The 887,552-nt window shown below is 68.6% G+C and carries 875 protein-coding genes, 11 tRNA genes and 2 pseudogenes (2 of these 888 only partly in view); 417 read left to right on the top strand and 471 right to left on the bottom strand.

All coding sequences use genetic code 11. From position 1 onward, the window contains the following. The 8 genes from LHU95_RS12650 to LHU95_RS12615 form a co-directional block, all read right to left on the bottom strand. Positions 1–736, bottom strand: the start of a protein-coding gene (locus LHU95_RS12650; protein WP_248707322.1) for a glycoside hydrolase family 55 protein. 1,106 nt of this gene lie to the left of the window's left edge; 736 of the gene's 1,842 nt are visible here — the first part of the coding sequence; its start codon is at positions 734–736; its stop codon lies beyond the left edge, outside the window. Between the two features lie 12 nt (positions 737–748). Continuing rightward, the gene (locus tag LHU95_RS12645) at positions 749–2,770 is read right to left on the bottom strand and encodes a phage tail protein (RefSeq protein ID WP_248707321.1); all 2,022 of its coding nucleotides are present in this window, start codon (positions 2,768–2,770) and stop codon (positions 749–751) included. Further along, on the bottom strand, positions 2,770–3,123 hold the full coding sequence (locus tag LHU95_RS12640) for a hypothetical protein (RefSeq protein ID WP_248707320.1): 354 nt from the start codon (positions 3,121–3,123) through the stop codon (positions 2,770–2,772). Before LHU95_RS12640 ends, LHU95_RS12645 begins: the two co-directional genes overlap by 1 nt. Beyond that, complete coding sequence (locus LHU95_RS12635) at positions 3,120–3,686, bottom strand: hypothetical protein (protein ID WP_248707319.1); 567 nt, start codon at positions 3,684–3,686, stop codon at positions 3,120–3,122. Before LHU95_RS12635 ends, LHU95_RS12640 begins: the two co-directional genes overlap by 4 nt. Then, complete coding sequence (locus LHU95_RS12630; protein WP_248707318.1) at positions 3,686–4,372, bottom strand: hypothetical protein; 687 nt, start codon at positions 4,370–4,372, stop codon at positions 3,686–3,688. Before LHU95_RS12630 ends, LHU95_RS12635 begins: the two co-directional genes overlap by 1 nt. Before the next feature lie 5 nt (positions 4,373–4,377). Continuing rightward, positions 4,378–6,534 carry a tape measure protein gene (locus LHU95_RS12625; protein ID WP_248707317.1) on the bottom strand — a complete coding sequence of 719 codons (2,157 nt, stop codon included), beginning with the start codon at positions 6,532–6,534 and terminating at the stop codon, positions 4,378–4,380. Between the two features lie 29 nt (positions 6,535–6,563). Beyond that, the gene (locus tag LHU95_RS12620; RefSeq protein WP_248707316.1) at positions 6,564–6,716 is read right to left on the bottom strand and encodes a hypothetical protein; all 153 of its coding nucleotides are present in this window, start codon (positions 6,714–6,716) and stop codon (positions 6,564–6,566) included. A gap of 164 nt (positions 6,717–6,880) precedes the next feature. Next, positions 6,881–7,258: a hypothetical protein gene (locus LHU95_RS12615; protein ID WP_248707315.1), complete on the bottom strand. Its 378-nt coding sequence runs from the start codon at positions 7,256–7,258 to the stop codon at positions 6,881–6,883. A gap of 262 nt (positions 7,259–7,520) precedes the next feature. Here LHU95_RS12615 and LHU95_RS12610 point away from each other — a divergent pair, with 262 nt between their 5' ends. Then, a complete protein-coding gene (locus LHU95_RS12610) occupies positions 7,521–9,131 on the top strand; it encodes a hypothetical protein (RefSeq protein WP_248707314.1) in 1,611 nt (536 codons plus the stop codon). Further along, positions 9,128–11,746, top strand: coding sequence for a hypothetical protein (locus tag LHU95_RS12605; protein ID WP_248707313.1), 2,619 nt, complete (start codon positions 9,128–9,130; stop codon positions 11,744–11,746). The genes LHU95_RS12610 and LHU95_RS12605 overlap by 4 nt, the downstream gene beginning before the upstream one ends. A gap of 69 nt (positions 11,747–11,815) precedes the next feature. On the opposite strand, the gene LHU95_RS12600 is transcribed toward LHU95_RS12605, so the two are convergent. The 40 genes from LHU95_RS12600 to LHU95_RS12415 all read right to left on the bottom strand — a co-directional run bounded on the left by LHU95_RS12600 (position 11,816) and on the right by LHU95_RS12415 (position 43,005). Beyond that, a complete protein-coding gene (locus LHU95_RS12600) occupies positions 11,816–12,769 on the bottom strand; it encodes a phage tail tube protein (protein WP_248707312.1) in 954 nt (317 codons plus the stop codon). 21 nt (positions 12,770–12,790) lie between these two features. Next, the gene (locus LHU95_RS12595; RefSeq protein WP_248707311.1) at positions 12,791–13,237 is read right to left on the bottom strand and encodes a hypothetical protein; all 447 of its coding nucleotides are present in this window, start codon (positions 13,235–13,237) and stop codon (positions 12,791–12,793) included. Next, positions 13,234–13,362 (bottom strand): hypothetical protein, encoded by a 129-nt coding sequence (locus tag LHU95_RS23385; RefSeq protein WP_283094259.1) that lies wholly within the window; start codon positions 13,360–13,362, stop codon positions 13,234–13,236. The genes LHU95_RS12595 and LHU95_RS23385 overlap by 4 nt, the downstream gene beginning before the upstream one ends. Further along, positions 13,359–14,084 (bottom strand): DUF6441 family protein, encoded by a 726-nt coding sequence (locus LHU95_RS12590; protein WP_248707310.1) that lies wholly within the window; start codon positions 14,082–14,084, stop codon positions 13,359–13,361. The genes LHU95_RS23385 and LHU95_RS12590 overlap by 4 nt, the downstream gene beginning before the upstream one ends. A gap of 3 nt (positions 14,085–14,087) precedes the next feature. Continuing rightward, positions 14,088–14,387, bottom strand: a complete 300-nt coding sequence (locus tag LHU95_RS12585) for a hypothetical protein (RefSeq protein ID WP_248707309.1) — start codon at positions 14,385–14,387, stop codon at positions 14,088–14,090. Between the two features lie 10 nt (positions 14,388–14,397). Further along, complete coding sequence (locus LHU95_RS12580) at positions 14,398–14,706, bottom strand: hypothetical protein (protein WP_248707308.1); 309 nt, start codon at positions 14,704–14,706, stop codon at positions 14,398–14,400. Beyond that, positions 14,703–15,356, bottom strand: a complete 654-nt coding sequence (locus tag LHU95_RS12575) for a structural protein (RefSeq protein WP_248707307.1) — start codon at positions 15,354–15,356, stop codon at positions 14,703–14,705. Before LHU95_RS12575 ends, LHU95_RS12580 begins: the two co-directional genes overlap by 4 nt. Continuing rightward, a complete protein-coding gene (locus tag LHU95_RS12570; protein ID WP_248707306.1) occupies positions 15,353–15,700 on the bottom strand; it encodes a DUF2190 family protein in 348 nt (115 codons plus the stop codon). The genes LHU95_RS12575 and LHU95_RS12570 overlap by 4 nt, the downstream gene beginning before the upstream one ends. An 83-nt stretch (positions 15,701–15,783) precedes the next feature. Next, complete coding sequence (locus LHU95_RS12565) at positions 15,784–17,892, bottom strand: prohead protease/major capsid protein fusion protein (protein WP_248707305.1); 2,109 nt, start codon at positions 17,890–17,892, stop codon at positions 15,784–15,786. A gap of 17 nt (positions 17,893–17,909) precedes the next feature. After that, entirely contained in the window at positions 17,910–19,397 is a 1,488-nt protein-coding gene (locus LHU95_RS12560) for a hypothetical protein (protein WP_248707304.1), read from the bottom strand. Then, positions 19,394–20,884 (bottom strand): phage portal protein, encoded by a 1,491-nt coding sequence (locus LHU95_RS12555; protein ID WP_248707303.1) that lies wholly within the window; start codon positions 20,882–20,884, stop codon positions 19,394–19,396. The genes LHU95_RS12560 and LHU95_RS12555 overlap by 4 nt, the downstream gene beginning before the upstream one ends. Beyond that, a complete protein-coding gene (locus LHU95_RS12550) occupies positions 20,884–21,120 on the bottom strand; it encodes a hypothetical protein (protein WP_248707302.1) in 237 nt (78 codons plus the stop codon). The genes LHU95_RS12555 and LHU95_RS12550 overlap by 1 nt, the downstream gene beginning before the upstream one ends. Positions 21,121–21,133: 13 nt before the next feature. Then, positions 21,134–22,984 carry a phage terminase large subunit family protein gene (locus tag LHU95_RS12545; protein ID WP_349292618.1) on the bottom strand — a complete coding sequence of 617 codons (1,851 nt, stop codon included), beginning with the start codon at positions 22,982–22,984 and terminating at the stop codon, positions 21,134–21,136. Positions 22,985–23,063: 79 nt separating this feature from the next. Continuing rightward, positions 23,064–23,579 carry a hypothetical protein gene (locus LHU95_RS12540; RefSeq protein ID WP_248707300.1) on the bottom strand — a complete coding sequence of 172 codons (516 nt, stop codon included), beginning with the start codon at positions 23,577–23,579 and terminating at the stop codon, positions 23,064–23,066. A gap of 144 nt (positions 23,580–23,723) precedes the next feature. Next, positions 23,724–24,071, bottom strand: a complete 348-nt coding sequence (locus LHU95_RS12535) for a DUF1232 domain-containing protein (RefSeq protein WP_248707299.1) — start codon at positions 24,069–24,071, stop codon at positions 23,724–23,726. Between the two features lie 111 nt (positions 24,072–24,182). After that, entirely contained in the window at positions 24,183–25,040 is an 858-nt protein-coding gene (locus LHU95_RS12530) for a DUF3489 domain-containing protein (RefSeq protein WP_248707298.1), read from the bottom strand. A gap of 95 nt (positions 25,041–25,135) precedes the next feature. Next, the gene (locus LHU95_RS12525) at positions 25,136–25,372 is read right to left on the bottom strand and encodes a hypothetical protein (RefSeq protein WP_248707297.1); all 237 of its coding nucleotides are present in this window, start codon (positions 25,370–25,372) and stop codon (positions 25,136–25,138) included. Positions 25,373–25,469: 97 nt separating this feature from the next. After that, entirely contained in the window at positions 25,470–26,738 is a 1,269-nt protein-coding gene (locus LHU95_RS12520) for a site-specific DNA-methyltransferase (protein WP_248707296.1), read from the bottom strand. Continuing rightward, positions 26,728–28,197, bottom strand: a complete 1,470-nt coding sequence (locus LHU95_RS12515; RefSeq protein ID WP_248707295.1) for a DNA methyltransferase — start codon at positions 28,195–28,197, stop codon at positions 26,728–26,730. The genes LHU95_RS12520 and LHU95_RS12515 overlap by 11 nt, the downstream gene beginning before the upstream one ends. 374 nt (positions 28,198–28,571) lie before the next feature. Then, on the bottom strand, positions 28,572–29,120 hold the full coding sequence (locus LHU95_RS12510) for a hypothetical protein (protein ID WP_248707294.1): 549 nt from the start codon (positions 29,118–29,120) through the stop codon (positions 28,572–28,574). Then, complete coding sequence (locus tag LHU95_RS12505; protein ID WP_248707293.1) at positions 29,110–29,340, bottom strand: hypothetical protein; 231 nt, start codon at positions 29,338–29,340, stop codon at positions 29,110–29,112. Before LHU95_RS12505 ends, LHU95_RS12510 begins: the two co-directional genes overlap by 11 nt. Positions 29,341–29,545: 205 nt before the next feature. Beyond that, on the bottom strand, positions 29,546–31,954 hold the full coding sequence (locus tag LHU95_RS12500) for a bifunctional DNA primase/polymerase (RefSeq protein ID WP_248707292.1): 2,409 nt from the start codon (positions 31,952–31,954) through the stop codon (positions 29,546–29,548). Then, a complete protein-coding gene (locus LHU95_RS12495) occupies positions 31,951–32,352 on the bottom strand; it encodes a hypothetical protein (protein ID WP_248707291.1) in 402 nt (133 codons plus the stop codon). The genes LHU95_RS12500 and LHU95_RS12495 overlap by 4 nt, the downstream gene beginning before the upstream one ends. Continuing rightward, positions 32,349–32,573 carry a DUF6511 domain-containing protein gene (locus tag LHU95_RS12490; protein ID WP_248707290.1) on the bottom strand — a complete coding sequence of 75 codons (225 nt, stop codon included), beginning with the start codon at positions 32,571–32,573 and terminating at the stop codon, positions 32,349–32,351. Before LHU95_RS12490 ends, LHU95_RS12495 begins: the two co-directional genes overlap by 4 nt. A 125-nt stretch (positions 32,574–32,698) precedes the next feature. Next, positions 32,699–34,282 (bottom strand): DEAD/DEAH box helicase, encoded by a 1,584-nt coding sequence (locus LHU95_RS12485; protein WP_248707289.1) that lies wholly within the window; start codon positions 34,280–34,282, stop codon positions 32,699–32,701. Next, positions 34,279–34,575: a hypothetical protein gene (locus tag LHU95_RS12480; RefSeq protein ID WP_248707288.1), complete on the bottom strand. Its 297-nt coding sequence runs from the start codon at positions 34,573–34,575 to the stop codon at positions 34,279–34,281. Before LHU95_RS12480 ends, LHU95_RS12485 begins: the two co-directional genes overlap by 4 nt. Further along, entirely contained in the window at positions 34,572–35,525 is a 954-nt protein-coding gene (locus LHU95_RS12475; RefSeq protein ID WP_248707287.1) for a PD-(D/E)XK nuclease family protein, read from the bottom strand. The genes LHU95_RS12480 and LHU95_RS12475 overlap by 4 nt, the downstream gene beginning before the upstream one ends. Before the next feature lie 58 nt (positions 35,526–35,583). Next, positions 35,584–36,123, bottom strand: coding sequence for a DUF669 domain-containing protein (locus tag LHU95_RS12470; protein WP_248707286.1), 540 nt, complete (start codon positions 36,121–36,123; stop codon positions 35,584–35,586). A gap of 3 nt (positions 36,124–36,126) precedes the next feature. Further along, positions 36,127–36,918, bottom strand: a complete 792-nt coding sequence (locus tag LHU95_RS12465; protein ID WP_248707285.1) for an ATP-binding protein — start codon at positions 36,916–36,918, stop codon at positions 36,127–36,129. Beyond that, positions 36,918–37,106 carry a hypothetical protein gene (locus tag LHU95_RS12460; RefSeq protein ID WP_248707284.1) on the bottom strand — a complete coding sequence of 63 codons (189 nt, stop codon included), beginning with the start codon at positions 37,104–37,106 and terminating at the stop codon, positions 36,918–36,920. The genes LHU95_RS12465 and LHU95_RS12460 overlap by 1 nt, the downstream gene beginning before the upstream one ends. Then, positions 37,106–37,582: a hypothetical protein gene (locus LHU95_RS12455; RefSeq protein ID WP_248707283.1), complete on the bottom strand. Its 477-nt coding sequence runs from the start codon at positions 37,580–37,582 to the stop codon at positions 37,106–37,108. Before LHU95_RS12455 ends, LHU95_RS12460 begins: the two co-directional genes overlap by 1 nt. A gap of 86 nt (positions 37,583–37,668) precedes the next feature. After that, on the bottom strand, positions 37,669–37,797 hold the full coding sequence (locus tag LHU95_RS23380) for a hypothetical protein (RefSeq protein WP_283094258.1): 129 nt from the start codon (positions 37,795–37,797) through the stop codon (positions 37,669–37,671). After that, entirely contained in the window at positions 37,794–38,219 is a 426-nt protein-coding gene (locus LHU95_RS12450) for a hypothetical protein (protein WP_248707282.1), read from the bottom strand. The genes LHU95_RS23380 and LHU95_RS12450 overlap by 4 nt, the downstream gene beginning before the upstream one ends. Before the next feature lie 8 nt (positions 38,220–38,227). Continuing rightward, a complete protein-coding gene (locus LHU95_RS12445) occupies positions 38,228–38,698 on the bottom strand; it encodes a hypothetical protein (RefSeq protein ID WP_248707281.1) in 471 nt (156 codons plus the stop codon). Next, positions 38,682–39,401, bottom strand: a complete 720-nt coding sequence (locus tag LHU95_RS12440; RefSeq protein WP_248707280.1) for a hypothetical protein — start codon at positions 39,399–39,401, stop codon at positions 38,682–38,684. Before LHU95_RS12440 ends, LHU95_RS12445 begins: the two co-directional genes overlap by 17 nt. Beyond that, a complete protein-coding gene (locus tag LHU95_RS12435; protein ID WP_248707279.1) occupies positions 39,401–39,631 on the bottom strand; it encodes a helix-turn-helix domain-containing protein in 231 nt (76 codons plus the stop codon). The genes LHU95_RS12440 and LHU95_RS12435 overlap by 1 nt, the downstream gene beginning before the upstream one ends. Before the next feature lie 102 nt (positions 39,632–39,733). Further along, positions 39,734–40,669 carry a hypothetical protein gene (locus tag LHU95_RS12430; RefSeq protein ID WP_248707278.1) on the bottom strand — a complete coding sequence of 312 codons (936 nt, stop codon included), beginning with the start codon at positions 40,667–40,669 and terminating at the stop codon, positions 39,734–39,736. Continuing rightward, positions 40,662–41,828 carry a hypothetical protein gene (locus LHU95_RS12425; protein ID WP_248707277.1) on the bottom strand — a complete coding sequence of 389 codons (1,167 nt, stop codon included), beginning with the start codon at positions 41,826–41,828 and terminating at the stop codon, positions 40,662–40,664. Before LHU95_RS12425 ends, LHU95_RS12430 begins: the two co-directional genes overlap by 8 nt. Positions 41,829–41,945: 117 nt before the next feature. Continuing rightward, on the bottom strand, positions 41,946–42,668 hold the full coding sequence (locus LHU95_RS12420) for an ImmA/IrrE family metallo-endopeptidase (RefSeq protein WP_248707276.1): 723 nt from the start codon (positions 42,666–42,668) through the stop codon (positions 41,946–41,948). Positions 42,669–42,678: 10 nt separating this feature from the next. Further along, positions 42,679–43,005, bottom strand: coding sequence for a helix-turn-helix transcriptional regulator (locus tag LHU95_RS12415; RefSeq protein WP_248707275.1), 327 nt, complete (start codon positions 43,003–43,005; stop codon positions 42,679–42,681). A gap of 487 nt (positions 43,006–43,492) precedes the next feature. Between LHU95_RS12415 and LHU95_RS12410 the strand changes: the two genes are divergently transcribed. From LHU95_RS12410 to LHU95_RS12360, 11 genes are all read left to right on the top strand, one after another. Continuing rightward, the gene (locus LHU95_RS12410) at positions 43,493–43,999 is read left to right on the top strand and encodes a DUF2924 domain-containing protein (RefSeq protein WP_248707274.1); all 507 of its coding nucleotides are present in this window, start codon (positions 43,493–43,495) and stop codon (positions 43,997–43,999) included. Next, positions 43,996–45,345: a recombinase family protein gene (locus LHU95_RS12405; protein WP_248707273.1), complete on the top strand. Its 1,350-nt coding sequence runs from the start codon at positions 43,996–43,998 to the stop codon at positions 45,343–45,345. The genes LHU95_RS12410 and LHU95_RS12405 overlap by 4 nt, the downstream gene beginning before the upstream one ends. Then, positions 45,342–45,728: a hypothetical protein gene (locus LHU95_RS12400; protein ID WP_248707272.1), complete on the top strand. Its 387-nt coding sequence runs from the start codon at positions 45,342–45,344 to the stop codon at positions 45,726–45,728. Before LHU95_RS12405 ends, LHU95_RS12400 begins: the two co-directional genes overlap by 4 nt. A 167-nt stretch (positions 45,729–45,895) precedes the next feature. Then, positions 45,896–46,411, top strand: a complete 516-nt coding sequence (locus LHU95_RS12395; RefSeq protein WP_248707271.1) for a hypothetical protein — start codon at positions 45,896–45,898, stop codon at positions 46,409–46,411. A gap of 149 nt (positions 46,412–46,560) precedes the next feature. After that, positions 46,561–46,755 carry a type II toxin-antitoxin system Phd/YefM family antitoxin gene (locus LHU95_RS12390; RefSeq protein WP_248707270.1) on the top strand — a complete coding sequence of 65 codons (195 nt, stop codon included), beginning with the start codon at positions 46,561–46,563 and terminating at the stop codon, positions 46,753–46,755. Between the two features lie 48 nt (positions 46,756–46,803). Beyond that, positions 46,804–48,807, top strand: a complete 2,004-nt coding sequence (locus LHU95_RS12385; RefSeq protein WP_248707269.1) for a class I SAM-dependent DNA methyltransferase — start codon at positions 46,804–46,806, stop codon at positions 48,805–48,807. Continuing rightward, positions 48,804–50,078, top strand: coding sequence for a restriction endonuclease subunit S (locus LHU95_RS12380; protein WP_248707268.1), 1,275 nt, complete (start codon positions 48,804–48,806; stop codon positions 50,076–50,078). Before LHU95_RS12385 ends, LHU95_RS12380 begins: the two co-directional genes overlap by 4 nt. Then, positions 50,075–51,355 (top strand): AAA family ATPase, encoded by a 1,281-nt coding sequence (locus LHU95_RS12375; protein WP_248707267.1) that lies wholly within the window; start codon positions 50,075–50,077, stop codon positions 51,353–51,355. The genes LHU95_RS12380 and LHU95_RS12375 overlap by 4 nt, the downstream gene beginning before the upstream one ends. Then, a complete protein-coding gene (locus LHU95_RS12370) occupies positions 51,339–52,037 on the top strand; it encodes a retron system putative HNH endonuclease (protein ID WP_248707266.1) in 699 nt (232 codons plus the stop codon). The genes LHU95_RS12375 and LHU95_RS12370 overlap by 17 nt, the downstream gene beginning before the upstream one ends. After that, on the top strand, positions 52,034–55,096 hold the full coding sequence (locus tag LHU95_RS12365) for a type I restriction endonuclease (protein ID WP_248707265.1): 3,063 nt from the start codon (positions 52,034–52,036) through the stop codon (positions 55,094–55,096). The genes LHU95_RS12370 and LHU95_RS12365 overlap by 4 nt, the downstream gene beginning before the upstream one ends. Continuing rightward, entirely contained in the window at positions 55,083–56,000 is a 918-nt protein-coding gene (locus LHU95_RS12360; protein WP_283094257.1) for a restriction endonuclease, read from the top strand. The genes LHU95_RS12365 and LHU95_RS12360 overlap by 14 nt, the downstream gene beginning before the upstream one ends. Before the next feature lie 290 nt (positions 56,001–56,290). On the opposite strand, the gene LHU95_RS12355 is transcribed toward LHU95_RS12360, so the two are convergent. The 5 genes from LHU95_RS12355 to LHU95_RS12335 all read right to left on the bottom strand — a co-directional run bounded on the left by LHU95_RS12355 (position 56,291) and on the right by LHU95_RS12335 (position 60,088). Further along, positions 56,291–56,380, bottom strand: a tRNA-Ser gene (locus LHU95_RS12355). Positions 56,381–56,419: 39 nt separating this feature from the next. After that, the gene (locus tag LHU95_RS12350) at positions 56,420–57,175 is read right to left on the bottom strand and encodes an aldolase/citrate lyase family protein (protein ID WP_248707263.1); all 756 of its coding nucleotides are present in this window, start codon (positions 57,173–57,175) and stop codon (positions 56,420–56,422) included. Further along, positions 57,172–57,915: a metallophosphoesterase family protein gene (locus LHU95_RS12345; RefSeq protein WP_248707262.1), complete on the bottom strand. Its 744-nt coding sequence runs from the start codon at positions 57,913–57,915 to the stop codon at positions 57,172–57,174. Before LHU95_RS12345 ends, LHU95_RS12350 begins: the two co-directional genes overlap by 4 nt. Then, positions 57,915–58,688, bottom strand: coding sequence for an SDR family oxidoreductase (locus LHU95_RS12340; RefSeq protein WP_248707261.1), 774 nt, complete (start codon positions 58,686–58,688; stop codon positions 57,915–57,917). The genes LHU95_RS12345 and LHU95_RS12340 overlap by 1 nt, the downstream gene beginning before the upstream one ends. After that, positions 58,685–60,088 (bottom strand): MmgE/PrpD family protein, encoded by a 1,404-nt coding sequence (locus LHU95_RS12335; protein WP_248707260.1) that lies wholly within the window; start codon positions 60,086–60,088, stop codon positions 58,685–58,687. The genes LHU95_RS12340 and LHU95_RS12335 overlap by 4 nt, the downstream gene beginning before the upstream one ends. 134 nt (positions 60,089–60,222) lie before the next feature. Here LHU95_RS12335 and LHU95_RS12330 point away from each other — a divergent pair, with 134 nt between their 5' ends. The 9 genes from LHU95_RS12330 to mazG all read left to right on the top strand — a co-directional run bounded on the left by LHU95_RS12330 (position 60,223) and on the right by mazG (position 68,945). Beyond that, positions 60,223–61,203, top strand: a complete 981-nt coding sequence (locus LHU95_RS12330; RefSeq protein ID WP_248707259.1) for a lytic murein transglycosylase — start codon at positions 60,223–60,225, stop codon at positions 61,201–61,203. Between the two features lie 44 nt (positions 61,204–61,247). Continuing rightward, positions 61,248–62,054: an SPOR domain-containing protein gene (locus LHU95_RS12325; protein ID WP_248707258.1), complete on the top strand. Its 807-nt coding sequence runs from the start codon at positions 61,248–61,250 to the stop codon at positions 62,052–62,054. A gap of 41 nt (positions 62,055–62,095) precedes the next feature. Continuing rightward, positions 62,096–63,322, top strand: a complete 1,227-nt coding sequence (locus tag LHU95_RS12320) for a D-alanyl-D-alanine carboxypeptidase family protein (protein WP_248707257.1) — start codon at positions 62,096–62,098, stop codon at positions 63,320–63,322. Next, entirely contained in the window at positions 63,319–63,939 is a 621-nt protein-coding gene (gene tmk, locus LHU95_RS12315) for a dTMP kinase (protein WP_248707256.1), read from the top strand. The genes LHU95_RS12320 and tmk overlap by 4 nt, the downstream gene beginning before the upstream one ends. Further along, complete coding sequence (locus LHU95_RS12310; protein WP_248707255.1) at positions 63,936–64,925, top strand: DNA polymerase III subunit delta'; 990 nt, start codon at positions 63,936–63,938, stop codon at positions 64,923–64,925. The genes tmk and LHU95_RS12310 overlap by 4 nt, the downstream gene beginning before the upstream one ends. 20 nt (positions 64,926–64,945) lie before the next feature. Beyond that, a complete protein-coding gene (gene metG, locus LHU95_RS12305; RefSeq protein WP_248707254.1) occupies positions 64,946–66,472 on the top strand; it encodes a methionine--tRNA ligase in 1,527 nt (508 codons plus the stop codon). 7 nt (positions 66,473–66,479) lie between these two features. Continuing rightward, positions 66,480–67,250, top strand: a complete 771-nt coding sequence (locus LHU95_RS12300) for a TatD family hydrolase (RefSeq protein ID WP_248707253.1) — start codon at positions 66,480–66,482, stop codon at positions 67,248–67,250. After that, positions 67,247–68,050 (top strand): MBL fold metallo-hydrolase, encoded by an 804-nt coding sequence (locus tag LHU95_RS12295; RefSeq protein ID WP_248707252.1) that lies wholly within the window; start codon positions 67,247–67,249, stop codon positions 68,048–68,050. The genes LHU95_RS12300 and LHU95_RS12295 overlap by 4 nt, the downstream gene beginning before the upstream one ends. A gap of 85 nt (positions 68,051–68,135) precedes the next feature. Then, positions 68,136–68,945, top strand: a complete 810-nt coding sequence (mazG, locus tag LHU95_RS12290) for a nucleoside triphosphate pyrophosphohydrolase (RefSeq protein WP_248707251.1) — start codon at positions 68,136–68,138, stop codon at positions 68,943–68,945. 20 nt (positions 68,946–68,965) lie between these two features. Here the strand turns inward: mazG and LHU95_RS12285 are convergent, their stop codons facing one another. The 3 genes from LHU95_RS12285 to LHU95_RS12275 are packed head-to-tail and all read right to left on the bottom strand — an operon-like array spanning position 68,966 to position 71,571. Then, complete coding sequence (locus tag LHU95_RS12285) at positions 68,966–69,829, bottom strand: pirin family protein (RefSeq protein WP_248707250.1); 864 nt, start codon at positions 69,827–69,829, stop codon at positions 68,966–68,968. After that, positions 69,826–70,566, bottom strand: a complete 741-nt coding sequence (locus LHU95_RS12280; RefSeq protein WP_248707249.1) for an NUDIX domain-containing protein — start codon at positions 70,564–70,566, stop codon at positions 69,826–69,828. Before LHU95_RS12280 ends, LHU95_RS12285 begins: the two co-directional genes overlap by 4 nt. A gap of 33 nt (positions 70,567–70,599) precedes the next feature. Continuing rightward, the gene (locus tag LHU95_RS12275) at positions 70,600–71,571 is read right to left on the bottom strand and encodes a tripartite tricarboxylate transporter substrate-binding protein (RefSeq protein WP_248707248.1); all 972 of its coding nucleotides are present in this window, start codon (positions 71,569–71,571) and stop codon (positions 70,600–70,602) included. A 117-nt stretch (positions 71,572–71,688) separates the two neighbouring features. On the opposite strand from LHU95_RS12275, the gene LHU95_RS12270 reads away from it, so the two are divergent. Further along, positions 71,689–72,408, top strand: a complete 720-nt coding sequence (locus tag LHU95_RS12270; RefSeq protein WP_248707247.1) for a DUF1028 domain-containing protein — start codon at positions 71,689–71,691, stop codon at positions 72,406–72,408. An 8-nt stretch (positions 72,409–72,416) separates the two neighbouring features. Here LHU95_RS12270 and LHU95_RS12265 read toward each other — a convergent pair whose 3' ends face one another. Continuing rightward, positions 72,417–73,352, bottom strand: coding sequence for a Gfo/Idh/MocA family oxidoreductase (locus LHU95_RS12265; RefSeq protein WP_248707246.1), 936 nt, complete (start codon positions 73,350–73,352; stop codon positions 72,417–72,419). Between the two features lie 92 nt (positions 73,353–73,444). Here LHU95_RS12265 and secD point away from each other — a divergent pair, with 92 nt between their 5' ends. Both secD and LHU95_RS12255 read left to right on the top strand, forming a co-directional pair. Beyond that, positions 73,445–76,024 (top strand): protein translocase subunit SecD, encoded by a 2,580-nt coding sequence (secD, locus tag LHU95_RS12260; protein ID WP_248707245.1) that lies wholly within the window; start codon positions 73,445–73,447, stop codon positions 76,022–76,024. A 189-nt stretch (positions 76,025–76,213) separates the two neighbouring features. After that, positions 76,214–77,305 (top strand): EAL domain-containing protein, encoded by a 1,092-nt coding sequence (locus LHU95_RS12255; RefSeq protein WP_248707244.1) that lies wholly within the window; start codon positions 76,214–76,216, stop codon positions 77,303–77,305. Here the strand turns inward: LHU95_RS12255 and LHU95_RS12250 are convergent. The 9 genes from LHU95_RS12250 to LHU95_RS12210 form a co-directional block, all read right to left on the bottom strand. Further along, complete coding sequence (locus LHU95_RS12250) at positions 77,281–78,450, bottom strand: iron-containing alcohol dehydrogenase (RefSeq protein WP_248707243.1); 1,170 nt, start codon at positions 78,448–78,450, stop codon at positions 77,281–77,283. The two genes, LHU95_RS12255 and LHU95_RS12250, sit on opposite strands and share 25 nt — an antisense overlap. 80 nt (positions 78,451–78,530) lie before the next feature. Continuing rightward, the gene (locus tag LHU95_RS12245; protein WP_248707242.1) at positions 78,531–79,604 is read right to left on the bottom strand and encodes a dipeptide ABC transporter ATP-binding protein; all 1,074 of its coding nucleotides are present in this window, start codon (positions 79,602–79,604) and stop codon (positions 78,531–78,533) included. Continuing rightward, the gene (locus tag LHU95_RS12240; protein WP_248707241.1) at positions 79,601–80,584 is read right to left on the bottom strand and encodes an ABC transporter ATP-binding protein; all 984 of its coding nucleotides are present in this window, start codon (positions 80,582–80,584) and stop codon (positions 79,601–79,603) included. The genes LHU95_RS12245 and LHU95_RS12240 overlap by 4 nt, the downstream gene beginning before the upstream one ends. A 91-nt stretch (positions 80,585–80,675) precedes the next feature. Further along, positions 80,676–82,109, bottom strand: a complete 1,434-nt coding sequence (locus tag LHU95_RS12235) for an amidohydrolase family protein (RefSeq protein WP_248707240.1) — start codon at positions 82,107–82,109, stop codon at positions 80,676–80,678. Positions 82,110–82,131: 22 nt separating this feature from the next. Further along, complete coding sequence (locus tag LHU95_RS12230; protein WP_248707239.1) at positions 82,132–82,683, bottom strand: hypothetical protein; 552 nt, start codon at positions 82,681–82,683, stop codon at positions 82,132–82,134. Positions 82,684–82,710: 27 nt separating this feature from the next. Next, entirely contained in the window at positions 82,711–84,315 is a 1,605-nt protein-coding gene (locus tag LHU95_RS12225; protein WP_248707238.1) for an ABC transporter substrate-binding protein, read from the bottom strand. Positions 84,316–84,386: 71 nt separating this feature from the next. Next, complete coding sequence (locus LHU95_RS12220; protein ID WP_248707237.1) at positions 84,387–85,193, bottom strand: ABC transporter permease; 807 nt, start codon at positions 85,191–85,193, stop codon at positions 84,387–84,389. Between the two features lie 68 nt (positions 85,194–85,261). Beyond that, entirely contained in the window at positions 85,262–86,203 is a 942-nt protein-coding gene (locus LHU95_RS12215) for an ABC transporter permease (RefSeq protein ID WP_248707236.1), read from the bottom strand. Then, a complete protein-coding gene (locus tag LHU95_RS12210) occupies positions 86,203–87,849 on the bottom strand; it encodes an amidohydrolase (protein WP_248707235.1) in 1,647 nt (548 codons plus the stop codon). Before LHU95_RS12210 ends, LHU95_RS12215 begins: the two co-directional genes overlap by 1 nt. A 150-nt stretch (positions 87,850–87,999) precedes the next feature. Between LHU95_RS12210 and LHU95_RS12205 the strand changes: the two genes are divergently transcribed. From LHU95_RS12205 to LHU95_RS12185, 5 genes are all read left to right on the top strand, one after another. After that, positions 88,000–89,310, top strand: coding sequence for an FAD-binding oxidoreductase (locus LHU95_RS12205; protein WP_248707234.1), 1,311 nt, complete (start codon positions 88,000–88,002; stop codon positions 89,308–89,310). Between the two features lie 3 nt (positions 89,311–89,313). Further along, positions 89,314–89,736 carry a cupin domain-containing protein gene (locus LHU95_RS12200; RefSeq protein ID WP_248707233.1) on the top strand — a complete coding sequence of 141 codons (423 nt, stop codon included), beginning with the start codon at positions 89,314–89,316 and terminating at the stop codon, positions 89,734–89,736. A 106-nt stretch (positions 89,737–89,842) separates the two neighbouring features. Next, positions 89,843–90,835, top strand: coding sequence for a tripartite tricarboxylate transporter substrate-binding protein (locus LHU95_RS12195; RefSeq protein ID WP_248707232.1), 993 nt, complete (start codon positions 89,843–89,845; stop codon positions 90,833–90,835). 160 nt (positions 90,836–90,995) lie between these two features. After that, positions 90,996–91,424: a tripartite tricarboxylate transporter TctB family protein gene (locus LHU95_RS12190; RefSeq protein ID WP_248707231.1), complete on the top strand. Its 429-nt coding sequence runs from the start codon at positions 90,996–90,998 to the stop codon at positions 91,422–91,424. Continuing rightward, positions 91,421–92,911 (top strand): tripartite tricarboxylate transporter permease, encoded by a 1,491-nt coding sequence (locus LHU95_RS12185; RefSeq protein WP_248707230.1) that lies wholly within the window; start codon positions 91,421–91,423, stop codon positions 92,909–92,911. The genes LHU95_RS12190 and LHU95_RS12185 overlap by 4 nt, the downstream gene beginning before the upstream one ends. Here the strand turns inward: LHU95_RS12185 and LHU95_RS12180 are convergent. From LHU95_RS12180 to LHU95_RS12170, 3 genes are all read right to left on the bottom strand, one after another. Next, positions 92,895–93,800, bottom strand: coding sequence for a dioxygenase (locus tag LHU95_RS12180; RefSeq protein WP_248707229.1), 906 nt, complete (start codon positions 93,798–93,800; stop codon positions 92,895–92,897). The genes LHU95_RS12185 and LHU95_RS12180 overlap by 17 nt on opposite strands. Positions 93,801–93,880: 80 nt before the next feature. Continuing rightward, positions 93,881–94,378, bottom strand: coding sequence for a thioesterase family protein (locus tag LHU95_RS12175; RefSeq protein WP_248707228.1), 498 nt, complete (start codon positions 94,376–94,378; stop codon positions 93,881–93,883). Between the two features lie 139 nt (positions 94,379–94,517). After that, on the bottom strand, positions 94,518–95,222 hold the full coding sequence (locus tag LHU95_RS12170; RefSeq protein ID WP_248707227.1) for an RraA family protein: 705 nt from the start codon (positions 95,220–95,222) through the stop codon (positions 94,518–94,520). Between the two features lie 118 nt (positions 95,223–95,340). Here LHU95_RS12170 and LHU95_RS12165 point away from each other — a divergent pair, with 118 nt between their 5' ends. The 4 genes from LHU95_RS12165 (at position 95,341) to LHU95_RS12150 (ending at position 99,181) form a co-directional block, all read left to right on the top strand. Next, complete coding sequence (locus LHU95_RS12165) at positions 95,341–96,717, top strand: carbohydrate porin (RefSeq protein WP_248707226.1); 1,377 nt, start codon at positions 95,341–95,343, stop codon at positions 96,715–96,717. A 97-nt stretch (positions 96,718–96,814) separates the two neighbouring features. Beyond that, positions 96,815–97,327, top strand: a complete 513-nt coding sequence (locus tag LHU95_RS12160) for a DNA-3-methyladenine glycosylase 2 family protein (protein WP_248707225.1) — start codon at positions 96,815–96,817, stop codon at positions 97,325–97,327. A gap of 14 nt (positions 97,328–97,341) precedes the next feature. Next, complete coding sequence (locus LHU95_RS12155; protein ID WP_248707224.1) at positions 97,342–98,022, top strand: carbonic anhydrase; 681 nt, start codon at positions 97,342–97,344, stop codon at positions 98,020–98,022. Positions 98,023–98,029: 7 nt separating this feature from the next. Beyond that, entirely contained in the window at positions 98,030–99,181 is a 1,152-nt protein-coding gene (locus tag LHU95_RS12150; RefSeq protein ID WP_248707223.1) for an aminotransferase, read from the top strand. Between the two features lie 43 nt (positions 99,182–99,224). On the opposite strand, the gene hydA is transcribed toward LHU95_RS12150, so the two are convergent. Next, the gene (gene hydA / locus LHU95_RS12145; RefSeq protein WP_248707222.1) at positions 99,225–100,688 is read right to left on the bottom strand and encodes a dihydropyrimidinase; all 1,464 of its coding nucleotides are present in this window, start codon (positions 100,686–100,688) and stop codon (positions 99,225–99,227) included. A gap of 91 nt (positions 100,689–100,779) precedes the next feature. Here hydA and hemN point away from each other — a divergent pair, with 91 nt between their 5' ends. Beyond that, entirely contained in the window at positions 100,780–102,126 is a 1,347-nt protein-coding gene (hemN, locus tag LHU95_RS12140) for an oxygen-independent coproporphyrinogen III oxidase (RefSeq protein ID WP_248707221.1), read from the top strand. A 137-nt stretch (positions 102,127–102,263) separates the two neighbouring features. On the opposite strand, the gene LHU95_RS12135 is transcribed toward hemN, so the two are convergent. The 3 genes from LHU95_RS12135 to LHU95_RS12125 form a co-directional block, all read right to left on the bottom strand. Continuing rightward, complete coding sequence (locus tag LHU95_RS12135) at positions 102,264–102,902, bottom strand: MBL fold metallo-hydrolase (protein ID WP_248707220.1); 639 nt, start codon at positions 102,900–102,902, stop codon at positions 102,264–102,266. A gap of 104 nt (positions 102,903–103,006) precedes the next feature. Then, positions 103,007–104,353 carry an ATP-binding protein gene (locus tag LHU95_RS12130; protein WP_248707219.1) on the bottom strand — a complete coding sequence of 449 codons (1,347 nt, stop codon included), beginning with the start codon at positions 104,351–104,353 and terminating at the stop codon, positions 103,007–103,009. After that, on the bottom strand, positions 104,350–105,114 hold the full coding sequence (locus LHU95_RS12125) for a response regulator (RefSeq protein ID WP_248707218.1): 765 nt from the start codon (positions 105,112–105,114) through the stop codon (positions 104,350–104,352). The genes LHU95_RS12130 and LHU95_RS12125 overlap by 4 nt, the downstream gene beginning before the upstream one ends. Positions 105,115–105,310: 196 nt before the next feature. Between LHU95_RS12125 and LHU95_RS12120 the strand changes: the two genes are divergently transcribed. The 5 genes from LHU95_RS12120 (at position 105,311) to LHU95_RS12100 (ending at position 108,520) form a co-directional block, all read left to right on the top strand. Beyond that, a tRNA-Leu gene (locus LHU95_RS12120) sits at positions 105,311–105,397 on the top strand. Further along, a complete protein-coding gene (locus LHU95_RS12115; RefSeq protein ID WP_248707217.1) occupies positions 105,360–105,779 on the top strand; it encodes an acyl carrier protein in 420 nt (139 codons plus the stop codon). Before LHU95_RS12120 ends, LHU95_RS12115 begins: the two co-directional genes overlap by 38 nt. A gap of 4 nt (positions 105,780–105,783) precedes the next feature. Beyond that, complete coding sequence (locus LHU95_RS12110; RefSeq protein ID WP_248707216.1) at positions 105,784–106,242, top strand: 3-hydroxyacyl-ACP dehydratase FabZ family protein; 459 nt, start codon at positions 105,784–105,786, stop codon at positions 106,240–106,242. Then, positions 106,242–107,306 (top strand): beta-ketoacyl-ACP synthase, encoded by a 1,065-nt coding sequence (locus LHU95_RS12105; RefSeq protein ID WP_248707215.1) that lies wholly within the window; start codon positions 106,242–106,244, stop codon positions 107,304–107,306. The genes LHU95_RS12110 and LHU95_RS12105 overlap by 1 nt, the downstream gene beginning before the upstream one ends. Then, complete coding sequence (locus tag LHU95_RS12100) at positions 107,303–108,520, top strand: beta-ketoacyl synthase N-terminal-like domain-containing protein (RefSeq protein ID WP_248707214.1); 1,218 nt, start codon at positions 107,303–107,305, stop codon at positions 108,518–108,520. The genes LHU95_RS12105 and LHU95_RS12100 overlap by 4 nt, the downstream gene beginning before the upstream one ends. 8 nt (positions 108,521–108,528) lie before the next feature. Here LHU95_RS12100 and LHU95_RS12095 read toward each other — a convergent pair whose 3' ends face one another. Next, the gene (locus LHU95_RS12095) at positions 108,529–108,969 is read right to left on the bottom strand and encodes a nucleoside deaminase (RefSeq protein ID WP_248707213.1); all 441 of its coding nucleotides are present in this window, start codon (positions 108,967–108,969) and stop codon (positions 108,529–108,531) included. Between the two features lie 80 nt (positions 108,970–109,049). Between LHU95_RS12095 and LHU95_RS12090 the strand changes: the two genes are divergently transcribed. The 5 genes from LHU95_RS12090 to LHU95_RS12070 are packed head-to-tail and all read left to right on the top strand — an operon-like array spanning position 109,050 to position 112,896. Continuing rightward, positions 109,050–109,763: a gamma-glutamyl-gamma-aminobutyrate hydrolase family protein gene (locus LHU95_RS12090; protein WP_248707212.1), complete on the top strand. Its 714-nt coding sequence runs from the start codon at positions 109,050–109,052 to the stop codon at positions 109,761–109,763. Next, a complete protein-coding gene (locus tag LHU95_RS12085) occupies positions 109,760–110,608 on the top strand; it encodes a pseudouridine synthase (RefSeq protein WP_248707211.1) in 849 nt (282 codons plus the stop codon). The genes LHU95_RS12090 and LHU95_RS12085 overlap by 4 nt, the downstream gene beginning before the upstream one ends. A gap of 51 nt (positions 110,609–110,659) precedes the next feature. After that, positions 110,660–111,205 (top strand): 16S rRNA (guanine(966)-N(2))-methyltransferase RsmD, encoded by a 546-nt coding sequence (gene rsmD, locus LHU95_RS12080; RefSeq protein WP_248711547.1) that lies wholly within the window; start codon positions 110,660–110,662, stop codon positions 111,203–111,205. Between the two features lie 6 nt (positions 111,206–111,211). Further along, the gene (locus LHU95_RS12075; protein ID WP_248707210.1) at positions 111,212–112,285 is read left to right on the top strand and encodes a glycosyltransferase; all 1,074 of its coding nucleotides are present in this window, start codon (positions 111,212–111,214) and stop codon (positions 112,283–112,285) included. Further along, entirely contained in the window at positions 112,276–112,896 is a 621-nt protein-coding gene (locus LHU95_RS12070; RefSeq protein ID WP_248707209.1) for a hypothetical protein, read from the top strand. Before LHU95_RS12075 ends, LHU95_RS12070 begins: the two co-directional genes overlap by 10 nt. Here the strand turns inward: LHU95_RS12070 and mutL are convergent. The 11 genes from mutL to LHU95_RS12015 form a co-directional block, all read right to left on the bottom strand. Then, entirely contained in the window at positions 112,845–114,587 is a 1,743-nt protein-coding gene (gene mutL, locus LHU95_RS12065) for a DNA mismatch repair endonuclease MutL (protein ID WP_248707208.1), read from the bottom strand. The genes LHU95_RS12070 and mutL overlap by 52 nt on opposite strands. 22 nt (positions 114,588–114,609) lie before the next feature. Continuing rightward, entirely contained in the window at positions 114,610–116,235 is a 1,626-nt protein-coding gene (gene pgi / locus LHU95_RS12060) for a glucose-6-phosphate isomerase (protein WP_248707207.1), read from the bottom strand. 31 nt (positions 116,236–116,266) lie between these two features. Beyond that, positions 116,267–117,547 (bottom strand): pitrilysin family protein, encoded by a 1,281-nt coding sequence (locus LHU95_RS12055; protein WP_248707206.1) that lies wholly within the window; start codon positions 117,545–117,547, stop codon positions 116,267–116,269. A 71-nt stretch (positions 117,548–117,618) separates the two neighbouring features. Continuing rightward, the gene (locus tag LHU95_RS12050; protein ID WP_248707205.1) at positions 117,619–118,977 is read right to left on the bottom strand and encodes a pitrilysin family protein; all 1,359 of its coding nucleotides are present in this window, start codon (positions 118,975–118,977) and stop codon (positions 117,619–117,621) included. Between the two features lie 67 nt (positions 118,978–119,044). After that, positions 119,045–119,596 (bottom strand): DUF3035 domain-containing protein, encoded by a 552-nt coding sequence (locus tag LHU95_RS12045; protein WP_248707204.1) that lies wholly within the window; start codon positions 119,594–119,596, stop codon positions 119,045–119,047. Then, positions 119,596–120,099, bottom strand: a complete 504-nt coding sequence (lspA, locus tag LHU95_RS12040; RefSeq protein WP_248707203.1) for a signal peptidase II — start codon at positions 120,097–120,099, stop codon at positions 119,596–119,598. Before lspA ends, LHU95_RS12045 begins: the two co-directional genes overlap by 1 nt. Then, the gene (gene ileS, locus LHU95_RS12035) at positions 120,099–122,912 is read right to left on the bottom strand and encodes an isoleucine--tRNA ligase (RefSeq protein WP_248707202.1); all 2,814 of its coding nucleotides are present in this window, start codon (positions 122,910–122,912) and stop codon (positions 120,099–120,101) included. Before ileS ends, lspA begins: the two co-directional genes overlap by 1 nt. Positions 122,913–123,128: 216 nt before the next feature. Continuing rightward, on the bottom strand, positions 123,129–124,049 hold the full coding sequence (locus tag LHU95_RS12030) for a bifunctional riboflavin kinase/FAD synthetase (protein ID WP_248707201.1): 921 nt from the start codon (positions 124,047–124,049) through the stop codon (positions 123,129–123,131). Beyond that, positions 124,046–124,627, bottom strand: a complete 582-nt coding sequence (locus tag LHU95_RS12025; protein ID WP_248707200.1) for a TIGR00730 family Rossman fold protein — start codon at positions 124,625–124,627, stop codon at positions 124,046–124,048. Before LHU95_RS12025 ends, LHU95_RS12030 begins: the two co-directional genes overlap by 4 nt. Then, the gene (locus LHU95_RS12020; RefSeq protein ID WP_248707199.1) at positions 124,624–125,043 is read right to left on the bottom strand and encodes a MaoC family dehydratase; all 420 of its coding nucleotides are present in this window, start codon (positions 125,041–125,043) and stop codon (positions 124,624–124,626) included. The genes LHU95_RS12025 and LHU95_RS12020 overlap by 4 nt, the downstream gene beginning before the upstream one ends. 122 nt (positions 125,044–125,165) lie before the next feature. Continuing rightward, positions 125,166–125,642, bottom strand: a complete 477-nt coding sequence (locus LHU95_RS12015; RefSeq protein ID WP_248707198.1) for a hypothetical protein — start codon at positions 125,640–125,642, stop codon at positions 125,166–125,168. A gap of 127 nt (positions 125,643–125,769) precedes the next feature. Here LHU95_RS12015 and LHU95_RS12010 point away from each other — a divergent pair, with 127 nt between their 5' ends. Continuing rightward, complete coding sequence (locus tag LHU95_RS12010; RefSeq protein WP_248707197.1) at positions 125,770–127,017, top strand: hypothetical protein; 1,248 nt, start codon at positions 125,770–125,772, stop codon at positions 127,015–127,017. A 46-nt stretch (positions 127,018–127,063) separates the two neighbouring features. On the opposite strand, the gene LHU95_RS12005 is transcribed toward LHU95_RS12010, so the two are convergent. The 3 genes from LHU95_RS12005 to ubiA are packed head-to-tail and all read right to left on the bottom strand — an operon-like array spanning position 127,064 to position 129,083. Continuing rightward, entirely contained in the window at positions 127,064–127,471 is a 408-nt protein-coding gene (locus LHU95_RS12005) for a type IV secretion protein Rhs (protein WP_248707196.1), read from the bottom strand. 29 nt (positions 127,472–127,500) lie between these two features. Beyond that, a complete protein-coding gene (locus LHU95_RS12000; RefSeq protein WP_248707195.1) occupies positions 127,501–128,148 on the bottom strand; it encodes a 50S ribosomal protein L11 methyltransferase in 648 nt (215 codons plus the stop codon). After that, complete coding sequence (ubiA, locus tag LHU95_RS11995; protein ID WP_248707194.1) at positions 128,145–129,083, bottom strand: 4-hydroxybenzoate octaprenyltransferase; 939 nt, start codon at positions 129,081–129,083, stop codon at positions 128,145–128,147. Before ubiA ends, LHU95_RS12000 begins: the two co-directional genes overlap by 4 nt. On the opposite strand from ubiA, the gene LHU95_RS11990 reads away from it, so the two are divergent. Beyond that, a complete protein-coding gene (locus LHU95_RS11990; protein WP_248707193.1) occupies positions 129,082–129,801 on the top strand; it encodes an RsmE family RNA methyltransferase in 720 nt (239 codons plus the stop codon). The two genes, ubiA and LHU95_RS11990, sit on opposite strands and share 2 nt — an antisense overlap. 38 nt (positions 129,802–129,839) lie before the next feature. Then, positions 129,840–131,183 carry a glutamate--cysteine ligase gene (locus LHU95_RS11985; RefSeq protein ID WP_248707192.1) on the top strand — a complete coding sequence of 448 codons (1,344 nt, stop codon included), beginning with the start codon at positions 129,840–129,842 and terminating at the stop codon, positions 131,181–131,183. Between the two features lie 10 nt (positions 131,184–131,193). On the opposite strand, the gene LHU95_RS11980 is transcribed toward LHU95_RS11985, so the two are convergent. Then, entirely contained in the window at positions 131,194–132,159 is a 966-nt protein-coding gene (locus tag LHU95_RS11980) for a tripartite tricarboxylate transporter substrate binding protein (protein ID WP_248707191.1), read from the bottom strand. A 167-nt stretch (positions 132,160–132,326) separates the two neighbouring features. Next, the gene (locus LHU95_RS11975; protein ID WP_248707190.1) at positions 132,327–133,346 is read right to left on the bottom strand and encodes a ligase-associated DNA damage response exonuclease; all 1,020 of its coding nucleotides are present in this window, start codon (positions 133,344–133,346) and stop codon (positions 132,327–132,329) included. A 54-nt stretch (positions 133,347–133,400) separates the two neighbouring features. Between LHU95_RS11975 and LHU95_RS11970 the strand changes: the two genes are divergently transcribed. Then, positions 133,401–135,884, top strand: coding sequence for a ligase-associated DNA damage response DEXH box helicase (locus tag LHU95_RS11970; RefSeq protein ID WP_248707189.1), 2,484 nt, complete (start codon positions 133,401–133,403; stop codon positions 135,882–135,884). Continuing rightward, complete coding sequence (gene pdeM / locus LHU95_RS11965) at positions 135,881–136,597, top strand: ligase-associated DNA damage response endonuclease PdeM (protein ID WP_248707188.1); 717 nt, start codon at positions 135,881–135,883, stop codon at positions 136,595–136,597. Before LHU95_RS11970 ends, pdeM begins: the two co-directional genes overlap by 4 nt. Here pdeM and LHU95_RS11960 read toward each other — a convergent pair. Next, the gene (locus LHU95_RS11960; protein WP_248707187.1) at positions 136,575–137,162 is read right to left on the bottom strand and encodes a fasciclin domain-containing protein; all 588 of its coding nucleotides are present in this window, start codon (positions 137,160–137,162) and stop codon (positions 136,575–136,577) included. The two genes, pdeM and LHU95_RS11960, sit on opposite strands and share 23 nt — an antisense overlap. A gap of 120 nt (positions 137,163–137,282) precedes the next feature. Between LHU95_RS11960 and LHU95_RS11955 the strand changes: the two genes are divergently transcribed. Both LHU95_RS11955 and LHU95_RS11950 read left to right on the top strand, forming a co-directional pair. Then, the gene (locus tag LHU95_RS11955) at positions 137,283–138,692 is read left to right on the top strand and encodes an FAD-binding domain-containing protein (protein WP_248707186.1); all 1,410 of its coding nucleotides are present in this window, start codon (positions 137,283–137,285) and stop codon (positions 138,690–138,692) included. 169 nt (positions 138,693–138,861) lie between these two features. Next, positions 138,862–139,632: a metallophosphoesterase gene (locus LHU95_RS11950; RefSeq protein WP_248707185.1), complete on the top strand. Its 771-nt coding sequence runs from the start codon at positions 138,862–138,864 to the stop codon at positions 139,630–139,632. 267 nt (positions 139,633–139,899) lie between these two features. On the opposite strand, the gene LHU95_RS11945 is transcribed toward LHU95_RS11950, so the two are convergent. The 5 genes from LHU95_RS11945 to LHU95_RS11925 all read right to left on the bottom strand — a co-directional run bounded on the left by LHU95_RS11945 (position 139,900) and on the right by LHU95_RS11925 (position 144,970). After that, positions 139,900–140,670, bottom strand: coding sequence for a creatininase family protein (locus LHU95_RS11945; RefSeq protein ID WP_248707184.1), 771 nt, complete (start codon positions 140,668–140,670; stop codon positions 139,900–139,902). Between the two features lie 364 nt (positions 140,671–141,034). Next, a complete protein-coding gene (locus LHU95_RS11940) occupies positions 141,035–142,033 on the bottom strand; it encodes a tripartite tricarboxylate transporter substrate binding protein (RefSeq protein ID WP_248707183.1) in 999 nt (332 codons plus the stop codon). A 52-nt stretch (positions 142,034–142,085) separates the two neighbouring features. Then, complete coding sequence (locus LHU95_RS11935) at positions 142,086–143,624, bottom strand: cryptochrome/photolyase family protein (protein ID WP_248707182.1); 1,539 nt, start codon at positions 143,622–143,624, stop codon at positions 142,086–142,088. After that, positions 143,611–144,225, bottom strand: a complete 615-nt coding sequence (locus LHU95_RS11930) for a DUF6134 family protein (protein ID WP_248707181.1) — start codon at positions 144,223–144,225, stop codon at positions 143,611–143,613. Before LHU95_RS11930 ends, LHU95_RS11935 begins: the two co-directional genes overlap by 14 nt. 1 nt (position 144,226) lies before the next feature. Beyond that, on the bottom strand, positions 144,227–144,970 hold the full coding sequence (locus tag LHU95_RS11925) for an SDR family oxidoreductase (RefSeq protein ID WP_248707180.1): 744 nt from the start codon (positions 144,968–144,970) through the stop codon (positions 144,227–144,229). Between the two features lie 115 nt (positions 144,971–145,085). Between LHU95_RS11925 and LHU95_RS11920 the strand changes: the two genes are divergently transcribed. The 5 genes from LHU95_RS11920 (at position 145,086) to LHU95_RS11900 (ending at position 150,359) form a co-directional block, all read left to right on the top strand. Continuing rightward, positions 145,086–145,619: a histidine phosphatase family protein gene (locus LHU95_RS11920; protein ID WP_248707179.1), complete on the top strand. Its 534-nt coding sequence runs from the start codon at positions 145,086–145,088 to the stop codon at positions 145,617–145,619. A 125-nt stretch (positions 145,620–145,744) separates the two neighbouring features. After that, positions 145,745–146,995, top strand: a complete 1,251-nt coding sequence (locus tag LHU95_RS11915; protein WP_248707178.1) for a CHAD domain-containing protein — start codon at positions 145,745–145,747, stop codon at positions 146,993–146,995. 56 nt (positions 146,996–147,051) lie between these two features. Next, a complete protein-coding gene (locus tag LHU95_RS11910) occupies positions 147,052–147,615 on the top strand; it encodes a thermonuclease family protein (RefSeq protein ID WP_248707177.1) in 564 nt (187 codons plus the stop codon). Positions 147,616–147,842: 227 nt separating this feature from the next. Then, the gene (gene gltA, locus LHU95_RS11905) at positions 147,843–149,144 is read left to right on the top strand and encodes a citrate synthase (RefSeq protein ID WP_248707176.1); all 1,302 of its coding nucleotides are present in this window, start codon (positions 147,843–147,845) and stop codon (positions 149,142–149,144) included. Between the two features lie 246 nt (positions 149,145–149,390). Continuing rightward, positions 149,391–150,359, top strand: coding sequence for an NAD(P)-dependent oxidoreductase (locus tag LHU95_RS11900; protein WP_248707175.1), 969 nt, complete (start codon positions 149,391–149,393; stop codon positions 150,357–150,359). A gap of 10 nt (positions 150,360–150,369) precedes the next feature. Here the strand turns inward: LHU95_RS11900 and LHU95_RS11895 are convergent, their stop codons facing one another. Together LHU95_RS11895 and LHU95_RS11890 are read right to left on the bottom strand one after the other, a co-directional pair. Continuing rightward, positions 150,370–151,680: a hydantoinase/carbamoylase family amidase gene (locus tag LHU95_RS11895; RefSeq protein ID WP_248707174.1), complete on the bottom strand. Its 1,311-nt coding sequence runs from the start codon at positions 151,678–151,680 to the stop codon at positions 150,370–150,372. Continuing rightward, positions 151,626–152,681: a malate/lactate/ureidoglycolate dehydrogenase gene (locus LHU95_RS11890; protein WP_248707173.1), complete on the bottom strand. Its 1,056-nt coding sequence runs from the start codon at positions 152,679–152,681 to the stop codon at positions 151,626–151,628. The genes LHU95_RS11895 and LHU95_RS11890 overlap by 55 nt, the downstream gene beginning before the upstream one ends. 62 nt (positions 152,682–152,743) lie before the next feature. Between LHU95_RS11890 and LHU95_RS11885 the strand changes: the two genes are divergently transcribed. From LHU95_RS11885 to LHU95_RS11860, 6 genes are all read left to right on the top strand, one after another. Beyond that, on the top strand, positions 152,744–153,772 hold the full coding sequence (locus tag LHU95_RS11885) for an NAD-dependent epimerase/dehydratase family protein (RefSeq protein ID WP_248707172.1): 1,029 nt from the start codon (positions 152,744–152,746) through the stop codon (positions 153,770–153,772). Next, positions 153,772–154,818: a dihydrodipicolinate synthase family protein gene (locus LHU95_RS11880; RefSeq protein ID WP_248707171.1), complete on the top strand. Its 1,047-nt coding sequence runs from the start codon at positions 153,772–153,774 to the stop codon at positions 154,816–154,818. The genes LHU95_RS11885 and LHU95_RS11880 overlap by 1 nt, the downstream gene beginning before the upstream one ends. After that, a complete protein-coding gene (locus LHU95_RS11875; protein ID WP_248707170.1) occupies positions 154,811–155,605 on the top strand; it encodes a GNAT family N-acetyltransferase in 795 nt (264 codons plus the stop codon). The genes LHU95_RS11880 and LHU95_RS11875 overlap by 8 nt, the downstream gene beginning before the upstream one ends. Positions 155,606–155,686: 81 nt before the next feature. Then, positions 155,687–156,709, top strand: a complete 1,023-nt coding sequence (locus tag LHU95_RS11870) for a tripartite tricarboxylate transporter substrate-binding protein (protein ID WP_248707169.1) — start codon at positions 155,687–155,689, stop codon at positions 156,707–156,709. Next, positions 156,706–157,197, top strand: a complete 492-nt coding sequence (locus tag LHU95_RS11865; protein ID WP_248707168.1) for a tripartite tricarboxylate transporter TctB family protein — start codon at positions 156,706–156,708, stop codon at positions 157,195–157,197. The genes LHU95_RS11870 and LHU95_RS11865 overlap by 4 nt, the downstream gene beginning before the upstream one ends. Further along, a complete protein-coding gene (locus tag LHU95_RS11860; RefSeq protein WP_248707167.1) occupies positions 157,197–158,717 on the top strand; it encodes a tripartite tricarboxylate transporter permease in 1,521 nt (506 codons plus the stop codon). Before LHU95_RS11865 ends, LHU95_RS11860 begins: the two co-directional genes overlap by 1 nt. Here LHU95_RS11860 and LHU95_RS11855 read toward each other — a convergent pair. From LHU95_RS11855 to LHU95_RS11835, 5 genes are all read right to left on the bottom strand, one after another. Further along, a complete protein-coding gene (locus tag LHU95_RS11855; RefSeq protein WP_248707166.1) occupies positions 158,704–159,228 on the bottom strand; it encodes a DUF5943 domain-containing protein in 525 nt (174 codons plus the stop codon). The genes LHU95_RS11860 and LHU95_RS11855 overlap by 14 nt on opposite strands. 259 nt (positions 159,229–159,487) lie before the next feature. Then, on the bottom strand, positions 159,488–161,425 hold the full coding sequence (locus LHU95_RS11850; RefSeq protein WP_248707165.1) for an AsmA family protein: 1,938 nt from the start codon (positions 161,423–161,425) through the stop codon (positions 159,488–159,490). A 272-nt stretch (positions 161,426–161,697) separates the two neighbouring features. After that, on the bottom strand, positions 161,698–162,984 hold the full coding sequence (locus tag LHU95_RS11845; protein WP_248707164.1) for a TRAP transporter large permease: 1,287 nt from the start codon (positions 162,982–162,984) through the stop codon (positions 161,698–161,700). Continuing rightward, positions 162,981–163,454: a TRAP transporter small permease subunit gene (locus LHU95_RS11840; protein ID WP_248707163.1), complete on the bottom strand. Its 474-nt coding sequence runs from the start codon at positions 163,452–163,454 to the stop codon at positions 162,981–162,983. The genes LHU95_RS11845 and LHU95_RS11840 overlap by 4 nt, the downstream gene beginning before the upstream one ends. Positions 163,455–163,459: 5 nt before the next feature. Continuing rightward, on the bottom strand, positions 163,460–164,434 hold the full coding sequence (locus LHU95_RS11835) for a DctP family TRAP transporter solute-binding subunit (protein ID WP_248707162.1): 975 nt from the start codon (positions 164,432–164,434) through the stop codon (positions 163,460–163,462). A gap of 118 nt (positions 164,435–164,552) precedes the next feature. On the opposite strand from LHU95_RS11835, the gene LHU95_RS11830 reads away from it, so the two are divergent. From LHU95_RS11830 to LHU95_RS11815, 4 genes are read left to right on the top strand one after another with little or no spacing between them, the layout of a single operon-like run. Next, the gene (locus tag LHU95_RS11830; protein ID WP_248707161.1) at positions 164,553–164,957 is read left to right on the top strand and encodes a DUF350 domain-containing protein; all 405 of its coding nucleotides are present in this window, start codon (positions 164,553–164,555) and stop codon (positions 164,955–164,957) included. Between the two features lie 11 nt (positions 164,958–164,968). Beyond that, a complete protein-coding gene (locus LHU95_RS11825; RefSeq protein WP_248707160.1) occupies positions 164,969–165,631 on the top strand; it encodes a DUF1190 domain-containing protein in 663 nt (220 codons plus the stop codon). Further along, entirely contained in the window at positions 165,631–166,803 is a 1,173-nt protein-coding gene (locus tag LHU95_RS11820; protein ID WP_248707159.1) for a glutathionylspermidine synthase family protein, read from the top strand. The genes LHU95_RS11825 and LHU95_RS11820 overlap by 1 nt, the downstream gene beginning before the upstream one ends. Next, positions 166,800–167,129 (top strand): cupin domain-containing protein, encoded by a 330-nt coding sequence (locus LHU95_RS11815; protein ID WP_248707158.1) that lies wholly within the window; start codon positions 166,800–166,802, stop codon positions 167,127–167,129. Before LHU95_RS11820 ends, LHU95_RS11815 begins: the two co-directional genes overlap by 4 nt. 13 nt (positions 167,130–167,142) lie before the next feature. On the opposite strand, the gene LHU95_RS11810 is transcribed toward LHU95_RS11815, so the two are convergent. Genes LHU95_RS11810 through secG form a run of 5 tightly spaced genes read right to left on the bottom strand, consistent with a single transcriptional unit; the run spans position 167,143 to position 171,721 of the window. Continuing rightward, positions 167,143–167,937, bottom strand: coding sequence for an alpha/beta fold hydrolase (locus LHU95_RS11810; protein WP_248707157.1), 795 nt, complete (start codon positions 167,935–167,937; stop codon positions 167,143–167,145). After that, a complete protein-coding gene (locus LHU95_RS11805; protein WP_248707156.1) occupies positions 167,934–168,878 on the bottom strand; it encodes a tripartite tricarboxylate transporter substrate-binding protein in 945 nt (314 codons plus the stop codon). Before LHU95_RS11805 ends, LHU95_RS11810 begins: the two co-directional genes overlap by 4 nt. A 23-nt stretch (positions 168,879–168,901) precedes the next feature. Further along, positions 168,902–169,717, bottom strand: coding sequence for a 3-deoxy-8-phosphooctulonate synthase (kdsA, locus tag LHU95_RS11800; protein WP_248707155.1), 816 nt, complete (start codon positions 169,715–169,717; stop codon positions 168,902–168,904). Continuing rightward, complete coding sequence (locus tag LHU95_RS11795; RefSeq protein ID WP_248707154.1) at positions 169,717–171,351, bottom strand: CTP synthase; 1,635 nt, start codon at positions 171,349–171,351, stop codon at positions 169,717–169,719. Before LHU95_RS11795 ends, kdsA begins: the two co-directional genes overlap by 1 nt. A gap of 58 nt (positions 171,352–171,409) precedes the next feature. Then, positions 171,410–171,721, bottom strand: coding sequence for a preprotein translocase subunit SecG (gene secG, locus LHU95_RS11790; protein ID WP_248707153.1), 312 nt, complete (start codon positions 171,719–171,721; stop codon positions 171,410–171,412). A gap of 93 nt (positions 171,722–171,814) precedes the next feature. Here secG and LHU95_RS11785 point away from each other — a divergent pair, with 93 nt between their 5' ends. The 5 genes from LHU95_RS11785 (at position 171,815) to LHU95_RS11765 (ending at position 176,484) form a co-directional block, all read left to right on the top strand. Beyond that, positions 171,815–172,804 carry a LysR substrate-binding domain-containing protein gene (locus tag LHU95_RS11785; RefSeq protein ID WP_248707152.1) on the top strand — a complete coding sequence of 330 codons (990 nt, stop codon included), beginning with the start codon at positions 171,815–171,817 and terminating at the stop codon, positions 172,802–172,804. A gap of 26 nt (positions 172,805–172,830) precedes the next feature. Next, complete coding sequence (locus LHU95_RS11780) at positions 172,831–173,802, top strand: VOC family protein (protein ID WP_248707151.1); 972 nt, start codon at positions 172,831–172,833, stop codon at positions 173,800–173,802. Continuing rightward, positions 173,799–174,515 (top strand): PIG-L deacetylase family protein, encoded by a 717-nt coding sequence (locus LHU95_RS11775; protein ID WP_248707150.1) that lies wholly within the window; start codon positions 173,799–173,801, stop codon positions 174,513–174,515. The genes LHU95_RS11780 and LHU95_RS11775 overlap by 4 nt, the downstream gene beginning before the upstream one ends. Positions 174,516–174,669: 154 nt before the next feature. Beyond that, a complete protein-coding gene (locus LHU95_RS11770; RefSeq protein WP_248707149.1) occupies positions 174,670–175,506 on the top strand; it encodes an ABC transporter substrate-binding protein in 837 nt (278 codons plus the stop codon). Between the two features lie 12 nt (positions 175,507–175,518). Then, entirely contained in the window at positions 175,519–176,484 is a 966-nt protein-coding gene (locus LHU95_RS11765) for a tripartite tricarboxylate transporter substrate binding protein (protein WP_248707148.1), read from the top strand. 285 nt (positions 176,485–176,769) lie between these two features. On the opposite strand, the gene speE is transcribed toward LHU95_RS11765, so the two are convergent. From speE to LHU95_RS11720, 9 genes are all read right to left on the bottom strand, one after another. Continuing rightward, positions 176,770–177,633 (bottom strand): polyamine aminopropyltransferase, encoded by an 864-nt coding sequence (speE, locus tag LHU95_RS11760; protein WP_248707147.1) that lies wholly within the window; start codon positions 177,631–177,633, stop codon positions 176,770–176,772. A 94-nt stretch (positions 177,634–177,727) separates the two neighbouring features. Beyond that, positions 177,728–178,201, bottom strand: coding sequence for an adenosylmethionine decarboxylase (gene speD / locus LHU95_RS11755; protein WP_248707146.1), 474 nt, complete (start codon positions 178,199–178,201; stop codon positions 177,728–177,730). 178 nt (positions 178,202–178,379) lie between these two features. Continuing rightward, entirely contained in the window at positions 178,380–181,442 is a 3,063-nt protein-coding gene (locus tag LHU95_RS11750; protein WP_248707145.1) for a hypothetical protein, read from the bottom strand. Then, on the bottom strand, positions 181,442–182,032 hold the full coding sequence (locus LHU95_RS11745) for a protein phosphatase CheZ (RefSeq protein ID WP_248707144.1): 591 nt from the start codon (positions 182,030–182,032) through the stop codon (positions 181,442–181,444). The genes LHU95_RS11750 and LHU95_RS11745 overlap by 1 nt, the downstream gene beginning before the upstream one ends. Then, positions 182,025–182,411: a chemotaxis response regulator CheY gene (locus LHU95_RS11740; RefSeq protein ID WP_248707143.1), complete on the bottom strand. Its 387-nt coding sequence runs from the start codon at positions 182,409–182,411 to the stop codon at positions 182,025–182,027. The genes LHU95_RS11745 and LHU95_RS11740 overlap by 8 nt, the downstream gene beginning before the upstream one ends. A gap of 57 nt (positions 182,412–182,468) precedes the next feature. After that, entirely contained in the window at positions 182,469–183,104 is a 636-nt protein-coding gene (locus tag LHU95_RS11735; RefSeq protein WP_248707142.1) for a hypothetical protein, read from the bottom strand. Between the two features lie 13 nt (positions 183,105–183,117). Further along, positions 183,118–183,528 (bottom strand): DUF6468 domain-containing protein, encoded by a 411-nt coding sequence (locus LHU95_RS11730; RefSeq protein ID WP_248707141.1) that lies wholly within the window; start codon positions 183,526–183,528, stop codon positions 183,118–183,120. Next, positions 183,525–184,565 (bottom strand): flagellar motor switch protein FliM, encoded by a 1,041-nt coding sequence (gene fliM, locus LHU95_RS11725; protein WP_349292617.1) that lies wholly within the window; start codon positions 184,563–184,565, stop codon positions 183,525–183,527. Before fliM ends, LHU95_RS11730 begins: the two co-directional genes overlap by 4 nt. A gap of 20 nt (positions 184,566–184,585) precedes the next feature. Then, positions 184,586–185,086: a flagellar basal body-associated FliL family protein gene (locus LHU95_RS11720; RefSeq protein WP_248707139.1), complete on the bottom strand. Its 501-nt coding sequence runs from the start codon at positions 185,084–185,086 to the stop codon at positions 184,586–184,588. Between the two features lie 200 nt (positions 185,087–185,286). Here LHU95_RS11720 and flgF point away from each other — a divergent pair, with 200 nt between their 5' ends. The 5 genes from flgF to LHU95_RS11695 all read left to right on the top strand — a co-directional run bounded on the left by flgF (position 185,287) and on the right by LHU95_RS11695 (position 190,315). Then, on the top strand, positions 185,287–186,030 hold the full coding sequence (gene flgF, locus LHU95_RS11715; RefSeq protein ID WP_248707138.1) for a flagellar basal-body rod protein FlgF: 744 nt from the start codon (positions 185,287–185,289) through the stop codon (positions 186,028–186,030). A gap of 148 nt (positions 186,031–186,178) precedes the next feature. Next, positions 186,179–186,964 carry a flagellar basal-body rod protein FlgG gene (flgG, locus tag LHU95_RS11710; RefSeq protein WP_248707137.1) on the top strand — a complete coding sequence of 262 codons (786 nt, stop codon included), beginning with the start codon at positions 186,179–186,181 and terminating at the stop codon, positions 186,962–186,964. Next, positions 186,964–187,917: a flagellar basal body P-ring formation chaperone FlgA gene (flgA, locus tag LHU95_RS11705; RefSeq protein WP_248707136.1), complete on the top strand. Its 954-nt coding sequence runs from the start codon at positions 186,964–186,966 to the stop codon at positions 187,915–187,917. Before flgG ends, flgA begins: the two co-directional genes overlap by 1 nt. Further along, complete coding sequence (flgH, locus tag LHU95_RS11700; RefSeq protein WP_248707135.1) at positions 187,914–188,651, top strand: flagellar basal body L-ring protein FlgH; 738 nt, start codon at positions 187,914–187,916, stop codon at positions 188,649–188,651. The genes flgA and flgH overlap by 4 nt, the downstream gene beginning before the upstream one ends. 38 nt (positions 188,652–188,689) lie before the next feature. Next, the gene (locus LHU95_RS11695; RefSeq protein ID WP_248707134.1) at positions 188,690–190,315 is read left to right on the top strand and encodes a GMC family oxidoreductase N-terminal domain-containing protein; all 1,626 of its coding nucleotides are present in this window, start codon (positions 188,690–188,692) and stop codon (positions 190,313–190,315) included. Positions 190,316–190,433: 118 nt separating this feature from the next. Here LHU95_RS11695 and LHU95_RS11690 read toward each other — a convergent pair whose 3' ends face one another. Genes LHU95_RS11690 through LHU95_RS11675 form a run of 4 tightly spaced genes read right to left on the bottom strand, consistent with a single transcriptional unit; the run spans position 190,434 to position 195,839 of the window. Next, positions 190,434–191,993, bottom strand: a complete 1,560-nt coding sequence (locus LHU95_RS11690; RefSeq protein WP_248707133.1) for a M81 family metallopeptidase — start codon at positions 191,991–191,993, stop codon at positions 190,434–190,436. Beyond that, positions 191,993–193,240: a Zn-dependent hydrolase gene (locus LHU95_RS11685; protein ID WP_248707132.1), complete on the bottom strand. Its 1,248-nt coding sequence runs from the start codon at positions 193,238–193,240 to the stop codon at positions 191,993–191,995. Before LHU95_RS11685 ends, LHU95_RS11690 begins: the two co-directional genes overlap by 1 nt. Further along, positions 193,237–194,511, bottom strand: a complete 1,275-nt coding sequence (locus LHU95_RS11680; protein ID WP_349292616.1) for a Zn-dependent hydrolase — start codon at positions 194,509–194,511, stop codon at positions 193,237–193,239. Before LHU95_RS11680 ends, LHU95_RS11685 begins: the two co-directional genes overlap by 4 nt. Further along, positions 194,508–195,839: an ArgE/DapE family deacylase gene (locus LHU95_RS11675; protein WP_248707131.1), complete on the bottom strand. Its 1,332-nt coding sequence runs from the start codon at positions 195,837–195,839 to the stop codon at positions 194,508–194,510. The genes LHU95_RS11680 and LHU95_RS11675 overlap by 4 nt, the downstream gene beginning before the upstream one ends. 66 nt (positions 195,840–195,905) lie before the next feature. Between LHU95_RS11675 and LHU95_RS11670 the strand changes: the two genes are divergently transcribed. Then, the gene (locus tag LHU95_RS11670) at positions 195,906–196,928 is read left to right on the top strand and encodes a histone deacetylase family protein (RefSeq protein WP_248707130.1); all 1,023 of its coding nucleotides are present in this window, start codon (positions 195,906–195,908) and stop codon (positions 196,926–196,928) included. Beyond that, on the top strand, positions 196,925–197,929 hold the full coding sequence (locus LHU95_RS11665; protein WP_248707129.1) for a membrane dipeptidase: 1,005 nt from the start codon (positions 196,925–196,927) through the stop codon (positions 197,927–197,929). Before LHU95_RS11670 ends, LHU95_RS11665 begins: the two co-directional genes overlap by 4 nt. Positions 197,930–197,950: 21 nt before the next feature. On the opposite strand, the gene LHU95_RS11660 is transcribed toward LHU95_RS11665, so the two are convergent. The 3 genes from LHU95_RS11660 to LHU95_RS11650 form a co-directional block, all read right to left on the bottom strand. Continuing rightward, positions 197,951–199,147, bottom strand: coding sequence for a patatin-like phospholipase family protein (locus tag LHU95_RS11660; RefSeq protein ID WP_248707128.1), 1,197 nt, complete (start codon positions 199,145–199,147; stop codon positions 197,951–197,953). Between the two features lie 64 nt (positions 199,148–199,211). Further along, positions 199,212–199,583 (bottom strand): cupin domain-containing protein, encoded by a 372-nt coding sequence (locus tag LHU95_RS11655; protein ID WP_248707127.1) that lies wholly within the window; start codon positions 199,581–199,583, stop codon positions 199,212–199,214. 31 nt (positions 199,584–199,614) lie between these two features. Next, positions 199,615–200,316 (bottom strand): amino acid racemase, encoded by a 702-nt coding sequence (locus LHU95_RS11650; protein WP_248707126.1) that lies wholly within the window; start codon positions 200,314–200,316, stop codon positions 199,615–199,617. A 117-nt stretch (positions 200,317–200,433) separates the two neighbouring features. Between LHU95_RS11650 and LHU95_RS11645 the strand changes: the two genes are divergently transcribed. Next, positions 200,434–201,312 (top strand): hypothetical protein, encoded by an 879-nt coding sequence (locus LHU95_RS11645; protein WP_248707125.1) that lies wholly within the window; start codon positions 200,434–200,436, stop codon positions 201,310–201,312. A gap of 4 nt (positions 201,313–201,316) precedes the next feature. On the opposite strand, the gene LHU95_RS11640 is transcribed toward LHU95_RS11645, so the two are convergent. Together LHU95_RS11640 and LHU95_RS11635 are read right to left on the bottom strand one after the other, a co-directional pair. Then, positions 201,317–201,886 (bottom strand): hypothetical protein, encoded by a 570-nt coding sequence (locus LHU95_RS11640; RefSeq protein ID WP_248707124.1) that lies wholly within the window; start codon positions 201,884–201,886, stop codon positions 201,317–201,319. A gap of 425 nt (positions 201,887–202,311) precedes the next feature. Continuing rightward, positions 202,312–202,989 (bottom strand): isochorismatase family cysteine hydrolase, encoded by a 678-nt coding sequence (locus LHU95_RS11635; RefSeq protein WP_248707123.1) that lies wholly within the window; start codon positions 202,987–202,989, stop codon positions 202,312–202,314. Positions 202,990–203,177: 188 nt separating this feature from the next. Here LHU95_RS11635 and LHU95_RS11630 point away from each other — a divergent pair, with 188 nt between their 5' ends. The 6 genes from LHU95_RS11630 to LHU95_RS11605 are packed head-to-tail and all read left to right on the top strand — an operon-like array spanning position 203,178 to position 206,988. After that, the gene (locus tag LHU95_RS11630; RefSeq protein WP_248707122.1) at positions 203,178–203,912 is read left to right on the top strand and encodes an ABC transporter permease; all 735 of its coding nucleotides are present in this window, start codon (positions 203,178–203,180) and stop codon (positions 203,910–203,912) included. 13 nt (positions 203,913–203,925) lie between these two features. After that, positions 203,926–204,912, top strand: coding sequence for an ABC transporter substrate-binding protein (locus LHU95_RS11625; protein ID WP_248707121.1), 987 nt, complete (start codon positions 203,926–203,928; stop codon positions 204,910–204,912). Next, on the top strand, positions 204,912–205,703 hold the full coding sequence (locus LHU95_RS11620) for an ABC transporter ATP-binding protein (RefSeq protein WP_248707120.1): 792 nt from the start codon (positions 204,912–204,914) through the stop codon (positions 205,701–205,703). The genes LHU95_RS11625 and LHU95_RS11620 overlap by 1 nt, the downstream gene beginning before the upstream one ends. Beyond that, positions 205,704–206,063, top strand: a complete 360-nt coding sequence (locus LHU95_RS11615; RefSeq protein ID WP_248707119.1) for an SH3-like domain-containing protein — start codon at positions 205,704–205,706, stop codon at positions 206,061–206,063. Continuing rightward, complete coding sequence (locus tag LHU95_RS11610) at positions 206,063–206,344, top strand: SH3-like domain-containing protein (protein ID WP_248707118.1); 282 nt, start codon at positions 206,063–206,065, stop codon at positions 206,342–206,344. Before LHU95_RS11615 ends, LHU95_RS11610 begins: the two co-directional genes overlap by 1 nt. Further along, positions 206,344–206,988, top strand: coding sequence for a nitrile hydratase subunit alpha (locus tag LHU95_RS11605; RefSeq protein ID WP_248707117.1), 645 nt, complete (start codon positions 206,344–206,346; stop codon positions 206,986–206,988). Before LHU95_RS11610 ends, LHU95_RS11605 begins: the two co-directional genes overlap by 1 nt. Here LHU95_RS11605 and LHU95_RS11600 read toward each other — a convergent pair. The 5 genes from LHU95_RS11600 to LHU95_RS11580 all read right to left on the bottom strand — a co-directional run bounded on the left by LHU95_RS11600 (position 206,985) and on the right by LHU95_RS11580 (position 213,911). Continuing rightward, positions 206,985–209,009 carry a hydantoinase B/oxoprolinase family protein gene (locus LHU95_RS11600; RefSeq protein ID WP_248707116.1) on the bottom strand — a complete coding sequence of 675 codons (2,025 nt, stop codon included), beginning with the start codon at positions 209,007–209,009 and terminating at the stop codon, positions 206,985–206,987. The genes LHU95_RS11605 and LHU95_RS11600 overlap by 4 nt on opposite strands. Positions 209,010–209,076: 67 nt before the next feature. Next, entirely contained in the window at positions 209,077–211,101 is a 2,025-nt protein-coding gene (locus LHU95_RS11595) for a hydantoinase/oxoprolinase family protein (protein WP_248707115.1), read from the bottom strand. 22 nt (positions 211,102–211,123) lie between these two features. Beyond that, positions 211,124–211,876, bottom strand: a complete 753-nt coding sequence (locus LHU95_RS11590; RefSeq protein WP_248707114.1) for a class II aldolase/adducin family protein — start codon at positions 211,874–211,876, stop codon at positions 211,124–211,126. A gap of 16 nt (positions 211,877–211,892) precedes the next feature. After that, positions 211,893–212,864 carry a tripartite tricarboxylate transporter substrate binding protein gene (locus tag LHU95_RS11585; RefSeq protein ID WP_248707113.1) on the bottom strand — a complete coding sequence of 324 codons (972 nt, stop codon included), beginning with the start codon at positions 212,862–212,864 and terminating at the stop codon, positions 211,893–211,895. A 63-nt stretch (positions 212,865–212,927) separates the two neighbouring features. Beyond that, on the bottom strand, positions 212,928–213,911 hold the full coding sequence (locus LHU95_RS11580; protein WP_248707112.1) for a tripartite tricarboxylate transporter substrate binding protein: 984 nt from the start codon (positions 213,909–213,911) through the stop codon (positions 212,928–212,930). A gap of 172 nt (positions 213,912–214,083) precedes the next feature. Here LHU95_RS11580 and LHU95_RS11575 point away from each other — a divergent pair, with 172 nt between their 5' ends. The 7 genes from LHU95_RS11575 (at position 214,084) to yihA (ending at position 219,922) form a co-directional block, all read left to right on the top strand. Beyond that, positions 214,084–215,214 (top strand): SDR family oxidoreductase, encoded by a 1,131-nt coding sequence (locus LHU95_RS11575; protein ID WP_248707111.1) that lies wholly within the window; start codon positions 214,084–214,086, stop codon positions 215,212–215,214. Beyond that, on the top strand, positions 215,211–216,290 hold the full coding sequence (locus tag LHU95_RS11570; RefSeq protein ID WP_248707110.1) for a sulfotransferase: 1,080 nt from the start codon (positions 215,211–215,213) through the stop codon (positions 216,288–216,290). The genes LHU95_RS11575 and LHU95_RS11570 overlap by 4 nt, the downstream gene beginning before the upstream one ends. A gap of 345 nt (positions 216,291–216,635) precedes the next feature. After that, a complete protein-coding gene (gene rpmH / locus LHU95_RS11565) occupies positions 216,636–216,770 on the top strand; it encodes a 50S ribosomal protein L34 (RefSeq protein ID WP_248707109.1) in 135 nt (44 codons plus the stop codon). A gap of 37 nt (positions 216,771–216,807) precedes the next feature. Then, entirely contained in the window at positions 216,808–217,155 is a 348-nt protein-coding gene (gene rnpA / locus LHU95_RS11560; RefSeq protein WP_248707108.1) for a ribonuclease P protein component, read from the top strand. Continuing rightward, positions 217,152–217,433, top strand: a complete 282-nt coding sequence (yidD, locus tag LHU95_RS11555; protein ID WP_248707107.1) for a membrane protein insertion efficiency factor YidD — start codon at positions 217,152–217,154, stop codon at positions 217,431–217,433. The genes rnpA and yidD overlap by 4 nt, the downstream gene beginning before the upstream one ends. 9 nt (positions 217,434–217,442) lie before the next feature. Then, positions 217,443–219,254, top strand: a complete 1,812-nt coding sequence (gene yidC / locus LHU95_RS11550) for a membrane protein insertase YidC (protein ID WP_248707106.1) — start codon at positions 217,443–217,445, stop codon at positions 219,252–219,254. Continuing rightward, on the top strand, positions 219,251–219,922 hold the full coding sequence (yihA, locus tag LHU95_RS11545) for a ribosome biogenesis GTP-binding protein YihA/YsxC (RefSeq protein WP_248707105.1): 672 nt from the start codon (positions 219,251–219,253) through the stop codon (positions 219,920–219,922). The genes yidC and yihA overlap by 4 nt, the downstream gene beginning before the upstream one ends. Positions 219,923–219,927: 5 nt before the next feature. Here yihA and LHU95_RS11540 read toward each other — a convergent pair whose 3' ends face one another. Further along, the gene (locus tag LHU95_RS11540) at positions 219,928–220,632 is read right to left on the bottom strand and encodes a hypothetical protein (RefSeq protein ID WP_248707104.1); all 705 of its coding nucleotides are present in this window, start codon (positions 220,630–220,632) and stop codon (positions 219,928–219,930) included. 206 nt (positions 220,633–220,838) lie between these two features. Between LHU95_RS11540 and argB the strand changes: the two genes are divergently transcribed. Together argB and LHU95_RS11530 are read left to right on the top strand one after the other, a co-directional pair. Then, complete coding sequence (argB, locus tag LHU95_RS11535; RefSeq protein WP_248707103.1) at positions 220,839–221,720, top strand: acetylglutamate kinase; 882 nt, start codon at positions 220,839–220,841, stop codon at positions 221,718–221,720. A gap of 172 nt (positions 221,721–221,892) precedes the next feature. Then, on the top strand, positions 221,893–224,700 hold the full coding sequence (locus LHU95_RS11530; protein WP_248707102.1) for an ATP-binding protein: 2,808 nt from the start codon (positions 221,893–221,895) through the stop codon (positions 224,698–224,700). Between the two features lie 25 nt (positions 224,701–224,725). On the opposite strand, the gene LHU95_RS11525 is transcribed toward LHU95_RS11530, so the two are convergent. Then, positions 224,726–225,688 (bottom strand): tripartite tricarboxylate transporter substrate binding protein, encoded by a 963-nt coding sequence (locus LHU95_RS11525; RefSeq protein ID WP_248707101.1) that lies wholly within the window; start codon positions 225,686–225,688, stop codon positions 224,726–224,728. A 210-nt stretch (positions 225,689–225,898) separates the two neighbouring features. On the opposite strand from LHU95_RS11525, the gene LHU95_RS11520 reads away from it, so the two are divergent. Beyond that, entirely contained in the window at positions 225,899–226,213 is a 315-nt protein-coding gene (locus LHU95_RS11520; RefSeq protein WP_248707100.1) for a hypothetical protein, read from the top strand. Between the two features lie 13 nt (positions 226,214–226,226). Here LHU95_RS11520 and LHU95_RS11515 read toward each other — a convergent pair whose 3' ends face one another. The 3 genes from LHU95_RS11515 to LHU95_RS11505 are packed head-to-tail and all read right to left on the bottom strand — an operon-like array spanning position 226,227 to position 229,137. Continuing rightward, positions 226,227–227,195 carry a tripartite tricarboxylate transporter substrate binding protein gene (locus tag LHU95_RS11515; protein WP_248707099.1) on the bottom strand — a complete coding sequence of 323 codons (969 nt, stop codon included), beginning with the start codon at positions 227,193–227,195 and terminating at the stop codon, positions 226,227–226,229. Beyond that, positions 227,192–228,238, bottom strand: coding sequence for a TauD/TfdA family dioxygenase (locus LHU95_RS11510; RefSeq protein ID WP_248707098.1), 1,047 nt, complete (start codon positions 228,236–228,238; stop codon positions 227,192–227,194). Before LHU95_RS11510 ends, LHU95_RS11515 begins: the two co-directional genes overlap by 4 nt. Positions 228,239–228,297: 59 nt before the next feature. Next, on the bottom strand, positions 228,298–229,137 hold the full coding sequence (locus LHU95_RS11505) for a nitroreductase family protein (protein ID WP_248707097.1): 840 nt from the start codon (positions 229,135–229,137) through the stop codon (positions 228,298–228,300). Between the two features lie 135 nt (positions 229,138–229,272). Between LHU95_RS11505 and LHU95_RS11500 the strand changes: the two genes are divergently transcribed. The 3 genes from LHU95_RS11500 to LHU95_RS11490 are packed head-to-tail and all read left to right on the top strand — an operon-like array spanning position 229,273 to position 232,245. Further along, positions 229,273–229,737 (top strand): tripartite tricarboxylate transporter TctB family protein, encoded by a 465-nt coding sequence (locus LHU95_RS11500; protein ID WP_248707096.1) that lies wholly within the window; start codon positions 229,273–229,275, stop codon positions 229,735–229,737. Then, positions 229,738–231,240: a tripartite tricarboxylate transporter permease gene (locus LHU95_RS11495; RefSeq protein ID WP_248707095.1), complete on the top strand. Its 1,503-nt coding sequence runs from the start codon at positions 229,738–229,740 to the stop codon at positions 231,238–231,240. Positions 231,241–231,267: 27 nt separating this feature from the next. Continuing rightward, entirely contained in the window at positions 231,268–232,245 is a 978-nt protein-coding gene (locus tag LHU95_RS11490; protein WP_248707094.1) for a tripartite tricarboxylate transporter substrate binding protein, read from the top strand. A 230-nt stretch (positions 232,246–232,475) separates the two neighbouring features. On the opposite strand, the gene LHU95_RS11485 is transcribed toward LHU95_RS11490, so the two are convergent. From LHU95_RS11485 to LHU95_RS11475, 4 genes are all read right to left on the bottom strand, one after another. Then, positions 232,476–233,540 (bottom strand): toxic anion resistance protein, encoded by a 1,065-nt coding sequence (locus LHU95_RS11485; RefSeq protein WP_248707093.1) that lies wholly within the window; start codon positions 233,538–233,540, stop codon positions 232,476–232,478. Beyond that, a complete protein-coding gene (locus LHU95_RS11480) occupies positions 233,537–234,313 on the bottom strand; it encodes a 5-bromo-4-chloroindolyl phosphate hydrolysis family protein (RefSeq protein WP_248707092.1) in 777 nt (258 codons plus the stop codon). The genes LHU95_RS11485 and LHU95_RS11480 overlap by 4 nt, the downstream gene beginning before the upstream one ends. Further along, positions 234,313–234,441 (bottom strand): hypothetical protein, encoded by a 129-nt coding sequence (locus LHU95_RS23375; protein WP_283094256.1) that lies wholly within the window; start codon positions 234,439–234,441, stop codon positions 234,313–234,315. Before LHU95_RS23375 ends, LHU95_RS11480 begins: the two co-directional genes overlap by 1 nt. Before the next feature lie 156 nt (positions 234,442–234,597). Beyond that, entirely contained in the window at positions 234,598–235,770 is a 1,173-nt protein-coding gene (locus tag LHU95_RS11475) for an FAD-binding domain-containing protein (protein ID WP_248707091.1), read from the bottom strand. Positions 235,771–235,829: 59 nt separating this feature from the next. On the opposite strand from LHU95_RS11475, the gene LHU95_RS11470 reads away from it, so the two are divergent. After that, positions 235,830–236,687, top strand: a complete 858-nt coding sequence (locus LHU95_RS11470; RefSeq protein WP_248707090.1) for a metallophosphoesterase — start codon at positions 235,830–235,832, stop codon at positions 236,685–236,687. Here the strand turns inward: LHU95_RS11470 and LHU95_RS11465 are convergent, their stop codons facing one another. The 4 genes from LHU95_RS11465 to LHU95_RS11450 are packed head-to-tail and all read right to left on the bottom strand — an operon-like array spanning position 236,688 to position 239,818. After that, complete coding sequence (locus LHU95_RS11465; RefSeq protein ID WP_248707089.1) at positions 236,688–237,083, bottom strand: MAPEG family protein; 396 nt, start codon at positions 237,081–237,083, stop codon at positions 236,688–236,690. Beyond that, complete coding sequence (locus LHU95_RS11460; RefSeq protein WP_248707088.1) at positions 237,080–237,835, bottom strand: alpha/beta fold hydrolase; 756 nt, start codon at positions 237,833–237,835, stop codon at positions 237,080–237,082. Before LHU95_RS11460 ends, LHU95_RS11465 begins: the two co-directional genes overlap by 4 nt. 4 nt (positions 237,836–237,839) lie before the next feature. Next, positions 237,840–238,748: a DMT family transporter gene (locus LHU95_RS11455; RefSeq protein ID WP_248707087.1), complete on the bottom strand. Its 909-nt coding sequence runs from the start codon at positions 238,746–238,748 to the stop codon at positions 237,840–237,842. 59 nt (positions 238,749–238,807) lie between these two features. Further along, positions 238,808–239,818, bottom strand: coding sequence for an NAD(P)H-quinone oxidoreductase (locus LHU95_RS11450; RefSeq protein ID WP_248707086.1), 1,011 nt, complete (start codon positions 239,816–239,818; stop codon positions 238,808–238,810). A 133-nt stretch (positions 239,819–239,951) separates the two neighbouring features. On the opposite strand from LHU95_RS11450, the gene LHU95_RS11445 reads away from it, so the two are divergent. Next, complete coding sequence (locus LHU95_RS11445; protein ID WP_248711487.1) at positions 239,952–241,133, top strand: ABC transporter substrate-binding protein; 1,182 nt, start codon at positions 239,952–239,954, stop codon at positions 241,131–241,133. Between the two features lie 51 nt (positions 241,134–241,184). Here the strand turns inward: LHU95_RS11445 and LHU95_RS11440 are convergent, their stop codons facing one another. From LHU95_RS11440 to LHU95_RS11430, 3 genes are all read right to left on the bottom strand, one after another. Then, on the bottom strand, positions 241,185–242,330 hold the full coding sequence (locus LHU95_RS11440; RefSeq protein WP_248711486.1) for an aminotransferase class V-fold PLP-dependent enzyme: 1,146 nt from the start codon (positions 242,328–242,330) through the stop codon (positions 241,185–241,187). Positions 242,331–242,424: 94 nt separating this feature from the next. Further along, positions 242,425–242,763, bottom strand: coding sequence for a YdhR family protein (locus LHU95_RS11435; protein WP_248711485.1), 339 nt, complete (start codon positions 242,761–242,763; stop codon positions 242,425–242,427). An 80-nt stretch (positions 242,764–242,843) separates the two neighbouring features. Further along, positions 242,844–243,515: a substrate-binding domain-containing protein gene (locus LHU95_RS11430; protein ID WP_248711484.1), complete on the bottom strand. Its 672-nt coding sequence runs from the start codon at positions 243,513–243,515 to the stop codon at positions 242,844–242,846. Positions 243,516–243,595: 80 nt separating this feature from the next. Here LHU95_RS11430 and LHU95_RS11425 point away from each other — a divergent pair, with 80 nt between their 5' ends. The 15 genes from LHU95_RS11425 (at position 243,596) to LHU95_RS11355 (ending at position 256,210) form a co-directional block, all read left to right on the top strand. After that, entirely contained in the window at positions 243,596–243,979 is a 384-nt protein-coding gene (locus LHU95_RS11425; RefSeq protein WP_248711483.1) for a VOC family protein, read from the top strand. Positions 243,980–244,002: 23 nt separating this feature from the next. Continuing rightward, positions 244,003–245,415: a D-glycero-beta-D-manno-heptose-7-phosphate kinase gene (rfaE1, locus tag LHU95_RS11420; RefSeq protein ID WP_248711482.1), complete on the top strand. Its 1,413-nt coding sequence runs from the start codon at positions 244,003–244,005 to the stop codon at positions 245,413–245,415. A 2-nt stretch (positions 245,416–245,417) separates the two neighbouring features. Beyond that, positions 245,418–246,260, top strand: coding sequence for a penicillin-insensitive murein endopeptidase (mepA, locus tag LHU95_RS11415; protein WP_248711481.1), 843 nt, complete (start codon positions 245,418–245,420; stop codon positions 246,258–246,260). Positions 246,261–246,308: 48 nt separating this feature from the next. Then, positions 246,309–247,109, top strand: coding sequence for a prolipoprotein diacylglyceryl transferase (gene lgt / locus LHU95_RS11410; protein WP_248711480.1), 801 nt, complete (start codon positions 246,309–246,311; stop codon positions 247,107–247,109). Next, positions 247,109–248,083 (top strand): SAM-dependent methyltransferase, encoded by a 975-nt coding sequence (locus tag LHU95_RS11405; RefSeq protein WP_248711479.1) that lies wholly within the window; start codon positions 247,109–247,111, stop codon positions 248,081–248,083. The genes lgt and LHU95_RS11405 overlap by 1 nt, the downstream gene beginning before the upstream one ends. After that, a complete protein-coding gene (gene pgeF, locus LHU95_RS11400) occupies positions 248,083–248,817 on the top strand; it encodes a peptidoglycan editing factor PgeF (RefSeq protein ID WP_248711478.1) in 735 nt (244 codons plus the stop codon). The genes LHU95_RS11405 and pgeF overlap by 1 nt, the downstream gene beginning before the upstream one ends. Before the next feature lie 62 nt (positions 248,818–248,879). Continuing rightward, a complete protein-coding gene (locus LHU95_RS11395) occupies positions 248,880–249,746 on the top strand; it encodes a hypothetical protein (protein WP_248711477.1) in 867 nt (288 codons plus the stop codon). Positions 249,747–249,828: 82 nt separating this feature from the next. Continuing rightward, the gene (locus LHU95_RS11390; RefSeq protein WP_248711476.1) at positions 249,829–250,761 is read left to right on the top strand and encodes a ribose-phosphate pyrophosphokinase; all 933 of its coding nucleotides are present in this window, start codon (positions 249,829–249,831) and stop codon (positions 250,759–250,761) included. Between the two features lie 73 nt (positions 250,762–250,834). Further along, a complete protein-coding gene (locus LHU95_RS11385; RefSeq protein WP_248711475.1) occupies positions 250,835–251,452 on the top strand; it encodes a glutathione S-transferase C-terminal domain-containing protein in 618 nt (205 codons plus the stop codon). A 50-nt stretch (positions 251,453–251,502) separates the two neighbouring features. Continuing rightward, the gene (locus tag LHU95_RS11380) at positions 251,503–252,120 is read left to right on the top strand and encodes a glutathione S-transferase N-terminal domain-containing protein (RefSeq protein WP_248711474.1); all 618 of its coding nucleotides are present in this window, start codon (positions 251,503–251,505) and stop codon (positions 252,118–252,120) included. A gap of 19 nt (positions 252,121–252,139) precedes the next feature. Beyond that, complete coding sequence (locus LHU95_RS11375) at positions 252,140–252,754, top strand: glutathione S-transferase family protein (RefSeq protein WP_248711473.1); 615 nt, start codon at positions 252,140–252,142, stop codon at positions 252,752–252,754. Next, the gene (locus LHU95_RS11370; RefSeq protein WP_248711545.1) at positions 252,754–253,317 is read left to right on the top strand and encodes a histidine phosphatase family protein; all 564 of its coding nucleotides are present in this window, start codon (positions 252,754–252,756) and stop codon (positions 253,315–253,317) included. Before LHU95_RS11375 ends, LHU95_RS11370 begins: the two co-directional genes overlap by 1 nt. A 2-nt stretch (positions 253,318–253,319) precedes the next feature. Continuing rightward, positions 253,320–254,837 carry an amidohydrolase family protein gene (locus LHU95_RS11365; protein ID WP_248711472.1) on the top strand — a complete coding sequence of 506 codons (1,518 nt, stop codon included), beginning with the start codon at positions 253,320–253,322 and terminating at the stop codon, positions 254,835–254,837. A gap of 158 nt (positions 254,838–254,995) precedes the next feature. After that, entirely contained in the window at positions 254,996–255,961 is a 966-nt protein-coding gene (locus LHU95_RS11360; protein WP_248711471.1) for a tripartite tricarboxylate transporter substrate binding protein, read from the top strand. Positions 255,962–256,039: 78 nt separating this feature from the next. After that, complete coding sequence (locus LHU95_RS11355) at positions 256,040–256,210, top strand: hypothetical protein (protein ID WP_248711470.1); 171 nt, start codon at positions 256,040–256,042, stop codon at positions 256,208–256,210. Between the two features lie 313 nt (positions 256,211–256,523). Here LHU95_RS11355 and LHU95_RS11350 read toward each other — a convergent pair whose 3' ends face one another. Further along, positions 256,524–257,648 (bottom strand): anhydro-N-acetylmuramic acid kinase, encoded by a 1,125-nt coding sequence (locus LHU95_RS11350; protein ID WP_248711544.1) that lies wholly within the window; start codon positions 257,646–257,648, stop codon positions 256,524–256,526. 54 nt (positions 257,649–257,702) lie between these two features. On the opposite strand from LHU95_RS11350, the gene tyrS reads away from it, so the two are divergent. Continuing rightward, the gene (gene tyrS, locus LHU95_RS11345; protein WP_248711469.1) at positions 257,703–258,932 is read left to right on the top strand and encodes a tyrosine--tRNA ligase; all 1,230 of its coding nucleotides are present in this window, start codon (positions 257,703–257,705) and stop codon (positions 258,930–258,932) included. A 43-nt stretch (positions 258,933–258,975) separates the two neighbouring features. Here tyrS and LHU95_RS11340 read toward each other — a convergent pair whose 3' ends face one another. Then, positions 258,976–260,895: an AsmA-like C-terminal region-containing protein gene (locus LHU95_RS11340; RefSeq protein ID WP_248711468.1), complete on the bottom strand. Its 1,920-nt coding sequence runs from the start codon at positions 260,893–260,895 to the stop codon at positions 258,976–258,978. Between the two features lie 92 nt (positions 260,896–260,987). On the opposite strand from LHU95_RS11340, the gene LHU95_RS11335 reads away from it, so the two are divergent. The 4 genes from LHU95_RS11335 to LHU95_RS11320 all read left to right on the top strand — a co-directional run bounded on the left by LHU95_RS11335 (position 260,988) and on the right by LHU95_RS11320 (position 265,395). Then, complete coding sequence (locus tag LHU95_RS11335) at positions 260,988–261,368, top strand: RidA family protein (RefSeq protein WP_248711467.1); 381 nt, start codon at positions 260,988–260,990, stop codon at positions 261,366–261,368. Positions 261,369–261,399: 31 nt separating this feature from the next. Further along, complete coding sequence (locus LHU95_RS11330) at positions 261,400–261,849, top strand: GNAT family N-acetyltransferase (RefSeq protein ID WP_248711466.1); 450 nt, start codon at positions 261,400–261,402, stop codon at positions 261,847–261,849. A 95-nt stretch (positions 261,850–261,944) separates the two neighbouring features. Continuing rightward, the gene (locus tag LHU95_RS11325; protein ID WP_248711465.1) at positions 261,945–263,642 is read left to right on the top strand and encodes an amidohydrolase family protein; all 1,698 of its coding nucleotides are present in this window, start codon (positions 261,945–261,947) and stop codon (positions 263,640–263,642) included. 52 nt (positions 263,643–263,694) lie between these two features. Further along, on the top strand, positions 263,695–265,395 hold the full coding sequence (locus LHU95_RS11320; RefSeq protein ID WP_248711464.1) for an amidohydrolase family protein: 1,701 nt from the start codon (positions 263,695–263,697) through the stop codon (positions 265,393–265,395). Here the strand turns inward: LHU95_RS11320 and LHU95_RS11315 are convergent. Beyond that, positions 265,376–265,645: an accessory factor UbiK family protein gene (locus LHU95_RS11315; protein WP_248711463.1), complete on the bottom strand. Its 270-nt coding sequence runs from the start codon at positions 265,643–265,645 to the stop codon at positions 265,376–265,378. The two genes, LHU95_RS11320 and LHU95_RS11315, sit on opposite strands and share 20 nt — an antisense overlap. 46 nt (positions 265,646–265,691) lie before the next feature. Between LHU95_RS11315 and rfaD the strand changes: the two genes are divergently transcribed. Further along, positions 265,692–266,660, top strand: coding sequence for an ADP-glyceromanno-heptose 6-epimerase (gene rfaD, locus LHU95_RS11310; RefSeq protein ID WP_248711462.1), 969 nt, complete (start codon positions 265,692–265,694; stop codon positions 266,658–266,660). A gap of 142 nt (positions 266,661–266,802) precedes the next feature. Here the strand turns inward: rfaD and LHU95_RS11305 are convergent, their stop codons facing one another. After that, positions 266,803–267,603, bottom strand: coding sequence for an enoyl-CoA hydratase-related protein (locus LHU95_RS11305; protein WP_248711461.1), 801 nt, complete (start codon positions 267,601–267,603; stop codon positions 266,803–266,805). 99 nt (positions 267,604–267,702) lie between these two features. Here LHU95_RS11305 and LHU95_RS11300 point away from each other — a divergent pair, with 99 nt between their 5' ends. The 5 genes from LHU95_RS11300 to LHU95_RS11280 all read left to right on the top strand — a co-directional run bounded on the left by LHU95_RS11300 (position 267,703) and on the right by LHU95_RS11280 (position 272,334). After that, positions 267,703–268,674 carry a tripartite tricarboxylate transporter substrate binding protein gene (locus tag LHU95_RS11300; protein WP_248711460.1) on the top strand — a complete coding sequence of 324 codons (972 nt, stop codon included), beginning with the start codon at positions 267,703–267,705 and terminating at the stop codon, positions 268,672–268,674. 1 nt (position 268,675) lies between these two features. Beyond that, entirely contained in the window at positions 268,676–269,647 is a 972-nt protein-coding gene (locus LHU95_RS11295) for a tripartite tricarboxylate transporter substrate binding protein (protein ID WP_248711459.1), read from the top strand. Between the two features lie 10 nt (positions 269,648–269,657). Continuing rightward, positions 269,658–270,428: a substrate-binding domain-containing protein gene (locus tag LHU95_RS11290; protein WP_248711458.1), complete on the top strand. Its 771-nt coding sequence runs from the start codon at positions 269,658–269,660 to the stop codon at positions 270,426–270,428. Positions 270,429–270,496: 68 nt separating this feature from the next. Further along, on the top strand, positions 270,497–271,456 hold the full coding sequence (locus tag LHU95_RS11285) for a tripartite tricarboxylate transporter substrate binding protein (protein WP_248711457.1): 960 nt from the start codon (positions 270,497–270,499) through the stop codon (positions 271,454–271,456). Beyond that, positions 271,453–272,334: an SDR family oxidoreductase gene (locus LHU95_RS11280; protein WP_248711456.1), complete on the top strand. Its 882-nt coding sequence runs from the start codon at positions 271,453–271,455 to the stop codon at positions 272,332–272,334. The genes LHU95_RS11285 and LHU95_RS11280 overlap by 4 nt, the downstream gene beginning before the upstream one ends. A 4-nt stretch (positions 272,335–272,338) precedes the next feature. On the opposite strand, the gene LHU95_RS11275 is transcribed toward LHU95_RS11280, so the two are convergent. After that, positions 272,339–273,850 (bottom strand): AMP-binding protein, encoded by a 1,512-nt coding sequence (locus tag LHU95_RS11275; protein WP_248711455.1) that lies wholly within the window; start codon positions 273,848–273,850, stop codon positions 272,339–272,341. Between the two features lie 105 nt (positions 273,851–273,955). Here LHU95_RS11275 and LHU95_RS11270 point away from each other — a divergent pair, with 105 nt between their 5' ends. The 3 genes from LHU95_RS11270 to LHU95_RS11260 are packed head-to-tail and all read left to right on the top strand — an operon-like array spanning position 273,956 to position 277,861. After that, positions 273,956–274,714: an SDR family NAD(P)-dependent oxidoreductase gene (locus LHU95_RS11270; RefSeq protein ID WP_248711454.1), complete on the top strand. Its 759-nt coding sequence runs from the start codon at positions 273,956–273,958 to the stop codon at positions 274,712–274,714. A 57-nt stretch (positions 274,715–274,771) separates the two neighbouring features. Further along, a complete protein-coding gene (gene araD, locus LHU95_RS11265) occupies positions 274,772–276,493 on the top strand; it encodes an L-arabinonate dehydratase (protein WP_248711453.1) in 1,722 nt (573 codons plus the stop codon). After that, positions 276,494–277,861: an amidase gene (locus LHU95_RS11260; protein ID WP_248711452.1), complete on the top strand. Its 1,368-nt coding sequence runs from the start codon at positions 276,494–276,496 to the stop codon at positions 277,859–277,861. A 46-nt stretch (positions 277,862–277,907) separates the two neighbouring features. On the opposite strand, the gene LHU95_RS11255 is transcribed toward LHU95_RS11260, so the two are convergent. The 4 genes from LHU95_RS11255 to LHU95_RS11240 all read right to left on the bottom strand — a co-directional run bounded on the left by LHU95_RS11255 (position 277,908) and on the right by LHU95_RS11240 (position 280,937). After that, positions 277,908–278,573 carry a TIGR04282 family arsenosugar biosynthesis glycosyltransferase gene (locus tag LHU95_RS11255; RefSeq protein ID WP_248711451.1) on the bottom strand — a complete coding sequence of 222 codons (666 nt, stop codon included), beginning with the start codon at positions 278,571–278,573 and terminating at the stop codon, positions 277,908–277,910. Between the two features lie 128 nt (positions 278,574–278,701). Continuing rightward, positions 278,702–280,117, bottom strand: coding sequence for an amidase (locus LHU95_RS11250; RefSeq protein WP_248711450.1), 1,416 nt, complete (start codon positions 280,115–280,117; stop codon positions 278,702–278,704). Next, positions 280,114–280,683, bottom strand: a complete 570-nt coding sequence (locus tag LHU95_RS11245; protein ID WP_248711449.1) for a transposase — start codon at positions 280,681–280,683, stop codon at positions 280,114–280,116. Before LHU95_RS11245 ends, LHU95_RS11250 begins: the two co-directional genes overlap by 4 nt. A 44-nt stretch (positions 280,684–280,727) precedes the next feature. Next, positions 280,728–280,937 (bottom strand): hypothetical protein, encoded by a 210-nt coding sequence (locus tag LHU95_RS11240; RefSeq protein WP_248711448.1) that lies wholly within the window; start codon positions 280,935–280,937, stop codon positions 280,728–280,730. Positions 280,938–281,091: 154 nt separating this feature from the next. Here LHU95_RS11240 and LHU95_RS11235 point away from each other — a divergent pair, with 154 nt between their 5' ends. Beyond that, the gene (locus LHU95_RS11235; RefSeq protein WP_248711447.1) at positions 281,092–282,228 is read left to right on the top strand and encodes a mandelate racemase/muconate lactonizing enzyme family protein; all 1,137 of its coding nucleotides are present in this window, start codon (positions 281,092–281,094) and stop codon (positions 282,226–282,228) included. A 97-nt stretch (positions 282,229–282,325) separates the two neighbouring features. Continuing rightward, on the top strand, positions 282,326–282,934 hold the full coding sequence (locus tag LHU95_RS11230; RefSeq protein WP_248711446.1) for a hypothetical protein: 609 nt from the start codon (positions 282,326–282,328) through the stop codon (positions 282,932–282,934). 486 nt (positions 282,935–283,420) lie between these two features. Here the strand turns inward: LHU95_RS11230 and LHU95_RS11225 are convergent, their stop codons facing one another. From LHU95_RS11225 to LHU95_RS11110, 23 genes are all read right to left on the bottom strand, one after another. Next, the gene (locus LHU95_RS11225) at positions 283,421–284,791 is read right to left on the bottom strand and encodes an NAD(P)/FAD-dependent oxidoreductase (protein ID WP_248711445.1); all 1,371 of its coding nucleotides are present in this window, start codon (positions 284,789–284,791) and stop codon (positions 283,421–283,423) included. Further along, on the bottom strand, positions 284,788–285,075 hold the full coding sequence (locus LHU95_RS11220; RefSeq protein ID WP_248711444.1) for a (2Fe-2S)-binding protein: 288 nt from the start codon (positions 285,073–285,075) through the stop codon (positions 284,788–284,790). The genes LHU95_RS11225 and LHU95_RS11220 overlap by 4 nt, the downstream gene beginning before the upstream one ends. 4 nt (positions 285,076–285,079) lie before the next feature. Continuing rightward, entirely contained in the window at positions 285,080–285,694 is a 615-nt protein-coding gene (locus tag LHU95_RS11215) for a DUF882 domain-containing protein (protein WP_248711443.1), read from the bottom strand. 9 nt (positions 285,695–285,703) lie between these two features. Then, positions 285,704–287,206, bottom strand: a complete 1,503-nt coding sequence (locus tag LHU95_RS11210; RefSeq protein WP_248711442.1) for a L,D-transpeptidase family protein — start codon at positions 287,204–287,206, stop codon at positions 285,704–285,706. Between the two features lie 41 nt (positions 287,207–287,247). Next, positions 287,248–288,348: an FAD-dependent oxidoreductase gene (locus LHU95_RS11205; RefSeq protein ID WP_248711441.1), complete on the bottom strand. Its 1,101-nt coding sequence runs from the start codon at positions 288,346–288,348 to the stop codon at positions 287,248–287,250. A 292-nt stretch (positions 288,349–288,640) separates the two neighbouring features. Beyond that, positions 288,641–288,817 (bottom strand): hypothetical protein, encoded by a 177-nt coding sequence (locus LHU95_RS11200; protein ID WP_248711440.1) that lies wholly within the window; start codon positions 288,815–288,817, stop codon positions 288,641–288,643. Positions 288,818–289,010: 193 nt separating this feature from the next. Continuing rightward, positions 289,011–290,969 (bottom strand): biotin carboxylase N-terminal domain-containing protein, encoded by a 1,959-nt coding sequence (locus LHU95_RS11195; RefSeq protein WP_283094304.1) that lies wholly within the window; start codon positions 290,967–290,969, stop codon positions 289,011–289,013. Between the two features lie 5 nt (positions 290,970–290,974). Further along, the gene (locus LHU95_RS11190; protein WP_248711438.1) at positions 290,975–292,570 is read right to left on the bottom strand and encodes a carboxyl transferase domain-containing protein; all 1,596 of its coding nucleotides are present in this window, start codon (positions 292,568–292,570) and stop codon (positions 290,975–290,977) included. 123 nt (positions 292,571–292,693) lie between these two features. Continuing rightward, positions 292,694–293,869 carry an isovaleryl-CoA dehydrogenase gene (locus LHU95_RS11185; RefSeq protein ID WP_248711437.1) on the bottom strand — a complete coding sequence of 392 codons (1,176 nt, stop codon included), beginning with the start codon at positions 293,867–293,869 and terminating at the stop codon, positions 292,694–292,696. Positions 293,870–293,879: 10 nt separating this feature from the next. Next, complete coding sequence (locus tag LHU95_RS11180; RefSeq protein ID WP_248711436.1) at positions 293,880–294,707, bottom strand: ABC transporter ATP-binding protein; 828 nt, start codon at positions 294,705–294,707, stop codon at positions 293,880–293,882. Further along, the gene (locus LHU95_RS11175; RefSeq protein WP_248711435.1) at positions 294,704–295,978 is read right to left on the bottom strand and encodes an ABC transporter substrate-binding protein; all 1,275 of its coding nucleotides are present in this window, start codon (positions 295,976–295,978) and stop codon (positions 294,704–294,706) included. Before LHU95_RS11175 ends, LHU95_RS11180 begins: the two co-directional genes overlap by 4 nt. Positions 295,979–296,001: 23 nt before the next feature. After that, positions 296,002–297,063, bottom strand: a complete 1,062-nt coding sequence (locus tag LHU95_RS11170; RefSeq protein WP_248711434.1) for a branched-chain amino acid ABC transporter permease — start codon at positions 297,061–297,063, stop codon at positions 296,002–296,004. Further along, the gene (locus LHU95_RS11165) at positions 297,063–297,956 is read right to left on the bottom strand and encodes a branched-chain amino acid ABC transporter permease (protein WP_248711543.1); all 894 of its coding nucleotides are present in this window, start codon (positions 297,954–297,956) and stop codon (positions 297,063–297,065) included. The genes LHU95_RS11170 and LHU95_RS11165 overlap by 1 nt, the downstream gene beginning before the upstream one ends. Next, entirely contained in the window at positions 297,956–299,830 is a 1,875-nt protein-coding gene (locus LHU95_RS11160; RefSeq protein WP_248711433.1) for an AMP-binding protein, read from the bottom strand. Before LHU95_RS11160 ends, LHU95_RS11165 begins: the two co-directional genes overlap by 1 nt. Further along, positions 299,827–300,627 (bottom strand): ABC transporter ATP-binding protein, encoded by an 801-nt coding sequence (locus LHU95_RS11155; protein WP_248711432.1) that lies wholly within the window; start codon positions 300,625–300,627, stop codon positions 299,827–299,829. Before LHU95_RS11155 ends, LHU95_RS11160 begins: the two co-directional genes overlap by 4 nt. A 51-nt stretch (positions 300,628–300,678) precedes the next feature. Beyond that, positions 300,679–301,431 (bottom strand): glycerophosphodiester phosphodiesterase family protein, encoded by a 753-nt coding sequence (locus LHU95_RS11150; RefSeq protein WP_248711431.1) that lies wholly within the window; start codon positions 301,429–301,431, stop codon positions 300,679–300,681. A 121-nt stretch (positions 301,432–301,552) separates the two neighbouring features. After that, positions 301,553–301,900, bottom strand: coding sequence for a flagellar biosynthesis regulator FlaF (locus tag LHU95_RS11145; RefSeq protein WP_248711430.1), 348 nt, complete (start codon positions 301,898–301,900; stop codon positions 301,553–301,555). A 68-nt stretch (positions 301,901–301,968) separates the two neighbouring features. Further along, a complete protein-coding gene (locus LHU95_RS23370) occupies positions 301,969–302,976 on the bottom strand; it encodes a flagellin (protein ID WP_283094303.1) in 1,008 nt (335 codons plus the stop codon). A gap of 95 nt (positions 302,977–303,071) precedes the next feature. Further along, the gene (gene ilvD / locus LHU95_RS11130; protein WP_248711429.1) at positions 303,072–304,790 is read right to left on the bottom strand and encodes a dihydroxy-acid dehydratase; all 1,719 of its coding nucleotides are present in this window, start codon (positions 304,788–304,790) and stop codon (positions 303,072–303,074) included. 104 nt (positions 304,791–304,894) lie between these two features. Further along, a complete protein-coding gene (locus LHU95_RS11125; RefSeq protein ID WP_248711428.1) occupies positions 304,895–307,591 on the bottom strand; it encodes a valine--tRNA ligase in 2,697 nt (898 codons plus the stop codon). A gap of 89 nt (positions 307,592–307,680) precedes the next feature. After that, complete coding sequence (locus LHU95_RS11120) at positions 307,681–308,241, bottom strand: DUF2497 domain-containing protein (RefSeq protein WP_248711427.1); 561 nt, start codon at positions 308,239–308,241, stop codon at positions 307,681–307,683. A gap of 42 nt (positions 308,242–308,283) precedes the next feature. Further along, a complete protein-coding gene (locus tag LHU95_RS11115) occupies positions 308,284–309,723 on the bottom strand; it encodes a TolC family outer membrane protein (protein WP_248711426.1) in 1,440 nt (479 codons plus the stop codon). Positions 309,724–309,788: 65 nt separating this feature from the next. Then, on the bottom strand, positions 309,789–310,460 hold the full coding sequence (locus tag LHU95_RS11110; RefSeq protein ID WP_248711425.1) for a protein-L-isoaspartate O-methyltransferase: 672 nt from the start codon (positions 310,458–310,460) through the stop codon (positions 309,789–309,791). Positions 310,461–310,569: 109 nt separating this feature from the next. Here LHU95_RS11110 and LHU95_RS11105 point away from each other — a divergent pair. From LHU95_RS11105 to LHU95_RS11090, 4 genes are all read left to right on the top strand, one after another. Then, positions 310,570–310,643 (top strand) — tRNA-Cys (locus LHU95_RS11105). 389 nt (positions 310,644–311,032) lie between these two features. Next, positions 311,033–312,193, top strand: coding sequence for a DUF3734 domain-containing protein (locus LHU95_RS11100; RefSeq protein WP_248711424.1), 1,161 nt, complete (start codon positions 311,033–311,035; stop codon positions 312,191–312,193). Between the two features lie 18 nt (positions 312,194–312,211). Then, the gene (locus LHU95_RS11095) at positions 312,212–312,769 is read left to right on the top strand and encodes a chlorite dismutase family protein (protein WP_248711423.1); all 558 of its coding nucleotides are present in this window, start codon (positions 312,212–312,214) and stop codon (positions 312,767–312,769) included. Positions 312,770–312,821: 52 nt separating this feature from the next. Next, positions 312,822–312,896: transfer RNA gene (locus LHU95_RS11090), tRNA-Asn, on the top strand. Between the two features lie 602 nt (positions 312,897–313,498). On the opposite strand, the gene LHU95_RS11085 is transcribed toward LHU95_RS11090, so the two are convergent. Next, positions 313,499–314,140 carry a hypothetical protein gene (locus tag LHU95_RS11085; RefSeq protein WP_248711422.1) on the bottom strand — a complete coding sequence of 214 codons (642 nt, stop codon included), beginning with the start codon at positions 314,138–314,140 and terminating at the stop codon, positions 313,499–313,501. A 26-nt stretch (positions 314,141–314,166) separates the two neighbouring features. Beyond that, positions 314,167–315,489, bottom strand: a complete 1,323-nt coding sequence (locus tag LHU95_RS11080; RefSeq protein WP_248711421.1) for a site-specific integrase — start codon at positions 315,487–315,489, stop codon at positions 314,167–314,169. 311 nt (positions 315,490–315,800) lie between these two features. Between LHU95_RS11080 and LHU95_RS11075 the strand changes: the two genes are divergently transcribed. Then, positions 315,801–316,142, top strand: a complete 342-nt coding sequence (locus LHU95_RS11075) for a DUF6525 family protein (protein WP_248711420.1) — start codon at positions 315,801–315,803, stop codon at positions 316,140–316,142. 25 nt (positions 316,143–316,167) lie between these two features. On the opposite strand, the gene LHU95_RS11070 is transcribed toward LHU95_RS11075, so the two are convergent. Further along, complete coding sequence (locus LHU95_RS11070) at positions 316,168–317,313, bottom strand: alpha-D-ribose 1-methylphosphonate 5-triphosphate diphosphatase (protein ID WP_248711419.1); 1,146 nt, start codon at positions 317,311–317,313, stop codon at positions 316,168–316,170. Between the two features lie 2 nt (positions 317,314–317,315). Beyond that, positions 317,316–318,053 carry a phosphonate metabolism transcriptional regulator PhnF gene (phnF, locus tag LHU95_RS11065; RefSeq protein ID WP_248711418.1) on the bottom strand — a complete coding sequence of 246 codons (738 nt, stop codon included), beginning with the start codon at positions 318,051–318,053 and terminating at the stop codon, positions 317,316–317,318. A gap of 81 nt (positions 318,054–318,134) precedes the next feature. Between phnF and phnG the strand changes: the two genes are divergently transcribed. The 8 genes from phnG (at position 318,135) to LHU95_RS11025 (ending at position 324,476) form a co-directional block, all read left to right on the top strand. Beyond that, entirely contained in the window at positions 318,135–318,584 is a 450-nt protein-coding gene (phnG, locus tag LHU95_RS11060; protein ID WP_248711417.1) for a phosphonate C-P lyase system protein PhnG, read from the top strand. Positions 318,585–318,594: 10 nt separating this feature from the next. Further along, positions 318,595–319,164, top strand: coding sequence for a phosphonate C-P lyase system protein PhnH (gene phnH / locus LHU95_RS11055; protein ID WP_248711416.1), 570 nt, complete (start codon positions 318,595–318,597; stop codon positions 319,162–319,164). Further along, positions 319,164–320,240, top strand: a complete 1,077-nt coding sequence (locus tag LHU95_RS11050; protein WP_248711415.1) for a carbon-phosphorus lyase complex subunit PhnI — start codon at positions 319,164–319,166, stop codon at positions 320,238–320,240. Before phnH ends, LHU95_RS11050 begins: the two co-directional genes overlap by 1 nt. Positions 320,241–320,365: 125 nt before the next feature. Beyond that, entirely contained in the window at positions 320,366–321,148 is a 783-nt protein-coding gene (locus LHU95_RS11045; RefSeq protein ID WP_248711542.1) for an alpha-D-ribose 1-methylphosphonate 5-phosphate C-P-lyase PhnJ, read from the top strand. After that, on the top strand, positions 321,145–321,918 hold the full coding sequence (phnK, locus tag LHU95_RS11040) for a phosphonate C-P lyase system protein PhnK (RefSeq protein WP_248711414.1): 774 nt from the start codon (positions 321,145–321,147) through the stop codon (positions 321,916–321,918). Before LHU95_RS11045 ends, phnK begins: the two co-directional genes overlap by 4 nt. Then, on the top strand, positions 321,915–322,613 hold the full coding sequence (gene phnL, locus LHU95_RS11035; protein WP_248711413.1) for a phosphonate C-P lyase system protein PhnL: 699 nt from the start codon (positions 321,915–321,917) through the stop codon (positions 322,611–322,613). The genes phnK and phnL overlap by 4 nt, the downstream gene beginning before the upstream one ends. Further along, on the top strand, positions 322,610–323,746 hold the full coding sequence (locus LHU95_RS11030; protein ID WP_248711412.1) for an alpha-D-ribose 1-methylphosphonate 5-triphosphate diphosphatase: 1,137 nt from the start codon (positions 322,610–322,612) through the stop codon (positions 323,744–323,746). Before phnL ends, LHU95_RS11030 begins: the two co-directional genes overlap by 4 nt. A 52-nt stretch (positions 323,747–323,798) precedes the next feature. After that, positions 323,799–324,476, top strand: coding sequence for a DUF1045 domain-containing protein (locus LHU95_RS11025; protein ID WP_248711411.1), 678 nt, complete (start codon positions 323,799–323,801; stop codon positions 324,474–324,476). Here LHU95_RS11025 and LHU95_RS11020 read toward each other — a convergent pair. Together LHU95_RS11020 and LHU95_RS11015 are read right to left on the bottom strand one after the other, a co-directional pair. Beyond that, entirely contained in the window at positions 324,457–325,017 is a 561-nt protein-coding gene (locus LHU95_RS11020; protein WP_248711410.1) for a hypothetical protein, read from the bottom strand. The genes LHU95_RS11025 and LHU95_RS11020 overlap by 20 nt on opposite strands. 137 nt (positions 325,018–325,154) lie before the next feature. Then, positions 325,155–325,226: transfer RNA gene (locus tag LHU95_RS11015), tRNA-Thr, on the bottom strand. 66 nt (positions 325,227–325,292) lie between these two features. Here LHU95_RS11015 and rlmB point away from each other — a divergent pair. From rlmB to glpD, 8 genes are all read left to right on the top strand, one after another. After that, the gene (gene rlmB / locus LHU95_RS11010) at positions 325,293–326,060 is read left to right on the top strand and encodes a 23S rRNA (guanosine(2251)-2'-O)-methyltransferase RlmB (protein ID WP_248711409.1); all 768 of its coding nucleotides are present in this window, start codon (positions 325,293–325,295) and stop codon (positions 326,058–326,060) included. 5 nt (positions 326,061–326,065) lie between these two features. Further along, positions 326,066–326,830 carry a fumarylacetoacetate hydrolase family protein gene (locus LHU95_RS11005; RefSeq protein ID WP_248711408.1) on the top strand — a complete coding sequence of 255 codons (765 nt, stop codon included), beginning with the start codon at positions 326,066–326,068 and terminating at the stop codon, positions 326,828–326,830. A gap of 115 nt (positions 326,831–326,945) precedes the next feature. Further along, entirely contained in the window at positions 326,946–327,176 is a 231-nt protein-coding gene (locus LHU95_RS11000; RefSeq protein WP_248711407.1) for a hypothetical protein, read from the top strand. Positions 327,177–327,310: 134 nt separating this feature from the next. Further along, on the top strand, positions 327,311–328,387 hold the full coding sequence (gene phnD / locus LHU95_RS10995; RefSeq protein WP_248711406.1) for a phosphate/phosphite/phosphonate ABC transporter substrate-binding protein: 1,077 nt from the start codon (positions 327,311–327,313) through the stop codon (positions 328,385–328,387). Continuing rightward, positions 328,384–329,139, top strand: a complete 756-nt coding sequence (gene phnC, locus LHU95_RS10990; protein WP_248711405.1) for a phosphonate ABC transporter ATP-binding protein — start codon at positions 328,384–328,386, stop codon at positions 329,137–329,139. Before phnD ends, phnC begins: the two co-directional genes overlap by 4 nt. Further along, a complete protein-coding gene (phnE, locus tag LHU95_RS10985) occupies positions 329,136–329,927 on the top strand; it encodes a phosphonate ABC transporter, permease protein PhnE (RefSeq protein WP_248711404.1) in 792 nt (263 codons plus the stop codon). Before phnC ends, phnE (LHU95_RS10985) begins: the two co-directional genes overlap by 4 nt. Then, the gene (gene phnE / locus LHU95_RS10980; RefSeq protein WP_248711403.1) at positions 329,924–330,736 is read left to right on the top strand and encodes a phosphonate ABC transporter, permease protein PhnE; all 813 of its coding nucleotides are present in this window, start codon (positions 329,924–329,926) and stop codon (positions 330,734–330,736) included. Before phnE (LHU95_RS10985) ends, phnE (LHU95_RS10980) begins: the two co-directional genes overlap by 4 nt. A 10-nt stretch (positions 330,737–330,746) precedes the next feature. After that, positions 330,747–332,213: a glycerol-3-phosphate dehydrogenase gene (gene glpD / locus LHU95_RS10975; protein WP_248711402.1), complete on the top strand. Its 1,467-nt coding sequence runs from the start codon at positions 330,747–330,749 to the stop codon at positions 332,211–332,213. A 155-nt stretch (positions 332,214–332,368) separates the two neighbouring features. On the opposite strand, the gene LHU95_RS10970 is transcribed toward glpD, so the two are convergent. Beyond that, positions 332,369–332,956, bottom strand: a complete 588-nt coding sequence (locus LHU95_RS10970; RefSeq protein ID WP_248711401.1) for an HNH endonuclease — start codon at positions 332,954–332,956, stop codon at positions 332,369–332,371. A gap of 200 nt (positions 332,957–333,156) precedes the next feature. Between LHU95_RS10970 and gluQRS the strand changes: the two genes are divergently transcribed. The 5 genes from gluQRS to LHU95_RS10945 are packed head-to-tail and all read left to right on the top strand — an operon-like array spanning position 333,157 to position 337,381. Further along, positions 333,157–334,011: a tRNA glutamyl-Q(34) synthetase GluQRS gene (gene gluQRS, locus LHU95_RS10965; protein ID WP_248711400.1), complete on the top strand. Its 855-nt coding sequence runs from the start codon at positions 333,157–333,159 to the stop codon at positions 334,009–334,011. A 10-nt stretch (positions 334,012–334,021) separates the two neighbouring features. Further along, a complete protein-coding gene (locus tag LHU95_RS10960) occupies positions 334,022–334,897 on the top strand; it encodes an EamA family transporter (RefSeq protein ID WP_248711399.1) in 876 nt (291 codons plus the stop codon). Beyond that, entirely contained in the window at positions 334,894–335,778 is an 885-nt protein-coding gene (locus LHU95_RS10955; protein ID WP_248711398.1) for a DMT family transporter, read from the top strand. Before LHU95_RS10960 ends, LHU95_RS10955 begins: the two co-directional genes overlap by 4 nt. Further along, complete coding sequence (locus LHU95_RS10950; protein ID WP_248711397.1) at positions 335,775–336,953, top strand: class I SAM-dependent rRNA methyltransferase; 1,179 nt, start codon at positions 335,775–335,777, stop codon at positions 336,951–336,953. Before LHU95_RS10955 ends, LHU95_RS10950 begins: the two co-directional genes overlap by 4 nt. After that, entirely contained in the window at positions 336,950–337,381 is a 432-nt protein-coding gene (locus LHU95_RS10945; RefSeq protein ID WP_248711396.1) for a DUF3293 domain-containing protein, read from the top strand. Before LHU95_RS10950 ends, LHU95_RS10945 begins: the two co-directional genes overlap by 4 nt. Here LHU95_RS10945 and LHU95_RS10940 read toward each other — a convergent pair. The 7 genes from LHU95_RS10940 to LHU95_RS10910 all read right to left on the bottom strand — a co-directional run bounded on the left by LHU95_RS10940 (position 337,317) and on the right by LHU95_RS10910 (position 342,500). Continuing rightward, a complete protein-coding gene (locus LHU95_RS10940) occupies positions 337,317–338,144 on the bottom strand; it encodes an ABC transporter permease (protein ID WP_248711395.1) in 828 nt (275 codons plus the stop codon). The genes LHU95_RS10945 and LHU95_RS10940 overlap by 65 nt on opposite strands. 108 nt (positions 338,145–338,252) lie before the next feature. Beyond that, positions 338,253–339,167 (bottom strand): ABC transporter permease, encoded by a 915-nt coding sequence (locus tag LHU95_RS10935; RefSeq protein ID WP_248711394.1) that lies wholly within the window; start codon positions 339,165–339,167, stop codon positions 338,253–338,255. Further along, positions 339,164–339,535 (bottom strand): VOC family protein, encoded by a 372-nt coding sequence (locus tag LHU95_RS10930; RefSeq protein WP_248711393.1) that lies wholly within the window; start codon positions 339,533–339,535, stop codon positions 339,164–339,166. Before LHU95_RS10930 ends, LHU95_RS10935 begins: the two co-directional genes overlap by 4 nt. Beyond that, entirely contained in the window at positions 339,535–341,193 is a 1,659-nt protein-coding gene (locus tag LHU95_RS10925) for a peptide ABC transporter substrate-binding protein (protein ID WP_248711392.1), read from the bottom strand. Before LHU95_RS10925 ends, LHU95_RS10930 begins: the two co-directional genes overlap by 1 nt. Beyond that, positions 341,175–341,462 carry a type II toxin-antitoxin system RelE/ParE family toxin gene (locus LHU95_RS10920; RefSeq protein WP_248711391.1) on the bottom strand — a complete coding sequence of 96 codons (288 nt, stop codon included), beginning with the start codon at positions 341,460–341,462 and terminating at the stop codon, positions 341,175–341,177. The genes LHU95_RS10925 and LHU95_RS10920 overlap by 19 nt, the downstream gene beginning before the upstream one ends. Beyond that, positions 341,459–341,710, bottom strand: a complete 252-nt coding sequence (locus LHU95_RS10915) for a hypothetical protein (protein WP_248711390.1) — start codon at positions 341,708–341,710, stop codon at positions 341,459–341,461. Before LHU95_RS10915 ends, LHU95_RS10920 begins: the two co-directional genes overlap by 4 nt. Before the next feature lie 64 nt (positions 341,711–341,774). Continuing rightward, positions 341,775–342,500, bottom strand: a complete 726-nt coding sequence (locus tag LHU95_RS10910; protein ID WP_248711389.1) for an orotate phosphoribosyltransferase — start codon at positions 342,498–342,500, stop codon at positions 341,775–341,777. Between the two features lie 87 nt (positions 342,501–342,587). Between LHU95_RS10910 and LHU95_RS10905 the strand changes: the two genes are divergently transcribed. The 3 genes from LHU95_RS10905 to LHU95_RS10895 are packed head-to-tail and all read left to right on the top strand — an operon-like array spanning position 342,588 to position 345,436. After that, positions 342,588–343,499, top strand: coding sequence for a mitochondrial fission ELM1 family protein (locus tag LHU95_RS10905; protein ID WP_248711388.1), 912 nt, complete (start codon positions 342,588–342,590; stop codon positions 343,497–343,499). Then, positions 343,496–344,338, top strand: coding sequence for a ferric reductase-like transmembrane domain-containing protein (locus tag LHU95_RS10900; protein ID WP_248711387.1), 843 nt, complete (start codon positions 343,496–343,498; stop codon positions 344,336–344,338). The genes LHU95_RS10905 and LHU95_RS10900 overlap by 4 nt, the downstream gene beginning before the upstream one ends. A 27-nt stretch (positions 344,339–344,365) precedes the next feature. After that, a complete protein-coding gene (locus LHU95_RS10895; RefSeq protein ID WP_248711386.1) occupies positions 344,366–345,436 on the top strand; it encodes a tartrate dehydrogenase in 1,071 nt (356 codons plus the stop codon). A 4-nt stretch (positions 345,437–345,440) separates the two neighbouring features. Here the strand turns inward: LHU95_RS10895 and LHU95_RS10890 are convergent, their stop codons facing one another. Next, positions 345,441–346,040, bottom strand: a complete 600-nt coding sequence (locus LHU95_RS10890; RefSeq protein ID WP_248711385.1) for a hypothetical protein — start codon at positions 346,038–346,040, stop codon at positions 345,441–345,443. Positions 346,041–346,193: 153 nt separating this feature from the next. On the opposite strand from LHU95_RS10890, the gene LHU95_RS10885 reads away from it, so the two are divergent. The 5 genes from LHU95_RS10885 (at position 346,194) to LHU95_RS10865 (ending at position 350,633) form a co-directional block, all read left to right on the top strand. Next, positions 346,194–346,829, top strand: a complete 636-nt coding sequence (locus tag LHU95_RS10885; RefSeq protein ID WP_248711384.1) for a YopT-type cysteine protease domain-containing protein — start codon at positions 346,194–346,196, stop codon at positions 346,827–346,829. Between the two features lie 92 nt (positions 346,830–346,921). Continuing rightward, on the top strand, positions 346,922–347,872 hold the full coding sequence (locus LHU95_RS10880; RefSeq protein WP_248711383.1) for a D-2-hydroxyacid dehydrogenase: 951 nt from the start codon (positions 346,922–346,924) through the stop codon (positions 347,870–347,872). A gap of 73 nt (positions 347,873–347,945) precedes the next feature. Then, positions 347,946–348,923 carry a tripartite tricarboxylate transporter substrate-binding protein gene (locus LHU95_RS10875; protein ID WP_248711382.1) on the top strand — a complete coding sequence of 326 codons (978 nt, stop codon included), beginning with the start codon at positions 347,946–347,948 and terminating at the stop codon, positions 348,921–348,923. Beyond that, on the top strand, positions 348,920–350,254 hold the full coding sequence (locus LHU95_RS10870; RefSeq protein ID WP_248711381.1) for an MFS transporter: 1,335 nt from the start codon (positions 348,920–348,922) through the stop codon (positions 350,252–350,254). The genes LHU95_RS10875 and LHU95_RS10870 overlap by 4 nt, the downstream gene beginning before the upstream one ends. A 139-nt stretch (positions 350,255–350,393) precedes the next feature. Continuing rightward, complete coding sequence (locus tag LHU95_RS10865) at positions 350,394–350,633, top strand: hypothetical protein (RefSeq protein ID WP_248711380.1); 240 nt, start codon at positions 350,394–350,396, stop codon at positions 350,631–350,633. A gap of 77 nt (positions 350,634–350,710) precedes the next feature. On the opposite strand, the gene LHU95_RS10860 is transcribed toward LHU95_RS10865, so the two are convergent. The 7 genes from LHU95_RS10860 to minC all read right to left on the bottom strand — a co-directional run bounded on the left by LHU95_RS10860 (position 350,711) and on the right by minC (position 357,749). After that, positions 350,711–351,496, bottom strand: coding sequence for an FkbM family methyltransferase (locus LHU95_RS10860; RefSeq protein WP_248711379.1), 786 nt, complete (start codon positions 351,494–351,496; stop codon positions 350,711–350,713). 6 nt (positions 351,497–351,502) lie between these two features. Then, positions 351,503–353,155 carry a gamma-glutamyltransferase gene (gene ggt, locus LHU95_RS10855; protein WP_248711378.1) on the bottom strand — a complete coding sequence of 551 codons (1,653 nt, stop codon included), beginning with the start codon at positions 353,153–353,155 and terminating at the stop codon, positions 351,503–351,505. Positions 353,156–353,224: 69 nt separating this feature from the next. Beyond that, positions 353,225–354,748 (bottom strand): YifB family Mg chelatase-like AAA ATPase, encoded by a 1,524-nt coding sequence (locus LHU95_RS10850; protein ID WP_248711377.1) that lies wholly within the window; start codon positions 354,746–354,748, stop codon positions 353,225–353,227. A gap of 39 nt (positions 354,749–354,787) precedes the next feature. After that, complete coding sequence (locus LHU95_RS10845) at positions 354,788–355,816, bottom strand: serine hydrolase (protein ID WP_248711376.1); 1,029 nt, start codon at positions 355,814–355,816, stop codon at positions 354,788–354,790. Between the two features lie 8 nt (positions 355,817–355,824). Continuing rightward, entirely contained in the window at positions 355,825–356,109 is a 285-nt protein-coding gene (gene minE / locus LHU95_RS10840) for a cell division topological specificity factor MinE (RefSeq protein WP_248711375.1), read from the bottom strand. Continuing rightward, positions 356,106–356,927, bottom strand: coding sequence for a septum site-determining protein MinD (minD, locus tag LHU95_RS10835; protein ID WP_248711374.1), 822 nt, complete (start codon positions 356,925–356,927; stop codon positions 356,106–356,108). Before minD ends, minE begins: the two co-directional genes overlap by 4 nt. A gap of 57 nt (positions 356,928–356,984) precedes the next feature. Further along, positions 356,985–357,749, bottom strand: a complete 765-nt coding sequence (minC, locus tag LHU95_RS10830) for a septum site-determining protein MinC (protein WP_248711373.1) — start codon at positions 357,747–357,749, stop codon at positions 356,985–356,987. A 123-nt stretch (positions 357,750–357,872) separates the two neighbouring features. On the opposite strand from minC, the gene LHU95_RS10825 reads away from it, so the two are divergent. The 10 genes from LHU95_RS10825 to LHU95_RS10780 all read left to right on the top strand — a co-directional run bounded on the left by LHU95_RS10825 (position 357,873) and on the right by LHU95_RS10780 (position 367,794). Beyond that, positions 357,873–358,787 carry an ABC transporter substrate-binding protein gene (locus tag LHU95_RS10825; RefSeq protein WP_248711372.1) on the top strand — a complete coding sequence of 305 codons (915 nt, stop codon included), beginning with the start codon at positions 357,873–357,875 and terminating at the stop codon, positions 358,785–358,787. Continuing rightward, on the top strand, positions 358,784–359,221 hold the full coding sequence (locus LHU95_RS10820) for a thioesterase family protein (RefSeq protein WP_248711371.1): 438 nt from the start codon (positions 358,784–358,786) through the stop codon (positions 359,219–359,221). Before LHU95_RS10825 ends, LHU95_RS10820 begins: the two co-directional genes overlap by 4 nt. Before the next feature lie 160 nt (positions 359,222–359,381). Continuing rightward, the gene (locus LHU95_RS10815) at positions 359,382–360,338 is read left to right on the top strand and encodes a D-2-hydroxyacid dehydrogenase family protein (RefSeq protein ID WP_248711370.1); all 957 of its coding nucleotides are present in this window, start codon (positions 359,382–359,384) and stop codon (positions 360,336–360,338) included. A 143-nt stretch (positions 360,339–360,481) separates the two neighbouring features. Further along, positions 360,482–361,429: an NrtA/SsuA/CpmA family ABC transporter substrate-binding protein gene (locus tag LHU95_RS10810; RefSeq protein WP_248711369.1), complete on the top strand. Its 948-nt coding sequence runs from the start codon at positions 360,482–360,484 to the stop codon at positions 361,427–361,429. After that, a complete protein-coding gene (locus LHU95_RS10805; RefSeq protein ID WP_248711368.1) occupies positions 361,426–362,226 on the top strand; it encodes an ABC transporter permease in 801 nt (266 codons plus the stop codon). Before LHU95_RS10810 ends, LHU95_RS10805 begins: the two co-directional genes overlap by 4 nt. After that, a complete protein-coding gene (locus LHU95_RS10800) occupies positions 362,216–362,995 on the top strand; it encodes an ABC transporter ATP-binding protein (RefSeq protein ID WP_248711367.1) in 780 nt (259 codons plus the stop codon). Before LHU95_RS10805 ends, LHU95_RS10800 begins: the two co-directional genes overlap by 11 nt. Then, positions 362,992–363,858, top strand: a complete 867-nt coding sequence (locus LHU95_RS10795; protein WP_248711366.1) for a polysaccharide deacetylase family protein — start codon at positions 362,992–362,994, stop codon at positions 363,856–363,858. The genes LHU95_RS10800 and LHU95_RS10795 overlap by 4 nt, the downstream gene beginning before the upstream one ends. Next, a complete protein-coding gene (locus LHU95_RS10790; protein ID WP_248711365.1) occupies positions 363,855–364,691 on the top strand; it encodes an alpha/beta hydrolase in 837 nt (278 codons plus the stop codon). Before LHU95_RS10795 ends, LHU95_RS10790 begins: the two co-directional genes overlap by 4 nt. Then, a complete protein-coding gene (gene atzF / locus LHU95_RS10785) occupies positions 364,688–366,433 on the top strand; it encodes an allophanate hydrolase (RefSeq protein WP_248711364.1) in 1,746 nt (581 codons plus the stop codon). The genes LHU95_RS10790 and atzF overlap by 4 nt, the downstream gene beginning before the upstream one ends. Continuing rightward, on the top strand, positions 366,430–367,794 hold the full coding sequence (locus LHU95_RS10780; RefSeq protein WP_248711363.1) for a CoA transferase: 1,365 nt from the start codon (positions 366,430–366,432) through the stop codon (positions 367,792–367,794). Before atzF ends, LHU95_RS10780 begins: the two co-directional genes overlap by 4 nt. A gap of 66 nt (positions 367,795–367,860) precedes the next feature. Here the strand turns inward: LHU95_RS10780 and LHU95_RS10775 are convergent, their stop codons facing one another. Both LHU95_RS10775 and LHU95_RS10770 read right to left on the bottom strand, forming a co-directional pair. After that, positions 367,861–369,075, bottom strand: a complete 1,215-nt coding sequence (locus tag LHU95_RS10775; RefSeq protein ID WP_248711362.1) for a Zn-dependent hydrolase — start codon at positions 369,073–369,075, stop codon at positions 367,861–367,863. After that, on the bottom strand, positions 369,068–370,267 hold the full coding sequence (locus LHU95_RS10770; protein WP_248711361.1) for a Zn-dependent hydrolase: 1,200 nt from the start codon (positions 370,265–370,267) through the stop codon (positions 369,068–369,070). Before LHU95_RS10770 ends, LHU95_RS10775 begins: the two co-directional genes overlap by 8 nt. A gap of 71 nt (positions 370,268–370,338) precedes the next feature. Between LHU95_RS10770 and LHU95_RS10765 the strand changes: the two genes are divergently transcribed. Then, positions 370,339–370,728: a RidA family protein gene (locus LHU95_RS10765; protein WP_248711360.1), complete on the top strand. Its 390-nt coding sequence runs from the start codon at positions 370,339–370,341 to the stop codon at positions 370,726–370,728. Positions 370,729–370,737: 9 nt separating this feature from the next. Here LHU95_RS10765 and LHU95_RS10760 read toward each other — a convergent pair whose 3' ends face one another. The 14 genes from LHU95_RS10760 to LHU95_RS10695 form a co-directional block, all read right to left on the bottom strand. Then, positions 370,738–371,499, bottom strand: coding sequence for an SDR family oxidoreductase (locus LHU95_RS10760; RefSeq protein WP_248711359.1), 762 nt, complete (start codon positions 371,497–371,499; stop codon positions 370,738–370,740). Continuing rightward, positions 371,496–372,476, bottom strand: a complete 981-nt coding sequence (locus tag LHU95_RS10755; RefSeq protein ID WP_248711358.1) for a 3-hydroxyacyl-CoA dehydrogenase family protein — start codon at positions 372,474–372,476, stop codon at positions 371,496–371,498. The genes LHU95_RS10760 and LHU95_RS10755 overlap by 4 nt, the downstream gene beginning before the upstream one ends. Positions 372,477–372,614: 138 nt before the next feature. Continuing rightward, a complete protein-coding gene (locus LHU95_RS10750) occupies positions 372,615–373,082 on the bottom strand; it encodes a MaoC family dehydratase (RefSeq protein ID WP_248711357.1) in 468 nt (155 codons plus the stop codon). Further along, positions 373,079–374,701 carry a hydantoinase B/oxoprolinase family protein gene (locus LHU95_RS10745; RefSeq protein WP_248711356.1) on the bottom strand — a complete coding sequence of 541 codons (1,623 nt, stop codon included), beginning with the start codon at positions 374,699–374,701 and terminating at the stop codon, positions 373,079–373,081. The genes LHU95_RS10750 and LHU95_RS10745 overlap by 4 nt, the downstream gene beginning before the upstream one ends. After that, complete coding sequence (locus LHU95_RS10740) at positions 374,698–376,731, bottom strand: hydantoinase/oxoprolinase family protein (protein WP_248711355.1); 2,034 nt, start codon at positions 376,729–376,731, stop codon at positions 374,698–374,700. The genes LHU95_RS10745 and LHU95_RS10740 overlap by 4 nt, the downstream gene beginning before the upstream one ends. 16 nt (positions 376,732–376,747) lie before the next feature. Beyond that, positions 376,748–377,725, bottom strand: coding sequence for a tripartite tricarboxylate transporter substrate binding protein (locus LHU95_RS10735; protein WP_248711354.1), 978 nt, complete (start codon positions 377,723–377,725; stop codon positions 376,748–376,750). Positions 377,726–377,742: 17 nt separating this feature from the next. Continuing rightward, entirely contained in the window at positions 377,743–379,107 is a 1,365-nt protein-coding gene (locus LHU95_RS10730; protein ID WP_248711353.1) for a TRAP transporter large permease, read from the bottom strand. Next, positions 379,104–379,706: a TRAP transporter small permease gene (locus LHU95_RS10725; protein ID WP_248711352.1), complete on the bottom strand. Its 603-nt coding sequence runs from the start codon at positions 379,704–379,706 to the stop codon at positions 379,104–379,106. Before LHU95_RS10725 ends, LHU95_RS10730 begins: the two co-directional genes overlap by 4 nt. Before the next feature lie 78 nt (positions 379,707–379,784). Next, positions 379,785–380,849 (bottom strand): TRAP transporter substrate-binding protein, encoded by a 1,065-nt coding sequence (locus LHU95_RS10720; protein WP_248711351.1) that lies wholly within the window; start codon positions 380,847–380,849, stop codon positions 379,785–379,787. Between the two features lie 153 nt (positions 380,850–381,002). Continuing rightward, positions 381,003–382,481 (bottom strand): ABC transporter substrate-binding protein, encoded by a 1,479-nt coding sequence (locus LHU95_RS10715; RefSeq protein WP_248711541.1) that lies wholly within the window; start codon positions 382,479–382,481, stop codon positions 381,003–381,005. Continuing rightward, the gene (locus LHU95_RS10710; protein WP_248711350.1) at positions 382,481–383,227 is read right to left on the bottom strand and encodes an SDR family NAD(P)-dependent oxidoreductase; all 747 of its coding nucleotides are present in this window, start codon (positions 383,225–383,227) and stop codon (positions 382,481–382,483) included. Before LHU95_RS10710 ends, LHU95_RS10715 begins: the two co-directional genes overlap by 1 nt. Further along, a complete protein-coding gene (locus LHU95_RS10705; RefSeq protein ID WP_248711349.1) occupies positions 383,218–384,237 on the bottom strand; it encodes a 2-dehydropantoate 2-reductase in 1,020 nt (339 codons plus the stop codon). The genes LHU95_RS10710 and LHU95_RS10705 overlap by 10 nt, the downstream gene beginning before the upstream one ends. Beyond that, a complete protein-coding gene (locus LHU95_RS10700; RefSeq protein ID WP_248711348.1) occupies positions 384,234–384,935 on the bottom strand; it encodes a creatininase family protein in 702 nt (233 codons plus the stop codon). Before LHU95_RS10700 ends, LHU95_RS10705 begins: the two co-directional genes overlap by 4 nt. 10 nt (positions 384,936–384,945) lie before the next feature. After that, positions 384,946–386,532, bottom strand: coding sequence for an ABC transporter substrate-binding protein (locus LHU95_RS10695; RefSeq protein WP_248711347.1), 1,587 nt, complete (start codon positions 386,530–386,532; stop codon positions 384,946–384,948). 80 nt (positions 386,533–386,612) lie between these two features. Here LHU95_RS10695 and LHU95_RS10690 point away from each other — a divergent pair, with 80 nt between their 5' ends. From LHU95_RS10690 to LHU95_RS10675, 4 genes are read left to right on the top strand one after another with little or no spacing between them, the layout of a single operon-like run. Next, positions 386,613–387,581, top strand: coding sequence for an ABC transporter permease (locus LHU95_RS10690; protein WP_248711346.1), 969 nt, complete (start codon positions 386,613–386,615; stop codon positions 387,579–387,581). Then, positions 387,578–388,438 (top strand): ABC transporter permease, encoded by an 861-nt coding sequence (locus tag LHU95_RS10685; protein ID WP_248711345.1) that lies wholly within the window; start codon positions 387,578–387,580, stop codon positions 388,436–388,438. The genes LHU95_RS10690 and LHU95_RS10685 overlap by 4 nt, the downstream gene beginning before the upstream one ends. After that, positions 388,435–389,427, top strand: a complete 993-nt coding sequence (locus LHU95_RS10680; protein ID WP_248711344.1) for an ABC transporter ATP-binding protein — start codon at positions 388,435–388,437, stop codon at positions 389,425–389,427. The genes LHU95_RS10685 and LHU95_RS10680 overlap by 4 nt, the downstream gene beginning before the upstream one ends. Further along, positions 389,424–390,395 (top strand): oligopeptide/dipeptide ABC transporter ATP-binding protein, encoded by a 972-nt coding sequence (locus LHU95_RS10675; RefSeq protein WP_248711343.1) that lies wholly within the window; start codon positions 389,424–389,426, stop codon positions 390,393–390,395. The genes LHU95_RS10680 and LHU95_RS10675 overlap by 4 nt, the downstream gene beginning before the upstream one ends. Positions 390,396–390,452: 57 nt before the next feature. On the opposite strand, the gene LHU95_RS10670 is transcribed toward LHU95_RS10675, so the two are convergent. From LHU95_RS10670 to LHU95_RS10655, 4 genes are all read right to left on the bottom strand, one after another. Continuing rightward, on the bottom strand, positions 390,453–390,854 hold the full coding sequence (locus LHU95_RS10670; protein WP_248711342.1) for a hypothetical protein: 402 nt from the start codon (positions 390,852–390,854) through the stop codon (positions 390,453–390,455). A gap of 266 nt (positions 390,855–391,120) precedes the next feature. Beyond that, complete coding sequence (locus tag LHU95_RS10665; protein WP_248711341.1) at positions 391,121–391,618, bottom strand: surface-adhesin E family protein; 498 nt, start codon at positions 391,616–391,618, stop codon at positions 391,121–391,123. Between the two features lie 118 nt (positions 391,619–391,736). Further along, entirely contained in the window at positions 391,737–392,132 is a 396-nt protein-coding gene (locus tag LHU95_RS10660) for a RidA family protein (RefSeq protein WP_248711340.1), read from the bottom strand. Further along, positions 392,129–393,124, bottom strand: coding sequence for an NAD-dependent epimerase/dehydratase family protein (locus LHU95_RS10655; protein WP_248711339.1), 996 nt, complete (start codon positions 393,122–393,124; stop codon positions 392,129–392,131). The genes LHU95_RS10660 and LHU95_RS10655 overlap by 4 nt, the downstream gene beginning before the upstream one ends. 46 nt (positions 393,125–393,170) lie before the next feature. On the opposite strand from LHU95_RS10655, the gene LHU95_RS10650 reads away from it, so the two are divergent. From LHU95_RS10650 to LHU95_RS10620, 7 genes are all read left to right on the top strand, one after another. Beyond that, complete coding sequence (locus LHU95_RS10650; protein WP_248711338.1) at positions 393,171–394,307, top strand: diaminopropionate ammonia-lyase; 1,137 nt, start codon at positions 393,171–393,173, stop codon at positions 394,305–394,307. A gap of 91 nt (positions 394,308–394,398) precedes the next feature. Continuing rightward, positions 394,399–395,760 (top strand): sn-glycerol-3-phosphate ABC transporter substrate-binding protein UgpB, encoded by a 1,362-nt coding sequence (gene ugpB / locus LHU95_RS10645; protein ID WP_248711337.1) that lies wholly within the window; start codon positions 394,399–394,401, stop codon positions 395,758–395,760. Between the two features lie 109 nt (positions 395,761–395,869). Beyond that, complete coding sequence (ugpA, locus tag LHU95_RS10640; RefSeq protein WP_248711336.1) at positions 395,870–396,751, top strand: sn-glycerol-3-phosphate ABC transporter permease UgpA; 882 nt, start codon at positions 395,870–395,872, stop codon at positions 396,749–396,751. 65 nt (positions 396,752–396,816) lie between these two features. After that, complete coding sequence (ugpE, locus tag LHU95_RS10635; RefSeq protein ID WP_248711540.1) at positions 396,817–397,638, top strand: sn-glycerol-3-phosphate ABC transporter permease UgpE; 822 nt, start codon at positions 396,817–396,819, stop codon at positions 397,636–397,638. Next, positions 397,638–398,711, top strand: coding sequence for a sn-glycerol-3-phosphate ABC transporter ATP-binding protein UgpC (ugpC, locus tag LHU95_RS10630; RefSeq protein ID WP_248711335.1), 1,074 nt, complete (start codon positions 397,638–397,640; stop codon positions 398,709–398,711). Before ugpE ends, ugpC (LHU95_RS10630) begins: the two co-directional genes overlap by 1 nt. A 42-nt stretch (positions 398,712–398,753) precedes the next feature. Continuing rightward, complete coding sequence (locus LHU95_RS10625) at positions 398,754–399,752, top strand: tripartite tricarboxylate transporter substrate binding protein (protein WP_248711334.1); 999 nt, start codon at positions 398,754–398,756, stop codon at positions 399,750–399,752. A 4-nt stretch (positions 399,753–399,756) separates the two neighbouring features. Then, positions 399,757–400,050 (top strand): DUF1330 domain-containing protein, encoded by a 294-nt coding sequence (locus tag LHU95_RS10620; RefSeq protein WP_248711333.1) that lies wholly within the window; start codon positions 399,757–399,759, stop codon positions 400,048–400,050. A gap of 26 nt (positions 400,051–400,076) precedes the next feature. On the opposite strand, the gene LHU95_RS10615 is transcribed toward LHU95_RS10620, so the two are convergent. After that, a complete protein-coding gene (locus LHU95_RS10615) occupies positions 400,077–400,514 on the bottom strand; it encodes a thioesterase family protein (protein WP_248711332.1) in 438 nt (145 codons plus the stop codon). Positions 400,515–400,599: 85 nt separating this feature from the next. Between LHU95_RS10615 and LHU95_RS10610 the strand changes: the two genes are divergently transcribed. Together LHU95_RS10610 and LHU95_RS10605 are read left to right on the top strand one after the other, a co-directional pair. After that, positions 400,600–401,553, top strand: a complete 954-nt coding sequence (locus LHU95_RS10610; protein ID WP_248711331.1) for a tripartite tricarboxylate transporter substrate binding protein — start codon at positions 400,600–400,602, stop codon at positions 401,551–401,553. A 160-nt stretch (positions 401,554–401,713) separates the two neighbouring features. Continuing rightward, positions 401,714–402,679: a tripartite tricarboxylate transporter substrate binding protein gene (locus tag LHU95_RS10605; RefSeq protein WP_248711330.1), complete on the top strand. Its 966-nt coding sequence runs from the start codon at positions 401,714–401,716 to the stop codon at positions 402,677–402,679. Positions 402,680–402,962: 283 nt separating this feature from the next. Here LHU95_RS10605 and LHU95_RS10600 read toward each other — a convergent pair whose 3' ends face one another. The 4 genes from LHU95_RS10600 to LHU95_RS10585 all read right to left on the bottom strand — a co-directional run bounded on the left by LHU95_RS10600 (position 402,963) and on the right by LHU95_RS10585 (position 408,225). Then, complete coding sequence (locus tag LHU95_RS10600) at positions 402,963–403,838, bottom strand: outer membrane beta-barrel protein (RefSeq protein WP_248711329.1); 876 nt, start codon at positions 403,836–403,838, stop codon at positions 402,963–402,965. A 117-nt stretch (positions 403,839–403,955) separates the two neighbouring features. Then, positions 403,956–405,224, bottom strand: a complete 1,269-nt coding sequence (locus LHU95_RS10595) for a DNA polymerase IV (RefSeq protein ID WP_248711328.1) — start codon at positions 405,222–405,224, stop codon at positions 403,956–403,958. Positions 405,225–405,368: 144 nt separating this feature from the next. Continuing rightward, positions 405,369–407,270, bottom strand: coding sequence for a PhoX family phosphatase (locus LHU95_RS10590; protein WP_248711327.1), 1,902 nt, complete (start codon positions 407,268–407,270; stop codon positions 405,369–405,371). Positions 407,271–407,343: 73 nt separating this feature from the next. Next, a complete protein-coding gene (locus tag LHU95_RS10585; protein WP_248711326.1) occupies positions 407,344–408,225 on the bottom strand; it encodes an ROK family protein in 882 nt (293 codons plus the stop codon). A gap of 62 nt (positions 408,226–408,287) precedes the next feature. Between LHU95_RS10585 and LHU95_RS10580 the strand changes: the two genes are divergently transcribed. The 7 genes from LHU95_RS10580 to LHU95_RS10550 all read left to right on the top strand — a co-directional run bounded on the left by LHU95_RS10580 (position 408,288) and on the right by LHU95_RS10550 (position 414,447). After that, a complete protein-coding gene (locus tag LHU95_RS10580) occupies positions 408,288–408,524 on the top strand; it encodes a sulfurtransferase TusA family protein (protein ID WP_248711325.1) in 237 nt (78 codons plus the stop codon). Next, on the top strand, positions 408,521–409,450 hold the full coding sequence (locus tag LHU95_RS10575) for a histone deacetylase family protein (RefSeq protein ID WP_248711324.1): 930 nt from the start codon (positions 408,521–408,523) through the stop codon (positions 409,448–409,450). The genes LHU95_RS10580 and LHU95_RS10575 overlap by 4 nt, the downstream gene beginning before the upstream one ends. A gap of 187 nt (positions 409,451–409,637) precedes the next feature. After that, complete coding sequence (gene xseB / locus LHU95_RS10570) at positions 409,638–409,865, top strand: exodeoxyribonuclease VII small subunit (protein ID WP_248711539.1); 228 nt, start codon at positions 409,638–409,640, stop codon at positions 409,863–409,865. Between the two features lie 14 nt (positions 409,866–409,879). Beyond that, a complete protein-coding gene (locus LHU95_RS10565) occupies positions 409,880–410,800 on the top strand; it encodes a polyprenyl synthetase family protein (RefSeq protein ID WP_248711323.1) in 921 nt (306 codons plus the stop codon). Continuing rightward, positions 410,801–412,726 (top strand): 1-deoxy-D-xylulose-5-phosphate synthase, encoded by a 1,926-nt coding sequence (dxs, locus tag LHU95_RS10560; protein ID WP_248711322.1) that lies wholly within the window; start codon positions 410,801–410,803, stop codon positions 412,724–412,726. A gap of 7 nt (positions 412,727–412,733) precedes the next feature. After that, on the top strand, positions 412,734–413,468 hold the full coding sequence (locus LHU95_RS10555; RefSeq protein WP_248711321.1) for a TlyA family RNA methyltransferase: 735 nt from the start codon (positions 412,734–412,736) through the stop codon (positions 413,466–413,468). A 37-nt stretch (positions 413,469–413,505) separates the two neighbouring features. Continuing rightward, positions 413,506–414,447, top strand: a complete 942-nt coding sequence (locus LHU95_RS10550) for an isoaspartyl peptidase/L-asparaginase (RefSeq protein WP_248711320.1) — start codon at positions 413,506–413,508, stop codon at positions 414,445–414,447. A 98-nt stretch (positions 414,448–414,545) separates the two neighbouring features. Here LHU95_RS10550 and LHU95_RS10545 read toward each other — a convergent pair whose 3' ends face one another. From LHU95_RS10545 to LHU95_RS10525, 5 genes are all read right to left on the bottom strand, one after another. Further along, entirely contained in the window at positions 414,546–414,827 is a 282-nt protein-coding gene (locus LHU95_RS10545; RefSeq protein WP_248711319.1) for a hypothetical protein, read from the bottom strand. Between the two features lie 104 nt (positions 414,828–414,931). Next, a complete protein-coding gene (gene leuB / locus LHU95_RS10540; protein ID WP_248711318.1) occupies positions 414,932–416,023 on the bottom strand; it encodes a 3-isopropylmalate dehydrogenase in 1,092 nt (363 codons plus the stop codon). Continuing rightward, positions 416,020–416,643 carry a 3-isopropylmalate dehydratase small subunit gene (gene leuD / locus LHU95_RS10535; protein ID WP_248711317.1) on the bottom strand — a complete coding sequence of 208 codons (624 nt, stop codon included), beginning with the start codon at positions 416,641–416,643 and terminating at the stop codon, positions 416,020–416,022. Before leuD (LHU95_RS10535) ends, leuB (LHU95_RS10540) begins: the two co-directional genes overlap by 4 nt. 1 nt (position 416,644) lies before the next feature. Next, positions 416,645–418,042 (bottom strand): 3-isopropylmalate dehydratase large subunit, encoded by a 1,398-nt coding sequence (gene leuC / locus LHU95_RS10530; protein WP_248711316.1) that lies wholly within the window; start codon positions 418,040–418,042, stop codon positions 416,645–416,647. 19 nt (positions 418,043–418,061) lie between these two features. Beyond that, the gene (locus LHU95_RS10525) at positions 418,062–418,976 is read right to left on the bottom strand and encodes an ABC transporter substrate-binding protein (RefSeq protein WP_248711315.1); all 915 of its coding nucleotides are present in this window, start codon (positions 418,974–418,976) and stop codon (positions 418,062–418,064) included. A 79-nt stretch (positions 418,977–419,055) separates the two neighbouring features. On the opposite strand from LHU95_RS10525, the gene LHU95_RS10520 reads away from it, so the two are divergent. Genes LHU95_RS10520 through LHU95_RS10475 form a run of 10 tightly spaced genes read left to right on the top strand, consistent with a single transcriptional unit; the run spans position 419,056 to position 429,003 of the window. Beyond that, positions 419,056–420,018, top strand: a complete 963-nt coding sequence (locus tag LHU95_RS10520) for a tripartite tricarboxylate transporter substrate-binding protein (protein WP_248711314.1) — start codon at positions 419,056–419,058, stop codon at positions 420,016–420,018. A gap of 55 nt (positions 420,019–420,073) precedes the next feature. Beyond that, entirely contained in the window at positions 420,074–420,811 is a 738-nt protein-coding gene (locus tag LHU95_RS10515) for an SDR family oxidoreductase (RefSeq protein ID WP_248711313.1), read from the top strand. A 25-nt stretch (positions 420,812–420,836) separates the two neighbouring features. Then, complete coding sequence (locus tag LHU95_RS10510) at positions 420,837–422,036, top strand: acyl-CoA dehydrogenase family protein (protein ID WP_248711312.1); 1,200 nt, start codon at positions 420,837–420,839, stop codon at positions 422,034–422,036. Beyond that, positions 422,033–423,007, top strand: a complete 975-nt coding sequence (locus LHU95_RS10505) for a phosphotransferase family protein (protein ID WP_248711311.1) — start codon at positions 422,033–422,035, stop codon at positions 423,005–423,007. The genes LHU95_RS10510 and LHU95_RS10505 overlap by 4 nt, the downstream gene beginning before the upstream one ends. After that, positions 422,991–423,320 carry a DUF6285 domain-containing protein gene (locus LHU95_RS10500; protein ID WP_248711310.1) on the top strand — a complete coding sequence of 110 codons (330 nt, stop codon included), beginning with the start codon at positions 422,991–422,993 and terminating at the stop codon, positions 423,318–423,320. The genes LHU95_RS10505 and LHU95_RS10500 overlap by 17 nt, the downstream gene beginning before the upstream one ends. Further along, entirely contained in the window at positions 423,317–425,626 is a 2,310-nt protein-coding gene (locus LHU95_RS10495) for a cache domain-containing protein (RefSeq protein ID WP_248711309.1), read from the top strand. Before LHU95_RS10500 ends, LHU95_RS10495 begins: the two co-directional genes overlap by 4 nt. Beyond that, positions 425,626–426,399 carry an ABC transporter permease gene (locus LHU95_RS10490; RefSeq protein ID WP_248711308.1) on the top strand — a complete coding sequence of 258 codons (774 nt, stop codon included), beginning with the start codon at positions 425,626–425,628 and terminating at the stop codon, positions 426,397–426,399. Before LHU95_RS10495 ends, LHU95_RS10490 begins: the two co-directional genes overlap by 1 nt. Then, on the top strand, positions 426,396–427,079 hold the full coding sequence (locus LHU95_RS10485; protein ID WP_248711307.1) for an ATP-binding cassette domain-containing protein: 684 nt from the start codon (positions 426,396–426,398) through the stop codon (positions 427,077–427,079). The genes LHU95_RS10490 and LHU95_RS10485 overlap by 4 nt, the downstream gene beginning before the upstream one ends. Beyond that, the gene (locus LHU95_RS10480) at positions 427,076–428,137 is read left to right on the top strand and encodes an MlaD family protein (protein WP_248711306.1); all 1,062 of its coding nucleotides are present in this window, start codon (positions 427,076–427,078) and stop codon (positions 428,135–428,137) included. Before LHU95_RS10485 ends, LHU95_RS10480 begins: the two co-directional genes overlap by 4 nt. Continuing rightward, positions 428,134–429,003 carry a hypothetical protein gene (locus LHU95_RS10475; RefSeq protein ID WP_248711305.1) on the top strand — a complete coding sequence of 290 codons (870 nt, stop codon included), beginning with the start codon at positions 428,134–428,136 and terminating at the stop codon, positions 429,001–429,003. Before LHU95_RS10480 ends, LHU95_RS10475 begins: the two co-directional genes overlap by 4 nt. 17 nt (positions 429,004–429,020) lie before the next feature. Here the strand turns inward: LHU95_RS10475 and LHU95_RS10470 are convergent, their stop codons facing one another. The 5 genes from LHU95_RS10470 to LHU95_RS10450 all read right to left on the bottom strand — a co-directional run bounded on the left by LHU95_RS10470 (position 429,021) and on the right by LHU95_RS10450 (position 432,642). After that, a complete protein-coding gene (locus LHU95_RS10470; protein ID WP_248711304.1) occupies positions 429,021–429,365 on the bottom strand; it encodes a hypothetical protein in 345 nt (114 codons plus the stop codon). 89 nt (positions 429,366–429,454) lie between these two features. Next, on the bottom strand, positions 429,455–430,420 hold the full coding sequence (locus LHU95_RS10465; RefSeq protein ID WP_248711303.1) for a tripartite tricarboxylate transporter substrate binding protein: 966 nt from the start codon (positions 430,418–430,420) through the stop codon (positions 429,455–429,457). A gap of 56 nt (positions 430,421–430,476) precedes the next feature. Then, positions 430,477–431,100 (bottom strand): nucleoside phosphorylase, encoded by a 624-nt coding sequence (locus tag LHU95_RS10460; protein WP_248711302.1) that lies wholly within the window; start codon positions 431,098–431,100, stop codon positions 430,477–430,479. A gap of 4 nt (positions 431,101–431,104) precedes the next feature. Then, entirely contained in the window at positions 431,105–432,469 is a 1,365-nt protein-coding gene (locus tag LHU95_RS10455; protein ID WP_248711301.1) for an amidase, read from the bottom strand. Next, a complete protein-coding gene (locus LHU95_RS10450; RefSeq protein ID WP_248711300.1) occupies positions 432,466–432,642 on the bottom strand; it encodes a hypothetical protein in 177 nt (58 codons plus the stop codon). The genes LHU95_RS10455 and LHU95_RS10450 overlap by 4 nt, the downstream gene beginning before the upstream one ends. A 193-nt stretch (positions 432,643–432,835) precedes the next feature. Here LHU95_RS10450 and LHU95_RS10445 point away from each other — a divergent pair, with 193 nt between their 5' ends. From LHU95_RS10445 to ychF, 6 genes are all read left to right on the top strand, one after another. Then, positions 432,836–434,011, top strand: coding sequence for a CoA transferase (locus tag LHU95_RS10445; protein ID WP_248711299.1), 1,176 nt, complete (start codon positions 432,836–432,838; stop codon positions 434,009–434,011). Beyond that, the gene (locus LHU95_RS10440) at positions 434,008–434,901 is read left to right on the top strand and encodes a hydroxymethylglutaryl-CoA lyase (protein WP_248711298.1); all 894 of its coding nucleotides are present in this window, start codon (positions 434,008–434,010) and stop codon (positions 434,899–434,901) included. The genes LHU95_RS10445 and LHU95_RS10440 overlap by 4 nt, the downstream gene beginning before the upstream one ends. 299 nt (positions 434,902–435,200) lie before the next feature. Continuing rightward, entirely contained in the window at positions 435,201–435,890 is a 690-nt protein-coding gene (locus tag LHU95_RS10435; RefSeq protein WP_248711297.1) for a 50S ribosomal protein L25/general stress protein Ctc, read from the top strand. A 6-nt stretch (positions 435,891–435,896) separates the two neighbouring features. After that, a complete protein-coding gene (pth, locus tag LHU95_RS10430; RefSeq protein WP_248711296.1) occupies positions 435,897–436,472 on the top strand; it encodes an aminoacyl-tRNA hydrolase in 576 nt (191 codons plus the stop codon). Beyond that, entirely contained in the window at positions 436,472–436,918 is a 447-nt protein-coding gene (locus LHU95_RS10425; RefSeq protein ID WP_248711295.1) for a hypothetical protein, read from the top strand. The genes pth and LHU95_RS10425 overlap by 1 nt, the downstream gene beginning before the upstream one ends. A 24-nt stretch (positions 436,919–436,942) precedes the next feature. After that, positions 436,943–438,037 carry a redox-regulated ATPase YchF gene (ychF, locus tag LHU95_RS10420; protein ID WP_248711294.1) on the top strand — a complete coding sequence of 365 codons (1,095 nt, stop codon included), beginning with the start codon at positions 436,943–436,945 and terminating at the stop codon, positions 438,035–438,037. Between the two features lie 3 nt (positions 438,038–438,040). Here ychF and LHU95_RS10415 read toward each other — a convergent pair whose 3' ends face one another. Beyond that, complete coding sequence (locus LHU95_RS10415) at positions 438,041–438,646, bottom strand: pyridoxamine 5'-phosphate oxidase family protein (RefSeq protein WP_248711293.1); 606 nt, start codon at positions 438,644–438,646, stop codon at positions 438,041–438,043. Then, complete coding sequence (locus LHU95_RS10410) at positions 438,643–439,485, bottom strand: ATP-binding protein (protein WP_248711292.1); 843 nt, start codon at positions 439,483–439,485, stop codon at positions 438,643–438,645. The genes LHU95_RS10415 and LHU95_RS10410 overlap by 4 nt, the downstream gene beginning before the upstream one ends. An 86-nt stretch (positions 439,486–439,571) precedes the next feature. On the opposite strand from LHU95_RS10410, the gene yajC reads away from it, so the two are divergent. The 7 genes from yajC (at position 439,572) to LHU95_RS10375 (ending at position 443,946) form a co-directional block, all read left to right on the top strand. Further along, entirely contained in the window at positions 439,572–439,904 is a 333-nt protein-coding gene (gene yajC, locus LHU95_RS10405; RefSeq protein ID WP_248711291.1) for a preprotein translocase subunit YajC, read from the top strand. Positions 439,905–439,934: 30 nt separating this feature from the next. Next, on the top strand, positions 439,935–440,840 hold the full coding sequence (locus LHU95_RS10400; protein WP_248711290.1) for an alpha/beta hydrolase: 906 nt from the start codon (positions 439,935–439,937) through the stop codon (positions 440,838–440,840). Positions 440,841–440,930: 90 nt separating this feature from the next. Continuing rightward, the gene (locus LHU95_RS10395; protein ID WP_248711289.1) at positions 440,931–441,905 is read left to right on the top strand and encodes a tripartite tricarboxylate transporter substrate binding protein; all 975 of its coding nucleotides are present in this window, start codon (positions 440,931–440,933) and stop codon (positions 441,903–441,905) included. Between the two features lie 166 nt (positions 441,906–442,071). Continuing rightward, positions 442,072–442,272 carry a hypothetical protein gene (locus LHU95_RS10390; protein ID WP_248711288.1) on the top strand — a complete coding sequence of 67 codons (201 nt, stop codon included), beginning with the start codon at positions 442,072–442,074 and terminating at the stop codon, positions 442,270–442,272. Further along, positions 442,269–442,880 (top strand): glutathione S-transferase family protein, encoded by a 612-nt coding sequence (locus tag LHU95_RS10385; protein WP_248711287.1) that lies wholly within the window; start codon positions 442,269–442,271, stop codon positions 442,878–442,880. Before LHU95_RS10390 ends, LHU95_RS10385 begins: the two co-directional genes overlap by 4 nt. Then, complete coding sequence (locus LHU95_RS10380; RefSeq protein ID WP_248711286.1) at positions 442,870–443,502, top strand: class II aldolase/adducin family protein; 633 nt, start codon at positions 442,870–442,872, stop codon at positions 443,500–443,502. The genes LHU95_RS10385 and LHU95_RS10380 overlap by 11 nt, the downstream gene beginning before the upstream one ends. Positions 443,503–443,607: 105 nt before the next feature. Next, the gene (locus LHU95_RS10375; protein ID WP_248711285.1) at positions 443,608–443,946 is read left to right on the top strand and encodes a hypothetical protein; all 339 of its coding nucleotides are present in this window, start codon (positions 443,608–443,610) and stop codon (positions 443,944–443,946) included. A gap of 65 nt (positions 443,947–444,011) precedes the next feature. On the opposite strand, the gene LHU95_RS10370 is transcribed toward LHU95_RS10375, so the two are convergent. Further along, positions 444,012–445,094, bottom strand: coding sequence for an alpha-hydroxy acid oxidase (locus LHU95_RS10370; RefSeq protein WP_248711284.1), 1,083 nt, complete (start codon positions 445,092–445,094; stop codon positions 444,012–444,014). Between the two features lie 118 nt (positions 445,095–445,212). Between LHU95_RS10370 and LHU95_RS10365 the strand changes: the two genes are divergently transcribed. Together LHU95_RS10365 and LHU95_RS10360 are read left to right on the top strand one after the other, a co-directional pair. Beyond that, the gene (locus LHU95_RS10365; protein ID WP_248711283.1) at positions 445,213–446,070 is read left to right on the top strand and encodes an isocitrate lyase/PEP mutase family protein; all 858 of its coding nucleotides are present in this window, start codon (positions 445,213–445,215) and stop codon (positions 446,068–446,070) included. 104 nt (positions 446,071–446,174) lie between these two features. Continuing rightward, positions 446,175–446,435 carry a hypothetical protein gene (locus LHU95_RS10360; protein ID WP_248711282.1) on the top strand — a complete coding sequence of 87 codons (261 nt, stop codon included), beginning with the start codon at positions 446,175–446,177 and terminating at the stop codon, positions 446,433–446,435. Between the two features lie 34 nt (positions 446,436–446,469). Here LHU95_RS10360 and LHU95_RS10355 read toward each other — a convergent pair whose 3' ends face one another. The 4 genes from LHU95_RS10355 to LHU95_RS10340 all read right to left on the bottom strand — a co-directional run bounded on the left by LHU95_RS10355 (position 446,470) and on the right by LHU95_RS10340 (position 451,044). Next, on the bottom strand, positions 446,470–448,080 hold the full coding sequence (locus LHU95_RS10355) for an ABC transporter substrate-binding protein (protein WP_248711281.1): 1,611 nt from the start codon (positions 448,078–448,080) through the stop codon (positions 446,470–446,472). Continuing rightward, a complete protein-coding gene (locus LHU95_RS10350) occupies positions 448,077–449,570 on the bottom strand; it encodes an aldehyde dehydrogenase family protein (protein WP_248711280.1) in 1,494 nt (497 codons plus the stop codon). Before LHU95_RS10350 ends, LHU95_RS10355 begins: the two co-directional genes overlap by 4 nt. Next, complete coding sequence (locus tag LHU95_RS10345) at positions 449,567–450,115, bottom strand: transposase (protein WP_248711279.1); 549 nt, start codon at positions 450,113–450,115, stop codon at positions 449,567–449,569. The genes LHU95_RS10350 and LHU95_RS10345 overlap by 4 nt, the downstream gene beginning before the upstream one ends. Before the next feature lie 86 nt (positions 450,116–450,201). Continuing rightward, positions 450,202–451,044 carry an NAD(P)-dependent oxidoreductase gene (locus LHU95_RS10340; protein ID WP_248711278.1) on the bottom strand — a complete coding sequence of 281 codons (843 nt, stop codon included), beginning with the start codon at positions 451,042–451,044 and terminating at the stop codon, positions 450,202–450,204. 72 nt (positions 451,045–451,116) lie between these two features. On the opposite strand from LHU95_RS10340, the gene LHU95_RS10335 reads away from it, so the two are divergent. The 3 genes from LHU95_RS10335 to LHU95_RS10325 all read left to right on the top strand — a co-directional run bounded on the left by LHU95_RS10335 (position 451,117) and on the right by LHU95_RS10325 (position 454,161). Then, the gene (locus LHU95_RS10335; RefSeq protein ID WP_248711277.1) at positions 451,117–451,512 is read left to right on the top strand and encodes a GtrA family protein; all 396 of its coding nucleotides are present in this window, start codon (positions 451,117–451,119) and stop codon (positions 451,510–451,512) included. Positions 451,513–451,798: 286 nt separating this feature from the next. Then, positions 451,799–452,662 carry a PhnD/SsuA/transferrin family substrate-binding protein gene (locus tag LHU95_RS10330; protein ID WP_248711276.1) on the top strand — a complete coding sequence of 288 codons (864 nt, stop codon included), beginning with the start codon at positions 451,799–451,801 and terminating at the stop codon, positions 452,660–452,662. A gap of 14 nt (positions 452,663–452,676) precedes the next feature. Then, positions 452,677–454,161 carry an ATP-binding protein gene (locus LHU95_RS10325; protein ID WP_248711275.1) on the top strand — a complete coding sequence of 495 codons (1,485 nt, stop codon included), beginning with the start codon at positions 452,677–452,679 and terminating at the stop codon, positions 454,159–454,161. Positions 454,162–454,198: 37 nt separating this feature from the next. On the opposite strand, the gene LHU95_RS10320 is transcribed toward LHU95_RS10325, so the two are convergent. Continuing rightward, a tRNA-Pro gene (locus tag LHU95_RS10320) sits at positions 454,199–454,275 on the bottom strand. Between the two features lie 108 nt (positions 454,276–454,383). Between LHU95_RS10320 and LHU95_RS10315 the strand changes: the two genes are divergently transcribed. Beyond that, positions 454,384–454,845, top strand: a complete 462-nt coding sequence (locus tag LHU95_RS10315) for a cytochrome c (RefSeq protein WP_248711274.1) — start codon at positions 454,384–454,386, stop codon at positions 454,843–454,845. A gap of 249 nt (positions 454,846–455,094) precedes the next feature. Here LHU95_RS10315 and LHU95_RS10310 read toward each other — a convergent pair whose 3' ends face one another. From LHU95_RS10310 to thiE, 3 genes are all read right to left on the bottom strand, one after another. Next, positions 455,095–455,832: an FkbM family methyltransferase gene (locus LHU95_RS10310; protein ID WP_248711273.1), complete on the bottom strand. Its 738-nt coding sequence runs from the start codon at positions 455,830–455,832 to the stop codon at positions 455,095–455,097. Beyond that, positions 455,832–456,719, bottom strand: a complete 888-nt coding sequence (locus LHU95_RS10305; protein ID WP_248711272.1) for a PhzF family phenazine biosynthesis protein — start codon at positions 456,717–456,719, stop codon at positions 455,832–455,834. The genes LHU95_RS10310 and LHU95_RS10305 overlap by 1 nt, the downstream gene beginning before the upstream one ends. A 204-nt stretch (positions 456,720–456,923) precedes the next feature. After that, on the bottom strand, positions 456,924–457,559 hold the full coding sequence (thiE, locus tag LHU95_RS10300; protein ID WP_248711271.1) for a thiamine phosphate synthase: 636 nt from the start codon (positions 457,557–457,559) through the stop codon (positions 456,924–456,926). A gap of 156 nt (positions 457,560–457,715) precedes the next feature. Between thiE and LHU95_RS10295 the strand changes: the two genes are divergently transcribed. Continuing rightward, a complete protein-coding gene (locus LHU95_RS10295; protein ID WP_248711270.1) occupies positions 457,716–458,453 on the top strand; it encodes a DUF533 domain-containing protein in 738 nt (245 codons plus the stop codon). On the opposite strand, the gene LHU95_RS10290 is transcribed toward LHU95_RS10295, so the two are convergent. The 6 genes from LHU95_RS10290 to trpD all read right to left on the bottom strand — a co-directional run bounded on the left by LHU95_RS10290 (position 458,437) and on the right by trpD (position 462,963). After that, positions 458,437–458,799 carry a DUF4345 family protein gene (locus tag LHU95_RS10290; RefSeq protein WP_248711269.1) on the bottom strand — a complete coding sequence of 121 codons (363 nt, stop codon included), beginning with the start codon at positions 458,797–458,799 and terminating at the stop codon, positions 458,437–458,439. The genes LHU95_RS10295 and LHU95_RS10290 overlap by 17 nt on opposite strands. Before the next feature lie 40 nt (positions 458,800–458,839). Beyond that, positions 458,840–459,319: a hypothetical protein gene (locus LHU95_RS10285; protein ID WP_248711268.1), complete on the bottom strand. Its 480-nt coding sequence runs from the start codon at positions 459,317–459,319 to the stop codon at positions 458,840–458,842. A 102-nt stretch (positions 459,320–459,421) separates the two neighbouring features. Further along, positions 459,422–460,642, bottom strand: a complete 1,221-nt coding sequence (gene glp / locus LHU95_RS10280; RefSeq protein ID WP_248711267.1) for a gephyrin-like molybdotransferase Glp — start codon at positions 460,640–460,642, stop codon at positions 459,422–459,424. A 10-nt stretch (positions 460,643–460,652) separates the two neighbouring features. Then, positions 460,653–461,087 carry a cyclic pyranopterin monophosphate synthase MoaC gene (gene moaC, locus LHU95_RS10275; protein ID WP_248711538.1) on the bottom strand — a complete coding sequence of 145 codons (435 nt, stop codon included), beginning with the start codon at positions 461,085–461,087 and terminating at the stop codon, positions 460,653–460,655. A 35-nt stretch (positions 461,088–461,122) separates the two neighbouring features. Continuing rightward, entirely contained in the window at positions 461,123–461,944 is an 822-nt protein-coding gene (trpC, locus tag LHU95_RS10270) for an indole-3-glycerol phosphate synthase TrpC (RefSeq protein ID WP_248711266.1), read from the bottom strand. Continuing rightward, the gene (gene trpD, locus LHU95_RS10265) at positions 461,941–462,963 is read right to left on the bottom strand and encodes an anthranilate phosphoribosyltransferase (protein ID WP_248711265.1); all 1,023 of its coding nucleotides are present in this window, start codon (positions 462,961–462,963) and stop codon (positions 461,941–461,943) included. Before trpD ends, trpC begins: the two co-directional genes overlap by 4 nt. A gap of 102 nt (positions 462,964–463,065) precedes the next feature. On the opposite strand from trpD, the gene LHU95_RS10260 reads away from it, so the two are divergent. After that, on the top strand, positions 463,066–464,040 hold the full coding sequence (locus tag LHU95_RS10260) for an NAD-dependent epimerase/dehydratase family protein (protein ID WP_248711264.1): 975 nt from the start codon (positions 463,066–463,068) through the stop codon (positions 464,038–464,040). Between the two features lie 84 nt (positions 464,041–464,124). Continuing rightward, on the top strand, positions 464,125–464,964 hold the full coding sequence (locus LHU95_RS10255; RefSeq protein ID WP_248711263.1) for a tetratricopeptide repeat protein: 840 nt from the start codon (positions 464,125–464,127) through the stop codon (positions 464,962–464,964). 120 nt (positions 464,965–465,084) lie between these two features. On the opposite strand, the gene moaB is transcribed toward LHU95_RS10255, so the two are convergent. From moaB to LHU95_RS10240, 3 genes are all read right to left on the bottom strand, one after another. Then, positions 465,085–465,612 (bottom strand): molybdenum cofactor biosynthesis protein B, encoded by a 528-nt coding sequence (gene moaB, locus LHU95_RS10250; RefSeq protein WP_248711262.1) that lies wholly within the window; start codon positions 465,610–465,612, stop codon positions 465,085–465,087. 5 nt (positions 465,613–465,617) lie between these two features. Then, positions 465,618–467,306, bottom strand: coding sequence for a lytic transglycosylase domain-containing protein (locus LHU95_RS10245; protein WP_248711261.1), 1,689 nt, complete (start codon positions 467,304–467,306; stop codon positions 465,618–465,620). Between the two features lie 214 nt (positions 467,307–467,520). After that, positions 467,521–468,345, bottom strand: a complete 825-nt coding sequence (locus LHU95_RS10240; RefSeq protein WP_248711260.1) for a uracil-DNA glycosylase — start codon at positions 468,343–468,345, stop codon at positions 467,521–467,523. A 91-nt stretch (positions 468,346–468,436) separates the two neighbouring features. Between LHU95_RS10240 and LHU95_RS10235 the strand changes: the two genes are divergently transcribed. The 5 genes from LHU95_RS10235 to LHU95_RS10215 are packed head-to-tail and all read left to right on the top strand — an operon-like array spanning position 468,437 to position 472,068. Continuing rightward, positions 468,437–470,041, top strand: a complete 1,605-nt coding sequence (locus tag LHU95_RS10235) for an electron transfer flavoprotein-ubiquinone oxidoreductase (protein ID WP_248711259.1) — start codon at positions 468,437–468,439, stop codon at positions 470,039–470,041. Positions 470,042–470,044: 3 nt separating this feature from the next. Next, entirely contained in the window at positions 470,045–470,314 is a 270-nt protein-coding gene (locus tag LHU95_RS10230) for a hypothetical protein (protein ID WP_248711258.1), read from the top strand. Beyond that, on the top strand, positions 470,311–470,694 hold the full coding sequence (locus tag LHU95_RS10225; RefSeq protein WP_248711257.1) for a DoxX family protein: 384 nt from the start codon (positions 470,311–470,313) through the stop codon (positions 470,692–470,694). Before LHU95_RS10230 ends, LHU95_RS10225 begins: the two co-directional genes overlap by 4 nt. A 19-nt stretch (positions 470,695–470,713) precedes the next feature. Continuing rightward, positions 470,714–471,262, top strand: a complete 549-nt coding sequence (locus LHU95_RS10220; protein ID WP_248711256.1) for a 5-formyltetrahydrofolate cyclo-ligase — start codon at positions 470,714–470,716, stop codon at positions 471,260–471,262. Then, complete coding sequence (locus LHU95_RS10215) at positions 471,259–472,068, top strand: TIGR00282 family metallophosphoesterase (protein WP_248711255.1); 810 nt, start codon at positions 471,259–471,261, stop codon at positions 472,066–472,068. The genes LHU95_RS10220 and LHU95_RS10215 overlap by 4 nt, the downstream gene beginning before the upstream one ends. A gap of 56 nt (positions 472,069–472,124) precedes the next feature. On the opposite strand, the gene pdxY is transcribed toward LHU95_RS10215, so the two are convergent. Next, a complete protein-coding gene (gene pdxY, locus LHU95_RS10210) occupies positions 472,125–472,973 on the bottom strand; it encodes a pyridoxal kinase PdxY (protein WP_248711537.1) in 849 nt (282 codons plus the stop codon). A 115-nt stretch (positions 472,974–473,088) separates the two neighbouring features. Here pdxY and LHU95_RS10205 point away from each other — a divergent pair, with 115 nt between their 5' ends. Then, positions 473,089–474,039, top strand: a complete 951-nt coding sequence (locus tag LHU95_RS10205) for a tripartite tricarboxylate transporter substrate binding protein (RefSeq protein ID WP_248711254.1) — start codon at positions 473,089–473,091, stop codon at positions 474,037–474,039. Further along, positions 474,036–474,863 (top strand): GGDEF domain-containing protein, encoded by an 828-nt coding sequence (locus LHU95_RS10200; protein ID WP_248711253.1) that lies wholly within the window; start codon positions 474,036–474,038, stop codon positions 474,861–474,863. Before LHU95_RS10205 ends, LHU95_RS10200 begins: the two co-directional genes overlap by 4 nt. A 216-nt stretch (positions 474,864–475,079) precedes the next feature. Here the strand turns inward: LHU95_RS10200 and phnX are convergent, their stop codons facing one another. The 4 genes from phnX to LHU95_RS10180 form a co-directional block, all read right to left on the bottom strand. Continuing rightward, positions 475,080–475,895 (bottom strand): phosphonoacetaldehyde hydrolase, encoded by an 816-nt coding sequence (gene phnX, locus LHU95_RS10195; RefSeq protein WP_248711252.1) that lies wholly within the window; start codon positions 475,893–475,895, stop codon positions 475,080–475,082. After that, positions 475,892–477,010, bottom strand: coding sequence for a TIGR03364 family FAD-dependent oxidoreductase (locus LHU95_RS10190; protein WP_248711251.1), 1,119 nt, complete (start codon positions 477,008–477,010; stop codon positions 475,892–475,894). Before LHU95_RS10190 ends, phnX begins: the two co-directional genes overlap by 4 nt. 147 nt (positions 477,011–477,157) lie before the next feature. Continuing rightward, complete coding sequence (locus LHU95_RS10185) at positions 477,158–478,525, bottom strand: amidase (protein ID WP_248711250.1); 1,368 nt, start codon at positions 478,523–478,525, stop codon at positions 477,158–477,160. 3 nt (positions 478,526–478,528) lie between these two features. Next, the gene (locus LHU95_RS10180; protein WP_248711249.1) at positions 478,529–478,717 is read right to left on the bottom strand and encodes a hypothetical protein; all 189 of its coding nucleotides are present in this window, start codon (positions 478,715–478,717) and stop codon (positions 478,529–478,531) included. Between the two features lie 111 nt (positions 478,718–478,828). Here LHU95_RS10180 and LHU95_RS10175 point away from each other — a divergent pair, with 111 nt between their 5' ends. From LHU95_RS10175 to LHU95_RS10155, 5 genes are all read left to right on the top strand, one after another. Further along, positions 478,829–480,457, top strand: coding sequence for a thiamine pyrophosphate-requiring protein (locus tag LHU95_RS10175; RefSeq protein ID WP_248711248.1), 1,629 nt, complete (start codon positions 478,829–478,831; stop codon positions 480,455–480,457). Further along, entirely contained in the window at positions 480,457–481,506 is a 1,050-nt protein-coding gene (gene ugpC / locus LHU95_RS10170; protein ID WP_248711247.1) for a sn-glycerol-3-phosphate ABC transporter ATP-binding protein UgpC, read from the top strand. Before LHU95_RS10175 ends, ugpC (LHU95_RS10170) begins: the two co-directional genes overlap by 1 nt. A gap of 43 nt (positions 481,507–481,549) precedes the next feature. Continuing rightward, positions 481,550–482,872 carry an extracellular solute-binding protein gene (locus LHU95_RS10165; protein WP_248711246.1) on the top strand — a complete coding sequence of 441 codons (1,323 nt, stop codon included), beginning with the start codon at positions 481,550–481,552 and terminating at the stop codon, positions 482,870–482,872. A gap of 71 nt (positions 482,873–482,943) precedes the next feature. Then, the gene (locus LHU95_RS10160) at positions 482,944–483,903 is read left to right on the top strand and encodes a sugar ABC transporter permease (protein WP_248711245.1); all 960 of its coding nucleotides are present in this window, start codon (positions 482,944–482,946) and stop codon (positions 483,901–483,903) included. Positions 483,904–483,975: 72 nt separating this feature from the next. Continuing rightward, positions 483,976–484,851: a carbohydrate ABC transporter permease gene (locus LHU95_RS10155; RefSeq protein ID WP_248711244.1), complete on the top strand. Its 876-nt coding sequence runs from the start codon at positions 483,976–483,978 to the stop codon at positions 484,849–484,851. Between the two features lie 149 nt (positions 484,852–485,000). Here the strand turns inward: LHU95_RS10155 and LHU95_RS10150 are convergent, their stop codons facing one another. After that, positions 485,001–485,732, bottom strand: a complete 732-nt coding sequence (locus LHU95_RS10150; protein WP_248711243.1) for a transglycosylase — start codon at positions 485,730–485,732, stop codon at positions 485,001–485,003. A gap of 340 nt (positions 485,733–486,072) precedes the next feature. On the opposite strand from LHU95_RS10150, the gene LHU95_RS10145 reads away from it, so the two are divergent. The 4 genes from LHU95_RS10145 to LHU95_RS10130 all read left to right on the top strand — a co-directional run bounded on the left by LHU95_RS10145 (position 486,073) and on the right by LHU95_RS10130 (position 489,163). Next, a complete protein-coding gene (locus LHU95_RS10145; RefSeq protein ID WP_248711242.1) occupies positions 486,073–487,047 on the top strand; it encodes a tripartite tricarboxylate transporter substrate binding protein in 975 nt (324 codons plus the stop codon). A 124-nt stretch (positions 487,048–487,171) separates the two neighbouring features. Beyond that, positions 487,172–488,338: a thiolase domain-containing protein gene (locus LHU95_RS10140; RefSeq protein ID WP_248711241.1), complete on the top strand. Its 1,167-nt coding sequence runs from the start codon at positions 487,172–487,174 to the stop codon at positions 488,336–488,338. 5 nt (positions 488,339–488,343) lie between these two features. Beyond that, the gene (locus LHU95_RS10135; RefSeq protein WP_248711240.1) at positions 488,344–488,742 is read left to right on the top strand and encodes an OB-fold domain-containing protein; all 399 of its coding nucleotides are present in this window, start codon (positions 488,344–488,346) and stop codon (positions 488,740–488,742) included. Positions 488,743–488,830: 88 nt separating this feature from the next. Next, entirely contained in the window at positions 488,831–489,163 is a 333-nt protein-coding gene (locus LHU95_RS10130; RefSeq protein ID WP_248711239.1) for a DHCW motif cupin fold protein, read from the top strand. 55 nt (positions 489,164–489,218) lie between these two features. Here the strand turns inward: LHU95_RS10130 and LHU95_RS10125 are convergent, their stop codons facing one another. Both LHU95_RS10125 and LHU95_RS10120 read right to left on the bottom strand, forming a co-directional pair. Next, a complete protein-coding gene (locus tag LHU95_RS10125; RefSeq protein ID WP_248711238.1) occupies positions 489,219–489,971 on the bottom strand; it encodes an SDR family oxidoreductase in 753 nt (250 codons plus the stop codon). Then, the gene (locus LHU95_RS10120; protein ID WP_248711237.1) at positions 489,968–491,326 is read right to left on the bottom strand and encodes a formimidoylglutamate deiminase; all 1,359 of its coding nucleotides are present in this window, start codon (positions 491,324–491,326) and stop codon (positions 489,968–489,970) included. The genes LHU95_RS10125 and LHU95_RS10120 overlap by 4 nt, the downstream gene beginning before the upstream one ends. A gap of 108 nt (positions 491,327–491,434) precedes the next feature. Here LHU95_RS10120 and hutH point away from each other — a divergent pair, with 108 nt between their 5' ends. From hutH to LHU95_RS10100, 4 genes are read left to right on the top strand one after another with little or no spacing between them, the layout of a single operon-like run. After that, on the top strand, positions 491,435–492,922 hold the full coding sequence (gene hutH / locus LHU95_RS10115; RefSeq protein WP_248711536.1) for a histidine ammonia-lyase: 1,488 nt from the start codon (positions 491,435–491,437) through the stop codon (positions 492,920–492,922). Then, positions 492,919–494,118 (top strand): imidazolonepropionase, encoded by a 1,200-nt coding sequence (gene hutI / locus LHU95_RS10110; RefSeq protein WP_248711236.1) that lies wholly within the window; start codon positions 492,919–492,921, stop codon positions 494,116–494,118. Before hutH ends, hutI begins: the two co-directional genes overlap by 4 nt. A gap of 10 nt (positions 494,119–494,128) precedes the next feature. Beyond that, entirely contained in the window at positions 494,129–494,551 is a 423-nt protein-coding gene (locus LHU95_RS10105; RefSeq protein WP_248711235.1) for a PaaI family thioesterase, read from the top strand. Then, on the top strand, positions 494,552–495,595 hold the full coding sequence (locus LHU95_RS10100; protein WP_248711234.1) for a helix-turn-helix domain-containing protein: 1,044 nt from the start codon (positions 494,552–494,554) through the stop codon (positions 495,593–495,595). It begins immediately after the preceding gene. 19 nt (positions 495,596–495,614) lie between these two features. On the opposite strand, the gene LHU95_RS10095 is transcribed toward LHU95_RS10100, so the two are convergent. From LHU95_RS10095 to LHU95_RS10075, 5 genes are all read right to left on the bottom strand, one after another. After that, a complete protein-coding gene (locus LHU95_RS10095; protein WP_248711233.1) occupies positions 495,615–496,508 on the bottom strand; it encodes a DMT family transporter in 894 nt (297 codons plus the stop codon). 54 nt (positions 496,509–496,562) lie between these two features. Further along, complete coding sequence (locus LHU95_RS10090; protein ID WP_248711232.1) at positions 496,563–497,111, bottom strand: cysteine dioxygenase family protein; 549 nt, start codon at positions 497,109–497,111, stop codon at positions 496,563–496,565. After that, a complete protein-coding gene (locus tag LHU95_RS10085; RefSeq protein ID WP_248711231.1) occupies positions 497,108–497,791 on the bottom strand; it encodes a GntR family transcriptional regulator in 684 nt (227 codons plus the stop codon). The genes LHU95_RS10090 and LHU95_RS10085 overlap by 4 nt, the downstream gene beginning before the upstream one ends. Positions 497,792–497,858: 67 nt before the next feature. Further along, positions 497,859–498,698 carry an alpha/beta hydrolase gene (locus LHU95_RS10080; RefSeq protein ID WP_248711230.1) on the bottom strand — a complete coding sequence of 280 codons (840 nt, stop codon included), beginning with the start codon at positions 498,696–498,698 and terminating at the stop codon, positions 497,859–497,861. Position 498,699: 1 nt separating this feature from the next. After that, entirely contained in the window at positions 498,700–499,680 is a 981-nt protein-coding gene (locus LHU95_RS10075; protein WP_248711229.1) for a tripartite tricarboxylate transporter substrate-binding protein, read from the bottom strand. Between the two features lie 61 nt (positions 499,681–499,741). On the opposite strand from LHU95_RS10075, the gene LHU95_RS10070 reads away from it, so the two are divergent. Further along, a complete protein-coding gene (locus tag LHU95_RS10070) occupies positions 499,742–500,464 on the top strand; it encodes an aspartate/glutamate racemase family protein (RefSeq protein ID WP_248711228.1) in 723 nt (240 codons plus the stop codon). A gap of 3 nt (positions 500,465–500,467) precedes the next feature. On the opposite strand, the gene LHU95_RS10065 is transcribed toward LHU95_RS10070, so the two are convergent. From LHU95_RS10065 to LHU95_RS09955, 24 genes are all read right to left on the bottom strand, one after another. Further along, the gene (locus tag LHU95_RS10065) at positions 500,468–500,761 is read right to left on the bottom strand and encodes a hypothetical protein (protein WP_248711227.1); all 294 of its coding nucleotides are present in this window, start codon (positions 500,759–500,761) and stop codon (positions 500,468–500,470) included. 92 nt (positions 500,762–500,853) lie between these two features. Continuing rightward, complete coding sequence (locus LHU95_RS10060; protein ID WP_248711226.1) at positions 500,854–501,666, bottom strand: cold shock domain-containing protein; 813 nt, start codon at positions 501,664–501,666, stop codon at positions 500,854–500,856. A 99-nt stretch (positions 501,667–501,765) separates the two neighbouring features. Next, positions 501,766–503,022 carry an FAD-binding oxidoreductase gene (locus LHU95_RS10055; protein WP_248711225.1) on the bottom strand — a complete coding sequence of 419 codons (1,257 nt, stop codon included), beginning with the start codon at positions 503,020–503,022 and terminating at the stop codon, positions 501,766–501,768. Further along, positions 503,022–503,417, bottom strand: a complete 396-nt coding sequence (locus tag LHU95_RS10050; protein WP_248711224.1) for an AtzH-like domain-containing protein — start codon at positions 503,415–503,417, stop codon at positions 503,022–503,024. The genes LHU95_RS10055 and LHU95_RS10050 overlap by 1 nt, the downstream gene beginning before the upstream one ends. Positions 503,418–503,459: 42 nt before the next feature. Beyond that, positions 503,460–504,095 (bottom strand): LysE family translocator, encoded by a 636-nt coding sequence (locus LHU95_RS10045; protein ID WP_248711223.1) that lies wholly within the window; start codon positions 504,093–504,095, stop codon positions 503,460–503,462. 5 nt (positions 504,096–504,100) lie between these two features. Further along, positions 504,101–504,895 carry a xanthine dehydrogenase family protein subunit M gene (locus LHU95_RS10040; RefSeq protein ID WP_248711222.1) on the bottom strand — a complete coding sequence of 265 codons (795 nt, stop codon included), beginning with the start codon at positions 504,893–504,895 and terminating at the stop codon, positions 504,101–504,103. Between the two features lie 70 nt (positions 504,896–504,965). After that, entirely contained in the window at positions 504,966–507,338 is a 2,373-nt protein-coding gene (locus LHU95_RS10035) for a xanthine dehydrogenase family protein molybdopterin-binding subunit (protein WP_248711221.1), read from the bottom strand. 82 nt (positions 507,339–507,420) lie between these two features. Then, the gene (locus LHU95_RS10030) at positions 507,421–507,924 is read right to left on the bottom strand and encodes a (2Fe-2S)-binding protein (protein ID WP_248711220.1); all 504 of its coding nucleotides are present in this window, start codon (positions 507,922–507,924) and stop codon (positions 507,421–507,423) included. 68 nt (positions 507,925–507,992) lie between these two features. Continuing rightward, positions 507,993–508,853, bottom strand: a complete 861-nt coding sequence (locus LHU95_RS10025) for a glycoside hydrolase family 19 protein (RefSeq protein WP_248711219.1) — start codon at positions 508,851–508,853, stop codon at positions 507,993–507,995. Positions 508,854–508,878: 25 nt separating this feature from the next. Next, entirely contained in the window at positions 508,879–509,184 is a 306-nt protein-coding gene (locus LHU95_RS10020; RefSeq protein WP_248711218.1) for a hypothetical protein, read from the bottom strand. 7 nt (positions 509,185–509,191) lie between these two features. Then, positions 509,192–510,253 (bottom strand): oligopeptide/dipeptide ABC transporter ATP-binding protein, encoded by a 1,062-nt coding sequence (locus tag LHU95_RS10015; protein WP_248711217.1) that lies wholly within the window; start codon positions 510,251–510,253, stop codon positions 509,192–509,194. Next, positions 510,250–511,197: an ABC transporter ATP-binding protein gene (locus LHU95_RS10010; protein ID WP_248711535.1), complete on the bottom strand. Its 948-nt coding sequence runs from the start codon at positions 511,195–511,197 to the stop codon at positions 510,250–510,252. Before LHU95_RS10010 ends, LHU95_RS10015 begins: the two co-directional genes overlap by 4 nt. Positions 511,198–511,262: 65 nt before the next feature. After that, on the bottom strand, positions 511,263–512,156 hold the full coding sequence (locus tag LHU95_RS10005; protein WP_248711534.1) for an ABC transporter permease: 894 nt from the start codon (positions 512,154–512,156) through the stop codon (positions 511,263–511,265). Between the two features lie 44 nt (positions 512,157–512,200). Further along, positions 512,201–513,142: an ABC transporter permease gene (locus LHU95_RS10000; protein WP_248711216.1), complete on the bottom strand. Its 942-nt coding sequence runs from the start codon at positions 513,140–513,142 to the stop codon at positions 512,201–512,203. A 64-nt stretch (positions 513,143–513,206) separates the two neighbouring features. After that, positions 513,207–514,799, bottom strand: coding sequence for an ABC transporter substrate-binding protein (locus LHU95_RS09995; protein WP_248711215.1), 1,593 nt, complete (start codon positions 514,797–514,799; stop codon positions 513,207–513,209). Between the two features lie 143 nt (positions 514,800–514,942). Beyond that, entirely contained in the window at positions 514,943–516,532 is a 1,590-nt protein-coding gene (locus LHU95_RS09990; protein ID WP_248711214.1) for an ABC transporter substrate-binding protein, read from the bottom strand. Continuing rightward, positions 516,529–518,115, bottom strand: coding sequence for an ABC transporter substrate-binding protein (locus tag LHU95_RS09985; RefSeq protein WP_248711213.1), 1,587 nt, complete (start codon positions 518,113–518,115; stop codon positions 516,529–516,531). Before LHU95_RS09985 ends, LHU95_RS09990 begins: the two co-directional genes overlap by 4 nt. A gap of 127 nt (positions 518,116–518,242) precedes the next feature. Then, complete coding sequence (locus LHU95_RS09980; RefSeq protein ID WP_248711212.1) at positions 518,243–519,823, bottom strand: ABC transporter substrate-binding protein; 1,581 nt, start codon at positions 519,821–519,823, stop codon at positions 518,243–518,245. A gap of 71 nt (positions 519,824–519,894) precedes the next feature. After that, the gene (locus LHU95_RS09975) at positions 519,895–521,466 is read right to left on the bottom strand and encodes a TRAP transporter large permease subunit (protein WP_248711211.1); all 1,572 of its coding nucleotides are present in this window, start codon (positions 521,464–521,466) and stop codon (positions 519,895–519,897) included. A gap of 7 nt (positions 521,467–521,473) precedes the next feature. Continuing rightward, a complete protein-coding gene (locus tag LHU95_RS09970) occupies positions 521,474–522,022 on the bottom strand; it encodes a TRAP transporter small permease subunit (protein WP_248711210.1) in 549 nt (182 codons plus the stop codon). After that, a complete protein-coding gene (locus LHU95_RS09965) occupies positions 522,022–523,104 on the bottom strand; it encodes a TRAP transporter substrate-binding protein (protein WP_248711209.1) in 1,083 nt (360 codons plus the stop codon). The genes LHU95_RS09970 and LHU95_RS09965 overlap by 1 nt, the downstream gene beginning before the upstream one ends. A 132-nt stretch (positions 523,105–523,236) precedes the next feature. Next, positions 523,237–524,031, bottom strand: a complete 795-nt coding sequence (locus tag LHU95_RS09960) for a phytanoyl-CoA dioxygenase family protein (protein WP_248711208.1) — start codon at positions 524,029–524,031, stop codon at positions 523,237–523,239. A 13-nt stretch (positions 524,032–524,044) separates the two neighbouring features. Further along, on the bottom strand, positions 524,045–524,173 hold the full coding sequence (locus LHU95_RS23365) for a hypothetical protein (protein WP_283094302.1): 129 nt from the start codon (positions 524,171–524,173) through the stop codon (positions 524,045–524,047). Further along, entirely contained in the window at positions 524,170–524,352 is a 183-nt protein-coding gene (locus tag LHU95_RS09955) for a hypothetical protein (RefSeq protein WP_248711207.1), read from the bottom strand. The genes LHU95_RS23365 and LHU95_RS09955 overlap by 4 nt, the downstream gene beginning before the upstream one ends. Positions 524,353–524,436: 84 nt before the next feature. On the opposite strand from LHU95_RS09955, the gene LHU95_RS09950 reads away from it, so the two are divergent. Together LHU95_RS09950 and LHU95_RS09945 are read left to right on the top strand one after the other, a co-directional pair. Then, positions 524,437–525,399 (top strand): tripartite tricarboxylate transporter substrate binding protein, encoded by a 963-nt coding sequence (locus tag LHU95_RS09950; protein ID WP_248711206.1) that lies wholly within the window; start codon positions 524,437–524,439, stop codon positions 525,397–525,399. A gap of 72 nt (positions 525,400–525,471) precedes the next feature. Beyond that, positions 525,472–525,546, top strand: a tRNA-Val gene (locus tag LHU95_RS09945). A gap of 28 nt (positions 525,547–525,574) precedes the next feature. On the opposite strand, the gene LHU95_RS09940 is transcribed toward LHU95_RS09945, so the two are convergent. The 8 genes from LHU95_RS09940 to LHU95_RS09905 all read right to left on the bottom strand — a co-directional run bounded on the left by LHU95_RS09940 (position 525,575) and on the right by LHU95_RS09905 (position 533,037). After that, positions 525,575–526,405 (bottom strand): ADYC domain-containing protein, encoded by an 831-nt coding sequence (locus LHU95_RS09940; RefSeq protein ID WP_248711205.1) that lies wholly within the window; start codon positions 526,403–526,405, stop codon positions 525,575–525,577. Between the two features lie 65 nt (positions 526,406–526,470). Then, positions 526,471–526,830: a hypothetical protein gene (locus LHU95_RS09935; protein ID WP_248711204.1), complete on the bottom strand. Its 360-nt coding sequence runs from the start codon at positions 526,828–526,830 to the stop codon at positions 526,471–526,473. A gap of 129 nt (positions 526,831–526,959) precedes the next feature. Further along, entirely contained in the window at positions 526,960–528,639 is a 1,680-nt protein-coding gene (locus tag LHU95_RS09930) for a thiamine pyrophosphate-binding protein (RefSeq protein WP_248711203.1), read from the bottom strand. A gap of 229 nt (positions 528,640–528,868) precedes the next feature. After that, complete coding sequence (locus LHU95_RS09925) at positions 528,869–529,807, bottom strand: SMP-30/gluconolactonase/LRE family protein (RefSeq protein WP_248711202.1); 939 nt, start codon at positions 529,805–529,807, stop codon at positions 528,869–528,871. Next, the gene (locus tag LHU95_RS09920; protein ID WP_248711201.1) at positions 529,804–530,607 is read right to left on the bottom strand and encodes a crotonase/enoyl-CoA hydratase family protein; all 804 of its coding nucleotides are present in this window, start codon (positions 530,605–530,607) and stop codon (positions 529,804–529,806) included. Before LHU95_RS09920 ends, LHU95_RS09925 begins: the two co-directional genes overlap by 4 nt. After that, a complete protein-coding gene (locus tag LHU95_RS09915) occupies positions 530,604–530,909 on the bottom strand; it encodes a hypothetical protein (RefSeq protein WP_248711200.1) in 306 nt (101 codons plus the stop codon). The genes LHU95_RS09920 and LHU95_RS09915 overlap by 4 nt, the downstream gene beginning before the upstream one ends. Further along, entirely contained in the window at positions 530,906–531,901 is a 996-nt protein-coding gene (locus tag LHU95_RS09910; protein WP_248711199.1) for an acyl-CoA dehydrogenase family protein, read from the bottom strand. Before LHU95_RS09910 ends, LHU95_RS09915 begins: the two co-directional genes overlap by 4 nt. After that, positions 531,901–533,037 (bottom strand): acyl-CoA dehydrogenase family protein, encoded by a 1,137-nt coding sequence (locus LHU95_RS09905; RefSeq protein WP_248711198.1) that lies wholly within the window; start codon positions 533,035–533,037, stop codon positions 531,901–531,903. Before LHU95_RS09905 ends, LHU95_RS09910 begins: the two co-directional genes overlap by 1 nt. A 91-nt stretch (positions 533,038–533,128) precedes the next feature. Between LHU95_RS09905 and LHU95_RS09900 the strand changes: the two genes are divergently transcribed. The 3 genes from LHU95_RS09900 (at position 533,129) to LHU95_RS09890 (ending at position 536,894) form a co-directional block, all read left to right on the top strand. Continuing rightward, entirely contained in the window at positions 533,129–535,441 is a 2,313-nt protein-coding gene (locus LHU95_RS09900; RefSeq protein ID WP_248711197.1) for a xanthine dehydrogenase family protein molybdopterin-binding subunit, read from the top strand. 107 nt (positions 535,442–535,548) lie between these two features. Next, positions 535,549–536,463, top strand: a complete 915-nt coding sequence (locus tag LHU95_RS09895) for an SPFH domain-containing protein (protein ID WP_248711196.1) — start codon at positions 535,549–535,551, stop codon at positions 536,461–536,463. After that, the gene (locus LHU95_RS09890) at positions 536,460–536,894 is read left to right on the top strand and encodes an NfeD family protein (protein WP_248711195.1); all 435 of its coding nucleotides are present in this window, start codon (positions 536,460–536,462) and stop codon (positions 536,892–536,894) included. Before LHU95_RS09895 ends, LHU95_RS09890 begins: the two co-directional genes overlap by 4 nt. Positions 536,895–536,976: 82 nt before the next feature. On the opposite strand, the gene LHU95_RS09885 is transcribed toward LHU95_RS09890, so the two are convergent. Next, positions 536,977–537,693 (bottom strand): class II aldolase/adducin family protein, encoded by a 717-nt coding sequence (locus LHU95_RS09885; RefSeq protein ID WP_248711194.1) that lies wholly within the window; start codon positions 537,691–537,693, stop codon positions 536,977–536,979. Here LHU95_RS09885 and LHU95_RS09880 point away from each other — a divergent pair. Next, positions 537,692–538,672, top strand: a complete 981-nt coding sequence (locus LHU95_RS09880; RefSeq protein ID WP_248711193.1) for a tripartite tricarboxylate transporter substrate-binding protein — start codon at positions 537,692–537,694, stop codon at positions 538,670–538,672. The two genes, LHU95_RS09885 and LHU95_RS09880, sit on opposite strands and share 2 nt — an antisense overlap. Before the next feature lie 10 nt (positions 538,673–538,682). Here the strand turns inward: LHU95_RS09880 and LHU95_RS09875 are convergent, their stop codons facing one another. The 4 genes from LHU95_RS09875 to LHU95_RS09860 are packed head-to-tail and all read right to left on the bottom strand — an operon-like array spanning position 538,683 to position 544,079. Beyond that, complete coding sequence (locus tag LHU95_RS09875; RefSeq protein ID WP_248711192.1) at positions 538,683–539,657, bottom strand: tripartite tricarboxylate transporter substrate binding protein; 975 nt, start codon at positions 539,655–539,657, stop codon at positions 538,683–538,685. Between the two features lie 48 nt (positions 539,658–539,705). Beyond that, positions 539,706–540,365 (bottom strand): hypothetical protein, encoded by a 660-nt coding sequence (locus tag LHU95_RS09870; RefSeq protein WP_248711191.1) that lies wholly within the window; start codon positions 540,363–540,365, stop codon positions 539,706–539,708. Positions 540,366–540,375: 10 nt separating this feature from the next. Next, complete coding sequence (locus LHU95_RS09865) at positions 540,376–541,779, bottom strand: alkaline phosphatase PhoX (protein WP_248711190.1); 1,404 nt, start codon at positions 541,777–541,779, stop codon at positions 540,376–540,378. Next, on the bottom strand, positions 541,776–544,079 hold the full coding sequence (locus tag LHU95_RS09860; RefSeq protein WP_248711189.1) for a molybdopterin-dependent oxidoreductase: 2,304 nt from the start codon (positions 544,077–544,079) through the stop codon (positions 541,776–541,778). Before LHU95_RS09860 ends, LHU95_RS09865 begins: the two co-directional genes overlap by 4 nt. Before the next feature lie 70 nt (positions 544,080–544,149). Here LHU95_RS09860 and LHU95_RS09855 point away from each other — a divergent pair, with 70 nt between their 5' ends. From LHU95_RS09855 to LHU95_RS09825, 7 genes are all read left to right on the top strand, one after another. Continuing rightward, positions 544,150–545,544 carry an aspartate aminotransferase family protein gene (locus tag LHU95_RS09855; RefSeq protein ID WP_248711188.1) on the top strand — a complete coding sequence of 465 codons (1,395 nt, stop codon included), beginning with the start codon at positions 544,150–544,152 and terminating at the stop codon, positions 545,542–545,544. Next, a complete protein-coding gene (locus LHU95_RS09850) occupies positions 545,541–546,725 on the top strand; it encodes an O-antigen ligase family protein (RefSeq protein ID WP_248711187.1) in 1,185 nt (394 codons plus the stop codon). The genes LHU95_RS09855 and LHU95_RS09850 overlap by 4 nt, the downstream gene beginning before the upstream one ends. A 3-nt stretch (positions 546,726–546,728) precedes the next feature. After that, complete coding sequence (locus LHU95_RS09845) at positions 546,729–547,511, top strand: ABC transporter substrate-binding protein (RefSeq protein ID WP_248711186.1); 783 nt, start codon at positions 546,729–546,731, stop codon at positions 547,509–547,511. Positions 547,512–547,554: 43 nt separating this feature from the next. Beyond that, entirely contained in the window at positions 547,555–547,887 is a 333-nt protein-coding gene (locus LHU95_RS09840; RefSeq protein WP_248711185.1) for a DUF423 domain-containing protein, read from the top strand. Further along, complete coding sequence (locus LHU95_RS09835; RefSeq protein WP_248711533.1) at positions 547,884–548,789, top strand: SAM-dependent methyltransferase; 906 nt, start codon at positions 547,884–547,886, stop codon at positions 548,787–548,789. The genes LHU95_RS09840 and LHU95_RS09835 overlap by 4 nt, the downstream gene beginning before the upstream one ends. After that, positions 548,786–549,874 (top strand): enolase C-terminal domain-like protein, encoded by a 1,089-nt coding sequence (locus LHU95_RS09830; protein ID WP_248711184.1) that lies wholly within the window; start codon positions 548,786–548,788, stop codon positions 549,872–549,874. Before LHU95_RS09835 ends, LHU95_RS09830 begins: the two co-directional genes overlap by 4 nt. A gap of 55 nt (positions 549,875–549,929) precedes the next feature. Then, a tRNA-Gly gene (locus LHU95_RS09825) sits at positions 549,930–550,004 on the top strand. A 618-nt stretch (positions 550,005–550,622) separates the two neighbouring features. Here the strand turns inward: LHU95_RS09825 and LHU95_RS09820 are convergent. From LHU95_RS09820 to LHU95_RS09790, 7 genes are read right to left on the bottom strand one after another with little or no spacing between them, the layout of a single operon-like run. Then, positions 550,623–550,904, bottom strand: coding sequence for a thioredoxin domain-containing protein (locus LHU95_RS09820; protein WP_248711183.1), 282 nt, complete (start codon positions 550,902–550,904; stop codon positions 550,623–550,625). A gap of 8 nt (positions 550,905–550,912) precedes the next feature. Then, positions 550,913–552,010, bottom strand: coding sequence for a c-type cytochrome (locus LHU95_RS09815; protein WP_248711182.1), 1,098 nt, complete (start codon positions 552,008–552,010; stop codon positions 550,913–550,915). Between the two features lie 51 nt (positions 552,011–552,061). Continuing rightward, a complete protein-coding gene (locus LHU95_RS09810) occupies positions 552,062–552,838 on the bottom strand; it encodes a substrate-binding domain-containing protein (protein WP_248711181.1) in 777 nt (258 codons plus the stop codon). Positions 552,839–552,852: 14 nt separating this feature from the next. Next, on the bottom strand, positions 552,853–553,302 hold the full coding sequence (locus LHU95_RS09805) for a DsrE family protein (RefSeq protein ID WP_248711180.1): 450 nt from the start codon (positions 553,300–553,302) through the stop codon (positions 552,853–552,855). Positions 553,303–553,346: 44 nt separating this feature from the next. Then, positions 553,347–553,475, bottom strand: a complete 129-nt coding sequence (locus LHU95_RS09800) for a DUF2474 domain-containing protein (protein WP_248711179.1) — start codon at positions 553,473–553,475, stop codon at positions 553,347–553,349. Beyond that, positions 553,475–554,479 carry a cytochrome d ubiquinol oxidase subunit II gene (gene cydB / locus LHU95_RS09795; protein WP_248711178.1) on the bottom strand — a complete coding sequence of 335 codons (1,005 nt, stop codon included), beginning with the start codon at positions 554,477–554,479 and terminating at the stop codon, positions 553,475–553,477. The genes LHU95_RS09800 and cydB overlap by 1 nt, the downstream gene beginning before the upstream one ends. 2 nt (positions 554,480–554,481) lie before the next feature. Then, positions 554,482–555,903 (bottom strand): cytochrome ubiquinol oxidase subunit I, encoded by a 1,422-nt coding sequence (locus LHU95_RS09790; RefSeq protein WP_248711177.1) that lies wholly within the window; start codon positions 555,901–555,903, stop codon positions 554,482–554,484. A 101-nt stretch (positions 555,904–556,004) separates the two neighbouring features. Here LHU95_RS09790 and LHU95_RS09785 point away from each other — a divergent pair, with 101 nt between their 5' ends. After that, positions 556,005–556,478: an Rrf2 family transcriptional regulator gene (locus tag LHU95_RS09785; protein WP_248711176.1), complete on the top strand. Its 474-nt coding sequence runs from the start codon at positions 556,005–556,007 to the stop codon at positions 556,476–556,478. Here LHU95_RS09785 and LHU95_RS09780 read toward each other — a convergent pair. Then, complete coding sequence (locus tag LHU95_RS09780; protein WP_248711175.1) at positions 556,439–556,780, bottom strand: metalloregulator ArsR/SmtB family transcription factor; 342 nt, start codon at positions 556,778–556,780, stop codon at positions 556,439–556,441. The two genes, LHU95_RS09785 and LHU95_RS09780, sit on opposite strands and share 40 nt — an antisense overlap. Here LHU95_RS09780 and LHU95_RS09775 point away from each other — a divergent pair. The 6 genes from LHU95_RS09775 to sulP are packed head-to-tail and all read left to right on the top strand — an operon-like array spanning position 556,779 to position 562,443. After that, positions 556,779–557,060, top strand: a complete 282-nt coding sequence (locus LHU95_RS09775) for a DUF2892 domain-containing protein (protein WP_248711174.1) — start codon at positions 556,779–556,781, stop codon at positions 557,058–557,060. The two genes, LHU95_RS09780 and LHU95_RS09775, sit on opposite strands and share 2 nt — an antisense overlap. Position 557,061: 1 nt before the next feature. Continuing rightward, entirely contained in the window at positions 557,062–557,496 is a 435-nt protein-coding gene (locus LHU95_RS09770; protein ID WP_248711173.1) for a YeeE/YedE thiosulfate transporter family protein, read from the top strand. A 2-nt stretch (positions 557,497–557,498) separates the two neighbouring features. Further along, positions 557,499–557,954: a DUF6691 family protein gene (locus tag LHU95_RS09765; RefSeq protein ID WP_248711172.1), complete on the top strand. Its 456-nt coding sequence runs from the start codon at positions 557,499–557,501 to the stop codon at positions 557,952–557,954. Between the two features lie 29 nt (positions 557,955–557,983). Further along, positions 557,984–558,877 carry an MBL fold metallo-hydrolase gene (locus LHU95_RS09760; RefSeq protein ID WP_248711171.1) on the top strand — a complete coding sequence of 298 codons (894 nt, stop codon included), beginning with the start codon at positions 557,984–557,986 and terminating at the stop codon, positions 558,875–558,877. A 43-nt stretch (positions 558,878–558,920) separates the two neighbouring features. Beyond that, the gene (locus tag LHU95_RS09755) at positions 558,921–560,594 is read left to right on the top strand and encodes a bifunctional protein tyrosine phosphatase family protein/NAD(P)/FAD-dependent oxidoreductase (protein ID WP_248711170.1); all 1,674 of its coding nucleotides are present in this window, start codon (positions 558,921–558,923) and stop codon (positions 560,592–560,594) included. A gap of 1 nt (position 560,595) precedes the next feature. Next, the gene (gene sulP / locus LHU95_RS09750) at positions 560,596–562,443 is read left to right on the top strand and encodes a sulfate permease (RefSeq protein WP_248711169.1); all 1,848 of its coding nucleotides are present in this window, start codon (positions 560,596–560,598) and stop codon (positions 562,441–562,443) included. 102 nt (positions 562,444–562,545) lie between these two features. Here sulP and LHU95_RS09745 read toward each other — a convergent pair whose 3' ends face one another. Further along, positions 562,546–562,905 (bottom strand): hypothetical protein, encoded by a 360-nt coding sequence (locus tag LHU95_RS09745; RefSeq protein ID WP_248711168.1) that lies wholly within the window; start codon positions 562,903–562,905, stop codon positions 562,546–562,548. A 122-nt stretch (positions 562,906–563,027) separates the two neighbouring features. Beyond that, on the bottom strand, positions 563,028–564,161 hold the full coding sequence (locus LHU95_RS09740; protein ID WP_248711167.1) for an FAD-dependent oxidoreductase: 1,134 nt from the start codon (positions 564,159–564,161) through the stop codon (positions 563,028–563,030). Between the two features lie 764 nt (positions 564,162–564,925). Between LHU95_RS09740 and LHU95_RS09735 the strand changes: the two genes are divergently transcribed. Next, positions 564,926–566,053, top strand: coding sequence for a carbohydrate porin (locus LHU95_RS09735; RefSeq protein WP_248711166.1), 1,128 nt, complete (start codon positions 564,926–564,928; stop codon positions 566,051–566,053). 9 nt (positions 566,054–566,062) lie between these two features. On the opposite strand, the gene LHU95_RS09730 is transcribed toward LHU95_RS09735, so the two are convergent. The 5 genes from LHU95_RS09730 to LHU95_RS09710 form a co-directional block, all read right to left on the bottom strand. Then, complete coding sequence (locus LHU95_RS09730) at positions 566,063–566,440, bottom strand: hypothetical protein (protein WP_248711165.1); 378 nt, start codon at positions 566,438–566,440, stop codon at positions 566,063–566,065. 20 nt (positions 566,441–566,460) lie between these two features. Further along, positions 566,461–569,592, bottom strand: coding sequence for an efflux RND transporter permease subunit (locus tag LHU95_RS09725; protein WP_248711164.1), 3,132 nt, complete (start codon positions 569,590–569,592; stop codon positions 566,461–566,463). Next, complete coding sequence (locus tag LHU95_RS09720) at positions 569,592–571,253, bottom strand: efflux RND transporter periplasmic adaptor subunit (RefSeq protein ID WP_248711163.1); 1,662 nt, start codon at positions 571,251–571,253, stop codon at positions 569,592–569,594. The genes LHU95_RS09725 and LHU95_RS09720 overlap by 1 nt, the downstream gene beginning before the upstream one ends. Before the next feature lie 64 nt (positions 571,254–571,317). Continuing rightward, on the bottom strand, positions 571,318–571,704 hold the full coding sequence (locus tag LHU95_RS09715) for a hypothetical protein (RefSeq protein ID WP_248711162.1): 387 nt from the start codon (positions 571,702–571,704) through the stop codon (positions 571,318–571,320). Positions 571,705–572,619: 915 nt separating this feature from the next. Continuing rightward, on the bottom strand, positions 572,620–578,157 hold the full coding sequence (locus tag LHU95_RS09710) for a hypothetical protein (protein ID WP_248711161.1): 5,538 nt from the start codon (positions 578,155–578,157) through the stop codon (positions 572,620–572,622). A 499-nt stretch (positions 578,158–578,656) separates the two neighbouring features. Here LHU95_RS09710 and LHU95_RS09705 point away from each other — a divergent pair, with 499 nt between their 5' ends. Further along, positions 578,657–579,079, top strand: coding sequence for a DoxX family protein (locus LHU95_RS09705; RefSeq protein WP_248711160.1), 423 nt, complete (start codon positions 578,657–578,659; stop codon positions 579,077–579,079). Positions 579,080–579,146: 67 nt separating this feature from the next. Beyond that, entirely contained in the window at positions 579,147–579,962 is an 816-nt protein-coding gene (locus LHU95_RS09700) for a class III extradiol ring-cleavage dioxygenase (RefSeq protein ID WP_248711159.1), read from the top strand. A 210-nt stretch (positions 579,963–580,172) separates the two neighbouring features. On the opposite strand, the gene LHU95_RS09695 is transcribed toward LHU95_RS09700, so the two are convergent. Continuing rightward, complete coding sequence (locus LHU95_RS09695; RefSeq protein ID WP_248711158.1) at positions 580,173–581,117, bottom strand: LysR family transcriptional regulator; 945 nt, start codon at positions 581,115–581,117, stop codon at positions 580,173–580,175. A 102-nt stretch (positions 581,118–581,219) separates the two neighbouring features. Here LHU95_RS09695 and LHU95_RS09690 point away from each other — a divergent pair, with 102 nt between their 5' ends. Together LHU95_RS09690 and LHU95_RS09685 are read left to right on the top strand one after the other, a co-directional pair. Further along, the gene (locus LHU95_RS09690; RefSeq protein WP_248711157.1) at positions 581,220–582,203 is read left to right on the top strand and encodes a tripartite tricarboxylate transporter substrate binding protein; all 984 of its coding nucleotides are present in this window, start codon (positions 581,220–581,222) and stop codon (positions 582,201–582,203) included. Between the two features lie 338 nt (positions 582,204–582,541). Then, the gene (locus LHU95_RS09685) at positions 582,542–582,829 is read left to right on the top strand and encodes a hypothetical protein (protein WP_248711156.1); all 288 of its coding nucleotides are present in this window, start codon (positions 582,542–582,544) and stop codon (positions 582,827–582,829) included. Here the strand turns inward: LHU95_RS09685 and LHU95_RS09680 are convergent. From LHU95_RS09680 to LHU95_RS09660, 5 genes are read right to left on the bottom strand one after another with little or no spacing between them, the layout of a single operon-like run. Beyond that, the gene (locus LHU95_RS09680; protein ID WP_248711155.1) at positions 582,826–583,509 is read right to left on the bottom strand and encodes a hypothetical protein; all 684 of its coding nucleotides are present in this window, start codon (positions 583,507–583,509) and stop codon (positions 582,826–582,828) included. The two genes, LHU95_RS09685 and LHU95_RS09680, sit on opposite strands and share 4 nt — an antisense overlap. Positions 583,510–583,533: 24 nt before the next feature. Then, a complete protein-coding gene (locus tag LHU95_RS09675; RefSeq protein ID WP_248711154.1) occupies positions 583,534–584,037 on the bottom strand; it encodes a hypothetical protein in 504 nt (167 codons plus the stop codon). Between the two features lie 20 nt (positions 584,038–584,057). Continuing rightward, on the bottom strand, positions 584,058–585,242 hold the full coding sequence (locus LHU95_RS09670; protein ID WP_248711153.1) for a hypothetical protein: 1,185 nt from the start codon (positions 585,240–585,242) through the stop codon (positions 584,058–584,060). 37 nt (positions 585,243–585,279) lie between these two features. After that, the gene (locus tag LHU95_RS09665) at positions 585,280–586,551 is read right to left on the bottom strand and encodes a hypothetical protein (RefSeq protein WP_248711152.1); all 1,272 of its coding nucleotides are present in this window, start codon (positions 586,549–586,551) and stop codon (positions 585,280–585,282) included. A 21-nt stretch (positions 586,552–586,572) separates the two neighbouring features. Continuing rightward, a complete protein-coding gene (locus tag LHU95_RS09660) occupies positions 586,573–588,429 on the bottom strand; it encodes a serine protease (protein WP_248711151.1) in 1,857 nt (618 codons plus the stop codon). A 143-nt stretch (positions 588,430–588,572) separates the two neighbouring features. On the opposite strand from LHU95_RS09660, the gene LHU95_RS09655 reads away from it, so the two are divergent. The 7 genes from LHU95_RS09655 to LHU95_RS09625 are packed head-to-tail and all read left to right on the top strand — an operon-like array spanning position 588,573 to position 600,806. Next, positions 588,573–591,536 (top strand): virulence factor SrfB, encoded by a 2,964-nt coding sequence (locus LHU95_RS09655; protein WP_248711150.1) that lies wholly within the window; start codon positions 588,573–588,575, stop codon positions 591,534–591,536. 25 nt (positions 591,537–591,561) lie between these two features. After that, the gene (locus tag LHU95_RS09650) at positions 591,562–594,201 is read left to right on the top strand and encodes a virulence factor SrfC family protein (RefSeq protein ID WP_248711149.1); all 2,640 of its coding nucleotides are present in this window, start codon (positions 591,562–591,564) and stop codon (positions 594,199–594,201) included. 22 nt (positions 594,202–594,223) lie between these two features. Beyond that, a complete protein-coding gene (locus LHU95_RS09645; RefSeq protein WP_248711148.1) occupies positions 594,224–595,261 on the top strand; it encodes a hypothetical protein in 1,038 nt (345 codons plus the stop codon). Then, on the top strand, positions 595,261–597,201 hold the full coding sequence (locus tag LHU95_RS09640; protein ID WP_248711147.1) for a vWA domain-containing protein: 1,941 nt from the start codon (positions 595,261–595,263) through the stop codon (positions 597,199–597,201). The genes LHU95_RS09645 and LHU95_RS09640 overlap by 1 nt, the downstream gene beginning before the upstream one ends. Beyond that, positions 597,201–597,905: an ATP-binding cassette domain-containing protein gene (locus tag LHU95_RS09635; RefSeq protein WP_248711146.1), complete on the top strand. Its 705-nt coding sequence runs from the start codon at positions 597,201–597,203 to the stop codon at positions 597,903–597,905. Before LHU95_RS09640 ends, LHU95_RS09635 begins: the two co-directional genes overlap by 1 nt. After that, positions 597,902–599,107, top strand: a complete 1,206-nt coding sequence (locus tag LHU95_RS09630) for an FtsX-like permease family protein (RefSeq protein WP_248711145.1) — start codon at positions 597,902–597,904, stop codon at positions 599,105–599,107. The genes LHU95_RS09635 and LHU95_RS09630 overlap by 4 nt, the downstream gene beginning before the upstream one ends. After that, on the top strand, positions 599,100–600,806 hold the full coding sequence (locus tag LHU95_RS09625; RefSeq protein ID WP_248711144.1) for an SUMF1/EgtB/PvdO family nonheme iron enzyme: 1,707 nt from the start codon (positions 599,100–599,102) through the stop codon (positions 600,804–600,806). Before LHU95_RS09630 ends, LHU95_RS09625 begins: the two co-directional genes overlap by 8 nt. A 49-nt stretch (positions 600,807–600,855) precedes the next feature. Here the strand turns inward: LHU95_RS09625 and LHU95_RS09620 are convergent. Beyond that, positions 600,856–601,158, bottom strand: a pseudogene (locus LHU95_RS09620) (IS3 family transposase); the annotation flags it as partial. Positions 601,159–601,720: 562 nt separating this feature from the next. On the opposite strand from LHU95_RS09620, the gene LHU95_RS09615 reads away from it, so the two are divergent. Beyond that, a complete protein-coding gene (locus tag LHU95_RS09615) occupies positions 601,721–602,344 on the top strand; it encodes a response regulator transcription factor (RefSeq protein WP_248711143.1) in 624 nt (207 codons plus the stop codon). Then, entirely contained in the window at positions 602,341–603,693 is a 1,353-nt protein-coding gene (locus tag LHU95_RS09610) for a HAMP domain-containing sensor histidine kinase (RefSeq protein ID WP_248711142.1), read from the top strand. The genes LHU95_RS09615 and LHU95_RS09610 overlap by 4 nt, the downstream gene beginning before the upstream one ends. Positions 603,694–603,716: 23 nt before the next feature. Here the strand turns inward: LHU95_RS09610 and LHU95_RS09595 are convergent, their stop codons facing one another. From LHU95_RS09595 to LHU95_RS09585, 3 genes are all read right to left on the bottom strand, one after another. Beyond that, positions 603,717–610,208, bottom strand: a complete 6,492-nt coding sequence (locus LHU95_RS09595) for a hypothetical protein (protein ID WP_283094301.1) — start codon at positions 610,206–610,208, stop codon at positions 603,717–603,719. Positions 610,209–610,365: 157 nt separating this feature from the next. Further along, positions 610,366–611,613 carry a DUF4010 domain-containing protein gene (locus tag LHU95_RS09590; RefSeq protein ID WP_248711141.1) on the bottom strand — a complete coding sequence of 416 codons (1,248 nt, stop codon included), beginning with the start codon at positions 611,611–611,613 and terminating at the stop codon, positions 610,366–610,368. Beyond that, complete coding sequence (locus tag LHU95_RS09585; protein WP_248711140.1) at positions 611,613–614,291, bottom strand: cation-translocating P-type ATPase; 2,679 nt, start codon at positions 614,289–614,291, stop codon at positions 611,613–611,615. The genes LHU95_RS09590 and LHU95_RS09585 overlap by 1 nt, the downstream gene beginning before the upstream one ends. 141 nt (positions 614,292–614,432) lie before the next feature. Between LHU95_RS09585 and LHU95_RS09580 the strand changes: the two genes are divergently transcribed. The 6 genes from LHU95_RS09580 to LHU95_RS09555 are packed head-to-tail and all read left to right on the top strand — an operon-like array spanning position 614,433 to position 618,363. Continuing rightward, positions 614,433–614,897 carry a cupin domain-containing protein gene (locus LHU95_RS09580; RefSeq protein ID WP_248711139.1) on the top strand — a complete coding sequence of 155 codons (465 nt, stop codon included), beginning with the start codon at positions 614,433–614,435 and terminating at the stop codon, positions 614,895–614,897. Then, on the top strand, positions 614,894–616,135 hold the full coding sequence (locus LHU95_RS09575; RefSeq protein WP_248711138.1) for a 2Fe-2S iron-sulfur cluster-binding protein: 1,242 nt from the start codon (positions 614,894–614,896) through the stop codon (positions 616,133–616,135). The genes LHU95_RS09580 and LHU95_RS09575 overlap by 4 nt, the downstream gene beginning before the upstream one ends. Then, on the top strand, positions 616,132–616,710 hold the full coding sequence (locus tag LHU95_RS09570; protein WP_248711137.1) for a hypothetical protein: 579 nt from the start codon (positions 616,132–616,134) through the stop codon (positions 616,708–616,710). Before LHU95_RS09575 ends, LHU95_RS09570 begins: the two co-directional genes overlap by 4 nt. Positions 616,711–616,751: 41 nt before the next feature. After that, the gene (locus LHU95_RS09565; RefSeq protein WP_248711136.1) at positions 616,752–617,450 is read left to right on the top strand and encodes a cytochrome c3 family protein; all 699 of its coding nucleotides are present in this window, start codon (positions 616,752–616,754) and stop codon (positions 617,448–617,450) included. Positions 617,451–617,489: 39 nt separating this feature from the next. Continuing rightward, a complete protein-coding gene (locus tag LHU95_RS09560; RefSeq protein ID WP_248711135.1) occupies positions 617,490–617,876 on the top strand; it encodes a hypothetical protein in 387 nt (128 codons plus the stop codon). A gap of 46 nt (positions 617,877–617,922) precedes the next feature. Further along, positions 617,923–618,363 (top strand): hypothetical protein, encoded by a 441-nt coding sequence (locus LHU95_RS09555; RefSeq protein ID WP_248711134.1) that lies wholly within the window; start codon positions 617,923–617,925, stop codon positions 618,361–618,363. On the opposite strand, the gene LHU95_RS09550 is transcribed toward LHU95_RS09555, so the two are convergent. Then, positions 618,273–619,133: a LysR family transcriptional regulator gene (locus LHU95_RS09550; RefSeq protein ID WP_248711133.1), complete on the bottom strand. Its 861-nt coding sequence runs from the start codon at positions 619,131–619,133 to the stop codon at positions 618,273–618,275. The genes LHU95_RS09555 and LHU95_RS09550 overlap by 91 nt on opposite strands. Before the next feature lie 126 nt (positions 619,134–619,259). Between LHU95_RS09550 and LHU95_RS09545 the strand changes: the two genes are divergently transcribed. The 11 genes from LHU95_RS09545 (at position 619,260) to LHU95_RS09495 (ending at position 631,007) form a co-directional block, all read left to right on the top strand. Further along, the gene (locus tag LHU95_RS09545; protein WP_248711132.1) at positions 619,260–620,420 is read left to right on the top strand and encodes a hypothetical protein; all 1,161 of its coding nucleotides are present in this window, start codon (positions 619,260–619,262) and stop codon (positions 620,418–620,420) included. Then, positions 620,417–620,827: an OB-fold domain-containing protein gene (locus LHU95_RS09540; protein ID WP_248711131.1), complete on the top strand. Its 411-nt coding sequence runs from the start codon at positions 620,417–620,419 to the stop codon at positions 620,825–620,827. The genes LHU95_RS09545 and LHU95_RS09540 overlap by 4 nt, the downstream gene beginning before the upstream one ends. 2 nt (positions 620,828–620,829) lie before the next feature. Then, positions 620,830–621,609 (top strand): enoyl-CoA hydratase/isomerase family protein, encoded by a 780-nt coding sequence (locus LHU95_RS09535; RefSeq protein WP_248711130.1) that lies wholly within the window; start codon positions 620,830–620,832, stop codon positions 621,607–621,609. Between the two features lie 37 nt (positions 621,610–621,646). Next, positions 621,647–622,606 carry a tripartite tricarboxylate transporter substrate-binding protein gene (locus LHU95_RS09530; protein WP_248711129.1) on the top strand — a complete coding sequence of 320 codons (960 nt, stop codon included), beginning with the start codon at positions 621,647–621,649 and terminating at the stop codon, positions 622,604–622,606. Next, positions 622,603–624,681: a CoA transferase gene (locus LHU95_RS09525; RefSeq protein ID WP_248711128.1), complete on the top strand. Its 2,079-nt coding sequence runs from the start codon at positions 622,603–622,605 to the stop codon at positions 624,679–624,681. The genes LHU95_RS09530 and LHU95_RS09525 overlap by 4 nt, the downstream gene beginning before the upstream one ends. Before the next feature lie 79 nt (positions 624,682–624,760). Then, positions 624,761–625,753: a tripartite tricarboxylate transporter substrate-binding protein gene (locus LHU95_RS09520; protein ID WP_248711127.1), complete on the top strand. Its 993-nt coding sequence runs from the start codon at positions 624,761–624,763 to the stop codon at positions 625,751–625,753. A gap of 13 nt (positions 625,754–625,766) precedes the next feature. Beyond that, positions 625,767–626,894, top strand: a complete 1,128-nt coding sequence (locus LHU95_RS09515; RefSeq protein ID WP_248711531.1) for an iron-containing alcohol dehydrogenase — start codon at positions 625,767–625,769, stop codon at positions 626,892–626,894. 8 nt (positions 626,895–626,902) lie between these two features. Then, positions 626,903–628,315: a 3-isopropylmalate dehydratase large subunit gene (gene leuC / locus LHU95_RS09510; RefSeq protein ID WP_248711126.1), complete on the top strand. Its 1,413-nt coding sequence runs from the start codon at positions 626,903–626,905 to the stop codon at positions 628,313–628,315. A gap of 4 nt (positions 628,316–628,319) precedes the next feature. Next, positions 628,320–628,919, top strand: coding sequence for a 3-isopropylmalate dehydratase small subunit (gene leuD / locus LHU95_RS09505; protein ID WP_248711125.1), 600 nt, complete (start codon positions 628,320–628,322; stop codon positions 628,917–628,919). Between the two features lie 12 nt (positions 628,920–628,931). Beyond that, positions 628,932–630,008: a 3-isopropylmalate dehydrogenase gene (leuB, locus tag LHU95_RS09500; protein ID WP_248711124.1), complete on the top strand. Its 1,077-nt coding sequence runs from the start codon at positions 628,932–628,934 to the stop codon at positions 630,006–630,008. Between the two features lie 27 nt (positions 630,009–630,035). Further along, positions 630,036–631,007, top strand: a complete 972-nt coding sequence (locus tag LHU95_RS09495; protein ID WP_248711123.1) for a tripartite tricarboxylate transporter substrate-binding protein — start codon at positions 630,036–630,038, stop codon at positions 631,005–631,007. A 48-nt stretch (positions 631,008–631,055) separates the two neighbouring features. On the opposite strand, the gene LHU95_RS09490 is transcribed toward LHU95_RS09495, so the two are convergent. The 3 genes from LHU95_RS09490 to LHU95_RS09480 all read right to left on the bottom strand — a co-directional run bounded on the left by LHU95_RS09490 (position 631,056) and on the right by LHU95_RS09480 (position 633,044). Next, complete coding sequence (locus tag LHU95_RS09490) at positions 631,056–631,850, bottom strand: N-acyl homoserine lactonase family protein (RefSeq protein WP_248711122.1); 795 nt, start codon at positions 631,848–631,850, stop codon at positions 631,056–631,058. Between the two features lie 62 nt (positions 631,851–631,912). Then, positions 631,913–632,848, bottom strand: a complete 936-nt coding sequence (locus LHU95_RS09485; RefSeq protein ID WP_248711121.1) for an NAD(P)-dependent oxidoreductase — start codon at positions 632,846–632,848, stop codon at positions 631,913–631,915. Positions 632,849–632,852: 4 nt separating this feature from the next. After that, positions 632,853–633,044 (bottom strand): hypothetical protein, encoded by a 192-nt coding sequence (locus tag LHU95_RS09480; protein WP_248711120.1) that lies wholly within the window; start codon positions 633,042–633,044, stop codon positions 632,853–632,855. Between the two features lie 207 nt (positions 633,045–633,251). Here LHU95_RS09480 and LHU95_RS09475 point away from each other — a divergent pair, with 207 nt between their 5' ends. Further along, on the top strand, positions 633,252–634,229 hold the full coding sequence (locus LHU95_RS09475; protein ID WP_248711119.1) for a tripartite tricarboxylate transporter substrate-binding protein: 978 nt from the start codon (positions 633,252–633,254) through the stop codon (positions 634,227–634,229). Positions 634,230–634,234: 5 nt separating this feature from the next. Here LHU95_RS09475 and LHU95_RS09470 read toward each other — a convergent pair whose 3' ends face one another. The 4 genes from LHU95_RS09470 to LHU95_RS09455 form a co-directional block, all read right to left on the bottom strand. Beyond that, entirely contained in the window at positions 634,235–635,206 is a 972-nt protein-coding gene (locus LHU95_RS09470) for a tripartite tricarboxylate transporter substrate binding protein (protein WP_248711118.1), read from the bottom strand. A gap of 96 nt (positions 635,207–635,302) precedes the next feature. Then, positions 635,303–636,325, bottom strand: a complete 1,023-nt coding sequence (locus tag LHU95_RS09465) for a LacI family DNA-binding transcriptional regulator (protein ID WP_248711117.1) — start codon at positions 636,323–636,325, stop codon at positions 635,303–635,305. A gap of 9 nt (positions 636,326–636,334) precedes the next feature. Next, entirely contained in the window at positions 636,335–637,309 is a 975-nt protein-coding gene (locus LHU95_RS09460; RefSeq protein WP_248711116.1) for a tripartite tricarboxylate transporter substrate binding protein, read from the bottom strand. Positions 637,310–637,340: 31 nt separating this feature from the next. Continuing rightward, positions 637,341–638,144, bottom strand: a complete 804-nt coding sequence (locus LHU95_RS09455) for an SDR family oxidoreductase (protein ID WP_248711115.1) — start codon at positions 638,142–638,144, stop codon at positions 637,341–637,343. A 162-nt stretch (positions 638,145–638,306) separates the two neighbouring features. On the opposite strand from LHU95_RS09455, the gene LHU95_RS09450 reads away from it, so the two are divergent. Continuing rightward, a complete protein-coding gene (locus tag LHU95_RS09450; protein WP_248711114.1) occupies positions 638,307–639,647 on the top strand; it encodes an MmgE/PrpD family protein in 1,341 nt (446 codons plus the stop codon). 321 nt (positions 639,648–639,968) lie between these two features. On the opposite strand, the gene LHU95_RS09445 is transcribed toward LHU95_RS09450, so the two are convergent. Both LHU95_RS09445 and LHU95_RS09440 read right to left on the bottom strand, forming a co-directional pair. After that, the gene (locus tag LHU95_RS09445) at positions 639,969–640,658 is read right to left on the bottom strand and encodes a cyclase family protein (protein ID WP_248711113.1); all 690 of its coding nucleotides are present in this window, start codon (positions 640,656–640,658) and stop codon (positions 639,969–639,971) included. Positions 640,659–640,675: 17 nt separating this feature from the next. Further along, positions 640,676–641,659, bottom strand: coding sequence for a tripartite tricarboxylate transporter substrate binding protein (locus LHU95_RS09440; RefSeq protein WP_248711112.1), 984 nt, complete (start codon positions 641,657–641,659; stop codon positions 640,676–640,678). Positions 641,660–641,838: 179 nt separating this feature from the next. On the opposite strand from LHU95_RS09440, the gene LHU95_RS09435 reads away from it, so the two are divergent. Further along, complete coding sequence (locus tag LHU95_RS09435) at positions 641,839–642,648, top strand: IclR family transcriptional regulator (protein ID WP_248711111.1); 810 nt, start codon at positions 641,839–641,841, stop codon at positions 642,646–642,648. Continuing rightward, complete coding sequence (locus LHU95_RS09430) at positions 642,645–644,045, top strand: amidase (RefSeq protein WP_248711110.1); 1,401 nt, start codon at positions 642,645–642,647, stop codon at positions 644,043–644,045. The genes LHU95_RS09435 and LHU95_RS09430 overlap by 4 nt, the downstream gene beginning before the upstream one ends. Before the next feature lie 141 nt (positions 644,046–644,186). Here LHU95_RS09430 and LHU95_RS09425 read toward each other — a convergent pair whose 3' ends face one another. From LHU95_RS09425 to LHU95_RS09375, 11 genes are all read right to left on the bottom strand, one after another. After that, a complete protein-coding gene (locus LHU95_RS09425) occupies positions 644,187–644,426 on the bottom strand; it encodes a hypothetical protein (RefSeq protein ID WP_248711109.1) in 240 nt (79 codons plus the stop codon). Between the two features lie 109 nt (positions 644,427–644,535). After that, entirely contained in the window at positions 644,536–645,330 is a 795-nt protein-coding gene (locus LHU95_RS09420; protein ID WP_248711108.1) for an SDR family oxidoreductase, read from the bottom strand. Between the two features lie 7 nt (positions 645,331–645,337). Beyond that, on the bottom strand, positions 645,338–646,168 hold the full coding sequence (locus LHU95_RS09415) for an amidohydrolase family protein (RefSeq protein ID WP_248711107.1): 831 nt from the start codon (positions 646,166–646,168) through the stop codon (positions 645,338–645,340). A gap of 17 nt (positions 646,169–646,185) precedes the next feature. Continuing rightward, positions 646,186–647,163, bottom strand: coding sequence for a tripartite tricarboxylate transporter substrate binding protein (locus tag LHU95_RS09410; protein ID WP_248711106.1), 978 nt, complete (start codon positions 647,161–647,163; stop codon positions 646,186–646,188). A gap of 11 nt (positions 647,164–647,174) precedes the next feature. Further along, entirely contained in the window at positions 647,175–648,155 is a 981-nt protein-coding gene (locus tag LHU95_RS09405; protein ID WP_248711105.1) for a tripartite tricarboxylate transporter substrate binding protein, read from the bottom strand. Between the two features lie 51 nt (positions 648,156–648,206). After that, positions 648,207–649,097, bottom strand: coding sequence for a dihydrodipicolinate synthase family protein (locus tag LHU95_RS09400; RefSeq protein ID WP_248711104.1), 891 nt, complete (start codon positions 649,095–649,097; stop codon positions 648,207–648,209). Continuing rightward, the gene (locus LHU95_RS09395; protein ID WP_248711103.1) at positions 649,094–650,290 is read right to left on the bottom strand and encodes an exo-alpha-sialidase; all 1,197 of its coding nucleotides are present in this window, start codon (positions 650,288–650,290) and stop codon (positions 649,094–649,096) included. The genes LHU95_RS09400 and LHU95_RS09395 overlap by 4 nt, the downstream gene beginning before the upstream one ends. A 10-nt stretch (positions 650,291–650,300) precedes the next feature. Then, positions 650,301–651,422: an iron-containing alcohol dehydrogenase gene (locus LHU95_RS09390; RefSeq protein WP_248711102.1), complete on the bottom strand. Its 1,122-nt coding sequence runs from the start codon at positions 651,420–651,422 to the stop codon at positions 650,301–650,303. After that, a complete protein-coding gene (gene pdxA / locus LHU95_RS09385; RefSeq protein WP_248711101.1) occupies positions 651,419–652,465 on the bottom strand; it encodes a 4-hydroxythreonine-4-phosphate dehydrogenase PdxA in 1,047 nt (348 codons plus the stop codon). Before pdxA ends, LHU95_RS09390 begins: the two co-directional genes overlap by 4 nt. Further along, positions 652,462–653,574 carry a four-carbon acid sugar kinase family protein gene (locus LHU95_RS09380; protein ID WP_248711100.1) on the bottom strand — a complete coding sequence of 371 codons (1,113 nt, stop codon included), beginning with the start codon at positions 653,572–653,574 and terminating at the stop codon, positions 652,462–652,464. The genes pdxA and LHU95_RS09380 overlap by 4 nt, the downstream gene beginning before the upstream one ends. After that, positions 653,571–654,398, bottom strand: a complete 828-nt coding sequence (locus LHU95_RS09375) for an IclR family transcriptional regulator (protein WP_248711099.1) — start codon at positions 654,396–654,398, stop codon at positions 653,571–653,573. Before LHU95_RS09375 ends, LHU95_RS09380 begins: the two co-directional genes overlap by 4 nt. 119 nt (positions 654,399–654,517) lie before the next feature. Here LHU95_RS09375 and LHU95_RS09370 point away from each other — a divergent pair, with 119 nt between their 5' ends. The 6 genes from LHU95_RS09370 (at position 654,518) to LHU95_RS09345 (ending at position 663,420) form a co-directional block, all read left to right on the top strand. Further along, positions 654,518–655,207 (top strand): SDR family oxidoreductase, encoded by a 690-nt coding sequence (locus tag LHU95_RS09370; RefSeq protein WP_248711098.1) that lies wholly within the window; start codon positions 654,518–654,520, stop codon positions 655,205–655,207. Positions 655,208–655,728: 521 nt separating this feature from the next. After that, on the top strand, positions 655,729–657,426 hold the full coding sequence (kdpA, locus tag LHU95_RS09365) for a potassium-transporting ATPase subunit KdpA (protein ID WP_248711097.1): 1,698 nt from the start codon (positions 655,729–655,731) through the stop codon (positions 657,424–657,426). A 12-nt stretch (positions 657,427–657,438) separates the two neighbouring features. After that, complete coding sequence (gene kdpB / locus LHU95_RS09360; RefSeq protein WP_248711096.1) at positions 657,439–659,478, top strand: potassium-transporting ATPase subunit KdpB; 2,040 nt, start codon at positions 657,439–657,441, stop codon at positions 659,476–659,478. A gap of 3 nt (positions 659,479–659,481) precedes the next feature. Further along, positions 659,482–660,021: a potassium-transporting ATPase subunit KdpC gene (gene kdpC / locus LHU95_RS09355; protein ID WP_248711095.1), complete on the top strand. Its 540-nt coding sequence runs from the start codon at positions 659,482–659,484 to the stop codon at positions 660,019–660,021. A 28-nt stretch (positions 660,022–660,049) separates the two neighbouring features. Then, positions 660,050–662,737 carry a sensor histidine kinase KdpD gene (locus LHU95_RS09350; RefSeq protein ID WP_248711094.1) on the top strand — a complete coding sequence of 896 codons (2,688 nt, stop codon included), beginning with the start codon at positions 660,050–660,052 and terminating at the stop codon, positions 662,735–662,737. Continuing rightward, positions 662,734–663,420 (top strand): response regulator, encoded by a 687-nt coding sequence (locus LHU95_RS09345; RefSeq protein WP_248711093.1) that lies wholly within the window; start codon positions 662,734–662,736, stop codon positions 663,418–663,420. The genes LHU95_RS09350 and LHU95_RS09345 overlap by 4 nt, the downstream gene beginning before the upstream one ends. Positions 663,421–663,572: 152 nt before the next feature. On the opposite strand, the gene LHU95_RS09340 is transcribed toward LHU95_RS09345, so the two are convergent. The 6 genes and pseudogenes from LHU95_RS09340 to LHU95_RS09315 all read right to left on the bottom strand — a co-directional run bounded on the left by LHU95_RS09340 (position 663,573) and on the right by LHU95_RS09315 (position 667,814). Next, positions 663,573–664,004 carry a BLUF domain-containing protein gene (locus tag LHU95_RS09340; protein WP_248711092.1) on the bottom strand — a complete coding sequence of 144 codons (432 nt, stop codon included), beginning with the start codon at positions 664,002–664,004 and terminating at the stop codon, positions 663,573–663,575. 7 nt (positions 664,005–664,011) lie between these two features. Beyond that, positions 664,012–664,722, bottom strand: coding sequence for a GTP cyclohydrolase I (folE, locus tag LHU95_RS09335; protein WP_248711091.1), 711 nt, complete (start codon positions 664,720–664,722; stop codon positions 664,012–664,014). A 445-nt stretch (positions 664,723–665,167) separates the two neighbouring features. Continuing rightward, positions 665,168–665,371, bottom strand: coding sequence for a heavy-metal-associated domain-containing protein (locus tag LHU95_RS09330; protein ID WP_248711090.1), 204 nt, complete (start codon positions 665,369–665,371; stop codon positions 665,168–665,170). A gap of 219 nt (positions 665,372–665,590) precedes the next feature. Next, the gene (locus tag LHU95_RS09325) at positions 665,591–665,836 is read right to left on the bottom strand and encodes an ATP-binding protein (RefSeq protein WP_248711089.1); all 246 of its coding nucleotides are present in this window, start codon (positions 665,834–665,836) and stop codon (positions 665,591–665,593) included. 80 nt (positions 665,837–665,916) lie between these two features. Then, positions 665,917–666,114, bottom strand: a pseudogene (locus LHU95_RS09320) (efflux RND transporter permease subunit); the annotation flags it as partial. A gap of 2 nt (positions 666,115–666,116) precedes the next feature. Beyond that, positions 666,117–667,814, bottom strand: a complete 1,698-nt coding sequence (locus LHU95_RS09315) for an efflux RND transporter periplasmic adaptor subunit (RefSeq protein ID WP_248711088.1) — start codon at positions 667,812–667,814, stop codon at positions 666,117–666,119. A gap of 571 nt (positions 667,815–668,385) precedes the next feature. Here LHU95_RS09315 and LHU95_RS09310 point away from each other — a divergent pair. The 3 genes from LHU95_RS09310 to LHU95_RS09300 all read left to right on the top strand — a co-directional run bounded on the left by LHU95_RS09310 (position 668,386) and on the right by LHU95_RS09300 (position 671,452). After that, positions 668,386–669,156 (top strand): helix-turn-helix domain-containing protein, encoded by a 771-nt coding sequence (locus LHU95_RS09310; RefSeq protein WP_248711087.1) that lies wholly within the window; start codon positions 668,386–668,388, stop codon positions 669,154–669,156. Between the two features lie 131 nt (positions 669,157–669,287). Beyond that, a complete protein-coding gene (locus LHU95_RS09305; RefSeq protein ID WP_248711086.1) occupies positions 669,288–670,262 on the top strand; it encodes a tripartite tricarboxylate transporter substrate binding protein in 975 nt (324 codons plus the stop codon). After that, the gene (locus LHU95_RS09300) at positions 670,259–671,452 is read left to right on the top strand and encodes a CaiB/BaiF CoA-transferase family protein (protein WP_248711085.1); all 1,194 of its coding nucleotides are present in this window, start codon (positions 670,259–670,261) and stop codon (positions 671,450–671,452) included. Before LHU95_RS09305 ends, LHU95_RS09300 begins: the two co-directional genes overlap by 4 nt. A gap of 19 nt (positions 671,453–671,471) precedes the next feature. Here LHU95_RS09300 and LHU95_RS09295 read toward each other — a convergent pair whose 3' ends face one another. Genes LHU95_RS09295 through LHU95_RS09285 form a run of 3 tightly spaced genes read right to left on the bottom strand, consistent with a single transcriptional unit; the run spans position 671,472 to position 674,080 of the window. Continuing rightward, a complete protein-coding gene (locus LHU95_RS09295) occupies positions 671,472–672,437 on the bottom strand; it encodes a tripartite tricarboxylate transporter substrate binding protein (protein ID WP_248711084.1) in 966 nt (321 codons plus the stop codon). Between the two features lie 27 nt (positions 672,438–672,464). Next, entirely contained in the window at positions 672,465–673,508 is a 1,044-nt protein-coding gene (locus LHU95_RS09290) for an amidohydrolase family protein (protein WP_248711083.1), read from the bottom strand. Then, positions 673,505–674,080, bottom strand: coding sequence for a carboxymuconolactone decarboxylase family protein (locus LHU95_RS09285; protein ID WP_248711082.1), 576 nt, complete (start codon positions 674,078–674,080; stop codon positions 673,505–673,507). The genes LHU95_RS09290 and LHU95_RS09285 overlap by 4 nt, the downstream gene beginning before the upstream one ends. A gap of 173 nt (positions 674,081–674,253) precedes the next feature. On the opposite strand from LHU95_RS09285, the gene LHU95_RS09280 reads away from it, so the two are divergent. Then, the gene (locus LHU95_RS09280) at positions 674,254–675,054 is read left to right on the top strand and encodes an SDR family NAD(P)-dependent oxidoreductase (RefSeq protein ID WP_248711081.1); all 801 of its coding nucleotides are present in this window, start codon (positions 674,254–674,256) and stop codon (positions 675,052–675,054) included. 267 nt (positions 675,055–675,321) lie between these two features. On the opposite strand, the gene LHU95_RS09275 is transcribed toward LHU95_RS09280, so the two are convergent. The 7 genes from LHU95_RS09275 to LHU95_RS09245 all read right to left on the bottom strand — a co-directional run bounded on the left by LHU95_RS09275 (position 675,322) and on the right by LHU95_RS09245 (position 683,023). After that, positions 675,322–676,188, bottom strand: a complete 867-nt coding sequence (locus LHU95_RS09275; RefSeq protein WP_248711080.1) for a transporter — start codon at positions 676,186–676,188, stop codon at positions 675,322–675,324. Between the two features lie 208 nt (positions 676,189–676,396). After that, on the bottom strand, positions 676,397–677,629 hold the full coding sequence (locus LHU95_RS09270; RefSeq protein ID WP_248711079.1) for a cation:proton antiporter: 1,233 nt from the start codon (positions 677,627–677,629) through the stop codon (positions 676,397–676,399). A gap of 78 nt (positions 677,630–677,707) precedes the next feature. Then, entirely contained in the window at positions 677,708–679,459 is a 1,752-nt protein-coding gene (locus tag LHU95_RS09265) for an arylsulfatase (RefSeq protein WP_248711078.1), read from the bottom strand. Positions 679,460–679,528: 69 nt separating this feature from the next. After that, complete coding sequence (locus tag LHU95_RS09260) at positions 679,529–680,527, bottom strand: AraC family transcriptional regulator (protein ID WP_248711077.1); 999 nt, start codon at positions 680,525–680,527, stop codon at positions 679,529–679,531. Continuing rightward, complete coding sequence (locus tag LHU95_RS09255; protein ID WP_248711076.1) at positions 680,524–681,426, bottom strand: formylglycine-generating enzyme family protein; 903 nt, start codon at positions 681,424–681,426, stop codon at positions 680,524–680,526. The genes LHU95_RS09260 and LHU95_RS09255 overlap by 4 nt, the downstream gene beginning before the upstream one ends. Positions 681,427–681,773: 347 nt before the next feature. Continuing rightward, entirely contained in the window at positions 681,774–682,595 is an 822-nt protein-coding gene (locus LHU95_RS09250; RefSeq protein WP_248711075.1) for a hypothetical protein, read from the bottom strand. Then, on the bottom strand, positions 682,595–683,023 hold the full coding sequence (locus LHU95_RS09245) for an ABA4-like family protein (RefSeq protein WP_248711074.1): 429 nt from the start codon (positions 683,021–683,023) through the stop codon (positions 682,595–682,597). Before LHU95_RS09245 ends, LHU95_RS09250 begins: the two co-directional genes overlap by 1 nt. A gap of 220 nt (positions 683,024–683,243) precedes the next feature. On the opposite strand from LHU95_RS09245, the gene LHU95_RS09240 reads away from it, so the two are divergent. Next, on the top strand, positions 683,244–683,873 hold the full coding sequence (locus tag LHU95_RS09240) for a TetR/AcrR family transcriptional regulator (protein ID WP_248711073.1): 630 nt from the start codon (positions 683,244–683,246) through the stop codon (positions 683,871–683,873). Between the two features lie 255 nt (positions 683,874–684,128). Beyond that, positions 684,129–684,947: a MipA/OmpV family protein gene (locus LHU95_RS09235; protein ID WP_248711072.1), complete on the top strand. Its 819-nt coding sequence runs from the start codon at positions 684,129–684,131 to the stop codon at positions 684,945–684,947. Positions 684,948–685,025: 78 nt separating this feature from the next. On the opposite strand, the gene LHU95_RS09230 is transcribed toward LHU95_RS09235, so the two are convergent. From LHU95_RS09230 to LHU95_RS09215, 4 genes are read right to left on the bottom strand one after another with little or no spacing between them, the layout of a single operon-like run. Next, positions 685,026–687,503, bottom strand: coding sequence for a heavy metal translocating P-type ATPase (locus tag LHU95_RS09230; protein WP_248711071.1), 2,478 nt, complete (start codon positions 687,501–687,503; stop codon positions 685,026–685,028). 37 nt (positions 687,504–687,540) lie between these two features. Next, the gene (locus tag LHU95_RS09225) at positions 687,541–687,777 is read right to left on the bottom strand and encodes a thioredoxin family protein (RefSeq protein ID WP_248711070.1); all 237 of its coding nucleotides are present in this window, start codon (positions 687,775–687,777) and stop codon (positions 687,541–687,543) included. A gap of 12 nt (positions 687,778–687,789) precedes the next feature. After that, complete coding sequence (locus LHU95_RS09220; RefSeq protein WP_248711069.1) at positions 687,790–688,833, bottom strand: permease; 1,044 nt, start codon at positions 688,831–688,833, stop codon at positions 687,790–687,792. Next, on the bottom strand, positions 688,830–689,126 hold the full coding sequence (locus LHU95_RS09215) for a metalloregulator ArsR/SmtB family transcription factor (protein ID WP_248711068.1): 297 nt from the start codon (positions 689,124–689,126) through the stop codon (positions 688,830–688,832). The genes LHU95_RS09220 and LHU95_RS09215 overlap by 4 nt, the downstream gene beginning before the upstream one ends. Before the next feature lie 296 nt (positions 689,127–689,422). Here LHU95_RS09215 and LHU95_RS09210 point away from each other — a divergent pair, with 296 nt between their 5' ends. The 3 genes from LHU95_RS09210 to arsJ are packed head-to-tail and all read left to right on the top strand — an operon-like array spanning position 689,423 to position 692,569. Next, the gene (locus tag LHU95_RS09210) at positions 689,423–690,277 is read left to right on the top strand and encodes a metalloregulator ArsR/SmtB family transcription factor (RefSeq protein WP_248711067.1); all 855 of its coding nucleotides are present in this window, start codon (positions 689,423–689,425) and stop codon (positions 690,275–690,277) included. Between the two features lie 25 nt (positions 690,278–690,302). Further along, the gene (locus tag LHU95_RS09205; protein ID WP_248711066.1) at positions 690,303–691,346 is read left to right on the top strand and encodes an ArsJ-associated glyceraldehyde-3-phosphate dehydrogenase; all 1,044 of its coding nucleotides are present in this window, start codon (positions 690,303–690,305) and stop codon (positions 691,344–691,346) included. Further along, on the top strand, positions 691,343–692,569 hold the full coding sequence (arsJ, locus tag LHU95_RS09200) for an organoarsenical effux MFS transporter ArsJ (RefSeq protein ID WP_248711065.1): 1,227 nt from the start codon (positions 691,343–691,345) through the stop codon (positions 692,567–692,569). The genes LHU95_RS09205 and arsJ overlap by 4 nt, the downstream gene beginning before the upstream one ends. A 42-nt stretch (positions 692,570–692,611) precedes the next feature. On the opposite strand, the gene LHU95_RS09195 is transcribed toward arsJ, so the two are convergent. From LHU95_RS09195 to LHU95_RS09155, 9 genes are read right to left on the bottom strand one after another with little or no spacing between them, the layout of a single operon-like run. Continuing rightward, positions 692,612–693,256 carry a hypothetical protein gene (locus LHU95_RS09195; RefSeq protein WP_248711064.1) on the bottom strand — a complete coding sequence of 215 codons (645 nt, stop codon included), beginning with the start codon at positions 693,254–693,256 and terminating at the stop codon, positions 692,612–692,614. An 8-nt stretch (positions 693,257–693,264) separates the two neighbouring features. After that, the gene (locus LHU95_RS09190) at positions 693,265–695,391 is read right to left on the bottom strand and encodes a SulP family inorganic anion transporter (RefSeq protein WP_248711063.1); all 2,127 of its coding nucleotides are present in this window, start codon (positions 695,389–695,391) and stop codon (positions 693,265–693,267) included. Then, positions 695,388–696,605: an adenylate/guanylate cyclase domain-containing protein gene (locus LHU95_RS09185; protein WP_248711062.1), complete on the bottom strand. Its 1,218-nt coding sequence runs from the start codon at positions 696,603–696,605 to the stop codon at positions 695,388–695,390. The genes LHU95_RS09190 and LHU95_RS09185 overlap by 4 nt, the downstream gene beginning before the upstream one ends. Next, positions 696,602–697,000, bottom strand: coding sequence for a response regulator (locus tag LHU95_RS09180; protein WP_248711061.1), 399 nt, complete (start codon positions 696,998–697,000; stop codon positions 696,602–696,604). Before LHU95_RS09180 ends, LHU95_RS09185 begins: the two co-directional genes overlap by 4 nt. Beyond that, on the bottom strand, positions 696,997–698,982 hold the full coding sequence (locus tag LHU95_RS09175; RefSeq protein ID WP_248711060.1) for an ATP-binding protein: 1,986 nt from the start codon (positions 698,980–698,982) through the stop codon (positions 696,997–696,999). The genes LHU95_RS09180 and LHU95_RS09175 overlap by 4 nt, the downstream gene beginning before the upstream one ends. A gap of 2 nt (positions 698,983–698,984) precedes the next feature. After that, positions 698,985–699,371 carry a hypothetical protein gene (locus LHU95_RS09170; RefSeq protein ID WP_248711059.1) on the bottom strand — a complete coding sequence of 129 codons (387 nt, stop codon included), beginning with the start codon at positions 699,369–699,371 and terminating at the stop codon, positions 698,985–698,987. After that, complete coding sequence (locus LHU95_RS09165; RefSeq protein WP_248711058.1) at positions 699,368–700,324, bottom strand: ABC transporter substrate-binding protein; 957 nt, start codon at positions 700,322–700,324, stop codon at positions 699,368–699,370. Before LHU95_RS09165 ends, LHU95_RS09170 begins: the two co-directional genes overlap by 4 nt. After that, a complete protein-coding gene (locus LHU95_RS09160; RefSeq protein ID WP_248711057.1) occupies positions 700,321–701,298 on the bottom strand; it encodes an ABC transporter substrate-binding protein in 978 nt (325 codons plus the stop codon). The genes LHU95_RS09165 and LHU95_RS09160 overlap by 4 nt, the downstream gene beginning before the upstream one ends. Further along, positions 701,295–702,284: an ABC transporter substrate-binding protein gene (locus LHU95_RS09155; protein WP_248711056.1), complete on the bottom strand. Its 990-nt coding sequence runs from the start codon at positions 702,282–702,284 to the stop codon at positions 701,295–701,297. The genes LHU95_RS09160 and LHU95_RS09155 overlap by 4 nt, the downstream gene beginning before the upstream one ends. Before the next feature lie 240 nt (positions 702,285–702,524). On the opposite strand from LHU95_RS09155, the gene LHU95_RS09150 reads away from it, so the two are divergent. Then, positions 702,525–703,505 (top strand): ABC transporter substrate-binding protein, encoded by a 981-nt coding sequence (locus LHU95_RS09150; protein WP_248711055.1) that lies wholly within the window; start codon positions 702,525–702,527, stop codon positions 703,503–703,505. Further along, positions 703,502–704,194 (top strand): Crp/Fnr family transcriptional regulator, encoded by a 693-nt coding sequence (locus tag LHU95_RS09145; protein ID WP_248711054.1) that lies wholly within the window; start codon positions 703,502–703,504, stop codon positions 704,192–704,194. Before LHU95_RS09150 ends, LHU95_RS09145 begins: the two co-directional genes overlap by 4 nt. A gap of 38 nt (positions 704,195–704,232) precedes the next feature. On the opposite strand, the gene LHU95_RS09140 is transcribed toward LHU95_RS09145, so the two are convergent. Continuing rightward, a complete protein-coding gene (locus LHU95_RS09140) occupies positions 704,233–704,733 on the bottom strand; it encodes an MmcB family DNA repair protein (protein WP_283094300.1) in 501 nt (166 codons plus the stop codon). Continuing rightward, positions 704,730–705,014 carry a 4a-hydroxytetrahydrobiopterin dehydratase gene (locus tag LHU95_RS09135; RefSeq protein ID WP_248711053.1) on the bottom strand — a complete coding sequence of 95 codons (285 nt, stop codon included), beginning with the start codon at positions 705,012–705,014 and terminating at the stop codon, positions 704,730–704,732. The genes LHU95_RS09140 and LHU95_RS09135 overlap by 4 nt, the downstream gene beginning before the upstream one ends. A 43-nt stretch (positions 705,015–705,057) precedes the next feature. On the opposite strand from LHU95_RS09135, the gene LHU95_RS09130 reads away from it, so the two are divergent. After that, complete coding sequence (locus LHU95_RS09130; RefSeq protein ID WP_248711052.1) at positions 705,058–705,450, top strand: metallopeptidase family protein; 393 nt, start codon at positions 705,058–705,060, stop codon at positions 705,448–705,450. Between the two features lie 27 nt (positions 705,451–705,477). Here LHU95_RS09130 and LHU95_RS09125 read toward each other — a convergent pair whose 3' ends face one another. Beyond that, positions 705,478–706,194 carry a GPP34 family phosphoprotein gene (locus LHU95_RS09125; protein WP_248711051.1) on the bottom strand — a complete coding sequence of 239 codons (717 nt, stop codon included), beginning with the start codon at positions 706,192–706,194 and terminating at the stop codon, positions 705,478–705,480. A gap of 84 nt (positions 706,195–706,278) precedes the next feature. Between LHU95_RS09125 and rutA the strand changes: the two genes are divergently transcribed. Then, positions 706,279–707,361 carry a pyrimidine utilization protein A gene (gene rutA / locus LHU95_RS09120; RefSeq protein WP_248711050.1) on the top strand — a complete coding sequence of 361 codons (1,083 nt, stop codon included), beginning with the start codon at positions 706,279–706,281 and terminating at the stop codon, positions 707,359–707,361. An 86-nt stretch (positions 707,362–707,447) separates the two neighbouring features. Here rutA and LHU95_RS09115 read toward each other — a convergent pair whose 3' ends face one another. The 4 genes from LHU95_RS09115 to LHU95_RS09100 form a co-directional block, all read right to left on the bottom strand. Further along, on the bottom strand, positions 707,448–708,446 hold the full coding sequence (locus LHU95_RS09115) for a tripartite tricarboxylate transporter substrate binding protein (RefSeq protein WP_248711049.1): 999 nt from the start codon (positions 708,444–708,446) through the stop codon (positions 707,448–707,450). A 108-nt stretch (positions 708,447–708,554) separates the two neighbouring features. Continuing rightward, positions 708,555–709,997 carry a DUF1254 domain-containing protein gene (locus LHU95_RS09110; protein WP_248711048.1) on the bottom strand — a complete coding sequence of 481 codons (1,443 nt, stop codon included), beginning with the start codon at positions 709,995–709,997 and terminating at the stop codon, positions 708,555–708,557. 80 nt (positions 709,998–710,077) lie between these two features. Next, the gene (locus LHU95_RS09105; protein WP_248711047.1) at positions 710,078–710,725 is read right to left on the bottom strand and encodes a GPP34 family phosphoprotein; all 648 of its coding nucleotides are present in this window, start codon (positions 710,723–710,725) and stop codon (positions 710,078–710,080) included. A 46-nt stretch (positions 710,726–710,771) separates the two neighbouring features. Then, entirely contained in the window at positions 710,772–712,334 is a 1,563-nt protein-coding gene (locus LHU95_RS09100) for a gamma-glutamyltransferase (protein WP_248711046.1), read from the bottom strand. 202 nt (positions 712,335–712,536) lie between these two features. Between LHU95_RS09100 and LHU95_RS09095 the strand changes: the two genes are divergently transcribed. Beyond that, entirely contained in the window at positions 712,537–714,675 is a 2,139-nt protein-coding gene (locus LHU95_RS09095; protein WP_248711045.1) for a malate synthase G, read from the top strand. A gap of 13 nt (positions 714,676–714,688) precedes the next feature. Here LHU95_RS09095 and LHU95_RS09090 read toward each other — a convergent pair whose 3' ends face one another. From LHU95_RS09090 to LHU95_RS09075, 4 genes are all read right to left on the bottom strand, one after another. Continuing rightward, entirely contained in the window at positions 714,689–717,808 is a 3,120-nt protein-coding gene (locus LHU95_RS09090) for an efflux RND transporter permease subunit (RefSeq protein ID WP_248711044.1), read from the bottom strand. Continuing rightward, positions 717,805–718,962 (bottom strand): efflux RND transporter periplasmic adaptor subunit, encoded by a 1,158-nt coding sequence (locus LHU95_RS09085; RefSeq protein WP_248711043.1) that lies wholly within the window; start codon positions 718,960–718,962, stop codon positions 717,805–717,807. Before LHU95_RS09085 ends, LHU95_RS09090 begins: the two co-directional genes overlap by 4 nt. A 130-nt stretch (positions 718,963–719,092) precedes the next feature. Further along, positions 719,093–719,365, bottom strand: a complete 273-nt coding sequence (locus LHU95_RS09080; RefSeq protein ID WP_248711042.1) for a YraN family protein — start codon at positions 719,363–719,365, stop codon at positions 719,093–719,095. Positions 719,366–719,462: 97 nt separating this feature from the next. Further along, positions 719,463–720,512, bottom strand: coding sequence for a threonine aldolase family protein (locus LHU95_RS09075; protein ID WP_248711041.1), 1,050 nt, complete (start codon positions 720,510–720,512; stop codon positions 719,463–719,465). A gap of 114 nt (positions 720,513–720,626) precedes the next feature. Between LHU95_RS09075 and LHU95_RS09070 the strand changes: the two genes are divergently transcribed. Next, positions 720,627–721,181, top strand: a complete 555-nt coding sequence (locus tag LHU95_RS09070; protein ID WP_248711040.1) for a DUF4337 domain-containing protein — start codon at positions 720,627–720,629, stop codon at positions 721,179–721,181. 14 nt (positions 721,182–721,195) lie between these two features. Here the strand turns inward: LHU95_RS09070 and LHU95_RS09065 are convergent, their stop codons facing one another. From LHU95_RS09065 to LHU95_RS09025, 9 genes are all read right to left on the bottom strand, one after another. Next, on the bottom strand, positions 721,196–721,666 hold the full coding sequence (locus LHU95_RS09065) for a type II toxin-antitoxin system RatA family toxin (protein WP_248711039.1): 471 nt from the start codon (positions 721,664–721,666) through the stop codon (positions 721,196–721,198). Beyond that, positions 721,666–722,637 carry a lipoyl synthase gene (gene lipA, locus LHU95_RS09060; RefSeq protein ID WP_248711529.1) on the bottom strand — a complete coding sequence of 324 codons (972 nt, stop codon included), beginning with the start codon at positions 722,635–722,637 and terminating at the stop codon, positions 721,666–721,668. The genes LHU95_RS09065 and lipA overlap by 1 nt, the downstream gene beginning before the upstream one ends. A 9-nt stretch (positions 722,638–722,646) precedes the next feature. Beyond that, positions 722,647–723,150, bottom strand: coding sequence for a hypothetical protein (locus LHU95_RS09055; protein WP_248711038.1), 504 nt, complete (start codon positions 723,148–723,150; stop codon positions 722,647–722,649). 20 nt (positions 723,151–723,170) lie between these two features. Then, the gene (gene lpdA, locus LHU95_RS09050) at positions 723,171–724,565 is read right to left on the bottom strand and encodes a dihydrolipoyl dehydrogenase (protein ID WP_248711037.1); all 1,395 of its coding nucleotides are present in this window, start codon (positions 724,563–724,565) and stop codon (positions 723,171–723,173) included. A gap of 3 nt (positions 724,566–724,568) precedes the next feature. Beyond that, positions 724,569–725,045: a GNAT family N-acetyltransferase gene (locus LHU95_RS09045; protein ID WP_248711036.1), complete on the bottom strand. Its 477-nt coding sequence runs from the start codon at positions 725,043–725,045 to the stop codon at positions 724,569–724,571. Between the two features lie 88 nt (positions 725,046–725,133). Beyond that, complete coding sequence (locus LHU95_RS09040) at positions 725,134–726,414, bottom strand: pyruvate dehydrogenase complex dihydrolipoamide acetyltransferase (RefSeq protein ID WP_248711035.1); 1,281 nt, start codon at positions 726,412–726,414, stop codon at positions 725,134–725,136. A gap of 14 nt (positions 726,415–726,428) precedes the next feature. Further along, complete coding sequence (locus LHU95_RS09035; protein ID WP_248711034.1) at positions 726,429–727,766, bottom strand: pyruvate dehydrogenase complex E1 component subunit beta; 1,338 nt, start codon at positions 727,764–727,766, stop codon at positions 726,429–726,431. Next, positions 727,767–728,729, bottom strand: coding sequence for a pyruvate dehydrogenase (acetyl-transferring) E1 component subunit alpha (gene pdhA, locus LHU95_RS09030; RefSeq protein ID WP_248711528.1), 963 nt, complete (start codon positions 728,727–728,729; stop codon positions 727,767–727,769). It abuts the gene before it with no gap. Positions 728,730–728,959: 230 nt separating this feature from the next. Further along, positions 728,960–729,262, bottom strand: a complete 303-nt coding sequence (locus LHU95_RS09025; protein WP_248711033.1) for a septum formation initiator family protein — start codon at positions 729,260–729,262, stop codon at positions 728,960–728,962. A 201-nt stretch (positions 729,263–729,463) separates the two neighbouring features. Between LHU95_RS09025 and LHU95_RS09020 the strand changes: the two genes are divergently transcribed. Beyond that, positions 729,464–729,673, top strand: coding sequence for a hypothetical protein (locus tag LHU95_RS09020; protein WP_248711032.1), 210 nt, complete (start codon positions 729,464–729,466; stop codon positions 729,671–729,673). Between the two features lie 557 nt (positions 729,674–730,230). Then, the gene (locus LHU95_RS09015; protein ID WP_248711031.1) at positions 730,231–730,875 is read left to right on the top strand and encodes a hypothetical protein; all 645 of its coding nucleotides are present in this window, start codon (positions 730,231–730,233) and stop codon (positions 730,873–730,875) included. 138 nt (positions 730,876–731,013) lie between these two features. On the opposite strand, the gene eno is transcribed toward LHU95_RS09015, so the two are convergent. After that, the gene (eno, locus tag LHU95_RS09010) at positions 731,014–732,291 is read right to left on the bottom strand and encodes a phosphopyruvate hydratase (protein ID WP_248711030.1); all 1,278 of its coding nucleotides are present in this window, start codon (positions 732,289–732,291) and stop codon (positions 731,014–731,016) included. A 102-nt stretch (positions 732,292–732,393) separates the two neighbouring features. Here eno and LHU95_RS09005 point away from each other — a divergent pair, with 102 nt between their 5' ends. From LHU95_RS09005 to LHU95_RS08965, 8 genes are all read left to right on the top strand, one after another. After that, entirely contained in the window at positions 732,394–733,014 is a 621-nt protein-coding gene (locus tag LHU95_RS09005) for a DUF1826 domain-containing protein (protein ID WP_248711029.1), read from the top strand. Then, positions 733,014–734,204 carry a zinc metallochaperone GTPase ZigA gene (gene zigA / locus LHU95_RS09000; RefSeq protein ID WP_248711028.1) on the top strand — a complete coding sequence of 397 codons (1,191 nt, stop codon included), beginning with the start codon at positions 733,014–733,016 and terminating at the stop codon, positions 734,202–734,204. The genes LHU95_RS09005 and zigA overlap by 1 nt, the downstream gene beginning before the upstream one ends. A gap of 67 nt (positions 734,205–734,271) precedes the next feature. Then, on the top strand, positions 734,272–735,213 hold the full coding sequence (locus LHU95_RS08995) for an NAD(P)-binding protein (RefSeq protein ID WP_248711027.1): 942 nt from the start codon (positions 734,272–734,274) through the stop codon (positions 735,211–735,213). After that, positions 735,210–735,800 (top strand): pyridoxamine 5'-phosphate oxidase family protein, encoded by a 591-nt coding sequence (locus LHU95_RS08990; protein WP_248711026.1) that lies wholly within the window; start codon positions 735,210–735,212, stop codon positions 735,798–735,800. Before LHU95_RS08995 ends, LHU95_RS08990 begins: the two co-directional genes overlap by 4 nt. Then, on the top strand, positions 735,797–736,084 hold the full coding sequence (locus LHU95_RS08985) for a DUF3253 domain-containing protein (protein WP_248711025.1): 288 nt from the start codon (positions 735,797–735,799) through the stop codon (positions 736,082–736,084). Before LHU95_RS08990 ends, LHU95_RS08985 begins: the two co-directional genes overlap by 4 nt. Then, complete coding sequence (locus LHU95_RS08980; protein WP_248711024.1) at positions 736,081–737,322, top strand: DUF1499 domain-containing protein; 1,242 nt, start codon at positions 736,081–736,083, stop codon at positions 737,320–737,322. Before LHU95_RS08985 ends, LHU95_RS08980 begins: the two co-directional genes overlap by 4 nt. Further along, positions 737,322–739,517: a glycosyltransferase gene (locus tag LHU95_RS23360; protein ID WP_283094299.1), complete on the top strand. Its 2,196-nt coding sequence runs from the start codon at positions 737,322–737,324 to the stop codon at positions 739,515–739,517. Before LHU95_RS08980 ends, LHU95_RS23360 begins: the two co-directional genes overlap by 1 nt. After that, complete coding sequence (locus LHU95_RS08965; RefSeq protein ID WP_248711023.1) at positions 739,514–741,247, top strand: ABC transporter ATP-binding protein/permease; 1,734 nt, start codon at positions 739,514–739,516, stop codon at positions 741,245–741,247. The genes LHU95_RS23360 and LHU95_RS08965 overlap by 4 nt, the downstream gene beginning before the upstream one ends. 13 nt (positions 741,248–741,260) lie before the next feature. Here the strand turns inward: LHU95_RS08965 and LHU95_RS08960 are convergent, their stop codons facing one another. From LHU95_RS08960 to LHU95_RS08935, 6 genes are all read right to left on the bottom strand, one after another. Further along, entirely contained in the window at positions 741,261–742,148 is an 888-nt protein-coding gene (locus LHU95_RS08960; RefSeq protein ID WP_248711022.1) for an S-methyl-5'-thioadenosine phosphorylase, read from the bottom strand. 83 nt (positions 742,149–742,231) lie between these two features. After that, complete coding sequence (locus tag LHU95_RS08955; protein WP_248711021.1) at positions 742,232–743,023, bottom strand: enoyl-CoA hydratase-related protein; 792 nt, start codon at positions 743,021–743,023, stop codon at positions 742,232–742,234. 163 nt (positions 743,024–743,186) lie between these two features. Continuing rightward, positions 743,187–744,332 carry a flavodoxin-dependent (E)-4-hydroxy-3-methylbut-2-enyl-diphosphate synthase gene (gene ispG, locus LHU95_RS08950; protein ID WP_248711020.1) on the bottom strand — a complete coding sequence of 382 codons (1,146 nt, stop codon included), beginning with the start codon at positions 744,330–744,332 and terminating at the stop codon, positions 743,187–743,189. A gap of 65 nt (positions 744,333–744,397) precedes the next feature. Continuing rightward, entirely contained in the window at positions 744,398–745,444 is a 1,047-nt protein-coding gene (locus LHU95_RS08945; protein ID WP_248711019.1) for a helix-turn-helix domain-containing protein, read from the bottom strand. A gap of 75 nt (positions 745,445–745,519) precedes the next feature. Then, the gene (locus tag LHU95_RS08940) at positions 745,520–746,563 is read right to left on the bottom strand and encodes a nitronate monooxygenase (protein ID WP_248711018.1); all 1,044 of its coding nucleotides are present in this window, start codon (positions 746,561–746,563) and stop codon (positions 745,520–745,522) included. After that, positions 746,563–747,783 (bottom strand): aspartate kinase, encoded by a 1,221-nt coding sequence (locus LHU95_RS08935; protein ID WP_248711017.1) that lies wholly within the window; start codon positions 747,781–747,783, stop codon positions 746,563–746,565. The genes LHU95_RS08940 and LHU95_RS08935 overlap by 1 nt, the downstream gene beginning before the upstream one ends. Positions 747,784–747,867: 84 nt before the next feature. Here LHU95_RS08935 and ubiG point away from each other — a divergent pair, with 84 nt between their 5' ends. The 6 genes from ubiG (at position 747,868) to LHU95_RS08905 (ending at position 754,635) form a co-directional block, all read left to right on the top strand. Continuing rightward, positions 747,868–748,581 (top strand): bifunctional 2-polyprenyl-6-hydroxyphenol methylase/3-demethylubiquinol 3-O-methyltransferase UbiG, encoded by a 714-nt coding sequence (gene ubiG / locus LHU95_RS08930; protein WP_248711016.1) that lies wholly within the window; start codon positions 747,868–747,870, stop codon positions 748,579–748,581. 2 nt (positions 748,582–748,583) lie between these two features. Next, a complete protein-coding gene (locus tag LHU95_RS08925; RefSeq protein WP_248711015.1) occupies positions 748,584–749,360 on the top strand; it encodes a fumarylacetoacetate hydrolase family protein in 777 nt (258 codons plus the stop codon). A gap of 134 nt (positions 749,361–749,494) precedes the next feature. Beyond that, positions 749,495–749,698: a hypothetical protein gene (locus tag LHU95_RS08920; protein ID WP_248711014.1), complete on the top strand. Its 204-nt coding sequence runs from the start codon at positions 749,495–749,497 to the stop codon at positions 749,696–749,698. After that, positions 749,699–750,763, top strand: a complete 1,065-nt coding sequence (locus LHU95_RS08915) for a PHB depolymerase family esterase (RefSeq protein ID WP_248711013.1) — start codon at positions 749,699–749,701, stop codon at positions 750,761–750,763. Between the two features lie 72 nt (positions 750,764–750,835). Further along, positions 750,836–751,741: a transglutaminase family protein gene (locus LHU95_RS08910; RefSeq protein ID WP_248711012.1), complete on the top strand. Its 906-nt coding sequence runs from the start codon at positions 750,836–750,838 to the stop codon at positions 751,739–751,741. Between the two features lie 38 nt (positions 751,742–751,779). Continuing rightward, positions 751,780–754,635: a PAS domain-containing protein gene (locus LHU95_RS08905; RefSeq protein WP_248711011.1), complete on the top strand. Its 2,856-nt coding sequence runs from the start codon at positions 751,780–751,782 to the stop codon at positions 754,633–754,635. 12 nt (positions 754,636–754,647) lie between these two features. Here LHU95_RS08905 and LHU95_RS08900 read toward each other — a convergent pair whose 3' ends face one another. After that, complete coding sequence (locus LHU95_RS08900) at positions 754,648–756,339, bottom strand: AI-2E family transporter (protein ID WP_248711010.1); 1,692 nt, start codon at positions 756,337–756,339, stop codon at positions 754,648–754,650. Between the two features lie 83 nt (positions 756,340–756,422). Here LHU95_RS08900 and LHU95_RS08895 point away from each other — a divergent pair, with 83 nt between their 5' ends. After that, positions 756,423–757,325, top strand: coding sequence for a YihY/virulence factor BrkB family protein (locus LHU95_RS08895; RefSeq protein WP_248711009.1), 903 nt, complete (start codon positions 756,423–756,425; stop codon positions 757,323–757,325). Positions 757,326–757,592: 267 nt separating this feature from the next. On the opposite strand, the gene LHU95_RS08890 is transcribed toward LHU95_RS08895, so the two are convergent. From LHU95_RS08890 to LHU95_RS08875, 4 genes are all read right to left on the bottom strand, one after another. Beyond that, positions 757,593–759,434, bottom strand: a complete 1,842-nt coding sequence (locus LHU95_RS08890; protein ID WP_248711008.1) for an ABC transporter ATP-binding protein/permease — start codon at positions 759,432–759,434, stop codon at positions 757,593–757,595. Between the two features lie 21 nt (positions 759,435–759,455). Next, on the bottom strand, positions 759,456–759,620 hold the full coding sequence (locus LHU95_RS08885) for a DUF1328 domain-containing protein (protein ID WP_248711007.1): 165 nt from the start codon (positions 759,618–759,620) through the stop codon (positions 759,456–759,458). Between the two features lie 96 nt (positions 759,621–759,716). Beyond that, positions 759,717–759,920 carry a CsbD family protein gene (locus LHU95_RS08880; protein WP_248711006.1) on the bottom strand — a complete coding sequence of 68 codons (204 nt, stop codon included), beginning with the start codon at positions 759,918–759,920 and terminating at the stop codon, positions 759,717–759,719. Between the two features lie 77 nt (positions 759,921–759,997). After that, on the bottom strand, positions 759,998–760,711 hold the full coding sequence (locus LHU95_RS08875) for a response regulator (protein ID WP_248711005.1): 714 nt from the start codon (positions 760,709–760,711) through the stop codon (positions 759,998–760,000). Positions 760,712–761,004: 293 nt separating this feature from the next. Between LHU95_RS08875 and LHU95_RS08870 the strand changes: the two genes are divergently transcribed. Then, positions 761,005–761,649: a sigma-70 family RNA polymerase sigma factor gene (locus LHU95_RS08870; protein WP_248711004.1), complete on the top strand. Its 645-nt coding sequence runs from the start codon at positions 761,005–761,007 to the stop codon at positions 761,647–761,649. An 8-nt stretch (positions 761,650–761,657) separates the two neighbouring features. Beyond that, the gene (locus LHU95_RS08865; protein WP_248711641.1) at positions 761,658–761,867 is read left to right on the top strand and encodes a hypothetical protein; all 210 of its coding nucleotides are present in this window, start codon (positions 761,658–761,660) and stop codon (positions 761,865–761,867) included. Positions 761,868–761,913: 46 nt separating this feature from the next. Here LHU95_RS08865 and LHU95_RS08860 read toward each other — a convergent pair whose 3' ends face one another. The 7 genes from LHU95_RS08860 to LHU95_RS08830 form a co-directional block, all read right to left on the bottom strand. Beyond that, on the bottom strand, positions 761,914–762,678 hold the full coding sequence (locus LHU95_RS08860) for a heme ABC transporter ATP-binding protein (RefSeq protein ID WP_248711003.1): 765 nt from the start codon (positions 762,676–762,678) through the stop codon (positions 761,914–761,916). After that, positions 762,675–763,676: an iron ABC transporter permease gene (locus LHU95_RS08855; protein ID WP_248711002.1), complete on the bottom strand. Its 1,002-nt coding sequence runs from the start codon at positions 763,674–763,676 to the stop codon at positions 762,675–762,677. Before LHU95_RS08855 ends, LHU95_RS08860 begins: the two co-directional genes overlap by 4 nt. Then, a complete protein-coding gene (locus LHU95_RS08850; protein WP_248711001.1) occupies positions 763,673–764,557 on the bottom strand; it encodes an ABC transporter substrate-binding protein in 885 nt (294 codons plus the stop codon). The genes LHU95_RS08855 and LHU95_RS08850 overlap by 4 nt, the downstream gene beginning before the upstream one ends. Next, positions 764,554–765,570: a ChuX/HutX family heme-like substrate-binding protein gene (locus LHU95_RS08845; RefSeq protein WP_248711000.1), complete on the bottom strand. Its 1,017-nt coding sequence runs from the start codon at positions 765,568–765,570 to the stop codon at positions 764,554–764,556. The genes LHU95_RS08850 and LHU95_RS08845 overlap by 4 nt, the downstream gene beginning before the upstream one ends. Before the next feature lie 21 nt (positions 765,571–765,591). Continuing rightward, on the bottom strand, positions 765,592–766,521 hold the full coding sequence (locus tag LHU95_RS08840) for an energy transducer TonB (protein WP_248710999.1): 930 nt from the start codon (positions 766,519–766,521) through the stop codon (positions 765,592–765,594). Beyond that, the gene (locus LHU95_RS08835; protein ID WP_248710998.1) at positions 766,522–768,564 is read right to left on the bottom strand and encodes a TonB-dependent hemoglobin/transferrin/lactoferrin family receptor; all 2,043 of its coding nucleotides are present in this window, start codon (positions 768,562–768,564) and stop codon (positions 766,522–766,524) included. A gap of 130 nt (positions 768,565–768,694) precedes the next feature. After that, positions 768,695–768,868, bottom strand: coding sequence for a hemin uptake protein HemP (locus LHU95_RS08830; protein ID WP_248710997.1), 174 nt, complete (start codon positions 768,866–768,868; stop codon positions 768,695–768,697). A 379-nt stretch (positions 768,869–769,247) separates the two neighbouring features. Here LHU95_RS08830 and LHU95_RS08825 point away from each other — a divergent pair, with 379 nt between their 5' ends. From LHU95_RS08825 to LHU95_RS08730, 20 genes are all read left to right on the top strand, one after another. Then, complete coding sequence (locus tag LHU95_RS08825; protein ID WP_248710996.1) at positions 769,248–770,552, top strand: LLM class flavin-dependent oxidoreductase; 1,305 nt, start codon at positions 769,248–769,250, stop codon at positions 770,550–770,552. Then, positions 770,552–771,685: a Xaa-Pro peptidase family protein gene (locus LHU95_RS08820; protein WP_248710995.1), complete on the top strand. Its 1,134-nt coding sequence runs from the start codon at positions 770,552–770,554 to the stop codon at positions 771,683–771,685. Before LHU95_RS08825 ends, LHU95_RS08820 begins: the two co-directional genes overlap by 1 nt. Then, the gene (locus tag LHU95_RS08815; protein WP_248710994.1) at positions 771,685–772,932 is read left to right on the top strand and encodes an FAD-binding oxidoreductase; all 1,248 of its coding nucleotides are present in this window, start codon (positions 771,685–771,687) and stop codon (positions 772,930–772,932) included. Before LHU95_RS08820 ends, LHU95_RS08815 begins: the two co-directional genes overlap by 1 nt. An 80-nt stretch (positions 772,933–773,012) precedes the next feature. Continuing rightward, complete coding sequence (locus LHU95_RS08810; protein WP_248710993.1) at positions 773,013–774,062, top strand: ABC transporter substrate-binding protein; 1,050 nt, start codon at positions 773,013–773,015, stop codon at positions 774,060–774,062. 40 nt (positions 774,063–774,102) lie between these two features. Continuing rightward, complete coding sequence (locus tag LHU95_RS08805; RefSeq protein WP_248710992.1) at positions 774,103–775,164, top strand: ABC transporter ATP-binding protein; 1,062 nt, start codon at positions 774,103–774,105, stop codon at positions 775,162–775,164. 105 nt (positions 775,165–775,269) lie between these two features. Beyond that, positions 775,270–776,109 carry an ABC transporter permease gene (locus LHU95_RS08800; protein WP_248710991.1) on the top strand — a complete coding sequence of 280 codons (840 nt, stop codon included), beginning with the start codon at positions 775,270–775,272 and terminating at the stop codon, positions 776,107–776,109. Next, the gene (locus LHU95_RS08795) at positions 776,106–776,894 is read left to right on the top strand and encodes an ABC transporter permease (protein WP_248710990.1); all 789 of its coding nucleotides are present in this window, start codon (positions 776,106–776,108) and stop codon (positions 776,892–776,894) included. The genes LHU95_RS08800 and LHU95_RS08795 overlap by 4 nt, the downstream gene beginning before the upstream one ends. After that, positions 776,891–778,165 (top strand): FAD-binding oxidoreductase, encoded by a 1,275-nt coding sequence (locus tag LHU95_RS08790; protein ID WP_248710989.1) that lies wholly within the window; start codon positions 776,891–776,893, stop codon positions 778,163–778,165. Before LHU95_RS08795 ends, LHU95_RS08790 begins: the two co-directional genes overlap by 4 nt. A gap of 19 nt (positions 778,166–778,184) precedes the next feature. Further along, the gene (locus tag LHU95_RS08785; RefSeq protein WP_248710988.1) at positions 778,185–778,382 is read left to right on the top strand and encodes a hypothetical protein; all 198 of its coding nucleotides are present in this window, start codon (positions 778,185–778,187) and stop codon (positions 778,380–778,382) included. Then, entirely contained in the window at positions 778,382–779,773 is a 1,392-nt protein-coding gene (locus LHU95_RS08780) for an amidase (protein ID WP_248710987.1), read from the top strand. Before LHU95_RS08785 ends, LHU95_RS08780 begins: the two co-directional genes overlap by 1 nt. A 68-nt stretch (positions 779,774–779,841) precedes the next feature. Further along, positions 779,842–781,191 carry an aromatic ring-hydroxylating dioxygenase subunit alpha gene (locus LHU95_RS08775; RefSeq protein ID WP_248710986.1) on the top strand — a complete coding sequence of 450 codons (1,350 nt, stop codon included), beginning with the start codon at positions 779,842–779,844 and terminating at the stop codon, positions 781,189–781,191. Beyond that, a complete protein-coding gene (locus LHU95_RS08770) occupies positions 781,095–782,609 on the top strand; it encodes a glutamine synthetase family protein (protein ID WP_248710985.1) in 1,515 nt (504 codons plus the stop codon). Before LHU95_RS08775 ends, LHU95_RS08770 begins: the two co-directional genes overlap by 97 nt. A 3-nt stretch (positions 782,610–782,612) precedes the next feature. Beyond that, the gene (locus tag LHU95_RS08765) at positions 782,613–783,854 is read left to right on the top strand and encodes an FAD-dependent oxidoreductase (protein WP_248710984.1); all 1,242 of its coding nucleotides are present in this window, start codon (positions 782,613–782,615) and stop codon (positions 783,852–783,854) included. A 22-nt stretch (positions 783,855–783,876) separates the two neighbouring features. Further along, positions 783,877–784,833, top strand: a complete 957-nt coding sequence (locus LHU95_RS08760) for a tripartite tricarboxylate transporter substrate binding protein (RefSeq protein WP_248710983.1) — start codon at positions 783,877–783,879, stop codon at positions 784,831–784,833. 6 nt (positions 784,834–784,839) lie between these two features. After that, positions 784,840–786,912, top strand: a complete 2,073-nt coding sequence (locus LHU95_RS08755; protein ID WP_248710982.1) for a hydantoinase/oxoprolinase family protein — start codon at positions 784,840–784,842, stop codon at positions 786,910–786,912. Continuing rightward, positions 786,909–788,495, top strand: coding sequence for a hydantoinase B/oxoprolinase family protein (locus LHU95_RS08750; RefSeq protein WP_248710981.1), 1,587 nt, complete (start codon positions 786,909–786,911; stop codon positions 788,493–788,495). Before LHU95_RS08755 ends, LHU95_RS08750 begins: the two co-directional genes overlap by 4 nt. After that, positions 788,492–789,457 carry a tripartite tricarboxylate transporter substrate binding protein gene (locus LHU95_RS08745; protein WP_248710980.1) on the top strand — a complete coding sequence of 322 codons (966 nt, stop codon included), beginning with the start codon at positions 788,492–788,494 and terminating at the stop codon, positions 789,455–789,457. Before LHU95_RS08750 ends, LHU95_RS08745 begins: the two co-directional genes overlap by 4 nt. Before the next feature lie 4 nt (positions 789,458–789,461). Next, positions 789,462–790,727, top strand: a complete 1,266-nt coding sequence (locus LHU95_RS08740; protein WP_248710979.1) for a Zn-dependent hydrolase — start codon at positions 789,462–789,464, stop codon at positions 790,725–790,727. 178 nt (positions 790,728–790,905) lie between these two features. Next, positions 790,906–791,820: a fatty acid desaturase gene (locus LHU95_RS08735; protein ID WP_248710978.1), complete on the top strand. Its 915-nt coding sequence runs from the start codon at positions 790,906–790,908 to the stop codon at positions 791,818–791,820. 307 nt (positions 791,821–792,127) lie between these two features. Next, on the top strand, positions 792,128–792,652 hold the full coding sequence (locus LHU95_RS08730) for a cupin domain-containing protein (protein ID WP_248710977.1): 525 nt from the start codon (positions 792,128–792,130) through the stop codon (positions 792,650–792,652). 177 nt (positions 792,653–792,829) lie between these two features. On the opposite strand, the gene LHU95_RS08725 is transcribed toward LHU95_RS08730, so the two are convergent. From LHU95_RS08725 to LHU95_RS08695, 8 genes are all read right to left on the bottom strand, one after another. Then, positions 792,830–793,615 carry an ABC transporter permease gene (locus LHU95_RS08725; protein WP_248710976.1) on the bottom strand — a complete coding sequence of 262 codons (786 nt, stop codon included), beginning with the start codon at positions 793,613–793,615 and terminating at the stop codon, positions 792,830–792,832. After that, on the bottom strand, positions 793,612–794,379 hold the full coding sequence (locus LHU95_RS08720; protein ID WP_248710975.1) for an ABC transporter permease: 768 nt from the start codon (positions 794,377–794,379) through the stop codon (positions 793,612–793,614). Before LHU95_RS08720 ends, LHU95_RS08725 begins: the two co-directional genes overlap by 4 nt. Further along, positions 794,376–795,167, bottom strand: a complete 792-nt coding sequence (locus tag LHU95_RS08715; RefSeq protein WP_248710974.1) for an ABC transporter ATP-binding protein — start codon at positions 795,165–795,167, stop codon at positions 794,376–794,378. The genes LHU95_RS08720 and LHU95_RS08715 overlap by 4 nt, the downstream gene beginning before the upstream one ends. Further along, positions 795,167–796,255 (bottom strand): ABC transporter substrate-binding protein, encoded by a 1,089-nt coding sequence (locus LHU95_RS08710; protein WP_248710973.1) that lies wholly within the window; start codon positions 796,253–796,255, stop codon positions 795,167–795,169. The genes LHU95_RS08715 and LHU95_RS08710 overlap by 1 nt, the downstream gene beginning before the upstream one ends. Before the next feature lie 395 nt (positions 796,256–796,650). Then, positions 796,651–796,866: a hypothetical protein gene (locus LHU95_RS23420; protein ID WP_349292685.1), complete on the bottom strand. Its 216-nt coding sequence runs from the start codon at positions 796,864–796,866 to the stop codon at positions 796,651–796,653. A gap of 72 nt (positions 796,867–796,938) precedes the next feature. Continuing rightward, the gene (locus LHU95_RS08705) at positions 796,939–797,568 is read right to left on the bottom strand and encodes a polysaccharide deacetylase family protein (protein WP_349292684.1); all 630 of its coding nucleotides are present in this window, start codon (positions 797,566–797,568) and stop codon (positions 796,939–796,941) included. Beyond that, the gene (locus LHU95_RS08700) at positions 797,568–798,701 is read right to left on the bottom strand and encodes an FAD-dependent monooxygenase (RefSeq protein ID WP_248710972.1); all 1,134 of its coding nucleotides are present in this window, start codon (positions 798,699–798,701) and stop codon (positions 797,568–797,570) included. The genes LHU95_RS08705 and LHU95_RS08700 overlap by 1 nt, the downstream gene beginning before the upstream one ends. A gap of 158 nt (positions 798,702–798,859) precedes the next feature. Next, on the bottom strand, positions 798,860–799,240 hold the full coding sequence (locus LHU95_RS08695; protein ID WP_248710971.1) for a hypothetical protein: 381 nt from the start codon (positions 799,238–799,240) through the stop codon (positions 798,860–798,862). A gap of 121 nt (positions 799,241–799,361) precedes the next feature. Between LHU95_RS08695 and LHU95_RS08690 the strand changes: the two genes are divergently transcribed. Genes LHU95_RS08690 through LHU95_RS08650 form a run of 9 tightly spaced genes read left to right on the top strand, consistent with a single transcriptional unit; the run spans position 799,362 to position 807,632 of the window. Next, positions 799,362–799,925, top strand: a complete 564-nt coding sequence (locus LHU95_RS08690; protein ID WP_248710970.1) for a MarR family winged helix-turn-helix transcriptional regulator — start codon at positions 799,362–799,364, stop codon at positions 799,923–799,925. 30 nt (positions 799,926–799,955) lie between these two features. Continuing rightward, positions 799,956–801,437 carry a 4-hydroxyphenylacetate 3-hydroxylase N-terminal domain-containing protein gene (locus LHU95_RS08685; RefSeq protein ID WP_248710969.1) on the top strand — a complete coding sequence of 494 codons (1,482 nt, stop codon included), beginning with the start codon at positions 799,956–799,958 and terminating at the stop codon, positions 801,435–801,437. Then, a complete protein-coding gene (locus LHU95_RS08680; protein WP_248710968.1) occupies positions 801,434–802,309 on the top strand; it encodes a branched-chain amino acid ABC transporter permease in 876 nt (291 codons plus the stop codon). Before LHU95_RS08685 ends, LHU95_RS08680 begins: the two co-directional genes overlap by 4 nt. Continuing rightward, the gene (locus tag LHU95_RS08675; RefSeq protein WP_248710967.1) at positions 802,306–803,142 is read left to right on the top strand and encodes a branched-chain amino acid ABC transporter permease; all 837 of its coding nucleotides are present in this window, start codon (positions 802,306–802,308) and stop codon (positions 803,140–803,142) included. The genes LHU95_RS08680 and LHU95_RS08675 overlap by 4 nt, the downstream gene beginning before the upstream one ends. After that, a complete protein-coding gene (locus tag LHU95_RS08670; protein ID WP_248710966.1) occupies positions 803,139–803,915 on the top strand; it encodes an ABC transporter ATP-binding protein in 777 nt (258 codons plus the stop codon). The genes LHU95_RS08675 and LHU95_RS08670 overlap by 4 nt, the downstream gene beginning before the upstream one ends. Further along, the gene (locus tag LHU95_RS08665; protein WP_248710965.1) at positions 803,887–804,657 is read left to right on the top strand and encodes an ABC transporter ATP-binding protein; all 771 of its coding nucleotides are present in this window, start codon (positions 803,887–803,889) and stop codon (positions 804,655–804,657) included. Before LHU95_RS08670 ends, LHU95_RS08665 begins: the two co-directional genes overlap by 29 nt. After that, the gene (locus tag LHU95_RS08660) at positions 804,654–805,841 is read left to right on the top strand and encodes an ABC transporter substrate-binding protein (protein ID WP_248710964.1); all 1,188 of its coding nucleotides are present in this window, start codon (positions 804,654–804,656) and stop codon (positions 805,839–805,841) included. The genes LHU95_RS08665 and LHU95_RS08660 overlap by 4 nt, the downstream gene beginning before the upstream one ends. A gap of 10 nt (positions 805,842–805,851) precedes the next feature. Continuing rightward, positions 805,852–806,436 carry an amino acid synthesis family protein gene (locus LHU95_RS08655; protein WP_248710963.1) on the top strand — a complete coding sequence of 195 codons (585 nt, stop codon included), beginning with the start codon at positions 805,852–805,854 and terminating at the stop codon, positions 806,434–806,436. Then, the gene (locus LHU95_RS08650; RefSeq protein ID WP_248710962.1) at positions 806,436–807,632 is read left to right on the top strand and encodes an amidohydrolase family protein; all 1,197 of its coding nucleotides are present in this window, start codon (positions 806,436–806,438) and stop codon (positions 807,630–807,632) included. Before LHU95_RS08655 ends, LHU95_RS08650 begins: the two co-directional genes overlap by 1 nt. Positions 807,633–807,997: 365 nt before the next feature. Here LHU95_RS08650 and LHU95_RS08645 read toward each other — a convergent pair whose 3' ends face one another. Next, positions 807,998–809,506, bottom strand: a complete 1,509-nt coding sequence (locus LHU95_RS08645) for an ABC transporter substrate-binding protein (protein ID WP_248710961.1) — start codon at positions 809,504–809,506, stop codon at positions 807,998–808,000. An 83-nt stretch (positions 809,507–809,589) separates the two neighbouring features. Between LHU95_RS08645 and LHU95_RS08640 the strand changes: the two genes are divergently transcribed. Next, a complete protein-coding gene (locus LHU95_RS08640) occupies positions 809,590–810,516 on the top strand; it encodes an NAD(P)-dependent oxidoreductase (protein ID WP_248710960.1) in 927 nt (308 codons plus the stop codon). Here LHU95_RS08640 and LHU95_RS08635 read toward each other — a convergent pair. The 9 genes from LHU95_RS08635 to LHU95_RS08595 form a co-directional block, all read right to left on the bottom strand. Further along, positions 810,483–811,355, bottom strand: a complete 873-nt coding sequence (locus LHU95_RS08635) for an amidohydrolase family protein (protein ID WP_248710959.1) — start codon at positions 811,353–811,355, stop codon at positions 810,483–810,485. The genes LHU95_RS08640 and LHU95_RS08635 overlap by 34 nt on opposite strands. Beyond that, the gene (locus tag LHU95_RS08630; protein WP_248710958.1) at positions 811,352–812,260 is read right to left on the bottom strand and encodes a polysaccharide deacetylase family protein; all 909 of its coding nucleotides are present in this window, start codon (positions 812,258–812,260) and stop codon (positions 811,352–811,354) included. Before LHU95_RS08630 ends, LHU95_RS08635 begins: the two co-directional genes overlap by 4 nt. A gap of 3 nt (positions 812,261–812,263) precedes the next feature. Next, a complete protein-coding gene (locus tag LHU95_RS08625) occupies positions 812,264–813,166 on the bottom strand; it encodes a polysaccharide deacetylase family protein (RefSeq protein WP_248710957.1) in 903 nt (300 codons plus the stop codon). An 11-nt stretch (positions 813,167–813,177) separates the two neighbouring features. Continuing rightward, entirely contained in the window at positions 813,178–813,912 is a 735-nt protein-coding gene (locus tag LHU95_RS08620) for an SDR family oxidoreductase (protein WP_248710956.1), read from the bottom strand. Positions 813,913–814,145: 233 nt separating this feature from the next. Next, positions 814,146–814,934: an ABC transporter permease gene (locus LHU95_RS08615; RefSeq protein ID WP_248710955.1), complete on the bottom strand. Its 789-nt coding sequence runs from the start codon at positions 814,932–814,934 to the stop codon at positions 814,146–814,148. A 3-nt stretch (positions 814,935–814,937) separates the two neighbouring features. Then, positions 814,938–815,711 carry an ABC transporter ATP-binding protein gene (locus tag LHU95_RS08610; RefSeq protein WP_248710954.1) on the bottom strand — a complete coding sequence of 258 codons (774 nt, stop codon included), beginning with the start codon at positions 815,709–815,711 and terminating at the stop codon, positions 814,938–814,940. 6 nt (positions 815,712–815,717) lie between these two features. Continuing rightward, on the bottom strand, positions 815,718–816,707 hold the full coding sequence (locus LHU95_RS08605; RefSeq protein ID WP_248710953.1) for an ABC transporter substrate-binding protein: 990 nt from the start codon (positions 816,705–816,707) through the stop codon (positions 815,718–815,720). Further along, positions 816,704–818,428, bottom strand: a complete 1,725-nt coding sequence (locus LHU95_RS08600; protein ID WP_248710952.1) for a hydantoinase B/oxoprolinase family protein — start codon at positions 818,426–818,428, stop codon at positions 816,704–816,706. Before LHU95_RS08600 ends, LHU95_RS08605 begins: the two co-directional genes overlap by 4 nt. Beyond that, the gene (locus LHU95_RS08595) at positions 818,421–820,505 is read right to left on the bottom strand and encodes a hydantoinase/oxoprolinase family protein (RefSeq protein WP_248710951.1); all 2,085 of its coding nucleotides are present in this window, start codon (positions 820,503–820,505) and stop codon (positions 818,421–818,423) included. The genes LHU95_RS08600 and LHU95_RS08595 overlap by 8 nt, the downstream gene beginning before the upstream one ends. 76 nt (positions 820,506–820,581) lie before the next feature. Between LHU95_RS08595 and LHU95_RS08590 the strand changes: the two genes are divergently transcribed. After that, positions 820,582–821,256 (top strand): TetR/AcrR family transcriptional regulator, encoded by a 675-nt coding sequence (locus LHU95_RS08590; protein ID WP_248710950.1) that lies wholly within the window; start codon positions 820,582–820,584, stop codon positions 821,254–821,256. A gap of 248 nt (positions 821,257–821,504) precedes the next feature. On the opposite strand, the gene LHU95_RS08585 is transcribed toward LHU95_RS08590, so the two are convergent. From LHU95_RS08585 to LHU95_RS08575, 3 genes are all read right to left on the bottom strand, one after another. Next, a complete protein-coding gene (locus LHU95_RS08585; protein WP_248710949.1) occupies positions 821,505–821,759 on the bottom strand; it encodes a hypothetical protein in 255 nt (84 codons plus the stop codon). A gap of 218 nt (positions 821,760–821,977) precedes the next feature. Next, entirely contained in the window at positions 821,978–822,169 is a 192-nt protein-coding gene (locus tag LHU95_RS08580; protein ID WP_248710948.1) for a hypothetical protein, read from the bottom strand. A gap of 146 nt (positions 822,170–822,315) precedes the next feature. Further along, positions 822,316–822,390: transfer RNA gene (locus LHU95_RS08575), tRNA-Thr, on the bottom strand. 129 nt (positions 822,391–822,519) lie between these two features. On the opposite strand from LHU95_RS08575, the gene sppA reads away from it, so the two are divergent. From sppA to LHU95_RS08535, 8 genes are all read left to right on the top strand, one after another. Beyond that, positions 822,520–823,437 carry a signal peptide peptidase SppA gene (sppA, locus tag LHU95_RS08570; RefSeq protein ID WP_248710947.1) on the top strand — a complete coding sequence of 306 codons (918 nt, stop codon included), beginning with the start codon at positions 822,520–822,522 and terminating at the stop codon, positions 823,435–823,437. Between the two features lie 69 nt (positions 823,438–823,506). After that, entirely contained in the window at positions 823,507–823,809 is a 303-nt protein-coding gene (gene ihfB / locus LHU95_RS08565; RefSeq protein WP_248710946.1) for an integration host factor subunit beta, read from the top strand. Beyond that, positions 823,806–824,093: a LapA family protein gene (locus LHU95_RS08560; protein WP_248710945.1), complete on the top strand. Its 288-nt coding sequence runs from the start codon at positions 823,806–823,808 to the stop codon at positions 824,091–824,093. Before ihfB ends, LHU95_RS08560 begins: the two co-directional genes overlap by 4 nt. A 15-nt stretch (positions 824,094–824,108) precedes the next feature. Continuing rightward, a complete protein-coding gene (gene pyrF / locus LHU95_RS08555; RefSeq protein WP_248710944.1) occupies positions 824,109–824,822 on the top strand; it encodes an orotidine-5'-phosphate decarboxylase in 714 nt (237 codons plus the stop codon). After that, positions 824,819–825,481: a phosphoribosylanthranilate isomerase gene (locus LHU95_RS08550; RefSeq protein WP_248710943.1), complete on the top strand. Its 663-nt coding sequence runs from the start codon at positions 824,819–824,821 to the stop codon at positions 825,479–825,481. The genes pyrF and LHU95_RS08550 overlap by 4 nt, the downstream gene beginning before the upstream one ends. 34 nt (positions 825,482–825,515) lie before the next feature. After that, positions 825,516–826,757 (top strand): tryptophan synthase subunit beta, encoded by a 1,242-nt coding sequence (trpB, locus tag LHU95_RS08545; RefSeq protein ID WP_248710942.1) that lies wholly within the window; start codon positions 825,516–825,518, stop codon positions 826,755–826,757. Further along, a complete protein-coding gene (gene trpA / locus LHU95_RS08540) occupies positions 826,754–827,569 on the top strand; it encodes a tryptophan synthase subunit alpha (RefSeq protein ID WP_248710941.1) in 816 nt (271 codons plus the stop codon). The genes trpB and trpA overlap by 4 nt, the downstream gene beginning before the upstream one ends. A gap of 301 nt (positions 827,570–827,870) precedes the next feature. After that, on the top strand, positions 827,871–828,347 hold the full coding sequence (locus tag LHU95_RS08535) for a hypothetical protein (protein ID WP_248710940.1): 477 nt from the start codon (positions 827,871–827,873) through the stop codon (positions 828,345–828,347). Here LHU95_RS08535 and alaS read toward each other — a convergent pair. The 11 genes from alaS to LHU95_RS08480 form a co-directional block, all read right to left on the bottom strand. Then, entirely contained in the window at positions 828,337–830,979 is a 2,643-nt protein-coding gene (gene alaS / locus LHU95_RS08530; protein ID WP_248710939.1) for an alanine--tRNA ligase, read from the bottom strand. The two genes, LHU95_RS08535 and alaS, sit on opposite strands and share 11 nt — an antisense overlap. Positions 830,980–831,062: 83 nt before the next feature. Continuing rightward, positions 831,063–831,461, bottom strand: a complete 399-nt coding sequence (locus LHU95_RS08525) for an AtzH-like domain-containing protein (RefSeq protein WP_248710938.1) — start codon at positions 831,459–831,461, stop codon at positions 831,063–831,065. Further along, on the bottom strand, positions 831,458–832,624 hold the full coding sequence (locus LHU95_RS08520; RefSeq protein ID WP_248710937.1) for an amidase: 1,167 nt from the start codon (positions 832,622–832,624) through the stop codon (positions 831,458–831,460). The genes LHU95_RS08525 and LHU95_RS08520 overlap by 4 nt, the downstream gene beginning before the upstream one ends. Before the next feature lie 54 nt (positions 832,625–832,678). Further along, positions 832,679–833,716: a recombinase RecA gene (gene recA, locus LHU95_RS08515; protein ID WP_248710936.1), complete on the bottom strand. Its 1,038-nt coding sequence runs from the start codon at positions 833,714–833,716 to the stop codon at positions 832,679–832,681. Between the two features lie 108 nt (positions 833,717–833,824). Then, the gene (locus LHU95_RS08510; protein ID WP_248710935.1) at positions 833,825–835,264 is read right to left on the bottom strand and encodes an ATP-binding protein; all 1,440 of its coding nucleotides are present in this window, start codon (positions 835,262–835,264) and stop codon (positions 833,825–833,827) included. After that, positions 835,261–836,313, bottom strand: a complete 1,053-nt coding sequence (locus LHU95_RS08505; RefSeq protein ID WP_248710934.1) for a flagellar type III secretion system protein FlhB — start codon at positions 836,311–836,313, stop codon at positions 835,261–835,263. The genes LHU95_RS08510 and LHU95_RS08505 overlap by 4 nt, the downstream gene beginning before the upstream one ends. Before the next feature lie 3 nt (positions 836,314–836,316). Next, positions 836,317–837,114 carry a flagellar biosynthetic protein FliR gene (locus tag LHU95_RS08500; protein WP_248710933.1) on the bottom strand — a complete coding sequence of 266 codons (798 nt, stop codon included), beginning with the start codon at positions 837,112–837,114 and terminating at the stop codon, positions 836,317–836,319. After that, complete coding sequence (locus LHU95_RS08495) at positions 837,111–837,386, bottom strand: flagellar biosynthetic protein FliQ (protein ID WP_248710932.1); 276 nt, start codon at positions 837,384–837,386, stop codon at positions 837,111–837,113. Before LHU95_RS08495 ends, LHU95_RS08500 begins: the two co-directional genes overlap by 4 nt. 46 nt (positions 837,387–837,432) lie before the next feature. Further along, positions 837,433–837,732: a flagellar hook-basal body complex protein FliE gene (locus tag LHU95_RS08490; RefSeq protein ID WP_248710931.1), complete on the bottom strand. Its 300-nt coding sequence runs from the start codon at positions 837,730–837,732 to the stop codon at positions 837,433–837,435. A gap of 12 nt (positions 837,733–837,744) precedes the next feature. After that, positions 837,745–838,152, bottom strand: coding sequence for a flagellar basal body rod protein FlgC (gene flgC, locus LHU95_RS08485; protein WP_248710930.1), 408 nt, complete (start codon positions 838,150–838,152; stop codon positions 837,745–837,747). Between the two features lie 21 nt (positions 838,153–838,173). After that, entirely contained in the window at positions 838,174–838,560 is a 387-nt protein-coding gene (locus tag LHU95_RS08480; protein WP_248710929.1) for a flagellar basal body protein, read from the bottom strand. Positions 838,561–838,646: 86 nt separating this feature from the next. Here LHU95_RS08480 and LHU95_RS08475 point away from each other — a divergent pair, with 86 nt between their 5' ends. Genes LHU95_RS08475 through fliP form a run of 3 tightly spaced genes read left to right on the top strand, consistent with a single transcriptional unit; the run spans position 838,647 to position 839,957 of the window. Beyond that, positions 838,647–838,925 (top strand): hypothetical protein, encoded by a 279-nt coding sequence (locus tag LHU95_RS08475; protein ID WP_248710928.1) that lies wholly within the window; start codon positions 838,647–838,649, stop codon positions 838,923–838,925. A 31-nt stretch (positions 838,926–838,956) separates the two neighbouring features. Next, positions 838,957–839,220, top strand: coding sequence for a hypothetical protein (locus LHU95_RS08470; protein ID WP_248710927.1), 264 nt, complete (start codon positions 838,957–838,959; stop codon positions 839,218–839,220). Continuing rightward, positions 839,217–839,957, top strand: a complete 741-nt coding sequence (gene fliP, locus LHU95_RS08465) for a flagellar type III secretion system pore protein FliP (protein ID WP_248710926.1) — start codon at positions 839,217–839,219, stop codon at positions 839,955–839,957. Before LHU95_RS08470 ends, fliP begins: the two co-directional genes overlap by 4 nt. Before the next feature lie 274 nt (positions 839,958–840,231). Here the strand turns inward: fliP and LHU95_RS08460 are convergent, their stop codons facing one another. After that, positions 840,232–842,349, bottom strand: a complete 2,118-nt coding sequence (locus LHU95_RS08460) for a ComEC/Rec2 family competence protein (RefSeq protein ID WP_248710925.1) — start codon at positions 842,347–842,349, stop codon at positions 840,232–840,234. Positions 842,350–842,431: 82 nt separating this feature from the next. Between LHU95_RS08460 and gltX the strand changes: the two genes are divergently transcribed. After that, positions 842,432–843,838 (top strand): glutamate--tRNA ligase, encoded by a 1,407-nt coding sequence (gltX, locus tag LHU95_RS08455; RefSeq protein WP_248710924.1) that lies wholly within the window; start codon positions 842,432–842,434, stop codon positions 843,836–843,838. Positions 843,839–843,947: 109 nt separating this feature from the next. Here gltX and LHU95_RS08450 read toward each other — a convergent pair whose 3' ends face one another. The 4 genes from LHU95_RS08450 to LHU95_RS08435 all read right to left on the bottom strand — a co-directional run bounded on the left by LHU95_RS08450 (position 843,948) and on the right by LHU95_RS08435 (position 848,401). Further along, positions 843,948–846,140 carry a molybdopterin cofactor-binding domain-containing protein gene (locus LHU95_RS08450; RefSeq protein WP_248710923.1) on the bottom strand — a complete coding sequence of 731 codons (2,193 nt, stop codon included), beginning with the start codon at positions 846,138–846,140 and terminating at the stop codon, positions 843,948–843,950. 14 nt (positions 846,141–846,154) lie between these two features. Then, positions 846,155–846,622, bottom strand: a complete 468-nt coding sequence (locus LHU95_RS08445; protein ID WP_248710922.1) for a (2Fe-2S)-binding protein — start codon at positions 846,620–846,622, stop codon at positions 846,155–846,157. A 118-nt stretch (positions 846,623–846,740) separates the two neighbouring features. Then, positions 846,741–847,310: a transposase gene (locus tag LHU95_RS08440; RefSeq protein WP_248710921.1), complete on the bottom strand. Its 570-nt coding sequence runs from the start codon at positions 847,308–847,310 to the stop codon at positions 846,741–846,743. Between the two features lie 113 nt (positions 847,311–847,423). Then, positions 847,424–848,401 (bottom strand): MBL fold metallo-hydrolase, encoded by a 978-nt coding sequence (locus LHU95_RS08435; protein WP_248710920.1) that lies wholly within the window; start codon positions 848,399–848,401, stop codon positions 847,424–847,426. 170 nt (positions 848,402–848,571) lie between these two features. On the opposite strand from LHU95_RS08435, the gene infA reads away from it, so the two are divergent. The 7 genes from infA to LHU95_RS08400 all read left to right on the top strand — a co-directional run bounded on the left by infA (position 848,572) and on the right by LHU95_RS08400 (position 852,387). Then, positions 848,572–848,790 carry a translation initiation factor IF-1 gene (infA, locus tag LHU95_RS08430; protein WP_007003972.1) on the top strand — a complete coding sequence of 73 codons (219 nt, stop codon included), beginning with the start codon at positions 848,572–848,574 and terminating at the stop codon, positions 848,788–848,790. Between the two features lie 32 nt (positions 848,791–848,822). After that, a complete protein-coding gene (locus LHU95_RS08425; protein ID WP_248710919.1) occupies positions 848,823–849,425 on the top strand; it encodes a Maf family protein in 603 nt (200 codons plus the stop codon). After that, positions 849,425–850,483, top strand: coding sequence for a ribonuclease E/G (locus tag LHU95_RS08420; RefSeq protein ID WP_248710918.1), 1,059 nt, complete (start codon positions 849,425–849,427; stop codon positions 850,481–850,483). Before LHU95_RS08425 ends, LHU95_RS08420 begins: the two co-directional genes overlap by 1 nt. 8 nt (positions 850,484–850,491) lie before the next feature. Further along, positions 850,492–850,668: a DNA gyrase inhibitor YacG gene (gene yacG / locus LHU95_RS08415; RefSeq protein WP_248710917.1), complete on the top strand. Its 177-nt coding sequence runs from the start codon at positions 850,492–850,494 to the stop codon at positions 850,666–850,668. 50 nt (positions 850,669–850,718) lie between these two features. Beyond that, positions 850,719–850,794, top strand: a tRNA-Phe gene (locus LHU95_RS08410). 127 nt (positions 850,795–850,921) lie between these two features. Continuing rightward, positions 850,922–851,716: a transporter substrate-binding domain-containing protein gene (locus LHU95_RS08405; RefSeq protein WP_248710916.1), complete on the top strand. Its 795-nt coding sequence runs from the start codon at positions 850,922–850,924 to the stop codon at positions 851,714–851,716. Positions 851,717–851,814: 98 nt separating this feature from the next. Then, entirely contained in the window at positions 851,815–852,387 is a 573-nt protein-coding gene (locus LHU95_RS08400) for a hypothetical protein (RefSeq protein ID WP_248710915.1), read from the top strand. 84 nt (positions 852,388–852,471) lie between these two features. Here LHU95_RS08400 and LHU95_RS08395 read toward each other — a convergent pair whose 3' ends face one another. From LHU95_RS08395 to LHU95_RS08375, 5 genes are all read right to left on the bottom strand, one after another. Beyond that, positions 852,472–853,758 carry a TRAP transporter large permease gene (locus LHU95_RS08395; RefSeq protein WP_349292683.1) on the bottom strand — a complete coding sequence of 429 codons (1,287 nt, stop codon included), beginning with the start codon at positions 853,756–853,758 and terminating at the stop codon, positions 852,472–852,474. A gap of 19 nt (positions 853,759–853,777) precedes the next feature. After that, a complete protein-coding gene (locus LHU95_RS08390; protein ID WP_248710914.1) occupies positions 853,778–854,317 on the bottom strand; it encodes a TRAP transporter small permease in 540 nt (179 codons plus the stop codon). Further along, positions 854,314–855,315 (bottom strand): TRAP transporter substrate-binding protein, encoded by a 1,002-nt coding sequence (locus LHU95_RS08385; protein ID WP_248710913.1) that lies wholly within the window; start codon positions 855,313–855,315, stop codon positions 854,314–854,316. Before LHU95_RS08385 ends, LHU95_RS08390 begins: the two co-directional genes overlap by 4 nt. A gap of 92 nt (positions 855,316–855,407) precedes the next feature. Beyond that, complete coding sequence (locus LHU95_RS08380; RefSeq protein ID WP_248710912.1) at positions 855,408–856,106, bottom strand: GntR family transcriptional regulator; 699 nt, start codon at positions 856,104–856,106, stop codon at positions 855,408–855,410. A gap of 164 nt (positions 856,107–856,270) precedes the next feature. Next, positions 856,271–856,882, bottom strand: a complete 612-nt coding sequence (locus LHU95_RS08375) for a histidine phosphatase family protein (RefSeq protein WP_248710911.1) — start codon at positions 856,880–856,882, stop codon at positions 856,271–856,273. Between the two features lie 122 nt (positions 856,883–857,004). Between LHU95_RS08375 and LHU95_RS08370 the strand changes: the two genes are divergently transcribed. The 13 genes from LHU95_RS08370 to soxA all read left to right on the top strand — a co-directional run bounded on the left by LHU95_RS08370 (position 857,005) and on the right by soxA (position 866,959). Beyond that, a complete protein-coding gene (locus LHU95_RS08370; RefSeq protein ID WP_248710910.1) occupies positions 857,005–857,973 on the top strand; it encodes a tripartite tricarboxylate transporter substrate binding protein in 969 nt (322 codons plus the stop codon). Between the two features lie 196 nt (positions 857,974–858,169). Next, entirely contained in the window at positions 858,170–858,298 is a 129-nt protein-coding gene (locus LHU95_RS23355) for a hypothetical protein (protein WP_283094298.1), read from the top strand. A 67-nt stretch (positions 858,299–858,365) separates the two neighbouring features. After that, positions 858,366–859,319: a tripartite tricarboxylate transporter substrate-binding protein gene (locus LHU95_RS08365; protein ID WP_248710909.1), complete on the top strand. Its 954-nt coding sequence runs from the start codon at positions 858,366–858,368 to the stop codon at positions 859,317–859,319. A 106-nt stretch (positions 859,320–859,425) separates the two neighbouring features. Continuing rightward, positions 859,426–859,749, top strand: a complete 324-nt coding sequence (locus LHU95_RS08360; protein WP_248710908.1) for an ETC complex I subunit — start codon at positions 859,426–859,428, stop codon at positions 859,747–859,749. A gap of 15 nt (positions 859,750–859,764) precedes the next feature. Further along, positions 859,765–859,841, top strand: a tRNA-Arg gene (locus tag LHU95_RS08355). 80 nt (positions 859,842–859,921) lie between these two features. Then, positions 859,922–861,049, top strand: coding sequence for a CaiB/BaiF CoA-transferase family protein (locus LHU95_RS08350; RefSeq protein WP_248710907.1), 1,128 nt, complete (start codon positions 859,922–859,924; stop codon positions 861,047–861,049). A 30-nt stretch (positions 861,050–861,079) separates the two neighbouring features. Then, a complete protein-coding gene (locus tag LHU95_RS08345) occupies positions 861,080–862,243 on the top strand; it encodes an acyl-CoA dehydrogenase family protein (protein WP_248710906.1) in 1,164 nt (387 codons plus the stop codon). 137 nt (positions 862,244–862,380) lie between these two features. Further along, entirely contained in the window at positions 862,381–862,839 is a 459-nt protein-coding gene (locus tag LHU95_RS08340; RefSeq protein ID WP_248710905.1) for a (2Fe-2S)-binding protein, read from the top strand. A gap of 14 nt (positions 862,840–862,853) precedes the next feature. Then, positions 862,854–865,019, top strand: coding sequence for a molybdopterin cofactor-binding domain-containing protein (locus tag LHU95_RS08335; protein ID WP_248710904.1), 2,166 nt, complete (start codon positions 862,854–862,856; stop codon positions 865,017–865,019). Further along, a complete protein-coding gene (gene soxX / locus LHU95_RS08330) occupies positions 865,019–865,459 on the top strand; it encodes a sulfur oxidation c-type cytochrome SoxX (RefSeq protein ID WP_248711526.1) in 441 nt (146 codons plus the stop codon). The genes LHU95_RS08335 and soxX overlap by 1 nt, the downstream gene beginning before the upstream one ends. Positions 865,460–865,463: 4 nt before the next feature. Continuing rightward, positions 865,464–865,889 carry a thiosulfate oxidation carrier protein SoxY gene (locus LHU95_RS08325; RefSeq protein ID WP_248710903.1) on the top strand — a complete coding sequence of 142 codons (426 nt, stop codon included), beginning with the start codon at positions 865,464–865,466 and terminating at the stop codon, positions 865,887–865,889. A gap of 1 nt (position 865,890) precedes the next feature. Continuing rightward, entirely contained in the window at positions 865,891–866,214 is a 324-nt protein-coding gene (locus LHU95_RS08320) for a thiosulfate oxidation carrier complex protein SoxZ (RefSeq protein WP_248710902.1), read from the top strand. A 13-nt stretch (positions 866,215–866,227) separates the two neighbouring features. Beyond that, entirely contained in the window at positions 866,228–866,959 is a 732-nt protein-coding gene (gene soxA / locus LHU95_RS08315; protein ID WP_248710901.1) for a sulfur oxidation c-type cytochrome SoxA, read from the top strand. A 7-nt stretch (positions 866,960–866,966) separates the two neighbouring features. Here soxA and LHU95_RS08310 read toward each other — a convergent pair whose 3' ends face one another. From LHU95_RS08310 to LHU95_RS08290, 5 genes are all read right to left on the bottom strand, one after another. Further along, positions 866,967–867,686 (bottom strand): hypothetical protein, encoded by a 720-nt coding sequence (locus tag LHU95_RS08310; protein ID WP_248710900.1) that lies wholly within the window; start codon positions 867,684–867,686, stop codon positions 866,967–866,969. Positions 867,687–867,689: 3 nt separating this feature from the next. Then, positions 867,690–868,493 (bottom strand): hypothetical protein, encoded by an 804-nt coding sequence (locus LHU95_RS08305; protein ID WP_248710899.1) that lies wholly within the window; start codon positions 868,491–868,493, stop codon positions 867,690–867,692. 314 nt (positions 868,494–868,807) lie between these two features. Next, positions 868,808–869,668 (bottom strand): SMP-30/gluconolactonase/LRE family protein, encoded by an 861-nt coding sequence (locus LHU95_RS08300; protein WP_248710898.1) that lies wholly within the window; start codon positions 869,666–869,668, stop codon positions 868,808–868,810. Positions 869,669–869,771: 103 nt separating this feature from the next. Beyond that, the gene (locus LHU95_RS08295) at positions 869,772–872,567 is read right to left on the bottom strand and encodes a phosphoenolpyruvate carboxylase (protein WP_248710897.1); all 2,796 of its coding nucleotides are present in this window, start codon (positions 872,565–872,567) and stop codon (positions 869,772–869,774) included. Between the two features lie 52 nt (positions 872,568–872,619). Further along, positions 872,620–873,066 carry an Lrp/AsnC family transcriptional regulator gene (locus LHU95_RS08290; RefSeq protein WP_248711525.1) on the bottom strand — a complete coding sequence of 149 codons (447 nt, stop codon included), beginning with the start codon at positions 873,064–873,066 and terminating at the stop codon, positions 872,620–872,622. A gap of 130 nt (positions 873,067–873,196) precedes the next feature. Between LHU95_RS08290 and LHU95_RS08285 the strand changes: the two genes are divergently transcribed. After that, positions 873,197–874,456 (top strand): D-amino acid dehydrogenase, encoded by a 1,260-nt coding sequence (locus LHU95_RS08285; RefSeq protein ID WP_248710896.1) that lies wholly within the window; start codon positions 873,197–873,199, stop codon positions 874,454–874,456. 217 nt (positions 874,457–874,673) lie between these two features. Here the strand turns inward: LHU95_RS08285 and LHU95_RS08280 are convergent, their stop codons facing one another. Further along, a complete protein-coding gene (locus LHU95_RS08280; protein ID WP_248710895.1) occupies positions 874,674–875,807 on the bottom strand; it encodes a Coenzyme F420 hydrogenase/dehydrogenase, beta subunit C-terminal domain in 1,134 nt (377 codons plus the stop codon). Between the two features lie 200 nt (positions 875,808–876,007). On the opposite strand from LHU95_RS08280, the gene LHU95_RS08275 reads away from it, so the two are divergent. Further along, positions 876,008–877,732 (top strand): ABC transporter transmembrane domain-containing protein, encoded by a 1,725-nt coding sequence (locus LHU95_RS08275; protein WP_349292682.1) that lies wholly within the window; start codon positions 876,008–876,010, stop codon positions 877,730–877,732. A gap of 72 nt (positions 877,733–877,804) precedes the next feature. Beyond that, positions 877,805–878,770: a tripartite tricarboxylate transporter substrate binding protein gene (locus LHU95_RS08270; RefSeq protein ID WP_248710893.1), complete on the top strand. Its 966-nt coding sequence runs from the start codon at positions 877,805–877,807 to the stop codon at positions 878,768–878,770. Positions 878,771–878,845: 75 nt separating this feature from the next. Here LHU95_RS08270 and LHU95_RS08265 read toward each other — a convergent pair whose 3' ends face one another. After that, positions 878,846–879,937 carry a transporter substrate-binding domain-containing protein gene (locus LHU95_RS08265; protein ID WP_248710892.1) on the bottom strand — a complete coding sequence of 364 codons (1,092 nt, stop codon included), beginning with the start codon at positions 879,935–879,937 and terminating at the stop codon, positions 878,846–878,848. Between the two features lie 85 nt (positions 879,938–880,022). After that, positions 880,023–881,582 (bottom strand): ABC transporter substrate-binding protein, encoded by a 1,560-nt coding sequence (locus LHU95_RS08260; RefSeq protein ID WP_248710891.1) that lies wholly within the window; start codon positions 881,580–881,582, stop codon positions 880,023–880,025. Between the two features lie 117 nt (positions 881,583–881,699). On the opposite strand from LHU95_RS08260, the gene LHU95_RS08255 reads away from it, so the two are divergent. The 3 genes from LHU95_RS08255 to LHU95_RS08245 are packed head-to-tail and all read left to right on the top strand — an operon-like array spanning position 881,700 to position 884,274. Beyond that, positions 881,700–882,926, top strand: coding sequence for an amidohydrolase family protein (locus tag LHU95_RS08255; protein ID WP_248710890.1), 1,227 nt, complete (start codon positions 881,700–881,702; stop codon positions 882,924–882,926). After that, positions 882,923–883,357 carry a type II 3-dehydroquinate dehydratase gene (locus tag LHU95_RS08250; protein WP_248710889.1) on the top strand — a complete coding sequence of 145 codons (435 nt, stop codon included), beginning with the start codon at positions 882,923–882,925 and terminating at the stop codon, positions 883,355–883,357. Before LHU95_RS08255 ends, LHU95_RS08250 begins: the two co-directional genes overlap by 4 nt. Next, positions 883,345–884,274 (top strand): glyoxylate/hydroxypyruvate reductase A, encoded by a 930-nt coding sequence (locus tag LHU95_RS08245; RefSeq protein ID WP_248710888.1) that lies wholly within the window; start codon positions 883,345–883,347, stop codon positions 884,272–884,274. Before LHU95_RS08250 ends, LHU95_RS08245 begins: the two co-directional genes overlap by 13 nt. On the opposite strand, the gene LHU95_RS08240 is transcribed toward LHU95_RS08245, so the two are convergent. After that, positions 884,247–885,194 (bottom strand): LysR family transcriptional regulator, encoded by a 948-nt coding sequence (locus tag LHU95_RS08240; RefSeq protein ID WP_248710887.1) that lies wholly within the window; start codon positions 885,192–885,194, stop codon positions 884,247–884,249. The two genes, LHU95_RS08245 and LHU95_RS08240, sit on opposite strands and share 28 nt — an antisense overlap. Positions 885,195–885,283: 89 nt before the next feature. Here LHU95_RS08240 and LHU95_RS08235 point away from each other — a divergent pair, with 89 nt between their 5' ends. The 3 genes from LHU95_RS08235 to LHU95_RS08225 form a co-directional block, all read left to right on the top strand. Then, positions 885,284–886,738 (top strand): 4-hydroxyphenylacetate 3-hydroxylase family protein, encoded by a 1,455-nt coding sequence (locus LHU95_RS08235; RefSeq protein ID WP_248710886.1) that lies wholly within the window; start codon positions 885,284–885,286, stop codon positions 886,736–886,738. Continuing rightward, complete coding sequence (locus LHU95_RS08230; RefSeq protein WP_248710885.1) at positions 886,738–887,157, top strand: RidA family protein; 420 nt, start codon at positions 886,738–886,740, stop codon at positions 887,155–887,157. The genes LHU95_RS08235 and LHU95_RS08230 overlap by 1 nt, the downstream gene beginning before the upstream one ends. Positions 887,158–887,239: 82 nt before the next feature. After that, positions 887,240–887,552 carry the 5' end (the start) of an ABC transporter substrate-binding protein gene (locus tag LHU95_RS08225; RefSeq protein ID WP_248710884.1) on the top strand. The gene runs 728 nt beyond the window's last position, so the window shows 313 of its 1,041 coding nt (coding positions 1–313); its start codon is at positions 887,240–887,242; its stop codon lies beyond the right edge, outside the window.

Below are 887,552 nucleotides of genomic sequence, written 5' to 3'. Positions count from 1 at the left end.
GTTCGAAGTTCGGCGCGTCAAAGACGTGGCGGTTGTGGTTGGTGTAGGCGCCGGCCTCATTCCCGAAGCGCACGCCGAAGCGGTCCTGCGTGGCATTCACCCCCGTCGCCTGGGCGAAGTGCCCACCGTAGTAGCGGATCGAAGTGTTCCAGGCGGTGGCAGTGGCGCACCAGATGTCGAGGCCGATGCGGTTGTTGACGATGCGGCCCAGCGTGAAGGTGCTGTCCTCCATGCCGCGGCCATCGCCCAGCGTGCGCATGCCGATGGTGAAGCCTTCCACCCGCCGCAACTCAATCTGGCTGGCATCGACGTTGCGCACGGTGATGCCGATATCGGCCTCGGAGGACCAGTCGGAGATCGTCTGCCGAATGACGTTCAGCCCGGTGTAGAGCTTCTCGGCGTTGCGGATGGTCCCGCCATCGCCCAGCACCAGCACGGAGGTGGGCGCGGTGCCGGTGTAGCGGATGGTGCCCTGCATGATCAGGCCGCGCGCCCCGCCCGGCAGCGTGACGGTGCCGGAGACGTTCCAGGTGCCTGGCGGGATCATGGCGAATTTCTGGTCCGCGCCTGCCCGATCAAAGGCCGCCTGGATGGCGGTGCGATCATCGGCCACGCCATCACCGAGCCCGCCGAAGTCATTGGGCAGCACCGCCTCGCGGTCGCGCAGGTACTTCGCGAAGTCGGTCTTGTTGAGGTTGGCGTTGAGGACCAGCAGGTCGTCGATGCGCGCCGGCATGGCGTTCTCCGATCAGAGGGCGGTGGCGGTGACCGGGCCGGCGAAGGCGGAGACGTTGCCTTCGGCCGAGACGCTGCGCAGCCAGTACCAGCGGGTCTGGCCGGTGGTGAGGCCAGTGCGGTCCCAGGGCAGCGCGCTCGGCTCGCTGGCCAGCTTGGTCGCGGCGGCAAGGCTGGAGCTGCTGGCCTCGAACACCTGGAGCCGCACCCCGTCCGCGGGAAAGCCGCCCGACAGCCGCACGCCGCCGGCGATGCCCGTTGCCGCCAGACCTGACGCTGCGGCCGGGACCAGCGCCTCGCGCCAGCCTGACACCGCGCCGCTGCGCGCCTGCGCCTGCACCCGAAAGGCAGTCGGCTCAGCAGTGGGAATGGCGACGGCGGTGGCACCGAAGCCACCGGCATAGCCCTGCCACACGGCGACCGAGGTGGGGCGGAACTCGATCTCGTAGCCGGCGAGATAGGCCGAGCCCACCGCCGACCAGGACACCGCGATCGCGGTGAAGCTCGCCGCCACCGGCGTCTCGACCAGGATGGCAGCCGGCGCCGCGATCACGCCCGGGTTGGGCAGCACCACGGATGGGTTCTGGCCTGTCGCCCGTTCGTCGACTGCCGGGTTCCACGCCCAGACGGCGGGATCCTCCTCGGCCAGTTGCAGGTTCACCCCGCCATCCGGCGCCAGCGCCCAGCCCGTCACGCGGGCCGGGAACGGCGTGAGGCGCTCCAGCGCCACGGTGACCCCATCCCAGGGCCGCAGCCGCAGCGCCGCGAGGTTCGCCTGCATCGCCACCTCGCGCTGGCGGCGGTTGCGCTCGAGCTCGATTTTCATCAGGCGCTGGACGGTCGCCGCCGAGGTGGTGAGTGGGAACTCCATGTCCCGGTAGATCGCCTCGCCGCCATCCTCGGTGACGTAGTTGCTGGCCAGCAGCGGCGGCGCATCGGTCGGCTGCCAAGCGGCGGCCGGCTCGACATAGACGGCACGCACCCCGTTGAAGAGATCGCGTCGCGGACGCGAGCCGACGATGGTGACGTCGCCGCGCAGATCGTCGGAGGTGAGCGTCGCAGCCGGCAGCGCTGGCGCACCCGCATGGATGTAGAAGCGCCCGCCCGACACCACGAGCGCGCCGGCCATGGCGGCGACCAGCTTGCGGGTGATGGCGATCTTGCCCTCACCCAGAGTGACAGCGCCGTTGACGGTGTAGCGCCGCTCTGCGGTGCCATCGCGGCGGCCCATGATCTCGTCGCAGATATTGGCCGCGGCCATGAGCGCCGGCAGGTCGATATCGGCCCAGGCCGCGCGCCACCCGAAGGGCGAGGTCAGATACCAGGCCAGGCAGAGCGCGGGATTGTCGGACCAGCCGGTGATGCCGGTGCGCGGATCGAGGATGGTGTCGGCGCCCTCGACGATGGCGGACAGGCTGGGCGCGCCGGAGGGGAAGGCCTCGGGCCGCAGCTTGAGGCGCACGGCGAGGTAGGCCCGACCCTGACCACGATGGGCGGCGGTCCATTGGCCCCCTGTGTCCGCGACGAGGTTGGCGTTGGCGGCCTGGCCGGGATCGCCCAGCGCGCGGTCGATGCGCAGCAGGCCGGCGAACTTCGCGTCGGTGGAGGCGGTGCCGTTGAGGAAGACCTCGCCTATGGCGCGCACGCGATGCGCCGCCAGCACCACGACGACATGCAGGAAGCCGTCGGCGCGGCCCTCGTCATCGGTGGCGGAATGCAGGAACACGACGGGGCCCGAGGTGCGGCAGCGGCCAAAGACGATCTGGTGCTCGGTGATGGGCTGGCGGAAGGACTGGGTGCGGCCGGCGCCTGGCGTGCGCGGATCGAAGCCGGAGCCCGGCCCAGTGTCGGTCCCTGGCGTGACGTTGGCGCTGCGGGCGGCGGAGGGCGACTTGGGGCGGAAGACCGCGGCCCCTACGGCGGAGACCACCAGGGCGGCGCCGGCGGCCGCCACGGCGCCCAGGACGCCGCCACCAATGACGGCCGAGGCGGCGGCTCCCGCCGCGGCGGCGATGAAGGGGATGGCGACGGGCATCAGCCAACCCTCCAGGCGATGGTGCAGGCGGTGATGTGGAGGCGGAGCAGGCCCGCGGGCCCGACGAAGGCGGCGCGACCGGCATCCAGGACCACGCCGAGGCGATCCGGGTCGGTGGCCAGCACCACGTCGCCGGCTCGGGCGAAGGGCACCGGCACGCGCGGGAAGCCTGCGGTGTCCGCCATCGCGGCGAGGGTCGGGCGGTGCTGCCACAAGGGCCGGTAGCCCGTGCATGCCACCACCGCGGCCATGGCGAAGCGCCCGCAGTTCCAGCGCGTCGCGTCGAAGGGCCGATGCTCGGCGGCGGTGATCAGGGCCGCGAGCCGTTCCGGCCAATCGGGCAGCCGGGTCACTGGATCGGCAGCCGGATCTCCGCCTCCTGGAGCGCCGGCACGAACTCGAAGAACCGATCGCCCGGATACTCGGCCTGCTGGTCAGCATCCGTGTAGCGCCGCACCTCGGCCCGCTCGAGGTCCACCAGCCGGCTCTCGCAGGCCAGCGCCACGGAGGGCTCGGCGCCGTCCGTCACCTCCATCGTGTCCATCAGCCCCGCCCAGAGTGGGAACGGGTCCGCCACGAATGACCCTTGGGCATCCAGCAGCGCGCCCCACAGCGTGACCGGCCGCAGGCGATAGCTGCGCTCGGCCAGCGCGATATCCACCACCTCCTGCGGCACAGGCGACAGCGCGAGGGTTAGGCGGACGGCGCGCAGCTCCACCGTCTCCTCGACATCCGAGATGGCGCCGATGCTGCCGGCACCCTCGAACACCTTCCCCGCCCAGTCGAGCGGCCCGAGCCCGGTCCAGACGCGAAAGGGGCCGGTGGCGAAGTCGAGTTCCACCAGCACCACCGGCGTGGCGATCGGCGCGGTGGCGGCCGCCGCGGCCTGATTGCTGAGGCGTGGGGTGCCGGACATCACAAAGCCTCCTCGAGGCGGATGGTCACGGCGGCGAAGGGACCAGGCCGCGTCGGGTTCGCCGCCTCGTCATCCGAGACCAGCCGCATCGGCACGCTCGGCAGGGACAGGATGAGCGGCTCGCCCACCACCACCGCGGCGCGCAGCGGCGGCGCGATGGCGATGGTGGCGGTGCCGGCCCCAGAGGCGGCGACCGCGGCGGTGGCGATGTAGAGCCGCCCGCCCAGCCCGATGTAGTCGCCGGCGCCGACGGCGACCGTGCTGGGCCACCAGCCCTGCGTGACAATCGACAGCGCGCCACGCGGCGCGCCGGCCGCCAGCGAGGGATTGCCGGACCCCACCACCAGCCCGGTGCCGTCCGTGAAGATCGTCGCGTCCGAGAAGCTGTAGGGCCCGGTCGGCACATCGCCCTGGCTGCGCGGATCGCCGGTGCGGTATTCGCGCCGCCAGTCCCAGATCCGCACGGTGTTGGCGGAGCCGGCGAGTCCCGCCAGCAGCCCATCCATCACGCCGGCCTGCACGCGGCCCAGCGGCTCAAAGCTCGCCTCCGCCACCCAGCGCGCGCCCTCGCGCCGGAGCACCTGCGTGGCGCGGGTGACGGGCGAGACAAAGCGCAGGGTGTTGTGCTGCAGGTAGAAGCTGAGGCGGCTCGGGCGCAGTACGGCTGGCCAGGCGTATTCGGTCATCTGCCCTATCCCCGCACGATGGAGGTGGCGCTGCCGCCGCGGCGGATGGCGTCGAGCGTCGCCGCACTGGCCTGGCGGACGATCTGCGCCGAGAGCACGCGCAACCGCGCCTCGACACCCGCATCGGCGCCGCGAGCGTCGATGGTGATGCTCTGGTTGATCACCGGCCCACCGGGCGCCATGCCGTTGGGCAACACCGTGCCGCTGCGGTTTGGCACGAACCATTCGGGGCCGCGCTCACCCACGATGTAGGGCTGGCCGCCCGCCACCGGCCCGCCCTCGGCGCGGAAAAGCCCGCCCAGCGCCGAGCCGATGCCAGAAAAGATCGAGCCGAAGTCAAAGCCCGCCAGGCTGGAGGTCACCGCCGTGCCCAGCGGCTCGGTGATGGTGCGGCGGACGACGATGCGGGCGATGTCCTGCAGGATGCCCTGCAGCACCTTCGAGAAACTCTCGCCCTTGATGATCGCGTCCTCGAAGGCCGAGGAGAAGGTCAGGCCGAGTTCGCGCGCCGTGTTGCTGGTGCGCTCTGTCGCCTGCTGGACGCGCTGCTGGCTGCGCTCCAGCTCCTCCAGCGCAGCATTGGCCTCGCGGGAGACGGTCTCGTCGGGGATGGGCTGGCCGATGCGCTCGGCGCGTTCCACCAGCCGGCCGAGGGTTTCCAGGCGGCGGGTGTAGCGCTCCTGGGCGTTCTCGTTGTTCTGGATCAGCCGCTCGCGCTCGCGGATGATGTCGTTGATCTCGCGCTCGGCCTCGCGGTCCGGGCGCGGGATGGCGGCCACGCGGCGGGTGGTGCCCTCGATGCGGCGCAGCGCCTCGTCGCGCTCGCGCAGCGCCAGGGTCTCGAGGCGGGTGCGGTCGGCGGCGGTGATGCCGCCCGCGGCCTCGGCCTCGCGCAGGCGACGGACGCGGTCGTCGTATTCGCTGTTGATCCGAAAGCGATCGTCCAGCGCCTTGCGCAGTTCCTCGGCGTCCGCAGCGGTGCGGCGACGACGGGCCTCGGCGGCCTGGCCGGCGGCGGCCTCCTGCTCGGTGCGCTGGCGCTCGCCGGCGGCCTGCTCGCCGCGGGTGATCTCCTCCTGAAGCTCGGCATACTGCCGGCGCAGCTCCTCCAACCGCGCGGCGCGATCGACGCCCGCCTGCTGCTGCGCGGTGCCGACCAAGCCGCCCTGGATCGAACCGCGGCGCGGCTGGGAGCGCAGGCTGTCGCGGCCGTCATTCTCCGCCTCGAGGCGGGCGATCTGGGCACGCAGGGCCTCAGCCTGGGCACGGCGGTCGGCCTCCTGTTCGGAAGGCAGCAGCAGGCCCGAGCCGCGGCGCACCCCGTCCAGCACACGGGCGGCGCCGGACAGGGCGCGGGCCAGGGCGTTGGAGAGACCGATAGCCTGGTCGAGACGGGCGAGGAACTGGTCGGCGGCGGCGGTGAGCTGGCCGAAGGCGCGGCCGACGGAAAGCGGCGCCCGCTCGAACTCGCCATTCAGCCGTTCGACGGCGCGCAGCAGCGCTGGGAACACCGTGTCGGCGGTGAGCTTGCCCTCGGAGCCGAGCTTGCGGAGCTCGCCGATGGAGACGCCGAGCTCGCGGGCCAGCGCCTGCGCCAGGGTGGGCAGGCCTTCGAGGATGCTCCGCAGTTCGTCGCCCTGCAGCGTGCCCGACGCCAGCGCCTGGGCGAGCTGCTGGGTTGAGGAGGCGATCTCCTGCTGCGAGGCACCCGACGCAATGGCGATGCGCTGCAGGCCGCCGACGAGCGTGGCGACCTGGTCGGAGGTGGCGCCGATCTCGCGGGCGGCGATCGAGAAGCGGGCGAAGGCGTCGACGCTCTCGCGGACGGCGACGCCGGTCTGCAGGCTGTCGCGATACAGCCGGTCGTAGATCTCACCGGCGCGTTCGACGGAGCCGAGCGCGGTGTTCAGCCTGCCCATGGACTGGGTGAGCGCATCGCCGGCGACGACCACGGCGCGCAGGCCGGCGGCGAGGCCGGCGATCTGCACGCCACGTACGGCGACATCGAGCAGGTCCAGCGCGCGGGAGGCACGATCGGCGCCGCCCTGGATGCGCTCCAGGCTGCGCTGGCCGGTCTCGCCGACCTCGCGCAGCTCCTGCTTGACCCGGGCAGCGTCATCCAGCGACAGGCGGACCGAGACGCGGCGTGTGCTATCCGCCATGCGTCACGCCTCCTGCGTCAGTGGAGTGGTCAGGGCCCAGGGGGGTCGGTGCGGCGCGCGGCGCTGCCGGCGGCGAGGCCCATGCGCATGGCCAGCAGCAGTTCCGCTGCGGCCCAGCCGGAGGCGCCCATCTCGCGGGAGGTGGCGAGCGCGGCCGGCATGTCGAAGTCGAGACCGGTCATCGTCGCTGTGGCGCAGGTGGTGCCGGCGGCCCAGGCTGCGGCGCCCTCGACGCTGGCGGGCGCGTGGGCGGCGTAGGGACAGGCCAGGCCGCAGTCGCGATCGAGGGCCGCGCAGCCGCGGCAGTAGTCAGGGCCCTGGCCGAAGTGCCATTCGGCCCGGGCCCTCAGCCGTTTCCCTCCAGCGTCACGGCGGCGACGGGGCCGGTGGCGCGGTCCCAGAAGGCGGCGGCCATCTCGTCCATGTCCATCAGCCGCTCGACCGCCTCGGGCGAGAGCGGCAGCGGCTTGCCGGCGGCGTCGCCCACGCCATCCCAGGCGGTGACGGCATGCCGCGCGAGCGCCTTGACCAGGAAGGCGAAGGCCAGGCCGCGCGCCATGTCGGGGTCGAGGTCGGCCTCGGCTGCGCGCAGCACGCCGAGGCGGCGGGCGGAGCCGGCCTGGGCGGCGGCCATCACAGCGGTGGTGACGGGGCGGATCTCCACGCGGACGCCGCGCGGGAGGTCGAGCCAGTACGGCTCGACCGGGAGGTCGAGGGTGAGCATGGGGTTCTCCGTTCAGGTAGGCGGGCAATCCGGATCAGAAGAGCCCTGCGCGGCGCTCAGGATAGCGGCCAGCCTCACCAGCGAGGCTCGCGCGATGAGGCGGCGCGTCGAGATGGCAGACTTGGCGTTGAACGCTACAGCCGTACTCGACCCAAGGCGGTCGTCGGCACGGGTTCGAGTTTGATCAGGCTTACGGTAGAATCAGCGCGCTTGTCTTCTTCATGGGGAAGGGCCGGAACAGCAATGGGTTGGGGGGCGCACAATGCAGGAAACGATCGGTTGGCTCGAACGGCCTCTCAAAAAGATTGGCCTCGATAATCTCGGGGCGCAGCAGCCCTGTGTAACGATCTACACGCGGCTTCTACCTGGGATCACGAACGTCACTGATCGGGCCGCCTATTTCGGGTTCTATCCCTGGTTCATTCGGGCTTTCGAGGCACGTCACCCCGAAGCGTCCGAGACCCAGTTTCGTGAGACGTTAAGGCTGGCAGATTGCCTGATGACTCTCGTGGCCGAACGCCACGCCATAGCGTGCGGTGAAGACATCGCCCGTCACAGCGCGACCTGTCCCGGGCGCCTTACACTGGGCCCGGTCGCCCGCGACCTTCAGCCCGGCCAGACAGTCGAACTAGGGCGCTATGCCGACCGCAGCGAAAGCAATCCCACTCGGTATTTCAAAAATCCGCTAGGGGGTCTCGGCCAGTATTATCTTGGGGTATTGCGTGACGAGTACACGGTGCTCCACGGCGATCCGCGCAAAGGCATCGGCTACTGGCTCGAGCGGGGGGCGCCCTTGGCCGACGCCTACGGCGCTGGTCTCGACGGCGACTTGTTCTTCGCTGCACTCGAAGCTGGCGCCGTGACGCTGGGCGACCTCGACGATCTGGCGATCTTCTGTCCCTGCAGTCTTCAGTTTGCAGCACGCAAGCCGGCACAAACCGCGTTGATCTCGCTGTTCCTCCGAGATCGTTCGCCGCACGGCGTCGCGCGGGCGTCATCGTTAGCACTCGTGCTCGACTACCTGAAGCAGCGGAACGGGGCACCGACGGACGACCCAATCAAAGATTTCCTCGCCAGTTGCTACACCGAGGCCTTGCCGGAGGGCCCGTGGGCGACGCCTGAGCGCTTGCTCCAAGCGCGCCGCGGCTGGGCGCTCTATGCGCGCAACGAGATGCTGAGTTTGGCTTGGTCGGCCCTCTTCAAGAATGCCCTCGACGCGCTCGACGGCCACCCCAAACCGTTCGCCAACATCGACGCGTTGGCAGCATGGCTGGTCACGACACCGGCTTTCCAAGACCGTCCGGCCGCAACCTTCAATGACCTGGTCGCAGCGGATTTTGCCAATGCGCCGGCGCTCGACGCCATCGCCCATCCGGAGCACGAACTGGCCATGTGGCGGGCATTGCTCGCGGCCAATCCGCCGTCGCCCGGCGAAGCCGCCCGCCTGTTGGTGCGTCTCTATCGCCGCTGGCTTGACGAGCCTTCTGATGCCTATCGAGAACTGAATCTCCCGCCGGGCACGCTGTCCGGGTACCCGCTGACGCTAAACAGTCTACGAGCCATGGCGACAACCCGCTGGGCCGGGCTGGCCGCTGACGGCTGGTTCAGGGTCCTTGTCAGTGATGTGCTCGTCACCCATCAACGGATCGCGATCCGCAAGATGGGACAGTCGGGCGAGGACACCTTGATGTTCCGCTCTGGCGACCTCGGATTCTTCGTTCACCGCGACCTTGAGCGGATCGTTGAAACCCAGCCGCGCCTTCGGCAGGCCTTCCAGATCCTTCGCGACCTAGGCCTGACCACACACGAAACTGAGCATTTGCCGCATCCGACGGCGCTTGGCGACCAGGCGTTACAGGAACTGGTTGGATGAGCGGGGAGGATCGTACGTCACGTTTGCCGCTGCTCAAGACCCTCAAGGATCTTGCCAAGTCCGGGGCGAAGCTGGACGCCTCGATTGTCACCACCTACGCCTTCAACGGCCTCTTCTACGAAGAAGTGCTCTTGCGGGCGTTTGAGCGCGCGGGCTCTCGCCTCAATATTGTCCTGGCCGACGCCGGGCAACTTACAGAAAGCCTTTCTGACCCGCTTCGGCGTCCGAGCCGCGCCGGGCTCGACTACCTCCTGGCGCCCATCTCTCATGTTGGAGCCTTCCACCCAAAGCTCGTCACGTTGTTGTCGGAGCGCCAGCCGATTCTGGCGCTTGGCAGCCACAATGTCACGGACGCCGGGTTCTCGCACAACGAGGAAGTTACGGCCTTCTGGGGTGCCGCGAACCCTGCCCCGCCGGGAGTTTTGAGGGCCGCAGTCGACTATGCGCTGCAGTGGCTGGAGGCCGCTGACTCGATCCCCGCCGGTGTGCTGGCGGAGATCACGGGCCGGCTCCGCGGTCTGTTGCCGCCGGCGCCTGCGGCCGCGAACGACGAGGCAGGCCTAATGGTCTCGTCCGCGGAGGAACCCCTATGGACCCAGCTAAAATCGAGTGTTGTCGGCCCTGTCCGCCGCGTGACGGTTGTTGGACCGTACTTCGACGCGCGAATGGATTTCTTGAAGGCAGTCGAACGCGAGATGGCGCCGCGTGAAATCATCATCGCTATCCAACCCGCGAGCGCCGTACTGCCGCGACCTGACCTCGCGCCGAAGACCGCGCGTTTCGTTGATGCCTCAGACCTCCAGGCCTTCTGGTCGAAAGCCGATGAGGTCGGCTTCGCTCATGGAAAGGCTTTGGCCGTCGAGGGCGAAGGCGGCCTGGTAGTGAGCTTGGGCAGTGCCAATCCTACGGGCGCAGCATGGCTCGCGCAGAAACGTTGGAACGCAGAAGCCAATCTCTGTCTGACCGGCAAAGCCGCGGCTGCGGCGTTCGCGGCGCTCGGCCTCGACCGACTCACTGAGGCGCCAGCGCTTGCGGCGTCGCAACTGGTCGAGATCGCCGACCGAAGCCAGGCGGTGCGGAGCCAAGAGCAGGCGACGGCCGAGGCATCGGGACCGCCGCTTATCTCGGCTCAGGTAGTCGCCGGTGGATTCTTCCTGAAGGATTTCGAGGCTTCCGATGAAGGGCCGTTCGCCTGGGTCGAAGCGAGCGGTGTCAGCAGGGCTTGCACCCTCAAGGCGATAGAGGGGGGAAGTCTTGTCGCGTTCGGCGACCATCGCGTTGGTTGCGGACTCTATGAATTTCATTCGGGTCACACGACGATCGCCTTCGTTCTTCTGAACGATGCCCAGGCCCTGAGAGCCGCCGCTCTGCCGCGCGACGGTGTGCGGATCTTGGACCACCTAGGGTCTCTGGAGAGCGGCGCAGGCTTCACCGACCTGTTGGATTTGCTCAATAAGCACGTTCTGGCTCCGGCGGATGGCGCGATCGGGGCGAGCCACGCACCCAGCACGGCGGCCCAAACCGAGAGCGTGGAGAATAGCGAGGTCCCCTTCGGACCCCGCGGGGTGAGCTTGCCCGCCGAGGCCGAGCTTGGACTCCGGCGGCCCCGGCTGAGTGATGGACTGATCGCCGACATTATTGCCGCTCTCATCCGGGCGCTTGGCGCACCGCCGCCTGCGCCGACAACGGATGGTGACGCTCCTGACTTGGACGAGGGCGATGCGGCCGATGGGCCGTCCTCCGATGACCTCGCCCGCAACCTTGATGCCGGCGTAGACGTGCCGGCAATCGACTGGCCGCGGCTGGTCACGGCTTGTCGCAAGCGCCTGACCGTCATGCTCAAGCGGTTGGAAGCCCGTCTAGACGAGGCGACGGCTGCAGGCCATCCGCCGAGCTGGGCGCTCGGCCGTCTGGTGGTCGTTCTTTCGCTACTCCATCGGCTGAGGGGGCATCCACCGCAAACTCGCGACGCCCTCAATGGGCGTGTGCGGCCTGCCAGCCTTGTGAGCACAAGCCAGCTCCGCGTCGCCTTCAGCCTCGCCGTTCATGCGCTCTATGGACCCAGCAAGGTCGCGCTTAAACTAGAATCAACGCCCGGCACGCGGGCCGCAGAAGAGCGGCGTCTGATCGACAATCTCCTGCTATGGTTCGCCCGGGAAATCGGTGCCGATTGTTCGCGCCAGTCGCGCGAGCTGGTCGATGCCGGATACCTTCAAGCGCGTGCCGACCTGGGACCGGTAGCCATGTCGGCCGCGGCCTATAAGACCCTCGAAGCTTGGGCGGTCCAGCGAGACCCTTGGTTGGGGCTCTGGGACGACGCCGTGTCTCCCACCGACGACTGGACTGACCGTCAGTTGGCCTATGGCTCGCTGCTGCAACGCTTGCGGGGTCAGCCCCGAGCGGTATCTGCGCGGAATCCCGTTGTAGGCGATATCGTTCTCTGGGCGGGTGAGCGCGACCTACCCTGGGTGGTCGCTTCGGTCAGCGGCACCAAGATGTCTCTGACTGAGCCTGCGGGTATGCAGGGGGCGGAAAAGAGAGTGCTCGTGGCGTCGGCCACCGTGCTCGACACTTCTTCACTCCCGCGGCGCGACACCGAGGCAAGAGTCTCCTAAGCCACCGGTGCGGCCGAAGGCATAAGGGCCGCTTCCCGCGCGGCCAGCCAAGCCGGCCGAGTGTGTGTCTCACGCATACTCCGTCCCCGCCTGCTGGTTCCGCAGCACTGCGGTCATCATGCGCGTTGCGGTCGCGTTGAACGCGGCCCTGAAGTCAAAGCTGGCTTCCACGCCGGCCGGCCCCTCGATCGGCGTTTTGGCCAGCGCCAGATAGACCTCGTGCAGCGTGATGGTCAGGCTGCGGTTGGAGTCGATGGTGAAGGCCATGGCGAACTCCGCCGAGGTGCCGGCCTGCGCCTGGGCGAGCAGCGTGGTGTTCTCGAAGCGCACGGTGATCTGGCCGGTGCAGCGCGCGATGCCGGGGTCCACGCCCTCGACGCGGCGATCGGCGCGGATGGTGCGCACCGCCTCCATCCCGTTGGCGTAGGTGAGCCGCGCGCCGGTAACCTGCGCCAGCGCCGCTGCGCTCCGCGTGATGGATCCTTGGGCCTTGTTGAAGGCGGTGTAGGCCGCGCTGGTCGGCGTGCCGCCTGACGTCGCGCCGGTGCGCGCCGAGCCCTGGCCCAGCAGGCCGAACGTGGCCGTCGCCGCGCCGGTCGGCGTGAAGTCCATCTCCAGCGTGTCGGCGCGCACCCCGGTGCAGACGTCGAAGGACGGCACATCGGGATAGCCGATCTCCATCGCGTTGCTGGGCAGCGAGGCCGCACCCGAGCCGAAGGTGTGGATGAAGTTGGTGGAGCCGGTGGTGGTCGGCGCGCCGAGCAGAAGCCGCAGCCAGTGCCCGATGTTGATCAGGTCGACCGGCACCACCGCCTGGCCGGCGACCGTCACCGTGTCGAGAAAGGGCGCGGCGGGGTCCCGGTTGCTGCCCACGCCGATGACGTCGGCATCCAGCAGTGGCTGCTCGGCGCCGAGGTCGCAGGACAGGAACGGCATGCGCCGCCAGTTACTACCAGGCGCGGTGCCGTAGACGGTTTCGGGCACCATGAGCAGGCGGCAGTTCGCACCGATGGCACGGGGCATGGGCGTTCTCCTGAAGAGGGATCAGGCCAGCGGCGAGCCGGCGACGGTGAACCAGAGGGTGACGGAGATGGCGGCGGCGCGGGCTGCGGCAGCACCCTCGAACTCGACATCCTCGAAGGCGGCGCTGCCGGGCTGCGCCCATTCCACAGCGCCGCCGAGGGTGCGGTTGGCGGTGATCGCCGCGGCGACATCGACCAGCAGCGCGTCGAGCAGAGTGTTGCGCGCGGCGGGTGTTGCGCCGGCGACGGTGATCTCGACCTCGGCGCGATGCTCGATCTGCCAGGCGAGTGGGGAGAGGATGGGCGTCTCCTCCACCGTCTCGCCATCGCGGACCAAGACCAAGCCACCGGCCGGGATGCGCTGCGGGATGGTCTCGCCGCGGAGCACCAGCGGTGCCGGGTTCCGCACCGCCAGCAACGTGACCAGCCGGCTGTGCAGCGCGTCGATCGCGGTCTCGCGCGTGCTCATGCCCACCCCAGCATCGATGCGAAGAAACGGCCGGCGACCCAGGTGAGCGCGAGGCCGATGGGGACGGCAGCCCAGGACAGCACAACCAGCACCAGCAGCAGGAGGAAGCGCGCGCGCATGGTCATGCCGTTCTCCCGCTCTCGCGTTCCCAGGCCGTCACGAACCGTGCCGGAAGCCGTCGCAGCCCGCGCTCGGCGGCGCCGCGCACGTCGAGCCGCTTGGCGAGCTTCACCTGGGGGAGCAGCAGGAACATCGGCACCATTCCTTGTTCCAGCAGACCCCGCGCCCAGGCCTCACGCCCCTTGCGGTTGGCCGTGCCGACCTCGGTGACACCGCCCGCGACCAGACGAGTCCTGCGCCGCCGCCCGGTCTGCTCGCCCTGGCGCAGCGGCAGGCACCACACGAAGCCACGGCCTGACTTGAACGGCCGCAGGAAGGCTTGGCCGGAAGCGACCATCTGGGCCGGCGTCACGCGCATGCCCTTCTCGCCGCGCCCCCGGCGTCCCCGCGCCGCATTGAAGCCGGTCGGGATGGCCAGGAACTTCCCGCCACCCTTGGCGCGGATCAGGGCGCCCCGTTCGAAGGCGTCGATGACGTTCGGCACCTTGGTGAAGACCAGCCCCGCCGGCCGCAGCGACTGCCCGGAGCGCGGGAAGATCATCGACCGCCAGGCATTGGCGATGCCGCGCGCGTTGCCGGAGAAGGCCGTCGTAACCTGCCGGCGCAGCTCGGCCTTTACCTGCTCGGTCTCGGCGCGGATGGCGGTCATGGCCGCGCGCTCGCCGGCGCGCACCTCGTCGGCAAGCATCTTCCGGAGGTCGCCGACGATATTGGCGCCGAGCCGCATGGGTTACGGCCCGCCCAGCCGGCGATTTATGACGCGCAGCAGGAGGTCGTGCAGCGCGGCATAGCCCAGCGTGCCGGCCATCCAGGCGACAGCGAACAGCCACCAGCCGTCCAGTTCCAGCGCCCGGGCCACCAGCCAGGCGCCCGTGCCGAGGCTGCCGCCGGCCAGCGTATGCAGCAGGAAGGCCCCGCTCAGCATCGGCCGGCCGGTCGACGTCAGCCGCGCGACGGCGCCGAGCGCACCGAGCGCGCCGGCGAGCAGCGCCTCGCCGATGATGCTGCCGATGCGCTCCGGATCGATCATGGCGGTGCTCCTATCGGCGGCAGAAGACGCGCCAGGCGATGCCGGCGGCATCACGCTCGGCGTGCTGGACGATCAGGGTGTCGGCGCCGAGGGTGAAGGTGTCGTCGGCGTCCACGGTTGGCAGCACGGCGATGGCGACGGTCAGCACGTCGCTGGCCTGGATCACGCTGGTGCCGAAGGCATCGCCGAGCCGGTCCGGTGCCGAGCTGACCACACGCAGGGGAACTGGCGCGCCCGTGCCACCGGCCCGGTAGAGTGCATCCGCACCGATGTTCGGATCCGCGGCCAACGCATCCATGGCCGCGGCGAAGGCGTTCATGCTGGTCGTCGCAGTCGCCAGGCGAGCACGCCCACCACCGCGGCGACGATGACCGCGATGGCGACGGCCGGCGCCAGCGTGCCGAGCGCCTGGATGGCCGGGGCCGCCTGCGCGACCGCGGTGGCAATGCCGGCTGCACCCACCAGCACGGCACCACGCCCGGTGCCGGTGATGGCGGCGACCTCGCGAAGCGTCACCGGCGGCGCGGGCGGTACCCCGGCCAGGGTGAGCGCCCGATCGATGACGCCGGCCGGATAGCTCAGCCCGGCGCATTCGTGGTGGATGATCGCCTCGACCAGCGGGCGGAGGTGATTGTGCCGATGCAGGTCGATCGCATCGTCCGGCCCGACCCCGATCCGCCGCGCCACCACGGCGACATAGGCCGCGGTGTCGTTCTCCACCTTGGGCGCCCACCGCTCGATGATCGCGCGTGGCGTGCGCAGCTTGTGCCGGTCCTGGTAGGTGACCAGCAGGGCTGCGAGCGCGCGAATGCCGAATTCATGGCTGGTGAAGCGGCAGAAGCGCCCGTCCGAGGCTGGATCAGCCAGCCCCTGCCATTTGTTGGCGGGGACGTGCTCGATGTTGCCCGGATTGCGGTTGCGATAGCCCCGCGTGGCCTTCGGATCCATCGCCTTGGGGCCCGGGCTCACGTGCCGATCGCCGGCACGCGGTTGAGCCACACCCGGACCGTGGTGTCCGCGGCCAGCGCCGCCAGGCTGGCGATGCCGACCTGGAAATTGCCGGCCGCGGTGGTGGTGATGCGCCGGTTGGTGTTGTCCCAGAAGACGCGGGCGCCGGCGGTGATGGCGAGCGCCGGTTCCTTCGTGATGTCGAACACGCCCTGGGTGGCGGCCTCGATGACGGCGTTTTGCGCGCCATCGACGGCGGCCACGCCGAACAGCGCACCGACCAGGACGCCCTGGCCGGAGAGGATACCGCCCGCATAGGGGACGGCGATGGCCAGGCTGTTGCCCGGCTGGACGTAGTTGCGCATGGGGATGGGAGCTCCTCAGAAACACGAAGGGCGCCCGATGGGGCGCCCCGCGTGTCGTCATGGTTGTGGGAAGAAAGCCGGGATCAGATGCCCGGGTTGAACCAGGCGCCGCGCCAGTCGATGGCGCCGACGCCGAAGTCGAAGATCACCGAGACCTCGACGCCATCCACGCCCTGGACATTGCCGGTGGTGACCTGCGGCCCCTCGGCGCCGTTGAGATAGCCGTAGACGTAGACCGGTGCGGCGAAGGGATCGGAGAACAGGTACCAGCGGTTGTTCGGAATCAGCGGCTCCACCAGCGGCTGGACGAAGCCGGCATAGACATTGGCGTTGCTGGTCTGGGTCGCCTGGACCGAGACCGTGAGCTGCCTGGCGGCGAGCTCCTGGTTCGGTCCGACCAGCAGGCGCATCTGCGACCCCACCGCGATGGGCAGCCCGTCCAGCGTCCGCTGGCGCATCACCGCCGCACGCCCCAGCGCAAGATTGCCCAGGTCGAGCAGCGTGCCGGCGGTGGCCTTGTTCAGCCGTGCGGCGCCGGTGGCAAAGACCGGTGCCGCGCCGGTGACCAGCGTGGGGCCGTCGCCTGTGGCGCTGTTCACCAGCGCATAGGCCGTGGCGTTCTCGAAATCGGCCACGCGCCGGCCGATCATGGAGGCGAAGTCGGTGAAGGCGCCGAGGTCGTCGTTCACCAGCATCTGCCGGGTGACACGGATGCGTCGCGCGAAGGTCTGCAGGAACACCAGCTCCTGGCTTTCCGACATGGTGCCGGCCTGGATCTCGCCGTTCTCCGACAGCGCCACGAGGTTCGGGAAATCGCCCACACGGAGGTGGCGGTGCGGCTTGAAGTCCCGGAAGTCGCGGCGGAGGAACAGCGTCCGGTAGGTCGGCTGCGCGGGCGCATAGGCCGCCAGCAGCATCTTGTTGGCCGCGGCCGAGAGCAGCGCCGGGAAGTCGGAGGTAGTGTGGAAGGCACGCTCGGCGAGGATGGTCGGGTTGCGGGGGATGTTCCGCTCGCCGCGGGCGCGGAGCAGTTCGCCCATCATGTCGGACGGACGCCAGCCCATGAATTCGACGTGGCGGCCGGCGCCGGGGCCCGTGCTGGGCGCCTGGTAGCCGGGCATGGAGCGGGCGGCGAGCGCCTCGGCCATGGCGTCGAGCAGGCTGGCCGGATCGTCCTGGCCGGGACCGGTCTCGGGGCGGGCTGGAAGGGAGGGGCGTGGGGCGCTCTGGGCAAAGGCGTCCCACAGCCGGCCGCGCAGGACCTCGGGCGAGATGCGGTCGCGGATGGCGGCCTCGCGCATGGCGTCGAGCATGTCGGGGGTGACCAGGCCGCGGGCGGCGGCCAGCACCGGCTCGTAGGCGGCGATGCGCTCGACGGCAGCGCGGTCCGCCTCGGCGCGGATCGCGTCCAGGTCGGGCGCCGGCGGCGCGGCACGGGTCGGCTCGTGCGGAGCGGTGGTCGGGGTGCTGGTGGGCGTCGTGGTCACGGGGACCTCCTGGTGCGGGATGGTGGGCGGCGACGCAGCGGGCGGCGCCGAAGGAGCAGCCGGAGTCTCCGGCGTCGTCTCGTTCATGGGTGGTTCCTCCGTCAGGGCGGGTTCGATGGCGATGGCGGGAGCGCCCTGCGGCTCCTCGCCACGGATCACGGCGAAGCCGTCCACTGGGACGGGCACGATCGAGATCTCGTAGGGCTCCCAATCCACCGCACGGTGGATGGTCTGGCCGGTGGCCGCGTCGGGCCGCGGCTCATAGCGATGCACGCGATAGCCGACACTCACCGACTGCAGCGTGCCGTCGGCGATGCGCTGCCAGACCGGCTCCACGTCATCGGCGCCGCTGAATTGCAAGGTGGCGTAGCCGCGGCCGGCCTCGAGGCGTGCCGCAGTGACGCGGCCCAGCACGTCGCGCGTGCCCGCACGTCGGTGGGTGTCGAGCACGGGCGCCCGGCCGGAGCGGAGCGCGTCCATGCGCACCGCCTCCGGCCGCATGTCGAGTTCCTCGATGATGGGGCCGAGCGGCGGGACGAAGTTGCGGGCCCGGGCGCCCGTGCTCCACACCACCTCGACGGTGCGGGTGGCGCGGTTGACAGTGACGGGGGCTGCCAAGGCGCGGCAGGCCACGATCGACTGCCCAGCGTCGGGCATTCGATCCGGCGCGAGGGTGCCCCCGCCCGGTTCGATCGGTTCGGTCATGTGCGAAAATCCTGGGCTTAGGGCGCCGTGAAGCCCTGGAGGTTGGCGATCACCACCGCCCCCGCCGTCAGCGCCTGGATGTTCAGCGCGGCGTTGGCCGTGGTGCGCAGCGGGGTCGGGAAGTCGATGTTGGTCGGCCCAAGGTTCGCCGGCAGCAGCGCGCGCCAGATCGGCGTGGTGCCGTCGCGGACCTGGAACTCCGTCGCCGTGGCGCTGGCGTTCTGCACCTGCATCCCCGTCACGTAGCGGCGGATGCCGGCGCCGCCTGCGGCCTGCACCGCGGTGTCGCTGCCGGTGGCGATGCCGGCCAGCGGCCCCGCATAGGTCCAGTCCGCCTCGGGGATGGCATAGGGCTTGGTGACGATCGCGCCGATCAGCGTCGCCAACAGGTCGACACCGCGCGCCGTGGTGACCGCCACGGGATTCGCGGCATAGCCGGTCGCGGCCAGAACCGGCACGGCGCCGACCGTGTTGCGCGCCTGGCCGCCGACCACGCTCAGCGCGGGAGCCGCGGCGCTCAGCACGTTCACCCCGATCCCCTGGCCGGCGACCGCATTGGCGCGGCCGGCGGTGATCGCGGTGGTGAGTTCGGCGTAGTCCGAGATCGAGACGAATTGCAGCCGCAGATCGGTGTTGCTGGCCGGCGCCAGGTTGCGGCTGATCGTCGCCCAGCCGGTGTTCACATAGGCGCCAGTGAAACTCGACCCGACCAGGTCGAAGTTGTTCGCATCGATCACCGTGATGGTGAAAGTGCCATTGGCCCCCGGCACGCCGGCGACATTGGCCACCGTCACGGAATCCGAGGTCGCGTAGCCATGGGCGGCGCGGGTGATGCGGACCGCGCTGCTGCCGTTGTTCGCCACCGCCGAGATGCCGTGGAAGACCTGCCGGTTCCGCACGCGCACCCGAAAGCGGTACAGCGCGGCCGGGTCGGGCAGCTGCTGCTGGCGGGCGTAGGAATTGGCGCGCAGGCCGGTGCCGTCCAGCGCGCGGCCGTGGAAGTAGCATTCGTCGCTGTTGGGCTCGAGTTCCAGCACCGACCAGCCGGCCGGGGCGGTGGTGGGAATGGTGACGCCCGAGGCGGTGCCGAGCCGCGGGGCGCCGTCGCTGCCGACCTCGTAGTTCGCGAGCGTGGCGCTGATGCCATCCAGGCGCCAGCCGACGATGTTGCGCTCGTCGGGCTGGCTGGTCTCGGGGGTGACGCTGACGAGTTCCAGCCAGGCGGTCTGGCCGGCGATGCGCTGGCTGAGGTTGAGCGCGACCATCGCGCGCAGCGGCAGCATGAAGCTCTGCCGGCTGAGCAGGACCAGCTCATCATCCAGCGTGGTGCCAGTGGAGATCTGCGCGCTGCCATTTGCGATGGTGAGGAGCATGCCGCTGCCGGTGGCGAGCACCTCCCAGCGTGTCGGGTTGATGGTGTCGCCGCCAAAATTGTCGCGGAAGCGCCGGCGCATGCTTTTGATCTTGAGCATATCGTCGGCCCAGTCATAGCCGCCTGGGATCATGGTGTGGCTCCTGGGGAAGTGGTGGGCGGCTCGGCGCGGGGCGAGGCGGCACCGGTGGCGGCAATCTCGATGGCGGCGAGCTGGGCTGCGTCCTGCGCGGCGCCGGATTTGGCGACGCGGCGCGGATCGCTGTCGAGCGATAGGCCAGCCTCGTCGAGCAGGGCATTGGCCTCGCGGATCATCTCGACCACCTGGCGGAAGTCGTAGCCGAAGGCGCCGACGGCCTCGGGCTGCGGCACGAAGCCCGCGCGGACCTGCGCGATCAGCGCCGTGGTGTCCTTGAGCGGGTCGATCATCTCGTGCGCGGGCGGGACGTGCGACAGGCCGTCCGGAACCTCGGCACCCCACAGCCCGAGCAGCGCGCCCTGCGCGTGGAAGCGATCCGCGATCGGCCGCACCAGCATCGGGATCAGCATGCCGTACTGGACCTGCTCGCAGAGCCGGCGAAACTCGATCTTGCCGGCCCGCAGCGAGGAGTAGTTCGCCTGGGTGAGATCGCCGGCGACCTGGTCGTAGGTCAGGCCGGCACCGACGGCGGAAGCTTCCAGCGCGCGCCGTGCGAAGGCCGCGTGCGATCCACCACCGGAGGGATTCACTACCTCCACGCTGCCCATGCCGCGGCGATACAGGATCATGCCGGGTTCGAAGCTCTCCACCGTGCGGCCCTGCGCGTCGCGGAGCAGGCCCGACGCCGGGCCGGTCATGGCGTCGTCGCCATCCTCGGAGACGACCGCGGCCAGGCAGGCCTCGATCTTGGCCTTCATCAGCAGCGCGGCCTCGTAGTCGCCGAGATCGCGCAGCCGGGTCAGCACCGGGGCGAGCCAGGAGACGTCGCGCAGCTGGCCCGGCCGGCGCTTGCGATAGATGTGCAGCACGTCGCGCGCCGGCACGCGCTGGCTGCTCAACCAGGTGGCGCCGCCCGGCAGCACCCAGGACGCGCCGGGGTGCACGCGATGCAGCCAATAGCCGACCGGCTCCCCCGCCTCGCCGAGGCCGATGCCCTGCAGGGTGGGGACGCCCTCAAGGACTCCCTGCCGCGCCGTGTCGAGGTGGTCGCTCTCCAGCACCTGGAGCCGCAGTCCGATCGGATTGGCCGGCGTGACGTCGGCCGGCAGCAGGCGGACGAAGCATTCCCCGCTCTCGACGACGGCGCGCATGACCAGGGCCTGCAGGCCATACAGGTCGAGCCGGCCCTCGGCATCGCAGGCCGTGCTGTCGGACCAGCGGCGCCAGGCCTCGGCGTGCGGCTTGTCCGGCCAGCGGGTGGTGATGCCGGCACCGACAGCGTTGCCGGTCCAGAGATCGACGATGCGGGCAGCGTAGGGGTCGTTGCGCACGGCGTCGCGGGCCCGGCGCGCCACGGTGGGTGCGGCCGCGCCGACCTCTGCCGTGGCACTGCCTCCCGATGCCGCCCAGCTCGAGGCGCGGCTGTCCTGCGCCGCGGCATAGCCACGAAGGGCGTGCCAGGCATCGCGGATCCGGCCCATCACCTGGTTCCCTCGCGCGAGAAGCTGGCGAAGGTGACGTTGGAGCGGCGCGCGGCAGCGTTCTCGGCGGCGTGCAGGACCGATAGAGCCCGGCCGAGTTCGTCCAGGGATCGGTACTCCACGGTGCGGCCATCGAAGGTGACGCGCGTGGTGCCGCCGGTGAAGGCCGCGGCCAGGACGGCGGCGCGGGTGCCGGCCGGCTGTGCCAGCGCCCAGGCGAGGACGGTTGGGTCCATGGTCGTCCTCCTCTCAGCGAAGCCAGCCATTCCGCGGCGCGAGCCAGCCACGCGGGCGCTGGGTGTCGGATGCGGCTGGCGCAGGTGGTGGCGACTGAAGAGCGACATTCCCGGCGGCGGGAATTTCGCTCGCCCGGAGCGGGGCATCGGCGATCTGGTCGCGCAGCTGCTGCCAGAACCGATCGCCGTAGCGGTCGGCACCCAGTAGCCAGAGCGCCGCACGGGCGAGCACGGCGCAGTCCAGCGCCTCGTTCCGTTCCCGCAGCTTGGCCCATTCCTGCCGGGCAAAGCCGCGCCGATCCTTCGTGGTGCGCAGCTGCTCCGCGACCAGTTGCTTGACCCATTCCACCTCGATCGCGCGCGGCAGATGCACCCAGCCGGGCGGCCATTCCTCCGCGTCGCCGCGGCCGAGCCAGAGCCGGCGATACAGGTCGGCCTTCCAGGTCGAGACGGAGACGGTCCAGAGCTTGAGGCCACGCCGGAGCTTCTGGCCGTTGACCAGCGCATCCACCGGCGTCGGGCCCTGCACGGGCTGCGCCCTGTTCCAGCCGTCGATGCCCTTGGTGGGCGCGATCCTCGGATCCCGCAGGCGCCGCAGGTGGCCATAGACGGCGGCGGTGTCCCGGCCGCCGGTGTCGACGCAGAGCCGGGCGATGCGCATCGCGCCGCCACCCTGGCGGCGCCAGTCGCGCGCCAGCACCCGGGCCAGTTCGTCCCAGGGTTCGCGATCCCGCGGACTGCCCTGGATCACGACGTGATCCACCAGCCAGGACGAGAAGCCCTCCGCCCAGCCCCAGACGTCGCATTCCAGGCGATCGTCCTGGACGTCGACGCCGGCGGTCAGCACGAGCGCCCCGGGCGGCACCACGCCCATCGCGAAATCCTCGCGGCGCTCCACGAGCCGCTCCCAATCCGGCGCCTCGCCCTGCTCCTGCCAGGTCTCGCCCAGAACCGTGTTCTTGAAGGTCTTGATGTCCTCGGGCTTGCCCTGGGCGGCATCCCAATCCCGGGCGATCTGCTCCCAGGAGAGCCAGCCCACCGGCGAGTACAGCGCCGAGATGTGGAAGCCGATGGTATGCGGATCCTGGCCCTCGGCCGTCGCGCGCCACTCACCGCCGCCGAGCATCGCCGTCTTGTCGTGCTCCTGCATGGGGTGGTCGCAGGCGGTGCAATGATACCGCGCTGTCTCGGGCGCTGCCTTCTCCCAGACCAGCCGTTCGAAGCGCAGCCACTGCATCTCGCCGCAGGCTTGGCACGGCACAAAGAACCGCCGCTGGTCGGAGGCCAGGTATTCCCGCTCGATCCGGCTGCGGCCGGCGATGGTCGGCGTGCTGACCAGGAAGGCCTTGCGCCGCCACCCGAAGGTTCGAGCGCGCGCCTCGGCCAGGGCAATCGGGTCACCCTCGCCGGCAACGTCGCCGGGATAGGCGTCCACCTCGTCGAGGAACAGGAACCGCGCCGTCATCGAGCGCAGCCCGACCGCGCTGTTGGCGCCCGTCAGCACCAGGATGCCGCCAGGGAATTCCTTCGACAGCATGGTGTTGCCGCTGTCGCGCGCGCGGGCCGGGGCGACGCGCTCCCGTAGCGCCGGAGTCTCCTCCAGCAGCGGGTCGATGCGCTGGCGCGAGAAGCGCTTGGCCAGTTCCACGGTCGGCTGCACCGCCAGCGCGGGCGCCGGCACGTGGTGCATGATGTAGCCGAGCCAATTGTTGCCGCTTTCCGTGGCGCCGACCTGTGCGCCCTTCATGAAGACGACGCGCCGTGCCGGATGCACCGCCGACAGCGCGTCCATCACGTCCTTCAGGTAGGGCGTGCGGCTGGTGCGCCAGGGGCCTGGCTCGGCAGATGCGCGGCTGCCGAGCATGCGGTGCCGCTCGGCCCATTCCGAGACGGTGAGCTGCGGCGGCGGGCGCAACATGGCGCCCACGCGACGGCGCACATGCTCACGGCTGCGAAGACCGGTCCCCTCCGAGGCCTGCTGGATCGAAGCGATCGGCCGCCTCCGTCAGCAGGTCGTTGATGTGGCTCTGCAGGATGGTCTGCAGCAGATGCGGATCGACGCTGATCTCGGCGGCGATCAGGCCCGAAACACGCGCCGGCCAATTCAGCAGCGCGTCGCGCATGGTGCTGCCGATCTCATCGAGCGCGGCATTGGCCTCGGTGACGTCGACCAGGCGGCGCTTGGTTTCGTCCAGCGAGAGGCGCTGCGCCTCCACCTTCAGCGCGAGCTGCGCGATCTTCAGTCGGGCGAAGGGTGTGCCCTCGGCGCCGGCGCCATTGGCCAGCGGCGAGCGGGCGGGGTCGGCGGTCTCGGTAAGGCGGCGGCGGGTCTTATCGATATCCCACTGGCCGTCCGGCTCACGGGCGATGCGGCCCGACCGTTCGGCCTTGTGGATGGCGGTGTCGCTGACGCCGAGGCGCCGCGCGGCCTCGCGCGTGGAGGCGGTCAGCTCGGGCATGGCGGCGACCTCCCGCCGCGCGTGATGGCGATGCCGGCCTTGTCAGAGGGGACGAAGGGCGCGCTGGCGGGCGGCTTCGAAGGCGGCGGGCCAATGCAGCGTGACGCCATCGGCAAGCGTCTGCACCGCGGCGCCCAAGCTGAGCTAAAAAGCGAGGCCTGGCCACAACCACCAGACCAGGAGGGCTGCTGTAGCACACCAGATGCTCACGATGACCGCTGCTCCGACACGGCTGACCGGACGCGCCTCGGCCCGCAGTGCTGTCGCCCGATGCTCGGCCAGAACCTCCTTCGGCACGAGACGAACGGCCAGCATGATCGCGATGGGCAGCAGCATCACCTCATCGAGATAGCCAAGAACGGGGATGAAGTCGGGAATGAGATCGATCGGTGATAAGGCATATGCAGCGATCGCCAACGCGATCGCTTTTGCGTACCAGGGTGTGCGGCGGTCGCGGGCGGAGAGCCAGAGGGCGTGGACTTCGCGTTTCATTGTGCGTGCCCAAGCCTTCAGCCGCTCCCACATCGCCCGCACTCCCTGATCGTTCGCAATAACGTTCCACCCGGGAGCCGTGCCATGCCCCGGGTGGATCGCCAAGGTGCATCAGATGGCGATGCGATAGACCGTGAAGCTCCCGCGGGCACCCTCCTTATTCGGGCCGACCTGGCGGACCCGCTCCATCACCTCGACCGCGTGGCCCTTCTTCTTCAGCCCCGCGAAGAAGCCCCGCACCGTGTGCTGCGCCCAGCCTGTCGCCTCGGCGATCTGCGCCACTGTCGCCCCCTCGGGCCGGCGCAGCATCGCCAGCACCTGCTCCTGCTTCGTGCCCTCGCGCGGCTTGCGCGGCGCGCCGGGTTCGCGGGCGATCCGGGCGGGCTTGCCGGCGAGCAGGGTGCGCAATGCCGACATCGGCGCGTCCAGGGCGCCGATCATGTCGCCCTCGCGGTTGGCTTCGTCATCCCAGGCGGCGAGGATCGCCGCGGCGGCGTCTCGCAGGTTGGCGCGTGGCGTAGCAGCGGGTGCCGCGAGGGCCTGGTCGAGCATGGCGATCTCCTCCGTCAGGGGCGCGGCCTGGGCGGGCTCGGCGGCGGGCGCGGGGCTTTCCCCCGGCGTGGTGCCGGGCGCCACCGTGGGCGCCGTGTCGGGCACGCTGCCCTCGATGCCCGAGCAGTCGGGCTCGCCGGCCACCTCGTCGCCCTCGTTCGGGTCGATGCCGATGGCGCGCAGCCCCTCGTCGGTGATGCGCGCCACGATCCAGGTCCCATCGTCATCCTGGCGCCAGCCCAGCCCGACATGCTCCCGCGGCGCGTTGATCTCGGTGAGCAGATTGTTCTTGATCAGGCTGCGGAACACCGCGTTGCGCGCAGCGGCGGGCAGGGTCTTCGGCGCGCGGGCGAGGCCCATCTCGTGCTGTGCGGCGGCGCTCAGGATCACGCGCTGGCTGTCGGAAAGCTTCGTCATCGTGGTGGTCTCCGGTTCCGGGTGCCGGTCATCGGCCCCTACTGCCGGGAGCCCCGCCGGCTCTGCCGGTCGGGGCGGTGCGGAAGTGGCCCGCGTCAGGCTTCGTATTCGCCGCGGCGGAAATGCTGGTCCGCGATGTCCTTCAGCTTCGCGGTGGCGTCCGAAAGCCAGGCGGCCTCGCCCCAGAGCACCGTCTCCGGATCCGCGCCGAAGTGGTCCGCGCTGGCCTGGGTGAGTTCCGCAAGGAGGGCATCGAATTCGGCCTTCTTCGCCAGGAAGGCGGCCAGGCTGCGTTCCTGGTTGCGGGCAGCGCGGGCGGTGCGGTCGTTCATGGTGGTCTCCGTCGTGGTGCAGGGCATCCCCTGCGTGTGACGGACCAATCGCGCTGTGGCGCGCACGAGCCAAGCAAGATGCAGCGTCGTGAGATTGCTATGATTCGGCGGTCTGGATCACATCATGATCGACAATGCCACGCGCCGCGGCGACATCGGCGAAAATGCGATCATCGCCCTCCAGCACGGCGGCTTCGCCGGTCGTCTCCTGCCACCGCCGCACGATGACATCGGCATACGCGGGATCGATCTCCAGCAGCACGGCACGCCGCCCCGTCCGCTCCGCCGCGATCATCGTCGTGCCCGATCCGCCGAAGCAGTCGAGCACCGTGTCGCGCGGCTTGCTGCTGTTGCGGATGGCGCGCTCCACCAGCGCAACCGGCTTCATGGTCGGGTGTAGGTCGTTGCGGGCCGGCTTGTCGAAGTGCCAGACATTCCCCTGGTCGCGCGCCCCGCACCAGTAATGCTGCGCGCCGGCCTTCCACCCGTAGAGCATCGCCTCGAACTGCTGATGGTAGTCGGCGCGCCCCAGGGCGAAGGTGTTCTTCGCCCAAATGATCGTGCTCGACCATTTGCCGCCCGCCTCCTGCCAGACGCGATGCAGCGTCGGCCATTCGGAGGAGGACATGCAAACGTAGCAGGAGCCCTTGGTGACCGAGAGCAGATTGGCCAGCGCGGGACGGAGGAACTCGGGAAAGCCGCCGCCGAGCGCATCATTGGCGATCGTCATCTTCGCCGCAGTGCCGCCTTCATATGCCACATTATAGGGTGGATCGACGAAGCCCATGTCGGCCAGGTGGCCAGCACCGAGCGCACGCTGCACGTCGACCAGCTTAGTCGCATCGCCGCACAGCAGGCGGTGCTCCCCGCAGATCCACAGATCACCTGTCCGGCTGACCGGCACCACGGGCGGCGGCGGTGCTTCGTCGGCATCGTCGCCGAGACCGGCATCGGCCGCGGCCAGCAGCCGGTCGAGCTCCATGCCGGAAAAGCCAAGCACGTCCAGGTCGACCACCGCCTCGTCGCGAATGCGGGCGATCTCGGCGGCAAGCAGCGCTTCGTCCCAGCCGGAGTTCAGGGCGATCTGGTTGTCGGCCAGGCGCAGGGCGCGCGCCTGCGCCGGGGATAGATGGCCGAGCCGCAGCACCGGTACCGTGGCCAGTCCGAGCTGCTTCGCAGCCATGACGCGGCCGTGGCCGGCAATGAGCACGCTCTCGGCGTCGACCAGCACCGGGTTCACGAAGCCGAACTCGGCAATGGACGCCGCGATCTGCGTCACCTGCGTCGGCGAATGCGTGCGCGCGTTCTCGGCATAGGGCACGAGGGACGCGACAGGCAGAGCGGAAACGATGAGATCAGGCTGCACTGGCGGTGACCTCCTGCCTCGCCGCGGCCACGGCGTCGTAGTCGCGACCGTCATCGGCCAGCGTCACCGGCAGATCGGGATGCAGCATCCGCCACCGCGCCACGGCCAGGTCGACATAGGCGGGTGCCAGCTCGATCGCGCGGACCTGACGGCCAGTCCGCTGAGCGGCGAGGATGGTGGTGCCGGAGCCGCCGAAGGGCTCAAACACCACGTCGCCCTCGTCCGTGTAGGCGCGCATCAGGAAGTCAGGCAGCGCGACGGGGAACACCGCGGGATGCTCGGTCTCGATGCCGCGCCCCTTGTGGCGCGTGAGGCGCAGCACGTTGTCGGGGATCCGGAAGTCCTGCACCGGCAGGCCGGCGTGCTGGTACTCCGAAATGGTTCCATCGGCCGCCCGCAGCCCGCTGCCCTTGTTCGGCGTGCCGGCCCATTTGCAGGGGACGATCTTGTTTGCCTGCCGGGCCTGGCGATTGAAGTGGAAGACGAACTCAAAGGCCGGCGCGAGGCGCCCGTTCCAGTCGCCCGGTAGGCCGGGCCCCTGGTCCCAGGTGTAAAGCCCGAAGCGACGCCAACCGCGGGCGCGCATCCAGTCGAGCCAGCCGGCCCGATACGGGATCCATTCGCTGTCGCGATGGATCAGGCCGAGGTTCACCAGCACCTGACCATCGGGCCGCATGGCGGCGTCGAGGTGCTGGAACACGCCCTGCATCAGGGCGTCCCAATCCGTGCCGCCGCCGGTCGAGTAGTCGCGCTGGTTCCCGTAGGGCGGGCTGGTGAACAGCAGCACGGCGCGATCATCGCCCACCACGCGCGCCACGGTGGCGGCGTCGGTGCTGTCGCCGCAGAGCAGGCGGTGCTCGCCGAGCAGCCAGAGATCGCCGGGGCGGGTGACGGCCTGGCGCGGCGGAACCGGATCGGCATCGGCGGGGTCCTCCGCCGTTTCCTCCCCGGTGACCGCCGCGCCTGCCGCACCGCCCCCCTCGGCGGGATCCGCGGACAGAGCCTCGGGCGCGTCGCCGTCGGACACGGCCTCTCCAGCCGCCGCGAGGATGTCGTCGAGCTCCGCGGCCGAGAAGCCGAGTGCCGTCAGGTCGAGGTCCGGCGCCGCCTGCACCGCGGCCAGCGCATCGCGCAGCAGCGCCTGGTCCCAGGTGGCGTTCTCCGCGATGCGATTGTCAGCGAGCCGCAGGGCCTCCTTCTGCGCGGCGGACAGATGCCGCAAAACGATCACCGGCACCTTGGCCATGCCGAGCGCGGACGCCGCCTCAAGCCGCCCGTGGCCGGCGATCAGCACGCCGTCCTCATCCACCAGCAGCGGGTTGGTGAATCCGAAGGCCAGCATGCTGGCCTTGATCTGCTCCAGCTGCGCGGCGCTGTGCACGCGGGCGTTGCCGGCATGCGGGCGCAGCTCCGCCACCGGACGCAGCAGGATCTTCGCCGCCATCCAGGGGAGCGTCATCTGGCCATCCGGATCTGGGAGTGGGTGCAAACCATGCGGCCCGTGAGTGCAAACCTGGCACGGTATGGTTTGCGGGCTATCTATTTGATCGCGCGGGGAACGGGCTGCAAACCGCAACCCTGTTTTTCGGCCTGGCGCTAGCGACCTTGCGCGCTTCCGCCCCCCGCATACAGCGGGGCCAGGAAGGACCCTGCGGCTCGAAAGCCACTGTCTCGATCGAGCCGCAGCGTGGCTGGTCAGCCGCGCTGCGGTCGCACCCTTTCCAGGTGTCCAGATGATAGGCCGTGTGGATTTCGGTGCGCAACGCGACATTCTTTCGCTGCGCTACGCATGATTGCGCTGCGACGATTTTTCTTTGATCGACGCGTCGATTGTCATGCCGCCCTCGTCCTTGGCACGAGCCCGAAGTGTCCCGCCAGCACGCTGAGCGTGGCGACCAGCATCCCCTGCGCCTGCGGCGGAGCGACGGGGCGTCCGCCCCATCCCTGGCGCATGGCCCATTCGCGGACGGACATCTCCAGGCCGATGACATGCCACGCGCAGGAGCCAGCGGCGCTGTCATGACCGCCGAGGGCATCCAGGGCTGCACCGATCTTGCGGCGTGCGTCCATGTGGTGGTCGGAGAGGGTGTCGGCCGTCTGGCCTGGCAGGCGGACCAGCACCGACTTCGACATGCCATCCAGGGCGGCGCTGCGGAACAGGGCGCGGAAGTAGCCACCAGCGTCGTGCATCTGCTGGGTGATGGTCCCGTTGGCCAGCATCATGCCCAACGTGTCTACGGCACGACGATGCTGCACGGGGCTGCCCGTCTCGGGATCCGCGTCGCGGATCGGCTCGCCGAAACCGCCATGCTGGAGCCGCCACTTCGAAGGGCCCATCGATTCCTTCTGCTTCGTGGTCTTCGTCTTCCGCTTACCGGCCATGAGTCTTCTCCTGCTGCCGTGGCCCCCAGCGGCGCACGGCTTCGTTCTGAATTGCCTGGCGCAGCCAGGGATCGGTGATGTCCTCGAGGTGAAGCGAGACGACGCCCTGCTGCTGCCAGACGCGGCGGCGCAGCGTCTCCATCTCGGGCGTGGTGGTGGCGCTGCGGGTGCCGCGGTCGAGGCAGGAGCGCGGCCGGCGGGGGGAGCCAGGGATCGCCATCTACACAATCCCCCCGGCGGTCACACAACTCCCAGCTATCCTATTGATATATATATTATTGTTATTTTTGTTATTATGTACTGCGAGGTGTTGTCGTGCTCCCACGCGTGTATGGGGCGAGGTGTCCCCTTCGTGCCCGCGCACGAAATAACAAAATCCACAAAAGCCTGATTTCAGAGGCTTAGCGGGGACGGTCGGGATATTGTTATTCATCGCCTGCGGCCTCCTCGGCTGGCGTATCGCCTGGCGGCAGCACCAGGACGTAGCGTGAGCCGGCCGGGCGGCCGGGACCGCCGGACGCGGGCGCAGCGGTTTCGATGACTGCGCCGTTTGTCACCAGCGCTTCGATCACCTCGCCGAATTCCCGCGCGGTCAGCTTCAGCCCCTTGTGGAACATGTCGCGCCGGCTGCACGGGCCGTGCTTGCCGATGATGTTGATGGCCTTGTTCAGGCGCTTCTCGAACTCGCTGTCCGCCAGGAAGCGCTGCGCGTCACGCAGCACGGTCCTTGTGCAGTGCTCGGCCAGCGCCCAGCCCCAGGCCACGTCTGCCACGGCGACCTGCGGATGCGCCGGATCGCGGCTGATCGCGCAGATCAAGGCGAGCTTGCTGGCGTTCTCGCCCAGGCGGTTGACGATGGCGGCCTGGGGCGTGCCGGCCACCTTCTTCGCCCAAACGTCTTCCTCGGCCAGCTTGCGGTCGTGAATCGCCTCTGCCGCCGCCGTCATCGGCACGGTGTGGGGCGTCGCCTCCTCGGTGGCCGACATCGGCACGACATGCACATCCGGCAGGTTCCCTGGTGGAGGCGGGTCGCCTGCGCCGCGGGTGATCGCCTTCAGGGCATCGAGCAGGGCGGGTGGCGGGGCGATGATGCCTGCATTCGGGTTCCGCTCCGGCCGGTCGGTGTCGGTGACGAAGACCAGGAAGCGTGCGAGCGAGCCGTCCATCATCGCGCCGCCTTCCAGCGCTTTCCAGAACGTCGAGGGCGTGGTGGTGCCGAAGAAGCAGACGCAGGGCTGGTGGATGTCGACCCGCGGCGCGTCCTTCTTGTTGGCGTATTCGGTGCCGCGATAGATGCCCTTCGCCCGGCTGTAGAGCTTCATCAGCTCGGACCAGATTTCGGCTTTGTGCGCAGGCGCCCTGCCGCCCGTGACGGTGGCGAGGAACAGGCCGAATTCGTCGATCTGGAACAGTCGGGCAGGATGCTGCTCCAATGCGGACAGCATCCCGCGGCCGGAGGCCAGGTTCTCGCCACCGAGATAGCGGTCCAGCTTGGCCAGGTCGAAGCAACGCCGGATCACCTCCGGAGCATGATCCTTGCCGCCGCCGCTTTCGGCCACGGCGGCGATGTAGATGTTGGTCCGCAGATCGGTGCGGGTGCGGTACTGGCGCCCGGCCAGCGCTCCCACTGCGCAGATGGCGGCGCCGAGGGCGAGGAAGGGCTGGGGCCGCAGCGCGGATCCAACGCATTCCTCCACCAGCATCTGCAGCACGCCGCCGGGCTGCAGAATGGTGGCCGGCACGGGGAGCGGCGCAGCCTGCTGTTTCGCCCGACTGGCGTCGAGCTTTGCGAGAAGCGCCGCGGCAGGATGGACGTCCGCGGCTGCGGCCGGTGTCGTTGCATCTGCCCTGGCCAGCATCGCCGCTGCCGGATGCGGCTGCACGGCGCGCTCGGCGGCTGCGGCGTTCAGCGTGATCTCGGGTGGTGGGACCCATCCGCGGTCTATTGCCCAGCCGTAGATGCTGCCAGCGCCGATGCTGTGCGGCCGCAGCTTGGCCCAGCGGCGCTCCGCGGTGTCCGATTTGCCCGAGCCACCGGATTTGCCGCTCGACTTCGACCAGTCGAGCCAGAGGTCGCGCCCTTCCTCACCCAGCGCCGCCTTGATGGCGTTGCCCATCGTGATCCACGAGGCGCCGTCGAGATCCTCGTTCGGGAGATAGGCCAGCGCTGCCTTCACCGCCTCGAGGGTGCCGCGCGGATCGGACGGGCCGCGCCAGGCGGCGCTGTCGGAAGGAAGATGGAGAGAGCGCGGACGCAGCTCGGGTGGGATCAGCGCATGGGCGCGATCGAGCCAGGCCATGGCCGCCGCCTCGTCCAGCATGGGCAGCTGCGCGAGCGGGGTGTCGAGCAGGGTGTCCTCAGGCCAGACGTAAGGCTGCCCGGTGTCGGGGTGCACGGCATGCGCCACGAACTGCTGGCCACGCGCCAGGACCTCGAGCGGCAAGCGCTTGCGGCCAGCGAAGGGCGTGGCGGCGCGATAGACCAGCAGCCGCTTCGGGGCGCGGCCGATGCGCAGGCAAGGCGTGTCGCCCAGCATGGAGGTGGCGAGCTCAGCGATTTGGATGGCCAGCGCGCCGTCCAGGATATCGATGTCGATGCCGACTACGGCGCCGGTGGCGATGCCCACGCCACACCCGGGCCAGCGGCGCCAGATGTCCACCTCGAAGGGCTTCGTTGGTCGGTCGCAATGCCGCGCCCAGTCTGGATAGGGCGACCACTCCCCGCCGGTGAAGCGCCCCGGCACCTTGGTGCCCGGCATGATGGGGATGACCGAGTAGCCGTTGTCGACCAGGCGCTCGCCGTAGTCCGCCATGAAGGAGGGGGCGTCGGTCATTCGCTGCCACGCTCCTGTGCGGCAATGGCTGCGTCGCAGGCACGCTCCAAGCGCAGGATTTCGGGATAGAGCGCCGCAATCTGCTCGGCAGCGCGCTGGAGCGCCTGTCGCGCCCTCTCCAATTCGGCGTGGATCCCGCGCGCGGGACCGCGAATGTTGGCCGCGAGTTCGCCGACATGATGGGCCGACCTGGCCCAGGGCGGTTGCTTGGCGCGTGGGCGATACGGCTTGCGCGGAGCCGGAGCACTTTTGGTCGCGAGGCCGGCCCGGACCTTTTCGATGTCCCAGGCGCCATTCGGCTCCTTCGCGATGCGTCCAGCGCGTTCGGCGTTTTGGATGGCTGTGTGCGAGAGTCCGAGGCGACGCGCGACCTCTCGGGCCGAGGTGACGCCGCTCATGAGCGGCCCCCCGCAGCGAGCGGCGGCGCCGCATGGCGTCCCGAATCCAGCAGGCGCGCAAGCTCGTCCTGGTAGGCGGTGATGATCACCTCCAGCAGCGTCAGCCACTCGGCCTCGGTCAGCACGGCGAGATCGGTCTTGCCGATGCTCTCCAGGTATTCGCCCGCCATGGGGCTGGCCGCCGTGATGGCGGCGACTTCGTGCTCGTCGGGATCAACCACGCCCCACCTCCGGCAGAGCGCGCTCATGCAGCGCATGGAGCAGGCGGGCAGCGGCTCGCTGGTCCGCACGCGCGGATCGAACCAACCAAAGCCGCGGGCGGTGCGGAGGCGACAGGCTGCGCATCTCACACGAACCTCGCGGCGGCGATCTCGGTGTATTGGCCAGCCGGCCGCACCTGAATCGCGATGGGCCGCCGCAGCTGGTCTAGCTGCTCCAGCGCCGCATCGACGGTCGCAGGGGGCGGGAGATTGCCGGCACGCCGCCGCCACCAGCCCACCGCCTTGTCCCGCGGGAAGCCGGTATGCTCGAAGCAGACCCACTCGCTGTGCCGCGCGAGGCCGCATTCATAGGTGACGCGCAGCGAGGCGGGCTTCCCGGGCTTGTCGTGGCGCGCGTAGGTGATGCCGGTCACGTCGCACCAAGCCGCCTGGATCTGCGTCGAGAGCAGCGCGTTCGACGCCGCCTGCGGTGCGACCTTCACCACGGGCGGCGGGAACTCGTGATCACACTCGATGCAGTGCCGCGCGCTGGCGTGGTTGATGGTCTGGCACTCGGGGCACACCTTGATCGGCGCCTCGCCATCGCCGGCAGGTTCCTTCTTCCGGCCATCGACCATGTCGATCGGCCCGTGCCGCGCCGTGTTGCCGGCGAAGTCCAGCACCAGGCAATCGTCCTTGCCCTCCGCCAGGCGCGTGCCGCGGCCGACCATCTGGACATAGAGGCCGACGCTCTTCGTGGGGCGCAGGAGCGCGATCAGGTCGGTCCCCGGTGCGTCGAAGCCGGTGGTCAGGACATTCGCGTTGGTGACGCAGCGCAGCCGCCCCGCCTTGAAGGCGGCCAGGATGCCATCGCGCTCCGGGCCCGGCGTGTCGCCCGTCACGGTCTCGGCGGAGACGCCGTGCTCGCGGATGGCGTCCCGGACGTGTCGGGCGTGCGCCACGCCGGAGCAGAACACCAGCCAAGAGCCGCGGCCAGCGCCGTGCTGGACGATCTCGGCCACCGCGGCGCGCGTGACCTCGTCGCGGTCCACCGCCGCCTCGAGGTCCTTGGCGATGAATTCGCCACCGCGGGTGCCGACGCCGCCGACATCGAGCTGCGTCGAGGTCTGCTTGGGGACGACCGGGCACAGGTAACCCTGCTGGATCATCTCCAGCACCGGGACCTGGAAGGCGATGTCGGTGAAGAGCCGGTCCTTGCCCTCGTGCAGCATGCCGCTGTCCAGGCGATAGGGCGTGGCCGTGAAGCCCACGACCTTCAGCAGGCCCGCGTTGATCTCGTTCAGCTGGGCGAGGAAGGAGCGGTACATGCCGCTGTCGCCGCGGCCGAGCAGATGGGCCTCGTCGATCAGCACCAGGTCGCAGCGCTGCACTTGCCGGGCGTGGCGGTGGATCGACTGGATGCCGGCGAACAGGATCTGCGCGTGGATGTCGCGGCGGGACAGCCCGGCCGAGTAGATGCCGGCCGGCGCCTCCGGCCAGGCGCGCAGCATGGCCATGAAGTTCTGCTGGATCAGCTCCTTCACGTGGGTGAGGATCAGCACGCGGGTGTCGCCATAGGCGGCGATCGCCTCGCGCGTGAAGCCGGCGATGCACAGGCTCTTGCCGGTGCCGGTCGGCATCACGACCAGCGGATTGCCGCTGCTGGCCGAGAAATAGTCGTAGAGCGCCTCGATGGCGGCGCGCTGATAAGGGCGGAGGGAGAGGGTCATGCGGATGCCTCCTCCCCGGGCCGGTTCCGTCCCGCGTATTCGCCGCGGACCTTCCACTCGCCGCACCAATCGCTTTCGCTGAAGGTGCGCGGCCAGGCGGTGAGCAGGCCCTGCTCGCCGCCCATGTCCTGGCCGTCGCTGCAGATGCTGGTGGACGGGATGGCCGAGGGTGCGCGCCGGCGGCACAGGCCCTCGTCCTGATAGCCATCGTCCGACCGGCTGGTGGCGAGCTGCCAGAAGACACAGGTGCCGCAGACGGCCTTGCGCTCGATGGCGTGGAGCACCGGGTTCATGCCGCCACTCCCATCGCGCCGTCGGCGGGCACGCCGTCACGCCATACGGTGCCATCCGGCAGCCGATAGCTGACCCAATCCTCCCCGGCGTCGATCTGCTCCGCGGCCACGAGGTCGGGCAGATAGAGATGCGCCGCGCAACCGGCCTCCTGGTCGCGCCGGTCCAGCGGGGCCGCGTGCCGGGCGCAATGCCAGATACCACCCGGGGCGGGCGAGGCATGCAGGCAGGATCGGCAATGACGCTCCGGTGCCGCGCCGGCATGGCAGACGGCATGGTGGTCGCAGAAGCGGCACTGCCACCAGGCGGGATCCTGGCTGATGCGGGCGGGCGGCCGGGCGGCACCGATGATGCGCTCGGCCTTGGCCAGGATACGCAGCCCCGCCTCGGCATCGTGGCGGATGCGCTCCTGGTAGAGCTCGTCCGTGTCCTTGCAGACCGCCAGGTAGAAGGCGCGATCGAGGCCGGCGAGATGCATGTAGGCCTGCATCTGCGCCCAATGCAGCGGCTTGGAGGCGGCGACGCCCTCGGCCTTCAGCTTGGCGAAGGACTTGGCGCTGTGGGTCTTGAATTCGCAGACGTGCCAGGTGGTCGGCGCCTCGGGCAGACCGATCGCCACCGAGTCCATGCTGCCGCCGAAGTGGCCGGAGGCATCGCGCAGGTTCCACTGGCGCCCCGTCGCGGGATCCAGGTCCAGGACGGTGACGCCGATGCGGCGCAGGTCGGCGACGAACCGGGCCTCGGCCAGATTGCCAGTATCGAACAGCCGCAGCAGCCGGCCAGCATGCCGGGCGCGCGTGGCCCACCGGAAGGAATACCAGATGGCGCGCTCGCATTCGGTGCCGATCAGCGAGGCGCCGAGATGCGCGCGATAGCCGCTATCCGCTGCCGTCTCATAGGCCGCGTAGATGGCGGTGACGGTGGGACATGCGGGCGGAGGAAGGGCGGCCATGACCTTATCCTGGTTCGAGAAAGGGAGGCCGGCAGGCAGGCGGCCTGCCGGCAGATGATCAGGCATTGCGGCGCCAGGGCGGGGTCGCCGCGGCGCCGGTGCGGGCGGCCGGCGGTGGTGCCGCGGCGGCCGGGCGGGGACCCGGGCTGTTAGGGCGCGGGGCGGTGCCGGTGGCCGCGCCGACGTTTGCCGCCGAGTAGCCAGCCACCTTGTTTCGCGCCTCGCGGTGCACGCCGTATTTGTCGGGGCCGGCCGGCTCGACCTTCAGCGTCACGATCAGCGGCTTGAAGTGCAGCTGCTCGCTGTCGCTGACATGCACCTGGCCGACCGCGTGGCAGATGGCCGACAGCGTGCGCTGCGCAATCTCAACCGTCTGCTCGTTGCGGTTCACCAGATTCAGCTGGTCGAAGATCTTGCGGCGGGCCGAGGCGCCTTCCAGCACCTCAAACACCAGCTTGAGCAGCTGCCCGTCGCCGGCCTTGGTCGGCAGCATCTCGCTCTCGATCAGATGCGCGAGGTATTTGCCGGGCGGCAGCACCTCCAGCGGGACGGCGGGGGCGACCTCGGTCGCGTCAAAGGTTCCATTGAGGGATGCCATGGGTCAGCTCCGGGCTTCGGTTGTGGAGGCGGGGGCGGCGCTGGGCGGCGTCGCGTAGAAGGGGATGCCGGCGGCGAGCTCGGGCCAGGACAGCGGCAGCGTCTCGGCCAAGCCGAAGCGGTTCTTCGCGAGGAAGGCCGGCCGCTCGGCGGTGTGCAGCAGGCGATCACCGCCGCTGACGCCGCGGACCACCTTCTTGTTGAAGCCGACGTCCGACTTCAGCGTGCTGACGCGATAGTTCGCGAAGAGGACGGCATCGACGTGCTCCTGCACCAGCGCCGAAGCACTGCGGTGCAGCTTGGGCTGGTACCGGTCGTACGGTTCCGTCTCAGGGCTATCGAAGCGCCGGATCTCGGCATGCGCGATCAGGATCACGCCCATGCCGCGCTCGTCGCGCAGCGCGTTCACGCCGTCGAGGAAGCTGCGCCAGGTGTCGAGCGCGGCGAGGTAGCCCTTGCCGTAGCCGAAGGACTCGATGCCCGGCTGGTTGTGAGTCTGCGCCGTGTGCTGCCAGACCAGCGGCTCCAGCCAGTCGAGGCTGTCCACCACCAGCGTCTCGAAGTCGTGCGGCTCGGTGTAGAGGCTGCCGAGCGCCTCCATCACCGCGTCGAAGCTGCGCAGCACGCCGAAGGTGGCGGCACTGATCGTGCCCAGCCCGTCCTCGGTCTGCACCACCACCGGCCGCGGCGCCGAGGTCGCGAAGAGCGTCTTGCCGACGCCGGCCACGCCATAGGTGAGCAGCCGCGGCGGGCGCGCGTCGCCGCCACGCCGCAGGGATGCGAGGGAGATCGCCATCACTTGGCCTCCTGCTTCGCGGCGCGCGGCTTGGCCTTGATGACGTCGACCTTGATTTCGCCCCCGGCGCGCGCGACGACTTCAGTGAAGCTGTCGAGCGTCGGCTCGAAGGCCGCGACGTCCTTCGCGCGGGCAACGGCATCGCCCTGCAGCGGGATGACGACCTGGATGCGGAGCTCGTGCGCCATCACGCGGCGTCCTTCTGTTCGAGGGTGTAGGAGGGGCGGCCGGTGGCGACGGTGCGCGCCGGCTCGAAGACCGCACGGATGCGCGGCGGCCAGGCCGTGAAGCGGCTTTCCGGCACGCGGATCTCGGTGCTGACGTAGTCCGCGGGGTCCTCGCCCCACGCCACGATGGTGGCGACCGCCGCGGCCAGCTTCGGCTGGTCCCACGCCGCCTTCTTCGGGAGGTCGGCGACGACCTCGAAGGCGTCATCCGCGACGCGGACACGGCCGGTGTCCTTGCCCTCGGCGCGACGGGCCGCGGCGGCGGGACCGCCGTAGCGGGCATGCAGCGCGTCGTGCAGTAGGTCGGCGAGGTGCTTGGCGTCGGCCTTCACCGCCGCGACCTCTTCCAGCAGCATCGCCAGATGATCGGCGGGCAGGCGGGCGGCCTGCGCGGCGTCCATCTCGCGCAGCTGCGCCAGAGTGGTTCGGTTGGTCATGGTGGTCCCGTTCAACGAGGAGGTACCCGGCTGGATGGGCGATGCAGGCGGCCGGGCGGGCGCGGGCATCGGCATGGGGGTGGCACTCATGGGATGGTCGCCAACTCGGCGAGCCAGAGGAGCGCGATGAAGCCGCCGGCGAGCAGCACGCCGCCGGCAAGGTTGCGGAGGGCTTCACCGATGGCGTGCACGCGGCGGGCGGTGCGCGGGCTCACGGCGTCACCTCGGCGATGGCGTCGGGCGACGGCAGCGGACCTTCCTCGGCCTGGCGCGCGCGGCGGGCGCGTTCTCGATCGGCATCCGGCTCCGTGCAGCGCACGCTGCGGCGCGCGATCTCGATCCAGACGTGAAGCGGCAGGACCACCATCGGCGTGGCGCGATCGCGCCAAAGGAAAAGCGCGTCGTTGCCGCCGAGCCACCGCTCCAGCGTCTTAAAGCCGTCGCCTTCGCCGCGGGCCTTGACCTCTGCCTTTACCGGCTCGGCGCCGCGGACATAGAGATCGACGTCGGCGCCGTTGCCGCGGTACCGGACGGCGCCAGAGAGCGGCACGCGCTCGGCCCTGAGGCCGCACTTCATGTGGATGTCGACGATGGCGCGCTCGCGGCGCAGGCCCTTGTCGCGGGAGGATTTGCCCATGGCCGGTCTCACGCCGCCTGCCGGTGGGTCTGCATGATCCGCCCGAGGCGGCGCAGCAGCCCCCCACGGCGGATGCAGTCGCCACCATGGTGGATGAGGTACTCGCCGGCCTCGTCGATCTCCTGCGGCAGGAGGTGGCTCGGCAGCAGCGGCACGAAGGCGTTGCGGCTGGGGACGAAGACCTCGCCGCGGCCGATCTGCTCGACGGTCGCCCGCGCATCCTGCGGGAACATCTCCATCTGCTCGGCGCGCAGGCCCTCAGCGTGGTCAGCGCTCTCGGCGCTGCGCTTGAGGTCGTCGCGGATGAGCTTGTTCAGCGCGGTCGAGAGCACCACGGCGAACAGCTGATCATCCTGGCGGATGGTCTCGGATGCGCTGCGGACGATCTCGCCCACGATGGCGGGAACGTTGCCGCGGTGTTGGACGCTGATACGGGCTTCGCGGATCAGCGTCCGCATGCGGTCATGCGGTGTGGTCATGTTCATTCTCCAGGGCGTTGATCCAGAGCGGCAGCCGCTGCAGAGCCTCGCGCGCCTCGCCGCGCAGATCGGCGAGCAGGGCGCGCGGGCTGCGGCCGGCGAGCGACGCGAAGTCGGTGGGCAGGGTCGCCACGGTGAGGACGGCGGCCGTCCAATCCGCCCAGTCGGCGCCGATGGGGGTGACCTTCGGCGGCTCGGGCGGCGGGGACGTACGCTTCGTGCGGGGCGGCGGCGGGCCGAGGGTGGCGTGCACCGCATCGCGCACGGCTCCGCGCAGCCCGGTCATGGTCGGCGGCGCGCCGTCGGCGCGGGACTGCGCGAAGTAGGCCTCCATCGCGGCGCGCCCCGCGGCCTGGGCCTGCTCCTCGCGGCCGCCAGCCAGCTCCTCGTAGCGGTGGGCGGTACTGGTGGAGATGCCCGCATCCGCCAGGGCCTGGGCCTTCGAAGTTCCCACCGCTGGGAACTTCGAGCCACCGCCTGAGCCGCCATGGTCAGCGCGTTCCAGCTCCCGGCTCAGTTCGCCGATGCGCACGCAGGCGCGCAGGTGGATCTCGCGCACCCAGACCTCGAGGTCGCGGTCGTCGCGTTGGCGGGCATAGGCGGCGAGCGCCGAAGCCTTGTCGCGGATCTCCGAGGCCTCATCGATGCGAGCGCATTCGGCCAGCGCGGTGCGGGCCTGCTCGTAGCGGACCAGCGCGGGCATCAGGCGGTCACCGCGGCCGGCACGCCGGCATGGGACGGCTGCGGGATGCTGGTGGCGTCGCGCGTCTGCGCCGCCTCGAAGGCCTCAATGTCCTCGAGGCGATAGGCGACGCGGCCGCCCAGCTTCAGGAAGGCGGGCCCCTGGCCCAGCCAGCGCCAGCGCTCCAACGTGCGGGGGCTGAGGCACCAGCGGCGCGCCACCTCCGTCTGCGTCAGATGCTTCACTGTCATCGGTGCTTCCCTCGCGCTGGTTCGAACAACCGCGGGGAAGATCGCTTCAGGACAGGGAGAAGAAGGAGGTGGGGTTAGGGAGAAGAAAAGGGAGAAATCGGCCTACAGGTCGAAGCCCCAGGCGCCTTTCACCGAGGTGATGTAGGGCTTCAGGAGCTTCCACTTCACGCCACCAAAGTGTCGATGCAGCGTCCCATGGTCAGTGAGCTCGCGGATCGGCACGCGCCTGCCGGCATGGAAGGCGTCGACCAGCTTGCGGATTGCCTCGATGTGGTCGTCCGACCTGAACACGATTGGTTCGCCGCCGTGGATGCGCAGGCGTGTTCCATCCGGCGTGAGGTCCAGGGGGCCCGAGGCGGCCGCCACTGCGACACCACGCATGCGAGCGTCCAGGATCTCGCCGCTCACGGCCAGGCCATCCTCCGCGGCCAGCACGTCGCGGATCGGCACCAGGATCGTGCCAGGTAGTGACACCCCCCGAAGACGGGCGGCGCGACTGGTGCACAAGATGATCACGTCCCGCGGATAGGGCCGTGCCTGCAGTGCAGCTGCGACCTGGGCCCGCACAGCGGCCTGCCACATTCGGCGCGCGAACCATGTCTGGACGCGCGCCGGACGCTTGCCGAGGCGGGCATCGCCCATCTCCCAGAGCAGTCCATCGATCAATGGCCGTGGCGTGCGCGCGGATGGAAGCGCCAGATCGGCTCCGATCGCGGCAAGGGTGTTCGTGATTTCGACGCGATGCCGGGCCAGTCGCGCGGCCGGCACCGCGACCAGACCGCCGGACGGGCTGAAATAGGCAAACCCGCCCGCCTTCTCGGATCGAATCAGCGTCACCGGCGCGTCGTCGTGATCCGCGAGCGATGCCGAGACGGTCTCGTGACCGTGGGGCACCAGCAGCCCGCCTGCGCGCAACATGCCAACGGGGCCGGGCGACATCTCCGCCACGGCCCCGTTCAGGAAGGGCTCCTCCAGGTCCAGCACCTCGAGGAGCAGCGCGACAGCCTCGGCGGAGAGCCGGGGCGGTTCGTCAGACATCCCGCAGCATCCGCCAGCGCTTCAGGTACTTCTCACCGACCAGGCGCTCGCGGTCGGTGCGGTCCTTCAAATCGCAACCCTTCGGCATCGAGATGGTGACTGGCAGCGTGCGACCACCGCGCACCCCCGGCGTCGCGTGGAACTTGATGGTGAAGCGGGCCTGCGTGACCTTGAAGCCGCCGGCCAGCGGATCGTTGTCGCCAAAGCGCGCCTCCGCCATCTGCCAGATGCTGCGCTCCGCACCACGCATGCATTCCAGCGTCACGCGCTCGCCCTGCGTCTCGTAGGGCATCAACCGCAGAAGGCTGACCTTCACGGATTCGATGTTGTCCTCAACATCAGTCGGAAAGTCGAAGGGCTGCAGCAGGTGGTCCAGTGAATACTGGCGGATGGGGATGCGGTCGCCGTCGAACGGCGCGCCCAGCATGTGCTCGGCGAACAGTCGCACCAGGTCCTCGCGGGTCTCCCGTGCCTGCGCCACCACCTCGATGGTGCCGGAGGCGGGCTCATAGGTGATGGCCGCCTCGACCACCGGGCGGAAGGGAAGCCGGTCGAGCTTGCCGTCGACGAAGGCGCGCCGATCACCGGCGCGGCCTTCGCGGTAGATGGCGACCTGGATCAGCGCCGCATGCTCCCCGTCGAGCGAGGGGCGGGACCTATCGCAGATCTCCACCTCGACATGCTTCGTGTCGAAGTGCGTCGCGATGGCCGCCTTGAAGGCCGCGTAGGGATCACCGTCACGGGGCACCGTCAGGCCGGGCAGGCATTCGAAGCCGTCCCACATGCGGCCGTAGCGGCGGTCATCGGCATAGCGGACTTCCTCCGCGTGACCGAAGCCGGCGGGGTCCTTGAGGAACATCCACAGCGCCCGGGCATGCCCGTTCTCCAGGGAGTCCAGAATGTCGGCAGCATTGGTAATCGAGTAGAGCGCGGCCTGGCCGGCTTCGTCGGTCATGGCGCCGACGCGGTCGGCGTCGTTCATGACGCGCAGCCGCTCGGCGTCGTGCATGGCATCCACCGCCCGAAGCAAGGGTGGCACGACGACGTTGGCCGCACCCTCCCACACCACATCGGGCGGCATCTCGGCCTGAATGAACGAGAAATAGGAGCGGAGCGACGCCGGAGGCGTGCTCCGGATGAAATCCGGGATTGTCGGCACGGGGGGTCTTTCGATTACGGCCACGCCAGCCAATCCGGCGCTCCGCTAATCGACGTATCAAGAATCAGTGTGCGGGCACAAGCGAAAAGATACGCACAGCAGCGTAGTCGTGTCGGGTCAGCCGAAGAGCGTGGGAGGCCCGGCCGAATCGGCCAAGAGACCGAGTTTCCGCAACCGAACCTGCGCCGCCTCGGCCGAGACCTGGAAGCTGGCCATGGTGTGCCGCTCCGCCTCGGCGGCCGGCGGCGTGCCGATGACGGCAGCGCCATGGATCCCCCGGTCCCGGAGGAGGTCCCCAACTGCCCGACGCACCTGTTGGGCCGGCATCAGGATGGCGCCGCTGAAATAGCCGGCCTGCCATTCCAGCCAATCGAACTCGCTGATCCCCATCATGCTGTCGCGCTTGCAGACTGTCCGCGGCTCCGCGCGCGCCGCCTCGAACATGTGCGGCGGCGCGGCGAAAAGCTGATCAAAGACAGCCCGGTGGTAGAAGGCGTGGCCCAGTTCATGGGCCAGCGTGGTGCGCAGCCGATTCTGCCGATTGGCTTGCTCGGTCAGCTGAATGGAGATCAGGACCTGCGGCGGTTCGTCTGGCAGGAAGCACGTCATCCCCTCGACGTCGTCGCCCTCGTCGGAGAGGTCGGCATACAGGTCGAGACTGCTGCTGTGCTGGTCGACCAGTACCGTGAGGTCGTCGGTGGAGATCGGGAAGCTTACATTGCCGTGGCGCTGCTGCAGGAAGGCCGTGACCAGCCGCTCGCAATCACGGTCGATCTCTGCTGCACGCAGGAAGAGCCTCTGCGGAAAGCGCCCCGATTTATCGATCGACCAGCTCGACACGCATGCAATCCTATTTCGAGAGGGCTTTCCGGAACGCCTTGAACGCCCGGACCCTGGTCGCCGAATCTGTCGCGGCGGCGCGGAGATCCTCGGGGATCTTGCCGGCCAGGACGAACAGATCATCCGCGTCCACGGATAAGGCCCGGGCGAATTCTCTGATCAGCTGGTCGGAGGTCGGGCTGCGGCGGTCGTGCTCGATGTCGTTGAGGTATTGCGGCGATATCGATCCCGTGCCGTCCTCCTTCTGGACAGCGGCGGCCAGGTCCTTCTGGCTGATCCCCTGCTTCTTCCGGGCGGCAATGATGGCCTGTCCCAGGGTGGTGGTCGGGGTCGTCATCGCCCTTGCATCCGGCGAAATCCTTGCCTGTGGCACTTAGCGGAGTGGCGTAGTCGGCTGCTAAGTCCTACGTCAAGCCGCGAAGTTGGACGTGGCTAATGATTTAGCTTCCGCGATGGGACCCTGCGCCGGCACCGATTCGCGGCGCCGCGACCGGCGTTGCACGAAAAGTCGGCCTGGCGAAGCCCTACGCAGGATTTCGCAGCGGTGCTTTTGTTCCCGCGGGCCTTCTCTAAGAGATTGTTTTCGCTGTTCTTCTCGGTTGGGCGACACGATCTTGCCTCCCAGCCATGCCACCGAACCCCGCCAATCCCCACCTTCCGCCGCACCTCCGTGAGGTCTGCAGCATCCTTGCCGCCGGCCTGCTGCGGCTGCGCAGCCGCGCTGCCGAGAAAGCTGCGCGCGAGGCTGCTGACCAGGGAGAGCGTGGCCTACACTGCCCGGCACCCCAGCGCGTGGATGCGAACCGGACCAACCGGAGACCCGCATGACACGCGCCACCAAATCCAAAGCCGGCACCCCGCCGGCGCCGACCATCCCCGCCATCCCGCCAGCCGATGTGCTGGGCCGGCTGGCCGCGTTGAAGACCGCCGCCACACCCGACCTGAAGCAGCAGTGGCGGGAGCTCTTCGCGGCCGAGCCGCCGCCCTACAACCGGCGCTTCCTGGAGAGCCGCCTGGCCTACCGGATCCAGGAACTGGCCTATGGCGGCCTGAAGCCCGAGACCATCCAGCGCCTCGAGGCCCTGGGTGAACAGCTGGATGGCGGGAACCCCGTCCTGCGGCGCATCCGCGGCGACGACAAGCCGATCACCGGCACGCGGCTGATCCGCGAGTACCAGGGCGTCGAGCACAGCGTGACCGTGCTGCACGACGGGTTCGAGTATCAGGGGCGCCCCTACCAGTCGCTCTCCTCCATCGCCCGCGCCATCACCGGCACGCGCTGGAATGGCTGGCTGTTCTTCGGCCTGAAGAACCGGAGGGCCGCGGCATGAAGCGCAAGCCAGCCGCCGACGTCGTGATGCCGGCGACGATGCGAAAAATCCGCGCCGCCGTGTACACGCGCAAGTCGAGCGAGGAAGGGCTCGACATGGAGTTCAACTCGCTCGACGCTCAGCGCGAGGCGTGTGAGGCCTATATCACCAGCCAACGGTCGGAGGGCTGGGTGCTGGTGCCGGACCGCTACGACGATGGCGGTGTGTCCGGCGGCACCCTGGAACGGCCGGCGCTGCGGCGCATGCTGGCGGCCATCGAGCGCGGCCTCATCGACGTGGTGGTGGTCTACAAGATCGACCGGCTGTCGCGCGCGCTGATGGATTTCGCCAAGCTGGTCGAGGTGTTCGACGCGAACAGCGTGACCTTCGTGTCGGTCACGCAGTCCTTCAACACGACCACCAGCATGGGCCGGCTGACGCTGAACATCCTCCTCAGCTTCGCGCAGTTCGAACGGGAGGTCATCGGCGAGCGCATCCGCGACAAGGTGGCGGCGTCACGGGCGCGCGGAATCTGGATGGGGGGCTTCGTGCCACTCGGCTACGACGCCAAGGACCGCAAGCTGCTGGTGAACGAGGCGGAGGCGGCACTGGTGCGCCGGATCTTCGAGGGTTTCGTCGAGACGGAATCCGGCACGAAGCTGGTCCAGGCACTGCGCGCCGACGGCGCCACCACGAAGCGGGGCCGCGCCTTTAGCAAGAGCGATGTCTATCGCGTGCTGAGCAACCGCACCTACCTCGGTGAGGCCATGCACAAGGGCAATTCCCACCCAGGCGAGCATGCCGCCATCGTGCCCCAGGCGATGTGGGACGCGGCGCATGCCCTCCTGACGATCAGCCCGCGGACCCGCGCCAATCGCACGCGCTGCCAGACACCCTCGCTGCTGCGGGGGCTGATCTTCGGCAGCGACGGCCGCGCCATGTCGCCCACTCACGCGCGGGGGCGCCGCGGCCAGCAGTACCGCTACTATGTTAGCCAGTCCGTGCTGAAGGGCAGCGCCGCGGACGGGCCGGCCATCTCGCGCATTTCCGCCGCGGAGATCGAGGGCGCGGTCATCGCGCAGGTTCGGGGGCTGCTGCGCCAGCCGGAGGTGGTGCTTGGGGCCTGGCGCGCGGCACGGGCCTCGGCGCCGGACATGACGGAGGACGAGGCGCGGTTGGCGCTGGAGCGGCTGGAGCCGCTGTGGGAGGAACTGTTCCCCGCGGAGCAGGCGCGGATCATCCGCCTCCTGGTCGACCGAGTGGACATAGGGGCGGGCGGCGCTGACGTGCGGCTGAAGCTCGAGGGGCTGGCGAGCCTGGCGCGGGACCTCGTTGCGCAAGCCGAACCGGCGAGGGTGGCAGCATGACCGGCGCCGCACAGATGCTGACCGTGCGGGTGCCGCTAGCGGTCCGGAAGCAGCGAGGAGGGCGGAAGCTGGTCCTGACGCCGACGAGCACCGCGAGCTGGGGCTCCTCGGCTGCAGACACGACGCTAGTAAAGGCATTGGCTCGAGCATTCCGGTGGCGACGGATGATGGAGGCAGGCCGCTACAGCACGATCGACGAGCTAGCGGCTGCCGAGAAGATCAACTCCTCATACGTCTCGCGCCTTCTGCGGCTGACGCTGCTGGCCCCCGACATCGTCGAGGCGATCCTGGACGGGCGGCAGCCGGAGACAATTACGCTGCCGGGGCTGATGGAGCCGTTTCCGGTGGAGTGGGAGAGGCAGCGCGGCGCACAAGCTGGCTGAGCCAGCGGTCGCGAGCGCGGCCTCCGAGCGCGAACGGCGGGTGCAGGCCCTGTAGGCGGCGGCTTGCATGCCTAAACGATCCGCGCGGGCATGTTCGCATTGCAGATGGGCCTGCACCCTGACGCCGTCCTTGCGCTCACGGGCAGCTGCTTCGTATTGATACTGATATGGACCACTACAGCCGATCCCGCCGCGCGCTGGCGCTCGGTGGCTTGGCCGCGCTCGCGGCCTCGCCGGCAATGGCGCGCGGCCGCGGTGGAAGAGGCGGTGGAGGGCGTGGCGGCTACGGAGGTGGCTCGGGCGCCGGTTTCAGCGGCCTTATAGGCCTGGGCCTCCTCGGCCTCGCCGCACGCGGTTGGCTGAAGGGTCGATCCGAAGAGAGATGGCGCCGTGCCTGCGCGCCTTACCACGAGATCGCAACCCGCTACGGATGCAGGCAGACCGAGTTGGCTTGGAAGGACGGTGAGGTTCGGGTGACGCTCTGGATGGAGGTCCACAACGTCAGCTTCACCGTCCGCGCGCCAGTTCCGCCGACCTCGAAAAGCGTCGTCCACTTCACTCAACAGGTGCAGCGTACGCTGGACGAATCTGACGCACGCGGGCGACGTGTCTCCGCGCTCGAGCTTCCAGGCCCGCCGCCGCGCCGGGTGAAGATGACGCCGCGGAAGGCCCGGTCGACCTGAGCTATCCAAGGTGCGCTCTTGGATCCGTTCTGATGGCTTGGGGTGGGTGCGGGCAGGTCGCGAACTCAATTTCGCCGCCTGGGCCGTCTATCCAAAGCGTTGAAGGTGGCTAGAATAGCTCCATCTCGGAGGCTTACCTTTTGCAACGCATGTCAGCACGGGACGCCAAGAACGGCTTCGGGAAGCTAATCGATCTGGCGCGCGCGGAGCCGGTCGCGATCGAGAAGTACGGCCGATCTGTCGTGATCGTCATGGCGGTCGAGGAGTACGAGCGCCTGTCGGGGAAAACGGAAAAGCAACGCTCCGGGACCAAGCCCGCCATGGGCAAAGGGGCGAAGGCGTGACGACGATGAGACGAGCGGCAGCAATCAGCACCCGGAAGGCGGCGTAGCATGGCCAGCCATTCCGATCTCGCGAACCTGATCTGGCAGATTGCCGACCTCCTGCGTGGCCCTTATCGGCCGCCGCAGTATGAGCGCGTGATGCTGCCGCTTGTCGTGCTCCGCCGCTTCGATTGCGTGCTGGCGGATACCAAGCCGCCAGTCCTGGCAGAGTTCGAGCGCCGCAAGGGCGGCAGGCTGGAGGACGATGCGCTTGACCGCATCTTGAACAAGGCCTCCGGCCATCGCTTCCATAACCGGTCGCCGCTCGACTTCCAGAAGCTCAAGGGCGACCCCGACAACATCCACAGCCACCTGACGAGCTATATCAACGGCTTCTCGGCCAATGTGCGCCGCATCTTCGAATACTTCGAATTCGGCAATGAAATCGAGCGCATGCGCGAGGCCAATATCCTCTACCTCGTCATCAAGGCGTTCAGCGACGTCGATCTGCATCCGCGTCTGGTGCCGAACGAGCAGATGGGGCTCATCTTCGAAAACCTGATTCGGCGTTTCAATGAGCTCGCGAATGAGACGGCGGGGGATCACTTCACGCCACGCGAAGTCATCCACCTGATGGTTGATCTGCTGTTCATCGAGGACAGCGACCTGCTGCGCCAGCCTGGCACCGTCCGGACCATGCTCGATCCGGCCTGCGGCACGGGGGGCATGCTCGCCGAAGCACAATCCTACATGCGTCGACACAACGCGGCGGCGAAGCTCTACGTCTACGGCCAGGACTACAACAAGCGCGCCTTCGCCACCGCCGCCTCCGACATGCTCATTAAGCAGGTCGACCACAATGGCGGCGGCGAGAACATCCAGTTCGGCGACACCTTCACCGAGGACCGGTTCGAGGGACAGCAGTTCGATTATTTCATTGCCAACCCGCCCTTTGGCGTCGACTGGAAGAAGCAGCAGAAGGAAATCCAGCGCGAGAGCGAGAAGCTGGGGTTCAAAGGCCGCTTCGGTGCCGGCCTGCCGCGCGTCAATGACGGCTCGCTGCTGTTCCTTCAGCACATGATCGCCAAGTTCGAGAAGGTTGACCCGAAGGCGCAGAAATACGGCTCCCGTGCGGCCATCGTGTTCTCGGGCTCGCCGCTCTTCACCGGCGGTGCGGGCGGCGGCGAGAGCGAGATCCGTCGCTGGATCATTGAGAACGACTGGTTGGAAGCCATCGTCGCCCTGCCGGAGCAGATGTTCTACAACACCGGCATCGGCACCTATATCTGGCTCGTCACCAACCGGAAGGCGAAGGAGCGCAAGGGTAAAATCCAGCTCGTCGATGCGCGCGAGACGTGGATCCCCATGCGCCGTAGCCAGGGCGACAAGCGCCGCAAGATCGGCGAAGGCAAGGCGCTGGAGGGTGACGACCGCGCCGACGAGCCGGACCAAGTCGCCGAGATTGTCCGGCTCTATGGCCAGTTCGAGGCGAACGAGAAGTCCAAGCTCTTCGACAATGAAGACTTCGGCTATACCCGCGTCACGGTCGAACGCCCCCTGAGGCTGCGCTACCAGATGAGCGTGGAGGACAAGTCGCGCTTCCTCGATGCCGCGCCGCACCTGCTCGACGATATTCAAGCCATCGACAAAGCGCTCGGCCGCGCGCCGCAACTCGACTGGAACGCCGTCTGGTCCAACATCGAGAAGCTCCTTAAGAAGCTTGGCTCACGCTGGAAGGCTCCCGAAGAAAAGCTGTTCCGCACGGTCTTCACAGTGAAGGACCCGCAGGGCGCGGCCGTAAAGAAGGGGACCAGCTTCGAGGCCGATGCCGACCTGCGCGATTTCGAGAACGTGCCGCTGAAGGAGGATATCGATGCCTATTTCAAGCGCGAGGTGCTGCCCCACGTGCCGGATGCCTGGATGGACAGGGCCAAGGACAAGGTCGGTTACGAGATCAACTTCAACCGGCATTTTTATACGTTCACCCCGCCGCGCAAGCTGGCCGAGATCGATGCGGATTTGAAGAAGGCGGAAGACGAAATCCTCCGGCTGCTGCGGGAGGTGACGGAATGAGCCGCTGGCCAAAGAAGCGACTGCGTTTCCTACTCAACAAATCAATCCCCGCCGAAGGCCGTCGCCTTATAGAAGAAGCCAGCGAAGTGACCTTCTTGCCAATGGAAGCGATCGGCGAGCAAGGCGAACTCGATACATCGCGGGTAATCAAGTTCGATGAGGCATCGACTGGCTACACCCTGTTTTTTGACGGGGATGTGGTGGTTGCAAAGATCACGCCGTGCTTTGAGAATGGAAAAGGGGCGCTAATAAATTCCACAGCGACCGGTTTAGGCTTAGGCACTACGGAACTATACGTTCTCCGGCCCAGTGCCAGCCTTGACGGAAAATACCTTTACTACATCACGGCTAATCCCGCGTTCCGCATTCTCGGTGAGACGCAAATGACCGGCGCCGCAGGACAGAAGCGAGTCCCTGAAGATTTTGTCCGAGATTACATTGTTGCGGTCCCACCTGTCTCCGAACAAAGGCAAATTAGCCGGTATCTTGATACGGAAATTGGCGTCATCGACACGTTGATCTCCACGAAGGTTGCGTGGCTCGAACTGCTGGCCGAGAAGCGGCGGGCTATTGTCGCCGAGGCGATCATGCGCGGGCTGAACCCCGTCGCCCCCTTGCGCCCCTCCGGCATCGACTGGCTCGGCGACATCCCCGCGCATTGGGAGGCCATCCCGCTGCGCTTCCTTGTTTCGTTCAGCGGTGGCGCGACACCCGATACCCGCAATCTCCATTATTGGAACGGACCCATTCCATGGGTATCGCCCAAGGATATGAAGCGCGATTTCATCGACGATGCGGAAGACCACGTTTCCGAGGCTGCGCTCGACAACAGCGCGCTCAAGATGATCGAGCCCGAAGCTATCCTTATCGTCGTGCGCGGCATGATCCTCGCGCACAGCTTTCCAACGGCCATCAACACGGTTCCGGTCACGATCAATCAGGACATGAAGGCCCTGCGTTGCGCCGAGAAGATTGCGCCTGCGTTCCTCGTGGACGTCTTGAAGGGCGCCAAGGACTATCTGGTTTCCCTCGCCGATTCTTCGGCGCATGGCACGAAGAAGCTTGAAACCGAGGCGCTTGGCCGTTTCGAGGTTCCCCTGCCGCCACTCGTCGAACAACACGATATCGTCTGTCACATCGCCATTGAAACCGCCAAGATCGACCGCCTCCGCGCTGCCACCGAGCACTCCATCGCGCTCCTGCAGGAACGCCGCGGCGCGCTAATCGCCGCCGCCGTCACCGGCCAGATCGAGATTCCGGAGGCGGCATGAAAATCACGCGGCTTAGCGTTGCCGGGCTTCGCGCTTTCGATCAGGCGCAACTCGAGTTCGATCCGACCCTCACGTTGCTGGTTGGCGTCAACGGTGTCGGCAAGACCACGATTCTCGAGGCGCTGCGCGTCGGCCTCTCACGCATCCTTCCACAGTTTACCGCAAGCAGAAGCAGGCCTGACACTTTCGCGCGCGATGATGTCCGCATTGGCGATCCGGCGCTCACGGTCGATCTCAACTTCGTCGTGAACGGCAGCACACATCAGTGGCTTCTGCACAAGCAGCGCGACCAGCACGTGCCGGGCGAAGAGGGGGTCGTCCGCAAGCAGACGGTGGGAACGCCAGACCGTGAGATCTTGAAGCCCGACTTCGGCAAGCATGCGGAGCGGCTGAAGTCCGCGAGAGTCCAACCCATCGCGGTCTATTTTGCCACTCGCCGCTCGATGATATCAGACGAGCAAGTCAAGTTCGGTCGATCCCGCGGCGGCCAGGCCACGGCCTTCGCTGATGCGCTCGCGTCTCGCCCCCTACGGCTCGCCTACCTGGCGGAGTGGATGCTGGCGCAGGAACGTCTCTCCGCAGAGCTTCGACGCGCCGACGACCACTTGAACGCATTCCGCGCCGCCGCGCAGCGGTTCTTGCCTGACTGCGAGGATCTCCGGGCTGAAAAGGCTGACGAGCACCACCGCCTGCTCGTGACAAAGCGCGGTGTTCCTCTCGACGTGCGGCAGCTGTCGGATGGCGAACGCAGCATGCTCGCTCTCGTGCTCGATCTTGCCCAACGTCTATCGCAGGCCAATCCCGGCCTTCGCGATCCCGTCCAGGAGGGCGCAGCGGTCGTGCTCATCGACGAGCTCGACATGCACATGCACCCTCTCTGGCAACGGCAAGTTCTGCCACTTTTAACGAGCACTTTTCCGAACTGCCAGTTCATCGCCACCACCCACTCGCCGCAGATCATCGGCGAGGCGCAGCCGGAGCGGCTGATCCTGTTGCAGGCGGAAGAGGGCCGCATCGTTCCAAGACGATGTGGCCAAGCCTATGGGCTTGATGCCAACGCGGTGCTCGAACTGATCATGGGCACCGCGTCGCGCGCCGAGCCGGTGCGCCGAGCGATCGCGGCAGTGGAAGCGGCGCTGGATGAAGGTGAGCTTGGTAAGGCACGCATCAACCTCGCTGAGTTACGAAGACTCATTCACGGCGACGATCCGACCGTCGCCGGCCTCGAGGCAGCCATCAATAACCTTGAGGCGCTCGGCGATGCGACAAATCAGTAAAGGCGCCGAGCCGGCAGCGCTGATCGCCTGGAAGGCCGAGAACCGCGCGCTGCCAACCTATCGCTACGCATCTCTGTCCGCAGATCATCGCCTGGCGTTGAGAGCCGCGCTCGTGGCGGAGCAGCGCGGCCTTTGTGCATACACCGGACGCCGCATCGACCCGGATAGCTGCCACATCGAACACCTTCGCCCTCAAGCGCACTGCGAGAATGGGGAAGATGTCGATTACCGAAACCTTGTAGCGGGCGTCCCGGCGCCGAACACTCCACAGCTTCCCTATGGCGCGCATAAGAAGGCTGACTGGCCAGCAAACGCCCAAGAGCACCTCTTTGTCTCGCCGCTCTCGGGAGGTTGCGCCGCACGGTTTTCTTTCAAGTTGAACGGCGAAGTCGAGCCAGCCAGTGCGACCGATACCGCCGCCACCGAGACGATTGCACGCCTCGGGCTAAATGCCGACGCGCTCGTTCGACTGCGAAAGGCCGCCATCGACGCAACGCTTCAAATTCGCGGACGAGGCCCTGCCTCGATTGGGATCGCCGACGCGCGCAAACGGCTCCGCACTCTGCATAGAGCTGAGCAGCAGGCGGGGATACTTGAGCCGTATTCCTTCGCCTTGGTTCAGGCACTCGAACGGCACATCAGGCGAATCGAGAAGATACGGAAGGCAAGAGGCCAGCCATGAACCACGCCCGCCATTCCGAGGGCGCTTTCGAGAGTGTCATTGAGGCCACTCTTCTAGCGAATGGCTTCGTGCCCGAGCCGGCGACGGGGTTTGACCGCGACCGGGCGATCTTCCCCGAGTCGGTGCTCGACTTCATCCGTGTCACCCAGCCCAAGGAATGGAGGGCGCTGGAAGCGCTACACGGGGAAAAAACCGGCGCGCAGATTCTGACCGATCTTACCAAATGGATGGATCGGGAGGGCTCGCTCGCCACGTTGCGGCACGGCTTCAAGTGCTACGGCAAGACCCTGCGTGTCGCGTTCTTCAAGGCCGCGCATGGGCTCAACCCTGAGCTTGAGGCGCGCTACGCGGCCAACCGCGTTGGCATTACCCGGCAGCTGCATTTCTCGAAGGCGTCTGAGAAGTCGCTGGATGTGGCGCTAAGTGTTAACGGCATCCCGATTGCCTCGGTCGAACTCAAAAATCCGATGACGGGACAGACCGTAGACCACGCCTTGCGCCAATACCGGTCTGACCGCGACCCGCGCGAGCCGATCTTCGAGTTCAAGCGTCGCATGCTGGTCCACTTCGCGGCCGATACCGACACCGTGTTCATGACCACACGCCTCTCGGGGCCAGCCACCCACTTCCTGCCCTTCAACAAGGGCAACAACGGTGGCGCGGGCAATGCGCCCGATCCGATGGGACGAAGCTATCGCACGGCTTACCTCTGGGAGGAGGTGCTGCAGCGGGACAGCCTGCTCGATCTCCTAGCGCGCTTCATTCACCTCCAGGTCGAAGAGAAGCGCGACGATCAGGGCCGGAAGATCAAGAAGGAGACGATGATCTTTCCGCGTTACCATCAGCTCGAAGCGGTTCGCTCGCTGGTGGACCAAGCGCAGAGCGAGGGTGTGGGCCAAAATTATCTGATCGAGCATTCGGCAGGCAGCGGCAAGAGCAACACCATCGGCTGGCTCACGCACCGGCTCGCATCGCTGCACGACGACAAGAACATCCGCGTCTTTGATAGCGTGATCGTGATCACGGATCGCGTGGTGCTGGACAAGCAGTTGCAGGACACGATCTACCAGTTCGAGCACAAGCACGGCGTCGTGCAGAAGATCGACGAGAGTTCGCGTCAGCTTGCCGAAGCGCTCGAAAGCGCCGTGCCGATTATCATCACCACATTGCAGAAGTTCCCCTTCGTCTCACGCCAGCTCGCCAAGATGGCGGAAGCGCGCGGCGAGACCGATGGTGGAGTGCTGAAGGCACGCCGCTGCGCGGTGATCATCGACGAGGCGCATAGCTCGCAGGGCGGCGAAACGGCTACCGACTTGAAGGAGGTTCTCGGCGGCCAGCGCCTTCGCGACGAGGCCGAGAAGTATATGGTCGAGAACGACGAAGAGGATGTCGAAGAGCTCTACCGCTCAATGGCAAAGCGTGGGCGGCAGGCGAATCTGAGCTTCTTCGCCTTCACCGCGACGCCGAAGCACAAGACCTTCAAGGTGTTCGGACGCGACGACAAGCCAGCGCATCGCTACACGATGCGGCAGGCGATCGAGGAAGGCTTTATCCTCGATGTGCTGAAGAACTACACGACCTACGCCACTTACTTCCGGCTCTTGAAGGCGAGCGAGGACGATCCGAACGTCGAGCGGAAGAAGGCGGCACGCGCGCTGGCGCGCTTCCTCAAGCTACATCCGCACAATATCGGCCAGAAGACCGAGGTAATGGTCGAGCATTTCCACGCCGCGACCCAGCACAAGATCGGTGGCCGGGCTAAGGCGATGGTGGTGACGGGTTCGCGCCTCGAAGCGGTCAGGTACAAGCAGAGCTTCGACCGCTACATCAAAGAGAAGGGCTATGCCATCAAGTCGCTAGTGGCCTTCTCTGGCGTCGTCACGGACGACAAGGTGAAGGACGTCACCTACACCGAGGAAGGGATGAACCTCGGCGTCCGCGAGAAGGAACTGCCGGAGGTTTTCAACACTCAGGAATATCAGGTGCTGCTCGTCGCCGAGAAATACCAGACGGGCTTCGATCAGCCCTTGCTTCACACGATGTATGTCGACCGGCGGCTTGCCGGCATCCAGGCAGTTCAAACCCTGTCCCGCTTGAATCGTATCCACCCGCTGAAGGAGGACACCTTCGTCCTCGACTTTGTCAACGAACGCGATGAAGTCCGCGAGGCGTTCAAGACCTACTTTGAGGGTGCGGAGGTTGGCGAGGACGTCGACCCTGCACGAATGTATGAGATCAAGAGCGAACTCGACGCCGACGGGATCTATTTGGCTGCCGACATTGAACGTTTCAGCGTCGTCTATTTCAAGCCGCGCCAGCGCCAAAGCGCGAACGATCATCAGTTGATGAATGCGGCGCTTGATCCGTGTGTGGCCCGTTTCAAAGAGCTTCAGCAGGAGAAGCCCGACGAGACCGAGTTGTGGCGCGGCAAGCTGATGGCCTTCTGCAGCCTTTATGGCTTCCTCAGCCAGATTATCCCCTATCAGGACACGGATCTCGAGCAGCTGTATGTGTTTCTGCGGCACCTCGCGACCAAGCTGCCGAAACGCGGCACTGGGCCGTCATACCAGTTCGATGACAATGTGCGCCTGGAGTATTATCGACTTCAGAAGATCAGCGAAGGGTCCATCAGCCTGGGCGAAGGCCAGGCCGAGCGACTTGATGGCCCGTCCGAGGTCGGAAGCGGCGTCGCGCGCGAGGATGCCGTACCGCTTTCTCGCTTGATTGACGTTGTGAACGATAGGTTCGGAACCGACTTCAATCAGGCGGATCAGCTATTCTTTGATCAGATCGTCGAAGCGGCGATCTCCGATGCGGCCTTGAAGCAGGCGGCAGCAGTCAATCCAGGTGACAAATTCGAGCTTGTTTTCAAGAATTTGCTTGAGGCGCTGTTCGTCGAACGCATGGACCAAAATGAAGAGATTTTTGCAAAGTTCATGAACGATAAATCATTCCAGAAAATCGTGACGGGATGGCTTTCGTCTGAAGCTTATCGGAAGCTCCGGTCGAGCAGCGCGGCGGAGTCTGGGCGCGTCGAGGCAGAAGATGCCAATCCCTGATTACCAATCCCTCATGCTACCTGTCTTGGAGGTCGCGGCGACGGGCGAGTCGTCGGTTCCTTTGGCCGCCAACGAGATTGCCGTACGCTTGGGGCTCACCGACGACGAGCGCGAGCAGATGCTACCCAGCGGGAAGCAGCGTGTGCTCCACAACCGGCTGCACTGGGCCAAGTTTTATCTGACCAAGGCAGGATTGCTCGAAAGCCCAAAGCGGGGCCGCTTCGTGATTACCGATGCGGGTAGGAAGGTGCTCGCCAGCCCGCCGCCAGAACTCAATACGAAGTACCTCCTGGCGATCCCAGCCTTCCGCGACTTCTACCGCGGCGAGGAGGCGACCGGCGCCGCCGATGGGGGCCTGGAAGTTGAACCATCGGTCGCAACGCCCGAGGAAGTCGTTGACGCTGCCCACAAGGCTCTTCAGGCGGCTCTACGCGATGAGCTCCTGGGGCGCATCCTCCAGAATAGCCCAGCCTTCTTTGAGCAGCTGATCGTCGAACTTCTGGTGGCCATGGGCTACGGCGGATCACGTCTGAATGCCGCGGAGCAGCTCGGCAAGTCCGGTGACGGCGGCGTCGATGGCGTGATCAATGAGGACGTCCTCGGCCTCGATCGGGTCTATGTGCAGGCCAAGCGGCACGCGCCTGGCAGCACCATCGGGCGGCCCGAGATCCAGGCGTTTACCGGCAGCCTCGTCGGCCTCGGCGCCTCGAAAGGCGTCTTCGTGACGACCTCCGCGTTCTCGGCCCAGGCCATCGACTTCGCATCGCGGATCCCGCAGCGCGTGGTGCTGATCAACGGGAAGCGCTTGACCGAACTGATGGTCGAGCACGGTGTCGGGGTGCGGATCAGCCGCACCGTTGAGTTTAAACGCCTGGACGAGGATTTTTTCTCGGAGGAGGAGTGATCCGCCCGACCGGGCCGTACCAAAGTGTTCGCTCTCGAAGTACGGATTTCGGGCAAGTGGGGTTCGAACCACGGCAAGCGCCGACCGCGCTGAAACCGGCCTTTTACCAGGGTTTCTGCGTTCCGTACTAAGACGGCAAAGTCAGGAGGTCCGGAGAGAAAGGGCCTCCGGAGAGCGATTTTCCGCCCTCGCCGCGGCAGGCCAGTCAACAGGTCTGCGCCAAAAACCCCAGGAAACCTGCCACTCAGCGCGGCATCCGATCAGTCGGAGAGCTCGGCTTGTATGGGAACTGGCGGACAGGGTGGGATTCGAACCCACGGTAGAGTTACCCCTACGGCGGTTTTCAAGACCGCTGCCTTAAACCACTCGGCCACCTGTCCCGCTTCGCTGTCGTTGCCCCGATCGCCCCGTCGCGTCAATCATCCGCCGGCTGAGAGAAACCCCTTCGCACCCGCGCCAAGGACGCGCGGCAAGTGCGTGTAGATGTAGCGGCACCCGCTTGCCAGCACCTCGGGCAGGGTTTCCGTGGTGGCGGGCATGCCGGGTGTCAGCCCGGCGGCGCGGATGCGGGCCAGCGCGGTGCTGATCGCCTCGGCCACGGGCGGCGCCTTGGGGTTGCCCGGAAAGCCCATGGATTGGGAGAGATCGGACGGGCCGATGAAGAAGACGTCTATGCCCTCCACCTTGAGGATATCCTCGGCATTGGCGATGGCCTCGGCATGCTCCAGCTGCACGCAGACGAGGGAATGCGCATTCGCCTGGGCCGCGAAATCCGGCATCTTCGCACCCATCCCCCAACGATCCGGCCTGGTCCCGGCGGCGAGCCCGCGCCCCGCGCCAGGCCCGAATTTCACCGCCGAAACCGCGCGCCGCGCATCTTCGGCCGTGTTGATGTGCGGGATCTGCACGCCGGCCACCCCGCGATCCAGCATGCCCTGGATATCAGCGGCGGCGTTGCTGCGCGGCCGGCCAATGGCGGTGATGCCCGCCGCATCCGCCGCCATGCACATGAGCTCGACATCCGCGAGCGAGAGCGAACCATGCTCACAATCCAGCAGGACCCAGTCAAAGCCGGCATGGCCCAGCATTTCCACCAAGGGTGCCGAGGGGAACATCAGCGAGCACCCCAGCGCCGGCTTGCCTTCGGCCAACAGCGCCTTCATCGGGTTGGTCATTCCACATTCCCCGTGGCCAGGGCACGCGCCCATCTGGGCCAGCCCAACTCCGCCGCGCGCCTGGCCGCGGCATCCCAGTCATATTCCAGAACCAGCAGCTCCGCCGCCCAGCGCCCGCGCCGCCGCGTCAGCAGGGCGTAGCGCGCATGGGGTGAACGATGTTCCAGCCCCGCCGCGGCCGGCGAATCGGCAAAGACCGGGCATCCCACGCTGCCAGGGTTCAGGATCAAGCCGCCCTCCGGGCCCATCACCATCGCCTGCCGATGCGAATGCCCGCACAGCACGACGGGCGAGCGGACGGCATCGCCAAGGCGCTCGGCCAGGATCGCGCGGCGCGCGGGTGCGATGCGGCCATCCTCAAGCGCCTCCTCCAGCAGATAGGTGCTGTCATCGCCGGGGGTGCCATGCACCGCCAGGATCTCGGGCGTGAGCTGCAGGCTGGTGGGCAGGGCATGCAAGGCCGCGCGCTGCGCCTCGCTCAGCGCCTCGCGCGCGAAAATTCCCGCGGGCGGCATCTGCGCATCGGGCCGATCCACGATCCAGCGGTCGTGATTGCCCCGCACCGTGGGCAGATTGAGATCGGCCAGCAATTCGAAGGTCTCGCGCGGCCAGAGCGGGCCGGCCACGCAATCGCCCAGGTTGATGGTCGCATCCACGCCACGGCTCGCGAGGTCCGAAAGCACGGCCTCCAGCGCCATCAGGTTGCCGTGGATGTCGGAGATGACGGCGATGCGTTCCATCAGAGGTTGCGCCGCTCGGCGCGCAGGGTCGAAAGCCCGATGCCGGTCGCTTCGAAGCCGCCATCCACGGCGATCACCTGGCCCGTGATGTAGCTCGAACGCTCGCTGCACAGATAGAAGATCGCATCTGCCAGCTCGCTCTCCAGCCCGTAGCGGTTGAGGGGCATGGCCGCGTGATAGTCGGCGCGGATTTCGGGCGTGTGTACGGCCTTGGCCATGGCGGTCTCCACCGGCCCGGGGGCCACCGCATTCACCCGGATGCCGAGTGCGGCCAATTCCACCGCCTGCTGCTTGGTCAGATGCATCAGAGCGGCCTTGCTGGTCCCATAGGCCACGCGCAGCGTGGAAGCGCGCAAGCCCGAGATGGAGGCGATATTGACGATGGCGCCGCCCCCGCCCTCGGCCATCAGGGGGGCCGCTGCCTGCGTCATCAGGAATGGCCCGGTGAGATTGACGGCGAGGACGCGGTTCCAGTCCTCCAGCGTGGTTTCCAGCAGAGGCTTGAAGATGGCGATGCCCGCATTGTTCACCAGCGCATCCAGCCGGCCGAAATGCGCGGCTGTGCTGCGCATGGCCGCGCTGACCGCCGCCGCGTCCGAGACATCGCAAAGCAGCTCCAGCACGGGCGAGGGCAGGGCGGCCACCCCACTCGCGAGCACTTCCGGGTCCACATCCAGCAGCGCGACCTGCCAGCCCTCAGCCAGGAAACGCCGCGCGGTCGCAAGCCCGATGCCGCGCCCGCCCCCGGTGACGAGGGCGACGCGCGGCCTCATTCGCCGGCCAGGCGGGCGCCGGCCATGCGCGGGGCGCCCAGGCGCATCATGGCATTCACGTCCGGCGCGGCGGCCAGGCCCACCACGGCATCCGCCAACGCCCTGGCGCCCTCGGCGCCCAGCACAGCATCGGCCAGGCCATGGAACTTGGCGCGGATTTCGGCCTCGGTCAGGAAGTTGGCGGGCTCGCCCTTGGGGATGACCACCTTCCGGCTGAACACTTGCCCGCGCGCGCGGATGGTCAGCTTGCCGGACATGTTGGCCGGGAATTCGGCCTGGATTTCGGGGTCTTCCTCGCAGGTGATCTTCGGCATCAGGGCGCGCAGCTCGGGCGCATCCATCTTCGGGTAGCTGTCCCAGCCGAAATGCCCATGGGCGAGGGCACAGGCGACGACGAAGGGCCCGCTGAACTGGCCATCCACCACATTCTTCGGATTCTGCTTGTAGGCGAGCGGCGCGCCCACCAGCAGCATGCCCTTGTTGGGCAGGCCCATGGTGACGCTCTCGATCTCCTCGGCCTTCAGCCCGTGCTCGGCGCGCAAGGCCAGCGCCGCATCCACATTGGCATGGCCGTAGCGGCAGGAGGGATAGGGCTTCACCGCCGTCTCCATCAACTCATATTGGCTGCCCAGGCCCTGGAGCGCGCGCTCGGGGTTCGGATTGGGGGCATAGGCGCGCAGGAACCCGGCCTTGCCTTCCAATGCCTCGGCGGCACCCCGGAAGCCTTCGCGCGCCAGGAGTGCGGCGGAAAGCCCCGCCATTGCGGCCCATCCCACCTGGAAGCGCTTGGTCCAGGCACCATTGGCCAGGAATTGCAGGCTGCCGGCGGATTGGCTGAGCGCGATGCCCAGCGCATCGGCGATCTGCGCTTCGCTCAGGCCCATCACCCGCCCGGCCGCCGCCGCGCCGCCAAAGACGCCGCAGGTGGCGGTGGGGTGATAGCCGCGGTCGTAATGATCGCCACCCGGCAGGGCCAGCGCCAGTCGGTTGGTCACCTCATAGCCGGCGACGATGGCGGCGATGACATCCTGCCCGGAAGCACCGGTGAGCTCGGCCGCGGCCAGGGCCGCCGGGATCACCGGCGCGCCGGGATGCAGCGTGCCGGCGGCATGGGTGTCGTCGAAATCGAGGCTATGGGCGAAGGCGCCGTTCAGCAGTGCGGCACCGGCCGGGGACCAACGGCTGCTCTCGCCGAAGACGGCGTGGTTGCCGGTGGCCAGCCCCATGGCGCGGGCGGCGGCCATCAGCGGGGCGCTGCTTTCGGCATCGTGGCGGCCGCGCACGATATTGCCGAGGAGGTCCAGGATCAGGAAGCGCGTGCGGGTTTCAACCTCGGCCGGCAGGTCCTGGTGGCGGATCGTGGCGGCATATTGCGCGAAACGGGCGGTGAGGGCGGTCATGGCGTTGTCCTCGGGACGGTTTTGGCGATTAAAACAGGTCCGTTCCGAGCCGACCAGACGCCATGCGCAGCCGCGATGGCGGACCGCTGCGCTTGCGCGTTGCAGCGGGGCGCCGAAACTGGCACCTAACATTCATGTTCACGCGTCGCGTCCTGCCGGCCGGATTCGCCGCACTGGCAGTATCCCCGGCCTTGGCCCGCAATGCGCGCGGGCAGGGGGGATTCGATGCCTTCCTGGATGGGGTCCGCGCTGAAGCGCGCCGCGCCGGCGTGAGGCCCGCGACACTCAACCGGGCTTTTGCCAATCTGCGCCCCAATGAGCGTGTGCTGGAACTGGATCGACGGCAGGCCGAATTCACCCAGACCTGGCCGCAATACCGCGATGCCCGGCTTTCGCCGGCCCGGATTGATGCCGGCCGCCGCGCCTATGCCGATAACCGTACCCTGCTGGAGTCCATCCAGACCCGCTTCCGGGTCAGTGCCCGCGTCGTCGTCGCGATCTGGGGACTGGAGACCAATTACGGCGGTTTCACCGGCAATTTCAACGTGATCGAGGCGCTGGCCACGCTCGCCTGGGAGGGGCGCCGGGCGGCTTTCTTCCGGGCCGAGTTGCTGGCGGCGCTGCGCATCCTCGATGCCGGCAATGTCAGCATGGAGCGCATGCGCGGCAGCCATGCCGGCGCCATGGGCCATCCGCAATTCATGCCGACCAGCTTTGAGCGCCTCGCCGTGGATTTCGACGGCGACGGCCGGCGGGACATCTGGGACAGCCGCGCCGACGCCCTGGGCTCCATCGCGAATTACCTGGCCCGCAATGGCTGGCGCGAAGGCGAGATCTGGGGCTTCGAGGTGCTGCTGCCCGAAGCCTTCGACACGAGCCTGGCCGATTACCGCCAGATGCGGCCGATGCGCGATTGGGGCCGGATGGGTGTGGTGCGCGCCAGTGGCAGCGGGCTGCCCGGCAGCGAGGCGGAATGGGCTATCGTCATTCCAGGGCTTTCGCGCGGCGATACCCAGGCCTTCATGGTGGGACAGAATTTCATGTCCATCCGGCGCTACAACCCGTCCAACTTCTATGCGACCGCAGTCGGGTTGCTGTCGGACCGGGTGGCGTGAGGCTTTCTTTCCTGCTTCTTTTGGTGCTGGCAGGGTGCTCAGCGGTGCCGACGCCGCAGCCCCGCTATCATTTGGGCGAGCCCTATCGTGCTGGGGGACTATGGTCCTACCCCAAGGAAGAATTCGCGCTGGATGAGGCCGGCATCGCCGCCATCATGCCGCAGGGCCAAGGGCTGACCGCAAATGGCGAGGCGCGTGACGGCCAGGCGATGGTCGCCGCCCATCGGACCTTGCAGCTGCCGGCCATCGTCACCGTCACCAATCTCGATAATGGCCGTTCGCTGCGGCTGCGCGTGCATGACCGTGGGCCCGCCATGGCCGGGCGGGTCATTGCCGTCTCGCCACGCGCCGCGACCTTGCTTGGCGCCAGCGGGCCGTTTCGCGCGCGGGTGGTGCTCGATGGCAATGCCTCGCGCCAGACGATCGAGGGGCTGGCCGGGCAGGCGGCGCCCTTGCCCATCGCCACGGCGCCCGTCGGCCGCGTCGAACGGGAGAGCCTGGCCCCGCCCGATGGTGCGCGTGCCGCCGCCCAGAGGGCCGAATCCGCCGCGCGCCCCCTGACCGAACCCTCCGTCACTGCGCGCGAGCCGGAGCGCCTGCCCGAGCAGGTGATCCAGGGCGCGCCAAATCCAGGCCGCATCTGGCTGGAGGCGGGCCGCTTCTTCCGGCGGGACCTGGCGCAGGCCCAGGCCGCGCGCATCGGTGGCCGGGCCGAGCCATTCGGGCCGGCCGGCCGCCAGCAGCAATGGCGCGTGCGCGCCGGACCCTATTCCAGCATCAGCGAGGCGGATGCGGCCCTGGCCCGCGCCATCACCCTGGGCCAGCCTGATCTGCGGCTTGCGGTCGAGTAGAGCGCCAGCGTATTCCCTGACCATCGCCGAGGGGGTTTGCCATGTTTCGCCGCGCCATGACCGGGGCCTCCGTCACCTTGGGGCTGGCCAGCCTGGGGCTTGCAACGCCCGCCCTGGCCCAGAATCGCCAGCCGGCACAGCCGCAGCGCCAACCCGCGCGCCCGGCCGGCCCCCCCAGCACGCCCGCGCAATCGCCCATCGGCCCGGTGGACACCATCGCGCGCTCCGTCGTGATGGTGGATTTCGAGACAGGCGCCACGCTGCTGAACAAGCAGGCCGATGAGCGCCTGCCGCCCGCCTCCATGTCCAAGCTGATGACCATGTATGTGGTGTTCGAGCAGGTGAAGGCCGGCCGCCTGCGCATGGACCAGCAATTGCCCGTGAGCGACGCCGCCTGGCGGATGGGTGGCTCCAAGATGTTCCTGGAGCGCAACACCACCGCCTCGGTCGAGGAGCTGACCCGGGGTGTCATCGTCCAATCTGGTAATGATGCCTGCGTGGTTTTTGCGGAAGCCATCTCCGGCTCGGAGCGCGCCTTTGCCGAATTGATGACGACGATGGGCCGGCAGATCGGCCTCACCTCCAGCACCTTCCGCAATTCCACCGGCTGGCCCGACCCTGAACACCGGATGACGGCGCGGGACCTGGCGACGCTGGCCCGGCGGATCATCGTGGACCATCCGGAGAGCTACCGCTTCTACAGCGAGCGCAGCTTCCGCTGGAACAACATCACCCAGGAGAATCGCAACCCGCTGCTGGGCCGCGTCGCCGGGGCGGATGGCTTGAAGACCGGCCATACCGATGAGGCCGGCTACGGCCTGACCGCCAGCGTGAAGCGTGGCGAAAGGCGGCTGATCCTCGTCGTCGGCGGCTTGCCCACGATGCGCGCCCGCGGCGAGGAGGCGGAACGGCTGATCGAATGGGGCTTCCGCGAATTCGATAATGTGGTGCTGTTCCGCGCCGCCGATACGATCGAGGAAGTGCCGGTGCATCTGGGCGAGCGCCGCAGCGTGCCGCTGATCGGTGGGCGGGAAGTGGTGGCGACGGTCCCGCGCGGCTGGCGCGAGACGCTGCAGGCGCGCATCCGCTACGACTCGCCGGTGCCGGCCCCTGTGGTGAAGGGGCAGGAGTTGGGGCGGCTGGAAGTCTCCGGCCGCGGCGTCCCGCCGATGACACTTCCGCTTTATGCCGGGGCTGATGTGGAGCGCTTGGGGATGATTGCGCGCATTCCCGCCGTGGTGGGCCGGCTGATCGGCGGCGGGACTTGATTCCCAAGTTCATCACGCTTGAGGGCGGAGAGGGATCAGGAAAATCCACCCAGGTTAAAATTCTTAGCGACTGGCTGGCGTGGTCTGGGCATTCTGTCCTTAAGACGCGGGAGCCGGGTGGCACAGCTGGTGCGGAAGCCATTCGCGGCCTGGTCCTCGGGCGCGCCGGCTGGGATCCAGTGGCGGAAATGGCGCTGCATTTCGCCGCCCGCCGGGAGCATTGGGCCAAGACCATTCAGCCCAGCCTCGACGCTGGCAGCTTCGTGGTCTGCGATCGGTTCTTCGACAGCACGCTGGCGTATCAGGTGGCCGGGCAGGGGGCTTCGCGCGAAGTCTGGGCGGCATTGCGCACGGCCACGCTCGGCGATGCGGCGCCGGACCTGACCCTCCTGCTGGATATTCCGGTGGCGTTGGGGCTGGCGCGCGCTGGGCGGCGGGGCGACATCAATCGCTATGACACGCTGGACCGCGACTTCCATGAACGGGTTAGGGATTCCTTCCTTGGGCAGGCCGGGGCCGAACCGCACAGGTTTGCCGTCCTGGACGCCTCGGCGCCGCTGGAGGCCGTCACGCAGGCCGTGATCAGCACCTGCCGCCAGCGGCTCAGCCTGCCATGATCCCGCCGCGCGCCAATCCGCTTCTGGTCGGGCATGAGCAGGCGGCGGCGGGGCTGGCGGCGGCCGCGCGCTCGGGGCGCCTGCACCATGCCTGGCTGTTCTGCGGCCCTCCCGGCATCGGCAAGGCGACGCTGGCCTACCGCTTCGCCCGCTGGCTCCTGGCCGGGCAGCCGCCGGGCGCCGAGCCGCTGCACCTGCCCGAGCAGGACCCTGCCTTCCGCCGTGTGGCGGCCGGCAGCCACCCCGACCTCATGGTGCTGGAGCCCCAATCCGAGCCGGGCAAGCGCCGCATCATCAAGGTGGATGAAGCGCGCCAGGCCCGCGCCTTCCTGAACTTCACCGCGGCCGAGGGCGGCTGGCGCGTGGTGGTGATGGATGAGGTCGAAGCGATGGAAGCGGCTTCGGCCAACACCATCCTGAAAACGTTGGAGGAACCGCCGCCGCGCACAGTGCTGCTGCTGATCACCGCCTCACCGGGGCGCCTGCTGCCGACCATTCGCAGCCGTTGCCGCCGCCTCGACCTGTTTGGCCTGGAGGATGCGGAGATGGAGCGCCTGTTGACCGGCTGGCTGCCCGATCTGCCGCGGCTGGATCGCATGGAACTGATCCGCCTCGCCGAGGGCTCGCCCGGTCGCGCGGTGGAACTCGCGGCAGGTGAGGGGGTGGAGCTGGCCCGCCTGGCTGACGCCGTGCTGCAAAACTTACCCACAGGGCTCGGCGCCCATGCGCTGGCCGACCGGATCGCCGGGCGCGATGCGGCCCTGGCCTTCCCGGCCTTCTTCACCTTGTTGCTGCGGGGGCTCTCCCAGGCGGTGCGGGAAGCGGCCCGCGGTGGGCCTGCCGCGGCCTGGCTGGCCGCTCGCCCCCTGGCCGCCTGGGTCGAGGCGGCCGAGGCCGTTTCCAGGCTGGTCCGGGAGACGGAGCGCCTCTCGCTCGATCGTCGTCAGGCCGTGCTCGTCGCCATGGACACCTTGCGGGGGCGCTAGAGGCGCTTCATAGGTCAGGGATGAGCCCAATCTACCTCACCACCCCGATCTATTATGTGAATGACAAGCCGCATATCGGCCATGCCTATACGAGCCTGGCAACCGATGTGCTGGCCCGCTGGCACCGACTTGCGGGGCGTGAGGTGTATTTCCTCACCGGCACGGATGAGCATGGGCAGAAGGTCGAAAAAGCCGCCCAGGATGCGGGCGAGGAGCCACAGGCCTTCACCGATCGCGTCAGCCAGGCCTTTCGCGATCTGACAGTTACCATGGGCTTTTCCAATGACGGGTTCATCCGCACGACCGAACCGCGCCATCACGCCGCCTGCCAGGCGCTCTGGCAGCGGTTGGTGGAGCGCGGGCAGATCTACCTCGGTGCCTATGAAGGCTGGTACGCGGTGCGCGACGAGGCCTTCTACGGGCCCGATGAACTGACCGAGCGGGAGGGCGTGAAATACGCCCCGTCCGGCGCGCCGGTGGAATGGGTGCGGGAGCCATCCTATTTCTTCAAGCTCTCAGAATGGTCCGGCAAGCTGCTGGAATTCTACGAGACCCATCCGGATTTTATCGCCCCCGCCAGCCGGCGGAACGAGGTGATCAGCTTCATCAAGTCGGGCCTCTCTGACCTCTCCATCTCGCGCACCTCCTTCCGCTGGGGCGTGCCGGTGCCGGGGGATGATGCGCATGTGATGTATGTCTGGATGGATGCGCTCACAAATTACATCACTGCGCTCGGCTATCCGGATGAAAAGACAGAACTCTGGAAGTTCTGGCCGGCCGATGTTCACTTCGTCGGCAAGGATATCCTGCGCTTCCATGCCATCTACTGGCCGGCCTTCCTCATGGCGGCCGAGCTGCCACCGCCCCGGCGCGTCTTCGCCCATGGCTGGTGGACCAATGAGGGGCAGAAGATCAGCAAATCACTCGGCAATGTGATTGACCCCCTGGCGCTGGTGGAGGAATTCGGCCTCGATCCCGTGCGGTATTTCCTGCTGCGCGAGGTGCCCTTCGGCCAGGATGGCGATTTCGCCCGTGGTGCCCTGGTAAATCGTTTGAATGGCGAATTGGCCGATGTGCTGGGAAATCTGGCAAACCGAACGCTGTCGCTCATCCAGCGCAATTGCGAAGGCAAGCTGCCGGCCGCCGCCGCGCCGGCGGAGGCCGATGCGGCCTTGATCCGTCCTTTGCATATACTTTCAGAAACGGTTGGGAAGCTTCTGGAAAGTCAGCAATATCACATCGCCCTGGAAGAGATTTTCGCCCAGGTGCGCGGGGCCAATGGCTATATCACCCTGCAGGCCCCCTGGGCGCTGAAGAAGACCGATCCGGTCCGGATGACGGAGGTGCTGCGTCACTTGCATACCGCGCTGCGGGCCTATGCCACCGTGCTGCAACCCTTCATGCCGGGCAGCATGGACGCGCTGCTGGACCAGTTGGGCGTCCCGGCCGAAGCGCGCAGCCTCGCGGCACTCACCACCCCCATGCCGGAAGGTCTGGCGCTGCCTGCGCCATCGCCCCTGTTCCGCAAGGTTGAGAACGCCGGATAACATACTGATGATCATAGATAGCCACTGTCACTTGGACTATTTTTCGGATACGGAGATCGAGGAGATCCTCGTCCGGGCCGCGGCCGCCGGCGTAACGCGCATGGTCACCATCGGCACCTCCGTCCCGCAGGCCGCCGCCGTGCGCGCCCTGGTGGAGCGCTTTCCCCAGGTCTGGGGCACGGTCGGCGTCCATCCGCATCGGGCGGCCGAGGGCGAGATGCCAAGCGTGGCCGATCTCATCGCGCTGGCCGACCATCCGCGGATCATCGGGCTGGGCGAAAGCGGGCTGGATTATTTCTACGACAAGTCGCCACGCGACGTGCAGCAGGAAGGCTTCCGCCGCCATTGCCGCGCGGCACGTGAGTCTGGCCTGCCGCTGGCCATCCATGCGCGTGAGGCGGATGCCGATATCGCGCGGATCCTGGCCGAGGAGCGGGCAGGGGGCACCCTGCCGTTCCTCCTGCATTGCTTCAGCTCAACGCCAGAACTCGCTGATCAGGCAGTGGAGATGGGGGGGTATATCTCTTTTTCCGGCATCCTGACCTTCCCGAAATCTACCGAGCTGCGCGCGGTCGCGGCGCGCCTGCCGGGGGATCGCCTGCTGCTGGAGACCGACTCGCCCTATCTGGCGCCCGTGCCGCTGCGCGGAAAGCGTTGTGAGCCCGGCTTCACCGCGCATACCGCGAAGGTCCTGGCCGAATGCCGGGGCGTCAGCCTCGAGGAGATCGGGCGCATCACCAGCGAGAATTTCCACCGCCTTTACCCCAAGGCCGCATGAATCCGGCGCTTCGGGTCACGTTGCTGGGCACGGGGCCGTCGCAGGGCGTGCCGGCCGTGGGTGGTCCGGATGGCTTGGGCAATTGGGGCGAATGCGACCCGGCCGAGCCGCGCAACCGGCGGGGGCGCACGTCGGCGCTGCTGGAATCCGCCAATGGTGGCATTCTGCTGGTGGATGCCGGGCCGGATTGCCGGGCCCAGCTGATGGCGGCCCAGGTGAAGCGGCTGGATGGCGTGCTCATCACCCATGCGCATGCGGACCACATCGCCGGGCTGGACGAATTGCGCGCGATCAACCGGTCCATGGCGGATGTGATCCAGCTTTATGCCGCCGAAGCAACGCTGTCCGAGCTGACGAGCCGCTTTGCCTATGCCTTCCTGCCGCCCACGCGGATCTTCTTCCGGCCCGCCTTGGCGGGTCAACCTGTCAGCCCCGGCAGCCAGGTGATGCTGGCCGGCATGCCGGCCGAGTTGCTGGATATGGACCATGGCGTGATGCGCAGCCTGGGCCTGCGGATTGGCCGCTTCGCCTATACGACGGATGTGATCCGCATGCCGGCGGAGAGCCTTGCGCGGCTGCATGGCCTGGATACCTGGGTGATCAGTTGCATGCAGCCTGGCGATCAGAACCCCGTGCATGCCGGGCTGCAACAGGTTCTGGCGTGGTGGCGCGAGGTTCGGCCGCGGCGCACCGTTCTCACGCATCTCGGTGACCGGATGGATTACGCGCGAATTTCAGCGCAGCTGCCCGAGGGGGTGGAACTCGGCTTCGATGGCATGCGGCTGGATGTTCCCGAATGATCTCATCCACAGGGTTTTCCCCAGGTGTTTTTTTCCATAATAAACATTATGCGATAATTCGACCTGTGCATAACCGGAGCCCGCCATGACCAACCCCGCCGCCATTCACCCTGCCCCTGCCATGCAGGCATTGCTCGATGTGATGGCGCGGCTGCGGGACCCCGTGACCGGCTGCCCCTGGGACGTTGCGCAGGATTTCGCGACCATCGCCCCCTACACGATCGAGGAAGCGCATGAGGTGGCGGATGTGATCCAGCGCGGCCCGGATCCTGCGGCCTTGCTCGATGAGCTGGGCGACCTGCTGCTCCAGGTCGTCTATCACGCGCGGATGGCCGAGGAGCGAGGCTGGTTCGCCTTCCAGGATATCGCGGCCGGCGTTACGGCCAAGATGATCCGCCGCCATCCGCATGTCTTTGGCACGGCCGAAATCGCCGATGCACAAGCCCAGACCGAAGCCTGGGAGGTGCAGAAATCCGCCGAGCGCGCGGCGCGCGCCGAAACCGGCGTGCTGGCCGGGGTGGCCACGGCCCTGCCCGGCCTGACCCGCGCGGCCAAGCTCACCAGGCGCGCCGCTCGCGTCGGGTTCGACTGGCCTGATGCAGCCGCCGTGCTGGACAAGCTTGATGAGGAAGTCGCGGAGCTCCGAGCGGAATTGCCCGCGGCCAATCCTGCCAGGCTCGCTGATGAGCTGGGCGATCTGCTCTTTGTCCTGGCCAATTTGGCGCGGAAGCTCGACCTCGATCCGGAGGGCTGCATCGCCCAGGCCAATGCGAAATTCGAGCGGCGCTTTGGCGCCATCGAGGCAGCCCTGGCGGCCCATGGCCGCTCACCAGCCGATGCGACGCTGGCGGAGATGGAAGAGGAATGGAATCAGGCAAAGCGGCAAGGCTTATAGACCCAGGCTTATTTACCGACCTATGGGAGCGGTATAAATTCCTTGTCATCGCCCGGTACCGCGGCGAAACGCCCGGCAGCCCAATCCGCCTTGGCCTGCTCAATCCGCTCCCGCCGCGATGAAACAAAATTCCAGAAGATGTGCCGCGGCCCATCCATCACCGCCCCGCCCAGCAACAGCAACCGCGCCCCCTGCCCTTCGGCCCGGATCGCCAGCTTGTCGCCCGCGCGGAACACCAGCATGCGCCCCGCTTCGAACACCTGGCCCGCGACCTCGACCGAGCCTTGCACGACATAGGCCCCGCGCTCCTCATGCGCGTCCGGCAAGGGGCAGGCCGCCCCTGCGGAGAGCTCCAGATCCGCGTAGAAAAGCGGCCAATGCGTCGTAACCGGCGCCCGTTCGCCCCAGCCTTCGCCGGCGATCAGGCGCAGCCGCGCGCCGGCGGCTTCGATCATCGGCAACGCCTCGGCCGGGTGATGCGCAAAATCGGGGGCGATTTCCTCCATCCCCGCCGGCAGCGCGGCCCAGGACTGGATGCCAAAGAGCCGGTTGGAATGCGCCCGCAACCCGCTGGCGGTCCGTTCCGAATGGGTGATCCCCTGGCCCGCCGTCATCCAGTTCAAGGCGCCGGGCCGGATGGGCTGCTCCGAGCCCAGGCTGTCCCGGTGCATGATCTCACCCTCGAACAGATAGGTGACGGTCGAGAGGCCGATATGCGGATGGGGGCGCACATCCAGCCCCTGGCCCGTCAGGAATTCACCCGGTCCCATCTGGTCGAAGAAGATGAAGGGGCCGATCATCTGCCGGCCCTTTGCCGGCAGGGCGCGGCGCACCTCAAATCCGCCTACATCATGGGCGCGTGGGATGATGACGCTCTCGATCATCGTTGGCCTGGCCAATTCCCGCCCGAAGCGGGCGGTCCCTTCGCTGGAAACAGGGAGCCACCATAGCCGGCCGCCTCCGGGATGCGCAGCAGGGTTCCGCCTGCGCCGTCCGGAATCGGCTCGGGCATGACAGTGACGATGGCCGAGGCCTGCGCCGCCCCGATCGCGGCCTCGGCCGAGCCGTGGCGTGCCAGGCGCTGCAGGTTCAGCCGTGTGGCGAAAACGAGGGTGCGCCGGCCGGCATCCGCCTCGGCGATGGCCACTTCGGGGCGAACCCAGACGGCTTCCACCGCTTCCCGCCCGTCATGCACGGCTTCCTGGCCTTCTGGCGCATGGGCCAGGAAAAAATGCGTATCGAACCGCTTGGGGCTGTGTGCGGGCGTGATCCAGTGGGCAAAGGGCGTCAATGCGGCATGGGAGGGGCGCAGGCCATGCGCATGCAGATGCGTCAGGAATTCGCCTTCGGGTGGCACCTCGGGCCCGGGCGGATGGGCCAGCAGGATGCCGGATTCCTCCCAGGCCTCGCGAATGGCAGCCACACGGAAAGCGCCCAGCGGGTCCTCGGCCGGCGCCAGCGCGGCGTCGGTGGTCTCGACCCGGCCGCCGGGGAACACCAGCGCGCCCGAAGCGAAATCCACCTCACGCGCGCGGGCCACCATCAGGACCTCCAGCCCCGCGCGGCTGTCGCGCAGCAGGAGGATGGTGGCGGCCGGGCGGGCGATGACGGGAGTGCTCATGCGCGGCAGTGAAGCGCAAGACAAGGTCCGCGGCTACTCGGCCCGGATGTTTCCCTCGCGGATGATGGGCAGCCAGGTGTCGTATTCGCGCCGGATATGGGCGGCGAAATCCTCGGGCGTGCCGCCGACGATGGTGCCGGCCTGGGCACGGAACACCTGTTCCTTCACCTCCGGCATGGCCGCGATCCGGCCGAACACCTCGTTGATGCGCAGCACCAGGCCCCCATCCATGCCGGCGGGCCCCATGATCCCGTGCCAGACGGCCGTGTTGAAGCCGGGCAGCGTATCACTCAGCGCCGGGATGCCGGGCAGCGCCGGGGTGCCGCCGGGCGTGCTGATGGCAATCGCCTTGGCCCGGCCCTCGCGGATCATGTTCAGCCCGGAGGAGACTGTGGGGAAACCGAATTGCGCGTCGCCACGGATCAGCGCCGTCACCATCTCGGCCCCGCTGCGATAGGGCACATGCACCATCTTCAGCCCGGCCCGCTTGAGGAAGAGTTCCATGAACAGATGGCTGCCATTGCCATTGCCGGCGGAGGAGAAGGTGAAGCCATCGGGCCGCGCGGCAGCGGCGGTGATCACCTCCTGCGCGGTAGTCGCGGTCACCGAGGGGTGCGCCATCAGCACGCCCGGCAGGTTGACCAGGTGGATGATGGGGGTGAAGGCCGTCATCGGGTCATAGGGCAGGCTGTTGTAGAGCAGGCGGCCAATCGCATTGGCGCCCACATCGGACATCATGAGGGTCAGGCCATCCGGCCGCTGCTGGGCGGTAAAGGCGCCGGCGATGGTGCCCCCGGCGCCGGGGCGGTTTTCCACCACCAGGGTCTGGCCATTGGCATGTTCGCCGAAGCGCGCGGCCACGGTGCGGCTCAGCGTGTCGATCGCGCCACCCGCGCCGAAGGGGACGATCAGCCGGATCGGCCTGTCGGGCCAGGGGCTCTGCGCCACGGCGGGCGCTGCCAGGAGCGCGCCGGAAGCGGCGATCAGATGACGACGCTTAAACATCTGCATGGACGTAATCTCCCTCTTGGCCCATGGATGCGTCCGGGCCTTCTTGACCTCGGCTTTGCCCTGCCCACTCTCTGCGTGCAAGCATGACGCCACGCTGAATGAGGATATGCCTTGACCTGGTCGCTGCTCGCGCATGAACCTGAAAGCGGTACCTTCGCGGTGGCCGTGACCACCTGCGCGCTCGCCGTCGGGGCCTCATGCCCATTTGTGCGGGCCGGCGTCGGTGCGGTTTCGACGCAATCCATCACCAACCGCTATCTGGGGCCCGCTGTGCTGGATGCCATGGCGCGTGGCCTCTCCCCCGCCGCGGCGATCGAGGGCGCGCTGGTGGGGGATGACGGCAAGCATCTGCGGCAGATCCACGCGCTGGACCGGCACGGCCGCAGCTCGGCCTGGACCGGCGAGAATTGTGTGGAATGGGCGGGCGCGCGCTCTGGCACGGGCTGGTCGGTCGCCGGGAACATGCTCTCCGGCGAGGAGGTCATCACCGATACCATCGCAAGCTTCGTGGCGCGGCAGGACCTGGCCCTGCCCGAGCGCATGATGCAGGCGCTGCAGGCCGGCGAAGCCGCGGGCGGCGACAAGCGCGGCCGCCAATCCGCCGCACTGAAGCTCGTCACCACCGAGGATTTTCCGGATATCGACCTGCGCGTGGATGACAATGCCAACCCGCTGAACGAGCTGGAGCGACTGCTGAAGCTCTGGCGTGTCTCCCGTGCGCCCGGGCTGCGCTCCATGCCGAGCCGGGCGCACCCCTCCGGCAGCATCAATATGGATGTCATCGAGGCGAATTGGCGCCGGCAGGGGCTGGATCTGAAGTTCCGGCGCTGAGGCGCCCTTCAGCCCAACGCGGCCTCCACGCGGAGCGCCGCATCCAGCGCTGCACGTCCCTGCCCACCATCGGCCTCATGCGGCACGCCATCCAGGATGGCGGCGATGAAGGCGGATTGCTCGGCCTCCAGGCTGTCATGATCGGTCCAGTTGCGGCGGGCCAGGCTCCAGCCCGGCATGTTTTCCACCGCGGTGCCGCCATCTGGGGCCAGAAATTCGAGGCTGCGGGCCAGGAAATCCACCCGCATCTCGCCCTCGGGGCCCAGCGCCCGCAGCTTGCGCTCCAGCCCCACCGCCACGCGGCTTGCCGTCACCTGGGCCTGGGCGCCATTGGCGAAGCGCAGCTGCGCCACCGCCCAATCGGGCAATCCGGTCATGACGGCGCCGCCCACGGCGCGGACTTCCACCAGCGGCGAGGGAATGAGGGAGAGGATCAGGTCCAGGTCATGGATCATCAGGTCCAGCACCACAGAGACATCCAGGCTGCGTGGCCGGAAGGGTGCCACGCGCGTGGCTTCCAGCGCCATCAGCCGCCGGCCGCCCAGATGTTCCCGCAGCGTCCGGATCGCCGCCGAATGGCGCTCGATCTGGCCCACCATGAGCACGCGGCGCTGGGCGACCGCCAGGGCGATCAGCCCATCCGCCTCGGCCAGCGTCGCGGTGATGGGCTTTTCCACAAAGACATGGCGCCCGGCCTGAAGCGCACGCTCGGCCAGGGAGGCATGATGGAGTGTGGGGGTGGCGATGATGACGGCATCGCTCTCCGCGAGCAGCGCCTCGGCAGTCAGGGCGGGGCAGCCGGCCTCCCCCGAGACAAGGGCGGCCCGGGCCGGGTCGGGATCATGCAGCCCGGCGAGGCTGGCGCGTGCTGCGCCACGCAGCTTGAGGGCATGGAAGCGGCCGAAATGGCCGGCGCCGAAGACGCCGATCTTGAGGGATTTCATGCCACTGGACTAACAATTCCCGGCAAGGCTTGCATCCCCCCCTCCCCCTCGTCATGTTCCCGCCGAATTCCTGGTCAGGGCCTTGTCTCGTCATGATGTATTTCGCGCGCTGGAAGACGGCCGCCATTCTTTTCGTTTGCCTCCTGGGCACGCTCGTCAGCCTGCCCAACCTGCTGCCGCGCTCGGCGTTCCCCGATTGGGCGCCGATCCGGCAGATCGCGCTCGGCCTTGATCTGCGCGGCGGCTCCTATCTGCTGCTGGAGGTGGATACGTCTGTCCTGCTGCGGGAGCGGCTGGAAGGCTTGGTGGAGGGCACGCGCCGCGGCATGACGCAGGCCAATCCGCGCATCGCCTATACCGGGCTCTCCGCCCAGGCCGAGCAGCGCCGCATGTCCCTGCGCATCACCGAGGCCAGCCAGCGTGACGCGGCGCTGCGCCTGGTGCGGGAATTGGCCAACCCGATCAACACCGGTGGTGGCACCCAGCAGCCCGATATCGAAGTGGCCATCAATCCCGATGGCCTGCTGACCGCGACGGTGACGGAAGCCGGGCTGCGCGCCAAGGCGACCAATGCGGTGGAGCAATCCATCGAGATCGTCCGCCGCCGCATTGACGAGACCGGCGTGGTCGAGGCCACGATCGTCCGCCAGGGGCTGAACCGCATCCTGGTGCAATTGCCGGGTGTGGAAGACCCGGACCGCATCAAGAACCTGCTCGGCCGCACCGCCCGCATGACCTTCCATCTGCTGGATGAGGCGGTGAACCTCCAGGCCACGACGGCCCCTCCCGGCATCATGTTCCTCAATGGCGAACGCGCGGGTGAGCGCTATGCCGTGCGCCGGCGTGTAGAGGTGGATGGCGCCAACCTGACCGATGCGCGGGCCAGCCAGGACAGCCGCAGCGGCGAATGGGTGGTGAATTTCACCTTCGATTCGGTCGGCACGCGCCGCTTCAGCGAGATCACGCGGGCCAATGTGGGCCGCCCCTTCGCCATCGTGCTGGATGAGAAGGTGATCACCGCCCCCAATATCCGCGAGCCCATCACCGGCGGGCGCGGCCAGATCAGCGGCAATTTCACCGTGCGCTCGGCCAATGACCTGGCGGTTCTGCTGCGCGCGGGCGCCCTGCCGGCGCCGCTGACCGTGATCGAGGAGCGCACCGTCGGGCCCGAGCTCGGCGCCGATGCGATCCGTGCAGGCATCATCAGCCTGGCCGTCGGCGTGGCCTTCGTGTTCCTCTATATGGGCTTCGCCTATGGGCTGTTCGGCTGGTTCGCCAATGTGGCGCTGGCCATCAACATCATTCTGCTGATTGCCTTCCTCTCCCTGCTGGAAGCCACCCTCACGCTGCCCGGGATCGCCGGCATCGTGCTGACGCTGGGCACCGCACTGGACGCGAATATCCTGATCAATGAGCGCATCCGTGAGGAGGTGAAGAATGGCCGATCCCCGATCAATGCGCTGGAGATCGGCTACACCAAGGCTTCGGGCACGATTCTCGACTCGAACCTGACCAACCTGATCGCCATGGCCTGCCTGTATGGCTTTGGCTCCGGCCCGGTGAAGGGCTTCGCGGTCACGGTCGCCATCGGCACCATCGTGCAGATGTGGACGGCGACGGTGGTGACCCGCCTGATGGTCGTCTGGTGGTATCGCTGGACCAAGCCGCGCGAATTGCCGGTGCTGGAGCGCCCGGGGCTGAGCCTCGGCCAGCGCCTCGCGCGGCCGTTGTTCCGGCTTTGCCCGGATGTGACGAAGATTCCCTTCATGCGGGGTGCGGTGGCCGGCCTCATCGTCTCGGGCGTGCTCTCGACGGCCTCGCTGATCGGCGCCTTTTATCCCGGGCTGGAGAAGGGCATTGATTTCAAGGGCGGCATCGTGATGGAGGTGCGGACGGCGGGCCCGGCCAATATCAACGCCCTGCGCGCCGCCACCACCACCCTGGGCGTCGGGGATGTTGGCCTCCAGCAATTCGGCGATGAGAGCACGCTGCTGATCCGCGTGCCGGCACCGGCCCAGGAGGCCCAGACGCAGCAGGTGGTCACCACCATCCGCGCCGCGCTGGAAGCCGCTGCCCCCGGCATACGCATCATGCGGGTGGAAGCCGTCGGCAACCGGATCTCGGATGAGTTGTTCCGCGGCGGATTGATGGCGCTCGGCCTCAGCTTGCTCGCCATGCTCATCTATATCTGGGTGCGCTTCGAATGGCAGTTCGGCTTGGCCGCCATTGCGACGCTGCTGCTGGATACCACCAAGACCATCGGGTTCATGGTGCTCTTTCAGGTGGAGTTCAACCTGACCACCATCGCCGCCATCCTGACCGTCATCGGTTTTTCCGCCAATGACAAGGTCGTCGTGTTTGACCGGATGCGCGAAAATCTTCGCAAGTTCAAGACGATGCCGCTGCAGGAGCTGGTGGACCTCTCCATCAACGAGACGCTGAATCGCAGCCTGGGCACCTCCGTCACGCTGCTGCTTTCGGCGCTGCCCCTGGCGCTGTTCGGCGGTGACACGCTCTCGGGCTTTGCCTGGGTGATGGTGTTCGGCATCTTCATCTCCGCCTCATCCTCCGTCTTTATCGCCGCCCCCATCGTGCTGTTCAGCGGCCGCAATTCGCTGCGGCGTGGCGAGGTGGAGCCGGTGGCGCCGAAGGGGCAAACCGCAATCCGCTGACCATTCCGGGTGCGGCGGCAGGCTGGCGCGCGCGGGGATTGCCAGGTCTTCCGCGACTCTCTTGGTTTCGCGCCACAAATCGTGTAGTCTCAAAATCTATAGTTTCGGACCTGCATTTTGGCTAATTTTGAGACAAGCGCTTCGGCGGCGAAGGGCTCCTCCGCGCCCAAACCCCGGTCCCTTGGCCGAGTGCTGATCCTTGCGCAGGATGAGACCCTCATCCTCGCTGCCACGAACGCCGTGGCCCAATTGGGCGGCCCCCCGCCCACCATCCTGCGCTCCGAGGCCGAAGTCCTGGCCGCCGTGGTCGAAAGCCAAAGCGGGTTTGCCCACCTCCTCCTGCAGGAGGGCGAGTTGCCCATCGAGCAATCCCTGGTGGATGCCCTGGCCGAAGCCTCCCCCGCGGCCATGATCTCCCCGCTGACGGCGGAATCGGCGCTGTCCGAGGATGGCGCCTTCCTGCTTGGCCTGCTCAGCGGCACGCGCCGGGTCGCGCATGACGCCAACCGGGCCAGCCGGAATTCCAGCCGGTTGCAGGCCGGGCTTCAGGGCGACAATCTGCTGCTGCGCTACCAGCCCATCATCCACGTCCATAGCCGCCGCCTCATCATGGTCGAGGCACTGGCGCGGTGGCGCAGTGAGCCGGTGGCGCTGACGCCGGTGAATTTCATCCCCGCCATGGAGCAGATGGGGCTTTCGCGCCCCCTGGCCGCCGCGGTGACACGCATCGCCGCGCGCGATTTGTCGCGCCTGCCGGGCCATATGCCCATCCCGGTCTCGGTCAATCTACCGGCCCCGGAGCTCGACAAGCGCGATGTTGTGGCCTGGCTCGGCCAGCAATTGCGGCGCTCGCGCTTTCCCCGTCACCGGCTGATGATCGAATTGACCGAGACTGCGCCGGTCCGTGATCTCTCGCGCATGGCGCGGACGTTGCGCCGCCTGAGGGCGGCCGGGCATGGCGTGCTGCTGGATGACCTGGTGCTGGATGATCCGCGCCAGCGGCTGCTGCGGCTGGATTTTGCCGGCATCAAGCTCGACCGCTCCCTGGTGCTGTCCCTGCCGCGCTCGGCCCGGGCCCGGAACCAGGTGCATGCCATGGCCAAGCGCGGGCTGGTGATGACGGCCGAGGGCGTCTCCTCCCCGGCCCTGTTCCGCACGCTTCGCTTCCTGGGCGTGGCGCGGGCGCAGGGCTTCCTGATGGGCCGCCCCTTGCCGGTCGCGGCGCTGCCGGCCTGGAACAACCGCTGGCGTGGCGCTCAGGCGTCAAAGGCCTCGACGTAGAGTTCCATGATCTGCGCCGCGTCGGGGATGCGCGGATTATTGCCCGGGCTGCCTGACGCCAGCGCCTGTTCCGCCATCAGCGGCAACAGCCTGTTCCACTTATCCTGCGGGATGCCATAGGCGGCGGGGCTCGGCACCTCCAGCTCCTGGTTCAGCGCGCGCAGCTCCTCCAGCAGCTTCGCACCTGCCACCTGGTCCGCATCGCCGGGAGCGGCCACGCCGATGCAGCGCGCCGCCTCGGCATAGCGCGGCAGGGCGTGGTTCAGGCCGAAGCCCGTCACCGCCGGCAGCAGCATGGCGTTGGAGAGGCCGTGCGGCACATGGAAATGCGCGCCGATGGGGCGCGACATGCCGTGAATCAGCGCGACCGAGGCATTGGAAAAGGCGAGGCCGGCCAATGTGGCGCCCAGCATCATCGCCTCCCGCGCCGCGTCATCGGCCGGGTCCTTGTAGACGCGCCGCAGATGCGGGCCGATCAGGCGCATCGCACGCTCGGCATACATGTCCGAGACGGTGTTCGCCCGCTTGCTGACATAGGCCTCCAGCGCGTGGGTCAGACTGTCTATGCCGGTATCGGCCTTGGTGCGGGCGGGCACGGTGCGCGTCAGTTCATGGTCCACGATGGCGGCGAGCGGCAGGGCGCCGAGGCCCGCGATCAGCATCTTCTCATCCCGCGCCACATCGGTGATGACGGTGAAGCGCGTCGCCTCACTGCCCGTGCCGGCGGTGGTGGGGATGCAGATGATGGGCAGCGCCGCGCGATCCGCCGCGACGGGCACCTTGAAGGCGGACATGGGCGTGCCGGCGGGGGCGGCCGCGAGGATCGCCATGGCCTTGGCCGTATCCATCGGGCTGCCGCCGCCAAAGCCGATCAGCACGTCGTAATCGCCGGCCTGCAGGAGGGCGACGCCGGCTGCGATCACCGTATCGGTCGGGTCAGGCACGGTCTCGTGGAACACGGCGGGCGAGAAGCCGGCCGCGCGCAGCGGGGCCAGGCATTTCTCGATGGTGCCGGAGCTGTGCATCCAGGGGTCCGTCACCACCAGCGGCCGCGAAAAGCCGAACTGGGTGAGCAATTCGCCGAGGCGAGCGAGGCTGCCTCCGCCGATGATCATGTGCCTGGGGGCGACGATGCTTTGGGTCATGCCCCGGAGTTAAGCGCCCGCGCCCACTTCGGCATAGGGGGCACAGGCAAGCGCCGCCAGCCGCCGCAGGCCCCTCTCTCTCAGGCGTTGGCGCCGCCCTGAGCGTAAAGCGCCATGCGCTGCGCCGCCTTGGGCGTAAGCCCGCCGGAGAAATCCAGCCCGGTCGGCGGCAATTGCCCGTCGAGATGGCAGGCAACGCCGTTGGTCAGCGGCGGGTCTTCCCGCTTGCAGCGCTCGATGGCGAAGGGGCAGCGCGTGTGGAAGCGGCAGCCGGAGGGCGGGTTGAGCGGGCTCGGCAAATCGCCGCCCAAGGGCTGCACGCGGCCGCGCCGTGCGGGGTCCGGATGCGGGATCGCCGCCAGCAGGGCGCGGGTATAGGGGTGGCGGGGGTTGTTGAAGAGCTCCCGCTTGTCCGCGATCTCCACGATGCGGCCGAGATACATGACGGCGATCCGATCCGCGACATGCTTCACCACCGCCAGGTCATGCGCGATGAAAAGATAGGACAGCCCCAGCCGCTTCTGGAGGTCGCGCAGCAGGTTCACCACCTGCGCCTGGATCGAGACATCCAGCGCGCTCACCGGCTCATCGCACACCACGAGATCAGGCTCGGTTGAGAGCGCGCGCGCGATACCGATGCGCTGCCGCTGGCCGCCGCTGAACTCATGCGCGAAACGCGCCGCCTGATAGGGGGCAAGGCCCACCAGTTGCAGCAATTCATCCACCCGCGCCCGGCGCGAGGCGGCATCGCCGATACCATGCACCTCCAGCGGTTCCATGATGGTCTGGCCGACCGTGAGGCGCGGATTCAGCGAGGCATAGGGGTCCTGGAAGACGATTTGCGCGCGGCGGCGAAACGCCTTGAGGGTCGGGCCTTCCAGCTTGGTGATATCCGTCCCCTCGAAGCGGACGGAGCCGGTGCTGGGCTCGATCAGCCGCAGCACCAGCCGCGCCGTGGTGGATTTGCCGCACCCACTCTCGCCCACCAGGGCCAGCGTCTCGCCACGGCGAAGCGTGAAGGAGACCCCATCCACCGCGCGGACCATACCGATCTGCCGCGCCAGGATGATGCCGCTGCGCACAGGGTAATGCTTGGCGAGGTTCTCGACCTCCAGCAGGGCGCCGCCATCGGCGGAACGGTTCATGCCACTCATGCCAGAGCTTCCTCGACAGGCGCACGGATGCAGGCCGCTTCATGCCCCGGGCTGATGGCGCGCAGGGCCGGGATTTCCGCGCGGCAGGCCTCCATCGCGAAGGGGCAGCGCGGTGCGAAACGGCAGCCGGGCGGCAGGGCGAAGGGCGGCGGGACGGAGCCGGTGATGGCCAGCAGCCGTTCCCGATCCTCATCCAGGCGGGGGATGGAGCCCAGCAGCCCCAGCGTATAGGGGTGCTGCGGGTCCTCGAACAAATCGCGCGCGCTGGTGCGCTCCACCACGCGGCCGGCATACATCACCGCCACGTCATCGGCCATTTCCGCGATCACGCCGAGGTCATGGGTGATGAGGATGATGGCCATGCCCGTCTCGGCCTGGAGGTCGCGCAGCAGGTCCAGGATTTGCGCCTGCACCGTCACATCCAGCGCCGTCGTCGGCTCATCCGCGATGAGCAGCTTGGGTGAACAGGCCAGCGCCATGGCGATCATCACGCGCTGGCGCATGCCGCCGGAAAGCTGGTGCGGGTATTCGTCGAAGCGCCGCTCCGGTGAGGGGATGCGCACGCGGGCCAGGGCCGCGATCCCACGCTCCCGCAGCTCCGCCTTGCTGGCGCGCGGTTCATGCGCGCGGATGCCCTCAGTGATCTGAAACCCCACGCTATGAACCGGGTTCAGCGAGGTCATCGGCTCCTGGAAGATCATGCCGATGTCGCGCCCACGCACGCCGCGGATTTCGCTATTGGAGAGGCTGGCGAGGTCCCTGCCCTCCAGCAGAACGCGGCCCGACGCGATGCGGCCGGGATGGGCGACCAGCCGCATGATGGAGAGCGAGAGCACGGATTTGCCGCAGCCGCTCTCGCCGACGATGCCGAGCGTCTTGCCGCGGATGACGTCGAGTGAGACGCCATCCACCGCCGCGACGTCTCCGCCGGAGGTGCGGAAGACGGTGCGGAGGTCTTGGATTTGAAGAAGAGAAGTCATGCCTCCGGCGGCTGGGGCCGCAGGCCCCAGACCCCATTACTTAAGGAAAGGGGTCTGGGGCCCCGGCCCCAGCCGCCGGAGGCCACTTTTTCTACAACCATTTGAAAGTCGGCACCGCGATCTTGTCCACGGGACGGTGCGCCCAATCCTGCTGCGGCGCGCGCGCCACGATGCGCTTCTGCGCCTCGCTCAAATTCAGCGCGGCCTGCTTGAAATCCATCGTTAGCACCTCGCCATCGCCCACCACCTTGATGCCGTCCACATAGACATCGCGCACGGCACGGTCGCCTGCCGCATAGATCAGCGCGCGGACAGGATCGTGATTGGGCTGCATGCGCGGGTGCGTGGCATCCACCAGAACGAAATCCGCGCGGCAGCCGACGGCAAGCCGGCCGATATCATTGCGTCCCAATGCCCGCGCGCCGCCGATGGTGGCGGCGTCAAACACATCGGTCGTGCTCATGGTGCGCGGATCATTGGCCTGGGTCCGCGCGAGGTAGGCGACGAGGCGCATCTCATCCAGCAGATTGTGCGGATAGGTGTCCGTCCCCACACCCAGATTCACGCCGCGCCGCTTGTAGCGCCCGAAATCCTTCAGCGTGATGCCACGCCGGGCAAACACCGTCGGGCAATGCGCGACCGTGGTGCCGGTGTCGGCCAGGATGTCGAGGTCCCGCTTGGTGTGCCAGGGCGTGCTCGGGTGGTCATCCAGGAAGATGCCATGGCCGATCACGGCGCGCTCATCCAGCAGGCCCATCTCGTGCAGCCACTGGATGGGGGTGAAGCCGTGGCGGCGGGTGATCTCGTGGAACTCCACCACGGATTGCGCCGCGTGGATCTGCCAGGACAGGCCGCGCGCCTTGGCCTCGGCGCGGCTGTCACGCAGCAATTCCGGCGCGCAGGTGTCAATCTGCGCGGGGCAGGCCATGCCGAACAGGCGCCCGCTCGGGTGCTGTTCCGCGCGCTGGATGAGGGCGAAGGCCTCCTCCATCGCCTTCACGCCGGCGGCCTCGTCCCATTCATATTCGACGACATGGCCGTTCTTGGTGAACCACTTGGCCGATTTGAACATGGGGGCGATGCAGACGCGCATCCCCGCCTCGGCCAGCAGGTCCAGCCAGCCGGGGTGGGCCATGGAAAGATCGGCCAGCGTGGTGACGCCGCTCAGCAGCAATTCCGAAAGTGCCACGCGCACGCAATCCGGCACCGCCTCCGCATCCGAACGGAAGATCGGCATGAACTCGTAGAGCGAGGAATTGTAGAGGCCGGGCGAGCCGATCTCATCAATCAGCCCCTTGTTCATCGGCTCGCTGGTCGGGTGCGAGTGGATGTTCACGAGACCCGGCATGACCATCATGCCGGAGCCCGAGATCACCTCATCGGCGATTCCCTCGTAACCACGCCCGACAAAGCGCAGCACGCCATCCTCGAAGGCGACATCGCCGCCGGGGAGGTAGGCGTGGCGCTTCTCGCTCTCGTCCCAGGCGACGACGAGATCGGCGTTCTTGATCAGAGTGATGGCCATGAAACTGCCCTCTTAGCGAATATTATTTAGAATTTTCCATTATTTTCATACATAAATGATGAACTGGATGATAAAAATTAACCCAACATCCGTCTTTTCGTGTGTGATACCTGTCAACAGTGACAAAACCACGCAAGAAATGAAGAGTTGTTTCGTTAAATATTGTCACACCTATATTATTTGCTCTAATTCTTTGGAGATCGTAGTCGATAGATTCAGATAGAGGAATACTTGATGATACTATTAATTTTGTAGATTGTTCAATTAGCTTATTCAAATCGTTCTCTGCATTATGATACTTTATGCGATCAGTGTCGACGATTTGAAATATATGCTTTTTGGCTATTTCTTCTGCTAATCTTGTGAGAATTAAAATTCTTTTTTCTGTATTTTTCTGCCTAGCCCAAAAAAATCGGGCTGCCCCGAATATTAGGGATTGGCATATTGTATCTGCAATTTCGCTATCTGCTAGTCCTTCTCGATAGGCGATGTTCCGACACGCCTCAGGGAAATATACCGCAGCACTAAGGTAGGTTTCCCTGATTTGGTCCTCTGATTTTTCTTTCCAGAACATCGCCTAGCTCTCCGATTTCTAGCAAATTCAGCGCACCCTCAAATCCAGGCCCTTGTAGATGCCGATGCCATAGAGGCCATGCGCCCGCGCCCCCGTCACGCGCGGCCCGGCGAAGACCAGCATCTGGCTGCGCGCCAGGGTCAGCCATGGCGCTTCCTCGGCCAGCTGCCGCTGGATGTTGGCGGCGAGTGTCGCGCGCTCGGCCGGGTCAATGGCGCGGCGCGCCCCTTCCAGCCAGGCGTCAGTCTGCGGGTTGGCCCAGTTCATGCGGTTCGGCGTCGGCCGGTTGCGGCTGTGCCAGTAAAGGCTGAGTGCATCGGTCGCGGAGACGTAGGGGTAGCTCAGGAAGAAGGCGTCGAATTCCTGTGTGGCGAGGCGCCCCCAGGCGACGGTCGCGTCAAACAGCTGGATGCGCATCTCGATGCCCACCTGGCGCAAAGCCTGCTGGATGATCTCGCCCGAGCGCTGATTGGCCAGCGTGCTGATGCCATAGAGCAGGAAGGTGGCGCGCTGGCCGTCCTTCACGCGCACGCCATCGGCGCCCATGCGCCAGCCGGCTTCATCAAGTGTGCGGCGGGCGGCGGCCTGGTCGAAGGCCGGCACCATCGCGTCCGATTGCGCGTCATAATCGGCGGCGCGCGGGTTCACGATGTTGCGGGCCACTTCGGCATGGCCGGACCAGACGGCGCGGACCAGGCCTTCGCGGTTGACGGCCTGGTGCACGGCGCGGCGGATCGCCACGTCACTCACCACGGGCTTGTCCACCTTGAAGCCCATGAAGAAGTCCCAGAAGTAATTGGGCTGCTGGGAGATGGTGACGCTGGGAACGCGGCGCACTGCATCCCAGAAGGCTTCTGGGATGTAGTTGGTCACATCCGCCTGATTGGCCTGCAGCGCCGCCACGCGGGCCGCGGCCTCCGGGATCACGCGCCAGACGATGCGCTCCACATGGGCAGGGCCACGGTTCTCCAGGCTGGGCGGGCCCCAGCGGTAATTCGGGTGGCGTGTCAGGACCATCTCGTTGCGTGGCGTCCAGCTGCCCCAGCAATATGGGCCGGTGCCGTTGAAGCCCTGCACGCCGAAATTATCGCCAAGCCGCTCCACGGCGGCCGGGTCCAGCGCCGAGCCGAAGAACAACGTGAGCTGCGCGAGCAACTCGCCGAAGGGCTCATTCAGCTCATAGACCAGCGTATGCGGCCCGGTGGCGCGGATCTCCTTCACATTGCCGGCGCGCCAGGCGACGGGCGAGACGATGCGCGGCGTGGTGCGGCCAATCCAGCGGTTCAGGCTGAAGGCCATGTCGGCGGCCGTGAAGGGCTTGCCGTCGCAGAAGGTGACGTCGGTGCGCAGATGGAAGGTGTAGGTCAGGCCGTCGGGTGAAATCTCCCACCGCTCGGCGAGGCCGGGCTGGATGGTCCGCATGTCGAAGGCCATGCTGACCAGCGTATCGCTGAGCATGGTCAGCACCTCGCCACCGGCCAGTGCCGTGGAGCGGTGCGGGTCGTACCGGTCGCTGTCGATCTCACGCATGATGGTGAGCTGGTTGCGCGGCTGCGTCTGCGCCTCCGCCGTCACAGCGATGCCCAGGGCGGCGATGCCGCCGAGTGCCAGGCGTTTCCAAAGGTGAACCATGCGTGCGGTCTCCATCAAAGATATGCGGGGCCGATTCACGCCCCGGCGAGCAGCCGGGACGATCGGACCCGTCAAATGCGAAGCCGGGGGTCGAGCGCGTCGCGCAGCGCATCCCCCAGCAGGTTGAAAGCGAGCACAATCACGAAGATGCCGAGGGACGGTATCACGCTGATATGCGGCGCGATGAACAGGAAGTTGCGCCCCTGCGCGGCCATGGCGCCCAATTCCGCCATGGGTGGTTGCGCGCCGAGGCCAAGAAAGGAGAGCGCCGAGCCGAGCAGGATCACCTGCCCCAGCCGCAGCGTGGAAAACACGAAGATGGCCGAGAGGCAGTTCGGCGCCAGATGCCGCAGGATCAGCCGCGTATCGCTCATGCCGATGGCGCGCGCGGCCTCGATATAGTCGAGGCCCATCACCACCAGGGCGGAACTGCGCACGATGCGCGCCATCAGCGGCACCGTCGCGATGGACAGGGCAATGATGACCGATGTCAGCCCAGGGCCAAAAATGGCGGCGAGCGCGAGGCCGAACAGGATGGCCGGGAAGCTCAGTAGCATGTCCATCAGCCGCATCAGCAGCCCGTCCACGCGCTTGTAGAAGGCGGCGAGGAAGCCGATCAGCGCCCCCAGCAACCCGCCCGTGATGAGCGAGGCGAGCCCCATGCCCAGCGTCACGCGCAGCCCGTAGAGCATGCGCGCCAGGATATCCCTGCCCTGCCCGTCCGTGCCGAACCAGTATTCGGCCGAGGGCGGCTGCATGATGGCCATGAGGTCCGTCTCGAACGGATCACGCGGCGCCAGCCAGGGCGCCAGCAGGGCCGCGGCGATGATGAGCAGCACGAAGACCAGGCTGATGGCACCACCGGTGTCGCGCATCATCATGCGGATCGGTGACGGCCTTCTCGGTGCCATCTGGCTGGCCGGCGACGGCGGCGCGATGGTGGCGCTCATGATTGCCGCACCCGCGGGTCAAGCACCGCGTAAAGCAGATCCACCGTCAGGTTGATCAGAATGAAGCCGGCACTCAGCACGATGATGGTGCCCTGCGCCATCGGGAAATCCGCCGAGAGAATGGCGCCCACCGCCAGCCGGCCCACACCGGGCCAGGAGAAGATGGTTTCCGTCACCACGGCACCACCCAGCAGGAAGCCGATCTGCAACCCGATCAGCGTCACCACCGGAATCAGCGCATTGCGCAATGCATGGCGCAGCACCACCAGATGCTCGGCCAGGCCCTTGGCGCGGGCGGTGCGGACGTGATCGGCCGAAAGGGTGTCCACGACGGCCGTGCGCGTCATCCGCGCCACGGGCCCGACCAGCACGCCGCCCAGCGTGATGGCGGGCAGGATCAGCGCGCGAATGCCATCCACGCTCCAGAGCGGCCCGCCGCGCCCGGTGAACGGAAGCAGCTGCCACTGGAAACCGACGAACCAGATCAGCACGAGGCCCAGGAAAAACACCGGCACGGAAACCCCGGCCACGCTGATGGCCATGATGCCCTTATCGAGCAGCGAGCCGCGCCAATAGGCCGCGATGGTGCCCAGGAAAATCCCCGTGGGGATGGACCAGAGCAGCGAGGCGAACATCAATTCCATCGTCGGGCCGATGGTCGCCCCCAATTCCTGCGTGACCGGCACATTGTTGATGATGGAGACCCCCAGATCACCTTGCGCGAGGCGGCCCAGATAGATGCCGAATTGTTTCCAGATGGGCTCATCCAGTCCCAATTCGGTCCGGATGGCAGCCACGATCTCGGCCGTGGCCTGCGGGCCGGCGCGCACCGTGGCGGGGTCGGTCGGCACCACCTGCATCAGCAGAAAGCCGATCAGCAGCACGCCGAACAGCACGGGAATGGCCAGGCCGATGCGTTGCATGGCATGGCGCAGCATCAGGCGAACTCCCCCCGCCTGAACTCATCGTGCCGGTCATGGATGGCGATGCCGCCGCGCAGCGTCGCATCGCATTGCACGCCCAGATATTCCTCGGGCGCGAGGGCCGTGATGTCCTGCGAGAGGATGGCGATATCCGCATCCATGCCGGGCTCCAGCGTGCCGCGCCGGCTTTCCGCGAAATTGCTGTGGGCGCCGCACCATGTGTAGCAATGCAGCGCCTCCTGGATGGAGAGCCGCTCCTCCGGGCCGAAGACCGTGCCCTGGTTGGTCCGGCGCGTGACCATGGTGAGGAGGTTGGGGAAAGGATCCACCGTGGAGACCGGGCTGTCGGAGGAGGCCGCGGGGTGATGTCCCTGCTCCAGCCAGGTCTTCATCGGATAGGCGGTTTCGGTGCGCGCCTGGCCGAGGTTGCGCAGATACAGATCGCCGAATTCATACATGAAGACCGGCTGCGGCACGGGCAGGATGCCGCGCGCCTTCATCCGCCGCATCTGATCGCGAGTCACGAAGCCGCAATGCTCGATGCGGTGGCGGCGTTCCGGCGTGGCGTCGGCGGCCTCCATGCCGGTCAGCACCTGTTCGATGGCGGCATCGCCGATCGCGTGGATATCCAGCTGCCAGCCCTGGCCGTGGTATTTCTCCAGCAGGGCATGGATGGTCTCGGTCGGGAAGGTGAAGACGCCGGTGCCCCCCTGCACATAGGGGTCGAAAAACGCGGCCGTCAGCCCGCCCGCGCTGCCATCGGCGAAGACCTTGACCGCACCCCAGCGCAGCGCGGCATCCAGGTCATCGCCCCCCTGCCCCAAATCCGGCCGCCAGGGGCGCATCCCGGCCTCCCAGGCGGCATCGGCGATGCCCTCGGGGTTGCCCGCCAGAACCTGCCACATGCGTTGCAGGCAGCGGCCATCGCGCACGGCGCGCTCATAGGCCGCCACTTCGGCCATGCCGGCTGTCATGCCGACATTCATGTCCGTGGCTGAAGCGAAGCCGAGCGAGGCCAGGCGTCGCCCGGCGGCCTCGATCGCATCCACCATTCGCGCCTCATCCGGCTCGGGCATGGCGGCCTTGATAAGGCTGAGCGCGCGCTCCTGGATCAGCCCCGTCAGAGCGCCGCCCCGGCGTTCGATCACGCCGCCTTCCGGGTCCGGCGTGTTGTGGCCAATGCCGGCAGCGCGCAGGGCGGCACTGTTGGCCACACCCATGTGGCCGCAGGTGCGCATGATCAGCAGCGGATGATCCGGCACGGCGGCATCCAGCTCCGTCACGGTCGGATGCCGGCCGATGTCGAGTGCCGCGTGGTCATAGCCCCAGCCCATGACCCATTGGCCCTTGGGCGTGGCCGCGGCGGCCGCGCGCAGGCGGCGGCGGGTTTCTTCCAGGCTGCGGACCTCTTCGGCGCGCAGATTGACCATGGAAAGACCGAGCCCGAAGGGCAGAAGATGCATATGCGCTTCATGAAAGGCCGGGATGGCCAGGCGCCCCGCCAGATCCACACGCCGCGTCCCGGCACCGGACAGCGCCTCCATCTCGGCGCGCGAGCCCACCGCCATCACCTTCCCGCCCGCCACTGCCAGCGCCTCGGCCATGCCACCGGTCAGGCCACGAAACACGCTGCCGCCCGTGAAGATGATGTCCGCGTTCAAACTGCTGCTCAATCCTGATGACGATTTGATGCTCACGCGGGGCCGATGGCGCGTCAACCGCCCGGATGGGCCTTTCACTTCCGCACCATGCCGTGCAACGCTCAGTAGCGAGCAAGGGAGACCCCGCATGCCGAAGCCTTGGGCAGCGCGATGAGCGACCGGATTTTCGCCCCCGGATTTGAGGCACGCCCCTATTGGTGGGACGCCGCCGAACCACCGACGCGCGACAATGGGCTGCCGGCGCAAACCCGGGTGGCGGTCGTGGGCGGCGGCTATACCGGACTTTCGGCTGCACTCACGCTGCGGCGCCTCGGCCATGAGGTTACGGTGCTGGATGCCGAGCGCATCGGCTGGGGCGCTTCCTCGCGCAATGGCGGCATGGTCTCGGGTGGCTTGAAAGTGGCGCGCGGCCCGCTCACGCAGAATTTCGGCGAGGAGAGAGCCGCCGAGATTGCCCGCGCCTGCGGGGCGAGTTTCCCCTTCATCGAGGAGACCATCGCGCGCGAAGGGCTGGATTGCGACTATCTGCGCAGCGGCCGTTTCGTCGGCGCCTATACGCCCAAGCATCTGGCGGCTCTGGCCGGCAACCGCGCGCGGATCGAGGAGATCAGTGGCGATGAAGCGCGGATGATCCCGAAGGACGGCGTGCGCGATTTCGTGGCGACGGACCATTATCACGGTGGCATGTTCGCGGCTGGCACCGGCAGCCTGCATCCGGGCAAATACGCCCGCGCCCTGGCAGCGGCGGCCGAGCGCGCCGGCGCCCATCTGGTGGACCAGGTGCGCGTCACCGCCACCACAAAGGAGGCGGGTGGCTTCCGCCTCACCACCACGCGCGGGGAAATGCGCGCCGATGCGGTGCTGATGGCCACCAACGGCTATAGCCGTGGCGGGCCCATGCCCTGGCTGACCAAGCGCCTCATGCCCATCGGCAGCTACATCATCGCCACCGAGGAACTGGGCGAGGAGCGCATCGAGAAGATCTTCCCCAAGCGCCGCATGATCAGCGACACCAAGCGCGTGCTGAACTACTACCGCCCCTCGCCGGACGGGAAGCGCATCCTTTGGGGCGGCCGCGCCAGCTTCGGCCCGGTCACGGCCGAGGAAGCGGCCCCCCGGCTGCACGCCATGATGCTCGAGGTGCTGCCGGAACTGAAGGATGTCCGCATCACCCATGCCTGGACCGGCAATGTGGCCTTCACCTTCGATTACCTGCCGCATCTGGGCGTCGAGGATGGCGTGCATTACGCCGCCGGCTGCCAGGGCAGCGGTGTGGCGATGGCGACCTGGATGGGCCACAATGCGGCGCTGAAAATCGCCGGCGCCGCCAATGCCGGCTTTGCGCTGGACAGCCTGCACTTCCCGACGCGCGCCCTCTATGACGGCAATCCGGACTGGTTCCTGCCCCTCGTTGGCGGCTGGTACCGGCTCAGGGACCGCGTAGACCGGATCATGGCCTGAGGCATGGAGGTGATCCGCATCGGCGCGCTGGAGATCCGCTTCCTGCTGGAGAAGCAGAGCACCCATGGCAGCCTGGATATGTTCGAACTGACCGTGCCCGCCGGCGCCCGCGTCCCCCTGGCGCATTTCCATGAGAGCTGGGAGGAGACGGTCTATGGCCTTGCGGGCCAGATGGTCTGGACGGTGAATGGCAAGGAAATCATCACCGGGCCTGGCGACTGCATCTTCATTCCGCGCGGTGCCGTCCACCATTTCATCAACCGGGGAACAGAGACGGCCAAGGCGCTTTCCGTGCTGACACCCGGGGTTCTGGGGGCCGCGTATTTCCACGAATTGGCCGCTTTGATCGGCCCGGGCGGCCCGCCTGATCCGGCGCTGGTCACGGAGGTCATGCTCCGGCACGGCCTGGTTCCCGTCCCCGGCTGAGCATGCTTGCAAGCGGGCCACGAATCCCGCACCAGAGGCTGGAAAACAACGGCCCGGGCGGCGTGGACATCCACCCGGCCCAGCGGGCCGCATCGGGGAGAGTTTCATGCAACGCCGCGCGCTCCTGGCCGCTTCCGCCCTTCTGCCAGTCATGGCGCAGGCCCAGGGGGTCGCCGGCGGCTTCACGCCGCAAAACCCGGAATGCATCGCCCCCGCGGCCCCGGGCGGCGGTTTTGACCTGACCTGCCGGCTGACCACGCGGATGCTGAACGAAACCGGCATCGTGACCCAGGCGATCCGCACGCAGAACATGCCGGGCGGCATCGGCGCGGTGGCCATCAACCACATCAACGCGCAGCGTCGGGCTGACCCGAATGTGATCGTGGCCATCTCCACCGGCTCCTGGATCAACATGGCCCAGGGTCGCTTCGGCCGCTTTGGCGAGAATGATGTGCGCTGGATCGGCGCAATCGGGGCGGATTACGGGGTGATTGCGGTGCGGCGGGACAGCCGCTTCGCGACACTCGCCGACCTGATGGCGGCCCTTCGCGCCGATCCGGCCAGCGTGCCGATGGGCGCCGGCGGTGCGGTCGGCAGCCAGGATTGGCACAAGGCGGCGCTGGTGGCGCGGGCCGCGGGCGCTGACCCGCGCCGCATGCGCTATGTGCCGTTCGAGGGTGGTGGCCAGGCGATGGCGGCGCTGCTTGGCGGCCATATCCAGGCCTTCCCGGGCGATGCCTCGGAAGTGCGCGGCCAGTTCGAGGCGGGTGAAATCCGGCTGCTGGCGGTGCTGGCGGCCCAGCGCCTCCCCGGCGCGCTGGCCAGTGTGCCAACCGCGCGCGAGCAGGGCGTGGAGGTGGATTGGCCCATCGTGCGCGGCTTCTACGGCCCGCCGCAAATGCCCGATGCGGCCTATAACTTCTGGGTTGAGGCCATTCGCCGCCTCCAGGCGCATCCGGCCTGGCCCGAGGCGCGCGCGGCGCAGGGGTTGTTCGAATTCAACCTGGTGGGCGCCGAATATGCGGAGCTGGCCAAGCGCCGCACGGCCGAATTCCGACAACTGGCCCGCGAAGTCGGCCTGGTCACGCAGAGCCAATGACCGCCGGCAGGCGCGCAGCGCCGCGAGGCGCAACGGCATGACCGCCGGCAGGCGCGCAGCGCCGCGAGGCGCAACTGCATGACCGCCGGCAGGGGCGAAGCGCCGCGAGGCGCAACGGCATGACCGCCGGCAGGCGCGCAGCGCCGCGAGGCGCGCCAGCATGACCGCCGGGCGCGTGCTGGGGCTGCTCCTGCTCGCTCTGGCGGGCCTTGCCATCTGGTCCGCGCAATCGCTGGAGGTGCCCTTCGCCGCCGATCCGCTGGGGCCGCGCGCTTTCCCTACGGCCGTGGCCCTCATCATGGCCGCTTGCGGCGCGCTTCTGCTCCTTCCGCGCGGCGCCGCGTTTGAATGGCCGGAGCGCCTTGCCGCCCCGCCGCTGCTGGTCGTTGTCATGGCGGGATATGCGCTGTTGCTCGTGCCGCTCGGCTTCCTGGTGGCGACGCTTCTGCTCGCCAGCGGCGTCGCGCTGCTGTTTGGCGCGCGGCCCCTGGCCGCACTCGTCACCGGGCTGATCACCAGCGCGGCGCTCTGGGGCCTGTTCGACCGTGTGCTGGATCTGCCGCTGCCCAAAGGATTCCTCGGGATATGATCGAGACCTTCGCGGCGCTGGGCGGCGGCTTCGCCGTGGCCCTGCAGCCCACCAACATCTTCCTGGCGCTGATCGGCTGCATCATCGGCACGGCGATCGGCGTGCTGCCGGGCATCGGCCCGCTGAACGCCATCGCCCTGCTGCTGCCCTTCTGCCTCGCCTTGCGGCTGCCGCCGGAATCGGCGCTGATCCTGCTGGCGGCCGTCTATTATGGCTCGGGCTATGGCGGGCGGATCACGGCGATCCTGCTCAACATGCCGGGCGAGCCCTCGGCCGTGCTGACCACGCTGGATGGGCACCCGCTCGCCAAGCAGGGCCGCGGCGGGGCCGCACTGGCCATCTCGGGCATTGGCAGCTTCATCGGAGCCACGATCTCGGTGGTGCTGATGACGTTTCTCTCCGTGCCGCTGGCGCGCGTCGCTGTCGCCTTTTCGCCGGCCGATTATGTGGCGCTGATTGCCTTTGCCCTCTCGCTCCTCGGGGCTGTGGGGGGCGGTTCGGCGCCCAAGGCCTGGGCGGCGGGGTGTCTGGGCATCCTGCTCGCCATGATCGGCATCGATTCCGGCACGGGGGTGGAGCGCTTCACCGCGGGCTCGATGGAATTGCTGGGGGGCCTCGATTTCACCGTGCTGGCCATCGGCCTTTTCGCCATCGGTGAAATCCTGCTGCTGATCGAAACCCGCATCCGGGCCGAGGCCGCGAAGCTCGGCCAGGGCCAGCGGCTGACCCTGGCCGAGATCATTTTCTGCGTGCCCGCCATGATGCGCGCCACGGGCATCGGCTTCGTCATCGGCGTGCTGCCAGGTGCGGGTGCCTCGGTGGCGAGCGCGCTGTCCTATACGGCCGAGAAGCGCCTCAATGAGGCCAATGGCAAATTCGGCCAGGGCGACATGCGCGGCGTCGCCGCACCCGAGACGGCGGATAACGCGGCGCAGATCGGCAACCTCGTGCCCATGCTGTCGCTGGGGATTCCGGGCTCGGGCACCACGGCGGTGCTGCTGGGCGCGCTGCTGATGTACAACATCACGCCCGGGCCCTTGCTGTTCGAGCAAAGGCCCGATGTCGCCTGGGGGCTGATCGCCTCCATGTATATCGGCAATTGCATGCTGCTGCTGCTGAACCTGCCGCTTGTCGGCATCTTCGCGCGGCTGCTGACGGTGCCGGCCTGGGTGCTTTATCCGGGTGTGCTGGCACTCAGTTTCGCCGGTGTCTATGCCGCCAGCAATTCGGCCTTTGACCTGCTGCTGGCCATCGGCTTCGGCATCATGGGGTGGGCCTTCCGCAAGCTCGATGTGCCGCTGGTGCCCATCGTGCTCGGCTTCGTGCTGGGCCGCATGCTGGAGGATAATCTGCGCCGCGCCATGTCGCTCTCGGATGGCGATGTCATGGCGCTGCTGGGCTCGCCCGTCTCCATCATCCTGTGGCTGATGACGCTGGGTGCGCTGCTGTGGCCGCTGGTGGGCGCGCGGCTCAGCCGGCGGGCATGAGGCGGGATGGGTCCGAACCCACCCGTCCGCCACCGCCCTCCGTCTCGCGCGAGAGGGTGAAGTCGTAGCGGACGCTGGGCACGCCCGGCACCGGCGCATCTGGCAGGGCCAGGCTCTCGGTGATGACGAGCGAGGCCGAGACGCCGAACACCGTGTCGCTATCAATGTTCGGGTCATCGCCAAAATACAGCGCGGTCACCAATTCCCGGTAACCAGGTGCGGCAACCAGGATGTGGATATGCGCGGGGCGGAAGCCGTGGCGGTTCTGCTGGCGCACCATGGCCCCCACCGGCCCGTCCATCGGGATGGAATAGCCGAGCGGCTTGAGCGTGCGGAAATGAAACCGGCCCTCGGCATCGCAACGCAGTTGGCCGCGCATTTCCATCACACTCGGGTCATGCGCCTGGAGGTCATAGAGGCCATCGGCATCGGTCTGCCAGACATCGATCCGGGCTTCCGGGACGCCCTGGCCCTGGCCGTCCGTCACCTGGCCGAAGATCACGATTTCCGGCCCGGTCGAAGTCCCGGCGATGCTGCCGCCCATCGGGATTTCCGGCGCACCTTCGCGGAAGAAGGGACCAAGCAGGCTGCTCTCGGTGCCCACTTCCTCACGGCCCTTGGCGTCGTGCATGACGTTCACCAGGCGCGAAAGGCCGAGCACATCCGAAAGCAGGATGAATTCCTGCCGGTAAGGCGTGCAGGCCTGACCCACGGCGGTCAGATAAGCGATCCCCTTCAGCCATTCATCGGGCGTCAGTCTGGTTTCGCGCGCGAAGGCGTGCAGGTGGCGCACGGCGGCCTCCATGATCTCGCGCATGCGCGGATCGGGCGTATTCGCCATCTGCGCAATGGCGGCTTCGGTGATCTGGGTGCTGTCGAGATCCTGCATCACGTGTCCTCGCGACCGGCTGCCTGGAGCGGTCGTTCTGTTGCTTCAGGGCGCAGCGTGCCGGTCGGCGCGCCCCAGGGTCAAGCGTTGCGCCGCTTCAGGGCCAGGCGCTTGGCAGGGGCGCCGGTGGCATAGCCCGCGAAGATGGTCCTGACCTCATCGGGCCAGGGGGTCACGCGGCGAATCTTCAGGTCCACGCATAGGTACAGCACCTCATGCTCGGAGGCGGTCCAGCCTTCGGTGAAGTGGAACATGCGATGCCGGAGCAGCAGCCGCTTGTCGTCACTGGCGAGCACGGTGCTTTCCGCGCCGATGGGCATGGCTTCGGTCATTTCGCGCTGGTAGTCGAGCCAGGCTTCGGCCGCGAAGGTGCCAAGGCCGCCCTGTTTCAGCGGGGTGCCGAGGCCCAGATGCGGCCAAAGCCGGTCCGTCTGGAGGTCATAGGCGACGAGGTAGTAGCCCATGTTGAGATGGCGGTAGCCATCCACCCATTGCGGCTTCACCGAGACCAGAGGCTCATCCCACCGGAACCAGCCATCCTCCAGCCGCGGCTTCGGCCCATTCTCGACAAACGGCATTCAGCAGCCTCCACCGACGACCATTCGACCAAACCGGACGCGCCCAGCGACGATCCGGTGCAAACAGGCCCGGCGGAACGCTTCGGCGTTCCGAAGCCAAGCGCGCGGATGCGCGCGCCCGGCGTCTGAGGGGGTCAACTTAATGAATATCGTCGGATTTCGACAGCGCCTCGCGCAGCTTGCCGATATCAAAATCCGCGCGCTTGGCCATGTCCAGGATCACCGCTTCCTTGCGGCTCAGCAGGTCAATGGCGGCGGGCAGGCCCTTCACGGCTTCGGCGGGGATGGTGACGGCGCCGTGGCGGTCGGCATGGACCACCTCGTCATGCACCACCTGCATGCCGTGCACGGTGACCGGACGGCCCCAATCCACCACGTGCACATAGGCATGGCTCGGGTTGATGATGCCCAGCAGCTGGAACTCCGGGGCCACCATGTCGAGATCGCGGATCGAGCCATTGGTGACGCAGCCCAGCGCCTTCAGGCCCTTGTGCACATTGGTGTTCACCTCGCCCCAGAAGGCGCCCGTGCCGGGCACGTCATCGAGGTCCTGCAGGATCACCACCGTCGGCATGTCGGTATTGGCCACGTATTCATACCAGCCGATGCGCGAGGCGCGGTCCTGCTCCTTGGTGCGGCCCGAGGGGAATTGCGCGCGGATGGTGCCCACGCGGGCCGGCCCGCAGATCGGCGACATGGAGGGATGCGCGCAATCGAAGGTGCGGACGGTGAAGCCATAGCCGCGCCGGGCAGGCACCACGAGTTCGAGTGCGTTGCAGATGGTGGGCGTATCCCAGGCGCAAAGCGCATCGAGATCGGCTTGGGTGTAGGGACGTTGGGCCATGTGTTCCTCCTGGGGTTGCCATGAGTTTCGGGCGATGCGGCGCGCGCGTCAAACCGGGCGGATGACAATGGGGTGATACGATGGACAGCCGGGTCCAGCCTGCTAAAGCCTCGGGCACATGCGCGCACTCATCCTCATGCTGATCTTGCTGCTGCCGGGCTTCGCCACGGCGCAGACCGGGCGCTTCGGCTCGGCCGGCACGCCCAATATCGGCCCGCCCGATGATGCGCTCATCCCCAGCCTCGCCGCCAAGCAGGACCGGCTGGAGGAGCTGGGCTGGATGATCCGCGGCCAGGCCACCTTCATCCTGCAGGGCAATGCCGGCTTCCGCTCGCCCTATCGGGCGGAGGGCAGCTTCACCCCGGCCGCCCAGGCGCGCAACACGCTCTCGACCGACCTGATCCTGGGCCGGCGCCTCTGGCAGGGCGCGGAGGTGATCTTCAACCCTACCCTCACGCGGGGCTTCGGCCTCTCCAACTCGACCGGCATCGCCGCCTTCCCGAATGGCGAGGCGTTCCGGCTGGGCAGCACCGACCCCACCGTTTCCGTCCCGCGCCTCTTCATCCGCCAGACCATCGCCCTCTCCGAGGACACGGTCCCGCCCGACAATGACCCGCTGCGCTTCACCACGCCGCTGCCGCGCGAGCGCATCACCATCACGCTCGGCAAATTCGCCGTGTGGGACATCTTCGACGACAACCGCTACGCGCATGATCCGCGCACGCAATTCATGAGCTGGGCCCTCGTCGGCGGCGGCGCCTTCGACTACGCGGCCGATGCCCGGGGCTATACCGAGGGCTTGGCCGTGGAATGGGAAAACGGCACATGGGCGGTGCGTGGCGGCGCGTTTCGCGTGGCACGGCAGGTCAATGGCCTGTTCCTGGACCCCTCCATCACGCGCGGCTTCCAGCTTCTCGCCTCGGTGGAGCGCTTCTGGCGGATCGGCGAGCGCGAGGGCGCGCTGCGGCTGATCTATGGGTATTCCCGCGCCCGGCAATCACGCTGGAACGAGCTGTTCAGCAACGGCTTCCAGACGTTCGACATCAACCCCTACGGCTATCGCGCCAAGAACAACGCCAACCTCTCCTTCGACCAGGAGATCACCCAGGATTTCGGCGTCTTCGCCCGCGCATCCTGGAATGACGGGCAGACGCAGAACTGGATGTTCACCGAGATGGACCGCGCCTTGAGCGCCGGCGCGGCACTCACCGGGCAGCGATGGGGCCGGCCGAGCGACACGATCGGCCTCGGGACCAATATCGGCTGGATCAGCGGCGGGCGGCGGCGATACCTGGAGGATGGCGGCATCGGCTTCATCACCGGCGACGGACGGCTGAACTACCGCCCCGAATGGCTGACCGAGACCTATTACGATGCGCGCATCGCCCCCGGCGTGAACGCCGCACTCGGCTATACCCTCGTGGTGAACCCGGCCTACAATGCGGACCGTGGTCCCGTCTCCATCTTCAGCCTGCGGATGCGCGTCGCCTTCTGAGCGTGCCTCGCTGTTCGCCGCCGAACCACGCTTCGCCGGCATCGAGCAGCGTGCGGGCCCCCTGCCCTGGCGCAGCCGCCCGCGTGGCTTCCCGGGCTTGCTGCGCACCATCTGCGGCCAGCAGATCAGCAACCAGGCGGCGGGTGCCATCTGGCGCCGGCTTTCGGCGCTGCCCGGCGCGCTGGCGCCGGAGGGGTTGCTCGCTTTGGATGACGCAACCCTGTGCGGCGTGGCGGGCCTGTCCCGCCCGAAGGCCGCGCATGCGCGCAGCCTCGCCACGGCATGCCTGGATGGCAGGCTGGATTTCGCGCGGCTTGCCGCGCTGAATGACGTGGAAGCGATCGCGATGCTGAGCGGCGTGAAGGGCCTTGGCCCCTGGACGGCCGGGGTGCATCTCATCTTCGCCGAGGGCCGCACGGATATCTTCCCCTCGGGCGACATCGCTCTGGCCAATTCCGCACGGCATCTTTTCGCGCTGGAGGCCCGCCCCGCGCCGCGTGCCCTGGCCAGGCTGGCCGAGGCGTGGTCCCCTGCGCGTTCCCTGGCTGCCCGCCTGCTTTGGCATCACTGGCGACACGAAACGGGCCGCCCCCTGATCGAAGATCCATGAAGGATAAAGGTGCCATGCAGATCTCCCGCCGATTGGCCTTCGCCTGCGCCTTTTGCGCCACCACAGCGGCCCAGGCGCAGGACGCCCCCGCACGCAACACGCTGACGCCAGCGCAATCGCTGAACCGCTTGATGGAGGGCAATCGGCGCTTCGTGGCCGATGCGCCGGCCCCACCCGGTGACTATGCGACCCGCCGCCGGGCATTGGCGCGCGGCCAGGCGCCTTTTGCCGCCATTCTGGGCTGCGCCGATAGCCGCACGGCCCCTGAGGCGCTGTTCCGGGCAACCCTGGGTGAGGTATTCACCGTGCGCATCGCCGGCAATTCGCTGTTCACCGATGGCCTGGGCAGCCTGGAATTCGCCACGAACACCCTGGGTGTCTCGGTGATCATTGCCCTGGGGCATGAGCGCTGTGGCGCAGTGGGCGCGGCGATCCAGGTGGCCGAACAGGGTGCGCGGCTGCCCGGCGCGCTGATGGCGGTGGTCGAGCCCATCCTGCCCGCCGTCGCTGAAGCGCGGCGTGGGAACCCGGCCAACATGCTGGATGCCACGATCAAGATGCATGCGCGCCTCACCGCGCGCCGGCTGCGGGACCAGCCATCCGCCCTTTCGCCCGCCATCGCCTCCGGCGCATTGCGGGTGGAGGCGGCCTATTACGACCTGGACAAGGGTCGGGTCACCATCCTCGAAGCCTGAGGCCAGCATGCCGCGTTTTTCGCCCACCATCCTCGCTACCGCCGACCCCGCGATTCCCGCGGCCCGCGCCTGGGCCGCGCGCTACCGCGGTCAGGCGGGGCCGGCGCTTGACTTGACGCAGGCCGTGCCAGGCTATCCGCCGCATCCTGAGCTGCTGGCGCGGCTGGGCGAGGCCGCCGCATCACGCGCCGCGGCCAGCTATGGCCCGATCGCCGGTGACGAAGCTTTGCGCGCGGCCCTGGCGGAGGATGCCAGCGGCTTCTATGGCGCCGCCATCGGGACGGAGCATGTGGCGATCACCGCCGGCTGCAACCTCGCTTTCGCCATGGCGATGAAGGTGATCGCGGCACCGGGCGAGAATGTTCTCGTGCCCACGCCCTGGTATTTCAACCATGAGATGGCGCTGAGCATGGCCGGCGTGGTCGCCCGGCCCCTGCCCTGCCAGGCCGCCCTCGGCTTCGTGCCCGATGTGGTCCTGGCGGAGACGCTGATGGATGCGCAAACCCGCGCCATCCTGCTGGTGAGCCCGAACAACCCGACGGGTGCTGTCTATCCGCCCCAAGTCATCGCCGCCTTCGCCGAACTCGCGCGGCGGCGGGGCATCTGGCTGGTGCTGGACGAGACCTACCGGGACTTCCTGCCGAACCGCGTGCCGCACAGCCTGTTCGGCGACCCCGATTGGGGCGATGTGCTGGTTCATCTCTACAGTTTTTCCAAGGCTTATTGCATTCCGGGGCACCGCCTGGGCGCCGTGATCGCGGGGGAGGCCTTCCAGGAGCAATTGGCGAAGGCGCTGGATACGCTGCAGATCTGCCCGGCGCGGCCGGCGCAACAGGCCGTGGCCTGGGCCATTCCCGCTTTGCGCGACTGGCGCTCGGACAATCGGAAGATCATGCAGGCGCGGGCGGCGGCCTGCCGGGCCGCGCTGAACAATGACTGGATTGACGCCATGGGCAGCTATTTCGCGTATCTGCGCCTGCCCGATGGTGCGCCGGATGCCATGCAGGCCGCGGAATTCCTGGCCGCCGAACACGGATTGATGACCCTGCCCGGCCCCTTCTTCGGCCCCGGCCAGGAGCGGCACCTGCGCCTTGCCTTCGCCAATGCAGAGGCCGAGCGGCTGGCCGAATTGCCGCAACGGCTGGCGGGGCTGGTCTAGCGTCCGGTTGCGGTGGGTGCTTCCCACCGCGTGAACCGGCCGCTCAGCCCAGCACCGGCGCCGCGTCGAACCCATTCGCGAGCACCCCGCGCGGCTTGATCATGTCATACGGCCCGCGCGGCAGATATTGCGCCGTGCCGGGCTCGGCCTGCACCACGCCGTCGCGCATCACCACCTCGCCCCGGCGGATGGTCATGACCGGCCAGCCCGTCACCTCCATCCCCTCATAGGGCGTGTAGTCAATGGCGTGCTGCATCAGCGCATTGGTGATGGTGCGCTTCGCCTTGGGGTCCCAGAGCACCAGGTCCGCATCGGCGCCGATGGAAATGCTGCCCTTGCGGGGGGCGAGGCCCATCAGCCGGGCCGGATTGGTCGCGGTCAGGCGCACGAAATCATCCAGGGTGATCCGGCCCTTGGAGACACCCTCGCTGAACAGGATGGGCAGGCGGGCGGCCAGGCCCGGAATGCCGTTCGGGATGTCGCGGAAGCTCGCATCGCGGCCGTTCTGTCCCTTGCCCCTCTCGCCCCCGAAGCTGAAGGCGCAATGGTCGGAGGAGACGACGTCCAGCACCCCACGGCGGATCATGTCCCAGATGCGCGCATGCTCGGCCGTATCGCGCGGCGCGGGGCTGCACATGAATTTGGCGCCCTCGAAACCCCCCTCTTTATCCATGGGTTGATCCATCTGGTCGGCGGTCAGCGCGATGTATTGCGGGCAGGTCTCACCCCAGACCTTCACGCCGCGGGTCTGGGCGCGGGCGATTTCCTCGGCCGCTTCGGCGCAGCTGACGTGAAACACCTGGATGGGCTGGTCCACCAGCTCGGCCAGCGCGATGGCGCGGTGGGTGGCCTCGCGCTCCACCACGGGCGGGCGGGACCAGGCGTGGTATTTCGGCGCGGTCATGCCGGCGGCCAGCAAGGCTTCGGTGCGCCAGTTGATTGCGGCGTAGTTCTCGCAATGCACTGTGACCAGGCAGCCATGCTTGCGCGCCGTGACCAGCACCTTCAGGTATTCGGCATCGCTCAGATGCAGCGGCTCATAGGTCAGGAAGACCTTCAGGCTGCGCACGCCGCGCGCCACCAGTTCGGGGATTTCCCGCTCCAGCACCTGCTCGGTCGCGTCGCTGATGATCTGGTGGAAGGCGTAATCCACCATGCCCTTGGCCGCGCGGGCCGAGCTGTCGGCGAAGCGCTCCAGCACGCCGCCGCCCTTCCATTGCGGCACGAAGCAAACGACCGAAGTGGTGCCACCGGCAAAGGCCGCCCGGCTGCCGCTTTCGAAGCTCTCCTCATTCACGCCGGATGGCGAGGGCTCTTCGATATGGCAATGGCTGTCCACGCCGCCAGGCAGCACCAGCAGGCCATCGGCCGAAACGCTGGGGCCGGTAGAATCCAGCTTTTCCGCCAGCGCCACGATGCGCCCGGTGCGCACGCCGATATCGCAGCGCGTGGTGCCAAAGCCCGTCGCCACCGCGCCGCCACGCACCACCAGATCGTATTCCGCCATGCCCGCCATTCCCATTCTGCCGTCCCAGCATGGCGCGAGGGATTGATGCGGCGCAAGGACAGGGGCGGCCGGTGCGGACCACGCTTGCGGCATGGAAACGCTGACCCGCCCTGCCCGTACCCCACCGGTCTCGCTCACCGCCAATCTGCCACGCTACACAAGCTATCCGACCGCGCCGCATTTCGGGCCGATGGAGGAGGGCCTCTACCGCAGCTGGCTGGGGCGCATGCCGGCGGGCGCCGCACTCTCGCTCTATGCGCACATCCCCTTCTGCCATGAGCTGTGCTGGTATTGCGGCTGCCACACCTCGGTCACCCGCAACGAGGCACGAATCGCCCGCTACGCGGCAGCACTCGAACGGGAGGCCGAGACGCTGGCCCGCGCCTTGCCAGCCGATGGCCTGGTTCAGCAGCTGCACCTGGGCGGCGGCACGCCGAGTGCGCTGGGCGGCGCGCGGCTGACGCGGCTGATGGGCCGGCTGCGCGCCCTGTTCCCCTTCGCTCCGGAGGCCGAGCTTTCGGTTGAGCTCGATCCACGCACGCTGACGCAGGATGCGGTGGATGCGCTGGCCACGGCCGGCTTCACCCGCGCCTCGCTCGGTCTGCAGGATGCCAATGCCGAGGTGCAGGCCCGCATGGGCCGAATCCAGCCGGAGGCCATGCTGCGCGAAGCGGTTGACCGGCTGCGACGGACCGGAATCCGCAGCATCAACCTCGACATGATGTACGGCCTCCCGGGCCAGACTGCCGCGCATGTGCGGGCCACGGCGCGCCTCGCGGCTGAACTGGGCGCCGAGCGCGTCGCTGTCTTTGGCTACGCCCATGTGCCCTGGATGAAGCCGTCGCAAAAGGCGATCCGCGTGGAGGAACTGCCCGCCGCGCAAGACCGGCTGGAACAGGCGGAAGCCGCCACGCAGGCGCTGCGCACGGCCGGCTATCTGAGCATCGGCCTCGATCATTTCGCGCGACCGCAGGATTCGATGGCGCGTGCCTGCGCGGATGGCAAGCTGCGCCGCAACTTCCAGGGCTACACGACGGACCAGGCGAACTACCTGCTCGGTCTCGGCGCGTCCTCGATCGGTGCCACGCCGGAGGGCTATGCGCAGAACCTGCCCGATGAGCGCGGCTATGTCGCGGCGGTGGAAGCCGGCCGCCTGCCCATCGCGCGCGGCCTTACGCTGACGGCGGAGGACATCGCCCGCCGCGCCGCCATCGAGCGGGTCATGTGCGATCTGGCGCTCGATCTGGATGCGTTGGCGCCTGGCATCCTCGCCACCGCCCGTCCGGGGCTGGAGGTGCTGGAAGCGCAAGGGCTGGTGCGCCTCAGCGGCGCCTGGCTGACCGTGCCCGAGGAGGCGCGGCCCTTCTTGCGGCATGTGGCCGCCTGCTTCGATGCCTATCTGGGTGCGGGCAAGGGGCGACACAGCGTTGCGGTGTAGCCGGGACAAGAATTCTATCGAGGGGCTGGCCCCACGAGCGCCCCGGCAGGAACCTCAGGTTCCTCCACCTCCGTCACCTGAGCGAGCACCCGGCACCACTGAAATCCGCGAAGCTTCGCGTCAGAGGCGGTGAGGCACTAACCCCGCAGGAACGGGTTGCTGCGACGCTCCGTCCCGAAATCCGAGCCGGGCCCGTGGCCACAGACAAAGGCGATGTCATCGCCCAGCGGCAAGAGCTTGGTCACGATGGCGTCAATCAGCGCTGCATGGTCGCCATAGGGAAAATCGGTCCGGCCAATCGAGCCCTGAAACAGCACATCCCCCACAAAGGCGACGCGCAGCTTCTCGCTGACATAAACCAGGCTGCCAGGCGAATGGCCAGGGCAATGCAGCACGGCGAAATCTTCGCCAGCAATGTTGATGCTGGCGCCCTCATCCAGCCACTGGTCGGGCACCAGGTTGCGCGCGCCCTGGATGTCGTAGGCGCGGCCCTGCTGCTCCAGGTGGTCCAGCAGGATGGCATCCGCCCGGTGCGGGCCGGTGACGGTGATGCCCGTCTTCTCGCGCAATTCGTCGGCGCCGCCGGCATGGTCAATATGGCCATGCGTCAGCAGGATCTGCGTGAGGGTGACGCCCTGCGCCTTGATCGTGGCCAGGATCTTCCCGACATCGCCGCCGGGATCGATCACCGTGCCTTCCATCGTCACATCGTCCCAGACGAGGACGCAATTCTGCTGGAAGGGGGTGACGGGGATGATGGTGGCCTTGAGGGGCATTTGCGGGCTCCGTGCGGAGCCGGTTTCTATCATCCGGCCAGGCTTGCCGATAGTTCACCCGGGCAGCCTCGCCAAGCATTCATCCGGGCAGCCTCGCCAAGCATCTACCCGGGCAGCCTAGCCACCACCCTCAGCCCGCCACCATCCCGGTTGCTGAGCGTCACCTCGCCACCATGCGCGCGCAGGATGCTGCGCGCGATGGTGAGCCCAAGGCCCGTGCCGCCCGTCTCCCGATTGCGGCTGCCCTCGACGCGGTGGAAGGGCTGGAACACGGCCTCCTGGGCGGATTCGGGAATGCCGGGGCCGTCATCATCCAGGATCAGCACGGCGCCACGGTCGCGCTGCTCCAGTTTCAACCGCGCCGCGTCCCCGTATTTCAGCGCATTGCCGACGAGGTTGGTGAGCGCCCGCTTCATCGCAACGGGCCGCAATTGCAGCACCAGATGCTCCGGCCCGTCGAAGGTGATGGCGGGCGCCAGTTCGGGATTGGCATCCACCGCCTCATCCAGCACGGTGCGCGCCAGGCTGGCGAGGTCCACGGCGCCCGCCGGTTCATTGGCCGCGTCATCGCGCGCGAAGGTCAGCGTGGCGGCGATCATCGCCTCCATCTCGGCCAGATCGGCCAGCATCTTGGCGCGCTGTTCGTCATCATCCAGGAATTCAGCCCGCAGCCTGAGGCGCGTGATGGGCGTGCGCAGGTCATGGCTGATCGCGGCCAGCATCTGGGTGCGGTCCGCCACGAAGCGGCGGATATTGCTGGCCATGGTGTTGAAGGCGGCCGCCGCCGTCGCCACCTCGCGCGGGCCGTTTTCGGGCAGCGGGGGTGCATTCACGCCCCGGCCGAGGCGCTCTGCCGCCGCCGCCAGATCGGTCACGGGCCGGGTCAGCCGGCGCACCGCCCACCAGGTCATCAGGGCCGCGGCCAGTGACATGGCCAGGAAGGCCACCAGGAAGTTGTCGGAATGCCAGGGTCGGAGGGCCGGCGTGCTGATGGTGAGGTTGAGCCACCCCTGGTCCGGAAAGCGCATCGAAACCGCGAAGCTGCTGCGGCTGAGCGCGCCGGACTGCACTTCCGCGGGCCGGAACCGCCGGGGCGGCGGTGGCGGCACGGGCGGGCCGGCCGCGCCATCCAGCCGGAACCAGCGCGAGAGTGGCGGCGGCACATGCGGCAGGCCAGGCGGCAGGGTCGAAACCGCGTCATAGGTCGCGACCAGCGTTGCCGGCAGATCGGCCTCGGCGAGGATCTGCGGGCGGCGTTCGGGCGGGGCCGTCACCAGTGCGCGCCACAGGGCGTAGCTGCGCAGCGCCGTCTCCCGCGCTTCGGCTGCGCGCTGCAATTCCACGCGGTCAAAGGCGTGGATGGTCAGGCCCACCGCCTGCACGCCCATCAGCCCCAGGATGAGAACAAGCGCCGTCCGCCCGGCCAGGCTGCCCGGCCAAAGGCGCTTCATTCGCCGGCGCCGCGCTCTGCCGCGCCCCGATCCACGGCGCCCCTGTCCACGGTCGTCGAGAGAACATAGCCGCCGCCGCGCACCGTCTTGATGACGGAGGGGTTGCGGCCGTCATCCTCCAGCTTCCGGCGCAGGCGCGAAACCGCGACGTCAATCGCGCGGTCAAAGGGGCCAGGCTGGCGGTTGTGCAGCAGGTCCATCAGCATGTCGCGTGTCAGCACGCGGTTGGGGCGTTCCAGCAAGGTGGTAAGGAGTTCGTATTCGCCGCCGGTCAGCGGCACTTCCGCCCCTTGGGGATTCATCAGGCGGCGGCGGGCGGGTTCCAGCACCCAGCCGGCGAAGCGGATGCTGGCGCTGGCTTCCTCGCTATTCGTGGCCAGGGCCTCGGCGCCCTGGGCGCGGCGCAACACGGCCCGGATGCGAGCCAGGAGTTCGCGCGGGTTGAAGGGCTTGGCCATGTAGTCGTCGGCGCCGAGTTCGAGGCCGACGATGCGGTCCGTCTCCTCGCCCATCGCGGTCAGCATGACGATGGGGATGTTGGACTGCCCACGCAGCCAGCGCGCGACATCGAGGCCGGATTCCCCCGGCAGCATCAGGTCCAGCACCACCAGGCTGTACCGCGCGAGCGGCCAGACCTTGCGCAGCTCCCGCGCATCGCGTGCCAGGGTGACGCGCAGCCCCTGCTTTTCAAGGAATTTGCCGAGGAGCTCGCGAATTTCACGGTCATCATCGAGGACAAGGATATGCGGGGCGGGTTCCATGCGAGGATTGTAACAGCCGCCCCGGTATCGGTCCGTGGTGAATTGTAACCAAGGCTGTCGCAATCCTCCGCCGCGGCGCCGGGTCAAGGCAGGACCAACCACAGGGCCGCCCGGCAAACTGCGCGTACTTCACCTGCCGCGGGAAGGCCGGGGGTGTTGAAGCCCGCGCCCCCGCCGTGTAGGAGGGTCCGGCGTTGCGGGCGTGGTGGAACTGGTAGACGCGCCGGACTCAAAATCCGGTTCTGGTGACAGAGTGTCGGTTCGATTCCGACCGCCCGCACCACCTGCCCGCCAGCGAATGGCTGGACAGCCCGGCCCATCCGCGCCAAACCCCGTCGCAATTCATCATCCCCACGGAGTCCGCCGCCATGACCTCGGCCGCGCCTGAACAGACCTTCCAGACCATTGCCGACATCATCGCGGAGACCGCGAGCGTGGACCGGGCGAAGATCACGCCCCAGGCCCATGTCATCAACGACCTCGGCATTGACAGCCTGGACTTCCTCGACATCGTCTTCGAGATCGACAAGCGCTTTGGCGTGAAGGTCCCTGTCGAGGCCTGGACCGAGCAGGTGAACAGCGGCAAGGCGCCGGCCGAGCAGTTCTTCGTGCTGGGCGCGCTTTGCCAGCGCATTGATGAGCTGGTCGCGGCGAAACAGGCCTAGCTCCTTGCGCCTCGAATATTTCGAGATGATTGACCAGGTGCTGTCCCATGACGACACGCACCTGACCGCCCAGGCGCGCGTGCCGGAGACGAGCCCGGTGTTCGAAGGCCATTTCCCGGGCTTCCCCCTGCTGCCCGGCGTGCTGATGATCGAAGCCATGGCGCAGGCCTGCGGCTGGCTGATGGTCACGCGCAGCGGCTTCACCCGCATGGCCCTGCTGGCCAAGGTGGGTGAGGCAAAGCTGCGCGGCATGGTCAAGCCGGGAGCCACGCTGACCGTCACGGCCGAACTCATCCATGACGGCTCCGGCTATGCCGTGCTGCGCGGGACCTTGGCAGCGATCGCGGCCGAGAGCACGACCCGCGCTGCCGAGGCCGAGCTGACCCTGCGCACCATGGCCTTCCCCGCCCCCGAGCTTGAGGCGGCCGTCCGCGCCCGCGCCACCGTGATTGGTCTTGCCTGATGCTTCGCCCCGTCGCCATCACCGGAATTGGCCTCGCTTCCTCTCACGGCGAGGGCCGCGCCGTGCACACCGCCCTGCTGGGTGGTGCCGCCCCGGTCCTCGATGAGGCGCGCTTTGCGCCCTACGCCGTCCATCCCCTGGCCCCCCTGCCCTTCGATGCGGCGATCCCGCGGCGCGAGATGCGGCAGATGGAGAACTGGCAGCGCCTGGGCGTCTATGCCGCCGGCCTGGCCATTGACGATGGCGGGCTGCGGGACCGCGTGGCCGCCATGGACCTGATCGTCGCGGCCGGCGGCGGTGAGCGTGACTGGAAGCTGGATGAGCAGATCATGTCCGCCCATCCGGCCGAGATCGAACGCCACCGCATGCTGATGGATGGCCTGCGCCCCACGCTGTTCCTGGCGCAGCTTTCCAACCTGATGGCTGGCTCCATTTCCATCGTCCACAATGTCGCCGGGTCCTCCCGCACCTTGCTCGGCGAGGAGATTGCGGGAGCCGAGGCGCTGCGCATCGCCGCCGCGCGGGTTGCGACGGGCACATCGGAGTTGAGCCTGGCCGGTGGCGCCTTCATCGCCGAGCGGCCGGAAATCCTCCTGTTGTTCGCCATGGGCGGCATGCTGCACAGCGGCCCCTGGGCGCCGGTTGCGGCGCGGCAGGGCATCGTGTTCGGCAGCGTTGGTGCTTTCTTGACGCTGGGGCCTGCGGGCGCTGCCAAGCCACTCGCCATTCTGCGCCATATCGCGACCGATCAGGGCCCGCCCGAGGGGCGTGCCAGCCGCTTCGCTGCGCTGCTGGCCGCAACACCGGCGCGCGCGCCCGACTGCCTCGTGATCTCGGCCGCCAGCGGTGCGGCGGATGCAACGCGCGCCGAACTGGCGGCCCTGCCCACGCCCCCCGAAATTTTCGCGGCCGATCTCCTGGGCCATTCGACCGAAGCCGCTTTCCCGGCGGCCCTTGCCTTGGCCACGCTGGCCATCCAGTCGGGCCGTGCGCGCCAGGTGCTGGTCACCGGCGCGGGGCAATGGCGGGGCGAGGCTGTGGCGCTGCTGGAGGCCCCGCTATGAACCCGCGCATCGCCGTCACCGGCATTGGCATGGTCACGGCCCTGGGCTTCGGCGCCGAGGGCAATTGGGCCGCTCTCGCCGCCGGCCGATCGGGCATTCGCCGCATCACGCGCTTTGACGTGACGGGCATGCGCGCCACCATCGCGGGCTGCGTGGACCTGCCGGGCGATCAGCCAGGCGTGCCCCTCTCGGTCGCGGTCCGCGCGCAGCTTCTGGGTGAGGCCGCCATCGCCGAAGCGCTCGGCCAAGCGGGGCTGTCCGCGCCGTTTGATGGCCCGCTGTGCATCGGCATGCCGCCGGTCGAGATCGAATGGCCGGAGCGCGGCCGCTTCGGCGCCGCGACCTATGCCGAGCTGATCGAGAAGACCACCGGTGTCACAACGCTTTACGAGGAATTCCTCTTTGGCGGCGCCTCGACGCGCATCGCCGAGCGCTTCGGCACCAAGGGCGTGCCGCAGACCGTCACCACCGCCTGCGCCTCGGGCGCTTCGGCCATCCAGCTCGCCCTGGAAGCGATCCGGCGCGGCGAGACCAAGATGGCGATTGCCGCCGGCGCCGAAGCCAGCCTGCAACCGGAAACGCTGATCCGTTTCGGGCTGTTGCAGGCCCTCTCCACCCGCAATGACGCGCCCGAAGCCGCCTCCCGCCCCTTCAGCCTGACGCGCGATGGTTTCGTGATGGCCGATGGCGCGGGGGCGCTGATCCTGGAGGATGAGGCGCATGCCCGGGCGCGCGGCGCCACGATCCTCGGCTATGTGCTGGGGGCGGGCGAGGCGGCCGATACCTTCCATCGCACGCGCTCCACCCCCGATGGCTCGGCCATCATCCGCTGCATGCAGCGCGCACTGGACGATGCAGGGCTGAGCCCGGCCGAGATCGGCTACGTCAACGCGCATGGCACCTCGACGCCCGAGAATGACAAGATGGAAGCCATGGCGGTGCGCGCCCTGTTTGGCGATGCGCCTCCGCCGGTCGGTTCCACGAAATCCATGATCGGCCACACCCTCTCGGCGGCGGGTGCGATCGAGGCGGCGATCTGCCTTCTGGCGCTGCGCCACCAGATCCTGCCGCCCACGATCAACCAGGATGATGTGGACCCCGAACTTGGCGTGGACACCATCCCCGTGGCCCGGCCGCATGCGTTCCGCGCGGCACTCTCCAACAGCTTTGGCTTTGGCGGGCAGAATGTCGCGGTGGTGCTGGGGGCTGCCTGACGCGACGCCTATCGCCGCGCGGTGAAGAATTCCCGCAGCAGCAGCGCCGCATCACTCTCACGCAGGCCGCCCACAACCTCGGGTGCGTGGTGGCATTGCGGGTGGGCGAAGACGCGCGCGCCATGCTCCACGCCGCCGCTTTTGGGATCATAGGCGCCAAAGACCACACGCGCGACACGGAAGAGCGAGGCGCCCTGCGCGCACATGGCGCAAGGCTCCAGCGTTACCCACAGCGTCGCATCGGCCAGGTGCTTTTCGCCGCGCGCCGATGCGGCGGCGCGCAAGGCCAGCATCTCGGCATGGGCGGAGGGGTCGCGCTGCTCCTCCACCCGGTTGCCGGCGCGGGACAGCACTGTGCCACGCGCATCGGTCACCACGGCACCGACCGGCACTTCGCCGCGCTCCGCCGCGGCGCGGGCCTCTTCCAGCGCGATCTCCATTGGTGTCATCGCCCCGCTTCTGCCCGAGGCGGGCCGCTTCACGCAAACGACATCTTGCTATGCCCGCGCCGCGCTGCTTCACACACCCGATGAAGAAACGCCCCGTGATCGGATTGACGCTGGATGCCGAGCCAGCGGGAGGCTGGTCCAAGCTCCCCTGGTACGCCCTGCGGCAGAATTACTTCGCCGCCGTGACCGCGGCGGGCGGCTTGCCCGTGGGCTTGCCGCATGCGCCCGAACTCGCGGCCGAGTATCTCGATGCGGTGGATGGCCTCCTGGTGACGGGCGGCGCCTTTGATGTGGACCCTGCGCTCTGGGGTGGCGGTGCGCCGCATCCCAAGGTCACGCTGAAGCCTGGCCGCACGGATTTCGAGCTGGCGGCAACGCGCCGCGCCCTGGCCAAGGACCAGCCGGTGCTGGGCATTTGCGGCGGCCAGCAGTTGCTCGCCGTCGCCCTCGGCGCCACGCTGATCCAGCACATCCCCGATGAGCACCCGAGCGACATTCCCCACGAACAGCCCAATCCGCGCACCGAACCCGGGCATGAGGTGGTGATCAGCCCCGGCACGCTGCTGGCGCGCATCACCGGCGCCACGCGCATGGCCGTGAATTCGGCGCATCACCAGGCGGTGAAATCCGTCAGTGGCGCGCTGGTGGTGAACGCCACCGCGCCCGATGGGCTGATCGAGGGGATCGAGGCGCCCGCGCACCGCTTCGCGCTCGGCGTGCAATGGCACCCGGAATATGGCGTGGATCTGGCCGATGCGCGGATCCTGCGCGCCTTCGTGGAGGCTTGCCGATGAACGCGCCCGCCCATGCCCGCAAGCCCAGGCCGCCGCGGCGCGATGAGCCGGGCAGTGCCGCGGCCATCCCGCAAGACGCAAGGCCGGGTGCGGATGCTGACGCCACGGCCGAGCGCGGTGAGCGCATCGCCAAATGGCTGGCTCGCGCCGGCGTTGCCAGCCGGCGCGATGCCGAAAAGATCATCGCGGAGGGGCGGGTCAAGCTGGACGGCAAGCTGGTGACGCAGCCCGCCACCTTCGTCCAGCCGCAGGACATCGTCACGGTGGATGGCCAGGCGGTGAACGAGCCCGAGCGCACGCGGCTTTTCCGCTTCCACAAGCCAGCGGGCCTCGTCACCACCCACCGTGACCCGGAAGGCCGCCCCACCGTGTTCGAGCGGCTGCCTGAAGGCCTGCCCCGGCTGATTTCCGTGGGTCGGCTCGACCTCAACAGTGAGGGGCTGCTGCTGCTGACCAATGATGGCGCACTCTCCCGCCGGCTGGAATTACCGGCCAATGCCTGGGTGCGGCGCTATCGCGTGCGGGTGTTTGGCGATCTTGACCCGCGGGCCCTCGCGGCCCTCGCGCAGGGCGTCACGATTGACGGTGTGCGCTATGCGCCGATCGAGGCCGGCGTGGATAGCCGCAAGGGCGACAATGCCTGGCTGACCGTCGCCCTGCAGGAGGGCAAGAATCGGGAGATCCGCCGCGTGCTCTCCTATCTCGGACTTGAGGTATCGCGCCTGCTGCGCGTGTCCTACGGCCCCTTCCAGCTCGGCACGCTGGAGCGCGGCGGCGTGGATGAGGTGAATCCGAAGGTGCTGCGCGAGCAGCTTGGCCTCGCCGCCCCCACGCGGCGGCGCTGAGATAGTGCCGCGCGCCAGCCTCGCCCGCCGCTGCGCAACAGGGCCATGCGCATGCGCGTGATCTCGGGCGCCTGGAAGGGCAAGAAGCTGATCGCCCCCGAGGGCGAGGCCGTCCGCCCCACCTCGGACCGCGCGCGGCAGGCGCTGTTCGACATGCTCTGGCATGCCCCTTGGGGCGGGCGCGAGGTGGTGGACGGCGCGGCCGTGCTGGACGCTTTCGCCGGTACGGGTGCCCTGGGGCTGGAGGCGCTGTCGCGCGGGGCCGTCCGCGCCACCTTCATCGAGAAGGACCGCGCGGCGCTGGCCGCACTCCGCGCCAATATTGCCAATTGCCGGGCGCAGGCTCAGGTCATTGCCGGCGATGCCACCAAGCCGCCGCGCCCGATCGCACCCGCCACGCTGATCTTCCTGGACCCGCCCTATGGCGCGGGCCTGCTGGCCCCGGCCCTGGCCGCGCTGGACCAGGCCGGTTGGATCGCGCCGGGCGCGTTGCTCTGCACCGAGCTTGGCCTGCGCGATGAGCGGCCCGAGACGCGCTTCACCCCCCTTGATGACCGCACCCATGGCAAGGCGCGTCTGCTGATCCTGCAGGCCTAGGCCAGGATGCGCGGCCACCCGGAGCGCATCCTGGTCATCATCCCCTCGCCCGTCCTGGGCGGCGCCGAGGCGCAAACCCTGCAAATCGCACGCGGCTTCGCCGCCATGGGTGCTGAGGTCGCCATCGCGGCGGAGCCCCAGGTGCTGGCCGGCGCAGCGCTTGGACCGGCGCTGCCCCTTGCTGCCTCGCTCCGCCCGCCCGAAGGCCTCTCGCCCGAGGCCGCCCATCGCTACCAGGCCAGCGCGCTTCAGCCGCTGTTCAAGCCCTGGCGGCCGGATGCCGCGCTGGTCTGCTGCCCGCTGCCGACCGAGGCCTTTGGCGCCTTGCTGGCCCTGACGGAAGCCGGCATCCCGGCCCTGGCCGTCGCGCATCTGGTGCGGCAGGACTGGGAATTGGCCCAGGCCGAGCGCGCCGCCTTGCCGCGAATCCAGGCGAGCTGGGCCGCTGTCTCCGATGCCTCGGCGCGGCGGCTGGAAGCGTTGTTCGGCCTGCCGCCACAGCGCGTCGCGGCGATTCCCAATGGCTTGCCCCCCTTGCCCAGGCTGGCTGCGGACCCTGGGCGGTTCGGCCTGCCGGCGGGGGTCAGGCTGCTGGTGCAGATCGGCCGGCTGGATCATCGCAAGGGCGCGCATCTGGCCCGCCAGATCGCCGCCGGCATCGCGCCGACGCAGCTGGTCCTGGCGGGTGATGGTCCCTTGCGGGGGGAATTGCACGGCACCCCTGGCCTGCATCTCCTGGGCCAGACGGATCAGGTGCCGGCCCTGCTCGCCGCGGCCGATGGCTTCCTGCTTGCTTCGGAGCATGAGGGTTGCCCGCTTTCGGTGCTCGAGGCGGCAAGGGCCGGCTGCCCGATCCTGGCGACACGCCAGGCGCTCGAAGCCTGGCCCGATGGCGCTGCCATGGCGCGCATCATCCACCGCGATCCGCTGGACATCGCCGCGGCTTTCGCAGAGAGCCTGCGGGATACCGCCGGCACCCATGCCCGCCGCCAGCGCGCCGCCGAGATCGCCGCCGCCTGGGACGAGGCGGCGATGCTCCGCCGCACCGCCTGGCTGCTCGCCGCCGCATCATGCAACTGATTTTCCAGCGCCGCCCGGGGCAGACCGCGCTCTGGCTCGACAGCGCGCCGCGGCCGCTGGCCTTGCCGGAGGGGCGGCTGCTGGGGCTGCACCTGCCCGCCCCCGCTGCTGCATCGGCGATTGTGGTGGCGACGGATGCGGGGGTAGCGAGGCTGGAGGCACCGGCTGACGGCTGGGTGGTGCTGGCGCTGCCCGGGCGGGTGCTGACGCTGCATGCCGAAGGCCCGCCCCTGCGCCTCTCCGGCGGCCTGGGCGAAGGCCCGGAACATCCCGCCTGCCGGGTCTGGCATGATGAGGGCCTGATCCCGGAGGCGCATTGGCGCCAGGCCCGCATCCTGGGAGATGGCGCATTGCTGGCCCTGGCCGGTGGCCCCGCGCGCCCCTGCCTGCGCCTGAAGGCTGGCGAGTGGGGCCGCGTCACCCTGCCGCCCTTGGCCCTGCCTGGCCCTGTGCGGCCCGTCCTGGCCGTGCTGCGGGGCAGCCTGCCCGCCGCTGATCTGGCCGGGCTGACCCTGACCCTGACCGCCGGCAGCGATTGCGAGGTGGTCTGGGAAGCGGTTCAGCTCCGGCCGAACAGCCTTGCGAATTCGGATGCGCCGAAGCGCAGATAGGTCGGCCGGCCATGGCTGCAGGTGGCCGCGCGCGGCGTGCGCTCCATGGCGCGCAGCAGCGCGTCCATCTCGGCGGGGGTGAGGCGGCGCCCGGCGCGGATGCTGCCATGGCAGGCCAGCCGGGCGATGGCGGCATCGAGCCGCAGCGCCAGCGCCACCCCCTCCCCGCTCTCGGCCAATTCCTCGGCCAGGTCATGCAGCAAGGGCCCGGGGTCTGGCGTGCCCAGCAGCGCAGGCAGTGCGCGTACGATCACGGCACCCGGGCCAAAGCCCTCCAGCTCCAGGCCGAGCCGGGCCAATTCCGGCGCCGCCTCGGCCAGTTGCGCGGCGCGCGGCAGCTCCACCACGGCCGGGATCAGCAAGGGCTGCGAACGAACTCCGCCCGCGAGCATTTCCTCGGCCAGGCGCTCATGCGTGAGGCGCTCATGCGCCGCATGCTGATCCACCAGGATCAGCGCGCCATCCGGCGCCTCGGCGAGGATATAGGTCTCCAGCACCTGCGCGAGCGCCCGGCCCAGCGGGTGATCGGCGGAAACCGGCGCTTGCGGGGGCGCGAGCGGCGTGGGCGCGGAGAACCCCAACGGCAGCGCGGCCTCGGCAAAGCCCCGCGGCATCGGGCCATAGGCCGGGCGCGACGGCGTGGGGAAACCGAGCCGTGCGGGGCCGGCGTAACCCAGCGTGGTGTGCCCCCCTGAATCCGCCTGCCCCACGCCATGGCCCAGCGCGCGCCGCAGCGCGGAAATCACGGAACCGCGCACGCCATTGGCATCGCGGAAGCGCAGTTCCGTCTTCATCGGATGGACATTCACATCCACCTCGCTGGGCGGCAATTCCAGGAACAGGGCCGCCACGGGATGCCGGCCTGGCACCATCACCTCGCGATAGGCAACCCGCAGTGCGGCGCGCAGCAAGGGGTCCCGCACGGGGCGCCGATTGACCACCAGATGCTGCTCCATCGCCGTGGCCCGGGTGAAGGCCGGGCCGCCGGCGAGGCCGCTGATCTCCAGCACGCCGGGCGCACCGCCCGAGACCGGCAGGGCCGCAGCAGCGAAATCCTCGCCCAGCAGATCCCGAATGCGGGCCTCACGCGTGGCGGGGGCAAGATGCAGCATGGCCCGGCCATCCAGCGTCGCCTCGAAACCCACCTCGGGCCAGGCCAAAGCGAGGCGGCGCAGGGCCTCGATCGCCGCATCGCCCTCGCTGCGCGGGTTGCGCAGGAATTTGCGCCGGGCCGGGGTGGCGAAGAACAGGTCATTCACCTCGACCCGCGTGCCCATGGCGCCGGAGGCAGGCTGCACCTCGGATTTGCGGCCGCCCTCGACGGTGATGCGGTGCGCGGCGCCCTCACGCGGGCGGGAGGTGATCGAAAGCCGCGCCACCGCGCCGATCGAGGGCAGCGCCTCTCCCCGGAAGCCCAGCGTGCCGATGGCAAAGAGCATCGCCTCCTCCGGCAGCTTGGAGGTGGCGTGGCGTTCCACCGCCAGGGCCAGGTCCTCGGGCGCCATGCCCGCGCCGTCATCCTCGACCAGCACGCGCCCGATGCCGCCCTGCTCCAGCGTGACGCGGATTTGCCGGGCCCCGGCATCCAGGGCGTTCTCGACCAGTTCCTTCACCACGGCAGCCGGACGCTCGACCACCTCGCCAGCGGCGATGCGATTGGCGGTGGTCTCGGGGAGGAGGCGAATCAGCATCCCGGCGAGGATAGCGGAAAACTCAGCCCGCTTGGAGTTTCAGCACCTCGGCCAGGAGACCCGTGGTGGAGCTGTCATGCGTGTCACCGGCGGCGCCCGCGGCCAATTCATGCAGCAGCGGTGCTGCCAGCACCTTGCCCAGTTCCACGCCCCACTGGTCAAACGGATTGATGTCCCAGAGGGCGCCGAGCACGAACACCTTGTGCTCGTAGAGGGCGATCAGCGCGCCCAGGGAGCCTGGGTCGAGCTTGGGCAGCACGATGGTGACCGAGGGCCGGTCGCCCGGGAAAATGCGATGCGGCAACAGGCGCGCAATGGTCGCCTCATCGGCGCCGGCCGCGCGCATATCCGCCTGCACGCCCGCCGCGTCACGCCCGGTGAGCAGGGCTTCGGCCTGGGCGAGGCCATGCGCCAGCAGGATGCGGTGGTTTTCGGCGTGGGTGTGATCGGGCCTGGCCACCAGGATGAAATCCACCGGGACCGGCTTGGGCCCCTGGTGCACCAACTGCATGAAGCTGTGCTGCGCCGAGGTGCCAGGCTCGCCAAAGACCACCGGGCCGGTCGCGTGGCTGACGGGCGTGCCATCAAGGCGCACGCGCTTGCCCAGGCTCTCCATCTCCAGTTGCTGGAGATGCGCCGGCAAGCGGCGCAAGCGCTCATCATAGGGCAGCACGGCACGGCGATCGAGGCCGAGGCCATTCACATGCCAAGCCTCGGTCAGGGCCAGCAGCACGGGCAGGTTCTGTTCCAGCGGCGCTTCCAGGAAGTGGCGGTCCATCGCGGCGGCACCATCCAGCAATTCCTGGAAACGCTCCCACCCCAGCGATAGCGCGAGCGAGAGCCCGATGGCCGACCACAGCGAAAACCGCCCGCCCACCCAATCCCGAAAGGGAAAGACCCGGTCCGGCGCGATGCCGAATTCGGCCGTGGCCTTCAGATTGGTGGACAGCGCCACGAAATGCGCCGCGGCCCCAAGCTTGCCGACACTGGCCTCCATCCAACGCTTGACCAGATGCGCATTGGCCATGGTCTCCTGCGTGGTGAAGGTCTTGGAGGCGACCAGCACCAGGGTGCGCCGCGCATCGAGCTGCGGCAGCACCGTCTCCCAGCCATGCCCATCCACATTGCCCAGATGGATGGGGCGCATGGGGTCGCCCGCGCGCCACAAGGCCCGGCCGACCATGACGGGCCCGAGATCGCTGCCGCCGATGCCGATATTCAGCACCGTGTCGAAGCGCTGGTTGGTCGCGCCGCGGATCTCGCCGCGATGCACCGCCTCGGTAAAGACGCGCATCGCTTCGAGCGTCGCCGCCGCATCGGCCGATTCGGCAGCGGCGCCAGGCAATGCGCCGCGCAGCGCCATGTGCAGGGCAGCGCGGCGTTCGGTCACATTGACCATGCCGGCGCTGGCCATCATGTCCCGCCGGCCGGCGACATCGGCGGCGCGGGCGAGGCCCAGCAGGCAGGCGCGCACCTCATCGGAAATCGCGGTCTTGGAGATATCCAGCAGCAGCCCCGCCCCGCGCGCATGGAAGCGGGCGAAGCGGTCAGGATCATGCGCGAAAAGCGGGCGGATGGCGGCGGCATCGGGCGCTGTGGCCAAGGCCGCGAGGCCGGCCCATGCCGCTTGCAGTTGATCAGCGCTCATGCCTTGGTCGTCCCCGTCGGAGACTGAGTGTTTACAGCCCTTGCGGTTCGCCGGCCACTGCCAGAACCAGCCCGTCAGGGCGCAAAATGCGCTGCGCCACGGCCGTGACGGCGGCACGATCCAGCGCCGCGAGCCGTGCCGGGCGCCCGGCCAGCCATTCCGGGGAGCGCCCGGTCTGGCGCAGCCCCAGCAGCAGCGATGCCGTGCGCCGGCTATCGGTGAATTGCAGCGGCAGCGATCCGGCGAGGAAAGCCACGGCTTCGGACACTTCCTCCGCCGTCGGCCCGCCTGCCGCCATCTCTGCCCAGGCCGCGCGGACCAGGCCCCAGACTTCACCCACCTTGGCATTCTCGGTGGCGACGTTGCCGATGACGATGCCGCGCCCGAACAGCACATCAAGCCCCGCGCCGATGCCGTAGGTCAGGCCGCGCTCCTCGCGCACGGTGCGCATCAGGCGGCTGGTGAAGCCGCCACCGGCGAGGATGCGAAGCGCCACCTGGAACCCCTCCCAGCCCGGATCGGCCGGCATCAGCCCGTCCTGGCCGAACATCAGGGTGGATTGCGGCGCGGCCTTTTCGCGCCGGACGGTGCCGAAGGCCGCCAGCGTGGGCAAGGGCGGCGTCGGTGCCGGCGCGCCGGCTGGCAGATCGGCAAAAAGCTCGCTCATCAGAGCGCGCAGCGCCGCGGCATTGATGGCGCCCGAAGCCGCGACCATGACGCCCCCCTGGCGCAGCTGGGCAGCGAGGCAGGCGCGGATTTCGGCATCGGTGATGGCGGTCAGGCTCTCCGGCGTCGGGAGCCGGCCGGCCGGAAAGCCCGGATAGGCCGCCTCCCAGAAGGCGCGGCGCGCAATGCCGGCGGGCGTCTCCAGCGCCTGGCGGGCGCCCAGCACGGCCCGCGCACGAACCCGCGTGATGGCCGACGCATCCAGCCGCGGCCGCGCCATGGCGAGCTTGGCGAGGCGCACCGCCTCGGGCAGCGCATCCGACAAGGCGCGGAAGCTGCCATCGAAACTGTCCCGATTCGCGGAGAAGGAGAGGCCGATCCCGGCATCGCGCATGGCATCGGCGAAGCCGACATTGTCCAGGTCGCCAGCGCCCTCGCTCAGCATGGCGGCGGCGAAATTCGCCAGCCCCTCGCGCCCCACGGGGTCATTGGCGGCACCGCCGGGCCAGGCCCAGGCGAGCGAGACCACCGGCACGGAATGATCCTCGACCAGCCAGGCCGTGACACCGCCCTGCTCCACGATCTGGATCGGCACGGAGAAGCCGCGGCGGGGCGGCAGGGTTACGCCGAACAGGGTCTCTGACATCAGGCGAAGCTTTCAGGAAAAGGCGAAACGAAGGGGGCCCTGTGCGCGGGATGGCAGGGCGAAGCCGCGCATCAGGCCGGCAGCAGCCAGGCCGTGGTCGCGATGGCGGGGCTGGCCAGCACATGGCGCGCGGCGGCGTTCACCTGCGCCTGCGTCACCGCTGCCATCCGCGCCGGCCATTGCTCCACCGCCTCGATCGGCAGGCCGATGGCCAGCGCCCCGCCCAGCATCCGCGGCGCGGCCCCCAGGCCATCCAGCGCCAGCAGCGCGCCTGCGGTCTGTTGGCGAATGGACCGGCGGGTTTCCTCCTCGGTCGCGCCCTCCTGCACCAGGCGCGCGATGGTGGCCGCGACGATTTCCTCGATGCGCTCCTGCGAGACACCCGGACGCGGCGTGACCGCGACCATCAGCGAGCCAACGCCCACCACATCCCCGTCATAGCCGGCATTGGCGCTGACCGCGTGGCCAGCCTCGACCAGGGCGCGATGCAGGCGGGAGCCGGGGCCGCCGCCCAGCACATGCACCATCACCTCCAGCGGATCGGACTGCATGGCCTCGCCCCAGGTGGCCGAGGGGGCGGCGAAGGATTGCAGGAAGCTCGCCTCGCGCACGCCGGGGTCCCGCGTGATCAGCCGCGGCTCGGGCGCTGTCGCCAGCGGGGCCGCGCGGCTGCGGGCGGGCTTGGGCCGCGCCGGGACGGGGCCGTAGAATTCCTCGGCCCAGCGGCGCAAATCAGCCTCGCGCACGTCACCGGCCACGATCAGCGTGCAATTGGCGGAGGCGTAGTGGGCTGTGTGGAAATCCACCATATCCTGCCGGGTGATGGCACGGATTTCCTCTTCCCAGCCGATCAGCGGGCGGCCGCGCCAATGCTGCGGGCCCCACATGGCGGCGTCGAAGGCTTCGCGGAAGCGGCCGCGCGGCACGGCATCGGTGCGCTGGCGGCGTTCCTCAAGGACGACATTGCGTTCAGATTCGGTCTCAGCCTCGGGGATCAGGGGGGCGGCCAGGCGGTCCGCCTCCATCCGCATCATCAGCGGCAGGCGTGACGCCTCCACGATCTGGAAATAGGCGGTGACGTCCCGGCTGGTGAAGGCATTGTCCTGCCCACCCTCCCGCGCCACGGTCCTGCTGAAGGCGCCGGAGGGGATGTGCGGGCTGCCCTTGAACATCATGTGTTCCAGGAAATGCGCGACGCCCGATTTGCCGGCCGGATCTTCCCCCGCGCCGGCCGAGACATACAGATAATGCGCGGCCACCGGCGCTCGCCGATTTTCCGCCAGGACCACGCGCAGGCCATTGGCCAGCGTCCAGCTCGAAGCACCGAACAGGGGTTGGTCCACCCGGCGTGCCGGGCTTTGGCTTTGCGCCAGGGCTGGCGTGGCCAGGGTCGCGGCGGCGGCGCCCTTGAGGGCGGTTCGGCGGGTCATGGACTTCATGAACCCTATGTGGGGGCGTCCGGCGTTTCGCGCCAGGGGGACTGGACGGGGCGCCGCGTCACCAGAAGCGCAGCGAGTCCATCCAGGTCCGGCGCTGTGGCTGGATGATCGGCGTCTGCCCTTCGGAGAGGCCGCGGCCAAGTGCGGCATTTTCACGCAGGCGCTGCGATTCGCGGGCTGCGTCCACGGGGATGCCGGGTTCGGGCGTTGGGCGCCAGAATAGCGCCTGGTCCACGATGCTGCGATTGACCCGCTCAAGCCGCATGCTTTCCTCATCCACGCGGTCGCGGATGCCATCGGGCACATTGGTGCCGGTCGAGGAGAGCAGCGCGCGTTCGCCGGAGGATTGGCCGGCGCGCTGGCCGGCGCTGAAGCTGCCCGGCACCAACGTGGATTCCGCCTGTTCGCGCGCGCTGAGTTCCTGCGGGCGGCTGGCGCCAGGCCGCGGCGTCGGCAACTGGCCGAGGCTCGGCGGCATGGAGAGTGGCGCGCGCGTCGTCACCTGGAACTCGTCCGGCGCATCGCGCGTCAGGCCGAAGGTGCGGGCGCTATCGCCGCAGCCGACCAGGAGGAGGGGTGCCAGGAGAAGGATCGGCGATAGAATCTTCATCATGGTGCCTCTTTGCGCTTGGTTTCGGGCCGGATCAAGGCATCCGCCACCAGGGCCAGTACGCCACAGACAATCGCGGCATCCGCGACGTTGAACACATACCAGTGCCAGCCCCAGGCGTGAACATCCACGAAATCCACCACGGCGCCGAAGCGGATGCGGTCAATCACATTGCCGACCGCCCCGCCGATCACCGCACCCAGCGCATAGGTGACGAGGCGCGTTTCCGAGCGCGCCAGCCAGCGCAGCAGAAAACCCGCGACCACCAAGGCCAGCGCCGCCAGGATCAGGTGGTTCCAAGCCCCCTCCCCCGAGAAGAGTCCGAAGGTCACGCCCCGGTTCCAGACCATGGTGAGATCAAGCCCCAGCGGCCCGACCTCAATCAGCGGAATGTTGCGGATTTCCGGCAGCGCGATCACCTCCAGGATCCAGAACTTGCTGGCCTGGTCCGCGATCAGCAGCAGGGCCGCGAAGATCAGGCCGCTGCGCAGCGCCGGTGCCATCAGCCTTCCACCACGGCTTCGCAGCGCAGGCACAGTGTCGGATGCGCGGCCGAAGCGCCAACCTCGGGCAGGACGCGCCAGCAGCGCTCACATTTCGCGCCGGGTGCGAGGGTGATATCGAGTGCGACCTCCTCCCCCTCGCCCAGCACCACCTGCGAGGCGATGAGGATTTCCGCCCACTCCTCGGCCGGGAGAGCTGGCGTGCCCGGCAGGGTCAGCGCGAGCCGCGCCTGGAGAGAGGAGCCGAACAGCCCATCGCGGCGGTAATCCTCCAGGCTGGCGGTGATCAGCTTGCGGGCGCGGCGGATTTCCACCCAGCGCTCGGCCAGCGCATCGTCACGCCAATCCGCCGGCAGTTCCGGGAAATCCTGCAGATGGATGCTTCCCGCCGCCTCGCCGAAGCGCGAGAGCCAGGCTTCCTCCGCCGTGAAGACCAGCACGGGTGCCAGCCAGGCGCAGAGGCAGCGATGCAGGTGATCCAGCACGGTGCGGGCCGCACGGCGGCGCAGCGCATGGGCCGCGTCGCAATACAGGCTGTCCTTGCGGATATCGAAGTAGAAGGCGCTGAGATCGCTGGCGCAGAAGGCGTGGATCTCGGGCAGCACGCCATTCCAGTCGTAATCGCTGACTGCCTTGCGCAGCCGCATATCCAGTTCCGTCAGCCGGTGCAGCACCCAGCGCTCCAGCTCCGGCATCTCGGCCAGGGGCACGCGCTCGCTCTCCTCGAAGCCGGCGAGGTTGCCGAGCAGCCAGCGGAGCGTGTTGCGCATGCGCCGATACAGCTCGGCCTGCTGCTCCAGGATGTTCTTGCCCAGGCGAAGGTCTTCCGAGGTATCGGAATTCATCACCCAGAGCCGCAGGATATCGGCGCCATACTTGGCCGTGACCTCCTGCGGGGCGGTCACATTGCCAAGGGATTTGGACATCTTGCGGCCATTCTCATCCATGACGAAGCCATGGGTGAGAATCGCCTTGAAGGGGGCGACACCCCGCGTGCCGACCGATTCAAGCAAGGAGGACTGGAACCAGCCACGATGCTGGTCCGAGCCTTCGAGGTAGAGATCCGCGGGGAAATTCAGCCCGCGCGGCGGCAGCACGAAAGCGTGGGTGGAGCCGCTCTCGAACCAGACATCCACGATGTCCATCACCTGCTCGTAATCGTCCGGATTGCGGTCCGGGCCCAGGAAGCGCGCGGCAGCGCCGGGCTGATACCAGGCATCGGCGCCTTCCTCGCGGAAGGCATCCACGATGCGCTGCATCACCACCGCATCGCGCAGCACGGCGCCGTTGCGCTTCTCGACGAAGATGGCGATGGGCACGCCCCAGGCGCGCTGCCGGCTGATGCACCAATCCGGCCGGCCGGCCACCATGGAGCCGATGCGGTTGCGCCCCACATCGGGCACGAAATGCGTGGCGGCAATCGCCTCCAGCGACTTCGCGCGGATCTGGTTCTCGTCATCCATGGCGATGAACCATTGCGGCGTCGCGCGGTAGATCACGGGCTTCTTGGAACGCCAGGAATGCGGATAGCTGTGGTTCAGCTTGCCCTTGGCCGCCAGCGTGCCGAGGGCCGTCATCGCGGCATAGACGGGTTCATGCGCGCGAAAGACGTGGATGCCCTCGAAGCCCGGCGCCTGTGGCGTGTAGGTGCCGTCATCGCCGACGCATTCGGGGATTTCGATGCGCGCCTCGGGGTGGGCGCGGTTATGCGCGACGACGAGGGCGAAATCCTCCTCGCCATGGCTGGGCGCGATATGGACGATGCCGGTGCCGGCATCATCGGTCACGTAGTCGCCGGCCAGCATGATGGCCTCATGCGCATAGGCGCCCGCATGGCCCCGCAGCGGCGCGGCGCAGACGGCCCCCTCGAAGGCCGTGCCGGGGAAGGTCCTGACCAGCGTGTGGGTCGCGATGCCGGCTTCGGCACAGAAGGCCGGCAGCAGGGCGAGCGCCACCACCAGCCGCGCGCCGGGCCGGACGAGCGATGCGTCATGCACGCTGTCCACATGCATCAGCGCGTATTGGATCTCAGGCCCATAGGCGAGGGCCCGGTTGCCCGGCATGGTCCAGGGCGTCGTCGTCCAGATCACCACATCGCTGCCGACCAGTTCCGGCAGCCCCCGCGCCCGCTCCACACGGAACAGCGCGTGCAGCGTGGGCGAGACGTGATCCATGTATTCGATCTCGGCCTCGGCCAGCGCCGTCTTCTCGACCGGGCTCCACATCACGGGCCGGAGGCCGCGATAGAGCGAGCCATTCATCAGGAAGCGGCCGATTTCCTCGGCGATCACCGCCTCGGAGGCGAAATCCATGGTGGCGTAGCGCTGCGCCCAGTCCCCAGCGACGCCGAGGCGGCGGAATTCCTCAGATTGTACGCCGAGCCAGTGCTGCGCATAAGCCCGGCATTCCGCGCGGAATTCGAGGACGGGGACTTGGTCCTTGTCCACCTTCTTCGCGCGGTATTCCTCCTCGACCTTCCATTCGATCGGCAGGCCGTGGCAGTCCCAGCCGGGGATGTAGTTGGCATCCCGGCCCGACATCTGCGCCGCGCGGTTGATCACGTCCTTCAGGATCTTGTTCAGCGCGTGCCCGATATGCAGCGGGCCATTGGCGTAGGGCGGACCATCATGCAGCACGAATTGCGGGCGCCCCGCGGATTTTTCCCGCAGCAGCTTCCAGCTTTCCGCGGCGGCCCATTTGGCTAGCAATCTGGGCTCGCGGTTCGGCAGATCGGCCTTCATGGGGAAGGCGGTCTGCGGCAGGAAGACCGTCTTGCGGTAATCGCGCGCGGGTGATTCAGGGGCGTCGTTCATGGATCTTCTCGGTCGCGCGGGGCGCGGAAATGGAGGGGTGACGCGGAAATTCTCCCGGCCTTCAGAAGAAGGCCGGGCCCCAAATTCGGGGGCTCACCCAGGGAAGCATCCGGTTCGCGCGCATGGCCATGGATATGCGGAGTTCCGGGGGCCGCGGTCAAGGGCGATGCGCCCTGCCCGGCTGGCCCTCAGCCGGCGGCCATCAGCGGGCGGGCGTCACACTGCCAGCAATGTGCGCGCCTGCGCGGCATCCATCCGGATCTGCGCGACGAGGGCCGGGAAATCCGTGAATTTCCGCTCCTCGCGGATAAAGGCGACCAGCGCGACACTGACCTCCTGGCCGTAAAGATCCTCGGCGAAATCAAAGAGATGCGCCTCCAGCCGGGAGATCGGATCGCCCCCCAGCGTCGGCCGCCGGCCCAGATTGGCGACACCAGGCACCACCCGCCCATCCGGCAGGGTCGCCCGCACGGCGTAAACCCCACGCGCCGGCTCCAGATGCCGGCCGAGCGGGATATTGGCCGTGGGAAACCCGATGGTCCGCCCGCGCGCATCGCCATGCGTGACGGGGCCGGTGATGGCGAAGCTGCGGCCCAGCAATGCGGCCGCCCGCTCCGGATAGCCATCCTGCAACAGGCGGCGGATGCGGGTGGAGCTGATGGCGCCCTCCGCATCGGCCAGATGCGGCACGATGGAGAGGCCGATGCCCAGCGCCTCGGCCGCCTGGCGGAGGAATTTCACATCCCCGCCGCGCCGGTGGCCGAAGGCGAAATCCGGCCCGCAGGCCAGGTGCCTGGCCCCCAGCGCGCCATGCAGCACGATCTCAACGAAATCCGCGGCGGACATGGCGGCGAGTTCGGTGCCGAAGGGCAGGGCCACCACATGCTGCGCGCCAGCGGCTGCCAGGGCTGCGGCCTTGGCCGGCAGCAGGGTCAGCCGGAAGGGCGGATCATCCGGCCGGAAATGTTCGCGCGGATGCGGCTCGAAGGTCAGCGCGCCGAGCGGCAGGTCTGGCCGCGCCTGATGCGCCGCGGCCAGCACCGCCACATGGCCCAGATGCACGCCATCTAGGTTGCCAAGCGCCAATGTGGCCCCGCGCGCGGTCTCGGGCACGCCATGCCAATCGGTGAGGATCATGCCTCGGTCTGCGTCATCCAGCGCGTCACGCCGGGCGGGACCCATTGGGCCAGCGCATCCAGCGCGGCCTCGGGGCTGGCCGCGCGCAACGCGAGGCCCGCATGCTGCGGCCTGACGAAACCCGCCCCCGACATGCGGTCGAGCAGGGCGAAGAAGGGCGCCCAGTAGTCATCCACATCCAGGTAGACCAGCCCCTTGCTGTGAATGCCAAGCTGCGCCCAGGACTGGATCTCGACCGATTCCTCCAGCGTGCCGATCCCGCCCGGGAGGACGACGAAGCCATCGGAGAGATCATTCATCATGGCCTTGCGGACATGCATGGAGGGCACGACGCGCAATTCCGTGACGCCCCCATGGCCCAGCTCGCGGTCCATCAGCGCTTCGGGAATGACGCCGATGACCTCGGCGCCGGCCTTGATGGCGGCATCGGCCACGATCCCCATCAGGCCGACCTTGCCGCCGCCATAGACCAGGCCCAGTCCGCGCGCCGCGATGGCGCGGCCAAGTGCACCCGCCAGCCCCGCATGCACCGGATCAAACCCCGGCTGCGCACCGCAAAACACACAGACCCGCTTCATGCGCGGGAGGGCACCATCACGGTCGCTTCGCCCTCAATCACCGGCTTGCCCGCAACCGCGCAGACCGTGCTGAGCGTGACGCGCTTCTTGGCGGGGTCCAGCGCCGTGACGGTCACCGTGGCTGTCACCGTCTCGCCGATCTTCACCGGCGCGCGGAACTTCAGGTTCTGGCCGAGATAGATGGTCCCGGCCCCCGGCAGGCGCGTGCCCAGCACGGTGGAGATCAGGCTGGCCGAGAGCATGCCATGGGCGATCCGCTCCTTGAACATGGAGGCGGCGGCGACTTCGGCGTTGATATGCACCGGGTTGGTATCGCCGGAGACGCCCGCGAAGAGCAGGATATCGGCCTCCGTAATGGTCTTTCCGAAGCTGGCGGTCTGGCCGAGCGTCAGATCCTCGAAGAAATAGCCATCCATGCGATTCGCCCCTCGATCTGGTCTGCCCCGGGTGTAACCCAAAGCCCGCGGGCGGGAAATGTCGAACGCCCTGATATGGCACGCGCCGGAGACGCCCCGGCCGTGATGATGGCGGCCGACCCTCAGGCCCGCGCCATTGCCTCACGGCGCGCGTCGGGATGATGGGCCATCTCGATCCGCCAGAGGGCGGCGTTCACCGCCAGCGCCGCCACCACCAGAAGCAGGTTGGCCATGCCAGGGCTGACGAGAAGCACAGGCCGGATTTGGAACCGCAGGTGGTCATCATGCAACATGCCCCAGGCATAAAGCTCGCCGAGGAAGGCGGAAATCGCCGGTACGAAGACCAGGACCACGGCCAGCGCCGCAGCCAGGATGCGCCACTTCCTGAGTTGCGGGATCAAGCTGGCCGCCAGCATCAGCGCAAGGGCCAGAAATTTCAGCCTGGCGAAAACCGGCAACATTTCCCAGCGCGGCAGCACAGGCCAGATGGTCCCCTCCCCGAGCCGGATGAGGGGCAGGAAGGTCGCCACCACGGCCAGCCCCAGGCCCATGCACAGCAAGCCGATCGCGAATCGGTCCCTTCCATCTCTGGCTGGCATGAGCGTTTCCCCAGTTGCTTATTGGTAACCAAACAGTAATTTTATCCTGGGCGCCGGACAAGGATTTTCTGCCGAAATTATGCAATCACGCCTTGGCCCTTTCCGGCTCTGCGCTCAAAATCCCTTCATGTTCCTGCGCTTTGTTGTTCTTCTCCTGGCCCTCGTGCCGCTCCGTTCCACCGGGCAGGATCTGGCCGGCCATGGCGGCCCGGTCCGGGCCTTGGCCGTCCTGGGGGACCGCCTTGCCTCGGCCGGGTTTGATCAGGCGATCATCCTCTGGAACCCCGCGACCGGCCGGGCGGAACGCGTGATCCGCTGGCACCAGGGCAGCGTCAATGCGCTGGTGACCCTGGCTGATGGCCGCCTCGCCTCGGCCAGCGAGGATGCACGCATCGCCATCTGGGGCGAGGATGCCGCCCCCGCCCTGGTGCTGGAAGGCCATACCGAGCCGGTGGTCGGCCTCGCATCCGCGCCCGGGTTGCTGGCTTCCGCGGGCTGGGATGGCACGGTGCGCCTGTGGGACCTCGGTGCGGGGAACGTGCGCATCTTGCAGGGCCATCAGGGCAATGTGAACGCCGTGGCCTTTGCGGATGGCGCACTGCATAGCGCCGGCCAGGATGGCACGCTGCGCCGGTGGGAGGCGGATGGCACCCCCCTCACCCGCGCCGAATTCGGTTTTCCGCAATCCGCGTTGCTCGCCTTGCCCGATGGCAGCCTGGTGAGTGCGGGGGTGGATGGGACGGTGCACCTCGTCACCGCCGATGGCACAACGCGCATCCTGCATGCCGCCCCGCGCCCCGTCGTGGCGCTGGCCGCGAGCCCGGATGGCCGGATGCTCGCCGTTGGTTCCATTGGCGGCAGCGTGAACCTCTATGCCCTGCCCGAGGGCCAGCTGCGCCACACGCTGGATGGGCCGGGGCTGCCCGTCTGGTCCGCCATCTTTGCGCGCGATGGGCTGACGCTCTGGACCGGCGGCGGGGATCGCCGGGTGCGCCGCTGGGATGCCCGCAACGCCCGCCCGCTTGGCCCCCTGGCCACCGAGGCCGAAGAGATGCCTCAAGCCGGGCTTGATCGTCACGGCGCTGAAATCTGGCGGGCCTGCCAGGCCTGCCATTCCCTGCGCCCGGAAACCGGCCCGATGGCTGGCCCGCATCTGCACAACATCTTTGGCCGCCGCATGGGCTCGCTGCCCGGCTATGCCTATTCCGAGCGTCTGGCGCGGGGCGACATCACCTGGACGCCGGAAACCGTGGCCGACCTGTTCACCCGCGGCCCGGATGTGGTGACGCCGGGGACGCGGATGCCAGTCCAAAGGGTTGGAAATGCCGAAGATCTGACCGCGCTGATGCGCTTCCTGGAGCAGGCGACGCGGTAGTGCGTCGTTCCAAAGCTGCCCGCGCCACCCAGGCTGCGGGGCGGGTCTATCGGCGGGTCTGCCCTGTCATGCGGCCCTGGGCGTCGTAATGGCGAATGGTGTCGCCACTCACCTCCGAGCGCCCGGTCGAACGGCCGGAGGAATCATAGTGCCGCGTGGTGCTGCCGCTGATTTCGCTGCGGCCGGCCGAACGGCCTGACGCGTCATATTGGCGGATCGTGTCGCCGCTGCGTTCGCTGCGCCCAACCGTGCGGCCCTGCGCGTCATAGTCGCGGCGCGTATCGCCACGGAACTCGCTGCGCCCGACCGAGCGCCCCTGGGCGTCATATTGCCGCTGCGTATCGCCGCTCATCTCCGAGCGGCCGGTCGCGCGGCCTTGCGCGTCATAGTCGCGCTTGGTCTGGGCTTCGGCAGGGATGGTGAGCAGCAAGGCTGCGAGAAATGCGGGCCACATGAGAAGCAGCCTGGACAGCGGAGATGGCATCAAAAAGGCAGCAATCGGGCGATGGTGACCAGCCGCTCCATCCGGTCCTCCAATTCCAGCGAGGTCGGCACCGCGTGGGTGGAGAGCGCCGCCATCCCTTCCCGCGGCAGGTAAGCCCGGCCGGGATCGGCGATCAGCACCTCCGCCCCCGCTGCCGCCATGGCCCGCAACCAGGGCAGGATATGCGCGACCATCGGCGCCTCGTAGCAGACATCCCCGGCCAGGATCACATCCCAGCGGCAGGCGCTGCCGACCATATCGGCCCCTGATGCCAGCACCGAAACCCCGTTCAGCGCCGCATTCATGCCGATCGCCGCCACGGCCAGCGGGTCAATCTCCGAGGCCTCGACCAGGGATGCGCCGCATTGCGCCGCGATGATGGCGGCGATACCGCAGCCGGCCGCGAAATCCAGCACGCGCTTGCCGCGCACCAGGGCGGGCGCATCGCGGATGGCCCGACCCAGCGCCTGGCCGCCGGGCCAGGCGAAGGCCCAGAAGGGTGGCTCCATGCCATGTTGCTGGAGAAACGCCTCGCTCGCTTGCCAGATGGGGGTGATTTCGGTTGCCAGATGCAGGCGCAGCCCGGGCAAAAGCGGCGCTTCGGCGATGGCGGTCTGCGCGCGGATGAAGGCCTCGGCCTGCGTCACATCCGCCCGATCAGGATGGCCAGCGCCGCCAGCAGGCCAACCTCGCGGTTCAGCTTGAACAGCGCGAGGCATTGGCCCGGATCATGGATGTCCAGCGCCCGGATTTGATGGGCCAGCACGGCGCCGGGCATGGCCAGCGCCAGGATGAACCAGCCATTCAGCCCCGAAAGCCAGCCGGTCAGTGCCAGAAGCAACAAGGTCGCCGCATAGCAGGCGGCGAGGAAGGGCCGGGTGCGCGCGCCGAATTTCAGCGCGGTGGAGCGGATGCCCACCATCGCATCATCCTCGCGGTCCTGATGCGCATAGATCGTGTCATAGCCGAGGATCCAGAAGATCGTTGCGGCATAAAGCGCCAGCATGGCCCAGCTGAGCGAACCGCTCGCCGCCACGGGACCCATCAGGGCACCCCAGCCAAAGGTGAAACCCAGCACCAGCTGCGGGTAATCCGTGACGCGCTTGGCCAACGGGTAGATCAGGATGGGCACCAGCGAGAGCACGCCAAGCCAGATCGCCGCCGCCTTCAGCTGCAGCAAGATCAGCAGGCCAATCCCGCAGAGGGCGGCCAGGAAGGCCACCGCCTGGCGCGCTGAAACCGCGCCGGAAGCCAGCGGGCGCCCCCGCGTGCGCTCCACCTGGCGGTCAATATCGCGGTCCCAGAGGTCATTCACGACGCAGCCCGCACCACGCATCACCACGGCGCCCACGAAGAACAGCAGGGTCAGCCAGATGCCCGGTAGCCAGCCCGTGGCCTGCAAGGCAATGCCCCAGAGGCCGGGGAGGAACAACAGCCAGGAGCCGATGGGCCGGTCGGCCCGCATCAGCAGCGCATAGGGGCGCCAGCCGGGCGGCAGCCTGGCCACCCAGCCCTCGGCCCGGATGTCGGTATATCCCGTGCTGTCTTGCATCGCGGCATGCAGCACGGCACATCGGCGCATGTCCATCCCTCGTTTGCATGTTGAAGGCCCACTCGCGCCCGGCGTCGAAATCGCCCTGACCCCGGCGCAGGCGCATCACATCGGCCATGTGCTGCGCCGCGCGCCGGGGGCCGAACTGCGCGCCTTCAACGCGCGCGACGGCGAATTTACCGCCGAGCTGACGGCGCTGCGCAAGGATCGCGGCGCCATGCGCCTGGGCGCCCTGCTGCGCGCCGCAGCGCCCGAGCCCGAGCTGCGCGCCCTGATCGCGGCCTTGAAGCGGGACGCGATGGACTGGGCGGTAGAAAAAGCCACCGAGTTGGGCGCGACCTGGATCCAGCCCGTGCTGACCCGCCGCTGCGTCGCCGGCCACTGCAACACCGAGCGCCTTTCCAACATCGCCCGCGCGGCGGCCGAGCAATGCGAGCGCCTGGCCATCCCATGCGTCGCCGAGGCGCGGCCGCTGCATGCGGTGCTCGATTCCTGGGATGGCGCCCCCATGCTGGTCGCCGCGGAGCGGCGCGAGGCGCCGCGTTTGCATGAAACTCTTGCAACACTCGCAGCACCCTGTGGCTTTCTGGTCGGCCCCGAGGGGGGGTTCGAGCGGGCTGAGCTTGACGATCTGGCCCGGCGCCCCTTTGTATCGCTCGCAACACTCGGCCCGCGCATCCTTCGCGCGGAGACGGCGCTGGTGGCGGGACTGGGCGCGATCTCCTTCGCCCTGGATGCCCGGCGCTGATCTGACAGGCCCATTCTGACACGAACGAAAGCAACCGCATGTCCAATCCCGGCCAGGCCGACCCGACGCCGATCACCGCCGCGCGCCAATTGGCCGAGTGGTTCGCCGCAGGCTGCAAGCCGAAATCCGACTGGCGCATCGGCACGGAGCACGAGAAATTCGGCTTCCGCCGCAGCGACTTTTCCTCGCCCGACTACGAGCACCGGGGCATCGGCGCGATGCTCTCGGGCATCATGGCGAAAGGCTGGGCGCCGATCCGCGATGGCGAGAACATCATCGGCCTGACCCAAGGCGCGGCCTCGGTCAGCCTGGAGCCAGGCGGGCAGTTCGAGCTCTCCGGCGGCCCGATGGAGGACCTCCATGCGGCGCGGCTGGAGCTCGCGGCCCATCTGCGCGACGTCCATGAAGTGGCGGGCCCGCTCGGCCTCGGCTTCGCCGGCATGGGCTTCCACCCCGCGGCGCGGCGCGAGGACATGTCCTGGATGCCCAAGAGCCGTTACGCCATCATGCGCGAATACATGCCCAAGCGCGGCAGCATGGGGCTGGACATGATGCTGCGCACCTCCACTGTGCAGGTGAATCTCGATTTCGGCGATGAAGCCGACATGGTCGAGAAGCTGCGCGTCTCGCTCGCCTTGCAGCCTCTGGCCACCGCGCTGTTTGCCTCCTCGCCACTGCGCGAGGGGCAGCCTTCCGGCTACAAGTCGCTGCGTGGCCATGTCTGGTCCGACACGGACCCGGACCGCACCGGCATTCCTGGCCTGGTCTTCGAGGAGGGTTTCGGCTTCGAGCGTTTCGCCGAATTCGTGCTCGACGTGCCGATGTATTTCGTCGCGCGTGACGGCAAGCTGCTGGACGCGACGGGCCAGAGTTTCCGCCGCTTCATGGCGGGTGGCCTGCCCAGCCTGCCCGGCATCGAGGCCACGATGGGCGATGTGGCCGATCACGTGACCACCGTCTTCACCGAAGTCCGGCTCAAGAAATTCCTGGAGATGCGCGGCTCCGACGCGGGTTCCGCCGCAATGATCCAGGCGCAGCCGGCCTTCTGGGTCGGGCTGATCTATGACGATGCGGCACAGAAGGCCGCGCGCGCGCTGACGCGGGATTGGACGGTCGCGCAGATGCACGCGCTGCGCGCCGATGCGCCGCGCCTCGCCCTCGAAGCGACCATCGCCGGGCGCCCGCTGCGGGATGTGGCGCGGGATGCACTGGCCATCAGTGAGGCCGGGCTGAAGGCACGCGGCCTAGGCGAGGAGATTTATCTCGCCCCGCTGCATGAGATCGTGGAGAGCGGCATGACGCAGGCGGACCGAATCCTGCAGATGTTCCACGGCCCCTGGCGTGGCGATGCCCGCCTGGCACTGCCCTTCACGGAGCTCTGACCGCGCGGCATCACTCGGCGCGGATGCCGGCCTCGCGGATCAGATTGCCCCAGAGTGTGGTTTCGGCGGCGAGCACAGCGCCGAGTTCCGGCCCGGTCTGGAATTCGGCCTGCATGCCGTATTCATCGAAACGCGCGCGCAGGTCAGGGTCATTCACCGCGAAGCGCAGCGCTTCCGCCAGCCGCGCCACAGCGCCAGGCGGCGTGCCGGAGGGCGCGAACCACCCCGCGAAGGAGGCGACGACAAAGCCCGGAAAGCCGCTTTCGACCACGGTCGGCAATTCGGGTAATGTGGCCAGGCGCCGCGCGGAGGTGACGGCGATCGGCCGGGTCTGGTTGGCGCGCATGGCCTGGATGGCTTCCAGCGTCGTGCTCCACATGGCATCGGCGCGCCCGGCCGCGATCTCGGTATAGGCCTGCACGCCGCCGCGGAAATGAATGGTCTCGCCGGGTGGCAGGCCAGCGCGCCTGCGGAACAACTCGCCGATCAGATGCGTGCCCGATCCCGCGCCGCTGGTCGCGGTGTTCATGGCGGCCCCCCGCTGGGCCGACCAGGCGATGAATTCGCGCAGGTCCCGCACCGGCAAGTTGCGATTGATGTGCAGGATATAGGGCACGGTATAGGTGCCGGCGATGGGGATGAAGGCGGTGCGCGGGTCCCGCGGCTCCAGGTCAGGCCGGAAATTCGGAATGGTGGCGAGGCCGATGCCGCCAGAAAGGATCGTGTAGCCATCCGGACGTGCCTGCGCCACGGCCAGATTGCCGATGGCGGAGCCCGCGCCGGGCCGGTTTTCGATGATGATGCTCTGCCCCAGATGCCGTGCCGCGCGCTCGGCCAGCATGCGCCCGGCCGTATCCACGATGCCGCCCGGCGGGAAAGGAATGACCAGCACGGGCGAGCGCGTGGGGAAGGCCTCGGTCTGCGCGCTGGCCATGGCGGGCAGGAGCGCGGCACTGAGCAGGACACGGCGTTGCATCGGCGAACCCCCGGAGGATGCGCGAGCCTAGCGCACGCCGCGTGCCGCATCCATTCATTCTCATAGGGGCCGCTGTGCAGGCGAAAGGACGCGGCTCGCTGCCTGGGTGGCGGGTAAAACCTGGGCTGCGGGCGTAGAAACGCCGGTGCCCGTCATTGGAAGCGCTCTCAGGCTTCTGCGTCCTCCTCTCCCCGCCCGACCAGCTGCAACGCCCGCCCGCGGATTCCGCGCAGGCCGAGGGCGTGGATCAGCGCCTCCTCTCGCCCATGCGTCACCCAGATTTCCGGTGCCTGGACCTCCTCGCAGGTGGCGAGGAGTTCGGGCCAATCGGCGTGGTCGCTGATCACCATGGGCAGCTCCACGCCACCCTGGCGCGCCCTTTGCCGCACCCGCATCCAGCCCGAGGCGAGGCAGGGAATGGGCTCGGCCAGCCGCCGTGCCCAGCGGTCGGCGATGGCCGAGGGTGGTGCGAGGACGATGGCACCCACCAGCTTGTCCTTCCCGGCGACCGTCGCCGGCACCAGGGGGCCAAGCGGGACACCCCATTCCTCATACAGCGTGCACAGCTTCATCAGCGCGCCATGCACTGGGATGGGCGCATCCCAGCCACCGGCGCGCAGCAGCGAGATCAGCCGCTGCGCCTTGCCCAGCGCATAGCAGCCGATGACATGCGTGCGCTCCGGAAACAGCGCCACGCTGCGCAACAGGCGCGCGATTTCCTGATCGGCCGGGGGATGGATGAAAACAGGCAGCGCGAAGGTCGCTTCGGTGACGAAGACGTCGCAGCGCTCGGGCTCGAAGGGGGCGCATGTGGCATCGAAGCGGCGTTTGTAGTCGCCGCTGACTACGGCGCGGGAGCCCTGCCATTCAAGGCAGACCTGCGCCGACCCCAGCACATGCCCGGCCGGGCGCAGCCACACCCGCACACCATTGATGGTCAGGCTCTCGCCATAGCGCAGCGCCTGCTGGCCAGTGCCGGCGCGCTCCTCGCCCATGCGGGCGCGCATGATGGCAAGCGTCTCGGCCGTGGCCAGCACGTGATTGTGGCCGGGGCGGGCGTGGTCCGCATGGCCATGGGTGATGACGGCGCGGTCCACCGCGCGCAGCGGGTCCACATGGAAGCCGCCAGGCTCGCAAAAGAGACCCTCGGGCGTCACGCGCAGCCAGGTTTCGGGATGGGGGGGCATGGGCTCCTTCACGCGCCGGTTGGCACCCCTTATAGCTGGGCACGGATGAGAACAATGCCAGAACTATTTACCAGCTGGTTTGCCGGGCGGGGCTGGGCGCCACGGACGCATCAGCTCGACATGCTGGCCGCCGCGCGGGCGGGGCAATCCGCGTTGCTCATCGCCCCCACCGGCGGCGGCAAGACGCTGGCGGGGTTCCTGCCCTCGCTCATCGCGCTGCACGACGCCCCGCGTGAGGGGCTGCACACCCTATACATTTCGCCGCTGAAGGCGCTGGCCGTGGATATCGCGCGCAATCTGGAGGCGCCGATCACCGAGATGGGCCTGGCCATTCGCGTCGAGACCCGCACCGGTGATACGCCCGCCAATCGCCGTGCCCGCCAGCGCGAAAAGCCACCCAATATCCTGCTGACAACGCCCGAGAGCCTGACGCTGCTGCTCTCCCTGGCCGATGCCCATACGCTTTTCGGAGATGTCGAGGCGGTGGTTGTAGATGAGGCACATGCCCTGGCCGGGACCAAGCGGGGCGACCAGTTGTCGCTGGCGCTGTCGCGCATCTCGGCCCTGGCGCCACGCGCGCGCCGCATCGGGCTTTCCGCCACGGTGAACCACCCCGAGGCGCTGCGCGCATGGCTCTCGCCCACGGCACGTGCGGAGGATGTGGCGCTGATCCGTGCCGATGCGGGGGCGGCTCCCTTGCTTGGCGTGCAATTGCCGGCCGGCCGGCTGCCCTGGGGCGGGCATATGGGCCTGGCTTCCGCGCCGGAAATCCTGGCGCGCATCGCGGCCGCGCGCGTCACCATCGTCTTCGTCAACACGCGTGCCCAGGCTGAACTCATCTTCGCCGCCCTGTGGAAGCTGAACGAGGATGCTCTGCCCATCGCCGTGCATCACGGCAGCCTGACCGTCGAGCAGCGCCGCCGCGTGGAAGCCGCGATGGCGGATGGCAGGCTGCGCGGCGTGGTCGCCACCTCCTCGCTCGATCTGGGCATTGACTGGGGCGATGTGGACCAGGTGATTCAGGTGGGCGCGCCCAAGGGTGTCTCCCGCCTGTTGCAGCGTGTCGGCCGCGCCAATCACCGCATGGATGAGGCCAGTGCGGCGTTGCTCGTCCCCGCCAATCGCTTCGAGGTGATCGAATGCGCCGCCGCCCTGGAGAGCATCGCCGCCGGAGAACTGGATGGCGAGCCGCCGCGCCCGGGCGGCCTCGATGTGCTGGCGCAGCATATCCTGGCCATGGCCTGCCACGCGCCCTTCCGCCCGGATGATCTCTATGCCGAGGTGACGCGGTCTGGCGCCTATGCCGAACTCTCCCGGCGCGATTTCGACGATGTGCTGCGCTTCGTCGAGGATGGCGGCTATGCGCTGGCCAGCTACGAGCGCTGGCGCCGCCTGTTCCGCGATTCCGAAGGGCTCGTGCACGTACGCGGCACCGCCATCGCGCGGCAATTGCGCCTCAACCTCGGCACCATCGTGGAGCTGCCGCTGATGAAGGTGAAGCTGCGCGGCGGGCCCATGCTGGGCGAGGTGGAGGAATGGTTCATCTCCACCCTCACCCCCGGGGATACCTTCCGCTTCGCCGGCCAGATCCTGCGCTACGAGGGCATGGCGGGTGTCACGGCCGAGGTCTCGCGCGGCGGCGAGGGTGAGCCGCGGGTGCCGGCCTATGGTGGTTCGCGCATGCCGCTCTCCACCCATCTGGCGGAGCGTGTGCGCGGCATCCTCAGCGACCCCACCCATTGGGCCATGCTGCCCGAGAGTGTCCGGGAATGGCTGCGGATGCAGCGCCTGAAAAGCGAATTGCCCAGTGCCACCGGCCTGCTGGTCGAGAGCTTCCCGCGGGGCGGCAAATGGTTTCTGATCGCCTATTGCTTCGAGGGGCGCCTCGCGCACCAGACCCTTGGCATGCTCGCAACACGGCGCATGGAGCGGCTGGGCTGGGGCCCGCTGGGCTTCGTCGCGACTGATTACGTCCTCGCCTGCTGGACCGCCTTCGAGCCTGGCGACCCTGGCGACCTCTTCGTCGAGGATCTGCTGGGCGAGGATCTGGAGGACTGGATCGCGGAAAGCTCCATGCTCCGCCGCACCTTCCGCAACATCGCGACCATCGCGGGGCTGCTGGAAAAGCATCATCCGGGCATCGAGAAGAACCGCAAGCAGATGAGCGTGAACTCCGACCTGATCTATGACGTGCTGCGCAAGCATGAGCCGGACCACATCCTGCTGCGCGCAACGCGCGCCGAGGCCGCCTATGGCCTGACCGATGTGCGCCGCATCGGCACCATGCTGGCCCGCGCCAAGGGGCAGATCCGGCACCGGCGGCTGGAGCATGTCTCCCCGCTTGCCGTGCCAGCGCTGCTGGAAGTCGGCCGCGAATGGGTGGCGGGCGATGCCGAGGACGCCCTTCTGGCGGAGGCGGCGAGCCTCGTTTCCGACGCCACGGATGGCGCGGAGAGCTATTTCGAGACCGTGTCCGACCTCGCCGAGGAAGCGGCACCCCGCCCGCCCCGCCCCCGCGAAAGAAGGCGCCGCCGATGAGCCTTGCCCCCCTGCATCTGGCCGGTGAGCGCTTCATGCTGTGTCCGAGCGGTGTCGCGCTCTGGCCCGCGCAGCGCACGCTGATCGTGGCGGATCTGCATTTCGAGAAGGGCAGCGCCCAGGCGATGCGCGGCCTCCCCGTGCCGCCCTATGACACGCGCGAAACGCTGACGCGCCTCGCTTTCACGCTGCGTCGGCACGCGCCGCGCCGCGTCATCGTGCTGGGTGATGCGCTGCATGATGATGGGGCGGTGGCCCGTATGGCGCGCAGCGACCTCGTTGCCCTGCAGCGCCTGCTGGCGCCCTTGGAGGTGCTCTGGATCGCGGGCAACCATGACCCCGCGCCGCAGCCCGAACTGCCCGGGCGGTGCCTGCCCGAATGGCGGGAGGCCAGGCTGCATTTTCGCCATATCGGCGGCAGCACTCCCATCGCGAGGCAGGAGGCGGAACTGAGCGGGCACTACCACCCCAAGGCAACCTTGCCAACGCGCATCGGCGGCGTGACGCGCCCCTGTTTCCTCGCCGGCGGGCAGCGGCTTGTGCTGCCCGCCTTTGGTGCCTTCACCGGCGGGCTCGATGTGCTCGATCCCGCCATGTCGTCGCTGACGCGTGGCGCGCAGCGTGTCTTTCTGCTCGGCCGGGACCGCCTGCACAGCGCCGCTTTCGAGGCGCTGCGGCAGCCCTTCGCAGCTACTGGATCAGCGGCTCGCTGATCGGCAGCAGAACGCCGTTGCTGCAGACCGTCTCGCGCGCGCCCAGCGTGATGGGGCTGAGCGGGATGGTGATGCCGCCCACGCCAAAGCCGCTGTCACCCACGATCTTCGCCTGGATGGTGTTGCCCTGCATCCCGTTGAACTCGACCTGGTTGCCGTTGCGGGTCTTCACCTGCGTCACGCGGCCCATCAGCTCGGCCAGTGTGTAGCGGCCTTCCAGGATGTGCATGTTCACGAAGGCGCCCAGGCGCAGCCGGTCCGGGCTCTGGCCCTGCGCGCCGGAGCCGCCGGTGCTGGGGTTCAGCATTTCGCGCAGCGCATTGGGCATCTTGGCCATGGCTGCATTGTCGGGGGCGAGCACAGTGAAGGGACCGGCACCGCGAAGCGTATCCACCGCACCCGCGCGGCTGACCATCTCGATGAAGTTGTCGTAGTTGCCGGCGGCGGCCAGCGCGTCCACCACATTGGTGGTCTGAACCTGGGTCTGCGCGGCGGTCTGGGCCAGCAGCGGCAAGGGCAGCAAGGCGGCGCAGGCGCCCAGCAGGAATTGGCGGCGTTGGGGCATGGGGGAAATCCTTTGGGGTGTGGTGACCGCATCGAGCGGGGTGCGTGATCAACGCCCGCGCAGCCGCAAAGGTTGCAATCGCCGCTTTGCGCCAGCGCCGCGCGGCTCCATATGTGACACATGACTGCTCCCGCGCTTTTCTGGTTCCGACAGGACCTTCGCCTCACCGACAACCCTGGCCTCGATGCTCTTGGCGGGCGCCCTTGCCTGCTGGTCTATGTCCTTGACGACCAGGCCGCCGGCCGCTGGGCGCATGGCGGCGCGCAGCGCTGGTGGCTGCATCATTCGCTGGCGGCCCTCGATGCCGATCTGTGCGCGCGGGGCGCGGCGCTGCACATCGCGCGCGGGCCGGCCGCACGCATCATCCCCGAACTGGCCGAGGCGATCGGTGCGAGCGAGGTGATGGCCGGGCGCCTCTATGAGCCATGGGCGCGCGAGCGAGATGCCGCCATCGCGCAGACCCTGAAGGCGGCTGGCCGGGGCTTCACCCTGCACAGCACCAGCCTGCTGCATGAGCCGCATCGCATCCGCACCGGCACGGGCAAGCCCTATTCCGTCTACACGCCGTTCTCGCGCGCGCTTTTCGCCCTGGGCGAGCCCCCGCCGCCGCTGCCCGCCCCTGCCCGCCTCGCCGGCATCGCGCATCCTGGCCTGCCGCTGGATGCGCTGGCATTGCTTCCCAAAGGCGACTGGGCGGCGGAATTCCCGGCGCATTGGTCCCCTGGCGAGGCGGGGGCCGCACAGCGCATCGCGAAGTTCACCGCCATCACGCGGTATGATGCCACGCGCAACCTGCCGGGCATTCCGGGCACCTCCGGCCTGAGCCCGCATCTGCGCTTCGGCGAGATCAGCCCGAGGCAGGTGTGGCACGCGGCGCGCGCGGCGGGTGTTGCGGGTGATGCGACCTTCCTGAAGGAAATCCTCTGGCGGGAATTCGCCTATCACCTCCTGTGGCACCGGCCGGATATGCCTGAGACGCCGTTGCAGGAAGTCTTCGCCCGCTTCCCCTGGCAGCCCGATGCAGGCCATCTGCGCGCCTGGCAACGCGGGATGACGGGCTATCCCATCGTGGATGCCGGCATGCGTCAGCTCTGGCGCAGCGGCTGGATGCACAACCGCGTGCGGATGATCACCGCTTCCTTCCTGGTGAAGCATCTGCTGCAGCCCTGGCAGGCTGGCGAGGACTGGTTCTGGGACACGCTGGTGGATGGGGACCTCGCCTCCAACGCGGCCTCCTGGCAATGGGTGGCAGGCTGCGGCGCCGATGCCGCGCCCTATTTCCGCATCTTCGCCCCCGTCCTCCAGGGCGAGAAGTTCGACACCGATGGCGCCTATGTCCGCCGCTGGGTGCCTGAGCTTGCACGCCTGCCGGACAGGTTCCTGCACAAGCCCTGGGAAGCGCCCGATATCATCCTGCGCGGCGCCGGCATCCGGCTTGGCACGGATTATCCATACCCGATCATCGCGCATGGCGAAGGCCGCGCCCGAGCCCTGGCCGCCTATGCCGCGATGCGCGGCGAGGCGGCATGATGGCCGAGGGTCCCGACTTCAGTGCGAGGTTCCCGCCTGCGTCATCGGGGGTGCCTGGTAGCCCGCGATTCAGACTTCGGCGCGAAGATGCGCCTACGTCATCGGAGGTGCCTGGTGGCCGCCGATTCAGACTTCGGCGCGCAGATGCGCCTGCGTCATCGGAGGCAGCGTGACCCCCAACGCGGCAACGCTCCGCGCCCGAGGCTTCTCAGGGCTGCGCGTGGTGGGCGATGTGCATGGCGAGGCCGCGGCCTTGGAGGCCGCGATCACCGGCGCCAGCGATGCCGGCCTGTTCCTTCTGCAACTGGGTGACCTGACGGATTACGGCCCCGACTCGCCGGCCGTGCTGCGTCTGATCTTCAACCTGCTGGATGACGAAGCCGGGCTGTTCCTGCTCGGGAATCACGACCACAAGCTGCGCCGGGCCCTCACCGGCGCCCGTGTGCGCAGCCCGCCCGAGGCCACGCCCCGCACGCTTGAACAATTGCATGTTGCCCCGGATGGCCCGGCCCTCGCCAGCCGCGCGGTCACCGAGATCGGCCAGGCGCCGGCCTGGTGGCGGCTGGGGCCGCTGCTTTTCGTCCACGCGGCCTTCCATCCTGGCATGCTGCTGGAATCCCCGCCGCCGGAAGCCGGTGCGCAGCGGCCGGCACCCATCGTCGCCCGGGCGCTCTATGGCCAGGTGACGGGCGGCACCGGGCAGGATGGCTTTCCGGAGCGCGTGCTGCATTGGGTGGATTCGATTCCCCTCGGCCTCACTGTTTATGTCGGGCATGACCAACGCTCACGCGATGGCCGCCCCTGGGCCACGCGAGGCCGTGCCGGGGGAAATGCGATTTTCATGGATACAGGCTCCGGCAAGGGGGGCCATCTGTCCTGGGTGGATCTGCCCCTGCCGGATGCGCGTCTGATCGCTTCGGGTCCTTCACCCGAAGCGTGAACCAGCCGCGCAACTCAGCGTCTGATCGCTTCGGGTCCTTCACCCGAAGCGTGAATCAGCCGCGCAACCCAGCGTCTGATCGCTTTGGGTTCTTCACCCGAAGCGTGAATCAGCCGCGCAACCCAGCGTCTGATCGCTTTGGGTCCTTCACCCGAAGCGTGAGTCAGCCGCGAACAAAGCGTCTGATCGCTTTGGGTCCTTCACCCGAAGCGTGAATCAGCCGCCAAACAAAGCGTCTGATCGCTGCGGGGCGCTGTCCTGGAAGGCTCAGGCGCGGCCCCAGATCGCCGGGTTGGCCAGAAGCTCGGCGCATTTGGCGGCGATCGCCGCCAGCAGCGCCTCGCCCTTCTCGGGGTTGGCATGGCGCGCATCGCCCACCACCCCGCTCGGGGTGACTTCCTTGAAGCTGCGCCGCATGAGCAGCCCGGCCGGCTGGCCAGGTGCTCGGGAGGAGCTCGGGCCATGCGCCTCGGCCAGGCGGTCCTGTCGGACGCCCTCGGGCAGAAGATGCCACACCAGCGAGGTTTCGGCCTCGCAGGCATGCATCAGGGTGGGCTGGTCCTCCAGCAGCGGTGCGATCACTTCGGGCACCATGTGCCAGTAGGTGCCGCCGCCGACGCGGATGCCGAATTCCACGGCGAAATCCGTGGCCGCGGTGCCGATCGCCTCGGCATTTCCGCCATGGCCATTCATCAGGAAGACGCGCTTGAAACCGTGCCGCGCGGCGGATTTCACCACATGGCGCAGCACCGCCTGGAAGGTCGCGCTATCCAGCGTGACGGTGCCGCCAAAGGCCATGTGGTGCTCGGCCAGGCCATGCCAGACGACGGGCGTCACCAGGGCGCGGTGCCCGGCCGTCACCAGCAGGCGCGCGGTTTCCAGCGCGACATTGCCACCCAGGATCATATCCGTGCCGGTGACGAGGTGCGGCCCGTGCTGCTCCAGCGAGGCGACGGGGATGATGAGCAGCGCATCGGCATCCGCTTCGGCCTGAACCTCTGCGGCGGTGAGCTTCATCCATTCAATGCTGCGGGCCATGGGCGTTCCTGTCTTGCTTCAGGCGCGCAGCATCCCGCCGCCACCATCCGCCTGCAAGCTGGCGATGGCCAGAATTTCCGGGTGCCGTCGCGGTTCCGCATTCCAGAACCGCGCGAAGTCCGCTGGCGTCGGATCGGTGTGGCACGGTTCGGTCCGGACCGGTGGGTTCGCCCGAGCCGCCCCGAGAGACGAAGCCAAGCCAATCCAGGACGCTCGGGCGAAACTCCGCCATGGCCGGCGCGATATCCGGCTTCTGCACCAAGGCCAAACGAGAGTGCCTGCTGCGGAACAGCGGGCGGACGCCAGCTGAGAGAATCGCGGGAAAGCCCGTGGCTCCCGGCCTGAGGCCGAAAGTTACAGCCCGCTACTCCGCCACAGCCCCGGACGCCTCCACAAGCTCCCGCCAGACCGGCACCTGCGCCCGCCAGAATTCCCCGAAGGCGGCGGGTGTTGCGTCAGGCATAGGCTGGATGGTCAGGCCGAGCAGGCGGTTGCGCAACTCCTCCTGCGCCAGCACGCGGGTGATCGCGCCATGCATGGTGGAGACGGCAGCTTCCGGCGTTCCGGTCGCAGCCACGACGCACCACCAGTTCAGCGCATCAATGCCGGAGCCAGGGAGCAACTCCCCCATGCTCGGCACATTGGCGATCTCCGGCACGTAATCCACGCGGCCCGCGCTGCCGACGGCGAGGGCGCGGAACCGCCCTTCACGCACATGCGGCAGCAGGGCGGGCATCACGTCGAACATCATGTCGATATTGCCCGAGATCAGGTCCTGGATGGCCGGGCCACCGCCGCGATACGGCACATGCGTCATGTCGGCATTGGTCTGGCGCTTCACGCGCTCGAAGAACAAATGGCTGATCGTGCCGGTGCCGCTGCTGCCCATGGTGACGCGCCCTGGATTGCGGCGGGCGAATTCGATCTGCTCCTGGAAGGTCCGCCAGGGGCGCTGCGCATTCACCACCCAGAGGAGCGTGCCGATGCCCACCCGCGTCACCGGCGTGAAATCGCGCAGCGGAACGAAGGGCATGCGGGTGCCGTAGAGATAGGTATTGGCCGTCAGCACATTGGCCGAGGTGAGCAGCCAGGTATGGCCGTCCTTTTCCGCCTGGATGACGGATTGCGCGCCGATATTGCCGCCGGCGCCGGGCCGGTTCTCCACCACCACGGTCTGGCCGAGGATGGGTTGCAGCCGCTCGGCCATCAGGCGCGCGATGATGTCATTGGCGCCACCCGGCGCAATCGGCACGACGAGGCGAACCGTGCGGCTCGGCGCCCAGGCCTGCGCAATCGCCGGCGCGGCCAGCAGCGGCGCGGCGAGGCCGCCCAGAATGAGGCTTCGGCGGGGCGTGGTCAGCATCTGTGTGTCTCTCCGGCGGCAGGCTTCCTTCAACCGCGCGGCCGGCGGCAGGTCAAGGCAAGGGTGACACAGTGTCCAGGAATTTCGCGGCCTCGGACCGCAAGGCCGCAAGCTTGGCCGGCGCCATCTTGCGCAGGGTGCTCAGCGGCATGGCCATGCGTGGATTTCCGGCGAAATCCTGCGCATGGCGCGCGATGAAATCCCAATAGAGAAAGTTGAAGGGGCAAGCCCCCTCGCCTTCCGCGCGCTTCACATCGTAGCGGCAGCGCGCGCAGTGATTGCCCATGCGGTTGAGGTAGGCGCCGCTCGCCGCATAGGGCTTGCTGGCCATGACGCCGCCATCGGCATGCAGCGCCATGCCGTGGGTGTTGGGCAGTTCCACCCATTCGAAGGCATCGGCATAGACGGCCAGATACCATTCCTGCACCGCCAAAGGGTCCAACCCGGCCAGCAGCGCGAAATTGCCGGTCACCATCAGGCGCTGGATGTGGTGGGCATAAGCGAGGTCCCGGGTCTGGGTGATCGCGGCGTCCATGCAGCGCAGGCCGGAATCGCCCTTCCAGAAGAATTCCGGCAGCGGGCGGTGCGCTGCCAGCGCGTTGGTCGCGCCATAGCCCGGCATCTTCAGCCAATAGAGGCCGCGCACATATTCCCGCCAGCCCAGAACCTGGCGAATGAAGCCCTCCGCGGCATTCAGCGGCACCTGGCCGGCGCGGTAGGCGGCCTCGACCGCAGCACAGACATCGCCCGGCAGCAGCAGGCCGATATTGAGGCTGGTGGAGATGAGGCTGTGGAACAACGTCGCCTCGCCCTCCGCCAGGGCGTCCTGAAAATCACCGAAGCGCGGCAGGCGCTCGGCGATGAAAGCGGCCAGGGCCCGCTTGGCTTCGGCCGCCGTGACGGGCCAGTTGAAGCCCTCCAGCCGGCCGAAATGCGCGGGGAAGCGGGCAGCCACCAGCGCCATGACCTCCTGCGTGATGGCATCGGGCGGGAAGCGGGGGGCGGCGGGCGGCAGCATGCCCTTGGGCAGCGGCTTGCGGTTTTCCGCGTCGTAATTCCACTCGCCCCCCTCTGGCTGGTCGCCCTGCATGAGGAGGCCGGTCGCGCGGCGCATCTCGCGGTAGAAAAACTCCACGCGGAGTTGCTTGCGGCCATGCGACCAGCGGCGGAAGAAGGCCAGATCCGCCAGGAAGCGCGTATCGTCGCGGATTTCGACGGGCAGGCCGAGCGTGGCTTCCCAGCTTTCCATCTCGGCCAGGACGCGCCACTCGCCCGGCTCGGTTGCGATGATGCGGGCGGGCGCATGGCGGGCCACGGCGCGCGCGACCTCACCCGAGAAGCTTCCCGTATTCGCCGGATCATCCAGGCGGATGTAATCCACCCGCACCCCACGTGCTTCCAGGGCGCGCGCGAAATGCCGCATGGCCGAGAGAATCAGCGCAATCTTCTGCGGGTGATGCGGGACATAGGTGCATTCCGCCTGCACCTCCATCATCAGCACCACATCCCGCGCGGGATCGAGATCCTCCAGCGCCGAGAGCGAGGCGGAGCACTGGTCGCCCAGCACCAGTCTCAGTTCAGGCGGCTGCATAGATCACTGTGCTGCCGTCATCGCCCTTGACCTGATAGGCGGTCCAGCGGCCGCTGGCATCAAATTCCAGCACGGCCTCGATCTCGCCCGCCGTGCGCCAGCGAGTGCCGGCCGGCAGGGCCTCACGCGTCCAGCGCAGATCGAGCGGCTTGCCGGTGGTGGTGCCAAACAGCGGCACCGCGCCGCCAAAGCGCTGCGGCTCCCACCAGGAAAGCGGCACGGCCTGCGCCGGCAGGTTGAGCGTGCCTTCCGGCCCACGCAGCGCCACACCCTGCGCGGCGGCTTCGGCCGCCACTTCGACGATGGTGCCGTTGCGGTTCAGGCTGGAGCGGACGGAAACGAAGCGCCCGGCGCGCGTCACCTCGGTCAGCCGGTGCTCATAACGAAACACCACGATGCCCATGACCCGAGGCGTCACGATATTCTCGGAGACGGCAATGCGCTCGCCACCACGCTCGGTGAAGGTGATGTTGTGGCTGCCGATCTCTGTGCCGTTGCGCAGCACGCGCCAGCGGTAATTCGCGGTGGATTGCGCCCGGGCCAAGCCCGGGGCCGCAGCGGGGGCCGCGAGAAGCAGCGGAAGCCTGCGTCTGCCCAGCATCTCAACCGGCCCGGGTGCGCAAGCTGCCGCGCCCGCCATCCACCGCGATCACCTGGCCGGTGATCCAGCCGGATGCGGGGGAGAGCAGCATGTCGGCCATGGCGGCGATATCCTCGGGCTCACCCAGGCGGGGCAGCGGGTGCAGCTTGGCGATGGCTTCGGCCATGGCGGGGTTTTTGGTCAAGGGCTCGGCGATCCTTGTGCGGGTCAGGCTGGGGGCGATGCAGTTCACCCGGATGGAAGGCGCCAATTCCGCCGCCATGGCAACCGTCATGCCTTCGATGGCTGCCTTGGCGGCGGCAATGGCCAGGTGGTTGGTGAAGCCGGTCCGCGCCGCGACCGAGCTGAAGAGCACCACGCTGCCGGGATTTCCCCCGGGGCCCGCCGCCAGGGCCGGCGCCGCCGCCTGCACCGCCATCGCCGCCGAGAGGGCATTCAGCCGGAACGCATCCAGCAGATCCGCCTCCGTCGTGCGGGAGATCGGCTTGAGCAGAATGGAGCCCACGCAGAAGGCCAGGCCCGAAAGCGGCCCGCCCAGCGCCAGGATGGCGGCCTTGAGGGCAGCGAGATCCGTCACGTCCACCACCGCGGTTTCCACCGGGCCCGGCAAAGCCGCCGCCAATTCGGCGAGGCGGCCGGCATCGCGCGCGAAAAGCACCGGCTGCGCGCCTCGCGCCGCGACACGATGCGCCAGGGCGGCGCCAACGCCGCCTGTCGCACCCAGGATCAGGATTCGATCCGCCATGGAAAACTCGCACTCCTTCAACTGCACGATGCGGAGGTGGTGTCTTGGGCGCGATGCGTAACCCCCGCCATCAAGGGGGCGGGACAGCGCCGCCGCGCCGTGCCACAATCCGGGCATGCGCCAGCTCCTGCTGCTCCGCCACGCCAAATCCTCCTGGGATGAGGCGACGCTCTCCGATCACGCCCGGCCGCTCAATGCGCGCGGGCGGCAGGCTGCGGCCGCCATGGCGGAACAGATGCGCGAATTGGGGTTGGCGCCGGATATCGTCCTTGTCTCCTCCGCGCGGCGCACGCTGCAAACGCTGGAAGCGCTGCAACCCCTGGAGGGTTCACCCATCATCGAGGTGATGGATGACCTCTACCTCGCACCCTGGCAGCGGCTGATGGAAACGCTGCGCGGCATCCCCGAGACCGCGCGCTCCGTGCTGCTGATCGGCCATAATCCGGGCCTGCACGAGCTGGGCCTGGCCCTGATGGGGCCAGCTGGCGTGGCGATGGGTGGTGCGCATGCGCGCCGCCTGACCGAGGGCTACCCGACCGGCGCGCTCGCTGAATTCACCGTGGCCGGCGCCTGGCGGCAATTGCAGGATGGCGGTGGCAGGCTGGTGCGCTTCCTGGCACCGCGCGATCTGCCGGAGGTGGCGGTCTGATCCTCGAACTCGCCCCGGGCGCCGGCCATGCCGGCCGGCCAGTGCATCCGCGCCTGGCCGAATCGCCCAGTTGGCACGCCGAAACCATCACCTGGTTTCGTGTCGAAGCACCGGATGCACCGCTGTTGCAGCGCCGGCAACGCGCCTGGCGCCGCGTATACCCCGTGCCACCCGAGAATGGCGTGCTCTGGCCCGGCACCTTGCCGCCGGATGAAGTCGTGCCACCGGATCCGACCGCCCTTCCCATCGCGCGCTTTGTCGGCCGCCGCGCCATCCTGGCGGAAGGTGTCAGCTGGCTTGAGGGGCGCATCGAGGCCGGCGAGGCCCGCCAGCGCATCGCCCGGCTGTTCCTTGAGGGCGAAGCGCCGGAGATGCTGGTGCTCGCCACCGAGCTGGCCATTACCTTGCCCTTGCTGCCCGCACCCTTTGGCCTGGCCGAGGCCGCCCTGGCCCTGGCCGAAGGGCGCGCCCCCCGGCACCGCCGCGCCGGCCCGCCCAGCCTGGCCGGGGCGGAGGGTATCGAGACGGCCTTGCTGGCGGCCCTGGCCCATCTGCTGGATGTGCTCCTGGCCGAGACACCGGGCTGCCGCCTTGGCGCCGGGCCGCGCGGGGTGCATCAGTCGCGCGTGGCCATCCGGCGCATGCGCTCGCTGCTGAAGCTGTTTCGCCCGGTGGTGGATGGGCCAGGCTGGCGCGAATGGGATGCGGAGCTGCGGGGCCTGGCGCAGGCGCTGGGCGCGGCGCGGGATTGGGATGTTTTCCTCATGGGGATCGGGCCTGGCGCCCTGGGCGCGCTGGGCGGCGATACGCGGCTCAAGAGGCTGCTGGCCACCGCCGCGCGGGAGCGGGATGCGGCTTATGCGGCGCTTGGCGTCCTGCTCGCCGGCGCGGCATTTCGCCGCACCATCTGGCTGGGTCTGCAGCTGGGCCAGATCCGCTCGGGCACAGGGCTGGACCAGCCGCTGGCACCCTTCGCGGCCGAAGTCCTGCGCAAACGCTGGCGCCGCCTGAAGCGCGCCGGTGCCGCGATGGAGCAGCTCGACAGCGCGGCGCTGCACGAGATGCGCCTCGACGCCAAGCGCCTGCGCTATGCGGCCGAGCCTTTCGCGGCCATCTGGCCGGGGCGCGCGGCCAAGCGCTTCACCCGGCGCCTGGCCGAATTGCAGGAGGCGCTGGGCCTCGCCAATGACGCGACCGTGGCGCGGCAATTGGCCATGCAGCTCGCCGGGCGCGGGGCGGGCGGATTCGCGATCGGGACGGTCACGGGCTTTGCCGCGGGCCGCGCCGAGGGCAGCCGAATCGCGGCCATCGGGGCCTGGGCGGCGTTGCGCAAGGCGAAGCCTTTCTGGAAAGCCCGGGAATCCTTGAATTTGTAATATCGTGAAACAAGCGGGTTGCCAGTTCCCTTCAGCCTGGGTTAACCACATCACCCATGCGCCGTCGGAAACTCTACCAACCCGCCCGTTCGCCCCGTCGCTGGGGGCGCGCTTTCGCCGTCAGCGCGACGGCACTGGTGGGCGGCGGCATACTGGCCCTGGGCCTGCCTTCCGAACTGATGGGCTCCGCCCCGCGGACGCAGGATTGGGCGACGCCGAATGCGCAAATCCGCATCGTGGACGGCGACACCCTGCGCCTGGGGGACCGGATGCTGCGCCTCTATGGGGTGGAGGCGCCGCAGCGCGGCCAATTCTGCACCGACCCGCAAGGCCGGCTCTATGATTGCGGCACGGCGGCAGCGGCCGAACTGGCGCGCCTCGTTGGCGAGAAGTCCGTGGATTGTCGCGTGGCGGGCCGGGATCGCTTCGGCCGAGCCCTCGGTGCCTGCCGCGCGGGTGACCTGGACCTCAACGCCGCCATGGTGACGACCGGCTGGGCACTGGCCGATGGTGGCGCCGTGCCGGCGCTCGCGCCGCTGGAGGTTGCGGCACGCCAGGCGCAGCGCGGTCTCTGGGCCGGCGGTTTCGAGCCCCCCGCGCATTGGCGCCGGGGCTACTGAGGACCCCATATCGTGGTTGCCCGGGCAACCGGGCGATGGCCGATTGCGGCCAGACCCATGGCGCCTGAATGGGTGACGCCCTTGCATCAGAGCGCCCTCGTCTCCTCGGCAACTGGGCGTTCGAGGGGCAGGCCAATGGACAAGGGCGCTGACCTGCCTACACTGCAATGCAACATGGCGCGGCGAGCACGACCTCCGCGCCCAACCCGTTGAGGAAGGCTGCAACCATGAGCAAGTCAGGCTCGATTACCGTCACGGTCGAGGGGAGCAACAGCAGCACCTCACTGCCGCTTCTCTCCGGCACGCTGGGGCCGCAGGTGGCGGATATCCGCAAGCTCTATTCCAGCCTCGGGATTTTCACCTACGACCCGGGCTATGGCGAAACCGCCAGCTGCGAAAGCAAGATCACCTATATTGACGGTGATGCCGGCATCCTGATGTATCGCGGCTACCCGATCGAGCAGCTGGCCGAGCACAGCGACTTCATCGAAGTCTGCTACCTGCTGATGAACGGCGACCTGCCGAATGCGGCCGAGCTCGCGAAGTTCCGCAAGGACGTCACCTACCACACGATGGTGCATGAGCAGATCCGCCGCTTCTTCGACGGCTTCCGCCGCGATGCGCACCCGATGGCCATCATGTGCGGTGTGGTCGGCGCCCTGGCCGCCTTCTATCACGACAACCTGGACATCAATGACCCGCGCCAGCGCGAAGTGGCGGCCTTCCGACTCATCGCCAAGGTGCCGACGATCGCGGCCATGGCCTACAAATACGCTCTCGGCCAGCCCTTCGTGTATCCGCAGAACAAGCTGAGCTACGCGGCGAATTTCCTCTATATGCTCAACACGGTCCCGGCCGAGCCCTATGAGGTTTCGCCGGTGCTGGAACGTGCGATGGACCGCATCCTGGTCCTGCATGCGGATCACGAGCAGAACGCCTCGACCTCCACGGTCCGGCTTGCCGGCTCCACCGGGGCCAATCCCTTCGCCTGTATCGCCGCCGGCATCGCGGCCCTCTGGGGTCCGGCCCATGGCGGCGCCAATGAGGCTGTGCTGAAAATGCTCGGCGACATCGGCACGCCGGAAAACATCCCCGCCTTCATTGAGAAGGTGAAGGACAAGAATTCCGATGTGAAGCTCATGGGCTTCGGCCACCGGGTCTACAAGAACTTCGACCCGCGCGCGAAGATCATGAAGGACACCTGCCATGAGGTGCTGGCCGAGCTCGGCATCAAGGATGAGCCGCTGCTCGACATGGCGATGGAGATGGAGCGCATCGCCCTGACGGATGAGTATTTCATCTCGCGCAAGCTGTATCCGAATGTGGATTTCTATTCGGGCATCATCCTCAAGGCGATGGGCATCCCGACCTCGATGTTCACCGTGATCTTCGCCGTGGCGCGCACCGTCGGCTGGGTCAGCCAGTGGAAGGAAATGATCGAGGATCCGAGCCAGCGTATTGGCCGGCCACGTCAGATCTACACGGGCTCCGGCGCACGGGACTACAAGCCGGTGGCCAGCCGGGACTAATTCCGGATAGCGATTGCGTCTCCGGCCGGCAGCCCGCTCTGCCGGCCAGACTTCCGTGCCGGGCGCGCCCTGTGACTGGCCGGGCAGCGCCCGTATCGCGGCATTCGGGGATCCCATCCAGCTGATCCGGCCGCGCTGCGCCGTTCAGCGCGCCGCATACTGACGGTTCGCCTGGGAACATGCTTTGCTGCGCGGCCGGCGGATCGCTTCCTCTCCGCCGATTGGCCATCTGCGGCGGGGTTCCTGATGAAGGTCTATCTCTCACACGGCACCCTCTCCTTCCCTGGCTACTTCGGGGAGCGCGCCCTCGCGGCGCTGCAGGCGCATGCGCAGGTCGTGCGCAACCTGACCGAGACCGAGCCCCGCGACGAAGCCCTGGCCGAGGCCGCGACCGGCTGTGACGCCATCATCGCCTATCGCGGTAGCCCCGGAACCGCGGCGACTTTCGACAACGCCCCTCACCTCAAGGCGTTTTTGCGCTGCGCCGTGGATATCAGCACGGTGGATGTGGCGGCCGCCTCCCGACAGGGGATTCTCGTCACTCGCGCGACGCCGGGATTCGTGGATGCGGTGGTGGAGCTGGGCATCGGCTTCATGGTGGATCTCGCGCGCGGCGTCAGCCGATCGGTGCAGGATTACCGCGCGGGCCGCATCCCCGAGGTCCGGCCCGGCTTGCAGCTCTCAGGCGCCACATTGGGGCTGGTGGGCCATGGCCGCATCGCCCGCCGCCTGGCCGAGGTGGCGCGCGCCATGGGGATGCGCGTTCTGGCGCATGATCCGGATGGCGGCACGCATACGCTGGCGGAAGTGCTGTCCGGCCCGGATTTCGTGATCTGCCTGGCCCTCTCCACGCCGGAGACACGCCACATGGTGAATGCAGCGGCCTTCGCCGCCATGCGGCGCGGGGCCTTCTTCATCAACCTCTCACGCGGGGAATTGGTGGATGAAGCCGCATTGGAGGCGGCGCTGGATTCCGGCCATCTGGCCGGGGCCGCGATGGATGTCGGCGCCTTCCCCGACCAGATGCCCAACCCGCGCCTAGCCGCCCGGCCGGATGTGATCGCAACGCCGCATATTGGCGGCCTGACGCCCGCCGCGGCCGAACACCAGGCGATGGATACGGTGCGCCAGGTCGCAGCACTGGCCGCGGGCCGGCTGCCCGAGGGCGCGGTCAACGCGGCTCAGGCGACGCGCTTCAAGCCGCGCCTCGCCTGACGCAGCGTGCCTACGCCCGCTCCGTGGCGATCCATTCGGCCAGCACGGCAATGCCCGCCATCAGATCGGGCGTGTCCATCGCCTCATGGGGATTGTGGCTACCATTCTGGTTGCGGATGAGCAGCATGCCCGTGGGCACGCCCGAGGCCGCGAAGTTGTTCGCGTCATGGCTGCCCGGGCTGTTCAGATGCGGCGCGGCCACGCCGCCACGGGCGGCGGCGGCGGCAAGGCCGGCGATCAGGCCCGGGTCCATCAACCCCGGCGAGGCCGCGCTGCGCTCACCCAGGGCAATGGTCACACCCCGGCGCGCGGCAACCTCGGCCACGATCCGCCCGAGTTCCGCCTCCAGCGCCTGCAGATGCGCCGCACCATAGCCGCGCAGATCCAGGCTCAGTTCAAACTGGCCGGAGACGGCCGTCAGGCTGTGCCGCGCGGCCGGCGTGTGGAAGCGCCCGATGGTGACCGCCATGGGGCGCCCCGCCGCCTCCTCCGCCAGCCAGAGCTGTTCCAGCGCCAGTGAGAGATCAGCCCCGGCCAGCGCCGCATCGCGGCGGAAGCGGTGCGGCAGGCCGGTATGCGCATCCTCGCCGGTGATGCGGATGAAGGGGTGCCGCAGATTGCCGGGATTGGCCAGGCACACGGCCAGCGGCGCGCCCGCCTCGATCAGTTGCGGCGCCTGCTCGATATGCAGTTCGAGATAGGCGCCGATCGCCCCTGGATCGCGCAGCGGTGCGGCTTCGCGCAGCCTCGCGGGATTTCCACCGCAGGCCGCGATACTCTCCGCGAGGCTCAGCCCGCTGCGTGCATGCCGCAGATCGAGAGCGCCCTCCGGCAGTCGTGCCAGCAGGCAGCGGCTGCCGATCAGGCCCAGGCCGAACCACACCGCCTCCTCGCAGCGCAGCGCCAGCACCTCGATGTCGCGGCGTGGCGCGATGCCGGCGGCCTGCAAGGCGGCCACGGCCCCAAGGCCGGCAATCACACCCGCCGCACCGTCGAAATTGCCGCCCTGCACCACGCTGTCCAGATGCGAGCCGATCAGGATGGGCGCGGCTTGTGGGTCCCGTGCCGCCCAGCGCAGCGTGAGATTGGCGCCAGCATCCGTGCTGGCCACCATGCCGAGCGCCTGGCCGGCCTCGGCGATCAGCGCATGGGCCGCGTTCTCGCCACGGCCATAGGCATCGCGCGTGATGCCGGGCGGGTCCGCGCCGATCTCCGCCACGCCATCCAGCAGGCGCTGCACCAGGGCCGTGACGTGATCGGCGGGCTTCACAGCAGCACCGCGCGGATCGCGGCCTCGGCGATGCCGAGGCGGCTGGCGCATGCGGATAGATCGCCCCAGGTCACGTCATCGAGCGGGATGCCATTGGCCATGCGCTGGGCCTTGGCGCGGCGCTCGGGGTCGCCCGGCAGCAGCACCTGGCCGGGCGCGCTGGCCTGCACATGGTCGCATATGGCCTGGACCTCGGCCGCGAAGCCGGGGTTCTCGGCCAGCCGCGCGGGGTCGAGCAGGATGCCCATCATGCCATTCACGATGCCGCGGTCATTCGGCGTGGCCGGCTGGTTGGTGCCGCCGCCGGTCAGGGCGCCGGCCAGGATTTCGCAAACCAGCGCCAGGCCGTAGCCCTTGTGCGCGCCAAAGGAGAGCAGCGCGCCACGCGGCCCCTGCCCGTACATCACGGCCGCATCCGTGCTCGACTCGCCCTCATGCGTCACAAGCGCCCCCGGGGGTACCGGCTTTCCGGCGTTGAAGGCCACCTTCACCTTGCCCACGGCGATGGCGCTGGTCGCGAAATCCAGGATGATCGGATCGGGCGATTTCGGAATGCCGATGCAGATCGGGTTGGTGCCCATGCGCCCATCCGTCCCGCCAAACGGCGCCACCACGGGCCGGCCACTGACGGCGTTGACGAAGAAGATGCCGATCATCCCCTGCGCCACGGCCATCTCCGCATAGGCGCCGATGCGGCCCAGATGATGCGTGTTGCGCAGGCCGAAGCCGGCCAATCCATGCTCCCGCGCCGCGGCGATGCCGGCCGCCGTCACTTGCCGCCCGATGCATTGGCCATAGCCCATCCGCCCATCCCAGACGGCCAGCGATCCGGCGCCGCCCACCTGCTCGGCCAGGGCATTGGGGGTGATCAGCTGCTTCTCGGTATTCTCGACATAGCGCGGCACCAGCTGCATGCCGTGGCTGTCATGCCCCTGGAGATTGGCCTCCACCAGATCCGCGGCCACCTGCTGCGCGATGGGCGGTTCGGCGCCGACCCGCCGAAGCATCTCGGCAACCAGCTGGATCAGGGCGTCATGGGCGATCTGGGGCATACGGGGATCGAAACACAGCCGCGCGGGTTCCGCCATCGGGGGCGCCGCGATAGGCTTTGCCCATGGACACGCCCTGGCCCCGGACCATCCCCGACGAAGCGACCCTGGAGGAGGTGTTGAGCCGGCCGGATCCCGCGCTGGTCAGCGACCTCGCCGCCGTGCCGGGGGATATCCTGGTGCTGGGTGCCGCCGGCAAGATGGGGCCGACGCTGTGCCGCCTGGCGAGGCGGGCCGATCCGGCGCGGCGCGTCATCGCCGTGGCACGCTGGACCGAGCCCGGGCTGCGGGAGCGGATGGAATCCTGGGGCATCGAATGCCGCACGGCCGATCTGTCGGATGATGCGGCGCTGGCCGCCCTGCCCGATGCGCCCAACGTCATCTTCATGGCCGCGCGCAAATTCGGCAGCACCGGCAATGAGGCGCTGACCTGGGCGATGAATGTTCTGCTGCCGGCCCGCGTGGCCGCACGCTGGGCGGCGTCGCGCATCGTGTTCTTCTCGACCGGCAATGTGCTGCCGCTGGTCCCGCTGGCCAGCGGCGGCGCGGATGAGGGCGTGCCCCCTGCCCCGGTCGGCGAATATGCCGCCTCCTGCCTCGGGCGGGAGCGCGTGTTTCAGCATGCGGCGGCCACGCGTGGCACGCCATGCTTCGGCATCCGGCTGAACTACGCGATTGATCTGCGCTATGGCGTCCTGCACGACCTGGCGCTGAAGCTGGCCTCCGGCACGCCCATTCCGCTGGCCATGGGGCACGCCAATGTCATCTGGCAGGGCGATGCCAATGCCTGGATCTTGCGCGCGCTGCGCCACGCCGATGCCACCTGCCCCGTGCTGAACGTGACAGGCCCCGAGACGCTCTCCATCCGCTGGGCCGCCACGCAGCTGGCCACCCGCATGGATGTCGAGCCGCATTTCGTCGGCGAGGAAGCACCCAATGCGCTGCTCTCCAACGCGGCGCGCGCCTTCGGCGTCTTTGGCTATCCGCGCGTGCCGGTGGCGCTGCTGCTGGATTGGGTGGCGGATTGGGTGAGGGATGGCGGGCGCAGCCTGGGCCGCGCCACCAAATTCGAAGTGCGGGACGGGCGCTTCTGATGCGCTGGACGGATTGGCCCGCAGGTCTGCTGCACACACTGCGCCAGGGCTGCGCCATTCCGGCGCATCCGCTGGCGCTGAACGCCGAGCGCCAACTGGATGCGCGACGGCAGCGCGCCCTCTCGCGCTACTACCTGGCCGCCGGCGCGGGGGGCTTGGCCGTCGGCGTGCACACCACGCAATTCGCCATTCGCGAGGTGGGCCTGCACGCGCCGGTCCTGCGCATCGCGGCCGAAGCGGCGCGCGAGGTGGCCCAGATGCCACTGCTCATCGCCGGCGCCATCGGCCGCACGGAGCAGGCGGTGCGCGAGGCGCAGCTGGCGCGCAGCGAGGGGTATCACGCCGTCCTGCTCGGCCTCGCCGCCTTCAAGGGGGCCAGCGAGGATGAGATCGTGGCGCATTGCCGCAGCGTGGCGGCCGAGATGCCGGTCTTTGGCTTCTACCTGCAGACGGCGGTGGGCGGCGTGCCGCTCTCCGCGGCATTCTGGCGGCGCTTCGCCGAGATCGAGAATGTCATCGCCATCAAGATCGCGCCCTTTGACCGCTATCGCACGCTGGATGTGCTGCGCGGCGTGCTGGAGGCGGGCGCGCAGGACCGCATCGCGCTCTACACCGGCAATGATGATCACATCGTGGCCGATCTGCTGACGCCCTTCCGCCTGGCGCATCAGGGCCGCATGCACGAGTTGCGGATCGTGGGCGGCTTGCTGGGCCATTGGTCGGTCTGGACGCGCGCCGCCGTGCAGTTGCGGGCGCGTTGCCGGGCTGTCACGGGTGATATTCCGGCTGATCTGCTGGCGCTGGATGCCGCGGTCACGGAGATGAACGCCGCCGTCTTCGATGTCGCGCATGATTTCCACGGCGTCATTGCCGGCTGCCATGAGGTGCTGCGCCGGCAGGGCCTGCTGGAGGGCACCTGGTGCCTGGACCCGGCCGAGGGGCTTTCGCCCGGCCAGGCGGAAGCCCTGACGGCCGTGGCGGAACGCTACCCGGATTTGACGGATGATGCCTTCGTCGCCGCCCATCGCGAGGCCTGGCTTGCTTGACCTGCCGCGCGCCGCCGCGCTTTCGGCGCTGATCGGCTGGAACCAGACCGAGGCTGATTGGCGGCTCTTCGAGACCCAGGGCCGCGTCGAGGCGCTGGATGACGGCGGTGCCGCACTCGCCGCCACCGCCGCTACGCTGCGCTATGCGCCCCATCTCGCCTGGGTCTCCATGGTGCTGGTGCGACCCGATTTGCGCCGCCAGGGGCATGCGACGCGGCTGATGCGCTGGGCCATCGAAAACCTGGATGGCACGGGCTGCATCGCGCTGGATGCCACGCTGGCCGGCCGGCCGGTCTATGAGCGGCTGGGCTTCATCGCGCGCTCGGGCTTCGCGCGTTGGCGGCTTCCCGCGCCGATGGCGGCGGAAGGGATCACCCTGCGGCCGATGCGCCCCGAGGACCTGCCGGCGGTCATCGCGCAGGATGCTCTGGCCTTTGGCGCGCCCCGCGCCGCATTGCTAGCGGATTTCTTCGCCCGCCGCCCCCAGGCCGCCTTCCTGGCCACCGATGGCAGCTTCGTCCTGGCGCGCGATGGCCATCGGCACCCGCAAATCGGCCCGCTGGTGGCGCGCGACGCAGCCACCGCGCAAGCCTTGCTGACAGCTGCCCGCCACGCCCTGGCCGAGCCTTGCGTGCTGGACCTCAGCGACGCAGCATCCGCGTTGCGCGCCGCCATCGAGGCAGCGGGGGGCGTCCTGGAGCGGCCCTTCACCCGCATGTCCCTCGGCGCCACCCTGCCTGGCGATGCGGCGCTTTCGCCGATCTTCGCCGGCCCGGAATTCGGCTGATCCTTCCTGCTTGACGCCCCCCAAATTGGGGGCGCAGCATCGAGATAACCAACGGGTTACCCGACGCTTGAGGAAGCAGCCATGAAGCATCGCCCCAGCCTGAACCGAAGGGCTCTCCTGGCCGCCACTGGCCTGGCTTTGCCCGCGCTCCGCGTCTCGGCCCAGACGCTGCCCTGGCGGCCGGAGCGGCCGGTGACCATCATCGTTCCCTGGGCGGCGGGCGGCAGCACGGACCAGATGGCGCGCGTGACGGCGGCCGAGCTGGAGGAGGCCTTCGGCCAGCGCTTCGTCATCGTGAACCAGCCCGGCGCCTCGGGCAGCATCGGCACGCGCAATGCGATGCAGGCCGCCCCCGATGGCTATACCTGGGCGGCCGGGGCGGCGGTGGACGTCGGCTGCTATCGCGTGCTGGGTTTGCTCGATACGGCGCTGGCGGATTGGAGCCTGTTCCTCACCGTTGCCAACATCAACACCATCGCGGTCAATCCGCGCGCGGGCTTTGCCGATTTCGGGGCGCTGCTGGCGGCCTTGCAGGCGCGGCGCGATGTGGCTGTGGGCACGGCCGGCGTCTCCTCCGCGGGCCGCAACATGATGGAGGCGGTGCGTGCTGCCGCCCCGGCCGTGAATTACCGCCACGCGACCTATGATGGCGGCAACCCTGCCGTTCTCGCCGCCGTCGCGGGCGAGGTTCCGGCCGTCTCGGCCCTGCTGGTGGAAATGGCCGAGATGATCCGCGGGCGGCGCCTTGTGCCGCTGGCCGTACAGGCGGAAAGCCCGGTGACCCTGCAAGGCTTTGGTGAAATCCCCTCGATCCGCCGCTGGCTGCCCAATGTGCCCACACCGCTCAACTACTTCGGCATCTGGGCGCCCAAGACGGTGCCGGCACCGGTACTGCAGGCCATGGGCATGGTCTGGGAAAGCCGCATCAAGAACAGCCAGCGCCTGAAGGACTATGCCGACCAGCGCGCCGCATTGTTCACGCCGCTGCATGGGCAGGCCGCCTTCGACGCAGCCTGGGTCATGGTCCGCCAGACGGCGTGGCTTTATCACGATGCGGGGCTCGGCCGGGTTTCGCCCGATACGGTGGGCATCCAGCGCCTTTGAGCACGAGGTCGCAGCGGGCGGATTTCCTCTTTGGCCTGCTCTGGTCGGCCCTCGGCCTGCTCATCGCCTTCGAATCCTGGCGCATGCCCCGGCTGGAGGCGCAGCACATCAATCCGTACACCATTCCGGGCCTGGTGCCCGGGATGCTCGGGCTTTTGCTGGTCCTGTTCGGGGTGATCCTGGCGCTGCGGGGCTGGCGTGGCGCCGGCCCGGAACTCGCGGTGAATGCGGATGCCGCACCATGGCGCATCGGGCTGGCACTAGTGTTGTGCCTGGGCTTTGGCCTGGGCGTGCTGGGCCATGGGCCACCCTTCTGGCTTGCCGCCGGCATCTTCCTGTTCCTCGCGGTGTTGCTGTTCGAATTGCCCGAGCGCCGCGCCGCCGGCACCCTCGCGCGCGGCGTGGTGCGCGCGGGGCTTGTTGCCGTGATCGGTGCGGCGGCCCTCACCTTCATCTTCCAGGAGCTTTTCCTGGTGCGGCTGCCCTGATGTTCGAAGGCATCGGCCTGCTGGGCAACTCGATGCTCGCCTTCCTGGAGCCGCGTGCGCTGATCTACACCTTCGGTGCCACGCTGCTGGGCATCCTGGTGGGCTGCATGCCGGGGCTTTCCGCCACGCTGGCGATTTCGCTGCTGACGACGCTGACCATCAAGCTGCCGCCGAATGACGCGATCCTGATCCTGATCTGCGCCTATGTCGGCGCCATCTATGGTGGCAGCCGCAGCGCGATCCTGCTGAACATCCCCGGCACTGCGGCCAATGCCGCCGCCTGCCTCGATGGCTACCAGCTGGCCCGCCAGGGGCAGGCCGGGCGCGCCATGGGCATCGCCACCACGGGCAGCGTGGCGGGCAGCCTGTTCGGCATTCTCTGCCTGGCACTCATCACACCGGCCCTGGGTGAGGTCGCTCTCACCTTCCAATCCTACGAGTTCTTCTGGCTGGCGCTGTTTGGCGTGATGATGTCCGGCTCCATCACCGGCGAGGACCCGCTCAAGGGCTGGATCATGGGGGTTGCGGGCTTGTTCGTCGCGCTGATCGGCCAGGATGGCATCCATGGCTATGAGCGCTTTGCCTATGGTGATGTGAACCTGGCGGGTGGGCTGTCCCTCATACCCGTCCTGGTCGGTGCCTTCGGCTTTGCCGAGGTGCTGACCGTGATGGCCGAGCGTGGGCACCGCCCCAAGCTGCTCGCCGTGGACAGCATCCTGCCCCGCATCCGCGACGTGATCATGTATTGGCGGACGATCCTGCGCAGCGGCGTGATCGGCGTCTATATCGGCATCCTCCCCGGCGTGGGCGAGGATATGGCCGCCTGGTCCAGCTATGCCGCGGCCAAACGCGCCAGCAAGCACCCCGAGGAATTCGGCAAGGGCAGCGTCGAGGGCTTGATCGCGGCCGAAACCGGCGACAATGCCTCCATCCCTGGCGGCATCATCCCGGCCCTCGCCCTGGCGATTCCGGGCTCGGCCCCGGCCGCCGTGCTGCTGGCCGCGATGATGATCCATGGCGTGCGTCCGGGGCCGATGCTGATGATCGAGAACCCAAGCTTCGTTTATGATGTTGTCGCGATGAACGTCTACGCGACCTTCGCCATCCTGTTCTTCGGGCTGTTCCTGGTGCGGCCGCTGCTGCTGGTGCTGCGCGTGCCGCGGACGGTCATCATGCCCATCATCTGCGTGCTCTGCGTGGTGGGCAGCTTCAGCATCGCCTCACGCCTGTTTGACGTCTACACCATGCTGTTCACCGGCGTGATCATCTTCGCGCTGCGCCGCTACGGCTATCACGCGGCGCCCTTCGTGCTCGGCCTGGTACTGGGTGATCTGATGGACAAGAGCCTGCGCCGTGGCCTGGTGATATCCGATGGCGATCTCACGCCCTTCTTCACGCGGCCGGTCTGCGCCGTGCTGGCCGCCATCGTGGCTCTCACGCTCGTGATGAACATCCCCGCCGGCAATCGCGCCGTGCGGGGCGCCATGCGCGGTGTGATGGCGCGGTTCAGCCGCAACTGACCATGAAGCGGCATTCCGGCGCGCCCTCGGCGAAGCAGGCCGCCTCATGGCAGGTCGGATCGCCCGCGCCGCCGGTTGCTTCCAGCACATAGGCCATGCCGCCGGCGAAGCTGCCTTCGAACACATAGCAGACGCGCCGCGCGGCCCCTGCCCCGTAACCCAGCGCATAGGCCGAGTTCCGCACGATGATCTCAGCCCGCCCCGCCGCGATGTCGAGCGAGGCGATCTCCACCTGGCCGTGCCCACGCTGCGACATGCGCTTGAGGTAGTGGCGGAAGGTCTCCTCCGGGCTCAGCCCATGCGTCTTCGCCTCCGCCCGGCACCATTGCAGGGCCGAGAGATGGCAGGATTGGTAGAGAATGGCGCGATACGCCGCGACCCCCATCGCCCCCTCGATGGCCTGCTGCATATTCACCATGAAGTGGCGCGGCAGATACATCATCGGCAGGCCGTTGGTGGTCCAGATCCCGGTTTCGGGGTCCACATCAATCGGCACTTGGGGCTGGGCCATGAATCGCTCCTGAAGACGGCCCTGCATGCTGGGCGGCGCGTGAAAGAGACGCAAGGCAGCCCATCACAGACCTATCCAGTCTTCGTCCGAGTCTGCCCCGTGAAGCCGATGCGGCCCGAAAGCAGCAGGATCAAAGGCCTCGACCCGAGCCAAGGCTTCAGCCCGCCCGGCGCAAGAGCGAGAGCAGCATCCGTCCAAACGGGATCGTTGATCAACGGGCTGGAGGCTGTTCCGTGCGCCCGTGCGAGCGGCGCAAGCTTTAGCGCGGCGGCGGAGCCGCGCCGGGCCTGCGTGTGCGCCGCAGGGCGTCCCGGCAACGCGGGTCATCGCCAATCCCGAGTTCGATGACCGGCAACAGCGAAAACGGCGCCAGCGCCAGGTCCAGCAGATCGCTCACCCCATCCCCGCCGCGATCCTGGACCAGGACGGGCGCCACGCTCGGATCGCTCAGCCGGCCCGTAAGGGCGAGGCTGGTGGGGAGTGAGCCCACGGTGAAACGCTTGGCCTGGCTGCGCAGCCGCATGTCGAACTCCTCGCGGTCCAGCCGGATGGTGCCGGTCCCGAGGATCAGCGCATCCGTCGTCTCAAGCAGCATGGCGCGCGTGGTCAGGATGCCGGCCGCGAGGCCGAAATCCGCCACGAAACACTCCAACTGTGTGCGGGAAGGCAGCCCGAAGGCCGAGAAGATCGCATTGCCGAGGCGCAGTCCGGCCAGGTCAACGGCGAAGGCACTGAGGTCACCGCCTGCCAGGCGCAAAGCCAGGGCACCATTGCCGCGCGCCAGTAGCTCCGCGGTGGAGCGCCCCACCGCGTCAATGCGGCCACGCCCCTCCAGCGCGCCGCCACCACGCCCGCCCAGTGCCTGCATCACCCGCGCGATGTCGATGCCCTGGAACTGCACCTCGCCAACTGCGTGCAGGTCCCCCTGCTCCCGCGGGGTCAGGGTTCCGGTGATGACCAGGGCCCCGCGCCCCACACCGCCGCGCAGGGGCTTCAAGGTCACCACGCCGTTGATCAGCTCCAGCGTGACATCGAGCGTATCCAGCGGCGCATCCTCGCCGATGATGCGCGCCGCCCGCAGCCGGGCATGGACATTGGCCGCGCGAAACAGCGGCAGATTGACCGGCGTGTTTGGCAGGACGCGGCCGGTGCTGGGTGAATCCGGGCGGATGGGCGTGCCGCGGCCCGGATTGCCGCCGATGAAGCCAGCGAGGTCCGCCAGGTCCACATGCCGCGCAATCAGGTCCGCCGTGATATCCGGGATCGCGCCACGCGGGTCCATCGTCACCGTCCCGCCCAGGTCGCTCTGGCCCACCTGGCCCTGCATCTCCGTGAAGCGAATTCTGCCTTCGCCATAGGCGAGCCGGCCGGCCACACGAAACGGCGGCGTGCTGGGGATGGGCACGCCCGTGAGCGGCCGCAGGAACCGCATGTCCGGCCCGGCGAGTTCCAGCCGAAGGTCGGCGCCATCCAGCGCCAGGAGGTTGCGCACGGTCCCGGTGAGGGAACCGCGCGTCGTGCCGTTCAGCAATTCCAGTGTCACCGGCCAGGGAGTGGCCGCATCGCCGATGGCCAGGATGGAGCCGCCGGTGAAACGCGCCGTCAGCGGCGCGCCCGCGTAGGTCCCCTGGGCTTCAGCGGCGATGCCAGCCGTGCCATCCGCCGCATCGCGCGTTTCGAACGTGACGGCGAAATCCGCCGCAAGGGGCTTGTGGACCAGATGCAGGCGCGACCGGCGCAGCGTGACCATGCCGATGGCCTGGCGCGCCAGCTCCGGTTCGGCGGTCACGAACAGGATATCGAAGCTGTGGTTGTTGCGCCCATCCTCCAGCGTGACGGCTTCCACCGCCGCGCCATCCACGGCGAGGCTGGTGATATGTGCGCGTCCGCTGCGCAGGCTCGCCAAGAGGTTGAGGCCGAGTTCCACGCTTTCGATCTCGGCGAAGGGGGATTGGGCCTCGAAGCCGGGCGGGTTGCCGATGCGGACACCGGTAAGGGTGGCCATTGTCACGCGCCCGGGATGCAGCCGAAGGCCAGCGATGGTGATGGGCCTGCCCAGCGCGGCGGAGGCACGGGCTTCCAGCAGCGGGATGAACCAGCCCCAGGAGAAGACCAGCAGGAAGAAAATGCCAATCCCCACAAGGCTCAAGGCGGAGACGCCCAGCCCGATGAACCAGCCCCGTCGCCGCGTGGTCATGCGAGGCCCCGGCCGGGCAGGCGCGATGGTGCCGCGGGCCCGCGCGCCTTCGCGCCGAAGCTCAGGATCAGCAGGCCATTGGGGCGCGCTCGCATGCAGGTCTCCTCCAGGAGTCTTCCATCGCGGGCCGTGCCGAAGAATGGCCCTGCAAAGGAATCACTTTGGAGGAGTGCGGTTGCAGCAGAGGGCGGAGATTGTCATGAAAATCTTCTGGCAAGGCCGAAGCGCCACCCGCCGCTTGCCGCGTGCGGGCCTGGTGGCGGGGGGCTGCCCTAGCCAATCCAGCGCGGCAGCGCCATGACCGAATCCTCCCAGAAGGTCATCACCATCAGCCCCAGGACGAGCACGCCCAGCAGCGGCAGCAGCCAGCGATACGTCTCCACCTCACGAATCCCCGCAAGGCGGCAGGCCGCCATCAGATTCACGCCGAGCGGCGGCGTTGCCCCGCCGATCGAGACGTTGATGATCAGCAGCAGGCCGAAATGCACCGGGTCAATCCGGTAGGCGGCCAGCAGCGGCATCAGCACGGGGGCCAGGATGATCACTGTGGCCAGCGCCTCCATGAAAGTGCCCAGCAGCAACAGCACGATGGTCAGCAGCAGCAGCACCATCGCCCGGCTGTCGGTCCAGGCGGTGATGGCGGAGGTGATGGCCTGTGGCATCCGCTCTGCCGCCAGGATCCAGCCAAAGAGCGAAGCGGTGGCGATGACGAACAGGATCGCCGTCGTGCCCTCGGCGGCATCCCGCAGGCAGGCCCAGATGTCGGGAAGGCGCAGGCTCCGCTCGACAAAGACGCCGATGAACAGCGCATACATCACGGCAAGCCCCGCGGCCTCGGTGGGGGTCGCGAGGCCGGCGCGGATGCCGCCCACGATGATGATCGGCACCACCAGCGCCAGCCCGCTGGCCTTGAGTGCGCCCCAGGCGCGCGCGGTGCTGAAGGGCTCGGCCTCGCCGCCCCAGCCATGGCGTTTCGCAAGGAAGACGGTGGTCGCCATCATCAGGCCAGCCAGGAAGGCGCCTGGCAGAAAGCCCGCCAGGAACAACTGCCCGACGGACGCGTTGGTCAGCGTCGCATAGACCACCATCACGATGGAGGGCGGGATCACCTGTCCCAGCGTGCCGGCCGAGCCAAGCAGCGCGCAGGAGAAGCCCTTCGGGTAGCCCTGGCGGGCCATGGCCGGCAGCATGATCCCGCCAATCGCCACCACATCCGCGATGGAGGAGCCGGAGAGGGCGCTGAACAAGGCGCAGCCCATCACCGCCGCCGCACCCAGGCCGCCACGCAGATGCCCCACCAGCGCCACGCAGAGCTCGGCGATCCGGCGCGTCAGTCCGGCGCCGGTCATCAGGTTGCCGGCCAGCAGGAACAGCGGGATGGCCAGCAGCGGGAAGGAATCGAGGCCGCCCACCATGCGCTGCGCCACCACCAGCACGGGGGCCGCGTCAAAGATCAGCAGATAGCCGAAGGCCGCGATGCCGAGTCCGAAGGCGATCGGCACGTCGAGCAGCAGCGTGACGGTGAACAGCCCCAGCAGGGTCAGCACACCCACTGTCATCGGCGCAGCGCCAGCACGGCATCCAGCATGCGCGGAATTTGCAGCAGCGCCGCCAGCAGGCCTCCGATCGCGACCGGCAGGTAGAAGATGGCCGCCGTGACCTCCAGGGCGGGTGTGGTGGAGGTCCAGGTGATCTCGGCCATTTCGGCCGCCGTCATGGCCAGCACGATGCAGAAGGCCGCCACCAGGATTTCCGCCATCACCCGGCAGGCGGCGCGCAGACGCGGGCCGCGCGCCCAGAGTTCCAGCAGCCCCGCCTCCAGGTTCACGCCCCGCCCCGTGGTCCAGACGAGGCCCAGGAAGACGCCCCAGATCATCAGGATACGCGGCAATTCCTCGGTCCAGCTGGGCGTTCGGCCGAAGACGAAGCGCGAGAGGACCGTCCAGGCGACCACCGCCGCGATGGCGGCCGTCAGCAATGCCGCCAGAGCGAGGCAGGCGGCGGAAACGAAGCCCGCCGCTGCCCGCATGGCCTTCACGCCACGGCGCGCCGGTAAAGCCCCATGATGTCCGGCCCGAAGGCTGCCTCATATTGCGCCCAGACGGGTTGCACGGCGCGCTGGAAGGCAGGCTTGTCCACCTCATTCACCGCCATGCCCTTCTCACGCAGCTTGGCCAGGAAATCGGCGTCGCTATCGGCGATCATCTGGCGCTGCGCCCGGCCCCATTTCTGGCCGAGCTCGCTGAGCAACGCACGATCCCCGGCGGGCAGGCGGTCCAGTACGCGCTTGGAGCCCATCAGATGCGCACCCCCCCAGACATGCCCGCTCAGCGAGAGGAAGCGCTGCACCTCGAAGAAGGAGGAGGTGAAGATGATGGAAAGCGGGTTTTCCTGCGCATCGAACAAGCCCTGCTGGAGGGCCGCGTAAAGCTCGCCAAAGGCCAGCGGTGCGGGTTCGGCGCCCAATGCGCGGAAGGTGTCCACGCGCACGCGGTCGGGCGGTGTGCGGATTTTCAGCCCGCGCAGATCGGCCGGCTGCGTCACGGGCTGGCGGCGATTGGTCACATGCCGCAAGCCATTCTCCCAAAGGCCCAGATCAAGCATCCCCTTGGACTCGACAAGCCGCGCCAGCGCCTGGCCCAGCGGCCCTTCCAGCGCGGCAAAGGCCTGCTCGCGGGAGAGCCAGGCATAGGGCATCTCGATGATGCCGAAGCGGGGCTCGAAGGAATTGAGGTCGGAGGAGCCGACCAGCGCCAGCTCAATCGTGCCGGTCTGGATGCCCTCCAGCAATTGGCGGTTCTGCCCAAGCTGCGCGCCCGGGAATACCTGCACGGCGAGGCGCCCACCGGAGCGTTCATTGGCCTCGCGCGCGAAGCCCTCGGCCGCGACGTGCCAGGAATGCGTCGGCTGCAGCACATGCGCGAGGCGAAGTCGGGTTTGCGCCGCGGCCCCCCGTGCCAGGGCGGGTGCGGCCAGAAGGCCGGCAAGCAGGGGGCGGCGGGAGATCATGGGGCGTGCCTTTCGCTCAGGCGTCCAGCCTTGCACGCGGCCGGGCCTGCCTCAAGAAGCTTCCACCGCCGCGCGGATCGGACCTATGCTCGAAGGCCAGTCGCGCCAAGGATGTTCCGTGACGCAGTATCTCGCCACCCTGCCCGCCTTCCTGACCTGGTTTCCGATCAGCGCCCTGCTACTGGCGGCTTTCGGGGCGCTCTATCTGCGCGTGACACCCTGGCATGAGCTGCGCCTGATCCGCGCCGGCAATGCCGCCGCGGCCGCGAGTTTCGCAGGGGCCCTGCTGGGCTATGCGCTGGTGCTGGCCTCGGTGCTGGCGCATGCCGTCAGCCGCGGCGATCTGCTCGTCTGGGGGCTGATCGGCCTTGTGGTGCAGGTGCTGGCCTTCTTCGTCGCCCGCTTGCTGCTCGGCGCGGATCTGACGCGGCGGATGGAGGAGGGACAGGTGGCCTCGGGCCTCTTTCTGGGGGTGATCTCCTTTGCAGCCGGCATGCTGAACGCCGCCACGATGATCGTCTGAGGGAAGCTTCGATGCGACGTTCCCGCCATATCCGCCTGACGCTTCTGGCCGCTTCGGCCATCGCCTTGCAGGCGTGCGGGGGTGAGGATGTGGACGCGGTGGACGTCGTCGTCCCCGATCTTTCCGCCTGCGTGGAGCGCTTCGGCGCGGAAGCCCAGGCCGATTGCGAGCGCAGCTTCGCCGAGGGCCAGGCGCGGCACGCCCTCACGGCGCCCCGCTTCGCCAGCATCGAGGCCTGCCGCGAAGCAACCGGCAGCGCCTGTGAGGTGACGCCCGCCAACCGCCCCTCCGACAAGGCCCTGGCGGCAGCAGGCCTGACCAGCGTGGCCATCCCCGTCATGGCCGGGCTGATGATCGGCCGGATGCTGGAGGGCGGAGCAGGCCGGGTGAGCGCGCCGCTTTACGCCGGCCGCCCACCCCCGCAATGCCAGCCAGGCCAGCCCGCCCAGAACTGCACCACGGCGACAAGCAGCAGCGGCAGCAGCAGCGGTTCACGCTTCTATTATTCAGGCAGCAGCTACGCCGGCAGCGCCCCGGAGCGGCGGGGGGCAGCCACCTTTGCCCCCTCCGCCGCCATGGCATCCACGATCGCCTCGCCCCGCGCCGGGGCCGGGACGAGCATCGCGCGCGGTGGCTTCGGCGCGAGCGCGCGCGGCTACTCCTCCTCCAGCTGATGCAGCGCATCGAGAGCCCCCCGCGCCCGGACTGGCAGGCGAAGCTGGAGGAAATCGGCCTCACCTATCACTCCGCTGGCCAGGAGCCCGTGACCGGCGCCGAGGGCGGGTTGTGGTGGCATGAGGGGGCGCATTGGCGCTTCACCGCGGCCGAGGTGGACGCGCTGGATGACGCGACGGTGGAGTTGCACGCGCGCTGCCTGGATGCCGTGGACCACCTCGTGACGCGTGAGCCGGAATTGCTGCGCGAAGCCTTCCATCTGCCCGATTGGTTCAGCGATTACATCCGCCGCTCCTGGCGGCGCGGCGACCCGGCGCTGATGGGCCGCATGGACCTGGCCTTCGACGACGAATCCGGCGCCATCAAGCTGTTGGAATACAACGCCGATACACCGACCCTGGCGATCGAGACGGCGATCGCGCAATGGGTCTGGTTGCAGGATACACACCCTGAAGCGGACCAGTTCAATTCGCTGCACGAGCAGCTGCTGGCGCGCTTCACGACCCTCGCGCCACTCCTGTCCGGCCAGCCGATGCATTTCGCGGCCTTCGCCGAGAGCCCGGAGGAATGGGCGCATTCCACCTATTACCGGGACCTCGCCGGGCAGGCCGGCATTGCCACGCGGGCGATCGATCTCAACAGGATCGGCTGGAAGCGGCCGGATTTCGTGGACGAAGCGGGTGATGCGATCCGCTTCCTGCACAAGCTCTACCCTTGGGAATGGATGATCCGCGACCATTTCGGCCCCTACCTGGCGGAGGATGGCTGCGGCGTGCTGGAGCCGCCCTGGAAGGCGCTGCTGTCGGACAAGGCCATCCTCGCCGTGCTGTGGCGGCTGTTTCCCGGCCATCCGCATCTGCTGGAAACGGTCCCTGGGCGCGTGCTGCTGGCGGGCGGCAATTGCGTGCAAAAGCCCTGCCTGGGCCGCGAGGGCGCCAATATCGCGCTGATCCGCTCAGGGCTGACCATGGCGACGACCGATGGCCCCTATGCGCCAGAGGAGGCGCGCTTCGTGACGCAGGCGCTGGCGAAGCTGCCGCAGCGCGCGGGCTGGAATGCGCTGATCGGCTCCTGGGTGGTCGGCGATGCGGCGGCCGGCATCATCCTGCGCGAGAGCCAGGCCGCCATCCTGCGCGATACGAGCCGCGTCGTGCCGCATCTCTTCGCATGAAGCGGGGAAGCCTGCTCGACGGGACCACGGCACCCCCGGGCGGCGAGCAATTCGACGCGCTGCTCCAGAGCCCTGGCCTGCGCATCGAGCGCATTGCCTCGACCGGCGCGGCCAGCCCGCCAGGCTTCTGGTATGATCAGCCCGAGGATGAATTCGTCCTGCTCATGGCCGGTGCGGCCGTGCTGCGAATCGAGGGCGAGGAACCCATCCGGCTTGCGCCGGGCGATTGGGTGGCCCTGCCGGCCCATTGCCGCCACCGCGTGGACTGGACCAGCACCGAGCCGCCGGCCATCTGGCTGGCCATCCACCATCGCAGCGGGGGATGACCAGGGCCGACGCTCAGCCGGCCAGCCTGGCGAGGCCGGCGACAATCGCTTCCGGGCGCTCCAGCGGCGTCAAATGCCGGGCGCCGGCCAGCACCTCGAAGCTGGCGCCCGGGATACGGTCGGCGATATCGCGCGCCATGGAGGGCGGGGTTGCCAGATCCTCCTCACCCACCAGGACCAGCGTCGGCGCGGTGATGCCCGCGATCGCGGCCCGCAGGTCGAGCGCGCCCAGCATGTGGCAGGCGGCGGCATAGGCGCCGATGGGCATGTCCAGGAAGATCGCCTCCTGTGCGGCCTGAACTTCCGGATGCGTGGCGCGGAAGGTCTCGCTCAGCCAGCGGGCGCGCTGGAAATCCAGCAGGGCCTTCATGCCGCCTTCCTCCGCGAGCTTGGCGCGGCGTGCCCAATCGGCCGGCGCGGTCGGGCCGTACCAGGCGGTGGTGTCTATGGCGAGCAGCGCCTGGGTCCGCTGCTGATGGTGCGCGGCGAAGGCGAGTGCGATGCTCCCCCCCATGGACGCACCCGCAATGATGGCCCGATCCCAGCCGGCATGCGCCAGAACGGCCGCCACGTCATCGGCCATTTGCGCCGCGGTGAAGGGCCCCTCGGCCCGAGATGCCCCATGGCCCCGCGCATCCAGGGCGAGCATCTCGAAGCGGCCTGCCGCGGCGGTGATGACGGCGTCCCAGAAGCGATGGTCCAGCGCCAGGGAATGCACCAACGCCACGCGCGGGGCCCCCTTTGCACCCTGCGTGATGCGATAGGCCAGGGCGCAACCATCCGCCGCATGCGCTGCGCGGAGGGTCATTCCGCCACCGCGCCGGACTGCGCGATCATCTGCCGCCAGCGCGGCGCCTCGCTCGCCATGAAGGTGCCGAGCGCTTCCGGCCCAAGGGCGCGGACCGCGAAGCCCTGGCCGACGAGCGCTGCGGCCAGGGCGGGATCAGCGACGGTCGCCAGCAGCGCCTCGGCCAGCGCGGTCACGCTGGCGGCGGGCGTCCGTGCTGGCGCCAGCACGCCATACCAGCTGTTGACTGCGAAGCCGGCCAAGAGCTCGCCCACCGTTGGCACATCGGGGATTTGCGGCATGCGGCTTTCGCCCGCCACGGCAAGTGCCACGAGGCGCCCGCCCTGGATGAAGGGCAGCACGGCCGGAAGGGGGTTGGAGGCAAGGTCAATCTGCCCACCCATGAGGTCGGTCAGCGCGGGGGCGCCGCCGCGATAGGGGATATGCTGGAACTCCACGCCGGTCAGCCGGCCCAGCAATGCGCCCGCGATGTGGCCGGGCGATCCATTGCCGGCCGTGCCGAAGCTGTAGCCGCGCTTCTCGCGCTGCCCCGCCTCGATCAACTGCGCGAGCGAGGGCGAGCCAGGCCGCGCCGCAAGAATGACGGGCGAAACCGCCACCATGGCCACCGGCGCGAAATCCCGCAGCGGGTCCCAGGACAGGCGCTGGTGCAGGGCGGCGTTGCTGAGCACCCCATCGCCCCAGAGCAGCACGGTGTTTCCATCTGGTGCTGCGCGCGCCACGGCCTCGGCACCCAGATTGCCGCCCGCGCCGCCGCGATTCTCGATCACGACGCCGCGCCGCAGTCGCGCGGCAAGCCCCGCCTGCAACATGCGCGCGACCACGTCATAGCTGCCGCCGGGGGGAAAGGGCACGATCACGCGCAGCGGCGCCTCGCCCGTCTGCGCGAGGGCGGCCACCGGCGCGGATGCCAGCGCAGCGAGGAGGGGGCGACGCAGCATGTGTCTTGTTCCTGCTTTGAAGCTCAGGACTTCGCCAATTGGTCGAAGGCCTTGAGGCGCGCGATCAGCGCCGGCATCTCCCGGATCGGGATCATGTTTGGCCCGTCGCTTGGTGCCGCGTCGGGGTTTTCATGGCATTCGATGAAGACGGCGGCCACACCCACGGCTACGGCAGCGCGCGCCAGGACCGGCGCAAATTCGCGCTGCCCGCCGGAGGAACCGCCCTGCCCGCCCGGCTGCTGCACGCTATGCGTCGCGTCATAGACCACGGGGTAACCCGTCTCGGCCATGATCGGCAGGGCGCGCATGTCGGAGACGAGGGTGTTGTAGCCGAAGCTCGCACCGCGTTCGCAGAGCAGGATGCGCTGATTGCCTGTACTGGCGATCTTGGCGGCGACGTTCTTCATGTCCCAGGGGGCGAGGAACTGGCCCTTCTTCACATTGATCGCGGCGCCTGTTTCACCGGCCGCGAGCAACAGATCCGTCTGGCGCGAGAGGAAGGCCGGGATTTGCAGCACATCCACCGCCTCGGCGGCGGGGGCGCATTGTTCGGCGGTATGCACATCGGTCAGCACGGGCAGACCGGTGCGCTCACGGACCTCGGCGAGGATGGCCAGGCCCTCCGCCATGCCGATGCCCCGCGCGGCCGAAACGCTGGTGCGATTGGCCTTGTCGTAGCTGGATTTATAGATCATCGGCACGCCCAGATTGCGCGTCATTTCGGCGATGGCGGCGGCCATCTCCAGCGCGTGAGCGCGGCTTTCGATCTGGCAGGGCCCGCAGATGAAGGCGAGCGGGCGCGTCTGGCCGATCACCAGATCCCGGATGGTGACATCCATCAGACGAGCCTCGCCTGCCGCACCGCAGCCCCCACGAAACCCGCAAACAGCGGATGCGGCGCAAAGGGCTTGGATTTCAACTCGGGGTGGAACTGCACGCCGATGAACCAGGGATGGTCCGGATATTCCACGATTTCCGGCAGCAACCCATCGGGCGACATGCCGGAGAAGCGCAGCCCCACGGCTTCCAAACGCTCGCGATAGGCGACATTGACCTCGAAGCGATGCCGGTGCCGCTCCTCGATCCGGCTTTCGCCATAGACGCCGCGCACCAGGGAATCCTCGGCGAGCAAGGCGGGATAGGCGCCGAGGCGCATGGTGCCGCCCAGGTCGCCGCTGGCCTCGCGCTGCTCGCGCTCATTGCCGCGCACCCATTCGGTCATCAGCCCGACGACGGGCTCGGCGCAGGGGCCGAATTCAGTGCTGGAGGCGGCCGGGATATCGAGCAGGTTCCGCGCCGCCTCGATCACCGCCATCTGCATGCCGAAGCAAATGCCAAGGAATGGGATCTTCTTCTCCCGCGCGAAACGTACCGCCTGGATCTTACCGCCGGTGCCGCGCTCGCCAAAGCCGCCGGGCACGAGGATGCCGTGCACGCCATCCAGCCGGCGCATCACCTCGCCCGCTTCCCGCTCGAAGATTTCGCTGTTCACCCAGTCCAGCCGCACGCGCATGTTGTTGGCGATGCCGCCATGGGCCAGCGCCTCGTTCAGCGACTTATAGGCGTCCAGCAGGCCGGTGTACTTGCCCACCACCGCGATGGTCACCTCACCCTCGGGGGCTGTGATGCGCTGCACCACATTGTCCCAGGCGGAGATATCGGGCTCGCCATAGATGGAGAGGTTGAAGTGGCGCAGCACCTCGCGGTCCAGCCCCTCGCGGTGATAGCTGCCAGGGACGGCGTAGATGCTGGAGGCGTCATAGGCCGGGATCACGCTTTCCGGGCGCACATTGCAGAACAGCGCGATCTTGCGGCGCTCATTTTCGGGAATCTTGCGGTCGCAGCGGCACAGCAGGATCTGCGGCTGGATGCCGACGCTGAGCAGCTCCTTGACCGAATGCTGCGTCGGCTTGGTCTTCAACTCGCCGGCCGAGGGGATGTAGGGCACCAGCGTCAGATGCACGAAAAGGCTGCGCGTCTGGCCCAGCTCATTCGCGAGCTGGCGAATGGCCTCCAGGAAGGGCAGCGACTCGATATCGCCCACCGTGCCGCCGATCTCGACCAGGATGAAATCATAATCATCGGTGCCGGCGGTCACGGCATCCTTGATCGCGTCCGTGATGTGCGGGATCACCTGGACCGTCGCACCCAGGTAATCGCCGCGCCGTTCCTTGGCGATCACCTCGGAATAGAGGCGGCCCGTGGTCCAGTTATCCGCCTTGTTGGCGTGGACGCCGGTGAAGCGTTCGTAATGGCCAAGGTCGAGGTCGGTTTCGGCCCCGTCATCGGTCACGAAGACCTCACCATGCTGGTAGGGCGACATCGTGCCCGGATCCACGTTGAGATAGGGGTCAAGCTTACGCAGGCGGACGCGGTAGCCGCGCGCCTGCAAAAGAGCACCCAGAGATGCTGCCGCGATGCCCTTGCCAAGCGAGGAAACCACGCCACCGGTGATGAATACGAACCGTGCCATGGGAGTTCGTCATAGCCACTTCCGGCCCGCTGTCACACCCCCTCAAGGGGGCGTCGGATCAGTTTGTCGGAACGGCGGGCAGGACGGGCAGGTTGGGCGCCACGACCGGCGCCGGCGCGTCCAGGATGGAGCGATTGGCCGAAGTGCCGCGGTCCAGCAGGGCCAGCGTCAGCGCCAGGACGAAGAAGATGGTGCCCAGGATGGCGGTGGTCCGCGTCAGCAGGTTGGCCGTGCCGCGCCCGCCCATGAAGGAGCCCATGCCCTGGGAGGAGCCGATGCCAAGCCCGCCCCCCTCGCTGCGCTGCACGAGGATGACCCCGATCAGCGCCAGGGTGACCAGCAGGAAGATGATGGTGAGAATGGTGGACATGATGCGCCACCTCCTAGCGCGGCCCAGGCGCCATGGCTAGCGCGGATGCGGCCTGCCCTCGCGCCTCATGCGTTTTCTTGATAGCTTTGCGCCATGCGACGCCATCTGGACCGCCGTCTCAAGCTGCAATGGCTGCGCGTGATTGACGCGATCGAGGCGCAGGGCAGCCTGCTGCGCGCCTCGGCCATGCTCGGCCTTGGCCAGCCTGCGCTGACCCGTGCCCTGCAGGAGGCGGAGCAGGTGATCGGCGCGAGCCTTTTTACCCGCCACGCCCGCGGTGTGCGCCCGACAGAGGCTGGCCTGGTCATCACCCGCCTGGCCCGCCGCGTTCTGGCGGAATTGCATCGTGCCGAGGAAGCGCTGGATCACCTGGCCGGCGCGCAACTGGCGATCGGCGTGCTGCCCGTGGCGGCCGTCGGCGTTCTGCCGGGCGCGCTGATCCAGCTCAAGCAGGCCCGGCCGGAGATCCAGCTGCGCCTGCAGCAAGGGCGCATGGAAGAACTGCTGCCGCTGCTCGCGACCGGTGAGATTGACCTGGTGGTAGGGCGCCTCTACCCGCCCGCCACGCCGGATGGCTTTCTGCGCGAGGCGCTCTGGGAGGAGCCCATTTCCTTCCTGGCCCGGGCCGGGCATCCGTTGTTCAACCAGCCGGTGACGCCCGTGGCCCTCAAGGGCTGCGAACTGATCTTGCCCACCGTCAGCCAGCGCGTCGGCCAGGAGATTGACGAGCGCCTGGCCGCCCTCGGCCTGACTGCCCAGGCGCCCTTGCGCTCCAGCTCCTACGGCTTCATCCGGGAAATGCTGCTGGCGAGCGACATGGTTTCCGTCATGCCGCGCCTCATGATGGTAGGGGATTTGCTGCGCGGCACGCTGGGAGTGCTGCCGCTGGATCAGGCGGCGCCACCCCGCCCAGCCGGCCTGATCCTGCCCGGGGACCGGCCACTGCCCGAGGCGGGGCTGGCTTTCGTCGCGGCACTGAGGGCGCATCTCGGGGAGATCGCGGCGCAGGGGCTTTCGGTTATGCCGGATGAGAATAGCTTGCGCCGCAAAATCCATAAGACAGCCAGGACGCGCTCCCGCTAGAACGAGGGGACCAGGGGAGAGAAACAGTGGAAGCGGCGGAACCCATCATGGATGTGGCGCATCTCGGCCATGTCGAATTGCTGACCCCGCAACCCGAGGCCAGCCTTGCCTTCTTCCGCGACATTCTCGGCATGACCGTCAGCGGCCAGCAGGGCGACAGCGTCTTCCTGCGCGGCTGGGATGATTACGAGACCTATTCGCTGCAACTCACGGCGGCCCGGACTTCCGGCCTGGGCCATGCCGCGTATCGGGCGCGCAGCCCGCAGGCGCTGGAACGGCGACTGGCCGCGCTGCGGGCCGATGGGGTCGAAGTCACCGTCGTTGATGGCAATTTCGGCCATGGCACCAGCCGCCGTTTCCGTGATCCGGATGGCCATGTGGTGGAGCTTTACTACGACACCCAATGGTACGAGGCCCCGCCAGAACGCCGCCCCGCCCTGCGCAACCAGGCCGAGCGCTATCCCGCGCGCGGCGTGAATGTGCGGCGGCTGGACCACTATAATTGCCTCGCCGTGGATGTCGCCGCCTGCCGCGAATTCTTCCAGCGCAACCTCGGTTTGCGCTGCACCGAGCGCATCGTCTTCGACAATGGAATCGAGATGGGAATGTGGCTCACCGCCACCAACAAATCCTACGACGTCGCCTATGGGCGCGAGGCGAATGGCGTGCATGGCCGTCTGCATCACATCACCTTCGCTCTGGACAGCCGCGAGGCGATTCTCCAGGCCGCCGACACATTCCTGGAAGCGGGCATCCCGATCGAGAATGGCCCGCACAAGCATGCCATCCAACAGACCTTCTTCCTCTATGTGATCGAGCCCGGCGGGAACCGGGTTGAATTCGCCCACTCCGGCGCGCGGCTTGTGCTGGCGCCGGATTGGAAGACCATCACCTGGAGTCAGGCCGAGCGGAACAAGGGCCAGGCCTGGGGCCTGCAACTCACCGACAGCTTCCGCACCTACGCCACCCCACCTTTGCCTGAAAAGAACCCCTCATGACCAACACAGCACTCGTCATCTCCGCCCATTCCGCCGATTTCGTCTGGCGTGCGGGCGGCGCCATCGCGCTGCATGCGGCGGCGGGATACCAGGTCACGGTGGTCTGCCTGAGCTATGGCGAGCGTGGCGAGTCCGCGAAGCTCTGGCGGCAACCCGGCATGACGCTGGAGCGCGTGAAATCCGAACGCCAGAAGGAAGCCGAAGCGGCAGCCAAGGTGCTCGGCGTGCACGACATCCAGTTCTGGGATCTGGGCGATTACCCCATCACGCTCAGTCAGGAGAGCCTGTTCCGTATGGTGGATGTGATGCGCGCCATCCATCCGAAATTCATCCTGACGCACAGCAAGGAGGATCTCTACAATTGGGACCACCCTGCGGTGACGGATTTCGCGCAGCACGCCCGCATCACCGCCCAGGCGCATGGCCACAATCCCGGCCAGAAGGTGCTGGGCGCGCCCCCCGTTTTCCTCTTTGAGCCGCACCAGCCCGAGCAATGCAACTGGAAGCCCGATGTGCTGCTCGATATCGGCCCCGTCTGGGCGCAGAAGCGCGCGGCCATCGAGTGCATGGCCGGCCAGGAGCACCTGTGGGAATACTACACCCGCGTGGCCCAGCAGCGCGGTGCCCAGGCCGCCCGCAACAGCGACAAGTCCATCACCTGGGGCGAGGGCTATGCCAGCGTCTTCCCGCATGTGGTCGAGCGGCTCGCCTGATGCCGAACCGCTTCACGCCGCGGCGAATCCGCCTCGACGATCGGGACGCGTTGCCGGGCCGATTCACCCAGCGGCGAAGCCGCCGCGACGATCGGGACGCGTTGCCGGGCCGATTCACGCCGCGGCGAAGCCGCCGCGACGATCGGGCCGGGGCATGATCACCCTCTCCGCCGCCATCGGCCGCTACCCGCAGACTGCGGCCCTGCTGGATGGCGTCGTGCGCGATGGGGAGGTGGCGCTGGATTGCACCCCCTTCCCCGTCATCAGCCGCGCCTTCGCGCCGATGGTGCGGGAGGGGCGCTTCGATGTGAGCGAAATGGCCATCGCCACCTGGCTGCAGGCCTGGGCGCATGGCAAGCCGCTGGTGCTGCTGCCGCGCGTCCTGGCGGCGCGCATGCAGGAGGGCTCGCTGTTTTGCCGCACGGATTCGCCGATTCGCGGCCCGGGCGATCTCCTGGGCAAGCGCGTGGGCGTGCGCGCCTATAGCCAGACCACGGGGCTCTGGCTGCGTGGCATTCTCCAGGACGCGCATGGCGTGGCCCCGGAATCGGTGCGCTGGATCACCTTCGAGGATGCGCATGTCGCCGAATGCCGCGATCCGGATTTCGCCACCCGCGCACCCGCCGGCAGCGACATGGTGCAGATGCTGAAAGAAGGCGCGCTCGACGCCATCATCTCCGGCAATGACGCGCCAAGTGGCGACTGGCTGCGTCCGGTCTTTCCGGACCCGGCAGCCGCCAGCGCCGAATTCCTGCGTCGGCATGGCTTCACCCCCATCAACCACCTGCTGGTCATGCGGGCCGAGCATGCGCATCACGCGGCCGCCGTGCTGCGCCTCATGGATGCGGCGGGTGCGGCGCCATCGAGCGGGCGCGTCGTCATGATGCCGGCCATCGCCTTCGCCGCATATCACGCCGTGCGCCAGGGCCTGATCCTGCGCGCGCCAACACCGCAAGAGATCTGGGCGGGCCTGCCGCCGGACATCACCTGAAGGAAGTGCCCCATGATGCTGCCCCGCCGCGGCCTGATCGCCGCCTCCCTCGGCCTTGCTACCCCTGCCTTGGCGCAGGAGGCGTTCCCCTCTCGCCCCGTGAACGTCATCGTTCCCTGGGGGCCGGGCGGGCCGACCGATGCCTTCGCCCGCGTGATCAGCCAGCGCCTCTCCACCGATCTGGGCCAGCCCTTCGTGGTGGATAACCGCGTGGGCGCCAACGGGACCATCGGCATGGCCCTGGCCGCCCGCGCCCGGCCCGATGGCTATACAATCGTGATTACGCCCAACAGCACCTATGCCGTGGCGCCGCATCTCTACCAACTGCCCTATAACAATGATCGCGACTTCGTCGGCATCGGCCTGCTGGTCTCCATGCCGATCTTCATGCTGGTGAACCGCAACTCGCCAGCGACGACCTTAGCCGAATATGTGGCCCTGGCGCGCCGCCCCAACAGCCGGCTGACCTATGCCAATGCCAGCGTGGGCGCCACCTCGCACCTCGCGACCGAGATGCTGTTGCAATCCGCCGGCATCGAGGTGCTGGAGGTGAATTACCGTGGCGGCGGCCCCGCCGTGCAGGCCGTGGTGGCTGGAGAGGCCGGGATGGTTTTCATGCCGGCCGCCGCCGTCATGGGCTTCATCCGCTCCGGCGATTTGCGCGCTTTGGGTGTGGCCTCCGCCACGCGCAGCCCGCTCGCGCCCGACGTGCCGACCTTCCGCGAACAAGGCTTTCCGGACGTAGAGATTGTCGAGCATGTGGCGATGCTGGCACCGGCCGGCACGCCGCCCGCCATCCTGGAGCGGCTGAATGCCGCCAGCCGCGCCGCACTCCGCGCGCCAGAGATGCAGCCGCGCCTTGATGCGCTGGCGGTCACGGCGGAAACGAGGCTCATTGCGGAATGGCCAGCCTATGCCGCCGCCGAAAGCAGCCGATGGGGCGCCGTAGTCCGGGCGCGGAACATCAGGATTCAGTGAGGGCGGAGGGGCCGCGCCCTGGCCCAGGATAAAATACCGGCCGCCGCTGGCGATGACGTGAGCGGGTGGGGACGGAGAGCGATCCGGGCCATGCGAATGGGCAAGGCCAACGGGTCGCTCTCGCGGACATGTCACATCCACCCAGGCGGAGTTCCTGCACAACGCCCCGCATGATCGGGGACTCCCGAATGGTCCAGCCCGCAAGCCACGCCACCCGGTGGTGAAAAGGAACTTCGCCGCAAACACGCGCACCGAAAGCAGCGGCGGCCGGAACCTGGCCTGCCCTCAACCGGGCAGGTTTTCCGCGATGTAGGGCGGCAGGTTGAAGCAGCCGGCGTGAATCTCCGGCGTCCAGTAGCGCGTCAGCCCCGCAATGCCTGCCGCTTCCGCGCGGCGGCGGATTTCGGCCACCGGCACATCGCGCAGGCCCTTGGTCTTGGCGGACCAGCCCAGCGTCATGAAGCCCCCCACATAGGTCGGCACCGCCGCCACATAGGCGGAGATATCAGCGAAGAACTTGCCGCGCCGCAGCGAGGTCTCGCGCAGCTCATCCGCCTGCATGAAGGGCACGCCGCACTGATTCACGATCAGCCCATCGGCCGAGAGCAGGCGGGCGGCGTTGTGATAAAACTCGTCGGTGAATAGAACCTCGCCCACGCCGATCGGATCCGTGCTGTCCACGATCACGACGTCGAAGGAACCGGCTTCGGCCTGGCGCACATAGTCAATGCCGTCGCCCACGATCACCTGGCCACGCGGGTTGGTCCAGGCATCGCCCGCGATGTCGGGCATATGCTCCTGGCAAAGGCGGATCACCTCGCCGTCAATTTCCACCATCACGCATTTCTCGACGTTGCGATGCTGCAGCACGCGCCGCAGCACGCCGCCATCGCCGGCGCCGATGATGAGCACGCGCTTGGCCGCGCCATGCGCCAGCAGCGGCACATGGGTGAGCATTTCCTGATAGACGAATTCGTCGCGCTCGGTGATCTGGATCACGCCATCCAGCACCATCACGCGCCCATGCGAGGTGCTCTCGAACAGCATGATGTCCTGGAACTCGCTCTTCACCCGCGCGAGTTCGCGCTTCACCAGGAAGCGCTGGCCCCAATCGGGATAAAGCGTTTCATTCACCCACACATCGGTCATCGCTGTCGTCCTCACGTCCACTCAAGAAGCCCATTCAAGAGAAAGGGGCCGGGCGTTGCCGCCCGGCCCCGTTCATTCCACCGCTGCGGGTGGCTCAGCCAACCATGCCGCGCTTGTGCTCGGCGAGGGTGATGCGCTCCGGCAGGAAGCCGGTCTTCAGCAGCGGGATGGCCTTGTACGGGTCACAATCACCGCAGACAAAGATGTCCAGCGCCGCGTAATCGCGTTCCGGCCAGGTGTGGATGGAGACGTGGCTTTCGGCCAGCACCAGCACGCCACTCACGCCGCCATTGGGCGAGAAATGATGGAAATGCCCATGCAGGATCGTCGCACCCGAGGCGATGGCCGCCGCGCGCAGAACCGCATCAATGTGACCTGGATCATCGAGGTTCGTCGCACCCCAGAGATCAATGATCAGGTGCGTGCCCGCATACCGGACGCCATTGCGCTCAACGAAGTAATCCTTCGCCTCGCTGATGGAGCCAGCCGTGGCCGACGCATGTGTCGCATTCTGGGCGTCGCTCGGGAGCATTTCCGAGTCCATCCCCAGTCGGACGAGAGAGTCCATGTCGGGTTCCCCTTTCCCACCAGCAGATGACCATATTGTCGGCTGTGCGGCCCCAGCGGCCGTCGGTTCGAACAGGTCAGTGGCGGGGGATATGGGGCATGGGGGCCGGGGGGTCAAATGAAATTCCACATTTCGGCCCCGAAAAAATCGCGGACCTCCCCCCCACCCCACGCACGACTCAACCGGCCGGGCGTTGCGCAGTCCGCAAAGGCTCCAGCCTTTGCGGCAAACTCCGGAAGAGGTTCAGTTCCCGCGCCAAGCGCGGGAGGTCCGCGAGGCCCCGCACCGGGTCCGTGGTCAGCGCCTCAAACGCCGTCGCCATCTGCCCGGGCGCCATTCGCGCCACATGGCGGGCGCGGTGCTGCGCGAGCCCCCGCTCATCCCCCGCCATGGCCAGCAGCGCCGCCTGGCGCAGCACCAACCGCTGCGCGTCTTCCGGCAAGGGGCCGGATGCCGCCGGCAGCGAGGCCAGATGGCGACCCAGTGCCGCGGCCGCACCCGTAAAATCGCGCGCATCGGCGAGGATTTCGGACAGCGCCTCATCCCCCGCCGGGCCGAGCGCCTGCAAGACCTCCGTCGCTACAGCGCGATTGCCGCGCCTTGCCTCGGCACGCGCGGCCAGAAGGCTGCGGGCGCCGACCAGCGCGGGCGGCAGACGTGGCGCGGAACTGGCGGCAAGGGCCGAGAGCGCGCCCTCCGCATCGCGTTCAGCCAGGCGCTGCGCTGCCAGCCGCGCGCCAAGCGCCGCCCGATCCTCACCCGGCGGGGCCCGCTCCATCGCGCGCCGCAAGACGGCGGCGGCGCGGTCGGAGAGATCCAGCGCGGTCAATCGCTCGGTCAGCAGCGCCAACATCGCCTCACCAGCCTCGCCCGGCGGGAGCAGCTCAGGATGGGCGTCGTAGAGTGCTACGGCGCCGAGGGGTGATTCGACTTCAAGCGCGTGCAGGAAGGCTGCCTGGATCGGGGCGCGCAAACTGCCCGCCTGCTCGGGGAAGGCCGTCTCCGTCTCACGCAGCAGGGCGAGTGCCGCGCGCGGGTCGCCCGCCTCGCGCCGCAATGCCGCGATCCGCTCCCGCGTGGCGAGCTCCATCGCATCCCCGCGCCACGCAAACAGCGCCGCCTCCAGCGCGCGCGCAGCGCCCGCCGCATCCAGTCGGCCAGTCGCCAGCCGCAACTCAATGCCGCGCCGCAGCGCACGCGCGCGCATCAGCCGGTCCCGACCATTGGCGGCGGCTTCATAGGCCTCCAGGGCGCGCGCGGGCTGGCCGCTCGCTTCCTCCAGCTTGGCCTGGGCGAGCAGGATGGCAGGCTCATCCGCCGCCCCCTCGATCAGGCGCCGGGCAGCCACATGCTGCCCACCCTCGACCAGCGCCTCGGCTGCCACGCCAATCACACGGCGGCGCAACCCCTCGGGATAGGCGGACAGCAGCGGCCAGGCAGCGGCCAGGCCAGGGGCGGCTGCCTGGGCATCGCCCTGCATCGCGGCGCGCAGGCTGCGCCAGAGCAGCAGTTCATCGGAGCCAGGGAGTTCCGCATCCAACCCAGTCGCCTCGCTCGGCCGGCCGGCCAGCAGCGCGGCCATGCCAGCCAGGAAGGCCTGCCGGCGATCCAGCGCCGCTTCAGGGTTTTCCTGTGCGCCCAGACGCAGCATGGATTGCGCCTCCTGCGGGAGGCCCAGCGCCAGCAGCGTCTGGGCGGCGGCAAGCCGTGGCTCCGCCCGCAGCAGCGGCGCGGCCGAGGCGATGGAGGCCTGTTGCGCGCGCAACCGTTCCAGCAGCGCGGGCATGGGCTGGCCGTGCAGGTCAAAGCTGCGCGTCATGCCCATCGCGGCCCATTGGCCTTCGCTTGGCTCGGCCGCCAGCGAGACGGCGCCGCCCTCCACCGACAGCAGGAATCGCTCGGCGCCGGTGCGCAAGGCCACGCGGTCCGCCCGTGCCAGCACCGCAACGCCCAGGAAGGTCTCCAGCAGATCAAGCTCCGCGAGGCCGCGCGTCACGATTTGCCGCGGTGCCGCCTGCGCAACCAGGCCGAGCAGCAGCGGGCCGCCCGTCAATGGGTCCGTGAGGCTGACCACGCGGGTGGGCCGCGCCGCATGCAGGATGGTGCGGCCCTGGTCGAATTCCGCCCGCAAAGCTGGAATCGCCGTGGCCGCCGGATGTTGGCGCGGCACCAGCGCCACGAACCAGTCATTGCCCTCCTGCCGCAAGGCGACCTGGCGGGAGGGGGCGAGCGGAAAGGTGACCAATGTGGCGCCGGGCAAGCTCCTCGCCTGGATGCCGTTGAAGGCCGGCTCACGCAGCAAGCCGCCGAATTCGATGGGGCGCTCCGTCTCGATCACGAGTAGCGCCTGCTCGCCACGGCGCAGGGCCGCGAGACCCGTGCCGGTGCCCAGGGTAAGCCGCATGGAAGGACCAAGAGCGGCGTCATCCACCAGCCTTGCGCGCAGGGGGGCGGGCCCTGCCAAGCTGGCCAAGGGTGGCTGCGCCGCAACGGGACGTGGCGGCTGTTGTATGCGCACTGCGGGCTGCTCCGGCGTGGCGGCCGGCGCTTCGGCTCGCATGGGCTCAGGAAGGGGCTGCGGTGACCTTGCCGGCGGGGTGGGCGGCGGAGCGATGGCCAAGGTCGGGCCGGCCGGGGTCGGCTCGCTCCGCGGCATGGCGGGTGGCGTGGGGGCGGATGGAGGCAGCAGCACCGGCGCGGCAGCTGCAATGGGCGCCGGCGGCCGGTTGGACAACTCCGCGCTGCTGGGCGGGGGCGCTGGCTCACGCGGCGCCGTCCGGGATGCGGCAACACGGGCATTCTCCTGCGCCGGCCGCGCTTCCACAGGGCGCGTCACCGGGCGCGCTGCGGCCTCGGTTTGCCGGGTTTCCGCCGGCCGTGCTGGCGGTGCTCCCGCTTCCGGCGGATCAAGAAGGTCGATCGCCACCTTGGGGCCGTTGCGGAAATGCCGCATGCGCGCGCCGGGCCGCAGCGTCAGCTCGACCCCCCCGGCGACCCGCGTAACGGCCAGGAGATTGCGCGGCAGGCGGCGTGCGCCGGCCAGATCAATCGTATCGGGATTGGGGAAGCGCAGGATGACGCGGTCCCCCTGCTGTTCCGCCTGATAGCTGGGCGGCGCGGCCCAGTCGAAGACGATCCGGCCATGGCCCGCGTGGTCGCCCGTGCGGACGGCCACGCGCTCCTGCGCCAGGGCGGGCAGCGCAAGAAGCCCCAGCAGGAGACCGAGGGCCGGGCCGCGCATCAGTCGAAACTCGCCAGGAGGCGGTCAATCTCCTCCTGGCTGCTGGCCGCGCCCGGCATCTGTGGCCCATTGGCCAGGGCACGCCCCTCCGTCACCGGCGTGATGGGCAGCTCATCCTCCACGGCGGGCATGGGGCCACCCGGTGCGAAGCGTGCGGTGACCTCGGCCACACGCTGCTCGATCGCCTTCAGCGCACTCACCACCTTGCTGATCCTCTGGCCGGTGATGTCCTGGAAGCTGCATGCCTCGTAGATGCGCGTCACGGCGATGCCGAGATTCTCGGCCTCCGCCGACGAGAGGCGCGACTGCATCGCCTCCAGCCCTTCACAGACATCGAGGATTTCGTTGGTGGCCTTGGCCGTGTGCTCCACCACAGCGTCCAGCTCATCCGTGGCGCGGGGGATATGGCTGTCATTGATGTCGTCCACCCGGAGGGCGGCCATCTCGGACTTGGCGCGCTGCACTTCGCGGCCCAGCGCTTCCAGCTCCGCCAGCAGGGAGGCTTCAACGCTGGTCATGTCACCGGCAAGGCTGCCCAGCACCTGGCGCACCGCCTGCTCGATCGGGTCCTGCCCGCTTCCGTCAGGCATGGATCAGGACCTTCTCGATCTTCTCGCGCAGGGTTTCCGCATTGAACGGCTTGACGATGTAGTTGGAGACGCCCGCCGCCTTCGCCGCGACGACGTTTTCCGTCTTGCTCTCGGCCGTGATCATGATGAAGGGCAGGTTCTTCAGCCGGGCATCCGCGCGCACCTCCTTGAGGAGGTCGAGGCCCGTCATCGGCTCCATGTTCCAGTCGCTGATGACCAGGCCGAAATTGCCCGCCCGCAGCTTCGCCAGCGCTTCGGCGCCGTCCGTTGCTTCTTCCACATTGTCGAATTCGAGCTGCTTCAGCAGGTTGCGGATGATGCGCAGCATCGTCTTGTAATCGTCCACGATGAGGACGTTCATGTTCTTGTCCAGTGCCATCAGCAGTCACTCCTTCGTTGCCGCAACCCTTGTGGCGCGGTGCGGGTTAAGATGCGGTTATTCCAAGGGGCGCGAGCGATGCCGGGCGAGTTCGGTCGTCACCAGGCGCGCGCGCTCCGGGCGCATCGCGGCCAGCACCGGGGCCGCCTTCGCCTCACGCATGCGATCCACCACCTGGATGAGCACGGGCATGTCCAGATCATCGAAGATGCCGGCCGCATCGCGCGGCCGCATGCCCTCATAGAGCCGCACCATCTGCCGCCAGCCCTGCTCGGTCCGCTCGTCGCGCTGGCGGCCCTCGGCCTCCAGCCGCTGGCGCAGGGCCCCCAGCTCATCGAGGCGATCGGCCAGCCGGCGCTCCGCCGCGGCGATCAGCATTTCGCGTTGCGCCAATGCGGCCTCGCGCGCTTCGATTTCGGCGCGGCGGGCGCGCAGGGCTTCGAGCACCGCGCGTTCGGCCAGCGCATCTGGCGTGGGCGGCGCCTCGCTGCGCGGGATGGGTATGGAGGCGGGCGCTACAGGTGGCGTGGGCGGCGGGACGGGCGCGGCGGCGGGCGCGCTGGCCACGGCTTGCGAAACCAGCCGGCCAGGCACCGCCCCATCAGGCCAAAGCCCTTCCAGCTTCACGCCGAGCAAGGCCAGCATGCCCAGCAGCGAAAGAGGCAGGAGGCGCGGGCGCGGAAGGCGGATCATGTCCTGCGTTCCCTCACTTCATGCCCAGGGCGCGGATCAATTCGCGCTCGGCCTCGCTGCGCACCGCCTGGGAGGGGGGCGTGGTCGCTCCCGCCAGGGGGCGCGCCTGCTGCACGGCGGCTTCCAGACGATCCGCCAGGCTCTCGGCACGCTCGACCAGGTAGCGCAGATCCTCGCGGATCGCCTCGGCACCGGCGACGCGTTCCGCCACTTGCCGGCCAGCCAGCTCGGTGGTGGCGCGCAGGCGCATCAGGGCCGCTTCCGCATGGCGGGATGCTTCCCCCAGGCCATCGGCACCCTGTTCCAGCGCGGCACGATCCGCGCGGACGGCGCGCAGCATGCGATCCAGCCGCCAGGCCATGGGCAGCGTGGCCGCCAGCAGTCCGATGACGGCCATCTGGGCCGCCCATTCCCATGCGTTCATGCCAGAAGTTCTCCCACCGGTCCCAGGCTCTCTGAAATCCGCACCGCCGGCCGGTTCTCGCGACGGCCGAATTCGCCGATGAAGAGCGGCACCGTGCCGCATTGCAGCCGCACCGGGGCGCCAGGGATGGCATTCAGCATGATGCGATCGCCAGGCTTCAGCGCGATGACGCTGGAGAGCGGCATCACCTGCTCATCCAGCACCACATCCAGCGCGATGTCGGTGTGGCGCAGCTGCTCGGCCAGGTGGGTTTCCCAGATGCTGTCGCGGCCGAATTTCTCGCCCATGAATTGCTGGAGCAGCAGCTCCCGCACCGGCTCCAGCGTGGCGTAGGGCAGCAGCAATTCGAGCCGCCCGCCGCGATCCTCCATGTCAATCCGCAGCCGGGTGAGGACGCAGCCATTGCCCAGGCGCGAGATGGTCGCGAAGCGCGGATTCACCTCAAGCCGCTCGAACTGGAATTCGACATTGGTGATGGGGGCGAAGGCCTCGCCGAGATCGCGCAGGACCACGCCGATCAGCCGCTCGACCAGCGTGCGTTCGATGGTGGTGTAGGGCCGGCCTTCGATGCGCATGGCCGCCGTGCCGCGCCGCCCCCCCAGCAACACATCCACGACGGAATAGATCATCGAGGAATCCACGACGATCAGCCCGAAATTATCCCAATCCGCCACCTTGAAGACGGCCAGCATCGCGGGCAGCGGAACCGAATTGAGATAATCGCCGAAACGCTGGCTCGCCACACTGTCAATCGAGACTTCGACATTGTCCGAGGTGAAGTTGCGCAAGCTGGTCGAGAGGATGCGGACAAGCCGATCAAAGATGATTTCGAGCATCGGCAGGCGCTCATAGGATACGAGGCCGGAGAGGATCATCCGCTCCATCCCGGTCTTGCCGGCATCATCCCCCTCCCCGCCTTCGAAGCCGAGCAGGCTGTCAATCTCGGCCTGGTTCAGGACACGCGTGGAGTCGGGGGGTATGTCGGCCGCGGGCGGGCCATCTTCCTCGGCCAGGGCCGCGCCCCAGGCGGCCGCCATGTCGTCTTCCTCGCTGCCGCTCATTGGACGAGGATCTCGGTGAAGAGCACATCGGTCACGCGGGCCGGGGCGGCGGCGATATTGGCGCGGGCGATCAATTCCTCCCGCAGGCGATGCGTGCCGGCGCTGCCGCGCAACTCCTCCGGCCGGATTTCCCGCAGATAGGTCGTGAAGAGATCCACGAGGCGCGGCATAGCCGCCTGCAAGGCTGCCGCATCCTGCGGGCCGGCCACCTCGACTTGGCTGCGCACGCGGATGAAGGCACGCCGCCCCGGCGCGTTCAGATTGGCGGTGATGTCGGGCATGCTGACAAAGACCGGCTGGCGATTGACCGGTGCGGGCTCGGCCGCGGCTTCCGGGGCCGTCGCTGGCGGGCTGGGGGACAGCATGCCGCTGAACCAGAGCCCTGCCCCCGCGCCGCCCAGAACCAGCGGCAATGCCAGCAAGATCAATTTCTTCTTCAACCGCTTGGGCTTGGCCTCCGCCTCCCCCTTCAGCTCTTCGCCCTTCGCCGCCGCCATGGCGCCAACACCCTTCTGGTCGTTGCAGACTCGGGTTGTGGCGCATCGAGGTTAACGAAGCCTTGCGGCGCGATGCTGCCCGCCATGGGCAAGGATTGCCGCCAGAAGCCGGCAATCCGTGCCGGATTGCTCCGCATGCGCCGCCATGGCGCTGGCACGCCCCTTGCGCAGCACATCCCAGGTTCCTGATGGAGTGCGCCATGGACAGCCCAGGTTATATCGTTCTCTCCCGTCTCTCCGCGCAGATGCGCGCGAGCCAGTTGACGGCCAACAACCTCGCCAATGCGGATACGCCCGGCTATCGCGCCAGCCGGCCGATCTTTGCCGAGCATGTGGAACGCCAGGGCCGCGTCCATGGCCCGCTCGGCAGTGCCAATGTCGGCTACACCTGGGACCGCGCCAGCTGGCGGGAGACACAGCCCGGCGCCATCAACCAGACCGGCAATCCCCTGGATGTCGCGATTTCGGGCCCTGGCTTCTTCGTCGTCGAGACGCCACGGGGCGAGCGCTATACCCGTGCGGGGCGCTTCGCACTCGGTGCCGATGGCCAATTGCTCGACCAGACGGGCGCCCCGGTGCTGAACACGGATTCACGCCCGATCGCCCTGTCCGCGAATGATACGCGCATCGAAATCCGGGGCGATGGCACCATCCGCTCCGAGAATGGCGTGCTGGGCCGGTTGCGCATCGTCCGCTTCGCGGATGAACAGGCGCTGCTCGCGGAGGGTGACCGCCATATCAGTGCCGGCGGCCAGGCGCCCGAGGAGGTGGCCCGCCCGCAGGTGGTCCAGGGCGCGGTCGAGGGCAGCAACGTCCAATCCGTGCTGGAGATGACGCGCATGATGTCCGAGCTGCGCGAGTTCCAGTTCGCCACACAATTCCTGGAGCGTGAGGGAGAGCGGCAGCAAAGCGCCGTCGAACGCCTGCTCCGTCGCCGCAGCTAAGGGAGGTTCAACATGCGCTCACGCGCCATTGCCGCCGTGGCATCCGTCTTGTGGCGGCTCATCGGAAGGGGTTTCTGACCATGCGCTCACTCGCCATCGCCGCCGTGGCATCCGTCTTGTGGCGGCTTATCGGAAGGGGTTTCTGACCATGCGCTCACTCGCAATCGCCGCCACGGGCATGCTGGCCCAGCAAACCAACGTGGAGGTGATTTCAAACAACCTCGCGAATATGGCAACCACGGGATACAAGCGCCGCCGCGCCGAATTCCAGGATCTGATCTACCAGAACCTGCGGCGCGTCGGCAGCCAGAGCAGCGATACTGGCAGTCTGCTGCCCTCCGGCGCGCAGGTGGGTCTTGGCGTGCGCACGGCCGCCATCTACCGCATCTCGGAGCAGGGCAATCTGCAGCAGACGGAAAATCGCTTTGATCTCGCGATCCGCGGCAATGGGTATTTCCAGATCCAGATGCCCTCGGGCGAGATTGCCTATACCCGCGATGGCACCTTCGCCCTCAGCCCCGAAGGCGTGCTGGTCACGGCCGAAGGCTTTGTCGTGCAGCCCGGCATCACCATTCCGGCCGCCGCGCGCGATGTGACCATCAATGCCAGCGGCGAGGTCATGGCCCGGCTCGATGCCCAGGTGGCGCCACAAAATGTGGGGCAGATCCAAACCGCGATCTTCGCCAATGAGGGCGGCCTGGAAGCGATTGGCGACAACCTCTTCCTCGCCACCCCCGGCTCCGGCCAGCCGCAGGCAGCGGCCCCGGGGCAGCCCGGCCATGGCACGGTCATGCAGGGCTTTGTCGAGACCAGCAACGTGAATACCGTGCAGGAAATCACCTCGCTGATCACGGCCCAGCGCGCCTATGAGATGAACAGTCGGGTGATCTCGGCAAGCGACGAAATGCTCAGCACGCTGACGAGGCTGCGTTGATGCGCCGCCGCAGTTTCCTGGCGCTGGCGGCGCTCTCTATGCCGGCCGCGGCCCCTGCGCAATCCGCTCCCGCCGCCATCCTGCGCCCGCATGCGCTGCTGGAAGGCGACGTGCTGCGCCTTTCGGACCTCTTCGACCATGCGGGGCCGCGCGCCGAGACGGTGATCGCGGCCAGCCCCCTGCCCGGCCGCCGGATGATTCTGGAGACGCAGAACCTGATCAACATCGCGCGCCAGAATGGCGTGAACTGGAGGCCTTTGACCGGCACGGATCGCATCGTGATCGAGCGCCCCGGACGGCCCGTCCCGCGCGCCGAGATCGAAGCGCTGCTGCGCGAGGAGCTCACCCGCCACGGCATCGAGGCCGAGATGGAGATCGAACTCCCCGGCCTGATCCCGCCCATGATTCCGGCCAGCGCCTGGTTCCAGATCGCCATTGAGGGTGTCTCGGTCGAGCAGCCCGGCGCGCGCTTTCAGGCGACCCTGGTGGTGCTGGCCGATGGCGCCGGAACGCAGCGCCTGCGTATCGCCGGCCGCGCCATTCCGACCGTGCCGGTGGTGGTGGCCACACGCCGCCTGGCACTTGGCGAGGTGGTCGGCCCGAATGACGCCCGCCTCACGCGCCTCAGGGCTGAGCGTGTGCGTCCAGGCCAGGCACAGCAGATCAGCCAGGTGATCGGGCAGGAATTGCGCCGGCCGATGGCCATCGAGCAGGGCTTCGCGCTGGTGGATCTCGGGCCGCCTTCCATCGTCCAGAAGAATGCGCTGGTGACCTTGCAGCTGGATTCTCCCGGCATCTCGCTCTCCGTTCAGGGCCGTGCTCTGGAATCGGCGGCGCGCGGCGGCAATGTGCCGGTGATGAACCTCTCCAGCCGCAACATCGTCGAGGGGGTGGCCATCGGCCCCGGCCGCGTTCGCGTGGCCATGGGCACCATCCCGATGGCCGCCCGATGAGCGCGCGCGCCGCCCTGCTGCTGCTGCCGCTGGCACTGGCCGCCTGCGGCCAGGCTGAGCGCCTTTCGCGCATCGGCCGCGCGCCGGATTTCTCGCCCGTCTCGGACCCGACGCAAGACCCGCGCTATCGCCCCGTCTCGATGCCCATGCCGGCGCCGCATGAGGCCCCGCCGCTGGCCAATTCCCTGTGGCGGCCGGGCAGCCGGACCTTCCTGCGGGATCAGCGCGCGGCCCAGGTGGGCGATCTGATCACCGTCCTGGTCACCATTGATGACGATGCGCAGTTGCAGAACCGCACCCAGCGTTCGCGCAACGGCACGGAAACCATGGCCGCACCCAATCTGTTCGGCCAGGAGCGCGCGCCGCGTCGGCTTTATCCGCCGGGCGCCGACCCTGCCGCCCTGCTCAACACCAACAGCACGGGCACGACGGATGGCAATGGCAATGTCCGGCGCAATGAGCAGATCAACCTCCGCCTCGCCGCGACGGTCACGCAATCGCTGCCGAATGGGAACATGGTCGTGATGGCGCGGCAGGAAGTGCGGGTGAATAACGAGCTGCGCGAGCTTTCGGTCCAGGGCATCGTGCGGCCGCAGGACATCGCGAGTGACAATACGGTGCGCCATGATCGCCTGGCCGAAGCGCGGATTTCCTATGGCGGGCGGGGTTCGCTGTCGGATATCCAGCAGCCGAGGCTGGGGCAGCAATTGCTCGATGTCTTGTCGCCCTTCTGATCCGCGCTAGGCTGCGGCGGACGCGGGGAGAAACTGCCATGGATGAATTCGACTATGTGATCGTCGGCTGCGGTGCCGCGGGCTCCCTGCTGGCCGCCCGGCTGAGCGAGGATGCGCAGACCAGCGTCTGCGTGCTGGAGGCCGGCCCCAAGGACCGCAACCCCTTCATCCATATCCCGGCCGGCTTCATCAAGACGCTGAAGGACCCGGGCGTCACCTGGCAGTTCAGCACCGAGCCCACCGAGCGCACCGGTGGGCGGCGCATCCCGACCATCCAGGGGCGCACGCTGGGTGGCTCCTCCTCGGTCAATGGCATGATCTATAATCGCGGCCAGCCGAATGACCTGGATCATTGGGCGCAGCGCGGCAATCGCGGCTGGGGCTACGCCGATTGCCTGCCCTATTTCATGCGCACCGAGCGGCGCATCGGCGCGGGCGATCCGGAGCGGCGGGGCCGGGCGCAGGGCATCCCGGTCACCGATATGGACTGGATCCACCCGGTGACGGAGGCGTTCATCGCCGGTTGCGTCGGCCTCGGGATTCCGCGCAACCCCGACTACAACAGCGGCGACCAGGCGGGTGTCGGCTATTTCCAGCGCGCCATCCTGAACGGCCGGCGCGTCAGCGCCTATCGCGCCTTCCTGCATGAGGCGCTGAACCGGCCCAACCTCTCGCTACGCACCAATGCGCGCGCCTGCGCCATCCTGCTGGATGGCAAGCGGGCCGTGGGGGTGCGCTACCTCTCGGAGCGTGGGGGCACGCCGACCGAGGTGCGGGCGCGGCGTGAGGTGATCCTCTCGGGCGGTACGGCCAATACGGCGCGGCTGATGCAGGTGTCCGGCATCGGGCCGGCGGGGCTGCTGCAGGACCTTGGCGTGGAGGTGCGCCACGAACTGCCCGGTGTGGGCGAGAATTTCCGGGACCACTACGCAAGCCGCTTCGTCATGCGCGCCAAGCCCGGCACGCAGACGCTGAACGAGCTGTCCAAGGGCCTGAATCTCGGCAAGCAATTGCTCCGCTGGGGCACCGGCCAGCCCAATATCCTGGCCACCGCGCCGAGCCACGCGCATGTCTTCTGGAAAAGCTTCGAGGGGCTGGACCAGCCTGATCTGCAATGCGTCTTCACGCCCGGGTCCTACAAGGAGGGCATGGTCTATGTGCTGGATGACTATCCAGGCATGACGGCCGGCGCCTGGCAGCACCGTCCCGAGAGCAAGGGCTGGGTGCGGGCGCGCAGCACGGACGTGTTCGAGGACCCGGAAATCCAGCCCAATTATCTCTCGGATGAGAATGACCGACGCGTGCATATCGGCGGCATGCGGCTCTTGCGGCGGATGCTGTCCACGCCCGAATTGGCGGCCTTCGTGGACCGCGAAACCCTGCCCGGCCCGGATGTGCAGACGGATGACGAACTGCTGGACTTCGCTTTCAAGAATGGCAGCACGACCTACCACCTGATCGGCACGGCCCGCATGGGTCCGCGCGAGGACCCGACCGCCGTGGTGGATGACAGGCTTCTGGTGCACGGCATGACGGGGCTGCGGGTGGTGGATGCCTCGATCATGCCGGCGATGGTGAGCGCCAATACCTATGCGACGACGTTGATGATCGCGGAGAAGGCGAGTGACTTCATCCGCGGGCGGGAGATGGCTTCGGCGGCTTGAAGCGAGGGGGCATTGCCCCCTCGCGCTCCCCCAGCAGGGGACACGTCCCCTGCACCCCTGTTCGTCGGAGATGCAAGAACCTGAGGTTCTTGCCGGGGTCCAGGGGCAGAGCCCCTGGCTACTCTTCTTCCTTTTCCGGAATCTCCAGCACCGATTGCGGCGGCTTCTTGGGCTGCCGATACTTCTGCCACCCAAAGCGCCGGTTATCGCCCGGCCGCAGCCGCATATCCTCGCGCAGCGCGGTGAAGGGCAGCGTCGCCGGATCGGCCACCACAGGCCCAGGGGCCGCCGCCACCAGCACCGCCTCGGCGATGGGTTGGAAATGCGCGCGGAAATGCACGCTGGATTTCACCGCCAGGATCTTTTGAGCCGCTGGCTCCACGCCCAGCATCTGGAAGATGGACTGGTCATGCGCCTGCATCTTCCGGCTGACGATGACCACGCGAACACCGCCGATCCGCAACAGCGCCGAGGGCCCGAGATCGGCCGGATTGCCCTTGCCCATGGGGCCGGTCAGCGTGAAGCGGCCATCGCCAAGCTTTTCCACGATGCCGGTTACGGTCAGTGGCGCCGCATCGCTCTTGCCACCCAGGGCCAGCGTGATGGTCGCGCCCTCACCTGCCGCATGGCAGGCGGCCGCACTTTCGGCGTCATTCATCGGCGCCAGCACCGCCCCCTGGGCATTCTGCGCGATGAGTTCGGCGAGCAGGCCGGTCGTGTCGCCATGGCCGCCGCCGCCGGGATTGTCCTGCGTATCCGCGATCACCACAGGCTTGCTGCTGGCGGCCGCGATGCGGATGGCCTCACTCACCGCGGCATCGGCGGGCTGCACCGCGCCGGCGAAGCTCGCTTCCCGCGCGCCGATCGCCTTGGACAGTGCCTCGGCGGCGGCGGAGGCTGCATCCGGCGTCTCGGCATAGGCGGCGATGGCCTGGCCGCAGCCGGGGAAATCCGCGTAGGGGAAGCCGAAGCAATAGGCGAGTTCCACCACGCTGGCCGCCAGCGCCAGGCGCTCCGCCATGACGCCGGCCATGGGCTCCACCATGGTGCATTGGCTGGTGATGGGGATAAGGAAATCCAGCTCGCGGAACGCCATCGCCCAGGGCGCGCCGCGCTGGATGCGCTGGATCAGCAGGGCCATGGCGCGTTGCCCCACCGCCAGCATGTCCACATGCGGATAGGTGCGATAGGGCACGATCACATCGGCCAACTCCGCCATCTGGCGTGTCATATTCGCGTGCGGATCGAGCGTCACGGCCACGGGGATGGCGCCGGCGGCGGCGCGGACGCGGCGCATGAGTTCGCCCTCGGCATCGGGGTAGTCGTCGCTCACCATGGCGCCGTGCAGGTCGAGGAAGATGCCATCCAGCGGAGCTTCCTCGAGCGCGACGGAGAGCGCATCCACGATCATGGCGCTGATGCGCTCAAAGGCCTCGCGCGTCACGGGGCCGGCGGGGTTGGCGAAGCACCATCCCAGGGGGGCGATGCTGGCGCCATGCCGCACGGCCTCCTCGATGCCGCCGCCGGCGCAGGTGGAGGTGCCCTTCAGGCCAGCCATCATGGCGCCGGGGCGTTGCAGCGCAGGCAACCCGCCAGGTGTCAGGAAGTTGGCCCATTCGGTGGGGTGTGGGGCGAAGGAGTGGCTTTCGTGCAGGAAGCCGGCAACGGCGATGCGCATCAATTCGAATCCTTGGAATTGGCAGTGGCGATGACGGCATCAGCCAGCACGCGCAAGCCCTTCTCCGCCCATTCGCGGGAGATGGACTCACTCGGGTGGTGGCTGATCCCGCCATGGCAGGGGATGAAAAGCATGACGGCGGGCATGCACGCCGCCGCGTGATAGGCGTCATGGCCGGCGCCCGAGAGGATGTCCCGATGGCGGAAGCCGTGGCGTGTTGCGGCATCGCGCAGGCGATCCGCCAGGCCCGCGTCGAAATGCACGGCGGCGAAGCTCCAATAAGGCTCGCGCTTCACGTTGAGCTTGCGGCGCGCGGCGATGGCGGCCATGGCCGCATCGGCCTCGGCCAGGAGCTGCGCCAGAACCTGGTTGGAGGGGTGGCGGTATTCGAAGGCGAAGCGCACCTGGCCCGGCACCACGCCATCGGCGCCGGGGTCCACCAGGAAGCGACAGACCGTCATTCGCGCCTCGGGGGCGATGCGGTACAAAATCGCCTCTCCGGCCGAGATCATCTCGGCCGCGGCCAGCACGGCGTCGCGCCGCATCTCCATCGGCGTGGTGCCGGCATGGCTGGTCTCGCCAGTGACAGTGACGAGGGCGCGTTCCGTGGCATAGCCGCCGGTGACGATGCCGAGGTCGCAGCCCTCATTTTCCAGCACCGGGCCTTGCTCGATATGCGCCTCGAAATAAGCGGCGGCGTTCTGCAGCAGATGAGGCTCGGCCGCGCCGTTCCAGCCGGTGGCGGCGAGTGCATCGCCATAGGGCTGGCCATCATCCAGCGCGGGGCGGGCCAGCACCTCGGCCTCGCTCAGCACGCCCATGGCGCCGGCCGCGCCAATCATGGAGGGGCTGAAGCGGCAGCCTTCCTCGCTGGTCCAGTTCACCAGGATGATGGGCGCTTCGGTGACGGTGCCGCTTTCGTGCAGCGCATGCAGGATCTCAAGGCCGGCCAGCACGCCATAGGGGCCGTCGAACTTGCCCCCCGTGGGCTGGGTGTCGAGATGGCTGCCGACCAGCACCGGCTTGCGCGTGGGGTCGCGTCCCTCCCGCCGCAGCGCCATGTTGCCGAGGCGATCCACGCTGAGCGTCAGGCCGATTTCGGCACCCCATTTCGCCAGCAAATGCCGCGCCTGCCCATCCAGCGCCGAGAGCGCCGGGCGGTTGTTGCCGCCGCCGGGAATGGGGCCGATGGCCGCCATCGCCATCAGCCGATCCCATAGCCGGTCGGTGGAGAGCGGCAGGTTCACGGGCGCACCAGGCCGGCCGTGGCCAGCGCCGCATCGGCCAGCACCAGCATGCCGGCCGTCGCCCATTCGGGCGTGATGCTTTCGGCCTCATTGTGGCTGAGGCCGCCATGGCAGGGGCAGAAGACCATCACCGTCGGCACGCGCCGCGCCATATAGACGGCGTCATGCCCGATGCCGGTCGGGATGTCGCGCCATTTCAGGCCGCGCGCTGTCGCGCTGTCTCGTGCGCGTTGGACCAGCGTGGCGTCGAAGGGTGTCAGCGGCGAATGCCAGAAGCGGGTGACGGTGATGGTCACGCCGCGCGCCAGCGCAATCTCCTCCGCGCGGGCGCGGAATTGTGCCTCCATCCGCTCCAGCGCCTCGGGGTCGCCGTGACGGGTATCAATGGTGAAGAAAACTCGGCTGGGCGCGATGTTGCGGCTGGCGGGGTAGATATCCACCACGCCCACCGTGCCGCGCCCCTTCTCGCCATTCGGCGCCAGGGTATTCAGTGCGATTTCCTCCACCGCCGCGATCAGGGGGGCGGCCGCCATCAGCGCATCGCGCCGCCCTGCCATGGGCGAGCCGCCATGCGCTTCCTCGCCCTCCACCACCACCTCGAACCAGGTCTGGCCCAGCGCATGGGTGACGATGCCGACATCATGGCCGCCATCCTCCAGGATCTTGCCCTGCTCGATATGGAGTTCCAGGTAGTGGCCAACCTTCTGGAGTTCCGTAGGATCGGCCGCGCCCTGCCAGCCGATGCGGCGCAATTCCTCGCCGAAGACGGCGCCATCGAAGGCGGTTTTCCCCAGGATTTCCGCCTCGGTGAAGATGCCCATCGCGCCGCCGCTGCCCATCATGGGCGGCGAGAAGCGCGAGCCTTCCTCATTGGTCCAGTTGATCAGCAGCAGCGGCGCTTCCGTCTCGGCGCCGGCCTCATGCAGCGCGCGCATGATCTCCAACCCCGCCAGCACGCCGAGAACGCCGTCATACTTGCCGCCGGTGGGTTGGGTATCGAGGTGGCTGCCGATGGCGACCGGCGGCAGGGTGGGGTTCCGCCCCTCTCGCCGGAAGATCATGTTGCCCAGGCGATCCACACTCATCGTCAGGCCCGCGGCTTCGGCCCAGCGCTGAAACAGCGCGCGGCCCTCGGCATCCACATCGGTCAGCGTCTGGCGGTTGCAGCCGCCCTTCACCGTGCCGCCGATCCTGGCCATTTCCATGAGGCTGTCCCAGAGGCGGGCGCCGGAAAGCGGCAAATTATGCATATTGCTGGACGGCCGATTCACGCTTCGCTCCTTGCCTGCGGCGGCGTCGCTCCGCGATCGGACGTCGGCTCCACCCCACACCATTCCGCCATGGCCAGCGCGATGCTGCGCGTGATGCCATGGATGCTCTCAATGCCCACGCTCTCGTCAATGCCGTGAATGTCCTGCGCATCCGGGCCGAAGACGGCGCAGGGCGTGCCCTGGTAGAGCACGAAGTGCCGCCCATCGGTCAGGCCGGTCGCCGGATAGTCGCGCAACGTGCCGCCGGTCGCTTCGGTGTAGCTGCGCTGGGCCAGCGCGCTGATCGCCGTGTCCTTGGGAAAGACGCAGGCATCGGCCATGAAGCCCTTGAATTCCAGCTTGACCTGGGCCCCGCGCAGCCGCTCATGCGTGGCGGCCTTGGCCACCAGCGCCTCGATATCCGCCTTGGTCTGCCGGGCCGAATAGCCCAGCATCACGCCGACGCGCAGCCCGATGCGGCAGCGCGTGGCGACCGAGGAATTCCACTCGCCGCCTGAAATCGTGCCGAGATTCACATTCACCGGATGGTTCACGCCGTGGAAGGCGGCGTGGATATGCTCGCCCCGATTCCGCTCCGCCTCGTAATCCTTGAAGGCGCCGGCGATGATGTTGGCAGCCTCGATCGCGTTGATGCCGGCCTGCATGTCCCGCACATGGGCGGGCCGACCACTCACCGTCACCCAGGCCCAGACGACGCCGACCTCGGCCGTGTAGAGCGCATCCAACCCTGGTCCCGGCTCGGGGATGATGACGCCATCGGCCTTGGGCAGCGCCAGCATGGTGGCGAGCGCGCCATTGCCGGTGCACTCCTCCTCGATCACCGCCTGCATCTGCACCTCGGCGGCCGGTTGCAGGCCGGCGCGCTTGAGTGCGGCAAAGGCCATGGCATAGCTGACGATGCCCGCCTTCATGTCGCCCGCGCCGCGCCCATAGACGCGACCATTGCGGATGCTGGGCGCATAGGGTGGTGTTTCCCACATGTCGGCCGCCCCCTCGGGCACCACATCCACATGGCCTTGCAGCACCAGGCTGCGGCCCTTCGCCACCTTCGGCCGATGCATCGCCGCCACATTGTCCCGCCCGGCATAATCCATCAGCGACGGTGAGAATCCGGGATGATCCGCAAGCTTGGCGGGGTCGGTCGCAATGCGCCGCGGCGTGAGGCCGAGATGGCGGTAAAGCCGCTCCATCTCATTCAGGGCGGAGGCCTCATTGCCCAGGGTGGAAGGGCAACGGACCAGGCGGAAGAGCCAATCCAGCGTCTCCTCCCGCAGCGAATCGGCGGCTTCCAGGATGGCGCGTCGCGCGCCGGGATCGAGTTGTGTCATGCGGCGCAGCATGGGCGGGCGCGCGCGAGGTTGTCGAGGCCCCGTGGGCAGGCTTCAATCACGCCCATGAAGGCCTTCCACCACCCGGATGAGGCGCTGCACGCGCCGGAATTCTTCCTCACACGCGGCCGTGTCCGCGCCAATTACGAAGTGCCGGCGCGGGCTGTTTCTCTGCGCGAGGGGCTCTCTGGGCTGGGCATCACGCCCGAACTCACGCCCCCTGCCCCGCAGGCCGCGCTGCTGCGGCTGCATACGCCCGAATATCTGCACTTCCTGGAGCACGCCGCCACGGAATGGGCCGCCCTGCCCGAGGCCGGCCCCGAGATCGTCGCCAATATCCACCCCACGCCCGAAATGCTGGCCCAATCCAGCCGCGCGCCGGGCCATGTGATTTCCCGTGCCGGCGCTTATACGGCGGATACGGCCTGCCCCATCGGTCCCGGCACCTGGACGGCGGCGATCGGCGCGGCCGGCTGCGCGCTGGCCGCGGCCGATGTCGCGGCCGCCGGCGGCCGCGCCTACGCGCTGTGCCGCCCGCCAGGCCATCACGCCTATGCCGGCCGGGCGGGTGGGCATTGCTACATCAACAATAGCGCGCTCGCCGCACAACGGTTGCGGGATGCCGGTGCCGCGCGCGTCGCGGTGCTGGATATCGACAGCCATCACGGCAATGGCACGCAGGGGATCTTCTGGGACCGCGCCGATGTGCTGACCATCTCGCTCCATGCCGACCCGTCGCGCTACTACCCCTGGTATGTGGGCTTCGCGGAGGAGACCGGGACCGCCAATCTCAATCTGCCGCAGCCCTTCGGCACGGGGGATGCCGCCTGGCTCGCGGCCCTCGATGACGCCATCGCGGCCATCCGGGCCTTTCGGCCCGAGGCGCTGGTCGTCCCGCTCGGCTTTGATGCCAGCGAGTTCGAGCCGCTGGCCGCGCTGAAGGTCACCGCCGATGGCTTTGCTCGCGCGGGTGCGGCCATCGGCGCGCTTCGCCTGCCGACGGCGATCTGCCAGGAGGGTGGCTACAATGTGGAAATTCTTGGGAGCCTGCTGCAACGCTTCCTGACCGGTTTCGGAGACGCTGCATGAATCCCCTCGCCAACCTGCCCCTCGTCATGGACACGCATATTGATATCCGCTGGCCCGAAACGCCGGATTGGCTGAGCGAAACCGCGCAATGCGTGGACCTGCCCAAGATGCGGCAAGGCGGCATGAGTGCGGCCGTCTTCATCGCCTATGTCGGCCAGGGGGTGCGTGATCACGCCGGCCATGCCGCCGCGGCCGCGCGGGCGGAAGCCATGCTGCGCCACATCCGCGCCCGTGCGGATGGCGAGGCGGCGCGCTTCTGCACGACACCCGATGAGGTCGAGGCCAGCTTCAACGCCGGCATCCCCGCCGTGCTTTCGGCGGTGGAGAATGGCTATGCCATGGGCCATGATCTCGGCCGTATCGCGCAGTGGCGTTCGCTCGGGGCTATCTATCTGACGCTGACCCATGATGGACATAACGCGCTCTCCGACAGCGCGCGCCCGCGCAAGAACCTGAATGACAGCGAGAGCGAGCATGGCGGGCTTTCGGCACTCGGCCGCGCCGCCATTCACGAGATGAACCGCGTGGGGCTGATGCTCGATTGCTCGCATGTCTCCAAAGCCGGAATGATGCAGGCGGCCTCCCTCTCGCGCCTGCCCATCGCCGTGACGCATACGGCCTGTGCCGCGCTCTGCACCCACCCGCGCAACCTGGATGACGAACAGCTGGACGCCATCCGGGCCAATGGCGGTGTTGCGCAGATCACCGCCGTCGCTTCCTTCCTGAAGGCGCCCGGCGCCAATGGCGTGACGCAGGCCAGCGTGGCCGATCTGGTGGATCACGTGGAGCACGCGATCCGCCGCATCGGCCTCGATCATGTCGGGATTTCTTCGGATTTCGATGGCGGCGGCAACGTGGTCGGCTGGGCGAATGCGGCCGAGACGCAGAACATCACGGCCGAACTCGCGCGCCGCGGCTATGGCGCGCGCGAGATCGGGATGTTGTGGTCGGGGAATTTCCTCAGGGTGTGGCGGCAGGTTCTGCGCGGGGCTGGGCGTTAAGCCCACCGCCACCCCGAAGCGTCACTCGATGAGGGGCGGGTTGGGCGCCCAGTCATAGCCGCTGCGGGCACGGTTGAAGGCATATTCAAACAGCGGGCGCATGTAGTCCGGGTTGAATGCCGTCGTGTAGGGCACCGTGAAATCCGAGCCGATATAGGCCAGCCGATACTCCACATCATCGCGCTGCGCGTTCAGCCAGATGCGCATCACGTCATTGAAGCCGCTGGAAGCGATCATCGTCTCCACCGCACGGGAGGCGATGCTCATCGTCCGCCGGTCCGTGGCCGCCCAATTCGCATCCAGCCGCGCATTGCGGATCACATAGGCGCGGATCGGCTGCACCGGCAGCCGGCGCGCGAGACGTTCCCGCCGCGCCTGCGTGACGGCAACGGGATAGAGGAAGGCCTGGTTGATGGCGCCCCCATCCACATGCAGCTCCTGATGCGGCACCCCATCCACCGTCACGTCGAACAGCACCGGCGCGAAAGCGCCGGGAATGGAGGCCGAGGCCAGCATGATGCGGTGGATCAGCGCGCCCGCACCGGGATGCCCGCTGGCCGCGATGGCGCCGACATTCCAGATCACCGGCAATTGCGCATCCAGATCCGTCGTGCCGATCAGCAGCAGGCGGCCCTCACGATAGCCCTGCCCGATCCGCGCGATCATGCGCTCATCCAACTCGCGCGAGATGGTGCGGAACAGGGGCGAGGTATCGGCCAGGCCATCATTGAAGACGGCGTTCAGCAGGCTGCGCTGGATGGCGATGTCGGCCAGCGTGCTCTCCGTGTAGACGCGGCGCAGGCCTGCATCATATTCGGGGCCGATGAAGGCGAAGGGGGCGATCAGCCCGCCGGTGCTGACCCCGGTGACCAGCATGAATTCAGGGCGCGTGCCGGCGGCCGACCAGCCATTGAGCAGCCCCGCGCCGAAAGCGCCGTCATCGCCCCCGCCCGAGACCGCCAGCAGATTGAGCTCGGGCAACATCTGCCCGGCCCGCACATTCATGAAGCGATGCCGCCGGGCAACCGCGCTGTGGAATTCCTCCGTGATCGGCCCGGTGCCGAGTGCTGGAAAGAAGCGTTCATTCGGAATGCCGAGCACCGTGGCCCGGCCGGTTTGCCCGCGCGGCACAGCGGGCCCTCGCACCGGCAGGGAACAGGCGGAAACGCTGGCCAGCCCCATGGCCAGTGCGGAACGACGGAGAAGTTTTGGCGCCATGATCTTGGTCCTGAGAGAAGATGCGCCGATCCGCGGCCGGCATCCGTGGGATGGGAAGCCGCGGTCAGGCCGCGCCGAAGCCCTTGCCGGCCACGCGATAGGCCTCACGCGGGGGAGAGAAGATATCCAGCACCTGGCACCCCTCGGGTCCGGCGCGCATGGTGTGCTCGATGCCGCCCGGCGTACGCCAGAAATCGCCCTTGGTCACGTGAATTTCCTCGCCGCCCTGGATGCGCACGGCGCTGCCCTGCAGCAGCACGCCCCACTGCTCCTCGGGGTGGCTGTGCAGCGTGCCCTCGCCATTCGGCGCGATGGTGACCACCGAGAGCATGGCCTGCTCGCCCGGGAAAATGCGCGTGGTGACGCCGGGCGCCAGCTCACGGGCGATGCCCTGGGTCACATCGGCGAGGTTGTGGAAATGCTCGGCTTGGCTCACGCGGCGATCCTCCTTGGGGTGCATGGCAGGGTTAACCATCGCGCCCACGCTCGGCAAGCGCCCAGGCGATGGCGGCACGCGCCAGCGCCGCCACCGTATCCACCACCGGAAATTCCAAAGCTGGCCCGGCAGCGATGCCGAGCGGGATTTCGGTGCAGCCCAACACCACGGCGGCAGCCCCCTCAGCATGCAGCGAGCGCGCGACTTCGGCGAGCGGGGCATAGGCTTCGGCCACGCGATTGGCCTTCACCAGGCCAACCGCCGGCATGACATGGCTCTCCATCATCGCCGCACTTGGGGTCAGGCATTCGATGCCCATCCGCTCCTGGTACAGCCGCATGGCGAGGGTGGCCGTCGTGCCCATCAGGCCGATGCGTCCCGTCGTGACGCCCTGCCGCGCGAGATCAGCGCTCGCCGCATCCACGATATGCAGGATGGGCAGGCTGGTCGCGGCCTGCATGGCGTCAAACCAGCCATGCGCCGTGTTGCAGGGAATGGCGATCGCCCCGCAGCCTGCCGCCTCCAGCCCGCGAATGCCGCGCAGCAAGGCGGGCAGCGGATCGGGGCCGCCATGGTTGCGGGCCAGCGTGCGGTCGGGCACCCGCGGATCGGACCAGAGCACGGTGGGGATATGATCCTGGTCCAGCCGCGCCGGGGTTTCCAGCGTGAGCGCACGCATGAATTCCGCCGAGGCCAGCGGCCCCATCCCCCCCAGGACACCCAGCATCCGCATCACGTCCATCCCTGATTGCCACGGGCTTTGTCGGCCGCGTCGCGGCGGCTGTCGAGGGTGGCGCTTGTGCAGTGATCCCGCGCGCGCAAAGCTCAGGCCAAGGCCAGGAGGCGAGAGATGCCGCAGACCATCCCCAACCCGTATGACCGCCTGGCGGAATCCCTCGGCCATGTGGTCGAGTTGCAGCATGTGAATATCCGCGTGCCGGATCAGATCGCCGCCACGAATTTCTACATCAGCGGTCTCGGCCTCACGCGTGATCCGTATCTGATGACGGGCACCGACAATATGTGGGCCAATGTGGGCATCAGCCAGTTCCATCTGCCGAGTGGGGCGCCGCAAATCCTGCGCGGCACCACCGCACTCATCCTGCCCGACCGCGAGGCCCTGCTGGCGCGACTTTCAGCGCAGCGCAAGGCGCTGGCAGGCACGCGCTTCGCGTTTCACGAGACGGCGGATGCGGTGGAGACGGTCTGCCCCTGGGGCAACCGTATCCGGGTGCATGCCCCCGACGCCCAGCGCTTTGGCCGGATCACGCTCGGCATGCCCTATGTGGAATTCGATGTGCCACGCGGAAGCACCCCGGGCATCGCGCGCTTCTATCGCCACTATCTGCAAGCCCCGGCCGAAGCGGCCGATGGCGTGGCGCGCGCGCTGGTGGCCAGTCGCCAGCACCTGGTGTTTCGCGAAACCGATGCGCCCCAGCCGGAATATGACGGGCATCACATCCAGATCACCCTGGCCGATTTCGGCGGCCCGCATGGACGCCTGGCCGCGGCCGGGCTGATCAGCGAGGAGAGCAACCCTTGGCAGTACCGCTTCCTGGACCTGATGGACCCTGACACCGGCTCAGCGCTGTTCCGCATCGAGCATGAGGTCCGCAGCATGACGCATCCGCTGTATGCCCGGCCGCTGATCAACCGCAACGCGGGCATCAACAACCGCAACTATATGCCAGCACACGAAGCCTGGCCCTTCGCGATGCCGCCCGAATAGCCTGTCATCCGCGGGCCTGCGCCGAGCGGCGGCCTGAGCCTGGCCCCTCCGGAAGCTCCATGAAATTGGCCGCGGCGGAAGCGCGGGCGAGCAAGGCGCGCAGGGCCGGGTTCTTTGCGGCATTCCCGTCGGTCAGCGCATCCACCGGGCAGAAAAATTCATGCGCATGGGCCGTCTGGGTCGCCATGAAGCCGCGGAAATGGGTCGGCTTCAAAGCAAAGAGGACGCGCGCATCGCGCACCGGCAGGACCAGCGGCTCGCGCGGTTCACGCTTGAGCATGCGGATCAGCCGCCAGCGCGGAATATTGTTGCCGGGCATGCCGGGCTGCATCAACCACTCCACCGGGCAAACGGCCAGGAGCGAACCGGTGCTGGGGGCGAAGCGGGAGCGTTTGTCCAGCAGGTTCTGATAGGTGCTGCAGGCCTCGATGCAGAGGATATCCACATATGGCTCCTCGGCGCGGCCGCTGAAATGCAGATAGAGGCCATCCGGCAGGGTTTTCAGCCGGTCGGCACCCGGAAATTTCAGATAGGGCTGCGTGACCTTGCGCTCCAGATCGGGCCTGGCCCGCAACCAGGTTCCGGGCTGCTTGAAGGAGGGCTCAAGGCCAGGCGGTCTTTGCGGCCAATTCCCGAGGCTCTGCCGGACTTGGTGATCCAGGCCTTCCGCGCGCGCGCCCCTTGGGGATGCAACCATTCGATAGTCTCCTGGGAAAAAACACAACCTATGAGGGAATAATGCTATTCCACCCCTATCGCGCAAGCGGAATTAGGCTTTTTCTCCGAATTATGACTTTTTCTTTCATGCTTGGGAATGTTTGTTTCCGACTTAATTTGATAAATCTATTTGTAACAGGGACTTTTCTCAATCTTCTGAGGCACAACTTCGCCTTGGAACTGGGCGAAGATAAGCAAGGCTTACCAACTCCGCCCTAGGAATTCCCTCCGCCACACCTGCCCCGCGTCCGCATGAGGCAAGTCCACCACGCAGGCCGCCCGTCAGGGCAGCGCGGCCACCAGCGCCTCGGAATGGGCCACCGTGCCAAAGACGCCGCCTTGCATCTTCACCATCTGGATCGCGGCCAGGTGGTTGCCGTGATCCGTCGCGCCGCAGCAATCCTCCAGGATCAGGCATTCAAAGCCGCGGTCATTCGCCTCACGCATGGTGGTGTGCACGCAGACATCGGTGGTGATGCCGGTCAGCACCAGGTTGCGGATGCCGCGCTGGCGCAGGATGAGTTCGAGGTCCGTCGCGCAGAAGGAGCCTTTGCCGGGCTTGTCGATGATCGTCTCCCCCGGCAGCGGCGCCAATTCGTTGATGATCTCCCAGCCCGGCTCGCCCCGCACCAGGATGCGTCCGCAAGGGCCGGGATCGCCGATGCCGGCACCGATCCGCTGCGAGCGCCAGCGCTTATTGGCCGGCAGGTCGGCCAGATCCGGGCGGTGCCCCTCACGCGTGTGCATCACCCAATAGCCCTTGGCGCGCATGGCGCCGAGCACGCGCTGGATCGGCGCGATGGGCGCGCGGGTGAGTGAGAGGTCGTAGCCCATCACGTCCACATAACCGCCCTTGCCGCAAAAATCCGTCTGCATGTCGATCACGATCAGCGCGGTATTGGCGGGCGTCAGCGCCCCATCGAAGGGCCAGGCGTATGGATCGGCGGGGATGGTCGGCATGGGTTGCTCCTGCGATGCACGAGTTGGCTCTGCCATCATGCAAGCAAGCGCCATGCCCGGTGGCATCGCTCTTGCAAACCCAGGAGCCAGAAGGCTGCGCCGGCCGTTTCCAGGCGCAAGCTTGCCGATAGCCTGGGCAATGAAGGATGGGTCTGCAATTGAACGCGGCATGGCGGCGATGGATGTTGATGGCGGTGGGTCCGCTCGCGCTGTTCGCCATCTGGTATGTGGTGAATGCGCAGGCCTGGGTCACGCCGCGGCTGCTGCCTTCACCCGTGCGGACGCTGCAATCCGTCTGGACCAACATGCTGGGCGGCGGCATGGCCGATGACTTCCTGCGGACGCTGTGGCGCACGCTGCAATCCTTCGGCATTGCGGCCCTGTTTGGCGTGCCCCTGGGCATTGTCGTCGGCGCCAATGCGAAGATCTATCGCTCCATCGAATTCCTGGTGGATTTTTTCCGATCCACTCCGGCCACCGCCATGTTCCCGCTTTTCATGATCCTGTTCGGCCTCGGCGATTTCGCGAAGATCGCCATCGCGGCCTTCGCCGCCTGGCTCGTCATCCTGTTCAACGTCGCCTATGGCGTGATGAATGCGCGGCAGACGCGCATCCTGGCCGCCCGCGTCATGGGCGCCTCCCGCCTGCGCATCTTCCGCGATGTGCTGTTCTATGAATGCCTGCCGCAGACCTTCGTGGGGCTGCGCACCGCCGTCTCCCTCGCCCTCGTTGTCATCGTCGTGGCGGAGATGTTCATCGGTGGCGATGACGGCCTGGGCAAGCGCATCATTGACAGCCAGATCACCTTCGACATGCCGCAGCTCTACGGAACCATCCTCGTCTCCGGCGTGCTCGGCTACGGGCTGAACCTGGTCTTCCTCACCCTTGAAACCCGCCTGGTCCATTGGGCCGGGCGATCCTGAACCGGAGCGCCCCATGAGCACACGCCGTCACATCCTCGCGGGGCTCAGCGCCGCAAGCCTTGCAGCGCCGGCGTTCGCGCAGGGGCGGCGCGATCGCGTCACCATCGCCTGGCTGCCCATCATGCAGACCATGGCCTTCTATGTGGCGCAGGAGGAGAAGCTGTTCGAACGCGCCGGGATCGAGGTGGAGGCCGCGCGCTTCCAGGCGCCCAACCAGATCATTGACAGCCTGGTCGCCAACCGGGCCGATGTGGGGGCGCCGGGCGCGGCTGCCGGCATTTCCGTGCTGGCCGAGGTGCAGTTCCCCGGCACCTTCAAGGCCTTCGGGCTGCAGGGCGGCGGGATCGCCGTGAACCGCATCAATGACGGGCTGATCGTCGCCAACAATTCCCCCATCACGAGCTTCGCCGATCTGCGCGGCAAGTCGCTCGGCCATCTGCCGGGCATCCAGTGGCGCACGATTTCGCGCCATATGGTGCGCCGCGCGGGGCTGAACCCGGATGGTGATGTGCGCCTGGTGGAGATGGCGGTGGGCTTGCAGGTGCAAGCCGTCATCGCGGGCTCGGTGGATGCCACGCTCTCCCTGGAACCGGTGGGCTCCATCGCCGTGGCCCTCGGCGAGGCCAAGCGCGCCATGACCAATCCGGTCGCCGGCGTGATCGCGGACCCCTTCTATTCCGGCGTCTCGCTGCTCACCACGAAGTTCATGCGGGAGCGGCCCGCGGTGGCGCGGCGCGTGGTGGAGGTGCTGGACGAAGCCACCCGCCTGGCGGAAACCGACTATGACCGCCTGCGCGCCATCCTGCCCCGCTGGACGGCGGTGCAGGCGGCCCAGGTGCCCATCGTGGCGCAGCCCTATCTGCGCGCGTGGAAAGACCTGAACGAGACGGATCTGAACTCCTACCAGGCGCTGGTGGATGTCTTTGCCTCCGAGGGCACGCTGCGCACGCCCTTCGCGGTGCGGGACTTCATCCTCAAGTCCGGCGACATGGCGGGCTGATGCCGGATCAGGCTGATCTGCGCTGGTTCACGCCCGGCACGCACATCACCGTGCGGGGCCTGCGCAAATCCTTTAGCGGCAATCCGGTCTATGTCGGTTTCGACATTGACCTGCCAAAGGGGCGCATCGTCTCTGTGTTTGGGCCCAATGGCTGCGGCAAATCCACCTTCATCAACATGGTGGCGGGGCTGCTGCCCATTGATGGCGGAGAGATCCTGTTTGAGGGCAAGACGATCCGTGAAACCCGCATCGGCTATGTCTTTCAGAATTATCGCGAGGCGCTGTTCCCGTGGCAGCGCGCGCTGGACAACATCCATTACCCGCTGAAGCTGATGGGCATCCCGCGCGCCGAACGCAACCGCCGGATCGAAGCGCTGGTCGCCGGCTTTGACCTGAAATTCGACCTGCACCGCTACCCTTATGAACTTTCCGGCGGGCAGCAGCAGACCGTCTCCATCATGCGGTCACTGGTGATCGAGCCCGAGGTGCTGTTCCTGGATGAGCCCTTCTCCGCGCTGGATTACGAGATGACGCTGATCATGCGGGATCAGTTGCAAAAGGTGCTGGTGGCGCGCGGCACCACCGCCGTGCTGGTCAGCCATGACCTGGAGGAGGCGATCTACCTGGCGGACAAGCTCTTGCTGCTGACGCGCCGCCCCTCGCGCATCGCCGAGTTCATGGATATCCCCCTGCCCCGCCCGCGCAGCCCGGCGACATTGACCGACACGGAATTCGTGCGCATCAAGGCGCATGCGCTGGAGGTTTTCCAGACGGCAGTCCGGGGGAGTTAGATGAGCGAGCCACCCTTTCGCGGATACCATGACATTGGCGGCCTGCCGGGCGGCCCCATCCAGCAGGATGAGCACCCCTTCGCCGATTGGCAGAAGCTCTCCGAGGCCATTCGCGGCGCGTTGGAGCAGAAGGATCGCTGCGTCTCGCTCGATGAAATTCGCCGCGCCTTCGAAAGCTTCGGCGAACCGCTTTACGAGACGCTCGGCTTCTACGAACGCCGCGCCGAGGCGCTGACCCTGCTGCTGGACGAGAAGGGCCTGGTGGAGCGCGCCGAAGTCCTGGCCCGCATGGATGCGCTGGCCGCCGGCCGTGGCCAGCGCGTGGACCATGCCGCCAAGACCGTGAGCGCAGGCCAGTGATGCCGCGCTTTCAGCCCGGCGACACGGTGCGCGTGCTTGATCTCGGCAAGCCAGGCCATGTGCGCATCCCTTTCTTCGTGCGCCACAAGACCGGCGTGGTGGAGCGCCATTGCGGCGCCTATGCCAATCCGGAAGAGCTTGGCTATGGCCGCCCCGGCCTGCCGCCGATTGACCTCTACCGCGTGCATTTCCGGCAGGATCACCTCTGGCCCGACTACACCGGCCCGGCGAATGACACGCTGGAAATCGAAGTCTACGACCATTGGCTGGCGCCCGCCTGATGCCCATCCCCTCCCCTGTCCCGCCTTCCCGCTTTTCCGCCGATGCGGTGGACCCCAAGCGCCCCGTCGTCGAAGGCCATGATGGCGCCGACTACTACGCGCTGATGACCGAGGCGCTGCACAAGATCCTGCTGGAGAAGCAGCTTCTGGCGCAGGGCGACACCGACCGCGTGATAGCGGCCCTGGAGGCGCCCAATGTCACTTGGGGGGCGCGCATCGTGGCTGAGGCCTGGCGTGATGCGGCCTATGCCGAGCGGCTTGTCGCCGATGGTTCCAAGGCGGCGGCGGAGCTGGGCTTCAAGATCAAGGAAGCCAAGCTCGTCGTCGTGCGGAACACGCCGGCGCTGCACAATGTGATCGTCTGCACGCTGTGCTCCTGCTATCCGCGCTCGCTCCTGGGGCAGCCGCCCTGGTGGTATATCTCCAAGAATTATCGTGCGCGCACCGTGCGGGAGCCGCGCGCCGTGCTGGCGGAATTCGGGTTGGATCTGCCAGCGGATGTAGAAGTCCGCGTGCATGATTCCAACGCCGACATGCGCTATCTGGTCCTGCCAATGGCGCCGGAGGGGGCTGCGGACTGGCCGGTCGAAAAGCTGATCCCGCTCGTCACACGACACATGCTGGTCGGAACGGCAGTCGCCTAGTCAGGGTTCAGGGAACCAGTTCCCTGACGGGATGCGCGAGGGGCCACAGCCCCTCGCCATCCGCGCAGCTGCGGCAGCCCCGCGCGAATGCCGGCCCATGCGGCGTTGATCTCGGCAGCGCCGCTGCCCTCCAGCGTGATCGCCTTCATCAGCTGGCACTTGGCGAAGTAGCGCCAATGGATCGGAAGACGCGCAAGGATTTCCGTCATCGCGGCATAGGCCGCGGGCGTCCAGATGCGTTCGAAGCCCTCGCGCTCCGCTCCGAAGTGGAAATGTGGATGGGGCGCATTGCTGCGGCGGGCGGAACGCAGCGCCTGGGTCGCGGCCGCATCCAGTGTCTCGTCGCGAATCACCACGGCATAGTCACGCTCGGCCGCTTCCTCGGTGATGCAGGCGCAGATCACGTCACGCAGCACACGCTCGGGCTCGCGCTCCAGCGGGTCGCCCCGGCCGCCACCGCCGGGTGAGGTGATGCGGATGATGTCGCCAGGGCCAGCGCTGAAGGTATCAATGTTGTTCAGCAGGCGCTGATTGGGCTGGCCCGGATTGACCATCATCTCCGACGCGCGGCCCGCCTTGCCGCCCAGAATGCCCCAGGCCTGGAAGCGGCAGCGATCGCGGTTGCGGGCGGTGATGCGCGTGTTGGGGGTGAAGACCTGGAACTCCATCTGCGTCGCCATGCCACCGCGCCAGCGGCCTGGGCCACCCGTCCCTGAGGCCAGGCCGTAGCAGCGGAAGCGGATGGGCACCTCGGCCTCGGTGATCTCGATGGGCGTGTTCTTGAGGTAGGCGGCATCCGCCCCCGAGCCATCCGTGCCATCGCCATGCGGCATGCCGCCGCCCCCGCCCACCACGGGATTCACGGCCGCGATGATCGCCTCGCCCGTGCGGTCATCATGCGTCATGACGTTGACGATGGAGCTGGAGCCGGCGGGGGCGGCGGGCATGCGCTCGGGCATGGCCAGGCCGAACACGCCAAAGACCAGGCTGCGCAGCCGCGCGCAGCTCAGGCTGCGCATGCCGACGGCGGCCGGGAAGCTTGGGTTCACCATCGTCCCTTCGGGCAGGATGCAGGTGAAGGGCCGCGTCAGCCCCTGGTTCAGCAAGAGGCCCGGATTGAGGGTGTAGAGCACGTAATACACGCCCACGAGCATGAGCGTATGGCGGGGATTGCCCCCCGTGGGCACGTTCAGCGAGGAGGTGAGCTGCGGGTCCGTCCCGGTGAAATCCAGGATGGCCGAGCCACCTTCGATCTTGAGCGTGACGGCGAGCCGCGCGGGATAGCCATCCGGCCCATCTTCATCCGCGAAATCGGCGAAGAAATACTCGCCATCGGGAATGGAGCGCAGGATGTCGCGCGCCTGGTGCTCGGCGTAGTCGAGCAAAGCGCCGAAGCCCTCGCGCAGCGTGTCCGCGGCGAATTTGGTGATCATCTCGCGGATCTTGCGCTCGCCCGTGTTCAGCGCGCCGACAAAGGCCTTGAGGTCGCCGAGATTCTGCTCGGGCTTGCGGACGTTGGTCAGCATCACATCCACCAATTCCGTGTTCAGCACGCCCTCGCGGTAGATCTTGGAGGGGCGGAAACGGATGCCCTCCTGATGGATTTCCGTCAGCGCACGGGAGAGGCTGGCCGGCACCGCCCCACCCATATCGGTGTTGTGGATGTGGCCGGACACCCAGCAGAGCAGTTCGCCCTCATGGAAGATGGGCTTCCACATGTGCAGGTCGGGCACATGGGTGGAGAGGAAGCCGGAATAGGGGTCATTGGTGAAGCCTACATCGCCTGGCTTGTAGTCCGGGATCATCGCAATCGCCGCGCCATAATCCAGCCCCGGATACCAGGTGGCGCCGAGATCCAGCGGGACGGCGATGGTGCGGCCGGCGGGGTCGAGGATCTGGATGGTGAAATCCTCCGTCTCCTTGACGAAGGTCGAATGCGCGGTGCGGTAGAGCGTGTAGGCCATGTTCTCGGCTGCGGCGCGCAGATGGTTGGCGAGGATTTCCAGGGTGACCTTGTCCATTACAGCCCCTCCCGAGGAACAAGGCCCCAGGCCCCAATCCTTGGGCAAGCCCAAATCTCTGCGCGCATCACAGGGCCTCCAGGATGATGTTGCCCTGCGCGTCCACCAGGGCCGCGAAGCCCGGCGGAATGCAACTCGTTGTATCCTCCTGCGCCACCACGCAGGGACCGGCGAAGCGATGCCCGAAGCCCAGCGCCTCCCGCCGATAAAGCGGCACCTCATGCCAGCCGCCATCAAAGAAACAGCGCAGGTGCTGGGTCACTTGCGGCGCGCCAGGCGCGGCTTCCGGCAGGTGGCGCAGCACAGGCTTGGGCGATGGGCCGGACATGACGAGGCGCAGATTTACGATCTGCGCCGGCGCCGCGCGGTCGCAGAAATCATAGATGCCCTCATGCGCGCGGTGAAACGCCTCGGCCATCTCGGCCATGGCAGCGGCTTCGATCCAGGCCGGCTCAAGCGGAACTTCGATTTCATAGGATTGGCCGCGATAGCGCATATCCGCGAACCAGGCGGGTGCGGCTTCGCCCTTGAAGCCCTGCTCCTCGCGCAGCCAGCGCAAAGCCTGGACGGAGAGCCCCTGCCCCGCCTTGCGCAGTGCCGCCGCATCTGCTGCCTCGGCGGTGATGAAAAGCGTGCGGATGAAGTCATTCTTCACATCGGCGACGAGGCCACCCAGCGCACTCACCACGCCAGGCCGCGCGGGGATCAGCACTCGCCGCATGCCCAGTTCCCGCGCCAGGAAGCCCCCCAGCATCGGCCCCGCACCCCCGAAGGTGAGCAGCGCGAAATCGCGCGGATCAATGCCGTAGCGCGCCACCATCTTGTTCACCTCGGCGAACATGCCGGAGATGGCGATGCGGATGATCGCCTCGGCGGTTTCTTCGAGGCCCAGGCCAATGCGGGTGGCCAGTTCGCCGATCACTTCGCGCGCCAACGCCACATCCGGCCGAAAGGCGCCATAGGCCAGGTCATGCTGGCCGAGGAAGCCACAGACGGCGAAGGCATCGGTGATGGTGGCGCGCGTGCCACCATGGCCATAGCAGGCCGGCCCCGGCGAGGAGCCGGCACTCTCCGGCCCCACCTTCAGCACGCCAAACCCATCCACCCAGGCGATGGAGCCACCGCCATCACCGATGGAGGAGACGGCGACAGAGGGAATATACAGCGGCAGATCGCCAATTTTCTCGCCCAGGCCGAATTGCGGCTGGCCCGCGATGATCAGCGCCACATCCGCACTGGTCCCGCCGATATCGAGGGTGATGGCCTCCGTCACTCCCGCCTCGCGCGCCACGAAGGCGGCACCCATCACGCCGGAGGCCGTGCCCGAGAGCACCATGCCCACGCAGGCGCGCTTGCCCAATTCGGCCGCCATGATGCCGCCATTGGACTTGGTCACCAGCGGCTGCGCGGTCACACCACGCCCGGCCAGGCCCGCGATCAACCTGTCCAGGTAATCGCGGATCTTCGGGTGGACATAGCCGTTGATCAGGGCCGTGGTGGTGCGCTCATATTCGCGGATCACCGGCCAGACCTCGCTGGAGCAAAAGACGAACAGCTCCGGCGCATGCGCTTCGATCAGCGCCACGACCGCGGCTTCATGCGCTGGGTTGCGATAGGCGTTGAGCAGGGCCACCACCACGCCCTCCACGCCCTTGGCGCGCAGCTTCGCGATGGCGGCCAGCACCGAGGCCTCGTCCAGCGCCAGCTCCACACTGCCATCGGAGAGCACGCGTTCGCGGATGCCAAAGACGCAATCGCGCGAGACCAGCGGCGCGCCCCGCCGGGAGAACAGCGAATACGCCTCCGGCATGCGCAGCCGTGCCAGTTCCACCACATCCTCGAAGCGCTCGGTGGTGATCAGGCCAAGGCGCGCCCCCTTGCGCTGGATGACGGTGTTGATGCCGACCGTGGTGCCATGCACGAAGCGCGTGATCTGGGCCGGCAGCACGCCATGGCGCTGTTCCAGCAGATCCAGCCCGCGCAGCAATTCGGCGCCGGGCGTCTCGGGCGTGGTCAGCACCTTCAGGCTGGTCATGTCCTGCGTGGCTTCATCCCAGACGCAGAAGTCGATGAAGGTTCCGCCGATATCCACGCCCACGCGATATCCCACACCCTCAGCCCTGGCGCTTGATGAGCTCGGGGTACATCACCTTGTCGCCATGGCTGCCCATCTTCGCCAGATCCTCATCCGAGATATATTCCGGCGTCTTGCCGTTCAGCGCGCACAGCGTCTCGACGATGATGTTGCGCTTCACTTCGCTCACCAGCACGCAGGTGCGGTGATAGGCTTCCGAGAGCGTGCGCCCCAGCACGGTGAAGCCGTGGCGGCGCATGATGATGCAGTTCGTGTCCTGGATGAAGGTCTTGATGGGCGCCACATCCTCCTCGACATTGATGCTTGCCGGCAAATAATGCGCGGGCTTCTGCATGAGGAAGCCGTAGGTCAGGCTGAAGGAGCGGAACTCCTCATAGCCTGCCGCCAGGAAGGCGATGGTCTCGTCGTGATGCAGATGGATCACGCAATTCACATCCGCGCGCAGCCGCAGGATTTCGCGGTTCATCTGGTGGCCGACGGTGGTGGCGCGTTCGCCCGCCAGGATGCGGCCATGGGGGATATCGGTGATGACCAGGTCCTCGACCTCGACCTCCTCCAGGCTCACACCTTGCGGCTTGGCGTAGCAGATGCCCTGCTCGTAATCCGCATGCGGCACGCGGATCACCATGCCGCCCACGCTGCTGTTCACCAGGCCACGCGCAGCCAGGCGATGCGCGTATTTCACATAATCGCCAGCCACCTTGGGGTCGAAGCTGACGCGCGGATCGGGCGTCAGCTCATTCACGCGGTATTGTGGGGTAATGCCGTCCATGCTGGGCGTTCCTCTCTTATTCGGGGCGGATATCGAGGCGTTGCGCGAGGGCGCGCCAGCGCGCGGAATCCGCAGCGATACTGGCCGCAAATTCCGCCGGGCTGGACATGATGGGCTCGATATCGGAGGCGCGCATCTCGGCGCGCCCCGCATCCGTCAGGAAATGGGCTGCCAATGCCTGCCGCATCCGGGCTGCCATCACCGGCGGCAAACCCGCGGGCGCCACCAGGCCATACCAGAACACCGCATCGAAGCCGGCCACGCCGAGGCTTGCGAAGCTCGGCACATCGGGCAGCAGATTGGAGCGCTGCGTCACGGCAAAGGCCTTCAGGCTGCCATCGCGCACCAGTGCCGCGGAAGCCGGCGGATTATCCAGCAGGACGCCCACCGTGCCGTTCAGCAGATCAGGATACACCTGCGCGGACCCGCGATACGGCACATGATGCATCTGCAGGCCGGTCAGCAGCTCGAATTGCCGCGTCAGCAGGTAGCCCAGCGTCGTCACTCCCACCGAGGCAAAGCTCACCTGCCCCGGCCGCGCCCGGGCGTCGGCCAGGAATTCCGCCAGGTCCCGCGCGGCCACCGCGCGCCCGGCCACCAGCACATAGGGCGTGGTGCCAAGCATGGTGATGGCCGTGAAGGCGGTGACGGGATCATAGGGGACATCGCGTTGCAGGACGGTCGCCACGGGATGCGTGCTCGTGGTCGCGACGCCGATCGTGTAGCCATCGGGTGCCGCGCGCGCCACGGCGGCGCTGCCGATGGTGCCGCCGGCCCCCGGCCGGTTCTCGATGACGATGGGCACGCCCAGCGCCTCGCCCAGGCGCCGCGTGGCGAGCCGCGCGGCGAGGTCGGTGCCGCCGCCCGGCGGAAAGGGCACGATGCAGCGGATGGGGCGCGTGGGCCAGGCCTCTTCACCCCGTGCCAAGGAAGCCAATGCGGGCGTGGCCAGCGAACCCAGGAGGAGAAGGCGGCGCTTCAAGCTCATCACACGGTCGCTCCGAGAGACCGAGTGAGGCTAGGCCCGACCATGCTGCCAGAACAAGCGGCTTCAATTCGCCGTGGCGCCGGCGGCGCGCACGATGGGACCCCATTTTGCCTCTTCCGCGCGCATGAAGGCGTTGTATTCGGCCGGGGCCAGCGGCCAGGGATCGGCGCCGAAATCGCGCAGCCGCTGCACCACGGCCGGGTCCGCCAGGGCACGCAGCACGGCGGCACTCAGCTTTTCCACAATGGGACGCGCCGTGGCCGTCGGCGCCACCAGCCCATACCAGGAGGCCACGTCAAAATCGGCGATCCCCGCTTCCTGCATGGTCGGCAGGTCGGGCAGCTGGGACCAGCGGGTGGCGGAACTCACGGCCAGGGCCTTCAGCATGCCGGCCCTGACCTGCTGGATCGAGGCGGGCGCATTATCAATGGCGAACAGGATCTCGCCGCTCAGCACCGCCTGCATGTTGGGCGCGGTGCCGCGATAGGGGATATGCGTCAGCTCCACGCCGATCCTCTGCCCGAACATCACGCCGCTCAAATGCGAGGACGTGCCGACTCCGGCCGAGCCGAACGTCCCCGCGCGCGGATTGGCGCGGATGAACGCCACAAGATCCGCCACGGACTGGAAGCCGCGCGAAGGCAGCGTGATCATGCAATTCGGCATGGAAGCGATCCGCGCAACACCAGTCAGGTCCCGGTTCGGCTCGAATCCCGCGCGGCGGTGCAAATGCGGGCCGATGCCGTTGCTGGCGATGTGGTTGATGAAGAAGTTGTAGCCATCCGGCGTGGCCTGGGCCGCGATTTCGGCGGCCAGCATGCCGCCGGCCCCAGGCCGGTTGTCCAGCCAGAAGCCATGCACCAGGCTCTCGCGCAGGCTGGGCTCCAGGATGCGCATGAAGATGTCGCTCGCACCGCCCGCGGCACCTCCCACCAGGACACGCCAGGGCTTTTCCGGCCAATGCGCGGCGGGGTTCGGCTGCGCGGCTGCGGCGACGGCAAAAGCGGGACTCGCGGCCAACAGAGAGCGGCGGCTCAGAAGCGTCATTGTGTTTCCTCCCATTTCTGGGATGGAGCGTGCAGTCGGCCCGGGCTGAAAAGCAAGGAAGCTGCGACAGACACGACACAAGCGCCCCCGTGGCGGGATCATCCTGCGACACAAGCCGCGCAATCTCCTCTCACGCCGCCGGAATGCCCCGGCCGGCCCAGGGGAAGACATCATGGCTCGCTCATCCGATACCAGGACCCACCTCGTAACCGGCGCCACCGGCCTCGTCGGCGGCGCATTGATCCTGGAGCTGCTCGACAACACGCAGGACCAAGTCGTCGCGCTGGTCCGCCCCTCCAAGACCGAGGATGCGCAGGCCCGCCTCATCGCCTCCCTGCGCGAGGCCGTGGCTACTTACGGCCGCGATCCCGCCACCGTCGCCTTCGAGCGCGTGCGCGGCATCGCGGGGGATCTGACGCAGCCCTGCTGCGGTGTCGCCGAACCACCCGAATTGCGTGCCGATGTGATGTGGCACAGCGCCGCCTCGCTGCGTTACGAGGACCGCTACGAGGAGCAGATCATGCAGACCAATGTCTGCGGCACGCGCCACGCGATTGAGCTTGCGCTGCGCAGCGGCGTCAAGGTCTTCAACGCTGTCAGCACGGCCTATGTCTCCGGCGCGCGTGAGGGCCAGCTGATGGAAATCCCGCGCGATGGCAGCGCCACGCAGAATCACTATGAGACCAGCAAGGTGGCGGCCGAAGCGATGCTGCGCGAATGCAGCGCCTTCGACGTCCGCGTCTTCCGGCCCAGCATCGTGGTGGGACATTCGCAGACGCTGGGCGTCACCACCTTCTCCGGCCTCTACAGCTTCACTCGTAAGATGATGCAGTATCGCGGCGTGCTGGAGCGTGTGCAGAAGGGCCTCTCCCGGGAGCGCCGCATTCGCCTGCGCGCCGATGCGCATACGCCGCTGGACCTGATCCCGGTGGATGCCGTGGCCGCCCAGGCCGTGCATATCGGCCTGAAGGGCAATGCCTCGGGCATTTATCACCTCACCCAGCAGGACCCGCCCAGCGTCGGCGATACGCTGACCGCCATCGCCACCGAGATCGGCTTCCAGGAGCCGGAATTCGTGGACGCGGATGCCAAGCTCGACTGGCTGGATGGCGAATTCGACAAGGGCATCGGCTTCTACGGCAACTACATCCGCACGCGCCGCGTCTTTGATCGCAGCCGCACGGACCGCGCCCTGGGCAACCGCACCGACCTCAAGCGCCGCCTGCCGCCGGTGCGCAACCTGGTCGCCTGGTACGCCAAATCGCTGGAGCAGCGCCGCCTTGGCATGCCGGTGTCCCGGTGAGCGCGCCCGCCACCCTGCCGCCGGTCTTCATCCTCGGCACCGGGCGCTGCGGCTCCACGCTGCTGTCGCAGTTCCTGGCGATGCACCCTGACATTCTCAGCCTTTCGGAGCTTTGGGTCTTCATGACCGACCTTGGCGGCCGCATCGCCGAGAGCTTTCCGGAGGCGGAGATTGACGGCCCGGCTCTCTGGCAGCTGCTGGCGGGCATCTATCCCCGGCAGACGCTGATGCTACGTGAGGATGTGATGATGGAGGAGGCGCTGTATCGCCCCGGTCCCGGGCGCCGCTTCACCAAGGAAAGCGGCATCCCGGCCATCGCCGCCACCACGCTGCCGCACCTCTCGACCAATCCAGATGCGCTGTTCGACCGCCTGGCAAGCCTCGCGGCCGATCTGCCGGCGGCCCCCTTCGGCGTCACCTTCACCGCGCTGTTCGACCGGCTGCGCGATGCGATGGGGGCGCGGCTCTGGGTGGAGCGCTCGGGCGGCTCCCTGCGCATCGCCCGCCGCCTGCGGGAGGCCTTTCCCACCGCGCGCTTCGTGCACATCCTGCGCGACGGCCGCGATACGGCCCTTTCGATCAGCCGGCACCACGGCTTCCGGATGGTGCTGGCCGCCGCGCAGATGACCGAGATCCTTGGCGTTGATCCCTATGAGAGCGCGGATCGCGGGGATGAGGCGGATCTGCCCGACGCGCTGCTGCCCTACCTGCCCGAGCGCTTCGACGCCGAGTTCTTCCGCGCGGATGCGACGCCCCTGCCGCTCTGCGGGCTCTACTGGTCCGGCGAGGTCCGCAGCGGGCTGGCGGAGTTGGCCGGCCTCGGCCCCGATCAGTTGCTGACGCTGCGCTATGAGGAGATCCTGGAACAGCCGGTGGCCGCGCTGGATCGCTTCTTTCGCTTCATCATGAAGGGGGATCACGGCCTCGACCTCGAAGCCTGTGCCGCGATGATCCGCCGCCCGCGCGCGGATTGGCGCAGCCTGCCCGAAGCCGAGGCCGCTGCCCTGGAGAAGGCCTGCGCCGCCGGCTTCGCCGCCCTGGCCGATGCAAGGCCCGAGCGGGAGCAGGCCGCGTGATCCGCGCGATCTTCATCTTTTGGGCGCTGCTTGCCCTGCTGATCGCCCCGGCCTTCGCCTGAAAGCTGCAATTGGAACGCCAGGGCGATGTCCTCGCCCGCGCGCGCCGACTCGGCGTCCCGGCCGCCGCAGCGGGGCTTGCGCCGGGGCCGCGGCCATGCGCCAAATCGCCGGCGGGCCACATCCGGGCTGGCCTTTCATGGCAAGGGCGCGCAATCCTGCGGCGCCATGCGCTGGCGCGAGGTTGACGCGCGCCGCACCTCCTCCCTATACAGCGCGCACCGCCGGGCTGGGCCTTCCAGCGCCGGCTCATCCTTTTTGACTTGAGATTCTCAGGAGCCTGCCGTGAAGCGCACCTATCAGCCCTCCAAGCTCGTCCGGAAGCGCCGGCATGGTTTCCGCGCCCGCCTCGCCACCGTGGGTGGCCGCAAGATCCTGGCCAATCGCCGCTCCAAGGGCCGCGCCAAGCTCTCCGCCTGAATTCCATTGTCCCGCGGCGCGGAAGGGAGGACCAGCCATGCTCGGTCGCCTCAAGCGCCGCGCGGAATTCGTTCGTGCTGCGAAGGCGGGCCGCAAGGCGGCGCGTGATGCGCTGGTGTTGCAGGCCTTGCCGCGAGATGACGCGGAAACGCGGCTGGGCTTCACCGCCACCAAGAAAATCGGCAATGCCGTGGCCCGCAATCGCGCCAAGCGGCGCCTGCGCGCCGCCGCGCGCCTGCATCTGGCGGCCGCTCCCGCCCCTGGGTTTGACCTGGTGCTGATCGCCCGCGACGCGACGGGCCATTGCGCCTTCCCGACACTGCTGGCGGATCTTGAGGCCGCCTTGCGCAAGGCCGGCGTGCCCCGGCCACCGGTCCATCCATGAAGCCCGTCGCGGCCCTGCTCAAGGGCGCTGTCATCACTTATCAATGGACGCTGCGGCCCATCCTGGGCTGCAACTGCCGCTTCTACCCCACCTGCTCCAGCTTTGCCGTGGAAGCGCTGTCCGAACATGGCGCGCTGCGCGGCAGCTTTCTTTCCGCCCGGCGCATCCTGCGCTGCAACCCTTGGCATCCGGGCGGCTATGACCCGGTTCCGCCATCCCTGAATCGGCTCCCCCTTCAGCGTTTGGCCTCCCGCGGCCAGACCAGCCCAGAGACCTGATCGAGACCCATGGACCAGAAGCGCCTCCTTGCCGCGATCGCCCTTTCCATCGGCATTCTGCTGACCTTCGAGGTCTGGAATCGTTCGCAGAACCCGGCCCCCGTGGTCGCCACCGCGCCAGCCAGCACGGCCGAGGTGCCGCTGCCTGCAACACCGAGCGCGCCCGGTGTGGCCCCCACGCCCGGCGCCAGCGCCGCCGCCCCGGCCGTGATCGCGACACCCGGCACGCCCGCGCAGATGGTTGCTGTCGAAAATCCGCGCGTGCAGGGCCGCATCTCGGCCCGCGGGCTCACGCTGGAATCGCTGATTCTGCGCGATTACCGCGAGACCATCGAGCGCAATTCGCCGCTGGTCACGCTGCTCGCCCCGCGCGGCCGGCCGGAGGGCTATTTCGCGCAGTGGGGCTGGACCTCGGCCGATAACCGCACCCGCGTGCCAGATAATGACACGGACTGGACCGTCACCGGCGGGCCACTGACCGCGACCACACCCGTCACCTTCACCTGGGATAATGGCCAGGGGCAGGTCTTCGAGGCCGTGGTCAGCCTTGATCCCAATTACATGTTCCATGTGCAGCAGCGCATCCGCAACACCAGCGCCGAACCGGTCCAGGTGCTGCCCTGGGCGCGCATCCGGCGCGAGCGCACACCAGCCACGGCCGGCTTCTTCATCCTGCATGAGGGCTTCATCGCCGTGCAGGATGGCCGCCTGACCGAAATCACCTACAGCGACGGCAAGAAGGAACAGACCGGTGCGCGCCGCGCGCTGGGCTCCGCCTGGGACAATGAGGCGGCCGAGGGTTGGGCCGGCCTCTCCGACAAATACTGGCTGACGGCCCTGACTCGCGCCGATGACGGCACGCGCCTGCGCTCGGCCTTCCGCCACATCCAGGACGGCACGGTGGACCGCTGGCAGGTGGATGTGGCCCCCCCCGCCCCGGTGACGATCGCGCCCGGCGCCACGGACACGCTGGCCACGCGGCTTTTCGCGGGCGCCAAGGAAGTCCGGCTGCTGGATGACTACGCGACGCGGCTGCGCATCCAGGACCTCGACAAGGCGATTGACTTCGGCTGGTTCTATTTCATCACCAAGCCCTTCTTCTACGGGCTGGATTGGCTGTTCCTGCTGACCGGCAATATGGGCCTGGCCATCCTGATCTTCACGCTCGCTCTGAAGATCGCCTTCTTCCCGCTGGCCAACAAAGCCTACAAGAGCATGAGCCGGATGCGCATCCTGGGTCCCAAGATGACCGAGATCCGCGAGCGCTACAAAGAAGAGCCGCAAAAGATGCAGAGCGAGATGATGGCGCTCTACAAGACGGAAAAAATCAATCCGGCCTCGGGTTGCCTGCCCATCCTGATTCAGATCCCGGTCTTCTTCGCGCTCTACAAGGTGCTCTTTGTCACCATCGAGATGCGGCATGCGCCCTTCTTTGGCTGGATCCGAGACCTCTCGGCGCCGGACCCGACCAATGTGTTCAACCTGTTCGGCCTGATCCCCTTCGACCCGCCGAGCTTCCTGCATCTGCCGGCCTGGGCGCTTGCCATGGGCCTGACCATGTTCTTCCAGCAGAAGCTGAACCCGCAGCCACCCGACCCGATCCAGGCGAAGATCTTCCAGTGGATGCCGGTGATCTTCACCTTCATGCTGGCAAGCTTCCCGGCCGGCCTGGTGATCTACTGGACGTGGAACAACCTGCTCTCCATCGGCCAGCAATGGTATATCATGCGGCTGGATGCGAAGGCGCAGGCCGCCAAGCCGCCCAGCCAGGGTGGCCAGGGTGGGGGCGGGGGCGGCGCGGCTGTCGCCGTGAAGAAATGAGCCTCCCCTCCGGCGGCCTTCTGGAGGCGCGGGATGAGGAGGAGCGCGCGGCCCTGATCGAGGCGGGCCGCCTGCTCTTTGCCCGCCCCTGTACCTTCTTCACCGCGGCCCAGGGCCTCGATCACCTGCCGCCCCCCGATGGGATCGAGGTGGCGCTGGCCGGGCGTTCCAATGTGGGCAAATCCTCCCTGATGAATGCGCTGACCGGGCAGAAGGCGCTGGCCCGCGTCTCGGTCACACCCGGGCGCACCAAGCAGTTGAACTTCTTCAAGCTGGATGAGGGGCAACTCACCCTCGTGGACATGCCTGGCTATGGCTATGCCAAGGCCTCCAAGCTGGTGAAGGAAGACTGGCAGGGCCTGATGTTCGACTATCTGCGTGGCCGGCCCAATCTGCGCCGCGTGCTGCTGCTGATGGACAGCCGCATCGAGACCAAGGCCTCCGACACCGCCGTGATGGATCTGCTGGACCGTGCCGCCGTGCCCTTCCAGCTTGTTCTGACCAAGAGCGATGATGTGAAGCCGGCCCAGCTCAAGGCCCGCCAGGCGGAAGTCCAGGCCCTGGCGCGCAAGCACCCCGCCGGCCACCCGCTGATCCTGACAACGAGCAGCGAGACGGGCGCCGGCATGGAGGATATCCGGGCCGAGTTGGCCGCACTCGCGGGTTAGCGGCGTCAGGCGATCCCGCCGCCCCTTCCCCGCCAGCCCTGCGTCATATCCTGCAGCACGCCCAGCGCGCCCGAATTGAACTGCCTCGGCAACAGGCAGGCTTTCAGTGCCATCTCGGCCGCGATCAATTCCTTGTAGAGGGCCGAGCCAGGATCGGCCGCTGCCGTGGCGCGCCCGTCATCATTGGCGCCTGGCGCACCCGCCACATGCGCCAGCTCATGCACCATGGTCGCCGCGAGCTTGATGTCGCTGACCAGCGAGAATTCACTGACCACGATCTGGGCGAAGCTGGTCTGGTAGCTGGCGCTGATCATCTCGGCTTGCAATGCCGGCATCGTCTCGCCCACGGCCGGCACTGGGCCGACCCGGCTGACCGGCTTCCAGAAGTAGAAAACGATGCTCCATCCCAGCAGATCGCTCAGCGACAGGTTCTTGCCGAGGGTTGAGAAATAGGTGTTGCACGGCCGGGACGCCGCGCATTTGCCGCCGACATACGCGGCAGCGGCATTGAAGCGGGCCAGCACATCCACGACCGCCGCGGTGGTATAGCCGCCGACCAGGGCGGAAGGCGTGAGGGTTCTCGGAAAGGGCGCCATGTTGAAGGTGACGCCCCCTGACACGCGCGACAGCCGCTCGGGGCTGCGGCTCATTTGCGGGCCAGCAACACCGGCAACACTCCAAAGCGGCGGCAAGGCATTGGTGTTCGGCATGGCGGGGCGGCCTCCTGCCTGGGTCGGAGCAAGGCGTGGCGGGTGCGGCCCGCCGGGTGCAGCATATCAGGACGTGCATGCCGCGAGTCAATTCTCTTTGCGGTTGCAGTCGGTCCCGGGTCAGCCTGGATATCGCAGCCCCGCCCCGCCTTGACGCAACGCAGCATGCGCCCGATAGCCTGCGGAAATCTCCGAGGACCTGCCCCATGGATGACGCCATCGCGCAAATGCAGACGCTGATCGGCGCCCTGCCCTACCTCAAGCGCTATGATGACCAGATCGTCGTCGTGAAATATGGCGGGCACGCGATGGGCGAGGAGGAGACCGCGCTGCGCTTCGGGCGCGATATCGCACTGCTGGAACAGGTCGGTGTGAACCCGGTGGTGGTGCATGGCGGCGGGCCGCAGATCAACGCCATGCTCGCGCGCCTTGGCGTGCAATCCACCTTCGTGCAGGGCCTGCGCGTCACCGACCAGCAGATGGTCGAGGTGGTGGAGATGGTTCTCTGCGGCACGGTGAACAAGCAGGTGGCGGAATCCATCACTCGCGCCGGCGCCCTGGCCGTGGGCATCTCCGGCAAGGATGGCGGGCTTATCACTGCCCGCAAGGCCACCCGCACGGTCAAGGACCCCGGCTCCAACATCGAACAGGTGCTGGATCTCGGCCTGGTGGGCGAGCCCGAGAGCGTGGATACCCGCGTGCTGCAATTGCTGATCGGCGCCGATATCGTGCCCGTCATCGCGCCGGTGGGCGTGGGCCGGGATGGGCAGACCTACAACATCAATGCCGACACCGTCTCGGGCGCCGTCGCGGGCGCGCTGGCGGCCGAGCGCATGCTGATGCTGACCGATGTGCCGGGCGTGCTGGATGCCAACAAGAAATTCATCCCCGAAATGACGGTGGCGGAGGCCCGTGCGGGCATCGCGGCCGGCTGGATCGCGGGCGGCATGATCCCCAAGGTCGAAACCTGCATCTATGCCATCGAGCGCGGCGTGAAGGGCGCTGTCATCCTGGATGGCCGCGTACCGCATGCGGTGCTGCGGGAATTGTTTACGGATGGCGGCGCGGGCACTCTGATCAAGCCCTGAAAACCCGCAGGCTGCATAACCGGAAGCTGTGTGCTAGGAACGTTTCGCGTCCAGGTAGTATTGACGCGGTCCCCGGAGCACGCGGCCAGGCAAGCCTGGCTGGCACCCTCCTGGCGGCCGCGGGATGGAGAAAGGCTCCGATGTGCCGCCTCTCGGCGATAGTGAGACAGGGTTGACGCCCCCGGTTCAGCGCCGGCGCTGGCCGGGCATTCCGGCCCGCGCCATCCCCGCGCTGATCCTGGCGGCCACCTTCGTCATCCTCATGTCGCTCGCCATTTCCACCGCGCGGAACATTTCGCGTGGGGAGGCGCTGGCCGTCGCCGCCGCTGAAGCGACCGTCACCCGCTCGGCCATCGTCGCGCAATCCCTGCTGGACCGGCACCTCCTGCAGGTGGAGGGCCAGCTGGCCGGCCTCAGTGACTGGTTGCAGCACGGCTTCATCAGCGCGGCCGATCCAGGCCGCGCCAGCCTGGCGCTGCAGCAGCTCGCCTCGCACAGCTACACCCACCGCAATCTGATGCTCACCGATGCGCAGGGCGAGGTCTGGGCCTCCGCCGTGACGGGCGGCGTGGGCCATTCTCTGCCCATTTCGCGCGGCGTGCTCGAAGCCGCCGCGCGTGAGGGATCCGCTTCGCTGCATGGGCCGTTGCGCAATGCCGATAGCGGGCTGACCATGCTGCTCCTGCTGCGCCGGGTCGGCCAGGATGCGGCCGGGCGTCCGATCCTCGCCGCCGCTGAAATCCCCACCGCCCTGCTGACGGCCGTCCTCGCCCCCATGGTCACGCCGCCGGAATTGCGGGTGCGCCTCGAAAACCGCGACGGGCTGATCCTGGCCGCGGGGGCGGGCCAGACGCATCTCATTGGCCAGGTGCTGCCCCGGTCACCGGCCAGCGGCCTGCGGCTTGTGCGGCTGGAGCGCCGCACGGACCGCCTGGGCCCGGGCGAGGTCTTCGCCACCGCGCGGCCGACCATGCTGCAAGGGCTCTTCGCCGTGGCGGAACTGCCCGAGGCGGCGGCGCTGGCCGGCTGGCCCCAGTTGCGGCTGAGCATCCTGACGGGTTCCGGTATCGCCGCGCTGTTGCTGGTGGCGCTGGCCGCGGCATTGTTCTTTGCCGTCTGGAATGGCCAACGCGCCGCGACCGAGCGCGAGGGCGCCAATACCCGCCTCCTGGCCGCCATCGAAAGCCTGCCGGATGGCTTCGCCTTCTGGGATCCCGAGGACCGCCTGGTCATCTGCAATTCGCGCTACCGGGATTTCCATGATCCCATGCGGGAGATTCTGGTGCCCGGGCTGCGCTTCGAGGAACTCGCGAAGGCCTGGATCGCCGATGGGACGTTCAACCTGCCCGAGATCGCGCCGGAACAGCGCCTCGCCCATGTGCTGGATACCCATCGCAGCCCCGGCGGCCAGCGTGAGCGGCAGCTGCGGGATGGGCGCTGGCTGCGCATCGCGCAGCGGCGCATGCCGGGCAGCGGCATGGTCGTGATTCTCACCGAGATCACGGCGCTGAAGCAGGCGATGACCGAACTCGCCGAGGCGCGTGACACGGCCGATCGCGCAACCCGGGCCAAGGCCAATCTGCTGGCCCATGTCAGCCACGAATTGCGCACGCCTTTGGCGAGCCTCCTGCGCCTCGCGGATGCGCTGCAGCGCGAGGCCGGGCTGCCACCACCGCAGCGGCATCAGGCGGGGCTGGTGGGGGCCACGGCGCGGCATCTCCTGGCACTCGCGAATGAGGTGCTGGACCTCGCCGCGATGGAAGCGCAGAGCCTGACGCTCCATCCCAGCGTGGCGCAGCCGGCGGATATTTTCCGCGAAGCGATCGCGATGGTGCAGCCGCTGGCCGAAGCGAGGCAGGTGCGGATCGCCTTCACCGAGGAAGCCCTGCCGCCGCATATCGAGGTGGATGCCACGCGCCTGCGTCAGATGGTGCTGAACCTGCTGTCCAACGCCGTCAAATTCACGCCCGATGGCAGCGAGGTGCGCCTCCTGGCCCGGGCGGAAGCGGACCGGTTGCGCTTTGAAGTGAGTGACCAGGGGAGCGGCGTGCCGGAAGCGGAACGCCCGCAGCTGTTTCGTGACTTCACTCGGCTTGCGTCCAGCCAGCAGGAGGGCACGGGGCTTGGGCTTTCCATTACCGCCCGCCTCGCCCATCTGATGGGCGGCGAAATCGGCTGCACGGATGCACAGCCCGGGCCTGGCGCCTGCTTCTGGATGGAAATGCCGATCCGGCGGGCCGCGCCGCCGGCGCCTGAGCAGGAAGCCATCCCCACCCGTTCGCCCGGGCACCGGCTGCGATTGCTCGCGGTGGATGACGCGCCCTCCAACCTCTCGGTGCTGCGCGCCTTGCTCGCGCAGCACGACCTGGACCTGGAGACGGTGAATGAGGGGCCTGCCGCGCTGGAAGCCGTCGAGATCGCGGCGCGGGAGGGGCGGCCTTTCGATGTCGTGCTGATGGACGTGATGATGCCGGGCATGGACGGCAAGGAAACGACCCGCCGCCTGCGCGCCATGCCCGGCACCATCGGCCGCATGCCCGTGATCGCCGTGACCGCCAGCGCCTTTCCCGATGACCTGGCCGAGACCCGGGCGGCGGGCATGGATGGCCACGTGATCAAGCCGGTGGATCGCGCCCTGCTGCTGCGTGCCCTGGCGGATGCCGTCGCCCGGCCGACGGCCGGTGGGCCGGGTGCCCAGGTCGCGCTCGAGACGCTGCGCCCCATGCTGCTGGCGGAGCTGGATCTGCGGCTGACCCAGCTCGAACTCGCGCTGCGCGATGGAACGACGCTGATTCCAACCGTCCATGCCCTGGCCGGCACGGTCGGCCATCTCGGTGCGCCGCGCCAGGTCACGCGCACGCGCCGCGTGCTCCAGGCGCTGCGCGAGGCGGATCCGGACGGACCCAAGCTCGCCCGCGCGCTGCTGGACGAGCTGCGCTTCAGCTTCCCCGATGCGTCACCGCGCGCGGCCGCGAGCTGAGCCAGCAGCGTCCTGCCCGGCCGGGTCAGTCCGGCTTGATCTCATTCTCGCGGATCACGCGGCTCCAGATCTCGATCTGACGGTCCAGGAAGGCGGCGAAGGCGGGGCCGCCCTCATTGCGCAGCTCGATGCCCATGATGTTGGTCAGGCGCTCCTGCACCTCGGGCACCTGGGTGGCGCGCCGGGCGGCGGCCTCCATGCGCGAGAGAATGGCCGGCGGCGTGCCCGCGGGGGCGAGGATGCCCCAGAAGGCCTCCGCCTCCACGCCGGGCAGCCCGGCCTCGGCCATGGTGGGCACGTCGGGCAGGCTGGCGCGGCGGCGCGGGCCCATGATGGCCAGCGGGCGCAACACGCCCTGGCGCAGATGCTCGACGAAGATGGTGCCGGTGGCCGCCGCCAGATCGGTCTCCCCCGACATGGCCGAGACAGCGAGCGGCCCGCCACCGCGATAGGGCACATGGGTCAGCACCATGTTCCCCGAACGCTGCGCCAGCACCATGCCCAGATGCGCGAGGCTGCCATTGCCGATGGTGCCGTAGCTGATGCTATCCGGCCGCGCGCGCGCGGCGGCGACCAGTTCGGCCACGCTCTGCCAGGGGCGCGCCCGATGGACCAGCAGCATGTTCGGCGCCGTGCCGATCAGCAGCACCGGCGCCAGATCGCGCCGCGTGTCGAAGCCCATATTGGGGATTAGCGCCGGGTTGGTCGCATGGGTGTCGAACACCAGCACGAAGGTCTGGCCATCGGGGGCCGCGCGCGCCACCTGCGCCGTGCCGAGCGAACCCGACGCGCCGCCGCGATTCTCGATGATGACGGGCACGCCAAGCTCGGCCGAAAGCGGCTGCTGCAACAGGCGCGAGACAGTGTCCACGCTGCCGCCCGGGGGAAAGGGCGCGATGATGCGGATGGGCCCATTCGGCCAGGCGGGCTGCGCGAGAGCGGGGGTGGCCAGCAGCGGCAGGGCGCCAAGCGCGCGACGGGTGAGCATGTGGTTTCCTCCAGGGTTTTCCGGCTTCTACAGTGAAGCGGGCCGCCTGCGCCAGTTGGGGGGCAGAGCTTCTGTCCCGGTCGGCGGAGTGCATGCGGCAACGGACGCAGCTCGGCAGGGTCAGCGCTCAGGCAAGTTTGCCCGCGCCCTGCGGCAACCGCCCGCAGTATCGTTTCGTTCATCTCCGGCCACCAACCGGAGCCACCGCGCATGCCCCGCCTTCTCCCTGTCTTGCTTCTCTGGCCCAGCCTCGCCCTGGCCCAGGCGCCGACACCGCCGGCCGAGGGTGGCCCGCAACCCCGCCCCGGCGTGGTGACGCCCACCGATGCCGGCCCCGCGCGGCAATCCCCGCACACGGACGGCCCGCAGGCTGTGCATCGCGGTACCGATGGCTCCTCGGCTGGCCTCACGGCGCCCGGGGCCTCGGGCACCACGCCGCAGGGCATGGATGGCGATGCCACGGCCGGAGCGAGGAACCCCAACGCCCCACTCGGCAGCCCACCGCCGATGAGCCGGGCGCCCTAGTTCCGGCCCGGCCCTAGCGCGTGGCTGGCGCCGCGGCCCGCGCCATGACGCCGCGCCAGCGTTCCATCTCGCTTTGGATATGCGCGCGGAATTCCAGGGGCGAGGAGCCGATTGGCGGTCCGCCCATCTCGGAGATGCGGCGCGTGACATGGGGCTCTGCCAGCGCCGCCGTCGCGGCCAGGTGATAGGCGCGGATCGCCTCTTCCGGCACGCCGGCCGGCGTCAGCAGCCCATACCAGCCGCCAGCCGAAAAGCCCGGGAAGCCCTGCTCGGCGAGGGTCGGCACTTCGGGCATCATGGCCGCGCGGGCGAGGCTCGTCACACCCAGCGCGCGCAGCATGCCCGCCTGCACATGCGGGGCGACGAGCACGAGGTTCTCGATGGTGAAGGGGAATTCCCCCGCGATCACCGCCAGCACCGCGGGCGCGCTGCCCTGGTAATGCACGGGCGCGGCCGGAAAGCCCGCCGCCTGGCGAAACGCCTCCTGCGCCAGCAACTGGGGCGAACCGACGCCGGGCGTGGGATAGAGCACCTCCCGGCCGTCACGCTTCAGCGCGGCGACCAGGGAGGGCACGTCGCGCGCCTCGGAGGATTGCCGCACCACGAGCACCAGGGGCGTCGCGTTCAGCAGCGTGATGGGGATGAGGTCCGTCAGCGGATCGTAGCCCAGATTCGGCTCGCTGATGGGCGAGACGGCGAGCGGCCCCGTGCTGCCCACCAGCACCACATGCGCATCACCGCGCGCGCGGGCGGCGAGTGCCGTGCCGACATTGCCGCCGGCACCGGGGCGGTTCTCGACGATGATGGGCTGGCCGAGGCGCTGGCCCATGGGCTCGGCCAGCAGCCGCGCCAGCTGGTCCAGGATGCCGGCCGGCGCGAAGGGCACGATCATCCGCACCGGCCGTTGCGGGGTCCAGGACTGGGCGCGGGCCACCGCAGGCGCAGCGAGGGCCAGGGCCAACAGACCGCGGCGGCGTATCATGCGGGCTCCAGCGTGAAGCGCAGCACCGTGTCCTTCACGACGATGCCGCCGCGATTGCCCACGGTGATGTCGCCATAGCGCTGCGCATAGACCGGCGGCAGCACCCGCGCCTGCCGGGGTGCCAGCCACAGGCGCAGCAGATGGCGGCGCTTCTCGGGCTCCGGCCAATCCTCGAAGTCGGTGCGGCTGTGCAGGATCTGGTGGTTGTGGATGAACTGCATGTCGCCCGGGCGGAATTCCATCTCGACCGACATTTCGGCCGCCAGCTCATCCAGCCGGTCAATCGCCGCGCGCTCATCGGCGGTGAGGCGCCGCGCCTCGCGGAAATTCTCCTGGGCGGAGCGGATATACTGCCCCGAATAGATGGTGCTGAGCTCGCCCTCGAACCAGTTGAAGACGGGAATCTCGAACCAGGGCAGCATCCCCGGCGGGATTTCGCCGCGCCGGTCGGTCGGCATCGGGTTGAACAGGGCACGCCAGAGATGCGGCGTCTCGCGCATCATGCGGTCATGGATGGCGACCGAGGAGACGATCTTCGAGCCACCGCCGGATTTCGCCGTCTTGAGGCAAATCAGGCCCACGATGTCGCAAGAATCCGTGTGGAATTCCAACTCCTTGTTGGTCTGGTAGTAGCGAACCTTGGGGTTCTGGATATCGAGGCCGAGATCCTTCACATGGCCCAGCAGATGCCCCTTGGCGTTCTGCGAGCGAAAGCCGCCCAGATGCGCGCCGATGCCCAGATAGGCGATGGCACTTTCCTCGATGTCACGCCCGGCCACATCAAGGCCGCGCAGCAGCACGAAGCCGCGGCCATGCTGGATGTCGTGCAGGATGCGGGCCAGGCGCGGCGCCAGGCTGGGCAGGCGGAAGGTCTGGGGCGTGATCTCGCCCATGGGACGGCCGGAATGCAGGTGCTCGGCGACGGCGGCGTCGATCTCGGCCAATTCGGCCGGGGTGAATTGCTCCACCCAATCGGTGCGCGACGCCATCGCCGAGCCCAGCCAGGCGGCCGGGCCGCCAATCGGCGCCTTCGGATATTCCATGTTGTCCTCCCCAATTCTGTTGGGGAGGAGCTTTCGCCAATTGTCCGGACCTGTCCAGACTACTTCAGTGGGAAGCCCAGCGCGCGCAACACGCTGGTCAGCTTGTCCCGCCCGCCCATGGCGGAGAGCTTGCCCATGCGCTGGATGACGCGGCCGGACCAATTCTCCGCCCCCATGCCGTTGCGCTCGGAGAAGGCCTTCATCTCGGCGTCATAGGCCGCACGCAGCTTCGGCTCCTCCGGATTGCCATAGGTCTCGTGCGAGAGGATGGCCGCCTGGGAGAGGCGCGGCTTCACCTCGCTCACCGTGTCGGGTGCCGCATAGCCGACGCACAGGCCAAACACGCCCATGACACCGGGCGGCAGGCCCAGGCACTTGGCGACAGCCTCCGGATCATTGCGCAGCGCGCCGATATAGACGGTCGAGAGGCCCAGGGATTCGGCGGCCACCACAGCGTTCTGCGCGGCCAGCGCCGCATCGATGGCGGCGACGAGGTAGCTCTCCAGGTAGGGGATGGTCGGCATCTCCACACCTTCCTCGGCACCCAGGCGTTCATTGCGCGAGAGATCGGCGAGCCAGACGAGGAAGAGCGGGCATTGCACGATGTGCTTCTGGTTGCCCGCCACCTTCATCATCAGCGCGCGGCTTTCCGGATTGTTCACCGAGATGACCGACCAGGTCTGCAGATTGGAGCTTGTCGCGGCGGATTGGGCCGCAGCGATCAGCGTCTCCAGCGTGCCGGCCGGCAGCGCATCGGGCCGGTAGCCGCGCACCGAGCGGTGCGAGAGCAGCAGGTCGATATGCGCGTTCCAGGGCCCGGCGGCGGGCACGGCGGAAGCGCCATAGCGCAGGGCCAGCGCTTCCTGCCTGGTCGGGCTTTGGGGGGTGGAAATATCCATGGGCAATACCTTCAGCAAAGTGTCTGGGCAGGAAAGTGGCCTCGAACCGGGCATGCAACAAGGCATCACGGATTTCCGCTGGCGCTCCATCGCAAAGCCCGCAACACTCCCCGAAAGAGTTTCTGGGAGCAAAACGTGCTGGTAACCGACCGGATCACCGGCGGCGGGCTGATGGCATTGGGCGCGGCGGCGGCCTGGTTCGGCTCGCGCCTGCCAGCGGTGCCCGGGCAGGATGTGGGCCCCGCCGCCTTTCCCATGGTGATCGGCTTTGGCCTGATGGGCTGCGGCGCGCTGATCGCGCTCGGCATCGGCCAGAGTTTCGAGCCGCCCGAGGAAGCCGAGGAAGGACCCAAGCCACGCCTTGGCGCCAGCGGGGTGCTGATCCCGCCCGCGCTGCTGCTGTTCTACGCCCTCGCCTCGGAGCCGCTGGGCTTCCTGCTGACGGCTGCGATCATGGTGCTGGTGGCGGGGCTGGCGCTGGGCTCGCGCCTGGCCATCGCCATCCCGGTCGCGGTCGTGGCCCCGCTGCTGGTGCATCTGGCTTTCTACAAGCTGCTTCGGGTGCCGCTGCCCGAGGGGCTGATCCCGGCACCCTGGTAGATGGAGCCTCTCCTCGAAGGCTTCCGCCTCGTCATGGCGACGGATGTGCTGATCGCCATCTTCGCCTCCGCCGTCTATGGCCTCGTCGTGGGTTCCCTGCCCGGGCTTTCCGCCACAATGGCGACGGCGCTGCTGGTGCCCGTCACCTTCTGGCTCTCGCCCATCGCGGCCATCGCCACGATCATCACGGCCTCCGCCATGGCGATCTTTTCGGGCGATATCCCGGGCGCACTGCTGCGCATTCCCGGCACACCCGCCTCGGCCGCCTATACGGACGAGGCCTATGCGATGACGCGCAAGGGCCAGGCGGAATTGGCGCTGGGCGCCGGCCTCTGGTTCAGCGCCATTGGCGGCATTGTCGGCACCATCTCGCTCATGCTGCTGGCCCCCGCGCTGGCGGAGGTCGCGCTCTCCTTCTCGACCTATGAGTATTTCTGGCTGGCGCTGCTGGGGTTGATGTGCGCGACACTGGTGGCGCGCTCCTCGCCCATCAAGGCCATCGCCTCGATGCTGCTGGGGCTGCTGATTGCCTGCATCGGGATGGAAAATCCGGCCGGCACGCCGCGCTTCACCTTCGGCATTCCGGATCTGCTGGGTGGCATCGAGCCGATCCCCGCGCTGGTCGGCGTCTTTGCCGTCAGCGAGGTGATGCGCGCGATGGCGAGTGCCGAGCCCCCCAAGCTGCCGAAGCGAAAATTCGGCTCCATCCTGGCGAACCAATGGGGGCTGACCAAGAAATACCAATGGCCGATGTGGCGGGGCAATTTCGTCGGCATCATCATCGGCGTGCTGCCCGGGGCGGGTGCGGATATGGCGGCCTGGGTCAGCTACGCCATGAGCAAGAAATTCTCGAAGGAGCCGGAGAAATTCGGCACGGGCCACCCCGAAGGCCTGGTGGAGGCGGGCGCTTCCAACAATGCCTCCCTCGCCTCGGGCTGGGTGCCTTCGCTGCTGTTTGGAATCCCGGGCGATACCATCACGGCGATTGCCATCGGCGTGCTCTACATGAAGGGGCTGAACCCGGGGCCGACGCTGTTTACCGAGCGCGCTTCGAGCATGTACGCGCTCTACATCATCTTCATCCTGGCCAATCTGATCATGATCCCGTTGGGCATCATCATGATCCGCCTGGCCTCCACGGTACTGCGCGCGCCGCGTTCGGCGGTGATGCCGGTGATCCTGCTGCTCTGCGCCGTCGGCTCCTTCGCCACGGGCAACAACCTGTTCGCCGTGCTGCTGGTGGGGGTTTTTGGCATCCTCGGCTTCGTCATGGAGAAGAACGGCTACCCCGTGGCCGCCCTCGTGCTCGGCATCGTGATGGGCAGCATGCTGGAGCAGAATTTCGTCACCAGCCTGATCAAATCCGATGGCGATGTGCTGCCCTTTTTCGAGCGGCCCGTCTCCTCCTTCCTCGCGGCCCTCAGCATCAGCGCGCTGCTCTGGCCGCTGGCCGCCTGGATCTGGATGCGCGTGTCCCGGTCACGCCGTCGCGTGGCTGGCTGAACCAACAACAAGCAAGGGAGAAACACCATGAACACAACCTCACGCCGCCTGCTTCTTGGCGGCGGCACCGCCCTCATCGCCGCACCCGCCTTTGCCCAGGCCCGCTGGCCCGTACGGCCCGTGCAACTCCTGTGCCCCTGGGCCGCGGGCGGCGGCACGGATGCGGTGGTGCGCATCATCGCGAACCTGCTGGAGAAGGAACTCGGCCAGCCCTTCAACGTCATCAACCGCACCGGTGGCTCGGGCGTCGTGGGCCATGCGGCCATCGCCTCGGCCGCGCCCGATGGCTACACGCTGGGCATGATCACCGCCGAGATCTGCATGCTGCACTGGCAGGGGCTGACCGAACTCACCTTCCGCAACTACACGCCGCTCGGCCTCATGAACAACGACCCGCCGGGCATCCAGGTGAACGTCAATTCGCCCTACCAGAACGTCCGCCAACTGGCCGATGCGATCCGCGCGAGCCGCCCGGGCCAGCTCAAATCCAGCGGCACCGGCCAGGGCGGCATCTGGCACCTGGCGCTGGCCGGCTGGCTGATGGCGATGGGCCTGCCGGCCGCCCATGTGCGCTGGGTGCCATCGAACGGCGCGGCCCCTGCCATGCAGGATTTGGCGGCGGGTGGCCTCGACTTCACGACCAATTCGGTGGTGGAAGCCCGCGCGATGCTGGACGCCAACCGCGCCCGGGCCCTGGCCGTCATGTCCAACGAGCGCCTCAGCGTCTTCCCCAATATCCCGACGCTGAAGGAAGCCATGAACATCGACTACGCGACCGGCGCCTGGCGCGGCATCGCGGGGCCGATGAACCTTCCGGCCGAGGTGCACACGGCGATGAACGGGGCGCTGGGCCGCGTCTTCCGCTCGCCGGAATATGTGGAGTTCATGAACAACCGCGGCTTCGGCATGAGCTACGCGGATGCGGAAGGCTTCGGCCGGCACCTGGCCGCCGCCGATGCCTCGCTGGGTGATGCGATGAAGGCGGCCGGGCTGGCGCGCAGCTGAGGCGGGGTGCGCCCTGGAGGGAGGCTTTGCCTCCCTCCAGACCTCCCTCCACCAGGGGCCAAGGCCCCGTGAACCCCAGGAGTAAGGGGATTGTTGGGAGAGGGGCGTCGTCGGCTGGTGGGAAAGCGATGCCCCTCACCCAAAAAGCCCCATTCACGGTTTCCAAAGGCCCCCGGCCTTTGGTGGGGAGAGTTTGAGAGGGGCAATGCCCCTCTCAAGAGACCCGCCCCTCAGCTCCGCGCCGGCGGCCCGGCTTCTTCCCTCGCCTTGGCGGCACTCAGCGCGCGGCGGATATCCTGCTCGCACTTCGCCAGCTCCGCTTCCGCCGTGCGGCGCTGCACGCGCGCCTCATCGGCGATGCGCAGGCTGTCCTCGATGGTGCCCACCAGCGCGGCATTCGCCTGCTTGATGGCGTCCATGTCGAAAGTCCCGCGTTCCAGTTCGCGGCGCGCTTCGGCATTGCCGGTGCGCAGCGTCTCGGCATTGGCGACCAGCAGCTTGTTCGTCAGGTCGGTTGCGGCCTTCACCGCCTGCCCGGCCTCACGCATGCGATGGATGGCCAGCGCCTGCGCCAGCTGCTGGGACCAGAGCGGCACGGTATTGGCCAGCACCGACTGGATCTTGGCCGAGAGCGCCTTGTCGTTTTCCTGGATGAGCCGGATCGAGGGCAGCGCCTGCATCGCCACCTGGCGCGTCAGCCGCAGGTCATGCACGCGCCGCTCCAGCTCATCGCGCGAGGCGCGTCCGTCACGCAGCGCCTGCGGGGCGAGGGGGTCGCCCTCCACTGTCGCGGCTTCGACCAGGGCCGGGATGACCACCGCATCGGTGTGCTTCAGCACGCGCTCGCCGGCTTCGATATGGTCGGCCAGGGCGTGGAACCAGTCGAGGGTCGCGGTGTAGAGGCGCTCCAGCCGTTCCACATCCTCCAACAGCTTGGTGCGGTGCTGGTCCAGCTTGTCGCCGATCACCTGCACCTGGTCGCGCACGCCCTCATAGCGTTGGACGATCGCCGTCGCTTCGCTGCCCGCCTTGTTGAAGATGCGCTGAAAGAAGCCGCGCTTCTCGGCCAGGCCCGTCACGTCAAAGCCGCGCAGCGCCGAGAGCATGGAGGAAAGGGTCTGCCCCGCCTCCCCCGTCTCGCGGTTCTGCGCCCCTTCCAGCATGGCGTCGGCCGCGGCCTGGGCGCGGCTTTGCGCGGCGGCACCGAAGCGCAGGATGGTGCCGGGGTCCTTCAGGTCAATCGCGTTCGCGAGGCGGGTGACCTCCTCTTCGCGGATCGGCTGCAACTCGCTCATGTTTCCTCCTGGCGCAGCCGCTCGGCCAGCACCTTTACCTGGATATCAAGGGCCTCGCTTTCGGCCACGCGAAGTTCGCTGCGCAGCTTGCGGGCGGAGGCGGCAAGGTCGGTCAGCAGGCTGGGCAGCGTCCCCGGGGGGGCCGCACCCGCTTCCAACCGATCCACAATGCGCGAGAGGCCATCGAGATGCACGGCCAGGAAACGCCGCGCCTCATGCAGCCGGGCGGGGCGGGCCTCCAGATCCTCGACGACGCCCTGCATCGCGCCGGCCGCTTCCAGCAGCAGCGTGCCCAGCGGCAGGGTTGGCGCCGCCCCGGCGATGCGCGCCAGTTGCGCGCGCGGGCCATCCAGCAGATCAGGCTTGGTCGGGGCTTGCACCGGCTCGGGCGGGGCTTCCGGGACCGCTTCGGGCAGATCATCCGTCAGCAGCCGGACGCCGAACCAGGCACCGAAGCCCAACGCCACGGCGATGGGCGGCGTGATGCCGGCGGCCAGCCCCGCCGCCAACCCGGCCGCGACCCCGAACAGCTTGGCCCCCTGCCGCCGCCGCCCGCGCGCCATCAGCGAGGCGCCATACCAGGAGAGCCCGAGCCCGAGCATCGCGCCCACCAGATGCTTGGGATTGCCGCGAATGATCTCCACCGGCAGGTCCAGCATCAGCGGCCAGAAGAACATCGGCAGCAGCCAGACGCGCCAGCCAAAGACGGGGCGCGACGCCACCTCGCGCGCTTGCTGCTTCCAGGCGCGCTTCTGCTCGGTCCAGCCCGCCATCAACGGAACAGCGCGATCGCCGCCGGAAGCCAGGCGCAAAGCGCCAGGAGACCAAGCCCCACCATGACGCGCAGCGGCAGCGGCACGGTGGTCAGCAGGCGGTTCGGCGAGAGGCTGTTGCGATCCATGCCCCCAACATCGCCATCCACGCCCGCCAGTGCAAGGCTTCGCGCGCTTCCAGGCGCCCCGGCAGCGCAATTCCAGGGGTTGCGTATGCCAGCATGACCCAGGGACCCGCCGCGCCAGGCCAGCGGATCAAGGCCAGCACATCAAGGCCGGGCGCATCAAGGCGGCAGCGGCTGCAACTCGGCGATGAGGCGCGGGATCTGCGCCTTGAACGGGAAGAAGCCACGCTGTGCCAGCGGCCAGCAGGCCTCATCCCAGGGGCGGCGGAGGCGATGCAGCGTAATCCCCTCGGCCGCGCAAAGTGCTGCCGCGTCTTCCAGCGCCGCCCGCCCCCAGCCGACCGGCGCCCAGGGGGTGACCAGCCGCGTCAGCCCCCCCGAGCGCGCCCAACGCGCCACGCCCTCCAGGGCCACGCGTGACGGCGCCTGGCCGATGCGCGCCCCCGCGCGATCCAGCGCATCGGTGATGGCGCCGGCGGTGAATGCGCGCGCGACCTGGCCGAGGCCGAAACTGCTGCGCTCGGCGGGGGAGACCAGCGCGCCGACGGCCACCACCTCGCAGCCCTCGGGCCAGAAGCCCAGGTCATCCTCATGCAGCAGCAAGCCGACGCGGCCGCCGGGCGATGGGTCGGCCAGGGGCAGCCGCCCCGCGGCGGGGGGCGGCGCTTCGTCCAGCGGGGCCGCCGTTTCGTTCAACTGGCCGCGCGGGTCGAAGCGGCCATGGGTGAAGCGGGCGATGTTCTCAGCCCGCGCCAGGTAATGCTTGCCGGGCGTCTGGATGCCCGCCACCCACCGCCAGGAGAGCGTGTTGGAGGCCGCATCCGCATCGGCCAGATGCTGGAGGAAGAATTCCGCGCCCAACGCCCAGGGCAGGCGCAGGGTGAAGATCCAGATGCTGGCGAACCACATCCGCGCATGGTTGTGCAGCCAGCCCGTCTCCGTCAGTTCCCGCACCCAGGCGTCAAAGCAGGCGATGCCCGTCTCACCCGCCATGGCCGTCCTGAGCGCGCGCGGCTGCGGCGCCAGCTCCACCGCGCGGCGATAATCGCGCCACATCTGCGGCCGGAGTTCGAGCGAGCCCTTCCAATAGCTGCGCCAGAACACCTCCTGGATGAATTTCTCCGCCGCCGCCGCGCCGTGCCGCGCGAGCGCCGTGCCGATCACCTCGCTCTCGGTGATCAAGCGGTGGCGCAGATGCGCCGAAAGGGCCGAGACGCAGCGCGCGCCCGGTCCGCCATCGCTGTTGCGGCCCTGCGCATAGTCGCGCCCCATATGCGGGGCGAATTCAGCGAGGCGCGCCAGGGCGGCGGCACGGTTGGGTGCGACGATCATCGCAGCGGCAGTTGGCCATGATCCGGGCGGGCGCAAGCCAAACATGCTATGGGCTGCGCATGATCCTGCGCCGCAGCCTTCTCGCCACCGGCCTTCTGGGCGCCACGGGTGCCGCCTATGGCCTGGGCATCGAGCCCTTTGCCGCCCCCGACATCACCCGCTACGCGCTGACCCCGCGTGACTGGCCCAGGGGGTTGAAGCTGCGGATCGCCGTCCTCGCGGATCTGCACAGCGGCGCGCCGCTGATGGGGCTGTCCCGCGTGGCGGGCATCGTTGCCACCGCCAATGCGCTTTCGGCCGATATGACCGTCCTTCTGGGCGATTACGGCCCCTTCAGCCGGCTGGTGCGCAAGCCCTATGCGCCGGATGAGGTGGCCAGCATCCTGGGCGGCCTGCGCGCGCCGCTGGGCGTCTTTGCCATCGCCGGCAATCATGACTGGTGGGAGGATGGCGCCGCCATGGCCCGGCAATCCGGGCAGCCGGAATGGCTCGCCGCCCTGGGCCGGCACGGCATCACCCCCATGCAGAACCAGGTGCGGCGCTTCGGCCAGGGCTTCTGGCTGGCCGGGCTGGACAGCCAGATCGCCTTTCGCGGCCGCGGCGCGGATGACCTGCCGGGCACGCTGGCCGCGCTGACCGATGACGCGCCCGTGATCCTGCTGGCGCACGAGCCCGATATCTTCGCCGAGATGCCGGGCCGCGTCGCCCTCACCCTCGCCGGCCATACGCATGGCGGGCAATTGCGGATCCTGGGCGCTTCGCCCCGGCCCGCCTCGCGCTACGGCAACCGCTTCCGCTATGGCCGGGTGACGGAGCGCGGGCGGGACCTGATCGTCTCGGGCGGGCTTGGCACCTCGGTCGTGCCGGTGCGTTTTGGCGTGCCGCCGGAAATCGTCGAGGTCACGCTCGGCGGTTGATTAGCCGAAGGCGATCCGCGCCAGCAGCAGCAGGGGCGAAAGGCCGAGCACGGTGAAGGTCAACGCCATGCCGACCTGGCGCAGCTTCAGATTCTCGGGCTCGCGGGAAATGCCCATGGCATGCGCGACGCGGCCGGCCAAAGCGAGCCCCCCCAGCGCGTGCAGCTGGAACGGCCCCGCGCCCGAGGCTTCGAGCAGCAGCAACAGCAGCAGGACCATCGGCGCGTATTCGACGAAATTGCCCTGCGCGCGGCTGGCCCGCAGCAGGCGGATATCATCGCCGAGGCCGATCGCGACACGGGTGGCCACCCGGGCACGGATCACCTGGATGGAGAGCGCCATGAGCAAAAGCCCGAAAAACGCCGCGTAGAAGGAAGTAATGGGCAAGGAGGTCATGCGAGGAAAGGCTCCAGCAGGGCCAGGAAGGCGTTGGGGTTGTCAGCATGCAGCCAATGCCCGGCGCGCTCCACCGTGGCGAAGCGCGCGGCGGGGAACAGCGCGCGAAACAGCGCATGATGCTCGGGCCGGATATAGCTGCTGCGTTCACCCGCCAACACCAGGGTGGGGGCTTCGCAGCGGCCGGCCAGCGGGAAATCCTCGATGACCGGCATCGCGGCGGCGATTTCGGCGAGGCCCAGCTTCCACGCCGGCGCATCGCCGCCGAAATCCAGCGATTGCAGCAGGAAGGCGCGAATGCCGGCTTCGGGGATCGCAGCCTCCAGCGCTGCATCCGCCTCACGCCGGGTCAGGCCCTGGGTCAGCGCCAATCCGCGCATGGCGGCCACATAGCCACGCAGCGCCGGCGGATAGCGCAGCGGCGCGATATCGGCGACGACGAGGCGAGAGACCATCTGCGGGTGGCGCAAGGCCAGCGCCATGGCCACCTTGCCGCCCATGGAATGGCCGAGCACGGCGGCGGGTGCGATGCCCCGGCGCGCCATCACCTCCGCCACATCCTCGGCCATGCTGGGATAGTCCATGGCGGTGGCGTGGTCGCTCTCGCCATGGTTGCGCAGATCGGGCGCCAGCACGCGGTTGCGTTGCGCCAGGCGCTTCTGGATGCCGCCCCAATTGCGCGCGGCGCCGAACAGCCCGTGCAGCAGCACAACCGGGCTGCCCTCGCCCATCTCGATCACGTTCAGGCGCAATGCCCTACCCCCTTGCCGCCACGATGACGCTCAATACCACAAGGGCGCCGCCCAGGATCAGGTCCCAGCCCAGCGGTTCGCCCAGCCATGTGGTGGCCAGTGCCAGCCCGACCAGCGGCACCATCAGGAACCCCACCGAAGCGACCACGGCATTCAGATGCCGCCCCGCCTCCACCGTCGCCCAGGTGCCGATGGGGGCCGCGACCAGGCCAATGAAGCCCGCGATGAGCCAGGCGCCGGGCCCGATGCCCCCCCCGGCCGAAAGCGGCTCCCGCCAGAGGGCCAGTGGCAGGATCAGCAGGGCGCCCAGCAGGAACATCCAGGGGATCAGCTCCACGATCGGCGCGCGGGGCGGGTAGAGCCGGGTCAGAAGGATGGCGAGGCTCCAGCAGAGCGAGGCCAGCAGCAGCAGCGAATGGCCGAAAATCGCCCCCGGCGCCGACCAGTCCATCCCCCAGGGGCTCATCATCACTCCCACCCCCGCAAGGCCGAGCCCCGCCGCCACCCAGCGCTGCCGCGAGACGCGCTCCCCCAGCACCAGCACCGAAAGCGGCACCAGCCAGAAGATGGTGACATTGCCCAGGATCGCCGTCCGTCCGGCCGGCACAAGGGAGAGCGCGACATGCACCAGCGCGAAGAAGGCGCCGATCTGCAACAGGCCGATCGCCCCCATGCCAGGCCAATCGCTGCGCCGCGGCCAACGCAGCCGCCCCAGCACGCCCAGCAGCACGGCCGACGAGAGTGCCGCCAATGCGGCGCGCGAAAAGCCGAACCAGAGCGGTGTGGCGTGCTGGAAGGCGAATTTGGTCACCGGCCAGACGCCGCCGAACAGCACGACCGAAAGCAGGAGAAGTTGCAGCGCCTTGGCCTGGGACAGGCCGGCCGGCGGTGGCCCGGCATCACGGCCCATCATCCGGCCCCTTGCAGGCCATGCTTCCTTGCGCTGGCGCCGCCACCTTTGCGGCGCACGCCCTACGCCACCGTGAGCATGATCTTGCCGATATGCTGGCTGCTTTCCATCAGCGCATGGGCCGCCGCGGCCTCGGCCAGCGGGAAGGTCGCATGGAGATGCGGCAGGCATTTGCCCGCCTCCAGCAGCGGCCAGACCTTCTCGCGCAGGGCCATGGCGATCTCGCCCTTCTGGGCCGTGCTGCGCGGGCGCATGGTGCTGCCCGTGACAGTCAGGCGCTTCAGCATGATCGGGCGCAGATCGAGATTGGCCGCCATTTCGCCGCCCAGGAATGCGATCAGCACGAGGCGCCCATCCATGCGCAGGCTGCGCAGGTTCCGCCCGAAATAGGGGGCGCCCACCATATCGAGCACGACATCCACGCCCTTGCCTTCCGTGATGCGCTTCACCTCCTCGGCGAAGTCATGCTCGCGGTAGTTGATCGCGTGATCGGCGCCGAAGCCCAGCACGGCCTTGCATTTCGCCTCGGTGCCCACGGTGGTGATGACATGCGCGCCGAAAGCCTTGGCGAGCTGGATGGCCGTCACGCCGATGCCCGAGGAGCCGCCATGGATCAGCACCGTCTCACCCGCCGCAAGCCGGCCGCCCAGCGCGTGCGACGTGCCAAAGAGATTCGCCCAGACGGTGAAGAAGGTCTCCGCCAGGGCGGCGGCGCGCAGCGCGTCGAAGCCCTTGGGCCAGGGCAGCGTCTGCGCCTCGGGCGCCGTGCAGTATTCGGCATAGGCGCCGCCATTGGTCAGCGCGCAGACCTGGTCGCCCGGCTTGTAGCCCGTGACGCCGGCGCCGACTTCCACCACCTCGCCCGCGCATTCCAGGCCCAGGATGGGCGAGGCGCCGGGCGGCGGCGGATAGGCGCCGGAGCGTTGCAGCACATCAGGCCGGTTGACCCCCACGGCGGCGACGCGGATCAGCACCTCATCGGCGGCCGGCACGGGGCGCGGCCCGCTGGCGATCACCATCACCTCGGGCGTGCCGCCCGTGCCATGGGCGATATGGATCATGCTCTGGCTCATGGCGGGCGCCTCCCTGTTCGGGCCGCAAGTTCCGCGCCCGCGCGCCGCAGGTCAAGCGCGGCGATTTCGGGTGGAATTGCCATGCCGCGCTGATTGCATCACAGGCCGATGCGGCGGAGACTGAGTCGCCTTGATGAATCGCCGCCACCTTCGCCGCCGCGCGCTGCTCGGCAGCCTGCTTGCCGCCCCGGCGCTGGCCCAGACGGGCAACGCCGAATGGCGGCTGGGTGGCTTGTTTCCGCTCTCCGGCGCCAGCGCCCTGCTCGGCGATGAGGCGGCACGCGGCCTGGAACTCGCCATCGCCGAGCGCAACGCCGCCGGCGGCCGCCCGCTGCGCCTGATTCGCGCCGATGTGACCGAGGCCGGCCAGGCCCTGACCGAGGCGCGGCGCCTGATCCAGCAGGAGCGCGTGGCGCTGCTGTTCGGCAGCGTCTCGGCCCCGATCGGCCTTGCCGCCTCCCAGGCCGCCGAATCGCTGGAGAGCAGCTATGTGGAGCTTGCCGCCGCCGCCGATACGCTGACCGAGCGGGGGGCGCGCCATTTCATCCGCACCGCGCCGAGTGCCGCGGATTACGGCCAACTCGGCGCCGCCGCCCTGACGCGTTTCCTGCCCAACCATATGGGCCAGCCGGCGGATGGCCTGCGCATCGCGATCCTGCATGAGGCCAGCGCCTCGCTCGAAGCCATCGCGATGAGCCTGGAGGCGCGGCTGCGCGAGGCCGGCCTCGTGGTGGCGGAGCGCCTGCCCCATGCCGCGCGCACGCCAGAAATGCCGGCGACCGTGCAGCGCCTGCGCGCCGCTGGCGTGAATGTGCTGATCCATGCGGCGGCCGAGGGCGATGCGGTGGGGCTGTTCCGCGCCATGCAGGATGCCGCCTGGCGCCCGGCGGCCGTGATCGGCGCCGGGCTCGCCTGGGGCCTCGCGGATCTCGCGCGCGCCATTGGCCCGGCGCTGGATGCCTGCTTCGCCCTGGACGTGCCGCCCATCGAAACGGCGGAACGCTGGGCCGTGGGGGCGCGCCCCTTCGCCGAGGCGTATCAGCGGCGCTGGGGCAGCGCGCCCCGCTCAGGCCTCTCGCTTGCCGCCTATGCCGGGGCGCAGGTGATCCTGGCGCAGCCGAATTTCGAACGCGTGGCGCTGCGCGCCGGCCTGGCGGCCCTGGACCAGGCCGAGGGGCTGCTGCCCAATGGCTGGGGGTTCCGGCTGGATGACCGGGGCCAGAATAGCCGCGCCCGGCCGGTGCTCATGCAGTGGCAGGCAGGGCGGCCCGTTGCGGTGTTTCCGGCCGAGGCCGCGGCCATGGCCCCGGTCTGAATGGCCCAGGTCTGAACGGGGCTGGCCCCGTGATGAAGCGGGGGACAGCCCTCAGGCCAGCGCGCGGAACGCCTGCACGAAGGCCGCCACATCAGCCTCGTCGTTATAGACATGCGGGCTGATGCGCAGGCGCCCCAGCCGGGGGGCGACATGCACCTGCCGCTCCGCCAGCGCCTCGATCAGGCCGGGGCGCATGCCGCCTGGGAAGCCCAGGCTCAACACATGCGGCGCGCGAATGCCGGGTGCCGGCAATTCCACCCCGCTGCCCGCCAGGCCCTCGGCCAGCAAGCCGGTCAGCCAGCCAAGCCGCGCGGTGATGGCCGCAGTGCCCCATTCGGCCATCATCTCCATGCCGACGGTCGCCATTTCCAGGCCGATGATATGATCACGCTCGCCCATGTCGAAGCGCTTCGCACCCTCGGTGAAGCCAAGATCGGCCATATAGGGCGTCGCTTCCGAGGAGACGCGGCGGCGGGAGGCGCCGGTCTGCTCCAGCGGCACCCCGCCCTGCCAGCGCCTGGCGACATAGAGAAAGGCGCGCCCATACGGCCCCAGCACCCATTTATAGGTGGGGAAGATCAGCACATCGGGGTCCAGCGCCACCACATCCAGCGGCAGCACGCCGGCATGGTGGGTGGCATCCACCAGCAGCATGGCGCCGGCCGCGCGCTGCGCCACCGCGATGGCGTCCAGGTCCAGCAGCCCCCCATCCGCCCAATGCACCGAGGAAATGGAGACCAGCGCCAGCGGCGCCGCCCCGGGCCGTGCGATGGCCGCCAGCACGGCCGCCGTCCAGTCGCCATCGGCCGGGCGGGCCACGGTCTCCACGGTGTAGCCGCCCTTGGGCGCATGCTGCACCCATTCCAGCACGGGCGAGGAATGATCATCGCCCAGCACCAGCACGCGGCTGCCCGCCGGCACCGGCAGGATGCGCCCGGCCACCGCCACGCCGTAGGAGATGGAGGGGATCAGCGCCACATCCTCGGGCGCTGCACCAATCAACCGGGCAGCCGCGCTGCGGGCGCGGGCAAATTGCCCGGACATATGCTCGGCCGTGATGCCCCAGGGGCGCGCCTTGAGCGCGATGCCGGCCTGCCCCGCTTCCTGCACGGCGCGGGGCAGCGGGCTCCAGGAGGCCGCGTTGAGGTAAGCGACATCGCGCGGGATGTCGAAGGCATCGCGCTGGCAGGCGAGCATGGCGTTCTTCCCAGAATCAGTCCGGAGGGAGCTTGCGCCGGGCCGCCCCGGTGATCAACCAAGCGGGGGTGATCAACCAAGCGGGGGCGCCGCCTCACTCGGCCGGTTCGGCCACCCGGCCATTCACCCGCGTCTCGCCGCTCACATTGTCCACCGTGACATGGGTGTCATACCACGTGAGGCGGGGCCGCGCGCCGAAGCGCTCGGTCAGCTGGGCCATCCGCTCCTCGGTGAACCAGGCTTGCGCCGCGGCCTCGCTGGCCCAGAGATAGACGCCGCCGGTGCCGGCCTCGCCATTCAGGTAATCCTTGCGGATCAACCCTTTCGCGGCCAGCTCGCGGTAGATGGGCGCCGTGGCGGTGGCGCCCTTCACGGCCTGCTCCGCGCTGCGCTTGGGCAGATCGAATTGCACGATGACGATGCATTGGGCCATGGCGGCTTCCTCCCTGTGGTTGGGTGGAACGATGCGATTCCCCCGGCCCCCATGCAAGCAAAAGCTGGCCGCCAGGACCCTCAGGCCGGATCGAGCCCGTGCCTGGCGAGGCGCTCGGGCGTCATGGCCTGGGCCAGGCGCTCCAGCAGCAGGGGGGCCTCGGGGCGGGCCGTGGCGAAGCGGGCGGCGGAGAACACTGCGTAGGTATTGGCGCCCTCGGGCAGCTTGCCCACGATCTCCACCCCCTCCACCGCCATGAGTTCACTGACCTGCTGGATGGCCAGGGCCGCCTCCCCCCGTGCCGCCACCTCGGCCGTGAAGCCCTGCGGAATGATGGTGGCCTTGGCGTTCACCGCATCCGCGATGCCCAGGCGCTCGATCAGTTCCGCGAAGAAGATGCCGCTGGCCCCGGCGCGGGAATAAACCAGGCTGGGCGCCGCCAGCAGCGCGGCGCGCAGGCTCGCCACGCTGCCGATCTCGGGGTGCGGCGCGCCACGCGGCACGGCGAGGCCGATGGCCGAGCGCGCCACATCCACCCGCGTGCCCGCCGCCAGGACGCCGCTGGCCGCCAGCCCCTCGACACCTGCCTCGGTGAGGATGGCGATATCCGCGCGCTCGCCCTCCGCGATGCGGGCCAGCAGGCGGGCGGTCGGGTTGAACTCCACCTCCGCCGGCATGCCCGCCCCGGGCAGCCATTCCCGCAGCAGGGCCATGACGGCCAGGGTGGACATGATGCGCAAGGGTTGGGGCACGGGATTCTCCTGAAGGCGGCCACTCTACCCACCCGCGGAAACTCCTCTACCCTCCGCCCCGCAACCTTGAGGATTCCCCCATGTCAGCCCTGACCTTCGACCATATCCACCTGCGCTGCCCGAGCCCCGAGGCCACCGCCCTCTGGTTCGAGGAGATGCTGGGGGCCGAGGTGATCCGCTCCATGCAGCAGGGACTGCCGCGCTTCGACCTCAAGCTGGGCGGGGTCAATATCTTCCTGCTGCCCGAGGGCAAGGACGCGGCCCCCGCCCCTTCCGCGCCCTATCTCGGCATTGACCATTTCGGCTTCTCCGTCACGGGTCTGGATGCCTATGTGGCGCGACTGAAGGCCAAGGGCGTGCATTTCACGATGGAGCCGAATGAGCCGCGCCCGGGGATTCGCATCTGTTTCATCCGCGGGCCGGAGAATATCTCGATCGAGATTCTGGAACGCTTCCCGGTTTAGTGGCCTGGGCCTAAAAGCCCGCCATGCTCGATCTTTCCGGACGCCGGATCATCTGCCTCGGCGATGTCATGCTGGACCGCTTCCTCTATGGCGAGGCGAGCCGGCTCTCGCCCGAGGCGCCCGTGCCGGTGGTGCGGCTCAGCCGCACGCAATCCATGGCGGGCGGGGCCGGCAATGTCGCGCGCAACATCCTGGCCCTCGGCGGGATGGCCAGCCTGATCGGCCTGGTCGGCGAGGATGCCGAGGCCAACGAGATCGCGGCTCTGCTCGGCGATGCGGGGCATCTGCTGCGCAGCACGGCGCGGCGCACCACGGTGAAGCTGCGCGTCATCGCCGCCCGCCAGCAGGTGGTGCGGGTGGATGAGGAGATCCGCCGCGAAGCCGACGCCATGGAGGCCCAGGCCATCGCCACGCGCCTTGGTGCCCTGCTGGAGGGGGCGGATGCGCTGATCCTCTCCGATTACGGCAAGGGCGTGCTGACGCCACCCGTGCTGGCCGCCGCCATCGAGGCCGCGTTGGCCCGCGGCATTCCGGTGCTGGCCGACCCCAAGGGGCGGGATTTCAGCCGCTATGCCGGGGCCACCTGCCTGACACCCAACGCCAATGAACTGGCCGAGGCCACGGGCCTGCCCGTCGGCAGCGATGCGGAGTGCGAGGCCGCGGCCCGCAAGGTCCTGGCCAGCGTGGCCGTGGGCGCGGTGCTGGCCACCCGCAGCGAAAAGGGAATGATGCTGGTCCGCCGCGATGTCCCCGCCATCACCGTGCCCGCCATGGCGCGCGAGGTGTTCGACGTCTCGGGCGCCGGCGATACCGTGATCGCAACCCTTGCGCTGGGGGTCGCGGCCGGGCTCAGCCTGGAGGGGGCGATGCGCGCGGCCAATGCGGCGGCGGGGGTGGTGGTGGGCAAGCTCGGCACCGCCACATGCTCGGCCGCCGAACTGGATCATGCGCTGCGGGAGCAGGAGGGTGCCACGGGTGAAATCCTGAGCTGGCCGGCCGCGCAACGCCTGGTGCAATCCTGGCATGACCAGGGGCTGCGCGTCGGCTTCGCCAATGGCTGCTTCGATATTCTCCATGCCGGGCACACCCGCATGCTGCGCGCCGCACGCGCCGAATGCGACCGCCTTGTGGTGGCGCTGAATGATGATGCCTCGGTCACGCGGCTGAAGGGCGCGCCACGGCCGGTCAATCCGCTGGAGGACCGCGCCGCCGTGATCGCGGCGCTGGCCAGCGTGGATGCCGTGATCGCCTTCCCGCAGGACACGCCCCTGGAAGCGATCCAGGCGCTGCGGCCGGACCGGCTGTTCAAGGGCAGCGACTACACGCTGGACCAGGTGGTGGGCGCGCCGGAAGTCGCCTCCTGGGGCGGGCGGACGGTGCTGCTGGAGTTGCTGCCCGGGCGCTCGACCAGCGGCATCCTGGCCAAGGGAAGATGAGGGTGGCGCTGATATTGCGGCTGCTCGCCCTGCTGTTGCTGGCCCCCATCGCCCAGGTCCCCACGGCCCAGGCGCAGCCCATGACACCCTGGGCCACGCTCGGCACCCCGACACCGGGTCCGGCGCGGGTCATCGGCAGCACCGTGCTCGGCTGCATCGCGGGCGCTGCGCAACTCCCGCCGGAAGGCCCGGGCTACCAGGCCGTGCGGCTGTCCCGGAACCGGCATTGGGGCCATCCGGACCTGATCCGCTTCACGCGCGATCTCGCGCAGCGCTCCCGCGCAATGGGCAACCCCGACCTCTGGATCGGCGATCTGGCGCAGCCGCGCGGCGGGCCCATGCCCAACATGCATGCGAGCCACCAGAGCGGCCTGGATGTGGATATCTGGCTGGACCTGACGCCCAAGCCCGCCATGAGCCGCGCCGCGCGGGAAGAGATTGACCCGCCCAGCCTCGTCCTGCCCGACCAGACCGGGGTGAATGCGCGCTTCACGCCGGCGCATGCCCGGCTGATCCGCCTGGCCGCCGAAAGCCCCGGCGTGCACCTCGTCCTGGTCAATCACGGCATCAAGCGCAGCCTGTGCGCGATGCATCGCGGCGAGGGCTGGCTGCACCGCGTCCGGCCCTGGCGCGGGCATGACAGCCACATGCATATCCGCATCCGCTGCCCCCAGGGCTCGCCCGATTGCCGGGAGGCCAACCCGATCCCGGCCGGCGATGGCTGCGACGCGAGCCTGGAATGGTGGCTCTCGGATGAGGCGAGGCGCCCACCCCCGCGCCCCCGTCCGCCGGGCCCGCCCCCTGCCCTGCCCGCCGCCTGCACGGCGCTGCTGCGGCTGCCGTGACGGGCTGAGCCGGTGACTTGGCCCGCCAGCCGGGCTACCCATCGCGCCATGTTCGAATTTCCGCAGATTGATCCCGTCGCCATCCAGATCGGCCCGATCGCCATTCGCTGGTATGCGCTGGCCTATATCGCCGGCATCGTGCTGGGCTGGCGCCTGCTGCGGCGGCTGGCCGCAGCACCGCCGCAGGCCGCCACACCCGCGCAGGTGGATGACTACATCACCTGGGCCACGCTCGGCATCATCCTGGGCGGGCGGCTGGGCTATGTGCTGTTCTACCGGCCCGGGCATTACCTGTTTCACCCGCTGGAAGCGCTGATGGTCTGGCAGGGCGGCATGGCCTTCCATGGCGGCGCGCTGGGCGTGATCATCGCCACCCTGCTGTTTTGCCGCAGCCAGAAGCTGAACCCGCTGGTGCTGGGGGACCGCGTGGCCGTGGTGGTGCCCATCGGCCTGTTCTTCGGGCGGCTGGCCAATTTCATCAATGGCGAGCTTTGGGGCCGGGCGGCCGATGTGCCCTGGGCCATGGTCTTCCCGACCGACCGCCTGCAGATCCCCCGCCACCCGAGCCAGCTTTACCAGGCCGGGCTGGAGGGCCTCGCCCTGTTCGCGCTCATGCTGATCCTCTGGAGCAATCCGGCCAATCGCGCGCGCACCGGCCTGCTGACCGGCGCGCTGCTGGCGGGCTATGGCGTGGCGCGGCTGCTGGGCGAGTTCTTCCGCGAGCCGGATGCGCATCTGGGCTTCCTGCTGGCCCTTGGACCAGGAGGGGGCGCGACCATGGGGCAATTGCTGAGCCTGCCGATGGTGCTGGCCGGCGCCTGGCTGATCTGGCGCGCACGCCGCGCCTGATGCAGCGCCTGGACGCCTTCATGGCCGAGGCCGCCGCCGCCTATTACGCGCAAGGCGAAGGCATCGGCCGGGATTTCACCACGGCACCTGAAATGAGCCAGGCCTTCGGCGAATGCCTGGGCCTCTGGGCCGCGGTCACCTGGCAGAACATGGGCGCGCCAAGCCGCGTGATCCTGGCCGAACTGGGCCCCGGGCGCGGCACGCTGATGGCCGATGCGCTGCGGGCGGTGGACCAGATGATGCCGGAATTCGGCCGCGCGCTGGAGCTGCATCTGGTCGAGACCTCGGCGGCGCTGCGGCAGGCCCAGGCGGGAAAACTCGGTCCGCGCGTGGCCGGCTGGCACGGTGCGGCCGGGGCGCTGCCGCCTGGCCCGGCCATCATCCTCGCCAATGAGTTCTTCGATGCCCTGCCCATCCGCCAGTTCATCCGGCGCGCCGATGGCTGGCGGGAACGCTTCGTGGCGGAAGGCGCCTTCATGGAGCAGCCCAGCGACCACGCCGAGGCGGCCCCCGAAGGCAGCATCCGCGAGGTGAGCGAAGCCGCCCGCGCCACCATGGCCCTGCTGGCCGCGCGCCTCGCGGCACAGGGCGGCGCCTTGCTGGCGCTGGATTACGGCCCGGCCGAAAGCGGCTTCGGCGATACGCTCCAGGCCCTGCGCGACAATGCGCCCTGCGACCCGCTGGCCGCACCTGGCCTCGCTGACATCACCGCCCATGTGGATTTCGCGGCCCTCGCTGCCGCCGGGCGCGCGGCGGGGGCGGCCAGCCATGGCCCGCTGCCCATGGGGGTTTTTCTGCAACGCCTCGGCCTCATGGCGCGCAGCGCGATGCTGGCGCAGAGCGCGCCCGCCCAGGCTGGCAGCATCCTGGGTGCGGCACAGCGGCTTGTGGCGCCCGAGGGCATGGGGCGGCTGTTCAAGGCGCTGTGCATCGCGCACCCTGCACTCCCCACCCCAGCCGGATTCGATGCCTGATGGCCGAGTTTCTCACCCATGCAGGCCTCGCGGCGCGGCATGGTTTCTTCACGCGGCGCGGCGGCGTTTCCACCGGTGCCTATGCCGCCCTGAATTGCGGGCTGCGCAGCGAGGATGACGCGGCCGCCGTCGCCGAGAATCGCGCCCGCGCGGCCATGGCACTTGGCGCGGCCCCCACGGCGCTGCGCGCCCTGCGCCAGGTGCATGGCGCGACGGTGGTGGAGGCCGGCCCGGCCTGGGATGCCCTGCCCGAGGCCGATGCCATGGTCACGCGCGCACCCGGCATCGCCCTTGGCATCGTCACGGCCGATTGCGCCCCCGTGCTGTTCCATGATGCGCAGGCCGGCGTGGTCGGCGCGGCGCATGCCGGCTGGAAGGGTGCGGTGACCGGCGTGCTGGAAGCGACCATCGCCGCGATGGAAGCCCTGGGCGCCAGCCGCGGCGCGATCAGCGCGGTGGTGGGTCCCTGCATCGCCCAGGCCAGCTACGAGGTGCGGGCCGATCTGCGCGACGCGGTGGATGACCCGCGTTTTTTCACCCCCGGCAAGGATTCCGCGCATTTCCAGTTTGACCTGGCCGGCTATTGCAAGGCGCGGCTGCTGGCGGCGGGCGTGCGCGGCGCGGCCCTGGGGGCCGATACGCTGGCCGACGAAGCCCGGTTCTTCAGCCACCGCCGGCGCACCCTGGCCGGGGGCGGGCCGCTTGGTCACCAACTCTCCGCCATCATGCTATGAGGCGCGCATGCCCTATCTCATCATGTTCATCCTGCTCTTCATCGTGACGATGATGGTTTCCTGTGTTTTCGCGTAGGGCCGCGCTGGCGGCGCTTCTGGCGCTCTCAGCCTGTGGCGGTTTTCCGCAGCCGCATCGCGGCAATCCGGGCGGGCTGGCGGGGGGCTTGCGCATCCCGCTGGCCGTGCGCCTCGCCATCCCGCCCCCGCCCGAGGCGCTGCTGACCGATGACGCCGCCCTTCGCTACGCCGAGGCGGTAAGCGAGGCGCTGCAAGCCGTGGATGTCCCGGCCACGGCCACGGCCACGCCGCTGCCGCTGGACTGGCGCCTGATCATCACGGCGCAGAATACCGGCGCCATCGTCATCCCGCGCTACGTCATCACCAATGCCGATGGGCAGGAGCAGGGCGCCGTCGCGGGGCCGCCCGTGCCCGCACGCGCCTGGGCCGAGGCGAGCACGCCCACCCTGCAAGCCGTAGCCCAACAGGCCAGCCCGCGCGTCACGCAGATGCTGCTCTCGGTCCAGGCGGCCCGTGCCTCGGCCGATCCGGCGGCGATCCAGGCCGGACCGCCGCGCCTGCGGCTGATCCCGGTGCGCGGCGCGCCGGGCGATGGGAATATGGCGCTGACCGCGCGCCTGCGGGAGTTCCTCGGCAATCGCGGCTATGTCGTGCAGGACGTCGCGGATGGCGCGTCCTTCGCCGTGACGGCCGAGGTCAGTGTCGTCGCGGCCGGGCCTGGGCTGCAGCGCGTGGAAATCCAATGGATCGTCTCGCGGCGCGATGGGTATGAACTGGGCCGCGTCCTGCAATTGAACGAGATTCCGACGGGCGCGCTGTCGCGCGCCTGGGGCGATATCGCCTATGCCGCGGCGGAAGAAGCGGCGGGGGGTGTGCAGACCATCATCCGCAATGCCACCTCCCCCGGATGAGCGGCTTGCGTCTCGTGAAGTTTACAGCGCGCCGATGTGCGGCTATCGCTGCCTCGCCAGCCAACAGGGGTGACATGGCCCGATGAAGATCGTCGCGTGCAACAGCAACCTGCCCCTGGCGCAAGCCGTGGCCGACAAGATCGGCATTCCGCTGACCAACGCCTCCATCCGCCGCTTCGCGGATATGGAGATCTTCGTCGAAATTCATGAAAACATCCGGGGCGAGGATGTCTTCGTCATCCAGTCCACCAGCTACCCGGCCAATGACCACCTGATGGAATTGCTGATCACGCTGGATGCGCTGCGCCGCTCCTCGGCGCGGCGGGTGACGGCCGTGGTGCCCTATTTCGGCTATGCCCGGCAGGACCGCAAAAGCAGCCCACGCTCGCCCATCTCGGCCAAGCTGGTGGCCAATCTGATCACCCAGGCCGGTGCGGACCGCGTGCTGACGATGGATCTGCATGCGGGGCAGATCCAGGGCTTCTTTGATATTCCGGTGGATAACCTCTACGCGGCGCCACTGTTCGCGCGAGACATCGCCGAGCGTTTCAAGGGCCGTGAATTGATGGTGGTCAGCCCCGACGTGGGCGGCGTGGTGCGCGCGCGCGCCATCGCGCAGCAATTGCACACGGACCTCGCCATCATTGACAAGCGCCGCCCCCAGGCGGGCGTCTCCGAGGTGATGAACGTGATCGGCGATGTGGCCGGGCGGCATTGCATCATCGTGGATGACATCATCGACAGCGGCGGCACGCATTGCAACGCGGCCGAGGCGCTGATGAAGAACGGTGCCAAATCCGCCAGCGTCTATGTGACGCACGGCGTCTTCTCGGGTGCTGCGGTCGAGCGCGTGGGGAAATCACCCATCGAGATGATGATCGTCACCGACAGCATCGCGGCGACACCTGCCGTGCAGGGGGCGCGCAACATCCGCCAATTGCCCATCGCACCGCTGCTGGCCGAGGCGATGCGGCGCATCAGCGAGGAACGCTCCGTCTCGTCGCTCTTCTGCTAGTGGTCGGGTCCTGTCGTCCGCTTGGCGGGCGGCGGGTGAAGCGGCCCACCAACACAGGAAAAGGCTCCGCCCCATGAAGCTCTTCTATTCGCCAGGTGCCTGCTCCATCGGCATCCACGTGATCCTGGAGGAGATCGGCAAGCCGTTCGAGACGCAGGTGGTCTCCACCCGCGATGGCTCCAACAAGAAGCCGGAATACCTCGCCATCAATCCCAAGGCGAAGATCCCCGCCTTGCTGCGCGATGACGGCACGGTGCTGACGGAATTCCCGGTGATCGCCTGGTGGCTGGCCAAGGCGAACCCGATGTCCAGCCTCATTCCCGTCGAGTTCGATGCCGAGGCGCGGACGCTGGAATGGATGGACTACCTCTGCGGCACGGTGCATCCGCAAGCCTTCACCCGGCAATTCCGCCCCGGCAATTTCGCCAAGGACGCCGAGGATGAGCCACGCGTGATCGCCCAGGGCAAGGCGCTTGCCGAGGGCTACCTGGCGCTGGTCGAGAGCCGGCTGGCCGGGCAGCCCTGGCTGATGCAATCCGGCTACAGCGTGGCCGATTGCGCACTGTTCTTCATCACCGGCTGGGCCAGCGGGCGCGCTGGCATGACGCTGCCGCCCAAGCTTGCCGCGCATCATGCGGCCATGCTGGCGCGGCCGGCCGTGCAGCGCGCCTTGGCGCGCGAAACCAAGTGAAGCCCCAGCGCGCCCCGGCGCGCGAAGCAAAGCCAGAAGGAAACCAGACCATGAAGCTGTTCTATGCCCCCGGCGCCTGTTCGCTCGGCATCCATGTCCTGCTCGAGGAAAGCGGCGCCAGCTTTGAGCCGACGCTGCTGAACCTGCGCGAAGGGGCCCAGTTCAAGCCGGAATTCACCAGCATCAACGCGAAGTCCAAGGTGCCCACGCTGGTGCGCGATGATGGCTCCGTGCTGACGGAATTCACCGCCATCGCCTATTGGATCGCGGCCAAGTATCCGGCGGCGAAGTTGATGCCCGCCACGGCCGAAGCCCAGGCGACGGCGCTGGAAGCGACGGATTACGCGGTGGCCACCATGCACATGCAGGGCTTCTCCCGCATGTTCCGCCCGGTGAATTTCGCACCCAGCGAGGCGGATCACGAAGCGGTGAAGGCGCGTGGCCTTGAGATCTACAACAAGGGCCTGGCCTGGCTCGATCGCGCCCTCGAAGGCCGTGACTATGTGGCGGGTGATTTCAGCTTCGGTGATGCGGCACCCTTCTACGTCACCTTCTGGGCGGCTGAGCGCCTGAAGCTCGACCTGCCGAAGAACGTGGCGGCCCATTACGCCCGCATGAAGGCGCGGCCGGCCGTGCAGCGCGTGATGGCGCGCGAGGGCCTCGTGTGACAACGCGACGGAAAACGTCGTGATCCTCTTCGTCTCCGCGCGGACATCGAGCCTCGCCTGCCGGCTCGCCTTCATCCTCGCCGGCTTGCCCGGCGAGGTGCGGGACCTCAGCCTGCGCGGGGGCGAGCACAAGACGCCCGAGATGCTGGCCATCAACCCCAAGGGCCAGGTGCCGGCCTTGTTGCTGGACAGCGGCGAGACCATCACGGAAACGCCGGCCATCATGCTCGCCATCGGCGAGATGGCGCCGGAGAGCGGCCTGATCCCGGCCGGGCGCGTCCAGCGCTGGCAGGTGATGGAATGGCTCTCCTGGTACGCCTACCAATTCCCGCGCGCCTTCCAGCCGGCCTTTCGCCCCGCGATTTTCGGCCCGCCCCCGGCCGAGAACCAGATCCGCGAAGGCGGTTTGAAGCGCGTAGGCGAGGTGCTGGAATTCCTGGAATCCGGCCTCGCTGCGCGGGACTGGCTGGTGGGCACGCAACTCACCGCGGCCGACCTGACCGCCGCCATGACCACTACCTTTGCGGGGTTTGTCGGCATGGTGCCGCCCGATGCGCTGATGGCGCATCGCAAGCGCGTCTTTGCCATCCCCGCCCTTGCCGAAACCCTGAAGGCCGAAGGCTTCGCCGCATGATGCTCAACCCCATCCCCTTCTGGTTCCTGCGCCATGGCGAGACGGATTGGAACGCGGAGGGGTTGAGCCAGGGCCAGACCGACATCCCGCTTAACAAGGTCGGCCAGATGCAGGCCGAGCGCGCCGCACGCACGCTCGCCGGCACCCGGATCTCCACCATCGTGGCGAGCCCCTTGAGCCGCGCCCGCGTGACGGCGGAGACGGTGGCCGCCACCCTCGGCCTGCCCGTGCAGCTCGATGACGAGCTGATGGAAGTGAATTTCGGCGAGCAGGAAGGCAAGCCGATGGGCGATTGGTATGATGACTGGATCGCCGATACCTACACGCCCCTGGGCGCCGAGCCCTTCGCGGCGCTCCGTGCCCGCGCCGTGCGCGCCATCAACCGCGCGACCGCGTTGTCCGGCCCGGTCCTCGTAGTGGCGCATGGCGCCTTGTGGCGCGCCTTCCGCTATGAGGCGGGACTGCCCTCCAATGTGCGCACGCCCAATGCGCTGCCGCTTTTCGCCCAGCCCGGCCCGGGCAGCTGGACGCTGGACGCCCTCGAACTCGCCCCGGAGAGCTGAACATGGCCAAGGCGGAACCCGGCTGGCAACTCATCAAGGGCGGGCGCCTGACCGACCCTGGCCTGAGCCGCGCGGCGGTGACCGATATCCTGATCCAGGACGGCATCATCCGCGAGGTGGGCGAGAATCTCACCGCCCCCGAGGGCACGCGCATCGTGGATGCCAGCACCAATCTGCTGCATCCCGGGCTGATCAACGCCCACACCCACGGCCATGGCGGCCTGGCCCGCGGCCAGGGCGACCGGATGAGCCTGGAGACGCTGCTCGCCGCCGCCCCCTGGATCGGCGGCAACCGCAACCTGCAGGACAAGCGCCTCTCCACCCTGCTCTGCGCGGCCGAGATGGTGGCGAAGGGCTGCACCGCCGCCTATGACCTGACGATGGAGGTCCCCCTCCCCACGGTAGAGGGGCTGGATGCCGTGGCCGATGCCTATGCCACCGTCGGCATGCGCGCGCTGATCGCCCCCATGGTGGCGGATCGTTCGCTGTATGAGGCCATTCCGGGGCTGATGGATGCGCTGCCGGACAAGCTGCGCGCCGAGGCCGAGAAGATCAGGTTCCGCCCCTGGCAGGAAACCATCGCCGTGATGGATGCGGCGCTGCGCGACTGGCGCTGGAATGCCGAGGATATCCGCTTCGCCGTGGCACCGACCATCCCGCATCATTGCAGCCAGGAATTCCTCTGCGGCTGCCGGGACCTCGCGCGGAAATACAATGTCGGCCTGCACAGCCATGTCGGTGAGAGCAAGGTGCAGGCGGTGGTCGGCATGCAGAAATACGGCATGACGCTGGTGCATTACATGGACAGCCTGGGCCTGATCGGCCCCGATTTCACCGTGGCGCATGGCGTCTGGCTGGATGATGATGATTTCCGGCTGCTGGCGGATCGTGGCGCCTCCATCGCGCACAACCCGGCTTCCAACATGAAGCTCGGCAACGGGATGTTCCGGCTGAAGCGCGCGCTGGAGCTGGGCGTGAACATCGGCATCGGCACGGATGGCGTCTCCAGCGGCGACAATGGCAACATGTATGAGGCGATGCGCCTGGCGGCCTTCACCTCCCATGTGCAAAAGCCCGACCCTTACGAATGGGCGACGGCGGAGCAGGTGTATCGCGCCGGCACCATCGGCTCCGCGCGGGCGCTTGGCATCCCGGATGTGGGCGCCATCGCGCCGGGCATGAAGGCCGATATCGTTTTCCTCGACCTGCACAAGACGCAATGGATGCCGCACAACGCGACCATCAACCAGATGATCCACGCCGAGGACGCGACCGGCGTGCGCCATGTGATGATCGGCGGGCGCTTCGTCTATCGTGATGGCCGCCACACCACGCTGGACATGGCAAAGCTGGCCGATGAGGCGGAGGCGGCGCGTGCCCGGCTGGAGGCGGCGGCCATCCAGGGCAAGGCGCTGTTCGATGCGCTGGAACCGGTGGTGGCCAGCTTCTGCTCGGGCCTCGCCGCGCGGCCCTATCACCTCAGCCGCTACATGTGCGACGCGCCCAATTCCGGCCTCTGAGGCGATCCCCGAACGGGGTGTTTTCCGCCCTTGGGTGCCGGGGTTGGACGGCCGGCGCGATCCAGCGGCATCCGCGTTCGATTCCTGATCCGCATGCTGCACTGCGGCATGAGTTTTGCTGATATTCCGGCTCAACCTTCTCAGGCCGGGAAATCTTCATGTTTCGTCGCTCTCTCCTGCCCCTTCTCGCGGCACCCGCGCTCGTGTTCCGCGCACAAGCACAAGCCGCCTGGGTGCCGGAACGGCCCATTCGCATCGTTGCCCCCTTCGCCGCCGGCGGTGCCGCCGATGTCATGGCGCGCTTCATGGCCGATGAACTGGGGCCGCTGCTGAACCAGCAGGTGGTGGTCGAGAACCGGACCGGCGCTGGTGGCGCGGTGGGCACGGAATTCGTCGCGCGTGCCCGGCCGGATGGATACACGCTGGTCTGCTCGGGCCAGGCGACGCACGGCATCGTTCCCGTCCTCACGCGGTTGAGCTTCGATCCGGCGACGGACACCACACCCATCGCGAATTTCGCGGGCGTGCCCGCAGTGCTGATCGTGAACAATGAATTGCCCATCCGCAGCGTGGCCGAATTCATTGCCTATGTCCGCGCAAGGCCGGGCTTGCTGGCCTATGGCTCGGCGGGGATTGGCGCCTCCACGCACATGGCCATGGCGCTGCTGGCGCAGAAGACGGGGCTGGACATGACGCATGTGCCCTATCGCGGCACGGCGCTGGCTATGCCCGACCTGATGGCCGGGCGGCTTGGCGCGATCGCCGACAATATTCCGGGTGCCCTGGCTTTCATCCGGGACGGGCGCGTGCGGGCGCTGGGCGTCTCGACGCCGGTGCCGCTGGGCGTGCTGCCGGATGTGCCCAGCATTTCCGCCACGGTCCCCGGTTATGACGTGCTGAACTGGTATGGCCTGCATGGCCCGGCCGGCCTGCCGGCCCCCATCGTCACCACGCTGCATACGGCCATCCAGACGATCCTGGCGCGCCCCGCCTTCCGCGCCCGGCTTGCGGCACAGGGCACGGAAGCCTTGCCGATGAGTACGGCCGAATTCGCCGCCTATGTGGCGCGGGATCGTGCCCAATGGGCCGAATTGCAGCGCGCGACGGGGTTGCGGGCTGATTAATTTAAAAGCGGAACGTTTTTCCCTTTTGTCATGTGCCTGAGCGGAGTATATCCAACTCGCCAAGTAGGATTTACGCCGATGGAACTCTCCCGCCGGGGCATTGCCCTCGCTACCGCTGCCCTGCACGTCGCTGCCATGAACCGCGCCGCCCGCGCGGAAGGCATCGCTGGGCAGGCGCCGATCCGCAGCGCGACAAAGGTGGCCAAGGCCAGGACCGCCTCACAGGACGGCGCCAAGTCGAAGGGCTGAAGCGCCGCCCCTTCCCTGGCGGGCGCGCGCGGCCCCACCTGCCTGGCAGAACCGAATGTTGCGCGCATCCACTAGAACATGATGCGGCGCAGCATCCGCCGAATGGATTGGCAGACATAATCCGTTAATTCTGTGCCTTTGCCGTCGCGCTGCATCTCGGATGCATTGCACGTTCAAAGCCGCCTCGCAGGCATCCCGGATGCCGTGCCGAACCCATAAATCCGAATAAAATTCTGATCGGTCAGGCTCTTATGGGAGGACGCGGAAGCAGCGTCGCCGTCCTGACCCGCGCTTGCCCCACCAGCCCGCCGCGTTACAGCAGCCCGCCCAGCACCTGGCCGCCCGCCATGGGGTGTGGCGCGCCCGTCGTCTCCGGGAAGCTGATCGGCAGGCCGCGCGCGGTGCGGGCGGCGAGCACGGCAAAGCACTGCGCCTCCAGCGCATCCCCATTCCAGCCGGCGACTTCCACCGGGCGCACCGGCTCGCTCAACGTGGCCGTCAGGGCTCGCATCAGGGCCGGGTTCCGCCGCCCGCCGCCGCCCACCAGCCATTGCATGGGGGGCTCGGGGAAGTGCCGCGCCGCTGCTGCCACGCAAACGGCGCAGAACGCCACCAGCGTCGCCGCGCCATCCTGGGGCGAGAGGAGATGCGCCCCGGCCTCGCGCAGGGCGCGGTCGAAATCCAGCCGGTCGAGCGATTTCGGCGGGCTCAGCGCCAGATAGGGATGCGCCATCAGCCGGCCCAGCACCACGCCATCGGCCTGGCCGGCCAGTGCCAGATTGCCGTCCTTGTCATAGTCGCGCCCCAGGGAACGCTTGGCCCAGTCATCCAGCGGCCCATTGGCCGGGCCGGTATCAAAGGCCAGCAGCTCACCCCCGGCCCCCAGATAGGTGACATTCGCAACCCCGCCGAGATTGAGCACGGCCAGCGGCTTGGGCAGGTTATGCGCCAGTGCGGCATGCGCGATCGGCACCAGCGGCGCCCCCTGCCCGCCCACTGCCACATCCGCGCTGCGGAAATCAAACGCCACCGAAAGGCCCGTCTCACGCGCCAGCATCCGCGCATCACCGATCTGCCAAGTGTAGCCGCGCGCGTTGCGCGAATCGCCGGGGCGCAGCGGCCGGTGCAGGATGGTCTGGCCATGGAAGCCGATCAGCTCCGCCTCCGGCAGCCCGGCCCGCGCGGCCTCCTGCTGGATGCGCAGGACGGCCGCGGCATGGCGCTCGGTCAGGCGGGCGGTGCAATCCAGCAGGAAGGGATCCTCTGGCGAGAGGCCCGGGGCCAGCTCCAGCAGCCGGCGCAGATCGCGCCGCAGCCCCGGGTCATAGGGTAGCGTCAGCGTGGGGCCGAGCAGGCCCACGCGTTCCCCATCCGTCTCGACCCAGGCAGCATCCACGCCATCGAGCGAGGTTCCGCTCATCAGGCCCACGATTCTCAACATGGGCTGATTGTGCTACGGCGCTGCGCGAAACGCCATTCGGGTCTCCATTGCATGTCAGCCTCAGATTTTCTCTCGATCATTCGCGAGCGCGGCTTCGTCCATCAGATGACGGAGGAAACCGCACTCGCCGCGCATTTCGCCAAGGGTCCGGTGACGGGCTATATCGGCTTCGACGCCACGGCCGATAGCCTGCATGTGGGCAGCCTGGTGCAGATCATGCTGCTGCGCTGGATGGCGCGGACCGGTAACCGCCCCGTCGTGCTGATGGGCGGCGGCACCACCAAGATCGGTGATCCATCGGGCCGGGATGAAACGCGCATGATCCTCACCGAGGAGCGCATCGCAGAGAACAAGGCCGGCATCCGCCGCGTGTTCGAGCCCTTCCTGACCTTCGGCGACACTCCCGGCACGGCGATGATGCTGGACAATGCCGAATGGCTGGACGCCCTCGCCTATATCCCCTTCCTGCGTGAGGTGGGCCGGCATTTCAGCGTGAACCGCATGCTGAGCATGGACAGCGTGAAGCTGCGCCTGGAACGGGACCAGCCGCTGACCTTCATCGAGTTCAACTACATGCTGCTGCAAAGCTATGATTTCGTGGAGCTGCGCCGCCGGCACGGTGTCACGCTGCAAATGGGCGGCAGCGACCAATGGGGCAACATCGTCATGGGCGCGGATCTGGTGCGCCGGATGGATCAGCAGGAGGCGTTCGGCATCACCACGCCGCTGATCACCTCGGCCTCGGGCGCCAAGATGGGCAAGACGGCGGCGGGTGCCGTCTGGCTGAACGCCGAGCGCGTCAGCCCCTATGATTACTGGCAATTCTGGCGCAACGCCGAGGATGCGGATGTGGGGCGGTTCATGGCCCTCTTTACCGAGTTGCCGATGGCGGAGGTGCGCCGCCTCGGCGCGCTCCAGGGTGCTGAGGTGAATGAGGCGAAGAAGATCCTCGCCACCGAAGCCTGCGCCCTGCTGCATGGCCGGGCGGCGGCCGAAGCCGCGGCAGAAACCGCGCGCCAGGCCTTTGAGCAAGGCACGGCCGCCGAAAGCCTGCCCAGCATCGCCCACGCGCTGCCTGCCTCGCTGGCGGACCTGCTGGTCAGCGCGGGGCTGGCCGCCAGCAAGGGCGAGGCGCGGCGCCTGGTTGCCCAGAACGGCGTGCGGCTGAACGACGCCGCCGTCAGTGACGCGGCCATGAGCGTGACCGAGAGCGACCTGCGGGACGGCGCGGCCAAGCTCTCGGCCGGGAAGAAGAAGCACGTGCTGGTCCGCGCGGGCTGAACACGCGCGGGGCCATACCTGCTCTCAAACGGGCGCCGAGCCCTCAGCGGCCACCTGCGAAGAAGCACGGGCTGCGGCGGGCGTAATCGCGCAGCGCCGGCGGCAGCGGCACCGTCTGGTCGCCCGCTGAAAGCCGCGCGCGCCCGGCGGTGGACCATTGCGCCGGCAGGATGTCGGGGTCGGCAAAGCTGCCGCTGACCCGGATGGGGATATCCAGCGCGAAGCTGCCCGTCGTCTGCCGATGGCTGCCAATGATCAGGTCCAGCCGCTGGCGGTTGAGGTCAAACGACGCCATCCCGCTGATCATTCCATTGGCCGAGCGCAGCCGCATCGGCGCCACCTCGCCCACACCCGCGCGCATATCCAGCACGGCGATCATGCAGGAAAGCCGCACCCGCCCGCGCGCCGTGCGAAACAAGGCGCGCAGGTCGGTCGTGGTCATCTCGATCACCTCCCGCGCGATGCTCCCGCCCGACATCGCCAGCACCGCCGAGACATGCGCCCCGCGTGCGGCCGCGTTCAAGCTTCGGCCACGGCCCGTGACGGCCAGCCGGCCCTCGATCCGGCCCGAGATGGGCAATTCGCGGATGCCAAAGGCGCGGCGCAGGGCTTCCAGGTCGCCCTCGGTCATCGTGACATCGGCCGCGACCTGGAGGTCATCTTCATCCGCCTCCAGCCGGCCGGTTGCGCTGATCCGGGCGCCGAAGGCCTGCATGGAAAGCGTCTCCACGCGCACCTCGCCAGGGACCAGGGAAGCGACCAGCCGCGCCTCGCGCGCATGGAGCGCGTCATACAGCAGTTCATTGGCACTCATCCGCAGTTCGATCAGCGGATCGGGCGCGGTGAAGACGGCGAGCGGGAGATCGGCCTCGCCCTCCTGGCCGTGGCCGCCCGCGCGCAACAACCGGTTGAGATCGAGCTTCGTGAAGGCGAGGTCCATGGCCAGCGCATCCGGCTCGCCGCGCGGGCCTTCGGTGAAGCGCAGCAGGCTGCCGGTGAAGGGGGCGCCATCGGCCTGCCCCTCCAGCGTGGTCATGCGCCAGACATCGCCCTGGCGGTCCAGCGTGCCGGCCAGTTCGATGGCGATATCGGGCACGCCCTCCATCCCGGCGCCGCCCAGTGCCAGCAATGTCGCGGGGCTCGGCGCGCGCAGTTCCAGCCTGCCCTGCACGGCATCGAAATTCAGCGGGTCCGTGCTGGAGCCGATCAGCGTGAGGCTCGTCTCACCGGCCATGGCGCTCAGATCAAGGCCAAAAGGGCTGCCGGCCTCGCGCAGGGCGGCGATGCTGCCCAGCGGGCCTTCGAGCGTGATCGGCACGCCGTTGTACGTGCCTGTCGCCTGCAACAGGATGGGCGCGTTCTCATCCCCCGCGGTCAGGCTCGCCGTCTCCAGCCGCGTCGGCAGGATCAGGCCGCCCGTGGTGCGGAAGATGACTTCGCTGCCGGCGATGCGGATGGCGTCAAACAGCGGGATCTGGCGACGATGGGCCGGGCTGCCGGCGGGTCCGGCCTCACGCGCGGGCCCGAAATGCCAATTTGCTTCGCGCGCCGCATTGCGCTCCAGCAGCACCGAAAGCCCCTCGACCCGCGCCTCGCGCAGCACCGGCGTGCCATGCAGCAGCGCCATGAGATCCAGTTCGGCCGAGAGCGCATCGAGGCGCAGCATGTCGTCGCGCGTGCCCCCCTCGATATTGGCGAGCTTCACGCCCCGCAGCACGACGCCAAGCCGCTCGCCGGGCGTGATCCGCAGGCTTTCGATGGTAACGGGCCGGCCCAGCATGGTGCTCGCGCGGTCCGCCGCCAGATGCGCCAGTTCGAGGCGGGGCAGCAGGAACCAGGCGCCAACGGGCAGGCTCAGCAGCAGCAGGAGCAGGCCGGCAACCCCAAACAGGACCCTCCACCAGACGGGCATGGGGGCCTTGGCGGGCGGCTTGGCTTCGGCTGGCGTCTCGGTATCGCTCATGGCGCCTCCATACCCCAATTCCTTCGGGACGGGGATGGCTGGCGCGCGGCGCGCAATCCGCCACACTCAACCCGCATTTCCCCGAGGGCCCGATGGACATCGCATTCTTCCACCCACCCACACCCGGCGAGAGCCGCCCCTTCACCCGCGCCGTGCGGGCCGGCGGCCTGGTCTACGTCTCCGGCCATTCAGCCCCGCATGACCCGGCCCAGGGCATTCATCGCGGCGCCACGCCGGCCGAGGAGGTGCGCAATTCCCTCGCCTTCATCGCGGGCCTGCTGTCCGAAGCGGGCAGCAGCCTGGAGCGCGTGGTGCAGGTGACCATGCTGATCACCGACCGCGCGGATTACGCCGCCTGCAACGCTGAATATGTGAAGCATTTCCCGGGCGGCCTGCCGGCGCGGCACACCGTGCTGTTCGGCGTGCCGACCGAGGCGCGCGTGGGCTTCGCCTGCGTGGCGCTGGCGGGTTGAGCCGCACCGGGCCAGGACACGGAACAGCTCAATGAGCCTGCGCCACGGCCTGGAAATCCGTGCCGCGACGGCGGCCGAGGCCCCTGGCCTCGCCATCCTGCTGGCCGAGGCCGGGCTGCTCATCGAGGCGCGTGACCTGGCGGAACGGATCACGGCGCTGCGCCAGGGCAGCGCCACGGCCCTGGTCGCGCTGCAATGGGGGCCGCCCAGCGGCCTGGTCCTGATGCACTGGTACCCGACGCTGGCGGCGGCCAGCCCCGTGGCGCAGATCACGTGCCTGCTGGTGGGCGAGGAGCAGCGGCGCATGGGGATCGGCCGGCTGCTGCTCAAGGGCGCCGCGCAGGCCGCGCGCGTGGCGGGCTGCACCCGGATGGAGATCGCGGCGGCGGCAGAGTCGCCATCGCTGCAAGCCTTCTGCCGCGCCACCGGCTTCGTCGAGGCTGGGCCCGGCTTTTCCCGCTCCCTGCGGAAGCAGGGGTAAGCCGCAGGCTGGCCATCAGCTGGCGGGGCGCTGCGCCACATCCCTGGCGCGGCGGCCCCAGGGGTGCGAGACTTGCGGGTAGGGAGAACCAATCCATGGCCGAAGCCAGCCTCATCATCCGTGGCGGGACCATCGTGGACGGCACCGGGGGCGCGCCCTTCGAGGCCGATCTGGTGGTCTCGGGCAGCACCATCGCCGCCATGGGCCGCAACCTGACCGTGCCCCGCGGCACGCCGGAAATTGATGCGCGCGGGCACCTGGTCACGCCCGGCTTCGTGGATATCCACACGCATTACGACGCCCAGGCCACCTGGACCTCCGAGATCCTCTCCTCCTCGCTGCATGGCGTGACGACGGCGCTGCTCGGCAATTGCGGCGTCGGCTTCGCGCCCTGCCGGCCGGAAAGCCGCGACATGCTGGTGAAGCTGATGGAGGGCGTGGAGGACCTCCCCGAGGTCGTCCTCACCGAGGGCCTGCCCTGGAACTGGGAGAGCTTCCCCGAATACCTCAACGCCCTGGAAGCGCGTCCCTATGACATGGATATCGCAACCCAGGTGCCGCATGCCGCACTTCGCGTGCATGTCATGGGGCGCCGTGGCTTCGAGCGTGAGCCCGCCAATGCCGAGGACCGCGCCGAAATGGCCCGCCTGGCGCGGGAGGGGATCGCGGCCGGCGCGCTCGGCTTCTCCACCTCGCGGGCCATCGCGCACAAGACGCTGGCGGGTGAGCCCACGCCCACACTGGGGGCCGCCGAGATCGAGCTGGCCGAGATCGCGGCGGGCTTGGGCGGCGGCTGGATGCAGCTCATCTCCGATTTCGACGACCCGGCGGAGGAAGAGTGGGACAGGCTGATGCGCATCGCCCGCATCGCCAGGCGGCCGATGACCTTCTCGCTGTTGCAGCGCGAATCCCGGCCGGATTTCTGGCGCTGGATCCTGGATCAGGTGAGCATCGCCAATGCCGAAGGAATCCCCGTCACCGGCCAGGTGATGGGCCGCCCGGTCGGGCTGATGTTCGGCTGGGAACTCTCGCAGCATCCCTTCCTGACGCGCAGGGGCTTCCAGGAGGTGGCCCACCTGCCCATCGCCGAACGCGCCGCCGCCCTCAGCGACCCGGGCCGCCGGGCCCGCATCCTGGCCGAGCCGACGGAGCCCGCCCTGCGCGCGCGGCTCAACAACTACGCGCGCATCTACAAGCTGACGCCGGATTACGAGCCACCGCCCGAGGCCAGCGTGCTGGAACAGGCGCGGCTCCTGGGCCGCGAGCCCGAGGATCTTTGCTATGACTGGATGCTGGAGGAAGGTGGCCGTGCCATCCTCAACCGCCCCCTGCTGAACTATGCCGATGGCAATCTGGATGCGATCCGCGAGATGGTGACCCACCCCCACACGCTGATGGGCCTGGGCGATGGTGGCGCGCATGTGGGCTATATCTGCGATGCCTCCGCACCCACCCACATGCTGACGCATTGGGCGCGGGACCGGGCGCGCGGCGGCAAGCTGGCCGTGGAATTCGTGGTGAAGCGCCTGGCCGCCGACAATGCGCGCGCCCTGGGGCTGCATGATCGCGGCATCCTCGCCGAAGGTCTGCGCGCCGACATCAACGTGGTGGATTTCGGGAACCTCGCGATCGAGCGGCCGAATATGCGCTACGACCTCCCAGCCGGCGGCAAGCGCCTGGTGCAGGGGGCGCGCGGCTATCGCGCCACACTCTGCGCGGGCGCGATCGTGCATGAACATGGAAAGGCCACGGGCGCCCTGCCCGGCCGGCTGATCAGGGGAGCAAAACGATGAGCGCCACCGATTCACGCCTCCGGGCATGCGCCCTCCAGCGAGCGGAGGCGATATGACCCACGATCTCGTCATTCGCGGCGGCCGCATTCTGGATGGAACCGGCGCGCCGGGCTTCATCGGCGATGTCGCCATTCAGGGCGGCCAGATCGTCCAGCTGGGCGAAGTGCCCGGCAAGGGCGCCGAGGAAATCGACGCGACCGGCCTGTTGGTCACACCCGGCTTCGTGGATATCCATACGCATTATGACGGCCAGGCGGTGTGGGACAGTCACCTCGCCCCCTCGGCCTGGCATGGCGTCACCACGGCGCTGATGGGCAATTGCGGCGTCGGCTTCGCACCCTGCCGCGCCGAGGATCGCGAGACCCTCATCGCGCTGATGGAAGGCGTCGAGGACATCCCCGGCCCCGTGCTGCATGAGGGGCTGAACTGGTCCTGGGAGAGCTTCCCCGAATATCTCGATGCGCTGGAACGTAAGCCGCGCGACATTGATATCGGCGCCCTGCTGCCGCATGGCGCGCTGCGCGTGCATGTGATGGGGGAACGCGCGCTGCAGCTGGAGAACGCCACCCAGGGCGAGATCGGCCAGATGCGCGCCCTCACCGCCGAGGCCGCCGCCGCCGGCGCCTTCGGGGCCAGCACCAGCCGCACCATCAGCCACAAGACGCTGGCGGGCGACCCCACGCCCACGCTCAAGGCCCAGGAGGATGAGCTGATTGGCATCGCCGCCGGCCTGACCGAGGGCGGTGGCGGCCTCCTGGAAATGGTTTCCGACTGGAACACGCCGGACCCGGCCACGGAATTCGCCATGGTGCGGCGCGTCGCCGCCGCCTCGGGCCGGCCCATCGTGTTCTCGCTGACCGCGCGGCATGACCGCACCGAGGCGTGGCGCGAACTCCTCGCCATGTCTGACGAGGCGGCCGAGAATGGGCTGGATATCCGCCCCGTCTTTCCGCCGCGCCCCATCGGGATTTTGCTGGGCCTGGTCGGCTCGCAAAACCCCTTCTCCGGCTGCCCCTCCTACAAGGAGGTGGCGCATCTGCCGCCCGCCGAGCGCGCCGCCGCCTTGCGCGAACCCGCCCGCCGCGCGCGGATCCTCAGCGAGGACCGCATCGCCGGCTCCAACTTCCCGCTCATCACGCGCCTGCACTGGGCGCGCATGTTCCCCTTCGGCGCCCCGCCCGACTACGCGCCCCCGCGCGAGAAAAGCCTGGAAGCCCAGGCGCTGCGTGAGGGCCGCAAGCCCGAGGAAGTCGCCTATGACCTGTTGGCCGAGGGCCAGGGCGAAAACTTCATCTTCGCGCCGCTGACCAATTTCGCGGATTACACGCTGGATGCCTCAGCCGAATGCATGCGCCACCGCAACGCCATCATCGGTCTTTCCGATGGCGGCGCGCATGTCGGCTTCATCTCCGATGGCAGCTTCCCGACCTTCGTGCTGATGCACTGGGCCAGGCGCGGCTTTCCCATCGAGGAACTCATTCGCCGCCAAACCAGCGACACGGCGCGCGCCATGGGCCTCCATGACCGCGGCGTGCTGGCGCCCGGCTACCTTGCTGATCTCAACCTGATCGCCGAGGGGGAATTGGGGCTGCTGCCGCCGCGCATGGTGCATGACCTGCCGGCCGGCGGGCGGCGCCTGTTGCAGGCGCCGAGCGGCTACCGCGCCACCATCAAGCGCGGCGTGGTCACCTATCGCGATGGCGTGGCCACGGGCGCCTTGCCCGGGCGTCTGCTCAGGCGGGGCCGGCCTTAAGCGCCGCGATTTCCGCCTCCAGCGCCACCACGCGCAATTCCAGCGCCTCGGCATGGGCGCGCGCGCGGCGGGCCACTTCCATGGCGGCGTCGAGATCCTCGGCGCGGGCCAGTTCCAGGCGGCGCACCATCGCCTCGGCCTGGGCGCGGGCCATGGCTTCCATCTCGGCGCGTAGCCCCGCGATCATGGAAAAGGCGCCCCCGGCCATTCCGGCCAGATCATCCAGTCGCTGGCGACCATCCTTGAGCATGAGACCCCTCCTTGCTGCGTTGCGGCTCTGGCTATAACCCAGGCGCATGATTCTCGTCACCGGCGGCGCCGGCTTCATCGGTTCGAACCTGGTTGCAGCTCTCACCGCCCGAGGTGAAGAGGTGGTGGTGCTGGACTGGCTCGGCAATGGCGAGAAGTGGCGCAATCTGGAAGGCGCCATCCTGGCCGGGCTGCTGCCACCGACCCAGGTGGAGGCCGCCCTGGCCATGCAGCCGCGCGCCGTGCTGCATCTGGGCGCCATCAGCGCCACGACCGAGACGGATGGTGACCTTGTGGCCGCCTCCAACCTGACGCTCTCGCTCAGATTATGGGATTGGTGCGCGGCGCATGGCGTGCCCTACATCTATGCCTCCTCCGCCGCGACCTATGGCGATGGCGAACAGGGCTTCGCCGATGAGGAAACGCCCGAGGGCCTCTCGCGCCTCAAGCCGCTGAATCTGTACGGCTGGTCCAAGCACGCCTTTGACCGCCGGGTGGCGCAGATGCTGCAACTCGGCCGCCCGAAGCCGCCGCAATGGGCCGGGCTGAAATTCTTCAACGTCTATGGCCCGCGTGAGGGCCATAAGGGCCGCATGGCGAGCGTGGCGCTGCACAAATACCGCGAGATTCTCTCCGGCGCGCCGGCGCGGCTTTTCGCCTCGGACCGCGCTGGCATCGCGGATGGCATGCAGCAGCGTGATTTCGTGAGTGTCACCGATTGCGTGCGCGTGATGCTCTGGCTGCTGGACAATCCCGGTGTCTCGGGCCTGTTCAACTGCGGCAGCGGGCAGGCGCGCAGTTTCCTGGACCTGACACGCGCCGTCTTCGCCGCGCTGAACCTGCCCGAGCGGATAGAATTCATGCCGATGCCCGCCGATCTGCGCGGGAAATACCAATATTTCACCGAGGCGCCGATGAGCAAGCTGCGCCAATCCGGATACCCGCATCCACCGACATCGCTGGAGGAGGGTGTGGCGGAATACGTCGCCTGGCTGCAGGAATCCGCCGCGGGCTGATTCACGCCTTTGGTGAAGACACCAAAGCCGATCAGGCACCGCCAGAGACTGATTCACGCCTTTGGTGAAGACACCAAAGCCGATCAGGCACCGCCAGAGACTGATTCACGCCTTTGGTGAAGACACCAAAGCCGATCAGGCTCTACTTCCCCCGAAACACCGCCTTGCGCTTCTCATTGAAGCTCGCAATCCCCTCATGCCGATCCTCAGTGCCGACCAGGCGGTTATAGGCCTCGATCTCGAAGCGAAAGCCGGTGCGCAAGTCCATCTGCAGCCCGTAATGGATGCTCTTCTTGGCCTGTCGCACCGAAAGCGGCGCGTTCTCGGCGATGCGTTGCGCCGTCTCCAGCGCGGCCGGCAGCAGCGCTTCCGCCGGATAGACCGCGTTGAGTATCCCCCAATCCAGCGCCTGCTGCGCGGTGAAGGGCCGCCCGGTCAGGATGATCTCCTTCGCCCGTCGCTCGCCCACCGCACGCGGCAGGTTTTGCGTGCCGCCGGCACCCGGCATGATGCCGATGGTGACCTCCGTCAGCGCAAAGCGTGCCGTCTCGGCGGCATAGGCGAAGTCGCTCGCAAGCACCATCTCCAGGCCGCCCGCATAGGCATGGCCATTCACCGCGGCGATGACCGGGATGGGGCAATCCATCAGCGCCCAATAGGCGCGCTCGAAGATCTCGTGCTGGGCCTGCCAGGCGGCATCGCTCATGCCTAGGCGCTCCTTCAGATCCCCGCCCGCGCAGAAGGCCCGCCCTCCGGCCGCGGTGAAGATCACGCAGCGAATGCCGCGCGCATCCTCGGTCAGCGCCGTCCAGAGTGCCAGCAGATCCCGCCCCATTTGCGTGTTCAGCGCGTTCGCCACCTCGGGTCGGTTCAGCCGGACGACAAGCAGATGCGGCGTGGCTTCCTCCAGCGTGAGGGTCTCGAATTCGGGCAGGTCGCGCATGGGGTTTCCTCGATCACGGCGCCGGATTGGACGCGGACGAAGCCCCTTGCGCAAGGCCGCCTGGAAACCCTAATGCAGGTGTCTCAGGGAGTGAAACAAATGATCCAGCGTCGCGCCGCACTTGCGGCCCCTTTCCTTCTTGCCGCCGCATCCGCCAACGCCCAGCCGGCCTGGCCCAATCGCAGCGTGCGCGTGGTGGTGCCCTGGCCGCCTGGCCAGGCGACGGATCTGGCCGCGCGCATCGCCGCACAACGCCTGACGGAAACCCTCGGCCAGCCTTTCGTCGCGGAAAATCGCGCAGGTGCGGGCGGCATGATCGGCACGGATGCCGTGGCCAAGGCAGCACCGGATGGCTACACGCTGCTCGCCGCATCCACCGGCCCGCTTGTCACCTCGCCGCTAGTGCAGCGCACCTCCTACAATGCCGAGCGTGACTTCACCGAAATCGCCATCACCGGCATGTCGCCCTACCTGCTGGTGGTGCCGCCGAACTTCCCCGCCAACACGGCCGAGGAATTTCTGGCCCTGCTGCGGGCGCGCCCCGGGCATTACAGCTTCTCCTCCTCGGGCACCGGCGCCACGGCGCATATCGTCGCCGCCTGGTTCCATTCGCTCGCCCAGGTGGATGTGGTGCATGTGCCCTTCGCCGGCAGCGGTCCTGCGCTGACGGCCGTGGTCGGCGGGCATGTCAGCTACTCGGTCGAGACCCTGGCCGCGACCGGCCCGCTGATCCGCAATGGCAGCCTCAAGGCGCTGGGCATTTCCTTCAAGAATGGCTCGACGCTGGTGCCGGATGTGCCCCCGCTGGCCCGCCTGCCGGGGATGCAGGATTACGACGCCGGCGCCTGGATCGGCCTGATGGCACCCGCCGGCACGCCGCGCCCGATCATCGACCGGATTGACGCCGAGATCAGCCGCGCCATGCAGGGCGGCGACATGCGCGACCGCCTGGTCACGGCCGGGCTGGAGCCGGTTTATCATGGCCCGGATGGCATGCGGGAATATGTCACCAATCAGCGCCGCGGCTTCGGCGCCGCCATCCGCGCCGCCAATATCCGCATCGAGGGCTGAGATGATCCAGCGCCGCAGTCTGCTCGCCGCCCCCGCCCTGCTGGCCGCGGACGGGGCCATGGCCCAAGCCGCCTACCCCAACCGCCCCGTGCGCGTGGTGATCCCCTGGCCACCCGGCCAGGCGACGGATCTCGCCGCCCGCGTCATGGCGATGCGCCTCACCGAGACGCTCGGCCAGCCCTTCGTGGCGGAGAATCGCGCAGGTGCCGGTGGGCTGATCGGCACAGATGCCGTCGCCAAGGCCACGCCCGATGGCTACACGCTGCTCGCCGCATCCACCGGCCCCATCGTCACGTCGCCCCTCGTGCAGCGGACGCCCTTCAATGCCGAGCGGGATTTCGCGCCCATCGCCATCACCGGCATCGCGCCGCTGATCCTGGTGGTGCCGCCCAACTTCCCCGCACAGAATGCCGCCGAGTTCATCGCCCTGCTCAAGGCCAATCCCGGGCGCTACACCTTCTCCTCGTCCGGCACCGGAGCGACCGCGCATATCATCGCCTCCTGGTTCCACGCGCTGGCGGGTGTCGAGGTGGTGCATGTGCCCTTCGCCGGCAGCGCGCCTGCACTGACGGCCGTGATGGGCGGGCATGTGAACTACTCCATCGAGACGGTGGCCGCCGCCGGTGCCGCGGTGCGCAACGGGCAACTCCGCGCCCTGGGCATCAGCTTCAAGAATGGTTCCTCGCTCGCACCCGGCATTCCGCCGCTGGCCGCGCTGCCGGGCCTCTCCGCCTTTGATGGTGGCGCCTGGATCGGCCTGATGGCGCCCGCCGGCACCCCCGCCGCCATCATCGAGCGCCTGGATGCCGAGGTGGCCCGCGCCATGCAGCTGCCCGAAATCCGCGAGCGTGTGGCGGCCTCCGGGCTGGAGCCCGATTACCGGGGCGCCGCCGCCATGGCGACCTACATCACGACCCAGCGCGCCGCCTTCGCCGAGGCGATCCGCGTCGCCAATATCCGCATCGAAGGGTGACGGCACGATGATGCAGCGCCGCCTCCTTGGGCTCGGGCTTTCCGGCCTGTTGCTGGCACCGCGCCTGGCGCGTGCCAGCACGACGGTCCGCGTGATGACCTCGGGCGCCTTCACGGCACCCTATCAGATCCTGGGGCCGCGCTTCGAGGCTGCCACGGGCCATCGCCTGGCCACGGCACTCGGCCCTTCCATGGGGCAGGCGCCCGATGCCATTCCCCAGCGCCTTGCGCGGGGCGAGGTGGCGGATGTGGTGATCCTGGCGCGCGGCTCGCTCGATGCGCTGGTGCGGGCGGGCCATGTGCGGCCCGGCAGCGAGGTGGACCTGGTGCATTCCGCCATCGCCATGGCGGTCCGCGCGGGCACGCCGCATCCGCGCATCGGCACGGTGGAGGAGTTCCGCCAGACGCTGCTGAACGCCGCCAGCATCGGCTATTCCTCCAGCGCCAGCGGCGTCTATCTCTCCACCGAACTCTTCGCGCGCCTCGGCATCACGGAGCAGATGGCCGGCAAGGCCCGGCAATTTCCCCGCTGGGTCGGCCGCGAAGTCGCCAATGGCGTGGTGGAGCTGGGCTTTCAGCAGACCAGCGAATTGCTGCCCATCCCGGGCATCGAGATCGTCGGGCCCCTGCCCGCGCCGATCCAGCGCGTCACCACCTTCTCGGCCGGCATCGGCACGCGCTCGGAGCAGCCGGAGGCCGCCCAGGCGCTGATCCGCTTCCTGGCCGCCCCCGCCGCCCACCAGACGATCCGCGAAGCCGGGCTTGACCCGGCCAGCGCCTGACGCTGGCCTCGGCGTGCAAAATGCGCGATGAGGCAACCACCATAAAAGACCACCCGGGAGACGCCCTCATGAATCGCCGCACCCTGCTCGCCAGCGCCATGGCCATGCCCGCTTTGCTGCCCGGCCGCGCTTCGGCACAGAGTTTCCCGACCCGCCCCATCACCATCCAGATCAGCTTCCCGGCCGGGGGCGCCACCGATGTGCAGATGCGCTCCTTCGCCGAGGCAGCGTCGCGCGCCTTCGGCCAGCAGGTGATCATTGACAACCGCCCGGGCGGCGGCGGCACCCTGCCGGCGGCCAATATGCGCAACGCCCGGCCGGATGGATACACGCTGGCGCAATTCGCCCTGCCCGCCATCCGCCTGCCCTTCATGCAGCGCATGGCCTTTAACCCGCGCACCGATTTCACGCCCATCATCCACGTCACCGGCTATCTCTTCATGGTGTGCGTGCGCACCGAGAGCCCCTACCAGACATGGGCCGATCTGGTGGCCGATGCGCGCCGCCGCCCGGGCGAGGTGAAGATCGGCAACACGGGCGCCAATGGCACGCCGCACCTCACCCTCATCGAACTCGCCGAGCGCGAGCGGATCGAGGTGCTGCACGTCCCCTTCCGCGGTGAGGGCGATGCGGTGCCGGCCATCATCGGCGGGCATATCGATGCCTCGGGCACCGGCTCGGGCGTGTTGCAGCTCATCCAGGACGGACGGCTGCGCGCGCTGAATGTCTGGCCGCGCGAACGCTCGCCCAAGCTGCCCAACGTGCCCACGCTGCTGGAACTGGGCTACCAGGACATGGTGGTGACCTCGCCTTATGGCGTCGTCGGCCCGCTGGGCATGGACCCGGAGATCGTCCGCCGCCTGCATGACGGCTTCCGGGTTGCCCTGCATGATCCCGCACATGTCGCCACGCTGGCGCGGCTCGACATGCCGCTGGAGTATCTCAGCAGCGCCGATTATGGCCGCTTCATCCAGACCACGGCGGATTACGAGGAAGCCCGCGTGAAGCGCCTCGGCCTCGGGCTGTGATCTTCGCGCCGGGCCTGTTCGCGGGGCAGCGCGTCCTGATCACCGGGGGCGGCACCGGCCTCGGCCGCATGATGGCCGAGCATCTGCTCTCCCTCGGCGCTGCCGTCGAAATCTGGGGCCGCCGCGCCTCCGTGCTGGAAGACACGGTGGCCGAGATGAACGCCGAATACCCGGGCCGCGCCCGCTGCCAGGCGGTGGATATCAAGGACGCCGCGGCCGTGGATGCCGCTATCCAGGCGAGCTTTGATGCGGGCCACGGCCCCTCGCGCCTCATCAACAACGCCGCCGGCAATTTCATCAGCCGCACCGAGGATCTTTCCGCGCGCGGCTTCCGTGCCGTCTCCGACATCGTCTTCAACGGCACCTTCCATGTGACCCAGGCGCTGGGCAAGCGCTGGATCGCGGCCGGCATGCCTGGCGCCGTGGTCTCGATCACCGTCACCTGGATCTGGACCGGCGCGCCCTTCGTCGTGCCCTCGGCCATGAGCAAGGCGGGCGTGGATGCGATGACGAAGTCGCTCGCCCTCGAATGGGGGCGTTATGGCATCCGGCTGAACGGCATCGCCCCCGGCCTGATCCCGACCGAGGGGATGCTGGCGCGCATCCGCCCGGGCGCGGAGGACCCGGTGGGCAAGGCCGCCGCGAAGAACCCGATGCGCAAGGGCGGCACGCCCGAGGATATTGGCAATCTCGCCGCCTTCCTGCTCTCGGATGGTGCGGGCTGGATCAGCGGGCAGACGGTGGCACTGGATGGCGGCAACTGGCTGGCAAATGGCGCGGGCAACTACAATGACTACACCGCCTGGGGCGACGCCGAATGGGCGGAAGCGCGGGCGCGCATCAAGGCGCGGAATGAGGAAGACAAGGCGCTGCGCTGAGCGTTCACAGATACCGCTCCTTCAAGACGCGGCGCAGCAGCTTGCCCGCTTCGCTACGGGGCAATTCGTCGAGGAATTCCACGGCGCGCGGCACTTTCGGGCCAGCCAGTTCCGCACGGCACAGCGCGATCAATTCCTCGGCAAGCGCTGCATCCCCCTCGCCGCGCGGCACCACCAGGGCGCGCGGCCGTTCGCCGAACTCGGCATCCTTCACCCCGATCACGGCCACCTCGTTCACGCGCGGATGCGTCAGCAGCACCGCCTCGATCTCCGCCGGATAGACATTCACGCCGCCTGATAAAATCAAGTCGGCACGGCGATCGGAGAGGAACAGGAATCCCTCCTCATCCAGCCAGCCCAGATCGTGCAGCGTGGCCCAGCCGTGCTCATTGTAAGCCTGCGCCGTCTTCTCGGGATCATTGTGGTAGGCGAATTTTGGCCCACCCTCGAACCAGATGCGGCCCGTCTCGCCAGCGGGCAAAGCGGCCCCCGCCTCGTCCAGGATATGCACGCGCCCATAGGCCGGCCGCCCCACGCTGGCCGGCTTCTTCAGCCAGGTCTCGCTGTCGATGAAGACCGTGCCGATGCCCTCGCTGCCCGCGTAATACTCGCGCAGGATCGGCCCCCACCAGGCGATCATCGCGCGCTTCACCGGCACCGGGCAGGGCGCGGCCGCATGGATCGCCGTGCGGTGCGAGGAAAGGTCGTATTTCCCGCGCACATCCTCGGGCAGCGCCAGCATCCGCACGAACATCGTCGGCACCCATTGGCTGTGGGTGATGCGATGCGCCTCGATCATCGTGAGGCAGCGCTCGGCGTCGAATTTCCGCAGGATCACCGCCGTGCCGCCGTGATCCATGCTCCGCTGCACATAGCGGTTGGGGGCCGCGTGATAGAGCGGTGCCGGCGAGAGATACACGCTGTTCTCATCGAAGCCGTAGAAGCCCTTCCAGGTCATGTCGAATTCCGGCTTCAGCCGGTCCGCGAAGGGAATCAGGGGGCGGCGGATGCCCTTGGGCAGGCCCGTGGTGCCCGAGGAATAGAGGAACTCCCGCCCCATCGGCCGCTCGCCTGCGGGCCAGTTGGAGGGCTGCCCTTCCATCAGGGCGCTGAGAGGCGCGAAGCCCGGCACCTCGCCACCGGCGGCGAAGCGATGCGGCACGGCTGACAAATCCAGCGCCGCCACCAGCCCGCTCAGCCCCGCTGAAGCCACCAGCAGCCGCGCGCCGGAATCACGCATGACATGCGCCACCTCATTCGGCCGCAGATGGATGGAAAGCGGCGTCACCATCAGCCCGGCGCGCTTGGCGCCATAGGTCAGCATCAGGAATTCCGGGCTGTTTTCCAGCAGCAGGGCAATCCCCTCGCCCGGCTGGAGGCCGAGCGCGATCAGCCCATGGGCCACCTGGTTGGCGGCCGCATCCAACTGGCCGAAGCGCAGCTTCTCGCCCGTATCAGGAAAGATCGCGCAGAGCTTCTCGGGCCAGCGCGCGGCATTCTGGGCCAGCAGCGGCATCGGCGTTTCCCCATCCTTTGTTGCCGCAAACTTCCGCGCCCCGGCGGCTTGCGTCAATGCGCCCCGCATGGTGCGCTGCCCGCCACAAATCCCAGGAGGAATCACATGAACGTCAAAGGTGCCGTCGCGATCGTGACGGGTGGGGCCTCGGGCCTCGGGCTGGCCAGCGCCAAGCGCCTTGCGGCCGCGGGTGCCAAGGTGATGATCGTGGACCTCGCCACCTCGCCAGGGGCTGCCGTCGCCGCCGAATTGGGCGGTGGCTTCGCCGTCGCCGATGTCGCCGATGAAGCCAGCATGATGGCCGCCGTGGCCAGCGCCGAAGCCATGGGCCCGGTGCGCGTGCTGGTGCATTGCGCGGGGCGTGGCGGCGCGCTGCGCATCCTGGAGAAGGACGGCACGCCCGGCAGCCTTGCGCATTACGCCGAAATCATCCGCGTGAACCTGACCGGCAGCTTCAACGCGCTGCGCCTGGCCGCCGCCGCCATGGCCAAGACCGAGGCCGTGGAGGGCGAGCGCGGGGTCTGCATCCTGACCGCCTCCATCGCCGGCATCGAGGGACAGATCGGCCAGATTCCCTATGCCTCCTCCAAGGCGGGCGTCATCGGCATGACGGTGGTCGCGGCGCGTGATTTGGCCAGCAAGGGCATCCGCGTCTGCACCATCGCACCCGGCATTTTCGACACGCCCATGCTTCAGCGCCTGCCCGATGCCATCAAGGCTTCGCTCGCCGCCGGCGTGCCCAACCCGCATCGCCTCGGCAACCCCGATGAATACGCGAAGCTGGCGATGAGCATCGTCGAGAACGCCTATCTGAATGGCGAGACCATTCGCCTCGATGGCGCGCTGCGCATGGCGCCGCGCTGATACCAAGGGCGGGTGGCGCAGGCCGCCCGCCCTGCCCTTCCTCATGGATCCCGTGTGATGACCAAGCAGCCCGAAGACCTCCGCAGCCACCGCTGGTTTGGTGTGGAAACCATGCGCAGCGCCAATCACCGCTCGCGCCTGATGCAGCTCGGCTTCGGCCAGCCGGAATTTCGCGGCAAGCCCATCATCGGCATCATCAACACCTGGTCGGACCTGATGCATTGCCACGGCCATTTCCGGGAGCGCGCGCAGGATGTGAAGCGCGGCGTCTGGCAGGCGGGCGGCGTGCCCATGGAAATCCCGGCGATGGCCCTGCCCGAGGTGTTCCAGAAACCCTCCACCATGCTCTACCGCAACTTCCTCGCGATGGAGACGGAGGAGATTGCGCGCAGCCTTCCGCTGGACGGCCTGGTGCTCATGGGCGGCTGCGACAAGACCGGCCCCGCGCTGATCATGGGTGCCATCAGCATGGGGATTCCCGCCATCTACATCCCCGCCGGCCCCATGCTGCGCGGCAATTGGCGCGGCAAGAAGCTCGGCTCGGGCAGCGATGTCTGGAAGTATTATTCCGAGTTGCGCGCCGGCAACATCACGCAAGCCGACTGGAACGAGATGGAGGCCGGGCTCAGCCGCTCCGCCGGTACCTGCATGACGGCGGGCACCGCAAGCACCATGGCCATCGCGGCCGAGGCGCTGGGCCTCACGCTGCCCGGGGCCGCCAGCATTCCGGCGGTGGATTCGGCGCATCCGCGGATGGCCGCCGCGGCCGGCTCGCGTATCGTGGGCATGGTCTGGGAGGACCTGAGCATCACGAAACTGCTGGACCAGCGCAGCCTGGACAATGCCGTGGCGGCAACCATGGCCTTTGGCGGTTCCACCAACGCCATCCCGCATCTGATCGCCATCGCGCGACGCGCGGGCATCGCCATGGATCTGGAGCGGTTTGACGCCATCAGCGCGCGCGTGCCGCTGATCGCCAATCTGCGCCCCAATGGCGATACGCACCTCATGGAGGATTTCTTCTACGCCGGCGGCAGCCGCGGCTTTCTGGCCACGCTGGCGCCGCACTTGGCGCTCGATGCCGTCACCGTGAACGGCACGCTGGGCGCGCAGATCGAAGGTGCCGAAGTCTATGACCGCGACGTGATCCGCGATCTGGAAAATCCCTTCTATCCCGAAGGGGGCGTGGCCATCCTGCGCGGCTCCCTCGCCCCCGACGGCGCCGTCATCAAGCACAGTGCCGCCAGCCCCGAGAAGCTGCGCCACACCGGCCCCGCCGTGGTCTTCGAGGATTACAACGACCTCGATGCGCGGCTGGATGATCCGGCGCTCAACGTGACGGCCGACAGCGTTCTGGTTCTGCGCCAGGCTGGCCCCCAGGGCGGCCCGGGCTTTCCCGAATGGGGCATGATGCCCATCCCCAAGAAGCTGCTGGCTGAGGGCGTGCGGGACATGGTCCGCGTCTCCGACGCACGCATGTCCGGCACCAGCTACGGCACCTGCGTGCTGCATGTGGCGCCCGAAGCGGCCATCGGCGGTCCGCTCGCCTTGGTGCGCAACGGTGACCTGATCTCGCTTGACGTTCCCGGGCGCCGCATTGACCTGCTGGTGGATGAGGCCGAACTCGCCACCCGCCGTGCTGCCTGGAGGCCGCGCGTGGCACCGCAGGAACGCGGCTGGACCGCGCTGTACCAGCGCACGGTCGGCCAGGCGGATACCGGCTGCGACCTCGATTTCCTGGAGCGCGGCGCAGCGACCCCGGAGCCGGAGATCCACTGAATGCCCAGCTACCACCCCAAGACCTTCGCGGGCCTCACCTGGCACGGCGCCGTGGCTGGCTTCCGTGCCGGCGGCGATACGCCCCGCGCCTATCTGGAGCGCTGCTTGGGCGTCATCGCGGCGAAGGAGGAGGAGCTGCGCGCCTTCGTCGTCTTCGACCCCGATTTCGCGCGCCAGCACGCCGATGAGAGCAGCGCGCGCTGGAAGGCCGGCACGCCGCTTTCGCCGATTGACGGCATGCCCATCGGCATCAAGGACCTGATCGAGACGAAGGACTTCCCGACGCAGATGGGCTGCGCCGCCTATGCCGGCAATTTCCCTCGCCGCGATTCTGCGATGATCCAGGCCCTCAAGCAGGCCGGCGCGATCATCCTGGGCAAGACCGTCACCACCGAACTCGGCCAGAGCGAGCCCGGCCCCACCAAGAACCCCTGGGATCACAGCCGCACGCCGGGCGGTTCCTCCTCCGGTTCGGCCGCCGCCGTGGCGGCCGGCATGGTGCCGGCCGCCATCGGCACGCAGGTGGGCGGCTCCATCATCCGCCCCGCGGCCTTTTGCGGGAATGTGGCGCTGAAGCCGACGCAAGGCGGCATCCATCGCGGCGAGCGCCAGGGCTCCAGCCAAAGCACCGCGGGCGTCCATGCCAACAGCATCGAGGATATGTGGCAGGTCGCCATCGAGATCGCGAAGCGCGCGGGCGGAGACCCGGGAACGCTCGGCCTGATCGGGCCCGACGAGCCGCCGCATCCCGTCCGCCCCCAGACGCTCGGCCTCTTGCAGACCGAAGCCTGGTCCATGCTGCGCCCGGCCGAGCGTGAGGCCTTCGAGGCGCTGATCGCGCGCATCGAGAGCCTGGACATCCCAGTGCTGCGCGCCGCCGACCATCCCGCCATCGCGGCGCTGGAGCGCATCGCGGCGCAAGGCAAGGCCATCACCGCCGTCATCGTCGGTTTCGAAAACCGCTGGTCCCTGCTGAACCTGGAGGCCAATCACCCCGGCGGCCTCAGCCCGCGCGCCATCGCCCGGCTGCGCGCCTCCGAGGCGCTGACCGTCGAGGATTACCGCGCGGCGCTGGCCACGCGCGAGGAGATGCGCGCCGCCATGGCGCGCCTCGCCCCCGTCGTGGATGCCCTGATCGCCCCCGCCGCGCCGGGCATCGCCCCCCTCTGGGACCCGGATGACACGCAGAACCCCCGCCCGACTGGTGACATCGCCGCCAATGCCGCGACCTCGGCCCTCGGCGTGCCTTGCGTCACGCTGCCGGTGATGGCGGTGGAGGGCATGCCCTTCGGCGCGCAGCTCATCGGCCAGGCGCATGCCGATTCGCGCGTCACGGCGATGGCACGGTGGCTGCATTCGGCCATATAGCGGGCGCGGAACGGGAGCGGGTCCGCCAGGGAGGCGGACGGCCCGCTCAACCATCCAGTGCGCCGCGCGTGGCATTGGCGCGGAAACCCGGCAGCGGCGAGCAACCAGGCAGCGCAGCCCCATCCAGCGTCAGCCGCAACAGCGCCAGGTCCTCCGCCTCATCCACATCATGCCAGGCTTGCAGCACATCGAGGCGCAGCCCCTCGCGCGTGGCACGGGCGCGCGTGGCGTCCAGCAGCGCGGGCGTGCTCCAGGGCATGTCCTCCAGCAGTGCCGGCAAAGGCCGCGCGACGGCGATGGCGCAATAGCCCCCATCCAGCGCGGGAATGAGCGCGGCATCCGCCCCGGAGGAGAGGGCGGCCAGCAGCAGTTCCAGCAGGGCGGGCGGCAGCGTCGGCGCATCGGTGCCGAGCAGCAGCGCGCGCGTGGCCCCCGCCGCGAAGATCCGGCCGATCGCATGGCCCATCCGCGCGCCCAGATCGCCTCCGGATTGCGCCTCCAGCGCCCAGCCAGGGAGCATTGCGGCCATCGCGGCGCCGGCATCCGGGGGCGTGAAGAAGCCGGTCAGCGCCGCGGCCTCACGCGTGGCCAATTGCCGGGCCAGCGCCGCGCTGTCCGCCAGGAAGGCGGCTGCCAGCCGGGCCGCGTGGTCCTGCCCCAGCACCGTGGCCAGGCGCGTCTTGCTGACGCCCGGGATGGGCGGCTTGCACATCACCCCTATCCCCAAGGCGTTGCCGCCCGGCCGATTCAGCCCTCCGGGCTCCGCCCTGCGGTCATCGGACGCGTTGCCGCCCGGCCGATCCAACTCTCCGGGCTTCGCCCGTTGACCATCGGACGGGGTCACGGCAGCGGGTTGCGCTTGTGCCAATCCGTCTCCCGCTGGAAGGAATCGGCGATGCGGAGCAGGCGCGCCTCGCCGAAGGGGCGGGTGGCGATCTGCAGGCCGACGGGCAGCCCGCGGTCATCAAACCCCGCAGGCACGCTGATCGTCGGCAAGCCCAGGTAATTGAAGGGGCGCGTATTGGCGGAGAGCGCCATGAAGCGCGCCCAGTTCTCCGCATCCGCATCAATATCCGTCTCGGCGCGCGTCGGCACGCGCATGCGCAGGGATGGCGTCAGCACGGCGTCGAACCCGGTCAGCGCCTCCTCGCAGAAGCGGCGCAGCAGCGGGCCCCGGCGGGAGAGCGCCTCCAGATAGGCAGTGGCCGGGATCGCATAGCCGCCATAGATCCGCGCCGAGAGATGCGTCGCGTAGTCGCCCGGGCGTTCGCGCATCCATTGCGCATGGATCGTCGCCCCCTCCACGCGCGAAACGAGCGCCGTATAGGTCGTGATGGCGTGCAGCGAGGCCGGGCTGATGATCTCGACCCGCACGCTCAGGCGTTGCAGCGTGGCGATGGCGGCCTCGAAGGCCAGGCCCACCGGCTCCTCGATGCCATCGAAGAACCAGGGCTCCACCACCGCCATGCGCATGCCGCGGATATCACCGGTCAGCGCCGCTTCGTAATCGGGCACGGCCTCACGCGCGCTGGTCGGATCACCCGGGCAGGCGCCGGCGATGACGCCAAGAAAGCGCGCCGCGTCCCGCGCCGTGCGGCACAGCGGGCCCACATTATCGGCCGAGAAGGAGAGCGGCATGACACCCGTGCGCGGCACCCGCGTCTGCGTGGGCTTGAGGCCGGTGACGCCGCACATCGCCGCCGGCAGCCGGATCGAGCCGCCGGTGTCCGAGCCGAGTGCCGCCGTGACAAACCGCGCCGCCACCGCCGCCCCGGAGCCCGAGGACGACCCCCCCGTGCAATGCGCGGCGTTCCAGGGGTTCATCACATCGCCGAAATGGGCGTTGTGGCCGGTCGGGTTCTGGGCGAATTCGGCCATGTTCAGCGTGCCGCAATCCAGCGCCCCCGCCGCATCCAGCCGTTGCAGCACCGTCGCTGTCACGGGCGGCACGAAATCGCGGCGGATCTTGCTGCCACAGGTGCTGACGCGGTCCTTCCGGTAATACATGTCCTTGTGGAGCATCGGCACGCCGGCCAGCCTGCCCAGCGGCTTGCCGGCGGCGCGCGCCTTGTCCGCCGCATGGGCGGCCAGCAGCGCATCCTCACGGTCCAGCCGGATCAGGCTGTTCACCTGCGGCTCGTGCTGGCCCAGGCGATGCAGCATGGCATCCACCAGCGCCCTGGCCGTGACCTCGCCCCGCGCGAAGGCATCGGCGGCTTCGGTCATTGTGAGTTCGGAGAGCGCGTCAGGACTCATGGCATGCACAACCTCAGATAACGCGGGATATGCGCCCGCCCGCCGACCATGCCCATCAGGTTGCGCAGGGCACGGCCCCAGCGCAGCACGAAGGGCCCGAAATTTTCGCGATGGCGCATTTGCAGCGCGACCAGCCTTTTGGACAAATCCGGATCGGGCAGCATCCAGGCCGGCCCAGGCAGGGCGCCAAGAAAGCCCAATCGGCGCGCAAGAACGATGATGCCCAGACCGCGCACCCGATAGGCCCGCCGGGCCGCGCGAAAGATCAGCCGGCGCAGTTGCTGCAACGGGTGGCGGGGCCCGAGATCGGCCAGGGCCTGCAACAGACGCTCCCACAACCCGGCCTCGGTCAGGCGGCGGAAATGCCGGGCGATCGTGGCGCCGGGGCCGTATTCGGCCGGTATGGCGCGCCAGGGCGCATCGGTGGAGAGCAGGTGGAACATGCCGTCCATGCGGTGCCGCGGATCGCTCAGCGGGCGGCCCTGCGGGGCGGCGCGCGCCAGGAAGGGCTGCAGGGCGGCCCATTGGCGGTCAGAGAGGCGGGTGAAGGGGATGCGCTGGATCATCCCAGGAATTTATTCCAGATAGACGAAAAATGCAAGGAAAACAGTCACGCCTCGGCATCCTTGCAGGCTTGCAGCGCGGCCTCGAAGCCCGCGGGCTCCTCCTCGAAGCCCAGATCGCCGCGCAGCAGCTCCAGATCGGCGATCAGCGCCTCGAAATCCGCCAGGCCATGGCGGGCGGCCGGGTTGGGCACCGCCACACCCTGCCAGCGGCGGATCGCGTCCATGGTGGGCAGCACAAGCTTGGGTTCGGCCATGATCCTCGTCCTTTGCCAGATGCGCCGGCGGGCCCTCACCCCCGCCGCCCTGGGCGACGATGGGTGGGGGCGGCGCAGCGCGGGGCGATACTGGCCCGCTTGCCAGCCCCGGCGCAAGGCGACACGCTGCCGCAAAAGCCAGAGGAAGCCGCCCATGAAAATCGTTGAAATCAAGGCCTATCCCACCAGCTTCGCGCTGCCGCCCGGCGGGCCGCGCCTGGGCATCGGCCAGGCGGTGAAGCGCGACGCCGTGATGGTGAAGATCACGACCGAGGATGGCATCATCGGCTGGGGCGAATCGCATCACGGCCGCGCTCATACCGCCGTGGCAAGGCTGATCGAGACCACGCTGAAATCCCTGATCATGGGCATGGATGCGAGCGACGTGGTCGGCATCTGGGCGAAGATCTACCAGTATCAGCTGGCCTCCCACGGGATGGGCGCCGGCACCGCGCTGGCGATGAGCGGCATTGACATGGCGCTGTGGGATATCCGCGGGAAAGCCTGCGGCTGGCCGCTCTACAAGCTGCTGGGCGGGCGCTCCAGGCCCATCGCCGCCTATGCGGGCGGTGTCGCCCTCGGCTACCAGCCGCCGGCCGAATTGATTGACGAGGCGGCGCCGCATATCGCCGCCGGCTACCGCGCACTGAAGCTGCGCGTGGGCGACAACCCCCGCGCCGATATCGAGCGCATGCAGGCCGTGCGCAACGCCTTCGGCGACGAGATCGAGATCCTGACGGACGCCAACATCGGCTACAATATCAATGATGTGCGGCGCGTCATGCCCGCGATGGATGAACTGGGCATCGGCTGGCTGGAGGAGCCTTTCCCGGCACATGACCATGCCAGCTACAAACAGGCCGCCACCTATGGCCGCACGCCGCTGGCCGCCGGCGAGAACCACTTCACCCGCTACGAATTCTCCCGCGTGCTGGAGGATGGGGTGATCCGCATCTGGCAGGGGGACCTGTCCAAAGCGGGCGGGGTGACGGAATGCCTGCGGATCGCCGCCATGGGCTCCGCCTTCAAGATCCCGTTCCACCCGCATTCCTCGATGACGGGAATCAACCAGGCGGCCTCCATCCATCTGCTGTGTGCGATTGATAACCCGGGGTATTTCGAGGCGGATATCAGCCGGGCGAACAAGTTCCGGGACGAGCTGTGCAGCACGCCCTGGGCGATTGCGCCGGATGGGACGGTGCGGCCGAATGAGGCGCCGGGGATTGGGGTGGAGGTGAATGAGGAGTTTCTGGTGAAGCATCCGGCGATTGAGGGGCCGGGGTATGTTTGAGGGGTAAAGCGAGGGGCTCTGCCCCTCGACCCCGGCAGGAAACTCAGTTTCCTGCACCTTCGTTGGCCTTAAGATGATGTGAGATGCAACGATACAAATGAAACAAGCGACTGACCCAGTTCTAAATTTATATCAAGGACTCATGGAGGAAGTAAAAGTTAGAATTTCTTCTATCGATAAGGCCACACTTGGCTTATTGTTTACTTTACCACCGCAAACTGTACGAGAATTCGGTTTCTTACAACTGAGACTTTGCTGTGAGCGTATAGCTCTTTCTTGCCTCGTTGTTCATGGCGACATTTCAGCTTCTACAAAATTACGCGGCGATTATCAAGCTGATAAAATAATAAGTGAGTTAGAGAAAATCAATCCGGCATCCTTCCCGGCGGCGATAACGGCCACCAAGAGAGATGGAATATGGCGCATCGAACCCAAAGATGGATACATGAAGAAAGCTGAATTTATCGAACTATATCGAGAGTGTGGAAGTTATTTACATAAGGGCAGCCTCAAGAATCTTATAAAAATGCAGCATCCGAAACAAATATCTTATCCAGAAATTACCAAAAGAGCTCAATCAATCATGGATTTATTGAATATTCATATGATATATGAGCCGAAGAGTGGTAAAGCAATCATTTGCCAATTTAGCCCGGCTAACCAGAGCGCGTGTGTTGTAGTTCGTGCCGATAGAGGGTCGTGTTAGGCGTGTTCTGGCTCACTGGGTCTAGCAAGGAGGGATGAATGCGGATGATGTTCGCGCTCGCGGTTTGCGCCACATCAGCAGCGGCGCAAACCCCAAGCCGCTTGGAGGAGGCGAGGGCTTTCCGGCAGGAGCAGGAAGCGCATCGGCTTCGGGGCGAGGCCGCCCAATCTGCCCAAAGCCTTCGGGATCAGGCATTTCGGGACTTAGAGGCATGTCTGGCCAGGATGGCCAACGCGGGCGTCCGAACCGTCCCGACCATGCCCGACCTGTGCGCGCTCTTGTTTCAGGATGCCCTGCGCCGCGCTGATGAGCGGGCCGGACACCGGCCCTAACCATCCCCGGCCACCATCCCAATAGTTTACTGGTTCAGTCGGAAAATGCTCCAGCAAGAGGCACGGCGTCTTTACAGTGACGAGAAGTCTTCGATCGATTTAGGGGTGAAGGGGGCCGTGCCCCCTTCCGGGGTCCAGGGGCAGCGCCCCTGGGTCACTCACCCCCAGCCAGCCCCGCCAATTCCCCCACCGTCACCGGCTTCGTCGGAAACCGCGTCCGCAGCGGCTCCAGCGCCCCCGGGTCCACCCCCCGCGCTTCCGCCATCAGCGCATGCACCGCCGGCCCACACACCCGCCCTTGGCACGCCCCCATCCCCGCGCGCAGAAACGCCTTCACCTGGTTCGGCCCTTGCACGCCCAGCGCCACCGCCGCGCGCACGCGCCCGGCGGTGATTTCCTCGCAGCGGCAGACCACCGTGGCATCCGCCACCCGCGCCATCGGCAGGGGCGGGAAGATCGCGTCCAGCAGCCCGCGCGGCGCCAGTTCCGCCGCGCGCCGGTGCAGCAGCGGCCCGGCCATCGCGTCGCGCTGATCGGCGGTCAGGAATCCCAGCCAGCGCGCCGCCTCGAGTGCTGCGATCCGGCCGGAGAGCGCCGCCGCCCGCGCGCCGCCGATGCCGCCGCCATCGCCCGCCACCAGCAGCCCCTCCAGGCTGGTATTGCCCCAGGCGTCCAGAACGGGGCGGAAGCTGGCCTGGGCCTGGTCCCAGATATGCGCGCAGCCCGGCAGCGCGCGGGTGACCTGGGTGTTGGGCACCACGCCATCATGCAGCAGCAGCCAATCGGCCGGGAATGTGCGCCCATCCACCGCGATGGCGGAAAGCCGCCCTTCGCCCAGGGCCGCCACCTCCCGCGCGCGGATCACCGGAATGCCGGCGCGGCGGATGCGCCACATCCAGCCCAGCCCCTGCGCCAGATAGCCCGGCGCGCGTAGCGCCATGGGCAGGTGCCAGGCCGCCCGCCAGTTCATGCCGGGCGGCGAAAGATCGAGAATGCCGGCGGGCCGCACGCCCTTATCCAGCAATTGCGCCGCATAGAGCCAGAGCAAGGGCCCCTGCCCCGCCAACCAGACCCGCCCCTCGGGCAGCAGGCCCGCGGTCTTCAGCAGGATCTGCGCAGCCCCCACGCCCATCACGCCAGGCAGCGTCCAGCCTGGGATGGGCAAGGCGCGCTCGGTGGCGCCGGGGCAGAGCAGCAACACGCTGGCCTGGACCTGATGCGCGCGCCCCCCTTCGGACCAGGAGACCACGCCATCCTCCTGCACGGCCCAGAGCGTCGCGCCGAAGCGGCATTCGGCACCACTGGCGGCCGCCGCCTGGATCAGCCGCAGCCCTTCGCGCGCCTGGTCTGCCCCGGGTGCTCCGGCCTCGGGCCGGTAGAAGCCGCCCACGGCGCGGTGCACCTGGCCGCCTGGCGCAGGGTTTTCATCGAGCAGCAGAACCTCGATCCCCTGGGCGCGCGCCTCGCTCGCCGCCGCCAGCCCGGCCGGGCCGGCGCCCAGGATGAGGAGCGGCGCCTGCCTCAATTCCCGGCCGCCCTGGCGCCGATCTGCATGCGCGCCTCCAGCCCCGGCGTCACGGGCACAAGGCAGGCCTGGAGATTGGCGACACCCCCCACCTCCACCAGGCAATCGAAGCAGGCGCCCATCATGCAAAACGGCCCGCGCGGGCTGCCACTGACGGCGGTATCGCGGAAATGGGTGACGCCCGCGGCAAGGAGGGCGGCCGCCAGGGATTCGCCCTGCCGGGCCGGGATGGTCGCGCCGTTCCAGGTGATCTCGCAGTCGGAGGGTCCGGAGCGGCGGAACATCGCGCTACCAGCGCCGCGCGGGGCCGCAATCCAGGTGGACGAAGCCATCGCGCCGATAAAGGCCGACGCCACCCGTCTGCATATCGGCCGCGATCCGCGCAATGCCGAGCGAGTTGCGCCCCGGCAGCCGCGAATCGCACGCCATGCCGGACATGTGCAGCGAAGCGCGGCTGACGCGGCGGGATTGGCGGGCGCGGGCGGCATTGGTCTCCGGCGCGCGATAGCCGCTGATGACTTCCCAGGCATCGGTGGAATCCAGCGCGCGCTGCACGGTGACCAGCACATCGAACAGGCGCGGGTCCATGGGGGTCGCTTCATCCATGCCCGGGTCCCGCAGCACGAGATCAAGGCGCTGCAGCGCATCCCGGTCATACCGGCCATCGCGCCAATAGACGCCCTGGAAGCTCTCGCCGGTCTGGGCGCGGCGGATGGCGATGGAGCGCGCGCCGGAATTGCCCAACCGCTGGGCGATGGCCGATTCCGGCATGGCGGCGAAGCCGAGGCCGAGTGCCGCACCAAACAGCCCGCGCCGGCTGAGGCTTGCGCCGGTCAGGCTGGCCTCATTCGGGCAATCGAGGTCCCCGCTGGCATCGCAGGCCGGGCAGGAATGCTGGAACATGCGCATGGCTCAGCCCTGCGCCGCTGCCATGGGGATGCCCTGGGGCCGCACGCGGCCTTCCATGGCGCGCGCATAGGCCTCGTCCAGGCCATAGATATCCTGCCTCACGCGCAACTCGCTGCCCTCCACGGTGACGGTGGCGTAGAACAGACGGACGGGGACCTGGCGCCGCAAGGGAATGGCCGAGGTGTTGCGCGTGGCCAGCACGCGGTCCACGCGGTCCCGCTCCCAGCCGGGCATGCCGTCCAGCATGACCATCAGGAAATCCATGGGCCGTTCGAGGCGGATGCAGCCCGAGGATTGCGCGCGATCGGCCCGGCGGAAATAGTGCCGATCGGGCGTGTCATGCATGTAGATGTCATCGGCATTGGGCATGATGAACTTGATGCGGCCCAGCGCATTCGCATCCCCCGCATCCTGGCGGATCACATAGGGGAAGCGGTCGGGGTTGATGGCGCGCCAATCCACCGTGGTGGGGTCGATTTCCACCACCTGGCCATCCACCCGGCCGAAGATGCGGAAGCCGCGCTGCTGCAGGGCCGTCGGGTCGCGGCGCAGGCGAGGCAGCAGATCCTCCTTCGCGTTGCGCTGCGGCACCCCCCAGGAGGGGTTGAACTGCACCGAGGTGAGGCGCGTGGTGATCATCGGCGTGGCACGCGTCGGCCGGCCGACGACGACGGCCATCTCGATGATGGTGCGGCCCTCCTCGATCATGCGCAGGCGGTAATCGGGGATGTTCACATCCACCCGCCGTTCGCCGGAGATGACGGGCTGGGCGCGGCGCATATCCATGGCGACGCGCAGCTGGTTCACATTCGCCTGGGGCGAGCGGTTCAGCGCCGCCTGGGTGGAGAGGCCGATGCGGCCATCCGCCTCGGTGCCCACGGCGGTCTGGAAGCGGCGCACGGCGGCCTGGAGATTCTCGTCATAGCTGGCGCCGGTGCCGGGATTGGCGGCCAGGACGGGGTCGGTCAGCACCAGCCGGGCGCGCAGGGCGCGCACGCGGGCTTCGTCGAAGCTGCCGGGTTCCAGCGTGCGGCCACCGACCGGGAAGCCGGGCCAGGCGCCGGTGGCGCGGACGCGGGCCGCGGCCAGGGCGGGCTTGAGGATGTCCATGTCGGGCGGGGCCATCGCGGCAAGCTCGATCACTTCGGCGGGCTCGGCCGATTCGGCGATGCGCTGGAACCAGGCGTTCAGCGTGGCGGCCGAGTTCTCCCGCCGCAGATCCACGCGGCCGGGCATGCTGGCGACGCGGCCCTGCACCAGATCCGTCAGTGCCGCGGCGGAGGCGCGCGCGATGGTCGCCGGATCCTCCTGGTTGCCGGGGTTCAGGTCATACCAGCGCGGGTCGAGCCCATCTTCCTCCAGCCGCATCAGGCGGGCGGAAAGCCGGCGCATCGCCTCGGGCGAGGCGACCATGGTGCGGGCATTGGCGGGGACGCCCTGAGCGCGCGCGGTGCCGGTGGAGACGGCGAGCGCCGACAACCCGGCCAGAAAATCTCTACGGTCCATGCGCGCTCTTTACACGGAACGATGCGTCACCGCAAAGCGGATCAATGGGCGAAGCGCCGGGCGGAGAAGGCTTCCATGCCCGGCTCCAGCGCGCCGCGCGCCACCATGGGCGCGAAAAGCCGCGCATGGGCCGCGGCCAGCGTCACACCCGAATGGCAATTGGCAGTGAAGGCGCCGGGGCAGGACGCGCTCTCGTCATAGATGGGCAGGCCATCCGGGGCCATGACGCGCAGGGCGGACCAGGCGCGCACGATGTTCAGCCGCGCGATCCAGGGAAAGGACCAGGCGGCGCGCTGGGCGATGGCGGCCATCACATCCTGCGTCTGGTGCAGGTCAAACCCCACCTCCTCCTGGCTGTCGCCGAGCAGGAGCGTGCCGTCATCGGTCTGCCGAATCGAGGTGGTGGGCATGGGCAGGGCTTCACGCGTGCGCTCGGTCACCAGGATCTGGCCGCGCTGTGGACGTACCGGCGCGTGCAGGCCAAAGACCGGCGCCAGCGCGGCATTGCCCAGCCCGGCCGCCAGCACGATGCGGGGTGCGGTGAAATCGCCGGCCGGGGTGCTGACGCGGAAATCATGCGGTGCGGCGTGGGCGGTGGTGACACCCGCCTCCGGCACATAGCGCCCCCCCGCCGCCGTGAAGGCGCGATGCAGGGCATGCAGCAGGTTCAGCGGATTGGCGTGGCCGTCATACGGCGTCCAGGAGGCACCGACGACGCGCTCACCCAGGCCGGGCAGCATGTCCCGCACCTCCTTGCCGCCCAGCATGCGGTATTCATAGGCGTAGTTGCCGGCCTCGGCCTTCATGCGCGCCATGCGGTTGGCGCGATCCTCGAATTCCTGGTCACTGAGGCAGAGATGCACGCCGCCTGGCTGGCGCAGGCCGCAATCCATCCCGGTGCGCGTCGAAAGCTCCTCCGCGAGGCCGCCCCAGGCTTCGGCCGAGGCCCGCGTCCAGCGTTGGTAATGCGGCGCGCCGAGGCCCTTGGATTGCACCCAGACCAGGCCGAAATTGCCGCGGCTGGCACGGAAGGCGAGGTCCCCCTCATCGAGCAGGACCGTGCTCAACCCCTCGCGCTGCAAACCCCAGGCAATGGCCGAGCCGACGAGGCCGCCACCCACCACGATCGCATCCGATGCCATCCCGCCCGCCTTTCGCAGCCCCCGCGATGGAGCACGCAGGGCACGCGCGCGGCAAGTCCCGATTGCGCTGCCCCGCGCGTCCAGAGCGCGCGCGCGAAGGCCACGAGAGCGCGCCGATGGCCTGACGATGTGAGGGGGGGTGTCCGAGGGGAGGGCCTGATCTGGCCCGGCGCTGGCTTGCCGCGCGCGGCCAATCGTTCGGCGCAAGAAAACCCAGCGGCCGCGTGGCCGGGTTCCCTGGATCAACCGGCCGCCATGCGCCCGGACCGGGCGCGCAGCAGGCCTATCCGCGTCAGGCGATCAACCAGCCGACCAGGATAATGAAGCCGACGAGAACGGCCAGGGCGCGCAAGACAGCCCAGATTTCGCCCTTCACCGGCCCTTCTTCTTCCTTCGAACTCCGCAGCACGTTGATCGGAGGTCGCTGAGGTATGATTGCCCCAGGCGGAGCGTCCTGTTCCGTCACCATCACCCATTCCCCTTTCCCCGGGAAAGGCCCGTCGGCAGCTCAACCGGCTCCCGTTTCGGACCTGACCCAGCCCACGAGGCATACAGTTAGACCAAGGGAAGAGCAGGAAGAAGCGACCAATGGATGAATGACATTTTTGGAATGACTACCCAAGGTTGCATTTCCTAACCCTGGTTTCGGTTTTTGGACAGCTCTACTCCATAACAAACGAAACGATTTCCGTGCCTTCCTCGACGCTTTCGCCCTCCGCGCAGCCCAGATGCCCGATCACGCCATCGCGCGGCGCCAGAATTTTTATTTCCGTCTTCATGGCTTCCAGCACCGCCAGCAATTGCCCTTTGGCCACGGCTTCACCCACCGCGACCAGCAGCCGCACGACCCGGCCCGGGATCGGCGCCGAAAGCCGGCTTTCGGCGGCCGCGTCCTCACCTGGCGGCGCATAGGGATCGAGCGCGCGGAAATGCCACAGCGCGCCCCGGGCCGAGAGGGTGAAGGCCAGGCCCTCGCCGCTCAGCATCACGGGCTCGGCCGGGCCGTCATCGAGGGTGAACAGGGCAAGGCCGCCCTGGCGCGTCCAACGCGCGCGCCTGGCCGGGCCACCTTCCACGCGCATCTCCAGCACGCCGGCGCCACCCGCGATCACCACGCGGCGCGGTGCCACGCCGTCACTCCAGAGCTGCACCGTCTCGGCCGCACCTTGCAGCCGCCAGCCATGCCGTGCGGCCCATGGGGAGGGCGCCTGCCCCGCTGCCATCGCACCCGCCATTGCCGCAAGCAGCATCGCCTCCGGCGCCGCTTCGGTCGGGGCCAGCAATTCGGCCGCGTGGCGGGCGATGAAGCCGGTATCCAGCTCACCCGCGAGCAGGGCCGGATGCCGCGCAAGCCGCCCGAGGAACACCGCGTTATTCCCGATGCCCTGGACGTCGAGCTGCCCCAGCGCCGCCGCGAGCCGCCGAAACGCCGCCGGCCGATCCGCGCCCCAGGCGATCAGCTTGGCGAGCATGGGATCATAAAATCCCGTGACGTCATCGCCGCCCGTGAAGCCGGTGTCGAAGCGCAGCCCCTCCCCCATCAGGCAGGGCTGCAATTGCTGGAGCCGGCCGGTGGCCGGGCGAAAATCCTGTGCGGGGTCCTCGGCGTAAAGCCGCACTTCGACGGCATGGCCCTGGGCGGGTGGCGGCCAGGATGCGGGCAGCGCCTCACCCCGGGCCACGCGCAGCTGCCACTCCACCAGATCAAGTCCGGTGACCATTTCCGTCACCGGATGCTCCACCTGCAGGCGGGTGTTCATCTCCAGGAAGAAGGCATCCCCGCCCTCCACCACGAATTCCACCGTGCCGGCATTGGTGTAGCCCACGGCGCGCGCCGCATTCTCGGCCGCTTCGTGCAGGCTGGCGCGCAGGGCATCCGGGAGATCGGGTGCGGGCGCTTCCTCCAGCACCTTCTGGTGGCGCCGCTGCACCGAGCAATCGCGCGTGTGGATGTGGGTGACGCGGCCGTGCCTGTCGCCAAACACCTGCACCTCCACATGGCGCGGGCGTTGCAGGTATTTCTCGATCAGCACGCGTCCATCGCCAAAGGCGGCCAGCGCCTCGCGCCGCGCGCCGGCCAGTTCGGCGGCGAAATCGGCAGGCGCGTGAACGGGCCGCATGCCCTTGCCGCCACCGCCCGCACTGGCCTTGATGAGCACGGGGAAGCCGATGCGCTGCGCCTCGGCCGCCAGGGTCGCTTCATCCTGCGCCTCACCGTGATAGCCTGGCACGGTGGGCACGCCGGCCGCCACCATCAGCCGCTTGCTTTCCGCCTTGCTGCCCATGGCACGAATGGCCGAGGCGGGCGGGCCGATGAAGACGATGCCCGCCGCGGCGCAGGCATCCGCGAAATCCGCATTCTCCGAGAGGAAGCCATAGCCCGGATGGATCGCCTCGGCACCGCTGCGGCGCGCGACCTCCAGGATCACATCGCCGCGCAGATAGGATTGCGCGGCAGGCGATGGGCCGATGCCATGCGCCTCATCCGCTTCGCGCACATGCAGCGCCTTTGCATCAGCCTCGCTGAAGACGGCGACCGTCCGGATGCCCATGCGCCGCGCCGTGCGCATGATCCGCACGGCGATCTCCCCGCGATTGGCGATGAGGATTTTCTGGAACATCGCCATCACATCCGGAACAGGCCAAAGCGCGTGGGCAGAATGGGCGCGTGGAGTGCCGCATTGAAGGCCAGGCCCAGCACATCCCGCGTCATGGCCGGCGGGATGATGCCGTCATCCCAGAGGCGGGCCGTCGCGTAATAGGGGTCCCCTTCCCGCTCGTATTTTTCGCGGATGGGGGATTTGAAAGCCTCCTCCTCCTCCGCGCTCCAGGCCTTGCCGGCGGCTTCCAGATTGTCGCGCCGCAGGGTGGCCAGCACGCTGGCCGCCTGCTCGCCGCCCATGACCGAGATGCGCGCATTGGGCCACGCAAACAGAAAACGGGGGGAATAGGCACGGCCGCACATGCCGTAATTGCCCGCGCCGAAACTGCCGCCGATGATGACGGTGATCTTCGGCACGCTGGCGGTGGCGACGGCGGTGACGAGCTTCGCGCCATCCTTGGCGATGCCGCCCGTCTCGTATTTGCGGCCCACCATGAAGCCCGAGATGTTCTGCAGGAACAGCAACGGGATGTTGCGCTGGCAGCACAGCTCGATGAAATGCGCCCCCTTCTGCGCGCTCTCGCTGAAGAGGATGCCGTTATTCGCGATGACGCCGATGGGCATGCCCCAGATGCGCGCAAACCCCGTCACCAGCGTGGTGCCGTAGCGCGGCTTGAACTCATCGAGCACGGACCCATCCACGATGCGGGCGATCACCTCCCGCACATCATAGGGTTGCCGGACATCGGTGGGGATGATGCCGTTCAGTTCCTCCGGCGCGTAAAGCGGTGGGGTTGGTGCGTGCGGCGGCGCGGGCGGGGCCTTGGCATTCAGGTTGCCCACGATGCGCCGCATGATTCCCAGCGCATGCATGTCATCCGCCGCCAGGTGATCCGCCACGCCCGAGAGCCGTGTATGGACATCGCCGCCGCCCAGATCCTCAGCCGTCACCACCTCGCCCGTCGCGGCCTTCACCAAAGGCGGGCCGCCGAGGAAGATGGTGCCCTGGTTGCGGACGATCACCGCCTCATCGCACATGGCCGGCACATAGGCGCCGCCTGCCGTGCAGCTGCCCATGACCGCGGCGATCTGCGGAATGCCGGCTGCCGACATATTCGCCTGGTTGAAGAAGATGCGGCCGAAATGCTCGCGGTCGGGGAAGATCTCGTCCTGGTTGGGCAGGTTGGCGCCGCCGGAATCCACGAGATAGAGGCAGGGGAGATTGTTCTGCGCCGCGATCTCCTGCGCGCGGAGATGCTTCTTCACCGTCAGCGGATAATAGCTGCCGCCCTTCACCGTCGCGTCATTGGCGACGATGACGCAGACGCGGCCCTGCACGGTGCCGATGCCGGTGATGAGGCCCGCCCCCGGCACCTCATCGCCATACATGCCATGGGCCGCCAGCGACGAGAGTTCGAGAAAGGGCGCGCCGGGGTCGAGCAGGCGTTCGACGCGCTGACGCGGCAGGAGTTTTCCGCGCGCGGTGTGCTTGGCCCGGGCGGATTCCGTACCGCCGAGTGCCGCCTGCGCGGTGCGGGCGGCGAGCTGATCCAGCAGCGCCTGCATGGCGGCGGCGTTGGCGCGGAATTCTTCGCCGCGGGGGTTGATGGTGGTTATCATCTTGAGGGGCTCCGCCCCTCAAACTCCCCGGCAGGAAACTCAGTTTCCTGCACCTTCGAACATATAGGGGTGCAGGGCACCTGTGCCCTGCTGGGGGGTCCGGGGGGCAAAGCCCCCTGGGTCTCAAGCCGTCTCACGAAACAGCTCCCGCCCGATCAGCAACCGCCGGATCTCACTCGTCCCCGCGCCGATCTCATAGAGCTTCGCATCCCGCAGCAGCCGCCCCGTCGGGTAGTCGTTGATATACCCGTTGCCGCCCAGGATCTGGATCGCATCCAGCGCCGCCTTGGTCGCTTCCTCGGCGGCGAACAGGATCGCGCCGGCCGCATCCTTGCGCGTGGTCTTGCCCGCATCGCAGGCGCGCGCGACGGCATAAACGTAGGCCCGCGCCGCGTTGAAGCGCGTGTACATGTCCGCGACCTTGCCCTGGATGAACTGGAACTCGCCGATCGCCTGGCCGAACTGCTTGCGCTCATGGATATAGGGAACGACCACATCCAGGCAGGCCTGCATGATGCCCAAGGGGCCGGCCGCCAGCACGGCGCGCTCGTAGTCGAGGCCCGACATCAGCACCCGCACGCCGCCATTCACCTGGCCCAGCACGTTTTCCGCCGGCACCTCGCAATCCTCAAAGACGAGCTCGCTGGTGGGAGAGCCGCGCATGCCGAGCTTGTCGAGCTTCTGTGCGGGCGTGAAACCCTTCATCCCGCGCTCGACGATGAAGGCGGTGATGCCCTTGGGCCCGGCCTCCGGGTCGGTCTTGGCATAGACGATCAGCGTCTCGGCGTAATGCGCGTTGGTGATCCACATCTTCGTGCCGTTCAGCACATAGCGGTCGCCCCGCTTTTCGGCGCGCAGCTTCATGCTGACCACGTCCGAACCCGCACCTGGCTCGCTCATGGCCAGTGCGCCCAGATGCTCGCCGCTGATCAGCTTCGGCAGATACTTCGCCTTCTGCTCGGCATTGCCGTTGCGGGCGAGCTGGTTCACGCAAAGATTGGAATGCGCGCCGTAGCTCAGCCCCACACTGGCGGAAGCACGGCTGACTTCCTCGACCGCCACGACATGCGCGAGGTAGCCCATCCCCGCCCCGCCATACTCCTCATCCACCGTGATGCCATGCAGGCCCAGCGCCCCCATTTCGGGCCAGAGGTAGCGCGGAAACTCGTCCGTCTTGTCAATCTCGGCGGCGATGGGCGCCACCCGGTCGGCAGCGAAGCCGCGCACGCTGTCCCGCAGCGCGTCAATCTCCTCGCCCAGGCCGAAATCCAGCGACTGCATCATGGTGTTGGGCAGCATTGTGCTCTCTCTAAAGCCAGCGCTTGCGGCGCTTGTAAGACTTGATGTCGCGGAAGGATTTGCGCTCGGCGCCATGGCCGCCGAGGTAGAATTCCTTCACATCCTCATTGTCCATCAGGGAGGCGGCGGGGCCATCCAGCACCACCTTCCCCTGCTCCATCACATAGCCGAAGCTGGCGACCGAAAGCGCCATGCGCGCATTCTGCTCGACCAGCAGGATGGTCACACCCAGCTCCTGGTTGATGCGGCGGATGATGCCGAACACTTCCTTCACCAGCAGCGGCGAGAGCCCCATGGAGGGCTCATCCATCAGGATCAGCTTGGGGCGGGCCATCAGCGCGCGGCCGATCGCCAGCATCTGCTGCTCACCGCCCGAAAGATAGCCGGCCAGGCCCGTGCGTTCCTTCAGCCGCGGGAAGTATTCGAAGACGCGCTCGATATCCTGCTTCACCTCATGATCCGAACGGGTGAAGGCGCCCAGGCGCAGGTTTTCGATGGCCGTCATGTCCGAGATGATCCGCCGGCCTTCCATCACCTGGAAGATCCCGCGCCGGACGATCATGTGCGGATCAATCCCGTCAATCCGCTCACCCGCGAAGCGGATATCGCCGCGCGTGACTTTGCCCTCTTCGGTCTTCAGCAGGCCGGAGATGGCCTTGAGCGTGGTGGATTTCCCCGCCCCATTGGCGCCCAGAAGGGCGATGATCTCGCCCTTCGGCACATCCAGCGAAAGGCCGCGCAGCACCAGGATGACGTCGTTATAGACGACCTCGATATTGTTCACCTGCAGCAGCAACTCACGCGCCGCGGCAGGCTGGGGCTGCGCAGAAGCGCTCACCAGCCCAGCCAATCCGGCCGGCGGTCCAGCGTGATGGTCGTGACGCGATCCAGCCGCATGGTGCCGGCGCGCATCAGGTCATCCACGCTGCCCTGCGTCGTGTCGCCTGTTACCACCGCGCGATAGAGTGCGACCGCCAGCGTGCCGCGATGATCCTGGTTGGTGAAGTTGGAGGGCGCGCAAACGCCGTCAAACCCCGCCGGCACCCAGTTCTGCCGGGCATAGAAGCCATCGCGAATGCGCTCACCGGTGATCTGGCCGCCATTGGCGCCGGCGGTCTCCATCGCTTCCGTCATCAGCATGGCGGCGCAAACGCCGGCCAGGTAATGCACCGGCCGATAGGCGGTGCCGGCCTGGTCGCTCATGCGGGAAATGGCGCGCAGATTGGCCATGCCCGGCACATCCGCACCCCAGACGGCCGAGGTGCGCACCGGGAACACCACGCCATTGGCGGCGGCTCCAGCGGCCTTCATCGCATTCTCATCCATCCCCCAGACATTGCCGAGGAACTGCACCTGCACCCCCACCGTCTGGCAGGCGCGCAGCACCGAGATGTTGGAGCCAGCCGTATTGCCCAGATAGGCGTAATTCGCCTGCTGGTTGCGCAAGGTCAGGCATTGCGCGGTGTAGTCGCCGGGGGTGAGGGCGAATTGGATGGCGGGCAGAACCTCGAAGCCGAGCTCCGCCGCCAGCGCCTCACCCGCCGCCTTCGGCGAGTTCGGATAGGGGTGGTTCGCGCCCATATGGACGTAGCGCGGGCGGCCGGTCTGACCGCGTGCCGTCCAATCCTGCCGCGCCCAGATCAGCATGGCGCGCAGCGCATCGCTGTAGGATGGGCCGTAGAAGAAGTTGAAGGGAGCGGCCTTGTCGGCGCGCGGCGCGCGGCCCGTCGGGTCCGTCAGCGCCGCCGAATAGGAGCCCGAGATATAGGGTACGCGGTCCCGCGTGTTGAAGGTGATCAGCGCCTCGGTATCCACCGTGCCCCAGCCCTGGATCGCGACCGGACGCTCCCGCCCCATCCAGCTTTGGTACTGCGCGATGGCGCGCGGCGCCTGGTAGCCGTAATCCTGCGTCATCACATTCATCGGGCGCCCGGCGACGCGGCGATTGGCATTCACCCAGGCCAGCGCATCCTGCACGCCACGGCCATAGGGCACGCCCACATCCGATGTCGGCCCCGAATAATCCGCGATATGCCCGACCGGGATCGGCGCCTGCGCGAAAGCCGGGCTGGCCAGGGCCAGAAGGGCCGCGAGGGATTTCTTGAACATGTTGGTTCCTCCGTTTTTTTGCTTCAATGCGAGTAAGGGTACAGCTTCCAATAGGCCTTGATCAGCCGCCAGCGATGCGCGAGGCCGTCCGGCTCAAACACCAGAAACAGGATGATGGCGGCACCGATCGCCATCTCCCGCAGGAAGTTGATGGAGTTGCCCAGGGCGAGTGCGGTATCAATCGCGCTGCCCTGCAAGGCCTGCGCCGCACTTTGCACCACCTCCGGCAGCAGGACCATGAAGGCCGCCCCCATCAGGCTGCCCATCACGGAGCCCAGGCCGCCGATGATCACCATCGCCAGGAACTGGATGGAAAACAGGATATTGAACGCCTCGACGCTGACGAACAGCAGGTAATGCGCGTAGAGCGCGCCCGCGATGCCGGCATAGAAGCTGGCAATGCCGAAGGAGAGCGTGCGGTAATAGGCGAGGTTGATGCCCATCAATTCCGCGCTGAGGTAATGGTCCCGCACGGCGATCAGCGCCCGCCCGTCGCGGCTTCGCATCAGATTGGCCGCACCCACGAACATCACGACCACCCAGAAGAGCACGACGTAGAAATACGTCTCCTCCCGGTCGAAGCGAAAGCCGAAGAGGCTGAACGGCTCGGTGATGCGCCCGGCCACACCGCCCGAGAACCACCGCGCGCGGGCGAAGAAATCCTCCAGGATAAATTGCGCGGCGAGGGTGGCGATGGCGAGGTAGAGCCCTTTCAGCCGCGCCGCCGGCAGGCCGAAGATCAGCCCCACAAAAGCGGTGGTGATGCCGGCCAGCGGAATGGCGAGTGCCACCGGCACCCCCTGCGCCACGAAGCCCGCGGAGGCAAAGGCGCCAAAGCCGAAAAACGCCGCATGGCCGATGCTGATCTGCCCAGTGAAGCCCACCAGGATATTCAGCCCCAGGGCCGCGATCCCCATGAAGCCGATCTGGATCAACAGCGAGAGTTCATACCGCCCGAACACCAGCGGCGCGCAGGCCAGCAGCAGCAACCCCAGCAGCATAGCCAGGCGCGAATTGCGCGTCGGGAAGATCGTCATATCCGCCGCGTAGCTGGTGCGGAAATCGCCGCAGGGGAGCATGGACATCAGACGCGCTCGATATTCTTGGTGCCGAACAGCCCATAGGGCTTGATCATCAGGATGATCACCAGCGCATAGAAGGGCGCGATATTGATCATGTTGCCCCAGTTGAGGAATTGGCTGTCCACGAATTGCGCCGAATTCTCCAGGAGACCCACGATGATCCCGCCCAGCATGGCGCCCACGATGGAATCCAAGCCACCCAGGATCACCGCCGGGAACACCTTGATCCCGTAGAAGCTCAGCCCCGAGGAAACGCCCGAAACCACCCCCACCACGACACCCGCCACGGCCGAGACCACCGCCGAAATCGCCCAGGACATGGCAAAGACCTTGGGTACCGAGACACCCAGCGATTGCGCCACCTGCTGGTCAAACGCCGTGGCGCGCATCGCCAGCCCATGCTTGCTGAAGGTGAAGAACCACCAGAAGCCCAGCATGATCACGCCCGAAAGCCCGAGCGAGAGCAGATAAACGCTCTGCATCTCCAGCCCGAAGATGGAGACGCGATCCACCGGGAAGATCGGCGGGAAGGGCTGCGCGAAGACGCCGAACATCCACTTCATCAGCGCCTGGAAGAAGATGGAAAGCCCCACCGTCGCCATGATGACGCTGATCACCGGCTCCCCGATCAGGGGCCGCAGCACCACCACCTGCAGGATGATGCCGAACAGCGTCATGAAAGCGAGTGCGATGGGAAAGCCGATATAGAAGGGCAATTGCCAATGGGTCAGCAGCCACCAGCAGGCCCAGGCGCCCACCAGCATGAATTCCCCTTGCGCGAAATTCACCACCTGGCTCGCCTTGTAGATCAGCACGAAGCTCATCGCGACAACGCCGTAGAGTGCGCCCACGATCAGCCCGTTCAGCAGCAGCTGGAACAGCAGGCCCCATTCCATCACGCGGCCGCCTTCATGCCCGGGCGCTGCACCGTGAGCGTCGTGCGGATGCGGCTTTGCGTGCCGTCCTGGAACTTGATCATGGTGTCCACGGGTATCTGCGCCTCGCCCTGATAGATCGCCTCGATGATGTCGCCGTATTTCTCGTTGATCACGCCGCGGCGCACCTTCCGGGTGCGCGTCAGCTCATCATCATCCGCGTCCAGCTCCTTGTAGAGCAGGATGAAATCGCGGATGCGCTGCGGCTCCGGCAGGGTCGCGTTCACGCGCTCCACCTCGCCGCGCAGCAATTCCAGCACCTGCGGGCGGGCCGCGAGGTCGGTATAGGTGGTGAAGGAAATCCGCTGCCGCTCGGCCCATTTGCTGACGATGGGAAAGCGGATGCAAAGCATGGCGGCCAGATGCGGCCGGCCATCGCCCAGCACCACGGCTTCGGCCACATAGGGGCTGAATTTCAGCTTGTTCTCGATGTATTGCGGGCTGAATCGTGTGCCGGTGCTGGTGGTCGCGATGTCCTTGATGCGGTCAATCACCACCAGGCGCTGGGCCTTGTCGAAATAGCCGGCATCGCCCGTGTGCAGCCAGCCTTCGCGCAGATCGGCCGCCTCGATCCCGCCGAAATAGCCCTGGAACATATTGGGGTGGCGAGTGACGATCTCGCCCACGCCATTCGCATCGGGCTGGTTCACCCGCAGCTCGATCTCGGGGCCGAAGGGCACGCCCACCGTCTCGAAATCCCCCCTGCCCGGCGCTTGCAGCGTATAGGCGCCGAGCAATTCCGTCTGGCCGTAGAGCTGCCGCAGCGGCACGCCGAGGGCCAGGAAAAACCGGAAAGTATCCGGCCCCAGCGCCGCACCGCCCGTGGCGGCCGAGGTCAGGTTGGAAAACCCCAGCCGGTCCCGCAACGCACGGAACAGCAACTGGTCCGCAACACCGCTGCGCGCGCCGCCATCCAGCGCAGCAAGGCCCATCTTCATCCCCGCCTCATAGAGCTTGCGCTTCAACGGGCTGGCATCCAGCACCTTCGCGCGCACATCGGCGGCGATCGCCTCCCAGGTACGGGGCGCGAAGAGGACGAAGCTCGGGCCGATCTCGCGGAAATCGGCCATCATCGTCTCGGGTTCCTCGACGAAATTGACCTTCATCCGCGCGATCAGATTCCAGCCCAGCGCGTAGATCTGCTCCATGATCCAGGGCAGCGGCAGCACGCTCACATATTCATCCGCCGGCCCCTTGGGGTCGGCCTTGAGATAGGCCTGGCAATGCCGGATCAGCGCGGCCCCCGAAAGCTGCGCCAGCTTGGGCAGCGCCGTGGTGCCGGAGGTGGTGCAGAGAATGGCAATCGCCGCGCCATCGCCGGCCTGCACGATCGCATCGTAATCGCTGGCCGGCCGCACAGCGCCGAGTGCGATCAGCGCCTCGGCACTGATCAGCCGCGCATCCTCCAGCTTGCGCATGCCGCGCGGGTCGGAAAACACGATATGCCGGAGCTTCGGCAGGCGTTCGCGGATGTTGAGCAGCTTGTCCACCTGCTCCTCATCTTCCGCGAAGACCACGGCCGCCTCGCTGAAGCCCAGCAGATAGGCGACCTCCTCCTCCAGCGCGTCCCGATAGACGCCCAGGCTGCGGCAGCCGAGCGCATGGGCTGCCACTTCGCCCATCACCCAATCGGGCCGGTTGTCGCCGATCAGCGCCACCACCTCGCCCGGCTTTACGCCGAGTGCGGCCAGGCCCATGGCGAAGCCGCGCACACGATCCTGGTACTGGCCCCAGGTGAACTCCCGCCAGATGCCCAGATGCTTCTCGCGCAGCGCGATCTCACGGCCATGTTGCGCCGCGTTATGGGCGAGGAGCTTCGGGAAGGTGTCCATCATGCGGGGATGGCTTCGTCCACTTCACCCAGATAGGCCTTCTTCACATGCGGATCGGCCAGCACCTCCGCCGCCGTGCCCGCCGCGATCCGCCGGCCGAAATCCAGCACCATCACGCGGTCACTGATATCCATCACGACACCCATATCGTGCTCGATCATCAAGACCGTCATGCCCCATTCCTGGTTCAGGTCGAGGATGAAGCGGGCCATGTCCTCCTTTTCTTCGAGGTTCATGCCCGCCATCGGCTCATCCAGCAGGATCAGCTTGGGCTTGAGCGCCACGGCACGGGCCAGTTCCACGCGCTTGCGCAAGCCGTAAGGCAGCGTGCCGGCCGGCGCCTTGCGGACATGCTGGATCTCCAGGAAATCAATGATCTCCTCGACATCGCGCCGATGCGCCAATTCCTCGGCCCTGGCACCCACGCCCCAATGGATCATGCCGCGCAGGAAACCCGATTTCAGCAGATGGTGGCGGCCCACCATGATGTTTTCCAGCACCGTCATGTGCCCGAACAGCGCCAAGTTCTGGAAGGTGCGCCCAATGCCCAGCCCCGCCCGCCGATTGGGCGGCAGGCGGGTGATCTCCTCCCCCGCGAAATGGATGCTGCCCTCATTCGGGCGGTAGCGGCCAGAGATGCAGTTCACCATCGAAGTCTTGCCCGCGCCATTCGGGCCGATGATGGAGAACACCTCGCCCTGGCAAACCTCGAAGGAGACATCGGTCAGCGCCCGCACGCCGCCAAAGCGCAAGGACACCCCGGATACCGATAGAATCGTTTCCTTGCTGCCTTGCGGCAAACCCGCCTCCCGGACGATTTCCTTAGGCGGGAGGCTAAGCGGGCGGCCGGGTCAGCGCAACGGGTTTACTTGCCGCCGCAATTCAATCGCCAGCGGCGGATCATCCGTCGCCAGCACATCCACCCCCAGGGTCAGCGCGCGGTGGATCGAATCGGCGTGATTGGCACCCCAGACCGAAAGCCGCAGCCCCGCCGCACGCAGCGCGGCCGCCAGAGCCGGGCTGGCCCCCTTCACATGCACGCCGATTTCGGAGGCACCCAAGGTCCGGCATTGCTGCACCGCCTCGGCCGGGGTCAGGCCGCGCAGGGTCGGGCCATCCACCAGCCAGACGATCTCCTCGAAACCGCCCAGGGCGGCGGCCTCGGCCACGCTTGGCGTCTCGAAGCTCATGAAGATGGTGCGGCCGCGCAGGCCCATGCCATCCAGCAGGGTCCCGCAGCGGCTGACCAGGCCCGGATAGGGCTGCTTCTGCGCATCCGCCTTGACCTCCAGCCGCAGGCGCTGGCCGGTGGGGCCGATCAGCGCGGCCACCTCGGCCAGGTGCGGCAGGCATTCGCCCCCCGTGCCCTTCACGCGCATCCGCTGCAACTCGCCCCAGGAATACTCGGCCACAGGGCCGGAGCCATCGGTCGTGCGATCCAGGGTCGCGTCATGGATGACGACGGGCTCGCCCTCCGCACTGGCATGGACATCGAACTCGATCTGCTCAGCCGGCCAGGCCAGGGCCTTGCGGAAAGCGAGCAGGCTGTTCTCGGGCCAGAGGAAGGCCCCACCGCGATGACTTGCGATTTCCGTGTTCTGCATGCGCAAGCTGTTCCAAGACTCTGCCCTTACGTCAAGCGGGGGCGCGCCCTCGAATGTGATGCAGCGCAGCATCGCGGCGCGTTGAGATGCAAAGGCTTTTCCCGAAACCCCAGGCCGAGCCTCAGCTCCAGAGTCCGCCGGCGACAGCCTCATTCATCTCACAGATGAATTGGAAATCCGGCGGGTCGGCCTCGCATTCGCGCAACACCGCATGGGCCAGCGATGCCACCTGCGAACGCAGCGGCGCCGGCAATTGATTGGCCGGGTCCACCACCAGCGAGAGCACGACATCCCACAGGCGGCGATTATCGCCCTTGGCGCGGGCGATGGCGGCGGCACTCTGCTCGGCCATGGCTTCGCGGATGCTGCGGTTGGCACGCACGAACACCTCAGCCTCCATCTGCCGGGGCGTGCGGCGCTGGCGATAGGCGGCGGCGGCGTCAGGGCGGGCGGCACTGGCGGGTTGCATGCGGACCTCAAGCGGGGGTGATGGGCGGGATGCGGGCGGCGTTTTGCCAGCCCGTAGGGTTCAGACGATCAGCGGAACAGGGACAGCAGGGCCTGCGGCGCCTGGTTGGCGATGGAGAGCGACTGCGTGCCCAGCTGCTGGCGAATCTGCAGCGCCTGGAGACGGGCACTCTCCTTGGCGAGGTCCGCATCCACCATGGCACCGAGGCCGCTTTCCATGGCGTCCATCTTCTGCCGGTTGGTGCTGAGCGCGCCGTCAACATCGCGCGAGTCGGCGCCGAACTTGCCCAGCGCATTGTTCACCGCGGCCTCCACCATGGCGAAGGTCTTGATGTTGGAGGCAGCGGAACCACCACCGAAATTGGTGTCATCCGCATAGGCCGCGATGGTATCCTGCAGGGGACCGGTGGCGCTCGCGTCACCATTGCCCAGCATGACGCGCGCCTGCTCGGCCGTCATCGCCGTGCCGCCATTGAACTGGAAGGCCGTCGGATTTTCGAAGACGCCGGCAACATCGCGGCCGCCGGTAGCGACGCGGGTGTCGAAGGTCAGCGTCGCGGCATCGAGGCCGGTGATGTTCAGCGTATTGCCACGCTCATTGCGCACCACCGCCGTGTCCACGGCCGTGCTCACATTGGACTTGTTGGAATCCTGCGAGCCCAGAAGGCTGCGGCCGTTATAGCTCGCATCGCCGAGCGCGCGGTTGGTCTGATTGACCAGGTTCTCGAAATCCTTCGTGTAGGTGGCGCGGTCCGAAGCGCTCACCGTATCGGAGGAGAGCTTGGTCAGCGTCTCGCGGATCTTGGTGAGCGCCTTCGAGGTCTCGCCGAGTGCCCCCATCGTCGTCTCAAGCAGGCCCTTGGTGGAGCCCAGCTGCTCATTCGCGGAGCTCAGGCCGGCGATGTCGCTGCGCACGCGCTGGGCCACGGCATAGGCCGCGCCATCATCCTTGGCATCGGAAACACGAAAGCCGGTGGAGATGCGCTTTTGCGTCGCCGCCATTTCATCATTGGTGCGGTTGAGCGCCTGCAGCGCCACCATCGCACCGATATTGGTCTGAACCGAATTCATCGTCATTGGGGCTTTTCCCGTTGCTCGAAAGGAGGCCAGGGGATCCGGCCTCCTTCATCACAATCGCAGGGAAAACCCAAGAAACGGTTAAGCGCGCGGGCTCAGATATCCGCGTAAATATGCGTCTCGGACTTGGCACCCGGCTGCGTCACGGCGCCATACCGCGCCGAGCCCACCGTCTGCGCGTATTTCCACAGCACGCCCGAGTTGAAGTTATGCGTGCGCGGCTTCCATTCGGCCCGGCGCCGGGCCAGTTCCTCATCGGAAAGCAGCACGTCAATCGTGCCCGCCTGGGCGTCAATCACGATCTTGTCGCCATTTTGCAGCAGGCCGATGGGGCCACCCACCGCCGCTTCCGGGCCCACATGGCCGATGCAGAAACCGCGCGTCGCACCCGAGAAGCGGCCATCGGTGATCAGCGCCACCTTGTCGCCCATCCCCTGGCCGTAGATGGCCGAGGTGGTGCTCAGCATCTCGCGCATGCCGGGCCCGCCCTTCGGGCCTTCGTAGCGGATGACGATGACATCGCCCGGCTTGTAGGCGCGCTGGTCCACGGCGGCGAAGGCATCCTCCTCGCAATCGAAGCACAGCGCCGTGCCCTCGAAGCGCAGCTTCTCCATCCCCGCGATCTTCACGATGCCACCATCGGGCGCGAGGTTGCCGAACAGGCTCACCACGCCGCCGATCTTGCTGATCGGGTTGGAGACGGGGTGGACCACATCCTGGTCCTTCGGAAACACCACATCGGCGTGGTTCTCAGCCAGCGTCTTGCCGGTGACGGTCATGCAATCGCCATGCAGCAGCCCGCCTTCCAGCAGCGCCTTGATGATGACGGGGATGCCGCCGATGTTGAACACATCCAGCGCCACATATTTGCCGCCCGGCTTGAGGTCGGCGATGTGCGGCGTATCGCGCATCAGCCGGGCCACTTCCTCCAGGGGGAAATCAATGCCGCATTCATTGGCGATCGCCGGCAGATGCAGCGCCGCATTGGTGGAACCGCCCGTCGCACCCACGATGCGCGCCGCATTCTCCAGCGCCTTGCGGGTCACGATATCACGCGGGCGCAGCTGCTTGCGGATGAGGTCCACCACCGCGAAGCCGGACTTATAGGCGTATTCGTCGCGCTCGGTATCGGGTGCCGGCGCACCGGCCGAATAGGGCAGAGCAAGGCCGATCACCTCGGAAATGCAGGCCATGGTGTTGGCCGTGAACTGGCCGCCGCAGGCGCCCGCACCGGGGCAGGCATGCTCCTCCAGCTCCTTCAATTCCTCATCGGACATGTTGCCCGCCGCGTGCTGGCCGACGGCCTCGAACACGTCCAGCACCGTGACATCGCGGCCGCGATGGCGGCCCGGCATGATGGAGCCGCCATAGAGGAACACGCTGGGCACGTTCAGCCGCAGCATCACCATCATCATGCCCGGCAGCGTCTTGTCGCAGCCGGCCACACCCACCAGCGCGTCATAGCAATGGCCGCGCATCGTCAGCTCGACCGAATCCGCGATGACCTCACGGCTGACCAGGGAGGATTTCATCCCCTGATGGCCCATCGCGATGCCGTCCGTCACGGTGATGGTGGTGAACTCCCGCGGGGCGCCACCGGCCGCGGCCACGCCGCGCTTGGCGGCCTGCGCCTGGCGCGAAAGGGCGATGTTGCAGGGGGCCGCCTCATTCCAGCAGGAGGCCACACCCACCAGCGGGCTCTCGATTTCCTCACGCGTCATGCCCATCGCGAAATAGTAGCTGCGATGCGGCGCGCGCTCAGGGCCGACCGTCACATGGCGGCTCGGCAGCTTGGATTTATCCCACTTGGTCATCGGCGTTTCCCTTGGTCTCTCGAACTTGATCCGCTGAGGTGGCGTCATCTCAGCAATGGCTGGGCTGCGGGCCGCGCTGGCATCAGCGCGGCCCGCGATCCGGGTCAGTTTGCGATGCGGCCGAGTGCGGCGTCCAGCCGGGCGATTTCGGCCGTGAAATTCTCAAGCCGCTCGCGGTTTTCCTCGATCACCTCTTCCTTGGCCTTGGCCATGAATTCGGCATTGCCGAATTTCTTCTCGATCTTGGTGATTTCCAGCGCCGCCACGCCGCGCGCCTTCATCAGGCGGGCGCGTTCGGCGCCGAGGTCAATCACATCGGCCAGTGGCAGCATGAGCGTCGCCTCGCCCACCACGGCCTGCACCACGCCGGCAGGTGCGGTGCCCTCCAGCGTCTCGATCTCGGTCACGCGGGCCAAGCGCTGGATCGCATCGATCCAGCGGCCCGCCCGTGCCATGGTCTCGGGCGCCGCACCCTGCACCAGCAGCTTGGTCTTGATGGAGGGCGGCACATTCACTTCGGCGCGCACCGCGCGCACCTCGCTGATCAGGCGCACCACGCCATCCAGCTCGGCCCGCGCCGCCTCGGCCTCACGCACCGGGGTTGCTTCCGGCCAGGCCGCGCGGATCAGGCTCGCTTCGCCGCCATAGCCAAGCTGCGTCCAGAGCTCCTCCGTCACGAAGGGCATGACGGGATGCAGCAGCCGCAGGATCACGCCCAGCACATGCTGCGCGGCACCCCTCACCTCATCCTTTTCCGCCCCATCCGGGCCGTAGAGCACGGGCTTGGCGAATTCCACGAACCAGTCGCAGAAGCTGTTCCAGGTGAAGCGATAAAGGGCGGCCGCGTAGTCATCGAAGCGGAAGGCATCGAGTGCGGCCCCCGCCTCGGCCGTGGCCGCATTGGCGCCGTCCAGGATCCAGCGCGCCAGCGGCGTGGTCGCCGTCGCGGGGTCCCAGCCGGGCTGCGCCACGATGCCGTTCATCTCGCAGAAGCGCGCGGCGTTCCACAGCTTGGTGGCGAAGGCGCGATAGCCCTCCATGCGCGACTTGGAGAGCTTGATATCCCGCCCCGGCGAAGCCAACGCGCACAGGGTAAAGCGCACCGCATCCGCGCCATTCGCGTCGATCAACTCGAGCGGGTCGAGGACATTGCCCTTCGACTTGCTCATCTTCGCCCCCTTCTCGTCCCGCACCAGGCCGTGGATGACCACGTGGCGGAAAGGAACCTCGCCCATGAAATGGATGCCCATCATCATCATCCGGGCGACCCAGAAGAAGATGATGTCAAAGCCCGTGACGAGCACATCCGTCGGGTAGTGCTTGGCCAGTTCGGCTGTGTTCTCCGGCCAGCCCAGGGTGGAGAAGGGCCAGAGCGCAGAGCTGAACCAGGTGTCCAGCACATCCTCATCGCGCGTCAGTTCCACATCGCGGCCGAATTGCGCGCGTGCCGCCGCCATGGCCGCAGCCTCGTCGCGTTCGACGAAAAGGCTGCCTTCCGGCCCATACCAGCAGGGAATGCGATGCCCCCACCAAAGCTGGCGCGAGATGCACCAGGGCTGGATGTCGCGCATCCAGGCGAAGAAGGTGTTCTCCCACTGCTTGGGCACGAATTCGGTCTTGCCGGTTTCCACCACCGCGATGGCGGGCTTGGCCAGCGTCGCGGCATCGCAATACCATTGTAGCGTCAGCCGCGGCTCGATCGGCACACCTGAGCGGTCGCCATGCGGGACCATGTTGGTGTGCGGCTCGGCCTTCACCAGCAATTCCAGGCGTTCCAGCTCGGCCAGGATGGCCTTGCGCGCCACGAAGCGGTCCTGCCCGGCCAGGCCGCGCACGAAATCCGGGTCGGCCACGCCCTCCACCGCGCGCAGATCGCCCGCGATCTCGTCCAGCCAGATGCGCGCCTCGGCATCCAGCACGGAGGGCATGGGCAGGTCATGCCGGCGGCCCACGCCGTAATCATTGAAGTCATGCGCGGGGGTGATCTTCACGGCCCCCGTGCCCTTCTCCGGGTCGCTGTAGTCATCGGCCACGATGGGGATCAGCCGCCCGGTCAGCGGCAGCACCGCCCGCTGGCCCACGAGGTCGGCGAAGCGCGCATCCTCGGGATGCACGGCAATCGCCGTATCGCCCAGCATGGTCTCAGGCCGCGTGGTCGCGACCTCGATGAAGCGGCCAGGCTGGCCCTCCACCGGATAGCGCAGCGTCCAGATATGGCCCTTCTGCTCCCGGCTCTCGACTTCGAGGTCACTGATCGCGGTCTGGAACACGGGGTCCCAGTTCACCAGCCGCGTGTCGCGATAGATCAGCCCTTCCTTGTGCAGCCGAACGAACACCTCGATGACGGCCTTGGAGAGCCCCTCATCCATGGTGAAGCGCTCACGCGGCCAATCCAGGCTGGCGCCAAGGCGGCGCAATTGCCGGGTGATGGTGCCCCCGCTCTCGGCCTTCCAGTCCCAGATGCGTTTGAGGAAGGCCTCGCGCCCCATCCCCTTGCGGGTCTGGCCCTCGGTGCCGATCAGGCGTTCCACCACCATCTGCGTGGCGATGCCGGCATGGTCCGTGCCCGGCATCCAGAGCGCATCGCGCCCCTGCATGCGGCGGTAGCGCACCAGAACATCCTGCAAGGTGTTGTTCAGCGCGTGGCCGATATGCAGGCTGCCCGTCACATTGGGCGGCGGGATGACGATGGTGAAAGGGGCCGCATTGCGCGCGGGGTCCGCGCTGAACGCGCCGGAAGCTTCGGAAGCGGCGTAAAGCCGGGCTTCCAGGGAGGCGGGGTCGAAGGCCTTGTCGAGCATGGGAAACAGGTCCACCGCGCGGCGCGGAACGTCAAGCCCCGCTGGCGCGGATCAGCCCCCCACAGCGGGCGTTTTCGCCTGGGGCCGCCTCAGCCCTGGCGGGCCATCACGCGTTCGATCTCTGCGCGCACCATCCGCTCGACCGTGGCGGGCAGATGCGCGTCGAGCCAGGCCTTCAGCATGGGGCGCAACTCCTCACGCACCACATCCTCGATGCTGGGGCCGTTGCGGGAGACGCTGGAGCTGCGCTCCTGCGCCACGGCGCGGGTCAATTGTCCCAGCGCCGCAACGGCGGCGGCGGCGGCTGTAGGGTCCACCAGGGCGGCGGAGGGAGCCGGCAATTCGGACGACATGGGCTTTGGCTCCGGCGATGCAGGCGGGGGGGGCGCAGGCGGAGGGGACGCAGGCTGGGGGGGCGCAACCTGGGCGGCCTTGGCCGGTGGCGGCTGGGGCGCCGGCGAGATCTGCATGATGTTGGTGGGCACGCGGACCGGCGCAGGCGCGCTCTCCGGCGGCGCGATCATCATCTCGGGCGTCAGCTGGATGGCTTCCACCGGCGCCGGGGCGGGGGGGCGCGGCGGCGGCGGCGGCGCGACGGCGGGCTCATCCTCGTTCAGGATCTTCCGGATGGACGCCAGGATGTCGTCCATGGAGGGGTCGGCGCCAGCCGGGGGGACTTGGTCTGCCATGGATCAGCGACGCGTCGCGACGCTGGAATAGTCGCCCATGCCCGCCCATCGGTTGCGCACCGCCTGATAATAGGCCGTCGCGTCATAGATCTCGACCGCGAGGCCGAGATCCTGCGCCGTCAACCGCCCGATCGAGCCCGCCAGCGAGTAGGAGCCGGTGACCACCGCGGCCAGCGCATTCACCAGGTTGGTGCGCGCATTCAGCAATTCCTGCTCGGCGTTCAGCACGTCCAGCGTGGTGCGGCTGCCAACGATGGCCTCGCGCTGCACGCCATCCAGCGCGATTTCCTGCGCGCGGATCTGCACCCGCACGCTGGTCACGGCGGCCCGGGCGCTGACCAGCGTCTCCCAGGATTGCGCCGCGGCCTGGGCCGCCGCGCGCCGCGCCTCATCCACCTGGGAGAGGTTCTGCTGCGCCGTCTGCCGCGCCTGCCGGATGGAGGCGTATTCCGCCCCGCCCTGATAGAGCGGCGCCGAGAGGTTCAGCGTCACCTGCCCGCCATTCTGGCGCGTGTGCGGAGCCAGGTTGTTGTCGTTCCGGAAAGCCTGCGCATTGCCGGAGACCTGCGGCATGAGCGCCGAGGCCTGGACATCGATATTGTCCCGCGCGGCGGCGGCGTTGAACAGCGCCGCGACCACATTGGGGTTGTTGGAGGCCGCGGTGGCCTGGGCCTCGGCGCCGCTGCGCACGGCGGCCTGCAGCGGCTGCGGATTGGTCAGCCGGCGCGGCGCCTCGCCGACCACACGCTCGAAGGTGGCGCGGGCGATCTGCAGATTGCCATCGGCCTGGGTGCGCGAGGTGCGGGCGCCCGCCAGCCGACTTTCCGCCTGCGCGACATCGGTGCGGGTGATTTCACCGACGCGGAAGCGTTCATTGGTGGCTTGCAGCTGGCGCGCCAGCACCTGCTCATTGTTGATGTTCAGCCGCAGCAATTCGCCATTCTGGATCACGCCGATATAGGCGGCGATCGCATCGCCCAGCACCTGCTGCTCGGTCGCCAGCAGGCGGGCGCGCTGCGCCAGCACCAGATTCTCGGCCTGGCGGGTCTGCGCGGTGGTGCGCCCGCCGCGATAGATCGGCTGGGTCAGGGTGACACTTGCCGTGGCGGGCGTGCGCTCCTGGCGGATGGTGGTGGACTGCGGGAAGGCGGGGTCGCGCCAGAAGAAGCTGCCATCGGCACGGAATTGCTGCGTCTGGCTGCGCGTGCGCACATCGGCCGCGCCATAGCTGCCGGCCATCACCACGGTGGGGCGCCAGCCGGCCAGGGCCTGCGGCACGCCTTCATCCACGCCGCGCAACTGGGCGCGCGCCGCGAGCAGCGTCGGGTTGTTGTTGTAGGCCTGCGCCAGGGCCTCCTGGAGCGTCTGGGACCGCGCCGGGCCCGCCGACCATGCCATGGTCGCCACGGCTGTCAGAAGTGCTGCCTTCATGCCCAGATGCATCCGTCCGATATCCTCTCTGCCACACCCTGCGAGTATAGAGGCCATGCGGCCCATTGCGCCACAAGTCACAAAATGAAATCCGGCGGGGTGATGAAGCCGGGCAGGAGCGGGCCGGCCGCGTCCAGCCCTTGCAGCGTGCTGACGGCCCCACCCGCCCGGCGGTACAGCACCGCGCGGCCAACCCGGCCTGCCTCGCGCCGGATCGTCACCAGGCGCCCGCCTTCACCCAATTGGGAAAACAGGGCGGCGGGAATGGTTTCCACGGCACCCTCGATCAGGATCAGCCGGAAGGGCGCGCCCGCCGGGGCGCCCAGGCCGGGCTCGCCCTGTTCGATGTCGGGCCGATTCGCCTCCAGCGCGAAATCCAGCGCGTGGCGCGCGGCGGCAACCAGGCCGGGCTCGGCCTCGATTCCCAGCACCTTCAGCCCCATGCGCGCCAGCACAGCCGCGCCGTAGCCAGTGCCCGAGGCCAGCACCAGGGCGCGTTCGCCCGGCTGCGGCAGCGCCATCTGCAACAGGCGCGCCAGCACCATGGGCGCCAGCAGCGCGCGCCCGCCGCCCAGCGGCACGGCTTCATCGGCATAGGCCCGGTGGCGCATCGCGGCCGGCAGGAAGACCTCCCGCGGGAGATCATCCATCGCGGCCAGCAGCAGCGGATCGGTCACGCCATTGGGCGCCAGTTGCCCATCCCGCATGAAGCGGCGGGCCCGGGCGAAATCCACATCCAATGCGAGCATCCATCTTCTCCAGGCCGGCCTTGTCGGGGCTTTATAGGCCGCCCCTCCCCCGCCGGAAAGCTTGCGCCTTGACCCCGGCGCCATGCGGCCCGATACAGCCCCGCATCAGGGTCCGGTGGCCGAGTGGTCAGGCACAGGTCTGCAAAACCTGCTACGGCGGTTCAATTCCGCCCCGGACCTCCAATTTCCCACAGTCCGCTGTCCAGCCACCATGCGTCGGGGGTGGCCGCTTTCGCAACTATCCAGGCGGCGCGAAGCGGTGACGCGTCCCGACCGGCCCCAAATCCGGCTCGCGCCGGATCAACCGGCCATCGCCATCATCCGCGCCTGCGTCCCTGGCATGGGCTTCAGGCGGGTTCGTCCGGCCAGCGGCAACGTGATCGCCGGCCGGGATGCCGCCCAGCCGGCGCGGTCAATGATGCATTTGCCTCTTGCGCCGGGGGGGTCGCATCTGCGCCTGAGTGTGCCGGAGCCTGGGAGTGCCGGAGCCTGAACCTATCCAACACCCTGGCGCCAGAACCACGTAACCGATCCCGCGCCCGCGCCGAACGGACCCCATGAGGAGACCCGCCATGTCGGCCACTGCCCGTCCCATCCCCAGGCGCCCGGCCAGCTATGACAAGAAGGTGGCGCTCGTGCTGCAAGGGGGCGGCGCGCTCGGCAGCTATCAGGGCGGCGTCTATGAGACATTGGCCGAAAGCGAATACCTGCCCGACTGGGTGGCCGGCATTTCCATCGGCGCCATCAACGCCGCCATCATCGCCGGCAATGCACCCGAACATCGCGTGGAGCGGCTGCGCCTGTTCTGGGAGACGATCACCGCCCCGCCCGCAGCCTGGACGGATTGGCTGGAAACCTCGATGGCCGCCTGGGGTGACCACCGCCCCGCCGCGGCCCTGCGCGCGCTGATGCTGGGCCAGCCCGGCTTCTTCCGGCCCCGCCCGCCCGCCTATTGGCTGTTCGGCGAAAGCCGCGTCAGCTTCTATGACACGGCGGCGCTGCGCGGCACGCTGGAAGCCCTGGTGGATTTCGACCGCATCAATGCGCGCCAGATGCGCCTCAGCATCGGGGCGGTGAATATCCGCACCGGCGACATGGCCTATTTCGACAATGCCGAGACCAGGATCCGGCCCGAGCACGTCATGGCCAGCGGCGCGCTGCCGCCCGGCTTCCCGGCCATCGAGATTGACGGCGAGATGTATTGGGATGGCGGCCTCGTCTCCAACACGCCGCTGCAATATGTGGTGGAGAAGCTTCCCCGCCGCTCGCGCCTCAGTTTCCAGGTGGATGTGTTCCCGGCGCGCGGCGCGCTGCCCACCACCATCGAGGAGGTGCAGGAACGCGACAAGGATATCCGCTACAGCAGCCGCACCCGCGCCGCGACGGATATGCTGGCGCGCTCGCATGACCTGCGGCACAACATCAACACGCTGTGGGACAAGCTGCCCGATGCGCTGCGGGACACGCCGGAGGGCCGGTTTCTCTACAATTTCGGCTGCGTGACGACGATGGATATCGTCCAGCTCATTCATCGCAGCGACGCCGCACAAGGCCAGACCAAGGATTACGAGTTCAGCCGCGCCACCATGCAACGCCGCTGGGCACAAGGCATGGCCGATGCGCGGCGCACGCTGGAGGCTTCCCCCTGGCTGGCGCCGATGCCGGCGGAACTCGGCGCGCGCACCTTCGATGTGGGGGCGGCAGGCAGCGCCACCCCCAAGCCACCTGGCTGATCCGACAGGAGACGACCCATGCCCCCGCCCCTGATGGTGCAATTCCGCGCCGGCGATGCCGGCCCATGGCGGATCGAGCGGATGCTGCCCGTGACGGGCGCGGCGCTGCCGGCCGCCACGCATCTGGCCATCCTGGAGGGCACGGCCCCGCCGCCGCCAGGTGCTGCCGCCTGGTCGCTGCGCGGCAGCACCGGAAACCTGCGCTACACGCATCGCAGCGAGGCCGATTCGCTCGCCGCCCGCCAGGCCGGCCTGGGCCGTCCGGCCGCCCGCTGCGCCGCGTTGATTCCCATCCGCAAGAACGCGGCCTGGTGGTCCCTCGCGCAGGATGAGCGGCGCGCCATCCTGGAGGAAGAATCGCAGCACATCGCGATCGGCATGGAATACCTGCCCGCCATCTCCCGCCGCCTGCACCACAGCCGCGAATTGGGCGAGCCCTTTGATTTCATCACCTGGTTCGAATACGCGCCGGAGCATGCCGCGGCCTTCGACGAGATGCTCCGCCGGCTGCGCGCCAAGCCCGAATGGGGCTTCGTGGAACGCGAGGTGGATCTGCGCCTGCGGCGGCTGGATTGAGGGGCGGTTGCACTCCCCCCGATGCCCTGCTAGAGCCTGCCGCCCATGGTGATCCGGCGTGGCGCAGCGGTAGCGCAGTAGACTGTTAATCTATTGGTCGTAGGTTCGAATCCTACCGCCGGAGCCATCAACCCAAATATTTTCAAATAAAATCAATAGGTTGCGTATTTTTGACGCTGCGGCCCCCTTGGCGGCCCCTCTCATGAACGTTTGCTTGCTCACTTTCGGTTAGGAGGTGGCCCCCGCTCCCGTGGCTTGCGCCTCTTGGGGTGCAGTCGAGCGTCTCGGCATTCATCGGCGTGAAGGGGTGCCGCTTGTCAGCTTAGACGGCGGCGCCACCAGGGCAGCCTTGAGGGGCTGGCGCGCCTGCGGCGCCGCCGTCGGCGGAGCCTGACACCAAGGGCAGAGGGAGTGCCCGGTCACTTCCCGCCCCGCTGCGCGGCCTTGCGCGCTGGCAGGCATCCCGCCCCCCGGGGCACCCCCAAACCCTCGCCCATGATCCCTCATCTGTCGCCGCGACTATCCGCGACGGCCGCATGCTGCTGGCCGGGCATGATGGGCTTGGGGATGAGGTAGTTTCGCATGAGGTGTCTCCGTTTGAGCGTGGCTGACAGGAGGCACCCTGCACTCGCGGGAGACGGTGATGTGGGTCGAAACCCTAGGGGGCGGAAAATAGCCGTGTCCCAGGTTTTAGGCGGCCTCCGCGCCCCAATCTCGCCGGCGCATAGGCTACTGGTCCCCGCTCGGCCAGATTACGAAGGGCGGCACCTCTGGCTTGGGTATCCGGGCGGGGTGGTGAGGCTGTATAACGCCGGGTACCCAGGGGTCCTTCACCCCCTGCTGCGCCTCCACCTCATCATGCGTGCGGAAGAAGCGGTTGCGCGTGTCAGGGCAAGCCGAGGGCCGTCTCTCGATCTGCGCGTCATCGCGACGAAGCTTGTTCCGGCGACCCTCCGTTCCGTTCGAGAGGGAGGTTCGCGTGGCCTCCCGCGCTAGAATAGCCGCGGCAAGAGCGCGCGGCTTCGCGCCAGGCTTTTTGATGAGCTGGTCGAAGAAAGCACCCTCCCTCTCGACGGCCATGAGGCCGGCGGCTTGCCGCGCGCTAAGCCCCATTTTCTGCAGATTTCGCCACACTCGGCGGCTGTCGCAGCCCTCGACGATCCGGCGAAGGGTCTTCATATCCACCCGCTTCGCCTTTGCCATTGCCCTTGCTTGATTGCCTACCTGCAGCCTCCAGCGGGCTCGCCACGTAAGTGGGGCCCTGTACTTCTTCGGCTTGGACGAGGCCGCAGGCGGCTCGCCCTCCACGGCCGCTGTCTCCTGCCCCTCAGCGGGCTCGTGGAGGGCGGCGGCGGTTGTCCTGGTGGTCATGGGTTGGCTTTCTGCTGGTGTCAGGATCAGGCGACGGCGTGAACGCGGAGCGGCGTTGCTTCTTCGACCGCGCGCCCCTCGCAGAAGGCCGCCCATGCGTCCATCAGGCGGGCGCGGCGGGCGAGCAGGTCGGTACGCGCATAGGCTCGTTCCGTCCGGCTCCCCGTTGCGTGGGCGAGCGCAGCTTTGGCCAATTCGCGCGGATGACCCTGATCGCCGCACCAGTCGCGGAAGGTGCTGCGGAAGCCGTGCGGCGTGATGCGCTGGCCCGCATCGTCGCGCCAGCCGGCGCCCCCTGCCTTCGAGCGGGCATCGTCCATGCGCTTCACCACGGCCAGGATGCTCATATCTGAGTAGACGCCCCCGTCGCGGTTCGGGAAGGTGACGGCCTCGGGCTTGGGTGGGTCGCCTGCGGGCAGCATCGCCCGGAGCAGCGCCAAAGCCGGGGCGGAGAGCGGAACCCGGTGCGCCTCGCCCGCCTTCATTCGCCCGGCCGGGATCGTCCATATCGCGCCGGCCAGGTCAAACTCGCCCCAGATCGCGCCGCGCGCCTCGCCGCTCCGAACGGCGGTGAGAATGCAAAGCTCCAGGCAGCGGGCGGCGTTGCCGTTCTCGTCGCGCAACTCTGCGAGGAAGGTGGGCACCTCGGCCCACGACAGGGCGGGATGGTGGCGGTTGCGGACGACGCTGGAAGGCTTCGCCAGCAGCGGCTTCAGCCCGCCGCGCCATGCGGCCGGGTTCTCGCCGCTGCGCCAGCCGGCCCCCTTCGCCCAATCCAAGATGGCTTCCATCCTGGCCCGGACGCGCTGCGCCATGATTGGCTTCGTGTTCCAGATCGGTTGCAGCACAGCCAGCACGTCTGACACGCGAATATCCCGCACGGGCTTGGGGAGCAGAGATGAGGCGTGGCGCTCCATGTCCACCCGAGCGGCGGTGCGCGTCTTTTCAGATCGCCATGCGGCCCCGTGGGCTTCGATGTAGGCGGTAAGGGCCGCGTCGAAGGTCTGCACAATCGCGGCCTTGGCGGCGCCTTCTTTGTCGCGCCGCTGGGCGAGTGGGTCGGCGCCCCCCTTCACTTCCTCCACCACCTTCTTCGCGGCGGCGCGTGCCTTTGCGAGTGAGACGGCAGGATAGGCGCCGTGCCCAATCTCGCGGACCTTCCCGGCGACGGTGATGCGCTGGACCCATTGCTTGCGCTTATCGTCATCTCCCTCCCCGCCGCCCCCCTCGACGGGGGCGCGCTTTGCGCTGTCGCGGACCAGCAGCGAGAGGCCGGAGCCATCCCCAACGGAATAGCGCCCAACGGTGCGCGAGCAGCTTTTCAATTCACGGTCGGTGATCATGGTCATCCTCTCTGGCCCCCTTGCTGGCCCCCCTGGCCCCCTTGAGCTTCGATGAGATACCATGAGGCAGCGAGAGCCGTCATTAGTCCTCAACTCGGCGTTTTACCTGGGTTTCAGAAAGATCCTGGAGACGCGGTGAAACACTCAGAGACGACAATATGGCTCATACCGCCGGAGCCATTTTTCCCTTCCATTCAGTTGCGTAGCAATGTCCCGCCAAACGGTGGGCGCAGAGACGTGATTGCCCTGCACCCAGCGCAGGGCCACAGCGCCAGGAAACGCTTCGCAAAACCGCATCCCCGGGGTTAAAGCCGCGCATGGACAACAACACGGCAACCCGGCCCTATAGCCCCCTGAAGGGCGACGCCTATCGCGCCCTGGAGGAGCTGCCGCCCGAGGTGCGCCGCGCGCTGCATGAAGCCCTGGTGGATTGGTGCCCGCTGCGGGCGCGCGAATGGCACCAGCACCTGCTGCGCACCCAGCGGCTCAAGCCCGCCAAGGCGGCGAAGATGCTGGTCCGCACGATCCGCAAGATGGACCATGCCGAGGTGGCCGCCTTCGCCAGGGGCTGGCCCAAGGGCGCCAAGGGTTATCCCCATGTCGCCGCCGGCGCCACGCTCCAGCGCTATGCCGGGCCGGACGGCATCCCCGAGGCCTGAAGCCCGGGGGCTTCACCCAACGCCCTCAGGCCAGACGGCCACTCCCCTGCGGCGCCAGCCAGGCGAGGTCACCCGCGCAGAATACCGCCACGAGTTCGCCCTCATGCGTCGTCACGGCCAGGTCACCCCGCAGGCCCGGCGCGATCCGGCCGCGATCCTTGAGGCCCAGCGCATCGGCCGGGTTGCTGGAAACCAGCGCCCAGCTTGCAGCCAGATCCAGCACGCAGCGCCCCGCCAGGCGGAAGGGCGCGGCCAGCAGGGCGGGCCAGTGATAGTCACTCGCCAGCACGGTCACCAGGCCGCGTTCGGCCAGGGGGGCCGCGCTGGCCCAGCCCAGATGGCTGCCGCCGCGCACCACATTGGGCGCGCCCATCACCACCGCCTCGCCCGCCGCGCGCGCATCGGCCGCGACGTCCTCGGCCATCGGGAATTCGCAGATGCTGGCGCCGAGCGCGCGGAACAGCACGCGGTCCGCCAGGGTCGCGTCATCATGGCTCAGCATCGGGATGCCGGCGGCGCGCGCGGCCGTGGCCATGCGGGCGCGCAAGGCCGGCACCTGGGCCCGCCCGCCGAAGGCGGCATCGGCCAGGGCCACCAGCTCAGCCTCGCTCACCCCCGCCCTGCCCGCGTATTTCCCAAGTTCCTTGGGGTTGGCAAGCTTCTTCACGATGCTGGGCGTGTGGTCGTTGAAGCCCAGCAGATGCACCTGGCCCGCCGCCATCGCGGCCAGCGCCGCCGGCTCGGCCGCGAAGTTGTCCGCCTCGAAGCGCAGATGCACGCGCAACTCGGGCCCGGCCGGCGGCGTGCGCAGCGCCTCCAGCATGGCCAGGAAGGCCGGCAGCGAGCGCAAGCCCGGCTCCCAGGAGAGCGTCACCCCCAGATAGGCCGTGGTGATGCCGGCGGCGAGGCATTGCCGGGCCGCGTCCCGCAACGCGAAATCGGGCGGGAAATCCACATTGGGGCGCGGTTGCAGCGCGCGCTCATGCGCATCGCCATGGATATCCACGATGCCGGGCAGCACCAGCAGCCCCGATGCGTCGAATTGCCGCACCGCATCGGCCTGCTCGGCGATGCGGCCGCCGGCCAGCGCCACGGCGCCCGCCTGCAACCGGCCATCGCGCAGCACGCAGCCGCCGGAGAGCTTCCAGGACGGCGGAATCTTCGGGGACATGCTCAGGACTCCACCACCAGTTGCGTGCGCCCCGCGGCATAGCGGGTCAGCGTGGCATCCACGGGCTTGCCGGCACCATCCACATTCACCGCCTCACTCACCAGCACGGGGCGGCTGCGCGATTGCTGCAGCAGCTCGGCCTCCTCAGCGCTGGGCATGCGGGCCGTGATGCGCGTCACGCGCCGGCGGTAATCGGGCACGCCGCAGGCGGCCAGCGCATGCGTGATGGAGGAATTCTCCCGCAGCAGCCCGATGATCCCGCTGAAACGCGTGGCGGGAAAATGGTGCGAGCCGATGGCCACGGGCCGGCCATCGGCCATGGCGATCCGCTCGGCCAGGATCACCATCCGCCCGCGGCGCAATTCCAGCAGCTCGGCGATGCGCGGCTCGGCGGGAATTTCCACGAGACGCAGCAGGCGGCCCGCGGGCTCGCGATTCTGCGCGCGAATGATCTCGCTGAAGCGCGTGCGGGGGCCCAGCGGATAGTCCAGCACATCCTCGGCCACGAAGCTGCCGCGCCCCTGCTCGACCCGCACGACGCCGCGCGACTCCAGCTCCTCCATGGCGCGGCGGATGGTGTGGCGATTGACGCGGAAGCGCTGCGCCAGCTCCGCCTCGGTCGGCAGGCGCTGGCCTGGCGCATGGAGCCCCTCCCGGATCGCGGCCTCAAGCGTCGCGCCGATCTGGCGCCAGAGCGCGATTCCCGCGCCGCGATCCAGCGGCGTGTCCTGGAACGTCATGGAAGTTTCAACCAAGCCGAGGCTCCGAAGTGGCATTTACGGCTTGACCATACCCGGTCGGATGTTTAGCTGTCTAGACAAATGATCATCGCCGAAACCCTGGACCGCCCCGCCTGGATGGCCGTTCTGGCCCGCGCCGAAGCCGCCGAGATCGAGGCCCTGCTGGCCACGGCGCCGCCCCTGCCCGCCCATCGCGTCGTGCGCGGCCCCGAGATCGGCCTGACCATGCTGCGCGGCCGCGCCGGCGGCGACGGCGCGGCCTTCAACCTGGGCGAGGCCACCATCACCCGCTGCACGGTCAGCCTGGAGGGCGGCACGCTCGGCCATTGCTGGCGCCTGGGGCGGGACCGCCGCGCCGCTGAATTGGCCGCCCTGCTCGATGCCTGCCTGCAACAGCCCGAATGGCGCGCCCGGCTCCTCGCCACGGTCATCGCGCCCCTGCGGGAGCGGCAGCAGGCGCAGGCCGAACTCACGGCGCGGCGCGCCGCCGCCACCGAAGTCCGCTTCGCCACCCTGGCCACCATGCGATGAGGAACGCCCGATGAAGCCCGGCTTCGTGGATGCCGTGTTCGGCGCGCAGGAATGCTTCGCGGCGCTGATGAACGCGATGGCGCGCCCCGGCCGCATCCAGCGCTGCGCCGTCCTGGATGACCTGCCCGCCGGGCTGGAGCCGGCCGCCGCCGCCGCACTCCTCGCCCTGGCCGATGCCGAAACGCCCGTCTGGACGGATGCCGAGGGCGAGGCGCTGGAATGGCTGGCCTTCCACACCGGCGCGGCCTTCGTGGCCACGCCGGATGAGGCGCAATTCCTGCTGGCGACCCGCGGCATGCCCGCACTTGCGACACTCAATCCCGGCCGCGATGAAACCCCGCAGGACAGTGCGACGCTGATCCTGCAGGTGCCCGGCCTCCAGGCGGATGCGGGCTGGCGGCTGACGGGCCCCGGCATCGCGCAGGAACACTGGCTGTCCGTGTCCGGCCTGCCCGCGGATTTCCTCGCCCAATGGGCCGCGAATGGTGCGCAATTCCCCTGCGGCGTGGACCTCGTGCTGGCTGCGGGCCCCTGCCTCGCGGCACTGCCGCGCACCACGCGAATCACGGAGCAAGGCTGATGTATGTCGCGGTCAAGGGTGGCGAAGCGGCGATCGAGGCCGCGCATGCCTGGCTGGCCGAGCGCCGGCGCGGGGATGAAGCGCTCCCCGCCCTCACGCCCGCGCAGATCGAGCAGCAGCTCGGCCTCGCCGTGGATCGCGTGATGGCGGAGGGCAGCTGCCATGATCGCGGCCTCGCGGCGCTGGCGATCCAGCAGGCGCGGGGCGATCTGATCGAGGCGGCCTTCCTGCTGCGCGCCTATCGCAACACCCTCTCGCGCTTTGCCGCCTGCGAGCCGGTGGATACGGGGGCCATGCGCGTGCAGCGCCGCATCAGCGCCACCTACAAGGATCTGCCCGGCGGCCAGGTGCTTGGCCCCACCTTCGACTACACGCATCGCCTGCTGGATTTCGCCATGGCGGCGGAAGCATCCGGGGGCGGCCACGCCCCCCAGGAGGCCGAGGCAGCGCAGGCCACCATGCCGCGCGTGACGGAGCTCCTGGCGCGCGAGGGCCTGATGGCGCGCGATGCGCCGGATGACGGCACGCCGCCGCCCGATTTGACGCGCGAGCCCCTGCCCTTCCCCACGCCGCGCGCCTTGCGCCTGCAATCGCTCGCGCGCGGTGATGAGGGGTTTCTGCTCGGCCTCGGCTATTCCACCCAGCGCGGCTATGGCAACGCGCATCCCTTCGTGGCCGAACTGCGCATGGGCGAAGTGGAGGTGATGCTGGCACCCGCCGAACTCGGCTTCGCCATCAGCATTGGCGACATCACCGTGACCGAATGCCAGATGGTCAATCAATTCGCCGGCAGCGCCGCCGCACCACCGCAATTCACCCGCGGCTATGGCCTGGCCATGGGCCATGGCGAGCGCCGCGCCATGGCCATGGCCCTGGTGGACCGCGCCCTGATGGCGCGCGAACTCGGCGAGGATGTGACCGCCCCCGCGCAGGATGCCGAATTCGTCCTGCTGCATGCCGATAATGTGGAAGCCACCGGCTTCGTCGAGCATCTGAAGCTACCGCATCACGTGGATTTCCAGAGCGAGCTGGAAAAGCTGCGCAGCATTCGCGCGCGTTGGGATGAACAGCAATGAACATCATGCCGCCACGCAATGCGCCCAATCCCCCCGATGCGACGGCGGGCGTAGCCCCGAACCCCGCATCGGCCGGGCCGGATGCGGCCTATAACTTCGCCTATCTGGATGAGGCGACGAAGCGGATGATCCGCCGCGCCATCCTCAAGGCGCTGGCCATCCCGGGGCACCAGATCCCCTTCGGCGCCCGCGAAATGCCGCTGCCCTATGGCTGGGGTACGGGCGGCATCCAGGTGACGGCCGCCATCCTCGGCCCGCGCGATGTGCTGAAGGTGATTGACCAGGGGGCGGATGACACGACCAATGCCGTCAGCATCCGCGCCTTTTTCGCCCGCGTCGCCGGCGTCGCCACCACCACCCACACGGCCGAGGCGACGATCATCCAGACCCGCCACCGCATCCCCGAACGCCCCCTGCGCGAGGGCCAGGTGATGGTCTTCCAGGTGCCGATGCCCGAGCCGCTCTTCAAGCTCGAACCGCGCCTGGCCGAGACACGCCGCCTGCATGCGCTGGGCGATTACAGCCTGGCGCAGGTGAAGCTCTATGAGGATATCGCCCGCCAGGGCGAGGCGGGCAGCAGCTACAACCACCCCGTCATGGTGGGCGGGCGCTACCTCATGTCGCCCTCGCCCATTCCGGGCTTTGACAATCCGAAGCTGCACATGTCGCCCGCCATCATGCTGTTCGGCGCGGGGCGCGAGAAAAAGATCTACGCCGTGCCGCCCTATACCAGCGTGCAAAGCCTGGATTTCGACGACCATCCCTTCCGCCCGATGCGGGCACCCCATGCCTGCTCGGCCTGCGGCAGCACCACCAGCTACCTTGATGAGATCATCGCCGATGACCAAGGCCAGCGCATCTATGTCTGCTCGGACACGGATCACTGCGGCGAGAATCAGGGGCGATGAGCGCGCCCTTGCTGGAAGCTGCCGGGCTGCATCTGCGCTTCGGCGCCGTGCGCGCGCTGGATGATGTGGCGCTGGACATCCACCCGGGCGAAGTCGTCGCCATTGTCGGTGAAAGCGGTTCGGGCAAATCCACGCTGTTGCGCGTGCTGGCCGGCGCGCTCGATGCCCAGTCCGGCCACGTGCTCTACCGCGACGCGGCGGGCACGCCCCAGGAGATCGGCTCGCTGAGCGAGGCGGCCAAGCGCCGCCTGATGCGCAGCGAATGGGGCTTCGTCCACCAGAATGCGCGCGATGGCCTGCGCATGGGCATCTCCGCCGGCGGCAATATCGGTGAGCGGCTGATGGCGGCCGGTGCGCGCAACTACGCCGAAATCCGCGCCGCCGCCGCCGACTGGATGGCCCGCGTGGAAATGGACCCGGCCCGGATTGACGAGGCGCCGCGCAACTTCTCGGGCGGGATGCAGCAGCGCCTGCAGATCGCCCGCTGCCTGGTCACGCAGCCGCGCCTCGTCTTCATGGATGAGCCCACGGGGGGCCTTGATGTCAGCGTCCAGGCGCGGCTGCTGGATCTGATCCGCGGGCTGGTCGCCGAACTCGGCCTCGCGGTGTTTTTCGTGACGCATGACATTGCCGCCGCCCGGCTGCTCGCGCATCGCATCATCGTCATGCGGCATGGGCGCATCGTGGAACAGGGCCTGGCCGATCGCGTGCTGGATGATCCGCGGCATGAATACACGCAGCTCCTCGTCGCCTCGGTGCTCTCGGCATGAGGGCCGCGATTCGCGTGGAAGCCCTGGCCAAGGGCTTCACCCTGCATCTGCAGGGCGGCATCGGCTTTGACGTCCTGCGCGATGAGGCGCTGGCCGTCATGCCCGGCGAATGCGTGGCCCTCACCGGGCCGTCAGGTGCCGGCAAATCCACGCTGATGCGTTGCCTGCAAGGCAATTACGGCAGCGATTCGGGGCATATCTGGCTCACCCATCGCGGCGCGGAAGTGGACCTCGCCGCCGCCGATCCGCGCCTTGTCCGTGAAATCCGGCTGGAGACGCTGGGCTATGTCTCGCAATTCCTGCGCGTCATCCCGCGCGTCTCGGCGCGCGATGTGGTGGCGGAACCCCTGAGTGCGCGCGGCATGCCCCGCGCAGAGGCCGAGGCGCGCGCCACGGCGCTGCTGACGCGCCTCAACCTGCCGCCCCGCCTGCATGGCCTGCCGCCCGCCACCTTTTCGGGCGGGGAGCAGCAGCGGGTGAACCTGGCGCGCGGCTTCGCGCCCGACTACCCCATCCTGCTGCTCGATGAGCCCACCGCCAGCCTGGACGCCGGCAATCGAGAGGTGGTGATCGCCCTGATCGCCGAGGCCAAGGCGCGGGGTGCCGCCCTGGTCGGCATCTTCCACGACATCGAGGTGCGGGACCGGGTCGCGGATCGCACGCATGAGATTCTTCCGGTAGAAGACGCCGCATGACGACAGAGACGGTTTTGACCAATGCCCGCCTCATCCTGCCCGAGGCGGAGATGGAGGGCACGCTGCTCCTGCGCGATGGCCGCATCGCCGACATCCAGCCCGGCCGCGCCCACCACGCCAGCGCCCTGGATTGCGAGGGCGATGTGATCATCCCCGGTGTGGTGGATGTGCACACGGATAATCTGGAACGGCAGGTGCAGCCCCGCGCCAATGCGCGCTGGCCCTCGGTCTCGGCCTTCATCTCGCATGACGCGCAATGCGCCGCCGCCGGTGTCACCACCGTGCTGGATGCGCTGTGCCTGGGCGATCTCGGCTTTGATCAGGGGCGCGACCAGACCTTCCATGACGGCGTGCGGGACCTGGCGGCGCTGCACGGCCAGCCCTTCATGAAGGCTGAGCATCTGCTGCATCTGCGCTGCGAACTCCCCGCGCGCGACATGCCGGCCCTGCTGGAAGGGGTGGCGGACCATCCGCTGATTGCCATGGTCAGCCTGATGGACCACTCGCCTGGTGTCGGCCAGTACCGGGACCTGGCCCGCTATCGGGCCATGCGCATCAAGCAGACGCGCATGACCGACGCCGAGGTGGAAATCCGCATCCTCAAGCTCCAGGCGCAGCGGGCCGAGCTGCGCGAGCGCCAGCGCCGCCTCGTCATTGACCGCTTCGCCGGCCGCAACATCCCGCTGGCCAGCCATGATGACGAGGATGCGAGCGAGGTGCGCCGCAATGCCGAGGACGGCATCCGCGTCAGCGAGTTTCCGGTGACGATGGAAGCCGCCCTGGAGGCCGCGCGAATCGGCGTCGGCGTCATCGCGGGTTCGCCCAATATCGTGCGCGGCGGCAGCCATTCGGGCAATGTCGCCGCCATGGACCTGGTCCGCGCCGGCGCGGTGCATGTGTTGGCCAGCGATTACGTGCCGCCCGCGCTGATCGAGGCCGCCTTCCTGATCGCGGCCGAAATCGGCCTGCCGCGCGCCATCGCCACCATCACAAGCGGGCCCGCCGCCATGTGCAATCTGAACGATCGCGGGCGCCTGGAGGCCGGGCTGCGCGCCGATCTCGTGCGGCTGGGGCGTTACGGGGCCATGCCGGTGGTGCGGCAGGTGTGGCGGGGCAGGGCGCGGGTGATTTGAGCAGGAAAAGGGCCTCCGGCGGCTGGGGCCTCAGGCCCCAGACCCCATTCCGATGATGCGCGTCGCCATCTATTGGGCGCCTGAGCTGGATGACCCGCTGCATGCCGCCGGCAGCGCCTGGCTTGGGCGCGATGCGGAAACCGCCGCGCGCGTGCCGCAGCCGCCCATCCCGGGCCTCGCTGACCTCACCGCCGATCCGCGCAGCTATGGCCTGCATGCGACGCTGAAGCCGCCCTTTCGCCTCGCCACCCGCTACCAGGATTTCATCGTCGAGGCCGCGCGCTGGGCCGAAAGCCAAGCCCCCTTAACCCTTCCGCCGCTCTCGGTGCAGGACCTCAAGGGCTTCCTGGCCCTGCGCGAAACAGCACCCTGCCCGCCGCTGCATGCCCTGGCCGATTCGGCGGTCGCGTCGCTCGACCATCACCGCGCGCCCCCCACCGAGGAGGAGCTGGCCCGCCGCCGCAAGGCCAAGCTCAGCGCCACGCAGGAGGCGATGCTGACGCGCTGGGGCTACCCTTATGTGATGGGTGAGTGGCAATTCCACGTCACCCTCACGCATCGGCTGGGGGCCGAGGATGCGGCACGCATCCGCCCCTTCGCGGAGGCGCATTTCGCGGGGCCGGCCCGACAGCCCCGGCGGGTCGGGGCGGTCTGCGTCTTCACGCAGGCCGCCCCGGGTCAGCCCTTCCTGATCGCGGAACGGCTCAGCCTCAGCGGGCCGGCAGCGTAGCCGGCGCTTCACCGCGCGGGCCGCCGCCATGATGGCCACGATGATGGCCGCGCTGGGGCAGCTCCTCACGCACCACCGCGCCATCGCCATTGGCATCCGCCGCGCGGAAGCGGGCTTCCACCGCCGGGCGGATTTCCACCAGCGTCACCTGGCCGTTCCGGTCCGCGTCCAGGGCGCGGAACATGGCGGCGCGGCCTTGCTCCATGCGCGCGGCGTGCTCGGGCCGTGGCGTGGGGGCATTGGCCGGGCGGACGCGCAGCGTGGCGAATTCCTCGATGCTGAGGCCGCCGCTGCGATCGGCATCGGCGGTGGCGAAGCGCGTCGTCACGAAGGTCCAGGATTCCTCGAAAGTGATGCGGCCATCGCGATTGGCGTCCAGCAGCTCGAACATCCGCGCGCCACGATCTCCGCGCGGGCCACGATCGGGGCGCGCATCGGTAGCAGCAGGGGGTGCGCCAGGGGGAGTCGCGGCGGGCTGGGCATGGGCCAGGCCGGCGCTGATGAGGATCAGGCCAAGGCCGAGGGTGGGGGCGAATTTCATCGGTGTTCTCCAGTTGCGGGAGACGGCGTGTGTGTCGCTCCGTTGTCAGGAAGATGGGCGCCGAATGTAACAGGCGCATGCCGGAGAGCGCTTCAGCGCGTGAGGAAATGTGACGCCCTGATCCATCAGGCCGGGAATGCCGGGTGTCGGATTTGAACCGACGACCTACCGCTTACAAGGCGGTTGCTCTACCCCTGAGCTAACCCGGCGCCGCCCTCTTTCTATGACAGCACGGCGCCGCTTGCCAGCGGGGCCTGCCCGCGCTTCATGGAGGCATGCGCCAGCAACGACACCGCCCCCGCCCCCAGGATACCGCACCCGGCAATGACGGGGGGGCCGTCTGGCTCTATGGCCTGCACGCCGTCTCGGCCGCCTTGGCCAATCCTGCCCGCCGCCTGCGCCGCCTCCTGGTCACGCGCGGCGCCGAGCAGGAGCTGGCCGAGCGCTTCTCCCCCCCCTGGCGCATCGCGCCCGAGCCGGTGGAGCGCAACCGCCTCGATGCGCTTTTGCCGCCCGATGCCATCCACCAGGGGGCCGCCCTGCTGGTGGACCCGCTGCCCTCCCCCGCCATGGAGCGGCTGCTGGAGGGCACCACCGGCCCCGTCCTGGTGCTGGACCAGGTGACGGACCCGCGCAATGTCGGCGCCATCCTGCGCTCGGCCGCGGCTTTTGGCGCGGCGGCCCTGGTGGTGCAGGAGCGCCATGCCCCGCAGGAAACCGGCGCGCTGGCCCGCGCCGCCTCGGGCGCGCTGGAGGTGGTGCCCATCCTGCGGGAGGTCAATCTCGCCCGCGCGCTGGACCAGTTGAAGAAGGCCGGGCTCTGGGTGGTGGGGCTGGAGGCGGCAGGGCCCGTCACCCTCGCGCAGTCGGGGCTGACCGGGCGGCGCGTCGCACTCGTGCTGGGTGCCGAGGGCGAGGGCCTGCGCCGCCTGACGCGTGAGACCTGCGATGAGCTGGTGCGCCTGCCGATCCATTCGGCGATGGAAAGCCTGAATGTCTCGGCCGCCGCCGCCGTCGCCTTGTATGAACTGGCCAGGGAGTGAACCAGATGAGCCAAGCCGCCGAGATGATCCTGGAGGCCCGCCGCGCCCGCCGCATCCTGCCCCCCCTTGGTGCTGCGGCGCCGCGCGATGTGGCCGCCGGCTATGCCGTGCAGCATGCCGTCGCCACCGCTCAGGGCGCCCTGCCGCCCGCCGGCTTCAAGATCGGCGCCACGACGAAGCAGATGCAGGAATATCTGGGCCTCGCGCATCCTGCGGCCGGCTTCGTGCCGGCGGGCAGCCTGAATGCCGATGGCTTCACCGCCCCCTATGCGCAATTCCTCGGCCTCGGCGTCGAATGCGAGGTGGGTGTGCGCCTCGGGGCGGATCTGCCCTTCGGCCCCACCACCCGCGCAGCGGCCGAAGCCGCCGTGGCGGAGGTCTTTCCCGCCATCGAGATCGTGGAGAAGCGCTATGGCGATCTGGCGGCGCTGGGCACGCCCACGCTGATCGCCGACCAGGTGTTCCATGCCTCCGGCGTGCTGGGCCGCCCTGCCGCGGATTGGCGGGCGCTGGACCTCGGCGCCATGCGGGGCGAGATGTTCGTGGATGGCGCCTCACGCGGGGGCGGCCATGGGCGCGATCTGCTGGGCCACCCGATGGAGGCGCTGGCCTGGCTCGCGGGCTCGGGGGCGGCCGAGGTGTTTGGCGGGTTGAAGGCGGGCCAGGTGGTCTGGCTCGGTTCCGTCACGCCGCCGATCTGGCTGGATGGCCCCTGCGCGGTGCGGGTGGTGTTCGAGGGCCTGGGCGAAGTTTCAGCGAAATTCATGTGATTTGGCCGCCGGGGCAAGGCTCTGTTAACGCCCCGCCCGCTAGAACGCCCAAAGCCGGAGCTGAGCCGGACGGAAACCTACCGCCAGGAGGGCGGGCAAGCGGATGAATGATCCCATGCCCCCGCCCTCCGACTGGAAGGACATGCCGGATGAGTTGCAACTCGTCCTGGCACGCGAAGCCCTGCGCCGCGCGGCTGAAACCCTGGCCGAGCACGCCGAATTGCTCGCCCTCGAAATGGAGGATGGCGCGCTGCGCGATCGCGGCGGGCCGGATGCCTTGCGGCTCTTTGCCTCGGTCGTGCGTGCCACGAGCCTCGACTCGATGGGGCCGGTGGGCCACGCGTGAATTGCAGCCCGGGCCAGGATGTCCGAGGCTGACAGCGCCGCCCCCAGGCGCTATGTGACATGGCGGCGATGACATCCGGGCGTAAGCCGGGGCATCGCCGCCGTGACGATAAAAAACAGGGGAAACAGGCCGCCATGATCCGCAAGCTTCTGGCCATGACGTTTTTGAGCATGGGCGCCATCGCTGGCACGCCCGGCGCGGCCATGGCCCAGCCCGCCGCCTGCTCGCATCGCGGCGCGCTGGATGATGCCTATTGCGATGAAAACCGGGACCTCGTCGCCGATGTGCCGACCGACCCCGCCCGGCTGCGCAACCCGAGCACGCTGGTCTTCGCCTATACCCCGGTGGAGGACCCCGCCCTCTACGCCAGCCAGTTCCGGCCGCTGATGGAATACCTCACGCAATGCACCGGCAAGCGCGTGGTGTATTTCCAGGTGACGAGCAATGCGGCGCAGGTCGAGGCCATGCGCTCCGGGCGCCTGCATATCGCCGGCTTCTCGACCGGCCCCACCGCCTTCGCCGTCAATCTCGCCGGCGCCGTGCCCTTCGCCATCAAGGGCAATGAGCGCGAGTTCGAGAGCTATCGCGTCGTTGTCGTCACCCGCGCCAATTCGGAGATCCGCACCCTGGCGGATCTGCGCGGCAAGCGCGTGGCGCACACCTCGGCCACCTCCAATTCGGGCAATCTGGCGCCGCGGGCACTCTTCCCGGCGGCGGGCGTCACGCCGGATACCGATTACCGCGTGCTGTTCTCCGGCGGGCATGACCGCTCGGTGATGGGCGTGAATGCCGGGGATTTCGACGCCGCTCCGGTGGCGAGCGATGTGTATAACCGCATGATCGGCCGCGGCCAGGTGCAGGCGGCCAATCTGCGCAGCATCTGGCAGAGCGACCCCTTCCCCACAAGCAGCTTCGCCCTCGCGCATGACCTCCAGCCCGAGCTCGCCCAGCGCATCCGCCAATGCTTCTATGATTTCCGCTTCCCCGCCGCCATGGCGCGGGACCTGGGCGGCAATGACCGCTTCTGGCCCGCCACCTATCAGCGCGAATGGGCCCCCGTCCGCGCCGTGGCGGATGCGGCGAACGCGCCCTACACCCGCGCCGCCTTTGACCAGGAAAGCCGGCGCGAACTGGAAGCCGAAGCCCGCCGCCGCGCCGCCCAGCAACAACCGGCTCCCGCCGCCGCGCCCGCCACGCCGCCGCCGCGGTGAAGCCCATCCTGAAGATCGTCGGGCTGGAGAAATCCTACACCCCCGGCAAGCCGGTGCTGAAGGGCATCAACCTGGAGATCGGCGCGCAGGGCATCACCGCCGTGATCGGCCCTTCGGGCACCGGCAAATCCACCCTGCTGCGCTGCATCAATCGCCTGGTGGAGCCCAGCGCCGGCGCTATCTGGATGGGCGAGGAGGATCTGGCGAAGCTGCGCGGCCGCCACTTGCGCAATGCGCGCCGCCGCATCGGCATGGTGTTCCAGGAATACAACCTGGTGGAGCGCCTGACGGTGATGGAGAATGTCCTCACCGGGCGGCTCGGCTATGTGCCGCTCTGGCGGGCCTGGCTGCGAAAATATCCGCAGGCCGATATTGATCGCGCCTTCGCCCTGCTGGATGCCGTGGGCCTGCCGGACCAGGCCACGCGCCGGGCGGATGCGCTCTCGGGCGGGCAGCGCCAGCGCGTCGGCATCGCGCGCGCCCTGATGCAATCCCCGGCCCTGCTGCTGGCCGATGAGCCCACCTCCTCGCTCGATCCCAAGACCGCCGTCGAGGTGATGGAACTCATGGCCCGCCTGACCGGCGAGGCGGGTGTTCCGGTCATCGTCAACATCCACAATGTGGAGCTGGCTCGCCGCTTCGCCATCCGCATCATCGGAATGACCGGCGGCGAGGTGGTCTATGACGGCCCGCCGGAAGCCATCGGCAACCACCATCTGCGCCAGATCTATGGCGGCGAAGACTGGATGTGAGCGCCTCCATTCCCAAAAGGGACCGCAACCCTTTCCCGCCCAACTGGCCCGCGCGCATCGGCGCCTTGGCGGGCCTGATCTACGTGATCTATGCCAGCACCCAGCTCGGCATCACGGCCGAGCGCCTGGGCCGGGGCTTCGGCGAGGCGGGGCGTTTCCTGGCCCGCATGTTCCCGCCCAATTTCGACCGCTGGGAATTGCTGATGGAAGGCATGCTGGAAAGCCTGCAGATCGCGCTGCTTTCCACGGCCCTCGGCATCCTGCTCTCCTTGCCGCTGGGCCTGATGGCGGCGCGCAACCTCTCGCCTGGCTGGCTCTGCGCGCCCACGCGCGGCTTCATCGCGGTGTGCCGTTCGCTGCACTACGTCATCGTCGCGATCATCTTCGTGAAGGCGCTGGGCTTTGGCGCGCTGGCGGGGGTGGCGGCACTCACCGTCGCTTCCATGGGCTTCATCGCCAAGCTCTTTGCCGAGGCGATCGAGGAAATCAGCATGAAGCAGGTGGAGGCGGTCCGCGCCTCGGGCGCCTCGCCCTCGGGCGTGCTGGTCTATGGCGTGGTGCCGCAGGTGGCCTCGCGCTTCATCGGCTTCGGCATCTACCTGCTCGATTCCAACCTGCGCAATTCCACGCTGGTCGGCATCGTCGGCGCGGGCGGCATCGGCGGCACGCTCTTCGCGGCCTTCAAGCGCTTCGACTATGATTTCGTCTGCGCCATCCTGCTCAGCATCATCACGCTGATCTTCGTGACCGAGGTGATCTCGGGCCGCATCCGGGCGGCCCTGCGATGAGCCCGGCCGGCGCCACGCTGCCGCACCGCGAATGGGTCCGCCATTCCTTCGCCGAGCGGATGCTGCGCTACATGCTCTGGCTCGGCTTCGTCGCGGCGCTGGTCTGGGCGGTGCGCTCCATCGAGATCATCCCCGAATTCCTGGCCGATGCGCCGGAGCAGATGGCCGATCTGCTGATCCGCATGTGGCCGCCCGATGTCGCGCATTACTATCCCGCCGTGCATGTGGCGATGATCGAGACGCTGCACATCGCGAGCCTGGGCACGCTCATGGGCGTGGCCCTGGCCATCCCCGTGGCACTGCTGGCCGCGCGCAACATCTGCCGCAATGCCGCGCTGAATGTGCTGGCGCAGTTCATCCTCGTCTCCTCGCGCAGCGTGAACAGCCTGGTCTGGGCCTTGATCTTCGTCGCCGTCTTCGGCCCCGGCCCGGCGGCGGGGACCTTCGCCATCGCCTTCCGCTCCATCGGCTTCGTCGGCAAGCTCCTGGCCGAGGCGATCGAGGAATCGGCGGCCGGCCCGGTGGAGGCGCTGGAAGCCAGCGGCGCGCCCTGGGGCCACCGCATGATCAAGGGCATCTGGCCGCAGGTGCAGCCGGCCTTCTGGGGCATCGCCTTGTTCCGCTGGGATATCAATGTGCGCGAATCCGCGGTGCTGGGCCTGGTGGGGGCCGGCGGCATCGGCGTGGTGCTGGATGATGCGATCAACTTCTTCCAATGGGGGCGGGTCGGCACCATCTTGCTCGCTATTCTCGCCGTTGTGGTGGTGGCGGAAATCCTGGTGACACGCATCCGCGCCAAGCTGATCTGACCGGACACATATGCAGGCTTTTGACATTCTGGTGGTGGGTGGCGGCGTCAATGGCGCGGGCATCGCGCGGGACCTCAGCGGGCGCGGCTATTCCGTCATCCTGGCCGAGCAGGGGGATCTGGCGCAGGCCACCTCCTCCGCCTCCTCCAAGCTCATCCATGGCGGCCTGCGCTACCTGGAGCATTACGAGTTCCGCCTGGTGCGTGAGGCGCTGGGCGAGCGCGAGGTGCTGCTGCGGATGGCGCCCCACATCATCTGGCCGCTGCGCTTCGTGCTGCCGCACCGGCCGGAGATGCGGCCACGCTGGCTGATCCGGGCCGGGCTGTTCCTCTATGACCACCTCGCCCGCCGCGTCTCGCTGCCCGGCGCGCAATCCTTCCTGACGGCCCAAAGCCCGATGGGCGCGGCACTCAAGCCCGACATCACCCACGCCTTCGCCTATTCCGACGCCTGGGTGGAGGATAGCCGCCTTGTGTTGCTGAACGCGCTGGATGCGAAGCGGCGCGGTGCCGATATCCGCACCCGCACCCGCTTCGAGGAAGCAACCCGCCACCCCGGCCACTGGGATGTGACCCTGCGCGGGCCGGATGCGCAGGGCCAGCGCATCCGCGTGCGGGGCATCGTCAATGCCGCCGGCCCCTGGGTGCAGCGCGCCCTGGATTCGGCCCATACCGACCGCCCCGGCGCGGTGCGGCTGATCCGTGGCAGCCACATCGTCCTGCCCCGGCTCTACGAGGGCGAGCACGCCTTCATCCTGCAGAATGATGACCGCCGCGTGGTCTTCGTCATTCCCTATGAGCAGGATTTCAGCCTGATCGGCACGACCGATGTCCCGCATGAGGGCGATGCCGCCTCCGCCCATTGCACGGCCGAGGAGGCCGAATATCTCTGCGCCGCCGTCTCCCGCCAGTTCCGCCGGCAGATCACGCCGGCGGAGATCATCTGGTCCTATTCGGGCGTGCGGCCGCTGTTCGACGATGGCGCGGATGATCCCTCGGCCGTCACGCGCGACTATGTGCTGAAGCTGGATGAGGCGGCCGCCCCGCTGCTCAGCGTCTATGGCGGCAAGATCACCACCTTCCGCCGCCTGGCCGAGGAAGCGACGGGGCAGATCGCCAAGGCGCTGGGCCGCGAGGGAACGCCCTGGACCGCCGGCGCCACCCTGCCCGGCGGCGATCTCGGCGGCCGGAGCATCGCGGCCTTCACGGCCGAGATGGCACGCGCCCTGCCCTTCCTCGATCCGGCCTCCCTGCCGCGGCTGGTGCGCACCCATGGCAGCGAGCTGCCGCTGGTCTTTGCCGGCGGCGATCCCGGCCAGGCGCTCGGCGCCGGCTTCACCGAGGCGGAGCTGCACTGGATGCGGCGCGAGGAATGGGTGCGCTCGGCCGAGGATGCGCTGTGGCGCCGCACCAAGCTCGGCCTGCACATGACCGCGACGGAGCGCGAGGCGGTGGCGGCGCGCTTCGATACGGTCTGACGCGGCGCCCGGGCGGCGGGCACCATCACGGAAAGTCGCGCCAGCCCTCTGCCTGCACTGATATTCCGGCCGGCGCGGCCAGGGCGATGCGCCGGGCTTCTGTTTTCACGCATTTTCCATGTCGCCATGCGAAGCCGCATGGCATTGAAAACGCCTCAGCCCTGCTCCAGCTCGCTGTCCCAGTAGAGATAGTCGCGCCAGCTTTCATGCAGGTGGTTGGGCGGGAAGCTGCGGCCATTCTCCTGCAATTCCCAGCTGGTCGGCTGGCGCGGCACCTGGCGGGGCAGCATGTGGCATTCGCGGGGCAATGCGCTGCCCTTGCGCAGGTTGCAGGGGCCGCAAGCCGCAACGACGTTTTCCCAGCTGGTCCGCCCGCCACGGGAGCGCGGGATCACATGGTCGAACGTAAGTTCCTGGGCGGGGAGTTCATCGCCGCAATACTGGCAACCGAAGCGGTCCCGCAGGAAGACGTTGAAGCGCGTGAAGGCCGGGCGACGCGCCGCAGGGATATATTCGCGCAGCGCAATGACCGAGGGCAGGCGCAGCGCGAAGGAGGGGGAATGCACCTCCGTCTCGTATTCGCTGAGGACGGAGACGCGGTCCAGCACCACCGCCTTCACCGCATCCTGCCAGGCCCAGACCGAGAGCGGGAAATAGGAAAGTGGGCGAAAATCCGCGTTCAGGACCAGGGCGGGAAAACCGCCAGGACCGGTGATTTGAGGGATGAGACTGCCGTCGGGCAAACCAAGCTCCTCTCTCTGCCAAAAAGGCCAATCAAGGCCAAGCAGACGGGATGCTCCGTTCCGGGTGCGGCAAGGCTCCCGGATTCGGTGCGCCGCCTACAATAGCGCCATCTGCATGGCACCCTTGCCGCATTGCCGCAAGCGGGGCATGGCGGCTTTCACGGGCCCGTCATACAGGGCGTGCCCGCCGGAACCGCCGCATGCTGCCTGTTTCCCCCTCTGGCCTCCCCCCTGGTTGCACCACGCGCTTCGCGCCCTCACCCACCGGGCTGCTGCATCTGGGCCACGCCCATGCGGCGCTGTTTGCCGCCATCGCCGCGGAGCAATCGGGCGGCCGCTTCCTGCTGCGGATCGAGGATATTGACGCCACACGCTGCCGCCCGGAATTCACCGCCGCCATCCTGGAGGATCTCGGCTGGCTCGGCTTGCGCTGGGCCGGGGAGCCGCGCGTGCAATCCGCTTGCATGCCGCATTACCGCGCAACGCTGGCGGCACTCCAGCGGCGCGGGCTGCTCTACCCCTGCTTCTGCACGCGCAGCGACATCGCCGCGGCGATCGCAGCCAGCCATGGCACGGCCGCCATCTATCCCGGCACCTGCCGCAACCTGCCGCACGCGCAAGCGCAGGCCCGCATCGCCGGCGGCCAGCCCTACGCGCTGCGGCTGAACACGGCCCGCGCCCTGACGGAAACCGGCCCCCTCGCCTTCACCGACCTGATCCACGGCCCACGCCGCTGCACGCCCGAAGCCCAGGGCGATGTGGTGCTGGCCCGCCGGGACATCCCCGCCTCCTACCACCTCTGCGTCACGCAGGATGACGCGGAACAGGGCGTCAGCCTCGTCACGCGCGGCGAGGATCTGCTGGAAGCGACCGATATCCACCGTTTGCTCCAGGCTCTGATGGGCTGGCCCGCGCCGCTTTACGCCCATCACGGCCTCATCACCGATGAACAGGGCCGCCGCCTCGCCAAGCGCGACCAGGCGCCGACGCTGCGCGCCATGCGCGCAAGTGGCATGAGCGCAGCGGAGGTGCGCGCAGCGGCGGGTTTCCCCTAAGCTTCCCACCGTGACCCCGCGCGCCACCGGCCTCCTGCTGCTTGTACTGACCGGCCTGGGCTGGGGCTCCAACTGGCCCGCCATGCAATTGCTCCTGCGCGAGATGCCGCCGCTCGCCGCGCGGTCCTATGCCGGGCTCGCTTCCTCGTTGATCTTCGGGCTGGGCGCCCTGGCATTCGGCGTGACGCTGCGGGTGCCGCGCCGCATGTGGGCGCGGCTGATGCTTTCCTCGCTGCTCAATGTCACGGCCTGGATGGGCCTCGCCACGGTCGGCCTGCTGTGGCTGAGTGCCGCCGAAGCCGCCACCCTCGCCTACACCATGCCGGTCTGGGCCGCGCTGCTGGCCTGGCCCATCCTGGGCGAGCGGCCGAGTGCGGCGAAGCTCGCGGGCCTCGTGCTGGGCATCGGCGGTGTGGTGATCCTGTTCGCCGGGCGCGGCGTGGAAGTCGGGCTGGAGAAGCTGCCGGGCATGCTGATGCTGCTGGCCGCCGCCATGCTGTTCGCCCTCGGCGCGGTGCTGTCCAAGCGCTATCCGCTGCCGATGCATCCTGTCGCGGCGATGGTCTGGCAGGTGGGGCTGGGCTGCCTGCCGCTGTTTCTGCTCTCGCCCTTCCTGGAGGAGGTTCAGCTGGCCGAGCTTTCGGGGCTGGGCTGGTTCCTGATGGGCTGGATGGCGATTGTGGCACTCGGCATCGCCTATCTCGCCTGGTTCGGCGCGCTGGCGCGGCTGCCGGCCAGCACCGCCACCATCGGGACATTGCTGGTGCCCATCGTCGCCGTGCTGGCCACCGGGCTGCTGCTGGGCGAGCCGCTGGGCCTGCGCGAATGGGGGGCGCTGGGCTTCACCCTCGCCGGCGTGCTGCTCGCCACCCGGCAGCGCGCATGACGCCCCGCCAGACGGGCCTGATGCTGCTGATGATGACGGCGGTGAATTGGGGCGCCACCTGGCCCGTCCTGAAATTCCTGCTGACGGAATTGCCGCCGCTCTCCATGCGCGCGCTTGGCAGCGGGACGCTGGCCGTGCTGCTGGCGCTGGGTGCGATGGCGTTTCGCATCAGCCTGCATGTGCCGCCCGCGCAGCGCCGCCGGCTGGTCTTGTACGCGCTGCTGAACATCACCGCCTGGATGGCCTTCGGCACGCTGGCCCTGCGCTGGCTGAGCGCTTCGGAGGCCGCGATCCTCGCCTATACCATGCCCGTCTGGGCGGCACTTTTCGCCTGGCCCATCCTGGGCGAGAAGCCCGGCCCTGCGCGCCTCGCGGGGCTGGCACTGGGCTTTGGCAGCATCATCGTGCTGTTTGCCGGGCGCGGGGTGGAGCTGGGGCTGGCGAAGCTGCCCGGCCTACTCTTCATCCTCGCCTCGGCGCTGCTTTTCGCGCTGGGGGCCGTGCTCTCCAAGCGGCGGCCGCTGGTGCTGCATCCCATCACCGCGCTGGCCTGGCAGATGGCCATCGGCTGCGTGCCCATGGCCGTGCTGGCGCCGCTGCTGGAAAGCTTCCACCCGGCACTGGTGACGCCGCCGGTCTGGTTCTGGTTCGGCTGGTTCATGATCTTCTCGATGGGGCTCTCCTACCTCACCTGGTTCGGCGCGCTGGCGCGGCTGCCGGCCTCCACCGCGGCCATCGGCACGCTGCTGGCGCCGGTGCTGAGCGTGCTGGGGGCCGGGCTGTTTCTCGGCGAGCCGCTGGGCTGGCGGGAGGCGCTGGCACTGAGTGGCACCCTGGCCGCGGTGGCGCTGGCGGTGGGAGTGCGCGATAAGCCCCGATGACCCCCATTCTCCGCCTGCAGCCCGGCCGTGACCGCCGGGTGAAATCCGGCCACCCCTGGGCCTTCTCCAATGAAATCGTGATGGATGCCGGCGCCCGCGCCCTGCCGCCCGGCCAGGCCGTCCGGCTGGAGGGGGATGACGGCGTGAAGCACGGCGTCTGGCACTTTAACCCGCATAGCCTGATCGCCGCCCGCGCGCTGGACCGCGATGCCGCGGCCACTCCGGACGCCGCCTGGTTCGAGGCGCGGATCGGCGCCGCGCTGAAGCTGCGCGAACGGCTCGGCATCGCCCGCTTCTGCCGCCTCGTGCATGCGGAAGCCGATGGCCTGCCTGGCCTGATCCTGGACCGCTTCGATGATGTGTTGGCACTCCAGGCCAATACGGTGGGCATGGAAGCGGCCATGCCGCTGATCGTCGAGGCGCTGCGCCGGCTGCTCAACCCGCGCAGCATCCTCGCCCGCAATGACAGCGCGGTGCGCACGCTGGAGGGCCTGCCGCTGGAAACCAGGCTGCTGCACGGTACCGAGGCGCGCGCCCGCGTGGAAGAAGGTGGCCTCGCTTTCGAGGTGGACCTCCTCGCCGGCCAGAAGACCGGCTGGTTCTTCGACCAGCGCGAGAATCGCGCGCGGGTCGCGGCCCTCGCTTCGGGTGCCACGCTGCTCGATGCCTTCTGCCACACCGGCGGCTTCGGCCTGCTGGCGGCCCAGGCCGGCGCGCGCGAGGTGACGCTGCTGGACCGTTCGCAGCCCGCACTCGAACTCGCCATGGCCTCGGCCGCCGCGAATGGCGTGCAAGGCCGCGTCGCCGCCCAGAAGGGCGAGGCGCTGGAAACGCTGGAGCGCATGGTGGGCGGCCAGCGGCGGTTTGACATCGTGGTGGCGGACCCGCCGGCCTTCGCCAAATCGCGCAAGGATATTCCGGCCGCCCTGCGCGCCTATCAGCGGCTGGCGCGGATTTGCGCGCAGCTGGTCAATCCGGGCGGGTTTCTCTTCATCGCCTCATGCTCGCACCACGCGGCCCCGCTGGAATTCGCGGCGGCCGTGGCGGAGGGCGTCTGGAAAGCCCGGCGCGAGGCGCGGCTGCTGGCCAGCACCGGCGCCGGCCCGGACCATCCCGTGCACCCCATGCTGCCCGAGAGCGCCTATCTGAAGGCGCAGCTTCTGCAACTGGGATGACACTGGCCGAGGCCTACCGGCGGACCATCTTCCGCGCGGGCCCAGTCCTCGCGCGGCCCGGCATGCGCAGCGTGTCGGCCGATGAATGGCTGGCGGGCCTGGCAGCGCGGCAGGCCGCCTTCATCACCGCATGGAACCCGATGAGCCGGCGGCATCCGCCCGGCTGGAATCTGCGGCGCCAGGCGGCGCTGCGCGGCGCGCTGCGCCGCAAGCCTGCCCTGGAGGGCATGAGCGGCACGCGCTTCTGGCAGGAACACAACCTCCTCGTCGCGGCTGATGCGCGGCTGTTGCTGCGCGTGGCGCGGCAATTCCGCCAGGCGGCCATCCTCTGCCTGCGTCGGGGCCAGCCCGCGCGGCTGCTGTTCAACCCGCGCTTTGCCGCCGCCGTGCCACGCCATCCGCCACCAGGTTGCAGCCCAGCACGGTGAGCAGGATGGCCAGCCCCGGCCAAAGGGCGGCCAGCGGCGCCTGGAACACCAGCTCCTGCGCATTGGCCAGCATATTCCCCCAGCTGGGCGCGGGTGGTGCGATGCCGAGGCCGAGGAAGCTCAGTACGCTCTCCGCCAGCACCGCGCCGCCCACCGCCAGGGCCGTGGCGATGGCGATGGGCGCCGCCAGCTCCGGCAGCACATGCCGCGCAAGGACCCTGGCCTCGGAGACGCCCATGGCACGGGCGGCGCGCACGAAATCCCGCGCCAGCACCGAAAGCGCCGTGGCCCGCACCAAACGCGCCACGCCCACCCAGCCAAAGGCCGCCAGCAGCACGGCGATGCGCAGGATATCGGCCGCGGCCTCACCGCGCGGCAGCCCGACCACGGCAGGATCGAGTGCCGCGAGGATGACCAGCAGCGGCAGGCCGGGCAGCGCCAGCAGCCCATCGGCCAGGCGCATCAGCACGGCATCCCACACACCCCCCCGCCAGGCGGCCAGCAGGCCGATCACCGTGCCGATGCAGGTGGCGGCCAGGGCGGCCAGCAAGCCGACCGTCAGCGAAACCCGCGCCCCATGCAGCAGCCGCAGCAGCAGATCCCGCCCCAATTCATCCGTGCCGAGCGGGTGGCGGGCCGAGGGCGCCTCGAACCGGCTGAACAGATCGGGCAGGAAGGGATCATGCCCCAGCAGCGCGCCCGCCAGCGGGGCGCCGAGTGCCGCGAGCAGCAACAGCCCGAGCAGCGCAAGGCCCGCTTTCATGCGCGGCCCGCGCGCAGGAGCGCTGAGGCCGGGATGACGCAAAGGCCGGCCATCACGCCCGGCCCGATCGCGCCGGTGCGAAGCCCGGGGCCGTAAAGCGCCCGCCACTCATGCGATCCGCGGGTCCAGCCAGCGCTGTGCCAGATCGGCCGCCAGGGTCGCCAGCATCGTCACCACCGCCACCACGAGCAGCGCCAGCAAGGCCAGGTTGAAGTCATTGCCCATCACCGCGTCATAGATCAGCTTGCCCATGCCCGGCCGCGCAAAGATCGTCTCGGTGATCAGCGCGCCCGAGACCAGCGCGCCGGCATCCAGCGCCGCGATGGTCAGCAGGGGCACGCCGGCATTGGGCAGCGCGTGGCGCAGGATGATGTGGCGCTCGCTCGCCCCTTGCGCCCGGGCCGTACGGATATGCGGCTCGGTCATGGCGGTGGTGAGGGCCGCCGCCGCATGGCGCGCATAGGCGGCGAGGTTGGCGAAGCACAGCGTCGCGACCGGCAGGATGAGGAAGCGCCAGCCGCCCTCACCCCCTGCGGGAAGCCAGCCCAGCTGCACGGCGAACAGGATGATCAGCAGGATGCCGAGCCAGAAGGACGGCACCGCCTGCGCCACCAGCGCAAGCCCCTGCACGAAGGGCGCGGCCGCGGGCCGCAGCGCCGCCAGGGCGCCCAGCGAAACGCCGATGCCGACCGCCAGCGTCAGCGCCAGCCCCAGCAAGGCCAGCGAGCTCTGCAGCGCCGGGCCGAGCAATGCGGCGACTGGCTGCGCAAAGAGTCGCGAATGGCCAAAGCGCCCCTCCAGCACCGCGCCGGCCCAGGCGAGGTAGCGGGCCATCAGCGGCTGGTCCAACCCGTGCAGCGCGCGCAGCCGCGCCGCATCCTCGGCCGTCAGGCGCGGATCGCTGGCGATGGCGAGGTCAATCGGATCGCCCGGCATGAGGGCGATGAGCATGAAGGCGCAAAAGGAGAGGATCGCCGCCGTCACCACGATCTGCGCGAGGCGGGAGAGGATCAGGCGTGTCATGCGGTGTGGCAGACCGCTTCCACCCGGTTGCCATCCGGATCGAGCAGGAAAGCCGCGTAGTAAGCCGCATGGTAGTGCGGCCGAAGCCCCGGCGCGCCGTCATCCGAACCACCCGCCGCCAGCCCCGCCGCATGAAAGCCGCGCACGGCCGCGCGATCCGGCGCGCCAAAGCACCAGTGCCGCCGATCCGCGATGACGCCAGGGCATTCGGCGATGGTCAGGTAGCCGGCACCGCTGTCACGCGCGCCAAAGCCGAGCGCATGCGCCTCACGCCAGACACAGGGCACGCCAAGGGCAGCCATCACCGCATCGTAGAACGGCGCGCTGCGGGCCAGGTCATTCACCGTGATGGAGACATGGTCCAGCATCAGCGCTGCCGCCACTCCTCGACCCAGAGGCTGGAGGGGTTCAGATGCCCCGTTGGCCGCACGCCATCCAGCCAGGCGGGCCAGAGATGCGCATCCTGGCGGAACCAGAGCGGCAGGCTGGGCAATTCCTCGGCGTAGATCGCCTGCAACCGGTGCCAGAGGATGCGGCGCTTCTCACGGTCCAGCTCCTGCGGCAGGGCTTCCAGCAGGGCGTCCATCTCGGCATGGCGGAAGCCCGTGTAGTTCTGGCCGGACCAGTTGCGCTCGGCATTCGGGATTTCGCTGGAATGCAGGCTGCTGCGCGGCACGCTTTCGGGGGCGGAGACCCAGGCGAACATGGCCGCCCCCTGGAAGCGCCGGCGGGAGAGCGTCTCGCCGAACAACACGCGCGGCGGCTCGTTGCGGATGCGCGCCTCGGCGCCGATCTGCCGCCATTGCGCCTGGATCACCTGCTGCACCGCCTCGCGCGAGCGGTTGCCGGCGGTGGTCAGCAACTCGAAGGAAAGCCGCTGCCCCTCGGCATTCCGGCGAATGCCGTCCGCAGTCCCCGCGAGGCGCCAGCCCGCCTCCTCCAGCAGGGCAGCGGCCTGGCGCGGATCATGCGGCCAGGCGCGGACATTGGGGTCATGCGGCCAATCCAGCGTGTTGACGGTGGTGTTGGCGACGGTCTGCCGCCCTTCGAACAGCCGCGCCACGATCTGCGCGCGGTCCAGCGCCAGCAGCAGCGCCTGGCGCACGCGGCGGTCCCGCAGGGCGGGCATGTCGAGGTTGAGGTCCAGATGCTCATAGATCAGCCCCGGGCGGTATTCGGCGCGGAAGCGGCTGCCGGTGCGGCGGATCAGGGCGCTGGCCTGCTCCACCGGCAGGCCGAGTTCGCCCGCGATCATGTCCACCTGGCCCGCCAGCAGCTGCGCCTCCAGCGCCGGCGTGCTCTCCACCGTGCGGATCACGATGCGCCGGAAGGCCGGCGCGGGGCCGGACCAATGCGCATTGCGCTCCAGCGTGATGGAAGCACCCGCCTGCACCTGGACGATGCGGTAAGGGCCATTCCACAGGCCGGGATTCGTCGGCTCCGTGTCGTAGAGCGTGCGGGTGCGGTAGCTGCGTGGCTCGCTCTCCCAGCGGGTGCGCTCCAGATGCGCGGGCAGTGGGGCGAAATCCCCCAGGCTCGCGAATTCAAAGGTCACGCGGTCGAAGCGCAGCGTGAAGCTGCGCGCATCCTCGGCGATGAATTCATAGGCCGAGCGGAAGAATTCGGCCGGGCCGATGCCCGTGCTGCCATCCCGCCCGGCATCATAGGTGAGGCGCAGATCCTCCGTCGTGATCGGCGTGCCATCGCCCCAGCGCAGCCCCTCGCGCAGGCGCCAGGTGACGCGCAGGCCGGGCTTGCCATCGGGCGTGGTCTCGCGCACGGCCAGGCCGTTTTCCAGCGTGGGCAGGGTTTCGCAAAGCAGGCAGATGAGCTGCCAGGTCGCGTCATAGGCGGTGACGGGGCGGCGGGTGAAGCCCAGCGTATAGGACTTCGCCACCATGTTCTCGATGTTGGGGTGCAGCGTGGAGGGGTATTGCGTGATGCCGATGTTCAGCGTCTCGCGCGGGGCCTGCGCGAGGGCGGGGCTGACCAGCAGCAGAAGAAGGATCAGGAAACGGGTGGCCATGAACGGGCTCCATGCCAGATGCGAAGGATGACCACTCCCGCCATGTCGCTGCGGTAGATCAGCCGGTAGGGCGTGCCCTTGGCCTGCAAAATGCGCTCGGCTTGGCCTGGCTGAGCGATGCCAGCCTCGGGGAAACGAGCGAAGAGAGCAAATGCCTCTGCGATACGGTGACGCATCGCAATGGCGGCTGCGGGGTTCTCGCGCGCGATAAAGCCGACCGCCTCGGCCAGATCAGTCTCGGCCCTCCGCGAGAGATTGACGGGCTTCAAGATTGCCGGGTTTGGGCCTGTGCGATGATGGCGTCCAGGCTCTCCATCACGTCCTCCCAGGGAACGACGCGACCCGCGGCCACATCCGCTTCCCCTTCGGCGACAAAGGCGCGAAAAGCTGCGGCTTGCTCGCCAAAGAGCAGGAGCGCGGTTTCAACCAGGGCGGATTCATCCATGCCGCCTGCTGCCGCATCGGCACGCAGCTTGGCCGCGATGTCATCGGCGATTTCGATGGTGATCTGGACCATGCTGCTCTCCTTCAGGCGAATACTCTGCCCAAACCCGCGCCGGAAGTCGCGCGGATTCGCCCCCTCACCCCGCCTTGCCCTTATGCGCCAGCGCCTCCTCCAGGCTGCCCACGCCGCCATGCGCGCGGCTCCAGGCCACCGGATCCTCCAGGAATTTGCGCACGCCCGTCAGCGAGGCTTCCGGGAAATAGGCCCGCTCCCGGCAGACTTCCAGCACATCCCACCAAGTGGCCAGGTGATGCAGGGACAGCCCCATGCCCTTCATCTGCTCGAAGCTGCCGGGGAAGACGCCGTAGTAGAACACCACGAAGGTATGCGCGCATTTGGCGCCGGCCTCGCGCAGCGCCTCGGCGAAGCGGATCTTCGAGGCGCCGTCGGTGGTCAGATCCTCGACCAGCAGCGTCTCGCGCGCCACCGGCACATCGCCCTCGATCAGCGCGTTGCGGCCGAAGCCCTTGGGCTTCTTGCGCACATAGGCCATGGGCAGGTTCATGCGGTCGGCGATCCAGGCGGCGAAGGGGATGCCCGCCGTCTCGCCACCCGCGATGCTCTCGATCGTCTCGAAGCCGATGGCGCGGTTGATCTTCTCGACGCCCAGGTCGCAGATGCGGGTGCGCGCGCGGGGGTAGGAGATGATCTTGCGGCAGTCGATATAGACGGGGCTCTTCCAGCCCGAGGTCAGTGTATAGGGTTCCTCGGGGCGGAAATTCACCGCCTTGATCTCCAGCAGGATGCGCGCCGTGGTCAAGGCCGCGTCCCTGTCCCAATCCGAGGCGTGATGACCACTCATTCCATGACTCCCATCCTGATGGCGTCTCGTAACGCCGCGCGCCCGCCGCGTCCATGATCCGGGTGCTGGCATGATCTGGGTGTTGCCATGATCTGGGTGTTGGAGGATCCCCGCGCGGGGACGGCCGCGCAGGCGCTGGGCATGGCCGAACGCCTGGGCCAGCCCTTCCGGCGGGTGCCGCTGCGCTTCGGCCGCCTGGCGGGGCTGCCCTGGCCCTGGCCGACGCTGGCCGGCCTTGCGGATCGCACGGCCTTCACCCCGCCCTGGCCCAGCCTCGTCTTCTCTGCCGGCCGCCGCTCGGCCCCCGTGTCGCGCTGGCTGCGGGCGCGCGGCGCGCGGACGGTGCACGCCATGCGGCCGGGCCTCGGTGCCGCCGATTTCGACCTGCTGGTGATCGGCGCGCATGACCACCCGGCGCCGGCGCCGAATGTGATGCTCATCCAGGGGGCCGCCCATCGGCTGACACCGGAGGCCCTGGCCGCTGCCCGGGCCAGCTTCCCGGATTTCGCCACCCTGCCGCACCCCATCGTCACGCTGCTGCTGGGCGGCCCGGTGCGGGCCGAGGGGATGGACCCCGCTTGCGCCGCCCGCATCGCCAGCACGGCCGCGCAGCTGGGCGGCAGCCTGCTCGTCACCACCTCGCGCCGGACCGGGGCGGCCGCCACGCAAGCCGTCGCCGATACGCTGCAAAACATTCCGCATCTGCTGTATCCATGGGGGGCGTCGGGGGCGAACCCCTACGCCGCCATGCTGGCCATGGCCGATATCCTCGTCGTGACAGGTGATTCCATTTCCATGCTGTCCGAAGCGCTGATGACCACCAGCCCCCTGCTCATCGCCGATCCGGGCGGGCTTGGGGCCCGCCACCAGGCCGTGGCGCAAAGCCTGATCGCCGCCGGCCTCGCGGCGCGCCTGGGGGACCCGCTGCCGCCGCCGCGTCTGCCGCGGGATGAAACCGCACGCATCGCCGCCGAAATCCGCGCCCGGGGCTGGGCATGACGCTTGCCCCCTCGTTCACCCCTTGGCGGGACCGCGCCGGCCGGGTCTCGGCACTGCGCATCGTGACCCTCGCGGTGATGATCCTGCCGGCTTTGCGCCTGTTCCAACTCTGGGCCATGAGTGAGCTGGGGCCGGAGCCGCTGGAAGCCGCCACGCATGAAACCGGCCACTGGGCCATCCGGCTGCTGATCGCCAGCCTCGCCGTGACACCGCTCGGCCGCATCCTGGGCTGGCCGCGGCTCTTCCAGCTGCGGCGGATGATCGGCCTGGGCGCACTCGCCTGGGTGCTGCTGCATTTCACGCTCTATATCGGCGATCAGAATTGGCGGCTGTGGCGCGTGGCGATCGAGATCGTCAGCCGGGTCTATCTCATCATCGGCTTCACGGCGCTGCTGGGGCTTCTCGTGCTCGGCTGGACCTCGACCGATGGCTGGATGAAGCGCCTCGGCCAGGGCTGGAAAAAACTGCACCGGATCGTCTTTCCCGTGGCCTTGCTGGGGCTGCTGCACGCCTTCATCCAGTCCAAGACGGATGTGTCGAACGCGGTGCTGCTGGCCGGGCTGCTGGCCTGGCTGCTGGCCTGGCGCGCCCTGCCCGGCCGCTGGCAGACCAGCCTGCCGGCGCTGGCCTTGTTGAGCATCGCCGCCCTGTTCAGCGCGGTGCTGATCGAATTCCTGTGGTATGCGCTGGCCACCAACCTGCCCGCCGCACGCATCAGCGCCGCCAATCTGGATGTCAGCTTCGGGCCCCGCCCGGCCGTGCTCTCGGGGATCATCGCCGCCGGTTTCGTGCTGCTGGCCGCCCTGCGCCGTCTTGCCGGACGGCAACGCGCGGCGTAGTCCCAAGGCATCGAGGGAGAACGCCACATGGCACGCAAGCATCGCATCGCCGTCATTCCGGGCGACGGCATCGGCAAGGAAACCACGCCCGAGGGGCTGCGCGTGCTGGATGCCGCCGCCACCCGCTTCGGCTTCGAACTCAGCCTGACCCATTATGACTGGTCCTGCGAAACCTATGTGAAGACCGGCCGCATGATGCCGGAAGATGGGCTGGACCAGCTGAAGGACAGTGACAGCGTCTTCCTCGGCGCCGTCGGCTGGCCTGGCGTGCCGGATCATGTCTCGCTCTGGGGCCTGCTGATTCCGATCCGCCGTGGTTTTGACCAATATGTCTCGCTGCGGCCCTGCAAGCTGCTGCCCGGAGTCGCCACCCCCCTCGCCAACCGTACCCCGGCCGAGATTGATTTCTACGTGGTGCGTGAGAATACCGAGGGCGAATACAGCAGCGTCGGCGGCCGCATGTTCCCCGGCACGGAGCGCGAATTCGTCAGCCAGCAGAGCATCCTCACGCGCACCGGCACGGACCGCATCATCAAGTATGCGTTCGAGCTGGCGATGAAGCGGCCCCGCAAGAAGGTGACCAGCGCCACCAAGTCCAACGGCATCACCTTCACCATGCCCTATTGGGATGAGCGCTTCGAAGCCATGGGCAAGAACTACCCCGAGGTGACGACGGACCAGTTCCATATCGACATCCTCTGCGCCCATTTCGTGCAGCATCCGGACTGGTTCGATGTGGTGGTCGGCTCCAACCTGTTCGGCGATATCCTGAGCGATCTCGGGCCCGCCGTCGCCGGCTCCATCGGTGTCGCCGCCAGCGCCAATATCAACCCGGAGAAGCTGTTTCCCTCGATGTTCGAGCCGGTGCACGGCTCCGCCCCGGATATCGCCGGGCGCTTCGTCGCCAACCCCATCGGCCAGATCTGGTCGGGGGCGATGATGCTCGATCATCTGGGCGAGCATGAGGCCGCAAAGGCCATCACCACCGCCATCGAGAAGCTGCTGGCCGAGGGCGGGCCGCGCACGCGGGACCTGGGTGGCCAGGCCGGCACGCTGGATGTCGGCCGGGCGATCGCGGAGGCGGTGGCGAAGGCCTGAGCGCTCAGACGCGCAGCCACGTCTCCGAAAAGGCCAGCATCGCGGTCGAGATGCGCTGGCCCACGATCTCGCGCGGGATGGGCGCCCCCGCGCGGGCCACGCCATTGACCGTGACATGCGCCGTCTCGCAACCGACGAAAAGGCTTGGCATGTGGTGCGTGCCGGTCGCGGATTGCGCGGGCGCCAGGGCAAAGCAGAAGGGCTTGCCCAGCCCCTTCCATTCCAGCGCGACGGTCATGCCGCCGCCCGTCACCGTCTCGCTGTAATGGGTGATGGCGTCGCCGCCCGCGGCCACGCTGTCGAGCGCGCGGTATTCGAGGTTCCGCAGGCCAGGCAGGCCGCGCCAGGCGCCGAAATGCGCGACGTAGTCACTCACCAGCCAGCGCGCCAGCGGCTCATTGTCCGTCAGGCAGATATTGCCGGCACCTTCGGATTGCGGCGCCTGCAGCAGCACCAGCGCATGGCCGCGCCCATGCGGCGAGAGCACCACGCGAAAGAAGGAGGCCAGCGTCGTGAAGGGGCCGGCCGGGTCTTCCTTCAGCGAGATGCCGGGGTTCTCGCCGGACCATTCGACCTGCCCGGGAAAGAGGATTGTCTCGGCCATCATCACGCGTCCTGCCCTGTGGAGAACCCAGCTTGCGCCAGGCCCGGGCAGCGATCAATCACGCTTCGCATTGTGTCCGCGGGGGCGCCGTGCGCTACTTGCCCTCAGAGATGCGCGCCACGCCGAAACGCCGCGCAGCCGGGGGGTATCGCCATGCCATTTTCCTTCAAGGACTGCATCACGGCGAAGTACAGCCAGAACGATGACGCCCTCCTCAAGTCCAGGCAGACCGGTGCCGCCAAGGATGGCTGCTGCATCGGGCTGTCCATGCTCTGGGCCGGGCGCCATCTGGCGCAGAAGAATGAGAAGCCGGAGGATCGCCTGAAATTCATCACCACCGACAGGGACAGGGTCGTTGCCGCACAACTCGCCTATGAAGCGGCACCCGGCGCCGCGGGCACGGCCAAGGAAGGGCCGCTCTGGGCGAGTTATGGCTTCACGGTCAGCGACTACAAGTCCGACCATGTCGCCAGCCCCGCCGAAGGGGGTGCCAAGCAGATGGCCACGGCGATCACCGACATGCTGGTGGATGCGGGCGGCAAGCACCGCTACGCCTCGCTGACCTGGCGCTCGCCGCGAGGCGGCCACCAGATGGTCTCCTACCATTCCGGCGGAAACATGCTGGGCATGAACAGCCACCTGCATTTCTTCGATCCCAATGCCGGCGAGTTCAAGATCGGCAATGGCGATATGGCCGAGTTCTTCCAGCAATACTGGTGGAGCGCACGTGCGGATGCGAAGCTCTCGCAGATCATGCAGGTGACCTGGGCGCTGCTGACGCCGCGATAGAGCGCCACCTCGCGGCACGCACTTGCCCCCCGGTTTCGCAAAGCCGCCGGGCGGTGGCAGCATGGTCGCCATTCCCGCACCGAAAGAATCGCATGACCCATATCCTGCTCTGGACCGACACGCCGGGCCCCTATGTCGAAGCCATCACCGCCGCCGGCCTGGCACCACGGGTGACCATCGAGACGCTCGCCCGCAAGGAGATGCCGAGTGCTGCACAGATGGCCGAGACGGAGGTGATCCTCGGCTGGGGTGCCCAGCCCGGCCTGCTGCCGCGCATGCCCCGGCTGCGCTGGGTGCAGGCGCTGACCGCCGGCGTGGAAGGCTGGCTCGCCCTGCCCGACCTGCCGGAGGCGCTGATTTTGACCTGCGCGCGCGGCACGCATGGCGATTCCATGCCGGAAAACATCCTGGGTGGCCTGTTCCACATCACCAAGGGCTACGCCGCCATCGCCGAGGCGCAGAAGCAGGGCCAGTGGAAGCGGCGCGTCGCCACGCCGCTGAACGGCAAGGTGCTGGGCATCCTGGGCCTCGGCGCCATCGGGGCCGAGGTTGCGCGCCTGGCCTCGGCGCTGCGCATGGAGGTGATCGGCACGCGCCGCAACCCGGCCCCCATGCCGCATGTGACCGAGATCCTGCCGCCCGAACGCACCGATGACGTGCTGGCCCGCGCCGATTTCGTGCTGCTGCTGCTGCCAGCGACGCCGGGGACGGACAACTTCATGAACGCCGCGCGCCTCGCCTGCATGAAGCCCAGCGCCTGGCTGCTGAACTTCGGCCGTGGCAGCGCCATCGTGGATGCCGACCTGATCGCCGCCGTCACCGAAAAGCGCATCGCCGGCGCCATCCTCGACGTCTTCCGCGAGGAGCCCTTGCCCGCAAGTGATCCGTTCTGGACCACGCCCGGCATCATGGTCCTGCCGCATATCGGCGGGATGCACCCCGAGCGGGACCGTGTCGTGGCGCGCCTCTTCACCGAGAATCTCCGCCGCCTGCTGGAGGGCGAGGCCCTGCGCGAGGTGGTGGATCGGCAGATCGGCTACTGATCTTGTGCCCTGGCGCGCATCTCGGGCAGGCTCCTGGCCGGAGCCGGGCATAACCGGCCAGGAGGAAAACCGGATGCAGCGCCGCGGATTCACGCTCGGCCTCTTGGCCGCCCCATCATTGGCCGCCCCGTCATTGGCGCTGGCGCAGGAGGGCTGGCCCAGCCGGCCGCTGCGCCTGGTCGTTGGCTGGCCGCCGGGGGGTTCGGTGGATATCGTGGCACGGCTGCTGCAGCCCCGGCTTCAGGCGCTGCTGGGCCAGCCAGTGGTGGTGGAGAACCGGCCGGGCGCCACCGGCACGGTGGGTGCCGCCGAAGCCGCCCGTGCCGCGCCGGATGGCCTCACCTGGCTGATCGCGCAGGACAGCCAGGTCATCACGCCCGCGATCATGAACCTGCCCTATGACGCGCGGCGGGATTTCGCGCCGGTGATGCTGATCGGGCGCGGGCCGCTGCTGGTCACCTCGCACCCCTCCAACCCCTGGGGCAGCTTCCAGGAGCTGATGGCGGCCGCACGCGCGCGGCCGCCGGGCAGCATCACCTATGCCACGGCGGGCGTGGGGACGATGATGCATGTGGCGATGGTGCAACTCTGCAACCTCGCCGGTGTGGAACTGACGCATGTGCCCTATCGCGGCGGCGCGCCCGCCCTGGCCGATGCTTTGGCCGGCCAGGTGCCGCTCTTTGTCACCAATGCGCCGGTGGGTGGGCCGCATGTGCGCAACGGCGCGCTCAAGGGCCTGGGGGTGACCACCGCCACCGCCTGGCGCGATCTGCCCGGCGTGCCGAGCTTCCAGGAACAGGGCATCGCGGGCTTCGAGGCACCGACCTGGTGGGGCGTCTTCGCCCCCGCCGCCGTGCCCGCCGCGATCCGCGAGCGCATGTCGGCCACCCTCGCGCGCATCCTGGCCGAGCCGGACACCCGCACCCGCGTCGAGGGCCAGGGGATGGATGTGCTGGCCGTCTCCGGCGAGGGTTTCGCAAGCTTCGTCGAGACCGAAGCCGAGCGCTGGGCCCGGGTGGTGCGCGCCAACAATATCCGCCTCGAAGGGTGACGCCGGCCGAGGCGCGCCGGCTTTTCCCGCTGCTGCTGGGCACGCTCGTGGTGCCCTTCGACACCGCGCTGAACGTCGCTTTCCCGCAGATCATCCAGGCCTTCGATCTGCCCCTGCCGGCGATCCAGTGGCTCATCATCGCCTATGTGCTGACCTATGGCAGCCTGATGCTGGCGGTGGGGCGCATCGGCGATATCTGGGGTCATGCGCGGGTGTTCCGCTTCGGCCTGTGCTGGAGTGCCATGACGATGCTGCTCTGCGCGCTGGCGCCCAGCTATGGCGCCCTGCTCTTCTGCCGCGTGCTGCAAGGCGTGGGGGCCGCCTTCGTCATCGGCTGCGGCGCCGCACTCGCCACCAGCCTCTACCCCGAGGCGATGCGCGCCAGGGCGCTGGCTGCCTATGCCGCGGGCTTTGCCGCATGCTCCGCCCTCGGGCCGCTGCTGGGCGGGTTGCTGGTGGCGTGGGGCGGCTGGCAGGCGGTGTTCTGGATTCGCGTGCCGGTCGCCCTGCTGGCCCTGTGGCTGCTGCGCGGCGGCCTGGTGCCGCCCAGGCCGGCCGGCCCGCGTGAGAGCTTCGATGGCGCGGGCGCGCTGCTGCTGGCCCTCGGCATGGCGAGCCTGCTGCTGGCGATCAACCGCGGCGCCATCCCGCTGTTCCTGATGGCTGGCCTGGCGCTGGGCGGGTTTGCCTGGCGCAGCCTCGGGGTTGCGCGGCCCATCCTGGATCTGCGCCTGTTTCGCCGGCCCGGCTTCGCACGGCTGAACCTGGCGAGCCTTCTGGTCAATCTGGCGGGGTTTGGCGTCATGCTCCTGGTGCCCTTCTACCTGGCCAGCGTGGCGGCGCTGCCGCCGGCCTGGGTGGGCGGGGTGCTGGCCGCCGGGCATCTGGGGTCCATGCTGGGCTCGGCGCTGGGCGGGCGGCTGGGTGGCGGGCCGCGCTGTGCGCTGGCCGGGGCCGGGCTGGGCGGGGCCGGCCTCTTGATGATCGCATTCTGGGGGCCGGGCACCTCGGCCTGGCTGCTGCTGGCGGCGCTGCTGCTGCAGGGCTTCGGCATCGGCCTCTTTACCCTCGCCTATACCGACATGATCACCGCCAGCATGCGGCGTGAGGATCGCGGGGTGGCGGGCAGCCTGACCTTGCTGACGCGCACCCTGGGCATCGTGCTGGCGGCCTCGCTGCTGACCCTGGTGTTCGGCGCTGGCGAGGCTGGCGCGCTGGCCGCGGGCGCAGCACCCATGGCGGGCTTCCTGGCGGGCTTCGGGCAAGCCTTCTGGGTGGCTGGCGCGCTGCCCTTCCTGGCCCTGGCATTGCTGTTGCGCCGCTGGGGATAGGCGCCGCGCGTGGCATCCACGAGGCCCGGCCGCCCTCTCGGCCGGCAAGGCTGCTGGCTTGCGCACCCTTCACTTGAACGCCTGTTCAGATGTCGCTATGGTTTCTTCTGTTGCGATTGACTCGCAACTGGAGAGAATCATGGGTCGCGATTTCAGCCACATCGCCCGCCGTTGCGAGCGCGCCGTCGTCACCGCCTATCGCGAGCTGCGCGATGTCGGCACGACGGATATGGCCGCTTTCCAGGCCTGCACCACGCTCTACCGGGTGCATCACCCCGAAGCCTCGATCACCGAAGCGCGGCGCCTGGTCGCAGAATGGGTGGATCACCACGTCGCCCGCCAGAGCATGGCCCCGGCCCCTGGCTGCGAGTGCGGCTGACAGCGTTTTAACTCGGGGATCCGACCCGGGCCGATTCGCGCGGCGGGGGCACTGATCCGGCACCCTGCCGGCGGCGTTCAGCCGCGCGTGAAGCGCCGGTTGCGCGCGGCCCCCGCGATGGGGATTTCGGCAAAGCCACACGCGCCCAGGATTTCCGGAATGCCATTGCCGCCCGCCGCCGCATTGGCGCCGTCAATCTCCACCAGCACCTCCCGGACGTGGCGGCCCAGCGTCGTCATCGCGCCGCGCAGGATCGCGGGTTCGATCCCGTCCACATCCAGCTTGATGGCGTCCGGCGGCGTGGGCGCGAAATGCGCCATGAAATCATCCAGCGCGAAGCCTGGCACGGCCTGGCGAAACCCGCCTTCCCGCGCCTCGATGCTGTGCATCGAATGCCCGGCCGCCGTGCTGGCCATGTTCAGCGTGACCAGTGCCGTCCGCTCCGCGAAGGCCAGGCAATAGGCGGCGATGCGATCATCGAAGCCATTGATCTCGATATTGCGGACCATGGCGGCGAAGCTGGAGGCCGAAGGCTCAAAGGCCAGGACCGGCAGCCCGCGCCGCGCGGCCAGCAGGCTGTAGAGCCCGATATTGGCGCCGATATCCCAGAGCACGCTGCCCGCCGGCAGCGCCATGATCCAGGCCACCGTCTCCGGCTCATCCTGGCCGAAGCCCTGCGGATCATGCAGCGCGCGGGCCGAGGGGCATTCCACCCAGACCGGCCCGGCCGGCGTTTCCACCGTGACGCGCTGCAGCAGGGTTTCAGCGACCAGCGCACGCGTCGCCGCGGCACGGCGTGGCCGCATGGGGCGCGTGCCGGCCAGCACCAGGCCCGAGAGAAAGCGCGCGATGCTACGGCTCATCGCTGTTCAGTCACCCGCGACCATCCCTTCGCGCCGGGGGTCCGTGCCGCCGAGCAAGCGCCGCACCTCGCCCTGGCGCTGCACGCGGATCAGGTTCAGCCCGGAATTCATCTCATGCAGATCCACCGGCGCACCGCGCGCGATCAGCCCGGCCGCGAGTCCGGCGGCCGCCGTGCCCCGCTCCAGCTCGGTCGCGGCGTTGAGGGCGCCGACATGCGGCAGCGCCGACGCCGCCTGCGGGTCCATGTTCCAGTCCAGCAGGGCAGCCAGGGCCTGCGCGACATAGCCGATGATGCGCGCGCCGCCCGGTGAACCCGCCACCGCCTCCAGCTCCCCCTGCCGGAACACCAGCATGGGCGACATCGAGGAGCGCGGCCGCTTGCCCCCCTCGACGCGATTGGCCACGGGCCGGCCATCCATCTCCGGCAGGAAGGAAAAATCGCTCAGCTGGTTGTTCAGGAAAAACCCGCGCACGACGACATGGGCGCCGAAGGCGCTCTCCACCGTCGTCGTCATCGAGACGGCGCGGCCCTCGGCGTCCAGGATGGACATATGCGCCGTCCCGCCCTCGGGCTGCGGCGGCTGGCTGGCGAGGGCCGGGCCGTAGCGGCGCGGATTGCCGGGCTGCGGCGCGCCGATCGCGCGGTCCGCCGAGAGCATCTGCGCCCGCGCCGTGAGATAGGCCGCGTCCAGCAGGCCACTGACCGGCACCGGGATGAAGGCCGGGTCGGCCATGAAGCGGTTGCGATCCGCGAAGGCCAGCCGCCCGGCCTCACTGATCAGCATCGCCGCATCCAGCCCCGCCGGATCCAGCCCCGCCACATCGAAATGGCCGAGCAGGCCCATGATCTGCAGCACCACCGCGGCACCCGAGGGCGGCGGCGGCCCGCACAGCGCAAAGACGCGATAAGGCAGGCAGAGCGCCGCCCCGCGATGCGGCGCATAGCCCGCCAGGTCATCGGCGGTCATCAGCCCGGGATTGGCGTGGCCCCGCACCGCGCGGACGATCTCCTGCGCGATGGGGCCGCGATGCAGCGCATTGGCCCCCTCCTCGGCGATGGCGCGCAGGGTGGCGGCCAGCGCCGGGTTGCGCAGCCTGGCACCCTCGGCCAGGGGCGCGCCTTCGGGCGTGAAGTAGATGGCCCGGGCCCCCGGATCGCGGCGCAGCGTGCCGGCGAAACCCGCCAGCAAGCGTGCGAGGCGCGGCGAGACAGGGAAGCCTTCCTCCGCCAGCCGGATGGCGGGGGCGAATAATTCGGCCCAGGGCAGCTTGCCATGGGCGCGGTGGGCTTCCTCCAGCATCCGCATCACGCCGGGCACGCCCACCGCGCGGCCGCCGATGATGGCGTCGAAGAAATCCATGGGCCGGCCGTCGCGCAGGAACAGGTCGCCACGCGCGGCCGCGGGCGCCGTCTCCCGCCCGTCCCAGGTGGCGAGTTCGCGGGTCGCGGGGTTCCAGTGCAGCAGGAAGGCGCCGCCGCCAATGCCGGAGGATTGCGGCTCCACCAGGGTCAGCACGGCCTGCACCGCGATCGCCGCATCCACCGCCGAACCGCCGGCGCGCAGGATGGCTTGCCCCGCCTCCGAAGCTGCCGGATGCGAGGTGACGACCATGTGATTCTGCGCGATCACGGGCTGCGCCAGGGCCGGCGCGGCCATCAGCAAAACCAGGGCAAGGAGGGGCGCGCGAATCACGAGGGGCGGTTTAGCCCGGATCAGGCCCCCGCGTCACGCCGCGCGGCGCATCCCCCGCCGGCCACGATAGACCAGCGCCTCGGCCAGATGGGCGCGCTGCACGATCTTCATGCCCGCCAGGTCCGCAATGGTGCGCGCCAGGCGGATGGTGCGCACAAAGCCCCGCGCCGAAAGCCCCAGCCGCTCCGCCGCCTGTTCCAGCAATTGCCGGGCGGCCTGGTCGAGCAGTGCCCGTTCCTCCAGCATCGCGCCATCGGCCGCCGCATTGTGGCGCGGGCCATCCTCGCCATAGCGGGCGCGCTGGATGTCGCGCGCCGCATGCACGCGCGCCGCGATGGCTTGCGTGGTCTCGCCCGCCGGCGCGCGGGAGAGTTCGGCCGCGGGCACGGCCTGCACCTCGAGGGTGATGTCCATGCGGTCCAGCAGGGGGCCGCTGAGGCGTTCGGCATATTCCTCGCCGCAACGGGGGGCGCGGGCGCATTCGCGCGCCGCCTCGCCCAGATAGCCGCAGCGGCAGGGGTTCATGGCGGCAATGCATTGGAAGCGCGCGGGATACTCCACATGCGCATTGGCGCGCGCGATGACGGCGCGCCCCGTCTCCATCGGCTGGCGCAGCGCCTCCAGCGCGGGGCGCGGAAATTCCGGCCACTCATCCAAAAAGAGGACGCCGTGATGCGCCAGGCTGATCTCGCCCGGCCTGGCGCGCAAACCGCCGCCGATCAGCGCCGCCTGGCTCGCGGAATGATGCGGCTCGCGGAAGGGCGGGCGCGTCAGCAGCCTGCCCTCGCGCAGCAGCCCGGCGACCGAATGCACCATGGAGAGTTCCAGCGCCTCACCCGGCGTCAGTTCCGGCAGCAGCCCGGGCAGCCGCGCGGCCAGCATGGATTTTCCGGCACCCGGCGGGCCGATCATCAGAAGGTTGTGCCCACCGGCGGCGGCGATTTCCAGGGCACGCTTGGCTGCCTCCTGCCCCTTCACCTCGGACAGGCAAGGGCCGCGCCAATCCTCGCGCTGAAGCCGGGGCGGCTCGGGCGGGGTCATCACCTGCACGCCGCGAAAATGGTTGAGAATGCTGGGCAGGTCGGCCGGGGCCAGCACCTCGCCCCGCCCGGCCCAGGCGGCTTCCGCCCCCTGCGCCGCCGGGCAGATCAGCCCCAGGCCGCGCTGCGAGGCGCCCAATGCCGCCGGCAGCACGCCGGCCACGGGCAGGATGGAACCATCCAGCGACAATTCGCCCAATGCCGCGAAACCCGCCAGATCCTCGCGCGGGAGGATATCCATGGCGGCCAGCAAGGCGAGCGCGATGGGCAGGTCATAATGGCTGCCCTCCTTCGCGAGATCGGCGGGGGCGAGGTTCACCAGCACCCGCTTGGGTGGCAGGGCGAGGCCGAGGCCGGTCAGGGCGGCGCGCACCCGCTCCCGCGATTCGCCCACGGCCTTGTCCGCCAGGCCGACCACCAGAAAGCCCGGCAACCCAGGCGCCAGCTGGACCTGGACCTCCACGGGGATGGCGTTGATGCCGGCGAAAGCGAAGGTCACGATACGGGCAAGGCTCATGCGGATGCAGTGTTCATCCACAACGCCCGGTTGCAAGCCCTAATTCGCGAGAGCCGCGCGAACCTGCCCCATGAAGGCATTCAGATGCGCCGCATCCAGCCAGCGCGAGACAGCGACAATCCCCTCCGCCGGCTCCATCCAGGTGGTGTTGCCGCCGGCACCCGAGAAGCAGACGGCGCCCTCGCTCGCCGCCGGCCATTTCGTGCGGCCGGTGTTGAGCCAGAACAGGAAGCCGTAATGCGGGTTCAGCGCACAGGGCGTGCGGCAGAGATCCAGCCACTCCTTCGCGATGATCCGCTGGCCCTGCCACTCGCCATCATGGGCCACCAGCAGGCCGACCCGCGCCTGGTCCTCGGCATTGATGATGATGCCGCCACCCCAATGCCCGCCGCCGGAGACACTCTCGATCATCCGCCCGTCAATCTCGACCTGCGAGGTGGAATAGCCGCGCCATTGCCAGCCTGTGCCGGCACCGATGGGCACCATGATCCGCTCGGCCCAGATGTCGGGCAGCGGCCGGCGGAACAGGTGCAGCAGTGCCAGAGCCAGCGCATTCACGCGGACGTCATTGTATTCCCAGTAGGTGCCGGGCGGCTGCATCGGCCGCGGGCTGCGCTTGGCCCCCTGCCCTTCGACGCCGAGGTTGCGGCCACGGTCGATCAGGTCGCTCTTGCCGAACAGCGTGCCCTCGAACTCCGAGGTGTTGGTCAGCAGGTGCCGCCAGGTGATGCCGCTGTTCTGCGCCGTGGCGAAAGCCTCATGCGGCACGCGGGCCGAAACCTTCGCATCGAGATCCGGCAGCAGGCCATCCTGCACGGCAAGCCCCGCGAGGATGGCGAGGTAGCTTTTCGCCACGCTGAAGGTCATGTCCGCGCGCGTCGGGTCCCCCCATTCGGCCACGCGCTGGCCGCGATGGAAGATCACGCCATTCGGGCCGCCGCGCGGCGCCGTCGGGCCGATCACCGCATTGTCGGGCGGGCCTTCGAAGAAGCCGGCTTCCAGATGCGCCAGGATATCGCGCGGCCAGGGCGTTTCATGCGCCGCAGCGAAATCCGTGGCGGCGCGCAAGGCCGCATTCACGCCGCGCGGCCGCCGGGCATTGCCGCCGGACCGGGCAGTTCGATATCAATGGCGAGGGTGGAGAAATCCCCGCCACGCTCCAGGTTCACCTGCACCTTGCCCGGATCGATCGAGACGTAGCGCGCCACCACGGCGACCAGCTCCTGCTGGAGCTTGGGCAGGAAATCCTCCTTGCCGCGGCTGACGCGCTCATGGCTGATGATGACCTGCAGCCGGTCCTTGGCCGTGACGGCCGTGCCCTTGTCCTCGCGCTCCTTGCGGAAGAAATTCAGCCAGCTCATGCTGCCCTCCCGCCAAAGAGGCGCCCAAAGAGGCCCTTCTTCTTTTCCACTTCGATGAAGCGATGCGGCCTCTCCTCGCCGAGGAAGCGCGCGACGGCATCGGCATAGGCCTGGCCCGCGAGGCTCTCGGCATCCATGATGACCGGATTGCCGGAGTTGGAGGCCTTGAGCACGCTTTCGCTCTCCGGGATCACGCCCAGCAGCGGGATGGCGAGGATTTCCAGCACATCCTCCAGCTTCAGCATCTCGCCACGCTCCACGCGGGCGGGGTCGTAGCGCGTGAGCAGCAGATGCTGCTTCACCGGGTCCTTGCCCTGCTCGGCGCGGCGGGTGCGGGATTGCAGCACGCCCAGGATGCGGTCGCTGTCGCGCACCGAGCTGACTTCGGGATTGGTGACGACGATCGCCTGGTCTGCGAAATACAGGGCCAGCAGCGCGCCCTTCTCGATACCGGCGGGGCTGTCGCACAGGATGTAGTCGAAATCCTTCGACAGCTCCTCGATGATGGACTGCACGCCTTCCTTGGTCAGCGCATCCTTGTCCCGCGTCTGCGAGGCGGGGAGGATGGAGAGCCCCTCCACCCGCTTGTCCTTGATCAGCGCCTGGGAGAGCTTCGCCTCGCCCTGGACGACATTGACGATGTCGAACACCACCCGCCGCTCGACGCCCATGATGAGGTCGAGGTTGCGCAGGCCGACATCGAAATCAATGACGACGGTCTTCTTGCCGCGCTGCGCGAGGCCGGTGGCGAAGGCGGCGGAGCTGGTGGTCTTGCCGACACCCCCCTTGCCCGATGTGACGACGATCACTTGCGCCATGTGGTGTTCCTTCGTGGGGGCTCATGCGGGGTCGCAAAGCGTGAATGGATCATGGGCTCAACCAAAGGGGTCGAACCGCAATTGCTCGCCATCGAGGCGCACCTGCACCCCGCGGCCGATGGATGTGGAGGTCAGCCCCTCCCGCACCGCGTAGAACCCGGAAATGGCCACCAGCTCCGGGTCGAAATTCTGCGCGAAGATGCGCGCCGTGCCATCTTCGCTGGCGCCCGCCACGGCGCGGCCGCGCAGGGCGCCGTAGATGTGGATGTTGCCATCCGCGATCACCTCGGAACCCGCATTGACGGAGCCGATGATGATGAGGTCACTGCCCTCGGCGTAGATGCGCTGGCCGGCGCGGATGTTCTGGCTGACCACCATGGTCTTGGCGGCCGGGGCGGGCCGCGCTTCGGGTGTCGGCGCAATGGCCACAGGGGGTGCCGCCATGGCGGGGGCGGCCACGGGCGATGGCGCCTCCACCTCCGTCTCGCGCTGGCCGGCCGGGCGCAGCGTGGGCAGCCCCGCCCCGGCGGCCGAGGCGCGCAGCAGTTGCGGGCCGCCCACCACGCCGATGGGCAGGATTTCCAGCGCGCGCAGCCCCGCGATCAGCGCGGGGAAATCCACCTGCTCGCCGCCCAGGTCGTCCAGGCCGATGGCGATGGGCGCGAAACGCAGGAAACCCGGCGCCTTGCGGAACTGATCCCCCAGCGCCGGCAGCACCGCCTGCACATCCCCGGTCAGCAAACGCAGCGTGAGCAGGCTGTAATTGCTCCCGCGCAGGCGGAAGGTTTCAGGGGACGAGGCGGGCCTCGCAGCGGCGGTCATCGGGTCCAAGTGCATCCCAGCGGCAGGTTAAGCCTTCCTGATAGCCGCACCCGCGCCGCGAGCGAAGCCCCAACTTCGGGCGGAGGAGTGGAATCGGCGCCGAATCCGCCGCATGCTGCCCGCATGAAAGACACACTGATCCTCGCCGAGCCCTTCCGCGCCCTGTTCTACGCCCCCTATTACCTGGCCGAGGCGCGTGGCGCCTTCATCCGCCAGGGCATCGACCTGCGGATGGAGACGGCAGGCACCCCCACCCTGGCCGCCGAAGCCGTGCTGGAAGGCCGGGCCGACCTCGCCTGGAGCGGGCCGATGCGCGTCATGCAGCACCGCGCGGCGGACCCCGGATCGCCGCTCACGGCCTTCTGCGCCGTCATCATGCGCGACCCCTTCCTGATCATGGGGCGCTCCGCCCGCGAGGGGCTGCATCTGGCGGAGCTCAACGGCTTCCGGCTCGGCCTCGTCACCGAGGTTCCCACCCCCGTCTGGTGCCTGGCCGATGCCGTGGCACGCGCCGGCGGCCGGCCCGTGAAGGACCGCGCAGCCGGCACCATGGCGGAGAATGTGGCCTCCCTGCTGGCCGGCAAGCTCGATGCGATCCAGGTCTTCGAGCCCTTCGCCTCGGCCGTGGAGGAGGCCGGCGGCTCGGTCTGGTTCAGCCAGGCCAGCACGGGCCCGATGGCCTACAGCTCGCTCTACAGCACCACCGCCACGCTCAGCGCCCGGCGCGAGACCATGCGCGGCATGGTGCGAGCACTCTCCGAGACACTGCGCTGGATGGAGACGGCCCCCATCGCCGAAATCGCCACCCTGCTGGAAGCCCGCTTCCCCGACCTGCCTCACGCCACGCGCGAGCGCGCCGTCGCGCGCTACCGGGCGGCCGGCCTGTGGACGGATGGGCCGCATATGCCGCGCGCCGCCTTCCAGGCGCTGGGCGAGGCAATGATCCGCGCCCAGCGCCTGACGCATATCCCCGATTTCGACATCTGCGTGGATGAGGCGGTGGTGACGGAGGCCCTCGCCAGCAAGGTGGGGGCGTGAGGGCGCCGCCCGGCCGCCGCGCCGATTATCGCTGGTTCCTGGCCATGGCCACGCGCTGGATGGACAATGACATCTACGGCCACATGAACAACGTCCAGCATTACAGCTTCTTCGACACGCTGGTGGCGCGCTTCCTGCTGGCGCATGGCGTGCTGGATCTGGGCAGCAGCCCGCATGTCGGCCTCGTGGTCGAGACCGGCTGCCGCTATCACGCGCCCCTCGCCTTCCCGGATGAGGTCACGGGCGGGCTGCGCGTCACGCGGCTTGGCACCTCCTCGATCACCTATGCGCTGGCGCTGTTCCGCAATGATGAGGATCAGGCGGCGGCGGAGGGGCATTTCACCCATGTCTATGTGAAGCGCGCGGCGCAATCCGAGACTGTCCCGCTGCCGCCAGCCCTGCGCGCGGCAGGTGCCGCCGTCGCGGGCGATTGACGCGGCGGCGATTCTCAAGGCCCATCGCGCATGAACACACGCCATCCAGGAAAGCCCGCGCCGCAAGCTCCAGCCGCCACCTGTCCCGGCATTCTTTTCCACGGACAGGATGCCCTCTGCACCAATGACCACGCCACATGTCCGAACCCGGGGAAACCGCATGCCCACACTGAACCGCCTCGCCATTCTCGATGACTATCAGGATGTCACGCTCAAGCTCGGCCCCTGGGAGCGCCTGGCGGAGCTGGACATCACCGTTTTCCGCGACACGCTCGCGGAGCGGGAGGCGCTCATCACGCGCCTCATGCCTTTCGATGCGATCCTCGCCATGCGCGAGCGCACCCCCTTCCCGCGCGAGCTGATCGAGCGGCTGCCCAACCTCAAGCTGCTGATCACCACCGGCGAGCGCAATCGCGGCATTGATGCCGAGGCCTGCGCCGAGCGTGGCATCGTCTTCTCCGGCACGCCAAGCTTCGGCGCGCCGACGGTGGATCTGACCTGGGGCCTGATCCTCTCCCTCGCGCGTCGCATTCCGGAGCAGGTGAATGCGCTGCATGCGGGCCATTGGCAGACCCAGCTGGGTGTGGGGCTGGAGGGCCGGACGCTGGGTGTTGTGGGCCTGGGCAAGCTCGGCACCAAGGTCGCCCGGGTGGGCCAGGCGCTGGGCATGAAGGTGATCGCCTGGAGCACCAACCTGACCGCCGAGGCCGCCGCCGCCGTGGGTGCCACGCGGGTGGAAAAGGCCGAGCTTTTCGCGCAGGCCGATGTGGTGACGCTGCACCTGATCCTCTCGGACCGCTCGCGCGGGATCGTGGGTGCCGCCGAGCTGGGCGCGATGAAGCCGGGTGCCATGCTGGTCAACACCTCACGCGGGCCGCTGGTGGATCAGCCGGCCCTGCTGGAGGCGCTGCATGCCGGGCGCATCCAGGCCGGCATTGACGTCTATGACGTGGAGCCGCTGCCCGAGAGCCACCCGCTGCTCAAGGCGGCCAACACCGTGCTGACGCCGCATCTGGGCTATGTGACCGAGGAGAATTACCGCGCCTATTTCCAGGGTGCCGTGGAAGCGATCGAAGCATTCCATGCCGGCACGCCAATCCGCGTCATCAAGGGCTGACGCACTGCCTTCCGCACGGGCAGGCCGCCCATGCGGAAGGCAAGTTGCTGCACCGGAACGTCAGACAAGGGTGCCACGGCCCTTGCCCCACCCCCGCCCCCGGCCAAAAACGGCCCGTCACACATCAAATGGGAGCGCCCGATATGAGCCTTCATCGCCGCACGCTGCTGGCCGCGTCAGCTGGCACCTTGGCCACGCCCGCCATCGTCGCTGCCCAGGGAACCCGGGTGAAGATGGGGGCCCTGCGCCTCATCCACTCCATCACCCCCTTCTTCTATGAGCGCTTCATGCCCGAGGGCATGACCATCGAGGTCATTCCCTTCGAAAGCCCGACCGAGGGCAAGAACGCCGTCGTCACCCGCAGCGTGGATTTCGGCGCCTTCGGCATCGCCGCCGGCATCCTGGGGGCGGCCGCGCGCGAACCCGTGACCGTCATCGGTTCCTGCTGCGACAAGGGCATGGCCGTGGTCGCCCGCAAGGATGGCCCGATCAACACGCTGGCCGATCTGCGCGGCAAGCGCGTCGGCATCTGGCCCGGCTCGACGCAGGAGGTCTTCATCCGTGAGCGGCTGCGCATGGAGGGCATGAACATCCGCGACATCACCAGCATCCGCGTGAGCTTCAGCGAGATGCATGCGGCCCTCGCCCGTGGCGATATTGATGCCTATGTGGGCGCGGAACCCGGCCCCGGCATCAGCCAGGTGACGGGCATCGGCAAGGTCGTGGAATTCCCATACTCCACGCCGATGGGCACGCTGAACATGATCTTCGCGACCCATTACGAGACGACGCAACGCAACGCCGCCCTCTGCACCACCATGCTGGGCGTGCATCGCCGCGCTTCGGAATTCGCCGCGGGCAATCGCGCGGCGGCGATCGAGATGGCCGTGGCGCGCCTGGGCATGCAGCGCCCGGCACTCGAGATCAGCATCGAGAATGTGGAGCTGAACTGGCGCATGACGCCGGTGATGGTGGAGCGCAGCCGCACCTACGCCCAGCACATGCTGGAATTGCAGCAGATCCGCGCCGTGCCGGATTTCAACACCTTCTTCAACACCCGCTTCTCCGACGAGCTGGCGCGCACGGCGTGAGTGCGGCGGCCTCCGGGAGCGGCGCGCGCGGGCTTCTGCTCGCGCTCTGCGCGCCGCTTCTGTTCCTCGCCTTCTGGCATTTCTCGACCTCGGGGCTGGCCTTCAGCCTGATCCCGCCGCCCCTGGATGTCGGCATCCAGCTGTGGGACCTGGCTTTTGGCGGCGTCTGGGATGATCTCTATTCCAGGACGTTGCTGGAACACGCCTTTGCCAGCGTCAGCCGCGTCTATGGCGGCTTCGTTCTGGCGGCCGCACTTGCCCTGCCGCTCGGCATGATGATCGGCCGCATCTGGCTGGTGCGCGCCGTGCTGGACCCGACGCTGCAACTCATGCGGCCCATCCCCGTCACGGCCTGGTTGCCGCTGGCGATGATCGTCTTCGGCATCGGCCCGCGCTCGGCGTTTTTCCTGGTGTTTCTCGGCGCCTTCTATCCGATCCTGGTGAACACCATCTTCGGCGTCCGCAATGTGGAGCCGCGGCTGTTCGAGGCCGCGCGCATGCTGGGCGTCTCGCCCTCGGCACTGTTCTGGAAGGTGGTGCTGCCGGCCTCGCTGCCCTCCATCTTCACCGGGTTGCGCCTGGGCCTCGGCTTCGCTTGGGTGGTGATCGTGGTGGGGGAGATGACAGGCGTGCAGACCGGGCTTGGCGCCATCATCATGGAGGCGCGGCAGCTTTCCCGCACGGAGATCGTCATCAGCGGCATGATCACCATCGGCCTGCTGGGCTATCTCTCGGATTACGCGGTGCAGCTGATCGGTCAACGCCTGCTGCGCTGGAGCCCGCAACATGGCGGCTGAACCGCTGAACATCCTCGACATCACGCATGTCACGAAGCGCTTCGACTTCCCCAATCAAAAGCAGGGGGGTCAAAAGATCGTGGCCCTCCAGGACGCCTCGCTCTCGATCCGCAAGGGCGAGTTCGTCTGCCTCATCGGCCCTTCCGGCTGCGGCAAATCCACGCTGCTGCGCATGATCGGCGGCTTCGAGACGGCCAGCGAAGGCCGGCTCGACATGTGGGGCAAGCCGATCGGCGAGCCGGGGCCGGATCGCGGCATGGTCTTCCAGGATTATGGCCTGTTCCCGTGGCTGAACGTCGCGAAGAATGTCGGCTTCGGCCCCGCCGCGCGCGGCCGCCCCTCGGCCGAGGTGGCCGAGACCACCAAGCGCTTCGTGGATATGGTCGGCCTGACGCGCTTCGCCGAGGCCTATCCGCACCAGCTCTCGGGCGGCATGAAGCAGCGCGTCGCCATCGCCCGCGTGCTGGCCAATGAGGCCGAGATCGTCCTGATGGACGAGCCCTTCGGCGCGCTGGACGCGATGACGCGCGAGAATCTCCAGCAGGAATTGCTCGACATCTGGCAGCGCACGAAGCTGACGGTGATCTTCGTGACGCACGCCATCGAGGAAGCGATCCTCATGGCCGATCGCATCGTCGTCATGTCCACCAATCCTGGCCGCATCGTGGCCGATGAGCGGGTGGACCTGCCCCGCCCGCGTGACCCGACGGACCCCGATTTCAACACGCTGCGCCGCCACTTCGCCGCCATGCTGGGAGGCCACCATTGAAGCCCACTGATCGCATCGCCTACGCCGCCCCGCAGGACCGCGCGCCGCGCCCCGGGCCGAATGGCGCGAAGGTGCTGGTCTATTTCGTCATCAACATCGAGGAATGGGGCATCGAGCGGCCCATGCCGCGCCAGGTGCTGCCGGCCCCCACGGGCCTGGCTGTCGTGCCGGATGTGGCGAACTGGGCCTGGCATGAATACGGCATGCGCGTGGGCTTTTGGCGCATGTTCAAGGCCTGCGAGGCACGTGGCATCAAGCCCACCCTCTCGATCAATGCCAATGTCTGCAATTCCTATCCGCGCGTGGCCGGTGCCGCGCGCGATGCCGGCTGGGAATTCATGGGCCATGGCTTCCGCCAGATCCCGACGCACCAGATCCTCGACCAGCGCGAAATGGTGCGCGACGCCGTCGAGACCATCCGCGCCTTCACCGGCAAGCCGCCCGCAGGCTGGCTTGGCCCGGGCCTGACCCAGACGCTGGATACCTCGGATATCCTGGCCGAACACGGCATCCGCTACTGCGCCGATTGGGTGGTGGATGACGTGCCGGTGCCGGTGCAAACCAGGCACGGCCCCATCTGGTCCATGCCCTATTCCGTCGAACTCAACGATATTCCGATGATCATGGTGCAGCACCATCAGGCCGAGGAATTGCAGGCCCGCACCCTGGCACAACTCGACCGCCTGCTGGCCGAAGCCGAGACGGAAGGCTGCAAGGTCATGGGCCTGGCCGTGCATCCCTATATCTCGGGCGTGCCGCACCGCATCGGCGTGCTGGAAGCCACACTGGACGCCATTGCCAGCCGGCCCGGGGCGGTGTTCGCTCAAGGGGCCGAAATTCTGGATTGGTGGGAAGCCGCATGACCCTCGACGTGACGAAACTGAACTGGGGCAGCCTGTCCCAGCGCGAACGTGACGCCGCCTACAACAACTCCGAGGCCGTGCCCGACAGCGGCGCGCTGATCGAGGAGCGCAACCAGGCCTCCGCCCCTTTCCGCGCCGCCCACGCCAGTGCCGTGGACCTGCCCTATGGCGAGAGCCAGCGCGAGCAATGGGACCTGTTCCCCGGCGGCAATCCGGAAGCGCCGACGCTGGTTTTCATCCATGGCGGCTATTGGCAGCGCAACCGGCGCGAGGATTTCGCGGCCATGGCCGAAGGCGCGCTCGCCATGGGCTGGAATGTCGGCATTTGCGGCTACAGCCTGTGCCCCGATGTGACGATGACGCGCATCGCCTATCAGATCCATACCGCGCTCGACTGGCTCTCCGCCGAGGGGCCGAAATACGGCTTCAACGGCCCCATCGTGCTGACCGGCTGGAGTGCGGGCGGGCATCTGACGGCACTCGGCGCCGAGCATCCGGCCGTGACGGCCGCGATCGCCATCTCGGGCGTGTTCGAACTCGGCCCGATCCGCGACACCTATCTGAATGTGGCGCTGAAGCTGACCGATGAGGAAATCGCCGAATTGTCGCCCATGCGGCGGCCCGTGGTGCAAAAGCCCATGGCGATCGTCTATGGCGCCGCCGAATTGCCGGAGCTTTGCCGCCAGTCGCGCGATTTTCATCGGCTGCGCGCGGAAGCCCAGGCGCCCGGTCCGCTCCTGCCGATCCCCGGCGCCGATCACTTCCGCGTGCTGGAGGCGCTGCGCCAGCCCGATGGCGCGTTGCTGCGCCTGGCCGCCGAGTTGCTGCGATGAAGCCGCCCGCCGCCTTCACCCTGGAGGCGCTGGCGGGCTTCTACGCCGCCGGCGGCTCGGCGGTGGATGTGGCGCGCGAAGCCCTGGCGCGCATCGCCGCCTTCAACGACCCGGCGCTGTTCATCACCGCGGTTCCGGAGGCCGATGTGCTGGCCCGCGCCGCCAATTTGCCGCCCGGCCCGCTGCATGGCGTGCCCTTCGTGGTGAAGGACAATATTGACGCGGCCGGCCTGCCCACCACCGCCGCCTGCCCCGATTACGCGCGCATGCCTGCCGAGGACGCGCCCGCCGTGGCGCGGCTGCTGGCGGCCGGCGCGCTGCTGCTGGGCAAGGTCAATCTCGACCAGTTCGCCACGGGGCTGAACGGCACGCGCAGCCCCTATGGCACGCCGCGCAACGCTTTGCGGGCCGATCTCATTCCCGGCGGTTCCTCCAGCGGTTCGGCCACGGCGGTCGCGGCTGGCATCGCCGCGTTCAGCTATGGGACGGACACGGCAGGCTCCGGCCGCGTGCCCGCCGCCGCGCAGAATATCGTCGGCCTCAAGCCGAGCCTGGGGCTGATCCCCACGCGCGGCGCCGTGCCCGCCTGCCGGTCGCTGGATTGCATTTCCATCTTCGCGCAGAACGTGGCGGATGCGGCCGCCGTGCTCGCCATCGCGGCCGGGCCGGATGCGGCGGACCCTTACAGCCGCGCCGCCCCTGCCGGTTGGCGCAGCATGGAAGCCGCGCCACCGGCGCTGCGCCTGGCCGTGCCGGAACAGGCGCAACTGCTGTTCGATACGCCGGATGACGCGGCACTTTTCGCGGGCGCGGTCGCCCGCGCCGAGGCGATGGGTGCCACCATCACCCGCGTGGATATCGCGCCCTTCCTGGCCGTCGCCCGGCGCCTCTACGACGGCGCCTGGGTAGCCGAGCGCACCTCGGCCCTGCGCGAATGGGTGTTGGAGCGCCCCGCCGCATTGCACCCCGTCACGCGCAGCATCCTGGAAGGGGGCCTCGGCCGCCTCACCGTGGATGCCTTTGATGATTTCCACGCAGCTGCCGAGGCGCGGCTGCTGGCCCGCCAGCTCTTCGCCGGTTGCGACGCGCTGCTGCTGCCCACCTGCCCCGGCGTGCCCACGCTGGCGATGCTGGCGGCCAAGCCCATCGCCGCCAATAGCCGCCTTGGCACCTACACGAATTTCGTGAATCTCTGCGACCTCTCGGCCCTGGCCATCCCCTCCGGCTTCCGCGCCGATGGCGTGCCGGCGGGTATCACGCTGGTGGGTCCGGCCTTCAGCGAAGGGCGCCTGGCTGGCATCGGGGCGGCGATGCATCACGCGGCCGGCCTCGGGCCCACGCCGCCCGCGCCAGCCGAACTCGCGGCCGATGAGCTGGGGCTGTTCTGCATCGGGGCGCATATGTCCGGCCTGCCGCTGAACGGCCAGGTGCGCGGCTTTGGCGGGCGCTTCCTTCGCGCCGCACGCACCGTGCCGAGCTACCGCCTCTATGACCTCGGCAACCGCCCCGGCATGGTCCGCGCGGCCAGCGGCGGTGCGGCCATCCTCGGCGAGATCTGGGCGCTGCCGGCGGCGCAGATCGGCCCCTTCCTCGCCGCCATCCCGCCGCCGCTCGGCTTTGGCCGCGTGACGCTGGAGGATGGCAGCAGCGTGCTCGGCTTCCAGGCCGAAAGCGAAGGTGTGGCGGCCGCGCCCGAGATCACCGCGCGCGGCGGCTGGCGCGCGCATCTGGCGGCGAAGTGACCACGCTGGCCAGGTTGCTGGCGGGTGCGGGGCTGGACCCTGCCCTCGCGACGCAAGCCGATCTGACTGGCACGGATCCCACCCTGCCCTCCTCCTTCCGCATCGGCGAGGCAGCGCAGGCTTCCATCGCCGCACTCGGCCTCGCCGCCGCATCGCTGCATGCCGCTCGCGGCGGCCCGATGCAGCGCGTGGCGGTCTCCATGGACGACGCCGCGGCCGAGTTCCATTCCGAGCGATATATGCGTATCGGTGACACGCCGCCCCGCGACCCCTGGGACGCCATTGCCGGCGCCTACCCGACGCGCGACGGCGTGGTGCGGCTGCACACGAACTTCCCGCATCACCGCGACGGCATCCTGGCGCTGCTGGGCTGCGCGAATGACCGCGCCGCCGTTGCCGCAGCACTCTCGCAGCGCGAGGCCGTCGCCTTCGAGACCGAGGCAACGGCCGCCGGCCTTTGCGTTTCCGCCATGCGCAGCTTCGCCGAATGGGATGCGCACCCGCAGGCGCAGCACCTGGCGACGACGCCACTGCTCGCCATCGAGCGCATTGGCGATGCGCCGCCTCGTCCCCTCCCCGCCCTGGCCAGCCGCCCGCTGGAAGGCTTTCGCGTGCTGGACCTGACGCGCGTCATCGCTGGGCCCGTCGCGGCGCGCGGCCTCGCCGCGCACGGCGCCGAAGTGCTGCACATCACAAGCCCCCACCTGCCGAGTATTCCGACACTTGTGGTGGATACCGGGCGCGGCAAAAGCTGCGCCTTTCTCGACCTGAACGACGCCGCCGATGCCGCGCGCCTCGATGCGCTGGCGGCCGGTGCGGACGCGTTCGTGCAATCCTACCGGGCGGGCGCGCTGGCGGCGAAGGGCTTTTCCGCCGAGGCCCTGGCCGCGCGCCATCCCGGCATCGTGGTGGGCGAGTTGTGCGCCTATGGCTGGGGAGGCCCCTGGGCCAACAAGCGCGGCTTTGACAGCCTGGTGCAGACCTCCACCGGCTTCAACGTCGCGGAGGCCGAGGCCGCCGGAGCGGCGCCTCCCAAGGTGCTGCCTTGCCAGCCGCTGGACCATGCCTCGGGCTATCTGCTGGCGCTGGGTGTCGTCGCCGCCTGGCAGCGCCGCGCGGCCGAGGGCGGGAGCTGGCGCGTGCGGGTGACGCTGGCGCGGACCGGGATTTGGTTGCGCGGGCTCGGGCGGATCGCGGATGGCTTTGCCGGAGTTGCGCCACACACGCCTAGCCTGGTGACGGAGGAAGGCGCCTTCGGCATGGTGCGCCATGTGCCGCATGCCGCGCGGATGTCGGTGACACCCGCGCGCTGGGCGCGGCCGGCGGAGCCGCTGGGGGCCTCGCCGGCCGCCTGGATGTAGGAAAGGGCCTCCGGCGGCTGGGGCTGCCCGCTTTTCACCATGGGGCCCCAGACGCCGGAGGCCCTGTTACTGCTTCAGAAAGCTCTCCGCCGCATCCGCCAGGATGCGCAGCGCCAGCGTCAGATCCTCCTCCTTCGTATCCTCCGCCCAATGATGGCTGATGCCGCCGATCGAGGGGGTAAACAGCATCGCCGTCGGCAGGATCTTCGCCATCTGCTGGGCGTCATGAATGGCGCCGCTCGCCATGGGCTGCCATTGGCCATTGGCGTGCTTGGTCGCCGCCTCGCACAGCGCCTGATGCATGGCGGGTTGCACCAGCGCGGGCGGTGAGCGGTTGAGGCATTCGACGCTGAGCGTGCAGCGATCCCGGCGCCCCACCTCCTGGACGATGCTGTGCAGCAGCGCCTCCAGCCGGTCCATCACCTCCTCCGAGATGTCGCGGAACTGGAAAACCAGCTCCGCCTTGCCGGGGATGATGTGCGGCGCATTGGGCTCCAGCGTGATGCGCCCGCAGGTCCAGACGCTGCGCTCGCCGATCTGCATCGGGAAACGCTCATCAATCAGGCTGAGCACGCGCATGGCGGCGACCGCGGCATCCTTGCGCTCGGCCATGGTGGTGCCGCCGGTGTGGTCCTGCTGGCCGATCACGGTGATCTTGAAATAGCGGATGCCGACGATGCCGGTGACCACGCCGCTGCGCAGCCCAGCTTTCTCCAGCTGCGTCCCCTGCTCGATATGCAGTTCGAAAAACCCCTTGTAACGCGCGGGGTCCAGCCGGTCGCGCGGGATGCCTTCCAGCCCTGCCTCTCGCAGCGCCTGGCGCAATGGCTTGCCGCTCATGTTGTGTGCAGCGGCGTCCATCTGCGCTTCGGTGACATCGCCGATCAGGCTGCGGCTGCCGAGGAAGGTGCCGTAATGCCCCTCCTCATCCGCGAAGGCCACGACATCCACGGGCAGGCCCGCACGCGCGAGGGCGAGGCCCGCCAGCACCCCCAGCGCGCCATCCAGCCAGCCCGCCTCGTTCTGCGTCTCCAGGTGGGATCCCACAAGCAGATGCGGCCCAGGGCCAGGATGCCGGCCGATCACATTGCCGATGCCATCCATGGCGGGCGTGAGGCCCACTTCGCGCAGCCGGTCCATCAGCCAGCGGCGGCTTTGCATATCTTCGGGCGTGTAGGTCGGGCGGTGCACGCCGGTCTTGAACTTGCCGATCTGGCGCAGCTCATGCAGGTCGGCGAGGAAGCGCGTGGTGTCCACTTCAGCCCCCATCGTCTTAGCCATTGAGGAAGGCCTCCGCCGCATCGGCCATGATGCGGATGTTCAGCGCCAGGTCCTCCTCCTTCGTGTCCTCGGCCCAATGGTGGCTGATGCCATTGATGGAGGGCGTGAAGATCATCGCAGCCGGCATCACGCGCGCCATGTATTGCGCGTCATGCCCGGCACCGCTGGGCATATGCTGCCACTGGCCATTGGCGTGGCGCGTCGCGGCCTCGGCCAGCGCCGCCTGCATCGCGGGGTCGCAGGGGGCGGGCTTGCTCTGGCTCATCACCTCCACCGTGGTGACGGTGCGCTCCGTGCGGTTCATCTCCTGCACGACGGATCGCATGCAGCGCTCCAGCCGCTCCAGCACCGCCGTATCAATGTCACGGATCTGGAACAGCACCTCGGCACGGCCCGGAATGATGGAGGGCGCCCCCGGATCCAGCGCGATGCGCCCGCAGGTCCAGACGGTGCGCGCGCCGCAGAGCATCGGGAACTCCTTGTCGATGCGCGCCAGGAGCCGCACCGCTGTCAGGCCGGCATCCTTGCGCTCGGCCATGGTCGTGCCGCCGGCATGGTCCTGCATGCCCTCGATGATGAGGCGGAACTGCCAAATGGCGACGATGCCGGTGACGACACCGCTGCGCAGGTTCTGCGATTCGAGCTGCGTGCCCTGCTCGATATGCATCTCGAAAAACCCCTTGTAGCGCGCGGGGTCCAGGCGGGGCCGGGGCAGGCCTTCCAGCCCGGCTTCACGCAGCGCCTGGCGCAGGGGCTTGCCATGATAGCGGTTGGTGAGCGTGTCGATCTCGCTCTCCTCCAGCAGGCCGATCAGGCTGCGGCTGCCGATGAAGCTGCCATAATGCCCTTCCTCATCTGCGAAGGCGACGACATCCACGGGCAGGCCGGCGCGCGCCAGCGCCACACCCGCCATGACACCCAGCGCGCCATCGAGCCAACCCGCCTGGTTCTGGCTTTCGATATGGCTGCCCACCAGCAGATGCGGGCCGGGCCCCGGATGGCGGCCAAAGACATTGCCGATGCCATCCATCGAAGCCTCAAGCCCGCATTCGCGCATGCGGTCCATCAGCCAGCGGCGGCTTTCCATATCCTCGGGCGAGAAGGTCGGCCGGTGCACACCCGTCTTGTATTCGCCGATCTTCCGAAGCTCGTTCAAATCCCGGAGAAAACGGTCCGTATCCACTTGCGCCATGCTGCACCCCTATCGCGATGCGCGCAGGATAGGCGAGGATTTGCCGACGACAAGCCAGAGGATCACACGCGATGCTGCCCATCATCCGCCATGCCACACCCAGCGGTGGCCGCCCCTTCCCGCCCTTCTCCATGGCCGTCCGCCATGGCGCGACGCTCTATGTCTCGGGCCTGGGTCCCGTGGATGTGCAGGGGCAGATCGCGCGCGGGGATTTCGCCGCGCAATTCGGCCAATGCATCGCCAATCTGCATGCCGTGCTGGCCGAAGCGGGGGCGGATATGACGCGCGTGCTCAAGACCAGCGTGCTGCTGACCCGCGCGACCGATGTGCCCGAGATGAACCGCCTCTATGCCGCCGCCTTCCCGGCCGCGCATCTGCCAGCCCGCACGACGAGCGTGGTCGCCGCCCTGCCCGTGCCGGATTTCCTGCTCGAGATCGAGGCCATCGTCGCGGTGGAATAGTGCCGCGCGCTACAGCGTCAGCCCACCATCCACGACGATGGTCTGCCCCGTGACCATGGCGGCCCCGGCGAGGAGAAACACCATCACCTCCGCCAGATCCTCCGGCTCGCAGCGGCGCTTCAGGGCCGCTTCGTCAATCGAGCTGGCGCGCTGCTCATTGGTCCATTCGATCATCCAGGAGGAGTTCACCGCACCAGGTGCCACCGCATTCACCCGCACCTCCGGTGCTAGGCCACGCGCAAGGTTCTGGGTGAGCGACACCACGCCAGCCTTGGTCGCGCCATAGGCCATGGAGGAGCCGACATAGCCAAGCCCGGCGATGGAGGCCACCGAGACGATGGCGCCGCGCGTCTTGCGCAAATGCGGCGCCGCCGCCTTGGCGCAGCGGAACACCCCCAGCAGATTCACCTCGATCACCGCCTGCCACAGCTCCTCGGTGATGCGGTCCAGCTCACTCGGCGCGATGGAGGTGCGCGTACCCGGCGTGCCGGCATTGTTCACCAGGTAATCGAGGCGGCCGAGGTCCCGCGCCGCCTGTTCCACCATGCGCGGGCCATCCGTGGCATCGCCCACATTGCCGGGGGCGGAGATCACATCGAAGCCGGCGGCGGCCAGCGTTTCCACCTGCTCCATGCCGCGCGGATCATCGGCCAGGTGGTTGATGGCCACCTTGCAGCCATTGGCGGCCAGCATCCGCACGGTGGCGAGGCCAATGCCCGAGGCGCCGCCCGTGACCAGCGCCGTCTTGCCCTTGAGGTCGTACTTGATCATGCCTTGTTCGCCTTCGCATCAAAGCCCGCCATGTATCCGATCCCGCGCAGGCTTTGCTTGAGTTGGATCAGCTTGCGGTCGCGCTCCTCGAAGAGCTCCGCCGGCGGGCGGCCCTCCCAGTCGTAATAGCCGCGGCCATCCATGACGCCGCCCATGCCCTTGGCCACCAGCGCATCCATGCTGGCACTGCCGCCCTTATCCTCGGGGGGCGTGTACATCTTGTTGCGGAAGGCATGCTGCAACATCGGCAGGCCGGTAAAATCCGCCTTGGCCATGACGCCGATGATGTTGAGGCGCAGCCCGATGCCGTGGATCACCGCGGCATCCACCTCCTGCGCGGTCGCGTAGCCCTCGTCGATCAGCATCTGCACCTCGGCCTGGACGGCGGCCTGGATGCGGTTGGCGATGTAGCCGGGGATGAATTTGCGCATCACGATCGGCACCTTGCCCATCGCCTCGATCATGGACTTCACCTCCTGCAGCACCGCCTCATCCGTCTCGGCGTGCGGCACCAGATCCACCAGGTCCACCAGATAGGGCGGCGTGTACCAATGGGCGATCAGCGCGCGCTTCAGGCGATGCGGCGGCATCAGCGGAAACACATCGAGGTAGCTGGTGTTGCTGGCCCAGATGGCGCCGGCCGGCGCGCAGGCATCAAGCCGGGCGTAGAGCTCGCTCTTGGCCTCGGGATTCTCGACGATGGCCTCGACGATGAGCTCAGCGCCCTCGACGCATTCTTCCAGCGTCGCGTGGCGCGTGCAGGCCTGGGCGAGTTGCGCGCTGCCCCAGCCTTTCGGGGCCTCGCCCGCTTCCTCCAGCGTGGCCAGCGCCTTTTCCATGAGGATCTGCGCGCGGGCCAGCGTGGCCGCGCTGGCATCGGTGAGGCGAACCTGATGGCCGCCCATGGCGAAGACCAGGGCGAGTGCATGGCCCATGGTGCCGGCGCCGATGACGGCGACGCGGAGTTGCTTTGGCATTTTTATCCTCCCTCAATAGTACATCGGGGGCTTTGCCCCCGAACCCCCAGCAGGGAACCAGTTCCCTGCACCCAGCCCAATGAAGGTACAGGAAGCGAGTTTCCTGCTGAGAGGGGGAGTGCGAGGGAGGCACAGCCCCTACCGCTTGCGCAGAAGATAGCGCTGCCGCCCCTCCATCACCAGGACGCCCGTCTGATTATGCACGGTGGAGGCCAGACCCAGCACGCCGGTGGTGCGGCCGGGGGTCAATTCATCCACCGTCAGCGTCGCATAGAGCGTATCCCCCACAAAGACCGGGTGCAGGAAGCGGCTGGATTGCTCCAGAAAACCCTTCAGGCTGTCCTCGATCATGAAGGGCAGCATCCCCGCCCCGGCCGCGGTCTGGATCAGCACCTGGTAGCCATGCGCCAGCATATGCGGCATGCCCCGCGCCCGGCAGAATTCCACATCGTAATGCACCGGGTGGTTGTCACCGCTGGCCGCCTGGAAGGCCAGGAAGATGGCCTCGGTCATGGTGCGGCTGGGCAGGCGGAAGGCCTCGCCCAGCGCGAAATCCTCAAACCAGCGCTGCGGCGCCATGCGGTGTTCGCGCGGGTCGAAACTCACAGGTAGCCCATGGCCGCATCGTGCGCCTTGGCCTCCGGGCTGCGATCCGCGATGGGGCCAAAGCCACCGCCACCCGAAGTTTCCAGGCGGACCACATCACCGGCGCGGAGCGGCAGGTTGTCGGTCTTGGGCGGGATGGGGCTTTCCACGCCATCGCGCCGCAACACCAAGGCACCCTTGGCGGCCGGGCCACCTCCGGCCAGACCGTAGGGCGCATGGTCGAAGCGGTCCATGTTGCTGGTGAAGAAGCAGGCCGGGCTGTTGATGCGCCATTCGCGGATCAGGCCGAGCCCACCCCGGAAGCGACCTTCGCCGCCGCTGCCATTGCGCAGCCCATAGCGCATCACCGTCAGTGGCAATTGCGCCTCGATCATCTCGATCGGGATATTGCTGTTGTTGTGCATCCCCGACGCATAGGCGTTCACGCCATCCTTCGCCGGATGCCCACCCGAGCCGCCGATTTCGATCTCCACCAGCACCTCGCGCGTCTCGGCGACGGTCTGGAAGGTGGTGACGTAGCTGTTGCCGTAATAGGCGGCGGGAATGATGTCGGGCACGGCCTGGTGCAGCGCGCCCATCATGGCGTTCAGCAGCCGATGCGTGACGGCCACGCGATGCGCCACGGGTGCGGGATGCCGCGCATTCACCACCAGGCCTTCGGGCGCGATCACGCTGATCGGCCGGTAGCAGCCGGCACTCATATGCAGCGAGGCATCGGCGCAGCACATGAGCGAGAACATCACCGCCGCATTGGTGCTGGCGAGCGTCGCATTGGTCGGCCCCGCCACCTGCGGGCCACAGCCCGAGAGGTCCACGCTCGCTTCATCACCCTTGATGGTGACGGCGACATGCAGGCGGATGGGCTGACCGATGGCGATGCCGTCATCATCGAGGAAATCCTCGAATTCATAGGTCCCATCGGGCATGCGGGCGATGGCGGCGCGCATGCCGGCCTCGCTCATCGCCAGGATGCGGGCACCCGCTTCCAGCATGGCCTCGGCACCGAAGCGATGCGCGAGGCGCAGGATGGCAGCCGCCCCTACATCGAGGCTGGCCAATTGCGAGGAGAGATCCCCCAGCAGCAGATCCGGCTTGCGGATATTCTGGCGGATCATCGCCCAGACGCCGTCATTGCGCACACCGCCGGCGATGATCTTCACCGGCGGAATGCGCAGGCCCTCCTGGAAAATCTCGGTCGCCTTGGCGGCATAGCTGCCGGCGGCGAGACCACCCACGTCAATGTGGTGGCACAGCGTGCCGACGAAGGCGATGCGCTGTCCCGCATGGAACACCGCCTTGAAGGCCAGGATGTCCGGCAGGTGCTGGCCGCCGCAATAGGGGTCATTGGTGATGACCACATCGCCCTCGCCCCAGTCGTCGCTCGGCACGTAGTTCGCCAGCAATTCGCGCAGCGCGTGGCTCATCGAATTGAGATGGCCCGGGATGCGCGCGGACTGCGCGAGGTTCCAGCCCTCCGCGTCAAACACGGCGGTGGAATAGTCCAGCAATTCGCGCACGATGGTGCTGCGGCTGGTGCGCCAGACGGTGACATCCATCTCGGCCGCCGCGGCGTTCAGCGCGTTGCGGATGACCTCGATTTCGATGGGGCCCAAGCTCATGGGATCTTCCTCGCGATGACCGCGCCTTCGGGGTCCAGCCCCGCGCGCCAGCCGGCCGAAATCACGTGTGTGGCGAAGGCTTCTTCCACGATGGCGGGCCCCTCGATCACGTCTGCCGCATGCAGCGCCTCGCGCCGCCAGACCGGCCAGGCGGCGGCACCGCCCTGCTGCCAGACCTGGCGCGTACCGGGCGGGGTGCGGGTGGCGGGCGAGGCCAGCGCGGCCTCCGCCGGCTTGGGCAGGCGGCCGATGGCCGCCATGCGCAGTGTCACGATCTCCACCTTCTCATCCTCGGCCGCGTAGGAGAATCGCGCGCGGTGCTCCGCATGGAAGCGGGTGAGCAGAGCCGGCAGGTCAGGCGCTTCGGGCCACGGAACAAGCAATTCAAACGCCTGCCCATGGTACCGCAAATCGGCCGAGACCTCGATGGCGCGCATCTCCTCGGGCACGCCATCCGTGGCAAGCCGTTCCAGAGCCTCGGCGCGCAGCGTGGCGAGCGCGGCCTCGATCTCCGGCAGGGCAGCGGGCTCCGCCGGCAGCAGGCGGGAGCGCGCCAGATCCTGCACCAGGTCGGAAAACAGGATGCCATAGGCGGAAAGCGTGCCGGGCTCGCGCGGAAAGATCACTTCGGTGATGCCCAGCTCATCCGCCACTTCCGTGGCATGCAGCCCGCCCGCGCCGCCGAAGGACAGCAGCGCAAAATCGCGCGGGTCCAATCCCTTCTCGAACAGCGAGAGCCGCACGGCGGAGGCGAGGTTCACATTCGTCACCCGCATCACGCCCTCGGCCGCTTCCTCAACCGGCAGGTTGAGGGGCTTGCCCACATGTTCGGCCATCGCGGCCCGCGCCGCGTCCAGCTCCAGCGCCATGGCGCCACCCAGGAAGAAATCCGGGTCAAAGCGGCCCAGCACGGCATTGGCATCGGTCACGGTCGGCAGCGTGCCGCCGCGCCCGTAGCAGACCGGCCCAGGGCGCGCACCGGCGGAGCGCGGCCCGGCGGTGAGCCGGCCCGAAGCATCCACCGCCGCAATGGAGCCGCCCCCCGCGCCGATGGTGCGCATTTCCACCATGGGCAGGCGCACCGGCAGGCGGTCCACCTCGCCCTGCGTGACCAGGCCAATGCGGTGATCCTGCACCACGCTCACATCAAAGCTGGTGCCGCCCATATCCACGGCGACCAGGTTGGGCCGCGCCAGCCGGCGTGACAGCCGCTCCGCCGCCAAGGCCCCACCCGAAGGGCCGGAGAGCAGCAGCCGCGCGGGCTGCTCGGCCGCGCGCTTCAGGCTGCACATGCCGCCATTGGACTGCACGAGGAAGATGCGCGGCGCGAAGCCACCCTCCCCCATGCGCGCCTCCAGCCGCGCGAGGTAACGCTGCACCACCGGCATCAGCAGCGCGTTCAGCACCGTGGTCGAAAGCCGCTCATATTCGCGGATTTCCGGGCTGATCTCGCCGGACAAGCTGATCGGCACATCGGGCATCGCCGCGCGCACCACATCGCGCAGCGCCAACTCATGCGCGGGGTTCGCATAGGCATGCAGCAGGCCGATGGCGATGGCCTCCGGGTTCAGCGTCTTCAGCCGCGCGATGACGGCGGATACATCGGCGAGCGGCGTCTCCACACTGCCATCGGCGCGCAGCCGCTCCTCCACGCCCAGGCGCATGTCGCGGTCAATCAGGCAGGGCAGCGGATCGGGTGCCAGGCCATAGACATCGCGGCGGAAGTGCCGGGTGATCTCCAGCACATCCTCGAAGCCCGCCGTGGTCAGCAGCACGCCGCGCGCCAGCTTGCGCTCCAGTACGGCGTTGGTCGCGATGGTGGTGCCATGCAGCAGCATGCCGACATCCGAAAGCGTGAAGCCGAAGCGCTCGGCCGCCTCGCGCACACCGGTCAGCAGCCCTTCGGAAGGGTCGGCCGGGGTGGTCGGTGTCTTCCAGGCCACCACGCGGCCATGGCGTGCGTCGAGGATCTGCAAATCGGTGAAGGTGCCGCCGATATCAACGGCGATGCGAACGGGCTTTTCCCCCATGGGGCGCGCTTCCATCTCAGCGTGACCGCTCGATGCCGATCTGCCGCACGACGCGGGCCAGGGCCTCATTCTCCGCCGTGATCAAGGCGGTCGAGGCGGCGCTGTCGCGGAACTCGGGCGTCACTCCCGAGCGCGCGAGCTGCGTCTGGAACCGCTCCGTCCGCCAGGCGGCTTCAAACGCGGTCATCAAGGCGGCGCGGCGCTCCGCCGCGATGCCGCGCGGCGCGATCATGCCCCACCAGATCAGCGTCTCCTCATTGGGAATGCCGAGCACGTCCAGGCCGGAGCCGGTCGGCACCTCGGGGTGCTGGGCGCGCTGCGTCAGGATCAGGCAGCGCGCGCGCCCGTCCCGAATGGCGGGCATGGCCACCGCGATGGAGCCGCCATAGAGATCGATATGGCCACCGGTGAAGGAGGCCAGCGTCTGCGCCGCCCCCTGGAAGGGCACCATCGTCGCTTCCAGCCCCAGCGCGCGAAACACGCGCTCGGCGGCCAGATGCATGTTCCCGCCCACGCCATCCGTGCCGTAGGTGAAGCGGCCCGGGGCCGCACGCATGGCCGCGATCAACGCCTGCGCCGTCATGATCGGGCTGTCCTGCCGCACACACAGCGTGAAGCCGGTATGGCCGACGATGAACATGGGATCGAGCTGATCCAGCGTGTAGCGCGTGTTCATCACATGCGGCGCCGCGGTGATCGGCGAATTGGCGGTGAACAGCAGCGTCGTGCCATCGGCCCGCTGCTCGGCCACGAATTGCGTGCCGATGGTGGAGGAGGCGCCAGGCCGGTTCTCCACCACGATGGGCTGGCCGAGCGAGGTGCCCACAATCTCGCCCAGCAAACGCGCAAAGACATCCGTGCCCCCACCGGGCGCGATCGGCACGATGATGCGGATGGGGCGCTCAAAACCCGGTGCCGGGGCCTGGGCCCAGGCGGACGGCATCACGGGCGGCGCCAGAAGCACGGCGGCAAGGAGAAGCAGGCGTTTGAACATGCAAAAGCTCCGAAGGATCAGGAGAGAACGCGCGGCAACCACAGCGCGATTTCGGGAAAGACCAGCAACAGCCCGACGGCCGCCAGATAGGCCAGCAGGAAAGGCATGACGCCGACGAACACATCGGTAATCGGCCCCGGTTTGGGCCGCATGCCCTGCAGCACATACATCACCGTGCCATCGGGCGGACTGATCTGCGCGATCTCCACCAGCATGGTGACGATGACGCCGAACCAGATCGGGTCGTAGCCCAGCGCGATGACCACCGGGAAAATCACCGGCACGGTGGTGATGATCATGGAGAAGCCCTCCATGAAGGTGCCCAGCGCGAAATACAGCCCGATGATGCAGAGCATGATGGCCCAGGGCGGCAGCGGCAGATCGGCGATCAGCCCGGCCAGCGCCTGCGGCACATTGATCGTCGTCAGGATGTAGTTCAGCAGATAGGCGCCGAAGATGATGAGGCCGAGCAGCGCCGTATTCCGCGCCGTCGCCTCGGCCGAGGCGTGCAGCATCCGGAAGGAAAGCCGGCCCTCCAACGCCGCGAAGAACATGGCGCCGGTGACACCCAGTGCCGCCGCCTCGGTCGGCGTGGCCAGCCCGGCATAGATGGAGCCGAGCACGAGCAGGATCAGCAGCAGCGTGGGCACCAGGTCCCGCAGCGCGCGCAGCTTCATGGCCAGCGGCAGCTTGGGCGGCTTCTCCATCGGGTGGCGCAGCCCGTGTGCGGCGATGAGCAGCAGGAACAGCCCCGTGACCAGCACGGAAGGCAGGAGTGCGGCGATGTAGAGCTGCCCCACCGAGGTTTCGGTGATCAGCCCATAGATGATGAAGGTGATGCCTGGCGGAATCAGATTGCCGAGCGCCCCGCCCGCCGCCAGCGACCCCAGGACCCAGCGCTGGTTGTAGCCCGTCCCCTGGAAATACGGCAGCGCGACCGAACCCATGGTGGCGGCCGTCGCCACACTCGAACCGCTGATGGCGCTGAACACCGCGCAGCTGACGATATTGGTGTGCAGCAAGCCCCCCGGCAGCCGGTTCAGCCAGACATTCAGCGCGCGATACAGCCGGTCACTCAGCCCGGCGCGCAGCAGGATTTCGCCCATCAGCAGAAACAGCGGCACGGCGACGAGCACGAAGTTGGAGGATGGCCCCCAGAGCGTCTGCCCCGCGAAATTCCACCAGGGCCGGTCGCTGAACAGAAAACCCGTGAGGAAGGCCAGAACCCCCAGCACGGCGGCGATGTAAACGCCGGAGCCGAAGAAGATGATGAAGATGCCGATCAGCATCAGGATCTCGGCGATCGGCAGCGCCTGCGCGCCGGAGGCGGCGGCGAAGACGAGAACGCCCAGCAGCCCCAGCAGGAAGACGATGGCGATCATGCCTGCCGCCCGCGCGCCATGGCCACGGCCTCCAGCGCTTCCTCCGTCTCGTCATTCAGTGTGCGCGAACCGAGCAGCGCATCCAGCCGGTCGCCCTCACCCAGCAGCAGGGCCAGCACGGATTCCAGCAGCAGCACGGCGCACATCAGCACGAAGGCGGAGATGCCGAAGGCCCAGATGCCCTGCGGGATGATCAGCGGCACGCGCAGCGCCGAATTGTCATGCGCGTCGAACAGCGCGCTCTCATCCACCAGTTCCCAGGCGGCCCAGGCGGTGAAGGCGGCGAAGCCGGCCAGCAGCAGCAACGAGAAGACGTGCAGCGGCGCGCGCCAGCGCAAGGGCAGCCGCGTCACCAGCACATCCACGCGGATATGCGCGCGGCAGGCCAGGGTATGCGCCAGCCCCCAGGCGATGCCGCAGGCCAGCATGTAGCCCGTGATCTCGACCGTGGCCGCGGAAGACACGCCAAACCCGTTGCGCCCCACGATATCGCCCGTGATGAAGAGCGCGCAGGCGATGTAGTTCCACCCCGCCACCCAGGCCATCACCGCCGCGAGGCGCGCGACCCCGCGGCGCAGCAGCGTTGCCGCCCGCAGCACCTAGCGCATCACCAGTTCGGACCGGCTCGTCCCAGCAGGCCGGAATGCCAGGAATGCCCGCGCGGACAACACCACGCCCTAACCGCCGAACCGAACGCCGGAGAGCGGTGCGACAACCTGGTTGTAGATCTCGCCGCAGCGCGCACCGCAGCGGCGCACCCAGCCGGGCAGCACCACCTGCTCGAAGATGCGGCGCGTCTCGGCACGGTCGGCGTCGCTCGCCTTCACTTCGGTCATCGGGCGGGTGGCCATGGTGTGGATGCGGCACCCCTCGCGGTTGCCGATGGCGCAATCAATGCCGTCACGCGTGGCGGCAAGGCCCAGCGCCCATTGCGCGTCGGCCACCTCGCGGAAGGTCTGCTCGATCAGCGCGCGCACCGGCGGCTCCAGCCGGTTCCACCATTGCAGGTTCACGATATAGGCCGCGACGGCCCAGCTCACCGGCATGTCGCTGATATGGGTGGCGACTTCCGGCCAGCGCGCGGCCACACCCGAGCCGGAGCCCGTGATGGCGCAATCCACCACGCCACGCTCCAGCGCCGAATAGACTTCAGGAAAGCCGATGGAGGTGGGCTGCGCGCCCACCGCGTTGAAGAAATCCACCAGGCTGTTGCCGAAGGTGCGCATCCGCCGTCCGCGCAAATCCGCGAGCGAGGTGAAGGGGGCGCGGCAGAACACCACCTGCGCCGGGAAGGGATACATCGCCAGGATGCGCGTGCCGAACCGCTCCAGGTCACGGTTGGCGACCGGCGTCATCGCATCGGCGATGCGCCGGGCGAGCGCGATATCCGGCGCCAGGCCCGAAAGATCCACGCCATCCAGGATCGGCACATCGCCCGAGAGCGTGGAGAGCGTGCCCGCCCCGATCTCCGCCTGGCCCGCCCGCACCAGGCGCACGATCTCGGAGCCGCCGAGATTGCGCTCGGCATGGCTGGCCAGCGTCACCTCGATGCGGCCGCCACTGCGCTCGCGCAGGCCATCGCGCAGCAGGCGCTGGTCCACCAGCACATATTGCGGCTGCGTCGGCAGCGGCTGCGTCACGGCGGTGATCGCGATGCGCGGCCCCGGCGGTATCGTCTGCGCCGTGGCGACAGAACTGATCAATCCGGCGCCAAGCAGCGCCGCCAAGCCCGTGCGGAACATATCGCCTCCTGTATGCAATGCTGGGCGCAGCATGGCATGGGCCCCGCCTGCCAACAGCCCAGGATGCATTACGTCCTGGTCATGTTGAGGGCCGCTGCCCCGCTGGGCGGCAATCGCGGCCCCTGATGCCCAAGCCTTGCGCGGCCCCGGGGCCTAGCCCGGCGGCAGCCGCAGGCCGGAAAAGCGGATCAGCCCATCGGGCGAGGGTTCAAACCCCGTCATCCGCGCGCGCAGCCCCCAGAACCAGCGGTAATGATAGAGGATCAGCATCGGCCGATCCGCCATCCATTGCTCCGCCGCCGCCTGGTAGAAGCCGCGCCGCGCCGCCATGTCGGTTGTCTGGCGGGCAGCGGTGAAGGCCGCATCCACCGCCGCGTTGCGGTAGAACATGCGGTTCAGGAAGCCGTCGGACGCGATCCAGAGCGCGATATTGCCATCCGGGTCCGCCCGGCCCGACCAGATGCCGAAGGAGACGTCATACCGCCCAGCCTCCGCCCGCGCGACCATGGCGGCGGATTCCAGCGTCTCGATCCGCATCTGGAAGCCCGCCTCGGCCGCCATGGATTGCATCACCTCGGCCACCTGCGCCTCGACCGGGCTATTGGGCACCAGCAGGGTGAAGGCCGGGTTGGGCTGCCCCGCCTCCCGCAGCAGGGCGCGCGCGCGGGCCACATTGCGCGCGGGTGCGGCCAGCGCCGCGAAGTGATAGGGCGCGCCCGGGGCCTCGGGCTGGTTGCTCGGCACAAAGAGCCCTTCCAGTGCCACGCGGTTGATCACCGCGCGATCCATGCTGAGCTCGAAGGCCTCCCGCAGCCTGGGGTCCCGCAGCGCGCCGGATTCCGTGTTGAAGTAGATGCCCTGATAGGCGATGGCCGTGGATTCCGCGATGGCGATCCGCGCATCCCGCCGGGCCCCCGCCACATCCGCGGGCGCCACGCGCTCGATCAGGTCGAGCTGGCCGGAGCGCAGGTTCAGCAGCCGCACCGTGCTGTCCGGCATGGGGCGCATGATGATGCGCTGCACATGGATATTGGCGGCGTTCCAATGCTCCGGCACGCGCTCCATCTCGATGCGGTCCTGGGCCACGCGGCGCGTCAGGCGGAAGGGGCCGGAGCAGACCGGCTCCTCGCCGATCCGCGCGCCAAGCCGGGCCAGCGCGGTGGGCGAGAGGATCATCCCCGCGCGATCCGACAGCACCGAGAGCAGCGGCGCATGCGGCTGGCTGAGGCGGATCAGCAGTGTGCGCGCATCAACCACCTCCACCGCCGTCACCGGCCGCAATTCCGCGCGGCGCACGGATTCCGGGGCGCTGCGATAACGGTCCAGGTTGATCTTCACCGCCTCGGCATCCAGGGCCGTGCCATCATGGAAGCGGCCATCGGTGCGCAGCGTCAGGCGCAGCGTGCGGCCGCCATCCTCCCAGGCCCAGGCGGTGGCGAGTTCGGGCCGGAAGCTGAGATCCGGCGCCACATCCAGCAGCCGGTCGCAAAGGGCAGTGAAGACCACGCGCTCGACGAAGGAGCCGGAGCGCGCGGGGTCCAGCACATTCGGATCGGCCCCCAGGCCGATGCGCAAGGTCTGCGCCGATGCGGGTGCGGCCAGCAGGGCCGCGCAGACCAGGAGCCAGCGCATCACGAACGCCCCCCATCCACCGAGAGGATCTGGCCGGAGACCCAATCCGAAGCCGGGTCGGCGAAGAACAGCACGGCGTTGGCGATATCCTCGGCCTTGCCGAGGCGGCGGCGATGGATGCCCTCCACCATGCGGGCCTGGCCTTCCGGGCCGTAGCTGTCCCACTGCTTTTGCGACGCAGGGTTGGAGAGGATGAAGCCGGGTGCCACGCTATTGGCGGTGATGCCATGCCGTCCGAATTCAAAGGAAAGCTGCTTGGTCAGCCCCACCAGCGCGTGCTTGGCCGAGGTATAGGCCTGGATGCCCGTCAGGCTCGGCCGCAGCCCTGCGCCGGAGGCGATGGTGATGATGCGCCCCTGCCCCGCCTTCTGCATCACGGGTGCCGCGGCTTGCGCGCACCACAGCGTGCTCTCCAGATTGGCCTGGAAGATCACGTGCCAGTCAGCTTCGCTGATTTCGCTGAGCGGCCGGCCGACCTGCCCGCGCACGCCGCCGGCGCAACACACCAGCACATCCACGCCACCCTCGGCTGCCGCCATCTCCGCCACCACGCGATGCACCTCGGCCCGCTGCGAGAGATCCAGCGCGCGGCGCTGCACCGCCAGGGCCGTGGCAAGCCCGGCCGCATCCCGGTCCAGCGCCCAGACCCGGGCCCCCTGTTCGGTGAAGGCCCGCGCCACCGCCTGGCCAATCCCCTGGGCGGCACCGGTGACGAGGATGCGGCTGTTTTCAAATCTCAACGGCATAGGGCCAGCACCTCATCCAGGGCGTCCCAGGATTGGGCGCGCGTGCCATCTTCGATCTCGTGGATCAGCGCCACAAGCTTGCCGATGGCCGGCGTTGCCACGCCATGCGTGGCGCCGATCTCCGCGATGATGGCGATCTGTGCATCCACCTCCGTCCGCCGCTTGCGCACGGCGAGGTCCCGCCAGATGCCCGAATGCGTCTTGGCCCCATGGCGGTTGAAATCCGCGAGCAGGGCGACGGAGGCGCGCGCGGCGGCTTCAGGGGCTTCCGGCATGAAGGCCGTGGGGTCGAAGCCATTGAAGCCGAGCGGCGTGACGCCTTCGGCGCGGGCCACGGCCATCACCTCCCGCCCCAGCGTGTTCCAGACGGGGAAGTAGCGCGCATCGTCGAAATTCTCGGTCATCGAGGCATTGTCGAGTGCGGTGCCGAACAGCATCGCGCCATAGGCGAGCTTGCCCCAGAGATAGCCCCAGATATTGTCCGTCAGCACGGCATCCGGCTCGAAGATCGAGAGCGTGGCATGCATGGCGCGGGCGCGTTCGCTGATGCGGCCATCAATCTCGCCCACCACCACGGCGGCGCGATTGCCGAACAGGATGCGCCCCGGCGAGAGCCAATCCGCGCCGAAATTCACGAAGCAGCCCATGGTGCGCGCGGCACCGACCTCGGCCGCGATGGCGCGCTCATTCAACCCGTTCTGCGCCGAGAGCACGAAGCCATCCTGCGCGAGGTGGGGCTTGAGGGCGGCGGTCGCGGCCACCGTATCCTGCGCCTTCACCGCCAGGATGATGCGGCGATAGGTGCCCGAGACAGCGCCCGGCGTCACCGCGCGCACGGGTTGCGTGAAGCTCTCCACCGGGCCTTCGATGCTGAGGCCATGGGCGTTCATCGCCGCCACATGCGCCTCTACCTGGTCCACCAGCAGCACATCCTGGCCAGCGCGCGCCAGATAGGCGCCGAGCGTGCCGCCGATGGCGCCCGCCCCCCAGATCAGGATCGTGTCACTCATGTCCAGCCATCCCGGAGGATGTCGCGCGTTTCTTCAACCGCCTCTCGCCAGATATCCAGCATCTCCTCATCCGGCCGCTGATAGACGCCGCCGAAATTGCCATCGCCCAGCAGGCGCAGCACTTCGGTGGGCGGCAGGCTGCGCAGGCGGTCCAGATCCACCATGGGCTTCCGGCCTTCGGGCTGGGCCAGGTTCGCCAGCCGCGTCCAGGGGAAATTCTCCATCCAGGAGGCATGCGAGGCGACAGGATCATGATGCATCACCCGCGCCAGGGTGCGCGGCGCATTCCACCAATTGTGGAAGCGGATGCGGCAATCGCCATGCGCGCCCATGAACTCCAGCGCCGCCGCCTGGGACGGCGTGTTGCCGCCATGCCCGTTCACCAGGAGGATGCGCCGGAAGCCGGTGCGATACAGGCTGTCCAGCACATCATGCACCACCCGCGCATGCGTCTCGGCCCGCAGCGAGACAGTGCCGGGATAGGCCATGAAGCTCGGCGTGATGCCATAGGCCAGGGCTGGAAACACCGGCACGCCGAGCGGTTCCGCCGCCTCGGCCGCCACACGCTCGCTGAGGATGCTGTCCACCGCGAGGCTCAGATAGGCGTGCTGCTCGGTGCTGCCGAGCGGGACCACGCAGCGATCATCCGATGCAAGCCAGGCTTCGACCTGCATCCAGTTCATATCGGCGATTTTCATGGCGCGCGGCTCAGCGGGCCACGGGGACGATATCCATCGCCAGCGTATCCTCATCGGCCCGCGCCCGCACCAGGTTCACCCGGTCCCGCCGCATCGCCCAGGCCGAGGTGATGGAGGTAAGCGGCAGCGAAACCCGCAACGCGTTGAAGCGGGCCCCCACCTGCTGGAGCAGTTGCTCGCGCCTGGCCGTATCCAGTTCCACCGCGGCCTGCTGGATCAGCGTGTCCAGCTCGGCATCGGAGAATTGGCGCCAGTTGAAGGCGCCGAGGCGCAGGCCAGGATTGTTGCTGTGGCCGACGGAGGAATAGGTGTAATGCGCCTCGCCCGTCAGCGTGCCCCAGCCTGCCATGACGGCCGAAAGCTCACCCCGCGTGCGGGCGGGAAAGAGCACCGCCGCCGGCTGCCCCGCTGCCTGCACTTCGAGACCCACGCGCGCCAGCATCTGCGCCATCGCCGTGCCCACGCCGCGATCGCCCGGCAGGCGGTCATTGGTGAAGCTCAGTGTGAAGCGGAAGCCCTGCGGGAAGCCCGCCTCGGCCAATAACTGGCGGGAGCGCGCGAGATTGGGCGTGGGAATCGGCAGGGCCGGGTTGAAGCCGAAGATGCGCGGCGTGACCATCTGGCCCTGCGGCGCACCGAGGCCCTCCATCGCCACCTCGGCCAGGACGCGGCGGTCGAGTGCCAGATCCACCGCCTCACGCACGCGGGGGTCGCGGAAGGGATTGGCGGCCAGGCGGGAGCCATCACGCGCACTCACCTGCGGCGTGGGCTCACGGAAATCGAATTCCAGGTTGAAGACATAGACAGTATCGGCCTTCACCAGGCGCAGGCTCGCATCGCGCTCCATGGTCGGCACATCGGCGGCGGGCACGCGGACGATCATGTCCACCTGGCCAGTGCGCAGCTGGGCCACGCGCGCCGCGTCATTGGGGATTTCCCGCCGCACATGCCGCGCCCAGGGCTGCCGCCCGCCCCAGTAATTGTCGTTGCGCTCCAGAATAAGCTGCTCGCGCGGGGTCCAGGAGACGAAGCGATAGGGCCCGGTGCCGATGGCCGCGCGGCCGGAATTGAACGCCTCATTGGCATCCTGCGGCGTCAGATTCGCCGTCGCGCGGGCCGAGGTTATGAAGAGGCGGATGAAGTCGTTCGGCAAGGTGGGGGCCGGGCCATCGGTGATGACGCGGATCGTCAGCGGGTCCACGATCTGCACATCCTGCACCCGCCGCACATAGATGCGCGTGGGGTTGGGGCCCGAGAGCGTCTGCATCCGCCGGATCGAGGCCGCGACATCCTCGGCCGTGAAGGGCGAGCCGTCATGGAAGGTGACGCCGGCGCGCAGCTTGAACTCCCAGGTGGTGGCATCCACCGCCCGCCAGCTTTCCGCCAGGCCCGGTTCCAGCTGCAACTGGTCCCCGGACCAGACGAGCGTGTCGAACACATGCTTCAGCGCCTCGGCCTGGGTGCCGGTCGCGGTGAAATGCGGGTCAATCGAATCGGGGCCCGCGCGCACCCCAAGCGTCAGGGTTTGGGCATTTGCCGTAACGGCGAGCAATGAGAGGCCTGCCGCGAGGGCGAGGCGCCTGACATCATGGAGCATGGCTGGTTGTCCCGGTGGCGATTTGCCGTCACATGCTAGGAAGGTCCCGCACCCGCTGTCCATGGCCCAGAAGGGGTTTGATGCCCGGCTACATCCTGCAACGCCTGCTGCAATCCATGCTGGTCATGCTCGCCATGTCGGCACTGGTCTTTGCCGGCGTCCATGCCATCGGCAATCCGATTGACCTGCTGATCTCGCCCGATGCGACGCAGGACATCCGCGCCGCGGCCATCGCGCATTACGGGCTGGACCAGCCGCTCTGGCGGCAATACTGGGCGTTTCTCGGCCGCCTTGCCCAGGGGGATCTGGGCCGTTCGCTGGTCTTCAACATCCCGGTGACGGAGCTGGTGTTCAGCCGCCTGCCCGCCACGCTGGAGCTTGCACTTTCCGCCGTGCTGATCGGCGCGCTGCTGGGCATTCCACTCGGCATGTGGGCGGGCTACCGGCCGGAAAGCCCGGTCTCACGCCTCATCATGGCGATTTCCGTGCTGGGATTTTCGGTGCCGACCTTCTGGGTGGGGCTGATCCTGATCCTCACCTTCGCGGTCAATCTCGGCTGGCTGCCCGCCGGCAATCGCGGGCCGACGGTCGAGCTATTCGGCATCGGCTGGTCCTTCCTGACCTGGGAGGGGCTGCGCTTCATGCTGCTGCCGGCCCTCAACCTCTCGCTGTTCAAGCTGGCGCTGATGATCCGCCTGGCGCGCGCCGGCACGCGGGAGGTGATGCTGAGCGATACGGTAAAATTCGCCCGCGCGGCCGGCCTCTCGGAATGGAGCATCCTGCGGCATCATGTGCTGCGGCTGATTTCCATCCCGCTCGTCACCGTGTTCGGCCTGGAATTCGGCTCCACCCTCGCTTTCGCAGTGGTGACGGAGACGATCTTCTCCTGGCCCGGCGTGGGCAAGCTGATCATCGATTCCATCACCTCGCTCGATCGGCCGGTGATGGTCGGATACCTGGTGCTGGTGGCCTTCCTCTTCGTCACGCTGAACCTGATCGTGGACCTCACCTACGCGCTGCTCGACCCTCGCCTGCGGCGCGCGGCATGAGGCGCTTCTGGTCCGAATACGCCGAGAACCGGGTGGCGCTGCTGGCGCTGATCGTCGTCCTCGCCATCATCGCCGCCGCCCTGCTGGCGCCCTGGATCGCCCCGCAGGACCCTTATGACCTGGCGGCACTCGATCTGCTTTACGCGCGCCGCCCGCCGGGCACCGTGAATGACGAGGGCATGGTCTTCTGGCTCGGCACAGATGCGCAGGGGCGGGACCTGTTCTCCGCCATCCTGCATGGCTTGCGGATTTCGCTGGCGATGGGCCTCGCCGCTGGCGGCCTCGCGCTCATCATCGGCGTGACGCTCGGCATTCTGGCCGCCCATGCGGGGGGCTGGGTGGAGAATGGCGTGATGCGCGTGATGGACCTGCAACTCTCCTTCCCGCCCATCCTGCTCGCGCTGGTGCTTGTCGCGGTGCTGGGCCAGGGCAAGCTGCCGCTGATCGTGGCCCTGGTCACCGCGCAATATGCCTATTTCGCGCGCACCGCCTATGGCGCCGCGACGGCCGAGCGGCAGAAGGACTACATCGAGGCCGCGCGCGCCACGCCGCTTTCCGGCTGGCGGATCGTCTTCGTCCACATCCTGCCCAATTGCCTGCCGCCGCTGCTGGTGGTGGCGACGGTGCAGGTGGCCAATGCGATCGCGCTGGAGGCCACGCTCTCCTTCCTGGGCCTCGGTCTGCCGCCGACCGAGCCCTCGCTCGGCATGCTCATCGCCAATGGCTTTCCCTACATGATGAACGGGCGGAGCTGGATTTCGGTCTATCCCGGCGTCGCGCTCATCATCCTCATCGTCGCGATCAACCTGGTGGGGGATCAGCTGCGCGACCAGTTCAACCCGCGGCTGCGGCGATGAGCATTCTTCCCGCGGCAAGGCCGCACGCCCTTCTCGAAGTCCGTGACCTGCGGACGCATTTCCTGACCCGTGCCGGCGCCGCGCGCGCGGTGGATGGCGTCTCCTTCGCGCTGGAGCGCGGCGAAATCCTGGGGTTGGTGGGCGAAAGCGGCTCGGGCAAATCCGTCACCGGGTTTTCGCTGATCGGCCTGGTGGACCCGCCCGGGCGCATCATCGGCGGCAGCATCCGGTTTGACGGGCAGGAGCTGGTGGGCCTGGCCGCGCCGGCCATGCGGGAATTGCGCGGCAAGCGCATCGCCATGGTGTTCCAGGACCCGGGTGCCACGCTCAACCCCGTGCTCACCATCGGCCAGCAGATGGTGCTCGCCGTGCGCGCGCATGCCGCCATGACCGAGGCCGCCGCCCGGGCGCTCGCGGCGGATCGCCTGACGCGGCTTGGCATCCCCGAGGCCGTGGCGCGGCTGGATGCCTACCCGCATGAATTCTCCGGCGGGATGCGCCAGCGCGTGGCCATCGCCATGGCGCTGCTGCACGCGCCCAATCTCATCATCGCCGATGAACCCACCACCGCGCTGGATGTCTCCATCCAGGCGCAGATCCTGGTCGAGATGCGCAGCCTCGCGCGGGAAAGCGGCACGGCGATGATCTGGATTTCGCATGATCTAGCCGCCATCTCCGCCGTGGCGGACCGGGTGATGGTGATGTATGCGGGCCGTATCGTGGAATCCGGCCCGGTCGGCGCCACGCTGCAAGCGCCGCTGCACCCCTATACGCGCGGCCTGCTGGACAGCCTGCCCGCCATGGCCGAGCCCGGCGCGCGGCTGCACCAGATCCCTGGCAATACGCCGGCCCTGCTCTCGCTGCCGCCTGGCTGCGCCTTCGCGCCCCGCTGCCCCCGCGCCGATACCGCCTGTGGCACCGACCCGCCGGTCGTGCAGCTGGGCGGGCGCATGGCGCTGTGCCACCACCCGCTGGCACCCGGCGCATGACGCCGCTGCTGATCGCCGAGGGCGTGACGCGCCGATTCGCGCGCAAGCCCACATGGGGGGACCGCATCGCGGCCGCCTTTGGTGCCGGGACGGATCGCCGCGCGCTGCAGGCCGTGACCGATGTCTCGCTGGCCATCCAGAAGGGTGAGACGCTGGGGCTGGTCGGCGAAAGCGGCTGCGGGAAATCCACGCTGGGGCGCATGCTGGCCGGGATCATGGCCCCAAGTTCCGGCCGGGTGCTGCTGGATGGCGCATCGCCCATGCGCGGCGGCCACAAGATCACCACGCGCATCCAGACGGTGTTCCAGGACCCCTTCGCCTCGCTCAACCCACGCCGGCGCATCGGGGACAGCATCGCCGAAGGCCCCATCGCGCATGGGCTGGTGAGCCGTGCGGCCAGCGGCGCGCTGGTTTCGGATTGGCTGGCGCGGGTCGGGCTGGACCCGGCTTTCGCGCAGCGCTTCCCGCATCAATTCTCGGGCGGGCAGCGGCAGCGCGTGGCGATTGCGCGTGCGCTGGCCATGCAGCCCGATCTGCTGATCTGCGATGAGCCCGTCGCCTCGCTCGATGTCTCGATCCAGGCGCAAATCCTGAACCTGTTTCTCGATCTGCGGCGGGATCTGGGGCTGACCTGCCTGTTCATCTCGCATGATCTCGGCGTGGTGCGGCACGTCTCGGACCGGGTGGCGATCATGTATCTGGGCCGCATCGTGGAATCGGGCACGGCCGCGCGCATCTATGCCGCACCGGGGCACCCCTATACGCGCGCCCTGCTGGATTCCTCGCCCAAGCTGGGCCAGGCGGCGGCGCTGAAGCCGATCGCGGGGGAATTGCCCTCCCCCCTCGCCCCGCCTCCGGGCTGCGCGTTTCATCCGCGCTGCCCCATCGCGACGGAATTGTGCCGGCGGGAACGGCCGGTGCTAGCCGCGCGCGCCGATGGCGGGCTGCTGGCCTGCCACCACGCCTAGATTTCCGGGGCGCTCACCCCAACCGCGGAATCATAGTGGCGGGGCGAGGGCCGGGCTTCAGGCGCAATTGAGCCGCAGCAACTGCCGCACCGAGCTCTCCGGCATCCCCGGGCTCAGCATATTCGCCACGATGATGGTGGTGCGGCTTCCGGCGGTCAGGCTCCAGCGCTGGCCGGCCAGGAAATCCTGCATCACCGGGCGGGCCGAAAAGCTTGCCGTAAAACTGACCGGGGTGGTGGAGATGTTGCGCAGCCCCACGCTCAGCGTCACCCATTCGCTGCCGCCGCGCTGGTTCGGGTCACGCGGCACGCGCTGCGTGCCGTAGCTCACGCTGTCCACCGCCAGCAGGCCGGCCGCCACGCAATCCTGCGCGGGGGCCGGAGCCTGGGCCCGGGCCAGCCCGGGCAAGGCAAGACAGAGTGCGAGGGCCCATGGGGCCAGGGAGAAAAAGCGTTTCACGTTGCTAAACTCCGGTTTGGGTTCAGGCGGTGATCCTGCCCAAACCCCGCCACCCGCGCGATAGCTTTGTGCCGATGGCGCCGATCGGCCGCGCCGAAAGGCATGCGGACCCACCCCATCCGGGCGGAATAAGCGCGGCCGGCCCTTGCGAAGGCACCACTGCCTGGAGCTTGTTCCGTTCGCCAGGGCTCACCACACAATCCCTGGCCCATCGATTTTCGAGCATCCTTATCCGTGAAAGCGATCCCGTTTGAACGGATGAGGCGCTAACGGCGCGCGGCCCGGCGCGGGTTGCGGCAGGCGGCGTTGACGAAGACATCCATGAAGCTGCCGGTCCCCACATCGCGGCTGCCACTGGGCCCGCGGGCCGGCTCGCGCAGCGCCTCATCCACCGCATTGCGCTGGGTGTACCAGATGCCGAGGATCGGGCTCCAGCCATGCGGATCGCAGCGGAAATCCGCCAGATACGCCGCACTGCGCGCGGTGCCGCCCGTCTCGGGCAGGCGAATGGGCTCCAGCAGATTGATCACCATCCAGGCGCGCCGCGTCCCATCCGGGCTGATCACCACCTCCGAGGCGACGAAGGCTTCTGCCATGCGCGCGCCCCGCGTCAGGGGAATGCGGCGCCAGGCCCGGCGCGGCGCCATGGCGAGGCCGGGCGGCTCGGCCGCCGGGGCCGCGGGCTCGGCGGCGGGGATGGCCGGCGGGCTCGCGATCAGGGGCGCCACGGTCTCGCAGCCCGCCAGGATGAGGGGCGCCAGCATCAAAAGCATCACCGCCGCGCTGCGCGAAATCGCCATCGCCCATTCCCCCCTATGTCGGGAATGACGCTCCCACGCGCAGGCCGTTGCGTGAAGATGATTCGCAACCCGCCATGGCGGCTCAGAGCGCGACGACCAGATCCACCTCCACCAGGGCGCCGAGCGCGAGGCCCGTGACGCCCACCGTGGTCCGCGCCGGCAGCCCGCCCTCGGGGAAGCTGGTTTCCCAGATGGCGTTCATCGCGGCGTAGTCCCGCGCGAAATCCGTCAGGTAGATGCGCGCCATCACCGTGCGCTCCCAGGCGGCACCGCATCCGGCCAGCACGGCCTTCAGATTGGCGATGACCTGCTGCGTCTGGGCTTCGATCCCGCCCGCCACGCAGCGGGTGTTGTCGGCCGGGTCGGTCGGCATCTGGCCGGTCACGAAGAGGAAATCCCCGGCGCGCACCGCGTGGCTGAAGGGAGCGACGCGCTTGGGGCCGTCGCTCAGCACGAAGCGCGTGATCTCCAGGCTCACAGGCCTCGCTCCGCGCGGGTCGCGGCCAGGTCATCCTCACGGAAGGCAGCGAGAATCTGCGGCACGCCCTCCTGCGGGGTGAAGCCCAGGGCGCGCGCCCGCGTGGCGGTGAATTCGGCCGGCCAGCCGCCGACAATGCCGGCAATGGCCGCATCCGGCTCACGCTTCACCAGGGCCCGCTCGGCGGGGCTGAGCGCGGCCAGCATCTCGCCCACGCTGACGGCCAGCCCAGGCGGGTTGATCCCGCGATCCACCCCGAGCGGGGCGGTCTCCATCACCGCCGCGTGGAACAGCCAGTCCACCGCGCGGCGGGGCGAGCAGACCCAGACGCGGAAATCCTCGCCGACCGGCAAGGGCGTCTCAAGCCCCAGCAGAGGCTCCCGCAGGATGGCCGAGAAGAAGGAGGAGGCCGCCTTGTTCGGCCGCCCCGGGCGCACGATCACCGTGGGCAGGCGGATCGAGACGGCATCCAGGAATCCCTTGCGGCTGGCATCCTGCAACAGCAGCTCGGCGGCGGCCTTCTGCGCGCCGTAGGAATTGGTCGGGATCTGCCGGGCATCATCGGGCAGCAACGCCGCCTGCCCGCCGCCGAAGCTTGCGACGCTGGAGGTGAACAGCACGCGCGGCGGGGCGGCCAGGCCGTGAATCGCCGGTCCAGCAAGCTTCCGGCAGGCTTCGATCACCGTAAGCGTGCCGTGCAGATTCACCCGCATGCCGAGATCGAAATCCGCCTCGGCCGCCGCACTCACCACGGCGGCGAGGTGGACGACGAGCGAGGTTCCGGGCGGGATGGCGGCCGAGACATCGGCCAGGCTCGCGACATCGCCGCCCAGGCAGGTCACCGGGAAGGGTGCTGCCAGCGGCCTCGGGGCCGCCAGGTCGAACAGGACCAGGCTGGTGACGGGCTGGCCGCCCAGATGGCCCTCCGCGGCGAGCCGCTCGGCGAATTTGCGGCCAAGGAAACCCCCGCCGCCCAGAATGGTGATTTGCATGGGGGCAGATTGCCCCCGGGCGCGCGTCCCGCCAAGCTCACGCCCCATGCACCCCTTTCGCCTGGTCCTGAACCGCCATCACGGCACCCCCGGAATCATCGTCCTGCCCGAGGGCGGCTATCGCCGGGCGCGGCGGGAAATCACCAGCTGGCCCGGCTATGCGCCGACGCCCCTGCATGCGCTGGACATCCCGGGCGTCGCCTCGGTGCATTTCAAGGATGAGAGCGGGCGCTTCGGCGTGGGCAGCTTCAAGGCGCTGGGCGGCGCCTATGCCGTGTGCAAGCTGCTGGGGGCCGAGCTGGCCCGCCGGGGCACGGCGAACAACGCGAGCGGTGCTGCGCTGGAATCCGGCCAATACGCCCACGCCACCGGGCAGATCACCGTCACCTGCGCGACGGACGGCAATCACGGCCGCTCCGTTGCCTGGGGGGCGCAGCGCTTTGGCGCCAGCTGCGTCATTTTCGTGCATGAAAATGTCAGCCAGGGCCGGCGGGACGCCATCGCCCGCTTCGGCGCCGAAATCCGCGTGGTGCCGGGCAATTACGATGACAGCGTGCGCGCCGCCCAGAATGCCGCCGACGAGCATGCCTGGTTCGTGATCAGCGACACCTCCTACCCCGGCTATACCGAGCCGCCGCGCGATGTGATGCAGGGCTATCGCCTGATGGCGGAGGAAGCCATCACCCAGATGGCCGGCGTGGTGCCCACCCATGTCTTCGTCCCCTGCGGGGTGGGCGGCGTGGCGGCGGCTGTCGCGGTGCAGCTGCGCGCCATGTGCGGCACCGCCCCGCGCCTGATCCTGGCCGAGCCCGAGGAAGCCGCCTGCCTGACCAACAGCCTGGAAGCGGGCGAGCTGCGCGTGGTGACCGGCGCGCTGGACACCCTCATGGCGGGGCTGGCCTGCGGCGAGCCCTCCCTGCTCGCCTGGCAGGAGCTGGAGCGAAGCGCCTTCGCCGCCCTCACCGTGCCCGATGCGGTGGTGGGCCCGGCCATGCGCGCGCTGAAGGCCCAGGGCATCGAGGCTGGCGAATCGGGCGTGGCGGGGCTGATCGCCCTTGAAGGCGCGCTGGCCGAGCCGATGGCGGGCGCGCTGCTGGGCCTGACGCCGGAAAGCCGGGTGCTGATCTTCGGCACGGAGGGCGCCACGGACCGGGCGCTGTATGACGAGCTTACAGCGGATTAACCCGCTTCACGGAACTGCCATTTTAGTGTCACATGGGGGCAATGATGGGGGCTTAGGCGCCACCCATCGAAAACACGCGGGAGAGCCCATCATGTTGCGTCGCACACTCGGCAAGGCCGTTCTTGCTGCCCCCCTGGCTGCCCCCTTGGCCGCACCTGCACTGGCGCAGGGCGGCCCGATCGAGATCTCCTTCTGGCACGGCCTGGCCCAGCCGCTGGGCGGCCTGCTTGAAGAAATCGCCACCGAATTCAACGCGAGCCAGCCGCGCTTCCGCGTGGTGAGCAGCTTCCGCGGCTCCTACCCCGAGACGATGGTGGCCGCGATTGCCGGCTTCCGCTCGGCCACGGCGCCGCACATCGTGCAGATGTTCGAAGTGGGCACCGGGACGATGATGGCCGCTGGCCGCGCCATCAAGCCGCTGCATGAATTGCTGCGCGAAACCGGCGTGACCATTCCCTTCGACGACTACCTGCCCGCCGTGCGCGGCTACTACTCGCTGGCCGATGGCCGGATGATGGCGATGCCGTTCAACTCCTCCACGGCGGTCATGTTCTACAACAAGGACGCCTTCCGCCGCGCCGGGCTGAACCCCGATGTGGCGCCCAAGACCTGGGCCGAACTGCGCGCCGCGGCCACCCGCCTGAAGGCCGCGAATGTCGAAATCCCCGTCACCACCGCCTGGCCGACCTGGACGCAGATCGAGCAGATGAGCGCGATCCACAATACGCCGCTCGCCACCCTCGACAACGGCTTCGGCGGACTGAACGCCGAGCTGCGGATCAACAACCCGCTGATGGTGCGGCACATCAACGCGCTGATGGAAATGGGCCGGGAGGGCACCTTCCGCTGGGGCGGGCGCGATGCGGCGGGCGATGCGCTCTTCGCCAATGGCTCGTCCGGGATGGTCTTTGCCTCCTCGGGCGCGCGGGCGCGCTTTGTGCGGGAATTGCCGGGCGGCATTGCCAATCTGGGCGTCGCCATGCTGCCTTATTATGATGATGTGCAGGGTGCGCCGATCAACTCCATCATCGGGGGTGCGGCCTTCTGGGCAATGAATCGCGGGCCGAACGCCACGCGCTCGGCCGATGAGAATCGCGGCATCGCGGAGTTCTTCGCCTATCTGGCGCAGACCCGCGTGGTGGCGAACTGGCACACGGCGACGGGCTTCCTGCCCGTCACCAAGGCAGCCTTCGAGCAGGTGAAGACGACCGGCTTCTACACGCAGAACCCGGGCGCCGATATTCCGATCGAGCAGCTGCTGCGCGGCGGCGGTCAGATGACGGGCAGCAGCCGCGGCATTCGCCTGGGCGGCTTCGTCGAAATCCGCACCGCGATGCAGGAGGAGATGGAGCGGGCACTGCAGGGCCAGCAGACGGCGCAGCAGGCGATGGACAATTCAGTGACGCGCGGGAATGTCGTCCTGCGGAATTTCGAGCGCACGAACCGCGGGTGAATTGAGGGGCGTTGCCCCTCAAACTCCACAGCAAGAACCTCGGGTTCTTGCATCTCCGATGAGTGATGGTGGGTGTGGGAGGGCTGGGCCCTCCCACGGAAAGGATGACATGGAAAAGAAGGTCTACTTCCGGGGCATTGCCCTGCCCTACCTCCTGCTCCTGCCTCAGATCATCGTCACAGGACTTTTCTTCTTCTGGCCGGCCGCGCAAGCCGTGCGGCAATCCTTCCTGCGTGAGGATGCCTTCGGCCTCTCCAGCCAATTCGTCGGCTTCGAGAATTTCACCGATGTGCTGAGCGACCCGACCTGGTTGGATTCCGCCTTCCGCACGCTGCTGTTTTCGTCTTCCGTCGCGATCCTGGCGCTGGCCTCGGCACTGTTTCTCGCTGTGCAGGCGGACAAGCACATCCGCGGCGCGAACACCTACAAGACGCTGCTGATCTGGCCCTATGCCGTCGCACCCGCCATTGCGGCCGTGCTCTGGCTCTTCATGTTCCACCCGAATATCGGCATTTTCGGCCGCGCGCTGAACGCGATGGGCATCCCCTGGAACTACAAGCTGAATGGCGACCAGGCGATGCTGCTGATCATCCTGGCCGCCGCCTGGAAGCAAGTGAGCTACAACTTCATCTTCTTCCTGGCCGGGCTGCAGAGCATTCCGAAATCCGTGCTGGAAGCCGCCGCGATTGATGGCGCCCGGCCGATGCGGCGCTTCTGGACGGTGGTGTTCCCGCTGCTCTCGCCCACCGCGTTTTTCCTGCTGGTGGTGAACCTCGTCTACGCCTTCTTCGACACCTTCGGCATCATCCACTCGCTCACCCAGGGCGGGCCCGGCAAGGCCACGGAAACGCTGATCTACCGCGTCTATACCGATGGCGTGATGAACCTGAATTTCGGCTCCAGCGCCGCGCAAAGCGTGATCCTGATGATCCTGGTCATCGTGCTGACCATGGTGCAGTTCCGCTATGTCGAGCGGAAGGTGCATTACTGATGGCCGCCAAGCTGGACATCAACCTGCTGGCCGACCGCACGCGCCGCCGCCAGCGGCGGGAGGCGATGGTCACGCATCTGTGCCTCATCCTCGGCGTGCTGATCTTCGCCTTCCCGATCTACCTCACCATCATCGGCTCCACCCATGATGTGAACACCATCGGCCGTGGCGATGTGCCGCTGCTGCCGGGTGGGGAGGGTGCCGCCAATTACAGCCAGGCCTGGGGTGTTGGCGGCGGCCGCTTCATGGGCGTCCCGGCGGGTGTCATGCTGTTCAACAGCATCATCATGGCGGTCTGTGTGGCGGTGGGGAAAATCGCCATCTCGCTCACCTCGGCCTACGCCGTGGTGTTCTTCCGCTTCCCGCTGCGCATGCTGTTCTTCTGGCTGATCTTCATCACGCTGATGCTGCCGGTCGAGGTGCGCATCATTCCCACCATCCAGGTGATGGTGGACCTCAACATGACCAATTCCTACCAGGGGCTGATCGTCCCGCTGATCGCCAGCGCCACGGCGACGCTGCTGTTCCGGCAATTCTTCCTCACCATCCCCGATGAATATGTGGAAGCCGCCAAGATTGATGGCGCGGGACCCATCCGGTTTTTCCTGGATGTGATCCTGCCGCTCAGCCGCACCAATGTGGCGGCGCTGTTCGTCATCCTCTTCATCTATGGCTGGAACCAGTATCTCTGGCCGCTGCTGATCGTGAATGACCGCAGCATGGAAACCATCGTCGTCGGCCTCACCAAGATGATCGGCAGCGGGGATTCGCAGAATGAATGGAATGTGATCATGGCGACGGCGGTGCTGGCCTTGCTGCCGCCCATCGCCGTGGTGGTGCTGATGCAAAGATGGTTCGTGAAGGGCCTGACGGAGACAGAAAAGTAATGGCCACGCTGACCCTTCGCGACATCAAGAAATCCTTCGCGCAAACCCCCGTTCTGCATGGCGTGGACCTCGAAGTCCGTGATGGCGAGATGATCGTCATCGTCGGCGCCTCGGGCTGCGGAAAATCCACCCTGCTGCGCATCGTGGCCGGGCTGGAAACCGCGACCTCGGGCGATGTCATCATTGACGGCCAGAATGTGACCCCCCTGGAGCCGGCCGATCGTGATGTGGCGATGGTGTTCCAGAACTACGCGCTCTATCCGCATATGAGCGTCTTCCAGAACATGGCTTACGGCCTGAAAATCCGCGGCATGCCCAAGGACCAGATCGTGAAGCGCGTCGATGAGGCCGCAACACTTCTGGGCATCGGTGCCCTGCTGGAGCGCAAGCCGCGTCAGCTTTCGGGCGGGCAGCGGCAGCGCGTGGCCATGGGCCGCGCCATCGTGCGCAACCCCAAGCTGTTCCTGTTCGACGAACCCCTCTCCAACCTCGATGCGAAGCTGCGGGTGCAGATGCGGGCCGAAATCCGCCAGCTCCAGAAGCGCCTGCACGTGACCAGCCTCTTCGTCACGCATGACCAGGTGGAGGCGATGACGCTGGGGGATCGCCTGGTGGTGATGCATGCAGGCCACGCCGCGCAGATCGCAACCCCCATGGAAATCTGGGAAAAGCCCGCCGATACCTATGTGGCGGGCTTCATCGGCAGCCCTTCGATGAACTTCCTGCCGGCCACTCTGATGGAGGGTGGGGGTGCGGCGCGGCTCGACGGCAACGGGCTTGTGCTGCCCTTCCAGGATGGGGCGCGCGCCGGCGCGCCCGGCCGCAAGCTGACGTTGGGCATCCGGCCGGAGCATCTGCGCATCGGCCAAGGCGGGCTCGACCTGCTGGTGGATCTGGTGGAGCCGCTGGGTGGGGAGAGCGTGCTGCACGGCAAGCTGCCGGACGGCACGCCGCTGACGGCGCGCCTGCAAGGGGCCAGCTATCACGACGGCCCGATGGGCGTGATCCTGCCGCTGGAATCGCTGCATGTGTTTGATGGCGAAACCGGCAAGAGGATTGAAGCCGGGCGCTGAAGCCCCCAATCTCCCGGGTAATCAAACGGGAGACCACGTTCCATGCTTCGTCGCCATGCGCTCGCCATGGGCGCACTCGCGCCCTTCGCCGCCCGCGTTCCAGCCGCCACGGCCCAAACCGCCACTGACTGGCCCCATGCGCCGGTGCGCTTCATCGTCCCCTTCGCCGCGGGTGGCCCCACCGATATTCCGGCGCGCATGATCGCGGAGGAGATGTCCAAGGTACTGCCCAACCGGATCGTGGTGGAAAACCGCACCGGCTCGGGCATCATCATCGGCACGGATCTGGTGGCCAAGGCGCCGAAGGATGGGCTGACGGTGCTCTACACCACGGTCGGCCACGCCGTGGTGCGCGCGCTGTTTGACCGCGTGCCCTTCGATCCCATCGCGGATTTCACGCCGGTGGCACTCGTCGGGCAAATCCCGATGATCATGATGGTGAACAACGCCTTCCCGGCGCGCACCCTGCCGGAGCTCATCGCCCTGGTGCGCGCCAACCCTGGCCGCTACGACTATGCCAGCAGCGGCAATGGCGGCGCCGTCCACCTGGCCTCCGAGCTGTTCCTGCACATGGCGGGCGGCCCGCAGGGCCCCTTGCGGATGAACCACATCGCCTTCCGCGGCTCCTCGGCGGCCATGCCCGATGTGCTGGCCGGCCGCATTCCGATGATGCTGGACGTCGCGGCCGCCACCATTCCCTATATCCAGCGAGGTGAGCTGCGCCCGCTGGCGATCTCGACGCGCGCGCGCAGCCCGCTGGTGCCGCAGATCCCGACCTTCATCGAGCAGGGTGTGGCCGATTACGAGGCCTATACCTGGCATATGGTGCTGGTGCCCTCGGGCACGCCCGCCCCCATCGTGCGCGCCATCAATGCCGCCGTGAACCGCGCCGCATCGCTGGAGAATATCCGCACCCGGCTGACCGAGATGACCATGCAGGTCGTCACCGACAGCACGCCGGAAAGTGCCGCCGCCTTCCTGCGCGCCGAGATCGGCAAGTGGGAGCCCATCATCCGTGCCGCCGGCATCAAGGTGGAGTAGAAAAATGGCCGCTTATCTGATTGCCAACATCACCGTGAATGACCCGGCGCGCTTCGCCGATTACCGGGACCAGGTGGCGCCGATGATCGCAGCCCAGGGCGGGCGCTACCTGATCCGCGGCGGTGCGGTGACGGTGGTGGAAGGCGAGCCCGGCTTCAACCGCATCGTCGTGCTGGAATACCCGAGCATGGAGGTGCTGAAGCGCTTCTATCACGGCCCCGAATACGCCCCGCTGATCGCGCTGCGCCAATCCTGCACCATCTCCCACGTGGCCCTTGTGGAGGGCTACGCGGGCTGATCATCGGGGGGCGGCAGCGCCCCCGCTCACCCTGGCTTGGCGTTGTCGCGCTCGATCATGAGCTTGCGGGCTGCCTCCGGGATGGGCGTGCTCGCACCATCCTGGACGCAGACCAGCAGCGCCTTGCACTCGAAGCACAGGCCGTTCTTCCACATCGCGTATTCATGCACGAAGCTGGTGTTGCGCAGGCTGGGCACGCGCAGCGTCAGCAGCACGTCATCCTCGAAGCCCAGCGCCCGGATGTAGCGCGCCTCCAGCTTGGCGACGACCGGCCCTGGCTGGTCCGCCCGGAGCACCTGGCCGAGGGAGCGCCAATGCTCCACGCGCAGATCCTCGAACATCACCAGATAGGCCGCGTGGTTCACATGGCCGTAGAGGTCGCATTCGGCCCAGCGGATGCGGTGGCGCACCGCGATGTTCCATTCGCCCTCGACGCCGAATTCTTCCAGCAGCGATCCGTGCATGCGTGCTCTCCTCTGTTGCAGCGCAAGCTGGACGAAAACCCGGCTTGCATCCACCCTCATGCTCCAAGGCAGCGGGGAGAGAGGCATGCGGCGCAGAACGCTTCTGGCGGTGGGGGGGCTTGCCGTCCCGGCCGTCGCGCGGGCGGCCTGGCCGCTGGACCGGCCGATCGAGGTGATCATCCCCTTCCCGCCCGGCGGCGGCGTGGACCAGATGGGGCGCCTCGTCGCGCACCACCTGCCGCGCCATCTGCCCGGCGCGCGCACCGCCGTCATCAACCGCCCCGGTGCCGGCGGGCAGATCGGCTTCGAGGTGCTGTTCAACGCGGCCCCGGATGGCTTCACCATCGGTGCCGCCACCAACACCGCCATGCACGCCATCGCGATCGAGCGGCGCCCGCGCTACCGGCCGGATGAATTCACCCTGCTGGCCAATGTGGTGGATGATCCCGGCGCCTTCTGGGTCACCGCCCGAAGCCCCTGGCGCACGCTGGAGGATCTGCGCCAGGCCGCGCGCGGCCGCCCGGGCGAGATCGGCGTGGGGACGGCGGGCATCGGCTCGGATGACCATATGCTGCTGCTGGCCTTCGAGGCCGCGGCCGGCGTGAATCTGCTGCATGTGCCCTATGCGGGCACCGCGCCGATCCAGCGTGATCTCCTGGTCGGCACGCTGCCCATCGGCGCCTTCAATGGCAGCGAGGCGCTGAACCTGCTGCGCGATGGGCGCATCCGGGGCCTGGCGCAGGGTGGGCCCGAACGCTGGGCGCCGCTCGGCTCCGTGCCGACCTTTCGCGAGGCGGGGCTGGACGTGCTGGGCGGCTCCTCACGCGGGATCGCGGGCCCACCCGGCCTGCATCCGGAAATCACCCTGCAATATGAGCTGGCCTTCACGGCCATGCTGGCCGATGCCGATTTCCTGCGCGACGCGGCGACCCAGGGCTTCCCGATGCGCCCGCTGGTCGGCCGCGCCTATCGGCAGATGATGGCGGCGGATTACGCGGGGCTGCGGGGGCTGTGGGAGCGGCGGCCCTGGCGGGAATAGGTCTGCCGCAGCGCCCGCTCTTTGGGTGTTGGCGGGCTGACGCTCGCCAGGGAATGGCTTCGCCCCGGGGGTTCTTTCGCAGCACGCTTGGCCGGTAAAGACGGCGCTTGCTTCCGTGCTCCCCGCCGTCGCACCCTCCCTGCAAAACAGGGAGGACATCATGATCCAACGTCGCGCATGGCTCGCGGGGGGCGCAGCAATGCTGGCCCGTCCCAGCCTGGCCCAGGCGGCCTGGCCCGCCGAACGCCCCGTCGAGGTCATCGTCCCCTTCCCCGCCGGCGGTGGGGTGGATGTGATGACGCGGCTGATCATGCCCATCGTGGCCGCGCAGATCCCGGGGCTGCGCCATATCGTCACCAATCGCAGCGGGGCCGCGGGGCAGATCGGGCTGGAAGCCACCTTCAACGCCGCCCCGGATGGCTACACCCTGGGCGCCACCACCCTGCCCGCCCACAACGCCATCCCGATGGAGCGGCCCACGCGCTTCCGCGCGATGGATTTCACCTTCCTCGCCAATATCGTCGAGGATGCGAACTGCTTCTATCTGCGCGCCGACAGCCCCATCACCACCCTGGCCGATCTGATCGCCGCCGCCCGCGCCCGGCCCCGGCAGATGACCTATGCCACCACCGGCGTCGGCTCGGATGATCACCTCTTTATGCTGGCCTTCGAGCAGGTGGCGAATATCCCGCCGCTGATCCATGTGCCCTTCGCGGGGGCCGCACCGCTGATCCCGCAACTGCTGGGCGGCCATGTGGATGTGGCGGCGATCAATGTGGGCGATGCGTTGCAGCTCAAGCGGGAGGGGCGCCTGCGCATCCTGGCGCAGGCCAGTGCCACGCGCTGGAGCGAGGCCGCCGATGTGCCGACCTTTCGCGAGCTGGGGCTGGATATCCTGCATGGCGCAGCGCGCGGCATCGTCGGCCCGCCCGGCCTGCCGGCCCCGATCACGGAGCGCCTGACCCAGGCCTTCGCGGTGGCGATGCGCGATGGCGATTTCCTGCGCGAGGCGCAGCGGCAATTCATGCCGCTCAATCCCCTCTCAGGCGGCGAATACCGCGCCATGGCCCAGCGCACGGAGGGCCAGCTGCGCGCCCTGTGGCAGCGGCGGCCCTGGCGGGAGTGAGGCGGGGGCTTGCGGCGCTGGCACCCAAAGTTCTGGCCGTACACAGCCGTAGCGGTTGAAAATGCACGGTCGGCATGATCCCAAGGCGGGTCATGCGCCCATGCACGGCGCGCGAAAACCCGCCGTGCATGGCATCGCGCATTGCTATGGCGGCGCATCTTGCGGGCGCTGCCGTGGTGGCTGGCGCTGGTTCCGCTCGCAAGGGCGCACGGTACAATCTCCAGCCCCCTGCTATCCAAGCAACCTGATCCGCCCCAACGAAATCGCTTGAACGGATGACGCTTCAGAAGCGCCGGTTCAGCGTCAGCGTGGCCCCCTGCGTGACCAGCCCGCCGGAGGAATTGCCGATCAGCGCGCCCGTGGTGATCGCGCCCGCAGGACCGTTGGGGTTGCTGAAGGTGCTGTAGTAATTCCCCGCCTGACGTTGCGTGGCCGAGGCGGTGTAGGTGAAGTCCAGAAACCAGGAGGGGGTCACGAAATACGTGGCGCCCACCACCAGCATGGCCCCCCAGACCCAGCCGGAACTGGAGAAATTCTGCGGTGCGCCCGAGATATCGCTGCGGTTCCCGTTGATGTCGGCAAAGCCGATCAGGCCATTCAACTGGGTGTTGAGCCGCGTCAGCGTCGGCCCGGCACCCAGATAGAGAAAGCCCCGCTCATAGGAACGGCCCAGGAATGGCGTCAGCGCCACCTGATGCTCGGACCGCGTCTGATAGGAGCGCACCACGCCATTGCCCAGGAAGGGGACCGTCAGCCCGCTTTGGGTATAGGTATAGGCGCCGGCTTGCGGCAGCAGCGCATTGGGCGTGGTGGCGGTGGTACCGAGATAGCTGTAGCCGGCCTTCACACCCCAAAGCCAACGGCTTTCCGCGAAGTTCTGATAGTAGCCGATCTGGGCCGAAGGCGCGAAGCCGACCTCACTCCCCATCGGCACCCGCGCCGGCCCCGCGGCCGATCCGCTCGAGACCCGGACGCCGTTCTGATAAACATCCGACAAGCCCAGCGCATAGACATTCTGCGTCCCGAAATTCGTGACGTTGAGACTGCCGCCGGCACCGATATAGAGGCCATGCGTCGGGACTGCGAATTCAGCCCCGCTGCCCTGCGCCGCGGCCTCTGGAATGCTCGAAATACATATACTGAATAAACATGAAGCCATGGAATATCCGATCGATTTTCCATGAAAAAGAGCGTGAGTATTCATCGTCATTCCCTCTGTATTCCTGTTTGAATCCAGGAAAATAACCCAGGGAACGTCGATTGGTTTCGGTGCCGGTTATCTTTTGTCTTTACCCGTGAGCGAACGGCCGGCCACGACGCTCGCCGCGCCAAACCGCTCCCGCAGCGCCTCGATGGCGCGCCATTTCGCCGCGCGGCGCGGCGCCGAGGGGTCCGCCAGGTCACCCTGATCCGCATCCGCCGCCAGGCACAGCGGCGCCGCCCCCAGGCCCAGCAGCCGGTAGCGCGTGCCATCCGCCGCGCGGGCAAGCAAGGGCCGGGCGGCGTCGAACAGCGTTTCCGGCAGCAAGGTGGGGCCGGCCAGGCGCGCGCTGCGCGTCAGCGTCTCGAAGCCACCGGTTTTCAGCTTGAGCACGACGCCGCCGGCCGAAAGCCCCTTCCCGGCCAGCCGCGCCGAGAGCTTTTCGCAAATCCGCCAGAGCACGCCCTCCAGCGCCGGAAGATCGGCCAGGTCCTCCTCGAAGGTCGTCTCGGCGCTGACGCTCTTGGTCTCGCGCTCGGGATTGACGGGCCGGTCATCTTCGCCGCGCGCGCGGGCGGCCAGGGCGGGCCCTTCGGCGCCCAGCCGCGCCATGGCGGATTTGGGGTCAAGCGCCGCCAATTGCCCGAGCCGGGTGATCCCGGCCGATTCCAGCCGGCGCACCGCGGCAGGCCCGATGCCGGGCAGGAAGCCCACGCGCTGCGGCGCCAGCCAGGCCGCCGCCTCATCCCCGCCAATCACGGCGAAGCCGCGCGGCTTGTCCCGCCCGGCCGCGAGCTTGGCCATCAGCCGATTGGCGGCCAGGCCGATGGAGATGGTCACCCCCACCTCCCGCTCCACATCGCGGGCCAGCCGCGCCAGAGTCACGGCAGGAGGTGCCTTATGCAACGCCTCGGTGCCCGAGAGATCCAGCACCGCCTCATCAATGGAGAGCGGCTGCACCAGGGGGGTCAGCGCCTCCATCATGGCGCGGATGCGCGCGCCCTCGGCCGCGTATTTGGCGATATCGGGCTTCAGCACCACCGCATCCGGGCAGGCGGCCAGCGCCTTGAACATCGGCATCGCGCTGCGGATGCCATAGCCGCGCGCGATGTAGCAGCAGGCCGCCACCACGCCGCGCCGCCCGCCACCGACCAGCACGGGCTTGCTCGCCAGTTCCGGCCGATCGCGCTTCTCGACGCTGGCATAGAAGGCGTCGCAATCCACATGGGCGATGGTGAGGGCGAAGAGCTCGGGATGGCGCAGCACCCGCCGCCCGCCACAATGCCGGCAGGCGGGTCCGGCGCCCGGATCGGCGCTCAGGCAGTCTCGGCAGAGGCCCGGCATCCCGTCAGGATGGGCCCCGGCCGCCCTCCCCGTCCAGCGGCTTGGAGCATCATCCGGCCAAACGGGATCGCTTGGATGGATAAAGATGCTCGAAAATCAATGGGCTGGAGGTTGTATCGTGAGCCCTCGCGAACGGAACAAGCTCTAGCTGCCGACAGGCCCGCCCGCTTCCCGCGTGATGACGATCACCGAAGGCCGGGGCGGCGCGCCCTCCACGAAATCCGGCCAGCGGGTCGAGGGGTTTTCAAAGGTGCTGCCGGGGTCCTCGCCGGGGTGCTGGATGGCCAGGAACAGCGCGCTGTCATCGGGCAGCAGCAAGGGGCCGCAGACCTCGGCCCCGGTCGGCGCCTGGTAGAACAGCCGCGTCAGCGCCCGGCCGCGCCCTTCCGTATCCGCCACATAGACGCCATCGGCGACACCCGCGGCGCTGCCGGCGCCATCGGTCGCGATCCAGATGCGGCCCTTGCTGTCGAAGGCGCAGTTATCCGGGCAGGAGAGCCAGCCATGCTCGCTCGTGGCACGGTGATATTGCGCGCCGGCATCAAGGCCCGGCTTGCCCGCGCGGAGGAACAGGCCCCAGCGCATCGTCTCGGCGGCATGGTCCGGGCGGTCGGGCGCGCCGGGCGGGATCATCTCCAGCACATGGCCATGCGCATTGGCCGGGCGGGGATTGGCGGCATTCACCTGCTCGGCCGAGCGGTTGGCGTTGTTGGTGAGCATGACATAGACGCGGCCATTGATCGGATTGGCCTCCACATCCTCCGGCCGGTCCATCGGCGTGGCCTGGAGCAGATCGGCCGCGCGGCGGGCTTCCAGCACCACATCGCCCTGGCTGCGGAAGCCATTCGCCTCGGTCAGCGGGCCGGTGCCATGCACCAGCGGCAGCCAGCGCATGGTGCCGTCGGCCTCATACCGCGCGACGGAGAGCGTGCCCTCATCCAGCAGATTGCGGTCCGGGTTGGCCGGGTTGTGCGGGCGGGCGGTGACGAAGCGATAGACGTAATCAAAACGCTGGTCATCGCCCATGTAGAAGACGACGCGGCCATCCGGTGCCATGGCGTAGGTGGCGCCCTCATGCTTGAAGCGGCCCAGGGCGGTGCGCTTCACCGGCATGCTTTGCGGATCATAAGGATCAATCTCAACAACCCACCCGAAGCGATTGGCTTCATTGGGTTCCTGGGTGCGATTAAAGCGCGCGATATGCCGGTGCCAGCCATAGGGCGGATTGGCGACAATGCCGTAGCGGCGATGCGATTCCGCCAGCGCCGGCTCGGTCAACTCACCGCCAAAGAGGAAGTTGAAGTTCTCCTCGCAGGTGAGGATCGTTCCCCATGGCGTTGTTCCACCGGCACAATTATTCAACATGCCAAGAACCCTCAGGCCTGAGGGATCGGCGTTGGTCCGCATCCAGGGATGGCCCGCTGCGGGGCCGCTGATCCGCATCGGCGTGGTTGCCGTGATGCGCCGGTTCAGCTGCCCCGCCCGCGCCAGCTTCCAGGAGCCGCCCTCGCGCTCGATCTCCACCAGGCTGCCGCCATGCGCCATCAGCTCCACCTCGGCCTGCTCGGCCGAGACGCGGGCGCGCGCCTGGCTCGACGTGCCCATGCCGGGGAACATCAGGTTGGTATTGGTGTATTCGTGATTGGCCCAAAGCAGGGCGCGATCACCGATGGCGCCACCGCGCTGCATCGGCAGCACCGCCAGGTAGTCATTATTGTAACCGAATTGCATGGCCTGGGCGGCGGCCGTGACGCGGCGCGGGTCAAAGGGCGGCGCCTCGGGCAGCACGGGGTCGCCCCAGCGGATCAGCACCCGGCTTTGATGGCCGGCGGCCACCGCATCGGTCTGCGCCAGTTGGTGGGGCAGTTCGGCGAAGGTCAGCGTGGAGGGCCCGCCATGCATGGGCGCCGCCTCGGCCACGCCGGCCAGGGCCGTGCTCAGCCCGCCCAGCAAGGCGCCGCGGCGGGAGAAGCGGCGCTCGATGATCTCGCTGATGGTTTCGCGCGGATCGGGATTGCTGGGGGTGTTTTCGGCGTCGAAGTCCATGGGATCCACCTGGGTTGTCACGCGGGAGAATGGGGCCTGCCCCGGGATTTGCGAATGAATCTTCGGCGAAAATTCAGGGCGGGTCCCACAACCGGGCCGCCCCCAGCACGCCGGAGCTGTCGCCATGGGCGGCGCGCAGGATTCGCGTGCGCACCACATCGGAAAAGACATGCCTGGGCATTTGGACCGGCAACTCCGCGTAGAGATGCGCCATGTTGGACAAGCCGCCGCCCAGCACGATCACCTCCGGGTCCAGCAGATTCACCACCATGGCCAGCGCCCGTGCCAGCCGGTCCGTGTGGCGCGCCAAGGCCTGGCGCGCCGCCGGGTCGTGGCGGGCGGGCAGGCCGCTGGCATCGCGCGCGCCAGGGCCGTCCGCATCGGCGGCCAGGGCCGGGCCACAGAGATAGGTCTCGATGCAGCCGCGCTTGCCGCACCAGCATGGCGCGCCGGGGAACTCCGCCTGCGTCATCCAGGGCAGCGGGTTGTGGCCCCATTCGCCGCCGATGCGGTTCACGCCCTCGATCAGGGTTCCGCCGATGACCAGGCCGCCGCCGACCCCGGTGCCCAGGATCACCGCGAAGACGCTCGCCGCTCCTGCCCCCGCGCCATCCGCCGCCTCCGAAAGGGCCAGGCAATTCGCATCATTGGCCAGCCGCACCTCCCGCCCCAGCGCCGCCGCGAGATCCGCGTCGAGCCGGCCGCCATTCAGCCACATGGAATTGGCGCCACGGATCAGGCCGGTGCGGGGCGAGAGGCTGCCGGGAATGCCCACCCCCACCGTGCCGCGCGCGCCAAGCTCGGCCTCGGCCCCGGTGACCAGGGCCAGGATGGCGGCGATCACGCCCGCATAATCCGCGGGGGTGGGCACGCGGCGGCGCAGCAGCACCTGCCCCGCGGCGCCCAGGGCCACCACCTCGATCTTCGTGCCGCCCAGATCAATCCCGATACGCATGCGCCGGAGGCTGCTGCGCGGCAGGCTTGCGGGCAAGCCCCCTGTGGTGCTGCATTGGCGGTATGGGAGACACCACCACACTCGATGTTCGCGGCATGACCTGCCCGCTGCCTGTGCTCAAGGCCAATAAGGCGCTGCGCGCCATGGCGCCCGGCGCCACGCTCGCCGTGCTGGCCACCGACCCCGCCGCCGTGAAGGATTTCCATGCCTATGCGCAGGAAACCGGCCATGAACTCCTGGCCTGGGCCGAGGAAGATGACGCCTTCCGCTTCATCCTGCGCCGGCGGGCCGAGGCATGAGCGTGCTGCTGCTCACCCACCGCGATTGCCTGGCGCATGAGATGGGTGAGGGCCATCCGGAATCCCCGGACCGGCTGCGCGCCGTGCTCCAGGCGCTGGACAGCGAGGAATTCGCCGAGCTGATCCGCGACCAGCCGGAAGAAGCCACGGAGGAGCAGCTGACGCGCGCCCATCCGGCCGATTATGTGGCCGCCATCCTGGGCGTGCGCCCGGCGCCGGGCGAATACATGGCCCTGGATGCCGATACCATCATGTGCGCGGGCAGCGCCCGGGCCGCGCTGCTGGCGGCCGGGGCGGCGGTGCGCGCGGTGGATGAGGTCTGCGAGGGCAAGGTACGCCGCGCCTTCTGCGCCACCCGCCCGCCCGGCCACCACGCCGAGCGGCGCCGCCCGATGGGATTCTGCCTCTTCGCCAATGCCGTGATCGCGGCCCGCCACGCCCAGGCCGCCCATGGCCTGGCCCGCGTGGCCATCTGCGATTTTGACGTGCATCACGGCAATGGCAGCCAGGACTGCACCGAGGCGGACCCCACCATCCTCTTTGCCTCCAGCCACCAGATGCCGCTTTACCCCGGCACGGGTGCCGCTTCCGAGACGGGGGTCGGCAATATCCACAATGCGCCCCTGCCGCCTGGTGCCTCCGGCATGGAGTTTCGCGCGGCCTGGGCAGAGGCCCTGCTTCCAGCGATCGAGGCCTTCGCCCCTGATCTCATCGTCATCTCGGCCGGTTTTGACGCCCATGCACGGGATCCGCTGGCCCAGCTGCGCCTGACGGAGGCGGATTTCAGCTGGCTTTCCATGGAGTTGTGCGCCCTGGCCGACCGCGTTTGCGCGGGCCGGGTGGTCAGTCTGCTGGAGGGGGGCTATGATTTGCAGGCGCTGGCAAGCTCCTCCGCCGCGCATGTTCGCGCCCTAATGCGAAGTTGAGCGGAATGCGACGGTTGTGTTACCTCGAAAACTTCGGTTTGCTGCGCATCTGTCGGGGCGGGCGGATCAAAACCGGCGTCCCCAACAATGAGGGCCCTGGGAAACAGGGGCCACAGGTTACCAAGGTCGGGCATCATTAAGGGAGCGAGCAATGTCAGTTCACCATGCATCGAAGCCCGCGGAGCACATGGGCGGCGAGGTGCTGGATTTGTCCTTCGAGGAGGCGCTGAGCCAGCTTGAGGGAATCGTAAAGTCGCTGGAAGGTGGGCGCAGCACATTGGCCCAGGCGATTTCGGAGTATGAACGAGGCACCGCGCTGCGCCGCTATTGCGAGACGAAGCTTGCGGAAGCCGAGGCAAAGGTGCAGGCCGTCGTCGAAGGCGGGCTGGGCCTGACCCTGAAGGATGTGGAATAGGATTACGGAGCCGAATGGATATGGTCACCGGCGGGGCTTCCGCCGCCTCACTCGCGGCCGCCTTGACCGAGGCCGCCCAGGATATTGATTCGGCGCTGGATCAGCTTCTCCCGATGGTCGAGGGCGATGAGGCGCGGCTATTCGATGCCATGCGCTATTCGACCATCGGCGGGGGCAAGCGCATGCGCGGCTTCCTGGTGCTGGAAGGGGCGAGGCAGTTCGGCGTCTCGCGCAGTGCGGCACTTCGCGTCGCCTGCGCGATCGAGATGATGCACGCCTATAGCCTGATCCATGACGATCTGCCGGCCATGGACAATGACGACCTTCGGCGCGGCAAGCCCACCAGCCACAAGCAATTCGACGAAGCGACGGCCATCCTCGCCGGCGATGCCTTGCAATGCCACGCCTTCACCGTGCTGGCCGATGACGCGACCCATCCGGACCCCGCCGTGCGGATCGAGCTGGTGCGCATGCTGGCCCGCGCCGCCGGCCCGCGCGGCATGTGCGGCGGCCAGATGCTGGACATCATGGCCGAGCAGGCGACGACGCCCCTGGAAGAGCCCGCCATTGGCCGGCTGCAATTGCTCAAGACCGGCAAGCTGATCGAATTCTCGGCCGAGGCGGGTGCCGTGCTGGGCAAGGCCGCATCCTCGCAGCGCCATGCGCTGGCGGCCTATGGGCGCGATCTGGGGGCCGCCTTCCAGATCGCCGATGACCTGCTGGACGCGACCGCCAGCACGGAGACCATGGGCAAGGCGACCGCCAAGGATGCCGAGGCGGGCAAGGCCACGCTGGTGGGGCTGCTCGGCATCGAGCGTTCCCGCATGCAGGCCGAGCGCCTGGTGGCGCAGGCGCGGGACCATGTGGAAATGTTTGGCGACCGCGCGGATTTGTTGCGCGCCATGGCCGATTACGTGATTGAGCGGAGAAACTAGATGCAAGACCGCCCTGCAACCCCGCTGCTGGACCGGGTGCGCGTCCCCGCGGATATGCGCAATCTCTCCGCCGACCAGCTGCGCCAGCTGGCCGACGAATTGCGGGCCGAAACCATCAGCGCCGTCTCCGTGACCGGCGGGCATCTGGGCTCCTCGCTCGGCGTGGTTGAACTCACCGTGGCGATTCACGCCATCTTCGACACGCCGCATGACCGGCTGATCTGGGATGTGGGGCATCAGTGCTATCCGCATAAGATCCTGACCGCGCGGCGGGACCGGATCCGCACGCTGCGCCAGGGCGGCGGGCTTTCGGGCTTCACCAAGCGCAGCGAGAGCGAATACGACCCCTTCGGTGCCGCCCATTCCAGCACCAGCATTTCGGCCGGCCTCGGCATGGCAGTGGCGAGCGCGCTGCAGGGCACGCCGCGCAACGTCATCGCGGTGATCGGCGATGGCTCCATGTCGGCCGGCATGGCCTATGAGGCGATGAACAATGCGGGGGCCGAGAAGGCCAACCTCATCGTCATCCTGAACGACAATGACATGTCCATCGCACCCCCCGTGGGCGCGATGTCCGCCTATCTCAGCCGCACGATTTCCTCACGGCCCTTCCTGTCGGTGCGAGATTTCGTCGCCAAGCTCGCGAAGAATTTCCCGGGCCCGATCGAGCGTGCGGCCAAGCGCGCCGATGAATATGCGCGCGGCCTGCTGACCGGCGGCACCCTCTTTGAGGAGATGGGCTTCTACTACGTCGGCCCGATTGACGGCCACAACATGGACCACCTGCTGCCCGTGCTGCGCAACCTGCGCGACACCGAGCACAAGGGCCCCTTCCTAGTCCATGCCGTCACGCAGAAGGGCAAGGGCTATGCCCCCGCCGAAACCAGCGGCGACAAGTATCACGGCGTGCAGAAGTTCAACGTCATCACCGGCGAGCAGCAAAAGGCGCCGCCCGGCCCGCCCGTCTATCAGAAGGTCTTCGCCCAGGCCCTGATCGCCGAGGCCGAGGTGGATGAGCGCATCGTGGCCGTGAATGCGGCCATGCCCTCCGGCACCAGCCTCGACATGTTCGCCAAGCGCTTCCCGGATCGCTGCTTCGATGTCGGCATCGCCGAGCAGCACGCCGTCACCTTCGCCGCCGGCATGGCGACCGAGGGGATGAAGCCCTTCTGCGCCATCTATTCAACCTTCCTGCAGCGCGGCTACGATCAGGTGGTGCATGACGTGGCCTTGCAGGGCCTGCCCGTGCGCTTCGCCATGGACCGCGCCGGCCTTGTGGGTGCCGATGGCGCCACGCATGCGGGCAGCTTCGATATCGCCTATCTCGGTTGCCTGCCCGGCTTCACGCTGATGGCGGCCAGCTGCGAGGTGGAGCTGGCCCACATGATCGCCACCATGGCGCAGATCGAGGACGGCCCCTCGGGCGTCCGCTATCCGCGCGGCGAGGGCTTCGCGCTCGAGCCCCTGCCCGCGCGCGGCACGCCACTGGCGATCGGCCGCGGACGCATCCTGCGTGAGGGCAGCAAGATCGCCATCCTCAGCTATGGCGCGCGCTTGCAGGAATGCCTGAAGGCGGCGGATGAGCTGGCCAGTTTCGGCCTTTCCACCACCGTGGCCGATGCGCGCTTCGCCAAGCCGCTGGACACCGCGCTGGTCGAGCAGCTGGCACGGCACCATGAGGTGCTGATCACCATCGAGGAAGGCAGCCTGAACGGCTTTGGCGGCCTGGTGATGCACCATCTGGCGCTGCGCGGCCTGCTGGATCACGGGCTGAAATTCCGCCCGATGACGCTGCCCGATATCTGGATCGATCACGAAAATCCCAGGAAGCAATACGACCAGGCCGGGCTGAACGCGCCGCAGATCACCGCGATGGCGCTGGCGGCACTGGGCAAGGACGCGCTGGCGGAGCCGGCGCGCGCCTGAGCCGGCCATGACCGGCAAGCTGCGCGCCGACCTCGCACTGGTCGAGCGCGGGCTGGCGGAATCCCGCACCCGCGCCCAGGCCTACATCATGGCGGGCCTGGTCTATTCGGGCGAAACGCGGATCAACAAGCCCGGCGAGATCATCGCCGAGGGCCGGGCGCTGGAACTGCGCGGGCAGGATCACCCCTGGGTCTCGCGCGGGGGCGTGAAGCTCGCGCATGGCATTGCGCATTTCGGCCTCTCGCCCGAGGGGCGGGTATGCCTGGATCTCGGCGCTTCCACGGGCGGCTTCACGGATGTGCTGCTGCATCACGGTGCCGCGCATGTGCATGCCGTGGATGTGGGGCATGGGCAGCTCGCCTGGAAGCTGCGGCATGATCCGCGCGTGACGGTGATGGAGCGCGTGAATGCCCGCCACATCAAGCCGGGCGACGTCCCTCCCCTCGATGTGCTGGTCTGTGACGCGAGCTTTATCGGCCTGCGCGTCGTGCTGCCCGCCTGCCTCGCGCTGTGCAAGCCGGGCGCCTGGGCCATCGCGCTCATCAAGCCGCAATTCGAGGTTGGCCCGGCCATCGCCAAGGGCGGCGTGGTGCGCGATGCGGCGGTGCATGAACGCGTCTGCGCCGAGATGGCCGAATGGTGGGCCGCCCTGCCCGACTGGCGCGTCCTGGGCGTGGAGCCAAGCCCGTTGCTGGGCCCCGAGGGCAATCGCGAATTCCTCATCGGCGCCGTGCGGGACTGATCTGCGCAACCGCGCAAAACCCCGCTAACCTTCGCCCATGCGAGACACCTGGACCATCGCCATCCATGGCGGCGCCGGCACCATCCGGCGCGATGAACTCACCCCGGACAAGGAGGCCGCCTTCCGCGCGGCTCTGCACGCCGCCCTGCAGGCGGGTGGCGCCATCCTCGATGCGGGCGGCAGCGCCGAGGCCGCCGTAATCGCCGCCGCGATGAGCCTGGAGGATTGCCCCCTCTTCAACGCCGGGCATGGCAGCACCTTCACGGCGGCGGGCAGCATCGAGATGGATGCGGCGCTGATGACCAGCACCGCCCGGGCCGGCGCCGTGACGGGCGCCACGCGCATCCGCAACCCCATCCTGGCCGCGCAGGCGGTGATGCGCGCCACACCTCATCTGCTGCTGGCGGGCCAGGCGGCGGATGATTTCGCGGCAAGCCAGGGGCTTGCTCTCGAAGCACCGGCCTATTTCGAGACGGAGCATCGCCGCCAGCAACTCCTGGCCGCGCAGGCGGCGCAGACGGTCTCACTCGATCATGACCTGCCCGCGAAGATGGGCACGATCGGCGCCGTCGCGCGCGACCGCAACGGCATGCTGGCCGCCGCGACCTCGACCGGCGGCATGACCAACAAGCGCGCCGGGCGCGTGGGCGATACGCCGATCCTGGGAGCCGGCACCTGGGCCGATTCGCATGTGGCCGTTTCCTGCACCGGGACGGGTGAGGCCTTCATGCGCTGCGCCGCCGCGCATGAAATCGCGGCACTGATGCGCCTGGCCGGCAAATCCCTGGCCGAGGCTACCGCCGAAGTGGCGCTGATCCGCGTGCCTGAAGCGGGCGGGCGCGGCGGCTTGATCGCCGTGGACGCCGAGGGCGAGGTGGCGCTGCCCTTCGGCACGGAGGGGATGTATCGCGGGTGGTGGCGGGCGGGCGCCACGCCACACACCGCGATCCATCAGGAGCAGAACTCGCCGCGCGAGTGACGCACCGCTTCGGCGAAGCCGCCTGCGCGGATCATGCCCGGCGAGGAGAATGATTCACCGCTTCGGCGAAGCCGCCTTCACGGATCATGCTCTGTGCGTCAGCTGTTGTTCTCGACGCGAATGCTCCAGTTCTGATCGCGCCCGAAGCCGTACATGTTCGCCGGGCGCTGCGTCGTGATCACGCGCTGCGTCATGTAGTCGTGATCCTGTGCATTGCCGCTGACCGTCGCATTGGCGCTGCCGACGATATTCGCCGAAGGCATGTCGTAAATCACCGAGCGGCTTTGCGCTTCATCCACCACCATCGGGCCTGTCGCGGCCTGCGCGCTGAAAATGGCGGCGGTGGCGAGGAAGCCGGCAACAAGAATCTTGCGGAACATGGCAGTCTCTCCTTCGGTCACCTGGCGTGCCGTGATGGCCCGCCGTGATGTGACTGAAGGCGATACGTGGCAGGGCGTGAAACGGATACGCGCCCAGCATTTATTTATCCGAGGGCGGCGATCACCGCATCGCCCATGGCGCGCGTGCCCATCACCGCCTCGCCGGGGGCGGCGATATCGGCGGTGCGCGCACCACCGGCCAGGGCGGCCTCCACCGCCGCTTCCAGCGCATCGGCATCCTGCGGGCGGCCCGCACTCCAGCGCAGCAGCATCGCCACCGAGAGGATCGCACCCAGGGGATTGGCGATCCCCTGCCCCGCGATATCCGGCGCCGAGCCATGGATCGGCTCATACAGGGCGCGCCGTCGGCCGGCGGCATCCGGCTCCGACAACGAGGCCGAGGGCAGCATGCCGAGCGAGCCGACGATCGCACCGGCCGCATCGCTCAGCAGATCGCCGAACAGGTTGTCCGTCACCACCACATCGAAGCGCCTCGGCGCGCGCGCCAGCTGGATGGCGCAATTATCCGCCAGCATGTTCTCGAAGCCGACATCGGGAAATTCGCTGGCGTGGATCTTCCCCACCATCTCGCGCCACAAGGCGCCCGCCTCCATCACATTGGCCTTGTCCACGCTGGTCACATGGTTGCGGCGCGTGCGGGCCAGGGTGAAGGCGAAGCGCGCCGCGCGGGCAATCTCGGCCTCGGTGTAGGTGTGGGTGTTCACTCCGCGCCGCGTGCCATCGGCCAGCGTCTCGACGCCGCGCGGCGTGCCGAAATACATCCCCGCCGTGAGTTCGCGCACGAAGCACAGATCCACCCCCGCCGTAATGCGCGGCTTGTAGGGGCTGGCCTCCGTCAGCGCGGGCTGCATCCGCACGGGGCGCATATTGGCAAAGAGATCCAGCGCCTTGCGCATGCGCAGCAGCGAACCCTTGCGGCGCTCCTCCGGCGGGACCAGGCCCTGCTGATCAATCGAGCCTGTGGCGCCGAACAGGATGGCATCGGTGGCTTCGATCTGCGCCCAGGTTTCATCCGGCATCAGCGTGCCGTGCTTGTGCCAGTTCACGATGCCGAAATCGCGCTCCACCAGCGTGAGATCGAGGCCGCGATATTCCGCGAACCAGCGCAGCACGCGCACCGCCTCGGCCGTGACCTCGGGGCCCACGCCATCGCCGGGCAGCACCAGGACCTTCATGCCACGCTCTCCCAGGCCCAGCCGCGCTCGGCGCTGTCGCGGGCTTTCCAGGCGGCGATGGCATCGGCCTGCTGCATCGTCAGCGCGATGTCATCCAGCCCGTGCAGCATGGCCTCGCGCTTGCGCTGGTCCACGCTGAAGGGGATCGCCTCGCCCGAGGGGGTGATGACCACCTGGCGCTCCAGATCCACCGTGGTGCGCGCATTGCCGGGGCTCGCCGCGGTTTCCTCGGCGATGCGGCGCACCACCTCGATGGGGAGTTGCACGGGCAGCAGCCCGTTCTGGAAGCAGTTGGAGAAGAAGATGTCGCCGAAGCTGGGGGCGATGACGCAGCGCACGCCCATGCCCATCAGCGCCCAGACCGCCCCCTCGCGCGAGGAGCCGCAGCCGAAATTCTCGGCGGCCAGCAGGATGGGGCTGTTGCGATATGGCGCCTGGTTGGGGATGAAATCCGGATTGTCCACGCCCTCGCTCACATAGCGGCGGCGTTCGAAGGCATGCACGCCCAGCCCCTCGCGGCCAGTGCCGACCAGGCGCTGGATGGGGATGATCACATCCGTATCCACATTGGCTTCCATCAGCGGGATGGCGCAGCCGGTGACGCTCTGAAAATCCTGCATGTCAGAAGCTCCTCACATCCACGATGGCGCCCGCCAGCGCCGCGGCCGCCGCCATGGCGGGGGAGGCCAGATGCGTGCGCGCCCCCGTCCCCTGCCGCCCCACGAAATTGCGGTTGGAGGTGGAGACGCAGCGCGCCCCGTCGGGCACCGCCTCGCCATTGGCGGCGACGCACAGCGCGCAGCCGGGCTCGCGCCATTCAAAGCCCGCTTCCTGGAAGCGCAGATGCAGGCCCTCGGCCTCGGCCTCGGCCTTCACCGTCTCGCTGCCTGGCACCACCCAGGCGGTGACGTGATCGGCCTTGTGGCGGCCCTTCAGCACATCGGCGGCGGCGCGCAGATCGGACAGGCGCGAATTTGTGCAGGAGCCGATGAACACCCAGTCCACCCGCGTGCCCTCCAGCTTCTGGCCGGGTTGCAGGCCCATATAGTCCAGTGCGGCCTCCCAGGCGGCGCGCTTGCCCTCATTGGGCGCTTCCGAGAGGTTCGGCACATGGCCGGTGACGGCGGCCACCTGCTCGGGGCTCGTGCCCCAGGTGATCTGGGGCGCGATGTCCTCCATCGCGATCACCTCATCACGCGTGAAGCGCGCGCCGGGGTCACTCGGCAGGGCGCGCCAATCGCGCAGCGCAGCGTCCCAGGCGGCACCCTTGGGCGCGAATTCGCGGCCGGCCAGGTAGGCGAAGGTGGTCTCATCCGGGGCCACCATGCCGACCTTGGCACCCATCTCGATGGAGAGGTTACACAGCGTCAGCCGCTCCTCCATCGACAGCGCCTGGACGGCGCTGCCGGCATATTCCATCGCCATGCCGGTCCCCGCCGCCGCACCAAAACGGCCGATGGCGGCGAGGATCATGTCCTTGGCCGTGACACCCAAAGGGCGCGTGCCTTCGAAGCGGATGCGGAAGGTGCCCGGGCGTCGCTGCGGCAGGGTCTGCGTGGCGAGCGCATGGCCCAATTCGCTGGCGCCGATGCCGAAGGCCATCGCCCCCACGCCGCCATTGGTGCAGGTGTGGCTGTCTCCACAGGCCAGCGTCAGGCCCGGCAGCACGATGGCCAGTTCGGGTGCGATGACATGCACGATGCCATTGCCGGGCTGGTTGAGGTCGAACATGCGCACACCCTCGGCCGCGCAGCGCTCCCGCAGGGATTTCAGCAGCCGCTCGCCCTTCGGGTAGGTGGCGGCGGTGCGGCCCGGCAGGGTGGAGACGGCATGGTCCGGCGTGGCAAACACCTTGCGCGGCTCGGCCACGTGGCGCCCTGCTTCGGCCAGCTCCGCCATGGCACGCCCGCCACTCAGATCATGCACCAGGATGCGGTCCAGATAGAGCAGCGACCAGCCCTCGCCGAGATCGGCGATGACGTGCCGGTCCCAGATCTTGTCGAACATCGTGCTGGGCATGGCGTCCTCCTGCGGCCGCTCACTTCTTCTCGGCGAGCGCCATCGTCACGATGGCGTCATCCACGCAATTCGCATAGCCCGGCGCGCGGCGGATGGCGCCCGCGCTGAGCATGGCGGCCTCCAGCCGGTTGAAGCTCTCGGCCGGGAAATGCGGATCAACCGTCCAGATGCCCAAGGCCCGGTAGCGCGCGATGCAGGCGGCCAGCAGCTTGGGCTCCATCGCCGGGAAGTAGCCCGCGATGGTGGCGGCGATCGCCTCCGGCGGGGCCGCCATGAACCAGCTTTGCGTGGCGGCGAGGCCGCGGATCATGGCGCGAAATTCGGGCGCGTATTCCGCGATATTCGCAGCGGTGGAATAGAAGGTCGTGTAGCTGGTGGGCCCACGCGAAGCGGCCGCATGCCAGACATGGCCGGTGCCGTCCCGCGCCATCTGGCTGGCGAAGGGCTCAAAGAGCTGCGCCACATCCAGGCGCCCCTCCGCCACCGCCGCCGCATTGGCCGCCATGGGCTGGTCCGTCACGCGCGTGATGCTGGCGGGATCAAGCCCGGCGCGGCGGATGTCATCCTGCAAGGTCCACCAGGGTGTCGGCACCTCGCTCACGGTGCCGAGCGTCATGCCGGCCAGCTCCGCGAGGTGGAAATGCGGACGTGGCGCGCGGCCGATGAGGAAGAAGGGATCGCCCAGGATCGCCGCCCCGAAATTGCGCAGTGGCGAGGCTGCATCCGCATCATGCGCGAGCAGGATGCGCATGGGCCCGCCCCAGGCGAGATGCGCCACGCCGCTCAAAACGGAGTCCTTGGCGAGCGAAGGCTGCGTTCCCGCCAGCACGGTGACGCCCAGCCCCTGCGCCGCATAGGCATTGCGCGCGAGTGCGGCATAGAAAGGCGCATAGAAGACGGCCCGGAAGGGCTCCTGCAGGGTGATCTGGCGCATGGCTTGCATCCCGAGAGCGAGCATTCCTAAAGCCTGCATCGTGCGCCACACCACACCGACCGCCAAGAGAGGCCATTCCATGCCGCAACGCCGCCAACTCCTTGCCACCGCAACCCTCCTGCCCTTCGCGGTGCAACCCATCGTGGCGCGGGCGCAATTCACCCGGCCCCTGCGCATGATCATCCCGGTCGGTGTCGCCGGCGTGACCGATGTGGTGGGCCGCATCCTGGCCGAGGGCATGCAGGCGCAGATCGGCCAGCCCATCATCCCGGAGAATGTCGTGGGCGCCGGCAGCACGGTGGGGGCGGCCGCCTTCCACCGCGCGGCCAATGACGGTGGCACGATGTTCATCGGTACCAACAACCATCCGGTGATGCGCGCCGTCTATCCGAATTTCCCGCATGATCCGGTGACGGATTTCGTGCCCATCGCCGGTATCGGCCGGCAGCCCTTCGTGCTGGCGGTGCACCCCGATGTGCCCGCGAATGACCTGCCCGCGCTGCTCGCCTGGCTGCGCGCGCAAGGTGACCGAGCGAATTTCGGCTCGGCCAATCCCGGCGCCACCAATCACCTGGCGGGCGAGTTGTTCAAGCAGCTCTCCGGCACGCAATTCACCATCGTGCCCTACCGCACCGCCGCCGCCGCCGTGCAGGACCTGCTGGCGGGACGCATGAATTTCTCGATCGACAGCCCGACGCTGATGATGCCGCTGATCCGCGACGGCAAGCTGAAGCCCATCGCCGTGACCAGTGCCGAGGCTTCGGCCCTTGCCCCCGGATTGCCGCCCATCGCCTCCGCCCTGCCCGGCTATGACCTGACCGCCTGGCAGGTGCTGTTCACGCGCCCGGGCGGGCCGGAGGAAGCCCGCCGTGCCATCAGCGCCGCGGCCTTGGCCGCCGTGGCCGACCCCGCCGTGAAGGCCCGGCTGCTCACCGCCAATGTCGAGACCTGGGCCGATCCGAGTGCGGAAGCCGCCGCGCGCCACATCGCGGCCGAGGTGGCGCGCTGGGCCCCCATCGTGGCCCGCATCACGCCGGGTTGACCATCGGGGTGCCACCGCTGATCTTCGCCGGGAAGAACACGGGAGGCGCCAGGACATGTTTTCGCTGCGGGGGCGCAAGGCCCTCATCACCGGGGCTTCGGGCCTGCTTGGCGCGCATTTCGCCCGCCTGTTGCATTCGGCCGGCGCCGAGGTCGTGCTCGCGGCCCGGCGTGTGGAGGCCTGCGCGCAACTGGCGGCTGAACTCGGCAAGGAAGCGCAGGCCATCCGCCTGGATGTGCAGGATGAAGCCAGCATCGCCGCCGCCTTCGAAGCGGCACCCGATTGCGACATCCTGGTGAATAATGCCGGCATTGCCGCGACCAGGCCGTTCCTCGATCACACCGCCGCCGAGTTCGACCAGGTGCTCTCCATCAATCTGCGCGGCGCCTTCCTGGTGGGCCAGGCGGCGGCCCGCTGCATGGTGGCGCGCAAATCGGGCGGCTCCATCATCAACATCGCATCGGTGCTGGGCAGCCGCATCATCCCCGGTGTCGCGGGATATACCGCCGCCAAGGCCGGGCTGTTGCAACTCACGCGGCAGATGGCCGTTGAACTCGCGCGGCACGACATACGGGTGAATGCCATCGCACCAGGTTACATCGCCTCCGACATCAACGCCGCATTCTTCGCCTCCGAGGGCGGGCAGGCGATGATCAAGCGCATTCCGCAGCGCCGCCTGGGCACGCCCGAGGATCTGGATGGTCCGCTGCTGCTGCTGGCATCCAGGGCCGGCGCGCATATGACAGGCAGCGTCATCACCGTGGATGGCGGCCACAGTATCAATGCCCTCTGACAATCCTCTCTGAAAGACCACGCAGATGGACTTCACCCTCGACGCCCGAAGCGAAGCCAAGCGCCAGGCCGTTCGCGCCTTCGTCAATGACCGGCTGATCCCGCTGGAGGCCGACCGCGCCAGCTATGACGCGCATGAGAACATCGCCCCTGGCCTGCTGAAGACGCTGCGCGCCGAGGTGAAGGCAGCGGGCCTCTGGTGCCTGCAATTGCCCGAGGATATCGGCGGCCAGGGCCTGCCCTTCACCGGCATGGCCGCCTGCTACGAGGAGATGAACCGCTCCATCTTCGGCCCCGTCTGCTTCAACTCGGCCGCCCCCGATGACGGCAACATGATGGTGCTGAACAAGGTCGGCACACCCGCGCAGAAAAAATGGTGGATGATGCCGGTGGTGCGCGGCGAGGTGCAGTCCAGCTTCGCCATGACCGAGCCCGAGGGCGCCGGCAGCGACCCCGGCATGACGAAAACCTATGCCGAGCGCGCGGGCAATGATCGCTGGCGGATTCACGGCCGCAAGTGGTTCATCACCGGTGCCGGCGAGAGCAGGCATTTCATCGTCATGGCCCGCACCAGCGATGATCCGCGCAAGGGACTGACGGCCTTCCTGTTCCACGCCGACCAGCCCGGCTGGAAGATCGAGCGTCGCATCCCGATCATGGGCCCCGAGGAACATGGCGGCCATTGCGAGATCACCTTCGATGGCCTGGAAGTCGCCGACGAGAACATCCTGATGGGTGTGGGCGATGGCCTGAAGATGACGCAGATCCGCCTCGGCCCCGCGCGCCTCACCCATTGCATGCGCTGGACCGGCATGGGCCGCCGTGCCCTCGAAATCGCCATGGCCCGCATCGAGGAACGCCACGCCTTCGGCCAGAAGCTGGCCGACAAGGAAAGCGTGCAGATGATGGTGGGTGAGGCCGCGATGCAGCTCGACATCGCGCGCCTGCTGACGATGCGCGCCGCCTGGAAGCTCGACCAGGGGGATTTCGCCCGCAAGGAAGTCAGCATCGCCAAGATCGTCGCCGCTGATGCGCTGCACCGTGCCGCCGATACCGCGATCCAGCTGCTGGGCGCCCGCGGCTACTCGAAGGACACGCCCGTCGAGTGGATGTATCGCTATGCCCGGCAGGCGCGGCTGGTGGATGGCGCCTCCGAGGTGCATCGCATGGTCATCGCGAATTTCCTGCGGCGCGAGGGCGGCGATTTCTTCGCCTGGGGGCCATGAACGAAGCCCGGCGCGCGGCGCTGAATGCCTGGCTCGGCGTCGAGATCACGGGCGCCAGCCTGCTCTCGGGCGGCGCCATCCAGCAGAATTGGGCGCTGACGCTGGCCGATGGCCAGGAATGGGTGTTGCGGACGGACAACGCCGCCACCCTCGCCGTCTCATTGCCGCGAACGGCCGAATACGCGCTGCTGCGCGCCGCCCATGCCGAAGGTGTGACCGTGCCCGAGCCGCTCTCCTGCTGCGAGGACGCCTCCGTCATCGGCGCGCCGTTTTTCGTGATGCGCCGGGTCGCCGGCACGGCCACGGGCTTTCGCCTTGCCAAGGCCGCCGCCGCCCAGGGCGGGGATGATGCGCTGGTGCGCGCATTGGGTGCCGAGCTTGCGCGCATTCATCGCATCCGCCCCCCGCGCGCTGACCTCGCCTTCCTGGGCGAGCCGCCGGCCGATGCGGGGGCCGGCTTCATCACCGCCATGCAGGCGCGGCTTGATGCGGCAGGCACGCCACGCCCGGCGGTGGAATGGGGCCTGGCCGCCCTGGCCCGCAACCTGCCGCCACCGCTGCCGCCCGTGCTGTGCCACAATGATTTCCGCACCGGGAATCTGATGGTGGAGGGCCATGCCGTGACCGCCGTGCTCGACTGGGAATTCGCCGCCTGGGGGGACCCGCATGCCGATCTCGGCTGGTTCTGTGCGCCCTGCTGGCGCTTCGGCAATTCTGGGCTGGAGGCGGGTGGCTTGGGGTCGCGCGCGGCCTTCCTCGATGGCTATGGCGCCGGCGCCGATGCGTCACGCCTGCCCTTCTGGGAACTCGCCGCCACCATCCGCTGGGCGGTGATCGCCGCCGACCAGGGGGCGCGCCACCTCTCGGGCGTGGAGCGCAGCCTGGAACTCGCCTTGACGGCGCAGATCATCCCCGAGCTGGAAATGGACATCCTGCGGCAGGTGGAGGCGCTCGATGCTGGAACAGCCTGACGCGGCGGATCTGCTGGCCACGGCGCGCGAGGCGCTGCTGGGCAAGCTGCTGCCTGCCCTGCCCGCGCATCTGCATTATGAGGCGCGGATGATCGCCAATGCCATGGCCATCGCCGCCCGCGCCAGCACGGTGGACCCCGGGCACCTGCAGGAGCGCCTTGCCAATTTCGCGGAAGGCCCGGCGCAATTCGCGGCCCGCATCCGCGCCGGCGCCTATCAGCCCGGAACGCCCGCCCATGCCGGCGCTGCCGCCCTGCTGCGGGAGATGGTGGAATTGCGCTGCGCGGTCACTGCCCCGCGCGCGCTCGGATGAGTGGAGCGGCCCTTCTTTCCGGCGCGCGGCGCCGCCAGGCGGCCTTGCGCATCATCCTGCCGCTGGCGGGTGTCGCGCTCATCATCGGCGCGGTGCTGACCATCGCGCTGCACAGCTACCAGGCCAATCGCCAGGGCGCGCTGGCGCTGAGCGAGGAAATGCTAGGCAGCCTGGAGGCGCGCGTCGCGCAGGAAATCGGCGGCTTCTTCGCCAGTGGCGAGCGCGCCGCGCGCTACGCGCGGGAGGTGTTCAACGCCCCTGCCGTGCGCGGCGGGCAACGCGAGACGCTGGAGAATTTCGGCCGCGCCGTGCTGGATCAATTGTCGCATATCTCGCTGTTCATGGCGGCGGACCAGGCGGGCAACTACATCGCCGTCCGGCGCGTGGCCGAGGGGGGCTATTCCTCCTTTGTCATTCGCAACGAACCCGGGCCGCGCAGCCTGGTCCTCAAGACCTATGACCGGCAGGAACGCCTGATCAGGGAGGAGCCGCAGGCCGAACATGAATTCGACCCGCGCACCCGCCCCTGGTTCCGCGCCGCCATCAGTGACCCGGACGAGGCCTGGACCGATCTCTATCTCTTCTTCACCGACCGCGTGATGGGGCTGACCGTCGCCACCGCCGTCCGGCGGCTCGATGAGGCGGCACCCTTCGGCGTGATCGCGCTGGATGTCTCGCTGCGCGCCTTGTCGGACTTCCTGGCGAGCCTGCAGATCGGCCGTCACGGCCAGGCGGTGATCGTGGATGCGCAGGGCCGCATCATCGCCCATCCGCAGGCCGACCGCGCGATGCGCACCGGCCCCGAAGGCCCGATCCCCAACCGGCTGGATGAAATCGGCGATCCCGTCCTCGCCCGCGCCTTCGACCTGATCCGCCTGCAAGGCAACGTGCATGCGGCCGAGGATGTGAACGGCGCGCGGCACATCATCATCTCCAGCAGGCTTGGCGCCGAAGCGACCTCCGGCTGGCGGCTGGTCATCACCGTGCCGGAGGATGATTTCACCGGCTTCGTCGCGGTGAACAACCGCCGCGCACTGGTCATGTCCCTCGCCGTCGTGCTGGTGGCGCTGGGCCTCGCGCTGCTCTTGGTGCGCCAGGGCTTGCGGGCCGATGTGGCGGCGCGCCGGCTGCTGGATGAGAAGCAGAGCATCGCCTCCCAATCCGCCGCCTTCGCGGAGCTGGCCGGCTCGGCCGCGTTGTTCGACCCGGCCTCGGACCTCCCGCCCGACCTGACCGAGCGCCTGGCCAGCGTGGCCCAGGCCACCCGCGCCTGCATCTGGCGGCTGACCCCCGATGGCCGCGGCCTGACGCTGGAAGATGGCTACGACGCCGAACGCGGCGGCCACACCAGCGAGGCGATGCTGCTGCGCGAGGAAATGCCCGCCTTCTTCGCCCGCCTCGCCTCGGGCGAGCCGATCATCGCCGCCGATGCGGCGCGCGAGCGCAGCACGGCGGAGCTGCATCGCATCTGGCTCAACCCGCTCGGCACGACGGCGCTGCATGCCATCCCGATCCGGCATGGCGCGCGCAGCTTCGGCGTGGTCTGGCTGGAGGACCCGCAGGAGACGGCGGGCGATACCCAGGGCTTCCTGGAGGCCCTGGCGAAGCTGCTGGCGGTGCGCATGGCGGGCGGCCAGGCACGCCTCGCGGCCCGGGCGGCCGCCGTGCACGCGCTGGAGCCCGAGCCCGCCGCGGCCAGTGCCGGCTTCGCCGATTCCGCCCTCAGCGCCAGCCTCTCGGCCGAGGTCGCGGCCGATGTCTATCCGCAGGTCGCGGTGATGGTGGTGCGCTTCACCGATCCGCTGGCACTGGCGGGCCGCCGCGCCGCCGCCCTGCAAGGCGCGCTGGTCGGCCGCATCGCCCATGCGCTGGAGCGCGCGGCGCAGGAGGCGGGCATCCCCTACCTCAAGCTCCTCGGCGATGAGGTCGTGGCGGCCGCAGGCCTGACGCCCGAGGAGGCAGGCCGCCCGGCGGCACGCCGCATCGCCGCCTTCGCCCTGGCCGCGCGAAGCTGCTGCGCCGCCCTCTTCGAGGAGGCCGAGGCCGAGCCCGGCTTTCGCATCGGGCTGGATATGGGCGTGGCCATCGGCAGCCGCGTCGGCTCGGGCGAGGGGTTTCTCAACCTCTGGGGCGATGCCGCGCGCCTTGCCGACCAGATGGCGCAATCGGCACCGCTGGGCGGCATCCAGGCGACCGAGGCGGTCTATGCCGCGCTGGCCGGGCAATATCTGTTCCGCCCGCGCGGCGCCTTTCATGTACCGCTGCATGGCCCGCGCAATTGCTACATCCTGGCTGCGGCATTGTGATGCTCGCGGCGCTGGGCAGCCCGTTCCGCCGGGGTGTGCAGCTGGTGCTGCAACTCCTCGGCCTGAGTGCGCAATTCATGGCCTGGGCGGTGCGTCCCCTAGGCTGGCGCGGCCCGGAGCGGCAGGAGCTGTTCCGCCGGCTGCGGCAATCCCTGCTGGGGGGTGTGCTCGCGGCGCTGGTGCTGGGGCTGCTGATCGGGGCGGGGCTGGTGTTCCAGGGCATCAGCTGGTCCGGCGTGGTCGGTCAACGCGGGCTGCTGGCCAATGTGCTGGTCACGGTGCTGGTGCGCGAACTGGCACCGGTGCTGGTGGCACTGCTGATTCTCGGCCGCTCCGGCATGGTCATGGTGGCCGAGCTTGGCGCGCTGCGCGGCAGCGGTGCCGCGCGCGTCCTGACCTTGCAGGGGGTGGATCTGCTGCGGCTTTATGGTGCGCCGGCATCGCTCGCCTTCGCGCTGGCCGCCTTCACGCTGGGCGTGTTCTTCGTCGCCGTGGCATTGATCTCGGGTGGCGCGCTGGCGCTGGCATTGGGGGACCAGTCGGTGGCCCTGCTGGATTCGCTGGATGGCGTGCTGCGGGCCATGCAGCCGGCCGATACGGTGATCTTCCCCATCAAGCTGCTGGTGGCGGGCGGGCTGGTGGGCGTGGTGGCGGCGCATACCGCCCTCACCGCCCCCGCCGGCGCCAGCACGGCGGAATTGCTGCCGGTGTGCTTCGTGCGCGCCGTGCTCTCCATCCTGATCGCCTCGGTGCTGATGAGCCTGGCCGCATGAACGCGAGCGAGATCCCGGCGCTGGAGCTGGACGGCCTGCGCGATGCGCGGGGCGGGCGCTATGCCCTGCGGGTGCTGCCCGGGGAATTGGCGCTGATCCAGGCCGATGACCCGGCGATGCTGACCGGCTTCACGGAGCTGTGCCTGGGGCTGATCCCGCCCAGCGCCGGGGTGGTCAGCGCCCTCGGCCTGGATTGGGCCGAACTGACGCCCGATGCGGCGCGCAGCTTGCGCGGCCGCATCGGCCTGGTCAGCCTGCAGGGCGGCTGGGCGCCGCATCTGAGTGTCGCGGAAAGCGTGATCCTGGCCGGGTTGCAGCATCGGCTGGGCTCGGCCGCGGCGCTGCGGGAGCGTGCGGCCGAACTCTGCCGCCGCTTTGGCCTGCCCGGCCTGCCCCTCGAACGCCCGGGCCAGCTCAGCCAGCCCGAGCTGGCCCGCGCCGCCTGCGCCCGCGCCTTCTTGAACCGCCCCGGCCTGCTCATCCTGGAGAGTCCCTTGCAAGGCAATACCGTGCCGGAACTCCGCCTGCCGCTGCTGGAGGCGCTGGCCACCGCCCAGCCCGCCGCCTGCCTCTGGCTGACCACCAGCCTCTCGGTCTGGACGGATCGGGCCATCCCGGCGACGCAACGCCACCGGCTGGGGGCGGGCGGGCTTGATGCCATCCGCCGGGTGGCGGCATGAGCGACCGGCCGCCATCCCCCCTGCCCCCGCCAGCGGAGGCATTGCCGCCCGTGGAGCGCGCGCTTGGGGGCCGCATCTCCTGGCGCAGCCGCCTCGCCGGCGATGAATGGGTCGGCCTCATTGTGCTGATCGCGCTGGTGCTGTTCCTCGGCGCCGTGCTGCAGGCCGGCGTGCTGCGCGAATGGCTGCAGCCCTCGGCCCGGCTGCGCGTCCTGCTGCCGGATGAGGGGATCAGCGGCCTCGCCGTGGGGGCCGAGCTGGAGGTGCTGGGCACGCGGGCCGGCACTGTCCGGCGCATCGTCATCAACCCCGCCTCCCGCCTCTATGCCGAGGTGCAGCTGGATGAGCAGGCCAAGCCCTTCATCCGCCGCGATTCGGTGGCAACCATCCGCAAGCGCTTCGGCGTGGCGGGGGCGGCCTTCCTCGATGTGGCGCGCGGCACCGGCGCGCCGCTCGACTGGAACTACGCCGTGATCGAGGCGAATTCCGAGCGCGCGCCCACGGAAACCGTGGGCGCCATCATTGACGATGTGCGCGGCCGCATCCTCCCCATCATGGAGGATCTCGGCCGGGCCGCGCATAGCCTGGCGCTGGCCACCGGACGCATCGAGCGCGGCGAGGGGTTGATCGGCCGCCTGCTCAGCGATGACACGATGGGCGGGCAATTGGAGGCGGTGGTGACTGAGGCACGGGCGGTGATGGAAGCCTTCCGCCGCATCGTCGCCAGCGTGGAGACGGTGGCGGCGGATGGCGCGCGCATCACGGGCTCGCTCTCCGGCCCGCAAGGCATCCCCGTGCTGCTGCGCCGCGCGGATGCCGCCATGACCGATCTGCAAAGGGTCACGCGGGACCTGGCGCGGGCCTCGCCGCGCGTCTCCAATATCGCGCGTGGCGTGGAGGAGAGCGTGGCCAACCTGCCGGCGCTGCTGCTCCAGGCGCAGGCCACCACGCGCGAGCTGGAGGCGATGATCGCGCAGCTGCGCGCACTCTGGCTGCTGGGCGGCGGTGGCCCGCTGCCGGAGCGGGACCGCGTGCCGGCCGAGCGCATCCGGCCATGAGGGCGCTGCTGCTCATCCTGCTGCTGGCGGCGTGCGGCGCGCGCGCACCCACAACGCCCGCGCCGCAACCGGACGAGGCGCTCTCCCGCACGTTGCGCGCGGGGCGGCTCGCGCTGGATGCCGGGCGCTTCGAGGAGGCCGTCCGGCAATATGGCGATGCGCTGCGACGCGCGCGTGAGCGCGATGCGCCCGCCGATATCGCCGATGCCGCGACGGGACGCGCGGCCGCCCTGCTGGGCCAGGGCAATGCGCTGGCGGCACGGGACCAGGCCGCGGCCGTGCTGCTGGATTTGCGCCGACGCGGCGTGGCCCCGCCCGCCCCCCTCACCCTGGCAGAGGCCACGGCGCGCTACCGGCTGGGTGATCCGGATGGCGCGCTGCCGCTGCTCATCACGCTGCGCGAATCCGCCGATCACGATGCAGCCTTGCGCGCCGCCTTCGTCGAGGGGCTGATCGCCGATGCCCGCCAGGACGGGCCGGCGCTGCGTGCCGCGCGCGCACGCCAGGGCACGCCGCAAGCCTTCAACTTCCGCGCCGATGCGGCCGAGCTTGACGCGCGCATCGCCCTCCTGGGACGCGATGCCGCGCTGGCGATCTCCCGCGCCGAGGAAGCCGCCACGCTGCGGCGCGATGCACTGGATTACCGGGGGCTGGGCCGCGCGCTGGAGGTCGCCGCCGATGCGGCGCGGCTGGCCGGCGAGCCCGATCGGGAGGCGGATTTCGCCTGGCGCGCGGCGCAGGGTGCGAGCGCCCGCGGCGACCAGGCGGCGGCGCGCCGCCTTCTCACGCGTGCCCGCAATGTGGCCGCGGATTCAGCGATGCGCGCGGCCATCGGGCGGGAGCTGGCGGCGCTGCCCCCCGGCTGAAGCGCGCTTGACCCCGTTCAGCGTGTGGCACCCGGGCTGGGTGCCGTCAGCTCGCGGAGAATTTGATCCGTGGCCCGCGCATCCTGGCCTGGCGTGTTCATCGGCGGTGGCGGGGTCGCGGCACTGGGCGCGTTGGGGTTCTGGCCCAGGAGCTGCCGATAGATCTGGTCCTCGGCCTGCGCCTCGCGGCGAGCGGCCCCTGGTGTGGGGGCGATGCCGGCCGCGCGTTCCTGCGCGCCCGTCGCCGCCGGGTTCGGTTCGCGCTCGCGCAGGGGCGTTTGCGCCGCCGCCGCCTGCACGAAGATCAGGCCCCCCAGGACCAGCCACGGGCCAAGCCGCGGGAATTGCGTGACAGGAAGCATGTTCTTGCCCTCCGGATCGGCAGCTGCACCGCGCAGTTGAGGGCATCAGCGCCCGGGTGGCCAGCCCTTGGTGGGCGAAATCGGGTGCCTCACTCCGGCTCGATGCCCGCCGCGCGGATCGCGTTGGTCCATTTCACCGTCTCGCTGCGCATGAAGGCCACCGCCTCCTCCTGCGTGGAGGGCGTCACGGTCATGCCGAGCACCTGCTCCAGCCGCTGGCGCAATTCGGGGTTGGCGCTGGCCTGCCGCACGGCGGCGTTGAGCCGCGCGAGATGGGCCGGCGGCGTGCCGGCGGGTGCCGCGAGCACGAACCACGCGAAAAGCTCGTAGTTCGGCAGGTTGCCGGCCTCCGCCACGGTCGGCACATCGGGCAATTGCGGCGAGCGGGCGCGGGTGGTGACGCCCAGCACACGCAGCTGCCCCGACTGGCTCGGCGGCAGGATCACCGCCTGGTCGGCGATGAAAAGATCCACCCGGCCCGCGATCAGATCCTGCACGGCGGCGGGCGAGGCACGGTAAGGCACATGCAGCATCCGCACACCCGCCATCGAGGCCAGCATTTCGGCCGCGACACGCTGCGAGGAGGAGGCGGAGGCGAAGGAGACCCCCTCCGGCCGCGCGCGGGCGGCGGCCAGCAGGTCGGTCAGCGTGCGGTGCGGGCTGTTGGCGGGCACCGCCACCAGCAGCGGCACCGAAGCGAGCATCGAGGCGGGAACGAAATCGCGCTCCATGTCGAAGGGCACGCGGCGGAACAGCGCATTCGCCGCCGCATTGGTCGAATTGGTGCCGAACAGCAAAGTATTGCCGTCCGGTGCCGCGCGCGCCACGAATTCGGCGCCGATCAGCCCCGAGGCGCCGGCGCGGTTCTCGACCACCACGGGCTGGCCCAGCGTTTCACGCATGCGGTCGGCAAAGAGGCGCGCCACGATGTCCGTGGCGCTGCCGGCCGCGAAAGGCACGACGGCCCGGACCGGCGCGCTGGGCCATTCCTGGGCCAAGGCGGGAATTGCCGAGCCGATGGCGGCGGCGGTGAGCAGGGAGCGGCGCAGCAGCATGATGTTCCTCCGTTTGCGCCGCAGTTAGCGATGCGAAGGCGCTCAGGCAAGCGCCCTCAGGCCAGGGCCTGGCGCAGCGCCGCATGCGCCCGCGCGCTGTCCCGCGCCAGGCGCAGCAGGCCCGGCAACTCCAAAGGGTGCCGCAACAATGCGCCCAGCACGCGCAGCGGCGCGGGCGAGCCATCCGGGTTCAGCCCGACCGCCGCCGCGCGCGGCAGGGCCTGGTCCGGCCCATCCGCCACGGCCCGCAAGGCGGCGAAGGGAATGCCGCGCGCGGCCGCAAAACGTGCGGCGGCGCCGCTTTCCATATCCACCGCCAGCGCGCCGGAACGGCCATGCAGCGCGGCCTTGGCGGCGGCATCGGCCAGCAGGCTCCCGCTGGCCGCCAGCAGGCCGAGCCGCGCCGGAATCCGCCCGGCCAGCGCCGCCTGCCAGGGCACATCCACCGCCAGCACCTCCCCCTCCTCCCAGATGGCGGAGGCCAGCAGCAGCGCGCCCGCCTGCATCCCGGGCGCCAGGCCGCCGGCGATGCCGAAGGAGAGCACGGCCGTCGCGTCAGCCGGCCAGAGCGCCGCAAGCCGCGCGGGATCACCGCCGGATACCACCACGCACAGGCCCGGCGGCAGCAGCGCCGCCTCACTCCGCAACCCGACGGCAACGACGCAGCCGGGTGGAAACATCGCCTCAAGCATCGAGCGGCGGCGCGCGATCCTTCCAGGGGGCGGCGCGCTCAAAGCCATGCGCCACCCTGAACAGCAGCGCCTCGGTGAAGGAGGGGGTGACGAATTGCAGCGAGAGCGGCAGCCCACCGGAGGAGAGGCCGGACATCAGCGTGATCGCCGGATGGCCGCTCACGTTGAAGGGCGTGCGCGCCTGGCGGGGATAGGTGCGCTCCACCGCTTCCGTGTCGTCAATGCGGCAGGCGGGGTCCATGCTGCTGGCGGTCAGCAGCACATCGACGTCCGCGAAGGCGGCCTCGATCGCGGCGATGAGCTGGGTGCGGCGGCGTGAGGCGTGCATGTAGTCCACCGCCGGCAGGAACAGCCCGGGCAGCAGGCGGCGGCGGGTGACATTGGCGTATTCATCGGCGCGCGTGGTCAGCCATTCCTGATGCACGACGGAGCTTTCGGCATAGAGCACGGTGCGGTTCACGGCGGCGAATTCCGCGAGGTTGGGCAGCGTGACATTGCTGACCACCGCCCCCTCCGCCGCGAGCAGCCGGGCCGCCTCCTCCAGGGCCGCGGCCATCTCGGGCGAGGCGGGCATGTCGGTTTCGTGGAAGTGGCGGACGAAGCCGATGCGCAGGCCGCGCAAGCCGAGGCCCAGACTGCGCGTGTAATCCTCGCGGCCGGCCGACATCACATTCAGCATCAGCGCCGCATCGCGCACCGTGCGCGTCATCGGCCCGACATGATCGAGCGAGAAGGCGAGCGGAAACACGCCCTCGCGCGGGACCAGGCCATAGGTGGGCTTCAGCCCGACAATCCCGCAATGCGAGGCGGGGTGCCGCACGCTGCCGCCGGTATCGGTGCCCAGGGCCGCCGGCAGCATCCGCGCCGCCACCGCCGCCCCCGAGCCGGAGGAGGACCCGCCCGGATGATGCGCCGTGTTCCAGGGGTTGCGCGCCGGCGGAAACGGCAGGTCGAAGGCAGGCCCGCCAATCGCAAATTCATGGGTGGCGAGCTTGCCCGGAAACACCGCCCCCGCCGCGCGCAGCAGCGTCACCACGGCGGCATCCTGATCCGCCAAGTGATCCAGCCGCAGGCGCGAATGGCAGGTGGTCGGGTGGCCGGCGAGGTCAATGATATCCTTCAGGCCGATGGGAATGCCATGCAGCGGCGAGCGCGGGCCATTGCGCGTGATCTCGGCCTCCGCATCCCGCGCGGCGGCTTCGGCCTCGGGCAGCGTCAGGCGGATGAAGGCGTTGAGCCGGGGTTCGACCGCCGCGATGCGCGCCGCGCAATCGGCCAACAGTTCCACGGGCGAGAGATGCTTCGCCGCGATCAGGCCGGCGGCTTCGGCCAGCGTCAGTTCATGCGGGGCGGTCATGCGCGCGGCGCCGTGTGGGAGGACGTGGGCTCCAGCCGCGGATCGCTGGTGCGGGGCAGTGCCGCCTTGTGCTTCGCCAGCGTCGCCAGCGCCTCACGCACATCATCGGGGAAGCGCGCGGCCGTGGCTTCGAGGCCGGCGGCCTTGGCGAGGGCGATGGTGGCGTCATCCATGCTGGGGTCTCTCCGGGGTGATGCGCGGCAGAGTGACCCAACTGCCCGCGCCCCGGAAGCGGTGGCCGGAATAAATGCGGCGAGTGCCGTGGCAGGCTGTGCCGGGGGGGGGCGATGAGGATGCTCAAGCCGGGATTTCGCCCCGGCCCCGCGCCGCGCTACACCCGGGGCGTCGCATAATCGGGGAAAACGCATGCTGCCCTTGCAAGGCCTGAAGATCGTCGAGCTGGGGCACTACATCGCCGCCCCCTTCTGCACCCGCCTGCTGGCCGATCTCGGCGCGGAGGTGATCAAGGTGGAGCCGCCCGAGGGCGACCCGTTCCGTGGCTGGGGCTCCAAGAAGGACGGGCATTCGGTGTGGTTCAGCGTGCATGGCCGCAACAAGCTCTCCGTGACACTCGATCTGAAAAGCCCCGAGGGACAGCGCCGCGTGCGCGCCCTATGCGCGCGCGCCGATGGCATGGTGGAGAATTTTCGGCCCGGCTACCTGGAGCGCATCGGCCTCGGCCCCGCCGTGCTGCACGGCGATAATCCGCGCCTGGTCATCGCGCGCATCAGCGGCTACGGCCAGGACGGCCCTTATCGCGACAAGCCCGCCTTCGGCGCGATTGGCGAGGCGATGGGCGGCTTGCGCCACCTCACCGCCAATCCCGGCCAGAGCGATTACCCGCCGCCGCGCTGCGGGGTCTCCATCAGCGATGACCTGGCGGGGATGTATGCCGCGCTGACGCTGGTTTCCGCCTGCTGGGGGCGGGACCGCGTGGGCAGCACTCAGCCCGCCGGCCGCGTGATTGATCTGGACCTGGTCAGCAGCGTGTTTTCGCTGATGGAGGGCATGCTGCCGGAATACGGGCTGACCGGCGCCATCCGCCAGCCAGCAGGTGCGGCCATCCCGACCGCGGCCCCCACCAACACCTACCCTTGCGCCGATGGCAAATGGCTCTGCGTGGCCGGCAACTCCGACCTGATCTTCCGCCGCCTGATGGCGCTGATCGGGCGCGAGGACCTCTCGGCCGACCCGCGCATGGCGACCAATGGCGGCCGCTGCGAATACGCGGCCGAGCTGGATGCCGCCATCGCCGCCTGGACGCGCACCCTGCCGGCGCGTGAGGCCGAGGCGTTGCTGGAGCAGGCCGAAGTCCCGTGCTCGCGCCTCTATGATATCGCCGATTGCGCGGCCGATCCGCATTTCCGCGCGCGCGGCACGGTTCTGCCCGTCCAGGACCCCCTGCTGGGCGAGGTGCTGCACCCGGCGCCCCCCTTCCGCCTCGATGGCGTCACCCCGGCTGAGATGGTGCGCTGGACGGGGCGCGCGGCCGGGGCCGATAATGACCATGTGTTCCATGACTTGCTGGGAGAAGCCCGATGAACGTCACCCTTTCCGAGGTTTCCCCGCGCGACGGCTTGCAGCCCATCGCCGCTTTCGTGCCGACCGAGACGAAGATCGCCCTGGTGCGCGCGCTGCATGCGGCCGGCATTACGCGCATGGAGGTGGGCAGCTTCGTCAGCCCGCGCGCCATCCCGCAAATGGCCGATACGGCGGATGTGCTGCAGGTGGCCAAGCAGCTGGATGGGCTGGAATGCACCGTGCTGGTGCCCAACCGGCGTGGCTTCGATGCGGCGGTGGCAGCCGGTGCCGATCGGCTGGGCTTGTTCATGTCCCTGACGGAGGGCCACAATCAGGCGAACCTCAATCGCTCCCGCCAGGCGAGTTTCGATGATCTTTCGGCCATCGTGCGCGATGCGCCGCGCGGCGTGAAAATCCGCTTCAACCTCTCCTGCACCTTCCATTGCCCCTTCGAGGGCGTGGTGGATGAGGCCGAGGCGCTGTCCTGGGTGGAACGGGTGGCGGCGCTGAACACAGAGATGGAAATCTCCCTGTGTGACACCACGGGCAATGCCGCCCCCAACCAGGTGGGGCGGATGATGCGCCAGGCCATCGCGAGCTTCGGCGACCGCTTCGCCTATCACGGGCATGACACCTACGGCATGGGCCTGGCCAATATGGCGGCCGCCTGGGAGGCCGGGTGCCGCGTGTTCGACGCTGGCTCGGGCGGGATTGGCGGCTGCCCCTACGCGCCCGGGGCCACGGGGAATACGGCGATGGAAGACGCCGTGTGGATGTTCACGCGCATGGGGGTGCAGACCGGGGTGGACTGGCAGCGCCTGCTGGCGGCGGCGGATCTGGCGGCGGGGATTCCGGGCGCCATGCCGGGCGGGCGGGTGCGCGGCGTCCCGGGGGCGCGAAAGGCGGCCTGAGGCGACTTTGCTCTCCCGGAAGCACCCATCTGGTTGCTCGCTTGCTGGAGCTTGGGTTGCCATGCTTGCGGACCATTGCAGCCCGAGGGCTATCACTTGGCCTGCCTGATGACGGCCATCACCAACGCGAACCGCCACGAATCAACCGAGTTCCGCGCCCTGGTGGGATAGCGCGCCCACCCCTTCCCATTCCCGCCCCGATCCCCTAGACACCCCCGCACGGTGGCACCCCTGGAGGCCGCCTCTCGGCGCACGCCCATCGTGTGCCGTAGAATCACACCCGTTAAGGAGCAGTTGGCATGGTCCAAACCATCAGGATCGAAGCCGCGGCGCGCGGGCGTGCCGGTAAGGGGGCGGCGCGCGCGACCCGGCGAGAGGGGCTTGTCCCCGGTGTTGTCTATGGGGCGAAGCAGGAGGCGACGCTGGTCGCTTTCGATCCCCGCGACATCATGAAGGAAATGCACAAGGGCGGCTGGCAGTCGCATTTGTACGAAGTGGCGGTCAAGGATGGCCCGACGGAACGCGCGCTGATGCGCGACATTCAGTTCGACCCCGTGACGGACCGCCCGCTGCACATTGATTTCCAGCGTCTGGCGCCCGGTGCCCGCATCCGCGTGAAGGTGGCCGTGGCCTTCCTGAACGAGGATACCTGCCCCGGCATCAAGACCGGCGGCGTGCTCAACGTCGTTCGCCGCGAAATCGAAGTGCTGGCCGATGTGGATTCGGTGCCCGAGCGCTTCGAGATCGACCTGGCCGAAGCCAAGATCGGTGACAGCCTGCGCTGGTCCGCCGTGAAGGACATGGCCGGCGCCAAGCCCGTCATCACCGGCCGCGATTTCGTGGTGGCGACCGTCGCCGCCCCGACCGTGGTCGAGGATATCGTGGCCGCAGCCCCCGCCGAGGTCCAGGCGACCAAGCAGAAGCTGCCCCCCGGCAAGGCCGCTGCCCCCTCGGGCGGCCCGGCCAAGGCGCCCGCCAAAAAGAAGTAAGAAGCCATGCTGCTTTGGGTGGGCCTGGGCAATCCTGGCCCGGAACACGCGAAGCAGCGCCACAATATCGGCTTCATGGCGCTTGACGCCATTCAACGCCGCCACGGGTTCAGCCCGTGGCGGTCCAAATTCAAGGCGGAGCTGGCCGAGGGCCAATTGGCCGGCCGCAAGATCCTCCTGCTGAAACCGCAAACCTACATGAATCTCAGCGGTGAGGCGGTGAAGCCCGCCAGCGCCTTCCACAAGATCGCGCCGGGTGACATCACCGCCTGGCATGACGAGCTGGACCTCGCCCCCGGCAAGCTCCGCGTGAAGCAGGGCGGCGGCACGGCCGGGCATAATGGCCTGCGCGACATGCAGCGCGCGCTTGGCACCGCGGAGTTCGGCCGGGTGCGGCTGGGCATCGGCCATCCCGGCCACAAGGACCGCGTCAGCGGCCATGTGCTGGGCAACTTCGCCAAGGATGAGCTTTGGGTTCCCCCCCTGCTCGATGCCCTGGCCGATGCGGCCCCTTTGCTCGCCGAAGGCAAGGACGCCGAATTCATGACGCGCGTCGCACTGCTGACGCAGGAGGTTCGCTGATGGAAACCATGGGCACGGAAGATTTCTACGGCGGCCCCGGCCCCGAGGATTTGCTGAACGCCGCCGCCGCCATCGCCCAGGCGCTGCGCCAATTCGCGGCCACCGAGGCGCAGGCGGCTGCCGGCCTGCGCGCCTGCCTGCCCGCCGGCGGGGATCCGGGCCCGATCAGCGATATCCGCCGCGCCAAGGCCGTCGCTTTCGCCGCCGCGGAAGCCGCCAGCCGCGCCGCCCTGCTGCTGGAAGCAGCCGATCTGCTGGCGCCCGGCGGCACGGCCGATACCATCGCCACGGCCCTCGGCAATGCCACCAAGCGCGCGGGCCTGGCGCCTGGCGTACTGGTCCCCATGCTGCGCGCCGCCGCCCTATCCCTGCCGACGGATGATGCCTCCGCCCGCATCGCGGCCTCGATCCGCGTGCAGGAACTGGCCCACCGCCTCGCCTCCTAACCAGCTTCGAACGGAACTGACCCGATGGGCTTCAATTGTGGAATCGTGGGCCTGCCCAATGTCGGCAAGTCCACCCTGTTCAATGCGCTGACGCAGACCGTGGCCGCGCAAGCCGCGAATTACCCCTTCTGCACCATCGAGCCGAATATCGGGCGTGTTGCCGTACCGGACCCACGCCTGGAAAAGCTGGCGGCCATCGGGAAAAGCCAGAAGATCATCCCCACCAGCCTCGAATTCGTGGATATCGCGGGCCTGGTGCGCGGCGCCTCCAAGGGCGAAGGGCTGGGCAACCAGTTCCTCGGCAATATCCGGGAGGTGGATGCCATCGTGCATGTGCTGCGCTGCTTCGAGGATGGTGATGTGACGCATGTGGATGGCAGCGTGGACCCGCTGCGCGACATGGAGACCATCGAGACCGAGCTGATGCTGGCCGACCTCGACAGCCTGGAAAAGCGCCTGCCCGCCCTCCAGAAGAAGGCGCGCGGCAATGACAAGGAAGCAGCCGCGCAGCTCGCCCTCGTGGAAGCTCTCTTGCCCGCCCTGCAAGCCGGCCGCGCGGCCCGCACCGCCATCCCCAAGGGTGAGGAGGAGGCCGCCAAGCGCCTCGGCCTGATGACCACCAAGCCCGTGCTCTATGTCTGCAACGTGGATGAGGCAGCAGCCGCGACGGGCAATGCCCATAGCCAGCGGGTGATGGAATTCGCCGCAGCCGCGAAGGCCAGCGCCGTCGTCGTCTCCGCCGCCATCGAGGCCGAGATCGCCCAGATGGCCGAGGCCGACCGCGGCGAGTTCCTGGAAACGCTGGGCCTCTCCGACAGTGGCCTCGATCGTGTGATCCGCGCGGGGCATGACCTGCTGGGCCTGATCACCTATTTCACCGTCGGCCCCAAGGAAACCCGCGCCTGGACCATCATCCGCGGCATGACGGCGCCGCAGGCGGCGGGCGTGATCCATGGCGATTTCGAGCGCGGATTCATCGCGGCCGAGACCATCGGCTATGACGACTACATCGCGCTGGGCGGCGAAAAAGGTGCCAAGGAAGCCGGCAAGATGAGCGTCGAGGGCAAGACCTACATCGTGCGCGATGGCGATGTGATGCTGTTCCGCTTCAACGTCTGAGGCTCACCACATCGTCTTGGCGGCGCGCTCCGGCCATTCGGAATCATAGCGGGCACCGCCCACCTCCCCCGCCGTCAGCGCCGCCAGGATCTGACCTGGCGTCGGCAGCTCTGGCACCGCATGCGGCTCCCACAGCTTCGCGCGGATCAGCGCGCGGGCGCATTGGAAATAGATCGTCTCGATGCGGATGATGGCGATGCTGCGCGGCAGCTTGCCGTCCATCGCGAAGGATTGGCACAGCGCCGCATCGGCAGTGAGTTGCGCAGTGCCGTTGATCCGCAACGCATTGCCGTGGCCGGGGATCAGGAACATCAGCGCCACGCGCGGGTCGCGGATGATGTTGCGCAGGCTGTCGATCCGGTCATTGCCGCGCCGGTCCGGCAGGGCGAGCGTGACCTCATCCAGGATGCGCACCAACTGCCCCGGCGCATCGCCACGCGGCGAGCAATCCAGCCCCTCGGGACCGCTGGTGGCCAGCGCCATGAAGGGCGCCGCCTCGATGATGCGGCGGTATTCCGGCGTCACGCGCGGCGCCTCTTTCTGCACGGAGGCCGCGCCCGGCGCGCCGTAGAGCGCGTGCAGTTCTTCCAGCGTGGCGAGGAACTTCACCCCTTCACCCCCAACCGCCCGGCCATTTCCTGGATGAATTGCCAGGCCACGCGCCCCGAGCGCCCGCCGCGTGTCACGGACCATTCGACGGCAGCGGCCCGCAATTCCTCCTGGCTCACCGGCAGGTCCATCGCCCCGGCATAGCCCTCGATCATCGCGAAGAACGTGTCCTGGTCGCAATTGTGGAAGCCGACCCAAAGACCAAAGCGGTCACTGAGCGAGACCTTCTCCTCCACTGCCTCGCTCGGGTTGATGGCGCTGCCACGCTCATTCTCGATCATGTCGCGCGGCATCAGGTGGCGGCGGTTGGAGGTGGCGTAGAACAGCACATTGGCCGGCCGCCCCTCGATCCCGCCATCCAACACGGATTTCAGCGCCTTGTAGTCGGCATCCTCCTTCTCGAAGGAGAGATCGTCGCAGAACACCAGGGCGCGGCGCTCCTGCACGCGCAGATGGCCCAGCAGCTCCGGCAGGGTGCGGATATCCTCGCGGTGGATTTCGATCAGCGCGAGCGAGCCCGGATGCAGCCGGTTCGCCTCGGCATGGGCGGCCTTCACCAGGGAGGATTTGCCCATCCCGCGGGCGCCCCAGAGCATGGCGTTGTTGGCCGGAAAACCCCGCGCGAAGCGCAGCGTATTCTCCAGGATGATGTCCTTCTGCCGCGCCACACCCTGTAGCAGAACGAGGTCCACCCGGCTGACCTTGGCCACCGGCGCCAGGCGCTGCTGGGCGGGGTGCCAGACGAAGGCATCGGCACCTTCCAGGCGGGGCGGCGGGGCCGGCGGTGGGGCGATCCGCTCCAGGGCGGCGGCGATGCGGGCGAGGAGTTCAGTGTCCATGCCCCGCTTGAAGCGCTGCTGAACGGTTGACGCAAGCCTTCGGGCGGTTCATCTGCCCTGCATCCCTTTCCCCATTGCGAGGCCCGATGCTCATCTCCCCCGCCTATGCCCAGGACGCCGCCGGTGCCGGCGCGATCGTCATGCAGCTTTTGCCGCTGCTGCTGATCTTCGTCGTCTTCTATTTCCTGCTGATCCGCCCGCAGCAGAAGAAGATGAAGGAGCACAAGGCCATGCTGACCAGCCTGAAGCGCGGTGACCGCGTGATCACGGCCGGCGGCATCCTCGGTGAGATCAAGTCGGTCAAGGATGGTTCGGACGAGGTCGAGATCGAAATCGCGACCAATGTGCGCGTCACCGTGGTGCGCGGCACCATCGGCAGCGTGATCCGGCCCGAAGCCGCCAACGACGCCAAGGGCTGAGCGGGATGTGGCGCGGCGGCCGGTCTGACCATGGCCCCGCCGCCCACCATGTCCGTGGCTGAGGCCATGCGGCTGCGGTTGGTCGAAACGCCGCAACTGAGTATCGCCGTGGAGGAGCACGGCCCCGAAACGGGGCTGCCGATGATCCTGCTCCACGGCTTTCCCTATTCGGCCCGCTGCTATGACGGCCTGCTGCCGCATCTGGCGGGGCACCGCCTCCTCGTGCCGCATCTGCGTGGCTATGGGCAGACGCGGCTGAAGCCGGGCATGCCACGCTCCGGCGCGCAGGGCGCGCTCGGCGCTGATCTCCTGGCGTTGATGGATGCGCTGGCCATCCCTTCCGCCATCCTCGCCGGCTATGATTGGGGCGGCCGCGCCGCCTGCGTGGTGGCAGCCTTGCACCCCGCGCGCTGCGCCGGCCTGCTCAGCTGCACCGGCTACAACATCCAGGACATCGCCCGCGCCAATGAACCGCAGCCGCCCGAACGCGAGATGCGGCACTGGTATCAATTCTACCTGCATGGGGAGCGCGGGGCGCGCGGCCTGGCACAGAACCGCGCCGCATTCTGCCGCCTGCTCTGGTCCCTCTGGTCGCCCGCATGGCGCTTCACCGAGGTGGATTTCGCCGCCAGCGCCGCGCATTTCGACAATCCGGATTTCGTCGAGGTGGTGCTGCACTCCTACCGCCACCGATTCGGCCTGGTCCCCGGCGATCCCGCGCATGACGGCATCGAGGCCGCATTGGCCCAGCTGCCCCCCATCACCGTCCCCACGCTCGATCTGCATGGCGCGGCGGATGGCGTGAACCCGCCCCCCGCACAGCCCTCGCCCCGCTTCACCGGCCGCTTCGAGCGTCGCCTCCTGCCAGGCGTGGGCCACAACCCGCCGCAGGAAGCGCCCGCCGCCTTCGCCCGCGCTCTGCTGGATCTGGCCTGACGCCGCAGCGCATCTCGCAGCCGCGAAGCGCCCTGTTGCGTCGCGCCCGGCAAACCACGCAGGCTCGTCGAAAAGCGAGGAAGCCCCCGAATGCCGATCACACGCCGCGCAACCCTGGCCGCGGGGCTTTTTGCGCCCAGCCTGGCGCTCGCCCAGAGCCGCTTCCCCGACAAGCCCTTGCGCGTCTACGTCCCCTGGACACCGGGCGGCGCCACCGACATCCAGATGCGCATGGTGTGCGAGATCGCGTCGCGCCATCTGGGCCAGGCCATCATCGTCGAGAACAAGCCCGGCGCCTCGGGCACGCTCGGCGCGCAGGCCCTGGCGCGGGAGGCACGGCCGGATGGCTACACGCTCAGCCAGATGCCCAATGGCGTGTTCCGCATGCCGGCGATGATGCGCGCGCAGAACATGCCGCCGCCCTTCGACCCCCTGCAGGATTTCACCTGGGTGATCCGCATGGTGGGCTATATGGGCGGCGTGGTGGTGCGCCCCGATGCCCCCTGGCGCAGCCTGCGCGAATTGCTCGACCACGCCCGCGCCAACCCCGGCACGCTGTTCTACGGCACCCCCGGCGCCAATACGACCGATGTGGCGATGACGCGCCTCGCCCGGCTGCTCGGCATCGAATGGACGGCCGTGGCGTTTCGCGGGGCCGCGCCCAATCTGCAGAACCTGCTGGGCGGGCAGATTCACTTCTCGGCCGAGACCTCGGCCTGGGCCGACATGGCGCTGGAGGGCCGGGTCCGTCCGCTTGGGCTGTGGATGTCCCAGCGCGCCGTCCGCTTCCCGGATGTGCCGACCTTCCGCGAACTCGGCCATGATGTGGTGGCCGAGAGCGCCTATGGCATCGCCGCACCGCGCGGCACGCCGCCCGCGACGGTGAACATCATCCATGACGCCTTCAAGCGCGCCGTGCATGACCCGCAGCATCTGGCCGTGCTGGCCCGCTTCGACATGCCGGTGCGCTACCTGGACAGCGAGGCCTATGCGAATGACGCCATCGCGGTGAACCAGCAGGAGATCGAGACCGTGCGCGAATTGGGCCTGCGCCCCGGCGGATGATGCGAAATCCGGCCGGGGTGACGTGACTTGCCCGCTTGCCAGGGCGCGATATCTGCCACAAACCAAGCCCCATGCAGCTGCGTGCCGATCACCATCCCCCCCGCGCGAGGCAGTGCCGGATGACCGCTCCGCCCTGCCCCCAGCGCCTGCGCGGCTGAGGCCAGCCATGCCGCTCATCGCCCTTTTGCGCCAGGGCATGGTGCTCTCCCTGGGCTGGGTGGTCTGCGCAGCCATGGCGCTGACCTATGTCGGGTTTTTCTGGGCGCTGCTGCTGCTCATCATCTGGGCGGCGCTGCTCGTGCGCTTCCAGCGCAGCACCGTCGAGCACGCCAAATCCATCGCCAAACTCCAGGGAACCAAACCATGATCCGCATCCACGGCGTCGCCAAATCCCGCGCCTTCCGCTGCATCTGGGCGGCCGAGGAAGCGGGCCTGCCCTATGAGGTGATCCCGGTGGGCTTTGGCCCCGGCATGAAATCCGCCGCCCATCTCAAGGTGAACCCCAACGGCAAGATCCCCGCGATGGAGGATGGCGCGCTGGTGCTGTTCGAAAGCCTCGCCATCAACCTGCACATCGCGGCCCGGGCCGGCGCGCCGCTCAACCCCGGTGGCGATGACCATAGCCGCGCGATGCAATGGACACTCTGGGCCGCGACCGAGGCCGAGCCCGCCGCGATGCAATGGGCCTACAACACCTATCTCCGCCCCCCGGCCGAGCGCGATGCCGGCCAGGCGGCAGCGGGTGCGGCCGGCCTCTCGGCGCGGCTCGATGTGCTGGAGGGCCAGTTGGGCGCCAATCCCTATCTGCTCGGCAATGACTTCACCATCGCCGATTGCAACCTGGCTGGCGTGCTCTTTGGCGCCTGGTCCAACAACTTCGATTTCGGCGGCCACGCGAAGGTGAAGGCCTGGCTCGATCGCTGCTTCAACCGCCCCGCGGCGCTGGCCGCCCGCGCGCTGCGCGATGCAGCCTGACGCCCTGATCGAGACGGCCCGGCGCCTCGATGCGCTGGGCTTCATGCCGAGCAAATCGGGCAATGTCTCGCAGCGGCTGGGGGGCGGGTTTCGCATTACGCCCTCGGGCCTGCCCTATGCGGCACTGACCGGGGACGCGCTGGTGGATGTGGCGCTGGATGGCACGGTCCTCGCGGGCGAGCGCCGCCCCTCCTCCGAATGGCGCCTGCATGCGGAGATCTACGCCGCCCGGCCCGAGGTGCAGGCCATCGTGCATACCCACAGCCCGCGCGCCACGGCCCTCTCCTGTGCGCGGCGCGGATTGCCGCCGTTTCACTACATGATCGCGCTGGCCGGTGGCGATGACATCCGCTGCTCGGCCTATGCCACCTTCGGCACCCAGGCGCTGGCCGAGGCCGCCGTCGTGGCGCTGGCCGGCCGCCGCGCCTGCCTCTTGGCCAATCACGGCGTCGTAGCACTCGGCACCACGCTCGCCGCCGCCGAAACGCTGGCGCGGGAGGTGGAAAACCTCGCGGCCGAATATCTCGATCTGCTGGGCGCGGGGCTGGCGCCGGTGCTGCTGACGCCCGGTGAAATGGTGGCCGTCACCGCGCAGTTCGACGGCTATGGCAGGCTGACCTGACCACACGGACCGGTTACCCGCGCCCATGCCGAAGCATTTATTGACGCTTTTCCCGAAACGCTGGAGGTTTCGCGTGTTTTGAGCCACACGCGAACGGATAGAACCATGAAATTGCGCCGCCTCCTCCTCGCCGCCCTGATGACGACCGGCATCGCCGGCGCTGCCAGCGCCCAGTGCGATACCAGCTTCACCCTGGTGAACCGCTCCGGCGCCACGGTGCAGGAATTCTACTTCGGCTCGAGCGCGCAGCGCAGCTGGGGCACCGATCAGCTCGGCACCAATGTGCTCGTCAACGGCGCCACCATGCGCTTCCGCGCGCGCAACGCCGGCGCCAATGACTTCAAGATCGTCTGGGCCAACGGCCAGACGGCCGAGCTGATGCGCATTGATATCTGCGTGACGAGCGAAATCGTCGCCACGCGCAGCGGCATGGAAGCGCGCTGAGGCATTCACCGGCGGATCGGCTTTGCAGCAACACGCAAAGCCGATCTGCCAGACGGGCCCTGCGCTTAATACCCCTCCTTCAGCAGCGGAAATGCGCTGTGGACGGAGGGGAACACCACGGGCGGCGCGCCCAGATGCACATGGCCACGGTTGAGCTGGCCGAAGCTGTTCACCCCCGTCAGCCCCAGCGCCTTGATCACCTCATCCTCCAGGATTTCCAGCAGCCGCTCGATCCCCTCCGCACCCTCGGCCGCGAGGCCATAGAGGTAGAGGCGTCCAAGACCCACCCAATCCGCCCCAAGTGCCACCGCCTTCACGATGTCGGTCCCGCGGCTGAAGCTGCCATCCACCATGATCTTGGCGCGGCCGGCGACAGCCTCCACCACCTCGGGCAGCACATCGAGCGAGCCGCGGCCACCATCCAGCTGGCGCCCGCCATGGTTGGAGACGTAGATCACATCCACCCCATGCTCGCAGGCGATAGCCGCATCCTCGCCCGTGCCGATGCCCTTCAGGATCAGCGGGATCTTGTGCTTCTGCTTGAAGCGCGCGACTTCCCGCCAGGAGAGTGCGGCCTGGTGGTCCATGCCGGTATTGGCCGCCCGCCAGGTCTTCACGAAGCGCTTGGCGATATCCCGCTCGCGGCGTGAGTAATGCGCCGTGTCCACCGTCATGCAGAAGGCGTCATAGCCGGCGGCGATCACCCGTTCCGCATAGTCATCCACGAAGGCGTCATCGCCGCGCACATAGAGCTGGAACACCTTGGGGCCGGTTGCCGCCTTGGCGCAGGCCTCAAGCCCGGGCTGGCTCACGCTGCTCAGCATGAAGGGGATGCCGAAGGCGCCCGAGCCCTTGGCGACACTGACACCGCCGCCCGGCTCGAAGCTCTCCAGCGAGCCCACCGGCGCGCAGAACACCGGCAGGCGGATCCGGTGGCCGAAGAAATCCACGCTGGCATCCACCTTGGAGACATCATTCAGCACGCGCGGGCGCAGCGCCACGGTGTCAATCGCCATCCGGTTGCGGGCGAGCGTCGTTTCCGTCTCGGTCGCACCCACCAGGTAGTCCCAGACATTGGCGTTCAGTTTCACCTTCGCGGCCTTCACGAATTCGTGCAGGACCTGGAAGCGTTCTTCAAAATTGCGCATGGCGTTTCTCCGCATCGTTCTGGGCAAAGCTATCTTGTGCGGATGAATTCGGAAGCCCCCCCTCTCGCGGTTCCGGCGCACAAGCGCGACAATCCCCCCAACCCTGGGGGAGAGCCTGATGAACGCCACCGAACGCCGCCACCGCGCCCGCGCCGTGCTTGAGGGGGCGGCCTGCATCCACCCCGCCTCGGTGCATGATCCGCTCTCGGCCCGCATCGCCGAGGAATTGGGGTTCGAGCTGGGGATGTTCGCCGGCTCCACCGCCTCCCTCGCCATCCTGGGCGCGCCGGATCACATCCTGATCACGCTGACCGAATTCGCCACCCAGGCCCGGCGCATCACCCGCGCCGGCACCCTGCCGCTCGTTGTGGATGCCGATCACGGCTACGGCAATGCGCTCAATGTGCAGCGCACGGTGGAGGAGCTGGAGGTGGCCGGCATCGCCGCCATGTCCATCGAGGATACCGACCTGCCGCGCCCCTTCGGCGCCGCGAAGCCGCGCCTGATTTCCATCGCGGAAGGAGTGGGCAAGATGCGCGCAGCCGTGGCGGCGCGGGTGGATGCGAGCCTCTGCATCTTTGCCCGCACCGGTGCGATGAGCATGACCAGCCGCGATGACTGCCTGGCCCGCATCCGCGCCTATAATGACTGCGGCACGGATGGCATCTTCCTCACCGGCGTCACCACCCGGGCCGAACTGGACGCGGCGGCCGAGGTGGCGAAGCAGCCCCTCATCCTGGGGACGCTCAGCGCCGAGATCACCGACCGCGCCTATCTCGCCAGCCGCGGCGTGCGCATCGCATTGCAGGGCCACGCGCCCTCCCAGGCGGCGGCCCAGGCCATTCACGCGACGTTGAAGGCCCTGCGGGACGGGGCTTCGCCCGGCAGCCTCACTGGCCTGCCGGAGAAGGGCGCCATGGCGCGCTGGACGCGCGAAGCGCCCTACAGCGACGCCATGCGGCGCTTCCTCGACTGAACGGCCATCGGAGCCGCCGATGGGTGGCATCGGCGCATTTCCATCGCGCCCGGGTGCGTGGGTTCGCTATCCTCACGCCATCACACGCGGAGGGTTGAGATGTGATGGAAAAATGGCGTTTCAGCGCCTTCGTCGCCGGTGCGGCGGTGGGCGCCATCCTGGCGGGGGGCTTCGCCTTCGCCCAGGGCCAGCAGGTGCTGCAAGGGCAAAGCTACGGCGTGGCGCGCGGACAGACCGCAACGCTCTTCTGCGTCACATCGAACGGCGCCCCGCAGACGCGCGGCGCCCCACTCGCGCAGCAGGCCCGTATCACGGTCGGCACCACCGCGAATGTCGCGGTGGTGCACGTCACCTGCTTCGATTGAAGGCGGCCACGCGGGGCCGTCCTTCCCACTGGCCTCAGCTGCGCCGGATATTCCAGAACAGCGGCGGCTGGCCCTTGAGCAAGCCGGTCAGGTTCCGCCGGATCGCCGTGGGCTGGTAATACATGCCGGTCGGCACATAGGGCACTTCCTCGAAGGCGATGCGCTGCATCTCGGTCGTGGCCGCCAGTTCGGCCGCCGCATTGGGCGCGCTGAACCAGGCATCGCGCTGGGCTTCCATCGCGGGGATGGTGGGCCAGCCCGGCCAGGCATTCTCGCCATGGCCACGGATCGAGGCATGGCTCGCCGGATTCCAGTGATCCACGCCCGACCAGAAGGTGAAGAAGCCGCTCCAGCCGCCCTGGTCCAACGGGTTGCGGCTGCCACGGCGGGCCACCAGCGTGCCCCAGTCGGTGCTGACCAGGTCCACATTGAAGCCCATGCGGCGGAACAGATCCGCGCCGACCAGCGTCGCCGCGTTGATCGAGGAAAGATCCGTCGCGTTCAGCAGCACGAGGCGCTGGCCCATGGCCCCCGCCGCCTGGATCTCGGCGCGCGCCGCATCCACGCTCTTGCGCAGCCGGTCCAGCCCGACCGTGCTGGCCGAGGGGCTTTCAGGCGCGAAGAAGCCGATCCCCTCGCGCCGCAGATTGGGGCGGCCCTCCACCCCAGCATCGCCGATCACGGCGGTCATGAAATCCATCTGGTTGATGGCGGTCAGCACGGCGCGGCGCACGGCCGGGTTGTTGAAGGGGGCGGCCGTGTGGTTCGGGCGGAAGATGCCGATCAGCCCGGTGCCGTTGATGATGTCCACGCGGATGTTGCGCGCGGCGGCCCCACGCAGGAACAGCGGAAAGAGATCGGCCGTGGGCTGTTCCCACCAGTCGATCTCGCCCGATTGCAGCGCGGCCGAGGCCGTGGCGGCATCCGGCATGATCAGCCATTCCACGCGGTCGAAATGCGTGACCTTGCCGCCCGCCGTCATCGAGGCCTCACCCTGGCGCGGCACGTAATCGGCGTTGCGCGCATAGGCGAGGCGCGAGCCCGGCACCCATTCATTGGCGATGAAGCGATACGGGCCGCTGCCCACGGCTTCGGTGATGTTGGTGAAGGGGTCCACATTGCCCAGCCGCTCGGGCATGATGAACAGGCAGCTTGTGGTCACCTTGGCGAAGCAATCCAGCATCTTCGGGAAGGGCGTGTTCAGCCGGATCGTGAAGACGCGGTCGCTCACTTCCGTCATGTCGGCCACGCGGCTCAGCAGCACCTGGCCGAAGGCGTCGCGCCGGCCCCAGCGCTTGATGGAGGCGATGCAGTCCCGCCCACGCACCGGCGTGCCGTCATGGAATTTCAGGTTCTCGCGCAGGGTGAAGCGCCAGAGCAGGCCGTCATTTTCCACCACATGGCCCTCGGCCATCTGCGGCTGCGGGCGGAACTGCTCATCCATGCCGTAGAGCTGGTCATAGACCAGGAAGGCATGGTCCCGCGCCACGAAGGAGGTGTTGGTGAAAGGGTCGATATTCGGCAGGTTGGCATGCGGCACATAGCGCAGCGTGCGCGCCTGGGCCGGCTGCGCCATGGCGGGCGCCGCAAGGCTGGCGGCCGGCAGGGCTGCCGCCCCGGCAAGGATCTGGCGTCTTTGGATCATATCTGGTCTCCCGAAGGTCTGTGCCCGAAGCCTAGCACGGGTTCGGGCCGCGTTTCGACCCACACGGCCTTCATTTGCACGTATTCCGTCAGCGCTTCCGCGCCGGAGGAGCGGCCATGCCCCGAAGCGCCGAAACCGCCAAACGGCACCGAGACATGGATGCTGCGGTAGCCATTGATCCAGACCGTGCCCGCGCGCAGCCCCGCCGCCACCCGATGCGCCCGCGCGCCATCCCGCGTCCAGACCGCACCGGCCAGGCCAAAGCGCGTGGCATTGGCGAGGCGGAGCGCCTCGGCCTCATCCGTGAAGCGCTGCACGACGACGACGGGGCCGAAGATTTCCTCGCTGACAGCGGCCGCCGTGCTGCCCAGCCCGTCGAGGATGGTGGGCGCCACGAAGCAGCCCGCCAGCGCTGTGCCGCCCGTGATCACCTGCGCGCCCTCGGCCGCCGCCCCCGCCACCATGCCGCGCACATGGGCGCATTGCCGCGCATGGGTGATGGGGCCGAGCTCGGTCGCTTCATCCAGCGGGTCCCCCATGCGGATGCGCCGCATCGCCGCGGCCAGGGCCGCCACGAAGCGATCAGCGATGCCGGCCTCGACCAGCAGGCGCGAGCCTGCCACGCAGGATTGCCCGGCCCCCGCGAAAATCGCCTGCTGCGCGCCTTGCACGGCGGCTGCGAGATCCGCATCGGCAAAGACGATATTGGCGCTCTTGCCGCCCAGCTCCAGCACATGCGGCAGGGCGCGCGCGGCGCAGAGGGCCGCGACCCGCGCGCCCGTCGCTGGGCCACCGACGAAGCAGAGTTTTTGCACGGCCTCGGCCGCGATCAGCGCTTCCGCCTCCGCCGCACCGCCGGCCACGACATGCAGCGGCAGCCCCGCACCCTGCGCGAGCTGCGCGAGGCGCAGGGAGGTGACCGGCGTGTATTCGGAGGGTTTCAGCACCACCGCATTGCCCGCCGCCAGGGCTGGAAAAGCGTTCCAACCCGCCGTGAAGAGCGGCGCGTTCCAGGGCGTGATGGCCAGCACCACGCCAAAGGGCTCAGGCCGCAGATAGACCAGCTGGCCGCTGGGGACCGGGATGGTGCGGCCTTCGATCTTGTCGGCCCAGCCGGCGTAATACTCCGCCATCTCCGCCACGCGGGCGATTTCGGCCCGCGCATCGCGGATCGGTTTGCCGGTATTGGCGCATTCGGCCAGGGCCAGGGCCTCCGCCTCGGCACGGATGGCGGCCCCCAGCGCCCAGAGCCGGCGGCCGCGCTCGGCGGCCGGCAGGGCCGCCCATTCGGGCGCGGGGCGTGCCGCTTCACGCGCGAGAGCGGCACCCGCCAGCCGATATTCCGTGAGCGGCGTGCCCGTGACCGGATCGGCCAGGGGCATGGCGGCTCCGCCCCCCGGATGCGCCTGGCCCGCGATCACCGCGCCCGGGATCGCCCCGCCGAACCACTGGTCCAGCCTGGCCTGGAGCACGCCGCAGGCGCGGCTCATGCCATGCAAATCCGCAAGCAGCGCGGGATATGCGCCCGCCCACCCACCATCCCCATCAAATTCCGCAAGGCTCTCCCCCATCGCTGCACGAACGGTCCGAAATTTTCACGATGGCGCATTTGCAGCGCCACCAGCCTTTTGGAAAAATCCGGATCGGGCAGGGCGCCAAGAAAGCCCAGGCGCCTGGCGAGGACGATGATGCCCAAACCGCGCATCCGGTAAGCCCGCCGGGCGGCGCGGAAGATCATCCGCCGCAACTGCTGCAACGGGTGGCGGGGCCCGAGATCGGCCAGGGCCTGCAACAAGCGCTCCCACAACCCGGCTTGCGTCAGGCGGCGGAAATGCCGGGCGACAGTACCGGCGGGCCCGTATTCCGGCCGGACCTCCCGCCAGGGGGCGTCGGTCGCGATCAGGTGAAACATGCCGTTCATGCGCTGGCGGAGATCGGCCAGCGGGCGGCCCTGCGGGGCGGCGCGGGCCAGATGCGGACGCAGGGCGTCCCACTGGCGGTCGGTGAGGGCGGTGAAGGGGATGCGCTGGGTCATCCTAGGAAAATATGCCGTAAATGGCGAAAAAGTCAAGGGAATCGCGACAATCCACCGCGCGGGAACGGCGTTTCCCGCTTGGCCTCTCACCCCCCGAAGATCCCCGCCGCCACCCGATTGAACTCCTCGCCATCCGCCACCGGCGACTCCGCCCACACGGCAGCCGCCGCCCCACACACCGAAAGCTCCGCCCCCACTTCCGCCGCCAGCGCCAGCGCAAGGCGCACATCCTTGCGCATCAGCCCCGCCGTGAAGCCGGAATCGAAGCTCCCGCTGGAAATCCAGCGCGGCCAGTTCACCTCCGTCGCGGCCGATCGGCCGGAGGCGGCGTTGATCACAGGCAGGATGGCCTCGGGCGGCACGCCGGCCCGCGCCGCCACGCGCAGCGCCTCGGCCGCAGCCGCCAGATGGGTCGCCACCAGCAGGTTGTTCGCCAGCTTGGCCACCTGCCCTGCCCCGCTCTCGCCCACATGCATGATGCGCGCGGCCAGCAGCAGCAAGGCGGGGCGCACACGCTCCAGTGCGCGGGCCGAGCCCCCCACCATCATCGCCAATTGGCCCGAGGCCGCACCCGCCGGCCCGCCCGAGACGGGCGCATCCAGATAGGCCACCCCCGCCGCATCGGCCTGGTCGGCAAAGAGCCGCGCCTGCGCGGGCTCGATGGTGGAGGTATCGGCGATCACCGCGCCGGGCGGCAGATGGGGCAGCAGCGCGGCCAGCACCGCCTGCACCGCGGCGGCATGCGGCAGCGAGAACACGACCAGCGGTGCCGCAACCCCGATGGGCGAGGCGCAGGCGACGGCGCCGGCCTGGCGCGCCGCCTCACGCAGACCAGGGTCCAGGTCGAAGCCCAGCACCAACTGCCCCTCGGCGCGCAGCCGGCGCAGCATCGCACCCCCCATCTGCCCGAGCCCGACAACCCCGATCATCGCCACCTCACGAAAACGGCAGCATAGGCCGCCGCCGCAATTGCGCCATGCCAGCCGCCGAAAACCGGGACCATGCGCAAGATGATCGAGCAGTTCCTCCGCTTCGGCGTGGTGGGCACGGTGGGCTTCCTGGTGGATTCGGCCGTGCTGCTGGGCATGCTGGCGCTGGGGCTGGGCCCTTATGGCGGGCGCGTCCTCTCCTACCTCGCGGCGGCCAGCACCACCTTCGCGCTGAACCGCGCCTGGACCTTCCGCACGGCCAATCGCGATGCGCCCGTGGCCACCCAATGGGGGCGCTTCGTGGCGCTGAACCTGGTCGGCTTCGCGGCCAATTACGGCACCTATGCCGCGCTGATCGCCACCACGCCGCTGGTGGCCGCCCATCCGGTGCTGGGGGTCGCGGCGGGCTCGGTCGCGGGCATGTTCATCAACTTCTTTCTCTCGCGGCGGTATGTCTTCCGCGCATGATCGGCTCTGGCCGCTTGGCCAGGGACGTGAATCATTCGCGCCACATCCGCGCATGATCGGCCCTGGCCGCTTCGCCAGGGGCGTGAATCATTCGCGCCACATCCGCGCATGATCGGCCCTGGCCGCTTCGCCAGGGGCGTGAATCATTCGCGCCACATCCGCGCATGATCATCTTTCGCGCGGCCGCCGCCACGGATTTAGCCGGATAGCGTTTGGCTTTGGCCGCATCTGCCGCTATTCCCGAGGTTGCAGCCTGGAATGCGGGTCCGGGCGCGATGACGAAAGTATGGCCGTGATGCTTGCACCCACCCGCCGCAGCCTGCTCCGCCACGCCCTCCCGGGCGGCGCCCTTCTGGTTGGGCTGCCGCCAGCCTCGGCGCAGCCCGCGCCGCTGCAATTCGGCGTCATGCCCAATGTCAGCACGCGCATCCTGCTCGGCCAGTACCAACCCTTCCGTGGCTTCCTCGAACAGGAACTCGGCCGCGCGGTCGAGGTGGTGACCGCGCCGGGGCTGCAAGCCTTCCATGAGCGCAGCGTGGCCGGCGCCTACGGGCTGGTCGTCACCGCCGCCAATCTTGGCCGCGTGGCCCAGCTGGATGCCGGGCTGCGGCCCATCGCCATCTATGAGCCGCGCATCCCCGGCCTGATCGTCACCCTGCGCAGCCGGCCCCTGGCCTCAGCGGCGGAGCTGCGCGGCCTGACCGTCGCCATGACCAATCCGCAATCGCTGGTGGCGCTGAAATTCATCCATTGGCTGCGCGCCCAGGGCATGGAAATCGGCCGCGACGCCTCGGCCACCCATGCGCGCAACGAGGACAGCCTCGCCCAGCTGCTCAACACGCCCGAAACCCGCGCCGCGGTGATGAGCCGGGGTGAGTTCAACGCGATCCGCGCCGACATCCGCGAGAATCTGGTCATCTGGCAGGAATTCACCCGCGTGCCGGGCTTCCTGGTGCTGCTCGGGCCGCGCCTGGACCAGGCGGAATCGGCGCGCGTCACCGCCGCCATCGGCCGCCTGCCGGAGAGTGAGGCGGGCCGCGCGTTTTTCGCCGCCACCGGCTTCAACGCCATCCGCCCCGTCACACCGGCCGATCTCGCGGAGCTCGATGACGTGGTGGATGAAACGCGCGCCTTCCTGCGCGCGCCCTGACCGCCCGCCCCGCGATGCTCGCCCGGCTCTCCCTTCGGCTGAAGCTGTTCTGCCTTGCGGCCTTAGCACTGCTGACCCTGGCCGGCGTGCTGACCTTCATGCAGGACCGCCTGGTGCTCCGCGCGCTGGAGGCCGAGTTGCAGGCCCGCGCCGTCGCCGTCCGCCCCATCCTGGAGACCGCACTCGCCACCCCCATGGCCGAGCGCGACTACGCGACCGTCCAGGCCGTCCTGCGGGAGGGCGTGGCCGCGGGCAGCTTCGCGCATATGGTGCTGCTGGACGCGCGCGGGCAGCTGATCGCAAGCGAGGGCTGGTCCTTTGGCGATGGCATGCCCCAGCCCGGGCGCTTCACCATGGCCGATGGCGAGGAGCGGCAGCTCTACAGCATCCCCATCGCCCTCGCGGGGCAGCGGCTGGGCATGCTGCATTTCGGCCTCTCGCGAGAGCCGCTGCAGGCGGCGCATCTGGCGCTGCTGCGCGGCGCGCTCATCGTCGGGCTGGCTTGCCTCGCCCTGCTGGTGCCGCTGGTGGAAATCGGCAACCGCATGCTGTTCCTGCCGATGCGGCGGCTGGAAGCGGCGGCCGAGCGCATCCGTGACGGCGATTACGACGTGACGCTCGACGCCCAAGGCCATGACGAGGTGGCGCGGCTGACGCTCGCTTTCGCGCAGATGGCCGCCGCCATGCGCCAGCGCCTGCGCGCCCTGATGGCGAGCGAGGCGGCCCAGGCCGTGCTGCTGGAAAACGCCCGCCTGCGCGAGCTTGATCTGCGCGACGCGCGCGACAAGGCCGAGATCGCGACGCGCGCGAAAAGCGAGTTCCTGGCCAATATGAGCCATGAACTGCGCACCCCCCTCAACGGGATTCTCGGCATGGCCCAGGTGCTCGACCACCCCGGCCGCAGCGCCGAGGACCGCGAGGCGATCGGCGCCATCCTCGATTCGGGCCAGCAATTGCTGCGGCTGATCAATGATGTGCTGGAATTGTCGCTGTTCGAGACGGGCGGCACGCCGCTGCATCTGGTGCTGGTTCCCACCCGCGGCCTGTTCGCGCCGGCGCTGGCCCCGGCGGCCGCGGCCGCACGCCGCAAGGGCCTGGGCTGGAGCCTCGACCTCGCGCCCGATCTGCCGCCGAACCTGCGCACCGACCCCGCGCGGATCACGCAGCTGCTGGGGCATCTTGCGGAAAACGCGGTGAAGTTCACCGATGCGGGTGGGGTCACGGTCAGCGTCACCTGGCGGCCGCGCAGCGCCACCGGCGGTTTCCTGCGGGTGGAGCTTCGCGATACCGGAATCGGCATTCCCCCGGAGTTGCGGCCGCGCCTGTTCCTGCGCTTCACCCAGGCGCAAAGCTCCAGCACGCGGCGCTTTGGCGGCTCCGGCCTCGGGCTTGCGATTTGCCGGCATGTGACGGAGTTGTTGGGCGGCGTGATCGGCGCCGATGGCCAGCCGGGACAAGGCAGCCTGTTCTGGTTCGAACTGCCCGCCGAGATGGTCTGAGGAGAGAGGGCCCACGGCCCGCTGCGAAGGAAGGAAATGGTCGGAGTGAGAGGATTCGAACCTCCGGCCCCCGCGTCCCGAACACGGTGCTCTACCAGGCTGAGCTACACTCCGACGCCTGCTGGAGGGGTCTTAGCCGCCCAGCACTTCCTCGGCAAGCCGGAGCGTGGAAGAATGCCACCGCCGGAAGGATGACCGCCGGCGCCCGACAGGAGAGATCGCATGAAGTTTTGGTTCGCAGGCCTGGGACTGGTGGCGATGATGGGGGCAGCCCCCCTGCTGGACGCGGTGGCGCAGACCAACCTCGGCGCCGTGGTGACCGAGCGGCGCGAAGGCCTCAAGGCCGCGGGCGAGAACATGACCGCCGTCGCCGCCGTCGCCCGTGCAGGCGGGGACCCGCGCGAGACGGTGCAGCGCATCACGGCCATCCAGGCCTGGTTCGCCACCATGGGCACGCGCTTCCCGACTGGCACGCAGCAAGGCGCCCCCGGCCTCGACACCCGCGCCCTGCCCGCGATCTGGACGGACCGCGCCGGCTTCGATGCCGCGCTGACCGCCCTGGGCCCGCGCCTCGTCGCCCTGCGCGAGGCCGCGGCCTCGGGCAATGTCGCGAATTTCCAGGCCGCCGTGCAGGCGACGGGCGCCGCCTGCGGCGATTGCCACCGCCCCTTCCGGGCACGCTGACCCGGCGGATTCACGCCTCAGCGCAAAGCAGCGTTGAGGCGATCCGAAGCGGGAATTCCCCGGCGGATTCACGCCTCAACGCAAAGCGACGTTGAGGCGATCCGACGTAGGCAAACCACGGCGGATTCACGCCTCAACGCAAAGCGGCGTTGAGGCGGTCCGACGTAGGCAAACCACGGCGGATTCACGCCTCAACGCAAAGCGGCGTTGAGGCGATCCGACGTGCGAATTCCCCGGCGGATTCACGCCTCAACGCAAAGTGGCGTTGAGGCGATCCGACGTGAGCATCCCAGCTGCCAGCTCGACCGGCAGGAAGAAAAAGCTGAAGATATAAGGGTCTGACGCCGCGAAAATCGCGGGGTCGGGGCTTGCCACCTGCATGGTGGCGGCATCGAAGCGGGAGAGCGGCTGCAGCCCGCCCGCATGCCAGTACCACCCTTCATAGCCGAGCGAAGCCAGCAGCGCCGGCACGTCCCGTGTGCTGCCCTGCCGGTGCCGCTCCTCGATCTCGACCGAGAGCACCGGGCGGCAGCGCGTCAATGTGGCGCAGGCACCTTGCAGCACCTCTTGCTCGGCACCTTCGGCATCCAGCTTGATGGCGGTGACATCTTGCAGCGCCAAGCTGTCCAGCGTGATGACGGGCACGCGAAAGGCCTGCGTCGTCACACTGCGGTGCTCGGCGTAATCCTTGCTGATGCTGGCCCACTGCTCCTGCGCCACGCCGCCCAGCACGGGCAGCGTCAGCATCGCCTCACCTGGCGCGGCGCCCAGCGCCTCGGGGTGCAGGGTCACATGGGCGGGCACCTCGCCGAAGGCGGCGATCAGCGCCGCACGCAGCCGCGCCATCGCGGTGGGCAAGGGCTCGAAGCCATGCACGCGGCTGCCGGGCAGCCGCGCCAGGGGAATGGTCAGCAGCCCGTCATGCGCGCCGATATCCAGCAAGGTGCCCGGCCGATGCAGCGCGCGGTGAAATTCGAGTTCTTCCATCAGATGCTGATCACCCCGCGCGAGACCGGCACCACGCCACCGCCGACGCGCACCCGGATGGTGCCGTCAGGGTCGCGCCGCGCGGCCAGGATCAATTGGCTCGGCCGGCCGATCTCGGCCCCCTGCTCCACCTCCAGCGCGAGGGCGGAACCCCCCGCCAGATGCAGCAGCAACCCGGCCAGGCCGACATTGGCGCCACCCGTCGCCGGGTCCTCCACCACGCCATTCAAGGGTGCGAACATGCGCGCGCGCCTGCGGCCAACACCCAGCGGCGTGTGCAGCAGCAGCCCCACCGGCGGGCTTGGCAGCGGGCCGAAGCATTTGCGCATGGCCAGGATATCGGGTGTGGCGGCCGAAAGCTGCTCGACATCCTCCACCTCGGCGATGGCGAAGGGCACGCCGCAGCCGGCCAGCAGCGGCGGATGCGCATTCACATGAATGGCGCTGACCGGGAGCGCCGCGCAATCGGCGATGGCGGCGCGGTCCAGCGTGGCGCCGATAGTCAGCGGGCGCGGCGCTTCGATCTCGGCCGCCACGGGCTGCCCGCCCGGCGCCCGCGTCAGCCAGGCCGTCACATGCCCGGCCGGCTGTTCGAGCACCAGCACATCGCCCTCATGGCCGATCCGGCGCGCGATCATCACCGCCGCCCCCACATTGGGGTGGCCGGCGAAGGGCAGTTCCAGCCCGGGCGTGAAGATGCGCAGGCGAACATCGGCCGGCTCGCGCTCGGGCGGCAGGATGAACACCGTCTCACTGAGGTTGAATTCACGCGCGATGGCCTGCAGCGCCTCGGTCTCCAGCCCATCCGCGCCAAAGACGAGCGCCAGGGGGTTGCCGCCGAAACGGGTGGTGGTGAAGACGTCGCAGGTCTCGAATTCCAACTCCATCGTCGCGGTGCCCTTATGATTTTCTTGAGATGCGCAGCATGGAGTATCTATGCTTTGCGCCAGAAAGTCTTGGGGAAGCGGCCAATGACCAGGTTGATTCGCCGGCTGATCCTGTTGGGGGCGCTGGGCTTCGCCCTCACCGGCTGCGTCGTCAGCCCGAGCATGTCCCCGCCGACCTATGGCAATCCCAGTGGCGCCTGAGCGTCACGCCCCGCCCCGCGCCTGCCGGATCGCCGCATTCATGCCGCGCACACCGGCGGCCGAGCCTTCGGGGTGGTTCCACACCGCCCCCACCACGGCCAGGAAATCCGCCCCGGCGCGGACCAGCGGCGCGCAATTTTCCGCGGTGATGCCGCCGATCGCAACACTGGGCACCTCCATCATCTCGCTCCACCAGGCCAGCAATTCGGCATCCGCCACATGCTGGGTTTCCTTCGTGGCCGTCGGGAAGAAGGCGCCGAAGGCCACATAGTCGGCCCCCATCTCGCCCGCCGTCATCGCAAGGTGGCGGGAGGCATGGCAGGTGATGCCGAGGATCTTCCCCGAGAGCAGCATGCGCGCCCCCGCATGATCCCCATCCGACTGGCCCAGATGCGCGCCATCGCAGCCCATCTCGGCCGCGAGTGGCGCGTCATCATTCAGGATGAAGGCCACGTCGCGCTGCTGCGCGATGGGCATCAGGCGGGATATGGCGCGCTTCACCTCGTCACGCGGCGCATCCTTCAGGCGCAATTGCAGGCAGGCGACATCGCCCGCATCGAGCGCGGCGGCGAGGTGATCCTCAAAGCCCGGCGGGAGGGCGGGCGGCGTGATCAGATAAAGGCGGCAGGTCTCGTCCATGTCCCTGTTTCGCGCGGGAGCGCGGCTTTGGGAAGGCGGCCAGGCATCGGGCTCAGGGCCCGGCGAATTTCCAGGCGGCAGGGCAGCCCGCCGCGCCATCCGACGTTCAAACCCGCAGGGGCGCGGATCTCGCGCCAGGCAGGGAGAAGACGCGGCATGGATTTCCAGCGGATCATCGCAGAGTTGCTCGGTCGCACCACCCAGGGCGGAGGCACGAGCGGGGGCGCGGGCGGGCTCGACGGCCTGCTCGCCGGATTGGGCGGCGCCAATGGCGGCTCCCTGACCGAAATGCTGGGCCGGCTGAAATCGCCGATGGGGCCCACGGTCGGCGCCGCCGCGGCTGGCGGCTTGCTGGGCTCCCTCACGGGCGGGCGGGGCGGCGGGGGATTGCTGCGGATCGGCGGCATGGCGGTGATCGGCGTGCTGGCCCATCGCGCCTTTGAAGCCTGGAAAGCGCAGCAGCCCGGCCAGCCTGCAACACCTGCGCCAGCGGAATTCGCCCAGGATGCGGCCAAGGGGGCCGATGACGAGCCCTTCGGCCTGGTCCTGGTCCGCGCCATGGTGGCGGCCGCGCATGCCGATGGCACCCTCGATCCGACCGAGCGCGAACGCATCTTCACCGAGGCCGAGCGCCTGCAGCTCGACCCCGGCGAGAAGGCCGAATTGTTCCGCATCCTGGACACGCCGGCCGACCCCGTGGCGATTGCGCGGCTGGCCATCACCGACGCCCAGAAGGCGGAACTCTACACGGCCTCGGCGCTCATCATCGGCGCCGCCGGTGCCGCCGAGCGCGCCTATCTGGAGGCCCTGGCCGGCGCACTGGAGCTGCCCGATGGCCTGCGCGCGAAGCTCGATGCCGAAATCCGCGCGGCCCTGGTCAAGCCGCCCGGCTGAGGCGCGCCCAGAGCCACAGCGCCGGCACCACGCCCAACTCCATCCCCAGGGCCAGCAGATGCGGCCAGGGGGGGAGCCCTTCCAGCAGCAGCCCGAGCCCGCGCCCAAGACCACCCAGCACAAAGATGCCGCAGAGCAGCGCGAACACCCCACCCCGCCGCCGCAGATCGCCCGCGCACCAGAAGGCGGCCAGCCCCATCCCCAGCAGCAACCCCGAGAGATAGCGCAGATGGCTGCCGGTGGCGGGGCCGGATGCCTCGCCCAGCGCGGCCACGCCCAGCAGGAGCCCAGCCCCCCCGGCCAGGATGGGGACGCAGCAGGCAAGGCGGATGGCAAGGGTCAGCATGCCGGTACTACGCGCGGCGGGGGCCGCCGGATGCAACGGCCTATTCGTTCAGCCAGGGCCCGAAGGCGTGGCGCAACCCGTCCATCACGCGCGCATCGGGGGCCGGGCCCGTGCCGCGCCGGGCCTGCAGCAGGCCAAGCAGGGCCAGCGCGCGCGAATCCTGAGGTGCGCGGCGCAGCGCCTCCGCCAGGTCCGCCGCTGCCGCCGCATCCTGCCGGGCCAGCAGGGCGAGGCCGGCGCGGGCGGTATGGGGCACGCTGTCCGCCGGGCCGGCGGCGGCGATGGCGGCGGCCAGCATGGCTTCGGCCGCGGCCAATTCGCCCAGGCGATGCAGCGTCAGCGCGCGTTCGGCCAGCAGATCGGCGCGGCCGGGCGCCTCGCGCAGGCCGGCATCATAGGCGGCAAGTGCCGCGCCGAATTCATCCAGCGCGCGCCAGGCATTGCCCTGCGCCAGGAATGCGCCGGGCTCCGCCAAGGCAGGCCCCGCCAGCAGAAGCCCCCCCAGGAAAACCCTGAACATCTTCCCCTCCCAACTGGTCCGATCCAGCAGCAGCCTAAGCGAAGGGAGGTGCAGGAACCTAAGGTTCCTGCCAGGGAGCGCGAGGGGCTGGCCCCTCGCCCTTCACACCCCCAGCGCGCCGAGCGGCACCACCTCCACCACCCCGCCCTTCGGCAAGGCGGGGGCAAAGGGCGCGCGCAGGATCAGGCCATCCGCCGCCGCCAGGACCGCCAGCATGGAGCTGTCCTGGCGGCCGGCCGGTGTGGCGATGGGCGTGCCATCGGGGCCGGGTGTCAGCATGGCGCGCAGGTGGTCGGCGCGGATGTCGTTCTCCGGCAGATCCGCCCCGCTGACGGCATGAATGGTGCGCGGGCCGCCATCGGGCAGGCCCTGCATGCGCGCCAGGGCGGGCAGCAGGAACACCACGCCGCAGACCATGGCCGAGACGGGGTTGCCCGGCAGCCCCAGCACCGGCATGGCGCCAAGCCGCCCCCAGATCAACGGCTTGCCCGGCCGCATGGCGATCTTCCAGAAATCCAGCACGAAACCATCCTGGCCCAGGGCCTTCTGCACCAGGTCATGCTCGCCCACGCTGGCGCCGCCGGTCGTCACCAGCAGGTCATACCCGCCCGAGCCCGCCAGCTCCGCGATCCGCTGCGCGTCATCGGGCGCGATCGGCAGGATGATCGCCTCGCCCCCGGCGGAGGTGACCAGAGCCGCCAGCGCATGGGCGTTGGAGCTGACAATGCCGCCCGCCGGCAGGGGCTCGCCCGGCAACGCGATCTCATCGCCCGTGGCCAGGATGCCGATGCGCGGGCGGCGATGCACGACAAGCCAGGGGTGGTTCGCGGCGGCGGCGAGGCCGATATCCCGCGCCGTCAGGCGCCGGCCGGCCGGCAGAAGCGTGTTGCCTTCGGCGAAATCCAGCCCGCGCCGGCGAATCCAGCGCCCGGCGGCGACGCCTTCCGTGACGTGCAGCACGGCCGCCGCGTCGCCGGCGCCTGCCTGCTGCCGGGCATTTTCCTGGATGAGGATGGCATCCGCCCCTTCGGGCACGAAGCCGCCCGTGAAGATGCGCACCGCCTCGCCCGGCCCCACGGCGCCCGCGAAGGGCCGCCCGGCCGGGGCCGCGCCGGTCATCCGCAGGCTGGCGCCGGTGACGGCATCGGCCGCCCGCACGGCATAGCCATCCATGGCCGAGACATCGGCCGGTGGCTGCGTCAGCCGCGCCACCACGTCCCGCGCCAGCACGCGGTTCCAGCCGGCGGCGAGCGCCACCGTCTCCGGCCCGGTGGGGTGCAGCCCGCCCAGGATGCGGCCGCGTGCCTCCTCCAGCGAAATCATGTAGGGGCGGTCATGGCGCGGCCTCGAAGCGGCCCGACTTGCCGCCCTCCTTCAGGGCCAGGTGCAGCCCCTCGATCCGCATGCCGCGATCCACCGCCTTGACCATGTCATAGACGGTCAGGGCGGCGACGCTGACGGCGGTCAGCGCCTCCATCTCGACGCCGGTGCGGCCGGTGACGCTGACCTGCGCCTCGATCTCGACCGTATCGGGTTCGGCGATGGTGAGGTCCACGCGCACCTTGGTGAGCATCAGCGGGTGGCACAGCGGAATAAGGTCGCTCGTCTTCTTGGCGGCCATGATGCCGGCCAGCCGCGCAACACCCAGCACATCGCCCTTGCCCGCGCGGCCCTCGCTGATGAGGGCGAGCGTCGCGGGCGCCATGACCACGCGGCCGCGCGCGATGGCCAGGCGCTCTGTCTCGGGCTTGCCGGCCACATCCACCATGGCGGCGCGGCCGGCCTCGTCGAAATGCGTGAGCGTCACGTGCCGAGCAATGCCCGCGTCGCCTCGGCCACATCGGGCTGGCGCATCAGATGCTCGCCCACCAGCACGCAATAGGCGCCGGCCTCGGCCATGCGGCGCAGATCGGCGGGCGTGCGCAGGCCGCTCTCCGCGACCGGAATGCGGTCCGCCGGGACCATGGGGATGAGCTGTTCGCTGGTGGCAAGATCGGTCACCAAGGTCTTGAGATTACGGTTGTTCACGCCGATCAGCCGCGTCTGCAGACCGAGCGCCCGCTCCATCTCGCGCGCGTCATGCACTTCGGCCAGCACGGCCATATCCAGGCTGCGGGCCACATCCTCCAGCTCATTCGCCTGGTCATCGCTCAGCGCCGCCATGATCAGCAGGATGGCATCGGCACCCATCGCGCGGGCCTCGAAGATCTGGAAGGGATGGATCATGAAATCCTTGCGCAGCACCGGCAGGGCGCAGGCACCGCGGGCGGCGATCAGGTCGGCCGGCTGGCCCTGGAACCATTTCCCGTCGGTCAGCACGGAGAGGCAGGCCGCACCCGCGCTTTCATAGGCACGGGCCAGGGCTGCCGGCTCGAACGGGTCACGGATCAGGCCGCCGGAGGGCGAGGCGCGCTTGATCTCGGCGATCAGCCCGGTGCGGCCCTCGCCGATCTTCGCACACAGGGCACCCGTGACATCGCGCGGGGTGGGCTGGTCGAGGGCGCGCTTCTCCATCTCGGCCAGGGGGGTGGCGGCGATGGCGGCAGCCACCTCCTCCGCCTTGTCCCGCAGGATGCGGGCCAAGGTGTCGGAAAGGCCCGTATCGGAAATGACTTCAGCGTTCATGCAGGAGTTGCCTCGGTGGTCGCACGGCGGAGGCGGATGAGAACATCCAGAGCGCGGCCGCTGTCAATGCTGCTGGCCGCAAGCCCCGCACCGGCGCGCAGATCGGCGGCGCGGCCGGCCACCACCAGCGCGGCGGCGGCGTTCAGCAGCACCATGTCCCGGTAGGCGCCCTTCTGGCCTTCCAGCAGCGCCACCAGGGCCGCCGCATTTTCGGCCGGTTCGCCGCCGCGAATGGCCTCGATCGGCCAGCTTGGCAGCCCCGCCTCCTCGGGCGAGACGGTGAAGCGGCGGGTCTTGCCATGGGCCAGCTCCACCACCTCGGAGGGGCCGGAAATCGCCAGTTCATCCATGCCCTGCCCATGCACCACCCAGGCGGCCTCGGTGCCCAGGCGGCCCAGCGCCTCGGCCATGGGTTGCAGCCATTCGGCCGAGAAGGCGCCGGTCATCTGCCGCTTCACCCGGCCCGGATTGGCCAGGGGCCCCAGCAGGTTGAAGATGGTGCGCGTTCCCAGCTCCACCCGCGCACCACCCGCATGGCGCAAGGCCGAATGGTGGCGGGGGGCCAGCAGGAACACCATCCCGGCCTCGCGAATCACATCCGGCAGGCGCTCCAGCGGCACATCGAGGTTGATGCCGAGTGCGGCCAGCGCATCCGCCGCCCCCGATTTCGAGGAAAGCGCCCGGTTGCCGTGCTTGGCGACCGGCACGCCGGCACCGGCCACCACCATCGCCGCGGTGGTGGAGATGTTCAGGCTGCCCGAGGCATCGCCGCCCGTGCCCACCACGTCCATCGCGTCCGCCGGAACCTCGACCGCGATCATCCGGGCACGCATGGCGCGCACGGCGCCGGTCATTTCCGCCACGGTTTCACCGCGCACCCGCATGGCCATCAGCATGCCGGCGATCTGCGCAGGGGTCGCCTCACCCGCCATGATGATGCCGAAGGCGGCCTCGGCCTCGCTTTCGGCCAGGCGTTCCCCCGCGGCGAGGCGGGCCAATATGGGCTTTAGGCCGTTCATCTGGGGTTGTTTGACCTTTCTGAGTCCTGCCGTGGGGCGCGTGTTTGGCCCCCCACTATAGGGCGCATGGCGGTTCCGCCAAAAACAGGCCATAGGGGGCGCATGGCGGTTATCTTGGTCACGGGTGCGGCGGGCTTCATTGGCGCGCATCTTTCAGCGGCGCTTCTGGCGCGGGGCGATACCGTCATCGGCCTCGATAACCTCAATCCCTATTACGACCCGGCGCTGAAGCAGGCGCGGCTCGATGCGCTGATCGGCACGGCACCCGGCTTCAGCTTCCACCGGATGGACCTGGCGGACCACGACGCCGTGGCGGAGCTTGTGCAATCGCGGCCGGACATCACCCATATCGCGCATCTGGGCGCCCAGGCCGGCGTGCGCTGGTCGCTGGAGGCGCCCTTCGCCTATACGGCGGCCAATGTGACCGGGCATCTGGCCGTGCTGGAAGCGGCGCGCCGCCATGCGCCGGGGCTGCGGCACATGGTCTATGCCTCCACCAGCTCCGTCTATGGCAGCCGGATGGATGGCCCCTTCCGCGAGACGGATCGCGTGGACCGCCCCGCCTCGCTCTACGCCGCGACCAAGATCGCCGATGAGGCGATGAGCAGCGCCTATGCCGATCTCTACGGCATTCCGCTGACGGGGCTGCGCTTCTTTACCGTCTATGGCCCCTGGGGCCGGCCGGACATGGCCTATTGGCTCTTCACCGACGCCATCCTGAAGGGCCAGCCGGTGCGACTGTTCAATGAGGGGCGCATGCTGCGGGACTTCACCTATGTGGCGGATATCGTCTCGGGCGTGATGGCCGCACTGGATCATCCGGCGGCGGATGGCGGGCACCGGCTCTACAATATCGGCAATAGCCGGCCGGAAAAACTGCTGGATTTCCTGGATATCCTGGAAGAACTCCTCGGCCGCAAGGCGATCCGCGAATTGGTCCCGAACCAGCCGGGCGATGTGCCAAATACCTTTGCCGATACCTCGGCCATGCGGCGCGATTTCAACTGGCAGCCCAGCACGGAGCTGCGCAGCGGCCTCGGCCATTTCGTGCAATGGTGGCGGGGCTATTTCGGGTGATGCGCGCTATCAGCCTGTTCGCATGGATCATTTCGGCGGCATGGGAGATTCCCCCAGCCCGCCCTTTGCTATAGGTTGCCCGCCGTGCGGAAATCATTGCTGATCTTTGTGGGGCTGGCCCTGGCGGCGGCGGCGGGCGGTGCGGTCTGGTTCCAGCGCGCACCCGCGCCGGAAACCCAGCGCGCCACCAGCATTCCCACGCTGGACAACCTCCCCCTCCCGCCCGAATTGCCGCGCATCGCCGATGGCCCGGAATATGACCGCTGCCTCTCCCTGCTGCGCGACGACCCGGATGAGGCGATGCGCTTCGCCCAGGCCTGGGACGCGACGGGCGGCGGGGATGGCGCGCGGCACTGCATCGCACTCGCCATGCTGGGCCTGGGCGAGCCTGACCGCGCGGCGGACCGGCTGGAGCGGCTGGGCAACAGCACGCGCGCGGGCGGCGTGGCGCGGGCGGCCGTGTTTGGCCAGGCCTCCCAGGCGTGGATGATGGCGGGTGATCCCAACCGCGCCTTCGCCGCCGCCACCATCGCCCTTACCCTGGCACCCCAGGATGTCGAATTGCTGGTGGATCGCTCGGTCGTGCTGGCGGCCATGCAGCGCTATCGGGAATCCATCGAGGATCTGGACTCGGCCCTGGCGCTGGAGCCGGAGCGCGCCGAGGCCTGGGTGCTGCGCGCCGCCGCCCTGCGCCATCTGGAACGGGTGGACCAGGCCTTCCTGGCGGTGGAGCGCGCCCTGGTCCTGGCGCCCGAAAACGCCGAGGCGCTGCTGGAACGCGGCATCCTGCGGCAATTGCGCGGCGATGTGGCCGGTGCCCGCAATGACTGGCAGCGGGCGATCCAGCTGGCGCCGGATACGATGGCGGCGGATCTGGCGGCGCAGAATATCCAGCTGAACGAATTGGGGCCGCAACGGCGTTAGAGCATCATCCGTTCAAACGGAATCGTTCGGACGGGTAAAGATGCTCGAAAACAATAGGCTGGAGCTTGCGAAGTGAGCTCTTGCGATCGGAACATGCTCTAGCCGCGTGATGCTGCCCGCCTATCGCTCCATCAGCCGCGGCATCAATTCCACCAGGTTGCACGGCCGGTGCCGCGCATCGAGCTGCCAGACCAGGATATCGTCCCAGGCATCCTTGCAGGCGCCCGTGCTGCCGGGCAGCGCGAACAGATAGGTCCCGCCCGCCACGCCACCCAGGGCGCGGGACTGCATCGTGGAGGTGCCGATCTTCTGGTAGCTCAGCATGCGGAACAACTCGCCGAAGCCCGGGATTTCCTTCTCCACCACGCGGGAAAACGCCTCGGGCGTCACATCGCGGCCGGTGATGCCGGTGCCGCCCGTGGTGATGACGCAATCCACCAGGGGGTCGGCGATCCAGGCGCGCAGCTTGTCAGCGATCAGATCCGCCTCGTCGCGCAGGATTTCGCGCGCGATGCAGCGATGCCCGGCGGCCTCGATGCGGGCCTGCAAGGTCTCGCCCGAGCGGTCGGTGGTCATGTTGCGCGTGTCGCTCACCGTCAGCACGGCGATGTTCACGGGCAGGAAGGTCAGGGCGGGGTCAATCGGCATGCCGCTTAATTGGGGCGGGCGGAGGTCACGCGCAACATGGCCGTCACTTCCTCGACGCTGGCGAAGCTCGGAAACCCACCCCCGGCGATCTGATCGAGCGAGGGGGTCGGCAGCCCCAGCCGATGCGCGTAGATCCAGCTGAAGGTCAGCACGCGGGTCACGAAGCTGCGCGTCTCATGCACGGGGATGCTCTCGATGAAGAGCAGCGGGTCCGCCCGGCGCTGGGCGGCCGGCAGCCAGCGCGTCAGATTGCCCGGCCCGGCATTATAGGCCGCGAGCAGGCGGATCAGATCACCCCGCACCGCCTCATGCCGTGCCAGGTAATGCACGTAGCGCTGGCCGAGTTCCAGGCTGAAGCCCGGATCATGCAGCCGCTCCACGCCCTCCGCCCGCAGGGAGGGGTCATTGGCCACATAGCTGGCGGTGGCCGGCATGAGCTGGAGCAATCCGCGCGCCCCGGCCCGGCTGATGGCGCTCGGGTCAAAGCGGCTTTCCTGGAGCGCCAGGGCGTAAAGCAGCGAGGGATCCATGCGGAACCCTCCATTGGGCAGCAGCACCGGCAGGGGATAGCGCGCGCCATCCCGCGTGCGGCCATCCTCCAGCTGCGCGGCCGTCGCCACCTGCGCGGCGAGGCCCGGCATATTCGCCTGCTGCGCCACGGCGAGGATGCCCTGCGTGACCTGGAAATTATTGCGGGTGCGGCGTTGCAGCAGGCGCAGCTCCGCCTCGGCACGCTCCCGCTGGCCGATCTGCAGCAGGGCGAGCGCCCGCCAGCCGCCGGCCGTCTCGGCCAGGCCCTGGGCGCGGGATTCATTGGCGACATCGCGTTCCCACACCAGGCCGGGCGGCAGGCCCAGGCTGCGGCGGGCGATCATGCCGTGGAAGGTGCGCGGCTCCTGCGCCGCTTGCAGCATCCAGGGGACATATTGCGCCGGGCGGCGGGCGCGCACGGCCGAACGCGCGGTCCAGAAGGCGGCGGCGGCGCGCAGCGTGGGAGCCGCCTGCTCATTGCGCGCGGCGCGTTCGAACGCCGTATAGGCGCTCTCGTAATTCTGCATCCCCCAGGCGGCGAGGCCGGCCTGGTAGGCGGCCTGGGCGTTCTGGGGCGCCAGACGCAGCCCCTCCTGCGCGATGGCCCAGGCATCGGCGTCGCGGCCCTGGCGGAACAGGGATTGCGCCATCTCGGCCTTGAGCTGCCCGAGATAGGCCTGGCTGAGGCCACGCCGGGCGCGGATCAGGCCCAGCGCCGCATCGAGGTTGCCGTCATTGAGGCGGGCCTGGACCGCACGCTCCAGCCCGGTATCGCGGGACAGGGGGGGCTCGGCCGGGGCGCGGTCCTCCGGGAGGATTTCGGCCGAGAGATCAGGCTGGCTGGGCGGCGGGGGGGCGGTGGCGCCGCTGGGCAGGCGGCGCAGCAGCGCGTCATGCAGCGCCGGGGCGTCCGGCAGATCGGCGAAATCGCCGAGCCAGGCCTGGATTTCATGCAGGGAGGGCTCCCCCCGCCGGTGCCGATCCGCGAGGAGATGGCCCATCAGCCGGCGGTCATCCAGCCTTTCGGACTCCCGCGCGGCGGTGGCGAAATCGCCGCGCGCCTGCGCCTCGAAGGCGCGCCGCATGCGGGCCGCATCGGCGGCTCCCATGGGCTGCGGCAGCCCCGAAATGGCGGCCGGGCTGGAGGGGGTTCGGGTCCGCACCTGGGAAGGGGCGGTCTGTTCTTGGGCCCGCTGGGCGGTGGCCGGGGCAAGCCCGGCGCCGAAGCAAAGAAACCCGGCAACCAGGCCGGGCAGAGTGCGGGCCATGGGGCAGAGCGCTCGCATGACGATGCCAGCCCTAACCAGTCCTTAATCGTAAAGCAAGCGTTGATTTCGCCGGCGGCATCTATCCGTGCCGCGTCAGACAATCCTGATGTTAAGACTTAGCTCCCGCCCCAATCCCGCCATCATTCATATCGCGTTGCAACATCAGCAGATCAGCCCATGCATCGCGCTTGGCGATGGGGTTGCGGAGCAGATAGGCGGGATGCAGGGTCGGCATGGCATTCAATACTTTTGCGTCAAGTATTGATACTTGGTGCCAACGACCCCGCAGCCGGGTAATCCCGTCGCGCGATTGAAGAAGTCCCTTGGCCGCGACACCCCCGGCCAGCACCAGCAGCCGCGGCCGCGCCAGGGCGATGTGGCGCAGCACGAAGGGCAGGAACAGCGCGATTTCGGCATCCGTCGGCGTGCGGTTTCCGGGCGGGCGGAAGGGCAGGATGTTGGTGATGTAGAGGTCGCGCGCGCGGCTCATTCCGATGGAGGCGAACATGCGGTCCAGCAATTGGCCCGAGGCGCCGACGAAGGGCTTGCCCAGGCGGTCTTCCTCCGCCCCCGGCGCCTCGCCGATCACCATCACCGGCGCGCCCAGGATGCCATCGCTGAAGACGAGGTTCGTCGCCGTCTCGCGCAGCGGGCTGCCGGTGAATTCCGCCATGGCGGCGCGCAGTTCCTCCAGGCTGTTCGCGCCCGCCGCAAGCACGGCCGCCGCCTCGCCATGCGGGGTGGCCTTGCGCAGGGGGGTGGGGCTGGCCGTGGCGGTGGCCGCCTGGCGTTGCGGTGCGGGGGGCGGTGCGGGGGGTGGCGCCACGCGCGCCGCCCGCGCCACCGCATCCGCGAGGATCGCCTCATCCGCGCCCATGGCGATCTGCCAGCGCAGGCTGGCCAGCAGCGCGGTGTCTTCGGGCGAAAGCGACATGACTTTCTTCTAGCGCGCGAAGCGGGTTACGCGAAACCGGCACCTCGTCTAGTTTCACTTCACGAGATTTTGCTGCGAAAAGGCCAGGACCATGAGCGAGACGCGCGAAGCGATGGAATTCGATGTGCTGATCATCGGCGCCGGCCCCGCGGGCCTGGCCGCCGCGATCCGCCTGAAACAGCTCTCGCCCGAGATGAGCATCTGCATCGTCGAAAAAGGTGGCGAGGTGGGGGCCCATATCCTTTCGGGCGCCGTGCTCGAACCGCGCGCCCTCGATGAGCTGCTGCCCGATTGGCGCGAGGACCCGCCGGCATTGGCGACACCCGCCGGCGAAGACCGCTTCATGCTGCTGACCGAGACCCGGGCCTTCAAGCTGCCCACGCCGCCCCAGATGCACAATGAGGGCAACTACATCGTCTCCCTCGGCAATGTGGCGCGCTGGCTGGGGGCCAAGGCCGAAGCGCTGGGCGTGGAAATCTACCCGGGCTTCGCCGCCTCCGAGACGATCATCGAGGAGGGGGTGGTGAAGGGCGTCGTCGCGGGCGTCATGGGCATCGTGAAGGATGGCAGCAAGGGCGGCGATTATCAGCCGGGGATGGAGCTGCGCGCCACTACCACGCTCTTCGCCGAGGGCTGCCGCGGCAGTCTGACCAAGAAGCTGTTCGACACCTACAACCTGCGCGCCGAATGCGACCCGCAGACCTTTGCCATCGGCATCAAGGAACTCTGGGAAATCCCGAAGGAGAACCACAAGCCCGGCCTGATCTGGCACAGCGCCGGCTGGCCCCTGCCCTCGGACACCTATGGCGGTTCCTGGCTCTACATGTTCGGGGAGAACCTGGTCAGCATCGGCTTCGTGGTCGGGCTGGATTACCCCAATCCCTGGCTTTCGCCCTTCGACGAGTTCCAGCGCTACAAGCACCACCCGGCGGTGGCGCCCATGCTGGCCGGCGGCAAGCGGATTTCCTACGGTGCCAGGGCGCTGAATGAGGGTGGCTTCCAGTCCATCCCCAAGCTCACCTTCCCCGGTGGTGCCTTGATCGGCGATACGGCGGGCTTCCTCAATGTGCCCAAGATCAAGGGCACGCATCTGGCCATGAAATCCGGCATGGTGGCGGCCGAGGCCATCGCGGGCGCGGGCCTGGACAGCTACCCTGAATTGCTGCGGCAATCCTGGCTCTGGTCCGAGCTGGAGGGCGTGCGCAACATCCGCCCGGGCTTCGCGAAATTCGGCTTCTGGGGGGGCATGGTGAATGCGGCACTCGACACCTACGTCTTCAAGGGCAAGGCGCCCTGGACGATGGGCCACCATGACGACCACAGCCAGCTGAAATCCGCCGCCGACGCGCCCCGCATCACCTACCCCAAGCCGGATGGCGTGCTGAGCTTCGACCGCAATTCCTCGGTGTTCCTGTCCAACACCAATCACGAGGAAAACCAGCCCGCGCATCTGGTGCTGCGCGATCCGGGCAAATGGCTCGGGACCAACTGGGAGCGCTTCGCCAGCCCCGAGAGCCGCTATTGCCCGGCCGGCGTCTATGAGGCGGTGGGGGTGGAGGAGGGCAAACCAGCCCTTGTCATCAACGCCCAGAATTGCGTGCATTGCAAAACCTGCGACATCAAGGACCCATCGCAGAATATCGACTGGAAGACGCCCGAGGGGGGTGGCGGCCCCAATTATCCCGGAGGGATGTAGTTCATGGCCAAAGACCAAGACGACACGCGCAGCGATGCCGAGAAGATCAACGCCTTCCTGCCCAAGCGGGGGGCACAGGGCCCCTGCCCGGCCTGCGGCCAGAATGCCTGGACGCTGGTGGGTGGGCCTGGCTGGTCCGTCACCCTGCCGATGATTGACGGCGCGGGCGCCATCCCCGCCTCGCCGCCGCATGTGCCGGTCTATGCGCTGGTGTGCAACAATTGCGGCAATCTGCGCCTGCACGCGCAGCGCGTCGTGGATGCCGAGACATGATGCTCGAACGCTTCGCCCCCTATGGCCTCAGTGTGCTGCGCATCGTGACCGGGCTGGTCTTCTTCCTGCATGGGCCGCAGAAGCTCTTCGGCTACCCGCCCTCCCCCCGCCCCGCGCCGGAGCTTTTCTCCATGCTGGGTGCGGCGGCGACGCTGGAGACAATCGGCGGCGCGCTGCTGGTGGTGGGGCTGTTCACGCGCCCCGTCGCCTTCGTGATGTCCGGACTGATGGCCTCCGCCTATTTCATCGCCCATGCCCCGCGCAGCTTCTGGCCGACCAGCAATGGCGGTGATGCGGCGGTGCTGTTCTGCTTCCTGTTCCTGTACCTGGTCCTGGCCGGCCCGGGGCCCTGGAGCCTGGATGCGCGCAAGCGGGGGTGAGGCCCGTGGATGATGTGCGGTGAACCCGCTCGACGCCGAGAAGGCCGCCCTTCGCCGCCAATGCCTCGCCGCCCGGCGTGGCATTCCCGGCGCGGGCGAGGCCCTGTGCCACGTCATCCTGCGTGAGGCCCCGCCACAGCGCGGCGCGCTGGTCGGCGGCTTCTGGCCGATGGGCAGCGAAATTGACACGCGCCCCCTGCTCGATGCGCTGCATGCGCGCGGCCACGCCATCGCCCTGCCGGTGACACCGCCGCGCGGCCAGCCGCTTTTCTTCCGCCCCTGGCGGCCGGGCATCGCCATGGCGCGCGGCCCCATGGGCACACAGCACCCGGCCGAAGGCGCGCCCGTCATCCCGGACTGGCTGATCATCCCGCTGCTCGCCTTTGACCGAAGCGGCGCCAGGCTGGGCTATGGCGGGGGGTATTACGACCGCACCCTCGCCCTGCTACGGCACGCCAAGGCCATCGGTGTGGCCTATTCCACGCAGGAGATCCCCCAGGTGCCGACCGGCCCGCATGACATCCGCCTGACCGCCATCGCCACCGAGCTGGGATTGATCCGCCCGTGAAGATCCTCTTTCTCGGCGACATCGTCGGGCGCTCCGGGCGCGATGCCTTCACGGAGCGCCTGCCCGGCCTGCGCAGCCGGCTCGACCTCGACCTCGTCGTGGTGAATGGCGAAAATGCGAGCCACGGCTTCGGCCTGGCACCCGACATGGCGCGCGCCTTCTTCGCCGCCGGCGCCGATGTCATCACGCTGGGCAACCACGCCTGGGACCGGCGCGAGATCATCCCCTTCCTGGAGGAGGAAAAGCGCGTCATCCGCCCGGCCAATTTCCCGCCCGGCACGCCAGGTGCCGGGGCTGTGGTGGTGGAGGTGCGCGGCGGGCGGCGCGCGCTGGTGATGAACGTCATGGGCCGGCTTTTCATGGACCCGCTGGATGATCCCTTCCGCGCCGTCCAGCTCGAATTGCAGCGCCACAAGCTCGGCCATTCCATCCAGGCCGCCATCATTGACGTGCATGCCGAGGCGAGCAGCGAAAAACAGGCCTTCGGCCACAGCTTCGATGGCATGGCGAGCCTGATCATCGGCACCCACACCCATGTCCCCACGGCGGACCACCAGATCCTGCCCGGCGGCACCGCCTACCAGACGGATGCCGGCATGTGCGGCGATTATGACAGCATCATCGGCATGCAGAAGGGCGGTGCCGCCATGCGCTTCTGGAAGAAGATGCCCGGCGAGAAACTTGCCCCCGCCGATGGCGAGGCGACGCTCTGCGGCCTCTATGTGGAAACCGATGACGCGACCGGCCTTGCCACCCGCGTGGCCCCGCTGCGCCTGGGCGGGCGGTTGAGCCAGGTGCTGCCGTAGCGGGGGGGAGGGGGGTGAGCGCGAGAGGGCAAAGCCCTCTCGCGCTCTGGCCTGGTTCAGCAGGGTTCGGCGGCAAAAATCCGGCTCGGCTCCACGAATTCCGCCTGCGCTGCCACCGTCAGGATTTCGCGCGAGCTTGCCTCCGCCGTGCGGCGCAGCACGCCGAAGACCGAGGATGCGGCGGCCGATAGTGCCGCCCCGGCATCCCCCGTCCGCAGCCGATGGAACAGGAAGAGTGCGGCGATCGCATCCCCCGCGCCATTCACGCTGATCGGCAGCATCGGCGTCGTCACGCGCCAGAAGCGCCCGCCCTCGGCGGCCAGCATGCCGATGGAATCCTGCGGCATGTCCGGCAGGTCCAGGCTGGTCAGCAGCACGCAGCGCGGGCCCATCGCCTGCAACCGCGTGACAGCCGCTTCCGCCGAGGCGAGGTCCGTCACCTTCAGCCCCGTCAGCCATTCCAGCTCGAAGCGGTTGGGGGTGGCGATATCGGCCATGGGCATGGCGCGGTCGCGGAAGAATTCCGGAATGCCGGGGCGCACATAGATGCCGCGCCCGTCATCGCCCAGCACGGGATCACAGGCCCAGAGTGCCGCCGGGTTCGCGGCCTTCACCGCCGCCACGGCATCAAGGATCGCCTCGCCGATCGCCGCATCGCCCATATAGCCGGTCAGCACCGCGTCACAGGCCGGCAGCACGCCACGCTCGGCGATGCCTTGCACGCAATCGCGGATGAGCTCTGCGCCAAAGACCTGGCCGCGCCAGGCGCCATAGCCGGTGTGATTGCTGAATTGCACCGTGTTGATGGCCCAGACCTCGGCGCCCAGCCGCTGCAAGGGAAACATCGCGGAGGCATTGCCGACATGGCCGAAGGCCACCCAGGACTGGATCGAGAGGATGTTCATCGCCCCGCACGCATAGGCCGCGCCGCGCCGGCCGTCCATGCGCCGGGGAATGCAGCGCGCTTGCGCGGCGGCCATGCGTGATGCGAGGCTGATGCTCCCCTTGATGGAGGCCGCCATGCTCCGCTTCATCCTTGCCGCCCTGTTGCTGCCCTCGCTCGCCCTGGCGCAAAGCTGGCCCGAGCGGCCGGTCCGCATCATCGTCCCCTTCCCGCCCGGGGGTGGCACGGAGGCCGTGGCGCGGCTGGTGGCGGCGCATTACCAGGAGGTGTTCGGCCAGCCCTTCGTGGTGGAAAGCCGCTCCGGCGCATCGGGCATGCTGGGCACGGAACTCGTCTCCCGCGCGGCCCCCGATGGCTACACCCTCTCGATGACGGCCAGCGGACCGCTCTCCATCCTGCCGCAGATGCTGCAGGCCGGGTATGACCCGATCCGCAGCTTCGAGCATGTGCTGCTGCCCTCGGTCACGCCCTTGATGATGGTGGTGCCGACCAACCGCCCGCCCAACACCATGCAGGAATTCGTCGCCTGGGCGGGCACGCGTCGCGGGCAGATCAACTACTGCTCGATCGGCGTCGCCTCGCCCTCGCATCTCTCGGGCGAGTTGTTCGCGCGCGCGATGAATGTGGAGATGACGCATATCCCGCATCGGGGTTCCGGCCCGGCCCTGCTGGATACGATGGCCGGCCATTGCGACGTGCTGTTCGACAGCTCATCCTCCTCCGGCCCGCATATCCGTGGTGGGCGGCTGAAGGCGCTGGGCATCACGACGCGCGGGCGCCACCCCTCCTGGCCCGAACTGCCGACCATCGCGGAACAGGGGGCCACGGGATATGCGACGCAAACCTGGTCCGGCCTTGTCGCCCCCGCGGGCACGCCGGCCGCCATCGTGCAGCGCCTGAACGCCGAAGGCCGCCGCTTCGCCACCAGCCCGCGGGAGCAGGAGCGCATCGTCACCCAGGGCGGCGTGGTGGTGGATTTCTCGCCCGTGCAGTTCCGCGAATTCCTGCAGGCCGAGATCACCGCCTGGGGCGAGGTGATTCGCGCAGGGAACATCCGCGCTGAATGACCGGCGCGGATGATCTGTTTCTGATCTGCCGCATCGGGTTGGCGGGGCTGTGTTTCTACGCCGCCTGGGTCGGGTGGCGGATGCGTCGGGGCTATGCCACCCGCCCGGACCGGCGCATCCGCTGGCTGGTCGGCGCCCTGCTCATGACCGCGATCGGGCTGCTGCACCTGGCCACCGGCGTGGATGAGAGCATTCGCAAGGCCGGCTCCTCGGTGCCGGTCATGCAATGGGTCTGGCTGGGCGTGGATTTCCTGGTGCCGGTCTTCTTCCTCAGCGTGACGCGCGCCATCACCGAGCGGGACCGGCTGGAGGCCGAGCTGGCCGCCGCCGCCGAGCATGATCCCCTGACCGGCCTGCCCAATCGGGCAGGCTTCGAGAAGCGCGCCCTCGCGGCACTCTCCGGTGCGGCCCGGAAAGGCCAGCCCAGCGTCGCCGTCATGCTCGATGTGGATCACTTCAAATCGGTGAATGATGGCTGGGGGCATGCGGCCGGCGATGTGGTGCTGCGCGGCGTGGCGCATGCCGCGCAAGGCGGGGTCCGGGCCGGGGATGCGCTGGGCCGCTTCGGCGGCGAGGAATTCGCCCTGGTGCTGCCGGGCCTCTCGCCCGAGGACGCCCTGCCCCTGGTGGACCGGCTGCGCCATGGCATCACCGCCACGGTGCCGCATCCCGGCGCACCGGCCCGCGCCCTCACCCTCTCGGCCGGCATCGCCGCGGTGGAGAGCGATGAGCTGGCGGGGCTGGAGCGCGCCTTCAGCCGGGCGGACCAGGCGCTCTACGCGGCGAAGGCGGCCGGCCGGAACCAGACGCATATCGCGGGGTAGGACATCCTCTGCTGAAGCGGGGGCGTGAATACCGGTGCGGGGCCGGCAACGGGTGGCGAGGGAGACGGGCCCTCAGAAGTCAGTGGCAGGGCCGAGGGGCCTACCCCTCGAGCACCCTGGCAGGAAACTCGTTTCCTGCACCTTCATTCGGGCAAAAATCCGAGAAAGCGGGCTTGCTGGCGGACGGGCAAACTGGGCTTCTCGACGGGCAGCCCGCTACAGCGCCGGACTCTCGCCGCCCGCCATCCGCGCTTCGATCTCAGCCACGGCGCGCGGCAGATCGGCGATGGAATCCACCACGAGATGCGCACCCGCCTCCATCAATTCGGCCGTGGCCCGCGCACGCATCACGGCGCGCTCAGCCTCGCTCGCCTCAGCCATCTCCGCCTCCGAGAGACCGGCGATATTGCCGGACAGGGCAAAGCCCACCGCCCAGCAGCCGGCGTTGCGCGCCTCGCCGATGCCGGGCGGCGTGTCATCGCATTTCATGACGCTGCTGGCCGGCCAGATGCCCATCTTCGCCATGGCGTACCACATCTGCAGCGGCGCGGGCCGGCCGGCCGGCAGGTCCCCCGCGCAGACCATCACCTCCGGCGTGAAGCCCTGCGCGGCGGCCAGCGGCGCGAGTTCCTCCATGATGGGCCGCGTATAGCCGGTGGTGGAGCCGATACGGATGCCGCGCGCCTGGCACCAGGCCAGCGCCGCCTGCGCGCCGCCGATCAGCGTCGAATGCTCGGGCGTCTTCACCGCGGCCACGTTGAGCGGTTCGAAGACGGCGAAGATCGCCTCCATATCGGTCTCGTTGAAATCATGGCCGTGCCTGGCGCGCCAGGCCTGGTTCACGGCCGCGCCCACCAAGCGGATATGGTCGCGCTTGGCCATGCCCATCGGGCCACGCGCATCCTCCACCGTGATGGTGACGCCGGAATGCGCGAAGGCCTTCACGAAGGCCGCCATCGGCGCGCGGCTGCCATGGTCGAGCACGGTGCCCGCCCAATCGAGAATCACGGCTCCGATCGAGGAATGGATCATCGGGCGGGCTCCATCTGCATGAGGTCGGCAAGGACATCCTCGGCCAGGCCGAAGGCGGTCGAGGCGCCGGTGCCGGAGGTGACGGACACCAGCCGCACGCCGGGCATGGGGGCCTCGAAAAACGCGTCCTCGGGGCCGGAGGGATAAATCCCGATCCAGCGCTCCAGGGTGGGCGGCGGGGCGCCGAGCACGGCCGCGAATTCCTCCAGGATCAGCGCGTCCACCGCCTCGGGCTGGAAGGGATCAGGCGTCGCTGCATAATGGTGGCTGTCGCCCACCACCAGGCTGCCATCGGCCGATTGCACGACGATGAGATGCACGCCGTTCTCCAGTTGCGGCTTCTGCTCGGCTTCCAGCCGGGCGCGCAGCGCGGCCAGCGAGGGTGCCGCGTGATAGCCGCGATAGCGATGCAGGCCGAGGTCGCTCATCACCGGTGCCGGCAGCCGCCAGCCGGGATCGGCCAGGCGCAGCATGTGCAGCTTGCACAAGGTGGTTCCCCGCGCGGCGAAGGCCTCGGGGAACAGGGAGACGAGATCCGTGCCGGGGCAGACCACGATATGCGGAGCGGTGAAGCGGCCCTGCGGCGTATGCACAACGCCCGTCTCCACCGCCAGTGCGGCGCATTGCGGGAAGATCGCAACACCATGCCGCTCGGCCAGCCAGGCGCGCAGCCGGGGCAGCGCTTCCCGGCTTTCCACGCGCAATTCATGCGGCGAATGCAGCGCGCCGAGCAGGCCGGGCGCGAGCGGGGCCGGGATGTCGGGGGCACGGAGGATGCGGCAGCCCTCACCCATCGGGCCGGCCGCGAATTCCTCGATCACGGCCAGCGCCTCGGGCCGGCGGGCCGCCATCAGCAGGCCGCGTTGCAGCACGGGGATGCCCGCTTCCTCGCAGACGCCCGCCCAGACCTCCCGCGCGCGGCGGGCGCGGCGCCAGGTGTCGGGCCAGCCCTGGCCGGTGACGGTGACGAAGCCGAAATTCCGGATGGAGGCGCCATTGGGCTGCGCGTCGCGGTCCAGCACGGCCACGCGATGGCCGGCACGCGCGGCGGCCAGGGCGTGGGCCAGGCCGACAATGCCGTGGCCGATGACGATCAGGTCGTAGCTTTTATCCATCCTGGGTCTCCTCTTGAGGGGCTTTGCCCCTCAAACTCCCCCATTCTTGATAATGGCCAAGAACCTCAGGTTCTTGCATCTCCAACAAATAGGGGTGCAGGGGACGTGTCCCCTGCCGGGGAGCGCGAGGGGCAGAGCCCCTCGCAATCAGGGCCGCTTCGCGCGCGCCCCATTCTCCCGCTCCACCGCATGCCCTGCCGCCAGCACCAGCCCATCCTGCCAGGGCTTGCCGATGATCTGCGCCGCCACCGGCAGCCCGCCTTCGCCAAAGCCCGTGCAGATGGTCAGCGCCGGCCAGCCGAGCAGATTGAAGGCGATGGTGAAATTCGGCTTCTCCAGGCTCGCCCATTTCGGCACCTCGCGGATCTTCGGCGCCTCGCTGAAGGCCGCCGCCGTCAGCAGCAAATCCACATCGGCGCTGGCGGCAAAGCTGCGCGTGATGAGTTCGCGCCGCTTGCGCTGGGCCTGAATGTAGTCGCCCGCCGAAAGCAGGCCGCCCAGGGCCAGGCGCGCGCGCAGATATTCGCCATATTTCAGCGGCTGGCTGCGCATCCATGCCTCATGCACGGCCCAGGCTTCGCCCGAGAGCGTCACCCAGCCCGCCGCGTTGAACTCCTGCAAGGAGGGCAGCGTCACATCCACCACGGTCGCACCCAGCTTGCGCAGGATCTCGGCGGTCTCATTGATGCCCTTCAGCGTGGCGGGGCTGACGGGCACATCCACCTCATGCATGTGGCGCACCAGGCCGATGCGGCGGCCGCGCAGATCCTGGTTCACATCCAGCGCGGGTGTGGGGCGCGCGGCGCTGCCGGGGTCCGTCGGGTCATGCCCGGCCATGGCTTCGAGGAGGATGGCGCAATCCTCGCTCGTCCAGGCCATGGGGCCAGCATGGTCCAGCGTCTGCGCCAGTGGGTAGATCCCCGTGCGCGAGCAAAACCCATAGGTCGGCTTGATGCCGGCAATGCCGCAGAGGGCCGCCGGCCCACGAATGGAGCCCCCCGTATCCGAGCCCGTGCCGCCCAGGATCAGCCCCGCGGCCACCGCCGCCCCGGTGCCCGAGGAGGAGCCGGAGGTGAAGCACTCCGTATCCCAGGGGTTGCGCGCGGGCGGCCAGGGCAGGTCAAAGCTCGGCCCGCCAAAGGCGAATTCATGGGTGGCGAGCTTGCCCATCAGCACCACGCCCGCCTCGCGCCACTTGGCGACGGTCACGGCATCCTCGCTCGGGACATTGTCCAGGAGCTGGGCCGAATGGCAGGTGCTGCGGATGCCCGCCGTCGAATAGATATCCTTGTGGCCGATGGGGATGCCGTCCAGCCGGCCCTTCAGCGCGCCGGTCATCTGCCGCGCCTCGGCCGCCTTCGCGTCGCTCAGCGCGCGCTCGGGCGTTTCCAGGATGAAGGCGTGCAGCGTCGAATTCTGCGCGGCGATGCGGGATTCGCATTCGCGCATGAGCTCGACGGGCGAAAGCTTCTTCGCGGCGATCAGCGCCGAGGCTTCGGCAATGGTCGGGATCATGCCTCAGCGCTCCGTCGAGAAGGTGAAGCCAGGCTCGGCGGCCAGCGGGGGGGCAGGGCTGCGCAGCATCTCCAGCATGGCCTGGAGCTTCGCATGGGCGTGGCGCAGGTCCTCGACCTCGGCGGGCGGCAGGCTGATGCCCGCCCGGGCCATCAGCAGGGCGAATTGATCGGGGGGAAGCGGCTCGGCCATGGGGTCTCTCTCTCGGTGCTGCGCAGCAACATAGACTGCCATGCTTGCGGGTTATGCAAAGCGGGGGCTAGCCTTCCTTCCAAGAAATAAATTCAGGGAGACGTAAGCGGCATGAAAGTCGGCGACGCGATCGCGGAAATCATGAAGCGCGAGGGGATCGAGGTGCTCACCGGCTATCCGGTGAACCACATGATCGAACATTGCGCGGCGATAGACATCCGGCCCGTCATGGTACGGCAGGAGCGCATCGGGCTGCATATGGCGGACGCCATCAGCCGCGTCACCTCGGCCCGCAAGCTCGGCGCCTTTTGCATGCAGCATGGGCCGGGGGCCGAAAACGCCTATGGCGGTGTCGCGCAATGCTTCGGCGAGAGCGTGCCCGTGCTGGTGCTGCCCATGGGCTATCCGCGCCGCATCGCGCATGTGCCGCCCAACTACAACAGCACCGTGCAGATGAAGGGCATCGCCAAATCCACCGAGGCGGTGATGAGCGCGGCCGAGGTGCCCAACATCATGCGCCGCGCCTTCGCCCGCCTGCGCAATGGCCGCGGCGGGCCCGTCATCGTCGAAATCCCGACGGACATGTTCCAGGAGGAGATGCCGGAGAACTGGAGCTACACGCCCGTCCTTACCGTCCGCTCCGCACCCGACCCGGCCGATGTGAAGCGCGCGGCCGAGATGCTGGTGAACGCGAAGCGCCCCGTGATCTATGCCGGCACCGGCATCCACTGGGCGCAGGCCTGGCCGCAGCTGCGCGAATTGGCGGAATTGCTGGCCGCACCCGTCACCACCAGCCTGGGCGGCAAATCATCCTTTCCGGAGGATCACGCGCTGGCGCTGGGCTCGGGCGGGCTGGCCATGCCGCATCCCGTGCGCAAATTCCTCGATGACGCGGATGTGGTCTTCGGCGTCGGCTGCTCCTTCACCGAGACCAATTTCGGCATCAAGATGCCAGTTGGGCCGAAATATATTCACGCGACGCTGGACCCGGACCATCTGGACAAGGATATCCGCTGCGACATCGGGCTGCTGGGCGATGCGCAGCTCGTCCTCCAGGCGCTGCTGGACGAGTTGCGCGGCCATATCAGGACGCCCCGCCCGCATGCGCCCGTGCAGGCCGCGATCGAGGCGCTGCGCACCCCCTGGCTCGCCAAATGGGCCGAGAAGCGCGACAGCAACGACGCGCCGCTCAACCCCTATCGCGTGCTGCGCGATCTCTGGCGCACGGTGGACCCGGACCAGACGATCATCACCCATGATGCGGGCTCGCCGCGCGATCAGCTCTCGCCCTTCTGGATCAGCCGCACGCCGCTCTCCTACCTGGGCTGGGGGAAAACCACGCAGCTGGGCTATGGGCTCGGCCTCGCCATGGGCGCCAAATTGGCGGCACCGGACAAGCTCTGCATCAATGTCTGGGGCGATGCGGCCATCGGCTTCACGGGGATGGATTTCGAAACGGCGGTGCGCGAGCGCATCCCCATCCTCTCCATCCTGCTGAACAATTTCTCGATGGCGATCGAGCTGAAGATCATGGCGCTCAGCACCGAGAAATACCGCACCACCGACATCAGCGGAAACTACGCCGACATGGCCAAAGCCTTCGGCGGCTATGGCGAGCGTGTGCTGACGCCGGACCAGATCATCCCCGCCATCGAGCGCGGCATCGCGCAGACGCGCAATGGTGTTCCGGCCCTGCTGGAGTTCATCACCTCCAAGGAAACCCAGGTGTCGAGGTTCTGATGGCAAGCGTCGGCATCCACAACGTCACCAAATCCTTCGGCAGCACCTCCGTCCTGCACGGTGTTTCCGTGGATATCGAGGATGGCGAATTCGTCGTCCTCGTCGGCCCATCGGGCTGCGGCAAATCCACGCTGCTGCGCATGCTGGCGGGGCTTGAGAACATCACCGGCGGTGAGATTTCCATCGGCGGGCGCGTGGTCAACACCGTGCCGCCCAAGGATCGCGACATCGCGATGGTCTTCCAGAATTACGCGCTCTATCCGCACATGACCGTCTTCGACAACATGGCTTTCTCGATGAAGCTGGCCAAGGCCTCGAAGGAGGTGATGGCCGCCGAAGTCGGCCGTGCGGCGAAGATCCTGGGCCTGGAAGCCCTGCTGGACCGCTACCCTCGCCAGCTCTCCGGCGGGCAGCGCCAGCGTGTGGCGATGGGGCGGGCCATCGTGCGCGATCCGCAGGTGTTCCTGTTCGATGAGCCGCTCTCCAACCTCGATGCCAAGCTGCGCGTGCAGATGCGCTCCGAAATCCGCGAGCTACATCAGCGGCTGAAGGTCACCACCGTCTATGTCACCCACGACCAGATCGAGGCGATGACGATGGCCGACAAGATCGTGGTGATGGAACTGGGCCATATCCGCCAGGCCGGCCCGCCGCTGGAGCTGTATGACCGGCCGGCCAATCTGTTTGTCGCGGGCTTCATCGGCAGCCCGGCGATGAACCTGCTGGAAGGCCGTATCGAGCATGGCGCCTTCCTGACGCCGGATGGGCTGAGCTGGCCCTTGCCGCCGGCGCAGGAGGCGCGGCCCGGCCCCGCCGTCTATGGCATCCGTCCCGAGCATTTCCGCCTGGCGGGTGACGGCATGCCCGCCCGCGTCCGCATCGTGGAGCCCATGGGCAGCGAGACGATGGTGATGATGCAGATCGGCGATACGCCGGTGAACGGCGTCTTCCGCGAACGTGTGACGGCCAGGCCAGGCGACAGCCTGCCGGTGCTGCCCCAGGCCGCGCAGGCGCATCTCTTCGACAAGGATACCGGGCAGCGCATGTAGACCGTCCGGCCAATCACCACGGGAGGAACGAAGAAAAATGACCATGAATGTCACTCGCCGCCAGGCGGCGGTTCTGGGTGCCGGCACCCTGCTTGCCACCGAGGCGGGCGCCCAGGCGATCCAGGCGGCCAACGTCCCCACACCCAATTGGCGCATCGAAAACGGCGCCACGCTGCGCATGCTGCGCCCCGTGCGCTTCGTCCAACCCGATGAGGAGGTGTTCCGCGCCAATTGCGCCCGCTTCACCGCCGCCACCGGCGTGCAGGTCCGCGTGGATTTCGTGGGGTGGGAGGATATCAACCAGCAGACCGCCGTCACCGGCAATACCGGTGCCGGGCCTGACCTCATCATCGGCTTCGGCGATGCGCCGCATGTCTATGCCGACAAGCTGGTCGAGGTGACCGACGTCGCCGCCTATCTGGGGGCGAAATACGGCGGCTGGAAGCGCCTGGCCGAACGCTATGGCAAGCGACACGGCACCAACAACTGGATCGGCATTCCCTTCGGCGCCTCGGGCGGGCCGCTCGTCTGGCGCAAATCCGCCGTGAACGAGGCGGGTTTTCAGACGATCCCGGATGACCACGCGGGCTATCTGCGCCTGTGCCAGGCGCTCAAGCGCATCAACAAGCCGCCAGGCTTCGCGCTCGGCAATGCCGTGGGCGACGGCAACGGCTTCGCCAATTGGCTGATCTGGTCCTTCGGCGGCAAGCTTGTGAATGATGATGGCAGCGTGGGCATCAACAGCCGCGAGACCGTGGCGGCACTCAACTACCTGAAGGAGCTTTATGCCACCTTCGTGCCCGGCACGATCGCCTGGGGCGATATCAGCAACAACCGCGCCTATGCCTCGAACGAGCTGTTTCTCACCTCCAACGGCGTGTCGCTCTACTTCTCACTGAAGAACGACCCGGCGACGGCGGCCATCGCCGCGGATACCGAGCACACGCTGCTGCCCAAGGGCCTGGCCTCCACCTCGCCCATGGCGGGGCTGACGCTCAATGGCATGGTCTTCCGGCACAGCCGCTTCCCCAATGCGGCCAAGGCGCTGCTCGCCTTCCTGATGGAGGCCGAGCAATACGACCCCTGGCTGCAGGCCAATCTCGGCTATTGGGCGCAGCCGCTGAACGCCTATGGCAACAGCGCCGTCTGGCGCAGCGACCCCAAGGTTTCGATCTTCCGCGATACCATGGATACGGCCTTCTACAACGGCTACAGCGGCCCCATCACCGAAGGCACGGCAGCCGCCAATGCCGATTACGTGATGGTGCAGATGTGCGCCTCGGTCGCTTCCGGCCAGGCCACGCCCGAAGCCGCGGCACGCGAGGCCGAGCGCCGCGCCGCGCGCTTCTTCCGCCGGCGCGGCTGAACTTCCCGCACTTCACGCAACCCCGCGCGGCGTCCCGCCGCGCGGGGCCAGCTCTCACGGAGCCGAGCCCGATGGACGCCACCACCGCCCCGCTGCACTGGTCCAAGACACGGCCGCCGCCGACACTCCTGGCGCGCATCTTCGACAACAAGGCCGTGCTCATCATCGCCTGCCTGCTGCCGGCGGTCGGGTTGTTGTCGGTGTTCCTCACCTATCCGCTGGGCCTGGGCATCTACCTCGCCTTCACCGACACGACGATCGGCCGGCGCGGCGCCTTTGTCGGCTTCGAGAATTTCGAATACCTGCTGACCGACCCGATCTTCTGGAACGCCGTCTTCTTCAGCGTGTTCTACACCTCCATCGCGACCATCGGAAAATTCGGCCTGGGCCTGTGGCTCGCCCTGCTGCTCAACCAGCACATGCCGTTCAAATCCATCATCCGCGCGATCATCCTGCTGCCCTGGATCGTGCCCACCGTGCTCTCCGCCATCGCCTTCTGGTGGATGTTCGATCCGCAATTCTCCATCATCAGCTACGTCTTCGTGGATGTGCTGGGCTGGCGCGAGACGAACATCAACTTCCTCGGCAGCGAATGGCCGGCGCGCTTCTCGCTCATCGGCGCCAATATCTGGCGCGGCATTCCCTTTGTCGCCATTTCCCTCCTGGCTGGGCTGCAGACCATCTCGCCCTCGCTCTATGAGGCGGCCCTGCTCGATGGCGCATCGCCGTGGCAGCGCTTCCGCTTCATCACCTTCCCGATGCTGCTGCCCATCCTCGCCATCGTGATGACCTTCTCGATCATCTTCACCTTCACCGATTTCCAGCTCGTCTATGCCATCACGCGGGGCGGGCCGGTGAACTCCACCCACCTCCTCGCCACCCTCGCCTTCCAGCGCGGCATTCCGGGTGGCGAACTGGGCGAAGGGGCGGCCATTGCCGTCTCGATGATCCCCTTCCTCGTCTTCGCCACGCTGTTCAGCTACTACGCGCTGGCCCGTCGGAAGTGGCAGCAGGGCGAAGGCAATGACTGAGATGCCACGCGGCGCCGCAGGGGCGCGGCCCCTCCCCCATCACGCACGTCACTCCGTCACAGGGTTCATGCCATGAGCAATGCTTCGACCGCCGCCCCGGAAACGATGCAATGGGACAGCCGGGCACGCCGCATGGTGGTGCTCTGGCTGCCGCTCTCCTGCTTCCTGCTCATCCTGTTGTTTCCCTTCTACTGGATGACGATCACGGCCTTCAAACCCGATGCGGAGCTGTATGATTTCGCGACGCATAATCCCTTCTGGATCACCTCGCCCACGCTGCAGCACATTCGCAAGCTGCTGTTCGAGACGGCCTATCCCTCCTGGCTGATGACGACCATGATGGTCTCGGTGGGGGCGACGACGCTGTCGCTCTTTGCCAGCACGCTGGGCGCCTATGCGATCCAGCGGCTGCGCTTCCGCGGCAGCCAGTATGTCGGCCTTGCGATCTACCTGGCCTATCTGGTGCCGCCCTCGATCCTGTTCATCCCGCTGGCCACGATGGTCGTACAGCTTGGCCTGTTCGACAGCCCGATGGCGCTGGTGCTGGTCTACCCGACCTTCCTCGTACCCTTCTGCACCTGGCTGCTGATCGGCTACTTCAAATCCATTCCCTATGAGCTGGAAGAATGCGCGCTGATTGACGGTGCCACGCGGTTGCAGATCCTGCGCCGGATCACGCTGCCGCTCGCGGTGCCGGGGCTGATCAGCGCGGGCATCTTCTCCTTCACGCTGTCCTGGAACGAGTTCATCTACGCACTCGCCTTCATCCAGAGCAGCGAGAACAAGACCGTTCCCGTCGCCATCCTGACCGAGCTGGTCACGGGCGATGTCTATCAATGGGGGGCGCTGATGGCGGGCTCGCTGATGGGCTCGCTGCCGGTTGCGATCTTCTATTCGTTCTTCGTGGACTACTACGTCAGCAGCCTGACGGGTGCCGTGAAGGAATAACGCGCCGGAGGGCGGTTGCCCCGCCCCGCCGATCAGGCGCACATATAAGCGACTGATTCACGGCTCCGGCGAAGCCGCCTCCACCGATCAGGCGCACATACAAGCGACTGATTCACGGCTCCGGCGAAGCCGCCTCCGCCGATCAGGCGCTACTGCGTCTGCCGCTGGGCCGTGGCGAGGTGCACCGCGCCGTTGCGGCGCGTGCGCTCCGCATGGCCGGTGTTGCAGCTCCAGTCATCAAAGACATCGCTGCCCGGGCTGGTCACTTCCATCTTGGCCTTCACGCGGCACACCAGGCGCTGCGTCGAGGCCGGGCTGCCGCCGTGCCAGCGCCGCAGCGCGGTGGACCAGCTGCCCGTCTCACGCGCCCAGCGCGCCATCATCCCGCCAGCCCAATCGGCCGAGGCATCGGGGTTCAGCGGCCAATGGGAATTGCGCGCATGCACGCGGGCATTCACCTGCACGCAGCCCGCCATGATGCTGCGCCGGGGGGCTGCGCCATCCACCAGCGCCCGCGCGGCTTCCTCCGTCTCCGGGAAATGCGCGCGGCCGCCGATGGAAAGGGCATAGGCATGCAACCCGCTCTCCGCGAGGGCGATCGCCGTCAGCAGCCCCGTCGGCAGGCCGTGCACCTGTTCGGCGCGCTGCGTCGCCTGAAGGCAGGCGGCGCGAGGAGACAACTGGGATGTGCGCGGCGACGTCTCCGCCACCAGCACCGGGATCAACTCCTGCGGCGCATCGCGCATCCGGGGCGTGCCGGCGGGCGGGCGGGCGCGGCCGCGATGCGCGCTGCGCGTGCCGGTGTCTCGCCGTGGTGCCGTGGAGCGCTGGGCCGTGGTTGCGCGCGGCGCCGTGGTGGCGCGCCGGGCAGGCTGGCTCACGGCCGGGCTGCGCGCCTGGCTGGCGCGCGGATCAGCAGTGCGCGCATCGGCTGGCATGCTGAAGGAGACCGCGCCCAACACCCAGGCCACAAGGGCACTGAGAGCAAGGCCACGGAGGCTTCCACGCGGGAAGGATCCACGCGGCCCGGCAGATTGGGGCGCATGGACCACTGGTGGGTGCCGGGGCGCATCGTGATTTTGCGCCCTCTTTGGCAGGCCAGTCTGGGTCAACATGCAACACGCGGTAGCATGGCGTGAAGCCCAAGGGCAACCCTTGCCCCCCCGATCCGGGGCATGCTGCACATTCGACCAGGGGACAACGACCGATGGGCCAAGCCAGATGATCACGCGTCGCCAAGCCATTCTGGGCGGGCTGGCACTCCCGGCGGGGCCCGCCGCGGCGCAGGTGCTGGACCGGCCGGTCACGCTGTTGGCGCCCTTTTCGGCCGGTGGCGCGGCCGATCTTGCCGCGCGCATCTTCGCCGCCCATGCGCCGCGCCATATGGGCCCTGGCCCGCAACCCATCATCGTGGACAACCGCACCGGCGCCTCAGGCTCCATCGGCACGCAATTCGTGGCCCGTGCCCGGCCTGATGGGCATACGCTGCTGCTGGCGCGCGTCGGCTCTTCCGCCATCCTGCCCGCCACCGATGCGCGCACGCCCTACAGCGTGGAGGATTTCACCTGGCTTGCCTTGCTCGATGAAAATCCCTTCGTGGTCTGCGTCCGCGCCGATGCGCCCTGGCGTGACCTGCAGGCGCTGCTCGCGGCCATTCGCGCCACGCCGGGCCAGCTGAATTTCGCCACCAGCGGGCCCGCCACCATCCTGGATCTCGGCATCCGCCACATGCTGGCCAGTGCCAGCCTGCCGATAGACGCGGCCCAGGCCCTGCCCTTCCGCGGCGGCGGTGAGGCTCTGATGGCATTGCTCGGCGGCCATGCGCAATTCGTCGGCAACAACCTGGGTGACATGCTGGGCGCCATCCAGCAGGGCCAGGTGCGCGCGCTGGTGGTCAGCGGCGATGCGCGGCTGGCAAGCCTGCCCCATGTCCCCACCGCCGCGCAGGCCGGGCTGCCCGCCCTCTCCTCCCTCGCGGGCTGGAATGCGCTGGCGGCCCCGGCCAACCTGCCCGAGCCCGTTCTGGAATTCTGGACCCGCGTGACCATCGCCACCACGCGCGATCCCGAATGGATCGCCGCCACGCGCCGCACCGGCAGCGTGCCGCGCTTTCTCGATGGTGCGGCCACGCGCGCGCATGTCGAGGCGCAGATCGCCCTCTACCGGGACCTCGCCCGGCGTTTGAATCTGGGCTGATCCTCATTCACCGAAGGTTGACGGATGGCGGCATGGCGGCGAGGCTTCGTCTGCCGCGCCAGACCGCCGCGGCCCATACATCCCGGGAGGATGCGATGATCGCCAGGAAAGGGCACCGAGCCCCATGAAAAATCCCGCCTATATCGTGGGCGCTTTCGAGCACCCGACGCGCAAGGCCGAGGACAAGTCCACCGCCCAACTGCATGCCGAAGTCGCCTATGGCGCGCTGCAGGACGCGGGACTGACCGCCGCCGATATTGATGGCTATTTCTGTGCGGGCGATGCGCCGGGCATGGGTGGCCTGTCCATGATCGACTACATGGGCCTCAACAAGCTCCGTCATTACGACACGACAGAAAGCGGCGGCTCCTCCTACGTCATCCATGTGGGTCACGCGGTCGAGGCCATCATTGCGGGCAAGTGCAATGTCGCGCTGATCACGCTCGCCGGCCGTCCGCGCGCCGAGGGCATGCAGACCGGCACCGCCGTGCGCTCCGCCGGCGTGGGTGTGCCCGATGAGAGCTTCGAGCTGCCTTACGGCCGCACCATCGCCACCATGCACGCCAATGTCGCCATGCGGCACATGTATGAATTCGGCACGACGAGCGAGCAGCTCGCCTGGGTGAAGGTCGCCGCCTCCACCCACGCGCAGTACAATGAACATGCGATGCTCCGGAAGGTCGTCACGGTCGAGGATGTGGTGAATTCGCCCATGGTGGCTGATCCGCTGCACCGCCTGGATTGCTGCGTCATCTCCGATGGCGGTGGTGCGCTGATCATCGCGCGGCCCGAAATCGCGCGCACGCTGAAGCGCCCGAAGGTCGGCGTGAAGGGCTGGGGCGAGGCCTACAAGCACCAGAATGCCGGTGGCATTGACCTGACCTATTCGGCCTCGAAAATGTCCGGGCCCATGGCCTTCGGCAAGGCGGGCGTGAAGCCGGCCGACATCAAATACGCCTCGATCTATGACAGCTTCACCATCAGCGTCGTCGTGCAGATCGAGGATCTGGGCTTCTGCGAAAAGGGCCAGGGCGGCCGCTTCGTGGCCGATGGCAATCTGATCTCCGGCGTCGGCAAGCTGCCCTTCAACACGGATGGCGGCGGCCTCTGCAACAACCACCCGAGCAACCGCGGCGGCATGACCAAGGTGATCGAGGCGGTGCGCCAGGCGCGCGGCGAAGCACACCCCATGGTGCAGGTGAAGAATGCCGATCTCGTCCTCGCCAATGGCAAGGGCGGCAACCTCGGTTCGCGGCATGGCTGCGGCACCGTCATCCTGGAGCGGGAGTAACACCCATGGCGACCATGTCCTTTGACCGCACCCCCGCCGCCCCGGCGGAAAGCCCGGACAACAAGGTCTATTTCGACGGCTGCCGCGCCGGCAAGCTGATCCTTGGCAAGTGCAATGACACGGGCAAGCTGTTCCACTACCCGCGCCATGTCTCGCCCTGGACGCTCTCGAACAATGTCGAGTTCGTCGAGGCGTCAGGCGATGGCGTGATCTACAGCTACAGCGTCGCGCGGGGCAAAGAGCCCTTCTGCGTGGCCTATGTGACGCTGGCCGAAGGCCCCACCATGCTGACCAACATCGTCGAGTGCGACCTCGATGCGCTGAAGGTCGGACAGAAGGTGAAGGTGAAGTTCCGCGCGACCGAAGGCGACGGGGCACCGGTGCCGGTGTTCGTGCTCGCCTGAGACTGCAAAGGGGAGTTCGAAGGGCTCTGCCCTTCGAGCATCCCGGCAGAAACCTTAGGTTCCTGCACCTCCATTCCGAAGTGCTTCCATGAAAATCCCCCCGCTGCCCTTCACCGTGACCGATTGGGACGCCGTCCCCGGCACGGAGCATCCGGGCGAGACGGGCATGGGGCATTGGCGCACGCTCAACATAGGCGATGTGCGCGTCCGCATGGTCGAATACGGGCCAGGCTACCTCGCCGACCATTGGTGCGACCGCGGCCATATCATCTATGTGGTGAAGGGCGAGATGGTCTCCGAACTCAAGGACGGCCGACGCTTCCCAATGAAAGCCGGCATGAGCTACCAGGTCTCCGACTTCGGAGATTCCCCCCATCGTTCTTCGACGCAAACCGGCGTGACGCTCTTCATCGTGGACTGACGAGGGTCCAGGAAACCGGGCTTCCTGGCGGGTGAGCGCAAAGCCCCCCTCGCCGTCAATGCATCACATCCCCACCATTCGGCGAGAGACAGGCGCCCGCATAATACGTCCCGCCCTGCCCTGCCAGCAGCAGCGCCGTCGCCGCGATTTCCTCCGGCTGGCCGAGACGCCCGAGCGGCAAGGTCGCTGCGATCCGCGCCTTCCATTCCGGCCCCCGGCTGCGTGTCAGGTCGGTCTCGATCGGGCCGGGTGCTATGGCATTCACCAGCACGCCCTTCGGCCCCGCCTCATGCGCCAGGGCGCGCGTGAAGCCGATGATGCCCGCCTTGGCCGCGCAATAGGTGACGATGCCGGGTGAGCCCTTGAGGGCCAGCTGGGACGCCATGTTGATGATCCGCCCAGCCCCACGCGCGACCATGCCCGGATAGACGGCCTGGGCCATGAAGAACATGCCCTTCATATGGACGCTCATCATCCGGTCGAAATCCGCCTCGGCGATCTCGCCGAACGGCCCGCGGATATTCATTCCCGCATTGTTCAGCAGGATGTCGCAGGGGCCGAGTGCGGCCTCGGCGGCGGCGGCGAAGGCATTCACCTCCGCCACCACGCCCATATCGGCCGGCATCTGGAAGCCGCGCCGTCCGCGCGCCGTGACGGCCTGCACCAGCGTCTTCGCCTCCGCCTCGTCATTCAGGTGGCAGATGGCGATATCGGCGCCGGCATCGGCGAAAGCGATGGCGCAGGCCCGGCCAATGCCGCGACTGCCACCCGTCACATAGGCGATTTTCCCGAGAAGCGGTTGTGTCATGTGCCAAGCCTTTTCATGGTGCGTGCGAAGTCTTCGCGAATGCTGCCTTCGCGGATGTGGCGGCCGGATTCCACCACCACGCGGCCGCCCACCGCGACGCTGCGCACCATCCGGTCGGCCGGGCCGAAGCACCAGGCATCCAGCAGCGCATCGCTGCTGCGGCCGGCCAGCGTGGGGTGTTCGTCATCCAACTCCACCAGATCACAACGCAGCCCGGGGGCGATGCCCCCCATCGCGACGCCGCACGCCTGGGCCCCACCCGCCAGCGCGCGCTCCAGCAGGCCGCGCCCCGGATGCGGCCGGATGTCATCGGTGGCCACGCTGCGCAATTCCAGCGCCAGGCGCTGGCTGGTTTCCAGCTGGCGCAATTCGGCGGCGGGGCAGATGCCCACATGGCTATCCGTCCCGAAGCCGAGCCGCCCCTCGGCCGCCAGGTAATCCGGCAGCGGGAAGACGCCATCGCCGAGCGAGGCTTCGGTGGAGGGGCACAGCCCGACCACGGCGCCCGTGGCCGCGAGTTCGCGCGTCTCGCCTTGCGTCATATGCGTCGCGTGGATCAGCACCCAGCGCGCATCCAGCGGCGTGTTCCGCAGCAGCCATTCGACCGGGCGCAGGCCGGTGGCGGCAAGGCATTCCTGCACCTCCTTTTCCTGCTCGGCGGCGTGGATATGGATAGGACAGTCCAGCGCGGCCATCGCTTCCAGCATGGCGGGCGTCACGGCGCGCAGGCTGTGCGGCGCCACACCCCAGGCCGCGTTGCGCTGCGTGGCGGCGATGGCGCGCACGCGCTCCAGGATGGTGTGGAACCCGTCCAGATCATTCAGGAAGCGGCGCTGCCCCTCATGCGGGGGGGCGCCGAAAATCCCGCCATGGCGATAGAGGCTGGGCAGCATGGTGATGCCGATGCCCGTAGCCTCGGCGGCGGCGAACAGCCGCTCCGCCATCTCCGCTCGGTTCGCATAGGCGCTGCCATCGGGCGCGTGGTGCAGGTAATGAAACTCGGCGATCTGCGTGAAGCCGCGCGTCAGACATTCGGCATAAAGCTGTGCCGCAATGGCTTGCGCGTCCTCCGGGCTCACGGAGAGCGCGAAGCGATACATCGTCTCCCGCCAGGTCCAGAAGCTGTCGCGGCCCGCGGGGCTGCGGCGCTCGGCCCCGCCCGCCATGGCGCGCTGGAAGGCGTGGCTGTGCAGATTGGCGATCCCCGGGATGACATGGCCGCGCAACCGCCGCGCGGCACCCGGGGCCGCACCCGGCGTGACCTGCGTGATCCGGCCGGCCGCATCGCAGATGATCCGCACATCAGCCGCCCAGCCCTCGGGCAGCAGCGCATGGGCGGCGAAGAATTCAGCCATCGGAATCCCTTGGAGACAACGCGATGAAACATCGCGGCCCGCGCCCTGCCATGCAACCCCGTGATGGCCGCGCGCGCCCAGGCGTTCTATCCTGCCGGGATGACCCCGATCTCCCTCGCCGCCGGGCATGCGCGGCTTTCCGACCTGCGGGCCATTCGCGATGGCGCGCCGCTCGCCCTCGCCCCCGGCTGGGGTGATGATGTGGAGGCGGGGCTCGCCACCTTGCGTGCCGCGCTGGCCAGCGGGGCCGCGCTGTACGGCGTGAATACCGGCTTCGGCAAGCTCGCTTCCACCCGCATCGCCGCGGGTGACCTGGCGCGGCTCCAGCTCAACCTGCTGCGCAGCCACGCCGCCGGCACGGGCGAGAACCTGCCCCGCCCCGTGGTGCGGCTGATCCTCGCGCTGAAGGCCATGTCGCTGGCGCGCGGCGCATCCGGCGCGCGGCCCGAGATCATCGAGACGCTGCTCGCCCTGCTGGAAGCCGACATGCTGCCCGATGTGCCGGCCCAGGGCTCGGTCGGCGCCTCGGGGGATCTCGCCCCCCTCGCCCATCTCTCGCTGGTGCTGGTGGGCGAGGGCTCGGCCACGGATGCGCAGCATGTGACGCATGGCGGCGCCACGGCACTGGCCGCCATCGGCCGCGCGCCCTTGGTGCTGGGCCCGAAGGAGGGGCTGGCGCTGCTCAACGGCACCCAGGTCAGCACGGCCCTCGCCCTCGATGCACAGTTCCGCGCGGGCGATCTGCTGCGCGCCGGCCTGCTGACGGGTGCCATGAGCGTGGATGCCGCGCGCGGTTCCGACACGCCCTTTGATCCGCGCATCCATGCCCTGCGCGGCCAGCCCGGGCAGATCCGCGTGGCCGAGACGCTGCGCCAACTCCTCGCCGGCAGCGCCATCCGCGACAGCCACCGCGAGGGCGATATCCGTGTGCAGGACCCCTATTGCCTGCGCTGCCAGCCCCAGGTGATCGGCGCCTGCCTCGACCTCATCGAGCAGGCCGGCGCCATGCTGGAGCGCGAGGCCAATGCCGTGACCGACAACCCGCTGCTGGTCGAGGGGGGCGAGCTTCTCTCCGGCGGCAATTTCCACGCCGAGCCGGTGGCCTTCGCGGCCGACATGCTGGCCCTTGCCCTCGCTGAGATCGGCGCCATCGCCGAACGCCGCATCGCCCTGCTGACGGACCCGGCGCTCTCCGGCCTTCCGGCCTTCCTGGTGCAGGCAGGCGGGCTCAATTCCGGCTTCATGATCGCCCAGGTGACGGCCGCCGCCCTGGCCGCCGAGAACCGCGCCATGGCGACGCCGCGCAGCGTGGACAGCCTGCCCACCTCCGCCAACCAGGAGGATCACGTCTCCATGGCCACCAATGCGGGCCTGCGCCTGCGGCCCATGGCCGAGAATCTGGAGGGCATCCTCGCCATCGAATACCTGGCCGCCGCGCAGGGCATCGGCTTCCACCGCCCGCTCACCAGCAGCCCCGCCATCGAGGCCGCGCATGCCAGGCTACGCGCCGAAGTGGCCCCCTGGGATGAGGACCGGCTGATGGCGCCCGATATCGCGGCCGCACGCCGCCTGCTGCGCGGGGTGACGCTGCCATGAGCTTCGATAACGTCTGGCTGAATGCAAATCTCGCCACCATGGGCGATGATGCGCTGGGCCTCATCGAGGATGGCGCCATCGCGTCCAAGAATGGCCGCATCGCCTGGGTGGGGCCGCGCACTGGCCTGCCCGCGCATGCCGCGCCCGTGACCGATTGCGGCGGCGCCTGGATCCTGCCCGGCCTCGTGGATTGCCACACCCATCTGGTCTTTGGCGGCAACCGCGCGGCCGAATTCGAGCAGCGCCTCGGCGGCGCCACCTATGAGGAGATCGCTCGCGCCGGTGGCGGCATTCTCTCCACCATGCGCGCCACGCGCGCGGCGAGCGAGGCGCAGCTGGTGCAGGCCGCCCTGCCTCGGCTGGATGCGCTGCTGCGCGAGGGCGTGACCACGGTGGAGGTCAAATCCGGCTACGGGCTGGAGCCGGAGACCGAGCTGCGCCAGCTCCGCGCCGCCCGCGCCCTGGGGGCGCAGCGCCCGGTGAGCATCGTCACCTCGCTGCTCGCCGCCCATGCCGTGCCGCCGGAATACAAGGGCCGGCAGGGCGAATATGCGCGCCATGTGGCTGAGGACATCATCCCCCGCGCCGCCGCCGAACACCTGGCCGATGCGGTGGATGCCTTCTTTGACAGCATCGGCTTCACGGCCGAGGAAACCGCCCTGGTCTTCGCCGCCGCCCAGCGCCACGGCCTGCCGGTGAAGCTGCACGCCGACCAGTTGACGGATTGCGGCGGCGCGGCGCTGGCCGCCGCCCATGGTGCGCTCTCGGCCGATCACCTGGAGCGCAGCAACAGCGCGGGCATCGCCGCCATGGCGCGGACCGGCACCGTCGCCGTGCTGCTGCCGGGTGCGACGCTGATCCTGCGCGAAACCCATTTTCCGCCGATCGCCGCGATGCGCGAGCATGGCTGCCGCATGGCGCTCTCCACCGACATGAATCCCGGCTCCTCCCCGGCGCTGTCGCTGCTGCTGATGCTCAACCTCGGCTGCACGCTGTTCCGCATGACGGTGCCCGAGGCGCTGCTCGGCGTGACGCGCCACGCCGCCGCCGCCCTCGGCCTCGGTGATCGCGGCGTGCTGGCCGAAGGGCTGCGCTGTGACCTCGCGCTGTATCGCATCCAGCGCCCGGCGGAGCTGTGCTACTGGCTGGGTGGCAACCCCTGCATCGGGCGCGTCGTGGCCGGCATCGCCGCATGACGATCATCCCATGAGTCCGGCCGAGATCGAGGCCATCATCCATCGCGGCGTGCCGCTGGGGGCCGCCTGGGGCGTGCGCGTGCTGGCCGCCGATGCGACGGAGGCGCGGCTGGAATTGCCGCATCACGCGGCGCTGCTGCGCCCGGGCAACACCGTCTCCGGCCCCGCCATCATGGGGCTGGCGGATATGGCCATGTGGGCCGTGCTGCTGGCCGGCAGCGAGGGCCGCGACGAGAGCCTCACCGCGAATATGCATGTAAATTTCTTGCAACCTTGCGGACCCGGTCCTATTTATGCGACAGCCCGCCTGGTCAAAGGCCGCGGGCGCAGCCTTTTCGGCGAGGTGCTGATCACCCGCCCGGATTCAAAGGACGTCGCGGTGCATGTGACAACGAGTTGGGTGCGCAGCCAGCGCAGCCCGGCCGGGGGCTGAATGGCGGACGAAGCCCCCCAGCACCCTGGCTTACGGCCAGTCATTCTCAGCACCCGCGAACTCCCTGCCGCCCGGCAGATTGGGGCTTGGCGCGGCTGGTTTGATTCCGTCTTTGAGGTTGATGCGCCCGCCGCCCCGCATCTCCCCGGCTTTGCGGCGGAAAGCCGGGCCTGGGCCCTGGCCGGCATGGGCATCAGCCAGGTTTCGGCCCCGCCGCTGCGCGTCATGCGGACCCGGCAGATGCTGCGGAGCGACCCGGTGGATCATTGGTCGCTGACGCTGGGCGGGGCGGAAACCAGCCTGCGCACCGCGCGCAGCTCCCTGCGCATTCCCGCCCGCACGCCCTTCATCGTCTCCCTCGGCCGCGAATTGGTCAGTGAGCGCGATGCGGATGAACGGCTGCAGCTCTATCTCTCGCGGGATCGCTTCGCCGCCCTGGCCACGCCGCTCGATGCCGCCTGCGACCAGGCGCTGGAGACGCCGCTGGGCCTGCTGCTCGCTGATTACCTGCGGCTGCTGGCCCACCGCATCCCGCAGCTCCAGCCCGAGGAAGCCGCGCGCCTGCCCGACGCCATCGCCGCCATGATCGCCGCCTGCCTGCATCCCACGCCGGATCACCTGGCCCTGGCGGAGAGCCAGATGGACGGCACCCGCCTCGCGCGGGTGCGGCGGGTGATCGGCGCGCATCTGGGCTCGGCGCGGCTTTCGCCCCGGCTGGTGTGCAGCATGGCCGGCATGTCCCGCTCCCAGCTCTATCGCCTGCTGGAGGGTGAGGGCGGCGTGGCGCGCTACATCCAGAAGCTGCGCCTGGAGGCCAGCCACGCGGCCCTGTCCGATGCGCGGGAACAGCGCAGCATCGCCGAGGTGGCGGAGGCCTGCGGCTTCTACGACCCCTCGGCCTTCAGCCGGGCCTTCCGGCGCGAATTCGGCGCCACGCCAAGTGAGGTGCGCGCCGCGGCCCTGGCCGGCCAGCCGCTCCGATCCATGCCGCGCGACGATGGCCCGCCGGCAAGCCGCCTGCGCGACTGGCTGCGGGCCTTCTGAGGCTCAGGCCTCGCGTCCCTCAAGCCTGGCGGCGCCCGGTAAAGAGCACGGCCACCAGCATCGCCCCCACCGAGAGCGAGGCGCCCAGCGCCTTCACCGGCCCGATCGTCTCACCCAGCACCAGGGCCGAGGTGATCAGCCCCATCACCGGCACCACGACCGAAAGCGTGCTGGCCCGCGTGGCGCCCAGCATTTCCACGCTGCGGGCAAAGAGCAGCATGGAGACGCAGCCCAGCAGCACGCCCTGCGCCACCAGCATCCAGATGACGAGGCTGGTCGGCAGGGCAAAAAATGCCTCGACGCGATACAGCAGGAAGGGCGGCAGCACGAAGGGCACGGAAACGAGGGTGACGGCCGCCGTCGCCGGGATTGCCGGCACCTGCCAGCGCCGCAGCAGGATGGTGAAGACCGCCCAGGTGCTGCCCGCCCCGACCAGCATCAGGTCGCCACGCCAGGCGCCGGGATGCATGCCCAAGCCATCCCAGGCGATGATGAGCACCCCGGTCAGCATCCCGCCCAGGGCGGCGGCACGGCCGGGCGTGGGCCTTTCCCGCAGCAGCCACCAGGCGAGCAGGGCGCCGGCCACCGGCATGACCATCGGCGCGATGGTGGAGCCATGCGTGGCGGGGGCGTATTTCAGCGCGGTGGCAAAGAGAATGAGGTTGCCCGCCCCGGCGAACAGGAACAGCACGAAGATGCGCCGCCAGCCCAGGGCCCGCATGGCCGCCCGTTCCCGCCAGACCAGCGGCGCCAGGAGGAGGGAGGCCGGGACGTAGCGGCAGAACAGCAGGTCCAGCACATGGAAGCCCTGCCCGTTCAGCGCCAGCCGCGCCACCGCCGCATGCCCGCCCCAGATCGCCGAGGCCAGCACACCGATCAGCAAGCCGACCAGGATCCTGGGACTGATATTCACCCCGCCAGTAGCCAGCCAGCCGGCGTTTGCGTCAACCCTGCTGACGCGTTTTCCTCAGGCGAGGATGCAATTCACGCCGTCACTGAATTGCGCAAAGGGCACGCCATAGACATGGATGGACACAGCCACCTCCGCGCAGCAATTGGCGATGCGGTGGATCAGCTCCGGATCGGCCGGGCCGTGGCTTGTGGCCCCTTCCCCGCGCAGCAGCGCGGCCTTGGGGCGCGGCGGCGCGCCGGGCGTGAAGAAATGCTCGGTCAGGCAACCGCGATGCACGCCCAGGGCGCACCAGGTGTGGTGCGAATGGACGGGCGACATCTGGCCCGGCCGCCAGACCAGCGCGACCACGGCATAACCCTCGCCCTCCTCCAGCAGATGGCGGACGTAGCGATCAGGATTGCAGGGACAATCGCGGCCCGCCAGCAGGCCGGCATCGCCCAGATGCGGCGCGATGGCCGCGGCGACCGCGGCCGGACGCTCTGCCAGGGGCACCCGCGCCGCGCGGCGGATCCCGGCCAGCATGGCATCGAGACCCGTGCCGGTGGCGCCCATGCTGTTCAGGCCCGTGCTGCTCAGGCCGGGCAGGGCTGCGATCATGTTCATACGGCGGTCCTCGCATCGGGCGCGGTGAGCGCCGCCAGCACCATCTGGCGGCTGGCGGAAACCTGTTCATGCATGATGCGCGCGGCCTCATCGGCGCGGCCCAGGGCCAGTGCCTCGACGAGCGCGTGATGCTCATGCGCCATCTCGCCCGTGCGGTCGCGCGGGCGCAGGCCCAGCACCAGCATGCGCGTGCTTTCATCCAGCAGCCGGTCCAGCTGCCGCGCCAGCCGCGCATTGCCCGAAAGCTCCGCGATGGCGACGTGGAATTGCTTGTTGGCGTCGAGGAAGCACATGGCACTCTCCTCATCGGCGCAGTCATAGCCCTCGGCGCAGATGGCATCGAGGCGGCGCAGCATCACCGCATCCACGCGGCCGGCCGCACGGCGCGCGGCTTCGGGCTCCAGCATCAGGCGCAGGTCGAACACCTCATGGATGTCGCGGATGGTGACCAGGCTGACCATCCAGCCGCGGCGCGGGACGGCGAGCACCAGCCCCTCCTCCGCCAGCCGGGCGAGTGCCGCCCGCACCGGCGCCTTGCCGAGTTCCAGATGGGCCGCGACAGCGGTTTCCGAGACGGTTTCCCCCGGGGCGAGGCGCGTGGTGAGGATATCGCGCCGCAGCGCCGCAACGGCACGCTCTGTGAGCGAGGGCGGCGCCTCGATCTGGGTTACCAGCGACATGGGGCTGTGACGACCACTGACATGTCACTGACCTTACGCAACCACTCCCTGGCGCGCAAGCAGCGAATCAGGCTTGCGCCAGGATCGCCGCCGCAGCCTGGGCCATGCCCGCATTGGAATGCGCAACCCCCGGCACGATGCCGAGATCCCAGCCGCAGGGAATGCCATAGCCCGCGGCGGCCGCCAGGGCGGCGGCGTGGAAATTCCGGCCGCGCTCGAAGCGATTCAGCCCCTGCACATCCGTGGCCGCATCCCGGCGGAGTTGATGATGCATCGGGTCATTATCCTGGTCCCCCAGCAGAATGGTCACCGGGCGCCCCAGCGCCGCGCGCAGCCCCGCCTCGGTCGCCGCGCATTGCGCGAGGCCATGCGGGAAGTTCACATCGAAGCGCGGCCAGGAATACCAGCCGGAATTGGCGATGATGATGCGCCGCGCCCGCGGCGCGCCGGTCAGCAGCAGATAGCGATGCACGAATTGCGCCCCCGCCGAATGGCCATACAGCGCGAAAGGCGCCGGCGGCGCACCGACCGCCGCCAGCGCCGCATCCACCGCGCGGTCGAGGGCAAAGAAGGTCCATGCCGCTTCCTCCGCCTGGGCATTGCCGTAGTTGTAGAGCCGTACGCCGGGGAATTTCGCGTCCGAATATTCCGGGCAGACCAGCAGGAAGCCATGCGCCTCGGCATGCGGCAGCCAGGCATCGCGATAGCCATCGGCGTTGCGCCCCATGCCGTGCATGACCACGACGACGGGCCCGCCCGGACGCCAGGCGGCGGGGCGGTGCAGATACACATCCATCGGGCCTGGGGCCGCGCCGCTCGGCTCCTCGAAGCTGATGCGGCCGGGGCTGGCGGCATGGGCAATCATCGGCGGCATCAGGCTGCCCGCCACCAGCGCGCGGCGCCGCACCTCAATCCACCGAAGCGCCGGAACGCCGGACGATCTCGGCCCAGCTTGCGATATCGCGCCGCTGGATCGCGCCGAATTCCGCCGGCGTGAAGACCGGCGGCAGCGCGATGCCCTGCGTCGTCACCAGCCACTCGCTGAATTGCGGGTCGCGCAGCACGCCGGTGATGGCGGTGGAGAGCCGCTCGACGATTGGCGCCGGCAAATTCGCCGGGCCGAACAGGCCGTACCAGGTGGTGCTGACGAAGCCGGGGAGGTTGCAGGCTTCGGCCACGGTCGGCACATCGGGCAGGATCGAAAGGCGCTGCGCCGTGGTCACGGCCAGTGCCCGCGTCTGCCCCTGGCGGATGGGGCCGAGTGCCGGGCCCACCTGGTTGAAGAAGAAATCCACATCGCCCGCCAGCAGCGCCGTCTGCGCGCCAGGCTGGCCGCGATACGGCACATGGGTGATGTCGATATTCGCCGCCACCGCGAATTGCGCGCCGGCCAGATGCGTCGAGGCGCCATTGCCGGTGGAGGCATAGTTCAACCGCCCCGGATTGGCCCGCGCCGCCGCCAGCAACGCCGCGCAATCGGTGAATTGCGGCCGGCGATCGATGCTGACCGTCAGCGCATTGGGCACATCGCCCAGATGCGCGATGGGCGTGAAATCCCGCACCACATCGAAGGGCAGCGTGCGATAGAGGCTCGCATTGATGGCATGCGTGCCGGCCGTGCCGAAATACAGCGTATAGCCATCCGGCCGCGCCTTCGCGACGAAGTCGGAGGCGATGTTCCCGCCTGCGCCCGAACGGTTGTCCACGATGATGTTCTGGCCGTTCAGCGCCCGGCTCAGCGGCTCCGACATGCGGCGCATGTAGATGTCGATGCCCGAGCCATTGGGGAAGCCGCTGAGGATGGTGATGGGCCGGCTGGGCCAGGATTCCTGGGCGGCGGCCAGGGCCGGTGCGGCAAGCGGCAGGGCGAGCAAGGAACGGCGGCGCATGGCGGGTTCTCCTTCAGGCGGGTCGCTGCTTATCTACGCCCGCTCAAGCCGGGAGGGAATGATGGCAGGACAGATCGCGCGCGGGGGCAAGTCCATCTATGGCGCGCCGCTCGGCATTCTCATGCTGGAAGCCCGGTTTCCGCGCATCCTCGGCGATATGGGCAATGGGCTGACCTGGAATTTCCCCGTGCTGTTCCGCGTGGTGCGCGGCGCGACACCCGCGCGCGTCGTCGAACAAGGCGCCGCCGGGCTGCTCGACGCCTTCATCGAAGCCGCGCGGGAGCTGGTGGATCTGGGGGCCGAGGGCATCACCACCAATTGCGGCTTTCTCTCCCTGTTCCAGCGCGAGCTGGCCGAGGCCGTCCGGGTGCCGGTGGCCACCTCCGCCTTGATGCAGGTGCCCTGGGTGCAGGCGACACTGCCGCCCGGCCGGCGTGTCGGCGTGATCACGGTGAACAAGGCGGGTGTGACGCCGCGGCACCTCGCGGCGGCCGGCGTGCCGCTCGATGTGCCGATGGAGGGCACGGAGGGCGGGCGGGAATTCTTCCGCGTGCTGATCCGCGCCGAGAAGAATGACCTGGATGTGGAGCTGGCCCGGCAGGATATCCTGGATGCGGCCGCCCGCCTCGTGGCGGCACATCCGGAGGTTGGCGCCATCGTGCTGGAATGCACCAACATGCCGCCCTATGCGGCGGATGTGGCGGCGGCGACCGGGCTGCCGGTGCATGACATCTACGCGATGATCAACTGGTTCCAGGCCGGGCTGCGGCCCCGCCGCTTCTGAGCGTCAGCGCGGCTTGCGCGGCTCGATCCAGAGCTGCGGCGGCGGGATGTGCTGCGGCCAGGGCGGCGCGTCGAGGTTGGGGAGCGTTGCGGGTGCGGGCCGGCAATCGGGGCGCAGCGCCCCGCAATCCCAGCGATGCGCATCCGGCCGGCCCGTAAGCTGCCCGCCGATCTCGAAGCGGCAGCGGCACAGGCGACCGTCGAAGCAGGCCGTCATCCCCTCGCGCGGGGCGTTGCAGACCGGCACCTGTGCGGCGGCGGGAGAGGCGAGGAACAGGATGAGGAACAGCGCGCGCATCGCGGGACGCTGCGCGCGGCCGGGTTAAGAAACGCAAAAGGCCCCGCGATCTCCCGCGGGGCCTTCGCCAAGCCAGCGCCGAGGTGCGAGGCTTACTTCATGCCGATCGCCTGGCGGCCACGCTGGCCGTCACGCACATCGAGCGAGACCTTCTCGCCCTGGGCGAGGTCGGTGCGGCCGGCGCGCGTCAGCACGGAGGAGTGCAGGAACACGTCCTGCCCGCCATCTTCCGGCGTCACGAAGCCGAAGCCGCGCACCTGGTCGAACCACTTCACGGTGCCGTTCAGCGGATAGACCGGGCCGGTGCCTTCGTCGAAGTTGCGGCGCGGCGGACCGCGATCCCCACCACCGAAGCCACCCGAACGCGGGGCGCCGAAGCCACCACCACCACCACCACCGGGCGGGCCACCAAAGTCACGGCGCGGCGGACGGTCGCCAAAGCCACCGCCCCCACCCGGGGGGCCACCGAAGTCCCGGCGCGGCGGACGATCGCCAAAGCCACCGCCCCCACCCGGGGGGCCACCGAAATCGCGGCGCGGCGGACGGTCGCCAAAGCCACCACCCCCACCCGGGGGGCCACCGAAGTCGCGGCGCGGCGGACGATCGCCAAAGCCACCGCGCGGGGCGCCGCCGCCACCACCCATGCCGCCACCAGGGCCGCGCTTGAGTTCGGTGATGCGCGTGACGAGCCGGCGGCCCTGCCGGTCCGACCCGATCTCGCACATCAGAATATCATCGGTATCGGGCTGCTCGATGCCCGCATCCGTCAGCGCCGATGCGTGGAAGAACACATCCTGCCCATCTGGTCCGAGCACGAAGCCGAAGCCCTTGCGCCCATTATACCACTTCACCTTGGCCTCGATCAGGCCAGTGTCACCGCCCGTAGGCGCATAATCGTCAGACACGTCGTTCTTCAATCCACGCTAGTGTTCGCAGCCAAACGGGATGCTGGGCCGGCTGTTGTACAGATTGCCACCGCCGCTTCAGAAATGCACGCGAAAACATCAAGCGAAACGATGGGGCGAATAAGGCTCCGCCGGGAAGGGCATTGGCGCGCCGGCCAGCATCGCCGCCAGCAATGCCGCGCTGCGCGGCGCGGCCACCAGCCCGACATGGCCATGGCCGAATCCGTGCAGGATATCGGCGCTGGCCGAAGCGGGCCCCAGGCAGGGCAGGCCATCCGGCATGGAAGGGCGATGCCCCATCCAGACGCGCAGCCGCCCGGACGGAACCTCGCGCGGCAGGCCCGGGAAGCTGCGCAACAGATGGTCGCGCAGGATTTCGGCCCGCTTCCAGTTGGGCGCCGCCTCCAGCCCGGCAATCTCCACCTGGCCGGCCACGCGCAGCCCTGTCTCCGTCCAGGTCAGGCTCATCTTGCCGTCCGAGGGCATCATGGGCGTGCGCGGCCCGACCTCGGCCCCCGCGATCACGGCGTGGTAGCCGCGCTCGGTCTCGAGCGGCAGGTCGTCGCCCGCTGCACGCGCCAGTGCGCGCGAATGGGCGCCGGCGCAGATGATCGCGCGCTCGGCCGCCACATCGCCCTGGTCGGTCCGCACGGCCTGCAGCCGGCCGCCCTCGATGACGAAGCCCGTGGCGCGCGCGGCCACGCGGCGCATGCCCTGCGCCTCGGCCTGGGCGATGAGGGCGGCGACATAGGCGCCGGGATTGAGGCAATGCCCCCCCTCCTCCACCAGCACGCCGAAGGTGTAGCGGCGGTCCAGATCGGGCTCGCGCTGGCGCAGCTCATCCTCGGAGATTTCGAGCCATTGCACGCCGGTTTCCCGCCGCACGCGCCAAGCCAGCGCCTCGGCCTCGAAATCGGCGCGGCTGGGGTAGATGTAGAGCAGGCCGCGCCGCTCGATCAGGTGGCCGACGCCCGCTTCCTCGGCCAATGCGGCATGGAGTTCGGGCGCGCCGGCCACCAGGGCGCGCAGCGCGTGGCCGGTGCGCATCACCTTGGCCTCGGTCCAGCCCGCCAGCAGGTAGCGCACCAGCCAGGGCGCCACCTTGGGCAAATAGCGCCAGCGGATGGCGAGCGGGCCCAGCGGGTCACTCAGGAATTTCGGCAGCTTCTTCCACAGCCCCGGCACGGCCGGCGGCACGACGCTGGAGGGGCTGAGCCAGCAGCCATTGCCGTAGCTCGCCGCCTGCTCGCCGCCGGCTGTCTCGGGTTCGATCAGCGTCACCCCGAAGCCGGCGCGCTGGGCAGCGAGTGCCGTGCAGGCGCCGACGATGCCGCCGCCCAGGATGGCGACGTTCATCAGACGCGGCCTGGATCATTGCTGGTCAGCAGCGAGACATGCGCGGACACCACCCGCCAGCCGATATCGCGCAGGCGCACCATGATCTTCGTCTCACGCCCGATCAGCCCCGTGCCGATGCGCTCATATTCCAGATGGGTACAGGCAAAATCCTGGCCGAAGCTGGTGATGTGGACGCGCTTCTGCACCCGCTTCGCATAGGCCTTCACGCTGGAGCGGAAGGCGCGGATCGCCTCGATCCCGTAGAGGATCTCGGTGATGCCGAAGCGCACCGTGCGGGGATCGGCCCAGAAGATGCCGTCGAGCACCTCGGTGCGGTTGTTCATCAGCGCGTCTTCGTAGGTGTCGAAGACGGCGCGGGCTTCGGCGATGACGCCGGGATTGTCGAGTTCCATCGCCACATTGGGCCATGGCGGGCGGCCACGGGCAAGCCAGCGTCAGCCTGAAGGCCGGCGTAGCAGCAGGACACCCAGCCCCAGCGCCATGATCAGCCCGGCACTGCCCTGGCGCAGCCGCCGCAGCAAGCCCTGCCGGGCGCCAAGCCGCTCACGCACACGCCCCGCCGCCAGCGCGACACCCGCATCCACCAGCGTATTCAGCGCCACGCAAATGCATCCGAGCAGGAGGAACTGCGCCACCACGTCACCGCGATCCGGCACAACGAATTGCGGCAGGAAGGCCAGGAAGAACAACGCGGTTTTCGGGTTCAGCGCCTCGACCACGGCGCCTTCGCGCAAGGCCCGGCGCAAGCCCAGCGGCGGCAGCGGCGCATGGGCGGGCAGCAGCACCCCGGCATCGCGCCAGCTCCGCCAGCCCAGCCAAAGAAGATAGCAGCCGCCCAGAAATTTCATCACGGTAAAGGCTTCGGCGCTGGCCAGGATCAGGGCGGAGAGGCCGAAGGCCGCAGCCAGCACATGAACCATGCCGCCAAGGCCAGTGCCCAGGGTGGAGGCAAGCCCCTCACCCAAGCCACCCGCCAAGGTGCGGGCGCCGACGTAGAACATGCCGGGCCCAGGCGTCAGGGCCAGGACCGTGGCGGCGAGCAGGAAAAGCAGAAGCTGCCCGCCCGCCATGGCGATCACCCCGCCGCGGCAACCGCCCGCTTGGCCATCACGCCCACCAGATGCGCGCGATACTCGGCGCTGCCGTGGATATCGCTGTTCAGCCCATCCGCATCCTGCTTGATGCCGGCCACCGCATCGGCGGACCAGCTGCGGCCGAGTGCCGCTTCCATATCCGCCTGGCGGAACACGCAGGGGGCCGCGCCATTGATGGCGACGCGCAGCCCCATCGGGCCCTTGGAGATGAAGGCGCCGGCCATGACATAGCGGCTGGCCGGATTCTTCAGCTTGGCGTAGCCGGCCTTTTCCGGGATCGGAAATTCGATGGCGACGAGGATTTCACCCTCCTCCAGCGCCGTCGTGAACATCCCCTGGAAGAAGTCATCGGCCGCGATCTTGCGCTTGCTGGTGTGGATGGTCGCACCCAGACCCAGCACGGCGGCCGGATAATCCGCGGCCGGATCGTTATTGGCGACGGAACCGCCGATGGTCCCGCGATTGCGCACCTGGTTGTCGCCGATATGGCTCGCCATGTAGGCCAGGGCCGGGATGGCGGCCTTCACCTCGGCGCTGTTCGCGACTTCGGCGTGCTTGGTCAGCGCGCCGATCACGATCGCGTTGCCGACGCGCTTCACGCCCTTCATCTCGGCAATGCCGGAGAGGTCCACCAGGGCCGAGGGCTTGTTCAGCCGGTGCTTCAGCGCCGGCAGCAGCGTATGCCCGCCCGAGACCGGCTTGGCATCCGGATCAGCGGCCAGCAGCTTGACGGCATCCGCCACGGAGGAGGGCTTGTGATAGGCGAAATCATACATTCTTGGTCACTCCTTGGGTCGTGACGCCGGCTGATTCACGCCTTCGGCGTTCAGGCGGCGGCTATCCATGTCAGACTGTCTTGCCGTGAATGATGGACCAGATTTTCGGCGCTGTCGCGGGCATCTCGACATGTTCCACACCATAATCACGCAATGCATCCACCACCGCATTGATCACCGCGGGCGGCGAGCCGATGGCCCCCACCTCGCCGCAGCCCTTCACGCCCAGCGGGTTGTGGGTGCAGAGCGTGGCGTGGGTGGCCACACTGACCGGCGCCAGATCATCGGCGCGCGGCATGGTGTAGTCCATCATCGAGCCACTCAGCAGCTGGCCATCCGCGTCGTAAATGCAAGCCTCCAGCAACGCTTGGCCCACCCCCTGGGCAACCCCGCCCTGCACCTGGCCGGCCACGATCATCGGGTTGATGACGCGGCCCACATCATCCACCGCCGTGAAGTTGATGAGGGTGACGTGGCCCGTCTCGATCTCGATCTCCACCTCGGCGATGTGGCAGCCGCCGGGATAGGTGAAGTTCTTCGGGTCGTAGAAGGCGGTTTCCTCCAGCCCGGGCTCGATCTCGTCAATCGGGTAGTTGTGCGGGACATAGGCCGCGAGGCTGATGTCGGTCAGGGATTTCGTCTTGTCGGTGCCCGCCACGCGGAACGTACCGCGGTCGAACTCGATATCCTCGACGCTCGCTTCCATCAGATGGGCTGCGATTCGCTTGCCTTTGGCGATGATCTTGTCCATCGCCTTCTCCATGGCCGAGCCGCCGACCGCCAAAGAGCGCGAGCCATAGGTGCCCATGCCGAAAGGCACCTTGGCCGTATCGCCATGCACGATATCCACATTGCTCACGGGCACGCCCAGCTTGTCACAGACCAGCTGCGCGAAGGTCGTCTCATGGCCCTGGCCATGGCTATGCGCGCCGGTCAGCACGGTCACCGAGCCTGTCGGGTGCACGCGGATCACGCCCACCTCATAAAGCCCCGCCCGCGCGCCGAGCGAGCCCACCACGGCCGAAGGCGCGATGCCGCAGGCCTCCAGATAGGTGGAAATGCCAATCCCGCGCAGCTTGCCATGCAGCCTCGCTTTCGCGCGCCGCGCCTCGAAGCCGGCCCAATCCGCCGTTTCCAGCGCCTGGTCCAGCGTCGAGAAATAATCGCCGCTGTCATATTGCAGGGCGACGGGCGTCTGGTACGGGAAGGCGTCGGTCGGGATGAAGTTGCGGCGGCGCAGCTTGATCTTGTCAAAGCCGCATTGCTTGGCCGCGACATCCACCAGCCGCTCGATCAGATAGGTCGCCTCCGGGCGGCCCGCACCGCGATAGGCATCCACCGGCACCGTGTTGGTAAAGACGGCCTTCACCTCGGCATAGATGGCGGGCGTCGAATACACGCCGGCCAGCAGTGTCGCGTAGAGATAGGTCGGCACACAGGGCGCGAAGGTCGAGAGATAGGCGCCCATATTGGCATGGGTGTCCACGCGGAGTGCGAGGAACGTCCCCTCCTTGTCCAGCGCCAGTTCGGCGCGGGTCACATGGTCCCGGCCATGCGCGTCGGACATGAAGGCCTCGGTCCGGTCGGCCGTCCATTTCACCGCGCGGCCGAGCTTGGCGGCGGCCCAGGTGACGATCGCCTCCTCGGCGTAATGGTAGATCTTGCTGCCGAAGCCGCCGCCCACATCGGGGGCCACGACGCGCAGCTTGCTCTCGGGGATCTGCAGCACGAAGGCGCCCATCAGCAGCCGGATGACATGCGGATTCTGGCTGGTGGTGAACAGCGTATGCTCGCCCGTGGCGGTGTCGTAGTCGCCCACGGCGCAGCGCGGCTCCATGGCATTGGGCACCAGGCGCTGGTTGGTGGTTTCAAACACCACGCGATGCGCGGCCTTCTCGAAGGCGGCATCCACCATCGCCTTGTCGCCGATATGCCAGTCGTAGCAGGTGTTGCCAGCCACATCGTCATGCACGCGGGGCGCGTCGGTGGCCAGCGCCGCCGTGGTCTGGCTGATGCCGGGCAGCACCTCGAACTCCACCACGATCGCCTCGCCCGCATCACGCGCCTGGCTGCGCGTTTCGGCGATGACGACGGCGATGGGGTCACCCACATGGCGCACCTTGCCCTCGGCGAGGACGGGGTGCTTCGGCTCCGCCATCGGCGTGCCGTCCTTGTTGTGGATCTGCCAGCCGCAGGGAATGCCGCCGATGGCCGCAAGGTCGGCACTGGTGAAGATGGCGACCACCCCCGGCATGGCCGAAGCGGCCGCCGTGTCCAGTGAGAGGATGCGCGCATGGGCGTGCTGGCTGCGCAGGATCCAGGCATGCGCCTGGCCGGGGCGGTTGATGTCATCCGTGTATTGCCCGCGGCCGGAGAGGAATCGCAGATCCTCTTTCCGGCGGACGCTCGCACCGATGCCTTCGAACGGCGTGACGACGTTCATGCGCAATCCCTCCCTGTTGGCGGTGGGGTGATCAGCTCACCCCACCCGGGCCGCGGCTTTGGCGCCGCTTAGGCCCGCTTGATCACTCTGCGGCGGCGGCGATCGTCTCGCGCTTGCCGTGCATCACATCCTGTGCGGCGGCGATGGCCTTCACGATGTTGTGATAGCCGGTGCAGCGGCAAAGATTGCCCTCCAGCCCCTCACGGATTTCCTGCTCGGACAGCCCCTGCGGGTTCTTGGCGACGAGGTCCACGGCGGACATCACCATCCCCGGCGTGCAGAAGCCGCATTGCAGCGCGTGGTATTCGCGGAACGCCTCCTGCATCGGATGCAGCGTGCCATCGGCATGGGCCAGGCCCTCGATGGTGGTGACCGAAGCGCCCTCGCACATCACGGCCAGCGTGGTGCAGGATTTCACGCTCTGGCCGTCGATATGGACGACGCAGGCGCCGCATTGGCTGGTGTCGCAGCCGACATGCGTGCCCGTCAGGCGCAGCTTTTCGCGCAGCAACTCCACCAGCAATGTGCGGCCCTCGACCTCCACCTTGTGTGACTTGCCGTTCACCGTGAGTGTGACATGCGGCATGAACCGTCTCCCGTCATTGCGCTGCGTTGATGTGGAGCCTCGCGAATGTCTTGCAAGGCGTCAAGCGGTTAGCTCATCTGCTTGTTCAGCCAGATATCCTTGGCGGTCGCCAGAAGTTTCTTCCGATCCCCCAGGCCCTCGGTCCCGCCATTGATGCGCTTGGTGATGGCCGTGACATTGTCGGCATCCGCGAGGGCGCTGAGGTCCCGCTCCTTCCAGAAGGCGACGGCCAGCTGGACCGCGATGAATGGGTCCTCGGCCAGCTCGGGCTTGGCGACCAGGTCCAGCTTGATATCCGGGTGCTTGCCGAATTTCTCGTAATTGGCCTTCCCGGTCAGCTGGATCAGACCGCGGCCGCGGAACTTGAACCCCTCCCCCGCCACCTTGTGCTTGAATTCGGCCGCCTTCGTCGGATTGCCGAGGCCATAGACCCGCTCGGCCAGGGCTTGCTGGCTGTTGATCAGCGCCTCCGCCTCCTCCACCGTCACCTTGGCGGAGTGATTGGGGCCGAACACCTCCAGGATGCGCGAGGAGGTTGAATAATTGAGGGATTCCCGCAGCTTGGTGAAGCGCCCGCTCTCATGCGCCAGCTGGGCCAGGAAATGGCACATGCGCAGCGGGAAGCGGTTGATCTCATGGAACCACATATAGGCCTCGGCCTTGGAGCAGAGCGCCTCCACCACCTCGGCGAGGGGCTTGTAGCCCGCCGCCAGGAGCGAGAGCTCCGCCGCCGTGACCTGGACATTCTTCATCTCCTCCGCCTGGGGCAGGAAGAGGAATGGCGGGGCGCCCCAGCCGAGATACCAGGGGATGCTGCCGGGCGCGTTCCACAGCGGCGTCATGAGGGGGGCGCCCACAGCACCGCCGGGCGCGATTTCGGGCGGGTCAAAGCCGAAGGGACCGGGGCGGCAGATCAGCTCATCATCCACGATCCGGGGTCCTTCGCCGCGTGGTTCAGCCTATCGTGCCGGGCTGCTCGATCACAAGCTTCTTGCCGCGTGTCAGCAGCATCAGCAGGCCCATCACCGGCAGGCCGATGAACCAGATGGCCCAGAGCACGCCCAAGGCGCCGGCGCCGAACATCAGCGCCCCGCCGGCCACCTCCGGGTCCTCGGAAAAGACGAAGGATTGCAGGCCGGCGCAGGTGCCCAGCATGAGCAGGGGCGGCACCAGCACCACCAGCCAGAACAGCCATTTCACCACGCGGCCGAACAGGCCGCGTGGTGCGCGCGCCACGAAACGCAGGGGCGCGCCGCTCACCGGCGGCTCAGGCCTCGGCCATCCGGAAGGCGGTGGGCGGGGCCTTGTTCAGCAGCGGGTTTTCCGACGCCGGCAGGTCATGCAGGTGGCAGGCCGAAAGGTGACCCGTGCCATCATCGCGCAGTTCCGGCTCATCCTTGCGGCAGCGGTCGAAGGCATAGGGGCAGCGCGTGTGGAAGCGGCAGCCCTTGGGCGGGTTGATCGGGCTCGGCACATCGCCCTGTAGCACGACCCGCTCGCGCAGGGCGCCAGGCACCGGGACCGGCACGGCCGAGAGCAGCGCCTCGGTATAGGGGTGCCGCGGCGCGCCGAACAGCGACTTGCGGTCCGCCACCTCGACGATCTTGCCCAGATACATGACCGCCACGCGATGCGTCATATGCTCGACGATGGCGAGGTCATGGCTGATGAACAGCATGGCGAGGCCGAGTTCCGACTGCAGATCCTGCAGCAGATTCACGATTTGCGCCTTCACCGAAACATCCAGCGCCGAAACCGCCTCATCGCAGACGATCACATCGGGCTCGGCCGCGAGCGCACGCGCGATGCAGATGCGCTGGCGCTGGCCGCCCGAGAATTCATGTGGCCAGCGCCCCACCGCATCGCGCGGCAGGCGCACCTTGTCCATCAACTGACCGACGCGCTCCGTCACCTCGGCCTCGTTCCTGGCCAGGCCGAAATTGCGGATGGGTTCGGCCAGGATATCCCGCACGCGCATGCGCGGATTGAGCGAGGAGAACGGGTCCTGGAACACGACCTGGATCTGCCGCCGCAAGGGGCGCAGCGTGCCGGGCGAGAGATCATCTATGCGCTGGTTGTTCAGCACCACCTGGCCGGAGGTGAGCGGAAACAGCCGCAGCACCGCCTTGCCCACGGTGGATTTCCCGCAACCAGATTCCCCCACCAACGATAGGGTCTCGCCCTTGTTGATGTGGAAGGATACGCCGTCCACCGCATAGACATAGCCCACGGTGGAGCCAAGCAGCCCACCCCGGATGGGGAAATGCTTCTTGAGGTCCGTGACCTCCAGAATGCGCTCGCCGAGTTTCGCGTGTGCGGGAGGGATCATGCTGCGACGGAGCTTTCAACCAGGGCGTAATGGCAGGCCGCGATGTGGCCGGGGGCCTTTTCCTGCAAGGCGGGAGCGACCGCGCGGCACAGATCCGTCACGGCCGGGCAGCGGGTTGCGAAGACGCAGCCCGGGATTTTCTGCTTCAGGCTCGGCACCAGACCCGGAATTTCGGCCAGCCGCGTCGTCTCGCCCGTGAGCGAGGAGCCAAGCTTGGGCACCGAGCCCAGCAGGCCCTGCGTGTAGGGGTGGCGGGGGTTGCGGAACAGGTCATAGACGCCCGCCTCCTCCACCTTCTTGCCGGCATACATGACCACCACGCGCTCGGCTACTTCGGCCACCACGCCCAGGTCATGCGTGATCAGCACGATGGCGGCGCCCACCGTGGTCTTGAGGTCCCGCATCAGATCCAGGATCTGCGCCTGGATGGTGACGTCGAGCGCCGTGGTCGGCTCATCGGCGATCAGCAGCTTTGGGTTGCAGGCGAGTGCGATGGCAATCATCACGCGCTGGCGCATGCCGCCCGAGAGCTGGTGCGGATATTCCCGCACGCGCCGCCCCGGCTCCGGAATGCCGACAAGCTTCAGCATCTCGACCGCGCGATCCTCGGCCTGCTGCTTGGACAGGCCCTGGTGCAGGCGCAGCGTCTCACCGATCTGGCGCCCATTGGTCAGCACCGGATTCAACGAGGTCATCGGCTCCTGGAAGATCATGCTGATTTCATTGCCGCGGATCGCGCGCATTTCGCGGTCCGAGCATTTCAGCAATTCCTTGCCCTGAAACTTGATGCTGCCGGCGATCTTGCCGGGCGGCTCCGGGATCAGCCGCAGGATGGACATGGCGGTGACGGATTTCCCGCAGCCGCTTTCGCCCACAATGGCCAGCGTCTCGCCCGAGCGGACATGGAAGCTGACACCATCCACGGCGCGGTTCACGCCATCCATGGTGCGGAAATGCGTCTGGAGGTTTTCGACCTCCAGCAGGATTTCGCGATTGTCCTGAGCGGGGCTCACAGCTTGGTCGCCAGACGCGGGTCAATGCTGTCGCGCAGGCCATCGCCCAGCAGGTTCACGGCCAGCACGGTGACGGACAGGAAGATGGCGGGGAAGAAGACGATATACGGCTTCACCTGCCAGAGCGCGCGGCCCTCGGCCATGATATTCCCCCAGGATGGGATGATGGGCGGCGTACCCGCGCCGATAAAGGAGAGAATGGCTTCCGTGATCATCGCCGCCGCGCAGATGAAGGTGGCCTGCACCGTCAGCGGCGCCAGCGTATTGGGCAGGATATGCTTGAAGATGATGACGGGCGTGCGCGTGCCGGAAGCCACGGCCGCTTCGACATAGGGCTGCTCACGCAGGCTCAGAACCACGCCACGCACCAGGCGCGATACGCGCGGCACCTCCGCGATGGTGATGGCAAGGATCACGTTCTGCACCGAGCCGCGCGTCAGCGCCATCAGGGCAATGGCGAGCAGGATGGGCGGGATGCTCATCATGCCATCCATGACGCGCATGATGATGCTGTCCGCGATGCGGTTGAAGCCCGACATCAACCCGATGAACAGCCCGATGGCCGAGGCGAAGAACGCGACCGAGAAGCCCACCAGCAGCGAAACCCGCGCGCCATACAGCACCCGCGAATACACATCGCGCCCGAGCATGTCCGAGCCGAACCAGAATTGCGCCCCGGGTTCGCGCGTGCGCAAGGCCGGTGCCAGGGCCGTCGGGTCCTTGGTGCCGAGGAACGGCGCGAAGATCGCGACGCAGAGCATGATGATCAGCAGCCCGCCACCGATCGCAATCGTCGGGTAGCGGCGCAGATAGCCGATCACGCCACGGCGCGGCTTCACATTGGACAGGATGTCCTGCGTCGGCTGCGCGATGGCAAGGCCAGGTGGGATCACCAGCCCTGGAGGGAGGGGGCCAGGAGGAAGGGTTGCGGCACTCAATACCTGATCCTCGGGTCAAAGAGGGTGTAAAGCAGGTCAATCACCAGATTGACGAGCACGTAGACGAAGCTGAACAGCAGCACGACGCCCTGGATGACGGGGTAGTCGCGCCGCAGGATGGCATCCACCGTCAGCCGGCCCAGGCCAGGAATGGCGAAGACGCTTTCGGTGACCACAGCACCGCCGATCAGCAACGCGATGCCGATTCCGATGATGGTCACGATCGGCACGGCCGCATTCTTCAGCGCATGCAGGAACAGGATGCTCCGCTGCCCGGCACCCTTGGCGCGGGCCGTGCGGATGTAATCCTGGCTCAGCACCTCGAGCATGGTGGCGCGGGTGATGCGCGCGATCAGCGCGATATAGACGCCGCCCAGCGCCACGGAGGGCAGGATGAGGTTTTCCATCCAGGGGAAGAAGCCCTGGTTGAAGGGCGTGTAGCCCTGCACCGGCAGCCAATCGAGCTCCAGCGCGAAAATATAGGCCAGCACATAACCCACCACGAAGACCGGGACCGAAAAGCCGAGCACGGCAAAGGCCATGACCAGCCGGTCAATCGTCGTGCCCTGCTTCCAGGCCGCGATCACGCCCATCGGCACCGCGATGGAGACGGCCAGGATCAGCGTCACCACCATCAGCGAAAGTGTCGGCTCGATGCGCTGCGCGATCATGTGACTGACCGGCAGGTTGGTGAAGATCGAAGTGCCGAGATCGCCGCGCATGATGTCCCAGAACCAGGCGCCGAACCGCACCAGATAGGGGCGGTCCAGCCCGAGGGAGGCGCGGATGCGCTCCACATCATCGGGTGTGGCCTGATCGCCGGCGATGACCGCCGCGGGATCACCCGGCGCGAGGTAGAGTAGCGAGAACACAAAAAGCGCGACCACGGCCATGACCGGGATCGTCGCCAGCACTCGCCGGATGATATAGGCCCACATTATTCACGCGCCCCCGGCGCGGCCAACGGCCGCGCCCGCTCAGACAGAAATTGCTGCCACAACATCACGACTTGGAAACGCCCCAGAAGAAGGGCAGCGGGCCCTTCTGGATGCCGGAGACATTGCGCCGCCAAGCCTGGTAGCTCTTGAAGAAGCCCGTCGGCGAATAGACCACATTCTGCACGGCCTCGCGGTTGATCTTGTCGATCGCGGCCTTTTCCAGCGCGGGCGTCGGCGCGTCAAACCACTCGGTGATCCCGGCCTCGACCGAGGGGATCGAGGGCCAGCCGAACCACGCGCCCTCGCCATTGGCGCGGACGGCGTTGTAGCCGGCGGGGTTCACGCAATCCGCACCGGCGTGCCAGGTGTGGAACATGCTCCAGCCGCCCTGGCCGGGCGGGTTGCGCATGGCGCGGCGCTGACCGACGGTGCCCCAATCGGTCGCCACGAAATCCACATTCATGCCAAGGCGGCGCAGCACATCGGCCGTCACTTCGCCCATCGGCTTCAGCAAGGGCTGGTCCTGCGCCACAAGGCAGGTCACCGGCTCATTGGCATAGCCGCTTTCCGCCAACAGACGGCGCGCACCTTCCATATTAGCGCGCTTCATCACCTCGCCGCCGGCCTCGCTGTAGCTGGGCGTCCCGGGCGTGAAGAAGCCGCCGAGCACGCTCCACAGCGCGGTGTCATTGCCCACCAGGGCGCGCATGTAGTCTTCCTGGCTCAGCGCCATCATCACCGCCTGGCGCACCTTCAGATTGTTGAAGGGCGCGTGCAGGTGGTTCATGCGGAAGCTGCCGATATTGCCGAGCGGATCGGCGATATCCACCAGCACATTGCGGTTGCGGCGCAGCAGCGGAATGAGGTCACTGATCGGGCTCTCCCACCAATCCACCTCGCCATTCTGCAACGCGGCGGAGGCGGTCGCGGGGTCGGGCATCACCACCCATTCCAGGCGGTCCACCATGATGCGCTTCGGGCCGGCCAGCCAGCTCGCCGTGCCTTCGCGCGGGGTGTAGCGGGCGGCGCGCTCGAACACGGCGCGCGCACCGGGCACCCATTCATCACGCTTGAAGCTCATCGGGCCGGAGCCGACATATTCGGTAATCATCGAGTTGCCGGCCGTGGCGGCGATCCGCTCGGGCATGATGAAGCAGCAGGGCGTACCGGTCTTGCCCAGCGCGTATTTCAGCTTGGAATAGGGGCGGCGCAGCTTCCAGCGGAAGTTGCGGTCATCCACGGCCACCAGCTCGTCCTGGATGGCGCGGATCATCTGGCCCATCGGGTCGCGCGGCGCCCAGCGATTGATCGAGGCGACCACATCCTTGGCCAGAACCGGCGCGCCATCATGGAACATCAGGCCAGGGCGCAGGCGGAATTCCCAGGTCAGGCCATCGGCCGAGACGGTCTCGCCCTCGATCATCTGCGGCTGGGGCACCAGGTTTTCGTCCACGCCATAGAGCGTGTCCCAGACCGCCGCGGCCGCGTTGCGCACGACATATTGCGTGCCCCAGATCGGGTCGAAATTGGCAAGATTGGCCTGCGGCACGAAGCGCAGCGTGCGCGCGGCGGCACCCTGGCTAAGCGCGGGTGCGGCATAACCCGCGCTGGCTGCCGTGGCGGCCACACCCGCCTGCAGGAAACTTCTACGGTCCATGACCAATTCTCCCCTGACCGTCCGGCCTGCTGCCGTCGGTCTGCTATCGTATTAAGCGAAATCTGCACCAGCCTTGAGCATCGCGCCAGCGTCACCGCCCCGCGCGAGCCCCTTGCGCCGGAGCCTAGCACATCGCGTGCCAATCAAGCGCGGCGCACACCCCAGAACAGGGCCGAGCCACCCCGCACCACATCCGTGATGCTGCGGCGCCAGGCCTGCGGCGGCCGCACGAGCCCCAGCGGGATGAACGGCACCTCCTGCCAGGCGACGCGCTGCATCTCCTGCCCGATGCGCTGGGCCGAGGCGGTATCCGGCGCTGAGAACCATTCCTCGCGCAGTTCCTCAAGCCGCGGCAGCGTCGGCCAGCCGGCCCAGGCGGCCGCGCCATGACCGCGCAAGGGCTGGTGGCTGCCGGGCACCGAGACATCGAGACCCTCCCACGTCGTGCAGAAGGCGCTCCAGCCGCCCTGGTCCACGCCATTGCGGTTGGTGCGGCGCTGGATATGCGTGCCCCAATCCATGCCGGGGAAATCCACATTGAAGCCGATGCGGCGCATCAGGTCGGCCGCCACCTCGGAGAGGTTCTGCAGCACCGGCAGATCCGTCGCCGAAAGCAGCGTCACCCGCTGATTGGCATAGCCCGTGGCCCGCAGGGCCGCACGCGCCGCGTCCAGGTTGCGCGGGCCGGACAGCACCTCCAGCCCCGCATCATTGGCCAGTGGCGTGCCCGGCGTGAAGACGCCGGCCGGCACCACGGAGAGCGCCGGATCCGTGCCGATCGCCGCATTCATGAAATCGCGCTGGTTGATGGCGGGCAGCAGCGCGCGGCGCACCGCCGGATCATTGAACGGCGCATGCAGGAAGTTGAAGCGCAGCACGCCCAGATTGCCGGCAGGATTGACCACGCCGATCTCGATCTCCCGGTTGCGCCGCAGCAGCGGCAGCAGGTCCGGCAGCGGGGTTTCCCACCAATCCGCCTCATTGTTCTGCAAGGCCGCCCCGGCCGTCGCGGGATCGGGCATGATCTTCCACTCGACGCGGTCGAAATTCACCCGCTTGGCGCCCGAGAGGAAATCCACCGGCTCCTCGCGCGGGCGGTAATCCGCAAAACGCTCATAGACCGCGACATCGCCCGGGCGGAACAAATCCTGCCGGAAGCGATAAGGGCCGCTGCCCGTCGCATCGGTGATCTGCGTGAAGGGGTCGGTCCGCGCCACGCGCTCGGGCATGATGGCGCAGATATTCGCCGACGGCTTGCCCAGCGCCCAGGCGAGGCCCGGCCAGGGCCGCTTCAGCCGGATGCGGATGGTGCGGTCATCGGGCGCAGAAATCTCATCGGCCAGCGCATCAAGGCGCTGCCCCAGCACATCACGCTTCGACCAGCGCTGGATGGAGGCGACGCAGTCCCGGCCGCGCACCGGCTCGCCATCATGGAAGCGCAGGCCCTCGCGCAGGGTGATGGTCCAGGTCAGCCCATCATCGCTGACCACATGGCCCGAGGCCATTTGCGGCCGCACCTGGTAATCGGCACCCAGGCCATACAGCAGATCATAGACCATCAACCCGTGATTGCGGACGATGACGGCCGTGCTCCAGACCGGATCAATGCTGGCCAGGTTGGATTGCGGAATGAAGCGCAGCAGCCGTGCATTGGCCTGCGCCGATGCCAGTTGCGGTGCGGCGATGGTGCCAACGGCGCCAACCAGTGCGGCGCGGCGGGAAATCTCTGTCATGTCTTGCTGATGTTCCAGAACACGGTGGCGGGCGCGCGGAACACGCCCTGGATGTTGCGGCGCCAGGCGCTGGGCTGCCAGTAGTACCCCAGCGGCATGTAGTACATCTCCCGCATGGCGGCCGCGTTCAGCGCTTCCGCGATGCGCCGCCCCTCGGCCGCATCGGCCCCCTTCTCGACCCATTCGCCGCGCAGACGCTCCACTTCGGGCACATCGGGCCAGCCGAACCAGGCATTGGTGCCATTCGCGCGCAGGAACAGGTGGAAGACCGGCAGTGCCAGCGACTGGCCGGAGGAGGTGGTGTGGATGATGCTCCAGCCGCCGCGCTCCACCGGCTCGCGGCTCGCGCGGCGCTGCACCAGCGTGCCCCAATCGGTGGAAATGACTTCGAGGTTCATCCCCATCCGCGTCAGGATATCGGCGGTGACGAGGCTGAGGGCGTTGATCTGCGGGTAATCGCCCGGGGTGATCAGCACCACCTTCTCGCCATTGTAGCCGGCCTCGCGCAGGGCGGCGCGGGCGCGCTCGATGTTGCGAGTCTTGAAGACCTCGCTGCCGGATTCATTGGCCAGCGGCGTGTCGCAGGTGAAGACGCCCTCGCACACACCCCAGCCCGCCTGGTCATTGCCGGCCACGGCGCGCAGATAGTCGCGCTGATCCACCGCCATGGCGACGGCGCGACGAATGGCCGGGTTGTTGAAGGGCGGTTGCAGCGTGTTGAAGCGCGCAATGCCATAGGTGCCATCGAGCAGCCGCTGCTCCACCACCAGGTTGCGGTTGCGCCGCAGCAGCGGCAGCAGATCATGCAGCGGATATTCCCAGTAATCCTGCTCGCCCTGGGTCATCGCATTCGCGCTGGTCGCGGAATCGACGATGACCGTCCATTCGACGCGATCAAGGCGCGGCGTGCGCCCACCTGCCAAACCATCCACCGGCTCCTGCCGGGGCACGTACCGCTCATTGCGCGCCCAGACGGCCTTCTGGCCCGGATTCCATTCGCCGGGAATGAAGCGGAACGGGCCACTGCCCACCGTGTCCCGGATTTGCTGGAACGCATCGGTCTGCGCGATGCGCTCGGGCATGATGAAACAGGGAAACTGCGTCTGCCCCAGGGCCAGCGTCAGCAACGGGATGGGACGATGCAGCCGGAAGCGGAAGCGCCGGTCATCCAGCGCCGTGACTTCGGCGACGGCCGGCCAGAGCACCTGCATGAAGGGATCGCGCCGCGCCCAGCGGTTGATCGAGGCCACGCAATCCTGCGCGCGCACCGGCTCGCCATCATGAAAGAACAGCCCGGTGCGCAGTGTGAAGGTCCAGGCGAGCTGGTCCTCGGCAACGCTCCAGCCCTCCGCCATCTGCGGGCGGATCGCGCCGGTGGAATCCTGCGCGCAGAGCTGATCATAGATCATGAAGGCGTGGTTGCGGGTGACGACGGCCGTGGTCCAGACCGGATCCACGCTGGTTAAATTCGCCTGCGGGATGACCCGCAGCGTGCGTGCCGCGCCCCCTTGCGCGCCCACTACCCTTGGCGCCGCGACACCCGCCGCCGCCCCTGCCAGAATCCCGCGTCTGCCAAGCGTCATGGCCGTCTCCTCCGGAACAAGATCCGCCCGAGCGAAAGTCTCTCGGCGGATCGGGATGCGCTAGAACAACAGGCCAGGGCTTCTGCCGCAAGCCGTAGCGAAGGGAAGCGGCGCGGCTTGCCGCGCCTCAAGCGCGGCCGATGCCCCAGAACAGGGCAAGCCCGGCCACGCGCCCAACCAGGTTGCTGCGCAACGCCGTGGTGGACATGTAGGCCCCCACTGGGATGTAGGGCAGGTCATCCATCGCCACCTCCTGCATTTCCCGCGCGAGACGCTGCTCGGTCGCGAGGTCGGTCGCGTCGAACCAGGCATCGCGCAATTCTTCGAGGCGCGGGACGGTGGGCCAGCCGAACCAGGCGTTGGTGCCATTGCCGCGCAGCGGGAAATGCGCCGCCGGATTGGCGAAATCAAAGGAGGAGAAGGAGGTGAAGAGCATGCTCCAGCCGCCCCGCTCCACCGGCTCGCGCGAGGTGCGGCGCTGCACCGTGGTGCCCCAGTCGGTCAGCAGGATATCGGCATTGAAGCCCAGGCGGCGCACCAGATCGGCGCCCACCTGCGTCATCGCCGAGGGGGCGAGGATATCGGTGGGGCCGATCAGCCGCATCGGCTGGTTGGTGTAGCCGGCTTCCCGCATCAGGGCGCGTGCGCGATCCATGCTGCGCGGCCCGGTGAGCGGCCCCATCGCCGCGTTGTTCGCCAGCGGCGTGCCGGGGGTGAAGAAGCCCACATCGGCCCGGTAATCCGCCGTATTGGTGCCGACGATGGCGCTCATGAAATCGGACTGGCTGATCGCCGGCAGCAGCGCCTGGCGCAGGCGCTTGTTGTCGAAGGGCGGATGCAGGTGGTTGAAGCGCAGGATGCCGGTGAGCGGCAGCGGATCAATCGCCTCCAGCTTCACATTGCGGTTGCGGCGGAGCAGCTGCTGGATCTCCGGCGGCGGCTGCTCATACCAGTCGATCTCGCCGGTCTGCAGCGCCGCGGCCGAAGTCGCGGCATCCACGATGATGTTCCACTCGACACGGTCGAAATTCGCGATCTTGGGGCCGGCGGTCAGGCTCGGCGTGCCGCTGGAGACGGGCACATAATCGGCGTTGCGGGTGTACACCACCTTGCTGCCGGAATTGTATTCATCGGCCTTGAAGCGGAAGGGGCCGCTGCCGATCGCCTCGCGCACCTGCTGGAAGGGGTCGGTGCGGGCCAGGCGCTCGGGCATGATGAAGGCAGGGCTGTTGGACACCTGCGCGAGGGCCGCGAAGATCAGCGGGAAGGGCTTCTTCAGCCGGAAGCGGACGCGCTTGTCATCCACCACCTCCACCGCTTCCGTGGCGGCGGCCAGTTGCTGGCCGAAGGGGTTGCGGCGCATCCAGCGCGTCAGGCTCGGCACCACATCCTGGGCGCGCACCGGCTCGCCATCGTGGAATTTCAGGCCATCCCGCAATGTGATGATGATGGTGCGGCCGCCATCCTCGGTCACATGTCCCGCCGCCATCTGCGGCTGGGGCTGGAAATTCGCATCCACCCCATAGAGTGAATCGTAAATCATATGCCCGTGATTGCGGGTGATGTTCGCTGTGGTCCAGATCGGATCAAGGCTGGTGAGATTGGCCTGCGGCACGAATTTCAGCACGCGGTTTTGCGCGGGCTGCGCAAGCGCCGGGCCGGCAAGAGAGGCAGCCCCCATCGAGGCGAAGAGGTCACGGCGCTTCATGGAAGTCTTCCTTTGGATGGGCGGTCAGGGACTGCACGATTTGGGCTGAAACCACGCTGAACGGCTGCAAGTCAGAACAACAGATCGGGCAACCAGGTGGCCAGCGCGGGAAACATCACCACCAGGAATATGCCAATCAATTGAAGGATCACGAAGGGCGTCACTCCGCGATAGACATCGCGCGAATCCACATCCGGCGGCAAGACGCTCTGCAGATAGAACAGCGTCGGCCCCAGCGGTGGCGTGAGGAAACTGGTCTGCAGGTTCATCGCGATCAGCACGCCGAACCAGATCGGATCAATGCCCATTTGCAGCAGCACGGGCCCCACGATCGGCACGACGATGATGACGATCTCCACGAAATCGAGCGGGAAGCCCAGGATGAAGATCACCAGCATCACGACGAAGAGCGCGCCGTATTTCCCGCCAGGCACCAGCTCCAGCACGCCGCGGATCATGTCATCCCCGCCCAGCCCGCGGAACACCAGCGAGAAGAGCGTGGCACCGATCAGCGTGGCGAAGATCAGCGCCGTGACGGACATGGTCGCGTGGGAGACATTCGCCAGCATGCCGCCGCGAAACGCCCGCTGCAGCGAGACGAGGATGCCCCAGGCCAGGCCCAGCCCCAACACCGCCGCGGACCATACGGCCATGCGGTCCATCAGGGGTGCCTCCTGCCGGCCGATCCGCAGGTCGAAGAACACGCCGAGTGCAACCATGGCCACCGCGCAGAAACCCGCGAGGTAGATCGGCCAGGAGCTATCCTCGCTGTTGCGCAGCCCCGCGAGGAGTGTGGCGCCCACCGCGCCCACAGCGGCTGCCTCGGTCGGTGTCGCCACACCGCCCAGGATGGAGCCCAGCACGGCGATGATCAGCGCCACGGGCGGGATCAACGCGCGGGCGATTTGCGCCCCGCTCACACTGTCCCGCTCGGCTTGCGGGATGGCGGGGCCGATCTCGGGCTTCAGGTAGCAGAGCGTGACCTGATAGAGGATGTAGATGCCCGCCAGCATCAGCCCCGGGATCATGGAGCCCGCGAAGAGCTGGCCCACCGAAATCGTCTGGATGGAAAACAGCCCCTGCGCCAACTGCGCCTGCTGATAGGCCGAGGCCAGAACCTCACCCAGGATCACCATGACGGTGGAGGGCGGGATGATCTGCCCCAGCGTGCCCGCGGCGCAGATGCTGCCGCAGGAAAATGCCGGATCATAGTTGCGCTTCATCATGGCCGGCAGGGCGATCAGCCCCATCGTCACCACCGTCGCCCCCACGATCCCGGTGGAGGCCGCCAGCAGCGCGCCCACCAATGTGACGGAAATGGCCAGCCCACCCCGCACCGAGCCAAAGAGCCGCGCCATCGCCTCCAGCAATTCGGGCGCGATCTTCGACTTTTCCAGCATCATCCCCATGAAGACGAACAGGGGGATGGCGATCAGCACCTCGCTCGTCATCGTGCCGAAAACACGCTGCGCCAGGGCACCCAGCAGGAAGGGATCGAAGGCGCCGAAGAGGATGCCCAGCGCCGCGAAGATGATGGCGCAGCCGGTCAGGATGAAGACCACCGGAATGCCCACCATGATGAGGGTGCAGAGCGCCACCATCATCATCACATCGAGCACGGAGCCGATCTGCCCAGGGTTCATGGGCGCTTCATCCTTCGCTCACCGCCTGGCGGGCGGGAAACAGCACATCGGTCGTCCCCGTGATGACGCCCGCAGCGCGGATTATCACCGAGGCGGATTGCATCGCGAGCAGTCCCGCCATGATGATGATGAGTGACTTCAGCCAGGGCAGCAGCGGCAGGCCACCCACCGCCATCGGCCCCTCGCCCAGGCGGAAGGACATGGAGACATAGCCCCAGCTCGACCACACCAGCAGCCAGCAGAAGGGCAGCACGGTGATGATCACGCCCAGCAGATCGGTCCAGGCCTTCTTCTTCTCCGACCAGCGGCCATAGAAGAAATCCACCCGCACATGCGCATCCAGCAGATAGACGTAGCCGATCGCCAGCATGAAGAGCGAGGCGTGGATATAGACCACGCTCTCCTGCATCATGATGAAGCTTGAGCCAAAGGCGTAGCGGATCACCACGACCGTGAACTGCACCAGCACCAGCAGCACCGCCAGCCACTTCACACCCCGGCCGATCAGCCGGGAAACCGCGTCAATTCCATCGGCGACCGCCAGCAGCGGGCGCATCAGCCCCAGCGGATCGGCAGGGTGCGCGAGTTGAAATTGCCCGCATAGCTTTGCAGCATGTAGGCCGCGCTGCGGTTGCGGAAGACCGCGTAGCTGTCGGCGATGCGCTTCACCAGGGGGTCCTGGTGGTTGCGGAATTCCGCCATCATCTCACCCGCCGTATTGCCGAAGGCGATCAGCAGGTCACGCGGCGCCTCGCGCACGATCACGCCATGGCGCGCCACGAGATCGGCCAGGGCGATGGGGTGGCGCACATCATACTCGGTCGTCGTTTCCTCATGCAGGGACATGGCGGCGAAGCGAACCACGGCCTTGAGGTCATCCGGCAGCGCATTCCAGCGGGCCATGTTGATGCCGATCTCCTCCGCCGAGGAGGGCTCCTGCACGCCGGGGAAATAGTAGTTCTTCGCGACCTGGTGCAGGCCGAGCGGTGCGTCGCTGAAGGGGCCCAGGAATTCGGCCGCGTCAATCGTGCCCGATTGCAGGGCCGAGAAGATCTCGCCCGCCGGCAGGTTCACGACCGAAGCGCCGGCCCTGCGGAACATTTCCGCCCCCAGCCCCGTGGTGCGGAAGCGCAGCCCGCGGAAATCATCCACCGAGCGGATTTCGCGGCGGAACCAGCCCAGCCATTGCGGGCCGCTATCGCCCACGATGAAGGGCTTGATGCCGAAGCGGCCATAAATCTCGTCATACAACGCCTGCCCGCCGCCATGCATCATCCAGCCCTGGCGCTCCTGCGCGGTGAGGCCGAAGGGAAAGCTGCCGAAGAAGCCGATGCCGGGGGATTTCGAAACCCAGAAGGCCGGCACGCCGTGGTAGAGATCGGCCGTGCCGGCGGCGGCCGCGTCAAAGGCGCCCGGTGCGGGCACCACCTCACCCGCCGAGAACAGCCGCACCGTCAGCCGCCCGCCCGACAAGGCGCCAATGCGGTCCGCGCAGCGCTGCGCCGAGACGCCAGGGCCGGGGAGGTTGCGCGGCCAGATCGTCACCATGCGCCACTCGATGCGGCCCTGGCTCAGTGCCGGGGTCGAGAGGGCGACGGTTCCAACGGCGGCAGCTTGGGCGAGGTTGCGGCGCTTCATGGGAGACTCTCCAGGGATTCGACCGCCAAATTGTGACAGCAGAGACAGCTTTCTGCCAAGCCTTTGGCCGCAGTTGCGCCCGCCCGCCGCCCTGGATGGATGAAACGGCAGGCAATGCCGTGACTTTCTGCCTCAGCCGAGCGCAACCACCGGAAAATCCGGGCCATTCAGCGGCGCGCCATCGGCCAGCGTCACATGCCGCATGGGGGGCGAGCCGCGGCCCCGGCGATCCACGAACACCGCATCCTGGCCCACCCAGCGCGCCGAAAACACCCGCCGGCGATGTTGCCCCGCGGTATTGGCCGGGGCGCCATGCACCGTGCGGAAGTGAAAGGCCACCGCATCGCCCGGCTGCATGGCCCAGCCCAGGATGCGGTAATCGGCGCGGTGCGCGTCAATATCCGGCATCTCGGTCGCGGTATCGCCCTCATAGAGATCGGTGCCGTCGAAACGCTTGGGCTTGTGGTTCACGCCCCAGCGGTGCGAGCCCGCCACGCATTCCAGCGTCGTCTCCCGCCCCACCGGATCAAGCGGGATCCAGAAGCTGACGCTCTGCTCGCCACCCACGCAGTAATAAGGGCTGTCCTGGTGCCAGGGGGTGACGATGGAGGTACCTGGTTCCTTCACCAGCACATGGTCATGGAAAAACCGCGCCACCGGCGAGGCCATGAGCTGCGCCGCGATGCCCGCCGCCGGGCTGTCGAACACGAAGGCGCGGAATTCGGGGATGCGCTGCCAATTGCACAGATCCTGGAAAAACTTCGCCGAGCCATCCTTGGGCGTGTAGCTGCGCTCAAGCGGGCTCGGGGCTGCCATCAGCGCGCCGATCCCGTCGGAGAGCGGCGCGACCCAGTCGCGGAGGGCGCCCCGCAGCAGGATGGCGCCGTCCTCGGCGTAGGACTGGATGTCTGTGGGGCTCAGGATCATGTGCCCCAGGCTATCAAGCCGGGCGCGGCACCGGCAAGGGCTTCATCGCGGCGCAGGAGCACACCACCGCGCCATCGGGCAGCCGGTTGGCCATGGTCGCTTCGCCGCAATGGGGGCATTCGCGCAGGCCCTCGCGGCTCATTGCCGCGCTTCCCGGTCGGGCAGCGGACGCATGGCGCGCAGCTGCGCGGCCAGCGCCCCCTGCCCCGCATGCTCGGCCAGAAAGGCCGCTTCCTCGCGCGCGGCCTCGAAGCCGACGCGGTAGCCCTCATAGGTCGCGCGATCGAGGGTGCGGGCCAGGGCGTTGGGAATGCTTTGCATGCGGCAAATGTGCCGCTTCCGGTTTCGCTTGCAAGGGCGGCCACGCCGGTTTCTGCTGCCACCAAAGAATTCTGGAGGAACACCATGCTTCGCCGCGCCCTGCTGGCCGTGCCGCTCGCGGCGCCGGCCTTCGCCCAATCCCCGAGTGAACGCCCGGTGCTGAGCGAACGTCCGGTACGCCTGATCGTGCCCTACTCCGCCGGCGGCGTGGCGGATACCGTCGCGCGCATCCTGCAGCAACGCATGTCGGAGCAGCTGGGCCTGCCCTTCATCATCGAGAATCGCACGGGCGCCTCCGGCTCCATCGGCGCGGGTTATGTCGCGCAGGCGCAACCGGATGGGCATACGCTGCTGCTGGAGGGTGCCACCTCCATCACCGGCCCGCTCGCCAATCGCGGCCTGCCCTTCGACTATGCGGCGATGCCGCGCGTGGCGCAGATCACGGCCGCACCCTATGTGCTGGGCCTGCGCGCGGGCTTCCCCGGCGATGATCTGCGCGGCTTCCTGGCCGAGGCGCGGCGCCGCCCGGGCGAGGTGACATTCGGCACGCCAGGCATCGCGCATGTTGGCCACCTCATGGGCGAATTGCTGCAATCCCTGGCCGATGTGCGGCTGGAACACGTGCCCTTCCGCGGCGGTGCCGATGCCGCGCGCGAGGTGGCCGGCGGGCGCATCGATGCCTGCATCATCAGCGAGAGCAGCTTCTCCCCCGTGCTGCGGGGCGAGCGTGGGCGCGTCATTGGCGTCACCGGCGCCGCGCGTCGCCCCAACCTGCCCGGCGTGCCGGCCATCGGCGAGGTGGTGCCCGGCTATGACCTCTCGACCTGGATGATGATCTTCTCGCCACCCGGCACATCCATGCCGATCCGCCAGCGCCTCGCGCAGGCCTTCGCCGCGGCGCTGTCCGATGCGCAGATCCGCGAGCGCATCGAGGCCAGCGGCAATGATCCGGTGAGTGCCGGCCCTGAAGCCGCCGATGCGCTCTGGCGGTCGGAGCGCGAAAAGCTCACCGGGCTGATGCGGCGGGCCGGGCTTGTGCAGGGGTGACTTGTGGCACGCGCCAGCTTTCGCTAGAGACTGCGCCACCAACGCTTCCGGGCAGCTTCTGCCCGCATGAGCGGGCGCTTAGCTCAGCGGTAGAGCACTTCCCTGACACGGAAGGGGTCACAGGTTCAATCCCTGTAGCGCCCACCATAACCTTCTGAAAATATCACCTCTTCAGTCATGGCGCGCGGCGTGAGCGGTTGAAGATCAGCGCGCCGGCGGCACGGGCGGTCGCCTCATTGCAGGCCTCCGGCCCGACATGCCCGGCCAGTGCCGGAGCCTCGCGCACCACATCCGCGACGGAACCGTGCTCGGCCACGCGGGTATGGGCGACGCAGACCGCGCCCCCTGGCGTCCAGCCGGCTTCAAACAAAAGTTCCGGATCATCGCCCGGTTCGTGCAGCCCGGCGTCATCCCAGAAATCAATGCGCATGCCATCGCGCGTCCAGCCGCGTTCGGCATGGCCATAGGCGGCGCGGACCATGTTCACGCAGGCCGGGAAATAGGGCGCCAGCGAACGGCCATCCGGCGCCTCTGCCCAGGGGCGATAGCCAAAGCGCAGGCATTTGCCGATGGCCCCGGCCGAGCAGGTGATGGCAAAGCCCTGCGGCTCCGCTGGGCTGGGATAGGGAATGGCGCGGCTGCGGCCCTCGGGATCGGGCAGGCAGTAATCCTGGCGCGTGCCATTCGCGCCGGCGAAGGTGAGATGGAACAGCCAGACATCCCCGGCATGGGGCCTGGTATCGGCTTCGGCGGAGTCGATCCGCAGCGTGAGCGGCCGGCCATCCTGGAGGATGCGCAACTCCGCCCCCACCAGATCAGCGCCGCGCAGGATGCGGCCATCGGCCAGCTCCGCGCGGAAATCGCCGCGCTCCACGCCGAAATGGCGCAGCGCGGCCGGTGGGTGATCCTGGGCGGCAGCGGCGCTGCAGAGGCCGGAGAGCAGCAGCGCAGCGCCAAACCCGCGCTGGCACAGCCGGGCGATGTTCTGGCGGAAGGTGTGCGGCATGGCATGGCTCCCTGGCGGCCGCCCTCTCCCGGAATGGAGAGGGCGGGGCAGGCTTCGGGCTTCACTCAGCGGGCTTGCGGCAGGGCCAGGCCCAGCACCACCACGCCGCGGTTGACCATGGCTTGGGCGCCATTTTCGGCCAAGGCGTTGCCGGTGAGCGCGTTCTGGGTCAGCGCGTTATCGGTGAGCGCGTTATTGGTGAGCGCGTTATCAGTGAGCGCATTCGAGGTGAGCGCGTTCTCCGTCAGCGCGTTCGAGGTGAGCGCATTGTCGGTCAGCGCGTTATCAGTCAACGCGTTCTGGGTCAGTGCATTCTCCGTCAGAGCGTTCGTCGTCAGCGCGTTGCCGGTGATGAAGGCCTGGGCGGGCGTCACGCCAGCAACAAAGGCGGCGAAGCTGGCGGCGGCGAGGATGGTGCGGATCATGATGGACTTCCTTCGAGTTTTTCAAACCAGGGGTCATCCCTGGCATGAGAGGAAGATGCGCCCGCAGCGTCGCGGCATGATCGCGCGCAGTGTCACATGTGTCGCGCGGCCCGCAAGCCGGCCGCCAGCTTACAGCCGCGCCCGCTCCGCGTGCTTGCCCATGCGGTCATAGGGCGCATAGGGCGGGAACGCGCCGATGGCGACCATGTCCACCTCGACCAGCGTGGGCCCGTCCACCGCCAGCGCACGCGCCACCGTGGCGCCGAATGCCTCCGCCTCGCTCACGCGGAAGAACGGCAATCCGGCCAGGGCCGCCAGTGGCTCCAGCTCCGGCCCGCGCAGATCATCGCCAAAGCGCCGTCCATCCACCACCGCATCCTGGATGTGCCGGATCACGCCATAGCCACGGTCATTCATGACGATGGTGCAGAGCCGCGCGCGCTCCTGCACGGCAGTCCACAGCTCGGTCAGGTTCATGGCGAAGCCGCCATCGCCCACCATCGCCACGGTCTTCCGATCGCCGGCGCCGAGGGCCGCCCCGATGCCCAGCGGCAGGCCGGGGCCAATGGCCGCCCCCACCGGATGTACCGCATCGCGCGGGCCATAGACCTGGAAGACGCGATTGCCCCAGGTGGAATTGCTGATGGTGATATCCCGCACCCAGAGCGCATCGCGCGGCATCACGGCGCGCAGCTGCGCGGGGAAACCCGCATAGGGCCCCAGCGTCGCCAGGTATTCCTCGGTCGCCAGGCGCTTCGCTTGCGCCACATCGGCGGCAAAGCCCGGCTCCACCGCCATACGGCCGCGCAGGCGCCGGGCCAGCCCCTGCGCAATCAATTCCGCATCGCCCTGGATGAAGTAGCGATTGGGATAGGTGCGCCCATTCGCCGCCGCATCCACATCCGCCTGGATGAGGTTTTCCGGCAGCTTCATCGAGAATTCCATCATCTCATGCCCACGCAGGCGTGAGCCAAGCACCAGCATGGCATCCACCCGCTCATAGAAGGCCAGGATGCGCGGCGCGCCATTGCCATGCAGCGCGCCGAAGCTCATCGGGTGATCCTCGGGCACAATGCCGCGCCCATTCCAGGAGGAGACGGCGGCGAAGCCGAGATCGAGCAGCGCCCGCGCCCCGGCCCCTGCCTCACGCGCGCCATTGCCCAGCCAGATCATCGGCCGCTTCGCGCGGGCCAGGATCTCCGCCACCTCATTCAGCGCGGCTTCGGAGGGCGGCAGGGGCGGCGGCACTGGCAGCACCAGAGCATCGAGTTCCGCCGGGCGCGGGATCACGGCGCGCTGCAGGTCAATCGGAATTTCCACCGAGACGGGGCCGCGTGGCGGTGTCAGCGCCTCGGCCGCGGCGCGCACCAGCACGCCGAATGCCTCACCGGCGGCGCGCACGCGATAGGCCGCCTTGCCCGAAGCGGCGAGGATCGCCGTCTGGCCCGGCACGTCATGCACCGTGCCCATGTCCCGATCCAGGAATTTCGTTGCCGTCTGGCCGGTGATGTGCAGCATGGGCGAGCCTGCGAAACGCGCCTCCACCAGGCCGCCGATGCTGTTGGCCATGCCAGGGCCCGTGCTGGTGAACAGCACGCCCAGCCCGCCTGTCACCCGCGCATAGGCATCGGCCATATGCGCACCCCCCATCTCACCGCGGCACATGACGTAGCGGATGGCGTTGCGCCGGCCGATCGCGTCCAGCATCGGCACATTATGGACGGAGACGATGCCGAAGGCCGTCGTGACGCCGATGCGCGACAGGAACTCGGCAACCATGTCACCGACGGTGTAGCTGTGATCCGCCATGGGGCGCGTCCTCCTTGAGGTTTCTTGGCGGCCATCGTGTCACGATGCGCGCCGCGCGCCAGCCCGGTGGGGTGCGGCCGGGCATATAAGTCAAAGGGGCCTCCGGCGGCTGGGGCCATGGGCCCCAGACCCCTTGCCTTGGCAAACGCCCGGCAAGCCAAGTTGGTCATGGGCTCTACGAATGGGGTCTGGGGCCCATGGCCCCAGCCGCCGGAGGCCCCTTCCCCTCTCAGCCGCCCGGCGCGCCCTGCGTGTTCGTGTAGATCGCATAGAGCGACTTGCTCGCCGCCATGAAAAGCCGGTTGCGGTGCCGTCCGCCAAAGGCGAGGTTGGCGCAGCGCTCGGGCAGGTCAATGAAACCGATCGGCGCACCGGCCGGGTTGAAGATCTTGACCCCGTCCAGCCCCGCCGCCCCCATGCCCCAGCCGCACCACAGATTGCCCGCCACATCCACGCGGAATCCGTCCGGTGTTTCGCCAGGCTCACAACGATGGAAGACACGGCGGTTGCGCAGCGTCTCGCCCGCCACGTCATAGGCCAGGATGTTGCGCGGTTCGCTGCGGCTTTCGATGACATAGAGAAGGCTCTCGCCCGGGCTGAAGGCCAGCCCGTTCGGATGGTCGACATCATCGGCCACCAGCGTGATGGCACCGCTCAGCCCATCCACCCGATAGAGGTTGGTGTGCGGCAATTCCGGTTCCCGCCGCTCACCCTCATAGAAGCCGGAAATGCCGAAGGGCGGGTCGGTGAACCAGATGCTGCCATCGGATTTTACCACGACATCATTCGGGCTGTTCAGCCGCTTGCCCGCGTAGCTCTCGGCGATGACGGTGACGCTGCCATCGGGCTCCGTGCGCACCACACGGCCCGTCAGATGCTCGCAGGTGATGAGGCGGCCTTCGCGGTCGCGCGTATTGCCATTGGCGTTGTTGGCGGGCTTGCGGAACTCATCCACCGCGCCCGTGGTTTCAGACCAGCGCAGCATCCGGTTGTTCGGAATATCGGACCAGATGAGGCAGCGCTGATCCCCGAACCAGACCGGCCCCTCGCTCCAGCGGGCGCCGGTGTAGAGCCGCTCCAGCCCGGCCAGCGGCAGGCGGAAGCGGTTGAATTCGGGGTCGAGCACCCGCACGGCCGGGTCGGGATAGCGTTCGATCACTGTGTTCATCGGCCCTGGAACACGCCCTGGCGTTTCTCGATCATCGCGTTCACCGCTTCCTTGTGATCCTCGGTTTCATGCGCGATGGCCTGGAAGGCGGCCGAAAGCTCCAGCAGCGAGGGCAAGGACATGTGCTGCCCCTCACGCAGCAGGCGCTTGGTCATGCGCAGCACCTGGGGCGGGTTTTTCGCCACCCGCGCCGCCAGTTCCCGCGCGGCACCCAGCAACTCCCCATGCGGCACCACGCGGGAGACGAGGCGCGCGGCCAGCGCCTGCTCGGCATTCAGGGGATCCCCCGTGAAGGACATCTCGGCCGCCATGGCGAGGCCGACGGCGCGCGGCAGCAGCCACGCGCCGCCATCGCCGGGCACGATGCCGACGCGCACGAAGCTCTCGGCAAAGATCGCCTTCTCACTGGCGATCCGCATGTCGCACATGCAGGCGAGGTCGAGCCCCGCGCCGATGGCGGCACCATTCACGGCGGCGATGGTCGGCACGTCCAGCTCCCACAGGGCGAGCGGAATGCGCTGGATGCCGCGGCGATAATTCTCACGCATGACGGCCGGGCTGGCCGCCGCCATGATGCCCTTGCGGTCGCGCATGCCCTTGAGGTCGCCGCCCGCGCAAAAGGCCGGGTCCGCACCGGTCAGGATGACGCAGCGGATGCTGTCATCGCGCGCGATGCGCTTGCAGGCGGCCTCCACCTCGTCGCAATCCTCGAAGCCCGAGATGGCGTTGCGCCGCTCGGGCGCGTTGAGGGTGAGGGTGATGACCGGGCCATCCTGCTCGATCCTGAGAAACTCGGTCATGCCTGTGTTCCTTGTTTTTGGGCGGCCGATTCAGACCAGCGCGCAAGCGGCGCGCCGGTCATCGGACGAAGCCGTGCCGGGGCGGCCGATTCAGACCAGCGCGCAAGCGGCGCGCCGGTCATCGGACGAAGCCGTGTCGGGGCGGCCGATTCAGACCAGCGCGCAAGCGGCGCGCCGATCATCGGGCGAAGCCGTGCCGGGGCGGCCGATTCAGACCAGCGCGCAAGCGGCGCGCCGATCATCGGGCGAAGCCGTGTCGGGGCGGCCGATTCAGACCAGCGCGCAAGCGGCGCGCCGGTCATCGGACGCCGGGCGCATCACGCGCCGTAATATCCGGCCAGAGATTGGCGCCACCCCGCGCCAGCGCCGCGCGGCCGATTTCGGCGGCCCAGAAGCGTTCGGTGCCGGCCTCCTCACGCCAGGACCAGAGGCGGCGGGTGAAATGGTGCAGCTCGTGATCTTCCGTGATGCCGATGGCAGCGAACACCTGGTGCACGGTGGCGGCGCCCATCGTCGCCGCCTCGCCCGCCACCACCTTGGCGCAGGCTATTTCGAAGCCCGCATCCGCCAGGCCCCGCGCATCCACGGCGCGCGCCGCCTGGCTGACGGCCACATTCACTGCCGCCACCTCGCCCGCCATCGCCGCCAATTGCTGCTGCACCGCCTGGAACTTGCCGATGGCGCGGCCGAATTGCTTACGCGTATTTGCCCAATCCACCGCGAGTGCCAGGATGCGCTCCAGCGCGCCCGCCATCAACGCGGCCCGGATCAGCGCCATGCCCAGAAGGGCCGCGCGCGGGCCAAAGGCGTTGGGCAACTCGCCCCGCGCCATGCGGTCACCGGGCAGGATCGCATCGCGCGGTTCGCGGCCGATATTCTCGCCAGGGACGCATTCGCCTGCCGCGTGCAGCGCCACACTCGCGCCCTTCAGCACCACCAGCCGCGCGGCATGCCGCCCGAAGGGCACGGCACCTGGCGCCAGGCCCAGCGGCCCCTCCGGAACCTCGATGCCAGCGGCCGAAAGCAGCGCCGCGCCTAGCATGGTCTCGGCGATGGGGGCTGGCGCGCCATGCCGGCCCAGCACCTGCCACAAGGCAGCGGCATCGCCCCAGGAGAGACCGACGCCGCCCGCATCCTCGGGCACCAGAGCGAGGTTCAGCCCCTGCTCCTCCAGCCCGGCCCAGAGGTCCGCCGGCCATTCCCCCGCCTCCACCGCGCGCAGCAGCGCCACACCGCCGCCATCGGCCACCAGGCGGTCCACCTGCTCCACCAGGATGGAACGCAGCTCGCTCATCAACGCAGCCCCATGTCGCGCGCGATGATGCCGCGCAGAATCTCCCGCGTGCCGCCGCGCAGGCTGAAGGTGGGTGCCAACTGCGCGAGGCCCGCCAGCATGCGGCGCAATTCCTCGGGGCTGTCGGCAGGGTCCACCAGGTTGCGGATCTGCTCGGGCAAGGCCTGTTCGAAGACGTTGCCGGCATCCTTCACCAATGCGGCCTCCACGGCCGGGGATTCGCCCCGCTCCAGCATGCCGCCGACCGAAAGCGACATGCCGCGCAGCGTATTCAGCCGCGCCACCATGCGCCCGATGGTTACCTCGGCCCCCGGTGCCGGCGCGGCGTTCAGCGCGTCAATTCCGGCGGCCAGCGCCGGATAGGAGGAGAGATAGCGATCCGGCCCGCTGCGCTCGAAAGCAAGCTCGGAGGTTGCCTGCGCCCAGCCCGCACCTTCCTCGCCCAGCAGGTCATCCTCGCGCAGGATCACATCGTCGAAAGTCACTTCGTTGAAGCTGTCCTCCCCCGCCAGATCGCGGATCGGCCGGATGGAAATGCCCGAGAGCCGCAGATCCACCAGGAATTGCGAGAGCCCCGCATGGCGCGAGCCGCCCTCCGGCGCGGGCGAGGTCCGCACCAGCGCGATCATGTAGTCGCTCTTGTGGGCGAAGGTGGTCCAGATCTTGCGGCCGTTCAGCTTCCAGCCATTGGGGATCCGCTCGCATTTGGTGCGCAGATTGGCCAGGTCGCTGCCCGCCTCCGGCTCGGAAAGCCCGATGCAGAAGGCGAGTTCGCCGCGCGCGATGCCGGGCAGGATGCGTCGGCGCTGCTCTTCCGTGCCCAGGCGCAGGATCAAGGGCCCCGATTGCCGGTCGCCGATCCAATGCGCCCCCACCGGGGCACCCTGGGCCAGCATTTCCTCCAGCACGACGATGCGCTCCAGCCCGGATTTCTCATGGCCGCCATAGACCTGGGGCCAGGTCATCCCGATCCAGCCGCGGGCACCCACCGCGCGGGAAAATTCGCGGTCAAACCCCATCCAGGAGCGGGCGCGGATCTCCGGCGTCCAGTCTCGCCCGGCCTCGGCCAGGAATGCGCGCAATTGCTGGCGCAACTCCTCCGCCTGCGGCGGGGCATCGGGCAAATCGAAGCGCATCTTGGTTCCTCCGCCATAAAGGTTAGACGCCCCGCGTTGTCAGAGCGACCCCCCCAACCTAGGTTGCATCAAAGCTCGAGGAGACAAGCGGATGGACAAGTTCGGAATCGGCCAATCGGTGCGGCGCAAGGAAGATGTGCGTCTCCTGACGGGCACCGGCCTCTACACGGACGACATCAACCGCGACAACCAGGCCTGGATGGTGGTGCTGCGCAGCCCGCATGCCCATGCGCGCATCCTCTCGATGGACACCACCGCCGCCAAGGCCGCCCCGGGCGTGATCGAGGTGCTGACCGGCCATGACGCGAAGGCCGATGGCCTCGGCCTGTTTCCCGTGATGGTCGAAGTGCCGGGCAAGGATGGCCAGCCGCTCTGGTGCCCGGATCGCCACATCCTCCAAACCGAGGCCGTGCGCTTCGTGGGCGACCCCGTTGCCATCGTCATGGCCGAGACGCGGATGCAGGCCCAGGACGCGGCCGAGCTGATCGAGGTGGAATACGACATCCTGGACAGCATCACCGACACGGCCACGGCGCTGGAACCCGGCGCGCCGGTGATCTGGCCCGAGCGTGGCTCGAACCTCTGCGTACATTGGTCCAATGGGCGCGAGGCGCAGGCGGAAGCCGCCTTCGCCCGCGCGGCCCGGACCGTGCAAGTGGAGCTGGTGAATAACCGGCTGGTCGGCAACCCGATGGAGCCGCGCGTGGCCCTGGGCGAGTATGACCCGGCCGAAAATCACTTCACCCTGCACTCCCCCACCCAGGGCGTGGTGCGCGTGCGTGAGAGCCTGGCCATGTTCATCTTCAAGCTACCGAAGGAGAATGTCCGCGTCATCTCGCCTGATGTCGGCGGCGGCTTCGGCCTGCGGGGAAAGCTCTTCCCCGAGAGCGCCATGGTGCTCTGGGCGGCCAAGCGCATCGGCCGGCCGGTGAAGTGGCGCGCTGATCGCACAGAGACCTTCTTGTGTGATCCGCATGGGCGGGACCATGTGACCCATGCCGAGATGGCCTTCGATGCCGCGGGCAAGATCCTCGGCATGAAGGTGAACACCATCGCCGCCATGGGCGCCTATCTGTTCGATTTCGGGCCACGCATCCCGACGGTCGCCGGCGGGCGCATCCAGGGCACCGTCTATGACATGCAGGATGTCAGCATCCAGGTGCGCTGCGCCTTCACCAACACCGCGCCGACCGATGCCTATCGCGGTGCCGGCCGCCCCGAGACGGCCTATGTGATCGAACGGCTGCTGGACCAGGGCGCCGCGGCCTTCGGCATCACGCCCGACGAAATCCGCAACCGCAACTACGTGAAGCCGGACCAGATCCCCTACATCAACTGCGCCGGCAACGAGATCGACAGCGGCCGCTTCGAGGAGACCCAAACCCAGGCGCTCGACCTGATGGATTGGCAGGGCTTTCCGGCCCGCCGCGCCGAGAGCCACGCGCAGGGCAAGCTGCGCGGCCGCGGCATCGGCTATTTCATCGAGGCTTCGGGCGGGCAGCCGCAGGAATGGGCGCGGGTGCGCATCTCCCCGGCCGGCGAGGCGCTGGTGCTTGTCGGCACCTTCAGTCACGGGCAAGGGCACGAAACCGCCTTCGCCCAGGTGCTGCATGCGCGCCTCGGCATTCCCTTTGAGAAGGTGAAGCTCATCCAGGGCGACAGCGACCTGACGCCGGCCGGTGGCGGCACCGGCGGCAGCCGCTCCTCGCAGATGGGCGGTGTGGCTGTCTCCCGCGCGTCCGAGATGGTGCTGGCCAAGGCCAAGCGCGTTGCGGCCTTCCTGCTGGAAGCGGCGGAAGGCGATATCGAGCATGAGGGCGAGATCTTCCGCATCGCCGGCACCGACCGCACCATCAGCTGGGCGCAGCTCGCCCAGGCCGAGGGCATTCCGGACGAGACGCCGGGCCTGGACGAAGAACTCCTCTACAAGCGCAACACCGAGTGCAACTTCCCCAACGGCTGCCACGTGGCCGAGGTGGAGATCGATCCCGATACCGGCATGGTCGCCGTGGTGCGCTATGCCGCCGTGGATGATGTGGGCGTGCCGCTGAACCCGATGCTGGTGCATGGCCAGTGCCATGGCGGCATTGTCTCCGGCATCGGCCAGGCGCTCTACGAGCATGCGCGCTACGATGACGAAAGCGGCCAGTTCCTGACGGCCACTTTCCAGGATTACTGCATGCCCCGCGCGGCCGATCTGCCGGAGCTGACGGTGGGCCTGAACGTGGTGCCCTGCCCGTCCAATGACCTCGGCGTGAAGGGGGCGGGCGAAGGCGGCTCCTGCGGCGCGCCGCCCGCGGTGGTGAGTGCCGTCTGCGATGCGCTGGGGGTCGCGCATATCGATATGCCGATCACGCCCGAGAAAGTTTGGCGCGCGCTGGCGATGCGGCAGGCGGCGGAGTAAGCTCCGCCCGCTCCAGCATCTGGCATCCCCGGTGAATGGGGGTGCAGGGGACGTGTCCCCTGCTGGGGGAGCGCGAGGGGGCAAGGCCCCTTCGCAGGAGACCACGCATGGAATTGCTCATCCTCGCCGGCGCCATCCTGCTCGTCGCCGTCGTCGCCATCATCATGGGCGTACGGACCGTGCCGCAGGGCCAGGTCTGGACGGTGGAGCGCTTCGGCCGCTTTACCCGCACGCTCGATCCCGGCCTGCACCTCATCATCCCCCTGGTGGACCGCATCGGCCACCGGATGGTGATCCAGGAAACCGTGCTGGACATCCCCGAGCAGGCCGTCATCACCAAGGACAATGCCGCCGTTCTCGTGGATGGCATCGTCTATTACCGCGTGATGGATGTGGTGAAGGCGGCCTACCAGGTGGCGGGCCTGGCCAATGCGCTGGAGGCGCTGGCCATGACCAATCTGCGCAGCGTCATCGGCTCCATGACCTTCGATGAGACGCTGAGCAAGCGCGAGGAAATCTCCCGCCAGCTCATGACCGTGCTGGACGCCGCGACCGACCCTTGGGGGGTGAAGGTCACGCGCGTCGAACTCCGCAAGGTGGAGCCGCCCGCCAATCTGGTGGAGGCGATGAATTTGCAGATGACGGCCGAGCGCCGCCGCCGCGCCGTGGTGGCCGAAGCCGAGGGCAAGCGTGAGGCCGTGGTGCTGGAAGCCCAGGGCCGCAAGGAAGCCGCCGACCTCGACGCCCAGGCGCGCGAGCGCCTGGCCGAAGCCGAGGCCAAGGCCGTGACCTCCGTGGCGCTGGCCTCCGAAGGGGCCGGCAATGCGGCCCTCAGCTATTTCGTGGCGGAGAAGTACATCAAGGCGCTGGAGGCACTCGCCGCCAACCCCTCCACCAAGACGCTCATCATGCCGATGGAAACCGCCTCCATGGCCGGGCAGATCGCCCAGGTGATGGCGGTGATCGCCGCCAATAACACACCCCCGGCCGAGGCGGCGCCACCACGCCGCTACCCCGCATGAGCTGGGAAATCCTCGCCATCCTGGCGCTGGTCCTGGTGGTGCTGGAGATGCTGACGCCCTTCACCGTCTTTCTCTGGATGGCGGTCGGCACGGCGGCGGCGGCCGCGGCGTCCTATTACGGCGTGGCCTGGCCCGGGCAATTGGGCGTGTTCCTGGCCGGTACCTCGGGCAGCATCGCCACCTATTTCCTGCGGCGGCCGCGAAAGCCCGGCCCCGATGTCTCCGCCCCGGCGGGAATCCTGACCGGGCTGCAGGGGGTGGCGCTGAGCGAGATCGCGCCCCAGGGCCGCGTGCAGGTGGCGGATGGCAGCTGGCACGCGCGCTCGGTTGATGCCCGTGCCATCCCGGATGGCGCCGCGATCGAGGTGACCGGGCATGATGGCGCCACGCTGCTCGTCCGCGCGCTGGAGAGGCCCGTGGCCCCGCCCTAGGCGCGGCACCGAGCGCTCCGACAGGGTGAAAGCCCGCTTGGCGTCCCGCATCTGCGCCGGGATATTCGGCGGCACCCGCCACTCAGCTGCCCAGCTTCGCCACCCGCCCGGTCCAGACGCGCGCGATGGTGTTGGGCGTGAGCAGCCGGCGCGCAGTCTCCTCCGCCTCCTCGCGCCCCAGGCTCGGCACCGGGTGGTGCGGCGCGCCAGCGGCCAGCGCCACGCCGGCATTCTCCGCCATGTAGATCGCGATCATCACGGCCTCAGCGATGCCCGGGCCCACCACGACCGCGCCATGCGCGCGCAGCAACGCCGCCCGATGCGGGCCAAGGGCCGCGGCGAGGCTATCCGCCTTCGCCACCGTATCCACCAGCATGCCGCCGGCGCCAAAGGGCGCCGAATCCCAGAGCGGAATCTCCCACCCCGCGATGGCTCCGGTGTGGAAGACCGGCCGCAGCAGGGGCGCGCCCGGCAGGGTGAAGGGCAGCAGCGGGCGGGCGTGGTGGTGGATGCAGACCTGCACATCCGGCCGCGCGGCAAGGATGCGCGCATGCAGCACCGCCTCGGAATAGCTTTGCACCGTGCCATCCTCGCAACGGCCATCCGGCCCGTAGCGTCGCAAATCCCCCGGCGTGACGAGGTTGGGCGGCAATGCGCGGGACAGCCAGAAGTGTTGCGGATCGGCCGGATCGCGCAGCGCGACATGGCCGAAATCATCCACCACCCCCTCGTGATGCAGCACTCGATTGGCCAGCGCGAGGTCTTGCAACAGCGCGTCGCATGGCGAAGTGTCAGGCATGATCCAGAATCCCCTCTCGCGTCGCGCGCTGCTTGCCAGTCCTGCCCTCGCCACGCCAGCCCTCATGGCCACAGCCTGGGCCCAGCCGCGCGGCGTGCGCGTCGTGGTCCCCTTCCCGCCCGGCGGCGGCATCGATATCGCCGGGCGCATCTACAGCGAGGCGCTGGCGCCGATCCTGGGCGAGCCCTGGCTGGTGGAGAACCGCTCCGGCGCCAATGGCGCCATCGGTGCCGCGGTGGTGGCGCGGGCCGAGGCGGATGGCCGCACCCTGCTGTGCAATTCCGACAGCCATCTGCTGGCGCGCGGCGTGATGCGCCAGGTGCCCTATGACCCGATCGGCGATTTCACGCCCATCGCGCGCCTCGCCCTCTCGCCGCTGGTGCTGGTGGGGGCACCCGGCCTCGCCGCCGCCGACCTGCGCGCGCTGCTGGCCGAAATCCGCGCCAACCCGGATCGCCACGCCTTCGCCAACACTTCGCTCGGCACCTCGGGCCATCTGGCGACGGAGATGTTCCGGCTGGAGGTGGGCGTGCCGCTGCTGATCGTCTCCTATCGCGGCACCGGCCCGGCGCTGGCCGATGTGGTGGGCGGGCAGACAAGCCTGATGATGGCACCCCTGGTTTCCGCCCTGCCGCTGATCCAGGCCGGGCGGCTGCGCGCCTATTGCGTGACGGGGCCTGGCCGCGCCTCCGTAGCGCCGGAGATTCCCAATGCCGCCGAGGCCGGCATGCCCGCATTGGCGCCCATCGCGCCATGGTTTGCCCTGTGGGGCCCGAAGGGCCTGGGCACGGCGCAGGTGGAGCGCATCCATGCCGGCGTGCAACAGGCGGCCCAGGCCACGGAGGTGCGGCGCAAGCTGGCCGATCTTGGCGGCCAGGCGATCACGGACGAGAGCCCCGCCGCCTTCGCCACGCTGATCGCGGAGGCCACGGCACGCGGCCTTGGCATCCTCGGCCGCGCGGGCGTCCAGCCGGAATAGCCGGCAGGCGCTACCCCGCCGTAATCCCCAGGGCGCGGATCATGCCACCGATCTCGGTCACGTCCTTCTGCACGAAGGCCTGGAAGGCAGCGGGGCCGAGCGGTGTGGGCGTAATAGCATGTTCGGCCAGGCGCGAGCGCACCAGCGGCGTCTGCAATCCGGCCAGCGTCTCGGCCGAAAGCCGCTCCACAACGGCGGGCGGCAGGCCGGCGGGGCCGGAAATCCCCACCCAGTTCAGCGCGACCAGCGTGGGCTGCCCGGCTTCGATCAGGGTGGGCAGGCTGGGCGCCATGGCGTTGCGCTCCGGGCTGCTGACGGCAAGCCCGGTCAGCCGCCCTGCCCCGAAATGCTCGACATATTGGGGCAGCGTGTCGAAGGCGAGCGGCACCTGGCCGTTCAACAGATCCGGCAGCAGCGCCGCCGAACCGCGATAGGGCACATGGGTCAGCGTAATGCCGGTGGCGCGCTGGAACATCTCGGCCACGATATGCCCGACCGAGCCCGCGCCGGAGCTGCCATAGCTGGGCGGCGTGCGCTGCGCCCGCATCCAGGCGATCAGCCCGGCCATGTCGGTCACCGGGATGAAGCGCGAATTCACCACCACGGCCACGGGGGCTGCGCCCACATAGGTCACATGAGTGAAGCTGCGCAGCGGATCATACCCCGCCTGCGGATACAGCGGCGGCGAGGTGGTGATGGGCGCCGAGTTGGAGAGCAGCAGCGTGTAGCCATCCGGCGCCTCGCGCGAGACATGGAGTGCGGCGATGGTGCCGCCGGCGCCGGGGCGGTTATCCACCACGAAGCGCTGGTTGAAGGCGGCGGAGTAATGCTCGGCCAGGACGCGCGCCGCGATATCGGAAGAGCCACCCGGCGGAAAGGTGACGACGATGCGCACCGGCCGCGTAGGCCAGGCCGCTTGCGCGCGCGCCTGCACAGCCGGAAGGCAGAAGGGTGCCGCAAGCAGGGGCAAATGACGACGACGCATGGGCCAAACCTCCATCAATGAAGGGGGCCTTGCATCAAACGTGCCGGATTACGCCCCGATCATCTTCAGCGCCGCGCGCAGCCCAAGCAGCGTCGCGTCCCAGACCGGCTTGCCGGCATGGGCCTCGCCGATCAGCGGCACGGGGTAGTTGGTGCACCAGCCCAGCAGCAGGTCGCAATGCGGCGCCACGCGCGCGGCCTGCGCCTCGATCACACCGCGTGGCGTCGCGGCATAGGAGAGGTTGTCGGACAGCCCCAGATGGTCCTCCGCCGCAACCACCCAGCCGCGTGCGGCGAAGGCGGCGATGAGCCGGGCCTGATAGGCGTCGTTATAGGGGGTGATCAGCCCGATCCGCTGCGTCCCCAGCGCCGCCTCCAGCGCGAGGCCGGAGGTGGTGGCGGGAATCCCCGTCGCCGCCGTGATCCGCGCCGCGAGGTCACGGTCGTGATCGAGGCCGATGGCCCCCCCCTTGCTGCCATTCCAGAGAATGACATCGGGCCGCGCATGGCTGAGCAATTCCGCCGCGCGCAGCATGCCCTCCAGGTCGTAGCTGTCCGGGAAGGGGTCGCTCGTGCCGTGCACCGGGATGCGCGCGAAGATGGGCAGCACGCCGGGCACATCGCGCAGCGCGGCCTGCGTCACCGCCTCCACCACCGTATTGCCGGAGGGCGTGATGGTGCCGAGGATTTTCGGCCCGCTCAACAGCATGGGGGCAGGATCATCGCGCCAGCGCCAGCAAGGCCGAGCGCGGCGGCATGCCGGGCTCGAATTCCGGCCAGCGGGTGGCCGGGCGGTCGAAGGTCGAGCCTGGCTCGCTGCCGGGCCGGCGCGCCACGGTGAAGATGGTGCCGCCATCGGGCGAGACCACCGCATTGCCGATCCCGGCACCGCGCGCCGCGCCATAGAGCGCGGTGGCGTTGTTGCCCTCGACCGCCCAGAGCGTCTGCGCCCGCGCCCCCACCGGGCCGCCCGCATCCGTGCCGATCAGCAGGCGCCCGCGCGCATCCGCCGTGGCCGTCTGCACCGCGCCCAGGCGCTGGGTGTTGATCATCTGGCCCGCCATGCCGGGCGCCCCGGCATCGCCGCCATCGGGCACGAGGCTGAGCACGCCAAAGCCGCCGCAAAAGAGCAGGCGGTTGGCGCGCGCATCCCAATAGAGGCTGGAGGGCGCGTCAAACGCCATCCCATTCGCCGCCCGCGCCGCCTCCACCGGATTGGCGGCCGCGCCCTCCGGCAGGGCGACCCAGGTGATGCGCGCATTCTGCAACTGCGCCACGCTCAGCGTGCCTCGGTCCAGCGCATCGGCATCGCGCGCGGCGCCGGCGGAGACGAAGCGGAACAGATACCCCCCTGCCCCGCGCTCGGCCACATAGACCACCGCCTGGCCGCCGCGCGCCTGCGCGGCTGCCGCATCCGCCTTGCCATAGCGGCCGATGGCGGTGCGCTTGACCGGGATGGAATGCGGATCCAGCGGGTCCAGCTCCACCAGCCAGCCAAAGCCCTCGCCGCGCACAAAGCGCCGGTCGAGGCTGCCGAGCCGGGCGGACCACAGCGCCGGGTCGCCCTCGGCCAGCAGCAGGGAGGCCCAGGGGGTGGCCCCGCCGCCCTGGATGCCCAGCACGCCCTGCACGGCGCCGCCCGCCTGCTCGGCCAGCGGGCCGGAAGCGCGGCAGAGGGTGGAGGCGGTCAATCGGCGCGACTGGAAGCCGCCATCCACCACGATCCATCGCCCGCCCTGCAATTCCAGATTGAGCAGCGAGGCGCCCTGCATCTGCGCCGCCACATCCGGCCGGTCCTGGCCCGGAAAGGCCATGGCGGCCTCGACCGTGGGATGCGCCACGGCGAGCACGGCGCGCGTGGTGCCATCTGCCGCGGCGGGCGGCACGATGATGGCCGCGATGCGGGCGTCCCAGCCGAATTGCGCGGCCGCCGCATCGGCATCCACCTGGCGCGGATCGAAGGGCGGCGCGTCAAAGGTCACGCGGTCCCCCCAGCGGATCAGCACGCCACGGCGCAGCCCCGCCCCCACCGTGTCATCCTGCGCGACGGCGGACGCGGTTTGCGCGGCCGCGCCGAGCGGCAACAGCGCCGGCGCGGCCAGCAGGGCACGACGCGCGATCATGCCGGCACCTCCGCGATCACTCCGTTCTCGATCAGGGGCGGCACGAAGGAGCGCACCGGCGGCAGCGCCTCGGTCCAGGGTTCCACCCGCACCAGGCAGGATTGCGCGGAGGGGCCCTGCGTCAGGCTGGAACTGCCGATATCGGCGGTCAACACATTGGGGTTGCCATGCACGCAAAGGCTGCCGGGCACGCCAGGCTCCAGCGGGTCGAACCAGGCGCCGGTCGCCAGCAGGGCCACGCCGCGCGTCAGATTCGCGTCCAGCCGCACGCCGGCGAGGCAGGCGCCGCGCGCATTGAAGACGCGCACCACCTGGCCGTCATGCAGGCCGCGCGACGCCGCATCCTCCGGGTGCATGCGGATCGGCTCGCGGCCTTGGATCTTGTCGCGCGCCGCGATGGGCCCGGGGTCGAGCTGCGAATGCAGCCGCGTGGGCGGCTGCTGGCTGAGCATGTGCAACTCATCCGGCGCGGCGCCGCCCAGCCATTCGCGCGGCGTGAGCCAGGTGGGATGGCCCGGGCAATCGGCGCGGTTGAAACCCGCGATGGCCTCGGAAAACAGCTCCACCTTGCCGGAGGGGGTGTTCAGCGGGTTCGCCTCGGGGTCGGCCGCGAAATCGCTGAACTGGGTGAAGGCCTCATGCGCCTCGATCGGCGGCATTTCCACATGGCCCTCGGCCCAGAAGGCGTCGAAATCCGGCGCATCGAAACCCAGGCGCCCGCAGGCCGTGCGCCATTTGTCATACATGAAGCGCAGCCAGGCGCCCTCATCCCGCTGCTCGGTGAAGCGGGCGCGGAAACCCGCGGCATCGGCCAGGTCGGCCAGGATATCGTGGTCATTGCGCGCCTGGCCCTGGGGCGGGATCGCCTGGTGCATGGCGCGCACGAAGCGATCGCGCGAGGAATGCGCCATGTCATTGCGCTCCAGCGTGGTGGTGGCCGGCAGCACAATATCGGCGTGGCGGGCGAGTGCCGTCCACCAGGGCTCCTGCACCACGATGGTCTCGGGGCGGGACCAGGCGCGGAGCAGGCGGTTCAGGTCCTGGTGGTGATGGAAGGGGTTGCCGCCCGCCCACCAGACCATGCGGATATCGGGCAGCGGCAGATCCCGCCCGTTGTAGTGCAGCGTGCCGCCGGGCCGCTCCAGCAACTCCGTCACGCGGCCCACGGGGATGAAGTCGGAGACCGGGTTGCGCGCGGCGGGCAGCGAGATGCTGGGCATCTCCCGGCGCGGATTGCCGATCCCGCCGGAGGAGCCATAGCCGAAGGCCACCCCCTGCCCCGGCTTGCCGATATTGCCGAGCGCCGCAGCCAGCGCGATCAGCGCCCAGTAGGGCTGCTCGCCGTAATCGGCGCGTTGCAGGGACCAGGCGGCGGTCAGCATGGTGGGCTGCGCCAGGCATTGCTCGGCCAGCGCGCGGATCGTGCCCGCCGGCACGCCGGTGATGCCCTCCGCCCATTCGGGCGTCTTGTCCGTCAGCGTCGGCGCCAACTTGTCCCAGCCGACGCAATGCGTGGCCAGGAACGCGCGATCCTCTCGGCCGAGCGCCACGATATGCTGGATCATGGCGAGGATCATCGCCGCATCCGTGCCAGGGCGGATCGGTACGAATTCGGCGGCCAGCGCATCCTCCGTGTCGCCGCGATAGGGCGAGATGTTCACGAAGCGCAGCCCGGCGGCGCGGGCCGCGCGCATGTTGGGGCCATAGGTCATGGCGGCCCCGCCCGATGTGACATAGCCATTCTTCGCGGCCAGCCCGCCGAAGCAGAGCATCAGCCTCGCGTGCTGCGCGATGGCGGCCCAATCCGTCATCCGGCCCAGCACCACCTCATTGGTGCCGACCACATGCGGGATCAGCGCCTGGGCCGTCGCGTAGGAATAGGCGTTGATGCTGTAGGTGTAGCCGCCGCCCATGCCGAGGTAGCGCTGCAACTGGCTCTTGGCATGGTGGAAGCGCCCGGCGGAGGACCACCCGTAGGAGCCGCCATAGATCGCGGAATCTCCATGTTCGGCGCGGGTCCGGGCGGTTTCCTCGGCCAGCAGGCGTGTCACGCGGTCCCAGCTGACGGGAACGAAGGCGTCCCCGCCCCGCGCATGCCCCGCGCGGCGGCCCTCCAGCCAGCCCTTGCGGATATAGGGCTGATCCACCCGCGCGGCACTGTGCACCGTTGCGGGGACGGACTCGATGAGGCTGGCCGGCACTGGGTCCTGCGCGAAGGGGCGCACGGCGACGACGCGCCCGCCCTCGGTGATGGCGTCATAAAAGCCCCAATGGGCGGCATGCGGCGTGATGCGGGTCATTTCGACGGTATATCCCCTTCCGCGCGGCGCCGGGAGGGATAGACTGCACCAAAGCTCAAAGGATGCCCTGATGACCCCGCCGCGCAATTCCAATGCCGCCCGCGATATCGCGAACCTCATGCACCCCTACACGGATGCCCGCGCGCATCAGAAGAACGGGCCGCTGGTCATCACCCGGGGCGAGGGTGTCCGCGTCTTCGACGAGCAGGGCAACGGCTATATCGAGACGGTGGCCGGCCTCTGGTGCGCCTCGCTCGGCTTCGACAATGAGCGGCTGGTGCAGGCGGCGCTGAAGCAGATGCGGCAACTGCCCTTCTACCATTCCTTCACCGGCCGTAGCCATGAGCCGGCGATTGACCTCGCTGAAATGCTGATCGAGCGCGCACCGGTGCCGATGAGCAAGGTGTTCTTCTGCAACTCGGGCTCCGAGGCGAATGACACCGCGGTCAAGATGATCTGGTACTTCAACAACGCCATCGGGCGGCCTGAGAAGAAGAAGATCATCGCCCGCATCAAGGGCTATCACGGCGTCACCGTCGCCTCCGCCTCGCTGACCGGGCTGCCCTATAATCACAAGCTGTTCGATCTGCCGATCGCGGGCATCCTGCATGCCGGCACGCCGCATTATTACCATTGCGCCCTGCCCGGCGAGAGCGAGGACGCCTTCACCACCCGCCTCGCCAATGAGCTGGAGGAGATGATCGTCCGGGAAGGGCCGGAGACGGTCGCCGCCTTCTTCGCCGAGCCGATCATGGGTGCGGGCGGCGTCATTGTGCCCCCCGCTGGCTACTTCGAAAAAATCCAGGCGGTGCTGCGCCGGCATGACGTGCTCTTCGTGGCGGATGAGGTGATCTGCGGCTTCGGGCGCACCGGCAGCTACTGGGGCTGCCAGACCTTCAACATCCAGCCCGACATCCTGACCTGCGCCAAGGCGCTGAGCAGCAGCTTCCTGCCGATCTCGGCCGTGCTGGTGAATGACCGCGTCTTCCAGGGCCTGGCCGATGGCTCGGCCGGGCTTGGCACCTTCGGCCATGGCTATACCTATTCGGGGCACCCGGTGCCGGCCGCCGTCGCGGTCGAGACACTGAAGATCTATGACGAGATGGACCTGGTCGGCCATGTCCGGCGCGTGGCGCCGAGCCTCCAGGATGGCCTGCGCAGCCGTTTCGCGGATCATCCGCTGGTGGGCGAGATTCGCGGCGTCGGCCTGATCGGCGCCGTGGAGTTCGTCTCCAACAAGGAAACCCGCGCGAATTTCGACCCCGCCGTGAAGATCGCCCCGCGCCTGGTGAAGATCGCCGAGGGGCATGGGCTCATCATGCGCGCCCTGCCCGGCGATGGCATCGCCTTCTCGCCCCCGCTCATCATCACGGTGGAGGAGGTGAATGACATGCTGGACCGCTTCGGCCGCGCGCTGGATGACCTGACGGTGCAGATCCGCCGCGAGAGCCTCGCCGCGGTGTGAGCACGCGCCTCTGGCCGCTGGCGGTGGCGCTGGCGGCCGCTCCCTTTGTGGTTGTGCTGCAAAACCGCACCCTGGCCCCGATCACGCTGCTGGCCTTTGCCGGCGTGATCCTGGCCGGGCTGCGCGCCGGTTGGCGCCCCGGGCCGCCGCCCCGGCTGGTCTGGCCGGCGCTGGCGCTGCTGGGCTGGGCCACGATCTCTGGGCTTTGGGCACCCGAACTGGGCCGCGCCCTGGATTCCGTGCTACGCCTGGGCCTCACCCTGGCGCTCGCCGTGCTCGCCGCCGATGCGCTGCGCGGCGCGCCGGCCACGCCGCTGATCCCGCGCGCGGCCGCCCTTGGCCTGGGGCTGGGCATTGCCGCCGCGCTGTTTGACGATCTTTCGGGCCATGCGCTGCGCGCCTTCGTGCGCCGGCTGAACGAGGCGCCGGTGACGCTGGCCTTTGGGCTGAAGAATGCGGCTTCGGTGATCGCGCTGCTGCTGCCGCTCGCGGTCTTCGCCCCCACGTTGCCGCGCGGGGTACGGGTGGCACTAGGCCTCTCCGGCGCGGTCGTAGCACTGCTGTTGCCGGGCGAGAGCGCCAAGCTGGCGGTGCTGGTGGGGCTCGCAGTGGGCCTGGCGGCCGGGCTGGCGCCGCGCGCCACACGGATGGCGCTGGCGGGGGTGGCGGCGGTGCTGATCCTGGGCCTGCCCTGGATGCTCGGTGCGACGCTTCCGCGCGATGCGAGCGCCCTGCCCAATTCCGCCGCGCATCGCCTGCTGATCTGGGATTTCGCGGCCGAGCGCATTGCCGAGCGGCCGGTCCTGGGTTGGGGCATGGATAGCAGCCGCGCCATCCCCGGGGGCACCGGCCGGCCGGACGCCGCGATGCGCGACGCCTTCGGCCTGACCTCACCCGCCGCGGCGCAGTGGTTCGCCCAGGCGCAGCTGCTGCCCCTGCATCCGCACAACCTCGCCCTGCAGGTCTGGCTGGAGCTTGGGCTGATCGGCGCCGCGCTGATGGCGCTTCTCCTGGCGATGGTGGCACGGGCCTGCCGCAGTCCGGCCGCATGCGGGGCCTTCGCAGCGGGGCTCGTCATCGCCATGCTGAGCTATGGCGCGTGGCAATACTGGTGGGTCTCGGGGCTGCTCTTGGCCGCGGTGACGGCCGGCGCGCTGCCCGCCCGCGCACAGGAGAGCTGAGCCATGAAAATCCCCCGCCGCGCCGCGCTGCTGGCACTCGGCACCACGCCAGCTTTGGCGCAAACCTCGCTCGCGCGCGCTTTCGCGCCCGAGGGAAAGCTCCGCGCCGTGATCAACCTGGGCAACCCGATCCTGGCGGGCCGCGCCAGCGAGTCGGGGCCGCCGCATGGCGTCTCGGTGGACCTGGCCGAGGCTCTGGCGCGCCGGCTGGGCCTGGAAGTGGAGCTGGTGACGGTGCCCGCCGCCGGACGCGCGGTGGAGACCATCCGCTCCGGCCGCGCCGATATCGGCTTTTTCGCGGTGGACCCCGCGCGCAGCCAGGGCATTGATTTCACGGCGCCCTATATCGAGATCGAGGGCGCCTATCTGGTCCGCGACGCATCCCCCCTCACCCGGCTGGAGGAAGTGGACCGCCCCGGCACGCGCATCGTGGTGGGGCTGAACAGCGCCTATGACCTGTTCCTGACCCGCGAGATCCGCCACGCGACGCTGATCCGCGCGCCGACCTCGCCGGCCGTGGTGGAGACGTTTCTGCGCGAGGGCCTCGATGTGGCGGCAGGCGTGCGGCAGCAACTGGAGGCCGACCAGGCGCGGCAACCCGGCCTGCGCCTGCTGCCCGGCCGCTTCATGGTGATCCATCAGGCGATGGGCCTGGCGGCCGGCCGTGACCCGGCGGCCTTGGCCTACCTGGCCGGCTTCGTCGAGGAGATGAAGGCCTCGGGCTTCGTGGCCGCTGCCTTGGCGCGGCACGGCATCCAGGGCGCCTCGGTCGCGCCGCCCAGGTAGGGGGACGCTCGCGCCCAAGCCCAAGCCGGCCTAGCCTCGCGCCATGCAACGTTTCTGGTTCAGCGCGGCGGGGCTTTGCGGCTTCCTGGCCGTGGGCCTCGCCGCCATCGCCGCCCATGTCGCCCTCGATTCGCGGGCCATGGTGCAGAATGTCGCCATGCTGCTGGGCTGGCACGCGCCGGCCTTGATCGGCCTGGCGCTGTGGCAACGCGGCGCCTGGGTGGCGGGGCTTTTGTTGGGGGGGCTAGGCCTGTTCAGCGGGGCGGTGCTGGTGCGCGCCTTCCTGGGCGTCTCGCTCGGCCCGGTAGCGCCGATCGGCGGCATGACCATGATGGCCGGCTGGCTGCTGCTGGCCGTGCTCGCGTGGCGCCGATGATCCGCGCCGCCTATCTCGCTGATGAGGGGCTGGAGCGGCCGCTGGCGGAAGAGCTGGAGCTCTCCGGCCGCCGCGTCTCGGCCTGGCATGGGCGGCTGGCCCTCTCGCCCGATCCGCCGGCGCCGGCGGCCTGGGCGCTGGATATCTGGGATGAACCGCGCGAAATCCCCGCACCTTCGGTCAAGCTCGCGGCCGATGGGCTGCGCGCCATCCAGCGCAACTGGTCCCTTGTGCCGGCGCAGCATCACCGCCGCGCCGCGCTGATCGAGGAGCGACTGCCGCCGGTGAAGGCGCGCCCGCTGGTTTTCCCCGAACCGGCACCCACCGGGCATCTGGGCGGCTGGACGCTGCTGACGCAGGAGCTGATCCTCGCCTCGCCCACCAAATCCTCGCCCTTTCCGGGGGGTGCGCCGCGCTTCATCGAGGATCGCGAGGGGCCGCCATCGCGCGCCTATCTGAAGCTCTGGGAAGGGCTCACGCGGCTCGGCCGGCATCCGGGGCCGGGCGAGACCTGCCTCGACCTCGGCGCCTCGCCAGGGGGCTGGAGCTGGGCGCTGGCGCAGCTGGGCACGACGGTGATCGCCGTGGACAAGGCACCGCTGGAGGATCGCGTCATGGCCATGCCGGGGGTCACCTGGCGGCAGGACAGCGCCTTCGCCCTGCCGCCCGAGCCGGTGGATTGGCTGTTCAGCGATGTGATCTGCTATCCGGCGCGGCTTCTCGCCCTGGTGTCGCGCTGGCAGGGCTTTGCGCGGAACATGGTCTGCTCGGTGAAATTCCAGGGCGAGACCGATCATGCGGCCGCCGCGCAATTCGCCGCCATTCCGGGTGCGAGGCTGTTTCACTCGGCCCATAACAAGCACGAACTGACCTTCGCCCGGCTCGACGGAGACACGCCATGACCGCGCTCACCATTCGCAGCATCAGGATTCGCGCGGTGGACGCGCCGATGGACCCGCCGCTGCGCAACAGCCTGAATGTGATCCATCGCGCGCCGCTCGTGATTGGCGAGGTCCAGACCGAGCAGGGACCCTGCGGCACCGCCTATGCCTTTGCGTATTCGCCGGCGGCGCTGGGCCCGCTGGCGGCCCTGACGCGTAACATCGGCGCTGGGCTCATTGGGCGGGAGGTGGCGCCGCAAAAGCTCTGGGACGAGTTGCAGAATGGCCAGCGCCTGCTGGGCGCCGAGGGCCTGGTGATGATGGCGATCTCGGTGCTCGACATGGCGTTGTGGGATGCGCTGGCGAAGGGCGCCGGGCTGCCTCTGGCGCGGCTGCTGGGGGGCGATCTCTCCCCGATTCCCGCCTATGGCAGCCTGCGCGGCTGGGGGCCCGCCATGCTGGCCGAGGAGGCCGGGCGGGCCGTCGCGCGGCACGGCTTCCGCGCCGTGAAGTGCAAGCTGGGCGCCCCCACCTTGGCGGATGATCTGGAGACGGTGCGGGCGTTGCGCGCTGCCATCGGCGATTCGGTCGAGATCCTGGTGGATTACAACCAGGGACTCGACCGGCCGGAGGCGCTGCGCCGCGGCCTGGCACTCCAGGCCGAGGGTGTGCGCTGGCTGGAGGAGCCGCTGCATGTGACGGATGATGCCGGCCTCGCCTGGCTTTCGGACCAGCTGGAGATGCCCGTGCAGGGCGGCGAGAATTGGTGGGGCGTGGCGGGCATGGCACGCAGCCTTGCTGCCCGCGCCACGGATCTGTGCATGCCCGACGTGATGAAGATGGGCGGCGTGACCGGCTTCCTGCGCGGCATGGCGCTGGCCGCGGCGCATCGCGTGCCGCTGTCATCCCATATTTTCATCGAGGCCAGCGCGCATCTGCTGAGTGTTTCGCCGCTGCGCCATTACCTGGAGCATCTCGATATCGCTGGTGCCTTGCTGCGCGTGCCGCTGCGCGTGGAAGGCGGCATGGCGCAAGTGCCGGACCGGCCGGGGCTTGGGCTGGAATGGGATGAATCCGCGCTGATGTCCCATGCGGCAGACGCATGACATAGGCGGGTTGCCAAGCCTCGCGACGCATGGCACATGCTCTCCCACGGAGCGGGCGGGCGTAGCTCAGGGGTAGAGCACGACCTTGCCAAGGTCGGGGTCGAGGGTTCGAATCCCTTCGCCCGCTCCAACTTCCCCAATTGGTTTCAAGCGGTCACGGGCCTTTCGGGCACTCGGGACAAGCTGGCGCTATTCGGACTGCACGGATTTTGCACAGGCCAATCCGAGGTCCACTTCCCCGTTCCACCACGCGCGAATGGCTTCCGCCCGCAGGCCGGGCCTCCGGTGATCATATCACTCCACCATTCGCGCTGTTCCCCAGCCGCCCTCATCTCGAAGCCTGAGCAAATCGCGATGCACCTCATAGTGCCAGGACGCCCATATGTGGCGAGTGTCATGAGGGGTGACCTCCGGCACGTATCGGCGCCCGCCCGATGGGTAGACCGTCCACTTCCCTGGAAGCCCTGCCCTGGCGCACGCGCCCGCCCAGCCGGATTTGAATTGCCCGCCGCCGGACTCCACATCACGGAAGCGCTCCCCAAGCGGAATCGGCTCGCCGTTGGTCTTCACCCCGGGCAGCCGCGTACGGAACACTGCGCCCTCGCGATGCGGCAGCGAGCTGAGCGCTTGGACCACGACAGGCGGCAGTTCGACATATTGGGCCACGGCCCCGTTGGACCTCTTCGTGATTTGGAGGACCGCCCGGCGCTCTTCGAGATCTACCGCAGACCAGTCGACCGATAGGGCTTCAGTTGCCCGGCAGCCAACGCCAAGCGCGAAAATGATGACGGGCTTCAGGTGTGGAGCGGCAGGGGCCGCACCAGGAGGCCCAGAAATCCACCAGCAGCGGCAATCCGCTGAGGCGCAGATGGCGCCGAAAGCGTTCCTCGGACAGCGCCAAAGGCATGCCAGTGAACAAGGGCGACTTGCAGCTGCCGCAGCGTGGCCCGTCGGCGAGGCGCGTCGTGGGCACGCGGTTGATCGCGTCGCATCGCGGACAGAGGATCTGGGTTGATTCGGTCATCTCCATGCCCTCCGTCACGGCAACGCGCGCGCCGCGGCGGGGTTGGCGCGCAGCCAGTCCTGGATCGGCTGCCAGGGGCCGAAGCGGTGCTGCTCCGCCGGGAAGGGGCCGACGAAGGGCGGGTAGGCCGCATCGACCGGCTTGGCCGAACGATCGGGATAGTCGGCCTCAAGACCTGCCCGACGCGGGCGTGGCTGCGTGTTGACGAAAGCCATCACGTCGAAGGCATCGGCGGGCGGAATGGCCGGCGCTTCGAAGGTCGTGCCGAGCGGCATGTTGCCGTGCACGAAGCGCGCGGCGGTGATGATGCGCGCCATCCCGGCGCCGTCATTGTAGCTGTCTGGTCCCCAGAGCGGCGGGAAGCGATAGCGCCGGCCCGTCTCGGCGGCCTCTGCCGCTTCCAGCCTTTGGCCCAGGCCGTCCGCGCCATGGCAGGCAGCGCAGGTCTCGGCATAGACGACCTGGCCGCGCACCGGATCGGCGGCGCGGTCGGGCAGCGGCAGGGGCGGCGTGCCGCGACCGACCAGCGACTGCCCCACGCGCTCGGGCGCGCTGATGTGTCGGATGTAGGTCATGATGGCCTTCATCTCCGGCCCGTCCACGGCGAGCGCGCGGCCGTTCATGCTGCGCTCCATGCAGCCGTTCACGCGTTCCTCCAGCGTGCGCACTTCATTCTCGCGGCCGATGTACTGCGGAAACACGCCCCACACGCCGGCCAGCGGAATGCCGAATTGCTGCGTGCCGGCTTGGATGTGGCAGGACTGGCAGTCGAGCCCGTTGCCGGCATGGCGCATCGCAGGGTCGGGCGCATCGGGGCCGATCAGCGATGAGGTGCGGGCGATCAGGTCCCGCCCATGGCGCACGGTGCGGCCATAGGCATCGTCGGGCAGCGCATCGGGGTCGGGGATGTCCCAGGCCGCGGCTGTAGCGGTCGGCGCGGGCGCTGGGCTCGCGACGCTCGCGGGACGTGGCGGCGCAATCGCTTGCCTGTAACCTTCGGCCTGCGGCGGAGGCAGACTGGTTGGGGTGTGTGGCGGTCGCTTGGCGAAGAGCGCGACGACGCCCACAACGACAAGGCCGGCGATGATCATGTTCGAACTTGGCATACGCATCACAAACCTCTCCCTTTGGCCTCCCTCGGGCTTCTTGTCAGTTCAGACGCGTTATCCGCTCCAGCCGAAGCGGGCGAAGATCCGCACGCCCTCGGGGCCCGCCAGGAACGCCGCGAAGCGCCGCACCTCCTCGCGCGCCGCGCCGGTCTTGGTCAGCACGGTGCCGCTCGAACGCCAGATACGGAACGGCTCCTCGATCTCCACCAGGTCGGCGTGCTCGGGGGCGGCGATCTGCCAGTGATTCCACACCAGCCAGACATCATAGGCGTCAGGCTTGCCGCGCCATTCCTGCTGCGCCGCGCCGGTGTTCGGCGCCACCAGCACGATGCGTTCACGCATGGCACGCAGCATGGCGATGTCGCCGGTGCGGCCCGCCACATCCTCCCAGAGCGCGACCTGGCCGGCGCCGCCAGTGGCCAGGATTCGGGCCTCGACCGGCGGCCGGGCCAGCAGGTCGCGCAGCCCGGTGATGCGGCGCGGATTGCCGCGGCGCACGAGCAGCGCCGAAGGGCGCAGGAACAGCGTGGTGCGGGTCGTGGGGTCGAGCACCTCGCGGAACTGCGCCATGAAGTCATCCATCATGTATTCGGCGCCGGAGAAGACCATGTCGGCCTCGGCCGGGACGCGCCCGGCCCAGCCCGGCGTCGGGCCGGCGACGATCTCGACCGGGATGCCATGCGCGGCCCGAAAGGCTTCGGCGACCGCGCGCATGGCGGGGGCCGGCCCACCGGGGCCGAAGGCACGGACCGGGGTTGGCGCCTGGGCGCGCGCCGGTGCCGGGAGGGCGACCCAGCCGGCGGCCAGGAGAAGCAAGCGACGATCGATCATCGGTCTACCCCCGCTCAGAACGGCAGCACGGTGGTGGCCCGATCGATCAGGCGGCGCGCCATCTCGGGCGGCTGCGCGGGGCGTACGCCCTCGATCAACGCCTCGGGCCCGACGCCGGCATTGGGCAGATACAGCGCGCAGACCTCGGTGCGCACACCGGCACGGACCATGCCGGCGAGCATCTGTGCCGGCGTCGCATTCATCGGGCGTAACGGCGTGGCGGCCGGGCCGGGCGGCTCACGCCGCGTCAGGTCGGCGGCAGGGCCGCAGAGCATCACCTCAACGGTGGCGCCCTGCGCGCGCATGGCGTTGAGCAGCACGAAGGCCATGCCCTGGACCTGGGGCTCGGTGCTTGTGACGAGGGCGAGAACGCGTTGCGGCTCCTGGGCGGCGACGGGTGTGGCGGCGATTGCCGTGGTGGCGAGCAGGGCCAGGCCGGCGTTGCGAAGCGTTGTGCGTGTCATGGAGGCGGTCCTTTGCGGGTGCAGGAAGGCGTTGCGCGACGTATTCATCGCAGCGCGAGCTTGATGGCGAAGCCGATGACGCCGAGGCCGAGCACGCTTCCCGCCCAAAGGGCGGCGAACCACGCGAGTCGAACGCCCAGCGAGCGGGATGGTTGCGGGTGGGAAGCGTCCATCAGTGGTAGCCCCCCACGGCATTCACCTTCCCGCGAAACACCCAATAGGCGTAAGCGGTGTAGGCGAGGATGATCGGGATCAGCACCACGCCGCCGATCAACAGGAAGGACAGGCTGTTGTCCGGCGCGGCCGCTTCCCAGATCGTCACGGCATGCGGCACCAGGTAGGGGAAGAAACTGATGCCGAGGCCGATGAAGCACAGCACGAAGAGGCCCAGGGCAGCCAGGAAAGGCGCGAGCTCGCGCCGCTCGGTCAGGCCACGCAGCAGGAGATATCCCGTACCGAGCACCGCCAGAGGCACCGGCACCACGAGCAGGATCTGCGGCCAGCCGAACCAGCGCTGGGCATAGGGGCCGTTGAGGAAGGGCGTCCACAGGCTCACCACGCCGATCAGCAGCAGCGTCGCCGGCGCCACCCAGAAGGCGATGTCATAGGCGCGGCGCTGCACATGGCCCTCGGTCTTGAGGATCAGCCAGGTGGCGCCGAGCAGCCCATAGCCGATCACCAACGCCACGCCGGTGAGGATGCTGAAGGGCGTCAGCCAATCCCAATGCCCGCCGGCATAGGCCCGGTTGGCGACCGGGATGCCCTGCACCAGCGCGCCGAGCGCCAGCCCCTGGGCGAAGGCCGCGAGGGTGGAGCCGCCGGCGAAGGCCCAGTCCCACAGAAACTTGCCGCGCTTGGTCTTCCAACGGAATTCGAAGGCGACGCCGCGGAACACCAGCGCCAGCAGCATGACGATGATCGGCACATAGAGCGCCGACATGATGATGGCGTAGGCCAGCGGAAACACCGCCAGCAACCCGCCGCCGCCCAGCACCAGCCAGGTCTCGTTGCCGTCCCAGACGGGTGCCACGGAGTTCATCGCCTCGTCGCGATGCGCCTCACCGCGGATCAACGGGAACAGGATACCGACGCCGAGATCGAAGCCGTCAAGCACGACATAGGCCAGCACCGCGAAGGCGATCAGCCCGGCCCAGATCAGAGGAAGGTCGAGGGTCATGGTCAGGCTCCCTGCTCGGCGGTCGGCAACGCGTCGCGTGCCGCCATCACGGGGCCCGGCATGATGCCGCCGGCACGGATCGGCTGCTCTGGCGCCAGGCCGCCTTCGTGGCCATGCGCCGGCTGGTTCATCAGCCGCAGAATGTAGAAGGTGCCCGAGCCGAACAGCGCGAAATAGACGATGACGAAGGCAATCAGCGAGGAGCCGACAGCCGCCGCCGCGATCGGCGAGGCGCTGTCCGCCGTGGTGAGCAGCCCATAGACCGTATAGGGCTGGCGCCCGACTTCGGTGACCATCCAGCCCGCCAGCACCGCGGCGAATCCGGAGGGGCCCATCAGGATGGCCGCGCGGTAGAGCCAGGGCGCATCATAGAGCTTGCGGCGATAGCGCATCCACAGGCTCCAGACGCCGATGCCGAGCATGGCGAAGCCGATGGCAACCATCGCGCGGAAGCTCCAGAACACGATGCCCACAGGCGGGCGCTGGTCTGCCGGCCATTCGTTGAGGCCGCGCAGCGTACCATCCCAGTTGTGCGTGAGGATCAGGGAGCCGAGGTTGGGGATGGCAACGCGATAGTCGATGCGTCCCTCGGCGGCGTTGGGGATACCGAACAGCACCAGCGGCGCGCCGGCATGGGTCTCGAAGGCCCCCTCCATCGCCGCAACCTTGGCCGGCTGATGCTCCAGCGTGTTCAGCCCGTGGAAGTCACCCGCCACGATCTGCATCGGCGCCACGATGGCCGCCATCCACATCGCCATGGAGAACATCACCCGCGCCGCCGGCTGCGCGCGATTGCGCAGCAGATGCAGCGCGCCCACCGCGCCCACCACGAAGGCGGTGGTGAGGTAGGCGGCCAACACCATGTGCACCAGGCGATAGGGCAGCGAGGGGTTGAAGATCACCGCCCACCAGTCGGTGACGATGAATTGGCCGACATCGTTCATCGCGTAGCCGGCCGGCGTCTGCATCCAGCTGTTCACCGCCAGGATCCAGAAGGCCGACATGAAGGTGCCGAGAGCGACCATCAGCGTCGCCAGGAAATGCAGCTTCGGCCCGACGCGCTCGCGCCCGAACAGCATAACGCCCAGGAAGCCCGCTTCGAGGAAGAAGGCCGAGAGCACCTCATAGCCCATCAGCGGGCCGATGACGGGGCCGACCTTGTCGGAGAAGACGCTCCAGTTGGTGCCGAACTGGTAGCTCATGACGATGCCGGAGACGACGCCCATGCCGAAGGCAACAGCGAAGATCTTCTTCCAGTAGTTGAACAGGTCGAGGAACACGCTGCGGCCGGTGGTCAGATACAGTCCGTTCAACACGGCCAGGAAGCTGGCGAGCCCGATGGAGAAGGCGGGGAAGATGATGTGGGCACTGACGGTGAAGGCGAACTGGATGCGCGCCAGCGTCAGTGCGTCGAAGGACTCCATGGCAAACCCCGCTTAAACTGTCATCGGTGATGCAGGATATTGTCCGTTCCTCAGAAAAGCAATATGCTGTTTAGAGGTTTTCTCGTGACGAAGGATTGACCTTGCGCCTCACCCAGTATTCCAACTTCACGCTCCGGACCCTGCAGCTGGTCGCGCTCCGCGCGCCCGAGATCGTCACGGTGGATGACGTCGCCCGGGCGCATCGCATCTCCAAGGCGCATCTCGTGAAGGTTGCCGGCGAACTCGCCCGGCGCGGCTATATCGAGACCATCCGCGGGCGGCGCGGCGGCATGCGCCTGGCCCGGCCAGCGGAGCAGATCACGGTCGGCGAAATCATCCGCTGGACCGAGGCGCCGCTCGAACTGGTGGAGTGTTTCAACGCCGAGACCAACACCTGCCCGCTGCTTGGCGTATGCCACCTTTCGCGCGGGCTACACCGCGCAATGCGAGCGTTTCTCTCGGTTCTGGACGACATGACCATCGCCGACATCGCGTTGAACAAGAGCGCGTTGCTGGACCGGCTGGATGGCCGGGATCAGGCCGCTTCCGCGTTGCTGCCGGTTGGCGCGCAATAGAGACGGTAGAGCGTCTCCAAGATCGCAGCCACCTCGGCGCTGGCCACGCGGTAGTAGATCGTCTGCCCATCGCGCCGTGTCTCGACCAGGCGCAGGTCACGCATCCGGGCCAGGTGCTGGGACAGTGCGGCCGGCGCCAGGCCGACCAGTTCGGCCAAGTCACCGACGGATTTCTCGCCCTGGACCAGATGGCAAAGCGCCATCAGCCGCTTGGCGTTTGCCAGCGCTGCGAGCAAGCGGGAAGCTTCCTCGGCCTTGGCTTCAAGGATGGATAAAGCGTCATCACTGATATCTATATTCATGTTGACACTTAAGCATCTGCGCAGATATGAGTCCAGCATCAACACGCTGGGGCATCACACCATGGCCAATGTCGGTTCACTTGATCGCGTCGCCCGCTTCGTTCTCGGTGCCGTGCTGGTCGGCGCGCCCTTGCTGCTGCCAGCGATGTTCGCTCCGCTCGGCGCCTGGCGCTTCGCGTTGGTCGGCTGGGGGGTGGCGATGCTCGGCACCGCGGCATTCCGCTTCTGCCCCGCCTACACACTGCTCGGCATCCGCACCTGCCCCGTCAGCAAGGCCTGACATGATCGGCACCGAATTCACTCCGGTGGCCTCGCTTCTCGGCGGGGCGCTGATTGGCGCTTCCGCCGTGATGCTCATGGCCGCCAAGGGGCGGATCGCCGGTGTCAGCGGCATCGCGGTGCGGCTTCTGCCGCCTTACGCCGATGGTGAATCCGCCGGGCGCCTCGCCTTCATCCTCGGCATCGTGATGGCGCCGCTGCTTCTCCTGTTCGTCACCGGCACGGCGCCGGTGCCGACCATCGAGGCGGGGCCCGCTCTGCTGGTTCTGGCTGGGCTGCTGGTCGGCTTCGGCGCGGTCTGGGGCAATGGCTGCACCTCCGGCCATGCCGTTTGCGGCCTGTCGCGGCTGTCCCTGCGCTCGCTGGTCGCCACGCTTACCTTCATGGCGACCGCGATGGCGACCGTCTTCCTCACCCGACACCTGCTGGGAGGTTGAACATGTCCATCCTGGTGCAATTCGTGGCCGGCCTGGTCTTTGGCTTCGGCCTTGTCATCGCCGGCATGTCCGACCCGGCGAAGGTACTGAACTTCCTCGACCTCGCCGCCATCCCGACCGGCGGCTGGGATCCGAGCCTTGTCTTCGTCATGGCGGGTGCCATCGCCGTCACCTTCATCGGCTTCAAACTGGTGCTGCGGCAGGCGCAGCCGATCTTCGGCGGGAAATTCCACCTGCCCAGCGCCACCGAGATCGATGCGCGCATCATCGCGGGCCCGGCCATCTTCGGCATCGGCTGGGGCCTCGCCGGCTTCTGCCCCGGCCCGGCCTTCACGGCGCTGACCACCGGCGGCAGCGCGGCGCTGATGTTTGTCGCGGCCATGCTGCTCGGCATGGCCGGCGCCCGATGGCTCGCCAGCCGTCCTCCCGCACTCACCCCCGCCACTTCGCGCGGCTGACGCATCAGAAACCCGAGAGGAGAATAGCCATGAACGCCATTCCGCATCGCGTCGAACTGTCCGTGAAGCCGGACGTGACGCCCTTCTTCGACGCGCCGACCAATACGATCAGCTACATCGTGAAGGACCCGACCTCCAACGTCTGTGCCGTGGTCGATTCCGTCATGGACATCGACTACGCGGCGGGCCGCATCACCCATGGCTCGGCCGATGCCATCATCGCCCATATCAAGGCGCATGGCCTGAAGCTCGAATGGCTGATCGAGACGCATGTGCACGCCGACCATCTTTCCGCCGCGCCCTACATCCAGGGACAGCTCGGCGGCAAGATCGGCATCGGTGACCAGATCACCGTCGTGCAGGATGTCTTCGGGAAGGTGTTCAACGAAGGCACCGAGTTCCGCCGCGACGGCAGCCAGTTCGACCGCCTGTTCCAGGACGGTGACACCTACATGATCGGCGGCATGACCGCCTTCGCACTGCACACGCCCGGCCACACGCCGGCCTGCATGACGCATGTGATCGGCGATGCCGCCTTCGTCGGCGACACGCTGTTCATGCCCGATGGCGGTTCGGCCCGCGCGGACTTCCCCGGTGGCGATGCGCGCACTCTATTCCGCTCGATCCACCGCGTGCTCGAACTGCCACCCGAGACACGGCTGTTCATGTGCCACGACTACGGACCGAATGGCCGCGACATCCAGTGGGAGACCACCGTCGCCGAGGAACGCACGCACAACATCCATGTGAGGGACGGCGTCACCGAGGATGCCTTCGTCGCGATGCGCGAGGCGCGTGACGCAACACTCGGCATGCCGCGGCTGATCCTGCCTTCGCTGCAGGTGAACATGCGCGCCGGCGCCCTGCCGCCGCCGGATGCGAGTGGCAAGGTGTTCCTGAAAGTACCCGTCAACGCGCTGTGAGCCTGCCGCCGCGGCGGCCAAGAACGAATTGGGAAGAACGATCATGCAACCGAAGCGAATCAACGCGAGCCTCTCGGTCTCGGAACAGGTCTCGCCCGAGGCCGTCGCGGACATCGCATCGGCAGGCTTCAAATCCATCATCTGCAACCGGCCGGATGGTGAGGGCGCCGACCAGCCGGGCTTCGCCGAGATCGAGACGGCAGCTAAGGCTGTGGGCTTGCTAGCGGCCTATCAGCCGGTGATCTCGGGCCAGGTGAAGGACAGCGACGCCGCAGCCTTCGGCGCGCTATTCGCCAGCCTACCCAAGCCGGTCTTCGCCTACTGCCGCACCGGCACGCGCTCGGCCACGCTCTGGTCCCTCTCGGAGGCAGCCCAGGGCAGGCCGCTGCCGGAGATCCTCAGCGCCACCAGGGCGGCGGGCTACGACATGGGCGCCGTAGCGCGACGCATCGCCAATGGCGGCCGCACGCCCACCGATGTGGCGGATGCGACACATACGGTGGTGATCATCGGCGGCGGCGCTGCCGGCGTGTCGCTCGCCGCCAGCCTGAAGTCGCGCCAGCCCGAGCTCGACATCGCCATCATCGACCCGGCCGAAATCCACTACTACCAGCCCGGCTGGACCATGGTCGGTGGCGGCATCTTCGACCCCGCGACGACGGCCAAGACCATGGCGTCGCTGATCCCACCGGGCGTCCGTTGGATCAAGGCGGCAGTCGCGGCCTTCGAACCGGAAAAGCGTGCGGTCATCCTCGATGGCTGCCGCGTGGTGAAGTACACGGCGCTGGTCGTCGCCCCCGGGCTCAAGCTGAACTGGGACGGCATCGAAGGGCTTTCCGAGACGCTTGGCCGCAACGGCGTGACCTCCAACTACCGCTACGATTTGGCGCCCTATACTTGGGAATGCGTGCAGGGCCTGAAGGCCGGCCGCGCGGTCTTCACCCAGCCGCCGATGCCGATCAAATGCGCCGGCGCGCCGCAGAAGGCGCTGTATCTGTCGGCCGATCATTGGCTGCGCAGCGGCCGGCTCAAGGATATCTCGATCGACTTCTACAATGCCGGCGCGGTGCTGTTCGGCGTAAAGGAATATGTGCCCGCCCTGATGCGCTACATCGAGCGTTATCACGCGCAGCTGCATTTCCAGCACAACCTGACGCGGGTCGATGGGCCGGCGCGGCGCGCCTTTTTCACGCGCACCGATGCCGATGGCGCCAAGACCACCGTTGAGACCGAGTTCGACATGCTGCACGCCGTGCCGCCGCAGATGGCGCCGGATTTCATCCGCGTCTCGCCCCTGGCCGATGCCGCAGGCTGGGTGGATGTCGATCAGGCGACGCTGCGCCACAAGACGCTGCCCGGCGTGTATGGCCTGGGCGATGCCTGCAATGCGCCCAATGCCAAGACCGCGGCGGCCGCGCGCAAGCAGGCGCCGGTGGTGGCGCACAACCTGCTAAATGATCTGGGCGCCACCGCTGAGGCCGACGCCATCTATGACGGCTACGGCTCCTGCCCCCTCACCGTCGAGCGTGGCAAGATCGTGCTCGCCGAATTCGGCTATGGTGGCAAGCTGCTGCCAAGCTTCCCGACCTGGTTGATCGACGGCACCCAGCCGAGCCACCTCGCCTGGCTGCTGAAGGAACGCATGCTGCCGCCGATCTACTGGCAGGCCATGCTGCGCGGGCGCGAATGGATGGCCAAGCCGCAGATGGCGACGTGAGATGAACCCGCGTCTGCAACGCCTGTTCCCTATCCTGGAATGGGCGCCGCGCTATACGCGCGGCGAGGCGATCAACGACCTCTTTGCGGCGATGATCGTGACGATCATGCTGGTGCCGCAGAGCCTCGCCTACGCCATGCTGGCAGGGCTGCCACCAGTGGTCGGGCTCTACGCCTCCATCCTGCCGCTGGTCGCCTACGCCATCTTCGGCACCAGCCGCACGCTCGCCGTGGGGCCGGTGGCGGTGGTGTCGCTGATGACGGCGGCGGCGCTGGCGCCCATTGCGGCGCAGGGCACCGCCGCCTACCTCGCCGCGGCGGTAACGCTCGCCTTCCTGTCGGGGCTGATCCTGGTCGCCATGGCGGTACTGCGGCTGGGCTTCCTCGCGAACTTCCTGAGCCACCCGGTAATCTCGGGATTCATCACGGCATCGGGCATCCTGATCGCGGCAAGCCAGTTGAAGCACATCCTGGGCATCCGTGCAGAGGGCGACACGCTGCCGCGCATCGTCCAGGGCATCCTGGGCCAGATCACCGCGACCAACATCTTCACCCTGCTGATCGGCGTGGCGTCGGTGGCCCTCCTGTTCTGGGTGCGCAAGCAGTTGAAGCCGCGCCTGATCGGGCTTGGACTCAAACCCCGCCTGGCCGACCTGCTGGCCAAGGCAGGGCCGCTCGCCGCCATCGTGGCTTCCATTCTCCTGGTTGTCGGCTTCGGGCTGGATCGGCAGGGGGTGAAGATCGTGGGCGAGATCCCCGCCGGCCTGCCGCCCTTCGCGCTGCCGGTATTCGACGCCGATCTATGGGTACAATTGCTGCCGGCCGCCCTGCTGATCAGCCTTGTGGGCTTCGTGGAATCCGTCTCGGTCGCGCAGACGCTGGCAGCAAAGCGGCGCCAACGCATTGAAGCGAACCAGGAGCTCGTGGGCCTCGGGACCTCCAACATCGCCGCGGCGCTTTCGGGCGGCTATCCGGTCACGGGCGGCTTCGCGCGATCGGTGGTGAATTTCGACGCGGGCGCCCAGACACCCTTGGCCGGCGCCATCACCGCCATCGGCATCCTGGCGGCCACGCTGTTCCTGACGCCGCTGTTCCGTTTCCTACCGCAGGCGGTGCTGGCGGCCACCATCATCGTGGCGGTGCTGTCGCTGGTGGATTTGAAGGCGATCCGGCGCACCTGGGCCTATTCCAAGGCGGATTTCGCGGCGATGGCCACCACCATCCTGCTGGTTCTGTTCGTCGGCGTGGAGGCGGGGATCGTCGCCGGCGTGGCAGTTTCGCTGCTGCTGTTTCTGTGGCGCACCAGCACACCGCACATGGCGGTCGTCGGCCAGGTGCCGGGCACCGAGCATTTCCGCAACGTGGACCGGCACGCGGTGGTCACCGATCCCGCCATCCTGTCGCTGCGTGTGGATGAGAGCCTGTACTTCGCCAATGCGCGCTATCTGGAAGACCGCATCTATGCTGAGGTCGCGGCGCGCCCGGCCTTACGGCACGTCATCCTCATGTGCCCCGCAGTGAACCTGATAGACGCCAGTGCGCTCGAGAGCCTGGAGGCGATCGCAGACCGCCTGCGTGCCGCGGGCGTCGGCTTCCATCTGTCTGAGGTGAAAGGGCCGGTGATGGACGCGCTGAAACGGTCAGATTTCTTCGGGCACTTCAAGGGCCAAGTGTTTCTCTCACAGTTCGAGGCCGTCCGCGCCTTGTTGGCGGAGACATCAGGCGGAGCAGTCGTATCCACCGGTCGTGCTGCGGCGCCTGCGACCGAGTGCGCGTCCGGCGCCGACGCGACAGCGCGCCAGGAGCCGGATAAGCCTGTCACAGCCGCCTTGGCATCCTCTCCCAGGTAAACACCCAGGTTACCAAGCGTTCCCAATACGTCGGGCCGATGCTGCTGTCGCACCCCTCGCCCACCTTGGGTATTGGACCGTGGAGCGTCGTGGCGGATGGTCTCACGCTGCCTGCTGCGCCTGTTTTGTGCGCGACATCGCCAACCAAAGGATAGCCAGCGCTGCGATGCCAAGCCAGGGAAGCAACACGGCATTCAAGGTCTGCCATCCAAGCTGCTGCAGCAGCGCGCCGGCGGCGAGCGAGGAGGCGAGGCCGACTGCGAAGATCGTCAGGTCGTTCGTCGCCTGGGCACGCGCCCGCTCAGGCGGCGTATAGATTTCCGTGAGCAGCGTCGTGCCGCCGATGCAGAGGAAGTTCCACCCGACACCAGGCAGCACCAGGGCGCCCAGGAACGAGCCGAACACTGTCCCTGTCAGCGCCATGCCGGCATGGGCGGCAAGGATGACGATGCCGGTGAGCATGATCCGCAGCACCCCGAAGCGAGCGATGAGGGACGCGCTTCATCGAGCTCGTTGCAGCCGTGTGGTCGAACACCACGGTGCGGGAGATGGCGGAAAACGTCTGGGGCGTGCCTTCGCCACCCTCATGACGCGGCACCGCCAGGCACGGCGATCCGCTGCAACACCTCACCGGCGGCGCGTGAGGCGGCATCAATCGCGCCCGCCAGGTAGCCGGGGTCGGTCGCGCTGGTCTCGCTCCCTGCAAGCGACAGGCGATCCCGCCATGCGCCGCCCACCCAGGGCCCGCGCTGCGGCACGGGATGGGCCCCGCCGCGCCGGTCATCCGCAGTCGCGGTGAAGATCTCGGCAGTCCAGTCCATCAGGAGCGTCGCGGCGGGGCGTCCGGCCTCGTCTCCGAACAGCCGCACGAGCTGATCAAGGCAGGCGCGGGTCAGCAGAGCCGTGCCTGCAGTGTGGCGCCGATCTGCGTCGATGCCGAAAAAGCCGAACAGCGCCGCCGCGCCCGAAGCGGTTGTCGCGTCATGGATCTCGCCCATCGGGCCTACGACGCTCTGCGCCATGCCAGACAGGCCGGCCGTGCGCCAGAAGGGGCGGTCATAGATCGCGACGAACTTCGCGTGCGGCGCCATCCAGGTCGGCGTATCGCGCCAGCGCAAACGGATGGCAGGATCGATAGCTGGCTCGAAGGCGATGCTCGCCTCCAGCAGCCGCGGTGGCAGGGCGGCGATCACCTGCGCTGCAAGAACGCTATCGTCCGCGCCGGCAGCCTGAGCGAGCGTCAGCCGGACATGGTCACCATCAAGGGCGATCCGTGTAACCCACGAGGCAAGCTGAATGGAGCCCTCCGGCAAGCCGCCGGCCAGCGCGCGCACCAGCGCGCCCGTACCGCCCGCAACCCGCATGGAGCGCGGCTCCGGCCGGGTGCCGACGAAGCGCTGCGGCGGGCGGCTCGGCACGCGTTCGACGAGAACATCGCCTTCGTCGTGTTGCGGAAAGGCGGTGAGGCCAGTTTGCGCCAATGCGGACGCCATGGCCGGGTGCATGCTCGGCCAGAACCAGGACGGACCAAGGTCGAAACCATCCTCCGCGGGACGTCCTGCCGCATCGGTTGAAAGGATGCGGCCGCCAAGCCGGTCGCGCGCCTCGAAGATGCGGAAGCCAATGCCCGCCTCGTGCAGCAGTCGCGCGGCCTGAAGCCCGGCGAGGCCGCCACCGATGATGGCGACGGGCAGGACCGGGGTGCTGGCGCCGTCCATCTCAGCCACTGACGCCGGTGCAGCGCGCCGCACGTGTCCTGGGGGGCACGCAAGCATCGCCATCACAGACCCAGGCATTCGCGATCAGGCCGCAGGCGAGCCCATGGCCTCGCATGAACCGATCATGGCGGATTGCTCGATTCTTGTGTTTCGCCATGGCGTTCAGCGTCTGGACAATTCGGGGGTATGGCAAGCGTCGTCCTGACCGCATCCAGCAGCAGCCGTACAGCCAATAGTTGCGCTGGTTTGCCTGGTCTACTGGCCGCGCTTCGTCGGTGTGGCGTAAGCCGTTTCAGGAACTCCGCATTCGCGGCCTCCATATCGGCCGGCAGCGGCGCACGGCCATCGGCCGCCACAGCGATCCGCCATGACCAGTTCTCAGCCTGATGCCCAGACAATTCATCATGGGCGGTGTCACCACGCTCCGGCTCGCCACATGGCGGAGCCTCCGCACCGCGTAAAGACCGGATTGCGATACATGGCGCCTCCGTGTAACGCATTGTATGAAAGCAATAAATACACCCGACACCACCACAGCTTTTGATCTGAAGACCTGTGCAGCTATCGCCATTGCGCTGATCCTGCTGGTCCTCCCGGCAACACCCCATGCCCAGGAAACAGCCTGGTTCCCAACTCTGGCGAGCCGGCAGGCAAACCTGGAGGATCAAGGCTGGCTGCTGCATAGCCAAGCCACCTTCGTCGAACAGGGCCACTCTGGCTTTCGTTCACCCTATCGTGGCGCGAACAGCCTTCAGCCCGCCGCCATGCAGCGCAACACTTTCTCAGGCGACCTGATCCTGGGCCGGCGCCTCTGGGAAGGTGCGGAGTTCGTGCTGAACGGCCAGGTGATTCGCGGCTTCGGTCTTTCCGGCACGCGGGGTGTCGCGGGCTTCCCGAATGGCGAGGCCTTTCGCATTGGCAGCGAAGTTCCCGCCGGCTTCATACCGCGCGCCTACCTCCGGCAGACGATCGGCCTCTCGACTGATACGGTTCCGCCCGATGGCGACCAACAGCGCTTCAACCGGCCCTTGCCGCGCGAGCGCATCACCATCACCGCCGGCAAGTTCTCCGTGCTCGATATCTTCGATGACAATCGCTACGCGCATGATCCGCGCACACAATTCCTGAACTGGGCCTTCGTGGCTGGTGCGGCGTTCGACTTCGCCAACGACGCGAAGGGCTTCACCAACGGCGTCGCGGCTGAATGGGAGAATGGCAGTTGGGGCGCGCGGCTGGGCGGCTTCCAGGTGGCGCGGCGTGTCAACTCACTCTCGCTCGATCCGCAGCCCGGCCGAGGCTGGCAGGTGCTGGCGCAGCTGGATCGCTTTTACGAACTGGGTGGCCGCCCCGGCGCTGTGCGCCTCCTTGGCGGCCTCTCCCGCACCCGATCCCAGACCTATGACGCATTGCTGACCGGCGACATCGAGGCGACCAACGAAAACCCCCGCGGCGGCTACCGGATCAAGCAGATGCTGGTGCTGAACATGGAGCAGGAACTCACGAACAGCCTCGGCGCCTTCGCACGGCTCTCCTGGAATGACGGGCGCAGCCAGCAATGGATGTACACGCAGATGGATTGGGCAGTCTCGGCCGGCGTGTCGCTGCAGGGCGCGGCCTGGGCGCGGGCGCTAGATGTAGTGGGCCTCGCTGGGAATATCGGCGGGCTTTCCTTGGGCCAACGCCGCTTCCTGGAGGCGGGCGGGCTCGGCTTCATCATCGGCGACGGGCGGTTGAACTACCGGCCGGAGACGGTGGCCGAGCTCTACTATGACGCCCGGCTGGCACCCGGGTTCAACATGGCCGCCAACCTGCAGTTCATCGCCAATCCGGGCCACAATGCGGATCGTGGACCGGTTGCCGTGATGGGGCTGAGGCTGCGCGCGGCGTTCTGAGTTGGAGGGCTACTCCACGACGTAGCGCGCCGTCACGCGGTGACCGTCGCTGAGCGTACCGGTGAAGACAACACGCGCACCAGGCGCCAGCGGCGCGGCCAGCGTGCCCACCAGCCGGTTCGGCTCAGCTGGCGCCAGCGTGACCGTCGCCGTCTGCCCGGCCGCCTGCACGGTGACGCGGCCATTGGCCCGCGCGCTGGACATCGGCCGGCCATTCTCCTCGCTCACGAACAGCGTGAGCGTGGTGCCGGAGAGTACGAGCTCGATCGGGTGCCCATCGGCCGTGACAACGGGGCCGCCATTGGGGCCACGCCGGGCGGGCTGCTGGGCCATCGCGGCGGCTGGCAGCAGCAACATCACGGGAAGGATGCGTCGGGACAGGTTCATGGTCATTCTCCTCGTTGGGTTCAGAAGGTTTCCACCGGCCGGCCGGCCGGCAGGGCGTCGCGTTCGGCGAGCAGGCGTTCCAGCGCCGGGCGCCCGAAGCGGCGGAACAGCAGCGGCGTCAGCACCGCGTCCAGCAGGGTGGCGCTGACCAGCCCACCGAAGATCGTTACCGCCACGGGATGCAGGATCTCCCGCCCCGGCTCGCCGGCGCCGAAGAGCAGCGGGATCAGCGCGAGACCGGCCGAGAGTGCGGTCATCAGCACCGGCGCCACCCGCTCCTCGCTGCCGCGGATCAGCAACAGCCGGCCCCAGCGCTCGCCCTCGTGCAGCGCGAGATTCAGGTAATGCGACACCTTCAGGATGCCGTTGCGCGCGGAGATGCCGGCCAGGGTGATGAAACCAACCATCGAGGCGACGGAGAGCGGCAGCCCGGCGATCCACAGCGCGACCACACTGCCGATCAGCGCCAGTGGGATGTTGCCCATCACCACAAGGGCGAGCGCCGTGGACTGGTAGCGCTGTCGCAGCACCACGAAGACCATCAACAGCGAGACGATCGAGAGCAGCCCGATGGTCCGCGCCGCCTCCTCCTGCGCGCGGAAATTGCCTTCCAGCACGGCGGCGTAGCCGGTGGGCAAGGGATAGCCGGAGATGGCCTGGCGCAGATCGGCGGCAATGGCCGCCATGTCGCGCGCGCCGTCGCCATTGCCGGAGACGACGATGCGCCGCTGCCCGCCCTCGCGCAGCACCTGGTTCGGGCCGTCCACCTCCTGCACTGTCGCAACCAGCCTGAGCGGTACATGGCCTTGCGGGGTGGCCACCAGCAGGTCGCCCAGGCCTTCGGTGGTGCGGTCGCGGTCGGCCAGGCGCACCACCACGTCGAAGCGCCGCACCCCATCCACGATCTGGCTGGCGACACGGCCGTTGGACAGCCCCTCAAGTGCCGCGGTGAGCGAGGCCGGGGTCAGGCCATAAATTGCCGCCTCGGCATAGTCCGGCACGACCTGCAGCTGCGGGATGCGGACCTGGCGCTCCACCTGGATGTCCACCAGCCCCGGCACCGCCGCCATTCGGGCGCGCAAGCCCTGAGCCAGCGTCGCCAGCGTGTCGAGGTCGGGGCCGAACAGCTTGACCGCGATCTCCGCCCGCACGCCGGAGAGCATGTGGTCGAGCCGGTGCTGGATGGGCTGGCCGATATTGATGTTGGCCGGCAGCGGCGCGAGGCGCGCGCGGATATCGGCCAGCACCTCCGCGCGCGCCCGGTCGGAGCGGCGGAGTGCCACGTCGATCTCGTTCACATGCACCCCCTCCGCGTGCTCATCCAGCTCGGCGCGGCCGGTGCGGCGGCCGACGGACATCAATTCAGGCAGGTCCGTCAGCAGGCGCTCCGCCACGGCGCCCAGGCGGGCGCTTTCCGCGAGCGAGATGCCGGGCACGAAGGAGACGCCGACCAAGACTGTTCCCTCGTTGAAGGCGGGCAGGAAGGCGCGAGGCAGTTGCATGGCACCCCAGGCAGCCGCGCCGAACAGCAGCAGCACGGCGGAATACACCAGTCGCGGCCGCGCCAGCGCCTGTATCAATGCCGCGCGATTCAGCCGCTTCGCGCCGCGCAGTACGAAGCTGTCAGCGCGATGCGCCTTGGCCAGCCGGTTGCCGAGCAGCCAATAGGCCAGCACCGGCGTCAGCGTAACCGACACGGCGAGGCTCGCCAGGATTGCCACGATGTACGCGACGCCGAGAGGTGCGAAGAGCCGCCCCTCGATTCCCGGCAGCGCGAAGAGTGGCACGAAGACCAGCACCACGATGGCCGTGGCATAGACGATGCCCGAGCGCACCTCCTGGCTCGCCGCCGCCACCACCTCCAGCACAGGGCGCGGCATGGCGAGTGCGGCATTCTCGCGCAGGCGGCGCAGGATGTTCTCGACATCCACCACCGCGTCATCCACCAGTTCGCCGATGGCGATGGCGATGCCGCCCAGCGTCATGGTGTTGATGGTCAGCCCGAAGATGTGGAAGACCACGACCGTCGCGAGCACCGAGACCGGGATGGCGGTCAGCGAGATGACCGTCGCCCGCATATTCAGCAGGAACAGGATCAACACCATCGCCACGACCGCCGCGGCCTCCAGCAGGACCGTCTCGACATTCCGGACGGAGGTGGCGATGAAATCGGCCTGACGGAACTGCACGCGGGAGGCATCGAGCCCGGGCGGCAGGGTGGGCCGCAGCTCGGCCAAGGCAGCCTCGACAGCTCGCGTGACCGAGATGGTGTCGGCCCCCGGCTGCTTCTGGACCGAGAAGACCACCGCCGGCCCGCCGCGATAGCCGGCGTCGCCCCGGCGCGGCCGGGCCGCAAACTCCACCGTCGCCACCTGGCGCAGCAGCACGGGCGTGGGGTAGCCAGGGCGCTGCGCCACGGGTGTCTCTGCCAGATCCTCAAGGCGCTGCGTCAGGCCGAGATTGCGGATGAGGTATTCCCGCCCGCGCTGGTCCACGAAGCCACCGCCAGTGTTGGTCCCGAAGCGCCCCACCGCGGCCTCGATCTGCTCGGAGGTGACGCCCAGGGCCAGCATCGCCGCCGGATCGGGCGTCACGCGGTATTGCCGCACCTCGCCGCCGATCGGGATGACCTGCGACACGCCGGGGATGCTCAGCAGGCGGGGCCGAATGGTGAAGTCCACCGCCTCCCGCGCCGCCATGGCCGTGACACCCTCGGCCCGCACCGCCACCAGCATGATCTCGCCCATGATGGAGGAGACGGGGCCCATCACCGGCGAGACCGCCGGCGGCAGCGAGGCGCGGACGACGCCCAGGCGTTCCGAGACAAGTTGCCGCGCGCGATACAGCTCCGCCGACCACGCGAACTCGACATAGACGATGGAGAGCGACACCGCCGAGACGGAGCGCACGCGCGCCACGCCCGGCATGCCGTTCATCGCCGTCTCGATCGGGAAGGTGACCAAGCGCTCCACCTCCTCGGGTGCGAGGCCCTCCGCTTCGGTCAGCAGGGTGACGGTGGGGCGGTTCAGGTCGGGAAAGACATCCACCGGCACCTGGGGCAGCACGAAGGCGCCGTAGCCCACCAGAACCAGTGAGGCGATGAGGACCAGCAGCCGGTTGCGCAAGCTGCCCGTGACGAGGATCTGAAACATCAGCGCACCTGGTTCACGAGGCCAGCGCCCTGCACCACCACGCGCTCGCCGGCCCGCAGCCCGGCGGCGACCAGCACCCGGGCGGCATCCAGCGGCTCGACGCGGACCGGGGCGGCGGCGAAGGTCTCGGGCTCGACATGGCGCCAGACCACCTGCTCGCCATTGGCCGCGCGTACCACCGCGGCGCGCGGCAGGATGAGGCCGCGGATCGGCTCGGCGATCTCGGCCACCACCGTTACCGGCTGACCAAGGGAGAGGCCGGGCGGCGGGCTTTCGATACTGAACTGCACCAGCGTGGCGCCCTGCTGCACCGCGCGGCCGAAGCCCTGCAGCACCAGGCGCATGGGTCGCCCGCCGCGCACCGAGGCGGTGGCCTCGCGCAGCCCCGTCGCGGCATCCGCCCCGAAGACCAGCGCTTCGACCGAGAGGCCGGCCGGGTCCACGATCTGGAACAGCACATCCTGGGCCGCGACCACCTGGCCGGCGGCGGCGCGCGCGGAGGCGATAACGCCATCGGCCGGGGCGCGGATGACCTCCGGGGCGATGCGGTTCTGCGCCAGCGAGGCACGGCGGCGGCGCAGGCCTTCCAGCTCGATCTCGGTGTCGATCACCTGCACGCGGGTGCCGGCGCCGCTGGCGGCGAGGTTGCGCGCGCGCGCGAGGCGCGCCTCGGCGGTGGCGATCTGCTGTTCGAGATCGCCGGAGCGTTCGGCAATGGTCGTCTGGTCAGCCACCGGAATGGCTGGCTCCACGATGGCCAGCACCTCGCCGCGGCGCACCGCCTGGCCCAGGCGCGGCAGCCCGCGCTCCGGCGCCAGGATGCGGCCGCCGGCGATGCTCTGCGCCAGGCCGCCTCGGTTGGGGTCGGCCACCACGCGGCCAACGAGGGTGATGGTGCGCGAAGCATCGGCTTCGCGCAGGGTGATCGTGCGGACCTCCAGCAGGCGCTGGCTGATCTTCGGCAGGAACACGGTGCCGTCCGGCAGGCGGCTGGGCGCGTCGATGCCGATCGCCGGCGCGGCAGCCGGCCCATCATGATCGTGGCCGGGGCCGGCCATGGCGGGTGTGGCCGCCAAGACCAGGAAGAGTGCGGCTGCAGCGCGGCGGCGGCACCGCGGCCGCGCCAGCAGCAGGCCGCACAGCAAGCCGAGCGCGGCACCGCCTCCACCCACGAGCCAGGGCCGATGTGCGGCCCATTCCACCGCCTCGTGCCAGGGGTCCGTGAAGGGGCCGGTGTGCGGATCGGGGGCTGGCAGCGCCGGCAGCAGCCCGGTCAGCAGGTCGTCGCCCGCCGCGCCCGCGGTGATCGAGAAGACCAGGTCCAGCGGCGCCCCTGTGCGCGCGAGCAGCGGCGAGTTGAGGCGGTAGGTCCCGTCTTCCTGGCGCTCGGCTGGCAGGCTCGCCTCACCGATCGTCACCTCGACCCGAGCGTCCGTGACCGGCTCATTCCCCTCGAAAAGGTCGATCCAGAGGCGAAGGCGGTCGGGCGCCTCGCGCACCGCGACCACCTCGTAAAGGTCTGAATGGATCGCAAGACGAGGGCGCGCAGGGGCTACGGAAGCGGGTCCGTCGTCATGGCCCTCATGGGCAAGGGCCGGCATGGCGAAGGCAAGGAACGCGGCCGCGGCAGCGGCGCGCAGCATGGCAGGGAGCGGCAACATGATGACATCCGGCAGGAGGACGGGCAAAGCGCGGTGGCCGCGCCCGTCTGGCTGACGGGAGCGGTTAGCCGGCGGCGCTGCACCTGGGCGGTGGAGACGGGACACCGGGCGCCAGAGAATCCAACTGATGCGTGCTCTCGACCGGGATCGGCCGGCTCGCCAACATCATCGGCGCGCGTAGGCTCTCCGCCGCCGGCAACATGGCCCTTACCGCATGACAAAAGGCGCAATGAACGGCGCCAGGCGCATCCTGTTCGCTCGGCACCTTCTCGGATGTCGCGCAGTCGCCGACGATCGCCTGTGTCAGGTCAGCCTTGGCCGCGTGCACGTGCTGCCCGAACCCGGCCGTCAGAAGCACGGCCAGAAGGCCGAGGACGCGCGCGATGCGGAGAGAGCGGATGAAATCCATCATGGGCTCGCGATAGATGGTCGGGTTGGGCCATTCCGTCAACGGAGGGTCACCTCTGGGCCGCTTCGGACTTCGGACAGACACTCCCAAATGTGACGCAACAGGTGAGACGTGTCTCACACAAACCAGGCATGGTTGGAACCCGGTTCCCACCGCTGCTCCAGTCGGTTTTCCCAACCTCATTCTCCGATTATGTGACAGGCGCTGCCATGGCCAAGCTCGGCAGGCGTTTCGGCTTGTGGCTTGGGAAATGCGCCGGGCCCGGAAGCCTATTCTTTCTCTCCGCAGGGCCAATTCCCTCGGCACCTCCGGACTTGTGCGATCAGTTCCCAAGCTAATGGCCAACTGATTTTGCGCAAAATTCGCCGAAGTTCCGGGGCTGATAGTTGCGCCCAGTTTCGCCCGCCGGTGACAACCGGGGGTCAACTCACGGCTTTGTTGGCCCCGAGCCTGCCCGCTTCTCAGCAGGCCAGATGTCTGCGGATGAGTCCGTCAGGCGCCTCGCCGTATTACTCTTCGGGATTGTTCGGCTGAAGCGAAGCCGGCCTCCTCTCGGAGGCCAACGCTCTGCTCTGGTCCGGCCAGAATGCGGGGAGTGGCCGCAGTAGCGTCGTCAGGCCGGCCTCACAGCGGCCCTCCAAGATCGCCACAACCAGATCCGGCGCCAGGAGCGTCAGGCTGAGGAGTTTCCTCAGGAAAGACCAGTCGAATTTCTCGGCCGCCGCGAGTTCATTCAACGATCCGTGGCGACCGTTGTCGAGCAGGCGTTGGTATCGGTGCGCGCGCGCCGACGCCTTCACCAGCGCCGGGTCGGCCCTTGGGGCAACCGCGGGCGGTCCCGCCTCCGCCGGCATGACGATGGTCTTCCGTCCCGGCCGGCGCCAAATCGCCAGTAGCAATCGGCGGATGCCTCGGGCCGAATGGCCCCGGCTGGAACAGTCAGGGCCTGCCGGTCGCTCAGGCGAACACCAGATCCTGCTGGGCCATTGCCGCCCCTGCCTGCAAGACGCAGACGGTGGACTGCCCACCTGCACCGATCCCGTTCGAATCAAAGAACAGCGTGTGCTGATAGGGGTCATAGATGAACTGGCTGAGCGAGGACGTCGCCTCCGTGCCATAGACAAACCGCGCATCCAGCGAGGCGCCTGCCGCGAAGCCAAAGCTCGATCCGATGAGCACCAGGACATCCACGCTGGAGGAAAAGTCGCTGATCGTGTCGCCGCCTTCGCCATTGACGAAATAGAAGGCGTCCGACGCGTCGCCCCCTGAGAGTGCGTCCGCGCCCCCGCCGCCATTCAAGGCATCATTGCCGTCGCCACTGATCATCGAATCGATTCCATCGTCGCCGATGAGCACATCCCCACCACCACCACCGACGAGGACATTGTTGCGCGCATCGCCCACCAGCACATCGTTGAATTGCGAGCCGAGAAAAGCTTCGCATTCGATGAAGATGTCCCCGGTGGCCTCGCCGCCAGTCCCGGTGCCCGTGGCGAGAGAGGCTGTCACGCCGGCCGTCGCATAGTCGAAGCGGACATAGTCGTAGCCATTGCCGCCATTGACATAATCCGCGCCAGGACCCGCGTAGAAGATGTCAGCGCCATCGCCCCCGTAGAGCGCGTCGTTGCCGGCTCCTCCGACCAGCACGTCATCGCCGTCGAGGCCCGAGAGCACGTTGACGTTATCGTCACCCACCAGGGTGTCGTCGAAGGCCGTGCCCAGGAAGCCTTCGATGCCGCCATAGGTGTCGCCGGCGGCATCGCCGGTGTTCAGCCCCGGCGACGCGACATAGACGACGACACCAGCGGCCGCGCCCTGATAGCTGGCATAGTCGAAGCCGCTGCCGCCGTTCAGGGCGTCGGCGCCCGAGCCACCGTTCAGGATGTCATCGCCGTCCTGGCCTGAAAGCTGATCGTTTCCACCGGCCGCCGAGAGCGTGTCATTGCCGCCATGGCCGAAGAGGCTGTCATTGCCGTCACCGCCCGTCAGGAGGTCCGGGCCTGCGCCACCCTCCAGCGTGACCCCCTCCGGCATATCCGCATCCAGGAAGTGAATGTTCGCCGGCTGCAAGGACGCCAAGGACACGCCACTCAGTTCCACCATGTCCGAGATCGAGAGGGTTGCCCCTTGCGCGGTCGTGATGAAGGACGTGGCGCTGCCGAGTTGGATGTCCATGTCGGCAATGCGGACATCTCCCTCAAGGTCCTCATAGGCGATGATGAAGTGATTGAACTCAGCGCTTTGTGGGCCGGCGAAGGTGATGGGGTTGGCCAACAGCTCTGCGGCGACGGCGGCGGCATTGGCAAAGCCGATAGGCCGGTCGATCAGCAGGACGTTGGCGTCTGCGACCGTGATGACGCCGCCGGCACCGACCAGGTTGCTGAAGACAGCGCTGCCCGCCACAGGCGCCGCGCCGCTGGCACCACGCACAAGGTCGCTGAAGGCATCCAGTGAAATGTCAATGATATCCACCGGCGCGTCGGCCGTGCCGGTCACGAAATTGATGACGGTCGACATGTCCAGGCTGGTGCCGCGGCCCAGGCCGGCATTGGTCGTGGAATCCGAAACGGGACCGCCGAACCGCGCTGTCGCCTGGCCCCACCAACCCAGCTGCGGAACATCCTCCGCACTCACGATGCTGCCGGCAACGGCGGCGACCGTAAGCCCCGGCGCCACGGCCGCGATATTGGACAGGCCGTTCGCTGCGAACAGCTCGATGCGCGAACGCGCCGTATGACCGGCCGCGAGCAGGATCAAGTCGGCGCCGCCGCCCGTAAAGATGGTATCGAATGAAGAGGGATCTTGGGTCCCCGTGAAGCTGTCATTGCCGATCGAACCGCCGAGGACATTGCTGGCCAAAGCTGAGCCGGTGATGGATACCCCGACGCTTCCGGCAACATTCAGCGAGTAGGCGAAATCATACGAGCCCACGGGCATGATCAGGCCGCCAACGCCGTTGACGTACGACTGATCAACCACACCCAGGTAGCTGGCGACTTCCGTGCCACTGTCGGTGTTGTAAATGCCCCCGAAGACGTTCTGATAGACGATGTTGCCAGTCATCAGGCTGCTGCCCGGCAAGTCAGCGCCGGTCCAGATGGCCTCACCAAAGCTACCGTCGGAATTTAAAGGAACGAAGGCGAAGGCCGTGCCGGCGTCGCCCATCGCGACCAGGTTGTATCCGCCGGGAATGGCCGTGATATTCTCAAAATGGGTAAAGATGCCGGGCGCGTTGTTCTCGGTGTAGAATCTGGGGTCGGAGAAGATGCCAGTCGACACATCGTAATGGGCCAGGAAGCCGGCATTCAAACCGAGCCCGTCCTTGCTGCCCCCGGCGATCGTGTAGGATGTGCTTCCGATGCCGTTCTGCCAGATGCCGTAGAGCGACGTCAGGTTGTCATAGCTGCCGTTGACGTTCATCAACGTGTATTGCTGGGTCACGAGATTGTAGATGAATCCATTGGCACCCAGGATGGCGCCCCCCGGCCCGACAAGGTCATAATTGCCGACAACCAGGTCGCCCGCCGTGCTGTGCAGGATCGTGTCCATGACGGAAGCGCCGAGCACGATCCCATCGGTCACGTTGATGCCGTCCGAAGGTACGTCGATCTGGGTCCAGGTGCCGCCGAACCCGTCGACCGGCCCCTCATACATCATGCCGTGATTCAAGATTCCGGTCGGGCTCTCCACATATTGATAGCTGCCGACCGCACGAACTTTGCCCAGACCAATACTAGGCTCGAAGATGGAAGTGTTGGGTCCATAGAAGGTCGCGGTGGTGACCGTCTGGCCGATGCCGAAATCCGGATCGAGGACGTAGAGCGTGCCTGCCGCAGTGTCGTTGAGCGGCCCCTGAAACAGGAAGGCCTGCGTATCCGTCGAACCGGTCGTGCCCCGGCTGCCGGTCAGGATCACGGCACCTTCCAGATCCGCGCGCACACCGGTGATGATGTCGAGCGGGCTCAGGATCGTCTGGTAGTCGATCTGGACATGGCTGGAGCCCACCTGGGCATTGGTGGCAGCCTCGGACGCGTATTGCGTCGTCGCATCGAACACATCGGACACGGCGGCTTGCATCGCCGCGAGCGACGGTATCTCCAGGGGCCCTGTCAGCGCGGCGGTGAAATAGGCGGCCGCCTGGATCTTGGCGTTCATCGCCGTGACGTCGTCGCTCACCGCCGACAACGCGATATCGTAGACCAGATCGGAGAAGCTCGACGCGCCGGAGAAGAACACGTTTCGCCAGGTCGCCAGTTCCGCGCTGTCGGCGGCTCGGTCGAAGAGATTCGTGAAGGTCTGGTTGATGAAGTCGTTGGTGAGGAGGATCAACTCGGGCGATGGAGAGCCGACCGGCACCGTCAGGGCCGCGAGGGACGCGAACGGCGCGTTCTCAGGCGATGCCGCGAAGCTCTCCGAGACGGTGCGGATCGCCGCAGCAAGGGGGATTGCGCCGGTGATCAGCGTCAGCAGCTGATCCATGCGCGCTTCGAAGCCGAGCGGATCGGCGGCCCTGCCGAACCAGCCGACATAGAGCAGCTCCAACTGGCTTGTGGGCGATTCAATGGGGATGGGCGAAGGCCCGACGGTCAGGTTACCGTAGAGCAGGTTGCGGTTGCCGGCGTCCATGATCGCCGTACCGCCATTCGGCAAGGTGGACTGGCCGTACACATTCAGGCCAATCCAGTTTCCGACGACCGCGTTGAGTTGCACGCCAGGGTCGATGGTGACGCCATTGCCGGTGTTGCCGCTGATGACGTTGACCAGCACAGCCGGCTCGGGCAAGGGCGACCAGCCGACGCTGGCTGAGCCGATGACGTTGCCAATGCCCGTGCTTTCCAGCAGGACGCCGCCCGCGCCATTGGGCAGGGCCGCGAATTCCTGGATATCCGTCCCGATCGCACTTTGGCCGATCACATTGTTATGGGCCTGGTCGGTGATCACGATCCCGTAGTTGACGTTGCCGGATATCGTGTTCTGGCGAATGACCGAGGCGTTGCTCAGGATGCCGGTGCCGCCGATGATGTTGTCATGCGCGGTGCCCCCGATGAGGATGCCATGATTGCCATTGGCAAAGGCGGCGTCGCCGCGGGTATCGAGCCCGATGATATTGGGCACGACCGTCACGCCCCAGGCGTCACCGGAAATCTCCAGGCCATTGTTCATATTGCCCGAAATCACGTTGGTCTGGACGATCTGGTCCCCGCCGGTTGACGTGATGAGAATGCCGTTCATGCCATTGGGTGCGATGCCGACGAAGGCATAGATCCCGGCGAAGGTGTTGAGCGTGCTGAACCCGCTCGCCGTATCGGTCACCTCAATGCCATTCAGGCCGTTGCCCGAGACCACGTTGCCGAGGGGGATCACGCCACCAACCTGCGTGTTGTGTGAAGAGCCGTCGATCAGGATGCCGTCCAGCGCATTGCCGACCATGACGGAATTATTGGCGCCCGTGCCGACGAAGTTGGCCCGGATCGTCACATGGTCGGAGTCGGTGACGTGGATGCCGTTGCCGGCGTTCCCGCTGACGACATTGTAGTAGATGAAGGGGTTATCAACGACGGTGCAGCCATGCAGGGAGTTGAAATCGGCATCCACGATCGCGACGCCGTCGCCCTGGTTCCCCAGCGCGGTGTTGCCGTCGGCCGCCGTGCCGACGTAGTTGCCGTTCAGGATGTTGTTCGTCGAGTGGGCGTCGATCAGAACTCCGTTCTGTCCATTGCCCGAGATGAGATTGCCCAGCGGCGGAGCCGCGAAGGTGGGTATTGCGGTGCCCTTGTCGCCCGTCGGATCATTCGGCGAGCCGCCAGCGTCATTGCCGACGACCGTCCCGCCGATCGTGTTACCGCTCGATCCGCTCGTCACCCAGATGCCGTTGCCGGCATTGCCCATGGCCGTGTTGCCGTCCACGCTGGTGCCGATGCGGTTCGACACGACGATGTTGTCGGCCGAACCATGCAGGCTGATCCCGTGGCCGCCATTCGCCGAGATGACGTTGGAGATCACGCCGTTGGCGGGACTTCCCGCCGCCGCGAGGGTGGCGGCGTCGGGATTGTAGCCGATCAGGTTTCCCGAAGAGGTGGCCGCGATGAAGACGCCGTCGCCGGAATTGGCGAGCGCCGAACCATCAAGGGCGAGGCCCACGTAATCATTGTTGAGCAGGATCCCGCCGGCGATCAGCGTCACCCCGTTGCCGTCTGCATTGCCCAACGCCAGACCGACCAGTTGCGAGCCCGCGGCACCCGGCCCGAACACAAGCCCAGCATGCTGGTTGAAGTCGATGCCGATTGTCGGCGCGTTCCCGGTGTCGCTGCTGCCGGCGACGATCGACACCGTGTTGGTGATGTCGGGCAGATCGCTGGCCAACACGATCGTTCCGGCCACCGTAAACTCGATGGAGTTTGACGCTGCAGGGGGCGCCGCATTCGACGCTTCCACGGCGGCCCTCAGCGACCCTACGCCCGCGTCGTTGAGGTTGGTCACCGTGAAGATTGTCATCGAGTCCCCCGCCGTAAATCGGAGCTTAAAAAGTTACTGTCGCGGAACGATACCGTCCAGGCTTGATATACATGCCGATCTTGGCCTTCCCGGCGGGCGCGTGGCCCGCGCGGGCAGCCTGTTCTCGCTATCCAGCCGCCATGATGCGACCGCATCGAATCTAGCCCGAAGATCGCCGCCCTTATGGTGGCGCGGAAGATCCCGCCGCGACGTTCGATCTGGCTGCCGCGACGCTGTCGTTTGGGGCGATGAGGCGGTGAGTGTCCTGACGGGGCCCGGGAAGGAACCGCGCCTGAAGGGTCCGGGGCGGAGAATGCCGGCTTAGGGCTCGTAAATCGCTACCCCACGCCGCGCCGTGCGGCCTGAGCCAGGGCAGCCCCCCACGCTTTCGCACAGTGACTAGGCGCGTTTCGGCAATGCCCTTGGGCGCCGCCAATCGCCAGATTGCCGGTGTCGGGCCGCGACCGCGCAGCCCTCCCCTTCAAGGATCGTATCACTCATGCTCGACCTCCGCACAGCGCCCTACGGCGCGCTCGCCCTCCGCGTGGCACTCGGCGTGCTCTTTCTGGCCCATGCGGGCCTTAAGATCTTCGTCTTCACCCCGGCTGGCACGGTGGGCTTCTTTGGCCAGCTTGGCCTGCCCGCCTTCGTCGCCTACGCCACCATCGCCGCCGAGGTCGCGGGTGGTGCGGCGCTGATCCTGGGCGTTTGGACGCGTCTGGTCGCCGTGGCGCTGGCGCCCGTCCTGCTCGGCACCATCGTGCTGGTCCATGGTGCGAAAGGCTTCTTCTTCACGGCCGCCGGCAGAGGTTGGGAATTCCCGGCCTTCTGGGCGCTCGCCCTGGTGGTGCAGGCGCTGCTGGGCGACGGCGCGCACGCGCTGGTCCGCTCGCCCAGCCTGCGCAGCAGCACAGTCGCCTGAACCAGAGCCGGGTAACCCGCCGGACCGCAATCCGGCGGGTTACCCGATCCACGAGGAGCCGCTCCCCATGTTGCCATCGATCTTCATCTCACACGGCGCGCCGACACTGGCGCTGGAGGATGTGCCGGCACGGCGCTTCCTGCGTGAAGCTGCCTCGCACCTGCCGGAGCGACCCACGGTGATCCTTGTCGCCTCGGCCCATTGGGGCACCCGCACCCCGGTTGTCAGCGCCATGGCGCGCAACACCACCATTCACGACTTCGGCCAGATGTTTCCCCGCGCGCTCTTTGAGATGCGCTACGATGCGCCTGGTGCGCCAGGCCTCGCCGAGCGCGCCGCCGATCTGCTGGCGGGCGCCGGCCTTGCCTCGCGCATGGATGACCGGCGCGGTCTGGACCACGGGGCCTGGGTGCCGCTGTCGCAGATGTATCCTGGGGCCGACATCCCGGTGCTGCAGGTCTCGATCCAGCCGCATCTCGGTCCCGCGCATCACCTTGACCTCGGCCGCGCGCTGGCACCGTTGCGCAAAGAGGGCGTGCTGATCATCGGCAGCGGCAGCTTCACCCACAACCTCGAGGAGTTCTTCGGCCAGGCGGCGGACGCGCCCGAGCCTGACTGGGTCGCAGCCTTCGCCGATTGGGTGGATGACGCCCTGCGGGAGGGACGCCTGCCCGACCTGCTCGGCTACCGCTACCAGGCCCCCTTTGCGGTCCGGAACCATCCGACCGACGAGCATCTGCTGCCGCTCTACGTGGCACTCGGTGCAGCCGGGATGGCGCCCCGGACGGAGCGCCTGCACCGGAGTGCGAGCTACGGGGTGCTGCGGATGGACGCCTATGCCTTCACCGACGAGAGCGACGCCGCTACGGCGCAAGCGGCGTGATGGAGGATTGCCATGTCTATTCCCGGTCAGCCGCCAGCAATGTTCCGGGCCATCCGGAAGCAGCTTTTCGGGCTCGTCGGGGCCCTCTCGCTGATCCTGACCTCGATGCCGGTTGTCTAGCCTCCCGCGCCGCACGCCTCAGCACCGCGGAATCCTTCAGCATGACGTTTCCATGAGAAGTGAGCATGTGAGGAACTTCGGTGTGCTACGTCAGGGGCCGCCGTCCCCCAGCGTCGCCACCACCGCCCGCGCCTCATCGATGAACAATTGCGCCAGCGGCGTCAGCGTGCGGTGCCGCAGCGTCGCGATGACCGTCGGCAGGTGCCAGGGCTGAATGGCGATCGGCAGTATCCGCAGCCAATGTGGTCGTGGCGCCAACATCACTGTGGAATGCGGGATCACCGTGATGAACCGCCCGGTCGCCAGCAGGCTTAGGCGCATGGGCAAGGAGTCGCTGATCATGATCGTTTCGGGCAGCGCCGCACCGGCGGCGGCGAAGGCCACGGCCATCGATCCGCCGGGCGCGACCTCGGCCGGGGCCAGGATCCAGCTTTCATGGACCAGGTCCGCCAGTGACACGCGCCGCCGCCGCGCCCAGGCGCTGGTCGCGCCGCAGGTGACCAGCAGCCGGTCGTGCATCAGCGGTTCAAACGCCACATCCGGATCCGGGTCCTTCGTCGCGGGGCGGATGACGAAGACATCCACCCGGCGTTCCCGCAACAGGTCCATGCGCAGGTGCACGCCGCCGCGCTCGGTATAGAAGCGCATCCGTGGATAGCGGGCGGAGAGCCGCGCGATACTGGCCGCGACGATGCCACCCGCCGTCACCTCGGTGGTGCCGATGCGCAGCAGGCCGGCATTCGGATCGGCCAGTTCGGCGATTTCCTGCACGCTGTGACGCAACTCGTCGAACACGGCGATGCCGCGGCGCAGCAGCACCTCGCCATAGGGTGTCGGCAGGGAGCCGGTGGCGGTGCGGTCGAACAGTCGGACGCCCAGCACCGCCTCCAGGCCGGCGATGGTCTTGCTGATCACCGGGCGCGAAATAGCGAGCCGATCGGCGGCCTGGGCCATGGAGCCGGCTTCGGCCACCGTCATGAAGATGTGCAGGTCGCGGGGGGTCAGCCGGCGGCCGACGCGGTCGGTCCATGGCATAGGGGGTATCCTTGCGGCTAACAGGAAGTCGGAAACAAGAACTACCGGTTAACACGGGTGAGGGTCCAGGTTCGGTTTGCCCAACCCAGGATCGCATCTGCCATGACCCCGGCTTGCCTGACCCGCCGTGCCACCCTTGCCCTGCTCGCCGCCGCGGCCGTCGCCCGTCCCGGCCAGGCGGCACCGGCGTTGGACCGCCCTGTGCGCCTGGTGACCGGCGCAGGCCCCGGCAGCGGCACGGACTCGGTCGCGCGCCTGCTGGCACAACATCTGTCCGGGGACTATGCGCCGCAGGTGCTGGTCGAAAACCGCACCGGCGCGGTGACCCGCCTGGCGCTCGAGCATGTGAAGGCGGCCGCCCCCGATGGCGCCACCTTCATGTACCTGCCGATGCCGGTGCTGAGCCTGTTCCCGCACGTCTATCCCAGGACCACGCGCTATGACCCGCTGGCGGACTTCGCGCCCGTCGCGACGGTCGGCACGCTACCTTACGGGCTGATGGTCCGGGCGGATCACCCGGCGCCGGACCTGGCGGGATTGCTGGACGCTATGCGGGCCCGCGGCAATGCGACCTGCTATGCGCAACTCGGCACACCGCAGCACATGCTGGCGCTGACGCTGGCGCGGCAGGCAGGTCTGGCGCTGACGGTCGTGCCGTACAGCAATGGGTATGCCGTCGCGCTAACTGATCTGCTGGCCGGGCGCATCGACATGGTGTTCAGCCATCTGGCCGATGTCGCGGCGCCGTCGCGCGACGGGCGGGGGCGGCTGCTGGCTGTTACTACCCCCGAGCGCCTGGCCGCCTTTCCGACCATCGCGACCTTCGCTCAGTCTGGCTTTGCCGAACTGACCGCCGATGAGGCAGTCTGCATCGTCCTGCCCGCACGCACCCCGCCTGTGCTGGTCGCGGCACTGCACGCGGCGGTGTCGCGTGCGGTCGCGGCGGAGCCGGTGCGGGAGCGCCTGGCGCGGCTGGAGATCACCCCGGGCGTGCTGTCGCCGGAGGCAACCGCCGCACGTCTGCGGGCGGATTTCGCGGCGTGGGGACCGGTCGTGGCAGCCAGCGGGTTCACCGCCGAAGGGTGAGGGCTTGTCCCGGCGAGACTGCCACGGTGGCAGGGGCCGCGGTCCGCGCATCCTGCGCACCGCCCGTTCCAGGCCCCAGACTTGGCAGATGCGGGCTATCAGGCCGTACGGGATGTTCATCGCGCCGCCAGGCGCCCCCTACCCATGGCCAAGGAGCTCTCACCCCCAGAGAAGGTTGGATTCCGCTTTCCATCGCTTCAGGGAAAGTTGCTCTCCATCCCCGAGCCGCCCCGTGGTCAAGGCGCGGTCTCCTTCAGAATTCGACAACATATTCGCCACTCTCCTCGACAGCTGGCACCAAGCCTCAACGCCTCTCGCTGGACGAGGCCAAGCGCCGCTTGGTCGACGTCACCGAGGCCAATGCCGCGCTTGATGAGATCGGCAGCACGATGCGTGACGCGCTGCTGAACTGGCCCGCCCGCCTCTCCGGCCTGATCGCGGCCGAGATCAGCGTCGACGAGCAGTTATTCGCAAAGCTCAAGCATCTGAAGCGCTCCGCCAGCCGCGAATGGTCGAGACGACCTAACGAAATATCGGCGCCCTCCTCGATTTCGTTGGTCCAACCGAATGCACCAACTACCGCGTCAACTCAGGCAATGCTGCCGTCTCAACACGGCATGCTCTAGGCTGCCGGAACGCGCGCCAGGCGGTTCTCCAGCTGATCCGCCGAACGCTGGATCGAATTCGCGGAATGCCGCGCTTTCCCCTCCTCCGAGCGCAGCTGCGGCGCGGTCTTCGCGCTGTCGGCCAACCGGTTCACGAACTCCTGCGCACCGCTCTGTTCCTGGCGCATAAGATCCACATCCGCTTGCATGGAACGCGCCTGAGCACTCAGGGCGCTCGCGGAAATCTGCCCCCGCCGAACCTGGTTCTCCAGGAAGTCCAGCCGGCGGATATTGTCGGCCGCGAGTTCATTCGCCGCCTGGGCGGAGCGTTGCAGTTCCAGCGCGCGCGCCTGGGCATCCGCGATGCGGTCCTGCAGCGGCATTTCCTGGTTTTCGAAGGCAAGGTTGCGGTTCGCCACGAGGGCGCCAGCCAGCAAGCCACCCAGCGCGCCGGCACCCGCGCCGATCAGGGCGGCGGTGCCCCGGTTGCGGCCACCCACGGCGGCACCCAGCGCGGCCCCCCCCGCGGCGCCCACCAGCGCGCCCGTCGCCACCGTCGCGTTCCAGCGGCCCGCCTGCTGCCGCATGGCGTTTTGCTGTGGCGAGAGGCTCGGATCATAGGCGTTGGATGCGCAGCCCACGAGGCTCAGGCCTGCCATCATGGCCAGCATTGCCGCGCGGATCGGTCTGGATAAGGTCACGCCTGCCTCCCTGGCCTCATGGCCTCACATCGCGCCGAAGCGGCGCACTTCGTCATTCAACGCGCGCGAGCGCTCCTCGACGCGCTGGATCTCTTCGGTGCTGACGCGGGCAGCAGCGGCCCGGCGTTCCCGTTCCAGCGCGTTCAATTCCTGCTCAAGGCGGTTTGCTTCCGTCGCACGCGGCGTCCCGGCTTGCAATTCGCGCCGCAGCCGCGCCATCGTCGCGCGGTTCCGCGCGATGTCCCGCTGCACCGCGGCCAGGCGCTGCTCGGCAGCACTCACCTGGCGGCTGGACAAGCTGGCCGTCTCGGCCGCGCTTTCCTGACGGCGCTGGGCGAGGCGGGCCTCCAGCTCGGATTGCTGGGCCGTGGCCTCCAGGCGCTGGACATTGCGCATATCCGCCCCCGTCACCGCCGCGCCGATGCCGGTGAAAAACCCGCGCTGGTCGGCGTTCTGCCCCTCGACCGCGCAGCCGGCCAACGGCAGGGCCAGCATGGCGGCCAGGACCCTATGAGGCGGTGCAAACATGCGACTGATCATGTTCCGCATCACCGCGCCGGGCAATCAAGACTGTAGCGCCAGATCGTGCTGGCAGATCCGGGGCGGCCCACAACGCGGACTTCCACCACGTAATCCTCCGCCGTGCCGTTCGCGCGTGGATTCCAGTCGAAGCTGAAGGCGCCATAACCGGACTGGAACCCGTCCGAGGAGCCCAGTCGGCGGCCGCGATGCAGCACCTCGAAGCTATCAGGCTCCATGCGCGCGTCGTATTTCAGCACCACGCGGCCGCGGTTCGGGCCGAGATAGTGCCTGGTGACGGTAACGCCCTGGCCGCCGCTGTTGGTTTCCTCATTGCAGGCCGCCGCATTGGCCGGCCGCTGCGGCGGCGGCCGCTCCGGGGGCGGCCGCTCTGGGGGCGGAGGCGGCGTTGGCGGAGGCGTTGACGGGCGGGGCGGCGGTTCACGCGGCGGCGGCGGTGGCTCGCGCTGGGGGGGCGGCGCGACTTCACGCAGGGGACATTGGGTCTGGCGCTGCGCCACATCCCCCAGCAGGCGGGCGATCTCGGCGCGCAGCGTCTGTTCCCGCTCGCGCTCCTGCTCCAGCCGCAGCAGGGCGGTGACGTCGGCTTCTTCGATCTGGCACACCCGCTCGGTGTGACCGAAGAGGATCGGCGTGGCGACCGCGCCCAGTGCCCCAAGCCCCGCCAGTCCCACAGCCCCCAGCGCCAGGGCCAGAAGCGGCAGCCGCGTGCCATGCTGCGCGGGTTGGCCGTCATCCAGCGGTCGCAGCAGCCCTGCCCCCTGCGGCTGGTTGCTGGGGGAGAGGCCCCAGCCCGCGAGCACGGGTCGCCCGTCCTGGGCGAAGACATGCTCGAAGGAGGGCACTTCCAGCGCCCCCGCCACCAGGGCGGGAAGCCCACCATGGGCGGGCGGATCCGAATGCGCTGCGACCTCCGCCACACGGCGCAGCAGGCTCGCCAAGCGCCCTATCTCGGCGCGCAATCGCCGCCGGCCTTCCGCGTCCAGCTGGTCGAAGCGGGCGATGCGGCCCATCGGGGCCAGGAACGCGTAGCCCTCGGGCGTCTCCTGCACGGCCGCGAAAAGCCTGGCCGTCTCCGCCCCCGCATGCGTGGCCAGCATGCCCGAAAGAGTGGCCAGCGCCGTGGCGTGCGGCACGCCCGGCGGCAGCAGGGAAAGGTAGGTGGCGGCCGGGAACTGGCTCAGCTGCTGCATGGCGCGCCCCCGGCCCGGTTCATGGCCCCTTGCCTTTTCATGGCACAGTGAAAGTGGTGACGGTCACGCTCTGACCCGTCGCCACACTGCCCGAGAAGCTTTCATCCGGCCGTCCCTCGCGCCGCAGCGTGACACGCCAGGGCGAGACGCGCGGACCGCCCGCATGCGTCCCGTAATGGGTGACCACGATGCGGTAGGTGCCCGGCGGCGGGTCCCGCTCGAAGACGATATTCTCCACTGGCCGGTTGGTGGGCGAGCCGCCGGCATTGCGGTCCACATCCAGCGTGCCGCCGCAGGCCTGCCTCCGGCCATAGAAGATGCGGCTCTGGCCATCCGGGCAGATGATCGAGAGATCGAGGTCATTCACGTCATCCCAGCCCAGGATGACCTGGATGCGGCCGGTGCGTGCCCCTTCCTCTCGTGCCCGCTCGGCATCCCGGTTGGGTCTCGATGCAGGCGGTTCCGCGGGCGTGGCTGGCGGCGGCACGGGGGGGCGCTGGGGTTCCGGCGCACGCTGTATGGGCGGGCAAGCGAGCCGGCGGGTAGCCAGGCGCTGCATCTCGCGCAGGATCTCCTGCCGAAGCTGCCCCTCGCGCTCCTGCTCGACGCGCAGGCGCTCGGCCAGTTCGATGTCACCGGGGGCAATGACGCATTGCTGCGGCGGCGTGTTGAACCAGCCAAAGGGATCACGCCAGAGCAGCAACAGAAGCAAGAGCAGCAGGAGCAAGGCCAGCAACAGCGCCGCGATGGCAGCCCAGGGCCGGCGCAGCGCCTCGGCCGCTGGCGGGCCGACGATCTCCATATTGCCTGAGCCAACCATGCCCGGCGCTCGGCTCAGCTGGCCCAGCAGCAATTCCGGGGCGGGGGCGGTGTTGACTGCGGCATGCCCCCAAGCGACCAGCACCGGCTGCCCGCCAATGACGCGCACGCTGCCGGCTGATGGGGTGATGAGGGCGAGGGCCAGCAACTCGGCCAGCAGCTTGTCCGCATCACGCCGGCTCGCGCGCAGCTTCGCGATTTCGCCGTTCACGCCCTCGACCAGGCGGGTCAGCGTGTCGCGCGCCGCCTGCCGGGCAGGCTCGGGCATCTCCTCCAGCAGGGCCGGGGTGCCCGCCGCTTCGGAATACCAGTCGGTGACGCCGCGATCCTGGTCCGGCTGTGGTTCGGCGAGCAGGGCGGCGTGCTGCGGGCTCAGGCTTTGCCGCAAATGCCCTGCGAGCTGCTGCCAGACCTGCGTCGCGATCTGCCCGCCGGTCGCCAGCGGCTGCAAATCCGCATTGCCAGTTGTGGCGATCAGTGAGGCTTCCATGCCGCGCGCGTCCCGCGCCCGCTACCTGGGCCCGGCCGAAGCCGGTGGTATCGCAGCCGGGGGTGTCGCAGCCGGGGGTGCCGCAGCCGGGGGTGCCGCAGCCGGGGGTGCCGCGGCCGGCGGTATCGGGGCGGGCGGAGCTGGCGCGGCCGGGGTGGCGGCAGGCGGCTGGAAGGGCAAGCCCGGCAGGGCCGGCTGGCACGCGCCATCACGCACATCCGCGGCCACGCCATTCTGTTGCAGCCAGGCCAGAAGGCTATCGGTCTTCTGGGCGTATTTCACCCGGTCCGCCACCGCCGTGGCCCGGCTGATGAAGGTGTTGATGCCCACGACGCGGCCGCACAGATCCACCAGCGGCCCACCGCTGTTGCCGGGCGACATGTCGGCCGTATGCGGCATGATCGTGTAGTTGTTGCCGAGCGTCTGGAAGGTGCTGATGGTTCCGCGCGTCAGCACGATTTCGGGCGGCGTCTGCAGGCGTCCCTGGCGCAGCTCCTGCATGCCCTGCTCCACCTGTACGACCGAGGCGGGGTAGCCCGCCGCGACCACATCGGTCAGGCGTTCGGCGGTGCGGGTGAAGCCGAGCGGCTGCGCGCCCGGCACCGGCTGGTCAAGTTTCAGCACGGCCAGATCAAGCTCGCCGGGTTCCACCGCGCCGCCGCCCGCGCCACGGGTTCGTGCCACGATCCGCGCGGGAATCACCCGGCCGATGCTGGCGGAAGTGATGAAGACCTGCGCGGGATCAGCGCCTTCCACCACGTGCGAATTGGTCACGATGGTATCGCCCGAGACGAAGAAGCCCGTGCCATGCCCGACGCCACGCTGGCCGGACGTCACCACCATGACCACGCCCCGCTCCAGCAATTGCGCCAGCGAGCCGTTGAAAGGCTGCGGCGCCTGGCCCTGCTGCTGCGGCACGGGCTGGGGCACCGCCTCGGGCTGGATGCGCTGCCGCTCGGGCGCGGGCGGCAGGCTGAGCGGGCCTTCGGCGGCGCAGACCTCGGGCTGGGCTGCGGCGCGGCGGGCGCGCTCCAACTCGGCCTCCAGCGCGCGGTTGCTCTCCTGCTGGAGGCGGATCGCCTCATTCGTCGCGCGCTCATCCAGGAGGGAGACGGTGCTGGGCTGGCGCGCAACCTCCCGCGACATGTGCAGAAAGGCGAGCCAGGCGCCGAGCAGCAAGAAAATCGCGCCCACCGCGACCAGCAGCGGCACCAGCCAGAGGGCGGAGGTCGCGGGGCGCGGCTTTGGCGGCACCGCAATGCCGCTGGCCCCCACCGGTGCGGCAATGGGCGCCGCGGCAGGCCGTGGGGAAGCGACAGCCGTTGGGCGGGCAGAGGCGGCGGGCGGTGGCGGCGGCGCGGTGAGCGGGCGACCGGAAAGCCAGCCCTCGCCCGCAGTGGCCAGGGCGGGGCTGAAGCGCGCAAACACAGCCCGCACCCGATCCGTGATGGCCGCCTCATCCTGCGGTCCACCGGCAGGGACCATGCCCCAGCCCACGATCACCACGCCATCATCCAGCGCGTAAAGCCCGTCATCAATGCCGACGCAGAGGGCCCGGCGCAGCAGGGGGCCGGCGGTGGGATGGTCCAGCGCTGGCAGCAACTCGGTCAGGCGGGCGCGGAGTACGGCCTCGGCCTCGGCCCGGCGCGTGGGGGAGAGGCTGGTGAAACGCTGCGGATCGCCCGAGCCCTCGGCGTAAAGGCTGACGGCGCTGCTGCCGACAACGGGCTCGGCAAACATTCGCGCGGCGGCACCGGCGCGCAACTCGTTGAGGATGACGACCAGTTCGCCATGCAGCCGGATGACCGGCGTGCCACCCAGATTGACGGGTTCCGCAGCCGAGAATTCGACCTTGCCGATGAACAGCGGTTCCGCCATGGCCACCCCCAACCCTTATCGCAGAGTATTTCCGCTTTCATGAAGCTGCCAAGGGGGGCAGCCCCGTTGATCGCCGTAGGCCTTGAATCCACAGGGACCGTCGGGCACCATGCAATATTATACAGATCACAGGGCGATGTTTGATGCAGGTGCTGCCGCGTATCGTCAGCCTGGTGCCACAGAGCGGCGTGCAATTCATCGATATTCGCTTCACCCTTGAAAAGCTGCCACGTATTCTGCGCAGCTTCTGGGAAAGGCCGATGCCGGCGGGCACCGAGGCAGAAGCCCCCAACCTCGTGAACCTGCGGGTTCTGACCGAGGCGAATGACGCGCTGATCGACGCGGAATCCGGCGTCACCCCGCCCGAGGAGGAAACCTACAATATCGGCCGGAACCAGGCGCTGGAGCCCTATCTGGACCGCTGGGTGCCGCTGCCCGTGCTGCGCATCGCCACCGTGATGGCCGGCGGGCAGGAAGTGTATGACAAGGGCCCCACGAACTGGGCGCGCATCCGCATCGTCCCGCTGCCCGCGCCGGACCATGATGGCCATACGCACCATGCCGTGGTCGCCTTCGACACGGCGTTGCGTGCGCGTGAGGAGGCCCGCCCCTACACCGCCATCTCACCCGATGACAGTCGCGGCGCCGGCGAATTCGTGCTGGTGGCGAAGCGCGACGCCAATGCCTGGTTCATGAACGAAGCCTGGATGGCGCAATGGCTGGAGGAGATGCAGCGCGAGATGCGCGTGGCCCGGTCCGGCCCGCGCGGCGCCGCCGTGCCGGAGGGCCGGGCGTGTGAGCATTGGGCGCGCTACATCACCTTCCTCGAGATCCTCAGCGAGGCCAATCTTCTGCCGCGGATCAAGCTTGTGGACGTCGTCTCCGAGGTGAAGCCCTACGAGCCGATCAACGTGGACCTGGTGCTGGATATCGGCAATTCGCGCACCTGCGGCATTTTGATCGAGGATCGGCGGGAAACGCAGATCAACCTCAACAACAGCTATCCGCTCAAGCTGCGCGATCTCGGCCAGCCGCATCTGAGCTACGCGCAGGCCTTTGAAAGCCGCGTCGAGTTCAGCCGGGCCACCTTCGGCAAGGACACGCTCAGCCGGCGTTCGGGGCGTGGCAATGCCTTCCAATGGCTGGCACCGGTGCGCGTCGGCACCGAGGCGATGCGCCTCGCCGCCCTCTCGCGCGGCAATGAGGGGGCCACGGGGCTCTCCTCGCCCAAGCGCTATCTGTGGGATGAGCGGCCGACATCGCAGGTCTGGCGCTGGAACGGCATGGGCAGCGACGGCACGACGAGCGAGCCGCCGGTCAGCGGCAGCCTGATGACGCTGGTCTCCGAGGAGGGCGAGGTGCTGCGCGGCACACGGCGCCGGCGTGGTGGCGTGCTCAGCCCCGCGATGCGGGCGCTGTTCAGCCGCTCCTCCATGATGACCTTCCTGCTGGCCGAATTGCTCATGCAGGCGCAAAGCCAGATCAACGCGGTGGACACCCGCTACGCCACGAAATTCGCCGATGTGCCGCGCCGCCTGCGCCGCATCCTGCTGACCATGCCGCCCGCCATGCCGCTGGTGGAGCAGGGCATTTTCCGTGACCGGGTGGAGGCCGCCGTGCGTCTTGCCTGGGACATGCTGGGCTGGAGCCAGGCGGGCATCGCAGCGCCGATCGAGCCACGCGTGATCGCGAACCTGGATGAGGCGACGGCCACGCAGCTGGTCTTCCTCTACACCGAATCCACGGAGCGGCTGCGCGCCAGCCCTGGCACTTTCTTCACGCTCACCGGACGCCTGCGCGAGAAATACGGCCGCGAACCCTCCTTGCGCGTCGCCAGCATCGATATCGGCGGCGGCACGACGGACCTCATGATCTGCACCTACACCACGCGCGAGGGGCAGGAGGTGGAGCCGCACCAGAATTTCCGCGAGGGCTTCCGCATCGCGGGCGATGAGGTGCTGCAGGAGGTGATCCAGAGCATCGTCCTGCCGCAGATCGAGCAGGCGCTGCGCACGGCCGGGCTGCCCAATGCGAAGGCGCTGCTGCAGGAGGTCTTCGGCGGCGACAAGGGCGCGCAAAGTGAGGCCGAACGCCATCTGCGCCGGCAGCTGGTGAGCCAGGTGCTGGAGCGGTTGGGCCTCGCCGTGCTGCACGCCTATGAGCGGAGCGAGGGGCGCGCCAATCATGAGGTGATGCGCCGCAGCGTCGGTGAGATCCTGGCCGGGCATGAGGTGAAGGCGCCGGTGCATTACCTGGAGCAGCGGATCGCGCGCTTGGGCCTGGCCGATTTCAGCCTGGCGGGGGTCGAGATCACGGCCTTCTCCGGCAAGGTGGATGCTGTGGTGCAAAGCGCCGTGGGACAGGTGCTGGCGGATCTGTGCGAAGCGGTCCACGCCTTTGATTGCGACTGGCTGCTGCTCTCCGGCCGGCCCTCGCGGCTGCGCGCCGTCGAGGATATCGTGCGCGCCAAGATGCCGGTGCCGCCGCATCGCATCGTCGCCATGAACGGGTATCAGGCGGGCGGCTGGTATCCGTTTCGCGATCCCGCGGGCCGCGTGGAGGACCCCAAGACGACGGCGGCGGTCGGCGCCATGCTCTGCGCGCTGGCGGAAGGGCGGCTCGAGGGTTTCCTTCTGCGCTCCAGCAAGCTCGCGATGAAATCCACCGCGCGGTATTTCGGGCGGCTGGAACTCAGCGGGCAGATGCTGCGGCAGAATGTCCTGCTGGAGGACCCGGACCGCCTGCCCGGCAAGGGCAGTGACGGCCAGGAGATCAGCTTCACCATGGAATTCCGCGCGCCCACTTTCCTGGGCTTCCGGCAATTGGACCTGGAGCGGTGGAACGCCTCGCGCCTCTACATCCTCGAATACGCCAATCCTGACGATGTGCCGCGTCTCTCGCTGCCGCTCACGCTCAAGATCCGCCGTGCCGATATCTCCGAGGATGCGGGTGCCAAGGCCGAGGCGCTGCGCGAGGATTTCCAGATCGAGGAAATCCTCGATGCCGGCGGTGCCCCGCAGCGAACCAGCACGGTGCGCCTGCGGTTGCAGACCGAGAAGCAGGAGGCTGGCTATTGGCGGGACACCGGCGCGCTTTCCCTTCAGTGAACTTTACCCGGGCTGAAAGATTCGCATGACCGACACCCCAGCGACGGACGCCGAGAACGAGACCCTGGCCCGCGCCTGCGAGGCGGTGGCCGATGCCGCCAGTGCCGGCGTCGAATGGGTCGGCCTCGCGGCAACCGAAGTGCGTGAGGAAGGCCCCGCCATGGCGCGGGAGTTGCGGCGCGGGGCCATTCGCGCGCGCAAGCTGGCTGAAGCCGCGCGGCGGCCCATGTGCGTCTCCGTCTTCGGGCCGAGCCAATCGGGCAAGAGCTACCTGATCTCGGCGCTGGCGCGGAAGGAGCAGCGCCCGGCCAAGGTGATCTTCGCCGGTCAGGAACTCGACATCGTGCGCGACATCAACCCCGAGGGCGGCAAGGAGGCTACGGGCCTGGTCACCCGGTTCTCCATACGGCCGACGCCCTCCTTGCCCGGGCTGCCGGTGGCGATGCGCCTGCTCTCGCAGACCGATATCGTGCGCATCATCGCCAATGCCTTCATGGAGGATTTCAACCGCGACACGGTGGTGCCCCTGACGCGCGAGCAGGTGGAGGCGGTGATGGGCCGCCTGCGCGGCAAGGCGCGGCCGGCGCCCGTGGATGTGCTGACCGAAGACGACATGCAGGAATTGTTCGAGTATTTCGAACGCTACTTCCGCAACCACCCGACGCATGTGGCCCTCACCCCCGCGCCCTGGCGCGAGATGGAGAGCCTCGCCCCGCGCCTGCCCATCGCCGAACGCGCGGAGCTGTTCGGGCTTTTGTGGAACAACGTGCCGGAGCTGACGCAGCTTTGCGCGCGCCTCATGACCGCGCTTGCGGAACTCGACTTCGCGGGCGAAGCCTTCTGCGCGCTCGATGCCATGGTGCCCAAGGCCCGCAGCGTGATTGACGTGGCGACCTTGTTCAATTTGGGCAAGGACGAGAGTGACCGTGTCGCGATCGGCACGCGCTCCGGCCGGCGCGCTCAGATGGCGCGGCCCGTCATCACCGCCATCGTCGCCGAACTGCAGTTGCAGCTGGCCGAGAAGCCCTTCGACTTCTTCGACCACACTGATCTGCTGGATTTCCCGGGCGCTCGCTCGCGGGAGCGATATGACGGGCGCGATGCGGAGAAGACGGCAGCGGCGAACCTCTACCACCTCTTCATCCGCGGCAAGGTGGCCTATCTTTACCAGCGCTATTTGGCCGAGCAGGAACTCACCTCCATGCTGCTCTGCCTGGGCGACAGCAACCAGGAGGTTCGCACGCTGCCCGCCATGGTGAAGGACTGGATTGACGGCACGCATGGCGCGACGGCCGAGGCGCGATCCGCCCATGCCGATCCGGCGCTGTTCCTGGTCTTCACCAAATTCGACAAGGAATTCGTGGCCAAGGCCGGCGCCGATGATGACAATGTGGAGCGCTGGTCCACGCGCCTCGACACCACCATCAAGAGCTTCCTCGCCCTCGATTATGACTGGCCCTACCAATGGAAGCCAGGGCAGCCCTTCAACAACACCTTCTGGCTGCGCAATCCAAACGCCTATGACGAGGGGCTGCTGGATTACGCGGCGCCCGACGCCGACAGGAACCGGCGCGAAATCGCCTTCCGCAGTCAGCCGCGCCTTGCCATGCTGCGCGCGCGCTTCCTGGAAAATGTCGAGGTGCGCCGCTTCTTCGCGGATCCGGCCATGGCCTGGGATGAGGCGATGACGCTGAATGACGGAGGCCTCGGCTACATCGCTCGCCGGCTGCGCCCGGTCTGCAACCCCGAGACGAAGCGCCGGCAGGTTCGCGCGCTGCTTGCCAGCCAGGCACAGGGCCTCGCTGGCAGCCTGCGTCCCTATTATGTTTCGAGCGACTTAGAAGCGGAGTTGCAGAAGCGCCTGGGGGAGGCGCGCACCGTGGTGGCGGTCCTCAACGAAACCGCCCGCCGGCAGGCCTTCGGCCTTTTCCTGCACGAGATGCAGGTCAATGCGGACCGCCTGGCCGAGGTATTTCGCGCGCGGCAATTGAACGTCTCCGATCTTCCCTCGGCCGTCGCCGGCCCGGTCGGCACCACGCTCGATGTGGCCGATCTGGATGACGAACTGGCCGATATCTTCGGCGATACGCCGACCCCCAAACCCGCCCCGCGCGAGCAGGCGCGCGACCTGGCCGAGGTCTTCGCTGAAGCGGCCCTCGCGCATTGGCATGAGGGGCTGCACGCACTGGCTTCGCGAGAGGATCTGGAACCGCTCTTTGGCCTGACACGCGAGGCGCTGGCGAGCCTGACGGGGCAACTGGGCGCCGCCTCGCGCCGGGTCGGTCTGCGCGCGCGCATCGCCCAGGCGATCCGTGGCAGCGCCTCCTACCATGAGAAGGTGGGAGAAAGACTGCTCAAGCCTGTCATGATCGCCGAGCGCATGATCAATGATTTCGTCTATTGGCTCGACATGGATAAGCTCAAGCCCGAGGCGCGGCCCACCGCCGGGCGCCCCACGCCGCGCCCGGTCTTCACCCGCCCGCCAGCGGCCGAGCAATGGCCCGACCTCGCTGAGCGCGCGCAGCCCTTTGAGCGTGATTTCTACGTGGACTGGGCGGTAAGCTATCGCCGCCTGGTCGAAGAAAACGCGCGCGTGGCGAGCGGCATGGTCGGCGATGTTGCGCTGAATGAAAAGCTGGGGCGCATTCTGGCGGCGCTGCGCTGATGGTTCCGGGGGAACAGACTTCATGGCGTTGAGTGCGAGGGCGGAGCCGGATGGGAGCAGGTCCCTGGGCCATGCCCGGCTCATCCTGGGCGGGGTGAGTGCCGCCGCCGCCACCAGCGGCTACCGCATCCGGCGCGAGGGGTACCAGACCAGCAACCTCGGCCAGCGCGGCTGGCAGGTCAGCGAGGAGGTGCTGCGACCCGTCGCCATCGAAGAGCAGGGTGGCGAGGCGGTGCTGATTCTTGGTCCCCGCATGACGCGACACATGGAGCCTGGCCCCGTCCATCTGATCCTGCCAGGCTTGGGGGAAACCGGGCTCTTCTGGCCCGAGACGATCGAGGTCTTCGACGGCGAATTGCCGCCCGATCCCGTCATTCCGCAGGAGCCACCTGAGCGGCTGGTGACGCCGCGCCCGGCGCAGCCCGCCGATGACGCCACGGTGATCCTGCGTCCTGCGCCACCGCAGCCCATCCCGGCAGAGAGCGTGCCGGCCGCTGCCCCTCGCAAGCTGCCCGTGGTTCTCATGGGCATGCTGCTTCTCCTCGTGGTGGCCGCTGGCGTCGCGTGGTGGATGTGGCCCGTGGAAGACCCAGCGGCACCTCCGCCGCCGCCGCTGGTGGTCACTCCTGTGCCCAGTGCCCCGCCGCCGCCGGCCCCACTGCAGCCGCAGGCCGCCATCTGGCCGGATGGCACGGATGATCTCTCGCCGCGCGATGTGGTCGGCCGGGCGAACGATGCGGCCGCCATCTTCGCCGTGGCAATGCGGCGCCAGGCGGCAGGGCACTTCGACGACGCGCTGGTGCTGATGGAGGAAGCCGCGGCACGACGCCACGCGCCTGCCATGACCGCATTGGGCCGCCTGTATGACCCGATCGGTTTCGTCCCTGGCCGCCCCTTCCGCACGCCCGACCCGCGCGCGGCCGCCCGGCAATATGCCGAAGCCGAACGCGCTGGCGACGCAACCGCGGCGCCGCTGCGCGTCGCGCTTCGCGCCTGGCTCCAACAGCAAGCCGATGGCGGAAATGCTTCGGCCACGACCACCCTCAGGGAGTTCTGGTGATGCGCCTCGGCGCCCTGCTTCTCGCCTTGGGGTTGTTGTGCCTTCCTCAGGCCGAGGCGCAGCAGCGCCCCGCCCTGCCCCAGGCCACTCGTGCGCCGCTCACCATCGAGGGCCGCACTGCGCTGTTTCAGCGCGTCATCACGCGGCCAGGTGCGGGCATTTACGAGCGTGCCGACACCAATGCCCGCCGCCGCGATATTCCCGCCTTCAGCGTCTTCTACGTTTATGCCAGGCAGGGCGGCGCCGACGGCTGGCTGGAGGTGGGTGAGGCGATGGATGGCCGCAGCACGGGCTGGCTGCGCGCCGAACGCGCCATTGACTGGCGCCACAACCTCGTCGCTGCCTTCACCCCGCGTGAGCGGCGCGAGCGCGCGATGTTCTTCCGTGACGCGGCACTGCCCGAGCAGATCTGGCTCGATACGCGCGGTGGCGCGGCCCGTGCCCAGGTGCTGCGCGGGGCGGCCGAGCGCAACGAGGATGGCCCGGTCATCGCGCTGGAGCCCGAGGCCTTCGTGGATATCACGCGGCAATTCTATCTGCTGCCCATTCTCAGCGCCCGTCGTATCGAGAACGAGGCCGGCCATGAAGCGCGGCTGCTGGAGGTGATCTCCGCCCCCGCCCATGCGCCGCGCACCCCGATGGCGAACCCTGATGCACTCCGGAACTACCGCGGCGCCGTGGTCTTCGTGATTGATACGACGATCAGCATGGCGCCCTATATCGACCGCACGCGGGAGGCGGTGCGCCGCGCCGTGGGCCGCATCCAGGACACCGCCGTGCGTGAGAATTTCCGCTTCGGCATGGTCGCCTATCGCGACAATATGGGCGGCAATCCGAACCTCGAATACGTCACCCAACTCGTCAGCGCGCCCGATTTCACGGCCAGCCCCGATGCGGTGCTGGAACGCCTTGCCATCGTGCGGGAAGCCACGGCCAGCAATCAGGGCTTTGACGAGGACGCCATCGCCGGCATCAAGACCGCGCTTGATGAGGTGAATTGGAGCGGCTTTGGCGGGCGCTTCCTGATCCTCATCACCGATGCCGGCACGCGCGATGGCAATGACCCGCTGGCGGCCACGGGCCTGGGCATCCCGGAAATCCGCATCCTTGCAAATAGCGAGGCGCGGCAGGTGGCGATGATCGCCGTCCATCTGCGCACGCCCGAAGGCCGCAACAACCATGCCCGGGCGGAGCGGCAGTATCGCGAGCTCACGCAACGGCCGGATGGCAATGCACTCTACTACCCCGTGCCCAATGGTGACGTGCAGCAATTCGGCGAGACGGTGGACGCCTTGAGCGATTGGGTGCTGGGCCAGGTGGCGGCGGTCACCGGCCGCGCCATCGGCGGCATCCGCCCGCCCGTGAACGAAGCGCAGCGCCGCATGGCGGAGCAGCTGGAAAGCGTGGGCAACGCCATGCGCCTCGCCTATCTGGGGCGGGTGCAGGAACAGGCGGCGCCCGATGTGGTGCGCAGCTTCGTGCTGGACCGCGATATCGTGCACCAGGAGCCCGGCTTCGCGCCGATTGATGTGCGCGTGCTGCTCACGCGCAATCAACTTTCGGACCTGCGCGACACGGTGCGCGCCATTCTTCAGGCCCAGGCGGGCACGCGCCTCAGCCCCGAGGATTTCTTCAGCCGCGTGCGCGGCGCGGCGGCCGCCACCATCCGCGATCCGCGCCGGCTGGGTGAGTTCCAGCGGCTGGGCGGTGTCTTCGCCGAGTTCCTCCAGGATCTGCCCTATACCAGCGAGATCGCCGATATCAGCCAGCAGCAATGGATGGATAGCGGCCCAGCCGCGCGCTCGCAGATCGCCAACAACCTGGAGCGCAAGCTGGCGCTGTATGAGGCGATCAACGCCATGCCGGTCTGGGTCAATCTCGATGGCAGCCGCAACCCCAATGAAGCGGTCTATCCCGTGCCGCTCGATGCGCTGCCCTGATGCCGGTCGCGCTCAGCCTGGAGGGCGTGCGCGCGGGGCATCGGGGCTTTGTGCTGGAGATCGCGGCGCTGACGCTGCATCGCGGTGAGGCGGTGGCGCTGCACGGGCCTTCGGGCGCCGGAAAATCCACCCTGCTGGACCTGCTGGCCCTGGCCCGCGCGCCGGAGGCCGCCCACTCCTTCATGCTGATGCCGCGCGAGGCGGCGCCACTCGATCTGCGGGCGCTCTGGGCCGCGGGGGAGGACGGCGCCATCACCGATGCCCGCGCGCGGCATTATGGCTATGTGCTGCAACAGGGCGGGTTGCTGCCCTTTCTCGATGTGCGGGCGAATATCGAGATGCCGCTCGCGCTGCTCGGACGCAGCGCGGTGGGGCGGGTGAGAGCGCTGGCGGTGCGGCTGGAGATCAAGGATCTGCTGCACCGCATGCCGGCCACACTTTCAGTCGGTCAGCGGCAGCGCGTGGCCATTGCCCGGGCTCTGGTGCATATGCCCGATATCGTGCTGGCCGATGAGCCGACGGCGAGCGTGCATCCCGGCATGGCCGATACGGTGATGGCCCTGCTGCGCGAGGAAGCCAGCGCGGCTGGTGCCGCGCTACTGCTGGCCACGCATGATCCGGAGCGCGCAGCGCGCCAGGGGTTCCGGCTGTTGCAACTGATCCCCGACCCCGGTGGCGCCGCGCGCTCGGTGCTGCCCGCATGACGCGCTGGCGCCTTGTCTTGCGCCTTGCCCTGCAGGACCTGCTGCATGAGCGCCGGCTGGCCATCTGCTCCTTCATCGGCTTGGCCGCGGTGCTCTTGCCGCTGATCCTGCTCTTCGCCCTCAAGCATGGCGTGATGCAGGGGCTCCGGGAGGATCTGATCGAAAATGCCCGCAGCCGCATGGTGGTAAACCAGGCCAACCGTGCCTTTCCCGAGAGCTTCATCGAACAGCTTTCCGCCCGGCCGGATGTCGCCTTTGCCATCGGCCGGATCCGCTCGCTCAACGCCGATGCCCGCTTCCTTACGGCGTCCCGCCCGGCCGAGCCCGTGCTGGCCGAGCTTTGGGCCACCGGCCCCGGCGACCCCTTGCTCGGCGGTGCGCAACCGCGCGAGCCGCGCGATGTGGTCTTCTCCGTGGCCATGGCCGCGCGCAGCGGGGCGCAGCCGGGGGAGGCGGTGACGCTGCGCGCCACTCGCGTCGGCGGCGACGGTCGGCGTGAGGTGCTGAACCTGCCCATGCGCCTTGTGGCCATCGCGCCCGCCTATGCGCTGGACCGGCCCGCGGCCTTTGTGGAGATGCGCGTGCTCCGGCTGGTGGATGGTTTCCTCAACGGCGAAGTCGCGGCCAGCGCGCAGCCGGAGGCCATGCCGGCCGGCGCAGCCGCGCCCTACGCGGGTTTTCGCGCCCATGCCCGCCGGCTGGAGGATGTTCCGCGCCTGGATGCCGAACTCCGCGCCGCAGGCGTGGATGTCGAGACCCGTGCCGTGGAAGTGGCCAGCCTGCTCAACCTCGACCGCAGCCTGGGGCTGCTCTTTGCGCTGATCGCGGGCATGGGCGGGACGGGCTATCTGCTCTCGCTCGCCGTTGGCCTCTACGCCAATGTCGAGCGCAAGCAGCGCCAGCTTTCGCAACTCCGGCTGCTCGGGCTGCGCCGGGGAGAGGTGGTGCTGCTGCCGCTGCTTCAGGCCGTGGCGGTCGGCATGGTGGGGACGGGGCTGGCGGCGGTTGTGGCGGTTGGCGTTGTCCAACTCATCAATGGGCTGAATCTGGCGGGGGCAGGCCACAGGGCGGTGGCCGTGATCCAGCTTTGGCATCTGGCGGCGGCTCTGGCTGCAACCTTGCTGGGGGCCGCACTGGCGGCGAGCTTCGCGGCGTTTCGGGCAGGGCGCGTCGCGCCGGCCGAAGGGATCCGCGATGCCTAGATGGCTTCCCCTGGCGCCGCTGCTCTGCGCCCTTGCCCTGCCGGCCCAGGCACAGATGCCAGAGATCACCTGGCCGGACGCTGCCTGGAACCCCCGACCTGCCGCGGGGGATCTGCTGCTGCCGCTGCCCTGTGGCGGAGGCATCGCCTTTCGCCGCGTGGACACGCCCGCGGCCGCCTCCGCGCTGGCTGATCGCGCGGCCAGCCTTGGCAACCCGGACCCGCAAACCGATTACAGTGAGTTCCTGCGTCAGGCCTATCTCGTCGGCCCCTTCCAGGATGCCGGCCGGCCCGGCAGCCAGCACTACTTCATCGCCAAATACGAGGTGACCGCGGATCAATTCACCGCGGTCATGGCGGAGACCTGCCCGGAGCTGCCCTCCGGCCCCGCCGGGCGCGTGCCCCGCGCCCAGGTGAGTTGGCAGGAGGCGCTCGGCTTCACGCTCCGCGCCAGCGCCTGGCTTGCACAGCACGCCCGCGCGCGGCTGCCGGAACCCGAGGCGCGCGCCATTCCCTTCCTCCGCCTGCCGACCGAGGATGAATGGGAATTCTCGGCCCGCGGCGGCAGCGCTGTGCCCGATGCGGATTTCACTGGCAGGCTCTATCCCATGGAGGGCGGCCTCGCCCGGCACGCCTGGTTCCAGGGGCAACGCTCCGCCAATGGCCGGGCGCAGGCCATTGGCCGACTGGAGCCCAATCCGCTGGGGCTGCATGACATGCTGGGCAATGTTGCGGAATGGGCGCTGGGCCCCTATCGCCTCAACCGGGTTGGGCGCCCACACGGCCTGGCGGGCGGCAATGTCGCGCGCGGTGGGGATTTCCGGACGCCGGAGGCCGCGTTGCGCAGCGCCATGCGCGTGGAATACGCCCCCCTGAACCCGACCAGCTTCGAACCCCTCAGGCTAGACAATGTTGGCTTGCGTCCCGTGCTGACGCGCGTTGCGATAGCAGATGACAATGCGCCGGCCGCCCTGCGCAGCGCCTTCAGCGAGGAGACGCGCCAAAGCGAGACCATGGCGGATGATCCCGCCCGGCTGATCCAGGCCCTGCGGGGCGACATGCCCGAAGGCCCCCTGCGCTCAGGCCTCACGCGGATCGAGGCGACCCTGCAATCGGATCGCCGCGCGCGCACCGACCAAGAAAGCCTGGCGATTCGTGCCCAGATGGAAGCGGCCGGCCATATCGCGCGCCAGATCATGGCGGCCGAGGCGCGCCGGGCCATCAACAGCGCGCAGGTGGAGCGGTTGACCAATGTGGCCCGCAACCAGGGCGTCATCGCGGCCGAGCAGTCACGCCTTGCCTCCGCCACGCAGGGCGCGCTGCAATCCCGGCTGACCGCGCAGGAGCGTGACATGCGGACGCTGCGGAGCGATCTGGAAAGTGCCGCCGCCGCGCTGACGGCCGCCATTGGCCAGGCGCCGGCGCAGATGCGGGACCTGGCCGATGGCTATATCCGGATCATCCGAGCGCTCGGCTCCGCCTTTCCCGCCCCGCGCCTCGCGGAGGAGGCGGGCTTGGTGACGCGAGAGAACGCACAGCGCCCGCAACCGCTCTGGTTGCCCGAGGCGCAGGCGATTGCCCTGCGGCATGTCAACGCGGCTGCGGCCGGACGCGCCCCTGACCGGGACCGGGTGGTGGAGGAATTGCAGGCCGAGGCCAATCGTCTGATGAACGCGTCAGTCCCGAGCCGCCCACGCTGAGTTCTGTCCAGTGAACCGCCCCGGGTTCGCCGGAGGCTGATTGTTTGGGTCACACCGCCAGGAGCAGGTTCCCCCGGGCGCCGTAGCAGAGTGCTTCGGCCTCGGCCGGCGGGATATTGCTGATCGGCTCCAAGTCACCGCCGATGGCTGAACCAGCCCACCCCTTCGAGGGTGGCGAATTCCACCGCCTCGAGCGAGCGCCTCGGGCCACGCCGGTGGATGACTTCGGCCTTGCAGAGGCCGTTGATGCTCTCGGCCAAGGCGGTGTCACGCTGCCGCCGCTGCTGCCGACGGAAGGCTCCATGCAGGCCTGGGCGAGGCGTTCGGTGTCGTGGATGGAGACGTACTGGGTGGGTTCAACTGGACGTCGCAATACCGTGGCAGAGGGACAGGTGCGATGGCGGGTCGGCAGCGCCGATATGTCGCGCATTGATCCGCTGAGCCGCTGCCGCATACCACCAAGAATTCCCAAAGCCCTCCAGGATCCCTCATACCATTGCAACTGTTGTGCTACGCGTCCCGATAGGAGCGGCCTGGCAGCACGCGCGAAGGGATCGGCTAACTCTGGGCGGGGGTGATATTGTCGGCGGGAGCAGCGGATCTGGAAGTTCCTTGATTGAGCTAACGAGAGGATTGTCGCCCGGTGCATGGCGAACCTTCACGACCCTGGCGGCGCTGATGCCAATCGCATATCGCTGCGTCCGACGTTGACGGTAGCCCGTGCCAACAAGGGAACGACTTCCCCCATGTCGCCGCCGGCAGCGACGTCCTTACCTGTGGCAAACGACACATCGAAGGAAGCCACCGGCCTCCCGGGTGCCCTGATCGGCTGGTTGGCCGGGCCGGAGTCCCTGCTGCCGCCGGTGCACTAAAGGAGCGTCATGCGTATTCTGCTTCTGGAAGATGATCCCGGCTTGGGCCACGGCGTGAGCGAATATCTCACGATGGCAGGCCACGTCGTGGCCTGGGCGAAAACCGTGACCGATGCGGAAGACCGGCTTCCCGAATTCCATCCGGAGTTGATGCTGCTCGACCTGCGCCTCCCCGACGGTTCCGGCCTGGATTTTCTCAAGACGCTGCGCGATCAGGGGGACCGTCGGCCCGCCATCATCCTGACGGCGCGTGACCAGGTGCGCGACCGCGTCGCGGGGCTGAACGCCGGGGCCGATGATTATCTGGTGAAGCCCTTTGACCTCACGGAACTGGCAGCGCGCATTCGATCCGTGACGCGGCGTGCCCTCGGTGACCGCCAGGTGACTTGCCATGGCGGCGCGATCCTGCTCGATTTCGAGAGTTCCGTCGCGCGTCTGGCGGGCGCCGAAATCTCCCTGACGGGCCGCGAATGGGCTCTCCTGGAACTGCTTGCCCATCGCCGCGGCCAGACCGTGCCGCGTCAGCGGATCGAGGAGGTGCTGCGTGATATCGGCGGAAATTTCGAGAGCAACGCGGTGGAAGTCTATATTGGCCGCATTCGGCGCAAACTGGGCCATGAGGCGATCGAAACCTTGCGAGGCGTCGGGTACAGGCTGAGGTCATGACACCCTCGGGATGGACCCTGAGCGGCCGGCTCGTCCGTTCGCTCTCTGTCGGGCTTTCCTTCTGCTGGATCCTCGGTGCCGGGTTGGCCAGCCTCGCGGTCAGATATGAGCTGAACGAGGTGTTCGACAGCGTGCTCCAGGAGACGGCACAGCACCTGCTGCCGGAAATCCTCAACCAGCAGAGCGAACTGCTTGACGCACCGGCAGCCCATGCGGCCCCCGGCAGCCTGCCCGCCATCCCGCATGACGAGTACATCACCTATCAGATCCTGACCGCTTCCGGCACGGTGCGGCTGCGGTCCCACCAGGCGCCCGCCGATGCCTATATCCTGCCCGTCGCAACCGGCTTTTCCTGGAACGCCCTGGGACAGCGGATCTATACGGAGCTCTCGGTGGATGGCCGCCATGCGATCCAGATCGCAGAGCCCGCGGGCCATCGGCGTGAGGCGGTGCTCTTCACCATCCTCCTCCTTCTCCTGCCGCTGGCCGGCCTGCTTCCCGTTGCCGTCTGGCTGGTCCGGCGGAGCGTCCGCAAGGGGCTGAGACCGATCAAGCTCCTGGAGGCGGAGCTCTCCGCGCGCGGCGGCGCCAACCTCTCCCCGCTTCCCGTCAGTGCGCTGCCGGAGGAGCTCTCCCGGCTCGTGATGGACATGAACCTGATGCTGCGCCGCCTGGCGCAGACGCTCGACAATGAACGCAGCTTTGCGCGGAACAGCGCGCATGAGCTGCGCACGCCCGTTGCGGCCGCTCTGGTCCAGACGCAGCTGCTCGGCATGCATCTGGGCGAGGCCACGCCCCTGGGGCAGCGAGCCCTGGGCATCGCGGCCGAGTTGAAGCGCCTCGGACGCGTGGCCGAGCGGCTGCTCCAGCTGAGCCGGGCCGAAGGCGGCGCGGCCATGGCCCGCGAATTGGTGGATCTGGTGGCGCTGGCCCGCCTGCTCTTCGAGGAATTCGCGCCGCTTCCGGAGGTCGCGGGGCGCCTTCGCTTTGAAACGGGCGGGCTGGCCAGTCTGTTCGTCCGCGGCGACGTGGACGCGTTCGGAATTGCGCTGCGCAACCTGCTGGAGAATGCCGCGCGGCACGGCGATGCGGCGGAACCCATCACGCTGCGGCTGGGGCCAGGCTTGGGCATCAGCGTGACCAATGGCGCGCCCGTGATCGCTCCGGAGGTACTGGCGAGGCTGAAGCAGCCTTTTGAGCGGCTGGATCACGCCACCGCCGGTACAGGGCTGGGTCTGGCTATCACCGAGACCATCATGCGCCAGGCGGGCGGTACGCTGCGCCTCGCTTCGCCGCCGCCGGGTCAGGCATCCGGCTTCGAGGCAACGCTCAGCTTCCCGCCGCCCTGAACGCCTCGCCGCTGAAGCGCGCCTTACCCGAAGACGTGCATGTCACTTGCCACCAGCGCGGGGTGGCTGGTCAGGATGGCCACCAACTGTGCCGCGGCCCCCCCCGTGCCATCTACGTCCCAGGCGAGCGCCCCCGTTGTCGCCGTGTAGAGAAACTGCCCATGCGCCTGGGTGGCGACGGCACCCAGGACGAAGGCATCGGCCGCGGCCAGGTCCATCCCGACCGTCAACCCGCCTCCAAAGCCAAACATCGAGAATTCCAGCGTATCCGTGCCCGTGGTGAAGTCCGTGATGCGGTCGGCGCCTTCTGTCGCGGTGTCGAAGCGAAAAGCATCGGATCCCAGGCCACCCGTGAGCGTGTCGGCCCCCATTCCCCCCACCAGGGTATCATGGCCGGCACCGCCACTCAGCACGTCATTGCCTGCCAGGCCGGCCAGCAGGTTCGCGCCTGCATTGCCGGTCAGGCTGTTGGCGAGCGCATTGCCCGTCCCGCTCAAGTCCGCCACGCCTGTCAGGGTCAGCTTCTCCAGATCAAGGGCCAGCGTGTAGCTGATGCTGGCCTTGACCAGATCGGTCCCGCCGCCGGCCAACTCGATGATGACATCGCCAGCATCGTCCATCGTGTAGGTGTCGTTGCCTGCACCACCCTCCATGGTGTCGGCGCCCAGGCCGCCATTGAGTGCATCATTGCCCTCCAGCCCGACCAGCAGATTGGCCCCAGCATTGCCGGTCAGGCTGTTGGCGAGCGCATTGCCCGTGCCGTTGAGACCGGCCACGCCGGTCAGGGTCAGGTTCTCCAACGCGGCGCCCAGCGTGCAGCTGATGCTGGCCTTGACCATATCCGTCCCGCCACCGGCCAACTCGATGATGACATCGCCGGCATCGTCCACCGTGTAGGTGTCGTTGCCTGCACCACCCTCCATCGTATCGGCACCCAGGCCGCCATTGAGTGCATCATTGCCTTCCAGCCCGACCAACAGGTTCGCACCTGCATTGCCGGTCAGGCTATTGGCGAGCGCATTGCCCGTGCCGTTGAGACCGGCCACGCCGGTCAGGATCAGATTCTCCAACTCGGCGCCCAGCGTGCAGCTGATGCTGGCCTTGACCAGATCTGTCCCGCCGCCGGCCAACTCGACGATGACATCGCCGGCATCGTCCACTGTATAGGTATCGTCGCCAGCGCCGCCCTCCATCGTATCGGCACCCAGGCCGCCATTGAGAGCATCATTGCCCTCCAGCCCAACCAGCAGGTTCGCACCTGCATTGCCGGTCAGGCTATTGGCAGCCGCATTGCCCGTGCCGTTGAGACCGGCGGCACCAGTCAGAATCAGGTTTTCCAGATCAACGCCAAGTGTGTAGCTGATGCTGGCCCGGACCATATCGGTCCCGCCACCGGTCAACTCGATGATGACATCGCCGGCATCGTCCACGGTGTAGGTGTCATTTCCCGCACCGCCCTCCATCGTATCGGCGCCCAAGCCGCCATTCAGCGCATCATTGCCCGCGCCGCCCGTCAGCGTGTCATTCCCGGCCCCGCCGCTGATTGCGTCGCCCAGATCATTGGCGGTGATATGATTCGCTGCCCCATTGCCGGTTCCCGAGCGCGCCAGGCCTTCCAGCACCAGGTTCTCGATATTGGCACCCAGGATATGGTTGACACCGGCCCGCACGGTATCCGTGCCCTCGCCGGGCAATTCCACCACCACGTCGCCCACCATGTCCACGATGTAGGTGTCGTCGCCCGCACCACCGGCCATCCAGTCCGCGCCGCTGCCGCCTTCAAGATTATCTGCCCCGGCCCCACCCGTGAGCGTGTCACTGCCCGCATCGCCGGTCAGCGTATCGCCCAGGTCATTGCCCGTGATGTGGTTGGCAAGCCCATTGCCGTGGCCGATCCGCCCGGCGCCCAGAAGCACCAGATCCTCGACCTCCGCGGCCAGGGTCAGATCGACCGTGGACCGGATGGTGTCGGTGCCTTGCCCCGCCAGTTCGGTGACCACATCGCCGGCATCGTCCACGGTGAAGGTGTCATTGCCGAGGCCGCCTTCCAGCTGGTCGGCGCCGCTGCCGCCATCCAGGCTGTCATCGCCCGCCGCACCCAGCAGGTGGTTAATGCCCACACCGCCGATCAGGACGTCATGGCCGGCACCGCCCCAGGCATTCTCCACCCGCGTGGTGGTGGCCACCGTCAGGCCCGAGGTGATGGCCGCCACGACGTTCGAGCTGTCGGCGGAGAGCGTCACTTCCGCCCCGCGCCCCAGCTGTGTGACCAGCCCTCGATAGGCGGCGTCATTGCCGCCCGCCACAGCGAAGATCGGGATGATGTTCGCCGCTTCCAGCGCCAGCCGCACCTGGGCGATCATCGGGTAATCCTCCCCCGTGCCGGGCGGCGTGCCGTCCATGATCGCATCGCCATTGTTCGGCGTGAGAATGCCGGCAGCCGCGCCATCGCCAGCACTGTGGAAGGGCGCATCGGTGAAGAGGATGACGAAGCGCGCGGAATTGGCCCGATAGCCGACATCCGTCGTGTGCAGCGCCAGCTGCATCAGAGCCTCGATCTGCGCTTCCGGCCCATCGGCGCCGTTATTGGCGACCATGGAGGAATAGGCAGCGGTCAGCGCCGCGGTATCGAGCGAGAGGCCGAGCTGTTGCAGATAGACCCAGTCCCCCACGCCGCCGAAACTGCCGAAGGGCTTGTCCCGGAAGGTCGAGACGCCGAACAGGGCATTGGGCTGCACGGCCTGCAATGCGGTCACGATTTGCGGCACCAGGCCGCGCACGGTCACGATGTCATCGCCGAAGGAACCGGTGAGGTCCTGGAGAAACTGCACATCGAGCGGGGCCGAGGTGCTGCCGCCCAGGCCGAAACCGAGGCTCTGCCCCTCCACCGTCGAAGCGATGCCGCCCGAGAGATCAATGACGCTGTCGCCCAGGGCATCACTTGCATCGATCGTGTCGTCGCCCAGGAAATCCTCGATATGGACCTGGCCGCCGCGCACCACGTAGCGGTCATTGCCGCTGCCGCCATCCATGGTGACCAGCCCGGACCGCGCGACCAGCACGTCATCGCCGTCACCGGCCAGCAGCGTGTCGTCGCCCCCGCCGCCATCGAGCGTGTCGCTGCCGGCATTGCCGCTGAGCTGATTGCTGCCCGCATTGCCGGTCAGCGCATGCCCACTCCCGATGAGCTGCACCGCCTCGATATTCTCGGCCAGCGTCCAGTCGGAGGAGACGATGACCGTGTCGAAGCCACCGCCGGCGGTTTCCACCACGACATCGCCCGCGCTGCGGATCTGGTAGGTGTCATCGCCATCGCCGCCCACCATGCTGTCGCCGCCGCCCGCGCCATCCAGCGTGTCATTGCCGCCAGCGCCCAGCAGCGTGTCAGCCCCCGAGGTTCCCGTCAGGCTATTGGCCTGCGCGTTGCCGGTGGCCGTGTGCCCCGGGGCGGTGAGGAACAGCGCCTCGATATTGTCGCCCAGGGTGTAGTCCAGGCTGGAGAGGACGGCATCGGTGCCCCCGACCGCGAGTTCGGTCACCACATCGCCGGCATCGTCCACGACATAGGAGTCGTTGCCCGCGCCCCCCGCCATGCTGTCCGCACCCGTGCCGCCATCCAGGCGATCCGCCCCGGCATCGCCCAGCAAGATGTCTTGGCCGGCATCGCCGAGCAGCGTGTCGCCGCCCGCCGCCGCGGTCAGCGTATTGTCCGCCGCATTGCCGGTGCCGGTGCGGCCGGCCGCGGTCAGCAGCAGATTTTCCAGCTCCGCCGCCAGAACATAATCCACGCTGGCGATCACGGTATCGGTTCCGCCGCCCGGCAATTCGCTCACCTGGTCGAGAGCGCTGTCCACGACATAGGTGTCGTCACCCGCGCCGCCCGTCATGCTGTCATCGCCGGCGCCGCCATCCAGCCTGTCCGCCCCCAGGCCACCCGTCAGCGTATCGCTGCCTGAACCACCCGCGAGCGTATCGCCCAGGTCATTGCCGGTGAGCATGTTATCGAGCGCATTGCCCGTGCCCTGGCGCGCCGCCCCGGTCAGGATCAGCGCCTCGACATTGACCGCGAGCGTGTGGGTGACGCTGGCGCGCACCGTGTCCAGCCCGGCACCCGCCGCTTCGGTAACGATGTCAGTGAGGCTGTCCACGACATAGGTGTCATCACCCGCACCGCCGGCCATGCTGTCATTGCCCAGGCCGCCATCCAGGCTGTCATCGCCCGTACCACCGATCAGCGTATCATGGCCGCCCAGGCCCTGAAGCGTGCTGGACAGGCCGCTGGCGACGAGGCGGTTCGCCAGGTCATTGCCAGTGCCCGCGACGCCGGCACCGCTCAATTCCAGCGTTTCCAGATTTGCGCCGAGGGTCCAGTCCAGGGTGGCGCGCACGGTATCGGTGCCGGCGTTGAGCGCCTCGGTCACCACATCGGCCAGGCTGTCCACAAGATAGATATCATTGCCGAGGCCGCCGGCCATGCTGTCCTCGCCCGTGCCGCCATCGAGCGCGTCATTGCCCGAGGCACCCACCAAGGTGTCATTGCCGGCCATGCCGTTCAGCGCATTGGCGCCGCTGCCGGCGGTAATGCTGTTGTTCAGGGCATTGCCCGTGCCGGCATGCGCGCTGCCCGTCAGCACCAGGGATTCGAGATCAGCGCCGAGCGTATAGGCGATGCCGGCCTGCACCGTATCGGTGCCCGAATCCAGAACCTCCGTGATGACGTCGCTCAGGCTGTCCACGACGTAGATGTCGTTGCCCGCGCCGCCCGCCATGGTATCCGCGCCCGTGCCGCCGTCGAGGCTGTCATTCCCAGCGTTGCCAACCAGGCTGTCATTGCCGGAGCCGCCGAGCAACGTGTTGTCGCCCGCCCCGCCATCCAGCGTGTCATTGCCTTCGCCGCCATCCACCGCGTCATTGCCGCCGGCCGCGTTGATGGAATCAGCGCCACCCAGCCCGTAGATGCTGTCGGCGAGGTCGCTGATCAGGTGCAGGCCACCATAGCCCAGGCCCATCACATCCGCATCACTGGTGCCATAGATATTGGGATCGGGCTGCCAGAAGGCGGGCGCATAGAGGATCGTGACCGCTTCGCCGGTCGCGCCGGGCGCACCGATGATGAGATCCTGCGCGCCATCGAGGTTGAGATCGCCCGCCAGCGCCACCGCGCTGCCCGCCAGGCTGCCCGCGCTGCCCACGATCTTGGCGCCGCCGATGCCCTGGGCCACCAGGGAGAGATCAACCTTGGTATGCCCGCCGCCCCAGACCACATAGACGGCGCCCGCATCGGCGCCGCCTTCGCCATTGCCCGGCGTGCCGATGACGAGGTCCACCACGCCATCGCGGTTGAAGTCCTGACCACCGGTGATGGACATGCCAATGAGATCGCCCGCCGCTTCGGGGACGATCAGATATCCACCCGAACCGTGGCTGACGTCGGAGAGGAGGACTTCCGCCGCATCGGCCTTGCCAAAGACCACATAGGCCTGCCCGCCATCCGTGGTGCCCACCAGCAGGTCCGCGTGGCCGTCGCCGTTCACATCCCCGATGCCGGTCACCGCCGCGCCGGCGCCTTCGCCGATCTGGCCGGTGATGCGGTAGCCGCCTGCGCCAAGACTGGCGAGGTTGACGGCCGTTCCCGTTGCCTTGCCATAGACCACATAGACGGCGCCGGAATCCAGGCCACCGGCATCGCTGCCCGGCGCCCCCACAAGGATTTCCGTCAGTCCATCGCCATTCTGGTCGGCCAAGGTGCCGAGCGCCTGGCCAGCGGCGTCCCCCACCGCAGCGCCCTTGATCCGGAAGCCGCCCGTGCCGGCGGTCACGCTGGTCAGGTTGACCGGGGCATCGCTGGCCTTGCCGAAGACGACATAGGCAGCCCCCGCACCCGCGCCCCCGGCGCCATTCCCCGGCGCTCCGATCAGCACCTCCGCCCGGCCATCGGCATTCAGATCGGCGATGGAGAACATGGCAGATCCCGCCTGATCGCCCGCCGCTTCGCCGCGGATGATGTAGCCCACGCCATTGCCCAAGCCGGAGGTCGGGTCACCCAGGTCAATGCCGCCCGCGACGGGATCGCCCCAGAGGACATAGCCCGCGCCGGCATCAGTCTTGCCGGTGAAATCCTGCAAGGGCGCGCCGACCAGGATTTCAGCGCGGCCATCGCCGTTGAGATCAGCGATGCTGCCCACCGCCGCACCGGCATGGTCACCCGCATTCAGCCCATCAATGATGATCTGACTGGCCGTATCTCCGAGGGACGCGGTTGCCCCGCCCAGGGCCTGGCCAAAGGTGACATAGACCCGGCCCGCATCCACTGCCTTGTCATCACTGCCCGCACTGCCGGTGATGATCTCGGCCCGGCCATCTCCGTTAAGATCGGCAATCCCCGCGACCCAGACGCTGCCCGAAAGGCCCAGGGCCGAGGGCGCGAAATCACTGGGTGTCTCCGGCAGGAGCTGGTAGGCGCCGGCGGAGAGAACACTGCTTGCCAGTGAGATCTTTGTGTTGGGGATGGGCATGGAACGCGATCCTTGACGAAGGCCGGCGCGCGAAGCGGCACCGAAACTTCGCTGGCCCTAGGCTTCGAAGATGACACCAAGCTGACAATCGCATGCCGCTTCGCTTTGCTCCGTTCTGCCCAGCCGGTTCGGTCGGCTCGCAGGCACGGCAGCACGCCTATTCCTGCCCCCAAACCAGCATCACTGCGGCGACCGTCCAGGCGGCCAGCATGGAGAGCACGACCCCGGGAACGATGCGGACTGCGAAACTCCGCGTCCCCAGGCCGATGGCCATCGCAATCTTGGCGGCAGCATTGGCCGACATCGCGGCAAGGATCGGCGCAATGGCAGCTTCGGCGGAGAAGCTGCCTGTCGCCACAAGGGATGCCACGGATATGCCGGCGGAGTGCGTATCAACAATCCCGGCGACGGCGGCACCGACGATCACACCCGCCTCGCCAAACCAATCCCTCATCGCGGCCGAGACCACGAGCATCAGTGTCATCATGGCCGCCAGTCCGAGTGCCACGCCCGGGCTGAATGCCCGCCCAGCCTCAGCCTCCTGGGTGTCCCGCGAAGCCGACGGACGCAGCGCGAAGACTAGCGCGTAGACCGCTGCGACGACTGTCCCTGCGACGAGCATTGGTGCCATCGCAAGCAGTGTTGACGGGCTCATTGTGAAAAGCAGGATGGCCATCTGCAGGAAAGTCGCGCAGGTCGAGAGAGCCGCCCCAGCGACGGCCGGACCCATGCTCGCCGGGTCTTTGGCCACCCGTGCCGCCATCGCGCCGATGGTCGCCGTACTCGAGACAAAGCCGGCGGCCAGCCCCGCCACCGGCAAGCCGTATTGGGCGCCCAGGAGACGGGTGGCGGCATGTCCAGTCGCCCCGATTGCCAGCATGAGGACAACAAGCAGCCAGACGTTGTGCGGGTTGATCGCGTCGAAGGGCCCAAGCTGTCGATCAGGAAGTAGCGGCCAGATGACGAGGGTGGCGATCGCGAAGACGAGACCATCCTTGACCTCGGCATCGCTCAGCGCACCCTTCACGAAGCCATGCAGCGGCGCCTTCGCAGCAAAGACCACGGCGACCGCCGCTGCCAGTCCTGCGGCGAGCAGCGGTTCGGCCATGGCCAAGGCGCCGAGCAGCGGTGCGATCACGAGGCCGATCTCGGTCGTCAGCCCATGATCTGTATCATGGCTCCGGAGGTAGGACAGGGCGGTCAGCGCAATCACCCCGGCCAAGGCAACAGCCAACAGCACTGTCCCACCCAGGTGAGTGGCCACGGCGCCGAGCAGGCTGGCCAGGGCAAACGTCCGGATGCCGGCCGGGCGCCGTGTCGGGCCTTCGCCCTTGCTGCGCTCCCGCTCCAGGCCGATCAGCAGCCCGATGCCCAGCGCGACCGCGAGATTGTACCAGGGTATCATCAGGTCATCAGGCGCTTGCGCCAATGCGGCTTCAGGAATTCGAGGATCAGGATGGTCGCCAGCCCGGCTGCTGCGGTCACCGCGAGATCGTCGGTGTGCAGGGGTCCGAAGCGGAACATCCGCTGCGCGAAGGGCAGCGCCAACGTAACCCCGAGCATCACCGTCACCGCCAGCATCACCCAGCGAAGTGCAGCATTGCGCCGCCGGAAGGCTGTGACGATGGAGGCGCTGAAGGAGCGATTCACGAAGATCAGCCCGACGATACTGAGCACCAGGGCAAAGAAGGTCAGCGACCGCACCTCCGCCTCCGGCATGCCGCGATCGAGCGCCACCAGGTAGATGCCCGCCGTCAGCGCCAGCACGACGGCCCCCTGCACCAAGGACCAACCCAGAAGCGAGGCGGAGAACAGCGGCGCCGCCGGATCTCGCGGCGGGCGCTGCATGATCCCCTCCTCCTCCGTCTCGGCTTCGAAGACGAGGGTGCAGACGGGGTCGATCACCATCTCCAGGAAGGCGATATGCATCGGCCAGAGCAGGATGGGCAGGCCAAACATCAGCGGCAGGAGCGCGAGGCCCGCGATCGGCACGTGGATGGCGATGATGAAGCCCATTGATTTTCTTAGGTTGTCAAAGACCCGCCGCCCCAGCCGCACGGCCGCGACGATGGAGCCAAAATCGTCATCCAGGAGCACCAGAGACGACGCCTCACGCGCCACGTCGGTGCCGCGCCCGCCCATGGCGATGCCGATATGCGCGGCCTTGAGCGAGGGCGCGTCGTTCACGCCATCGCCGGTCATCGCGACGACCTCGCCATCGGCCTTCAGGGCGGCAACGATGCGCAGCTTCTGCTCCGGCATGATGCGGGCGAAGACCGTTGTGCTGCGCAGCTGCGCCGCCAGGGTTGCATCGTCCATGCCGGGGAGCGCCTCGCCGGTCACGATGTCCTCGGCGTCCAGCCCTGCCTGGCGCGCGATGGCGGCGGCGGTGGTCGGATAGTCGCCGGTGATCATGATGACGCGGATGCCGGCCGTGCGGCATTCGGCCACAGCCTCGATCACGCCCGGGCGCAGCGGATCGGCCAGGCCAACGAGTCCCACAAGGCCAAAGGCGAAGCCATCCTGGGTCTCCGGCCAGGCCTCGCCGCTGTGCGTGGCGCGGGCCACGGCGAGCACGCGCATGCCCTTGGCGGCCAGCGCCTCGGTCCGAACGGTCAGTTCGGCGGCTGCCGCGGCGTCCAGGTGGCACAGCGCGGCAATGGCCTCGGGCGCACCCTTGGCGGCGACGATGGTTTCCGTCTCCGACCGCCAGACATTCGTCATCGCCAGCAGGCCGGGCCGAAGCCCGTAGGTTTGAACGAGGTCCAGCGCGGGCGAGGGCAGCCCCTCGGCCACCGCATGGAAGGCCTTCTCCATCGGGTCGAAGGGCTGTGGCGCGCTGGCCAGTCGGCCGGTCTCAGCCAGCAGCGCAAACCCCGCCGGCAGCGCGTCACCCCGCGGCCGGTAGGCCGTGCCGTCGGGCAGGCACAGTTCTGCGACCGTCATGCGGTTCTGCGTCAGCGTGCCGGTTTTGTCGGTGCACAGCACCGTGGCGGAGCCGAGCGTCTCGATCGCAGCCGCACGGCGCGTCAGCACGCGCGCCTTGGAGATCCGCCAGGCGCCCATCGCCATAAAGACGGTGAGCACCACCGGCAGTTCCTCTGGCAACATCGACATGCCGATGGCGATCCCAGCCAGCAGCGCATCCAGCCAGCCGCCCCGCAAGGTGCCGTAAAGCAGCACCGCCAGCACGCTGACGACACCACCGAAGATCGCGCAAAGCTTCACGAGCCGGCGCATCTGCGCCTGCAGCCGTGGCGGCTCGGAATCGAGCACGCTGAGCGACTGGCCAATCCGCCCGATCTCGCTGCGCGGGCCGGTCGCCGTCACCTCAGCGATGCCACTGCCACGCACCACCAGCGAGCCCGAGAAGACATGCGGCAGATCGTCGCCGCCGGGGCGCGCCGGTGGCGAAGCCGCGCCTGCCACCTTCCGCACCGGAACCGACTCTCCCGTCAGCAGCGATTCATCGGTCTGGACGTCGCTGGCCTCGATCAGACGGGCATCGGCCGGCACGCGGTCGCCCTCGGCCAGCACCACCAAATCACCGCGCACGACCTCGCGACCGGCAATGCGCTGGCGCTCGCCCCCGCGGATCACCAGCGCGCGCGGGCTGGTCAGGTCGCGCAGCGCCTCCAGCACGCGCTCGGTGCGGCTTTCCTGAACGACCGTGATCACGATGGAGAACAGCGCGAAGGCCACCAGAATCAGCGCCTCTTCCGGACTACCGAGCAGCAGGTAGAGCACACCGCCGCCGAGCAGGAGCGCCAGCATGGGCTCGCGCAGCACCTCGATCACGATCCGGAATGGCGTTCGCCGGCCGGTGCGCGCCAACTCATTGGGGCCATCGGCCTTGAGGCGGGAAGCGGCCTCCTGCTCGCTGAGGCCGCGGCCAATTGCCTCGGCGGTTGATGCGTCCAGCATGGCGGTTGTCCTTTTGGGCAGCTGGTGCCGAATGCCCGCGAACCGAAGGAGGGCGGGGTCGCAGGGGTAGAACGCGCGGCTGCCAGGATCGGCCGAGGGGTAATCCTGGATAGTTCGCATCAAGGCGCTCAACCGCCGGACGAAATATGTTTCGACCATGGTCGTCCTTTTCCCGGTCTTGGGCGTTGATCTGAAGCAAGGACGTTGGCCACCGGCCGCGCATATGTTGGGTCCGTGGAATGGCGACACCGGTCGGGCCAGCAAAAGGCTGCGCCCGGAGCCATGCGCGATGAGGTCACCATGACGATCAAGGACATTGGCCCGAAGCCGCAATCCTTCGACATTGAGAACGCAACGAAGGAAAACCTGGACTATCGTGCAGTCGCCTGGAGCGGCCGCTATCTGCAGGTAACGCTGATGTCGATCCCCGTTGGCGGCGATATCGGCCTCGAAGCGCATCCGGAGACGGATCAGTTCCTGCGCCTCGATGCTGGCCTTGGCCACGTTCAGATGGGGCCCGCGAAGGACGACATGCCCTTCGAGAAGGACGTATCGGACGGCTGGTGCGTTCTTGTTCCGGCCGGGACCTGGCACAACATCACCAATATCGGGCCGACACCGATGCAGGTCTACGCCATCTACGCGCCCGCCCATCACAAGCCCGGCAAGGTGCAGGCCACGGCGGCGGCAGCCGAAGCGGACCAGGACGACAAACCGGCCGACTGGTCCGTGCAGAGCGACGCCGTGCTCGACAAACACGGGTGACGGCGCCCCAGCTCCTTTTCTACATTTCCGCCGCGCTGCTGCTGCAGATCACGATCGGAATCGGCCTCGCGGCTTGGCGTTGGCAGCGCATCGGCACGTCGCCGGCACTACTGCCGATCGAGGTGGGCGCTAATGTCCAGGCACTCGCCTGGCCGGGCTTGCGCGACTTCCGTGTGCTGCGGCGGCAGTTCGAGGATGCGCTGCGGACGCAATGCTCCTTCTATCTTGCGCCGGTGGATGGGGTCACGCTGCCGCCCTTCCTGGCGGGCCAGTTTCTCACCTTCGCGTTCGACATCCCGCAGCCCGCAGGCGGCGCGAACCGGCCGATCACACGATGCTATTCCGTCTCCGATGCACCGCGGCCGGATGCCTACCGCATCACGGTCAAGCGGGTGCCGTCGCCACCGAACCGGCCTGAGCTGCCACCGGGTGTCGCCTCCAACCATCTGCATGACCGGGTGCAGGAGGGCGACCTGCTTCGGGTTCGCGCACCATCCGGTCGCTTCTTCATCGACGCTGATACCGAGGTCCCGGCGGTCTTCATCGCCGGCGGCATCGGCATCACGCCCATGATGAGCATGCTGGCCTGGTGCCTGGAGCAGCAGCCTGGGCGCGTCCTGCATCTCTACTACGGGCTGCGGCACGGCGGCGAACACGCGTTCAAGACGAGCCTTGAGGCGCTGGCCGCCCAGCATCCCTCCTTTCACCTGAACGTGGTCTACAGCCAGCCAGGGCCTGGTGATGTCCTGGGGAGGGACCATCAGCACGCGGGCTATATCGATGTGGCCCTGCTGCGCGAGACGCTGCCGCATGGCCGGCACGCCTTCTACATTTGCGGCCCACCGCCAATGATGGCGAGCCTGCTCCCCGCCCTTCTGGAATGGGGCATCGCGCCGCAGGACATCCACCACGAGGCCTTCGGGCCAGCCTCCCTCGCCCCGGTGCAGGCCGCGTCCGGCGAAGCGGCGACCACCATCGCCACCGCCGTCGATATCCAATTCCGTCGCTCCGGACGCACGCTGGTCTGGGGTGGGCAGGATGCGAGCCTGCTCGACTTCGCGGAACGTCACGGTATCGCGGTCGAGTCCGGCTGTCGGTCCGGCAGTTGCGGCAGTTGCGAGACCGCCGTGGTGTCAGGGACCGTCCAGTATGCGGTCAAGCCCGACCATGAGGTGGCACCCGGAAGGTGCCTGCTTTGCGTCGGCACGCCGGGCTCTGCGCTGGTGCTCGACGCATGACCGGCAGCCTGCTCAACCGCGAAGTGCTGCCCTTCGTGCTGGCGCTCGCCGCGCTGGCCGCCGCGGCACTGCTGGTCGATCTCATCCTGCATCTGGCCGATGCTGTCTGGATCGGCCGCTACCTCGGCATTCCCGGCACGGCGCTCATCCTGCTCTCGCTGCGGTACTCGCTGCGCAAGCGCAAGCTGATCACCATGGGTGATCCGGTGTCGCTGCTGCGCCGGCATGAATGGATGGCCTGGGCCGGCTCGCTGCTGGTATTGGTGCATGCCGGGATCCACTTCAACGCCATCCTCGCCTGGCTGGCGGTCTGGGCAATGCTCATCAATGTCGCCAGCGGGCTGACCGGCAAGTACCTGCTGGCCCGTTCACGCCGCCGGATGGAGGCGAGCCGCCAACAGTTCCGCGATGCTGGACTGTCGGCTGGCGCGATCGAGGAACGGCTCTACTGGGACAGCCTGACCTTTGACGTCATCAAGCAATGGCGGGTGGTGCATGTCCCGATCACGCTCGCCTTCGCCGTGCTGGCGACAGCGCACATCCTGAGCGTCTTCCTGTTCTGGGGGTGGCGATGAAGCGGCCCTGGATCCTGCTCGTGGTCGCGGCAAACCTGGCCGTGATCATCGCACTCGCCTTCATCTATCCGCATCTGATGGTGAGCCCCGGACGGCTGGCGCCGGGACATGCGCAACTGGGGACGGATTGCTTCGCCTGTCATACGCCGCTGCTTGGGGCATCGGCTGGTCGTTGCGTCACCTGCCACGCAGTCGCGGATATCAGCTTGCGCTCCACCACCGGCGTTGCGCTGACACGCACCGGACCGGCGGCGCGGACACCCTTCCACCAGCATCTGGTCGCGCAGAACTGCCTCGCCTGCCACAATGGGCATCAGGGCTCCGGGATCGGGCGAAGCACCCGCATGACGTTTTCACACGCGCTGCTGCAACCGGCGACACAGGCGAGTTGCGCCACCTGCCATACGGCGCCAACGAACAACCTCCATCGCGGGCTGACCGCCGCTTGCTCAACCTGCCACAGCACCGAGCGCTGGAGGCCCGCCACCCTCGACCATACGCGTTTCTTCCAGTTGGACGGCGATCACAACGCGCCCTGCGCCACCTGCCATGTGAACAACGATACCAGCCGCTACACCTGCTACGGCTGCCACGAGCATCAGCAAGATCGCATCACCATCAAGCATCTGCGGGAGGGAATCCGCGACTTCCAGAACTGCGTGTCCTGCCATCGCAGCGCGCATGGCGAACCGGAGCGCCCCGGGGGACGCGAACGGCGAAGCGGCCGAGAGCGGGATTGATCGCACATCGCTATGGGAAATACCCCCGTTGATACGCCCTTGCACGACGAGGGGCAGAACGGCATGACCATGCCCGAGGTGCTACACGGGCTTGTCACGCCCGGGATCAGCCTCCGTGACGCGCCGGGTCTCCTGGTAGGGGAGTGTCCTGAGGGTACGCCACGGAAGCTGGTGACCGCGTTGCGATCCGCACCGGGCGGCAAGTTGCAGAACGTGTTCCCGCATGGCGGCATGGGGCAAATGCGTAAAGTTGAACTCGCCATGTGGCTGATGCTGCCCTGCGCCCAGGCTGTCACGCTGGCGGACGCCGTGGAAGCCGCCATCGCCCGCGCGCCGGACGCGGCACCCATCCTCGCCGACCGCGCAACGCAGCAGGTCCGGCGTAAGGCGGCTGCACGGCTCTTCCCCGGCGCGCCCTATCTGTAAGGCGAGGTCTCCACGGACCGGCTGAATCAAGCCCTGGGGCGATGCCGTGAAGTATCTGATTTTGCTGATCGTGGCGGTGCTCGCCGGGACTGGCGGCTGGTATCTGCGGGGCGGCGCGGCGCCACCCCCTGCCGCCATCATCGCCACAGTCGTGCCCACCGAGGTAGAGCTGACGCCCGAGGCGGCGCGCAATTTCGGCCTTGCCACCGCCAATGCCGAGCGCCTGCCTCTCATCACCCTCGTACGTGCCACCGGCATGCTGGGCTTCAACGAATTGCGCCGGACCCACATTACGCCGCTGGCGCGCGGGCGGGTGCAGAGCATCGGCGGCGGTATGGCCAACTGGCCACTTCCACGTGTGAGGCCGCGCGGCCCCTCCGCTTCACCAAACGACCTTCACCGCGCCACGCCCATCTCGCGAAGCAGCCAGTCGCGGAAGGCCAGCGCATCGGCACGCTGCGCCCCCGCCGGCAGCAGCAGCCAGTAATGATCGCCCGTGGGGATCGGCCGCGACGTGATGGCCATGAGGCGCCGCCGGCGCAGATCGTCCGCCACCAGTTCCGGTGAGGCGATGACCGCGCCCAGGCCCTCCAGCGCGGCCTGCACCGCCAGCGACGTGCTGGCGAAGAGCAGGGGCGTGGCCGACAACCGGGTGCCGGTCGCCGCGGCCCACAAGCCCCAGTCGCCGGGCCGGACCAGGCTGCCGAACAGCGAAAGCCCGTCCAATCCCTGGCGCTTCGCCTGACGCGCGAGGGCAGGTGCGGCGAAAGGCGCCACGCTGAGCGATTGCAGCATGACACCGCCAGGGGGCCGATGCTCGGCCGTGCGAATGGCGGCATCCACCGCATCCCTGGCAAAATCGACAGGGGCGGTGGAGGCGCTGACCTCGATCTGCAGCCCTGGATGCAACGCCCGCAGGCGTGGCAGCCGCGGGATGAGCCAGCGCATGGCCCAGGTGGTGTAGGCCCGCACGCGCAGGGGCGCCCCGCCGGCGCTGAGTTCGGTCGTCGCGGCCTGCATGGCGGCGAAGGCACCACGCAGGGCATCGGCGTAGCGCGCCCCCTCCTCCGTCAATGTTGCGCTGTTGGCACCGCGGTGCAGCAAGGTCTGGCCTACCGCGGCCTCCAGCGCCCGGACGCGCTTGCTGATGGCAGGCTGGGTCACGTTGAGCCGCAGCGCGGCGGCCGAGAGGCTGCCCGTCTCCGCGATGAGGGCGAGGGCATGAAGCGCATTGAGCGGCGGAAGCGGGACGGCCATTTTCACAGCCATACCTCAGGTTTGGGTAGGGCGCCAATACGGCGCTTGGGTTCGCCCGCGAAGGGGTCCAGGCTCCCGTCCAAGCGGCAGAGACACAGCCCGACACGATGAGGAACATCCAGAAACATGACCGGTCGAGAAACCCTCGCCGCGCCTTCGCTCAGCGATGCATGGCCCATGCGGGACAAGATCGCCTTCGCGGGCATTGGCACCACGCGCTACGGCAACTTCCCCGAAACCGACAGCTACGGCCTGGGCTGCGAAGCGTTGAATGCCGCGCTGGATGACGCCGGCCTGGTGCCGGGCGACATCGATGGCCTGATCGTCAGCCGCATGCCCTCCTATGAGCGCTTCGCGGAGATGATGGGCATCACTCCGCAATACTGCCTGTTGACCGAGACGCCAGGCCGCTTCTCGGGCGTCTCGCTCGCACTGGCCGCACAGGCCATCGCCACGGGCGCGGCCAAGACCGTGGCGCTGGTCTATGGCAACAATGGCCGCAGCGTGCGGATGAACTATGGCGGCGGCGACAGCCAGTGGAGCCCCTGGGGCATGACCAGCCCGGGCGCCATCCACAGCATGATGTGGCGCCGGCACATGCATGATTTCGGCACAACCCATGCCGATCTCGGCCATGTCTCGCTCGCCTTCCGCAATCACGCCTGCCTCAACCCGGATGCGGTGATGCATGGCAAGCCGATCACGCTGGAGGATCACGCGGCCGCCCGCCCCATCTGCGAGCCGCTGAAGCTGCTGGACTACTGCCTGATCAATGATGGCGGCGTCGCCTGGATCATGACGAGTGCCGAGCGCGCGCGCGACATGAAGCGCCCGCCCGTCCTGCTCTCGGGCTATGCGCGGCAAGACCGGTTTTCCTATGGCGGCGCGCCGGCGGATGACTACTGGCACCCGACGCTCTCCGCCTGCCGCAGCGTCTATGACCGCGCGGGCTTCGGGCGCGAGGATGTCCAGGGCCTCGGCATCTACGACAACTTCTCGCCCACCGTGATGTTCAGCCTCGAAGGCCTCGGCTTTTGCGGACTGGGCGAAAGCGGGGATTTCGTGAAGGGCGGCACCTTGCAGCTCGGCACCGGCCGCTGGCCGACCAACACTTCGGGCGGGCATTTGTCGGACAGCTACATGCAGGGCTGGGGCGTGATCGCCGAATGCATCCGCCAGCTGCGTGGTGATTGTGGCGCCCGCCAAATCCCCGACGCCAAGGCCATGCAATACATCTGCGCCACGCATATCGCGCAGAGCATCCTCTTCCGGAGGGACGACGCATGAGCCTCCAGACACGCCCCAAGCCGCTGGTCGACAACTGGAACCGCCCCTTCTGGGACGCTTGCGCGCAGGGCCGGCTGATCCTGCAGCGCTGCACCCAAACGGGCCAGTGCTTCTTCCCGCCCGGCCCCGTCTCGCCCTTCACCGGGCGGCCGGAATGGGAATGGATCACCGCCTCGGGCCGGGGCGAGCTCTGGTCCTTCGTCGTCTTCCACCAGAATTATTTTCCCGGGATGCGCGACGAGCTGCCCTATCCCGTCGCCATGGTGAAGCTCGATGAGGGGCCCTACCTTCTCACCAACCTCGACGGCATGAGCGCCGATGAAGCGAAGATCGGCCAACGCCTCTCGGTGCGTTTCCCCGGCGGCCCGGACGGCTTTGTCCTGCCGCAATTCGGGCCGGAGGCCTGAGCATGACCGACGAGCTCATCATCACCCGCAGCGAAGGCTGGGCCCAGATCCAGGTGAACCGCGAGCGGCAGCGCAATGCCATGAACCGCGCCACGCGCCAGGGTCTGCTGCGCGCCTTCGAGGAACTGCGCGGCACCGCGAAGTCCATCATCCTGACCGGCACGGGCGTGGCCTTCTGCGCGGGCATGGACCTCAAGGAGCGCGAGGCGGACCGCGCCCAGGGCATCGAGGGCGCGGGCGAGGAGTGGATCGCCGTGAACATGGCGATCAAGGCGCACCCTGCGATCTTCATCGCGGCGGTGAACGGCCTGGCGCTGGGCGGTGGTGCAACGATGATCAATTGCTGTGACCTCGCCATCGCCAGCACGCAGGCCAGCATCGGCTGCCCGGAGATGGGGTTTTCGACCTATCCCGGCATGGCGGGCCCGGCGATCCAGCTCTCCGGCGTCACGCGCAAGCAGGCGGCCTGGCTCGTCCTGACCACCAACCGCATCGATGGTGCGACGGCCGAGCGCTGGGGCATGGTGAACCAATGCGTGGAGCCCGAGGCGCTGCTGCCCACGGCGCAGGCCCTGGCGCAGAAGCTCGCGCAGTTCGACGCGGTGGCGCTCAGCGAGAGCAAGAAGGCGCTGGAGCGCATCCCCGCCTTCATCACCGACTGGCAGGAGGCGATGGATCACGGGCAGATGGTCAATCTCACCATCCGCTCGCGCACCACAGCACAGGCCGAGGGCAGCGCCCGCTTCGCCGCCGGGGTGAAAAATCCCGGCCAAGGTGTGTAGCCCGTCCTTGCCCCCAAGCTTGCCCCGGAGAGACGCGATGGTGCGATCCATATCCTGCCGTGTGACCCTCCTGCTCGCCCTGCTGGCCTTGCCGGGTGCCGCCGACGCGCAGGGCTTCCCCGACCGCACCATGCGCATGGTGGTCGGCTACGCGCCAGGCGGCACGACGGATCTGGTGGCCCGCCTCGCGGCCGAATTCATGGGCCAAGACCTCGGCCAGCAGATCGTGGTGGAGAATCGTGGCGGCGCGGGCGGCGTCCCGGGGGCGCTGGCCGTGCTCCAGGCGCCGGCCGATGGCCATGTGCTCATGCTGCAATCGGGCGGGCTGAACCAGGCCGAGGCACTCGGCACGCCCCTGCCCTTCGATGCCGTGGCCGCCTGGGCTCCGGTCGGGCTGGTCGGCACCAGCGCCATTTCCCTGGTCGTGCATCCCGGCGTGCCGGCCACCAATCTGCGCGAGTTGCAGGCTTATGTCCGCGCCTCGGGCCAGCCCCTTCGCCTCGGCTCGCCGGGCACCAATCTCTCGGGCGCGCTCTATGCGCAGGAGATGGGCATCGAGATCGAGGAAATCCGCTATCGCGGCACCGGCCTGGTGGTGAATGACTTGCTGGCCGGGCGGGTGCAGTCCTACGCCATCGCCCTGCCCGGTATCCTCCAACACATTCGTTCGGGCGGGCTGCGGCCGCTGGCCATCGCCTCCGCCACGCGCAGCCCGGTCATGCCCGAATTGCCGACGACGGTGGAGCAGGGCTTCCCCGGCATCATCACCTCCAGCTGGTTCGGCGTGGTCGTGCGGGCCGGCACACCCCCGGAGCGCGTGGCGCGGCTCGGGCAATCGGTGACACGCATGGTGGCCGACCCCACCATGCGCTCGCGGCTGAGCGAGGCGGGGGTGGATGTGACCACCGATGCCGGCCCCGCCTTCTTCGACACGCTGATCCGCGAGGACCGTGCCCGGTGGGAACTGGTCGTGCGACGAGGGAATCTGCGCCAGTGACGCAGGATGTTTCCCGCCCGCATCCGCTCGCCGGCCGGCGCATCCTCGACCTGGGCGCCTTTTGCGCGCAGCGGCCGCATGCGCTTGCCGCCTCCATGGCGGCCCGGCTTTGCGCGGGATATGGGGCAGAAGTGATCCGCCCCTTGCCGCCGGGCGGCGAGCCTTTCGCGCAGGACGCGCCCTTGCTGCCCGATGGCCACTCGGCGCTGGATCGCTTCCTCTCGGCCGGAAAGGTGGTTGGGCCGGCGACAGGCCGGTTCGATGCGGCCATCGGCGACCGTCATGCCCTCGCGGCGCATGCGGCGGGCGTTCCGGTGAAGGCCTGCCTCTCCCTGCATGGCCCCGAGGATGAAGACCCGCCGATCAGCGAGCTTGGCATCGCAGCCCTGGCAGGCCTGCTCGGCATCGTCGGAGAGGCGATGCCAGCGCCACCCTCGCGCCTTGCGGGACACCAGGTGGCCTATGCGGCGGGGCTCGCGGCCTGCACCGCCCTGCTGGCCGCCCTGCATGGCGGTGGCGAGGAGGAGGTGGACATCTCCCTGCTCGACGTCGCGGCCTGGCTGAACTGGAAGGTCGCGGCCGGGGTGATGGTGATGGGCCGCGCGCCCACCCGGAGCGCCGCGCGCGTCACCTGGTTCACCCTGCCCTGCCGGGATGGCCACATGGCGCTGGTCTACCAGGAAAAGGACTGGCCGCCCCTGCGCGACCTGGTCGGCGATCCGCGGCTGAAGGATGACGCGCTCTTTGGCGATAACACCCGGCGCGGCGTGAATCGCGCGGCCATGCTGCAGGTGCTCGGCCCCTGGTTCGCGGCGCGCAGCCGGCTGGAGATCACGCAGGCCGTACAGGCCCTGCGCATCCCCACCGGCCCCGTGCTGTGGCCGGTTGAGCTGCTGGAGGATGCCCAGTTCCGCGCGCGCGATTTCCTCCGCGCGGACGGGATGCCGGCCCTGCCCCTCTCCTGGGACGGAGCGCGGCTGGACTTCGTGCCGCAACCGGCATTGGCCACGCCGCCAGCGCGCAGGGCATCGGGCCGCCCGCTGGAGGGACTGCGCGTGGTGGATCTGGGCTGGATCACGGCGGGTGCGGCCACCTCCACCCTCCTGCTCGACCTCGGCGCCGATGTCGTGAAGGTCGAAGGCCCCGGCGCGCCGGATCCGTTCCGCAACTGGGACGGTGCCCCGGCCGGCACGGATTGGTGGAACCACTGCCCCTTCTTCAACTTCACCAATCGCGGCAAGCGTTCGCTGTGCATTGACCTGAAGGACCCGCGCGGGCGTGAGGTGCTGCTGCGCCTCCTCGAAGGGGCCGATGTGCTGGTGGAGAATTTTCGCCGCGGCGTCATGGCTTCGCTCGGGCTCGATGCCGCCATGCTGCGGCAGCGCTTCCCGCGCCTGGTCATCGCCAGCATCTCCAGCCAGGGAGAGACGGGGCCGGACCGCGCCATGGTCTCCTATGGCTCCACGCTGGAGGCCAGTTCAGGCCTCGCGGCCCTCACCGGCGCGGGGGATGCGCCGGTCATCACCGGGCGCGATGTGAATTATCCGGACCAGGTGGTTTGCCTCTTCGCGGCCGGGGCCGTCGTTGCGGCGCTGGAGGAACGGCGGCGCAGCGGCCGGGGCGCGCATCTTGATCTCTCGCAGCGCGAACTCACCGCCTTCCTGCTGGGCGAGGAACTCCTCGCCGCCGCCGCCGGCGCCCCCTCACCCCGCCGCGGCAACCATGATCCGGCGGAAGCCGCCGAACGGCTGGAGAGCGACGGCCAGGGCGGATGGGAGGTCGTCTCACCGCGCGACGGAGGGGCCGGAAGGCTGCGCGTGCGTGACGGTGCCGACCTCGCCGCCGCCGCGGATTTCGCGCGCGGCACCGCGGTGCTGCGCTGCCCCGATGGAAGCCCCGCCAAGGGCATTCCCTTCCGGTTCGCGCATCACCCGCTGGGCGTGGAGGATGGCTGCCATCCGCTGGGCAGCGACAACCGGGCCGTGCTGCGGGCAATCGGCTTCACGGAAGACGAGATGACGGAGCTGGAGCGGCAGGCCGTGCTGGCCACTCGCCCGCGGCATGCGGCGGCGTGACGGCAGGGCCACAAGCGCACTGCGAATGATGACAACAAGAGGGGGCGGCAAATGCCCTCCAGACAAGGGATGAACCAGGATGGATGCGACAAGTTGGCGGCTTGCGGTTTCGCGCCGCCAGGGATTCGGGCTCGCGCTCGGAACGCTGCTGGCGGCACCCCGGCTCGCCCGGGCGCAGGCCTATCCGTCGCGGCCGATCCGCATGGTCGTGCCTTATCCGCCGGGTGGCGGCACGGATAATCTGGGGCGCCTGGTCGCGCGGGCCCTGGGGGAACGGCTCGGCCAGGCCGTAGTCGTCGAGAATCGCGGCGGCGCGGGCGGGAATATCGGCGCGGCTTTGGTCGCGACATCGCCCCCGGATGGCTACACCTTGCTGTTCACGGGCAATGGCATCGCCATCAGTGATCTTCTGTTCCGCAATCCCGGCTTCGATTGGAAGCGTGACTTCGTGCATGTGACGCGCATCGCCTCCACGCCGATGCTCCTGGTCGTGCAGCCCTCGCTTCCCGTCCAGAACCTGGCGGATTTCCTGGCCTATGCGCGCGCGCGTCCGGGCGAGCTGAACCACGGCACGCCCGGCGCCGGCACCTCGCAGCACCTCGCCGCAGCACTGTTCGACGATATGGCGGGAACGCGCATCGTGCATGTGCCCTATCGCGGCACCGGCCCATCCGTCGCAGGGCTGCTGACGGGCGAGGTGCAGGTCATGTTCGCCTCCGTCAGCGCCGTCGAGACGCTCATCCGCGACGGCCGCATCCGGGCCCTGGCCAATACCGCGGGCCGCCGTGCCCGCGCCTGGCCCGAACTTCCCGCCATCGCCGAGGCGCTGCCCGGCTATGCCGCCGAGCTCTGGTACACGCTGGCCGCACCCGCACGGACGCCCGACGCGGCCCTCGCCGCCGTCGAGACCGCCGCGCGCGAGATCATGGCGGATCAGACCTTCCTGTCGCTGATCATGGAACGCGGCTTCGATCCGGAATTCCTGGACCGCGCGCAGCTGGGCCCGGCCCTCGATGCCGATGCGCTGCGCTGGGGCCCGGCGCTGCGGCGCGCCGGCATCACGGCGGAGTGACACCTTGGCCCTGATGGTCCTGCTGAACCGCATCCAGTTCGCGCATGGCGCGATCTCGGAGGCGGCTGGGGAATTGGCGCTGGCCGGGATCAGCCGCCCGCTGGTCATCACCGATGCGGGCGTGGTCGCGGCCGGTCTTTGGGAGATGTTGCGGTCAGCACTTCCCGCAGCCTTGCCGCTCGCCGTCTTCGCCGAGGTGCCGCCCAACCCGACCGAGGCGGCGGTACATGCGGCGGTCGCCGCCTATCACTCGCATGGCGCCGATGGCGTGCTGGCGCTGGGCGGCGGCTCGCCGATGGACCTGGCCAAGGCCGTGGCGCTCCTGGCGACGCATGATGGCGAGACGCTGACTCAATACTCCGTGATCGAGGGCGGGCTGGCGCGAATCACGGCACGCGCGGCACCCGTGGTCGCGGTGCCCACGACCTCGGGCACGGGCAGCGAGGTGTCGCGCGGGGCGCTGATCGTCATGGCGGATGGCCGCAAGCTCTCCATCGGCAGCCCGCATCTGATCCCGCGCGCCGCCATCTGCGATCCGGACCTCACCCTCGGCCTGCCGCCGCGCCTGACCGCGGGGACGGGCATGGACGCGCTGGCCCATGGCGTGGAGACGCTGTGCTCGCCGCGCGAAAACCCGATCGCAGACGCCATCGCGCGGGATGGGCTGAGACGCGCCTGGCTGCATCTGCCAACCGCCGTGGCCGATGGCAGCGACCACGCCGCGCGGCACCAGATGATGCTGGCCTCGGTCGAAGTGGCGCTGGCTTTTCAGAAGGGGCTGGGCGCGGTGCATGCGCTGTCGCATCCGCTGGGGGGCCTCGCCGTGTCACCACATCATGGCACGCTGAACGCGCTGCTCCTGCCGCATGTGCTGCGCTTCAACGCGCCCTCCATCGGCGCGGTGCTGCCGGTGCTGGGCGAGGCGATGGGCCTCCAGGATCATCGCGCGGAGGCCATCGCCGATGCCATTGCCGCCATGTCCGAGCGAATCGGACTGCCCGCGCGACTCTCGGCGCTGGGCGTCACGCCAGCGGACCTGCCGCCCCTTGCCGCAGCGGCGATGCGCGATCACCATCATCTGACAAATCCGCGCCGCACCAGCGAGGTCGAGTATCTCGGCATGCTGCAAGCGGCGTTCTGAGGGGAAACATGGCCAGCGAGCCGCGAACGATGTTCGACAAGATCTGGGCGCGGCATCGCGTGCTGGAGCGGGAGGACGGACAAACCCTCCTCTATGTGGACCGCCATCTGGTGCATGACGGCTCCGCCCCCGCCTTCGAGATGCTGCGCGCGCGCGGCATCGCGCCCCGCTCGCCGGAGCGCATCTTCGCCACCCCCGACCACTATGTGCCCACCGACACGCGCGACGTGGCGGAGATCGCCAACCTGGAGCATCGCGGCATGGTGGAAGCGCTGGAGCGGCACGCGAAGGAAAGCGGCTTCCGGCTCTTCGGGCTGAAGGATGGCGGCCAGGGCATCGTCCACGTCGTCGGGCCCGAGACGGGGCTGAGCCAGCCTGGCATGCTCATCGTCTGCGGTGACAGCCACACCTCCACCCATGGCGCGCTCGGCGCGCTCGCCTTCGGCATCGGTTCGACCGAGGTGGCGCATGTGCTGGGCACGCAGACGCTGTGGCAGCGCAAGCCCCGGACGATGCGGATCACGGTGACGGGCCGGCTTGGTTTCGGCGTCACGGCGAAGGATGTAATCCTCGCCATCATCGCCGAGATCGGCGCGGCGGGTGCCAGCGGCCATGCGATCGAGTATGCCGGCAGCGCAATCACCGGCCTCTCCATGGAAGGCCGCCTGACGCTGTGCAACATGTCCATCGAGGCGGGCGGCCGCGCCGGCATGGTGGCGCCGGACGAGACGACCTTCGCCTATCTGAAGGGCCGCGAATACGCCCCCGCCGATTGGGACCTGGCCGTGGCCCGCTGGCGCGAATTGCCGAGCGACCCCGACGCCGTCTTCGACCGCGAGGTGATCCTGGATGGCAGCGCCATCGCGCCCATGGTGACCTGGGGCAACAGCCCCGAGGATGCGCTGCCCATCACCGCCACCCTGCCCGACCCGGCGCTGGAGCCGGATGCCGAGCGCGCGGCCACGATCCGCGCCAATTTCGACTATATGGGCCTCTCGGCTGACATGGCACTGACCGAAATCCGGGTGGACCGCGTCTTCATCGGTTCCTGCACCAATGGCCGCATCGAGGATCTCCGCGCGGCGGCCGAAGTCGCGCGCGGCCGCTCGGTTGCACCCGGCGTTACCGCCTGGGTGGTGCCGGGCTCAGCCCCGGTGAAGCGCCAAGCCGAAGCCGAAGGGCTGGACCGCATCTTCACCGAGGCGGGCTTCGCCTGGCGCGAGGCGGGCTGCTCCATGTGCCTCGGCACCAATGGCGAGATCGCAGCCCCGGGGGAGCGCGTCGCCTCCACCTCCAACCGGAACTTCCGCGGGCGGCAGGGGCCAGGTGCCCGCACGCATCTGCTGGGGCCCGCCATGGCCGCCGCGGCAGCGGTGACGGGGTACCTGACGGATGTGCGGCAGATGATGGCGCAGGCCTGAGATCATGGAAGCCTTCCGCACCCTTCGCTCCGGCGCCGTGCCCTTCGCGCGCTCCAACATCGACACGGACCAGATCCTGCCCGCGCGCTTCCTCTCGCGCCCGCGTGACGACAATCACGGCGCCTATCTCTTCCGCGACCTGCGCCTTAATCCCGACGGCAACGAGGTCACGGATTTCCCGCTCAACCAGGCGCATTGGCGCGATGCGCGCATCGTGCTCGGCGGCCGCAACTTCGCCTGCGGCTCCTCGCGCGAGAATGCGGTCTGGGCGCTTTACGATCATGGCGTGCGGGCCGTCATCGCGCCATCCTTTGGCGACATCTTCGCCAACAACTCCGTCAAGAACGGCATGCTGGCCGTGACGCTGCCGGAGGAGATCGTCGCCTCGCTGATCGCGCAAAGCGTCGCGGAGCCTGGCTGCGAGATCGCGATCGACCTTCCGGCGCAGACCATCACCGGCCCCGATGGCGCCGTGCACCGCTTCGAGATCGATCCCTTCGCCAAGAAAAGCCTGCTCGAAGGCCTCGACGAGATGGCCTTCACCCTGACCCATGCCGAGGAGATCGCCGCCTTCGAGCAGCGCCTTGGCCGTGACAATTTCTGATCGGAGAGGTTCATGCATATCGCAGTACTGGGTGGGGACGGCATCGGTCCGGAAGTCACCGCGCAGGCGGTGAAGGCGTTGCGCGCCGTGGCCGCCAACGGCCCGCAATTCGAGATGACCGAGGCGAGGATCGGCGATGCCGCCTTCGATGCGGAGGGGGACCCCTTGCCCGAAGCCACCGCGCAACTGGCCGAGCGCGCGGATGCCATCCTGTTCGGCGCGGCCGGCACGTTTGAGAGCGACCTGCGCCCCCCTGAGCAGCGCGGCGGCCATGCGCTGCTGCGCCTGCGCAAGCGCATGGACCTCTTTGCCAATTTCCGTCCTGTCTTTGCCATTCCGGAACTCGCCGGCGCCTCGACGCTGCGCCGCGACGTGATCAAGAATGTGGACCTGGTCGTGCTGCGTGAACTCACGGGCGACATCTATTTCGGCCAGCCGCGCGGCATCCATGTCGAGAATGGCGAGCGCGTGGGCATCAACACCATGCGCTATACCGAGAGCGAGATCCGCCGCGTGGCCCATGCCGGCTTCCAGGCGGCACGCGCGCGCAAGAAGAAGCTCTGCTCCGTGGACAAGGCCAATGTGCTGGAGACGATGGTGCTCTGGCGCGAGGTCGTGACCGAGGTCGGGCGCGATTATCCCGATGTGGAACTCTCGCACCTCTATGTGGATGCGGCGGCGATGCTGCTGATCCGCAGGCCGGCCGATTTCGACGTGATCGTCACCGGCAACATCTTCGGCGACATCCTCTCCGATGCCGCGGCCATGCTGACCGGTTCGCTGGGGATGCTGCCCTCGGCCTCGATCAACGCCGATGGCAAGGGCCTTTATGAACCGGTGCATGGCTCGGCCCCCGATATCGCGGGGCAGGACATGGCCAATCCGCTCGCTTCCATCCTCTCGGCCGCGATGATGCTGCGCCAGTCGCTGGCCCAGCCGGAAATGGCGGCGCGCATCGAGCGCGCGGTGCGCCGCGTGCTGGCGGAGGGCTATCGCACCGCGGATATCATGGAGGATGGCGCCCATCTGCTCGGCACCGAGGCGATGGGCGATGCCGTGGCCAAGGAAATACTGCGCCTCGCCGCCTGACGGCCAACAATCATGGGAGGAATGAAGATGCACCAGAGGATCCACCGCCGCGCCCTGCTCGCTGCAGCCTTGAGCACGCCTTCCCTGGCACTTGCCCAGGCGGACTGGCCCAGCCGGCCCATCCGCTTCATCGTCGCCTTCGCGGCGGGCGGGGCCGCAGACACCGCCGCGCGCTCCATCGCCGCCGACATGCAGGAGGCGCTGGGCCAGAACATCGTCATCGAGAACCGCACGGGCGGGAATGCGGTGATCGCGGCCTCTGCCACGCTGCAATCGCCACGCGACGGCTACACCTTCCTGGTGGATGCGGCGAACCAGTTGACCAACCCCATCCTCATGCGGGATCTGCCCTTCGACTACGCGCAATCCTTCGTGCCGGTGACGCAGATCTCATCCTTCCCGCAGGTCATCGCGGTCAAGCATGATTTCCCTGCCCAGAACCTTGCCGAGTTCATCGCGGTGGCGAAGGCGCGGCCCAACACGATCAGCGTCGGCACGCCGCCAGCTGCCGGGATGGCGCACCTGGCGCTCGCCGCCTTCGAGCAGAAGGCCGGTATCCGCATCGTCCATGCGCCCTATCGCGGCGGGGCCGATGCGGCGCGCGACATCATGGCAGGCAGCATTGACGCCGTGCTCATCACCTCTTCCTCGATCCGTCCGCCGGTCCAGGCGGGGCGTGCCCGAATTCTGGCGGTGACGAGCCTGGAGCGGATCCCCTCCCTGCCGGATGTGCCGACCATCGCGGAATCGGGCTTTCCTGGCTTCGACATGAATGACTGGAACGGGTTGTTTGCCGCGACGGGCACACCCGCCGCCATCGTCACGCGGCTGGCGGCGGCGGCCGCGGTCTCGGCGCGGGCCCCGGCCGTGCGCGCGCGCATGGACCCGGCAGGGGCCATCATGGTCGGCAATTCGCCGGAGGTCTTCGCCAACTGGCTCACCATCCAGCGCGGCACGGCGGCAGAGGTGATCCGAGCGGCCGGCATCTCGCTCGGCTAGGGTCGGGACGGGCTCTCCGCCATCCGGGAAGGCGTGCGGGGCGCTTGCCTATCGGGAAGGTTCGCGGTGAAGCTCGACGACGATCCCCTCCAGCCCAGGCGCCGCCGGATAGCGTTGCATCACGTCGGGATCATGGCCGGGAACGATATGCTTCGGCGTTGGCGCCAGGGCGCGCAACCGATCAAAGCCCTCGAGCATCTCGCCGATGTGAAACGCGGTGGTGAAGGGGCGTTCGGCTTCCATGTTCTCATAGAAATGCGAGACGTCGGAGGCGAGAACCACCTGGCCGCGTTCTGAATTCACCCGCACGCATTGCAGCCCCATGGAATGCCCGCCACAGGCATGCACGGTGATGCCGGGCGCCACCTCCGCATCGCCATTGTGGAAGACCACGCGCTCGGCGAAGTTCATGCGCACCATGCCGACGACATCCTCCACCTCGAAGGAGTGGCGCAGCGTCGCGAACTTCATGTAGCGGCCCGTCGCGTATTGCATCTCCGGTTCCTGCAAATGGAAGCGCGCCTTCTTGAATTTGTGGAAGCTGCCGACATGGTCGTAATGCAGGTGCGAGATGATGACGTCCTCCACCTTGTCAGGATCCACGCCGAGCATGGTCAGGCTCTCGATCGGGCAGCGGAGGTGGTTGCGCTTGCGCTTCGCTGCCACCTCGGCCGTGAAGCCGGTGTCGATGATGACCGCGCGGTCCTCGTTCACCGCCGCCCAGACGAAGTAATCCATCGGCATGGGCGCATCATGCGGATCCCCGCCGATGAAATGCTCGTGCCGGCGCGCCTCGCGCATTGCATAGCGCAGGGCGTAGATCCTGTAGTTCGGCGGGGTCATTCTCAGGGCTCCTGGGAAGCGGGTTGGGCGCGCACGCGGCGCGGCGATGCGGCCGGCATGCGCTACTTCGCGGGGTCCGCGTCCAGCACCGCCTGGATGGCAGCCGGATCACATTTGATCGTCACACCCGCGCGTTCCAGCTGGAGCTTCATCGGCACGCGGCTGTCGAGGTGTTCCCAACCGCGGTTCATCGCCTCGTTCATCTCCTCCAGCGTCAACTGGCAGAAGCGCATGGGCACGCCGAGGTCACGCCCCATATTGACGGCGAGCGTCACATCCTTGTGCGCCAGCTTCAGCGCGAAGGCCGGCGGGTCATAATGCTCGGTCAGGAACTGGTCGGCGACGCGGTCAAAGGTGCGCCGGCGCCCGAGCGCGCCCTGGCGGACCGCCTTCCACAGGTCGAGCGGGTCCATCCCCGCCTTCACGCCCATGGAGAAGACCTCCGCCATCACGGTCTGGATCGCGTAGCCGGCCATGTTGTGCACCAGCTTGGCGACGGTGGCGCTGCCGATCGGCCCGATATAGGCTGCCTGGTCACCAATGGCGTCGAGCACCGGCTTGCAGCGGTCAAAGACGTCCTTGTCACCCCCTACCCAGATGGCGAGCTGGCCGGTCTCGGCTCCCTTCGGGCCGCCACTGACCGGCGCATCGAAGCCGAAGGCGCCGTTCTCGGCCAGGGCTGCGGCGACGCGGCGCATCAGCGCCTGGGAGTTGGTGGAGAGGTCGAAGTAAGCGGCACCCGGCTTCACCCCCGCGAGGATACCCTGCGGCCCGAAGACCACCGGCTCCACCTCCTTGGGGCCGGGCAGCGAGGTGAAGATCACCTCGCATTGCTCGGCCACCGCCTTTGGGCTTTCGGCCCAGATGGCGCCTCCGGCGATGCGGTTGGCGCCTGCCTCGCGGCGGACGTCGTGGATCACCAGCTCATGGCCGGCCTTCTGGAGATTGGCGGCCATGAAGGCACCCATCGTACCCAGCCCGATAAATCCGATCCTCATGATGTCAGCCCTTCAGCTTGTCGGCGGTTTCAAGGATATCCACGACCACATGCGCCGCCGTCATCGCCGAGGGCCAGATGGAGTGCATCGCCAGATGCGCGACGCCCCCGCTGATCTCCTCGCGTGAAAGCATGTTGCCCGGCGCAGCGATGGTCACCACACGATAGCTGCGCTCGGGATACGGCGGGGCTACCAACGCGCTGGCTCCGGCGAATTGCTGCGTCAGCTCGACCAGCCCTGCGCCAGCCGCGATGATGCGGTCCCGATGGATGTGGGGACCAGAATGCTGCTGCCAGGGTGAAGGCGCCTTGCGAAGAGTGATGCAAGGCGAAGGGCATTTGGCTAGGCTACCGCCGCGAAGCGTGGCGCAGCACAGACGCCACCGCGCAGGGAGACATGGTCCATGCTGAACCGCCGCGCCGCACTGGCTGCCCCGCTTGCACTCGCCGTCACGCCAGGCCTCGCCCATGCCCAGCCCGCCTGGCGTCCCGACAGGCCGATCCGCGTCATCGTGCCGCACGGACCGGGCGGCGGCACGGATGTGGTAACGCGCGTCCTCGCCGAGGCGGTGGGCAACGCGCTGGGCCAGCCGCTCGTCATCGAAAATCGCACGGGGGGTGCCGCGGGGCTGATCGGCACGGATCTCGTCGCGAAATCGGCGCCCGATGGCTATACATTGCTGGTCAACAGCAGCGCGCATGCCATCGCACCGGCGCTGGTCTCGCGCATGCCTTATGACGCGTTCGCGGATTTCGCCGGCGTCGGCATCATCGGCTTCGCGCCGCATGTGCTGGTGGTCAATCCCAATGTTCCTGCACAAAATCTGCAGGAATTCCTGGCCCTGCTCCGAGCGAATCCGGGGCGCTACAACCTCGCGGCCGGCGGGATCGGCAGTTCGATCCATCTGGCGGGGGAGATCCTGCGCGCCAGCGCGAATGTCCAGTTCCAGATCGTGCAGTATCGGGGCGGCGGCCCCTCCATGCTCGCGGTTCTGGGCGGCGAGGCGCAGATGAGCACGCCCGATATTCCCGCCGCCTTCGCCGTGGTGCGCGCCGGCTCCGCGCGCCCTCTGGTGATCGCCGCGGCCACGCGCAGCCCGGTGCTGCCGGATGTGCCGACCTCGGCCGAGGCAGGCCTGCCGGGCTTCATCGCCGAGATCTGGTTTCCGGTTCTCGTTCCCGCCCGCACACCGCCCGCGATCGTCGCCGCGCTGAGCGCCGCCTTCCAGACCGCGATCCAGCAGAACCAGCGCCGCCTGACCGAGCTTGCGGTGCAGATGCGCCCGGGATTCACGACCTCCGAGCAGGTGATGGGCTTCATCCGCACCGAGATGGAGCGCAGCGTGACCCTGCTGCGCGCAGCCGGGGTGCAACCGGAATAGGCGCCTCATTCGAGGCGGATATTCAATTCGCGCACCAGGACGGCCCAGCGCTCGCGGTCGGCGGCGATGAAGGCGCGCATCTCCGCCGGCGTCGAGGTCACGGGGATGGCGGCCTGGGTGCGGAACACCTCCTGCACGGCGGGCAAGCGCAGTCCCTCGGCGGCGACCTGGGAGATGCGCAAAGCGACCTCGGGCGGCATGCGGGCGGGGCCCAGCAGGCCGAACCAGTTCGCCGCATCCACCGGCGTGCCGAGCTCCGCCATGGTGGGCACCTGGGGCAGCAGCGCGATGCGCTCACTCGCGCCCACGCCGAGGATCTTGGAACGCCCGTCGCGCGCCACCGCCTCGGCGGGGCCGGCGTTGAGGAACATCACATCCACCTGCCCGCCGAGAATGGCGGTGCTGGCCGGTGCGGCGCCGGTGAAGGGCACGTGAAGCAGGTCGATCTGCGCCTGCTTCATCAGCCGCGCCATGGCCAGATGCGAGGTGCTGCCGATGCCCCAGGAGGCGAAGGTCAGCGCCCCAGGCCGCGCGCGCGCCATGGCCAGAAAGGATTGCAGGCTGTCGGCACCGAGGTTGGGCCGCGTGATCAGCACGAAGGGGCCGCGCGCGAAGACCGTCACCGGCGTGAAATCGGCCACCGCATCATAGGCGAGTTGCGGATAGACCAAGGGATTGATGGCATGGGTTTCGGCATTGGCCAGGATGAGCGTGTGGCCATCGGGCGCCGCGCGCGCCACGACCTGGGTGCCGACCGCGCCATTGGCGCCGGCGCGGTTCTCGATCACGACCGGCTGGCCCAACGGGCCGGCCATGGCGGGCGCCAGCGTGCGCATCACGACATCGGCGAGGCCGCCCGCATTCCAGGGGACGATGACGCGGATCGGCTGGTCGGGGAAGGCTGCCAGGGCCGGGGTGGCCAGGGGCAGAATGGCGCCCGCTCCGAGGAGGGCGCGCCGGGTCGTGAATGCCTTCATGGGGTTTCCTGGTTTTTTCATGCCCCGGTCGAATGCAGCACGCCGGGTTATGTTATCGATCCCAAATCCGGCCACTCCTGTCAATGAGAGAGGAGGTCAGGTGCTCGCGCGGTGCAGGATCTCGAAGCGAAGATCAACCATGGCCGGGCCCGATTGCTGGCCCGCCAGCCGTTCCAGCAGCATTTCGGCCGAACGCACGCCGATCTCCTGCCGGGGCAGGCGCAGGGTCGTGACGGGCGGGTTCAGCTGCGCGAGGAGGTCAATATTGTCGAAGGCCGCCAACGCCACCCTCCCCGGGACCGCCCAGCCCCGCCGCGCGCATTCCAGCGCCGCCCCCGCGGCCAGCACATCGCCCGCGAAGAAGATCGCATCAGGTGGCATGGCCTCGCCTTCGAGCAGACGCACCAGCGCTTCGGCGCCAGAGGCCAGGCCGGGCGGCCGCTCCAGGATCAGGCGCGGATCGGCCGGCAGATCCAGCTCCTCCAGCGCCGCGCGGAACCCGTCCTGCCGATCGCGCGAGCGCGCATTGCCCGCGGCCGGCAAGGTGACGAGCGCGATCCGACGGTAGCCGAGCCGCGCGAGGTGACGCGTCATCGCGCGCGCCGCCTCGCGGTTGGAATAGGAGACGACCATGTCGAGCGGCTCGGCTGTCAGCGTGCCGTTTTCCACCACGGGGATGCCGGCGCGGCGGATCATCCGGACGGCCTCGGGCGTGTGCAGCGTGTCATGCAGGATGAGGCCAGCCACGCGCTGCTCCAGGAAGGCGCGAATGGCCGCCTCCTCCGCCTGCGGCCCATAGCCGGAATCCGTGATCATCAGGTGGCGCCCATTCCGGCGCAGCACGTCGGAAATGCCCTTCACCGTCGCCGCGAAGATCGAGTTTTCGATCGAAGGCAGCACGAGCCCCACCACGTCCGACCGGCGGGAGGAGAGGCTACCGGCGAGCCGGTTGGGCACGTAGCCAACCGAGAGCACCGCCGCCGCCACGCGCTCCCGCACCTCGCGGGAGACGGTCTGGGGGGCCTTGAGGGCGCGGGAGACACTCATCGTGGAAACGCCGGCGGCGCGCGCCACGTCCCGCATGCGCACGTCACCTGGGCCAGGGCTGGTTTCGGTCATGCGGAAAGCTTACTCCATGCGAATGCGCGCATCGCGGATCACGCGGCCGATCTTCTCCACCTCCGCCAGCATGAAGCTGGAGAATTCGGCAGCCGTGCCGCCCACCACCTCGGCGCCCATCTCCAGGATGCGCGCCCTCTCGGCCGGTTCGGCAATGATGGCGTTGAAGGCGGCATTGACGCGCTCGACCGCGCGGGGCGCCATGCCGGCCGGGCCGAGCACGGCGTACCATTCATCAATGGCGAAGCCAGGCAGGCCGGATTCCGCCACGGTGGGAAGATTCGGCAGATAGGCCGCGCGCTCGGCCGAAGTGACCGCGATGCCGCGCAAAGAGCCATCCCGGACGAAAGGCAGCGTGGAGGAGGCATTGCCGAACATGAGCTGGATATGGCCGCTCACCAGGTCGGCCAGGGCCGGCCCGCCGCCGCGATAGGGCGCATGCACCATGTCCACCCCGGCCGCCAGCTTGAACATCTCGCCCGAGATATGCACGGCCGAGCCGATGCCCGGTGAGCCGAAGGTCAGCGCGCCGGGCCGCGCCTTCGCAAGCGCGATGAGATCCTGCACCGAATGCACCGGCAGGGAGGGATGCACCGCCAGGATATTCGCGACCCGTGCCAGGTTGATGATGGGCGTGAGGTCGCGGATCGGATCATAGGGCTGGCGGGTGAGCAGCGCTGCGGAGATCACGGTGCTCGTCACCATGCCGAAGCCATGGCCATCGGGGTTCATGCGCGCCATCTCGGCCGCGCCGATGGCGCCCGATGCGCCGCCCCGGTTCTCGACGATGACCGGCTGGCCCAGGGCCGCGGCGAGGCGCGGCTGGAATTGCCGCGCCAGGATATCCGTGGTGCCGCCCGGCGGCCAGGTCACCAGCAGGCGAACGGGCCGTGTGGGAAAATCCTGCGCCGAAGCGGTCGGGGCCAGGTTGGGTGCCGCCAATCCCAGCGCCAATGTGGTGCCCATGAGGGCGCGCCGTTTCATCTTTTTCTCTCCCTTGTGCTGTGGCCACGCGTCATGCCGCGGACCATCCGCCATCCAGCGGCAGGGCGGCGCCCGTGATATCGCGCCCGCCCGGGCCGCAGAGAAATGCCACCAGGCCCGCCACCGCGCCAGCTTCCACGAAGCGGCCAGAAGGCTGCTTTCCGGCCAGGAAGCGGCGCGCGGCGGCTGCCTCGTCCAGCCCTTCCGCCGCCATCATGGCCTCGATCCGCGCCTCGATATTCGGCGTCCGTGTCGAGGCCGGGCATAGGGCATTGCAGGTGATGCCCGTCTCCGCCGTCTCCAGCGCGACCGCGCGGGTCAGGCCGATCAGCGCGGTCTTGGTAACCACATAGCCCACCCGTCCGGGCGCACCCACCAGGCCATAGATCGAGGACATGTTGATGATCCGCCCCCATCCGCCTGCGCGCATGGCAGGCAGTGCCAGGCGGATCAGGTGAAAGGCGGCTGAGAGATTCACGGCCATGTCCATGTCCCAATCCTCGGCGGACATGTCCTCGACCGCGGCGAAGTGCCGGCAGGCGGCGTTGTTCACCAGGATGTCCAGCGGGCCCGCATCCCGCGCCAGAGCGGCGACCGCCGCCGCATCGGCGAGATCGGCGCGGAGATAGCGGGCAGCGCCGGGGGCCAGGGAGGCGGCGATGGCCTGGCCCTCCGCGAGCGGCGCCAGCCCGTGCAGGATCACCGCGCAGCCCATGGCGCTGAGGGCCTGGGCCACAGCAAGGCCAATCCCACCGGTCGAGCCCGTGACGAGGGCGCGGCGCCCGGCGAGGGCGGTTGGCGCCAGCTCGACGCTGTTATGTGTTATCGCTACCATCCAGTAATTCTATGGCGGAGCAGAGGGGAAATGGAAAGGCGGCATTTCCGTCCCCTGCCCCGCCGTCGCATTCCCTGGAGGAAACCCCATGCCCCTTCCCCACCCTTCCGCCCTGCCCGGTTCAGCCGCCGCCCGGCCCTGCTCCATCGCCGGGACCGGCCTGTGAGCGGCCTCTTTGTGGCCGAGAGGCTCGGGCGCTTCATCAGCGAGACAGGCTGGGCCGCGATCCCCGCCGCCGTCCGTCGCGAGGCGCCCCGTGCGCTGCTCAACCATGTCGGCTGCGCGCTCGGCGTGGCGCATGATCCGGCGGTGACCTCGGCGCTGGCAGTCATGCGCAGCCTCTCGGGCCCGCCCGTCGCCACGGTGTTTGGCCATGCTGTGCGGCTTGATCCGCTGAGCGCCGCCTTCGTGAACTGCATCGCCGGCAACCTGCTGGACTACGACGACACGCATCTGGCGACGGTGGTGCATCCCGCCGCCCCCGTCGCGCCGGTCGCGCTGGCCCTGGGCGAAGCGCGCAGCCTGAGCGGAGAGGCGGTGCTGCACGCGCTGCTGCTGGGCATGGAGGTGGAATGCCGCATCGGGCTGGGTGTCTCGCCCGGCCATTATGACCGGGGGTGGCACATCACCTCCACCTGCGGCGTGTTCGGCGCGGCGGCGGCGGCGGCGAAGCTGCTGGGCCTGGATGCCGAACGCTGCGGGCACGCGCTGGGGCTTGCCGCCAGCCAGTCCGCCGGAATCGTGGAGAACCTCCCCAGTGCGGGGAAGAATGCCAGCATGGGCAATGCCGCGCGCAACGGGCTGCTCGCCGCCCTCCTCGCCGAGGCCGGCTGGCAGGCCGCGCCTGCGGCGATCGAGGGCAAGCTCGGCTGGGCGCGCGCGATGGGCGACACGCCCGATTGCGAGTCCATGGCAGGCGCCCTGGGCGAGCGCTGGGAGGTAGCGCGCATCACCTACAAGCCCTATGCCGCCGGCATCGTGTTCCATGCTGTCATCGAGGCCGCGCTGGCGCTCGACCTCGCGCCCGATGATGTGACCGAGCTGCTGGTCGAGGGCGACGCCCTGTTGCTCGCGCGTGGCGACCGTGAGGTGCGCAATGAGCGCGACGCCAGGGTCAGCATCCATCACGCGGCCGCGCTGGGGATCGTGCGGCGCCGCGCGGGGGTGGCCGATTTCGAGATGCCGGCCGTCGAAGACCCCGCCCTGGGTGCCTTCCGCAGCCGGGTGCGCGCCCGTTGCGATCCGGGCCTGCCGCGTGGCGCGGCCCGGCTGACCGCGACCTTGCGTGACGGCACAAGCCATTCGCGCCTGGTGATCCACCCTTCCGGCAGCGAGGCGAACCCGATGAGCGATGCCGCCCTGAACGACAAGTTCCGCGACAACCTGCGGATCGCGGGTATTCCGGAGCGCGCGGATACGATGATCGCGGCGCTGCGCGGCCTTGAAGCCGCGCCCAACCTCGAAGCGGCTGCATCGCTGCTGATCCAAGGCGCGGCCGCGTGAAATGACCGTCGCGGCGCAACTGCATGACGCACGCCACACCAGGCACACCGCCGTCGCCCGTAACATGTTCCACCACGACGGGCTGGCGGAACGAAACGGGCGACATTCAGATCATGATGACCCGATCTGCCCGCGGGCTCCCGTTCCGCCCAGGGTCTGCGCCAAGAAAACCACGGGGCGCGGCGCTGATCGCCTGAGCGGAACATGCCTCGCATCCCGGCTTCCTCGTCGCGGTCCTGCCTCTTGGCCGAACCGTCAGCGTGCGATCCGTGGACGGCACCACCATCGAATGGCGGGCTTTGGGGGTGCTGTCAGCCTGGATTATTCGAAGAGCGCCACCGCCCGGATCGGGCTTGCCGTGCCGCCACGGATCTTCAGCGGCAGGCCGATGAAGCGGAACCGGCCACGGCCGACCACGGCCTCCAGATTGGCGAGACATTCCATATGCGTGATCCCTCGCTCGGCGCAGGCCATATGGGCCTTGAAGTTCAACTCGCCCTCGGGGGCTGGGCTGATCGCCTCCACGCCGAACATGCCGATCCCGCGATCGGCCAGCCAATGGATCGCTTCAATGGAAAGCCCCGGGAAATCATGTCCGTAGCCGGGCTTGCCGAGCAACCGCGCATTGGTGCCGAGAAGGATCAGCACCGTGTCCCCCTTGCGGATCTCCTGGCCCGAGGCCTTCACCGCCGCTTCGACTTCCGCGACCGTCGCTGCGTGCTTCAGCGGCACATGCGAGAGATCGATGCAAAAGGCCGAGGTGATGAAATTCTCCAGCGGCACCTGGTCGATCGAGAGCGCGCCGGGGCGTGGGTCGAAATGCACGGGAGCATCCACATGCGTGCCGGCATGGTCGCTGAGGGCGATCGACATGGCCTTGCTGGTGAACACCGTGTCGCCCGCATATTTCTTCTCAGAATGGTCGTTCCACACGGTCATGATGACCGGCGGATGCGAGGGATGGGTCTGGGTGCGGTGGAACAGTTCGCGGCTCAGATCAATGATTTCCATTTGGCGCTTGCCTCTCTCTAGTTGACGGTGATGTTGGCGTCGCGGATGACGCGGCCCCAGCGCTGCCGGTCGTTGGCGACATAGGCGGCGAATTCCTCGGGGTTGAGGCCGAGGCGGACAATGCCCTGCTCCTCCAGCCGTCGGCCCGTGGCCGCGTCGGCAATGACCTTGGCGCAGGCGGCGCGCAGGCGGGCCAGTGGTTCGGCCGGCACGCCGGCGGGGGCGAAGAAGCCGTAGTAGCTGACCGCCTCATAGCCCGGCACGCCCGCCTCGGCGACCGTGGGCAGATCAGGCAGGGCGGGGAAGCGCTGCGGCGTCGTCACGGCCAGCGCCCGCACCGCGCCCGCCTGCACATGCGGCAACGCGGTGGTGATCGGATCACTCATCACATCGATCCGCCTGGCCAGCAGGTCGGCCGTGGCGGGCGCCGTGCCGCGGTAGGGCACGTGGGTCAACTGGATCTGCGCCATGGCTTCCAGCAGCGCCATCGACAGATGCGAGCCACCACCATTGCCGGCCGAGCCATAGGTCAGTTCCCCGGGCTTCTGCCGCGCGCGCTCGAGGAACTGCGGCAACGTGCGCACATCGAGGCTGTTGCGCGCATAGATGATGGAGCCGACACCGCCCACGAGTGCGACTGGCGTCAGATCCCGCGCCGGATCGAAGGTGCTGTCGCGGTAAAGCTCGGGGTTGATCGAGTTGGTCGCCTGGCTGCCCATCAGCATGGTGTAGCCATCCGGCGTGGCGCGCACGGCGGCCTCGGTGCCGATGCGCCCGCCGCTGCCGGTGCGGTTCTCGATGATGAGGGACTGGCCCAATTCGCGCGAGATCGCTTCCGAGAGCATGCGCGTAATGACATCGGCCGCGCCCGCGGGCGGAAAGGGGACGATGACCCGCACGGAACGGCTGGGGAAGGCCTGGGCCAGGGCGCCCGTCGCGCCAAAGCTGGCCAGGGCGGCGGCGATCACGCTGCGGCGGCCAACGAGGCTGGATCTGGTCATGGGAAGTCCCTTCCAAAGAGTGGCTGAGCCTGAGAGCGCACCGGAGCATCCGTGCAGGCCACCCGGCATGCCAAGGGAAATCGCTCCAAAATTCCACCATGTGAAATACAATGTCGGGACCGGCTTCCGTGCGAGGACGGAGCTGGATAGGCTTGGAGAGATTTCGGGGCTTGCGCCTGATGGACAACCAGCCTGCCTCCACGGCCGATGGCGCGCGCGTCGTCCGCCGCGCCGTCTCCCTCCTGCGTGAGGTTTCGGCCGCGCGCGGGAACGGCGCGACCTTGAAGATGCTGGCTGACAGCTCCGGCCTGCCCCAGCCCACCGCGCACCGCCTGCTCAAGGTGCTGCAGGCCGAGGGCCTGCTGGAGCGCGATACGGCCAGCCGTGCCTATCGCCTGGGCTCGCTGCTGTATGAATTCGGCCTCGCCGCTGTCCCGCGCGTCGATGCTCGGCGCCTCTGCGCCGGCACGCTGGAGCGCATTACGCGCGCCGTCGGTGACACCACCTACCTGAACAGCCGCAGCGGGAATGACGCGCTTTGCCTCGACCGGCGCGAGGGCAGTTTCGAAATCCGCGCCCTGCCCATCGAGGTCGGCAACCGGCGGCCGCTTGGTGTGGGGGCAGGCGCGCTGGCCGTGCTGGCGAGCTTGCCCTCCACCGAAGCCGAGGCCGTCATCGAAGCCAATGCCAAACGCTACCGCCGCCATGGCCTGACGGCCGAGCGCATTCGGACTTATGTGGAAGCAACGCGCGCCCGGGGCTTTGCCATCACCTCCGGCCGCATCGTCGCGCGCTATCGCGGCGTGGCGATCGCGGTGGGCAACGGCATCGGCGGGGTTCCAGCCTCGCTTTCCGTGGTTGCGGTCGCCGAGCGGCTCGATCCGCGGCGGATCGAGCAGGTGGCGCGTATCCTTATCCGCGAAGAAAAGTCCCTGCGGGAGATGCTGGCCATCGCGCCCGCGGGCCAAACCGAAAGTCCCCTCCCATGACGACCGAAAACGCACCCCCGCCTGGCATTCTTGCCATGTCCGAGGCGCTGGAGCGGGGGGTGGTGACACCCTCCGCCTTGCTCGCCGATGCGCTGGCGCGGGTGTCACGCGCCAATGAGGCGTTGGGGGCCTTTGTCCATGTCGATGAGGCCGGTGCCGCCCGGGCTGCCGCCGATGCCGGGGCACGCCAGGCGGCGGGCCGGCGGCTCGGGCCGCTCGACGGCGTGCCGGTCGCGGTGAAGGACAATATCTGGGTGACCGGGATGCCGGCACATTGGGGCAGCCGGATGTGGTCCGATTTCATCCCGCCCTGCGACGATATCGTGGTGGAGCGCCTGCGCGCGGCGGGGGCCGTGATGATCGGCAAGACCAACACGCCGGAATTTGCGCTCTCCGGCCGGACGGACAGCCCGCTGCACGGCAAGGCGCGCAACCCGTGGGATGTGGCGCTGACGCCCGGCGGTTCCAGCGGCGGTTCTGTGGCAGCGGTCGCGGCCGGCATGGTGCCGGTGGCGCTCACCACCGATGCCGGCGGCTCCACGCGCATCCCGGCGAGCTATACAGGCCTTTATGGGCTCCGGCCGTCCAACGGGCGCATCGCGCGCCGGCATGGTTTCCCGCCCATGGGGATTGATTTCCAGGCCGTTGGCGTCGTGGCGCGGGACCTGGCCGATCTGGAACTGACCTATGGACTACTGGCCGGGCCGGACGAGCGTGACCCAGCCTCGCTCCGCCTGCCTTCGCCGCGGGCGGGGGGTAAGCCACGCATCGGCTGGTTCGCTCGCTACGACGGCGAATTGGTGCATCCCGAGGTAGAGGCGGCCGTCGCCGAATGCGCCGCTTTGCTGGCCCAGGCCGGCTACGAGGTTGCGCCACGCTCGGCGGCCTATGATGTGAAGCTGGTGCGCAGCGTCTGGGGTGCGCTGAGTTCAGCAGGCGCGGCCCGCGCCGCCGAAATGCATCCGGAGCGTTGGCGCGCCGAGGCAAGTGCCGCCATCGCCGCCGCCGCCACCCGTGGCCTCGCCATGACGGCGGTGGACTACGTCCGCGCGCTGGATGGGCTGGCGACGCTGCGCGCCCAGGTCTCGGAAAATTGGGGCGAGGTGGACGTGTACCTCTGCCCGAGCGCCGCCTCCCCCGCATGGGCGATCGACCAGGAGTTCCCGGCCGAGATCGGTGGCAGGCCAGGCCATGCAGCGGCGCAAAACACCTTCGCCACCTGGGTGAACGCGATCGGGCATCCGGGGTTGAGCATTCCTGGCCGCCCGCATGCGGATGGCCGGCCGCTGGGCGTGCAACTGGTCGGGCGGTTTGGTGGCGAGGCGGATCTCTTCGACGTGGCGCGCGCCATCGCGGGGGGTGCCAGCTGGACGAGACCGGCCTTCCCCTCATGGTAGCAGCGTTCATCCTGGACCGGCTCCGCAAAGGCTTTCGCTTGCCAATCCGGATTGACTTCGCCGCGCCCGACCTCCGGCGCCAATGGCCTCCGTCATCCGGTGCGCTTCCATGATATCCCCGACATGTAAGATCTTGCCGAGCTAAAGCGGCAGCGACCCCTGCCCAACCTGTTCGACAAGCCTCTGCAGGCGCATGGCCATGAAGCCCGCGACGCCGCCGGAGCACGTGGTCAGCAACGTGCCCGTCGGGATCGCTTCCATCGGCTCGAAATGCCCGCTGGTCCAGCGGTCGCCCGCCACTCCGCCGATGCAGACCATCCCCGGTCCGCCGACTGCGCGCAGCGAGACCCCGCGCGTTGTCGTACCGACCGGTTCCAGCACCTTGTCTGCGCCGCCGCACCTGTCCCGGCGCATCGCGCGGGGAGGCAACGGCCTGGAACACCTCCATCCGCCAAGACGACGGGCACTGCCCTCTTCGTCGGCACGCGACTTACCCGCCCTCGGCGAGCTTCCTCTGGTACTGGGCCCGCATATGGGCCACGCCGCCGCTCGTCAGCCCGCCATCCGCCGCGATCTCGCTTCCCGTCATGAACGACGCCGCCTCCGATGCCAGAAACAGCACGATGGCGGCGATCTCCTCGGCCGTCGCCTCGCGACCCAAAGGGATCGCGTGGCGATTGGCCTCGATGTGTCCGGCCGGGGCGGCGTCCGTCAGCGGTGTTGCGATCGTGGCTGGATGGACGGAATTGACCCGGATTCCCTCCGCCGCGAACTCCAGCGCCGCCGATTTTGTCAGGCCGCGCAACGCCCATTTGCTCGTCGTGTAGGACGGGTCCCCATGCGCGATGAGACCTGCGGTCGAAGAGATGTTCACGACCGCCGAGGGCGCCGCGCGCGCCAGCAGCGCGCGGCAGTGCTTCATGCCCAGGAACGCGCCCGTCACGTTCACGGCCATGGCACAGTCCCACTCAGCGCGCGTTGTCGCGGCAAGCGACTTGCGGATGATGAGGCCCGCATTGTTGACCAGCACATCGAGCCGCCCCGGCCCGGTCTCAAGAACGGCAACCAGTGCCTGCCAATCACTCTCCTGCGCCACATCGAGCGAGTGGAAGGACGCGTAGAGCCCCTCCGCCCGCAATGTTCCAACGAGGTCCTGGCCCTCCCGCTGCAGGATGTCGCAGACATGCACGTGCGCGCCCTGCCTTGCGAAGCCGCGCACGATCGCCGCGCCCAGCCCACGGGCACCGCCAGTGACGCAGATGCTGCGCCGGACATGATTCGCCATCACGCGCTCACACTTCCCAATTCAGCCAGCGGCACAGCGATTCACCCATCACCGCCGCCTGGTCCCGGCCCGAGAGCCAGGGCAGGTGGTCGGTGAACATCGTGACCGCGTCGCGATAGTCGCAGGGCAAGCGGGTCAGGTCTGACCCCCAGAATAACCGCTCAGGCCCGAAGGCATCGAAGCTGGCTTTCAGGAATGGCTCGACGCTACTGTAGGGATAGTCGTCCTCAGCCGCGCAAGGCAGCGCAGAGGCCTTGACCGCGACATTGCCGAAGCGCGCAAGCCGCAACAGATCCTCCAGATGTTCGAAGGCCGCCACGCCGCGGCGCTCGACATGCGCCCCCATGTGGTCCAGCACGAGGCGAAGGCCGGGATAGCGCTCCGCAATCAGGCCGACCGCCTCGAAATCCTCGTTGACGAAGAGCATCAGCGCCAGGCCATCGGCCTCAGCCTGGCGGAAGATCCAATCCACGCTGCCATCCCGCAGCTGGCGGATCGCTGCACGGCGAAAGTTCAGCCGCGCGCCGAGCATCCCCGGGAAGAACTTCCATTCGGCGAAGCGATCACGGCTGTCCGGCGCATCCAGTGGCAACCGGCCCATGACGGCGAAACGGTCGGGATGACGCTGCGCGGCAGCGAGGCACAGCGTATTCCGATGCCCTTCCCAGGACGGTGGGACCAGCACGGCGCGCTGCACGCCGGCGCGGTCCATCTCGGTCAGCAACGCATCCGGAAGCAGGGGCTCCGCACGCTGCACGACGGCTGGCGGCGGCTGCGGCCATGGGTGGTCGGCCGGCTCCGCCGCCCAGACATGCACCTGCGAATCCGTAATCATCATCGCCTGGGGCCCTGCCTCTATTCTGGCTGGTAGTTGACGCTGCGCAGCAACTCTTCGGCACGGCGGATTTCGGTGGCGATGAAGCGTCGGCTGTCATCGATGCTCTCGACGACCGGCTCGATCACCTGCGTCGCGAGCCGCTGGGCGATCTCCGGATCCCTCATCGTCTCCTGCACCAGGGTGTGCACACGCTGGGTGACGCCGGGCGGCGTGCCCTTGGGTCCCCAGACGCCATACCAGGCCTGGAACTCGAAGCCGGGAAGTCCGGCTTCCGCCATGGTGGGCACATCCGCCGTAAGTGGCGAACGCTGCGGCGATGCGATGCCAAGCACGCGGATGCGCCCATCCGCGCGGCTGGCGAGCAAGGCGAAGCTCGGATCGATCAGCAGCTGGGCGCTGCCACCCATCAGATCGGTCAGCGCCGGCTGGGTTCCGCGATAGGTGACGACATTGAGATCCACGCCGGTGCGGCGCATGAAGTCGATCGTCGCCAGGTGCCCGGCCGACCCCAATGCGGAGATCGCGATGCTCCAGTCCCGCGGCCGCGCCTTGGCCGCGGCAACCACCTCCTGCACTGTGCGCTCCGGCCGCGTGCCGCTGATCATCATGACCAGTGGCGCCTTTGCCGTGCGCGCCATCACGGTCAGGTCGCTCTGCGGGTCGAAATTGGCACCCTTCAGCACCAGCGGCATGACAGCGGTGTTGAAGGTCGAAGCCAGCAGGGTGAAACCGTCCGGTGGCGCCTGGAGTACGATATTGGTGCCGAGCAGCGCCGAGCCGCCCGGCCGGTTCTCGACCACCGCAACCGCCCCGAGCCGGTCCTGCAGCCGCTGCGCCAGCAGGCGCGCCAGCATGTCGTTCGCACCACCCGGCGGGGTCGGGCAGATCACGCGGATCGGCCGGCCGAGCGGCCATGCCGCTTGCGCCCGCCCACCACGCGGCGCGCCGAGCGCGACTGCGGCAGCGCCTACCCCCAGCGTCCGTCGCTGCAGCATCGCGGCCTCCCTCACTCGGGCTGATAGTTGACGCTGCGCAGCAACTCGGTGGCGCGGTTGATCTCGGCCGCGATGAAGCGCCGCGTGTCCTCGATGCTTTCCGTCACCGGCTCGAGGATCTGGCTCTTCAGCCGATCGATGATGGCGGGTTCACGCATCGTCTCCTGCATCAGGGCGTTCACGCGCTGATTGATCTCGGCCGGCGTGCCCTTCGGGGCCCAGACGCCGTACCAGGATTGGAACTGGAAGCCGGGCAAGCCCGCCTCGCCCAGGGTCGGCACGTGAGGCGCCAGGCCCGAGCGCGCGGCAGTCGCGATGCCAAGCGCACGCACACGGCCATCAGCGGCCGCCGGCAGCAGCGCGAAGCTCGGGTCAATGAGAAGCTGCGCATTGCCGCCCATCAGATCGGTCAACGCGGGCTGCGTGCCGCGATAGGTCACCAGGTCAATCTGCACTCCGCTGCGGCGCAGGAACTCGATGGTCGCCAAATGACCGGCGGATCCCAGCGAGGAGAGCGCGAAGTTCCACTCGCGCGGCTTCTCCCTCGCCGCGGCGATCACCTCAGTCAGCGTGCGCTGCGGGCGCTGGCCGCTCATCACCATGACCAGCGGCGCCGCCGCGGTGCGCGCCATGACCTCAAGATCGCGCTGCGGGTCGAAATTCGCGCCGCGCAGCACCAGCGGCATCACCGCCGTGTTGAAGGCCGAGGCGAGCAGCGTGTAGCCATCCGGCGCCGCCTGAAGAACGGCATGGGTGCCAATCAGGCCAGCCCCGCCGGTGCGGTTCTCGACCACGGCTGTGGCGCCGAGCTTCTCCTGCAGACGCGCCGCCGTCAGCCGCGCCAGCGCGTCATTCGCGGCCCCCGGCGGCCAGGGGCAGATCACGCGGATCGGCCGTCCGCGCGGCCAGGCATCCTGCGCCTGGACGGCCGGTGCCGCCAGCAGACCGAAGCCGCCAGCGGCAGCGGAGGCCAGAAGATATCGGCGATTCATGATTTGCTTCCTCCGAAATGGCACGCGACGTTGCGCGGCCCGTTGATGGTCTCAGTCGTCCAGCAGCGCGCTACGTTCCGCTGCCGAGAGCGGAAGCAGCGGTGGGCGCAGCCGGTGCCAGCCTGCCTCGCCGGTGCGATGCGCCAGCAGCGCCTTCAGCGACGCCATCTGCGCGAAGCGCGACGCACGGTTGCGCATGGCGACGATGCGCGCCTGCGCCGCCTCAACCGCCTGCGCCCGGGCGGGATCGGCGAAGTGCCGGAACACGAAGGCGAGGTCGGCCGCGACCAGGTTCGATGTCGCGGTGATGCAGCCGGCACCCCCCTTGCGCAGCAGCGGCAGCATCAGCGGATCGGCGCCGGCCAACACGGCCAGGTCAGGGAAGGCTTCGACCAGCGCCTCCATATGCGCGAGGTCGCCCGCAGAATCCTTGATACCGGTGAAGGTGCCGGGATAGGCCGCGCGCAGCCGCGCGATCACCGGAAACGGGATCGGCACCGCCGACATCTGGGGGATATGGTACAGCACGATGCGCAGGCGCGGATCGGCCAGGCGCTCCACCACCTCGGCATAGGCGGCGAAGAGGCCATCCTCGGTGACGCCCTTGTAGTAGAAGGGCGGCAGAATCACGACCGTGGTCACGCCGAGCGACAGCGCGTGCCGGGTCAGCGCTACCGTCTCGCTCAGCGCGGCGACGCCGGTGCCGGGCAGCAGCCGGTCCGGTGCGATGCCAGCGGCGACCACGGCCTCCAGCAAAGCTCGGCGTTCGTCGTTGGCGAAAGAGTTCGCCTCGCCCGTGGTGCCGAGCATGGCGATGCCGTCGCAGCCCTCCGCCAGCAGCCGCCGGCAATGGGTGACGAAAAGCGCGTGGTCCGGGGCGAAGGCTTCGGAGATCGGCGTCAGCGCGGCGCTGAACACGCCGCGTGGATGCAGCGCGGTCATGCGCCTTCTCCCGCCGCCCAATCCGGCGCCACGCGCACATATTTGATGGCCTGGCGCCAATAGGTGTAGGCGATGTGCAGTGCTCCGTCCGGCGTCTGGCACAAGGACGGGTAGGAGAATTCCCGGTTCAGCCGGTCCTTCGAGTTGTTGGTCAGGCAGTAGCCATCGCCGGTCTCGAGGTTGCGCCGCAGCGGCCAGGTCCGACCCAGATCGGCGGATAGCGCCAGCGTCATCGGCGCGCGCGGCGCACCCCAGAATGCGCCGCGGCCCGAGGAGGGTGCGGCGGGGGCAAGGTCCTCGCCACCGATGTCATCGTAGAGCGACAGGCGCCGCCCGGTCGCATCCGCCGCGCTGGAATGGTTGTAGACCATCGCGAGGCGTCCATCCGCGAGCCGCGTCGCCATCACCGAGGAATTGTTGTTCGGCAGCTCCGTCGGCACCGGCGCAGACCAGCTGCGACCGCCATCCGACGAACGGGCGACATGGATCGAATCCGCCCAGCGGCTGCGGTAGAACGCAACCAGCGTGCCGTCACGCAAATCCACGATGCTCATATGCACGCAGCCCGTGCTGCCGGGCACCGCATGCTCGGTCCAGGTCGCGCCAGCATCGGATGAGATCATCACCGAGCTGGTATCGAGGTCGCCGGTCCAGGCACCGGCCGGCGGCTTGGTACATCGCCAGATCGGCAGCAGCCAGTCGCCATTGTCCAGCACCACGATCGGACTGCGGATGAAGGTGCCGAAGCCTGGCTGCTCGCCGAACAACGTTTCGATGGGACCCCAGCTGCGCCCGCCATCCGCCGAGATGCGGCGGCGAATGATCGCGGTATCCTGGTTGCCGGAGACCTGCGCCGTCCATAGCAGCCACAGCCATCCGCCCGGCGCGTGGAACAGCAACGGATTCTGCTCGGACCTGGTGGCGTCGTCCGACAGGCGCTCCGCCGGCGACCAGCGATCCGCCCCAGCTTCGAGGCGTGAGAAATGCACCGAGATGTCCGGCACGCCCTCCTGCGTGCCGCCGAACCACACGCAACCCATCTCGCCGCCGGACAGCGGCAGCAGGAAGGCGGCGTGGTTCTGCACGCAAGGGGTAGGAATGAAGGCCTCGATGCGCGCGGGGTCGCCCGGCGCGGGACCCAGGATTTCAGGGCGGTCTATTATTCCAGTGTCTGGCACGCCGGCGTCGGGCATGGATGTTTCCTCAAAAGGCAGCGCGATAGATGGCGAGGATGTCGTCCTGGCTCATCTCACGCGGATTGTTGTCGAGCAGGCGGCGGATGGCATGCGCCTCCGTCGCCATGACGGGCAGGTCATCCTCGGGCACGCCGAGGGCGGATAGCCGCATCTGGATGCCGAGTGCGGCGCACCAGCCATGGGTCGTTGCCAGCACGTCGCGCGCGCCAGCAAGCCCAAGCGCATCGAGCACCAGCGCCGTCTTCGCCGGCACCACGGATGCGTTGAACGCCAGTGTGTGCGGAAAGATCACTGCGCAGGCCAGGCCATGCGCGACGTGGTGCCGGGTACCGAGCGGATAGGCCACCGCGTGCCCCGCCGTGGTGTTCACCGGCCCCAGGCAGAAGCCGCCGTAGAGCGAGGCGAGCGCAAGCCCGGCCCGCGCCTCGCGGTCGCTGCCATCGGCCACGGCGCGCGCCAAGAAGCGGCCAACCAGGCGGATGCCCTCCAGCGCGTAGAGGTCGATCGTGGGGTGCGACTTGCGGCTGGTGAAGGCCTCGGCGCAATGGGCCAGCGCATCGACGCCGGTTGCCGCCGTCACCGAAGCGGGCACGCTCAGTGTCAGGTCGGGATCCACCACCGCAAGGTCAGCGATCATGTGCCGGCTCTGCACCGCGAGCTTGTTCTGCGTCGCGGGGTCTGTCACCAACGAGCGCGACCCGGCCTCGCTGCCCGTGCCGGAGGTGGTTGCCACCTGCGCCAGCGCCACGCGCCGGCCAGCGACCTTCTCTGGCCCGACCACCTCGTGCAGCGTCTGCCCGCTGCCTGGCAGCACGGCGACAAGCTTCGCGAGGTCCATCGCGCTGCCGCCGCCGAAGCCCACGACCAGCTGCGGCTGCACGCGCTCGGCCAGGGCCAGCGCAGCGTCGAGGTTCGGGATATCCGGCTCCGGCTTCACCTCCCCGAATACCGTCACCTCGCCCGGCAGGCCGAGGAGGTCGATACGCGCCGCATTGAATCCGCCGGCGATGACCAGGCTGCGCGTGATGCCCCTCTCGCGTGCCCAGGCGCCGATGCTCGCCACCTGGCCTGGGCCAAAGGCGATGCGCGCCGGACGGTCAATGTCGATAGGGCGAAGCAGGTCGGTCATGCGGCGGCTTTCGTGGCGCGGCTGCGATGCGCGGCGAGCAATTCGGCGTATTCGATGGCCTCGATCAGGCTGCGCTCGCTGGCGATGCCCTGGCCGGCGATGTCGAAGGCAGTGCCGTGATCAACAGAGGTGCGGATCACGGGCAGCCCAAGGGTGATGTTCACGCCCGACAGCGCATCCCACTTCCCCGTGGCGGGATCGACATGGAAGCCCAGCAGCTTGACCGGAATATGCCCCTGGTCGTGATACATCGCGACCACGGCATCGAACTGGCCCGCGCGCAGCTTGACGAAGACGGTATCGCCCGGCACCGGGCCGGTGACGTGCATGCCGTCGGCCACTGCTTGCGCGATGGTGGGCGCCACGACATCGATATCCTGCCGGCCGAACAGCCCGCCCTCGCCGGCATGCGGGTTCAGCGCGGCGACGGCGATATGGGGCTTCTCGATACCGAGGCCACGCAGCGCCTGCTGCGTCAGGTCCAGCACCAGCCGTATGCGTTCCGGCGTGACGCGCTTGGGCACATCCTCCAACGCGCAATGGGTGGTGACGTGGCTGACGCGCATATTGCCATGCGCAAGCAGCATTACGCTGCCCTTCACGCCCGTGAGTTCCGCCAGCATCTCGGTATGCCCGGCGTAATGGTAGCCCGCCTTGTTCAGCGCTTCCTTGTTCAGCGGCGCCGTGACGATGGCGCCGACACGGCCAGACTGCGCCAGGCGCACGCCCTGTTCGATCGCCAGATAGGCGAAGCGGCCGCCATCGGCGCTCAGCACGCCCGGCAGGATCGCAGCACCTTCCGCGCCGGCCTGGAGGAAGGCCAAGGCCGGCCAGTCGCGCAGCTCTGTCGTCACCTCGGGGAAGGCGAGCCCGGGCGCCAGCGCGTGGCGTGCGCGCTCCAGCGCAGCGCCGCTGCCGATCACCAGCAGACGCAGCGCGCCGGCAGCGATGCGTTCGTGCAGCGCAGCGCATGCCTTGACGATGATCTCAGGGCCGATGCCCGCCGGATCCCCCATGGTGATGGCGAGGTGGGGCGTTGTCATGCGGGAATGCTCCAGGACGTCAGGACAGAATCGGTCAGCAGGTCACGCCACAATGTGTCATCGCCGAAGGCACCGGACTTAGAGACGACGGCCACACCCTCCCAAGCCCCGCCGCGCAGCACGGAACGCGGCACGCCAGGCTGCACGATGCCGACAGCGTCGAGACCGCGCGCGCCGAGTGCCCCGCAGAGCGCCCGCAATGTCTCTCCGCCCGCCGCGATCAGGGTGCCGGGTGGCGGCAGGCGCTGCGTGAGCCCCGCCAGCGCCGTGGCAATGCGGCGCGCGGCCTCGGCCCGGTCGAGGCCGAGGGGCAGCTTAACGCTCACCATCGCCACGCCAGTCGTTTCCAACATCCGCGCGACATGCGCGGCCGCGGCGTCATCGCCCGCCGTGATGACCATGCCGCAGTCCCCACAGGCGGCCAACTGGCGCGTCGTCACTGTCTGGTCGGAACCGAACAGCCCCAGCACAGGGCCACGCAGCGCCTGCTTGGCCTCCGCCGTCACGGGGCCGGCCAGCGCACGCGCGAGACCCCCGCTGCCGCACCACAAGACCGGCCCCGACGCGACGCCGCCAAGTGCCACGATGCGGGCGAGATCTGAATCCTCCTCGGCGTCGAAGACCGACAGGCCAGGTGGCAGCGGCGCCGCAGGATCGCCGCGTTGCGCCTGCAACCCTTCCGCGGCGAGCATCGCAGAAAGGTCCGGAGTGATGGGGGCGACCGTCCCGCCCGCCTGCCGCACCAGCACGCGGCCGGCGCGCGTGACGCGGCCCTGCGCGGGAAAGGCGGGCGCGAGCACGACATGCCGCCAGCGGCCAATCTCCATGCAGGCGGCCAGCTCGGCAGCGACATGGCCGCGCAGCAGGCTGTCGATCTTCTTGAAGGCGATGTCCGCGCCGCGCAGCGCCGGCGCGACCTCGCGCACCGCTGCAATCGCGGCGGAGCGCGACGCCTCCCGCGAGCGGGTATCCATCGCGAGGCTGTCCGTCACCTGGCCGCCATCGGCCCAACGCAGGGGGACGGGGCCGCAAAGGCCGGTCAGCTCGGCCGCCGAGTCCAGCGCGCCCGTCAGGTCGTCGGCGATCAACCGCAGGACCGGGCGGGTCATCGCGACGGCCCGCCGGGCCCGATGGTGCCGAAGGACAGCCGCAGCCCGGTGCCGAGCTCCTCGGCCAGCGCGCAGACGCGCGGTGCGGTCAGGGCAACGAAGTCGGGCAGCGGCAGGCGGTCGCTGCCGATGGTGAGGCTGACCCCCGCCGCCGGCGCACCACGGGCATCGAGCACGGGGGCCGCGACGGTGCGCAGCCCATAGGCGTTCTCGCCATCCGAAACCGCGTAGCCGCGCGCCCGCACCTCATCGAGCCGCGCCAGCAGCGCATCAAGGTCGGTGAGCGTGCGATCGGAGAGTTTCACCCGTGGTACGCATTCGAGCTGCGCGACCTGCGCCTCCCGCGGCAGCCACGCGAGAATCGCCTGGCCGAGGGCGGTGGCATAGGCGCCGATCCGCGTGCCCGGGCGGCGCACGACGCCATGCCGCTCCAACCCGGCCTCGAAGCGGGCAAGGTAGATCACCTCCCCTTGCTCCAGCACGCCAAGAGAGCCGGCATCGGCCACATTGGGCACCAGGTCGCGCAGGAGTGGGCGGGCATGCGTCGGCAGGTCGCCCGCTGACAGCGCGGCATAGCCGAGTTCAAGGCACTTCAGTGTCAGTCGGAAACGCCGCCCGTCCGGGACGGGACGCAGATAACCGAGATCGACCAGCGTGTGGACCAGGCGGAAGGCGGTGCCGCGGTCATGGCCGGCCCGAACCGCGACCTCGGCCAGAGTGAGCTCAGGACGGTCAGGCCCGAAGGTCTTCAGAACGGCGAAAGCCTTGGCCACCGACTGGACCAGGTTTTTCGGGTTCTCGACGCGATTCTGTGTTCCGTCCAATGCTGCGCCTCCCTGGCATTTGTTCGGATTGCGAACACTTGTTCGTTATGTAACCCCTTGCTATCCTTGAGGTGACGGCGCTGTCAAGCGCAACGCGACCGCCACAGGAGAGACGCGGCATGACGCCCGAGACCACAGCAGGCCATGCGATCGTCACCGGCAGCAGTTCCGGAATCGGCGCGGCCATCGCGACGCGCCTGCTGCGTGAGGGCTGGCGCGTCACCGGCCTCAGCCGCAGCGATCCTGGCCTGACCGACCCGCGCTATACGCACCGAGCCGTGGACCTGCTCGACGCGGCGGCCCTGCCCGCCGCGGTCGCTGACCTCAAGCCCACGGCCTTCGTTCACGCGGCCGGCTTGATGCGCGGCGGCATGCTGGGCGCATTGGACGCGGAGGCGGGACGCATGCTCTGGCGCCTGCATGTCGAGGCGGCATCGCTGCTGGCGGATCTGCTGGTGCCGCGCATGCCGGATGGCGGGCGCATTGTCCTGATCGGCAGCCGCACCGCCGGCGGCGCCGCCGGCCGCAGCCAATACGCCGCGAGCAAGGCCGCCCTGGTCGCCATGGCGCGGTCCTGGGCCATCGAGCTCGCGCCGCGGGGGATCACCGTCAATGTCGTGGCACCGGCCGCGACCGACACACCCATGCTGCGCGACCCGGCACGCAGCGCCATGGCGCCGAAGCTGCCGCCGATCGGGCGTTATATCCGCCCGGAGGAGGTCGCGGCGCTCACCACCTTCCTGCTTGGCCCAGACGCTGGCGCCATTACGGGCCAGCAGATGCTCATCTGTGGTGGCAGTTCGCTGTAAAGAACCCAGGGGCGCGGCGCGGTCGCATCCGTTCCGCTGGTTCGGCTCGTGGGGCAGGCATCCTCGGGTCCCGCCGCCAGAGATGGTTTGGAAGCCGGTCCCCACCGCTGCTCCAGGCAGTTTTCCAACCCCATTCTCCCGTTGTCCGTCGGCGGCGCCACCCGCAGTGTTCTGCCGGGTTTTGCAGACACGCTTGATCCTTCGAAGTTGGGACGGCCGGTTCCAATGGCGCGCCGCCCGGCCCGTTAGCGCCCTTACGGCGTCCTTACGCCCATGGTGCCAGTTCCGCATCGCGCCGCAACGCCGTCCGCCTGCAGATTATCTCCCCTGACAAGGAGAATCCCATGCTCGACATCATCCTGCTGGCCGCCGCTTTCGGGGCCTTTGGCCTGCTCGGCCTCTATGTTCGTGGCTGTGGGCGGGTGTGATCATGAGCTTCGAACTCTGGCTTGGCGGCGGAGTCGCCCTGGGCCTTCTCGCGTATCTCCTATGGGCCCTCCTGCGGCCGGAAAGTCTCTGACATGACCATTATTGGATGGGCGCAGATCGCGCTCGTGCTCGGCTGCGCGCTTTTGCTGGCGGTGCCAACCGGCCATTGGCTGGCACGGCTCGCGCAGGGCCGGCTGGGTGCGCTCGCGGGGCTCGACGCTGCCGTGTTGCGCGCGGCCGGCGTGGACGCGGCACGCGGTCAAGGATGGCAGGCCTACCTGGTGGCGATGCTGGCCTTCAACGCGGCGGGCTTCGCGCTGCTTTACGCCATGCTGCGCCTGCAAGGCGTGCTGCCGCTGAACCCCCAGGGCTTTCAGGGCATCCCGCCCTATCTCGCCTTGAACACCGCCATCTCCTTTGTGACCAACACCAACTGGCAGGCCTATTCCGGCGAGGCGGCGATGTCGCATCTGAGCCAGATGACGGGGCTGGCGGTACAGAATTTCCTCTCCGCCGCGACCGGCATCGCGCTGGCCTTCGCCGTCATGCGCGCCTTCGCTGGCGGCGGTGTCTCGCAGCTCGGCAATTTCTGGGCGGACCTGACGCGCGTCACGCTGTGGCTGTTGCTGCCGGGTTCCATCCTGGCGGCCTTTGCCTTCATCGCCATGGGCGTGCCGCAGACGCTGGAGGCAAGTGCCACGGCCGCGACCTTGGCGGGCGCCGAGCAGACCATCGCGCTCGGCCCTGTTGGCTTTCAACTCGCCATCAAGCATCTGGGCACCAATGGCGGCGGCTTCTTCGGCGTCAACTCGCTGCACCCCTTCGAGGGGCCGAGTGCGCTGGCGACGAGCCTGCAGATCATCCTCCAGACCGTGATCCCCTTCGGTCTCTGCCTCACCTTCGGCCGCATCATCGGTGATGCGCGGCAGGGGCGCGCATTGCTGGCGGTGATGGTCGGCTTCGTGCTGGTGGCAACGCTGGCGATCTACGCCGCCGAGGCTGGCGGCAACCCGCTGCACATCGCGGCCGGCGTCGCACCCACGCAGGGCAATATGGAGGGCAAGGACCTCCGCTTTGGCCTCGCACTCGCGGCACTCTTTACCGCCACCACCACGGGGGCGAGCTGCGGCGCGGTCAATGCCATGATCGACAGCTTCACGCCGCTGGGCGGCCTGGTGCCGATGTTCCTGATCCAGCTGGGCGAGGTGCTGCCCGGCGGCGTGGGTTCGGGCCTCTACGGCATGCTGGTCTTCGCGCTGCTGGCGGTGTTCATCGCCGGGCTGATGGTGGGCCGCACGCCGGAATACCTCGGCAAGAAGGTGCAGGCGCGAGAGGTGAAGCTGGCCATGCTGGCGGTCCTCGTGGTTCCGGCCGCGATCCTGGGCCTGGCTGGTCTTTCGCTGGTGCTGGAGGTGGGCACCGCTTCGCTCCAGGACGCCGGGCCGCATGGGCTGTCGGAGATGCTCTATGCCTATACCTCGGCGGCGGGAAACAACGGCTCGGCCTTTGGTGGCCTCACCGCTGACACGCCCTGGCTCAACACCACACTGGGCCTTGCCATGCTGGCCGGGCGCTTCGGCTTCGTCATCCCCGTGCTGGCCATCGCCGGCAGCCTGGCTGCCAAGCCGCGCGCGCCCGAAGGGCCCGGAACGCTGCCGACCCATGGACCGCTTTTCGTGGGCCTGCTGGCCGGCGTGATCCTCATCCTTGGCGGGCTGCAATACCTCCCCGCCCTCGCCCTTGGCCCGATCGCGGAGCATGTCGCGATGCTCGCCGGCCAGACATTCTGAAAGCTGATCAAAATGCAAAGCTCCATCGCGCTGTTAGACGGCGCCATTCTCCGCCGCGCGGCGCTCGACGCCGTGCTGAAGCTCAATCCGCGGCACCTCATCCGCAACCCTGTCATCTTCGTCACCGAGGTGGTCGCCATCCTGGTCACGCTGCTGGCGTTGCGTGATGCATCGCAGGGCAGCGCGTTCGCCTTCCAGGCGAGTGTCGCGGCCTGGCTCTGGCTGACCGTGCTCTTCGCCACCTTCGCCGAGGCCGTGGCGGAAGGCCGCGGCAAGGCGCGCGCTGCCTCGCTGCGCGCCTCACGCGGCGACACCATGGCGCGCTTCGTACCGCTGCCGGAAGACATCACGCTGACCATCCCGCGCGCGGCGGCCGAGCTGAAGCGCGGCGATCATGTCCTTGTCGAGGCGGGTGAGATCATTCCCTCGGATGGCGAGATCATCCAGGGCATCGCCAGCGTCAACGAAAGCGCCGTCACCGGCGAAAGCGCGCCCGTGATCCGCGAAGCCGGTGGCGACCGCAGCGCCGTCACCGGCGGCACGCTGGTGGTCAGTGACCGCATCCTGGTCCGCATCACCGCCGAGCCAGGGTCCACCTTCCTCGACCGCATGATCGCGATGGTCGAAGGCGCTTCCCGGCAAAAGACGCCCAATGAGATCGCGCTGGATATCCTGCTCGCCGGCATGACGATCATCTTTCTGATCGCGGTGGTCACGCTGGTGGGCTTTGCCAGCTATAGCGGGGCCGCGCCCTCGGTTGTCGTGCTCGCCGCACTTCTGGTCACCCTCATCCCCACCACCATCGGCGGGCTGCTCTCGGCGATCGGCATCGCGGGCATGGACCGACTGGTGCGCTTCAACGTGCTGGCCACCTCCGGCCGCGCGGTGGAGGCGGCGGGCGACGTGGACGTGCTGCTGCTGGACAAGACCGGCACTATCACCTTCGGCAACCGCCAGGCCGCCGCCTTCATCGCGGCCCCCGGCGTGAGCGAGGCCGAGATCGCCGAGGCTGCCGTGCTGGCCAGCCTGGCGGATGAGACGCCGGAGGGCCGCAGCATCCTGGCCTTCGCCCGCGAACGGCATGGCATCACCGCCACCATGCCGGAGGGTGCCAGACCAGTGCCCTTTACGGCGCAGACGCGCATCTCGGGAATGGACCTGCCCCCTTCGATCGCCATGGGCGGCGCCTATCGCAAGGGCGCGGTGGACAGCCTGGCAGCGGCGCTGAACCAGCCGCTGCCGCCAGCACTCGCCGCCGGCATTGACCGGATCGCGCGCAGCGGCGCGACGCCGTTGGCCGTCTCCCGCGATGGCCGCATTCTCGGTGCGATCGAGCTGAAGGACATCATCAAGCCCGGCATCCGTGAACGCTTTGTCGAATTGCGCCGCATGGGCATCCGCACCGTCATGGTCACCGGCGACAACCGCGTGACCGCCGCCGCCATCGCTGCCGAAGCGGGCGTGGATGACTTCCTCGCCGAGGCCAAGCCGCAGCAGAAGCTGGACTATATCCGCGCGCAGCAGGCCGAAGGGCGCCTCGTCGCCATGGCCGGGGACGGCACCAATGACGCGCCGGCCCTGGCCCAGGCCGATGTCGGCCTCGCCATGCAGACCGGCACCCAGGCCGCGCGCGAGGCCGGCAATATGGTGGACCTCGACAGTGACCCCACGAAGCTGATCGAGGTGGTGGAAATCGGCAAGCAACTGCTCATCACCCGCGGCGCGCTCACCACCTTCTCCATCGCCAATGACGTGGCGAAGTACTTCGCCATCCTGCCGGCGATCTTCGTGGGAACTTATCCAGGTCTCGCCGCGCTCAACGTGATGGGGCTGACCAGTCCGCAAAGCGCCATCCTCTCGGCGGTGATCTTCAACGCGCTGATCATCGTGGCGCTGGTGCCCTTGGCGCTGCGCGGCGTTGCCTACGCCTCGGTCGGCGCGGCGGCCCTGCTGCGCCGCAACCTGCTGATCTACGGGCTGGGCGGCCTGGTCGCGCCCTTCATCGGCATCAAGATCATTGACGTCTTCCTCACCCTGATCGGAGTGGCCTGAGCCATGTTGCGCCCCCTTCTCTCCCTCCTGCTCGGCTTCACGCTGCTGCTGGGTGTCGTCGTGCCGCTCGGCGTCACCGCCGTCGCCGGCCTCACCATGCCCGAGCGCGCCGGTGGCAGCCTCATCCGGCGCGAAGGCCAGGTGGTCGGCTCCTGGCTCATCGGGCAGAATTTCGAGGAGCCACGCTGGTTCCAGGGCCGGCCTTCCGCGACCTCGGCCGCACCCTATGACGCCGCCTCCTCCGCCGCCTCGCAACTCGGGCCCACCAGCGCGGCCTTGCTCGCCGCGGTTACCGAGCGTGTCGCAGGCGGGCTCGAAGTGCCGGCCGATGCCGTGACCAGCAGCGGCTCGGGCCTTGATCCGCATGTCAGTCCGGAAAATGCGCGGGCGCAGATCGCGCGCGTGGCGGCGGCGCGCAACCTGGCGCCGGAGAGCGTGGCCGCGCTGGTGGAACAGCATGTCGAAACCCGCGAGTTCGGCCTGCTGGGCGAGCCGCGCGTCAATGTGCTGCGGTTGAATGTGGCCCTAGAGGCGCTGCGCTGAGGCGCGGCTTGGCCTATCCTGTTCGGCGATGAACACGGCCGAGCCCGAGCGCCCCGACCCCGATGCCCTGGCCGAGATTGCGGCGCGGGAGGGGCGCGGGCGCCTCAAGGTCTTCCTGGGTGCCGCCCCAGGCGTGGGCAAGACGGTGGAGATGTTGACCGAGGCACGTCGGCTCCAGGAATTGGGCAGCGATGTCCTGATCGGCCTGGCCGAGACGCATGGGCGGGCCGAGACGGAAGCCGCCATCGGCCCACTGCCACGCCTCCCGCTGCGCGCCATCGCCTATCGCGGCCAGGTGCTGCATGAATTCGACCTGGACGCGGCGCTGGCGCGGCGCCCAGGCATCCTGCTGCTGGATGAACTCGCCCATACCAACGCACCCGGCAGCCGTCACGCGAAGCGGTGGCAGGATGTGGAGGAACTGCGCGACGCCGGCATCGAAGTCTGGACCACGATGAACGTCCAGCATCTGGAGAGCAGCGCCGAAGCCGTGGCGCGAGTCACCGGCGTACGCGTCGCCGAGACGGTGCCGGATGCCGTGCTCAAGGGCGCTGACGCGGTGGAGCTGGTGGATATCCCGCCGGCCGAATTGCTGGAGCGGATGCGCGCCGGGAAGATCTACCGCCCGGAACAGGCCGAGCGTGCCCTGCGTGGTTTCTTCAAGGAAGGCGCGCTCGCGGCACTGCGCGAATTGGCGCTGCGCCGCACGGCGGACCGTGTGGATGCCGACGTCACCTCCTGGATGCGCCGTAACAGGGTCGCCGGCCCCTGGCCGGTTGGCGAGCGCGTGCTGGCGCTAATCCCGGGCGGCGCCTCCGCCGATCCGGTGTTGCAGCAGGCCCGCCGCCTGGCCGATGCGCTGCACGCGCCGCTGCTGGCCCTGCATGTCGAACAGCCGGGCCAGGATTCCGACCCGGGCCCCGGAATCGCTTTGGCCCAGCAGCTCGGCGCGGAGACCGAAGTGACCACCGCGACGGACCTTCCCGCGGCGATCCTCGCCCATGCCCGCGCCCGACGTGCCACGCACATCATCCTGGGGCGCGGCGAGCCACCCTGGTGGCGGCGGATCTTCGGGCGGACGCTGATCGCGGCGCTGGCCCGGCAGGCGCGGGAATTCACCCTCCATGTGGTGCCGAGCCAGGCAGCCGCGCAAGCCGCGCCATTGCCCCGCCCCTGGCCGGGCTGGACGACCTGGCTCGCCGTACCGCTGCTGGTCGGTGCGGCCACGCTGGTCTGCACGGCGCTGGACGGGATGGTGCCGGATGCCGGCTTCGGCATGGTCTACCTGGCCGCCATCGTGGCCATCGCCGCCATCGTTGGGCCGCTGCATGCGGGTGCCGGGGCGGTCCTGTCCTTCCTGATCTGGAACTTCCTGTTCCTGCCGCCGCGCTACACGCTCACCATCGCCTCGGCGCAGGACGTGCTGGGGGCCGTGGTCTTCGGCGCCGTCGCCGCCTTGCTGGCCGGCACCACGGGCCGGCTTGGGCGCAATGTCCGCGCGGCTGCGATGCGGCTGGCGGCGCTGCGGCGGCTCACCGCGCTCTCGCGCCGGCTGAATGCCCAGGCCTCGATGGCCGAATTGCAGATGGCCGTGGTGGAGGAGGCCGCGCGAATCATCGGCGGCCCGGCCTGCCTGCTGCTGCCACTGGACGAAGCCCTGGCCACGACACTCCCAGGGCAGTTCATCCGGGATGCCATCCTCCAGGCCGAACCCGTGCTGCGTGCGGCGAGCCCCGCGGATGTCACGCCCGATGACGGCGCCATGGCCGCGGCACGCTGGGCGATGGCCCATGGCCGCGCGGCGGGGCGCGGCACCGCGACGCTGCCGACCAGCGCCTGGCGCTTCCTGCCCCTGACAGCGCAGCGCGATGGCGAGCCGATCGTCCTGGCACTGCTGGGCCTGCGCCCGGAAGGCGGAAGCGCGGACCCCGAGGCGGATCGCGCCATCGAGGCGCTGCTGGACCAGGCGGCGGTGGCGCTGGAACGTGCGCGGCTGGCCGAGACGGCGGCCAATGCGCGTGCGCGCGGCCAGACGGAGGCGCTGCGCACGGCGCTGCTGACCAGCCTCGGGCATGATCTGCGCACGCCGCTGACGGTCATTCGCGGCGCGGCGGAGACGTTGCGCACGGCCGGTGCCGCGCTCTCGGCCGTCACCCGCGCCGACCTGCTGATGAGCATCGAGGAGGAGGCGACGCGCCTCGCCCGCTGGATGTCCGCCATTCTCGATATTGTGCGCCTGGAGACCGGCCAGGTGGTGCCACGGCGCGAGCCGGTGGATGTGGCCCAGGCGCTGGAGGAGGCAGCACTTCGGGCAGAACAGGCGCATCCTGGCAGAACCGTCCAGCGCGATCTGCCAGCTGATCTGCCGCGCCCGCGGCTCGATGCGGCACTGCTGGATCGCGTCCTGGAGAATGTGCTGGATAACGCGATGAAATACTCGAAGCCAGGCGGTGTCGTTCAACTCTTGGCGCGCCGGGAAGGGAGCGAGGTTGTGCTGGCTGTGGAGGATGACGGCCCTGGCATTCGCCCCGAGGATCTGCCGCGTGTCTTTGATCCCTTTTTCCGTGCGGCGCGCACCGATAGCATCGCGGCCGGCTCCGGGCTTGGCCTCTCCATCTGCCGCGGGCTGGCCAGTGCGATGGGCGGACGCATCGCGGCCGAAAGCCCGGTCGCGGCGGAGCGAGGGACGCGCGTCACGCTGCGTTTCCCCGCATGACGGCCGCACCGCTGCCCATCCTGGTGATCGATGACGAACCGCAGATCCATCGCTTCCTCGGCCCCGCGCTGGAGGCCGCGGGCTACGCCGCATTGCGGGCCGAAACGGCGCGCGAGGGGCTGCGCCTCGCGGCGTCACGCGGCCCGGCCTGCGTGCTGCTGGACCTTGGCCTGCCCGACATGGACGGGAAGGAGGCGCTGGCCCGGCTGCGCGCCTTCAGCAGCGTGCCAGTGATCATCATCAGCGCGCGCGACCGCGAGGCCGAGAAAGTCGCCGCACTCGATGCCGGCGCCGATGACTATGTGGAAAAGCCCTTCGGCCTGGCGGAACTCCTGGCGCGGTTGCGGGCCGCGACACGCCGGGCGCTGCTGACCGAAGCGCCCTCACCCCTCGTGGTCACGGGCGCGCTCGAAGTTGATCTGGAACGGCGGCTGGCGCGCGTGGCCGGGGCAGAGCTCTCGCTCACGCCGCGCGAATGGGACCTGTTGGCCGCCCTCGCTCGCGACCTGGGCAAAGTCGTCACGCAACGGCGCCTGCTGACCGAGGTCTGGGGGCCGGCACATGCCGAGGACAGCCAGTATCTGCGGGTCTATGTCGGGCAGCTGCGCGCCAAGCTGGGGGATGCGGCGCGGCTGCTGCGGACTGAACCGGGGGTTGGATATCGGCTGCTGGAAGAGGCTTAGGTGACGGCCAGCCTAGGTGCTGGCGGCGGTCCAAGACTGAGCTGGAAGAAGGCTGTAGCGAACCGCGTTCCGTTCACCACGTCCCGCATGAGCCGTGCCCACCAGCTGACCGGACGCCAACGGCATCCGCTCAGCAGCCGGAGAGCGACGGGTCAGACCCCAGCGCGCCCCGTGATTGTGCCGGTGGCAACAAGGTCCATCAGCAGCGCCATTGTTGCCTGCCCGGTGATGGCGAAGGGATCGAGGGTGGCCGTCTTGGAGTATTTCAGCAGCAGCGATGGGTTCATCGCCTTGGCATCCACCTGCCCCATGGTCCAATTGCCGAAGCGCCTCTCAGCAATCTCCTCATAGGCCAATAGCCGGATCTGTGTGTGCCGCTCGTCGCGCACAATGGCATTGTAAAGGTCACAGACCTCGTCGCGCCCGCCTTCAAGCACCTGCACGAAGACGTTGTTCGTGAAGCAAAGCAACCCCGTGATCCCCCGCCGCGGATTGTTGCGATGCGACTGCACCAGGATCTGGTCAAGGACGGGGGATGGGAGCGGTGCCGCGACGCGGCTGGCGTAAAGGCAGCGGACAAGCATCTTGGCCTCAACTCCGCATCGAGATGAGCGAGAGGAATTCCCGCCGCAACGCCGGATCCTTCAGGAACGAACCGCGCATCACACTGTTGGTCATTTTCGAACCGGTATCCTTCACGCCGCGCCAATGCATGCAGAAATGATCCGCCTCCATCACCACGGCGAGGCCGTCGGGCTTGACCCTGTCGGTCAGCAACTCGGCGATCTGGGTCATGGCCTCTTCCTGGATCTGGGGGCGGGACAGAACCCATTCAGCCAGGCGGGCGTATTTGGAAAGCCCGATCAGGTTCGAATGCTGGTTCGGCATCAGGCCGATCCACAAGCGCCCCATGATCGGGCAGAAATGATGGCTGCACGCGCTACGAACCGTGATCGGCCCGACGATCATCAGTTCACTCAGCCCGGTCACGTTGGGAAATTCTGTCACAGGCGGGGCTTGGTGGTAGCGGCCCTGGAACACCTCCTTCAGATACATTTTCGCGACGCGGCGTGCGGTATCCTGGGTGTTGTGGTCGGTCTCGGTGTCGATCACGAGGCTCTCCAGTACGCCGCGCATCTTTGTCTCGACCTCATCCAGCAGGAGGTCCATCTCGCCTGGCTCGATGAAGGCGGCGATATTGTCGTTGGCGTTGAATCGCTTGCGCGCCTGCCGCAGCCGGTTGCGGATCCTGTCGGATACCGGGCGGTCCGCATCGGCGCCCTTGTCTTTCGAGTTATCCATGCCCGACGTCCACGGCCTCCCGTTCGCTGAGCCGCCCCAACCTGCCTGACATGCCCGGTGTGTTCCCTGCCATGCCCGAAATCGTAGGGGGATGGCAGCCACAGCGCCAGTCCCCATCCGCGCCCAGCCCGATGGTGAGACCGCTGACAAGGGCTTCGGCCAACCGGCCCAGTTCCTGGTCACGACCCTGCGCCAGTCTGGCCCGCGCCATCGCGATCGCACACTCATGATGGGGCATCACGGAGGTGGCAAAAGCCCGATCTGTGTCAGCGGGGAAGCCAATGGCCAAGCCTGCGACAGAGGAAGTGGCGAAGCCGACACCAAGGTCAAGCGACCGAACAAGGCCGGTCATAGGCAGGATTCCTGAACTTCGACTTCACCGACGCTGCCCCCAGCATATCGGCAGGGTCACCCCATCATGACAAAGCATGCCAACGCGGGAAAATCAGGCGGAGATACGCTCGACCTGCCAGCCATCATCCCGCAGCACCTGCTCCAGGCGCGCCGCATCCAAGGCAGACGTCACGGCGGCTTCCCGGCAGTCCAGATGAATGCCGATCTCCGCCAGCGGATCAGCCTGCCGGAGCGACGCCGTGACCCCCTTCGCGCAGCCGCCGCAGTTCATGTTCGCAATCCGAAAACGATGCATGACGCCCTCCTGATGGGTTCGTAGCTGACGAAGGAGGTGGTGATTGCCCTGATGGGAGGGTCAAGGCCTGCACGCAATCTGTTCCTGGCTTCGGGGTCAACACACATCGGCGCGCCGCCGCGGAAGCCCATGAGGATCGGGGATCCGCCAGGGACATCGGACACAAGAACGCGCAAGCAGTCCGGCGCCAGACCCGCTGCCACAAAAATCCTTGGGCCATCATGGCGAGGTGCTGCCGCCGTTCTGTGGCCTTGGCAGGTGAACCGAGGCCAGTAGCCCGCCGCCTGGCCGGTTGCTCAGCTGCAAGGTCCCGCCATGCTGTTCGACGGCGCGGCGCGCGATGGTGAGCCCGAGCCCGCTTCCGCCCGTGCCGCGATCGCGCGATGTCTCCAGGCGGCGGAAGGGCTCGAAGACGGCCTGCATCTCGGCCTCAGGAATGCCCGGCCCGTCATGCTCGATCCGCACCAGCAGAGCACCTCCCTGCTCATCGAGGCTGACACGCGCGTCACACCCGGCATGCCGTTCATCGCCGTTTCGATCGGATAGGAGACAAGAAGCTCCACCTCTTCCGGCGCTATGCCCTCGGCCTCGGTCATCAAGGTGATGACGGGCTTGTTGAGGTCGGGGAAGACATCCACCGGCTGTCGCTGCAGCGTGAAGGCGCCATAGACCACGAGGATCGCCGCCGCGAACAGCACGAAGATCCGGTTCCGCAGGCTGGCGGTGACAAGGGTGTTGAACATGGCTAGCGGACCTGCGCGATCAGCCCGGCACCGCTGGTCACTACCCGCGCCCCGCGCTCCAGCCCTGCCGTCACCAGGACGCGCCGGCCATCGAGCGACTGGACCCGCACGGGTCTTGGCAGGAAGCGCTCCGCACTCGGCATCTCATAGACCACCTGGCCGCCCTCGGGGTTGCGCACCACCGCTTCGGCCGGCAGCACGATGCCGGCGGCGCGGCGCGGCGTCTCCACCAGCACGCTCACCGGCTGCCCCACGGCGAGGCCGGGTGCTGTGCCCTCGATGCGGAAATGCAGGGGCAGGCCCTGCTGGCGCAGCGTCATGCCGCGGCCCACGAAGCCGAGCCGCAGCGCCTGGCCACCCGCCGTCACGGCCGAAGCGCCCGAAATCTCGGCCACCGCGGCGGGGCCAAAGGCGATGGCCTCGACCCAGAGGCGGGCGGAATCGACGATGTCGAACAGGGGCTCCTGCGCCTGGATCACCTGGCCGGCGGCGACGCGCACCACGCTGATCAGGCCGGCGGAGGGGGCCACAATCGGCTCCCGCCCCGTCACGGCCGGCAGGTTGGCCGCGCGGCGCTGGCGCAGACCTTCGAGGTCGGCGCGGGCATCGCTGATTTCGCGTGCCGCGACCGTGCCGGTCAGCGCGGTCAGGCGGCGAAGCCGTGCCTCGCCGATCACGATGAGGGCGTCGAGCTCCGCGATGCTGGCGCGCACGCCGACGCGATCCTGCGCCGCCATGATGGGCACGACAAAGCCGAGCACCTCGCCCTGCGCCACGCGCTGGCCGAGCACGGGGAAGCCGCCTTCCGGCGGCTCGATGCGGCCGGCTTCGGAGGCCTGCACGCGGCCGGAGGCATTGGGGTCCGCGACGACCTGGCCGGTCAGGTGGACGGCAACGGAGGCCTCGCGAGGCTCAGCCAGGCCGGTGCGCAGGCCCAGCAGCCGTTGCGAAGGCTTGGGCACGAAGATGCTGCCATCCGGCTGGCGCCGTGGCGCGTCCATTGGTTGCGCCCAAGCGATCATCGGCACGAGAAGGACCGCCAACAGGGCCACCACGGCCCGGGCAGCGGCCACACGCCAGGGGTCAGGCGCGCTGGCCGGCAAGGCCGGCGGGCGCGTGGCGGATGCCGGCGGTTCGACGACGACCAGCGGCGGGAGGAGCCGCGGCGCTGCTGCCCGCCCGATGGCGGCGTCGAGCAGAAGCAGGGCCAGCCCCGCCGCCCAGGGGGTGGGCTCGCGCAACGCCATCGAGAGCAGGTCCGACGAAGCCGGCGCTGCGGGCAGAGCCGCGCCGGCGGCAGGGATCTGAAGCGTCGCGGGCAGCAGGTCCATATCCTCGCCGGCGGTGATGGCAAAGACCAGGTTCCGTGGACCGGGCCGTTCCAGGGCGCGGTTGGCCAGGAGGTAGATCGCCTCGCCGGCGCGAGTCGCCGTTCCGAGATCCTCGCCGTCGAGGGTCACCTGCACCGTCGCGCCATCGATGGGCTCGGACGTGGCGTGCCGGTCGAGGTAGAGCCACAGCCGGCGATCCGGACCGAGCACCGCCACGATTTCGAACAGATCCGAATGCGCCTCGGCGCGCGGTGCGGCGGCTGCCGGCGGCGCCGGTTCGTCGCCATGGGAATGACCTTCGTGGCTGAAGGCAGGGCGCAGGCCGGGGGCTGCCAACAGCGTGACAAGCAGCAGAAATCTGATCAGCACGCGCACGCTCCCTGGGCCCCGAACCCCGAGCGCTCAATTTGATGCCACAGGACGTCGTGGGCGTTGCCCGATCATGACAAAACATTGCACCGGCGGGAGGTGACTGAGCCGGCGAGACGCGCCTCATGCTGCCCAGCGAAACTTGGAAGCCAATGCCTTGCGCCCGTCCCTCCGCCGTGCGCCGCCCCAAATGGCGCGAAGGATTCTCCGGCGCTTCCGTGCCGCTGCTGTTCGAAAGCACGCCGCCCGCGATCCAGGCCACGCTGGAAGGATTGGGGGGTGGTGATCTGTTCGCCCGGCTTCGTGCGGGAGGAACTGCGGGCCAGGCGCCTGCTGGCCCTCTCCGACGCTCTGGCCATCACAGGGCATGGCTGCTGGCGGGACCGTCCGCAGGCGCGGATCGGCCCTGCCCCGCGGCTCATTACCGATTGGCTGGTGACGGAGGCGGCGAACGATGCCGAACCCCAGGTGACCCAGGGCGCAGTTCCAAAACATCAGAGCCGATGCTGGCCCAGGCTTCCGTGCTAGGCACCCATTCACTAACCGAATCCAGCCCAGGGAAGCACCTGCCGTGAGCCGAACGCCAAGCCGCAAAACCGCGAAGCCGGAAGCTGCCGAGCCCCAGGTGCGGCCGGTGCTGATTGATGGGGGCGTGCGCGCCGTGGACCGTGCGCTGGCCTTGCTCGGCGCCTTTCGTGACGAGGACGGGCCCCTCGGTCTCGCGGAACTCTCCCGTCGGGTTGGCCTGAACATGACGACGGCGCTGCGTCTGCTCCAGACGCTGGAGGCGCCCGGCTTCGTGCAGCGGCTGCCCTCGGGTGGGTATCTTCTGGGTGCCACGCTCCTGCTGCTCGGCGAGCGGTTCCGGCGCTCGCTGCGTCTGGAGAACCATGTTCTCCCGGCGCTGGAGCGGCTGCGCGCCGAAAGCGATGAAAGCGCCGTGTTCTTCGTGCGGGACGGTGATCAGCGGCGCTGCCTCTATCGCCTCGACTCGCCGCAGCTGGTGCGGGCCTATGCCCCGGTGGGCGAGGTGTTTCCGCTCGGACATGGCGCGCATGGCCGCGCGCTGATCGCCCTCGACGACGGCGCGGCCGCTCTGACGCTGCCTGTGGTGACGCGGGCGGAGCGCCACCCCGACCTGGCCGCCATTGCGGCCCCGGTGCTGGACGCTGCCGGTGAGGTCGCGGGTTCGATCGGGGTTTCGGTGCCGCTTTATCGCTTCACGCCGGAGATGGAGGCGCTGTGCCGGCGACTGACCATGCGGGAGGCCATCACCGTGACCCGCGAGCTTGGCGGCGACCCCCGCCGGCTGCTGGCCGGCAATGCGGCGAAGGTCGAATAACGGCGCCGGGTCAATTTCATCTAGCGGAGCAAACTTCCGCTTGACGGAAGTCTGTCCGATCAGCACTCTCTGCTGAAGCGGCGCGGAAACGCGGCCGGCCCGGAAAAAGGCGCTGAGGAAACATGTCTCAAATGACCCGTCGGGGTGCCCTGCGTCGGGCCGCCCTCCTGCCCTTCGCGGCCATCGGCCAGCCTGCCCATGCCCAGGCGCGCTGGCCTGACCGGGCGGTCACCCTCGTGGTGCCCTTCGCGCCGGGCGGCTCCAACGATATCTCCGCGCGTCTCCTGGCACCCCGGCTGCAATCCTTGCTCGGCCAGAGCTTCATCGTGGAGAACCGCAGCGGCGGCGGCGGCTCCATCGGCACCCAGCAGGTCGCGCGCGCGCCGGCCGATGGCTACACCGCCCTCGTCTCGGCCGCGAGCAACCATGTGATCTACCCGCATGTGGCGCGCATGCAGGGCGCGACGCCGCCCGAAACGCTCCAGGGTGTCTCGGCGCTGATCGAAGTGCCGCTGGTCCTGGCCGTGCCCACGCGCCTGGGCATCGGCAATCTCGGCCAATTGCTCGCGCTGCTGCGGCGTGAGCCTGGCAAGCACAGCTTCGCCTCCTCCGGCGTGGGCAGCACGCATCACCTCGCCGGCGAGGTCTTCGCCCAGCGGGCCGGCGTGGACATCACGCATGTGCCCTATCGCGGCGGCGGCCCCGCGCTGGCCGCCTTGCTGGCGGGCGAGATCACGATGGCCTTCCTGAACCTGCCTACCATCCTGCCCCAGGCGCAGGCCGGCACCTTGCGCATCCTGGGCCTCACCGAGGCGCGCCGCAGCGCCCTGCAGCCCGATCTCCCGACGCTGGAGGAGGCTGGGCTGCCGGGCGTGCTGGTCCCCTCCTGGGCCGCGGTCTTCGTACCGCGTGGAACACCCGCGCCGGTGGTGGCGCGCTTCAACGCCGCCATCCGCGAGGCGCTGGCCGATGAAGCACTGCAAGCCCGCTTCCTGGCGCTGGGCGTGGACCCCCGCGCCTCAACGCCCGAGGAGCTGGATGCCGTGGTGGCACGAGATTTCGCCTTCTGGGGACCGGTGGTTCGCACCGCCAACATCACCCCATGAGCGACGCCCGTCCCTTCGCCGGCCTGCGCGTCATTGACACGACGCATGTCCTGGCCGGGCCCTTCGCGGCCTATCAGCTCGCGGTCCTCGGCGCCGATGTCATCAAGGTGGAATCCCCCGAGGAGCCCGACCAGGCGCGCATGCAGGGCTCCGATCGTCGCCTCAGCGAGGCACGGATGGGGACGGCCTTCCTCACCCAGGCGTCGAACAAGCGCGCCATCACGCTGAACCTGAAGACGCCCGGCGGGGTGGCGGCAATGCGGCGCCTGGCGGCTGGCGCGGACGTCTTCCTCGAGAATTATCGCCCCGGCGCCTTCGAGGCGCTGGGCCTGGGGTATGAGGCGCTTTCCGCCCTCAACCCCCGGCTGATCTACTGCTCCATCTCGGCCTTCGGGCATGGCGGCCCGCGCGGCGAACAGACGGGGTATGACAACATCCTCCAGGCCATGTCTGGCATGATGGCGATGACCGGCACCGAGCAGTCGGCCCCCCTCAAATGCGGCGCGCCGGTGGTGGACTACGCCACCGGCACCAGCGGCGCCTTCGCGATCGCCGCCGCCCTGTTCCAGCGCGAGCGCACCGGGCAGGGCCAGCATATTGACCTCGCCATGCTCGACGTGGCGCTCACCTTGTCAGGCTCGCACATCACCGCGCATGGCTGGAACGGGGCGCATCCCGAGCCGCATGGCAACAGCTTCCCCTTCGCGACCATCGGCTGCTACCAGGCCGAGGACGCGCCCTTCATGGTCGCGGCGTCTAATCTGCGGCAGCAGCGGCGGCTCTGGCTGGCGCTCGGCCGGCCGGAGATGGTCAAGCGGACCAACAGCGAAAGGCTGGACGCCCATGCGGCGGAGGCCACCACGCTCGCCGCCATCATCGCCACGCGCAAGGCCGATGACTGGGAAGCCTTCCTGCAGTCGCACCGCGTGCCCTGCGGGCGCATCCGGCGCATGGCGGAAACCCTGGCGGACCCGCATCTGGCGACACGCGCGGTGCTGCACCGCCACGCGCCAGCGCCCGGCCTGGACCGCGCCTTCACCGTGCCCGTGGCACCCTTCCGGCTGCGCCATGGCGGGGCGAGCGTGGAGACGGCGCCGCGCGAGGTCGGCGCCGATACCGAGGCGGTGCTGCGCGAACTCGGCTACAGCGATGCGGAGATCGCGGGGCTGCGCGCATCAGGGGCGACCTGACGCGCGGGCCGCGCCCTGATCAGTCAGGGCGGATGTTGTTGCGCCGGATCACCTCGCCCCATTTCGCGTTCTCGCGGAGCAGGAAGGCGCCGAATTCCTCCGGGTTGTTGCCGCCCGGAATGGCACCCTGTTCATTGAGCCGCCGGCGCACCTCCGGGTCCTGAAGGGCGTTGATCGCGGCGCGGCGCAGCGCCTCCAGCGCCGCCGGCTGAGTGCGCGCCGGGGCGACGAAGCCGTGCCAGTTGCTAGCATCCACCGAGGGCAGGCCGAGCTCGCGGAAGGTCGGCACATCGGGGATCCAGCTGAGGCGCTCGGGCGTGCCCACCGCGAGGGCACGCAGCGTTCCCGCCTGGATCTGCGGCAGCAGCACGGGCAGGTCGGCGAAGCCGAGTTGCACCTCGTTGCGCAGGATGGCGGTGGCGAGCTGTCCGCCGCTGTTATACGCGATCTGCACCAGGTCCAGCCCCGCCGCTGCCTTCAGCTGCTCGGCCGCCAGATGCGGCATGGAGCCATTGCCGGTGGAGCCGAAGTTCAGCGCGCCCGGCCGGGCCCGCGCATCGGCGATGAGGTCCTGCAGCGTGCGGTGGCGAGAGGCGGCCGGCACCACCACAGGCTCCGGCACCAGCACGCCGAGCGTGATGGGCGCGAAATCCCGCAGCGGGTCGTAAGGCGTGCCGCGCCCCAGATTGGGCGAGATGGCGAGCGCGCCGGCGCTGCCGATGCCGAAGGTGTAGCCATCCGGCACCGCCTTCGCGATCACATCCACCCCGGTCACGCCGCCGGCGCCGGGGCGGTTATCCACCACGACGGGCTGGCCCAGGGCCTGCTGCATGTGTGGCGCCACGATCCGCGCCACGATGTCACTCGGGCCGCCGGCCGCGAAGGGGACGATGAGGCGGATGGGGCGCGCGGGAAAGGCTTCCTGCGCCAGGGCCGGCAGGGCAACAAGCGCCCCCAGAAAGGCGGTAATGACGGTGCGCCTCATGGCGGCTTCCTCCCAGGATTGTTGTTGTCAGGCGATGTCGGGCAGGCGGTAGAAGCGGGCCGCGCTGCGCCAGAACAGATCCGCCTTCTCGGTGGCACTGGCGCCGGCCGCGATCCGCTTCATGGCGTTCCAGCCGATGGCATAGGCATAGCCGCCCTTATCCACCGGGAAGTTGCTCTCGAACATGCAGCGCGCGGCGCCGAAGATCTCGATGCAGCTTTCCATCCAGGGGCCCCAGGCCTCAGCCAGCTCGGCCGAGCTGGGCGCGCGTTCGCGCGTCTCGAAGCCGAAACCGGGCAGCCGCATGCCGAGGCCGCCCAGCTTCACCATGACGTTCGGGCAGCGGGCCAATTCGCGCAGATTCGCGGACCAGGTCGCGAAGACCTCATCGCGCTGGCCGGCATAGCGGCCGATGCCGAGGATGCCGCCGCAATGGTCGAGCACGATCGGCACTTCCGGGAAGGCGCGGGCCAGCGCTGTCAGGCGCGGGATCTGGTGGAAGTAGATCCAGGCGTCGAAGGTCAGGCCGAGCTTGCCGAGTTCCGCGATGCCGGCGCGAAAGGCTGTGCTGTCCAGCATGTCCTCGGGCGGGCTGTAGGCCGGGTTCAGCATGGCCGGATCGGGGTCCCATGTCGCGGTGTGGCGGACACCGCGGAAGCGCTCGCCCCCCGCCCGGAGATGGGCTTCCAGGACCGGGCGCACCGCAGCACCCAGGCGAAGATCGGCCGCGGCGACGATGCCGGCACAGGCGCGCACCGCGCCATAGGCGCCGCTGGCGCACATGGCGCCGACGCCATTGGCGAATTCCGTCTCGCCCACCGCGCGCATCGCCGGCGGCCCTTCCGCGCGCAGCATGGATCGCGCGGATTGGACATAGACCGTGGCGCGCACATCGTGGCCACTGCGCAGGTCGGCCAGCAATTCATCCAGCAGATAGCGCCAACCCGGCTGATCCCAGAGGTGATGATGCGGGTCGATGATCGGCTGCGTGGGGTCCAGCGCGGCCTCGTTGTGGCTGGCGAGCCAGGCCTCGCGGACTGGGATCTGGTGCTGGTGCGTGGCGCCGCTCATGCGCCGGCTCCGGCGAATTCGGGGTCGGCCAGTTCGGGCGCGATGCTGTCGGGCAGGCCGAGCTCGAAGGTGTTCAGCGTCAGCGCGACCAGGCAGTAATAGCCGAGGATTCCCACCAGCTCGACCATGCCGCGCTCACCCAGGGCCGCGACGCCGGCATGATAGAGCGGCTTCGGCACGCGCCCGGTGGCCAGCAGCGTCCTGGAGACGTCGAAGACGACCTGCTCCCGCGGGTCGCTCAGCCCGGGGGCGCGGCGGGCGGCGATGGCGGCGATCACTTCAGGGGCCAGGCCGGCCTTCAGCGCCTCGCGCTTATGGGCGGTCCATTCATGGTGTGACGTCCAGTGACGGGCACAGACGAGGATCGCGAGCTCCGAAAGGCGGGGCTCCAGCGTCGTTTCGTAGCGCAGCAGCTCGCCCAGCTTTTGCCCGCGGCTGGCCAGGACCGGGTTGCGCAGCCAGGCGATCATGGGGGCGGGCACGCGGCCACGGATGCCGGCCACAGCCTCGGCCACGCTGGCTTTTTGCGCCTCCGTCAGCTCAGTCTCGGGTGGCAGGTGCAAACGGGGCATGGACTTCGTCCTTCATCATGGGCCGGGCGCGGCGCGGGCGGGTGAGTGTAGCCCCGGTTTCCGCCGGCCTGATCCTATAGCCACTCTTCCGGCAGATGGAAGATGCTTGCATAGTGTGGATGGTCCACAGGACGCTGTGCCAGGCAGGGCCACCCAGGCGATGGAGACACAGGATGACGGAACGATTTGCGGGCAAGATCGCCGTGGTGACGGGCGCGGGCTGCGTGGGCCCCGGCTGGGGCAATGGGCGCGCCATCGCCATCGGCCTGGCGCAAGAGGGTGCGACCGTGATCGGGCTGGACCGTGACCCGGCTTCCATGACCGAAACGGCCGAGCGCATCGCCGCCGCGGGCGGGCGCTTCGAGCCGCTGACACTGAACGTGACCGATGCCGCCGCAATCGCCCGGACGGTTGCCGCCATCGTCGCCAGGCATGGGCGCATTGATGTGCTGGTGAACAATGTGGGCGGCTCGGCCCCCGGCGGACCGGTCGAGATGGCGGAAGAGACCTGGGATCTGCAGATCGACACGAATTTGAAGAGCGTCTTCCTGATGCTCAAGCACGTGCTGCCCGTCATGGAGGCGCAGGCCAGTGGTGCCGTGGTCAACATGGCCTCCACCTCGGGCATCCGCTGGACGGGCGCGGCGCAGGTCGCCTACGCGGCATCCAAGGCCGGCGTGATCCAGCTCTCCCGCGTGGTTGCCGTGCAGTACGCGGCGAAGGGCATTCGCGTGAACACGGTGGTGCCGGGCCAGATGCACACGCCGATGGTGGAAGTCCGGCTGGCGGGTCAGCGCGCCGGCGGCGATGTGCAAGCGCTCGTGGCGCAGCGGCTTTCGCGAATCCCGGTGGGGTTTGCCGGTGACGGGCGGGACACGGCAAACGCCGTGCTTTTCCTGGCCTCGGACGAAGCGCGCTTCATCACGGGGACAGAGCTTGTGGTGGATGGCGGCATGTCGGTGCGGTGCGGATGAGCGGCGGCGCATTCAAGTAGAGCCTGAAGCATGGCGCATCCCCGAATCCTAGGGGAATCCTGCACCGGAAAATCGGGCATCGAACACCTCGCCCATCATGCTGAGGGCCCCGGCATGTGCGCATTTGCGCCCAGCTGAAACGCGGCCCGGCTGATGGGGCAGGAACACCATAATGCCGGCCGCCCCGCTGCGGAGGCGCGCAGGCCGCGGCCATCGCGCTTGAACGCCAGCTTGACCCGCAGGATGCCATTGATCGGGCGTCAAGCGTCAGAAGATCAGCGTGACCTGCGTCCGCAACTGCCAGGTCGCTGCCTCATCAGGGCGCACGACATTGTAGTAGGCGCCAACCGCCAGGTTCACCGGCAGCCGGCCCAGCCGGATCACGCGCCCGACCTGCCCGCCAACCGGCACTGTCCAGGCATTGCTGCCGCGCTCCAGCCAATTCGCCGTGATGATGGGCGAGGTGCCGACATACCAGCCCCCGCCGAAATTGTAGTTCACGAAGGGCTGCAGCAGGAAGTTGCTGTACTGCGTGCCGCCGCGGCCCCGCGTTCCGCCAAAGGACCAGACATTGCTGGCGAGCGCGCCCGCGACCCAGGGGCCCCGCATATAGACCAGCGCCGCAGTCGGCCCGCCGCCCCAGACGGGCGAGCCGAGCGAACGGTCGCTCGCGGTCGGCACCTGCACCACCGGCCCCACCGCCCAGAGCCAGCCATTGGTCGGATTGGCGGGCGACAGGAAGGCCGAGAAGGTGATCGGCGCGGTGCCAAAGGGCACGGTGCTGGCCTGCGGCTGGAAGGAAGGGTTCCAAACCAGCGGCAGGATGGTGCGGGTGACGATGTTCCAATCCTCGTTGATATGGATCGGAATCACCGGCTGGATGTTGAGGATCTCCTGCGTGCGGCTGCGCGGTCCCACTCCGAAATTCGTGTTGGATTGAAACGGGAAACTGTAGAGGTCGCCAATCGGGTTCTGCAGCTTCTTGGCGAGATCCGAGGCGCTTTGCTCCGCCGCTGCCGGCGGGCGGCCGGCATTCAGCCGCACCGGCGGCTCGGCGGGTGTGGATTGTGCCAGCGCAGCCATCGGCAAGCTCGCGCAGAGGGCCAACGTAGCGAAGAGGGAAAGGCGCGTCATGTTGCGGGTCCTTTTCTGGTCGTCTGCGTCCATCCGCATCCAAGCACACCCGGGCCCCACCCGCCGCAACGGGCGGAAATCCAAAGGCTCGGGGTGGTGGCGAGGCCGGCATCAATGTGCTGCCAGCTGCTGATCGGCCAGACATGGCCGGCGCGAACAGCCGCGATATCGCTCTGCATCGGCGAGCATCCCTCGCCGGTCTTGGCCACTAGGGTTGCGCTCCGGGCCAGGGCGCGGGCCCCATGCGTGGCGCGAAGCGTGCCGTTAGCAGCGGGCCCAGGACGGCGGTCAGCAGTACCAGGACCAGGACGGCGTTCAGTACGTTGCGATCCAGCAGTGGCTGGCCCGCGGCGTCGAAGGTCGAGTGAGCCACCAGGGCGGCCGCCAGCGTCGCCGCAACCTGCGGCAAGGTGAGCGCCCACATCGTCAACCGCTCCGGCGACGTGTAGCCGAACACCCGCCCGATCAGCGCGCTCGCGCCCCACTTGCCCAGCAGCAGCGCCGCCAGGATGCTGAGCACCAGGGGAAACTGGTGCAGCAGGCTCCCGAAGAAGGCGACCGGGTCGATCAGGAAGCCCGTCACCACGAAGAAAGCCGGGATGAAAAGGGTCTTGCCGACGAAGTTGAGCTTGTTGGTCGCGGGCCTGTCCTTGACGGTGGAGTTGAGCGCAAGGCCAGCCAGAAAAGCACCGATGATGCCTGGCAACTGGATCAACTCGGCCATGACGCTGGCGACCGCCAGAAGCACCAGAAGAATTACGAAATAGGCCGCTTCCTCATGCTCCATGCGGCGCAGCAGCCAGCCACCGACATGCCGGAGCCCGAGGAGGATGATGGCGCAGAACCCGGCGATCTGCATCATTTGCAGGCCCAGGCCCGCGAAAGAGAAGCCGCTGACAAAGGCCGTGACGCAGGCGGCGAAGATGATCAGAGACAGCGTGTCGGAAATCACCGTGGCGCCGACAGTCACGGTGATTGCCTCGCGGTTCGCCTGGCCGGCATCGCGCACAATTGTCAGTCCGAGCAACGTGTGCGAAGCGAGCAGGGAGCCGATGACCAGGGCCGGGATCACACCATAGCCGAACAGCACGCCGACCATTGTGCCCGTGGCCAAGGGAAGCAATGTGGTGGCAAGGCCGAAGACGACGGAGCGGTTTCGCGCGCGGCTCAGCAATTGAAGATCAATCTCTAACCCGGCGAAGAACATCAGCAGCAGCTTGCCAAGATCGGAGAAGAAATCGGCGACAGCCGGGTTCGTGCCAAAGACATCCAGCCCATGCGGGCCGAACAGGATGCCGGCCAGCAACAACCCGACGACTCCGGGCAGCGAGGCCGCGCGGAACAGCAGTGGGATGCCGACAAAAATGGCCATGGCGAGGGCGAATTTGGCCATCAATGGCAAGGCCAGGGCCTCGCTGCGGATGCTGTCGAGAATGTCCATGGAACCTGGGGCGGCAGCCAATGAGATGAGAAAAGGGGGCCGCCGGCGCGGGATGCGCGCCGGCGGCGGTGTCAGGCGTCAGCGACCGGCGCCGGATCTCCGGGCGGCTTCAATCGCCGCCTCGACCTGCGCCTTTACCGCTTCGATCCCAAAGGATGCGCCGCGCTGCGCCGGCGGGTAGGCGACGAAAGTTTCCGCCACCCGCGCAACTTCCTGCTGCACATAGACGAAGCGCCAGAACTCCCGGACGAAGAAGTCCATGGGGTAACCCCAGGCGCCGGTCAGCGACATGTTGCTGGGCAGGCCCAAGCGCTCGAACGGATCAACCCGCAGGTTGGTGATCATCGGCGTGTTCAGCCTGACAGATCCGCCAAGCCAGCCATTCGGCTGATCGAGAAAACGGTATTTGTAGTTGCCGATGCGGATCGCGGCCAACTCGGTCTGCGTGAAGTAGATCAGCTCATTGCGCGTCGAACGCCCCGTGCCGGTCAGCATGGCCGTCTGGTCATAGCCATCGAGATGCACGCGGTAGTTCCGACCGGCGAGATCACGCCCGGCCCGCAACTCGGCTGCGATATTCGGCAGGCCGGCGGCCGCCGCGAAAGTGGGGAACCAGTCCAGCCCGGACATCAAGCCGTTCTGTACCGTGTTCGGCGCGACGCGCCCGGGCCAGCGGATGATCATCGGCACCCGGAAGCCGCCTTCGAGGCCCATGCCCTTGGTGCCAGCGAAGGGCGTGTTGCCGCCATCGGGCCAGGTGAAGGTCTCGGCGCCGTTGTCGGTCGTGAACACCACGATGGTATTCTGGTCGAGGCCACGCTGGCGCAGGTGGTTCATCACGGCGCCGATATTGTCGTCGAGTTGCGCCATGCCGGCTTCCTGGATGGTCCAGTCGTTCTCCGGCGTAATGCGGTTCATGTATTCCGGAGACAGATGCGTGATCACATGCATCCGCGTCGGGTTCATATATGCGAAGAATGGACGGTTTGCCGCAACGGCGCGGTCAATGAAGCCGATCACGTTGTCGCGGATGACCTCGTCGAAGGTCTCCATGTTGTAGGTGATGCCCGGAGTTGGATGGGGCGGCAGCGGGCCCTCATCTACGATCCGCTGCCGGCCGACGCGGCCCCAGCGCGGCTGGTCGGTGGTGTCATCCACATTTGTCGCGGTGCATCGAACGATGTTGCGCGGTCCAACCGTCGCGCGTGCCGCCGGCGGGTATGTCCGGTTGAACGGGTCCTGCATCGCGTCGAGATGGTAGAGATAGCCGAAGAACTCGTCGAAGCCGTGCACGCAGGGCAGGAATTCGTTACGGTCGCCCAGATGGTTCTTGCCGAACTGGCCGGTGGCGTAGCCCTGCTGGCGCAGCATCGCGGCGATGGTCGGCGCTTCGGCGGGAAGCCCCAGCGGCGACCCTGCCTGGCCGACCGTGGTCAGCCCCGTGCGGATGGGCAGCTGCCCGGTGATGAAGTTGGCGCGGCCGGCGGTGCACGAAGCTTCGGCATAGTAGTCGGTGAAGAGCGCGCCTTCGGCAGCCAGGCGGTCAAGGTTCGGCGTCCGGCCAGCCATCAGGCCGCGGTGATACGCGCCGATGTTCCACATGCCGACATCGTCGCCCATGATGAACAGGATGTTCGGGCGCTGCGGTGTGGGAGCGGGCACCGCCGGTGCCGTGACAGCCGCGGCAGATGCGGCCGGCCGGCCTGGCGTGGTCTGCGCGAAAAGCGGCGTGGACAAGGCAAGTGCGCTGATCGCGCCCACCGTCCCTGCCATCAGGCCGCGCCGTCTGAAGTTCAATGCCATCTGTCCTGCTCCGTTGGGTTTGGCCAAATGGAGACGCGACCGTGCGGCGCCACTGGCTCACCGGCAGCGAACATCAACCCGCCCGGTCGAGGGCATCTATGCAGAAATCGTAAATGGCCCGAAATTCATAGTCACCGCGCGCTTGTGACGCAGCGTCTCGGAAGGAGTTTCACCGAACATGGCGCGATAGGCGCCGGCAAAGCGCCCAAGTTCCCAGAAGCCGCATTCCAGCGCGATGGCCGCGACGGTAACCCCACGCGGGTCGGCCGCCAGCAGTGCGTGATGCGCCAGCCGTAGACGGCGACTGTGAAGGTAGCGAATGGGTGTCTGGCCGAGCCTCTCGCGGAACAGCACCTCCAGCGTCTTGGCCGAGCAGCCGGCGGCTTCGCAAAGTGCGGTCAGGTGCAGCGGCGCGGAGGGCTCCTCCTCGATGCGGCGAAGCACCCGGCTCATCAGCAGGTTGCCGCGCCGCTGCGCTGCACGTTCGGGCAGCGCCGTCGCCTGGTCCCATGCGGCGAGCAGCGCTTCAGCAATCCGGGCATCGAGCGATTCGGCGGCCACGGGATGTGCGAGGATGTGCGGTGCGTCCCGGGCAAGGCCGATGGCTTCGTGATGCAGCGCGACCAGTGTGGTGAAATCGCCGGGGGCGGGGCGCATGCGCAGCGGGCCTTGCAGCATGGCGCTGAGGTCACGCCCGAGAAGCAACACTGTGCGCGCCTGCAGGGCTTCGCACGGGAGGGACAGGTTCCGGCGTACCGTATCGCCGGTCGTATGCTCGACGCTCAGCGATGCTTCATGGCGCAAGCGTATGGTGCCCGGGAGTTCTTCCTGGCCATCCGCGATGCTTGGTGAATCCTCGTGCAGCGTCGGTCGGACGTAGATGCGCTCGGGCGCAGTTTCGATCAGCGCCATCCTCGGCAGGCTTTCCTCAACCAGCGAGAGATTGACCATTGGCAAGCGTGCCTGCGTGACCTTCGCGCGGAAGTGGCCGCCCCGCTGCAGCGTCAGGCGCAAATGGGCGTTCTGCACGGCATCGGCGAAGCTATCAGGGTCCTGGAAATCGCGGCGGCTGGTGGGGGCAGCAGTCGTGCTCATGCGGCGTCGCGCCGGATGCAGCGAATGCCGATATGGCTCATCCCCGTATCCACCATCTGCGCGTGCCGCGCGGCGGGGCGGTAGCGGCGGCAATAGGAGGGGGCGCAGAGAAAGGAGCCACCCTTCACCACGCGGCGCGGAATACGGATGGCCGGCTGGCTGGGGTCGAAGGAAGCGTCCATCGCCGGGCCTCGCGGATCGCTCGGCATGCAGCAGGAGGTCTGGGGCTCTGGCTTGGCGGCGTCCGCGGCATGGCCGGGCGCGAACCAGTCGGTTGTCCATTGCCAGACATTGCCCGCCATGTCGTAAAGTCCGTAACCGTTGGGCGGGAAGGACGCGACGGGTGCGACACCGGGAAAACCATCCTCGGCCGAGTTGCGCCACGGGAACTCGCCCTGCCAGGTATTGGCCATGTGACGGCCACCGGGGGTCAGCTCATCGCCCCAGACAAATTCCGCGCCTTCCAGCCCGCCGCGCGCGGCGAACTCCCATTCGGCTTCCGTCGGCAGCGCCTTGCCGGCCCAGTTCGCGTAGGCTTCGGCATCCTCATGGCTGACTTGCACCACCGGATGGTTCGGCCGGCTTTGAATGCCACTGCCGCGGCCTTCGGGGTGCCGCCAGCAGGCGCCGGGAGTCCAGGCCCACCAATGCCTGTAGTCGTCGGTCGGCACCGGGCCGGTGGTCATGCGGAAGACCAGGCCGCCAGGCTTCAGGTCACGCGGACGGGCGCCAGGATACATCGCCGGGTCAAGCCGCCGTTCGGCCACGGTGACGTAGCCGGTGGCCGCGACGAAGCTGGCGAATTGCGCGTTGGTAACGGTGGTTTCGTCCATCCAGAAGGCGTTGACCCGCACGCGGTGCGCCGGGGCTTCTTCCGCGTAATGGACATCGCTGCCCATGCGAAAAACGCCCCCGGGCACGCGGCGCATGCCGGCTGGAGCGTTGGCAGCCTGAGTGGCTGGCGGGGCGTCGGGCAGTATTTCGGGCATGCACACGCTCGGCTTTGGTTGTCAGAACTCTGATGCGGGGCAGCCTACGCGCTTTCCATGGCCATGGGCATTGCCCGAACGCAAACTGGCCTGGTGCAGGGCCTGCGGCTGGTGGCGGGCTGAAGCATCGTGTCAGCTCGCCAAGGCGGGCGGGCTGACACCGGGATTGTCGCCCATGTTGCTGGTGGTTTCCAGCATGATGTGGTGGGCGCTACGCCTGGCCCACTCATCCGATTGTTGCGGCAGGCTGGCGCCGATCAGGCGAAGGGCCGGCCCAGCATGGCCTGAAGGAAGGTGCCCAGCGTGAACAGCGTTCCCAGCGCCGCCGCCCCGTAGAGCAGGCCGCGCCAACGGGCTTGCTCGGTGGCCCAGAGCAGGACCGCCAGGATGGTCAAAGCCTGGATCATGTGCAGGCCAAAGAAGTGCGCCACCCGCAGATCCCCGCCATTGCGCAGCCAGCCCAGCACCGCCCATCGCACGGCATCCCCCGCCAGGCCGACACCATGGCCAGGCTGCACGGACATCCACACACCCGTCGCACCCCCCAGCACACCGCCGAGCACAAGCCCCAGCCCTGCGCCCTCGACGATCACGCGCGGCCCCTCGCCATGCCGCAGCACCAGCGCACCCATGCCGATGGTGGCCAGCACCAGGCACACGGCGCCCACGCCCATCAGGCGGTACATCATCACGCCAAATGGCGTCGCCACATGGTAATGCGAGGCGATCCCGCGCGAGGCCGCCCAGGCGATATAGCCCGCCTCGAACAGCGATGCCGCGACAAGGGCCAGCACCAGCGCGCGCGCCATCCAGCCGCGCCGAACGCGTCCGGGCAGCAGCAGCATCATCCAGGCGATGGTCAGCAGGTGGACCGCCAGGGACAGCTGGAACTTCATCGGCTTGACCCAGGCACCTGGCCCCTCCCCGCCCCGCGTGTCGAGCAGATGGGCGGCGCCGGTGGGCACCAGGCACAGCAGCAGGAACAGGCCGATGGCGGCGAGCAGCCGGTCACCGTGATAGGCGGCGGCCAGGGGGCCGCTCGGCGGCAGCCAGGCCATGGCGTGGCGGGAGCCGGCCATCACCGCGCCGCCACCGGCATGGAGGTTGGCCCAGGCCGGCGCCGCGTGGCACTCGGCGCGCTGGTACGGATCATGATCCAGAGCAGGAAGCCCGCCGGGCCGAGCAGGCAGGCGGCGGGCAGGACAGGGAGCAGCGCCCAGCGGGGAACCGCCCGCGTCGCGGCGTCCCGCGCGATCCAGCCACCGATCAGCAGGTCGAAGGCCAGCAGATGCACCCACCCCGCCAGCAATATCCATTCCGAGCTGAACAGGGCCGCCACCGCGGACAGGCTGCCAAAGCCGCCTTCCGCCACGCTGGTCCAATGCACAAGAATGATCGCCGCGTAGAGCGTCGTGAGGGCCAGCGGGATCCAGAAGCCGGCCACCCTGTCCCGCAGCACGGGGCTGCGCAGCAGGATGCCAGCCACCAGCAGGACCCACCCGGCCATGGCCATTCCGCTGGCCATCGCGAACACGCATTGGGGCGAGAGAGCCGTCATGGATCGCCCCGCTGGGTGCGGAGGTGGAGGACGCGCATCGGGCAGGGTTCCTGGATATATTGACGATGGAAAGTTAGATGCCTAGATTTAATCTTGTCAACGGTCAGATTACGCCTTTACCGCCGCGCTGCGCATTGTCACACCGCCGCCGCCCCGGCATGGTGCGCGGGTGAGCGTCACGCCAAAACCCGAAGGCCGCCATCATCATGGCGCGTTGCGCCGCGCATTGCTGGATGCGGTGGCGGAGATCGTACTGGAAGCCGGGCCGGAGGCCGTCAGCCTGCGCGAATGCGCGCGGCGGGCCGGCGTTTCACACTCGGCGGCCGCGCCGCATTTCGGTGACAAGCGCGGCCTGCTGACCGCCTTCGCCATGGAAGGCGAGGAACGCCTGGCCCGGGCGATGAACGACGCCGTCGCCGCCCTGCCGCCCGGTGCCACGCCAAAGGAGCGCCTGCTGGCGACGGGCCACGGCTACATCGCCTTCGCCACCACGACGCCCGCCTATTTCCGGGTGATGTGCCGGAGCGACCTGATCGACACCGGCAGTGACACCTGGCGACAGGCCCAGGCCAGCGCCTGGACGCCGCTGGTGGACGCGATGACGGCCGTCGTGCCCGACGCGCCCCCCAGGGCGCTGCGCGCGCGCCTGGCGCTGGCCTGGGCCTCGGTGCACGGGCTTTGCACCTTGCGGGCGGAAGGGGCCGGCGGTGATCTGTGGCGACCGGACGAGCAAGGCCACGAGGTCGCGGATGACCTCCTGGCCCTGGTCGTCGAGGCCTGCGCCGCGCCCTTCCGCTGAGACGCCCTCCCCGTTCCACCGCGGCCTGATGTTTCAGCGCCCGCGGCGTGTCGGCTTGCCCGCACGCCCCGGCATTCAGGATTCCTTCAAGAAACAGACATCTTTCCAGCCCTTTAGGCTGTAGCAGAATATTACAATTCTGCCTTCTTGACGATGGTCAGTTTCATATTGAACAATATGACCAGCGGCAAGTTGTCGCCGAGCCGTCGCCGCCAGCCCCGCGGCCGGCTTTCATTTCATGCAAAGGCATGCCTCATGCACCTCGCTCTTCGCTCCGCGTTGCTGACCATCGCAGCGCCACTTCTCGTGGCCGCCATCGCCACGCCGGCCCTCGCCCAGGAACCAGTCCGCCTGACCGGATTCTTCACCCTGGGAGTCCTGTCGAGCCCGGAATACGAAGGCGCCAGCGATCGCGCCGCCACGCCCCTCGTCGCGGCCCGCGTCGCCTACGGCGCCAACTACATCGAGACCGCGACGCTGGCCGGCGGCATCGGCTTGCGCGCCAATATCCTGACGCTGGAGAGCCTGGAATTCGGCCCCGTCTTCGCGCTGCGCCGTGGCCGCCAGAATGTGGAAAATGCCCGCGTGAAGCTGCTCAATGAGGTAGATGACGCGTTCGAGGCGGGGCTCTTCCTGCGCATCCCCTTCCGTGCGGTACTGACCCCGCGCGACGAGGCGGCCATCGAGTTGCAGGTGCTGCGGGATGTCTCGGACACACATGGCGGCACTCTCCTCAGCTTCGGCGCCAGCTATCGATTCCGGCCGACTGAGCGCCTGCGCCTCGGCCTGCTCGCCGGCGCGACCTATGCGAGCGAGCGCTACAACAACACGTATTTCGGCATTGATGCGCGTGGCGCGGCAGCGAGCGGCCTGCCGGCCTACCAGCCCGATGCGGGCATCCGCGACATCGGCATCGGCCTGACGGCGAATTACGACCTCACCGCCAATTGGGGCGTCAGCGGCTTGCTCAGCTACCGGCGCCTTGTCAGCGCCGCCGCCGACAGCCCGATCGTTCGGGATGAGGGGAACCCGAACCAGCTCACCTTCGGCCTTGGCCTGAGCTATCGTTTCTAGCGCCAGGGGGGCGCTCAACCCTGCCGACCCGTCCGGGCGTCGCCGCTCTGGCGGGTCATTCCCCGAGGGGAATGCCTGTCAGCTGCGGGCAAGCGGCACGCTGCCAGGCCCGCGAAGCCAAGTCTCGCTCGGATCACGATACGCCAGGAGACGCAACGCATTGGCGACGACGAGCAGCGTCGAGCCCTCGTGGAACACCACGGCGGCACCGAGTTGCAGCCCGAACAGCGTCGCCGGCACGAGCACCGCCACCATGCCCAGGCTGATCCAGAGATTCTGGCGGATGACGCGGTTCGTGCTCCGGCTCAGCCCGATGACAAAAGGCAGGCGCGTGAGGTCATCGCCCATCAACGCCACATCGGCGGTTTCCAGCGCCACGTCGGACCCCGCCGCCCCCATGGCGATGCCCACCGTGGCATGCGCCATGGCCGGCGCGTCATTCACGCCGTCGCCCACCATCGCAACCTCCTGCGCAGCCCGGAAGCGCTGAATGGCGGCGACCTTGTCCTCGGGCATCAGATCGCCCCACGCCTCGTCCAGCCCGACCTGCTGCGCCACCGCTTCGGCGACGCGGCGATTATCGCCCGACATCATCACCATCCGCGAAATGCCGAGCTTGCGCAGCTGCTGGATGACCCCTGCGGCGGCCGCGCGCGGCGTGTCCATCAGGCCGATGGCGCCGAGGTATCGCTCGCCCCGCCGCACGATCATGGTCGTGCGGCCGCCGTGCTCCAGGCCAGCGATCATGGCCTGGACCTCTGGCGTGACAGGCGGACCCTCGATTTCCGCGAACAGCGCTGCCTTGCCGACGAAGACCGCATCGTCGCCGATCCGCGCCGCAAGGCCGCGTCCGGTAATGCTGCGCAGCTCCGTGGCTTCAGGCACCGTGACGCTAGTGCCGAGTTGCGCCCGCCCATCGCGGAGCACGGCGGCGGCGAGCGGGTGGTCGCTCAACGCCTCGACGGAGATCGCGACCATCAGCAGCTCCCGGGCATCGACGCCGGATGCCGGCAGCACGTCCGTTACCCGAGGCTTGCCCTCCGTGAGCGTGCCGGTCTTGTCGAAGGCGATGGCGCCCAGCTTGCCCAGATTCTCAAGCGGCCCTCCCCCCTTCACCAGCACGCCACCGCGTGCGGCGCGCGCGATACCGGAGAGCACCGCACTCGGCGTCGAGATGGCCAGCGCGCAGGGGCTAGCGGCGACCAGCACCGCCATGGCGCGATAGAAACTCTCGCCGAAACTCTCATCGAGAACGACAAAGGCCAACAACAGCATGAGCACCGCGGCCAGCACCACCGGCACGAAGATGCGCTCGAACCGGTCGGTGAACCGCTGCGTCGGCGATTTCTGCGCCTCCGCCTCATTCACCATCCGCACCAGCCGCGCGAGCGAGCTATCCGCGGCGAGCCGGCTCACCTGCACCTCCAGCGCGCCGGCACCATTGATGGTGCCGGCATAGACGCGGTTTTCCGCCAGCAATCCCTCGGGTCGCAGCGCAGCGCGCGCGGTATCCTCGACAGCGCGCTTATCCACCGGCACGCTTTCGCCGGTGATCGGCGCCTGGTCCACGCTGCTCTCGCCCTGAGTCACGAAGCCATCAGCCGGGATGCGGGTGTTCGGGCGCAGGATGATCGTGTCGCCGATCACCAGTTCGGCGACCGGAACCTCGCGCACCGCGCCATCGCGGCGCAGTTCGGCTGTGGGTGGGGCAAGTTCGGCCAGGGCTGCGATGGCCCGCCGCGCCCGGCCCATGGCGTAGTGTTCAAGCGCGTGGCCAATGCTGAACAGGAACAGCAGCAGCGCACCTTCCGCCCATTTGTCCAGCGCGGCGGCGCCTGCCGCGGCGACCAGCATCAGCGTGTCAATCTCGAAGCGGCCAAGGCGGATGGTGTCGAGTGCCTCGCGCAGCGTGTAGTAGCCGCCAAAGCCGTAGGCGCCGAGATAGAGCGCCACAGGCAGCCAGGCCGGCGCATCGGTGAGCCAGGACGCGAGGTAGCCCGCAATCAACAGCGCGCCGCTGAGCAGCGCGAAGATCAGCTCGGAATTCGTGCCAAGCGGGCCGCCATGGTCGTGCTCATGTTCAGCATGCGCGGCGTCGTCGTGGTGGCGCACGCCCATCTCGGCAAGCGCCTGGCGCAGCGCAGCCTCGGAGGTGGCAATGCGATCAAACTCGATCCGCACAGGCCCAGCCGGCGACGCATCCGCCTCCATCACGCCGGGCAGCCGTGACAGCAGATCGGTGACGGTCCGCGCGCGGCGTTCATCCCGCAACCCCTCCACATCCCACAGGACATGACCGAAGCGCTCCGTCAGCTGCGCGCCGGTGCTTTGGGCGATGTCCCGCACGCGCGCCAGGCTCGCCACAGCGGGATCGTAGTGAATGCAAAGCTGCGCTGGATGGTCCCCCGATGCGGGGACGACATGGACCTGGTCAATTCCATCATGGCCATTCAGGGCACTGATCAGGCGCCAGACGCAGGCATCGGCTTCGCCGGGCGCGTCGGGCAGAAGGATCCCAAGGTCGAGCTTGACGCGCTTCGCCTGGGTGCCACTCACCGGCGGGCGGCCATTGGGCGCCGCGCCGCCGCCCTTGTCACGCTCTGATCCAGCGCGCGACGTCCTCGGCCTTCGGCAGGCCGCCGGCGTGGACCACCTTGCCATCCACCACCAGGCCGGGGGTCGAGGCGATGCCATAGCCGGCGATCTTGGCGTAGTCGGTTACCTTTTCGACGGTGACCTCCACCCCGGCCTTCGTGGCGGCATCCTTCACCATCTGAACCGCCGCATCGCAGCGCTTGCAGCCCGGGCCGAGTACCTTCACGTTCTTCATCATCGCAATCCTTCAGGCAAAAAGCAGGTTGAACAGGAAGCCCACGGCGAGGATGCCGGTCGCCACCACGCCGACAAAGACGGCGATCAGCTTCACTGAGAGCACCTTGCGCAGGATGATCATCTCCGGCAGCGACAGCGCGATCACCGACATCATGAAGGCCAGCACGGTGCCAAGCGCGGCCCCCTTGCCCAACAACGCTTCAACCACGGGAATGATGCCAGCGGCGTTGGAATACATCGGGATGCCCACCAGCACGGCGGCCGGCACCGACCACCAGGCATCCTTGCCCATGATCGAGGCGAGCAATTCCTCCGGCGCGTAGCCATGGATCAGCGCGCCCACGGCGATGCCGGCGATGATCCAGTACCAGACGCGGCCGACGATCTCCTTCACCGAGTCCAGGCCCGTGCGAATGCGGTCAGGCCAGGTGACGGTGACCTCCGGCAGCTCCGCGGTGCCGGCATGGATCTTCAGCACCCAGGGCTCCAGCCAGGATTCCAGCTTGAGCTTGCCGATCACCCATCCCGCCGCGATGGCAATCCCCAGGCCAAAGACGAGATAGGTCAGCGCCACCTTCCACCCCAGCAACGCAAACAGCAGGCCGAGCGCCACCTCATTCACCATCGGCGCCGCGATCAGGAAGGAGAAGGTGACGCCCAGCGGCACGCCCGCCGAGACGAAGCCGATGAACAGCGGAACCGCCGAGCAGGAGCAGAACGGTGTGACGATGCCAAGCGAAGCCGCCATGGCATTGCCCACCCCCTCACGCCGTCCGGCCAGCAGTGCGCGCGTGCGCTCGGGCGAGAAAAAGGACCGCACCACGCCCATGGCAAAGACCACCAGCGTCAGCAGCAGCAGCACCTTGGGCGTGTCGTAGAGAAAGAAGGCGAGCGACTGGCCGAGATGGCTGGCCGGATCCACCGGTAGCAGCGACACGGCCCAGTCGGAAAACGGCACCAGCTGGCTGTACAAGGCGACCCAGACCGCGAGACCAGCAAGCGTGCCGGCCAGCCACGGCAGCGGCGATGCCGGACGTAGGGTGGTGCTGCTCATGCGGCGAGGCTTTCCTGGCGGAGAGGCAGTTCGAGCGCGGCCTCAAGAAGGCGCCGCACAACAGGCGCCATGGCCGGGTTCAGGCGGTAGCGAACCCATTGCGCATCGCGCCGGTCCACCACCAGGCCCGCCTGGCGTAGCGTCACCATATGTCGGGACATGCGCGACTGGCTCGCGCCGAGCATTTCCATCAGTTCGCAAACGCAGTGTTCGCGGCCGTCCCGCAGCAGACGCAGCGCGGCGAGGCGGGTGGGCTCGGCCAGGGCGGCCAGGAGGGCAACGGGATGATGCATGGCATTATTCAATGCGCCATCCCGCATATGCGCTCAAGCATATTCGCCGCATATCCGGCATGCGCCGTCCGGCTCAGGCGATTCCAGCACGCGCTGCCGCCCTGCCCTTGCGCGGCCTCCGCTCCACGGATGGCAGGCAGCCCCGCCCCGCCGCCCTCGCGTGCCGGATGTCTCGCGGCGCCTTGGCCGCATCATCCGCCCTGCCCGCTTCCGACCCACGCAGCTGGTGGGCCGCCCCAAGCGCCGTCACGGAAGCTTCACAAGCGCAACGCCCATGTTTCGACTAATCTGCATCCATGGAATTGTTAGGCGCCGCCACCTGCTTCGATGCCCTGGGCCAGCCGACCCGCCTTGGGCTGATGCGTGCGCTCCTCGCCGCCGGCCCCAACGGGCTCGGCGCTGGCGAGGTCGCCGAGGCGCTGGGCGTGCCGCCATCCACACTCTCCTTCCATCTTCGCGCGCTGGAAGCGGCGGGGCTGATCGCTGCGACCCGCCAGGGCCGGCACATTCTCTACGCGGCCCAGATCGAACGCGTGCGGGCCGTCGTCACCTTCCTGGTCGAGGCCTGCTGCGACGGCGATCCCGCCCGATGCGGCGGCCTCGGCCTTCTGCTGGACCAAGCCATGGGACATGCCACCGTGACATCACGCCCCTTCAACGTCCTGTTCCTCTGCACCCGGAACTCGGCGCGCTCCATCATGGCCGAAGCGATCCTGGCCAGGCTGGGTCAGGACCGCTTCCGGGCCTTCTCGGCCGGCAGCGAACCCGCGGCGGCGGGGCCCCTGCCCGAGGTGCTCTCGCAATTGAAGGCGATGGGACATGACGTCTCGGCGCTGCGCAGCAAGAACTGGGATGAGTTCACCGGCCCGGCCGCGCCCAGGATCGATTTCGTCATCGCGCTGTGTGACACGCTGAACGGGCAGGCCTGCCCCGATTTCGGCGCCACCGTCCTGACCGGCGCCTGGCCCCTGCCGGACCCGGCGAAATTCGGCGGCTCCGCGGCGGAGCGCGCGACTTTGCTGAACGAACTCTACGCCGCGCTGCACCGGCGCCTCGCGATTTTCGCGGCCCTGCCGCTCAGCGCGCTCGACCGGATGGCCCTGAAGGCGCAGCTGGATGAGCTGGCCGATCCGCACGCCATGGCGCGCTGACAGTGATCATGACGGAGACGTGCCCATGAAGGTCGGCATCAACGGCATGGGCCGCATCGGGCGCCTGGCCCTGCGCGCGGCGATGGGGGCCGCCGAGCGCCAGCCGGAGGATCCGCGTGCCGGCAACCGGCTTGAGGTCTTGCATCTGAACGAGGTCAAGGGCGGTGCGCCTGCCATCGCGCATCTGCTGGAATTCGACAGCGTGCAGGGCCGCTGGCGCGCTGACATCGCAGCCGAGGGCAACCGCGCCATCCGCATCGGCGACCGCCGCCTATCCTATTCGGAACACGCGAAGCCTGGCGATGTGCCCTGGGGCGACCTCGGCGTGGATGTCGTGCTGGAATGCACCGGCAAGTTCCTGTCGCCGGAGACCTTGCAAGGGCATCTCGACCGTGGTGCCAGGCGCGTCATCGTCGCCGCACCCGTGAAGTTCGACAGCGTGCTGAATGTCGTGGTGGGCGTGAACGAGCATCTCTACGATCCGGCCCGCCACCCCATCGTCACGGCGGCGTCCTGCACCACCAACTGCCTCGCCCCGGTGGTGAAGGTGGTGCACGAGGAGATCGGTATCCGGCACGGCCAGATCACCACCATCCACGACCCCACCAACACCAATGTCGTGGTTGACGCACCGCATAAGGACCTGCGCCGCGCGCGCTCGGCCATGCTATCGCTGCAGCCGACAACGACCGGCAGCGCCACCGCCATCGCGCTGATCTACCCCGAGCTGAAGGGCAAGCTGAACGGCCATGCAGTCCGCGCGCCGGTGCTGAACGCTTCGCTCACCGATTGTGTCTTCGAAATGCAGCGGGCGACAACCGCCGAGGAGGTGAATGCCCTGTTTGCGGCCGCGGCGGCAGGCCCGCTCGCGGGGATCCTGGGCTATGAATCGCGCCCGCTGGTCTCGGCGGATTATGCCCGAGATACGCGGAGTTCCATCGTGGATGCGCTCTCCACCATGGTGACCGACGGCACGCTGCTGAAGGTCTACGCCTGGTACGACAATGAGATGGGCTACGCCTGCCGCATGGTGGACCTGGCCTGCCATATGGAGGCTGTCGGCCTATGAATGCCGGCACGCGCAACTACGCCATCGTCACGGCGGCCTATTGGGGCTTCACGCTGACGGATGGCGCGTTGCGCATGCTGGTGCTGCTGCATTTCTTCCGCCTCGGCTACAGCCCCATCACGCTGGCGCTGCTGTTCCTGCTGTATGAGGCAGCGGGAATCGGCGCCAACCTGATCGGCGGATGGCTCGCGGTACGGTTCGGCATCGCCCGCATGCTGGCGGTGGGCCTGGCCACGCAGATCGCGGGTTTCCTGCTGCTCTCCGCCATGTCGCCCGCCTGGGGCGCGGCGCTGTCCGTGGCCTGGGTGGTGCTGGCGCAGGGCATTTGCGGCGTCGCCAAGGACCTGACGAAGACCGCGAGCAAATCCGCCATCAAGCTGACCGCCGGCGACGCGTCCGGCCGCCTGTTCCGCTGGGTCGCCTTCTTCACCGGCAGCAAGAATGCGATGAAGGGCCTGGGCTTCTTCCTCGGCGGGGTGCTGCTGGAGGCGCTGGGCTTTCGCGGTGCGCTGTGGGCCATGGCCGCCATGCTCGGCGTCATCCTGGTTGGCGTCGTGCTATCCCTGCCGCCCTTGATGGGCCGGGCAAAGGCCTCGAAATCCGCGAGGGAATTATTCGCGAAAAATCGCGGCGTGAATCTGCTGGCCGGCGCGCGCGTGTTCCTGTTCGGCGCGCGCGATGTGTGGTTCGTCGTGGGCCTTCCGGTGTTTCTCTATGCCGCGGGCTGGACCTTCACGATGGTGGGGGCTTTCCTGGCGGTCTGGACGATCGGCTATGGCGTGATCCAGGCGGCGGCGCCGGCCGTGATCCGCAAGAGCGCGGACGGGCTGTCGTCGGAAATCCCGGCAGCGCGCGCCTGGTCGCTTGGCCTCGCGATCGTCCCGGCGGTGCTTGCCGCCCTGCTGGTGACCGGCACGCCACGCCCCGACATCATCGTGCCGATCGGCCTGTGCCTGTTCGGCGTCGCCTTCGCGGTGAATTCCTCGGTCCATTCCTACCTGGTGCTGGCCTATGCGGGCAGCGAGAAGGCGGCCGAGGATGTCGGATTCTATTATGCCGCCAATGCCGCCGGGCGCTTCGGCGGAACGCTGCTCTCCGGCCTGCTTTACGACTGGGGTGGGCTGCCGGCCTGCCTGCTGGGCTCCGCGCTGATGCTGGCAAGCTGCTGGCTCGTGACATTGTCCTTGCCCATCGGCCCGGCGGTCACCGCCAGGGCGGCCTGAGCGCGCCTGCGGCACTGGGTGGCGCGGCATGCCACGACCGGATCAGCCATGGCCGAGACCGGCCTGCGCAAGCGCCTCGCGGATATTGGCCCGCGCCCGCGCATCGAAGGCTTTGCGCAGCGGCGCACTGCGGTAGATCTCCCTTGCTGCGGCCTTGCGCGTCAGGAAGCCGATATTGCGCAGCCTCCACTCGGCGTCGGAGAGATGCCGGCACTCCCGGCGAAGCCGCCGCGTATTGGCGGCGAAGACGCGCGGCACCTCGCCCAGCGGCGTCAGATCAAGATCCAGCAGCCAGGCGCGCGCCGCCCAGGCCTCGGCTGAAAGCCCATTCGGGCACGCGGCCAGGTGATCGGCCGTCGCGCGGATCGTGCCGGCCACCCAGGCCACGTCCTCGGGTGGCAGGGCCGGCGCGGCGGCAAGCCACAACGCCGCCGAAGCAGCCTCATTGTCCAGCCTTCGCGGATCATGGACGGCATCGTGAAAGGCGATGGCGCAGGCGATCAGCTGGTGCCACGGCGGCAGGCGGACGCTCATTCCCACGCCGAATTCCAGATGCCGCCGCCACATCAGCCCGACATGGTCAACGCCATGATAATGCCGCCCCGGCGCGGCAAGCCGCCGGCGCAAATCCTCCCGCGCCGCGGGCAGGATGGGCAGTTCGGCCAGCAGCGCCTCCAGGACATCCATGCCGCGCCTCAGGACTCCAGCTGGTCAATGATGCCGTTGGCGGCGGCGACATGGGCCGAAAGCTGCCGCGCGACGGCCGCCATCAAGGCCCAGGCCGCCTCGGGTGCCGCGATCCGCAGCGCCTCGGCTTGCGCGACACCAAGCCGCAGGCAGCGCACTTCGGTGCGCGCCATCACATCGGCGCTGCGCAGCCGCGCCCCGAGCAGCGCCGACTCGCCGAAGATCACGCCGGCCGAGAGCACGGCCAGGCGCGTCGCCGGCCGGCCCTCGGTGCCGGGCAGGCTGATGATCACCTCGCCCTCACGCAGCAGGAAGGCGGCATCGGCGGGCTCGCCCTGGCGCAGGATCGGTGCGCCAGCGGGGAAATGGCACTCCTCCATGCGCGGCAGGAGCAGCGCCGGGACCGGGCCTGGCAGGCCGAGCGCCGCCAGGGCCTCCAACGCGCCCTGCGGCGCGGGCGGTGCCGCTTCGCGCTGCGCGGCCAGCAGCATCTCCTCCGCCGCTTCCATGGCCGAGGCGAGGTCGGGGAAGATGCTGGCCGGCGGCAACGCCTCCAGCAGGCCGAGTGCCGCCAGTTCCTCCCGCGCGCGGCCCCCCGCATGGAGCGGTGCTAGCAGCGTCTGGCCGGGTGCCGCGCGGCACGCCTCCAGAAGGCGCCGCCCGCCCGAGAAATCCATTCGCGTCACCCGCGAGAGGTCCAGCACCAGGATCGCGGCGCCATCGCGGCGCAGCGCCTCGGTCGTGGCGATGATGTTCTCCGCACTGCCGAAGAAGATCGCGCCCTCCAGCTCGACCAACGCGACGCTGGCGCCCAGCTCCCGCAGGCGCCGCTGGACCTCCGGCGCGCGCCGCACGCGCGAGCGGCCGACCGGGTTGCGCGTGCAGCGGCGAATGGCCGAACGCGACATCGAGACGGTGAAGAGCAGCACCGAGAGCAGGACACCCGCCCCCACCGCCGCCACCAGCCCGAAGACCAGGGCCGTGCCCATCACCACCAGGATCACGCCCGCATCCGCGGCGCGCCTGGCCCATCCCACGCCGGCGAAGGGCCAGAGCGGCCGGGCCTGGAACAGCCGCAGCACAGCACCCACCAGCGCACCGGACAGCGCCGCATAGGGCAGCAGCGCGATGGCCTGGCCCGCCAGCAGCAGCGCAAGCAGCGTCACCCCCGCGCGGGCCAGCATGGCGGCGCGGCCGCGCCCGCCCCAGCGCCAGCAGGCGAGGCTGATGCTGCCCAATGCCGCGGCAGGCGCACCGCCGCTGGCCCCACCTGCCAGCATGCCGAAGCCGCTCGCCGCCAGATCCTGGCCCGGATTGGCGCGCCTCCCCGAAGCCTCGCGCAGCGCGCTGCCTGCGACCAGCACCTCCAGCGCGCCCAGCACCGCCATGGAGAGGGCCGCCGTCACCACGAGCATCCAGGGGGCTGCCGGCAGCCCCTCCCGCCAGGCCTGACGCAGCCCATCCGCCAGCTCCGGCATGGAGGGCGCCACACCGACCAGCGGCCCCACCGGCAGCGCCGCCGCGGCGAGCGCGTGATGAAGCAGGCCGGCGACGGCCAGGGCCACCAGCGGTGGCGGCAGCAGGGGCAAGGGCTTGAGCATGAGCAGCACCGCCACCCCCGCCACCAGCAGCGCTGCGGGGGCAGCACCCTCCAGCGCCAGGCCCTGCCCCGGTGCCATGCCCAGCAAAAGCGGCGCCTGGCCCAGCAGGATGAGCAGCACGATGGCATTGCCGATGCCCAGGGTGACCGGGCTGGGCGTCAGCGCCGCGAGGCCGGCAAAGCCGCTCAGGCCCAGGGCCAGCATCAGCCCGCCGGCCAGGAGGGCCAGCAGCATGGCCAGCATGATGCCCTGGCCCAACGGGACGGACCCGATGGCGGTCAGGCATCCGGCGGTGACCAGGGCAGTGGCCGCCGTGGTGGTGCCGACCAGCGGGCGGCTGCTGCCCAGCAGCGCCACGGCCAGGCCCGCCGCCGCCGAAGCGGCCAAGGCCGCCGCCATGCCGAAGGCAACGCCCTGCGGCCCAAGCGGCGCAAAAGCGATCATGCCATGCGTCAGCGTTTGCGCCGCGGCCAGGATCCCGGCATTGCCGCCAGCGCGCAGATCGCGGCCCAGGCTTCCCCCGTCCGCGCTCATCGCAGATCCACGAGGCGCCCGCTGGCCCCGGCGCGCAGGCGCCGGGCATGGAAGCGCGCCAGGGGATCCCCCTCCAGCCGCTCCAGCGCCAGCAGGGCTGCCGCATCATCCTGGCCGATCAAAGCGAAGGCCGCGCCATAAGCCTGGGCATCCGCCTCTCCGCCGGCCCGCGGCTCGACCACGGAAATCGGCTCGGAGCGGCCGCGCAGCAGCAGGTCCCCCACCGGCCGCCCCTGGAAGCCGGCAACCTGAGCGGCCGCGGCGGCCGAGACCAGCAGCCGCGTGCCCATCACCTTGTTCGCCGCCTCCAGCCGGGCTGCGATGTTGATGCTGTCGCCATAGGCCGTGTAGTCGAAATGCTGCCCCGCGCCGAAATCCCCGACCAGGGCAGGGCCGCTGTGCAGCCCGATGCGCGTGACGCCCAGCGCCACCTCCCGGCCCATCCGGAAGCGTTCGGCGAAGGCATCGAGCGAGAGGGCGCAGGCCAGGGCGCGTGCCGCGTGATCCGCCTGCGCATCGGGCGCGCCAAACAGCAGCAGCAGGCCATCGCCCATCACCTTGGCCACCGTTCCGCCATGGGCGAAGACGATGTCGGTCATGCCGCCGAGATAGCCGTTCAGCAGCCCGGCAAGCTCAGCCGGCTCCAGGGTTTCCACCAGGGCCGTGAAGCCCGCCACATCGGTGAAGATGGCACTGACCTCGCGCCGCTGCCCGCCCAGGTCGAGGCGTGGCTCGGGCCCCGCAAGCTGGGCCGCAAGGTTGGGCGAGAAGTATCGCGCCAGCGCCGCGCGCGCGCGCTCCGCCTCCAGGCGGCGCGCCTGGTTCTCCCGCCGCTCGGCGATGTGGCGCAGCGTCTTCGCGACGGTCGCATCGAGATCGGCGAAGTCGATCGGCTTGGTCAGGAAGTCGAAGGCGCCGCGGTTCATCGCGGTGCGGATATTGGCCATGTCGCCATAGGCGGAAATGATCACCGTGGCCGGCGGATCGGCCATGCCCTGCAAGGCGCCGAGCAGCGTGAGGCCATCCATGCGCGGCATGTTGATATCGGCCAGCACGAGGTCGAGATCAGGGTTGCGCGCCATCACTTCCAGCGCCTCCATGCCGTCGCGGGCAAAGAGCATGGCGAAGCGGCCCTCACGCAGCTCGCGGCGGAATTTCTGCCGCAGCAGCGCCTCCAGGTCGGGCTCATCATCCACGACGAGGATGCGGTTCATGCCCGGCCCTCCCGCGCGGCCAGGCAGGCTTCGAGCTCGGCCCGCAGCGCGGCGAAATCAATCGGCTTGGCCAGGATATTGCTGGCCCCGCTGGCCCGGGCGCGTGCCTCCGTCGCCGCGTCGCCATAAGCCGTGATCATGATCACCGGCAGGTCGGGGCGGAGCGCACGGGCCCGCTCCAGCAGATCAAAACCGCTCATCCCCGGCATATTCACATCCGAGAGCAGCAGGATGATCTCCTGCCCGCGCGCGGCGGTGAGCAGCCCCAGGGCCTGCGGGCCGGATCCGGCGAATTCGAGCGCGAAGCGGCCCGCCCGCAGGTCCCGGCGGAAGCGCTGCCGGAACAGCGGCACGATGTCCGGCTCGTCATCCACCACCAGCACCAGGACGCTCATGCCCCAACCGCCTCGGCCGGGCGGCGGCTTGGCAGGGTGAGGATGAATTCGGTCCACTCGCCCTCCTCGGTCGCCACCGCGATGCTGCCGCCATGCTGCTGCACCACGATGTCGTGCGAGAGCGAGAGGCCAAGGCCAGTGCCCTCACCGGGCGGCTTGGTGGTGAAGAAGGGCTCGAAGATATGCGCGCGCACGGCCTCGGGGATGCCCGTGCCATTGTCCCGCAGGCGCAGCTCCACGGCATCCGTCAGCGCCCGCGTGGCAACATCCAGATGCGGCAGGAAACCCGGCCCGGCCAAGCCCTGCTTGCGCCCCAGCGCGTGGAAGGCATTGCCAAAGAGGTTGAGCAGCACGCGGGTAAACTCCTGCGGCAGCAGATCCAGCTGACCGACCGCGGGGTCCAGGCGCTTGCCAAGGGTCACGTTGAAATCCGGCCGCTCGGCCCTGGCACCATGCCAGGCGAGGTTCAGCGCTTCCTCCACCAGGCCGTTCAGCGCCACCACCCGGCGCTCGCCCTCGCCACTGCGCGAATGGGCGAGCATGTTGCGCACGATGCTATCGGCGCGGCCGCCATGGTTGGTGACTTTGGCGAGATTGTCGCGCAGCATGCCGCACAGCTCGGCGATATCGGCGCGCAGCGCCTCGGGCAGCGCATGTCCCGCCCGGCCGAGGCCTTCCTCCAGCTCATCCAGCAGCTCGATGGACAATGCCGCGAAGTTGTTGACGAAGTTGAGCGGATTCTTGATCTCATGCGCGATGCCCGCCGTGAGCTGGCCCAGGGAGGCGAGTTTCTCGGTCTGCACGAGCCGATCCTGCGTGGCGCGCAACTCATCGAGCGAGCGGGCCAGCTCCCGGGTGCGGTCCGCCACCTTGGCCTCCAGCGTTTCCTGCGCTTCCTGGATGCGGCCGGCCATCTCGTTGAAGCGCAGCGCGAGGGTGCCGATCTCATCCGCCGTGCTGACCGGGATGCGCTGCGCCAGATCACCCTGGCCGAGGCGTTCGGCACCGGCCTGCAGCTGGCGGATCGGACCCGTCAGGCGCCGCGCCAGCACCACGCCCGCCGCCAGCGCCAGCACCACGCCGAGCACCAGCAACGCCAGCGTCTGGTATAGCGCGGCATAGACCGGGGCCAGCGCCTCGGCCGTCGGCTGCTCGACGAAGACGATCCAGCCCAGGCGCGGGATCACCGCATGGGCCGAGAGAACGGAGCGGCCATCGAGGCCCCGCGCCGCGCGCACGCGCGCACCGCCGCCCCCGGCAATGGCGGCGGCCACCTGCGGCAGCGCGGCCAGATCCGTCTCACGCAGCACCAGGCTCATATCGGGATGGGCGATCAGCCGGCCGGCCGTATCGGTGACGAAGGCATAGCCGGTGCCACCCACCCGGATGGCGGTTACCACCTCCCAGATCAGCTTGAGATTGACCTCGGCGATGGTCGCACCCGGGTTGCGCCCGGCATGCGTCACGGCCAGCGCCATGTAGGGCTCCGAGCCGCGGCGGAAGGTGACCGGGCCGTACCAGACGCGGGACTGGCGGCTGCCCAGGAAGCGTGGATCGCCGCTCAGATCCTGGCCGCTATCCAGCACATCCGGCTCCAGGCGCGAAAGCCGCAGCCGTTCGCGGCCCGCGCCATCAAGGTAGAGCAGCTCGGTGATGGCCGGGGCCTGGCGCAGCAGGCGAATGAAGTCGTAGCGCCGCTGCTCCATAGGCACGCGCGGCCAGTCGGCCCGTGTGGTCCAGCCAATCTGCTGTTCCAGCTCGGCGACGAATTGCACCACGCGGTCCCCGGCGGCATCGGCCTTTTCCTGCTCGATGCGCACAGCCGCCTCGGTCGCCTCCTGATAGGCGAACCACATGCTGATGCTGCCATTCACCACCAGCACGGCGGCCACCAGGCCGATGAAGGCCAGGGCGAGGCGTTGGGCGAGGGACAGGCGCTGGGTGAGGGAAAGGCGCTGGGTGAGGGAAAAGCTGGGGCGCATGGTCAATCCAGGATTGTGTCTGCGCGGGCCAGCAGGCTGGGGGGCAGGCCCAGGCTGGCCGTCAACCCTGCCTCCACCGGGTCCCCACTGATGACGACGACCAGCGGGACAGGCAATCCAAGGCCGGCCACGATCTGCGCCGCCGCCCCCTGCACGATCAGCACCGAGACCGGCAGCCGGGCCAATTCCGCCGCGAGCGACGGGACGCGCCGGGCATCGCCATCGCCAAAGCGATATTCGATGCCGAGATTGCGCCCCTCGACCAGCCCGAATGCGGCAAGCCCGGCGCGCAGGGCCGGCAGGAAGGTCGCGAGCGAGGCTTCGCGCTGCGCCAGCGCGGCGGGCGCAGCCAGTAATGGGGCAGCGAGCAGGATGCGGCGCGCGATCATTCAATCACCTCCTGCGCGGCGGCCAGCACCAGCGGCGGCAGCTCCACACCCAATTCACGCGCGATGCGCAGGTTCACCACCGTCTCGAACCGCTCGGCCTGCACCATCGGAATCTCGCCGGGCGGTTGCCCGCGCAGCACGCGCGCCACCTGCCGCGCGACCTGACGGCGCAGCTCCTCATTGCCGGGGCCGTGGCTCAACATGCAGCCGGCCTCAGCCATCGAGCGCCATTCGCAGATGGTGGGGAGCCCCGCGGCCCGGGCGCGCTCGGCCAGCCCCGCCGCATGGCTCGAAAACGCCGGGAAGGAGGCGATCACCAGCGCCTCCGCCCCGCCATCGCGCAGTGCTGCGAAAGCCGCGGCATGGGTCTCGGGCCCACCGGCGCGCACCGCCAGGAGCTCCACGCCGAAGCGCCGCGCCGCCGCCTCGATCGCCGGCACGCGCGCGGGGACGAAGGTGGCCCCTGCCAGGAAGCCGATGCGCCGCGCGCCGGGCAGTGCCGTGCGCATCAGCTCCAGCCGCTTCACGTCCAGCTCCTCGGCCAGCATCACCACGCCGGTGACGGTGCCGCCGGGCCGCGCCAGGCTGATGGCCAGGCCATCGGCCACGGGATCGGTTCCAGCAAAGCCCATGACGATGGGCATCGCCGGGTCGAGCGCCCGGATCGCATGCGCCGCCGGGTTGGAGACGGCCACCACCACATCCGGGCGTGCGGCCAGGATTTCCCGGGCGAGCAGAGGAATCCGCGCGGCATCCCCCTCCGACGAGCGCGCGATGAGGCTGAGTGTCCGGCCTTCGATGAAGCCCTCCCGCGCCAATTCGGGCAGCCCCCATTGGCGGAATTGCTCGATGGATATCTGCCCCGAGGAGAGCAGCCCCAAGCGCGCCAGGCGGCTCTGCGCCGCTGCGGGATGGCTGAGCGCCAGCGCCAACAGGACCCGCCGGCCGATCATTCGATCACCTCATCGGCGCGGGCCAGCAGCATGTCCGGCATCTCGCGTCCCAATGCCCGCGCCGTTTGCAGATTGACCACGAATTCGAACCGCGTGGGCAGCTGCACCGGCAGTTCCGCCGGCCGTTCACCATTCAGGATCCGGTGCACATAGCTGGCGCTGCGGCGGAACAGGTCCAGCGGCTCGAACCCGTAGGACATGAGGCCGCCCGAATCGACGAAGGTGCGGAAGGGATACATGGCCGGCAGAAGCGCGCCCGCAGCCGCGGTGATGATGCGCCCGCGGGCGAGCAGATTGAGTGCCGTGGGAATCACCACCAGCCCGGCCTCAGGCCCCTCGGCGAATTGCGCGATGGCTGCCTCCACGTCATCCTCCGGACGGCGGAAATGCAGCTGCCGCACGGCGATGCCGCGCGGCGCCGCCAGGCTCTCGATGCGCTCCACCAGGCTGCCGAACCCGCGGAAATCGGGGTCCGTCACCACCCCCACGCGGCGCAGCCCCGGCTCGAATTCCAGCAGCGCGTCCAGCCATTTGCCACCGAGTTCGGGCTCATAGGTGGCAAAGCCCGTGATGCTGCCGCCCGGCCGCGCCATGCTGGCGACGAAGCCGGCCCCCACCGGGTCCACCACCACCACGAAGACGATGGGGATCTCCCGCATGTGGCGTTGCAGTGCCGCCAGCTGCGGCGTGCCGTTGGAGACGATGAGCTGCGGCGCCAGGGCCGCCAGCTCCCGCGCATGCGCCTCGGCCCGGGCCAGGTCGCCACCGCCCCAGCGATAGGTGATGTGCAGGTTGCGGCCCTCGATCCAGCCAAGCTCGCGCAAGCCCTGCCGCAGCGCGGCGGCGCGGGCCTGCGCATCGGGGTCGCTCTCGGCATTGGCGGCGATGAAGGCGATGCGCCGCATGCGGTCGGCGGGCTGGGCCAGGGCGGCGGAGCACGGCAGCGCCGCCAGCAATGCGCGTCGCAACATCATTCCATCACCTCATCCGCCCGCGCCAGCAGGCTCGCCGGCACCTCGATGCCGAGCTGACGGGCCGTCGCCAGGTGCAGCCACAGCGCGTAGGCCGTGGGCATCTGCACCGGCAGCTCGCCCGCCCGGTCGCCGCGCAGGATGCGGTCCACATAGCCGGCCGCGCGGCGGAACAGCGCCAGCCGGTCGGCCGCATAGGAAGCGAGCCCGCCCATCTGCACGAAGCTCTCATCGGCGTAGATCGCGGGCAGGCGATGCCGCGCCATCGCCGCCACCACCGCGTCCCGCTGGCCCAGCAGCGTCAGGTCCGAGGGCAGGACCATGGCGCCCGGCATGGGCAAGCCAGCGAAGGCGGCGCAGGCCTGCTCGATCTCGGCCGGGCCCGCCACCGGGATCAGGGCGGCCGCAACGCCAAGCTTTTCGCTGATCTCGGCGAAGCTGCGCGCATGGAAGGTCACCGCCGGGTTTTGCGGATTGAACATCAGCCCGAGGCGCCGCAGCCCGGGCAGCAATTCCCGCAGCAGCTCCGCCTGCTTGCCGACCATGGGTGAGGTGCCGTCGCGCAGCTCCAGCTGGGCGAAGCCCGTGGTATTGCCGCCCGGGCGCGTCATGCTGGCGACGAAGCCCTGGCCCACCGGGTCGGATGTGCCGACAAAGATGATGGGAATGGCGGCGGTGGCGCGCTGCACCACCGGCACCACCCGGCTGCCGGTGGTGACGATGATGTCCACGCCAGAACGCACCAGCGCCTCGGCCGCGCGGCGAATGGCGGCGGGGTCATCGCCGGTCCAGTGCTCCTCGAACACCGTGCCGCGCGCGCTCGACCAGCCGAGCCGGTCCAGCGCCTCACGCAGGGCGCCCACGCGGCGGCGCAGCAGCGCGTCATCAGCCGGGTATGGCATGAGGAGGCCAATGGCGGCGCGGCGGGTCTGCGCGCGGGCCGTGTGCGCCATGACAAGGCCGGCGGCGAGGGTGCGGCGCTGGATCATTGGATCACTTCGTCAGCGCGGGCGAGGTTGGCGGCCGGCGCGCGCGCCCCGTCCCGACCAGGGCTGCAGGCCCAAGACGAACGACATTCCGCATGGCATCGCGCGGCCCTCCTCTTGCCTGCAGGCCCGACCTGCCAGGCAGCATGCCGGATCGGGGTAGATTTCAATGTGCGTTTTCGCACACACTGATCCCTGCCATCATGGCAGCCTCGGCGTGCCGCGAATGCAAGGGGAAATCCGATGAGACCACCGGCCCAGCGCGCCATCAGCCGGCGGGCGCTGGCATGGCTCGTGCCGGCCAGCCCGGCCCTGGCGCAGCCCGCCGGCCGGCCGTGGCGCGTCGGCTCGCTGCACCTCGCGCCCTGGACGGCGCCGCATCACATCGGCTTCCGCGAAGGGTTGCGGCTGCTGGGGCTGGAGGATGGGCGCCAGGTCACGCTCGACCCCGCCGGCCATGGCCTCCGGCGTGAGCAATTCGCGGCCCATGCCCGCGCGCTGGTGGCGCAGGGCGTGGACGCCATCCACACCAGCGGCGATGCCGGGATAGAGGCCGCGCGCCAGGCCACCCCATCCATCCCCATCCTGGCCATGACGGATGACCTGGTGCGCGCCGGCTTCGCCGCCAGCTATGCGCGCCCTGGCGGCAATGTGACGGGGGTCAGCCTGCTCGCGGCCGAACTGGATGAAAAGCGGCAGGAGGTGCTGGCCGAACTGCTGCCCGGCGCCCGCCGCATCGCGGCCCTCGGCGATGCGCTGCTGATGACGCCCGGGCGCGCGGCCGCGCTGGAGGCAGGCGCCACCCTGCGCGGCCTGACGCTCGACCTTCGCCTCGTGCGGACGCCGGAGGAGATTGGCCCCGCCATCACCGCCCTGCATGGCGCCGGTGCCGAGGGGCTGAACCTTCTCGCCACCCCGCTGCTCTTCAACAATCGGGCCATCATCTATGAGCGCGTCGCGGCGCTGCGGCTGCCGGCGGTGTATCAATGGCCCGACATGGCGCGTGAAGGCGGGCTCGCGGCCTATGGTCCCAACATGGTCGGCCTGTACCGGGAGCGGATGGCGCCCATGCTGCTTCGGCTGCTGCGCGGCGCATCGCCGGCCACCCTGCCCATCGAGCAGCCCATCCGCTTCGAGCTGGTGCTGAACCGCCGCACCGCCGAGACGCTGGGCCTCGACCTGCCGCTGCCATTGCTCAGCCGCGCCGAGGACGTGATCGAGTGAGCGACGCCGCGCGTGAACTGCGGCGCATCGCGCTCCTCGCCGATCTGCCGCCGGCGCTGCTGCAGCGCCATCTCCATCGGATGCAATGGCTCAACGCGGCGCCAGGGCAATTGCTCCTGGATTTCGACGATGCGTCGGTTGATGTCTTCCTGGTGCTCTCGGGCAGCGTGCGAGTGGCGGTGCGCACCGTGGGCGGGCGGGAGCTGATCCTGGATGACATCACCGCCGGGCATTTCTTCGGCGAAATGGCCGCGATTGACGGCGCGCCGCGCTCGGCCTCCGTGACGGCGCTGCACCGCACCCGCATCTGCCGGATCCCGGGCCAGGTCTTCATGGCGCTGCTGGCCGAGGCGCCGGCGCTGGCCCTGCGCCTCCTGCGGGTGCTCACGCAGCGCATCCGTGAGAGCAATGCGAGGCTGCTGGAGCTGACCACGCTCGATGCGCGCCATCGGCTCTATGCCGAATTGCTGCGCGCCGCCGGGCCACCCGCCGCCGATGGCGCGCGGGCAATCTCGCCACCACCGGTGCAGCAGATCATCGCCAGCCGGATCGGCGCGCGGCGCGAGGCAGTCTCGCGCGAGGTGGCACGCCTGCTGCGGGACGGGGTGCTGGAGCGGCGCAGCGGGGCGCTCGTGATCCGCGCGCCCGCGGTGCTGGAACGCGCCCTGGCCGGAATGGCCGCGGATTGAGCCGCATCGCGCGAGGCGACCGCGCGGCCAACATGCGGCTATTCCAGCCGCAGCGCCGCCCTGCGCTCAACCAGCCCCGCCGGGTCCGCGAGGCCGGCGAGCCTGTTAGCGGCCAGGGTCGCGAAGCGGTGCAGCAAGGCGCGGCGCCGGGCGGGCGCCAGTGGATGGGCGGGCGCCTCCCGCAGGGCGGAAGCCTCGAAACCATCGCAGACCAGCAGCCCCACATCGCCGGGCAGCAGCGCCTGCGGGAAATCCAGATCCACCGCGAAATGCAGCTCATCCGCGAAGGCGCGATAGGCCTGCCACTTGGCATCACTGAGGAAATCCCGCGCACAGGATTTGACCTCGATGATGACGAAGCCCCCATCGGGGCGCAGGGCCAGGATATCGGCGCGCCGGCCATCGGGCAGTGGCACCTCCGCCAGGGGCGACCAGGCGCGCGCCAGGCAGAAGCGCATCGCCGAGCGGGTGACGGCCAGCGTCCGGCGGCCAGCCTCCGGCAGCCCGGCCTCAGCCCCGCCAGGCGCCGGCTGGATCACAGCGCGTCTATGCTGCGGGCGAGCTTCAAATCCCGCGCGGAAAGCCCGCCCGCATCATGCGTGGTCAGCGTGATGTCCACGCGGTTATAGACATTGGACCATTCGGGGTGGTGGTCCTGCGCCTCGGCCAGCAAGGCCACGCGCGCCATGAAGCCCCAGGCTTGGTTGAAATCCCGGAAGCGGAACCGCCGCTGGATGGCATCCCGCCCGTCCAGGACCTGCCATTCCGGCAGTTCGCCGGCCATGGCTTCCCGCTCCGCCTCGCTCAATCGTTCCAGCATCCGCCTCTTCCCCTGTCCCGTCACCGCGTGGCATCTATCGGGCATGCGCCCGACCACGCCACCCAGCCTCGAAGATCTCATGGAAATGGCCGAGGATGCGCTGGCCGCAATCCCCCAGGCGCTGCGCGAAATGGTGCGCGGCGCGGCGATCATCGTGGAAGAGGTGCCCGAGGATGACATCGTGGCCGAGCTCGGCCTCGACAGCCCCTGGGAACTCACCGGCCTGTATCGCGGGACCCCGCTGACGCGCAAATCCACGCAGGACACGCCGGGCGAGCCGGATACGATCCTGCTCTACCGCGAACCCATCCTGCTCGAATGGATCGAAACGGGCGAGGATCTGTTCCGCCTGGTCCGCAACGTGCTGCTGCATGAGGTGGGCCACCATTTCGGCCTCTCCGACGAGGATATCGAGCGGCTCGAAAACGAGGATTGAGCGGGGGCGTGGCGCGCCCTGCCCGCCTCAATGCGAACCGGCAAAGGCCAGCATCATCGCATAGACCTCCCGCGTGACGCTGGAGAGCGTGCGGCCCAGCTCCTCCAGATCGGCCACCTGATCCACGCGCTTGCCGTATTTTTCCTGCTCGGCGGCGCTGAGGATGATCGGGATGATGCCGGCAGACCGCGCGAGGCCGATCATCAGCGAATCATGCGGCTCCGGGATGTCATTGCTCAGGATGACCGCGCGCAGGCGGGCGCGGACCTCGGTGACGTCCAGCTCACCCTCGGCCGCCTTGGGGTAGCGACGGTCGGGGAAGACCCAGAGGAAGCGCCCTTCCTCCTTTTTCAGAACACCCTTCGCCACCAGGCGCTCCAGGATCATGTTGCGGTAATGCTCCGCATGGCGGCCGATCTCGACGATCCAGTGGCGGCTGTCGCGCTGGCCCGGGTTGAGCGAGATCATCGTCAGCGCCTCATCCAGCACGGGATCGCCGGAGGGGCGATGGCTTGTCACCATCAGCTTCTCGAGATCGGTATCAATGCTGCCGCTGAGCGACAGCTGCATGAGGATGGCGCTCGCCAGGGCATAGTCGCCGGCGGGGGCTGGCAGGCCGATGGGTCGGCCGGTCTTGTCATCGAGCAGGAGGAGGATGATTTCCTCGGGCATGGTGAGCTTCATGGCATTCGCCTCCGACAGGGTGGTGGGATGTTGTTCGTCCTGGCCCGGCATGTCCAGCATGACACCTTGCCCGATGGCACATGAATTGCTGGCAATCCTGCAACTGGCCGGGCGTTCCGGCCTGTGGCGAAAGGCAGAATCTCCATGGATATCGGCGTCTTCATCCCCATCAACAACAATGGCTGGCTGATCTCGGAAAACGCGCCGCAATACATGCCGAGCTTCGAGCTCAACAAGACCGTCGTGCAGAAGGCCGAGGGCTATGGCCTGGATTTCGCGCTTTCCATGATCAAGCTGCATGGTTTTGGCGGCAAGACGGAGTTCTGGGACCATGGCCTGGAAAGCTTTACCCTAATGGCGGGCCTTGCTGCCGTCACCAGCAAGATCAAGCTCTTTGCCTCCACGGCGGTGCTGACCATTCCGCCCGCCATCGTCGCGCGCATGACCTCCACGATTGACAGCATCTCGGGCGGCCGTTTCGGCATCAATATCGTCTCGGGCTGGCACAAGGTGGAATACAGCCAGATGGGGCTGTGGCCGGGCGATGAGCATTTCGGCAAGCGCTACGATTACAGCACGGAATATGTGCAGATTTTGAAGGACCTCTGGGAGACCGGCGAGAGCGACTTCAAGGGCCAGTACTTCCAGATGGACAAGTGCAAGCTCAGTCCCCGGCCGAGCCAGCCCATCAAGATCGTCAGCGCCGGCCAGTCCGACCGCGGGATGGAATTCGGCGCCACCTATTGCAACTACAATTTCTGCCTGGGTGAGGGCGTGAACGAGCCCACGAAATCCGCCCCCGTTCCCGCGCGCATGCTCGAACACTCGAAGAAGACCGGCCGCGACGTCGGCGCCTACATGCTGTTCATGGTGATCTCGGACGAGACGGACGAGGCGGCCATGGCCAAGTGGGACAGCTATGAGCGCGGGGCGGACCGCGCGGCGCTCGCGCATCTGCTCGGCCACGCCGCACAGGATGTGAACACCGAGGCCAATTCGATGGCCGCCGCCGTGCAGCGCAACCCCTCGCCCATCAATTTCAACATGGGCACGATCGTCGGCAGCTATGCCTCCTGCGCGCGCATGCTGGATGAGGTGGCGGCCATGCCGGGTGTTGCCGGCATCATGCTGTGCTTCGATGATTTCATGACGGGCATGGACAGCTTTGGCCAGAAGATCCAGCCGCTGATGGAATGCCGCAAGGACCGCCTGGCGCTCGCCGCCTGAACGCAAGAAGGGGCGGCCCGGCGAACCGGACCGCCCCCTTTTCAGGTCGAATTGGCGGGGTGCCGCAGCACCCCGCCCCTTCCGGTTCAGCTGGCCGCGGTGATGTTGTAGCGCTGGGCCACCTGGCGCGCCGTCGCCAGCTCGGACGTCATGATCTCCACGAAGGCCGGGCCGGTCGGCACCGGGTTGCGCGGCAGGGTCTGCAACTCGGTCGTGCGCGTCACGATGGCGGGGTTGCGCATCACGCCCGGCATTTCGCGCATCATCCGCTCCGCGATCGGCTGCGGCAGGCCCTTGGGCGCCGAGATGCCCACCCATTGCGTCTGCACCAGGCTCGGGAAGCCCAGTTCCACGAAGGTCGGCACATTCGGGAAGGCGGGCAGGCGCTGCGGCGTGGAGATGGCCAGCGCGCGCAGCGTGCCGTTGTTCATCGCCTCCACATTGGTGGTGATCGGATCAATCAGGCTCTCGATATGGCCACCCAGCAGGTCGCGCATGGCGGGTGCGGAACCGGCATAGGGTGCGTGGTCAAGCTGGGTCAGGTTAGCCGTGCCCGCCAGCATGGCGCCCAGCATATGCGGCGCCGAGCCGATGCCCGAGGAACCATAGCGCGTGGGGCGCGTGCGGGCGGCCTGCAGGTAGTCGGCGAAGGTGCGGATCGGGCTGTCGCCCTTCACCAGCAGCACGCTCGATGCTTCGACCAGCAGCGCCAGATGCGTGAAGTCGTTGATCGGGTCGAAGGGCAGGCGCGGCAGGGTGGCGGCGGAATAGACCATCACCGAGGCATGCGTCATCAGGAAGGTGTAGCCATCGGCCGGCTGCTTCGCCACGTAATCCGTGCCGATCACGCCGCCGGCGCCGGCGCGGTTTTCCACCACGACATTCTGGCCCAGCGCGGCCGAAAGCGGCGGGGCGACAAGACGCGTCACGGTATCCACCAGACCACCCGGCGGGAATTGCGCGACCAGGCGGATCGGCGCGCGGGTCGGCCAGGTGGACGAGGGGGCGCCCGATTGGGCCGAGGCGATGGCGGGTGCGGCCAGAAGCCCGGCGGTGGCGCCCAGAAGGTGGCGACGCTGCATCATTCGTAATCTCTCCATGCGGGGCGCTGCCACGAGATTGCACAAATGCCATGCAGTCCGGGGGCAGCGACGGTTCCTGGAACAGGTTACGCAAGCGCCATGCCGCGCCCGTCAGCTGACCCGCATCACGGCCGGCGGCCGCCACGCCCCCTGCCCGATCGGCAGGATGGAGGGGGCTTCGGTCTTCGGCCAATAGAGCCGCATCACCAGGTAGATCGGCCCATTGGGCGCCGGCAGCCAGTTCGGCCGCAGCGCCTCGCCCGGGTCCTCGCGCTGGATGTGGATGGTGAGCGAGCCGTCCGGATTGGTCTTCATGCCCGGCAGCATCGGCGTGTTGATCAGGTAGCGGTTGATCGGGTTCTCGACGAGCAACTGATTGCCGCCGTGATACATGGTGATGGACCAGAAGGCGTTGATCGGCGGCAATTGCCCGGCCGGGAAGGTGATGCTGTAGCGGCCCGTGCCGCCATCCAGCGTGGCGCCCGTCGAATCCTCGCGGGTGAAGGGATAACAGGCTTCCTCGGTGGTATTGGCATAGATGCCCGCCTTGGCGACGACGGCGCGCAGGAGCCAGTTGCCGTCATAGGCCTCCATGCTGCCGGGCACCGCGCTGACACGCCAGCCATTGATGGCGGTGCCGGCCTGGCTGACCGCATGCTCGACCCGGCGATTGCCCTCATACATGCCCGCCAGCATCTCGATCCGGTCGAGCAGCGGCATGGCGGCAAGGTCGCCATGGCGGCCGGCACCGATGCCGATGCGGGCCAGCTGCGCGCGGATCGCCACCTCATTGGGCTGGGGTGGGGCGAATTGCAGCGCGAAATCGAGATATTCCAGGAAATGGTGTTTCGCGAGGTCCGGCGTGATGCGCGGCCAGGCAATCGCGGGCGCGGCGGGTGGCGCCGGCTGGCCGAGAAAGGCCGAGAGCGGCTGCGCCCGATAGCCCGCCTGCACCGCCACCACATTGGGCATGTCGGCCGGGTCGAAGAGCTGCGTGCGGAAGATCGTCAGCCCGAATTGGGTGGAGGCGCGAAACACGCCTTTGACCCCGGGCGGCGGCGTGCCCTGCCAGCCAGGCCCGACCACCAGCCAGGACCCCGCCTCATTCCCGGTCGTGCGGCTGCCGATATAGCCGTAGTTGTAGGTGTTGCCGTCGCAGAGCTGCACGGAGAAATAGCGGCGCCGTTCCACCGCGGGCACGCTGATGACCATGGGCTCCGCCCGCAGGTCGAGCCAGCACATGGAATAGGGCGTGTCACTGTTCGGTGTCGGGATGGCGGTGTCGCGCCAGGTGAAGACCCGCGCGTCATTGTAGATCTGGTTGAACGGCGCCTTGAATTGTGACGAACTGCGATCCACGCAGAACTCGTACATCACGGCGTAGTTCATCACGATGGGCAGGCCGTAGATCAGCGCCTGCTCAGCGATCTCCGCGGCGCCGATGATGCCAGGCCTCCCGGGCGCGGGTTGCGCCATGCCGGGCTGGGCCTTGCCCAGCACCATCGCGCTCCCGGCCAGGGCCGCGCCGCTGAGCAGGTTGCGCTTGCTGATCATGGGACCGGGATCCTTGTGCTGACTGGGCCAAGGCAGGATCAGCGCAGATCCAGTCCCGGTCAATCAGCCCGTTGGCATCCTCAGACCGAGCGAAGCCGTGTCACGTAGAGATCGCCCACTGTTTCCGACACCGAGCGGTTCAGCGCCTCCAGCCGCGCCAGCAGCGCGATGCGCTCCTGCCGCGCGGCGAGAAGTTCAAGCGGCAGCAGCAGGGGCAAGAGCGCCGTCGCCCGCGCGAGGCCGAGCAACAGCGCCTCACGCGGTTCGGGGATGTCATCACGCTCGACGCTGCGGATCAGCCTGGCGCGGACCTCGCGCGGCTCGGGCCGGTCTTCGGGCTTGAAGTAGCGCCGCTCGGGGAAGACCAGCAGGACACGGCCATCCACCTGGCGCAGCAGCCCGCGCGAAAGCAGGGCGGAAAGCACGGCGGGGCGCAGTCCGGCTTCCTCACGCGCCAGGAGCATCAGCGCGCCGCGTGAGTCCCGCGCATCGGTCAGCAGGGCGAGGCCCGCATCCAGCACGGCATCGCCGGTCGGGCTGCGGTCCAGCAATTCCAGTCGGTTGCGGTCGGTATCCACGCGGCCGGCGAGGGCCAGTTCCATCAGCACCGCGCCGGCCAGCGCGATCGAGGTGGCCAGCCCCTGCCGGCCGATGGCGCGCCCCGTTTCATCATCCAGAGTGAGAAGAACGATCTCCTCCGGCAGGGACAGCATCATCTGCTCCTGCATCACATCAGCCCTCCGGGCCAAGCGGCCCTGCGTGCATCAGGGCGGGTCATTCGGCCACGGCCGCCGACCAAGGCGACATGGTGTCCGTAACGCCCACGCGCATGCCGGCCTTCTGCTGGATCATGTTCGGGCAGGCGAAATTCACCGGCATCACGGCATGCTCCACCACCTCGACTTCGGCATCGGCGGCCAGGGCCGCGATGGTGGCCTCACCCAGGCGCCGGTCCGCCGTCACGCCATCGGGGCCGCTCACATCCAGGCGCGGGTGGTGCGAGGCAGCCTCGGCCTCCATGGCGAAATCCAGCGCGTAGGAGAACACCTGGAACACCGCCGCCATGATGCGCCGCCCGCCCGAGGCGCCGCCGGCGAATTCCGGCATGCCCTTGGCGTCCAGCGCAATGACCGGGCACATGTTGCAAAGGGGGCGCTTGCCGGGCGCTATGGCATTGGCGCTGCCCGGCGTCGGGTCGAACCACATGACGCCATTGTTCATCAGCACGCCCGAACCCGGCAGCACCATGCGCGACCCCATCGAGGAGAGCAGCGTGGTCGTCATCGCGATCATCATGCCGTCCTTGTCGGCCACGGTCAGATGCGTCGTGCAGCTATCGGCCCCTTTCGGCTCGGCATCGCCCAACCCTGCCAGGCGCTCCGCATAGGCGGCGCGCAAGGACCGCGCGAGATGCGCATACCAGCCGGCATCGGGGATGGCGTTGTAGGGGGCCTCCTCCATCAACTCCATCAGCCGCGCCAGGGTGGGTGCCGCCGTCAGCCCATTGGCCAGCATCCAGGAGCGGCCGCGGAATTTGCGCTCCAGCGCCGGCCGCACCACCGCGGCGCAATGCGCCAGGTCCTCGGCCGTGACGAAACCGCCCATCGCCTTCATGTCGGCCGTGATGGAGGCGGCCACATCGCCCGTGTAGAAATCCGCAAGGCCGGCATGCTGCAAACGCTCCAGCGTGTCAGCCAGGCGGCCCTGCGGGAAGAAGCCCGGCGTCCCCTGATAGGGCGGCACGGGGGGCAGGCCGTTGGGCAGGTAGATACGGGCGCTCTCCTCATAGAGCCGCAGCACGGAAGCGCTGTTGGCCACCTTCAGCGTGGTGAACCAATCCTGGCTGAGGCCGCGCCGCGCCAGTGCCACGGCCGGCGCCATCACATCCTTGATCGGCATGCGGCCATGCCGCTTGTGCAATTCGGCATAGCCCGCCACGGCCGAGGGGATCAGCGCCGATTTCGGGCCATGGATATTCACATCGCCCACCACCTCGGGCCAGGCGAACAGGTCGTTCTTCAGCTTGCCCGTCAGCGGATAGGCGGAAGGGTCCAGGCCGCGCGGGGCGACGGGGCCGAAATCGAAGGTCTCGGCCGGGCCACCCGGCTTCATCACCTGGGTGAAGCCGATGCCGCCCAGGCCGCTGTTCCAGGGCTCGACCGTGGCGAGCGCGAAGGCCGCGCCCACCGCCGCATCGGCCGCCGTGCCGCCGGCGCGGAGGATTTCCGCCCCCGCTTCCGCCGCATCGCGCGACTGGCTGGCGACCATGCCGCCTTCACCGCGCGCGGCCGGCTTGCGAATGATCCAATGCTGGGAGACATGCGGGAGGAGGGACATCAGCGGTTCCTGGGGCTTTTCTGGCGCCATGCTCCAATGCAGCGCGGCGCTCCGCAAGACAGGCTGCCGAAATCAGCCGGCTGTCGCGGCCAATGGCAGGAAAGAGCCGAAAAAGCGGGAAGCACGCCGGCAGCCTCTTCCGCACTGCACCATGAATGGCGTAAACCGCGCGTGACAATATTCTGGATTACGGAGTCAGATGATGGCGCTTCATGTCGCACCCGTTTTGAAGACCTTCATCGAGGCTGAGGCGCTGCCCGGCACCGGCGTGGCGCCCGAGGCGTTCTGGGCCGGGCTTTCCGGCATCCTGGCCGATCTCGCCCCGCGCAACGCCGCCCTGCTCGCCAAGCGTGACGCGCTCCAGACGAAGATTGACGCCTGGCACCAGGCGCATTCGCAAAAGCCGATGGACGCCGCCGCCTATGAGGCGTTCCTGCGCGAAATCGGCTACCTGCTGCCCGAACCCGCCGATTTCCAGGTGACCAGCGCCAATGTGGACCCCGAGCTAGGTGCCATCGCCGGCCCGCAGCTGGTGGTGCCCGTCAACAACGCACGCTATGCGCTGAACGCCGCCAATGCCCGCTGGGGCAGCCTGTATGATGCGCTCTACGGCACGGATGCGATTTCCGAGGCCGATGGCGCCGAGCGCGGCCGCGGCTACAATCCGGCGCGCGGCGCCAAGGTCGTCGCCTTCGCGCGCAAGGTGCTGGACCAGGCCGTGCCGCTAATGGGTGCGGGCCATGCCGAGGCGCTGAAATACCAGGTCAAGGATGGCGCTCTGGCCGTGGCGCTGCAGGGCGGCGGCGCGGTTCCGCTGCGCAATCCAGCACAATTCCTGGGCTATACGGGTGAGGCTGCGTCGCCCACGGCGCTGCTCTTTGTGCATAACGGCCTGCATCTGGAATTGCGGATTGATCGCACCACGCCGGTCGGCAAGGAGGACGCCGCGGGCGTGGCGGACCTCGTGCTCGAAGCTGCGCTGACCACCATCCAGGATTGCGAGGACAGCGTGGCCGCCGTGGATGCCGCCGATAAGGTGGATGTCTACCGCAACTGGCTGGGGCTGATGAACGGCACGCTCTCGGCTGATCTCGAAAAGGGCGGGAAAACCATCACCCGCCGCCTGAACGAGGACCGCAGCTACACCGCCGCCGCTGGCGGAACGCTGACCCTGGCCGGCCGTTCGGTCATGCTGGTGCGCAATGTGGGCCACCACATGATGACGGATGCCGTCACCTGGAACGGCGCCGAGGTGCCCGAGACGATCCTGGATGCGCTGATCACCTCAGCCATTGCGTTGCATGACCTGCGCGGCAAGCGCCTGAACAGCCGCACCGGCAGCGTCTATATCGTGAAGCCCAAGATGCACGGCCCCGAGGAAGTGGCCTGGGCGGTGGAGCTGTTCGGCCGCGTGGAGCAGGTTCTTGGCCTGCCGCATGCCACACTGAAAATGGGCATCATGGATGAGGAGCGGCGCACAACCGTCAACCTCAAGGCCTGCATCCAGGCGGCGGCCGAGCGCGTGGCTTTCATCAACACGGGCTTCCTGGACCGCACGGGTGACGAGATCCACACCTCGATGGAAGCGGGCGCCATGATCCGCAAGAACGACATGCGCGGCACGGCCTGGATCAAGGCCTATGAGGAGTGGAACGTGGATATCGGCCTGCTCTGCGGGCTGCGTGGCCGCGCCCAGATCGGCAAGGGCATGTGGGCCATGCCCGATGCCATGGCCGCCATGCTGGAGCAGAAGGTGGGCCACCCCAAGGCCGGGGCGAATACCGCCTGGGTCCCCTCCCCCACGGCCGCCACGCTGCATGCGCTGCATTACCACCAGGTGGATGTCGCGGCGCGGCAGGCGGAAATCTTCGCCGGCGGCCGCCGCGGGCAATTGACCGAGCTGCTGACCGTCCCCGTCGCCAGCAACACCAACTGGCCCGCCTCCGACCTGCAGGCCGAACTGGACAACAATGCCCAGGGCATCCTGGGCTATGTGGTGCGCTGGATTGACCAGGGTGTGGGCTGCTCCAAGGTGCCGGACATCCATGATGTGGGCCTGATGGAAGACCGCGCGACCTTGCGCATCTCCGCACAGCACATCGCCAACTGGCTGCGCCACGGCATCGTCACCGAGGCGCAGGTGGTGGAAACCATGCGCCGTATGGCGGCCATCGTGGACAAGCAGAATGCGGGAGACGCGGCCTATGTGCCGATGGCGCCCCATTTCGATGGCGTGGCCTTCAAGGCGGCCTGCGCGCTGGTCCTGGAAGGGGCGGCACAGGCCAGTGGCTACACGGAATTCCTGCTGACGCAGTACCGGCGGATGGCCAAGGCCGCCTGAGGCCGGCCCGCCACTACTCGGCGGGCGCGGGTGCCGTGCTGGGCCGGAAGCGCCGCGCGATCCAGCTTTCGAACCGGTCCACATAGATGTAGCAGACCGGCACGAAGATCAGGCTGAGCAGCGTCGAGGTGATCAGCCCGCCGATCACCACCAGCGCCATCGGCGCGCGGAATTCATTGTCGGCGCCGATGCCGGCCGCGATATGCGCCATGCCGGCCACCATGGCGATGGTCGTCATCACGATGGGGCGCGCCCGCTTGCGCGCGGCCTCCATGATCGCGGCCTCCCGCCCCAGCCCGTCATCGCGGCGGATCATGATGGCGTATTCCACCAGCAGGATGGAGTTCTTGGCGACAATGCCCATCAGCATCAGCACGCCGATCACCGCCGAGACACCCAGCGACTTCTGCGCCAGCAGCAGCGCCATCAAGGCCCCGCCGAGCGAGAGCGGCAGCGCGCTCATGATGGTCAGCGGCTGAAGGAAACCGCCGAACAGCAGCACCAGCACGAGGTAGACGAGCAAGACGCCCGTGCCGAGTGCCAGCGCGAAGCCGCTGAACAGCTCCGCCATCACCTCCTTGTCGCCGGTCGCCTGCTCGCGCACGCCGTCGGGCATGGCGCGCATGATGGGCAGGGCGGCCACGAGCTTCACGGCCTCGCCGAGTGGCATGCCATTCAACTCAGCCTCCACCGTCGCCTTGCGCTGGCGGCCCAGCCGATCAATCTGCGCGGGTCCGGCGCCGTAGCTGATCTCGGCGACGCTCTCGATGGGCACCATGATGCCGCCGCGCCCTTCGACGCGCAGGCCGCGCAGCGCCTCAGGGTCGGTACGGGCGCGTTCATCCAGCATCACGCGGATGGGAATCTGCCGGTCGGCCAGGGTGAAGCGCGGCAGCAGCTGGTCCACATCGCCGATGGTGGCGATGCGGGCCGTGGCGCCGATCGCCGCCGGCGAGACGCCCAGCTCGGCCGCGCGGGCCTCCATCGGCCGGATCTGCAATTCCGGCCGCGCGAGTGAGGCGGTGGAGCGCGCGCCAGCCAGTTGCGGCAGCCCGCGCATCTGCGTCTCCAGTTCGCGCGCGGCTTCGGCCAGCGCCGCGCCATCCGCCCCCACCAGCGTGATCTGCAGCCGCGATCCGCTTTGGCCATCCGCGCCGAAGCGCACCCGCGCCCCGGCGATCTCGTCCAGCGCCGGGCGCACCGCCGCCTCGAACTGGGTCTGGGTGATGCCGCGCTCGGCGCGCGGGATGAGTGTCACCGTCAGATTGGCCGTGCGCGGATCACCCGCGCGGGTCGTGTTGCCCAGCCCCGGCCCGCCCACGCCGGTATTGGCCGTGCCCAGGCTGGCAAAGACCGAAACCACCTCCGGGCGGGCCTTGAGGATGCGCGTCGCCTGCTGCACCACCTGCTCGGTATCGGCGATCGAAGCGCCGGGGGCGAGTTCGATCGCGATGGCCGAACGCCCGCGATCCGCGCCCGGCACGAAATCCTGCGGGATATAGGGCATGAGCGCGATGGAGAGCGCGAAGAAGCCCACCCCCCCCGCCAGCGTCGTCAAGCGATGGCGCAGGCACCAGCCCAGCAGCGCGTAATAGCGCTTGGCCAGCGCGCTGTCCGGTGGCTCGGGCGCATTGTGCGGCTTCAGGAAATAGGCCCCCAGCAGCGGCGTCAGCAGCCGCGCGACCACGAGCGAGAAAGCAACGGCCGCCGCGACCGTCAGGCCGAATTGGCGGAAGAATTGCCCGGGGATTCCCGGCATGAAGGCCACCGGCACGAACACCGCCAGGATCGCCGCCGTGGTCGCCACCACGGCCAGGCCGATCTCGGAGGAGGCATCGAGCGCGGCGCGATACACGCTGATGCCGGGGTTCTGCCGGATATGCCGGACGATGTTTTCGATCTCTACGATCGCGTCATCCACCAGCACGCCCACCACCAGCGTCAGGCCGAGCAGCGTCACATTGTTGAGCGAAAAGCCCAGCATCTGCATGACGAAAAACGTCGGGATCAGCGAGAGCGGCATGGCGATGGAGGCCATCACCGTTGCGCGCCAGTCACGCAGGAAGAAGTAGAGCACCACCATGGCGAGGAAAGCGCCGATCAGCAGGGCCTCCACCGCCGCATGGAAACCAGCCAGCACGAAGGTGACGGTGCTGGTGACGGCGGTGATCGTCACCTCGGGGTGCTGGGCCATGATCTCCTGCGCCCGGGCCAGAACGCCCTCGGCCACGCGCACCTCGGAGCTGTCCCGCGTGCGCAGGATCTCGAAGGCGACGACGGGGCGGCCATCCAGCCGTGCCGCGGTGCGCACCTCGGCCGTCGCATCCTCGACTTCGGCGATGTCCCCGAGGCGGGCAAAGCGCCCGTTGCTCAGGATGATGCGCCGCTCCCGCAGGTCAGCGACGGTGACGGCGGCGCCCAGCGTGCGGATGGATTGCTCGCCACCGCCGATATTCCCCCGCCCGCCGGCCAGGTTGATGTTCTGGTCCCGCAGCTGCGCATTCACCTGGTTGGCGGTGATGCCCAGCGCCACCAGGCGCTCCGGCCGCAATGCCACGCGGATCTCGCGCTCGACACCGCCCACGCGGTTGATCTGCGACACCCCCGAGACCGAGAGCATCGCGCGTGCCACCACATCATCCACGAACCAGCTCAGCTCGGAGACGGTCATGCGGGGCGAGGCGATGGTGAAGGTGACGATGGCACCGCCCGTCGCCTCGACCCGCGTGATCACGGGGTCGCGAATGCCGGCGGGCAGGTCGCTGCGGATCTGGGCGATCTTGTCACGCACGTCATTCGTCGCGCGGTCAATATTCTTGCCCAGGACGAATTCGATGACGGTGGTGGAACTGCCATCCACCACGGTGGAGGAGATGCGCTTCACATCGCCCAAGCCCGCCACCGCATCCTCGACCCGGCGCGTCACCTGGGTTTCGAGTTCCGACGGCGCGGCGCCCTGCTGCACCACGGAGACCACCACAGCTGGCAGGTCGATATCGGGCGAATTATTGATGCGCAGATAGGGGTAGGAGAAAATCCCGGCGACGGTCAGCAACAGGAAGATGACCAGGGTCGCGACCGGATTGCGGATCGCCCAGCCTGAGATGTTGCGATGCTTTTCCTCGATGATCACGGGGCGAGACGAACCAGGTCGCCATTCACCAGGAAGCCGGCGCCGGCCGTCACCACACGCTCGCCGGCGGTGAGGCCTTCGAGGATTTCGACCATCCCATCCTGGCGGGCCCCTGCGTTGAGCCGACGCATGACCACCCGCGCGGCACCATCGGGCAGCACGAAGGCCTGGGGCGCGCCATCGCGGAACACCACGGCGGAGGCGGGAACAACGACGACCTCGCGCGCGGGACCCTGGATTTCGGCGCGGGCGAACATGCCCGGACGCAGCCCGGAATCAGCCGGCAGGGCGATGCGGGCCAGGCCGAGGCGCGTCTCGGCCGTGACAACGGGGGCGATCAGCCGGACCTCGGCTGCAATCTGCCGCCCGCCATGGTGGATGGTGGCCGGCTGGCCCGGGCGCAGCTCCGCCAGTTCCAATTCGGGCACGCGGGCTTCCAGTTCGAGCCGCCCATCGCGGATCACGCGGAACATCTCCTGCCCCAGCGCCGTCACCGCGCCGATGCGCACCGAAACACGGGAAACAACGCCATCCGTGGGCGCCAGGATGCGCGTCTGCGCGACACGCGCCACCGCCTCGTCACGCTTGGCGCGGGCGGAAAGCAGACGCGCCTCGGCCTGGCGCGTGGCGGATTGGCGCTGATCCACGATCTGACGGGAGGCGCTTTGCGTCCGCACCAGATCCTCCGCGCGCGCCTGCTCGGCCCGGGCGAGCTCCAGGAAGGCGGACGCCTCATTGATCGCGGCTTCGGCCTGGGCGGCCTGGGCGGCGAGCACGCTGTCATCCAGCCGCGCCAGCAATTGGCCGGCCCGCACGGCCATGCCCTCATCCAGCGGCGCTTCGGTGATGCGCAGCCCGCCGATTTCAGCGCCGATCACCAATTCCTGCCAGGCGACGACGGAGCCATCCCCCACCACGCTCGAGACCATCCGGCGCGTTGCGGCCGGAGCGATGGAGACCGTCAGCGCGGGCACCGGCGCGGCTGCCACCGGCGGTGCGGGCGGATGCGCCGCGCGCCACTTCACCGCGGCAACGCCGCCGCCGGCCAATACAAGCACCAGCAGCACCGGCCCGAGCCAACGGCGCCGGGCCGGAGCCGGGGCCGATGTCTTCTCCGGCGTCTCGGCCATGATCTTGCTGTCGAGCATGTTCATGGGAGACGCGCCGCCTGGGAGAGGGTTGCTGAGTGGCGCTTTTCCATGGGTCCAATCTGGGGGTGCGGGCCGGGTCGGTCAACGAAGAAGCGGCCCACGCAACAACCTGTCACAGAACCACGCCCCGGCATCACGCCTGACGAAGCGCATCGGCGATTCGCTTTACAGTCCCGTCCGCCGCCACCAGCAGGACATCGAAGCGTATCCCTTTCGCACCATGGCCCGGATTCCACGCGAGCCAGGCTTCGGCCGCGGCAAAAAGGCGTTGCTGCTGCCGCGGCCCCAGCGCATGGGCTGCCTCGCGCAGGCTGGGGCGCGCCTTCACCTCGATGAAGGCGAGCAGGCCGTCCTTTTCCGCGATCAGGTCCAGTTCGCCGGCCGGGGTGCGCTGGCGTTCAGCCATGATGCGCCAGCCCTCCGCGATGAGGGCATCGCGCGCGATGCCCTCAGCCGCGCGGCCGGTGCGATCCGCCCGCGCGCCGCGTTGCCGGCGGGCAGGATCAGGCAGCCAGGGCCTCACGGATCGCGCTGATCGCCTCGGGGATCATGGCGGCCGTCACGTCGAGATGCGTGCAGGCCCGAACCCGGCCGCCCAGGCCGCTGACCATGATGCCCTGGGCCATCAGGCGGCGCTGCAATTCCTCGACGGAAACGCCGGTGTCCTTGATGTCGAAGAACACCAGGTTGGTATCCGGCTCCTCCACCACCACGCCTTCCATCTGGCGCAGGCCGCGTGCCAGCGCCTTGGCATTGGCGTGATCCTCGGCCAGGCGCTCCACGTGATGATCCAGCGAGTGGATGCAGGCCGCGGCGACCATGCCGGCCTGGCGCATCGAACCACCCAGGCGCTGCTTCCAGCGCCAGGCCTCGCCGATGAACTCGGAGGAGCCGCAGAGCACGGCGCCGAGCGGCGCGCCCAGCCCCTTGGTGAAATCCAGCCAGACGCTGTCAAAATCGGCCACCATCTCGGCCGGGGCGATGCCGGCGGCGACGCAGGCATTCATCAGCCGCGCGCCATCCATGTGGGTGTTCCAGCCCTGCTCCCGCGCCACGGCGGTCACGGCGCGCAGCTGTTCCAGCGGCCAGACGACGCCACCGCCGATATTGGCGGTCTGCTCCACCTCCAGCAGCTTCTGCGGCGGGGCGTAGCGGGTGCGCGGGCGAATCGCGGCGCGGACATCATCGGCGGTGAACAGGCCGCGCGCGCCCTTCAGCGGCAGGATCTGCACGCCGGTGAGGGCGGCATGGGTGCCGCCCTCACTGTGCAGGATATGGCTGGTTTCATGGGCCAGCACCTCATCGCCTTTGCGGCAATGGGTGAGGATGGCAATGACGTTGCACATGGTTCCGCTGGGCAGGAACATGGCGGCTTCCTTGCCCATGAGTGCTGCCATGCGGTCGCACAGGGCATGCACCGTCGGGTCATCGCCATGCTGCTCATCGCCCATTTCGGCGCGCATCATCGCGTCCTTCATGGCGGGTGTCGGCCGCGTCTGCGTGTCCGAATAGAGGTTGATCCGCACGGGAGGCGCGCCGGCGGGCGGGCGCATCGGCGCGAAGGACGTTGCGGGGGCGTGGGTTGGGGCTTGGACCATGGATGAAAGGTAGCGCGAGGCGCGCGTCTATGGCATCCCCCCTGGCCTGACCCACAGGGAGAATTTCGCATGGCTGGTGGACATGGTGCGCCGCATGGCACGGAAAACAAGGGCGTGGCCCTGCTCATCGCGATCCTCGCGCTGTTCCTCGCCTTGGCCGAAGTCGGCGCCAAATCCGCCCAGACCGAGGCGCTGAACGCCAATATCGAGGCGGCGAATCTCTGGTCCTTCTTCCAGGCCCGCACCATCCGGCAGACCCAGGTGCGGACGGCGGCCGAACAGGCGGAGCTGACCCGCACCGAAGCCAATTCCGCCGCGACCACCGCCCAGCGGGAGCGCTGGACCAGCACCGCCGCGCGCTGGGAAAGCGAGCCCGAAACCGGCGAAGGCCGCCGCGAACTCATGTCCCGCGCGCGGGCGGCCGAGGGGCGGCGCGACCGGAACATGGAGAAATATCACATGTTCGAATACTCGAGTGCCGGCTTCCAGGTGGCGATCGTCGTGGCCTCGGCCTCGATCATCACGGGGGTGGCGCTGCTGGTGTGGCTGGCGGGGGCACTCGGCGCGGTGGGGTTTGGGCTGATGATGCTGGGGTTTTTCGCGCCCGGGCTCATTCACCTCTGATCAGGCACCTCTGATCAGGCGGAGCGAACCGGCGCCCCCGTGCTGGGCGCCGGAAGCCGTCCATGCATCGCCATCGCGCGGCGCTCAAACGCACGCACCATCACCCGCACCGCCTCGTTGAAGACCGTGCCGATCACGGCCTGCAACAGGCGGGAGCGGAATTCGAAATCCACGAAGAAATCCACCTCCGTGCCCTGCGGCACGGCGGTCAGCCGCCATGTGTTGTTCAGGTAGCGGAATGGGCCATCGAGGTAGGTGACATGCACCATCCCCGGGCGCTCCAGCGTGACTTCGCTGCGGAAGGTTTCGCGGAACATCTTGAAGCCGATGGTCAGGTCCGCCACCAGCTTCTGCTCGTCCCGGCTGAGCACGCGGGCCGCGGCGCACCAGGGCAGGAATTCCGGATAGCGATGCACATCGGCCACGATCTGGAAGATCTGGTCCGGTGACTGGCGCAGGATGCGCTTTTCGGCATGCGTCGGCATCAGGCGGCGAGGCTCTTTTCGCGCGCGGCGCGCAGATCCGCGAAGTCCCGGTCGGCGTGGTAGGAGCTGCGCGTCAGGGGCGTCGCGGATACCAGAAGAAAGCCCTTGGCCCGGGCCAGGCTCGCGTAGTCATCGAACTCGCTCGGCTCGACGAAGCGCGCCACGGCGGCATGCTTCACGCTGGGCTGGAGGTATTGGCCGATGGTCAGGAAATCCACCTCCGCACTGCGCAGGTCATCCATCACCTGCTGCACTTCGATGCGCTCCTCGCCGAGGCCCACCATGATGCCGGATTTGGTGAAGATGGACTTGTCCAGCTGCTTCACACGATCCAGCAGGCGCAGCGAGTGATAGTAGCGCGCGCCAGGGCGGATCGTCGGGTAAAGCCGCGGCACAGTTTCCAGATTGTGGTTGAACACATCCGGCCGGGCTGCGACGACGACTTCCAGCGCGCCATCCTTGCGCAGGAAATCAGGCGTGAGAATCTCGATGGTGGTCTCGGGCGTCGCGGCGCGAATGGCGCGGATGGTTTGCGCGAAATGCTCGGCGCCGCCGTCGGCCAGGTCATCGCGGTCGACGCTGGTGATGACGACATGGCGCAAACCAAGCTTGGCCACCGCATCACCCACGCGGCGCGGCTCGTCATGATCCAGCGGGTTGGGCATGCCGGTGGCCACGTTGCAGAAGGCGCAGGCGCGGGTGCAGGTCTCGCCCATGATCATCATGGTGGCGTGGCGCTGGGACCAGCACTCGCCGATATTGGGACAAGCCGCCTCCTCGCAGACGGTGACGAGCTTGTTCTCGCGCATCAGGGCGCGGGTCTCGTGGTAGATCGGATGGGTGGGGGCCTTCACCCGGATCCAGGCGGGTTTGCGCTGGATCGGGTTGTCCGGGCGCGCGGCTTTTTCGGGGTGACGGGCGGCGCCAATGCGGGGAGCGGGCGCGGCGCGGTGATCGATTTCACGTCGAATAACCATGAATTAGTCCTTAATCGCAAAGCGCCGTTTAATCTTCCAGCCTCCGAGCTCAAAGCTAAAGGTTAATTCATTAACTCCAATAATTGCGCCAGACCACTCGGTAAATTTGCGCATGTCCGGTGGCGCAATACCATTTAATCGAACCGTCACCAAATCTCCCTCCTTAATTCCAAGCCGCGCCAGCTTCGTACTCGGAGTAACTATAAATTCTTCAATTTCGGGACCATCAACTGATCTAATTTCGCCTAAACAGAAAATCTGCTGAAACTGACCATCATACGGTATCAGAACAAACCCACTGAGTGTGCGATAACCGAGCTCAGGCTGCCCCATCAAGCCTAGCACTATCCCACCGTCGCTCCAATTCGTTTTCATAAATGCTGCAATGTATTCAATCGCTTCTTTTCCTGACTTGAATGTCAGCTCGTTTGGGAGGATTTCGGGACGGTGGGTTCCAAGGCTCGCTTGAAGTGGCTCACCTCCGATCAGCTTGCGTAGCCAAGACATGGGCATTGGTCAGCTCTCCACTAGATGTGAATGACTCTGCCATAGGCGTCGAGCACGCTCTCATGCATCGCCTCGCTCACCGTCGGGTGCGGGAAGACGGTGTGCATGAGATCCGCCTCGGTGGTTTCCAGCGTGCGGGCGATGCCATAGCCCTGAATCATCTCCGTCACCTCGGGGCCGACCATGTGCGCGCCCAGCAATTCGCCGGTCTTGGCATCGAAGACGGTCTTCACGAAGCCCTCCGGCTCGCCCATCGCGATCGCCTTGCCATTGCCGATGAAGGGGAAGCGGCCGACGCGCACCTCATGGCCCAGCTCCTTGGCGCGCGCCTCGGTCAGCCCCACCGAGGCGACCTGCGGGCGGCAATAGGTGCAGCCGGGGATGTTCAGCACATCCATCGCATGCGGATGCAGCCCCGCGATATTCTCGACGCAGATGATGCCCTCATGGCTCGCCTTGTGCGCCAGCCAGGGGGCGCCGGTCACATCGCCAAAGGCATAGACGCCAGGCTCACCGGTGCGGCCCATGGCGTCGGTCACGATATGCGTGCGGTCCACGACGATCTTCGTGCCCTCAAGGCCCAGATTCTCGACATTGCCGACAATGCCGACGGCGGAAATCAGACGGTCCGCCTTGAGTTCCGTCACCTTGCCATCGGCCTCGATCACGGCCGTCACGTCATCCGCACCCTTGCGGACACCCTGGACGCGGGCATTGGTGATGATCTTCATGCCCTGCTTCTCAAACGCCTTGCGCACGAAGACGCTGATCTCGGCATCTTCGACCGGCAGCACGCGGTCCATCACCTCAACGAGGGTCACCTCGGCCCCCATGTTGAGATAGAAGCTGGCAAACTCGGAGCCGATGGCGCCCGAGCCGACGACGATGAGCTTTTTGGGCAGGGCGCTGGGCGTCATCGCCTCGCGGTAGGACCAGATGAGCTTGCCATCCGGCTCCATGCCGGGAATGACGCGCGCGCGCGCACCCGTTGCCAGCAGGATGTGCTTCGCGGCGAGCTCCGCCACGGGCTTGCCATCCTTGGTGACGGCGATCTTGCCCGGCCCGGCCAGCGCGCCATGCCCGTCAAACACCGTGACCTTGTTCTTCTTCAGCAGATGCTTCACGCCGCCCGAAAGCTGGCTGGCCACGCCGCGCGAGCGCTTGATCACCTTGGCAAAATCGAAGCGCACATTATCCGCGGCAAAGCCGAATTGATCGAGGCTGTGCAGCAGGTGGTTGATCTCGCTGGCGCGCAGCAGCGCCTTGGTCGGGATGCAGCCCCAGTTCAGGCAGATGCCGCCAAGGTTTTCACGCTCGACCAGCGCCACCTTCATCTTGAGTTGCGAGGCGCGGATGGCGGCCACATAGCCGCCAGGCCCGCCGCCCACCACCACCACGTCAAATGCCTCGGCCATGTGTCAGCCCTTTCCTGCAAGCCGGATGAGGGCATCGCCACTCACCCGCTGATCCGTCCATTGGTCCCGCGGCTCGGCCCCCATCGCGCGATAGGCGGCGATGGCGGGCGCGTTCCAGTCCAGCACATTCCATTCCAGCGCCGCGCAGCCCTCATCCAGTGCGCGGGCCGCCAGCAGACGAAACACATCCCGCCCGAGGCCTTGCCGCCGATGGGCGGGCTCCACGAAGACATCCTCGATCCAGATCGCCGGCCGGCCGGCAAAGCTGGGGAAGGTTCGATACCAGAGGCAGACGCCAACCGGACGGGCATCAACCTCCGCCAGCATGGCCTGCGCCACCGGCCTCGGGCCAAACAGCGATGCCGCGAAATCCTGCGGCGTCGCGTGAAACTCGTGCAGCAGCTTCTCATATTCGGCGAGACCGCGGACGAGGCGATGAACCGCGTCCACATCATCCGGTGTGGCGTCGCGCCAGGCCAAGGCTAGGGCATCGCCCCTGCGCCGGGCGTCAGGCGCAAGGATGCACGGCGTGTGAGGACCGGGGCGAAGTCACGCATGTGACATCGCCTCAGAGCATCAGCGAGAGGGGATTTTCGATCAGCCCCTTCAGCGTCGCCATGAATTCCGCCGCGAGCGAGCCATCAATCACGCGATGATCCACGCTGAGATTGCAGGTCATCACTGTGGCAATGGCCAGCGCGCTATTCTTCACCACGGCACGCTGCGTGCCGGCCCCCACGGCCAGGATCCCCGCCTGGGGCGGGTTGATGATGGCGGCGAAGTGACTGACGCCATACATCCCCATATTGGAGATGGAGAAGCCACCGCCCTGGAATTCCTCGGGCTTCAGCTTGCCGCTCCTGGCGCGCGAGGCGAGGTCCTTCATCTCCGTGCTGATGGTGGCCAGGCCCTTGCGGTCGGCGCCCTTCACGATGGGCGTGATCAGCCCATCCGGGATGGCGACGGCGATGCTGATATCCACCTCGTTGAATTGCAGGATCGCCTCCTCCGTCCAGGAGGCATTCACCCCTGGATGGCGGCGCAATGCCACGCCACAGGCCTTGATGATCAGGTCGTTGACGGAAAGCTTGAACGCGCCCGGCCCATCCTTGGGGGATTGCGCGTTGAGTTCGGCGCGCAGCTTCATCAGCGCATCGAGCTCGATATCCATCGCCACATAGAAATGCGGGATGGAGGCTTTGCTCTCCGAAAGCCGCCGGGCAATCACCTTGCGCATGCTGCTGTTCGGCACGGCGGTGGTGGCGCCAATGACCGGCGCCGGGGCTGCGGCCGGGCGCGGCGCGGGGGCCGGTGCCGCGACCGGCGCCGGTGCGGCGGCCAGTGCCGGTGCGGCGGCAGGCCGGTTCATCGCGGCCTCGATATCCGCCTTGACGACGCGGCCCTGCGGGCCGGTGCCCTGGATCGCCCCAAGGTCGAGCCCCGCCTGCGCCGCCATGCGCCTGGCCAGAGGCGAGGCAATGGAGCGTTCGCCGGCGGAAGGTGCGGCCTGCGCAGGTGCGGGTGCCGCCTTGGCCGCGGCGGGCGCCGGGGCTGCGGCGGCGGCTGGCTTGGCGATGGCCGGGACAGCGCCGCTGGGTGCCGCCTCGCCCGGTTCCACCAGCACGGCGATCACGGCATTGACCTTCACGCCTTCGCTGCCGGCCGGCACCAGGATCTTGCCCAGCACGCCCTCATCCACGGCTTCCACTTCCATGGTCGCCTTGTCGGTCTCGATCTCGGCGATCACGTCGCCGGCCTTCACTGTATCGCCCTCGGCCTTCAGCCATTTGGCGAGGGTGCCCTCGGTCATGGTCGGGCTCAGCGCGGGCATCAGGATATTGGTGGCCATGTGCGGCGCCCCTCTCAGCGATAGGTCACGGAGCGGGCGGCTTCCACCACCTGCTCCACGCGCGGCAGGGCCAGCTTTTCCAGATTGGCCGCATAGGGCATCGGGACGTCCAGGCCATGCACGCGCACCGGCGGCGCATCGAGGTCATCGAAGCAATGCTCGATGATCTGCATGGCGAGTTCGGCGCCGATGCCGGCGAAGGGCCAGCCCTCCTCCAGCGTGACCACGCGGTTGGTCTTCTTCACGCTCGCCACGATGGTATCAATATCCAGCGGGCGCAGGCTGCGCAGGTTGATCACCTCGGCGCTGATGCCCTGCTCGGCCAGCTTTTCCGCCGCCTGCATCGCCATGCCCACCATGATGGAGAAGGCGATCAGCGTGACGTCCGTGCCCTCGCGCTCGATCTTCGCCTTGCCGATGGGCAGGATGAAATCCTCATCCGTCGGGCATTCGAAGCTCTGCCCGTAGAGGATCTCGTTCTCCAGGAAGATGACCGGGTTGGGGTCCCGGATGGCGGCGCGCAGCAGGCCCTTGGCATCGGCGGCGGACCAGGGGGCCAGGACCTTCAGCCCCGGGCAATGCGCGTACCAGCTGGCGTAGCACTGGCTGTGCTGGGCAGCGACGCGGCTGGCCGCACCATTCGCCCCCCGGAAGGTGATCGGGCAGCCCAATTGCCCGCCGGACATGTAGAGCGTCTTGGCGGCCGAGTTGATGATGTGGTCAATCGCCTGCATCGAGAAATTGAAGGTCATGAACTCGACGATGGGCTTCAGGCCGGTGAAGGCCGCCCCCACCGCCATGCCGGTGAAGCCGTGCTCCGTGATGGGCATGTCCATCACGCGCTTCGGGCCGAACTCATCCAACAGGCCCTGGCTGATCTTGTAGGCGCCCTGGTACTGCGCGACTTCCTCGCCGATCAGGAAGACATCGGCGTCGCGGCGCATTTCGGCCGCCATGGCATCGCGCAGGGCCTCGCGCACGGTAGTGCTGCGGGTCGGGCCCCAATCCTTTTCCGCGGCGGCCGTGCGTGGGGCCGCGGGGATGCTTGCGGCCATCGGGGCCACCACGGGTGCTGGCGCAGGTGCTGATGCCGGCGCGGCCTTGGCCGCATCACCGCCATCAAGCTCCGCGATGGGCGAATTCACCGCCACGTTTTCCGTGCCTTCCGGCACCAGGATGCGCGTCAGCACGCCTTCATCGACGGCTTCGACTTCCATGGTAGCCTTGTCGGTCTCGATCTCGGCGATCACATCGCCCGACTTCACCGCATCGCCTTCCTTCTTCAGCCACTTGGCGAGCTTGCCCTCCGTCATGGTGGGGCTCAGCGCCGGCATCAGGATCTCGACGCCCATCTAATTGGTCTCCAAAAGAATATCGGTCCAGAGATCGCTCTCCGGCGGCTCCGGCGATTCCTGCGCGAAATCGGCGGCGTCCTGGACGATCACCTTGACCTCATCGTCAATGGCCTTGAGGTCGGCTTCGGTGACACCCTGGCCCAGCAGCATGCCGCGTGCCGTCTCCAGGCAATCATGCTGCTCGCGCATCTTCTGCACTTCCTCACGCGTGCGGTATTTCGCGGGGTCACTCATCGAGTGGCCGCGATAGCGATAGGTCTTCATTTCCAGTAGATACGGGCCGAGGCCCGCACGGCAATGCGCCACCGCACGCTCCGCCGCCTCATTGACGGCGACGACATTCATGCCGTCCACCTGCTCACCCGGAATGCCCCAGGGGCTGCCGTTCAGCGACAGGTCGCGGGAGGCGCTGGCGCGGTCCACGCTGGTGCCCATGCCGTATTTGTTGTTCTCGATGATGAAGATGCAGGGCAGCTTGAACAGGGCCGCCAGGTTCAGGCTTTCGAACACCTGGCCCTGGTTGGAAGCGCCCTCGCCGAAATAGGCCAGCGCCACGTGGTCATTGCCGCGATACATATTGGCGAAGGCGAGCCCCGCGCCGAGGCTGACCTGCGCGCCCACGATGCCATGGCCGCCATAGAAGCCCTTCTCGCGGCTGAACATGTGCATGGAGCCGCCCTTGCCGCGGGAATAGCCGCCGATCCGGCCGGTGAGCTCGGCCATCACGCCGCGCGCCTCCATGCCGGTGGCCAGCATGTGGCCATGGTCACGGTAGGAGGTGATGACCTGGTCGCCCGGCTTCAGGGCAGCCTGCATGCCGACCACCACGGCCTCCTGGCCGATGTAGAGGTGGCAGAAACCACCGATCAGGCCCATGCCATAAAGCTGGCCGGCCTTCTCCTCGAAGCGGCGGATCAGCAGCATGTCGCGATAGGCACGCAGCAGGGCGTCCCGCCCCATGCCTGGTTGCTCAGCGGCGCCCTTGGCGCGGCGCTTGGCGGGTGGGGCTTTGGCAGCCATGGCTTTCTCCCTGCGTGATCAGACGCTGATTACGCCCCTCACGCCGCCTTCGCAAGCGTTTGCACTGCCCGAAAAGCGTTGCATTGCAACGCAATGAGGCGATTAACTGCATTACGGTTAACGTGCCGCGCGATGCCGCAGTGCAGCAATCGCGCGAAGTCCTTGAAGGATCAGAAAAGCCGCTGGCCCGGTGGGTAGGGGATCACAATCTCCTCCCGCGTGGTCAGATTCAGCATGGCCCTGGCGCGCTCTTCCAACTGGTCCCGGTCAAGCCGATCTCCGCGCATGGCGTTGACGCGCCGTTCGGCCGCCTCGCGCTCGGCGGTGGCGCGGTCCCGGTCCGATTTGGCGGCGGCGATTTCGGCCAGGCGATGCTCACGCGCGATCAGGCCACGGTCGCCATGGGAGGCGTGCCAGACGAAGAAGGCCGCGATGCTCGCCAGGATCACCGGCGGCGCCAACAGCTTCAACATGCGGATGAGCCACCGCCCGAAATTCATGGAACCCCCCAAAGCGCGTCCCTTGATGCGCGAATCCGACAGAATCACCATCCGGCCGCGCATGCAAGGGTTTCTGGCGCTTCTTTGTTGCGAATACAGCGAGTAATACATGACATAGGATTTTATTGCTTTTTCTATAAAATAGGAATATGGTCTGCATCGAAAGGAGTTCCCATGGCCAATCCCATCCGCACCACCGAAGCCGATCTGCGAAGCGCCATGCGCGAGCCGCGTTATTGGCAGAACGGCCACCCCGAGCGCGATGTCTTCACCGGCTGGGTCCGCGGCGGCTTTGGCGCGCTGCATCCGAAGGACGCGGCAGCACGCGGCGCCGTCTGGGTGCGGCCCTATCGCCGCGAAGGTAGGCCCGTCGCCGGCCATTGACGCAGCCCGCCGCCGGGTGGCACAGCGGCCAGCCCTGGCGCCCTGCCCCCAGCGAGCATCCAATACGCCAATTGGCGACGATCCCTTTGGGAGCGCCTGACGCGCGGCCCCGCCGATGGCCGGGGCGGGCGAGGACGGCGGCCGAACAATGAGGATCGCCGAAACCAGCGGCCAACCCTGCCGCCGCCCGCCGCACCGGAGGATGAAGTCGGCCAACGCCTTGGCCGGCTGCTGCGGGACCGGCTGACGGCGCCCGATCCCGAGAAGCCCGTGTTGCAAAGGGGCGAATTCCAGTGGCGGCGCGACGGCGGCCTCAGCCTGCGTGAGCGCGACATCCGTGATTTGCGGCCACAGGGGGAACCGCGAGTTGATGGAGGCAGCCGGATCTACCGTCTGGATGAGAACCGGCAAATTACCATCAGGCGCAGCACGACAATCCGAGACACCCCCTTCCCCACCATGGATGTGCAGCGACGAACTGTGCTGCCTGATGGCAGCGTCAAGTGGCCGACTATCCACAAGATCCGTTACCGCTTGGCTGACTAGGAGAGAACATCGTGACACAGGACAACCGGGACGACCTACCGGACCAGTGCGACCCGGAGATCATGGCCGGTACGGCGCATTTCCCCGGCCGCGCCACTCAGATGGCGCTGCGCGACAAGGCCTACGAAATGCTGGAGGTCTTCAAGACCCGATCCGGCAGGCAAGGCACACGACTCAGCAATGCATGGCTGGGCGAGCATGACTGGCGCGTCCAACTCCTCCAGCACTGGGATGTCCGGAACAGCGGACCGTTGGAGATGTTCGTGCCCCTCGCCGCCGCCCTCCAGCGTCGTGGCATCACGCATCTGTGCGGAACCTATGTGGATGCGGAGGGGATCACTGACCCCACGGCGGTCTGGCGCATCCCGCTCGAAGCACGCCGCATTTCCAGCTTCTTCGAGGCGCATCCCAACAGCTTCCACATCCTCTTCCCCGAGGATCGAAGCTTCGCGATCCACGCCATGGAAGATGTGTGCGCCGCCTTCGCCGGCCCCGAAGCCTTCCTGCGCGAGGCCCTGCTGCCCGAATTCCAGGGCGAAGCGGCCCTGGCCGACCTCAAGGACGCGATGGACGAGGAATATGGCGAAGCCGCCTTCGCCAGCGTGCTGGACCATTACGGCCCCTTCCTCCTGGAAGACCCGGAGGATGGGGGCTGATCCGCCCAGCCCGCGCTGGAGACAAGGTAAGGGGTCCGGGGCCAATGGCCCCAGCCGCCGGAGGCCTCTTTCAGCGCTTCAAAATCGGCCGCCCCGCATAGCGCGCCAATCCCTCCGCCTTGCGGCGCGCCCCGTGGCTCAGCGCTTCAAAATCGTCCGCCCCGCATAGCGCGCCGCGGGCCCCAGATCCTGCTCGATGCGGATCAGCTGGTTGTACTTGGCCAGCCGGTCAGAGCGGCTGAGCGAGCCGGTCTTGATCTGCCCGCAATTGGTGGCGACGGCGAGATCGGCGATGGTGAAATCCTCCGTCTCGCCGGAGCGGTGGCTCATCACCGCCGTGTAGCCTGCGCGATGCGCCATCTCGACCGCTTCCAGCGTCTCGGTCAGCGTGCCGATCTGGTTGACCTTTACCAGGATGGAATTGGCCGTGGCGCGCTCAATGCCCATGGCCAGGCGCTCGGGGTTGGTGACGAAAAGATCATCGCCCACCAGCTGGATCTTGCCGCCCAGCCGCTCGGTCAGCAGCTTCCAGCCGGCCCAGTCATCCTCGGACATGCCATCCTCGATGGAGATGATCGGCCACTTGGCGCAAAGTGCGGCGAGGTAATCCACCATGCCGCCGGCATCCAGCGTCTTGCCCTCGCCTTCCATCACGTATTTGCCGTCGTGGTGGAACTCGGTGGCAGCGCAATCGAGCGCGAACATCACATCCTCGCCCACACGGTGACCGGCCGCCTCGCAAGCTTTGGCGATGAAGGCCAGTGCCTCGTCCGCGCTGCCGATATTCGGGGCGAAGCCGCCCTCATCGCCGACATTGGTGTTGTGGCCGGCATCATGCAGCTGCTTCTTGAGGGCCGCGAAAATCTCTGAGCCGACGCGGACCGCATCGGCGATGGTGCCGGCAGCCACCGGCATCACCATGAATTCCTGGATATCAATCGGGTTGTCGGCGTGCTGGCCGCCATTGATGATGTTCATCATCGGCACCGGCAGCGTGCGCGCATAGGCGCCGCCCACATAGCGATACAGCGGCAGGCCATGCGCCTGGGCCGCCGCCTTGGCGGTGGCGAGGCTAACGGCCAGCATGGCATTGGCGCCGAGGCGGGATTTATTGGGCGTGCCGTCCAACTCGATCATCATCTGGTCGATCTTGACCTGGTCGGCGGCGTTCAGCCCGCCAATCGCGTCGAAGATTTCGCCCTCGACATTCGCCACGGCCTTGGTGACGCCCTTGCCGCCATAGCGGGACTTGTCGCCATCGCGCAGCTCCACCGCTTCATGCGCGCCGGTCGAGGCGCCGGAGGGGACGATCGCGCGGCCGCGGCTGCCGTCATCCAGCACCACCTCCGCCTCCACGGTCGGGTTGCCCCGGCTGTCCAGCACTTCACGGGCGATGATGTCGGCAATGGCGGGCATGGTGAGGTCCTTCGGGCAAAGATGTCCGCGCGGATAGGCTGAGCCGCGCGAAAGGGCAAGGTGAGGCTTGCGCCGCAATCATTATGTTATATTATCACATTCATGCCTCTCCTCTGCGAAGCCTACGGCCCCGAAGCCGCCCACGCGACCACACCGCCCCGCGCCGTGATCGGCACGCCGGAAACGGTCTTGCTGACGGCACTCAGCCCCGATGTCGCCCTCGCTCTTTGGCTGCGTGAGGAGCCTGCCGGCTTTGCCAAGCCCCTCAAGCCCCTGCGCCAGGCGGGCCCGTTTCGCGCCACAGCCGAGGGCACGCCGGACGAAGCGCTCGATTCCCTCTGCGAGCAATTGCCCGCCGGCGCGCCGATGGCGCTGCTCTCAGACATGTTGCGCCTGTCCCACATGTTCGCGGCCTTGCTGCGAAGCCAGCATGTGCGGCTGCGCCTGGATGGCATCACAGGCGATGCCTGCCGCAAATTCCACGTGGATTCCGTGGGCTTCCGCCTGCTGGTCACCTATGCCGGCCCGGGCACCCAATGGAGCATGGGCGACCCTGACGGCGGCGCCCAGATCGAGGACGTCCCGCGCTGCGCCGTGGCGCTGTTTCGCGGCCGCAAGCGCGCAGGCGCCACTACGCTGCACCGCTCCCCTCCCCTCTCCCATCTGCCGGAGGGCCAGCGCTCGCGCCTGGTCTTCTGCATTGACGAACCAGGCTGCTGCTGATGACCCAACGCCTCCCCGTCACCGTGCTTTCGGGCTTCCTCGGCGCCGGCAAGACCACCTTGCTGAACCATGTGCTGGCCAATCGCGAAGGCCAGCGCGTCGCCGTCATCGTGAATGACATGAGCGAGGTGAATATTGACGCGGCCCTGGTGGGCAATACCGGCACCCTGTCGCGCACCGAGGAAAAGCTGGTCGAGATGACCAATGGCTGCATCTGCTGCACCCTGCGCGAGGATCTCATGGAGGAGGTCGCGAAGCTGGCCGCCGAAGGCCGCTTCGATGCGCTGCTGATCGAGAGCACCGGCGTCAGTGAGCCCATGCCCGTCGCCGCCACCTTCGATTTCACGACGGAGGAGGGCTTTTGCCTGGGCGACGTGGCGAAGCTCGACACCATGGTGACCGTGGTCGACGCCCGGGCCTTCCTGGAGGATTACGCCAGCGCCGACACGCTGCGCGCCCGCGGCGAAACCGCCGGTGCCGAAGATCACCGCCTGCTGGTGGACCTGCTGATCGAGCAGGTGGAGTTCGCCGATACCATCATCGTCAACAAGGCTGATCTTGTCTCGGCCGGGGAATTGGGACGGCTGGCCGCCTTGCTGGCCACTTTCAATCCCACGGCGGAGATTCTCTCGACCGAACACGGCCACGTGCCGCTGGCCAAGGTGCTGAACACCGGCCGCTTCAATATGGAGCGAGCGCAGAATGCCGCTGGCTGGCAGAAGGCGATGTCGGGCGAGCATCTGCCGGAAAGCGAGGAATTCGGCGTCACCAGCTTTGTATGGCGCGCGCGCCGGCCGGTGCATCCGCAACGCTTCAAGACATTGATTGAGGGCGATCTGCCAGGCGTGGTGCGCGCCAAGGGCTTCTTCTGGCTGGCGACGCGGCCTGGCTGGGTGGGTGAATGGCAACTGGCCGGCCGCATGGGCCGCCACCAGGGCGCTGGCTTCTGGTGGGCCGCGATCGAGGAACAGCGTTGGCCGCAGGATGCAGACTGGCGCGAGATGATCCGCGGCCTCTGGGTCGAGCCCGGCGGGGATCGGCGGCAGGAAATCGTCTTCATCGGGATCGGCATGAATGAGGCGGCGCTGCGGGCGCAGCTGGACGCCACGCTGCTGACCCATGAGGAATGGCGCGCCGGCCCCCGCGCCCATGCCCGCCTGCCCGACCCCTTCCCGGCCTGGCAGAAATAGCGCGCCGCTTGCTCGCCAACCTGCTCCCCCACTTGCGCAGATGGTTCAGGGTGCCATTGATGCGGGCATGCATCCCATCGCCATCCTCGGCGCCGGCCTCGCCGGGCTTTCCGCCGCCCAAGCCCTGATCGCCGGGGGCCGCGAGGTCCGGCTCTTTGACAAGGGCCGCGCCGCCGGCGGGCGCCTGGCCACGCGCCGCATCGAGCATGCCGGCGAAAGCCATCGCTTCGATCACGGCGCGCAATATCTGCGGGCCGAGCGGCCAGGCTTCGCGCAGCTGCTCGAAGCCGCGGGCACCCTGCCCTGGCCCGACCCCAAGCGCCGCGTGGCCGCCCCCGGCATGTCGGCTCTTGGCCGGCATATGGCGCAGGGGCTGGAATTGCAGACCGGGCGCCATGTGGCGGCGCTGCAGGCCGGCGCCGATGGCTGGATGGTCGCGCATCTCGATGCGGCGCTGGTCCGCCCGGGCCGGCCCTTGCCCGCCGTGGAACCCACGCTGGATGGCCCGTTCTCCGCCGTGCTGGTCACCTTCCCGGCCGAGCAGGCGATGGCCCTGCTGCCGCCACACATGTCCCAGCCCCTGGCCGCGATCCAGTACGCCCCCTGCTGGACGGTGATGGCCGCCTTCCCGCAACGCCTCGATCTGCCCGACACGCTGCGCTACCACGGCCCCATCGGCTGGGCCGCGCGGGACAGCGCCAAGCCAGGCCGTGATGCCACCCAGGCGAATTGGGTGATCCAGGCCGATCCGGATTTCAGCCGCGAGCACCTGGAAGCAGCCCCCGAAGCCGTCATCGCCGCACTTCTGGCCGCCCTTCCGGCCGCCGCGCCGCTCTTTGCCGTGGCGCATCGCTGGCGCTTCTCGCTGCTGGAGGTGGCGTTGGGCCAGGCCTGCCTGTGGGACGGCGCGCTCGGCCTCGGCTATGCCTCGGATGGCTGCCTCGCCGGTCGCGCCGAATCCGCCTGGGAGAGTGGCCAGGCCCTGGCGCAGAGGGTGCTCGGCGCATGAGCCATCCGCGTCCCCGTCCCGGCCATGCCGATGACCTCATGGAGCTGCGCGCTGCGGCCTTCGAGCTGCTCGCGCGCGGTGTCGCGGATCGGCGCAGCCCCGTGCACACCCCCACCCTGGCCAGCATCGGCCTGGATGGCACGCCGCGCGCGCGCACCCTGGTGCTGCGCGGCTTTGACGCCGCCGCGCGGACACTGCGCCTGCACAGCGACCAAAGGGGCGAGAAATTCGCCGAACTGGCGCGTGATCCGCGCTTCGCCCTGCATGCCTATGATCCGGCGGCCCAGGTGCAATTGCGCCTGCAGGGCGTGGCCTCCCTGCACACGGATGATGCCGTGGCCGAGGCCGCCTGGCAGGCCAGCCAGCCCTTCAGCCGCATCTGCTATTCCATCGAGCCAGCGCCGGGCACGCCCATCGCAGCCCCCATGCCGGCGCCGCAGGATGAGGTGGTGGGCCGGCAGCATTTCGGCGTGATCCTGCTGCGGATGCACAGCCTTGAATGGCTCTGGCTGGCGGCGGAAGGGCATCGGCGGGCGCGATTGGACTGGCCCGACGGCGAAGAACGCGCCACATGGCTGGTCCCATGACCCAGATTCCTCCGCTTGAAGCCATCGAAGCCGAAATCCTGCGCCGCGTCGCCGCGACCGAGAAATCCATCTGCCCCTCAGAGGTCGCGCGCGGCATGGCGCCCGAGCGCTGGCAGCCGCTGATGGGCGCGGTGCGCAAGGCGGCGGCACGGCTTTCCACCAGCGGCCAGCTCGATATCCTGCGCAAGGGCAAGCCTATCGCGCCCGAGGCGATCCATGGCGTGATCCGCCTGCGCCGCCCCTTGCCCGATGCCCTGCCCAGCCCCGGGGGAGACGCCGAATGACCTCCATCGCAGCGCTGATCGGACGCGGCCCCAAGGGCCTGGGCACGCCCGCGCCGATCGAATTCGCCTCGCTCGTTCAGCCTTCCTCGCCCAATACCTGCCTGGCCGCGCCGGCGGGCCATCCCGGTCCGAAGCAGGTCACGGCGCCGATCCTGCCCGGCAGCCCGGAGGAGGTCTTCACGGCCCTGCTGCGCGTGGCGGAAGGCTTCCCGCGCACATGGCGCATCGCCGCCTGGCCGGAGCGGCGGCAGGCGCAATGGGTGGAGCGCTCGGCGCTGGTGAACTACCCCGACATCATCACGGCCGAATGCGTGGCGACACCCGCTGGCACCAGCCTGTTCCTCTACTCGCGCAGCCTGTTCGGCTATTCCGATCTCGGTGTGAACGGCAAGCGGGTGGCGCGCTGGCTGGCAGCCCTGGCGGCGGCGCTGCCCGCGGCCGCCCTACCAGTTGTTGCATCGCCTGTGGCCGCAGCCCCCCTGAGCCCCCTGGCCGCCCAGGTTCAGGACGCGGCGCCGGGCCAGCATGTGCTGCTCGCCTGGGATGATCCGTTGGAGATGCCGGAGATCGCGCTGCGCGCCATCGCGGCCGGTGCCGCCTCGGTCCAGGCCATGACGCCCGAGCGCCCGGAGCAGGCGGATCAACGCCTCGCCGAAGCCGGCATCCGCCTCGGCCTGTCCACCGAGGCCGAGGCGCTTCTCGCCGCCCGGCCAGCGGCGCGGGACCCGCTGCCGCCGCCGCTGCATGCCGACCCCGGCGCCTGGCGCGCCTGGTGGATGCGCGGCAGCCTCGATGCCCCGGATCTGCGCGAACGCCTGCCCCAGACCGACCTGGTGGTGGATGGCGCCGATCTCGCGCGGCTGGATGGAGACCCGCCGCGGCGCCTGGCCGGGCTGCGGGCCACCGGGGCGCGGCGGCTGATCCTGCGCAGCAGCCTCGTGCCGATGACGTCGGCACTCTCGGCGCTTGGTCTTGGCCCTTGGCATGCCGGCGAACTCACCGCGGAGAGCAGCGCGGCGCTGGATGCCGCGCTGCAATCGGTGGGCATCAGCCTGCCGCAATTCGCGGCCTTTCCCGAACGGCTGACGCGGGAGGCGGCCCTGGCCGCGGGCCTCGCCGACCCCTGGTGGTGGTTCATCAGCGAAGCCGGGCTGGACCGGTGGCTCGCGGAAGCCGGCTGGCGGGTCGAAGGGCGCAGGATGCTCGGCGCCAGTGTGGTCGTCACGGCCGCCTGCTGATGCGGCGGCAGAGCATCTGTCTGCTCACGCTGGATTTCGTCGGGCCGATCCGCAATGGCGGCATCGGCACGGCCTTCCTGGCCCTGGCGGAGACGCTCGTCGCCGCCGGGCATGACGTCACGGTCCTCTACCCTTCCTCCTATACCGAGACCGAGCCGGTGACGCGCTGGCGCACGCACTACGCCACGCGCGGCGTGGAGTTCGTCTCGCTTTTCCTGGAGGGCAGCGAGGCGGCGCTCTCCCTCGGTGCCTATCAGTGGCTGAAGACCCGCCGCTTCGACGTGATCCATTTCCACGAGATGCGCGGCATCGGCTACTGGACCACCGTCGCCAAGCGCTGCGGCCTGGGCTTCGGCGACACCACCCTGGTTTGCCACGTGCATAGCCCGACGCTGTGGCACTTCGCCCATTCCGCGCAATTCCTGACGCATAGCGGGGAGCTTGAAACCGACTGGATGGAGCAGCGCAGCGCCGAAGGGGCGGATTTCGTCACGGCCCCCTCGCGCTACATCCTGGACGTGGCGGCCGGGATGGGCTGGCGCCTGCCCGGCCAGACCACCGTCATGCCCAACCTGCTGCCCACGCGCTTCACCGATCGCACGCCGCGGCAGGCGCCACCTTCCGGCCCGATGGAGGAGCTGGTGTTCTTCGGCCGGCTGGAGGAGCGCAAGGGCCTGGGGCTGTTCTGCGAGGCGATCACGCGGCTGATCCGCGCGGGCCAGGCCCCGGCCCGGGTCACCTTCCTCGGCAAGGTCGGGCATATGGCCGGGGTGCATGCACTGGCCTGGCTGGCCGGCGCCGCGCAGCACTGGCCGATGCCCTGGAGTGTCGTGAACGACGCTGATCCGCATCAGGCGCGGGACTACCTGGCCGGACCCGGGCGCCTCGCCGTCATCGCCTCGCGCATGGAAAACGCGCCTTATGTGGTGCTGGAATGCCTGGCCGCCGGGCTGCCCTTCCTGGCGCCCGATGTCGGCGGAATCGGCGAATTGGTGGCGGCGGAGGATCGGGCCCGGCTGCTCTATCCGCGCCACGCGGCAGCCCTGGCGGAAGCCCTGGCCCAGGCGCTGCGGGACGGGGTGGCACCGGGCCGCGCCGCCATCTCCCCCGAGGCGACGGCCCGGCTTTGGCTGGATTGGCATGCGGCGCTGCCACCACCGGCCGCACCCGCGGTGCACACCGCGCAGCCTCTGGTTTCGGTCTGCATGGCCGCCTTCAACCGGCATGAGCCCTTGGCCCACGCCATCGCCTCCCTCGAACGGCAGGATTATCCGCGCCTCGAACTGATCCTGGTGGATGATGCCAGCACCGATCCGGCGGCGCGGCGTTTCCATGACGCGCTGCGCCCGCGCTTCGCCGCGCGTGGCTGGACGCTGCTGCGCAATCCCGTGAATTCCTGGCAGGGCATCACCCGCCACCGTGCGGTGGAGGCGGCGCAGGGCGAGTTCCTGCTCTTCATGGATGACGACAACGCGGCCTGGCCCGATGAGGTCTCCACTTTCGTGCATGCCGCCCAGCATTCGGGCGCCGATATCCTGACCTGCCAGATGCAGGCCTTCCGGGGGGCCGGCCCGCCGCCACGCCACCGCAGCACCCGCCCCATCGGCTGGATTCCGCTGGGCGCCTGCCCGGCGCTGGGCGTGTTTCGCAATGGCTTTGGCGACGCCAACATGTTCATGCGCCGCACCGCCTGGGACCGCATGGGCGGCTTCACCCTCGACCGCGCCTATTTCGAGGATTGGGAGTTTCTCCAGGCCGCCTCCCTTGCGGGGCTGCACCTCGAATGCCTGCCGGAAATCCTGTTCTCCTATCGCATCTGGGAGGGCGCGCAGACCGCGGCGCATGATCCGGATTTCCTGTATCGCAGCTATGCCCGCGCCATGCGCCCCGCCGTCGCGGCCTTGCCCGAGGCGTTGCGCCCGGCCTTGCGCCTCGCGATCGAGAAGGAGTTGGCGGGGCAACAGGCGCGGCACGAAGCCTATTGGGCGCATGCGCCGCATGTGACCGCGGACCAGGCCGCCATCGGGCGCCACCCGCCCAACAGTGCCGAAGCCATGCTGGCCGCAGCCGCCCATGCCCTCAACCAGCGCCAGCCCGGTGCGGCACGGCTCCTTGCGGCCCAGGCGCTCCGGATCGCGCCTGGCCACCCTGACGCCCTGCGCCTGATGGCCCGGATTTCGGAGACCGCCCCATGAAAGCCATCCGTGAGGCACTCTCCCTTGCCCTGCCCTATTGGCGCAGCGAGGACCGCTGGGCGGCGCGTGGCCTGCTGGGCGTGGTTGTCACGCTCAACCTCGCGCTGGTCGCGATGTCCGTGATCCTGTCCTACTGGAATCGCGAATTCTTCAATGCGCTGGAAGCCCGCGACGCGGAGGCCTTCTCGGCCCTGCTGTTTACCTGGCACGCCACCGATAGCGGGCTGATGCCGGGCTTCGTCTGGATCGCGGGGGTGTATATCGTGATCGCGGTCTACGCGATCTATCTGCGCCAGGCGCTGCAGATCCGCTGGCGCCGCTGGACGACGGAAAGCCTGCTCACCGCCTGGCTGACCGACCGCGCCTATTACCGCCTCTCCCTCACCGGCCCCTTCCAGGCGCAATGGGGGGCGGACAACCCGGACCAGCGGCTTTCGGAAGATGCCAAGCTCTTTGTGGATGAGACGCTGACGCTGGGCCTTGGCCTGATGCGCAGCGTGGTGACGCTGTTTTCCTTCCTGCTGGTGCTCTGGGCGCTTTCGGGGCCGGCCACCATCCTGGGCATCACCATTCCGGGCTACATGGTCTGGGTCGCCATTCTCTATGCCACGCTCGGCACCTGGCTCGCGCATCTGATCGGCCGGCGGCTGACGCGGCTGAACTTCAATCAGCAGAAGGTGGAGGCGGATTTCCGCTACGCACTGGTCCGCTTCCGCGACAGCACCGAGGGCGTGGCCCTGCATCGCGGCGAGGCGGAGGAGCGCCACACCCTGGTGGCCCGCTTCCGCGCGCTGATGGAAAACTGGTGGGCGCTGATGGTGGCGACCAAGCGATTGACCTTCTTCACCGCCGGCTATTCCCAGGTGGCCTCGGTATTTCCCTTCGTGGTCGCGGCCCCTGCCTTCTTCGCCGGCCGCATCCCCCTGGGTGGGCTGACCCAGACCGCCCAGGCTTTTGGCGAGGTGCAGGGCGCCCTCTCCTGGATCGTGGACAACTACGCGAACCTGACCGAATGGCGCGCAACGGTGACGCGCCTGATCGGCTTTCGCGACGCGCTGGAGGCAGCGCGCATCGCGGCGCATGAGGGCGATGGCATGCGCGAAGCCACGGGCGAGGCCGGGCGGCTCAGCCTGCGGGGCCTGCATCTGCGCCTGCCCGATGGCCGCGTGCTGCTGAACGAGGCGGCGCTGGAATTGCGCGCGGGTGAGCGCGTCTTGCTCACCGGAGCCTCGGGCAGCGGGAAATCCACCCTGTTCCGCGCGCTGGCCGGCATCTGGCCCTTCGGCACCGGGCAATTGCGCACGCCCCAGGGCGAGACGGCGCTGTTCCTGCCGCAGCGCCCCTATCTGCCGCTCGGCACGCTGCGCCGCGTGCTGTGCTACCCAGCACCGGCCGATGGTTTCAGCGATGCCGACATCATGGCTGCGCTGGCCGATGCGGGCCTCTCGCATCTTGCGCCCAAGCTCGACACCGAGGAGGCATGGTCCCAGCTTCTCTCGGGCGGCGAGCAGCAGCGCGTGGCCCTGGCGCGCGCCCTGCTGCTCAAGCCCGCCTGGCTGTTCCTGGATGAGGCCACGGCCAGCCTGGACCCGGCGGCCGAGCGCGGCCTTTACGAGACACTGGCCGCCCGCCTGCCGGGGGCGATGATCTTCTCCATCGCCCATCGCCCGGCCGTGGCGGAATACCACAGCCGGCACATCACGCTGCGGGATGGTGCCCTGCTGGAGTAGGGGCGGCGCGGCGTCAGGCGGCGCGCAGCACCCGGCCGGCCACGGCGTCCAGCTTCGCCAGCATCGCCGGGTCGCGCTTCTCGGGTGCGGTGATCAGCGCGTGGTCCAGCGCGCGGTCGCAGCCGGCCGGGCACGGGCCACGCTCGCCGCCGATGCGCGGGATCAGCGCCTTGACCAGGGCCCGCGCCTTGTCGGCGTTGGAGAACAGCACCTTCACCACCTGGTCCACCGTGACGTGGTCGTGATCGGGGTGCCAGCAATCGAAATCCGTCACCATGGCGACGGAGGCGTAGCAAAGCTCCGCCTCACGGGCGAGCTTGGCCTCGGGCATATTGGTCATGCCGATCACGTCGCAGCCCCATTGCCGGTAGAGCAGGGATTCGGCCTTGGTGCTGAATTGCGGGCCTTCCATGACGAGGTAGGTGCCGCCGCGCGTCATTGGCAGGGCGAGTTCGGCGCCGGCGGCCTCGATCGCGTCCGACAGCCGCGGGCAGGTCGGGTGGGCGACGCTCACATGCGCGACGCAGCCCGGGCCGAAGAAGGATTTTTCCCGCGCGAAAGTGCGGTCAATGAATTGATCCACAATGACGAAATGGCCGGGCGGATATTCCGCCTTCAGCGAACCCACGGCGGACAGCGAAATGACATCCGTGACGCCGCTGCGCTTCAGTGCGTCAATATTCGCCCGGAAATTCAGCGCCGAGGGCGGGTTCGGGTGGCCGCGCCCATGGCGCGGCAGAAAGACGCAGCGGATGCCGGCCAGCGTGCCGAACAGAAGCTGGTCCGAAGCCTCGCCCCAGGGGGTCTCCACATGGCGCCACTCGCGATCTTCCAGCCCGTCAATGTCATAGAGGCCAGAGCCGCCAATGAGGCCGATGACGGGGGTCAGATTGCTGCTCATGCGGTGCTCCGGAGGGTTTCCCAGGGCGCGGGCCTGAGGTGGGCCGTGCTATAATCCGCCCCGCGGGGAACGCCAAGCGCGGCTCAACCGGGCGCCCAGCTGGGCTTGCGCTTCGCCCGGAACGCCGCGAGCCCCTCCTGCCCCTCGGCACCCGAACGCTGCATCCAGCTCTCATTCGCGAGTTGCCGCATCTGATGCTCATCCAGCGTCAGGCCATTGGATTCCAGCAGGCTCGCCTTGGTGGTCGCGATGGCGACGGGCGAGGAAAGCAATGTCGCCGCCAGGATTTCCTCCAGCCGCGCCTCGATCCGCTCGGGCGCATGGACCTCATGCACCAGGTTGATGCGCATCGCTTCCTCCGGGCCGAAACGCTCGCCCGTGATGGCGTAGCGGCGGGCGTGGCGCAGGCCCATGGCGTGGACCATGTGGGTGGAAATCGGGGTGGGGGCGACGCCGACGCGGACCTCGGTGATGCCGAAACTCGCAGCTGTCGTGGCCAGGGCGACATCCACGCAGCAGGCGATGCCGGTGCCACCACCGAAACAGGCGCCATGGATCACGGCGAAGCTGGGCTTGGAGAACTCATTGAGGCGCTGCATGGCGCGCGTCGTCAGCATGCTGGAGGCGAAGGCCTGCTCGGGCGGCGCGGCGGCGGCCTCGCTCAGCCAATGGATATCGGCGCCGGCCTGAAAATGCTTGCCGGCCCCGCGAATCACCAGCGCGCGGACGGAAGGGTCGCGCTCAAGCTGGCCCAGCCCCTCGATCAGCGCCGTCAGCATCGCGCCATTATAGGCATTGCCGAGGGCGGGGCGGTTCAGGGTGGCGGTGGCGATCCCGCGCGCATCCATGCTGAGCAGGACAGGTTGTTCGGTCATGCGCTGTCCTTTGCCGGCGTGATGGCTTGGTGTGCCATGTGCGATTCTCCCCGCGGCGGGCCAGAACCTGGCGGCGCGCGCTGTCCCTCTATAGCGGAATCGCAACGAAACGGGAGATGGCCCCTTTTACGGGGCGCAGGGCGCGATGCCGTCGGGCGGTGGGCTATTCGGCCGCGAGCTTCGCCGCCGCTTCCGCCGCCTTCTGCGCATCCGCCTCCGCCTGGAGGATCGCGGCCCGCGCTTCCACCAGCCCCACCAGATGCTCCACCATCGCCTCGGTATCGGTGGTGTGGTCCTGCTTGCCGGCCGAATAGACCATGTGCCGGCTGGCCCCGCCGCCGGTCAGGCCGATATCGGTCATCAGCGCCTCGCCAGGCCCGTTCACCACGCAGCCGATGATGGACAGGCTGACGGGCTGGACGATATGCGCCAGGCGCTCCTCCAGCTTTTCCACCGTGCGGATCACGTCAAAACCCTGCCGCGCGCAGGAGGGGCAGGAGATGATCTTCACGCCGCGATGCCGCAGATGCAGCGATTTCAGGATATCCCAGGCGACGGAGACTTCCTCCTCCGGCTCGGCACTCAGCGAGACCCGCATGGTATCGCCAATGCCGGCCCAAAGCAGCGAACCCAGCCCGACCGAGGACTTTACCGTGCCGGTGCGCTTGCCGCCCGCCTCGGTGATGCCGATGTGCAAGGGGTGGTCACAGGCATCGGCCAGTTGCTGATAGGCCGCGACGGCGAGGAAGACGTCGCTTGCCTTCACGCTGATCTTGAACTCGTGGAAGTCGTTCTGCAGCAGGTGGTCCGCATGCCACAGCGCGCTTTCCACCAGCGCCTCCGGGTTCGGCTCGCCATACTTCTCCAGCAGGTGCTTCTCCAGCGAGCCGGCATTCACGCCGATGCGGATGGAGCAGCCATGGTCCCGCGCCGCCTTGATGACTTCCTTGACCCGCTCGGCCGAGCCGATATTGCCGGGATTGATCCGCAGGCAGGCGGCACCGGCCTGCGCGGCCTCGATCGCGCGGCGATAGTGGAAGTGGATATCGGCCACGATGGGCACATTCACTTCGCGCACGATCTCGGCCAGGGCTGCCGTGCTTTCCTCATCCGGGCAGGAGACGCGGACGATGTCCACGCCGGCCAGTTCGGATTTGCGGATCTGCGCGATGGTCGCCGCCGCATCCGAGGTCAGCGTGTTGGTCATGGTCTGCACGCTGATGGGCGCATCGCCCCCCACCAGAACCTTGCCGACGCGAATCTGGCGCGATTTGCGGCGCGCGATGTGCTGATAGGGCCGGTAGCTCATGCATTCCCTCGGAAATGGCGTTCTGGGCGCAATATAGGCGCGCCGGCAGGCATTGCCAAAGCCGCCTATTGCGGCGGGCGTTGTGGCGCGGGCGTCACGGGGGGATTGAGCCGGGCCGGCGCGGGCGGCTGGGCTGCCGGCGCCGGCGGCGCGGCCGCGCCACCTGCCGGCGGGGTTGCGGCCCTGGGTGCGGCCGGCTGGCCGGCGGTCCCGCGTGGCTGGCGCAGTTGCTCGATCACCAGGGGAACATCCCGCCGCACGCCTGGCGTATTGCCGAAACTGGGCGAAGGCTGGCCATCCACCAGAACCTCCAGCAGCGCGGCATTGCCCACCGAGAGCAGCAGCCCTTCCCGGTTGGGCAAGGCCACGCTCTCACCGGCGCGGAGGTTGCGGGAGAACAGCATCTGGTTGCTGCGCGGATCACGCACCTGGGTCCAGATCTCGGACTTGGCCCGCACGGTGATGCGCGATTGATCGGCGGGCGGGGCCGCGGGGGCCGGGGGCGCCACGGGCGGGGGCACCTGCACGGGCACTGCCACGGGCACCGGCAAGGCCGGGACACCCAAGGCAGGGGGCGGGGTGGCTGCAACGCCAGGCGCCGGGGCCGGTGCCGGTCCCGGGGCTGCGGGCCGCAGCGCCTCGCCCGTGCGGGCGGCGGGCTCCAGGCGCGCAGGCACGGCCGGCACCGCATCCACACTGCGATTGCCGCTGCCTGCCCAGTTGTACCAGCCGACATAGGCGCCCACCGCGATCACGGCGCCCAGCAGCACCACGACGCCCGCCGGGAAACCACGCTCAGGTACGGGCTCGGGGAAAACCAGGTCGGTCTTGCGCGGGCCGGTGGCCACGGCATCCCGCAGGCGGCGGACCATGTCAGAGGGATCAAGCCCCAGGGCGCCGGCATAATTACGCACAAATCCAACAGCATAGGCCGGTGAAGGCAAGTCCTTCACCCGCCCCTCCTCCAGCGCCACGAGATAGACGCGGCGGATGCGCAATTGGGCTGCCACATCCTCGATCGAAAGACCGAGGGCGAGCCGCGCATCGCGCAGTTCTTCTCCAAGCCTGGCGGCATCCACGGGCTGGGCCTCCTGGGGGCGGAAGCGTTTCATGTCGTCGAACACGGAGCCATGGTTAATCCCTTCCGGCCTGGGCCGCAAAGCCCCCTTGGCCGAAGCCCAGAAACCTCATGCGAAGCCGTGCCTGGCCGCGATGGCCGCGGCGGCCTGGCCGATCAGTTCGGCCACGATCTCGGCCGCCGGCTGTTCGCGCGACACCATGCCGACCGACTGGCCCGCCATGAGCGAGCCCTGCTCCACATCGCCCTCGATCACCGCGCGGCGCAGCGCGCCGGCCCAGAAATGCTCGATATCGAGCTGCGCTTCATCCTTGGCCAATTCGCCGGCCTGGAAGCGCTTCAGCACGATGGCCTGGTGCTCCATGAAGCGCTTGGTGCCCTCATTTTGCAGGGCACGCACGGGGATCACCGGGAAGCGCTCGTCAATCTGCACGGTGGGCAGCGCGTCGCGCGCATTGCCGCGGATGAAGGCGCGCTTGAAGTTCGGATGCGCGATGCTTTCCGTCGCGCAGACGAAGCGCGTGCCAAGCTGAGCACCCGCCGCCCCCATCTCCAGGTAGGAGAGGATCGCCTCCCCCCGGCCGATGCCGCCCGCGACAAACACCGGCACCTCGGTGATGTGCGGCAGGATTTCCTGGGCCAGCACATTGAGGCTGACCGGGCCGATATGCCCCCCCGCCTCACTCCCCTCGATCACCAGCGCATCCGCGCCGGAGCGGATCAGCTTTTTGGCGAGCGCCAGGGCGGGCGCGAAGCAGATGATCTTCGCCCCCCCCTCCTTCGCCCGCTTGATGGCCGAGCCGGGCGGAATGCCGCCGGCGAAGACGATATGCGTGACCCCATGCGAAAGGCAGGTATCCACCAGCGCTTCAAGGCGCGGATGCATCGTGATCAGATTGACGCCGAATGGCTTGTCGGTGAGCGCCTTGGTGGCCGCGATCTCGGCATCCAGGTGGTGCGGCTCCATCGCGCCGCAGGCGATCACGCCAAAGGCCCCGGCATTGGACAGGGCCGCCACCAGGTTGCGCTCGCTCACCCAGGACATGGCCCCGCCCAGCAGGGCATAGCGCGCGCCGAAGAAGGCGGCGCCGCGCGCCATCAGGCGGTCCAGCTCGTCAAAGGCGGCCTTGGGCGGGCGGCTCACGGCGTCCATCAGGCGGCATCCAGCCCATAGGCCGTGTGCAGCGCGCGGACCGCGAGCTCGGTGTAGTCGGCCGCCACCAGGACGCTCACCTTGATCTCGCTGGTCGAGATCACCTGGATGTTGATGCCCTTCTCGGCCAGGGTCTTGAACATGGTAGCGGCCACGCCCGCATGGGTGCGCATGCCGATACCGACGACGCTGATCTTTGCCACGTCCGGATCCGCGATCAGCGCCTCGAAGCCCAGCTCGGCCTTGGCCTTTTCCAGGATGTCCCTCGCACGCGGCAGGTCGGAACGGCCGACCGTGAAGGTCATGTCTGTGCCGCCATCGGCGCCGATATTCTGGACGATCATGTCCACATTCACATTGGCGGCCGAGAGCGGGCCGAACACCCGCGCGGCGACACCCGGGCGGTCCGGCACGCGGCGCAGCGTAACCTTCGCCTCATCCCGGGAATAGGCAATGCCGGAAACAATCGGCTTCTCCATGATCTCGTCCTCATCCACGACCAGGGAGCCTGGCTTGTCTTCAAAACTGGAAAGCACCTGCACGCGAACCCGCGCCTTCATGGCAAGTTCGACGGAACGCGTCTGCAACACCTTGGCACCGACCGAGGCAAGCTCCAGCATTTCCTCATAGGAAATGCGATCGAGCTTGCGCGCCCGGGGCACGATGCGCGGATCGGTCGTGTAGATGCCGTCCACATCGGTGTAGATATCACAACGATCGGCCTTCAGCGCCGCGGCCAGCGCCACGGCCGAGAGGTCCGAGCCACCCCGCCCCAGCGTCGTCACCCGGTTGCGGCCGGGCTCGAGCCCCTGGAAGCCGGCGACGACGGGCACCTGGCCCTGCTCCATCCGGCGGATCAGCTCCTCGCCCTCGATCCGGTCCACCCGGGCCTTGCCATGGGCATCATCGGTCAGGATCGGCACCTGCCAGCCCTGCCAGGACCGCGCCTCGACGCCGATCGCCTGGAGCGCGATGGCAGTGAGGCCGATCGTCACCTGCTCGCCCGTGGCGACAACGACATCGTATTCCCGCGCATCATGCAGCGGCGAGAGATCCTGGCACCATTTGACGAGCTGGTTCGTCGTCCCCGACATGGCGGAGACGACGACAGCCACCTGGTGGCCGGCATCCACTTCACGCTTCACACGGGCCGCGACGTTGCGGATGCGGTCGAGATCAGCGACGGAAGTGCCGCCAAACTTCATGACAATACGGGACATGCGAGTTCCTGGCCGGCCCCCCAACCGGCTCTCCATCGGGGGGCAGGCCTTGCGGTGGACCTGAGGGCGCGTCAGATACCGTTCATGACGCGGATGGGCAACATGTCGGGCAGCGCTGAACCCCGGGAAGTCGCAAAGTTTGACGCCCTGGCGGGCGATTGGTGGAAGACCAGCGGCCCGATGGCCCCGCTGCACGCCATGAATCCGGCCCGCATGGGCTGGATCGCGGAGCGCCTCGGCCCGCTGGAGGGCTTGCGCATCCTGGATGTGGGGTGCGGGGCGGGCCTCGCCTCGGAATGGCTGGCCCGGCGTGGCGCCCTGGTCACCGGGCTGGATGCCGCGGGTGCGGCGCTGGATGCCGCGCGCGCCCATGCCGCGGCCTCGGGCCTCGTGGTGGATTACCGGGATGGCACGCCGGAAAGCCTCGCCGAGGGCGGGTTTGACGCCGTGCTGGCGCTGGAGGTGATCGAGCATGTGCCACCGGCCGAGCGCGCCGCCTTCTGCGCCGCCCTCGCCCGGCTGGCGCGGCCTGGCGGGCAGGTGTTTCTCTCCACGCTGAACCGCACGCGCCGCGCCTATCTGGTTGCCATTCTGGGCGCGGAACAGATCCTGCGCTGGCTGCCGCGTGGCACGCATGACTGGAAGCTGTTCGTCACCCCGGCCGAATTGGGCGGCCTGTTGCGCCAGGCAGGGCTGGCCGTGACCGATGCGGCCGGCATGGTGCCCAGCCTCACCTCGGGCTTCCGCATCGCGCGCGATACCGGCGTGAATTACCTCATGGCGGCGAAAAAGGTCTGAGCATGGTGACGCATTGGATTCGCTTCCGCACGGCCGCTGGCATGGAGGGCTTCGGCACCCTGGCCGATGCGGCCGTGACACCCTTCGAAGGCGACATGTTCGGCACGGCGACGCCGGCCGGCCCCGCTTTGCCATTGGGCGACGTCACCTTGCTGGCGCCGGTGCGGCCCAGGCATTTCATCGGGCTGTGGAACAATTTCCACGAATTGGCCGCCAAGCAGGGCAATGCCATTCCCGAAACACCGCTCTGGTTCCTCAAGGCGCCCGGCAGCATCATCGGGCCGGGCGAGGCGATCCGCCCGCCCGCCGGCTATGCCGGCAAGACGCTGTATGAGGGGGAGCTGGGCCTCGTCATCGGCCAGCGCATCGCCAATGCCGAGGAGAACGAGGCCGCGGCGGCGATCTTCGGCCTGACCTGCGTGAATGACGTAACGGCGCTGGACATCCTGACCGCCGATCCCTCCTTCCCCCAATGGGCCAGGGCCAAATCCCCCGACAGCTTCGGCCCCATCGGCCCCTGCATCGCAACCGGGCTGGACTGGCGTGAATTGCGCGTGCAGGTCGCCCTGAACGGGCGGATTCGCCAGGACTATCCCTGCGCGGACATGATCCTGCCGCCGGCACGCATCGTGGCACTCATCTCGCGCGAGGTGACATTGCAGCCGGGCGATGTGATCGCCTGCGGCACCTCCGTCGGCGCCTTGCCCATGCGGCCGGGCATGGAAGTAAGCGTCTCGATCCCGGGCATCGGCAGCCTGGTAAACAGCTTCTCGCCCTGACGGGAACGCCCTGACGGGGTGAGACGCGGCCGGCCATTCGCGGCGATTTACGGGACAGGCCAGGCGCATGCATGCAACGGGCGGTGCGGCGCCCCGTTCGGCATCTGTCGTTTGATCGAGAAAGTGCGCCCCCCATGCCGCGAGTGACCCGCAATCCCCTGATGAGCCTGTGGCTCAGTGCCGCCAACCGCGCCGCCAATACCGGCCGTGGCATGATGATGGCCGAAGCGAAGCGCCAGCAAACCGCCCTGACCACCGCCACCACCCAGGATGTGACCCGATTCTGGGCCCGCGCCTTGCGCAGTGTCTCCGTGCCACCGCCCAGGAAGGGGCGCTGATTGTCGCGTCGCTTCAAGCGCATCGCGCTGCCAAGGGCGCGGGCGGCCAGGCGGCTGGGGGCGATTGGCGTCGCCGCGCAGTTCGGCAAGGCGGCGGTTCGCCTGATGACGCTGGCCTGGCCTGCGGCGGCCAATCCGGCGGAGCCAGGTGGCGTGCGCGGCCGCGTCGCCGAGGTGAGGGATTTCGGCTCCAACCCCGGTGAGCTGCGCATGCTGGTGTATCAACCGCGCAAGCCTCCCGCCGCCGGCGCGCCGCTGATCCTGGTGCTGCATGGCTGCCGCCAGGATGGGGCCGCCTTTGCCACCCAGGCCGGCTGGCTGGCCCTTTCGGAGAGCCTGGGCATCCCGCTGGTCATGCCCGAGCAGGCCATCGCGAACAACCGCAGCCGGTGCTTCAACTGGTACCGGCCCGATGATGTCCGCCGTGGCCAGGGCGAGGGCATGTCCATCCGCCAAATGGTGCGCCATGCGATCCGCCGGTTCGGTTCATCGCCCCGCCGCGTCTTCATCGTGGGGCTTTCCGCCGGTGGCGCGATGGCGGCGGCCATGCTGGCGGCCTATCCGGCCGTCTTCGCCGGGGGGGCCGTGGTTGCGGGCATGCCGGTGGGCAGTGCCAGCACCTCGCCCATGGCGCTGCTGCGGATGCACCGCGCCGACCCGTTCCGCACGCGCCTCGGGCTCGTGGCCAGCGTGCGGGCCCGCACCGCGCCACGCGGCCAGCAGCCCTGGCCGAGGCTTTCCATCTGGCAGGGCGAGAAGGACCGCACGGTGGATCCGGAAAACGCCGAAATCCTCGCCACGCAATGGTCCGCGCTGCATGGCTGCCTGGAGGAGCCGACGAGCGACACGCAACCCGCCGAGGCCACCCGCCACCGGGTCTGGAGCCGGCGTGGCGCGGCGGCGGTTGAGCTCTGGACCATCGCCGGCATGGGCCATGGCTTTCCCATCGGCGCGGGCGCTGGCAGCGCCGGCCCCTGGGTTCTCGATGTCGGCGTTCCGGCGGCGCGGCATATCGCGGCCTTCTGGGGCCTGGATGGCAAAGCGGCCACGCAAGCCCCGGCGTGAGCCTGCCCCCCGCAACCGCATGCCGTGTGACGCGTTCACGACCGGCTTCAAGTCCCTGAAAAGGTGTGCCGCATGCCGCGTCTCCAGATCACCCACATGACGGAATACAGCTACCGTCGCCCGGTCGGCCTCATGCGCCACCGCCTGCAGCTGCGCCCACGGGACAGCCATGACCTGCGGCTGCACGCGGCGACGCTGGCGGTCGAACCGCAGCCCAGTGCCGTGACCTGGGCGCATGACCTGTTCGGCAATTCCATCTGCCTGCTGGATTGGCCGGCGGATGTGCGGACCACGCGGCTGCGCATCGTCTCCCGTCTCGATCTCACGCATTTTCCCTCGGGTAGCGCGCTGCCCTCCACCACGCTGGACCCCGCGGCGCGCAGCTATCCTTTCGCCTATGGGCCCGAGGAAATCGCCGATCTCGGCCGCCTGACCGAGCCGCAATACCCCGATGCGGGGGGTGAAGTGGGCCGCTGGGCAAGGCGCTTCAGCACGGGTGACGGGCCGGTGGCGACGCTGACCATGCTGGAGCGGATGACGCGCGCCGTGCAGGCGGAGCTCACCTACCTCCCGCGTGAGGCCGAAGGCACGCAATCACCGGCCGAGACCCTCGCGCTGGGCAGCGGCACCTGCCGGGATTTCGCGCTGCTGATGATGGAGGCCGCACGCAGCCTCGGCCTCGCGGCGCGGTTCGTCACCGGCTACCTCTATGACGACGCCGCCGGCAGCCACCAGGGCGGCGGTGCCACCCATGCCTGGTGCGCCATCTATCTGCCCGGCGCCGGCTGGGTGGAGTATGATCCGACCAACGGCCTGCTCGCGGGCAGCAACCTGATTCGCGTTGGCGTGTCACGCGCACCGGAGCAGGCCGTACCCGTCGGTGGGGGATTTCTGGGGGACCCGACCGACCCCCTGGCGCTTGAGGTGGACGTCATCGTCGAACGCGTGGCGGATGAGGTGATGGCGAAGGCGGCCTGAACCAGGGCGCCTGCCAGGCAGGGAGAGGATTGGGCGGGATGGCGTGGCTGCAACGGAAACTGGATGCCCTGCCGCTCGCTGTCTGGGCCTTCATCGGGCTCATCATCGCGCTGGTTCCGGCGGCCATCGTCCAGGTGGTGCTGGAGCGCGAGGCGCGGCTGGAGCGCACGCAGCAACTGGGGGAACAGGCGATGCGCTTCGTGCGCCTCGTCGGCCAGCAGCAGACCAGCGTGATCGAGGCGGCGCGCCAGGTGATGACCAGCATGGCCGCGCATGACGCGGTGCGGGCGCTGCGGCCCAGCGCCGAATGCGACGCCTTCCTCGCCCGCATCATCGCGGCCAATCCGCGCTACCTGGATGCCAGCGTGTTTGATCAGGCGGGCCAGTCGGTCTGCCTCGCGCATCCGGCCGCCGAAGCCATCAACGTCGCGGACCGGCCCTATTTCCAGCGCGCCCTGGCGGAAAACAACTTCCAGGTCGGCGGCTACGCCATCGGGCGTTCGACCGGCCAGCGGAGCCTGCATTTCGCGGCCCCCCTGCGCGATGATGCGGGCCATGCCCTGGGCGTGCTGCAAGTGGCGCTTTCCATCGACTGGCTGGTGGCGGAGCTGCAGGCCGCCCCGCTGCCGGCCGGCAGTTCCGCCACCATCGCCGACCGCGATGGCGTCATCCTGGCCCGCTCGGCCGATCCTGACCGCTTCGTGGGCCAGGCCATGCCGCCCTTCGCCATGGCTTTGTTGCGGGCGACGGGCCCCGGCATCCTGGATGCCCCGGCGCTGGACGGCATCCGCCGGATCGCCGCCTATCTGCCGCTCGGGCATGAGCCTCTGGGGCTGTTCGTCTCGGTCGGGCTGGATGCCAGCGCCTCCCTGGCGGCGGATCTCTATGCCGACCGGCGCGCGGCGCTGATGATCGTGGGCTCCCTGCTGCTGACCTTCGTCCTGGCCATCCTCGGCTTCCACGCCGCGGTGGAGCGCCCGGTGCACCGCCTGCTGGACACGGTGCGGAGCTGGGAGGCGCAGGATTGGCTGGCCCGCGTGGGCCACATCACCGGCGGGCGGGAATTCCACAAGCTGGGCGAGGCCTTCGACACCATGGCCGAGAGCGTCGCCTCGCGTGAGGCGGCTAGGTTGCAGGCGCAGACCCGCATGCAGGCGGTGGTGGCCGTGGCGCCCCAGATCGTCCTGACGGCCGACCGGCAAGGCCAGGTGGACTGGACCAACGAATACTGGCGGCAGATCACCGGCCTGGACATGGCGGAAAGCTGCGGCGATGGCTGGCTGGCGGCGGTCCACCCCGAAGATCGCGAGGGGGCGGCCCTGGCCTGGCGCGAGGCGCTGGCCAGCCTGCATGACGGCACAACCCCGCCCTTCTCGCGCGAGATGCGGATCTGCCAGGCGGCGAAGGAGGAATGGCGCTGGTTCCTGTTCACCGGCGCGCCGATCCGCGCCGCCTCGGGCGAGCCCATCGCCTGGACGGCGGTCGGTCTCGACTACCATGAACGCCGCCAGGCCGAGGCCGACCGGGAGGAGAGTTCGGCCCGGCTGCGCGCCACCTATGAAAGCGCGCCAGCCGGGCTTTGCCTGATGGACCGCGAGCTGCGCTTCGTCGCGATCAACGACATGCTGGCGGAAACCAACGGCCACCCCGCCGCCGCCCATATCGGCCGCACCATCTGGTCCATGGCGCCGCAGCTCGCGGCAAGGATGGCGCCCGCCATGCAGCAGGTGCTCGAGACCGGCCAGCCGGTCCAGGCGCTGGAGCTGAGTGGCCTGGTGCAGGGCGAGGAACGCTTCTGGCTGTGCAGCTATTTCCCCGTGGGCGGGGCCAGCGGCAGCATCACCGGCGTCAGCGGCGCCATCATCGACATCACCACCCGCAAGCGGATCGAGGCGTCGGAGCGCATGCTCTCGCGCGAGGTGGATCATCGTGCGCAGAACGTGCTGAGCGTGGTGCGCGGCTTGATCCGCCTTTCCGCGGCCGAGGCCGAGGATGACGTGCCGGCGCTGATCGCGGTGCTGGAGGGCCGGATCGCCGCACTGAGCCGGGTGCACAACGTCCTCGCCCGCGAGCGCTGGGTCAGCGCCGAGATGGAGCAGATCATCGTCCAGGAGTTGGCCTCCTTGCAGGGACAGGTCTCGCTCGAAGGCCCCTCGCTGCGGCTGACCGCCGAGGCCGCCCAGCCCTTTGCGATGGTCCTGCACGAGCTGGTCGCCAATTCGGTGAAATATGGCGCGCTCTCCCGGCCTGGCGGGAAGCTGGCGCTGCGCTGGCGGATCAGCGGGCAGGAGGTGTTGCTGGACTGGATCGAGCAGGGCGGCCCCGAAATCCAGGGCGTTCCCGCGCGGGTGGGCCTGGGTTCCCTGCTGATCGACGCGAATATGGGCGCGCAACTCGCGGGCCGTCTGGAGCGGCATTGGCTGCCCGAGGGGCTGCATTGCGTGCTGATAATCGGCGGCGTGGCCTTTGCCGGGGGCGTTCCCATGGAGCGGGCCGAGGGCCAGGCCGGACTGTCCGGCCGCCGCGTGCTGATCGCCGATGACCAGCCGGACCGCTCGGCCGCGATGGCCGCAGCACTGCGCCAGGCCGGCTGCGAACTGGTCGGCCCCGCCGCCTCGCTCGATGCAGCACTGGCCGTGCTGGAAGCCGCGGGCACGGTGGATGCGGCGCTGCTGCCCGCCACCTTGCAGGGTGTCTCGGTGCAGCTTCTGCGCCAGGCGCTGGCACGGCGGGCGGTGGTCACGCTGCATCTGGCGAGCCGGGGGGATCTCAGCATCGCGCCCGCGCCGCTGGATGCCCTGCCGGAGCCCTTCACCCCATCCGGGCTGAGCCAAGCCCTGACGGCGGCGCTGGATCGCCACCGGCGCCAGGCGGCGACGCCGGCCGCCGAGTAAGGCGCGCGGCGCTCAGCCCAGGCTTTCCGCCGCTTCCTCGATCTGCCGGTCCACTTCGGCGATCAGCGCCTGCAAACCCATCAGCGCGGGCAGCGGCAGCGCTTCGCGGGCAAGAGCATGCTCGGCTTCGGCGGTGGCCGCGAAGGTCATCATGTGGCCCGGCAGGCGGCGCCCATCGCGCAGGGCGCGGGCCAGGCGATGCCGCGGCGGCGTCGCTGCCGCCACCAGCAGGATGACGACGGGCGCGGGCGCCTTGTCCGGCGCGAGGGTCGCCGCGTGCCCCGCCTCCAGCAGGGCGGCCACGACCAGGGTGGCCGCGGCCCGGTCCAGGGCACCCGCGATGGGCAGGACCAGGATATCGGCTTCGCCATCCGGCTCATCCGCAAAGGGCTCCAGCACCCGGACCAATGCGCGCGAAGCACGGATGGCCAGGGCGGCGCCAAAGGATTCGCTCGGGCGGTCACTGCCGATCTGCGCGATGGCGGGCATGGCAAGTTGCTCCAGCGCGGGCTGCACGCCCAGCCGCGCGACAGCCGGCCCAAGCAGGGCGGCAGCGCCGCGCGCATCCTCGGCCAGGATGCGCTGGTAGAAGCGGGCCGGCAGCGGCAGCGGCTCGGCATCGCTCAGCATCACATCGAGGAAACCGAAGGCCGGCACGTGCCGGCCGATGATGACGAGGCAGGCCGTCATGGCCGGCGCCAGGATCAGCCCCACCGGCCCCCACAGCACCGCCCAGAAGGCCGAGGAAATCAGCAGCGCCAGCGGCGTCACCCCCATGCTGGCGCCATAGAGCCAGGGCTCCATCACATAGGTGATGACGACATCCACCACGGCGAAGAGGGCCAGCACGAGAATGACGGTCCACCACCCTTCCGTCGTGGCGAAGGCCAGCAGCAAGGGGAACAGCAAGGAGAGCGGGGCACCCAGGAACGGGATGAAACGCAGCCCGAAGCCCATGACCCCCCAGAGTGGCGCATTGGGCACGCCCAACGCCCAGAGGCCGAGGCCCATGGAGAAACCGAACAGCCCGTTCACCGCCACCTGCATGAGGAGGAACCGGCCGATGCGCGCCGTGGCCTCGGCCATCGCGCCCGTGGTGCGGTGCATCTCATGCAGCCCCGCGAGGCGCAGGAAGCGGTTCCGGACATCCTCCCGCCGCAGCAGGATGAAGGCCATCAGCAGCAGGGTGATCGCCAGCATCGCGACAGGCGCGATGATCACCATCGCGAGTTCGAGCAAGGTGCTCAGCGCACTGCGCTCCGCCCCCACGACCGAGACGGCCATGGCGGCGGGTGCGGCACCCGGCGCGGCCATCGCCGTGCCCAGGCGGCGGATCAGCAGCACGACGCCCTCCAGCGGGCCGGAGCCCTGGCTGATGCTCTGCAACTTGCCGCGCAGGACGGATTCATAGGCCGGCAATTCGGTGGCCAGCGCCAGGGCCTGGGTCAGCACAACCGATACCAGCCCGCCAAATACGCCCACCACGAGCAGCAGGACCAGCAGCACCGAGGGAACCCGCGGCAGGCCCAGCCGCTCCATCCAGCCCACCGCCGGCAGGGCCGCGATGGTGAGCAGCAGCGCCAGCGCCAGGGGGGCGAAGATCTCGCGCCCCACATAGAGCGCGATGATGACCCCCGCGATCAGCAGGAGGCGCGCGGCCCTGCCCTCCGACGGAGCGGTCTCTGGCGGGCGAAACGGGGCCATGGTGCATTCCTTGTTTGACAGGCTGCAACGCATCGGCCCGCTTTGCGTTGCGACAGTTGAAGCGGAAGAAGGATTTTTGCCGGATGACCCCACCCAGGGCCGCCAGCGCGCGGCGCGTTGCCAGGCGAGAGGCGCGCCTCCAGTCGGAGGCGGTTGCCCCTTTGGGCTTCTGGCAACAGGCCTGGTCGGTCGCCGCCTCGGATCAGATCTCGCTGGTCTCGGCCGGCTGCGCCTTCTACGCGATGCTGGCGCTGTTTCCCGCCCTTTCGCTCTGCATCACCTTCTACGGCATGTGGTTTGACCTGCGCACCATCGAGCCGCAGCTCGCCCTGCTCAATCGCCTGCTGCCCGAGGAAAGCTACGCGCTGATCGCCGTGCGCGTGCAGGAACTGGTGGCATCGCCCCGCCAGACGCCGGGACTGAGCACCTGGATCGGCGGGACGATCGGCCTCTGGAGCGCATCCTCCGGCATTCGCGGGCTGCTCGGCGCGCTCAATCTCGCGCATGGGCAGGCGGAGCATCGCAGCGTGCTGGCCTTCTATGGCACTGCGCTGATGATCACGCTGGGCGCCATCCTCGCCGTGACGATCGGGCTGGGCCTGCTGGTGGCGCTACCGACGCTGCTCACGCTGCTGGGCCTGCCGACGCGCGATGCCATCCTGGTGCGCGGCGCATCCTTCGCGCTGCTGCTGTGCTCGGTGGTGCTGGCGATTTCGACGCTCTATCGCTTCGGGCCGGCGCGGCGGCCGAAGCATTGGCGCATCCTCTCCACGGGTGCCGTGACGGCCACGCTGCTCTGGGCCATCGCGTCGCTGCTCTTCTCGCTCTATGTCGGGCATTTCTCCAGCTATGACGCCACTTATGGCGCGCTGGGCGCGGCTGTCGCGCTGCTCACCTGGCTTTATGTGAGCGTCTATCTGATCCTGCTCGGCGCGGAGCTGGATGCGGCCATCGCGCGCAACGAGGCGCGGCTGGACGAGGGCTGAAATCGGCCAGACCGGCGGCCAGGAAGGTGCCAGGGGCAGCGCCCCTTCCGGCCCGGATGATCCGCCCTCGACCAGCCGGCCGAGGGTTCGGGCCGGCGGCTAAAGCACGCCGAAGACATAAAGCAGGATGATCACGGGGATCGGAATCCCGACCAGCCAGAGCAGGGCACCGCGCATGTTTCTCTCCTTCGCCAGGCCGCTTCGAGATGCGGCGTTCAGTCAGCCAGGGAACGCATGGCCTGCGCGCGGGTTGCGCGCCGCCGCCGCTCAGCCGGCCGGCGCCATCCCGCGCGGACGCGGCTTGGCCCATTGTCGTGGCGCGCCCTTGCGGCGCGGGCGTGACAGCTTGGCCCCCCCCTCCGCGCGGACCAGCGTGAGCGTGCGCGTATGGAAGGCCGCGAGGCCGGGGCGATGGCCGATCGAGATCAGCGCGGAATCCGGCAGCGCATCCAGCACCAGCTGCATCATCGCGTCCTGGTTGGCCTCATCCAGCGCGGCCGTCGCCTCATCCATGAAAATCCAGCGCGGCGCGTGCAGCAAAAGCCGCGCGAAGGCCAGGCGCTGCTGCTCGCCCAGGCTCAGCACACGATCCCAGCGGTCATCCTGCGCCAGTTGGTCGGCCAGCCGGTCCAGCCCCACACGCTCCAGCGCCCGGGCCTGCTCCTCCAGGGAAAAGGCCGCGGCCGCCGCGGGATAGCAGAGCGCAGCACTCAGCGTCCCGAGCGGCAGATAGGGACGTTGCGGCATGAACATCATGCCCTCCCGCGGGGGGATTTCGATCTCGCCCGCACCCCAGGGCCAAAGCCCGCCAATCGCGCGGAACAGGGTGGATTTCCCGGTGCCCGATTCACCCTGGATCAGCACTCTCTCGCCCGCCTGGATCTCGGCCGAGGCATCGGCGATCACCGTCGTGCCATTGGCGAAGGCCACCTCCAGATTGCGGAAGGCCAGCATCCCCTCCTGGCCCTCGACGATGGAGATGGTGGGCTGCTCGGGGTCCTCCACCATCACATCCAGCTCCTCCACGAGGTCGCGGAAGACGACGATGCGGGAGACGGCGCTGCGCCATTCGGCGATGCGGCCGAAATTATCCACGAACCAGTTCAGCGCGCCCTGCACCTGGCCAAAGGCGGCACCGATCTGCATCAGGCCGCCCAGCGTGATGGCGCCGGCGAAATAGGCGGGCGAGGCGACGATGGTGGGAAAGATCATCGCCAGCGTGCCGTAGGCGCTGGTGAGCCACATGAGGTTGCGCTGGCTGCGCATCAGGCCGCGCACCGCGCCCGCCACGGTGGCGAAAAGCCGGGCCAGGCCGCGCTGCTCATCCGCCTCGCCGCGGATCAGCGCGATCCCCTCCCCGCTTTCGCGCGCGCGGTTCAGCCCGAAGCGGAAATCCGCCTCGGCCGTGGTGCGCGCGACATTCAGCCGCACCAGCGGCCGGCCGACCACCCAGGTGAGGAAGGTGCCCAGCAGCGCATAGGCCAGCGCGGCCCAGACCATGTAGCCCGGGATATCCAGCTCACGCCCCGCCAGCGTCATGTGCAACGCGCCGGACAAGGTCCAGAGGATGCCGATGAAGGCCGTGAGCATAAGCAGCGAGGAGAGCAGGCCGGTCGCGAAATCCACCGCCAGGTCGGTGGCGATGCGCACATCCTCGGCGATGCGCTGATCGGGATTATCCGCCCCGGTCTGGGCGATTTCCAGCTGGTAGTGCCGCCCCTCGCGCAGCCAGGCCTGCACCAGATGCGTGGTCAGCCATTCGCGCCAGCGCAGCTGGATCAGCTGCTTCACATAGAGCTGATAGACGGCAACGGCCATGGAGAGCGCCGCCAGGCCCAGGAAGAACAGGATCTGCTCACGAAACGCCCCGCCATCGCGGCTTTCCAGCGCGTTGAAGAAATCCCGGTTCCAGAGGTTGAAGCGGATCTGGATCCCCACCTGGGCCAGCGTCAGGGCCAGCAACCCCGCGATCAGCCAGCGCGCATTCCCACGGTCCGGCGCCGTCAGCCAGATGCGGGTGATGCCCCAGAAGGCCAGGACCGGGGAGCCTGCCGCCGGCGGCTCCAGCGGGAGCGTGCCCTGGGGCTCATTCGGGGTGGTGGTGCTCATCGGGCGGGAACGGGCTGCATCTCAGGCATGGCCTCCGGCACCGGTGAGCAGTGCCACCGCGAAGAGCACCAGGAAAATGAAGAAAATCACCCGCGCGATCCCCGCCCCCGTGGCGGCGATGCCGCCAAATCCTGCAATGCCCGCCAGCAGCGCGACCACGAGGAAAATCATGGCCCAGGCGAGCATGGGCTTATCCTTCCGGAATTGAAGCGGCGTTGTGAGCGTGCCAGCTCGCGGCTGAGGATGGGGTGGCCTCACCTGCGTGGGGCCACCCCGGCATCATCAGCCCTTGTGGCGGTCTTCCCAGGCCTTCACCTGCGCTTCGGCCGCATCCTTGGCGATGCCGTAGCGCTCCTGCACCTGGCCGACGAGCTGTTCGCGGCGGCCCTCGATGATGGTCATGTCGTCATCGGTCAGCTTGCCCCACTGCTCCTTCACGGAGCCGGCCATCTGCTTCCAATTGCCCTTGATCGTGTCCCAGTTCATCCGCGTTCTCCTTGTTGACCGCTAAGGCTGCGGTGCTGTGGGATGAACGCCCTGCCGTGATCAGGGTTGCAGCCGGATCACGGCAGCGGGACGTAGCCGCCACTGATCGCCTGGTAGGTGAACACGGCGAGCATGAAGCGGTCGAAGGGCTTGCGCATGACGAAGGCGGGCTCCAGCCCCTCGGCCGTCAGGAGGTCCTCGGGATAGGCCGTCACGAAGATCACGGGGACTTCCATCCGGGTCAGGATCTGCCGGACGGCGTTGATGCCATTCCCGCCCCGGCCGAGGTTGATGTCGGCCAGGATCAGCCCGGCCGAATGCTCGGCGGCGAGGCGCACGGCATCCGCCTCCGTCGCCGCGACGCCGATCACCGTGTGGCCGCAATCCTCGACCAGCATGCGCAGATCCATCGCGATGATGGGCTCATCCTCGATGATGAGGACCTTGGTCACCACGGCGGAGCGCACGGCCTCACGCGCGAAGGTGATGCGCCGGTCCGCCTCCGCCGGATCAAGCCCGACGGCCATTGCGGCATCGGCGAGGCTGAGCTCCTCGACGGCGGTCAGCAGCAGCAGATGGCGCGACAGCGGCGGGATTGCGCCGGCCGTCCCGTCCTCGGCCGTCAGGCGGGTGATGGCGGCATAGAGGGCAAGCTGCGGCGGGACATCGTCCAGGCGCATGCCGATGGCGCGCGCGACCACGGCGTCACCCGCGGCCTGGGTGCCCAGCAGCGCGCGGGCGTAGCGCCGCGCGAAGGGAAGCAGGGCAAGCGTGTCAGAGGTTGTGGCCAAGATCCGGGCTCCCGCGGTTGTGGTTGAGGAAGACGGCGCTGGACCGGGGAATGCGAAACCCGGCACAAGCAGCGTGACATGGCGACCCGGCCGTGGCGTGAATGATCCACGGGCCTGGCCCAGCCCAACCGGAAAGGAACATATCGCGGTTGCGGCAACTTCGCCACGTGGAACCGCGTGGCGGCCAACGGGTTGCACGGCGGTGGGAAGTTTTTGTAAGATGGACGCGTTGTCATGCAACGGGCACCGCGTCGCCGCGTTTCTCAGGGGTTCCATGCTGTAAGGTGATGCCCATGAACCCGATCCCGAACCATTCCGCGACGGTCACGGCCCCACTCGAGGGCGTTGCCCCGGCTGACTTTCACGACCTGATGATCGCCGTCCTGCCTTCGCTGCGCCAGCAGGCCCTGGCGCTGACGCGCAACCGCCCCGATGCCGATGACCTGGTGCAGAGCGCCGTCGCCAATGCGCTGGCCGCCCGGGCCTCCTTTGAGCCGGGCACGAATTTCCGCGCATGGATGGGCAGCATCCTGCGCAACCGCTTCCTCTCCGACCGGCGGCGTGTGCGCCCCTCCACCACCATCGAGGAAGCGCCGCAATCCGTCCTGGCGCGCAGCGGCGGCCAGGAGGAGAGCCTGGCCATGAAGGAACTCAACCACCACCTTGCGCGGCTGCCGGCCGAACAGCGCCTGCTGCTGATGCGCGTCTCGGTGGAGGGCGCCTCCTATGAGGATCTCTCCGTGGAACTCGGCATTCCCGTGGGGACGCTGAAGGCGCGCGTGTCACGCACGCGGGCGCAGCTTCGCGCTTGGCTGCTGGGCGAGGTGCCTTCCCGGCTGCAGGACGGAACACAGCGCCGCGTGACGACGCGCCAGGGTGCGGCGCCCACGCGGATGCCGCGCCTGCGGGGGGATGCCCCAGGGATGCTGGTCGCCTAGGAGATGCGGTGAGCGACGATCAGGCAAGCTCCGCGAAAGGAAAACGCGATATGCCTGCAGCCAGGCGAAAAGGCCGGCGCGGCAGGGATGCCGCGCCCGATGCCGCGTTCGACCTTTGGCTCGATCGCGGCCTGAACGCGATGTTCGGCAAGGTGGCGGAAGAGCCCATTCCGCCGGAACTGCTCGCGATGATTGAAAAGAGCCGCGAAAAGCCCTGAGGCGGCCCCCGGGGCCCGTCTCCTGGGCCGTCTCGCCGGCGGATGCTTATGCCGCCGCGACGAAGATCGCCTCGCGCGCCAAGGGATCGGCCACCTGGCGCAGTTGAATGCCGAAGGTCTCGCTCAACAGCCCTGCCGTCAGCGTGTCACCCACTGGCCCGGCCGCCACCGGCATGCCGGCCCGCAACAGCAGGACATGCGTGGCATAGCGCGCCGCGAGGCCGATATCATGCACCACCATCACAACGGCCGTGCCCGCCGCCGCCAATGCGGCCGCCCCCTCCAGGATGCGATGCTGATGGGGCAGGTCCAGGCTGGCCGTCGGTTCATCCAGCAACAGCCCGCTTCGGGCGGCGGGCGTGCCATGCAGTTGCGCCAGCACCCGAGCCAGTTGCACCCGCTGCGCCTCCCCGCCCGAGAGCGTGCCATACCAGCGCGCCGCCAGCGCCGTGGCGCCTGCCGCGGCCAGCGCTTCATCCACCCCGGCTTCACCTCCGCCCCACGGGATGCGCCCGAGTGCGACGACCTCCCGCGCGCGCAGCGGAAAGGCCATGGCGCTGGCCTGCGGCATGACGGCGCGGTGGCGCGCCAATTCCCGCGCGGGCCAATCCGCAAGCGAGCGGCCAAGCAGATGGCGCCGCCCCGCATCAGGCCGCAATTCGCCCGAGAGGCAGCGCAGCAGGGTGGATTTCCCGGCGCCATTCGGCCCCAGCACCGCCAGCACCTGCCCCGGCGCCACCGCGATCCGGGGCAGGTCCAGCAGCACACGGCCGGCGCGCACGACACGCAAACCCTCGGCTGAGAGCGTCATCGGCCGATCCTGTCCTGGCGCAACAGCAAGGCGAGAAAGACCGGGGCGCCGAGCAGGGCGGTGACCAGGCCGATCGGCAATTCGGCCGGGGCCACGGCGGTGCGCGCCAGGCCATCGGCGGCTGCAAGCAGCAGCGCCCCCAGCAAGGCCGAGGCCGGCAGCACCCAGCGATGCCCGGCCCCACCCGCGAGGCGCACCAGATGCGGCGCCACCATGCCGACAAAGCCGATCAACCCCGTCGCCGCCACAGCGCCGCCCACCGCCAGCGCGACGAGGCCGACTGCACCCCATTTCAGCCATTCGACGCGAATGCCCAGCGTGGTGGCCTCGCGCTCGCCCAGGATCAGCGCGTCCAGGCCGCGCGCCAGGAAAGGCGCTGCCAGCAGGAGGGGCAGCGCTGCCAGCAAGGTGGCGCCCAGCACCGGCCAGGTGGCGCCCGCGGCGGAGCCCATGGTCCAGAAGGTCACGTCCCGCAGTTGCATGTCATCGGCCGCATAGATGAGCGAGGAGGTGCCGGCGCCGGCAAAGGCGTTCAGCACGATGCCCGCAAGCAGCAGCCCCGCAACCCCCACCTGCCGCTCCCGCAGGGCCAGCAGCAGCACCAGCGCCGTGACCAGCAGGGCGCCGGCAAAGGCGGCCAGCGCCACCGCATGTGGCCGCAGCCCGGGCGGCACCATCGGCTGCAACAGGACGATCATCGCCACCGCGCCGAAAGCCCCGCCGGCCGAGACGCCCAGCAAGCCCGGATCGGCCAGCGGGTTGCGGAACAGCCCCTGCATGACGGCCCCCGACAAGCCAAGCGCCGCACCCGCCAGCGCCGCGAGCAAGGTGCGCGGCAGCCGCAGGCCCCAGAGGATGGCGCCATCTGCCCCAACACCCGAGCCCAGCAGCGCGCCCGCCACGCGGGCAGGCGGAATCGGCACCGCGCCGACACCCAGCAGCAGCGCCAGCACCGCGCAGGTCATCACGGCCAGCAGCGGCAATCGCCAGGTGATCACAACCAGGGGCGCTCCGGCAGCGGCGGCAGCGTCACGCCATGCAGCGCTGCGGCCAGGTCACGCGCCGCATGGGCCGTGCGCGGGCCGAAACCCAGCAGATAAAGGCTGTCATCCGTGTAGAGCCGCCCGGCGCGCGCCGCGGGCAGCAGGGCCACCTGCGGCTGCGCCAGGAAGGCGACGCGGCCGCCACGCGCCTCCACGCTATGCTTCGGCGCCACCAGCCAATCCACGCCCAGGCCCAGCGCCGCCTCGGGCGAGAGCGGGCGATAGCCCTCATAGGCCTGCAGGACATTGCGAATGCCAGCGAGGCCGAACATCGCGGCGGCCGCGGTGCCCCGCCCGGAGGCCTGCGGCGCGCCATTCCCGGCCGAGAGCAGGAACAGCGCGCGGGGCTCCGGCTCCCGCGGCAACATGGCCGCCAGAGCGGCGAAATCCTCCCGCAGGGCCGTGGTGACAGGCGCCGGATCAGCGCCGAGTTCCTGGCCCAGCATCTGGATGGCGGCCACCAGCCCCTCGGCATCGGCCACGCGCGGCACGCCCAGCAGCCGCAACCCGGCCGCGCGCAGCTGCGCGAGCACCGCGGGCGGTCCGGCCTCATGCGCATGCACCAGGATGTCCGGCCGCAGCGAGAGCACGCCCTCGGCCGAGAGCGCCCGCTGGTAGCCCAGTTGCGGCAGCGCGCGCAGCGCCGCCGGATGCTGCGCGGTCGAATCCGCACCGCAAATGCGCGATTCCAGACCGAGCGCGCAGAGCATTTCCGCGACACCGCCGCCCGCCACGGCGATGCGCCCCGGCAGCGCCGTGGCGGGCCGCGCCAGGGGAAGCATGGCCAGGGGGGATACGGCCAGCAGCAGGGCGGGCAGGCTGCGCCGGCTGATCACGATGCGGCTTCCAGCGCCTGCGCCTCGGCCACGTCCGCCACCAGGCTGCGCCAGTCCTCGCGCTCCGCCTGGCCCGGCTTACGGGCGCCGAACAGCAGGGCAATGGTCTCCCCTTCGGCATCCAGCAATTCGAGGCTGGTCACCGCGCCGTCATCGGTGGGTTTCACCACGCGCCAGGCTTCGGCAACGCCCGCTTCGCGCAGATGCAAATTGAAGGTGGGGTCCAGCACGTTGAACCAGCCCGGCGTGGCCGCAAGGCGCTGGACGGGGCCGGTATGGATCTGGATGGCGCCGCGATTGCCGACAAACACCATGATCGGCACCTCACGCGCTGCGGCCAGCTCCAGCGCGATGCGCGCGGCGGATGGCGCCAGCGGCTGGGCCAGATCCTCGCCGGCCAGGCGCAGCGCCTGGCGGCGGGTCGCCTTGTGGCGGCGCAGCAGGGCGAAGAATTCATGCGTGTCACGCAGGCCCAGCCAGTCGCTGCGCAGCGCGCGGGCATCCACCTCGCCCTCGGCCGGCGGCAGGGCGCGGGGCGGGGCGCTTTGCGGCACTGGCGCCGCGACGCTGGTGGTGAAGCTGGCCACCAGACTGGCCCAGGCATCGCGATCGGTCATCGCCGTCGCGAAGATCTTGTGCACGGCGTGGCCGTCCGTGTCGAAGATCTGCAGCGAGGGCCGCTCACCCGCCAGGGCGAAGGCATGCGCCCAGCGGCCGGGAAACAGCCGCAGGTCAATATCCGGCCCGGTCACGAGGATATGGCCGGGGCCGGAGGAGACCTCCTCGAAGCGCCCATGCCGCTCATGCACCGCGTGGTCATTGCGGGTCAGCGCCATGATGCCGCCGAGTGACGGAAAGGCGGCAAAGAGCGCCGGCCATTCTGGCCGCAGCGGGGTGGCGCCACCCAGCGCAACCAGCGCGGCTTCGGTGCTGCCGAGCCGGACGGCGGCGTCGCGGATGCGCAGCCGCGGTTCCTGCTGCATCAGCGCCTGGTAACGTGTGTCGAGGTCCATGGGGGTCATTCCTTGTGTTGTTCAATCGTCGAGGCGGAAGCGCACCGGCACCTCCACCCAGGCTTCGATGGGCTGGCCGCCCTGCGTGGCCGCGGCAAAGGCCCAGCCCCGCACGGCGGAGAGTGCGGCGTGATCCAGCTCGGCATGGCCGGAGGAGCGATGCAGGCGCAGCTCGCGCGTCTCGCCATCAGCGCCGACCAGCGCGCGGACCAGCACCGTGCCGGAGACGCCAAAGGACAGCGCGCGCGGCGGATAGGCCGGCGGCGTCGGCGGGTGGCGATAGCGGGCCTGGGTGATCAAGGGGGGCGGCCCGAACGCCGCCGGCGTAGCGACGGGGGGCGCCATGGCGGCCTCAGGCGCGCCACTGGGCGTGGCCTCCCGTGGCAGGCGGCGGGACGCCGCGCGCGCCGGGGCGCTGGCCGGGCGGGCGGGGCGCGGCACGGGCGGGTTGGCGGCCAGGGGGGGCGGCGTGGGCCTGGGCGGAATGGCTGCGACGGGCTGTGGCGTTGCGGCCGCTGGCTCGGCCTCCTGGGGGGGCGGCGTGGGCTCCTGGAGATCAGCATGTTCTGCCATGGGTGGCGGGGCCGCCTGCTCCGGCAGGGCGGCTTGCTGGATCTCGGGCGCCTGGGGCTGCGGCTCCGCATCGGCCGAGTGCGGTGTCGGCGGGGCCGGGCTTGGCGCAGCCTCGGATGCCGTGGGTTCAGGCGCGGCCTCCACCAGCGCTGGCTCCTCCGGCAGGGCTTCGCTCAGCGTGGCCCCGGCGGCCGTGGCATCCACGGCCTCGCTTGCGTCAGGCAGCGCCATGAACGCCATCTCCACCACGCGTTCCGGCTGCGGCCGCCCACCCTGCGGCGGGCTGCCCAGTGCGAGCCAAAGCCCGGCCCCCAGATGGAGCGCGAGCGAGGCGCCCGTCGCACCACCGGGAAGCCGGTTTTGCCGCACCGCCGGCATTCAGAAGCTCGCCCGCAGCGCCACACGGATGTTGCGCCCGACTTCCGCGAAGGCCGGCGTGGGCACGGAGTTCCAGTTGGAGCGCCGGTAAGTGGCGTCCAGCAGGTTGTTCGCACTCACATCCAGCCGCAGGTTCGGCGCGAATTCCGGCTGCCAGGACGCATAGAGATCCCACACGGCGGAGGCCGCGGTGACGCGGTAGCTGGTGCTGTCGGGCAGCCGGTCCTGCGCATCCGTCAAGGCGAGGCGTGAGCCGAGCACCACACCCTGCTGCTGGAACCGATGGCCGCCATTCAGGGTGATGCGATGCGCCGGCACCGAGGCGAGCGGGCGGCCCGTCTCCTCATTCGTGCCGCGCAGCGCCGCCGCGCCCAGGCCCGCGAACCAGGCGCCGCTGTCATATTGCAGCTCCGCCTCGATGCCCTCGATGCGGGCCTGACCGATATTGGCGCTGGTGGTCGTGGTGGCGCGCACCGTCTGCTCGATGAAGTCGGCGATGTTGTTGCGGAACATGGCGACGCGGCCGCGCAGCCGGTCGCCCTCCCGCAGCACGTCGCGGAAGCGCAGATCGACACCAGCCTCATACGTCGTGGCGGTTTCCGGGCGGAGGTTGGGGTTGGGCACGAAGAAATTGCCGGGGAAATGCTGCCCGCCCACATAAAGCTCGGTCATCGAGGGCGCGCGGAAGGCCTCGGCATAGGAGAGGTAGGGCTGCAACCACTCGGTCGCCTGCCAGGCGAGGGTGACGCGTGGCGAAGCGCGGCTGCTGTCGAGCGAGTTGCCGCCGCCGCCCCGCTCCTGCTGGAAGCGATCGAAGCGCACGCCAGGCGTCAGCGTCCAGGCGCCGAGCTTGATTTCATCCTGCACGAACAGCCCCAGCACATCCTGGTTGGCCGAGGGGAATTGCCCGCGCGGGCGCCCATTCTGCAGGCCGCGCTGCTCGTCCCGGTAATACTCCACCCCCGCCACCAGCGTATGGCGCTCGGCGCCAAACAGGGAGAAGCGGGAGATGTTCTGGGCATCCAGGCCCATGGTGTTCAGCCGCGTGCGATCCTGCGCGTAAGGGGCGGCGATGCGCGCCTCATTCAGCTCGACGCGGTTGTTGTAGATGGTGAAGCTGGGCTCAAGCAGCGGCAGCGCGGGATTGGCGTAGCCGTAGCGAAAGGAGACGCTTTCCTGGAGCGTCGTGCGCTCGGCGATGCCAGTCGTGGTCGCGGTGTTCGCCGCGATCGGGATCTGGTGATGATCCTCGAAGCGGCTGGCATTGAGTTGGAGGCGATGAAAGCCCGGCGTCCAGTTCAGCTTGCCCAGCAACGAGGAGACACTGTCCCCGCTGAAGCGGATGATGCGATCCTCACCATCGCGGAACTGGCCATTGCGGAAGCCCGATGCCGCAGCGAGGGTCGAGAAATCCCCCGCGCGCGCCGCCATGACGCCCAGGCCCCGTGCCCCTGCCCCCTGGGACTGATAGCCCGTCGAGAGAAAGCCACCCACCGGATTGCCGGCGCGAATGACATCCTCGGGCTCCAGCGTGCGGAAGGTGATGACGCCGCCGATCGCGCCCGAACCGTAGAGCGAGGAGGCAGGGCCGCGCAGCACCTCGACCTGGCGGAGCAGCTCCGGATCGATGAAGGTGCGGCCGCGATGGCCGGCATTGAAGTTGTTCCGGACGCCATCCACGCGCAGCACGATGCGCTCATCGCCCAGGCCGCGGATCGTCGGCTGCAACGCCGTGGTGCGCGGCGCGCCGGAAATCTCGACGCCGGGAATGTCGCGCAGCAATTCCACCGGCGAGCGGGCCTGCTGGAGCATGATCTGCTCCCGCTGAATCACCGAGATGGAGACGGCCGAATCGCCAGCCACCTGCGGCGTGCGCGTGGCCGTGGTGGTGACGGCATCCAGCGGGGTCGCGGCGGGCTGGGTGGCGGGGGTTTGCGCCAGGGCCCGGGAGACGAGGCCCGGGAAAATGAGGCCGGGAGAGATCAGGGCCGTGGACAGGGCAAGAGCCTTGGACCAGGCCAGGACGGATGGGAGACGGAACACGGGCGGGCCTTGCTGGCAGGTGCCATCGCGGGTCTGCGGATGGCGCGCTGGCTGGCAGGAAACCGGGCTAAGGCAGGCCGGGTCCGGGGCTGGCTGACGCTGTGTGGGTGGGGGATGCCCACCCGGAAAATCACTTCGTAAGGATCAGTTTTCCGCCACGGGTGCGGCGCAGGCGGTAGGTGTCGTCATTGTGCCGGATCTCCACCTCCGGGCCGTCGCGGAAGAGAATTTCCGCCTCCAGCACCAGTCGGCGTGGTGGCGGCGCGGTGGCCAAGGGGGTTGGGGCTTTCGGCTCAGGCTTCATGCCATTCTGCTACCAGAGTTGCGAACGCTTCGCAATTGCAAACAAAAAATGAGGACAAATACGGCTTTGGTCAGGGCGAATCAGCGCCAAGGGCTGTGGCGCGATGCCTTCCAGCCCCCCGCAAACCGCCCAAGCCGTCGCTGGCGCCAGGCAAAGCGCCTGATCTCCGACATATCCTGGTCGCGCACGAAGCATCCGCAGGATGCCAGACCACCGCCAAAACTCGTGCGGCGCTGCCAGCCCGTCCCGGCCCGGCTTGGCGGTTGCGCCCCCGCGCCCCGCGTTCCATAGTCGTTACGCGCCAGGCTCAAAACACGGTTGATGTCTCCCCCCGATCCGGAGGTTTGATGACCATTCCCGTCGCCCGCGAAGACACGCCATGACGCAGCGCCGCATGCATCTGGTCGCCTATCTGAAGACCGGCCCCACCGCCAATCATCCGGGCGGCTGGCGTCATCCCGAGGCCGATCTGCATGATGTCTTCGCGCCCGAGCGCTATGAGCACATCGCGCGCGTGCTGGAGAGCGCCTGCTTCGATGCCTGCTTCTTCGCCGATACCTTCGGCCTGCCGGATATTCATGGCGGCAATTTCGATGCCTATCTGCGCAATGGCGGGCAGATCACCTATCTCGACCCGCTGATGATCCTGCCGGTGATGGCGCGCGTGACACGGCATCTGGGCCTGGGCGCCACCCTCTCCACCACCTTCATGCCGCCCTATCACCTGGCGCGGACCCTCGCCTCGCTCGACATGCTGACCGGTGGGCGGGCGGCGTGGAATGTCGTCACCTCCGCCACCAACCTCGAAGCGCGCAATTTCGGCATGGAGGGCATTCCCGCCAAGGATGAACGCTATGACCGCGCCGATGAGGTGCTGGAAGCCTGCAGCGCGCTCTGGGATTGCTGGGACCCCGATGCCTTCGTGATGGACCGCGAAACCGGTGTCTTCATTGACCCCGACAAGGTGCGCTACGCGAACTACGAGGGGCGCTACGTCAAGACGCGCGGTCCGCTCACCATCCCGCGCACGCCGCAGGGAAGGCCGGTCTTCCTGCAGGCCGGCGCCTCGGATCGCGGGCGTGACTTCGCGGCGCGGTGGGCGGAGATGATCTTCTGCACGCCGCACAGCAAGGCCGATTGCATCGCCTTCCATGACGACATCAAGGGCCGCATGGACCGCTACGGCCGCGCGCCCGAACAATGCAAGGTATTGCCCAGCTTCGCCGTCGTGGTGGGCGAGACGCAGGAGATCGCGCGCGAGAAATACGCCTACCTGCAATCCCTCATCCTGCCCGATGCGCAGACCATGCTGAACTCCTCGCTGCTCGGCGCTGATCTCTCGAAGCATCGCACGGCGGAGGCGCTGGCCGCCGCACAAGGCAACCAGGGCATCACCGGCTCGACCGACCGCGTGCTGCAACTCATGCGCGACGAGAAGATCAGCTTCGCCGAAGCCGCCGCCAAGCCGCGCGACCTGCTGCTCGGCACGGCCGAGACGATTGCCGATGAGTTGGAGGATTGGTTCACCGCGGGCGCCTGCGATGGCTTCATCCTCTGGCCCACCGTCTTCCCCCGCATGTTCGAGGATTTCGGCCGTTTCGTCGTGCCGGAATTGCAGCGGCGCGGGCTGTTCCGCAAGGAATATGCCGGCCGGACGCTGCGCGACAACATGGCCCATCCCTGATGCCGCACCCGATCTTCGACCAGGCTGAATTCGACAGCCGCATCGGCCGGCTGCGCGCGGTGATGGCGCGGCAGGGCGTCGCCGCCGCCATCTTCGACGAGATCGAGGCGATGGCCTGGCTCGGTGGCTATGGCTCCTCGCTGAACCGCTGGCGCTGCCTCGTGGTGCCGCTGGAGGCAGCACCCTTCATCCTCATCCGCGCGCTGGACGCCAGCGTCTGCCGCGCGCAATCCTGGGTGCCGGAGGTGCTCTCCTACCAGGATTGGGCGGACCCCATGCCGGTGCTGGCCGCCGCACTCAATGCGCGTGGCCTCGCCAGCGCACGCATCGGCCTGGACCGCAACAGCTACGCCATGTCGCTGGCGCGGTTTGACGCGCTGCAGGCGGCCCTGCCACGGGCCGGATTCATTGATCTCGGCCCGCTCGTGCATGAGTTGCGGCTGATCAAGTCACCCGCCGAAATCGCCCTGCTGCGCCGCTCGGCTGGCGTGGCCGATACCGCCATCGCCGAGGCTGCGGCGGCACTGAATGTCGGCGGCACGCAACGGGATGCGGCGGTGGCCGTCACCGCCTGCTTCCTGCGCATGGGCGCCGATCCGTCCCTGCCCGGCCCGATCAGCACCGTCACCGGCTGGGACTTCCTGCATGCGCCGCTGGACACGCGCACCCTGACCCAGGGCGACATGGTGCATATCGAGCTGACACCGCGCATCGCGGGCTACAGCGCGCGCATCATGCGCTGCGTCAGCCTCGGCCCGCCCAGCGACGCCGCACAGCGCGCCACCGAGGCGCTGATCGCCCTGCAGGACGCCCAGATCGCCGCCATGCGCCCCGGTGCGTCAGCGCGCGAGGTGGATGCCATCCTGCGCGAGGGCGTGGTCCGCGCCGGCCTGCGGGACAGCTATGACAATATCACCGCCTATACGCTCGGCCTCTACGCACCGCAGACGCCGCGCACCAGCGACTTCACGCGCATCCTGACCCCCGTGGCGGATTGGCCGCTGGAGGCCGGCATGGTGTTCCACGTCTATGCCTCGGCCGGCGGCAGCGCGATCAGCGAGACGGTGCTGGTCAGCGAGGCCGGCCCCGAGCGGCTGACACAGGCGCCGCGCCGCCTGATCGTCAACGCCTGATGCCGCGCGATGCCATCATCCTGGGGGCCGGCGTCGCGGGCCTGTCCACCGCGGTGTTCCTGCAGCGCGAGGGCTGGAAGGTCACGCTGCTGGACCCGCTGGGGCCGGCGGGCGGCGCCAGCTTCGGCAATGCCGGGCTGCTCAGCCCCGATACGGTCATCCCCGCCGCCATGCCCGGCATGTGGCGCAAGGTGCCAGGCTGGCTGCGCGATCCGCTGGGCCCACTCACCATCCGCCCGGCCTATCTGCCAAAGCTGTCCCCTTGGCTGGCGCGCTGGCTGGGCGAGACGCGCCTCGCTCGGGTCGAGGCCAATGCCGCGGCACTGCATGCGCTGCACGCCCCGGCACTGGAGGTCTGGCGTGAACTGCTGGGCGAGACCGGCTTTCGCGGCCTGATGCGCCAAAGCGGCCAGGTCCAGCTTTGGGAGGGCAGCGGGGGCCCGGGTGCGCTGGAGACGACGCTGCGCGCGAGGCACGGCATCCGCGCCGAGGCACTTGGCCCCGATGACCTGCGGCAGCTGTTTCCGGGCATCTCGCGTGAGGTCACGCGCGGGCTGCTGGTGCCGGGCAATGGCCATACGGTCAGCCCCGCCCGTGCCGTGCATTCCCTGGCGGAACAGGTGCTGGCCGAAGGCGGCGTGATCCTACCGCAAAAGGCGCTGAAGTTGATCCCGCGCGAAGGCGGTGGCTGGAGCGTGCTGGCCAATACCGGGATGCATGCGGCCGAGGCGCTGGTCGTCGCGGGCGGCGCCTGGTCGGCCGAGCTGCTGGCACCGCTGGGCATTCGCCTGCCGCTGGAGACGGAGCGTGGCTATCACGCGCATCTGCCCAATCCCTCGATCGAGCTGCGCGTGCCCATCCTGCACAAAAGTCGCGGCTTCGGCCTGACGCCCATGGAGGATGGGCTGCGCGCCGCCGGCACGGTGGAATTCGCAGGGCTGCGCGCACCGCCGGACGAGCGGCGCGCCGCCCAGCTCGCGCAGCAGGCGAAGCGCCTGTTCCCCGATCTCGAATTCGGCGCGCCGCGCTTCTGGTTCGGCCAGCGTCCCTCCTTCCCCGACAGCCTTCCCGTGGTGGGCGGCGTGCCGGGGCGGCCTGGCCTCTATCTGTGCTTCGGCCATGGGCATTTCGGCATGACGGGCGGCCCGCCCTCGGGCCGGATGCTGGCCGGCGCCATGGCGGGCCGCGGCATGCCGGCGATGGATGCCCTGTCGCCCACGCGGTTCAGTGGCGCGGTTATTGCTTGATCAAAAACGGAAGGTCAGCGGTTCGCGTGAATTCAGCAAGTGATTTGGCGATCAACCCATACCCCAAGGAGTCATCTGCGATGACGCTTCATTCCCTTCCCCGCCGTGGCGTGCTCACGCTGGCGCTTTCTGCACCTTTCATCGGCAATGCCCATGCGCAGGCGGGCGAGGTGATCGTCCGCAATCCGGGTGGCGCCTATGAAGATACGATGCGCCGCGTGGTCTATGAGCCCTTCACCCGCGCCACCGGCGTGCGCGTCACCTCCGTCGCCGCCACGGCGGCACGGCTGCTCGCCATGTTCCGCTCGGGCAATGTGGAGCTGGACGTGATTGACGCGGGCGACAGCGTGCTTGAACAGCTGCGCCGCCAGAATGCCCTGGCGGATCTGGATTACGGCAGCTGGCGCCTGACCAAGCCTGAGGATGTGGATACCTCGGTGAAATTCCCCACCCGCGTCGGCAACCTGCTTTATGCTTCGGTCATCGGCTACAGCAAGGAGACGTTTCCCAACGCCCACCCAACGAATTGGGCGGAATTCTGGGACACGACGCGCTTCCCCGGGCCACGCACCCTCGCCGACATGGCGACCGGCTCGCCCAATCTCGAATTCGCGCTGCTGGCCGATGGCGTGCCGATGGACCGGCTCTATCCGCTCGATATGGAGCGCGCCTTCCGCAGCCTCGACCGCATTCGCCGCAGCGTTCCGAAATTCTGGGATACCGGCGCGCTCTCCGCGCAGATGCTGGCGGACAAGGAGGTTGTGCTCGGCTCCTTCTGGAATGGCCGCGTGCAGGTGCTGATCGACCGTGGCGCGCCGCTGGGCATTGATTGGGGCCAGGCCATGATCGAAGTGCAAGCGGCGAGCATCTTTCGCGGCGCGCGCAACGCGGCGAATGCCCAGCGGCTGATCGACTTCATGATGCAGCCCGCGGTGCAGGCGGAATATTGCCGCGAGCTGACCTACGGCCCGACCAATAACCAGGCCTTCGCGCTGCTGCCGGCCGAGCAATTGGCCCGCATGCCGGGCAGCCCCGCCTCCCGCGCGCAAGGCTTCTACAAGAGCATTGATTGGTGGGAGGATAACCGGGCCGCCGTGAATCGCCGCTGGTCGCGCTGGATTCTCGGTTGAATCCGTGCGGGGTGAACCGGCGGGGCTGGAGGCGCCGGGCTTGAGCGAGCCCGCCATCCTGCTGGACGGGCTGACCAAGCGCTATGGCGCGGAAACCGTGGTCTCGGACGTCACACTCAGCGTGGCGCCGGGCGAGTTCCTGACGTTGCTCGGCCCCTCCGGCAGCGGCAAGACGACCACGCTCTCCATGCTGGCCGGCTTCGTGCTGCCCGATGCCGGCCGCGTCATGCTGGCCGGCCGCGATGTGACGGCGGCTCCGCCACGCGCGCGGGGCCTCGGCATGGTGTTCCAGAACTATGCGATTTTCCCGCATCTGGACGTGTTCGAGAATGTCGCCTTCCCGCTGCGCGTGCAGCGCCGCCCCCAGGCCGAAGTCACGCAACGCGTGATGGAGGCGCTGGCGCTGGTGAAGCTCACCGGCTTCGAGCGGCGCTTCGGCAAGCAATTATCGGGCGGGCAGCAGCAACGCGTGGCCCTCGCGCGCGCCGTGGTCGCGCAGCCCTCGGTGGTGCTGATGGATGAGCCGCTGGGCGCGCTCGACAAGAACCTGCGCTTTCACATGCAGATCGAGATCAAGGAGATCCAGCGTCGCCTCGGCATGACCGTCGTCTATGTGACGCATGACCAGGAGGAAGCGCTGACCATGTCGGACCGCATCGCCATCATGGATGGCGGGCGCGTCATCCAGCAGGGCCCGCCGCGCCAGGTCTATGAAAACCCAGAGAGCGCCTTCGTCGGCCGCTTCCTGGGTGAGGCCAATCTGATCGCGGCGCGGCGGGATTCCAGCGGCCAGGTGTTCATCCGGGACCGGCCCGCGCTGGCGGATCACGGGCATTTGGCGACGGGCGGCGGCTATCTGTTCATGCGGCCCGAAAAGCTCTCGCTGCGCGCGGGCGATGCGCTGGAGGGGGCGAATCAACTCGCCGGGCGCATCCTGCATGCCTCCTTCCTCGGCAACATCGTTCGCTATGGCGTGGATATCGGCGAGGCGGAGCCGCTGCTCTGTGACGCCGCCAATGCCCCGGGCGTCACCGGCTTCGCGGCCGGGGATCATGTGGTCGCGCATTGGCAAGCGGCGGATTGCCGCCTGCTGCCGGGCTGAGCGCGCATGACGCCAAGCCCCTCACACACGCATCCGCGGGAAGCTGCCCGATGATACCGGCGCGCATGCCTTCGCCGCACCACTCGCGTCACGGGCACTGAGGCCATGCCGCTCGGTCACCTCGGCGCCTTCCTGCTGCTGCTGCCGGCGCTGCTGCTCATGGCGCTCGTCTTCCTGATCCCGATCGGCTGGTTCGTCATCGGCGCGCTGAGCGAATTGGGCGGCCTGGCCGAAATCTGGGAGGAGGCAGTGGCCGTGCTGGGCTCTCGCGCCATCATCGGCGCCATCCTCAACACCAACTGGATCGCCTTCCTGGTCACCTGCCTCACGCTGCTCATCGGCTATCCGGTGGCCTATGCGCTCTCGCGCGCCAAGGGGCTGGTCTTCACGCTCATCCTGGTCTGCATCCTGCTGCCCTATTTCACCAGCGTCATCGTGCGCACCTATGCCTGGATGGTCCTGCTGGGGCGCAACGGGCTGATCAACCAGGCGCTGCTGGGCCTGGGCATCATCGAGGCGCCCTTGCAGCTGATGTACAACCGCGCGGGCGTGCTGATCGGCATGACCTATGTGCTGCTGCCCTACATGGTGCTGACGCTCTACAGCGCCATGAAGGCGGTGGATCCGCGCCTCCTGCAGGCGGCCGAGGGCATGGGCGCCTCGCCCTTGCGGGTCTTCTTCAAGGTGTTCATGCCGCTCACGCTGCATGGCGTGATCGCCGGCGGGCTGATCGTCTTCATCCTCGGCATCGGCTTCTTCATCACGCCCGCGCTGATGGGCGGCCCGTCCGACATCATGATCGCCATGCTGATCGAGCGGGAGATCGAGCTGCTGCTGAACTGGCCCGTGGCCGCGCTGATGACGCTGGTGCTGCTGGCCGTGACGCTCAGCCTCTATGCCGTCTATCACCGCGTCTCGGCACGCGCGCCGGGCCTTGCGCCATGATCCTGCGGCGCGTGCTGATCCAGATCCTGCTGGTGCTGCTTTGCGTCGGGTTTCTGGCGCCGATCCTGATCGTCGTCGTGCTCTCCTTCAGCGGCGAGGGCTATATGCGCTTCCCGCCCGAGAGTTTCTCCCTGCGCTGGTATGAGCGTTTCATGGGGGATCACCGTTGGCGCTCGGCCTTGTTGAATTCGGTCATGATCGCGGCGATGACGTGCATCGCCGCCACTTTCATCGGCTTCCTCGCGGCCTACGCGATGGTGCGCGGCGGCTTCAAGGGCAAGGGGCCGCTGACGGCGCTGCTGCTCGCCCCGCTCATCGTCCCGCATGTGGTGACGGCGATCGGCGTCTACTACCTTTCGGCGCGCTTCGGCCTGGTCGGCTCGCGCCCCTGGATCGCGACGAGCCATGCCGTCGTCGCCTTTCCCGTCGTGCTGGTGATCCTGCGCGCGGCGCTGGTGAATGTGGACCCGAATCTGGAGCGCGCGGCGATGATCTGCGGCTGTGACCGTTGGGGCGTGTTCCGCCGGGTGGTGCTGCCGCTGGCATTGCCGGCGGTGATTTCCGCCGCACTGTTCTCCTTCCTCACCTCCTTCGATGAGTTGATGATCTCGCTCTTCCTCGCGGGTGTGCGGGCCGAGACGCTGCCGGTGCGCATCTGGCACAGCCTGCTGCTGGAGGTGGAGCCCACCATCGCGGCCGTCAGCACCGTGCTGATCGGCGTCACAGTGCTCGCCCTCATCACCGATTGGGCAGTGCGGCGCCTGCGCGGAGTGCCCATCCGATGAGCCTGCCCCCCAGCCTCTACGCGCAGACCGCCATACCGGCTGCCCCCACCCCGCCGCTGGATGGCATGGCGCAGGCCGATGTGTGTATCGTGGGGGCCGGCATCACCGGCCTTTCCACCGCGCTGCGCCTGGCGGAAGCCGGCACGCGCGTCGTGGTGATCGAAGCGCGGGAGCCCGGCTGGGGCGCCTCGGGCCGCAATGGCGGGCAGGTAAATCCCGGCCTGAAGCATGACCCGGACCAGGTGGAGCGCGATTTCGGCGCGGAGATGGGCGGGCGCATGCTGCGCCTCTCCTACGGCGCGCCCGATGCGCTGTTCGAACTCATCCGCCGCCATCAGATTCCGTGCGAGGCGCGGCAGGAGGGCACGCTGCGCGCCGCCATCGGCGCCAAGGCGGCAGCCGAGGCCGAGCGCAGCGCCGAGCAAGGCATCCGCCGCGGCTGGCCCGTCAGCTTCACCAACGCAGCCGAAACCGCGGCACTGACCGGCACGCAACGCTACACGGCGGCGATGCTGGATGCGCGCGGCGGTGACCTGCAGCCGCTCTCCTATGCGCGTGGCCTGGCACGCGCCGCGATCGACCAGGGGGCGCGCATCCATGGCGGTACGCCGGCCACGCGGCTCACACCCGGCGCCACCGGCTGGAGCGTGCAGACCCCCGCCGGCGAAATCCGCACGCAGCATGTCGTGCTGGCCACCAATGGCTATACCGATGATCTCTGGCCCGGGCTGCGGCGGAGCATCGTGCCCGCCTTCAGCTCCGTCGCGGCCTCGGCGCCACTGCCCGAGGATCTGGCGCGCGCGATCATGCCGCGCCGCACCTCGCTCTACGAAACCGGGCGCGTCACCGTCTATTACCGGATGGACCGGCAGAATCGCCTGGTCATCGGCGGGCGCGGGCCACAGCGGCCGATCAGCGACACGACGCCGATCCGCTGGATCACGGAATATGCAGCCAGGCTCTGGCCGCAATTCCGCGATGTGGCCTGGACGCATGGCTGGAACGGGCAGCTGGGCGTGACGCCGGATTACTATCCGCATCTGCATGAGCCGGCACCCGGGCTGATCGCCGCCCTCGGCTATAGCGGCCGCGGTGTCGCGATGGCGACGGCGATGGGCGGCCAGGTGGCGCGCCGCCTGCTGGGCACCGCGGCCGAGGCGCTGGACATGCCCATGACCTCCATCAAGCCGATGCCCTTCCACGGCTTCTGGAAGCTCGGCGTCATGGGCAAGGTCTGGGAAGGGCGCGTGCTGGACAAGCTCGGTCTTTGACACATTCAGGAGTGACCACATGACCACCGACATGGAACTGGATTTCCAGGCCGCGCTGCGCGTCGCCGGCATCACCATCGCACCGGAGCGCTACGGCATCATGCTGGAGGCCTATCGCTCCTGGCGCGCCCTGGCGATCGTGCTGGATGAGCCGACCCCTTACGCGCATGAGCCGGCGGCAGCCCCGCATCCCGTCGCCAGCCCGGTGCGCGCGTGATGGCGGCGCCGGTCCCCAGCCTCGCGGAAGCCTCGGCCGGCATTGCCGCGGGCAGCCTCTCGCCCGTGGCCCTGACCGAGGCGGCCTTGGCGCGCATCGCCGAACTCGACCCCAAGCTCGACGCCTTCATCACCCTGACGGCGGAGCGCGCCCGCAGTGCGGCCGCCACCGCCGAGGCCGAGATCAAGGCCGGCCGCCGCATCGGCCCGCTGCACGGCATCCCCTATGCGCTCAAGGATATCTACGACGTGGCGGGCGTGCGCACGACGGCGCATTCGCGGGTGTTGCTGAACAACGTCGCCACCGCGGATTCCGACGCGACGGAGCGGCTTGAGGCGGCCGGCATGGTGCTGCTGGGCAAGCTTGCCACGCATGAATTCGCGCGTGGCGGGGTGAATGACACCCTGCCCTTCCCGCGCGCGAAAAATCCCTGGAACACGGCGCATTTCGCGGGCGGTTCCTCCTCCGGCTCGGGGGCGGCGGTGGCCTCGGGCATGGTGGCGCTGGCCATGGGCTCCGATACCGGCGGCTCGATCCGGCTGCCGGCGGCGTTTTCCGGCTGCGTCGGCCTCAAGCCCACCTATGGGCGGCTGAGCCGGCGCGGCGTGGTGCCGCTCAGCTTCGGGCTGGACCATACCGGGCCGCTGACCCGCACGGTGGAGGATTGCGCCATGGCGATGCAGGTGCTGGCGGGCTTTGACCCGGCCGATCCGGGCTCCGCCAACCAGCCGGTCGGGGATTACCTGGGCGGCCTCAAGGCAGGTGTGGCGGGCATGCGCCTTGGCTATGCGCGCGCCTATGGGATCGAGGCCGGCATAGACGCCGAGGCCCAGGCGGCGCTGGACGCCGCCGCCCAGGCCCTGGCCGCGCTGGGGGCGGAGATCATCGAGATCAGCCTGCCCGCCTTGCGCCGCTTCGAGGCCGCCTGCTGGACCATCCTGCACGCCGAAAGCTTCGCCATCCATCAACAGGATATGCGCCGCCAGCCCGAGGCCTATGGCCGCGTGACCTTCGAGCGCATCGCGCTCGGCGCCTTCGTTACCGGCCCGCAATACGTCCAGGCCCAGCGGCTGCGCCATCAGTTGACGCAGGAGGTGGATGCGCATTTCACCCGGGTGGACGGCATTCTCTGCGCGCCGGCGCATGGTGCAGCACCCGCCGCCGTGGATGTGGATGATGGCCCCTGGCGTCGCGCCCAGCCCATCACGGCGGCCTTCAACGTAACCGGCCACCCGGCGATCTGCCTGCCGGCCGGGCTTGCCGCGAATGGGCTGCCGCTCTCATTGCAGATCGTCGGCCGCAGCTTTGGCGAAGCGGAGTTGCTGCGCATCGCCCAGGCCTTTGAACAGGCCACGGAATGGCACAAGATGCGGCCACCCGCGCCGGCCTGAGCGCCGGCATGTTCGGCCGCGATACCAGGGAAGGCGGTTGCGTGAGCCATAAGTGAGGGAATTGGGCGATGATCTCCGCGGAACAGAATGAGCGCCTGACCCGCGTCGGCCCTGCCACGCCTGGCGGCAGATTGCTGCGACATTACTGGCAGCCCGTCGCCCTGGCCGATGAGCTGGAGGGCCCCCGCCCAGTGCGCGCCATCCGCGCCCTCGGCCAGGATTTCGTGCTGTTCCGGGATGAGGCCGGGCGGCTTGGCCTGCTCGACCGCGATTGCCCGCATCGCGGCGCCGACCTCGCCTTTGGCCGGCTGGAGGATGGTGGCCTGCGCTGCCCCTTCCATGGCTGGCTGTTTGACGCGCAGGGCCGCTGCCTGGACACGCCCGCGGAGCCCGAGGACAGCAGCCTCTGCACCCGCATCCGCCAGCGCAGCTACCCCGTGCGGGAGTTGAGCGGCGTGATCTTCGCCTGGCTGGGTGAGGGCGAGCCCCCTGCCCTGCCTGGCCTGGATTGCTTCGTCGCCCCAGCCAGCCACACCTTCGCCTTCAAGGGGCTGATCGCGTGCAACTGGCTCCAGGCGCTGGAAGTCGGCATTGATCCCGCGCATGCGAGTTTCCTGCATCGCTTCTTCGATGATGGCGATGCAGCCGATGCCTATGGCAAGCAGTTCCGCGCCAATTCCGACGGCTCCGACCTGCCGATGACCTATGTGCTGCGGGAATTCCCGCGCCCGCGCATCGAGGTGGATAACACCGATTACGGCCTGCGCCTCACCGCGCTGCGCGAGATCAACGCCACCACGACGCATGTGCGGGTGACGAACCTGGTGTTCCCGCAGGCCTTCGTCATCCCGATGAGTGCCGAGATGACCATCACCCAATGGCACATCCCGGTGGATGACACGCATTGCTACTGGGTCGCGATCTTCACGAGCTTCGCGGGCCCGGTGGACCGTGCCGCGATGCGCGCCCAGCGCCTGCAATCCTATTCCCTGCCCGATTATCTGCCGAAGAAGGGCCGCCACAATGATTACGGCTTTTCGGCCGAGGAGCAGGCGAGCGCCACCTACACGGGCATGGGCGAGGATATCAACGTGCATGACCAATGGGCGGTGGAAAGCCAGGGCGCCATCCAGGACCGCACGCGCGAGCATCTGGCAAGCTCCGACAAGGCGATCGCCGCCAACCGCCGCCTGCTGCTGCGCGGCATGGCCGCGATCGAGGAAGCCGGGCGCCCCGCGCTGATGCAAGGCCCCGAGGCCGGCGCCATCGCCGGTCCGCTGACGATTGACGCCATGGCGCCCACCGCCCGCTGGGAGGCGCATTGGCGCGAGGCCGTGGCACGGCGCCGCGCCGCCGCCCCCTGGGCCCCGCCGGCGCTGGCCGCAGCCCGGGTGCCATCGGCACTCCCGGCGAAGTGAGCTTTTCGGAGCGCCACGGCCTGCATTCCACGGCCGCCCGGGCCGAGGTGCTGGCCCGCATCACGGCCGAAAACCTGGGCGTGATCCGCCTCGCCTATCCCGACCAGCACGGCATCCTGCGCGGCAAGACCATCATGGCGAGCGAGGCCGCGCGCGCGCTGAGCGAGGGTGTCGCGATGACCACCACCTTGCTGCTGAAGGACACCTCCCACCGCACCGTCTTTCCGGTTTTCACGGCCGGCGGCGGATTGGGTGATCGCGCGCTGGAAGGGGCGGCCGATGTGCTGCTCATCCCTGATCCCGCCAGCTTCAAGCTGTTGCCCTGGGCGCCGCATACCGGCTGGATGCTGTGCGAGGCGCATTTCGCCGATGGGCGCATCGCCCCCTATTCCACCCGCGGCATCCTCAAGCGCCAGCTGGAATGCGCCGAGGCGCAGGGCTTCGATTTCATCGCGGGCATCGAGGTGGAGTTCCACCTCTTCAAGCTGCTCGACCCGAAGCTCGCCCCGGAGGATGCCGGGCAGCCCGGAACCCCGCCCGAGGTCGCGCTGCTGACCCAGGGCTACAATTACCTGACCGAGCTGAAATACGACCAGCTGGACCCCGCCTTGGAAATCCTGCGGCGCGAGGTGCAGGCGCTCGGCCTGCCGCTGCGCTCCATGGAGGTGGAATACGGCCCGAGCCAGGTGGAATTCACCTTCCAGGCCCTGGGGGGCCTCGCCTCGGCCGATCTGATGGTGCTGTTCCGCTCGGCGGTGAAGCAGGTGGCGCGGCGGCATGGCTATCACGCCACCTTCATGTGCCGCCCGCGCATCCCCAACGTCATGTCCAGCGGCTGGCATCTGCATCAATCGCTGGTGTGCCGCGCCACCGGGCGCAACGCCTTCATCGGCGAGGGCCGGCTGCTCTCGGACACGGCCATGCACTACCTCGGCGGGTTGCTGCATCACGCCCGCGCGGCCGCGGTCTTCGCGACACCCACCATCAATGGCTATCGCCGCTATCGCCCCTATTCCCTGGCCCCGGACCGCGCAATCTGGGGCGTGGATAATCGCGGCGTGATGGTGCGCGCCCTGGGCACGCCGGGCGATGCCGCGACGCGGCTCGAAAACCGCGTGGGCGAGCCGGCGGCCAATCCCTATCTCTATCTCGCCTCGCAACTGGCCTTCGGCCTGGAGGGCATCGCGCAGCAACGTGATCCTGGCCCCTCGGCCGATACGCCCTATGAAACGCAGGCCCCCATGCTGCCGCGCAGCCTCGCCGAAGCACTCGACGCGCTGGAAGCGAGCGAGGCGGCCGCCGCCATCTTTGGCCGCCCCTTCCTGGACTACCTCCTGCGCATCAAGCGGGCCGAGATCGCGCGGTTCGAGGCGGAGGTGACCGCCTGGGAACACCGCGAATATTTCGAGATTTTCTGAACCATGCGCATCGCCATCATCGGCAATGGAATTGTCGGCTGCGCCACCGCCGCCTGGCTCCAGCGCGAGGGGCATCAGGTCATCTTCATCGACCCCCTCGGCCCGGGCGAGGCGACGAGCTTCGGCAATGCGGGCTCACTCTCGCCCTCAGCCTGCCTGCCCGTCGGCATGCCGGGGATGTGGAAGAAGGTGCCGAAATGGCTGCTGGACCCGCTCGGGCCCTTGTCGGTGCGCTGGTGGTATACGCCGGTGGTCGCCCCCTGGCTGTGGCGCTTCCTGCGCCATTCCAACCGCGATGAGGTGGTGCGCATCGCCACCGCCATGCGCGGCCTGCTGGCGCCCATCTTCGAATGCTACGAGCCGCTGTTGCAACGCGCCGGCGCCATGGGGCTGATGACGCGCAGCGGCTGCCTCTACGTCTATTCGGGCGAGGCGGCGGCGCGGCAATGGGCCTGGGGCATGGGCCTGCGGCGAAACCTCGGCGTCGAATTGCGCGATGTGGGCGAGGAGGAACTGGTCAACTTGGAGCCGGACCTGAAGGGCCGGTTCCGCTTCGGCATCCTGGCCCCCGAGAATGGCTCCACCCTCGACCCCGCGGCGCTGACGCAGGGCATCTTCGCGCAATGCGAGCGGGATGGTGCGCGGGTGGTGCGGGCGCGGGCCACCGGCTTCCGCCAGTCGGGTGGCGTGGTCAGTGCCGTGACGCTGGACGGTGCCGAGGATGTGCCCTGCGATGGCGTGGTGCTGGCCGGTGGGGCGTGGTCCGCCAGGCTCGCCCGCCTGCTCGGCCCCGCCATCCCGCTGGAGACGCAGCGCGGCTATCACGTCACGGTGCAGAGCAACAATCTCGGGCTGCGGCATACCGTCATGGCGGTGGAGCACAACCTGATGGTGAACCCGATGCGCATGGGGCTGCGGCTGGCGGGCTCGGTGGAATTCGCGGGGCTGACGGCAGCACCCGATTACCGCCGCGCTGCCGTGCTGCTGGAGCGTGGGCAGGAGATGTTTCCGCATCTCGATACCTCGCGCACCACGGAATGGATGGGCCATCGCCCCTGCCTGCCGGACAGCCTGCCCGTGATCGGCCGCGCGCCGCGCGCCGAGAATGCCTGGTTCGCCTTTGGCCATGGCCATGTGGGCATGTGCGGCGCGGCCAGCACGGGGCGCGAAATCGCCAACCTCGTCGCCGGCCGTGTGCCGCAGATTGACCTCTCTGCCTTTGCGCCCACACGTTTCGCGGCATGATCCACCGCGCTGGAGACCGCCGATGCCAACACGCCGCGCCTTGATCCTCGCCAGCCTTGCCAGCCCCGCGCTCGCGCAGGGCTGGCCCAGCCGGCCCTTGCGCATCGTGGTGCCCTTCCCGCCCGGCGGCAGCACGGACCTGCTCGCCCGCCGCCTGGCCGAGCGGCTGACAACCACACTGGGCCAGACGGTGCTGGTGGAAAACCGCCCGGGTGCCGGTGGCACGACGGGTGCTGATCTCGTCGCCAAATCGCCGCCGGATGGACATACCATCCTGATGGGCGTCACCGGCAGCAACGCCATCGCGGGCAGCCTGTATCCCAACCTGCCCTATGATCCGGTGCGCAGCTTCGCCCCCATCTCGCGGCTGGTTTCGGCGCCGCTGGTGCTGGTCGTGAATCCGCGCCTGCCGATCGCCGATGTCGCGGCCTATCGCGCGGCGGCCCTGGCCGCGCCCGGCACGGTGACCTATGCCACGCCCGGCAACGGCACCTCCATGCATCTGACCGGCGTGCTGTTCGGGCAGAGTGCCCAGGTCAGCTTGCAGCATGTGCCGTATCGCGGCTCGGCCCAGGCGATGACGGATCTGATCTCGGGCCAGGTCATGTCCGCCTTCGCCGATGTGCTGGTGGCGCTGCCCATGCTGCGGGCCGGCACGCTGCGGCCGCTCGCCGTCACCTCAGCCGCGCGCCACCCGCTGCTGCCCGAGGTGCCCACCATGCAGGAAGCCGGCCTGCCCGGCTTCGAGGCTGCCTCCTGGCAGGGATTATTCGCCCCCGCCGGCACGCCGCCCGCCATCATCGAGCGGCTCTACACCGAGGTCGCGGCGGCCATGCAGGCCGAGGATATCCGCGATGCCTTCGCCCGCCAGGGCTTTCTGGTCGGCGCCACCACACCCGCCGAATTCGCGGCCTTCGTGGCCGCCGAAACCGCCAAATGGGCGGAAGTGGTGCGCGCCGGCCAGGTCCGGCTGGACTGAGCGGACGTGTCGGCCACAGCAGCCCATCCGCCCGGCGAAGCACCCCCAGCCCCGGCACGCATGAGCGGGCTGGAGATCGGCATCGATATCGGCGGTACCTTCACCGATGCCGTCTGCCGCGCGGCCGATGGCAGCTTCCGCCTGCTCAAGGTGGCCAGCACGCCGGATGATCCGGCGCGCGCGGTCGCCACCGCACTGGACCGGTTGCTGCCCGATGGCGCGCAGGGCGTCATCCGGTTCCTGCATGGCACCACCGTCGCCACCAACGCGATCCTGGAGGGGACGGCCGCCCGCGTCGGCCTGATCACCACACAGGGCTTCGCCGATGTGCTGGAACTCGGCCGCATGACGCGCGCCGCCAATTACGACCTGGTCTTCGGGCCACAGACGCCCATCCATGTCGCCCCCAGGGAGCGCCGGCTGGAAGCCGCCGGGCGCATCGGCCCCGATGGCGTGGAACTGACGCCGTTGAACGAGGCGAATGTCATCGCGGCTGCGCGGAGCCTGGCGGCGGATGGCGTGCAGGCGATCGCCATCTGCTTCCTCTTTGCCTTTCTCAACCCCGCGCATGAGCGGCGCGCGCGCGAGATCATCCAGGCCACCTGCCCCGGCATCGCCGTTTCACTCTCCTGCGAGGTGGATCCGGCGATCCGCGAATATGAACGCACCTGCGCCACCGTCTTCGACGCGGCGCTGAAGCCCGTGCTGGATGCCTATCTCGGCCGTATCGAGGCCCTGCTGGCCGCCCGCCACATCGCCGCCCCCTTGCAGGTCATGCATTCGCGCGGCGGGCTGCTGGGTGCGGCGGCGGCGCGCGCCCGGCCGATCCGCCTCACGCTCTCCGGCCCCTCGGCCGCGGCGATCGGCGCGGCTTCCGTGCTGCGCGCGGCGGGGGAGCCGGCCGGCATCTCGGTGGATATCGGCGGCACCAGCGCGGATATCGCCGTCATCGCGCATGGCGCGCCCGTGCTGCGGCATGATGGCAGCGTCGGCGGCTATCCCGTGCGCGTGCCGACGGCCGATGTGCTCGCCATCGCGGCGGGCGGTGGCAGCATCGCCTGGCTGGATGCGGCGGGGGGCCTGCATGTCGGCCCACGCTCCGCCGGGGCGGCCCCCGGGCCGGCCTGCTACCGGCGCGGCGGCACGGAACCCACCGTGCTGGATGCCTCGGTGGTGCTGGGCCTGGTCGACCCGGCGAGCTTCGCGGGTGGCACCATGCCGCTCGATGCCGCCGCTTCCGCCGAGGCGATCCAGCGCGTGGTCGCCACACCGCTGGGCCTCAGCCTGCATGAGGCCGCGGTGGCCATCCACCGCATCACCAATGCGGCGCTGGCCGAAGCCGTGCGCCGCATGACGGTGGGGCGTGGCAGCGATCCGCGGGCGCTGCCCCTGGTGCCGGCGGGCGGCGGCGGCGGATTGCACGCGGCAGCCATCGCGGAGGAGCTGGGCATGACGCGCATCGTGGTGCCCATCGCCCCCGGCGTGCTGGCCGCGACGGGGCTGCTCGAAGCGCCGCTGGAGCATGATGCAAGGCGCGGCTTCTTCCGCGCGGTCGAAGCCATCGGCGAGGTGGCGCTGCGCGACGCCATCCAGGACCTCGTCGCGGCGGTCGCCGCCGCCATGCAGGGCGATGGCGCTGTCGCGAATGAGACGGAAGTCTCGGCCGCCGTGAGCTTCATGGGCCAGGGCCACACGCTGGACGTGCTGGTGCCGCTGGACGCCGCAGCCCCGGGTGCCGCCATCCGCGCCGGCTTCATCGCGGCGCACGCCCAGGCCTATGGCCACACGCGCAATGCGCCGGTGCGCCTGGTCGAGCTGCGTGTCGTGCAACGCGCGCGGCCGCCCGGCACCGCGCTCATCCTGCGTGGCCGCGATGCCGCCGCGCGGGGCAGCCGCATCGCCTGGCTGGACGGCCAGCGCATCGAAGCCGCCGTCGTGCCGCGCGATGCCCTGGCCGCGGGCGAGGCGCTGCACGGCCCCGCCATCCTGGAACAGGCGGACAGCACGCTGCTGATCCCCGCCGGCTGGCGCCTCACCGCCCAGTCCACGCATCTGCTGATGGAGCGCCTTTCGCCATGAACGCGTTCAGGCTGGATCCCGCCAGCATCGAGATCATCCGTCGCCGCATCGAGGGCATCGCGGAGGAGATGCAGGGCATCATGCTGCGCAGCGCCGTCTCGCCCATCGTGCGTGAGGCGAATGACGCCTCGGCCAGCCTGTTCCTGCCGGATGGCACGGTGCTGGCGCAATCCGTCTCACTGCCCTTGCTGCTGGGCTGCCTGGTGCCGGCGGTGGCGAAGCTGACGCAGGTCTTCCCGACTGCCACGATGCGCCCCGGCGACATCTACTTGATGAACGACCCCTATGATGGCGGCACGCATATCCCCGATGTCTCGCTGCTCGTGCCGGTCTTTGCCGAGGGGGCGGTGATCGCCCTTTCGGCCACCATCCTGCATCACCAGGATATGGGCGGGCTCTCGCCCGGCTCGGTGCCGACCAATGCCACGGAAATCTATCAGGAGGGCTTGCGCCTGCCGCCACTGCAGCTGGCGCGCGAGGGGGTGATGGACGCGCAGATCATGCGCATCATCGCCTGCAACATCCGCACGCCAGATGCCTTCGAATGGGACCTCAACGCACAGATTTCCGCCTGCCGCACCGGCGCCCTGCGCATGACGGAGCTGGCCGCACGGCACGGCGTGGCGCCGCTGACCGCCATGCTGCGCGAATTGATCCGCCTGGCCGAGACCGCGACCCGCGCGGCCATCCGCGCCATCCCCGACGGCACCTGGCACTATGCGGACCTCGTGGACAATGACGGCGTGGATCTGGACCGCCCGGTGCCGATCCAGGTGGCCGTCACCATCGCCGATGACACGCTCACCATTGATTTTACCGGCTCATCGCCGCAGGTGCGCGGGCCGGTGAATGCGGCACCCGCCGGCGTGATGGCGGGAGCCTTCTTCGCGCTGCGCGCCGTGACCGGGCCGGATATCCCGAATAATGGCGGCTGCTTCCGCCCGCTGCGCCTCATCCTGCCCGAGGGCAGCGTGGTGAATCCGCGCCCGCCGGCGGCCGTGAATGCGCGCACCGCCACGGTCAAGGTGCTGACCAACGCCATTCTCGGCGCGCTGGCGCAGGCCCTGCCGGAGCGGATTCCGGCAGCCAATTCCGGCGTCTCCTGCATCGTCTCGATCGGCGGGCGGCGGGCCGATGGCAGCAGCTACGTGATGACCGAGGTGGTGGCCGGCGGCAGCGGTGGCTCGGCTTTCGGGCCGGGCGTCAGCGGGATTTCCACCGATGTCAGCAACACGATGAACCAGCCGGCCGAAGTGCTGGAATGCGATGCGCCGCTGCGCGTGCATCATGTGGGGGTGCGGCGGGGTTCGGGCGGTGCGGGCCAGCACCCGGGCGGCTGCGGCATCACGCGCGAATACGAGGTGCTGCAGGGCCCCCTGACGCTGAGCTTCAGGGGTGAGCGGCATCTCCACGCGCCGCGCGGCAGCTTCGGCGGCGCGCCCGGCCAGATGGCCGAGGCCCATATCCTGCGCGGCGATGGCACGCGCGAAGTGATCCGTTCGAAGCTGAGCACGGTGCTGCACACAGGTGATCGGCTGGTCATGGGGACCGCGGGCGCCGGCGGCTGGGGAGAAGCGACATGATCCGTTTCCTGATGATTCTGACGGGGCTGCTGGCCAGCATCGCGCCCGCCTCGGCGCAGCTGGAGCCAGGGCGGCCGATCCGCCTCATCGTCGGCTATGGGCCGGGGGGCTCGCTGGACCTTGTGGCGCGGGTGATGGCGGATCTGATGCGCGAACGGCTTGGCAATCCGATCATCGTCGAGAACCGGACCGGGGCGGGCGGCGTCATCGGCAGTGATTTCGTGGCCAAGGCGGCCCCTGATGGATACACGCTGGTGATGGGCGGCGGCGGCTCGCACGGCGTCACACCGGCCGTGCGGCGCAACCTGCCGTTCAATCCGGACCGGGATTTCACCGCCATCGCGCGCGTGGCTGATTTTCCCAATGTGATGGTGGTCAACGCGGCCTCATCCGCGCGGGATGTTGAGGGGTTCATCGCCCTCGCGCGGCGCCAGCCGGGGGGGATCAATTTCGGCTCGACCGGTGTGGGCACCTCGATCCATCTGACGGGTGAATTGTTCAAGCTGCGCACCGGGTTGGAGATGGTGCATGTGCCGTATCGCGGCGCGGGCAATTCCTCGACCGACCTTCGCTCGGGCCAGATCCAGGTGATCTTTGACAACCTGCCCTCCGTGATGGGGCAGATCCAGGGGGGCGCGCTGCGCGCATTGGCCGTCACCTCCGGCGCGCGGGCACCGACCTTGCCCGATGTGCCGACCATGGCGGAGGCCGGCATCGCCGATTTCGTGGTGGTGAGCTGGGTGGGGCCCTTTGGCCCGGCGGGGATGAACCCGGCCGTGGTGGCGCAGCTCTCCCGCGCCTTCACGGAGGCCGCGCAATCACCGCTCGGGCAGGAGCGGCTGCGGGCACTGGGTGCGGTGCCCAATGCCGAGGATGCGGCCGCCTTCGATGCCTCCTGGCGGCGTGACATGGCGCGTTGGCGCCAGGTGGTGGCCGAGGCGCGGGTCCCGGTGGAGGAATAGGCGCATGGCCACGAATCTCCGCCCCGACATCACCCTCGCCGCGCGCCTGTTCGACAGGCTGCGCGAGACGACCTTCGACGGCATCGGCGTCACCCGCGAAGCCTATGGCCGGGGCGAGGAAATCGCCCATGCCCTGGTGCGCGCCGAGGCCGAGGCGCTCGGCCTCGAGGTCACCGTGGATTTCGCCGGCAACATGTACATGACGCTGCCCGGCGCGGACCGGACGCTGCCACGCATCATCCTCGGCAGCCATCTGGATTCCGTGCCCCAGGGCGGCAATTACGACGGCGCGGCGGGCGTTCTCTGCGGGCTTGCGGTGGTTGCCGGCATGCGGCAGGCCGGCTTCGTGCCGGGCCGCGACATCACCGTGATGGCGATCCGCGCGGAGGAGGGCGGCGCCTGGTTCAATGGCTTCCCCGGCAGCCGCGGCGCCCTGGGCAGTTTCCCGGCCGAGAACCTCGCTATCCTGCGGCCCGATACGGGCCTCTCCCTCGAGCACCACATGCGCGAACTGGGCTTTGATCCGGACGCGCTGCGCACCGGGCGCAAGCATCTGCGGCGCGAGGAGGTGCACGCCTATGTCGAATTGCACATCGAGCAGGGGCCGGTGCTGGAGGCCGAGGAGATCCCGATGGGCATCGTCACCGCGCTGCCCGGCAATCGCCGCATCCGGCGCGGCATCGTGCGTGGCGAGTGGAACCATTCGGGTGCCACGCCACGCGCCTATCGACATGACGCGGCCCTGGCCCTGGCGGAATTCGCGCATCGCCTGGACCTGTTCTGGGGCGAGCAGGAGGCGGCCGGCGTGCCGATGGTCTGCACCTTCTGCACCATGGCCACGCCCGATCAGGCGGGCTTTGGCAAGGTGCCGGGCGAGATCGGCTTCAGCCTGGATGTGCGCGCGCCGGAACTCGCGACACTCGACCGCGCCTATGCCGAAATTGACCGCCTGATCATGGAGATCGAGGCGAGGCGCGGCGTCAGCTTCGAGCTGACGGGCCGCCAGGCGAGCGTGCCGACGCCGATGGACCCTGGCCTGCGGGCCGCCCTGCACCGCTCGGCTGAGGCGATGGGCATTGCGCATAAGGCCATGCCCTCCGGCGGTGGGCATGACGCGGCGGCTTTCGCCCAGGCCGGCATCCCGGCCGCGATGGTGTTCGTGCGCAACCAGAATGGCAGCCACACCCCGCTGGAGGCGATGCGCATCGAGGATTTCGCGGCGGCGACCACCGCGATCACCCATTGGGCCGCGACCGCCGCCACCAACTGACCCGATGCGGCGGGATGAGGCAGGCCCGTACCGGAATGCCTGGCAGTTGGGCTGAAACGCCCGGTGCCGATATCCAGGCGGCAGCTTGGCGCTTGTTGTCGCCCAGCCGCCGGCTCAGCCTGCGGATGTGATCCAGGGCAGTCCCTTCCCGACGGGCCCTCATCCAGGAGCGAGCGGCATGAGTGGATTGACCCATGAGCAGGCGCATATCCGCGCGCCCGCGCCGGCGGCGATGATGCATCTGGCCGGGCGTTCGGATGCCGAGGGGCTGCGCCGGCTGGCCATCCATCTGGGCCTGCTGCTCTGCGCGGGCGCCCTGGTGGCGCTGCTGCCGGGCTGGTGGAAGGCGCCCGCGATCCTCGCGCTCGGCATCATGCAGGCGGCGCTGTTCGCGCCCTTCCACGAGACGATGCACCAGACCGCCTTCGCCACGCGCCGGCTGAACGCGACCGTGGGCTGGCTCGCTGGCGCGCCATCGCTGTTCAACTGGCATTTCTATCAGGTCTATCATCTGGCGCATCACCGCCACACCCAGGACCCGGCGAAGGATCCGGAGTTGCTCCAGCAGGCCGCCCCGCTGGAGATTCGGGGCTATCTGGTGCGCATGCTGGCCATTCCCTACTGGCGCTCGCGCTTTCGCTTCGCGGTGGATGGGCTGCGCGGCGATTACTCGGCCTATCCCTATTTCCAACCCGAGACCGCGCCGCGCGTGATCCGCAGCATGCGCTGGATGGTGGCGTTCGTGCTGGCGGTGGCGGTGCTGGTGGTCTGGGCCTTCGGCTGGCAGGCGCTGTTGCTTTACTGGGTGCTGCCGCAGCTGCTCGGCCAGCCGCTGCTGCGGGCTTACCTGTTCACCGAGCACACGCTGTGCTCACAGGAGCGTGACGGTCTGACCAATACGCGCACCATGCTGACCAATCCGCTGCTGCGGCTGATCATGTGGAACATGCCCTATCACGCCGAGCATCACCTCTATCCCTTCATCCCCTTCCACCGGCTGGAGGCAGCGCATGCGCTGCTGCGGGGAAAGCTGGCGCATGTGCATCCGGGCTATGTGAATTGGCACCGGGGGTTTCTGGCGCGGCTTCGGTGAGCCTGGACCAACGCCCTGTGACGCCCGGAAAAGCCCAGGGTTCGGTGGCTCAACGTCGCGGCTGGGTGCTCATGGCGTGTCGCCGGCAGGCCGCTGCCGGGCGCACCGATCCATGCGTGCCGGCTCCCGCTGCCTGACGCAGCATCCATCCGCGCGCAGGCATGCCTAAAGTTTTCGCATGCCGACGGCCAATCGTTCAGCAACGCGGAACGCAGGCCTTTGGCCGAGCCCTTTGCCCCGTGAATTTCCCATGACGAGCGGCAGATTGGCGTCGTAGACATAGGCTCGCACAAGACGGGAAAAGCAGATGTCCAAAGGTGCAACCCTCGCGGACCGGCTCGCGCGCCGGGTCGCCCGCTTCGAAAATCGGCGGGCTGACTGGACTGTGTTTGGCTTCGAGACGGCAAAGGACCCCAAGTTCGCGCGCATCCAGCGCCGGTATCTGGGCGCCAGCGGCTCGGTGGACCACAACGATCTGCGCGGTGGCGTGCCCGCCACGGCCTTCACCATGTCCCTTCAGACGGTGCCTGTGGGCAATATGATCCCGATGCACTGCCACGAAACGGAGGAGGTCTTTTTCATCCTGGACGGCCAGTGCCTGGTGCGCTGCTTCGATGGCGATGAGGTCACGGACCTGACGCTCGGCAAGTGGGACATGGTCCAGCTGCCCATCGGGCTTCAGCACGAGCTCTACAACACCGGCGACACCGATTGCCACGTGCAGACGCTGCTCTCCACGGCCAAGCCGCGTCGCCCGCAATATAACGACCCGGAACTGCTGGAACTTCAGGCCAAGGCCGGCACGCCGGAGACGGTTCCCGCGGCGGAGTGACGCATCCGCGTGATGCCGCATGGCAGGCTGGGCATGCCCGGTGCCGCCACCGCCGAGCCCGGCCACCGCCTTCGTGGCAGCGAGCACCACGCGGCCGGCGGTGATGGCGGTGCTGCCCCTCGCACGCTTGCCTGAACGAATGATGCTGCAGAATCCATGTCCCGGACGATCTGCCGCCTATCCGAAGGCGCCCACGGTGATGGGTGCCGCGTACCAGCGGGCGAAGCCGGCCTCCAGCACCATGACCGCCCCGTAGAGCACCGCACCGATCGCGCAGAGCATCAGCAACGCGGCCATCACCAGCCCCACTTCGCCCAGGGATGAGGCGAACATCACGATGTAGCCAAGCCCCTGCTGCGCGGTGACGAACTCCCCGATGACGATGCCGAGCAGCGCCATCGTCGCGGCGGTCTTCATGCCCGCCAGGATCTGCGGGATGGCATAGGGCAGGCGCACGCGCCATCCGGTCTGCCAACGCGTGGCGCCCAGGCTGGCGCAGAGGCGCAGCGCACCGCTGTCAGCGCTGCGCAGGCCGCTCAGCGTGCCGACCAGCACGGGGAAGAAGCCGATGAAGATGGCGAAGGCCAGCCGGCAGGGTGCCCCCACGCCAAGCCAAACCACGAATAGCGGCGCCAGCGCCATCTTGGGCACGATCTGCAGGGCCAGGACCCAGGGCATCACGATGGCCCGCAGCGTGGCCGAGGCCGAGAGCAGCGCGCCGCCGACAACGCCGAAGAGGCTGGCCAACAGGAAACCCAGGGCCGTCTCCCAGGCGGTGGAGCGCGCCTGTTCCAGCAGGATGGCCGGATGCTCCATCATGGCGGCCCAGACGGCCGTCGGCGGCGCCAGCAGCGTGGGCGAGACGCGGAACAGGTGGACGGACACCTCCCAGACGCCAACGGCCAGGCCGATCGCGAGGAAGCCCAGGATGAGATCGCCCGCGCGGCCGCGTTCGGGATTCATGCGGCGGTTCCCCAGCGGCGCCGGGCCGCGGCCTCAGCGAGGCAGACCAGGCCGTATAGCGCGGCCCCCAGCGCCGCGAGGACGGCCAGGGCCGCGAACATCAGCGCCGTATCCGCCCGTGCTGCCGCCTGTGTGACCAGCCAGCCAAGCCCGGCGCGGGCCGAAATGAACTCACCCACCACCGCGCCGGTGACGGCCATGGTGGCGGCCACCTTGGCGCCCGCGAAGAAAAAGGGCAGCGCGCCGGGCAGCCGGATGTGACGGAACATCTGCCACTCGCTGGCTCCGAGCGAGCGCGACAGGCGGATCAGCCCAGGATCGGCGGATTTCAGCCCCGTCAATGTGCCGATCGCCACGGGGAAGACGCTGACGAAGGTTGCGAAGGCCAGCAGCGACGGCACCCCGATGCCCAGCCAAACCACAAAGAGCGGCCCGAGCGCCACCTTCGGCAACAGCTGAAAGATCAGCAGGTTCGGATAGAGCATGCGGCTCACCAGGACGGAAAGCGCCATCACGGCGGCGATGGCGGTGCCGGCCAGGATGGCCAGGGCGAAGCCGCCCAGGGCCACGAAGGCCGTCGCACCCGCATGCCGCGGCAGGATGCCGACCGAGCGCCACAGACTGTCCAGCACGGCGCGCGGGGCGGGCAGCAACACCTCGGGCAGGCCGGCCCAATTCACCAGGCCCTGCCAGGCGCCAAGGATCAGCGCAACGCCCAGCAGCGCCCAGCCCGCCTGCCGCGGGAGCTCCCCCGCGCGCATCATCGGCCCGTATCCGGCCCCGCCATCCCATGCGCGATGGTGGCGCGCAGATGGGCGCAGATATCGGTGAATTCCTGACTGTCGGCGAGATCGGGCAAGCGCGGCCGGGCGAAGGGAATGACGAGTTCCTCGGCAATGGTGGCGGGCCGGCGGCTCATCACCATGACACGATCCGCGAGCAGGACCGCCTCACGGATGGAATGCGTCACGAAGATCGCGGATTTGGCGGTGTGCTGCCAGATATCGAGCAGCACCACCGCCATCTCGTCACGGGTGATGGCGTCCAGCGCGCTGAAGGGCTCGTCCATCAGCAGAAGTTGCGGATCCAGCACCAGCGCGCGGCAGATCGCGGCGCGCTGACGCATGCCCCCCGAGAGCTCATGCGGGCGGCGGCGCTCAAAGCCCTTGAGCCCGACCATCTCGATCAGCTGCATGGCGCGGGGCAGAACCTCCTCGCGCCGCAGCTTGCGGATGGTGGCCGGAAACAGCACGTTGTCGAGCACGGAGAGCCAGGGCAGCAGGGTGGCATCCTGGAACATCAGCGCGGTGTCGCGGTGCGGTTTCTCCAGCATGGCACCGCCGACCTCCACCATCCCCTCGGTCGGTGCTTCCAGCCCGGCGGCCATGGCCAGCAAGGTGGATTTGCCGCAGCCCGAAGGGCCCAGGAGAGCGACGAATTCACCCCTGGCGACGGCGAAGCTGACCCGCTCCACGGCGCGCAGCGGCAAGGGGCGCACCGGGTAGGTCTTCGCAACCGCGTCGAAGCGGATCGCGGGGGTGGGGCCGCGCATCAGCCGACCAGCGGGCGGAACTCGCTGGCCAGCTCGGCCGCGCGCTGCCATTCGGCGCGCGTCATCGTGACACCCCCCAGAAGCTCATTGGTGACGACGGCCTCCAGCGCGGGGCGGGTATCACCCGGCGTGGCGAGATAGCGCATGGTGAGGTCCAGCATGCGGGTGAACTCGGCCGGTTCGCTGAAGCCGACGGGCTCATTCCAGACGCGCTCGGGCAGCGCGGCGAGGCGCGCCATGCCCAGGCCCACACGCGCCTGTTGCTGCGCCGTGCGGGAGAGCGCGCTTTCAGGCACCTGGCGCGCGAAGATGCGCAGCGCCTCATCCGGGTTGAGCAGCATGAATTTCTGCGCCTTCATCAGCCCGGTCACGATGCCGCGCGCCACCTGCGGTTCGCTCGTCAGGCGCGCGCGCTGGGTCATGATGGTGTTGCCGTAGAAGCTGAGGCCGGCCGCGCTGAACAGGAAGCTGCGGGTGTTGAAGCCCTGGCTCGTATAGACCGGCACGATGGAGGTGGCGAAGCCGGTGATGGCGTCCACCTGGCCTTCGACCAGCACGCGCTGCCGCACATTGTTATCCACCGTCGAGGCCTCGACGCGGGCCAGGTCAATGCCGCTGGCCGCCGCGAAGGGCTGCAGGAAGGGATAGTCGCCGGAGGTGGCGACCGAGGCGAGGCGCTTGCCGTTGAGATCGGAAGGCTGGCGGATCGGCCCATCGGCGCGCACCACCAGCGCCATCATCACATCGTAGGAAATGCTGGCGACCTGCACGATCGGGAGGCCGCGCGCCGCCATCTGCAACCCGGCGGAGGCAGCGGCCATGCCGTAGTCGAAGCGGCCCGCCGCGATCGCCTGGGCTGCCGCCGTGGAGCCGGTTCCGCGCGATACTTCAACATCCAGCCCTTCCTCGGCCCAGAAGTTATTGGCCCGCGCGACATAGGCGATGAGGTTCGGGCCCTCGGGCACCCAGGGCAGCGTGAAGCTCACCCGGCGCAGCGACTGGCTGTGCACGGGCGCCGAGAGCACGGCCGGTGCCGCCAGCAGGCCCAACGCGCTGCGGCGGGAGAGGGTGTTCGGGTCGTGGGTCATGTCAGCTCCTTGGGGTGACGCGTGGCGTTCAGGACGGGGCCATCGGCACGGGGGACGGAAAAGCGCCGCGTGGCATTGGCGGATGGGGCGAGCCGGTCGGCAGAGCGCCGCGCGGCGGGATCTCCGCGCACGATCGGGCCTGCTTCCAGGCGGGTTGCAACATGCATGCCCGGGCGCGGGATGGTGACAGCTCCCGCCTCAGGCACAGGCGACCTCACTCCGAGCCCCGCCCGCGAGGCAGGCAGCCGCGCGGCCAAGCGGCCTCAAATTCGATCAGGTTGCGAAGCGGAAGACCGATCATCCATCACCCGGAGAAGGCTTTGGTGAAGGCTTTGCAAAGGCCATGCCAGCCGTCACGCCCTGCACTCACTCACCGCGACGTGGCGGCATGTCTTTCAGCGGGAAGCCGGGAAGCGCGCATGCCAATGGCGGGCAATATCCACGCCGCGGCAGAACCAGACACCGTCATGGCGGCGCATATGCTCCAGGAGGCGCACCAGCCCCGGTGAGCGACCAGGGCGCCCGATCAGCCGGTCGTGCAGGCCGATGGAGAGCAGCTTGGGCGAGCCGCGAAGCCCCTCCCGATACAGCGTGTCAAAGGCATCGCGCATGTATTCGAAGAACTGGCCGGCGGTGGAAAAGCCGCTATTCTCGTTGAAGCGGTTGTCGTTCGTCTCGTACGACTACGGGATGACCAGATGGGGACCGCTGGGCATGTCGAGCCAATAGGGAAGCTCATCGGCCAGTGAGTCGCGGTCATAGAGAAAGCCACCTGCTTCCGTGACGAGGCGCCTGGTATTGGGGCCGGGCCGGCCGGTCATCCAGCCCAGCGGCGCCTCACCCGTCAGGGCGCGCAATCCCGAAATGGCGCGTTGGATGTGCTCACGCTCGACGGCCTCGCTCACCGCGCCATAGTCAATCCAGCGATAGCCGTGGCTGACGATCTCATGGCCGCGCGCGAGGCAGGCCGCGACCAGCCCCGGCGATTGCTCCAGCGCGCGGACGACGCCCAGCACGCTGACCGGCACATCGAAATCCCGGAAGATGTCGAGCAGCCGCCAGACGCCGCGCCGGCTGCCATATTCGAAGACGCTCTCCACCAGCGGGCTGCGCCGGCCAGCGAATTCAGGCACACCGATATCGTTCAGCATGCCTTCGGAGACGAGATCACCGTTGTAGAGGCTGGCTTCGCCGCCACCCTCCACATTCAGGTTGAAATTCACCGCGATGCGCGCGCCACCAGGCCAGTGCGGATCGGGCGGAAATTCACCATACCCGACCAGGTCACGCCGCAGCATGGGATCGGGCTGCATCAGGCGTGCACCGCGAGCGGCGTTGCCATCGCGTCATGGCCGAAGAACCAGTCCAGCGATTCATCCGGCCCTCGCATCCAGGTATTGGCGATGGAGATGCGCTGCACCTCCGCCACGCGCGGGATGCGCGCCGCGGCGTAGTGATGGAAAGCCTCCTCCGGCGCGTCGAATTCGTGCAGGCAGCGGCTCAGCACCGCCGCATCCTCGATGGCCGAGGCGCCGCCGGCGGCCATGTAGGGGCGCACGGGGTGGCAGGCATCGCCCAGCAGCACGGCGCGGCCGTGATGCCAGCGGTCATCGCGCGGCCGGTCGCAAATGGGCCAGACGGCGCATTCCGTCGCACCTTCCACCAGGCGGCGCAACTCGGGCGTGGCCGCGTCAAAGCTCGCCAGGAATTCGTCGCGTGGCAGCGGGCGCGAGAGATCCGTGCCGTCCCAATGTGCGCCGGGCACACTCGCCATCACATAGACCTCATCGCGTCGGGACGTCATGAAATAGCTGAGCGCATGGCGGTCCGGGCCCCACCACTTGGTGCAATCATCCATCGCCATCCCGCCGAGCCGCGCGGTTGGAAAGATCGCGCGCTGGGCCATGCGGCCGGTGAAGCGCGGCAGCGCTTCGCCAAAGAGCAGCGCGCGCAGGCGGGAGTGGATGCCGTCACCGCCGATCACCACATCCGCATCAAGCGCATCGCCATTGGCGAAGCGCAGCGTGACGGCATGCGGTGCCGCATCCATGGCCTCCAGCCGGTGATTGAGATGCAGGCTGCCCGGCGCCAGGGCCGAGAGCAGGATCTCATGCAGGTCAGCGCGGTGGATATTGAGAAACGCGGCGCCGAAGCGGGCTTCGGTCTGCCCGTCCATCGCAAGCGCGAAGCTCGTCGTCCCTGTCATCCAGTCGCGACTGAGGAAGGCTGCCGGCCGGATCCCTGTTCGCAGCAGCGCGGCCTCGATATCGAGATGCCGCAGCACCTTCACGGCATTGGCGCTGAGGATGATGCCCGCGCCGATCCGGCCGAATTGCGTCGCCTGCTCATGCACCGTGACGTGATGACCGAGGCGTTGCAGCAGGCCTGCAACCGTCAGCCCACCCAGCCCGGCGCCGACCACTGCGATGCGTCTCGATGCCTGCAAAGCGGAACTCCTGGCTGATCAGTCGCGCCTTCATGATTTTGGCTGCTGCACCCGCTGTCAAGCCAAGTACCTCTGCATGATCCGGGAAAGATGGCACGCCAGCGCGCAGGCTCGGGGGCGGCAAGAGAGCCGTGTGGTCCGCAACGGCCTGCGTCGCGTCAGACCGGATCGTAGCTGTGGCTCTCATACAGGATGCAGCCCCCCTCGCTGCGGAAGGGGCCATGCCAGGCGCCTGGCGGACGCGAGGCATAGGTCATCGGCAAGAATTGCTCGCCGCCCTGGCCTTGCGCGTCATTGCCGACAGTCAGGTCGCCGCTGACCAGAAAGACTTCCTCCCAGTAGTCATGCACGAAGGGTTCCGTGGTGAAGGCGCCGGGCGCAAAGCGCAATAGGCGCGTGCGGCATCCGCGCTTGCCCGCCTCATCCAGCGCCCCGGCGAGGATCTTCTGCTGGATGCCTGCCGGATAGCCGGGCGGGGTTTCCCAACCCGTGCCGAGATCAAGCGTGTGGAATTCCAGATGTGGCTTGTTGATGGGCATCACCGCCTCCTGCGAGCTGGAGAAAGGCTGAAGAAACTTCGGGCTGATGTCCATCCGGCTCCACCTCGGGCCCTCGGAAAAGGGATTGCAATGCTTAACCTACTTAACCTAGCCTTTCCCCATGCCGAAGCAGCGAGCCCGCGTCACACCGACATCCGCCCCGCTGACCACCTCGCGCCCTGCGCTGCTGGAGGATGGCTCGGACGCGGCGTTTCGGCGGCTGGTGAACGGGTTGCTGGCCCTCTCCTCGCGGCACCAGGCGCTGCGTGATGGTCATGCGGCGCGCATCGGCCTGGCGGGACCGGCCTATTCCATTCTGATCTCCGTGTTGCATCTGGGCAGCCAGGGCGCCGTCTCGGTCAGCGATGTGGCCGCGCATATGAAGGTCAGCGCCGCCTTCATCACCGCCGAGACGAACAAGCTCGAAGCCGCCGGCCTGCTGGCCAAGCGCCGCGACCCGCTGGATGGACGCCGGGTCCGCATGGCCGTGACACCCGCCGGCAGCGCGCGGCTTGCCGCGCTGGCACCGACACAGCGGCTGGTCAACGACATCGAATTCGGCCCGCTCAACCGCACCGAATTCCGCACGCTGCTGCGCCTAGTTGAAAGCCTGAACGGCGCGGCCGACCGCGCGCTCGATCTGCAACAGGCGCTCGCCGCCGAGGATCAGCGCGGTGCCGCGTGACCTTCCAGCCCCCGAACGGAGAGCCCAATCATGGCTGACGTGAAAACCGGTGCCCAGCATATCGCGAGCCTGCGCGATGGCCGCAGCGTCTATCTGGACGGCGCCCTCGTCGCCGATGTGACCACGCATCCGGCCTTCCGCGGCGCGGTGCAATCGGCCGGGATGCTTTATGATTACCAGTCCAGGCCCGAGAATATCGAGGCGATGACCTTCGATTGCGGCGGCGGGCGCCGCGCCAGCCGCGCCTGGCAGATGCCGCGCTCGCGCGAGGAACTGGTGGCGCGGCGCGAGGCGCTGTCGGCCTGGTCGGCGCAATCCTGTGGCTTCATCGGCCGCAGCCCGGACCATGTGGCCTCGGCGCTGATCGGCCAGGTCATGGGCATCGAGGTCTTCGAGAAGCACGGCCCAGCACGCGCCAAAGCCCTGCGCGACTACGTGGCGGAGGCGACGCGGCAGGACTGGTTCCTGACCTACGTCATCATCAACCCGCAGGCCGACCGGTCCAAGGCCTGGGGCGATCAGGCGGAGGCCGATCTCTCCGCGCGCATCGTGGATGAGGATGCGGGGGGCATCACGATTCGCGGCGGCAAGATGCTCGGCACCTCCTCCATCATGGCCAATGAGGTGCTGGTGGCGAATTTGCAGCCCTTGAAGCCGGGCGAGGAAAGCCTCGCCTTTTCCTGCGCGCTGCCGATGAACACCAAGGGCATCAAGGTGCTCTCCCGCAAATCCTACGAAGCGCATGCGGTGAGCGAGTGGGACAACCCGCTCTCCTCGCGCTTCGACGAGAATGACGCGGTGCTGTGGTTCCAGGACGTGAAGGTGCCGTGGGAGCGTGTCTTCGTGCATCGCGACACGGACATGTGCCGCGCCCAGTTCCATGACACCTGGGGCCACACCATGCAGAATTACCAGGCGCAAATCCGCCTGACGGAGAAGCTGCGCTTCCTCACCGGCATCGCCCGCCGCGTGGCGGAGACGATCGGCACGGTGAACATGCCCCCGGTGCGCGATGCGCTGGGCAAGCTGGCCGCCCAGGCCGCGGGGGTGGAGGCCATCCTGCACGGCATGGAGGCTTCCGGCACGCAGCAGGGCGAATGGTTCGTGCCCAACAAGCACATGATGTACGCGGCGCAGGTTCTGACGCAGGAGTTGTATCCGCAGATCGTCTCCACCATCCGGGACCTTGCGGGTGGGGGCATGATCATGCTGCCCTCCTCGGCCGCGGATTACGGCAATCCGGAGATGGCGCGCATCATCCGCACCACGCAGCAATCGCCCATCTCGACGCCGGATGAGCGGGTGAAGTTCATGAAGCTCGCCTGGGATGCGGTGGGCAGCGAATTCGCCAGCCGGCACCTGCAATACGAGATGTTCTATGCCGGCGCGCAATTCGTCACGCGCGGGCATTCCTGGCGCACCTATGACTGGGACCGCGCGCTGGGCATGGTGGATGGGCTGCTGGACAGCTACGCGATGCCGGAGGGTGCTGTCGCCGGGCGCGCGGCATGATCGCACAGCAGCTCGTCAACGGGCTGATGCTGGGTGGCATTTATGTTCTGGTCGCGGTGTCCTTCACGCTGTTCTTCGGCTGCCTGAATTTTCTGAACTTCTCCGTGCCCGCGCTGTTCATGCTGGGCGGCTTCCTCACCTGGGCGGGCGTCGCGGCCGGCCTGCCCTGGCCGGCGGCGGTGCTGCTGGCCCTGACGGTAGCGGCGCTGGCTTCTCTTCTGGTCGAGCGGCTGACCTGGAGATTGCAGCGCGGCGGGCCGCCTCTGATCCCGCTGGTTTCCTCCCTCGGCTTCCTGATCCTTTTCGAGAACCTGGTGCTGGTGCGCTGGGGTTCCGACGCGCGCGCCATCCCCTCGCCCTTTGGCGATGCCAATTGGCGCATCGGCGAGCTGGTGATCGGCCTGCCGCAGCTATTTGGGCTCATCCTCTCCATTGGTCTGGTCTTCGGGCTTCAGGCGCTGCTCAAGCGCAGCAAGCTCGGCCGGGGCATTCGCAGCCTGGCCGAAAACGCCGAGACAGCGACCATGCTGGGCGTGGAGGTGGATCGCGTGGCACCGCGCCTCTTTCTGCTGGCTGGGCTGTTCTGCGCGCTGGCGGGTGTGCTCTTCTCGCTCTCTTACCAACTCGTGTCGCCCTACATGGGCGATCAGGTGGCACTCAAGGGGCTTTCCGCGATGGTGCTGGGTGGCATGGGCAATATCTGGGGTGCGGTGATCGGCGGGCTGGTGATCGGCCTGGTCGAGATCTTCGCGGTGGGCGCGCTCTCGGCCGATCACGTAAATGTCGTGGTCTTCGGCATCCTGTTGCTGAGCCTGATCATCAGGCCCACGGGCCTCTTCGGGGACCCTGCCCTGGGCCAGCAGAAACTGTGAGCGGCTATAGCGCCGCCATCCTGACACTTCTCGCGATCAACATCATCGCCGCCTATGCGGCCTGGCTGCCGCTGGCGGCGGGGCAGGTCAATCTCGGTACGGCCGGCTTCATGGCGATCGGCGCCTATTCCTCCGCCGTGCTGAGCAATGAATTCGAGTGGTCGCTGCCCATGGCCATCGCGGCCGGCGCGGTCTGCGCGGGCGGCTTCGCCATGGCGATTGGCGGGCCGGTGCTGCGAACGCGCGGGCTTTATCTTGCGCTCGCCACGCTGGCCTTCAACGAGGTGGTGCGCGGCATCCTGATCAACCTGGATGTGGTGGGGGGTGCAGCCGGCTATCCGGTGATCGGCCATCTGGGCCTTGTGCCCATCGCTGCCTGTGCGGCTGGCATCTTCCTGCTGGCGCTCTGGCTGGGCGCAAGCCGGCTGGGGATGAACCTGCACGCCATCGAGCAGGATGAGACGGTGACGGCGCTGTTCGGCGTACATGTGCCCTTCACGCAACTGGCGGCCTTCACCATCGGCGGCGCCATGGCGGGCTTGGCGGGCGGGCTCTACGGGCATCACTTCTCCTTTATCGAGGGGCAGCATTTCAACGTGCTGCTCTCCGTCACCATCGTGCTCTCGGTGGTGCTGGGCGGCACGCAGACGGTCTGGGGGCCGGCCATCGGCGCCGCCTTCTTCACCCTGCTGCCGGAGATTTTTCGCGGTGCCGCGGCTTGGCGCTACGTGCTCTTTGCAGCCGCCGTCATCCTCGTCATGGCGATCCGCCCGCAGGGGCTGGTGACCCGCGCGGATCTGATGCGGCTGCGCCGCGCGGTGCGGCTGGCATGACCGCGCCGCTGCTCGACATTCGCGGCCTGCGCAAGAGTTTCGGCGGCCTGGATGTCGTGCGCGGGCTGGACCTCCAGGTCGCGGCTGGCGAGCGGGTCGCGCTGATCGGCCCGAATGGTGCGGGCAAGACCACCGTGTTCAACCTCATCAACGGCTATTACGCGCCGGATGCCGGCGAGATCCGGCTGGGTGGCCTGGACCTGGTGCCCGTGGCACCCCGCCGGCGCATCCGGCATGGCCTGGCGCGCTCCTTTCAGAATATCCGCCTGATCGGGCATCTGACCGTACTGGAGAATGTGCTGCTCGGCGCGCATGTGCATGCCGGCGGGCCGCTCGCCATGCTGCTGCCCATGGGGCTGGGCCGTGGCCGCGCCCTGCGCGAGGAAGCACTCGCGCGGCTGGCCGAGGCGGGGCTCTCTGCCCATGCCGGCAGCCTTGCCGCCGGCCTCGCCTACGGTCTGCGCAAGCGGGCGGAGGTGGTGCGTGCGCTGATGGCGCGGCCGCGCCTCCTGCTGCTGGATGAGCCCTGCGCCGGCCTCAACACGCAGGAGCGCGGCGCCCTGCTGGCGGAGCTGCATCGCGTGGCGACAAGCGGCGTGACGCTGCTGGTGGTGGAGCATGACATGCACTTCGTCGGCGGCCTGTGCAGCCGCGCCTGTGTGCTGAATTTCGGCGAGAAGATCGCCGAAGGCACGCCCGCCGAAATCGCTCGCGAAGCCGCCGTGATCGAGGCGTATCTCGGCCATGCCCCCGAACGCTATGCCCATGCTTGAGGCGACCAACCTCTCGGCCGCCTATGGGCCGGTGAAGGCACTCTCCGAGGTGTCGCTGCGCGTGGCGGAGGGCGATGTGATGGCCGTGCTCGGCGCCAATGGCGCGGGCAAGACGACGCTGCTGCGCACGCTTTTGGGCCTGCTGCCGGCGCAAGGCGGCAGCATCCGCTTCCTGGGCGAGGAGATCACCCGCCTGAAGCCGGCGGAGCGCGTGCGGCGCGGCCTTGTCATGGTGCCCGAGGGCCGCCGCGTGCTGACCAGCCTGACGGTGGAGGAAAACCTCCTCATGGGCGCCTATCCGCGCCGTGACACGCCCTCTGGTTCCGAGCTGGACGCGATCTATGACCGCTTCTCCAACCTGGCGCAGCGCCGCCACATGAAGGCCGCCGTGCTCTCGGGCGGCGAGCAGCAGATGCTGGCCATCGGCCGCGCGATGATGGCGCGCCCCAGGCTCATCATGCTGGACGAGCCATCGCTGGGCCTTTCGCCCCGACTGACGGCCGAGGTCTTCGCGCTCATCGCAAGCCTGAACAGCGCCGGCATCGCGATTCTGCTGGTCGAGCAGAATGCGATGCTGGCACTGGAAGCGAGCCGCCATGCGCTGGTGCTCGAACTGGGCCGCACCGCCTTTGAAGGAGCATCGCCCGCCCTGCTGCGCGATGACCGCGTGCGCCGCGCCTATCTCGGCGGCGCGGCCGAGGATTCACCCCACCACCTGACCCAGGAAGGAGCCTCCCCATGATCCGCCGCCGCCCCCTTTTGCTCGCCGGGCTTGCCCTGCCCGCCATCGCCACCGCGCAGTCGGCACCCCTGCCGCTCGGTTTCACCACGGCGAAATCCGGCAATTGGGTTTCGCTGACGCGCCGCAACGAGATCGCGGTGAACCTCGCCGTGGAGGAGGTGAATGCGGCGGGCGGCATTCATGGCCGGCCGATTGCCATCCGCACCTTCGACACCGCATCCCGCCCCGAGCAGGCGGCCATCGCGACGCGCCAATTCGCCGAGGATGATGGCGCGCTGGCCGTGATCGGCCCCTTCAGCAGCAGCGAATGCCGCGTGGCCTTCCCGGTGGGCGACCGCCTGGGCATTTCGCAGATGGCCATCGCCAGCAGCGCGCCGGGCCTGGCCGCCCCCTTCCGCTTCGCGTTCCGCAACACCTCCGACGAAGCCTATCTGTTCGAGCGCCTGCTCTCCGTGGTGCGCGAGAAGGGCATCGAGACGCGCAACGCCGCCATCGCCTACACGACGGATGAGGTGATCGGCCGTTCCATGGGCACGGATGTCTTTCCGCGCCTGTTGCAGGCGGCGAATATCCCCGTCACGGGCTCCGTCTCCTTCCCCGTCGCGGCCTTCGACATGTCGGCGCAGGTGGCGCAGATGCGCGGTGGCGCGCCGGATCTGGTCTGCATGGGTGGCCCGCCGGAACCCGCCATCGTGCTGGTGCGCGAGATGCGCCGCCAGGGCATGCGCGGGCGCATCGTGGGCGGCACCACCATCGTGGATGTGAACCTTCCCTCGCGCATGGGGGCGGATGGCAATGGCACGTTGGTTTCCTCCACGCATTTCTACAATTTCGACAGCCCGCGCGCGATCGCCTTCCGCGACGAGTTCGTGAAGCGCGCCCAGGCCGCGGGCGAGACGGGCGATCTGCGGCCGGGCATGTATGATGCGGCGGCCCACAGCATCGTGCATTTCTATGCGGCCGCGATGCGCGAAGTCCGCGTGACGGGCGAACGCGCGCGCCTGGCGGCCGAGCGCGCCGCCATCCGCGACACGCTGCGCGCCATGCGCAATGTGGAGACCATCGAGGGCACGCTGGCCCGCTTCACCGAGCAGGGCGACGCGCTGAAGACCACCTATGTGCTGGAAGTGCGCGACGGCAATTTCGTGCTGGTCGGCACGCGCTCGCCGCCGGGCAATGCCTGAGGCCAGGGGCATGAAGCTCCAGCTTCGCCGCTCCCTGCTGATGGTGGATCAGCATGAGGTGCCGCCGGGCAGCCAGGATTCCGGCCCGCCGCTGCGGCGCATCGCCGTGATCGGCGTCGTCGCCAACCCCTATGCGGGCCAGGGCTTTGTCGCCGATCTTTCCGCCGGCATCGCGGCCAGCGAGGCGGTGGGGCGCGAGCTCTCGGCCATGGCGGTCGCCGCCATGGGGCCGCATGCCATCGAGAGCTACGGCAAGGGCGCCGTGGTGGGGCTGGGGGGCGAGCAGGAGCATGCCAATGCCCTGCTCACCACCGTCTTTGCCGAACCCTTGCGGGCGGCGGTGGGCGGGGGCCTCGCCTGGCTGCCCTCCTTCACCAAGCGCGGCGCGCCGGGCACGGTGATAGACGTGCCGCTGGCGCATAAGGACGCGCTCTATGTGCGCTCGCATTATGACGGCATGACGCTGATGCTGCCCGATGCGCCGCAACCCGATGAGGTGGCGCTGATCATCGTCATCGCCAATCGTGGGCGGATTGATGCGCGGGTGGGCGGGCTTGCGGCGGCCGAGATCAGCCGGCGCGATGGGCTGCGCTGATGCGCGTGGCCCTCATCAACCTGGGCGGCCTCGTCACGGGTAATCTCGCGGCGCCGTGGCGCGAGGCGGAGGCCATGCTGCTGGAAGGTGGGCGCATCAGCTGCATCGGCACGCTGGATGCGGCAACCCTCGAAGCCTGCGACGTGGTGGTGGATGCGGCCGGCACGCTTGCGGCCCCCGGGCTGATCGACAGCCATGTCCACATCACCTTCGGTGACTATACGCCCCGCCAGCGCACCGTGGGCTTCCTGGAGAGCTACCTGCATGGCGGCGTCACCACTGCGATCACCGCTTCCGAAGTTCATGTGCCGGGCCGCCCCAAGGACCCTGCCGGGGTGAAGGCGCTGGCGCTGGCCGCCGCTGCCTGCTTCCGGGACTACCGGCCGGGTGGGATGCGCGTGCATGCGGGTTCGATCATCCTGGAGCCCGGCCTCACCCAGGCGGACCTGCAGGAATTGGCGGCGGCGGGAATCTGGCTCGCCAAGGCGGGCTTCGGCGCCTTCGCCACGCCGCATGACTATGCCCCGCTGATGCTGGCGGCACGCGAGGCCGGCATGATCACGACCATGCACACGGGCGGCTCCTCCATCCCCGGCTCCTCCGGCATCTGGGCGGAACATGTGCTGGCCAGCCACCCGCATGTCAGCTTCCACGTGAATGGCGGACCCGTCGCCATGCCCGAGCCCGGCTTCGTGCGGCTTGTGCATGAAAGCGATATCGCGCTGCAGATCTGCACCGCCGGCAATCTGCGCACCGCCCTGCTGACCGCACGCCTGCTGGCAGAAGCGGGACAGTTGGATCGCCTGCTGATCGCCACCGACACACCGACGGGCAGCGGCATCATGCCGCTCGGCATGCTCTACACCATCAGCCATCTGGCGAGCCTGGGCGGCATGGCGCCCGAGATCGCCATCGCGGCCGCCACCGGCAACAACGCCCGCATCTATCGTCTGAACAGCGGGATCCTGGCTGAAGGCCGCGATGCCGATGTGATCCTGCTGGATGCCTGCGCCGGCGGCGCCTGCGCGGATGCGCTGTCAGCGCTCAGCAATGGCGATATCCCCGCGGTCGGCGCGGTGTTTTCTGCCGGCGTGCCGCGCTTCGTGGGCCGCAGCCGCAATACACCCGCGACCATCCGTGATGTGCGCGTCGCGGCCTGCCGCCTGGCGATGGATTTCTCCGGCGCGGGGCATTGAGGGAGCGCATTTTGCCGATCACACCGCGAGGATCTCCATTCCCCAGCTCTTGCCAACTCATCCGCATATCACGGGTGTCCAGGGCAGCGACAGGATCGCTGGTGCTCAACGTCAAGACTGCGTTGGGATTGCATTCACCGCCAGGCGCGGCGCAGCTTTGGCCAGAGTGAACCGATCTCGCGATTGAGGGGCGCCTGCGGCAAATTCAGGCGCCACCCTGGCCAGGATCAACCTATCCGCACCCGCCGTGTTCCGCCGCCTGCCTGTTCTCCAGGCATGTGAAAAGGCGGCGCCAGTCAGACCGCCCTGCCCCGGCGAAGCAAGGCAGGGCCAGCGTACATGCGCCGCCCGCTCGGCGGTTGCGGTCAGCGCGCGGCGAGGCGCACGCCTTGCAGGCGGATCAGGCCATCAGGGTGAGTCTGGAAGCCGCTGACGCGGTCCGTCATCGCCCAGAACAGCTTCGCGTGGTAAAGGAACAGATGCGGGCGCTCGGCCAGGTAGATGGCGCTGGCCTGGCGATACAGGGCCTGCCGCGCCGCCGTGTCCGTCCGTTGCCGCGCTTGCGAGAGAAGATCATCGAAGCCCCGGTTGCAGTACCGGCCCCAGTTGATGAAGCCCTCGCATTGCAGCCAGATGCTGATATTGGCGTCCGGATCGGCCCGGCCGGACCAGATGACGATGGCGGCTTCATAGTCACCGCGATCGGTCTGCGCGTTCAGCGCGCCGGTTTCCAGCGCCTGGACCCTGATGTCGAAGCCAGCCTCGGCCCCCATCGCCTGGATCACCTCACCCACCTGCACGTCCACGGCGGAATTGGCCACCAGCAGCGTGAAGCTCGGGCGCGGCATGCCGGCTTCCGCCAGCAGGCGGCGTGCGCGCGCGACATCGCGCGGCGGAACCGGATGGGCGTCGTTGTAGAAAGCGGTGCCCGGGGCCTGCGCCTGGTTGCTGGGCACGAAGGTTCCGTCAAAGACCACCTGGTTCAGCGCGCGGCGGTCAATGGCCGCTTCCAGCGCCTCGCGGATCTTGGGGTTGCCCAAGGGGCCGCTGGCGCGCGGGCCATGGCCCACATTGATGGACATGGTGAAATAGCCCAGCGCCGTGCTTTCCTCGACGCGCAGGCCACGCTGCCCCCGCGCCTGCCGCAGGTCAGTGGGGGCCAGGCGCTCCATCATTTCCAGGGCGCCGGCGCGCAGATTGGCCAGCCGCACATTGGGCGCGGGCACGGGCAGGTAGACCACCTGCTGCAGGTGGATGGCCGGCGCGTTCCAATAGCCCTCGAAGCGATCCAGCACGATGCGTTCCTGCTGCACGCGGCGGGTGAAGCGGAACGGGCCGGAGCACACCGGCGCCTCACCGGCCCGCGGGCCGGCCGCCTCCGTGGCCTTGGGCGAGAGCATCATGCCCGCACGATCGGACAGCACGCCCAGCAGGGGTGCGAAGGGCTGCGCCATGCGCAGGCGCACCGTCATCGCATCCACGACTTCGACCGCCTGGACGGGGCGCAACTCGGTCGCGCGGCGGGAGCCCGCGGTGTTGCGATAGCGGTCCAGGTTGTAGCGCACGGCATCGGCGTTCAGCGGCTCGCCGTCATGGAAGGTCACGCCTTCGCGCAGGCGCAGCGTGAGCGAGCGGCCCTCCTCACCCCACTCCCAGGCGGTGGCCAGCTGCGGCACGTAGTTGAGGTTGCTGTCCACATCCACGAGCTTGTCGCACAGCGCGGTGAAGACGATGCGGCCGACGAAGGTCGTGCCCGCCATGGGGTCCAGGCTGTCGGGGTCTTCCTGCAGGCCGATGCGCATGGTCTGCGCCGCCGCAGGCAGGCCGGAGAGCATGAGGCAGGCCGCCATGAACGCACCAAATCTGAAAGACATGGCCTTTGCCCTCGCTTGTTGTCTCGTGTCGAGCCGCATAGTGTCCGCGTGTCCCAATGTGTCAAGCTGAGTGTACGAACAGCATGAGAAGTGAATCTCCCATCCTCGTGACCGGTGCCGCCGGCCTCATTGGTCGCCGCGTCACCGAGCTTCTGGTGCAGGCGGGCCGTGCGGTGATCGCCACGGATCGCGCCGCGCCGGCGCAGCCGCTGGGCTGTGAATTCGCCGCGGCCGAACTTTCCGACGGCATGCGCCTGACGGCGCTGGTGGCGCGCAGGCCCGCCGCCATCCTGCATTGCGGCGGCATCTCCGGGCAGATGCTGGCCAAGGATAATCCGGCCAGCATTCTGAGCATCAATGCGGGCGGCACCGGCACGCTGCTGGAACTCGCACGCTTGTTCGGCGTGTCGCGCTTCGTCTTCTGCTCCTCCGTGCACGCCTATGGCGATACGCCCCAAGCCATGGACCCCGTGACCGAGGATGCGCCCCTGGCGGCGCGCGAGGTTTACGGCGCAAGCAAGGTGGCGGCGGAAGCAGCGCTGCGCGCCTATGCGCTCGAACATGGCATTCAGGCCTGCGCGCTGCGGCTGGGCTGGGTCTATGGCCCAAGACGCACGACGCCGAGCCTGACCGCGCGCATGGTGCGCGACGCCGCCATGGGGCGCGCGGTCACGCAGGTGGAGCATGATGGCCGATACGCCGTGCCGCTCCTGCATGTCGAGGATGCCGCGGCGGCGCTGCTGGCGGCGCTGGATGCGCCCCAGGTGCTGGGCCGCTGCTACAACATCGTGGGCGGCCCCAGCCAGCCATTCAACGCCATCGCGGAGATGATCTCGGCAGTGAGGCCGAATTGGCGCGCCGAATTCACCGCCGGAAAGGCGCTGCCGGAATACCGCCAGGGCCATTTCTGCACACGCGCCGCAGCGCAGGACCTCGGCTGGGCACCGCGCGTGACGCCGCAGCAGGGCCTCGCCGACTATATCGGCTGGCTTGAGCGCGAGGCGTTCTGAGCGGCGGCCGGCAACCCGTAAAATCGCGCTGCCGTGCCGCCGAAAAGGGCTGCGCGCGCCTCGGGCAGGGGCGCGTGCGGCGCAAGCATGGCCTGCAAGGCCCCCCACCAGCCCGCATAGGAAGATGCGAGGTTCACCACCGGCCAGTTGCTGCCGAAGGCCAGGCGCTCGGGCGGGAAGGCGTCCATGACGACGTCGAGATAGGGTTGCAGCCGCGCCAGTGACCAGTCCATGCCGGCCCGCTCTGCGAGGCTGGAGAGTTTGCAGCAGACATCGCTCTCACGCGCCACGGCGCGCAACGCCGTGGCCCAGGGTTCAACCTCTCCCGTCGCGGTCAGGGGCCTGCCGCAATGGTTGAGCATCATCCGCAGGCCCGGCACCTTGTCCTGCAGGCGCATCACCACCGAAAGCTGGGCCGGGGCCAGCAGCACATCCAGCGTCAGGCCGCGCGCCGCCAATTCGTGCCAATTGGCCAGTGCCGTGGGGCTCAGCATCGCTTCGGTATCACCAAAGGCGGGCATCACACGCAGGCCGCGGAATTTTTCGCTCTGGCGCATGAAGTCATCCAGGCGATGCGGCATGGCCGGATCGGTGGGGTCGGCCCAGCCGATCACGGCCTGGATCAGCGATTCATCCTGCGCCAGCCGCAGCAGGCACGGCGTCTCGGTGGCCTCTTCGGTGGCGTGGACCAGGACGGCTCCGGCCATGCCGGCGGCCGCACCCGCCTCACGCAGCGCATCCAGGGTGAAGTCGTGATCCAGCCCGGCGATCTTGCGGCGAATCCATACGTCGTAACCATCCTGCGCGCGCCACAGGTGAATGTGGGAATCCAGCATCATGGCTGGTGGGCTGCGGCCCAGGCCTGCGCAACCTCACCGGAGGTGGCGTGCCAGACGCCGGAGGTTGGCATTACGCGCGCCAGGGCTTCATCGAGGTAGCGGATGCGGTGCGCCATGCCGAACAGCCAAGGGTGGATGCTGAGGCCCAGCACGCGGCCGCTCGTGGTGCCCTCGGCGAGCAACGTCTCCAGCGCGTCCCCCACCAGTTCGGGATAGCGCCAGGTATCGGCGCGGCGCAGCCAGAAGAGCTGTGCGTCATCGAGCTCCCACGGGTTCGGCACGGCGATCAGCCCGCCGGCCGGCGTGGTCATGCGGTAGGGCTGTTCGTCATTCGCCCAGTCCAGCAGGTAGCTGTAGCCGGCGGCGGCCAGCAGCTCCGGCGTGCTTGCGCTTTCGCCGGCATCCTGGCCGAGCCAGCCTTGCGGCGCGGCACCGGTGGCCAGGCTGATCGCCTGCGTCGCCTGGGCGATGGTCGCTGCTTCCTCCTCACGCGTCATGCGGGCGGTCAGCATGCGCGTGGAATGCGTGCCGTGGCCGATGAATTCCGCGCCGCGTTCCCGCAAGGCCGCGATGACCGCCGGGTAGCGTTCCGCCGCGGAAGCATTCAGCGCCACGCTGGGCCGGATGCCGTGGCGGTCCAGCACCTCCAGCACGCGGAAGATGCCCACGCGGTTGCCATATTCACGCTGCGACCATGTCCGGTAATCCGGCGCGTAGGGGCCGAATTCACTGGCGAAGCGCGGATCGCGATGCGTCCCGGCGGGTGGCGTGAGTTCGTAATGCTCCAGGTGCAGAAGCACCCAGAACGCGACCCGCGCGCCACCCGGCCAATGGAAGGCGGGGCGCTCCGGCAGGGGCGAAAAGGGATAGAGCGTGTGATCCATCCCGCGCTGCAGCCTGGTCATGCCTCAGCCCTCCGTGCCGAGATGGGCGCGAAACTCGGCCAGGCCATTGTCGCGGTACCACTGCGCGATCTCCACACCGGAGGTGAGCCAGACGCCATCGCGGGAAAGGATGTCCCCCAGCGCGCGTTCCAGATGCCGGATCCGGTGCGGCTGGCCCATGATGTAGGGATGCAGCGCCACGCACATCACCCGCGGCTGCACCTCGCCCTCGCGCCAGACCGTCTCGAAATGATCACGGATCATGCGGGCGAATTCGGCGCCTTCCGTGTCGTAGCGGTAGAGCACGGCATCATTCAGATCCATGGTGTAGGGCACCGAGATCAGCGTCTGCCCGCCGCGCACGCGCAGCGGCGTGGGCTGGTCGTCATGGTAGAAATCGGCGCTGTAGCCGATGCCGGCCTCGGCGATCAGATCGGGCGTGATGAGCGTGTTGGACACGCCGGGTGAGAACCAGCCGGTCAGCATCCGCCCCGTCAGGCGGCGGAACAGATCCACGCATGCCGCGATCTCGGCCCGTTCATCCGGCTCGGCCAGGCCCCAATGGTAGCGCGTGTTGTAGAGGCCATGGCACATCACGTCCCAGCCGCGGATCTCGATGGCCTCCATGATCTCGGGATAATGCTCATACACCGCGAGGTTGAGGGAAACGGTCGAGCGGATGCCCAGTCGGTCGAACATGTCGAACATGCGCCAGAAGCCCACGCGGTTCCCGTAGTCCCGCACGGAATAGCCCAGAACATCGGGGTGCGGCGTGCGCGGCCAGGGATCGCGCTGCCGCAGCGTGTCGGGCAGGTATTCGTAGTGCTCGACATTGGGGACGATCCACAGCGCGACGCGGGCATTGCCGGGCAGGCGCCAGCGCGGACGGCCCAGGATGGGGGAATACCTGTAGCGATCGGGCTCCATGATGCTTCCCCTCAGCCGAGCACGTAGCCGCCATCGGCCAGCAAGGTGTGACCCACCACGTAATCGGCTGCCGGCGAGCACAGGAACTGCACGATGCGGGCAATCTCGGCCGGCGTGCCGTAGCGGCCGGCCGGCACGCGGGCGATGCCCGCCGCCTGCTGCGCGGCATCTCCGCGCAGGAATGTCGTCATGGAGGTGTTGATGCGGCCCGGTGCGATGCCCACCACGCGCACCCCCTGTGGCGCCCATTCCACCGCGGTGGTCTGGGTGAACTGCGTGAGGCCGGCCTTGGCGACGGCATAGACGGCGCGGCCCTCGGCGCCGCAAAAGGCCAGTTGCGAACTCATGTTCAGAATGACGCCGCCCGTGCCGCGCGCGATCATGCCAGTGGCCACGGCGCGGGCCAGCGCCATGGGCCCCAGGAGGTTCACCTGGAGGATGCGGGCCATTTCCTCGGGCGTCGTGTCCAGCACGGGTTTCACCAGGAGGATGGCTGCGTTGTTCAGGAGCACGTCAACCTGGCCCACCGTCTCGGCGAGCATGCCGATCGAGGCAAGGTCGCCCTGGTCATAGGTGATGCAGGCCGCGCCGGGGGCGACTTCGCTGGCCACGCGCGCCATCCCCTCCGCCTCGATATCCGCGAGGATGACGGTGGCGCCCGCCGCGGCGAAGACCTCGACGAAGGCGCGGCCCAATCCGCCCGCGGCACCGGTGACAAGGACGCGCTTGCCCTGAAACTCGGGCATGGGCCCAGGGAGTGAAACGGCTGACATTTGCGGACTCGGATAATGGGGACGTCCAAACTCTGTCGTGCCCGGGCGGGTTAGGCAATCATGCGGACCCGTTCAATATCCGCCGAGCTTGGCGCGGCTTGCCGCACTTCGCCTGGGGGGACCGCCACCCAGGCCACGCCGCGCGCCGTCCGGCGTGGTGGGGAGGTTGCCGGCCCGAGTTGCATCGCCGCCGCCAAGCCGGGGCTTCAGCGCGCCGAGGAGCCGTGCTGGGCGCGCTGCGAAACGTGCCAGGGCAGGGCCAGGCGCTCCGCCGCCTCGACCAGAAAGTACAAAAGCGTGCCGATCACGCCCAGAACGAACAAGGCCGCAAAGACGCGCACCGTGTCGAACTGCCCCTGCGCGATCAGGATCACATGGCCAAGCCCGGCCGAGCCGCCGACGAATTCACCGACGATGGCACCGACCAGGGCAAAGCTGATCGCCACCTTCATGCCGACGAACAACGCCGGCAGCGCATTGGGGAAGCGCACCTTCCACAGGATGCGCCAGCCCGTGGCGCGATGCACGCGCGCCAGCGCCAGCGCGTCAGGATCCACCGACCGAAGGCCGAGCGCCACATCGGCCACGATCGAGAAGATGGCGAGCATCACAGCGATGGCGATCTTGGGCTCGGCGCCCGTGCCCATCCAGATCACGAAAAGCGGCGCCAGCGCCACCTTCGGCAGAGAGTTCATCACGACAAGGATGGTGGTGATCACCCGGTCCGCCCAGCGCGAGGCGACGATGGCCACCGCCAGCGCCACGCCCAGCACGACGGACAGCCCGAAGCCGGCCAGGGTGGTCCAGAGCGTGAAGCCGGCATGGCGCAGAAAATAGCGCGGCGAGGACCAGAGCTCGGCCAGGATGGCGCTGGGGGGCGGCAGCAGGATGGGCGCGGGGGCGAAGACCCACACCGCTGCCTCCCAGACCAGCAGCAAGGCCAGGAAAACGGCGAAGGTGCCGCCAATCCCCTGCGCATGGGAGCCGCCCGCCATCGCCTATTCCTTCACGATGCCGAGGCGCGAGAACAGCCCGCGAATGCCCGCGACATGCCGCGCGAATTCCGGCGTCTCGCGGATGGCGAGTGGGCGGGGGCGCGGCAGGTCAATGTCGAAGACCTCGACCACGCGCCCGGGCCCCGTGGACATCACCGCCACGCGATCGGAGAGATACACCGCCTCGGCGATGGAATGCGTGACGAAGACCACCGTGCGCGCGCCATCCTGCTGGATGCGCGAAAGCTCAAGGTTGAGGTCATCGCGCGTCATGGCATCGAGCGCGCCGAAGGGTTCGTCCATCAGCAGGATTTCGGGCTCGCAGAGCAGCGCGCGGCAGATCGCGGCACGCTGGCGCATGCCGCCGGACAGCTCCCACGGGTGGCGGTCGGCGAAGGCGCCGAGGCCAAAGCGATCCAGCAGGGCCATGGCGCGAGCTTCATGCGCGCGCCTGGGCAGGCCCTGGAACTCGGCCGCCAGCAGCACATTGTCGCGAATGCTGCGCCAGTCGAGCAGGACGTCGCGCTGGAAGACCATGCCCATGCGCTCGGGCGGCCGCTCGATCGGCACGCCGCGCAGCGTGATGGTGCCGGATGTCAGCGGATCGAGACCCGCGATGGCGCGCAGCAGGGTGCTCTTGCCGCAGCCCGACGGGCCCAGCAGCGAGAGGAATTCGCCATCGCGCACCGCAAGGCCGACATCGGCGAGGGCTGTGACCGGGCCGCGTGCGGAAGCATAGACCTTGCCCCCTCCCCGCACCTCGATGCACAGCCCCATGCCGCGTCAGCCGATCAGGTCATTGGTGAAGTAGTTGCTGGCCTGCCATCCGGCGCGGATGGCGCCTGCCGCTTCCAGCGAGCGGAGTGCCGCCGTCCAATCCGCCTCGGCCTGCCAGCCGATCGGCCGGCCGGCGCTGGCCGGTGTGTCGAAGAATTCCAGCGTCAGGCGGATCTGCTCGCGCGTGACGGTGCGGTCGAGCCGGGCATCGGGACGCTGGCGCAGCATGGCCTCCACGCCGTCATCGGGGTTGGTGCGCAGATGCGCCCAGGCCCGCTGCTGCGTCTCGACCAGCTTGCGCAGGGCGGGGCCGCGCGCGCGGATGGTCGCCTCGGTCGCGATGAGGCCGTAGCTCGGGAAGTTGATGCCGGCATCCTCGGCCAGGATGGAGCGGCTCGGGCGCGGGCGCTCGGCCACGGGAATGGCGGAGGGCGTGGTGGACATCAGGCCGTCCGCGCGCTTCGCGGTGTAGGTGCCCCAGAGTGCCGAAGGGTCCACGAACATCACATTCACGCTGCTGCGGTCGAGGCCGCCGGCGCGCAGGAAGGCGTCAATGAAGGGGGCCCAGGGGCTGGCCGCAAAGACGACCAGGCTGCGCCCGCGAAAATCCTGCACGCGCTGGATCGGGCTGTCGCGATCCACCAGCACCGCGAGGTCGGTGCGGCGGCCGAAACCGGCGAAGGCGCGCACCGTCGCACCCTGCTCGCGCGCCTGGGCGATGAGGCCGACCTGGACCTGCCCCACATCGGCCTGGCCCGCATTGACGAGTTGCAGCGTATTGCCGCTGCCGCGCCCATCCTGCACATCCACCGTGAGGCCCGCCTCCCGGAACCAGCCCCGCGTTTCCGCGAGATGCATGGCCGCCTGGACGCCCCAGGGCGAAAAATCGAGCCGGACGGTGAGGCGTTCACCCTGCGCGCGGGCGAGGCCCGGCATGGCGAGAGTGCCGGCGGTGATCAGCGCACCGCGTCGCGAAAGCTGGAAATCCTTGGTCATGCCTGTTCTCCCTGCTGTTGGCCGCGCAGCCTTGCGGTCTCGATGTTGTTCACTGTCGTGCCTTCGATCACCACGCCGTAGCTGCGCCGCGCGGCTGCAATGCTCACCTTGCCGTTCCACACATCCCGCAGGACGGCCTCGGGGTCGCGCGTCAGGGCCGCGCCGTGGCCACCGCCGCCCGCCTGGTGGTGCGTCAGGAGCTGGCCGCGCTGCATGCGCATCGTCACCTTGCCGGGAATCGCCTCGCGCGCATTGCCCTCGCCCAGCCAATTTCCGGCAGCGCCGCCGGGCTGACCGCCCTCAAGGCCGTAGGGCGCGAAGCGCAGCCGATCGGCGCGCAATTGCAGCACCGCATCTTCCGCCAGCAGGCGATAGCTGCGCGACAGCCCCATGCCACCGCGGAACCGCCCGGGCCCGCCGCTATCGGGCACCAGCGCATATTCCTCGATGCGGACGGGGTGCTGGCGTTCCAGCACCTCGACCGGCGTGTTCGAGAGGTTCTGCGACGGGTTGGTGATCGCCTCGATGCCATCCTGGTCCGGACGGCCGCCCCAGCAGCCACTGATCATGTCCACGATGATGAAGGGCCGATTGTCCGGATGGCGCCCGCCCAGGCAGACCACGGTGTTGCCGCCCTCGCCGGCGGCGGGAATGATGTCGGGGACGATCTGCGCAAGTGCCCCGAACATCGTGTCCATCACGCGATAGCCGGTGAGGGCGCGGGCCGCGACCGGCGCTGGCGAGATGGGATTGAGCACGCATCCCGCGGGCGCCGTCACCTCGATGCAGCGGAACACGCCGGCATTGTTCGGGATATCGCCACGCAGGGCGCAGCGCACCGAAAGAAAGCTGTTGGACTTGGTGAAGGAGAGGGTGGAGTTGATGGCCGCGCGCACCTGCGGCGAGCTGCCCGCCCAATCCACCTTCAACGTGCCATCGCCCACGACCGTGATGGCCACGCTGAGCGGCACCGGGGCGTCGGAGAGTCCGTCACTGTCGATATGGTCGGTGAAGCGATAGGTCCCGGGCTTCCAGGTCGCGATCTCGGCGCGGGCCATGCGTTCGGCATAATCGAGCAGGCCAGCCAGGTGCCCGCGCATGCCGGCGGCGCCGTAGCGTCCCACCAGCGCGCCCAATTCGCGCGCCCCCACCTGGCAGGCCGCGTATTGCGCGCGCAGATCGCCCAGGACGATCTCCGGCACGCGCACATTGAGCGCGATCATCGCCGAAAGCGTCTCATCCATGCGGCCCGCGTGATAGAGCTTGAGCGGCGGGATGCGCAGGCCTTCCTGATAGATCTCCGTGCTGTCGGCCGCGTTGGAGCCGGGCACGCGGCCGCCCATGTCGGTGTGGTGGCAGATCACCACCGTCCAGGCGAGCAGTTCGCCCGCCTCGAAGACCGGGTAGAACATGAAGATGTCGGGCAGATGCATGCCGCCCGAATAGGGGTCGTTCATCACCACCGCGTCGCCGGGCGCGAGCTGCCCGCCCCAGCGGGCCTGCACGGCGGCCATCGCCTCGGGGATCGCGCCCAGATGCTGGGCGATGGTCTTGGCCTGGGCCACCATCTCGCCCTTCGCGTCGCAGATCGCGGCGCTGTAATCCATCACGTCCTTCACGATCTCGGAACGCGCGGTGCGGATGACGGTATAGGCCACCTCATCCACGATCGCGTCCATCGCGTTCTTGATGACGGCGAAGGTAATCGGATCCTCAGGCATCGGCGGGCTCCATATCGATGACCACCGTGCCGGAGCCGGCGGCGCGCGCCGTGCAGCCAGGCGGGACGATGATCGTCGTGTCGTAGCTTTCCAGGATCGCCGGGCCCTGAACAGGCCCATCAGCGAGTGCGGCGCGGGGCAGCAGGCGCGTCGGCACGGGGGCTTCCCCGCGGGCGAAGGACACCAGGCGCTCGCCCTCGGCGCCGGCCAGTGCGCGCGCATCCAGGGAGAGCGAGGGAAAGTCGATGCGGCCATCCGCCCGGCCAATGGCGGAGAGGCGGAGATTTACCAGTTCGACCGCCTCGCCCGGTGACGTGTAGCCGAAGGTCTCGCCATACAGGCGCTCAAACCCGGCATGCAGCGCGCCGGCGGCGAAATCGCGCAGCGGCACCGTCAACTGCGAGGATTGGCCGGCGTAGCGCAGATCGGCCGCGAAGCGCAGCTCCACCGTCTCCGCCGCATAGCCTTCATGGGCAAGGGCCGCATGGCCGCCCTGGGCAAGGCCCTGCCGCGCGGCCTCCAGCTGCGCCGCCGTCACCTGCGCGAGCGGCATGAGCAGCGGGTGAACGAATTCATGCACGGCTTCGGCCGCCAGCATGCCGGCGGCCGAGAAGACGCCCGCCACGGGGCTGATCAGCACGCGCCGGATGCCCAGCAGGCGCGCCACATCCACCGCATGCAGGGGGCCGCCGCCGCCGAAGGCCATCAGCGCCAGGTCACGCGGGTCCTTGCCGCGCTCCACTGTCACGGCCCGGATGGCGCGGGCCATGTTCACATTGGCGATCTGCCGGATGCCATGCGCCGCCTCCTCGACCGAAAGCCGCAGCGGAGCGGCGATGCGTGTCGCGATGGCGGCGCGCGAGAGTTCCGCATCCACGCGCAAGGAGCCGCCCGCGAGGGCGGTCGGGTTGAGGTAGCCCAGCACCATATTCGCATCGGTGACCGTGGGCTCGGCATTGCCACGCCCGTAGCAGGCGGGGCCCGGATCGCCGCCAGCACTCTGCGGCCCGACGACGAGCAGGCCGCCCGCATCAATCCGCGCGATGGAGCCGCCGCCCGAACCGACTTCGGCGATATCAATGGCCGGCACTTTCAGCATGTAGCCCGCACCTTTGACGAAGCGGGAGGGCGTGCTGATGCCGTCGCGGAACTCGTATTCGGTGACGAGCGAGGGCTGCCCGCCCTCGATGATCGCGGCCTTGGCGGTGGTGCCGCCCATGTCGAAGACAATGAGGTCGGGCACACCGATGCCAGCCCCGAGCCGGGCGGCGCCGGCAACCCCCCCGGCGGGGCCTGATCCCACAGCGAAGACCGGCCGCTCGCGTGCCGCATCCAGCCCGATCATGCCGCCATTGGACGCCATGACCTGCACAGGGGCCGTGATGCCGATGGCCGAGAGGCGCTCCTGCAGGCGCGAGAGATAGCCGCGCATGGCGGGCAGCAGATAGGCATTCACCACCGCCGTGCTGGTGCGTTCATATTCCTTGATCTCGGGCAGGACCTCGCAGGAGGCGGTGACGAGCAATTGCGGCGCCGCCGCGCGCAGCAGGGCGGCGGCCTGGCGCTCATGCGCGGCGTGGGCGTAGGAATTGATGAAGCAGATCGCCACCGCCTCGACGGCTTCCGCGACGAAGAAGGCGGCGGCATCGCGCACGCTCTGCGCATCCAGCGGCGTCACGATGCCGCCATCGGCCGCGATGCGCTCGCGCACCTCCAGCCGCCAGCGGCGGGGCACCAGGGGCTCCGGCTTGCGCCAGGCCATGTCGAACATGCCGGGCGTTCGGATGCGGCCGATTTCCAGCACGTCGCGGAAGCCCTGGGTGGTCAGCAATCCTGTCCGGGCGCCGGTCTTTTGCAGGATGGTGTTGGAGGCGACGGTGGTGCCATGCACGATTTCCGTGACCTGGCGCGCATCCAGCCCTGCCTCGGCGATCACGGCGGCGATGGCGGCGGCCACGCCCTCACCCGGATCCTGCGGCGTGGTCGTCGTCTTGTTGACGACGATCCTGCCCCCCGGAAGAGCGAGTACGACATCGGTGAAAGTGCCGCCGACATCCACGCCGATGCGTGCCTGCATTCCGGTCGAACTCCTGTGGGGAAGACGCGCAATTATGTTGACCGGTTGGTCAATAGTGGGAATGATGATCCCGATCATGGCCATCCGTCAACGACGAATACGCGGCACGCGCGATGCCGAGGGCGCGAAGGCCGCCATCCTCGCCGCCGCCGTGGGCGAGTTCACGGCCAAGGGGCTGGCCGGTGCCCGCATGGATGAGATCGCGCGCCGCGCCGAGGTCGCGAAGGGGCTGGTGTTTCACCATTTCGGCTCGAAGGAGGGGCTGTGGACCGCGGCACTCGAGCACATCTATGCGCTGCTGCGCGCCGGCCAGGACGAGACGGCGCTGGATGCCCTGGGCCCCGTGGAGGGCATGCGGCGCCTGGCGCACGACACCTTCCGGCTGTTCCGGGCGCATCCCGAAATCGTGGCGCTGATGAATGAGGAAAATCTGCACCGCGCGCGCCACCTGCGCGCCGCCAAGGCGGTTCCCGGGCTTTACAATCCGCTCTTTGCGACGATCGAGCGCCTGCTGGCCGCCGGGCGAGCACGGGGACTGTTCCGCGAGGATGTGGATGTGACGGCGCTCTACGTCGCGATGTCGGGCCTGGGCTATTTCTATTGCGCCAATCGCTGGACGCTGTCGGCCGCCTTCGCCGGCGATCTGTTCCAGTCCGAGCGCATTGACGCCTATGAGGCGATGTTGGGCGAGATGGTGGTGGCCTATCTCCGCAAGCCAGCCAGCCCCCCGGGGACGGCACGCGGCGCGTAGCCATGGGTTGCGGGCCGATGGGCCAGGCAAATGGCGGCGGATGGTTGATGGACCGGCTTTGGGGAGGCTGGTGCCGACTTGGGGAGCCGAGACGAACGCGCTGCCAGGCAGGGAAAACCTGGAGTTCGGATCAGTGGCGCCACCATGTGCTCATGCCTGTGCTCGGCAGGGGCTGGCCTGGCAGAGAGAGGCGCAACTGCGCGACGTGTGCGAGCGGGCGCGCACCGCCTCCATCCTGAGACCGAGCCTCAGGCCGGGCAACGCAACCAGACGCCGGTTGAGGCGCCGGCGGGCGCACCGACGGTCCCTTCGCGCCAAACCCCACGGACAGGTCGCACTGCATTGCCGACGGTGACGCAGAGCAGGCCTGCCTCGGTATTCGGCAACACCCCGCCGATGGAACCATTGACCGAGGTGATGCGGGCGTGGGCAACGTAGCCGCCCAGGGCAATTCCACCGGCAATGAACCCGGCGGCGAAGATGGCTATGTGAGAAGCTTGCATGGCGGGTTACTCAGGTTGAGCCAACACCATGCCCGCCGCTGCGCGGCTCCGCCACTGAGGTCCGGCCTATCGGGCCGATAGGCTTGACCTCTCGTCGGCCTCAGCTGGCGCCGGCGCCCTGCGCTCCGGTTCCATCACCTCGGCCGGCTTCTTCATTCCGGATGCGCGCTGGTGGAGAATGCTGCGATGGCGCGTGAGGCGCGGCACCGGGATTGGTCTCAGGGCCGCTTCGTCAGCGGCGGCGTGGGCGGCAGTCCGACCCTCCTGGCGATGACTGCCAGCACATTTTCGGCGGTCCTGTCGGCCTTCTTTCCGCGCCCTGGAGCGGGCACGACGTAGGACAGGACAAGGCGCGCGGCGTGGAGATGGTCACGGGTCAGGGCGGTGGGGTCGCGGAAGATGCCGAACACCGCGGCCCCTTGATCCTGTCAAAATCGCGTCATGTTCCGAAGTCCCTGACCGCCCGGTGCGAACCTGCCGGGGACGTGGTGGAGGGGATGACCTGGAATTTTCCAACTCAGGCAACTGGCGTTTTGGCCTAAGTCATTGAAAAAACTGGTGCCGACTCGGGGAATTGAACCCCGGACCTACTGATTACGAATCAGTTGCTCTACCCCTGAGCTAAGTCGGCCCTGCTGGTGGCGGCGTCCATAGCGCCAGCATGGCCGCCTGTCCATGGGCCACGTCACCAGCACAAGCCTTCGCAGCGGGCATCAGCGGCACTATGTCTGCCGCATCACCACGGAACACATCCCAGCCCATGGCCCTGGAGCCCGATCTTCTTCTCGACCGCCGCCGCCTCAAGCGCCAGCTCGGCTTCTGGCGGGGTGCGCTGATCCTTGGCGCCGTGCTGGGCGCCGCGGCGCTCTTTGGCGGCCCGCTGCCGGAGAATACCGGCCTGGGTGGGGAGCATGTGGCCCGGCTGCCGATCTCCGGCACCATCACCGATAATCGCGAACTCATCCGCCTGGTGGAGCGCGCCGGGCGGGATGCCCAGGTGCGCGCCCTGCTGGTGGCGATTGACAGCCCCGGCGGCACCGTGGCGGGCGGCGAGGCGCTGCACACCGCCATCCGCGGCGTCCGCGCGGCGGGCAAGCCCGTGGTCGCCGTCATGGGCGGCACCGCCGCCTCGGCCGGCTATATGGTGGCCCTCCCAGCCGAGCGCATTTTCGCCCGCGAAGCCACGCTCACCGGCTCGATCGGCGTCATCCTGCAATCCTTTGAAGCGTCCGAGCTGATGGAACGCCTGGGCCTGCGGGCCGAGGCGCTGACCTCCGGCCCGCTGAAGGACCAGCCCAGCCCCTTCCGCCCCCTGACCGAGCAGGGCCGCGCCTCGCTCAATGCCGTGGTGCAGGACATGCAGAGCCAATTCGTCGCCATGGTCATGGCCGGGCGCAACATGCCGGAAGAACGCGTCCGTGAACTCGCCGATGGCCGCGTCATGACCGGGCGCCAGGCGCTGGCGGTCGGGCTGGTGGACGCCATTGGTGGTGAAGCGGATGCCCGCCGCTGGCTGGCCGAGACGCATGGCCTGCCGGCCGATCTGCGCCTGCGGGACCTCGATCCCCGCGGCACGGCCGAGCGCGTTTTCTCCATGGCCTCGATCCGCCTCTGGGAGGGCGGGGTGGCCGTGCTCCGCGCCCAGGGCTGGTGGCCGGGGCAGCTTCTTCCGCGGTGAGATTTCACTCAAGACTTGCAAAAATGCGCAACTCGGCATGCTATGGCCGGGCAAAGCGATGAGGGCTCCATGACCAAAAGCGAATTGATCGCGCATCTCGCCATGCAGCACCCTCATCTGCGCCTGCCGGATATCGAATTGGTGGTCGGCACCATCTTCGAGGAGGTCAGCGCCGCCCTCGCCCGCGGAGACCGGGTGGAGCTGCGCGGCTTCGGCGCCTTCACCACCCGCAAGCGGGACCCGCGCCAGGGCCGCAATCCCCGCACGGGTGAGGCGGTGGCCGTCGCCGGCAAGGGCATGCCGCATTTCCGCCCCGGCAAGGAGTTGCGCGCCCGGGTCAATGGCGGCCAGGACCCCGGCGAGGGCGGGTGATCGCCTATCTCCTGCCCGCAATTTTCGCGGCGGCTCTCGCGGCTTTCGCCCTGGCCAATCCAAACCCCGTCATCATCACCTTCTGGCCCGAGGGATGGGTGGCGGAATTGCCGCTCTGGCAAGCCATCCTGGGCCCCTGTCTCGTTGCCTTCCTGGGTGGCGCGCTGACCGTCTGGCTCGCGCATCTGCCGGACAAGCGCAGTGCGGCGCAGCTGCGCCAGGCCGCCGCCCTGCTTGACGCCGAACTCGCCAGCCGCGATCCCAGGCCCGCCAAGCCGCGCTGAGGATGTATTCGAGTCATGCTGCACCGCCCCACCGGACCTGAAGGCCGGCTGATCGTCGCCCTGGATACGCCGGGGCTGGCGCGCGCCGAGGCGCTGGCCGGGCTTGTCGCGCCCGCCGCCGGGCTGGTGAAGCTCGGCCTGGAACTGTTCTGTGCGGCCGGGCCCCCTGCCCTGGCGCGGCTCGCGCCCCATGCGCCGGTGTTTCTCGACCTCAAGCTGCATGACATTCCAAATACGGTGGCCGGCGCGGTGGCTTCGCTGGCACCGCTGGGCGCCGCCATGCTCACGCTGCATGCGGGTGGCGGACCCGCCATGATCACGGCGGCACGCCGCGCGGCCGAGGCGGCCGGTGCCGCCCGGCCCATCCTGCTGGCCGTCACGGTGCTCACCAGCATGGATGCCGAGCAGCTGGGCGCGGTGGGGGTCGCGGGCGGCCCGGCGCAACAGGTGCTGCGGCTGGCGCGCATGGCCATGGATGCCGGCGCCGATGGCCTCGTCTGCTCGCCGCGCGAGGTGGCGCTGATCCGTGACGCGCTGGGCGATGCGCCGCTGCTGGTGGTGCCCGGCATTCGCCCGGCGGGAAGCGCCGCCGGCGACCAGGCGCGCATCGCGACACCCGAGGATGCGGTGGCGGCGGGGGCCGACTGGATCGTCGTCGGCCGCCCCATCACCGAGGCCGCGGACCCTGCCGCCGCCGCCGCCGCCATCGCGGCCAGCCTGCGGAGATGAGCATCGAGGTCAAGATTTGCGGCGTGAACTCGGCCGAGGCGCTGCGCTGGGCGGCCGATGCCGGGGCGGATTTCGTGGGCTTCGTCTTCTTCCCCGCCTCGCCCCGCGCGGTCACGCCTGCGCAATCCGGCGCCATTTCTGCCAGCCTGGCCGGCGGCCCACGGCGCGTCGGGCTGTTCGTGGACCCGGATGATGCGCTGCTGGAAGCCGCCCTCGCCACCACCGCCCTCGATGTGATCCAGCTGCATGGGGAGGAGACGCCTGGGCGCGTCGCCGCCATTCGCGCGCGCTTCGGGGTGCCGGTCATGAAGGCCATCGGCATCGCGACCGAGGCCGATCTCGCGCAGATCGCCCCCTTCGCCGAAGTGGCGGACCGGCTGTTGCTGGATGCCAAGCCGCCGCCCGATGCCGTGCTGCCGGGCGGCAATGCGGCCCCCTTCGAATGGCGGCTGGCCCGCCTGGCCCGGATCAACCGGCCCTGGCTGCTGGCGGGCGGGCTGACGCCGGCCAATGTGGCCGAGGCCATCGCGGCCAGCGGCGCGCCCGGGGTGGATGTCTCCTCCGGGGTGGAGCGGGCGCGCGGCGTGAAGGATGCGGGGCTGATCCACGCCTTCATCGCGGCCAGCAGGGGTTGGGAAAAGCCGCGCGCTTCTATATGAGAATGGGCCAACGCCAGACCCCGGGAATGCCCAGTTGAACCAGCTCCTCAAGCCCAATACCTACAAGAGCGGCCCTGATTCCGCCGGCCGCTTCGGCGGCTTTGGCGGCCGCTACGTCGCCGAGACGCTGATGCCGCTGATCCTCGAGGTTGAGGCCGCCTACGCCAAGGCCAAGGCGGACCCTGCCTTTGATGCCGAATGGCGCCGGCTGCTGAAGGATTATGTGGGCCGCCCCAGCCCGCTCTGGTTCGCCGAGCGCATCACCGAGCATTGCAGGGCGAAGGCGGAGCCCGGCCACGGGGCGAAGGTCTATTTCAAGCGCGATGAGCTGAACCACACCGGCGCGCACAAGATCAACGCCGTGCTGGGGCAGATCCTGCTCGCCCGCCGCATGGGCAAGAAGCGCATCATCGCCGAGACGGGTGCGGGCCAGCATGGTGTCGCCACCGCCACCGCCTGCGCGCTGTTCAACCTGCCCTGCACCGTCTTCATGGGCGCCACCGACGTCGAGCGGCAGCAGCCCAATGTGTTCCGCATGAAGCTGCTCGGCGCCGAGGTCATCGCCGTCACCAGCGGCGCCGCCACGCTCAAGGATGCGATGAATGAGGCGCTGCGCCACTGGGTCGCGAATGTCGAGGACACCTATTACTGCATCGGCACCGTGGCCGGCCCGCACCCCTATCCGATGATGGTGCGCGACTTCCAATCCGTGATCGGCGAAGAGACGCGCGTGCAGATGCAGGAGGCCGAGGGCCGCCTGCCGGATGTGCTGGTGGCCGCCATCGGCGGCGGCTCCAACGCGATGGGGTTGTTCTATCCGTTCCTGGATGACCCCTCCGTTCGCATGCTGGGCGTCGAGGCCGGTGGCCATGGCGTGGACACGCCGGAGCATGCGGCAAGCCTGACAGGCGGCCGCCCCGGCGTACTGCATGGCAACCGTACCTATCTGCTGCAGGATGAGAATGGCCAGATCCTGGAAGGCCACTCGATCAGCGCGGGGCTCGACTATCCGGGCGTCGGCCCCGAGCATTCCTGGCTGCATGAGCTCGGCCGCGTCGAATACGTGAACGCGACGGATAACGAGGCGCTGGATGCCTTTCAATTGTGCTCCAAGCTGGAGGGCATCATCCCCGCCCTCGAACCGGCGCATGCGCTGGCTCATGTGCTGAAGGTCGCCCCCACCCTGCCCGCCGAGACGCTGATCGTGATGAACATGTGCGGCCGTGGCGACAAGGACATCTTCACCGTGGCTGGCCATCTGGGCGTCAAGCTGTGAGCCGGATCCCCGCCAAATTCGCGGCACTCAAGGCAGCGGGGCGCGGCGCGCTGATCACCTATCAGCAGGCCTATGATCCCGACCCCGCCACGTCGCTGGCAATCATCCGCGGCCTGCCTGGCGCGGGTGCCGACCTCATCGAGGTCGGGATGCCGTTTACCGACCCGATGGCGGATGGCCCCTCCATCCAGCTGGCCGCGCAGCGGGCGCTCAAGGCCGGCGCCACCCTCGCCGGCGTCTTGGCGCTGGTGCGGGATTTCCGCACGGGGGACGACACCACCCCGATCGTTCTGATGGGCTACTACAACCCCATCCTGTCCTATGGCGTGGACCGCTTTTGCACCGATGCCGCCGCCAGCGGCGTGGATGGCCTCATCGTCGTGGACGTGCCGCCGGAGGAAGCCCATGAGATCGAGCCCCAGGCCAGGGCCGCCGGCCTCGATCTGATCCGGCTGGTGGCGCCGACCACAGATGACGCGCGGCTGCCGCGCGTTCTCGAGGCGACCAGCGGCTTTGTCTATCACGTTGCCATCACGGGCATCACCGGCACACGCAGCGCCAGTGCGGCGTCGCTGGAATTGGCGATCCCGCGCATCCGCCGGCACACGGCGCTGCCCATCGCCATCGGCTTCGGCATTCGGACCCCAGCCCAGGCGGCTGAGGCCGCCGCGCTGGCCGATGGCGCCGTGGTTGGCACCGCCCTGGTGGATACCCTCGCCAAGTCGCTGGACGAGCAGGGCCGCGCCAAGCCCGACAGCGTACGCAAGGTGCTGGACCAGGTCCGCGAATTGGCCGACGCCGTCCGCGGCTGAACAGGGCAAGGCGCGGCGGCGCTGAGGAAGTGCCCTACGCGGAAAGGCTCCAAGACTCATCCGGATCGAACGTGGGTCTGGCGAGCGAAATACCGGACCAACGGTCGGGACAGTCGGCCATGCGGCAAACGCGGTGCTCTCAATGCATAGCGTCACGCCGGAGGCGCATATGCCGTCGCTGACTGTGACGGCACCATTCATGCCGTCGACGGGGCGGCCACTACGGTCAGCGCTCTTACGTCTGTCCCGTAACCGCCCGAAGGGCACTTGAATCAGGAAAGCGCATCACCGAAAAAACATGATGCGCGCGATGCTTGACTCGATGGTTACCGACCACTTTCTGGCTAGTCCCGAAGTGCGGGCACAGGCGGATGCATTGGTGCGCGATCGCCGGTTAACTTTATTGACCACTCATGTGCAACGCGATCAGGTCGGCCAAACTCCAGACGAAGCAAAGCGCGCCGGCCTTCTTGCTGTTCAGCAACGGTTGACGCCCATTGCAACCCACGGACTGGTTTGGGATATCTCAAACTGGGACGAAGGATACTGGGGCAGTCCCGAGGCAGGAGAACGAACTGTTGCGCTTGCCGGCAACTCACCAAAGCACATGGCAGACGCCCTAATAGCAGTAACCGCCGAAGCAAACTCGGACGTTTTAGTTACCGATGACGCCCGCCTGCGAAAGCGCGCAGAGAGGCTCAATTTCGCCAAGCCCATTTGGAGTTTCGATCAACTGGCCCAGTGGATCGCCTCCGAAAGCGAGATAGCTACGCCGTAGCCAGCGCAATCTTGACCGCGGCGAGCGCTTCCTCGGCCTTATCCGCATCCGGTCCGCCCGCCTGGGCCATCTCGGGCCGGCCACCGCCGCCCTTGCCGCCCACGGCGGCCGAGGCCGCGCGCACCAGCATCACCGCATCGGCGCGGCCCTTGGCCACCTCGCCCACGCCGACCACGATGCTGGCCTTGCCCTCGGCCGTCGAGACCAGCGCGACCACATCCGCCGCACCGCCCTTGAGGATGGCCTCGGCCAGGCCCTTGAGTTCCTTGCCCGGCATGTCGCCCAGATGGCGCAAGGCGAGGCGCAGCCCGGCGACGGTTTCCACCTCGATGCCAGCCGTCGCCATCTTCTTGCGCGTCTCGGTCAGGTCCCGCTCCAGCTGGCGGCGATCCTCCACCAGCGCCAGCACGCGGGCCGGCAGATCGGTCGGGTTGACCTTCAAGGCGGCGGCCGTCTCGCGCAGCAGGCGGGATTCCGCCTCCATGGCGGCATAGGCGGTGGCCCCCGTGATCGCCTCAATGCGGCGTACGCCAGCCGCGACGGCGCCTTCCGAGACCAGGCGAAACATGCCGATATCGCCGGTGCGCCGCACATGCGTGCCGCCGCAGAGTTCGATAGAGTAGTGGCCCTTGCGGTCCACCGCCGCGGGGTCATGCCCCATGGCGACGACGCGGACTTCCTCGCCGTATTTCTCGCCGAACAGCGCCATGGCGCCTTCGGCCACAGCGGCATCGGGCGTCATCAGCCGGGTGGTGACTTCGGCATTCTCGCGGATGCGCGCATTCACCTCGGCCTCGACCCAGGCGAGGTCCTCGGCGCCGATCGGCGTGGGCTGGGAGACGTCAAAGCGCAGGCGATCGGGCGCAACCAGTGAGCCCTTCTGCGCGACATGCGTGCCCAGGCGCCGGCGCAGCGCCTCATGCAGCAAATGCGTGGCCGAGTGGTGCGCGCGGATGGCGCCACGCCGCGTCGGGTCCACCTCGGCGATCACCGCCTGGCCGACGGTGACATCGCCGCTTTCCACCTTGCCGATATGCACGAAAAGATCGCCCAGCTTCTTCTGCGTGTCGCGGATGCGGATCACCGCATCGCCCACGCGGATCACGCCGGCATCGCCCTGCTGGCCGCCACTTTCGCCGTAGAAGGGCGTCTGGTTCAGGATGATCGAGACATCGCGGCCCTGGGCGACGCTATTGACCGAACCGCCATCGGCGATGATGGCGGCGATGGTGCCCTCGGCGCGCTCGGTCGAATAGCCGAGGAACTCCGTGGCGCCGAGCTTCTCCTTCACGTCGAACCAGAGCGTCTCGGTCGCGGCCTCGCCACTGCCGGCCCAGGCGGCGCGGGCGCGCTTCTTCTGCTCGGTCATGGCGACATCGAAGCCCGCCACATCCACCTGGCGGCCCTCGGCGCGCAGCGCGTCCTGCGTGAGATCGAGCGGGAAGCCGTAGGTGTCGTAGAGGCGGAAGGCGACGTCACCCGGCAGCGCCTCGCCGGTGCCAAGCTTGGCCTTCTCGGCCTCCAGCAAGCCAAGACCGCGATCCAGCAGCGTGCGGAAACGCGTCTCCTCCAGCTTGAAGGTCTCGGTGATGAGGGAGGCGGCGCGGCTGAGTTCGGGATAGGCGGCGGCCATCTGCCGCTCCAGGGCCGGGAACAGGCGATGCAGCAGCGGGTCCACGGCGCCCATCATGTGCGCGTGGCGCATGGCGCGGCGCAGGATGCGGCGCAGCACATAGCCGCGGCCCTCATTCGAGGGCAGCACGCCATCGGCCATCAGGAAGGCGCCGGCGCGAAGGTGATCCGCCACCACGCGATGGCTGGCGCGGAATTCGCCATCCGGTTCCTGCCCGGTCAGATGGGCGGATTCGAGGATGATGGCGCGGAAGGTATCGGTGTCGTAATTGTCGTGCTTGCCCTGGAGGATGGCGGCGAAGCGCTCCAGCCCCATGCCGGTGTCGATCGAGGGGCGGGGCAGCGGGTTCCGGGTGCCCTTGGGCTCCTCCAGATACTGCATGAAGACCAGGTTCCAGATCTCGATGAAGCGGTCCCCATCCTGATCGGCGCTGCCGGGCGGGCCGCCGAAGATCTTGTCGCCATGGTCGAAGAAGATTTCCGAGCAGGGGCCGCAGGGGCCGGTGTCACCCATGCGCCAGAAGTTATCATCGGTGTCGATCCGGATGATGCGGTCCTCGGGCAGCCCCGCAATCTTCTTCCAGAAGCCCGCCGCCTGCTCATCCTCGGAATAGACCGTCACCAGAAGGCGGTCCTTCGGCAGGGCGAAATCCTTGGTGATCAGGTTCCAGGCGTGTTCGATCGCCTGCTCCTTGAAGTAGTCGCCAAAGGAGAAATTCCCCAGCATTTCGAAGAAGGTATGGTGGCGGGCGGTGTAGCCGACATTGTCCAGGTCATTGTGCTTGCCGCCGGCGCGCACGCATTTCTGCGCGGTGGTGGCGGTCACATAGTCGCGCTTCTCCTGGCCGATGAAGGTGTTCTTGAACTGCACCATGCCGGAATTGGCGAACATGAGGGTCGGATCATTGCGCGGGACAAGCGGGCTGCTCTCCACCACGCGGTGGCCGTTGCGCGCGAAATAACCCAGGAAGGTCGCGCGGATATCGTTGCTGCTGCTCATGAAGGGGCGCCCAAAAACTCTGTGGGCGTGGAATTACCCCGCCATGCCGGCAGCCTCAATAGCAGGGGCTCAATAGCGGGGGCTCAATAGGCTGGCGTGGCCTCCGTCACCGAGACATGCGCCGAGACCACCTTCCAGCCCAGATCCGGGAAGCGCACCCAGGTCTGCGTCTGCCGCGCCGGCAGATCACCACGGCCGCGCATTTTGAAGATGAGGTTCACCACCGCCATATCCCGGCCAAGTGTGAGGATATCGAGGCGCAGGCGCTCCAGCTTGATGCCGGGGCCAGGCGGGCGCGCCACGCGATGGGCGTGGATCTGATCAAAGCCATAGCCGTTTTCGTGGATAGCGAGGCGGCGCGTATGCGGTGAGTTCCAGAAGGTGTCGTCCAGCACCTCCACATTCTTCGTGATCAGCGCCTCCTCGTAACGTTCGAATTTCTGACGGACTTCCTCGACGATTTCGGGGATGTTCGGGGTCATGCATGAGCCTCCAGGGCCAGGGCGGTTCGAATGAGGAGCGCATCGGCCCCGCGCGCGCCGATGAGCGAGAGGCCAACCGGCCGCCCATCCACCAGGGCACCCGGGATGCTGATCTGCGGATGGCCGGCCAGGCCGCCTTGCGCGCAAAGACACAGGATCTGGTCCCGCAGCGGCGTCAGCGCGCCCAGCGGCAGCCCGGCCCGGGGTGCCGGGAAGGGTGTGGTGGGCATGGCGAGCACGGTGCCTGGCGGCAGCAGGAAGCGCATGCGCCCGCGCACCTCACGCCGCATCAGCTCCGCCCAGCCGCGATCCGCCTCGCTGGACATGATGCCCATGACGAGGGCCTTGGCCACGCTGAACGCAAAGCGCGGATTGTCGCGCTCCACCCATTCGCGGAATGTCTCCCAGGCTTCGACCGGTTGCAGCACGCGCTGGGCGCGGCCCCAGACAGAAAGGCCGGGTGGGGCCATCACCTCGAACCGCGCATCGGGGATGAGGGCCTTGAGCCGGCGCACCATCGGCTCCAGCGCCGCGGCCGTCGCGGGTTCGGCGAAGCCGAAGGCATCGCTTGCGATGATCAGGCGTGTGGGCAGGGCTTCCGGAATCGCCTCGCCCAGCAGCACTTCGGAGACGCGGGCGAAGGTCGCCGCATCGCGGGCAAACCAGCCGGTGGTGTCGCAGCTTGGTGCCTGGGGCAGCATGCCGGTCAGGTCCAGCCGCCCATGGGTGGGGCGAATGCCGTAAAGCCCGCAGAAGCTGGCCGGCACGCGGACGGAGCCGCCGGTATCGGTGCCCAGCGCCGTGTCGCAAAGCCCCTGCGCCACGGCACTGGCCGAGCCGGAGGAGGAGCCGCCAGGCACATGGCCCGGGGCCGCCGGGTTCAGCGGCGTTCCCTCAAAGGCATTCTCGCCCAGGATGCCGAGCGAGACCTCATCGGTGATGGTCTTGCCCATGAGCGTGGCCCCGGCATCGAGCAGCGTCTGCACCGCCCAGGAGTGCCGGGTGGGCAGGGGGTTCTGCCGCGCCCAATCGGGGTTGCCGCCGCCGGTCGGCTGGCCGGCGATGTCGAACAGGTCCTTGGCGGCGAAGCTCAGGCCCGAGAGGGGGCCAGCGGCCCTCCCCTCGATCCGCACGGAAATGCCAGGGACGAAGGGGGAAGTCATGCGGCGCGCTCCAACGAATCAGGCGCGCAGCTTGGCTGTGCCTGGGCCGGCTGGCTACTCCTCCTCGGCCGGCGCATCACTGTCGGGCGCCACCATCATGGCGCTGGCGACAACGGTGGCCTGACCGCGGATGCGCTTCTCGATGCTGTCGGCCATCGCGGGATTGTCGCGCAGATACTGCTTCGCGTTTTCCCGACCCTGGCCGATGCGCTGGCCGTCGCAGCTGAACCAGGCGCCGGATTTCTCCACGACACCCGCCTTCACGCCGAGATCCACCAGCTCACCCACCTTGCTGATGCCCTCGCCATACATGATGTCGAACTCCACCTGCCGGAACGGCGGCGCCATCTTGTTCTTCACCACCTTCACGCGGGTCTGGTTGCCGGTGGTTTCCTCGCGGTCCTTGATCGCGCCGATACGGCGGATTTCGAGCCGGCAGGAGGCGTAGAATTTCAGCGCATTGCCGCCCGTGGTGGTCTCGGGGTTGCCGAACATCACGCCGATCTTGAGGCGAATCTGGTTCAGGAAGATCAGCAGCGTGTTGGAACGGCTGACCGTGCCCGTCAGCTTGCGCAAAGCCTGGGACATGAGGCGCGCATGCAGGCCGACATGGGTATCCCCCATCTCGCCCTCCAGCTCGGCCTTGGGCACCAGGGCCGCCACGCTGTCCACCACCAGCACGTCAATCGCGCCGGAGCGGACCAGCGTATCGGCGATTTCCAGCGCCTGCTCGCCGCCATCGGGCTGGCTGATCAGCAGGTTCTCGACATCCACGCCCAGCTTGCGGGCATAGCCGGGGTCCAGCGCGTGCTCGGCGTCAATGAAGGCGCAGGTGCCGCCCTTCTTCTGAGCCTCAGCGATGGCATGCAGCGCCAGCGTGGTCTTACCCGAGGATTCCGGGCCGTAGATCTCCACGATGCGCCCCTTGGGGAGCCCGCCAATGCCAAGCGCCAGATCCAGCCCCAGGGAGCCGGTGGAGATCACCTCGATCCCCTCCATGGCGCTCTTGCTGCCCATCCGCATGATCGAGCCCTTGCCGAAAGCCCGCTCGATCTGGCTCAGCGCGGCGTCAAGCGCCTTCCCTTTTTCCATCCTGGAGATTCCTTACAACCCATGGCGGTATGACCCGGCCAGATTACACGCAAAACAGAAAGCCCCAAACCGCCCTTGGCCCGAAACTTCGCCCGCGCTGATGTTCTATTAATGTTCTTTTTTGAACCGCGCCGCAAGAGGGATGAAAGCGCCAGCCACCGCCATTTTCAGCGCATCCGGCGTGTAGGGCTTGGCCAGGAAGCGAAAACCCTCGGCCGCCAGATCCGAATCCACCACCGCCGCCGCGTAGCCCGAGAGCAGGAGAATCGGGACCTCCGGCAGGATGGCGCGCGCCGCCCGGGCCAGGGCCAGCCCGTCCATGCCGGGCATCGCCACGTCGGTCGCGATCATGCAGGGGCGCAGGCCGGCTTGCAGCTGCTCCAGCGCCTCCTCGCCATCCAGGGCCGAGACCACCTCGAACCCGGCCTGTTGCAGGCAAAGCCCGGCCACCCGCAGCAGCGAGGGCTCATCATCCACCAGCAGGATCGGCCCGACCGGCGTGGCGAGCGGGATGGGCTGCGGGATGGGCAGCACCTCGGCCGGCCCCTCATGGCGCGGCAGCAGGACGCGGAAGGTGGTGCCGTGGCCCGGCTTGCTCTCCACCTCCATCTGCCCGCCCAGCTGGCCGATGATGCCCTGCACCGTGGCCAGGCCGAGGCCCGTCCCGCCCTGCTCCAGCTTGGTGGTAAAGAAGGGCTCGAAAATCCGTGGCAGCACCTCGGGCGGGATGCCGGGGCCGTTATCCGTGACCTCGACCATCGCATAGCGCCCCGCTGGCAGGGCCAGGCTGTCCAGCACCAGCCGCCGCCCCGTGGTGATGCGCAACACCCCCACCCCCTTCATCGCATCCCGCGCATTGACGACGAGGTTCATCAGCACTTGGTCCCATTGCGAGGGATCCACGCGAATGCGCCGGGCGGGCTCCTGCAGATCGAGCGATATCTCAATGCGTGCGCCCAGCAGGCGCGGCAGCATGCCGGCCAGTTGCCGGATGGAATCGTTCAGGTCCAGCACGCGCGGCGCCATCACCTGCTGGCGCGCGAAGGCCAGCAATTGCCGGACCAGGGCCGAGCCGCGCTGCGCGGCATTTTCAATGGCCTCCAGCTCCAGCAGGGCGGCCTCATCGCGCGCCCCGTGGCGCAGCGTGCCGGCCGCACCCAGCACCACCGAGAGAAGGTTGTTGAAGTCATGCGCGATGCCGCCCGCAAGCCGGCCCAAAATCTCAAGCCGCGCACCCAGGCCCGGCGCCATCGGCTCCAGCAGCAGAAGCGCGCCGGCGGAGGCGCCCAGCGGCACGAGGCGCAGCAACCCCACCGCCTCGACCAGGACGGGGGCCGGATGCGCGCCACCCAGCGCCGCATGGATGGCGGCCTCGGCCGCGGGGAAGAGCCGCGCCGCCACATCGCCGGGGCGGATCAGCACGGCGCCACCCAGCGCGCCACGCAGCGCCGCATTGGCCAGCACCACGCGCCCGGCCACATCGAGCAGCGCCGCCGAGTGGGGCCAGGCCGAGAGCACAACCTCGGCACCGGGGGCCCGGACGGTCATGGGGCGCCCCGCAGGCGCATCACATAGGCGATGATCTTCGCCGCCGCGTCCCAATGCTCCGCCGGGATTTCGGCATCCAGCTCGACGCGGTAGAGCGCCCGCGCCAGGGGCGGATCGGGCATCACGGGCACACCCGCCTGCCGCGCCACCTCACGGATCCGCGCCGCCATCGCATCCACCCCCTTGGCCACCACCTTCGGTGCCGCCGATTGCCCGGCTTCATAGGCGAGGGCAATGGCATAATGCGTCGGGTTGGTGATCACCACGGTGGCGCGCGGCACGGCGGCCATCATCCGCTTGCGGCCCGCCGCCTCGCGCAGTTGCCGCAGCCGGGCCTTGATCAGCGGATCGCCGTCGCTTTCCTTCGCCTCCTCCTTCAGTTCCTGCCGCGTCATCCGCAGCCGGTCCAGGTGGCGGAAGCGCACCACCAGGATGTCGGCGATCACCAGCAGCGCGAAGGCGGCCAGCGTGGCGGCCAGCAGCCGCAGCACGCCCCGCCCGGCCGCATGGAACATCTCGGCCGGCGGGGCCGAGAGCACGGCGGAGAGGGCCGGCAGATCCGCCGCGATATACCAGAGTGCGGCCGCGACAATGCCGATCTTCAGCACAGAGCGCGCGAATTCCAGCAGCCCCTCCGCGCCAAAGAGCCGGCCGAAGCCGGAAATCGGCGAGATTTTCGCAAGGCTCGGCGTCAGGCCCGTCAGCGAGACAGCACCCCGCGTCTGCGCCAGCGTGGCGGCCGTGGCGCCGAGGATGGCCGCGGCGGTGATCGGCCAGGTGACGTCCAGGAACAGCCACAGCCATTCCAGCCCCGCGACCGCGACATTCAGCTCATGCCCGCGGCCCAGCGTGCCCCGCATGGAAGCCGCGATGTGCTCGATCTGCCCCGGCAACAACAGCGCCGCCATGAAGGTGGAGGCGAGCAACGTGGCAAAGCCCACCGCCTCACGCGAGAGCGCGACATTGCCTTCCGCCGCCGCCTGCTCGATCCGCCGCGGGGTGGCGGCTTCGGTTTTCTCGGCGGCTGCCTCGCCATCCTCCTCGGCCATGGCTCAGCTGCCCGGCAGGCGCAGGAAGCCCTGCGTCATGCCACCCCACCACAGCGACAGCATGCCGGGCAGAAGCAGCATGAGCAGCAGGAACCCACCCAGGATCTGCACCGGCGCCGCCACCACGAAGACCTGCGCCTGCGGCGCCAGCCGCGCCACGAGACCCAGTGCCGCATTAAGGAAAATCGCCGCCAGGACGAAGGGGGCCGCCAGTTGCATGGCCAGCGCCAGGCTATCCGCCGCCATGCGCGCGATGGTCTCGGCCGCGGCACCCAGCGGCAGGCCCGCCCCCGCCGGCAGCACGGCATAGCTCTCGACCAGGGCCCGCAGCGGCAATTCGTAAAGACCCGTCGCCAGCATGAGCGCCGCCGTGGCGAGCGAGAACATGCGGGCCAGCGCCGTGGCGGTCACCCCCAGCACCATGTCGCCCTGCAAGGGCGAGGCGAGGCCGATCAGCAGCGCCACCACCTGCCCCGCCTGCGAGAGCGCAAGGGCGAGGAATCGGGCCAGCAGGCCGATCCAGATGCCGGTGAAGATTTCGGCCATGAGCATCAGCCCCAGGCTGGCCACATCCTCGGGCATGGCGGGCAATGTGGGGGCGAGGATGGGCAGCAGCGCCAGAACCAGCCCGAGCGCGAGCGCCACCCGCAGATTGGCCGGCACCTCGGCCTCGCCAATGCCCGGCAGCAGCATCACCGCGGCCCCCAGGCGGCACAGGATCAGCACCGCCTGGAAAGCGAGGCCCGGCAGCGCGGCCAGGAGTGCCGCGTCCGCCAGGTTCAGGCCGGGCGTCGCACTCACGGCAGCCCACCCACGGCAATCACCTGGTCGAACAGCCGGCCAGCCCAGGCCCGCATGAGCCCCGTCATGAAGGGCCCGCTGACCAGCAGCAGCCCGGCGATGGCGGCCAGCTTCGGCAAGAAGGCGAGCGTCGCCTCCTGGATCTGCGTCAGCGCCTGCAACAGCGAGACGGCGAGCCCGATGACCAGCACCACCAGCAAGGGCGGCCCGGCCAATTGCAGGGTCACCCAAAGGGCCTCTCGCATCGCCATGGCGACGGGTTGTTCCAGCATATCGCCCCACCTCCTGTGGGTGCGCAGCCCGGCCAGCGGTCTCCCGCTAGATCGGCATGCGCATCACGTCCTGATAGGCGGTCACCACGCGGTCCCGCACCGCGGTCGCCGTCTGCAGGGCGAGTTCCGCACGGGAAATCGCCAGCACGACATCCGTGACGCTGCCCTGCCCCGTCAGCGCCTGGGTCGAGGCGGCATCGGCGCTGCGGCCGATATCAATGGCGTTCTGGGCGGCGCGGCTCAGCGCCTCGCCGAAGCCGGCACCCTGGCTGACCGCCTCGGCACCCCCCATGGCGGCGCGATAGGCGGCCGCGGCTCCGGAAATTGCGAGGCTTGGCGTGACCATCGGCGCCGCCCCTTACCGCAACGTCTCGATGGCACGCATCAGCATGCCACGCGTTGTCTCCAGCACCGCCAGATTGGCCGAATAGCTGCGATTGGCCTCACGCATGTCCATGTTCTCCACCAGGCTGTCCACATTGGGCGTCTTGACGTAGCCGCGGGCATCGGCCGCTGGGTGGCCGGGCTCGAAGCGCTCGGGGAAGGCGCGCTGGTCCTGGCCGATGCGCGAAACGCGCAGCGTCTCGGCCCCCAGGTTGCGATCCAGGCGGCTGCCGAAGGTCACGGTCTTGCGACGATAAGGATCGGCGCCGGGCGATTGCCCGGTGCTGTCTCGGTTGGCGATGTTTTCCGCCACCACGCGCAGCCGCGTGGATTGGGCCGCCATGCCGGCCGCGGAAATCGAAAGGGCACGATCCAGATCCATCAGCATTCTCCTTTGCGGGTGTCAGCGGCCAAGCGTCATGCGAAACAGGCCGACATATTTGCGGTGCAACCCCATCGCGAGCGCGTGCGCCTGGTCGGTCTCGGCGATGCGGATCGCCTGCTCATCGAGGGAGACGGCATTGCCGTTGGGCGTGCGTTCCGTCACGCGGCGCTCCTGCACGGCCAGAGCCGAGGCGCGGGCGGGAACCAGGTGCCGCGCATCGGTCGTGATCATTGGCGGCTTCGCGCGATGGCCGCGCAGCACGTCGCGGAACGGCACGGCATCGCTGGGCCGGAAGCCGGGCGTATCGGCATTCGCGACATTCTGCGACAGCAGCCGCTGGCGCGTATCGAGCCAGGCCAGGCGGCGTTCCGCGAGCGAGACAGGGCTGGTGCTGATCACGTCCATGGGCGGCATCCAACAGGGTTTTGATGAAGAAAATCTGAAGGCCGCCGCTGAGGAATTCTTAACCTTCCGCAGGGCATTCCTGGGCCATGGCGAACCGGACCCCAAACCCCGAAACAGCGCGCGCCGAATTCGAAGTCGCCGCCACCCTGGCGGCGATCGAGAGCCTGCAGGGCACGCTCACCATGGCCCGTGCGCTGGTGCTGGCCGGGCGCAGCGTGGACCTCGCCGGGCTCGACCGCGAGGCCGCGCGGCTCTGCGCCGCCGTCGCCTGCCTGCCCGGCGATTCCGGCCAGGCGCTGCTCGGCTCCCTGGCCGGGCTCGCGCAGGAGATTGACCTGCTGTCCCGCTGCCTCGCCGAGCCTTGATCCTCCCTCCAGCGCAGGCAGGAGGCCGCGCATGTCAACCACCGCCCATCCCGCGATGATCCTGCAGGCCGTGGCCGCCCTGGCCGCCGTGCTGCTGCTGGCCTGGGGGGCGGCGCGCATCGCCCGCCGGCGCGGGCTTGCGACGGCCGTGCCGGGCCGGCTCAACATCCGCTCCGTGCAGGCGCTGGATGCGCGCCGCCGGCTCGTGCTGATCGCCTGTGACGGCCGCGAAGCCCTGCTGCTGACCGGCCCCGCCGGCGACCAGATGCTGGGCTGGCTGCCCCCGCCGCCATGAAGTTCATCGCCGTGCTCTTCACCACCACCCTGGCCGCGCTGCTGCTGTGCGGCGCGCCCGCCCTCGCGCAGTCCGTCTCGCTCGATCTCGGCGGCAACCAGCCGGGCGCCACGGCGCGCCTCGTGCAGCTCACCGCGCTGATCGGGCTGATCTCGCTCGCACCTTCGCTGCTGGTCATGGCCACGGCCTTCACCCGCATCGTCATCGTGCTGGCGCTGCTGCGCACGGCCATCGGCGCGCAGGGCGTGCCGCCCAATCCGGTGTTGATCGGCCTCGCGCTGTTCCTCTCCTTCTTCGTCATGCAGCCGGTGCTGGACCAGGCCTGGACGCTGGGCGTCGTGCCCATGAATGAAGGCCGCCTGACGGAGCTGGAAGGCCTGACCGCCATGGCCGAGCCCTTCCGCAAATTCATGGCCGCCAATGTGCGCGAGAGCGACGTCAACCTGTTCAACCAGCTCGCGCGGCTGCCGGTCACAGCGCCCGAGGCGGCGCCCTTCCGCACGCTGATGCCGGCCTTCCTCGTCACCGAACTCAAGCGCGCCTTCGAGATCGGCTTCCTGCTGTTCCTGCCCTTCCTGGTGATCGACATGGTGGTGGCCTCCATCCTCATGTCGCTCGGCATGATGATGCTGCCGCCCTCGGTGGTGGCGCTGCCCTTCAAGCTGATCTTCTTCGTGCTGGTGGATGGCTGGGCACTGCTTTCCTCCAGCCTCGTGCAGGGGTTCGTGCTGCCATAGTGCGGCGTGGACGGGCGGATTCACGCCTGCGGGCCAAGCGGCCCTGCGGCGATCCGAACCGGTGAAAGGCGGATTCACGCCTGCGGGCCAAGCGGCCCTGCGGCGATCCGAACCGGTGAAGGGCGGATTCACGCCTGCGGGCCAAGCAGCCCTGCGGCGATCCGAACCGGTGAAGGGCGGATTCACGCCTGCGGGCCAAGCGGCCCTGCGGCGATCCGAACCGGTGAAGGGCGGATTCACGCCTGCGGGCCAAGCGGCCCTGCGGCGATCCGGCCTACTCCGTCTCAGCCGGCGGTTCCTGGGTTTGTGCGCGCGGCGTGGGGCGCGGCGGCACCCAGGGGCGATCCCCGCGCCAATCGCGATCGGACACCACGCGCGGCGGCGCCAGCCACACCGCATGCGCGCCATCGCGCCATGCCGAAAAGCGATCCACCACCACACTCCCGGGGCAATCCCCGCGCAGGGGCTCGGGCGAGAGAATGACCGGCGCCGTGCCGCAAGCCGGGTGCGCGCCGCGCCGGAACTCCGCCGCGGCGCGCTGCCCGCGCTGCGGCATGGGCGGGCGCAGCAGCAGCACGGCCGCCGCACCGGCAGCATCACGCAGCAGACAGGATTGCGGCGTGCAGGCGATGCGTCCGCCCGCAAGCTCACCGTCCACGGGCAAGGGTGTTCCCGCATCATCGCCGAAGCCACGCAGCCAGGCATCGCCGGTGAAACGGGACGCGCCGGGCCGCCTTTCGAAGAACACCTCCCCCGCGACCTGAAAGGCAAAAAGCCGCCCATCTGCCGAAGCCAGCGCTGCCGGCAGGCTGACCCAGCTCCAGCTGGCGAAGCCCAGCGCCATCGGCAGGCAGCCCAGCAGCCGCCAGCGTTGACGCCAGAGGCACAGCCAGCAGAAGCCGAAGGCGATCAGCGCGAGGCCATGGCCTGGCAAGGGCGCCATGGCCAGGGCCGCGCCCGGCCAGGCGGCCACCGCCTGCGCCACCCACAGAATGCCCGCGATGCCCCAGCCCATCAGCGCAAGCGGCATGCCCTCGGCACCGAAGGGCATCAGCAGCAGGGCCAGCATCCCGGCCGGCATCACCAGAAAGGAGGTCAGCGGCACGGCCAGCGCATTGGCCGCCACGCCATACACCTGCACCCGGCCGAAGTGATGCAGCCCGAAAGGCGTGGTCGCCGCACCGGCGATCACCGAGGTCGCCAGCGTGCCGAGCAGGACCAGACCCAGACGCTGCCAGAGCGGACGCGGCGCGGCCCCCCCCATCAGCCAGGGCCGCGCCGCCTCGAACGCCGCGATGAGCGCCAGCACGGCGGCGAAGCTCATCTGGAAGGAGGGGCCAAGCAGCGCGGCGGGTTGCAGCACCAGCACGGCGACCGCAGCGAAGGCCAGCACCCGCGGGCTCAGCGCGCGCCGGCCAACCAGCAGCGCCAGCGTGACCAGCGCGGCCATGGCAAAGCTGCGCTGCATCGGCACCTGGCTGCCGGTCAGCACCATGTAGAAGCCACCCGCCAGCAGGGCGAGGATGGCCGCCACCGGCTTGGTGCCGAAGCGCAGCGCGAAGCCGGGCCAGAGCGCCAAGCCACCCCGCGCCAGGGCAAAGACCAGCCCCATCACGATGGCGATATGCAGCCCCGAGACGGACAACAGATGCGCCAGGCCCGAATCCCGCATCGCCTGCATCTCGGCCGGCGGAATGCCGCTTTGCCCGCCCGTCAGCAGGGCCGCCGCAATCGCGCCCGCAGCGCCGGGCAGCGCCGCCATCACCTGCGCCTCGATCCGCGCGCGCAGCCCCGAAAGCGGCGGGGCCGCGCCGTCGCGCGCCATGATCTCCAGCGGCCCGAGCGCGAAGCCGGAGCCGGCGACGCCCTCGAAAAACGCTGCACGCTGGAAATCCCAGGCGCCCGGATAGGCCGGCGCCGAGGGCGGGCGGATCAACGCGCGCAAGGCCACGCGATCCCCGGGTTCCGGCCGGGCCCGGTCGTTGGCACGCAGCCGGACACGGATAAGCCGGGCGGCGGGCGGCATCTCCTCGGCCCAGCGCGCCTCGGCGAGGGTGAGGCGCAAGCCGCCCGGCAGCGGGTCCACTTCCACCACCGTTCCGCGCAATGCCATCGCCCCGCGCGGCAGCTCCAGGATGGGCGCCGCGCGCATGCCGTGCCAGCCGGCCAGCGCGAAACCGCCGCCGATGCAGGCCAGCAGCGCCATGGCCCAGGCCAGCAAGGGCGACTGCGCGCGCAGCCGGAGGGCCAATCCCGCCGGCAGCAGCGCGAGGCCTCCCCACCAGAGCGGCGGCTCGAAGCGCGGCACGAAATACAGCAGCACCCCAACACCCAGCGCCACCGGCAGCCAGAGCGCGAGGCGCCCCTGCTCGGATTCCAGACGGCGAATCACCCAGGGTTGTAGCGGAGGCTGCATCTGCACGCAGACGTGCACCACCCCTCAACCGCCGTCCAGCATCGTGATACACAGGCGCATGACCGTTCGCACCCGCTTCGCCCCCTCCCCCACCGGCTTCCTGCATATTGGCGGTGCCCGCACCGCGCTGTTCAACGCGCTCTTCGCGCGGCGGCATGGCGGCGCCTACCTCCTGCGCATCGAGGATACCGACCGCGCCCGCAGCACCCAGGAAGCCGTGGACCAGATCCTGGAATCCCTGGCCTGGCTGGGCCTCAGCCCCGATGAGCCGCCGGTCTTCCAATCCCGGCGTGAGGCCCGCCATGCCGAGGTGGCGCATGAACTCCTCGCCGCCGGCCTCGCCTACCGCGCCTATGAAACCCCCGAGGAGCTGGTGGCCATGCGCGAGCGCGCCATCGCTGAAAAGCGCCCGCCCCGCTACGATGGCCATTGGCGCGAGCGTGAGCCAGGTGCCGCCCAGGCCGGCCAGCCCTTCGCCATCCGCCTCAAGGCGCCGCAAACCGGCGAGACGGTGGTGGAGGACCAGGTCCAGGGCAACGTCACCGTCGCCAATACCGAGCTGGATGACATGATCATCCTGCGCTCCGACGGGACACCCACCTATCTGCATGCCGTGGTGGTGGACGACCATGACATGGGCATCACCCACGTCATCCGCGGCGATGACCACCTGACCAACACCTTCCGCCAATGCATGGTCTATGACGCGATGGGCTGGCACCGCCCGCGCTTCGGCCACATCCCGCTCATCCATGGCGCGGATGGCGCGAAGCTCAGCAAGCGGCATGGCGCGGTTTCCGTGCTCGATTTCCGGGACCAGGGCCTGCTGCCGGAAGCCGTCTGCAACTATCTGTTGCGCCTGGGCTGGGGCCATGGCGATGAGGAAATCATCCCCCGCGCCCGCGCCGAGCAGATCTTCGACCTGCATGATGTCGGCCGCGCGGCCTCCCGCATGGACTACAAGAAGCTGGAGCATGTGAACGGCGTCTATCTGCGCCAGGCCGACCCCGTGAAACTGCTGCCCGATGTGCTGCACCGCCTCTCGGCCTCGGGCGAGTTGTTCGGCACCGAGAAGATCGCCCGCGTGCAGGCGCTGCTGCCGGCCCTGCAGGAGCGCGCGAAAAACCTCGCCGAGCTCGCGGCCAGCGCCGCCTTCGCCGTGACGGACGGCGCGCCCGAGCCGGATGCCAAATCGGCCGCGCTGCTGACACAGGACGCCAAGGCGCGCCTCGCCGATCTCGCGGAATTCCTCTCGGCCGCCCCGTGGGAGCGCGCCGATCTCGAACATTGGCTGCGCGACTATGCCGAGGTGAAGGCGGTGAAGCTCAAGGACATCGCCCAGCCTTTGCGCGTGGCGCTGACCGGCAGCACCATGTCCCCGCCGATTGACCTCACGCTGTTCGCGCTGGGCCGCGATGAAGCGCTGGCGCGGATTCTGGCGGCAGCGGGCATTGGGACAATTTAGCCTGGACTGATCATGCTGCCGTCTGGGGGCGCAAACCGCCCTCAGCCGACGATCCCAGGAAGGGGGTGTGGGGCCCCGATCCTGAGATATTGGAGCCCCGGCTTTTCCGTCACGTCCCCTGCGCCGCCGCCCGGAACCGCGCCGCCGTGAAGGGGATCGAGCGCATCCGCACCCCCGTCGCGTCAAAGATCGCGTTCGAGACGGCCGAAGGAATCACCGCCGCCGCCGGCTCGCCAGCGCCCCAGGGGCGTTCGGTCGGGCGGTCAATCAGCTCGACCACGATCTCGGGGATTTCCGGGAAGGTGATCGTCCGGTAGCTCGCCCAATCCAGGCTCGTGATGGTCTTGCGGTCGAAGGTCAGCTCCTCGTGCAGGGTGCGGCTGAGGGTGTGGATGATGTTCCCCTCGATCTGCGCCTTCACCCCATCCGGATGGATGATCTGCCCGCAATCATGCGTGCAGTAGAATTTCGTCACCCGGATATCCCCGGTGCGGCGATTGACCTCCACCTCGGCCACGGCGGCCACATAGGTGCGCACCAGCTCATACTTCACATAGGTCACGCCCCGCCCGCGCACGACATCGCCGCTGAGGTTGCGCTGCGGGCTCGGCCGCGTCTGCCAGTTGGACAGGCGCGCCACGCGCTCCAGCACGGTGCGCCCGCGCGGGTCATCCTGCGGCATCAGGCGCAGGCGGTATTCCACCGGGTCCGCCGCCGCCTCGGCCGCGCATTCATCGAGGAAAGCCTCATTGGCGTAGGTGTTCTGCATGCGGCCTGGCGTGCGGATCCAGCTCGGCCGGAAGGGCGTGGTGTCCAGGCGGTGGCAGGTCGTCTTGATCGCCGGGAAGCTGTAGGGCAGCGCCAGGTTGTGGACGATGTTGCCGGGATGGATCTGGTTTTCGCGCGGCATGCCCGAAAGCTCCGCCGCCGTCAGGTCCACATTGCCGCCCGCCCCTTTCGGGATGAAGGCCTCGCTCTCCCAACCCACGATATTGCCCTGCGCATCCAGCCCGGCGCGGAGGTCCACCAGATGCGGCGGGCCCTTGGGGTCCCAGCCATGCTCATCGGCGCGCATCCATTGCACGCGCACCGGGCGGCCCACGGCGCGGGCCAGCAGCGCCGCATCGGCCGCCGCATCCTCATGGCCGTTGCGGCCGTAGCAGCCCGCCCCCTCCATGTAGATGCAGCGCACCTGCTCATTCGTCATGCCGAGCATCATGGCCAGTTGCTTGCGCAGATTATGCGTGGCTTGGCTGGCGGACCAGGTGGTGAGCTTGCCATCCTTGAACTCGGCGACCGCGCAGGAAGGGCCCATCGAGCCATGGGTGTGGATGGCGAAGTCATAGCTGGCTGAGACGCGCTTCGCGGCCCCCTGGATCGCCGCCCCCGGCGCCCCGCGCTCCGACGTCACCTGCACCTGGGCGACCGGCGTGGATCGCACATGCTCCCACAGCTTGGACTGATCCGGCAGGCCGGCCCATTCGGACCAGCTCACCTTGAGGTCCCGCGCCGCGCGGATCGCCGCCCATTCCGTTTCGGCCACCACGCCGACAAAGGCGCCCTGGTGCACCACGCGCACCACGCCCGGAATGCCGCGGATGCTGGCTTCATCCACCGATTGCGCCACCGCACCCATGGCGGGCGGGCGCACCGGGCGGCCATGCAGCATGCCCGGCAGCTTGAAGTCATGCACATATTCGAAGCGGCCGAAGACCTTGTCCGGGATATCCACCCGCGGCACCGAACGGCCGACGATCCGGCGCTCGCCCGGCGCCTTGATGGGGGCCGCGGCATCCACCTTCATCTCCAGCGCGCGCCCGCCGACCAGCTCGGCATAGGTGACGCGGCCCGAGGGGCCGATCACCACGCCATCCTCGACCCGCAGCGCCGAAACCTCGGCCCGCAGCCGCTCGGCCGCGCGCTGCACCAGGGCGCGGCGCGCGGTGGCGGCGGCGGCCCGCAGCGCGACGCCGCCATTCTGGATGGAGAGCGAGCCATAGGTCGGCCCCTGATCCGGCGTCAGCGCCGTATCGCCCTCGATCACCCGCACGCGGGCCAGCGCGACATCCAGTTCCTCGGCGGCCATCTGCATGAAGCCGGTGCGCACGCCGGTGCCGAGATCCACCTTGCCGATATAGACGGTGACACCGCCCTGGGCATCAATCGCCAGGAAACTTGCCACCTCATCCGCCGCCACGGATTTCTCGGTCCAGGCCTTGGCCGATGGCGGCAGGGTGAAGCCCACCACCAGCGCGCCCCCGGCCGTGAGGAGGGAGCGGCGGTCCAGATTGATTGCGTTCATGTCCCTGCCCTCCCTCAGCCCTGCGCCGCGGCGCGCAGCACGGCGGCGACGACGCGCGGATGCGTGCCGCAGCGGCAGATGTTGTTGACGAGTTCCTGCTTGACCTGCGCCTCGGTCGGGCGCGGATTTTTCGCCAGCAGCGCCGCCGATTGCATGATCATCCCATTGGCGCAGTAGCCGCATTGCACCGCCTGCTCGGCGATGAAGGCCTGTTGCAGCTTGTGGGGGGCGGCTGGCGTGCCCAGCCCCTCCAGCGTGACGATCCGCTTGCCCGCCGCCTGCCCCACGGGAAGCTGGCAGGAGCGCACCGCCTCGCCCTCCACATGCACGGTGCAGGCGCCGCATTGGCCAAGGCCACAGCCATAATGCGGACCGGTGACGCCCACCTCGTTGCGCAGCGCGTAGAGCAGCGGCATGTCGGGGTCATCAACGGTGATGGTGACGGCGCGGCCGTTCACATTCAGGGCCAGGTTCTGGCTCATCGCGTTCTCTCCCTGGCGGGACGTGGCGCCCGCTCGTTACGCCGCCATTCAAGCCCGGAGGCGCGCCGGCGCGCAACCTTCGCGGAATGAAGCGCCGGCCGGGCCGTCGCGCCCGCCATCACGCCATGGCCAGCCGGAGCGAGCGCGGGATATGGGCGCGGCCCCCCACCATCCCCATCAGGTTGCGCAGCGCCCGGCCCCATTGCAGCACGAAGCGCCCGAAATTTTCACGATGGCGCATTTGCAGCGCCACCAGCCTTTTGGACAAATCCGGATCAGGCAGCATCCAGGCCGGCCCAGGCAGGGCGCCGAGAAACTTCAAGCGCCGCGCCAGGACAATGATGCCCATTCCGCGCATCCGATACGCCCGCCGCGCGCCCCGGAAGATCACCCGCCGCAGCGATTGCAGCGGGTGGCGGGGCCCAAGATCATGCAGCGCCTGGAGCAGTTCCTCCCACAGCCCGGCCTTCGTCAGCCGGCGGAAATGCCGGGCGACGGTGCCCGCCTCGCCATATTCGGGCGGAACCTCCCGCCAGGGGGCGTCGGTGGTGAGCAGCCAGAACATGCCATTCATGCGGTGGCGCAGATCAGCCAGGGGCCGGCCCTGCGGGGCGTCGCGCTCCACATAGGGGCGCAGCGCGGCCCATTGGCGGTCGGTGAGGGGGCGGTGGGGGATGCGATGGAACATAACGCGAACAATAGGGAAAAGTATATTCAAAATCAATGTAAATTGGGGCGCTGCCCCAAGCCCCGGCAAGAACCTCAGGTTCTTGCATCTCCGGGGCACAGCCCCGCACCTGGTCACTCCAGCGTGAACAGCTTGCCGACCGCCGCCGGCACCACGCGTTCGCCCAGCGCGCGTTCCAGCGCATTCACCGCCCGCCACCCGGTGCAATGCGCCGGGATCACCAGCGGCAGATCAAACCCGCCGATATCGCGCACCGTCTCGGGGATGATCTTCTCGTTCTCGCCCGAGAGGTGAAAGCCGCCCATCACGGCGAAGATCGCCTCCTCCGGGAAGGCCGCGCGCGCCGCGTGCAGCACATTCACCACCCCGGCATGCGAGCAGGCGGAAAAGATGATCAGCCCCTGGCCCGCGAGGCGCACCGCCAGGAAGCGCTCATCCATCAGCAGCTCATCGGCCTGCCATGCGGCATCCTCCGCATCGCGGCCCACCTGGCCGGGCAGGCCGCGCTCATAGGGCGTCACGCGGGGAATTTCGCCGCTCACATAGAACAGGCCATCCAGGGCCAGTTGCGGTTCGGCCGTGACGATCGGCGTGGCACCCATGGCCGCCCATTCGCCGGGTGCCGGGATGAAATCCATGGGCAGCACCCCGCCATCGGGCTGGCGCATGCCGCGCTCGCGGAACATGCCGGGATGCAGGTAGAGCGGCGTCGCGCGCCCGCCATTGGCCGCGCGCATCATCGCCAGCGCCTGCGGCAGGCCGCCCGCATGGTCCCAATGGCCATGGCTCAGCACCACCGCCTCGATGGCAGCGAAATCCACGCCGAGGCGGGTCGCGTTGCGCTCCATCGCCATATCCACCGGCCCGCCGTCAAACAGCAGGCTGCGCGGCCCCGCCGGCCCATGCGCCGTGACCAGAAGGGAGAGGCCGTGGCTGGCACAACACAGCGCCCCACCCGAGGTGCGCTTCATCCCCTGGTGCCGCAATTGCTGCGCCTCACGCAGCACGAAACGCGGCGCGGAGGAGAGCATGTCCAGCACATTATCCACGATGACCTGAATCTCGATCCGGCTCGCCGCGACCAGCTGCATGGCACGTCCCCTGTTCCTGCCCGGAGGAGCTTGTGTCAAAACTTGACCTTGCGCCATTCCGGGCGCATTCACCGCGCGCACCACCCAGCGCCCGGGGGCTTCACGCCGCCAGCGGCGCATTGCTCTGCGCCACTCCCCGGTTGAACCACGAGGCGGATCAAAGGACCCGAATGTCTAAAGAGGATATGATCGAGTTCAGCGGCCAGGTCGTTGAACTTCTCCCCAACGCCATGTTCCGCGTGAAGCTGGACAATGAGCACATGGTGCTCGCCCATACCTCGGGAAAGATGCGCAAGAACCGCATCCGCGTCCTCGCCGGGGACCGCGTGAATGTCGAGATGACGCCGTATGACCTGACAAAGGGCCGCATCACCTTTCGCTTCAAGTGAATGGGCCGCTTCAGGGAACCGGGCAGCCTTCCATGAGTTTGACGGGTGGGGCTTTGACGCGCGAGCGGCCGCCCCTGGTCCTCGCCTCGGCCAGCCCGCGCCGGATCGAGCTGCTGGCCCGCATCGGCGTGACGCCGGATCGCGTGGCGCCGGCCGATATCAACGAAACCCCGAAGCCCGCCGAATTGCCGCGCAACCTGGCCGCCCGCCTGGCCCTGGCCAAGGCGCAGGCCGCGGCCGACCCGGCCGCGCTGGTCCTGGCCGCCGATACGGTGGTGGGCGTCGGCCGCCGCATCCTCGGCAAGCCGGACAGCCCGGCGGAGGCGCGCCGCTTTCTGGAACTCCTCTCCGGCCGCCGCCACCAGGTGCATACGGGTGTCGCGCTGCGCCAGCCCGATGGGCGGATCGCCACCCGCCTGGTCACCACCATCCTCGCCTTCCAGCGCCTGACGGACCAGCAGATCGCGGCCTATGTCGAGGCGGGCGAATGGCAGGGCAAGGCGGGCGGCTACGCCATCCAGGGTGCCGCCGAGATGTTCGTGCGCTTCCTGTCGGGCAGCCACTCCAACGTCGTCGGCCTGCCGCTGTTCGAGACCGCGCAATTGCTGCGCGGCTGCGGCTGGCTGCGTCCCTGATGATGCAGATCCACCTCTCCCGCTCACCCGGAGAGCGCCGCGTGGCGCTGCTGCGCGATGGCGCGCTGCACGCCTACCGGCTGGAGCGCCCGGCGCGGCCCGACGGCGTGGGCGATATCCTGCGCGGCCGCGTCAGCGCCGTGATGCCGACCCTCGCCGGCGCTTTCGTGGCCTTGCCGGATGGCGAGTCGGGCTTCCTGCCCGAGAGCGATTGCGAAGGCCGCAAACTACCGTCCGAAGGCACCATCCTGACGCTGCGCGTGACCCGCGCCGGCCAGGGCGGCAAGGGCAAGCGCCTCTCCGCGAAAACGCCGCAGATCGAGGGGGAAGCCCTGATCGCCCGGGGCCCCGACGCCGCCCTGCGCTGGGCCGCCGCCTACCCCGAGGCGCGCATCATCGCCGATGACGCGGCCGAGGTTGCGCGGCTGCGCGGGGTGCTCGGTGCGGGGCGCGTGCTGCTCCAGGGCAATGCCTTCGATGACGCGCTGGAGGATGAGGTGGCGCGCCTCGCATCCCCCGAATGGGATTTGCCGGGCGGCGGGCGGCTGATCTTTTCCCCCCTGCCCGCCCTGACCGCGGTGGATGTGGATTCCGGCGGCGCCGACCCGCGCGAGGTGAATCGCCTGGCCATCCCCGAATTCGCCCGGCAACTGCGCCTGCGGGACCTGGCCGGCCCCATCCTGCTCGACCTCGCGGGGCTTTCGGTGAAGCAGCGCGCGGCGCTGGAGCCCGATCTGCGCGCCGCCTGCGGGCATGATGGGCTGACGCAGCTGCTGGGCCTCGGCCCGCTCGGCCTGTTCGAGCTGCGCCGCGCCCGCATCCACCCGCCCCTGCATGAAACGCTGTCCGAGCGCGCCCTGGCCACCGGCCTCGCGCTGCTGCGCCAGGCCGCGCGCGAATCGGCGGCAGCGCCCGGCCGCCGCCTGGCCCTGCATGCCACTGGCCCCGTCCTCGCGGCGCTGGACGCCATGCCCGAGGCGCTGGAGGAATTCACCGCCCTGGCCGGCCACCCCATCCTGCTCCGCGCCGGGCCGACGCCGGAGATCACCGATGCCTGACGCCCCCCATGCCTGAGCTGCGCTGCCCGATCTGCCGCAAGCCCTCGGCGAAGCGCGAACCCGGCCAGCGCAGCGCCTATCCCTTCTGTTCCGAGCGTTGCCGGCAGGTGGATCTCGGCCGCTGGTTCACCGAAAGCTATGCCGTGCCGGTGGTGGAGCCGGAGGAGCAGGACGAAGAACGCTAGCCCGGCTGGACACACCCCCGCCGCTTCGCTATCACGCCGTCACCAAGCGCGCCCGGGTAGCTCAGTTGGTAGAGCATGCGACTGAAAATCGCAGTGTCGGTGGTTCGATTCCGCCCCCGGGCACCATTCCACTTGGCGAGACGCCGCCAGGCTTTTCCTCACCAGGATGTGACGGCACCCGGCGCCATTGGCCGCCTCCAGCCCCTCTTGAGCCTTGCGGATCGTCACGCCCAAAACCGGCAGGAGCTTGAGCATGTTCTCCAGACGACAGGGTTTCATCGCCCTCCCCGCCTTCGCCATCGGCACGGCCCGCGCGCAGGATACCGTGGCGCTGAGCCGCTTCCTCGCCCCCACGGGGCCCTTGCGCGCGGTCATCAACGTCGGCAACCCGATCCTGGCCAATCGCCGGCCGGGGGACCCCGTGCCCTTCGGGGTCTCGGTGGACCTGGCCCGCGAACTGGCCCGCCGGCTGGCGCTGGATGTCGAGTTGATCGCCGTCCCCTCGGCCGGGCGCGCGGTGGCGACGATGCGCGCCGATGACGGGGATATCGGCTTCTTCGCGCTGGACCCGACACGCGGTCAGGGCATTGATTTCACGGCCCCCTTCATCGAGATCGAGGGCACTTTCCTCGTGCATGAATACTCGCCCATCACCGCGATCGAGCAGGTGGATAGCCGCGGCGTCCGCATCGCCGTCGGCCTGAACAGCGCCTATGACCTGTTCCTCCGCCGCGAAATCCGCAACGCCACCCTGGTGCGCATCGCCACCTCACCGCGCGTCGTGGAGGAGTTCGTCCGGCAGAGCATTGATGTCGCGGCTGGCGTCCGGCAGCAGCTGGAGGCGGATGCCGCGCGAATCGGCGGGCTGCGCATGCTGCCCGGCCGCTTCATGGTGATCGAGCAGGCATTGGGGCTGGCGGGCGGGCGGGACCCTTCGGCGCTGGCCTATCTGCGCGATTTCATCGAGGAGATGAAGGCGAGCGGCTTCATCGCGGCCTCCCTCGCCCGCCACAATATCCAGAGCGCCTCCGTCGCGGGCCCTGGCTGACGCCATCCGCCGGCGGGGTGGGTTTGCGGCAAATCATGGCCCCGCCCTGCCTGCAAAACTGATAATCACGCCCATTCGATCGCCCCAGGGGAAACCACATGTCCGACAGCATTCTCGCCACCCGCCGCGCCGGCCTCGAAGAGGCCTTCTTCGCCCGGCACAATGAAGAACTCCGCCAGAAGATGCTCCAGGCGGATGCGGAGAAATTCCGCAAGGAAGCCCTGATCGCCGCCACCGGGATCGTGGATGACGTGGTGCTTCAGCGCCTCATGCAGTTGCAGATCGGCACCGGCACGCTTGCCGCCTTGACCCTGGTGCCGATGGTGCTGGTCGCCTGGACGGATGGCTCGATCTCGGCCGAGGAGCGCCGGGCGATCCTGGCCGGGGCGAATGAAGCGGGCCTCAAGCCGGGTGGCCCGGCCCTCGAATTGCTGGAGGCCTGGCTGCACACCCGCCCCGCCCCTGCCCTGTTCCAGGCCTGGAAGGATTACGTGGCCGCGCTGACCCATACCCTGACGCCGGAGGAGCGGCGCTCGCTCGAATCCAGCGTGCTGGCGCAGGCGCATCGGGTGGCGTCAGCGACGGGCAGCTTCCTTGGCCTGACCTCGCCGATTTCGGATGCGGAAAACGCGCTGCTGCGCGAATTGGCGCACAGCTTCCACACGGCGTAGCGGGCGGCGGGGAACCGCCTCCCGCCCATCGCCGGGGCGGCCCGCTGCCCCGGCGCGTGGGTGTGCCGTGCCTTCGCCGTGGGCTCAGCCCACATAGCCCAGCAGCAGCCGCGGCAGGGTGAGGGAAACCGCCGGCCAATAGGTGGTGAAGGCCAGCGCCACCAGGATGGCGCCCCAGAAGGGCCAGATGGTGCGCATCACCTCCTCGATGCGGATCTGGCCGATGGCGCAGCCCACGAACAGCACCGCCCCCACGGGCGGCGTGGTGAGGCCCAGGCCCAGATTCATCATCATCACCATGCCGAACTGCACCGGGTCCATGCCGATGGCGAGCACCACCGGCAGGAAGATGGGCGTGGTGATGAGGATCAGCGCCGCCATGTCCATCACGCAGCCCAGCGCCAGCAGGCAGAGATTGATCATCAGCAGGATGACGATGGGGTTGCTGCTGATGGCCAGCATGCCGTCGGTCAGCAATTCCGGCAGCCGATACATCGCCAGCAGCCAGGCGAAGGCGGTGGCGGTGCCGACCAGCAGGAAGACGACCGCCGTGGTGCGCACGCTGGTCCGCACGGCCAGCACGAAATCCGCCCAGGGCAGCGCGCGATAGATCAGCAGCGTCACCAGCAAGGCCCAGATGGTGCCGAAGGCCGCCGATTCCGTGACGGTGAAGACGCCCGAAAGCACGCCGCCCAGGATGATCACCGCCGTCAGCAGGCCCGGCAGCGCGTCCACGAACGTCCAGAGCAGGTGGCGGAAGCCCTTCCAGCCATCGGCCGGATAGCCGCGCCGCACCGCCATCACATAAGCCGCCACGGCCAGCAGCAGGCACATCATGATGCCAGGCACGATGCCCGCGATGAACAGCGCCGAGACGGAAATCCCGCCGCCCGCCGCCAGCGAATACAGGATCATGTTGTGGCTCGGCGGGATCAGGATGCCGGCGATGGAACTCGTCACCGTGAGGGATACGGCGTAATCCACGCCATAGCCCTTGGCCTTCATGGCCGGGATCAGGATGGTGCCCGTGGCCGAGGTATCCGCCACGGCCGAGCCTGAAATGCCGCCGAACAGCATCGAGGTGGAGACATCCACCATCCCCAGGCCGCCGCGCATCCAGCCCACACAGGCCGAGGCGAGCGCGATCAGGCGGCGCGCGATGCCGCCATGCAGCATGATCTCGCCCGCGAAGATGAAGAATGGAATGGCGAGCAGGGAGAAGATGCTCATGCCGCTCGCCATCTGCTGGAAGGCGACGGCGGGGTTCAGCCCCTCCCAGAGAAAGCCGGCGACGGCGGCGATGCCCAGCGTGAAGGCGACCGGCACGCCGGCCATGATGCCCACGGCAAAGACGGCGAAGATCAAAAGCAATCCAGGTTCCACGGGCGCGCTACTCCAGGAAGGCGGCGGCGATGCCGCGTTTCTCGGGCGCGCCCTCCGAGAAGATGTCGAGCAGCACCTGCTCGATGGCGAACAGCACCATCAGCAGGCCGCCCACCACCATCGGCGCATAGGTCCAGCCCTGGCTGATGCCGAGCAGCGGGATCTTGAACGGCCCCACCATCTCGACCAGTTCCCAGGACCACCAGGCCATGCCGGCGCCGAAGAGCCCCATCAGCGTGTCGCAGGCCAGCGCCACCCAGCGCTGCCCACGCTCGGGCAGCGCCTCGCGCAGGCCCAGCACCGAAAGGTGGAAGCGCTCGCGTACGCCCACCGCGGCCACGGGCATGGCGATGGAGAGGATGGCCAAGGTGGCCACCCGCTCGATCCAGGTGGGCGTGTCGTTCAGCACATAGCGGGCGAAGACGAGCCAGCCCATCATCCCCACCAGCACCACCAGCGCGACACCGGCCACCGCGATGGTCAGCGCCGAGAGCGCGCCCAGCGCCCGCGAAAACGCCGCGAGTGCCGCCGGCAGCTTTTCGCTCACCGCAATTCGCGGATGCTGCGGACCAGGGCGCTCAGCGCCGGCGTCGCCGCGTATTTGGCGTAGACCGGCTCCATCAGCGCCGACCAGGGCGAACGGTCGGCGATCTCGATCACGGTGACTCCCGCCGCCGTCACGCGCTGGCGGCTGACGGCCTCACGCTCGGCCCAGAGGCGGCGTTGCAGCGTGGCGGATTCCAGGGCGGCGGCGCGCATCATCGTGCGGTCCGCCTCGCTCATCCGCTGCCAGCGCTGGCGGGAGACGGCGAGCACCTCGGGCACGTTGGAATGCTCGGTGGTGGAGTAGAAGCGCGCCACCTCGAAGTGGCGGGTGCTTTCATAGGAGGGCCAGTTGTTCTCGGCGCCATCAATCACGCCGGATTGCAGGCTGGTGAAGACTTCGCCGAAGGGCAGCGGCGTCGGGTTGGCTCCCAGGGCCCGCATCAGGTCAATCCAGAGATCGGAGGTCTGCACGCGGATCTTCATGCCGCGCAGATCAGCCGGCGTGCGCACCGGCCGCGTGGTGTAGAGGCTGCGCGCGCCGGCATCATACCAGGCGAGCGGGATGATGCCGATCGCTTCCAGCTCGCGCGTGATCGCCTCACCCGCCACACCGTCAATGGCGCGCTGCATGTGGGCCACATCGCGGAACAGGAAGGGCAGTGTCACCACATTGGTGGAGGCCGCCAGGTTGTTGAAGGGCGAGAGGTTGAAATTGCCGAAATCAATCGCGCCCAGGCGCATCTGCTGGATCGCCTCATCCTGCTGGCCCAGCTGCGCCGAATGGAAGGTGCGCATGCGGATGCGGTTGTTGCTGCGCTCCCCCACCATGCGGGTGAAGGCATCCATGCCCTGGCCATTCGGGTAATCGGCCGCGTGGATGTTCCAGCCGCGCCATTCCTGCGCCATGGCCGGCCCCGCTAGGGCGGCGAAGGCCAGCATGGCAGTCAACAGAGGCACGGTGAACAGAATCCGGGCGCGTTGCCCTGATTTGGCGAACATGGACGTCTCCTCCGGGGCTGGGTGCTGAAGCACCTCTCGCGTGTTAAACTGCAATAGCAGTTTGCAAGTCTGGCGCAGTCCGGCCCCGCCCGTCAACGCGACTTTCGAGTGGGCGCCGCCAGGACGCCATTGGTGACGAGCGAGCGCAGCACATGCGCGCGCATCCGCGCCTCGGCCAGCGCCGCATCCCGCCGCTTCAGCGCGGCCACGATGCCCTTGTGCTCGGCCAGCGCCTTGGGCAGGTCCCGCGGCGTGCTGCCCACCGCGCGGTGCTGGCCCAGATGGTCATAGGCCCGCAGCGAGGAAAGCGAGCGCGTCAGGAAGGCATTGCCCGCCGCCTGATGGATCAGGGCGTGAAATTCCTCATTCGCCGCATCCAGCGCGGCGCTGTCCCGCGCGGCCGTGCCATCGGCCATGCGATGCAGCAGCGCGCCGAAGCGCGCGAGGCCCGCGGCGTCCAGCCGCTCGGCCGCCAGGGCGGCGGCGACACCTTCCAGGGCCGCGCGGATGCGGCCCAATTCGCCCAACTGGCCGGGCCCCACCTCGGCCACCACGGTCCCGCTGCGGGGCAGGGTGACGACCATGCCATCGGCTTCCAGCCGGCGCAGCGCCTCCCGCACGGGCTGCGCCGAAATGCCGAAGGACGCGGCCAGCCCACGCTCGGAAATCTTGCGCCCGGCCGGCAGCGCGCCCTGCACGATGGCGGCGCGCAGGCGGCGAAACGCCTGCTCCCCCAGGGAGAGCGTCTCATCCTCGGCCAGGGCCATGCCCAGGGGCGCGCGATCCACCATGCCGCACCCATACCGAGCCTCGGGCTTTCCCGGAAGCCGGAACACCGCCCCGGGCGGCGCCCTGGAGTGTGTTCCCTTCGCCAGGGCTCACGACACAAACTCCGGCCCACTGGTTTTCGGGCACCGTCATCCGTCCAGACGATCCCGCTCGAACGGAAGATGCCCTAACGCGCGCTCCCGGCCAGGGCGATGAGCTGCTCGGCCCGGAAGAAGCCCAGGAAGGCCCAGTCGGCACCACCCGGCCGGAACACGCCGGCCGCGCCCTCCGGGAATTCCTGCTGCGCCAGGCCGCGGCCGAGGATCATCCCCAGCGGCACGATATGGCCGATCATCACGCGGTTCCCGCCAACCACCGGCTGGGCGAGGCGACGGGAGACGGCGCGCGCATCATCGCTGGGGCTGCCGGGCGTGTAGTCATCGGCGATCAGATCCCGCTCGACGCGGGTTTGCGCGCGGCCAAAGGCCAGTTCGGCCGTGTCCTGCGCGCGGAACACCTCGCTGGTCAGCACCTCGGCCACGGGGATGTTCAGCGCGCGGATCGCCTGGCCCAGCCGCGTGGCCTGCTGCCGCCCGGCCTCGCTCAGGTTGCGCTGCCCGGCGCGATCGCCCCGCAGCCCGGTATCCACCTGGGAGCGGTCCGTGATGGCGTGGCGGAAATAGAGGTTCAGCCCCCCCGCCCGCAGCAGCGGCAGCAGCGCGTCATCGGCCAGGAAGGCATGGCCTTGGGCCATGGCCGGCACGGCGAAGACCCCCCCCAAAAGGACACGGCGGCGCATGACAATCTCTCCATCCGGATGCCCGGCCGGATAGCCGAGCCCGCCCGGCGCCGCAACGGGTTGCGATGGACCAGCCCCGCCCTTGCCTGCCATGCTGCCGCAAAATCAACCGAGGAACCGCCATGATCACCCGCCGCGCCGCATTCGCCCTGCCCCTCGCCACCGCTGGCCTCGCCACCCCTGCGCTGGCGCAGGCTGGCTTTCCGAACCGGCCGGTGCGCCTCGTCGTGCCCTGGCTGCCGGGGGGCTCGGCCGATACGCATCTGCGCGTGCTGGCGGAGCTGGCGGGGCGCAATCTCGGCCAGTCGGTGATCGTGGAGAATCGCCCCGGCGCCTCGGGCACGCTGGGCCCGGCCATGATCGCGCAGGAGCCGCGCGGCGATGGCCATCTGATCGGCCAGATGCCCGTCACCATCTTCCGCATCCCGGCGATGAGCCGCCGCCCCACCTTCGACCCCATGGCCGATTTCTCCTGGGTGATCCACCTGACCGGCTATGTCTTCGGCGTGGTGGTGCGCAGTGACAGCCGCTACGCCACCTGGGAGCAGTTCCTGGACTACGCCAAGGCCAATCCGGGGCGCGTCAGCTACGGCACGCCGGGCGTCGGCTCCTCCCTGCACATCACCATGGAGCGCATCGCGGCCGAGCGCGGCATCGAGTTCCTGCATGTGCCCTTCCGCGGCGGCGCCGATACGACGCAGGCGCTGCTGACGGGCTCCGTCGAATGCGTGGCGGACAGCACGGGCTGGGCGCCGCTGGTGCAGGAGGGGCGCTTCCGCCTGCTCATCGTCTGGAGTGCCGAGCGCGCCAAGCGCTTCCCCGATGTGCGGACGCTGCGCGAAGTGGGCATTGATATCGTCTCCGACAGCCCCTTCGGCCTGGCCGGGCCGAAGAACATGGACCCCGGCGTGGTCCGCGCGCTGCATGACGCGATCAAGCCCGCCCTCTTCGACCCGCAGCATGTGGCCACGCTGGAGCGCTTCGACATGCCGGTGCGCTACATGGACAGCGAAGCCTATGCCGATTTCGCCCGCCGCCTGAACGCCGAGGAGAGTGCGGCGGTGCGCCGGCTCGGCCTGCGGATGGATTGAAGCCTGGCGCGCCACCCCGCCGTTGCAAATTGCGAATGCGCGCCCCGCCATTTGCAATTTGCAATGCGACTTGGGGGCTGGCCCAGGGGGATGCGCTGGGCGCAGACGCATGAACCTCGTGATATCAACAGCTTGAGAAGCTGGCCCGCCACTTGCTCCATGGATTGGGAAGGCAATGATCCAAAGGAGCTTCCCCATGTCCCAGATGTCCGAAACCAACCGCGGCGACTTCGCTCTCACCCTGCTGCGCTTCAGCATCCTCGCCACGGCCAGCACGCTGGCGGGCGTCCTCGCTCATATCGCCTGGAAAGCCATCGCCGGCTGAGGCGGCCCAGCCAGGCGGCGTGGACAAACGCGCCGCTTCGGGCACAGTCGCGGGCGGAGGAACACCCATGAATCGCCGCGCCGCGCTTGCCCTGCTTGCCACACCCACGCTCGCCCAGGCCCAGCCGGCCTGGCCGCAGCGCCCGGTGCGCATCGTCGTCCCCTTTCCGCCCGGCGGGTCGAATGATGTGATCGCCCGGCCCCTGGCGGAGAAGCTGCAACAGCGCCTGGGCCAGCCCGTGGTGATCGAGAACCGGCCCGGCGCCGGCGGCGCCATTGGCGCGGCCCAGGTGGCGCAGGCGGCGGCCGATGGGCATACGCTGATGGTGACCAGCAGCAGCTTCGCGGCCTCGGCCGTGGTGCAGCGCACGCCCTATGACGCGGCGGAAAGCTTTGAACCCGTGGCGCGCCTCGCCGTCGCCCCCTTCCTGGTGCTGACCAACCTCAATTTTCCGCCGCGCGACGTGGCCGGGCTGATCGCGCATGCGAAGGCGCATCCGGGGCAGGTGGATTTCGGCAGCTCCGGCCCGGGCGGCATCAATCACTTCGTCACCGAGTATTTCGCGCTGCGGGCCGGGCTGCGGCTCAACCATGTGCCCTATCGGGGCATGCCGCCCGCGGTGACGGATCTCGTCGCCGGCCATATCCAGCTGCTGATCACCACCATGGCCAGCGCATCCGGCCCGATCCGCGACCAGCGCGTGCGGCTGCTGGCCTATGCCGCCCCCGGCGCGCCCGCCGGCAGCCCGGCGGCCCCCACCGTGCGCGAGGCGACGGGCCTTGATTACGAAGCGAGCATCTGGTGGGGCCTGTTCGGCCCGCGCGGCCTGCCAGCCGAGGTGCTGCGCATCCTCAACACCGCGGTGCGCGCCAGCCTGGCCGAGCCCGATGTGGCGCGCATCTACGAGGCCGAGGGCGCCACCCCCGCCCCCTCCAGCCCGGCAGAATTCGGCGCGATTCTGCGCGGCGACATCGCCCGCTTCCGCGAGGTGGCGCAGGCCGCGAATATCCGCGCCGAATAGGGGCGCCGGCGCCCTGCCGCTGCCCCCTCATCCGTGAATGGTTCCAAGATGGGGCGAGGCGTCGTATCCTCCCCGCATGGTTCGGCCATCTGGGGAATTCCGCCGCATGTCGCTTGTTGTCACCAAGGCCCGCATCTTCCAGCCGCCGCGCTCGGCCATGCAGTCGGGCCGCGCCAATACGCAGGAATGGGCGCTGGAATTCACGCCGCCCGGCCGCTCGCGCCTGGACCCGCTGACCGGCTGGATCGGCTCGGCCGAGACGACGCGTCAAGTGCGGCTGCATTTCCCGACGCGCGAGGCCGCCATCGCCTATGCCGAAGCGCAAGGCATCGCCCATGAGGTGGAAGAGCCGACGCGCACCCGCCCGATCAAGCCCAAGGTCTATGCCGACAACTTCCGGACCAACCGCCCGGACAACTGGACGCATTGACCCGATTTCAGCTTCGCGCCCTTAGCTCAGTTGGATAGAGCAGGAGCCTTCTAAGCTTCAGGCCGGTGGTTCGAATCCACCAGGGCGCGCCACTTTCCCCAATCCCACCACGGCCCCTTCGCGCCGCCTCCCGCCCGCTGCTAGGCTTCCCGCCATAAACAGGGAGGCAAGCATGGGTCCGCTGCACGGAATTCGCGTCCTCGAGATTGCCGGCATCGGCCCCGGGCCCTTCTGCGCCATGCTGCTGGCCGATCTGGGTGCCACGGTGATCCGCATCGAGCGCGCCGAAGGCCCCGCCGGCTCCCGCCAGGATGTCTCGCTGCGCAACCGCCGCTCCCTTGCCCTCGATCTGAAGCGGCCCGAGGCCGTGCAGGCCGTGCTGCGCATGGCCGAGACCTCGGACGCGCTGATCGAGGGCTTCCGGCCCGGTGTCATGGAGCGGCTGGGGCTGGGGCCCGAGGCGGTGCGGGCGCGCAATCCCCGCCTGGTCTATGGGCGCATGACGGGCTGGGGCCAGGATGGCCCGATGGCGAAGCTCGCCGGGCATGACATCAACTACATCGCGCTGACCGGCGCGCTGCACGCCATGGGCCGCGCCGGGCAGCCGCCGGCGCCGCCGCTCAATCTCGTGGGCGATTACGGCGGCGGCGGGCTGCTGCTGGCCTTCGGCCTCCTCGCCGCGCTGCTGGAGCGTGACAGGAGCGGCCAGGGCCAGGTGGTGGATGCCGCGATGGTGGATGGCGCGGCCCTGCTGATGGCGCCGATCTACGGCATGCAGGCGCGCGGGCGCTGGGGTGCTGCGCGCGGCGGCAACATGCTGGATGGCGCGGCCTCCTTCTATGACAGCTATGCCTGCGCCTGCGGCGGCTTTGTGGCCGTGGGGCCGATCGAGCCCGCCTTCTTCGACGAGATGGTGGCGAAGATGGGCCTGGACCCCAAGCTGTTCGAGGGCCGGATGGAGCCGGCCCGGTGGCCCGCGCACAAGGCGCTGCTGGCCGCGGCCTTCGGCCTGAAGACGCGCGATGAATGGGCCGCGCTCTTTGCCGGGAGCGATGCCTGTGTGGCGCCCATCCTCTCCATGGAGGAAGCCCCGCACCACCCGCACAACGCGGCCCGCGCCACCTTCCTGGAGCGGGACGGCGCGACCCACCCGGCGCCCGCCCCGCGCTTCTCCCGCACGCCGGGCGCGTTGCATGCGCCCCCGCCGCTGCGCGGCGAGCACAGCCGCGAGGTGCTGGCGGAATTCGGCTTCTCCGAGGCCGAAATCACCGCACTCGCCCCCGATCCCGCAAGCCGCTAGCCTGCCGGCCAAGAACAGGAGGTGACACCCATGGACACCAATGCCGCCGCGCGCCCCAGGCGCCCACGCCGCGTCTTCACCGCCGAGCATGAGATGTTCCGCGAGCAGATGCGCCGCTTCGTGGAGCGCGAAATCGCCCCCTTCCACCGCGACTGGGAGCATGCCGGGATCGTCCCGCGCGAGCTGTGGCGCAAGGCGGGCGCGCAGGGTTTCCTCTGCACCATGCTGGACCCCGAATATGGCGGTGCCGGCGGCGATTTCGGCCATGCCGCCATCGTCATCGAGGAACTGGCGCGGGTGAATGCCTCGGGTGTGGCGTTCCAGCTGCATTCGGACATCGTGGTGCCTTACGTCGCGGCCTATGCGAGCGAGGCGCGCAAGCGCCAATGGCTGCCGAAAATGGCGGCGGGCGAGATGATCGGCGCCATCGCCATGACCGAGCCCGGCATGGGCAGTGACCTCAAGGCCGTGCGCGCCAGTGCCGTGCGGGATGGCGCGCATTGGGTGATCAATGGTTCCAAGACCTTCATCTCGTCGGGGCAGAATGCCGGGCTGGTGATCGTCGTCTGCAAGACCGATCCGGCGGCCGGGCGGCGCGGCGTCTCGCTGATCGCCGTCGAGGAGGGCACGCCCGGTTTCACGCGCGGCCGCAACCTCGAAAAGATCGGCATGCACGCGCAGGACACCTCCGAGCTGTTCTTCGAGGATGTGCGGGTGCCGCTGGACAACCTGATCGGCGAGGAAAATGCCGGCTTCCGCCACCTGATGCACCAATTGCCGCAGGAGCGCCTGGTGATTGCCGTGCGGGCCGCCATCAGCATGGAGACCATGCTGGACAAGACCATCGCCTACACCAAGGAGCGCCAGGTCTTTGGCCACTCGGTCTTCGATTTTCAGGTGCACCGCTTCAAGCTGGCCCAGGCCCGCGCCGAGATCGAGATGTTCCGCGTCTATCTGGATGACTGCATCACGCGGCACATGCGCGGCGAGTTGTCGGGCGAGGATGCGGCGGCCGCCAAGCTGCTCGGCACCGAGATGCAGAACCGCCTGCTGGATGATTTCCTGCAGATGCATGGCGGCTACGGCTACATGGCCGAATACGAGATCGGCCGCGCCTGGGCGGATGCGCGGGTGGGGCGGATCTATGGCGGTTCGAGCGAGGTGATGCGGGAGATCATCGCCAGAACGCTCTGACGTCCGGCAATCTCATTTCCGGGATCAGGTTTCGGCTTGCGCATGGAAGGGAGGTGCAGGAACCTGAGGTTCCTGCCGGGATGCTCGAAGGGCAGCGCCCTTCGATTTGCCTTTTCGATCATTGAGGGAGAGCCACCATGGCCAAGTTGAACGTCAACGGAAGCGTGGTGGAGGTGAATGCCTCGCCCGACACGCCCCTGCTCTGGGCGATCCGCGACCATGTCGGCCTCACCGGCACGAAATATGGCTGCGGCATCGCGCAATGCGGCGCCTGCACCGTGCATATTGATGGCCAGGCGATACGCTCCTGCGGCGTCACGCTGGATTCCGTGACCGAGGCGCAGAAGATCGTGACGATCGAGGGCCTCTCGCCCCAGGGCAATCATCCCGTTCAGGTTGCCTGGCGGGCGCTGGATGTGCCGCAATGCGGCTTCTGCCAATCCGGCATGATCATGGCCGCCGCCGCCCTGCTGGCCGAAAAGCCCCGCCCGACGGATGCGGATATTGACGCCGCCATGTCCAATATCTGCCGCTGCGGCACCTATAACCGCGTGCGCGAGGGCATTCACCGTGCCGCGCGCGGCCTGGCCGGCTGAGAAGGGCGCAGAACATGAACCATATCCGCACCTCCCGCCGTGGCCTGATGCAGGCCGCCGGCGCGCTCGCCGTGGGCTTCCATCTGGCGCCGCGCGGCGCGTTGGCCCAAGCCGCCGCCACACCCGAAATCAACGCCTGGGTGGTGATCCATCCGGATGACCGCGTGGTGCTGCGCATGGCCCGCACCGAAATGGGCCAGGGCACGCGCACCGGCCTCGCCCAGATGATCGCCGAGGAATTGCACTGCGACTGGTCGAAGATCACGACCGAATATGTGACACCCGGCCAGAGCCTGGCGCGCAACCGCGCCTGGGGAAATTTCCTCACCGCCGGCAGCCAGGGCATCCGCCAGAGCCAGGATTATGTCCGGCGCGGCGGGGCCGTGGCGCGCATCATGCTGATCCAGGCCGCCGCCGCCCGCTGGGGCGTGGAGCCTGCCACCTGCACGGCCAAGGACAGCGTGATCACCCACGGGCCGACCAGCCGCACCCTGACCTATGGCGCCGTCGCGGCTGAGGCCGCGCGCCTCTCGCCGCCGGCCGCCGCACAGGTCGCGCTGAAGGAGCCCGGGCAATGGACGGTGATCGGCCAATCCGTCCCGCGGCTGGACACGGCCGACAAGACCACCGGCAAGCTGGTCTATGGCTCCGATCTCAAGATGCCGGGCATGCTGGTGGCCGTGCCCAAGCGCAGCCCGGTCTTTGGCGGGCGTGTGGCCCGCATGGATGCGGCGCGCGTGGCCGGCATGCCCGGCGTGAAGCATGTGCTGCAGGTGGGCGAAGGTGCCGTCGCCGTGGTCGCCAATACCTTCTGGCAGGCCAAGACGGCGCTCGATGCGCTGCCCGTCACCTGGGATGCGGGCGAGAATGCGCAGGTCTCCTCCGCCAGCATTGACGCCCGCCTGACCGAAGGGCTGGACGCGGCCGAGGCCTTTGTCGGCAACAGCAATGGCGATGCGCGCGCCGCGATCGCCGCCGCCGCGCGCAAGGTGGAGGCCGTCTATTCCTATCCCTTCCAGAACCACGCGCCGATGGAGCCGATGAACGCGACCGTGGTCTGGACCCCCACGCGCTGCGATGTCTGGGCACCGACGCAGAATGGCGAGGCCGCCTTGGTCGCCACCGCCACCGCCGCCGGGCTGCCGCAGAACCAGTGCGATGTGCACCGCATGGATCTCGGCGGCGGCTTCGGCCGGCGCACCACGCATGACTGGCTGATCGATGCCGTGCTCATCGCCAAGCAGATCCCCGGCGTGCCGATCAAGACCCAATGGACGCGCGAGGAGGACATGGTGCAGGGGCGCTACCACCCCGTCACCAAGGCGAAGATGACGGCGGGGCTGGACGCGAATGGCGAGATCACCGGGCTGCATATGCGCATCTCGGGCCAGTCCATCCTCTCCTTCGTTTTCCCCACGGCGTTGCAGAACGGGCGGGACCCGGTGCAGTTCCAGGGGCTGAATGCGGGGGGTGCCGAAAGCGCCATCGGCTACAGCTTCCCCAACCTGCTGGTGGATCACGCCATGCGGAACACGCATGTGCCGCCGCATTTCTGGCGCGGCGTGATGCACAACCAGAACGCCATCTATCTGGAATGCTTCCTCGATGAGGTGGCGCATGCCACCAACCAGGACCCGCTGGCCCTGCGCCGCAAGCTGATGGGCAGCCACCCCAAGCACCTGGCCGTGCTGAACGCGGTGGCCGAGCGCATCGGCTGGGGCACGCCGCCGCCCGCCGGCGTGTTTCGCGGCATCGCGCAGCAGATGGGCTTTGGTAGCTATGTCGCAGCCGCCGCCGAGGTTTCGGTGGATGCGCAAGGCAGGCTCAAGATGCACCGCATCGTCGCCGCCACCGATAGCGGTGTGGCGGTGAACCCGAAGCAGATCGAAATGCAGGTGGAGGGCAGCTTCGTCTATGGCCTCTCGGCCTTGCTCTATGGCGAATGCACCGTGAAGGACGGCGCCATCGAGCAGACGAATTTCGACAGCTACCAGGTGCTGCGCCTGGAGGAGATGCCGAAGGTGGAAACCATCGTCATGCCCTCCGGCGGGTTCTGGGGCGGTGTGGGGGAGCCCACCATCATGGTGGCCGCCCCCGCCGTGCTGAACGCGATCTTCGCGGCGACGGGCAAGCGCATCCGCTCGGTTCCGCTGAAGGACCAGGATCTGCGCCGCGCGTGATGCGCGCGGCACTGGCGTTGCTGCTATGCGCCACCCCGGTCTCTCTCTCAGTGGGGGCCGAGGTGGCGCCTTTCGTGGTGACGGGCGACGCCATCGAGGCGCCGCTCCTCGCCATGCCCGGCGATGCCGCGCGCGGCGAAGCCATCGTGAAAAACCGGGAGACGGCGAATTGCCTGATCTGCCATTCCATCCCCGATGCGCGCGAACGCTTCATGGGCGATCTCGGCCCCGCCCTGGCGGGCGTCGGCGCGCGGCTCACCCCCGGGCAGATCCGGCTGCGCCTGGTGGACCCGACGCGGCTCAACCCCAGCGCCATCATGCCGGCCTATCACCGCACCGAGGGGCTGCGCCATGTGGATGCGCGGTATCTCGGCCGGCCAGTGCTCTCGGCGATGGAAATCGAGGATGTCGTGGCCTATCTGGCCCGGTTGAAGGAGTGACGTGATGCGCCGCCGAAGCCTCCTGGCCCTGCCGCTGCTCCCCCTGCCGGCGCTGGCGCAGACGGAAAGCTATGCGGCGGCGGAGCAATCCATCCTCGCCGGCCGGCCGGCCCTGAACGGCGGCATCACCATCGAAATGCCGGTGCTCTCCGAGAACGGCAATTCCGTGGATATCGCGGTGCGGGTGGAAAGCCCGAACAGCGTGGCGGACCACGTCACCGCCATCCATATCCTCTCCGAGAAGAACCCCGTGCCGCGCGTGGCGAGCTTCGTGCTGACGCCACGCTCCGGGCGGGCCGAGATCGCGACGCGCATTCGCCTGGCCACCACGCAGACCATCCTGGTGCTGGCGGAGACCAGCCAGGGCCAGGTGCATCGCGCGGCACGCGAGGTGATCGTCATTCTCGGCGCCTGCGTGGATGGCGGCTGAGATGTCCGACATCATCGCCCGCATCACCCTGCCTGCCTCGGCCCGCCGCGGCGAGGTCATTCCCGTGCGGGTCATCGTCCGCCACCCGATGGAGCGCGGCTTTGACGGACCGGGGCTGACGCCACTGCCCCGGAAGATCCTGCACAGCCTGCGCGTGACCTATGCGGGGGCGGAGGTGTTCCGCATGGCGCTTTCCTCCGGCATCACGGCCAACCCCTATGTGGAATTCACCACCATCGCGGTGGAGACGGGCGCCATGGTGTTCGAGTGGCAGGAGGATGGCGGGGCCATCTTCCGGCGCGAGGCGCGGCTGATCGTCACGTGAGGCGCCAAGGGACATGAAGGCCTGGGCGCTGCTGGCGCTGTTGCCGCTGGCGGCCCTGGCGCAGGGCATCCGCCCTTCGCAGGATTACCTCTCACCCACGCTGCGCGCGCAGCAGGAGGATCCCTCCCGCCATCCGGGCTGGCTCTGGGTGGATGAGGGCGAGGCGATCTGGCGGCAGGGCGAGCGCGCCTGCCAATCCTGCCACGGCGATATTGCCGGGATGCGCGGTGTCGCCACGCGCTACCCGGCCGTGGCGGCGGATGGCGTGCTGCTCAACCTGGAAGGGCGCATCGAGCGCTGCCGGGTGGAGAACCAGGGGCAGCCCGCGTTTGGGCTGGAGAGTGAGGCGCTGCTGGGGCTGAGCGCGGCCGTGGCGCAGCGCTCGCGCGGCTTGGCGATGTCAGTCCCGGTGGAGGGGGCAGCGGCCGCCTTGCTGGAGGAGGGGCGCGCCTTCTACGAGGCGCGGCAGGGCCAGTTGAACCTCTCCTGCGGGCAATGCCATGACGCGAATGCCGGCCAGCGGCTGCGCGGGGATATGATCTCCAACGGGCTGGGCACGGGCTATCCGGCCTATCGGCTGGAGTGGAACACCATGGGCTCGCTGCACCGGCGGCTGCGAGCCTGCTCGCTGGGGGTGCGGGCGACGCAATTCCCGCTGGGCTCGCGCGAGTATCTGACGTTGGAATTGTATCTGGCGCACCGGGCGCGAGGCATGCCGGTGGAGGCGCCGGGGCTCAGGCGGTAGGGGCCGATCAACGCTCGAAGGGGAACGGCGTGCGGCGCCAATGGCGTTGGAGGCCGTCGAAGGCGATGGTCCGCTCCTCCATCGCGTGGAGGTGAGCGGCGATGGCGGTGGGGTCGTTGGTGCGGAGGATCAACTGCAATTCCGCGTGTTCCTGTTCCATGCGGTCCGCCATCCTGGGATCATTGGGCCGCAGCCAAGCCGGAATTGCCTGCAAGAGCTCGGAAGCTTTCGCGAATTCGCCATGCATTGTGGCAACCCAGGCATCAATCAATTCGGGGAAATCCATCCGCAGCGGCCGCTCGCGAAAGGGTTGCATCCAGGCGACCACGTCATCGAAGCTGCGCACCGCATCCAGGAAAGCCGGCACCTTGGCGTTGAAGTTCCGGATCAGTTGCGCCTGGTATTCGGGTGCGAACATGTCCTGGAAGATGCGCGGTGGCTGATCCATCCAACCGGGAACCGGCCCTCCTGGCGCCGGGGCACCGATGACGCGCTCCACTTCGAACGCACGGTTGAACCCGAGCGTCGAAGGGGAGGTGAACCGGGATAGCGGCACGACCGACAGGTCCATCGCTGAAGCACATGCCGACGACGTTCGCCCGATGTAGAGCCCGATGATGGCCGTCTCGATGGGTGGGCGGATCAGCCAGCGCCGGTGGAGCACCAGATGAGGATGCTCCGCGAGGATGGGCGCAAAAATCTGCCGCAACTGCTTGGGCGTGGCCATGGATCAGGGCGCCCGATGAAGTTCGATGACCAGAATTTGGGGGTTGGCTATGCCGCTCCTGCGTCCGAACTGGAAGGCCTCTCGATAAATCCGGGCCGCTTGGGCCGCGTCCAATTGCGCCTGCCCCGTCTTGATATCGTATGCGCAAATGGCGCTGGTTCCCTCAACCTGGTGATAGATGTCGAGGCGGGTTGATCCGGGTTTGCCGTAGCTTGTCTGAGCGCCACCAAGAACGGAAAATTCAGCCTGGACGATGGAAGAGTTGCGCCCGTATTTGCCACGCAGTTGGTCACGCACCCCCAGCTGCACATCCATACCCCATTGCTGCGCAGAACGCCCATCCGAGGGCGTCACATTGGCAATCTGGGCCAGCAGGCCCTCGAACTCCGCCGTCATGGGACAAAACTCATTCACCCGTTCCTGCGTGAGCGTGCCAACAGCCACACGCGCATTCGCCTCGGTCCCCTCGATGCCACGATAGAAGAACAGGAACGGCGTGTCCGGCGCCACCCCACCTGGCGCCACGCCTCGCAAGCTGTCTTGCAGATAGGTGTATAGTCCCGTCGCCGCGCCCAGCAGCGCGGAAAACCCATAACCCGCCACCGCCGGGGCCGCGACCGGTGTGAACTCCCCATCCTCCGCCTGCAATTGCTGCACCACGAGGCCGCCATCCGGCATGGCAAGGGTGCAGATCTGACTGCCATCGGTCAGGCTTTCGCAGCGGCCGACCAACCCGCCCGAGGCGTCGCGCGCGGTATAGCGGCGCTCAACGCCGGGCGCCGGCGCAGCCTCGGCCGTCACGCTCATGCCATCGCCGCCGTCCCCGCCCGAATGCCGGAAATGCCCGCTGACTTCCTGCGCTTCGCCATCACGCCGGCGGGTGTAGGGCTTCACCATACCAAGCCGTCCCCATTCGCACCGCCGGGCGTCTCCTGAAGTTCCCGCCAGGCGCTACTGACCCAGGCGCGGTATTCCGCTCCTTCGGGGTGGCCCGAGGGTTGATGACGTGGATCGCGCGTGGCCTGGCGAAGATCGGCGCGGCTCAGGGGTACGGCTTCGGACATGGACATCTGCTAGAATGTGATGATCATCCTAAGAGTTAGCGAACCGAAAAGAACAATTTAAGAACAATCTGCCAGCAGCACCGTCCCCGTCGCTGATTCCGTGATGAAGGCCTTCCCATCGCGCAGCGCCAAATTCGTCACCGTGCTGCCCCGGCAAGAGCGCAGCCGCGCCACCACCTCACCCTGAGGGCTGAGCACGAACACGCAGCCGAGCGAGGCGTGCGAAACCATCAGCCGCCCTTCCCCGTCCATCGCCAGCCCATCCGGCCCGCTGGTGCCGTGGAAGCTGGCGAAGCGCCCCACCTTGGCGGTGCTGCCATCGGGCAGCAGCGGCACGCGCCAGATGGCATTGTCGCGCGTCATCGCGACGAACAGCACCTCCTCATCGGCCGAGAGCACCAGGCCATTGGGGCTCGGGCCATTGCTGATGAGGCAGTCCAGCCCGCCATCGGCGCGCCAGCGATAGACGCGGCCCGTCGGGTCATGCAGGCCGGATTGGCCCTGGTCGGTGAAGTAGAGATCGCCATTGCGGGCGAAGACCAGGTCATTCGGGCCCTTGAAGCGCTCGCTGTTGCGGCGGGCGAGTGCGGGCGTGATGCGGCCGCTGGCGAGGTCGAGCGAGAGGATGCCCTGCTTGTAGTCGGCGATGAACATGCGCGTGCCGTCGGGATGGAGAGCCAGGCCATTCGGCTCGCCGTCATATTCGGCGATGAGCAGCCAATCATCCGGCGCATCCAGCCGGAAGATGCGGCCATGCGGGATGTCGGTGACGTAGAGCCGGCCCTGGCGGTCGAAGCAGGGGCCTTCGAGGAAGCTCGCCACCGCCTCGCCGCGCTTATTGGCGCGGGACCAGTCGGTGACGATGGGGCGGCGCAGCGCCTCCGGGAGTTCAGCGTGCAGGCGGGTGGGGATGTCCATGAGGGGGAGCGTAGAGGCCAAAGGAGTTTAGGAAAGGGGCCTCCGGCGGCTGGGGCCATTGGCCCCAGACCCCTGTCGTGACATGGGGCTGGGGGCCCTTCTTCTATCCGAAAAACCCGACCTCCTGCGCCACCGCCGCTGAGCAGAAGCGCACCAGCCCGATCATCTGGCGCATCGGCTGGAAGATTTCCGCATGTTCGCGCGCGTAGCTCGCGGCCTCGCCCGGGGCGGAGGGCTCGTGGAAATCCAGCCCCGCCACCGGGTCGGGGGCGGCGGGGAACACCTGCTCCAGCAACGCGAGTGCCGGCTCCACATCGAGGGCCAGGATACGGCTGATCATGGTCTCCCGCGTGGCGCCATGGCGGGGTGAGAATTCCGGCACAGTGACGGCGAGCAGCCAGAGGCGATGGATGAGCGCGAGGCGCAGCGCATGCAGCAGCACCAGGCGCTCAGGCATGCGCGGCAGGTCGGGCCAGACGGCCCGCAAGGCCAGGTGATCCGACTGGAAGCGGCGATAGAGGCGGCGCAGCGGCGCCTGGAGGTTCAGCTCATCCAGCGGGGCCGCCACCGCCAGCAGCTTCTGCGCGCGGCCAGGGCGCGATGTGGCGGCGGCGCGGTCCAGCCAGGTGCCGGGATCGAGCGTGCCGATCACCGCCCGCACCACGCCGATATCGGAGCATTCGGCGGCGCGGGCCGCCATCGCCAGCGCGCGCGCAAAGCGTGGCGAACGCGCGCGCAGATCGTTGAAGGCCTCGGGGTTGGCGGCAACCGCGGCCCCCAGCCCATGCATCGTATTGGCCAGCCAGCCCACCTGCTGGAGAATGGCGTTGTTCGGAATGGCGCGCAGCTGCGAGGGATGGGTGATGCGCGCGGGCCCGCCCATCCCATCCGTCTGCCGCGCCGAAGGGCGGGAGCCGGTGCGCTCCAGCAGCCCCGGGCCAAAGCCACCCAGCAGGGCGGCATAGCCGGGGTCCTCGACCAGCGCCTGCACCTCGCGCCGCAATGTGGCGAAGAAATCGGCGCCGTAATCGGCCTCGGCATAGATCGGGTCACGCTCGCGCGGCGGGCGGGCGAAGGCGTGTTCGGCGATGCGCGCGATGGTCGCCTGCGCCAGGGCATCCGTGCCGAACAGCAGATAGCCATCGCCGCCCTGGAAGCTCGATTCCTCGCGCACGGCGAAGCCCGCCTCGCCCAGCGCCGAACGCTGCTGCGGCGGAAACAGATATTCCAGCCGGTCCCGCAGGCTGGCCGGATGGGCGCCACGGCCAATGCTCTCGCCATGCGTGTCGAACAGCACCAGCTCCACCTCGGAGAGGCCGTGCCGGCGCAGCAATTCGGCCAGCCGCAGCTTCAGCCGCTCGACCAGGTAGGAGGCCGCCAGCTGGCCGACATAGCGGCCGGAATCCGAATAGCCGAATTGCAGGCAAAGTCGGCCATGCAGCCGCAGATAATCGCGGAAATGCGGGCTGCGCAGCGCCTCATCCAGCACACGCTCGCCATGCTCCAGCGCACTCGCCGTTTCAAACAGCGGCGAGATTTCGACATGCCGCTCCACACCGAAATGCCGCGCGAGCCACAGCGCCGCCAGCAGCGTGTAGCCCGTCTCGGTCTCGGCGATCAGGAAGCGCACAGGTGCCGAGCCATCCACGTGCTTGGCGATCTGCGCGATGTTCATCATGAGCTTGGCGGCCGAGGCCTGTTCGGCCAACAGCGCCCCGAAATCCACCGGGCGCGGCGTCACGCTGGCCAGTGCCGCATTGATCTGCGCGAGCAGGCCGCGCCGCATCGCCATATCCTCGGGCGCCGTGCTCAGCTCCAGCCGCTGGCGCAGCGCATTGTGGATCTGCAGCGAGTTCAGCCGCACATGGGTATGCGCGAGCGAAAGCCCATGCGCCGCGAAGCCCGCCCGCGCCACGGCGAGTGCAAGCCGCGTCGCGTCATCCGGTGCCGCGGCCAGCGCCGCCTCGAACAGCGTCAGGATGGGGCCGAGATCGGTCATCGCCGCCTCCCGCCGCGTCACCATCGCGGCGGAGAGCGCCTGGACGGAGCCGGGCTCCGGCTTGTCCGGCGCGGCGGCGATCTGCGCGGCCACGGCTTCCACCGCCTCGGCCAGCCGGGCGGTCAGCGGCGCCGTCACTTCGCCAAGGGGGGCGAGCTGCGCCGCGAGGCGCTCCAGCTGCAGGCGCTTCATGATCAGCCGCAGCCGCAGCGTGTCCCACCAGCCGATATCGGTCCGCCCATCCGTGTCATAGCCGACCCAGGTGGCCAGGGTGATGGGGCTCGGCTTCAGTGTCGCCCAGCGATCCGGCCAGAAGCCCTGGGCCGCCAGGAACATGGCGCGCGCGAAGCAATCCAGCGCGTCCCGGCCGCGCAGGATGGCGGCATTGGCCTGGGCGAATTCGGAAGCCAGATCAATCGGTGCCGGGCGATGCGGCAGGCCGCGCGGCGGGGCGAGGCCCGCACTCGCCGCTTCGGCCAGCGCCGTGCCCGTGCTGGCCGGCAGCGAGAAGGTTGGGTGGGCGGTGAAGACGGCCGAGAAGCGCGTCCGCTCCACCGCCTCGCGATAGGCGGCGAAGGGCACCGGGCTGTCCAGCGGGTCAGGCCGCACGAGCCGGGCGGCGATGCCCTCCAGCGCCGAGGCGGGTGCCGCACCCGGCTCATGGCCGAGATAGGCGGCCAGGCGCTTCGCGCGCCCCGCCGCCGCATCATCGGCGATGTCCTGCACCAGGCCCTCCAGCGCCGCGAGGTCCAGCACGCCATCATCCAGCCGCCGGCTGATGGCCAGGGCCATGAGGAGGACGGGATCACCGAAGGGATCCTGGCTGGCCCCCTCCCGCGCGGCATGCAGCCGCGACAGCAGGTCATCCAGGAGCGAGGGCGGGGGTGTCACGTCGAGCATGGGGTTATGCTGCACGTGCGAAGCACCCGCCCGCCAGCAAAAAAAGCGCCGTTCAGCCGCGAATCACGGCCCGGATGGCAAAACCTGACTGAATCCGCGCCACGCCCGGCATCCGGCTGAGCTGTTCCTTGTGGATCCTTTCGTAATCCGCCGCGTCCCGCGCCTCGACCCGCAGCTGGTAATCGGCGATGCCGGTCATCAGGTAGCAGGCGCGCACCTCCGCACAGCGGCGCACGGCGGCCTCGAAGCGCTTCAGGTGCTGGTCGGTCTGCCGCTCCAGCGTGATCTGAACGATGACGGTGACGCCCCCGGCCTCGGCCGGTTCATCGAGGACGGTGGTATAGCCGCGGATCACGCCCCGGCTTTCCAGCAGCCGCAGCCGGCGCAGGCAGGCCGAGGCCGAGAGGCCGACCGCGGCGGCCAGCGCCGCATTGCTCATCCGCGCATCGAGGCGCAGGGCGCGCAGCATGGCGAGGTCAATGTCATCCAGGGCGTGCATGCGCATCATCTGCGATACTTTCGCAGAATCATGCAAGGCTTTCGTCGCCTTCGCATAATCTGCGGCAAAACGCGCGAAAATGCCGGGGCCATGCCCCTATCTTCCAGCCTTCCCCCTCGCGGAGGCTTCCATGCGCATCCTCATCCTCGGTTCCGGCGTCATCGGCGTCACCAGCGCGTGGTATCTGGCCCGCGCCGGCCATGAGGTGACGGTGCTGGACCGGCAATCGGCGCCGGGCATGGAGACCAGCTTCGCCAATGCGGGCCAGGTCTCGCCCGGCTATTCGGCGCCCTGGGCCGGCCCCGGCATCCCGGTGAAGGCGCTGAAATGGATGATGATGCGCCACCGGCCCCTGGTGCTCTGGCCTTATGCGAATGGCGGGCTTTACGGCTGGCTCGCCCGCATGCTGGCGAACTGCACCGAGGCCGCCTACGCCACCAACAAGGCGCGCATGGTGCGCATCGCCGAATACAGCCGCGACGCGCTGCGCGACCTGCGGGCCGAGACCGGCATCGCCTATGACCAGCGCATGCAGGGCACGCTGCAGCTGTTCCGCACGCAAAAGCAGCTGGACGCCGTCGGTGCCGATACCGATGTGCTGGAGCAATTCGGCGTGCGCTATGACGTGCTGGACGCGGCGGGCTGCGTGGCGGCGGAGCCGGCACTGGCCCGCGTCGCCGGCAAATATGTGGGCGGGCTGCGCCTGCCGGGCGATGAGACGGGCGATGCGCATCTGTTCACCCAGCGCCTGGCCGCCATGGCCGAAGCGGCCGGCGTGGTGTTCCGCCAGGGTGTGACGATCAAGCGCCTGCACAGCCTGGCCGGCCACGTTACCGGCGTGGAGACGGATCACGGCATCTTCACCGCGGATCGTTATGTGGTGGCCATGGGCAGCTATTCCACCAAGCTGCTGCGGCCGCTGGCCGTGCATGTGCCGGTCTATCCGGTGAAGGGCTATTCGCTGACCATGCCCGTCACCAATGCCGACGCCGCCCCCGTCTCCACTGTCATGGACGAGACCTTCAAGGTCGCCATCACGCGGCTGGGCGACCGTATCCGCGTCGGCGGCACGGCGGAGCTGGCCGGCTTCTCGCTCAAGCTGCGCGGCCCCCGGCGCGAGACGCTGGCCCATTCCGTGCGGGACCTGTTCCCCGATGGCGGCGATATCGAGCACGCGACCTTCTGGACCGGGCTGCGGCCCATGACGCCCGATGGCACGCCCATCGTCGGCCCCACGCGCTACGAGAACCTGTTCCTCAACACCGGCCACGGCACGCTGGGCTGGACCATGGCCTGCGGCTCGGCCCGGGTACTGGCCGATCTGATGTCCGACCGCACGCCGGATATCGAGGCCGAGGATCTGGCGCCGGCGCGCTACGCGGTGGCGTGAGCGGGGGAGGACGCCGTCCTCCCCTAACCCCACCTGCCAGGGGCCAAGGCCCCGTGGACCCCGGAACTGGGGCCAATTGAGGGGGGGGGATGTGCCGCGCGTGATGAATGGAGCGCCCTCGACGCCCCCTCCCTCAAATGGCCCGACCCAAGGCGGGTCCAGGGAGCACTGCTCCCTGGCGAGAGGGGTCTGGGGAGAGCAGCGCTCTCCCCAGCACTTACCGCCGCTCGCCCGGCCCCGGTGTCAGCCCATATGGCTCCACCAGCGTCCAGACATGCTCCGGCACCATGTTCTTCACGCTGGCGGGTTCCTCGCGCCGCAGATGCACCACGGTTTCGCAGGCCTTCATCTCGACGCGCGTGCGGGCGAATTCCAGCCCGCGCGGGCCGATGCGCGGCATCAGCCAACCCACGATGGGGCGCACCCAATCCGGCATGCGGCGCAGCGGCAGCCCGCCCGCCGCACGCTCGACATTGGCCAGAAAGCCCTTCACGGCCCCTGCCCGCTTGCCCTTGCTGCCGGGCGCCTCGGTGCGGATTTCATCGCCCAGCAGGCCCAGCAATTCCTCGCCGCGTTCGTTGCGGACCAGCAGCCATTGCTCGCCCTGCCCGCCCATATAGCCCACGGTGATATCGGCCAGGACGTTGGTGTAGTCCACGCAGGTCCGGCAGGTCAGCGGGAAGAAATCCGGCGGGAGTTTCGAGATGGGGAGTTGCAGGAAAGGGATGGTGCGCGTGCGGCCATCGGTGAAGCGCAGCTCGACATGATAATCGGCGCGGAATTCGAGGTAGGTGATCGAAGCGGGGTCATCATCCAACAGGTCGAGGAAGGTATGAAAACTCTCGGTCGTCGTGTTGTCCGAGCAGGGCGTGCCGATGACATAGAGCCGCTCCAGCCCCAGCTCCGCTTCCAGCGCGCGCAGCGCATGCACCTGGCAGGGAATGCCGATGACGGCCAGGCGCCTGTAGCCCGCATCGCGCGCGGGTTCGAGGAGCGCCAGCAGCGGCGCATAGCCCATGCGCATGCCGCGCACCTGGGCCATGCCCTCAGGCTTCGTCACCAGCACGGGCACGGGCTTCCAGTGATCCTCCGGATCGGGCGCCATGGTCAGCACGGCATCCACTGCCCCTGACGCCAGCAGCTTTTCCGCCAGGCGCGTGGTGATGCCGGTCCATTGCGCACCGGGCAGCGGCAGCTTGAGCGAGGCGCGCAGCATGCGCCGGAAGGGGCCGAAATGCAGCTCATCCGGCCGTGCCGGATCACGGGCGCGGCCATGCACGCGGGCTTCCAGCTTCGGGTAGTCGGGCGCGATGAATTGGCAGGCGGTGCCGCAGGCCTTGGGGTTTTCCATGCGGGAGACACCGCAATCCGTGCAAAGCCCGCGCGGTGCGGCCGCGCGCAATGGTGGGGCCCATGGGGAATTCTCGTTCAACTCTTGCCCTTTCGCGTTTGCCGGAGGCTATGACAGCCGGTTCATGCGCGCCACCTCGCTTTGTGCGACACTGCGGACGCATGCAAGAACCCACGCCCCGAAGCCGCAACATCGCATCCTTGCGGCTGCTTTTCCCCTATCTGAAACCCTATGCCGGGCGCACCGCCGGTGCCGCCGCGGCCCTGCTGATGGCGGCCGGCCTCGTGCTGCTGCTGGGCCAGGGGCTGCAACGGCTGATTGACCAGGGCTTTGGCGACCGCAGTCCGGGCAGCCTCAACAACGCGGCGCTGTTCATGTTCGCGGTGGTGGCGGCCCTGGGTGTGGCGACGGCCACCCGATTCTACCTCGTCTCCTGGCTGGGGGAGCGTGTGGCGGCCGATCTGCGGCGGGCCGTGTTCGACCATGTGATCACCCTCTCCCCCACCTATTTCGAAACGGCGCGCACGGGCGATATCCTGAGCCGCATGACGGCCGATATCGCGCTGCTGCAATCGCTGATCGGTTCGGCGATTTCCATGGGGCTGCGAACGGCGCTGACCGCCACGGGGGCCCTCGGCCTGCTCATCGCGACCAGCCCCAAGCTGGCGGGCATCGTGGTCGTCGTGGTGCCGCTGGTGGTGGTGCCGCTGGTGCTGTTCGGCCGCCGCGAACGCAAGCTCTCCAAGACCGCGCAGGAGCGCGTGGCGGATCTGGCCGCCACCGCCGAGGAAACGCTGAACGGCCTGCGCATCGTCCAGGCCTTCACGCATGAGCGCGAGGACCGCAAGCGCTTCGCGGCGGAGGTGGAGCTTTCCGTCGGCGCGTCGCTGCGGCGCATTGGCAGCCGCGCCTTCCTGATCCTCATCGTGATCCTGCTGTGCTTCGGCGCCATCACCTTCAGCCTTTGGGTGGGCGGGCAGGATGTGATCGCCGGGCGGATGACGGGCGGTGAACTCTCGGCCTTCGTGTTCTACGCCGTGCTGCTGGCCAGCAGCGGCGCCACGATCAGCGAGCTCTGGGGCGAAATCCAGCGCGCGGCGGCGGCGGCGGACCGGCTGATCGAGGTGACGCAAACGCGGCCCGAGATCGCCGCCCCGGCCAACCCCTCCCCACTTCCCGAACCACCCCAGGGCCGCTTCGCCTTCGAGGATGTGACCTTCCGCTACCCCACCCGCCCCGATGCGGCGGCGTTGCACGGCTTCTCGCTGGCGGTGCGGCCGGGCGAGACAGTGGCGCTGGTCGGCCCCTCGGGTGCGGGCAAGACCAGCGTGCTGCAATTACTGCTGCGTTTCTATGACCCCGCCGCCGGCCGCATCACGCTGGATGGCGTGGATCTGCGTGAGCTGGACCCGGCCGATCTGCGCGGGCGGCTGGGCCTGGTGCCGCAGGACCCGGTGATCTTCAGCCTGAGTGCCGCCGAAAACATCCGCTACGGCCGCCCGGAGGCGAGCGATGCCGAGGTGGAGGAAGCCGCCCGCGCCGCCGCCGCGCATGAGTTCATCATGGCGCTGCCGCAGGGCTATGCGTCCTCGCTCGGCGCGCGGGGCGTCATGCTCTCGGGCGGGCAGCGCCAGCGCATCGCCATTGCGCGCGCCATCCTGCGCGACCCGCCCATCCTGCTGCTGGATGAGGCCACCAGCGCGCTGGACGCGGAATCCGAGCAGGCGGTGCAGCAGGCGCTGGCGCGGCTGAGCCAGGGGCGCACCACGCTGGTGGTGGCGCATCGGCTGGCGACGGTGCGGCGGGCGGATCGCATCGTGGTGATGGAAGCCGGGCGGATCACCGCCATCGGCACGCATGATGAGCTGGTGGCGGATGGCGGGTTGTATGCGCGGCTCGCGGCCTTGCAGTTTGATCGGGATTGAGGGGCACAACCCGCAATGGACAATCCCGCTCGCCGCGTGAGAGTCTCCGCGCCAAATCTCGGGAGGAACCACATGAATCGTCGCGCCATCATCCTGGCCGCCCCCACGCTGGCGCTCAGCGCCGGCCCCTTACGAGCGCAAGCTTGGCCCGCCCGCCCGGTGCGCTTCGTCGTCGGCTTCGCGCCGGGTGGGGCCAATGACATCATGGCCCGCCTCTTGGCCGCCAAGCTCGTTGAGCGCATTCCCGGCAGCAGCTTCGTCGTCGAGAACCGGCCGGGCGCCAGCACGGTGGTGGGGGCGGATCATGTGGCGCGCTCGGCGCCGGATGGAACGACCTTCCTGTTCACCTCCCCCTCCACGCTGATCGCCATCCTGGTGAACCGCATCACGACGATTGACCCCATGCAGGCGCTGGTGCCGGTGGTGATGGCCTCCTCGGCACCGCTGGCGCTGGTCTGCCGGCCGGATTTCCCGGCCCGCACCGTGCCCGAATTCATCGCCCTCGCCCGGGAGCGTGGGCCGCGCCTCACCATCTCCAACCCGGGCACGGGGGCGGTGAACCATCTGGCCATGGCGCTGCTGACGCGCCGCACCGGCATCGAGCCGACGCTGGTGCCCTATTCCGGCAACCAGCCCTCCATCACGGCGCTGATCCGCGGCGAGGTGGATCTGGCGCATGACGGGCTGTTTACGCCGCGCGCCCAATTGCAGGAGGGCACGCTGAGGGCATTGGCCGTGACCAGCGCCGAACGCTCGCCGCTCTATCCGGATGTGCCGACCTTCGGTGAAACGCTGCCGGGCTATGAGGTGGGCTTCTGGGGCGGCTTGCTGGCCCCGCGCGGCACGCCGGAGCCGATCATGGACCGCCTGGCCGAGGAGGTGGAGGTGGTTCTCCGCCAGCCTGATGTGATCACCCGCGTGCGCGGCTTCGGCGCGGAGCCGACCAGCGGCGGCCGTGCCGCCTTCACCCGCGCCTATACGGCGGATTGGGAGAAATGGAGCCAGGTGGTACGCGAGAACGACATCCGCCCAGGCTGAACGCGCGCTCAAGCCTGAGCCTCTCCAGAGGAAACCGCCCAGGCCTGCGGTGCCTTTACCGCACCGAATCACCTTCTACGGCAGGTCCGAGAACCAGCGACGGTAGATTTCGTCATAGCGGCCCTCGGCGTAGAGTTCGAGCAGGGCGGTGTTGATCCGTTTCCGGAGCGGATTGTCCGCCGCGACGGCGATGCCGTATTTCTCCGGTCGGAACACCGGGCCGACCAGCGTCACCTCGCTTGGCCCGAAGACGCGCGCCCAGTAGCGCAGGGTGGGTGCCTCATAGACGATCGCCTGGGCCTGCCCAGCGCGCAGCAGCCGCAGCGCCTCCTCGGCGCTGGTGATGACCCGGTAGGGCAGCCCGCGCTCCCGCAGCCAGGCCTCGGCCGTGCCGCCCGGCGCTGTGATGATGGACTTGCCCGGCAAATCCTCGGGTCCGCGGATGGCGGATTGCATCTGCTGGACCGTGAGCGACGAGGTCACGGTCGCGGTGAATTGCGCGATCAGCACCACACCGAAAAGCCACATCAGCGCGATGGTCAGCCGCTTGCCCAGGCGGGATTCGTCCCGGTCACCATGCTCGCCGGTCGCGATGATGAGGATGACGCCCCAGAGCCCCTCGGCCACGCCGCGCGGGTAGCCCCTCTGGAAACGCGGATTGCCGCGCCGCTCCACCAGCCAGAGCACATGCGCGAGCAGCAGCAGGATCAGCGCCCCGCCCAGCACCAGGTCACCAATGGCGGACCAGGGCAGCGCGCGCAGGAAGCTCAGGCCCGGCCAGCCGCCATCATCGCCATCCGGGCGCACGGCGATCTGCAGGCCAGAGTCGAAATAGGGCAGCGTGAAATCGGCGAGTTGCTCGCGCGCCGGCGTCATGGTGATGGCGGAAATCGCCACATCCGCCTCGCCCCGCCGCACCGCCTCGATCTGCGCGTCATCGCTGCGGCGGCCGAGATCCACGAAGCGCGAGGTGACCCGCATCCGCTCGGCGATGGCGTTCCAGAGGTCCATGCTGAAACCCGCGAGCGCGTCTCCCCGCCGCAGCACGAAGGGCGGAGCCTCTCCCGTCGCGACCGTCAGCGTGGGTGGCGAGGGCTGGGCGGCGGCGCCGCCGGGATTCAGCGCCAGGACCAAAAGGGCGAGCGCCAGGAGCGGGCCCGCCCGCATGATATGCCGTCTGCTCAAGATGCCCGCCTCTCCATGCCCGCCCCTGGATTGTCGCATGCGCGGGAAGCGGGCGTCGAGGGCAGGATCAGCGCCGCATCCGCACGCCGCGCAGTTCCAGATCCTCTGAAACCCGCATCGAGAAATCGGCCACCGTCTCCCGCACGCCGAACATCTGCGGCTCCTGGTGCAGCGGGATCATCGGCACCAATTCTCGGAAGCGGGCCCAATAGGCACGGGCCAGTTCCTGGCGGCGGGTCTGGTTGGCTTCCACGCCGATCTCGCCCAGCAGGCGGGCCATTTCGGCATCCTGGAAGCCGCCCCAGTTGAAGCTGCCCTCACCCAGCAATTCGCGGCCCGGATTGGTGATGTCGAAATTGCCCGGCGTCCAGCCCAGCAGCCAGAACTGGAATTCCTTGTTGGCGCCGCGCTGGAGGAAGCGGCCGAAGGGCATGGAATCCAGCCGCGCCTGGATGCCCGCGCGTTGCAGCATGGCGACGATGGATTGGCAGATCGCCTCGTCATTCACGTAGCGGTTGTTGGGGCAGCCCAGGGCCACGCGGAAATTCGTGGCCCCCGCCTCCGCCAGCAGCCGGCGCGCGGCCTCCACATCGAAGGGAAAGCGCTCATTCGAAGCCGCGTCGAAGCCGCCGACCGCGGGCGCGATGGGCAAGCCGGAGGCCGTAGTGGAGTTGCGCAGCACGACGCGGCGGATCGTCTCCATATCAATCGCCTGGTACATGGCGCGGCGCACGCGCACATCGCGCATATGGTTCGGCGTACCGGGCGCCTCCAGGCTCTCGGGGCGCGAGGTGTCCATGGCGAGGTAGATGGTGCGCGCCGTCGGGCCCTGGATCAGGCGGATGCCCTGGGCACTCTGCACGCGCGGAATGTCCTGCAGCGGCACGTGATACATCAGGTCCAGCTCGCGGCTCAGCAGCGCCGCCACGCGCGTGGGCGCGCTGGCAACGGGGCGGAAGACGGCGCGGGTGATGCCGTGGTCCAGCCGCTCGCGGTAATCGGGGTTGGGGATGAGCACGGTGCGCTCATCGGCCAGGCGCTCCACCAGGCGGAAGGGGCCGGTGCCGTTCGCGTTCAATTGCACGAAGCTGTTGGTGGCCCCCGGCTGGCCTGCGCGGGCGACGGCGAAGCCGTTATTCGCCTCGATCCAGGCACGGTTCATGATGAAGAACAGCGTGAGATCCTGCAGCAGGATCGGGTTCGGCCCGCGCGTGTCGAATTCCACCGTGTGGTCGTCAATCGCCCGCGCCGCCGTGATGGAGGAGACGGTATAGGCCATGTCGTTCTGCCGCACGCGCTCCAGGCTGTAGAGCACATCGGCCGCGGTGAAGGGTTGGCCGCCATGGAAGCGCACGCCGCGCGCCAGATGGAAGCGCCAGGTGGTGGGGCTCGGGGTTTCCCAGCGCTCGGCCAGGGCCGGGCGCAGCGAGCCATCGGCCTCACGCCGCACCAGCGGCTCATACATGTTGGATTTCATGGCGTTGGTGACGCCATGGTTGTTGGCGTGCGGGTCGAGGCCCAGAATGTCGTTCGCCGTGGCCCAGGTGAAGGTCGTGGCGGTCGCCGGCAGGGTGGCGAAGGCGAGGAAACCGCCGAGCAGGGCGGCGCGCCAGGATGGCTTGCGCATGGTGGTGTCTCCCAAGATGACAGAACGGCAACATGCTTGGCCCGGCGCCCGCTGTCCAGCGTCATGGCTTCACAGGCCAGGCCAGAGCGTCTTGAGTAGACCCATGGAGGGCCGCCGATGATCCTGTTCGAAAATGCGCGTCTTTGGGACGGTCTCGCCGAGGAAGCCCGCCCCGGCTGTTCCGTCCTGATCGAGGGCGAAACCATCCGCGAAGTGTCGGACCGCCCCATCAGCAGCAGCGCCACGCGGCTGGACCTGGGTGGGCGCACGCTGATGCCGGGGCTGATTGACGCGCATGTGCATGTCGTCGCCTCGCTCGCCAATATCGCGGCCAATGCGCTGCTGCCCGATGCGGTGGTGGCGATGCGCGCGGGTAAGCTGATGCGTGAGATGCTGCTGCGCGGCTTCACCACGGTGCGGGACCTGGGTGGCGCCACGCTGGGGCTGCGCATGGCCTGGGAGGAAGGGCTGATCGAGGGCTCACGGCTTTCGATCTGCGGCAAGGCGCTGTCCCAGACGGGCGGGCATTGCGATTTTCGCGGGCGGCTGGATGCGCGCCCTTTCGGCTTCTTCGAGGCGCGGCTCGGCTCCCTCGGCCGGCTGGTGGATGGCGTGGATGAGGTGCGCCGCGCCTGTCGCGAGGAGATCAAGGGCGGTGCCGACTACATCAAGCTGATGGCCAATGGCGGCGTGGCCTCGCCCTCCGATCCCATCGCGTTTTTCGGCTTCTCCGAAAGCGAATTGCGCGCGGCGGTGGAGGAGGCGGAGATGGCGCAGACCTATGTGGCGGCCCACCTCTACACCGATGCCGCCATCGCGCGCGCCGTGCGCTGTGGCGTGCTGAGCCTGGAGCATTGCAACCTGATCACCGAGGCCACGGCGCGCGAGGCTGCCACCGCCGGCGCCATCGCCTGCCCGACGCTGGTCACCTACCAGGCGCTGAAGGAGGAGGGTGCAGCGCTCGGCCTCGGCCCCGAGAGTGTGGCGAAGATTGATGATGTGCGGCTGGCCGGGCTGGAATCGCTGGAGCGGATGCGCAAGGCCGGGCTGCCCATGGCCTTCGGCACCGACCTGCTCGGCCCCATGCATCGCCGCCAATCCGAGGAATTCCTGATCCGGCGCGAGGTGCTGCCGGCCGCCGAAATCCTGCGCAGCGCCACCAGCATTGCCGCGACACTGCTGCGGCAGGAGGGGCGCATCGGCGTGGTCGCCCCCGGCGCGCTGGCCGATCTCCTGGTGGTGCAGGGCGACCCGCTGGCGGATCTCGCGCTGCTGACGGAACAGGGCGCGCATATGCCGGTGATCATGCAGGGCGGGCGCTTCGTGAAGAACCAGCTTTCGTGAAGCTGCTCTTTATCAACGGGCCGAATGCCAATCTCTATGGCCTCGATCCCTCGGGCACTTATGGGCAGGAAACCTTCCCCGATATCGCCGCGCGCTGCCACCGCAAGGCCGCAACCCTCGGCGTCGAACTCGATTTCCGGCAGAGCCAGGATGAGGGCGAAATCATCACCTGGATCCAGCAGGCGCGCGGCCACGCCCAGGGCGTGATCATCAATGCGGCGGGCCTCTCCTACACGTCCATCGCCATCATGGATGCGCTACTGAGCTTCGATGGCCCGGTGATCGAGGTGCACATGTCCAACATCCACCGGCGCGAGCCCTTCCGGAACAAGACCTACACGGCCAAGGCCGCGGTGGGCAGCATTTGCGGGCTGGGGCCGCATGGCTATGAATTGGCGATCCAGGCCATGGTGAACCTATGCCGCACGTGATCCCCGTCGCCTTCTACAGCGAGCATGATGATCCCGTGGCCTGGGAGGCGGCCTTGCGCGCCCATCTGCCGGAATTGGAGCTGCGCCTGAATGGCCCGCCCGAGGGCGTGGTGGCGGCCATGGCCTGGAAGCCGCCGCCTGGTTATTTCGCGGGGTTCCGGGACCTCAAGCTGGTGGTGAATCTCGGTGCGGGCGTGGATGCACTGGTGGCGCGGGATGACCTGCCGCCGCTCCCGATCAGCCGGTTGAATGATCCAGGAATGGTGCAGCTGATGTGCAGCTACGTGACCTATGCCGTCACGCGCTATGCGCGGGATTTCCACCTGTTCGAGCGGGCGCAGCGGGCGGGGGAATGGCGCTATATCCACCCGCGCGCGCTGGGGGCGCATCGCGTTTCCGTGCTGGGGCTGGGCGAACTGGGCGGTGCTGCGGCTGCAGCGCTGGCCGCGATGGGCTATGCGGTGACGGGCTGGGCGCGCTCGGCCAAATCCATCTCGGGCGTGCGCTGCCTGCATGGCGCGGCGGGCTTCGCGACCGCCCTGGCCGAGGCGGATACGCTGGTGCTGCTGCTGCCCCTCACCCCGGCCACGCGCGGCCTGATCGGCGCGGCTGAGCTCGCGCAACTGCCGCGCGGCGCCAACCTCATCAACGTCGCGCGTGGCGCGCTGCTGGATGAGGAGGCGCTGCTTTCGGCGCTGCGCTCCGGGCATATCGCGGAGGCGACGCTGGATGTGTTCCAGACCGCCCCCCTGCCCCCGGCGCATCCCTTCTGGGCGATGGAGAATATTCGGATCACGCCGCATCTCGCCTCCATCACCATCCCCGAGGCAGCGGCGGCGGATGTGGCGGAAAGCATCCGCCGCGTGCTGCGCGGCGAGGCGCCCTTGCATCAGGTGGACCCTGTCCGGGGGTATTGAGGGTCGAAGATCCCGCCCCGGCGAAACGCCGCCTGGATATACCCCGCCAGCGCCCGCACCGCCGGCCGGCTCGCCGGGCCCGGGGCCGCCGCCAGCACGAGGCGCACCGCCGGCAGCCCGGCATCGAGCGGCAATGAGGTGATCCGGCTGCCATCCATCGCATAGGGGCTTTCGGGCTGCACATTCTGGATGGTCCAGCCCAGGCCGTTACCCACCAGCCCGCGCAGCAATTCCTGGCTGCGCGAGCGAAAGGCGATGCGCGGTGAAAGCCCGGCGGCGCGGAAAATCCCGGCGAAGTAATCGCGCGAATGCGGCAGGTCGAGCAGCAGATACGGCTCCTCCACCAGATCGGCCAGGCGCACGCGCGCCCCCCGCGCCAGGCGATGCCGCGCCGGCAGCACCGCCACGGGCGCCAGCTGCGCGATGGGCGTCACATCCAGCACGGCGGGCATGTCGAAATCATAGGTGAGCGCGATTTCGGTGCGCCCGGCCTCCAGGGCGGCGAGGATTTCGCCGTGGTCGCCCTCCTCCACGCGCACGGAAAGGCCTGGCACATCGCGGCCCAGCCCGGCCAGCAGCGCCGGCAGGTAGCGGGGCGCGAGCGTCAGGAAGCAGCCCATCGAAACCTCGCCCGCGGCTTCAGCGCCGAGGGAGGCGGCGGCGTGCAGGAAATCCTCGGCATGGCGCAGCAGCAGCCGCGCCTCCGTCACCACCCGCGCGCCGGCGGGCGTCAGCGTGACACCGCGCGCGTGGTGGCGCAGCAGAAGTGCGACGCCAAGCTCCGCCTCCAGCGCCGCCACCGCCTCGGACACCGAGGGCTGCGAGACATGCAGCCGCCGCGCCGCCCCGGTGACGGAGCCCGCATCGGCCACCGCCACCAGGTAGCGCAGCGAACGCAGGGAGAGGCTGGCGATCTGCATCGGTTTTTCCTATGCCAAAGCTCGGAACAATATATTTCCCCGATACATGGCTTTGCCGCAAGCTGCTCCCAGCAGCGAGGAGCCGATGCATGATCCGTACGGGCAACCAATACCGCGAGGGCCTGCGCGACGGCCGCGAGGTCTGGATCGATGGCGAACGCGTGGCGGATGTGACGACGCATCCCGCCCTCAAGCCCATCGTGGATGTGAAGGCCCGCATGTACGACATGCAGCATGAGGAGAAGCACCAGGCGGCGCTGACCTATGTCGAGAACAATGAGCGCCACAGCGTCTTCCAGCAGCCCCCCACCACGCAGGAGGATTGGCACCGCAAATGGGCCAGCGTGGACCTGCTGCTGAAGGATATCGGCGGCGTTGCCACGCGCCTCGGTGACGAGACGGTGGGCGAGATGTGGTCCCTCCAGGATGGCCGCGACATCCTGGCCCAGATCGATCCGCGCTTCGCCGACAATATTGATCGCCACATCCGCCGTGTGGTGGAGAAGGACATCTTCCACGTCTCCGCCAACACCGACCCGAAGGGCGACCGCTCGGTGCCCGTGGATCAGCGCGACCCGGACATGATGATCCGCGTGGTGCGCGAAACCGATGCCGGCATCGTCATCCGCGGCGCGAAATTCGAGACCGCCTCGCCCTATGCGGATCAGGCCTATCTGAAGCCCACCGTCGGCGCCTGGACCGATGAGAAGGAGAGCATCCACGCGGTCGGCTGCATCGTGAAGATGGGGGCGCCGGGCGTGAAGCATATCTGCCGCGCGCCCTTCGCCACCAAGGGCAATCCGGCGGACATCCCCCTCGCCTCGCGCTTTGACGAGGTGGAGGCGTTGATGGTGCTGGATGACGTGCTGATCCCCTGGGAGGATGTGTTTTTCTACCGCCACACGGCCGCCGCCCAGCAGGTGCGCGCCACCCTGCACCGCTACAGCGCTTTCCCCTATGTGCTGCGCGTTCTCTACACGGCCGACATGATGATCGGTGCGGCCATGTGGAACGCGAAGCAGACCGGGCTTGAGAAGCTGCAGGCCGTGCAGGAGAAGCTGGCCGATCTGGTCTGCTACCGCGAGGGCATTCGCGCGCATCTGATTGCGTCCATCGCGACGGCCGAGCGCTCGCCGGCCGGGCTGCTGATGCCGAACCAGTCCATCCTCTATGCCGGGCGCGTGCTGGCCTGCAGCCAATTGCCGGTGATGATGCACACGGCGCGCGAATTGATCGGCGGGCAGATCTGCGTGACACCCGATGCGGCGCAGTTCAATGGCGGGGCGGGGAACTGGCTGCAGAAATTCTACACGCTGAACAAGGAATGGGGGGCGGAGGATCGCCGCAAGCTGCTCGCCTTTGCGCGCGATCTGCTGAACAGCGATTATGCAGGCCACCGCCTCGCTTTCGTGCAATTCGCGCAGGCGCCGCACTTCAATCACCTGGCCGCCGTCTATAAGAGCTTCGACTTCTCGGGCCCCTTGGATTTCGTGCGCAACAGCGCGGGGCTGTCGGACCGCGTGCTGGGCGGGAAGACCCATTGATGCCGACCCACACCCGCATCCGCCCCTTCAACACGAAGGAAGCCTATCCCGAGCAGTCGCTCGACAACGATGTCTGCATGGCGGTGCGCGCCGGCGACACCGTCTATCTGCGCGGCCAGACCGCGATGGACCTGGACGGCAAGCTGGTCGGCGTGGGGGATGCGGCGGCCCAGGCCGAGAACGCGATGCGCTGCGCCGAAATCCTGCTGAAGGAGGCGGGCTCCGATCTCAGCCATGTGTGCAAGATCGTGATCTACATCACCGACCGCGCCTATCGCGAGCCGGTGTATCGCGTGATCGGGCGCTGGCTGAAGGGCGTCTATCCGGTCAGCACGGGCATCATCGTGAACGGGTTGGCCAAGCCGGAATACATGATGGAGATTGATATCATCGCCGAGATCCCGCCCGAGCGCGGGTGAAGACCTGGTCGTGCCGCGCCTTTTCAAGAGCGCGGCACGACACTTGCTTAACCCACACCAGCTTCGGAACAGGAGACGGACCATGGTTCAGATCACTCGCCGGCAAGGTGCCCTTCTGGGCGCCGGAATGCTCGCAGCGCCTGCCATCGCCAATGCCCAGGCCAACCGCATTTCCGTCTCCGTCTGGGGCGGCTCCTGGCGGGACATGGTGCAGAACATCATCGCCCGGAAATTCACTGCCGATACGGGTGCGACCGTCGAGTTCCAGACCGGCGGCACGATTGACCGGCTGAACCGCGCGCGCCTGGCCCGCGGCAATCCCGAGAGTGATCTGAACTTCACCACCTCGCATATCGGCTGGCTCTATCAGAATGACGGGCTCTACGAGACGCTCG

It is taken from the genome of Sediminicoccus sp. KRV36 (assembly GCF_023243115.1).
Classification (GTDB): domain Bacteria; phylum Pseudomonadota; class Alphaproteobacteria; order Acetobacterales; family Acetobacteraceae; genus Roseococcus.
The sequence above is the reverse complement of the archived record's forward strand: the minus strand, read 5'-3'. Positions and strand labels throughout refer to the sequence as shown.

What these genes read in the sequence shown, in the direction of transcription:
- LHU95_RS09640 (WP_248711147.1), top strand. Translation starts at nt 595,261, where the DNA reads ATGCGCCTCGGCGCCCTGCTTCTCGCCTTGGGGTTGTTGTGCCTTCCT.
- LHU95_RS11515 (WP_248707099.1), bottom strand. Translation starts at nt 227,195, where the DNA reads ATGATACGCCGCCGCGGTCTGTTGGCCCTGGCCCTCGCTGCGCCTGCG.
- pth (WP_248711296.1), top strand. Translation starts at nt 435,897, where the DNA reads ATGCTGCTTTGGGTGGGCCTGGGCAATCCTGGCCCGGAACACGCGAAG.
- LHU95_RS09815 (WP_248711182.1), bottom strand. Translation starts at nt 552,010, where the DNA reads ATGCGTATGCCAAGTTCGAACATGATCATCGCCGGCCTTGTCGTTGTG.
- LHU95_RS09745 (WP_248711168.1), bottom strand. Translation starts at nt 562,905, where the DNA reads ATGCTCACCGGCATCGTCATCCTTGCCGCCCATGCCGGCATGGCGCTG.
- LHU95_RS12130 (WP_248707219.1), bottom strand. Translation starts at nt 104,353, where the DNA reads ATGAAGCGCCTTTGGCCGGGCAGCCTGGCCGGGCGGACGGCGCTTGTT.
- LHU95_RS09720 (WP_248711163.1), bottom strand. Translation starts at nt 571,253, where the DNA reads ATGTTGCCGCTCCCTGCCATGCTGCGCGCCGCTGCCGCGGCCGCGTTC.
- LHU95_RS12015 (WP_248707198.1), bottom strand. Translation starts at nt 125,642, where the DNA reads ATGCCAGCCAGAGATGGAAGGGACCGATTCGCGATCGGCTTGCTGTGC.
- LHU95_RS08490 (WP_248710931.1), bottom strand. Translation starts at nt 837,732, where the DNA reads ATGGTCACGCCAAGCCTCGCAATTTCCGGAGCCGCGGCCGCCTATCGC.
- LHU95_RS08525 (WP_248710938.1), bottom strand. Translation starts at nt 831,461, where the DNA reads ATGACCCCGAACATCCCCGAAATCGTCGAGGAAGTCCGTCAGAAATTC.
- LHU95_RS09330 (WP_248711090.1), bottom strand. Translation starts at nt 665,371, where the DNA reads ATGCATCGTTTTCGGATTGCGAACATGAACTGCGGCGGCTGCGCGAAG.
- LHU95_RS12195 (WP_248707232.1), top strand. Translation starts at nt 89,843, where the DNA reads ATGCAACGCCGCGCGCTCCTGGCCGCTTCCGCCCTTCTGCCAGTCATG.
- LHU95_RS12250 (WP_248707243.1), bottom strand. Translation starts at nt 78,450, where the DNA reads ATGACCCAAAGCATCGTCGCCCCCAGGCACATGATCATCGGCGGAGGC.
- LHU95_RS10010 (WP_248711535.1), bottom strand. Translation starts at nt 511,197, where the DNA reads ATGGATGGCGTGAACCGCGCCGTGGATGGTGTCAGCTTCCATGTCCGC.
- LHU95_RS09820 (WP_248711183.1), bottom strand. Translation starts at nt 550,904, where the DNA reads ATGGAGATGACCGAATCAACCCAGATCCTCTGTCCGCGATGCGACGCG.
- LHU95_RS23385 (WP_283094259.1), bottom strand. Translation starts at nt 13,362, where the DNA reads ATGACCATGCGCGCGCGCTTCCTCCTGCTGCTGGTGCTGGTTGTGCTG.
- LHU95_RS09190 (WP_248711063.1), bottom strand. Translation starts at nt 695,391, where the DNA reads ATGAGCGCGGACGGGGGAAGCCTGGGCCGCGATCTGCGCGCTGGCGGC.
- kdpC (WP_248711095.1), top strand. Translation starts at nt 659,482, where the DNA reads ATGTTGCGCCCCCTTCTCTCCCTCCTGCTCGGCTTCACGCTGCTGCTG.
- LHU95_RS08505 (WP_248710934.1), bottom strand. Translation starts at nt 836,313, where the DNA reads ATGGCCGAGGAGGATGGCGAGGCAGCCGCCGAGAAAACCGAAGCCGCC.
- LHU95_RS08340 (WP_248710905.1), top strand. Translation starts at nt 862,381, where the DNA reads ATGGCCAAGTTGAACGTCAACGGAAGCGTGGTGGAGGTGAATGCCTCG.
- LHU95_RS12385 (WP_248707269.1), top strand. Translation starts at nt 46,804, where the DNA reads ATGGCCAGCCATTCCGATCTCGCGAACCTGATCTGGCAGATTGCCGAC.
- LHU95_RS11870 (WP_248707169.1), top strand. Translation starts at nt 155,687, where the DNA reads ATGAAGCATCGCCCCAGCCTGAACCGAAGGGCTCTCCTGGCCGCCACT.
- phnG (WP_248711417.1), top strand. Translation starts at nt 318,135, where the DNA reads ATGATCATCGCCGAAACCCTGGACCGCCCCGCCTGGATGGCCGTTCTG.
- LHU95_RS10460 (WP_248711302.1), bottom strand. Translation starts at nt 431,100, where the DNA reads ATGTTTCCACCCGGCTGCGTCGTTGCCGTCGGGTTGCGGAGTGAGGCG.
- LHU95_RS09105 (WP_248711047.1), bottom strand. Translation starts at nt 710,725, where the DNA reads ATGCAGGAGCAGATGATGCTGTCCCTGCCGGAGGAGATCGTTCTTCTC.
- ugpB (WP_248711337.1), top strand. Translation starts at nt 394,399, where the DNA reads ATGTTGCGTCGCACACTCGGCAAGGCCGTTCTTGCTGCCCCCCTGGCT.
- LHU95_RS11520 (WP_248707100.1), top strand. Translation starts at nt 225,899, where the DNA reads ATGCCCCGCCTTCTCCCTGTCTTGCTTCTCTGGCCCAGCCTCGCCCTG.
- LHU95_RS08535 (WP_248710940.1), top strand. Translation starts at nt 827,871, where the DNA reads ATGCGCGCGATGCTTGACTCGATGGTTACCGACCACTTTCTGGCTAGT.
- LHU95_RS08620 (WP_248710956.1), bottom strand. Translation starts at nt 813,912, where the DNA reads ATGCCCGAGTTTCAGGGCAAGCGCGTCCTTGTCACCGGTGCCGCGGGC.
- LHU95_RS08775 (WP_248710986.1), top strand. Translation starts at nt 779,842, where the DNA reads ATGATCTCCGCGGAACAGAATGAGCGCCTGACCCGCGTCGGCCCTGCC.
- LHU95_RS11380 (WP_248711474.1), top strand. Translation starts at nt 251,503, where the DNA reads ATGAAGCTGTTCTATGCCCCCGGCGCCTGTTCGCTCGGCATCCATGTC.
- LHU95_RS10295 (WP_248711270.1), top strand. Translation starts at nt 457,716, where the DNA reads ATGGATTTCCAGCGGATCATCGCAGAGTTGCTCGGTCGCACCACCCAG.
- LHU95_RS11255 (WP_248711451.1), bottom strand. Translation starts at nt 278,573, where the DNA reads ATGTGCAAGCCGCCCATCCCGGGCGTCAGCAAGACGCGCCTGGCCACG.
- LHU95_RS12090 (WP_248707212.1), top strand. Translation starts at nt 109,050, where the DNA reads ATGAAGAAACGCCCCGTGATCGGATTGACGCTGGATGCCGAGCCAGCG.
- LHU95_RS11670 (WP_248707130.1), top strand. Translation starts at nt 195,906, where the DNA reads ATGAAGGCCTTCCACCACCCGGATGAGGCGCTGCACGCGCCGGAATTC.
- LHU95_RS11205 (WP_248711441.1), bottom strand. Translation starts at nt 288,348, where the DNA reads ATGGCATCGGATGCGATCGTGGTGGGTGGCGGCCTCGTCGGCTCGGCC.
- LHU95_RS10700 (WP_248711348.1), bottom strand. Translation starts at nt 384,935, where the DNA reads ATGAAAATCGCCGATATGAACTGGATGCAGGTCGAAGCCTGGCTTGCA.
- LHU95_RS08610 (WP_248710954.1), bottom strand. Translation starts at nt 815,711, where the DNA reads ATGGGGCTGTGCATCGAGGTGCGGGGAGGGGGCAAGGTCTATGCTTCC.
- LHU95_RS12390 (WP_248707270.1), top strand. Translation starts at nt 46,561, where the DNA reads ATGTCAGCACGGGACGCCAAGAACGGCTTCGGGAAGCTAATCGATCTG.
- kdpB (WP_248711096.1), top strand. Translation starts at nt 657,439, where the DNA reads ATGCAAAGCTCCATCGCGCTGTTAGACGGCGCCATTCTCCGCCGCGCG.
- LHU95_RS10800 (WP_248711367.1), top strand. Translation starts at nt 362,216, where the DNA reads ATGGCGGCTGAACCGCTGAACATCCTCGACATCACGCATGTCACGAAG.
- LHU95_RS12595 (WP_248707311.1), bottom strand. Translation starts at nt 13,237, where the DNA reads ATGAGCACGCGCGAGACCGCGATCGACGCGCTGCACAGCCGGCTGGTC.
- LHU95_RS12500 (WP_248707292.1), bottom strand. Translation starts at nt 31,954, where the DNA reads ATGACCGACGCCCCCTCCTTCATGGCGGACTACGGCGAGCGCCTGGTC.
- LHU95_RS10930 (WP_248711393.1), bottom strand. Translation starts at nt 339,535, where the DNA reads ATGCTGGACCATGTCTCCATCACGGTGAATGACCTGGCCCGCAGCGCG.
- LHU95_RS11050 (WP_248711415.1), top strand. Translation starts at nt 319,164, where the DNA reads ATGTATGTCGCGGTCAAGGGTGGCGAAGCGGCGATCGAGGCCGCGCAT.
- LHU95_RS09975 (WP_248711211.1), bottom strand. Translation starts at nt 521,466, where the DNA reads ATGAACCCTGGGCAGATCGGCTCCGTGCTCGATGTGATGATGATGGTG.
- LHU95_RS08450 (WP_248710923.1), bottom strand. Translation starts at nt 846,140, where the DNA reads ATGAACGCAATCAATCTGGACCGCCGCTCCCTCCTCACGGCCGGGGGC.
- leuD (WP_248711125.1), top strand. Translation starts at nt 628,320, where the DNA reads ATGGAAGCCTTCCGCACCCTTCGCTCCGGCGCCGTGCCCTTCGCGCGC.
- tyrS (WP_248711469.1), top strand. Translation starts at nt 257,703, where the DNA reads ATGTCAGCCTCAGATTTTCTCTCGATCATTCGCGAGCGCGGCTTCGTC.
- LHU95_RS12610 (WP_248707314.1), top strand. Translation starts at nt 7,521, where the DNA reads ATGCAGGAAACGATCGGTTGGCTCGAACGGCCTCTCAAAAAGATTGGC.
- LHU95_RS08945 (WP_248711019.1), bottom strand. Translation starts at nt 745,444, where the DNA reads ATGAAACGCTTCCGCCCCCAGGAGGCCCAGCCCGTGGATGCCGCCAGG.
- LHU95_RS11990 (WP_248707193.1), top strand. Translation starts at nt 129,082, where the DNA reads ATGTCCATCCCTCGTTTGCATGTTGAAGGCCCACTCGCGCCCGGCGTC.
- LHU95_RS10730 (WP_248711353.1), bottom strand. Translation starts at nt 379,107, where the DNA reads ATGATCGCCATCGTCTTCCTGCTGGGGCTGCTGGGCGTTCTCGTCTTC.
- LHU95_RS09305 (WP_248711086.1), top strand. Translation starts at nt 669,288, where the DNA reads ATGACCCGTCGGGGTGCCCTGCGTCGGGCCGCCCTCCTGCCCTTCGCG.
- minD (WP_248711374.1), bottom strand. Translation starts at nt 356,927, where the DNA reads ATGGCGCAAGTGATCGTCGTCACATCGGGCAAGGGGGGTGTCGGCAAG.
- LHU95_RS09395 (WP_248711103.1), bottom strand. Translation starts at nt 650,290, where the DNA reads ATGCCCGACGCCGGCGTGCCAGACACTGGAATAATAGACCGCCCTGAA.
- LHU95_RS10590 (WP_248711327.1), bottom strand. Translation starts at nt 407,270, where the DNA reads ATGGACTTCGACGCCGAAAACACCCCCAGCAATCCCGATCCGCGCGAA.
- LHU95_RS11210 (WP_248711442.1), bottom strand. Translation starts at nt 287,206, where the DNA reads ATGGACCGTAGAGATTTTCTGGCCGGGTTGTCGGCGCTCGCCGTCTCC.
- LHU95_RS11645 (WP_248707125.1), top strand. Translation starts at nt 200,434, where the DNA reads ATGCCGCAGACCATCCCCAACCCGTATGACCGCCTGGCGGAATCCCTC.
- pgeF (WP_248711478.1), top strand. Translation starts at nt 248,083, where the DNA reads ATGGCCGAGTTTCTCACCCATGCAGGCCTCGCGGCGCGGCATGGTTTC.
- LHU95_RS11510 (WP_248707098.1), bottom strand. Translation starts at nt 228,238, where the DNA reads ATGGAATATCCGAAGGCGCCGATTGGCGGCCCGGCCGCCTGGCTGGGC.
- yidD (WP_248707107.1), top strand. Translation starts at nt 217,152, where the DNA reads ATGAAGCCCGTCGCGGCCCTGCTCAAGGGCGCTGTCATCACTTATCAA.
- LHU95_RS10900 (WP_248711387.1), top strand. Translation starts at nt 343,496, where the DNA reads ATGACGCTTGCCCCCTCGTTCACCCCTTGGCGGGACCGCGCCGGCCGG.
- LHU95_RS12350 (WP_248707263.1), bottom strand. Translation starts at nt 57,175, where the DNA reads ATGACCAACCCGATGAAGGCGCTGTTGGCCGAAGGCAAGCCGGCGCTG.
- LHU95_RS10365 (WP_248711283.1), top strand. Translation starts at nt 445,213, where the DNA reads ATGAACGCCACCGAACGCCGCCACCGCGCCCGCGCCGTGCTTGAGGGG.
- LHU95_RS12550 (WP_248707302.1), bottom strand. Translation starts at nt 21,120, where the DNA reads ATGGACCCAACCGTCCTCGCCTGGGCGCTGGCACAGCCGGCCGGCACC.
- LHU95_RS12560 (WP_248707304.1), bottom strand. Translation starts at nt 19,397, where the DNA reads ATGATCCCAGGCGGCTATGACTGGGCCGACGATATGCTCAAGATCAAA.
- rfaD (WP_248711462.1), top strand. Translation starts at nt 265,692, where the DNA reads ATGATTCTCGTCACCGGCGGCGCCGGCTTCATCGGTTCGAACCTGGTT.
- hemN (WP_248707221.1), top strand. Translation starts at nt 100,780, where the DNA reads ATGGAAACGCTGACCCGCCCTGCCCGTACCCCACCGGTCTCGCTCACC.
- LHU95_RS11845 (WP_248707164.1), bottom strand. Translation starts at nt 162,984, where the DNA reads ATGACAGTGGGTGTGCTGACCCTGCTGGGGCTGTTCACCGTCACGCTG.
- LHU95_RS09415 (WP_248711107.1), bottom strand. Translation starts at nt 646,168, where the DNA reads ATGATGATTACGGATTCGCAGGTGCATGTCTGGGCGGCGGAGCCGGCC.
- yidC (WP_248707106.1), top strand. Translation starts at nt 217,443, where the DNA reads ATGGACCAGAAGCGCCTCCTTGCCGCGATCGCCCTTTCCATCGGCATT.
- lpdA (WP_248711037.1), bottom strand. Translation starts at nt 724,565, where the DNA reads ATGGCCGAGGCATTTGACGTGGTGGTGGTGGGCGGCGGGCCTGGCGGC.
- LHU95_RS12265 (WP_248707246.1), bottom strand. Translation starts at nt 73,352, where the DNA reads ATGAAATCCCTCAAGATCGGCGTCTTCGGCGCCGGCCATTTCGGCCGC.
- LHU95_RS12045 (WP_248707204.1), bottom strand. Translation starts at nt 119,596, where the DNA reads ATGAAGATTCTATCGCCGATCCTTCTCCTGGCACCCCTCCTCCTGGTC.
- LHU95_RS11465 (WP_248707089.1), bottom strand. Translation starts at nt 237,083, where the DNA reads ATGACCTCCTTGCCCATTACTTCCTTCTACGCGGCGTTTTTCGGGCTT.
- LHU95_RS09625 (WP_248711144.1), top strand. Translation starts at nt 599,100, where the DNA reads ATGCCTAGATGGCTTCCCCTGGCGCCGCTGCTCTGCGCCCTTGCCCTG.
- LHU95_RS11940 (WP_248707183.1), bottom strand. Translation starts at nt 142,033, where the DNA reads ATGCTGACCACGCCCCGCCGAAGCCTCATTCTGGGCGGCCTCGCCGCG.
- LHU95_RS12055 (WP_248707206.1), bottom strand. Translation starts at nt 117,547, where the DNA reads ATGTCAGAGACCCTGTTCGGCGTAACCCTGCCGCCCCGCCGCGGCTTC.
- LHU95_RS09245 (WP_248711074.1), bottom strand. Translation starts at nt 683,023, where the DNA reads ATGGCCGGGTGGGTCCTGCTGGTGGCTGGCATCCTGCTGCGCAGCCCC.
- LHU95_RS11070 (WP_248711419.1), bottom strand. Translation starts at nt 317,313, where the DNA reads ATGTCCCCGAAGATTCCGCCGTCCTGGAAGCTCTCCGGCGGCTGCGTG.
- LHU95_RS11590 (WP_248707114.1), bottom strand. Translation starts at nt 211,876, where the DNA reads ATGGACGGCATTACCCCACAATACCGCGTGAATGAGCTGACGCCCGAT.
- ychF (WP_248711294.1), top strand. Translation starts at nt 436,943, where the DNA reads ATGGGCTTCAATTGTGGAATCGTGGGCCTGCCCAATGTCGGCAAGTCC.
- LHU95_RS11955 (WP_248707186.1), top strand. Translation starts at nt 137,283, where the DNA reads ATGACTGCTCCCGCGCTTTTCTGGTTCCGACAGGACCTTCGCCTCACC.
- minE (WP_248711375.1), bottom strand. Translation starts at nt 356,109, where the DNA reads ATGAGCTGGCTGAATTTCTTCCGCAAGGAGCGCGAGGACAAGGGCACG.
- LHU95_RS08445 (WP_248710922.1), bottom strand. Translation starts at nt 846,622, where the DNA reads ATGAGCCAGAACCTGGCCCTGAATGTGAACGGCCGCGCCGTCACCATC.
- LHU95_RS09155 (WP_248711056.1), bottom strand. Translation starts at nt 702,284, where the DNA reads ATGATCCAGCGCCGCACCCTCGCCGCCGGCCTTGTCATGGCGCACACG.
- LHU95_RS09805 (WP_248711180.1), bottom strand. Translation starts at nt 553,302, where the DNA reads ATGACACGCACAACGCTTCGCAACGCCGGCCTGGCCCTGCTCGCCACC.
- arsJ (WP_248711065.1), top strand. Translation starts at nt 691,343, where the DNA reads ATGAATGCCGGCACGCGCAACTACGCCATCGTCACGGCGGCCTATTGG.
- LHU95_RS12430 (WP_248707278.1), bottom strand. Translation starts at nt 40,669, where the DNA reads ATGTCTGACGAACCGCCCCGGCTCTCCGCCGAGGCTGTCGCGCTGCTC.
- LHU95_RS12395 (WP_248707271.1), top strand. Translation starts at nt 45,896, where the DNA reads ATGGACCACTACAGCCGATCCCGCCGCGCGCTGGCGCTCGGTGGCTTG.
- phnE (WP_248711403.1), top strand. Translation starts at nt 329,924, where the DNA reads ATGAGCCCGGCCGGCGCCACGCTGCCGCACCGCGAATGGGTCCGCCAT.
- LHU95_RS10695 (WP_248711347.1), bottom strand. Translation starts at nt 386,532, where the DNA reads ATGCTCCATGATGTCAGGCGCCTCGCCCTCGCGGCAGGCCTCTCATTG.
- LHU95_RS08665 (WP_248710965.1), top strand. Translation starts at nt 803,887, where the DNA reads ATGCCCCCGAACGCTATGCCCATGCTTGAGGCGACCAACCTCTCGGCC.
- LHU95_RS08435 (WP_248710920.1), bottom strand. Translation starts at nt 848,401, where the DNA reads ATGCAGCTGGTCGCGGCGAGCCGGATCGAGATTCAGGTCATCGTGGAT.
- yacG (WP_248710917.1), top strand. Translation starts at nt 850,492, where the DNA reads ATGCCTGAGCTGCGCTGCCCGATCTGCCGCAAGCCCTCGGCGAAGCGC.
- LHU95_RS11920 (WP_248707179.1), top strand. Translation starts at nt 145,086, where the DNA reads ATGCGCCAGCTCCTGCTGCTCCGCCACGCCAAATCCTCCTGGGATGAG.
- LHU95_RS09790 (WP_248711177.1), bottom strand. Translation starts at nt 555,903, where the DNA reads ATGGAGTCCTTCGACGCACTGACGCTGGCGCGCATCCAGTTCGCCTTC.
- mazG (WP_248707251.1), top strand. Translation starts at nt 68,136, where the DNA reads ATGACCAACCCCGCCGCCATTCACCCTGCCCCTGCCATGCAGGCATTG.
- LHU95_RS08245 (WP_248710888.1), top strand. Translation starts at nt 883,345, where the DNA reads ATGCCGCACGTGATCCCCGTCGCCTTCTACAGCGAGCATGATGATCCC.
- LHU95_RS10465 (WP_248711303.1), bottom strand. Translation starts at nt 430,420, where the DNA reads ATGCTGCTGCGCCGCTCCCTGCTCACCGCCGCCGCCATCGGCTCGGCA.
- LHU95_RS08470 (WP_248710927.1), top strand. Translation starts at nt 838,957, where the DNA reads ATGTCAACCACCGCCCATCCCGCGATGATCCTGCAGGCCGTGGCCGCC.
- LHU95_RS11175 (WP_248711435.1), bottom strand. Translation starts at nt 295,978, where the DNA reads ATGTTCAAGAAATCCCTCGCGGCCCTTCTGGCCCTGGCCAGCCCGGCT.
- sulP (WP_248711169.1), top strand. Translation starts at nt 560,596, where the DNA reads ATGAACCCGCGTCTGCAACGCCTGTTCCCTATCCTGGAATGGGCGCCG.
- LHU95_RS08905 (WP_248711011.1), top strand. Translation starts at nt 751,780, where the DNA reads ATGGCGTGGCTGCAACGGAAACTGGATGCCCTGCCGCTCGCTGTCTGG.
- LHU95_RS10735 (WP_248711354.1), bottom strand. Translation starts at nt 377,725, where the DNA reads ATGTTCAAACGCCTGCTTCTCCTTGCCGCCGTGCTTCTGGCGCCGCCC.
- LHU95_RS09865 (WP_248711190.1), bottom strand. Translation starts at nt 541,779, where the DNA reads ATGATCGCGCGTCGTGCCCTGCTGGCCGCGCCGGCGCTGTTGCCGCTC.
- LHU95_RS08310 (WP_248710900.1), bottom strand. Translation starts at nt 867,686, where the DNA reads ATGGCCACGCCCAAGCAGTTGCGGCAGATTTTTGCGCCCATCCTCGCG.
- LHU95_RS10915 (WP_248711390.1), bottom strand. Translation starts at nt 341,710, where the DNA reads ATGGTCCAGATCACCATCGAAATCGCCGATGACATCGCGGCCAAGCTG.
- LHU95_RS12185 (WP_248707230.1), top strand. Translation starts at nt 91,421, where the DNA reads ATGATCGAGACCTTCGCGGCGCTGGGCGGCGGCTTCGCCGTGGCCCTG.
- LHU95_RS12440 (WP_248707280.1), bottom strand. Translation starts at nt 39,401, where the DNA reads ATGCCCGCGCTGGTCCGCTACGAGCAGGCCCGCACCGCGCTGGCCGAA.
- LHU95_RS09345 (WP_248711093.1), top strand. Translation starts at nt 662,734, where the DNA reads ATGACGGCCGCACCGCTGCCCATCCTGGTGATCGATGACGAACCGCAG.
- LHU95_RS10425 (WP_248711295.1), top strand. Translation starts at nt 436,472, where the DNA reads ATGGAAACCATGGGCACGGAAGATTTCTACGGCGGCCCCGGCCCCGAG.
- zigA (WP_248711028.1), top strand. Translation starts at nt 733,014, where the DNA reads ATGACCCAACGCCTCCCCGTCACCGTGCTTTCGGGCTTCCTCGGCGCC.
- recA (WP_248710936.1), bottom strand. Translation starts at nt 833,716, where the DNA reads ATGGAAAAAGGGAAGGCGCTTGACGCCGCGCTGAGCCAGATCGAGCGG.
- LHU95_RS12300 (WP_248707253.1), top strand. Translation starts at nt 66,480, where the DNA reads ATGATCATAGATAGCCACTGTCACTTGGACTATTTTTCGGATACGGAG.
- LHU95_RS11805 (WP_248707156.1), bottom strand. Translation starts at nt 168,878, where the DNA reads ATGCTGCGTCGCCCCCTCCTCGCTGCGCTGGCATCCGCGCCGGTGGCC.
- LHU95_RS08780 (WP_248710987.1), top strand. Translation starts at nt 778,382, where the DNA reads ATGGCGGCGCCGGTCCCCAGCCTCGCGGAAGCCTCGGCCGGCATTGCC.
- LHU95_RS09455 (WP_248711115.1), bottom strand. Translation starts at nt 638,144, where the DNA reads ATGGTAGCGATAACACATAACAGCGTCGAGCTGGCGCCAACCGCCCTC.
- LHU95_RS10655 (WP_248711339.1), bottom strand. Translation starts at nt 393,124, where the DNA reads ATGCAAATCACCATTCTGGGCGGCGGGGGTTTCCTTGGCCGCAAATTC.
- LHU95_RS09725 (WP_248711164.1), bottom strand. Translation starts at nt 569,592, where the DNA reads ATGTTTCAGATCCTCGTCACGGGCAGCTTGCGCAACCGGCTGCTGGTC.
- LHU95_RS08425 (WP_248710919.1), top strand. Translation starts at nt 848,823, where the DNA reads ATGAGTTTGACGGGTGGGGCTTTGACGCGCGAGCGGCCGCCCCTGGTC.
- LHU95_RS12445 (WP_248707281.1), bottom strand. Translation starts at nt 38,698, where the DNA reads ATGACCACACCGCATGACCGCATGCGGACGCTGATCCGCGAAGCCCGT.
- LHU95_RS08725 (WP_248710976.1), bottom strand. Translation starts at nt 793,615, where the DNA reads ATGAATCCCGAACGCGGCCGCGCGGGCGATCTCATCCTGGGCTTCCTC.
- LHU95_RS09035 (WP_248711034.1), bottom strand. Translation starts at nt 727,766, where the DNA reads ATGGGCGTCGAGATCCTGATGCCGGCGCTGAGCCCCACCATGACGGAG.
- LHU95_RS11675 (WP_248707131.1), bottom strand. Translation starts at nt 195,839, where the DNA reads ATGACACAACTCGATCCCGGCGCGCGACGCGCCATCCTGGAAGCCGCC.
- LHU95_RS09150 (WP_248711055.1), top strand. Translation starts at nt 702,525, where the DNA reads ATGAGACCACCGGCCCAGCGCGCCATCAGCCGGCGGGCGCTGGCATGG.
- pdhA (WP_248711528.1), bottom strand. Translation starts at nt 728,729, where the DNA reads ATGGGGCGGGACGCCCTGCTGCGTGCCTATCGCGACATGCTGCTGATC.
- LHU95_RS11925 (WP_248707180.1), bottom strand. Translation starts at nt 144,970, where the DNA reads ATGGCGGATCGAATCCTGATCCTGGGTGCGACAGGCGGCGTTGGCGCC.
- LHU95_RS10345 (WP_248711279.1), bottom strand. Translation starts at nt 450,115, where the DNA reads ATGACCCAGCGCATCCCCTTCACCGCCCTCACCGACCGCCAGTGGGAC.
- LHU95_RS09475 (WP_248711119.1), top strand. Translation starts at nt 633,252, where the DNA reads ATGCTGAACCGCCGCGCCGCACTGGCTGCCCCGCTTGCACTCGCCGTC.
- LHU95_RS08695 (WP_248710971.1), bottom strand. Translation starts at nt 799,240, where the DNA reads ATGCCCATCAACAAGCCACATCTGGAATTCCACACGCTTGATCTCGGC.
- LHU95_RS10145 (WP_248711242.1), top strand. Translation starts at nt 486,073, where the DNA reads ATGATCACGCGTCGCCAAGCCATTCTGGGCGGGCTGGCACTCCCGGCG.
- LHU95_RS09845 (WP_248711186.1), top strand. Translation starts at nt 546,729, where the DNA reads ATGAAAATCCCCCGCCGCGCCGCGCTGCTGGCACTCGGCACCACGCCA.
- LHU95_RS11980 (WP_248707191.1), bottom strand. Translation starts at nt 132,159, where the DNA reads ATGCAACGCCGTGTCCTGCTCAGTGCCGCGCTCCTGCCCGCCATGGCC.
- LHU95_RS12450 (WP_248707282.1), bottom strand. Translation starts at nt 38,219, where the DNA reads ATGGGCAAATCCTCCCGCGACAAGGGCCTGCGCCGCGAGCGCGCCATC.
- LHU95_RS11365 (WP_248711472.1), top strand. Translation starts at nt 253,320, where the DNA reads ATGGCCAAGGCGGAACCCGGCTGGCAACTCATCAAGGGCGGGCGCCTG.
- leuB (WP_248711124.1), top strand. Translation starts at nt 628,932, where the DNA reads ATGCATATCGCAGTACTGGGTGGGGACGGCATCGGTCCGGAAGTCACC.
- LHU95_RS10305 (WP_248711272.1), bottom strand. Translation starts at nt 456,719, where the DNA reads ATGGAGTTGGAATTCGAGACCTGCGACGTCTTCACCACCACCCGTTTC.
- glpD (WP_248711402.1), top strand. Translation starts at nt 330,747, where the DNA reads ATGCAGGCTTTTGACATTCTGGTGGTGGGTGGCGGCGTCAATGGCGCG.
- LHU95_RS11260 (WP_248711452.1), top strand. Translation starts at nt 276,494, where the DNA reads ATGCCCAGCTACCACCCCAAGACCTTCGCGGGCCTCACCTGGCACGGC.
- LHU95_RS09705 (WP_248711160.1), top strand. Translation starts at nt 578,657, where the DNA reads ATGCTCGACCTCCGCACAGCGCCCTACGGCGCGCTCGCCCTCCGCGTG.
- LHU95_RS10470 (WP_248711304.1), bottom strand. Translation starts at nt 429,365, where the DNA reads ATGCTTCCTGTCACGCAATTCCCGCGGCTTGGCCCGTGGCTGGTCCTG.
- LHU95_RS09885 (WP_248711194.1), bottom strand. Translation starts at nt 537,693, where the DNA reads ATGCCTGACACTTCGCCATGCGACGCGCTGTTGCAAGACCTCGCGCTG.
- LHU95_RS08735 (WP_248710978.1), top strand. Translation starts at nt 790,906, where the DNA reads ATGAGTGGATTGACCCATGAGCAGGCGCATATCCGCGCGCCCGCGCCG.
- LHU95_RS09535 (WP_248711130.1), top strand. Translation starts at nt 620,830, where the DNA reads ATGACCGACGAGCTCATCATCACCCGCAGCGAAGGCTGGGCCCAGATC.
- LHU95_RS12220 (WP_248707237.1), bottom strand. Translation starts at nt 85,193, where the DNA reads ATGATGCGCGACACCGGTGGTGCCATCAGCCTGGTCTTCGTGCTGCTC.
- LHU95_RS09880 (WP_248711193.1), top strand. Translation starts at nt 537,692, where the DNA reads ATGATCCAGAATCCCCTCTCGCGTCGCGCGCTGCTTGCCAGTCCTGCC.
- LHU95_RS09675 (WP_248711154.1), bottom strand. Translation starts at nt 584,037, where the DNA reads ATGTTTGCACCGCCTCATAGGGTCCTGGCCGCCATGCTGGCCCTGCCG.
- LHU95_RS09670 (WP_248711153.1), bottom strand. Translation starts at nt 585,242, where the DNA reads ATGCAGCAGCTGAGCCAGTTCCCGGCCGCCACCTACCTTTCCCTGCTG.
- LHU95_RS08870 (WP_248711004.1), top strand. Translation starts at nt 761,005, where the DNA reads ATGAACCCGATCCCGAACCATTCCGCGACGGTCACGGCCCCACTCGAG.
- LHU95_RS10330 (WP_248711276.1), top strand. Translation starts at nt 451,799, where the DNA reads ATGGCCGTGATGCTTGCACCCACCCGCCGCAGCCTGCTCCGCCACGCC.
- ugpC (WP_248711247.1), top strand. Translation starts at nt 480,457, where the DNA reads ATGGCAAGCGTCGGCATCCACAACGTCACCAAATCCTTCGGCAGCACC.
- LHU95_RS10235 (WP_248711259.1), top strand. Translation starts at nt 468,437, where the DNA reads ATGAGCGAGACGCGCGAAGCGATGGAATTCGATGTGCTGATCATCGGC.
- LHU95_RS11695 (WP_248707134.1), top strand. Translation starts at nt 188,690, where the DNA reads ATGGATGAATTCGACTATGTGATCGTCGGCTGCGGTGCCGCGGGCTCC.
- LHU95_RS09165 (WP_248711058.1), bottom strand. Translation starts at nt 700,324, where the DNA reads ATGATCGGCCGGCGGGTCCTGTTGGCGCTGGCGCTCAGCCATCCCGCA.
- LHU95_RS10315 (WP_248711274.1), top strand. Translation starts at nt 454,384, where the DNA reads ATGAAGTTTTGGTTCGCAGGCCTGGGACTGGTGGCGATGATGGGGGCA.
- kdsA (WP_248707155.1), bottom strand. Translation starts at nt 169,717, where the DNA reads ATGGATGTCACCATCCGGGATCTGGTGATCGGCCAGACGCGCCCGCTC.
- LHU95_RS10285 (WP_248711268.1), bottom strand. Translation starts at nt 459,319, where the DNA reads ATGTTCAGGGTTTTCCTGGGGGGGCTTCTGCTGGCGGGGCCTGCCTTG.
- LHU95_RS09260 (WP_248711077.1), bottom strand. Translation starts at nt 680,527, where the DNA reads ATGAGCACGACTGCTGCCCCCACCAGCCGCCGCGATTTCCAGGACCCT.
- LHU95_RS12205 (WP_248707234.1), top strand. Translation starts at nt 88,000, where the DNA reads ATGAGCGACCGGATTTTCGCCCCCGGATTTGAGGCACGCCCCTATTGG.
- LHU95_RS10515 (WP_248711313.1), top strand. Translation starts at nt 420,074, where the DNA reads ATGTTTTCGCTGCGGGGGCGCAAGGCCCTCATCACCGGGGCTTCGGGC.
- LHU95_RS09380 (WP_248711100.1), bottom strand. Translation starts at nt 653,574, where the DNA reads ATGACCCGCCCGGTCCTGCGGTTGATCGCCGACGACCTGACGGGCGCG.
- fliP (WP_248710926.1), top strand. Translation starts at nt 839,217, where the DNA reads ATGAAGTTCATCGCCGTGCTCTTCACCACCACCCTGGCCGCGCTGCTG.
- LHU95_RS09515 (WP_248711531.1), top strand. Translation starts at nt 625,767, where the DNA reads ATGGTCCTGCTGAACCGCATCCAGTTCGCGCATGGCGCGATCTCGGAG.
- LHU95_RS12280 (WP_248707249.1), bottom strand. Translation starts at nt 70,566, where the DNA reads ATGAGCACTCCCGTCATCGCCCGCCCGGCCGCCACCATCCTCCTGCTG.
- LHU95_RS11370 (WP_248711545.1), top strand. Translation starts at nt 252,754, where the DNA reads ATGCTCAACCCCATCCCCTTCTGGTTCCTGCGCCATGGCGAGACGGAT.
- LHU95_RS12405 (WP_248707273.1), top strand. Translation starts at nt 43,996, where the DNA reads ATGAAGCGCAAGCCAGCCGCCGACGTCGTGATGCCGGCGACGATGCGA.
- LHU95_RS10440 (WP_248711298.1), top strand. Translation starts at nt 434,008, where the DNA reads ATGAACGTCACCCTTTCCGAGGTTTCCCCGCGCGACGGCTTGCAGCCC.
- LHU95_RS11850 (WP_248707165.1), bottom strand. Translation starts at nt 161,425, where the DNA reads ATGACCACGCGGCGACGGGGCTGGTTCATCGGGCTGGGCGTCTCCGCC.
- LHU95_RS10680 (WP_248711344.1), top strand. Translation starts at nt 388,435, where the DNA reads ATGAGCATTCTTCCCGCGGCAAGGCCGCACGCCCTTCTCGAAGTCCGT.
- LHU95_RS12125 (WP_248707218.1), bottom strand. Translation starts at nt 105,114, where the DNA reads ATGGAACCCGCCCCGCATATCCTTGTCCTCGATGATGACCGTGAAATT.
- LHU95_RS09420 (WP_248711108.1), bottom strand. Translation starts at nt 645,330, where the DNA reads ATGGCGAATCATGTCCGGCGCAGCATCTGCGTCACTGGCGGTGCCCGT.
- LHU95_RS08640 (WP_248710960.1), top strand. Translation starts at nt 809,590, where the DNA reads ATGAGAAGTGAATCTCCCATCCTCGTGACCGGTGCCGCCGGCCTCATT.
- LHU95_RS12555 (WP_248707303.1), bottom strand. Translation starts at nt 20,884, where the DNA reads ATGGGCCGGATCCGCGATGCCTGGCACGCCCTTCGTGGCTATGCCGCG.
- LHU95_RS11735 (WP_248707142.1), bottom strand. Translation starts at nt 183,104, where the DNA reads ATGATCCGCCTTCCGCGCCCGCGCCTCCTGCCTCTTTCGCTGCTGGGC.
- ilvD (WP_248711429.1), bottom strand. Translation starts at nt 304,790, where the DNA reads ATGACCAAGTGGGATAAATCCAAGCTGCCGAGCCGCCATGTGACGGTC.
- LHU95_RS12600 (WP_248707312.1), bottom strand. Translation starts at nt 12,769, where the DNA reads ATGCCCCGTGCCATCGGTGCGAACTGCCGCCTGCTCATGGTGCCCGAA.
- LHU95_RS11450 (WP_248707086.1), bottom strand. Translation starts at nt 239,818, where the DNA reads ATGAGCCAGAGCATGATCCATATCGCCCATGGCACGGGCGGCACGCCC.
- LHU95_RS09125 (WP_248711051.1), bottom strand. Translation starts at nt 706,194, where the DNA reads ATGCTGGACATGCCGGGCCAGGACGAACAACATCCCACCACCCTGTCG.
- LHU95_RS11240 (WP_248711448.1), bottom strand. Translation starts at nt 280,937, where the DNA reads ATGGCCGAACCCAAGCTTGTGCTGCCCACCATGGACGCGATCCGCCGC.
- LHU95_RS10940 (WP_248711395.1), bottom strand. Translation starts at nt 338,144, where the DNA reads ATGAAAGCGGGCCTTGCGCTGCTCGGGCTGTTGCTGCTCGCGGCACTC.
- LHU95_RS10905 (WP_248711388.1), top strand. Translation starts at nt 342,588, where the DNA reads ATGATCTGGGTGTTGGAGGATCCCCGCGCGGGGACGGCCGCGCAGGCG.
- LHU95_RS10410 (WP_248711292.1), bottom strand. Translation starts at nt 439,485, where the DNA reads ATGGACACTGAACTCCTCGCCCGCATCGCCGCCGCCCTGGAGCGGATC.
- pdeM (WP_248707188.1), top strand. Translation starts at nt 135,881, where the DNA reads ATGAGCCTTGCCCCCCTGCATCTGGCCGGTGAGCGCTTCATGCTGTGT.
- LHU95_RS08240 (WP_248710887.1), bottom strand. Translation starts at nt 885,194, where the DNA reads ATGCAGATCGCCAGCCTCTCCCTGCGTTCGCTGCGCTACCTGGTGGCG.
- LHU95_RS09940 (WP_248711205.1), bottom strand. Translation starts at nt 526,405, where the DNA reads ATGCCGCACACCTTCCGCCAGAACATCGCCCGGCTGTGCCAGCGCGGG.
- LHU95_RS10125 (WP_248711238.1), bottom strand. Translation starts at nt 489,971, where the DNA reads ATGACACAACCGCTTCTCGGGAAAATCGCCTATGTGACGGGTGGCAGT.
- LHU95_RS08405 (WP_248710916.1), top strand. Translation starts at nt 850,922, where the DNA reads ATGTTCTCCAGACGACAGGGTTTCATCGCCCTCCCCGCCTTCGCCATC.
- LHU95_RS08285 (WP_248710896.1), top strand. Translation starts at nt 873,197, where the DNA reads ATGCGCATCCTCATCCTCGGTTCCGGCGTCATCGGCGTCACCAGCGCG.
- LHU95_RS09250 (WP_248711075.1), bottom strand. Translation starts at nt 682,595, where the DNA reads ATGGCCGGCTCCCGCCACGCCATGGCCTGGCTGCCGCCGAGCGGCCCC.
- LHU95_RS12030 (WP_248707201.1), bottom strand. Translation starts at nt 124,049, where the DNA reads ATGATCCTCACCGATTGGCATGGCGTGCCCGAGACCGCGCGCGGGGCC.
- LHU95_RS08300 (WP_248710898.1), bottom strand. Translation starts at nt 869,668, where the DNA reads ATGGACATCCCCACCCGCCTGCACGCTGAACTCCCGGAGGCGCTGCGC.
- LHU95_RS09965 (WP_248711209.1), bottom strand. Translation starts at nt 523,104, where the DNA reads ATGAAGCGCCGCAACCTCGCCCAAGCTGCCGCCGTTGGAACCGTCGCC.
- fliM (WP_349292617.1), bottom strand. Translation starts at nt 184,565, where the DNA reads ATGGCGGCCGCCTGGGGCGCGGCCCTGGCCGAGGAAGATGGCCCGCCC.
- LHU95_RS10925 (WP_248711392.1), bottom strand. Translation starts at nt 341,193, where the DNA reads ATGGCCACCCGTTTCCTGATCCTTCTTCTGCTGCTGGTCAGCCCCGCC.
- LHU95_RS08785 (WP_248710988.1), top strand. Translation starts at nt 778,185, where the DNA reads ATGACCACCGACATGGAACTGGATTTCCAGGCCGCGCTGCGCGTCGCC.
- LHU95_RS09350 (WP_248711094.1), top strand. Translation starts at nt 660,050, where the DNA reads ATGAACACGGCCGAGCCCGAGCGCCCCGACCCCGATGCCCTGGCCGAG.
- LHU95_RS09220 (WP_248711069.1), bottom strand. Translation starts at nt 688,833, where the DNA reads ATGAGCAGCACCACCCTACGTCCGGCATCGCCGCTGCCGTGGCTGGCC.
- LHU95_RS10050 (WP_248711224.1), bottom strand. Translation starts at nt 503,417, where the DNA reads ATGGAACTCGACAATCCCGGCGTCATCGCCGAAGCCCGCGCCGTCTTC.
- LHU95_RS08810 (WP_248710993.1), top strand. Translation starts at nt 773,013, where the DNA reads ATGACGCTTCATTCCCTTCCCCGCCGTGGCGTGCTCACGCTGGCGCTT.
- LHU95_RS09485 (WP_248711121.1), bottom strand. Translation starts at nt 632,848, where the DNA reads ATGAGGATCGGATTTATCGGGCTGGGTACGATGGGTGCCTTCATGGCC.
- LHU95_RS09540 (WP_248711131.1), top strand. Translation starts at nt 620,417, where the DNA reads ATGAGCCTCCAGACACGCCCCAAGCCGCTGGTCGACAACTGGAACCGC.
- LHU95_RS10850 (WP_248711377.1), bottom strand. Translation starts at nt 354,748, where the DNA reads ATGAGCCTTGCCCGTATCGTGACCTTCGCTTTCGCCGGCATCAACGCC.
- xseB (WP_248711539.1), top strand. Translation starts at nt 409,638, where the DNA reads ATGGGCGGCGAGGTGCTGGATTTGTCCTTCGAGGAGGCGCTGAGCCAG.
- LHU95_RS11795 (WP_248707154.1), bottom strand. Translation starts at nt 171,351, where the DNA reads ATGGCACGGTTCGTATTCATCACCGGTGGCGTGGTTTCCTCGCTTGGC.
- LHU95_RS10475 (WP_248711305.1), top strand. Translation starts at nt 428,134, where the DNA reads ATGAGGGCGCTGCTGCTCATCCTGCTGCTGGCGGCGTGCGGCGCGCGC.
- leuD (WP_248711317.1), bottom strand. Translation starts at nt 416,643, where the DNA reads ATGCAGGATTTTCAGAGCGTCACCGGCTGCGCCATCCCGCTGATGGAA.
- LHU95_RS09710 (WP_248711161.1), bottom strand. Translation starts at nt 578,157, where the DNA reads ATGACAATCTTCACGGTGACCAACCTCAACGACGCGGGCGTAGGGTCG.
- LHU95_RS12580 (WP_248707308.1), bottom strand. Translation starts at nt 14,706, where the DNA reads ATGAACGCCTTCGCCGCGGCCATGGATGCGTTGGCCGCGGATCCGAAC.
- LHU95_RS09495 (WP_248711123.1), top strand. Translation starts at nt 630,036, where the DNA reads ATGCACCAGAGGATCCACCGCCGCGCCCTGCTCGCTGCAGCCTTGAGC.
- LHU95_RS08650 (WP_248710962.1), top strand. Translation starts at nt 806,436, where the DNA reads ATGCGCGTGGCCCTCATCAACCTGGGCGGCCTCGTCACGGGTAATCTC.
- hydA (WP_248707222.1), bottom strand. Translation starts at nt 100,688, where the DNA reads ATGGCGGAATACGATCTGGTGGTGCGTGGCGGCGCGGTGGCGACGGGC.
- LHU95_RS09110 (WP_248711048.1), bottom strand. Translation starts at nt 709,997, where the DNA reads ATGATCAGCAAGCGCAACCTGCTCAGCGGCGCGGCCCTGGCCGGGAGC.
- LHU95_RS09040 (WP_248711035.1), bottom strand. Translation starts at nt 726,414, where the DNA reads ATGGCCACCAATATCCTGATGCCCGCGCTGAGCCCGACCATGACCGAG.
- LHU95_RS11115 (WP_248711426.1), bottom strand. Translation starts at nt 309,723, where the DNA reads ATGCATCTGGGCATGAAGGCAGCACTTCTGACAGCCGTGGCGACCATG.
- LHU95_RS12530 (WP_248707298.1), bottom strand. Translation starts at nt 25,040, where the DNA reads ATGACGAAGCTTTCCGACAGCCAGCGCGTGATCCTGAGCGCCGCCGCA.
- LHU95_RS09170 (WP_248711059.1), bottom strand. Translation starts at nt 699,371, where the DNA reads ATGATCGCGCGCCGCATCCTGCTCGCTGCCCCATTACTGGCTGCGCCC.
- LHU95_RS11745 (WP_248707144.1), bottom strand. Translation starts at nt 182,032, where the DNA reads ATGCCTGACGGAAGCGGGCAGGACCCGATCGAGCAGGCGGTGCGCCAG.
- LHU95_RS12630 (WP_248707318.1), bottom strand. Translation starts at nt 4,372, where the DNA reads ATGACCGAATACGCCTGGCCAGCCGTACTGCGCCCGAGCCGCCTCAGC.
- LHU95_RS09195 (WP_248711064.1), bottom strand. Translation starts at nt 693,256, where the DNA reads ATGGATGTCCTGGAGGCGCTGCTGGCCGAACTGCCCATCCTGCCCGCG.
- LHU95_RS12330 (WP_248707259.1), top strand. Translation starts at nt 60,223, where the DNA reads ATGTTCACGCGTCGCGTCCTGCCGGCCGGATTCGCCGCACTGGCAGTA.
- LHU95_RS09270 (WP_248711079.1), bottom strand. Translation starts at nt 677,629, where the DNA reads ATGGACATTCTCGACAGCATCCGCAGCGAGGCCCTGGCCTTGCCATTG.
- LHU95_RS11475 (WP_248707091.1), bottom strand. Translation starts at nt 235,770, where the DNA reads ATGATCGTCGCACCCAACCGTGCCGCCGCCCTGGCGCGCCTCGCTGAA.
- LHU95_RS09185 (WP_248711062.1), bottom strand. Translation starts at nt 696,605, where the DNA reads ATGAACCGCATCCTCGTCGTGGATGATGAGCCCGACCTGGAGGCGCTG.
- LHU95_RS10375 (WP_248711285.1), top strand. Translation starts at nt 443,608, where the DNA reads ATGAAATTGCGCCGCCTCCTCCTCGCCGCCCTGATGACGACCGGCATC.
- ispG (WP_248711020.1), bottom strand. Translation starts at nt 744,332, where the DNA reads ATGAGCTACCGGCCCTATCAGCACATCGCGCGCCGCAAATCGCGCCAG.
- ugpC (WP_248711335.1), top strand. Translation starts at nt 397,638, where the DNA reads ATGGCCACGCTGACCCTTCGCGACATCAAGAAATCCTTCGCGCAAACC.
- LHU95_RS08670 (WP_248710966.1), top strand. Translation starts at nt 803,139, where the DNA reads ATGACCGCGCCGCTGCTCGACATTCGCGGCCTGCGCAAGAGTTTCGGC.
- LHU95_RS10335 (WP_248711277.1), top strand. Translation starts at nt 451,117, where the DNA reads ATGCGCAAGATGATCGAGCAGTTCCTCCGCTTCGGCGTGGTGGGCACG.
- LHU95_RS10355 (WP_248711281.1), bottom strand. Translation starts at nt 448,080, where the DNA reads ATGATCCAAAGACGCCAGATCCTTGCCGGGGCGGCAGCCCTGCCGGCC.
- LHU95_RS09405 (WP_248711105.1), bottom strand. Translation starts at nt 648,155, where the DNA reads ATGAATCGCCGATATCTTCTGGCCTCCGCTGCCGCTGGCGGCTTCGGT.
- LHU95_RS08510 (WP_248710935.1), bottom strand. Translation starts at nt 835,264, where the DNA reads ATGACCGTCCGGGCCCCCGGTGCCGAGGTTGTGCTCTCGGCCTGGCCC.
- LHU95_RS08550 (WP_248710943.1), top strand. Translation starts at nt 824,819, where the DNA reads ATGAGCATCGAGGTCAAGATTTGCGGCGTGAACTCGGCCGAGGCGCTG.
- LHU95_RS11165 (WP_248711543.1), bottom strand. Translation starts at nt 297,956, where the DNA reads ATGGAATGGGGCCTGCTGTTCCAGCTGCTGCTGAACGGGCTGATCGTG.
- LHU95_RS10500 (WP_248711310.1), top strand. Translation starts at nt 422,991, where the DNA reads ATGCTGGAACAGCCTGACGCGGCGGATCTGCTGGCCACGGCGCGCGAG.
- trpD (WP_248711265.1), bottom strand. Translation starts at nt 462,963, where the DNA reads ATGAACGGCCTAAAGCCCATATTGGCCCGCCTCGCCGCGGGGGAACGC.
- LHU95_RS09590 (WP_248711141.1), bottom strand. Translation starts at nt 611,613, where the DNA reads ATGATACCCTGGTACAATCTCGCGGTCGCGCTGGGCATCGGGCTGCTG.
- LHU95_RS12225 (WP_248707238.1), bottom strand. Translation starts at nt 84,315, where the DNA reads ATGGTTCACCTTTGGAAACGCCTGGCACTCGGCGGCATCGCCGCCCTG.
- leuC (WP_248711316.1), bottom strand. Translation starts at nt 418,042, where the DNA reads ATGCCCAGCACGATGTTCGACAAGATCTGGGACCGGCACGTCATCGCC.
- LHU95_RS09650 (WP_248711149.1), top strand. Translation starts at nt 591,562, where the DNA reads ATGACCGACACCCCAGCGACGGACGCCGAGAACGAGACCCTGGCCCGC.
- LHU95_RS12535 (WP_248707299.1), bottom strand. Translation starts at nt 24,071, where the DNA reads ATGAAACGCGAAGTCCACGCCCTCTGGCTCTCCGCCCGCGACCGCCGC.
- LHU95_RS10505 (WP_248711311.1), top strand. Translation starts at nt 422,033, where the DNA reads ATGAACGAAGCCCGGCGCGCGGCGCTGAATGCCTGGCTCGGCGTCGAG.
- LHU95_RS10595 (WP_248711328.1), bottom strand. Translation starts at nt 405,224, where the DNA reads ATGCCGGGCCTCTGCCGAGACTGCCTGAGCGCCGATCCGGGCGCCGGA.
- LHU95_RS11880 (WP_248707171.1), top strand. Translation starts at nt 153,772, where the DNA reads ATGCGCTGGACGGATTGGCCCGCAGGTCTGCTGCACACACTGCGCCAG.
- LHU95_RS11445 (WP_248711487.1), top strand. Translation starts at nt 239,952, where the DNA reads ATGAATCGCCGCCACCTTCGCCGCCGCGCGCTGCTCGGCAGCCTGCTT.
- LHU95_RS10180 (WP_248711249.1), bottom strand. Translation starts at nt 478,717, where the DNA reads ATGGCCGAGCCGCTTCCCCCCGATCAATTCGCCCTGCTGATGGCCCGG.
- LHU95_RS09630 (WP_248711145.1), top strand. Translation starts at nt 597,902, where the DNA reads ATGACGCGCTGGCGCCTTGTCTTGCGCCTTGCCCTGCAGGACCTGCTG.
- kdpA (WP_248711097.1), top strand. Translation starts at nt 655,729, where the DNA reads ATGACCATTATTGGATGGGCGCAGATCGCGCTCGTGCTCGGCTGCGCG.
- LHU95_RS09655 (WP_248711150.1), top strand. Translation starts at nt 588,573, where the DNA reads ATGCAGGTGCTGCCGCGTATCGTCAGCCTGGTGCCACAGAGCGGCGTG.
- LHU95_RS10955 (WP_248711398.1), top strand. Translation starts at nt 334,894, where the DNA reads ATGACGCCCCGCCAGACGGGCCTGATGCTGCTGATGATGACGGCGGTG.
- LHU95_RS11330 (WP_248711466.1), top strand. Translation starts at nt 261,400, where the DNA reads ATGAGCCTGCGCCACGGCCTGGAAATCCGTGCCGCGACGGCGGCCGAG.
- LHU95_RS09085 (WP_248711043.1), bottom strand. Translation starts at nt 718,962, where the DNA reads ATGAACATGCTCGACAGCAAGATCATGGCCGAGACGCCGGAGAAGACA.
- LHU95_RS12510 (WP_248707294.1), bottom strand. Translation starts at nt 29,120, where the DNA reads ATGGCCGGTAAGCGGAAGACGAAGACCACGAAGCAGAAGGAATCGATG.
- LHU95_RS11185 (WP_248711437.1), bottom strand. Translation starts at nt 293,869, where the DNA reads ATGCTGCCCAACACCATGATGCAGTCGCTGGATTTCGGCCTGGGCGAG.
- secG (WP_248707153.1), bottom strand. Translation starts at nt 171,721, where the DNA reads ATGTCCACCATTCTCACCATCATCTTCCTGCTGGTCACCCTGGCGCTG.
- LHU95_RS12470 (WP_248707286.1), bottom strand. Translation starts at nt 36,123, where the DNA reads ATGGCATCCCTCAATGGAACCTTTGACGCGACCGAGGTCGCCCCCGCC.
- LHU95_RS11765 (WP_248707148.1), top strand. Translation starts at nt 175,519, where the DNA reads ATGATGCTGCCCCGCCGCGGCCTGATCGCCGCCTCCCTCGGCCTTGCT.
- LHU95_RS09580 (WP_248711139.1), top strand. Translation starts at nt 614,433, where the DNA reads ATGACGATCAAGGACATTGGCCCGAAGCCGCAATCCTTCGACATTGAG.
- rnpA (WP_248707108.1), top strand. Translation starts at nt 216,808, where the DNA reads ATGCTCGGTCGCCTCAAGCGCCGCGCGGAATTCGTTCGTGCTGCGAAG.
- LHU95_RS10585 (WP_248711326.1), bottom strand. Translation starts at nt 408,225, where the DNA reads ATGCGTATCGGGATTGATCTGGGCGGCACGAAGATCGAGGTGGTGGCC.
- LHU95_RS09435 (WP_248711111.1), top strand. Translation starts at nt 641,839, where the DNA reads ATGGACAACCAGCCTGCCTCCACGGCCGATGGCGCGCGCGTCGTCCGC.
- LHU95_RS10945 (WP_248711396.1), top strand. Translation starts at nt 336,950, where the DNA reads ATGACACTGGCCGAGGCCTACCGGCGGACCATCTTCCGCGCGGGCCCA.
- LHU95_RS09665 (WP_248711152.1), bottom strand. Translation starts at nt 586,551, where the DNA reads ATGGAAGCCTCACTGATCGCCACAACTGGCAATGCGGATTTGCAGCCG.
- LHU95_RS12275 (WP_248707248.1), bottom strand. Translation starts at nt 71,571, where the DNA reads ATGTTTAAGCGTCGTCATCTGATCGCCGCTTCCGGCGCGCTCCTGGCA.
- LHU95_RS09610 (WP_248711142.1), top strand. Translation starts at nt 602,341, where the DNA reads ATGACACCCTCGGGATGGACCCTGAGCGGCCGGCTCGTCCGTTCGCTC.
- LHU95_RS08680 (WP_248710968.1), top strand. Translation starts at nt 801,434, where the DNA reads ATGATCGCACAGCAGCTCGTCAACGGGCTGATGCTGGGTGGCATTTAT.
- pgi (WP_248707207.1), bottom strand. Translation starts at nt 116,235, where the DNA reads ATGAGCGCTGATCAACTGCAAGCGGCATGGGCCGGCCTCGCGGCCTTG.
- pdxY (WP_248711537.1), bottom strand. Translation starts at nt 472,973, where the DNA reads ATGAACATCCTCTCGATCCAGTCCTGGGTGGCCTTCGGCCATGTCGGC.
- LHU95_RS11985 (WP_248707192.1), top strand. Translation starts at nt 129,840, where the DNA reads ATGTCCAATCCCGGCCAGGCCGACCCGACGCCGATCACCGCCGCGCGC.
- LHU95_RS11025 (WP_248711411.1), top strand. Translation starts at nt 323,799, where the DNA reads ATGATGCGCGTCGCCATCTATTGGGCGCCTGAGCTGGATGACCCGCTG.
- LHU95_RS11930 (WP_248707181.1), bottom strand. Translation starts at nt 144,225, where the DNA reads ATGCTGGGCAGACGCAGGCTTCCGCTGCTTCTCGCGGCCCCCGCTGCG.
- LHU95_RS10225 (WP_248711257.1), top strand. Translation starts at nt 470,311, where the DNA reads ATGATGCTCGAACGCTTCGCCCCCTATGGCCTCAGTGTGCTGCGCATC.
- LHU95_RS09275 (WP_248711080.1), bottom strand. Translation starts at nt 676,188, where the DNA reads ATGACGCGCCTTTCCCTCTTCGCTACGTTGGCCCTCTGCGCGAGCTTG.
- LHU95_RS08765 (WP_248710984.1), top strand. Translation starts at nt 782,613, where the DNA reads ATGCGCATCGCCATCATCGGCAATGGAATTGTCGGCTGCGCCACCGCC.
- LHU95_RS11440 (WP_248711486.1), bottom strand. Translation starts at nt 242,330, where the DNA reads ATGCTCGCCTGCCAGCGCGATGCCTTCGACATCCCGCGCGATGTCGCT.
- LHU95_RS10065 (WP_248711227.1), bottom strand. Translation starts at nt 500,761, where the DNA reads ATGCGCGCGCTGTTCCTCATCCTGTTCCTCGCCTCTCCCGCCGCCGCA.
- LHU95_RS12295 (WP_248707252.1), top strand. Translation starts at nt 67,247, where the DNA reads ATGAATCCGGCGCTTCGGGTCACGTTGCTGGGCACGGGGCCGTCGCAG.
- LHU95_RS11975 (WP_248707190.1), bottom strand. Translation starts at nt 133,346, where the DNA reads ATGCCCCCCCATCCCGAAACCTGGCTGCGCGTGACGCCCGAGGGTCTC.
- LHU95_RS10350 (WP_248711280.1), bottom strand. Translation starts at nt 449,570, where the DNA reads ATGAGCCGCGCCTGCGGCGTGCTCCAGGCCAGGCTGGACCAGTGGTTC.
- LHU95_RS11235 (WP_248711447.1), top strand. Translation starts at nt 281,092, where the DNA reads ATGAAAATCGTTGAAATCAAGGCCTATCCCACCAGCTTCGCGCTGCCG.
- LHU95_RS08815 (WP_248710994.1), top strand. Translation starts at nt 771,685, where the DNA reads ATGCCGCGCGATGCCATCATCCTGGGGGCCGGCGTCGCGGGCCTGTCC.
- LHU95_RS12170 (WP_248707227.1), bottom strand. Translation starts at nt 95,222, where the DNA reads ATGGCCCAACGTCCCTACACCCAAGCCGATCTCGATGCGCTTTGCGCC.
- LHU95_RS09700 (WP_248711159.1), top strand. Translation starts at nt 579,147, where the DNA reads ATGTTGCCATCGATCTTCATCTCACACGGCGCGCCGACACTGGCGCTG.
- LHU95_RS11020 (WP_248711410.1), bottom strand. Translation starts at nt 325,017, where the DNA reads ATGAAATTCGCCCCCACCCTCGGCCTTGGCCTGATCCTCATCAGCGCC.
- LHU95_RS10035 (WP_248711221.1), bottom strand. Translation starts at nt 507,338, where the DNA reads ATGAACGTCGTCACGCCGTTCGAAGGCATCGGTGCGAGCGTCCGCCGG.
- LHU95_RS11190 (WP_248711438.1), bottom strand. Translation starts at nt 292,570, where the DNA reads ATGATAACCACCATCAACCCCCGCGGCGAAGAATTCCGCGCCAACGCC.
- LHU95_RS10260 (WP_248711264.1), top strand. Translation starts at nt 463,066, where the DNA reads ATGGCGGTTATCTTGGTCACGGGTGCGGCGGGCTTCATTGGCGCGCAT.
- LHU95_RS10665 (WP_248711341.1), bottom strand. Translation starts at nt 391,618, where the DNA reads ATGCTGGCGCCCCTCATCCTGGCGGGCTGCGAGACCGTGGCGCCCCTG.
- LHU95_RS10605 (WP_248711330.1), top strand. Translation starts at nt 401,714, where the DNA reads ATGATCCAACGTCGCGCATGGCTCGCGGGGGGCGCAGCAATGCTGGCC.
- LHU95_RS09470 (WP_248711118.1), bottom strand. Translation starts at nt 635,206, where the DNA reads ATGAAGGCATTCACGACCCGGCGCGCCCTCCTCGGAGCGGGCGCCATT.
- gluQRS (WP_248711400.1), top strand. Translation starts at nt 333,157, where the DNA reads ATGCTGCCTGTTTCCCCCTCTGGCCTCCCCCCTGGTTGCACCACGCGC.
- LHU95_RS12085 (WP_248707211.1), top strand. Translation starts at nt 109,760, where the DNA reads ATGAACGCGCCCGCCCATGCCCGCAAGCCCAGGCCGCCGCGGCGCGAT.
- soxX (WP_248711526.1), top strand. Translation starts at nt 865,019, where the DNA reads ATGCGCGCGGCACTGGCGTTGCTGCTATGCGCCACCCCGGTCTCTCTC.
- LHU95_RS11585 (WP_248707113.1), bottom strand. Translation starts at nt 212,864, where the DNA reads ATGAGCTTGAAGCGCCGCCTTCTCCTCCTGGGTTCGCTGGCCACGCCC.
- LHU95_RS11860 (WP_248707167.1), top strand. Translation starts at nt 157,197, where the DNA reads ATGTTCGAAGGCATCGGCCTGCTGGGCAACTCGATGCTCGCCTTCCTG.
- ihfB (WP_248710946.1), top strand. Translation starts at nt 823,507, where the DNA reads ATGACCAAAAGCGAATTGATCGCGCATCTCGCCATGCAGCACCCTCAT.
- LHU95_RS10600 (WP_248711329.1), bottom strand. Translation starts at nt 403,838, where the DNA reads ATGGCTTCATGTTTATTCAGTATATGTATTTCGAGCATTCCAGAGGCC.
- LHU95_RS09930 (WP_248711203.1), bottom strand. Translation starts at nt 528,639, where the DNA reads ATGGCGGATCACAGCTACACCGTCGGTGACATGGTTGCCGAGTTCCTG.
- alaS (WP_248710939.1), bottom strand. Translation starts at nt 830,979, where the DNA reads ATGAGCAGCAGCAACGATATCCGCGCGACCTTCCTGGGTTATTTCGCG.
- LHU95_RS11635 (WP_248707123.1), bottom strand. Translation starts at nt 202,989, where the DNA reads ATGCCGACCATCCCCGCCGATCCATACGCCTGGCCCTTCGATGGGGCG.
- LHU95_RS09545 (WP_248711132.1), top strand. Translation starts at nt 619,260, where the DNA reads ATGACCGGTCGAGAAACCCTCGCCGCGCCTTCGCTCAGCGATGCATGG.
- LHU95_RS10400 (WP_248711290.1), top strand. Translation starts at nt 439,935, where the DNA reads ATGGCCCCGCCGCCCACCATGTCCGTGGCTGAGGCCATGCGGCTGCGG.
- LHU95_RS09215 (WP_248711068.1), bottom strand. Translation starts at nt 689,126, where the DNA reads ATGCATCATCCCGTTGCCCTCCTGGCCGCCCTGGCCGAGCCCACCCGC.
- LHU95_RS09775 (WP_248711174.1), top strand. Translation starts at nt 556,779, where the DNA reads ATGTTGACACTTAAGCATCTGCGCAGATATGAGTCCAGCATCAACACG.
- LHU95_RS09210 (WP_248711067.1), top strand. Translation starts at nt 689,423, where the DNA reads ATGGAATTGTTAGGCGCCGCCACCTGCTTCGATGCCCTGGGCCAGCCG.
- LHU95_RS10510 (WP_248711312.1), top strand. Translation starts at nt 420,837, where the DNA reads ATGGACTTCACCCTCGACGCCCGAAGCGAAGCCAAGCGCCAGGCCGTT.
- LHU95_RS08655 (WP_248710963.1), top strand. Translation starts at nt 805,852, where the DNA reads ATGAAGCTCCAGCTTCGCCGCTCCCTGCTGATGGTGGATCAGCATGAG.
- LHU95_RS10890 (WP_248711385.1), bottom strand. Translation starts at nt 346,040, where the DNA reads ATGGCCGAGACAATCCTCTTTCCCGGGCAGGTCGAATGGTCCGGCGAG.
- LHU95_RS10325 (WP_248711275.1), top strand. Translation starts at nt 452,677, where the DNA reads ATGCTCGCCCGGCTCTCCCTTCGGCTGAAGCTGTTCTGCCTTGCGGCC.
- cydB (WP_248711178.1), bottom strand. Translation starts at nt 554,479, where the DNA reads ATGACCCTCGACCTTCCTCTGATCTGGGCCGGGCTGATCGCCTTCGCG.
- rfaE1 (WP_248711482.1), top strand. Translation starts at nt 244,003, where the DNA reads ATGCTCGATCTTTCCGGACGCCGGATCATCTGCCTCGGCGATGTCATG.
- LHU95_RS08480 (WP_248710929.1), bottom strand. Translation starts at nt 838,560, where the DNA reads ATGGACGTGATCAGCACCAGCCCTGTCTCGCTCGCGGAACGCCGCCTG.
- LHU95_RS12375 (WP_248707267.1), top strand. Translation starts at nt 50,075, where the DNA reads ATGAAAATCACGCGGCTTAGCGTTGCCGGGCTTCGCGCTTTCGATCAG.
- LHU95_RS10550 (WP_248711320.1), top strand. Translation starts at nt 413,506, where the DNA reads ATGCGAGACACCTGGACCATCGCCATCCATGGCGGCGCCGGCACCATC.
- LHU95_RS09740 (WP_248711167.1), bottom strand. Translation starts at nt 564,161, where the DNA reads ATGGACGGCGCCAGCACCCCGGTCCTGCCCGTCGCCATCATCGGTGGC.
- LHU95_RS08615 (WP_248710955.1), bottom strand. Translation starts at nt 814,934, where the DNA reads ATGGCGGGCGGCTCCCATGCGCAGGGGATTGGCGGCACCTTCGCCGTT.
- LHU95_RS12285 (WP_248707250.1), bottom strand. Translation starts at nt 69,829, where the DNA reads ATGATCGAGAGCGTCATCATCCCACGCGCCCATGATGTAGGCGGATTT.
- dxs (WP_248711322.1), top strand. Translation starts at nt 410,801, where the DNA reads ATGCAAGACCGCCCTGCAACCCCGCTGCTGGACCGGGTGCGCGTCCCC.
- LHU95_RS10140 (WP_248711241.1), top strand. Translation starts at nt 487,172, where the DNA reads ATGAAAAATCCCGCCTATATCGTGGGCGCTTTCGAGCACCCGACGCGC.
- LHU95_RS12020 (WP_248707199.1), bottom strand. Translation starts at nt 125,043, where the DNA reads ATGGATGGCTATTTCTTCGAGGATCTGACGCTCGGCCAGACCGCCAGC.
- LHU95_RS08360 (WP_248710908.1), top strand. Translation starts at nt 859,426, where the DNA reads ATGTCGCTTGTTGTCACCAAGGCCCGCATCTTCCAGCCGCCGCGCTCG.
- LHU95_RS12005 (WP_248707196.1), bottom strand. Translation starts at nt 127,471, where the DNA reads ATGTGGCCCGCATTTCTCGCAGCCTTGCTGCTCACCATCCCTGCCGAA.
- LHU95_RS10935 (WP_248711394.1), bottom strand. Translation starts at nt 339,167, where the DNA reads ATGACACGCCTGATCCTCTCCCGCCTCGCGCAGATCGTGGTGACGGCG.
- LHU95_RS08845 (WP_248711000.1), bottom strand. Translation starts at nt 765,570, where the DNA reads ATGGACCTCGACACACGTTACCAGGCGCTGATGCAGCAGGAACCGCGG.
- LHU95_RS09925 (WP_248711202.1), bottom strand. Translation starts at nt 529,807, where the DNA reads ATGAACACAGTGATCGAACGCTATCCCGACCCGGCCGTGCGGGTGCTC.
- LHU95_RS11360 (WP_248711471.1), top strand. Translation starts at nt 254,996, where the DNA reads ATGTTTCGTCGCTCTCTCCTGCCCCTTCTCGCGGCACCCGCGCTCGTG.
- LHU95_RS10155 (WP_248711244.1), top strand. Translation starts at nt 483,976, where the DNA reads ATGAGCAATGCTTCGACCGCCGCCCCGGAAACGATGCAATGGGACAGC.
- LHU95_RS10520 (WP_248711314.1), top strand. Translation starts at nt 419,056, where the DNA reads ATGCCGCAACGCCGCCAACTCCTTGCCACCGCAACCCTCCTGCCCTTC.
- LHU95_RS11435 (WP_248711485.1), bottom strand. Translation starts at nt 242,763, where the DNA reads ATGGCCCAATGCATCGTCATCGTGCAATTCGATCTGCCCAAGCGCAGC.
- LHU95_RS08895 (WP_248711009.1), top strand. Translation starts at nt 756,423, where the DNA reads ATGACCCCACCCAGGGCCGCCAGCGCGCGGCGCGTTGCCAGGCGAGAG.
- LHU95_RS08260 (WP_248710891.1), bottom strand. Translation starts at nt 881,582, where the DNA reads ATGCGCAAGCCATCCTGGCGCGCCGCCCTGCTCGGCGGTTTCCTCGCC.
- LHU95_RS10760 (WP_248711359.1), bottom strand. Translation starts at nt 371,499, where the DNA reads ATGATCAAGTACGACCTCAAGGGCAAGACGGCGCTGGTCACGGGCGGC.
- LHU95_RS09490 (WP_248711122.1), bottom strand. Translation starts at nt 631,850, where the DNA reads ATGACCCCGCCGAACTACAGGATCTACGCCCTGCGCTATGCAATGCGC.
- LHU95_RS11625 (WP_248707121.1), top strand. Translation starts at nt 203,926, where the DNA reads ATGAGCACACGCCGTCACATCCTCGCGGGGCTCAGCGCCGCAAGCCTT.
- LHU95_RS12590 (WP_248707310.1), bottom strand. Translation starts at nt 14,084, where the DNA reads ATGCGGCTCGGCGCCAATATCGTCGGCGACCTCCGGAAGATGCTTGCC.
- LHU95_RS09910 (WP_248711199.1), bottom strand. Translation starts at nt 531,901, where the DNA reads ATGAGCGAGCTGCGTTCCATCCTGGTGGAGCAGGTGGACCGCCTGGTG.
- LHU95_RS08320 (WP_248710902.1), top strand. Translation starts at nt 865,891, where the DNA reads ATGTCCGACATCATCGCCCGCATCACCCTGCCTGCCTCGGCCCGCCGC.
- LHU95_RS08825 (WP_248710996.1), top strand. Translation starts at nt 769,248, where the DNA reads ATGACGCAGCGCCGCATGCATCTGGTCGCCTATCTGAAGACCGGCCCC.
- LHU95_RS12075 (WP_248707210.1), top strand. Translation starts at nt 111,212, where the DNA reads ATGCGCGGCCACCCGGAGCGCATCCTGGTCATCATCCCCTCGCCCGTC.
- LHU95_RS11810 (WP_248707157.1), bottom strand. Translation starts at nt 167,937, where the DNA reads ATGACCCTCCGCGCAGCGCATGCGGCGGATGGTTGCGCCCTGGCCTAT.
- LHU95_RS08745 (WP_248710980.1), top strand. Translation starts at nt 788,492, where the DNA reads ATGATCCGTTTCCTGATGATTCTGACGGGGCTGCTGGCCAGCATCGCG.
- LHU95_RS11900 (WP_248707175.1), top strand. Translation starts at nt 149,391, where the DNA reads ATGAAGGTCTATCTCTCACACGGCACCCTCTCCTTCCCTGGCTACTTC.
- LHU95_RS09800 (WP_248711179.1), bottom strand. Translation starts at nt 553,475, where the DNA reads ATGGACGCTTCCCACCCGCAACCATCCCGCTCGCTGGGCGTTCGACTC.
- LHU95_RS11720 (WP_248707139.1), bottom strand. Translation starts at nt 185,086, where the DNA reads ATGGCGGCGGCGAAGGGCGAAGAGCTGAAGGGGGAGGCGGAGGCCAAG.
- LHU95_RS09765 (WP_248711172.1), top strand. Translation starts at nt 557,499, where the DNA reads ATGTCCATCCTGGTGCAATTCGTGGCCGGCCTGGTCTTTGGCTTCGGC.
- LHU95_RS10085 (WP_248711231.1), bottom strand. Translation starts at nt 497,791, where the DNA reads ATGTCGCTGGTAACCCAGATCGAGGCGCCGCCCTCGCTCACAGAGCGT.
- LHU95_RS11660 (WP_248707128.1), bottom strand. Translation starts at nt 199,147, where the DNA reads ATGGCGCCAAAACTTCTCCGTCGTTCCGCACTGGCCATGGGGCTGGCC.
- LHU95_RS09080 (WP_248711042.1), bottom strand. Translation starts at nt 719,365, where the DNA reads ATGGCTGAACGCCAGCGCACCCCGGCCGGCGAACTGGACCTGATCGCG.
- LHU95_RS11195 (WP_283094304.1), bottom strand. Translation starts at nt 290,969, where the DNA reads ATGTTCCAGAAAATCCTCATCGCCAATCGCGGGGAGATCGCCGTGCGG.
- LHU95_RS09340 (WP_248711092.1), bottom strand. Translation starts at nt 664,004, where the DNA reads ATGCTTGTCCGCTGCCTTTACGCCAGCCGCGTCGCGGCACCGCTCCCA.
- LHU95_RS09780 (WP_248711175.1), bottom strand. Translation starts at nt 556,780, where the DNA reads ATGAATATAGATATCAGTGATGACGCTTTATCCATCCTTGAAGCCAAG.
- LHU95_RS09730 (WP_248711165.1), bottom strand. Translation starts at nt 566,440, where the DNA reads ATGAACCTGTCCCGACGCATCCTTCCCGTGATGTTGCTGCTGCCAGCC.
- LHU95_RS12240 (WP_248707241.1), bottom strand. Translation starts at nt 80,584, where the DNA reads ATGACTTCTCTTCTTCAAATCCAAGACCTCCGCACCGTCTTCCGCACC.
- LHU95_RS09835 (WP_248711533.1), top strand. Translation starts at nt 547,884, where the DNA reads ATGATCCGCGCCGCCTATCTCGCTGATGAGGGGCTGGAGCGGCCGCTG.
- rlmB (WP_248711409.1), top strand. Translation starts at nt 325,293, where the DNA reads ATGCGCCAGCAACGACACCGCCCCCGCCCCCAGGATACCGCACCCGGC.
- LHU95_RS08860 (WP_248711003.1), bottom strand. Translation starts at nt 762,678, where the DNA reads ATGACGCTCTCAGCCGAGGGTTTGCGTGTCGTGCGCGCCGGCCGTGTG.
- lgt (WP_248711480.1), top strand. Translation starts at nt 246,309, where the DNA reads ATGTTCGAATTTCCGCAGATTGATCCCGTCGCCATCCAGATCGGCCCG.
- LHU95_RS11785 (WP_248707152.1), top strand. Translation starts at nt 171,815, where the DNA reads ATGCGACGCCATCTGGACCGCCGTCTCAAGCTGCAATGGCTGCGCGTG.
- LHU95_RS09445 (WP_248711113.1), bottom strand. Translation starts at nt 640,658, where the DNA reads ATGGAAATCATTGATCTGAGCCGCGAACTGTTCCACCGCACCCAGACC.
- LHU95_RS11740 (WP_248707143.1), bottom strand. Translation starts at nt 182,411, where the DNA reads ATGGCACTGGACAAGAACATGAACGTCCTCATCGTGGACGATTACAAG.
- LHU95_RS11230 (WP_248711446.1), top strand. Translation starts at nt 282,326, where the DNA reads ATGAAACAAGCGACTGACCCAGTTCTAAATTTATATCAAGGACTCATG.
- phnH (WP_248711416.1), top strand. Translation starts at nt 318,595, where the DNA reads ATGAAGCCCGGCTTCGTGGATGCCGTGTTCGGCGCGCAGGAATGCTTC.
- LHU95_RS11750 (WP_248707145.1), bottom strand. Translation starts at nt 181,442, where the DNA reads ATGCGCGGCCCGGCCCTCGGTCTCCTGCTGGGGCTTCTTGCGCTGCCC.
- gltA (WP_248707176.1), top strand. Translation starts at nt 147,843, where the DNA reads ATGAGCAAGTCAGGCTCGATTACCGTCACGGTCGAGGGGAGCAACAGC.
- LHU95_RS10185 (WP_248711250.1), bottom strand. Translation starts at nt 478,525, where the DNA reads ATGATCCCGACCATTGCCGAAGCCTCGGCGCTGATCGCCGCGAAGAAG.
- LHU95_RS11960 (WP_248707187.1), bottom strand. Translation starts at nt 137,162, where the DNA reads ATGCCCCAACGCCGCCAATTCCTGCTGGGCGCCTGCGCCGCCTTGCTG.
- LHU95_RS10015 (WP_248711217.1), bottom strand. Translation starts at nt 510,253, where the DNA reads ATGATCCCTCCCGCACACGCGAAACTCGGCGAGCGCATTCTGGAGGTC.
- LHU95_RS10370 (WP_248711284.1), bottom strand. Translation starts at nt 445,094, where the DNA reads ATGCGCAATTTTGAAGAACGCTTCCAGGTCCTGCACGAATTCGTGAAG.
- LHU95_RS12245 (WP_248707242.1), bottom strand. Translation starts at nt 79,604, where the DNA reads ATGAGTGGCATGAACCGTTCCGCCGATGGCGGCGCCCTGCTGGAGGTC.
- LHU95_RS12370 (WP_248707266.1), top strand. Translation starts at nt 51,339, where the DNA reads ATGCGACAAATCAGTAAAGGCGCCGAGCCGGCAGCGCTGATCGCCTGG.
- LHU95_RS09465 (WP_248711117.1), bottom strand. Translation starts at nt 636,325, where the DNA reads ATGACCGAAACCAGCCCTGGCCCAGGTGACGTGCGCATGCGGGACGTG.
- LHU95_RS11220 (WP_248711444.1), bottom strand. Translation starts at nt 285,075, where the DNA reads ATGTTCCGCCGCTCCGGACCCTCCGACTGCGAGATCACCTGGAACGGC.
- LHU95_RS11295 (WP_248711459.1), top strand. Translation starts at nt 268,676, where the DNA reads ATGATCCAGCGCCGCAGTCTGCTCGCCGCCCCCGCCCTGCTGGCCGCG.
- LHU95_RS09695 (WP_248711158.1), bottom strand. Translation starts at nt 581,117, where the DNA reads ATGCCATGGACCGACCGCGTCGGCCGCCGGCTGACCCCCCGCGACCTG.
- LHU95_RS08790 (WP_248710989.1), top strand. Translation starts at nt 776,891, where the DNA reads ATGAGCCTGCCCCCCAGCCTCTACGCGCAGACCGCCATACCGGCTGCC.
- LHU95_RS12095 (WP_248707213.1), bottom strand. Translation starts at nt 108,969, where the DNA reads ATGACACCAATGGAGATCGCGCTGGAAGAGGCCCGCGCCGCGGCGGAG.
- LHU95_RS10555 (WP_248711321.1), top strand. Translation starts at nt 412,734, where the DNA reads ATGACCGGCAAGCTGCGCGCCGACCTCGCACTGGTCGAGCGCGGGCTG.
- LHU95_RS11775 (WP_248707150.1), top strand. Translation starts at nt 173,799, where the DNA reads ATGACCAACACAGCACTCGTCATCTCCGCCCATTCCGCCGATTTCGTC.
- LHU95_RS08350 (WP_248710907.1), top strand. Translation starts at nt 859,922, where the DNA reads ATGGGTCCGCTGCACGGAATTCGCGTCCTCGAGATTGCCGGCATCGGC.
- LHU95_RS23355 (WP_283094298.1), top strand. Translation starts at nt 858,170, where the DNA reads ATGTCCCAGATGTCCGAAACCAACCGCGGCGACTTCGCTCTCACCCTG.
- LHU95_RS09225 (WP_248711070.1), bottom strand. Translation starts at nt 687,777, where the DNA reads ATGAAGAACGTGAAGGTACTCGGCCCGGGCTGCAAGCGCTGCGATGCG.
- LHU95_RS11820 (WP_248707159.1), top strand. Translation starts at nt 165,631, where the DNA reads ATGCAGCGCATCGAGAGCCCCCCGCGCCCGGACTGGCAGGCGAAGCTG.
- LHU95_RS08715 (WP_248710974.1), bottom strand. Translation starts at nt 795,167, where the DNA reads ATGCGCGGCCCCACCCCCGCGATCCGCTTCGACGCGGTTGCGAAGACC.
- LHU95_RS09960 (WP_248711208.1), bottom strand. Translation starts at nt 524,031, where the DNA reads ATGATCCTGAGCCCCACAGACATCCAGTCCTACGCCGAGGACGGCGCC.
- LHU95_RS09840 (WP_248711185.1), top strand. Translation starts at nt 547,555, where the DNA reads ATGCAACGTTTCTGGTTCAGCGCGGCGGGGCTTTGCGGCTTCCTGGCC.
- LHU95_RS12645 (WP_248707321.1), bottom strand. Translation starts at nt 2,770, where the DNA reads ATGCCCGTCGCCATCCCCTTCATCGCCGCCGCGGCGGGAGCCGCCGCC.
- leuB (WP_248711318.1), bottom strand. Translation starts at nt 416,023, where the DNA reads ATGAAGGTCCTGGTGCTGCCCGGCGATGGCGTGGGCCCCGAGGTCACG.
- pdxA (WP_248711101.1), bottom strand. Translation starts at nt 652,465, where the DNA reads ATGACAACGCCCCACCTCGCCATCACCATGGGGGATCCGGCGGGCATC.
- LHU95_RS08820 (WP_248710995.1), top strand. Translation starts at nt 770,552, where the DNA reads ATGCCGCACCCGATCTTCGACCAGGCTGAATTCGACAGCCGCATCGGC.
- LHU95_RS11315 (WP_248711463.1), bottom strand. Translation starts at nt 265,645, where the DNA reads ATGCTCAAGGATGGTCGCCAGCGACTGGATGATCTGGCCGGAATGGCC.
- ugpE (WP_248711540.1), top strand. Translation starts at nt 396,817, where the DNA reads ATGGTCACGCATCTGTGCCTCATCCTCGGCGTGCTGATCTTCGCCTTC.
- LHU95_RS12135 (WP_248707220.1), bottom strand. Translation starts at nt 102,902, where the DNA reads ATGCCCCTCAAGGCCACCATCATCCCCGTCACCCCCTTCCAGCAGAAT.
- LHU95_RS10090 (WP_248711232.1), bottom strand. Translation starts at nt 497,111, where the DNA reads ATGAACATGATCGCAGCCCTGCCCGGCCTGAGCAGCACGGGCCTGAAC.
- LHU95_RS08980 (WP_248711024.1), top strand. Translation starts at nt 736,081, where the DNA reads ATGACCTCCATCGCAGCGCTGATCGGACGCGGCCCCAAGGGCCTGGGC.
- LHU95_RS12605 (WP_248707313.1), top strand. Translation starts at nt 9,128, where the DNA reads ATGAGCGGGGAGGATCGTACGTCACGTTTGCCGCTGCTCAAGACCCTC.
- LHU95_RS08730 (WP_248710977.1), top strand. Translation starts at nt 792,128, where the DNA reads ATGTCCAAAGGTGCAACCCTCGCGGACCGGCTCGCGCGCCGGGTCGCC.
- LHU95_RS08345 (WP_248710906.1), top strand. Translation starts at nt 861,080, where the DNA reads ATGGACACCAATGCCGCCGCGCGCCCCAGGCGCCCACGCCGCGTCTTC.
- LHU95_RS12545 (WP_349292618.1), bottom strand. Translation starts at nt 22,984, where the DNA reads ATGCTCGGCAGCCGCGCATCTGCCGAGCCAGGCCCCTGGCGCACCAGC.
- LHU95_RS09755 (WP_248711170.1), top strand. Translation starts at nt 558,921, where the DNA reads ATGCAACCGAAGCGAATCAACGCGAGCCTCTCGGTCTCGGAACAGGTC.
- LHU95_RS10745 (WP_248711356.1), bottom strand. Translation starts at nt 374,701, where the DNA reads ATGAGCTTGGGCCCCATCGAAATCGAGGTCATCCGCAACGCGCTGAAC.
- LHU95_RS11095 (WP_248711423.1), top strand. Translation starts at nt 312,212, where the DNA reads ATGCCCCCGCCCCTGATGGTGCAATTCCGCGCCGGCGATGCCGGCCCA.
- phnX (WP_248711252.1), bottom strand. Translation starts at nt 475,895, where the DNA reads ATGATCCATTCCTCGATCGGAGCCGTGATTCTCGATTGGGCGGGCACC.
- LHU95_RS11340 (WP_248711468.1), bottom strand. Translation starts at nt 260,895, where the DNA reads ATGAGCGATACCGAGACGCCAGCCGAAGCCAAGCCGCCCGCCAAGGCC.
- trpC (WP_248711266.1), bottom strand. Translation starts at nt 461,944, where the DNA reads ATGAACGCTGAAGTCATTTCCGATACGGGCCTTTCCGACACCTTGGCC.
- LHU95_RS12155 (WP_248707224.1), top strand. Translation starts at nt 97,342, where the DNA reads ATGCAGATCTCCCGCCGATTGGCCTTCGCCTGCGCCTTTTGCGCCACC.
- LHU95_RS08965 (WP_248711023.1), top strand. Translation starts at nt 739,514, where the DNA reads ATGAAAGCCATCCGTGAGGCACTCTCCCTTGCCCTGCCCTATTGGCGC.
- LHU95_RS09905 (WP_248711198.1), bottom strand. Translation starts at nt 533,037, where the DNA reads ATGCGCTTCGATTTGCCCGATGCCCCGCCGCAGGCGGAGGAGTTGCGC.
- LHU95_RS11335 (WP_248711467.1), top strand. Translation starts at nt 260,988, where the DNA reads ATGGACATCGCATTCTTCCACCCACCCACACCCGGCGAGAGCCGCCCC.
- LHU95_RS10030 (WP_248711220.1), bottom strand. Translation starts at nt 507,924, where the DNA reads ATGCCGCATGTCACACTCACGGTGAACGGCAAGTCACACAAGGTGGAG.
- LHU95_RS11285 (WP_248711457.1), top strand. Translation starts at nt 270,497, where the DNA reads ATGAATCGCCGCACCCTGCTCGCCAGCGCCATGGCCATGCCCGCTTTG.
- LHU95_RS12230 (WP_248707239.1), bottom strand. Translation starts at nt 82,683, where the DNA reads ATGTTCTGGAAAGAAAAATCAGAGGACCAAATCAGGGAAACCTACCTT.
- LHU95_RS08880 (WP_248711006.1), bottom strand. Translation starts at nt 759,920, where the DNA reads ATGAACTGGGACACGATCAAGGGCAATTGGAAGCAGATGGCCGGCTCC.
- LHU95_RS12540 (WP_248707300.1), bottom strand. Translation starts at nt 23,579, where the DNA reads ATGCCCGAGCTGACCGCCTCCACGCGCGAGGCCGCGCGGCGCCTCGGC.
- LHU95_RS11245 (WP_248711449.1), bottom strand. Translation starts at nt 280,683, where the DNA reads ATGATCCAGCGCATCCCCTTCACCCGCCTCTCTGACCGCCAATGGGCC.
- LHU95_RS09530 (WP_248711129.1), top strand. Translation starts at nt 621,647, where the DNA reads ATGGTGCGATCCATATCCTGCCGTGTGACCCTCCTGCTCGCCCTGCTG.
- LHU95_RS11030 (WP_248711412.1), top strand. Translation starts at nt 322,610, where the DNA reads ATGACGACAGAGACGGTTTTGACCAATGCCCGCCTCATCCTGCCCGAG.
- LHU95_RS10450 (WP_248711300.1), bottom strand. Translation starts at nt 432,642, where the DNA reads ATGGATGACGCCACCATCGCCCTCGCCAAGGCCGCCGGCCTCGAAGCC.
- LHU95_RS10105 (WP_248711235.1), top strand. Translation starts at nt 494,129, where the DNA reads ATGAGTCCGGCCGAGATCGAGGCCATCATCCATCGCGGCGTGCCGCTG.
- LHU95_RS12615 (WP_248707315.1), bottom strand. Translation starts at nt 7,258, where the DNA reads ATGCTCACCCTCGACCTCCCGGTCGAGCCGTACTGGCTCGACCTCCCG.
- LHU95_RS11540 (WP_248707104.1), bottom strand. Translation starts at nt 220,632, where the DNA reads ATGCCGAACACCAATGCCTTGCCGCCGCTTTGGAGTGTTGCCGGTGTT.
- LHU95_RS10070 (WP_248711228.1), top strand. Translation starts at nt 499,742, where the DNA reads ATGGCAGGACAGATCGCGCGCGGGGGCAAGTCCATCTATGGCGCGCCG.
- LHU95_RS11770 (WP_248707149.1), top strand. Translation starts at nt 174,670, where the DNA reads ATGATCACCCTCTCCGCCGCCATCGGCCGCTACCCGCAGACTGCGGCC.
- LHU95_RS09985 (WP_248711213.1), bottom strand. Translation starts at nt 518,115, where the DNA reads ATGACGCTTGGCAGACGCGGGATTCTGGCAGGGGCGGCGGCGGGTGTC.
- leuC (WP_248711126.1), top strand. Translation starts at nt 626,903, where the DNA reads ATGGCCAGCGAGCCGCGAACGATGTTCGACAAGATCTGGGCGCGGCAT.
- LHU95_RS11610 (WP_248707118.1), top strand. Translation starts at nt 206,063, where the DNA reads ATGCCGCGCTTTCAGCCCGGCGACACGGTGCGCGTGCTTGATCTCGGC.
- LHU95_RS08280 (WP_248710895.1), bottom strand. Translation starts at nt 875,807, where the DNA reads ATGGAAAACCCCAAGGCCTGCGGCACCGCCTGCCAATTCATCGCGCCC.
- LHU95_RS09255 (WP_248711076.1), bottom strand. Translation starts at nt 681,426, where the DNA reads ATGGGCAGCGATGTCCATTACGCGGAAGAAGCCCCGGCGCACCGCGTG.
- mutL (WP_248707208.1), bottom strand. Translation starts at nt 114,587, where the DNA reads ATGCTGATTCGCCTCCTCCCCGAGACCACCGCCAATCGCATCGCCGCT.
- LHU95_RS11170 (WP_248711434.1), bottom strand. Translation starts at nt 297,063, where the DNA reads ATGTCCATGCTCCCCTGCGGCGATTTCCGCACCAGCTACGCGGCGGAT.
- LHU95_RS10120 (WP_248711237.1), bottom strand. Translation starts at nt 491,326, where the DNA reads ATGGCTGAATTCTTCGCCGCCCATGCGCTGCTGCCCGAGGGCTGGGCG.
- LHU95_RS11355 (WP_248711470.1), top strand. Translation starts at nt 256,040, where the DNA reads ATGGAACTCTCCCGCCGGGGCATTGCCCTCGCTACCGCTGCCCTGCAC.
- phnF (WP_248711418.1), bottom strand. Translation starts at nt 318,053, where the DNA reads ATGACGTTCCAGGACACGCCGCTGGATCGCGGCGCGGGAATCGCGCTC.
- LHU95_RS12495 (WP_248707291.1), bottom strand. Translation starts at nt 32,352, where the DNA reads ATGAGCGGCGTCACCTCGGCCCGAGAGGTCGCGCGTCGCCTCGGACTC.
- LHU95_RS11690 (WP_248707133.1), bottom strand. Translation starts at nt 191,993, where the DNA reads ATGCGCATCGCCGTTGCCGGCTTCCTGCACGAAAGCCACTCCTTCGCC.
- LHU95_RS11620 (WP_248707120.1), top strand. Translation starts at nt 204,912, where the DNA reads ATGCCGGATCAGGCTGATCTGCGCTGGTTCACGCCCGGCACGCACATC.
- LHU95_RS09990 (WP_248711214.1), bottom strand. Translation starts at nt 516,532, where the DNA reads ATGACAGAGATTTCCCGCCGCGCCGCACTGGTTGGCGCCGTTGGCACC.
- speD (WP_248707146.1), bottom strand. Translation starts at nt 178,201, where the DNA reads ATGGACTCTCTCGTCCGACTGGGGATGGACTCGGAAATGCTCCCGAGC.
- LHU95_RS08925 (WP_248711015.1), top strand. Translation starts at nt 748,584, where the DNA reads ATGGTGACGCATTGGATTCGCTTCCGCACGGCCGCTGGCATGGAGGGC.
- LHU95_RS09635 (WP_248711146.1), top strand. Translation starts at nt 597,201, where the DNA reads ATGCCGGTCGCGCTCAGCCTGGAGGGCGTGCGCGCGGGGCATCGGGGC.
- LHU95_RS09205 (WP_248711066.1), top strand. Translation starts at nt 690,303, where the DNA reads ATGAAGGTCGGCATCAACGGCATGGGCCGCATCGGGCGCCTGGCCCTG.
- LHU95_RS10865 (WP_248711380.1), top strand. Translation starts at nt 350,394, where the DNA reads ATGGGTCGCGATTTCAGCCACATCGCCCGCCGTTGCGAGCGCGCCGTC.
- LHU95_RS12525 (WP_248707297.1), bottom strand. Translation starts at nt 25,372, where the DNA reads ATGAACGACCGCACCGCCCGCGCTGCCCGCAACCAGGAACGCAGCCTG.
- LHU95_RS09735 (WP_248711166.1), top strand. Translation starts at nt 564,926, where the DNA reads ATGCAGCGCAACACTTTCTCAGGCGACCTGATCCTGGGCCGGCGCCTC.
- LHU95_RS10825 (WP_248711372.1), top strand. Translation starts at nt 357,873, where the DNA reads ATGAAAGACACACTGATCCTCGCCGAGCCCTTCCGCGCCCTGTTCTAC.
- LHU95_RS10720 (WP_248711351.1), bottom strand. Translation starts at nt 380,849, where the DNA reads ATGTTCCGCACGGGCTTGGCGGCGCTGCTTGGCGCCGGATTGATCAGT.
- LHU95_RS12320 (WP_248707257.1), top strand. Translation starts at nt 62,096, where the DNA reads ATGTTTCGCCGCGCCATGACCGGGGCCTCCGTCACCTTGGGGCTGGCC.
- flgF (WP_248707138.1), top strand. Translation starts at nt 185,287, where the DNA reads ATGGACAGCCCAGGTTATATCGTTCTCTCCCGTCTCTCCGCGCAGATG.
- LHU95_RS08635 (WP_248710959.1), bottom strand. Translation starts at nt 811,355, where the DNA reads ATGATGCTGGATTCCCACATTCACCTGTGGCGCGCGCAGGATGGTTAC.
- LHU95_RS10895 (WP_248711386.1), top strand. Translation starts at nt 344,366, where the DNA reads ATGGCACGCAAGCATCGCATCGCCGTCATTCCGGGCGACGGCATCGGC.
- LHU95_RS10775 (WP_248711362.1), bottom strand. Translation starts at nt 369,075, where the DNA reads ATGGCTAAGACGATGGGGGCTGAAGTGGACACCACGCGCTTCCTCGCC.
- sppA (WP_248710947.1), top strand. Translation starts at nt 822,520, where the DNA reads ATGGCCCTGGAGCCCGATCTTCTTCTCGACCGCCGCCGCCTCAAGCGC.
- LHU95_RS10675 (WP_248711343.1), top strand. Translation starts at nt 389,424, where the DNA reads ATGACGCCGCTGCTGATCGCCGAGGGCGTGACGCGCCGATTCGCGCGC.
- LHU95_RS09135 (WP_248711053.1), bottom strand. Translation starts at nt 705,014, where the DNA reads ATGCTGGAACGATTGAGCGAGGCGGAGCGGGAAGCCATGGCCGGCGAA.
- LHU95_RS10075 (WP_248711229.1), bottom strand. Translation starts at nt 499,680, where the DNA reads ATGCGCCGCCGTTCCTTGCTCGCCCTGCCGCTTGCCGCACCGGCCCTG.
- speE (WP_248707147.1), bottom strand. Translation starts at nt 177,633, where the DNA reads ATGACCGATGTGTGGGTGAATGAAACGCTTTATCCCGATTGGGGCCAG.
- rsmD (WP_248711547.1), top strand. Translation starts at nt 110,660, where the DNA reads ATGCGCGTGATCTCGGGCGCCTGGAAGGGCAAGAAGCTGATCGCCCCC.
- phnL (WP_248711413.1), top strand. Translation starts at nt 321,915, where the DNA reads ATGAGGGCCGCGATTCGCGTGGAAGCCCTGGCCAAGGGCTTCACCCTG.
- LHU95_RS09810 (WP_248711181.1), bottom strand. Translation starts at nt 552,838, where the DNA reads ATGATCGATCGTCGCTTGCTTCTCCTGGCCGCCGGCTGGGTCGCCCTC.
- LHU95_RS09920 (WP_248711201.1), bottom strand. Translation starts at nt 530,607, where the DNA reads ATGACCGAGTTTCTCAGGATCGAGCAGGATGGCCCGGTCATCACCCTC.
- LHU95_RS11885 (WP_248707172.1), top strand. Translation starts at nt 152,744, where the DNA reads ATGGACACGCCCTGGCCCCGGACCATCCCCGACGAAGCGACCCTGGAG.
- LHU95_RS10875 (WP_248711382.1), top strand. Translation starts at nt 347,946, where the DNA reads ATGCAGCGCCGCGGATTCACGCTCGGCCTCTTGGCCGCCCCATCATTG.
- pyrF (WP_248710944.1), top strand. Translation starts at nt 824,109, where the DNA reads ATGCTGCACCGCCCCACCGGACCTGAAGGCCGGCTGATCGTCGCCCTG.
- LHU95_RS12200 (WP_248707233.1), top strand. Translation starts at nt 89,314, where the DNA reads ATGGAGGTGATCCGCATCGGCGCGCTGGAGATCCGCTTCCTGCTGGAG.
- LHU95_RS11495 (WP_248707095.1), top strand. Translation starts at nt 229,738, where the DNA reads ATGGAGCCTCTCCTCGAAGGCTTCCGCCTCGTCATGGCGACGGATGTG.
- LHU95_RS11320 (WP_248711464.1), top strand. Translation starts at nt 263,695, where the DNA reads ATGACCCACGATCTCGTCATTCGCGGCGGCCGCATTCTGGATGGAACC.
- LHU95_RS11730 (WP_248707141.1), bottom strand. Translation starts at nt 183,528, where the DNA reads ATGAACGCATGGGAATGGGCGGCCCAGATGGCCGTCATCGGACTGCTG.
- LHU95_RS12010 (WP_248707197.1), top strand. Translation starts at nt 125,770, where the DNA reads ATGTTCCTGCGCTTTGTTGTTCTTCTCCTGGCCCTCGTGCCGCTCCGT.
- LHU95_RS09290 (WP_248711083.1), bottom strand. Translation starts at nt 673,508, where the DNA reads ATGAGCGGCGCCACGCACCAGCACCAGATCCCAGTCCGCGAGGCCTGG.
- LHU95_RS08840 (WP_248710999.1), bottom strand. Translation starts at nt 766,521, where the DNA reads ATGCCGGCGGTGCGGCAAAACCGGCTTCCCGGTGGTGCGACGGGCGCC.
- phnK (WP_248711414.1), top strand. Translation starts at nt 321,145, where the DNA reads ATGAGCGCGCCCTTGCTGGAAGCTGCCGGGCTGCATCTGCGCTTCGGC.
- LHU95_RS10130 (WP_248711239.1), top strand. Translation starts at nt 488,831, where the DNA reads ATGAAAATCCCCCCGCTGCCCTTCACCGTGACCGATTGGGACGCCGTC.
- LHU95_RS12335 (WP_248707260.1), bottom strand. Translation starts at nt 60,088, where the DNA reads ATGACCGCCCTCACCGCCCGTTTCGCGCAATATGCCGCCACGATCCGC.
- LHU95_RS11160 (WP_248711433.1), bottom strand. Translation starts at nt 299,830, where the DNA reads ATGATGGACACCTTCCCGAAGCTCCTCGCCCATAACGCGGCGCAACAT.
- moaC (WP_248711538.1), bottom strand. Translation starts at nt 461,087, where the DNA reads ATGGTGGATGTGGCCGGCAAGCCCGAGACAGAGCGCCTGGCCATCGCG.
- LHU95_RS23420 (WP_349292685.1), bottom strand. Translation starts at nt 796,866, where the DNA reads ATGCGCGATGCCTTTGACACGCTGTATCGGGAGGGGCTTCGCGGCTCG.
- LHU95_RS09070 (WP_248711040.1), top strand. Translation starts at nt 720,627, where the DNA reads ATGGCTGGTGGACATGGTGCGCCGCATGGCACGGAAAACAAGGGCGTG.
- LHU95_RS09390 (WP_248711102.1), bottom strand. Translation starts at nt 651,422, where the DNA reads ATGACCGACCTGCTTCGCCCTATCGACATTGACCGTCCGGCGCGCATC.
- LHU95_RS11650 (WP_248707126.1), bottom strand. Translation starts at nt 200,316, where the DNA reads ATGCGGATGCTGGGTGTCCTGGGGGGGATGGGGCCGCTGGCCTCGGCG.
- LHU95_RS09130 (WP_248711052.1), top strand. Translation starts at nt 705,058, where the DNA reads ATGCGCCCGACCACGCCACCCAGCCTCGAAGATCTCATGGAAATGGCC.
- ggt (WP_248711378.1), bottom strand. Translation starts at nt 353,155, where the DNA reads ATGGCCGCGCCGGCCCTGGCGCAGCCCGTGATCGCGCAGAATCACATG.
- LHU95_RS10100 (WP_248711234.1), top strand. Translation starts at nt 494,552, where the DNA reads ATGGCGGACGAAGCCCCCCAGCACCCTGGCTTACGGCCAGTCATTCTC.
- ubiG (WP_248711016.1), top strand. Translation starts at nt 747,868, where the DNA reads ATGACGCGGATGGGCAACATGTCGGGCAGCGCTGAACCCCGGGAAGTC.
- LHU95_RS12165 (WP_248707226.1), top strand. Translation starts at nt 95,341, where the DNA reads ATGCGCGCACTCATCCTCATGCTGATCTTGCTGCTGCCGGGCTTCGCC.
- LHU95_RS09760 (WP_248711171.1), top strand. Translation starts at nt 557,984, where the DNA reads ATGAACGCCATTCCGCATCGCGTCGAACTGTCCGTGAAGCCGGACGTG.
- LHU95_RS09860 (WP_248711189.1), bottom strand. Translation starts at nt 544,079, where the DNA reads ATGACCCGCATCACGCCGCATGCCGCCCATTGGGGCTTTTATGACGCC.
- araD (WP_248711453.1), top strand. Translation starts at nt 274,772, where the DNA reads ATGACCAAGCAGCCCGAAGACCTCCGCAGCCACCGCTGGTTTGGTGTG.
- LHU95_RS08940 (WP_248711018.1), bottom strand. Translation starts at nt 746,563, where the DNA reads ATGGACGCCGTGAGCCGCCCGCCCAAGGCCGCCTTTGACGAGCTGGAC.
- LHU95_RS10580 (WP_248711325.1), top strand. Translation starts at nt 408,288, where the DNA reads ATGGGAGACACCACCACACTCGATGTTCGCGGCATGACCTGCCCGCTG.
- LHU95_RS09970 (WP_248711210.1), bottom strand. Translation starts at nt 522,022, where the DNA reads ATGCGCCCGCTGCTGGCGGTCGCCGATGGAATTGACGCGGTTTCCCGG.
- LHU95_RS09370 (WP_248711098.1), top strand. Translation starts at nt 654,518, where the DNA reads ATGACGCCCGAGACCACAGCAGGCCATGCGATCGTCACCGGCAGCAGT.
- secD (WP_248707245.1), top strand. Translation starts at nt 73,445, where the DNA reads ATGATGTATTTCGCGCGCTGGAAGACGGCCGCCATTCTTTTCGTTTGC.
- LHU95_RS08660 (WP_248710964.1), top strand. Translation starts at nt 804,654, where the DNA reads ATGATCCGCCGCCGCCCCCTTTTGCTCGCCGGGCTTGCCCTGCCCGCC.
- LHU95_RS12515 (WP_248707295.1), bottom strand. Translation starts at nt 28,197, where the DNA reads ATGACGCTCCCCTGGATGGCGGCGAAGATCCTGCTGCGTCCGGTGGCG.
- LHU95_RS11275 (WP_248711455.1), bottom strand. Translation starts at nt 273,850, where the DNA reads ATGCCGCTGCTGGCCCAGAATGCCGCGCGCTGGCCCGAGAAGCTCTGC.
- LHU95_RS09980 (WP_248711212.1), bottom strand. Translation starts at nt 519,823, where the DNA reads ATGAAGCGCCGTGACCTCTTCGCCTCGATGGGGGCTGCCTCTCTTGCC.
- LHU95_RS11075 (WP_248711420.1), top strand. Translation starts at nt 315,801, where the DNA reads ATGGACAACAACACGGCAACCCGGCCCTATAGCCCCCTGAAGGGCGAC.
- LHU95_RS12100 (WP_248707214.1), top strand. Translation starts at nt 107,303, where the DNA reads ATGAACCCGCGCATCGCCGTCACCGGCATTGGCATGGTCACGGCCCTG.
- LHU95_RS11910 (WP_248707177.1), top strand. Translation starts at nt 147,052, where the DNA reads ATGCGCCGTCGGAAACTCTACCAACCCGCCCGTTCGCCCCGTCGCTGG.
- LHU95_RS08440 (WP_248710921.1), bottom strand. Translation starts at nt 847,310, where the DNA reads ATGTTCCATCGCATCCCCCACCGCCCCCTCACCGACCGCCAATGGGCC.
- LHU95_RS09550 (WP_248711133.1), bottom strand. Translation starts at nt 619,133, where the DNA reads ATGGCCGTCCCGCTTCCGCCGCTCAATGCGCTTCATGCCCTCGCCCTC.
- LHU95_RS09160 (WP_248711057.1), bottom strand. Translation starts at nt 701,298, where the DNA reads ATGATGTTGCGACGCGCATTGCTGGCGGCGCTGCCGTGCTCCGCCGCC.
- eno (WP_248711030.1), bottom strand. Translation starts at nt 732,291, where the DNA reads ATGCCCGCCATTGCCGACATCATCGCCCGTGAAGTGCTGGACAGCCGG.
- hutI (WP_248711236.1), top strand. Translation starts at nt 492,919, where the DNA reads ATGAGCTTCGATAACGTCTGGCTGAATGCAAATCTCGCCACCATGGGC.
- LHU95_RS11000 (WP_248711407.1), top strand. Translation starts at nt 326,946, where the DNA reads ATGCCCCCGCCCTCCGACTGGAAGGACATGCCGGATGAGTTGCAACTC.
- LHU95_RS10740 (WP_248711355.1), bottom strand. Translation starts at nt 376,731, where the DNA reads ATGGGGGAAAAGCCCGTTCGCATCGCCGTTGATATCGGCGGCACCTTC.
- LHU95_RS11455 (WP_248707087.1), bottom strand. Translation starts at nt 238,748, where the DNA reads ATGATGGGCCGTGATGCCGGGCCACCGCCGGCCGGCCTGTCCCAGGCC.
- LHU95_RS10230 (WP_248711258.1), top strand. Translation starts at nt 470,045, where the DNA reads ATGGCCAAAGACCAAGACGACACGCGCAGCGATGCCGAGAAGATCAAC.
- LHU95_RS08705 (WP_349292684.1), bottom strand. Translation starts at nt 797,568, where the DNA reads ATGCAGCCCGATCCCATGCTGCGGCGTGACCTGGTCGGGTATGGTGAA.
- LHU95_RS10860 (WP_248711379.1), bottom strand. Translation starts at nt 351,496, where the DNA reads ATGAGCCGTAGCATCGCGCGCTTTCTCTCGGGCCTGGTGCTGGCCGGC.
- LHU95_RS10710 (WP_248711350.1), bottom strand. Translation starts at nt 383,227, where the DNA reads ATGCCGTTGAGATTTGAAAACAGCCGCATCCTCGTCACCGGTGCCGCC.
- LHU95_RS12235 (WP_248707240.1), bottom strand. Translation starts at nt 82,109, where the DNA reads ATGGCCATCACTCTGATCAAGAACGCCGATCTCGTCGTCGCCTGGGAC.
- LHU95_RS09995 (WP_248711215.1), bottom strand. Translation starts at nt 514,799, where the DNA reads ATGGACCGTAGAAGTTTCCTGCAGGCGGGTGTGGCCGCCACGGCAGCC.
- ubiA (WP_248707194.1), bottom strand. Translation starts at nt 129,083, where the DNA reads ATGCGCCGATGTGCCGTGCTGCATGCCGCGATGCAAGACAGCACGGGA.
- LHU95_RS11290 (WP_248711458.1), top strand. Translation starts at nt 269,658, where the DNA reads ATGCAGCGCCGCCTCCTTGGGCTCGGGCTTTCCGGCCTGTTGCTGGCA.
- LHU95_RS10950 (WP_248711397.1), top strand. Translation starts at nt 335,775, where the DNA reads ATGACCCCCATTCTCCGCCTGCAGCCCGGCCGTGACCGCCGGGTGAAA.
- LHU95_RS12570 (WP_248707306.1), bottom strand. Translation starts at nt 15,700, where the DNA reads ATGCGCAACTACGTCCAGCCGGGCAACAGCCTGGCCATCGCCGTCCCC.
- LHU95_RS08985 (WP_248711025.1), top strand. Translation starts at nt 735,797, where the DNA reads ATGACCCAGATTCCTCCGCTTGAAGCCATCGAAGCCGAAATCCTGCGC.
- LHU95_RS10705 (WP_248711349.1), bottom strand. Translation starts at nt 384,237, where the DNA reads ATGAGTGACACGATCCTGATCTGGGGGGCGGGCGCCATCGGCGGCACG.
- minC (WP_248711373.1), bottom strand. Translation starts at nt 357,749, where the DNA reads ATGACCGCCGCTGCGAGGCCCGCCTCGTCCCCTGAAACCTTCCGCCTG.
- LHU95_RS08325 (WP_248710903.1), top strand. Translation starts at nt 865,464, where the DNA reads ATGCGCCGCCGAAGCCTCCTGGCCCTGCCGCTGCTCCCCCTGCCGGCG.
- LHU95_RS12360 (WP_283094257.1), top strand. Translation starts at nt 55,083, where the DNA reads ATGCCAATCCCTGATTACCAATCCCTCATGCTACCTGTCTTGGAGGTC.
- LHU95_RS10545 (WP_248711319.1), bottom strand. Translation starts at nt 414,827, where the DNA reads ATGTTCCGCAAGATTCTTGTTGCCGGCTTCCTCGCCACCGCCGCCATT.
- soxA (WP_248710901.1), top strand. Translation starts at nt 866,228, where the DNA reads ATGAAGGCCTGGGCGCTGCTGGCGCTGTTGCCGCTGGCGGCCCTGGCG.
- LHU95_RS08750 (WP_248710981.1), top strand. Translation starts at nt 786,909, where the DNA reads ATGAACGCGTTCAGGCTGGATCCCGCCAGCATCGAGATCATCCGTCGC.
- LHU95_RS11815 (WP_248707158.1), top strand. Translation starts at nt 166,800, where the DNA reads ATGAAGCGGGGAAGCCTGCTCGACGGGACCACGGCACCCCCGGGCGGC.
- LHU95_RS08890 (WP_248711008.1), bottom strand. Translation starts at nt 759,434, where the DNA reads ATGAGCACCACCACCCCGAATGAGCCCCAGGGCACGCTCCCGCTGGAG.
- LHU95_RS08920 (WP_248711014.1), top strand. Translation starts at nt 749,495, where the DNA reads ATGCCGCGAGTGACCCGCAATCCCCTGATGAGCCTGTGGCTCAGTGCC.
- LHU95_RS08595 (WP_248710951.1), bottom strand. Translation starts at nt 820,505, where the DNA reads ATGCAGGCACGCATCGGCGTGGATGTCGGCGGCACTTTCACCGATGTC.
- LHU95_RS09025 (WP_248711033.1), bottom strand. Translation starts at nt 729,262, where the DNA reads ATGTTGAAGCTGTTGGCGCCGCCGGTGATCCTGGCGAGCATCGCGGCC.
- LHU95_RS09935 (WP_248711204.1), bottom strand. Translation starts at nt 526,830, where the DNA reads ATGATCCGCACCATCCTCGCCGCCGCCAGCTTCGCCGCCTTTGTTGCT.
- flgH (WP_248707135.1), top strand. Translation starts at nt 187,914, where the DNA reads ATGAGCGCGCGCGCCGCCCTGCTGCTGCTGCCGCTGGCACTGGCCGCC.
- LHU95_RS12505 (WP_248707293.1), bottom strand. Translation starts at nt 29,340, where the DNA reads ATGGCGATCCCTGGCTCCCCCCGCCGGCCGCGCTCCTGCCTCGACCGC.
- flgG (WP_248707137.1), top strand. Translation starts at nt 186,179, where the DNA reads ATGCGCTCACTCGCAATCGCCGCCACGGGCATGCTGGCCCAGCAAACC.
- glp (WP_248711267.1), bottom strand. Translation starts at nt 460,642, where the DNA reads ATGATTTCGCTGGAGGAGGCACGCGGCCGCATCCTGGGCGGGCTGCAC.
- LHU95_RS12475 (WP_248707287.1), bottom strand. Translation starts at nt 35,525, where the DNA reads ATGGCCGCCCTTCCTCCGCCCGCATGTCCCACCGTCACCGCCATCTAC.
- LHU95_RS11120 (WP_248711427.1), bottom strand. Translation starts at nt 308,241, where the DNA reads ATGGACGACATCCTGGCGTCCATCCGGAAGATCCTGAACGAGGATGAG.
- LHU95_RS08365 (WP_248710909.1), top strand. Translation starts at nt 858,366, where the DNA reads ATGAATCGCCGCGCCGCGCTTGCCCTGCTTGCCACACCCACGCTCGCC.
- LHU95_RS08590 (WP_248710950.1), top strand. Translation starts at nt 820,582, where the DNA reads ATGGCCATCCGTCAACGACGAATACGCGGCACGCGCGATGCCGAGGGC.
- LHU95_RS09065 (WP_248711039.1), bottom strand. Translation starts at nt 721,666, where the DNA reads ATGCCGACGCATGCCGAAAAGCGCATCCTGCGCCAGTCACCGGACCAG.
- LHU95_RS11145 (WP_248711430.1), bottom strand. Translation starts at nt 301,900, where the DNA reads ATGCAACCCGCCAGTGCCGCCCGCCCTGACGCCGCCGCCGCCTATCGC.
- LHU95_RS08255 (WP_248710890.1), top strand. Translation starts at nt 881,700, where the DNA reads ATGATCCTGTTCGAAAATGCGCGTCTTTGGGACGGTCTCGCCGAGGAA.
- LHU95_RS10240 (WP_248711260.1), bottom strand. Translation starts at nt 468,345, where the DNA reads ATGTCGCTTTCGCCCGAAGACACCGCGCTGCTGGCCAGCCTGCGCTGG.
- LHU95_RS08910 (WP_248711012.1), top strand. Translation starts at nt 750,836, where the DNA reads ATGCCGCGTCTCCAGATCACCCACATGACGGAATACAGCTACCGTCGC.
- LHU95_RS09770 (WP_248711173.1), top strand. Translation starts at nt 557,062, where the DNA reads ATGATCGGCACCGAATTCACTCCGGTGGCCTCGCTTCTCGGCGGGGCG.
- LHU95_RS10715 (WP_248711541.1), bottom strand. Translation starts at nt 382,481, where the DNA reads ATGCGCTGGCTCCTGGTCTGCGCGGCCCTGCTGGCCGCACCCGCATCG.
- LHU95_RS10055 (WP_248711225.1), bottom strand. Translation starts at nt 503,022, where the DNA reads ATGAACGTCGCCATCCTGGGCGGCGGCATCGTCGGCGCCTGCACGGCA.
- LHU95_RS10625 (WP_248711334.1), top strand. Translation starts at nt 398,754, where the DNA reads ATGCTTCGTCGCCATGCGCTCGCCATGGGCGCACTCGCGCCCTTCGCC.
- LHU95_RS10160 (WP_248711245.1), top strand. Translation starts at nt 482,944, where the DNA reads ATGGACGCCACCACCGCCCCGCTGCACTGGTCCAAGACACGGCCGCCG.
- ileS (WP_248707202.1), bottom strand. Translation starts at nt 122,912, where the DNA reads ATGAACGACGCCCCTGAATCACCCGCGCGCGATTACCGCAAGACGGTC.
- LHU95_RS11525 (WP_248707101.1), bottom strand. Translation starts at nt 225,688, where the DNA reads ATGCTCACCCGTCGCGCGCTTGGCGCCCTGCCGCTGCTGGCCACCCCC.
- LHU95_RS11250 (WP_248711450.1), bottom strand. Translation starts at nt 280,117, where the DNA reads ATGAGTCCTGACGCGCTCTCCGAACTCACAATGACCGAAGCCGCCGAT.
- LHU95_RS09585 (WP_248711140.1), bottom strand. Translation starts at nt 614,291, where the DNA reads ATGGTCGAAACATATTTCGTCCGGCGGTTGAGCGCCTTGATGCGAACT.
- atzF (WP_248711364.1), top strand. Translation starts at nt 364,688, where the DNA reads ATGAAGCCGCCCGCCGCCTTCACCCTGGAGGCGCTGGCGGGCTTCTAC.
- yajC (WP_248711291.1), top strand. Translation starts at nt 439,572, where the DNA reads ATGCTCATCTCCCCCGCCTATGCCCAGGACGCCGCCGGTGCCGGCGCG.
- LHU95_RS08235 (WP_248710886.1), top strand. Translation starts at nt 885,284, where the DNA reads ATGATCCGTACGGGCAACCAATACCGCGAGGGCCTGCGCGACGGCCGC.
- LHU95_RS10880 (WP_248711383.1), top strand. Translation starts at nt 346,922, where the DNA reads ATGACCCATATCCTGCTCTGGACCGACACGCCGGGCCCCTATGTCGAA.
- LHU95_RS11600 (WP_248707116.1), bottom strand. Translation starts at nt 209,009, where the DNA reads ATGGACAAGGTCACCCTGGAAATCCTCGCCAACCATCTGCGCGCCGCA.
- LHU95_RS12380 (WP_248707268.1), top strand. Translation starts at nt 48,804, where the DNA reads ATGAGCCGCTGGCCAAAGAAGCGACTGCGTTTCCTACTCAACAAATCA.
- LHU95_RS10565 (WP_248711323.1), top strand. Translation starts at nt 409,880, where the DNA reads ATGGATATGGTCACCGGCGGGGCTTCCGCCGCCTCACTCGCGGCCGCC.
- LHU95_RS08830 (WP_248710997.1), bottom strand. Translation starts at nt 768,868, where the DNA reads ATGAAGCCTGAGCCGAAAGCCCCAACCCCCTTGGCCACCGCGCCGCCA.
- LHU95_RS08800 (WP_248710991.1), top strand. Translation starts at nt 775,270, where the DNA reads ATGCCGCTCGGTCACCTCGGCGCCTTCCTGCTGCTGCTGCCGGCGCTG.
- LHU95_RS11835 (WP_248707162.1), bottom strand. Translation starts at nt 164,434, where the DNA reads ATGATCTCCCGCCGCCCCCTGCTTGCCGGCCTTCTGGCCGCACCCGCC.
- LHU95_RS11200 (WP_248711440.1), bottom strand. Translation starts at nt 288,817, where the DNA reads ATGGTGACGGAACAGGACGCTCCGCCTGGGGCAATCATACCTCAGCGA.
- LHU95_RS10385 (WP_248711287.1), top strand. Translation starts at nt 442,269, where the DNA reads ATGATCCGCATCCACGGCGTCGCCAAATCCCGCGCCTTCCGCTGCATC.
- LHU95_RS08900 (WP_248711010.1), bottom strand. Translation starts at nt 756,339, where the DNA reads ATGGCCCCGTTTCGCCCGCCAGAGACCGCTCCGTCGGAGGGCAGGGCC.
- LHU95_RS12410 (WP_248707274.1), top strand. Translation starts at nt 43,493, where the DNA reads ATGACACGCGCCACCAAATCCAAAGCCGGCACCCCGCCGGCGCCGACC.
- lspA (WP_248707203.1), bottom strand. Translation starts at nt 120,099, where the DNA reads ATGGCACCGGCGCTGCGCAGCGGCCTGATCTTCGCGGCCCTGCTGCTG.
- LHU95_RS09430 (WP_248711110.1), top strand. Translation starts at nt 642,645, where the DNA reads ATGACGACCGAAAACGCACCCCCGCCTGGCATTCTTGCCATGTCCGAG.
- LHU95_RS23370 (WP_283094303.1), bottom strand. Translation starts at nt 302,976, where the DNA reads ATGACGATGAATTCGGTTCAGACCAATATCGGTGCGATGGTGGCGCTG.
- LHU95_RS12455 (WP_248707283.1), bottom strand. Translation starts at nt 37,582, where the DNA reads ATGACCAACCGAACCACTCTGGCGCAGCTGCGCGAGATGGACGCCGCG.
- LHU95_RS09595 (WP_283094301.1), bottom strand. Translation starts at nt 610,208, where the DNA reads ATGCCCATCCCCAACACAAAGATCTCACTGGCAAGCAGTGTTCTCTCC.
- LHU95_RS10340 (WP_248711278.1), bottom strand. Translation starts at nt 451,044, where the DNA reads ATGATCGGGGTTGTCGGGCTCGGGCAGATGGGGGGTGCGATGCTGCGC.
- LHU95_RS12435 (WP_248707279.1), bottom strand. Translation starts at nt 39,631, where the DNA reads ATGACAGTGAAGCATCTGACGCAGACGGAGGTGGCGCGCCGCTGGTGC.
- LHU95_RS12025 (WP_248707200.1), bottom strand. Translation starts at nt 124,627, where the DNA reads ATGAAGCGGGTCTGTGTGTTTTGCGGTGCGCAGCCGGGGTTTGATCCG.
- LHU95_RS08600 (WP_248710952.1), bottom strand. Translation starts at nt 818,428, where the DNA reads ATGCCTGAGGATCCGATTACCTTCGCCGTCATCAAGAACGCGATGGAC.
- LHU95_RS11005 (WP_248711408.1), top strand. Translation starts at nt 326,066, where the DNA reads ATGAGCCAAGCCGCCGAGATGATCCTGGAGGCCCGCCGCGCCCGCCGC.
- LHU95_RS08885 (WP_248711007.1), bottom strand. Translation starts at nt 759,620, where the DNA reads ATGCTCGCCTGGGCCATGATTTTCCTCGTGGTCGCGCTGCTGGCGGGC.
- LHU95_RS08265 (WP_248710892.1), bottom strand. Translation starts at nt 879,937, where the DNA reads ATGCGGGCGGGCCCGCTCCTGGCGCTCGCCCTTTTGGTCCTGGCGCTG.
- LHU95_RS10620 (WP_248711333.1), top strand. Translation starts at nt 399,757, where the DNA reads ATGGCCGCTTATCTGATTGCCAACATCACCGTGAATGACCCGGCGCGC.
- LHU95_RS12215 (WP_248707236.1), bottom strand. Translation starts at nt 86,203, where the DNA reads ATGCTGCGCCATGCCATGCAACGCATCGGCCTGGCCATTCCCGTGCTG.
- LHU95_RS10685 (WP_248711345.1), top strand. Translation starts at nt 387,578, where the DNA reads ATGAGGCGCTTCTGGTCCGAATACGCCGAGAACCGGGTGGCGCTGCTG.
- LHU95_RS10810 (WP_248711369.1), top strand. Translation starts at nt 360,482, where the DNA reads ATGAGCCTTCATCGCCGCACGCTGCTGGCCGCGTCAGCTGGCACCTTG.
- argB (WP_248707103.1), top strand. Translation starts at nt 220,839, where the DNA reads ATGGATGACGCCATCGCGCAAATGCAGACGCTGATCGGCGCCCTGCCC.
- phnD (WP_248711406.1), top strand. Translation starts at nt 327,311, where the DNA reads ATGATCCGCAAGCTTCTGGCCATGACGTTTTTGAGCATGGGCGCCATC.
- LHU95_RS08955 (WP_248711021.1), bottom strand. Translation starts at nt 743,023, where the DNA reads ATGACCGAACAACCTGTCCTGCTCAGCATGGATGCGCGCGGGATCGCC.
- LHU95_RS09520 (WP_248711127.1), top strand. Translation starts at nt 624,761, where the DNA reads ATGGATGCGACAAGTTGGCGGCTTGCGGTTTCGCGCCGCCAGGGATTC.
- LHU95_RS10135 (WP_248711240.1), top strand. Translation starts at nt 488,344, where the DNA reads ATGGCGACCATGTCCTTTGACCGCACCCCCGCCGCCCCGGCGGAAAGC.
- LHU95_RS08400 (WP_248710915.1), top strand. Translation starts at nt 851,815, where the DNA reads ATGTCCGACAGCATTCTCGCCACCCGCCGCGCCGGCCTCGAAGAGGCC.
- LHU95_RS10525 (WP_248711315.1), bottom strand. Translation starts at nt 418,976, where the DNA reads ATGCGCCAGATCACCCTGCAGGAGCCCTTCCGGGCCGTCTTCTATGCG.
- LHU95_RS10205 (WP_248711254.1), top strand. Translation starts at nt 473,089, where the DNA reads ATGCTCCGCTTCATCCTTGCCGCCCTGTTGCTGCCCTCGCTCGCCCTG.
- LHU95_RS08690 (WP_248710970.1), top strand. Translation starts at nt 799,362, where the DNA reads ATGCCGAAGCAGCGAGCCCGCGTCACACCGACATCCGCCCCGCTGACC.
- LHU95_RS09095 (WP_248711045.1), top strand. Translation starts at nt 712,537, where the DNA reads ATGGCGCTTCATGTCGCACCCGTTTTGAAGACCTTCATCGAGGCTGAG.
- LHU95_RS10290 (WP_248711269.1), bottom strand. Translation starts at nt 458,799, where the DNA reads ATGCTGACCCTTGCCATCCGCCTTGCCTGCTGCGTCCCCATCCTGGCC.
- LHU95_RS08935 (WP_248711017.1), bottom strand. Translation starts at nt 747,783, where the DNA reads ATGTCCCGTATTGTCATGAAGTTTGGCGGCACTTCCGTCGCTGATCTC.
- LHU95_RS09570 (WP_248711137.1), top strand. Translation starts at nt 616,132, where the DNA reads ATGACCGGCAGCCTGCTCAACCGCGAAGTGCTGCCCTTCGTGCTGGCG.
- LHU95_RS11490 (WP_248707094.1), top strand. Translation starts at nt 231,268, where the DNA reads ATGAACACAACCTCACGCCGCCTGCTTCTTGGCGGCGGCACCGCCCTC.
- LHU95_RS10765 (WP_248711360.1), top strand. Translation starts at nt 370,339, where the DNA reads ATGCTGCCCATCATCCGCCATGCCACACCCAGCGGTGGCCGCCCCTTC.
- LHU95_RS08720 (WP_248710975.1), bottom strand. Translation starts at nt 794,379, where the DNA reads ATGATGCGCGCGGGGGAGCTCCCGCGGCAGGCGGGCTGGGCGCTGCTG.
- LHU95_RS11215 (WP_248711443.1), bottom strand. Translation starts at nt 285,694, where the DNA reads ATGTTCCAGCATTCCTGCCCGGCCTGCGATGCCAGCGGGGACCTCGAT.
- LHU95_RS10755 (WP_248711358.1), bottom strand. Translation starts at nt 372,476, where the DNA reads ATGCCAAAGCAACTCCGCGTCGCCGTCATCGGCGCCGGCACCATGGGC.
- LHU95_RS10910 (WP_248711389.1), bottom strand. Translation starts at nt 342,500, where the DNA reads ATGAGTGGTCATCACGCCTCGGATTGGGACAGGGACGCGGCCTTGACC.
- LHU95_RS11840 (WP_248707163.1), bottom strand. Translation starts at nt 163,454, where the DNA reads ATGCGGGCAGCGGCGGGCTTCGTTTCCGCCGCCTGCCTCGCTCTGGCG.
- infA (WP_007003972.1), top strand. Translation starts at nt 848,572, where the DNA reads ATGTCTAAAGAGGATATGATCGAGTTCAGCGGCCAGGTCGTTGAACTT.
- LHU95_RS10615 (WP_248711332.1), bottom strand. Translation starts at nt 400,514, where the DNA reads ATGCACGGATCGCTGCTGGAAGAATTCGGCGTCGAGGGCGAATGGAAC.
- LHU95_RS09660 (WP_248711151.1), bottom strand. Translation starts at nt 588,429, where the DNA reads ATGGCGGAACCGCTGTTCATCGGCAAGGTCGAATTCTCGGCTGCGGAA.
- LHU95_RS11085 (WP_248711422.1), bottom strand. Translation starts at nt 314,140, where the DNA reads ATGACCACCAGGACAACCGCCGCCGCCCTCCACGAGCCCGCTGAGGGG.
- LHU95_RS10390 (WP_248711288.1), top strand. Translation starts at nt 442,072, where the DNA reads ATGCCGCTCATCGCCCTTTTGCGCCAGGGCATGGTGCTCTCCCTGGGC.
- LHU95_RS08630 (WP_248710958.1), bottom strand. Translation starts at nt 812,260, where the DNA reads ATGACCAGGCTGCAGCGCGGGATGGATCACACGCTCTATCCCTTTTCG.
- LHU95_RS09875 (WP_248711192.1), bottom strand. Translation starts at nt 539,657, where the DNA reads ATGCGTCGTCGTCATTTGCCCCTGCTTGCGGCACCCTTCTGCCTTCCG.
- LHU95_RS11100 (WP_248711424.1), top strand. Translation starts at nt 311,033, where the DNA reads ATGTCGGCCACTGCCCGTCCCATCCCCAGGCGCCCGGCCAGCTATGAC.
- LHU95_RS08380 (WP_248710912.1), bottom strand. Translation starts at nt 856,106, where the DNA reads ATGGTGGATCGCGCGCCCCTGGGCATGGCCCTGGCCGAGGATGAGACG.
- LHU95_RS11935 (WP_248707182.1), bottom strand. Translation starts at nt 143,624, where the DNA reads ATGCAGCCGCCTGAACTGAGACTGGTGCTGGGCGACCAGTGCTCCGCC.
- LHU95_RS08995 (WP_248711027.1), top strand. Translation starts at nt 734,272, where the DNA reads ATGCATCCCATCGCCATCCTCGGCGCCGGCCTCGCCGGGCTTTCCGCC.
- LHU95_RS10360 (WP_248711282.1), top strand. Translation starts at nt 446,175, where the DNA reads ATGGAAAAATGGCGTTTCAGCGCCTTCGTCGCCGGTGCGGCGGTGGGC.
- LHU95_RS08290 (WP_248711525.1), bottom strand. Translation starts at nt 873,066, where the DNA reads ATGCACGCCCTGGATGACATTGACCTCGCCATGCTGCGCGCCCTGCGC.
- LHU95_RS12625 (WP_248707317.1), bottom strand. Translation starts at nt 6,534, where the DNA reads ATGGCGGATAGCACACGCCGCGTCTCGGTCCGCCTGTCGCTGGATGAC.
- LHU95_RS08375 (WP_248710911.1), bottom strand. Translation starts at nt 856,882, where the DNA reads ATGCGCCGCCGTGTCCTTTTGGGGGGGGTCTTCGCCGTGCCGGCCATG.
- LHU95_RS11045 (WP_248711542.1), top strand. Translation starts at nt 320,366, where the DNA reads ATGATCCGCCGCGCCATCCTCAAGGCGCTGGCCATCCCGGGGCACCAG.
- LHU95_RS11630 (WP_248707122.1), top strand. Translation starts at nt 203,178, where the DNA reads ATGGCGGTGGGTCCGCTCGCGCTGTTCGCCATCTGGTATGTGGTGAAT.
- LHU95_RS12340 (WP_248707261.1), bottom strand. Translation starts at nt 58,688, where the DNA reads ATGAGGCCGCGCGTCGCCCTCGTCACCGGGGGCGGGCGCGGCATCGGG.
- LHU95_RS12620 (WP_248707316.1), bottom strand. Translation starts at nt 6,716, where the DNA reads ATGACCGGTCTCGACTTCGACATGCCGGCCGCGCTCGCCACCTCCCGC.
- LHU95_RS11270 (WP_248711454.1), top strand. Translation starts at nt 273,956, where the DNA reads ATGAACGTCAAAGGTGCCGTCGCGATCGTGACGGGTGGGGCCTCGGGC.
- LHU95_RS09950 (WP_248711206.1), top strand. Translation starts at nt 524,437, where the DNA reads ATGCTTCGCCGCGCCCTGCTGGCCGTGCCGCTCGCGGCGCCGGCCTTC.
- LHU95_RS09235 (WP_248711072.1), top strand. Translation starts at nt 684,129, where the DNA reads ATGCACCTCGCTCTTCGCTCCGCGTTGCTGACCATCGCAGCGCCACTT.
- LHU95_RS10790 (WP_248711365.1), top strand. Translation starts at nt 363,855, where the DNA reads ATGACCCTCGACGTGACGAAACTGAACTGGGGCAGCCTGTCCCAGCGC.
- LHU95_RS11605 (WP_248707117.1), top strand. Translation starts at nt 206,344, where the DNA reads ATGCCCATCCCCTCCCCTGTCCCGCCTTCCCGCTTTTCCGCCGATGCG.
- LHU95_RS12460 (WP_248707284.1), bottom strand. Translation starts at nt 37,106, where the DNA reads ATGGCGCACGAGCTCCGCATCCAGGTCGTCATCCCGCTGCAGGGCGAT.
- LHU95_RS23365 (WP_283094302.1), bottom strand. Translation starts at nt 524,173, where the DNA reads ATGAGCCGCGAGGGCCTGCGCGAATGCCCCCATTGCGGCGAAGCGACC.
- LHU95_RS10495 (WP_248711309.1), top strand. Translation starts at nt 423,317, where the DNA reads ATGAGTGGAGCGGCCCTTCTTTCCGGCGCGCGGCGCCGCCAGGCGGCC.
- thiE (WP_248711271.1), bottom strand. Translation starts at nt 457,559, where the DNA reads ATGGACGAGACCTGCCGCCTTTATCTGATCACGCCGCCCGCCCTCCCG.
- LHU95_RS23375 (WP_283094256.1), bottom strand. Translation starts at nt 234,441, where the DNA reads ATGGATCGCAACAGCCTCTCGCCGAACCGCCTGCTGACCACCGTGCCG.
- LHU95_RS12480 (WP_248707288.1), bottom strand. Translation starts at nt 34,575, where the DNA reads ATGAACCCGGTGCTCCACGCCATCGAGCGCAAGGCCGTCTGCGGCACC.
- LHU95_RS10770 (WP_248711361.1), bottom strand. Translation starts at nt 370,267, where the DNA reads ATGGCGCAAGTGGATACGGACCGTTTTCTCCGGGATTTGAACGAGCTT.
- LHU95_RS08495 (WP_248710932.1), bottom strand. Translation starts at nt 837,386, where the DNA reads ATGCTGGAACAACCCGTCGCCATGGCGATGCGAGAGGCCCTTTGGGTG.
- LHU95_RS09280 (WP_248711081.1), top strand. Translation starts at nt 674,254, where the DNA reads ATGACGGAACGATTTGCGGGCAAGATCGCCGTGGTGACGGGCGCGGGC.
- LHU95_RS09055 (WP_248711038.1), bottom strand. Translation starts at nt 723,150, where the DNA reads ATGTCTTGGCTACGCAAGCTGATCGGAGGTGAGCCACTTCAAGCGAGC.
- LHU95_RS08385 (WP_248710913.1), bottom strand. Translation starts at nt 855,315, where the DNA reads ATGTTCGCCAAATCAGGGCAACGCGCCCGGATTCTGTTCACCGTGCCT.
- LHU95_RS08295 (WP_248710897.1), bottom strand. Translation starts at nt 872,567, where the DNA reads ATGCTCGACGTGACACCCCCGCCCTCGCTCCTGGATGACCTGCTGTCG.
- LHU95_RS09100 (WP_248711046.1), bottom strand. Translation starts at nt 712,334, where the DNA reads ATGTCCCTCCTCCCGCATGTCTCCCAGCATTGGATCATTCGCAAGCCG.
- LHU95_RS10395 (WP_248711289.1), top strand. Translation starts at nt 440,931, where the DNA reads ATGCCGATCACACGCCGCGCAACCCTGGCCGCGGGGCTTTTTGCGCCC.
- LHU95_RS11425 (WP_248711483.1), top strand. Translation starts at nt 243,596, where the DNA reads ATGTCAGCCCTGACCTTCGACCATATCCACCTGCGCTGCCCGAGCCCC.
- LHU95_RS12585 (WP_248707309.1), bottom strand. Translation starts at nt 14,387, where the DNA reads ATGATCGATCCGGAGCGCATCGGCAGCATCATCGGCGAGGCGCTGCTC.
- LHU95_RS11825 (WP_248707160.1), top strand. Translation starts at nt 164,969, where the DNA reads ATGCGACGTTCCCGCCATATCCGCCTGACGCTTCTGGCCGCTTCGGCC.
- LHU95_RS11390 (WP_248711476.1), top strand. Translation starts at nt 249,829, where the DNA reads ATGAAGATCGTCGCGTGCAACAGCAACCTGCCCCTGGCGCAAGCCGTG.
- LHU95_RS11305 (WP_248711461.1), bottom strand. Translation starts at nt 267,603, where the DNA reads ATGCGCGACCTGCCCGAATTCGAGACCCTCACGCTGGAGGAAGCCACG.
- LHU95_RS11480 (WP_248707092.1), bottom strand. Translation starts at nt 234,313, where the DNA reads ATGGCGGGCTGGACCGAGCAGAAGCGCGCCTGGAAGCAGCAAGCGCGC.
- ugpA (WP_248711336.1), top strand. Translation starts at nt 395,870, where the DNA reads ATGGAAAAGAAGGTCTACTTCCGGGGCATTGCCCTGCCCTACCTCCTG.
- LHU95_RS08685 (WP_248710969.1), top strand. Translation starts at nt 799,956, where the DNA reads ATGGCTGACGTGAAAACCGGTGCCCAGCATATCGCGAGCCTGCGCGAT.
- LHU95_RS08605 (WP_248710953.1), bottom strand. Translation starts at nt 816,707, where the DNA reads ATGACCAAGGATTTCCAGCTTTCGCGACGCGGTGCGCTGATCACCGCC.
- rutA (WP_248711050.1), top strand. Translation starts at nt 706,279, where the DNA reads ATGGATATCGGCGTCTTCATCCCCATCAACAACAATGGCTGGCTGATC.
- LHU95_RS10190 (WP_248711251.1), bottom strand. Translation starts at nt 477,010, where the DNA reads ATGGATAAAAGCTACGACCTGATCGTCATCGGCCACGGCATTGTCGGC.
- LHU95_RS12465 (WP_248707285.1), bottom strand. Translation starts at nt 36,918, where the DNA reads ATGGCGATCTCCCTCGCATCCCTGCGGCGTGGCGGCGACGCGCGCCCG.
- LHU95_RS10610 (WP_248711331.1), top strand. Translation starts at nt 400,600, where the DNA reads ATGCGGCGCAGAACGCTTCTGGCGGTGGGGGGGCTTGCCGTCCCGGCC.
- moaB (WP_248711262.1), bottom strand. Translation starts at nt 465,612, where the DNA reads ATGCCGATTGACCCCGCCCTGACCTTCCTGCCCGTGAACATCGCCGTG.
- LHU95_RS10485 (WP_248711307.1), top strand. Translation starts at nt 426,396, where the DNA reads ATGAACGCGAGCGAGATCCCGGCGCTGGAGCTGGACGGCCTGCGCGAT.
- LHU95_RS10885 (WP_248711384.1), top strand. Translation starts at nt 346,194, where the DNA reads ATGCCATTTTCCTTCAAGGACTGCATCACGGCGAAGTACAGCCAGAAC.
- LHU95_RS12175 (WP_248707228.1), bottom strand. Translation starts at nt 94,378, where the DNA reads ATGCCGTTTGTCGAGAATGGGCCGAAGCCGCGGCTGGAGGATGGCTGG.
- LHU95_RS08335 (WP_248710904.1), top strand. Translation starts at nt 862,854, where the DNA reads ATGAACCATATCCGCACCTCCCGCCGTGGCCTGATGCAGGCCGCCGGC.
- LHU95_RS10650 (WP_248711338.1), top strand. Translation starts at nt 393,171, where the DNA reads ATGCACCCCTTTCGCCTGGTCCTGAACCGCCATCACGGCACCCCCGGA.
- LHU95_RS11325 (WP_248711465.1), top strand. Translation starts at nt 261,945, where the DNA reads ATGGCCGAAGCCAGCCTCATCATCCGTGGCGGGACCATCGTGGACGGC.
- LHU95_RS12565 (WP_248707305.1), bottom strand. Translation starts at nt 17,892, where the DNA reads ATGACCGAACCGATCGAACCGGGCGGGGGCACCCTCGCGCCGGATCGA.
- LHU95_RS12365 (WP_248707265.1), top strand. Translation starts at nt 52,034, where the DNA reads ATGAACCACGCCCGCCATTCCGAGGGCGCTTTCGAGAGTGTCATTGAG.
- LHU95_RS12400 (WP_248707272.1), top strand. Translation starts at nt 45,342, where the DNA reads ATGACCGGCGCCGCACAGATGCTGACCGTGCGGGTGCCGCTAGCGGTC.
- LHU95_RS08740 (WP_248710979.1), top strand. Translation starts at nt 789,462, where the DNA reads ATGGCCACGAATCTCCGCCCCGACATCACCCTCGCCGCGCGCCTGTTC.
- LHU95_RS09915 (WP_248711200.1), bottom strand. Translation starts at nt 530,909, where the DNA reads ATGACCGGCGCGCCGCTTGCGCGCTGGTCTGAATCGGCCGCCCCGACA.
- LHU95_RS10310 (WP_248711273.1), bottom strand. Translation starts at nt 455,832, where the DNA reads ATGGAAGAACTCGAATTTCACCGCGCGCTGCATCGGCCGGGCACCTTG.
- LHU95_RS08475 (WP_248710928.1), top strand. Translation starts at nt 838,647, where the DNA reads ATGGCGAACCGGACCCCAAACCCCGAAACAGCGCGCGCCGAATTCGAA.
- LHU95_RS08305 (WP_248710899.1), bottom strand. Translation starts at nt 868,493, where the DNA reads ATGAGCGTGACGGCCGAGGCTGCGCCGGCGCCCGGCGTTGAGCGCCGC.
- LHU95_RS11970 (WP_248707189.1), top strand. Translation starts at nt 133,401, where the DNA reads ATGCCAGAACTATTTACCAGCTGGTTTGCCGGGCGGGGCTGGGCGCCA.
- LHU95_RS10040 (WP_248711222.1), bottom strand. Translation starts at nt 504,895, where the DNA reads ATGTATGATTTCGCCTATCACAAGCCCTCCTCCGTGGCGGATGCCGTC.
- LHU95_RS08230 (WP_248710885.1), top strand. Translation starts at nt 886,738, where the DNA reads ATGCCGACCCACACCCGCATCCGCCCCTTCAACACGAAGGAAGCCTAT.
- LHU95_RS09295 (WP_248711084.1), bottom strand. Translation starts at nt 672,437, where the DNA reads ATGAGGCGCACCGTCATTACCGCCTTTCTGGGGGCGCTTGTTGCCCTG.
- LHU95_RS12635 (WP_248707319.1), bottom strand. Translation starts at nt 3,686, where the DNA reads ATGTCCGGCACCCCACGCCTCAGCAATCAGGCCGCGGCGGCCGCCACC.
- LHU95_RS10380 (WP_248711286.1), top strand. Translation starts at nt 442,870, where the DNA reads ATGCAGCCTGACGCCCTGATCGAGACGGCCCGGCGCCTCGATGCGCTG.
- LHU95_RS09180 (WP_248711061.1), bottom strand. Translation starts at nt 697,000, where the DNA reads ATGAGCGTCCTGGTGCTGGTGGTGGATGACGAGCCGGACATCGTGCCG.
- LHU95_RS11300 (WP_248711460.1), top strand. Translation starts at nt 267,703, where the DNA reads ATGATCCAGCGTCGCGCCGCACTTGCGGCCCCTTTCCTTCTTGCCGCC.
- LHU95_RS09460 (WP_248711116.1), bottom strand. Translation starts at nt 637,309, where the DNA reads ATGAAACGGCGCGCCCTCATGGGCACCACATTGGCGCTGGGATTGGCG.
- LHU95_RS10000 (WP_248711216.1), bottom strand. Translation starts at nt 513,142, where the DNA reads ATGTGGGCCTATATCATCCGGCGAGTGCTGGCGACGATCCCGGTCATG.
- LHU95_RS09115 (WP_248711049.1), bottom strand. Translation starts at nt 708,446, where the DNA reads ATGATGCAGCGTCGCCACCTTCTGGGCGCCACCGCCGGGCTTCTGGCC.
- LHU95_RS09955 (WP_248711207.1), bottom strand. Translation starts at nt 524,352, where the DNA reads ATGCAAAGCATTCCCAACGCCCTGGCCCGCACCCTCGATCGCGCGACC.
- metG (WP_248707254.1), top strand. Translation starts at nt 64,946, where the DNA reads ATGAGCCCAATCTACCTCACCACCCCGATCTATTATGTGAATGACAAG.
- LHU95_RS11505 (WP_248707097.1), bottom strand. Translation starts at nt 229,137, where the DNA reads ATGGATATTTCCACCCCCCAAAGCCCGACCAGGCAGGAAGCGCTGGCC.
- LHU95_RS08990 (WP_248711026.1), top strand. Translation starts at nt 735,210, where the DNA reads ATGAGCCATCCGCGTCCCCGTCCCGGCCATGCCGATGACCTCATGGAG.
- LHU95_RS10435 (WP_248711297.1), top strand. Translation starts at nt 435,201, where the DNA reads ATGGTCCAAACCATCAGGATCGAAGCCGCGGCGCGCGGGCGTGCCGGT.
- LHU95_RS09300 (WP_248711085.1), top strand. Translation starts at nt 670,259, where the DNA reads ATGAGCGACGCCCGTCCCTTCGCCGGCCTGCGCGTCATTGACACGACG.
- LHU95_RS10490 (WP_248711308.1), top strand. Translation starts at nt 425,626, where the DNA reads ATGCTCGCGGCGCTGGGCAGCCCGTTCCGCCGGGGTGTGCAGCTGGTG.
- LHU95_RS12180 (WP_248707229.1), bottom strand. Translation starts at nt 93,800, where the DNA reads ATGCAGGATCTCGACAGCACCCAGATCACCGAAGCCGCCATTGCGCAG.
- LHU95_RS10575 (WP_248711324.1), top strand. Translation starts at nt 408,521, where the DNA reads ATGAGCGTGCTGCTGCTCACCCACCGCGATTGCCTGGCGCATGAGATG.
- LHU95_RS09440 (WP_248711112.1), bottom strand. Translation starts at nt 641,659, where the DNA reads ATGACCAGATCCAGCCTCGTTGGCCGCCGCAGCGTGATCGCCGCCGCC.
- LHU95_RS11895 (WP_248707174.1), bottom strand. Translation starts at nt 151,680, where the DNA reads ATGCGCCAGCCGCCTCGGCATCGCCGAGGCCGCGATCCGCGCGGTGCT.
- LHU95_RS09400 (WP_248711104.1), bottom strand. Translation starts at nt 649,097, where the DNA reads ATGACCGCGCTGCATCCACGCGGCGTGTTCAGCGCCGCGCTGACGCCG.
- LHU95_RS09870 (WP_248711191.1), bottom strand. Translation starts at nt 540,365, where the DNA reads ATGCTGTTGAGCGGGCCGAAAATCCTCGGCACCATCACGCCCTCCGGC.
- LHU95_RS08645 (WP_248710961.1), bottom strand. Translation starts at nt 809,506, where the DNA reads ATGTCTTTCAGATTTGGTGCGTTCATGGCGGCCTGCCTCATGCTCTCC.
- LHU95_RS12485 (WP_248707289.1), bottom strand. Translation starts at nt 34,282, where the DNA reads ATGACCCTCTCCCTCCGCCCTTATCAGCGCGCCGCCATCGAGGCGCTC.
- LHU95_RS08760 (WP_248710983.1), top strand. Translation starts at nt 783,877, where the DNA reads ATGCCAACACGCCGCGCCTTGATCCTCGCCAGCCTTGCCAGCCCCGCG.
- gltX (WP_248710924.1), top strand. Translation starts at nt 842,432, where the DNA reads ATGACCGTTCGCACCCGCTTCGCCCCCTCCCCCACCGGCTTCCTGCAT.
- LHU95_RS11945 (WP_248707184.1), bottom strand. Translation starts at nt 140,670, where the DNA reads ATGGCCCGCAGCATTGAATGGATGAAGCTCACCGCCGCAGAGGTTCAG.
- LHU95_RS09895 (WP_248711196.1), top strand. Translation starts at nt 535,549, where the DNA reads ATGGAATTGCTCATCCTCGCCGGCGCCATCCTGCTCGTCGCCGTCGTC.
- LHU95_RS23360 (WP_283094299.1), top strand. Translation starts at nt 737,322, where the DNA reads ATGCGGCGGCAGAGCATCTGTCTGCTCACGCTGGATTTCGTCGGGCCG.
- LHU95_RS11150 (WP_248711431.1), bottom strand. Translation starts at nt 301,431, where the DNA reads ATGCAGAACACGGAAATCGCAAGTCATCGCGGTGGGGCCTTCCTCTGG.
- yihA (WP_248707105.1), top strand. Translation starts at nt 219,251, where the DNA reads ATGAGCCTCCCCTCCGGCGGCCTTCTGGAGGCGCGGGATGAGGAGGAG.
- LHU95_RS11125 (WP_248711428.1), bottom strand. Translation starts at nt 307,591, where the DNA reads ATGCTCGACAAGGCCTTCGACCCCGCCTCCCTGGAAGCCCGGCTTTAC.
- LHU95_RS12050 (WP_248707205.1), bottom strand. Translation starts at nt 118,977, where the DNA reads ATGACCCGCCGAACCGCCCTCAAGGGCGCCGCCGCCGCGACCCTGGCC.
- LHU95_RS11385 (WP_248711475.1), top strand. Translation starts at nt 250,835, where the DNA reads ATGAAGCTCTTCTATTCGCCAGGTGCCTGCTCCATCGGCATCCACGTG.
- LHU95_RS11580 (WP_248707112.1), bottom strand. Translation starts at nt 213,911, where the DNA reads ATGACGCTTCTGAGCCGCCGCTCTCTGTTGGCCGCGAGTCCCGCTTTT.
- LHU95_RS11405 (WP_248711479.1), top strand. Translation starts at nt 247,109, where the DNA reads ATGCAGCGCCTGGACGCCTTCATGGCCGAGGCCGCCGCCGCCTATTAC.
- LHU95_RS11110 (WP_248711425.1), bottom strand. Translation starts at nt 310,460, where the DNA reads ATGCTCGCATTGGATGTGGATTTCGCCCGGGCCCGCCGCTTCATGCGG.
- LHU95_RS10175 (WP_248711248.1), top strand. Translation starts at nt 478,829, where the DNA reads ATGAAAGTCGGCGACGCGATCGCGGAAATCATGAAGCGCGAGGGGATC.
- LHU95_RS12105 (WP_248707215.1), top strand. Translation starts at nt 106,242, where the DNA reads ATGCTTCGCCCCGTCGCCATCACCGGAATTGGCCTCGCTTCCTCTCAC.
- LHU95_RS09285 (WP_248711082.1), bottom strand. Translation starts at nt 674,080, where the DNA reads ATGCCCCGTTTGCACCTGCCACCCGAGACTGAGCTGACGGAGGCGCAA.
- LHU95_RS09890 (WP_248711195.1), top strand. Translation starts at nt 536,460, where the DNA reads ATGAGCTGGGAAATCCTCGCCATCCTGGCGCTGGTCCTGGTGGTGCTG.
- LHU95_RS12345 (WP_248707262.1), bottom strand. Translation starts at nt 57,915, where the DNA reads ATGGAACGCATCGCCGTCATCTCCGACATCCACGGCAACCTGATGGCG.
- LHU95_RS11575 (WP_248707111.1), top strand. Translation starts at nt 214,084, where the DNA reads ATGGCTCGCTCATCCGATACCAGGACCCACCTCGTAACCGGCGCCACC.
- flgA (WP_248707136.1), top strand. Translation starts at nt 186,964, where the DNA reads ATGCGCCGCCGCAGTTTCCTGGCGCTGGCGGCGCTCTCTATGCCGGCC.
- LHU95_RS11615 (WP_248707119.1), top strand. Translation starts at nt 205,704, where the DNA reads ATGAGCGAGCCACCCTTTCGCGGATACCATGACATTGGCGGCCTGCCG.
- LHU95_RS11485 (WP_248707093.1), bottom strand. Translation starts at nt 233,540, where the DNA reads ATGAGCGAGTTGCAGCCGATCCGCGAAGAGGAGGTCACCCGCCTCGCG.
- LHU95_RS10045 (WP_248711223.1), bottom strand. Translation starts at nt 504,095, where the DNA reads ATGGCGGGCGGGCAGCTTCTGCTTTTCCTGCTCGCCGCCACGGTCCTG.
- LHU95_RS10480 (WP_248711306.1), top strand. Translation starts at nt 427,076, where the DNA reads ATGAGCGACCGGCCGCCATCCCCCCTGCCCCCGCCAGCGGAGGCATTG.
- LHU95_RS09175 (WP_248711060.1), bottom strand. Translation starts at nt 698,982, where the DNA reads ATGCGCCCCAGCTTTTCCCTCACCCAGCGCCTTTCCCTCACCCAGCGC.
- LHU95_RS11470 (WP_248707090.1), top strand. Translation starts at nt 235,830, where the DNA reads ATGATCCTGCGCCGCAGCCTTCTCGCCACCGGCCTTCTGGGCGCCACG.
- LHU95_RS11080 (WP_248711421.1), bottom strand. Translation starts at nt 315,489, where the DNA reads ATGACCATGATCACCGACCGTGAATTGAAAAGCTGCTCGCGCACCGTT.
- LHU95_RS09900 (WP_248711197.1), top strand. Translation starts at nt 533,129, where the DNA reads ATGGACAAGTTCGGAATCGGCCAATCGGTGCGGCGCAAGGAAGATGTG.
- LHU95_RS12070 (WP_248707209.1), top strand. Translation starts at nt 112,276, where the DNA reads ATGCAACTGATTTTCCAGCGCCGCCCGGGGCAGACCGCGCTCTGGCTC.
- LHU95_RS09645 (WP_248711148.1), top strand. Translation starts at nt 594,224, where the DNA reads ATGGCGTTGAGTGCGAGGGCGGAGCCGGATGGGAGCAGGTCCCTGGGC.
- LHU95_RS08710 (WP_248710973.1), bottom strand. Translation starts at nt 796,255, where the DNA reads ATGACCCACGACCCGAACACCCTCTCCCGCCGCAGCGCGTTGGGCCTG.
- LHU95_RS08585 (WP_248710949.1), bottom strand. Translation starts at nt 821,759, where the DNA reads ATGCAAGCTTCTCACATAGCCATCTTCGCCGCCGGGTTCATTGCCGGT.
- LHU95_RS09075 (WP_248711041.1), bottom strand. Translation starts at nt 720,512, where the DNA reads ATGCGCCCGCCCGCCGGCGCGCCTCCCGTGCGGATCAACCTCTATTCG.
- LHU95_RS10690 (WP_248711346.1), top strand. Translation starts at nt 386,613, where the DNA reads ATGCCCGGCTACATCCTGCAACGCCTGCTGCAATCCATGCTGGTCATG.
- LHU95_RS11855 (WP_248707166.1), bottom strand. Translation starts at nt 159,228, where the DNA reads ATGGCCCAGCCCCAAGTGCCGATTGATGTGGACCCCGAAACCGGGATC.
- LHU95_RS10455 (WP_248711301.1), bottom strand. Translation starts at nt 432,469, where the DNA reads ATGACCGCCCCGCATGAACTGACGCTGGCCGAAGCCGCCGGCCTGATC.
- LHU95_RS09410 (WP_248711106.1), bottom strand. Translation starts at nt 647,163, where the DNA reads ATGCTGCAGCGACGGACGCTGGGGGTAGGCGCTGCCGCAGTCGCGCTC.
- folE (WP_248711091.1), bottom strand. Translation starts at nt 664,722, where the DNA reads ATGGATAACTCGAAAGACAAGGGCGCCGATGCGGACCGCCCGGTATCC.
- LHU95_RS08520 (WP_248710937.1), bottom strand. Translation starts at nt 832,624, where the DNA reads ATGACTTCCCCCTTCGTCCCTGGCATTTCCGTGCGGATCGAGGGGAGG.
- LHU95_RS11665 (WP_248707129.1), top strand. Translation starts at nt 196,925, where the DNA reads ATGAATCCCCTCGCCAACCTGCCCCTCGTCATGGACACGCATATTGAT.
- LHU95_RS12415 (WP_248707275.1), bottom strand. Translation starts at nt 43,005, where the DNA reads ATGACGACCCCGACCACCACCCTGGGACAGGCCATCATTGCCGCCCGG.
- LHU95_RS09855 (WP_248711188.1), top strand. Translation starts at nt 544,150, where the DNA reads ATGACCCCGCCGCGCAATTCCAATGCCGCCCGCGATATCGCGAACCTC.
- LHU95_RS08270 (WP_248710893.1), top strand. Translation starts at nt 877,805, where the DNA reads ATGAATCGTCGCGCCATCATCCTGGCCGCCCCCACGCTGGCGCTCAGC.
- LHU95_RS09830 (WP_248711184.1), top strand. Translation starts at nt 548,786, where the DNA reads ATGACCGCGCTCACCATTCGCAGCATCAGGATTCGCGCGGTGGACGCG.
- LHU95_RS08625 (WP_248710957.1), bottom strand. Translation starts at nt 813,166, where the DNA reads ATGGAGCCCGATCGCTACAGGTATTCCCCCATCCTGGGCCGTCCGCGC.
- LHU95_RS08960 (WP_248711022.1), bottom strand. Translation starts at nt 742,148, where the DNA reads ATGAGCAGCAATCTGACCCCCGTCATCGGCCTCATTGGCGGCTCTGGC.
- LHU95_RS10815 (WP_248711370.1), top strand. Translation starts at nt 359,382, where the DNA reads ATGCCCACACTGAACCGCCTCGCCATTCTCGATGACTATCAGGATGTC.
- LHU95_RS08370 (WP_248710910.1), top strand. Translation starts at nt 857,005, where the DNA reads ATGATCACCCGCCGCGCCGCATTCGCCCTGCCCCTCGCCACCGCTGGC.
- LHU95_RS10200 (WP_248711253.1), top strand. Translation starts at nt 474,036, where the DNA reads ATGACCGGCGCGGATGATCTGTTTCTGATCTGCCGCATCGGGTTGGCG.
- LHU95_RS12190 (WP_248707231.1), top strand. Translation starts at nt 90,996, where the DNA reads ATGACCGCCGGGCGCGTGCTGGGGCTGCTCCTGCTCGCTCTGGCGGGC.
- LHU95_RS08795 (WP_248710990.1), top strand. Translation starts at nt 776,106, where the DNA reads ATGATCCTGCGGCGCGTGCTGATCCAGATCCTGCTGGTGCTGCTTTGC.
- LHU95_RS11890 (WP_248707173.1), bottom strand. Translation starts at nt 152,681, where the DNA reads ATGCCCCAGATCGCCCATGACGCCCTGATCCAGCTGGTTGCCGAGATG.
- LHU95_RS12150 (WP_248707223.1), top strand. Translation starts at nt 98,030, where the DNA reads ATGCCGCGTTTTTCGCCCACCATCCTCGCTACCGCCGACCCCGCGATT.
- LHU95_RS09005 (WP_248711029.1), top strand. Translation starts at nt 732,394, where the DNA reads ATGCCTCTCCTCTGCGAAGCCTACGGCCCCGAAGCCGCCCACGCGACC.
- LHU95_RS08420 (WP_248710918.1), top strand. Translation starts at nt 849,425, where the DNA reads ATGATGCAGATCCACCTCTCCCGCTCACCCGGAGAGCGCCGCGTGGCG.
- LHU95_RS09690 (WP_248711157.1), top strand. Translation starts at nt 581,220, where the DNA reads ATGACCCCGGCTTGCCTGACCCGCCGTGCCACCCTTGCCCTGCTCGCC.
- LHU95_RS09020 (WP_248711032.1), top strand. Translation starts at nt 729,464, where the DNA reads ATGGCCAATCCCATCCGCACCACCGAAGCCGATCTGCGAAGCGCCATG.
- flgC (WP_248710930.1), bottom strand. Translation starts at nt 838,152, where the DNA reads ATGGATCTGGATCGTGCCCTTTCGATTTCCGCGGCCGGCATGGCGGCC.
- LHU95_RS10165 (WP_248711246.1), top strand. Translation starts at nt 481,550, where the DNA reads ATGAATGTCACTCGCCGCCAGGCGGCGGTTCTGGGTGCCGGCACCCTG.
- LHU95_RS12310 (WP_248707255.1), top strand. Translation starts at nt 63,936, where the DNA reads ATGATCCCGCCGCGCGCCAATCCGCTTCTGGTCGGGCATGAGCAGGCG.
- LHU95_RS10445 (WP_248711299.1), top strand. Translation starts at nt 432,836, where the DNA reads ATGCTGCCCTTGCAAGGCCTGAAGATCGTCGAGCTGGGGCACTACATC.